This is a genomic window from Aquisalimonas asiatica (genome assembly GCF_900110585.1).
GTDB lineage: Bacteria > Pseudomonadota > Gammaproteobacteria > Nitrococcales > Aquisalimonadaceae > Aquisalimonas > Aquisalimonas asiatica.
This window is the reverse complement of the sequence record NZ_FOEG01000001.1, coordinates 225,032-930,551: the sequence shown is the minus strand read 5'-3', so window position 1 is coordinate 930,551 and position 705,520 is coordinate 225,032. Positions and strand designations below refer to the sequence as shown.

Below are 705,520 nucleotides of genomic sequence, written 5' to 3'. Positions count from 1 at the left end.
CGACGAGACCGACGAGACCGACGAGACCGACGAGACCGACGAAGTCGCCGCCGATGCACGCGATGCGGCCGAGGAGGCTGCGGAGGCGATCGAGGGCAATGGCGATGGGGACAACTGATGCTTCGCTTCTTCATTGACCGCCCCGTTTTCGCCACGGTCATCTCCATTCTGATCGTGCTCGCCGGCCTTGCCGCCGGCCGTATGCTGCCGGTGGATCAATACCCCGACATTCTCCCGCCCAAGGTGATGGTGTCCGCGAGTTATCCCGGAGCCAGCGCCGAGGCCGTTGCCGAGACCGTAGCGGCGCCGCTCGAGGCCACGGTGGATGGCGTCGACAACATGGCGTACATGCGTTCGAGCTCCACGGATGACGGCGAGATGGAGTTGATCATCACCTTCGAGGTCGGCACCGACCCCGACATCGCTGCCATCAACGTGAGCAACGAAGTGGAGGGTGCAATGGGGCGCCTTCCGGACACGGTCGTCAGCAGTGGCATTTCGGTGGAGAAGCGCGCTCCGTCCATGCTGCAGATGATCACCTTCACCTCGTCGGACGGCAGCCTCGATCCCCGTTACATCAGTGATTACGTCTGGCGTAACGTCTATGCGGAGCTGCGCCGCGCTCCCGGTGTCGGTGATCAGGACTTCTTCGGCGCCCAGATCTACTCCATGCGTATCTGGCTTCACCCGGACCGCATGGCCGAATTCGACATCACACCCAGTGATGTCCGGGACGCGGTTCAGGAGCAGAACGAGCAGTACGCGGCCGGTGAGTTCGGCGCGGAACCGCAGGACCGGCGGCTGGACTTCACCTATACCGTCACCACCCCGGAGCGCTTCTCCGAAGTGGAGGAGTTCGAGCAGATCATTCTCCGCAGTCGCTCCGATGGCTCGGCGTTGCGTCTGAACGATGTTGCCCGCGTGGAGCTGGGGGCGCACCAGTACGCCTTCAGCGCAACCCATAATGGCCAGGAGACGGTGCCCGTCGGCATCTATCTGGAGCCGGGCGCCAATGCGCTGGAGACGGCGGCCGGTGTCCGGCAGATTCTCGAGGATCTCGAACCGCGGTTCCCGGACAGTCTCGAGTACGCCATCCCCTTCGATACCACCACCTTTATCGACGCATCCATTCAGCGGGTGCTGCTCACCCTGGTGCAGGCGCTGGTGCTGGTGGTGGCGGTGGTCTATCTGTTCCTGCAGACGCTGAGGGCAACGGCCATACCGATCGTCGCCGTGCCCGTCTCGCTCGTGGGCACCCTGGCCGGCATGTACCTGTTCGGGTTTTCGGCGAACATGCTGACGCTGTTCGGGTTGATCCTCGCGATCGGCATTGTCGTCGATAACGCGATTATCGTCCTGGAGAATGCCGAGCGGGTCATGCGGGAAGAGGGGCTGGACCCCCTGGAGGCGGCCCGCAAGACCATGGACGAGGTCGCTGCCCCCATCATCGCCATGACCCTGGTGACCGTCGCGGTATTCGTGCCGGTGGCGTTCATCGGCGGCTTCAGTGGCCAGATGTACCAGCAGTTTGCCATTACCATCGCGGTGTCCGTCTTCATCTCCGGCATCGTGGCCTTGACCCTGAGCCCCGCCATGTGCGCGCGGCTGCTCTCCAGTGAGCCACGTCGGCCAGCCTGGCCGTTTCGCTGGTTCAACGGCGCCTTCAACCAGCTCACCCGCGGCTACGTTGGCGGTGTGCGCTATCTGCTGCGCCATCCCGGTATCGGCATGGGGCTGTTTGCCCTGTTGCTGGCCGCGATTGTCGTGATGTTCCGTGTGGTTCCCGGCGGGCTGGTGCCCGACGAGGACCAGGGCTACGTGTTCGCCGCGGCGGAGCTGCCTCCGGCGTCGGCGCTGAACCGCACCCAGGATGTGATGGACCGGCTCGGGGCCGAGGCCCTGGATGACGACGATGTGGCTGACGTGGTCAGCTTCTCCGGCATGGATCTGCTGGCCGACGGCCTCAAGACCTACACCGGGGCCGCCTACGTGACGCTGAACAACTGGTCCGAGCGTCGCGAGGCCTCCCAGAGCAGTGATGCGGTAATCGAGCGCCTGGAGCGGACCGGGGAGGCGATCCCGGGAGCACGCATCCAGGCCTTCAATCCACCGCCCATCACCGGCATCTCCACCACCGGCGGCTTTGAGGCCTACCTCCAGAGCCGCATTGGCGACGACATGGTCACCATGGAGCAGCGCGCGCGGGAGCTGATCGACGCCGCGGAGGCGCGACCGGAGCTGGCCCGGCTGCGCACCGCCCTGAACAACGACGTGCCGCGCTACGAGGCGGACGTGGACCGGGATCGGGCGTTCGCCGCCGGCGTTGCCATGAGTGACGTCTTCGAGGCCATGCAGAGCACGTTCGGCGCGGTCTATGTCAATGACTTCAACCTCTTCGGCCGGGTGATGCGCGTGCACATGCAGGCGGAGTCCGAGTTCCGGGAGCGGCCGGATGATCTGGACAAGGTATTCGTGCGCTCGGAGGAGGGGGAGCTGGTGCCGCTGTCCACGCTGATCACCGTGCACCGGACCCAGGGGCCCGACGAGGTCGAGCGGTTCAACGTGTTTCCGTCTGCGCGCATCACGGGCGAACCGGCCCCCGGTTACAGCTCCGGCGATGCGATTCGCGCCCTGAACCAGGTGGTCGAGGACACGCTCTCGGACGATTACCTGCTCGGCTGGACCGGCGCCGAGTATCAGGAACAGCAGGCCTCCGGCGCCGCCGTGGTGGCGTTCGTGCTCGGCGTGATCTTCGTGGTGCTCATCCTGGCTGCCCAGTACGAGCGCTGGAGTCTGCCGCTTGCCGTGCTGATGGCCGTGCCATTCGCCGTTTTCGGCGCGTTGGTGGCGATCTGGGCGACCGGTCTGGAGAACGGCATCTACTTCCAGATCGGCCTGCTCGTGCTGATCTCCCTGGCGGCCAAGAATGCGATTCTCATCGTGGAATTTGCGCTGCTCAAGCGGGGAGAGGGGCTGGAGCTGTTCGATGCCGCGCTGGAGGCGGCGCGGCTGCGTTTCCGGCCCATCATGATGACCGCTGTCTCATTCATTCTCGGGGTCGTGCCGCTGGCGTTCGCGTCCGGGGCAGGTGGTAACAGTCAGCAGGCCATCGGGACGGGCATCATCGGGGGCATGCTCAGTGCCACCTTCCTGGCGCTGTTGTTCGTGCCCATGTTCTATTACGTGATCTCGCTGGGTACCGAGCGGCTCCAGGAGCGTCTGTCCCGCCGGCGCACAGGGGGAGAGCAGAATGCGTAAGGCCTGGCTACTGAGCGCCTCTGTGCTGATCGTCTCGGCGTGCACGGTGGGCCCGGATTACGAGCGGCCCGATCTCGCGCTGCCCGAGGAGTGGCCGGACGAAATAGCCGAGCAGATGGACGTGGGCTATGACGACGTGGTGTTCTGGTGGGAGCGCTACGACGATCCGGTGCTCGACCGTCTCGTGGAAGAGGCCGTCGAGAACAACCTGGACGTGGAAATGGCCGCGGCCCGGGTGCAGCAGGCGCGGGCCGTGCTCGGGGTCAGCGACGCCGAGCGCTACCCGCGGCTGGACGGTGTCATCGAGGCCGAGCGGGAGAACCCGGGGCTTACGGGCGGAGAGACCGAGTCGGAGTTCGTCGTGGGTGCGGCGCTCAGTTACGAGCTGGATCTCTGGGGGCGGTTGTCCCGCAGCCGGGAATCGGCTCGGGCGGAGCTACTGAGCACCGCCTACACGCGCGACGCGGTAAAGCTCGCCGTCATCAGCGATGTGGTCACCACCTACTTCGATTATCGCGCCGTGCGGGCGCAGATCGAGACCACCGAAGAGACCATCGGCTCGTTGATCGAAGCGCTCAACCTGGAGCGCTCACGCCTGGACAGCGGTGCGTCCACGGAACTGGCGGTCCGGCAGGCGGAGGCCGAGCTGGAGACCAGCCGGGCCGGGCTGCCCGGGTTGCGCTCCGAAGCGCAGCAGCGGCGCCGCGCCCTGGCCGTGCTGGTGGGGGATGCCGAGTCGGTGATCAGTGGTCTGGACGACCTTGGCGATCAGGGGCTGGATGATCTTCCCGAGACCGGGCATGAGCTGCCGGAGTCCATCCCGTCGGATCTGCTCGTGCGCCGGCCCGATGTCCGGGCGGCGGAAGCCTTTCTCGTGGCGGCAAATGCGGACATCGGCGCTGCCCGTGCCGCGTGGTTGCCCAGTGTCGATCTCGTTGGTTTCTACGGGAGCGGCGCTACCTCCGTGGGCGATCTGTTCACGGGCCCCGCGACGCTGTGGGAGGTTGTTGGCACCGCGGCGATACCGATCCTGGATTTCGGCCGACGCCAGGCGGAAATCGACCAGGCGGAAGCGGCCCGGGAACTCGCGGAGCTGCAATATCGCGGCACCATCCAGGATGCGCTTGTGGAAGTGGGTGATGCCTGGACGGTGCTCACCGCGGCCGACGAGCGGGTGCAGGCCCGTGAGCGGGAGATCAGCGCGCGCGTTGAAGTGGCGCGACTGGCGGAGCGCCGCTACTTGGGCGGGTACGTCCCCTACCTGGAAGTGCTCGATGCCCGCCGTGCACTGTTCGACGCGCGTCTGACCATGTCGGAAGCGACCCGGGACCGGCTCGCGGCCACCGCAACCCTGTACCGGTCGCTCGGGGGTGGCTGGCAGCCGGGGGAAGGGGTGAGCGCCGAATCCGACTAGCTGTTCGGCGGTCGGGGTGAACCAACGCCGACGGGTGGGCGAAGCCTGGCCGTGGGTTGTGCTATCATCCCGCGCTTGTTGCGTTCAGCCCCCGGGGCGCAGGATAATCCATGCGCTCTGGCGCGGTGCCGATCGCGACGCAGGCAGCATGGCGAGTGTGGCGGAATTGGTAGACGCGGCGGCTTTAGGTGCCGTTGGGGCAACCCGTGCAGGTTCAAGTCCTGCCACTCGCACCAGTCGATCGGATGCCCGCGCTGCGCGTGGGCCGGATCCATCGCTGCAGACGGCATTGCCGCGCGGCGCATGGGTTTTATTGGTTCAGATTTTGGCCTTGTGGATTTGAGGTGGCATCAATGCAGGTAACAGTGGAAACGGCCGAGGGCCTGGAACGCAAGATCAGGGTCCAGGTGCCGGCGGAGCGCGTTGACGGGGAAGTCCAGAAACGCCTGAAAGACATGGCCGGCCGCGTGCGGCTTGATGGTTTCCGGCCTGGCAAGGTGCCCATGAAAGTGGTGCAGCAGCGCTTCGGCGGCCAGGTGCGCCAGGAAGTGCTGAGCGAAGTGGTGCAGCAGACCTACGGTGAAGCGCTGCAGCAGGAATCGCTCCAGCCCGCCGGCTCGCCCAATGTCGATCTCAAACAGGGTGCCGAGTCCGGTGACCTGGAGTACGAGGCGAGTTTCGAGATCATGCCCGAGTTCGAAGTGCAGGGCGTGGGTGACATGAAGCTGGAACGCCCGGTCGCGGACGTGAACGACGAGGAGATCGACAAGGTTCTCGAGGATCTCCGCAAGCAGCGCGCGACCTACAACGAGGCCGACAAGGCCGCCGAGGACGGCGACCAGGTGGTCATCGACTTCCACGGGACCGTGGACGGCGAAGAATTCGAGGGCAACCAGGGCGAAGACACCCCGGTGACCCTGGGCGCCAACCAGATGCCCCCCGAGTTCGAGGAAGCGCTTGTGGGCCTGCGCGCCGGTGAGCAGAAGAAGATCGAGTACACCTTCCCCGAGAACTTCCCCACGGAGGGCATCGCTGGCAAGACGGCCGTCTTCGAAACCACCGTGAAGAGCGTCAAGGCGCCCGAGTACCCGGAGCTGGACGACGCCCTGGCGGAGTCGGTCGGTCTCCAGGAAGGCGGCCTGCAGGGGCTGCGCGACCTGATCCGCAGCAACCTCGAGCGCGAGGTGGAGCGCGCCCAGAAGGCGAAGCTCAAGGAGCAGGTGACCGACGCCCTGGCCAAGGCCAACGAAATCGAGCTGCCCAAGGCGCTGGTCGACGGCGAGATCGAGTCGATGCAGCAGCAGATGCGCCAGCGCATGCAGTCGCAGACCGGGCAGGCAGCGGATGATCTCGAACTGCCGGCGGACCTGTTCGAGGAACAGGCGCGGCGGCGGGTGACCCTGGGGCTGGTCATGAACAAGCTGATCGCCGACAACAGCATCCAGGTCGACCAGGACCGCGTCCGGCAGGAGCTCCAGAACATGGTGGCCGGTCACCAGAATCCCCAGGAAATGCTCCAGCAGTACGCCCAGAACCGCGAGATGATGCAAGGGCTCGAAGTGAGCATTCTTGAGGATCAGGTCGTCGAATGGGTGGCCGAGCAGGCGCAGGTGGAAGACAAGCCCACCGATCTCGAATCCCTGCTCAACCCGCAGCAGGCCGAAGCGGCCGAAGACGGCGAAGCGTCCACCGAAGAGACCAGCAAAGAGGGCTGATCATGGCCAGCAACGAAACCACCATGAGCGCGTCCGAGATCCAGGCCAACCTGGTACCCATGGTCGTCGAGCAGACGTCCCGCGGCGAGCGGGCGTACGACATCTTCTCACGGCTGCTGAAGGAGCGGGTCGTCTTCCTGATCGGGCCGGTCGAGGATCACATGGCCAATCTGATCGTGGCGCAGTTGCTGTTCCTGGAGTCGGAGAACCCGGACAAGGACATCCACCTCTACATCAACTCGCCGGGCGGGTCCGTGACCGCAGGGTTGTCGATCTACGACACCATGCAGTTCATCAAGCCCGACGTGTCCACCATGTGTGTCGGGCAGGCGGCGAGCATGGGGGCACTGCTGCTGGCAGGCGGTGCCCATGGCAAGCGCTATTCGCTGCCGAACTCCCGGGTCATGATCCATCAGCCGCTGGGCGGTTACCAGGGGCAGGCCACGGATATCGATATCCATGCCCGCGAGATCCTGAGCATCCGCGACCGGCTCAACCGGATTCTCGCCCACCACACCGGGCAGGATCTGGAGACGGTGCAGAATGATACCGAGCGGGACAACTTCATGGCGCCGGAAGCGGCGCGGGAGTATGGCCTGGTTGACCAGGTCCTGCAGGACCGCTCGGCGGTGAGCGACTCCTGAGAATCAGCCGCCGTGCGCCGCGAGCAGCGGTGCACGGCGCTTCCTACCTCCCCGGACTGTCGCGCGCGCCCGGTTTGGCGGCCGTTGCGATCGGCGCAGACCGCCGCGCCACGCGTTCGGCACCAGCCCGGCCAGACTGTGACATGGGGCGCCATCCGCGGCGTGCGCCCTTGCGTGGCCCCTCAAAAGCAGGCATGGTTTGAAGTGATGGCATCCGCCAGCGCGGTGTGGCGCAAGCCATGCAAGTCCTGGAACCAACCGAGGATCGGTCATGAGCGACAGAGACAAGACGCGTGGTGACGACGGCGGTAAGCTGCTGTACTGCTCTTTCTGCGGCAAGAGCCAGCATGAAGTACGCAAGCTGATCGCCGGTCCGTCCGTGTTCGTCTGTGATGAGTGTGTCGAGCTCTGCAATGACATCATCCGTGAGGAGATGCAGGAGAAGAGCGCGTCCGGCGACTCGCAACTCCCCAAACCCCAAGAAATCGCCCACGTACTGGATGAGTATGTCATTGGTCAGGGCCTGGCCAAGCGGACGCTCTCGGTTGCGGTTTACAACCACTACAAGCGGCTGGAAGCGGTTCAGGGCAAGAAGGACGACGTCGAGCTCACCAAGAGCAACATCCTGCTGATCGGGCCCACTGGGTCGGGCAAGACGCTGCTGGCGGAGACACTCGCACGGCTGCTGGATGTTCCGTTCACCATTGCTGACGCCACCACGCTCACCGAGGCGGGGTACGTCGGTGAAGATGTGGAGAACATCATCCAGAAGCTGCTGCAGAAGTGTGATTACGACGTGGAGAAGGCCCAGACGGGCATTGTCTACATCGACGAGATCGACAAGATCTCGCGCAAGGCCGACAACCCCTCCATCACCCGCGATGTATCGGGTGAGGGGGTCCAGCAGGCCCTGCTCAAGCTGATCGAGGGCACCACCGCCTCGGTGCCGCCCCAGGGCGGGCGCAAGCACCCGCAGCAGGAGTTCCTGCAGGTGCACACCGGCGGCATTCTGTTCATCGTGGGCGGCGCGTTCGCTGGCCTGGACAAGCTCATCCGTGATCGTTCCGAGAGCGGTGGCATCGGCTTCTCCGCCGAGATCAAGGTGGAGAGCGAGCGCAAGAGCATGGGCGAGACGCTGCACGACGTCGAACCCCAGGACCTGATCAAGTACGGGCTGATTCCGGAGTTCGTCGGGCGTCTGCCCGTGATCGCGACGCTGGACGAGCTGGATGAGGATGCGTTGATCGAGATCCTCAGCCAGCCCAAGAACGCTGTCACCAAGCAGTACCAGAAGCTCTTCGAGATGGAAGGCGTGGAACTGGAGTTCCGGGAAGAGGCGCTGCGGGCAGTGGCGCAGAAGGCCATGGAGCGGGGCACCGGTGCGCGCGGGTTGCGCACCATCATCGAGAACGTGCTGCTTGATACCATGTACGACATCCCGTCCATGGAAGGTGTCAGCAAGGTGGTCGTGGATGACGCGGTGATCCGCGGCGAAACCAAGCCTTACCTGATCTACGAGTCCCCGGAGCATTCCCGGGCCGCGTCAGACTAGCGCGATGCGGGGCGGCGGTTTCGCCGCCCCGTCGCTCCTGCCTCTCCCCAGATCCACCGGTTGGTACACGGCAACGGCTGTCCGGGCCCGTGATGCTCATCGCGCAATTGCCATCGGTGATGCATTGAAACCGGCACGGTACGACCACATATTGAGAGACAGGCAAGTTTCATGGCTTGGCGTGTCCGCCCTGCCTCCAAACCAGTTCAAGCGAGGTTGACCCTACATGACCCGCAAAGACGACAGCTCTGAAATCGTCAAGGAAACCCTGAACGCCGCGCCGGTGCTGCCGTTGCGTGACGTTGTCGTCTATCCCCACATGGTGATCCCCCTGTTCGTGGGCAGGGAGAAGTCCATCAAGGCGCTGGAGTCCGCCATGGAGGCGGACAAGCAGATCCTGCTGGTGGCGCAGAAGAGTGCCGAGGTGGATGAGCCGGCCGTGTCGGACCTTTACGAACAGGGCACGGTTGCGACCATTCTGCAGATGCTCAAGCTCCCCGACGGCACGGTCAAGGTGCTGGTCGAGGGGCTGCACCGCGCCCGCGTGATCAGTGTTCACGCCGACGACGACTTCTTCACGGCGCAAGCCGTGGTCCCGGAACAGGCCGACTACTCCGATGACCGGGAGGTCGACGTGCTGGCCCGGTCGATCATGAGTCAGTTCGATCAGTACGTGAAGCTCAACAAGAAGGTGCCGCCGGAGATTCTCTCCTCCCTGCAGGGGATCGAGGATCCGGGCCGCCTCGCCGATACCATCGCGGCGCACATGGCCCTGAAGATCGAGGGCAAGCAGCAGATCCTGGAGATCGAGGACGTGCGTGAGCGGCTCGAGCACCTGCTCGGGCTGATTGAAGGCGAGATCGATGTGCTGCAGATCGAGAAGCGCATTCGTGGTCGCGTCAAGCAGCAGATGGAGAAGAGCCAGCGCGAGTACTACCTGAACGAACAGGCGAAGGCCATCCAGAAGGAGCTGGGCGAACTGGAAGACGCGCCCAACGATACCGACGATCTTGAGCAGAAGATCGACAACTCCGGCATGCCCAACGAGGTCATGACCAAGGCCAAGGCCGAGCTCAACAAGCTGCGCATGATGCAGCCCATGTCGGCCGAGGCGACCGTGGTTCGCAACTACGTCGAATGGCTGGTGTCCGTGCCCTGGAAGAAGCGCAGCCGGGTCAAGCACGACCTGGACAAGGCCCAGGACGTACTGGACAACGACCACTACGGTCTGGAGAAGGTCAAGGAGCGCATCCTCGAGTACCTGGCCGTACAGAAGCGGGTCAAGAAACTGAAGGGGCCGATTCTCTGCCTGGTCGGCCCTCCCGGTGTGGGCAAGACCTCGCTGGGTCAGTCCATTGCCCGGGCCACGAACCGCAAGTTCGTGCGGATGTCCCTGGGCGGTGTGCGTGACGAGGCGGAGATTCGCGGCCACCGGCGCACCTATATCGGCTCGCTGCCGGGCAAGATTGTTCAGAACCTCTCCAAGGCCGGCACGCGCAACCCGCTGTTCCTGCTCGACGAAGTCGACAAGATGGCCATGGATTTCCGCGGCGACCCGGCGTCGGCCCTGCTGGAGGTGCTTGATCCGGAGCAGAACGGCACGTTCCAGGACCATTACCTGGAAGTGGATGTGGACCTGTCGGAGGTGCTGTTCATCTGCACCGCCAACACCATGAACATCCCGGCGCCGCTGCTTGACCGCATGGAGGTCATCCGGCTGGCGGGTTACACCGAGCATGAAAAGGTCAATATCGTCCAGCGTTACCTGCTGCCGAAGCAGATGAAGGCGAACGGGCTCAAGGAAGGCGAGCTGGAAGTGAGCGAAAATGCGCTCAAGGACATCGTCCGCCACTACACCCGCGAAGCGGGCGTGCGCAGCCTCGAGCGTGAAGTCGCCAAGATCTGCCGCAAGGTGGTGAAGGAGCTGGTGCAGACACCGCGGGACAAGAAGCTGGTGGTGAACACCCAGAACCTGGACAAGTACCTGGGTGTGCGGCGCTATCGCTACGGGGTGGCCGAAGAGAAGGACCAGATCGGGCATGTCACCGGTCTTGCCTGGACGGAGGTCGGTGGCGAGCTGCTGAACATCGAGTCCGCCATCGTCCCCGGCAAGGGCAAGATGACCCATACCGGTCAGCTGGGCGAGGTGATGAAGGAGTCCATTCAGGCGGCGATGACAGTGGTCCGCAGCCGTGCAGGAATGCTCGGCATCCAGCCGGACTTCCACCAGAACAGCGATGTGCATATTCACGTGCCCGAAGGGGCCATCCCGAAAGATGGTCCGAGCGCCGGTATCGGCATGTGCACGGCGCTGGTCTCCGCCCTCACGGGGATCCCGGTGAAGTCGTCCGTGGCCATGACCGGCGAGATCACCCTGCGCGGCGAGGTGCTGCCCATCGGTGGGCTCAAGGAGAAGCTGCTGGCGGCGCATCGCGGCGGTATCACCACCGTGGTGATACCGGAGGAGAACCGCAAGGATCTCCAGGAGATCCCCAAGGGCGTCATCGGCAAGCTCGACGTGCGCCCGGTGCGCTGGATCGACGAAGTGCTTGAACTGGCACTGGTCCAGACCCCTCAGCCGCTGCCCGAGGACGAGGCGGGCACCGACGAGGATCAGGCACCGAAGAAGCGGTCCCGGAGCAAGAAGAAGGAAGGCGGTGTCAGGGCGCATTGACACCGTGCTGGCGGGATTGCTATAAAACGCACGGCTGGTGGTGACGGGCACCCATGCACCACCAGCTTTTTTTATTGGGTCGAATATGGCCCCGGGGGCTGGACAGAGGCAGGCTCAGATGCGATAAAGTGGCCCTGCAGCTGGCGCAGCTGGCGCCTTTGCGAGAAGCAGGCCGCATCTTCCCGAGGAACCGCATAGCTTGTAGAGTGGCTGCGGTGAGAAATGGAAGTGACGTTGTCCAGGTAGAACAACACTAAGGGGATTACAGGATGAACAAATCGGAACTGATCGAAGCCGTTGCCCAGAACGCTGACCTGTCCAAGGCTTCCGCTGCCAAGGCGGTAGACGCCATGGTGGATGCCGTGACCAGCGCCCTGAAGGAGAACGATTCCGTGAGCCTGGTGGGCTTCGGCACCTTCTCCGTGCGTGAGCGCGCGGCTCGGTCCGGTCGCAACCCGCGGACCGGCGCAACGATCAACATCCCTGCGACCAAAGTGCCGAGCTTCAAGGCTGGCAAAGCGCTGAAGGATGCTGTAAACTAGCGCCTTCTTCGATTGGGGTGGTTAGCTCAGCTGGTAGAGCGTCGCCCTTACAAGGCGAATGTCGGGGGTTCGATCCCCTCACCACCCACCACGTGGTGTATCAAAATCCGGAGCGGTAGTTCAGTTGGTTAGAATGCCGGCCTGTCACGCCGGAGGTCGCGGGTTCGAGTCCCGTCCGCTCCGCCATATTTGTTATCGAAAGGCGCCTTAGGGCGCCTTTCGTGTTACAGGGCATCGTGTTTGTACGGTGCCAGAAGAAAAGTCCGGTGCAGTCGATCCGGAACCATTACATGGCCATGACGGTCAGTGCCCTTGGCCTGATACGATATAGGTTGCGTCAGTGGCAGCCGGCCACGCGGGGCTGGCCGCATCAATAGGGACAGGTTGGAGCATGCTGCAATCCATCAGAGATCGGGCGACCGGCTGGATCGCCTGGGTGGTCATTATTCTTATTGGTTCCGCGTTCGCGCTGTTCGGTCTGTCCAACTACATGGAGCCCGGTGGCACGCCACGCGCCGTGGCGACCGTCAACGGTTCGGATATCAGCCGTGATGAGGTGGGCCGGGCTTACCGTAACCAGCGTCAGCAGATCGAGCAGGCCTACGGTGACGACCTGGAGATCACCGACGAGATTGATCGGCAGATCCGGCGTGATGCACTGGAGCGCCTGATCAACCAGCGGCTGGTCGCCGACTATATCGACGATCGCAACATGACCGTCTCGGACCAGGACCTGGCGGCGATCATCCGCTCCCAGGAGGTGTTCCATGAGGGCGGGCGTTTTTCCCAGGAGCGTTATCAGGCGGTACTCCGGGCGAACCAGATGAACTCGGCGCAGTACGAGCAGCATGTTCGCCAGGATGCCCTGGCGCAGCAGGTGCGCGCTGCATTCACCGAGAGTGGTCTGGTTACCGAGCGCGAGGTGGATGATCTCCTGCGTCTGCAGATGCAGGAACGGGACGTCGCGTGGCTACGGCTGGATAACAGCGCCTGGCACGACGACGTGGAGGTCTCGGACGACGACATCCAGGCTTACTACGACGAACACCGGGACACGTTCGTGACGGAAGAGCGGGTCAGGCTCGCCTACGTGGAACTGCGCCGCGAGGATCTCATCGACGGCGTCGATGTGAGCGACGAGGAGATCGAGACCCGCTACGAACAGGTCCGCGATGAGCGATATACCGAGGACCGCGAGGTGGAAGCGCGCCACATTCTCATCCGGGTGGACGAGGATGCGGACGATGACACGGTCAGCGAGGCGCAGGAGCGCGCCGAAGCGTTGCGTCAGCGGATCACCGATGGCGAGTCGTTCGCAGAGCTTGCGGAGGAGTACTCCGACGACCCGGCGTCCGGCGCGCGTGGCGGTGATCTTGGCCGTGTCGAGCGCGGTGACATGGTCGAGCCCTTCGAGGACGCGCTGTTTGCGCTGGAGGAGGGCGAGCTCTCCGAGCCCGTTCGCTCGCCTTTCGGTATTCACCTGATCGAAGCCACCACCTCGACGGGCGGCGAGGTCACGCCCCTGGACGAGGTGCGTGATGAGCTGCGCCGTGAAATCGCGGAAGAGCAGGTCAGCAACGAGTTCTTCGACGATCTGAACCGCCTCGACGAGCTGGCCTTCGACTCCCCCGACACGCTCGATGATGCAGCCGAGGGACTGGGGCTGGAGATTCACGAGACCGACTGGATCACCCGCGAGGGGGGCGACGGCATCGCGTCCGAGCCAGAGGTGCTTGAAGCCGCGTTTGACCGGGAGGTGCTGGAGGATCGCATGAACAGCGCCGTCATCGAGCTGGGTGATGACCGGGCGGTGGTTGTACGGGTCTCGGAGCATGAGCCCCAGGAACAACTGGAACTGGATGAGGTTCGTGACGAGATCGAGGCCCGCGTGCGTGACCGCAAGGCTGCCGAGGCAGCCGAGGCGTTCGCGGACGAGATCATGGAGCGTATCCGGGCTGGTGAGAGTCCGGCCGAGATCGCTTCTGAGGATGATCGCGTGTCCTTCGAGGACATCGGCTGGGTGAACCGCCAGGAGGGCGGAGCGCCCGGGCAGGTGCTACGCACGGTATTCGGCATGGTCCGCCCCGAGAACGACACGCCGAGCCTGGAGAGAATCCTCGCCGCGAATGACCCGGTGATCCTGGTTCTGCGTGGCGTTCGTGATGGCGATGCCGAGGGCATTGACGCGGAGGAGCGTCGCGAACTGGCGGAGCGGCTGCGGGAGTCGTACGGCGATGAGGCCGTCGAGCAGTTCCTGGCTCAGCTTCGGGCCGATGCCGACGTGGAAGTCCACGACGACGACTACCGCTAGCCAGGGCCGGGGTGGCCTCCGGTCGGAGCGCCACCCCGGGCTGGATCTTATTCTTCTTCCAGGCCGTCCAGGCCGGGCAGCCCGACGATATGGAAGCCGCTGTCCACGTGCACGATCTCGCCGGTCATCCCGCGGGCCAGATCGGAGCAGAGGAACGCGGCCACGTTGCCCACCTCGTCGGTGGTCACGTTGCGCTTCAGCGGAGCGGAGCGGGCGTTGAACTCCAGCATCTTGCGGAAGCTGCCGATACCGGCGGCGGCCAGTGTCTTGATCGGGCCGGCGGACAGGCCGTTGACGCGGATGCCATGGGGGCCCAGGTCGTAGGCCATGTAGCGAACGCTGGCTTCCAGGCTCGCCTTGGCGGCGCCCATGACGTTGTAACTGGGCAGGGCCCGTTCGGCGCCGAGATAGGTCAGGGTCAGCAGCGACGACTCTTCGTGCATCAGGCCGCGCAGGGCGCGGGCCAGGGCGACGAAGCTGTAGGCGCTGATGTCGTGGGAAATGCGGTAGCCGTCCCGTGTGGTGTTGTCCACGTACGACCCCTTGAGCTCGTCCTGGGGTGCAAAGCCGATGGAGTGCACCGCCGCATCCACCGTGTCCCAGTGCTTCGCCAGTGCCGGACCCAGATTGTCGAAGTCCTCGTCCTGGCTCACATCCAGCGGCAGAACGATATCGCTGCCCAGTTCCGCGGCGAATTTCTCGACCCGCGGCTTGAGTTTGTCGCCCAGGTAGGTGAACGCCAGCTCTGCGCCTTCGCGCCGCATGGCTTGAGCCACGCCGTAGGCGATGGAGCGGTTACTGGCCACGCCGGTGATCAGCACCCTTTTTCCGGAAAGAAATCCCATGACAGGTCTCCTCGCTGTGACAGTTGTCATCGTGAACAGCGGCACGGAGCGCCCGCTCCCCGGGGCAGGGCGCGCCGTGACGACACCGGGCGGACTATAACGTATTCGCGTGCTTTTCGGGCAGCCCGGCACGTGGACACGGCGTCGATCGTGGAGTTCTGCTATCCTGCGACCCGGCTTATTTCACTGCCGGCAATGATCTGAAGACAGGCCCATGGACCCCGTAATCGCCCTGGTCGGACGCCCGAACGTCGGCAAGTCCACCCTATTCAATCACCTTACCCGCAGCCGGGACGCCCTGGTGGCCGACTTCCCGGGGCTGACCCGTGACCGGCAGTACGGGCGCGCACGGGTCGGGCGGCAGCCGTTCGTGGTCATCGACACCGGGGGGCTGGGTGACGACCCCGAAGGGGTCGAGGCCGGCATGCACAAACAGGCAATGCAGGCCGTCGAGGAAGCCGATGGCGTCGTCTTCCTGGTGGACGGGCGTGCCGGCATCACGCCCGGCGATCAGGATGTGGCCGCGCGGCTGCGGCGCGCGGGGAAACCCGTGGTGCTGGCGGTGAACAAGACGGAAGGCCTGGATCCGGGCGTGGCAGGGGCGGAATTTCATGCGCTTGGTCTGGGGGCGCCGGCGCCCATCGCCGCCGCTCACGGGCACGGGATCAAGGCGCTGCTGGAAGCGGTGCTCGGAGGCCTTCCCCGCGAGCGGCTGGAAGGTGACAGCGCGGCGGTCGTGCCGGAGGCGGATTCGGCCACGCGGGTGGCAGTGCTGGGGCGCCCCAACGTGGGTAAATCGACACTGATCAACCGCCTTCTGGGTGAGGAACGGGTGCTGGTGTACGACGCGCCCGGGACGACCCGCGACAGCATCGAGGTGCCGTTCGAGAAGGATGGTCGTCACTACACGCTGATTGACACCGCGGGCGTGCGTCGCCGCAGCCGGGTTCAGGAATCGGTGGAGAAGTTCAGCGTCGTGAAGACGCTTGCGGCGATCGATGCCGCGCACGTGGTCATCATCGTGCTGGACGCCCGGGGGCGGGTCACGGAGCAGGACGCCCACCTGGTGGGCCACGCCATTGAAGCCGGGCGCGGTCTGGTCATCGCCGTGAACAAGTGGGACGGCTTGAGCGACCACGACAAGGACGACGTGCGCCGGCTGCTGCGCGTCAAGCTGGGGTTCCTGGAGTTCGCCGAGATCCACTTCATCTCCGCGCTGCACGGGACCGGCGTCGGGCTGCTTCTGGAGGCCGTGGATCAGGCCCATGAGGCCGGCAACCGGGATCTCTCCACCGGCCGCCTGACCCAGGTTCTGGAGGACGCCGTGGACCGGCATCCGCCGCCGCTGGTCCGGGGGCGGCGGATCAAACTCCGTTATGCCCACCAGGGTGGCCGCAATCCGCCGGTGATCGTGGTCCACGGCAACCAGGCCGAGCGCACGCCGCGGGACTACCGTCGCTATCTGGCCAACACCTTCAGGGATGTGCTGAAGCTCCAGGGCACACCGGTGCGCCTGGAGTTCAAGACCACCGGCAACCCGTTCGAAGGGCGTCGCAATACACTGAGTGAGCGGCAGCAACAGCGCCGGGATCGCATGATCCGGCACATCAAGAAGAGCGAGAAGAAGAAAAAGCGGCGGTAACGCCGTGCGCCGCCCCCGGATACATTCGAAGCAGGAGAGCTGACAATGCGAGTGCGTTCAACCCTGGTGCTGGCCGGTGTCGTCCTGGCGGGCTGCGCCACGGATCCCCAGCCCGAGACGGTGCGGCCCGTGTCCATGGACGAGCCGCCGGAAGCCCTGGTCGGAGACTGGCGTGTCGTCGGGGCCGTCGACCCCCAGGGGCAGTACCTGGAGCCGGAGGCGGTGCCGTTCTCCATCGAGATTGCCAGTGACGGGCAGGTGGCCGGCTCCGCTGCGTGCAACAGCTGGAACGCGCAGGTGGAGCATGTCGACGACGACCACCTGCGCTTCGGTGCCATCGGCCTTACCCGTGCCGCCTGCCAGATCCAGAACGCGGATGCCCGTGCGTTCGAAGCGCTGTTCGTGACCAATCTGACCCGGACCATGGAGTGGTCCCGCAGCAGCGATACGCTGGTGCTTCATTTCCAGGACGGCCAGGAATGGGAACTCACGGCCCCGGACTGATCTAGTCCGCGTTCCAGTCCGGGTACTCCGTGTAGTCCGCCGGATTCACGTCGGGCATGCCGCGGGAGAGGTTCTCCTGCAGAATCGCCATGAACAGCGCCCCCTGCTCCAGGGCGTCGTCCAGCGCAATGTGGTTGTGCCGCAGGCCCGGCTCGAACAGGCGCGCCGGCAGGCGCTTCTTCGTCGCCCGGTGGAAGGAGCTGGTCTGCATGACCGCCATGGCGTAACTCTTGATGTCCAGCGCCGTATAGCCGAATGGCGTCCCGCCGGTGAAGCGGTGCAGGTAGTAGTTCACGAAGGTGAAATCGAACGCCACCGGCCAGGCGACGAACACCGGACGCCCGCCCATGCTCTCCAGCCAGTGCCGGTACGCCTGCAGTCCCTGCTCCGGGGGCTGCTGGTTCTCCCTGCATGCAGCCCACGCCTCCGGCCACTGTTCCCACCACGCCATGGTGTCAGGGTGGGTTCCCGCCTCCGGTAGCGTCTCCAGGTTCACGGAAAACGTGTCCAGCAGTTCACCCTCCAGCGAGTAGGCGGCGGACCCCAGGGAGAGCATGGAGTAGAGCCCCGGTACCGGGCCGTCCGCCTCGATGTCCGTGGAGACGAAGACGTCGTTCGGCGGTTTACGGAATCGCGACATTTATACATCTCCTGTACACTTCTTATATGTCATGTGTTGCCCGTGGAACGCTGGAGCAACTCTTCTTGTCAGCCGGGAGACCCTCGTGGCCCTTCGACAGCTTATCCTCTGCCTGGGTGATCAACTCAACCGCGATGCGGCCGTGTTCGATGACTTCGACAAGTCCACCGATGCGATCTGGATGGCGGAGGTGCCGGAGGAGGCGACACACGTCTGGTCGCACAAGGCCCGCATTACGCTGTTTCTCAGCGCCATGCGCCATTTCGCCGACGGGCAGCGCGGCAGCGGGGTAACCGTCCACTACCGCCGGCTGGGCGAGCACGAGCATACCAGCCTGGCGTCGGCGCTGGCGGCAGACCTCAAGCGCCTCAGGCCCGAGCGTGTACTGGTGACACACCCCGGGGATTATCGCGTATACCGGCGCCTCAAGGCGACCGTGCGCGCCGCCGGACTTCGCCTGACCGTGGTCCGCGATCGCCACTTCTTCGATTCGCCGGAGCGGTTCCGCGTCTGGGCGCGGAGCCGCAAGCAGCTGCGCCTGGAGAACTACTACCGGGCCATGCGGCGCCATCACGGCATTCTGATGACCGGGGACGAGCCCGTGGGCGGATCCTGGAACTTCGACGCCGACAACCGCAAATCCTTTGGCGCCGACGGCCCCGGTTTACTGCCGCAGCCGTTGCGTTTCCCGCCGGATACGCTGACCCGCGAGGTGATTGCCGACGTGGAGCGGTACTTCCCGCAGCATCCCGGGCGGCTGGACGCCTTCGACTGGCCGGTGACGCCCGAGCAGGCCCGGGACGCACTGGAGGATTTCGTCAGCCATCGCCTCCCGGCGTTTGGCCCTTACCAGGATGCATTATGGCGGGACGAACCCTGGCTGTATCACTCCCGTCTGTCCGCCGCCATGAATCTCAAGTTGCTGGCACCCCGCGTGGTTGTGGACGCGGCTGAATGGGCGTGGCGCGAGGGGCGGGCGCCGCTTGCCTCGGTGGAGGGGTTCATCCGGCAGATTCTCGGCTGGCGGGAGTTCGTGCGCGGCATCTACTGGCTGCGCATGCCGGAGTACCTGGATGGCAACGCACTGGATGCCCACGCGGATCTCCCCGCTTTCTACTGGACCGGTGACACGGACATGGCCTGCCTGCGGCAGACGCTGCGCCAGACCCTGGACTACGGTTACGCCCATCACATCCAGCGACTGATGATCACCGGGTTGTATGCGTTGCTCCTCGGTGTTGAACCGCGCCAGGTTCACCAGTGGTATCTGGCCGTCTACGTCGACGCGGTGGAGTGGGTGGAAGCGCCGAACACCCTGGGCATGTCGCAGTTTGCCGATGGTGGCGTGTTTGCGTCCAAGCCGTACTGCGCCTCCGGCCGCTACGTCCAGCGCATGAGCAACTACTGCTCGGACTGCCGTTACGATCCCGGCAAGCGCAGCGGCGACGACGCCTGCCCGTTCACCACCCTCTACTGGGATTTCCTCCAGCGCCACGAGGGGTGGCTGCGGGACAATCCCCGCACCCGCATGCAGGTCCGCAATCTGGAGCGGCTTGATGCCGGCACCCGGGAGGCGGTGCGGGTGTCCGCCACGCGTCATCGCCGGATGGTGTCGTAGGCACCACAACACGGTGCCGGCCTGTGCTACTGTCGCCGTCTGACAGACCCGGACGGTCACAGAGGAGTGCCGGCATGATCCCGGTCGCCGACGACAATCCCACCCGTATCGCACCCGTGGTGACCTGGGCGCTGCTGGCGGCCTGCATCGGCGTGTTCTTCTGGCAGATCGGTCTGGATCAGCGTGATCACGTCAGCGTTCTGCATGGATACGGCTTCATCCCCGCGGTGTTTTTTGATCACGCGCAGTTGCCGCCGTCCCTGGAGGCCGTGCCGGTCTGGGTAACGCCGCTCTCCTCCATGTTTCTCCACGGCGGCTGGATGCACCTGATCAGCAACATGCTGTATCTGTGGGTGTTTGCCAACAACGTCGAAGACGCCATGGGGCACGGGCGTTTCATCATCTTCTACGCTCTGTGCGGCATACTCGCGGCGCTTGCCCAGGGGCTGGCGGCGCCGGAGTCCCAGATTCCCATGATCGGTGCGAGCGGTGCCATCTCGGGTGTGCTCGGTGCCTATCTGATGCTGCACCCGTTCTCCCGCATCACCGTGATTATCCCGCTCGGCATCATTTTCTACCCGGTCCGGCTTCCGGCGGGCATCGTACTGGTGGCATGGTTCGGATTGCAGCTGCTGAGCAGTGCCACGGCAGACCCCAATGAGCCGGGGGTGGCCTTCCTGGCGCACATCGGCGGTTTCGTGGCCGGCATGCTGCTGATTCCGTTGTTCAAGTTCCGGCGGGTGCGGTTGTTCCGGGGGCGAACTACCTGACACGATCGCGATAACGACAATGACCGGAGGGGAAGGCGATGGATGCAGGCTTCATCCCGCGGCGAGCCGGTTGGCCCGGCAGCCGTGTTGACCCCGCGCAGCCGGCGGTGTCCATCGGCGCCGGCGAGCGTTGGTCCTATGGCGAGCTGGACGAGCGGGTCTGTCGCTACGCCAACAGCCTCCAGGCCCGCGGCGTGCGGTCAGGCGACCGGGTCGGGATACTGCTGTTAAACTGCCTCGAGTACTGGGCGCTGTATCTGGCTGTCATGCGGCTGGGCGCCGTCGCGGTCCGGCTGAACTTCCGCCTCGCACCGGAAGAGCTGGCCTATGCGCTGAACGACTCCGGCAGCCGGACAGTCTGCTTTCACGCCTCCCTGGCCGAGCGTATCGAACCCATCCGTGATGCGGTGGCGGCGGACGACTGGGTTGCCCTCGTGGACGGGGATGCCGGGGTGCCGCCCTGGGCGCACCCCTGGTCGGTGCTGGAGGAGGGTGTTGACGAGGAGCCGGATGTACCGGTGCCCGCCGCGGATGCACCGGCCATGCTCATGTACACCTCGGGCACCACCGGCCGGCCCAAGGGGGCGCTCTGGAACCATGCCAATACGCTCTGGTTCGCCGCCATGCAGGCGCTGCAGTGGGGGCTGGACGAGCAGACCGTGGCCATGACCACCGGGCCCATGTACCACGTGGGTGCGGTGGAAGACCTGACCAGCGCCGCCCTGGCCGTGGGCGGTCACGCGGTGGTGCTGGAGAGTGGCGGATTCAGCATTCGCAGGGTGCTGGACATCATCGCCGCGCGCGGCGTGACGGATGTGTTCCTGTTTCCGTTCATGATCTACGACCTGGTTCAGCTCGACGACGGCCAACCCGTGGAGCTGGGCACCGTGCGCCGCGTTTTCTGCGGTGGAGATCCGCTGCTGCCCTGGGCCATCCAGGCCATCAACGACCGCTACCCCTGGATCGAGCTGGTGCAGGTGTACGGGCTCACCGAGGGGACGCCCATTGCGGCCGCCACCACGGGGGAGGAAACCCGCCACGCGCCCGAAAGCGTGGGCCGCCCCATGCCCTTCACCGAGATCAGCATCCGCGGTGAATCGGGCGACCCGCTGCCGGCGGGCGAGGAGGGCGAGATCTGGATCCGTAGCCCGGTGGTCTGCACGGCGTACTGGCAGCGCCCGGACGCGACGGCCGAGACGTTCGTGGATGGCTGGTGCCGTACCGGCGATCTTGGCCGACTGAACACGGACGGGTTGCTGTGCATCGCCGGCCGGCAGAAGGACATGATTCGCAGTGGTGGCGAGAACATCTACCCCGCCGAGCTGGAAGACGTGCTCATGCGGCACGAGGACGTTCGTGAAGTGGCCATCATCGGCGTGCCCGATCCGCAATTCGTGGAGACGGTCTGTGCCGTGGTGGTCCCGCGCTCAGGTGCCGCCCTTGAGGCGGATGACCTGGTCGCGTTCTGCCGCGAGCGGCTGGCGGGCTACAAGCGGCCACGGCACGTGGTATTCGTGGACGCGCTCCCCCGGACCCCCTCAGGCAAGCTGATGAAATACGTGCTGCGTGACACCTACCGCCCCCTTGGTGATGAGCCGGGTAGTGGCGGGGTGGGGCCGGCTTGAGGTTGCAGCGCCACGTCAACTTTACCCGTGCCTGGTTGTCAAAGGCATGGGTGAGGGTGGAGGGACATCATGAAAAGGCGTCGTTTTATCGGCGGCATGTCGGCACTGGGTGTGCTGTCGATGCTGCCGTCGGGGTGGCTTGCGGCGCGTGCGGACGGCGCGCACCATGACGTGGCGGTGAACGCCGGGGAGCTGGAGCGGCTCAGCCGCTCCGCGGACGCGTGGCGGGCCGTCCTCAGTGACGATGCCTGGCAGGTGCTGTTCCGCGAGCGGACCGAGCCGTCCTTCTCCAGTCCGCTGGACTCGGAGTACGGCGATGGCACCTACGTCTGTGCCGCCTGCCACCTGCCACTGTTCAGCTCCGGGACCAAGTTCGACAGCCGTACCGGCTGGCCGAGCTTCTACGAACCACTGCAGGGGCATGTGGACACCAAGCTTGATTTCAGGCTGATCTGGCCACGAACGGAGTATCACTGCATCCGCTGTGGCGGGCATCAGGGGCATGTCTTCAATGATGGCCCCGAGCCCACGGGTGAGCGGTGGTGCAACAACGGTCTGGCACTCCGGTTCGTGCGTGCCGACGAGCCGTTGCCCGACCTGCGGGGGCGCGAGACATGAGCCGCACCTTGCTGACCGGCGCCACCGGGCTGCTGCTGGCGCTGGCGATCGCCGGCGTCGCCATGGCGGAGGAGCGCCAGGCTGTCTTTGCCGGCGGCTGTTTCTGGTGCATGCAGCCGCCCTATGACGAGCTGGACGGCGTGCTGGACACCGAGGTGGGCTACACCGGCGGGCATGTAGAAGACCCGACCTACGAGCAGGTGACTGCCGGCGATACCGGCCACCTGGAAGCGGTTCGCGTCACCTATGACCCGGAGCGGATCGACTACGCCACGTTGCTGAAGGTCTTCTGGCGCAACATCGACCCCCTGGATGATGGTGGACAGTTCTGCGATCGCGGCGAGCATTACCGTGCGGCCATCTTCGTGGGGAATGAGGCGGAGCGGGAGCAGGCCGAATCCTCGCTGCAGGCGCTGGAGGCGTCCGGGCGGTTCGAGGATCCCGTCGTCACCCGAATTCGCGATGCCGACACGTTCTATCTTGCCGAGGACTACCATCAGGACTACTACCAGAAACGCCCGCTGCGGTACCGCTTCTACCGCACCAGTTGCGGCCGGGATGCGCGACTGGACGCGCTCTGGGGGGATTGACGGTGCATCGCCCGGGAAGGGCGCGCCGCTTAGTTGTCTCGCCTGTGGTGGGGGATGGTGGACCTGAAGGTCCACCCTACGGAAGCCGTGGTGCCTGGTCACCCAGTAGGGTGGACCTTCAGGTCCACCGGAGAGGTGGCTGGTTCATCACGCATGGCGTCAACGATATCCGCATACTCACCACGGCCGTGCCAGGGAAAGGGCGGGCCGGCGGGGGCCGCCGGCCCTTACTGCGGGATTGCGCCTTAGAAGCGGAACTGCATGTTGATCGAGGCCAGATCGACATCCGTGTCGTCAACTGACATCCGATCGTATTCCAGGCGCAGGTCGGTGCGCTCGGTCAGCGTGAACCGGGCGCCAACGCCGTAGAACATGTCGTTGCCGTCGTCACTGTAGCTGGCGTCCACGGGACCGGACGTGCTGCGCTCCCGATCCCAGAAGAACTGACCGACCCGGGCGTACGGGGCGAAGAACTCCGTGACCGGCAGGGCGGCCATGCCGGCAATGGTCCAGCCGTTGATATCCGTATCCAGGTTGCCGTCCTCGGCGGTGCCGAGGTCGACGTAGCCCGCCTCCAGGGAGAAGATGCGGTTGGCCTCCATGCCGGCGAACACGCGCCAGGACCAGCGGTTGTCCTTGATGTCGTCCTCTTCGTCGGGGAAGTCCTCGTCGTTGAGGCGGTAATAGCCAAGGCCGCCGCCCAGGTAACCCCGGACTTCCGGCTGCGTCGCTGACTGTGCGATCACGGTGGCCGGCGCGGCCATCAGACCGGTGATCACGAGGGGAATCCAGATCCTTGTGTGCGTCATGACGAGTCTCCTGTCTCATGGCGAAAAGAAAACGTCCCCCGCCCCGTTCGGTGGCGGGGTGCTGCGGACTGCTGGGGGTGTGTCAGTCGTCGAACGCGTCTTCTACCTCGTCACCGGCGTCGTCGAACTCGTCGCCGATGTCATCGGCCGTGTCATCGACTTCTTCACCGGCTTCCTCGGCGGGCCCCTGGTCATCGCAGGCGGTGAGACCCAGCGTCCCCAGGGCAAGCCCCAGGAGCAGGATGAACAGGGCGTGGCGTAGCTTCCACATCGTCGTTTACCTTCCTCTTGACCGTCCGTGTCCGGCCTTGCACGGGCCGGGATTCGAGCAACGGCAGAACGGGGAAGCCCCGTCATGCCGTTGTTCATCCCTACATACGCAGAAGGTGGGGGAAGAGTTCCATGGGATGTGATGTGGTCGGTGGAACTGTTCGGTGTTCCCTTAGCGGAAGTGGTCGAACGCCCGCTCCGCCAGGGAGCTCAGCATGTCCTGATCCACCGAGCCGAGCACCGCGTAGCGGGTTGATCCGGACTCCGAGTTCCAGTGGTACATGGACAGGTCGTCCTGTTCCAGGAAGGAGGCGCCGCCGTTCCGATCGAACGCCCGCGAGACGATGGAGTCCTCGCCTCGGGCCTGGAAGTAGATGGCGACCATTTGATCGTCTTCGTTGCGGTAGAGCATCTGACCCGCGGAGCCCGACGAGGAGGGCAGTGCATGCCCGCCGACGAATTCGAAGCCGTCGTCGTCCAGCTCGGGTGCGGCGATCTCCAGTTCATTGCGTTCACGGAACCATTCGCCGAAACGGTCCCGGTCGTCCTCGAGGCGGGTCTCCCGCCAGGGAGAATCCTCGCGGGCGTAGAGTGAGTAGGAGCTGGAGGCCTGCTGCAGGAAGATCTGCATCGCCATGCGCTCCGCCTCCTGCTCGTAGAGATCACTGCGCAGCACCCAGCCGGCGACCACGCCCACTATCATCGCCACCGAGGCAGCAGCGGCCAGGGGCACGCTGCGTCGCAGCCAGCCGGCCTTGGCACCGCCATGGGCTTGTTCAGGAGTGATGGCAGCCAGAAGCCGGTCGGGAACGGGTTCATCGAGAATCGGGTCGTAGAGTTGATGCAGCGCGTGCGTCTGCGCTTCGTAGTCGCGCACGGTCGCCATCGCCTCCGGCGAGCGGGCGAGATAATCCGCGACCCGCGCCTGCGTGGCGGCATCCAGCTCGCCATCCAGGTAGGCGTTGATCATTTCGGAACTGATGGTGTCGTTGCTCATTCGGCACCCCGTTCCACAGTCTCGGCTGTTGCTCCGTTGGTTTTCGCCCTCAGTGCTTCCCTTGCGCGGGAAAGCCGGGAGCGCAGGGTGCCCACTGGCACAGAGAGTACTTCCGAGGCTTCTTCGTAAGTGAACCCTTCCACGGCCACCAGCAGCAGTGCGTTGCGATGCTCTTCCGGTAGTTCTGCCATGGCAGCCCGGACGCCATCAAGCTCCGTGGATACTTCCTGTCCGGCAGCCACGGAGTCCGGTTCACGGAAATGCCGCCGGAAGGAGAGTTCGCGGTCCACCGACCGTCGGCGCGACACGTGGTTGTTGTGCAGGATGCGGAACAACCACGAGCGCAGGCCCTTCTCGGGATCCCACTTCTGCGCATTCTTCAGAGCGCGTTCAAGACACCCCTGGACGAGATCATCCGCCTCTTCGGGGCAGCCGGCAAGCGCTCTCGCGTAACGCCGCAGGTGGGGGATCTCCGCGGTAATCCGTGTGCGAAGACTCTGCATGTTGATGCGTTCTCCTGGCGGTTCATCCTGAGCGAGATCGCTCTGGTGATTCCCCGACAGTGTTGTATGTTGGGGTTCCTCAACGCTAGCACAACGCGCGACGCCTTCGACCTGTTGCGCGACGGCGACAACAATCGGGGGCCGGCGTCGCCAATCCGGCGACGTCGGCACATCAACATGCACCCAAGGGATGACACGGAAACCATGACACCTCTGCTGGAAGTCTACCGCAATAGCGTTCAGTCGTGGGAAATCGACATGATGGGCCACATGAACGTCAAGTTTTACGTGGAGAAGTCGGCTGCCGCCCTGGCCATGCTGGGGCAGCACCTCGGGCTGGGGCCGGGATTTGTCCGGGAAAGCGGCGTTCGCCTGACGCCATCGGACCACCATATCCGGTTTCTCCGGGAGCAGCGTCCGGGTGCACCGTTGGTGATCAACGCCGGCATCGTCGAAGCGACCCGCGAGCGGCTGGTGGTGTACCAGGAGATGGTCAATGTGGCGAGCGGCGACGTGGCAGCGTCCTTCATCGTCACGGCGGTGCTGCAGGATCACGCCACCGGCGAGCTGCGGCCGATACCGCGACACGTGCTCGAGCAGGCCGAGGCCTTGCGCACGGAGATTCCCGCGCACGGCGCGCCACGGGGGCTTGAAATGGCGCCGCCACGGCCCGGGCCGACGCTGGATGAAGCGGTGGCAAGTGGCATGTTGAGCACCTGGAAAGGGCCGGTGCTGCCGCGCATGTGTGACGGCCATGGCCGGCTCGCAACCGAGGCCCACATGGGTATCGTCTCCGACGCCATCCCCAATCTGCTGGTCCACCTCACCGCGGAGGACCGCTCCGAGAGTCCGCTCGGGGGCGCGGCACTGGAGTACCGCTTCGTGTACCGGCGCGCCGTGCGGGAGAGTGACCTGCTGGAGTTGCGCAGCGGTATCAAGGCGGTTTCGACCAAGACCTATCAGTTCGGGCACTGGCTGTTCGACGTGGCCACGGGCGACTGTGTGGCCACGGCGGAAGCGGTTGCGGTATTGCTGGACCTCAAGGCGCGCAAGGCGGTGGTCATCCCGGAGGCGAGTCGCGCCGTGCTTGAGCGCCACGTCATTCAAGGTCTCTCTGCCTGACGCCCATCCCGTCGCGGGTGGCATGGTGCAGTGCAAATTGACTCCCGGTGCGGACCGGCGGATCGTCAGAGGAAGGTCCGCCCAGCTCAAAAGGCCGGCGGCGGACATGGCGCCCCGGCCGAGGCCGGGGCAACAATCGGCTGTCCGACAAGGGAGATCCCCTGATGGTGCTCGCCGACGTTCGCCTCGACGACAAGTACGCCCGGGACGCCGGGCGCGTGTATCTCAACGGCATCCAGGCGCTGGTGCGGCTGCCACTCATGCAGCGCCAGCGCGACAACATTGCCGGTCTCAATACTGCCGCCTACATCTCCGGGTACCGCGGTTCGCCGCTGGGTGGGCTGGACAAGGCGCTGTGGGAGGCGGGGCCGTTCCTGGAGCGCCAGTCCATCCGTTTCCAGCCCGGCGTCAACGAGGATCTGGCGGCCACGGCCGTCTGGGGCAGTCAGCAGGTGGGGCTGTGGCCCGGGGCGCGCTACGACGGCGTGGTCGGCATGTGGTACGGCAAGGCGCCCGGTGTGGACCGCACCGGCGACGTGTTCCGCCACGCCAACTCGGCCGGCACCGCGCCCCATGGTGGTGTGCTCGCCGTGGCCGGTGACGATCACGGCTGCAAGTCGTCCACGCTGCCGAGTCAGTCCGAGTTTGCCTTCATGGACCTGCAGATGCCGGTGCTGCATCCGGCCGATGTCCAGGACGTCCTGGATCTGGGGCTGTACGGCTGGGCGCTGTCCCGTTACAGCGGTTGCTGGACGGGGTTCATCGTGGTGGCCGACACGGCGGACGCATCGGCTTCGGTCAGTATCGACCCGGACCGGGTGGCCATTGCGCTGCCGGAAGACTTTCAGATGCCGCCGGACGGCCTCGGGATCCGCTGGCCCGACCGGCCCATGGACCAGGAATACCGGCTGCAGCGCTACAAGCTCCAGGCCGCGCTGGCCTTCGTCCGCGCCAACCGGCTCGACCGGCTCGTGATCGACAGCCCCGCGCCGCGCCTCGGTATCGTCACCACCGGCAAGGCGTATCTGGATGTGCGCCAGGCGCTGCTCGATCTCGGTATCGACGATGACGAGGCGGCGCGCATCGGCTTGCGTCTCTACAAGGTCGCCATGAGCTGGCCCCTGGAGCCGGAGGGAGTGCGCCGCTTCGCCGACGGGCTGGAAGAGATCCTGGTGGTGGAGGAAAAGCGCCCGCTGATCGAGAGCCAGTTGAAGGAGCAGCTGTACAACTGGGAACACGCCAGCCGGCCGCGCGTGGTGGGCAAGTACGACGAGTACGGGGAGTGGATTCTGCCGTCCGCCGGCGAGCTCAACCCCGGACAGGTGGCGCGGGTGATCGCGGCGCGCGTGGGCCGTTTCCACGCCAGCACCGTCATGGAGCGGCGTCTGCGTTTCCTGGAGCAGCAGGAGGCGGCACTGGCCGCCGGGCGTACGCTGGTGGAGCGCATGCCGCACTTCTGCTCCGGCTGTCCGCACAACACCTCCACCCGGGTCCCGGAGGGGAGTCGGGCGACGGCCGGAATCGGCTGTCATTACATGGCCAACTGGATGGACCGCCAGACCGAGACCTTCACCCACATGGGCGGCGAGGGTGTGCCCTGGATCGGGCAGGCGCCGTTCACGGAGACGCGGCACATCTTTGCCAACCTGGGTGATGGCACCTATTTCCACTCCGGCCTGCTGGCCATCCGTGCGGCTGTGGCCAGCGGCGCCAACATCACCTACAAGATCCTCTACAACGACGCGGTGGCCATGACCGGTGGTCAGCACGTGGACGGCGAGCTGGACGTGCCGCAGATCACCCGGCAACTGGCCGCGGAGGGCGTCCGGCGCACGGTGGTGGTGAGTGACGAGCCGGAGAAGTACGGCTCGTCTACACCCCTGGCGCCCGGCGTGCGGGTGCATCACCGGCGTGATCTGGACGCGCTCCAGCGCGATCTGCGTGAAGAGTCGGGAGTGACCGCCCTGGTGTACGACCAGACCTGCGCCGCCGAGAAGCGGCGCCGTCGCAAGCGTGGCACCATGCCGGACCCGGCCAAGCGCGCCTTCATCAATACCCGGGTGTGCGAAGGCTGTGGCGACTGCAACAGCAAGTCGAACTGCCTCTCCGTGATGCCGGTGGAGACGGAGCTGGGCCGCAAACGGGCCATCGACCAGGGCCAGTGCAACAAGGATTTCTCCTGCGTTGACGGCTTCTGCCCGAGCTTCGTGACGGTGCACGGCGGCACCCTGCGCAGGCCGGAGGCGAATGCCGACCCAAGCGCGCTGCCGCCCCTGGACGACCCCGTTCTCCCGCGCCCCGACACACCCTACGGCATCGTGGTGACCGGGGTGGGCGGCACTGGCATCGTCACCGTCGCCGCGCTGCTGGGCATGGCGGCCCACCTGGAGGGCAAGGGTGTCGCGGTGCTGGACATGACCGGGCTGGCCCAGAAGTACGGGGCCGTCACCAGCCATATCCGTATCGCAGGCGATCCCGATCAGCTCCACGGGCCGCGCATCCCCCCGGGCGAGGCGGATCTCCTGCTGGGCAGCGACCTGGTGGTGGCCTCCGGCCGGGACAGCCTGGGCCGCATGGACGCTAGCCGCACCGCCTCGGTGATCAATACCCACGCCGTCATGCCAGCGGCGTTCATCAGCAACCCGGACATGCCGTTCCCCACCCGCGAGATGGTGGAGCAGATCCGTGGGCACAGCCGTTCCGGCGGCTGTCACGCCCTGGACGCCGCCGCTCTCACCGAGGGGCTGTTCGGCGACAGCACCACCATGAATCTGTTTCTGGTCGGGTTCGCCTATCAGCAAGGGTTGCTGCCGGTCTCGGCGGAGGCGATCGACCGCGCCATCGAACTGAACGGGACCGCGGTCGAGGCTAACCAGCAGGCCTTCTTCTGGGGGCGCCATGCCGCGCATGACATGGAGACGGTCCAGCGCCAGGCGTGCCCGGGCGACGCGGCGCACGAGGATGCCCCTGATCCGGACACCTGGATCCAGCGCCGCCACGCGGACCTGGCCGTCTACCAGAATACCGCCTATGCGGACCGTTACACCGCGCTGGTGGAGCGTGCCCGCGACGCCGAGCAGCGCGTCATGCCCGGTTCAAGGGAACTGACGGACGCCGTCGCGCGCAGCTACTTCCGGCTGCTGGCGTACAAGGACGAGTACGAGGTGGCACGGCTCTACACCGATGGCGCCTTCGCGCGCCAGCTGGAAGAGACCTTCGCCGGTGACTACCGGGTGCGCCTGCATCTCGCGCCGCCGCTGCTGGCACGCCGGGATCCGCACACCGGTGAGCCCCGTAAACGCGAGTTCGGTGCCTGGATTCTGCCGGTGATGCGGGTGCTGGCGCGCATGAAGGTGCTGCGGGGAACGCTTCTGGACCCGTTCGCGTACTCGGGGGATCGCCGGCTGGAGCGCCAGCTGATCACCGACTTTGAGCGCCTGTGCGATGAGCTGCTGGCTGGCCTGCGGCCGGAGAATCACCACCATGGGGTGGCGCTGGTGCGGCAGTTCGGCAGTGTCCGCGGGTACGGCCACGTAAAACAGGCCAGCGTGGACCGGATGCGCCAGCAGCGGGATGCGTTGCTTGAGCGGTTTCACGCCCCCGAGACGGGCTCGGCCGGAGCCGGCCGCCGGACGTCAGCGGCCGGTCGTGTCGGGGCTGCTGAGCAGTAGCCGGAAGGCGGTTGTTGCCTGGTCCAGGCCCGGCTCGCGGCCACAGATGATGTCGCTGTATATGGCGCCTTCGCCGATGCGCACGAGAAAGAAGGCGAGGCTGTCGGTATCCAGTTGCGGGTCGATCCGGCCCGCCCGGGCCTGCTCCTGGAGTAGCGCCGACCAGGTGTCGATCAGGCGGCGCTGCAGGCCGCTGACGTTGGAGGTGAGCACGCGCAGGGCGAACTGGGGGTCCTGGCGCAGGAACTGGTGCAAGGGCTCGGCGCCCATCACCTCCGTATTTACGTCGTGGTAGATCGCCGCGAGGTAATCCACCCCCTGGAGCGAGGGGTTGGCATCGGCCCGCGCCCTGGCCTCGTCGAACACGTCCTTGTACAGCGACCAGAGAATCTCGCCGAGCAGCAGCTCCTTGTTGCCGACCCAGCGCATCAGTGTTGCGCGGCCGATCTCCAGTTCTTCCGCCAGCGCGGACAGGTTGAGACGCTTGCCATCCAGCCACCAGCGACGGGCCAGGCGGAAGGCGGTGATCGGGGTTGGCCGGCTGCTGCGGCTGGCGTCGTTCAGGGCAAGGGCGAGAGGCGTCTTGCGGCTCATTGGCGGAGCCCCGTTTCAGTCGATTGGTATTATTCGTAACGCTTGCGAAACACGCCTCATTCTACGCAACTCCACGGTTGCGGGCATCCCTGTCGTTGTGGCGGTGTCCGGCCGGCTGACGCGGGGTTGGTGCCTGTTCCCGCGCCAGCCAGCGTGGTGCGTGGACTACCCTTTGCAGTCGCAGCCGGCATGGCCGCAGCCACTGCCGCTGCCGTGCCCCCTGGCACACGCGTCACCGCAGTAGAGCCGGCCGTTCTGCTCGACGGCCTTCTCGGGCGCGATGACGCAGACGCAATCGCTGCAGGCGCATTTTACGCGGTCGACGTCACTCATGATGGTTCTCCCGTGTCTTCGTGGATGTGTTCCACCATGTTCTGGAGCATGGTGCGAACGTGCTCGTCGCTGACCTGGTAGAGCACACTGCGACCCTGACGCGTTCCCCGCACGAGGCGAGTGGCACGGAGCAGCCGCAGGTGATGGCTGATCAGCGACTGCGACGCGTCCAGCCGGGACGCCATGTGCCCGACACTGACCGGCTCGTCCATGCAGGCCAGGACGATACCCAGCCGCGTCGGATCCCCGAGCATGCGGAACATTTCACCGAGTTCGGTCAGTTGGTCATCGGTCAGATCGGACATGGGACGATCTTGCCAACATATGAAGATCTGTTCAACTGTTTTCTGTTGTTATTGACGTCGCTGGCAAACGTGGTAATGCTGCGCACGTTCAGAAAGCCGGAGGGCGTGACCCTGTTCGAGATCATCAACATTCTGGCGCCGGTGTTTCTTGTCATTCTTCTCGGGTGGGCGTTGGCGCGTTCGGGGTTTCTGCCGGCGCAGGCGGTTGGCGAGGTCAACCGGCTCAGTTACTGGGTCGGGCTGCCGTCGCTGCTGTTCTACAGTATCGGTACGGCCGATCCCGAGATTCAGGGGGTCACCGGGCTGCTGTTCGTCACCACCACTGCGACGCTGGTGGCAATTGCCGCCGCCGCTCTGGGCGCCCGTCTACTGCGTCTGCCGGGGCACTCCTACGGTACGTTCATGCAGGGGGTGTTTCGCGGCAATCTCGCCTTCATCGGTCTGCCAGTGGTGCTGTACGCCTTCTCCAATGGCAATGCCAGCGCCGAGGCAAGTGCCCTGCTGGTGTTCGGGCCGCTGGTGGTGCTCTACAACGTGCTCGCCGTGGTGGTGCTGGTGCTCTCCGGTGGCGGTGCCGGCCACGGTGTGATCAGACCGGCGGTGTACGGGCTGCTGACCAACCCGATACTGATCGCCTCTCTGGCCGGCGTGCTCCTGGCCCTGTCGGGTCTGCAGCTGCCCGCGTTTGCGGAGCGCACATTCTCGGCGGTGGGGCAGATGGCGCTGCCCCTGGCGCTGATCTGCATCGGCGCAACCCTGTATTCCACCCGTATTCGCGGCCGGATCGGCTGGGCGGTGACCGGCGCGGTGATGAAGGTGGCGCTGGTGCCGGCGATCGGTTTTCTGCTGGCGCGGGCGGTGGGGCTGTCCGCCGAGCACACGCAGATTGCGCTGATTCTGCTGGCCTGCCCGACGGCGTCGGTCTCCTACATCCTGGCGCAGCAGTTGCGGGGGGACGAGGGGCTGGCCTCGAGCATCGTGGTGATCGCCAATGTGCTGGCCGTTCCCGCACTGTTCGTGGTGCTGGCCATTACCGGCTGACCGGTGGCGCGGCTCAGCACTCCACGATGTTCACCGCCAGTCCGCCCCGGGAGGTCTCCTTGTACTTGGACTTCATGTCGCGGCCGGTGTCGCGCATGGTCTTCACCGCCTTGTCCAGGGACACCACGTGGGTGCCGTCCCCGCTCAGTGCCAGCCGGCAGGCATTCACCGCCTTGACGCTGCCCATGGCGTTGCGCTCGATGCAGGGGATCTGAACCAGCCCGCCCACGGGATCGCAGGTCATGCCCAGGTGGTGCTCCACGGCGATCTCCGCGGCGTTCTCCACCTGGGCGGGGGTGCCCCCCAGCACTTCGGTCAGCCCGGCCGCAGCCATGGCGCAGGCAGAGCCCACCTCGCCCTGGCAGCCGGCTTCGGCGCCGGAGATGGAGGCGCCGCGTTTTATGATCATGCCGATGGCTGCAGCCGTGAGCAGGTAGCGGGCCACACCGTCGTCCGAGGGTCGCGGTGTGTGGCGCAGGTAGTAGTGCATCACCGCCGGGACGATGCCGGCCGCGCCGTTGGTCGGGGCGGTCACCACGCGGCCACCGCAGGCATTCTCCTCGTTCACGGCGATGGCGTAGGCGGCCAGCCAGTCCATGGCCTCGAGGGGGTCCGGCATGCCGTCGCCGGTGAGTCGCCGATAGAGCCCGGGTGCACGGCGGCGGACCTTGAACGGCCCCGGCAGCTCGCCCTCCTGCTCGAACCCCCGTGCCACGCACGCCTCCATGACGCGCCGCACCCGGTCGAGGCCGGCGCGGATGTCGGCCTCCGTGTGCAGTACCTGCTCGTTGGCAAGGGTCACGTCGCTGATCCGGCAGCTGCGCTGCTCGCACCAGTCCAGCAATGACTGCGCGGTGGTGAAGGGGCAGGGGAGCTCCCGGTCGCCGTCGCTGCCCTCGTCGCCGCCGTCAGGGCGGCGCAGGAAACCGCCGCCCACGGAGTAGTAGTCGCGCTTGGTGAGGGTGGTGCCCGCGTCGTCCCAGGCGGTGAACCGCAGTCCGTTCGGGTGCTCGGGGAGGCTCTTGCGCCCGTGGAACAGCAGGTCCCGGTTTGCGTCGAACGCCACCCGGTGGCTGTTGCCGAGGATGAGTTCGCCTTCGTCGATAATGGCGGCGCTGCGCCGGGGCAGGCGGTCCGGGTCAACGGTTTCCGGGTCGGCCCCCTCCAGGCCCAGGAGCACGGCGGGGCCGCTGCCGTGGCCCCGGCCGGTGGCGCCGAGGGAGCCGAACAGCTCGGCACGAGCGCGGTCGACCCGATCGAGCGTGCCGTCCGCCGCCAGAGCGCTGACGAAGAGCCCCGCCGCGCGCATGGGGCCCACGGTGTGGGAGCTGGACGGGCCGATGCCGATCCGGAAGAAGTCGAAGACGCTCAGGGTCATGGGGCACCTCCGAAGGTAACTGATTCGGAGTGTGCACCCGTGGGCAGGTCTGCACTTGTGATCCTGCGACGTTCAGGCGGTCGGGAGCGTCATGTGGGTAAAGCGTGTCGGGTGAACCCTTTACCCCTTTGCGGCGAGTGCCCTGGCGACCCGGGATGCCGGTTCCCGGCCGAGCTCGCCGGAGATCCAGCGCCCCACGGCTGCCAGCGCGTGCAGGTCGACCCCGGTGTGGATGGCCATGCCGTCGAGCATGTACACCACGTCTTCCGTGGCCACGTTGCCCGAGGCGCCCCTGGCGTAGGGGCAGCCGCCGAGTCCGGCGACGGCGGTGTCCACGGTTGCCACACCGCGCTCCAGCACGGCGTAGAGGTTGACCAGCGCCTGGCCGTAGGTGTCGTGGAAGTGGGCGGCAAGGCGCTCCATGGGCACACGCTCGGCGACGGCATCGATCATGCGCTGTGCGGCCAGCGGCGTGCCCGTGCCGATGGTGTCGCCCAGGGAAATCTCGTAGCAGCCCATGGTGTGCAGCGCCTCGGCGACGCGGCCCACGGCCTGCGGGTCGATGGCGCCTTCATAGGGGCAGCCGAGCACGCAGGAGACGTAGCCGCGCACGCGGATGCCCCGTGTCGCGGCGGCGTCGACCACCGGGCGGAAACGCTCCAGACTCTCGTCGATGCTGCAGTTGATGTTTTTCCTGGAGAAGGTCTCCGAAGCGGCACCGAATACGGCGACCTCTTCGGCACCCGCCTCGGCCGCGGCCTCGAAACCTTTCATGTTGGGTGTCAGCACCGGGTAGTTGACGCCCGACCGGCGCTGGATGCCCCTTAGCACTTCCTTGTGGTCCGCCATCTGCGGTACCCATTTGGGGGAGACGAAGGCGGTGGCTTCCACCGTGGTCAGGCCCGCGTCCGCGAGGCGGTGAATGAGGTCCAGCTTGGTGGCGGTGGGGATGGTGCCGGCCTCGTTCTGCAGGCCGTCGCGTGGGCCGACTTCGACGATGCGGACGTGGTCAGGCAGGGGCATGGGGCCTCCGGTAGTGCGTTGCTGATGCCAGGTTGCGGTTTGTGGTGGACCTGAAGGTCCACCCTACGGTCGGCTTGGCCGGTGCCCGGGTCGTGTGCCTGGTGGACCTGAAGGTCCACCCTACGGTCGGTTCGGCCGGTGCTTCGGGTCGTGTGCCTGGTGGACCTGAAGGTTCACCTTATGGTCGCGTTGCTGGTGCTCCGGGCCCTGCGTAGGGTGGACCTTCAGGTCCACCATCCGTCGTCGTTACTCCTCCGCGCCGATGGCCAGCAATTCCGCCCCCTCGGAGACCTGATCACCTTCGCGGAAGTTGACCTTGTCCACCCGGCCGGAAGCAAATGCGCGAATGGTGTGCTCCATTTTCATGGCTTCCAGCACCATCAGCGCGGCGCCTTCCTCCACGTGATCGCCCTCGGCCACCATGACCTGCAATACCGTGCCCGGCATGGGCGCCGTCAGGCTGCCCTCGCGCAGCTCTTCGCCCATGCCGGCGGACAGTGGGTCGTGGATGACGAGCTTGCGCTCCTCGCCGCCGATGGCAACGCTGAGTTGATCCCCTGACTGGAGGGCCAGGGCGTCCTGATGGACGCCGTCCAGTACGAGACGCATGTGACCGTCCGCGCCCAGCGAACCGTTGGCGGTCACGGTGCCGCCGGGGAGGTCCAGCAGGAAGCAGTCGCGCCGGTAGTGCGCCACGACGGTCAGGTCGGTGTCACCGTCCAGGAAGTGCAGCACGTGATGGTTGTCGCTGTTCGGCTGCCAGCCATCGGTACTGTGCCACGGCGACCACGGGTCGCCCGAGACGCGGGCGCGCGCCGCGGCAGCCTGGTCGACACTGAGCAGCTCGTACAGGGCAGCTGCTGCCAGAAAGCGGTCGGAGACGGGGCGCGCCTCGGGGAACAGGTCGTCGCGATACTGCTCGATGAAGCCCGTATCAACGCCACCCCGGGCGAATGCAGGGTGGGCGGCGATGCGGCCCAGGAAGCGCGTGTTCGTGGTGGTGCCGGCGACGGTCCAGTCGGCGAGCGCATTGCGCAGGCGCTGCAGGGCCTTGTCCCGGTCGTGGTCCCATACCACCAGCTTGGCGATCATGGGGTCGTAGTGGATGGCGATGGCGTCGCCTTCGCGGATGCCCGTGTCGATGCGCACGTGATCGTGCTCGGCGGGGGTGCGCAGGCGGCTTACCGTGCCAATGGCGGGAAGAAAGTCCCGGTCCGGGTCCTCGGCGTAGATGCGCGCTTCGAAGGCGTGTCCGGAGAAGGCGAGAGCGTCCTGGTTCCGGGGTAGCGGCTGTCCGGCGGCCACCTGCAACTGCCAGGCGACCAGGTCTTCGCCCGTGATCATTTCCGTGACCGGGTGTTCCACCTGCAGGCGCGTATTCATCTCCATGAAGAAGAAGTCGCCGTGGGCCTCCATGATGAATTCCACGGTGCCGGCGCCCACGTAACCAATGGCACGCGCTGCCGCCACGGCGGCATCGCCCATGGCCTGGCGCTTTTCGTCGGACAGGCCCGGGGCGGGCGCTTCCTCGATTACTTTCTGATGGCGTCGCTGCACCGAGCAGTCGCGCTCGAACAGGTGCACCACGTTGCCGTGGCTGTCCGCGAACACCTGCACTTCCACGTGGCGTGGCTGCAGCAGGTACTTCTCCAGCAGGACGGTGTCGTCGCCGAAACCCGCTGCCGCCTCACGGCGGGCGCTGGTCAGGGCGGCGGCGAAATCGGCCGGGTCGTCCACCCGCCGCATGCCCTTACCGCCACCGCCGGCGGAGGCCTTGATCAGCACCGGGTAGCCGATCTCGTCGGCCACCGCGGCCAGGTGTTCCGGTGTCTGGTCGTCGCCGTGGTAGCCCGGCACCAGCGGCACGCCGGCGTCGGCCATGATGGTCTTGGCCGCACTCTTGGAGCCCATGGCGCGGATTGCTGAGCCGGGCGGGCCGATGAAGCGGATGCCCGCGCGCTCGCACGCCTCGGCGAAGTCGGCGTTCTCGGACAGAAAGCCGTAGCCGGGGTGGATGCCGTCGGCGCCGCTGCGGCGGGCCACGTCCAGAATCCGGTCCACGTTCAGGTAGCTTTCCTTCGCCGACGCCGGGCCCACGGGCCAGGCTTCGTCGCAGGCGTGCAGGTGCATGGCGTCGGCGTCTGCCTCGGAGTATACGGCGACAGTGCGTACCCCCATGGCGCGGCAGGTGCGGGCGATGCGGCAGGCGATTTCCCCGCGGTTGGCAATCAGTACGGTCTGCAACATCCCTCAGGACTCCTCGACCCACGCGGGTTTGCGTTTCTCCAGAAAGGCACCGATCCCTTCCTGGCCCTCCGCACCGACGCGGATGGCGGCGATGCGCCGCGCCGTGTCCTCGATCATGGCGCGGTCCACCGGGCCGCGGCCCACGGCGCGCGCCAGGTCCTTGGAGGCGGCCATGGCGTCTGGGCCGTTGCCGCGCATCTGCGCGATCAGGTCATCGATGCGCGCGTCGAGCTCGTTGGCCGGCACCTGTTCGTGTACCAGGCCGATGCGCACGGCCTCGGTTGCGTCGAAGCGCTCGGCGGTGACGAAGTAGCGCCGCGCCTGCTGCTCGCCCATGGCCTTGACCACGTACGGGGAGATCGCCGCCGGGATCAGCCCCAGCTTGACCTCGGACAGGCAGAAGCTGGCGGTGCCGGCGGCGATGGCGATGTCGCAGCAGGCTACCAGCCCGACGCCGCCGCCAAAGGCTGCCCCGTGCACCCGGGCAATGGTGGGTTTCGCCAGCCCGTCCAGGGTCTCCATGAGTTCGGCCAGGGCGAGGGCGTCGGCTTCATTCTGCTCGCGCGTGTATCCGGCCATGCGCCGCATCCAGTTCAGATCGGCGCCGGCGGAGAAGCTCTTGCCATTGCCCGCCAGCACCACCACGCGCACGCCGTCGTCCCGCTCGATCTCCCGCAGCACGCCGGTGAGCTCGGCGATGAAGGCGTCGTCAAAGGCGTTGTGGCGGTCCGGGCGATTCAGCGTCACCGTGGCGACGCCGTGCGCCTGCTCGGTGAGAATGGCGGCTTCGTCGTTCATCACGAGACTCCCGGTTACATGCGGAACACGCCGAAGCGCGTGTCCTGCGCCGGCGCATTGAGGCTGGCGGAAATGCCGAGGCCGAGCACCATGCGGGTGTCCGCCGGGTCGATGACGCCGTCGTCCCACAGCCGCGCGGTGGCGTAGTAGGGGTGGCCCTGGTGCTCGTACTGCTCGCGGATGGGCGCCTTGAACGCTTCCTCGTCCGCCTCGCTCCAGTGCTCACCCTTGCGCTCCATCCCGTCCCGGCGCACCTGGGCCATGACGTTGGCGGCCTGATCGCCGCCCATCACGGAAACGCGCGCATTGGGCCACATCCAGAGGAATCGCGGCGAGTAGGCGCGACCGCACATGCCGTAGTTGCCGGCGCCGAAGCTGCCGCCGATGATCACGGTGAACTTGGGCACCGCGGAGCAGGCCACGGCCGTGACCAGTTTCGCCCCGTCCTTGGCGATGCCCCCCGATTCGTATTTGCTGCCTACCATGAAGCCCGTGATGTTCTGCAGGAACACCAGCGGGATGCCGCGCTGGCTGCACAGCTCCACGAAGTGTGCGCCCTTGAGGGCCGACTCGGAGAACAGCACGCCGTTGTTGGCGATGATCCCCACGGGGTAGCCGAAGATGCGCGCGAATCCGCACACCAGCGTGGTGCCGTAGAGCTGCTTGAACTCCTCGAACTCGGAGCCGTCGACGATACGGGCGATGACTTCGCGGACGTCGAAGGGCTTGCGCAGGTCCGTGGGGACGGCGCCGTGGAGTTCCTCCGGATCGTAGAGGGGCGGCTGCGGCTCGCGCACGTCCAGCTCCACCTGCTTGGTGCCGTTCAGGTACTCCACGCTCTGGCGCACGATGCCCAGCGCATGGGCGTCATTGAGCGCGTAGTGGTCGGTCACGCCGGAGACCCGGGAGTGCACGTCGGCGCCCCCCAGATCCTCGGCACTGACCACCTCGCCAGTGGCGGCCTTCACCAGTGGCGGCCCACCCAGGAAGATGGTGCCCTGTTCCTTGACGATGATGCTCTCGTCGGACATGGCAGGCACGTACGCGCCACCGGCAGTGCACGAGCCCATGACCACGGCGATCTGCGGAATCCCGGCGGCGGACATGTGCGCCTGATTGTAGAAAATGCGCCCGAAGTGGTCGCGGTCCGGGAAGACCTTGTCCTGGTTGGGCAGGTTGGCACCGCCGGAGTCCACCAGGTAGATGCACGGGAGGTGATTCTCCGCGGCAATCTCCTGGGCGCGCAGGTGCTTCTTTACCGTCTCGGGGTAGTAGGTGCCGCCCTTGACGGTGGCGTCGTTGGCGATGATCAGGCACTCGCGCCCGCTCACCCGGCCGATACCGGTGATGATGCCAGCGGAGGGTACGGCGTCGTCGTACATGTCCGTGGCCGCGAGCTGGGAGAGCTCGAGGAAGGGCGAGCCCACGTCCAGCAGCACGCGGATCCGGTCCCGGGGGAGCAGCTTGCCACGGTCGGTGTGGCGCTTCTGCGCCGCCTCGCCACCACCTTCCTTGACCCGTGCCACCCGGTCGCGGAGGTCGGCCACCAGCGTGCCCATGGACTCCCGGTTCGTCTGGAACTCCTCGGAGCGGGGGTCGATTCTGGATTTCAGCACCGTCATTGGCTGGTTCGCTTATTTGGTCTGTTCGAACAGTTCCCGGCCGATCAGCATGCGCCGCACCTCGGAGGTGCCGGCGCCGATCTCGTAGAGTTTGGCGTCGCGCAGCAGCCGGCCGGTGGGATACTCGTTGATGTAGCCATTGCCGCCCAACGCCTGGATCGCCTCCAGTGCCACCTGCGTGGCCTTCTCCGCGGCGTAGAGGATGGCGCCGGCGGCGTCCTTGCGCGTGGTCTCGCCACGGTCACAGGCGGCCCCCACGGCGTAGACGTACGCCCGGCACGCATTCATGGTGGTGTACATATCGGCGAGCTTGCCCTGCATGAGCTGGAAGGTGCCGATGGGTTCGCCGAACTGCTTGCGCTCGTGGACGTAGGGTACCACCACGTCCAGGCAGGCCTGCATGATCCCCAGGGGGCCGGCGGCGAGCACGGCACGCTCGTAGTCCAGCCCGCTCATCAGTACCCGTGCGCCGCGGCCTTCCTCGCCCAGGATGTTCGCTGCAGGGACCTTGCAGTCCTCGAAGACCAGCTCGCAGGTGTTGGAGCCGCGCATGCCCAGCTTGTCCAGCTTCTGCGCGGTGGAGAAGCCCGGCATGCCCTTTTCGATGATGAACGCCGTAATCCCCTTGCTGCCCGCGTCCGGGTCGGTCTTGGCGTAGACCACCAGGGTGTCGGCGTCGGGGCCGTTGGTAATCCACATCTTGTTGCCGTTGAGCACGAAGTGGTCGCCCTGGCGTTCCGCCCGCAGGCGCATGGAGACCACATCGGAGCCGGCCCCCGGCTCGGACATGGCCAGTGCGCCCACGTGCTCGCCGGAGATCAGCTTGGGCAGGTACTTCTGCCGCTGCTCCTCGGAGCCGTTGATGCGGATCTGGTTCACGCAAAGGTTCGAGTGCGCGCCGTAGGACAACCCCACTGAAGCCGATGCGCGGGAGATCTCTTCCATGGCGACGATGTGCGCCAGATAGCCCATGCCCGCGCCCCCGTAGGCCTCTTCGGCGGTGATGCCGAGCAGGCCCATGTCACCCAGCTTGGGCCAGAGGTCCGGGGGGAATTCATTGCTGGCGTCGATCTCGGCAGCGCGCGGGGCAATCTCGGTTGCAGCGAAGTTCGCCACCGAATCGCGCAGCATGTCGATCTCTTCCCCGAGACCGAAATTCAGAGTCGGAAGCTGGATCATCTGGTGTCTCCCCGGCAGCCGCGGCTGCGTGTGTTTCCTGGTGGTTGTCTGGGGTGGCCAATCAGCCGGTCTGTTCGTCGTTCTGACGGCTGAGCAGGTCCTGGCACCGGGCGTAGGACTGCTCCAGCTCCGCCAGCGCGTCCTCGATGTCCCGGCGCTGCTGCTTCAGTTGCTGGCGTTTCTCGTCCAGTACGCCGAGGTAGTAGTGCAGCTGCCTGGACTCGCCGTGCGCCTCGTCGTAGAGTTCAAAGGTCTCGCGGATTTCGCCCAGGGTGAATCCCAGGCGCTTGCCGCGCAGGATGAGCTTGAGCCGGGCGCGGTCGCGGCGCCGGTAGAGACGCTTGCGCCCCTCGCGGATGGGGGCGAGCAGGCCTTCGTCCTCGTAGAAGCGGATCGTGCGTGTCGTGATATCGAATTCGCGCGCCAGTTCGCCGATCGTGTAGACCGGAGCGCTGTTGACATGCCGTACGGCTTCCATGGTCTTTGTATACCCTTGTAGCGGTAATCTTGTCGTTTACGTAAACGTAACATGGGCCGTTTCCATTCGGTAGATCCCGCTGCCATTGCGCCCGGCTCAGGCAAGCCAGCGCTTGCGGCGCCGGTAGTGTTTGACGTTGTGGTAGTCCACCTTGCCGGCCCCCCCGAGATAGAACTCCTGCACGTCCGGGTTCTGGCGGAGGACGTCCGCTTCCCCGGTCATGACGATGTGTCCGTTCTCGACCAGGTAGGCGTGGTGGGCGATCTCCAGTGCAGCCGCCGCATTCTGCTCCACCAGGAGGACGCTGACACCCTCGTTGGCGTTGATCTCCCGGATGATGGAGAAAATCTCCTCCACCAGCACGGGCGCAAGGCCCAGGCTCGGCTCGTCGAGCATCAGCAGCTGCGGTTCGGTCATCAGGGCGCGGCCGATGGCCAGCATCTGCTGCTCGCCGCCGGAGAGGTAGCCGGCCTTGGTTCGTGCCCGCTCCTTGAGGCGCGGGAAATAGGTGTAGACCTGGTCGCGCAGTTGCTGGTAGCGCCGCCGGTCGGACTTCAGCGAAAAGGCCGCCAGCAGGTTGTCTTCCGGAGTCAGGTGACCGAAGATCCGGCGGCCCTCAAGCACGTGCACCAGGCCGCGGTCGACCCGTTGGGACGGACCCAGCGGCGCCAGGTCCTCGCCCATGAAGTGGACCTGGCCGCGGGTGACCTCGCCTCGCTCCGGGGCCAGCAGGCCGCTGATGGTCTTGAGCGTGGTGCTCTTGCCCGCGCCGTTGCCGCCCAGCAGGGCGACCATCTGCCCCTGGCCGACCTCCAGTGACACCCCTTTGATGGCGAGGAATACCTTGTCGTAGACCACCTCGACGTTGCTCATGGTGAGCACAGACTGGGTGGCCGTCGTCGGCGTGGTTTCCGCTGCGTCTGCGGTCATGGCTCCGCGTCCTCTGACTGGAGATGGCCCCGCCGGCGTGTTGCCGGCGGGGGAGGTGCCGTTACCGTCCTTCCCGGAATCCGGCTGCGTCCTTCTCGATCTCTTCCCAGACGATGTCCTGGTAAGCGGCGTACCAGTCCGTAATGGGCTCCCACTCCTCGCCGTTCCACTCGGACACCCGGCCGTAGCCTCCGCCCTGGTGGTCGTCCTCGGTAAAGGTGACCGGCGGCATCATGCCCTCGGCGTCGTAGTCTTCCAGCATGCGGAAGCCGTCGCGGAGCTTTTCGCCGGTCAGTTCGCCGCCGTGCTCCTCCAGCGCCAGCCGGGCGGCCTCAACCGCCATGGCCATGGTGGCGACACCGATGTTGTAGTACGTGGTGCCGACGTTCTCCTCGTCGCCCGTGCCTAACCCCGCATCCAGCACCTTTTCCCGGATACGCTCCATGATCGGGTAATCGGTGCCGGTGGCTACTGCCTCGAAGCGCTTGACGCCCTTGGCGCGGTCGGCGCCGACCGTGCGTGCGTCGGTCTCGGCCAGCCACACCACCGACAGGATGTTGGAGGGGTCGATGCCGTTACGGATGGCTTCCCGCACCGACACCGCCTGGCCGCCACCGGCGCCCCAGATCAGCACGTGATCCGGTTGATAGCGACGCACGTCCGACCAGGTGCTGGACTGCTCGTTGCCCGGGCTGGGATAGGCAAAGGTGCGCAGCTCGAACCCCTTGCGGTCTGCAAGCTCCTCGAGAACCGGCACCGGTTCGCGGCCGAACGGGGAATCGATGTAGACGTGTGCGATGCGCTTGCCTTCCAGGCCGCCTTCCTCCTTTTCGATGTACTCCGCCAGCAGGGTCGCCTGGGACCAGTATGTCGCCATCAGCGGGAAGATGTAGGGGAAGGTGGTGCCGTCGCTGGCGTCACCGCGCCCGTGCAGCGCCGTGATCATGACGATCTCGTCGTTGAGGACCCGGTTCACCGCGGCGCGGGACACCGGGGTGCTGAGAAAGTCCACGAGCACGGCGCCTTCACGCCGGGCCCGGTTGTAGGCTTCCAGGCCGCGCTGGGGCTCGTTGCCCGTGTCGCGCACAAGGGCTTCGAACGTGCGGCCGTCGAGCCCCCCTTCCTCGTTGATGAGCCGCAGGTAGTCGCGCTGTCCCTGGTTGTATTCGTCCGTCAGAAAGGTGTAGACGGCGGTGAAGTCCTGGAGCAGGGCGAACTTGATGGTGTCGTTGTCCGCCTTGACCGTCCCGCCGAAGGCGAGGGCGGCGGCGGCGAGCGTTCCGGTCAGGGCCTTGGTGATGCTGCGCATGGTGTCTCCTCCTCGTTCTGTTGTTTTTCCGGTCGTTCAGCTGCGTGAGTGGCGGAACGGCCAGACCAGGAAGTATTTCCTGATGTTGTCGTAGATCTTGGCGAGCCCCAGGGGCTCGAACAGCAGGAAGCCGATGATCAGTGCGCCGTAAGCCATCAGCGGGATATGCGCCAGCAGGTTCGATGACACCGTCAGCCAGCCCTGGATGGCCGCGTAGGCCACCATGTTGGTGAGGAATATCGGCGCCAGCAGCACGAAGCCGGCACCCAGATAGGCGCCGATGACGCTGCCGAGCCCGCCCACCAGCACCATGGCCACCAGCTGGATCGACACGTTGAACCCGAACTGCTCCGGCGTCACCGCCTGGTAATAGCAGAACGCGAGCACGGCGCCACTGACCCCGCCCAGGAACGAGCTGGTGAAGAAGGCGAGCAGTTTGTACTTGAAGCTGTTCACGCCAATGATCGACGCCGCGTAGTCCTTGTCGCGCACGGCCACCAGGGCGCGGCCAAAGCTGGTGCGTTTGATGTTGAGCACCAGCAGGGTGACGATCACCGCCCACAGCAGGGCGCCGTAGTAGAGCGCGGCATCGCTTTGCATGGGCACGAACAGGAAGGTCACGTCCGGCGTCTGCAGCGTCGCCTGGGCGCCCCCGGAGATGGCCGGCACGTTGATGATCACCCAGTCCACCAGGTACTGCATGGCGAGGGTGGCCATCACCAGGTACAGGCCCTTGACGCGGAGCGCCGCCGCGCCGAACAGACAGCCGATAAACGCCGCTGTCAGCCCCGCCCCGATGAGCGCAATCTCGAATGGCCAGCCGGCGCGGACGATATGGATGCTCGAGTAGGCGCCGATGGCCATGACGGCCGCGAAGCCGAAGTGCAGTTGCCCGGCGACGCCCATCAGCAGGGTCAGCGACAACGCCGCGGCACTCCAGACCAGCCAGGGCAGCATGTAGCTGCTGAGGTAGAGGTCCGACATGTACAGCGGGGCGGCCACCGCGAGCGCCAGCAGGATCCAGACCTGCCAGCGGTCGGCCGGCACCGGCCACAGGCGCCGGGCGGTCTCGTAGCGGGTGTGGTGGACTCCGGACAGTCGATAGAACATGGGATTCAGACCCTCTCGATGTCTTCGCGGCCGAAGATGCCGTGCGGCCGGATCATGATGGTGAACAGGATGATCAGCGACGTGACCACGTCACGGGTGCCGCCGCCCACGATCGGGTCCACGTAGCCCGGGATGACGCTGCCGAGAATGCCGACGATCAGCCCGGCCACCAGTACGCCGATGATGCTGTCCAGCCCGCCCAGGATGACCACCGCCACAGCCGGGAACAGCAGCGTGGACAACGTCCAGTCCACCCCCTGCACCGAGCCCCAGAGCGTGCCCGCGGCGACGGCGGAGATGCCCGCGAGCCCCCAGGAGATGCCCACGGCCCGCTCCACGGAGATGCCCACCGACCAGCTCGAGACGTGATCGTCGGAGACGGCCCGCAGCTTGGTGCCGAGCCGCGTGCGGAAGAACAGCAGGGACAGTCCCACCAGGATCATCGCCACGATGCCCCCGACCAGGTAGTCGCGGTTGATGAAGACATCACCGATGATCACCGGGGTGAGCGGAATGCCCAGGTCCAGGGACTTGGGCGATGCCCCGAGCAGCCCCGGTCCGAGGCCGCGCAGGAAGATCTCCAGGCCCAGGGTGAGCATGACGATCATGATGATCGGCTGCCCCACCATCTTGCGCAGCAGCAGGCGTTCGGCGAGCAGACCGAAGCCGAACATGCCCACGGCGGCCAGGGCGATGGCGGCATACAGGGGCAGGTCGGCCATGCTGGCGAGCATCCAGACCACGTAGGCGCCGATCATGACCATGGCGCCCTGGGCCAGGTTGGGCACACCTGCGGACTTGTAGATCAGTACGATGCCGAGCGCCGTCAGGCTGTACATCAGCCCTGTGAGCGCGCCGTTGAAGAGCAATTCGAGAAAGTACGCCATAACCTTGCCTCACTGGTTCCCGGCTGCGGGCAGATCGCGGATGGCGAGGTGGCGCCGGAGGACGCCGGACTCGCCGGTTTCATAGGTGATCCGGGCCTCGTACTCGATCTCGGTGCGCCCGTCGTAGAGCGCCTCGATAATGGGTGCGTAGTGCTGGTCGATCACGTTCCGCCGCAGTTTCCGCGTGCGGGTCACCTCGCCGTCATCGGGGTCGAACTCCTTGTGGAGATTGACGAAGCGGCGGATCTGCAGCCCTTCCGGGAGTTTCGTGTTGACGTGGGCGATGACGCCCTGGAGCAGGTCGTAGACGGGTTGCTTCTGTGACAGATCGGCGTACGAGGTGTAAGGCACCCCGTGCTCCTCGGCCCAGTGGCCCACGGCGTCGATGTCGATGCAGACGATGGCGGTCAGGTGGTCACGCCCTTCGCCGACGACGCAGACATCCTTGATGTACTGGCTGAACTTGAGGTGGTTCTCCACGTAGGTGGGGATGAACCGTTCGCCGGCGGCGGTGTAGACCACCTCGGAGACGCGGCCCAGCACCACGATCTGGCCATCCTCTTCCAGGTAGCCGGCGTCGCCGGTGTGCAGCCAGCCGTCCTGCAGGGTCTCCGCCGTCGACTCCGGCTTGTTGTAGTAGCCGTCGAAGACGTTGTCGCCGCGCATGATGATCTCGCCGTCATCACTGATCCGCACGTCGACGCCCGGGAACGGCTTGCCCACGGTGTGGAGCTTCAGCGTATCCGGGTCCTGAGCAGCGCACAGGGCGCAGTTCTCCGTCTGGCCGTAGAACTGCCGCAGGTTCAGGCCCAGGGCGCGGAAGAACAGGAACACCTCCTCGCCAATGGCCTCGCCGGCGGTGTAGGGGCGCTCGACACGGCCCAGGCCCAGCTGGTCCTTGATCGGGCCGTAGACCAGCACCTCGCCCAGGGCCCGCCAGGCCCGCTCGCCACCGCTCGGCGCCTGTCCGTTCAGGCGGCGGCGCTCCAGTTCCACCGCGAAGGGCATGAAGCGGTTGTACAGCCAACGCTTGAACCCCGTCGACTCATCAATGCCCACCTGGATGCGCGTGAGCATGTTCGACCAGGCGCGGGGCGAGCTGAAATAGAGGGTTGGCGCGATCTCGCGCAGGTCATGCAGGGCGGTCTCCTGCCGCTCGGGAATGTTCACCGAGAACTGGAGCGCGATGGCCGCGCCCACGGAGAAGATGAAATCGCCGACCCAGGCCAGCGGCAGGTAGGCCATGTGGATTTCACCCTGATCGAAATAGCCCGCCGCCGCCGCGTTGCGCACCCCGGCCAGGATGTGGCCGTGCTTCAGCGGGATGCCCTTGGGGGCCCCGGTGGTCCCCGACGAGTGCAGCAGTACCGCCACGTCGTGGACGGTCGCGCGGCCCGTGAGCGACCCCCGCAGCGAGGCGTCGCCTTCCAGGCGCTTGCGCCCCTCTGCCGCAATATCACGGAAGGCGGCCACGCCGGACGGCTCCTTGCCGGCCAGGCCGCGTGGGTCGTCGTAGATGACCAGCTCCAGCTCCGGGTAGGATTCGCGGATCTGCAGCAGCTTGTCCACCTGTTCCTGATCCTCCGCCAGGGCGAACCGGATCCCCTCACGGCGAAGCTGGTCCGCGACTTCGTCGGGCGTGGTATCCGGGTAGGCGGGGGAAGGGACGGCGCGCAGCGCCACCGCGCCGAGCATGCCGAAGTACAGCGCCGGGCGGTTGTCACCGATGACGAGAATGTTGTCCTCTTCCCCTACGCCGCGGGCCTCGAGCCCTGCCGCGAAGCTGAGCACCTGATCCAGGTAGTCTGCCCAGGTGTATTCCTGCCAGATGCCCTGGTCCCGCTCGCGCATGGCGACCCGGTCCGGGTACTCGCGGGCGTTCCTGGCCAGCAGGTTGATCAGGTGATCGTCGTGCTGCCAGTTGGGGTGGAGCGCCGCGGGGTTCGTCTCGTTGGCAAGCTGCTGTTCAGGCTGCATCGTTGCTCTTCCCGATGTAGGCCGCGACAACGGCGGGGTCCTTGATCGCGTCCCGGGCCGTGCCCTCGGCGATCTTCTCGCCGTTGTTGAGCACGGCCACGCGGTCGCAGATGGCGGTGACCACGTCCATGTGGTGCTCGATGAGCAGGATGGTGAGGTTCAGTGCCTCCTGGGCATCCAGGATGAAGCGCACCATGTACTCCTTCTCCTCCTGGTTCATGCCCGCCATGGGCTCGTCCAGGATCAGAAACCGCGGTTCCGCGGCCAGCGCCCGCGCCAGTTCCACGCGTTTCTGCATGCCGAGCGGAATGACGTCCACCGGTTCGTCACGAACGCTCTCCAGCTGCAGCAGGTCGATGATCTCCTCGACCTGCCGGCGGTGGGCCACTTCCTCCTTCTGTGCCCACCACCAGTAGAACAGCGATGCCAGCGCGCTGGGGCGCATGAAGATGTGCCGCCCGAGGAGAATGTTGTCGAGCACGCTCATGCCCTTGAACAGCGCCACGTTCTGGAACGTGCGGGCGATGCCGCGTGCGGCGACCTGATAGGGTTTGAGGTGGTTGATGGCGGCGCCTTCGAAGACGATCCGGCCTTCCTGGGGCGGGTAGAAGCCCGTGACGGCGTTGACCAGGGTGGTCTTGCCGGAGCCGTTCGGACCGACCAGTCCGAAGATCTCTCCCTGGCGAATGCCGAGATCGATTCCTTTCAGGGCCTTCAGGCCGCCGAAGCGGCGCACGACCTGCTCACAGGCGAGCGTGACGCCGTCATGCGTCGTCTGATCCGTCGTATCCACGGAGTGGTCCTCTTGTCGCTGCGTTGTTGTTGGAGCCGCTGTTGCCGCGGCTCTCTCCTCCTGTCATCCCCGCAGGGGCAGCGAGGCAGAGTAATGACGCTTACGTAAACGGAAAGTAATTTACGCCCGCGTGCGTCGCTACTGCGCCTAGAACCAGAACATAGGTATCGTTTACGTAAGCGTCAAGTATGACTTGTCGTGCGCTGCGGCAAGTGCCGCAGCGACGGGGTGGGGGAAGGGGTCAGCCCTGGACGTGCTGGGTGTTGCCGCCGTCCACGACGACCTGGGAGCCGGTGATGAAGCTGGCGGCGGGGCTGGCCAGAAAGGCGACGGTGTTGGCAATTTCCTGCGGGGTGCCGAGCCGGCCCATGGGGTTGCGCTTGAGCACACGGGCGAACTGCTCCGGGTCGCCCTGCTGCACGCGGTCCCAGATGCCGCCGGGGAAGAGGATGTCCCCGGGGGCCACGGCGTTGACGCGCACCCCTTTCTTCACCAGCTTCATGGACAGCGACTTCATGTAGTGGCTCATGGCCGCCTTGATGGCGCCGTAGGCGGCAAGCGGCGGCGCCCCCACCAGGCCGGCAATGGAACTGATGTACACCACCGCGGCGCGGTCGGACTCCAGCAGGTGCGGCAGGACCGTATCCACCTCGGAGACGGTGCCCAGGATGTCGGTGTCCACCATCGCCTGCCAGTCCGCCGTCATGGCGCTCACGTTGGGCACGAAGATGTCCAGGCCGCCGAAGGCGTCGGTGACGTCGCCGACCCAGCCGGAGAACGCGGCATGGTCGCTCACGTCCAGAGCCCGTCCGATGGCCTTGCCGGGGAGCGGTTCCAGCCGCTCGAGCATCTGATCGACCTTGTCCTGGCTGCGCGAACAGACCGCCACGTGGCAGCCTTCCCGCGCCAGCGTCTCCGCAATGGCTGCGCCAATGCCTGCCGTGCTGCCGGTAACCAGCGCCCTGGCGCCGTCGAGTCCGAGATCCATGCTGCCTCCGTTACGTTGTTGTGTCCGGGGTGGTTGCTGTCAGGGCTTGGCGTCGGCGGGCTGCCGGACGGCCATGGCTACACCAAACACCGCCACGGCAATGCCCGTCAATGCCATGGGCCCCAGTCGTTCGCCGAAGAGAATCCATGCCTCCACCGCCGTGACCGGCGGCACGAGATAGAACAGGCTCGCGACACGGGACGCCTCTCCGCGCCGGATCAGCGCCATGAGCAGCAGGATGGCTGCGATGGACAGACCGAAGATCAGCCAGCCGAGTGTGAGCACGAAGGTGGGCGTCCATTCGATCTCGCGGGTTTCGAACACGAGCGCGGCGACGCCGAGCACCAGCGAGGCGCCTACGAACTGGATGAAGGTGCCGGTGGTCAACGGCATCTCGGTGCAGTATCGCTTCTGGTACAGCGTGCCGACGGCTATGCCGAGCAGAGCAAGCAGCGCGGCGAGCAGCGCCATGGGGCCGAAGCCGGTAAACAGCGTCGCCGGGTCCGCCAGGTCGAGCTGCTCGCCGAGAACCAGTGTAATGCCCGCCAGCCCCAGGATGATGCCGATCCACTGGTTCCGGTTGATGCGCTCGCCGAGCCAGGAGCGGGCCAGGCAGGCGGTGACCAGGGGTTGCAGGCCGACGATCAGAGCGGTCACCCCCGCGGGCATGCCCTGGTCGATGGCGGAGAACACGCCACCGAGATAGGCCGCATGGACCAGCACCCCGGCGACGGCGATGTGCAGCCACGCCTTCAGCGTGCGCGGCCAGATCTCCCGCATGACCCGGATGATGAGATAGAGCACGACGAGCGTGCAGAGAAACCGGATGGTGAGGAAGGTGAACGGCTCGGCGTAGGGCAGCCCGAACCGGGCACCGATGAACCCGGTGCTCCACAGCAGCACGAACAGGACCGGCATTGCCCGGATCCAGAGACCCTGGGTTGCAGCGGATACGGCCAAGAGATGTCTCCTTCCAACCGGCACGGGATGGCACAGGAGTGTATCAGCTCGGGCCGGGCGGCGATGGCGCTTGGCGCCGGTGCCGCTTCGGGTTAGCCTTCGCGCCCCGGCGTCGAGGAGGGATAACCGGTTCATGGCCTATCTTGTCGGCATTACCGTGCTATGGGCGTTCTCGTTCAGCCTGATCGGTGAATACCTGAGCGGTCAGGTGGACAACGACTTCGCGGTGCTCACCCGCGTCCTGCTGGCCGGCCTGCTGTTTCTGCCCCTGTTGCGCTGGCGCGGGCTGCCCGCGCCCCTGATGGGTGGGTTGGTGCTGGTGGGCATGCTGCAGTTCGGAGTGACCTACCTGTGTCTGTACCGGTCCTTCGCCTACCTCACGGTGCCGGAAGTGCTCCTGTTCACCATTACCACGCCCATCTACGTTGCCCTGATCGATGATGCCCTTTATCGCCGGTTCTCTCCGGCGGCGCTGGCTGCGGCGGTCATGGCCGTGATCGGTGCGGCGGTGATTCGCTACGACGGCGTCACCGGGAGTTTCATCACTGGTCTGGTCCTGCTGCAGGTCGCCAACATGGCCTTTGCCGCAGGCCAGGTCGGTTACAAGCACCTGACCCGCCGCTACCCGGTGACCGTGCCGGCGTACCGCTATTTCGGGTTCTTCTTTGTCGGCGGCGCACTGGTTTCCATCCCCAGCTTCCTGCTCTTCGGCGACACCGGGATGTTGCCGGAGACCGCCTGGCAATGGGCCGTGCTCGGGTGGCTCGGGCTCGTGGCCACCGGTCTCGGGCTGTTCCTGTGGAACCGTGGCGCCTGCAAGGTGGACGCGGGTACGCTGGCGGTGATGAACAACGCCATGATCCCCGCGGGGCTGCTGGTCAATCTGTTGATCTGGGATCAGGACGCCGATCTGGCGCGCCTGGCGCTCGGCGGGACGATCATGGCGGCATCGCTGTGGTTCAACGCTCGTTTCTCGCGCCATGCGGCGCTGGGGTTGCGGCCGGAGTCCCGTTAGTGTCGTCCTGCATCAGGAGCACCGTCGCGTTGCGGCCGCGATCCTTGGCGTCGTAGAGCGCGCGGTCGGCACGGAAGAGCGCCGCCTCGGTGGTCTCATCGGGGGCCAGCAGGGTGATGCCGACGGAGATGGTGAGATCGTGGTCGTCCGGCAGCTCCGGGAACTGCAGCGCCAGGATGGTCTGACGCAGGCGCTCCGCCGTTTGCCGGGCTGCCCCGGGATCGGCGTCGCTGAGGATCAGCAGAAACTCCTCGCCGCCGAAGCGTCCGATGAAATCGTCCTGTCGCAGCGATGCGCGAAGAGCGTCGCCGACCCGGCACAGCACCATGTCGCCCGCCTGATGGCCGAAGGTGTCGTTGACCTGCTTGAACAGATCGATATCCACAAGGCCGACGGCCACGTCCGTACTCCCTGCTCCCAGGAAGCGTGCCTGCGCACTCCGCGTGCGGAGCTGTTCCAGCGCCGCGCGCCGGTTGGGTAACCGGGTGAGCGGGTCCAGCGTGGCCAGGTCCTGGAGCTCGGCCAGAGCAACCTCCAGGCGGGTGTTGCGCTGGCGCAGGGTGCGTCTCAGCCCGGCAATGAAGCCGCCGAGCAGGCAGATCATGATGACCACCAGCGCATAGGTCAGTAGCACCGGCCCCTCGGCGCGCAGGTTGAGGCGCTCCGGCGCCCACTGGGCCAGTGCGCCGATCAGGAGCACGTACGCCAACACATGGTAGCCGCCGAGCCACAGCAGGCGCCGCGTGTCGTAGGCGAGGGCAGCGAACAGCATGCCGACGGTTGCCATCAGCACCACCGCCACGCGCAGCTGCGGATCCTGTAGGTGGTACATGGCGTACATGGCGGGGAGCAGGCTCAACGTGACCTGGGCGCCGGTCATGCTCGGATCGTTCAGGTGGAGGTTCACGCCGGAGCGTATGAGTATCACGTAAACGGTGACCAGGCCGACGTGCATCAGGGCGACGTGCGCCACCCGTATGGGCTCCATGAACCCTGCCAGGGCCATGCTGGCAAGGATCAGCAGCATGCAGAGCTGGGCGAGGAATCCCCAGAGCGTACGCTGCAGCCTCAGGGACTGGGCCCTGCTGACGGACTCGACGGCTTTTTTCATGGTGACGTCGCGCCGACACCCGTCGAAGCAGGATCGCCTCGTGTGAATGCGGCGACTCATTCTCGTTATTGTTCGACATCCGGCCGGGCCGCACCGCGCCCGGCCGTTCACTCGTAGCGCGTCCAGCGTAACCTGCACTGGCGGGATCGCGAAATACGCCGCCTGGAGTAGGCGTCAACCACCTGGACGTCAGCCGGTGCTCATGCCCTGCTGGTAGCGGTCGCGCAGCTCGCGTTTCAATACCTTGCCGATGGCGGACAGGGGGAGGGCGTCCACACACCGGACGTCGGCCAGGCGCTGGGTCTTGCCGAGCCGGTTGTTGGCCCATGAGAGCAATGCATCCGGCTCCGCTTCGTGGCCGCGTTCCAGCACCGCGAACGCCACCGGTGTCTCGCCCCACTGCTCCGACGGGACACCGACCACGGCGCAGTCGTGCACGGCGGGGTGGTCCCGCAGTACGGCTTCCAGATCCGTGGGGTAGATGTTGAATCCGCCGGAAATGATCATGTCCTTCTTGCGGTCCATGATCACCAGGAAGCCGTCTTCGTCGAAGCGGCCGATGTCGCCGGTGCGGATGAAGCGCCGCCCGTCCGGTGAATGCCACTCCGCTTCCGCCGTCTTCTCCGGCTGGTTGTGGTAGCCGATCATCAGGCCCGGGGAGTGGCCGACGATTTCGCCCATCTCCCCGTGCGGGACTTCATTGCCGTCGTCATCAATGAGCCGGATGTCATGGCCGGGCACGGGCTGGCCCACCGTGTGCAGCTTGTCGGGGTGGTGGTGGGCCAGCAGGCTGCAGACGCCGCCGCCCTCGGTCATCCCGTAGTTGTCGATCAGGCGTCCGGGCCAGCGTGCGAGCACGTCTGCCTTCAAATCCGCGCGGAAGGGCGCACTGGTGCACAGCTTGCACTGGAACGCCGACAGATCGTAGGCGTCGAAGTCCGGCACATCCATGATGCGCTGATACTGCACCGGCACGAGAATGGTATGGGTGACACGGTATTGCTCGGCGAGCTGGAGATAGCGCACGGCATCGAACTTCGCCATGAGCAGCAGTGCACCCCCCAGCGCCAGCGTCTGGAAAAAGGGAACCAGCGTGGTGTTCGAGTACAGCGGCGTCGACAGTAGCGTGATGCTCTCCGGCCCGATGCCGTACTCGTCTGAAATGCCCCGGCGGATATGGCCCCAGCGCAGCTGGTGCGGTTGCACGATGCCCTTGGGGGTGCCGGTGGTCCCGGATGAATAGATGATGTTGAACGGCCATTCCGGCTCGATGGCAACCGCGTCGGCGCGGGCGCCTTCCTCCGCCAGCCAGTCGCCGAACGGGGTGCCTCCGGCGCTGTCATCCAGCGTGATCCAGCGGGCGTTGATGCGGTCGCTGGCCGCGGCAAGCGCGTCGGCGTTGGCGGCATCCACGAACAGGTGGCTTGCGCCGGCGTCGGCGATCATGTGCGCGAGACTGTCCGGCGTGGCCGACGGCGCCAGGGGGGCGGCAACGACACCTGCCCGTAGCGCGCCGAGAAAGGCGGTTACGTAGGCGATTGACGTGCCCGCGCAGATGCTGATGACGTCACCCGGTTGCAGGCCGTCCCGTTGCAGGGTCGCCGCGACCCGTTCCGCGGCAGCGTTGAGTGCGCCATAGCTTACGGTGACTCCGTCCTGGACCAGGGCCCAGGCGTCCGGGCGCTCCTCGGCGTGGGTGCGGATCAGGTCGGGTACGGTGGCGAAAGGCTGTTCACTGAGGGTTTTCAGGTCCATGGGGGTTGCGTCCTGTCTCCGGGCGGTCGGGGAAGCCTAGAGGAGAAGATGGACGTATGTCCATTCTGCGAACTTGTATTTCGCCAGGCAGAACAGTGTAGGGTTTCAGGCGGTAGCCCCGTCATCCCTGACCACCCTGTTGCGACCGGCCTCCTTGCCCCGGTAAAGCGCGTTGTCAGCGCGTCGCAGCAGGTCGTTGAACCCGGAGTCGTGGGGTCGGTTGGCGGTGACGCCCACGGTCATCGTGACGTGGAGGGCGTGATCCGCCACCGTGACCGATGCTGATGCCGCCATGGCCCGCAGCTGCTCCATGCTCTCCACCGCAGACTCCAGCGTGGTGTCGGGCATGATGACGACGAACTCCTCGCCGCCGAGGCGGCCGACGATGTCCGTCGCCCGCAGGGCGCTCTGCCACTGCTGGGCGAGGTGCTGCAGTACCTGATCGCCGGCGTCGTGGCCGTGGGTGTCGTTGAGCGCCTTGAAATGGTCAAGGTCCAGCACTGCCACGGCCAGATCTCCGCCATGGCGTTTCACCCGTTCGAATGCCCTGGCCAGCAGGGGCTCGTAGCCGCGCCGGTTATACACCCCGGTGAGCAGGTCGGTTCCCGCCTGCCGTTCCAGTTCCCGTTCCAGGCGGCGGCGCCACTTGACCTCGTCGGCCAGCTCCGCGTTGGTTGCACGGGTCTTGGCGAGCAGCGCAAACTGCCGGCGGCGGAGCATCTGCAGACGGTGTGCCACCAGCAGCCCCACGATGATCGGCAGTGACAGCAGAATGCCGACGGAGACCAGCTCGGTGGCATTGACGTCCAGTACGACGCGGATGCTGATCAGGCTGCCGACCGCGAGATAGGCAGCCAGGGCGGAGGCCCAGGTAAGCAGATTGGGCAGCAGCAGGTAGAGGCCGATGATCATCACCAGGGTGGTGGCCACGTTGTACGGGGCGACGTCCGGTCGCATCAGATACACCAGGAAGAAGCCGGAGATCCCGACAGCCTGCAGGGCGGCGAGCGCACCGTCGTGCTCGCACAACTGTGGCCGCCAGAACGTCAGGGCCACGAACACCAGCACCAGCGCAGTGGTTGCCACGCGCATGGCCATGAGGCTGTAGAATGCGGTGCCGGTGCCGTTCAGGGCGACGTAGTCGGGAATCGCGAACAGCATGACCAGAAACGCCCAGGCGGCCAGCGCGACGCGCAGGTGGCGCCGGGTTGTTCCCGCCTCTGACGCCCTGAAGGCGCGCTCGGTCTCCGGGTCGGAAAAGCGGGCGCGAAGGCGGTCGATGGCATAGGGAGACGGCGACGATGAATCGAAGGCTGACGGCTGGTTTGTCGCGGGCTGGTCGACCATTCGCGGTGCGGGCGCCGTGCACCCCATCCTGTACTGGACCGTTCAGGTCCTAATGTGTGCGCACTATGGTGGGGCATCAAGGGAGGCAACTGTGTGACCGGAGTCTCAGATGACCGAGTAACCCTTTATCTGGTGCGCCACGGCCGTGCGGCCGGCGCATGGCACGAGTCCCGCGATCCGGGCCTTGATGCCGAGGGCCGTGGGCAGGCGGAGGCCGCGGCGGCGACGCTGGATACCCTGGCCGGTCGCCCGCTGGCGCTGTACACCAGCCCTCTGCAGCGGGCGCGGGAGACGGCGGCGCCCCTGGCGCAGCGGTGGGGGGTGACGCCCGTCGTCGAGTCCGGGGTGGCGGAAGTGCCATCACCGGGGCTGTCTCTTGAGGCGCGGGGCAGCTGGCTGCAGGGCCTGCTCCGGTCACGCTGGCCGGATCTGGACCCGCATCTGTGGCAGTGGCGTGACCAGGCACTGGCCACGCTGCGCGCCTGTGAGCGGGACACGGTGTTCATGACCCACGCGGTGCTGATCAACGCGGTGGTGGCTGCGGTGACCAACGATCCGCGTGTGCTGGTGTTCCGGCCCGATTACTGTTCGGTGACCACGTTGCACCTGCACCGGGGCGGGTTGACCCTGGACGCGCTGGGTCGTGAAGCCGAAACCCGTCTGCGCTGACCGGTTGCGCCTCGCTTACTGCAGGTAGTCGCAGTTGCTCTCGTCCAGGGGGCGTACGGTCTGGTCCGCCGGAATGGTGCTCAGGATCTCGTAGTAGTCGCCGGCGGCTTCCGTGTCGCGGGGTGCCTTGATGCGTGCCAGGTGCATGTCGATCACCAGGCGCCCGTCTTCGCGCAGCTCGCCGCCGCGGCCGTAAATGTCATCCACCGGCATCGCGCGCATCTGCTCCATGACGGTCTCCGGGTCGTCCGTCCCCGTCTCCTCGATGGCGCGCAGGTAGTGCGTGACGGCCGAGTAGACGGAGGCGCCGAACTGGTTGCCGTAGTATCCCGAGCGCTCCTGGAAGCGTTCGGCCCAGGCGCGGTTCTCGTCGTCCTTGTTCCAGTACCAGGCGGTAGTCAGCCGCAGGCCCTGGGCAACGTAGAGGCCCAGCTCCTCCGGGAGGGCCTCCGTGGTCAGCAGCCCGGCGAGGATCTGGTCGCCTTCCGGAATCCCGAGCTCATAGGCAGTACGGATGGCCCGGGCCTGGTCTTCACCCGCGTTGGCCAGGGCGATGACGTCGGCGCCCGAGGCGGCCGCCTCGAGAATCGGCCCGACGAAGTCGTCGCCCTGGAAGGGGTGCAGTGAGGTGCCGACGACGCGACCATCGCTGGCTTCGATGACTGCCGTGGAGTCTGCCTGCAGGCTTTCGCCGAAGGAGTAATCGGCGGTGACGAAATGCCAGCTTTCGTATCCTTCCTCCAGCAGCGCCGCGGTGGTTCCTGCGGCCAGCGCGTAGGTGTCGAACATCCAGTGTGCGCCGAGCGGGGAGCAGTGCTCGCCGGTCAGGCTGGAGGACACGGAATCGGTGTGCAGCGTGATGATGCCGTGCTCGCGCGCATAGTGCTGAATCGGGATGGCCGTGTTGGAGCCCACCATGCCGACAAACACATCCACGTTGTGGTTTTCGTGCAGGTCGCGGGCGTGCTCCATGGCGAGGTCCGCATCAAGCTCATGGTCGCGAGAGAAGACCCGGATCCGGTTGCCCAGCACCTCGCCACCGAAATCCTCCACTGCCATGGCGGCGGCGACTTCGGCCCCTTCGCCCACCTCCCGGTAGGTGGACTGCATATCCGAGATCAGGCCGATGCGCACCTCGCCATCCGAGATGTCGGCCTGGGCCGCAAGAGGGGTCGCCAGTAGACCGAGGATTCCGAGGCTGATGACCGAGCGTTGCATTCCGTGTCTCTCCTTGCGCCCTCCGGACGCTGACGTATAACGCATTATTGTTGTGGAGGGCGAGTATGCCATGTTCGCCATTCCGATTGGAGCCCGGTGTCCATGCAGGCTGCGACCGGTCTACTGGTTGCCGAGGGCTTCCTCGAGCGCGACGCACACCCGGTGAAACGCCTCCCGTGCGCCGTCATCCATGGCGCACTCGTTGCCGAGGCGGTCCGCGAACAGAACGCCTACCAGGCCTTTGGGGCCCCGTACCGCCTGGATCAGGTAATCATCGGCCTGGAACAGGTCGCCGCCGAGCGCTTTCAGTTTGTGCCGCAGAGGGGAGGGCTTGCCTGCGGTCACCCGCGCCGGCTTTCTGTCGGGTGGCAGATGGTTCATCAGCCATTGCCCTTCGGCCGGCAGAGCGGTGGTGAGCAATATGGGGTCTGTTTCCGCACCCAGCGCCAGGTAGGGCCGCAGGGTGTCGGCGTTCTTGTTGATGCGGAAAAAGATGGTGCGGTTCATGCCCAGCCCGTGGTGGACGGCTCGCGCTGCCAGCGTCAGCAGGGGGGCGTAGGTGTCCACCCGTTCGTGGCGCAGCTCCAGTTCGTTGCGAATGCGGTCCAGGTTGTCCTGTTCCAGTTCGTCGATCAGGCGCTGGAACACGTCGTGCCGCGGCATCAGGCACATGCCGCGCGTGCGTTCCGGAGCCTCGGGCTGGGGCTGCCTGCGGGTGAGTGGCAGCCACGTGGGCGGGTTCTGCAGGGGGTGCTCCTCCGCCGCCTGCCGTGAGATGGGCGGGATCGTCTCGGCGGCACTCTCGGTGTCTGTCGCGAGATAGGTTGCGAGCACCTCCAGCAGGCGCTCCATGGCCGTCGTCTCCCAGCCGTATTCCCCGATGGATGTCAGCTCCAGGCCGAGGCGAATGCCCAGAGTGCGCCGCGACATGATGTTCTCCGGCAGCACGTACTCCATCATCAGGGTCGGGATGCGCCATGCCTCGTTCAGGCCCATGGCGAGATCCATGGCGGCAAAGCCGAGTGTCACGTACTCCGCTTCCCGGCGGCGGATGCCGGCGCGCTTGCGGAGCTCGTCCATCGTCTCCATGAGCGCCTGGCCCTCCGGGTCGGCCCGCAGCGCGAATTCGCCCGCGTAACGCGCCAGCGCCGCCGCATAGACCTCACCCGGGAGAATGTCCTTGCGCCGCTCCGCCCAGTGTTCCGCCTGCCGGGCCGTGTGATAGGCGTTCGCCAGCGCGACGCGGTACTTCTCCGCCGCGGACGCGGACAGGGCCGAATCGAGGACCGGCCAGCCCTTTGCGAGCTCCATTGCCCGGCTCTGGCCGAGCATGAGCAGGGCCTGATCGGGGGTGGTGGTCTGCGCGTCCAGGTGCCGGTGCTTGTGCCCGTTCGCGGCACGCAGGATGTTCATGGACAGCGCCGGGTCGCGCGCGATCACCGGATGCAGGTCCCGTACGCCGAGGTTGTTGCCTTCCGGCCCGGCCAGGCGCCTCAGCGCCGCTGCTGATGACGGCAGTATCGGCAGGTAGGGCTTCTCCAGGCGGGAGAGCCAGTCCTCCAGGCGTTGTTGCATGGTCTGCTCCTGATGCAAGGGCTCGTGAATCTTGTTCTTGTGCGCCGATTGTCGCCGATGGGTGGGCAACAGTTTGCGAACCAGTTGGCCGTTATGAACACCCGCTCCCGTGTAGCATTCCGTTTGAATGGCCGGTCGGGAGCCCGGGGCAGCGGCCGGGAATCACGAGGACTTTAGTTTCCCGAGTGCCGGCCGATCACAACGTCAGAGTTCAAGCGGACGGCGACGGTGCGTGCGCCCGTCCTCCAACGCGCTTCAAACCAACAAGTCCACTGGGCGTGGGAGTGGAACATGCTGATTCTCCTGGGTGCATTGATTGTGATTTTTTCGGTCATTACCGGGTATGTCGCCCACGGTGGCCAACTCGCAATCCTGTGGCAGCCCTACGAATTCCTGATCATCAGCGGCGCCGCCTTCGGTGGCTTCCTGATTGCCAACCCCGGCAAGGTCATCAAGAAGGTCTTCCGGGTCATCCCGCTGCTGCTGAAAGGCACGGTCTACAGCAAGGCCACCTACATGGATTTGCTGGCGATGCTCTATGACCTCTTCTACAAGGCGCAGCGTGAAGGACTGCTGGCCATCGAGGAGGACGTGGACGACCCCCAGAACAGCGAGCTCTTCCAGAAGTACCCGCGCATCCTCGCCGAAGAGGAGGCCATGACGTTTCTCACGGACTATCTGCGGTTGATGGTGGGGGGCAGCATGAACCCCCACGAGCTGGAGAATCTCATGGACCTGGAGCTGGAGACGCTCCACGAGGAGGAAGAGATGCCCGCCCACGCGGTCAACATGACCGCCGACGCGCTCCCCGGGTTCGGCATCATCGCGGCGCTGCTGGGGATTACCATCGCCATGGGCGAGATTGACGGGCCGGTGACCGTGATCGGGCAGCTGGTGGCCGCCGCCCTGATCGGCACGTTCACGGGGATTCTTGCCGGTTACTCCTTCGTCGGCCCGCTGGGCAAGGCCATGGAGCACCGGGCGCGGGAGAAGGCCAAGCTGCTGGAGATCATCAAGGTCACCATCATGGCCATTCTCAACGGGTACAAACCGGTTCTCGCGGTGGAGTTCGGCCGCAAGGTGATGTACGAAAACGAGCGCCCCGGGTTCGAAGAACTCGAGAACCATCTCAAGGGCCGTGGCTGAGGTAATCCGGGAGCGACGGCATGGATGACAAGACCCAGCCGATAGTCATAAAGCGCGTCAAGAAGAAGCAGGAGGCGCATCACGGCGGTTCCTGGAAGGTTGCTTTCGCCGACTTCATGACCGCCATGTTTGCGCTGTTTCTGGTGCTGTGGCTGGTGTCCGTGGTGGATGATGATCAGCGTCGGGGCATTGCCAACTATTTCCAGAACCCGACGGCGTACCAGGACGCTCGCGAGCAGCCCGGCGATACCCTGATCGACCTGGAAGGCGGCAGCGAGACGCCACTGGACATCGCCGACTCGCCGCGGGCGCCCACGGTGGAGGAGATCAGGCGCGCGGCCGACGACTACCAGCGGGACCGTATGGAGTCCCTCCAGGCCGACCTGGAGGCCGCCATCGAGCAGAGTCAGGCACTGGAGCCGTTCAAGGATCACCTGCTGCTGGACATCACGCCGGAAGGGCTGCGCATTCAGCTTGTCGACCAGCGTAACCGGCCCATGTTCGACCTGGGTGATGACGCGCTGCGCGATTACGCCGAGGCGATCCTGATGGAGCTGGGTGAAGTGATCAATGCTGTGCCGAACAGGATCAGCCTCACGGGGCATACGGACGCCGTGGCCTTCACCGACCCGGACGAGTACGACAACTGGGAGCTCTCGGCGGACCGTGCCAACTCGGCCCGACGGGCCCTGCTGGCCGGCGGGACCGATCCGGATCGTGTGGCCCAGGTGACCGGGCTCGCCGATACCGTGCTGTTCGACGATGAAAACCCGGAGAACCCGATCAACCGGCGCATCAGCATCGTCGTGCTCAATCCGCAGGCCGAGCGGGCCATCATGGAACGGGCGGATACCACGCGGTTCTCTCCTGCGGATGTGACCGAGTGATCGCCGGGGACATCCGCCGGGCCGTTGGGGTACACTGCGCAGCCTGATTCCCACGCGATGCTGCGAGTACCCCATGGCCCGCCTGTTCGTCGAACAACTCACCGTCATCGACTCCTCGCGGCTTGACCCGGTCGACGGTCTGGTGGGCGAAAGCTGGATCGTGGACGTGGAGATCGGCGGCAGTCTCGATGCCCAGGGCATGGTCTTCGACTTCGGCGACGTCAAGCGCGAACTCAAGGCGGCCATAGACGACACCGTCGACCATCGGCTGCTGGTTCCGGAGCAGGGCACCGGGATCACCCACACCGAAGATGGCGTAGCCGTTGCCTTTGCGAGCCGCCGGGGCCCGATTCACATGAGCGGCCCCGCGCATACGGTGGTGGTCGTGCCGGGGGCGCGGGTGGATGCCGCGGCCCTGGAACGCCTGCTGCAGGCCTCCCTGCTGCCGCGGCTCCCCGGCAACGTCACGGATCTCACCGTGCATCTACGGCACGAGGCCATCGACGGGGCCTGGTACGCCTACAGCCACGGCCTGCAGGCGCACGGCGGAGCCTGCCAGCGCATCGCCCATGGGCACCGCTCGCGGCTGATCGTGCAGCGTGACGGCGAGCCGGCGCGGGACTGGGAGCAGTACTGGGCCCGGCGCTGGCGCAATGTCTATCTCGGGACCCGTGATCACCTGGTGACGACAACGGAACGGGATGGCGTGTCCTGTTACGGGTTCCGTTATACCTCGGGAGAGGGCGTGTTCACGCTGGAGCTCCCCGCCGCGGCGTGTGAGTTGCTGGAGACGGAAACAACGGTGGAGCAGATTGCTGCTCACCTGCATGGGGAGATGAAAGACCGCGAGCCCGCCGTGCGCATCACCGTGCGTGCGTTTGAAGGTGTCGGCAAGGGCGCTCTCGCCGACGGTTGACCTGGGTCAATGTCCGCGCCGGGTCGCGGGGCTAGCCTGATCGGGTGCAAGAAACCCGTCAGGTGATGGAGCCCATGCAGACCGTTTTCGACCGCCCGCTGTACGACAAGTACGACGTCCCCGGACCCCGGTATACCTCGTATCCAACGGCACCCCATTTTCATGGTGGCTTCGATGCCGACGCCTACGTCGACGTGGCGCGCGCGAGCAACGATGACCCGGTGCCGCGCCCCCTGTCCCTGTATCTGCATATCCCGTTCTGCCACAGTCTCTGTTACTACTGCGCGTGCACCAAGATCATTACCCGGCACCCGCACAAGGGCGAGATCTACCTCCACTACCTGGAGCGTGAACTGGCGCTGCAGGGAGCCCTTTTCGACGACGACCGCCCCCTCAAGCAGTTGCACCTGGGTGGCGGTACGCCAACGTTTCTGGACGACCACCAGCTCTGGCGCCTGATGCAGACGATCATCCGGCACTTTCCGCCCGCTCCGCCGGGGGAGCGGGAGTTCTCCGTTGAAATCGATCCGCGCGCCGTCGGCCCGGAGACGATGCGGATGCTGGGCGAGATGGGCTTCAACCGCATGAGTATCGGCGTCCAGGATTTCGACCCTGCCGTGCAGAAGGCGGTGAACCGGGAGCAGTCCGCGGGCCTGGTACGCAAGGTGATCGATCAGGGGCGCGAATCGGGCCTGGAGTCGCTGAGCCTGGACCTCATCTACGGGCTTCCGCATCAATCCGTGCGCACCTTCGATGCGACCCTGGACGAGGTGCTCGCCATCCGGCCGGACCGCCTGTCCGTGTACAACTACGCGCATCTCCCCGAGCGGGTGAAGGCCCAGCGGCTTATCGCCTTCGAGACGCTGCCATCGCCGGAAGAAAAGCTCGGTATTCTCGAGCACACGGTGCAGCGGCTCACCGACGCGGGTTACGTCGCCATTGGTCTCGACCACTTCGCGTTGCCGGACAGCGATCTGGTGCGCGCCATGGAGAACAACACCCTGCAACGTAACTTCCAGGGCTACTCCACCCACGCCGAGTGCGACCTGGTGGCCGCCGGCATGAGCGCCATCGGCATGATCGGTGGCCACTACTGCCAGAACGCGGCCGACCTGCGCAGCTACTACACTGCTCTTGATGCGGGCAGGCTGCCCGTGGCCAGGGGCTGTCAGCTCGATTTCGACGATCGCGTGCGGCGGACGGTGATCGAGCGACTGATGTGCAGGACGTGGATGGACTTCGACGCCATCGAGCGGCGCTTTGGGATCCGCTTCGCCGACTATTTCGCCCCGGAGCTCGAGGCCCTGGCCCCCCTGGAAGCCGACGGACTGATCCGGCGGGAGCGTGACGGCATCCGGATACTGCCCACCGGGCGCCTGCTTCTGCGCAATGTCGCCATGGTGTTTGATCGTTATCTGCAGGACGGCACGGCGAACGTGCGCTACTCCCGAACGGTGTAGCATGGCCGTATCCGTGCCGACTGGCGCGCCGTGACCGGGAGATAAACACGTGGTGACGCGCTGGCTCTGGCGGGTGCTCGGTGTGACCTGCGTGGGGATTGGCGCCGCAGGCACCGTCGTGCCGCTGCTGCCGACCACACCGTTCCTGCTGGTGGCCGCCTGGGCCTTTGCGCGTGGCTCGGAGCGCTGGCGCCAGTGGCTGTTGAACCACCCCCGGTTCGGGCCGCCCATCCACGCCTGGCAGAGCCAGCGCGCCATTCCCCGCAAAGTGAAGTGGATCGGCATCGCGTCGGTGGTGGCCAGCCTCGGCATCGCGCTCTGGGCGCAGTTGCCGCCGGTGGCCCTGACGCTTCAGGTGATCGCCCTGGTGTGCGTCACCATCTTCCTGCTCACGCGCCCCGACGCTTAGGTTGTTCGCGGGCGCACCAGCAGTGGCGTGTAGGCAACGGCGAAACAGAGATAGGCCAGCGCCCACCCCAGCCCGGATGCGGCGGCGAGCCAGGGGAGACCGACGGAGAAGGCGACGCCGAGGCGCGCAAGCGCGGCAAGCGTGATCAGCGCGAAACCGGCCACCGCCAGCCGGGGGGCCACCAGCGGACGCCCCGTGTGCCCTAGGGAAACGCGCGCCATCATGCCGATGCACAGCGACCCCATTGCCCCCACCATCAGCGCGTGCAGCCCCGCCGACCAGCCAATTGATGCGCCGGACAGGCTTGCGCCCAGTAGGACAAGGCCCACCGGAATCCAGAGATACCCCAGGTGCAGAATCCACAGCAGCGGCGTGCGCCAGGTCTGCCAGGGCCGCCAGGCGACCCAGCGCGCCAGCAGAAAGGCGGCGGCCGCGAACAGGAGCGGCGCCAGCATGGGGTCACGGCCACCCAGCAGGTACATGGGCACCAGCAGCAGCACCGCCAGGGTCGCGCACCAGTTCAGCGCCGGCCACTGGCGCGGATGGCTGTCCGGCAGCCAGCGCTCCGTGAAGAAGGGAATGACCCGGCCACCCATGAACACCAGCAGCACGGTCACCAGCAGGATGGCCACATCCAGCGCCGGCATGGCCGCGCCGGGGAGGACGCCGTGGATATCCAGGTGGATGACGCCGTTGAGCACGGCGAAGGCCCCGAACAGGGGGATGAACATGTAGTTGCGGATGTTGCGGGCCGGCACCAGGGTACGAGCAACGAAGAACGCCAGCAGTGGCAGAAACGCCAGGTCAACCAGACTGACCAGCCAGAACGGCACCAGCCAGGGCATCAGAAACCCCACGCGGGCGGCCAGCCAGACGCCGACCAGCAGCGTCAGTTCCCGCGGGGTAACCGACTGCCGGCCCGTCCAGTTCTGGGCAGCGGTCAGCACGAATCCGGCAATCACCGCCATGGTGAAACCGAACAGCATCTCGTGGCCGTGCCAGATCATGGGCGGCACCGGCGCCGTGGTGCCGGCGCCGCGGACCAGCAGCGCAACCCAGACACCTATCCAGGCCAGGGACAGCCAGGCCGCACCGAGAAAGAAGGGGCGGAACGCAATGGAGAACAATGAAACAGTCACGGCAACCCCCGGTTCGTGGCGCATTATCCGGATTCTGGTGGCGTTCGCGTTAGTCCGCCTTGATCTGAAACAAATCGGTGATGAACACGGACCAGGCTGCTATGGACCATGCCGGCAACAACCAGGTTGACAGCGACTGGCTCACGGGGATTCGTCGCCTATGGGCGCCGGAAACTTGACGTCAAAATGTTGAAGCGACCGCCGCGTAACCCGGCCTGCGCGTTAAGCCTGACGACGAATTCCCGCCGCCCGGGGCGCTCTCCATGCTGGCATCAATTTTGTATGTGACCTTGTCGTTAACGCCCTCCAGGTGGGCTGCAATCGCTCGCCGTTGCGCATTGGGGCAGTTGGGCCATGTCCTTTTGTGCGCATAAGCGGACATCGAAAAGCCACATGCAGGTACAGGAATGGCCAGGAAACAAAAGCGAAGCGGGAAGGCGAGCCGCTCAAGTCGTGAAGCTTCCAGAAGTAGCTCCGAGCGACACAATGCAGGTCAGGTGCGACCGGAGCTCCACGCAGTAGAGAAGGGGTTGGCAGAGGCTTCCGGAGATCCGGAAGCTGTTGTCGATGCCGCTCAGCGAGTCCTCGATTTCGAGCCCGCACACCGTGAGGCATTGTTGCAACTTGCCTCGGCGCGCATCGAGCAGCAGCAGTTCGTCAATGCAACACGGCACCTGATGCTTGCCAATACCGTTATGCCTGATGACCTCGGCACGTTGAAGCGGCTGGTACACGCTGCCATGTGCGCTGGTGACCTGACAATTGCCTTGTCGGCAGCACATCGGTGGGTGGCCCTGAAGCCAAGGGATCCCGAGGGCCTAATGATGGTCATCGCAATTTACAGCGAACTCGGACTAAACGATGCCACCGAATCCAGTGTGCGGCAGCTCGCGGTCGATGCGCCGATAACCAGTCGCCGCCCCTCTTCACGGCAGCGAATGCGCGTGTTGGTACTCTGTACGACAGCGAATATCAGTTTCCGCTACAGCCGGGAGTCAGCAAAGGTCCACACGGAGGGTGGGCACAATAATCTGATGACAATGTTCGACTCGGACAATGTTGAGCTCATTCGTTTCTGCGTTGAAAGCCTGGAATACAAAGATGATCTGGTTTCCAGTATTCCTGATGTCGATGTGATCTATAACGCCATTACTGACCCGAACCGTTGTGAGCGGGCCCTGGAACTTGCCAGCGGGCTCTGTGATCTTCTCGGACGGCCGGTTATCAACCCTCCCTCCGGTGTTCTCGATACGACCCGCGAGCGGAATGTGGAACGCCTTCGTCACGCTGACTCCGTTCTCTTGCCGGAAACTGTACGGCTTGGGAGTCTGAACGGAGATATCGGCGAGGTTATTCGTGATGCTGCATCTGAAGGGGGGCTCACTCCCCCCTTCATCATGCGTGCGAGCGGGTTTCAGAACGGAAAGCATGCTCACCTGATCCATGAACCGGGCGAGCTTCGTGTCCGCGTCTCTGAGCCGACCGAGGTCTATCTCCTCCAATACCATGATGTGAGTTACGTCGATCCTCGGGCACCGGGTAGCCGACTCTATCCGAAGTACCGGGCTTTTATGGTCGATGGAAAGCTGTATCCGATTCATTTCAGGGTGGCCGAGGATGACTGGAAGGTTCACATGCCCCAGTCTGCGCCAACATATCGGAAGTTCCCCTGGCTTTATGATGTGGCATCGGATTTCCTCGAGAATCCGTCGGGCCATTTTCCGGATGGAGTCTGGAGCGCTCTGGAGCGCGCCATGCAACAGATTCCCCTTGACTACTTTGGTGTTGATTTCGCCGTTTCAACAGACCCCGCAACGGCGGGGAAGCTCGTCGTTTTCGAAGCGAATGCGGCCATGCGTAGCTTTCTCCTTGATTCCCATGAGTGTGTCCCGGAGCACGAGGCGGCGAAGGTGGTCATCAGGGCAACGCATGACCTGTTTTGTAAACGCGCCGGAGTGTCCCCGTGGCAATTCAGCATACCGCGTGGCAAGCGCAGCCCGGCGGTGGAACACGGCTTCGTCGACAGCAATGCGCCTCGTCTGGTCAGGCATCTGTTGATACGGGGCAAGGTTCAAGGGGTGGGTTTTCGGGAGTGGTTCTGGCACGCGCTCTACCGGCACGGATTGAAGGGATGGGTGCGGAACCTGAACGACGGGCGCGCAGAGGCCGTCATCAGTGGCCCGGAAGACGCGGTGACGTGGTTCCTCGATCACTTTGACTCCCCGGAGAAAGCCCGGATACATGAGATCTCCGTTAGTGAATGGCAAGGCGTACCGCCTGATGGGGTCAGCATAGCGGAAGATGTGGAAATGCCCGCCACCGCGGGCAGCAATCTCAGGGGAGCGGTGGTATAGCTCACCGGTCTTGGCGTCATTCAGTCCAGGGGTACCTCCGGAGAGGAACGAGTGCATGCAGGCAATAATCATGGCCGCAGGCCGCGGAACACGGATCAGTAAGGATATTGGGGGCGTGCCCAAGTGTACATTGCGCCTGGGGGATGTCCCGCTCATTCGGCATACGGTGCTGTGGATGTTGGCGCACGGGATAAACGTAACGGTCGTGGTTGGCTACGAGGGCGACGCCGTCAGACGCGAGCTGGACGATCTGCCGATTGAATTCGTGGTGAACCCGTTCTACGACGTAACGAACAGCATCGCATCATTGTGGTTTGCGCGTGAGAGCCTCACCAAAGGTGGCGATGTCGTACTAATGAACGGTGACGTGTTCGCGGATGAATCGATACTGGAGATGACATTAGCCGAACAGAGAACCCCCGTCATGCTTGTTGATACCAGGCGCACGCTTGAAGGGGATTTCTTCTTCGGTTTCGGCGAGGACAACATTCTCCGTCGCTTCGGCAAGAACCTGCCCCCGGCTGAGCGGGCAGGCGAGTACGTCGGGGTCGCTAAAATTGACAAAGCACATGTTCCTGGATTCGCACGCAAGCTTGATGAGCTTATCCATGAACAGCGTCACGACGCTTGGTGGGAGGACGTCTTGTACAGCACGACCGCTGCAGGGGGGGTGGTGTACGTACGTGATGTGGGGAATTGCTTCTGGTCGGAAGTGGATCACATTGGTGATTACCGTGCTCTGCGCTATCGGTTTGGCGAGTACGCAACGTCCTGAAAGACTTGTTCACTAGTCAACGGATCCGTTCTGCCTTGATGGATAAAGAAGACATTCTTGATCGCGAAGCGATACATAGACGCTTATTGTGGATGCTGACCGAGGTTTCTTCCATTTTGGAGAATGCCGGTGTTTGCTTCTTTATTAGCCATGGCACCTTGTTAGGAGCAGTGCGACATAAAGGTTTCATTCCGTGGGATGATGATATCGACCTGCATATTCTTTCAGACGATCTTCCCTGCGCGTTGCAAGCACTGCAAGATCATCTGCCCCCGGAGCTGACCGTTCTCCATCGCGACCCGGCCGGGCTCCCCGTCGACGTTGATATGCGGATCAGCGACCGCGCCACGGTTCTGTCGCCGAGTTCGGTCGAGGAGGAGACGAGTCGCTCCTGTTCGCACTCGGGCGGCCTTTTTGTGGATGTTCTGGAAATGCCCCGTATACGGAGAAGTCAGCGCTGGGCGTACTCAGGCATCAAATGGGCGAGAAACCGTTCAAGGTCTCAGCCCCCGGGGCTGCGCAGGATCGCCACGAATCTGGTCGGAGCGGTCTCTTCCCGGGTATTCGGGATAACGGCTTGTCTACCCGGGCGGTACGTCTTCGTGGTAAGTGACCGCTGGAGTGGTGGCATGTACGACGTGGAATCGATACTGCCTGTGACAGACTTGTGGTTCGAGGGAGAGAAAATGCCCGCTCCACGCGACTATCGAAAGGTGTTGAGTGGGATGTATGGCGATTATGAGAAAATCCCGGAAATGCATACGCGCAAAATGCACTTCCAGGAGTGTTACCGTAAGAACTCAGACGTTTCTTGATTGCGGTGGTTCCTTGTATGAAGCTTTTCACGCTTGGACCGGTGGAAATGGATCCGGAGACTCTCGCTGTTGGCGCTGAGGCGCTGCCTTATTTCCGAACGGACGAGTTCTCCGAAAAGATGGTTGCCATGAGGGACCGGATACAACGCGTCTGCCGCGCTTCGGCGTCATCGCGCCTGGCAGTGATCACCGGATCTGGAACCGCGGCAATGGAAGCTGCCGTAGCGAGTATGTTCGGTGGAGATGACCGGGTCTTGGTCATTAACGGCGGCGGGTTCGGAGAGAGGTTTTCTGAATTATGCCGCTGTCACTCCATTCCGTATAACGAGTTGATCCTGGCGCATGACGAGGAGCTGGATGCAGCTCACTTCGAGGGCGTGGATGGGCGGCAGTATACGGGGCTGCTGGTTAATGTTCATGAGACGAGCACAGGGCAGCTCTACGACATGTCATTGATCTCTGGGTTTTGTAGAGAATATGGGCTGACGCTAGTGGTTGATGCAATAAGCTCGCTTCTGGCCGATGACTATAGAATGGACGAGTGGGGTGTCGATGCGACCATTTTCAGTTCACACAAGGCGCTGGCAGTATCTCCTGGGTTGTCTTTCGTTCTGGTTAACGAGGAAACGTGGCACTCCCGTATCGCCGGTAAAAGGCGTGCGGGAGTTTTTTATTTGGACTTGAGAGATCACATCATGAATATGGAGAGAGGGCAGACGCCGTTTACTCCGTCGGTGGGTGTGGTTCTTCAGGTTGAGGAGAAGCTGGCCCGTGTGGAAGCCCGCGGGGTGAGTTATTTTCTTCATAAAACACGCTGTCTTGCAGAAGGTTTTCGAGAAGATATAAAGAAGAGAACGAATTTGGTTGTTCCCGGTTTTCGTATTTCAAATGCCCTCACTCCATTGTTCTTCCCTGATGGCGGCGCTGAGAAGTGTTTCAGCAGGCTCCGTGATGACCATGGACTCATTGTTACGCCGAGCGGGGGAGAGAATAAGGATAAAATGATCCGGGTTGGGCATATGGGAAACCTGACGCAAGATGACCATGATACTTTGGTGAGCGCACTTGCCGTGTGAGCGATTTTAAATCGATTAATAGAATGGAAGGTGGGGTATGGCGGACGCGTCGGTAGCGGTTTTGTCCTTTGAGCGACACGGTAGGTTGGCGGTCTCGGGGCGGGCAACGTTCAGTTTCGTTCGTAGCAGACTGTTTCTGCCCGTTTTTGCGGGTGAAATGATGGACGCCGCGAGGTGTTACCCGGTCGGGTTTGTAAAGGAGAGTACGCGATGGGCCGCGGTTGCCATTCTAGGCTTGCGTTACGGGGAGAACATGTTCGTCTCGGACTCCGGTCAATGGTTGGGGCAGTATTTACCGGTGGCCCTGCGGTCATATCCGTTCGTGCCTGTCGATGTTGGTGAGGGGCAGGATGCGAAGACGGTTCTGGGTCTCGTCGAGGGGGACGAACGAGTCGTCGTAGCGGGGCAGGGCGGTACGGATGAGTCCGAGAAACGGTTCTTTGAGGAAGACGGTAACCTGACAGCGTTCACGGGTGGTATGCAACGGCTCATCGGCCAGATCGTGAAGCACCGGGCCCTCACCGGGCGGGTTATCGCGGAACTGGAAGAGCTGGGACTGCTGGCTCCGTGGAGGCTGCCTCTCCGGGAGGAGGGGTCGGACAGGTCGGTGAATGTGGATGGGGTTTACTGTGTGGACGAGCACGCATTCGAACAGCTCTCCGATGAGGCGTTCCTGAAGCTTCGCCGTACCGGAGCTCTACCTTTCGTCTATGCGCACCTGATGTCCACCGGACTGATCACGCGGCTGGAGAACACGTTGGACCCCGTGGAGACAGGCGCGGACGATGATGCGCGCGGGGCGGGGCGTTACGGATCAGAGGCGAACAGCCTCTTCGAGTTTTATTGACGAGGGCGTCGCCGGCTGGCTGGCGGATCGCCTCCGTCCCGGCCGGAACACCTTGGTCACTGATCCGACTGGCCTCGGAGTCAGGGCCAATGACCAGGGCGTCCGGCCGAAGGCGCGGACTCTGTCAGTGGTACCCCTCGCCGGCGCGTACCTTGCCGCGGAAGACCCAGTAGGTCCAGGCGGTGTAACCCAGGATTACCGGCGTGATGAACAGCACGCCAAGCAGCAGGAACAGCTGACTTTCAGGCGCTGAGGCGGCATCCCAGAATGTGTGCTCCGGCGGCACGGCCAGCGGCCACATGCTGATCAGCAGCCCCGCGTAGAAGGTGATGAACAGCGTCAGCGTGGCGATGAACGGAATCCCTTCGCGACGCTTCTCGATGGCCTGCCACAGCCACGCCGCCGCGGCGAGGGTGACCAGCGGGAAGATCCACAACCACTCGATGTTGCCGAGCCAGCGCTCCATGACCCGGGCCTCGGCCAGCGGCGTCCAGATGCTGATGACGGCGAAAAACAGCATCACCGCGCCCAGCATCCAGCGCGCCACCGAGTAGGCCCAGTCCTGCAGCGCGCCCTCGGTCTTGAGGATCAGCCAGGTGGCGCCGAGCAGGGTGTAGCCGCATACCAGCGCCAGACCGGTCATGACCGTGAACGGCGTGAGCCAGTCCAGCGGGCCGCCCACATAGGTGAATCCGTCCACCTCGAAGCCCTGGATGTAGGCGCCCACCACCGCCCCCTGGGCGAAGGAGGCCACCAGGGAGCCGCCGAAGAAGGACCAGTTCCAGAGATACTTCGAGCGGTTCGCCTTGAAGCGGAACTCGAACGCCACGCCACGGAAGATCAGCCCTGCCAGCAGCAGGAACACGCCGATGTACAACGCCGGCAGGAACACCGCGTAGACCAGGGGAAAGGCCGCCAGCAGCCCGGCACCGCCAAGAATCAGCCAGGTCTCGTTGCCGTCCCAGACCGGGGCGACGGTGTTCATCATGGTGTCCCGGGCTTCCTCGTCCGGGGCGAAGGGGAAGAGAATCCCCACGCCCAGGTCGAAGCCGTCCATGAGCACGTACATGAACACGCCCAGGCCGATGATGGCGATCCAGATCAGTGTCAGGTCAATCAGTTCCATGGTCATCTACCTCCGCACGCCTTCCGGGGTCGCGCCGTCGTCAAAGCTGGTGTCCACGGCGGAGAGCGGGCGCTTGGGCCGCCCCTCCGACGTCTCCGGTGTGTGCTCCAGGGCTTCCGGGCCGGCCTGGATCAGGCGCACCAGGTAGTACAGTCCGGCAGCGAAAATGACCGCGTACACGGCGATGAAGCCGATCAGGCTGAACAGCGCCATCCACCCCGTGAGCGAGGGCGTGACCGCCTCGGAGGTGCGCATGATCCCGTGGATCACCCACGGCTGGCGGCCGATGTCGGTGACGAACCAGCCGGCCAGGACCGCCACGAAGGGCAGCGGAATCATCCACGTAAAGACCTTCAGCAGTCTCGGTGACTCGTACAGGCGTCCACGCAGCCGCTGCACCAGTGCCACGGCGGCGACCGCGATCATCAGCAACCCGATGGCCACCATCACCCGGAAACTCCAGAACACCCAGCCCACCGGCGGGCGGTCCTCGGGCGCCCACTCCTTGAGGCCGGGCACTTCGCCCTGCAGGTCGTGGGTGAGAATGAGGCTCGCCGCGTTGGGGATGGCGATCTCCAGGTAGTTGCGTTCGTTGGCCGCGCTGGGAATGGCGAACAGGATCAGTGGAGCGCCCTGTTTCGTCTCCCAGGCCCCTTCCATGGCGGCAACCTTCTCCGGCTGGTGCTCGAAGGTGTTCAGCCCGTGCAGGTCGCCGACCACGAGCTGCGCCGGCGCGATGAAGGCAAGCAGGACAACCGTCATGCCCAGCGCTTTTCTGTTGATGTCCGGCGCCCGCCCGCGCAGCAGATACCAGGCACTGACCCCCGCCACCACGAAGCCGGCGGTGAGGAACGAGGCCAGGGCCATGTGGAAGAAGCGTGGCCAGAGCGACGGGTTGAAGATGGCCTCGCTCCAGGAGGTGACGTAGATCAGACCGTCGCGTATCTCGATCCCGGCAGGCGTCTGCATCCAGCTGTTGGCGGAGAGGATCCAGAACGATGAGATGAACGTGCCCAGGGCCACCATGCAGGCGGCGAACAGGTGGACCCCTTTCGGTACCTTGTCCCGGCCGAACAGCAGCACACCCAGGAAGGTGGCTTCCAGGAAGAAGGCGGTGACCACCTCGTAGCTCAGTACCGGCCCGAGGAAGTTCGCGGAGGCGTAGGAGAACGCACTCCAGTTGGTGCCGAACTGGAACGCCATGACGATACCCGAGACCACACCCATGCCGAAGATGACGGCGAACACCCGCGTCCAGAACCGGGACAGCCGGGCGTAGACCGGGTTGTCAGTGCGGTAGAAGAGGCCTTCCAGGGTGGCGATGTACGCCGCCAGACCGATGGTGAACACCGGGAACAGGGCGTGGAACGACACCACGAAGGCGAATTGAATGCGTGAAAGCAGAAGTGGATCCAGTTCCATGACGGCCGTGCACTCCACAGTTGAAGGACGGCAGTATTTTGCGGTGCGTCATGGCGCTGGTTGTTGATGCAGATCAACCAAAGAGATAGTCCCCAAGGGGTACACGATGGCCGATCGCTCCGGGGTCAGTCGGCGCGCTGATACATCCAGTGCCAGGGCTCGAAGATCAGCCCGTTGTCGTTGTCTTCCGGGTACGACAGGGCGAAGCAGAACGCCTCGGCGTGCGCCTCAAGCCACTCGAAGGCGTCCGTCTCCGCGAACTCGCGGGTCAGCCCCGGCCCGCCGGGAGTGGCGATGTCGATGGCATCCCCCGTGTGGTGTTCGCTGAACCCAGGGGCGGCACTGGTGCGCAGGATGTCGGCGATGGCCTGGCCGTTGTCCAGGCGCCGGCTCAGCAGTGTCGTCTGCTGGTAAACACTGCGGAAGGTGGACGCCGGGAACAGCTCCACGCCGTCCATGCGCGCCGCCGCCTGCATTCGCAGCCAGGCACGGGCCGCGTCCGGACTCATGAAGAAAGCCCCGCGGCGCTGGTCGATGGCAATCAGGCGCAGCTCCTCGGCCTGGGGTTGCATCGGCAGCCCGGTGCGCTCCGTGTAGTCGGCGGGGACGTCAAGCTGACGGTGCAGGCCATGGACCAGCGCCTTGTAGCCAGCGTCCGGCGTTTCCAGCGCAGGGGATTCACAAGCCGGGTCGGCGGCCAGCAGCGCAGGTGCCACCAGACCGATCAGCAGTAGAGGTCGATAATCAGGCATTGTACGAGTATCCGTCAGCCGGTGGTGCGTCGTCCGCGAACGCAGTCACGGATGGACCATGGGACGCTTGCGGGGTTCGGTCCCTGGCGACCATCCGCTGGCGCGGCGGGGCTCCTGAAGGCGAGCACGGGCCTTGAGTTTCCATGGACCGCGCCGACACTCTCCTATGGGTGCGGGAAGCACGACGGACGCGAATCGCCCCGGCCGGGCTGACCGGGCATTGTCAAGGGGCAGGGGTTCTGCAACGCTAAAGGACAAGGGTTCGATCCATAATTGCGGCGATCACGAATCAGAATGCGCCCGCGTGCCGTCCGCGGAGTGCGATGCCGCCAACAAGCTGAAACCAGGGCGTCTGCCGGGTGGGGCGTGGGCATGCACAGACTCACAGGTGCCCACGACGGCATTCAGGGGGTGAGTGGATTGGACGCGGAAAGGATGAGCCTGCCGCGACTGACGCGGTGGACGGATGGCACGTTCGTCAGCCCGTTGCTGATCGTGCTTCTGCTCCTGCTGGCGCTCTGGGTTGTCGTTCTGGATGGCGGCACGCCATCCGCCTATGCCCACTTCATGTATGCACCGACCATTCTGGCGGCCTATCGCTACCGTGCACTGGGAGGGGCTCTGTGCGGCTTCTTCGGTGGCTTTCTGGTGGGGCCCGTGGCGGCATGGATTGCCACCGGTGATCCTGCCACGGAGCTGAGCTGGGTGGTGCGTGCCCTGTGGATCAGCGTGGTGGGTTTTACACTGGGGGCATTGTTCGAGTACGTCAGCCGGCAGAGCGGGCTACTCGAGCGGCAATGGCATACGGACACCGGCACCGGCCTGCCCAATCTGCCTGGCCTCAGGCGCCTCATGGCGTCCGCGCAAGAGAATGACACCGGCCACGAGGGGGGTGAAGTGGTGGCCACCGCGTTCAAGGTGGTGAACTACGATGCCCTGGTCGGCAGCTTCGGTTATAAGGGCGCCGACGAGATCATGCACGCCCTGGGGCAGCGCGTGTCCAGCGGGCTGCCGGGATCGGCAGTGCTGGGGCGGACGGCCCCGGATGACCTTGTTGCGCTGGAGCGCGTGCCGCGTGGCAACGACGTCTCTGTGACGCCCCAGAGCCTGCCGTCGACCCTGGAAATCGGGCACATGCAGGTCTATGCGGACATCGCCGTCGGCTACGCCAGCGCCGCATTACCACTGAATCACCCGGATGAACTGCTGCGTCAGGCGTCGGCGGCGGCCGGGCGTGCGCGGGACCGGGGTCGGCGGATGGACATCCACAACAGCCATGATGAGCAGGAACGCCGACACGCGCTGCACTTGCTGGCCCAGGTGCCGAGGGCACTGGATGCGGGGGAAATGTACCTCGTCTATCAGCCTGAGCTGGACCTGCGCACCCGCACGGTTGTTGGCGTCGAGGCACTGATCCGCTGGAACCACCCAGAGTACGGGCTGGTATCGCCGGACCAGTTCATTCCACTGGTGGAGGGGACGGCGCTGATCGAGGATCTCACCCACTGGGTGCTGGATCGGGCCGTGCATGACAGCCAGACCTGGCAGATCGACACGGCGCCGAGGCTGGCCGTGAATATCTCCAGCCGTAACCTCATGAGCCCGGCGCTCATCGGCCACGTCCGGGACCTGTTGGCGCGCACCGGCTTCCCGGGTGATCGGCTGGAGCTGGAGGTCACCGAGACGGCACTCACCGAGGTGGAGCACGCCCACCACGAGCTGCTGGCGGAGCTTCGCGGTATGGGCGTGCGCATCGCCATCGATGATTTCGGTACGGGCTACGCATCGCTGGCTTACATTCGCAAGCTGCCGGTGGATGTTCTGAAGCTGGACCGGTCGTTCATCCAGGCCGCTCCGGACCAGCTCAAGGACCACCAGATGCTGCGGCGAATCGTGCAGATCGCCAGCGATCTGCAGCTCAAGGTCGTGGGCGAGGGCGTGGAGGACCGGCGAATGCTCGATCTGCTCGCCGACCTCGGCTGCGATCAGGCGCAAGGCTATTTCATCGCACGGCCATTGCCCTCGGCTGAACTGGGCGCGTTTCTGAACGACGCCCAGGGGCTGTCTCGGGTCCAGAGGCCCGGTGATTCATGACGGTTAGCCACCGGTCGAGCCCAGTGATATGACGCGTAAACGCCGTATTATTGCTCTTCTCGCCGCCGCAGTCTGTGGTGGGGCACTGCTGTGGGCCACCACACACTGGGTGATGGTGCCCCGGGGCGAATCCGACCCGGCGGCCACGACGCCCCCTGAGGCGCTGACGCCGGACCTGGACGGTGAGCGCCTGGTATTCCTGTCCGTGAACACCGACGTGGCGGCGGCGCGTCTGCTGGCGTCTTGGTTCCATGAGGACACCGGCGCCGTGGTCAAGGTGCGGGAGGTCGCCTATGACCGCATGCTCGACGCCGTTCTGGACGACGTTCACGCCGCGTCGCCCCGGTACGACGTGGTGGAGGTCTGGTATCCCACGATCGCGCGTCTGGCGGAAGAGGGCGCGATTCGCGAGCTGAGCGCTCTGCTCGACAGCTACGCCGAGGTCATCCGGCCAGGCGATTTCCTTGCGCCCGTCTTCGAGGCCTACGCGGAGTACGACGGTGGCGTCTGGGCCATGCCGTACGACGTGGACATTCAGCTGCTGTTCCACCGGCAATCCCTGCTGGCGCGGCATGGCCTGGAGGCTCCCGAAACCTGGTCCGAGTACCGGCATGCCGCCCGCGTCATCACTGAAGCCGAGCGGGGTGACGGTGTCTACGGTGCCGCGACCATGGGTTACCCCACGGCCATCATCAACGTCTCCCTGTTTCTCAATCGGCTGTCGGCCTACGACGGGCGATTCCTCGATGCCGTCGGGCAGCCGCAGCTGGATTCCGACGAGGCGGTCGCCGCTCTGGAGGAGGTGGTCGAGCTCCTGCCGTACGCCATGCCTTCGGCTCTCGAGACGGACTACGAAGTTGCCCGGGATGCCTTTCTCGCCGGGCGCGTCGCCCTGGTGGAACAGTGGTCGGATGTCGGCGTTTCCGCGAACGATCGCCGTTACTCCACCATCGCCGGGGACTGGGGTGTGACGCCCCTGCCCGGGGTCGCGAAGGGCGAGGGCGCCGGGGCGACCCTCAACGCCGGATTCAGTCTCGCCGTGTCGAGCGTGGCACCGAATCCCGATGCAGCAGAGGCGTTTCTGCTGTATGCATCATCGCCGCAGATCCAGAAACGGCTCAACCTGTCGGGCACCGGCATCGACGTCGGGCGCCGCTCCGTGCTGGATTCGGCAGCCTTCCGCGAGCGCTTCCCCGAACTGGCAGACGCGGTTGACGCAGCCTTCGCAGGTGATGTCACGCGCTGGCCCGTGCTGCCCGAAACGCCGGAGCTCATGGCGGCGCTGTCGCGCCATATTGCCCGCGCAATGGCGGGCGACGTGGAGCCTGCCGACGCCCTGGCCGAAGCACAGGCGGACTGGGAACGTCTGCTCGACAACGATCAGTCGGAGACCGTCGGTGAGGCGACACGGTGACGGCCCCACGATTCAGTCTCTGGCACAAGATCGTGCTGCCCGCAGTGGTGTTGGCGATCTGTCTCAGCGGCGGCCTGCTGCTGGTCGCCCTGGTCGCGCTGCAGAGCGCCAGCGAGGAGATGGAGCGCCAGGGCAATCGCCTGCTGGAAGAGCAGACGGAGCGTTTCCTCGGCAGCCTGATCGGCGGTGTCGTGGATGGCGCGGATGCCAGTCTCAATCTCACCCGCGAGGCCCTCACCATGCGTGCCCGGGGGGAGTCCATTCGGGACCCGTCGCGGGTGCCCGAGTTGCTCGACTCCATGGTTCAGGCCAGCGATCTGGTGATCGCGGCACACTACCAGCGAGCGGATGGCGAAGTCGTCCCCTGGTTGAGCAGCCCGAATGATGACGATGACCTTGCCGTGCACCTGAAAGCCGTCGCCCGGTCGCAGACCATCGCGCCGTCGCAGGTCATCTGGCCGGCGCCGCGGGAGAGCCATTCTGCACGGGTGGGCGGGCTGGTCGTGGATCCGATGATCGCGGTCCACGGTGACGATGGCACGGGCTACCTCTCGGCCACCGTGTCCATGGGTAAGCTGGCGCGCAATCTCAACCGGCGGTTGCCTCTGCCTGCGAGTTACTTCTTCATCATGAACGGGGAACGGCAGCTGGTCGCGGCGACACCGCACAGCCGGCTGGAGCTGGCGTCGGCCGAGGCGTTCCGGGAGCGTGGCGTCATTGACCTGTCCACCTCGGCCTCGCCATCCCTGGATCGCGCCCTGCGCCGCATGGCCGATGGTCAGGCCCTGATGGAGCGCGTCACCATCCGCGGTGAGGACAAATACATCGTCTATGAACCCATGGCCAGTGCCGACTGGCACGTCGGGCTGGTGGTCCCGGTCTCGATTGCGCAGCAGGTCTCGGGTGAGCTCGTGGAGGTGCTGGATCGCGGAGCCGAGCACGCATTGCGGACCATGGCCGTCTGGGCAGCCGTGCTGCTGGCCGGGGTGATCCTGCTGACGACCCTGGTCGCGCGCCGTATCGCCGCACCCGTGCAGCACGTCTCAGAGGTGGCCGAGGATATCGCCCATGGCAATGTCGGCCGCCGGGTCGTGGTGCGCGGATCGGACGAAATCGCCCGGCTGGGCCATTCGTTCAATACCATGGCAGATCAGCTGCAGGGCTTTATCGGCAGTCTTGAAGAGCGGGTGCGGCAACGCACCGCGGAGGCGCGTGACGCCCGCGCGCGGGTGCAGCGTATTCTCGAAAGCTCTCCGGTCGGCATCGCGTTCATCGATGCTACCGGCGTGATTCAGGAGTCGAACGCCGAGTTCCTCCGGCTTGTCGACCCGGCTGGGGTCGGGCACGCACCCCACTCTTTTCGGTGGCACGACCTGCTGCGAGACGACTTCAACCGCGTGACCGACGAGGCGGAGAGGACGTTCGCGAAAGGTGAAGCGTACGACACGGTGGTGACGATTCACCGGGCCGACGGTACGGCCTTCAAGGCGTCACTGCGCGGCGCGCTGGCCCATGCCGGTGATCCGCACGGCGGCTTTATCGTTGTGCTTCAGGATGTCAGCGAGCAGAAGCGTCTGGAGGAGAGACTGAGCTGGCAGGCGAGCTACGACCAGCTAACCGGCGTGCTCAACCGCTGGCGGTTCCAGGAAGTGCTGGAGGAGGGCGTGGCTTCTGCCCAGCGCGACGACCGCGTGTTCTCGGTGGCACTGGTGGACGTCGACCATTTCAAGGGCATCAACGACCGCTATGGCCATACCGTTGGGGATCAGGTGCTCCAGGAGGTGGCGGCACAGCTCCAGGGCGCGCTCCGGGAAACCGACAGCATCGCGCGCTGGGGTGGCGAGGAGTTCGCCCTGTTGCTTGCAGAAGCCGATGAGGCGCTTGCCCGGCAGTGTGCGCAGCGACTGTGCGAGCACATCGCGTTGCTGCGGTTCGGGGGTGGCCTGCGCCTGACCATCAGCGCGGGCGTCGCCGTGTACCGCGCTGAAGATGGACCGGACGAACTCATCCAGCGGGCCGACGAAGCGCTCTACACCGCCAAGCGCACGGGCCGCAACCGCGTGGTGTCGGCGGAGTGAGGCTGTCGCAGGTTCGGCTGTGCTTTGGGGCAGGCGTGTCATTCGGCCCCATGCCTTGGGCCAACCTTTGTTCATGTCAGGTGACTGGCGACTATCGACCCTGAGCGGACCTCCGCACCATATCCGCCAGTGTCCGCTGTTCAGCAGCGTGCAATGCACGCCGTCAAATGATTGAATAGTACGAACTACAACTATCGCGGTGATCTTCTGGTACGGTGCAAAGATTTCTTCAGCGGTGCAGAATCTGGTCGCGGTGCTGACTTGGAGCACCGACTGAGTCATCGTGAACGCCAGAAATCTAAGATTAGGTCATCTCTTGGCTTGTTAAAAAAGGATGCTGAATCGATGAAAATGAAAGAATTTTCACAATCTCCAGCCGTAAGGTCGACAGGCCGACTGTAGGTTTCCAAGCCGCAGCCAATTCGCAGCTCGAATATGTCGCTTACACGGTGTGACGCCAAATTCTTCGAACGTTGCAAGGGCATGTAGAGGCACGCCGGCTCGATGCGTTTCCTGCTAGATACTAATATTCTGATTCCGCTTGAGGACTCAATGCTTCCGCTTGAGCCGAGCTATGCGCGTTTTGTCCAGCTGGCGCACCGTCACGGCCATCAGCTGATGTATCACCCCGCATCGGAACGTGACATCAGACGTGACGGAAACGAGACTCGGCGGCGCAAAACGTTGGAGAGACTCACTAAGTATGACTGCTTGAAAACCTCAATAGTATGTCCATGGAACGATGTTGGTACCAAACCTAACGACGCTTGTGACAACGAAATTCTTTATGCCCTTCATTGCGATGCTGCTGATTACCTCGTTACGGAAGATAAGGGGATACACGAGAAGGCGCGCCAAAGAGGCCTCTCCTCACGGGTTCTTGCCATCCAGCTTGCCGAAGATCTACTGCTGCGGTTGCATGAGCAGGCGACCATTACCCTGCCGCATATTGATCAAGTGCCATTACATGACCTCACGCCCCTGCTGAATGGAGACTTCTTCGATAGCCTACGTGAAGGCTACGATGGGTTTGAGGATTGGTTCAGACGTAAAGCACGGGAGCAGCGTCAGGCTTGGGTGTACTGGGAGGAACCACAGCAGGAGCTCGGTGCGCTGTGCGTCTTCGACCAACAGCGAGATGAAGTGATTACGGACGATGGACAGGTTGCGCAGGGAGACGCGCTCAAGCTCTGCACATTCAAGGTTGGAGAGACCTCCCGAGGCAAGAAGGTTGGCGAACTTTTCCTAAAAATGGCGTTCCGTTACGCCACGGCCAATCAGCTTCAGACCATATTTATTCATGCAGATCCAAGCCGACACAATTATCTTGTCTCACTGCTAGAGGATTTCGGGTTCCTCCATGTGGGTGCGTACAAAGGCGATGCCGTCTATGCCAAGGCGCATCCGGTAGAAGTGCCCGCGGATCCTGCCGCACTAGAACTAGGCCCGCTGGAGTTCCATCGGCGCTACTACCCGCACTTCCGTTCAGATAGAACGGTGGCAAAATACATCGTTCCGATTCGCCCGGAATTCCATAGGGTGCTCTTCCCGGACTGGAATCCGAGAAGAATGTTGCAGGGCTCCCTGTTTTCAGGGTTTCTGCCAGAGAACAGCGCTGGGAACGCTATCAAGTTGGCTTACTTGTGCCACGCACCGACGAAACGAGTAACCGAAGGAGACATTGTTTTGTTCTACAGGTCACACGACGACCGAGCTCTCACAAGCATTGGTGTGGTAGAGGAGTATCATACCCTTAATGATGTGAACGCGATTGCTCGAGCGGTTAGCCGAAGGACCGTGTACGACATGAAGGATATAGCTGAAATGGCGAAGAAAGAAACCCGAGTCATGCTGTTTCGGCTTGTCGGACATTTTGATGATCCCGTTCCCCACAACTGGCTCCAAGACAATGATATTGTGAAAGGCAGTATTCAGAGTATCCAAGGGTTAGATAACGCGGAATTCCAGAAGGTGATGGCACATGTCGGCATGTAGTACCGTTCTCATCTCCCTGCGTCCCCGACATGCAGAAAAGATCCTGTCCGGAGAGAAACGCCTAGAGTTCCGGCGTGTATGGGCCACGAAGCCAGTGTCTAATATCGTCATTTATGTAACGGCTCCCGTTCAGCGCATTGTTGCAGTGGCCGACGTAGGGCGGGTACACGAAGGCGCCCCTGGAAGGCTGTGGGCTTTAGCCAAAGAGGCGGGGGGTGGCCTGCTTCGGCGAGAGCTGTACGCCTACTTCAAAGGCCGAAAAACAGGCTACGCAATAGAGCTCGCTAATGTACGCCGATGCATCTCTCCGCTTAATCCCTGGGAAGTTATCCGTAATTTCAGACCGCCGCAGTCTTTTCAGTATCTTACTCCGATGCAACGGGACATTATCCTGCAATCTTTAGGCAGTGGCACCCGGGGCCAAGTCATCTTCGTGGCGGGTATACATGGTGTGGGGAAGACTAGTTTGTGCGCGGCGATAGCTGGTCAAGAGGGAATGCAGCACCATAGCGCCGGCCGAATTATTCGCGACGAAGATGCGGCCGCGTTATCGGGCGAGACGAAGGCAGTCAGCAACATCAATCACACACAACGCCTATTGGTGAATGGTGTAAACCGCATCCGTCAGGGAGAGCGAGCTTTGCTGCTCGACGGGCATTGCGCTCTAGTCAACGGGTCTGGACAGGTGGAAGCGATAGGGCAAGAGGTGTTCGACGCACTTGATCTCGCAGGAATTATTCTGGTCTATGATTCACCTAAACGCATCTATGAGCGACTGGTTGCACGCGACTCGACATCGTTCACCGTTGCTACGCTGACGAAGCTGCAGTCGGTTGAGATCGCGGCTGCCGATGCCATAGCCCAAGGATTAGGGATACCGATTATTCGAGTTCGCGCCGCTGATAGGGCTAGCATTGAGAAGGTTCGCGCTAGAATTTGGCGAGAGCTAGAACTTAAGTCGAGCCCAGTTTAAACAGGCGGTGTTCCGCCTTTCATTCGCGACAAGTGGTCTGTTCTCTCGGCGTCAGAACAAAAAAAGTTCTGTGGCCATGCCGACAAAGGGTAGGTATCTGGCCTTCACAATGATCGAATCATCGTGAAGGCGATTCATTCACTGTTAACCATATGATCGCGTATTTCGTACCATTTGTTGCAGTTGTCGTGCTGACCGTTCTAGCGAGTCAGTCGGCGGAAGTCGCACGTCAGCGCGACGAATTACTTCCGCTCCTCAACTTTGAGCCGTTCGTTTATGTGCTTTTTGTGGGGGCTGGTGTTTCGCTCATTGTTTCGCACCGTTCCCGTATACCAGAGATTTTGGGAACCGCCCTCGTTGTTCCGTTTTCTGGGGCGCTTACTGGGTGGGGTGCAGGTCTCACTATTGTGGAGTTGCTGTCAGGGCACTGGCAAAACGTCCTAGTCGGTATTTCACTGTCGATTTTAATGGCTGTTATCACGCTTGCGCCTGTTTTCATTGTTGGCCACGCTGCAACATTCACAGCCGACGTGCGGGACCGCTTGTTCCGAAAGCCACTGCATGTGGGGCTGGCGCATCTTATGGCTATATCCTTGGTTGTTGGCGGCCTAGTCGGTCTATGGAGTGTGTATGGTTAACCAGTCGGTCAACCGGACGCCAAAAGCGTACCGCTTTTGGTTCCCTACGCTAGCGCTTCGGCGCCGGTTACCTTCGCGGTTACTGGGGATCAAAGCGGACGCTCAATGGCTCAGGTGTGGGCGTCCACTCCGGGTCGGACAGCGTCCTTCCATGGACGCGACCACACCAGAGGTATCGCTAGACTTCGGTTTGTTCCGACATCTCGAGTGCGTCGTCCACCTCGATCCCAAGGTAGCGGACGGTGCTTTCCAGCTTTGTATGGCCAAGAAGTAGCTGCACGGCGCGGAGGTTCCTAGTGCGCCGGTACACCAGGGTCGCCTTGGTTCGGCGGAGCGAATGGGTGCCGTACTCGGCAGGGTCGAGCCCGAGCTGGGTAACCCACGATTTCACGATTCTTGCGTACTGTCGGGTGGAGATGTGCGGCGAGCCGTGGATTCGGCTCGGGAAAAGGAAATCCCCGGATTGCAGATGGGCCGCGTCGACCCACTCCTCGACAGCCCGTCGGGTATTAGGAGTGAGCTCGAACTGAACAGGTCGCCCCGTCTTTTGCTGGATCACGGCTGCTCGTTTCAGTGCTCTCCCGCCGTGGACGACGTCTCGGACCTGGAGACTCACGAGATCACAGCCTCGGAGCTTACTGTCGATCGCAAGGTTGAACAGAGCAAGCTGCCGCGTGTTGTTGTCTAGCTGGAGTCGGATGCGGATTCCCCAGACCTCCGGGAGTTTCAGAGGTGGCTTCGGGCCGATCAGGTGGCCTTTGTTCCAAGGGGCGCAATCGGGGGCACGCTGGCGGGGCGGGTTGGCGGTGGTCATGGCTCGATATCTCCGCAGAGGGTGGGAGATTAAGCATTGACCATAATGTGCTCTCCCGCCGTGATCGAGCAGATGCAGGACCTGGATTCAACGTGCTGAGACTGACCAGTGCCGGCAACTCTGCATAACGGCAACGACTCGTCTCTTTGGTGACCCAAACACTCGGGGGTACACTGAAGCGGTAGATACTTGACGAGGACGAGACTCGTGGCGACGCCCAAAGAACAGATGGTTAAGGTCATTGAAGCCCAGCCAGAGGACAGCTCCTACGATGAGATCCTTCGGGAGCTCGCGTTCGCGAGGATGATCGACCGCGGTCTTGCCGATTCAGACAGTGGACGCACGATCAGCAATCAGGAGATGCAGGAGCGCATCCGGTCGTGGCAGAGCTGAATTAGACGAGGGAAGCGCAGCGTTGGCTGCAGGACGTTCATGACTACATCGCCCAAGATGATCCCAGCGCCGCTACTCGCGTTGTTCAGGGTATCTACCGGAAAGCGCAGATCCTGACCGATTTTCCGGAGATCGGGCACCGCTACGAATCCCTACCTGGTCGGGAGATTCGTATCCTTCACTACGGCCACTACCGCATCGCCTACTTGGTCAGGGGAAACGAGAGCATCGACATCCTCGGTGTATTCCATGGAGCCATGGATATTCACCGCTACCTCACGTGACAAGTACCCGTGAACCCGATCGACGGCCGGAAATCGACCCGTACGGGACAGTGGCCGGATCAAAACGGGCGTCCGCTATCGTTCCCAAGTCTTGATATCTCCGCGGATACGGTGAGCGGCCGCGAAAGCGGCTACACGCAGAGCTTTTCCATAGAGACGAGGCTATTCCGGACAAGCCGTCGCTGTAACCGCCTTCTCGACACCTCGGCTATACATTTATGTCAATTCTTTCAGGGAAATACGTTCCATCTACTCTCTTCAGGTCTTCAAGAACTGCATCCAATCGGGCCGTATCCTCTCCAATATGATTCTGGAAGGCGATAGTTTCTTCAACCTGACCTAAAAGATCTACCCGATGATTCCCAATAGCGTCCGGATCATAGTCGTATTGCTGAAGAATGTGTGGAGATATAAAGGGGGCAACACCAACACCCTCAAACTCGCCTGATTTTATTAAATCATTGAGTTCGTTAATTGAAATATCACGCAAATCCACCTGTTTTGCACTTTTTGTAATAGCTTCTGAGTTGCCATCGACACTTTCCTTTTCAACTGGCGGCAGATTTCTTCCGCTTTGAGGGTTTGAGGCGGCAAAATCTTGCCCAATCGGTGCGATATTCATGTCATATACTCCGGTTGTGACCCAGGGAGCCAAATATTTGCAGAAAATGTGCCACGCAAGACGAAAACCTGTTCCTTCGCTTCTTCGAGCTGGCGGATACGGCTATGCCCACAGATCAACGAACAAGGTGTCAGGTCGAGAAGGGGGCTTCTTCATCAGTCCCCTGCCTGAACCCGCGCTGAACGATCGTCCATACGAGATCAGACATTAATGTGCATAGCGCGACCGTCCGCTTTGGGTCGGGCAGCGCCCTTCCGTAGGCGCTGTCCGGGGGAGGGCTCTGTTAGAACCCGGTTTATCCCGATATCTCCAGCCTGTCATCTAACTCGGTCGCGCGCGGTCCCTGTCAGATCAAACCTTCGCGGCGATTGCGAGCAGGTCCTCCATCGTGAAATGGTCAACTTTCTTGCGGTCGAGGGTTGGTCGCCAGCCGGGAGCCTGGTTCATGTAGCTGGCGCGGTCCCCTTCAAGCAGACCGATCATGACCTCGGCGACAATGCGGGCACCGACCGCGCCCAGGTGCTTCCCCCTCTCGCGCACTTCTGCTTCCCTGAGTATGTAGAACCACAGGGGCGCGGGCACGGGCAGGGGGGTGGGCATGTCCGGCACATTGGCCCAGAGTTCGTCCTGCGTGAGGGGCTTCTCCCCCATACAGGCTGCGACCGCTTGCCCTGACGGCAGCGAAAAAGCCGCGCCTCGCTTTAGGTTCCTTGTGGCCAGGGAGCGCGCCTCGTCCGGAATATCTCCCGGTACGACTGTCTTCGGAAGAAAGAGAAGCGACTCACTGAGTTTGGCGTTGATCAGTCGCCCTGGCTGAACGTTATCGCCGTCGCCGAAGAAACGGCTCCAGTCGACAGTATGTTCCTCGTTAACCGGCACACCACCGCGAAGATCCGTCAGCTCCTCGCTGTCTCTGGGCGCATCCGCTTCCTCCGGGAAAAGCCCCGCACCAACATCGCCATTGATCGCATACCCGTCGCGCACCTGGGCATGTCCGAAACGGAATGCCGCAACGCTGAACTCCACCGGGATGTATGGCTCATGTTCAAAGCGGAAGAAAAGACGTCCGCGCTCGAGCACGTCGTCAACGATGTCGTCACCACAGATGAGAGGGAGGTACTCGTGCAGGACGATCCACTGAAAGTGCCAGCGTACGAGCCGCTGCGCTTCCTCGAAGTCACCGCCGGTCTCATCGTTCAGCACCTGGTTGTGGAATTTGAGGAACGCGAGGTGGAGCTGGGAAACAACCAGGTTCTCGTCGTTTCTCGGATCACCAATGATCGCGGTGCCGTGGTGGTTACGCAGCAGATCATGGTCGCCCTGCTCAGAGAGAGCGAACCTGTCGGAGTCATCGTACAGGTACGGCTGGCTTGCCGGTCCCGCCCCGTAGACGGCATCCAGGTCGAGGCGGGGTGTTCGGAAGTTCCTCACCGCTTCAGGGTCGTTCTGGGATTCGAGGCTTGAGGTGGGGTCGAAAGTAAACGTGTGGTCAATGAATTGGCCCAGAAAGGTAAATCCCGCAGGTATCCGGGCATTGTCTCCTTCTTCCTCCAGGGCATCCTTCATCGGCCCGTCCGCGGCGCCCAGATATTCAGGCCGGGCGGGCTCGGGCAACCACTCCTCCTTCAGAGAGCGCAGATGGGGAAACATCCGACCGAACCGCCCGATGCGCGCAAACACCCCCTTCGGCACGGCGTGGCCGCGCAGATAATCACCATGCATGATTTCGACTCCTATTCCGCCTCCGTGACGTGATACGCCGCCGCGTCCATGTCTTGCCGGCACTTCGGAGTCATTTGCCTGAAGGGAGTTATAGAAGTGATCGAACAAATGTCCAATACATCCGGACGGGCGTTCTCGAGAGGCTGTAGCCGTGCCCGTCAAACCGTCGATCCTCGCACCGAACACGCTCAATCGGGGCTTTACCGTTGAGCGCCCGGATCAGGCCGGGGTCACCGACATCACCTACCCGCGCACCTGGCAGGGCTGGCTGTACCTGGCGGTGCCGGTGCATTCAAAAAAGTCGAGAATTCCGGACATCGATATTCGTTTTAGCTCCGATTGGAGCATCTCTTCAGCGTAAGCAAGGCCGCCGCGCCGTCAAGCGGGGTGTAAGCCGCTCGCGCGGTTGAACCACTCTGGTCGGCGGCTCTCAAGGAGATTCCCAGTACGTTCCTGTGGCCATACTTACCCGCTATGCACGAGGATGAGATTGCAGACAGGAGTTGCGAATCATTCGTATTCGCATTACTGTTGGCTGCGGATCTCGGTAAAGGGAAGGCAAATGACTGCTAAGCAACCACGGGTGAAAGTTGGGGGGATTCTGTTCATCGCGTGTGTGCCGTTGGTGGCGGGCTGTTTCAGCAGCGGGTCCTCGGGTGGTGGGGCTTCGGATCGCGTTTCAACCGGAATCGAAGTGCTCGTCACTGATCCGCCGGTACAGGGCGCAAGTACCCGGGTGGTGGACCATGATGGTGATGCGCTGAGCACGGTGCGGCGAACAAGTGAGTCCGGGACGGTAACGCTCAGCGTGGATGACACGGCTGAGCTGTCCGGTGCGACGGTCCAAGCATCCGGCGGACGGGACATCGAAACGGGCGCTCGGTTCTCCGGGATACGTCTCCAGGCACCGGTCGCGACGGACGGGGTGAGCGTCGTCAGCCCGCTGTCGACACTGGTCGTGCTGGAGGCGGATGACCTGGGCATAACAACGGATCAAGCGGCCGAGTCGGTCGCCGGCCTTCTCGGACTTCCGGTTAGCGCGGTGCTTGGTGACCCGGCGGAGTCCGGGGCGGCACAACGCGCCAGCCTCAAATTAACCCGTCTGGCGGCGGCGCTTGCGCCGGAAGGCCAGCCCATGGTTCATCTTGCTGAGGCCATGGAGAGCGCCGGTGGTGATTTCCAGGCAGCGGTCACCAACGTGCAGATGGATTCGGGGATTAGTGAGGAAACCCGCGAAGCGCTGGACAACGCAGTGCCGGAGCTGGACGCGTTCGCGGCGATTGACCCACAGATGAGTGCCGAGCAGGTCGTGACGCAGGCCAACCGAGCTGTCTTAAGGATCGGCGTTGACCGCTATCTGCGGGAGGCGCTCAACGTGGCTGGTGCCGAGCAAGCGGTGCACTCCTTTGCTGACGCGCTCTGGAAGGCCAACGGCCGACGCGGCATTCCTTCGGGAACGCCCCAGCTTACGAACGTGATCCGATTCGGGCTACAGCGAGGCAGCATCGCGCCGGACGATTTCACCGACCCGGGATACCGCGTTCCGGAGGCACTGGCGCAGGCCAGTGCCGTGGCAGACATTGCTGCACTGGATGCAGTGGATTCACGGCTCCCACTCGCCGCGGGAGAGGAGCTTGGCTCCGACAATGCGGCGCGGGCTGAGTACTTCTTCGGCTCTGATCGGTCGCCGCTGTTCCGCGCCGAGCGTCTCTTTGACGATGTCCTTGATGACAACGTCCTGGACCCGGTGCAGGCGGGTGTCGCCGAGGGGCTTGCCCGCGCCGGCCGCTTCGATGAAGCGGAGGTCGTTCTGCGGTCACGTATCGCCCAGGCGGAGGAGCGCGCGGGTGGCTATCGATCCACCGGTGCAGCGCTCACGGACTTTGGTCAGATCGAGCAGGCGGAGCGCTTCTTCAATGAGGGCCTGGCCATTTATCAGAGGATCATCGACGCCAAAGGCGTCGAGAATCTTGCCGAGGACGACGCCGAGTTCTATCAGGGTATGGCCAGGCGGCTGCGCGCTGCAGGCCTTGGTAACCAGGTTCCGGAAGCATTGGAACCGTTGCAAGCGTTCATTGACAGTGCAGCGGGCGAGGAAGGCTTTAGTCCAACCTACTCCCGCGTCGTCATCTCCTTGAGGGAGGCCGCCGAGGAGGCAGTGGAAGAAGCTGAGCTGGCCGGCCTGACGCCGTCAGCAGTCGCCGAGGCGACCGAGGCTGTGGACCTCCATTACCAGGCAGGATTGGGGCACAGCGAGACGCCGTTCCCGGATGGCGCACTGTCCCTGCGCGGACTTGCCGTGACCAATGCTGCCGGATTCTACAGCCGCCTGGGACTGGAGGCGGAGACGCTTCGTGCCCTCGACGAATACGAGCGCCTTGCACGGCTGGATATGGACCGCGTGAGCGCCGGCGAATCTCAACAAGTACTCACCTATGCACGCGATGTTGCCTTCGCCTACGGCACACTTGACCTCAACGACCGGTTTCGCGATCTGATCGCCGACATCGAGGTGGCACAGGGGGAGGACCCGTCGTCCGATTATGCGCAACGCGCCCGATCCCAGTTCGCGATCTTCGAAGGCATGGAAGAGGTCATTGACGGGCGTCTGGAGGTCGGTGTCGAGTTGGTGGAACAAGCCGCCGGTGGGGACATTGGCGACACCATCGAGGCGTTGACCTTCCGTGGCAAGGGAACGCGTGAGGCGGGCCTTCGATTTATGGCGCTCCAGCTGTTCGATCGAGGTCTCCAGGAAGAAGCGGTCGCCGTCGCCGATGCCGCCTGGGAGTTGGCCCGCTCGGAGGCGTTCGCTGCCGAGGCCTCGTCGATGAACGAGTATGTCTCCCAGGGATGCCGAAAGATCGCCCGGATGTACGAGTGGATCGAGGCGACCGAGCGTGGCCGGGACCGCATGCGGACGTGCTGGGACCTCGCGCGGAATCGCGCCGCCGGCGGTGGAGAGCGGGCCCGGGCGGCAGAGCAGCTCGCGAACGGCTACATCTGGCTGGGTATGAATGATGAAGTCGGTCCCATTGTGGATACGCTGGCGAACCAGGGCGCGAGCCTTACGGACCCGGGGGAGCGACAGAGCAACCTGCGCAGTGTCGCGGAGCTGCGAGGCCTCGCCGGAGACTACCAGCAGGCGCTGACCTCCCTTGCAGAAGCGGTCGATCTTCTCGTGGATATCCGCAGTACCGGCGGCGAGGACGCGGATAAGGCGAGTCTTTCGGCGGCCGCAAGTACAGCGCTGGCCTATACAGACCTCGCCACCGAGATCGGTCGCGCCATTGCCACGGGTGACGCCCGGGGTGAGCAGGTGCAGGCAACGGTGGAGAGCGCCCGCGCTGCCGGCGTTGCGGTGATCGTGGGCGGCGACGATACACCCGGATCCGGCGCATGGCCCGGTTATCAGGACGTCACCCAAGGCCTTCCCTCGCCGTCGGACCGTGCCACCCGTGAGAGGACTGCGGTGATTCGGCTTGCGGGGCTCCGTGCGTTTGATGAGGCGGAGACACTGGCCCGCAGCGCCGAGGATCACCCGGAGCGGAACCGGCGCCTCAAGAGTGTCGCCGACGCCTTCATATCCTGGGATGACTTCCCGGGCACGGGGCTGGCGTCGTTCGACTACGACGGCGACGGCCGCCCCGATTTTTTCTCACCCGCCACGTCGCAGGCGGAACGGGACGCCTCCCCGCTGGTCCTGGATACGGATATCGACGGGGACGGGATCGCGGACGACGTGGATCGGACGCCGTACTGTGCTGACTGCTGGTCGCTCTGATCATGAGAGACGGGCTACTCCAGCTCGCCGTCGTGGCCGGCGGCGGGGCACTTTGCTTATGCGTGCCGGTCGTGCCGCTGGCCGCCGCGGAGACCGAACATCTTGCACCGATCCATGTGCTTTCGGACTACTCGGATGCGGTAGGCACCGAGGCGGAGGGCAGTTACCGGATCAATCGGCGCGATCTTGACGAGTTCGGTGCCGCTTCCGGGGATTTCACCAGCATTCTGGGTCAGCTACCGAACATTCAGTTCTCTGAGGATCGGCGTGATCCAGACCGCCTTCACGATCTGCGGCCCGACTCGGTGTCGATCTCGGGTGGGCGGTTCTACGAGAACGCGTTTCGGGTGGATGGGCTCGGAATCAATAACCAGCTCGATCCGGTCAGCGATAACCCCAATGCGATCAGCGATGTGCCCGGTCATGAGCAAACCCTGTTCATCGACGCGGATCTCATCGAGTCCATCGACGTGTACGACAGTAACGTACCAGCAGCGTACGGGCGCTTCACGGGCGGGGTTGTGGATATCGACACCCGGCGCGCGGGGCGTGAGCCGGAGACGAGCCTGGGCTACAACACCACCCGGAGCGATTGGGTCAACTACCGGGTCTTCACCCCGGAGAGCGACGACACTGAAGAAGGTATCCCTCCGACGCCGCCGGAGCCAGCGGAGTTCAAGCGTGAGCGCCTTACCGCGCGACACGAGCGTCCGGTTGGTGAGGCCTCGAGCATCGTCGTCAGTGGTGCCGGATCGCGATCGTCCACACCGGAGGTCACATTGGGGGAGAGTCGAGCCCAGACGCAGGAGAATGTCAACCTGCTCGGGAAGTTCTCAACTCCGGTAACAGAGGCCACCTATGCCGATATGCAGGCAGCGGTTGCGCCTTTCCGGTCAGAGCAGTTCATCACCAATGCACGCGACAGCGACTTCACCATCCGTGGCGGCGGTGCCAACGCAAGTCTGGGCCTGGACACCGTGTTCGACGAGGGGACCGAACTGGATACGCGGCTGAGTGCCCGCTACAGCGAAAACAGCCGCAGGGCCCCCACGGACTTCTTCAACTGGGCCCGGACGCGCAGCCGCAACTGGGGCAATCTGGGTGGCATCGCCACCAGCAACCAGGGTGGGTTCGGGGATCTGGACAAGGAGCAGTTCGCCCTGGGGCTCTCGCTTCGTGCCCGGACTCCAACGCGGGAGCTTCTCGGGCAGCGCGTGCGCTTCGACTACGGCGCAGAAGTGCAACACAGCCGCCTGCACTTCACCCGTCCCGAGACGCTGTTCGTGTACCAGGATGCGCGAGTGAACCCGGATGTCGAATGTCGCGGCCGCAGCGAGGACTGTGTCGATGGCGAACAGTACTTCCGCCAGCGAACCCGCTATCCAGCCGATGACGTCTCGGTCGGCCTCACCGAGACGGCCGCGTTCGGTGAGGCGACATTCCCCGTCGGGGCACTCGATCTGACCCTGGGGCTTCGTTACGACTACAACGACTTCCTGGGCAATCACGACTTCGGCTGGCGCACGCGCGCCGGCTACGACGTCTTCGGCAACGACCACACGGTCCTGATCGCCGGTCTCAACCGGTACTACAGTGGCGCCCTGTTGACCTATCGGTTACGCGAGGCGCGAGAGCCCTGGACCCGTGAGTTTCGAGGAGCAACGCAGAACGTCGTCAACGACTGGGAACGGGATACCGGTGCGGGGCAACTGCGTTTCGAGGGCCGGGATGTCGATACGCCCTACAGCGATGAACGCACCATTGGGGTTCGCCAGCGTGTGCTCGGGGGGGTGGCGTCGCTGAACTACGTTCGCCGGGATAATCGCGACGAATTCGCTCAGCAGGAGGAGGACGAAACACGGCCTGACGGCACCCGGGCGCGGTTTCTCACCAATGAAGGGCGCAGCCGGTACGAGAGTTTCTCCTTTTCATGGCGGCGGCAATGGGGCAGGACGACGCTGGGGATTTCGGCGACCTACTCGGAGTCGGAGTCGAGCAACGCGACTTTTGACGATGCGGTGGAGGAGGCCCGGCAGAGCGAGTTTGTGTTCTACAAGGGCGAGCCTATCCGCAGGAGCCGCCTGAGCGTTCTGAGGCAGGACTTCAATCGTCCGATTACCGGGTCCGTGTCCATCGCCAGGACGTGCATGGACCGCCTCCGCCTTAGCCTGGTTACCCGCTACCGCGGGCGTTTCACCAACGTGGTGGAGACGGGCAGCACCGAGACCGTCACGGTTGATGAGGGAGGCATACAGCGCGAGCGGGAACTCACTGTTTATGCGGAAACCGAACAACCGCCCACGCTGATCTCGGACCTCAGCGTGAACTACAGCGTGAATCTCGCCGATCGCGCGCGCCTGGGGCTGGAAGCCGAGGTCGGCAATGTCTTCAACTCGCGCACGCACACGGTGGCATCCGGGCGAGGTGGCATCGAGACCGGGCGGACGTTCTGGCTGGGCGCCAATGTCACCTTCTAGCATTCAGTCGATGGCCGATCAGCGTGCGCGGCGTCGCAGCGTCGCGGCACGGGTCGCGGTGGCGCTGTGCGTACTAGGGGCCGTGATCTCCATTGCCAGCGCTGTGCTGCCGCCGCAGGGATCGGGGTATGACGGCCATGCCCCGGATCAAATCAACGGGATCGCATGGCAGGACGTCGCCCCGGGGCGTCACCCGCTGCGTATCTGGCAGCATCATTGCCTGCCCGTGCCGGATGGTGCCTCAGCGGATGAGCTTCGTATCGTGTACAGCCAACCTCGCGCATGCTGGCCGCGGCCGCAACTGGCCAAGGGTGTCATCGCCCCCGAACTGGGCCATCTACCCGCCATGCCCTATCCAGAGGATAACCCCCCGACCGCGGAGAAGGAGGAGCTCGGGCGGCATCTCTTCTTCGATCCACGCCTTTCGCGCTCCGAACAGCTGGCCTGCGCCAGCTGCCATGATGCCGACCTCGGTTGGTCCGACGGTCGCCGCGTCCCTTTCGGCCACGACCGTCGGACAGGAGATCGTAACTCCATGTCATTGCTCAATGCAGGCTACCAGGAAGCTCTGCTCTGGGATGGTCGGGCGGACAGTCTGGAGGAGCAGGCGTTGCTGGCGCTGGAGGACCCGAGGGAAATGAACGCGGATCGACACGAGGCGGCCGCCCGCATCGGGCGTATCACCGGTTACGCCGGGCGATTCGAGGCAGCCTTCGGCGATCCACATGTCTCGCCCGAGCGAATCGCCAAGGCTCTGGCGACGTTCGTACGCTCCATCACGAGCCGGACGAGCGATTTCGACCGGTTCCTCGATGACCAACCGGACCGGCTGAACGACGACGAGATTCGCGGCCTGCACACGTTCCGGACCAAGGCGCGCTGTATGAACTGCCACAGCGGCGCTCTCATGTCCGATCAGGCCTTCCATAACCTGGGTCTTCACTTCTTCGGCCGGACACACGAGGACCGAGGCCGGTACAACGTCACCGGTGAACCGGAAGACGTTGGTGCGTTCCGGACCCCTTCCCTGCGGGACGTGACCGAGCGCGGCCCCTGGATGCACAACGGGTTGTTCACCAGCCTGGAGGCGGTGCTGAACCTGTACAACGCCGGTGGGGCGCATCCGCAGCCACGCGAGCATGTTGCCGATCACCCGTTATTTCCGGAGACCTCGCGTCGCCTACAGCCACTCAGGCTTACTCAGGCGGAGCTCGACGAGATTATTGCGTTCCTGGAGTCGATCTCGACCCGTCCGCGCCGTATAGGGCCACCGGAGGACCGCCCGGAATAGGGTTCGGCCCGACGTGAGCCGCGACAGGCGGCGCCAATGGGATCCACCGGCGCCGCCTCAATCGAGCTGGTTATGAGGTTGACACACCATAACCGAGTACATAGGGAGCGTTTGTCATGATTAAACTCCGCGTTGTCGGCTTGCTCGTGGGCCTTTGGCTGATCCCGCTGAACCTCGTGGGGCAGCCCGTTCCGGAGACCGACGCGAACCTGGTGATCGATTGTCGCCACTGGATCGACGATCACGAACGGCACGCGGAGGTTCTCGATGATGCGGCGCTAAAGGATTGGTTTCTTGATGAAGTCAACCAGGCCTGCAGGAGTGAGGGGCAGGTTGCCTACACGGATCCAGTGCCGAGACGGGATGCGTGCCGATTGTTTGAGATCGATGCCACCAACGCCCTGTCCCTGGAAAATCGGCCCCTCGGCGATTGGTGCAGGTATTAGAGATCGGACCTGACTGTTCAATATTGCAGGCTCAAGTGCGCCGTGGGCACGCGCGACGTTCGGTCGCATGCCTCGGGGGTAATACTGGAATCTGGCGCCCCGGGGCAGGCGTCAAATAAGTCGCCTAAGAAGCTGTCTTGCCAATGAAACAATGTCATAGAATCTAAGGGGTACCCCCGCAAGTACCCCCGGATCGTTCAGTATGAATTGCACACGTGCTTACTTGATCGCGCAGCCTCTTGCTCCCCAAGTGCTTTGGCCTGCATCGATGACACGACTAAGTTCTTAGCCGGGCCCGCCTTGGGCTGGATTGAACCGTTAGACTAACGTGGAGTGAAGGAAGAGTTACAGAGTAACGGCAGGACGTCACATCCAAGGCACGTTCACGTGGTGCCTTGGATGTGTGAGGACCGCTGCGCCGATGATGCGTGCATCACGGGCGTCGACTCTCGATCCATTCCCTTACGTCGCTAAGCCGCCACCGGACCGCCCGGGGGCCGACAGAGACGGCTTCTGGGAACGCGCCTTCGCGTAGGCGTTCGTAAAGTGTCGACCTTGGGAGCCCTGTCAAGTGTTCTACCTCACGGCGAGCGAGGAGGCGGTCGCAGTAGTGATCGGTCATTTACGGATTCTCCTTGCGCAGATTGTCAGTTGGCCTTGAACGATGCCCTGCGGGGAGCGTGTCCTTAGGCACGAGGACTATTGTCCCGCTTTGCAACCGTGAAAACCTGCAACACGACCGCCGTCAGCGACAGATTTATTGCGGAATGTGCAGTTTGGGTCCGAGATCTCAGCTTCGCTCGCAGTAAACCAACTGTATCTCGGCTCGTCAGGGTGGACAGGTTACGGGATTCGCGGTAATGAAACGAGTTTCCGTTCAGTAGTAGCGCTGCGACAGCGTACCGTCAGAACGGCAGTCCGGACTGCGCTAACTGGTGGTGACGTCGGTGAAGAAGCAATCAGATTAATTCCTTCTTCCCACCGGACGAATTATCCAGAACCAGCAACTCCCCTAAAGCACTTGGCAAACTTCTCGCAAAGTTACCCCTACTTTCCGTTGCCATTCTGATCTGCTTTCGAGAGTAGTCCGAGATGCGATCACATATAATATCTTTTTTATCTTGAATCTCATCGAGAGTATAAAATTCTTCCCCGAAACATTCTGCCGAGTATTTTCTCGCTCTGATTAAGTCTTCTTTGGATATATACCCAAGGGGCCCTTTCGGAATGTTTGCCGCGCTCTCGAGAATCGATATGTTATTTCTTTTGTAAACCTCTAGTTCGTCAAAATGTTTTTCATAGTCTTCATTGAAAAAATCTTAACACATTCTTCTGGCTGTGAGGCGCCACACAAATACGCTTGAAGAATAGCGACTGCTCTTTCTTTTCTTGCTGAAAAGTAAACGAAGTTACCAAAATAACCAGCTGCGATAATAAAACTGTTGGGGATCCTTGTCGTGCCGCCATTTGAATCGAGTAAAATCTGCTCCCCGTTCGGGTCAAGGTGTGTGCATTGCATGAAACGCGTTCTTGCCATACGCATTTCGTCAACTTGCGATTCAAAATCTTCACATTGATTCGCTGTCGCCATATGGTCAAAACCAATCAACACTTCTCTGAAAGCCCTTTTGCTTGCCTCCGCTTCTAAGTTATCCGCTAGCTTGTGGAATCGATTTATAACCTCAATTTCCCGGATTTTTGCTATTAAATCAGCGCCTTGAGTTAGTATTGAAAGAATCTCTAGTGACATGGTGTTATCTCCTCTGAACTTGGAAGAGTGCGGTATCGCAAGCTATCGGTAGCGGCTGTTGCAGCGGCAGGGAAATGCTGATTTATTCGTTCGCGGGCGTGCCAAGGGCGGGCCTGAGTTGAGATGCTACGCGCTGGTGCGCAGGAGCGAGTCAGAGGCCGGTGCAGAAAAGTCTCTCTGATCTTGAGTATGCCGGGAAGCAAAACGTCACCCGGCGCGAGCGTTTCCTCAAGTGGATCAACGCTGTCGTGCCGTGGACGGCACTGGTCGCTGAGCTCGAAGCCTTCTACCCGAAGAGCGGCAAGCGCGATCGGCCAGTGATCGGCCTCGAGCGCATGCTGCGCATGCATATTGCACAGCAGTGCTTTGGGGTCTCTGACGAAGGCATCGAAGACACCACCGATGACCGCCAGGCAACCCGGCAGTTTGCCGGCATCGACCTTGCTCGGGAATGTGCCCCGGACGCGACCATGCTGCTTAAGTCCAATGGGCTCACCCGCGCCATCTTCGAGGTGATCAGCGCGCACCTGGCTGAACAGGGCCTGATGCTGCGCAAAGGCACCGTCGTGGACGCCATGCTTATTGTCGCGCCGCCGCTGACGAAGAGCCGCGATCGGGCCCGGGATCCGGAAATGCACGAGACCAAGAAGGGCAATCAATAAGACCTTGGCATGAAGGCGCAAGTGGGAAGCGATGTCCACACCTGCCTCGTTCCCTCGTTGAAGTGGGCGGCGGCCAACGTGGCGGACGTCACCCAGACACATCACCGTGTTCCACGGTGAAGAGGATGACGTGTTTGGCGGCTTGGGCTACCAGGACGCCGATAAGTGCGCCGAGACCGCGAACGCCGTTGTTGACTGGCACATTGCCATGAAGCGCGGCCAGCGCCGGATGCTCGCAAATAGCGCCGTCGACTGGCTGCGTTATGCCACCGAGAAGGTGAAAGTTAGAGTCCCGGCGCGTGGCGAGCATTCCTTCCATGTCGTCAAGAACCTCTTGGGGCACCGCAAAGTCCGCTACCGGAGCATTGCCAAGAGAGCTTATTATAGATCACCGTCACATTCGGGGCGTTACACGTCTACTCGCTAAAGTCCTCATGTTGTTGAGGAAAGCCGCTCGGTACTTTGCCAAGAACCCCAAGTGAAGTACCGGTTCATCCGGTGACCACCACGACGCGTAACGGGTGGCCGAGATGCGTCGTGTGCTCAGCGTTGCCCGCAACGGATTCTATTGACCTCCCTCCGCGAAACTGGCCGATGGCGTATGTAGAGGAATCCGCTGCGAGCAAGAATCCTTGGGGGAGAGGACGCGCGAAGAAGAAATCGAAGCTCACCCTTGAGCAGAGTGCGCTTGCGATCAAGCACGTCGAGATCAGCACGGCGGCGACGGAGGTCTGTCGCAAGGTGGGGATCTCCGAGGCCACGCTCTGCAACGGGCAGAAGAAGTTCGCCGGCCTGGGCGCGCCGGAGGTGCGTCGGCTCAAGCATTTTAAAGGCGAGACCCGGCGCCTCAAGGGCGTTGTCGCCGATCTCACCCTGGACAAGGAGATGCGCCAGGAGGTGCTGCGAAAAACTCTGAAGCCCGCCCGACGACGGGCTCTGGCGGGCTGGATGGTGGAGCGCTACCGCGTGAGCGTGCGGCTGGCGACTGCGCTCATGCGGCTGGCTTGAGCGTTGTACTACTACAAAGCACATCCCCGCGCCGAAGGGTGGCTGCGATCCATCGCGAGGCGAAGCCCGAGGTCACCGCAGTGAACCAGGCCTGGGCCGTGGACTTCGTCTCCGACGAGCTGTTCAAGGGGCGCCGAATCCGGGGCGTTAACTGTAGTCGATCATTTTAGTCGCGAAGCCCTTGGCATCGACGTCGACCGCGCCTGCGTGGCGAGGACGTTGTTGTCGCGATGGAGCGGCTCCGTCTGACGCGTGGCTGCCCGTAGCGCATTCACGTCGATAACGGCAGCGCGTTCATATCGCGTACGTTCGACAAGTGGGCGTAAGAGAACGGGGTTGGCTTGGACTTCTCAAGGCCCTGAAAAAAAGAATAATCCGTTCATCGAATCGTTCAACGGCAGCTTCCGGGACGAGTGCCTGAATGTTCACTGGTTTCTCAGCCTGGAAGACGCCCGAGAGAAGATCGAGGCTTGGCGGCGCGAATACAACTGTGATCGCCCGCACAGCTCCTTGGGAGATTGCACTCCGGAGGAGTTCCAACGAGACCACTCACAAGCCGGAATTCTCGACTTTTGACCGGTCAGATATCCGGGGGGACCTCAAAAGGCCAGTGGCTCCAGGAACTCACTGTCTACTTGGCGGGGAAGGCTACGGATAATCACCATGCATGATTTCGACTCCTATTCCGCCTCCGTGACGTGATACGCCGCCGCGTCCATGTCTTGCCGGCACTTCGGAGTCATTTGCCTGAAGGGATTTATAGAAGTGATCGAACAAATGTCCAATACATCCGGACGGGCGTTCTCGAGCGACTATAGCCATGCCCGTCAAACCGTCGATCCTCGCACCGAACACGCTCAATCGGGGCTTTACCGTTGAGCGCCCGGATCAGGCCGGGGTCACCGACATCACCTACCCGCGCACCTGGTAGGGCTGGCTGTACCCACCGAGATGGTGAAGGCGAACGTCCGGATCCGTCTTCCCTGGCGACGATATTCGCACCTTCCTTGTTTGTCAGTCGTGTTTATATAAAAAGCCGTATCTCTTTATAAACGAAGACGACAAGAAACTCGATTGATATCCAGAGAAACCAGGCTATATATCCCAAGGCAGTGACCCATAAAGGGGATAGGGCAGCAATGGCGGCAATTTTCCAGAAAAGGCCATCGATCACACTCAAAAAAATAAAGAAATAGAAAAGAAAAGAAGTGACTGCGATTGCCATTCCGAAGCACAAAAGGTATGCACCGAAGCCGAATCCATGCGCACTTTCTATGAATGACTGATACTCGTCACTTTGTTGGTTGAAAGTCGGGCGAGGTGGTGGTGCTGAGTCTTTTTTATTAGCCCACCCTTTGTTTCCGGTGGGCTCCTTGTGGGCAGGCTCAATATAGGGAACTTTTGCATTTGACTTTGACTGAGACTGCTCGTATTCCTCCAGTCCATCAGCGGATTGATGGCCCATAATGTAGGCGATATCGTCTTTGTCGAGTCTGCTTTCAAGAAGCTCTGAGCCGACATGATGGCGCATCGCCGCAAATGTTGGCTTGAACTTGCGACGGGCGACAAGGACTTCGGTCAATTCTCCCAGGCGCTTTTCGACGCCTTGAATATCGCTTGGTGAAGGTAGGTTTGGGAGCGCTTCCTTGGCCTGTCTCAACGGCTCGCCAATCAGTCGTATCCTCCGTGTGGAGGCATCTTCGGATTGATCATCGTGCGTTGGAATGACGATTTCATCACAGTCGGTGACTGTAATCTCTGGAATCTCAGATAACCTTGCGCCGGTTAACATGCACATGGTGACAGCAGCGTGCGCCTGCTTATCGTCATTGTCTTCGAGATGAGCCAGGATATTCTTGATGTCATGTTCGCGAATCAGTGTCAGCCAAGCGTGCTGATCCCAGTTAATTCCATCGCCGTTGGCAGTTTTTTGGTCATTTGATGACATAGCATAGAGTCCTGAGACTTCTTCTATTTCGACAAAGTCAATAAAAAATATAGGCTCTGTTCAACTTACAGGTTGATCGTCTGTCGTCCCATTGCCGAAGTGACAATTTCGTCCGCGTCGATGCCCTGATGTTTCCAGTTGGTTAACCGCACCCAGTCCAAGTAGTTCGGCAGATACTTCGTGGCAACGCTACGAAGGCGGTGGAGAATCCAGCTCTGGAGGCGGCCGTGGAGTTGTTTACGTTCTGTACATGGAAGCCGCCCTCGCAGATGTGGCCGCCGCAGCCTTGCCCGCCGCCATACCGGCGCGGCGCACGCGCCATCTTGCGCGAACCTTTCTGGGAGCGCCGGAAGTAGGTCTCGCCGACGTCCAGCAGGCCACAGCCTTTTTCAGGCTGGTGGTTGACCGCGTTTTCCAGAAAGCGGCGACGCCAGCGGAACGCGTTGTCGATGGTCACACCGAGTTCACGCGCCGTCGCCCGGATGGTCATCCCGCGCCGCATGCACTCGGCGTAAGCAGCGAACAGTTCCTTGCCGCGCAGCCGGGATAACGGCGTGCCGCTGGTGGCGTTCGATGTCTTTCCACAATCCCGGCACAGCCAGCGCTGAAGCCCGGGACGCCGACCATTGCGTACCACTCGCTGGCTGTCGCAGGCGGCGCACACAGGTGACCTCGCGGCTTCCGCGTCGCTGCCCTTGGGAGGCTTTGCCATGAATCGACCCTTGCGGTATTCCTTCTTCCAGCGTGACAGCATGAACGGGTGGATGCCTAGTCGTGCAGCCATGGCCTGGGGCTGGACGTCAGCTTGCAGCGCGAGCTCGACGGCCTCAACCTTGAACTTGTCAGCGCCGGTCCATCACCGATCACATGCCGGAGGTTGAAAGTCTCGTCGGAAGCAAGGCGTCGAACCTCCACATCCAGCCAGTCGGCTGCCGCGGCATTCGCGCTCAGAGTGAAGAAAACTGCCCAGACGGGCAGCGCCACCCAGAACTTCACCACACCCGAAAACGAGGACCGTTGCATCTGTCTTCCCGGTCAGTTCGTTCAGTCGTGCCGACGCCAACAACTGGCAAGCGCACCACAACACTGGACATCTTTCTTGGACTGTTTCGGAAAGCCTAGGAAGGGCTGATGGCGCCCCGGGCAGGATTCGAACCTGCGACCTACCGCTTAGGAGGCGGTTGCTCTATCCGACTGAGCTACCGGGGCTTGGGCTGCGCAGTATAGCGGAGGCGGGCGGCGGGCTGAACCCGCGGCCTTGTAGGCGGGTTCAGCCGGTGCGATCCATGGCCTGCTGCAGGCGCATCCCGGGCTGTTCCAGATCGGAGCGGCGCAGCTGTATCCCGCCGATTGCGGGGCGGGTCCACGTGTCCGGCAGGTAGGGGATGATGCCCCTGACCCGTCTCACCATCTCCTCTTCGCCCTCCCGGGGGGCGGCGGTGACGGCGGCACCGAGGGTGCTTGGCCCGACGCGCCCCACCCGGCTCCGCTGTCCCAGCTGGCGGATCAGTCGGTGGGCCACCTCGTTCAGGACGCGGGCGGATGGGCGCGGGTCGCGTTCCGACGCCAGGTTCACAACCCCAAGGAGCACAGCCTGGTTATCGGCGTCCAGGTCGCTGAGCATCGCCTGGAGGACGCGGCAGAAGCCATCGTGATCCGGGAGTCCGGTTTCCACGTCCAGGCCGGCACGCTCAAGCGCCAGGCGATCGGGGTGGGGCGGTGTCGGCGCCTCGGCGATGCGTTTCTCGAGTGTGCTGAATGGCGTTTCGTCCGGAGGCGGGGTGTCTTGATCGGGGGAGACCAGAATCAGGAGCACGGCGTCATGGCCGGCTGTCGGTATGCGGCGGATCCTGCAGGCGGGATAGCCGGCTTCCGCCGTTTCCGCAGCAACGATGGAATGCAGGCCGCTCTCGCTGAGATGACGTAGCGGCCCGGCGCGTTGCCGCAACACGGCACCCAGTTCACCCAGGTGCTGTGGTGCCAGGCTGACGGCGCGCCCGGGCCAGGGCATCTGGTAGATCAGCAGTCCCTGCCAGGGTGATGCCAGGTGCTGGAGCTCCTGAAACAGGGCCTGGTGGGTCTCGCTGAGCTTGCCGTTGCTGCTCGCGGGCGGTGTTAACGCTTCGCCCATCGGTCGCACCCGGGTGTTCGCTTTACGTTCGTTCAGGGTGCCACGGGGGTGGACGGCAGGCAAAGCCGGGTCCACCAAACCTGACACCGGTCACAAAACCGAACGAGGAAACCGAAACCCCGGGCGAAAAAAAACCCGCAACGCGAAGGCGGTGCGGGTTCGGGCCACTGGCGTGGCCTTGTCTGGTGGAGCCGAGCGGAATCGAACCGCTGACCTCGACAATGCGAATGTCGCGCTCTCCCAACTGAGCTACGGCCCCGAAAAACGGTGCTTAATATACCATCGCCTGGCGGCTGGACCAAGCCCGGGAAATCCGGCTTCCGCCCGTCGGCATTCCTGCCTACTATGCGGGTATGCGAATCAGCGTGATCATTCCGGTACTCGATGAGGCGGCGGGCATCGCCGACACACTGGCACCGTTGCAGCCGGCACGGGCAGCGGGGCACGAGATTGTCGTGGTGGACGGCGGCAGCAGCGATGGCACTCCGGAAATCGCCGCGCGGCTCGCGGATCGTGTGGTTGAGGGCCCGCGCGGTCGGGCGGCCCAGATGAATCGCGGTGCCGAGCTCGCTTCCGGTGATCTCTACTGGTTTCTCCATGCCGACACCCGCGCGCCGGACGGCGCGATCGAGGCCCTTGTCGACGCCTGCTCCGGCGGGCGCCGCGTCTGGGGGTTTTTCCAGGTCAGGCTCAGCGCACCAGGCGCCGCGTTCCGCGTCATCGGCACGGCCATGACCTGGCGTTCCCGGCTGACCGGCATCGCCACCGGCGACCAGGGGCTATTTGCCTCGCGGCGGCTTTTTGACGGTGTCGGCGGCTTCCCGTCGGTGCCGCTCATGGAGGATGTGGCGTTGTCCCAGGCCCTCCGTCAGCGCCAGCTGCCCGTGTGTCTGCCGCTGCAACTCCATACCTCGGCCCGTCGCTGGCAGGAGCACGGCATTGTGCGTACCGTGCTGTTGATGTGGCGTCTGCGGCTGGCCTACTTCCTGGGCGCCGATCCGGCCCGTCTGCATGAGCGCTATTACGGAGCGCAGCCCTGATGGCGGACTGGCTGTTCCCCGACGGGCGGCTGCTCCTGTTCGCCAGGGCGCCGGTGCGTGGTCGCGTGAAGACGCGCCTGCAGTCGACATGGGGACGCCGTGGTGCGCTCCGGATCTACCAGCAGTTGTTTCGTCAGACCCTGGGTGTTGCCGTCGCCAGTCGGGTCGCTCCGGTGGAGATCTGGTGCGCGCCGGGGTGCGGCCACCCCTGGGTGCGCGCCCGGGCGAGGGAAGCGGAGGCCCGCCTGCGCGCACAACCTGCGGGCGGGCTTGGCGAGCGGATGCAGGGTGCCTTCCGGGAAACACTCCGCAGGGCCCCTTACGCCGTGATCGTCGGTGCCGACTGCGCCGCGCTCGGTCCCGGCGCCATTCGCGCTGCATTCGAGCGCCTGGCGGCGGGTGATGATGCCGTATTCGTGCCGGCGCACGATGGCGGATACGCGCTGATCGGTCTGCGCGCAGTGGACCCTGCACTGTTCACGAATGTGCCCTGGGGGAGCAGTGCCGTCATGGGCGAGACAAACCGCCGACTGCGCCGCCTCGGGTGGCGCAGTACCCGGCTCGCGCCCGTCAGCGATGTGGATCACCCTGCTGACGTTCATCATCTGCGCCAGGCCGGCGTTCTGCGGATGTGGTGATTGTGAGCGGCCACGGCAGCCATTATCCTGAGCGCTCCGCTTGCCCGAGGGCGCCAATGGGATCTTGAGGACGCCGGATGTTTCTGGAACGCAACCCCCGCTTCGTCAGCCGTCTCACCCGGGACACCCTGGCCATGATTCTGGCCGGCGGGCGTGGTGGCCGCCTCGCCAACCTCACGGACTGGCGGACCAAACCGGCCGTGCCGTTCGGCGGCAAGTTTCGTCTCATCGACTTCCCCCTGTCGAACTGCATCAACTCCGGCATCCGCCGCATCCAGGTCCTGACCCAGTACAAGGCGCACTCGCTGATTCAGCACGTCCAGCGCGGCTGGGGGTTTCTGCGCGGGGAATTCGGCGAGTTCGTGGAGCTGGTGCCGGCCCAGCAGCGGCTGGATCGCCCCCTGTGGTACGCCGGCACCGCCGATGCTGTCTATCAGAGCCTGGATATTGTCAAGGCGCACAACCCGGAGTACGTCCTGGTGCTGGCCGGCGACCACGTCTACAAGATGGACTACGGCCCCATGATCGCGCGCCATGTGGAGTCCGGCGCGGACATGACCGTGGGCTGCGTCGAGACGCCGCTGGAGAAGGCGCGCGCGTTCGGCGTCATGAGCGTGGACGAGCACGGGCAGGTGCTGGCGTTCACCGAGAAGCCGGAAAGCCCCGAGCCGGTGCCGGGGGATGATGCCACGGCGCTGGTCTCCATGGGCATCTACGTGTTCAACCGCGACTTCCTCGAACAGGTCCTGCGCGAGGATGCCGAGAACCCCGCGTCCACCCGGGATTTCGGGCGGGACGTCATCCCCACTGCGATTCACGATGCGCGGGTCGTGGCCCATCCGTTCCGCGACCCCCAGACCGACCAGCAGCCCTACTGGCGTGACGTGGGCACGGTGGATGCCTTCTACGAGGCCAACCAGGAGCTGATCGGCTCGAGCCCGGAGCTGGACATCTACGACGAGAACTGGCCCATCTGGACCTACCAGGCGCAGCTGCCCCCTGCCAAGTTCACCACCGGCACGGTGGCCGGCGAGCAGGTGCCCGGCATGGCCGTGGACTCCATGGTCTCGGGCGGTGACATCATCAACGGTGCGGTGGTCCGTCACTCGCTGCTGTTCTCGCAGGTGGTGGTGGAGGCCAACTCCGTGGTCGAGGACTCCGTCATTCTTCCGGCGGTGAGTGTCGGCCGGAACTGCCGTATCCGCAACGCCGTGATCGACGAGGGCTGCCGCATCCCGGACGACACGGTCATCGGCCATTACCCCGAGCAGGATCGGCGCTACTATCACGTCTCGCCCCGGGGCATCGTGCTGGTCACGGCGGAGATGCTGGGGCAGGACGTCAACCACGTACGTTGAGCGGCTGCGGAGGAGCGCCATGCTTGGAGCGATCACCGGCGATGTCATCGGCTCCGTCTACGAGCACTGGCCCGTCAAGCGTACGGACTTTCCGCTGTTCCACCACGAATGCGCCTTTACCGACGACACCGTGCTGACCGTGGCCATTGCCGACGCGCTGCTGGATGACGAGTCCTACGCCTCGGCCATGCGCCGCTGGGCCAGGCGGTTTCCCACCCGCGGCTACGGGATCCGTTTCGCCCGCTGGTTCATGTCCGCCGACGCGGAGCCTTACAACAGCTTCGGCAACGGATCCGCCATGCGCGTGAGCCCGATTGCCTGGTGGTTCAGCGACGAGGCCACGGTGCTGGAGCAGGCCGAGCGCAGCGCCGCCTGCACCCATGACCACGAGGAGGGAGTGCGGGGAGCCCGTGCCACGGCACTCGCGATCTTCCTCGCGCGCACCGGCGCCACCCAGGATGAAATCCGCTCGCGCGTGGCGGAGGAGAGCGGGTATGCGCTGGACCGCTCCCTGGATGCGATCCGGCCCGAGTACGGATTCGACGTCACCTGCCAGGGGTCGGTGCCGGAGGCGCTGATCGCCTTTCTCGAGGCGGACAGTGTCGAGGGGGCGGTGCGCAACGCCATCTCCCTCGGTGGCGACGCCGACACCCAGGCCGCCATCGCCGGCTCCATCGCGGAAGCCGCCTGGGGTGTGCCGGACACCATGGCGCAGACCGTGCTGAAGAAACTCCCGGACGACATGAAGGATGTTATTGCGCGGTTCCGCGGGGAAGTGGCCCTGCGTGCCTGAGCCCGGGAACCGCGCCGGGTGACCGCCCCATGAGCAGCAAGCGCCCCGGCCAGCCTTCATTCCTCCAGCACCCGCTGACCCGTTACACCCTGCTGCAGGTGCCGGGGTGGCTCCTGCTCGGGTCCGTTCTCTATATCGTCCACAGCTGGGGCTGGCTCGGTGGCCAGAGCGTGTTCTGGGTGGCTCTGGTGTGGCTGATCAAGGACGTTGCGCTCTATCCGCTTTATCGTCCGGCTCTCATGCGGCCAGCCCAGCAGAATGTGGCAGAGAGTTTGCTTGGTGCTACCGGTACCGCACGAACCGACGTGGCCGAATCAGGCCTGGTGCTGGTTCGCGGCGAATTCTGGCGGGCCTGTAGTGCCGGGGCGGCAATTGCCGCCGGCAATCGTGTGCAGGTCTGCGGCGCTCGAGGGCGGGTGCTGGTGGTGTGCCCGGTGGAGACGCGCAGCCGGTGACCCCGTATCGGGGAGGTTTTGTGAAGTGGTTCACAAAAAAGTGTCTGGCAAGCCTAAAGTCCGGATCGATATGGCCGTTAACCCGTGTGAGCCGGCGGAACCGACTGCGGAGCTGCAAAGGAAAACCGGCTACGACACTATCGGGACAACGTAGGGGTTAAAACCATGTCTCAGATCATCAACACCAACATTGCGTCGATCAACGCACAGCGCAATCTGTCGAACTCCCAGAGTGATCTGGGCGTGTCGCTGGAGCGCCTGTCCTCCGGTCTGCGCATCAACAGCGCCGCTGACGATGCCGCCGGTCTTGCCATCTCCGAGCGGTTCACTGCTCAGATCACCGGTCTGAACCAGGCCAGCCGCAACGCCAGCGACGGCATCTCCTTCGCCCAGACCGCCGAAGGCGCCCTGGGTGAGGTCGGCAACTCGCTGCAGCGTATCCGCGAGCTGGCCGTGCAGTCCGCCAACGACACCAACTCCGCGGGCGACCGCGAAGCGCTGGACAACGAGGTGCAGGAGCTGATCTCGGAAGTCAACCGTATCGCCGAGTCCTCCGAGTTCAACGGCCAGAACATTCTGGACGGTTCCCTGGAAGAGCTGGTTTTCCAGGTGGGTGCGAACGCCAACCAGACCATCACCTCTGATGGCGTCGATGTCACTGGTGACAGCCTTGGCGCCCGCGTACTCGAGGGCATTGCCGTTGAGGACGCTGGGGACACCCTGGGTGATCTGGGCGAGGACGCCCTGACCATCAACGGTATTGATGTCGACGTCTCGGACGTGAGCAGCATCGCCGAAGTCGTGGGTCAGGTGAACCAGGTGGCCAACGAGTCCGGTGTGACCGCGCGTCAGGACTCCCAGACGCAGGCCGTGCTGGGCGACATCGGCGACACCGATGACGAGTCCATCACCATCAACGGCTCCACCATTAATATCGACGGCCTTGATGATGACGAAGTGGTGCAGGCCATTAATGACGCCTCTTCGCGCACCGGCGGCGTTCGCGCCTCGATGGGCGATGATGGTCTCGTGCTGACCAGCTCCTCCTCGTCCATCGACATTGAAGCGGCGGACGACGTGTTTGATGACGGCGACTTCAGCGACGGCGTGACCTTCGAGGCCGGCATCGTTCTGGAAGGCGATGTGGGTCGCGAGATCAACATCGGTGGCGACGATGACGCAGCCCAGGCGCTGTTCGGTGTTGACCAGGGCGACATCCCCGAGGGCGAGGACCGGACCCTGAACGACTCCGTCGACGTCCTCACCCGTGCGTCGGCGACGCAGACCATCGAGGTGATGGACTCCGCCCTCAACCAGGTGAACAGTGCTCGGAGTGAGCTCGGCGCGGTGCAGAGCCGCTTCGAGTCCACCATCGCCAACCTGGACGTGAGCTCCGAGAACCTGACCGCTGCCCGCAGCCGGATCCAGGACGCGGACTTCGCCGAAGAGACTGCAGCCCTGACCCGTGGTCAGATCCTGCAGCAGGCCGGCACCTCGGTGCTGTCCCAGGCCAACCAGATCCCGCAGAACACGCTGTCTCTGCTGCAGTAAGGGATTCGTTGGCAGTCCGGTTCCCGGGGCGGTTCGCCCCGGGAATCGCTGATAGGCGCCTCACGAGGTGAGCCGTCAGGAGAACAACAATGAGTGAGTCAATCGGATTTGTACCGTCGGTCTCCAGCGCTGGCAGCAGCAGTGGCGGGAGCGATCCCACGGTAACCCGTACAAGCGTGGAAAAGGCAGGTGATCGACAGGGGCGGCCGCTGGAGCAGGCTGTCCGCGCGATCGAGAACAAGGTACAGGCCGGGGATCCGGCCTCCAGAAATGAAGTCCAGGGCGCGATCAACCAGATCAACGAAGCGGTGCAGCTGGTGCGTACCGATCTGGAGTTCAGCGTCGATGATGATACCGGCAGGGCCGTGGTGAAAGTCCTCGAGTCCCGGTCGGACGAGGTCATACGGCAGATTCCCGCTGAAGAGATTCTCACCATTGCTGAGAATATCGAGGAAATGCGGGGCATTCTGTTCGACGACCAGGCCTGAACCGTCGGTCCGGAGTGGCCGCCGACAAGCAGTGCAAGGGGATGAGCAATGTCTTCAGTAAGCTCGCTGGGTGTAGGATCCGGTCTCGACATTCGCCAGATCGTGGACGATCTGGTGGCTGCCGAGCGGGCACCGGCCGAAAACCGGATTGACCGCCAGGAAGAGCGGCTCGAGACGGAGATTTCTGCGTTCGGCAAGGTGCAGAGCCTGATGGGGGATTTCCAGTCCACTGTGGCCGAGCTCCAGGATCCGGACAGCTTCGTCAGCCGCGATACCTCCTCCAGCAGCGAGGCGGTCGGCATCTCCGCCGGCGACAACGCCGAGGACGGCTCCTGGGAGGTCGATGTTCAGCAGCTTGCCCGGGCACAACGGTCTGTGCTGAGTGTCGACAACATCGAAGAGCGGGATGAACCCCTTGGCACAGGCGAGATCACCATCTCGTCCGGTGACCGGGTCAGCACGATCACCATCGATGAAGACAACCAGACGCTTGAAGGCATCCGCGACGCCATCAACGGGTCCACCGCCGGGGTGTCGGCGTCCATCATCAACGATGGCAACGGCCAGCGGCTGGTGCTCAATGGCCAGGACGAGGGCGCGGACAGCGCCTTCACCATGGATGTGGAAGGTGATCTCGCCGCGGTGCTGGATCCGGACGGTGACGGCGCTCTGGACGAGTTGCAGGCGGCCCAGGATGCCGAGTTCACCGTCGACGGGCTGACCATGACCCGGTCCAGCAATGAGGTGGATGACGTCCTGGATGACATCACGCTTGATCTGGAATCCGTCACCGACAGCCCCGCCACCGTGAGCGTCACCACCGACAGTGCCGGCATCCAGTCCCAGGTGGAGAGTTTCGTCGAGGCATTCAACACGTTCCAGGGCGGCATCGCGGAACTGACCGATTACGATCGGGAGACGGAAGAGGCGGGGCCGCTGAATGGCGAGTCCTCCGTGACCGGTATCGTCTCCCAGCTCAGGAGCGCCATCACCGAGCCGGTGGAGGCCCTGGAGGGCCGTGCGGTGCGCTCCATGGCGGATATCGGCATCCTGACCACGCGCAGTGGCTCTCTGGAGCTGGACGCGTCGCGTCTGGATGACGCCGTGCGGGAGGACCCGGAAGCGGTGACCGCGTTGTTTGCCGAGACGGGGATTGTCGACGGCGAAGGTTTCGAGTTTGACGGTGCCGGATCTGCCTCGGAGGCCGGGCGGTATCCGGTCAACGTGACCGAGCCGGCGACCCGGGGTGAGGTGGCTTTCAGCGGTGACGGCTTCGACCTGTCCGGCGGGGACAACGATATCCGCGTGGAGATCGACGGCGTGCGCTCGGGCCTGCTCAGTCTCCCTGCCGAGGAATTCGATTCCGGAAGCGATCTAGCCCGCGCGCTGCAGGCCGCCATCAATGGCGATGACCAGCTCAATGACGCCGGCGTTGGGGTCACCGTCGGCTTCGATGAGGACACCGGCGAGTTCACCATGGCGTCCGAGGCGTTCGGCTCTGCCTCAACGGTGGAAATCGCCGAAGCAGGAGCGACGCTCCAGGAGCAGCTGGGTCTTGCCGTCGGCATGACCGGCGAAGGCCAGGATGTTGCCGGCACCATCGGCGGGATTGAGGCCGAGGGCTCGGGGCGGACGCTGACCGGGAGCATGGGAGTTGCCGATGGGTTGAGTGTTCAGGTGGATGAAGGGGAGGTAGGCGACCTTGGCGTGCTCACCTTCTCCACCGGTCTGATGTCCGACCTGGACAACCGCATCAACGCGCTGATCGGGCCTGAGGGCAGTCTTACCTCGCGCGAGAGCTCGCTGAATAACCGGTTGTCGGACCTGGAAGACGATCGCGCGCGACTGGATCAGCGCATGTCGCGCGTGGAAGACCGCTACATTCAGCAGTTCACGGCCATGGACCGCATGGTTGCAGAGCTGCAGCAGACCAGTGAATTTCTCAGCCAGCAGCTGCCGGGCGGCGGCATGAGTGGCGTTTCCCTCTAAGGGAGAGTACAAGGAGCGAGCCATGACCTACGCGAACATGAAGCTCAACCAGTATCAGCAGGTGAACAACCAGTCCGCCGAGTACGCGGACCCCCATCGCCTGATCCAGATGCTCATGGAAGGGTTCATCACCCGCACGGCCGAAGCCAAGGCCGCCATGGAGCGTGGCGATATCAATGCCAAGAACACGGCCGTGAAGAAGGCTTGCGGCATCCTGCATGGTCTGCTGGACTCCCTGGACTTTGACAAGGGTGGTGAGTTGGCGAGTAATCTGGCGTCCATGTATTTCTACCAGGAAAAGACGCTGTTGCTGGGCCATTCGCGCAACGAGCCGGAGAAGTTGGACGAAGTGATGCGGCTGATGCGAGAGGTCAAGGCCGGCTGGGACGGCATCCGGGATCAGGCAGCCAGCGAGCCCGACCAGCGCCAGACGCCGCCGCCGGAGTCGGTGGGCAGCATCAGTGTCAGTGGCTGAGGAGCAGGTGGATGACCGCTGACGACAAGAAACAGGCTGCGCGTCGTCTGCTCGGGCTCACCGAGCAGATGCTGCGGGCGGCGCGGCAGGGCGAGTGGGCCACGGTGACCGAGCTGGAGGTGCAGCGCCGGGAGCTGAGCCAGCAGCTGTTTGCCGAGCCGGTGCCGGCCGAGGCGTCCGAGGTGGTGAATCACTGCATCCGCGAGCTCCTGGCTCTGGATCCGGAGTTGATCCAGCTTGCCGAGGCGGCCCGGGATGAAGCCGGGGAAGCGGTGCGCCGGACCCAGACAGGAAAGGTCGCATTGTCGGCTTACCGGCGGTATTCACGTTGATTCTCACCATGTGAGCGTAACTTCAGCCGTTGATAACGACAAAACAACACGTTACGTGTTTTTTGTGATGTAGCTGCTCAAACCCCGCCTGCGTTCCCGCCGAAACCCGCGTGAACCGCGTCGCATTCCCGACGCCGGATCGTTGACACCCCTCTGGCCTGATCCTACTGTCGAACCATTGGCGTCGCCGGTGTGCGATGCAACAACGAATTGACCGGGGACGGAGCCCCAACAAGGTCATCATCAGACAGCGTCGATCACACCCTTTGGCAGGGGTGGGTCAGCAGGGATTTCTCTGGGGGGTGCGTGTGGTTAGTGTGATCATCTTTGATGAGGATCGCGAGCGGGCGAATGCCGTGGAAGCGATCCTCCGCTTCCAGGACCATCATACGGCCTGCTTCGGTGATCCGGCGCAGCTCGAGGCTGCGGTTCGCGAGAAGGAGCCGGCGCTGGCGCTGTTCACTGTCGAGGAGGGCGACTCCGGCTGGCTGGCTGCGCTGGAGCGACTGAACCGTGAACTCGATGACCTTCCGGTATTTCTGCTCGTGCCGGAAGGTGCCGCCCGCATCGCGGCGGAGAACGTCGCCGGCAACGTGCTCGGCACGCTGGACCTGCCGCTGCGACAGGCCCAGTTTACCGCGGCGCTGAAGCAGGCGCTCAAACACAATGCCCGGCGCCGTGATCAGTTCGCGCGCAAGGCGGGCGCACCGAGGCTGGTGGGCGACAGCCGGCCCATGAAACGGGTCAAGAAGCTCATCGACCAGGTCGCCGGGACGGACGCCAGCGTACTGATCCTCGGCGAGTCAGGTACCGGCAAGGAAGTGATCGCCCAGAACATTCACGCGCGCTCGTCCCGGCGCAGTGGCCCGTTCGTGCCCATCAACTGCGGCGCCATTCCGCCGGATCTTCTTGAGAGCGAGCTGTTCGGTCACGAGAAGGGGGCGTTCACCGGTGCGATTACAGCCCGCCAGGGCCGGTTCGAGATGGCGAAAGGCGGCACCATATTCCTCGACGAAATCGGCGACATGAGCCCCGACATGCAGGTGAAACTGCTGCGGGTGCTGCAGGAGCGCACCTTCGAGCGTGTCGGTGGCAACAAGCGCATCGAGGCCGACGTCCGGGTGCTGGCGGCGACCCACCGGGACCTGGAGGCGAAGATCCAGGACGGCTCCTTTCGGGAGGATCTCTTCTACCGCCTGAACGTCTTCCCCATCGAAACCCCGCCGCTGCGCGAACGCGCCAGCGACCTCCCGGTGCTGGTCAAGGAGTTGACCAAGCGGATCGAAGATGAAGGGCGCGGCTCGGTGCGGCTGTCCTCCGAGGCGTTGTCGGTTCTCAGCCGTTACGAGTGGCCGGGTAACGTGCGCGAGCTGGCCAACCTGATCGAGCGGCTGGCGATCATCTGCCCGTTCGACGAGGTGGTGGTGGACGAGCTGCCGGAGAAGCTGCTGCGCGACATGGTTGCGGAGGACAGCGAAACCGTTGGCGAGGCGGGCAGTGATGCGGTCGATGAGGGGGCGTCCGCTGCAGACGATACGGACACCTCCGACGCGATCGAGGTGCGTGACACGATGAGGGACGCCGGCGCCATGGAGCAGCTTCCCGCTGTGAATGGCAAGGCTCCACGGCATCCCGATGCGCGCCTGGTCAAGCGCACTGATGGCGGACTCGATATGCGCTGGTACCTGGGCGAGCTGGAACAGCGACTGATCCGCGAGGCGCTGGAAGAGTCTGATGGCGTGGTTGCCAAGGCAGCCGAGCTGCTTCAGCTCCGGCGGACCACCCTGGTGGAGAAACTGCGCAAGTACGACATCCAGCGTCCGGATGTGAGCTGATCCGCTCCGGGCGGGCTCCCGCCCGGGCCATTTCTGGCACGTCTTCTGCATTAATCATCCCTACAACGCGGAAACCGTCGGCGAAATGACGCTGCGGTCCGGAATGCGGAGGGTGCGCCGTGTCGGAAAACAAAATCCTGGTAGTCGCAGCGGACGAAGCTACGCGCGAGGCGCCCTGTGCGGCGCTTGACGCTGCCGGTTTCGAGCCCGTGCCTGCGGCATCAGTCGATTCCGCCTGCGATCTGGTGGCGTCCATGCCTGTGAGTCTGGCGCTGGTCCACGGTGCCTGCCCCGGGGACTGGCGCCAGTTGCGGCGCCACGCGGGTGCGCCACCGGTGGTGGTCATGGAGGCCGGCGCGGAGGTACCGCGCGCGGTCCAGGCGATTCGGTCCGGTGCTGTCGATTTTCTGACGAACCCCGAAGACGCATCGGCCGTGGTCAGCGTGACGCGGCGCCACGCCGTGGTCATGAACAGTCGCGGCGTGATCGCGGTGGATGAGCGCACCAGGGGTGTGCTGGATCTTGCGCGGCGCGTGGCGCCGAAGCCGGTCACCGTGCTGCTCAACGGCGAGAGTGGCACCGGTAAGGAGGTGTTCGCGCGCTACCTGCACGAACAGTCGGATCGGGCCCGGGGCCCGTTCGTGGCAGTGAACTGCGCGGCGATACCCGAGAACATGCTGGAGGCGCTGCTGTTCGGTTACGAGAAAGGGGCGTTCACCGGCGCCACCCGCAGCCACCCCGGCAAGTTCGAACAGGCCGCCGGCGGCACGTTGCTACTGGACGAGATCTCCGAGATCGCGCCGGAGCTCCAGGCCAAGCTGCTGCGGGCGCTGCAGGAGCGCGAAGTGGAGCGGCTTTGCGGGACCGCGCCCATTCCCGTGGACGCGCGGGTGGTTGCCACTACCAACCGCGATCTTCGTCAGGCGGTGCAGAACGGGCAGTTCCGGGAGGATCTCTACTACCGGCTGCATGTGTTCCCGATTCAGCTGCCGCCTCTGCGGGAGCGGCGTGACGACATTCTGCCGCTGGCGGACGCGTTCCTGCGCAAGTTCGGCGACGGCGGCGCGACCATGTCGCCCGGGGCCCGGCACATGCTGCGGGAGTACGAGTGGCCGGGCAACGTCCGCGAGCTGGAAAACGTGGTCCAGCGGGCCCTCATCCTGGCGGACGACGGCTGCGTCGACGCCGAGGATCTGCGGTTCGAGCTGGGGCCGCTGTCGAGTGCGGCGCCGGAGGCCGATGCCTCCCTGGATGACAGCATGAAGGACAGCGAGCACCGCCTGATTCTTGACACCCTGCGGCAGTCCAACGGCAGCCGCAAGATGACCGCAGAGCGTCTGGGCATCAGCGTACGCACGCTGCGCTACAAGCTCGCGCGCATGCGCGATGACGGCGTGCCGGTGCCCGACAGCAGTGCCATGGCGCAGGTGGGCTGAAGGTCCGCCCCGGCGCCAATGGCGGAAATCAACATGAAACGGCGGCCTGTGTGGGCCGCTGCCAATGGAGGTTAGACGATGAACCCGGTGACCAACGACAACGTCACGCAGGCACTTGAGCAGATGCAGGCCATGGTTGACCGTGCCGGCGGTGCACAGGAGACCGAGCAGGCGGCGGACGGGCCGCAGTTCGTGGAGGCACTCCGCGAGGCGCTGGACGGCGTCAACGACGCTCAGCAGGAGTCGGCTGCCCTGCAGGATGCCTTTATTGGCGGCGAGGACGTGGACCTCACTGACGTGATGGTGTCCATGCAGAAGTCGTCCGTCGCGTTCGAGGCGACCAAGCAGGTCCGTAACCACCTGGTCGAGGCGTACCAGGACATCTACAACATGCCCGTGTGATTGAGGTTAGTTCAGCATGGCTGAGTCACAGGCACTGAGCTCCCGGGACGCCCAGGACCTCTCTGCAGACCCCCAGGGGAGCGCCGACACGGGCGCCGGGACAGCCGGTCGTCCCTGGGAGCGTTTCCTGCGCCGGCCGACGGATTTCCGTCAGGCGGGGCTGATCGGCGGCGTGGTGGCCGCTGTGGCCCTGGGTGTCGGTGTGTTCTTCTGGGCACAGCAACCGTCCTATCAGACGCTCTACAGCGGCCTGGACGACCAGGACCGTGCTCAGGTGGTGGAATCCCTCCGGGAGTCCGGTGCCAGTGTCCGTCTGAATCAAGACACCGGCGCCGTGGAAGTCCCGCGTGGCGACGTGCATGAGGCGCGGCTGCACCTTGCAAGCCAGGGGTTGCCGGAAGGTCAGGGGACCGGCTTCGAGATGCTGGACGAGGACCAGCGTTTCGGAACCAGTCAGTTCATGGAGAGCGCCCGCTACCAGCGTGCTCTGGAAACGGAGCTTGCACGCTCTGTCCGTTCCCTGAGCGCGGTGAGCAACGCGCGTGTGCACCTGGCCATTCCCGAGGATTCCGTATTCATCCGCGAGTCCAGCCAGCCGACGGCGTCGGTGGCGCTGGAACTCCATGGCGGCCGCCGTCTCAGCGAGGGGCAGGTCCAGGCCATCGTGCACATGATCTCCAGCAGCGTGCCGGAGATGACGGAGGACAACGTCTCGGTCGTGGACCAGAACGGCAACCTGCTCACCCGGGACGAGGATCGCGATGACGGCATGTCCGGCAGCCAGTTCGAAGTGCGCGAGCGGCTGGAGCGCGACTACCAGCGTCGCATCGAGGAGCTGCTCACGCCCATGGTCGGCTCCGGACGGGTCAAGGCGCAGGTCAACGCGGACGTGGACTTCTCCCGGGAAGAGACCACGGAGGAGATGTTCGATCCGGATGCCACGGTCATCCGCAGCGAGCAGACCAGCGAGGAGCGGGGTTCCGGCTCCGACATGGCGTTGGGCATCCCCGGTGCGCTCACCAATCAGCCACCGGGAGGTGGCGAGATCGGTGACGGTGACGACAACGGCGGCTTCATGGGGCCGGGGGTCGATATCACCAATACCGCCACCCGTAATTACGAGGTCGGGCGCATCCTGCGCCACCTGCAGCGGCCGGAGGGTGCTGTCGACCGGCTGACGGTCGCCGTGCTCGTGGACCAGCCCATGGTCGAGGGCGAGGAAGAAGGGGAGATGGTCCGGGAGGCCATGTCCGCCGACCAGATCGAGCGCATCACCCAGCTGGTTCAGGACGCCGTGGGCTTTGACGAAGACCGGGGTGATCGTGTGAACGTGGTCGATGCTGCCTTCGAGGAAGTGGATACCGGCGATGTCGTCCCCGACGTGCCGCTGATGGAGCAGCCGTGGATGCAGGAACTCCTGCGCTGGCTGATCGCCGGCGTGGTCGCCCTCGCGCTGATCCTGTTCGTGGTACGGCCGCTGGTGCAGGCGCTGATCGGCGGTGGACGCGCCTCGGAAGAGGATGCCGATCCGGATGTGGACGGCCTGCCGCCTGGCGCGGCCGTCGGGCCAGATGGCCAGGTGCAGCAACGCCTGACCGGTCCGGACGTGGAAAGCGGGTCCATCGGCCAGAGTTCGGCCATGGCCGTGGACCAGAACGAAAAAGTGGAAGCGGCACGGGAAGTGGTGCAGAGCGACCCGACGCTGGCGGCAAGTGTGGTCAAGGGCTGGTTGAACGAAGATGAGTGACGGCAACAACATCACGGCGCAGAATCTGACTGGCGCAGAGCGCGCCGCCATCTTCATCATGAGCCTGGGCGAGGACGACGCCGCCTCGGTGCTTCAGCACCTGGGGCCGCGTGAGGTCCAGGTGCTCGGGCAGGCCATGACCGGGCTGCAGAATGTCAGCCGGGAGCAGGTTGGCCGGGTGATGGAGCAGTTCGTCATCGGTGTCAGCGAGCAGACCTCGCTGGGTATCGGCAGCACCGACTACATCCGCTCCGTGCTGGTGAAGGCGCTGGGCGAAGACAAGGCCGGCGGCATCATCGACCGCATCCTCATGGGCGGCAACAGCCGGGGCCTGGAACAGATCAAGTGGCTGGACGGCCGCACAGTGGCGGAGATGCTGCGGCTGGAACACCCGCAGGTGACGGCCATTGTGCTCTCCTATCTGGATCCGGATCATGCCGCCTCCGTGCTCGCGGAGATCCCGGAGCGCATGCGCCACGACGTGGTCATGCGCATTGCGACCCTGGATGGCGTTCAGCCCGCCGCGCTGCAGCAGCTCGACGAGATCATGGAGAAGCAGTTCTCCGGCAAGCAGCGGATCAAGTCCTCCTCCATCGGCGGCATCCAGGCCGCGGCGAACATCCTCAACTTCCTGGATACCAGCGTCGAAGGCGGCGTGATGGAAGCGATCAGCGAGGTGGACGAGGAGCTGGGCAACCAGATCCAGGATCTCATGTTCGTGTTCAACGACCTGGCGGCGCTGGACGACCGCAGCATGCAGACGCTCATGCGCGAGGTGAACACCGACAGCCTCGTGCTGGCCCTCAAGGGCGCCAGCGAGGGGGTCAAGGACAAGGTCTTCCGCAACCTGTCCCGGCGTGCCTCTGAGATGCTGCAGGACGACCTGGAAGCCAAGGGTCCGGTGCGTCTCAGCGAGGTCGAGGGTGCGCAGAAGGACATCCTGAGTATTGCCAAGCGGCTGGCCGACGAGGATCAGATCTCCCTGGGCGGGGGTGGCGATGAGTTTGTCTAAAGTCCTGCGCGGTGCGGAGGCTGAAGCCGTCAGCCTCTGGGAGCTTCCATCCGTTGCTGGCAACGTGGTCAATCCACGTGATGAACCGGCTGAGTCACCGGAGCCGGAAGAGCCGGAAATCCGGCTCCCCACGGAGGACGAGGTGGAGGCCATCCGCGAGGAAGCGCGCCAGGCGGGTTTTGCGGAAGGGCGCGAAGCCGGCTACGCGGAAGGCGAGCGCAAGGGGCAGGCGGCCAGCGAGAAGGCCGCGAAGAAGGTCGAGAAGGAGCAGCGCCAGCGCCTGAAAACCCTCGACAGGCTGATTCAGGCGCAGACCCGTCCGCTGGAGCAGCTGGACGACGAGGTCCATGATCAGCTGCTCAGCCTGGTGCTCACGCTTGCGCGTCAGGTCATCCGACGGGAGCTGCAGATCCAGCCCGGCGAGATACTCGGAGTCATCCGCGAAGCGGTGGCGCTGCTGCCGCTGTCCGAACGGGATGTGACAGTGCGTGTCCATCCGGAGGATCACCGCTTCCTCCAGGAGCTGCTGGGTGAAGAGCGTGAAGAGCGCGCCTGGACGCTGGTGGACGATCCGGCCCTCAGTCGCGGTGGCTGTGTCGTGCAGGCGCAGCGTGCGCGGGTTGATGCCAGCCTGGAGACGCGGCTGGCGCAGCTGGCCAGTCAGCTGCTCGGTGCCCGGGAAGAGGACCTCCGTGATGATGCTGCGGCAGCGGACGACGTGGAGCCGGTGAGCGAGCCGGAGCCCGAGCAGGAGGACGACGCCGTCGAGCCGACCGCGGCCGACGAGCCACCTACCGACGACGGGGCGGATGACGTCCCCCCTGGCGAGCAGGACACCCATGACGACGACACACCACCCGCGGACGAATCCGCCGGCCACGACAGCGCGCCGGGTGGGGATGACGCTCCGGGGGACGAGGATCAGAACCCGGCAGGGGAGCGCCCATGAGCGAGCCCAGCGCCGTACGCCGGGATGAGTGGCTGGAGCGGCTGCGCTCGGTGGAGACGCGGGTGGAGCGGCCCCGGCCCGTGCCCAGCGGTGTGCTGCGCCGCATGGTCGGGCTGACACTTGAAGCGGAGGGGTGTCAGGCGCCGGTGGGGGCCCGTTGCCTTGTGTCCACCCCGGACGGCACGGAAGTGGAAGCCGAAGTGGTCGGCTTCGGTAATGACAGCCTCTATCTCATGCCCACCGGCGACGTGCACGGCCTGACCCCCGGCGCCACGGTGACGCCCCAGGAAGGGGTCTATGAGGCCACCGTGGGCAACGGTCTGCTGGGGCGCATTCTTGACGGGGCCGGCCGCCCCATTGACGGGCGCGGAGGCGTCGCCGCCACCGAGCGGATGCCCCTGCTCGGCGAAGCACTGAACCCGCTCTCCCGGGCCCCCATTCGCGAGCCCCTGGATACCGGCGTGCGTGCCATCAATGGCCTGCTCACCGTCGGCCGCGGTCAGCGCATGGGGCTTTTCGCCGGCAGCGGCGTTGGCAAGAGTGTGCTCCTGGGCATGATGACCCGCTATACCAACGCCGACGTGGTGGTGGTCGGCCTGATCGGTGAACGTGGCCGCGAGGTCAAGGAATTCATCGAGGATATCCTTGGAGAGGAGGGGCTGAAACGCTCCGTGGTCGTTGCCGCCCCGGCGGACGCCTCGCCGCTCATGCGGCTGCACGGCGCCATGCAGGCCACGGCCATTGCCGAGTACTTCCGTGATCAGGGGCAGCAGGTCCTGCTGCTCATGGATTCCCTCACCCGCTACGCCCAGGCGCAGCGGGAGATCGGGCTGTCCATTGGCGAGCCTCCCACCACCAAGGGGTATCCGCCGTCGGTGTTTGCCCGCCTGCCCAGGCTCGTGGAGCGCGCGGGGAACGGCGAGGTGGGCGGAGGGTCCATCACCGCGTTCTACACCGTGCTCGCCGAAGGGGACGACCAGAACGACCCCATCGCCGACGCCGCCCGCGCCATTCTTGACGGGCACGTGGTTCTCAGCCGCGACCTTGCCGATGCCGGTCACTACCCGGCCATCGACATCGAGGCGTCCGTGAGCCGGGCCATGCAGAATGTCGTGGACCCGGAGCATCGAGTCATGGCACAACGGTTCCAGCAGATCTACGGTGTCTGGCGGCAGAACCGGGACCTCATCAACGTGGGGGCTTACCAGCGCGGGACCGACCCGCGTGTGGACGAGGCCATAGAAATGCGGCCGAGTCTGCTGGAGTATCTGCAGCAGGATCTGCATGCGGCCGAATCCCTCCACAGCAGCATCGAGAAGCTTCAGGCCGTACTGCCCACTCAATAACGTCAGGCGGGGGATCCAATGTCGCGGTTGAAACGCTTGCAGACGGTTGAAGGGGTGATGGACGACAACGCCGAACGCGCCGCGCGTGCGTTCGGACAGGCCCGGGCCGCGCTGGAGCAGGCGGAACAGCGGCTGGTGCAGCTCCAGCAGTTCCGTGCCGATTATCACAACCGCCTGGCCGAAGGGCAGGGCGACGTCATGGACGCCTTCCGGTTGCGGGACTTCAACGCCTTCCTCGTACGCATTGACGGCGCCATCGAGCAGCAGCGCCGACAGATCGACGAAGCACGTCGACAGGTGGAACAGGCCCGGCAGAACTGGAACGCCGAGCGCAGCCGCGCCGACGCCATGGGCAAGGTCGTGCAGCAGGAGCAGCGCTCCGAGCAGCGGGTTGCCGCCCGCCGGGAGCAGAGCGAGGCCGACGAGCTGGCCCAGCGCATGTTCATCCATCGTAACGGCATGTATTGAAACGATAATTTTCTGCTTTTGCCGGCCCGGAGTGTCAGTGTCTTAAGGTTGGCCCCTCTCTTGCAAGTAAGCCTGTCAATACGTCCTTCATTGGGAGAATGTCATGCAGGGGCTGCAACTGCTGGAGTCCGCGTTCAGGGAGATGAACGGGCAGAAAGGCGAAGGACTGGCGCCGGATAGCAAGGATGGTCGCGCCTTCCTGGAGGCGCTGCTTGAGACGGAAGGGTTGCGGGATTCCGGCCTGACCGTCGAGGATCTTGAAGCCTGGGTTGCCAGTCAGGGCGGCAAGGGCTTGCCGCTGGGTGGTCAGGACTTGCCGCTGGCGGGCAAGCCCGGCATGCAGGCGGGTGCCCGGGAAGCCACCGGGCTGCAGGGGCAGATGGCCGCGGCGGATGGGCAGATGGCCGGCACAGAAGGGCAGGGCGGGGCGTTTGTGTCCACCGACGCCATGCTCCAGAGCGGCATGCCCAGAGGCGAGCCGCCAGCCGACATGGTCATGCAGGCCGGGCGTGCCTCCGCGCTGGCGGACCAGCCGCTGGACCTGGATGATGCGACCATCAAGCAGCTGCTGGACGAAGGGTTTGCCGTCCAGGAGCTGGTGGATGCGGGCGTACCGGCGGACCGTATTCCGACTGACGCGCTGGTGGCCGAGGGTGTTCCCCGTGACGACCTCATGCGCGAGGCGGCCCGCCGCGACACCCAGCAGACCGAGACCGTGCGTGCCGACGCGATCCGCGCCCGGGCCCAGGCCATCCAGCAGGGCCGTGGCGCAGATGACGCCCTACTCAACGACATGCTCAGTTTCGGCGGTGGCATGCCGGGGCAGATGGGGGGCAATGAGGACACGCTCGAGATTGCCCGTCGAGACACGCTGACGCAGTCGTCCATGCGCGCCGCGCAGCTCCAGGGTCAGCAGCAGTCGGCTGATCTGGTCCAGGCGCAGGCGCGCAGTGGCGACAGCGAGGCGCAGCCGCAGTCCGATAACTCTCGGCATGCGCAACTGCAGTTCCAGCAGGTTTTCCAGACTGCGAACGCTGCCCCACAGCAGGCCGGCATGCCCACTTACAATGTGGCCCAGTCAATGGATCAGGCCGGGTGGGGGCAGGCCGTCGGTGAACGCCTGGTGATGATGGCGAACCAGAACGTGCAGCAGGCGCGGATCCAGGTGAACCCGCGTGAGCTTGGGCCCCTGGACGTGAACATCCAGATGCGCGACGACAAGACCATGATCACGTTCCAGGCCCAGAACGCCGTGACCCGTGAAGCGCTGGACGCGGAACTGCCCCGCCTGCGCATGATGCTCAGCGACAACGGCATCGAGAATGCGGAAGTCACCGTCGGCGAGGAACAGCCCGGTCATCCGCAGGACGGGACTGAACTGGCCGAAGGTTTCGACCGCGGCAATACAGGTGACGGCGACGAGTCCGAGGAGGATGAGAACGGCGTGGCCGTGGACAGCGACCGAATTCGCCGGGGATTGGTGGATCACTACGCATGACCGGCGTCGCCGTGGTGTAACCGTGCTCCAGTCATCGGTTTCGATGCCGATAACCTGACAGGATAAGGGTGTGGGCCCCGGCGGGCCGGGAACGAGTAAAGGGAGAGGGCATGCGTGTCACCAGCAAGGCCGCTCAGCGCGGCTCCGGTAAACTTGTACTGATTCTTCTGGTTGTGTTGATCGCGCTGCTGCTCGCAGTGGGATCGGCTGCGGCGCTGTATCTCACCGGGGTCATTTCGCCACTGGGCAATGGTGGCAATGATGTCGAGGAGGTGGCAGAGAGTGAGGCCGGCGAGCAGCGTCCGCCGGCGCCGTCCCGCGGGCAGGCCAGGTATCTTGAGATGGAAGACGCCATTACCGTCAACATCTCGCGGGAAGGCGGTCGGCGTGCCATCCTGCAGGTGAACCTGCAGCTGATGGCCCGGGACGAGGAGATTCTCGACAGCGTCGAGGAGCATATGCCGCTGATCCGCAATAACCTGATCAGCCTCTTCGGTGACCAACAGTTCGAGGACATCACCTCCCGCGACGGCAAGAACGCGCTGCGGGAAGAGGCGCTGGAGGAAGTCAACCGCGTACTGGAAGATGAAGGCGAGTGGCCTCACGTGGAGGCCGTCTATTTCACCAACTTCGTGACGCAGTAGCTTATGGCCCAGGAGGACATACTCAGCCAGGACGAAATCGACGCGCTGCTCCACGGCGTCGATGACGGCAAGGTTGACTCGGAGAACGAACGCCCGCCGCGCGGCGAGACGCGCCCGTTCGACTTCCAGCACCAGGAGCGCATCGTCCGCGGGCGCATGCCCACGCTGGAGATGATCAACGAGCGTTTCGCGCGGCTGTTCCGTATCGGTCTGTTCAACATGCTGCGCCGGACGCCGGAAGTCTCCGTACAGGGCGTGGACATGATGAAGTTCGGTGAGTACGTGCACACGCTGTACGTGCCCACCAGCCTCAACATCGTCCGCATGCACCCCCTGCGCGGGATGGCGCTATGCGTGGTGGACCCGAAACTCGTCTTTGTGGTGGTGGACAACTTCTTCGGGGGCGATGGTCGGTACTACACCAAGATCGAGGGCCGGGAGTTCACCGGCACCGAGTGGCGCGTCATCCGGATGGTTCTCAATCAGGCGTTCGAGGATCTGCAGGAGGCGTGGGCGCCGGTGCTGCCCATGGAGTTCGAGTACATGAACTCCGAGGTGAACCCGCAGTTCGCCAACATCGTCAGTCCGTCTGAAGTGGTGGTGGTCTGCCGCTTCAATGTCGAGCTGGACGGCGGCTCGGGCGAATTCCAGCTCGCCATCCCCTACACCAATATCGAGCCGATCCGTGACCAGCTCAATGCCGGTGTGCAGAGCGATCGCAACGAGGTGGACGAGCGCTGGACCCGGTCTCTTCGCGAGGAGATGAAGGGTGCCGAGGTGGAACTCACCAGTACGCTGGCCAACGTGCAGATCAGTCTGCGTGACCTGCAGCGCATGAAACCCGGCGACGTGATTCCCTGCGAGATCCCGGAGATCGTCACCATCGAGGCCGAGGGGATTCCCGTGCTGCGGGGTCATTACGGCGTCTCCAACGGGAACGTCGGCATCAAGATTACCGAACAGATTCACGCCCCCGAGCCCGAGGGGCCGCTGGCGTTGAGGAGCAAGCAGAATGAGCGAGGACGACCAGAAGACTGAACAGGAAGCCGCCATGGCCGAGGAGGCGGCTGCCCAGTCTGCAGAGGACCAGGATTCCCAGGGTTCTGCCGAAGAGACGGCCGATGCCGGGGGCCAGCCGGGTGGCGTGAAACCGCCGGGCATGGATACGCTCCAGGATGAGGGTGTCGAGCTGGACGACGAGAACGTCAACCTCGACGTCATCCTGGACATCCCCGTGAACCTGGCCATGGAAATCGGACGCACGAAGATCAGCATCCGTCACCTGCTGCAGCTCAACCAGGGCTCGGTGGTGGAGCTGGACCGTCTGGCGGGGGAGCCGCTGGACGTGCTGGTCAACGGCACCCTGATCGCCCATGGTGAAGTCGTGGTGGTCAACGACCGGTTCGGCATCCGTCTGACCGACGTCATCAGCCCCCAGGAGCGGGTGAAGAAACTGAAATAACACCCGCGGTGGACCTCCGGGTCCGAGGGCCCGGCGCCCATCGGGCGCGTGGCATGGCCAAAGGTGGACCTGAAGGTCCACCCTACGCAGGTTGAACCATGCCGGCCGAATCACCGTGGATGCGTCGGGAACGACGGAGTAGGGCGGACCTTCAGGTCCGCGGGTCGTGCCCCATCGGCCGGGGTCGCATCGCGACAATCGAAGTAGGACGGACCTTCAGGTCCGCGGGTCATGCCCCATCGGCCGGGGTCGCATCGCGACAATCGAAGTAGGGCGGACCTTCAGGTCCGCGGGTCGTGCCCCCATCGGCCGGGGGTGTATCGCGACAATCGAAGTAGGGCGGACCTTCAGGTCCGCGGGTCATGCCCCCATCGGCCGGGGGCGTATTGCAACAGTTGGAACAGGGGAAGTCGCCATCCAGTACCAGAGCCACCGTTCCCGCCGCATTGCGCGCCTGTTCTCCGGCGCTGTGCTGGTGTGCGCCAATTTTCTGGCGTCGGGGCTGGTGCTGGCCGGGGAGGCGGAGGGCAGTCCCGGGGTGGATGCCACGGCATTGACGCGTGTCGTGATCGGGCTGGTGGTGGTGCTTCTGCTGGTGGTGGTGCTTGGCTGGGCCATGCGCCGTTTCGGCAACTACGGTGCGGCGTCGTCCGGTCAATTGCGCGTACTGAGCGGGGTATCCGTCGGTACGCGCGAGCGTGTCGTCCTGCTACAGGTCGGCGAACAACAGCTTCTCGTCGGGGTTGCGCCCGGACGGGTACAGACTTTGCATGTGCTGGATAAGCCCCTGGAAGGGGCCTCCGGTGACGCGGTGCGCCAGGGCGCACCGGGTCAGCAAGGTTCCCCGTTCGCGCAACGGCTGCGTCAGGTGATGCGGCCAGACGAGAAGCGTCAGCAATGATTCGTCGATTACTACCTGCACTGTTTCCACTGCTGCTCCTCCTCTTCCCGGCGCTGACCCATGCCCAGATCGGCGGCATTGAGGCGCTGACCGTCGAGGATGGCGAGGATGGTCAGACCTACAGCGTGACCCTGCAGGTTCTCCTGCTGATGACGCTGCTGACCATGCTGCCGGCGGCGATTCTCATGATGACCGCGTTCACCCGCATCATCATCGTCCTGGGCATTCTGCGGCAGGCCATCGGCACGTCCCAGACGCCCTCCAACCAGGTGCTCGTGGGGCTCGCCTTTTTCCTGACGCTGTTCGTCATGACCCCGGTGCTGGAAGAGACCTACAACAACGCCGTCGAGCCCTATCTCGCCGAAGAGATCACCCCGGAGGAGGCGCTGGAGGCGGCGCAGGAGCCGTTCCGGGATTTCATGGCCAGTCAGACCCGTGACGAGGATCTGGCCATGTTCCTGCGCATCTCCAACACCGGCGAGGTGGAGTCCATCGAGGAGGTGCCGTTTACCGTCCTGGTGCCGGCGTTCATGACCAGCGAGCTGAAGACGGCCTTCCAGATCGGGTTCATTCTCTATCTGCCCTTCCTGGTGGTGGACCTGGTGGTCTCCAGTACGCTCATGTCCATGGGCATGCTCATGCTCTCGCCCATGATCATCTCCCTGCCCTTCAAGATCATGCTGTTCGTCCTGGTGGACGGGTGGTCGCTGATCATGGGCACACTCGCAGCCAGTTTCTTCTAGGGAGGCGCCATGAGTCCCGATTTCGCGATCAACCTGGGAATGCAAGCGCTGTGGGTGGCCGTGCAGCTTGCCGGGCCGATCCTGCTGGTGGCACTGATCACCGGCCTGATCATCGGCATGTTCCAGGCGGCGACCCAGATCAACGAACAGACGCTGAGCTTCGTGCCCAAGCTGGGCACGCTGGTGATCACGCTGTTCATCGCCTCGCCGTGGATGCTCAGCGTGCTGCTGGACTTCACACGGAACCTGTTCATGAACGTTCCGTCCTGGGTTGGCTGAACGGGAGCTGTCGTGACCTTCACCACCGCGGAGGCCATGGCCTGGATCGGGGCCTTCTTCTGGCCGTTCATGCGCATCGGCGCCATGGTCATGCTGGCGCCGGTCTTCAGTGATCAGCAGGTGTCCGCGCGCATCCGGCTGCTGTTTGCCGTGGCGCTCACGGTCGGTGTCATGCCGGTGTCCGGCCTCGGCCCCGAGGTGGAGCCGCTGTCGGCGGACTGGTTTCTGATCTGCCTCCAGCAGGTGCTGATCGGCATGTGCATGGGCTTGCTCATCGCGCTGGCGCTACAGACCGCCAGTATTGCCGGCGAGAGTGTGGCGCTGTCCATGGGGCTGGGGTTCGCCAACATGGTCGATCCGGTGACCGGTCAGTCGACGCCGGTGGTCTCCCAGTTCCTGATCGTGCTGGTGACGCTGCTGTTCCTGATCATGGGCGTCCACCTGATGCTGATCGAGTTGATGGCCGAGAGCTTCCGGGCCATGCCCGTCGGCACCGAGGGGCTGGTGCAGGAGGACTTCCGCACGGTGGCGGAGTGGGGCGTGCACATGTACGCCGGCGCCGTACTGATCGCGTTGCCGGCGGTGGTCCTGCTGTTGCTGGTCTACCTCTCCCTTGGCGTGATGACGCGTGCGGCGCCGCAGATGAACATCTTCTCGGTGGGCTTCCCGGTGACCATGCTGGTGGGGTTCATCGCCATCATGACCATTGTCATCCCCTCGCTGCCGGGGCGCATGTCCGACATCTGGAGTCACGCCTTCCAGACCATCGGCACCATCATCGGAACCAATTGATCGGCTCGCCTGGTTCGGTTCTTGCAATAACTGCGAGCAGATCCCTTGAGCGCGTCGGAGTCACGTCATGGCCGATGAGAGTGAAAACGGTCAGGAAAAAACAGAAGAGCCGACACCCAAACGACGCCAGGATGCCAAGGACAAAGGCCAGGTTCCCCGATCCCGCGAGCTGAATACCACCATGATCATGGTGCTGGGCGCCGGCGGGCTGCTGGTGTTCGGCAGCTACATGGCGGGCCAGTTGTTCGAGGCCTTCAACCTGGCGTTCCGCATCGATCGCGAGGACGTCTTCGATCCCGAGGCGCCTTTTCATTACCTGCGCGAGGCCATCTGGGTGGGTCTCAAGGCGGTGGCGCCGTTCGCATTGGTGATGCTGGTCGCCGCCATGCTCACGCCGGCGCTCATGGGTGGGTGGACCATGAGCGCCAAGGGAATGGCGCCCAAGCTGGAGAAGATGAGCCCGATCAAGGGGCTGGGGCGCATGTTCGGCACCAAGGCGCTGATCGAGCTGGTGAAGGCCCTGGCCAAGGTGCTGGTGGTCATGAGCGTGGCGCTGATGCTGTTCTGGGCCATGCACCAGCGCATCCAGGGCATCACCACGGAGCCATTGCATCAGGGGATGCTGCACGGGGCCACGCTGTTCTTCTGGGCATTTTTCGCCCTGGCGTCCTCCCTGATTCTCGTGGCTGCGGTGGACATCCCCTACCAGCTCTGGGACCACACCCAGAAGCTCAAGATGACCAAGCAGGAGGTCAAGGACGAGAACAAGGAGACCATGGGCAAGCCCGAGGTCAAGCAGAAGATCAAGCAGCTGCAGAACGAGATCGCCCAGGGGCGGATGATGGAGAACGTCCCCAAGGCGGACGTGGTGGTCACCAACCCGACCCACTTCGCCATCGCCCTGCGCTACGACCAGGAGCGCATGCGCGCACCGCAGGTTGTGGCCAAGGGGATGGATGTGCTGGCCCTTCGGATCCGCGAAGTGGCGCAGGAGAACGAAATTCCGCTGTTCGAAGCGCCGCCGTTGGCACGGGCCTTGTATCACACCGCCGAGCTGGAGCAGGAGATCCCCGCGGGGCTCTACCTGTCCGTGGCGCAGGTGCTGGCCTACATCTATCAGCTGCAGTCCGCGCGCAGGCAGGGCGGCAAGCGGCCTGAGCGGCCCGAGCCGGGGGTCCCGGACGAGTTCGCCGGTTACGCGGCCACCGACACGGACGACCCTGGCGCGACGCGCCACTGAGGCCACCGGCGCCAACTTTCTGACACAACCGCATCACTGACGCCGTGAAGGCGCTGGAGACCTGGAAACCCATCATGGCAACAGCCGTGCTCGACAATCTGCGCATGCTGGTGCGTAACGGTCTGGGAACGCCGATTCTGCTCATGGCCCTGCTGGCCATGATGATCGTGCCGCTACCGCCGTTGGCGCTGGACATGCTGTTCACGTTCAACATCACGCTGTCGCTGGTGGTGATGCTGGTGGCCGTCTACACGCCGCGGCCGCTGGAATTCGCGGTGTTCCCGACGGTGCTGCTGATCGCAACGCTGCTGCGACTGGCGCTGAATATTGCGTCCACGCGCGTGATTCTTCTCGAGGGCCATACCGGCACCGACGCCGCCGGGAACGTGATCCAGGCCTTCGGGGATTTCGTGGTGGGCGGCAACTACGCCGTGGGTCTGGTGGTGTTCGGGATTCTGGTCATCATCAACTTCGTGGTGGTGACCAAGGGCGCCGGGCGTATCTCGGAGGTCACGGCGCGGTTTACGCTTGACGCCCTGCCCGGCAAGCAGATGGCCATCGACGCCGACCTCAATGCCGGCCTCATCGATTCCGAAACCGCGAAGAAGCGGCGCGAGGAAGTCGCCCAGGAGGCGGACTTCTACGGCTCCATGGACGGTGCCTCCAAGTTTGTCCGTGGCGATGCCATCGCCGGCATTCTGATTCTGTTCATCAACATCATCGGCGGACTGTTCATCGGCATTCTCCAGCACGGCATGCCGTTCCAGTCCGCCATGAACAACTACACGCTGCTCACCATCGGTGACGGGCTGGTGGCACAGATTCCCTCCCTGGTGCTGTCCACCGGGACCGCCATACTGGTCACGCGCGTGTCGTCCTCCCAGGACATGGCGGGCGAGGTGGTCCGCCAGCTGCTGGGTAACCCCAAGGCGCTGGCGGTGAGCGCCGCGGTGCTCGGCATCATGGGGCTGGTTCCGGGCATGCCGAATCTGGCGTTCCTGACCCTGGCCGCCATTGCCGGGTTCTTCGCCTGGCGCATTCACAACAACCCGCCGGTCGAGGAGACCGTGGAGACGTCCGCGGCACCGCGGCGGGCCGGGCCGGCGGGGCGCGCTGCAGCCGGGTCGGGTGGCGACGGTCAGGCACCGGTTGCCACGCAGGGCGGCGATAACCAGGAACTCACCTGGGACGATGTGCCGCCCGTGGATACGGTCGGCCTCGAGGTGGGGTACGGGCTGATCCCGCTGGTGGACCGCAACCAGGGCGGGCAGTTGCTGAACCGGATCAAGGGTGTGCGCAAGAAGGTCTCGCAGGATCTCGGCTTTCTGGTGCCGTCCGTGCACATCCGGGACAACCTCGACCTTGGTCCCAACAGCTATCGCGTGAGCGTGCTGGGTGTCCCCATGGCCGAAGCGGAGTTGCAGCCCAGCCGGGAGATGGCCATCAATCCGGGCTCCGTGAGCGGTGAAGTGAAAGGGCAGGCGGCGCGGGACCCGGCGTTCGGCCTCGATGCGGTATGGATCGAGCCGTCCCAGCGTGACCTGGCCCAGAGCCACGGCTACACCGTGGTGGATGCAAGCACCGTGGCGGCCACGCATCTCAGTCAGATCATCCAGTCCCACGCCCATGAGCTGCTCGGGCACGAGGAGGTGCAGAAACTGCTGGACATCCTCGCCCGCAAGCAGCCCAAGCTGGTGGAGGAGCTGGTGCCCAACACGCTGCCCCTGTCGACGGTGGTCCGGGTGCTGCAGAACCTGCTGGAGGAGCGAATTCCCATCCGCGACATGCGCACTATCGTCGAGACGCTAGCGGAGCACGGCCAGGCGATCAAGGACCCCTCGGCGCTGACCGCGCGGGTGCGCGAGGCGCTGGGGCGGATGATCGTGCAGAACGTGGCCGGCATGTCCGACGAGCTGCCGGTGATCACCCTGGATCCGCAACTGGAACAGTTATTGCTTAGTTCAGTGCAGGGCAACGGTGACGGCACGGCCGGTCTTGAACCCGGACTGGCGGATCGTCTGCAGCGGTCCCTTGCGGATTCCGCGCAGCGTCAGGAAGTTGCGAACCAGCCGGCGGTGCTGCTGACGGCGCCGCAACTGCGAAGCTGGATCTCGCGTCTGACGCGGCACAACATCGAAGGGCTCAATGTCCTGTCGTACAACGAAGTGCCGGACGAGAAACGAGTCAAAATCGTGGCGTCCATCGGTCAACAACAGGTGGCTCAGGGCAGCTAAGGTGAATTCATGAAGATTAAGCGCATCCACGCCGATACCATCCGTCAGGGGATTCGCCGGGTCCGGGAAGAGATCGGGCCGGAAGCGGTGATCCTGTCCACGCGCGAGCGTGGCCAGGGTGTTGAGGTGATCGCGGCCATGGACTTCGACGAGGACAGTCTGCGCGAGCAGGCGGATCGCGATGATCGCCGGATGTCGTCATCGACGCGCCGCACCTCGGGGAGTGCCGCGGATACCGAGGCGACCAGCGGCACCGCCGACTTTACCGAGATGCTGCGGCGTGCAAGGCAGCAGTCCGGTGTCGGCGCCCCCGAGCCCGGGCGCCGTCAGCGGATTGACGTGCACGTGGACGACCCGTTGACGGAAGACGATCTGAATTCGGGGTCGGCCGAGTCGGCAGCGGTGACCGAGCTGCGCCGGGGGCCCGAGCGGACGGAGCGCCCGGATGAGGTGGCCGGCCGGGACGACGAGTCCGTGGAAGCCATGCGCAGCGAGCTCAAAGTGCTGCGGACGCTGTTCGAGAATCAGCTCTCCATGATGGAGTGGCAGCAGCAGGGCAAGAGTCATCCGGGGCGCACGACACTGCTGCGGCAGCTGACCGAGATCGGTTTCGGCCCGGATGTGTGTCGCCAGCTCGCCAACCGCGTGGACGAGAAGCTGGAGCCCGAACTGGCACTGCGGCATGCGCTGCATACCGTGAAGCGCCATCTGCCGGTGAAAGAGGATGACCTGCTCGACCGCGGCGGCGTGGTCGCGCTGGTGGGCCCCACGGGGGTCGGCAAGACCACGACGGTGGCCAAGCTGGCAGCCCAGTTTGCCCTGCGTCACGGTCGACGCAAGGTTGCACTGGTGAGCACGGACAACGTGCGCATCGGTGCCCAGGACCAGTTGCGCAACTTTGCGCGGATCCTGGGCGTGACGGTACAGACCGCGAATTCCGCCGAAGAACTGGAGACGGTGCTCGCCGACCTCTCGGACAAACGCCTCGTCCTGGTGGACACTGCCGGGGTCAGCCAACGGGACATGCGGCTCGCGGAGCAGTTCACCACGTTGAAGGGCGTGGGTGATCGCATCCGTAGTTACCTGGTTCTGTCGGCGAACACGCAGCTGGCGGCTCTGAACGCGACGGTGAAGTCCTATGGCGGCGTGGCGCCGTCCGGATGCATTCTCACCAAGACCGATGACGCCGCCAGCCTCGGCGCAGCGCTTACCGTGCTGCTGCGCCACCGGCTGCCGGTGAGTTTCCTGGGCAACGGTCAGCGGGTGCCGGAGGATCTCATGCCGGCCGATGCCGGCCGTCTGGTGCAGGATGCGCTGAAACTTGTGGAAGAGTACGGCCAGGAAGTGGACGACGAGCAGATGGCCGTGACCTTCTCGGTGGGTGGGTCGCACTGAGCGGCGCACATCATGGGGTCCCCGCGTCGCAGCGGCAGGAGTTCCCGGGGGGGCGCGCCATGACTGAACAAAGAGCACAGCGTTAATGGATCAGGCATCGAGTCTGACACGGGTCAAGGTGATCGCCGTTGCCAGCGGCAAGGGCGGAGTCGGCAAGACCAGTGTGTCCGTCAATCTGGCCGCTTCACTGGCGAGCGCGGGGAATCGCGTGCTGCTCATGGATGCGGATCTGGGGCTTGCCAACGTGGACGTCCTGCTGGGTCTCGAGACCCGGCACAACCTGTCCCACGTGGTGTCCGGGCAGGTGGAGCTGGAAGACATTCTGATTGATGGCCCGGGTGGCGTGCAGATCATCCCCGCCTCCTCGGGTGTCAAGGGAATGGCGGCACTCAGCGCCGCGGAGCAGGTTGGGCTGATCCGGAGCTTCAGCGAGCTGACCGGCGACTGGGACTACCTGATCATTGACACCGCCGCCGGCATCGCCGACAACGTGCTGACGTTCGCCCGGGCCGCCCGCGAGGTGCTCGTGGTGGCGTGCGACGAACCGTCGTCCATCACGGACGCGTACGCGCTGATCAAGGTACTCAACCGCGATTTCGGTCTACACCGTGTGCACATGGTCGCCAACATGATAGCCAGTGCCGCGCAGGGCCAGGAGCTGTACGGGAAGTTGCTGAGAGTGTGTGAGCGCTATCTGGACCTGACCGTCGCCTACATGGGCGGGATCCCCAGTGATGACGCGCAGCGTCGGGCGGTGCAGCAACAGCAGGCCGTGACCACGCTCTATCCCGGCAGCCCCTCTGCCCGGGCCTTCCGGGAGCTGGCGAAGCGCGTTGACCGGCTGCCCGCGCCAACTCGGGCGGAAGGGCATCTGGAATTCTTCGTGGAACGTCTCATTCAGTACAGTGGTGAAGCTGGGGAGGTGCTGTCATGAGTTCGCGCGCCGCAGCGTACTCGCAGGTGCAGGCGCAGACCGGGGAGAACGACCTGGTCGTTCAGAACGCCCCCCTGGTCAAGCGAATTGCCCATCATCTGCTTGCCCGGCTGCCCGAGTCCGTGCAGCTGGAGGATCTGATCCAGGCCGGCATGATCGGCCTGCTGGAGGCGGCCCGGCAGTTCGACGCCTCCCACGGCGCCAGTTTTCCGACGTATGCGGGGATTCGCATTCGCGGCGCCATGCTGGACGAGATCCGGCGGCTCGACTGGACGCCGCGGTCCGTCCATCGCCGTGGCCGGGAAGTGGCCCAGGCCGTTCGCGAGATCGAAAATCGTACCGGACGCGATGCCCGCGACAGCGAGGTCATGGAAGAACTCGGCATGAGTGCCGATGAGTACCACCAGACCCTGAATGACGTCTCCAGCGCCAAGCTGTTCAGCCTCGATGAGGTCTCTCCGGCCACCGGGGAGACCCGGGAGCATGAGGGGGACGATGAAGGGCCGGAACAGCACATCCAGAATGCCGGGTTCCGCCAGTCCCTGGTTGAAGCCATCGGGACGCTCCCGGAGCGCGAGCAGCTGGTGATGTCCCTGTACTATGAACAGGAGCTGAATCTGCGTGAAATCGGGGAAGTGCTCGGGGTCACGGAATCCCGGGTCAGCCAGATTCATGGGCGGATCATGCTCAAGTTGAGGGCGCGTCTTGCCGATTGGACAGAGTGACCGGGCGTTTGTATCGACCGTCAAAATCGCGACGTGTGCGGCAGAACGCAGGAACGCGCTCCGGCAGGGTGAGAGCGTTAACGAGACACCGACGTGTTCACCGCCTGATTAAAGCAAAGGTGATTGATTGTGAGTCTGGATAAAGACATGAGAATACTGATCGTGGACGACTTCTCCACGATGCGGCGCATTATCAGAAACCTCCTGCGCGAGCTTGGCTTCCAGAACACCCAGGAAGCCGATGACGGCAACACGGCGCTGCCCCAGCTCAAGAAGGGAGGCTTCGACTTTCTCGTCACGGACTGGAACATGCCGGGCATGGACGGGCTGACGCTGCTCAAGCACGTCCGTGCGGACGACGACCTCAAGCATCTTCCGGTGCTGATGGTGACCGCAGAGTCCAAGCGTGAACAGATCATCGAAGCGGCCCAGGCGGGCGTGAACGGTTACATCGTCAAGCCGTTCACCGCGGCAACGCTGGAAGAGAAGATCAACAAGATCTTCGACCGTATCGAATCGGCCGAGTGAGGGCAGGCGCATGACGGACGGCAGCCAGGATCTTGCCGCCTACGAAGCCAAGGCTCGCGAATTGCTGTCCTCGATCGAGGCCGGTGACGGGGAGGCCGTGGGCGAGGCGCTGGATGAGTTGACCCGCCTGCGCGAGACGGAGTTGTTCCGGGAGGTCGGCAAGCTGACCCGGGAGCTCCACGAGGCGCTGAAATCCTTCCGCCTGGACGGCCGGCTGAGCGACATCGCCGTCTCCGAGATTCCCGATGCCCATCAGCGGCTGAATCACGTCATCGAGCTGACCGAGAACTCGGCGCACCGGACGCTGACCGCGCTGGAAGAGTCCCTTGAGACTCTGTCCGGCATCAGCAGCGATGGCAAGACGCTGGCCGCGGAGTGGAAGCGGTTCCGCTCACGGCAGCTGTCGGCCACCGAGTTCCGCGGGCTCGGCCAACGGCTTGACCAGTTCTTCGAGCGCCTGGAGACCGAGGGCGACGCCATCCAGGAGAAGCTGACCGACGCGCTGATGGCGCAGGATTATCAGGACCTTACGGGCCAGATCATCCGCCGTGTCATGGACCTGGTGAGAGAGGTGGAGGACGGGCTGGTGTCCCTGATTTCCATCTCCGCCCCGCGACAGACGCAAGGAAAAGCTACGGAAGACGGGAAATCGGCCGACAAGAACACGGAAGATGCAATGAAACTGGAGGGGCCGCAGGTGCCGGGACAGGAATCGGACTCGGCGGTCAGTGGTCAGGACGAGGTGGATGACCTGCTCTCCAGTCTTGGTTTCTGAGTTCGCGCCGCATTGGTGAGTGGCGGGTCGGAGTGACGGCATCCCGGAAGCCCAGCGCGCGGGCGCGGGCCGGGTATCGCTTGGGGGCTTTATGGCAGTTGATACGCAAGACGACATCGTACAGGACTTCCTCGTGGAGTCCCGGGAGATCCTGGAGGAGCTGGGTGAGCAGCTCGTCCAGCTGGAGCGCGCACCGCAGGACCAGGATCTGCTCAACGCGGTGTTCCGCGGCTTCCATACCATCAAGGGTGGTGCGGGCTTCCTGGGCTTCGACCCGCTGGTGGAGATCTGCCACCGCACCGAAGACCTCTTCAACCTCCTGCGCAACGGTGAGCGCGAGGTCACCGCGGAGCTGATGGACTACGTCCTGCGTGCCCTGGACGTGGTGAACAACCAGTTCAGTGACCTGGGGAACGGCGAGGACCCGCGCGAAGCACCCGAAGAGCTTCTGCGCGCGCTGGAACTCCTGCAGGAGCAGGAGTCGGTGGGTGATGCGCCACAGTCGGCCGCGCCGGCATCCGAGCCTGCACCGCAGGACAAGGCCGGCGACAGCCAGGCCGTTGCAGGTGGCGACGACATTACCGAAGACGAATTCGAGGCCCTGCTGGACGCCCTCGACGAGGACAAGCACGAGCCCGAGGCCCCGGCCACCGATAACGGTGCCAGCGGTGCGTCCGGTGACGACATCACCGAGGACGAATTCGAGGCCGTCCTGGACCAGCTTCACGGCGAAGGCAAGCACGGGGGCGTTCCCAAGGGCTCGAACCCGGACGTGCCGGCCGCGAGTTCGGGCGGTGACGACCTGATCAGCGAAGACGAGTTCGAGTCGGTGCTCGACCAGCTCCACGGCGCGGGCAAAGGCCCCACCACGGGCGGCGCCGGTGCTGCGGCGTCGGCGGCGGCTCCCGCTGCGGCAGGAGCGGACAAGGACACGGGCAAGAGTGCCGCCACGCCGGCGAAATCTGCCGCGCCAGCCGCTGCATCCGGCGGCAAGGGTGGCGGTGGTTCCGGAGGTGGCTCCGGGGGCGGTGACAGTGGCTCCGGCGGTGCGGCCGGTGGCGGCAAGGCCGGCGGGGATACCTCCGTACGTGTGGACACCGCCAAGCTCGACGACATCATGAATCTGGTGGGCGAGCTGGTTCTGGTCCGCAACCGCCTGAGCACCATCCGTTCCCAGTACGATGACGAGCGCATGAGTCAGGCCGTCGCCGATCTGGAGCTGGTCACCTCCGACCTCCAGAGCGCGGTCATGAAGACCCGCATGCAGCCCATCAAGAAAGTCTTCGGCCGCTTCCCGCGCCTGGTGCGCGACCTGGCCCGGAACCTGGGCAAGGAAGTGGATCTGCAGATGGAGGGCGAGGACACCGACCTGGACAAGAACCTGGTCGAGGCCCTGGCCGACCCGTTGATCCACCTGGTCCGGAACTCCGTGGACCACGGTATCGAGGATCCGGCCGACCGCAAGGCCGCGGGCAAGGCCTCCAAGGGGGTGCTCCGGCTGTCCGCGGCGCAGGAAGGTGATCATATCCTGCTCACCATCGCCGACGACGGCAAGGGCATGGACCCCGAGGCTCTGCGGCAGAAGGTGGTCGAGAAAGGCCTGATGGACAAGGAGTCCGCCAGCCGACTGGACGAAAAGGACTGCTTCAATCTGATCTTCACGCCGGGCTTCTCCACCAAGGCGGAGATCTCGGATGTCTCCGGGCGCGGCGTGGGCATGGACGTGGTCAAGACCAAGATCTCCCAGCTCAACGGCACGGTGGACATCGACTCCGCCCAGGGCCGCGGCACCACGCTGCGCATCAAGGTGCCGCTCACGCTGGCCATCCTGCCGACACTCATGGTGCGCATGCGCGGGCGCAAGTTCGCGCTGCCCATGTCGGTGGTCAGCGAGATCTTCGAGCTGGAGATGGACAAGACCAAGGTGGTGGATAACCGCCGCGTGGTCATGGTGCGGCAGAAGGCCATGCCGCTGTTCTTCCTGGAGCGCTGGATCGACGCCATCGGCAGCCTGGAGACGAAAGACCCGGATGCCGGCCGCGACGAGCAGCAGGTGGTCACCGTGAATGTCGGCAACCAGGTGGTCGGGTTCGTGGTGGATGACGTGATCGGCCTCGAGGAGGTGGTGATCAAGCCGCTGGGCAGCATGCTCCAGGGGCTGCCCGGTCTGGCCGGCTCCACCATTACCGGGGACGGCAGCATTTCGCTGATTATCGATATTCCCAGTCTGGTGAAGACCTTCGGCTCCCGGATGTAGGAATGATGAGGAGAGTGGCGTGGCCACGCGCGTACTGATAGTCGATGATTCCGGTTTCTTCCGCCGACGCATCAAGGAGATGCTCTCGGAGGATCGCGCACTGGAGGTGGTGGGCGAGGCGGCCGATGGCCGTCAGGCCATCGAGGAAGTGCTGCGCCTGAAGCCAGACGTGGTCACCATGGATATCGAGATGCCCGTGCTGGATGGCATCTCCGCCGTGCGCGAGATCATGAAGCAGCGGCCGACTCCGGTGCTCATGTTCTCGTCGCTTACGTTCGATGGTGCCCGCGCCACCCTGGACGCGCTGGAAGCGGGCGCCGTGGATTTCCTGCCCAAGCGTTTCTCCGATATTTCGGCGAATGCCGAGACCGCGCGCAAGCGCCTGCAGGAGCAGGTCAAGGCCGTTGGCGGCGGGCCACGCATGGCGGCACGGGGCGCGAGCGCACCGGCTCAGCCGGAGCGGTCACGGGCCGCCCGGGTCCCGCCGCGGCCGGAGCCGCGCCCTGATACCCAGGCCGCGCCGGGTGCACGGCCGTCCCGGCGCGGGCCCGGGTTGCGTGATCTGGATCTGGTGGTCATCGGTGCTTCCACCGGCGGGCCGGTGGCGCTGCAGAAGGTGCTCACGGAGCTGCCGGCGGACTTCCCGCTGCCGCTACTGATCGTCCAGCACATGCCGGCCAACTTCACCAGCGCCTTCGCCCAACGGGTGAACGGCATGTGCCGCCTGGAGGTCCGCGAAGCGGCCGATGGGGACACGCTGGAGCCGGGTGTTGCGCTGCTCGCGCCAGGAGGCGTTCACATGGGTATCCGGCGCCGGGGCGGGGCGCTCGGGGTGTATACCATCGAGCCGCAGGAAGGCCAGTTCTACAAGCCCAGCGTGGATGTCGCCTTCACCGAGGCGGCCAACACCTGTGGTGGCCGCGTGCTCGGTATCGTCATGACCGGCATGGGTGCAGACGGTTGCCGGGGCGCTGAGGACATCAAGCGGCGGCAGGGGCATGTCTGGTCGCAGGATGAGGCAACCAGTGTCATCTACGGCATGCCGGGGGCCGTTGCCAAGGCGGGGCTGACTGATCGCGAAATGGCGGTGACCGAAATCGGCGGCGCACTGGCGCGCCTGTCATGAGCAGCGGTCTGGAGACGGTATGCGTACCTGGGCAATAGCCAATCAGAAAGGCGGGGTGGGCAAGACCACCACTGCCGTCAGCATGGCGGGGCTGCTGAGCAATCAGGGCGAGCGTGTATTGCTGGTGGATCTGGATCCTCACGGGTCGATGACCGCCTATTTCGGATACGACCCCGACGATATCTCGCCGAGCGTCTACGACCTCTTCAACGACACCGTGGATGCCAGCGACGTGCCCATGATGCTGCGCGACACCGGTGTCGAGAACATCAAGCTGCTGCCCGCGAGCAGCGCGCTCGCGACGCTGGACCGCCAGCTCGGGGCCCGCCACGGCAAGGGCCTGGTGGTGCGCAACACCGTGCAGGCCCTGGGGGACCGGTTCGGCACCGTCTGCATCGATTGCCCGCCCATGCTGGGCGTGCTCATGGTCAATGCCCTGGCTGCCTGCGACGATCTGCTGGTGCCGGTGCAGACCGAATTTCTTGCCATCAAGGGCCTTGAGCGCATGATCCACACCCTGGAGATGATCCAGCGCTCGCGTCAGCGGGAGCTTCCCTACCAGATCATCCCGACCATGTTCGACCGGCGGACCCGGGAGTCGGTGGAGGCGTTGCAGGAGCTGCGCCAGCGCTACGGTGACCGGGTCTGGGACGGGGCGATTCCGGAAGACACCCGCTTCCGGGAGGCGAGCCGCAACCGCCTGCCGCTGACCGTCGCACAGCCCTGGTCCCGGGGGAGTCAGGCCTATCGCAAACTGCTGCAGGCCCTGGAAAAACAGGCGCCCGAAGCGCCGGAGGCGGTAGAGAATGGGTGATGCCAGCCAACGACAGCAGCCGACTCTGGTGGACCAGCACGATGCGGTCCGCGATTACCTGGACGCGCTGCTGCAGGAGATCCCGGATTTCGAGGCCGAAGCCCGCGCCGTGCCGGAGCCAGAGCCACCGGCACCGGCTGCGCCCGTGGCGGCCGAGCCGGCCGTGGAAGCGCCGGTATCGGCTCCGGCACCGGCCGTGGAACCCGAACCCGAGCCCGAACCTGCCCCGGTTGCGTTAGCCGAGCCAGCGCCGGAGGAGCCGGTCACCGAAGCAGAGACGGAGGCGTCCGCAGACGCTGCGCCGCCCGCCGCAGACCCCGTGATCGAAGAACCGGTGGCCCGTGGCGACGAGGCCGTGCAGGCGCTGTTCTTCACGGTGGGTGGGCTGAAGCTGGCGGTCCCGCTCACGGAGCTCCACAGTGTGGTGCCACGACGCGATGTGGAAGTCACGCCCATGCCGCGGCAGCCGGAATGGCACATGGGGCTGATGCGTTACCGCAACCGCAATGTCCGTGTGATCGATACCGTGACCATGGTGCTGCCCCCGGATAAACGGCAGACCGAAGAGGCGCTGGCGGCGCCGGAGCATATCCTGGTCGTGGGTGATGGCGGCTGGGGGCTTGCCTGTCACGCCATCGGTGACGTGGTGCGATTGCGTCCCGACGAGGTGAAGTGGCGCAAGCAGGGGAGTCAACGGCCCTGGCTGGCGGGGACCGTGATCGGTCATCTGAGTGCGCTGATCGACACCAGCGCATTTACACGAATGCTGGAGACGCAGGCGCCAAAACGTTGACCTGTTCCCGTTGTGGCGCGAACAGGGTCATGCCGGCGGCGTCCGTGCCGATAAACCCAGTCTGAGACAGAACGTTTGAGTGGAGGCCAGTCATGGCGCAGCAACAGGCTCACAATCACGAGGAGCAGGAACAGTTCCAGGGGCCGTTGACCCAGTGGGTCACGTTTTCACTGGCTGACGAGACTTACGGCATCGACGTGATGCGCGTGCAGGAAGTCCTGCCCATGAGCGAAATCGCCCCGGTGCCGGGAGCGCCGCGGTTCGTGCTCGGTATCATCAACCTGCGCGGCAACGTGGTGACAGTCATTGACACCCGCATGCGTTTCGGTCTTGAATCCCGTGACACGGACAACGCCAGCCGCATCGTGGTCATCGAGACCGGCGATCAGGTCGCCGGGATTCTCGTGGACAGCGTGGCGGAAGTCATGAACGTCCGTGAAGACGAGGTGGACACGGCCCCCAACGTGGGTAACGAGGAGTCCTCCAAGTACATCTACGGTGTTGTCAGTCGCGGTGAGGAACTGCTCATCCTGGTGGATGTCAACAAACTTCTGAGTCGGGAGGAATGGGAAGAGATTTCCTCCCTCTGATCCGTAATAGCGGGGATGCATGACCCTGAGTGTTCTGATCGCGGTAGCCGCCCTTGTCATTGCCATCGTCGCTGCGGCTGTGGTGATCGTGCAGGTTCGGCGGGCGGAAGCCCGCCTCTCCGGGTTGCGTCATGAGCGGCGGCGTGTGCTGGAATCAGTGGAAGGGCTGTCCTCCGGCGCCGTGGCCCAGGGTGAGCGGGTTGCGCGTCTTGAGCAGGAGCTGCGCCGGCTCAAGGAGCGGTTGTCCATGCTCAGCTCCCGCGAGACCAGCAGTGAAGCCTTCGAGCAGGCCATCCGCATGGCCCGCAAGGGACAGACCGCCGACGAGATCGCCAGCAGCAGTGGGCTGAGCAAGGTCGAGGCGGATCTGGTCGTGCTCATCCACCAGGAGCACGAGGACGACATCTGACGGATTACCCGTCGGGTGTCCTTCCTTTGAGCAGATAGGCGAACGCAAGCACTTCCGCCACTACCCGGTACAGTCGTTCCGGGATCTCTTCGTCCACATCCACCTGTGACAGCAGGCGTGCCAGCGTCTGATCGCCGTGAACCGGCACGTCGTGGGACTGGGCCAGCGCGACAATGGCGTCGGCGAGATCGTTCGCGCCCTTGGCGGTGACCGTGGGAGCGCCTTCGCCGTCGTATTCCAGTGCGATGGCGAGCCGTTGGTGGGGCGGGCTATGCCTGTTCATCGAGCAATCCTCGGCGTGGTCCGGTGTCCGGGTGGGTGTCCGGCGATGGCGGCTTGCCGTGCATGCAGGTCATGTTCGCCACCCGGAATCCCATGTCCTGCAGGCGCGTCTCCAGTGTCGCCAGCTGGCTCTCCAGGAATGTTGCCGTGCCTTCCCGCTCCGCCCACCATGTGGTGGCCACCGCGTCCGGGGACAGATGCACCATCGTGTGCATCGGCCCCAGCCCCTCGAAGTTGAAGCTCAGCATCACCCGCCACGTCTTCTCGTCCTCCTGATCGCTGCCACCGGACTGCTGTTCCAGGTGGAACTGGATGAGGTCGATCTGGCGACCGTCCCGTACCGGCAGCTCGAAGAACAGGGGCAGGGCATCGCCGGCCAGCAGTGACAGCTGAGTGAGCTGAAGCCGCGCCATGGTGGAGTCGGTCTGGCGGGCGAGCTCGGTGAGCATCTCGCCGGCGCCGGCGAGGCCGGACAGCGTTGCGGCAGGAGGAGGTGGCGGCGGAATGCCCCGGGCCTGCGGCCCCGGCGGCGGTGTCGGGTTCATGGGCTGCTGGGGTGCTGTTGCACGCTCCTGGGCGGTGGCTGGCGCCTGACCGGCGCCCGCTGACGTCGGTTGCGGCAGCAGCGGTGATGACTGCGGCTGCGGTGCCGGTTGCAGGGGCGCGGGCGGGCGTGGCGCGGTGACGGGTGTCAGTCGCGGTTGCGGTTGCGGTGTGGGGGCGGGTGGTGATTGCTCGCCGCCCCGTTGTTGTGGGCGCGCCTCCAGCGCCCGGAACACCTGGGTCAGCAGGTTGCTGAGCTGGCCTTTTTGATCCGTGCGGACCGCGTTGGGAGGTTCCTGTCCCGCGCCAATGGCGAGCAGCCGCCGCTCCAGGTGCAGGCCACTGTCCGCAACAGCCTGCCGCAGGCCGTCGCTGCGGGAGACCTGCGTGCTGTCCGGCAGCGCCTGCCAGAATGTGCGCAGCGCCTGCTGCACCGGTTCGGGCAGGCTCCGGGTCTGCGCAGAGGGCTGAGTGACGGCCTGTGCAACATTGGCCAGCAGGCCGGCGCCACTGGTCTGTCTTGGCAGCAGTTGCCGCATCGCTTCCGACGCTTCGCGGCTGGCTTCGGATGGCAGGATGCGCAGGGTCAGGGCGCCGCCGTCCTGACGCAGCACCTGGACCTGGATACGCTCACCGGCCTGCAGGGGCTGGTTCGTCCGCGCCTGGATCTGCTCGCCGCCGAGCTGCAGGGTCACGCGTCCGTTCTGCGTTGCGCTGCGTGCCACGGCATCGATGACCTGCCCGGCCTGCCAGTTGCGCAGGGCGGGCCCCGACGCCGATTCGGGGATGCGAACGATGCCGGATTGTGCCGTGCTAGATGGAGGCAGCATGGTGGCTCTCCGCTCCGGGTGGCGTCACGTCGGCTGCAGAGCCGGCAGCCGCGTCGGTTGCCGCTATTGGAAGTCGCTCAGCTGGCGGACCCATTCCCCGCCCTGGCGCACTTCGTCGGGGAGCTCTGCCAGGCGTTCGCGGGCATCGCTCTCGCTGGCATCCGCACCGGTGACGACCACGTACCAGTCGCCTCCATCCCATTCGGTCACCAGCATGTACGCGTCCACCGCGCCGTTGTGGCTCTCCATCCAGGAGCGGAGGTTGTCCGGGCTACGGCCCCCCACCAGTTGTACCGTCCAGTCATCACTGGATTGGTCCTCCCGCCACGCCTGGCCCTCGGCCAGCGCACGCTGCAATGGTGAGGCATCCTCCGCGGCCGTTTCACCGGATTCTCCGGCGTCGTCCGCGCTCTCGTCCGGTTGCGGGCGGGTCTCGGCGAGCGCGGTCAGGTCGGTCTCCGCGGCTTCCGAGTGGCTGAACAGTGGCAGTGCACCGGAGAGATCGACCGGCGGTTCTTCCCCGGTTTCCGGGGCGGTGGCCGGCGGCTCGGCGTCCAGATCGATGACGGGGACATCCACGACCAGCCGCTCACCGGGGCTTGGACCCTTGGCCGACGCCGGGTCCACTTCCAGTGACTGCGCCACGGTGGCCGGTTCCGGTGCATCGCCCAGTTGCCAGGCAAGGGCAAACAGCGTTACCAGCAAGCCACTGGCTGCCGCTGCCACAACGGCCACGCTGCGTTTCGGCCCGCGAAGCTGCAGCCACGCCGGCAGCGTCCGGCGGGTCTTCGGTCGCGAACGGCTGGCCGTTTTCTTCGGGCGCGGTTTCTCTCCTCCGCCCGCCAGCTGTTTGCGGGCGGCCTGGAGTATGGCGCCGGGGCGGCCGCCACTGCTGGCGTGGACGGCGTCGATGTCGAGGCTCGCCAGGAGGTGGCCGGCCGTGTCGCCGTCCGCTTCCAGGGCCTGGCGGATGAACTCCCGGGTTGCCGCAGGCTCGAGCCCGTGCAGCGAGACGGCCACGGGATTGCTCTGGCGTTTCTCGGTGTCCCGCTCCGCAACCTGCAGGGCAAGGCGGTGGGAGCCGATCAGCAGCAGGCTCAGGGTGCGGCCGGATGCGATCCGTGCTTCTTCGCGAAACGCCAGCAGATTGTCCAGCATGGCCGGCTCGAGCCGGTCCGCGTCGTCTACTGCCAGCACAGGGGACTCTCCGGCCCGGAGCATGCCGGTGATCCGTTCCGCTGCGTAGTCGCGGATGCGGTTGGGCGCGCTCGCCGTGGGCTCTGCGTGCTGAAACTGCTCCAGCATGCCCAGCAGGATCTCCGTGAACGTCACCTCCGGTTCCACGGTCACGGCGTGCGTCTGCAGCCCGTGATCCTTGCGGGTGAGGATCCGGTGGAGGAGGTGTGTGCGGCCACTGCCCGGGTCGCCTTCGAGAATGACGACACGCTCGCCCACCTGCAGGTGTTGCAGGAGCAGGTTCATGCGCGTTTCGCGTTCGCCATCGGCGTAGTGGAAGGGTGCCTGCAGGAGCCCGCTCCCCTGGACGCTGCTGGCGTTAGTCGACATTGATCGCCCCCTGGTTCCGGCGTTGCATCGAACGCGCGTCTTGTTCGCCTCAGAGTATCCCCGCAGTGTATCAGGCCGGCGACAGCGCAGTGAGGCATGGTTGGCAGTTCAAAACCGCTGTTGACAGGCCCGCCGGGCGCTCGTATCATGCGCCGCATCTTGGCTAAGCCAAGGGCCGCGTCCCCTTCGTCTAGAGGCCTAGGACACCGCCCTTTCACGGCGGCGACAGGGGTTCGAATCCCCTAGGGGACGCCACTTCTTCTTTTCCTCGTGGTTTCCGCCATCAGGCGCGGCTCTCGTAAGTGCAGCGGTTCGAGCACCATTGACGAGAGGCTCGCGCTCCGAGTCCGACGGTGGCATGTTGTGGCGTATCCGTTCAGGATACGGCTTTAGGCCGTGGCAAACGTGGTGTTTCGATAACCTTGGGTGCGTCGCGCAACGGATCTGTAGGGCTGCCCCGCCAGTGATCAGGTAACGGCAGACATTGCAGCAGACCAACGTTGATGACCACGCCCGCACGGCGGCACTGGATGCGCTGCGCATCATGGACACCGCGCCGGAAGCCAGGTTCGACCGTTTCACGCGGCTCGCCTCCCGCCTGTTCTCCGTACCGATCTGCGCCGTGACACTGCTGGACGCGCACCGTCAGTGGTTCAAGTCCGCGGTGGGATTGTCCATGTCCGAAACCACCAGGGGCGACTCCTTCTGCCAGTACGCGCTCGGGCAGCCGGACATTTTCGAGGTGCCGGACCTGCAGGCGGACGCGCGCTTCGACCGCAATCCCTACGTGATCGGTGAGCCCTGGCTGCGGTACTACGCCGGTGCCCCGATCGCCGCGCCGGACGGCACCCACCTGGGAACGCTCTGCCTGATGGATACGCGACCCCGCCGCCTGACAGGGGACCAGCGGGAGGATCTCCTGGAGCTGGCGCACCTGGTGGAGCGGGAGCTGGCCGTCGAGAACCTCAGTGATGCCATCGAGACACAGCAGCGCCGCGTGCAGGCGTTCGCTGCCGGTAAACGGGAGGCGGAAGCAGCCAATCGTGCCAAGAGCGAGTTTCTGGCGCGCATGAGTCACGAGATCCGCACGCCCATGAATGGCATGCTCGGCATGCTGGAGCTTCTGGACCGGGCGCAACTGAGCGACGAGCAGCGGCGTTACGTGGAGGTGGCGCGCAGCTCGGGGGATCTGCTGCTCGGCTTGATCAACGATCTGCTCGATCTGTCCAGTATCGAGGCCGGCAAAATGGTGTTCCGCCGGGAGCCCTTCGATCTGGGGCGTACCCTGCAGCAGCTGGATGACCTGATGATGCCGCTGGCGCGGGAGAAGGGCCTTGCGCTGACAGTGACGCCGCCGCCCGGGTTGCCGGCAGCCGTGGTGGGGGATCAGCAGCGCCTGCATCAGGTGCTGCTCAATCTTGTCGGCAATGCCATCAAGTATACCGAGCAGGGCCGTGTCGCCGTTCGCGTGCAGGCGATGGAAACGGGTGAAGCCGCGCTGCGCCTGGATTTCCATGTCACCGATACCGGGCCGGGTATCGCGCCTGGAGACCGGCAATCCATCTTCGAAGCGTTCAATCAGGTTGGTGGTCATGGCGTGGGGGAATCGCGGGGAACCGGGCTGGGATTACCCATCGCCCGGCGGCTTGCCGAAGGCATGGGCGGGGCCATCACCCTGGAGAGCCGGCCGGGCGAGGGCAGTACGTTCACGTTCACGGTGACCCTTGGCTACGCGGATCAGCAACCCGTCCCCGCTCAGCGGTCGCCGGCGACGCCGTCCGGTGCCGATGGGGGGCAGTCCCGCCGCGTTCTGGTTGCCGAGGATGATGCGGCGAGCCGCATGGTGGTGAAATCACTGCTCGAGCGTGACGGCCACAGCGTGACAATGGCTGTCCGGGGCGACGAGGCGCTGGAAAAGGCGCGCACCGATGGGCCGTTCGACCTGATCCTGCTGGACGTGGAGATGCCCGGGTTGACGGGCCCGCAAGTGGCGAGCCGGCTGCGACAGGGTGACGCGGAGGGTGGCCTGGCGCGCGCGCGCATTGCCGCACTGACCGCTCACGCCATGCGCGGAGACCGGGAGCGGTTGCTCGCCGCCGGCATGGACGACTACCTGCAGAAGCCGCTGCGGCTGGGTGAACTCCGGGCGCTGGTGCAGTCCTGCACTGTGGCCGCCCCGGCGAGGAGTCCTGCCCGGGCCGACCCGGACAAAGGCGCCACCCTGTTGCCGGACCGCACCCACCTGCTGGAGCAGTTTGGTGGTGACGAAGCGCTGCTCGCCGATCTGATGCAGACCCTGTATGACAGCCTGGTCGACCGCCAGCGTGTGCTGCGGCAGGCGTGGGAGGAGGGGGATCACCAGGTGCTCCACCGGGAGGTGCACGCGCTGAAAGGGATGTTCGGCAACATGGCCATGGAAGTGGCCCGAGAACAGGCGGCGCAGGTGGAAGAGGCTCTTGCGAACCACGGCGGCCAGCTGCCGGACCGCGTCCGGGAGCTGGATCGGTTGCTCAGTGATGCGCGTGCCCAGCTCGCACCGCTGTGCTCGGTGCCCCGGGGCGGGGGGCACTGAGTCAGGAATCGCTCAAGGGGCGCCGGTATTGGCCGATACGTTATCTGGATAGGCATCGTACGGCATGGTTATTTGCTGTGCGCACGTTACACGTCAGGGAGAAGGGGAGCGTTGATGGGCAAGATTCTGGCGGTAGACGATTCCGCGACCATGCGTCAGATGGTGGCCACCGCGCTAAAGGAAAGCGGCCACCAGGTGTTCGAGGCCGGTGACGGCAAGGAGGCGCTCAGCAAGGCGCAGAAGGAGCGGTTCGACCTGGTGATCACCGATGTCAACATGCCGCAGATGGACGGTCTCACCCTGATCAAGGAGCTGCGTGGTCTTGCCAACTACCGGTTTACCCCCATTCTGTTCCTCACCACCGAATCCGGCGCCGACATGAAGCAGCAGGCCAAGGCGTCCGGTGCCACCGGCTGGCTGGTGAAACCATTCAAACCGGATCAGTTGCTGGCGACGGTTGGCAAGGTGCTGCGATGAAGCCAGCTGCCGCCCGCGTGTTCATTGCGAGCGGGATCACCGTCATGCTTGCGGTCGTGGCGTGGTGGCAACCTGCGCTCGCGGCCCCCGCGGTGCTTGCGGCAGGTGCCCTGTGGGCTGTCCTGGGCCGTCTGTCATCGGATGGGGAATGGTCCAGGCCCGGCGCAGTCGACCGGGATGACGCGCTGGAGCGGGAGCTGCGCGGGTTCCTCGATGACATGAATGAAAGCCTCAATGCGGAGTTCCGGCAGATTCGCGATGACCTGGGCCAGATCCGCTCGCTGGTGACCGATGCCGTGCAGCAGATCAACGCCAGCTTCGTGGGCGTCAATGAAAAGACGCAGGAGCAATCGGAACTTGCCGAGCGCGTCATGCAGACGTCCTCGGAAGACGACGCCGACGGCTCCCTCGGTATCAGGCAGTTCGTGAACGAGACGGAGAGCATTCTGGAGAACTACGTCGAGATGGTGGTGCAGATGAGCCGCCACAGCGTGGATGCGGCGCACGCCATCGACGATATCGTCAGCCAGATGGATGCCATTGGCGGGCTGCTGCAGGACATCCGGGGGATTGCCAAACAGACGGATCTGCTGGCGCTGAATGCCAGTATCGAGGCTGCCCGGGCCGGCGAGGCAGGCCGCGGGTTTGCAGTGGTGGCCGAACAGGTGCGCGTGCTGGCGGAGCAGGCGAACACGTTCAATGACCAGATTGCCGAGCAGGTGTCCAGCGCGCGGGGCATCATCGATCACGCCAAGTCGTCGGTGAGCGAGATGGCCTCCCAGGACATGAACGAATCTCTCAACGCGCGCAACCGCATCAGCACCATGATGCAGGACCTGGAAGCACTTGATCAGAGAGTGGACCAGGGGGTTGCCCGAATCTCCGCGCTCACCGGCGCCATCGACGGCCACGTCCAGGATGCGGTGCGCGCCCTCCAGTTCGAGGACATCTCCACCCAGCTGCTGGACAATTCAGCCAAGGGGGTGGACGGACTGGACCACTACCTTGCCGGTATCCGTGGCGTGGTGGCCGAGGTCACTGACGACGCCGCCGGTGCGGATTATGCCCGGCGTCTGCGTGACGCCCGCACCGCGCTTGCCCAACAGCGCGAGGCGCGGGAGCAGGAGCGCCGCTCTCTGCGCTCCGTCTCACAGAGTGATATGGACGCCGGCGACGTGGAGCTGTTCTAGTATCAACGGTTCATGGCGCACGCCCACCAACGGATAACAGACTGAGGACATCCTGATGCCACTGGTAGTGACACGCGACGAGGACGCAGGCGAGCTGATCATCCGCGTCACGGGGCAGTTCGATTTCGGGCTGCACAGGGACTTCCGCGACGCCTACCGGGACGCCAGCGACGTCAAGCGCTTCGTGGTGGATCTTCAGGAGACCGACTACATGGACAGCTCGGCGCTCGGGATGCTGCTGCTTCTGCGCGAGCACGCCGAGAGCAACGTTGCCCAGGTGGAGCTGCGCAACGTGCGCGGTGAACTGGAACGAATTCTGCGCATTGCCAACTTTCACCAGCTATTCCCGATGCGGGGGTGACCATGCGGTGTGTGGCGGCGTGTCCTGCAGTGTGCCGCTCGTGAGGGGCGACCTTCGCGATTCCGACGTGCCTGATTCGGTGAAGGCCGATGCCGCGGCCACGGTGCTGCTGGTGGACGACGAGCCGGTCAACCTGCAGTTGCTCCAGGGTATGCTGCGGCATCGGGAAGGCATTCAGCTGCTTACCGCTGCCGATGGCGCCGAGGCGGTGGAGCAGGTGCGCACCCGGGCCATTGATCTCGTGCTCATGGACGTTCTCATGCCGGTCATGGACGGCTACGAGGCCACGCGACAGATCAAGGCCCTGGATGGCGACAGTTACGTCCCCGTGCTGTTTGTCACGGCGCTGAACGACGACGATCAACTGGCGCGCTGCGTTGCCTGCGGCGGTGACGACTTCATCGCCAAGCCCGTGAACCGCGTGCAGCTCAACGCCCGGGTCGACTCCTGGCTGCGTATCGCCCAGGTCTACCGCACGGTGCGTGAGCAGCGCGACTCCCTGGACGCCTATCAGCGGCGGACCGAGATCGATCAGTGGATCGCACGGGAGGTCATGCAGCGGGCCACCGCGACGCCGCTGCTCCAGGGTGATGGCGTGCGCTACTGCTACTGGCCGGCGGAGATCCTCAGCGGCGACATGCTGCTTGCCGCCGAGTCGCCAGACGGGCGTGCGTTCTTCATGCTCGGAGACTTCACCGGGCACGGCATCGCAGCCAGCATCGGCACCGTGCCCACGGCCGACCTGTTCCACCGCGAGGTCGCGCGGGGCGTGGACGCGCGCGAACTGCTGGCCAGCGTGAACACGAAACTCCACCAGTATCTGCCGCCGAACCTGTTCATGGCCGCAGCCCTGCTGGTGTGCGATACCGCCCGTGGCTGTCTCGAGATCTGGAATGGTGGCATGCCGGACGTGCTCTACCGCACTGACGACGGCTTGTTGCATCGGGTCGAATCCAGTCATCTGCCCCTGGGCGTGCAGGGCCATATGGATCCCTTCGACATGACCCGTCTCGAGGTGAGCGCGGGGACCTTCCCTGACCGGGTGTGGATTCTCAGTGACGGTGCTCAGGAGGCCCGCAACAGCGACGGCGAGGAGTATGGCCAGACGCGGGCGGAGCAGGCGCTGATGGCGGGCGGGCTGGCTCGCGTGGAGGAGGAGTTGCGGGCGTTCCAGGCGCTTGCCGGTGACGACGTGACCATGCTGGAGTTCCGACCCGAGGCGGCCGCGGAGCCGGCGGCGGATGTCGCCGACCGGAGAGTGGGCTCGGAGTGGGCCTTCTCCATGGAACTGGACGCCGCCGCGCTGCGGGGGCCGTCTCCGCTGCAGCCCATTGCCGACGGTGTCGCGCACCTGGAGAAACTGACTGAAGAGGAACGGCAACGGTTTCTCACCGTCCTGGCCGAGCTCTACTCCAACGCGCTGGAGCACGGTGTGCTGGGGCTCGACTCGGCGCTCAAGGCCTCGCCTGACGGATTCACGGAGTATTATGAGACCCGTTGCCGCGCCCTGGATGGGCTCCACTCCGGGTTCCTGCGGATTCAGGTCGGCCGCGGACGTGATGAACGCGGGGGGCTGCTGCGCATTCGCATGACCGACTCCGGCGCCGGGTTCGATCATCAGCGTGTCCTGCAGGGTGACGCCTGCCCGGACGAGTCCCTCTCGGGGCGCGGCATCAAGCTATTGCAGGGCATGTGTGACTCACTGTGCTACTACGGGCGGGGGAACCTGGTGGAGGCGCGGTTCCGTCTCGCTCCCCGTGAACGCGATGACCGCGGCGCCGGTGAGGACTGACCCGGCCAGCAACCCATAACCAGCAACCATGGCAGGGAACGCCGTCACCAGGAGGTAACCTGCTATTACAACGTCACTTCCAGCGGCACTACGCGATGCAGTTGCAGCCCTGACCGCGGTCTCGGAGCAGCCGTTTGTACTGGCCGACGCCCGCGCCCCCGACCTGCCCGTGATCCATGCCAGCCCCGCCTTCGAGCGCCTCACCGGCTGGGCGCCCGTGCAGATGACGGGCAGGAACTGCCGCGTACTTCAGGGTGAATCGTGCAATCAGCCCGGACGGGGGGCCATGCGCCAGGCGGTACAGCAGGGGACACCTGCGCGGGTTCTGCTACAGAACTGGACGCGCGACGGGGAGATGTTCGTCAATGAAGTGACGTTGCTTCCCCTGGGCGGCACCAGCCGGTCTCCCGACTACTACCTGGGGTTTCAGCGGGATGTCTCGACACGGGGCGCAGTGGCCTTTCAGAGGGACAGGGCCATGCCGCGCGTTGCGGATCAGCGCCGGCAGGAAGGGGTGCGGGACTGCATTGCCAGCCTGGAGCGCGCCCTCGGAACCGGGATCGACGCCACCCTGGGCCGGTGGCTCAAGGTCGCGGCCACAGCCACTGCGACCATCGCCGAAGGCGCACTCGATACCGGCGAGGTCAACGACGACCCCCATCACCTGGCGCACCCTTTCAGCCCCGATGACCTGATCGTGCAGCTACGCCGCCGCACCGAGGAGGCAGCACCCGGTGTGCGGGTGCAGGTGACCAGGGAGCCGCGTTTCCCGGAGCGGATCTTCGGCTGCCAGCAGGCCCTGGTGGATACCCTGGGATACGCTGTCGACGCGCTCCTCCGGTTCAGCCCGCTGGCCGAGATCCGGGTCGATCTCAGCATTGAGCTCGGTAACGGGGAGCAGGGGTTTCCCCGGTTCACGGTCTTTCCGGTCCCGGGAAACGGAGAGCAGTCGAAGCCGCTGCAGGACAGTGGCGTTCCCGGTCCCTGGGCCGGCCTCTCCTTTCCGGAAGTCGTCAGGCAGGTGACCTTGTGCGGTGCCACGTTGACGGTGGAGCCGGATTTCACCTTTCACCTGCGCGCGCATACGCCGGTGAACCTTGCCGCCGCCCAGGACGGGGCCAGGCGCTACCAGCAGCGCCGCCTGCAGGTGCTGATCGGGGAGGACAACCCCGTCAACTGGAAGATGCTCACCGGCCTGCTGCAACACCAGCACCACGACGTACGGGTCGCCGAGAACGGGGTGCAGATTCTGGATGCCCTGCAGGAGGAGCGTCCGGACGTGCTTTTCCTGGATCTCTACATGCCCGGCCTGGACGGTGCGGAGGTCGCGGCGCACATTCGTGACGAGGAACGCCGGGAGGGGCTTCCGCGCCTGCCAATCATCGCCGTCAGCGCGGCCACGGAGCCCGGGGACCAGAGTCGCTGCCTTGCCGCCGGGGTCGACGCCTTTCTTGGCAAGCCGGTGGACCGGGATCAGTTGCACGCGCTGCTCTGGGAGGTCCTGGGAAACCGTCCGGGGGACCGTGGCCGGGCCAGGGGCCGGCCCGTCAGTATTGCCGATCACCACGACCTGGAACTGGACCAGGCGCTGCAGGCGGTGGATTACGACCTGGATCTGTTCGCAGGCATGCTGGACGCCTTCAGGGCCGATTTCCCGGAGCGCATGGGAATGCTCGAAGCCGCGCTGGAGAAGCGGGACGTCACCGAGGCCGGCTTCATCGCGCACACCCTCAAGGGGGCGTTGTCCAACTTCAATGCTGCCGAGGCGGTGGGACTTGCCAATGCCCTTGGCGACCAGATCGGGCGGGCGCAGACCCAGGAGGCCCGCGAAACCCTCAAGCTGATGGATGACACGGTACGCCGCTTCATGGCGTGGGCCAGCGAATCCGTGGCGCTGCGTCGCCGGGAACAGCGCAGGGACCGCACCGAAACGCAGGCGACGTCGGTGGATGGCCGCAGCGTACTGGTGGTGGAAGACAGTGCCGACACCCGGTTGATGCTGACCGAGTTCCTGCGCCGGGATGGTTACGTGGTCCATTGCGCGTGCAACGGTGAAGAGGCGCTGCAGCAGCTGGCCGCCGAGACGCCGGATCTCATTCTCATGGACTGTGTCATGCCGGTGATGGATGGCCTGGAAGCGTGTCGCCGCATCAAGAGCCACGACGAATACGCTGACGTGCCGCTGCTGATCATCACGGCGCTGAACGACGAGAGCTCTGCCGGCGAGGCGATTCGTGCCGGTGCCACGGACTTCATCACCAAGCCGATCTTCCTCCCGGTTCTGCGTCAGCGGCTGCGTCAGCTCGTGCTCTCCCGGGAGCGGCATCAGCGGATCCGTTACCTGGCCTATCACGACAACCTCACCGGTCTGCCCAACCGCGCCCGGTTTCACCAGGAGCTGGACGAGCTGCTCCAGAGCGCGCAGGGGGGCGGGCGTGAGCACGCATTGATGTACTTGGACCTGGACCAGTTCAAGATCGTCAACGACACTTGTGGCCACGCCGCCGGTGACGAGTTGCTGAAGGAGCTGGGAGAGGTGCTCAGCGGCCAGGTGCGCAATGGCGACCTGGTGGCGCGGTTGGGCGGCGACGAGTTCGGCGTGCTGCTGCGGGACTGCCGCCTCGAGGACGGCGTCGCGGTGGCGGAGAAGGTCATCGACGCGGTCCGCAACTTCATTTTCTTCTGGGAGGAGCAGGCGTTTTTCATCGGCGCCAGTGCCGGGGTGGTTGCCATCAGCGCCGAGAGCAGCACCACCGGTGATCTGCTCAGCGCGGCGGATACCGCGTGCTACGCCGCAAAATCCGGCGGCCGCGGGCGGGTTGAAGTCTACCGGCGTGAGGCGGGGCAGGTACGCCAGGAGTCGGAGCAGCTGCAACTGGTGCCGCGGATCACCCGGGCGCTGGAAGGGGACCGGTTCGTTCTCTATCGCCAGCAGATCGTGCCGTTGTCCGCCCCGGTGGAGCATGTGCCGCATTACGAAGTGCTGGTGCGGATGCTGGACGAGGACGGCACCATTGTTCCGCCAGCGCATTTCATTCCGTCCGCCGAGCGTTACCAGGTGATGCCCCGGGTCGATCGCTGGGTCATCCGCCATGCACTGAAGCATCTGCGCGACGAGCACCTGCACTCAGAGCAGCCCGTGCGCTACAGCATCAATCTTTCCGGGACGACGCTCATCGAGAAAGGGTTCGGCGACTTTCTGGAGGAACAGCTCAGCGTATCGGGTGTCCCGCCCCAGTGGCTGTGTTTCGAGATCACGGAGACCGCCACCATCCGCCAGATGGACGCCGCCGTGGCGTTCATCAACCGTATTCGCAGTCTGGGCTGCGCCTTCGCCCTGGACGATTTCGGCGCCGGCCTGTCCTCGTTCGGCTACCTCAAGACCCTGCCGGTGGACTTCATCAAGATCGACGGTCGCTTCGTCCGGGATCTGCTGGAGGAGACCTTCGATCAGGCCATGGTCGAAGCGATTCAGCGCATCGGCAGTGTCATGGGGATCGAGACCATAGCCGAGTTCGTGGAGAACGAGGCGGTGATGGCGCGGCTGCGGGAGATCGGCGTGAACTACGCCCAGGGATACGGCATCCACCGCCCGGAGCCGCTGCCGGGCCCGCTCCAGGTGCCGGCTTGAAGGGCAGGCCGTCACCGCGCCACGGCGTGCTGCAATGCGGCCTGCAGGTCTCTGATGCGCAGCGGCTTGGTCAGCCGGTCGTTGAAACCTGCTTCAGCCGTGGCCTCGTCGTAGAGGGCGTCTGCGGTGACCGCGATGACCGGAATGCCGGCCGTGCGGGAGTCGGCGCGCAGCGCCTCCAGCGCCTGCTGGCCGGTCATGCCTGGAAGGTGCAGATCCATCAGAATGAGATCGGGCCGCTCCGCCGCCGCCATCACCACGCCCTGGTTGCCGTCCGTTGCTTCCAGCAGCTCCACGCTGGCCTCCCGGCGGAAGATCTCCCGCGCCAGGGCCATGTTGCTGGGGTTGTCCTCCACGTAGAGCACACGCAGTGGCCGGTGACCGTCGGGGACCACCGCGGCCTCGTGCGGCACCACTGCCGGCTCCTCCTCGGCGATCGCCGCCACGGCCTCCGGCCGGATCAGGGGCAGGTTGAACGTGAAGGTGCTGCCCTGGTCCGGTGTGCTCTCCACATCGATGGTCCCGCCCAGGAGCTGGAGGATACGGTGGACGAGCACCAGGCCGATCCCCGTTCCCTGGATCCGCCCGCCCTCCTGGCCGAGGCGGTTGAAGGACTCGAACAGTCTGCCGCGATCCTCCCGCGGAATGCCGATACCGGTATCGGCGATGGCCACCCACAGGCGCTGTCCGTCATCCCAGGCGCTGAGATGCACGTCGCCGCCCTCGTGGTTGTACTTGATGGCGTTGGTGAGCAGATTCAGCAGCACCTGGGTCACGCGCGTGGTGTCCGAGACCAGCTCCCCACGGAAGCGGATGTCCTGGTGCAGGCTCACCCGGCGCTCTTCGGCCATGGGCGAGACCGTACGCAGGCTGTCGTTGACCACCTGGTGCAGATCCAGCGGCTGATTCTCCACGTTGAGCCGCCCGGACTCGATACGCGCGAGGTCCAGCACCTCGCTGATCAGGTCGAGCAGGTGCCAGCCGGCCCGCAGAATCTGCTGGATATTCTCGTTCTGGGCAGGGGACACGGGGTTGTCCGGATCCGCCTCGAGCAACTGCGCGAAGCCGAGTATGGCGTTGAGCGGGGTACGCAGCTCATGGCTCATGTGAGACAGGAACTCGGACTTGGCCCGGTTCGCTTTCTCGGCCTCAAGACGCGCGGAAAGCAGCGCATTCTCCACGTCCTTGCGGCGGCTGATATCCCCCACCAGGCCGAGCAGACGCAGGGGCGAGCCGTCGTTGCCGCGTTCGGCGTTGGCGCGGATGTGCAGCCAGCACAGGCCGTTCTCCTGCGTGCGCACACGGAATTCCAGGTCGACATCCTGGCTGCTGCGCAGACATTGGCGGATGGCGTCCAGCAGCGGTGCCCGGTCGTTCGGGTGGACCCGCCGCAGCAGCTGTAACACGGAGGGCTGGCCGCCCGCGGACGGCGGCAGGCCGAACAGGTCGGCCAGCTGACCCGGGGTGCCCAGCAGGACCGCGTCGGGCCGCCACTCGAAGTTCGCCACGCCCGCGTAGTCCTGCGCGGTGATCAGCCGTTCCTCGTTGTCGCGCAGGGCCCGCTCCACGTCCACTCGTTTGGTGGCGTCCTCCTGAATGCCGACGAAATGGGTGAGCCGGGCCTCTTCGTCGTGGACCGGGAAAATGGAGAGGTCGTTCCAGAACGGGGAGCCGTCCTTGCGGTAGTTGCGCAGTAGGACGCGGGCGTTCGTGCCGTCGCGCAGCGCCTCACGGACCACGTCCAGCGCCACCTGGTCGGTCTCCGGCCCCTGGAGGAAGCGACAGTTGCGTTGCAGGACCTCGTCGGTGCTGTAGCCGGTAATCCGCTCGAATGCCGGGTTGGCGTAGACGATCGGCAGTTCGGGATCATCGGCCTCGGCGATCAGGATGCCGTTCATCGACGCATCAAGGGCCTTGGACTGTAACCGGACTTTCTCCTCGGTTGCCCGCCGTTCGGTAATGTCCAGCGCCTTGATGCACAGGGCATAGACATGACCATCCTCGTCCAGGAGCGGGAAGCGCTCGGTAATGAAGTGCCTGGTCTGGCCCGACAGAGTGACGCTTTCCTCGTGCTCCCGGGCCTCTTCGGCGTTGAGTGCGGCCTGCTCGCGTTCGCCGTTGCGACTGGCGACGTCGGCCGGCAGCAGGTCGGTGTCGCGTCGCCCGAGTGCGCCGCCGGGTTCCAGCCCGACCCACGACTCGAACGCGGCATTGGCAAGGATGTAGCGGCCCTCAGGGTCCTTCAGGGCCGTGAGTACCGGTGAGCGGTTCACGATGGCGTGCAGGCGGGCCTCGCTCTCGCGGGAGCCCCGTTCCGCGCGTTTGATGCGCGTGTTGTCGAAGAAGGTGATGACCGCGCCGCCGACGTTGCGTTGCTCGTCGTAGTACGGCTGCATGCGCAGCAGGTAGTAACGCATCACCGGGGCGGCGACGTCGTGCTCGGCCCCCTCCTCGGCGGTGTGCAGGGTCTGGCTGATCTGGACTTCCACCTGCTCCCCGTGGCGGATGACCCGCTGCAGCCGCTGCCGGAACCGGGGGATGTCGACCCGGCGCTCCACGTCCAGCAGCGGGGTGTCCACAAGTCCGTCGGTGCCGATGAAGATCTTGTCGCAGGCCTGGTTGTGGAACTTGATGCGCAGGCCCTCGTCCACGACCACCAGCGGGTCCACCAGGCTGTCGTTGACGTTGCGCAGATCGTTGTACGCGGCGTTGAGCTCGTCCGTCTTGCTGTTGAGCTCCTCGTTGACCGTGGTCAGTTCTTCGTTGGTGGACTGGAGCTCCTCGTTGGTGGTCTCCAGTTCCTCGTTGGAAGACTGGAGCTCTTCGTTGGATGACTGCAGCTCCTCGTTGGACGACTGGAGTTCCTCGTTGGTGGTTTCCAGCTCCTCGATGACCGTCTGCAGATGCTCGCGGGTGGTGGCGAGCTCATCCTCCAGCTCGTTGATGCGCTGCTGCGAGGCTTCGTCGTCCACGGTGTGGGTATTGCGGGGTTCAGCGCGGTGCTCGTCGTCGGCCGGAGCCGGCACCGGATCAAAACAGATGAGATACAGCAGCTCTTCGTCCAGCTCACCGGTCACGGGGTGGACGGAGACCCGGACCCGCTCGTCGTGTTCCGGGAGATGAATGGAGCGGCTGAAGGCAGAGACGCGGTCCTTCTTGACCCGTGTGACCAGGGCCGACAGGTCCACCCGCAGCTCCTGCCGCACCAGGTTGCGCACCGTGAAATCGGGGTCGCCGTGGGGGATGCGCAGGTAGCGTGACGTGTCGCCGAGGATGTGCTGGATCTGCAGGGTTTCGTCCACCAGCAGCCCCGCCGGTGCGTACTGCTCCATGGTGGCCCGGATCATGCGGTCGTAGGGGCTGAGCTTTGGTCGCGGGCGGGGCGCGGGCTCCCTGTCGTCGCTTGCCTGCGCGCCGCCGCTGGCGCGGTAGGGCATGGTGGAATAACTGCTGCGGCTGCCCCGTTGCTGAAAGATCTTCCAGGTCGATTCCAGTGGCAGGAACAGGTGTTCGTGGCGGGTGACGTTCTCGGATTTGCCGAGGAACAGCAGCCCGCCCGGGTTGACGGCGTAGTGGAACAGCTCGAAGAGCCGCTTCTGCGTGTCGCTGTTGAAGTAGATGAGCAGGTTGCGGCAGCTGAGCAGGTCCAGGCGCAGGAAGGGCGGGTCGTGCAGCAGATCCTGCCGAGCGAAGACAAGCATCTCCCGCAGGCTCTTGACCACCTTGTACTGGTCGCCGTAGGGCTGGAAGTACCGGTTGATGGTCTCTTCATCCAGCTCCACCAGCGACGTGGCGCTGTAGATACCGCGCCGCGCGACGTTGAGCGCAGGCTCGTCCAGGTCGGTTGCGAACACCTGGATACGGTAATCCCGCACCCGCGAACCGAGCATCTCGCTCAGCAGAATGGCAAGGGTATACGCCTCTTCCCCGGTGGCGCAGCCGGGCACCCAGATACGGATGTCGTCTCCCGGGCGGCGATTGCGCAGCAGATGGTACAGCTGCTCACGCAGGGCCTCGAACGCCTCCGGATCGCGGAAGAACGACGTGACGGAGATGAGGATGTCCTGACAGAAATGCCCGACCTCCTGCGGATCCTCTTCCAGCAGCTGCAGGTAATCCTCCAGCTGGTCGAGGTGGCGCGTGGCCATTCGCCGGCGGAGGCGCCGGTGGACCGTTTTTTCCTTGTAGGCGGACAGGTCGAGCCCGGCCTGCTGGTGGATGAGCCGGGTGATGCGCTCATAGACGGGCGCCTCCGGCTGTTCCGGCTGGGTAAGCAGCGCATGACCGGCCATCTCCACCAGTCGCTGGAGCTCGCCGGCAATCCGGTCGGGGGGCATGACCAGGTCAATGCACCCGGTTTCCATGGCCGCCCGCGGCATGCCGTCGTACTTCGCGGTCTCCGGCGCCTGCACCAGCGTGAACCCGCCACCGGCCTTGATGGCGCGCACACCGTGGCTGCCGTCGCTGCCTGTGCCGGAGAGCACCACGGCAATGGCGTGCTCGCCGAACGCGTCGGCCAGTGAGCGGAAGAAGCCATCTACCGACGGTTTCGGCACCGGGCGGTCCTCGGGCTCGGTCAGCCTGAGCTGTTCGCCTTCCACCACGATGTTCTTGTTGGCCGGGGTGATGTAGATGGTGTTCGCGTCGATGGCCATGCCATCCGCCACCTGGGCCACTCTGAGCCGCGTCTCCCGCCCGAGGAGCTGCACGAGCATGCTCTCGTGCCGCGGAGAGAGGTGCTGGGCGATGATGTAGGCCATGGACGTGCCGGCGGGCAGGTGGCCAACAAAGGCGCGCAGCGCTTCCAGGCCGCCGGCCGAGGCACCGATGCCCACGACTGTCAGGTCACGGTCATCTGCTGTTGTTTCGGTTGCTCGGGGTTCGGTGTTGCCGTCGTCAGCGGGGGACTCTGTCATTCACAGCCTCTGGCGGCCGCTGTATGGCAGCCGTGTGGATGAGTCGGGCGTCGGCGTCGTTTCATCCATGCGGTGCGGCCAACAGCGATTTCATTCTATGGAGCGGAGCAGGGCCCCGCAACCGCCGGGCGCGGCGGGAACCGGTTCCTGCCGGCACGGTGGTTCGGGTGCTCAAGCCGTCGGGCGGGCGGCCGATAACCCGAAACAAGTGGCGTTTGCCGGGTGACCAGCCCGGCGCGCGGGCATGCGTGGTTCGCGCTGATGCGAATCCCCAGCACGGAGAGATGCAAATGGCTCTGGTGAAGAAATCCGAACTGGACAGCAGTGGTTCGGAGCACGACGCGGAGTCGGGAGGCTCCACTGGCGACAACGGGCAGCAATCCCGTCGCGAGGCGGAGGCGGCGCGGCGCCGGGCGCGCACCCTGGCCAAACGCCAGCAGGCGGCCGAGCGGATTGCCGCGGCAGTGGCGCAGCTTGGCAGCAGCGTCGCCCAGTCCTCGTCCGCGGCCGAAGAACTGCGCCGTTCCATGAACCAGATCGCCGTGGGCGCCGAGCAGGCGTCCGGGTCCTCCCAGGAAACCCTCGGGTCGGTCTCCGAGGTGGCGACTGCGGTCACCCAGCAGCGGGACAACACCCGCGCTGCCGTGAAGCGGCTCGACACCATGACCGAGCAGGTCACCAGCAGCGGTGACGCCATCGAGGATCTGGTGGATGTGGTGAAGCGGGGCATCGAACGCCAGGGGCGTGCGGTGGAAGGCGCCGACACCCTCTCCAAGCGGGCCGAGGAGGTGGGCGACATCGTCAAGGCCGTGACCCGGATCGCCGACCAGACCAACCTGCTGGCCCTGAACGCGGCCATTGAAGCCGCCGGGGCCGGTCAGCACGGCCAGGGCTTCGCCGTGGTGGCCGACGAGGTGCGCAGCCTCGCCGAGCTGTCCCAGAAGAGCGCCTCCGAAATCCAGGAGCTGGTCACGCGCATTCAGACTGAAGTGGAGGCCGTGACCGGCGACATCCGCAGCACCGCGGAGCAGGGCCAGAAGAACGCCGATGCCGGTGACCGCATTACCCAGCAGCTCGATGACGTGCGCAAGTCCATGGAGAGCATGCAGGCCAGCGGCCAGTCCATCCGGCGGATTGCCGATGAATCGGCCGAGGCGGCCGAGCGCGTGCAGAAAGAGGCGGAGACCATCGCCAGCGCCGCCGAGGAGCAGGCGTCCGCCTGTGAGGAGGCGGTGCGCATGGCGGGCGAGCAGACCAATGCACTGAACCAGTGCCAGGAGGCCACCGAGAATCTCTCGGAGCTGTCCGAGAACCTCCGCGACAACACCGATATCGACCGCAGCGCCGAGGAGGTGGCCGCGGCGGCGGAGCAGCTGGCGACGTCAGTGGAGGAGATCCACCGCTCGTCCACCCAGGTGTCCACCGCCATCGAGCAGATCAACAAGGGGGCCCGCCAGCAGAGCCGTGCCGGCGAGGCGGCGGCAGCCGCCATCAATCAGCTCGAACAGGGTGCCAACCAGGCGTCGGAGCAGGCGCAGAAGATCCTGGAGCTGGGCGACGAAGCGTTCACCAAGCTGCAGGAGAACCGCCAGACCGTCGAGGAGCTTGCCAGTAGCGTGGCGACCGGCGCGGATCAGTCCCGCGACGTGCGCAAGCGCGTGCGCGAGCTGGAGCTCGTCACCCGCCGCATCGACAAGACCATGGGGGGCATCAACATGGTCAACGTCCAGACCAGCATGCTGGCCGTCAACGGTGGCATCGAGGCGGCCCGGGCCGGTGAGCACGGCAAGGGGTTCACCGTGGTCGCCACCGACATCCGGAACCTGGCCTCGGACGCCTCCGAGAACGCCGGCCGGATCGAGGAAGTGGTCGGCCTGGCCCAGGACGACATCGCCGATGTGCGCTCGCTCATGGAGCAGATCGCCGCAAGCGCCGACGAGGAGACCCAGAACAACGAGAGTATCCTGCGCGACCTGCGCAAGGTGGAAGACACGGTGAAACGGGTGCTGGAAGGCAACCGCGAGATCGCCGAGGCCTCCCGTACCATTACCGCGTCCGTCGGCGAGGCGAAGTCGGGCATCGAACAGATTGCCGCTGCCGCCACGGAAGCCGAGCAGTCGACCGGCGAGGCGGCCACGGCGGCGACCCAGCAGCATCAGGCCGGGGAGGAGCTGGCAGCCGCCGCCGAGGAGATCGCCTCCCTGGCGGATCAGCTCCAGAACGGTGGCTAGCCCCGTGAGCGCCGATATCGACATGGTCGCCGACGCACCTGCGGCCCCCGGGGAGAGCGATGGCCAGCATCTGGTGTTCGCGCTGGGCAACGGCGCCTATACGGTCGCCATGGAGCCGGTGCGCGAGATCATCCGCGTCCCGGAGGTCACCCCGGTTCCGCTCAGCCACGATGCCGTGATCGGTGCCGTGAACCTGCGCGGCCAGGTCATCCCCGTGGCCGACCTGCGTCAGCTACTGGGCTATCCCGCCACCCCGCCCGGCGAGGACGCGCGGGTTCTGGTGACCACCATGCGCGACGGGCTTGGGCTGCTCGTGGACGCGGTCCTGGAGGCGACCGTTCTCGGCCCCGGTGACGTGCGGCCAGCGGAGAACGTCACCGGCGTTGTCGACCTGCCCTGGCTGGAAGGTGTGGTGCACCGTTGCGACCGGCTGGTTCAGTGCGTTGACCTGGAGCGCCTGATTGCCAGCGTCGGTCTGGAGGCCATTTCCGGCGAGGCCATGGAGCGCTCCGGCAGCGGCAGCCTTGGCGAGTCGGCCGAGCCGGCGGAGGCGACCGAACAGCGGCGCGAACTCATCGGCCTGGATGTCGCGGGGCAGACGTTCGCCCTTCCGTTGCGGCAGGTGGTGGAGATCCTGCGTGAACCGGAGGTGACCACCGCCGTCCCCGACGGCCCGCCCGCCATGCTCGGCATTGCCGACTGGCGGGATCGTCCGTTGCCGCTGCTGGATCTGGCGCGTTACTTCGACCTGCCCCGGAACGATGGTGAGGCGGAGCGACGGGTGCTCGTGGTGCCGCTTGCCGGCGACCGGGACTCCCTGGACGGCGCCGTGGTGGGGCTGGTGGCGGATGCTGCCAGAGAGGTGCTGCGGGTCCCCGGCCACCGGGTGGATCCGCTGCCGGAGATCATGCGCCAGGCCGGAGGTCTGCAGGAGTGCAGTGCCGTGGGACGGCTGGAGGATGGTCGTCTGGTATCCGTCCTGGACGCCGAGCGGCTGTTGCAGGACCGCGACCTGGCGCGGGTGCTGAATCGTGATGATGTGTCCGATGGCGGTGATGACGCGCAGTCGGTCGAGCACTTCGTGACGTTCGAGCTGGCGGGGCGCCCCTATGGCGTTCCCATCGGCGCGGTCAAGGAGATTCTCCGTCCACCCGAGCGGCTCACCCGGGTGCCACGGGCACCCGCACTCGTGGAGGGCGCGCTGAATCTGCGCGGCAGTATCCTGCCCATCATCGGCTTGCGCGACTACCTGGGGCTCGGTCCGGTGCCCGACAGTGACCGTGCCCGTGTGCTGGTGCTGCGGAGGGAGTCCGGCTGGCTCGGATTCGGCGTGGACGCTGTGCTCAGCGTCGAACAGGTGGCCCGCGACAACATTGCCCCGGCGCCCGACAGCGCCACCCGACACACCGACCTGCTCACGCGGGTCGCCATGGACGACAACGGCGGCATGACGCTTTTACTGGACCCGGCCGGCCTGGCCGCGCGGGTCGAAGCGGCGGCCGAAGAGGTCGTCATGGCAACCCTGGAGACATCATGCTGACTGTTCTGGTGGTCGATGATTCGGCCCTGATGCGTCGCGCACTGCGGGAAGCACTGCAAGCGGAGCAGGATATCCGGGTGGAGATCGCCCGGAACGGCGAGGACGCCCTGGAGCAGGTCAGGCGGCTGCGGCCGGATGTGATCACCCTGGATATCCACATGCCCACCATGGATGGTCTCACCTGCCTGAGTCATCTCATGGTCATGGACAATCCCTGCCCGGTGATCATGGTCTCGTCCCTGACGGAAAAAGGCGCGCTGGCAACATTCGAGGCCATCGAGCTCGGCGCTTTCGACTACGTTGCCAAGCCGGGCGGCACCATCTCCACCGATCTGGAGAGCATCCAGCGGGACCTGGTTGCGAAAGTCCGTGCCGCGGCCACAGGGCGCCGCGGCACCGGTCAGCCGGCCAGGCATGCGGTGGAACCGCCGCCGCCCCGCGCGCCGGTGAAGACTGCTCCTGCCGGCCGGGCATCGGAGCGGCTGCTGGTCATCGGTGTCTCCACCGGCGGGCCGCGGACCCTGGAGCAGATCCTGCCACGGCTGCCGGCCGGGCTGGACTGGCCCGTGCTGGTCATCCAGCACATGCCCGCCAGCTTCACCAGCGTGTTCGCACGTCGCCTGGACGGGATGTGTCCCATGGCCGTGCAGGAGGTGGGCCGCCCCACCGCGCTGGAGCCAGGCGTGATCTACATCGCCCGCGGCGATGCGGACATCACCCTGAGTCGCCGTGCCCAGGGGCTGACGCTGGTGCCCACACCGGCCAATCCGGATTTTCTCTGGCATCCCTCCGTCGGACGTTTTCTGGAGAGCGCGGATGACCTGGTGGATGCCGATGCCCTCGTGGGCGTCATGCTGACCGGCATGGGCGACGACGGTGCCGCCGCCATGGCGGCCTGGCACCGCCGCGGGGCGCGAACCATCGCGGAGTCGGAGGAGACGGCCGTCGTCTTCGGCATGCCGAACGAGCTGATCAAACAGGGCGGCGCCCAGGAGACCCTGCCCTGTGATCGGATTGGCGCCTGCCTGCTGGACTGGCTCCGCGACGGGGAGGTGGCCTGATGCCGTTGATCCGACGCGACGATCCGGATGCGACCCCGGCCGAAGAGCGGCGCCAGGCTTCCCGTGACCGTGACGGGCTGATCGCGCAGCTCGATGACCGGCGTCCCGTGGCGCGGCGGCGGGCGTCGCGTGAACTGGCCGGTGATCAGGGCGCCGTGGACGCGCTGTGCGATGCCCTGGAACGGGAACAGGACGAAGGCTGCCGCCATGCCATGCTGACCGCACTGCTGGTTTCCGGTGGCCAGCGAGTCCAGGAGCGGCTGTTGCCGCTGCTGCGCAGTGAAGATGCCGGGCTGCGCAACGGCGCCATCGAGGTGCTCCAGGGCATGCCGAAACTCGCCGCGGGGTACATGGACGAGCTGCTGGCGGACTCCGATTCCGACGTGCGCATCTTCGCCGTGAACATCCTGGAGTCGCTGCGCCACGAGCGTGTGCCGGAGTGGCTCCGCGGGGTGCTCGAGCGCGACGGGCACGTCAACGTCTGTGCCGCCGCCGTGGACGTGCTCGCCGAGGTGGGCGATGACGACTGCCTCGCGGCCCTGCGGCAACTGCCCGGGCGCTTCCCCGGTGAGCCCTTCATTGCCTTCGCGGTCCGCACGGCGGAGCGCCGCATCACGGGTGAGGAGGGCGGTGATGACCGCTGACGCCTCCCGGGAGACGGCGGAGGCCCCCGCCATCGGGTTCGAGGACTTCACGCGCTTCCGCGAATTCTACTATCGCAAGACCGGGAACTGGTTCGAGGAGAACAAGCGCTACTACGTGGACAAGCGCCTGCTGGCCCGCATGCGTGCGACCGGCTGCAACACGTTCCGGGAGTACTTCGTGCGCCTGCGTTTCGAGACCGACGGGGTCGAGCTGCAGGAGCTGGTCAACAGCATGACCGTGAACGAGACGTACTTCTTCCGCGAGGAGTACCAGTTCCAGTGCCTGGTGCGGTCCATGCTTCCGCAGGTGGTGCGGCGCAAGAAGCCGGGCGAAACCGTCCGCGTCTGGTCGCTGCCGTGTTCAACCGGCGAAGAAGTGTATTCCCTGGCGCTCTACCTGCTCGAGTACTGGGACGCCGTGGATGAATTCAACGTGGAACTGGTCGGCTCGGATATCGATACCCGCGCCCTGGAGAAGGCGCGCGAGGGGATCTACGAGGGGCGGGCACTGCATGCACTGCCGGGAGCGTTGCTGAAGCGTTATTTCCGCCCTTTGCCGGATGGCCGGCATCAGATTCTCAAGAGCATTCGCGACTCCATCCGCATCAGCCGGGTCAATCTCCAGGACCCGCTGGAGACCCGGCCCTACCGCGGCTTCGATGTGGTGTTCTGTCGCAACCTGTTGATCTATTTCGATGATGCAGCCCGGAGGCGGGCAGCGGAGACACTCTACGATGCGCTCAACCCGGGCGGTTACATCTGTCTCGGGCACTCGGAGTTCATGAGCCGCATCTCGTCGCTGTTCAAGCCCGCACGCTTCCCCGAGGCCATCGTCTACCAGAGACCGGAGGAGGACCAGCCATGACCCGCGTACTGGTTGTTGATGACGCCCAGACCGTTCGCCTCTACCACCGGGAGCTGCTGGAGCAGGCCGGGTTCGACGTGGACGAGGCCGTCAATGGGGTTGAGGCGCTGGAGCGTCTTGCCGATACACCCTATGACCTGCTGCTGGTGGACGTGAACATGCCGAGGATGGATGGCTACACGTGCGTGCGCCGGGTGCGCGTCGACGGACCGGATATCGGCGTGCCGGTCATCATGGTCACCACGGAAGGCGCCGCCGGGGACCGGGAGCAGGCCCTGGGCGCGGGCGCCAACCTGCACATGGTCAAGCCCGTGCAGCCGGATGTGCTGCTGAGCCGGGTGCGGCTCATGAGTGGAGTACTGTCATGAATCCCCTGCTGAAACAGTTCGTCGAAGAGACCCGGGAGTTCCTCGAGGATGCCGCCTCCGGGTTGCTGTCGCTGGAGAAGGATCCCGCCGACCGGGATGCCATGGACCGGGTGTTCCGGGCCATGCACAGCACCAAGGGCGGCTCCGGCCTGTTCGATTTCGACCCCATGACCGATCTCATGCACGAGGCCGAGAATCTGCTGGACGAAGTCCGTCAGGGGGAACGGCCGCTGCACGGCGCGTTGGTGGACCAGTTGCTGGACGTGCTCGATCAGGTCAACCGCTGGATCGATGCCATCGAGCGTGACGAGGTGTTGCCGCCGGACGCCGCCGGGCTCAGCCAGGGGTTGGTGGACGGGCTCCGTCGGGCGGCCGGCGACGATCACGCACCCGCTGCGGACGGTGCGGCACCGGCGGCCGCGGAAGAACCGGCACCGGCGGCTGCGCCGGAGCCGATCGGCTGGCAGCCCGAGTGGCTTGCGGAGATTCCCGACGCGCAGCGGCGTGAAGCCGTATCCGCCGCCTGGCAGGAGGGAGCGGAGCTGGCGCTGTTCGAGTTCCAGCCGGAGAGTGGTGCCTTCTTCACCGGCGGTGACCCGTTGCTGCTGGTGCGGAACGTGGAGGGGCTGATCTGGCTGGCCATCGAGCCGGCCACACCCTGGGATGACCCGGCGTCCATGGACGCCTACGATTGCCGCCTGCGTTTCCGGGGGCTGTCCGGCAGCGGGGCGGACACCGTGGCCGCCGAGTTCGCTTTCGAGGACGAGGAGACCCTGCGCTGCGAGCGGGTGCCCGCGGATGCACTGGTGTTCCCGGGCGGCGAGCCGGGTGATGCCAGCATGCTCGAGGAGTTCCTGGCCAGTGCCCCGGAGCTTCACGCGGCCGGCGATCAGGCCGCCCTGCGGCGGTCTGCCGAGGCCATGGCGACCCTGGTGAGCCCGGAGATCCGGGAAGGGAGCCTGCTCGCGTGGCTGGTGGTGGCACTGGACGCCGGGCGCGAAGACCACGTGGCCGCATTGCTGCGGCAGCTGGGTGTGCGCGTCGATTCGGCAGACACACCGGCAGCGGCTGCGGGCCCGTCCACCCCGGCGCCGGAAGACGCACCCGCGGTTGCGCCTGCGCCGGAGCCGCCCCCGGCAGGGGATCAGTCCGCGCCGGAGGTGTCCGCGATCGACCCCCAGGCGTTGCGCGCGGTGATGCAGGAGCAGTTGGCCATGCTGGCTGCGGTGGACGCCGACGACGAGACGGCAGGAGGCCGTGTGGCCGCCGCTGGCCGTGTGCTCAAACGCGCGCTGGTCGCGCTGGGCGAACGGGACGACGCCGTGGATGCGGCGCTGGAGTCGGCATCCGCCGGCGAGTTCGGGGCGCTGCGCGCCATCGTGCAGGGGGACGATCCGGTGACCGAGGCGGCGCCAGCGGGGCCGGCCACCGAGGCGGCGGGCGGCGAGCGGCTGACCAAGAGCTTCCGCGTGGACGCCGAGAGCATTGATCTGCTTGGCGACCTGGTGGGGGAGCTGGTGGTGGCCAAGAACAGTTTCCCCTTTCTGGCGGAGCGGGCCGAGCACGAGTACGGCGTGCGTGATCTGGCGCGGGAGCTGAAGGAGCGTTTCAACGTCATCAGCAGGATCGCCCAGGACATGCAGGGCGCCGTCATGCAGGTGCAGATGCTGCCCATGGCGCAGATCTTCCAGCGCTTCCCGCGCCTTGTCCGGGATCTCTCCCGCCGCCTGGACAAGCAGATCGAGCTGGTTCAGGAAGGCGAGCAGACCGAGGCGGACAAGACCGTCATCGAAGTCCTCGGCGAGCCCCTGACACACATGGTTCGCAACAGTATCGACCACGGCATCGAGTCTCCCGATGTGCGGCAGGCGGCAGGCAAGCCCGCCAAGGGGACCATCCGTCTGACGGCACGTCAGGAGGGTGAGCACGTCATCGTCGAAGTGGAGGACGATGGCGGCGGGCTGGATCCGGAGGCGCTGCGCCGCAAGGCCGTGGACAAGGCGCTGATCAGCCAGGCGGAGGCCGAGCGGCTCACCGACCAGGAGAGCCTGCAGCTCATTTTCACGCCCGGATTCTCCACCCGCGATACGGTCTCCGATCTGTCCGGCCGTGGCGTCGGCATGGACGTGGTGCGCAGCACGGTCAACCGTTACGGCGGCTCCGTCTCCGTGGCCAGTGAGCAGGGTCGGGGCACGCGGCTGCGCCTCGCCATGCCGCTGACCATGGCCGTGTCCTACGTCATGGGCGTGGAGGTGGCCGGCCAGCTCTTCGGTGTCCCCATGGAGAGTGTGGTGGAGACCGTGCGGCTGCCCGAGTCCGCCGTCCGGCAGGTCAAGCAGGAAGAGGCGGTGGTGCTGCGGGATCAGGTGATCCCGTTACGCCGGCTGGACCGGCTGCTCATGCTCGATGGCGCCGAGAGCGATCGCCGCGCACGGGTGGACGCCACCTACGACGAGCCCCAGGTCACGGTGCTGGTGGTGCGTCAGCCGGAGGGGTCCGTTGGTCTGGTGGTGGACGACTTCCAGGAAGGGCTCGACGTGATCGTCAAGCCCATGGAAGGGGTGCTCGCCAGCATCCGCGCCTATTCCGGCACGGCGCTGCTCGGCGACGGCCGTGTGCTGCTGGTACTCAATCTCAGGGAGTTGCTCTGACATGCCTATCGACTACCGCAAGACCGTGGCCCGGTTGGAGGGGACCTGCACCGTGGAGGAAGCGGAGGCGTTGCTGCAGTGGCTGCAGGCCAATCCCCAGGGCAAGGTCAATCTCAAGGAGTCCGGCCATCTGCACGCCGCCGTGCTGCAGGTGCTCATGGCGGTGCGGCCGCCGCTCTCGGCGGAGCCATCCGATCCGTTTCTGTCTCGCTGGGTCGTCCCCGCGATCACTGGCGCGCAACCATGATGCCACCGGTGTAGACCATGACGACTGAACCCTTCGTGGTCGCCGTGTCCAACCGCAAGGGCGGCACGGGCAAATCCACAACGGCGGTGAATCTTGCGGCCACCTGGGCGCGGCAGGGGCGACGTACCCTGGTGATCGACCTGGACAGCCAGGGTCACGGCGGGCTGGGCCTCGGCGTGAGGCCGGACCGTGGACAGCCGGGCAGCCAGCAGCTGCTGGCCGGTGACGTCGACAGCCTGTCCGCCGTGGTGGTGCCGTCGCGTGTCGAGGGGGTGGACGTAATCCCGGCAGACACCCGCGCCGCCCGCGAGCCCGATGCGCCGCCCGACCGCCTGGCGGCGCTGATCGGTGCGGCCGAAACGCCCTGGGAGCGGGTGATTATCGATACCCCTCCGTCCGCGGGTGCCCTGCTGGAGAATGCCCTCGGTGCGGCGCACGGTGTGGTGGTGCCGTTGCAGCCCCACGCCCTCGCGGCCGAAGGCGTGCGGCAGCTTGTGCAGCTGTTCTTCCGCATCGCCAGCCGCGTGAATCCGCAGCTCCAGTACCTGGCCATCCTGCCCGTGATGCGCGATCCACGGGTCCGGCTTCATCGCCAGGTGGTGGATGATCTCGCCCATCAGTTCGGTGCCTTCCGCATGCTCCGCGGAATCCGCTCCGACATCCGGCTGGCCGAGGCATTTGCGGCAGAGCGTTCCATCCTTGAATATGCTCCTTCAAGTCGTGGTGCCATGGACTACCGGCTCCTCGCCGACGAGCTGGAAGCCCTCTGGTCGATCGCCTGACAGCAAGGGAGGGCAGTGCATGCAGGGAGGAGGCGCGAGGTGAGGCCCTGGCTCGACACCTTCCGGCTGGTCCTGGCGGGGGCGTTGCTTGGGCTCGGGGCGATGATCACCGTGGCGTCCAGCAGCCTGGCGCTCACCGCGGCCCCCGGATTCTCGGGTATCGATCCGCTGTTGCGCGAGGTGTCGCTCTTCTCCGGGCTGTCGCTGGCACTGGCCGGTGCCGGGTGGATGGCGCTGGTCGGCGGGGTTGCGGCGGTGGCGGCGCTACTGGCCGCAATCGCCGTTGCGGCGTCGCTGCTGGCGCTGTCGGGTGGATGGCTGGCCCCGGCCGACATTGCCGGGGGGAGTGTTGCCGGCCTGATCGGTGCGGCGCTGCTGGTCGCCAGCCTCCCGGATTGCCGCTTCTTCCCCTGGCGGGTGGTGGGCGCCCTGGGGCTGATCGCGTCTGCCCTGATGGGGTATTCCGGCATGCCGGTGGAGGCGCTTGCACTGGCGGTCGCGGGCGGCCTCGCGCTGTCGGGGGCGCCCTTGTCCGGGGCCGCGTCCCCACCGGAGAAGCACGCCAGCCTGGTGTTGCCCGTTGCAGCGTACGGCGTGCTGCTCCTCGGCACGCTGGTGCTGTGGCAGGTGATCCTGCATGAGGAGCGCGGGCGTTGGGCGGAACGCACCGACCGTGTTGTCGACCGCTTCCATCTCGTGGTTGCCGCGGACCTCGACCTGCGGGTTGACGCCATGGAGCGTATGGCCGGGCGCAGCGAAGAGCGGCCGGACATGGCCGAGACGGAGTGGCGGCAGGACGCCGCAGCCTATATCGCCCATTTCGCCGGCCTGGAAGGGATCGGAATGGCCGATCATGAGGCGGTGCCGCGCTGGATTCAGGGCCGCCTGTGGCTTGAAATTGCCGCTCCGGGTGGCCTGCGGCATGACCCACGCATCACCATGCCCCTTGAGGCCGCCCGCCGCAGCGGCCGTACCCGGCTCTCGCCGGCACTCCAGCCGCTGGACGGCGGGGCGTTCGTCTATACATTGACCCCGGTGCGGGGGTCGGGCGATGGCGGTGGGTTCGTGGTCGGCCTGAGCGGCCTGGATACGGTCTTCCGGCACGCCCGCGCGGGCGTGGAGCCCGGCTTCCGCTTCCAGGTCCGCGAAGCGGGCGGGAGGCACCTGTTCGGACCCGAAGCCGGGCCGGATGCAGGCGGCCACGTCCGCGCCGAGCGTGACGTGGCCGTGCACGGCGCCGGATGGACTGTCGCCGCGTGGCCAGCGCCCCGGTTTCTTGCCCAGGAGCGCTCGCGGGTCGGTGATGCGGTGCTGATCAGTGGCGTGTTGCTGGCATTGATCGGGCTGGTGGCCATGCGTCTTGCTCTCTTGGCCCGGGAGCGTGCGGTGCTCGCGGCCCGTAATGCCCATGCGCTGCGGCGGGAAATCCAGGAACGGGAACAGGCCGAAGCGAACCGGCAGGCGACAGCCCTGCGCCTGGAGCACACCCTGGACGGGCTCGCCGACGGGTTCATGACGCTGAACGCCGACTACCGCGTGACATACGTCAACCGGGTGACCTGCGAGCTGGCGGGGGTGAGGGAGCGGGACGTGATCGGCAAACCGCTCCGGAACCTGTTTCCGGACAACCGCCCGATCTACGATTCGTTGTATGCGCGGGTCATGGAGACCGGCCAGCCCTTGGCCGAGGAAGTGCATGACCCGACGCTGGACCGCTGGCTCGACGTCCGGGTGTATCCCGCCGAGGACGGGATTGCCGTTTACCTGCGGGATGTCACCGAGGCGCGGGCGAGCCGGGATCAGCTCCGGTTCCAGGCGCAGATCCTGGAACATATTCATGAGGCGGTGATCGGCTCGGATCTGGCGGGCAACATCACGTTCTGGAACGGCGGAGCCGAGCGGCTGTTCGGCTACGATGCCGATACCATGGTAGGTGGGCCGCTGCGGCTTCTGCGCCCCGGCCCCGATCAGCTGTCGCTGCGGCGGGAGTTCATGGAGCCGGTACTCACCAAGGGCGCGCATGAGCTGCAGCTGCAGCTCGAGACCAGTGACGGGGAGCCATTCGTGGCGATGATTTCCCTGTCCCTCACCCGTGACAGCGACGGCCGGGCCACCGGGGTGCTGGCCTTCATCCTGGACATGACGGAGCGCGTCGCGTTCGAGACGGACCTGCAGGAAGCGTTGACCCGCGCGCAGATCTACGCCCGGCGGCTGCGCGAGCTGGGCCGCATCTCCCTGGAGCTCAACACCAGCAGTCACTGGCGGCGAACCGTGGAGACCCTGGCCCGTGAGGCGCGGGAGTTGCTGGAATCGCACCTGTGCCAGGTGACGGTACTGGATGACGGTGCACACAACGGGCTGTCATCCGTGATCGCCGCCTCACAGAAGTATCCGGGCTACGGCGGCAGTCAGGAGACGCTGGCCCCCGACTGGCTCTGGGAGCAACTGCGCCGGTCCCGGGCGCCGGTGCTGCTGACCGAGGCCGAGTACGAGGACGAGAACGGCGAGCCCACGTTCCCGCGCTGCGGCCTGGGTGTCCCCATCGTCAATCACGATGCCACGGTTATTGGCGTGGTGTTCTGTGCCGATCGCTACCGGGGGGAGTTCACCGCGGACGACGAGGCCATTGGTGTGCAGCTGGCGCAGTTCGCCGGAGCGGTGCTGGCCAAGAGCCAGGCGCTCGAGGCCATGCGTGTGGCCGACGCGCAACTGCGGGAACAGCTGGAGTTCCTGAGCACGGTTACCCGCAGCGTCACCGAGGGGATCGTGGTGACCGACGCGCGGGGCGTGATCGACTACGTGAACCCTGCGGCCAAGACCCTGCTGAACCGCGATCAGGCCGAACTGGTCGGGCACCGGCTACTGGACCTGCTCGGCGAGACACAACCGGTGGTCACTACGCCTGGGGAAGTGTCGGACGCGTGGAAGACCACCATTCCATGCAGGGATGGTGGCCACCGGACCCTGGTGTTCCGTGTCTCGCAACTGGCCGAGGGGCGCTGGCAGAATGGGCGGGTTCTGGTCTTCAGCGAGGAGCATTAGAGGCGTGTCCCGAACGCTCAGAGAACAGGTCTTCGTCTACGGCACCCTGCGACGGGGTGGCAGCAATCATCGTCTACTGCGGGACGCGCGCCTGCTGGGCGCGCACCGGACCGATCCGGTCTTCGCCATGCTGGACGTGGGGCCTTATCCCGGGGTGGTCAACGGTGGCGAGACGGCGATCCAGGGGGAGGTCTATGCCGTCACACCGGCACAGTTCCGGGAACTGGACGCCCTTGAGGACTACCCCCGGACCTACACCCGCCAGCGTATCGCCACGCCGTGGGGAGAGGCGTGGATCTACCTCTACAGGCCCCGTGGGCAGCGGTTACCGCAGGTCCCCACCGGCGACTGGTTTCATTCCTCCCGGCGCTGACGGTCGGCTCCCGGCGCGCCTCCGGGTTCGGTGGACCTGAAGGTCCACCCTACGCCGGTTCTCCCAAGTGCCTGACCAGCAGCCGTAGCCACCCGCAGGGTGGACATTCAGATCCTCAACGCCAAGCGCGTTCGGCCATGGCCCCGGCTCGCCGCCAGCCCCGTAGGGTGGACCTTCAGGTCCACCATCAGCGGCGAACCGCGGCTTCGCACTGCAGCAACGAAAACGCATGACTTCTTCGGTGATGGCGCCTATTCTCAGGAGGAAGGGCATCGCAGAATGCCCTGCCTGACAAGGCTTTGGCGGTTGCGAGGCTCAGAACGCAAACGGTGCCAAAGCGGAGGAGAAAGCCATGGCAATGGCTCTTAAACTGGAACCCGAGAAATGTACCGGGTGCCTGCAGTGTGAAATGGCCTGTTCCTACGAGAACGAGGGCGTCTTCAACCCGGCCAAGTCCCGGATCAAGGTCTTCAATTTCCACGAGGAAGGCAAGTTCGCGCCGTATACGTGCACCCAGTGCGAAGAGGCGTGGTGCATGCACTCCTGCCCGGTCGAGGCCATCGTCGTCGACATGGTGACCGGCTCCAAGAACGTGCTTGAAGACGTCTGCGTCGGCTGCAAGGTGTGCACCATCGCCTGCCCCTTCGGCACCGTCAACTACGAGCCGGATTCCGGCAAGGTCATCAAGTGTGATCTTTGTGGTGGTGACCCCTGGTGCGCCAAGGCCTGCCCCACCGGCGCCATTACCTACGTGGACGAAGCAGACACCACTTACGAGCGCATGCGCGCCTGGGCCCAGCAGGCTCCCTCGGCACCCGCGCGGTTCAATCCGCCGAAGCCGAAGGAAGTGCAGGTGTTCGAGCGCTGAGCGGAGGACCAAGACATGGCCTGGACGGGAAACGTGCTGCGGGTGAATCTCACCAATGGCAGCGTCAAAAGCGAGCCCCTGAACAAGCAGTGGGCGCGGGAGTACCTCGGGCAGCGTGGGCTCGCCACCAAGTACCTGGTGGAGGAGGTCGACCCCACGGTCGACGCGCTGTCACCCGAGAACAAGCTGATCATGGTCACCGGGCCTTTGACCGGAACCATGGCCTCCACGGGCGGGCGTTATTCGGTGGTGACCAAGAGCCCGCTGACCGGCGCGGTCGCCTGCTCCAACTCCGGCGGTTACATCGGCGCCGAGTTGAAGATGGCCGGCTGGGACATGGTGATCTTCGAAGGGCGGTCCGAGAAGCCGGTCTACCTGCACATCGAGAACGAGGACGCGCAGCTGCTGCCCGCCGACGAGATCTGGGGCAAGAGCGTCTGGGAGGCGGACGGCATTCTGCACCGCCGGCACCAGGATCCGGACATGCGCATCTCCTGCGTCGGCCGGGCGGCCGAGGCCGGCAATCTGTACGCGGCCATCGTCAATGACCTCCACCGGGCGGCGGGCCGCTCCGGTGTGGGCACGGTGATGGCCTCCAAGCACCTGAAGGCGGTGGCCGTGCGCGGCAGCCGTGGGGTCGGCAACATCAAGGATCCGATGCGGTTCATGCAGGCGACCGAGGCCGGCAAGAAGGTGCTGGCCGACAATGCGGTCACCGGTGGCGGGTTGCCCCAGTACGGCACGCAGGTGCTGATGAACGTCATCAACGAAATGGGTGCCATGCCCACCCGCAACATGCGCGAGGTGCAGTTCGAGAGCGCCCACAGGATCTCGGGCGAAGCTATGCATGAGCCGCGGGAGAGCGACGGCAAGCCGAATCTGACCACTAACGCGGCCTGCTTTGCCTGCACCATCGCCTGCGGACGGATCTCGACCATCGACCAGGGGCACTATACGGTCAAGAACAAGCCCGAGTACTGGCACGCCTCTGGCGGCCTGGAGTACGAGGCGGCGTGGGCGCTGGGCTCGGACACCGGCGTGGACGACATGGATGCGCTGACCTACGGCATGTTCCTGTGCAACGAGGATGGCATCGACCCCATCTCCTTCGGCGCAACGGTGGCGGCCGCCATGGAGCTCTACGAGCTGGGCGCCATCACCAAGGATGACACCGGCGGGCTGGCGCTGACCTTTGGCTCCGCGGAAGCGCTGACTACCTGCGCCGAGCTCACCGCCCGGGGCGAAGGCTTCGGCAAGGAGCTGGGGCTGGGTTCGAAGCGCCTGTGCGAGAAATACGGCCACCCGGATCTTTCCATGACCGTGAAAGGGCAGGAATTCCCTGCCTACGACCCGCGCGGCATTCAGGGCATGGGCCTCGCCTACGCCACATCCAACCGCGGCGCCTGCCATCTGCGAGGGTATACGGTGTCCTCGGAGGTGCTCGGCATTCCGGAGAAGACCGATCCACTGGTCACGGAAGGCAAACCGGAGCTGGTCAAGGCGTTTCAGGACGCCACCGCCGTGGTGGATTCCAGCGGACTGTGCGTGTTCACCACCTTCGCCTGGACCCTGGACGACATCGCACCGCAGATCGACGCCGCCTGCGAGGGGGAGTGGAGCACCGAGTACCTGCTGCAGGTCGGTGAGCGTATCTGGAACCTGGAGCGTGACTTCAACCTCAGGGCCGGGCTCAGCGGCAAGGACGACACCCTGCCGAAACGGCTGCGCAAGGACGCCGCCAACGTCGGGCCTGCCCAGGGGATGGTCAACGACGTGGAGGCGATGATGCCGCACTACTACGCGATCCGGGGCTGGACCGAGGACGGCCGGATCACCGACGAGACGCGTCAGCGGCTCGGGCTGTAGAGGGAGGCGCACCATGAGACATGTCATTGTTGGCGCCGGCCCGGCCGGTGTGGTGGCCGCCGAGCAGCTGCGCGGGCACGATCCGGACGCGGAGATCACCCTGATCAGCGGCGAACAGGAGCCGCCATACTCCCGTATGGCGATTCCCTACTACCTGGTCGAGAACATAGAGGAAGCCGGAACATATCTGCGCAAGCAGTCGGGCTACTTCGACGAGCAGCGGATTCGCGTCCTGCACGACGAGGTGACCGGCGTGGATCCGGGCGGGCACAGCATTGCGCTGGGCCAGGGCGGCAGTCTCGGGTACGACCGCCTGCTCATCGCCACCGGCTCCCGGCCGCTGGACCTGCCTGTGCCCGGAGGCGACCGCCCGGAAGTGCGTCACTGCTGGACGCTGGAAGATGCCCGCGCCATCGTGCAAAGCGCGCAACCCGGTGCCAGGGTGGTGCTGATCGGAGCGGGCTTCATCGGCTGCATCATCCTGGAGGCACTGGCACTGCGGCGCACCGAGCTCACCGTTGTGGAGGCGGGGAACCGCATGGTTCCGCGCATGATGGATGAAACCGCCGGAGGCCTCATCAGGGACTGGTGCGAGTCCAGGGGGGTTCGGGTTCACGTGGATGCAAAGGTTGCATCCATCGACGACGGCCGTGGCAACCACGCCGCCGCGGTACGCCTGGAGAACGGCGAAGTACTGGATGCCGATCTGGTCATTGCCGCGGTGGGCGTGACCCCCAACGCGGAGTTTCTCCAGGGGGCCGGTCTGGACATGGATGCGGGCATTCTGGTGGACCGGCAGCTCAAGTCCAGCGTCGACGGCATCTACGCGGCCGGCGACGTGGCGCAGGGGGTGGATTTCTCCACCGGCGGGCAATCGGTGCACGCCATTCAGCCGACGGCGGCCGACCATGCGCGGGTTGCGGCGAGCAACATGGTGGGCCGGCACCAGGCCTATCACGGCAGCGTCAACATGAACGTGCTCGACACCCTCGGGCTGATTTCCAGCTCGTTCGGCCTGTGGATGGGCAAGGACGGCGGCGACAGCATCACCGTGCATGACCCGGACCGTTACCGCTATCTCAATCTGCAATTCGAGGACGACCGCATGGTGGGGGCCAGTGCCCTCGGTCTGACCGAGCACGTGGGCGTGCTGCGCGGCCTGATTCAGACCCGCGTCAAACTGGGCGTCTGGAAGGAGCGGCTGCGCAAGGATCCGAGCCGGCTCATGGAGGCGTACCTCGGTGCGACGCGGCCCATCGGGTACAACGCCCATGTGCTCTGACCAGGCTGCCGACACGGTCGCGGCCGGGCAGGAGACGATCCGCCTGCAGATCAAGCTGTTCGCGAGCCTGCACGTCTATCTGCCGGCCGGGGCAGAGCGTAACGAGGTTACCGCCGAGTATCCGGCGGGCATTACACCCAACGCCCTGCTGGCCGAGCTCGGGGTGCCGCGGGAGATGGCGCACCTGGTGCTGCGCAACGGCGTCTATATCAAACCGGGGGAGCGGGATCAGCCGGTACTCGTTGACGGCGATGCGTTTGCGGTCTGGCCGCCGGTGGCCGGCGGCTAGGGTGTGTGGGTCGGCGCCCGGCGAGGAGCGGATGACCAAGGAAATGGGGCTGCGGGAGGCGGAATTCGTCCAGGCGTTGCCGGCTGTGCTGGCGGGGTACGAGTGGCAGCGCACGGCGAACAGGGTGACGGCGCGTAAAGGCACCACGGCGATCCACCTGGAGTTCGGACCGGAGCAGGTCCGGCGCATCGCCTCCGTGGCGCTGCCGTTACTGCCCGTGACACTGACGTTCGTGGATTGCCCCGGTCCGGAACGCCAGGCGTTCCTTGATCACTTCAATCGGCGGTTTCAGCGAGGCGGGGGATGACGGGATGATGCATCTCCCATGACAGTCTGCTATACCTTGCATTAACTGAATGGTCGAGTAAGTTCCGGTTTCTGTCAGGTCTGAGCCGGCAACCGGCACTTGGAGGAGTCCCGCTCCTCCCGTTTTATTCCTGCCGGGGTGAAAACCTCACCCCGGCTTTTCGTCTGTTCAGGTCCAACGCAAAACGGGATGGCCGGTGAGCCGGGCATGGGTGTGCGCCGGGGACGGTTGATCGATGAACCAGGGACGGGGCGACGCCTCGATAATCATAACGGCGATGGCGAGGTGACAGGGGTGCGAACGTTTACCGAGACCGGTCCGGCGGACGGCACGTCCGCGGGTGGCCGCGAGGGGCTGTTGGCAGTAGCCGGGGTGGAGGACGATCCGGCAGAGCGCCTTCGGGCAGTGAATATGCCTGTGCTCCAGGAGATCTGCCTGGCCCTGGAGACGGCGCTTCCCGGTGTGCTGGTCATCATCCGCATTGAGGGGAATGGAGCGGGCGCCACCGTTGGCGGCTGCGACGCCGGTTGCCGTGTCGCCGAGTCGTTACAGGCCATGGAGACCCAGGGCCAGGTTCTGCCGGCAGGGCGCCAGGACGCCCTGATCGTCAGTGACGATGCTCCCCAGTGGGCATGGATCGCGGCGCTCCTGCCGGACGAGAGCGGCCATGCGGTGACGTGTGATGAGATCGCTGATGGTGCGGGAAACCGCCTGGGTGGCCTGTACGTGTTCCACCGGGTGGACAGCGCCTCGCCCAGTGGGTGCGCGGACATCGTCAGCCGGTTTGCAAGACTTGCCGCCGTGGTCATGGGGATGAGCAATGCCCTCATGGACGTGCGTAACGAAGCCAATCGGGACGGACTGACGGGGCTGATCAACCGTCGTCGCCTGATGGCCCTGCTGCGGGACGACCTGGCCACGGACGGCCGGCGTGACCGCGTCGCCGTGCTGCTTCTCGATATCGATGACTTCAAGACCGTGAACGACAGCAGCGGCCACGGTGTCGGCGACAGCGTGCTCATGGTGGTCGCGGACCGGCTGCTTGCCGGCGTGCGTCCCGGAGACGAAGTGGCGCGCCTCGGTGGCGATGAGTTCGTGGTTCTGATGCGTGAGGTGGATCGCGCAGCGAGCGAGCATGTGGCGTCGCGGCTGCTCACCAACCTGCGCGAGCCGCTTCACGTGGAAGGCGTTACCCTGCGTCTGACGCCCAGCATCGGGCTGGCGTTGTCGGTGGATTTTCCGGACTGCCCGCCGGAGCGCCTGCTGGACGAAGCGGACGGTGCCATGTACCTCGCCAAGCGGGAAGGCAAGGACGGCATGCGCACCGCGGGAGAGCACAATGCGCGGCGCCGGCCCGATACCCGCCTGCTGGAGCTGATGAGCGACCCGCGTGCGCTGGATGAGAGTCTGGTCCTGAACGCGTGGCCGCGTTGGCGGGATGGTGTCTTGGTTGGCCGGCAACTGTTGCTGCAGTGGTGGGACAGGGATGCCGAGCGGCTGCGTTCCATGCAGGGGCTGCTGCGCCAGGTCCAGACGCCCGACGCCCGCATGGAGGTGCAGCGCATCTGCCGCGAGGCGATTCGTGATCGCCTGGACCCGGCGTGGTTTGCCGATGGCATGGCGGTGGCCGTACGACCGCCGCGCCCGGCGCTGCTTGACCCCGACTACCCGGAGTTCCTGGCCGGGTGCCTGGACGACAAATCCGCGCTGCCGCCGCAGATGGAGCTGGACGTGACGGAAATCATGGGCGATCCACCGGCGCGTATCCAGGCAAGCCTCCACCGGCTGCGCGACAGGCTGCCGGGGCTGCGCATCGCCGTGAGGACCATCGAGCAGAACGCGCTCTCCCTGGCGTTGCTCGAGACGACGCGCCCCGATGTGCTGCGGATCTCTGTCAGGGACGTTCTCGCGAGCGAGCGCACCGGGATGGATCCGGCGGCCGCGCTCGAGGCCATGTGCGCGCTGGCCCGCGCCTGTCATGCGGAAGCCATCGGCGACCACGTGACCACCTCCCACGAGCTACGGTTACTGCAGGCGGCGGGCGTGCGTTACTGGCAGGGACCCTGCGAAACCGCGCCGTAGGCGATACGCGCTCGATTGCCTCTCAGTCGTCGATGGGTTCGCAGACGATATCGGTAATCTCCACGGCAATGGTCCGGCCGTTGGCATCCACGGAGACTTCCTCGAATTCCAGCTCCCGTTTCGCCAGGGTTTTCGCCGTCTCCAGCGTTTCCGCCTCGACGACCACACCTTCTTCTTCTGCTCCGTGGTCCTGTGCGGTTGCAGGCACACGGCACCTCCACAGCGCCATGAGATGTCCTCCCGTGTAGCGGTTCCGGCCCGGCTCCATGGTGCTGACGGACCGATATGCCAAGACTAGCGCCTCCTGCAGCGTTGCGTCGAGACCCGCCCGCGCTCAGGAGTGGGATCCGGTATCGGGTGTCCCGCCGACTGCTTCATCATCCAGAGAAGCCTGTCCGCTGCGGGAGCCGCCGATGATCGCACGGAAGATGCCGGTGAGCTGGCGTTCCATCTGTTCGGCATCGAGCCCGGTGTCGCCGGAGAGCCACTCCACCAGCAGCTCGTTGGTCGCGCCCACCAGCGCAACCCCGGCCAGTCGGTAGTCCGCCGGTGCGAGTATGCCCCGATCGGCCATGTGGCCCGCGGCACCGGCGATGACTTCCGCGAAGTGACGGATGACGTCCCGGCGCCTGCTCTCCAGGTCGCGGCTGACGCCGACGGTCTCCACCAGGGCCAGCCGCGCCCGGGTGGGGTTGTTCATGCACAGCCGGGCGAAGCCGCGCAGCGCATCAAGTACCCGCTCCACCGGGTCGTCGTCCTCGCGGGCGCGCAGCCGTTCCATGACCACGTTCAGGGCATCGTCGATGAACGCGTCGAACAGCGCGGTCAGTAGCTCCTCGCGGGAACGGAAATGCTCGTAGAAGTGGCGGGTGGTCACGCGTGCATGGGCGCACAGGCGCTCGATGGATGTATTGGGGTAGCCGTCCCTGCCCATGAGCTCCAGGCCGCTGTGCAGAAGCCGCTCACGGCGCTCTTCGCGCAGTTCCTCCTTGGTCCGGCCGCGGTAACGACGGGATGTGGGCTGATTCGGGGTCTGTACCATGGGGTGCTCTGTCTGGGTGTGATCTCCGGATTATTGAGCAAGGCGGGGGGTGATGTCCAAGGTCTGTGTTAGTAATGGGGGCCGGCTGGTCGATTGACAGGCTGCGCCGTGGCATCATCCCGGAAGCACGTTGGGAGCCGGTTCACCGGTTCAAGGAAGGACAGGGCGGGAGTGTATGCGAAAAGACCATCACCTTCCCCGGCTACCGGCTCGCGTTGCCCTGCTGTATGCGTTCGTTGCGGCGCTGTGGATTCTGTTCAGCGACTCCGCGATCGTGGTGATGGGGCTGGACCCCGAGTCCCACACCTTGATCGGCATGGGCAAGGGGCTCGTGTTCGTTGCGGTGACAGCGGTGCTGCTGTTTTTCGGGGTCAGGCGTGGCGTGGCCGGTCAGCTGCACGCGTTCAAGGCCATGGAACACGCTGAACGGCGCCAGCGCCAACGCGTCGAGGCGCTTCCCCAGGCCCTCCTCGAGGTGGATGCCGGCGGCGTCATCCGGTTCGGGAACCCCGAAGCCGAGCGGCTTTTCGAGGTGGCTGGCCCGTCGTTGCCCGGCGTGGAGTTCGGAGAGCTCCTGCGCGGCCTGGGCGCACACCAGCAGCTCTCGTCTGCGCTGGAGCGGGTCCGTTCCGGTGGCGATGGCGCCGGTAGCTTTCGCGGGCAGCTGGCAGCGGAGACGCCTGAACCGGTGGAACTGCGCGTGGACTGGTCCGTCGACCCGTACGGGCCGGCGGGGCGTCAGCTCGTGGTCGTGGTGACGGATATTACCGACTGGGTCCGGGCCTCGGCCGAGAGCCAGCGGTTGGTCACCGTGCTGGAATCGACCACGGATCTCGTCGCCACCTGCACACCCCGGGGCAATATCACCTACCTGAACCGGGCCGGCCGGTCGCTGCTTGGTGTGGAACGGGATGCCGTGGTGGACGCGCTCGAGGCCACGCAGTTCATGCCATTCTGGGCGCGGCGCCTGGCCCGCGACCATGCTGTTCCGGAAGCGTTGCGCTGCGGGAGCTGGAGCGGCGAGACGGCGCTCATGACCAGCGACGGCCGCGAGTTGCCGGTGTCCCAGGTGATCGTGGCCCACCGCGATGATCTGGGGCGCGTGCAGTACCTGTCCACCATTGCGCGGGATATCTCCGAGCGCAAGGCCATGGATGAGGCGTTATACGCGTCCCGCGAGCAGTATCGCTCGCTGGTGGAGAATACCCATGACGGCCTGGTGGTGTCCCAGCGCGGTCGGGTCCGCTACGTCAATCCGCAGCTGGCCAATCTGCTGGGTTTTTCGCCGGCGGAGTACACGTCCGGCTCCTCCATGACGTTCGTGCACCCGGAGGATCGGGACCGGGTGCGGGAGTGGTATCGTGCCATCCAGCGGGGCGAGAGCGTCGAGCAGGGGCTGCGCTTTCGTTTTCTGACCATTACCGGGGGCGTGTGCTGGGTCGAGGGCAAGGCCAGCACGATCGTGTGGGAAGGGGCGGATGCGACGCTGTCCTTCTTTACCGATATCACGGAGCAGGTCGAGGCCGAGGGGCGCCTGGAGTACCTGGCGGAGTACGACGCCCTTACGGGGCTGCCCAACCGGGACCTGTTCCTCTCCCGGCTGGATGAGGCCATCACCCATAGCGAGGCCCAGGATGGCGCGATCGGGGTGGTCTACCTCAACCTGACCCGCTTCCAGATTTTCAATGACAGCTACGGCCATGAACTGGGCGACCGGCTCCTGCGGGCGGTTGCCGAGCGCCTGGCGGACGCCGTCGATGACGGCGATGTGGTCTCCCGGGTGGGGGGAGACGAGTTTGCGGTCATCCTCGACGGCTTGCCCGATGCTGACGCCATCCCGCCGCGCGTGCGCGCGCTGCTGGGGTCCATGGCGGAGCCTTTCCGCCTGCAGGGCCACGAATTCTACGTCAGTGCCAGTGCCGGGATTGCCGTCTATCCGGAAGATGGCGCCAGGCCGGAGGTGCTGTTGCGTAATGCCGCGAGTGCCCTGGAGGCGGTGAAGAAGTCCGGCGCTGGTGGCTATCACTACTACGCGGCCGGGCTCAACGAGAACGCACGCCGGAGGCTGGCACTGGAGACCGACCTGCGCCACGCACTGGGGCGGGGCGAGTTCGAGCTGCACTTTCAGCCGCAGGCCGACATGCAAACGGGGCGACTCACCGGCGCGGAAGCGTTGCTGCGGTGGAACCACTCCGAGCGCGGGCTGGTGATGCCGGGGGACTTCATCCCGCTCCTGGAGGAGAGCGAACTGATCCTCGACGTCGGCGCGTGGGTGCTTGAGCAGGCCTGCCTGACCCAGCGCCGCTGGTGGCGGGAGTATGGCCAGGATCTGGTGGTGTCCGTCAACCTCTCGGCGCGCCAGCTTGATGATCCGCTGCTGGTGGACCGGGTCAGGGCCATCCTTGATCGCACCGATGTCGATCCGCACCGGGTGGAGCTGGAGATCACCGAGAGCTCGCTGGTGCACAACCCCGAAGAGGCGGCGGCAACCCTTGAGGCCCTGAAAAGGCTCGGGCTGAGCCTGGCGGTGGATGACTTCGGCACCGGCTACTCGAGTCTCAGCTACTTCCGCCGGTTCCCCGTGGACACCCTGAAGATCGACAAGGCGTTCGTCAGCGAACTGACCCGGGATCCCGACACCGCGGGCATTGTCCGCGCCATTATCGCCATGGCGGGCAGCCTGCACTGCCACATCGTCGCGGAGGGGGTCGAGACCCTGGGGCAACTCAGAATGCTGCGCCAGTACGGGTGTCACTGGATGCAGGGCTATTTCCTCAGTCGTCCACTGTCCGTGGACACCTTCGATGACCTGGTGCGGGACGGCCATCGCTTCCCGGTGGCGGGCGATGGTGACAGCGCCATGGCCGGTCTCCTCGTGGTCGGCGGTGACCAGGCGCTGCTGCGGCAACTGGACGCAGTGACGCCGGCGCACGGGCGCGCGCTGTCCGTGGACCGCGTAACGACCACGGGCGAGGCCTTCGAGTGGCTGGCGACGCGGGAGACTGCAGCCGTGCTGGTGGACCAGAGCGCATGTGAGGATGACATGACCTCATTCGCCACGCGGGTACAGGCGCTCTATCCGCAGGTCCGGCGGCTGCTGATGGGCGGCGTCGGCGATGTGCTGGTACGCGCCCACCATTTCGGCCAGCAGCAGCCCTTCCAGCGATTTGTCGATCGGGGGGCGTCCGAATCCACGCTGGAGCAGATGGTTCTGGAAGCGGTGGCCGCGTACGACCAGGCGCGGGACACGGGGGCTGCGGGTACGGGGGATCGCCGGGCCGAAGGTCGCCGCCGTCAGGCGGGGTCGCGCGGCGCGTAGCGTTGCAGGTGCTGCAGGAGCTCGCTGGTGCGGCGCGCGTGCAGAGGGGGAGTCGCCGCGGGCTGGAGCGCCGCCAGCTGTTCACGGGCCCAGGACGTGTCGCCCTGGCGCAGTGATTCCAGCGTGCCCCACCAGCGGATCCGGAAGAGCGGGTCCGCACACAGGTTGACGGCCTCGCGGAGATCGTTGCTGGTGCCCCTGATCTCCAGCCCTGCCAGGGTCTCCTGGAGCGCGTCGCGCAGGCGGATGTAGTCCAGCCCGTCCAGCCCGCGGCGGCGCGGTTCCACCCGTGCCAGGTAATGGCCCATTTCGCTACGGCCGGAGAACCAGACCATGACGGTGGCGTCGCCGTCCGCCGTGTCCGTGACCAGCGCAAGGCGGTAACGCCGCGGGTCGCGCGCGGCCATCAGCGCGTCGATCTCTGCGAGTTCCTTGCCTTCCCATGGAAACATGACGACGGGGGATCCGGTGGGGCCAGAAAGAGGGAGGCGGCGAGTACCAGCCACACCCCGGCGCCCGAGTCCACTGCTGCGGCTGCTCCCTTCCGGGCCTGACCGGGTTCACAGTTTATCGCCGCGGGGGGACCGGCACCGCCGCCATTGAATCGGTGCCACTTGATGAAAATGGCGGAGAGGGAGGGATTGCCACGGCGCTGACGCGCCTCGCCCTCCGGGTCGTCGCCGCTTCGCGGCAACGCACTGCTCCGCTTCGCTCCGCGGTCGAACCCGGCGTGTCTAACGCCGAGGGTTCGAAACCGCAATGTCCCGATTTTCAGCTAAACGGTACCAGTCGGCACCGCTTAGCTGAAAATGGCGGAGAGGGAGGGATTCGAACCCTCGGTACGGGGTGACCGTACACGCGCTTTCCAGGCGCGCTCCTTCGACCGCTCGGACACCTCTCCGGTCTACGATGGTGCGTGCCATCGAGGGCGGGAAGATTAAACCAGAACAGCGGTTGGTGCAATGCATCGGGTGGCAGGCGAGTGGCTGCCGCGAGGTGTTACAATTCCGTCCACTTGGGACAGGGTTGGCGAATACCGGCATGAGCTATCAGGTACTGGCGCGCAAGTACAGGCCGAGAATCTTTGCGGACATGGCGGGTCAGGAGCACGTGCTGCGTGCGCTGATCAACGGCCTGGAGAACGATCGCCTGCACCACGCCTATCTCTTTACCGGCACCCGTGGGGTCGGCAAGACCACGGTCGCCCGGGTGCTCGCCAAGTGCCTGAACTGCGAAACAGGGGTCACCAGTGAACCCTGCGGTACGTGTGGAGCGTGCACATCCATCGACGAGGGCCGTTTCGTTGATCTGATCGAAGTGGACGCGGCGTCGCGCACGCGGGTGGAGGATACCCGGGAGCTGCTGGACAACGTGCAGTACGCGCCCACCCACGGGCGTTACAAGATCTACCTGGTGGACGAAGTGCACATGCTCTCCACCCACAGTTTCAACGCGCTGCTGAAGACGCTGGAAGAGCCGCCTCCGCATGTGAAATTCCTGCTGGCCACCACGGACCCGCAGAAGGTTCCCGTCACCATTCTGTCGCGCTGCCTGCAGTTCAACCTCAAGCGGCTGCCGGCGAGCCTGATTGCCGACTATCTGGGCCGCGTGCTGCAACAGGAAGGCATCGCCGCCGAGGCGCCGGGGCTCGCCCGGCTCGCGCGGGCGGCCGACGGCAGTATGCGCGATGCGCTCAGCCTCACGGATCAGGCGTTGGCCTTCGGCGGCGGGCAGGTTACCGATGATGACGTGCGCGGCATGCTGGGCAGCATCGAGGATCACAGCGTGCTCGACATCATCGCGGCACTGGCCGATCAGGATGGCGACGGCCTCATGGGCGTCGTGGAGCAGCTGGCGGAGCGCAGTCCCGATTTTACGGACGTGCTCGCTGCCATTCTCACCAATCTCCACCTGCTGGGTCTGCTCCAGACCGTGCCCGGGGCGGTGGATGAAGACCATCCCGACCGCGAGCGGCTGCAGGCGCTCGCCGATGCGCTCACGCCCGAGGATGTCCAGCTGTTCTACCAGATCGGGCTGACCGGGCGACGTGACCTGCCGTTGGCACCGGAGCCGCGCATGGGGTTCGAGATGGTGCTTCTGCGCATGCTGGCATTCCGCCCGGACGACGGCACCACGCCGCCTGCCGGAGGACACGCGCCGGCGGCAGCGCGCGCCACGACGCCGCAGCAGGCGCCGGCAGGCGGTACGGCGGCGCCCCGGTCTGCCGCTCCCGGGAACGGTTCGGTCGGCGTTGCGGCTCCGCGCGACACCGGTTTCGGTGCCGACCCGGCGGAGGCCGCCAATGCCGCGATTGCCGATGCCGTGGAGGAGCGGGCCGAGCCCGGGGGCGAGCCCCCGCCGGAGCCGGTTGCAATGGCGCAGCCGGCGGAGCGGAACACCGACCATCACCCGTCGGCACCGGCCGTGCCCGCGAGTGCGCCGGTGAGTGCGGAGGCGCTGCCTCCCTGGCACGAGCTGATCCCCCGCCTGTCGCTGTCGGGTATGGCCCAGGCGCTGGCGATGCAGTGTCGCTGGGGTGGCTACGCCGGTGGTGTGGTCACGCTCTGTCTGGACGAGCGGCATCGCTCCCTGCGGAACAAACAGGTGGAGCAGCGGATCGAATCAGCGTTGGGCGGCCATCTCGGCGAGGCTGTCAGCGTGCGTTTCCAGGTCGAGCGCTCGGGGGCATCCGAGGAGGCCGCGGAGCAGACCCCGGCGGAACGGGTGGAGGTGGCGCGGCGCCGGCGTCAGGAAGCGGCGGAAGCGGCGATCCGGGACGACCCGACCATCGCCGACATGCAGCAGCGCTTCGGTGCCGAGGTGCTGCCGGATTCAATTCAGCCCGCGGAGTGACCGGGGCGGCAATGCAACTGTGAGGATGATGTCATGAAAGGCGGTATGGGCAATTTGATGAAGCAGGCCCAGAAGATGCAGGCCGACATGCAGAAGGCGCAGGAGGAGATCGCGCAGATGGAGATCACCGGCCAGGCCGGTGGTGGCATGGTGTCGGTGGTCATCAACGGCAAGCACGAATGCAAGCGGGTCGAGATCGATCCGAGCCTGTTCGGTGACGAGGACGACCGGGACATGATCGCCGATCTGGTCGCGGCTGCCTTCAACGACGCCGTCCGCAAGGTTCAGGATGCCACCCAGGAGCGCATGCAGGGCATGACCGAGGGGCTGGGGCTGCCGCCCGGAATGAAGCTGCCGTTCTGAATGGCCTACTCCCCTCTGATCGAACAGTTGATCGCCAGCCTGCGCAGCCTTCCCGGGGTTGGTCCCAAGAGCGCGCAGCGCATGGCGTTTCACCTGTTGCAGCGGGATCGACGCGGTGGTGCGGCGCTGGCGGAGGTGCTGGGTGCCGCCATGGAGCGTGTGGGCGAATGCCGGGACTGCCGCCTCCCCACTGAAGAGGAGCAGTGCTCCATCTGCCGCAGCGACGGGCGTGATGCAGGCGTGCTCTGCCTGGTGGAAAGCCCGTCGGATGTCTTCGCCCTGGATCAGGCCACCGATTATCACGGTCGCTACTTCGTGCTGGGAGGGCGGCTGTCGCCTCTGGACGGAATCGGCCCCGCGGAGCTCGGTCTCGACCGGCTGGAGGAGCGGCTGCGCTCCGGCGAGATCCGGGAGGTGATCCTGGCCACCAGCCCCACCGTCGAGGGCGAGGCCACTGCCCAGTACGTGGCCGAACTGGCCCGGGAGGGCGGGGCAAGCTGCAGCCGCATTGCCCACGGCGTGCCCATGGGGGGTGAGCTGGAGACCGTGGACAGCGGCACGCTGGGTCACGCTTTCGCCGGTCGCCGTCGTTACGAGTAGCCGGCGCGCGGAGCGTCAGCCGGCGTTGCGCTCTGCCAGCAGCTCCTGCAGGCTGGCGACCCTGCCTGCGTCGATCCGCCCCTGATCCACGGCGGCGCGCACCGCACAGCCGGGCTCACGATCGTGTTCGCAGTCCCTGAACTCGCACGCGTCTGCATAGGGTGCAATGTCAGGAAATCCCGATTCGATCACGTCCCGGGACAGATGCGCCAGGCGCAGGATGCGCACGCCTGGCGAATCCACCAGGTCGCCTCCGCCCGGTAGCGGGTAGAGGGTGGTCTCCGTTGTGGTGTGCCGGCCCTGGCCGCTGGCCTCGGAGATGGCCTGGGTGCGGGCCTGCCGGTCGGGGACCAGGGCGTTGATCAGTGACGATTTACCGACGCCTGATTGACCCACCAGCAGGCTGGTGCGATCGGCGAGGGCGGCGGTCAGCGCTTCCAGGCCATCGCCGGTGGCGCAGCTCACGGTGTGGATCGGGCATGCGCGTGCGTGCGCCCCGGCCAGTGCCGCCTGCACGGCGCTGGCGTCATGATCATCGAGGCGGTCGCTCTTGTTGATCACCACCACGGGATCCACATTCAGGCTCGTGGCGAGAACCAGGTAGCGGTCTACAAGGCGCTGATCCGGTGCGGGCTGGGGCGCGCAGACGACGACGAGTTGATCCAGGTTGGCCGCCAGGGGCCGTTCCTGCCCCCGGTAATTGGTGCGCACCAGTGTGTTGCGGCGGGGCTGGATGCGCTCGATCACCACCTGATGGGGTGGTTGCCCGCCCCAGTCAACGCGGTCGCCGGCGATTGCACGGCCCGTGCGGCGCCGGGTGAGCGCGCGGTGGAGCTGCCCATCGGCGGTCTCGATGATGCTGTCGGCGCCGAAGCTGACAATGACCCTGGCTTGATCCATCCGTACCCGTTGCCCCGTGGGCGGTGCCGAAATCGAAGGCGGCCCGGGAGCATAGCCTCTGGTAGAATCTGCGGCAACTCACCGCAATACGAAGGATCCCCCGATATGGCACCCAGTCCCGACAACCTGATCTGGATTGACCTGGAAATGACAGGTCTCGATACGGATCGGGACTACATCATCGAGATCGCCACGGTGGTGACCGACAGCCAGCTCACCATTCTCGCCGAGGGGCCGGTGATCGCGATTCACCAGTCGGACCAGATCCTGCAGGGGATGGACGAGTGGAATACACGCCAGCACGGCCGCAGCGGGCTGACGGATCGCGTGCGCCGCAGCGAGTACGACGAGGCCGCGGCCGAGCGCGAGACGATCGCATTCCTGGAGCAGTGGGTGCCGGCCGGTGTCTCGCCCATGTGCGGCAACAGCATTTGCCAGGACCGGCGGTTCCTGCACCGCTCCATGCCGGATCTGGAAGCCTACTTCCATTACCGGCATCTGGACGTGAGCACGCTGAAGGAACTGGCCAAGCGCTGGAGCCCGGATCTGGTGAAGGAGTTCCGCAAGGAGGGCAGCCACCTGGCAATGGACGACGTCAAGGAGTCCATCCGGGAGCTGCGCTTCTACCGCGAGCGCTTTCTGGTCGCCTCCGGGCAGTAGGCGGCGACCTACTGCTCCACCGGGGTGTCCGGGTCATTACCCCATTCCGACCATGAGCCCGCATAGCCACGGACTTTCTCATAGCCCAGGCTGCGCAGCATGACGTAGCTCAGGGCGGACCGGTGGTGGGTCTGGCAGTGGGCCACGACCTCCTGCTCCGGGCCAATCCCGCGCTCCGCCAGCATCGCCTGCAACCGTTCCGGCGGCAGGAGCCGGAGATTGCGCTCCCGGTCCATCGCCTGGGTCCACTCAAGGTTGACTGCGCCGGGGATGTGCCCGCCACGGGCGGCACGCACGTCCACGCCGTCGAACTCCCCCGGTGAGCGCGCGTCCAGCACCGCCACGTTGTCGTCGTCCAGATGCTTGAGTAGCCATTCCTTGTCCGCGAGGGCGGGCGGGTCCGGCGGCAGCGTTACCCGGTAGTCACTGGCGACTGGCGTATTCTCGCCCGATTCGCCGGGAAAGCCCTCGTTGAACCAGGCGTGACTGCCGCCGTTGAGCAGCGACCAGTGGGGATGGCCGCAGACGTCCAGCGTCCACAGCAACCGGCTGGCGCGGCCGTTGCCCTCGTTGTCGTAAGCGACCACGTGACGGTCGTAGCTCAGGCCGATCTCCGAGAGCACCGCCGACAGTGCCTCTGCGTCGGGAAGCAGGCCAAGGGCGGGCGGTGTCTTGCGCACCAGCCAGGCGTAGGTGAGGTGGATGGCGCCGGGCACGTGCTGCTGGGCATAGACGGCCGGGTCGCTCAGGTCGACGATGAGCAGGCGCGGGTCGTCCAGTTTCGCCTGGAGTTGTTCCGGCTCGACCAGCAGAGGCAGTAGCGGTTCGCTCATGGGATGTCTGGCTCCTTCAGCGGGCGTCCAGCAGTTCCAGCCAGTGCCGGACGGGCACCTCGGACGTTTCGTTCAGATGAGTGAGGCAGCCGATGTTGGCCGTGGCAATCAGCTCCGGTTTGCCGGACTGCAGGTTCCGCAGCTTGTTGGTCCGCAGCTCCTTGGCCATTTCCGGCTGCAGGACCGAGTAGGTACCGGCGGAGCCGCAGCACAAGTGTGCATCGGGGGTGGGTGTCAGTTCAAAGCCCAGTCGACGCAGCATGGCCTCCACACGTCCGCCGAGCTTCTGTCCGTGCTGGAGCGTACACGGCGACTGAAAGGCGACCTTGCGGGGGGCACTGGATGCTGGAGCGAGACGTTCCTCCTCCTGCAGCAGCAGCTCGACCGGGTCCACGGCCAGCTCGGAGACGCGTGCGGCCTTGTCGGCGTACTCGGGGTCATCCTGCAGCAGGTGGCCGTAGTCCTTGACCTGAACGCCGCATCCGCTGGCGTTGACCACCACCGCTTCCGCGCCTGCTTCGATATGGGGCCACCAGGCGTCGATATTGGCGCGCACGCGCTCCGCGGCCTTCTGCGGGTGGCCCAGGTGCTGGTCGATGGCGCCGCAGCACTCGCTGCCGCTGGTGCGGACGATCTCGATGCCCAGGCGGTCCAGCAGTCGCGCGGTCGTCGGGTTGATGGCCGGTTCCAGCGCCGGCTGCACGCACCCCTCAAGCATCAGCACCTTGCGGGAGTGACCCTTGGGTTCCGGCCAGGCGGGAGCCTGTCGCGGTTGCGGGATCTTGCCCCGCAGGCTGCCCGGCACCAGCGGACGGAACACCTGGCCCGCACGGATCAGCGCGGAGAACAGCCGACGGCGTGGCAGCACCGTGCGCAGCGTCGAGCGCATCAGCGCCCCGTGTCCGGAGCGGGGCACCTGCTCCTCGACCATGGCCCGGCCGATGTCCACGAGCTTGCCGTACTCCACGCCCGACGGGCAGGTGGATTCGCAGTTGCGGCAGGTCAGGCAGCGGTCCAGGTGCATCTGTGTGGTGCTGGTGGCGGGTTGCCCTTCCAGCACCTGTTTCATCAGGTAGATGCGCCCACGCGGGCTGTCCAGCTCGTTGCCGACCAGCTGGTAGGTGGGGCAGGTCGCCAGACAGAAGCCGCAGTGGGTGCACTTGCGCAGGATGCGTTCCGCTTCCTGTCCTTCGGGGGTGTTCTTGATCGCGTCGGTAAGCCAGGTCTGCATGGGGAATCCCGAGTCGCTTGCGGTCGAGGCGCGTGGTCAGATGCCGGCGTAGAGCCTGCCCGGATTCAATATGCCCTTGGGGTCGAAGGCGGTCTTGACCCGCTCGTGCAGGCGCCGCAGGCCAGGACTGAGCGGGTGAAACACGTCGCCGTCCCGGTCGCCACCGTGAAAGCAGGTGGCGTGTCCGCCGAGTCGAGCCGCTTCGCTGAACACATGCTCGGGGCTCGCATCGGTACGCAGCCAGTGCTGCTGGCCGCCCCAGTCCGCCAGGCGCTGGCCGGGCAGGTCGGGTATGTCCGCCATGGGGGGCAGGGACAGCCGCCACAGGGCAGGGCCGTCGTCGGTGAATACGGGTAACCTGTGGTCACGCAGTGCGTGCCAGAAGGTGGCGGGGTCGTCGTCCTGCTCGCCGCCCAGGTGCTTGATGCCGGCGTCCACCGCCAGTTTCGTTCCGGACAGGCGCACGCGCAGTTGTTTGCCGTCATGGGCCGCGCCGGAGACGGGGACGCCGGCGCGGAACGCCTGCTCAACCGCGTTGAACCCTTCGGTCTCGCCGTGATCAAGGCGCAGGCTGACTTCCGCCTCGGGCAGGGGCAGCACCTTCATGGAGATGTCGAGAATGACGCCCAGGGTGCCGTAGCTGCCGGTGGCCAGCCGCGAGACGTCGTAGCCGGCGACGTTCTTGATGACTTCCCCGCCGAAACGCATGTTCTCGCCCTGGCCGTTGATCAGCCGCACTCCGAGGATCAGATCCCGGGCGGAACCGGCCCAGGGCCGGCGCGGGCCGGAAAGCCCGGCGGCGATGGTGCCGCCGATGGTTGACGCATCACCGAAATGGGGCGGCTCGAACGGCATCATCTGGCCGCTCCCGGACAGCGCCGCCTCAAGCTCGCTCAGCGGCGTGCCGGCGCGTGCAGTGAGAACCAGCTCCGTCGGTTCATAGTTGATGATGCCGCTGTGCGCGGACAGGTCCAGGACGTCGCCGCTTGGCGTCCGCCCGAGGAAATCCTTGCTGCCCTGGCCGCGGATGCGCAGGGGGGTCCCGCTGTCGGCAGCGGCTGCAACCTGTTGCGCGAGCGCATCGCCGTGGTCGTTGCTGGTCATGTAAACCGGATCCCTTGTTGTGGTCAGAACCTGGGGATGTCGGGGTGCGGCAGCTCGCCATGGTGGACGTGCATGGCGCCGAACTCCGCGCAGCGATTCAGCGTCGGAATCGCCTTGCCCGGGTTGAGCAGCCCCTGCGGATCGAACGCATTCTTCAGGGCGCGGAACTGGTCGAGATCGGGCGTCTGGAACTGGACGCACATCTGGTTGATCTTCTCCATGCCCACGCCGTGTTCGCCCGTCACGGTGCCGCCAACGGCGATGCACAGTTCGAGAATCTTGCCGCCCAGCTCCTCCGTGCGTTCGAACTCGCCGGGCACGTTGCCGTCGTAGAGCACCAGCGGGTGCAGATTGCCGTCACCGGCGTGGAAGACGTTGACCACCCGCAGGCCGTAGTCGTCGCTCAGCTTCTGCATTTCCTGCAGCACGTAGGCGAGCTGGCGGCGCGGGATGGTGCCGTCGATGCAGTAGTAGTCCGGGGAGATGCGGCCCACTGCCGGGAATGCCGCCTTGCGTCCCGCCCAGAAGCGCGCTTTCTCGTCGTCGTTCTGCGCGACGCGGATGTCCTCCGAGCCGAACTCTTCCAGCAGTCTGCAGACGTGCTCCCGCTGGGCCTCCACGTCATCGGCGCTACCATCCAGTTCGCAGATCAGGATGGCGGCAGCCTCGGTGGGGTAGCCGGCATGGACGAAATCCTCGGCAGCCTGGATGGCCGGGCCGTCCATCATCTCCAGTCCACCGGGGATGATGCCGGCGGCAATGATGCCGGCGACGGCGTTGCCGGCGGTTTCCACGTCCTTGAACGCCGCCAGGAGCACGTCCTTGGTGGGCGGGTTCGGCAGCAGCTTTACCTTGATTTCGACGATGACACCGAGCATGCCCTCGGAGCCGGTGATCGCGGCCAGAAGGTCGAACCCGGGGCTGTCCAGGGCCTCGGAGCCGATGGTGACCAGCTCCCCGTCCATGGTGATCATGGTGACTTCCAGCACGTTGTGCACCGTCAGGCCGTATTTCAGGCAGTGCACACCGCCGGCGTTCTCGGCGACGTTGCCGCCGATGGAGCAGGCGATCTGGGAAGACGGGTCGGGCGCATAGTACAGGCCGTAGGGTGCGGCCGCTTCGGAGATCGCCAGATTGCGTACGCCGGGCTGCAGCGTGGCGATACGCCGCTCGTGGTCGACTTCGAGAATCCGGTTGAAACGGGCCAGGCTCAGCAGAACGCCCTGGGGGTGGGGCAGGGCACCGGCAGACAGGCTGGTGCCGGACCCGCGAGCGACCACGGGGATATTCATTTCGGAGCAGATGCGCAGCACCTGCCGGACTTCTTCCACCGTCTCGGGGATGGCCACTACCTGCGGCATCTGGCGGTAGCCGGAGAGCCCGTCGCACTCGTACGGGCGCATGGCCTCGTCGTCCACCAGCAGGTTGTCGCCGTGGAGAGCCTCGCCGAGACGGCGGATCAGCGCGTCGCGGTCAACGGTGAACTGGCAGTCTTCCGTACGATAGACCGAAGCCATTGGTTCGCTCCTCAAGGTCCTGGTGCGTCGGCTGCGCAGTCCGGCGACGCGTCGCACACGTAACCCGCCGGGACAGCCGATCGCCAGTAAAGCACGATACGCCGGCCATGGCCTATGGTCAGCACCATTCCCGGTGCGGAAGCATCCGTTTCACTGTCCGGCAGTTTCCGTCACAAGACAACGGCGGATTTTTCCGTACAGGCAAAGCGGACGGTCCATGTCCCGCCGCAACGCGCTGACAGGCCGGGAAATTGCGGTTTTTCGCCGCCGGTCAGCGTCCGGGTGGGCACGCCGACGCGGCCCACCCGGGAGCGTCAGTCCTGACCGAGCTCCTTGCCCGCCAGGTACAGCCAGGTTTCCACCACCGTGTCGGGGTTCAGTGACACGCTCTCTATGCCTTCGTCCATGAGCCAGCGCGCAAGTTCCGGGTGGTCTGACGGCCCCTGGCCGCAGATGCCCACGTACTTGCCCTGCTTCCGGCACGCCTGAATGGCCATGTGCAGCAGCGCCTTGACGGCGTTGTCGCGCTCGTCGAAGAGGTGGGCGATCAGCCCGGAATCCCGATCCAGCCCCAGGGTGAGCTGGGTCAGGTCGTTGGAGCCGATGGAGAAGCCGTCGAAGTACTGCAGGAACTCGTCGGCCAGCAGCGCATTGGACGGCAGCTCGCACATCATGATGAGCTTGAGGCCGTCCTGACCACGCTTGAGGCCGTTCTTCTCGAGCAGCTCCACCACCTGGCGCGCCTCTTCGGGCGTGCGCACGAACGGGATCATGACCCAGGTGTTGGTCAGGCCCATTTCGTTGCGCACCTTCTTCAGCGCCTGGACTTCCAGCTCGAAGCAATCCTGGAAGTTCTCGGAGATGTAGCGGGCGGCGCCGCGATAACCCAGCATCGGGTTCTCTTCGTCCGGCTCGTAGTCCGCGCCGCCGATCAGGTTGGCGTACTCGTTGGACTTGAAGTCCGACATGCGCACGATCACCGGCTTGGGCGAGAAGGCGGCGCTCAGGGTGGAGATCCCTTCGGCCAGGCGGTCGATGTAGAACTGCACCGGATCGTCGTAGCCGGCCGTCTGGGTGCGGATGATGGTCTTCAGGTCGTCCGGCTGGGCGTCGAAGTTCAGCAGCGCCTTCGGATGAATCCCGATCATGCGGTTGATGATGAACTCGAGCCGTGCCAGGCCGACACCGGCGTTGGGCAGGTTGGCGAAATCGAAGGCCCGGTCCGGGTTGCCCACGTTCATCATGACCTTGAACGGCAGCTCGGGCATGTTCTCCAGGCTGATCTCGCGGACCTCGAAGTCCTGCCTGCCGCCGTAGATGTAGCCGGTATCCCCTTCGGCGCAGGAGACGGTGACCTCGGTGCCGTCCTTGACCAGCTCGGTGGCGTCACCACAGCCGACAACGGCGGGGATGCCCAGCTCGCGGGCGATGATGGCCGCGTGGCAGGTGCGGCCACCCCGGTTGGTGACGATGGCCGAAGCGCGCTTCATGATCGGCTCCCAGTCCGGGTCGGTCATGTCGGTGACCAGCACGTCACCGGCCTCGATGCGGTTCATTTCGTCCAGACCACCGACCACGCGCGCCTTGCCGGCGCCGATGCGCTGCCCGATGGCGCGGCCGGTGGCCACCACGTCGCCCTTGTCCTTCAGGTGATAGCGCTGCAGTGTCTGCGTGCTGTCGCGGCTCTTCACGGTCTCGGGACGCGCCTGCAGGATGTACAGCTTGCCGTTGTTGCCGTCCTTGCCCCATTCGATGTCCATGGGCCGGCCGTAGTGCTTCTCGATGATCAGCGCCTGCCGGGCCAGGTCTTCCACCTCGGCGTCGGTCAGCGAGAAACGCAGGCTGTCCGACGGATCCACGTCGACGGTGCGCACGGACTTGCCGTGCCCTTCCTCGTCGCTGTAGACCATCTTGATGCCCTTGCTGCCCAGGGTGCGTCGCAGCACGGCGGGGCGACCCGCTTCCAGCGTGGGCTTGTGGACATAGAACTCGTCGGGGTTCACGGAGCCCTGCACCACGGTCTCGCCGAGGCCGTAGGAGGAGGTGATGAAGACCACGTCCCGGAACCCGGATTCGGTGTCCATGGTGAACATCACGCCGGCCGCACCGACGTCGGAGCGCACCATGCGCTGGATGCCGGCCGAGAGCGCCACTTCGTCATGCTTGAAGCCCTGGTGCACCCGGTAGGAAATGGCGCGGTCGTTGAACAGGGAGGCGAACACGTGCTTGATGGCAAGCAGGACGTTGTCCAGGCCGCGCACGTTGAGGAACGTCTCCTGCTGACCGGCGAACGAGGCGTCCGGGAGATCTTCCGCCGTGGCCGACGAGCGCACCGCGAACGAGGCGCCGCCGGGGGCGTCGTCCTCGATCTTCTGGTAGGCAGTGACGATCTCGTTGTGCAGCCGTTCGGTGAAGGGCGTGTCGATGACCATCTGCCGGATCGCGGCGCCGGTTCTGGCCAGGGCGTCAACGTCGTCCACGTCCAGTCCCTTCAGCGCGTCCTCGATGCGCTGGCGGAGGCCGCTTTCGTCCAGGAAGTCCCAGTAGGCCGCGGCGGTGGTGGCAAAGCCGCCAGGGACCTGCACCCCGGCCGTTGCCAGGTTGCTGATCATCTCGCCCAGTGAGGCATTCTTGCCGCCGACCCGGTCGACGTCATTCATGCCCAGTGTCTCGAACCAGAGTACGTAATCCTGCAAAGCGCTTTCCCCCTGTTGCTCGCGGCGCGACATCAAGGCATGTCCACCGGGACGATGCCGTCGGCACGGATCGCGCAAAACGTGGCGTATCCTACGAAAACCTGCGCGCGAGCGTAACCCCTGAAATGCATCCGGGCGCTCCCCGCGGGCGCGGAAACGCCGCCATGGCCCGGCTTCCGCGCCCGCGAGACGCGGCGTGCGGGGGCTGGTACCATCCTCGACCTGTACTGCGAGGCCGAATCGGATAGCCGGGCATGACCACCAAACGTACCGTGTTTTTCATCTCTGACCGCACCGGGATCACCGCGGAGACCCTGGGGCACAGTCTGCTGACCCAGTTCGATATCGAACTGGAGCAGGTGACGCTCCCGTTCGTCGATGATGTCCACCGCGCCAAGAAGACGGTGGAGCAGATCAACCAGGTGGCGACCGAAACCGGTGTCAGCCCGATCGTGTTCAGCACCGTGGTCAATGCCGAGGTCCGTGATCACCTCCGCCAGTGCCACGCGACCTTCTTCGATTTCTTCGATACGTTCATCGCGCCCCTGGAGCGGGAACTCGGGGTGCCGTCGTCTCACGCCATCGGGCAGGCGCACGGCCGCGGTGACGACCGTCTCTACGACGTCCGCATCGACGCCATGAATTTCGCTCTCAACAATGACGACGGCGTGAGTACCCGCCACTACAAGGATGCCGATGTTGTCATCGTCGGTGTCTCGCGGACGGGCAAGACGCCCGTGTCCATCTACCTGGCACTACAGTATGGCATTTACGCGGCCAATTATCCCCTGACGGATGAGGATCTTATGGATGGGCGGCTGCCGAGCTGCCTGGGGCCGTACCGGAAGAAGCTCTACGGACTCAGCATCCAGGCCGAGCGGCTCCGGGAGATCCGCCAGGAGCGCCGCCCCAACAGCCAGTATGCGTCGCTGCAGCAGTGCCAGATGGAAGTCGCCCGGGCGGAGGGGCTGTTCCGGCGTGAGGCGATCCCCTATGCCAACTCCACCACCGTCTCCATCGAGGAGATTGCCAGCACCATGATCGTGGAGGCCAAGCTCCGGCGACGGCTCTACTGACCCGTCGTCGACGTGCGTCCGGAACCTTGAAGGCCGTCACGAAAACGGGTCTGGCCTGCGCCGCCGGGGCCTGTGTTATGCTCCGCCAATGTTCTCGGATGCCCGCCAACACAGCCTTCTCGACACGCTCCCGTCGCGTTCCTTCGTGACGTTGATGGAGCTCTACGAGGACAACTACATTCTTGTCCGGCGGCTGGTGCCCGGGCTGCAGGAGCTCGAGGGTGTCCACGTCTCCCGGGTTGCGGGGACGGCGGATCTGCACATGCGCGTCCTGGAGCAGACGCCCTATACCACGTCGCTGTCCCTGACCCACGTGTTCAGGCGGCCGGACAGCCCCGCGGTACAGCCGGATCTGCAGCTGCGCATCTATCACGATGCGCGGGCCGGGGAGGTCCTGCCCGACACGGATGTGACCCATTTCGAGTTCTGGGGCGGGCGACAGCCGGAACCCAAGAGCCTTGAGTGGCGCTGGGAGCTGAACCGGTTTCTCAACCGGTGGCTGCGCTACTGCCTGAGCGAAGGTCACGGCTTCAGTCCGGCCTGCGTTCCGGCCGAGACGGGTTAGCCGCGATCTCGCTGGCCGTCCGTCCGGCTCATGGCGGCCTTCAGCTCACCGGGGCACATGCTCTCCAGCCAGCCCACGCCGCGCTGGCACAGCCGGTCGGCCAGGGAGGCGTCGTCCACCTCGTAGACAGCCCACGCCCAGGGGCCCTCCGGCAGGCGCGCCATGCTTGCCGGCAGCAGCTTGTGATCACAGAACAGGAATTCCGGCGTCAGGGCGCGGGCGCGTTCGATGGCCGCGGCGCCATAGCGGGGCAGGACCCAGCCCACGGCAGTCCGGGCCTGGGATCGGGTGGCCTGGAGGACGTCATCGCGGAAGCTGATGATCACCCGCTGATCGCCCAGCCCGTCGGAGGCCGCCAGCACCGCCTGAACCGTGGCCGGGGCGGAGTGGTGGCGCAGGACTTCGGGTTTGATCTCGATGAACACCCGCAGGCCCGGGACGGCCGAGAGGCGCTCGGCGACCCGGTTCAGACGCGGGAGTGGCTCGCCCCGGAACCGCTCACCGAACCGCGCCGGCTCACTGGCGCTCAGGGCGTCGATGTCCGTGGCTTTGAGCCTGTTCACGTCCCCGTCCACGCCGGTCGTGCGTTGCAGGGAGGGGTCGTGAAGCACCACGGGCACGCCGTCGGCGGTCAGCTGGATATCCAGCTCGACACCGTCGACCCCCGCCGCAACGGCAGCCTCGAAGGCGGCCAGCGTGTTCTCGGGATACGTCCTGGCGACGCCGCGATGGGCGATGATGCGCGGTTGTTCGTCCATGGCGTGCCCCTGTATGAATCGTGTTTCCAGTGACTGTAGCCGCGGATCAGCCCGCTTGCGAACCCGTCTCCCTTCGCCTGCCGCGCGCGCCGCCGGGCCGTGACGGCCTGAATCGACGCACGGCGCGGCGCAGGGCGGTGAGGTCCTCCGGATGCTGCCGCCGCCCGTACCGGAGGTGGAGGTAGTGCGTGACGATCATGTCAATCAGCGCCGCCTGATCCGGCCACCGGTGTGCGGCACGTTGGCCGAAGTCGTGCGGCCCTTCGGACGCGGGAGCGTCCAGGCCGGCCCGCGCCGCGCGACGGCGGAAGCGTTGCCAGGCGCGAACTGCCGGGTCTGGTGACCGGGGCCGGGAGCGGTACAGGAGCAGCGCCGTGAGCGATCCGAGCAGCAGGGCCATGGCGCCGGTGAGAGCGATCACCAGCCGCTGCCAGGAGCCCAGGTTGAGGCGCTCCAGCACGTTGTCCTGGAGGGTGGGGCCGTACGCCAGCACCCACCGGTTCCAGTAGGCGTTCACGGCGTCCCAGCGCAGCGATAGCGAACCCACCAGGCCGTCGCCGCTGGCTGCGCCGCCGGGGGCGGGGTCACCATCGGGCAGCGCTTCAGCCAGGCCAAGCTCGACGCGGTCGGGGGCGACCTGGGCGGTGGGGTCGACGCGTGTCCAGCCTTCACCCTCGAGCCAGACCTCCACCCAGGCGTGTGCATCGGATTGCCGCACGATCATGTAGTCCCCGGCAGGGTTCATGCGGCCGCCCAGGTAGCCGGTGACGACACGGGCGGGGATGTCGGCGGCGCGCATCAGCACGGCGAACGCCCCGGCGTAGTGCTCGCAGAAACCGGCACGGGTGTCGAAGAGGAACTCGTCCACGCTGTCCTCTTCCAGCAGCGGGGGCTGGAGGGTGTAGGAGAAGGGTTCGCTGGCGAAATGGCGCAGTCCCCGCTCCACGACACCGCGGTCGCCACCACTGGCGTCCTGCCACTCCCGCGCCAGCTCCCGGGCCTGTGGGTGGGCGTCGTCCGGGAGGGCGACATGGCGCTCGCGCTCGTCGTCGCCGAGGGTTCGGCCGAGCTGGTAGTGCAGGGTGGATCGCGCCTCGTAGCGGATGCGCTCCCGCAGCGGCTCATCCTTGCGCAACTGGTGGGCGCCGTCGAACTGCGCCGGGTGGTCGACCGAGGTGGCGATATCCAGGGTCAGCAGCCAGGGCTGGTTGTGTGGTTCCAGCGTGACCACGTAGGCGGACGGCTCGCTCAGGGCCCGCACTTCCGTCCCGTCCTGGTCCGGGAGGCGCGTCTGCGTCCACGTGGCGCCGTCATAACCGCCGAGGACCGGGCCGCGCCAGTACCGCTGGGCGCGTGGCGGGGGGCCGTCCGCGAACTCGACGCGAAACGCGGCGTCCCCGGACTGACTCAGGTCGCTGATGCTCCCCGGCGTCATTTCATCGCTGAGACCGGTCATGGCCGCGTAGGCGTCCTCGGGCATGCCCCAGAGGGGGCCCTGGATGCGCGGGAACAGCACGAACAGCAGCACCATGAGCGGCACCGCCTGCAACAGCATGATGCCGCCGAGCCGTGCGTGTGCGTTGACCGGGCTGCCGTCCGTGGCCCCCTGGGTGGTGATGAGCAGCGTGGTGAGCGCCCACGCGGCAGCCAAGGCGTAGCCTGCGGCGAACAGGCTCTGGTCGAACAGGAAGTAGCTCGCGACCAGGAAGTAGCCGAGCAGCAGGATCACCAGGGCATCCCGCGCCCCGCGCAGTTCCAGGAACTTGAAGCCTGCCATGAGCGACAGCAGCGCCACGCCGGCGTCGAGGCCGAGAATGGTGCCGTAGGTCACATAGATGGCGCTGGTCGCCGTGATGACCGCCAGCAGGCGCGTCAACCGCCCGGGCAGAGCATCGCCGCGCAGGCTGAGGAGATACCGCAGGCCGCCACATGCCAACACGCTGACGGTCAGCCAGACCGGCAGCTCCAGCGCGTGCGGTGCGATCACCAGGGCCATGGCGGCCAGCAGCCACTTCAGCCGGTCATGGGGGATGCTCACCGGCGGCCGGGTTGTCATGTGCCCTCCGGAAACCGCGCCAGCGCCTCCAGGCAGCGGTGTCGGTGAGCCGCGCCAGCCCCGGGCGCGATGCGCAACCCCGGCAGGACCAGCCCGTACTCCCGGTGCTCCCCTTCCGCGTCGAGCACCCAGCGGCACAGTCGGGACAGCCGGGCCTCGGTGTCCATTCCGGTGAGGGACTGGAAGTCGAGCCAGACCGGAGTCCGGCTGCCGCCGCTGAACTGTTTCGTCTGCAGCTCCCGTTCCCGCGCGAGGCTGCGCCAGTGGATCCGCTTGAGGGGGTCTGCCGGGCGGTAGCGGCGCAGGCCGGAAAAATCATCATCGCCTGCCGTGTTGGTCGCGCCCTGTTCACCGCCGTCATCGGCGCCGGGGGGCGGCACCGTACCGCCTTCGGGGGCGGGGTAGACCACGCACCGGGCATCCAGGCGGATTCGGCTCCACGCCCGGAACAACCCCGCCGGAAACCGTGATTCGATGACCAGGGGCGGCAGGGTGAGACTGCCGCGCTCGCGTGTCGCCACGGCGATGGTGACCGTGGTGGTGTCGTCCCCCGGGATGTCGATGCATGGCCCGGCCTGGTCGGGTTGCCGGACGCTGATGCCGCTGCGCTCGCGGGGCGACGGGTTGTCAAGCGCCACGGTGAATCGGGCCTGCTGCCCGGCAAAGACGGCGGTGGTCGGGCGGGGAGACGCAACGATGCCATGCAGATTCCGGAATGTGTGGACGATGGCGACCAGTGCCACACCAACCAGTAGAAAACAGAGCAGAAACGCCATGTTATTGCTGTAGTTCACCGCCCCCAGCCAGATCGCGATCACCATTGCCGCGAACACCACGCACGCCCCCGTGGGCAGGATGAAAATCCTGCGGTAGCGCAGTTCCGCGGTGCGCGTGAGCGGGCTGCGCCGGTCGATCCAGCGCTGCAGTGCGCCGCCCGGGAGTGTCTCGCCAGCGGTCACGGAACCGGCACGGCGGCGAGCAAGGTCTCCGGCGACGCGGCCTCCGCCGCCGTATTGCGCGCCTGCAGTCGGTGCCCGGCCACACTCGGGAAGACGGCTTGTACATCTTCCGGCAGCACGGCATCGCGGCCGTCCAGGTGTGCCCAGGCGCGAGCGGCACGCAGCAGGGCCTGGCCCGCGCGCGGGGAGAGGCCGTGCTGCAGGTCCGGTATCGAGCGCGTGTGCGCCAGTATGGACTGGACGTAGGCGACCAGTGCGTCGGAAGCGTGCACGTCGCGGACCTGCGCCTGTTCCTGCTGGAGTGCTTCCGGTGACAGCAAGGCAGGCGTGTCCGCCAGTACGTGGCGGCGGTCTTCGCCCGCGAGCAGTTGCCGCTCCGCCTGGCTGTCGGGATAGCCGATGCTGATGCGCATCAGGAATCGGTCGAGCTGCGATTCGGGCAGCGGAAACGTCCCCACCTGATTCTCGGGGTTCTGGGTGGCGACCACGAAGAAGGGCGTGGGCAGCGGGCGGGTCTCGCCCTCGGTGGTGACCTGTCGCTCTTCCATGGCCTCCAGCAGTGCGCTCTGGGTGCGGGGCGTCGCCCGGTTGACCTCGTCCGCCAGGAGCAGCTGCGTGAATACCGGCCCCGGGTGGAAGTCGAACCGGGCCCGGTGCCGGTCGTAGATGCTGGCACCCACCACGTCGGCGGGCAGCATGTCACTGGTGAACTGGAGCCGCCGGAACTCGAGGCCCAGCAGCCGGCCGATGGTGTGCGCCAGCGTGGTCTTGCCCACGCCAGGCAGATCCTCGATGAGCAGGTGCCCCTCCGCCAGCAGGCAGGCCACGGCGAGCCGGACCTGCCCCGATTTGCCGAGGATGACCGTTTCCGCAGTCTCCAGAAGCGGTTGCATGCGCGTGCCATGGCCGCGTTTCAGGCTTCCGTGCAACACGATGGTCCCTCTCCCGGTTGCTGGTTGCGATGGGTCAGTGGCCGTCCATCAGCCGGGCCAGGTGATCCCGGATCGTGCCCATGTTGAACGGCTTGTCACACAGTGCTGACACGCCCGCCTGGCGCACGGCCGACAGGCGTGCTTCGTCCTGTTCGCAGGTCACCATCAGCACCGGGATGTGCGACAGGGTCGGCTCCCGGCGGATGTACTCAACCAGGGCGTGTCCGTCCATTTCCGGCATGTTGTAGTCGGTGACGACAATATCGAACTCGGTCTGCGACAACAGTTCCAGCGCGTCCGTTCCCGTGGTGGCCTCGCTGATGCGCTCCAGGCCCATCTGCGTGAAGGCGGTTCGGAGAAACCGGCGGGACAGGGGGCTGTCGTCGACGATAAGCACGTGCACGTCCTCGACGTCGGAATAGTTGAACTCCAGCGGGCGCGGAGCGACCAGGCCGACGGTGTTCTCCAGGGCGGTGCGCAGCGCATCCACGTGGAACGGCTTCGGCAGAATGGCGATGACGCCGGCCTGACGGATCGGTTCCAGGTTGTGGGGGTGTTGCTCGCTGGAGACCAGCATGAAGGGGATGTCGGCCAGCGAGCCCGTCTCGCGCATGCGGGTGACCAGGTCGGAGCCCGTCATGTCGTCGAAGTACATGGCGCTGGCGACAAGGTCGGGCGGGCGCGCGTCCATCACCAGCATGGCTTCTTCGCCCGAGGCGACGCCATCGACCTTGTCGATGCCCATCTCGTTGAGATGGTTGATGATGATTCGGCGCTGTGTTGCAGATGGTTCGGCCAGGAGGATGGTCAGATCCTCGATGCTGATCGCGTCATCCATTGGTCTTGTTGTCCGGTCAGTTTGCTGAGGCTGGGGGACAGCCTAACCGATGCGAAGTCGTGGTAGTGAGAACGGGTTGGCGTCTGCGCCGGCCTTTGTGCATTACCATCTGCGACGATATCGTACCGCAGGGTGGCGGGGCATGGATGCCCCATAAATAATCAACAATTCCGGGGCGTATTGCCTGATGAGGCAGAAATTTACGGTCACGATCACCGACTTCCGCGGATCGCGCCAGTATTCGCTGCATCAACTGGCGCGGACGTTCGCACTGATTTTCGCGCTTGGGCTGGTGCTCATTCTCAGCGTTGGCGCCGGTGTGATCGTCTGGTTGCAGAGCGAGGTGGGTGCGCTGGAGGACCGTCGTGACAGTGCACTGCAGGAGTATGCACGTCTGCAGGAAGTCAACGGCGCGCTCATGGAGACCGTGGAGCAGAAGAACAGCCAGCTGGATGTGGTCACCTCCGAGCTGGGTGAAATCGAGAGCCTGATCGGGTTGCAGCCCGAAGGCGACGCGGATATCGGCCTGCGCCTGGATACCGCCAGCCACACGGCCCTGGAGCGGACCACCTTTCTGCAGAACGTCCCCAGCGGATTCCCCATGCGCAACCGGGGCATTACCAGCGAGTACGGCTGGCGTACCCATCCCGTTCGGGGCGACAGGCGTTTCCATCCGGGGATCGACCTCCGTGCTCCCATCGGCACGCCGGTCATGACCACGGCGGATGGTGTCATTGAATACGCCGGCTATCACCAGGACAGCGGATTCGGCAATCTCATCATCGTCAATCACAACTTCGGATTCCGGACCTACTACGCGCACCTGGATGATTTCGAAGTGGAGCCCGGTGATTTCGTCCGCAAGGGCGAGGTGATTGCCAGCAGTGGCGAGTCCGGCGTGACCGCCGGCCCCCACCTGCATTACGAGGTCTGGCACATTCAGCGCCGCCTCAATCCAGAGCCGTTTCTTGACTGGAGTCTCAGCGATTACGAGACCATTTTCGAGGAGAAGAGCCGTGTCAAATGGGATGCGCTTCTGGATGCCGTTCGCATGCGCCTGAATGCGCCGGTGCATCGGCTGACCATGCGCGAGAGCAATGTGCAGGAGAGTATCGAGGCGCTGGAGTGACCGGTCGCGACCGGCTCCCCGACGGCCTCAGCCTTGTTCCACCCAGTTGAGGAGCGTCTGCCACTCCTTCAGTTCCCGCTCCAGCGAGCGGGATGGCTGGCGGAGCTCCGCGATACCCTGGCCCTGTTCCGCCGCGTGAAGGTAGTTCTGGGTATCGCGCAGACGCGCCACCACGGGTATATTCAGGCTCTGCAGAAACCGCTCCAGCGACTGCAGGGCGACGGTGTGCTCCTTGGTCCGGTTGGCGATGATGCCGATACGCACGCTCTTGGAGTCCCGCCGTATCTTGGCCTTCAGCAGCAGATCCCGGATGAAGTCGGCACCGGCCCCGATGTCGATTGAGGAGGGCAGGACCGGGATGAGGATGACGTCGGCCCCCTGGACGTGATCCACCATTTCCAGCCCGGACACACCGGCCGGTGTGTCGTTGATGACCCGGCGGGTCTCCAGCGGCACACGCAGCTGCCAGCTTCGCGTGATTCCCAGGCTCTGGCGCTCCTGTACGGACACACCGTGGATCGGCGGAGCGGTGCCAGGCCGTGAGGCGAGCCAGCGGGAGCTGGATGTCTGGGGATCATGATCGAACAGCGCCGGGTAGAGGCCCTGGTGGGCGTACCAGACCGCGAGGTTCGTCGCGACCGTGGTTTTCCCGCACCCGCCCTTGCCGTTGATCACGACGATCCGCCGTGTCACCGACTCGTCCACCGGCGCGAGCCGGGGAGGCGAGGGCGTGTCGACGGTCAGATTGGACTCCGGACCATGGCCGGAAGTGTCACGGTTATACACGATAGTCTGTTCCAGCTCCGTCCCTGCGTGGGCTGAACGTCTGTATTTTTCATGATCGCGCCGTCTCAGGGTACAAGAATGCGACATGGTCCGCACACTGTGAGCGGGAACGGTGGGTCGCGGCGTTGTTCAGCCGGATAACGCCGGGGCCAGGTGCTGCTGCAGATGATCGAGAAACGTACGGACCCGCGCCGAGAGGTGGCGACGGTGCGGGTAGACGGCGTGGATGCCCAGGGTGCCGGCGTCCCACTCGCTCAGGACCGGCACCAGCCGGCCCGCGGCGATGGCGTCCTCGACGATGAAATCCGGTTGCAGGACGATCCCGGCGCCGTGCTCGGCCGCGGCGGCCAGCAGGTCGCCATTGTTGATCTCGCAGTTGCCTGCAATGGCCACGCGCTGGTCGCCGTCGGGGCCGGAGAACAGCCAGGTGTGGCGGCCACTGGTCTCGAAGTAGCTGTAGTAGAGGCAGTTGTGGCGCGCCAGGTCCCCGGGGGTGTCCAGCGGTGGCGCCCCTCGCAGGTAGGCGGGCGAGGCGCACAGGATCATGCGCGACGAGCCGATCCAGCGCGCAACCAGCGATGAATCCTGCAGTGCCCCGATGCGGATGACCAGGTCGTAGCCTTCCTCGACCAGGGCGACCCGCCGGTCATGGAGGCTGATGTCCAGCCGGACCTCCGGATAGGCCTTGAGGTAGTCGGGAATCAGCCGTTGAAGCCGGCGCAGGCCGAACGAGACCGGGGCGTTGACGCGCAGGCGTCCGCGCGGTTTCAGGGCGTCTTCGCTGGCCAGCGCATCGGCCTCCGCAACCTCCTCCAGAATCCGGATGCATCGCTGGTAATACGCGTCGCCGGTGTCCGTGGGGTGGACACGCCGGGTCGTGCGCACAAGCAGGCGCGTGCCAAGGGCGGCCTCCAGGTCCTGGATATGGCGCGTCACGCTCGCGGTGGACCGCCCCAATCGGCGTGCGGCAGCGCTGAACCCACCCTGTTCGATAACCGCGACCAGGGATTTCATGCTTTCAAGCTGATTCATTATTGCAAGTTCCGGAAAAGATGGTTTTGCGGTTGGTGGATTATTCCATGAACAATGAACAATTATCCTGCGTGAGTTGGTTACTGATCACAACAAGGGCGTTCGGTGGTACCGATGCACCGACGCGCCGGTTCTCTTCGGAGGGATAGCCATGACCCAGGCGCAACTGTCGTTCGTGCACCGGTTTCAGGCCGGGGAAAACACGGACCGACCCCCGGTTCTGCTGCTGCATGGAACGGGCGGCAACGAGACCGACCTTCTTCCCCTCGGCCGGCTCGTTGCCCCCGGGGCGGCATTGCTGTCGCCGCGCGGGCAGGTTCTTGAAGGCGGTGTCATGCCGCGCTTCTTCCGCCGCCTTGCCGAGGGCGTTTTCGATGAAGCGGATCTCCGGGAGCGGACGCACGAGCTGGCCGATTTCGTGTCGGAGGCGCGAGCCGCCTACGGCCTCGATGCGCCGATTGCCGTGGGCTTCTCCAATGGGGCCAACATCGCCGCGGCCATGCTGTTGCTCCGTCCCGGGGTGCTGCGGGGGGCGGCGCTGCTGCGCGCCATGGTGCCCTTCGCGGAGCCGCCACAGGTGGCGGATGCCGCCGGGCAACGGGTGTTGCTGTCGTCCGGCCGGGAAGACCCGATCATTGCGGTGGACAACGCGTCCCGTCTCGCGGGCCAGTTGCAGCACGCCGGTATTGAAACGACTCACCACATACTGGACGCCGGTCACGGGCTCACCAATGAGGACGTCGCCCTGACCCGTGACTGGATCAATGCGTCGTTCTGACGCGCAGGAGAAGATAATCATGCAACTCAAGGGAATTCACCACCTGACCGCGGTGACCGCCGATGCCAGCGGGAACCATGCGTTCTATACCGAGACCCTGGGCCTGAGGCTGGTCAAGAAGACCGTGAACCAGGATCAGACCGAGGCCTATCACCTGTTTTATGCCGACGGGGTGGGCTCGCCGGGGACGGATATCACCTTTTTCGATTTCCCGGCGCCACCCGAGCGGCGTGGAAGCCAGAGCATCAGTCAGACCGCGTTTCGTGTGGCCGGCGAGACCACGCTGCGCTGGTGGCACGACCGCTTCGAGGCCCAGGGTGTCGCCCACGGCCCGGTCCACGAGCGGGACGGGCGGCTCACCCTGGATTTCGAAGACCCGGAGGGGCAGCGTCTGAGTCTGGTGGATGACGGCGGTGCTGGCTCCGCGTCGCCATGGGCGGACAGCCCGGTGCCCGAAGAGCACCAGATCCGGGGGCTCGGCCCGATCACCATTACCATCCGCCAGCGTGAACCCACGGAGGCGGTGCTGACACGCCTGCTGGGCATGACGCTGGCGCGCTCCTATGCCCGCGAGGACGCTGATGTTCTCGTGTACACCATGGGCGAGGGTGGTGCGGGTGCCGAGCTGCACGTCATCGTGGCGCCCGACCTGGCGCCGGCCCAGCCGGGAGCGGGTGGCGTTCACCATGTGGCCTTTCGTATTCCGGAAGCGGAGTACGATGCGTGGTCGAAACACCTCTCCGGCGTGCGTCTTCCGTTCAGCGGGCCCGTGGACCGGTATTACTTCCGCAGCCTGTACTTCCGGGAGCCCAACGGCATTCTCTTCGAGCTGGCAACGGATGAGCCGGGTTTCGCCACCGACGAGCCGCTGGAGCACCTGGGTGAGTCGCTGGCGCTGCCTCCCTTCCTGGAACCGCAGCGCCGGGAGATCGAGAGCCGCCTGAAACCGCTCTGACGGGCTCAGCGCCCCACGAAGTGAATCCGGCAGGTGGAGACATAGCCCAGTGACTCCGCCTGCCGGGCCAGCGCGTCCAGTTCCCTCCGTATGGCGGCGGGGTCCCTGTCAGGCTGCCACGGCAGGTGGATTTCCACCTCCAGCGCGCCTTCCATGTAGTGCAGGTCCATTCGCTCGATGGACCGGGCCGCGGGCATGTCGGCCCAGCAGTCATTCAGGTCCCGCTCCACGTCGCGCCGCAGGGGCAGCTCGAAGGTTGCCTCGTCGAATACCGGGTCCTCGTGCTCGATGTGGACGAGCACGTCGTTGACGTCGCGGATGTCGCGCATGAGGCGGTCGTGGACCTCCTCGCTGATGCGATGGCCTTCCGAGACGCTCAGGCGCGGGTCAACGACCACGTGCAGGTCCGCCAGGGCGTCCTGGCCCATGCGCCGGGTGCGCAGCCCGTGCACGTCACGGACGCCGTCGATATCCCGGACCACGCTCTCGATATCCGCGATCTCCTCGGGGGTCAGCGCCGTGTCCACCAGCTCCCGCAGGGACTGCCAGGCGAACTGCAGCCCCACGTGGGCGAGCATGATGGCGACGATGATGGCGGCGACCGCGTCCAGCCAGGGCAGCCCCATGAGCACGCCGGCGATACCGCCAACAACCACCAGCGAGGAGAGAGCGTCGGATCGATGGTGCCAGGCGTTGACTTCCAGTAGCCGGGAGCGCGCCTGCTTCGCGACCACCCGGGTATAGTGGTAGAGGCCTTCCTTGATCACGATGGACGCGCAGGCTACGGACAGGGCCAGCCACCCGGGTACGAGCAGGGCGTCGGGGTCGATCAGCAGCCGCTGTATGGCGTCGTAGATGAACCCTCCGGCCACGAGCAGCAGCATGGCGCCGACGCCGGCGGACGCCACGGTCTCGATACGGCCGTGGCCGTACGGGTGGTCGCCGTCGGCATCGCGGCTGCCGTAGCTGCAGGCGAGCAGCACGATCCCGTCCGAGACCAGGTCCGACAGGGAGTGGATGCCGTCGACGATCAACGCCTGGGACTGGCCGATGAACCCGACCACGATCTTGCCCAGCCCGAGCACCAGATTGATGGCACCGCCAATCAGCGTGACCCGCTGCTTGGCGCCGGCGTCGTGTGTCTCATTGGAGGTGTCGGCCGTTCCGCTCACCGGAGCGCTCCTTCATACCGGGTGACATGGTGTTGTGGACCTCCCGGCGGCCCCGCCGGAAGGGAGCACACTATAACCCGTTCGGCTGCCGGTCGTCGTGGCGCGGTGGCGGGAAGGGCGCGGGCGCCGCCGCGTACCGCCATGTGACGCGGGTGCCCTGGTCCGGGTGACTGTCGATGTGCAATGACCAGCTGAAGTGCTCACACAGCCGCCGTACCAGAGGAATTCCCAGCCCGGTACCGGTGGCACGGTCGCGCCGGGTCGTTCCCGGAGCGCTGTCCATGTGTGCAACCGCCTCGCCCGCCATACCCACACCGTCGTCGATGACGTCGACGTGGTCGGCGGCGATGGTGACGTGCAGGTGCTGGCCCCGGGAGTGCTGCAGGGCATTACGAATCAGGTTGCCCAGCACCGTATCCACCACCACCACCGGCGCGGAGACCCGGGCGCCATCGGCATCGGCGTGCTCGATGGTCACGTCGAGGTGGTGCCCGACTGCGGCGCGCTCGTGTTCCAGCACCCGGCCCACACGGTCCGACACGTTCACCGGCGGGTATGTCCCACCGGTGCTCGGCTCCCGCAGCAGCGCCAGCAGCGCCGCGGTGACTTCCTGCATGCGTTCGGCCGCGCTGTCGAGTCGCTTCAAGGCTCGCCGCGACGTGGTCGAGAGGGCTGCATCGGCGCCGATGAGTTCGGCGGCACTGCGGATCACCGCAAGCGGGTTGCGCAGCTCGTGGCTGATGTCGGCAGAGAAACGCTGTTCCCGTTGCAGCGCCTCACGGACGCGTTCCCGGTAGTGATCCAGGGCACGGGCCAGGGTGCCGATCTCGTCGTCGGCGAGGCGGTCGGCGAGCGGTGTCCCGGAGCCATCCTCGTTGTCGTGCGTAAGGCGCGCCGTCAGGGTTTCCAGGGGAGCGGTCAGTCGCCGGGCGACAACGAAGGCGGCGATCAGTGCCAGCCCGGTGGTCAGGCCGGCGCCGGCGAGGGCGTAGTACCAGCCGTGGCCCTCCCGGCGCTCGATCGGGGTGATGTCCTCCACCACGACCACGCGTCCCCGGGGTGTGCTGGTCAGGGCGATGAGAAGCGCCTGATCGCCGCTTTCGTGCTCATGGAGCCCGTCGGGCAGACTCAGCAGGGCCTCAGGAATGGCCTCCAGCGGGACGGCACCGTAGACGCGTGTATCGCTCTGGTGGTCGGGCTGTATCGGTTGTCCGCCCGCCGGATCGTCCACGATTGCATCCAGTCGCTGGGTGAGATGGCGTTCCGCCCGCCACTCCTGCAACTCGACACTGATGAACAGCAGGGCGATACCGGCCAGCGCGCCGCTGATAGCGCCGCCCGCGAGAAAGGTCGCCATGATGCGCCGTCTCAGGCTATGCCGGGGCGTCATGATCGTCAGCGGCGAGCCGGTAACCAACGCCGTGAACCGTGTGCAGCAGCGGGCGTGCCGTGCCGTGATCGATGGCGCGCCGCAGGCGGTGGATGTGGGCGCGCATGGTGTCTGCAGTGGGTGGTTGGTCGTGCCAGGCCTGCTGTTCCAGATCGTGTCGTGGGACCACGGCGGGGGATGCGCGCATCAGCACCCTGAGCAGCTCGAAATCCAGCCGGGCGAGCGTGATCGTGCGGCCGCCACGGGAGACGCGCCGGGTGTCCTCGTCGAGAATCAGGTCGCCCACCTGGAGGGGCGTGCGGGTCAGCCCGCCCGTCGCACGCCGGACCTGCGCCAGCAGGCGCGCTTCCAGCTCCTTCAGGGCGACCGGTTTCACCAGGTAGTCATCCGCGCCGGTGCCAAGTCCCTGCACCCGGTCGTCCAGCTCACCGCGTGCGGTGAGCATGATGACCGGGGTGTCCTGGCGCGCCTCGCGCAAGCGTTGGCAGAGGGCCATGCCGTCCATTCCGGGTAGCCCCAGGTCCAGCACGATCGCATCGGGTCGCGTGGTGACGGCGAGATGCAGGCCCGTCACCCCGTCACCGGCGCAGTCCGGCACATGGCCGCGCGCCTCCAGGTAGTCGGCCAGGTTGGCGGCGAGATCCCGGTTGTCTTCGATGATGAGCACGCGCATGCGGTGATCATACGCACCTTCCCGCGCTGAGTGGTAAGCGCCCGGAGTGGTGTTCGCCCGGGTTCACGTTTCGTTCACGGAGTCGAGACATCGCTGTCACGGCCAGCCCGTTACCGTCCTGAACGTAGCCCTTCCGGGGCAGTGAGCTGATCAGGAGGTACGATGTCCGCGACTGTTGCATGGTTGGATCATTGTGACGCTGAAGACCGGGCGCCGGAGGTCGGGCAGGAACCGATCATGGGCGGGCGGCCACGCGTGGTACTTCACATCGGGCTGCACAAGACCGGGACCCGGTATCTGCAGCGCGAAGTGTTCCGGCCTCTGGACCCGACGCGCTACAGCGTCAACCCCGAACCGCTGTGGCCGGCCATTCGCGACGCCGTGCGCCGTCCGGGCGATGGTGTTGCCGCCGGGAAGGCCCGGGCCGCTGTCCACCGGTGGCGGCAGTCCGCGGACAGCCGCACGCTCGTGATCTCGGAGCCGCATATCAGCGGCGACATGTACGGCAATCACCACGATTTTGCGGACAATCTCGCACTCATGGGTGAGCTGTTTCCCGAGGCGCGGATCATCTACTTCGTCCGCAACCAGGCGGACTGGCTGCAGTCCGCCTACCGGCAGCAGCTGGTGAAGGGTGCAGGCATTCCGTTGCACGTCTTTCTCAACCACTATGAGGGCAGATTCTGCGCTCGCCCGGGTCGCTGGGTCCGTGGCGGTCGTACGGTCGAGGCACTCAATCAGCGCTTTCTGGCAGTCTACCGCGGTTATGCCGACGTGTTCGGCCCGGAGCGCGTGGCGCTCTTCCGCCAGGAGGACCTCAAGCGCCGCCCGGGCGACGTCAAATCGCAGCTGGCAGCGGTGCTCGGGCTGGACGCTCTGCCGCACCCGCAGAGGGAACGGCTCCAGAACCGGAGCTACTCGGCACTGGCGATTCGCCTGTTCCACCCGGGCACCAATCGCACCCTGCCGCCGCCGACTGCTACGGATGCGGCGACACCGCGCCGGCGCCTGCGCCGTGCCTTCAGGCCGCTTTTCCGGCTCCGTCGATTACTGATCCAGCACGTGTTCGACAGGCTTCTCTATCTGGACTGGGATCTGCTCGCCCATGACCGGATGCGTGAACGTCTCGATGCGCACTACGCGGACGAGAACCGCGAGCTTGCCCGCATTGCGGCCGACGTACTGCGGCGCCCGCATCCGGGACGGGCAGACGGTCACCTTGAGGGTGACGCGGATGGTTGGGAACTGGCTGTCGACGACATGCGAAACGTTCGCTGACGACCCGACCGAGACCAGTGGATAGAGGAGTGGAGACAATGGTGTACCGGCAGGTTGTGTTTGCGGTTGCGGGGGTGTTGTTCGCGACAGCGGTGCTGGCGGGCAACGAGGTTAAAGGCCCCATCCAGGCAATTGACGTGGAGCGGCAGACCGTGACGGTCCAGGGGATCGCGCTCGAGACCGGTCGCCACACGGACTACGACGACGGCTATCGCCGGTTCGAGGATCTCCGTGAAGGCGACCGCGTCGAGGTGGAGTTCGAGTATCGGGATGGCCGGCATATCGCGACAGAAATCGAACGCGACGACTGAGCCGTCGACCGGGTGGCGGCCACCCGGACATCTTCCGGTCCCTTTGACGGCGTCCGCCCCGGCGCTGTCTCCCGGTTTTCCCGACTATACTTCCGGCCGGGCCCCGTGTACTGCGGCGGCGAGGGCCGGCCCATGGATCAGGACACCCAGAAGCACGCCATCGACTCACTCCGTGACTGGAGCAAGTGGCTTATCGGTGTTGATTTCGCTGCCGCCACCGGTTGCGTGGTCGTGTTGCAGGGCGGGGATCCGCAGGGCCTTGCCCGGTTGTTCCTGGTTCTGGCCATTGCGGCGTTTGCATTATCCGTGCTTTGTGCGGTCATCCTCACGCGTTCCCTGGCGTCGGTGGTTGAGCGTCTGCCCCTGACCGGGGCGGAAGGGCAGCCCGTGAGCACGAGCGGTTACCGGATCGGTGCCGGAGTCACCATTGGCGGGCTGGCGTCGGCCCAGATCGTGCTGATGACACTGGGGGGCGGGTTGCTGATCGGCTGGATTGTCGTCTAGCCATCGGCGGGAGGGTGTGATGCCGGGGTATCGTCCCATCGTCTACGTCCGCGGCTATGCGGGCACCCAGGGTGCCGTGGAGTCCACGGTTGACCTTCCCTACTACGGCTTCAATCTTGGCAGCACGCAGGTGCGCACCGGCCCGGAGGGGAGCCCGGAGTTCGCGATCTTCGAAAGCCCGCTTGTGCGGTTGATGAAAGACCACGGCTACCATGACGTCTTTGCCCGCGTCGCGGACGGTTCGGTGGAACTGCTCAACGCCGAGGAGCGGCGCTACGCCGGGGACGGTTTCCCGCAGCGGACACTCTGGGTCTTCCGTTACTACGACGCGACCTCCCGACGTGCGGGAGACGGCGAGCGTGATGACATCGAGGCCCTGGCCGCGGACCTGGGCACGCTGGTGGAGTTCGTCCTGGAGAAGACCGGCGCAGAGCAGGTGTACCTTGTTGCCCACTCCATGGGCGGGCTGGTCTGCCGCTCCCTGATCCAGCACGTCCTCAAGGACGCCGCACCGGCGCGAATCGCGCGGCTGTTCACCTATGCCACGCCCCACAACGGCATCCACTTCCGGAACGGGCTCGGGTTTCTCACCAGTGTGCGCGATCTCCTGGGGCTTAACGATTCGGACACGTTCGGGCCGCGCCGGATGCGCGAGTTCCTCGGCTTCCCCGGCGACCGGGACCAGAAGCGGCTCAATGAGCTCGGCGGACACTACCCGCCGGAGCAGGTGTTCTCACTCATCGGCACCAACCACAGCGACTACGGCCTGGCGCGGCTTGCCGTGGGGCCGGGGAGTGACGGGTTGGTGCAGATGGAGCATGCCTACGTCAAAGGGAGCAGCCGCGCCTTCGTCTACCGCAGCCACAGTGGCCCGCTCGGAATCGTGAACTCCGAAGAGGGCTACCAGAACCTGCAGCGTTTTCTGTTCGGCGAGACCAGCGTGCAGATCCGTCTGGAGGGGGTGCGCCTGAAGGCGGCGCTGCGCGATGATGCGGACCTGCGGTTTCTGTTGATCGAGACGACGGTCGTCATCCGCGGCGAAGAAACCGTGATGACGGATCAGCGCGAGGAGCACGGGTCGGCACTTACGGTTGACGCCGACGCACTGGAGGCGGGGCACGAGACGCTCTTCCGCACCTACCTGATGCGCTCGCGCCGGCCCGGCCCGCGGGACCGCTACTCCCACTTCCAGATCCGGCTGCGCATTCTGCCGCACTACGTGCGCAACCGGCGCATCCTGCGTGATCACCATTATTTCGGCGAGCACCTGTTCCAGGACGTGCTCACCGTCGGCATCCGGGACGACGACGGGGGTGCCGGCCGCCTGGTGCGTGCCCGCTGGACGGGGCTGGACAGCGAACTGCCGGGCAGCGGCCAACGTTACCCGCGCAGTGATGATATCCGTTTCTCACTGCATAGCGAGACGCTTGATCGGGGCGATCTGGTACTGCGCGTGCGCGACGAGGGCGGGACAGGTTGAAAGCCCTGGAGGGGAAGGGGGCGCACATGCATCCCGGATTGGCACGGTTTCGTGAGTCGCTTTGCGAGAAGGGGTGGCGGCGGACGCTGGCGCTGATACCCCGAAACGTACTCCACCGCCTTACGGACTTTGATCGCCGACACGGCACCGATACCGCCGTGGAGGCGACCGGTCGTGCCGGTCTGCCCGAGGCCCACGAACCCTACGAGGCCACATCGGCTTACCTGTTCCACGGCATCATCCGCCGCCTGTCGGCAGACCCCAGGACCTTCACCTTCGTCGATCTGGGGTCGGGGAAGGGCAAAGTACTGTTGCTCGCCGCCCATTATCCCTTCCGGCGCATCATCGGTGTCGAGTACGACGCGCGGCTGAGTGCGACTGCCGCAGCCAATGCGCGCCGCTATCGTCACCCGCGGCGTCGTGTCGACAGGGTCGAGACGCGATGCGCCGACGCGGGCGCGTTCGACTTTCCGGACGGCAACCTCCTGATCTACATGTTCAACCCCTTCAAGGCCGCGGTGATGGTGCGGGTACTGGCCAACCTGGAAACCGCCCTGCGCAGGACGCCCCGCACGGTACTGGTTGTCTACAGAAACCCGACCCAGCGTCACCTGCTGGACCGGTCCCCGTTGTTCACGTGTGTGGACGATCGCGCGTACCCTACCAGGCGCTTCGGTACGGGGCCGGCCGCGCACGTCCTGGTTTACCGCAACAGTTGCTACGGGGTTTCCAGCCGCTCCTGAAGTTGCAGGGCAAGCTGACGGGCTGCCTCATTGGGGCGGCCGGGTGATCGGTGCAGTGCGACCTCGATCGCCGGGAGTTCGGGGAGGCCGTCGTCCGGGCCGAGCACGCGCATGCCGGAGGTGAGCATGGAGGGCGTCAGCACCGTGACGGCCAGCCCGGCGTGGACGGCGGAGCACAGGCCGGAGAGGCTGGCGCTGGTATAGGCGACCCGCCGGGGCAGCCCTGCAGCATCCAGGGCGGAGAGCGCACTGTCGCGGAAGATGCACACACCTTCCCGGGACAACGCCAGCGGCAGCGGCGAGCGGTGATGGGTGTCGTGCCTGGGCGATCCGGCCCACACCAGCGGCTCGCGCCGGAGCACCTCGCCACCGGGGCTCTTCGGCTGTCGGGTGACCACGGCCAGGTCGAGGGCGCCCGAGCGGACATCCGTGACCAGGTCCACGCTCAGTCCGCACCGGACTTCAAGATCGACGCCGGGAAAGCGGGATTCGAACGCCGCCAGCGTCTCCGGCAGATAGATGACGTAATCGTCCGGAATTCCCAGTCTCACGACCCCGTCCAGCCGTTGGTCCAGGACGTCCTGCCACGCCAGGGCGTTCTGTCTCAGCATCTGTCTTGCGTGGGCAAGCAGTCGCTCACCGGCCGGCGTCGGTATTGCCAGCCGTTGCCCGCGGCGCAGCAACCGGCATCCCAGCGTCTCCTCCAGACGGGCCATGTGGGCGCTGACCGTGGACTGTGCCAGATGCAGCCGCGCTGCCGCCGCCGTGAATCCCCCGGCCTCCACGACACCGACGAACGTCTGCAGGACCACGAGATCCAGCGGCCGGTGCGGTGCATTACCGGTCATCATGATATGCGATGGATTCATCACAATATGTCGTTTCCATGATTATTTCCGTTTCCTTACCGTAAGCCTCGTCATAACGCGCAGCAAGTACCGAGACGGGAGGGCGGAAATGGTCAGTGGCCCGGCATTAACCGGCGTGTCAGCGGGTGTGTTTACCGTCGCGCTATGGGGCAGTCTTCCGGTGCTCCGCAGTCTGGCTGAGCTGCCGCCAATGCTGGTGGCAGTGATTGCCATGGCCTGTGCAGCCGCGCTGTCCGCCGTCATGGCGTGCTTTCAGGCGGTGCCGGCGAAGCAGCCTGCTCCCGGTTGGCGCGACCAGGTCGCTGGCGTCGGGGGGCTGGTAGGCGCGCTCTACTTCTACTTCCTCGCGCTGGAGAGCGGCAATCCCGCACGCATTACCCTGATCACGTATACGTGGCCGCTGGGTTTCGTGCTGATCTGCGACCGGCTCGCGGGCAGGGGGTTGCGGGTGCGGACGCTGCTGGGCTCCGCCGTGGCGTTCGGCGGTTTGGCCCCGTTGATCCTCGCCGATGGCCAGGGCATCGCGACGCCGGCGGGGGCTTATGCGGCGGGTCTTGCCAGCGGTGCATCGTGGATTGTCTTCTCGCTCTTTCTGCGCCAGGCGGGGCCTCTCTCTGCGCGCAGTTATCGGTCGCTGTTCGCCCAGGCCGGGCTGATCGCACTGGTGCTGCACCTGGCATTCGAGACCGCACCAGCAGCCACCACCTCGCGGGACTGGCTGACCGCCGCGCTCATCGGCATCGGCCCGTACGGCCTGGCCTTCATGGCCTGGGGATACGCCCTGCGCCGCGGCCCCGCAAGCCTGCTCGGCGTTCTGACCTACATGGTACCCGTGGTCGCGGCCGTCCTGCTTGTCGCGCTGGGCTGGAGCTCACCGAGTACCGAGCTGTTCATTGCCGCGGCGGCGATCACGCTGGGCGCGCTGTTCAGTCAGGGGCCGTGGCTGGGCAGGCGTGGCGCCGGAGATGGCAGGATGTCGCGGGAGTGAAACACCGGGAGCCGTTCGTGCAGAACGGCTCCCGATCAGGTGTTGGTGGAGGTGGGGTCCGCGTCTTTCGAACTTTAATCCATATCACGCTGCAGCACTATCACGTATAACCGACTGATATATAGAATTCCATTGAATCACGCGCTATCACCTAGTATCGTCCAATCGCAGATTCTTTGTTGGGAATAATGTCAGTGTTTTTATTCGCGTTTTGTGAGAAAACGCTTGAGCCTTATACCAAAAAAGCATCCCCTGAAATCAAAGGGCTACCTGATCTTTCCTCGGAGTTCGACTCCCGATGCCGAAAAAACCGCCAGAACTCAGTGCGTTGGAAGTAAAGCGCCTCACCCGCCCAGGACTCCACGCTGTGGGCGGTGTCGCAGGCCTATTCCTTGCGGTCTCGGATGGCGGTGCCCGCTCTTGGATTCTGCGTTACTCCACACCGGAAGTTCGCTACTCGCAGAAGGGCAACGCCTACTATGCGCGCCGCGATCTCGGTCTCGGTGGCTTCCCTGACGTCACCCTGGCTCAGGCCCGCGAGAAGGGCAGAGAGCTGCGAGAGAAGATCCGGCAGGGCATCGACCCGGCAGAGGAGAGAAGAGCCGCGAGAGAGGCCTGGCGGGTTGGTCTCGCCAAGAAAATTTCCTTTGAGCAGGCGGCCCGGAAGGCGCATGCGGCTAAAGAATCCGAGTTCCGCAACGCCAAGCACCGCAAAGACTGGATCAGCAGCCTGGAGCGTCATGCGCTCCCGGTGATCGGCTCGCTGCCGGTCGCGGAGATTGAGCTGCCTCATATCCTCAAGGTCTTGGATCCGATTTGGAGAGAGCGCACTGAGACGGCGACACGAGTGCGTCAACGACTTGAGTCGGTGCTCGCCTGGGCCACGGTCTCCGGCTATCGATCCGGCGAGAATCCGGCCCGCTGGGACGGCAACCTGAAGGAAGTGCTCCCGGCGCCGAATAAGATCCGCAAGGTGCGCCATCACCGGGCGCTCCCCTGGCAGGAAGTGCCCGAGTTCATGCAGGCGCTACGTAAGCGTGAGGGCATGGCCTCGCTCGCTCTCCAGTTCGCAATCCTGACCGCAGCCCGCTCCGGTGAAGTGCGCGGCGCACAGTGGGACGAGATCGACACGCAGGGCCGCATCTGGACGGTGCCGGCGGATCGCATCAAGGCAGGCAAACAGCACCGCGTCCCGCTCTCCGATGACGCGCTAGTGGTGCTGGAGGCCGTGCCGCGCATGGAGGGCTCAAACCACATATTCACGGCCCCGCGGGGTGGGGCGCTGTCGGATATGACCCTGGCGGCCGTGCTCAAGCGCATGAAGGTAGACGCTACCGTCCACGGCTTTCGGAGTTCGTTCAAGGATTGGGCCAGGAACCGGACGGCTTACCCGGACGAGGTCTCCGAACTGGCGCTGGCGCATGTGAACAGTGATGCCACCAGGGCGGCCTATGCTCGCGACGAGCTATTGCCTCAGCGCCAGCGGCTCATGGCGGATTGGGCGCGGTTCTGCTGTGAGGGATTGCCCGGTGGTGATGTGGTAGGGATACGGGAGGGGTGAGCGATGTCTGATGAGCGGTTTCCCAAATGGCTACCAACAGAGATGGCCGAGTGGCTTTCCAAAATGGAAGGCAAGCTCCCGCCGGCAAAGGCAGAGTTCTACTGTCGCCTGTCACGTGATGAACGAATGAAGGAGGTGTGGGAGTGGCACGATAGTGTTCGGAGCCAACTTCCACGCTATCAGGGTGGCGGGCCGATCGACCTGATGATGAATGCTGAGAACGCTGTCAAAATGCCCGGGAAACCGGGCAATATGCCTCCCAAACAGCGAGAGCGGTACTTGCAGAAAGTTCGGCATCATGCTTTGGCCCTGGCGGAGTTGTTAGAGGGTACGTGCTTTGGTTGCGAGTGGGATGAAGGGAAGGAAATAGATCTAGAAGGGAGTGAGAATGTTGAGCAGGAAATCGGTGAGTACGTAGCGAGTGCCGCTAGGTTCGCGGCGGCGGAACCCGAAGGCGGCAACATTCTCGTCGCTTACGATGCGGACCCAGATGGGCTATATCAACTTCCCTTCGACTACCCGCATTCCCACGCGACTGGAATCCTCCAAGATATCGTTGATTGGACGTACTATGATGACCGCTGGGGGCGAGCTGGCCTGATCTCGAGTAGCCCTATTCGGCAATCTGGCGAAAAGGCCCGTGTTATCTATTTCAGTTGCACGTTCTATAAGCGCCTTGCGCGACATGGTGTAGAGGTTCCTTTTCCCATACTCGCAACGCTAGCTAACGTTTGTCTTGCTCTCCCTGTTGAGCAACAGGTCGAGGAAGACACAGTTCGGAAACAAGTTCGAAGGTTCATTGAGCGCGAGGGAGAGCCTCCTTTACTGCCCCGGATAGACGACTCGGATTTACCCTTCTAGCTCACCGGACAAAAAATGCGCTCTAAACGAATTTCTGTCCTGTTGCGCCTAATCCTCTCCTGAAAAACTGCTTCGTGAGACTCGCTGAAACAGCGCAACACGGAGCAACCCTCAATGAGCAAGATTCCTTTTCCAGACGGTCACCGGCTCTCCGGCGGCGTGACTCGCTGGGATCCGTCCGAACTCGCCGAATGGGAGAAGTCCCAAGGCCTCGATCTCCCCCCTCTGAAGGGTATGCCAAGCGTTCGCCAGGTGGCAGAACGGTACGGCGTTTCCGTGCCGACTGTATGGCGCTGGGCCGCGAGTGGCCGGCAGGAAAACCAAGGAGACGACGCGGCATGAGCACAGACAAGAAAAAGCCGGCGGTGGGGGCCGCCGGCCAGAGCGCGTCGCAGAGAAAAAAACTCTTCGCGAACGGTAGCAGACCGACTCCCAAAATCTGGAGGGCCGTTGCGCTACTCAATACCGGGCACCGGTTCAATCGGTGGGACTTCTCTCGTCTGATTTATGACTTCTGCGGTAACTCCACCATGGCCGAGATCGCGCGGGGCATGGGGCACCGAATAGCCCAAGATGAGACTGTGGTCCGCGGTTACCGCGGCACACGGACCCGATGCAAGGAATACTTCCTCGAAGTATCGGAACAGGAAAAGGCGAAGACAATGCTGCGGGTCTGTGGCGACAGGGAGGCGGCTTAATGTATGGCACGAAAAAGCAAGCGACCCCACAAGGACAAGATTGCGGCGATCCCGGTGCCGGTGATGCGAACACGGAAGTTCGCAAAGTTGAGCGCCTGGGCGGTGCGCGTCCTATTGGAACTCAGCTCGCAATACAACCTGCACAACAACGGCGACCTGATGGCCGCCTACTCGGTATTGAAGGACCGCGGGTTCCGTTCCAAGGCCACCCTAAACAGGGCACTCCGCGAGTTGCTGGACTCGGGGATGATCGTGCGCACGCGGCAGGGGGGCAAGAATCAGTGCTCCCTGTACGCGCTTACTTGGGAAGAAATCGACGAGTGTATCGACCGCGAAACCAGGCGCAGCAAACTCGACGTACCGTCCACGCGCACACCACTGGGAACATGGAAGGACGAACCGGCCCCAAAAGCAGCCGCGTGATTATTTTCGAGGTCCATATGTGTACCAATGAGGTCCATATGTGTACCAGTCACGGAGGACTGATCAATAAATCACCGCTCACAGGTCCATATGTGTACCTGTCAGGGCCGAAAACCACCCTCATGAGGTCCATATGTGTACACCTACTTTACTTGCCATGTGCGGTAGGCCTTTATGGAAGCCTGAAATATTGGCCTCAGCGGCAACTGGGCCGAAACGGCTACTGAGAGGTGACCCGATGACCGACTAGCAACAACCCGCTACAGGCCCCGGGGCGGCGATAAGGTGTGGATCGTCGGGAAGGCAGAGATTTTCGGAGTTACCGACACCAGCGACATGTATCTGGTCACGTCGGAGAGTAGGGGGGCGGCAGTTCCGCTCAGGCAGGAAAGCCCTTGAAATGGTAGGGAGGAAGACAGCACGAGCGAAAAAGCATTCCTTGAGGTGATATGCAGCAGGCCATGAAGCTGGCCCTGACGGCAGCGAGGGCAGGCGTGAAGACCGGCCAAGAGATGGGACTCAGTGACCGTCAAATGCTGATGGCGTTCGCGATGCTTAGGCGAGCGCGCTGGTGCAAATCGATAACCGGTGCTGGTGCATGGAACGTGCGATGAGTAGTAGACGCAGTGAACGACGGCGGATGCGCAGAGCTCTTCAAGACGGCAACCGGGTCGCCGAGGAGTGCCTGGCGCGCGAGAACTGAGACGGTGTCCGGCCGGCAACACGGAACACTTCACTATGATCAAGGGACGCACATCAAACCCAGGGAGAGCAAGCATGACGCTGGAGCAAATCATCTCAGGCGGGCAGACGGGCGTGGACCGCGGTGCACTCGATGCGGCCCTGCAAGAGGGCTTCCCATGCGGTGGATGGTGTCCAGATGGGCGCGAGGCCGAGAACGGCCGTATCCCGGATCGGTATCCGCTCAAGGAGCTGGAGGGCGCCGGATATCGGCAGCGCACCATACAGAATATCACCGACTCCGACGGCACGGTCATCATCTACTACACCGTTCCTGAAGGTGGTACAGCGGAGACGCTGGCGCAGTGCCTTAAACGCAAGAAGCCGTTTCACTTGATCGACGCGACCGAGATCAAGCCGAAGCGGGCAGTCATGCGGTTGGCGTTCTTTCTCCAGGAGCACGATGTCGCACGCTTGAACGTCGCCGGTCCCCGGCAGAGCACGGCGCACGCCGCGCGCGAGTACACCCAGCGGGTGGTTACGCAACTGATTCGGCAGTTTAAGTGGCTGAACCCGACTCCATAGTACGGCTGCGGCTCGGCGCGCTGCCTAGTTATTCCCGAACAGTGGAGATATGCCGTGAGAGATAAACAAACCGGGAAACCGATATTCGTGTGGAGCCCAGAAACCCGAAGGAAATTGGAAGCCTTGTCACCGGAGAGTCGAGAGCGCGTCTTCAGTGCAGCCGGTAAGGTGGTGGGCGGACAAGCACATAAGCGTAAGCTGGCGAGGGATGAATAGATGCTCGAACCGGCTGGCGCGCCACAGGTTACAGTTTCGGTTCCAGGGGCTACGCGCGTGGAGTCAGGGCTCTGGCCGTGTACGACCGGATTGGAAGAGGCTGGGTGACAAGTGCGTTCATCGATGGCGCCTGAAACAGTTCTCATTTCGACCGGACACCTGATCATTGACCGGAAGGCATGGGCCTGGCCCTAGCCCTAGTGCCAACGAGTGGCCAAGGTGGAACACATCGAGATAGCAACGGGTGTGCAGCGGCGGCTTAGGTATTCGCCGCAGGGAGGGTGGGGATGTCCTGCGGAGAGAGGGAGATTTGACAATGTAGCCAATTCAAACGAGGGTTTAATCGCAAATCTTTCACCTAATAGAGGGCGTGGCTAATTGGAAGTGAGGGCAGCGGAGGGGGGATGGGGCAAGCTGAGTCGAGACGCCACTGGGGCAGCGGAAGATTGGCTGCCTCTAGAGCATCATTGCATTGATGTGGCCAGCGTCTTCCGGGCTTTATGTGAGCTTCCCGCCATTTACCGTTCGCTGTGTGCCGCCTCTGGTCAGGACCTGAGCACACGGCATCTGGATCGACTCGCTGTCTTTGCCCTGCTGCATGACCTGGGCAAGTGCAATCACGGGTTCCAGGCAAAAGCGGACCTAGATGCACATGACACTGCGGGCCACGTGCGAGAAGTGGCGCCGTTATTCTATGACGAAGAACTCAGCGCTTCCTTCGCAAGAGTGATCGAGATCGAGGTGCTGGCTTCCTGGCTGGCGGAACCGCAAGATGTTGGTCCGTTACTGATTGCATCACTCTCCCACCACGGACGTCCCGTGGAATTTGATAGCCACAACTGGCAAGCGTACCGGCGTTACTGGTTACCCGATGAAATACGTAATCCCGTCGGCGCAATTTCCGGGCTTGTCCAAGCGGCACACGATACGTTTCCAGATGCGTTTACGGAGCCAGGAGACCCGATCAATGCCAGTATGGGGCTACAGCACCGGTTCGCTGGCCTGTTGATGCTGGCTGATTGGCTAGGCTCCCATAGCGAAGGCTTCTTTCCTTTTCACCACCAGGCCTCGACGCGAGCGGTGTTTGCACGGGAAGCAGCAGCGCAGGCGCTCGTCACAGTGGGTCTCGATGTGGGTAACGCGCGTGAGCATGCGTCTCAGCATGCGGACTTCGCTCAAGTGTTTGGTTTCCCGCCTAGCCCCCTCCAAGAAGCGCTTGCAAAGCCGTCAAATGCCAACGTCCTGATCGCCGAGTCCGACACCGGTTCCGGAAAGACAGAGGCGGCCCTCGCGCATTTCCTGCAGAGCTTTATTGCGGGAGAGGTTGATTCGCTGTACTTCGCGCTTCCAACGCGTGTTGCCGCACGTGAGCTCTACGAGCGTGTTCTCGCATTCGCTCGTAACGTGTTCGGTCAGGCTGGACCACCGGTGCTACTTGCGGTTCCAGGGTATTCCGCTGTGGACGGCGAGCCAGCGAACGCGCTGCCGGACATACGCCACCTTTGGAACGATGCGAAGCAAACGGTCAAACGGGAACGAGCATGGGCTGCGGAGCGGCCTAAGCGCTTTCTCGCCGCTCCGATCGCCGTTGGCACCATCGATCAGGCCTTGTTGTCGTCGATGCAGGTCAATCACGCCCATCTACGCTCGGTGTGTCTCGACCGTTCCATGCTCGTGGTCGATGAAGTCCACGCCTCTGATACCTATATGCAAGGTTTGCTCAGATCTCTGATCTTTCATCACCGTCGCATCGGGGGGCGTGCTTTGCTGCTGTCGGCAACGCTCGGTGCGGATGCGCGCAGTGGACTGTTGACGCCACCGGATCGCCACCACGTGACCCCAGCTGCCGACGAAAGCCAAGCACTAGCGTATCCGTCGATCACGACCGACACCGGAGATGTCATGGCCATCGAGCGTGGCGTCGAACATCGGGAGAAAACAGTCCACCTGCAACCGACTGCCTCGCTGGAGGATCTAACTGCAGTTATTCCAGCGCTGCGGGAAGCCGCGTCCGCTGGAGCCCGTGTACTGGTGATCCTGAATACGGTTAGTCGTGTGATCGCCTTTCAAAAAGCGGTAGAGCAGGATTCCGAGCTTGCGCAGGTTCTCTTTAGCTGCAACGAGAAGACTTGTCCGCACCACGGGCGCTATGCACGTCGGGATCGCGAATGCATGGATGCGGCGGTGAGCTTGGCGATGGGTAAAAAAGCTGAGCTGGCACCGTTAGTTCTCATTGGTTCGCAAACCCTTGAGCAAAGTCTTGATATCGACGCTGACTGGCTTATTACGGATCTGTGCCCCGCGGACGTGTTACTGCAGCGCATTGGCAGGCTGCAACGGCACGTTCGTCACCGACCAGCTGGGTTCGAGAGGGCACGTTGCACGGTATTAATGCCAGAGGATCCAACGATGGGGAAGCGGTTTGATCACAAGGGACGCGTACGGCCGTTGGCAGGGCTTGGCAACGTCTATCCGGACCTTCGCATCGCTCGCTTGACGGCGGAGTTAATTGGGAACGGCCGCGAAATCGTGATCCCGCGGGACAATCGGTTTGTCGTGGAGGCGACCACACATCCAGACCATACTGAGCAGTTCCGGGACGGTCCGTGGGAGTCTCATCGCAATGAGCTCCTCGCCATTAAAGTCGCGCATGGACAAACAGCCGACAGCGCGCTTATTCCCAATCAGCCGTTCGGCGAGTTACGGTTTCGGGAGTTCAACGAACAAGTACAAACTCGTCTCGGCATGGCGGATCGGCGCATACCACTCGAAATGCCGTTGACCAGTCCCTTCGGGCAACGGCTTGATGAAGTTTTCGTGCCCGGGTGGATGGTCGCTCCTGGCGTTGACGCGGACGTGCTGGATGGTCCCCCTGAACTGGAAGAGTCCGGCTTTCGGTTTCGCTATGGGGGGCGAACGTACCGATACAGCCGCCTCGGCCTGGAGCGCGTGGATGTCGCATAATCTCCTTGAAGATCCGATCTTTAGCGTCGACCTTGGTCCGCACGGACATCAGAGTCTCAGTCTGCCGGCACTCCTGAGCGAACTCGGCGGAGACACCGTGAGGGCGATGCATGGCGTCCAAGCCCACCAGCGCGATGCCGTTCATATATTTCTTTGCTATCTAGCCGCGTCTGTCCTGGAGAAGGAAGGGCTTGATGATCCTGCACAGTCGGTGGAACTCTGGCGTATTGGACTGCGGTCGCTTACAGCTGGCCTCGAAGATCACGCTTGGTCTCTGGTTGTTGACGACTGGACGCAGCCGGCCTTTATGCAGCCTGCGGTAGCTGGCAAAGCAGACGAGCCAGAGTACAAGAATCGCGGCGCTGCTGCTGATGGGATCGATGTCCTACAAACTGCCAAGAACCACGATCTAAAGAGCGCGCGGATTACCCGGCCTGAGCCGGAGGACTGGGTGTACGCGCTGATCAGCGTCCAGACCATGAGTGGCTTTATGGGTGCGGGGAATTACGGCGTGAGTCGCATGAATAGCGGCTCTGGATCGCGCCCCTGCGTTGGCGTAACCCATAGTCCGTTTCCTGGAGCTCGGTGGCGTGACGATACCCTGAGCCTGGTCAAACTCCTGGATCAGCTGTTGAGCCCGCCTTGGCCTTATTCCGCCGACGGACATCGGCTGCTTTGGACGCTGCCGTGGGACGGCAAACAGAGCCTTGGCTTGGATACGGTGCATCCGTTTTTTATCGAGGTTGCGCGCCCGATACGCTTGAGAACAACCAGTGGCGTGGTGACCGCATTTTCGCGCCCGACAAGAGTCCCGCGCATTGCGGCTAAGGAGCTGAAGGGCAACACGGGCGATCCTTGGACGCCCATCAATCGACGGACAGGTGGAGCGCTCACAGTCCCTGAGTCGGGTTTTACGCCACGTCTTCTTCGTGATCTTCTGCTCGACCAAGAGAAATACAGCCCAGCACCGTTCCAGAAAATCGAGAAATCCGACGGTCCTTGTTGGTTCTATGCCTCTGTACTGGTGCGCGGACAAGGAACGACGGATGGTTTTCATGAGGCGAGGGTGCGCATCGCGCCGAAAGCGATTCCGTTGCTCATGGGGGGGCAGGGCAGAGAACGGCTCTCTGAACTTTCTGAATGGGCGCTAGAGCGGTCCGGCGAAGTGCAGAACCGGATTCTCAAGCCCGCGCTACTCGCCCTTCTGGAAGGCGGTCCTACGCGTATCGATTATGGCAAGCGAGAGGTCAACGGATGGATAGATCCGTTCCTAACCCGCTACGCCGACCAATGGAACGCCGAGTACTTCGGCTGGTTATGGGGCACCATCGATCAGAGCGACGCGAATGCCAAGGCCTTTTGGCAGGAGCGCCTCAAATATCATGCCGAGAAAGTTCTTGAGCAGGCCATTGCGGCGACGCCACAGAGGGCGGGCCGTCGATACCGAGCGCGCGTGAAAGCGCGGCAAGTATTCCACGGAAGTTGGCAGCGACGCGTTACTAAGCCAGGGGAGACCAATGACCCAGCCTGACACTAATGCGCGCCACCCCACCGAGTTGGTGGCGAAGTTGGCGCACGTTCTCCACGCCGAGCACTTTCCGAGTGGTGATCGGGCAGCGCTCAAGCGCATGGCAATAAAGGGGCGTACTCCGCTTGCCTATCACCGCTTTCTGTTGGCGCAGGTCCCGGAGGCATTCCATAAACCGAAATGGAATACGCCCTGGCGCACGTTGATCTGTGGCCTCGCTATGCAACATGGCCAGCCGCACAATGCCAGCCTACCGCTGGGCCGCGCGCTCGCGAGTATCGATTTCTCAGAATCGCGATTGGAGCAACTCCTGGCGGCCGATGAGGACGTTCTCGCGACTTTGGTCCTTCGCGCAGCACGGCGACTTGCGAGCCGTCGGAGTTCAGCCAATTGGAATGACTTTGCTCGACTTCTTTTCGCGAGCTCTGATGCAGAACGTGAGCGAATCAACACCCGAATCGCTCAGGACTTTTACCGCACGTCCGGCCAAGTAGAAGCCGAACCAGCGGCTACATAAGGAGACGCGCATGTTCTTACAGATTCACACACTGACCTCCTATCCAGCGAGCCTACTCAATCGCGATGATGCAGGGCTCGCAAAGCGCATCCCGTTTGGCAACGCGGAGCGCACGCGCGTCTCATCGCAGTGCTTAAAGCGCCACTGGCGCCAGAGCCTGACAGAGACGCTGGAACTCCCCGCGGGCATTCGTTCGCGGCACTTCTTCGATCGCGAAGTCCGGCGTCGCGTGGTTGCGGACGGTGTCGATTCCGAACCTGCGCAGAAGCTGACCGAGGAACTTGTCATGACGGTGATGCAGAGCAAGGAGGCGCTGGACAAGGACCGGCCGTTGTTCCTCAAGCAGCCTGTACTCTTCGGCAAACCCGAAGCCGATTATTTTGTCTCGTTGATCAAGGAATGTGCGAGCAGTGGTGAGAATCCGGGAGAGGTCCTGAAAAGCCGCCTCAAAGCCGAGAAGAACAACTTCCGAGCACTGCTCCAGGCGGCCGGGGGAGATGATCTGATGGCTGGCATCGAGGGAGCAATGTTCGGGCGATTCGTTACATCCGACGTTCTGGCGAGAAGCGATGCGGCCGTCCACGTGGCCCACGCGTTTACGGTCCATCCGCTTGATAACGAGGTTGATTATTTCACGGTCGTCGATGATCTTAAGGACCCGGGCGAGGACGCCGGGGCTGCGCATGCCGGTGATATGGAACTGGGGGCGGGGTTGTTCTACAACTATGTCGTTGTCGATATCCCTCTATTGGTTTCCAACCTATCGGGTTGCGAGCGCAAAGACTGGGCGGAACACGCCGAGGCTATCAGCGACGCAAGGGATGTGCTCCGTGGGCTGATTCAGGCTGTCGCAACAGTGAGCCCGGGCGCCAAACTCGGTGCGACTGCGCCTTACGCGCGAGCTGAATGTGTACTGGTTGAATCCTCGAGAGCGCAGCCGCGAACACTCGCCAACGCGTATCTCTCATCCCTTCATCAGCGGGGAGACGTCATGCAGTCGGCGGTTGAGCGGATGGGCACCCATCTTGATCAGCTCGATGGCATGTACGGCCGTGACGAGCACCGTTTTGTGGCTACAACCCGAGATCCCGAAGCGATTCCGGGAGCCAAGGGTGGGCCTCTCAAAGACGCCGTGGAGGCAGCTCTGGATGCAGCCTTTGGAGAAGCGTGATGCCCAGCCTGATTCTGCGCTTCGATGCTCCGTTAATGAGTTTCGGTGGCGTTCTAGTGGACCACCACAATCCGACAGAACGATTTCCGAGTCAGTCCCAAATGACCGGACTGCTCGCCAATGCGATGGGCTGGGAGCATGGTGATGTCGAGGCGCTGGAGGCGCTCCAGTCGCGCGTGATCTTTGCCGCACGCTGGGATGTCCCGCCGGAGCCGTTGGTGGACTATCACACAGTGGATCTCGGTCAGTCTCACTTGGTTCGCCCAGGATGGACGACGCATGGCGTCCCCGAGCATCGGGCCGGTGGGGATGCGGCGCGCAAAGGGACCCACCAACGCTACCGGCATTACTGGGCGAACGGCGTCCTCACTTTGGCGTTGACCGTGTCAGCCGATGCCGAGCCCGAGCTTGATACCGTCGGCGCGGCGCTTCGTCGGCCGGTACGCCCTTTGTTCCTGGGACGGAAAACCTGTCTTCCCTCTGCACCGGTATTTCGTGGCCGGCGGGACACAGACGACGTCTTGGAGGCACTTTCGTCCTACCCGGCCGATCCTCGCGCCCCTGGAAGCCAAGACGGTATGGAAGCGTGTTGGCCGGCGGACCTTGAACGCTCGAAAGAGGCGGAAATGTGGACTTGGGGTAGTTCCGATCAACGGGATTGGCGCAACCAGATACACACCGGTCACCGCTTTGTCACGGAAGGACGTCTCCGGGGGGTTCCGCCATGCACATGATCGATCTGCGTCTGGATCCAGAACGCCTTGTGCGGCATGCGGAGGTCGAAGGGCATAACCGCCCCGATGATGAGGACCTTGGCTATGCCACGCATGGATGGCTTCAGGCTGCACTCGGAGGGCTAGCACCTTGGAATTTCCGGCTTCTATCCAAACGCACCGGTGAGTTGCGGCTGCTGGGGTACGGGCCAGCAAGAGCCGATGAGCTGCGCGAGCATGCGGTATCGTTCGCTCCACCGCTCGCAGCACAGGTGACTGACTGGCGGCATGCCGCGTCCAAACCAATGGACGATGTCTCCTTGAAGCCGGGTCAACGTCTGGGCTTTGAGGTTCGGATTTGCCCGGTTGTTCGAGGGCGTGCCGGTGAACAGGATGCGTTCCTCGCGGAGGCGGCACACCTACCCCACGAGGAACTGAGTCGGGCGAGGGTTTACGGTGACTGGCTGGAAAAGCGGCTAAGTGGCGTTGCCGAGTTGGATCGGGAGCAATGTGCACTTCAGGGGTTCCGGTTAGTCTCCATGTGGCGCCGCGGTCATACACCCAACGGCCAAGCGACGACAGGCCGGCGCATAGTCAGGCCTGATGCCCTAGTCGCTGGCACGTTCACGGTCAGAGATAACGAAGGACTTCGCCAGGTTCTGGCCCGGGGTGTCGGTCGCCATCGCGCGTTTGGCTTTGGCATGGTGCTTCTCAAACCAGCATGACGGCGGGAGCGTTTCTAAAGGGGCGCCTCGGACTCGCGGGGTCGCGTATTCCCCATGCCGACCGCCATGGTTTGCTGTGGCTGGCTCAGGGGCGACTGTCAGTCGAGGACGGAACGCTGCGGTTTGTGTGCTCAGAATCGGACGAATTGGCTGCCGGCGATTACGCGATCCCGTATCAAGGCATTTCGATCATCCTCCTTGGGCCTGGTTCTTCTGTGACACATGATGTGCTTCGCCTACTAGCCCGCCATGGAACCCTTCTTGCCGCGGTCGGATCGGGTGGCACCAAGTTGTACACCGCGCCCCCAATGGGGCAGGGCCAATCGGATATCGCCCGCGCCCACGCCACGCTGTGGGCCAAGGAAACGGCGCGACTCGATGTTGCCCGCCGTATGTATGCGTATCGGTTCGGCAAAGTCCTGCCACATCGCGACATCAGTGTGTTACGCGGCATTGAGGGCGGTCGAATGAAGGAAATGTACCGTGTTCAGGCGGAACGGTTTGGCATCACGTGGAAAGGGCGGCGCTACAACAGAAACGATCCGACCTCGGCTGATGTGCCGAACCAGGCAATCAACCACGCCGCTACTTTTGTCGAATCTGCGGCTGACGTGGCCGTTGCTGCGTTGGGCGCACTGCCCCCTCTCGGATTCATCCACGAAGACTCGAGCAATGCGTTCACACTCGATGTTGCAGACTTATACCGTGCCGATATCACGATTCCACTCGCGTTCGCTGTAGCCCGGCAGGTTCAGGAGAATCCCTCGCTCAGCTTGGAGAGGACACTGCGCAAGGAGGCTGCGACGACGTTCCGAAAGAAGCGGCTGATCCCCGAGATGATCGATCGCGTAAAGGAGTTACTCCATGCCGATGACAATGGTAGTGACTCGTAATGTGAGTACTCGGATGCGTGGTTTCCTCGCATCGTCCATGCTGGAGCTCACCGCCGGTGTTTACAGCGCGCCCCGTTTGTCGGCGTCCGTGCGTGACCGGATCTGGGAGGTTCTGGAGAAATGGTGGGATTACGAATCGGATGCCTCCGTCATCATGGTTTGGGCTGATCAGAAGATGCCTGGTGGACAATCCGTGTTGACGCTGGGGATACCGCCAGTGGAACTGCTAGAAATGGATGGCTTAGTGGTGGCGAGGCGAGGTTCGTTGTAGTGACTTTCTTTAAAAATTCGCTGAATTAGCAAGTTACATTAAAGAGGTTGCCCCGCATGCGCGGGGATAGACCCCCAACATCAAGCGGCTGATTCGGCGGCTTGTCGGTTGCCCCGCATGCGCGGGGATAGACCCTGCATGGCATGCAGGAGGTCGGCGGTTCGATCGGTTGCCCCGCATGCGCGGGGATAGACCTGCGTTTTGTCTCTCTGACTTCTTCTAGTACGGGGTTGCCCCGCATGCGCGGGGATAGACCCTGGACAAGCGCTGCCGCGTCGGTCGATATGCCGGTTGCCCCGCATGCGCGGGGATAGACCCGAGAACGTGCGCCGGGAGAACGGCCGCGTGTTGGTTGCCCCGCATGCGCGGGGATAGACCCCGAGAAGGAAAACCCGTCGTAGTCCTCGTAGTGGTTGCCCCGCATGCGCGGGGATAGACCCTCATTCATGGCCCTGGGCCTCCTGTTTCTCAGGGTTGCCCCGCATGCGCGGGGATAGACCCGTGCAGGTGACGATGACGCCCTGGCGGCCCGGGGTTGCCCCGCATGCGCGGGGATAGACCCGTCGAGGTGATGAGTGAGGCGATGGAGCGGTAGGTTGCCCCGCATGCGCGGGGATAGACCTCTCCAGGCGGAAGCGGATGAGCGCATCCCGTGGGTTGCCCCGCATGCGCGGGGATAGACCCTCGAGGCCGCAGTGATCTCCGGGCGCTTCCACGGTTGCCCCGCATGCGCGGGGATAGACCCGAGGGCTTCGACGTCACCCGCTCCGGGGATACGGTTGCCCCGCATGCGCGGGGATAGACCCTCCACGGGCAGGCCCAGTGTCTCCCCAAGGGCGGTTGCCCCGCATGCGCGGGGATAGACCCACGTAGTTCTTGTTCCGCAGCGCCTGATACTCGGTTGCCCCGCATGCGCGGGGATAGACCCCATCGTGATTAGCACACTCTGCGCTTGCGCACGGTTGCCCCGCATGCGCGGGGATAGACCCTGGCTTTCAGCCCGGCGGAACTGTTGCTGGTCGGTTGCCCCGCATGCGCGGGGATAGACCCGTATAGACCACCACCCAAGGCGATAAAGCACAGGTTGCCCCGCATGCGCGGGGATAGACCGCAGCGAGGTGACGCAGCCCCAGCGGTCCAACTGGTTGCCCCGCATGCGCGGGGATAGACCCGTATGCTCATGGAAGACATGCCCACGGTGTTAGGTTGCCCCGCATGCGCGGGGATAGACCTCTGAGCGAGGCGACGGGTGCCGAGGTCAAGGGGGTTGCCCCGCATGCGCGGGGATAGACCTTGGCGGCAGTTTCGAGCACTGCCATAACTAAGGGTTGCCCCGCATGCGCGGGGATAGACCCGCTTCCGCCCATCGGTCCCGAATGGCCGCCAGGGTTGCCCCGCATGCGCGGGGATAGACCCTGACCGGACAGATCCTGGCATCTCACGATGCCGGTTGCCCCGCATGCGCGGGGATAGACCCGACCAAGTCGAACGCTACCAGCGCGGGTTTGAGGTTGCCCCGCATGCGCGGGGATAGACCCGAGCACGCCGTCCGAAAGGGGCAGGACGTGAAGGTTGCCCCGCATGCGCGGGGATAGACCGTGCTTCGAGATCAGGTAGCCGTGGGTGCGGATGGTTGCCCCGCATGCGCGGGGATAGACCCACGGCGATCCGCCGACGCGCCGGCTGGTTGTGGGTTGCCCCGCATGCGCGGGGATAGACCCTTGACCAGGAGGACGCATGACGAAGGTGCATGGGTTGCCCCGCATGCGCGGGGATAGACCCGTGCCAGCTCCACGAGTGGGACGTGGTCGAGTGGTTGCCCCGCATGCGCGGTGATAGACCCCGGCGCGTGACGGTAGAGAACCGTCTATGGGCGGTTGCCCCGCATGCGCGGGGATAGACCCCGCGACCAGGCGACCCGCGACGGGGATTCACCGGTTGCCCCGCATGCGCGGGGATAGACCTGCCTTCGCCCCGTGGCTTGCGTCATCGTGCCGGGCATGCCCCGCATGCGCGGGGATAGACCCACCAGCACCCTGCCCCGGCACCGCAATCGCCAGGTTGCCCCGCATGCGCGGGGATAGACCCATCGTCCAGCCCCGGGCGCACGACCCGGACGGGGTTGCCCCGCATGCGCGGGGTTAGACCTAATGAAGTGTTCAACCGGACGAAAGGGGAAAAGGTTGCCCCGCATACGCGGGGATAGACCCAAGTACGTGCGCAGCCAGTATGCGCAAAACCAGGTTGCCCCGCATACGCGGGGATGGAAGATTCAAGGCCATAACTGAGGGGCTGTGGTGGATGAAGGAGTCCCCGTTTCGACCGGACACCTTGTTCGTTGACCTGAAGGCATAGGCATAGACCTAGTGCAAAGGAGTGACCAAGGTGGAACGCATCGAAGTGGTAACGGGGGTTCAACGGCGGCGTCGGTATTCACCCCGGAAGAAGGCCGATCTGGTGGCGCTGTGCGAGCAGCCCGGCATGTCGGTGTCGCTTGTGGCGCGGCGCCATGGTATATCCCCAAGTCTCCTGTTCCGGTGGAAGAAGCTGATGAACGACGTTGGCATGACGGCAGTGGGCTCGGGCGACGAGGTGGTCAGTGCCGCCGAGGTGAAGGCGTTGAAGCGCCAGGTGCGTGAGCTCGAGCGGGTGCTGGGGCGCAAGACCATGGAGACCGAGATTCTCAAGGAAGCGCTGGAGGTGGCTCAGGCAAAAAAGTTGATCTCGCGCATGCCCTTGTTGCCACCGGACGATTCCCGGTGAAGCGCATCAGCGAGGTGCTGGGTGTGGCGCGCTCGAACCTGATGGAGCGCAAGGCGGGTCGTCACTGTGGTCGTCCCTCGCGTTATCGGGTTGCCGACGATGAGCGACTGCTGCCGCAGGTGCGGGCCATCTGCGCGGATCGCGGCGCCAATGGCTATCGGCGCGTGACCGCGCACCTGAACCGGGAGCTGGCCGCCGCTGGGGAGCGGGTGAATCCCAAGCGGATCTATCGGCTCATGAAGGCCCATGACCTGCTGCTCACGCGCCACACCGGCAGGCCAGTCACCGACAAGGCCCACGACGGCCAGGTCATCACGCTGAAGTCCGACCTGCGGTGGTGCTCGGATGTCATGGAGATCCGCTGCTGGAATGGCGAGGCAGTGCGCGTGGCGTTCAGTCTTGACTGCTGCGACCGGGAAGCCATGCGGTATATGGCAACCACCGGTGGCGTCACCAGCGAGATGATCCAGGACTTGCTGGTCGAGACGATGGAATACCGCTTCGGCGACGTCACGCGGCTGTCGCATCCGATCGAGTGGCTCAGCGACAACGGGAGCTGCTACACCGCGGCGGAGACCCGGGCCATGGCCCGCCAGCTCGGCTTCCTGCCTTGCACCACGGCTGTTCGCAGCCCGCAGAGCAACGGCATGGCCGAGGCGTTCGTGAAGACGTTCAAGCGCGACTACGTGTACCTGAATGATCTGCCGGATGCCGCGACGGTACTGGCACAACTGCCCGGATGGTTCGCCGATTACAACCGCTTCCATCCGCACAAGGGGCTGAAGATGCAATCGCCCTGGGAGTACCGCCAGACCATGGAGGCGGCAGCAAACAGCTAATCGGTGGTGTCCGGTTTAGCGGGGGCAACTACAGTGGATAATCGTCCTGTACAAGCACTAACTAATCCGTCAACGGCGATCGCCAGAGGAAAAAGGGCTTTCCGTGGTGGGCGATCAGGTAGAGAGAGTGCGTTGAGCGATGCCCAAGACCTCGTTCTGGGGAAACGGTGATAGGTCATCAAGTGTTTTTAGGATGTTGGCAGGAATGTAGGGAAGGCTTGAAAGCCTCCCCTACGTCCTTGTTTTTACGATGTGTATGGTGGAGGTGGGGGGATTCGAACCCCCGTCCGCAGGAGCTCCACCCTCGGATCTACATGCTTAGCCCGCCTATTGCATTCGCCAAGCGCTTCCCGGCAGGCAGCGGAACACGCTTGACTAGCCTGGTTGATTTAACAGCGTGTGGTGCAGGCGGAACCACATCGCTGCTGTCCTGTGATCTACGACCCCTGATTCGGAAGCACAGGCACTTGCCGGTCAGGGGCTAGCGGGATTTAGGCCGCTAGAGCGTAGTTTTCGTCGTTGGCAACTATTTTAAGTTGGCCATCATGTTTTACGAGGTGAGATGACGTCCTCGGCATGCACCTCAGGTTTCACGACCCGCGTCGAGACCATGTCACCCCCGAAGCAAATCGTTACGACTTGATGTGGGATCAGTGTACCGGAAATACAAGGCTGCGTGCATCAGTCCTTGTGCTTCAGACCTTGTGTTTGAGGATGCGCTGCTTCTGCCGCTGCCAGTCCTGCTGCTTCTTGGTCTCGCGCTTGTCGTGTTTCTGCTTGCCCTTGGCCAGGCCGATGGCGAGCTTTGCCAGGCCCCGCTTCCAGTAGAGCTTGAGCGGCACCAGGGTGTACCCCTGCTGCTGGGTTGCGCCCAGCAGCCTCGCGATCTCGCGTTTGTGCAGCAGCAGCTTGCGCGTGCGCGTCGGGTCGGGCTTCACGTGCGTGGACGCCGTGGCGAGCGGTGGAATGTTGGCGCCCACGAGCCACGCCTGGGCCCGCCGGATCACGACGTACCCCTCCGTCAGGTTGATGCGGCCGTTGCGCAGGCTTTTCACTTCCCAACCGGTCAGCGACAGCCCGGCCTCGAAAGTCTCTTCGATGAAGTATTCATGGCGGGCGCGACGGTTGACGGCAATGACGTTGCTGTCGTCGGCTTTCTTGGCGGTTTTCTTGCTCACGGCGCGCATTGTAACGGCACCCGCGGCATGCGGCCAGCACCGGGACGTGGATCACACTCCGGGGTCGGGGCGGTTGTCCCCGGTCCGGCCGTTGGTGAAAATGCGCCGAAGCGTTCTAGGGCAGATGCGGGATTGACGGATCCCGCCCGGGGGGATGTTTGGTCATTCCGAAGCGCTCGCTGCAGGGCGAGTGGACAGGATCGTTCGCGTTCGTCTTTGCCCTGGCGGGGGTGTCCATTGGACTGGGCAATGTCTGGCGTTTTCCGGTGCTGGCCGCCGAGCACGGCGGCGGAGCCTTTCTGCTGGTATACGGCGCCTTTCTGGTCACGCTGACGCTGCCGCTGTGGCTCGCGGAGGTGGGGGTTGGGCGGTCCATGCGCCGTACGTTGCCGGGTGGGCTGGCGCGCATCGCCCGCGAACAGGGCAGCGCTCCAGCCTGGAGCGGGGTTGGCTGGGTGGCGGTGACCATGGCCGCGGTCGTGCTTCTCGGGCAGCTCCTGATCGGTGGCTGGGCCGGCGCCTACCTGTACCGCGCCGTTGCCGCGCCCGTGCTCCATTTCGATGCCGTGACCACGACCGCTGTCTTTACCGAGCTGCTGGCCGACGCTGAACGGCTGCTGCTGTGGTTCACACTGTTACTGGTCGCGGCCGGGCTCACCGTCAGCCGCGGGATTGGCGCGGGGATCCAGCCGATGATGCGCCTGCTGGTGCCGGCGATGGTCGTGCTGCTCGTGGCGCTGGCGTGGGCGGTGGGCCGCGAGCTGGGCCTGGCCGATGCCTGGAGTACTGTGTTCGAGCTGCGCTTCGATGCACTGGGCTGGACGGGTGTTCAGATGGCCGGAGAACATGCGCTGTTCTCCCTCGCCGTGGCTCTCGGTGTTGCGACGGCGTTCGGCGCGGCATTGCCGGACCGGTTTCCGACGATCAGCACGACTGGCGCCGCGTTGGCGCTGGATACGCTGGTGGGGCTCGTGGCCGCGGTCCTGGTGTTCGCGCTGGTGTCCGGTCAGGTCATGGCCGATGGCGCGTTGCAGGCCGGGCCCGCCCTTGTTTTTCATGCACTTCCCGATGCCATGGGCAGCCTGGCGTGGTCGCGGCAGGCGCTGGTTGCCCTGTACGCCGTATTGTTGATGGCCGTATTCACCACGGTGGTGGGGTTGCTCGAGGTGGTCGTGTCCGCGGTGGTCGAGCAGGGGCGGCTGAGCCGGGCGCGGGCGACAGCCACGGTGGCAACGGCACTGTGGCTTGCGGGGGCGCTGGTTGCTGGGTCGTTGCGGGGCTGGCTCGATGCCGGGGAAGGCGGTGGACCGCCCTTGGATGATGGGGTGTCCATGGTCTGGCTGACGGAGCTCGTCGCCTGGGGGGCGATGCCCGTCGTGGCGCTGGCACTGCTGATTTTTGTCGGCTGGCGGATGCCCCAGGAGACACTTCGCGGCGCCCTGCGCCTGCGCGAAGACTGGCGCTATACGCTCTGGATGCCCATGCTGCGGTATGTGGCCCCCTTGATTCTGCTGGCCCTTTTGGCGAGAGTTGCGGGCCTGCTGCCGTCGTGACCGCATCTTGCCGGCGTGCGGCGCCGGCACCTCCTGGGGCAACCGTGACAGAGCAATGACCACAATCTCACGCAGCGCACTGGTTCCGCATTCCGCAAAGGCCATGTTCGATCTGGTCAACGACGTGGATCGCTATCAGGAGTTTCTCCCCTGGTGCAGCGACAGCGGCGTGCTGGAGCACAATGGTGATGAGTTGAAGGCCTACGTCACCATCAGCAAGGGAGGGGTCTCGCGCTCCTTCACCACGCGCAATCGCGCTCAGCCGGGGAAAATGCTGGAGGTCCGGCTGATCGAGGGGCCGTTCAAGCGCCTGGATGGCTACTGGCGCTTTCAGCCGCTGCGGGAGGATGCCAGCAAGGTCTCCCTGGACCTGGAGTTCGAGTTCAGCAACAGCATCGTGCGCATGGCATTCGGGCGGGTGTTCGATCAGGTGGCGAACCGCATGGTGGACTCGTTCGTGAAACGGGCTGACGAGGTCTACGGTGGCGGCCGGTGATTCCATCGCGATCCAGGTTGCGTACGCCCGGCCGGAGCGCCAGTGCGTTCTCGATCTGAGCGTGCCGGCGGGGACCACGGCTCGCGAGGCGGTGCAGGCCTCTGGAATCACCGACCTGTTTGGTGAGATCGACGCCCGGTCGGCACCGATCGGCATCTATGGCCGGGCCGTTGAGGACGCCCAGCCGCTGCGCGAGGGGGACCGGGTGGAGATCTACCGCCCGTTGGTCATCGATCCGAAGGAGGCCCGCCGGCAGCGGGCGCACATTCCTCGATAGGTCGGTCAGGAGCCAAAGCCCTCGGGGGCGAGATTGCCTTCCAGGCGCACCAGGCGGTCGTCTTCGAAGAAGACCGTCAACCGGTCGGGCCGGCCACCGCCACCGGCGGCTTCGGTGTGGATGTAGTCCCAGCGATCATCCCTGAAGATGTCCTCGATGGCCGGCGTCCCCAGCACGAACTGCACCTGCCGGCGCGTCATGCCCGGCTCCAGCTCGGCGATCATCTCGTCCGTGATGATGTTGCCCTGCTGGACGGGCACCTCGTAGGCGAAGGGGATGTCGCTGTAGGAGCACCCCGTAACGGCCACGGCTGTGCCGAGGCCGAGAGAAATCATTAGCGCGCGCATCATCGGTACGATTTCAAACCCTTGTGATTGGTGTCGGCAGCATAACGCACACGGCCCGATGGATTCACTGTTCGTCGTGGGTGAATCCGGCGGTCATGCCGATTCGGCGTTGCTTACCATCTCCGTGGCGTGCTCCATGGTGGCCTGGGTCAGCTCCATGCCGCCGAGCATGCGCGCCACCTCCTGAATGCGTTCGTCACGTGCCAGAGGTGTGACCGTGGTCGCCGTCGTCTGTTCCCCGGTGCGTTTGTGCACCTGCAGGTGGTGGTGCGCCTGGGACGCCACCTGCGGCAGATGGGTGACGCAAAGCACCTGATGGTAGCGGCCCAGGGCGCGTAGCTGCCGGCCCACGACTTCCGCGACCCCCCCGCCGATACCGGAATCCGCCTCGTCGAAGATGAGCGTGGGGATGCGCGTGGTTCCGGCAGCGGCCACCTGTATGGCCAGGCTCAGCCGGGAGAGTTCGCCCCCTGAGGCGATCCGGTTGAGTGGGCCGAAGGGCTGGCCGGCGTTGGTGCGCACCTGAAAGGCGATGTCATCAAGCCCGTGCGGGGTAGGGGCGTCACTGCTCCGCGGCGTGACGTCCACGTGAAAGGCCGCCCCTGCCATGCTCAATTCGCCGAGCTGCGCCGTCACCGCTCCGGAAAGCGTGTCCGCGGCGGCCTGGCGTGCCGCGCGGAGCTGTTCGGCGATGCCCTGGTACCGTTCCCGGAGCTGGTCGTGCTGCTGCTGCAGCTCCGCCAGGCGTTCGCCGCTGTGCTCCAGGTCGTCCAGTTCGGTGCGCAGGGCCTCGTACACGTCGCCCAGCTCCTGCTCCCGGACGTTGTGCTTGCGCGCCAGGTCGCTGAGCGTGGAGATCCGTTCTTCCACCTCCGCGAGTCGGGCCGGATCCATTTCCAGGTTGTCCAGGTGCCGACGAAGGCCGTCCACGGCTTCCTCCAGTTGCGCCTGGGCGCCGGCGAGCTGCTCGTGGATGTCACTCAGGCCGGCGTCCTTGTCGAGCAGCCCTTCCACCTCGCGGACGGCCTGGCCGATGATCGACTGGGCGGATGTCTCATCCTCGTACAGTGCCTGCAGCAGCCGCTGCCCGGCTTCCGCAAGGGTGCCGGCGTGGGCAAGCCGCCGGTGCTCGGCGTCCAGGGATTCGAGCGCCTCCGGTGACAGGTCCAGCCCTTCCAGCTCCCGGGTCTGATAGGCCAGCAGGTCGCGGCGCGCATCCTGATCCTCGAAACCGCCGCGCAGTGCCTCCATGGCCTGCTCGCACTCCTGCATGGAGCGGTGGAGCCGCGCCGTTTCGGTGAGCAGCTCGCCGTTGCCGGCATGGTTGTCCACGATCATGCGCTGGACGTCGCGACGCATGAGCGACTGGTGCTCGTGCTGCCCGTGGATGTCCACCAGGAACTCGCCCAGTTCGCGCAGATGCTGCAGCGGTACGGGGCGCCCGTTGATGAATGCACGGGAGCGGCCGCTGGCCTGGATGACGCGGCGGAGCATGCATTCGCCTTCGTCGTCGAGCTCCTGTTCCGTCAGCCACGCCTCGCAGTCGGCAAGCCCGTCGATGTCGAACGCGGCGATGATCTCGGCGCGTTCCGCACCGGGTCGCACGGTTTCGGCCGATGCGCGGTCGCCCAGGGCGAGCCCGAGCGCGTCAAGAAGGATGGACTTGCCCGCGCCGGTCTCTCCGGTGAGGGTCGTCATGCCGGAGGCGAAGTCCAGCTCCAGCTCGTCGACAATGGCGAAGTCACGGATGTGCAGATGGTTCAGCATCGGTATGCATTCCCGGCAGAGCGGCCTGCCTGCGCCGCGGGCGAGCGGGCGCAGGCATGGCAGCGAAGTTGTCGCCGGGCCTGTCCCTGATCGTGCCCGGCGGTATCCCAAGCCGCAGTGTAACGGAGCTTGTGCGTCCAGTTCACGTAATTGACTTGGGCTGGTGCCATTGGTAGCTTCATTCTTAGCACTCGCGCGGGCGAGTGCTAACCGAGTCGGAGCAGGTCGCTCCTCCGGTACGTCCGTTGTATCGGTGTTCGATCCAGGCACCACCCATTCCCTTGACTCAGGCGGTTCCGGAGGGCGTCAGATGCGGGCTCCCTCGGATCGATGGGTGGCGTGCCCGGGCAACCGCCTATTGGTCGGGTGAGACGATGAGCAGGAACACCTCGGATTCAGAACTCAACGAGCGCGCTCAGCACCTCCTGAAAGTCATGGTCAAGCGCTACATCCGTGATGGTTCCCCGCTCGGGTCCAGAACGCTGACGCGGGAGGCGGGGCTGGACGTCAGCCCGGCGACCATCCGTAACGTCATGGCCGACCTGGAGGATCTGGGCTACGTGCGTTCGCCCCATACCTCCGCGGGACGCATTCCCACGGACAAGGGGTATCGTTTCTTCGTGGATACCCTGCTCGCGGTGCAGGCCATGAGCCGCCAGGCTGTCCACGAAGCAGACCTGCAGTTGCCGGAAGGGCAGAGCCCGGATGCGCTCGTGGATTCCGCCTCCAATCTGCTGTCCGGCCTCACGCGGCTGGCCGGCGTGGTCACGCTGCCGCGACACCTGGAGCGGTCTCTCCGCCACGTGGAGTTCCTGCCGCTCAGCGATCGGCGTGTGCTCGCCATTCTCGTCTTCAACGAGCAGGACGTGGAGAACCGCATCGTCCATACGGATCGCGACTACTCCCAGAGTGAACTGCAGCAGGTGACCAACTATCTGAACGCGGAGTTCGCCGGGCGTGGCGTGGACACGGTGCGGGATCAGCTGCTGCGGAGCATGGAGTCCGACAAGGAGCGGATGAACGCGTTGATGAACTCCGTGATCGAGCTCGGCGGCAAGGTGTTCAGCGATGACAGCCCCGCGGATGGCGATGATTACGTGGTGGCCGGGCAGACCAATCTCATGGAGTTCCAGGAGCTCTCCAACGTCGAGAAGCTCCGCAGCCTGTTCCAGGCGTTCACGGAGAAGCGCGACATTCTGCACCTGCTGGACCAGTCCCTGGCTGCCGACGGTGTGCAGATCTTCATCGGTGAGGAGTCGGGTTACAAGGTCTTCGACGGCTGCAGTCTGGTTACCTCACCCTATTCCGCGGAGGGCGAAGTGCTGGGCGTGCTCGGCGTCATCGGCCCCACGCGGATGGAGTACGATCGCGTCATCCCGATCGTGGACATGACGGCGAAATTGCTCGGTTCCGCCTTGAATCAATCCCATTGATCCCCATGTAGACGCTAGGGAATCGTTGCACCCGTCGGGTGCGGTGGTCTTTTGTTTCGGTTTTATCGCCCGGAGAACAAGGCGTTACGACCGGGTTGCCGTATGAAGAAACTGGAGAGAGTGCATGTCTGAGAAGGATCAGAACGCGCGGAAGGACGATCCGGACAACCAGGACAGGCAGGAGCTCGAGCCGGAGCAGGCGGGTGACGCTGAAGCGCCGGCCGGCGAGGGCGACGATCCGCGGATCCAGGAGCTGGAGCAGAAGCTCGATGACGCCGAGGCGCGGGCCGAAGACAACTGGAGCCAGTACCTGCGGGCGCGGGCGGAGATCGAGAACACGCGCCGGCGCCTGGAGAAGGATGTCGAGCAGGCAAAGCGTCAGGGGCTGGAGAAGCTGGCCGCCGAGCTGCTGCCGGTCAAGGACAGCCTGGAGATGGGGCTGGCCGCCGCGCAGGAGGCCAACGCCGACGTGGCCAAGCTGGCGGAGGGTAGCGAGCTGACGCTGAAGATGCTCAGTCAGGCCATGGAGAAGTTCCAGATCAGCGAAGTGGACCCCATGGGGCAGAAGTTCGACCCCGAGCGCCACGAAGCCATGGCCATGCAGCCGTCGGCCGAGCACGAGCCGAATACGGTCATCCACGTGGTGCAGAAGGGCTACCTGCTGAATGACCGGCTGTTGCGTCCGGCCATGGTCATCGTGTCCAAGGACGCCCAGCAACAGCAGGGTGGCCACATCGACGAGCAGGCGTGACCGCATCGCCTTGAAAAACCGGCGGACGCCCAAATGTAAGGGATCAGCATAACGGTTTGCCGTAACGCGAGAATTGGCAGAATCTTCTGGGAGAGGAACAAATGGGTAAGATTATCGGTATCGACCTGGGCACCACGAACTCCTGCGTGGCCGTCATGGATGGCGGGCAGGCCCGAGTCATCGAGAACAGTGAAGGTGATCGCACCACGCCGTCCGTGGTGGCATTCGCCGAAGACGGAGAAATCATGGTGGGTGCGCCGGCCAAGCGCCAGGCTGTCACCAACCCCGAAAACACCCTGCACGCGGTCAAGCGTCTGATCGGCCGGCAGTTCAAGGAAGACGTGGTGCAGCGTGACGTGCGGGAAATGCCCTACCACATCGTCGAGGCCGACAACGGCGACGCCTGGGTTTCGGTGCGCGACAAGAAGATGGCGCCGCCGGAGATCTCCGCCCGTGTGCTGCAGAAGATGAAGCAGACGGCGGAGGACTACCTGGGCGAGGAGGTCACCGAAGCGGTGATCACCGTGCCGGCCTACTTCAACGACAACCAGCGTCAGGCCACCAAGGACGCCGGCAAGATCGCCGGGCTCGAGGTCAAGCGCATCATCAACGAGCCCACGGCCGCCGCTCTGGCCTACGGCCTGGACAAGAAGGGCGGTGATCGCAAGGTCGCGGTCTACGACCTGGGTGGTGGTACCTTCGACATCTCCATCATCGAGATTGCCGAAGTGGATGGTGAGCACCAGTTCGAAGTGCTGGCCACCAACGGTGACACGTTCCTGGGTGGTGAAGACTTCGACCGCGCCGTCATCGATTACCTGATCGCCGAGTTCAAGAAGGATCAGGGCATCGACCTGAGCAGCGACCGGCTCGCCGTGCAGCGCCTCAAGGAGGCTGCGGAGAAGGCGAAGATCGAGCTGTCCTCCGGTCAGCAGACGGAAGTCAACCTGCCGTACATCACGGCCGACCAGAACGGTCCCAAGCACCTGGCGGTGAAGCTGACCCGGGCCAAGTTCGAGTCCATGGTGGACGACCTGGTCAAGCGCACCATCGAGCCGTGCAAGACCGCGCTGAAGGATGCCGGGCTGAGTGGCTCCGAGGTTGACGAAGTCATTCTCGTCGGCGGTCAGACCCGCATGCCGAAGGTTCAGGAAGCGGTGAAGGACTTCTTCGGCAAGGATCCGCGCAAGGACGTGAACCCGGACGAGGCGGTGGCCGTGGGCGCCGCGATCCAGGGCGGCGTGCTTGGCGGCGACGTCAAGGACGTGCTCCTGCTGGACGTCACGCCCCTGTCCCTGGGGATCGAGACCATGGGCGGCGTGATGACCAAGCTGATCGAGAAGAACACCACGATCCCGACCAAGGCGAGCCAGGTGTTCTCCACTGCCGAGGACAACCAGACGGCCGTGACCGTCCACGTCCTGCAGGGCGAGCGCGAGATGGCCAGCGGCAACAAGTCCCTGGGCCGGTTCGACCTGTCGGACATTCCGCCGGCGCCGCGGGGCGTGCCGCAGATCGAGGTCAACTTCGACATCGACGCCAACGGCATCCTCAACGTGTCCGCCAAGGACAAGGCCACCGGCAAGGAGCAGTCCATCGTCATCAAGGCCTCCAGTGGCCTGAGCGACGACGAGATCGAGCGCATGGTGCAGGACGCCGAGGCGAACGCCGAGGAAGACCGCAAGATGCGTGAACTCGTCGAGGCCCGCAACCAGGGTGAAAACCTCATCCACGCCACGCGCAAGTCGCTGGACGAGATGGGCGACAACATCTCCGCCGAAGAGAAGCAGGAGATCGAGACGGCCATCAGCGAGCTGGAAGAGGCCAACAAGGGCGAGGACAAGGACGAAATCGAAGCCAAGACCCAGAAGCTGGGTGAGGCCTCCGGCAAGCTGGCCGAGAAGATGTACAGCCAGCAGGCCGAAGGTGCCGCCGATGCAGGTGCTGACGCCCAGGGTCAGGGCGAATCGGACGACGTGGTCGACGCGGAGTTCGAGGAAGTCAAGGAAGACGACGACAAGAAGTGATCGGCCCGCCTTACGGGGCTCACGGACGGGCGCGGGGTTTCCCCGCGCCCGTTCTGCGTGGCGGCAACGTCACAGCACGGCTGAACGGATCAGAGACCGCCGAACCAAGCAGGGGACGATGCGATCATGGCGCAGCGTGATTACTACGAGATACTGGGGCTGCAGAAGAACGCCTCGGATGACGAGATCAAGAAGGCGTATCGAAAACTCGCCATGAAATACCATCCGGACCGGAATCCGGATGACGAGGACGCAGAGGTCCGCTTCAAGGAAGTCAAGGAAGCCTACGAAGTCCTGGCCGATCCGCAGAAGCGCGCCGCGTACGACCAGTTCGGTCACGCCGGTGTCGATGGCGGCATGGGTGGCGGTGCCCGCGGCGGTGGCGGTGCCAGCTTCTCCGATATCTTCTCCGATGTCTTCGGTGACATCTTTGGTGGTGGCGGCGGACGCGGCGGGCGCATGTTCCGTGGCGCCGACCTGCGCTACAACCTGGAGCTGTCGCTGGAGGAGGCCGTCTTCGGCAAGGAGGCGACCCTCAACATCCCCACGTGGTCGACCTGCGGCGCCTGTGACGGCAAGGGTCAGGCCGACGGCAAGGCACCCGAGACCTGTCCGACCTGCCAGGGCCATGGTGACGTGCGCGTCCAGCAGGGCTTCTTCTCGGTGCAGCAGACCTGCCCGCGCTGTGGCGGCACCGGTGCGATTGTCACCGACCCCTGCGGCTCCTGTGGCGGTGATGGCCGGATCGAGGAGACCAAGGAACTCAACGTCAAGATCCCGGCTGGCGTGGACACGGGCGACCGTATCCGCCTCTCCGGCGAGGGCGAGCCGGGCGAGCGCGGGGGGCCGCCTGGTGATCTCTACGTACAGGTCATGGTCCGGGAGCACCCGATTTTCACCCGCGATGGTGCCCACCTTCGCTGCACCGTGCCCATCAACGTGGTGACTGCGGCACTCGGCGGGGAGCTGGAAGTCCCCACCCTGGAAGGCCGGGTGAACCTGCGCATTCCCCCGGGAACGCAGACCGGCAAGACCTTCAAGATCCGTGGCAAGGGCGTCAAGCCCGTGCGCGGGGGCGCTCAGGGCGATCTGTTGTGCCGCGTGCAGGTGGAGACGCCGGTCAACCTCACCCGGGAACAGAAGGAGCTGCTGCAGCGTTTCGGCGAGACCCTCGATGCCGGCGGCAGAAAGCACAACCCCGAGGGCAGCTCCTGGCTCGACAAGGCCAGGCGTTTCTTCGATGAATTGAAGTTCTGAACGGCACACGATCAGGGAGTCGCCGAACATGGCCATTCGCATCGGAATCTGTGGCGCCGGCGGGCGCATGGGTCGCAACCTCATTGCGGCGACGCGGGAGCAGGAGGAGCTGGTGCTGGCTGCCGCTCTGGAGCGGCCGGGCTCCTCCCTGATCGGGGTCGACGCCGGTGAACTCGCGGGCGAAGGGGCAATTGGCGTGACCGTGACTGACGATCTCCCGGCAGTGCTGCCGCAGCTGGATGTGGTCATCGATTTCACGCTCCCGGATGCCACCGTCGCCAACGTCCAGGCGTGTGCCGAGGCTGGCGTGGCCATGGTGATCGGCACCACCGGCCTTGACGACGAACAGAAACGGCACCTGCGGGACGCATCAGCGCGTATCCCCGTGGTCCACGCCGCCAATTACAGCGTCGGCGTCACCCTGACGCTCAGCCTCCTTGCCACGGCCGCCCGGGCCCTGGGTGACGACTATGACGTGGAGGTGGTGGAGGCGCACCACCGCTACAAGATCGATGCGCCGTCCGGCACCGCCCTGCGGATGGGGGAGGTGGTCGCGGAGGCCCTCGGTCGCGATCTTCGTGATTGCGCCGTGTATGGCCGGGAAGGACAGACCGGTCAGCGGGACAGCAAGACCATCGGCTTCGAGACGATCCGTGGCGGGGATGTGGTCGGTGACCACACCGTGATGTTCCTGGGGCTGGGGGAGCGCATGGAGATCTCCCACCGTGCCAGCAGTCGCATGACGTTTGCCCGCGGTGCTGTCCGCAGTGCCACCTGGGTGCGCGAACAGGCGCCGGGCCTCTACGACATGGAAGACGTCCTCGGGCTGCGTTCCGGCTGACTACCGCTCCAGCGCCGCCTTGATCATGGCAGTGCAGAGCAGGGCGGCCCCCGCGAGCTGCATGGCGCTGAGCCGTTCGTCGAACAATGCCCAGCCAAGCGTTGCCGCGGTCAGGGGTTCCGCGACGATCAGCACGCCGGTGATGGCGGCCGGCGTGCGGCCGACACCGCTGTAGAAAAGACTGTAGGCAACCACGGTCGGCACCAGCACCAGAAACGCCACCATCCAGGCGCTGTGGAATGCCGCGACAAGCCCCTGCGGGACTGCCAGGACGACCGGCGACAGTGCGACCGCACCCACGGTGAAGAACGCGGCCGTGACCGCCAGCGGTGGCACGGTGTCGCCCAGGGCCCGGCCGGTGAGCGCGATGCCGGAGAAGGCGAGGCTGGCCATGAGACCGAGTGCCGCACCGAGTGCGAGCTGCGAGACGGGGGCGCTGGTCTCCGGAGTCCCCACCAGGAGTAGCGTCCCGGCCGAGGCCGCAATGATGCCCACCCACGGGATGGGCCGCTCCCGTTCACCCAGCACCACCCTCGCCAGCAGCGCCACCAGGACGGGGACGGGGCACAGCGCCGTGAGTGTGGCCAGCGTGACACCGGAGACCGCCACGGCCTGGAAGTAGAAGGTCTGATAGAGGGCGATGCAGATGCCGCCAATCAGGACCGTGCCCGCGCGCGACCACAGGTCCTGCCAGTGCCGACGCAGCGCCGGGGCCGCGACAAGAAGCAGGAGCGGGGCCGCCAGGGCGATACGCAGGAGCGCAACCGCCATGGGCGAAGTGTCCGTGCCGTCGTAGAGGAACTGCGATGCCGGCCCCGCGGTGCCCCAGAGTATGGCACCGGTGAAGACCAGCAACAGTCCGACGACGGCGGTGTTGTCCCTTGTCTGGGTCAATGGTCGCTCGCGTGCTTGCGGGATCAAAAAACCCGGCGCTGAGGCCGGGTTTTTCTCGTCGTGGCGGCGTTTTACCCGCCGTGCTTGGCCTTGGCTTCCTGGCGCCGCCGGTGCAGGACCGGCTCGGTGTAGCCGCTGGGCTGCTCACGGCCCTTGAACACCAGATCGCAGGCGGCCTGGAAGGCGACGCTGTCTTCGAAGTTGGGTGCCATGTTGCGGTAGCTCGGGTCGCCGGCGTTCTGCCGGTCCACCACTTCGGCCATGCGCTTCATGGTCTCCATGACCTGACTTTCCGAGGCGATGCCGTGATGGAGCCAGTTGGCGATGTGCTGGCTGGAGATGCGCAGCGTCGCCCGGTCTTCCATCAGACCCACGTCGTTGATGTCCGGCACCTTGGAGCAGCCGACGCCGTGGTCGATCCACCGCACCACGTAGCCGAGAATGCCCTGGGCGTTGTTGTCCAGCTCCTGCTGGATCTCCTCGGCGGACCAGGCGGGGCTGGTCTCCACCGGCACGGTCAGCAGATCGTCCAGGCTTGCCCGGCCGCGGCTCTTCAGCTCGGCCTGCACCGCGTGCACGTCCACCTGGTGGTAGTGGGTGGCGTGCAGGGTGGCGGCCGTGGGCGAGGGCACCCAGGCGGTGTTGGCGCCGGCCTTCGGATGGCCGATCTTGGCCTCCATCATCTCCTGCATGCGGTCGGGCTTGGGCCACATGCCCTTGCCGATCTGCGCGTGGCCCTTGAGGCCGCACTCCAGCCCGACATCCACGTTCCAGTCCTCGTAGGCCTTGATCCAGGGCTCACCCTTGATGTCGTCCTTGCGCTTGAACGGGCCCATCTCCATGGAGGTGTGGATCTCGTCACCGGTGCGATCCAGAAAGCCGGTGTTGATGAAGATGATCCGGTCACTGGCCTGGCGCAGGCACTCCTTGAGGTTGACCGTGGTCCGGCGCTCTTCGTCCATGACACCGATCTTCAGGGTGCTGCGCTTGAGACCGTAGGCGTCTTCCACCCGGTTCAGGATCTCGCAGGCAAAGGCCACTTCCTCGGGGCCGTGCATCTTCGGCTTGACGATGTACATGCTGCCGGCGCGGGAGTTGGTGTGCCTGCCCAGGCCCTTGAGGTCGTGGAGAAAGCCGAGCGAGGTCATCACCGCATCGAGCATGCCTTCCGGCACTTCGTTGCCGTTGGCGTCCAGCACGGCCGGATTGGTCATCAGGTGGCCGACATTGCGGACCAGCATCAGTGCGCGGCCGTGCAGCTTCAGGGCACCGCCGTCCGGCGTGGTGTATTCACGGTCGTCATGGAGCTTGCGGGTGAACTGCTTGCCGCCTTTCTCCATGGTCTCTTCCAGGTCGCCACGCATGAGGCCGAGCCAGTTGCGGTAGACCAGGGTCTTGTCTTCGCCGTCCACGGCTGCCACGGAGTCTTCACAGTCCATGATGGCGGTCATGGCGGACTCGATCACCACATCCTTGACGCCGGCGGCGTGGTCCTTGCCGATGGGGTCATTGGCGTCGATCTGGATCTCCAGGTGCAGGCCGTTCCGGCGCAGCAGCACTGCGGTCGGCGCGGCGGCATCACCCTGGTAGCCGGCGAACTGGGCGGGATCCTGCAGACCGGTTTCCCCCGTGCTGGTGGTCACCACCAGCTTGCCGTCCTTCACCGCGTAGGCGGTGGCATCGGCATGGCTGCCCTGGGCCAGCGGTGCGGCGTTGTCCACCACCGCGGCGGCGTGGCGCACCACCTCTGCACCCCGTTTCGGGTTGTAGCTCGTGCCTTTCTCCTTGCCGCCATCTTCCGGAATGATGTCGGTGCCGTAGAAGGCGTCATAGAGGCTGCCCCAGCGGGCGTTGCCGGCGTTCAGGGCGAAGCGGGCGTTGCTGATGGGCACCACCAGCTGGGGGCCGGCGATCTCGCCGATCTCCGGGTCCACGTTCCCGGTGGTGACCTTGAAGTCATCGCCTTCCGGAAGCAGGTAGCCGATGTCCTGGAGGAACTGCTTGTAGGCAGCGTGATCGTGGGCCTGCCCCTTGCGCTCCTTGTACCAGCTGTCGAGCTGTTCCTGGAGGCGGTCGCGCTTCTCCAGCAGCTCCCGATTGCGCGGGCCGAGTTCGTTGACCAGCGATTCCAGGGTGGTCCATACCGTGGCGGGCGTAACACCCGTGCCGCTGGTCAGCTCGTTGGCCACCAGTTCATGCAGTTCCTTTGCAACCTGAAGACCTCCCTCCTGCACTCGTTCGGTCATGTTCTGACTCCTCGTACCCGTGATGGTGCTTGCGGCTGTGCCGCGATCAAGCCGCCGCAGTGTCTGGACCGGCTGACGGAAAAGGCGCATAGGATAACGCATCGGCCGCCATGATTCATGTCTGCACAGTGATCTGTGCCCCCGATTCAACAGCGCCGCCACCGGGCAGGGGGCGTTGGCAAAGGCGCTGTTGTTTTATACAGTATCCTCGCTGGGCACCAAACCGGGATGCGAGGAAAACGCAATGGCCACAACCGCACGCGCCGTGGAAGCCACCGAAGATCCCGTGCAGGGACTGACCGGGCGCCTGCAGCGCAAGTATGGCGGTCGGATCACCGGTCAGCTGGTGGTGCCGGCACGATCAGCACGCCATGCGGAGATGCCCGACGGGCTGGATCCGCGGCTGCGGAGCGCCCTGGCGGCGCGCGGCATCAACCGGCTCTACACGCATCAGCGGGAGGCGTGGGACAGCATCCGCGCCGGGCAGCATACCGTGGTGGTCACCCCCACCGCCTCGGGCAAGACCCTGTGTTACAACCTGCCGGTCCTGCAGACTGCACTGAGCGACGGCGGCAAGGCGCTGTACCTGTTCCCCACCAAGGCGTTGTCCCAGGATCAGGTGGCCGAGCTCACCGAGCTCAACCAGGCCGGCGAGCTCGGCGTTCGCGCCTACACCTTCGACGGCGACACCCCTGGCGATGCCCGCAAGGCCGTGCGCACCCGCGGCGACATCGTGGTCACCAACCCGGACATGCTGCACAAGGGCGTGCTGCCCCACCACACCAAGTGGGCGCAGTTTTTCGAGCGCCTGCGCTATGTGGTCATCGACGAGACCCACACCTACCGCGGTGTGTTCGGCTCGCACATGGCCAACGTCATGCGCCGCCTGCGCCGGGTGTGCCGCTTCTATGGCGCCGATCCGGTGTTCGTGCTGTCGTCGGCCACCATCGCCAATCCGGCGGAGCTGGCGCAGGGGCTGGTCGGGGACGCCGTCCATGCGATCACCGACAGCGGTGCCCCGGCGGGCGAAAAGCAGCTCCTGTTGTGGAATCCGCCGGTCATCAACCCCGACCTCGGCATCCGGGCCTCCAGCCGCTCCCAGAGTACGCGTATCACGCGCATGGCCGTGCGGGCCGGGCTGAAGTCCATCGTGTTCGCCCGCAGCCGGCTGATGGTGGAGGTGATCACCAAGTACCTGAAAGACGTCTTCGATAGCGATCCACGCAAGCCAACCCGCGTGGCGGCCTACCGCGGTGGCTATCTCCCCGGTGAGCGGCGCGATACCGAAAAGGCTTTGCGCGCCGGCAACGTGGATTGCGTGGTGGCCACCTCGGCGCTGGAGCTGGGGGTGGACATCGGCTCCCTGGATGTCTGCGTGCTGGACGGCTACCCGGGCACCATCGCCGCCACCTGGCAGCGGCTGGGGCGGGCCGGGCGGCGCAACCGGACCGCCCTCGGCGTGCTGGTGGCCTCCAGTCAGCCCCTGGACCAGTACATCGTGCGTAACCCGGAGTTCTTCCTGGGCGCGTCCCCCGAGCACGCCCGCATCGACCCGGACCAGTTGCTGATCCTGCTTGACCACGTCCGCTGCGCCGCCTTCGAGCTGCCTTTCCGCCAGGGGGAGCACTTCGGCGGCGAGGACCTGGACGAACTGCTGGCCTACCTGGAGGAGCAGGGCGTGCTGCACCGGGAACAGGACACCTGGCACTGGACCGAGGACAGCTATCCGGCCAACAGCGTCAGCCTGCGCTCGGTGGCCGAGGGCAATTTCGTGGTCATCGACGTCACCGACGGCGGCCAGCAGATCGTGGCCGAGGTGGACTACTCCAGCGCCGCGGAAACCCTTTACGAAGGCGCCATTTACCTTGTCCAGGCCGCCCCCTATCAGGTGGAAACCCTGGACTGGGACGGGCGCAAGGCGTGGGTGCGCCAGACCCGTGCCGACTACTACACCGATGCCATCGATTACACGCGGCTGAAGGTTCTCGAGAGCTTCGAGGCGGCCCGGGGGGTGCGCTCCGAGTGTGCCAACGGTGAGGTGCACCTGGTACGGCGCATTCCCGGCTTCAAGAAGATCCGCTACTACACCCACGAGAACATCGGCTACGGCAACATCAACCTGCCGGACCAGGAGATGCACACCACCGCCGTTTGGTGGGAGGTGCATCCGGACCAGCTCGCCCACGCCTTTCCCAGCCGGCAGGAGGCGCTGGACGGCTTTCTTGGTGCGGCGCACGCCATGCATCACGTGGCCGCCCTGCGGGTGATGTCGGAGCCCAGCGACCTTGGCCGCGCCGTGGGCGATGGCAACGCGCGCTGGTTTGCCACCGTGGGGCCGGCGGGGCGGGGCCAGATTCGCAGCTTCGATGACGGTGCGCTGAACCCGGAGGCGGAACAGCGCTTTCGTCCCGCGGTGTTCCTGTATGACAACTACCCCGGCGGCGTCGGCCTGTCGGCGCCGCTCTATGACCAGCGGCAGGCCGTGGTCGCGGACGCTCGGGAGCTGGTCGCCGCCTGCGGGTGCCAGTCCGGCTGCCCGGGCTGCGTCGGGCCGATTCTTGCCTCGGACGAAACCCGCGGCTTCTCGCCGAAACAGGCGGCGTTGCAGGTTCTGGAGCTTCTGGCCAGCGATGGATCTTAGGAAACGGCTGCGGACGTTGCAGGGGGAGGCCGGCGCGATGGCGCCGGAAGGTGCTTGCGGCAAGGCCGATCGACCGCCGGAGGGTGGCGGGCAGAAAAAGCCCGCGGTGCGCGCGCGGCTGGATCGCCTCCGTGCCGCAGCTCGCGGGGCCAATGACCGCCCCCGCGGCCACGGTGACCCGGACCGGCTTGCCGTGGCGCTGGGCGCAGAGTGCGTTGAGCCGGGCGTTGTGCGCGTGGATACCCACCTGTCTCCCGGTGCACGGCACGGCTGCACAACGCTCCCGCCGGGCGATGCTGCCGTGCGCTTTCCAGGGTGGCCCCGTGTCCTGCTGCGGGATCTCGCGTTCCTGGATACCGAAACCAGCGGCCTTGCCGGTGGTACGGGCACTGTCGCGTTCAATATCGGTGTGCTCCGCTGGGCAGACGGGGCCTGGCGCAGCCGGCAGTACCTGCTGACGGGCTTTGGCGGCGAAGCGCCCATGCTCAGGGCGCTTGCCAGCGATCTTCGCGAATGCAGGGGGCTGGTGACCTACAACGGCGGCAGCTTCGATCTGCCCCTGTTGCGTGATCGTTACCGGTTGCAGCGCCAGCCTGATCCACACCTGCCGACAGCGCACCTGGACCTGCTCCACCCGGTCAGGCGTCTGTATCGGAACCGCTGGAGTGACTGCAGGCTGGCCTCGGCGGAGGCGGCGTTGCTGGGTCTGGAGAGAGGGGATGACCTGCCCGGTGCCGAGGTGCCGGCAGTCTGGTTCGACTGGGTGCATCGTGGCCGTGGAGAGCGCTTTGGTGCGGTCTTGCAGCACAACCGGCTCGATATCCTCTCGTTGCTTGCGCTGATGCCGGCGCTGGCCGGTGCCGTGCGCGCGCCGGGGCGTTGGGGGGCGTGCCCCCTGGGCGCCGCCCGGTACTGGAGGCAGCAGGGTCAGGCTGGCCGGGCGCGGTTGCTGCTGGAGCGCGCTGAAGATCTGGATTTCAACGGGCAGCATGAGCTGGCGCGCCTGCGCCATCGCGGTGGCTGGGGCGAGGGAGCGGTCGCCCTCTGGGAGGCGCTGGCGGCACGCGGGTGTCCCCGTGCCCTGGAGCAGCTGGCCAAGTACCATGAGCACGTGCGGCACGACATGCGGACGGCGCTCGCCCTGGCGGAGCGGTTGCCGGCAAGCGTAGCCCGTGAACGACGACGTGCACGGTTGCTGAGGCGTTGCGGCGCCGAGCGCACACTGCCACTGGATCTGTGACGGCCGGCCTGGCACCCGTGGGTCCCGGTCCGTAGAATTCCGGCTTCCAGCCAGGTAATCAGAGAGTCGGACACCATGCTTGATGATGATCAGGCCCGGGTCGTTGCGCACGACGATGGCCCGGCAGCGGTGCTCGCCGGTGCGGGCTCCGGCAAGACCCGATGCACCACGGAGCGGGCCCGGCGGCGGCTGACCGAGGCAGGCATCGACGGCGAAAGCATGGTGCTGCTGACGTTCACCAACAAGGCCGCGGCGGAGATGCGCGAGCGCCTGCGCGCGCTGCTGCCGGGAGGCGTGGCGCTGCCCTGGATCGGCACATTCCACAGTTTCGGCAACCAGTTGCTGCGCCAGCACGGCAAGGCGATCGGCGTGCCACGTAACGCCACCCTCATGGATGCGGATGATGCCGGCCGGATGCTGGACGCGCTTCTGGCGAGTCCGTTTCCGGACAAGACCCGCCGGCAACAACTGATGCGGGTGCAGGACGAGGCGACGGCGCTCGGGCTCGACGTGGTGGAGGATGAGCACGTCACGGAGTTGATGGCGCTGTGTGACGCCCACGATCTGGGCAAGGCCGATGGTCGGCGTTTTCGGGAGGTCCTGCGGCGCTACGAGGCGGAAAAGCGGCGTGCCGGCGTCCTCGATTTCTCCGACCTGATCCTCCTCCCCGCGCGGCTCCTGCGCCAGGAACCGGGCATTCGCGAGCGGCTGCGGGGGCGGCTCCGGGACGTGACCGTCGACGAGGCCCAGGATACCGACGGCGGCCAGTTTCGCCTGCTGCAACTGCTGGCACCGGAGAGCCGGACCGTGATCCTGGTCGGCGACGATGACCAGGCCATCTACGAGTGGCGCCATGCGCGGCCCGAGAACATGCGTGACTTCATCGACGACTACCAGGCCACGGTCTACCGTCTGGAGCGCAATTACCGCTCCACGCCCGCGATCGTCACCGGTGGTGCGACCCTGGTGCGCAACAACACCATGCGCCTGGAGAAGAACCCCTATGCGGTGCGCGGCGCGGGGGATCACCCGCTGCGGCTGGTGGAGTACGACGACGGCGATGCCATGGCCGACGGCGTGGCCGACCGCCTGTCCGTTGCCATCATGGGCGGGCGCAAGCCGGACGACATCGCCGTGCTGTACCGCAAGAACCGGCTGGCACGGACACTGGAAGCGGCGCTGCTGCGGCGGAACATCCCCTACCGCATCAAGGCCGGTACCGATCTGCTGAGCTATGCGGACGTCCGCATGATGCTGGCGGCCGGCCGCCTGGCGGCCAACCGGCGTGATATCCGGGCGCTGTCCCGGGTGGCCGATCTGATCCCCGGTCTCGGTGCCCGCGGTGTGGCCAGGCTGACCGAGGGGGAGGGGGATCCCCTGGCCCGGGCGGCCCGGCTCGCGCCCAAGGCGTCCCAGGCGGTGGAGCGGTTGGCGAGCGGTCTGGATCAGCTCTATCGCGGCGGCCCGGGCGGGTTGCTGGACTGGGCCCAGAAGGACGGTCTGTTCCGGCACTGGCTGTGGCAGCGGGCACAGCGCTCGCTGAAGGCGGGTCGCGCGGGTGGCGCCGAGGATCTGGAGCAGGCGCTGCGGCCCGCGCTGGGGCGCATGCGCGTGATTCAGCGGGCCATGGACAAGCGTCTCGGATCCCTGGATGCCGGCACACCCCTGGAGGCCCAGTGGGCCGCCGCGCTGGAGGTGGTGGCAGCCGGCACCGACGAGGCCGACAATGAAGACGGCAAGGTGACGCTCTGCACCGTCCACGGCGCCAAGGGGCTGGAGTGGCCCGAGGTCCACCTGTTCGCCTTCTCCGAGGGGCTCATGCCCATGGAGCGTGATGGTGAGGTGGAGAACCTGGCGGAAGAGCGGCGCCTGGCCTACGTGGCGCTGACCCGCGCCCAGGACGCCGTGACCCTGCACCACGCGGATCGTCTGGACATGGGCACGGGCAACGGCGCCGAGGACCGGGCCGTGTCCCGTTTCCTGCTGGAACTGGGCAGTGACGACGCCGTGGTGCGCACGGACCGGCGCAAGGGACGACCGAAGGAACCTTCGTCGGCGCCGGCGCGGGACTGGCTGGCGGAAATGCGCAAGGCCATCAACTGAAACCGCGGTCGCGGGCGGAGCAGCGGACATGGAACCCATCGGCATCGTTCACAGCTGTTTCGATGAACGCTTTGGCACACCGCGTCAGCCCGGTCTGGTTCCCGCTGCCACGGCGCGGCTGGAGCTGCTGCCGCCGTTCGATGCGGCGGATGTACTCCGCGGGCTGGAAGGCTTCTCCCACGTCTGGATCCTTTACCGGTTCCACGCCAACCAGCACGACCGCTGGTCGCCCACCGTGCGGCCGCCGCGGCTTGGTGGCAACACACGGACCGGCGTGCTGGCGACCCGGTCGCCGTTTCGCCCCAACCCGATCGGCCTCTCGGTCGTGGAGCTGGAGGCAGTGGTCGTCGGGCGCGAGTGGCGGGGGCTCAGGCTGCGCAACCACGACCTCGTCGATGGCACACCGGTACTGGATATCAAACCGTATCTGCCTTACGCCGACAGCATCCCCGATGCCGTGACGCCGGACGCCTTCGCCGCTGAAGGGGGGCGTCTGGACGTGGTATTCGCCCCGGAGCTGCTCCATGAGCCGCCCGCCAACGATGGCGGCTGGCGGCGGCTGGTCGAGCAATCGCTGGCCACCGATCCCAGACCGGCCTTCCGTGAGCAGGACGACACCCGTGAGTACGGGGTCAGCATCGAGGGGTACAACGTGCGGTTTCGGGTGGGTAAGGACCGGCGGGTGCAGGTGGTGGCCATCGGGCGGTGATGCCGGCCCGCATCGCCCGGGATGCGGGCCGGACCTGTCAGCTTCGTTCGGTAATGTAGACGACGCTGATACCGGAATTCTCCAGCGCTTCCGTCAGTGCCGACCGTGAGGGTTGTTCGCCGCCCCGGACGACGATACGGTTACGATCAGCGTCAACGGATTGAAGGGATAACCCGTCGATGTCGGCAATGGGCTGGACGCCTTTCCATGCAGGCCCGAAGCCGGAAGGGAGGCCACGAACGACGATCTCGAAGGTCCGTTCTTCCAGCTCCTGCTCCGGGCTGGCATCCGGATCGTCCCCCTCGGGAAAATCTGCCAGCGCGTGACCGGAACCGATCATCAGGACGATCAGCAGCATAATGCGTGGTGTCTTCATGCCCATCCCCTATTCGTGCAAGGTCATTTCATTCTCCATCATGGGGCTTTCATGAACAAATTCCATGGAGCAGGCCGGGCGCTTCGGCTCGCCGTCATCGTCGTGCTGGTGTTGTGGGCGTCCGGGTGTGCCCGCCATGACGGTGACCCCGATCGAGTGGACGCGCGCGAGGCGCCCGAGCCGGCGCCGGGTGCACCGGGGGTGCTGGTGAATGTCTTCGACTGCGCCGACGGCGAGCGCGTCGTCACCCGGGGGCGGGAGGGGGAGCGCCTGATCGCGCACCGTGACGGGGATACGTGGGACATGCTGGCGGTGGATGACGCCGAGACCACTTACGAATCGGACGACGGCGCTGTGTGGCAGCGGGATGGCGCCCAGGCCCAATGGACCGGCCCCGAGGGAGGCCAGGTCCGGTGTGGCGAAACGCCGGGTGCCGTGGTCTGGGAGGAAGCGCGCCTGCGGGGCGTCGATTACCGGGCCGAAGCCGGGGATCAGTCCTGGGAACTGGAGCTGGACGGGGACACGCTGAGTTTCCGGCATCGCAGCCGGGACGGTGTGCTGCGCGTCGATGACGCCGAGTGGCGTGACGACCGCGGGCGCCTGGACGGCGGCGACCCGGAGACGGGCATCGCGCTGGAGCGCCTGGACATGCCCTGCGATCACGGCGACGGCGTGGATACCCTGGAACAGGTCCGGATCACCGTGGAAGGCCGCCCGTTGCAGGGGTGTGGCGGGTTTCTCGACGAGGATCTTGCCCCTTGAGGTCGCGGGGAGCGTCGCGTATGGATTGTCGGCCCGGTTGCGGGGCTTGCTGCGTGGCCCCGTCCATTTCATCTCCCATCCCCGGGATGCCCGGTGGCAAGCCGGCCGGCGTGCCATGTATCCACCTCACGGATGACGCCTTGTGCGGGTTGTTCGGCCAGCCGGACCGGCCTGCCGTCTGCGAGGCGTTCAGCGCGACCCCGGCCCTGTGCGGAGACAGCCGGGAGGACGCATTTGCCCGGCTCCGCGCACTGGAAACGGCCACGGCGTGAACACCCGCGCAGCCGATCTGAAAGCGCTCGGGCAGGCACTCCGGGATGACGCCGGGGCCGCCGGCTGGCGCCGTATGGTGGTGCTCAGTGGCACACAGCCGTGGTGTCGCAGCCAGGCACTCGATCTCCTTGCCGGTAGTCCTGCCGGCGATAGCCCCGTCCTCTGGGCAGGTCATGCGCCACCCGCCGAAACGACGGGGGCCGCCCCGGACGGCCTTGGCCGGTATCTGGGGACGGAGGCGCAGGCGCTTGTCATCGACGCATATGACGGCCTGGACCCGGACGGGCTTGGCGCCGGTGTGGGCACGGTGCGGGCCGGTGGGCTGGTGGTGCTGCTGACTCCGCCACTGGATGAATGGGCCGACTTTGATGACCCCCAGCTGATGCGCCTGGCGGTGGACGGCTACGACGCCGCCGCCGTTGGGCGCCGTTTTACGGCCCGTCTGGCGCGGATTCTCGCCAATGACCCCGGGGTAGTACGGATTCGTGAAGGGCATCCGCTGCCGCAGTGGGGGGCACTGGAGCGCGCCCCGGAACTCACGGACGAGCTGGAGGACGCCGACTGTATCAGCGCGGATCAGGTGCGTGGGGTGGAGGCGGTGCTGCGGACCGCGACGGGACATCGGCGCCGCCCGGCAGTGCTCACCGCTGACAGAGGCCGCGGCAAGTCGGCCGCGCTCGGCATCGCGGCGGCCCGCGTGCTGAGCGAGCGGGGTGGCACGGTGGTGGTGACCGCTCCCCGGCGGGCAGCAGTGGATGCCGTGCTGCACCATGCGGCACGTGTCCTGGAAACAACCCCTGGGCGCAGCGAGGTGCGTGCGCCCAATGGCGGGGTGCTCCGCTTCATGGTGCCGGACGAGCTGGCGGGCAGCCGGGAGGCGCCGGACCTGGTCCTGGTGGACGAGGCAGCGGCATTGCCGCCACACCGGCTTGGCCAGCTACTGCGTGACCACAGCCGTATCGTCTTTGCCACCACAGTGCATGGCTACGAGGGCAGTGGCCGCGGGTTCGTGCTGCGGTTTCAGCCCGTGCTCGATGCGGAGACACCGCACTGGCGCCACGTGCCCCTGGTGACGCCCGTGCGCTGGCGGCAGGGGTGTCCGGTGGAGGCGCTGCTGTTCCGCATGCTGCTGCTGGACGCGGAGTTGCCCGATGCCGATGATGAAGACGTTGCGAGCGCTCCGGTCACCGCACAGGTGCTGGACCGGGATGCCCTGGCCACGGACGAGACGCTGCTTCGAGGCGTCTTCGGCCTGCTGGTGCACGCCCATTACCGCACCCGGCCGCTGGATCTGCGCAATCTGCTGGATGGCCCCAACCTGCAGCTCCACCTCCTGTGGCGCGGCGCCGTCCTGGCCGGTGTCGCCATGGTTGCTACCGAAGGCGGCTTCGAGCCGGCTGTCGCCCGTGCCATCTGGGCGGGGGAGCGCCGCCCCCGCGGGCACCTGTTGCCCCAGGGGCTGGCCGCCCATGTCGGTGTTCGTCAGGGAGCGGCGTGTCGCGCGGCGCGGATCATGCGGATTGCGGTTCATCCGCGGCTGCAGGGACACGGGTTCGGGCTGCGGCTCGTGGAGCACATTGCCGGGGCCGCCCGCGGCGCCGGGCACGACGTACTGGGCGCGAGTTTCGGCGCGACAACCGGGCTGCTGGCGTTCTGGCGGCGTGCCGGCTGCGTGCCGCTCCGGCTCGGGGTGCGCCGGGATGCCGCGAGCGGGACGCACTCGGCGCTGGTGGCGAGACCGCTGACCGCGCGTGGCGCGGAGCTGGTCAAGGAAGGGCGCAGCCTGTTCGCGCGGGACTTCCCCGCGCAACTGGCCGATCCGCTCCGGCAGGTGGAACCGGAGCTGGCGCTGGCGCTGTTTGCCGATCTCGCCGTTCCCCCGCCGGATGAGCGGGACTGGCTGGATGCCGCAGGATTCGCCCATGGGCACCGCGCCTACGAGGTGGTCATCGCCGCGCTGCGCCCGATTGCGCGGGCAGTGCTGACATCCAGCGCCGCACAGGAGTGGCTGTCGACCCGGGAGCGTCGGGTGCTGTTGGCGCGGGTGATCCAGCAACGGCCCTGGCAGGAGTCCGCGGAGGTGTGCGGTCTGACGGGGCGCCCCGCCGTGATCGACGTGCTCCGCCGCAGTTTTCGCACGGTGATCGCCCACCAGGCGCCGGAGTGGGTCCGGCGCCTGGTGGCGTCGGACTACGCCAGGTCCAGCACCACGTTCCCGACCACCTGACCGCTCTCCACCAGGGCATGGGCCCCCGCTATCTGCTCAAGTGGCCTGCGCTCGGCCACCCGGTGCCGCAGGGCATCCTGCTGCAGCAGGTCCGTGACGCCGTGGATGGCGGCCCGGTGGTCGGCTTCGGGGAGGTTGTAGACAATGAAGAACTGCAGCAGCACGTTCTTCAGGATCGACGGGAAAAAGGGCAGAGTCACCTCGCCCGCGTTGGCACCGTAGGCAACGATCAGGCCGTTCGGGCGCAGCGCGGCCACGTCCACCGCCGCGTTGGCGGCAAACTCCAGCTCCACGATCCGGTCGGCGCCCTGGTCACCGGTCAGGGCCATGGCCCGCTGTGCCACGTCCTCCTCGCGGTAGTTGATCACCTCGTCGGCGCCCGCTTCGCGCGCGACCGCAGCCTTCTCCGCGGAACTCACCGTGGTGATGATCCTGGCCGCGCCCGCCGCCCGCGCCATCTGAATGGCATACCAGGATACGGCACCGGCGCCGCCGGCGATCAGCACGGACTGACCCCGCACGCCACCATGGCAGTTGACCGCGTGGAATGCCGTGAGCGCCGGGATACCGAGGCAGGCTCCGGCGGCCATGTCAACGCTGTCGGGGAGTGCGACCACCTGTCGCTCCGGCAGGACGACGTAGTCCGCCGCCGTGCCGTCGGGCCGACCCCAGGCCGCGTTCCATACCCACACGCGCTGGCCTTCCGTGTGCGCGGTGACCCCGTCGCCCACCGCGTCGATAACGCCAGCTCCGTCGCTGTGCGGGATGATGCGCGGGAAGGGCAGCTCCCGGCTGCGCGCCCCGGCCCGGGTCTTCACGTCGGACGGGTTGACGCCGCTGGCGTGCAGGCGGACGCGGACTTCGCCCGGCCCGGGTTCGGGTGTCGGGATGTCGGAGACGGTCAGGACATCGGCGGCGGGGCCGACGCGGTCGTAGTGGGCGGCTCGCATGGAACGGTTCTCCTGGTTGTTGTGGTTGTGGCGGGAAGCGCGCTATGTATCGGTGTCCAGGTCCGTGGCGATGATGGCGGTGGCGATGTCGTCCATGGTCGCGCCGATGATGTCCGGCTGGTCGAAAAGCGGGTCCCACACCTGCCCGGGGCGTGCCAGGAACGCGCCGGCCCAGCCAGCGTTCATGGCACCGGCAATGTCCCAGGCGTGGGCGGCCACCAGCCGCATCTCCTGCGCCGTGGCGAGCATGCTGCGTGCGGCCGTGTTGTACACCTCCGGGGCGGGTTTGAGGGTCTGTGCCATGTCGACGCTCATGATCTCCTCGAAGAAGTCGCTCAACCCGGCATTGTCGAGCTGCGCCCGGGCAGCCTGGGGAGCGGAGTTCGTCAGGGCGACCATGCGCAGCCCGGCATCGCCCATGCGCCGGAGCGCCGGGGCCACGTCGGGGTGCGGAGGCAGTGAACGCATGCCGCCGGCAATGGCGTCACGATCCTTCTGCGACAGCGACACACCGTAGCGCTCGGCAGTCTGGGTCATGGCGCCCGCCGCGATGCTGGAGAAGTCGTGGTAACGGCCCAGTATAGTGGTGGTCATGGCGCTCTGGAGGACCTGGCTGAACCAGGTCTCCCGCGCCCGGGCCGTGCCGAAGACCCGTTCGAAGACGGGGTCGAGGCCGCCCAGATCCAGCAAGGTTTCGTTGACGTCGAAGGCGATGATGCGGCTCATGCTGCTCCCCCCAGTTGTCCGTCGGCCGGGTTGCGGCCTGCACTGGATGGTAACAGCATGCGGTGATGGCGTGGCAGCGGCGGGAGTGACAATGGGACGTATCGAGTGGGGTGCAGCGAGATGAGGGTGTTGCGTTTACTGACCCTGGGCCTGTGTCTGGCGATCGCGCCGCTGTCTGCCCGGGCCGCATGCGAGCTCCCGCCGGGCGGCTGGATGACGCCCGGCGGAGAGCCGCTGGATGAACGGGTGCTCTATCGCGAGCTGGCCACCTCCCAGGCGGTACTGCTGGGCGAACGGCACGACCGCATGGCGCATCACCGGTGGCAGTTGTCGACCCTGGCCCACGTGCGTGCCCACGAGCCGCACCTGGTGCTCGGGCTGGAGATGTTCCCGCGCACGGTGCAGCCGGTCCTGGACGCCTGGGTGGACGGTGAGCTGGATGAGCGGGAGTTTCTCCGCCGCAGTGGCTGGTACGAGCACTGGGGGTTCGACCCGGCGCTCTACCTGCCGGTGCTGCACTTCGCTCGTATGCATGGCATCCCGCTGATCGGTCTCAACCTTGAGCGGCCCGTGATCCAGCGCATCGGCGCCGAGGGGTGGGATGCGGTCCCGGCCGCCGAGCGTGATGATGTCGGACCGGCAGCCGGTCCGGGCACGCGTTACCGGGAGCGGTTGATGGAGAGCTTCGAACAGCACGCGGAGCACGGGATGGCGGGGGATGCCGAGGCGTTCGTGCGTGCCCAGCTTGCACGGGACCGGGCCATGGCGGAGGGGATTTCCTCGGCGCGGGAGGAGCATGACGGTGCGCTGGTGGTCGCGCTCATCGGGCGGGGCCACCTGGCGTACGGCGACGGTGTGCCGTACGAACTCGCGGACCTGGGGCTCGACGATGTTGCGGTACTACTCCCGGACGGCGTGGACGGCGACTGCGGCGAACGGGATCCGGATCTGGCCGATGCCCTGTTCCGCCTTGACGACGCGCGTCATGAACGGGCCGCACCGTCCCTGGGTGTCACGCTCGGCGAGGCGGACGCCGATGGTGTGCGCGTCACCGGCGTTATGCCGGAGTCGGTGGCCGCCGGGGCCGGGCTGGAGGAGGGGGATCGGATCATCACGGCCGCCGGGGAACGGCTGAAGGCGCCGGCGGAGCTGCAACGCATCATCCACCGGCAGGCGCCGGGGACATGGTTGCCGCTGGAGGTGGTGCGTGACGGCGAGACCGGGCAGGTGATCGCCCGGTTCCCGCCGTCACCGGACGACTAGCAGGATGTGGGCTGCCTTGGGCGCTGCTCTTCACCGAAGAACCAGGGGCGCAGCCGGACCCCGGCCATGTTGCCGAGGAAACCGAAGACCAGCCAGACCCAGCCGTGCAGGCTGCCCGACGCGATGCCGCTGAAATAGGCGCCGATGTTGCAGCCGAATGCCAGGCGGGCACCGTAGCCGAGCAGGAGGCCGCCGATGATGGCAGCCATCAGGGGCCGGAACGGAATCCGCAGGCTGGGGGCGAAACGCCCTGCCAGTGAGGCGGCAAGGAGGGCGCCGAGAACAATGCCGAAGTTCATGACCGACGTGGTGTCCGCAAGCACACCGGCCTGCAGGGCCTGGGCGTTGCCGGCCTCCTGCCAGTAGCTCCACTGGGCGACATCGATGCCGATCATCTCGAATCCTTTCGCGCCCCAGAGGGCGAATGCCGCGGTGATCCCCCACGGGCGGCCGGCGAGAACCAGCGTGACGAAGTTCAGCACCGCCAGCGCCACGGCGCCCCAGATCAGTGGCCACGGGCCCCGCAGGAAGCGCGTCCAGCCGGCGTTGTCAGAGGGCCGGGGTTGTTCGAGCTGGCCGTGGCGACGCCGCTCCAGTACGCGGGTGCCGAAGTAGATGGTGGCAAACAGGGCGAGGCTCAGTGCCAGGCCGCCGGTCACCCCGAGGCTGTCCACCAGGGAGACGGCCTCGAAAGCCGGTTGATCCCACCACCAGTCCACGTGGTGGGTGGCGATCACGGAGCCGAGGATGAACCCGATCAGCGTGACCACCATACGCATGTTGCCGCCGCCGGCAGTGAACAGCGTGCCGGACGCGCAGCCCCCGCCCAGCTGCATGCCCACGCCGAACATGAACGAGCCCACCATGACGGCGACCCCGATGGGGGCGACGAATCCGCTGACTTCGCCGCCGAACACCGATCCGGCACCCAGGGCAGGGAAGAACAGCACCACCGCCACGGCAAGCATGATCATCTGTGCGCGCAGGCCTGCGCCGCGGCGGTCAGTGATGAAAACGCGCCAGGCCGAGGTGAACCCGAACGCGGCGTGGTAGAGCACCACGCCAAGGGCTCCGCCCACGGCAAACAGCATCGCCTGGGTCGCATCAATGACCTGGCCGATGTACAGCAGGCCGAGCGCGAGCAGTGCCAGCGCGATCCAGCCTGCGGGGTTCATGCCGCCGGGTTGACCGACGACGGCGGACGGGGATGCCGACATGGAAAGCCTCCGTGTTAGGGAGCTTGATGGGCTCCGGTTTTCGATGTGCGCAGCATACATCGACGGAAAGGGCGGTGTGAAAGGCCGCCGGGCTCTAACCTTAGAACGCTCTCAAGCGCGCGGGGCGGGTGGTCAGCCCGCGCCGGCGTCGGCTGCTCCACCGGGTCCGGGCATCATGACCTCCGCCAGCAACTGCAGCGAGCGCAGCCGCGCCGCGGCGTCGTAGACGTCGTTGGTGATGATGAGTTCGTTGGCGCCCGTGGTGTCCAGGAAGTGGTTGATGGTCTCCCGCACCGTCTCCGGGGCGCCGAACGCGGATGCGCTCAGGGTGTTCTCCACCATGGCCTGCTCCTGGCGCGACCACAGCCCGTCCATGGTGTCGACCGGCGGATCCAGGCGGCCGCGCTGGTTCCGGATCATGCGTAGAAAGCGCTGTTTGACCGAGGTCGCCAGGCGTTCCGCTTCCGCATCGGTGTCCGCGGTGATCACGTTCATGGCCACCATGGCGTACGGTTCGTCCAGCACCGCCGAGGGCTGGAAGACCTCGCGGTACAGACGCAGCGCGTCCATCAGGTGGCGCGGCGCGAAATGGCTGGCGAAGGCAAAGGGCAGACCGAGCTGCCCGGCAAGCTGGGCACTGTAGCCGCTGGAGCCCAGCAGCCAGATGGGGATGTCCAGCCCCTGACCCGGGATGGCCCGGACTTTCTGCTGGTCACGTGCCGGCGCCAGGTAACCGCGCAGTTCCGCCAGCAGCTCCGCGAAGTCCGGCTCCTGCAGGGCGTTGGCCCCGCGCAGGGCCCGGGCCGTGGCGCCGTCCGTCCCCGGCGCGCGCCCGAGCCCGAGGTCGATGCGGCCCGGGTAGAGCGTCTCCAGCGTGCCGAACTGCTCGGCGATGACCAGCGGTGCGTGGTTGGGCAGCATGACACCGCCGGAGCCGACCCGGATCCGTTGCGTCTGGGCGGCAACGTGGCCGATGAGGACCGCCGTTGCGGCGCTGGCAATGCCGTCGAGATTGTGGTGTTCCGCCAGCCAGATGCGCTGAAAGCCGAGACGGTCGGCCTCACGGGCGTGGGCCACCGTGCGTTCGAAGGCGTCTCCGGGGGAGCCGCCCTGGGTGATGGAAGCAAGATCGAGCACGGAAACGGGAGTGGTCGCAGCGCCGTTCATGACTCAGCCTTTGATTGGGATGAATGGGGTCCGGGCAGCCCGCGCGAGGCCGCGGTGGCAACCAGCAGCATCAGCGCCACCGCGCTGACCATGGCTGCCCAGCCGATGTGGGCGTACAGGATACCAGGCAACCAGGCGCCGAGGGTGCCTCCGGCATAGTAGGCCGCGATGTAGAGTCCGTTGACCACACCACGGCGGTCGGGTGCCAGGGCGTTGACGATGCCCGGTGCGGTGCCGTGCACCAGGAACATGCCACCGCAGAAGACCAGCATGACCGCGAACAGCGCCGGCAGCGACGGCACCAGAAACCCCAGGGTGGCCAGCAGAAAGACTCCGAGCCCGAGCCGGACCGTTGCCCGCGCACTGCCGCTCCAGCGCGTAATGCGGCCGGAGGCGAGCGCGACCACGATGCCCATGAGGTAACCGGCGTACAGCAGCGCAATGGTGTCCTCGCCGGTCTCGGGCCGCAACTGGACCGCCCGGAATGGCAGGTAGGTGAGCAGCGCGGCGAACACGAAGAACACACTGAACCCGATCAGGCAGGTGGCAGCCACGCCGGGGCGGGCGAAGACCTCACGGCAGGTGCGCCAGTTGATGCGGGCGGCGTTGGGTGGCTGATCGCCGTCCAGGCGCAGGAGCAGGGGCGTGAGCGCGAGCAGTCCGCCACCCAGCAGCCAGAACGCCGCTTCCCAGCTCCAGTAAGCGGAGATCAGCCCGGCGAGTGCGCGGCCCAGGAATCCTCCGAGAACGGTCGCGGCCACGTAGGCGGCCATGGTCGCGGCCAGCCGCTCGGCGGCGACACGGCCGGCGATGAAGGTCATCAGCGCGGTCAGCGCGGCGGGAATGAGAATCCCCTGGGCGATCCGTGCGACAAGCAGCACCGTGAAGCTGTCCGCCAGCGCAAAGACGATCTGGCTCACCCCCAGCAACGCCACCGCGCCGGCGAGGACCCGGCGTGCGCTGAGGCGCTCCAGCCACAGCCCGTAGAGAATCGGGGCGATACTGAGGGGGAGCAGCGTGGCCGTGATCAGCAGTGCCGCGCGCGTCTCGGAGACGCCATACAGGTCGGCGAGCAGCGGCAGCAGGGGCTGGGGGGCGTAGAGCGCGCAGAAGACCAGAACCGTTGCCACGAGCAGGCGGGTCATGGCTGTTATCGTTCTCCCGTGAGCAGACGCTCCAGAATCCCCTCGTAGATCGCCGACAGGGTGTCCAGGTCGGCAGCGGTGACCCGCTCGTCGATCTGGTGAATGGTGGCGTTGAGCGGGCCCAGTTCGATCACCTGCGCGCCGGTGGGCGCGATGAAGCGCCCGTCAGACGTGCCGCCGCCGGTAGACAGCGCGGCCTGCCGGCCCGTGACCCCGGTAATGGCGTCCAGGGTTGCCGCCACGAGATCGCCCGATTCGGTGACGAACGGGCGCGCCGAGAGCTGCCAGTCGATCCGGCAATCGAGGCCGTGTCGCTCCAGCACGGCATCGACCCGCGCCTGCAGCGACTCCGGCGTGCTCTCCGTGGAGAAGCGGAAATTGAACGTGACCTCCACGCTGCCGGGGATGACATTGGTCGCTCCCGTGCCGGCATTGATGTTGGAGACCTGGAACGTGGTGGGCGGGAAGCTGTCGTTGCCCGCGTCCCAATCGGCCGCCGCCAGCTCCGCCAGGGCGGGGGCAAGGGTGTGGATCGGGTTCTGCGCCTTGTGCGGATAGGCCACATGGCCCTGTACCCCGTAGACTGTCAATACGCCGTTCAGCGAACCGCGGCGGCCGTTCTTGACGGTGTCAGCCACCGTGGCGTCACTGCTCGGTTCTCCCACCAGGCACCAGTCGATCTGTTCACCGCGACTCTGCAGGGTGTCCATCACCCGGGCCGTGCCGTCCTTCGCCGGGCCTTCTTCGTCGCTGGTAATCAACAGGGCGATGGAGCCGCGGTGTGACGGGTGCTTCGCGGCGAACCGTTCGCAGGCGGTCACGAACGCCGCGAGGCTGCCCTTCATGTCGGCGGCCCCGCGGCCGTGGAGCACACCGTCGCGGACCTGGGGGTCGAACGGCGGCGTGGTCCATTCCGATTCCGGCCCCGTGGGCACCACGTCCGTGTGGCCGGCGAACACGAACAGCGGGCGCGCCGTGCCACGCCGGCTCCACAGGTTGGTGACGTCGCCGAAACACATTGTCTCGCCCTGGAATCCGGCCCGGTCGAGCCGCTCCTGGATCAGCGGCTGGCAGCCGGCGTCGTCGGGGGTGACCGACGGCCGGCTGATTAGCGCCCGCGCCAGCTCCAGGGTATCGCTCATGGCTGGTCCACTCCCAGTGCCGCCCGGTAATCGGCCTCGCGGAACCCCACCACCACCCGGTCGCCCGTCTCCAGAACGGGCCGGCGGATCAGTGTTGGCTGCTCCCGCAGCAGGGCGGCGGCGTCGGTGTCCGCCCGCTGGCGCTGCTGCTCGTCCAGCTGACGCCAGGTGGTGCTGCGCCGGTTGACCAGCTCGGCTGCGCCGAGCTGGGTGAGCCAGTTGTCCAGCGCCGCCGGCACGCCGTCGCGCCGGAAATCGTGGAACGTGGCCTCCACGCCGGCATGCTCCAGCCATTTCAGTGCCTTGCGACAGGTGTCACAGCTCTTGATGCCGTAGACCGTGGCCATGATCAGGGGCGCAGCAGTTCGTTGATGCCGACCTTGGCGCGGGTCTTGGCGTCCACCTGCTTGATGATGACGGCGCAGTAAAGGGAGTGGGTGCCATCGGCGGAGGGCAGGTTGCCCGGCACCACCACGGCGCCCTTGGGCACGCGGCCGTAGAGCACTTCACCGGTCTCGCGGTTGTAGATCTTGGTGCTCTGACCGATGAAGACGCCCATGGAGATCACGGCCCCTTCCTCGACGATGACCCCTTCAACGATCTCGGAGCGGGCACCGATGAAGGCGTTATCCTCGATGATCACCGGATTGGCCTGCAACGGCTCCAGGACACCGCCGATACCGGCACCGCCGGAGAGATGCACGCCCTTGCCGATCTGGGCGCAGGAGCCCACGGTCGCCCAGGTGTCCACCATGGTGCCCTCGTCCACGTAGGCACCGATGTTCACGTAGGAGGGCATGAGCACCGCGCCGGGGGCGATGAACGAGCCGCGCCGGGCCACCGCCGGCGGCACCACGCGCACGCCGCCGCTGTGGAAATCCTGGCTGTTGTAGTCGGTGAACTTCAGCGGCACCTTGTCGAAGTAGTTCACCGCGCCGGTGCGCATGACTTCGTTGTCGTGCAGCCGGAACGACAGCAGCACGGCCTTCTTCAGCCATTCGTTCACGATCCAGTCACCGTCGCGCTTCTCGGCGACCCGCGCTTCGCCGCGGTCAAGCATCATGATGGCCTGCTCCACGGCGTCCACCACCTCGGGGGATGCCGTGCGCGGGCTGATCTCGCCGCGTTTCTCGAATGCCTCTTCAATGACGGAGCGGATGGTGTCCATGGTGATTGGCCTCGTTGTTCAAGTGTTCGTGTCAATTGGGTGACTGTCCGGGCCGTGCCGGGGTAGTGCCGCCTACAGTCGTTCCACGCACCGTCGGATGCGCCACATCGCCTCTTCGCACTCGGCCTCGTCGGCGACCAGCGCCATGCGGACATGACCGGCGCCCGGGTTGACGCCGTTCGCCTCCCGGGAGAGATAACTCCCGGGCAGGACCCGCACGTTCTCCTGCTCGTAGAGCGTCCGTGCGAACATGACGTCGTCCACCGGCGTGCGGGGCCACAGGTAAAAGCCCGCATCCGGTGCGTCAACATCCAGCACCGGGCGCAGGATCTCCAGCGCGGTATCGAACTTCGCCCGATAGCGGGTGCGATTATGCCTGACGTGGGCCTCGTCGTCCCAGGCGGCCTGGCTGGCCTGCTGGACGTGCAGGGGCAGGGCGCAGCCCTGGTAGGTGCGGTAACGCAGAAAGCCCTCGAGGATGCCGGCGTCCCCGGCGACAAAACCGGATCGCAGGCCGGGCACGTTGGACCGCTTGGACAGGCTGTGGAAGACCACGCAGCGGTGGAAGTCCATCCGCCCCATCCGTGCGCACACCTCCAGCAGACCCAGGGGCGGCCGCTCCTCATCCGGGTAGAGCTCGCTGTAGCACTCGTCGGCGGCGATGACGAAGTCGTGGGCGTCGGCCAGGGCGATGAGCTTTCGCAGCCACGCTTCCGGCAGTACGGCCCCGCTGGGGTTGCCCGGCGAGCAGATGTAGATCAGGGCGCACCGCCGCCACGTTGACTCGGGCACGGCGTCCAGGTCCGGGAGGTAGGCGGTGTCCACGGTGGTGTTGAGATAGACCGGCTCCGCACCGGCAAGCAGCGCCGCGCCCTCGTAGATCTGATAGCAGGGGTTGGGCATCAGCACCAGGGCGTCACGCCGCCCGGAGACCACGGCCTGGGTGATGGCGAACAGCGCCTCGCGGGTTCCCGCTGCGGGCAGCACGTTGGCGTCCGGGTCCAGGGCGCCGGCCCCCAAAGCGAAGCGGCGTTCCAGCCAGCCGCACAGGGTGCTGCGCAGCTCCGGGGTTCCACCCGTGCCGGCGTAGCGACCGAGGCCGTCGAGGTTCGCGGCCAGGGTCTCGCCGATAAAGGCCGGCGGCGCGTGCTTCGGCTCGCCGATGCCCAGGTTCACCGGTGTCGCCGGGGTTGGATCCACGTCCGCCAGCAGCGCGTTCAGCCGCTCGAACGGATAGCGCTGCAGGCGGTCCAGGTTCGGGTTCATGGTCATGGTTGGTTACAGTCCGGTCGCCTGTTCCACGAGGTCGCTGGTTTCACCCAGGAGTTCGATGAGCATCTTGCGGATGGCCCCGAGCTGCTTCTCGTCCGTGAGCGGCGCATTGTTGTGGTCGGTAATGAAGAAGACGTCCTCGGCGCGGGCGCCGATGGTGGCGATCTTGGCGCTCTGCAGGCGAACGCCGCAACGGGCGAAGGTGTACCCCACCCGTGCCAGCAGGCCGGGCCGGTCGGCGGTGATCAGCTCCAGTACCGTGCGCCCGTTGTTGGGGTCATCCATGAAGCTGATCTGCGTGCCGACATTGAAATGCTGCAGTTGCCGGGGCACCGATCGGCAGCTCGGCGGGCGGAGTTCGTCCTGGCTCAGCACGTGGCGCAGACGGGTGCTGATCTCGTCCTTGCGGCCCGGGTCCTGGACGGGGTTGCCGTCGTCGTCGAGGACCAGATAGCTGTCCAGGGTGTAGCCGTTGCGCGTGGTAATGATGCGCGCGTCCTGGATGTTCAGGTTGAGCTGGTCCATGGCGTACACGGTGAGCGCGAACACGTGGTCCTTGTCGGAGGTGTAGACGAAGGCCTCGGTGCCTCCCCGGGCCCCGTGCCCGTCGAGCAGCACCAGGGGCAGGTCCTGCGACTGGCAGCGGGCAATGGCCTCCGTGTGCCAGGCGATTTCCTCGGCGGAGTAGCGCAGGAAGTAATCGTCCGTGAAATGGCGCCAGACAGACTTCACCGTCATGTGGTGCAGCCCCTTCACCTTGAGCCGGCGGCGCGCCTGCGCCTGGGTCTCCCGGACCAGCTCCTCGGTGTCGATGGGGTGTTCCAGGCCGCGGCGCAGGGCGCGTTTCGCCAGCGTGTAGAGCTCCAGTAGCAGGGCGTCCTTCCAGGAGTTCCACATCTCGGGGTTGGTGGCCCGGATGTCGGCGACCGTGAGCAGGTAGAGGTAATCCAGCCGTGTGCGGTCACCGATCTGGTCGGAGAACGCGTTGATGACCTCCGGGTCGGAGATGTCCTTGCGCTGCGCCGTCATGGACATGAGCAGGTGGTTGCGCACCAGCCACGCCACCAGCCGCGAGTCGTACTCGCTCAGGCCGTGGGCGGCGCAGAAGGCGTAGGCGTCCTCCGCGCCGAGCTCGGAGTGGTCGCCGCCGCGCCCCTTGGCGATGTCGTGGAACAGCGCGGCCAGGTAGAGAAGGTTCGGCTTCGGCAGCCGCTGCATGATGGTGTGGCAGAAAGGCAGCTCCGAGGCGTGCTCGGGGAGAGCGAACCGGCGCAGGTTGCGCACCACGAACAGGGTGTGTGAGTCCACCGTGTAGACGTGGAACAGGTCGTACTGCATGCGCCCGGTAATGGCGCCGAAGGCCGGAATGTAACGCCCCAGGAGCCCGTAACGGTGCATGCGCCGGATCTCGTGGGTGATGCCCCGGGGCTGGCGCATGATCTCCATGAACAGGCTGCGACAGCGGAGGTCGTCCCGGAAGCGGTCGTCGATCAGGTGCCGGTTGGCACGGATGAGGCGAATGGTCGACGCCCGCACGCCCTTGAGCTCCTGGTACTGCTGCATCAGCAGAAAGACCTCCAGCAGCGCAAACGGGTAGCGCTGGAAGACGTTCGGGTGAGTGACCTCGATGAACCCCTTGCGCGACTGGAAGCGCTTGTTGATGAGCTGCGGCGGCTCCCGGTCATCGGCGTAGAGAATGACTTCCTGGTAGAGCTGCAGCAGCATCTCGTTGAGGCGGCTCAGTTCCATGACCGTGCGGAAGTAGCGCTGCATGAACTGCTCCACACCCAGGGTGTGATCCTGGTCCGTGTAGCCGAACTGCTTTGCCAGTGCCGTCTGGTGATCGAAGATGAGCCGGTCCTCGCGCCGTCCCGCCAGCGTGTGCAGGGCGAAGCGGATGTCCCAGAGCAGGTTCTGCCCGGCGTCCAGGTCCTGGTACTCCTCTTCGGTGAGAAAGCCCTGGTCCACCAGGTCGTGCAGCGTCTCCGCGCCGAAATGGCGCTTCGCCACCCAGCCCACCATCTGGATGTCCCGCAGCCCGCCGGGGCTCTCCTTGATGTTGGGCTCCAGGTTGTAGGCAGTGTCGTGGTACTTGGCGTGGCGATCCAGCTGTTCGCGCCACTTGGCCTCGAAGAAGGCGCGGCTGGGCCAGACCCGTTCCGGACCGGTGGCCTCGCGCATGGCCTGGTAGAGCGGCTCGGGGCCCTTCAGCAGCCGCGACTCCATGAGGTTGGTGGCCACCGTGATGTCACGCTCCGATTCGGTGACGCAATCGTCCAGGGTGCGGACGCTGTGGCCGACCTCCAGGCCGATGTCCCAGAGGAAGGTCAGAAATGCCTCGATGCAGCCATCACGACCGTCGAGGCCGGTGTCGTCCAGCAGCAGCATGAGGTCGATATCGGACCCCGGGTGCAGTTCGCCGCGGCCGTACCCGCCCACGGCGACCAGGGCGATGCCGGCGCACCGGGCGTCCATGATCCGGTCCCAGGCGCGCTGCAGGAGCTCGTCGATCAGCCAGGTGCGCAGTGGCACCAGAATGCGCGCGGGGGCACCCTCACGGAAGCGGCCCATGAGAATGGCATCGCCGTGCTCGCGTGCGTCGCGGAAGACACGGATCGCCGGCTCCCCGGCGGCCAGCCGGCGATCCAGCTCGTCGCCATCGAACAGGACTGCGTCCGCTTCACTGGGGTAGGCGCTGGCTGTGGACATGGCTTGCCTCAGTCCGGGACCACTTCGCCGTCGCGAAGCGTCAGGATGTCGTAGCCGTCACGGGTGACCGCCAGTGTGTGCTCCCACTGCGCCGACAGGCTGTGGTCCTTGGTCACGACGGTCCAGTCGTCCTTGAGCAGGCGGGTTTCCTTGCGCCCGGCATTGATCATGGGCTCGATGGTGAAGGTCATGCCTTCCTCCAGCACCATGCCGGTGCCGGGCGTCCCGTAGTGCAGCACCTGCGGCTCTTCGTGGAAGTCGACGCCGATGCCGTGTCCACAGTACTCGCGAACGACCGAATAGTTGTGGCTCTCGGCGAACTGCTGAATGGCGTGGCCGATGTCGCCCAGCCGCGCGCCCGGACGAACGGCGCGGATCCCCTTCCACATGGCTGCGTGGGCCACCTCGCTCAGGCGGCGCCCCTGAATGGTCGGTTCACCCACATAGAACATGCGGCTGGTGTCACCGTGGTAGCCGTCCTTGATTACGGTGATGTCGATGTTGAGGATGTCGCCCTTTTTCAGCTTCTTCGGGCCGGGAATGCCGTGGCAGACCACATGGTTCACCGAGGTGCAGATCGACTTCGGAAAGCCGCGGTAGTTCAGCGGTGCCGGCACGGCGTTGTTCTTGTTGACGATGAAATCATGGGCGACGTCGTCGAGCGTCTCGGTGGTAACCCCTGGTGCGATGTGCTCCTCCAGAAGGGTCAGGACCTGGGCGGCAAGGGCGCCGGCGGCGCGCATCTTCTCGATTTCCTCGCTGGATTTGATGGTGACCGACATAGGTTCGCGGGAATCTCCGGCTGGTGGGTGGCTTCGGCTGGCCGCGTCTGGCATGGCGATGCCCGCAGGGCGGTCATGGGCCGCTGCAGGCGCGTGACAGGGCGGTTGCGAAATTGTCGCGGTAAGCCAGTTATGGTATAAAGCGCGCGCTCTTCAGGCAAATGCCGGAGTCAAATTCGTGGTCGCCGACAGGCGACTGATATCACACCTGCACCATGTTTGAACCGGACAGCGGGGTTGCTCGGCGACGAGTTCCTGTCCGGGGTGCGGGGAGGCCCAAACCCGATCAGGAGATCACACCATGGCCAACGTATCCATGCGCGAAATGCTGGAAGCCGGTGTCCACTTCGGACACCAGACCCGCTACTGGAACCCGAAGATGGCACCGTACATCTTCGGTGAGCGCAACAAGATTCACATCATCAACCTCGAGAAAACCCTGCCGCTGTATCAGGATGCCCTGAACTTCATGGGCAAGCTCGTCTCCAATGGCGGCAAGATCCTGTTCGTCGGCACCAAGCGGGCGGCGCGGGATGCGGTGCGCGCGGAAGCACAGCGCTGCAACATGCCGTTTGTCGATCACCGCTGGCTCGGCGGCATGATGACCAACTTCCGCACCGTCAAGCAGTCCATCCGCCGGCTGAAGGATCTGGAGCAGCAGGAAGAGGACGGCACGTTCCAGAAGCTCGTGAAGAAAGAGGCCCTGGAGCTGACCCGCGAAAAGGACAAGCTGGACCGCTCGCTGTCCGGTATCAAGAACATGGAGCGCCTGCCCGATGCCATGTTCGTGATCGATGTCGGCTTCGAGAAGATCGCCATCAAGGAAGCCCAGAAGCTCAACATTCCGGTGATCGGCGTCGTGGACACCAACAACTCGCTCAAGGGCGTGGACTACGTGATCCCGGGTAACGACGACGCGATTCGTGCCATCCAGCTGTACACCCGCGGCGCGGCCGATGCCATCGAGGACGCCAAGGCCTCGTCGGTGAAGCCGGGGGCCAGCGAGAAGGACGACTTCGTGGAAGTGCAGGACAACAGTGCCGCAGAGGGCGAGGGCGCCGCGACCCAGTAATCCGCGCCCGCGGTGCAACGGTGCGGCGGGCTGCCGCCGCACCGGGCAAGCGCTGGCAGGGGCATCGCCCCCGCCCAGCTGCAACGTAACGACTGAATACGAGAGGGATTGGACATGGCGATTACAGCTGCCCAGGTGAAGGAACTCCGCGAGCGGACCGGCTCCGGAATGATGGAATGCAAGAAGGCGCTGGTGGAGGCCGATGGCGACATCGATCAGGCCATCGAGACCATGCGCAAGAAGGGCATGGCCAAGGCCGAGAAGAAGGCGGGCCGTGTTGCCGCCGAAGGCAAGGTCATCACCCGTACCAGCGACGACGGCCGTCTCGGGGTCATTCTCGAGATGAACAGCGAAACCGATTTCGTCTCCGCCGGTGACGATTTCAACGACTTCGCCGATGCCATCGCCCGCATCATTCTGGAAAAGCAGCCGGCGGACGCCGACGCGCTGATCCAGCTGCCGTTCGATGACAGCCGCGACGTTCACACCGCGCGCCAGGAACTGGTTGCCAAGATCGGCGAGAACATCCAGCTGCGTCGGTTCCAGCTTTACAAGAGCGACGCCGGACAGGTGCACCACTACCTGCACGGCAGCCGCATCGGTGTCATGGTCGAGATCGAGGGCGGAGACGAGCAGCTCGGTCGCGACATCGCCATGCATATTGCCGCGAGCAACCCGGCTGCGGTGGACGAGAACGACATGCCGGCGGAGCTTCTGGACAAGGAGCGCGCGATCCTCAAGGCCCAGGCCGAAGAGAGCGGCAAGCCGCCGGAGATCGTCGAGAAAATGCTCGAAGGCCGTGTGCAGAAGTTCCTCAAGGAAACCACCCTGGTCGGTCAGCCGTTCGTGAAGGATCCCGATCAGAGTGTCGCCGAGCTTCTCAAGGGCGCCGGTGCGACCGTCAAGGGGTTCACGCGCTACGAGGTCGGCGAGGGCATCGAGAAGGAAGAAGGCAATTTCGCCGAAGAGGTGATGGCCCAGGTTCGCGGTTCCTGAGCCGGTGTGAGAGGATCTCGGCTCATGAGCAAGCCTGTGTATCGTCGTATACTCCTGAAGGTCAGCGGTGAAGGGCTGATGGGCGATGCCGATTACGGCATCGACCCGGCCGTCAGCCGCCGGTTGGCCCGGGAGATTGGCGAAGTCCGCGAACTGGGTGTCGAGGTCGCACTCGTGGTCGGCGGCGGCAATATTTTCCGGGGTGCGGGCCTTGCCGCCGCCGGCATGGATCGCGTTACGGCGGATCACATGGGCATGCTGGCCACCGTGATGAACGCCCTGGCGCTCCAGGATGCCCTGGAGCACGCGGGCGTGTTCACCCGGGTGATGTCCGCGATCAAGATCAATCAGGTCTGTGAGGACTACATACGCCGCCGGGCCGTGCGCCACCTGGAGAAGAAGCGGGTGGTCATCTTCGCTGCCGGCACCGGCAATCCGTTCTTCACCACGGATTCGGCAGCGAGCCTGCGCGCCGTGGAGGTGGATGCGGACATCATGATCAAGGCCACCAAGGTGGACGGCGTATACTCCGCCGACCCGGCCCACGATGCCGGTGCGTCACGCTATCGCCGTCTGACCTACGACCAGGTTCTGGATCAGAGGTTGTCGGTGATGGATGCGACTGCCATCGTACTGTGCCGGGATCAGGGCCTGCCCATTCAGGTATTCGACATGACCCGCCCGGGAGCGCTCATGGATCTGGTCCTGGGTGCGGATGTGGGCACCATCGTCGAGAGAGGATGACTACCGTGATCGAGGATATCCAGAAAGATGCCAAGCAGCGGATGCAGAAGTCCGTTGAAGCGCTGAAGTCGGAGCTGGTCAAGATCCGTACCGGCCGCGCCCACTCCAGCCTGCTGGACCATGTCACCGTCGAGTATTACGGCGCCGAGGTGCCGGTCAACCAGGTGGCCAACGTCTCCGCATCGGACGCCCGCACGCTGCTCGTCACTCCCTTCGAGAAGGGTATGGCGCCCAAGATCGAGAAGGCCATCATCCAGTCGGATCTTGGCCTCAACCCGGCGTCGCAGGGCGAAGTGCTGCGCGTGCCCATGCCGGCCCTCAACGAGGAGCGGCGCAAGGAACTGGTCAAGGTCGTCCGCAACGAAGCCGAACAGGCGCGTGTCGCGATTCGCAACGTCCGCCGGGACGCCAACTCCGACATGAAGACGCTGGTCAAGGAGAAAGAGATCACCGAGGACGATCAGCGCCGCGGTGAAGAACAGATCCAGAAGCTGACGGACCAGTTCGTTGCTCAGGTGGATGAAGTGCTTGAGCAGAAAGAACAGGAGCTCATGGCCATCTGATTGTTGATCGGCCGGCGCCGCTGCCGCCGGCTGGTCCCGCTCGTGTCCCGAGAAGCTCCCGGGGCGATACCCGTACCGCGGCAGGAACGATGAGCGACGATACTGCGCAAAGGAACCGCCCTGATGCGGCTGTGCCCCGGCATATTGCCATCGTCATGGATGGCAACGGCCGCTGGGCACGTTCGCGTTTCATGCCGCGCCAGGCCGGGCATCGCGCCGGCGTGGACTCGGTGCGACAGGTGGTCGAGACAGCCGGGCACCTCGGTGTTGAAGCGCTGACGCTGTTCGCGTTCAGCAGCGAGAACTGGTCCCGCCCGAACGACGAAGTCTCCGTCCTCATGGACCTCATGCTGAGGACGTTGCAGAAGGAGTCCGCCCGGCTCCACCAGAACAATGTGCGTATCCGGCTGATCGGGGAACGCAGCCATCTGTCGGAGCGGTTGCGCCTGGAGATTGCCGAGGCGGAGCGCCTGACCGAACACAACACCGGGCTGACGCTCGTGGTTGCCGTGAGTTTCGGTGGCCGCTGGGACATGCTCCAGGCCGCCAGGCGGTTTGCACAGGACGTGCGGGAGGGCGTGCGCGACCCGGACGATCTCGACGAAGCGCTCTTCTCCGGTTACCTCAGCCTTGACGGGCTTCCCGATCCCGATTTGCTCATCCGCACCGGCGGCGAGCAGCGGATCAGCAACTTTCTGCTCTGGCACCTGGCCTATGCGGAGCTCCACTTTGTCGACACCCTCTGGCCCGATTTCGGTGCCGAGGAGCTGAAGGCGGCGGTCGCCAGTTTCGCGGGGCGTGAACGCCGCTTTGGTCTGACCAGCGAACAGGTGGAGCGGCTGAGCCGTGCTTAAGTGGCGGGTCATTACCGCCCTGATCCTCCTGCCCCTTGTTCTCGGGGTGGTGTTTTTCCTTCCGACCGCGGGCTTCGCCCTTGCCATGGCAGTGGTCGTCGCACTGGGTGCGTGGGAATGGACCCATCTCATCGGTATTCAGGCGCAGCGTGAGCGGCTCGCTCACGTGGGGGCCCTTCTGGTTCTGGTGGCCGGGAGTGCTGCCGCGCTGGGCAGCGCCACGGCAGCCTCCGTTGTGCTGGCCATCGGCGTGGTCGGCTGGCTCGGGCTGATCGGCTGGCTGGTTGCCTACCAGCGGGGGCGGGCCGCGGATACCCCGGTGACCGGGCGCCCTGGAACCGTGCTCGGTCTTCTGTTGTTCGTTCCCGCCTGGTTCGGGCTGGTGTTCGTGCACGGCCAGCCCGGCGGGGCATGGCTGGTTTTCAGTCTGCTGGTCCTGACCTGGGCGGCCGACGTGGGCGCCTATTTCGCCGGTCGTGCCCTTGGCCGGCGGCGGCTCGCGCCCCGAATCAGCCCGGGCAAGACCATGGAAGGCGCCGCCGGCGGGCTTGCCCTGACGCTGGTGGCCGCCTGGTTGCTGGCGTCCGTGTTGCCGGCGCCGCTGCCGGGTGGCCTGTCGCTGGTGTTCCTGGCCGTGGCGATGTTTGTTGCCTCGGTTGCCGGTGACCTGTTCGAGAGCATGATCAAGCGCCGCTGTGGCGTGAAGGATAGCGGGACGCTGCTGCCGGGCCACGGCGGCGTGCTGGACCGCATCGACAGTCTGACCGCGACGGCGCCGGTGTTTGCCGCGGGGCTGTCATGGCTGTAGATGCAGTCACTGTCACCATCCTGGGCGCGACGGGCTCCATCGGCACCAGTGCCCTGGATGTCATGGCGCGGCACCCGGGGCGCTTCCGGGTGCGGGCACTGACCGGGCACCGCAATATCGGTCTGCTAGCGCAGCAGTGTCGTCGGTTCAGGCCGGAGCTTGCAGTGGTGGCCGACGCGCAGGCTGCGTCGGCGCTGCGGGAGCAACTGGGCGCCGCCTGCGGCGATATCCAGATCCTGTATGGCGAGGACGGCCTCGAGTACGCCGCCGGAAGCGGGGCCGACATCACCGTGGCGGCGATCGTGGGGGCCGCCGGCCTGCGTCCGGCGCTGCGCGCCGTCGCCGATGGGGGGCGCATCCTGCTGGCCAACAAGGAGTCCCTGGTCATGGCCGGTGCGCTGTTCATGGACGCGGTGGCCCGCAGCGGGGCCACACTGCTGCCCCTGGACAGCGAGCACAATGCGGTCTTCCAGTGCCTGCCGGGGAACTTTTCCCGCGCGCGACCCGTCGATAGCGGTGTGACCCGTGTGCTCCTCACGGCCTCCGGTGGCCCGTTCAGGGCCACACCGCGGTCCGAACTGGAGCAGGTAACGCCCGAGCAGGCGTGTGCTCATCCGAACTGGTCCATGGGGCGCAAGATCTCCGTGGATTCGGCGACGCTGATGAACAAGGGCCTGGAGGTCATTGAGGCGTCCTGGCTGTTCGGTATCGATGCAGATCATCTCGACGTGGTCGTGCATCCGCAGAGCATCGTGCATTCCCTTGTCGAGTACGTGGACGGAACCATGCTGGCCCAGATGTCCAATCCGGATATGCGCACACCCATCGCCCACGCCCTGGGCTGGCCGGAGCGTCTCGAGGCCGGTGTCACGCCCCTGGACCTGGTCGGGCTGGGGCGGCTGGATTTCGGCGCGCCGGATCATGACCGGTTTCCCTGTCTGGGCCTCGCCTACCAGGCGCTGCGTGCTGGCGGCAGCGCACCGGCCGTACTCAATGCCGCGAACGAGGAGGCGGTGAGTGCCTTTCTCGATCAGTGTCTGCCCTTCACCGGCATTGCGACGGTCATCGAGACGGCTTTGGAGTGCGCGGAGACCGTTGACCTCACCGGCATCGACGCGCTGCTGGCCGTGGATGGCGCTGCCCGCCGGGTGGCGCGCGACGCGATAGCGCGGGCGGGAGCGGCACAGTGACGGGGATCGGCACCAATATCGTCGCCTTTCTCGTGGCCATCGGCATTCTCGTGGCGCTGCACGAGTACGGTCACTACTGGACCGCCAAGAAACTTGGCGTCAAGGTGCTCCGCTATTCCATCGGTTTTGGCAAGCCCCTGGTGACCTGGCGTCGCGGGCCGGACCAGACCGAATACACCATTGCCGCCATCCCGCTGGGTGGCTACGTGAAGATGCTCGACGAGCGGGAAGCCCCCGTGGCCGAGGCCGAGCGTCACAGGGCGTTCAACACCCAGGCACTGTGGCGGCGCACGTTGATTGTCTGCGCCGGTCCGGCAGCCAACTTCCTCTTCGCCATCCTGATCTACTGGCTGCTGTTCGTGGTCGGAACGCAGGAGTTGCGCCCCGTGATCGGTCCAGTGGAACCCGAGACGCCGGCGGCCGAGGCCGGCTTCGAGGAGGGCGAGGAGATCCTGTCGGTGGCCGGGCAGCGGACACCCACCTGGGAACGGGTGCTGATGCGGCTCATGGATGGCGGGCTGCGCGGCCGGACGGTGGAGGTCGGCGTACAGGGCGAGGACGGCCAGGAGAGCGCCCGCGATCTGGACCTGTCCGGGTTGCCCCGGATGGGGGACGACCCGGATCTCCTGCGCGTGATCGGCCTGCAGCCGTGGCGCCCCAGTATTGCTCCCCGGGTTGGCGAACTGGTCGATGGCGGTGCCGCGGCGGGGGCAGGGCTCCAGCCCGGTGACGTGGTTGTTGGCGTCGATGATGAATCCGTCGGCGAATGGCAGGAACTTGTCGAGGCGTTGAATGCCCGAGCGGGAGATTCGGTGACCTTGGCGGTGGATCGCGACGGCGAGTCTGTGCGGATCGACGTCGACCTCAACCCCGCCGGGTCCGATCAGGGCGTGCTGGGCGTGCGACCGGATATCGCATCGGATGCATTCGAGCACATGTTCCACACCGTGCGCTACGGACCGGTGGATTCATTGGGGGAGGCCGTTCAGGGGACATGGCAGACAAGTACACTCACGCTGCAGGTTCTGTGGAAGATGCTCGTCGGCGAAGCGTCACTGAACAACCTGAGCGGCCCGATCAACATTGCCCAGTATGCCGGGGACACCGCGTCTACCGGGCTGGTGCCATTCCTGAAGTTCCTGGCCATCGTCAGTATCAGCCTCGGCGTAATCAACCTGTTACCCATTCCCGTACTTGACGGCGGGCACCTGCTGTATTTCGCCGCAGAGGCCATCAAAGGGAGTCCCGTGTCAGAGCAGGCGCAGATCATCGGGCAGCAGATCGGTATTCTGATGATCATCCTGTTGATGGGGCTGGCATTTTATAACGACATCGCGAGATTGCTCGGTTGAGCAGGCGAGATAACCGACAAGATTCCAAAGACGTTTTTATGCGCAAACTGGTTGTTGCTCTCACCCTCTGTGTCGCCGTCGTCGCTCCGGTTCAGGCCTTTGAGGCGTTCACGGTCGAAGACATCCGCGTGGAAGGCCTCCGTCGTATCGCTCCGGGTACGGTGTTCAACTATCTCCCGATTACCACCAACGACGAAGTGGACCGGCAGCTTGCCGCCGACGCCGTTCGCGCCCTGTATGACACCGGCTTTTTCCAGGACGTGGAGCTTGAGCGGGATGGCAACGCGCTGGTGGTCAACGTCGTGGAGCGCCCATCGGTTGCCGACATCGAAATCAGCGGCAACAGCGCCATCCCCACCGACGCGCTCAAGCAGGCGATGAGCGACTCCGGGCTTGCCGAGGGGGAGACCTACAACCGGGCACTGCTGGAAGGAATCGAGCGCGAGCTGCGCCGGCAGTATTTCGGCCAGGGGCGGTACGACGTGGAGATCGAGACGACGGTCTCGCCGTTGCCCCGGAACCGGGTCGCCATTCGCATCGACATTGATGAAGGGCAGACCGCGCGCATCCGCGATGTCCATTTCGTGGGCAATGACGCCTTCAGCGACCGGGAACTGGATGGTGTCTTCAGTCTCGGGCGCAAACCCTGGTACCTGCCGTTCTCCCGCCGCGACCGGTACTCCCGGGAGGCGCTGTCCGGCGACCTGGAGAATCTGCGGTCCCACTACATGAACCGCGGCTACGCGGATTTCAGCATCAACTCCAGCCAGGTCTCGATGACCCCTGACCGCAGCGGCATCTACGTGACCATCAACATGGACGAAGGCGAGGAGTACCGGCTCGGTGATGTCAGGGTCATCGGCGATACCGTGGTGGAACCGGAAGAGCTCGAGGAGCTGATCGAGCTGGAGACCGGCGACCTCTTCTCCCAGGAGCGGATCACGGGCGGGGCCAACCGCATCCGTGAGCGGCTTGGGCAGGAGGGCTACGCATTCGCCAACGTCAATCCCGTGCCCGACATCAACCGGGACGAACAGACGGTGGATCTGACCTTCTACGTCGACTCCGGCAGTCGTGCCTACGTCCGGCGCATCAACATCAGTGGCAACTACCGCACGGACGACGAAGTCATCCGGCGCGAAATGCGCCAGATGGAGGGCGGTTGGCTGTCATCCGAGAACATTGACCTGTCCCGGCGGCGGCTGAACCAGCTCGGTTTCTTCCAGAACGTGGAGATCGAGACGCCGCAGGTCCCTGGCGAGTCCGATCAGGTGGACGTCAACGTCGATGTCACCGAAGGCCTCTCCGGCAGCCTCCAGGCCGGCATCGGCTACGGCAGCGGGCAGGGCATGCTGCTGAACTTCTCCGTGGCGCAGGACAACGTCCTGGGCACCGGTGACCGCATGCAGCTGGCCCTGAACAATAGCCGGGTGAGTTCTCTCTATCAGCTGTCCTACACCGACCGCTATTACAATGTCGACGGCGTTACCCGGTACTTCAACGCCAGCCTCCGCGAGACCGATGCGCGCAGGGCGCGCCTGTCGGATTACGGCGTGCGAGCGGGGAACCTGGATATCGGCTTCGGCATTCCGCTGAACGAGGAGGATCAGGTCCGTATCGACGTGGGGTACGAGGATCTGCGCCTGAATCTTGGCTCCCAGGCCACCGATGACCAGCGCGATTTCGTCGACGAGTTCGGCGACCAGTACGAGAACTTCAAGACGGAGGTGAGCTGGATCCGCAACACCTACGACCGGCGCATCTTCCCCACCAGCGGTGCCCGTCAATCCCTGGGGATCGAGGCGTCGCTGCCCCAGAGCGATCTGCAGTACTACAAGGCCAACTACAGCCACAGGCGCTACTTCTCCCTGGCGGAAGACTGGTCGCTGTCCCTGCAGGGGCGTCTCGGCTACGGTGAGGGTTACGGTGACACCAGCCGCCTGCCGTTCTTCGAGAACTTCTTCACCGGCGGCATCAACTCGGTGCGTGGCTACCGTGCCAGCTCGCTGGGTCTGCGGGGTGAGGACGATCGTCCGACCGGGGGCAATTTCCGCGCCGTGGCCAACGCCGAGCTCTACTTCCCGGTGCCGTTCATCGACTCGCCAGCGGTGCGGTTCTCCACCTTCGTGGACGGGGGGCAGGTGTACAATACCCGTGAGCAGGATATCGACTTCGATGACATGCGCTATTCGGCGGGTGTGGCGTTCACCTGGATGTCGCCTCTGGGCGCATTGACAATGAGCCTCGCCGAACCGTTAAATGACGAGCCCGGAGACGATCTGGACCGCTTCCAGTTCTCGCTCGGTCAGTTCTTCTGATTGCAGGCAAGGCGGTTGCGTTCGCGGGCCGGCGCTCCGGGGCGTCGTGCTCGTGACGTGACCGATTGAAGTAGATGCCCAACGGCATCGCGAACCTGGCCGGGATGAAAATGAACAGAGTTGTCCGAGTTGTAACGCCGGTGCTGCTGGCGGTAACCCTCGTATGGAGCGGCATCGCCGCTGCTGATACACGGATCGGCTTCGTCAATGCAGGGCGGGTGACGTCCGAGGCACCACAGGCGGAAGCCGCTCGTGCCAGCCTGGAGGACGAGTTCGGTCCGCGGGATCGGGCCATCTCCGAGGAGCAGGAAGCGCTGCGGGAGATGGAAAACCGCCTCAACCGCGATGGGGCGGTCATGAGCGAGAGCGAGCAGCAGCGGCTGCAACGGGATCTCGTTGCACGCCAGCGGGAGCTGCGCCGGGCGGAGGAGGAATTCCGCGAAGACTTCAACATGCGCCGCAACGAGGAGCTGGGGCGCTTGCAGCGACGGATCGTCGAGACCATCGACGACCTTGCCGAGTCGGAAGGCTTCGACCTCATCGTGAGCGAGGGCGTCATTTTCGCCAGCGACCGCGTTGATATCACCGATCGGGTTCTCGAACGACTGCAACAGGACTTCGACAACCAGTAGAAGCGCGTGGCGTGTCCCGGGCCGGTGTGGGCGCCTTGCCCGACCACGCCCGAAAGCCACCCGGTTGTCCGCGCGCTCCGGATGCGGACCCGGCCACGATAATCCAAGGGGAGCGTCTGCATGAAACGACTGGGGGAACTGGCTTCGACTCTGGATCTGGACTTGCGTGGTGATCCGGATCATCAGGTCGAACGCATCGCTTCCCTGGATACTGCAGGCGCGCTGGAACTGACCTTTCTTGCCGACTCCCGCCGGCGCGGTCAGCTGACCGAGAGCCGGGCGGGTGCCGTCATCGTTCGCCCCGACGACGCGGATAGCGTCCCGGGAAATGCCCTGATCGCTCCGGACCCCCATCTGGCATTCGCGCGGGCGGCACAGCTGCTGCACCCTCCGGAGGCGCGTTCCGGCATTCACGCCAGTGCGGCCGTTGACGAGTCCGTGCAGGTGGGCCATGGGGTTGCCATTGGTGCACAGGCGGCAATCGGACGCGACGTGGTGCTGGAAGAAGGGGTTCAGATCGGTGCCGGTGTGGTGATTGAGGACCACGTCACGGTTGGGGCCGGTACGATCATTCACCCTCGGGTAACCGTCCTCGCGGGCTGTGTGCTCGGTGCGGGGTGTGTCGTTCACTCCGGCACGGTGATCGGGTCCGACGGGTTTGGTTATGCACGGGACGGCCAGCGCTGGGAGCGCGTACCGCAGGTTGGCAACGTGCGCATCGGCGACGGCGTGGACATTGGTGCGAACGTTTCCATCGATCGCGGCGCCATCGGCGACACCGTGATCGAGAACGGGGTCAAACTGGATAACCAGGTGCACATTGCGCACAACGTCCATATCGGCGAGAACACGGCGATCGCGGGCTGTGTCGGGGTGTCCGGCAGTACCCGGATCGGGCGGTGTTGCACGATTGCCGGTGCGGTCGGCATTGCAGGACACCTGGTCATTGCCGATAACGTGCATATCACCGGTATGGCGCAGGTGACGAAAAGCCTGACCGAACCGGGGATCTACTCGTCGGGTACGGGAATCGAGGCGAACCGCAGCTGGCGGCGCAACGTGGCACGGTTCCACCAGCTCGATGACATCGCGCGCCGGTTGCGCACGATCGAGCGGCGGCTGAAAACGGACGACTAGGTGGCGTGACGGGGTGTCGCCCCGGCTCGCCCCGCCGCAATCTCTCAAAGAACGGACAATTTGGATTTATGGATACCAATCAGATCAAGCACCTGTTGCCACATCGGTACCCGTTTCTGCTCGTGGATCGGGTTCTCGAAAGTGAGCCGGGTGAGCGCCTGCTGGCACTGAAGAACGTCACCATCAACGAGCCCTTCTTCCAGGGTCACTTCCCCATTAAACCCGTCATGCCGGGTGTGCTCGTGCTCGAAGGGATCGCCCAGGCGTGCGGCCTGCTCGCCTTCGAAACGGAAGGGGAGAAGCCGGAGGGGAATCCGCTGTTCTACCTTGTCGGTTACGACAAGGCGCGTTTCAAGCGCCGCGTCGAGCCGGGTGACCAGCTGCAGATCGAGGTGACGCTGCTGCGCGTGCGCCGCGGCATCTGGGTGTTCTCCGGGAAGGCGAGCGTTGACGGCGAAGTCGCCGCGGAGGCGGAAGTCATGTGCACCGTGCGGGATGCGGAATCTTGATCGACGAGACCGCCAGGGTTGATCCGTCGGCGCAGCTGGGAAACGACGTCACCGTCGGTCCCTATGCGGTGATCGGGCCCGACGTACAGATCGGGGACCGGTGCGAGATCGGGCCGCACACGACTGTCTACGGGCCGACGCGCCTCGGCGCGGACAATCGCATCTTCCAGTTTGCGTCCATCGGTGCCGAGCCCCAGGACAAGAAGTTCTCCGGCGAGGGGACCTGGCTGGAGATGGGAGACCGCAATACCGTCCGCGAGTTCGTGACCATCAACCGCGGCACCGCGCAGGACAAGGGTGTGACCCGCATCGGGGACGACAACTGGATCATGGCGTCCGTCCATATCGCCCACGACTGCCTGGTCGGCAACCGTATCGTGTTCGCGAACGGCGCCTCACTTGCGGGTCACGTGGACGTGGAGGATGACGTCATTCTCGGCGGGTTCACGCTGATTCATCAGTTCTGCCGGATCGGTGCGTTCAGCTTTTCCTCCATGGGCAGTTGCATCAAACAGGATGTGCCGCCGTACGTGACCGTCTCCGGCAACCCCGCCGAGCCCTTCGGGGTCAACAGTGAGGGGCTGCGCAGGCAGGGATTCTCGAAGCAGGACGTGCTCGCCGTTCGCCGGGCGTACCGCACTGTTTACAAGGCGGGGCTGCGCCTCGAGCCGGCCCTTGAGCGGGTGCGGGAGATCGCTGCCGACCATCCGCCGGTGGAGCGTCTCGCCGCCTTCATCGGTGAGAGTCGCCGCGGCATCGTGCGCTGAGGCCGCCGGCGTGGAGGTCAGGGCAGGGCGGGAACCATCGGGAGCGACCATGCGGATCGGTATCGTGGCCGGGGAAATGTCGGGCGACTACCTGGCGGCCGGACTCATGCGGGAGCTCCGCAGGCAGTTTCCCGATGCGCGTTTCGAGGGTATTGGCGGGCCGCGCATGGAGGCCGAGGGGTGTGTCAGCTTTCACCCCCTCGAGTCCCTCTCCGTGATGGGGCTGGTGGAGGTGCTGCGCCACCTTCCCGGTCTGCTGGCCATTCGCCGGGATCTGGTCCGGCGCTTCCGGGCGGATCCGCCGGACCTGTTCATCGGCATCGACGCGCCCGACTTCAACCTCGGTCTGGAACGGCGCCTGCGGGAGCGGGGCATTGCCACGGTGCACTACGTCAGCCCGACGGTCTGGGCCTGGCGTCAGGGGCGGATCCGTGACATTGCCCGTTCCGTGGACCGCATGTTGTGTATCTTCCCGTTCGAGCGTGAGTTCTTCCGGCACCACAATGTGCCTGCGACGTTCGTGGGCCATCCCCTGGCCGACGAGGTCCCGGAAACCCCGGATCAGGCGGGCGCGCGCCGTGCGCTCGAGCTGCCGCCCGAAGGGGCCATGGTGGCACTGCTGCCCGGCAGCCGCATGAGCGAGGTGAAGCACCTGGGGCCACTGTTCCTGGAGACGGCGGCGTGGCTGTTCCAGCATCGGCCGGATCTGCACTTCGTGGTGCCCTGTGCCACGCCCCCCATCGCCGAGCACATGCGGGCCCTGGCAGCCGCACACACGGACGGCATGCCCGTGACCCTGGTCGACGGGCGCTCGCGTGAGTGCCTCGCCGCGGCCACGGTGGCGCTGCTTGCGTCGGGAACGGCGAGCCTGGAGGCGATGCTGCACAAACGCCCCATGGTCGTGGCCTACAAGGTGTCCGCGCTGACCGGCTGGTTGGCGCGGCGCCTGGTCAAGGTGGACCACTTCGCCATGCCCAACCTCATCGCCAACCGCCGGATGGTCGAGGAGTTTGCCCAACAGGAGGCGGTCACCGGCAATCTCGGGCCCGCCGTGCTGGATCTCCTGGAGCACCCGGAGAAACGCGAACGCCTGGTTGATGAATTCACGACGTTGCACCGCAGCCTCCGACAGGATGCAAGCGTCCAGGCCGCCGAGGCCGTGGCGCAGCTCCTTGAGGAGCGGGGCCACGTGCGCCGCGTGGCGGAGGAGTCCATGTGAACGTCGTCACGGGGGGAGCAGGGGCGCCGGCCGCCACGGCCGATGGCCGTCTGATTGCCGGGGTGGACGAAGCGGGGCGGGGGCCGCTCGCGGGCCCCGTTGTGGTCGCAGCGGTGATCCTCGACCAGGACAGCCCGGTCGCCGGCATTAACGACTCCAAGCGCCTTACCGCGCGGCGGCGTGAGACGCTGGCGGACGCGATTCGCGAGCAGTCCCTGGCCTGGGCGATCGTCCAGGCCTCGCCGCAGGAGATCGACACCCACAACATCTTCCAGGCGACCCTTCGCGCCATGCGGCATGCGGTGGAGTCATTGACGGTGGCTGCGGGGCACGTGCTCGTGGACGGCAAGCACTGCCCGGAGCTGCCCTGTTCGGCGGAGGCAATCGTGGGGGGTGACGGCCTGGAGCCATCCATCGGGGCGGCGTCGATTCTTGCCAAGGTGGAGCGGGACCGCATCATGGTCGAGCTGGAGGAGGCCTGGCCCGGCTACGGGTTCGCCCGCCACAAGGGGTATCCCACCCGCGACCACATGGACGCCCTCAAACGCCTCGGGCCGACGCCCGAGCACCGCCGCTCGTTTGCCCCCGTGCGCGAGGCCCTCGCCGCACCTCCGCTGCCATTCGCGGACTAGCCGCAGTCAACAGGGGTATGGAGGTGCCGGTGGCACGTTGCCCTAGGCGTCCACCGCGTGGCGGACGGTCTCGGCAATACGGTGGATGTCGCGGTCGCTCAGCTCGGGGTAGATGGGGAGCGACATGCAGTACTCCGAGACCTTCTCCGCCATGGGCAGGCTGACGTCCGCATAGGCGTCGCGGAACACCGGCTGGCGGTGCAGCGGCACCGGGTAGTACACCGCACAGCCGATGTTCGCCGAGCGCAGGGCCGCCATGATCCGGTCCCGCTCATGGACCAGCAGGGTGTACTGGTGGTAGACGTGGCGACCGTATCCGGCGTCGTGGGGAATGGTCACGCCCGGCACGCCGGAGAGCTGTTCCCTGTAACTCTGGGCCACCCGCCGCCGGCAGGCGTTGTAACGGTCGATGCGGCGCATCTTGGCGCGCAGGATCATGGCCTGGATTTCGTCCAGGCGGCTGTTGTAGCCGATGATGTTGTGGTGATAACGCTCCCGGCTGCCGTGATTGCGCAGCACCCGCAGCTCTTCCGCCGTGGCCGCGTCGTTGGTGGCCACGAGCCCGCCGTCACCGTAGCCGCCCAGGTTCTTGCTGGGGAAGAAGCTGTACGCCCCTGCGGCGCCGAACGTTCCCGTCATGCGGCCGTCAATGGGGGCGCCGAAGGACTGGGCGCAATCCTCGACCACGAGAAGCCCGTGCCGGTCAGCCAGCTCCATGAGCTCCGGCATGTTCACGGGCTGGCCGAACAGGTGCACGGGCATGATCGCCCGGGTCTTCGGCCCGATGGCCGCCTCGACCTGGTTGAGATCAATATTGAAGGTGTCTCCCTCGATGTCCACGAAAACCGGGGTTGCACCCACGTAGCAGATGGCTTCCGCGGTGGCGATGAAGGTAAACGGCGTCGTGATCACCTCGTCGCCGGGGCCGACGCCCAGGGCCGCCAGCGCCAGATGCAGGGCGTCGGTGCCGGAGCCGCAGGAGACCGCGTGGGATGCGCCCAGGTAGGCGGCCACTTCCTCTTCCAGGGCCTGGACGTTGGGGCCGAGAATGAACTGGGCATTGTCCAGTACCTCGCTGAAACCCTGCTCAAGCTCCTCGCGCAGGTCGTCGTACTGGGCCTTGAGGTCCACCATTGGAATCATCGGCCGCGCATCCTTTAGTGTTGTGGTTGATCGGGAAGGGGATTGTCGCGTAACTGGCGCGTGATTTCGATGGCCGTGGCCAGCGCTTGCCGGCCGTCCGCGCCGGTGACCAGGGGGTCGCGGCCACTGCGGATGCAGTCCACGAAGTGCGTGATCTCCGCGCGCAGGGCATCGCCGTCATCGAATGCCCGCTGCTCGCTGTGGATGTCTTCCATGGCTGGCGTTGCGCGGCCACTGTTCACCCGTGAGCGGATATCAAGGCTGCGTTGCTGGAAATCCAGCGCGATGTAGCTGTTGCGCTGGAACAGCCGCATCTTGCGCTCCGCCTTGAGGCTGACGCGGCTGGCCGTGACATTGGCCACGCAGCCGTTGTCGAACTGCAGGCGCGCGTTGGCAATGTCGATGTCCGAGGAGATGACGGGGGCACCATTGGCGTCGATGCGGACCACGGGCCGGTCCACCAGCTTCAGGATGATGTCGATGTCGTGGATCATCAGGTCGAGCACGACGCTGACGTCGGCACCGCGTGGATTGAACGGCGCCAGCCGCTGGGATTCGATGAACATGGGCGTACCCACCATATCGGCGAGCTCCCGCACGGCGGCGTTGAAGCGCTCCAGGTGGCCGACCTGGAGGCGCCGGTCGTGGCGACGTGCCAGATGAATGAGATCGTCCGCTTCGTCCAGGGACGTGGTGATTGGCTTCTCCACCAGCACGTGGCTGCCGTGACGGAGGAACTCCGCGGCCACCTGGTGATGGAAGCGGGTCGGGACCACGATGCTGACCGCGTCCACCTTGCCGAGCAGCTCCCGGTAGTCCGCGACCGCGTCCGTACCGACCTCGGCGGCCACTTCTGCGGCGCGGCTCTGGTCGGTGTCGGCGACACCCACCAGCTCCACGTTGTCCAGCGCTGCGTACTTCTGTGCGTGAAAGCGCCCGAGGTAGCCGACGCCGATAACCCCTGCGCGGATGGTGTTCATCGCGTGATTCCCCGTTTCGATGCGCGGATGAAGCCGACCAGATGGGCGACCCGTTCATTGTCACATGCGCCGTCCTGCTCGAGCTGATCCAGCGCCTGCTCCAGGCGCAGCCCGGAGCTGAACAGCACGCGGTAGGCGGCGCGCAGCGCCTGAATGGTATCGGCGTCAAAGCCCGCCCGCTTGAGGGCGCGTCGGTTCAGGCCGTACAGCTTCGCGTGATTACCCGACGACATGGCGTAGGGCACGATATCCATGGGCGCCATGGTGCCACCCCCGAGCATCGCGTACTCGCCGATCCGGGCGAACTGGTGAATGGCGCACAGACCGGCAATGTTGACCCGGTCCTCGACCGTGACATGGCCGGCCAGGGTCGCGCCATTGGCCATGACCACATGGTTGCCGACGATGCAGTCGTGGCCCACGTGGGCATAGGCCATGAACATGTTGTCATCGCCGATGGTGGTGGCGCCGCGGTCCTTCGGCGTCCCGCGGTGGATGGTCACCAGCTCGCGGATCTGGTTGCCGCGCCCGATCTCCAGCCGCGTGGATTCGCCCTGGTAGCCGAGATCCTGGGGCGGCGTGCCCAGGATGGCGTGGGGGCCGATGACGTTGTCCGGGCCGATGGATGTCGGCCCCTCGATGACGGCGTGGGCCCCGATCCGGCAGTTGTCACCGATCTGCACACCGGCGCCGATGCAGGCGTACGGTCCGACGGTGACACCCGTGCCGAGGATGCAGTCATCCGCGATGACGGCGGTGGGATGAATCATTACCAGTATCCTTCTGCAGGTTCACGGCGCGGTGTCCGCGCGCATCGGGCGTACCCTACCGGAGTCGCACACCCTGAACCACCGGTGGCATTTTTTTGACTACGCCCCTGGGTCATAATACACGCCCAGCGCCCCCACACCCGCCGACGACCACAGGGACAGCCGGATCACATGGCGAATCAGTTCGTACACCTCAACGTCCACACCGAATTCTCCCTGGTGGACGGAATCGTCCGCATCAAGCCGCTTGTGAAGACGGCCGCGGAGACGGGGATGCCGGCCGTGGCCATCACCGACCAGGGAAACCTGTTCGGCATGGTGAAGTTCTACAAGGCGGCCCTGAGTGCCGGCGTCAAACCGCTTGTGGGTGCCGACCTGTGCGTGGAGGACGCCGATGCGCCCGGTGGTTATTCCCGGTGCACCATGCTGTGCCGTGACGGCACCGGCTACACCACGTTGACGCGGCTGATCAGCCGCAGCTACCTGGAAGGGCAGCAGGGGGAGCGTCCGGTGGTCCAGCGTGCCTGGATCGAGGAGGACCACCAGGGCGTGATCGTCCTGTCCGGAGGCAAGGACGGCGACGTGGGCCGCGCCCTGCTGCGTAATGACCCGGAGCAGGCCCGTGCCAGGCTCGCCTTCTGGCGTGATCTCTTTCCAGACAGCTACTACCTGGAGCTCCATCGTTGCGGCCGGCCCGGCGACGAGGACCACCTCCACGCCGCCGTGGCCCTGGCCGGCGAGACCGATACGCCGGTGGTGGCGACCAACGCCGTGCGGTTCCTCAACGCCGATGATTTCGAAGCGCACGAGGCGCGGGTCTGCATTCACGAAGGGCGTGCGCTTGACGATAGCCGCCGTCCGCGCGAGTTCACCGAAGAGCAGTACCTGCGCACCGCGGAGGAGATGGTGGCGCTGTTCGATGACCTCCCCGAGGCCATCGACAACACCGTGGAGATCGCCCGGCGCTGTAATCTGGAGCTCACGCTGGACAAGGATTACCTCCCGGATTTCCCGATCCCGGAGGGCCTGACCATTGCCGAATACCTGGCCCAGGAGTCGCACCGGGGGCTGGAGGAACGCCTGCCCCGGCTCATCGACATGAACGCCCCCGATGCCGAGGCGCGCAAGGCGCAGTACGTGGAGCGCCTGGACCGGGAGCTGGGCGTCATCAACCAGATGGGGTTCCCCGGCTACTTCCTGATCGTTGCGGACTTCATCCGCTGGGCCAAGGCCGAGGATATTCCCGTGGGCCCGGGTCGTGGCTCCGGTGCCGGTTCGCTGGTGGCTTATGCGCTGGAGATAACCGACCTGGATCCGCTGCGTTACGACCTTCTCTTCGAGCGGTTTCTTAACCCGGAACGCGTCTCCATGCCGGACTTCGACGTGGACTTCTGCATGGAGAAGCGCGACCGGGTGATCGACTACGTGGCCGACAAGTACGGCCGCGAGAAGGTCTCGCAGATTGCCACCCACGGCACCATGGCCGCCCGCGCCGTGGTGCGTGATGTGGGGCGGGTGCTCGGCCACGGTTACGGCTTCGTGGACCGCATCGCCAAGATGATCCCCTTCGAGATCGGCATGACGCTGGACAAGGCGCTGGAGCAGGAGCCCGAACTCAAGGAGCGCTACGACAACGATGAGGAAGTGGGCACGCTGCTCAGACTGGGCATGAAACTCGAGGGCGTTGCCCGCAACGTGGGCAAGCACGCCGGCGGCGTGGTGATTGCGCCGACACCGCTCACGGACTTTACACCGCTCTACTGCGAGCCGAACGGGCAGGGGCTGGCCACCCATTACGACAAGGACGACGTGGAGGCCGTCGGCCTGGTGAAATTCGACTTCCTGGGGCTGCGCACGCTCACCATCATCGACTGGACCGTCAAGGCGGTGAACGCCATCAAGTCGGAGCGCGGCGAGGACCTGCTGGACATCAACACCGTGCCGCTGGATGACCGCGCCAGTTTCGATCTGTTGAAGCGCTGTGCGACCACGGCGGTGTTCCAGCTGGAATCCCGCGGCATGAAGGATCTCATCAAGCGGCTCCAGCCGGACAGTTTCGAGGACATCATCGCGCTGGTGGCACTGTTCCGCCCCGGGCCGCTGCAGTCGGGCATGGTGGACGACTTCATCAGCCGCAAGCACGGCCACTCCCAGGTGGCCTATCCCACGCCGGAGCTGCAGCATCCGGACCTGGAAGAGGTGCTCAAGCCCACCTACGGCGTCATCCTCTACCAGGAGCAGGTGCAGCGTATCGCGCAGGTGCTGGCGGGCTACAGCCTCGGGGGCGCCGACCTGCTGCGTCGGGCCATGGGCAAGAAAAAGCCCGAGGAGATGGCCAAGCAGCGCGAGATCTTCCTGAAGGGGGCCACGGAGAACGGACTCACGGAGGCGCACGCCGAGGGCATCTTCGACCTGATGGAGAAGTTCGCCGGCTACGGCTTCAACAAGTCCCACTCCGCCGCGTATGCGCTGCTGTCCTACCAGACCGCCTGGCTCAAGGCCCACTACCCGGCGCCGTTCATGGCGGCGGTGCTGTCCTCGGACATGGATCACACCGACAAGGTCGTGACCCTGATCGAAGAGTGCCGGGCCATGGGGCTCGAGGTGCTGCCCCCGGACATCAACCGCTCCGATTTCCAGTTCCGCGCCGCCGACGAGCGGACCGTGGTCTACGGCATCGGCGCCATCAAGGGCGTGGGCCAGTCGGCCATCGAGGCGCTGGTCAGTGAGCGGGATGCGACCGGGCCCTATGCCGACCTGTATGACCTCTGCCGTCGGGTGGACCTGCGTCGGGTGAACCGCCGCGTGCTGGAGGCGCTGGTGCGCGCGGGTTGTCTCGACAGTATCGGTGCCAACCGCGCCACGCTGCTGTCCCACATCGGGCCGGCCCTGAAGGCCGCCGAGCAGACCGGGCGCAACGACGAGGCGGGGCAGACCGACATGTTCGGTGTCGCCCTGGGTGGCGGGGAGGCGGAGGCCGATGCGGGCGTGGACCTGCCGGCACTGCCCGAGTGGGACGAAGAAGAGCGGCTTGCGGGCGAGAAGGAGACCCTCGGGCTGTTCCTCACCGGCCACCCCATCAGTCGTTACGAGCCCGAGCTGGAGCGGATCGTGACGGCGCGCATCAGCGACCTGGGGTCGAACAGCGGCAGCGGTGGGGAAGGGCGTCGCGAGAAAAGCGTGGTCACGGCCGGGCTGGTCATGTCCCTGCGCGTACGCAACACCCAGAGCGGCAACAAGATGGCCTTCCTGGTGCTGGACGACCGCACCGGCCGGATCGAGGTCAGCCTGTTCACGGAGGCGTATCGCAAGTACGGAGAGCTGGTGGGCAAGGACAAGCTGCTGATCGTCGAGGGGAGCCTGGGCTACGACGATTTCAGCGACTCCTGGCGTGTGAGTGCCGACAAGGTGTACGACATCGGTGACATCCGCGAGGTCTACGCGCGCCGCCTGGTGCTGCGCATGCGCCGGGATCAGTTGGGCAACGGCGCCATGGATCACTTGCAGGAGGCGCTGTCGCCGTTTCGTGAGGGGCAGTGCCCGGTGTGGCTGGAGTACGAATGCCCGGACGCATCGGCGGTGCTGCGTTTCGGTGACGAGTGGCGCGTGCGCCCCACCGACGAGCTCATCAAGCGCCTCGGCGGGCTCTCCGGTGAGGGCAATGTCCGGGTGGAATACTGATATGTCCGGCGTGCTGCCGGGTTGACGATGTTCACAGGCCGGGCGTCGCGGGCTTGTCACCCGGCCTGCGACTGGCTAGGGTATGCGGCTTCCGGCCGTCAACGCGAAATGCGAGACCATGAACCTGAATTTTCTGGACTTTGAGCGCCCCATTGCCGAACTCGAGGCGAAGATCGACGAGCTTCGTTACGTCGGTGACGACAACGATCTCAACATCAGCGAGGAGATCCGGCGGCTGCAGGAGAAAAGCGTCAGCCTCACCGAGCAGATCTTCTCCAACCTGAGTTCGTGGCAGATCGCCCAGCTGGCGCGGCATCCGCAGCGGCCCTACACCCTCGACTACATCGAGCACCTGTTCACCGACTTCGAAGAACTGCACGGTGATCGGGCGTTTGCCGATGATCCGGCCATCGTCGGCGGTATCGGCCGGCTCGATGGCCGCCCCGTCATGGTGATCGGCCACCAGAAGGGGCGCGACACCAAGGAGAAGGTGCACCGCAACTTCGGCATGCCGCGGCCGGAAGGCTATCGCAAGGCGTTACGGCTCATGGAAATGGCGGAGCGGTTCGACCTGCCGCTGCTCACCTTCATCGACACGCCGGGCGCGTACCCCGGGGTCGGCGCTGAAGAGCGGGGTCAGAGCGAGGCCATCGCCCGCAACCTCATGGCCATGTCCCGTCTGCGGACACCGATCATTGCCACGGTCGTGGGCGAGGGTGGCTCCGGCGGGGCGCTTGGTATCGGCGTGGGCGACGAGGTCATGATGCTGGGTTACAGCACCTACTCGGTCATCTCGCCGGAGGGGTGTGCGTCCATCCTGTGGAAGAGTGCCGACCGGGCCCAGGATGCAGCCGAGGCCATGGGGATTACCGCGCCGCGGCTGCGCGAACTCGGGCTCATTGACCAGATCGTCGAAGAACCGCTGGGCGGTGCCCACCGGGACGTGGCCGGCATGGCCGAGCGTCTGCGCCAGACACTGCTTGAGAAACTCGCGGTGCTGGACGGCAAGGACTTCGAAACCCTGCTGGATGATCGGGCCAGGAAGATCCAGGGGTACGGGCAGTTCCGCACCTAGCGACAACCATGGCGCCCGCCGCGGGCGCCGGGATTGGGCCATGGACATTCCGGCCGGGGACATCGCCGATCGCGTCATCTCGCTCGGCCCTGCGTCCGCCTACCGGGTCGCCTTCAGTGGCGGACCCGATTCCCACGTGTTGCTGCATGCGCTGGCGCGTGCCCGGCACGCGTTGTCCGCGCCGCTGTCCGCCATCCACGTCAACCACCGGATGCATGCCGACGCAGACGCCTGGGAGACGCACTGCCAGGCGGTGTGCCAGGCGCTCCGGATTCCCCTGACCTCGCTGCGCGTCCCCGAGCCGCCGCCACCCGGCGCCGGCGAGACCTGGGCGCGGGACTGGCGCTACCGGCTGATTGCAGAGGTTCTCGCCGACGGTGAGTGTCTGCTCACCGCCCACCATCAGGACGATCAGGCGGAGACTGTCCTGTTGCGCATGCTTCGGGGCAGCGGTGTGGACGGACTGGCCGGGATTCCACGCACCCGCGCTCTGGGCCGTGGGTGGATCGGACGGCCGTTGCTGGAGGTTCCCCGTGGGCAGCTCACCGCGTACGCGCGCGACCACGGGCTGTACTCCATCGACGACCCGGCGAACCAGGACTGGCGCGCCGACCGCAATCGCATTCGCCACGACGTGCTGCCGCGATTGCTGGCGCGCTGGCCTGGGGCAGCCGGGACCATCGCGCGGACCGGCCTGCTGGCCGGTGAGGCGAGCGCCTCCCTGGGGCGTTATGCCGCCATGCTGCTGGAGGGCATGACCAGCGGCGACCGGCTTGATGGTGAGGCGCTCTCCCGCCTGCCTGACGCGGAGCAGCGTCTCGTCCTGCGGCAGTGGCTCCAGCAACAGGGTGTGGTATTGCCGGATGCGAGGCAGCTTGAGGCGGCGCGCCGGATGCTGATGCATGGTCGCGACGATCGCATGCCGGTGTTCCACTGGCCCGGCGGCACCGTGCGACGATACCGGGGCTGGCTGTCGCTGGGATCCGCTGACCCCGACCCGGTGACCGCCTCGGAACCCGTGCAATGGCTGCCGGAGACCGATCTGCGACTGGATCACGGCTGGCTGCGGGTGACCCGCGGTCGTGACGGTGTCGCGGCGGAACGGCTGCCAGCGACGGGGGTGACCGTTGTGCCGAGGCAGGGAGGCGAGCGCTGTCGACCCGTGGGGCGGCCGACGCGCCCGGTGAAGAAGCTGTTCCAGGAGGCGGGGGTGCCCCCGTGGCAGCGCCGGTCGTGGCCTCTGGTCATGGTGGGGGATGTCATCGCGGCCGTGCCGGGGCTGTGTGTCTGTGAAGGCTTCCAGGCAAGCCCGCAGCACCGGGGGCTGTGTTTCCACTGGGACCCGGACTGACCGCACGGTCAGCGTTGTGCCGGGGTGGGTGTTCTGGTACTTTTAGCGCCACTCAGGCAGCGGGTAATGAAGCGCCAGCACGCACGCCGTTCTGGTCTTTGCGGTTCATGGCCGCAGGGGTGACCCGCGCGGACGATGTCATTAGTCTCCGCCCGGCGCGCTTCCCTTTCCGGTGTCTTTCGAATGCGGCTCCCGCGACCTTTCGTGCGAAAGACAGAGTTCCTATGACCCGATACATCTTTATTACCGGTGGCGTTGTGTCCTCGCTGGGCAAGGGCATTGCGTCCGCCTCTCTGGCCAGCATCCTGCAGGCCAGGGGGCTGAAGGTCACCATGATCAAGCTGGATCCCTACATCAACGTGGATCCGGGGACCATGAGCCCGTTCCAGCACGGCGAGGTCTACGTGACCGAGGATGGCGCCGAGACCGACCTGGATCTCGGCCATTACGAACGCTTCGTGCGCATGCGCACCGGCCGGGTCAACAACTACACCACCGGGCGGATCTACGAGAACGTCATCCGCAAGGAGCGCCGCGGGGAATACCTGGGCGGCACGGTGCAGGTGATCCCGCACATCACCGACGAGATCAAGCGCTGCATCCGTGAGGGCGCCGAGGGGCACGATATCGCCCTGGTGGAGATCGGCGGCACTGTTGGTGACATCGAATCGCTGCCGTTTCTGGAAGCCATCCGCCAGATGGGCGTGGAGCACAAGCGGGACTCCCTGTTCCTGCACCTCACGCTGGTGCCGTTCATCGGCCCCAGTGCCGAGATGAAGACCAAGCCGACGCAGCACTCGGTGAAGGAGCTGCGCTCCATCGGCATCCAGCCCGATATCCTGCTGTGCCGCTCCAGCCGGCCGATTCCCGAAGACGAACGGCGCAAGATCGCCCTGTTCACCAACGTGGAGCAGGAGGCGGTGATCTCCGCCCTGGACGTGGACGACATCTACAAGGTGCCCCTGGCGCTGCACGACCAGGGGCTGGACGACATTGTTGCCGATAAACTGCAGATCGAACTCCCGCCGGCGGACCTCTCCGACTGGGAGCGGGTGGTGGAGGCGCGCTCCCACCTGGACGGCGAAGTGACCATCGCCATGGTGGGCAAGTACGTGAACCTGGCCGATGCCTACAAGTCCCTCTCCGAAGCGCTGATCCACGCCGGCATCCACACCCGGACCAAGGTGAACATCCGCTCGGTGGACTCCGAGGAGATCGAGCGCCGGGGGCCGGAGCTGTTGTCGGACGTGGACGCCATTCTCGTCCCCGGCGGGTTCGGCGAGCGTGGTGTCGAGGGCAAGATCCAGGCGGCGCGCTACGCGCGCGAGAACCGCATCCCGTTCCTCGGCATCTGTCTCGGCATGCAGGTGGCGGTGATCGATTTCGCCCGCAACGTGGCCGGCCTCGATGCTGCCCACAGCACCGAATTCCAGCCCGATACGCCGCATCCGGTCATTGGCCTGATCACCGAATGGATGACGGACGACGGCCGCATCGAGGAGCGCGGGCCGGACGATGACCTGGGCGGCACCATGCGCCTCGGCGGGCAGCCCTGCCTGCTGGAGCAGGGGTCGCTGGTGGGCCGGACCTACGGCGCCGAGAGCATCGTCGAGCGGCACCGGCACCGTTACGAGTTCAACAACCATTACGCCGACGCGCTGAAGCAGGCCGGGCTGCGGATCTCGGGCCGCTCCAGCGACGGCAACCTGGTGGAAGTGGTGGAGCTTCCGGACCACCCCTGGTACCTCGGTTGCCAGTTCCACCCGGAGTTCACGTCCACGCCGCGCGACGGCCACCCGCTGTTCTGCGGATTCGTCGAGGCCGCCCGCGGCCGCCACGGTGACAGCTAGACTCGGAGGTCCCGTCCATGGCCAGTATTGATCTCTGCGGTTTCCGCGCCGGGCTCGGGGAGCGGTTGTTCCTGATCGCCGGGCCCTGTGTGGTCGAATCCGAACAGCTGGCGCTGGATACGGCCGGCCAGCTCAGGGAGATGTGCGCGCGGCTGGCAATCCCCTTCATCTTCAAGTCGTCCTTCGACAAGGCCAACCGTTCGTCCGGCTCCAGTTTCCGCGGACCGGGGATGGAGGAGGGGCTACGGGTGCTGGGCGAGGTCCGGCGACAGATCGGCGTGCCGGTGATCACCGATGTCCACGAGGACACCCCGCTCGCCGAAGTCGCCGACGTGGTGGACGTGCTGCAGACGCCGGCGTTCCTGTGCCGGCAGACCAACTTCATCCAGAACGTCGCCCGACAGGGCCTGCCCGTGAACATCAAGAAGGGGCAGTTCCTGGCGCCGTGGGACATGGGCAACGTGGTGGACAAGGCGCGCGCCGTGGGCAACGACGCCATCATGGTGTGTGAACGTGGCGTCTCCTTTGGCTACAACAACCTGGTATCCGACATGCGCGCACTGGCAGTGATGCGCGAGACCGGCAGCCCGGTGGTCTTCGACGCCACCCACTCCGTGCAGCTCCCCGGTGGTCAGGGGACTGCGTCGGGTGGTCAGCGCGAATTCGTGCCGGTGCTCTCCAGGGCCGCGGTGGCTGCGGGCGTGGCCGGGCTGTTCATGGAGACGCACCCCGACCCGGACAAGGCGCTGTCCGACGGCCCGAATGCGTGGCCGCTCGGGCGTATGGAGCGGTTGCTGGAGACGCTCGTGGCCCTGGACGAACGGGTCAAGGCGGACGGTCTGGCGGAACAGTCCCTGTAGACGCCCGGGCCGTCGCCCACCGATTTTGCAGGCAACAAGGGAACGTCACAGATCATGGCGACTATCGAGACAGTGAAGGCGAGGGAGATCCTCGACTCCCGCGGCAACCCGACCGTCGAGGCGGACGTCACGCTCAGCAGCGGCGCGTTCGGCCGCGCGGCCGTGCCCTCCGGCGCCTCCACCGGTACGCGGGAAGCCGTGGAACTGCGCGACGGTGACAAGGGGCGCTACCTCGGCAAGGGCGTGCGCAACGCCGTGGAGAACGCCAACACCGTGCTCGCCGAGGCGCTCGGGGGCATGGATGCCGACGACCAGCGTGCCGTTGATCAGCGCATGCTGGAGCTCGACGGCACCGACAACAAGAGCCGGCTGGGCGCCAATGCGCTGCTGGCCCTGTCTCTCGCCGTGGCGCGCGCTGCCGCCGATGACCGCGGCGTCCCGCTGTACCGGCACCTGTCGCCGCAGGGGCCGCACGTGCTGCCGGTGCCGATGATGAACATCCTCAACGGTGGCGCCCACGCCGACAACAGCGTCGATCTGCAGGAGTTCATGATCCTGCCCATCGGGTTCGACAGCTTCGGCGAGGCCCTGCGTGCCGGTACCGAAGTGTTTCATGCGCTCAAGAAAGTGCTCGCCGGCCGTGGCCTGAGCACGGCCGTGGGTGACGAGGGCGGTTTCGCGCCGGATCTGCCCTCCAACGAAGCCGCGCTGGAGACCATTGCCGAAGCGGTGGCCAATGCCGGCTACACCCTGGGTGAGGACATCTGGCTGGGGCTGGACGTTGCCAGTTCCGAGTTCTACGAGGACGGCAGCTACGTGCTGGCCTCTGAAGGCAAACGCTACACCGCCGCTGAATACGTGGACGTCCTGGCCGACTGGGTGGAGCGCTACCCCATCGTCACCATCGAGGATGGCATGGACGAAGGTGACTGGGACGGCTGGAAACTGCTCAGCGAGCGCCTCGGTGACCGGTGCCAGCTGGTGGGTGACGATCTGTTCGTCACCAACACGCGCATCCTCCAGGAAGGGATCGACCGCGGCGTCGCCAACTCGATCCTCATCAAGTTCAACCAGATCGGCACGCTGACGGAAACCCTGGACGCCATCGCCATGGCCGAGGGCGCCGGGTATACCTCGGTCATCTCCCACCGCTCCGGGGAGACCGAGGACACCACCATCTCCGATCTGGCAGTGGCCTCCAGCGCGACCCAGATCAAGACGGGCTCGTTGTGCCGCTCCGATCGCGTGGCCAAGTACAACCAGCTGCTGAGGATCGAAGAGGATCTGGGCGAGCGCGCCGTGTACGCGGGCCGCCGTGCATTCCCGAATCTCAAGGGCTGGTAACGAGAGGACGCTGCCGCCCCGGTGCTGTATGGTGGCGGCAGGTGGTTCCAGGACGATGCCATGCGTATTCTGATCGGTGGGCTGGTCGCGTTGTTGTTGCTGTTCCAGATCCAGCTCTGGACCGGCAAGGGCGGCCTTCCCGCCGTCTGGCAGCTGCAGGATGCAGCCAGCGAACAGCGGGCGGAGAACGAGCAGCTGGAGCAGCGCAACCGCGCTCTGGAAGCCGACGTCGACGACCTGAAGGATGGACTCGGGGCGATCGAAGAGCGTGCCCGGGACGAGCTGGGCATGATCAGGGACGACGAGGTCTTCTACCAGGTATCCGATGAATGACTGACCCCGCAGCTCCCCGGGTCTGGGCCGTGGTGCCTGCCGCCGGCGTGGGGCGCCGCATGGCCGCGCCCGTCCCCAAGCAGTATCTCCCGCTTCTGGAACACCCGGTCATGGACTGGAGTCTGCATGCGCTGCTGATGGAGCCGCGTGTTGCCGGCGCCGTGGTGGCCCTGGGTGATGACGATAACTGGTGGCGGGGGCGCGAGGCGTTGGCAGGCAAGGCGCTGTATCGCGTGCGGGGCGGCCGCGAGCGGGCGGACTCGGTGCTGGCGTGCCTGCGGTTTCTGGTGGCAGAGCTTGCCGGGCACGATGACTGGGTGCTGGTCCATGACGCGGTGCGCCCGTGCCTGACACCGTCGGCGCTGGCGCGCCTGCTGGATCTGGGGCTGGGGCACGCCGACGGTGCACTGCTGGCGGTCCCCGTGCGCGATACCCTCAAGCAGGGTGGCCGCGACGGCACCGTGCGGCATACCACGCCGCGGGATGCGCTCTGGCAGGCGCAGACACCGCAGCTGTTCCCCCTCGGGGCACTGCTGAACGCCTTGCGTGACGCGCACGATCAGGGCGTGCTGGTCACCGATGAGGCGCAGGCCATGGAGCATGCCGGGTATGCGCCGCTGCTGGTGGAGGGCGACAGCACCAATCTGAAGATCACCCGCCCGGGGGACCTTCCCCTGGCGGAATCGATACTGCGCGCCCGTGGTGGGTCCCGGGCGCCGGAGGAGTAGCCATGCTGCGCATCGGACAGGGCTTCGACGTGCACCGCTTTCAGCCGGAGGGGAAGCTGATCGTCGGCGGCGTCGAGATTCCCTACCACCTTGGCATCGCCGCCCATTCCGACGGCGACGTGCTCCTGCATGCCGTGACCGACGCGCTGCTTGGCGCGCTGGCTGATGGCGATATCGGTCAGCACTTCCCGGACAGCGATCCGCAATGGCAGGGGGCGGACAGCGTGGCGCTGCTGAAGCACGTCCATGAACGCGTTGCCACGGCGGGTTACCGGGTGAACAACATCGACTCCACGGTGATCGCCCAGGCGCCGAAAATGGCCCCGCACATCCCGGCCATGCGCCGTGTTCTGGCCACGTCGCTGGGGGTCGATGAGTCCGTGGTGAGCGTCAAGGCGACCACCACGGAGCAGCTCGGGCCTTTCGGCCGCGGTGAGGGCATTGCCGCCCAGGCCGTGGTGCTGTTGATCAGCGATGACTGAGTCCGCCCCTGATCTGGCCCAGGCGTGGCATGACCTGCCCAGGGCGCTCGGCCTCCCGCCCGCGGTCGCCGTGCTGCGTGCCACGCCGTGCGATTTCCGCGTCACGGAGGATCCGGCCATGCTGCCGGAGGGCGCCGGCGAGCACCTCTGGTTCCTGATCCGCAAGACCGGCTGGAACACGGCCGATGTCGGCCAGTGGCTGGGCCGGGCCCTGGGGTCCAGGCCGCGGGACGTGAGCTGGGCCGGGCTCAAGGACCGACACGCCGTGACCGAACAGTGGTTCGGTGTGCACCGTCCGGGTGGTAACGATATCCCGGAGCTCGAGGCGCCGCCCGAAGGCATCGAGATACTGCGGGTCGCGCGCCATGGCCGCAAGTTGCGGACCGGCATGCTCCAGGGCAATCATTTCGATCTGACCCTGCGCGACCTGGACTGTCCGCCGGAGCGCCTTGGCCCGCGCCTTGCGGCGATTGCCAGGCTCGGCGTGCCCAACTACTTCGGCGCCCAGCGCTTCGGCCGTGACGGCGGCAACCTGGATGCCGCCTGGCGAATGCTTGACGGCATGCCGGTGCGCAACCGTCAGCGCCGTGGACTGTTCCTGTCGGCGGCGCGCTCGTTCCTGTTCAACCAGGTCGTCGCCGCGCGTGTGCGTGCGCGCAACTGGGACCGGCCGCTGCCCGGGGACCTCATGACCTTCACCTCCAGCAACAGCGTGTTCCCCGCCGCGGGGCTGGACGCCGCGGATCCGCGTCTGCCGGGGGGCGATGTCCATCCCTCCGGGCCGCTTCCCGGCCGGGGAGGCATGCAGCCGAACGATGTAGCCGGCGCGCTGGAGTCGGAGGTGCTGGCGCCCTGGCAGGCGCAGGTGGATGCCCTGGGGCGGCTGGGTCTGGACGGGGCGCGGCGGGCGTTGCGGTTACCGGTGCGCCAGCTGTGGTGGCGGCGTGAGGACGCTGCGACCCTGCGGGTCGGATTCTGGCTGCCGGCGGGGGCGTTTGCCACCGCCGTGGTTCGCGAGCTCTGTGACTATCGTGAAGGGGCGCGCAGCAGTACGTAGACGGCGCCGGTGCCCCCGTCCACGGGGCGCGCGGAGGCGAACGCAATGACTTCGTCGAGCTGGCGCAACCAGCGGTCCACGAGCCCCTTGAGCACGGGGCCCCGGTTGTGCGAGCGCAATCCCTTGCCGTGAATGATGCGGACACAGCGCACATCACGGTGACGGCAGTCGTTGATAAACTGGCGAAGTTGCACCCGGGCCACCGGCACGGTCATGCCGTGGAGATCCAGCTCCGCCTGCACCGGAAACTGCCCGCGGCGAAGCCGGCGCAGAACGCGCCGCTGCACGCCCTCGCGGAGGAACGTCAGTTCTTCGCCGGTTTCCAGGTCGGCGGGGTCAACGGGGCCGTCCAGCAGCTCGTCCATGACCCGGCGTTCATCCGCCTCGCGCTGGCGGGGCACCGGGCGGGGGCGGGGGGACGGGGTTGTTGCCTGGTCGTGACGCAGGGGGCGCACATCGCCCATGGCGGCGCGGAACAGGGCGCTGTCGTCCTGGTTGTTGTCGTCCGTCATGGCTCGCCTCCGGCCTTCGGCTCCCGGCATGGATCCGATTATACGGTGTCGGCGGAGGTGAGGGCGACCGGGCGGCTGTCACGGGCCAGGTGCGCCGGTATACTGACGCGCGCCGCTTTGCCGGTGTACGGTCACGCAGACGAACACGGGGTCATGCATGCATATTCTTGTCAGTAACGACGACGGTTATCAGGCACCGGGCATCCAGTACCTGGCCGAGGAGCTGAGCCGGCTCGCGGACATTACGGTGGTCGCGCCGGACCGCGATCGCAGCGGCGCCAGCAACTCGCTGACCCTTGACCTGCCGATCCGGGCCGTGGAGATGCGCTCGCGCTGGTTCCGCGTTGAGGGCACGCCCACCGACTGCGTCCACCTGGCCGTGACCGGGCTGCTGGACAGTGATCCCGACATGGTGGTGTCGGGAATCAACGCCGGTGCGAACATGGGAGACGATGTGCTCTATAGTGGCACGGTTGCGGCGGCCACCGAAGGACGGTTCCTCGGTCTGCCGGCCATTGCCGTCTCGCTGGTGACCCAGGATCCGACCCATTACGAGACGGCGGGCCGGGTTGCCGCATTACTGGTCCAGCGGCTGATCAGCGATCCATTGCCGGCGGACACGATTCTCAACGTCAACGTGCCGGATGTGCCATGGGATCAATTGCAGGGTTTCGAGGCCACCCGCCTCGGGCAGCGACACCGCTCGGAACCGCTCATTCCCGCGCGCGACCCGCGCGACCGCCCGATCTACTGGATCGGGCCACCCGGGTCGGAGCAGGACGCCGGGGCAGGCACGGACTTCCACGCCGTACGCCGGGGGTATGTGTCCGTGACGCCGATCCAGGTGGATCTGACGCGATACCAGGCCCTGGACAAGATCGCCGGCTGGGTGACGGGGCTGAACGCATGATGGACGATCATCGTCGCCGCGGTATCGGCATGACCTCGCAGCGCACGCGCGAGCGACTGGTGCAGCGTCTGCGCGACGAGGGGATCCGCAATGAGACGGTGCTTTCCGTCATCGGCAGCACGCCGCGGCACCTGTTCGTGGATGAAGCGCTCTCCAGCCGCGCGTACGACGATACGGCGCTGCCCATCGGCGACGGCCAGACCATCTCCCAGCCCTACGTCGTCGCGCGCATGACCGAGGTGCTGATCGACGAAGGGATCCCGCAGCGCGTCCTTGAAGTGGGCACCGGGTCGGGTTATCAGGCCGCTGTCCTGGCTCAGCTGGTGCCCGAGGTCTACAGCGTCGAGCGTATCCGCAGGCTGCTGGAGCAGGCCCGCAAGCGGTTGCGGGAGCTGGGTTACCGCAACGTCCGGGTGCGCTTGGCCGATGGCAATACCGGCTGGGAAGGGGACGGACCCTTCGACGGCATTATCGTCACGGCGGCGCCCCAGGGCGTGCCCCGGGAGCTGCTGGAACAGCTTGCCGATGGCGGCCGCCTGGTCGCACCGGAAGGCGGGCAGGGGCAGGCGCAGGAGCTCGCCTGTTACCAGCGCCAGGGCGATGACATCTCCCGTACACGGCTTGGCCTGGTGAGTTTCGTGCCCATGCTTGGCGGCACCCAATGAACGGGCCGTTTACCAGGCTCTATACGTTCACCCTGCGCCTTGCGGCGCACCGGCACGCACCACGCTATCTGGCGGGGTTGAGTTTCGCCGAGTCGTCGTTCTTCCCCATCCCCCCGGATGTCATGCTCATGCCCATGGCGCTGGCGCAGCCGCGCAACGCCATGCGTTTTGCGCTGATCACCACCATCGCTTCCGTGCTCGGTGGTGTGCTGGGCTACATCATCGGCTACTTCGCCATGGAGCTGGTGGAGCCGTGGATCGTCAGCGCCGGCTACGGTGGTGCTCTGGAACAGGCCCGGGAGTGGTTTCTGATCTACGGCTTCTGGGTCGTGCTCATCGCCGGCTTCTCACCCGTGCCCTACAAGGCGTTCACCCTGGCCGCCGGAGGGCTGGCGCTGCCATTGCTGCCGTTCGTGCTCGCCTCGATCGTCGGGCGTGGCAGCCGTTTCTTCCTGGTTGCGGCGCTGGTGGGCTGGGGCGGCCCCAAGGTCGAGCCCTATCTGAAACAGTATCTGGACTGGATCGGCTGGGCGACCGTTGCGCTGCTGGTGGTGGCGTACTTCGTCTACCTCCACTGAGCGGGGCAGCGTCCGGATGGATGAACGTGCCAGAATACCGGAAGCCTGCCGCCACCAACGGATGACGATGACGTAATGGACTTCGGGCGCTTGTGGACCCCCCTGCTGCTCCCCTTCACAGCGTTGCTCGTCATCGGCTGTGCCGCGGATGGCCCCGCTCCCGTGCGCGACATCGGTGGCGGCGTACGGGGGGATGCCCACTATGAAGTCCAGTCCGGTGACACCCTCTACGGTATCGCCTGGGACCATGGTCTGGATCACAACGATCTGGCGGCCTGGAACGACATCGATTCGCCGGACCAGCTGCGCACCGGGCAGGAGCTGCGTCTGCGACCCCCGTCGGGGGATACGGCACGGGAGGCGCGCGCCGCCGATCCTGCACCGTCTCCAAGCCCCCGGCAGGAGGAGCCCGATCCGTCCGCGGACGATGAGCGAGTGGCCGAAGGCGATGCGCCCGGTGAGTGGATATGGCCAACAGACGGCGACGTGGTCGAGGGCTTCGTGCGTCGGGATGACGGCAAGCAGGGTATCAATATCGACGGCTCCGTGGGGCAGGACGTGGTTGCCGCGGCCGCCGGGCGGGTCGTCTACAGTGGCTCCGGGCTGGTGGGCTACGGCAACCTGATCGTTCTCAAGCACGGCGGTGACTATCTGAGCGCATACGGCTACAACAGCCGTCTGCTCGTCGAGGAGGGGGACGAGGTGGAGGCCGGCGATGTCATTGCCGAGATGGGTAACGCCAGAGGCTCCAGCGAGGCCCGCCTGCACTTCGAGCTGCGTCGCGCCGGGCAGGCGGTGGACCCGGAAGACTACCTGCCCTGACCGCGCGCACCCCGATCCCGGGGTAAAAATGCCTTTAAATGCGGCCATTGCCGGCGATCGAATCCCGTCGTTGCACCTGCTTTTGCTTGGGCATATAGTGGATTTCGAGGGCTTGGAGAACCGCCTTGACTCGCCCGCGCAGCGGCGTGGCCATGCCCGTTGCGGGGGGTGGGCAAGTGGAGGATGGCCATGACAAAAGAGACAATGGCAGAAGCGGCGCTGGAGCAGTTCCACGACGAGTCATTGGAAGCCAGCGGCGTTTCGGGAGGGGACGACATGACCATGGACGGCGCTGAAGCTGAAAAAGAGATCACGGAAGAATCGGGCCAGGATTCCAGTATTGAAGAGACGCGTTTCAAACCCGGTGAGGGTGCCGGAACGAGTCTGGACGCCACACAGATCTATCTCAACGAGATCGGGTACTCCCCGCTGCTGACCGCGGAGGAGGAAGTCTACTATTCGCGTCGGGCGCAACGCGGATGCGAGGATTCCCGCAGACGCATGATCGAGAGCAATCTGCGCCTGGTGGTCAAGATCGCCCGCCGGTACATGAACCGCGGTCTGGCGTTTCTGGATCTCATCGAGGAAGGCAACCTCGGCCTGATCCGGGCGGTGGAGAAGTTCGATCCGGAGCGTGGTTTCCGGTTCTCCACCTATGCAACGTGGTGGATCCGCCAGACCATCGAGCGGGCCATCATGAACCAGACCCGCACCATCCGGTTGCCCATCCACGTGATCAAGGAGATCAACCAGTGCCTGCGCACGGCCAGAAAGCTGACGCAGACGCTGGACCACGAGCCGTCGGCGGATGAAATCGCCCGGGTGCTCGACCGGCCCCTTGCCGACGTGCAGCGTATGCTCGGGTTGAACGAGGGCACCACGTCGGTGGATACGCCCATTGGCAAGGATGCGGACCGGGTGCTGCTGGATGCCATTCCGGACGAAAACAATCCCGATCCCTCGGCGCTGCTGCAGGACGGCGACGTGCTCAACCATATTGATAGCTGGCTTGCGCAACTCACTGAAAAGCAACGTGCAGTTGTGGAGCGCCGTTTCGGTCTGCACGGCCACGAGCGGTCCACGCTCGAGGAAGTGGGCCGCGACATCGGCGTCACCCGCGAGCGCGTGCGTCAGATCCAGATCGACGCGCTGCGCAAGCTGCGGGAAATGATGGAGCGCGAAGGTTTCTCCCAGGACGCCGTGTTCGGCTGAGTGGCCCTGGCGGGCATGGCGCCACCGGGTGGCGGCGCCATGCCCGATATGCCGGATTCAGTGCGGGTCCGGTTCGATCATGAACAGCACCGCCGCCACCTGTCGCCCTTCGGCGGCCAGCACGTTGTAAGTGCGGCAGGCCGCTTCCGTCGTCATCACCTCGATGCCCAGTCCCGCCTGGATGGTCCGCGCCATCAGTTCGCGGTCGGGGAACTGTTGCCACCGCCCGGTGCCGATCAGAACCAGCTCCGGCGCCATGGCCGCGATCGCGTCCATGTGACGGTTGCCGAGTTCGCCCACGTCGTCAGGTCCCCAGTCATCCTGCAGCTGGTCCGGGGTGAGGAGGAGCGTCCTGGTGACAGCGGTCTCGTTGACGGTGATGGAGCCCACATCGTAGCTGCGGATGCGATTGGCTTCGCCGGTATTCTCAAGGGTCAGCTTCATGGCAGATCCATTCGGGGTCGGTGTCGTGTTGCGGGTGAGACGCTCCAGTGTACCCCCAAGGATCCGGTTTCGGCAGGGTGGTTCTGATCGGGTGCCCGGGCTAGTACAATGCGCCGATGCTGCTGACCGGGTGAGTGAACGTGGATACCGAATTTCCCAGAATCAAGCGACTTCCGCCTTACGTTTTCAATATCGTCAATCAGTTGAAAGCGGAAGCGCGTGCGCGCGGTGAAGACATCGTGGACTTCGGTATGGGCAACCCGGATCAGCCCACGCCAAAGCACATCGTCGACAAGCTGACCGAGGCCGCGCAACGCCCCGACACCCACCGGTACTCGGTGTCCCGGGGCATCCCCCGCCTGCGGCGTGCCATCTGCAACTGGTACAGCGACCGTTTCGGCGTCAGCCTGGATCCGGAAAGCGAGGCCATCGTCACCATCGGCTCCAAGGAGGGGCTGGCCCATCTGGCCCTGGCAACGCTGGACGCGGGTGATACCGTGCTGGTGCCGAATCCGGCCTATCCCATCCACCCTTACGGTGTGGTCATCGCCGGGGGTGACATCCGTCACGTTCCGCTGGTTCCGGGTGTGGATTTCTTCGCGGAGCTGGAGCGCGCCATTCGCGAGAGCTGGCCGCGGCCGAAGATGCTCGTGCTCAATTTCCCCGGCAACCCGACGGGGCAGTGTGTTGACCTGGAATTCTTCGAGAAGGTGGTGGCGATCTGCCGTGAACACGGCATCTGGATCGTGCACGACATCGCCTACGCGGAGATCGTCTTCGATGGCTATCAGGCACCCTCGATCCTGCAGGTGCCCGGGGCCAAGGAGGTGGCGGTGGAATGCTACTCCCTGTCCAAGTCCTACAACATGCCGGGCTGGCGGGTAGGCTTCGTGTGCGGCAATGCCGAACTCATCGCCGCCCTTGCGAGGATGAAGTCCTACCTGGATTACGGTATGTTCACGCCCATTCAGGTGGCCGCGATTGCCGCGCTGGAGGGCCCGCAGGATTGCGTCGACGAGATCCGCGAGACCTACCGGCGGCGTCGGGACGTTCTCTGCGAGGGTCTGGATGCCCTGGGATGGCCTGTGGAGAAGCCCAGGGGCACCATGTTTGTCTGGGCCCGGATACCGGAACAGTACCGGGGCATGGGGTCACTGGAATTCGCCAAGAAGCTGTTGCGCGACGCGAAGGTTGCCGTCTCGCCGGGGGTTGGATTCGGCGAATATGGCGACGATCATGTGCGCTTCGGCCTGATTGAGAATGAACATCGGACCCGTCAGGCGCTCCGGGGCATCAAGGCGATGTTCCGTCGTGACGCCGAGGCGGGGGAGGTAAGTGCGTGACTGCTGTAAAAGTTGGCCTGCTGGGCCTCGGTACCGTGGGTGCCGGGACCATCAATCTCCTGGAACGGAATAACGACGAGATCGCCCGTCGCGCCGGCCGCGGTATCGAGGTGGTTGCCGCCGCCGCGCGCAATCTCGATCGGCCCCGGGGCTGCTCCACCAAGGGGATCCGCCTGACCACGGATCCGTTCGAGGTGGTCAACGACCCGGAGACCGAGATCATCATCGAGCTGATGGGTGGTTACGAGCCGGCGCGGGAGCTGGTGATCCAGGCCCTCAGGAACGGCAAGCACGTGGTCACGGCCAACAAGGCGCTGATCGCGCTGCACGGCAACGAGATCTTCGGTCATGCCCGTGACAACGGTGTCACCGTGGCGTTCGAAGCGGCCGTGGCCGGCGGTATCCCGATCATCAAGAGCATTCGCGAGGGGCTGGCGGGCAACCGCATCGAGTGGCTTGCCGGCATCATCAACGGCACAGCCAACTTCATTCTCTCGGAGATGTACTACGAGGGGCGGCAGTTCGGTGACGTGCTGGCGGAAGCACAGCGCCTCGGGTATGCCGAGGCGGACCCCACGTTCGACGTGGAAGGTGTGGACGCGGCCCACAAGCTGACCATTCTGGCCTCCATTGCCTTCGGGATCCCGCTGCAGTTCGACAAAGTGCATGTGGAGGGGATTACCCATATCAGCCGCGAGGATGTGGCCTACGCCGAGGAGCTGGGCTACCGGATCAAGCACCTGGGGATCTGCCGCCAGACCGACGAGGGCGTCGAGCTGCGCGTGCATCCCACGCTGCTGCCGTCACGCCAGCTGCTGTCCAGCGTGGACGGGGTCATGAACGCGGTCATGGTCATGGCCGACGCCGTGGGGCCGACCCTCTATTACGGCGCCGGCGCCGGCGCGGACGCCACCGCCTCGGCGGTGGTCGCCGACCTGGTGGACGTGGTGCGCGAGTTCGAGCTGGATCCGGTGAACCGGGTCCCCTATCTCGCGTTCCAGTCCACTGCGCTGTCGGACAAGCCCGTGCTGCCGGTCTCCAATATCGTCACGGCCTATTACCTGCGCATGGAGGTGGCGGATCAGCCCGGCGTGCTGGCGGACATCACCCGCATCCTCGGGGAAGCCGGCATCAGCATCGAGGCCATCCTGCAGAAGGAGCCCGCCCCGGGCGCCGAGCACGTGCCCGTCATCCTGCTCACGCACCCCGTGCGCGAGCGGCAGATGGACGAGGCGCAGGAGCGCATGGAGGCGCTGGAGGCCGTGCAGGGGCGGATCACCCGTATCCGTCAGGAACAGTTGCAGTAATCGCCGGAGACTCCGGCCGCACCCCAGGGAATCAGACAATGCCATTTCGAACGCGTTATACCGGCCTGATCGCCAAATACCGTGACCGCCTGCCGGTGAGCGACGACGCCCGTCCCATCAGCCTGGGCGAAGGCAATACGCCACTGATCCGGCTGAACAACATCCCCAAGGATCTGGGCTGTGATGTCGATCTCTACGTCAAGTACGAGGGCCTGAATCCCACCGGCTCGTTCAAGGACCGGGGCATGACCATGGCGGTCACCCGGGCGCTGGAGGAGGGCAGCCAGGCCATTATCTGTGCATCCACGGGGAACACGTCCGCTTCGGCTGCGGCCTACGCCGCCCGGGCGGGAATGAAGGCGTTCGTGCTGATCCCCGACGGCAAGATCGCCATGGGCAAACTGGCCCAGGCGATCATGCACGGTGCCGAGGTGCTGCAGATCGCCGGCAACTTCGATGCCGGTATGCGGATCGTCAAGGACATGGCCGATCATGCGCCGGTCACCATCGTCAACTCCATCAATCCCTACCGCCTGCAGGGGCAGAAGACCGCCGCATTCGAAATCGTCGAAGAGCTGGAGCGGGCCCCCGATTACCACTGCCTGCCGGTGGGCAACGCGGGCAATATCACCGCGCACTGGATCGGCTACTGCGAGGCTGCCGGTCGCCGCAGTGACCACCTGACCGACGCCTGCTCGTTCTGCCATGGTCAGTGCCGCTATGCCAGCGCCATCGTCGGGGATCGCCCGACCATGGTGGGCTACCAGGCCAGTGGCTCCGCACCGTTCCTGCGCGGCGAAATGGTCGAGGACCCGGACACCGTGGCCACGGCTATCCGCATCGGCCATCCCCAGTCCTGGGACTACGCCTGGAAGGCGAGTCAGGAATCCGGTGGCTGGTTCGACGAGTGCAGCGATGAAGAGATCCTGGAGGCGCAGCGCTGGCTGGCCGCGCGGGAGGGCGTGTTCTGCGAACCGGCGTCTGCGGCATCCGTGGCCGGCGCCATGCGCGACATCCGCAACGGCAAGATCCCCGAGGGCAGCACCGTGGTCTGCACGCTCACGGGCCACGGCCTGAAGGATCCGGATATCGCCATCCAGCAGTCGGCGAATGCCATCAGTACCATTCCGGCGGAACTGGACGCTGTGCGCAGCGCCATTCTTGATCGGCTGTAAACCCGCACCGCCACGGGATGCCGTGGCGAGCGGGCAAGAGGGCTGACAGCGCATGGCCGAGTCGGTGCTCTGTTTTCGATTGCCGGGCCTGCTCGGGCCGCTGCCCGCGGATGCGGTCGGGCTGATCGCATCCGACGAGCGTCTCGAGCAGCTCGCCGGACTCCTCTCCCGTGGGCGGCGCCACCGTTCCGGAGGAGCCCCGCCGCTGGTTGCTCCCGGGTTCACGCTGGCGCCGTCTTCGGAGTCCCCGCCGATCGGGCCGTTGAGTTTCCTGGGCGATGGCGGGGAGCCGGGAGCGGCGTACTGGCTGCGGGCCGACCCCGTCCAGCTCGTGGCCGACCGCGATCAGGTCCGGCTGCTCGGGCCGGAGACCCTCGCCCTGCGGATGGATGAGGCCGAGCGCCTGGCCCGGGACTTCAACGCCTTCTTTGGCGGTGACGGTGTCGAACTGCACGTCCGCGCCGCGACGCGCTGGTATCTGCGCTGTTCCGATGTGCCTGCCATTGAGACCACGCCGTTGCCCCATGTGTCCGGGGGCGCCGTGGCAGCGGCATTGCCGACAGGACAGGACGCCGCCGCCTGGCGTGCACGGCTCAACGAGATCCAGATGTTTCTCCACGGTCATCCGGTTAACCAGGAGCGCGAGACCCAAGGCCTGCCGCCGGTCAACGGGATCTGGCCATGGGGCGGTGGCCATTTGCCCGATGTGAGTGGCCGCTGGGCCCGGGTATTCAGTGACGATCCGTCGGTGGCCGGGCTGGGCCGTCGCGCGGGTGCCATCGTGAGTGGCTGGCCGGAGGACCCGGACGAGGTCCTCCGGCCGGGACGAGGTGACACGCTCGTCGCAGGCGCCATGCCCGCGGTCAGCGACGGCGAGACGTTCGCCGAATGGGAGCAGGCGGTGTTGGGGGTTGCGTCCCGTTGGGTTCCCGCGCTGGAGACTGCGCTGCGCAGCGGCGCGTACGATGTCGTGCAGATTGATGCCGGCGCCGCCGGGGTGTGGCGCATTCGTCGCCGTGATCGCCTGGCGTTCTGGCGGCGGTCCCGCTCCCTCGCAAGACTGCTGTTGACGGAATGATGCACGGGCGGGCCATTCAGCGACGTCATGTGGATCCTGACGCCGTCGAGCGGATCGACGGCGTCCACCCGGTTCTCAGGCGGGTTTATGCGGCCCGTGGCATCCGCCGGGCAGACGAACTGGATATGGAGCTGGGGCGCCTCGCACCGCCCGCCGCGCTGTCGGGCCTTGACGCGGCCGTGCCCGTTCTGGCGGACGCGGTAAGGGATGGGCAGCGCATCCTGATCGTGGGTGACTTCGATGCGGACGGTGCGTCCAGCTGCGCCCTTGCCATGCTTGCGTTGCAGGACATGGGTGCCGCGGCGGTGGATTTCCTGGTGCCGAACCGCTTCGAGTTCGGCTACGGCCTCAGCCCGGAGATCGTGACCGAAGCGCTCAAGCGCAGTCCGGACGTGGTCGTGACCGTTGATAACGGCATCTCCAGCGTTGACGGGGTGGCTGCCGCCCGGGAGGCGGGGGTCCGGGTCGTGGTCACGGACCACCATCTGCCGCCCGAGGCGCTGCCCGCGGCCGACGCACTGGTCAACCCGAACCTCCCGGGGGATGCGTTTCCGAGCAAGCATCTGGCGGGGGTGGGTGTCATCTTCTATGTGCTGGCCGCGCTGCGGCAGCACCTGCGGGATGCGGGCTGGTTCACGGGACGAGCCGAGCCCCGCATGGCGGACTATCTGGATCTGGTGGCCCTGGGCACGGTGGCCGATGTGGTGCCGCTGGATCGCAACAACCGGGTGCTTGTGGAGCAGGGGCTGCGGCGTATCCGGGCCGCCCGCTGCCGACCCGGCATTCGCGCATTGCTGGAGATCGCTGGCCGGGCGCCGGATGCGTGCACGGCCAGCGATCTCGGTTTCGCGGTCGGGCCCCGCCTCAACGCGGCGGGCCGTCTGGACGATATGGCGGTCGGGATCCAGTGCCTGCTGGCCACGACCGTCAGCGCTGCCAATCAGCACGCCCAGCGCCTGGAGGCGCTCAATCGCCGCAGGCAGGATATCGAGGCCCGGATGGAAGCCGAAGCGGTATCTGCCGTGGACACGCTCAGCCGCAGCCTGGAGACCGAACAGGGATTGCCGTCGGCGATCTGTGTTGCCGATTCCGGCTGGCACCAGGGCGTTGTCGGAATCGTTGCGTCGCGCCTGAAGGAGCGTTTTCACCGGCCGGTCATTGCATTCGCGCCGGTCGGTGACGGTGAGCTGAAGGGGTCCGGGCGGTCGGTGGACGGGCTCCATATGCGCGACGCGCTTGAACAGGTCGCCACCAGTGCGCCAGGACTCATACACCGGTTCGGCGGGCACGCTGCCGCCGCCGGCCTGAGTCTCGACGAAACGCGGCTGGATGCCTTTCGCGCACGCTTTCAGGCCGTGGTGGACGAACGCCTGGGACGGTCTAATCTGGGAGGGGTGTGCCTGACGGACGGCCCGCTTGCGCCTGCAGAGCTGAACATGGAGGTGGCCCGGGCCATCCGCACTGGTGGTCCCTGGGGGCAGGCGTTTCCCGAGCCGCGTTTCGATGGTGTTTTCGAGGTCGTCGGTGCCCGCGTGGTCGGCGATCGCCACCTGAAGCTCAGGCTGCTCCCCGAGGGCGGGCGGACGGCGGTGGATGCCATCGCTTTTCGTGCCGTGGATGCAGGGTGGGGTGACGACCTGTCCGGTTACGTGCGGGTTGCGTATCGGCTCGACGTCAACACCTGGCGGCAGCGGGAGTCCCTGCAGCTGGTGGTGGAGCAGCTGCAGCAGGGAGTGTGACCTGGCTGGCAGAATTTGTCCGCAGGTGCGTGGTTTTGACCGCCGCGTGGTTTAGCATGTCGGGACAGAGTGCGGGTCGCTCTCGAGTGGCTGGCGAACGTGGGCAACACGACCGGTGGTGAATGACAGAGCGTGGGTCGGACAGTTCCGCTGTCGGGGGAGCGAGTTCAATCGACGAGGAGGGGGCGTCGACGCTGGCTGATGAGCGCAGCGATTTTCTGCGCCTGATCGCCGATCTCGCGAGCCGTTTCATCAGCGTCCAGGCATCGGACGTGGGCGCTGAAATCGATCGCGCGCTGAGTGATATCGCGGCGCTTGCCGACGTGGATCGTGCTTACCTGATCCAGTGCGAAGACGGTTCCGCCGCGCTGCGGTGCACGCACGAATGGTCTGCCGAGCAGGTTCGGCCCACCCGTCAGCGCCTGCAACCCGTGCCAGGCGACAGCTTCCGCTGGATCTCGGCAGAGCTCGACGCCGGGCGCATCGTCAATGTCGGCGATGTGCAGCAGATGCCCGCCGAAGCGGCACGGGACCGCCAGGTGCTCGAGAAGCACCAGGTCCGCGCCGTACTGATCTGTCCGCTGATCGTCAACGGGCAGCGGATCGGCTCCGTCGGGTTCGACATGGCGCGGTGGCCGCGGCACTGGAGCACGGACCTGGAGCTGTTGCTGTCCTTGACCGGGAAGATGATTCTCGGGGTTCTCAAGCGCCAGGAAATGGATCAGTCCCTGATCGCCAGTCGCCAGCGCTATGAGGACCTGATCGAGAATTCGGCCGAGGCGATCATTGTCCTCGACGTGGCCACCAACCGCATTGTCGACGGCAACGGCAACACCACCCGGCTGTTCGGTGTCGACCGGGACGAGCTGACGGGCGTGAATCCGGAGCGGTTTCTGCCGCCGCGACAGCCTGACGGCAGTGACTCCCGTCGGCGGGCGCGCGAGATCGTTCGCCGGTGTCTGGATGGTGAGCGGGTCGTCCTCGACTGGACGTTCCGTGATCAGCTGGGCCGCGAGATTCCCTGCGAGGTACGTGCCGTCTCATTGCCGGTGAGCGATGGTCAGCGGATCCGCCTGTCCGTGCTGGATGTCAGCGATCGCAAGAAGGTCGAGCGGGAACAGATGAACTACCTGCGCCGGACCCGGGAGCAGCACCTGCGCCTGGGGCAGCTGGCGACGAGCCGCGCGCTGGCCGATGGTGACCTCACCGCGATCTACGAGGAGGTCACGGCGGCGATCCAGATGGTGCTGCGCGTCGAGCGCGTGGGCGTGTGGCTGTTCAACAGTGCCCATGATGCGCTGTATTGCGCCTGTCTGCGAGGGTTTCGCGGGCAGGTCGAGGCAGATCCGTTCCTGATCGGCACAGAGGCGAATCGCGGTTACCTGACCGGGCTTCAGAGCGGGCGTGCGGTTGCCGTGGAATGCACGGAGCGTGATGCGCGTGTCGAGGGCCTGCGCGAGGACTATCTGCGGCCCAGGGGGGTCACGGCCATGGTCGACGCGCCGATCCGGGTTTCCGGTCGCATGGTGGGGATCGTCTGTGCCGAGAAGGTGAACGGCGAACGTGCGTGGCAGCTGGACGAAGTCGGGTTTGTCGGCGCGATGGCAGATCAGCTGGCGCAGGCGCTGATCAACGCGGAGCGGGCCGAGGCGGCAGCCGCCCTGCGGCAGAGCGAGCAACGTTACCGAGCCCTGTACGATGACAATCCCTCCATGTTCTTCACCATCGACGAGGCGGGATTCATCCAGTCGGTGAACCGGTTTGCCGCCCGAACGCTCGGCTTCGGCGTCGAGGACCTCGTCGGCCTGCCTTTCGATGTGCTTCACGAGGGCGAGTCCGCAACCGACGTGGACGAGAACCTCCAGGAGTGTGTGGCATCTCCCGGGCGCGTGCATCGCTGGGATTCACGGCTGCGCCGTCAGGATGGCGGGGTCATCTGGGTCAGGGTCAGTGCCCGTGCGCAGGTGGATGCCGCCGGCGCGCTGCCGGTGCTGGTGGTCTGCGAGGACATTACCGAGGCGCGCAAGCTCTCCGAGGAGCTCAGCTACCAGGCGAGCCACGATGCGCTCACCGGGCTGTTCAACAGACGCGAGTTCGAGCAGCGCCTGCGTGCGCTTCTGGAACAGGTGCGTGACCGCGACGCGGAGCACGTGCTGTGTTATCTCGACCTGGACCAGTTCAAGGTCATCAACGACACCTGCGGGCACATGGCCGGTGACGAACTGCTCCGCCAGCTGAGCACCATGCTGCGGGAGAAGATCGGTGAGAACGATCTGCTGGCCAGGCTCGGGGGCGATGAGTTCGGCGTGTTGCTGGAGAATCGGGATGAGGCCAGCGCCTATGCCGTGGCCGACGACATGCGCCGCGCCATCGGGGACTTCCATTTCAGTTGGGGCGGGCGCAGCTTCGGGCTGGGGGTGAGCATCGGCCTGGTGCCGATTCTGCGTACCGCCGGCACCCTGCACGACATCATGAGCGTTGCCGACACCGCCTGTTATGCCGCCAAGGACCAGGGGCGCAACCGGATACACGTCTACCGGGAGGATGACGCGGAGCTGGCGCGTCGTCACGGGGAGATGGAGTGGGTGAGCGGTATCCGGGAGGCGCTCTCGGAGAACCGTTTCCGCCTGTACTACCAGCCCATCGTTCCTCTGCAGAACGATACCGCGGAGCTGCACTACGAGCTGCTCCTGCGGATGGAGGGCGAGAGCGGCATGCTGACCATGCCGACGGCGTTTCTGCCGGCCGCCGAGCGCTTCAACCTGATTCCCGGGGTCGACCGATGGGTTGTCGATCAGGCACTGTCCTGGCTGGAGGCGCGGCCGGCCCACATGGACATGCTGACGACCTGTGCCATCAACCTCTCGGGACTGTCCCTGGGGGAGGAGGACTTCCTGGGATGGATTCTCTCGCGGCTTGATGCCGCCCGGGTTGACCCCCGCAAGATCTGCTTTGAGGTAATGGAAACCGCGGCAATCCGGAATCTCTCCGTGGCCACGGACTTCATGCGGCGTCTGCGCCGGCTCGGCTGCCGGTTCGCACTGGACGATTTCGGCAGCGGCCTGTCGTCTTTCGGCTATCTCAAGAACCTGCCCGTGGACTCCATCAAGATCGATGGTGTCTTCGTCAAGGACATGGTCTCGGATCCGGTCAATCGTGCCCTGGTGAAATCCATCAACGAGATTGGCCACGTCATGGAGAAGCGCACGGTGGCGGAGTTCGTGGAGAGCGAGGCCCTGCGGCGCGCGTTGACCGACATCGGCGTTGATTACGGCCAGGGGTTCGGAATCGCCATGCCCCGGCCGGTGAACGATCTGGACCACCAGACCGGGTGGGTATCCGGCACCCGCTGACCCCGGCTTGATGCCGGGGTCAGCGGGGCGGGGTCAGTCGTCGTTGCTGCTCAGGCCCCAGCGCTTGGCGGTCTGCGGTTCGTGCTTGAGCAGGTAGAAGTCCGCCAGAATCTCGGAGCTGACGTCGAGCAGGGTATCCGGCCCGTCTTCGCGCTCGAGTTCATCGATGCTCTCCAGCGGATCCAGGCCCTGGATCTCCCGGTGCTCGTTCGCCTTGCGCAGCCGCGCCTCATTGCGTTCCTCGCGCTCCTGCTCCCGAACACTGCGGTTGAGAGAGACTTCCGTGCGGTTACGGGCCTCGCGGATCTGGCCGAGCTCATCCAGCCACGCCTTGTAGGCCTGGTGGTCGGCGACCCGGTGGTCATGCCGCTCCTTGAGCAGCGGCAGCAGGTTGCCCAGTTCATCGATGCGGGTGAAGTCCACAGCTTCGATTTCGTCCCAGGGGAGGGGGTTGTCGGACGCGCTCTCGCCGAGCTCGTCGTCGTCGAAGGCGGACGGGAAACCGATGTCCGGGATGATGCCCTTCTTCTGGGTGCTGCTACCGGTGACCCGGTAGAACTTGGCAATGGTCATCTTCAGGCGGCCTGTTTCGGCCGTGGGGTCGTTGCTGAACCGGCTCAGGTCGACCATGGTCTGGACCGTGCCCTTGCCGAAGGTCTGCTCGCCCAGCACGATGCCGCGGCCGTAGTCCTGCATGGCGCCGGCGAAGATCTCGGATGCCGACGCGCTCTGCCGGTCGACCATCACCGCAAGCGGGCCGTCGTAGACCGTTTCCCCGTCCTGGTCGCGCATGATCTCGGTCTGACCGTCGCTACGGCGGATCTGCACCACCGGACCTCCGGGCATGAACAGGCCGCTCATGTCCACGGCCTCCTGCAGCGAGCCGCCGGAGTTGCCCCGCAGGTCGATGATCAGCCCGTCGACGCCTTCGTCCTTGAGCTCATCGAGCAGGCGGCGAACGTCCCGCGTGGTGCTGCGGTAGTCATCGTCACCTGCCTGGGCGGCGGCGAAGTCGGTGTAGAACGTGGGAATGGTGATCACGCCGATCCGGTGCGTGCCGTCATCCCGTTCGACTTCCCGGATCTCCTTCTGTGCCGCCTGTTCCTCCAGCGCGATTTCGTTGCGCTCCAGGGTCACGGTGCGGGGGGCGGAATCGGAGTCGTCGCCGGGCATGATCCGCAGGCGTACCGTGGACTCCTTCGGCCCGCGGATGCGATCGACCACATCCTGCAGGCGCCAGCCGACCACATCGACCATGTCCTCGTCCTCGTCGGCAACCCCGATGATGCGGTCGCCCGGGGAGAGTTCGCCGCTCTGGTCGGCCGGGCCGCCGGGGACCAGTTCCATGATCTCGGTGAAGTCCCGGCGCGTGCGCAGCATCGCGCCGATGCCCTCCAGCGAGAGCTGCATCTGGATGTCGAACTCCTCGGAGTTGCGCGGCGACAGGTAGTTGGTGTGCGGATCGAATGCACGGGACCAGGCGCCCATGTAGTTCTCGAAGATCTCCTCCGAGTCCGACCGTTTCATGTTGTCCGCAACGTTGGTGTAGCGGCTCCGGAGCATCTCCATGGTCTGCTCCTCGTCCTCGCCGCCGAGGAGCATGGTCAGCGCGTCGTTCTTGATACGCTGGCGCCAGAGGCGGTCCAGGGCTTCTTCGTCGGCAACCCAGTCTTCCTCGTACCGGTTCAACTCCAGCGTCTGGTCCGTGTCGAAGTCGATCCCGCCGTCGAGGACGTCGTGGGCGAACTCGGCACGCTCGACCGCACGCCGTTTGAGGCGGTCATAGATCCGGTACGCCAGATCGATGTCCCCTTCCATGAGCATGTCGTCCAGGTCATGCCGATGGTTGCGGAACTCCTCCACGTCGTCCTGGGTGAAGTAGTAGCGCTCGGGGTCGAGCACATCCAGGTAGGTATCCAGTACCCGCTCGGAGAGCTCATCGTCAATGGAGAGCCCGCCGAAGTGCTGATGGGCCAGCAGTCTCGCAATCAGGCGCGCCGTCTCCGGGTGGCTGCTGGAGGGTTCGACATAGCCGTTGCTGTCGGAATCCGCCCAGCTCGCGCTCAGGCCGCCGGCGAGCATGAGCGCCATGGCCGGGATCATGATGCGGCGTAGCAGTGAGTTCAGCATTGTATTACCTATCATTCAGGGCACGTATCCCGCTATGGGTCAGGACGCCAGGCTCTTCGTAATGACTTCCTGCAGGTCTTTCGACAGCTTAGGCGTATTTCCGATCCGTTCCAATTGTTCAAACATGTGGCCGGCCCGTCGAGGGTCCAGCCGACGCCAGCGCGTCAGGGGCAGAACCAGGCGCGCGGCCATCTGCGGGTTCATGGCGTTGAGCTCGACCACGTAATCCGCCAGCAGGCGGTATCCGGCGCCATCCGTGCGGTGGAAGCCCACCGGGTTGGATTGGCTGAACGCACCCAGCAGGGCCCGGACCCGGTTCGGGTTGCGGATATCGAACCCCGGGTGGGCCGTGAGCGCGCGGACCCGCTCCAGGGCGTTGCGTCCGGTGGCAGTTGCCTGCAGGCGCAACCATTTGTTGATCACCAGCGGTTCATGCCGCCACTGATCATGGAATGCCGCAACGAGGCGGTCCGCCGTGGAGCCGCCGTGCTCGATCAGTACCTCGAGCGCCGCCAGGCGGTCGCTCATGTGGGTGGCGGCGTGATACTGCCGCATGGCCAGCTCCGCGCCCTGGGGGCCTGCCGCCCCCAGGTAGGAGAGTGCCAGATTTCGCAGGCGCCGGGCTGACGCACCGTTCACACCCGGGGCATGCGGATCGCACTGGTCGTGGATGGTGCGCCATGCGTCGGCGAAGCTGCTGCCGAACCGGTTTCGCAGCGCTTCGCGCGCCGTGTGGATCCCGTCGATGTCGGCGACCACCTGCTGCTCTGCGATATAGTCCTCGCTCGGGAGGGTCAGCACCTCCGCGACGAACGCCGGATCCGTCCGCCAGCCCGAGAGCACGTGGTGGACCGCCTCACGAAGCGGCTCGGAGAGCTCGGGCGGCTGGCCGGATTCCACGCTGGCGAGCAGGGTGTTGAGCAGCAGCCGCTGCCCCGCGTCCCAGCGGTTGACCGGATCAGTATCGTGGGCGAGCAGCGTCAGCAGTTCGTCCTCGGAGTGAGCGTAGTCGAGCACCGCCGGTGCGGAGAAATCGCGCAGCAGGCTGGGAACCGGCGCTTCCGGGATGTCCTCGAAAACCAGCTCCATGCTGGCGTCCCGCAGGGCCACCACGCGCTCCAGTGGCGCCTGGCCGGTCTCGCCGGGCAGGCGCAGTGGCAGTGGCTGCCCGTCGCCGGTGAGCAGCCCCAGACGCACGGGCAGGTGCAGGGGGAGTGCATGCGTCTGGCCCGGCCTGGCCGGCGTATGCTGGCTCAGCTGCAGGTGATACCGCCGCGTGGAGGCATCGTAACGCCCGCCGGCCTGCACCACCGGCGTCCCCGCCTGGGTGTACCAGCGGCTGAACTGATCCAGGTCGACGTGGTTGGCGTCGGCCATGGCGGCGAGGAAATCCTCGCAGGTGACCGCCTGCCCGTCGTGGCGCTGGAAGTAGAGGTCCATGCCGCGGCGGAAGCCGTCCTCGCCCAGCAGGGTGTGGTACATGCGGATGACTTCCGCACCCTTGTCGTAGACGGTCGCGGTGTAGAAGTTGCTGATTTCCAGGTAGGACTCGGGGCGGACGGGGTGGGCCATGGGCCCGTCGTCCTCCGGGAACTGGATGGACCGCAGCAGCCGGGTGTCCTGGATGCGCTTCACCGCCGGTGACCCCATGTCCGCGCAGAACTGCTGCTCCCGGAAGACCGTCAGCCCCTCCTTGAGGCTGAGCTGGAACCAGTCCCTGCAGGTCACGCGGTTGCCGGTCCAGTTGTGGAAATACTCGTGGGCAACCACCGCCTCCACGGTCTCGAAGTCGCCGTCGGTGGAGATGGTCTCGTCGGCCAGGACGCAGACCGTGTTGAAGATGTTGAGCCCCTTGTTCTCCATGGCGCCCATGTTGAAGTCATCCACGGCCACGATCATGTACGTGTCCAGGTCGTATTCCAGGCCGTAGGTGTCCTCGTCCCACGCCATGGCCTTGCGCAGAGAGCGCATGGCATGCGCGGTCTTGCCCGCATTGGCGTGCTCCACGTACAGGTGAAGCTGGATGTCCCGCCCGGATCGGGTGGTGTAGCGCTCCTCGTGCAGATGCAGGTCACCCGCCACCAGTGCAAACAGGTAGGTGGGTTTCGGGTGGGGGTCGTGCCATGTGGCCCAGTGCCGGCCGTCGGCGCGCTCGCCGTGGTCGACGCGGTTGCCGTTGGCCAGCAGCACGGGGTAGGGCTCCGGGTCGGCGATCAGCGTGACCGTGTAGGTCGTCATGACGTCCGGGCGGTCCGGGAAGTAGGTGATGCGGCGGAACCCTTCCGGCTCGCACTGGGTGCAGAACAGCCCGCCGGAGCGGTACAGGCCGTCCAGGGCGGTATTCTCCTGCGGGTGGATCACGGTCACGATCTCGATGGTGGCTTCGGCCGGCAGCGCGAGCAGCGTCAGGCCCTCGGGGTCCTCGAGATAGGCGTCCCCGGACACCGGGGCGCCGTCGACGTGCAGCGACTGCAGCTCCAGGTGCCGGCCGTGCAGCCTCAGGGGCTGCGGATCTTCACCAGGGGGAACGTTGGCGCGCACCCGGAACCGGGAACGGACTTCCGTGTACGCGTCGCCGAGATCAAAGGTCAGCTCAAGGGCATCAACCAGGTGGGTTGGCGGTGTGTAGTCCCTGAGCCGGACCGGTTGCAATGACGTCATCGAGCCCCTCTTCAGCGTGAAGCGTCCCTGCGGCGAGCCAGGGCGCCGCGCTCCGGCCTGCAGGATCGTGGAACAGGCACGATAACAGGCCGTTTCCCCGCTGTCCCATGGATCCCGCGGACTGGTCCGGAATTGCTACTATCGGCGCTTTCGCATGGAAGGAGGCAGGTGTTGAGTCAACCGGCGCACGATGACGGCGTGACAGCGCACGGCGGCAGGCGGGAGTTCTCCCTCTGGCAGCTGTTTGTGATGGTCTTCCTGCCTTTCGCGGCGGGGTATTTCCTGTCCTACCTGTTTCGCACGGTCAATGCGGTGATCGCCACGGATCTTGAGCGTGACGTGGGGTTGTCCGCGTCCGATCTCGGGTTGCTCACGGCCGCCTACTTCCTGTCGTTTGCCCTGTTCCAGCTGCCCCTGGGGGTGTTGCTGGACCGCTACGGCCCGCGCCGGGTGGAGGCCGTGCTGCTCGTGATCGCCGCCGCTGGTGCCGTGCTGTTCGCAGTGGGCGAGGGGATGGCCGAACTCAGCATCGGCCGCGCGCTCATCGGGCTCGGTGTGTCCGCATGCCTGATGGCCAGTTTCAAGGCGTTCAGCGCCTGGTTTCCGGCGGAGCGCCTGCCGCTGGTCAACGGCTGTCTGCTGGCGTTCGGCGGGTTCGGCGCCATGGCGGCCACCAGTCCCGTGGAGATGGCGCTCGGCTGGGTGGATTGGCGCACCATCTTCCTGGGGTTGGCCGTGGCCTGCGTGGTCACGGCCCTGGCGGTCTGGTTCGTGGTGCCGGATGAGAGCCGTGAGGCGCGCGGAGGCAGGCTACGGGATCAGCTTGCCGGCCTGCGGCATGTGCTCACCAGCCAGTACTTCTGGCGCATCGCACCGCTGGCGATGCTGACCCAGGGAGGCTCTCTGGCCATCCAGGGCTTGTGGGCCGGGCCGTGGATGCGCGATGTGGCGGAGATGTCCCGGCAGGCGGTTGCGGACACACTGCTTCTGATTGCGCTCGCCATGGCGGTCGGATTCGCCGCCTGGGGCGTCATCAGTGATCGCCTGGTGCGCCGCGGGGTGCAGCCGGTACACGTGCTGACCCTGGGGGTCGTGCTGTTCCTGGCGTGCAAGGCGGTGCTCGTGGTGCAGCCGCAAGCGGGTGTGGTGCCGCTATGGATGGCGTTCGCGTTCTTTGGTACATCGGGCACCCTGGTTTACGCGATGATTTCGCAGCAGTTTCCGGCGGCGCTCTCCGGTCGTGCCAACACCGCGGTGAATCTTGCTGTATTCGTGGGGGCTTTCGTGTTGCAGTGGGGTATCGGGTTTGTGATCGAAGTCCGTGAGTTCCCTGATGGTGGTGGGTATGCTCCATCAGGGTATGCGCTTGCTTTCGGGGGTGTGCTGGCCCTTCAGATCGCAGCCTTTGCCTGGTTCCTGCTGCCACGGCGGCACAAGGGGGTGACATGATGTTTGGATTTTTCGGTTTCGGGTCGTTTGCTGCCCTGGAGCAGCCGGAACTGGAGGTTGTCCATCGCGCTCCTGCTGCGGAGAATCGGCGTGATGCACCGCCTTTGCTGTTCGTGCACGGTGCCTATGCAGGCGCCTGGTGCTGGGACGAGCACTTCCTGCCCTGGTTCGCGGAGCAGGGGTTCGATGCCTACGCCGTGAGCCTGCGTGGCCACGGAACCAGCCATGGCCGGGATACGCTGCACCAGGCAGGGGTGCGCGACTACGTGGCGGATGTCCACAACGTGGTCGAATCCATGGACCGTCGCCCGGTGATCGTCGGCCACTCCATGGGCGGTATGGTGGTGCAGAAATACCTGGAGCAGTACGAGGCGGCGGGCGCGGTGCTCATGGCCTCCGTTCCGCCGGGTGGGCTCAGCAGTTCCGTCATGCGCCTGATGACCTCCGATCCGCTGCTGTTCGCGCAGATCTCCATGGTGCAGGGCGGGGCGCGGGACCTGGTGGATACGGAAAACGCCGGGCGTGCCATCTTCTCCGACGACCTGGACCCGGTGCTGCGGGACGGTTACGGCGCCCGCATGCAGAGCGAGTCCCAGCGCGCGCTGATGGACATGACCTTCATGGATCTGCCGCGCCGCTGGCGGATGCACATTCCGCCCATGCTGGTGTTGGGCGCCGGCCGGGATGCGCTGTTCTCCATCAGTGAAGTCAAGCGCACCGCGCGCAACTACCGCGCCGACCTGCAGATCTACCCCGACATGGCGCACGCCATGATGCTGGAAACGGGGTGGACGTTGCCGGCACGTGAAATCCGCGACTGGATCATCGAGCGCTCAGACGAGCTCCTGACCGAGACCGTCTGAGCGGCGCCAGCGGCTGCCTTCAGCCGGCGGCGGCCGCGGCCCGGCGCTGCTGCCGGCGCGTATCCCGGGCAATCGGGCCGTGCGGGTTAATCTGGTAGTAGCCGGAGAACTCCCCGAAGGCGTTCAGCGCATCCTCGATGGACCGGTCCTCGCGGACTTCGAAGGCGTTGATGCCGACCCGGGACATGTACATGAGCTGATCCCGCAGCACGTCACCAACGGCCCGCAGCTCGCCCTCGTAGTGGAACCGTTCCCTGAGCACACGCGCGTGGGAATAGCAGCGACCATCCTTGAATGCCGGAAAGTCCAGGGCGATCACCGGGAAGTGCTCCAGATCGTCGACAATGGCCGAGAGGGGGGTGTCGCCGTCGATGCGGATGCCGACACGGCCTTCATGCCGGAGCAGCGCATCGCGCTCCTCCTGCCAGCGGGCGTGGCTGACGATGATGTCGCCGGCCGGCAGCGCGGCGTCATCCGCCACGTGCTGCCAGTGGTCGTCGGCAATCGCACCGTCGCGGATGATCTTACGCATACGCCGCCTCCTTGAACGGTTTCACGCCAATGCGGCGGTAGGTATCCAGTAGCGGTTCATCACCTTCCCGGTGCTCCGCGAAGGTGTGCAGAATCGACTCCAGGGTGTCGGCAACCTCATCCTTGGGCACGGCCGGGCCAATGCGCTCGCCCATGCCGGCGTCATTGGACGAGGAGCCACCCACGGTGATCTGGTAGAACTCCTGCCCTTTCTTGTCCACGCCGAGAATGCCGATATGGCCCACGTGGTGGTGGCCGCAGGCGTTCATGCAGCCGGACATGTTCAGGCGGATGTCGCCCAGGTCGTAGAGATAATCGAGGTTGTCGAAGCGCTCGTTGATGTCCTTGGCCACGTCGATGGAGCCGGCATTGGCGAGGCTGCAGAAGTCCAGGCCCGGGCAGGCGATCATGTCGGTCATGGTGCCGATGTTCGGCGTGGCGAGGTTGAGTTCGCGCAGCGCCTGCCAGAGGGCATGCAGCTGGTCCTTGCGCACGTCGGCCAGCACCAGGTTCTGGGTGTGCGTCACGCGGATCTCGCCGAAGCTGAACCGTTCCGCCAGGTCCGCGACCGCGTCCATCTGCCGGTCGGTCATGTCGCCGGGGGCGATGGCTGGCGCTTTCAGCGACAGGAATACCGCCCGATAACCATCCTGCCTGTGGGCCTCGGTGTTGTGCCGATACCAGCTGGCAAAGCCCTTGTCGGCATCGAGCTGCGCCTGCAGATCGCCTTCACCGGCACCGGCATCGTAGGCCGGCGGCTGGAAAAAGCCGCGCATGTAGGCGACGTCTTCCTCTTCCAGCTGCAGCTCCGGGTCGTCACGCAGGTGCTGCCATTCGGCTTCCACCTGGTCGCGAAAGGCGTCGATGCCCATGGCGCGGACCAGGATCTTGATGCGCGCCTTGTGGATGTTGTCCCGGCGGCCATTCAGGTTGTACACCCGGAGAATGGCCTCCAGATAGGAGAGCAGCTCGCGTACGGGCACGAAGTCGCTGATCCGCTCGCCGACGATGGGGGTTCGGCCGAGGCCGCCGCCCACGTAGACCTGGAAACCGAGCTCACCGGCATCGTTGCGGACGATCTGCAGGCCGATGTCGTGCACGCGGATGGCGGCACGGTCCTTGTCCGACGCGCTGACAGCGATCTTGAACTTGCGTGGCAGGTACGAGAACTCGGGATGCAGCGTCGCCCACTGGCGGATCAGCTCGCAGTAGGGGCGCGGATCCGTGAGCTCGTCCGCTGCCACGCCGGCAAGGTGATCGGAGGTGATATTGCGGATGCAGTTGCCGCTGGTCTGCATGGCGTGCATCTCGACCTTGGCCAGATCGGCCAGGATGTCGGGCACACGCTCCAGCTCGGGCCAGTTGTACTGGATGTTCTGACGGGTGGTGAAATGACCAAAGCCGCGATCGTAGGTGCGAGCGATGTGGGCAAGCATACGCAGCTGATCACTGCTGAGCAGGCCGTAGGGGATCGACACCCGCAGCATCGGCGCATGACGCTGGATGTACAGCCCGTTCATGAGCCGGAGGGGGCGGAACTCTTCCTCGGTCAGCTCACCCGCGAGAAACCGCCGGGTCTGGTCCCGAAACTGCTCAACCCGCTCGTTGACCAGCGCCTGATCGAAACTGTCGTACCTGTACATAGGGTTCCGTCGTGTCCTTAAGGGGTCCACCAAGTCTGGACGCACCCTAGCAGTGGTCGGTTATACGGAAAAGGAATATTTCGCTATAAATTAAGGCGGCGCGGTTATGTGCGGGGCGGCGTGAGGGATTACCAGCGGTACTTGTCCCAGAGTTCCGGATTGGCCCAGAAGCGGGGGTTGAGCCAGTCGGGCGTGGTTTTGTACGACGCCACGTCGAATCCGTAGAGAACGCCGTCGGCAGGCTCCATCTCCGCGAGACGGGTAAAGCCGAAGGCGGTCATGTCCTTCTGCTGCCAGGTGCCGCCCAGCACGACCCGGGCGAGCACGCGGCGGGCATAGACATCGCGCAGCCGGGACAGCAGGATTTCACCGTCCTTGCGGGCCAGGGACTCGAGGCCGCCGACCAGCACCAGATCCTGGCGTCCCAGGTCGGGCAGCCGGGGTGTCGCCCCCTCCAGCGAGAGCCCTGCCGGTGCAGGGCCGTCGATGCCATCCGGTTGCGGCTCCAGGGGAGCGGGGTCGCCGATGACCAGATAGGTCGCCGGTTGTTCCTGCTGGAGCACGTTGCGCAGCATCCGTTGTGCCGCCTGATGATTCGCCATGATCTGCTGTCGGCCCTGGAGTCTGCGGGAGAGGGCGGCCCCGCGCTACTGTGTCTCGGGGCCGGCGAGCTGGCCGGATTCCATCCGCTGCCGGATTTCCTGTGCCGAGAGCTCGCGGGTGCTGTCCTGCTTGATGCCGAACATCGCCGTGTATTCGGCGAAGACCTGGTTCAGCGTCTGCCGGTACAGCTGGATCTCCTCAAGCATGTCCCGCTTATCGTAACTGGGCGTGGGCGCGGAATCACCATCCGGTGCCGTTTCGTCGTCCGATTCCGTGTCATCGGGCGGCGCTGCGGCGTCGGGCGTCGCCACCGGTTCCATCTCCGTATAGGGGCGGATGACGTCCTGGAGATACTGGTGGACCTTTTCGGCGGACTGCGGATCCCGGTTCAGGTACAGGTCGAGAAAGCGCGTGTAGAACTGCTTCTCCGCTTCCAGGAGATGGTTGACCTGTGCTTCCAGCTCGTCCCCCGTATACCCGTAGCGCTCTTCCAGCAGTTGCCGCAGGCGCTTGTCGCGGGTCTTCTCGGTGCTGCGGACGCTGTGGGCCAGGTTCTCCGCGGCGCGTTTGTCCCGCGAGCGTCGCCGCCCGCCCATGAAAACGGTCAGGATCAGGATAAGCCCGACAATAATGACGAGCTCACCCAGGATGATGACCAGAAGTAGTTCGCTGCCACTCATGCCTTCTCCGATGCAGTGTCTGCCGTTCCTGTGCCGTCAGCCGCGCTCCCAAGGGAGGGAGGCTGCCGGCGGCGCCCCTGGAGCAGGTAGAAAACCAGCCCGATGATGCCGAAGAGAATAACGTTCAACAGGAACAGCAGCCCCCCCAGCAGCCCCCAGTGGGGCTCCGCTGCGCGTGTGTCCTCGCCGAGTCCGTCGCTGTCGAAGGCGTCGACCGTGGCGCGGAAGCTGCGACCGTCGGCCATCTCGCCTATCGCTTCGACGGTGATGTGAACATCCTGCGTCGGGTCGAGCGTGTCCAGGGCAATACGCCATTCGCCGTTGTCGTTGGGTTCCGCAAACCGCAGCACCATGGGGTCCCGGTCCTCCACCTCGACCGTGATCTCCACCTCCAGCGCATCGGTGTCGACCACGTCGGATACAGGGCTGATGCGCAGCGTCCGCTCCAGGTCCGGTTCGTCAGGCAGTTCGCTGCGGCTCATGATCAGGGGCGTATCAACCACCTCGATCTGCTGACGTGTCTCCCGCTCGAACGTCTCGGACGAGGCCTTGAGCGTAAAGTACTGGGTTCCCGCTTCGGGTGAATGGGCGAGGCGGTGTACCGCCGTGTCATCGACGCGCGGCAGCTCCAGGGTGCCCGCGTCATCGGTGTCCAGCTCGAAGCGGGTGACGGCGAGGAAGTCGTCGTCGTCGATGGGGGTGTCGCCCTCGGTCAGCTTGCCGGCGAAGTCCAGCGATTCACCGGCGATGGTGTAGGGCGGCAGGGGCTCGGTGCGCAGTTGCAGATCAGTGACGATCATGACCCGGTTGTCCGGGTCGTCCGCGCCCAGCAGACCCCACTCGCCGGTGGGCGGGGTGTCCATGGTAATCAGGTCGTGGTGCGGTTCCGAGCGCCAGCGCAGGCTGTCCCCGTCGGCCATGGTGGCGTCCAGGGTGTCGCCGTCCGGTGTTTGCAGCGCCACGGGGTCGCCTTCGGATTCCCGGAATGCCAGCACTGTCATCTCCGAGACCGACTCGTCGATCATGAACGTATTGTCGGCCAACGGCACCGAGTCGCGGGGGGCCACCTGCTCGAACAGGCGCAGGAAGACCCGTTCCAGTTGATCCGCGTCTTCGGTAACCGCCATCCGGCCGCCGGTGCCCTCCGCCAGCTGTTCCAGCAGCTCCTGGTCGATCTCGTCGGACAGCCCGATGGTGTGCACGGCGATGTCCCGGTCGTTCAGTGACGGCATCAGCTCCTCGATGATGCGGCTGCGTTCGGCGGCATCCTCGTCGTCGTCAATGGAGATGTTCACGTGTCCGTCGGTGAACAGCACGATGTGCCTGGGCGCCTCCTCGGCGCCTGTGTTGTCCGTCCAGGTGTCCGCCGCCGCCTCCAGCGCCGCGCCGATGTCCGTGGCCTGCCCGCGGGAGTGTATGGCGTCCGCGACCGCGCGACCGTCCTCGCGCCAGTCGTCATCAACCGTCGCGACGGGCAGCATGACGTCCACATCGTGGGCGAACTCCCAGACCCCGACGTCGGCGCCGGCCGGCAGCAGTTCCGCAATGAGCCGCATGGCCGGTTTGCGCAGGTCATGGGGATCGGTACGTTGCATGCTCGCCGAGACATCCATCAGCACACGCACCTGCGGCGTCTCGTCGGCGAGGGCGGGGGTCCAGGGCATCGGCACGAGCAACAGGGCGATGGCGATGTATGACAGCCGGTGCAAGATTCATCTCTCCGGTACGCGCAAATGGATGACTCGACCCGGAGTATCGGCGGCATGGCGCGGGTCTTGAGTGCCGGATAGGCGAGCCGGTTGCCCGGCGTGCCATTCTGACCGAAAATCCAAGCCACGTGCCCGGCTGTCGGCAGCCGGGCGGAGCGCGAGACGGCGCCATCCGCGCCCCGGACAGGATCGTGATCATGAGTTATCGGTTGCTTCGCCGCCTGCTGTTTCAGCTCGACGCCGAACGGGCGCACGCCGTGGCCCTGTCCGGCGTGCGCGCCTCCCACGCGCTGGGGCTGAACCGGCTGATCGCTGGCGTGGTGCCGACCCTGGAGCAGCGGGTGTTCGGGCTGCACTTCAGCAACCCCCTGGGGCTGGCTGCGGGGCTGGACAAGAACGGTGACGCCATCAATGCGCTTGGCTCCCTGGGGTTCGGGTTCATCGAGGTGGGGACGGTCACGCCGCGCCCGCAGGACGGCAACCCCAGGCCAAGGCTGTTCCGCCTGCCGGAGGAGCGGGCGCTGATCAACCGGCTGGGGTTCAACAACAAGGGCGTCGACTACCTGGTGGGCCGGCTGCGCCGCTCGACCTACAAGGGCGTGCTTGGCGTCAATATCGGCAAGAACCGGGATACCCCGGTGGAGCAGGCGCTGGATGATTACCTGGCCTGCATGACCCGTGTCTACCCCCACGCCGACTACATCACCATCAACGTGTCGTCGCCCAATACCCCTGGCCTGCGTGATCTCCAGCACGGCAGCCTGCTGGACGACCTCCTGGGCGGGCTCAAGGCCGAGCAGCTCCGGCTCAGTGTGGCGTGGGACCGCTACGTCCCGCTGGTGGTCAAGATTGCGCCGGACATGAGTGATGAGCAGCTGCTGGGCATGGCGGACGCCCTGGTCCGCCACCGGCTGGACGGCGTCGCCGCCACCAATACCACCCTTGAGCGCCCGGGGGCGATCGCCAGTCACCGCCATGGTGACGAGGCCGGGGGGCTGAGCGGGCGGCCCCTGATGCACCGCTCCACCGAGGTGGTGCGGTTACTCAGCGATCACCTGCAGGGCCGGCTGCCGATCATCGCTGTGGGCGGCGTGGCCTCCGGCGCCGACGCATTGCGAAAACTGCATGCCGGAGCCAGCCTGGTGCAGCTGTATACCGGCCTGATCTACCAGGGGCCCGGTATGGTCGCCGAGTCGGTTCGACGCATCCACGCTGCCGAGACGAGTATCTCGCCCGTGGTCAGCGACGCGTACTGAACCGCGCCGTTTGCCCTCGGCGGGCCGAATGGAGACAATACCGCTTCCGCGGAGAGGTGGCTGAGCGGCCGAAAGCGGCGGTCTTGAAAACCGTTGACCCGCAAGGGTCCGTGGGTTCGAATCCCACCCTCTCCGCCATTTTCACCCTCTCCGCCATTCTCAGTTAAGCGGTGCCGCAGGTACCGCTTGTCATCTCTCTTCCCGGCCCGTCCTTCTTGCGCTGTCTGTACGGTGGCGCACAGACGCACTCTCCCGTCCGCGGACATTCTCTGAAATGTGAACTGGTTGGCGAAACGGCCGGCATCAGTGGTGGGTCCTTCCCGGCACGCCGGTAGACGGGCATAGGCTGCGGCACCGAGAGAGGGGGTTGTCCATGGACGCGAGAGAGCCAAAGGGCGCGGGTGGTGAGCGTGGCCAGTCACAACAGGCCACGGCCGACAGGGTTGATCGCCGCCGCCGGCGTCTGACCCAGGGTCTCGTGGGCGGCGTGCCCGTTGTCATGACGCTGGCCCATCGGCCCGTCTGGGCGAACGTCAATTGCACGGCATCCGCTGTCGCATCCGCCAACTCCTCCCTGAATCCCGGCTGGGAAACCTGTGCGCTGGGCTGCTCCGCTGCGTTCTGGCGCGGGGAGGGGAATGTCCGGCGGGTGGGGGACGTGGAGTGGAACCAGGCGTGGCAGGACACGGGCGTGAGCCCGAGCGCCAGTTTCGCCCGTGTCTTCCGTCTCGGCGAGATCATGGAGCCGGATGAGCTCGCACAATGGGATGACATTGCCATGGCCGATGCCGTCTCGGGCAACCTCGGGTTCGGCATGATGGACGTGGGTACGGAGGCGCTCATGCGGGAGTGCCTGTTCCAGACCGCCGCTGCGTATCTGAACGCGTCCCATCCGGTCATCGCGTCCGGGTACAGCGTCAACGGCTCCGTGGTTCATCGCGACGATATCGTCAACGCGTTTCATCGGGCCTATGAGGCCTATCGGGGCGGTGGCAAGGGGTCGGGTGGCGCCCGTCACGGGGGGCAGTCAGGCGGCGGCAGCGGTGTAATCACAGGGCAGTCACGCATCAGCTCGTTGCAGGGGCTGTCCGCCTTTGCCGACCAGCAGGGCGACCCCGGCGAGCTCCAGTCGCTGAGCGACGAGCTTGCGGAAGCCAACAATCAAGTCTGTGTCCTTGACGCCAGGAACTACGCAGGCGACATGCGGGCCTGACCGCGGACAGTCGTCGAGGGGCGGCTCGTGAATTATCGTGTCGTACCGGAATCCATGGTGACCGCGTGGGCAGGAAACCGGCTCCTGGTGTTTCTGCGTGACGAGGAAAGCACCCATCTGCTGTCGCCGGAAGCGGGGCTGAGCCTGAGCGTCCTGGTGGAGCGGGCCGGCTTCCCGCTCGGGGCCGGAGACGTAGCGCGTGCCTGGCCCGGCGGCGCTCCACCGCCTCACCAGGGGGAGCTGCTACAGCTGCTGGAGGGGCTTGCACGGGCGGGGATCATCGAACAATGTCCGCGCCACTGACCGTCTCGGAGCTGTCATCGGATGCCCTGAAGCGTGCCCTGCAAGGCCCGGGGCTGGGGCTCCGGGTCGGGCGGCTGGGCCTGCGGGTGTTCTCGTCTCTGGGGACGGTACGGCGGGGCCTGCAAACGTTGTATCACGATTATCCCGTGCTGGAGCCTGGCGGATTCGCGGACTTCCGCGCGCGTGTGGACGCGCCGCCGGGACCGCGGCGCTGGTTGCGGCCCCAGGCGCAGTTCTACCTCGGCCGCGTCGCCCCGTTTCAGCCACTGCCGCGACACCACGCGGTCGCGATGCTGGAGTGGGGGCTGAACTGGTGCGTGTCTTCTCACCTGCATCACTATCTTGTGCTCCACGCGGCCGCCGCCGAGCGGGAAGGACGCACCTACCTGTTTCCGGGCGCATCCGGGAGTGGCAAGAGCACCCTGGTGGCGGCCCTGATGCTCTCGGGATGGCGGCTTCTGACCGACGAGCTGGTGCTGCTGGACGTGGATACCGGGGCCGTTCAGCCGTTTCCGCGCCCGTTGGGGCTGAAGAATGCTGCCATTCACGTCATCCAGCGCGATTTTCCCCAGGCGGTCCTGGGGGAGCCCGTCAACGACACCACCAAGGGGCAGGTGGCCCACCTCCGCCCGAGCCGGCGCAGTATCGAGCAGGCCCGTTTGCCCGGGCACATCGAGGCGGTGGTATTCCCCCGGTATCGCCCCGGTGTCGCGGCGGAGCTGGAGGCGTGCCATCCGGCGGATGCGTTCCTCGCGCTCGTGAACCAGAGTTTCAACTATCAGGTGCTGGGCGAGCGTGCGTTCCGGCTGTTGTCGGAACTGGTGCAGCGTGTGCCTGCCTACGAAGTCCAGTACGGCACGCTGGATGAAGGCCATGGGCTGATACGGACGATCGATGCGCAGCCGCCCACGAGCTGATACGGCCGGCACCGGGCTGGTGGCGCTGCTGCGTGCGCCTGGTGCCGCGCACGGGGTGAGCCCCCGGGACTGGGAGCGGCTGATTGCCGCGGGACGGGAGGCCGGCTTGCTGGGCCGTGTGTACTGGGCGCTGCAGCAGGCTGGTGCCCTGGGAGCGGTTCCCGCGGCGCCGGCTGCACACCTGCACTCGGCCTGGCTGGCGGCAGAGGCGCAGCGGCGCGCCGTTGTCCGCGAAGTGGCGTATCTCGCCGAGCTGCTCGCCGGTGTGGTGCCGCGGGTGGTGTTACTGAAGGGGGCGGCCTACGCCCTGGCCGGATTGCCGCCTGCCGCCGGGCGGCAGTTCTCCGATATCGATCTCCTGGTGCCCCGGGAGGCGCTGGCCACCGTTGAAGCGCGCCTGAACCGTGTCGGTTGGCTGGGGACGCACCACGGTGCCTACGACCAGCGCTACTACCGGGAGTGGATGCACGAGCTGCCGCCGTTACGCCACCCCCAGCGCGGGTCCACCCTGGATGTGCACCACACGATATTGCCGGAAACGGCCCGGTTCCGGCCGGACGCCGATGCACTGGTGTCGGCGGCGCGTGCCGTGCCGGGGCACTCCCGGCTGGCGGTGCTGGCGCCGGAGGACATGGTCATCCACAGCGCCACCCACCTGTTCGTGGATGGCGAGATCCCGAACGGCCTGCGCGACCTGGTCGATCTGGACGCGCTACTGCGCCATTTCGGCAGCACTGCGGCGTTCTGGGACGCGCTCCCGGGGCGGGCACGGGCACTGCAGCTCGGTGCGCCGCTGTGGCTCGCCCTGCATTACTGCCGCCGCATGCTCGGCACGCCGGTGCCCGGGGCCTGTGCCGACGCGCTCGCCGCGGATGCGCCGTCCACCACCGGGCTGGCAGTGCTGGATGCCTGTTACGGCCGCCTGTTGCTTCCGCAGGTGCCCGGAGAACCAGGCGGCGGGGGGCGGGGCGTTGCCGCCATGACGATCTTCCTGCGGGGGCACTGGCTGCGGATGCCGTTGCCGCTACTGGCTCGCCACGCCTTCCGCAAAGGGGTGGTCGTCCCTCTCTTCGGCGACGGCGCGTCGTCCCGGCCCTGAGAGAGCACCGACGCCCCCGCGAGCCCCGCGCCACTGGCCCTAGAAGCGCAGCTGGTAACCGCCTGCGGCAGCCCAGGCGGGGGCGGCGTCCGCCACGTGGCCGGGCTCCAGCTGATACATGACGTTGAGGCGTAGCGCGCTGTGCTGGCCCGGAAGTGGCCTGTCCATGAACAGTTCGAAGTTCTGCTCCCGGCCGCTCGGGTTGGCGCGCACAGTATGCTCCGCGAAACGTACGCCGCCGTTGCCGTCGAAGCCGTGCGGAATGCTCAGGTCGACGCTGCCGGAGCGCACCCGCAGGGGCTCGCTGTAGACGAATCCCCATCGGGTATCGGTGCCGTCCTGCCAGATCGCGCCCAGCGCCGTGGAGCGTGTCTGCAGGCGGTCGAAGCCGGTGATCAGCCCGTTGGTGTCATCCACGTCGGTCCAGCCGTGCTCGTACCGGGAGAAGAGGGTCAGCGGGGGTGCGGCCCGCCATTGCACTGTCGCGCCGGTGGCGGTGGTGGTCGACCCCGTACCGGGCTGGAGCGCAGCGCTGCCGTATCCTCCGAGCAGCCCTTCGGACTGGTTCTGCTGGGCCACGTCGACGCCGATCAGCACATCCGTGACGGGGCGGATTGCTGCCATGAGCTCAGCCCGGTGCACGCGGGGGCTGTCGTCAATATGGCGATAGGGGGTGTCGCCGTCGTGGCCGGTCCATACCTGGCTGCCCAGGGTGAGGCGCGCGTTCGGGGCCCAGGCGAGAGACGCGCCGGTCGCCTCGCGCCAGCTTGCCATGTGCGCGGCGCCCGGCGCGCCGCCCATGAGACGTACACCGTCGAGCTCCGGCAGCGCCGAATAGGCCGTTGCGAGAGACGGGTCGGCATGGCTTTGCAGAGAGACCGTCCAGGGCCCGCTGTCCATCCACACGCGCATGGAATCGTAGCCACGCTGGTAGCTGTCCGGCGAAAACCCCGACGACTGCCCGGTGGTGATCTGGTAACCGCCGTAGGGCGTCTCCTCGCCATGTCGCCAGCCCATGTTCGCCAGGCGGTCCATGTGCCGGTCCAGCGCCCAGGACTCGTGGCTGCGTACCCGACCGCGCAGGTCGAGCAGGAACGGCCAGTCACCGGAGTCCACGGCCAGCACCCGGGCGAGCGCCGGCTCGTCGCTCAGCGCGTCCCCGAATGCGGCGCCGAGCTGTGTCTGCGACGCGGGCAGGGCGTGGTGCTGCATGCCGGCCAGGCTCTGTTGTCCAACTGGCTTCGTTAGCGCCGCGCGGACGTCCAGGAGGCCATTGCCATGGGTGGCCTGGCTGTATCCCGAAAACGACCGGTCGGCGGTGTCGAGAAGCCGTTGTGTGACCTTTTCCGGTGTTGCCTCCTGATCGGTGACGTCCTGGTGGTAGTCATTCAACAACGCCGCCGCTCCGGCTACGAGCCCCATGGCCGCGAACGACCCGGAGTACCGGGCGCTGTCATTGTCATTGCCCATGGCGCCGGGCACGGCGACGCCCGGAGCCACAAGAAAGCGATCACGTGCAGCGGCTGTGGGCGGCACGTCGGCGTTGGAGGGGCGCCGGTTGTTCCGGGCCACATCGCCGACAATCAGCAGATTCTTGAGTGTGTCACTGTCAAAGTGCCCGGTGGCATCAATGCTGCCGCCGCGCAGTTCGTTCCGGCTGGGTACAGGAACGACAGTTACCGTTTCGGCGCCACGAATCGCGTTTCCAAGTGCTCTGGCCTCAGCATCGTTGTCTGTGACAACGGTGTGGATGGCGAGGATGTCTGCATCGTGGTTTGTCGCACGCGTGATGCCATCAAGCATGTCGTCGGGTTTGATGGTGAGATCGAAGGCGCCGCCCCGTTGATCGTAGCCATCGGGTCGGACCACTCCGACGCCCAGGATGTTGGCATCGCGTGCAACGCCGAATCGTCGGCCTGCAGCTAGGCTCGCCACGGCGTTGCCCGGATTGACTGCATCATCCAGCGTTACACCTTCCGGGAAAGCGCCACCGTCCTCGTCATAGAGGTAGTACGAGTCGCCGTGAATGCGTGAGGTGGAGTCATTCCTGGACGTGAATTCCCGGTGGTCATTTCCGAGATCCGTACTCAACACCGCGATGATCTGGTTCTCACCGTAGTTGTCTGGTTCAACCACCGTCTCGTCGTGGAGTCGGGTCCGAGGGACCACATTGATGTGACGCAAATGGCCGTCGTCACCTTCAAAGCCGGGCAGGGAGCGGGATCCGCCACCGCCGCTGGATGAACACGCGCCCAGGGCGACGGCGGCAAGCGCCAGAGTGAGTGCGAGGCGCAGCGAGCAGGGCGTTTTCATGGGCGCATGTCTTCCGCAACAGGCGGCCCGCCGGGAACCTGCACGGCCGGACGGGCCGGGCCACCAACAGCGTTACATCCCCGGAGCCTGGCACCGCCGCAGACGTCTTCACGCCGAGTTCCATGCCCGTAATATCAAATGTGATCAACGGGCCAGAGAGCGTCTGTGCGGTAGCGCACCGAAGGGGGTGTCGTTGCGCTGCGCCGTTTGCCTGTGGGCCGGGGAGGGCAGACAATACGAACCATTCAAGCGGCAGTGCCGGGGTGGCGCGACAACGGAACTGCGTCACCGTTCGAGCGCGTTCTCGGGGTTACGCTGTGGATTCAGGACGATGGCGATCAGAAAGGACAACATGACGGACTCGCAATACCTCTGCACGGCGATCACGCGGTGCCTGCGCGATGCCGACGATATCCACCGGCCGGGTTTCCCGGTGGACACGTCGAGTCTGCGGGACGCCGCCGTGCTGGTGCCGCTGGTGGAGCGCCGCGGCGGATTGCAGGTCATTCTCACCCGGCGCAGTGAAGCGCTGACCAAACACGCCGGTCAGATCAGCTTTCCCGGCGGCCGTGTGGATCCGGGGGATGCTTCTCCCATGGCGGCGGCCCTGCGTGAGTGCCACGAGGAGATCGGGCTGTTGTCCAGCGGCGTGGATGTGCTTGGCAGCCTGCCGCGCTACCCCACGATCAGCGGCTTCATGATCCACCCCTTCGTGGGCCACGTGCACAATCCCGGCCGGCTGCGCGCGGAGCCCAGTGAGGTCGCGGAAATCTTCGAGGTGCCGTTGGCGTTTTTCCTGGACCCCGCCAACCACCAGCCCCATGACGTGGATGTGAACGGCGAGACCTACCGCCTGCACGCCATGCCCTACGGGGACTACTACATCTGGGGCGCCACCGCCGCAATCCTGCGCGAACTGTACCAGCGGTTGCGCTCCGGCGCGCCGGACGTGTTCGCGGACGTTGCAGAGCCGGTCAGGCAGCAGGCGCGGTAGCCGGAACGATCCGGTTGCGGATCACGCCGATGCCCTGGATGCCGCATTCCACCGTGTCGCCGGGCTGCAGGAATCGTGGCGGCTCCTGGGCGAAGCCCACGCCGCTGGGCGTGCCGGTGGCGATGATGTCACCAGGCTCCAGGGTCATCACGCGGGAGAGAATGGCGATGGCCTCCGGGATGCGGAAGAGCTGATCCGCCGTGGTGCCGCTCTGCTGCCGCTCGCCGTTGACGTCGCACCACAGGGTCAGATCGTGAGGGTCGGCGATGGCGTGGCGGTCGGCGATGACCGGCCCCATCGGGCAGCTTCCGTCCAGGCTCTTGCCGAGGAAGAACTGCTTGTGGCGAAATTGCAGATCCCGCGCCGAGAGGTCGTTGACAACGGTGTAGCCGAAGACGTGCTCCAGGGCCTGTTCCTCGGGGATGTTGCGCCCACCGCGGCCGATGACGACGCCCAGTTCCACTTCCCAGTCGAGCTGGGTGGTGAGGGTGGTGTCGAGCGGGATGTCCGTGTACGGGCCGGTGACGCTGCTGGTGGCCTTGGTGAAGACCACCGGGTGATCCGGGCGCTGGAGTTCCTGCCCCTTGGCGCGCTGGGATTCGGCGGCGTGATCGGCGTAGTTCAGGCCGAGGCACATGACGTTACGCGGCGGCCGCGGCAGCGGCGCGACCAGCTGGATGTCCTCCTTGCGCCAGTCTTCACCGTGACCGGCCTGCAACTGCTCCGTCTGCCACTGGCGTGTTTCGGTGTCGGCACGGATGAAGTCGAGGAGGGTGGCGGACCAGCCGCGGCTGCGTGGCGCCAGCAGCGCGGAATCGCCGCTGAAGATGCCCCAGCGCTCGGAAATGCCGTCGTGAACTGATACATAGTGCATGGGGGCTACGCTCCCGGGTTATGCTCCGACGATGGTGTCGGAGTATACTGGACACTGGATTCACTGTGGATTACCGCAGTCAAACGCATGACATGTCGTGGAGAATTGCATGGTCTCTGGCCGCGCCCTGAGTCAATGGATGGTTGCTTTGGCGTTGTGTTCCCTCCTGAGCGGCCCGGCCGTGTCCGATGACACGCTCGAAGGCGACTCCGTGGGCGAGAGTGATGCCGAGCGTGACGACGACGCCGACCGGATCTCGAACGACAGGAATGTCTACGAGCTTCCGGATGCCGATGTGGATGTTGTCGGTGAGGTGAAAACCGTCATGGCGCGCCGGGAAGACACGCTGCTCAGCATCGCCCGTCAACACGGTGTCGGCTACGAGGAGATCCGCCGTGCGAACCCGGGTGTGGACGTCTGGCTGCCTGGCGAGGGCACGCCGGTGACCATTCCGACGCGGTTCGTGCTGCCTCCCGGCCCCCGGGAAGGGATCGTGGTCAATCTCCCCGAGATGCGCATGTATTACTACCCGGAGCCGGACGCGGACGGCAACCGGGTGGTGGAGACGTATCCGATCAGCATCGGCCGCATGGACTGGTCCACGCCCATTGGCGAGACGGAAGTGACCATGCGCCTGGAGGACCCGGCCTGGTTCCCGCCGCAGTCCGTGCGGGAGCGGGCGGAATCCGAGGGCCGGGCACTGCCGCGGCGCGTGGACCCGGGGCCGGACAATCCCCTGGGGCGGTACGCGATCGGCCTGGATGTGCCGGGATACTTCATTCACGGAACCAACCGGCCCGCCGGAGTCGGGATGCGTGCCACGCATGGCTGCATTCGCATGTTTCCCGAAGACATCGAATCCATCGTCTACCGGGTGAACCGCGGCACCAACGTCCGCATTCTGAACCAGCCGTTCAAGGCTGGCTGGTCCGAGGCGGGTGACCTCTACCTCCAGGCCTACCCGAGCCTGGACGAGGATGAGGACGAACTCGCGCAGAAGGGCGTGACACCGGTGGTCGAGGTGGTGGCCGAGCGGCTGCGGGAACGGGCCGCTCGGGTGGATTACCCGCGCCTCAAGGAAGTGGCGGCCGAAGCCAGCGGGCGTCCGAAATCAATTACCCGTGAGTCTGCCAGCGAGGAGCTTGCGAAGGCCGACTGAGGGGCGAAGGTCGGCAGAGGCGTTGGCGTGCCGTTCCTGAACGGATGGCAGAGCGGTTGTCCGGATTGCCGGACCGATGCCATAGACAAAAAAAACCCCGCCAGCGGCGGGGTTTTTTTAGGAGAAGACGTGCCAGTTACTTCTGCATGGACTCTTCGAACATGCGGTCGATCTTCTCGTCGAGCTCTTCGATCCGCTCTTCGTTACGGTTGGCCTTGTACTCGGCTGCCTTGGCGGTGCCTTCGGCTTCCAGAGCAGTCTCGCGAGCCTCGTTGGCCACGTCCAGCGCTTCGCTGGCCTGGGCCTGGGCATCTTCGACCATCTGGCGGGTCTCGGCGTCATCACCCTGAGCGGCGCAGCCGACGAGGACGCCCATGGACACACCAAGCGCGGAGAGCTTCAGCAGAGATTTAAGGCTGTGCGACATCTTTTTTACTCCTTTCGCGTTGTTGTCTTGCCGAACAGCTTGAACGGCAATCGCTGGTCATTCTAGAGCCATTGCGACGTTAAATAAACTCACGCCGCTATGGCCGTTCCACTGTCTGACACAAAACTTTCAACCAAAAAGAGGGTGACCGCTTTACGCGACCCTCAAGCGCAATCCTAACAGCGGTGGATACACCATGCGCGGTGTTGTGGATCGGCGACAAAGGCGCGCGGGGGCTGTCGCTGGACGTCAACGCTCGTATGACGGAATGAGTGCGGTGATGTCCTTCTCGGCGGTGATCACGACGCGGGTGCCCACGTCGACGAACTCGGCGAGCTTGTCCATTTCCTCGTTGGTGACCGCCACGCAGCCCTGGGTCCAGTTGGCACGGTTGTGCAGATCCCGGTCGCCATTGCCGATCCCGTGGATGCCGATGTGGCCGCCGAGGGCCGTGCGCTGCGGGGGCAGTCGCCGGTCACGCACGGCGTCGATGATGGAGAAGAACTCCTCCTGCTCCATCAGCCCCTGGTTATAGGCCATCCGGGCGTGGCTGAAGTGGGGGAAATCCAGCCCGAAGAAGAGGTGGAAATCGCTGTCCTCGTTGATCCAGGCAACCCGGAACTCGCCCAGGGGCGTGGTGCGGTCGCCTCGCTGGCGCAACTCGGACACGCCGCCGCGGCCGATGGCGATCCGCGGCAGGTGCAGTGCTTCGTAGCCGTCCTCGAACACCCGGATCTCCTGACGCTGGGTGTCAACGAGTATCCATGCGTCGCTTGCGCTGGCGGTGGCCGAAGTGAGCAGAAAGAGCAGTGCAGTCAGCAGCCGGGTCATTGATCCAGGTACCTAGTCCAGGGTCAGAACGTCTTCGGTTGAAAACGGCCAGTCCAGTTCACGCCCGTCGCGGCGCCGACGGAGAACCGGGATCCGTTCGCCGTATTCAGCCATGAGATGTTCATCATGGGCAATATCGATCTCCTCTACCGTGACACCGTCCACAGGGAGGACGTCGAAAAGCAGTCTTGCCGCATCCTCGCACAGGTGGCAGCCGAGGGTGCCGTAGAGAACGAAGGGAGGGCGGTGGTTCTGATCCGGTTGTTCGTCTACCATGCGGTTCCTGTTACCACGCGCGTGCCCGGGAAAGCGCTTCAACCATAACAGCGACTGCCCCCGGCGGGAATACGGATCCATGACCCGACCCACACAGCCCGACCACCAGACCGCACCGGAGGCCGCCATTGACCGGCGCCTGAGTGTGGCGCCGATGATGGACTGCACGGACCGGTATGCCCGCTTCCTGCTGCGGCTGGTGACCGGCAAGACGCTGCTGTACACCGAAATGGTGCCTGCCGCGGCGATCGTCCACGGCCGGGTTGACCTGTTCCTGGCATTCGACCCGCGGGAGCATCCCGTGGCGATCCAGTTTGGCGGCTCCGACCCGCGGGAACTGGCCGAGTGCGCCCGCTGGGCGCACCGTTACGGTTACGATGAAGTCAACCTGAATGTCGGCTGTCCCAGTGACCGGGTCCAGTCGGGGCGCTTCGGCGCCTGCCTGATGGCCGAGCCCGATCGCGTCGGGGACTGTGTCGCGGCCATGGCCGATGCCTCGCCGCTGCCGGTGACCGTCAAGACCCGTATTGGCATCGACAACATGGATTCCTGGGCGTTTCTGCGGGACTTCGTCGGGGCCGTGGCGGAGCGCGGTTGCCGGAGCTTCACCATTCATGCCCGCAAGGCGTGGCTGCAGGGGCTGAGCCCGAAGCAGAACCGCGAGATCCCGGCACTGGACTACGACCGTGTCTACCAGCTCAAGGCGGCATTTCCCGACCTTGAGATCGCCGTGAATGGCGGGGTCACTTCGGTGGATGCGGCCTGTGCGCATCTGCAGCGGGTGGATGGTGTCATGATCGGTCGCGAGGCCTATCACAACCCCTACATGCTGGCGGACGCGGATCGGCGGATTTTCGGCGCAGAGGGCGGGCCGCCGTCGCGCCGGGACGTTCTGGATGCCTACCTGCCGTTCGTGGAGGAGCAGATGCGCCAGGGTGCGCCGCTCAATGCCATGAGCCGCCACGTGCTCGGGCTGTTTCAGGGGGTGCCCGGGGCGCGGGCGTGGCGCCGTTACATCAGTGAAAACGCGCACCTGCCGGGCGCCGGGCCGGACGTTCTGGAGGCGGCTGCGGCGCGTGTCCAGGACGGGGGGCACCGCGCAGCGGGCTAACCGCGCCTAGAGGCGAAAGAAACGCCGCGCATTCGCCGTGGTGGTCGCGCTCACCACCTCCACCGATTCCCCGCGATGGTGCGCGACGGCGGCCGCGATGTGCGGCAGGAACGCCGGCTCGTTCCGCCCCTTGTCGGGTTTCGGGCGCAGATCCCTGGGTACCAGGTAGGGGGCGTCGGTTTCGATCATCAGCCGCTCCGCCGGGATATCACCCACGATCTCCTGTAGCTCCCGCCCGCGGCGTTCGTCGCAGAGCCAGCCGGTGATGCCGATGTGCAGGTCCATGTCCAGGTAATCCCACAGTGCCTGCCGGGTATCCGTAAAGCAGTGAACCACTGCGTCTACCAGGTGGTCGCGGTATTCCGCGAGAATGGCGCGCAGGCGGTCGTGGGCGTCACGCTGATGGATGAATACCGGCAGCCCCAGTTCCGCGGCCAGCTCGAGCTGCCGCGTGAATGCCGTTTCCTGGGCGGGGCGGGGCGAGAAGTCCCGGTTGAAGTCAAGCCCGGTTTCACCGATGGCCACCACGCCCGGTGACTGCGCCAGTGCCCGCAGGGTGGTGGCGGCATCCTGACCGTACCCCTTGGCCCCGTGGGGGTGCACGCCGGCCGTGGCGTACAGCGTGTCCGTGTGCTCCCGGGTCAGCGCTTCCGCCTTCTCGCTCTCCCGGGCGCTGGTGCCGGTGACGATGAGCGCCTCAAGTCCCGCCTCGCGGGCACGGGTGATGACCGCGTCGCGGTCCGCCTTGAAAGCGTCGCTGGTGAGATTCACGCCGATGTCGATGAGACTCATGCAAGGCCCCTGCTCCGGTTCGCGGGCCGCGTATTATGGCGTGGATCCGGCGCTCTGTCAGGCCGGGGGCCGTTTGGCTCCGGACCAAGACCTGTACAATGGGGTGACGCGCGGTTCACCAGCAGTACCGTTCCCGACAACAACCGAGGATTTGGCATGTCGCAGCAGCCCGATTACGACACCATGGCAATGAACTGGATCGGCGACTGGGCAGGTCGCAGGGCGGCGCTGACCCCCCACCGGCCCGCGATTCTGGATGCCGACAGTGACACGCGGCTGAGCTATGCGGACGTGAACGCCCGCGCCAACCGGGTTGGGGCATGGCTGCTGGACGAGGGCGGCCTGGGCAAGGGTGACGCGATCTGCATCGTGACCCGCAACCGCGTCGAGGCGCTGGACCTCTACATGGCCTGCGGCAAGATCGGCACCATCCTCGCGCCCCTGAGCTACCGGCTTCGCCCCCGCGAGCTCAATGACCTGCTTGAGCGCATTCAACCCCGCGCGTTTGTTTACGAGGACGTCTTCGATTCCCTGGTGGAGGCGCTGGAACTGCCTGACTCCGTCGCTACGCGGGTCCGCATTGCCGATGGTGACGATAACGGTTTTCAACCGCTGCTGGTGCATCCGGAACGGGAGGTGAATACACCGCTGGCCCAGGCCGACCCGTTTCTGTATATCCATACCGGGGGCACCACGGCGACTCCCAAGGTCTGCATCGTGCCGCACCGGCAGATGCTGTGGAACGCGCTGGACATGATCGTCACCGGTGGCACGCTCATGGAGCAGCGCCAGCTGATCACCTTCCCGCTGTTCCACGTGGGCGGCTGGAACTCGTTGACGCCGGTCTTCCACGCCGGCGGCTACTCCGTGCTCACGCGGCAGTTCGACCCGGGTCAGGTGCTGGACGTGATCGAAGGCGAGGGGATCACCAACTTCGGCGGTGTGGAGGCGATGCTGCGCTTCATCGCCGAGCACCCGCGCTTCCCCGAGGCGGACCTCTCCTCGGTGACCGGCATCACCAGCGCCGGCGCGCCCTGCTCCTCGGAGGTGATGGACCCGTTCTATGCCCGCGGTATCCCGGTGGTCCAGGCCTACGGGCTCACCGAGGCCGGCCCGTCCAATTTCATGTACGGCGGCATTGACCAGGAACTGGAGACCATCCGCGCTCACAACCGCAGCATCGGCACCAGCATGATCCATTGCGACTTCCGCATCGTCGATCAGGAGTCGGGCGAGCCGGTCTCCACGGGCGAGGTCGGGGTGCTGCACATGCGGAGCCTGCACAATTTCGGTGGTTACCTGGGCCAGCCGGACCGCACCCGCAAGGCGCTTCTCGATGATGGCTGGGTGGATAGTGGCGACCTGGCCGTACAGGACGAAGAGGGCAACGTGCGCATCATGGGGCGCGCCGACAACATGTTCATCAGCGGCGGCGAGAACGTCTCCCCGGAGGAGATCGAGACCGTCCTCCAGGAACATCCGGCCGTCGCCCAGGTCTGTGTGGTAGCCATGCCGGATCAGCGCTGGGGGCAGGTCCCGGTGGCCGCCGTCGTCCCCACGGAGACGGCGGGCGGAGACATCGAGGCGGATCTGCGGACCCACTGCCGCGAGCATCTGGCAGCGTTCAAGGTGCCGTCCCGGTTTGCCGTGGTGGACAGTATTCCCGTTACCGGTGCTGGCAAAATCGACCGTAACTCACTGGGCAAGCAACTGGACTCCTGACCATGGGAACGCAGACGCACGGGCGCGTCCTCATCATCGCGGGTTCCGATTCCGGCGGCGGCGCCGGTATTCAGGCAGACATCAAGGCGGTGACAGCGCTGGGTGGGTACGCCATGACGGCGATTACGGCGCTCACCGCCCAGAACACCGAGGGCGTGCACGACGTCCACCCGGTCCCGTCCCCCTTTCTGCGATGGCAGATCGACGTGGTGGTGGAAGACCTGGGCGTGGATGCCATCAAGACGGGGATGCTGCACGATGCCGACACCATCGACTGCGTGGTGGACCTGATGCGGGCGTCGGGCGCCGGTGTGCCACTGATCGTGGATCCGGTCATGGTGGCTCAGAGTGGTGCCAGCCTTCTCGACTCCGGCGCCGTGGGCGCGATGGTGGAGCGGTTGCTGCCCCACGCGGCCCTGCTGACACCGAATCTCCCCGAAGCGGAGGCATTGCTGGGGCGTGCAGTCCCGGATGAGGCAGCCATGGAACAGGCTGCCCGGGATCTGCAGGCCATGACCGGCGGCGCGGTATTGCTCAAGGGAGGGCACCTGCCCGGTAATGCGTTGCGGGACGTGCTCATCGGCCCCGACGGGCGCACACGGCGGTTTCAGCACGCCCGCATTCACACCCGGCATACACACGGCACCGGGTGCACGCTTGCGTCGGCCATCGCCACCGGCATCGCCCAGGGAATGCCGCTCGACCACGCGGTCGCCAGGGCCCGGGACTACCTGCTCGAGGCGATCCGCACCGCGCCCGGGCTGGGTGCCGGTGGCGGTCCGGTGAACCACTGTCACACCGTTCGCGGCGGCTGAGCGTCAGCCGCTGGATACGTCGCTGGAGACGGTTCCGCTACCATACCGGCGTTCCACGTAGCGCTCGATGACGGCCTTGAAGTCATCCGCCACGTGGTCGCCCTTGAGGGTGACCGTCTTCTCGCCGTCCTCGTACACGGGTGCTACCGGCCGCTCACCGGTGCCCGGGAGGCTGATGCCGATGTTGGCGTGCTTGCTCTCGCCCGGGCCGTTCACCACGCAGCCCATGACCGCCAGGCTCATCTCCTCGACACCCGGGTAGTGACGCCGCCATTCAGGCATGCGATCGCGGACGTAGGTCTGAATCTCGCCCGCCAGTTCCTGGAAGACGGTGCTGGTCGTGCGGCCACAGCCGGGGCAGGCCGCCACGAGCGGCGTGAACGCCCGCAAGCCCATGGTCTGCAGCAGTTCCTGGGCGACCTGAACCTCGGTCGTGCGCGCCTCTCCCGGCTCGGGCGTCAGCGACATGCGAATGGTGTCGCCGATGCCCTGCTGCAGGAGAACGGCCAGCGCGGCCGAGGAGGCGACAATGCCCTTCGAGCCCATGCCGGCTTCTGTCAGGCCCAGGTGCAGCGGGTATTCACAGCGGCGGGAGAGGTCCTGGTAGACCTCGATCAGATCCTGCACGCCGCTGAGCTTGCAGGAAATAATGATCCTGTCGTGGCCGAGCCCGATCTCCTCCGCGCGTTCCGCGCTCTCCAGCGCGGAGACGATCAACGCCTCTTTCATGACATCGCGGCTGTCCTGGGGCTGCTTTGCCGCGGCATTGTCGTCCATCATGCGCGCCAGCAGGTCCTGATCCAGGCTGCCCCAGTTCACGCCGATGCGCACCGGCTTGTCGTAGCGGCAGGCGGTCTCGATCATCTGCGCATACTGCGTATCGCGACGGGCGCCACGGCCCACATTGCCCGGGTTGATGCGGTACTTGGCCAGGGCCTCGGCGCAGGCCGGGTGGCGCTCCAGCAGCTTGTGCCCGTTGAAGTGGAAATCCCCCACCAGCGGTACATCCAGGCCCATCGCCTCGAGCCGGTCACGAATATGGGGGACGGCTTCCGCGGCCTCCTCGGTATTCACGGTGATACGGACCAGTTCCGAGCCGGCGCGGGCGAGATCCGCCACCTGAATGGCCGTGCCGACCTCGTCGGCCGTGTCGGTATTGGTCATCGACTGGATCACGACCGGGGCATCGCCCCCCACGACCACGTCGCCGATGGACACGGGAACCGTTCTGCGCCGCTTGGGCTGCTGATCTTCAACCATGGATTGTCGACATCAGTTGCTTTGGAAGGAACGGATTCCGGCGGACAGCCACGGCCCCGACTGTGTTACCGTGCCGCGGTGCGGGAGCCGGTGCGCGATTCCGTGACGCTCTCCGTATCCGGCCCGTCCGGGCCGCGTTAATCTCAGTCCGCAATGATACAGAAGATGCAGGGGTTTGCCATGGACAGGACAGTGACACAGGGATGCCGTGGGGGCGTTGCTGCCATTGTGCTCGTGCTGACGGCAACGGGCTGCGCCGTGGTGGGTGGCGATGACCGGCGTGAAATCCTTCGCCTGAACCATGAGGCGCTGGAAGCGGAGATGGAAGGCGATGACGCCGCCGCGCGCGAGGCCTATCGTGCGCTGCTGGAGCTGGACCCGGAGCGCCCCCGGGCGTGGTTTCAGCTTGGCAACATCGAGGCGGGCAAGGGAGAGCTGGACCAGGCTGTCGCGGCGTACGAGAAGGCGCTGAACCTTGACCCGGATTACCAGGAAGCGCGCTACAACCTTGGCCTGGTGTACTTTCGCAAGGGGGCGGAGACGCTGGAGGCTGCCAGGGATGCCATGCCGGAGGACAGCCACAGCCACTCGACGGATGTCTATCTGAGCTGTCTGCTGGCGCGGGTGGTGCGCAATCCCGACATCGACGTGCCGTGCCCTGATCTGCCCTGACCCGACCCGGAGGTCAGCGGCGCGCGCAGAGGCGCCGGACGCCGTACGTCACGGCGTGCCCAGAGCCGCCGCGCCGCAGAGTTGGTCATCCGGCATAAGCCCGCCGCGGATGAAGGCGACGGCGGCTTCCATGACGTCGTCGGGCGGCATGGTTCCTTCCCATACCGCGTAACGCAGCCCGAGAAACGATCCCATGCCCATGAGCGCCCAGGCCTGGCCGTAGGCTGAGCCGGGGCGAACCTGTCCCTCGTCCTGGGCACGCTCCAGGCGTGCCGTGTAGACGCGGGCCATCTGTTCGTAATACTCGCGATAGATGGATTCGTCGATGAACTGTGACTCCAGCACCACGCGGTAGAGATTCTTTTCCTCCATGGCGAAGCGCAGAAAGGCCTCGAGACCCACACGCTCGATCTCCACCCGATCAGTGATGCCGTGGGTTGCGCGCGTGAGGGTATGGCGGAGCTTGCGGTTCATGAACCGGACCAGCTCGCGCAGGATCTCTTCCTTGGAGTCGTAGTAGATGTAGAACGTCCCCTGGGCGACGCCGGCCCGGCGGGTGATGCTGCTGACCGAGGCCGAGTGAAAGCCCTTTTCGCCGAACTCCGACTCCGCGGCGGAGAGGAGTCTCTGGCGTGTCTGCTCGCCTCTGGCGGTTACGGGCTTTCGGGTTGCTTTGGCCAATGCTGCATCCTCTGGTATAGGGAGTCGCTCCGTCGACGACCGTCACGTGAACCAGCAGAACCGTATGGAAGCGCAGACGCGCTGTCAAACCGCTGCCGGTGTTGCAATGATACATGGCTCAATCGTCAACTGGCAGGGGCAGCGCACGGCCGCCCGCGCCGCCACCGTGTGGCGGTGTGGTACCTTGTAGCGCGTTGAGCAAGGCAATCTCGGTACACGGGGCGATCACGTGAAAGCATTACACGATCTGCTGGACTTGATGGCAACGCTGCGGGACCCGGAGCGCGGCTGTCCGTGGGATCTGAAGCAGGATTTCCATTCCATTGCGCCCTATACCCTCGAGGAAGCCTACGAGGTGGCGGATGCCATCCATCGACAGGCGCCGGAGGATCTCCGGGACGAACTGGGCGACCTGCTGTTCCAGGTGGTGTTCCACGCGCAGATGGCGCGCGAGCAGGGCCTGTTCGACTTCGAGGACGTGGCTCGCGGTATTCACGACAAGATGGTGCGTCGCCATCCGCACGTCTTCGGGGGCGAGGCCGACAGCGACGGCGGGCCGCCGTCCTGGGAGGCCATGAAGGAGGCCGAACGACGTGATCGGGGAGAGGGCGCGCGCCAGTCGGTACTGGACGGCGTGCCCGTTACGTTGCCCGGTCTGACCCGCGCTGGAAAGATGACCCGCCGGGCGGCGCGCGTGCATTTCGACTGGCCGTCGGCGGATGGGGTGATTGCCAAGGTGCGCGAAGAGCTGGAAGAGCTCGAGGAGGCGCGCGCATCCGGCTCACGGGCGGCGGTGGAGGACGAGTACGGTGATCTGCTGTTTGCCTGTGCCAATCTCGGCCGGCACCTGGGTGTGGACCCGGAGCGGGCGCTGCGCGGGGCCAACGCCAAGTTTGAGCGGCGGTTCCGGCGCATGGAGGAGCAACTCGCTGCCGAGCAGGTGGATCTGGCGGACAGCGACATGGCCACCAAGGAAGCGGCCTGGGTGCGGGCGAAGCAGGCGGAGAAAGGGGGCACGGACCATGGGTAGCGCGATGCGACTGATCGTGGGGGTTGCGCTGGCGCTGAGTGCGCCGACCCTGGTTGCCTTTGACGAACCCCGCGGGGAATCCGGCTGGTATGCCGGGGCCGGTGCACGGGTACTGAAGCTTGAAGGCTGGCAGGAAGGGTACGGCCCGTCGTTACTGCTGGGCTGGAAACTGCCCTACCAGCACGCGGAGACCCCGCGTTCGAGCATCGCCCTGGAGGGGGAGCTCACGGGTACCACCGAGAGTCTGTCGCGGCGCGCGGGCGATGAGCGGGAAGAGGCCGACCTGGTGCAGGCGGGTGCCTACCTTGCGCTCAATACGTTTGTTGGCGAGCGGTTCTTTCACCGGGTGCGGCTGGGCGTGGTGGCACGGGAGTTCGACCGGCCCGGCAGCACGCGGCTGCAGGGACGGCTCGCGTTCGGGCTCGGGGCGGGCCTGCGCCTGAGTGACAGCCTGGATGTGCTCGTGGATGCCCAGACGCAGTACTGGAGCTGGCCCGACGATCTCCTCCACGAAGCGGGAGTCACGGCGCGCTGGCACTTCTGAGCCGCGCTCAGTTGTCGACCCGGTCCACCCGTACCACGGCGCCGAGCACCGGGTGGTCGATGTAGTGCAGCTCCCCGCTGCGCATCCGCCGTCCGTCCTGCATGACCACCACGGGCTCCATGTCCTCGATGAATACCCCGTGCAGGCGGTCCAGCGGGCCTGCGTCGCTGTGCTCCGGGTCGACCCAGCGCAGATCGACATGGACATGGAGGTAGCGCTCGCGCGCGACACGCACCCAGCCCGACAACCCTTCCGGCGGCCGTGCGGGAAGCGCGACGCGATCGGCCTGTTCACCGTTGTCGCCATCAGTGGTCCCGGTGACTTCTGCGTCGTCGTCACCATTGGCGTCGGCGCGCAGCTCGTCATCATCCATGCCGGGCATCTCGGTGCCCAGAGGGAGGGCGATGGCGGCGGATTCCTGCCGGTCAAGCCCGGGCTGGATCCAGGCGGTATGGACAAGCACGTCGTAATCGCCCGACTGGCTCAACCGTCGCGCGACGGCGGATAGCTGCCGCTCGTCATCGACGATGCGGTACACGTCAGCATCGGGGGTGTCCGCATCGCTGCGGAGTTCCGCGTAGCGTTCGTGCAGGGCCGGCGCCGGGCGGGTGGGCCAGCGCTCGTCGTCATAGCCCGACTGCTTGAAAATGATCATCTCGACGCGGTACAGCTCCCTGTCGTCGTCCGCGAGCGCCGGGGCGGCGAGCACCCCCGCGAGGAGGGCGAGCAGGAGCAGGCGGTGTAGCGGCTGGCGCATCATGCGATGGTCTCCAGATACAGTAGGTCCCTGACAGTCTTCAGTGTGCCCGTTGCCGCGCCCGGCGGCCAGTGACGGCAGGGGGCGACGCTCACGCCGCCTCCCGGATCCGGAGCCGGCCGAGCAGATCCTCCATCACGGAGAACCGGTCCGCGTGCTCGGGCATGTCCACCAGCACGCGGAGGCGGTGCTGGCCTTCGAGCTTGTACCGGTCCGGCTGCCCCTGGATGAGTTCCACCAGCGTTCCGGGGTCCACCAGTGCCTCGTCACCGAAAACCAGCGTGCCGCCGCCGGGGCCGGCTTCGACCCGCACAATGCCGAAGGCCTCCGCACGCAGTTTGAGCGCCGTGACCCGGAACAGGTTCTTGACCGGGTCGGGGAGCAGGCCGAAACGGTCGATCATCTCCACCTGCAGATCCTTGAGGGCCGACTCGCTGCGGGCGTTGGCGATGCGCTTGTACAGCACCAGTCGGGCGTGGACGTCCGGCAGGTAGTCGTCGGGGATGAGCGCCGGCAGCCGCAGATCCACTTCGGCCCCGTGATGGGCGGTGTGATCCAGCGCCGGCTCCTTGCCGCTCTTCAGGGCCGTCACCGCCCGCTCCAGCAGATCGTTGTACATGCTGAAGCCCACCTCCGCCATCTGCCCGCTCTGCTCGCCACCGAGCAGCTCGCCGGCGCCGCGGATCTCCAGGTCGTGGCTTGCCAGCGTAAACCCTACGCCCAGGTCCTCGTGGGCGGAGATGGCGTCCAGCCGCTTCACGGCGTCGGCGGTCATGGCGCGCCGGTGCGGCGCGATCAGGTAGGCGTAGGCGCGATGGTGGGAGCGCCCGACGCGTCCGCGTAGCTGGTGGAGCTGGGCCAGGCCGAATCGGTCGGCGCGGTTGATCACGATGGTGTTGGCGTTGGGAATGTCGATCCCGGACTCGATGATGGTGGTGCACACCAGCACGTTGTAGCGCTGGTGGTAGAAATCGAGCATCACCCGCTCCAGATCCCGCTCCGCCATCTGCCCGTGGGCGATGCCGACCCGCGCCTGGGGGACGAGATCCTCCAGCTGCTCGGCCGTCCGCGCGATGGTGTCCACGTCGTTGTGCAGGAAGTAGACCTGGCCGCCGCGCTTGATTTCGCGCAGGCAGGCCTCCTGGACGAGCGTGTCGTTCCATTCGTTGACGAAGGTCTTCACCGCCAGCCGGCGTGCCGGCGGCGTGGCGATGATCGACAGGTCACGCAGGCCGGCCAGGGACATGTTCAGCGTGCGCGGAATCGGCGTGGCCGTCAGCGTGAGAATGTCCACCTCGGCCCGCAGCTGTTTGAGCTTCTCTTTCTGGCGCACGCCGAAGCGGTGCTCCTCGTCGACGATCACCAGCCCGAGCCGCTTGGCATTGATACCGCTTTGCAGCAGCCGGTGTGTGCCGATGACGATGTCCAGCGTGCCGTCGGCCAGGGCGGCCTGGGTCTCCCGGGTCTCCTTGGCGCTGTTGAACCGCGACAGGGAGCCGATACGGATGGGCCAGTCGGCGAAGCGGTCGCGGAAATTCTGGTAGTGCTGCTGCGCCAGCAGCGTCGTGGGCACCAGCACCGCGACCTGCTGGCCGCTCTGCACCGCGACAAAGGCCGCGCGCATGGCGACTTCCGTCTTGCCGAAGCCCACATCGCCGCAGACGACGCGATCCATGGGCTGATCCGAGCCGAGATCGGCAACCACGGCGTCGATGGCGTCCTGCTGGTCCGGCGTCTCCTCGAACGGGAAGGCCTCGGCGAACGTGGCATAGTCCTCGGCGGCACTGCGCAGGGACTGCCCCTTGCGAGCGGCCCGCTGGGCGTAGACGTCCAGCAGCTCTGCGGCGACGTCCCGCGCTTTCTCGGCGGCCTTGCGACGCGCCTTCTCCCACTGCTCTCCGCCCAGCTTGTGCAGGGGCGCCTGGGTTTCCTCGGCACCGGTGTAACGACTGATCAGGTGCAGCGACGACACGGGCACGTAGAGCTTGTCGCCACCGGCGTACTCCAGGGTCAGGAACTCGGTGGGGAAGTCGCCCACGTCCAGTCGCTGCAAGCCCTGGTAGCGGCCGACGCCGTGGTCTTCATGGACCACCGGCGCACCGATGTTCAGGTCGTTGAGATCCTTGATAATCAGTGACGGATCCCGCTCCTGCTGGCGGCGCCGGCGTCGCTGCTGGGCGCGGTTGCCGAACAGCACGGCCTCGGGAATGACAGCGATGCCAGCCTGCTCGATCAGGGCGCCGTCCTCCACCGGCGCGATGGTCATGGCGGTCTTCTGATCGCCGGCGGCGAAGGCGTCCCACGAGGGTACCGGCTCGGGCCGGATACCGTGTCGCGCCAGCGCCTCCATCAGCGCTTCCCGGTGCCCGGGCGTCTCGGCGATGAACAGGCTGCGGCCGTTGAATGCCGTCAGGAAATCATCGATCAGCCGGCGGTCCGGCTCGTCCTTGCGTGCGTGCAGGGTCAGGCCGGGGAGGGGGGCGGCGTCGAAGCGCACGCGGCCCGGTTTCGGCCCCTGGGCCAGCTCGTCGTCGGTTTCCTGGTAGCGCCGGATGCCGGTCATGCGGTCGAGCTGCTCGCCCACGTGGTCAGGGGCGAGGAAGAGCTGATCCGGCGGCAGCAGGGGCCGGTCCTGATCGTGGCCGCGCTGCTCGTAGCGGCCGAGAATCTCCTGCCAGTAACCGTCCACCGCCTCGGCGACACCGGTTTCGGTATACAGAATGGCGTCGTCCGGCAGGTAATCGAACAGGGTGGCCGTGTCCTCGAAGAACAGCGGCAGGTAATACTCCACGCCGTTCGGCATGACGCCGTCGCTGACGTCGCAGTAGACGCGGCTGCGCGTGGGGTCACCCTCGAAGAACGCGCGGAACCCCTTGCGGAAACGGGTGATGGCGTCGTCGTCCACCGGGAACTCGCGGCCCGGGAGCAGGCGGATCTGATCCACCCGCTCCACGGTCAGCTGGGTGTCCGGATCGAACGTGCGGATGGTGTCCACCTCGTCGTCGAACAGGTCGATCCGGTAGGGCTGCGTGCTGCCCATGGGGAAGAGATCGAGCAGGGCGCCGCGCACGGCGAACTCGCCGTGCTCCATGACCTCCGGCACGTTGCGGTAGCCGGCCTGTTCTAGCCGGCGGCGCATGTCGTCGCGGTCGAGGCGCTCACCGGCGCGCAGCATCAGCCCGTTGGCGTCCAGGTAACTGCGTGGCGCCAGCCGCTGCATGAGCGTTGGCACGGGAACAATCAGCACGCCCTGATGTGTCTCGGGCAGGCTGTAGAGGGTCGCAAGCCGCTGGGAGACGATGTCCTGGTGCGGGGAGAACACGTCGTAGGGCAGCGTTTCCCAGTCGGGGAACGGCAGAATGGTGGTCTCGCCGCTGGTGTAGAAACGCAGCTCGGTTTCCAGCCGCTGGGCGTCCTGGGAGGTCGCCGTGATCGCCAGGATCAGGCGCTCGCGGCGCTGCAGCAGGCGGCTCAGTGCCAGCGCACCGGCGCTGCCGGGCAGCCCCGTCCAGGTGACCTGGCGGCCGTCACGCGGAGGAGCGGGTGAAAGCGGATTCTGTAAGGAGTCACTCATGCGCGGTCGTATCAGTCTGTGGTGACGTATCGGGCTGCCAGTTCGCGGCGCCGCTCGTAGGCGTCGCGGGCGATGGCAACGTCTTCCAGGAACTGGTGCATCTCGTCCGGGGTGAGCGCCTGCGGGCCGTCCACCAGGGCGCGTTTCGGGTCCGGGTGGAAGTCCACCAGGATCATGTTGGCACCGGAGATCACGCCCTGGGCCGTGGCGTGCATCATGTCCATGATCCGGTCGGGGCTGGCCGCCCGCGACCCCACGGAGTGCGACGGGTCGATGCATACCGGCATGCGGGTCAGGCGCTTCACCACCGGGACATGTGCGAAGTCCACGAAGTTCCGGTGCGGGTCGCCCATGTTGGTCTTCATGCCGCGCAGGCAGAAGATCACCTGGCTGTTGCCCTCGGTCGCCAGGTATTCGGCGGCGTTCAGGGATTCCTCCAGGGTGATGCCAAAGCCCCGTTTGAGCAGGATCGGGAAGCGGGTCTGACGCCCTGCGGCCTTGAGCAACTCGAAGTTCTGGGTGTTGCGCGTGCCGATCTGCAGCATGACGCCGGTGGGGTTGCCAACGGATTCCAGCGCCTGTTCGATCTCCTCGATGTGCCGGTCGTGGGTGATCTCCATGGCGATCACGCGGATCCCGTACTTGCCGGCGAGTTCGAACACGTAGGGCAGACAGCCGGCACCGTGCCCCTGGAACGAATACGGGTTGGTGCGCGGCTTGTAGGCGCCCATGCGCGCGCAGGTCTGGCCGTGCTGCTGCAGCACCTGGAACATGCGCTCCACGTTCTGCGGGTTGTCCACGGCGCACAGGCCCGCGAACACGTGCAGGTTGTCCTGGCTGAACTCCACCCCGTTGTAGGTGAAGGCGGCTTCGCGTTCATCGTCCCGATGGCGTCCGAGGATGCGGTAGGCGTCCGAAATGCGGATGACCCGCTCCACGGCCGGCAGGCTGCCCATTTCGTCTTCCTGGAGTGCGGCGGTGTTGCCGATCAGGTAGACCTCGGACAGCACCTGTTCGGCGCCGTGAACCCGATGCACCCGGTGCTCGATACCGTCCAGTTCATCCAGGTAGGTCATCAGCCGCTGGTAATCGGGGTGGTCCGCGGCGATGTTCGGTTCCAGGATCAGGATCATGGGTGTGTCCTCAGTCGTTCGCGTCCGGAGGCGGCGCGTCGAGACTCAGCGCCGGTACAACCGGACGAGGTCGTGATAGTGATCCACGCGACGGTCCCGCAGGAACGGCCACATCCGCCGGACCGTCTCGCTGCGTTTCATGTCGAGCGTGGCGAGCAGCACCTGGTCACCGTCTTCGTCGGCACTGGCGAGCAGTTCCCCCTGGGGCCCGGCGACGAAGCTCGTGCCCCAGAACGTGGCGCCAGCTGCAGGGTTGGCCGGGTCCGGTTCCCGCCCGTGCCGGTTGCACACGAGCACCGGCAGGCCATTGGCAACCGCATGCCCCCGCTGAACCAGCATCCAGGCGTCGCGCTGGCGTTCGCGCTCGTCACGGTCATCCTCGTCCGCCCAGCCGATGGCCGTGGGGTAGAGCAGGATCTCCGCGCCGGCCAGGGCCATGAGCCGGGCGGCCTCGGGGAACCACTGGTCCCAGCACACCAGCACGCCGAGGCGGCCAACGCTGGTGTCCACCGGCTCGAAGCCGGTGTCACCCGGGGTGAAGTAGAACTTCTCGTAGTAGCCCGGATCATCCGGGATATGCATCTTGCGATAGTGGCCCGCCAGTCGGCCGTCACTGTCCAGTACCACAGCGGTGTTGTGGTAGAGCCCCGCCGCTCTCCGCTCGAACAGGGAGCCGACAATAACCACTTCAAGTTCCTTCGCCAGGTTACTGAGAAAGTTGGTGGTCGGCCCCGGGATCGGCTCGGCCATGTCGAACACGGCCGGGTCTTCCTGCTTGCAGAAATAGGGGGTGCGGTGGAGCTCCTGCAACAGCACCAGCCGGGCGCCACGGGCGGCCGCGTCGCGGATGCCGCGCTCAGTGCGGGCCAGATTGGAGTCCGGGTCATCGCTGCAGGCGTGCTGCACGAGACCCGCGGTCAGATGAGCGGCGGACGCCATGCCGTCTCCGGAGGCGGTGAGTGGGCCACGCATTGTACTCAAATTGCGGTTTCGGTGGCAGTCCCCGGAGCGGCAGGGAGCTGCATGGTGGCGCAGTGCAGGGCGCCGCCCTGGGAGATCAGGGTGCGGGCATCGATGCCGATGATTTCACGCTCCGGGAACAGACCGGCCAGGGTCTGCCGGGCCGCGGTGTCCTGGGGAACGCCGTAGGTGGGCACGAGAACGGCGCCGTTGATGATGAGGAAGTTGGCGTAACTCGCCGGCAGGCGGGCGCCATCGGTATCGTGGACCGGCTCCGGCCAGGGGAGTGGCACGAGCCGATACGGCGCCCCGTCCGGGGTCCGGAAGGCAGTCAGCTCGGCGGCCATGGCCTGCAGGTGCTGGAAGTGGGGATCGTCGGGTCGGTCGCAGGCGGTGTAGGTGATCGTCCCGGTGTCGGTGAAGCGCGCCAGCATATCCACATGGCCGTCGGTGTCGTCACCGTCAAGCCAGCCGTGTTCCAGCCACAACGTGCGTGAAGCGCCGAGCTGCTCCCGGAAGAGCTGCTCGTAGTCGCTGACGTCCATGTCCGGGTTGCGCTCCGGGTGGAGCAGGCAGCGGCGGGTCGTGAGAATGGTGCCGGCGCCGTCACTGTCGATGGCACCCCCTTCCAGCACGCGTTCCACGGCCTGACGGGTGGTCCCCGGGAAGGCACCGGCGGCGTGCAGGCGGGCGGTGAGCCGGTCGTCCTCGGCCGCCGGGTATTTGCCGCCCCAGCCGTTGAACCGGAAGTCCAGGCAGCGGGGCGTGTCGCCGGCGAGCACCGTGATGGGGCCATGATCCCGCGCCCAGATGTCGTTGGCGGGGGCGACGTACAGGTGCAGGTGGCCGCCGCCGACGCCGCGTGTCTGGAGCCGGCTCCGCAGGTGCGACGCCGTGGCGGCGTCGGGCACGGCGATACACAGCGGCTGGTGTCGACCGACAGCCACGGCGATCTCTTCCGCCGTTGACTCTGCCGCCGGCAGCCGCTCGCCCCAGTCCCCGCCCGCACGGGGCCAGGTGAGCATGACGGCTGCCTGGGGCTCCCATTCGGCGGGTAGGCGCGGTGATCGGCTCACGGGGTCAACGCTGCTGTACGGCTCTGAGGACGCGGTCGTATTCGAAGTAGACACTGAATCCGTCGTAGTCCCAGCGGGTAATGGGCGGGTCACCCACGGCGTCCCGGCGGGCGTCCGGCGCGCCGAGGCGGCTCTCGACCTGTTCCTTGGTCAGGCCTCGCTGCAGCTGATCCTCGAGTTCACCCTCATCGTCGCGCAGCGTCTCGATCAGCAGCCTGTCAGCGGCCACCGGTTGCAGAAAGCCGAGCGACAGGATCAGCGCCACTCCCAGGATTCGAACAATTGCGGGCATCCGTCCTCTCCATGCTGGACGCGATCAGGATATGTCGTCGAGACTATAGCACCGGCGCATGAATGGACCAACGGCGGCCAATCCGGTGGGTATCCGCGTGCGCGGATGCTGCTAGAATGCGCGCGTCCCTCGCTGGCTCAAGGTCCGCTCGATGCGATTTGCGCAGCCCCTGATCCCCGGTGTCCTCGAACGTCGGTACAAACGGTTTCTCGCCGATGTGCGCCTGGAGGACGGCTCGCTGGTGACGTGTCACTGCCCGAATACCGGGTCGATGCTGGGCTGCCAGGAGCCGGGGTCACGGGTCTGGCTGAGCCGCTCGGACAACCCGAAGCGGAAGTATGCCCTGACGTGGGAACTGGTCGAACTCCCCGGGCGTGCACTGGTCGGTATCCACACGGGCCGGGCCAATGGCATGGTGCGCGAGGCCCTGGAGCAGGGGCGCATCCCGGAGCTGGCCGATTACCCCGTCATCAGGCCGGAGGTGCGGATTGCGGAGTGGCGCACGCGCATCGACTTTCTGCTGAGCGGGCATGGGTCCGAGCCGGACGCGTACGTGGAGGTCAAGAACGTCACCGCCGCCGTGGATGACGGTATTGCGCTCTTCCCCGATGCGGTGAGCGCGCGCGGGACGCGCCATCTGCAGCATCTGCAACGCCTGGTGGCGGAAGGGTGCCGCGCGGCGCTGGTCTTCTGCGTGCAGCGGGATGACGTCACCGAGGTGCGCCCGGCCGACGCCATTGATCCGGCGTACGGGCGGGCACTGCGGGACGCCATTGCCAATGGTGTCGAGGTCCATGCCCTCGGTGCCGAAGTGAACGAACAGGTGATCGAACTGCGCCGCCGGCTGCCGGTGGTGTGTCCGACGCCAGAGCTGTCGCCAACGTAAGGAAACTGCGCATGTTCCGTCCACTGGAGCTGTTCATCGGCCTGCGCTACACGCGAGCGAAGCGTCGTAATCAGTTCGTCTCTTTCATCTCCCTGAGCTCGATCCTGGGGATCGCCCTCGGGGTTACTGCGCTGATCACCGTCATGTCCGTCATGAACGGATTCGAGCGCGAACTCCGGGACAAGATTCTCGGCATGATCGCCCACGCCACCATCGAATCGCGCGACGGCGGCATGGACGAGTGGGAGTCGGTCGTGGAGCGTGCCGAGCGCCACCCGGAGGTGGTCGGTGCGGCGCCCTACGTCACGGGTGAGGTCATGATGACCCGCGGCGGCGAGGTCAGTGGCGCCCAGCTCCGCGGCGTGCTCCCGGAGATGGAGGGCAATGTCTCCCGGGTGATCGAGAACATCGATGGCGATGCCGCACAGTATCTGGAGCCGGGGGAGTACAACATCATCCTCGGCTGGGCCCTGGCGCGCGAACTCGGTGTACGCCCCGGTGACCGGGTGACGGTGGTCACGCCGGAGGCGCGCGCGACCGTCGCCGGCATCGTGCCGCGACTGAAGCGCTTCAACGTCGCGGGCACCTTCGACGTGGGCATGTACGAGTACGATCGCGGCGTGGCGCTGGTACATATCGGGGACGCCGCCACCATCATGCGGCTGGGCGACGGCGTTTCCGGAGTGCGGTTGCAGTTCCGGGATCTCATGGATGCCCCCTGGCTCGCGTCGGAAGTGGGGCGTGAGCTTGGCGGCGGCAACTACCGGGTGCGCGACTGGACCCGTGAGCATGCGAGCTTCTTCCACGCGGTACAGACCGAGAAAACGGTCATGTTCGTCATTCTGACGCTGATCATTGCGGTGGCCGCGTTCAATATCGTCTCAACCCTGGTCATGGTGGTAAACGACAAGCGCAGCGACATCGCCATCCTGCGCACGCTCGGTGCGAGCCCGGCCAGTGTCATGGGGATATTCATGGTTCAGGGGACCATCATCGGCGTCTTCGGCACCATTCTCGGGGTCGCCGGGGGCGTGGCCCTTGCCCTGAACGTGGAGACCATCGTGCCGGCGATCGAGCAGCTTCTTGATGTGGCCTTCCTGGCGCCGGACATCTACTGGTTGAGCGATCTGCCGTCGGACCTCCAGACCACGGACGTGGCAAGAATCGCCGGTGTTGCCCTGGTACTGTCGTTGCTGGCGACCATCTACCCGGCATGGCGAGGCGCGCGAACGGAGCCAGCGGAGGCGTTGCGTTATGAGTGATCAGCAATCAGGGGAAGCCGTTGTTCGCTGCGACGGCGTCAGCAAGGTGTTTCAGGAAGGGCCGCGGGATGTCCGCGTGCTGGACAATGTCAGCCTGAGCATCGCGCGGGGTGAACAGTTGGCCATTGTCGGGCGCTCGGGATCCGGCAAGAGCACGCTGCTGCAGATCCTGGGTGGCCTGGACAAGCCGACGGAAGGCGACGTGCACGTCTGCGGGCGGTCCATGTATGCACTGGGCGCCAGCGAGCGCGGGCGGCTGCGCAACGAGGCCATCGGTTTCATCTACCAGTTCCACCACCTGCTGCCGGAATTCACGGCGCTGGAGAACGTGGCCATGCCCCTGCTGATCCGCAAGGCGGGAAAGGCGGAGGCCAGTGCGGCGGCCGCAAAGGTGCTCGAGCGTGTCGGGCTCGGGCACCGGCTCGAGCACAAGCCCGGAGAGCTCTCGGGTGGTGAGCGGCAGCGTACGGCCATCGCCCGGGCCATGGTGACCGAGCCGGCCTGCGTGCTGGCGGATGAGCCGACGGGCAACCTGGACCGTCATACCGCCGAGGACGTATTCACGCTGTTGCGGGAGCTCAATCGGGACTTCGGCACCAGCCTGGTGGTGGTGACCCACGACATGGAGCTGGCCGGGCGGATGGATCACACGGTAACCATTGATGACGGCCGGCTGGTCCTGTCCGGGGCGGCCTCCGCGTCAGCGTGACTGCCGGCCGGCAAGCCGCGCCGCGCGTTTCTCCTTGCGGCGGCGGAGATGGCGACGGATGTTCAGGCGCCAGAGCAGGTGAATCAGCCCGTAACCGGCGAGCGATGCGCTGAGACCGCACAGCACGCTGCCGAGAAGCAGTGGTTGCCAGATGTTCACCAGCTCCGTCCAGTACCACTCCAGGGTGGGCTCGAATGACCCCCCGCGCGTTCCCTTGCCCATGATCAGGAGGCCGACGCGGTACTGGAAGTAGAGCATCGGGGCCATGGTCAACGGATTGGATACCCAGACGCCGGCGAGGGCGATGGGCATGTTGACGCGGAACAGTATTGCCAGGGCCGCGGCCGGGATCATCTGGAACGGCATGGGCATGAACGCCATGAACAGGCCGACACCGAGGCCGCCGGCGAGGGAGTGGCGATTGAGGTGCCAGAGGTTCGGGTCGTGGAGCAGGCGTCCGAACATGCGGAGCCGGTGATGGCCGCTCACTGCCCTGGAATCCGGCAAGTACCGTCGAAAGAACTTTTTCGCCACGCGTGATACTTTCAGTCGTCGCCTGTTCGGGGCGATGATAACTCGAAGGCAGCCACCATGTCCGGGCTGCGGCCAGGGACGGCAAGAGGACACGCTCACGGATGAGTCCTGCCACGGCCCTTTGCGGCGCGTTCGTCGCCGGGGCGATTGTGTTTCACGCGAGTGCGGGTCTTCCCGACGGTGTCGGGTGGCTATCGCTGCTGGCCGGGTGTGCACTGCTGTTGCGGGGGCGCCCGTGGGTCGTGCCGGGGCTGTTCTGTGCCGGCGCTCTCTGGTCGGCCTGGGCTGCCGCGGTTGCGCTGGACCACCGGCTCGACACGCCCGTGGCCGTCACGCTCGAGGGCGAAGTCGCGGGCCTTCCGGCCGCCGCAGACGGGCCGCGCCAGTCGTTCGTGCTGGAGCTCGGGCGCGTGGACGGCGGCCCGGCCATGCGACGGGCTCGCCTGCACTGGTATGGCGCCGGGGAGCGGGTGCGCCCCGGCGAACGCTGGCGGTTCGAGGCCGATCTCCGCGCCCCCGCCGGCGCGTTGAACCCCGGTGCCTTTGATGGTGAACGCTGGCAGATACAGAACGGCATTGACGCCACCGGGACTGTCACCCGCGGGGAGCGACTCGATGCGGCGTCGCGTTTCAGCCTGGATGCCGTGCGTGCCGAGCTGTCGGGGCGTCTGCGTGCGGCCGTTAACCACGAGGCGGCAGGCGCCATGCTGGTCGCCCTGGCGGTGGGCGATCGCCGCTTTCTGGACGAGTCGGTCTGGGCGACGCTCCTGGCAACGGGAACCAATCACCTGGTGGCGATCTCGGGCCTGCACGTTGGCCTGGCAGGAGGCCTGGGGCTGGTGCTCGGCATGGCGGTCTGGCGGTGCTGCGGCCGCATGGCGGGGCGCATCCCGGCCCGTGTGGTCGGGGCCGCGCTGGCGCTCGTGACCGCTGCCGTCTACGCGGCGCTCGCGGGATTCACGATCCCCACCCAGCGTGCCCTGATCATGCTGGCGGTGACGTTGCTCGCGGTGTTCCTGCGGCGGCCGGTACGGCCGACCCAGGTGCTATGCGTGGCGGCAGCCGCCGTCCTGCTGGTGGATCCGCTGGCACCGCTCGATCCGGGGTTCTGGCTGTCGTTCGCGGCGGTGGCAACATTGGGGGTCATGCTCTGGGGACGGGCGCCCGCCACCGGTCCCTGGCCGTGGTTGACCATCCAGTTCCGCCTTGCCCTGGTGCTCGCGCCGCTGACCCTGCTCCTGTTCAGCCATGTCGCGCTCGCGGCACCCGTTGCCAACCTGGTCGCGATCCCCCTGGTGGGGCTGTTCACGGTGCCGCTGGTGCTCGCTGCCGCCATGACCATCGTGCCGGCTCCCGCTGTTGGTGCGTTCCTCGCCGACTGGAGCGGCTGGCTGCTGGTTCTGTTCCTGGCATTTGCCGAACAGGTGGCCCGGGTTGCCGATCTGGTGGCAGCCCCGACGATGGGGGAGGGAGGGGCTGCGTGGGTGCTCCTGCTGGTTGCGGTGATACTGGCACTGGCACCCGCCGGACTGCCGGGGCGGGTGCTTGCCCTGCCGATGCTCGCGGCCGCGCTTTGGCCCTGGGGTATGTCCGCCGATACTCCCGTGCGGATAACAACCCTGGATGTTGGCCATGGTCATGCCAGTGTCGTTCAGAGCGGGCGGCACGTGGTCGCGGTTGATACCGGGCGTACGGGGCGCGAGGTCGACGCATTGCTCACCCGCATCGGGCGCCCCGACCGGCTGCTGCTGACCAGAGACCGGGCGGGGTACCGGGGTGGGGCCGGCGCCGTGCGCACCGCGCCGCGCACCAGGGTGTACGACGCCGTGGATAGTGCGGAGGAGTGTCTCGGGAGCCCGCAATGGGAGGCGGAGGGCGGTGTGTTCCGGGTGCTCGATGCCGACCTCGCGACCACGGCATGCGTGCTGCTGGTGGAAGCGGGGCCGCACCGGGTCCTGATTGCGGCGGGCGTCCCTCCCGGCGCACACGTGCACTGGGAGGCTGCAGGGCAGGTGGATGCCGTGGTGCTGCCGGCGGGGGGACACGCCAATGCCGTGACCGGGGCGATGCTGGATGCGTTGCAGCCGTCCCTGGCGGTTGTCTCCGTCGATGCCGGCAACCGTTACGGCCTGCCTCACGCAGAGGTGGTGGAGCGTCTGCAGAGCCGGGGCATTCGCTTGTTGCACACCGGCCACGACGGCGCGATCACCCTGACGCTTCGGCCCGGGATCCCGGTTCGTACCGCGCGGGAGGTCGCCGGTTGGTGGAATCGGCGTCAGCCCTTCGGTCAGGGCATGTAATCGTTTATCATGCGGCGTTCGCGCGGGGGTGCCCCTGCACCACGGAAAAGGAGAACGACTCGGCGTGCTGGAAATGATTGCAGCGGGCGGATGGGTGATGGTGCCGATCATCCTCTGCTCCATTCTCGCGTTGGCCATTATCGGCGAGCGGATCTGGGCATTGCAGAAACGGCGGGTCCTCCCGCCCCATCTGGTGGCCCACGTCTGGAATCAGGTGCGCAGCGGAACGCTGGACAGCCAGCAACTCAGGCAGCTGCGCGAGCAGTCGGCCCTGGGCCGGGTGCTCGCGGCAGGGTTGAGCAACATGCGCAGCAGCCGCGAAGTCATGATGGAGGCCATCGAGGATGCCGGCCGGCACGAGGCCCATCGCATGGAACGCTTCCTGAACACCCTGGGAACCATTGCCTCGATTACGCCACTGCTGGGCCTGCTCGGAACGGTGATCGGCATGATCCGGGTCTTCAGCGCCATCACCGCCCACGGCGTCGGCGACGCCGCCAACCTGGCAGGCGGTATTTCGGAAGCGCTGCTGACCACGGCCGCCGGGCTCATCGTGGCCATCCCGTCGCTCATGGCGTATCGCTATTTCCGTGGTCTTGTCGATGAACACATGGTGGAGATGGAGCAGGAAGCCATGAAACTGGTCGAGGTCATACAGGGGCAACGCGACCGCGGCAGCATCGAAGGTGTCGCGCGGTGAATCTCCGCCCCAGACGCCGCGAGGAGCCGGAGATCACGCTGACTCCGTTGATCGATGTGGTCTTTCTCATGCTGATCTTCTTCATGGTCAGTGCGACGTTTCTCAACGAGGCCGACATGGAGCTGAGTCTTCCCGAAGCGTCGCTGGAGCCCGGCGAGCAGGCGTACTCACCCATCGAGCTGGCAATCAACGCCAGTGGGGATTACTACGTCGACGGCGAGGCCCTGGTGAATCAACAGACCGATACGGTGCAGCGTGCACTGGAGCAGGCGCGGGAAGGCCGCCCGGATGCCCCCGTCATCATCCGCGCCGATGGGCGCACGTCGCACCAGTCCCTGGTGACCGCGCTGGACGCCGCCGGGCGCGCCAGTATCGAGAACATTTCCATTGCCACCGTGCCCGAGGACGACTGATAACCATGCTGTCGATGACCAACCCGTTCACGACGCAGGCCTGGGGCATCTACGGGCGGCTGCTGGGCTACGTGGGCCCGTACTGGAAACTGGGGTCCCTGGCCGTTGTGGCCATGGTGATTGGTGCCGCGTCCCAGGCGGCGTTCGCCGGCATCATCCAGTACATGGTCGACGAGAGCTTCATCGAGCAGGACGACCTGGCGCGTCAGCTCGTGCCGCTGGCGCTGATCGTGCTGTTCCTGATCCACGGCACGGCGCATTTCGTCTCCGACTACGGCATCGCCTGGGTGGGTCGCTACGTGGTCAAGGACATGCGCCAGAACGTGTTCGATCACTACCTCCGGTTGCCTGCGCGTTTCTTCGATCACAGTTCGCCCGGCATGCTGCTGGCGAAGCTGACCTACGACATCGAGCAGGTGGCGCGTGCGGCGTCCCATGCGGTGGTGGTGTTCATCCGCGACTTCTTCACGGTCATCTTCCTGGTCGGCTACATGATCTACATCAGTGGCTGGCTGGCGCTGATCTTCTTCGGTCTCGGGCCGGTGCTGTACGGCATCATCAACTACGCCAACAAGCGCTTCCGCAAGACCAGCCGGCGCATCCAGGGCTCCATCGGCAACGTGGCCCAGATCGCCGAGGACGGCATCCGCGGACAGACGGAAGTCAAGGTTTTCGGGGGCCATGGCTACGAATCGGAGCGCTTCGAACAGATCAACGAACGCAACCGCAGTCAGCAGATGCGTTATATCGCCGTGAAGGCGGTCAGCCAGCCCCTGGTGCAGTTCGTAGCCGTGATCGCGCTATCCATCATCCTCTACCTGGCCACGATGGATGTGGTCATGGAAGAGATTACGCCGGGGGCACTGATTTCCTTTGTTGCGGCCATGATGCTGCTGATGCCGCCGGTCAAGCGCATCGTGGGCGTGAATGCCGAGATTCAGCGCGGCATCGCGGCGGGGGAGAGTGTCTTCGGGATACTGGATGAACCGCCCGAAGAGGATTTCGGCACCGTGCCGCTGGAGCGCGCCGAGGGGCGCATCCGGTATGAGCAGGTGTCGTTCGCCTACAAGCCCGAGGATGGCGATGTCCTCAAGGACGTCACCCTCGATATCGAACCCGGTCAGACCATTGCACTCGTGGGCCGCTCGGGCAGTGGCAAGACCACGCTGGCCAGCCTGCTCCCGCGCTTCTATGAACCCACCGCGGGGCGGATTCTTCTGGACGGGGTGCCGATTCGCGACTACCGGCTGCGGGATCTGCGCCAGCAGATGGCATTGGTGGGGCAGCAGGTGGTGCTGTTCAATGACACGCTCGCCAACAACATCAGCTACGGCATGCCGACGCCGCCAAGCGAGGAGGAGATCCGCGCCGCCGCCCGTGCGGCCAACGCGGAGGAGTTCATCGACAAGCTGCCCAACGGCTTCGAGACGCTGGTCGGCGAGAATGGCGTGCTGCTCTCCGGCGGGCAGCGCCAGCGCGTGGCCATTGCCAGGGCGCTGCTGAAGAACGCACCGATCCTGATACTGGACGAGGCGACCTCGGCACTGGACTCCGAATCGGAGCAGCAGATCCAGTCCGCACTGGATGAGCTGATGACGGGGCGGACCACGCTGGTCATCGCCCACCGGCTATCGACCATCGAGGACGCCGATCGCATCGTCGTGCTCGACCAGGGGCGGATCGTCGAGTCCGGCTCTCACCGGGAGCTGATCCAGCATGACGGTCACTACGCCGCTCTGCACCGGATCCAGTTCAGCGAGGAGTGAGTGGTCATGCCCATTCGTGATGCAGCCCGCCCATGTCGCCAGCACCTCCGGGAGGCTGCATGACCGGGTTTCCGCAGTTCTGGCTCCGTAATACGCCGCGGTCGTTGTTGCTGCTGCCCGCGTCCTGGCTTTACCGGATCGTGGCGTTTGCGCGGCGGAGCGCCTACCGCTGGGGCGTTCTCGGGCGTGAGCGTATCGGTGTGCCCGTACTGGTGATCGGCAATATTTTCGTGGGCGGCACCGGCAAGACGCCGCTGGTGCTGTGGATGGTCCGGTACCTCAGGGCCATGGGCAAGCGGCCGGGAATCATCACCCGTGGCTACGGCGGACAGGCCAAGGAGTGGCCCCAGGTTGTCCATGAGGACAGCGATCCGCTGGATGTGGGCGATGAACCGGTGCTGCTCGCTCAGCGTGGTGGCTGTCCGGTGGTGGCAAGCCCCGACCGCGTGGATGCGGCGCGGACCCTGGTCGAAGAGTTCGGCTGTGACGTGGTGGTGTCGGACGACGGGCTCCAGCACTACCGCCTGATGCGGGATATGGAGGTGGTCGTGGTGGACGCCGCCCGGGGGCTCGGCAACGGTCACTGTCTGCCGGCGGGGCCACTGCGGGAGCCACGCAGCCGGCTGCGCACGGTGGATCTTCTTGTGGCGAACGGCGGGCCGTCCTGGCTGACCCCCTATTACTTCACGCTGCGCCTGAACCAGGCGGTCGGCATCACCGACGTTACACGCTCCCGGAGCCTGACCGATTTTGCCGGCGAGCAGGCGCACGCCATTGCAGGCATTGGCAACCCGGACCGTTTCTTTGCCGCGCTCGGACGCTATGGCATCGAGGTCATCCAGCATCCGTTCGCGGACCACTATCCGTTTGCGGAGAAGGACATCACCTTCGATGATGATCTACCGGTCCTCATGACCGAAAAGGACGCGGTGAAGTGCCGGCCACACGCAAGCGAGCGTCACTGGGCCGTTCCGGCGGAGACGGTGCTCACCGCAGAGACCGAGCGGGCCATGAAGGCACGGGTGCGCGCTGCACTCGAACGGTTTCAAACCGGCAGGAAGAGGCGGTCCAGGGCATGAGCTTTCTCGTGGTGATCCCGGCGCGTTATGCGTCGACCCGCTTCCCCGGCAAGCCGCTGGCGGATCTCGCCGGCTGGCCCATGATCAGGCACGTGGTGGAGCGGGGGCGCGAGAGTGGGGCAGAGCGGGTCATTGTCGCCACCGACGATGCGCGGATCGAATCCACCTGTCACGACCTCGGTGTGGAGGTGGTGCGCACCCGTGCGGACCACCCCTCGGGCACCGACCGGCTTGCCGAGGTGGCCGGGCAGCTCGGGCTCGATGACGACGCCGTGGTCGTGAATGTCCAGGGTGACGAGCCACTGATGCCGCCGGCATTCATCCGACAGGTGGCGGACGCGCTGGCACAGAACCCGGAAACCCCGGTGGCGACCCTGGTGACCCCCCTGCAGTCCCTCGATGAGTTGCGCAACCCGAACGTGGTCAAGGCGGTGCGTGATCGCAGCGGGCATGCCTTGTACTTCAGTCGCGCGCCGATACCGTGGGATCGGGACCATGGCGGCACGCCGGACCACCTTGCCGGCTGGTGGCGCCATCTTGGCATCTACGCGTACCGGGCCGCCTTTCTCCGCCGGTATCCGGAGCTGGAGCCCGCGCCCATCGAAGAGACCGAGTCGCTGGAGCAGCTCAGGGTGCTCTGGCACGGCCTGCGGATTCACGCCGGGACGGTCGACGGTGACGCGGGGCCCGGGGTTGATCGCCCGGAGGATCTGGAGCGCGTCAGGCAGCACCTGCTTGATCGCACCGCACAGCGCAGCGAAGAAGGTTCAGGTAATGAGTGAAGCCAGACATCTGAAAGTCCTGTTTGTCTGCCTCGGCAATATCTGCCGCTCGCCATCCGCCGAAGGCGTCTTCCGTCATATGCTGGCGGAGCAGGGGCTGGATCACGTGATCGAGACGGATTCGGCGGGGACGCACGCCTACCACGTGGGTAATCCTCCGGATCAGCGCTCGCAGATTGCGGCCAGGAAACGCGGCGTGGATATCGGCGATCTACGAGCCCGGCAGGTGAACCGCAGCGACTTCGAGTATTTCGACTACGTGCTCGCCATGGACCGGAGCAACCTCGAGATTCTGCTCGCGGAAGCGCCGGAGCGGTACCGGAGCAAGGTGCGGCTGTTCCTGGAATACGCCAGTGACGCAGAAGAGGACGAAGTCCCGGATCCCTACTACGGGGGCGACCGGGGGTTTGAGCACGTTCTGGACCTGATCGGTGAGGCGTCGTCAGGTCTGCTGGCGGCGATCAGGCGAACCCACCAGGTGTAGCCGGCACCTGATGCCCATGCAGTAGACGTCGTCTGCATTGCCCGTTTCTGCAAGTGCTTGTACGCTAACCCCGCTGCTTCTTCCAATGCGAGGTGTTCGTCCAATGCGCCATTGATGCCGCCGTTGCAATAACGGCCAGTCTCCACCGGCCCCTGTCGCAGGGGGAGTGCTTGGCATCACAGGACCAGCGCATGACGAATATCCATCTCGTCCTTCACGACGTTAGTTACGCTTTGCCCGACGGCAGAGTGCTTTTCTCCGGCCTCAACGAGCAGTTCGACACGCGCCCGACGGGGCTGGTTGGACGCAATGGCGTGGGCAAGACCTTGCTGGCACGCATCCTGGCCGGATTGTTACCGCCCACCTCCGGGCACTGTCGGCGCTCAGGCAGCGCGCATTATCTCGCCCAGCAGGTGGTCCATCCCGATGATGCAACCGTGGCAACTCTGGCAGGGGTAAAGCACACCCTGGATGCGCTGGCGCGCATCGAGTCAGGCAGCACCGCAGTGGAGGACTTCGACGCCGTGGGCGATGACTGGGACCTGCCGTCGCGCCTGCACCTGGCACTGGAGCAAAGTGGCTTGAGCCACCTTGACGCCGATACACCGGCCAGCGTACTGAGCGGCGGCGAGGCGATGCGGGTGTCACTGGCGGGGGCGATGCTGTCGAATGCCGACTTCCTGATCCTCGATGAGCCAAGCAACCATCTCGACCGGCCGAATCGCCAGGCGCTGATCGAACAGCTGCAGCGCTGGCCACGCGGGCTGATCGTGGTCAGTCACGACCGGCAGTTGCTGGACGCCATGCAGCGCATCGTGGAGCTCTCCTCTCTGGGGCTGCAAAGCTACGGGGGCAATTACACCTTCTATGCCGAGGCCAGGGCGCATGAGCGACAGAACGCCCAGGAGACGCTGGCCGAGCGCAAGCGCGAGCGTCAACGTGAGGTTCGCGCGATGCGCAAGCAGGTGGAACGCCAGGAGCGGCGCCAGGCCCGCGGCTATCGGCAAGGCAAGGAGGCCAATCAAGCCAAGGTGCTGCTGGATGGGCAGAAAGAGCGCAGCGAAGCCTCCTCGGGAGCACTGCGCCGACAGCAGTCGGCCCGTTTGGACCAGCTCAACCAGGACGTGAAAGAGGCCGCGCAGCAGGTCGAAAAGGAGGCGCCCATCGCCCTGCATGATCTCCCCGTTGCGCAGCCCGCAAAACGTCGCGTGGCCGAACTGGATGGCGTGGAACTGCCTTTCGTCGCACCGGCCACCCGCTCTATCAGCCTGATCCTGAGTGGGCAGCAGCGCCTGGGTGTCATTGGCCCCAACGGCTGCGGGAAGTCTACCCTGTTACGCGTGATGGCCGGCAGAGTGGCGCCCCTGGCCGGTGTTTGTGAGGTAACGTCCCGGTGTGCCTATCTGGACCAGCAACTGGAGAATCTGGATCCGCAAGTGACGGTGCTGGAGCAGTTACGCTCGGCCAATTCCACGGCCACCGAGGCGGACCTGCGCATGCGCCTGGCACAACTGGGGCTTGATGCACGGAAGATAGCGACACCCAGTGGGTCATTGAGCGGAGGTGAACGGTTGAAGGCGGCTCTCGCTTGCCTGCTCTACGCCGATATGCCACCACCGCTGCTGTTACTCGACGAGCCCAACAACCACCTGGATCTACCCTCGGCCCAGGCGCTGGAGACAATGCTGTGTAGCTACCGGGGTGCCTTGGTCGTGGTATCCCATGACGACGTCTTCCTGGGCAACCTCGACCTGACCGGTCGCCTGCTTGCAACGGAACAAGGCTGGAGCCTGGCGCCTCTTTGACGGGAGGTCGCCCGTAACACCGAGCCGGTCCGCAGACACTAACCGCGTCCGCGGACCGGCTTGATGCTACTCGCCCCGGCGGTTTGCGTCCGGGTCTTCCGCCGCAGTCGGTTCACCGGGTCTGGTTTCATCCTCGTTCGTCACCGTGGCAGGCACGTCGTCGTCTGCCTTGGTGGACGACCGGGACGTCCCCGGCTGTTCCGTTTCACCGGCATCAGTCGCGTCCTGCTCGGCGTCCTGCTGCGGGACGGTGTTCTCGGCGCTGTTGTCCGGGGCGGCCTGGGGCTCGGGCGCGCTGCCCGGCCGGCTGGTTTCGTCGGAGCCAGGTGTCGGTTCGGCGTCGGGCGTGCTCACCGCATGGTCACCAGCCTGTTCCGGAGCGGCCGCCGGAGCGTCGCCCCCGGAATCAGCCGTTGGCCCGGACTCTTCGCCGCTGACTTCCGGGGCGGTGGCTCCGTCGGGCGCCGTCGGCTCGGGCTCAGGTTTCGGCTCGCTCGGGGTCGCAGGCTGCTGCGCCTCTTCCGGGGTGCCGGACCCGGGCTCGGGCGTTGCCGGCGCCGCGGTGTCGGCGCGCTGGTCGGTGTTGTCGCCATCGGAGCCGGCCGTTTCAGCGGTGTCCGCATCCGCCGGCGTGGACGACGCCGCAGCCTGGGCTCCGGCGGGAATTCGCGGCCGGCCGTCGCGTTGGCGCGGATCGCGCTTCGCCTGCCTGTCGCGACTCTGCCGTTCGTCCGCGTCCGCCTTCGGCTCATCGGCGTCGGACCCCGTCGCCTGCGTGTCGTCACCGGTGGCGACGTTGCCGCTGGGCGTTGAAGACGCGTCCGTCTGGTTATCGCCGCCGCGACCACGGCGCCGGCCACGCCCGCCGCGGCGCCGGTTACCGCGCGGTTTCTCGCCGCCATTCTCGTCGGATGTCGATTCGCCATCGCTGTCGGTGGCGGGGGAGGAAGCCTGCCCGTCATCAGCCTGCGTGGACGGCTTGGCATCCGGCGCGTCCTGGGTGCCAGACTGGGCGCTTTCCTTGCGCGTGGGCGCGGCATCATCCCCGCTGGCAGCACCGCCGGATGTGTCCTCGGCCGAGGCTTCCCCGGTCGTCTGCTGGGCGTTGCCTTCACCGTCCTGCTGCGTCGCGCTGCTGCGACGGCGGCGGCGCCCGCCACGGCGGCCGCGACGGCTGCGCCCGGCGCGCTGCTGGTCATCACCACCCTGGTCGGACTGCTGGGCCGGCTGCCCCTGCTCGTGTTTCTGCTCCTGTTCCGCGGAGCCAGACTCCTTCGTCGTCGTGGCACCGCCGGACTTGCCGGAGGCCTCCGGTTTGGGAGCACCATTTCCTTTGCCGGCACCAGTGGCCTTCGAACCACTGCGTTCGCCGTCACCGGCCTGCTGCGATGAGGAGCGCCCGCGGCGGTTCCGGTTGCCGCCCCGGTTGCCACCCTGGCTTTTCTGTTCGCCGGACTTGCGCTGTTGACCGCCACCGCCCGGCTTTGCCGGTTTCTCGGCGGCGCCGGCGGTGTCCTCGGTCTGCCGCGCCTGCGGCTCGTCGGTGGACGACTGTTCCCCGCCGAAGACGGATCCGAGCCAGCGGAAGAAGCCTGACAGCCCGGAGCCACTGGCAGGCTGAGCGGGCTGCTGTGCCGGAGCCGCTGGCCTGGGCTCCGGCTCCGGGGCAACGGGGGCGGGCGGAGCCGTGGGTGCGATGGCCCGCACTGCCGGCTCTTCCGAGCGCCGCTTTTCGGCGGTGGAGAACTGATACCCGGAGTCCTTGGGCTCCGAAGCGAGACGGTAGCTGATATCGTCGGCGGACCGGTCGTCGCCGCGGATGCGCTCCACGGAGTAGTGGGGCGTCTCCAGGCTGCGGTTGGGGACCAGAATGACCTGCACGCCGTGGCGTGACTCGATCATTCCGAGGGTGTCCCGCTTTTCGTTGAGCAGGTAAGTGGCGACGTCCACCGGCAACTGCGCCAGCACCTTGGCCGTCTTCTCCTTCATGGCCTCTTCTTCGACCAGCCGAAGGATGGACAGCGACAGGGATTCGACGCCGCGCACCGTGCCCTGGCCGTTGCAGCGCTGGCAGACCTCCTGACTGGTCTCGCCCAGGGAGGTCCGCAGCCGCTGACGGGACATCTCCAGCAGCCCGAAGCGGGAAATGCGGCCCACCTGTACCCGCGCGCGGTCCATCTTCACGGCCTCGCGGAGCCGTTGCTCCACGTCGCGCTGGTTGCGGTTGGGCCCCATGTCGATGAAATCGATGACGATCAGCCCGCCAAGGTCGCGGATACGCAGCTGACGGGCGATTTCGTCGGCCGCCTCCAGGTTGGTGTTCAGCGCTGTCTCCTCGATGTCGCTGCCCTTGGTGGCGCGCGCCGAGTTGATGTCGATGGAGATGAGCGCTTCGGTATGGTCGATGACGATGGCGCCACCGGAGGGCAGCTGGACCTGGCGATCAAAGGCCGACTCGATCTGGCTCTCGATCTGGTAGCGCGTGAACAGCGGAACGCTGTCGTCGTAATGCTTCAGCCGGGCGCTGAACTGCGGCATGACCTGCTTCACGAAGTCCTGCGCGGTGGCGTAGACATCAGCATCGTCGATGAGGATCTCGCCGGTGTCAGCGCGTAGGTAATCGCGCAACGCCCGGATGATGACGTTGCTCTCCTGGTAAATCAGGAAGGGGGCAGGGCGTTCGTCGGCGGCGCCCTTGATCATCTCCCAGAGTTGCAGCAGGTAGTTCAGGTCCCACTGCAGCTCCTCGATGTTCCGGCCAACGCCCGCGGTGCGGACGATGAGCCCCATGCCTTCGGGGGTTTCAAGCTGGCGCAGGGCGTCCCGGATCTCGTCGCGGTCATCACCCTCGATGCGGCGGGAGACACCGCCGGCCCGGGGGTTGTTGGGCATGAGGACGAGATAACGTCCGGCAAGGCTGACGTATGTCGTCAGCGCGGCGCCTTTGGTGCCACGCTCTTCTTTGTCAACCTGGACAACAACTTCCTGGCCTTCCTTGATGACGTCCTTGATGCTGGTGCGGCCGTTGCCGTTGCCACCATCGCCCTGGTAGTAGCTGCGCGCGATCTCCTTGAAGGGAAGAAAGCCGTGCCGTTCCGATCCATACTGGACAAACGCCGCCTCGAGGCTGGGCTCAACCCGGGTGATTTTCCCCTTGTAGATATTGGACTTCTTCTGCTCCCTTGCCGGGGTCTCAATATCCAGATCGTAGAGTTTCTGACCATCGACCATTGCCACACGCAGCTCTTCGGGCTGGGTGGCATTGATGAGCATTCTTTTCATACGTTGCGAATCTCCGGCGCTCAACCATGCCTTCCGCCTGGTGCACGCGTCCGGTCACGATGCGACGGTGCGCGGCACCACGGGGGTGCGCGCACGAACGAGTCGGCTCAGCAAAGAGCAGCGCGGCAAGGCGCAAGACGACCAGGTTCTGCGTCAACAGTCGGAGCGAAGCCATGGGAGCGGTTCTCTGTGGGTCGCCCCGACCAGCGGGACCACCATGAAACCAGCGATAAAAAACATCCGTCATGCGGATGATGCGTTGTTTCCAGTTGCTTCGCCTCGCAGGGGCCAACATTCACCTCCCGCGAGGAGTCGCAAATATAGCAGTGTCAACCAGCTGCATCAAACGGGGGGTTGAGCTGGTAAACTACCGCGCACCATGACTTCCTCATCCCGTTCACAAGGACGCAACGGCGTCCGCCATGTCGATGTCGACAGTGGGTCTGCCGGCCAGCGAATCGACAACTTCCTCGCGCGCGAGCTCAAAGGTGTGCCGCGATCGCGGGTCCATCGTCTGCTGCGCAAGGGCGAAGTGCGTGTCAATGGCGGGCGGGTACGCTCGGGCGCGCGCCTGGCGGCCGGGGACCGTGTTCGCATCCCGCCCGTCGCGGTGGACTCCGTGGACCCGGCCAGTGGCGGCGAGCCGCCGAAAGGGATGCAGGAACGGATCAGGGATGCTGTTCTGCACGAGGATGATCGCCTGCTGGTGCTGAACAAGCCCTCGGGGATCGCGGTGCACGGCGGCAGCGGCGTGCCGTGGGGTGTCATCGAAACGCTGCGGGCGATCCGGCCGGGCACCGCGTTTCTCGAGCTGGTGCACCGGCTGGATCGGGAGACCAGTGGCTGCCTGCTTGTGGCCAAGCGGCGCAGCACTCTGCGTACGTTGCATGAGGTGATCCGGGCCGGCGCGCTTGAGAAACGCTATCTTGCGCTGGTCAAGGGGCGACTGCCCAAGCACCCGCTGCCGGTGGAGGCGCGCCTGGACCGGAATGCGCGGCGCGATGGCGAGCGCACGGTGCAGGTCAGTGCCGAGGGGCAGGCCGCACGCAGTGTCTTCCGGCGCTCGGAAGTCTTTCGCGAAGCGACGCTGGCCGAGGTTTCGATTGCAACGGGGCGGACGCATCAGATCCGGGTTCACGGGGCACATGCCGGCCACCCGGTTGCCGGCGATGGCCGTTACGGTGACCAGGAATGGAACAAGGCCCTGCGTGGTCTCGGGCTGAAGCGGCTCTTCCTTCACGCCAGCGGCCTGCGGTGGACGGACCCCGACAACGGGGCAGAGCACGTCTATCATGCCGCGCTGCCCGACGAGCTCCGCGCTGTGCTGGACGAGCTGGAGAGCGTCGCACGCTGATGGCACCAGCCGGGTGTGCACGGGTCAAACGGTAAACACGCAATGGGAGTAGACACAGATGCAGGAAGATCGTTGGGAGCGGGAGGCCTTGCGAGAGGTCGCCCTGGAAGGAATCCGCGAGCGGCGCCGGTCCCGGCGCTGGGGGATCTTTTTCAAGATCCTGTTCCTGGGGTACCTGTTCGTGGTGCTCGCGCTGGTCATGGGGTGGTTTCCCGGCACGTCCGATGCCCCGACCGGTCCGCATGCGGGGCTGGTGGAAGTGGACGGGGCGATCATGCCGGGCGGGGAGAACGATGCGGAGACCATTGGCGCTGCGCTGCGGCGGGCATTCTCCGACGACGACTCGGAAGGCGTGATTCTCAAGGTCAACAGCCCCGGCGGCAGCCCCGTGCAGGCCAACCGGATCAACGAGGAAATCCGCCGGCTCAAGGAGGAGTACCCGGATACGCCGTTCTACGTGGTGGCCGGTGACATGTTCACCTCCGGTGCTTACTACCTGGCCGTGTCCGCGGACGAGATCTACGTTGATCAGGCCTCTCTCGTCGGCTCCATCGGCGTGCTGATGAACGGCTTCGGGTTCCACGAAGCGATGGACCGTCTCGGAATCGAGCGGCGGCTGCATACGGCAGGGGACAACAAGGCCTTCATGGACCCGTTCTCCGAAGAGGACCCGGACGACGTGGAGCGCCTGCAGCGCCTTCTTGACGATATCCACGGCCAGTTCATTGCCGCCGTGCAGGAGGGGCGGGGCGACAAGCTCGCCGACGATGACCGGATTTTCTCCGGTGATGTGTGGACCGGCACCGAGAGCATCGAGCTGGGGCTTGCGGACGAGATCGGCAGCGTCCAGTACGTGGTTCGTGACGTCATCGGTGTCGAGCGCACCCGGGACTATACGATTCGGCCGAACATCCTGGAGCGGTTCGGCCGCGGCGTGGGTGTGGCCATCGGCGACACGGTCGCGGAGAAGCTGATCGGGCCGGCGCCCTTCGAGTGAAGGGGTGATCGATGCTGCTCAGGGGAGGGCAAGCCCCTCCTCGTGCAGCATGCTCACCAGACGGATCAGCGGTAACCCGACCAGTGCGGTCGGGTCCGCTCCCTCGAGGCGCTCGAACAGCGCAATGCCCAGCCCCTCGGAGTGGAAGCTGCCGGCGGCATCATAGGCGGGCTCCCGCTGCAGGTAGCGCTCAACGCCATCCCGCGTCAGTCGCCGGAAGCGAACCCGGAACGGGACAACATCCACCTGGGTGGCGCCGGTCTGCGTATTCAGCACGCACAGCCCGGTGAGAAAGGTCACCACCCGGCCCGACGAATCCAGCAACTGCTGGACAGCTGCTTCGTGGTCGGCGGGCTTGCCGAGAATGCGGTCGCGCAGCACACAGGCCTGGTCCGAACCGATAACGAGGCTGTCGGGGTGGCGGTCGGCAACCGCCCGGGCCTTTTCCTCGGCGAGCCGGGTGACGTATCGGTCTGCCGTCTCATCGGCGCCGACCCGCTCATCGATATCCGGTGCGTCGGTGGTGAATTCGGGCAGCAGCCGTTGCAGCAGCTGTGCACGATGGCGGGACCCCGAGGCGAGAACAACCCGTGAATGCACCATGACATCTCCAGAACGGATCGAGGACCGGGCCGCTTTCACGGGCATTCCGCAGCGACGTGAGAGTGAACGGTTCGTGTCCGAATTGGACCGTCGGTGGCGGACGGCGTCAAGTCGGGGCGCCCGGCCGGCCCGTTGCTTTGACAGGCTCGGGGCTCGGGGATACCATGCGCGCCTTATGACCGGCAATTCGGTGCCCTCCAAGGTGGACGTCGCCCTGTTCTCGAAGCAGGGTCGCGAGGTTCGTGCGTCCATGGCGATTGGCGACATGCCGAGGCTGGCCGGGTTGCTGGCGGATGGATCGGGGACAGCGAGCCTCGATCTCCGGTTCGAACAGGATGTCGGCCGTCGGCCGGTCGTGAACGGATCGATCAGCGCCACGGTCTCTGTTATCTGCCAGCGCTGCCTGGAGCCCATGGCTCTGGTGCTTCAGCCGCGGGTGACCGTCGCGATGATCCGGCGGGAGGATGAGGCCGACACGCTGCCGGAGGAGTACGATCCGCTGCTCTGCCCGGATGGCGAAGTGGTTCTGGGTGAGTTTGTGCAGGATGAGCTGATTCTCGCGCTTCCGGTCATCCCGCGCCACGAGAATGATGTTTCCTGTCGCCCGTTGACGGGAGACGCGCCCGGTGGCGACGGGGTCGCACCGGAAGAAGTGAAAGACAATCCGTTCGCGGTGCTGAGTGCGCTCAAGGGCCGCGGCGGTGATCAGGGTTCAAATCAGGAGTCATAGACATGGCAGTGCAACAGAATCGTAAGTCCCGTTCCAAGCGGGGCATGCGTCGTTCCCACGATGCGCTGAGTGAGCCGACGCTGTCGGTGGAGCCCACCACGGGTGAAACCCATCGCCGGCATCACGTCAGCCCCGAGGGCTACTATCGTGGTCGTAAGGTCATGGATACCGATAACGACTAGGTTGACGAGCCACCGCCGATGTCGTCCGTTACGCTAGCGGCTCGCGCCAGTGGGCGGCTGGTGGTTGACCTGCGGCAACAGGAACACTCGAGTCGATGGCCAAAGCCGTAACGATCGCACTGGACGCCATGGGTGGCGACCACGGCCCCGGGGTCGTGGTCCCCGCTGCGCTCCAGGCGCTGGAGCGTCATGATCGCCTGCGGGTTGCCCTGGTTGGGGATGCCGACACGCTGCGCGGTGAAATGACGCGTTCAGGGCATGGCGAGCACCCCCGCGTTTTCGTTGTGCACGCGAGCCAGACGATTGGCATGGACGAGTCACCCTCCCAGGCGCTGCGCCTGAAGAAGGACTCCTCCATGCGGGTCGCCGTGAACATGGTGAAGGACGGCGACGCCGACGCCGCCGTCTCGGCCGGCAATACCGGTGCGCTCATGGCGACCGCCCGCTACGTCCTCAAGACGCTTCCCGGAATCGACCGCCCCGCAATCTGCACGACCATGCCGAGCATCGGCGGGTTCTCCCGTATGCTCGATCTCGGCGCCAACGTTGATTGCAGCGCGGAACACCTGTTTCAGTTCGGCGTCATGGGGGCCGTGCTTGCGGAGGCCCTCGATGGCGTTGATCGTCCGCGCGTGGGCCTCCTCAATATCGGTGAAGAGGAGATCAAGGGTAACGATCAGGTGAAGCAGGCGGCGCAGATCCTCAACGAAAGCCGGCTCAACTATGTCGGTTACGTGGAAGGGGACGACATCTTCAAGGGCACGGCCGACATCATCGTCTGTGACGGCTTTGTCGGTAACGTGGCCCTGAAGACCAGCGAGGGCGTGGCGCACATCATTGCGCACTACATGAGCGAAGAGTTCCGCAGAAACCCCCTTACCAAGCTGGCCGGGCTCGTGGCGCTGCCGGTGCTGCGGCGCTTCCGTCAACGTATCGACCCGCGTCAGTTCAATGGTGCAAGCTTGCTGGGGCTGCGTGGTATCGTGCTGAAAAGTCACGGCAGCGCAGACACGACGGCGTTCGCGCACGCGGTGGAGACCGCGATGATGGAAGTCGACGCGGCAGTGCCGGCACTGATCGACGAACGCCTGGACCAGCTGCTTTCAGAAAGGCAGGAATCGTGACGTACGCGAGGATAAAGGGGACGGGGAGCTATCTCCCGGAGAAGATCCTGACCAATGCGGAGCTGGAGAAGCTGGTCGACACCAGTGATTCCTGGATCCGCGAACGCACCGGGATCCGCGAACGCCGCATCGTCGGTGATGATCAGACCTGTCGGGATCTTGCCGTCATCGCCGCGAGCCGGGCGCTGGACGCCGCCGGCCTGAAGGCCTCGGACATCGACCTCGTGGTGCTCGGCACCTGCACGCCGGACCGCATATTCCCGAGTACCGCCTGCCTGATCCAGACCGAAATGGGCATCCGCCCCGGCGCAGTGGCGTTCGACGTGTCGGCCGCCTGCTCCGGATTCGTGTACGCGCTTGATGTGGCGAATCGATTCATCGCGACAGGGGGTGCGAAACGGGCGCTGGTGATCGGCTCGGAAACCATGAGCCGCATTATTGACTGGACGGATCGGGGCACTTGCGTCCTGTTCGGTGACGGCGCCGGCGCCGTGGTGCTGGAGGCGGATGACACGCCGGGTATCCTGTCCACCCATCTGCACGCGGACGGCGGGTTCGAGGACCTGCTCAATGTGCCCTGGGGGGTCTCGCAGGGATACGGCGAGCTCGAGGGCAGTGCCGGCAAGCTCCACATGCGTGGTAACGAGGTGTTCAAGGTTGCCGTGCGGACGCTGGGCAGGATCGTGGACGAGACCCTGGAAGCCAATGGCCTGCAGAAGCAGGACGTGGACTGGCTGATTCCGCACCAGGCGAACATCCGCATCATTCAGGCGACCGCCAAGAAGCTCGGCCTGCCCATGGAACAGGTCGTGCAGACCGTTGCCGAACACGGAAACACCTCCGCCGCATCGATCCCCCTGGCGCTGGATACAGCCGTGCGCGATGGGCGAATCCAGCGCGGTGAGCTATTACTACTCGAAGCGTTCGGGGGCGGTTTCACATGGGGGTCGGCTCTGATCCGGTACTGACCCGGTGATCGCCCGAGACACCATTGCGCGATAAAGGAAAACAACCAGCATGACCAGCACAACCGCTTTTGTCTTCCCCGGGCAGGGGTCGCAATCCGTCGGCATGCTCGGCGAGCTGGCCGAGCATACGGGCGTCGTCGCCGAGACATTCACCGAAGCTTCGGACGCCCTGGGCCGTGATCTCTGGGATCTGGTGCGCAACGGCCCGGAAGACGCCCTCAACAGCACGGACATCACGCAGCCCGCCATGCTTGCTGCCGGCGTCGCCGTCTGGCGCGCGCTGCAGGAGCGGGGGGCGCCCGCGCCTGCCTATTTCGCCGGGCACAGTCTGGGCGAATACAGCGCCCTGGTCTGCGGCGGAGCTCTGGCGTTTCCGGACGCGGTGGCACTCGTGGCCGAACGCGGGCGTCTGATGCAGGAAGCCGTGCCGCAGGGGCAGGGCGCTATGGCGGCAATACTGGGCCTGGACGACGAGCAGGTGCGCCAGGTGTGTGCCGACGCGGCGCAGGGTGACGTGGTCGAGGCAGTCAACTTCAATGCCCCCGGACAGGTGGTGATCGCCGGTTCCGCAGGTGCTGTCGAGCGTGCGGTTGCAGGGGCCAAGGAGGCGGGAGCTAAGCGCGCCATGCCGCTGCCGGTGAGCGTGCCGTCGCACTGCGCGCTGATGGAGCCGGCCGCGGAGAAACTGGCGCAGCGGCTACGCGATGTTGCCGTCCAGGCGCCGACCATTCCTGTGGTGCACAACGTCGACGTTGCGACCTGTGATGACCCCGACGGAATCCGCGATCGCCTCGTGAGGCAGTTGCACCGCCCGGTACGCTGGGTCGAGACGGTACAGTTCCTTGCCGGCCAGGGAGTGGGGACGCTCGTGGAGTGTGGCCCGGGCAAGGTGCTCGCCGGTCTGACACGGCGTATCGACAAATCGCTGGATGCCGTCGCGGTATTCGATCCGGATAGCCTGAACAAAGCACTCGATCAGGGATAACAGTCATGACCAACGAAGCACGCATCGCTCTCGTCACGGGGGCCAGCCGAGGCATTGGCCGGGCCATTGCCGAAAGCCTCGCCGCTGCGGGACACACGGTGATCGGTACCGCGACCTCGGACAAGGGGGCCGATGCCATCAGCGCCTATCTCCAGGAAGCAGGTGCCACCGGTACCGGCATGGTGCTCAACGTCACCAGCCCGGAGAGCGTCAATGAGGTGCTCGCCGCGATCACGAAAGACCATGGCACCCCGACCATCGTCGTCAACAATGCCGGCATCACGCGGGACAACCTGATGATGCGGATGAAGGACGACGAGTGGGACGACATCATCGACACGAACCTGAGCTCCGTCTATCGGGTGTCGAAGGCGTGTCTGCGTGGCATGATGAAGGCGCGCTGGGGGCGCATCATCAATGTATCGTCCGTGGTTGGGTCCATGGGCAATGCCGGCCAGGCGAACTACGCCGCGGCCAAGGCAGGGATTCAGGGTTTCACGCGCTCGCTCGCGCGTGAGGTCGGTGCCCGGGGGATTACGGTCAATGCCGTGGCTCCGGGGTTCATCGACACGGATATGACCCGGGCACTGGCCGACGAGCAGCGGGATGATTTGACGAAGCAGATCCCGTTGGGCACATTAGGCCGCCCGGAGCATATCGCCTCAAGTGTTGCTTTTCTGGCCTCGGATGCCGCCGAGTACATCACCGGGCAGACGCTGCACGTGAATGGCGGCATGTACATGGGCTGATAGGCAAAAGCTGGCCTTTTCGACGGCCCCGGTGGTCTGACGAAAGGTCATACGCTGTGGTAACAGAAGGCCGCATTGCATAGAATACGCCGGCAGCCATAACTGGACCGGCCATAATCGGGAGTAAGGGTTTATGAGCAGTATCGAAGAGCGCGTCAAAAAGATCGTTGTCGAGCAGCTCGGGGTTAAAGAAGAGGAAGTCACCTCGGAGGCGTCTTTCGTTGACGATCTTGGTGCCGATTCCCTCGACACCGTCGAGCTCGTGATGGCCCTGGAAGAGGAATTCGAATGCGAGATTCCCGATGAAGAGGCCGAGAAGATCACGACCGTCCAGCAGGCGATCGACTACGTCCAGAATCATCTGGGCAGCTAACGCTCTCCGGCACCATGCATGTCGGCAGGCTCGTGAAGGGTGTCGGGTAACCGTCACCCTTCACGCGTTTCTAAAGGAAGCGAGGATATGGCCTTGAATAAACGGCGGGTGGTTGTGACCGGGCTCGGCATTGTCTCTCCGGTCGGCAACAACATCAGCGAAGCCTGGGACAACATCTGCGCCGGTCGCAGCGGGATTCGTCCCATTGATCGCTTTGACACCGAGCAGTTTGCAACCCGGTTCGGGGGTACCATTCAGGGGTTTGATGCCAAGGAACACATCAACCCGAAGGATGCCCGCAAGATGGATCCATTCATCCATTACGGGATCGCGGCTGCGAACCAGGCACTTGATGATGCCGGGCTCGATGTGACCGAGAGCAATGCCGAGCGGATCGGCGTGGCAATCGGTTCGGGTATCGGCGGTATCAACTGGATCGAGAACGGCCACAAAGCCTATCTCGATGGTGGCCCCAGGAAACTCTCCCCCTTCTTCATTCCCGGAGCCATCATCAACATGATCGCAGGGCACCTGTCGATCATTCACGGTATGAAGGGGCCGAACATCTCCATCGTCACCGCCTGCACCACGGGCACGCACAACATCGGCGAAGCAGGCCGGATGATTGCGTACGGTGACGCGGACGTCATGGTCGCCGGTGGGGCGGAGTTCTCCACCACGCCAACCGGTCTTGGCGGCTTTTCGGCGGCCAAGGCGCTCTCCAGTCGCAACGACGATCCCGAGGCGGCCAGTCGTCCGTGGGATACCGACCGTGACGGGTTCGTGCTCAGCGACGGCGCCGGTGTCGTGGTGCTGGAAGAGTACGAGCACGCGCGCAAGCGTGGGGCCACCATCTACGCCGAACTGGCGGGCTATGGCATGAGTGGGGATGCCTACCACATGACCCAGCCCTCGGAAGGCGGCGAGGGTGCGGCCCGGTGCATGAATGCAGCGCTGCGTGATGCCGGCGTCAACGCCGACGAGGTGGATTACATCAATGCGCACGGCACGTCGACCATGGTTGGCGATGTCGCCGAGACAAAGGCGATCAAGCGCACGTTCGGTGATCACGCCCAGAAGCTGGCGGTCAGTTCCACGAAGTCGATGACCGGCCACCTGCTTGGTGCGGCCGGCGGGGTCGAGGCCGTATTCACCCTGCTGGCAATGCGTGACAGCACGCTGCCGCCGACAATCAACCTGGACAATCCGGCGGACGAGTGTGATCTGGACTACGTTCCCCACACGGCGCGGGAGCAGTCCATCAACGTTGCCATCTCCAACTCCTTTGGGTTTGGCGGCACGAACGGCACGGTGCTGTTCCGCAAGCCTGAGTGAGCGGGCCTCATGTATCTGGTGGATGGTGCACCTTGTGATCATCTGCCGGTCGATGATCGCGGATTACAGTTTGGCGATGGTCTCTTCGAGACCATCGCCATCGTGTCCGGTCGTCCCTGCCTCCTGGAGCGGCATCTGGCGCGACTCGTCCGCGGCGCGGAGGCGCTGTCTCTCCCGGCCCCCGATCTTGAGCGCATCACTGCCGACGTAACCCGGCTGGCGACGGCCGGGCCCGGTTGCGGAGTGGTCAAGGTTGTCTGGACTGCCGGGTCGGGTGGCAGGGGGTATGCCCGACCCGATCCAGTCACGCCGCGGCGTATTGTCAGCCGACACCCGGCGCCGCAACATCCCGCCTCTCACTGGTCTGATGGCATCACCGCCTGCCTGGTGACCGTTCCGCTCGCCCGGCAGCCGCATCTCGCCGGCATCAAGCACCTCAACCGGCTGGAACAGACGCTGGCGCGTGCACAGTGGCAGGGCGCCGGCGTGGCGGAAGGTCTGATGTGTGATGAGGGCGGTAGATTCATTGAAGGGACAATGAGCAATCTGTTCGTCGTGCACGGTGGTTGCGTGGTGACGCCGCGGCTCGACGAGTGTGGCATCGCCGGCGTCATGCGAGAGGCCATCATGGACAAGCTGGCGGCAGACGGTGCGCCGGCCACCGAGGGTGAAGTCACGCTGGAGACGTTGCAGGAGGCCACGGAGGTTTTCGTGTGCAACAGCGTCAATGGCGTCTGGCCCGTGCGGCGGATTGACGGGGTCGGCCACTGGCGGGTCGGGCCGGTCTCGCGCAGACTGCTGCACTGGCTGGATAGGGAAGCGCTGGCCTGCACTCCGGCTGGCCGGGACGAGCAGAGGAACGGGAGAGCATGATTCGACGCATTGTCGGCATCGCGGGTGCCGCGCTGGTTGTCGCTCTGGTTATCGCCGTGGGGTTGGCCATCGACTACCACAACTGGCAGCAGACCCCGCTTCATGAAGAGAGCGAAGCGAAAACGGTGGAGATCGCATCCGGCAGCAGCGTGCGCAGCCTGCAGCGGAAGCTGGAGGACGATTTTCAGATGGAGCGGCCGCTCTACTTCCGGCTGTATGCGCGGCTCTCGGGTAAGGCGCAACGCCTCCAGAGCGGCGAGTACCGCCTGCCGGCAGGCATGACGCCGCCCCAGTTGCTGCACCGGATCGCCCGCGGCGATGTCGTTCAGTACCGCTTTACCATCGTCGAAGGATGGACGTTTCGGCAGCTTCTGGCGGCCATGCAGGCTGATCCCAGGATTCTCGACACCCTGGATGATCCGGACGACAGTGAGGTCATGGCCGTCGTCGGCAGTCCGGACCAGGAGCACCCCGAGGGATGGTTCCTGCCGGAAACCTACAATTACACGCGTGGCACCACGGACGTGGAGCTGCTTCGCCGCGCCCATCGCGCCATGCAGCGCGAGCTGGAATCCGTCTGGGAGGAGCGGGTCGAGGGGCTGCCGCTGGAGTCCGCCTACGAGGCGCTGATCCTGGCTTCGATCATCGAGCGCGAGACCGGTGCTCCGGAGGAGCGGGGCGAAATCGCCGGCGTCTTTGTGCGGCGCCTTCAGGACGGCATGCGGCTGCAGACCGATCCGACCGTGATCTATGGCATGGGCGATGACTACGACGGGCGCATCCGGACCCGGGACCTGCGTACCGACACACCTTACAACACCTACACCCGTCACGGCCTGCCGCCGACCCCAATCGCCATGCCGGGGCGCGCCGCCCTGCGCGCGTCGGTGAATCCGGAGCCGGGCACGTCCATGTACTTCGTCTCCCGCGGCGACGGAACCCACGTGTTTTCGGACACCCTGGAGGAGCACAACAGCGCCGTGCGACGCTATATCCTCGGCCAGGGAGACGATGACTGATGGGCGCGACCAGAGGCCTGTTCATTACCCTTGAGGGTGTCGAAGGCGCCGGCAAGACCACTGCGATGGATACGATTGCCAGCCACGTCCGGGATCTGGCGATGGTTCCTCTGGTGACACGTGAACCCGGCGGGACCGAGGTTGGTGAATCGATCCGTCGCATTCTGCTCGATCACGCCGATGACGCCATGTGCCCGGAGACCGAGGCTCTGTTGATGTTCGCCGCCCGGGCCGAGCACATCAACAAGGTCATTCTCCCGGCGCTCGAGCGCGGTGAGTGCGTCCTCTGCGATCGGTTCACCGACGCGACCTATGCCTATCAGGGAGCGGCGCGAGCACTTGGATACGAGCGCATCGGGGCGCTGGAGCAGTGGGTGCAGGGTGAGTTGCGTCCGGATCTGACGCTAGTCCTTGATCTGCCCGTGAGCGTTGGTCGTGGGCGGGCAGGTGAGCGCAGTGCACCCGATCGTTTCGAGCAGGAACAGGACACTTTCTTTGAACAGGTGCGCCAGAGTTACCTGGAGCGCGCTGCGGCTGATCCCGGGCGGATGAAGGTCGTGGATGCGTCACAGGATCCGGACAGCGTTGCCAGAGCGTTACGGCACATTCTTGATCACTGGCTTGTGGCGGGCAACTGAGCAATGAGCGAGCAGGATCACGCGCTATACCCCTGGCAGAGCGTCGCATGGGCATCCCTGCGGCGGCGCATGAACGGCGGACGCCTGCCCCACGCGCTGTTGCTGATCGGTGCGGAAGGGTTGGGCAAGCGGGAGCTGGCCCGGCGTGTCGGTCGCATGCTCCTGTGTACCAGCCCGACTGCCGATGGGTTGCCGTGTGGCAACTGCCAGGGTTGTCAGCTCACCGCGGCGGGCAGTCATCCGGATTACCACGTGCTCGAGCCGGAGGAGGGGAGCCGTGTCATCAAGGTGGATGCCGTACGGGAATTGAGCCGCGTGCTCGGCATGAAGAGCCAGCTGGGTGGGGAGCGCGTCGGCATTATCGCTCCGGCCGAGAGCATGAATACCAACGCCGCCAACAGTCTGCTGAAGACGCTTGAGGAGCCGCCCGAGCACACCACGCTGATCCTCGTTGCCCATCGACCCGCGCAGCTCCCCGCCACCATCCGCAGTCGTTGCCAGGTGATAACGATCGCGGCGCCCTCCCATGCCGTTGCGAGCGAGTGGCTGGCGAGAAACGGGCGGGGCGAAGCGGTCAGGCTGCTCGGTGTCGTCGGCAATGCTCCGCTCGCGGCGCAGGCGCTGCATGAGCAAGGTGGTGCGGAGGTGTTGCAGACGCTGCTGGAGCAGATGTGCGGGATTGCCGAAGGCCGGCTCAGCCCGGTTGAAGTGGCCTCCCGTTGGGGCAAGGATGATGTGGACCGGGTGACGCAGCTGCTGTTGGCCGTCATCATGGATCTGGTCCGGGTGCAGTCCACCGGCGTCGAAGCGCGAATCAGTCGACTGAATCAGTTGCCTGCATCGCTAGACTCCCATGAGCTGCACGGTTATCTGGATGAGGTCATGGAACAGCGGGGGCTCACGGATCATCCGTTGAACCATCAGCTGGTGCTGGAGCGGCTGTTCATCCGTTGGGGTCAGGTTTGCGCAAAGGAGAACGCACATGGCTGATGCGACGCAGTCGAAAGGAGGGCGGCAAGGGATACTGTCCTTGACCATCAAGGACAAGCACGCCCTGTATGCAGCCTACATGCCGCACGTTCGCAATGGCGGACTCTTTGTTCCGACGTCGAACACCTACCGCCTTGGTGACGAGGTCTTCATGCTACTCAGCCTGATGGAGGAGTCGGAGAAGCTCCCGGTGGTCGGCAAGGTGATCTGGATCACCCCTCAGGGCGCCCAGGGCAACCGCACGGCCGGGGTCGGACTTCAGTTCAGTGAGAAGGACGGTGGCCCGGCCCGCACAAAGATCGAAACCTACCTCGCCGGAGCCCTGGAGTCAGAGCGTCCGACCCATACGATCTGACCTCTCAGGTTTTTTTCGTAACCCGTCTCAAATAAAGGAGTTTTCATGGCGTCGCTGCCGCTCGTTGATTCCCATTGTCACCTGCATATGCTCGACGCCGACGCGGATCACCCGCGGCCCTACCTGGACGAAGCCCACGCCAAGGGGATTGGTCATTTTCTGACCGTCAGCGTGGATCTGGACAGTGTGCAGGACCTGCTGGCGCTTGCGGAACGTTACCCCCAGGTATCCACATCCGTCGGTGTGCACCCCTGTGGAAAGGACCTCCGGGAAGTGGATCCGGAGTCGCTCGCGGCCATGGCCGACCATCCCCAGGTGCTTGCGATCGGGGAAACGGGGCTGGATTACCTATGTGCCGGGGAAGGCGACCGCGGCTGGCAGCACGAGCGCTTCCGGCGTCAGATCCGTGCGGCACGCATCGCCGGCAAACCCGTGATCATCCACTCCCGGGGTGCTCCCGAGGATACCGCGCGCATCCTGAAAGAAGAGGGCGCCGACGAGGTCGGGGGGATCATCCACTGTTTCACTGACGACAAGGCCGCGGCTCACCGCTACCTGGATCTCGGGTTCTACCTGTCGTTGTCCGGGATTCTGACGTTTCATCAGGCCAATGCGCTTCGCGAGGTCGCGCAGCAACTCCCGGCGGAATCGCTGCTGGTCGAGACCGACTGCCCCTACCTGGCCCCTGTCCCGCACCGGGGGAAACAGAATCAGCCCGCCTGGGTGCGGGAGGTGGCCGAGTGCCTGGCCGAGGTCCGTGGTGAGCATCTCCACAACGTCGCGGAGTACACCACCTCCAACTTCTATAGGCTGTTCCCCTCGGCGGAGCCGCCCCTGCGGGGCGCTGTCCTGTAATTTTCCCGCAGACGCGGCAAGTTACGGCGTAATGCTACAAGGTTCCGGCAAGGGCTTCCGCCCGGCTCACCGCGTGTTCCAGCTGGCTTGTGGACAGGTAGAAGTGTGGGGAGAACCGGACGCCGCCGCCGCGAGCGGCACAGAGAATGCCCTCGGCCATGAGCGCGCGGTACAGTGCGGTGTTGTCTGCTTGTGGCGACCGGAACACCAGGATCCCCGAGCGTCGTGCCGGTGCCCGGTTACTGATCACCTCCAGGCGTCCGCTGTCGGCGATGCGTTCGGCGAGATACTCGGTACATGCCAGCACCCCGGACTCCACTGCGTCCATGCCCGCGTCGTCCTGCAACACGGCAAGACTGGCTTCCAGCCCGTGGACGGCCATGAGGTTCGGACTGCCGCACTCGAAACGTCGCGCGGACCGGGCCGGCTCCCAGTCGACCGTGTCGTAGTTACCGGCATCCTCGACCATGTGCCAGCCGTACTGGGTCAGTTTGAGTGAGTCCCGGATCGAGGGGCGGCAGTAGAACAGCCCAAGCCCCTCGGGACCGAGCAGCCACTTGTGACCATCGGCGACCACGAAATCCGCGTCGACGCTGCTCAGGTCGAACCGGAGTGCGCCAAGTTGTTGAATTGCGTCCACACAGAACAGCACGTCCCGATCCCGGCATGCAGCCGACAGGCGTTCCAGATCCATGCGTAGCCCGCTGCCGTACTGTACCGCGCTGACCGACACGAGGCGGGTGCGCGAGTTCATGGCGGCTATCAGCGCATCTTCCGGTGACAGGTGGTCGGGGTCATGGAGATCAACGTCCCGGATCACCACACCCTGATCGCGCAGTGATTCCCAGACGATCCGGTTCGACGGAAACTCCGACCGATTGATGATGACCTCGTCGCCAGCGCTCCAGGAAATCCCGTAAGCGACGAAGGACAGCGCCTCAGACGTGTTCTTGACCAGTGCAACATCCCCCGGGTCAGGCGCCCCGATGAGTGCGGCCAGCCGCTCGCGAAGCCGTTGTTCCGTTTCCAGCCAGCGAGGGTAGTTGGCGGATCCGCGATGGAGATTCTCCCGTGCGAAGTCGGAAACCGCATCCGCCGTGCGCTGCGGCCAGCCACCGACCCCGGCGTGGTTGAGATGGATGATGGCATCGTCCTGGGGAAACTGGGGATGAGGCATGCTGCATCTCCGGACAGAGTGTCTGGGGCGTAATGAGTACGGGTGATGGTACCGGAGAAACCGCGCACGGGCATGCATCGACCCACAGGAAGCCACCCACGGACTGCTTGCCATTCAGCGCCGATTCCATGTCGTGCAGAGACCACTCAGCCAGCCGGAGCCCCAACCAGTACTGCGCATAAGAGAGATTATGTTAAATGATGTCGGAGCGTACTGATCCATGGGCTTCCCGTCAGGCGCTGCGTCAGTCTGTGACCCTGGTGGCATCACTCCCCTTCACACCGGAGTGGCCATGTTTCACTTTCCAGGATGGTCGCACGGCAGCCGTACGCTGAAAGTACTGCCTTCGCCCGGAGCACTCTTTACGGCAATGGTGCCACCCATCTGTTCGACCAGGCCTCTCGTGACAGCAAGACCAATTCCGTACCCTCTCTGGTCTGTCGCACAACCATTATCGCCACGCACGAACATGTCGAAGATCTCGGGTTGTTTCTCGGGGGGGATGCCGATGCCGGTGTCCGATACGCGCAGTTCATAGTCGTCCTGGCCGCGGCAAACTGCGGACAGTTCGACGGTGCCTCCAGGACAGGTGTACTTGATCGCATTGGTCAGCAGGTTGTTGAGGACCTGGAGCAACCGGGTCGGGTCTCCGGACACGATCGCGATTGCCGGGTCGCAGTGCACCTTCAGTTCCACATCGGAATGGTTTGCGGTGGGCTGCAGAAAGGTGACCGCTTCCTGCAGCAGGCGCGGCAGATTGATCGGGGTATTCTGTAACGCCAGCTGCCCACTGTCTGAGCGGGCGAGTTCGAGGACATCGTTGACCAGTTTCAGTAGCTGCGCACCACCCTTTCGAATCTGCTGAACGTGTTCACGTTGTCGGGGGGTCAGGGTGTCTGCCGGGTCGGATTCCAGCAGCTCGGCAAAGCCGAGGATTCCGTTGAGCGGGGTCCGCACCTCGTGGCTGAGACGTGCGAGAAACAGCATGCGCGTCGCGTTCTTGCTCTCCGCATCCTCAAGCGCGCGGCGCAATAGATCATCATCGCTGTCGTGCATGCACCACCCTTTACCTGCCTTTTGGGCAGGGTTCCCTGCGCTTTAGATGTAGGGGTTTTCCCTTAGTTTGTGCCTGGTACGCACAAAAACTGCCACTTTTGGCGGGTTATTTCAAGGTGATATAGGTGTTTTTGCCCATGCGATCACAAATAATCATGGTGGTGCCGAGACCATACCCAGGCGGATGGCCTCATGGACCAGTCCCACCATGTTGCTGACGCCGAGACGTCGCATGATTTCGGCTCGATGCGTCTCCACCGTCTTGACACTCACGCCAAGTTGTTCGGCGATGCCCTTGGTTCGATAACCGCTTGCGACCAGACGGAGGACTTCCCTCTGTCTGTGTGTCAAAGCTCGGTGAGTGGATGGAGCCGCGACCTCCTCTGCCGGCCGCGGTGGCTCCAGCGGGGGCGCCGCATCGTCCAGGGGAGGATAAGTGAAGAGCTTGCCCCTGGCCGCGTGGTGAATGGCCTGGTTCAGCTCCGTAATCCCGGCATCCTTGTGCAGAAAACAACAGGCACCTGCCTGGAGTGTCCTGTGCATGAACGCGTTGCTGACATAATTCGATAGTACGATAATCGCCACGTCCGGAGACGTTCCCCGGAGCAAGGCGGATTTCGACGAATCACCGTGTGCATAGATCGCCGCGTCGACGATGGCAACATCCGGGTTCTCGGTGTTTGCAGCGTGCACAAGCTCATGACCTGATCCAGCCTCTGCGACCACTAGCAGCCCGTCCAGCGATTCGATCAATTGCGTCAGTGCATGACGGACTAGGCGGTGGTCGTCGGCAACAAGCACACGAATGGTTTGAGTGCTGTTCATGGCTATCAGCACACTCCTTTGCGTCAGGCAGAACGCCTGCGGCATGTATGAGACGGCCCTGCGATAGGCTAGGAGCCGCGCCTGACCAGGATTCTGGGACGATACGGGTACATCGCTAGCGCGAAGGTACAAGGGTTGGTTGAAGACAGGTATCAGTGTTAACCAGCAAGGGAAACCCCTAGCCGTCTCGGGGGTGTTGTGGCATCGCGTCGGTGGACAGCAAGCCGGTCCTCCGGGCTGCTAGAAGCAAGCCGTCACTGTTCTCTACATCGAGGTGAGCCATGATGCGGCGGCGGTGTTCCATCACGGTCTGATCGTGCACGCCCAATGACTGCGCAATGGCGGGTGCCGTGTCGCCCTGCTCCAGCCGATTGAGGATACTACGATCAACGTTACCCAGCTCTGGGAGCGGGCCATTGTCGTTCTCGGGGTCCAGGTGCCGGAGGAACTCCGAGAGAATCGCCTGGAGCATGGTTGGGCACATGAACGTCTCTCCGGCGCCGGCGCTATAGACGCCGTCTTCCAGCTCCCTGTGCCCGGCGTCCTTGAGAAGAAACCCGGTAGCGCCGCTGTACAACGTCCGGGCCACGGCCTCGATTGTCGGAGGCACTGACATGACAACGTACGCAGGCCTGTCCTGTCGTCCACATCCCTGTGAGGACTTTGGCAGTGACGTTCGATCCCAGCCGGGGAGCCCGATATCCATGACGACCACATCAAGCGTGGTCGTCACCACCAGCCCCTCCATGGTCGCGTAACGTGATGCTTCCGCGATGACGTCGACACGTTCCTGTCCTTCGAGAATCCGGCAGATACCCTCCCGTGGGAGCTGATGCCCTCCTGCCACCAGAACACGGATGCGGCCGGACTGCTGTCGCTGGTGCTGCATGCGCCTGCTTCCTCCCCGCCATTACGGAAGATCAAGGCCACAGGATGTTGGGGCGAAGCACTTGGACGCATTCAATGCTATTACCGTGCATATTTCAAGGTGGCGCCGACGAGGTTGCGGTGGCCTACCATTCAACTCGCACGCCAGGCTCGATCCCGTAGGCAGCGGCAGCGCCCGCCTTCATCTCCAGTGCTGCGATAACGGGGCCGGGTGGTCGCGTCAGACTCCGCTGTCCGGGTTCCATGCGGGAGACGTCGATAACGCGGTGGTCCGAGTCGACGAACACGATATCGAGGGCCGCGTGAACGTTGTTCATGTGGAAGGCCGGAGTGACCGGTTCATCGAAAAGGAACAGGATGGGCGTCCCCGCAATGACGTCGGGGCACAAGTGCTGCATACCGGCTGCACGATGGGACTCCGTGGCCGCTAACCTGGCGTCGATGGTGTGCTCCTGCTCGGAGCCGAATACCAGAGTTTGAGTCGGCATGGCGTCCACGGCTTCCGTGGACGGCCGGCATTCCGGCGCCTGGGCCGCGGTCAGTGACAGGCATCCGACCAAGGCGGCGACGCCCGCGATGATCGCCCACAAAAAGAGGGCGCCGAAGCGCCCTCTTCCGTTCCGGTCAGTGACCATTGCCTATAGCGCCTCTAGCCGAACAGCTCGAACAGGCCGGTGGCATTCGCGAACACGAGTATCACAGCCGCAGGCGCAACGAATCGCGTGACCACGAGCCAGAGCTTGAACAGCGCGCCGTTCTCGTTGACGCCGAGCTCGCCCACGACGCTGGAGAGTCGCATCCGCCAGCCGACGAAGATGGCGATCAACAGCCCGCCGAGCGGCAGCATGATGTCGTTGGAGATGTACTCGAGCGAGTCGAAGATGTTCATGCCCGGCAGGACGGTGATGCCACTCAGCGCATTGAGCGACAGGCCACAGGCGACCCCCAGGAGCCAGATCAGGCTCGAAATGATCGCCGCGGCCTTGAGGCGGCTGCCGTCCCTCCGGCGCTCGGTAAGATAGGACGTGGCCGGCTCCAGCAGTGACATGCCCGATGTGATGGCGGCAACCGACAGGAGCACGAAGAACAGCAGCCCCAGCAGGTAGCCGAACGGAATCTCGCCGAACACGATGGGCAGCGTGATGAACACCAACCCTGCCCCTTCACCGGGCTCAAGGCCGACGGCAAACACGATCGGGAAGATCGCCAGCCCCGCCAGGATGGCGGTGATCGTATCCATGCCCACGATCCAGCCGGCGCTGTGCGGGATGGATTCGTGCTTCGGCAGGTACGCGCCATAGACCATGATGGCACCCATGCCAAGACTGAGGGTGAAGAATGCCTGGCCCATGGCTGTCAGGACCGTGCCCCCTTCCACTGCCGAGAAGTCCGGCTGGAACATGAATGCCATGGCTTCCTGGAATGCCCCCGAAGCCGCCATGCCGTAACCCACCAGGAGGATGAGCAGCACGAACAGTAGCGGCATCAGAATGGTCACCGCACGCTGAAGCCCCTTGCGCACGCCCATGGCGACGATGCCGAACAGGAGCAGCATGAACAACGTGTGCCATCCCAGAACCGAGAACGGGCTTGCCACCAGGGTTTCAAACAGGTGCGTCGAGGAATCGCTGGTAATTCCCTGGAAGGTGCCCAGCAGGGATTGCAGCACGTAGGACAATGCCCAGCCGCCAACCACGCTGTAGAACGACAGGATCAGGAAGCCTGCGGCGACGCCGAGCCAGCCCAGCAGCGCCCAGTTCGCGGAGCGCCCCTCTTCCAGGGCAACGGACCGGAGGCTGTTGATGGGGCTGCGTTTCCCGCGACGACCGAGGGTGATCTCGGCAATCATGATGGGCAGGCCCACCAGCAGGATGCAAAGCAGGTAGATGATCACGAATGCGGCGCCACCGTTTTCCCCCACCAGATACGGGAAGCGCCAGAGATTGCCCAGGCCGACCGCCGAGCCGGTGGCCGCGAGCACGAAGATCATCCCGCTGGACCATTCACCGTGCAGGGAGCTGCGCGTTTCTGACATGACTTGTTGTTCCTTATGTCGCCATCAGAGCACTGCGGTGTTCAGTCTGCCACCAGAATAGCCGATGAAAAACCGGTGACGGGACAAGCCCTGGCCTCAGGGCCGGGTCGGAACTGGCTCTCGCTCACGCCGACGGGCGTTGGGCAACCAGCATGGCTCGGTCGCGAAAGCCGATGAACGGGGTTCCAAGGGTCCCCTCCTCCCGATAAACAATCGGCTTCAGGTCACTGAATAATTGGAGTAATTCCCCGTCGGCGAGCAGGAAATCCGGATTGGAGGGCCCACCGGTGGATACGCGGGTCTGGCAATAGGTCTGGTAGAACAGCAACCCGCCAGGGCGCAGCGCGGCTGCAATGGCGCCGCACAGCGGCCGGTGCAGGAAAGCAGAGACGACGATGACGTCAAAGGATTCCGGCGCGGGAGGCTCCGCGATCACGTCCCGGACATGCGGCGTCACCGGCAGGCCACTGGCGCGGGCGTGACTGTCGATCAGGCGGCTGCCCACCGATGACAGGTCCCAGGCCTCGGTTGCGATGCCCTGACGGGCGAGCACGTAGGCGTTGCCGCCAAGGCCCGCCGCAAGATCCAGTCCTCGTCCATGTGTCGGCAGGAGATGGAGATTGTCCGCAAGAACCTGCGCCGCGCGCGCGTCGGAGGGGCTGGCCGCGCGATAGCGGGCGTCCCATTTGTCACGAAGACTGGCTGTCATGGCTGCCGGAATCACGCTGGATGGGATGGTGCGGGAGGCGGGACTCGAACCCGCACGGCTTACGCCTCAGCATTTTAAGTGCTGTATGTCTACCAGTTCCATCACTCCCGCCAGGGGCTGGGCCGCGGACCCGCCTGCGTTCATCGGGTGTTACGCCCGGGGTGCCCAGTACTGCACGCCGATGCTTGAACAAAAGGATGGAGGCTCGGGCCGGAATCGAACCGACGTACGCGGATTTGCAGTCCGCTGCATCACCACTCTGCCACCGAGCCTTGACGGGGCGTATTCTAACACGGTGCCCAGCCTCCGCCACGGGCGCAAGGCCCTTGATGTGGTGCGGATCGACACCGTTGAAACAACAAACCCCGGCGCGGGGCCGGGGTTGCGCAATCTGGAGCGGGAAACGAGATTCGAACTCGCGACCCCAACCTTGGCAAGGTTGTGCTCTACCACTGAGCTATTCCCGCTGAGGCCGATGTATTCTAGCCACCAGACGCCGGCTGTCAAGCCTTGTCGCCGGTCTCCCTGGGCTCTCCTTCCAGAACCAGCCAGGCAGCGCGCAGGTACACGATCATTGACCACAGGGTCAGGGCCGCGGCCGCATAAAGCAGCAGCAGGCCGATGAGGGTCGTGGGCAGGCCCGCAACCGGCGCGCTGTAGATCAGGAGCAGGATGGCGATCATCTGTGCAGCGGTCTTGAACTTGCCGATGACGTTGACCGCGACGTTGGCGCGTTTGCCAAGCTCGGCCATCCACTCCCGCAGTGCGGACACGGCGATCTCGCGGCCGATGATGACGGCTGCCGGAAGCGCGAAGAACGCCGACGGGTTTTCAGCCGTGAGCGCCACCAGCGCCACCGCGACCATCAGCTTGTCCGCCACCGGGTCCAGGAATGCGCCGAAGGCGGAGGTCTGCTCCAGGCGGCGTGCCAGCCAGCCGTCCAGCCAGTCCGTGAACGCGGCGAGCGCGAAAATAATGGCCGCGACGAGATTGGACCATTCAACGGGAAGAAAGAAGATGATCCCGAAGATCGGGATCATGACGATGCGCGCCAGGGTCAGGCTGTTGGGTAGGTTCATCTCCATGACGGGGTCAGTCCTTCCGGTCACCGTGGAACGTGTCATAGATGCGCTGAGCCAGTTCCCGACTGATGCCCGGCACGCGCGCCAGGTCATCAATACCGGCTCGGGAAACGGCCTTCAACCCACCGAATTGCTTGAGAATCGTCTGGCGCCGCTTGGGCCCGAGGCCCGGGATGTCTTCCAGGCTTGAGCTGCGCCTGCTCTTGCTGCGCCGGTTGCGATGCCCGGTAATGGCAAACCGGTGGGCCTCGTCCCGGATTTGCTGCAACAGGTGCAGCGCCGCGGAATCCGCGGGCAGTATAACCGTTTCGCCGGTGTCTGCGACAAACAGCTTCTCCTCGCCGGGGCGCCGGTCCGGCCCCTTGGAGATGCCGACGATCGGCACCCCGTCCACCTGCAACTCCTCCAGCACCTCCATGGCCTGTCTGACCTGACCGGGGCCGCCGTCAGTGATGAGCAGGTCCGGCAGCACCCCCTCGCCTCGCTTGAGGCGGGTGTAGCGCCGCTCCAGTGCCTGACGCATGGCCGCGTAGTCATCACCCGGCTCGATGTCCGTGATGTTGAATCGCCGGTAGTCGGATTTCACCGGGCCTTCCCGATCGAAAACCACACAGGATGCGACGGTGGCCTCGCCGCGCGTGTGGCTGATATCGAAGCATTCCAGGCGCTCGGGAAGCGCGTCCAGGTCCAGCGCCTGCTGCAGTGCCTCCATGCGGCGGCCCTGCCCCGCGTGGCGCGCAGCGCGGGTGCGTAGCGCGGTGCGCGCGTTGGTAACGGCCATCTCCACCCAGCGGCGGCGCTCGGAGCGGACATTGTGCCGGATGTCCACGGCGTGCCCTGCATCCTGGGAGAGCGCCTCTTCAAGCAGTGACTCCTCGGCGACCGCGGTGTTCACGAGGAGCTCGCGAGGTGTTTCACGCCCCAGGTAATAGCGGGCGATGAAGGCGGACAGTACCTCGCCGGGTTCCGTTTCGTCCGGCGCCTTGGGGAAGAACGTCTTGTTCCCCAGGTTCTGGCCATGGCGGATGACAAACACCTGCACGCAGACGCTGCCCTCCTCCTGCACACACGCGACGACGTCCAGGTCACCCTTCTCGCCGGTGATGGCCTGCTTTTCCTGGATGCGACGCAGCGTTGAGATCCGGTCCCGGAGCCGGGCGGCCTGCTCGAAATCCAGCGCCTCGGAGGCGGCCTCCATCTGTGTGACCAAGCGGTCAATGACTTCGCCGCTCTTGCCCTCCAGGAACATCACCGCGTGCTCCACGTCCCGCGCATACTCCTCGGGTGAGATGTATCCGACGCAGGGTGCCGTGCAGCGTTTGATCTGGTACTGCAGGCAGGGGCGCGAGCGGTTGGCGAAGAACGTGTCCTCGCACTGGCGTACCGGGAACACCTTCTGCAGGTGGCTGAGGGTCTCACGGACGGCGCCGGCGCTGGGGAACGGGCCGAAGTAGCGGCCCTCCTGCCGCCGTGCGCCACGGTGAAAGCCCAGGCGCGGGAATGTCTGCGTTGCCGACAGGAAAATGAACGGATAACTCTTGTCGTCGCGCAGGAGCACGTTGTAGCGCGGGTTGTGCTCCTTGATGAGGTTGTTCTCGAGGATCAGCGCTTCGGCTTCGGTGTGGGTCACCGTGAAGCTGATGTCCGCCACCTGCGCCACCATGGCACGTGTGCGCGGATTCCTGACGGATTTCGTGAAATAACTCGCGACGCGGCGGCGCAGCTTGCGTGCCTTGCCCACGTAGATAACCGCGCCGTCCTGGTCGAGCATGCGGTAGACACCCGGTTGCTCGGGAAGCGCGCGTACCAGTGGTTGGGGGTAGAACGGCGTATCAGTCATCAATGCATGCGGTCAGGACATCTGGTCGATCATGCCGTGGCGAATGGCCAGGTGTGTCAACTCCACGTCCGTGTCCACGCCGAGCTTTTCGTACAGCCGGTAGCGGTAGGTGCTGACGGTCTTGGGACTCAGGCAGAGGGTGTCGGAGATCTCCTGCATCTTGTAGCCCTGGGTGACCATCATCATGACCTGGATCTCGCGCTGGGACAGCTTGTCCAGTCCCTTGCCCCGACTGCCGTCGAATCCCGCGAGAGCCATCTGCCGGGCGATCTCGGCGCCGATGTACCGCTCGCCGCGCCCTACCGAGCGGATGGCGCCGACGATCTCCTTCTCATCACAGCCCTTGGTGATGTACCCCATGGCCCCGGCTTCCATCAGCCTGCTGGGGTACGGCTCCTCAACGTGAATAGTCAGCGCTATGATCTTGAGATCCGGCGATATTCTCAGCAGTTTGCGGGTCGCTTCCAGGCCGCCAATACCCGGCATGCTGACGTCCATGAGCACCACGTCCGGCTGGCGTTCACGCACGAGCTGGAGCGCGTCTTCACCACTGGCGGCCTCGCCGACGACATCAATATCCTCTGCGTCATCAAGCAACCGGCGGATCCCGCTGCGAACCAGTTGATGATCATCGACAAGAATGACCTTCATCCCTCTCCAAACCTCGCTTCTCGAAGCACGCCAGCACCGAACACATTCCCTGTTCCGGGGATCATACTGGCGCCTTATCATACGGCATACTCTCGAGTTCGTCTCACTGTGGGCTGATGACAACGTCCGTCCACAACCACCACATGGAACTCACGATGACTGATACCGGCGAGCAGCCAGCGCCCGTCCATCCGCTCTACCCCGACGCCGGCTCCCCGGTACCGCTTCAGCGGCTTTACCTGGAGGCGCCGTTACCGGATCAGGGCCGGTTCGGGCCCTGGATCTACGGCAACTTCGTCGCCACCCTGGATGGCCGGATCGCGCTGGCACACCCCGAGACCGGTCGTCTGGGGGTGACGGAGAGCATCGGCGATGCCAGGGACTGGCGACTGTTCCAGGAGCTGGCGGCGCGCGCCGACGTGTTGATCACCAGCGGCCGGTATCTCCGCGATCTACGCCTCGGTACGGCGCAGGATGTGCTGCCACTCAGTTCACGAGAGCCCTTTGCCGACCTCCTGGAGTGGCGCGTCCGGCACGGCTACCCGCGTCAGCCCGACGTCGCCGTACTCTCGGCGACCCTGGACTTTCAGCTCCCCGAGGCCCTGTTCCGGCAAGGGCGCCGCGTGACGGTACTGACCGGCGCGTTGGCCGGCGACGAGGCGGTGCAGCGCCATGAGCAGGACGGTGCCCGGGTCATTCGGGTGTCGAGCGGTGATGCCGTGGACGGCGGGGATGTTGCGCGGGCTCTCGGCGATATGGGATACCGGCGGGCCTATTCCGTGACCGGGCCGTACGTGCTCCACGCCTTGATGCGGGCCGGCGCGCTGGATGGTCTTTTCCTCACCCAGCGACACCGGATTGTGGGTGGCGAGCATTACAGCACGATCACGGAAGGGCCGGTGCTGACGCCGCCGGCCGATCTGCGGCTGCAATGGCTCTATCTTGACGCCGCAACCGAGACCGCGCCGGGGCAGCAGTTTGCGCGCTTCAGCCTGGAATACCGCCCTTCGTGAGCGCGCGCGGATCCATGATGCGCTCCAGCTCCGCACGGTCCAGGTCGGTCATTTCCTCGGCCACGTCCAGTACTGAACGCCCCTCGGCGTAGGCGGTCTTGGCCACCTTGGCGCCGAGCTCGTAACCGATGACGCTGTTCAGGGCCGTGACCAGGATCGGGTTGCGGGCCAGTGCGTCGTTCAGGCGCTCCTCGTTGACGGTGAACCCGTCGATGGCGCTATCCGCCAGCAGCACGGCGGCATTGGACAGCAGCTCAATGCTTTGCAGCACATTGTGAGCAACCAGCGGCAACATGACGTTGAGCTGGAAGTTCCCCGACTGGCCGGCAACCGCAACGGCGCCGTCATTGCCCATCACCTGGGCCGCCACCATGGCCACGGACTCCGGGGCCACCGGGTTGACCTTGCCGGGCATGATGCTGGAGCCGGGCTGCAGGGCCGGCAGCGCGATCTCGCCCAGCCCTGCCAGCGGGCCGCTGTTCATCCAGCGCAGGTCATTGGCGATCTTCATGTAGGCGACGGCCAGGGCGCGCAGCTGCCCGGACAGCTCCACGGCGGTGTCCTGACTGCTCAGGCCCAGGAACGTGTTGTCCATGGGGCGGAATGCCAGCCCGGTCCGGTCCGCCAGGCGGTTGGCGAAGCGGCCGGCGAACTCGGGATGTGCGTTGATGCCCGTGCCCACGGCCGTGCCGCCCTGTGGCAGCGCCCGCACGCGGGGCAGCGTGTCGCTGATGCGCTCGCGCCCCTGGCGAATCTGGGCACTCCAGCCGGAGAGCTCCTGGCCGAGTGTGACCGGCATGGCGTCCATGAGGTGGGTCCGGCCGGTCTTGGCGACTTCGGAGAGTTCCGATACGCGCTTCTCGATGGTCTGTTCCAGGTGCTCCAGTGCCGGCAGCAGCCGCTCCTGGGTTTCCAGCGCCGCGCTCACGTGAATCGCGGTGGGGATCACGTCGTTGCTGCTCTGCCCCATGTTCACGTGGTCATTGGCGTGCACGGTCTGCGCCGAATCGCGGGAAGCCAGGTGGGCGATCACCTCGTTGGCGTTCATGTTGCTGCTGGTCCCGGAGCCGGTCTGGAAGACATCCACCGGGAAGTGGTCGTCGTGGGCACCTTCGGCCACGGCAAGGGCGGCGGTGACGATGGCGTCGGCAATCGCGGCGTCCATGAGGCCCAGATCGCGATTCACCTCCGCGGCCGTCGCCTTGATCAGGCCCAGTGCACGGATGAACGGCCGTCCCATGGGGATGCCGCTGACGGGGAAGTTGTCCACCGCGCGCTGGGTCTGGGCGCCGTACAGTGCGTCAGCCGGGACGCGCAGTTCGCCCATGCTGTCTTTTTCAGTGCGGTACTCGGCCATTTCTCGATCCTCCGTGGGCATGCCGGCGCCAAGCGCCGGGGGCCTGGGTGTAAGGGCGCCAAGGTGATCATTCCGTCACCACGCCCGGGGGCGTAAATCGTGCCCGAAGCGGCGACATGATCCAAGGCTCACGGTGATCTTTTTGGTCAGACTGGTAGAATACGGCGGCATTCGGAGGGCCGCACAACGTGCGGCCAGGCCCCGAAGCCAGATTCACCACCCAGTGGAGCCAGCATGGAACTCACCCGACTCACTGCCCTGTCCCCCGTGGATGGGCGGTATGGCACCAAAGCCGAAGCCCTCCAGCCGATCTTCAGCGAATACGGACTCATCCGCCACCGGCTCATCGTCGAGGTGCGCTGGCTGCAGGCGCTGGCGGCGGAGCCGGCAATTGCCGAAGTGCCGGCGCTGTCCAGCGCGGCCTCGGCGCGGCTCGACGCCCTGGTGGACGGTTTCGACCCGGAGCAGGCGGCGCGCGTCAAGGCGCTGGAGGCCACCACCAATCATGACGTGAAGGCGGTGGAGTACTACATCAAGGAAGCGATCGCCGGAGACGCTGAGCTGGCGGCGATCAGCGAGTTCGTGCATTTCGCCTGCACCTCGGAGGACATCAACAACCTCGCGTACGCGCTCATGCTGGAGTCGGCGCGCACCCAGGTGCTGCTGCCGGCGCTCGACCGTGTAGAAGCGGCGGTATCCGAGCTGGCCCATGCCAATGCAGACGTGGCCATGCTGGCGCGCACCCATGGCCAGCCCGCCTCTCCCACCACCCTCGGCAAGGAGATGGCCAACGTGGCCTACCGGCTGCAGCGTCAGCGCGCGCAGATCGCCGGCGTGCCGGTGCTGGGCAAGATCAACGGTGCCGTGGGCAACTACAACGCCCACCTGGTGACCTACCCGGAAGTGGACTGGGAAGCGTTTGCACGGCGTTACGTCGAGAACCTCGGGTTGAGCTGGAACCCCTACACCACGCAGATCGAACCCCACGACTACATTGCCGAGATGTTCGACGCCTGCGCGCGGCTCAACACCGTGCTCATCGACTTCAGTCGGGATATCTGGGGCTACATCGCCTGGGGCTACTTCAAGCAGAATCTGGTGGCTGGCGAAGTGGGCTCATCCACCATGCCCCACAAGGTGAACCCCATCGATTTCGAGAATGCCGAGGGTAACCTGGGCATGGCCAATGCGGTGTTCAGCCACCTCGGTGCCAAACTGCCCATCTCCCGCTGGCAGCGTGATCTCACCGACTCCACCGTGCTCCGCAATCTCGGTACCGGGATCGCCTACTCGCTCATCGCTTACCAGGCGCTGCTCAAGGGCACGGGCAAGCTTGCCGTGAACCACGACCGCATCGCCGAGGACCTTGAAGCGAACTGGGAAGTGCTCGCCGAAGCCATCCAGACCGTCATGCGCCGTTACGGCATCGAACAGCCCTACGAGAAGCTCAAGGCGCTGACTCGTGGGCATCGCGTGGACGCGGCAGGCATGCAGGCCTTCGTGGACGGGCTTGATCTGCCGGAGCACGCCCGGGAAACCCTGAAGGCCCTGACGCCGGCGCGATACGTCGGCAACGCGGCAGATCAGGCGCGCCGGATCTGAATGAGGAGTGGGCTGGCGGGATGAGACGGCGAATCACCTCCGCAGGGGAATCAGGCGACGCCGTCACGGAGCTGCTGGCGGCGGCACGTGGCACCGTCGATATTCTCAGCCCCGGGCTTGATCCCGTCCTTTTCGATCACGACGAGGTTGTGGCCTCCTTGCGCACCCTCGTGGTCAATGCAGGGCGCCGGGCGCGGGTGCGCCTGCTGCTTTGCGACAGTACTGCGGCCGTTCGCGGTGGTCATCGCCTGATGGGCCTGGCACGGCAGCTCACGACCGCCATGGAGATACGCAGGCTGGCCGACGAGGACGCAGGAGATGAGGCCACATGGGTGATCGTCGATGCCCGTGGCGTTGCGCAATGGCCCGGTGCGGGGTATGAAGGAGTCGTGGACCCGGACTCCCGTGCTCTGGCGATGCGGACGGCACGGCTCTTCTCCGAGCGTTGGGAACGGGCGGAACCGGACCCTGAAACGCGGCGTCTAACCCTCTGAATCATCAATAACAACGAACGGAGACGGGCCTATGGATGCGCGGGCGTGGTGGTACCCTCTCGTGACCGGCGTTACCCGGCGGACCTGGCAGGTGGCCGGTGTCGTGGTGCTGGTCTTTGCCGCGGCGGCTGTGCGTGCCGCCAGTATCGAGTCCGTCGAGCTGGAGCACCGGTCCGCGGATGCGATTATCGAGCAGGTCCGGGCCCTGGTCGGAGACGACGCCACCCTGATTGCGGACGGCCACGCCATTCTCGTGCGTGGTGATGCCGATACGGTCGCAGCTGTGCGCAGTGCCGTGGGGCACCTGGACAGACCCGCGGTGCCCGTGCGCGTCACGCTGCGCGCCGGGACGCCAACGGACATGGCGAGAAGCGGCGTGGCGCCGCAGCGGGATGGGGTCCGCACCTACGGCACCCGGACGCGCGGACAGGAGGATTCCGAGCAGGTGATCACGGGGCACTCGGGGGAGCCGATGCAGATCCGTGCCAGCGAGGAGCAGGGGCGGACACGCCAACAGCTTCTCCTGGGCGGTGATCGCCCCGGCCATGCCGAGACGCGGGAGTATGTCACCGCCGAGCGCGGCTTCTTCGTCCGGCCGGAGGTGCGCGGGGAGCGGGTTACCCTTGCCCTGGCCGCCACGCGACAGGCGTTCGAGGGTGACGGCGAACGCCAGGGCCAGGACGTGACCACCTCGGTGAGCGGCAATACCGGCGAATGGCTGCTGGTCGGCGCGTCCGGTCAGGCGGAGCAGACCGAAGAGCGCGGCCGCCGGTACACGACGCGTCGCTCGGAGGAAGGCACCCAGTGGTGGATACGGGTCGACCGGCTGGATCAGTAACCCGCCGCCCTCGCCTTCAGTTGTCCCAGAGGTCCAGTAGCCGCTCCCGGTTCAGCGCCAGCCACTGCAGCGCGATGATGGGCATCGCGTTGTTGATGATCCCGTTCTCGAGCATGTCCATGGCTTCATCGAAGGGGAGTACGTGGGCGCGGATGTCTTCGTTTTCCTCCTGCAGGCCGTGCAGCCCGCCGGCGCTGGAGGCGTCCACGCGCGCGCAGTACAGGCTGACCAGCTCCGACGACATGCCCGGGCTCGGATAGTAGTCGCAGATGCGCATGAGCTCCTGCAGTTCGAGCCCTGCCTCTTCCGCCGCCTCCCGATGGGCCACGTCGGCGACCGCCTCCTGTGGCTCCGCGACACCGGCGACTACTTCCATCAGCCAGGCGCCGTTCGGTGCGTCGATGGCGCCGATGCGGAACTGCTCCACCAGCACCACCGCATCCAGTGCGGGATCGTACGGCAGCACCGCGGCCACCCGCCCGCGGCGCAGCAGCTCCCGGGTCAATTCGGGGGTCATGCCGCCGGCAAACAACCCGTGCTTCAACCGGTAGCGCTCCAGCTTGAAGAAGCCGTCGTAAGCAACCGTGCGGTCTAGGATTTCGAAGTTCTGACTCATGCTCGTGTCTCGCTAGCTCGTGCGCCGGAACAATGCCAGGCTCTCCACGTGGGCGGTATGCGGGAACATGTCCATGACCCCTGCACATTCCAGCCGGTAGCCGTGATCGTGGACCAGGGTGCCCGCATCCCGGGCCAGAGTCGCCGGATTGCAGGAAATGTAGAGTATGGTGTCCGCGCCCAGGTCACCCACCCTGGCGATGACCTCCGCCGCACCGGAGCGAGGCGGGTCCAGCAGGATCTTGTTGAAGGGGCGGTCCAGCCACTCCGGGGTCTCGTTGTCCGCGGCAAGATCCGCGACATGGAATTGCACGTTGCCGACGCCGTTGCGGCTTGCGTTCTCCTGGGCACGTTCCACCAGTTGCCGGTCACCCTCGACGCCCACCACCTCGCCGGCGCGCGCCGCAAGGGGCAGCGAGAAGTTCCCCAGCCCGCAGAACAGGTCGAGAATCCGGTCCTGCTGTTGCGGCTGCAGATAGTCCAGGGCCCGCTGCACCATGCTGGTGTTGATGTCGTGATTGACCTGGGTGAAGTCCGTGGGCTGAAAGACGATCTCCGCTTCACCGGGGGCCGGGTGATACGCAAGGCGCGGCGATGCCGGCCAGATTGGCGCGACGGTGGTCTCGTTGCCCGGTTGCTCGTAGATGGCGAAATCGTGCGCCTGTCCGAAGGCGGTCAGCTCTGCGTAATCCGCTTCGGTAAACGCGCGCAGGTTCCTGAAAACCAGCGCAACAGTTGCCTCGCCAATGGCGACCTCGATTTGCGGCAGGCGGTCGCGGCATGACAGCCGGGCAACGAGGTCGCTCAGGTCGGTGAGCCGTTCCGCGACGCGCGGGTCGAGCACATGGCACTCGGTCATGTCGGCCACGTAGGGGCTGTGCTTTTCGCGGAAACCGACCAGCACCCGCCCTTTCGCCGGCACGTCCTTGACCGCCAGCCGCGCCTTGCGGCGGTAGCCCCAGGTGGGGCCGGTCAGGGGCGCCAGGACCTGCGTCGGCTCCACCCCGCCGATGTGGCGGAACTGCTCCAGCAGCACCTCCTCCTTGAACTGAATCTGCTGCTCCGGGGGCATGTGCTGGAGGCTGCAGCCGCCGCAGACGCCGAAATGCGGGCAGCGCGGCTCGATGCGTTGTGCCGAGGCCTCCAGAACGGCCTCCACGCGCCCCTCGTCAAAGCGACGGTGGCTCCTGGTGTAGCGCATGCGCACGGACTCGCCCGGCAGCGCACCGTGGACGAACACCGTCTTGCCGTCCACGTGGGCAACCCCCCGGCCCTCGTGGCTGAGTGACTCCACCTGTACGTCCACCGGCTCCATCGGAATTCTGGAACGGCGGCGGCGCTTACCCATTGCGGGTCTCCTCCAGCGCCTGCCGGGGCCACGCCTCCAGGAAGGCCTGGAAATGGGGGCGCTGCTCCGCTTCGAGCGTCTCTCTCACCAGGGCGCATTCGCGCGCATAGGCGGCGTGATCGAGGTGGCCGCGCAACAGCTGGAAACGCAACCAGACCAGATAGGTGTTCAGCACGTCGGTCTCGCAGTAGTCGCGGACGGAGTCGAAGGCCCCGTCCTGGATCGCCTGATGGACCTTGCCACCGTCCATGCCCATCTTTCCCGGGAAACCGCAGAGTGTGGCGATTTCGTCCAGCGGCGCGTTGGCGCGCGGCTGGTAGCCGGCGATCATATCCATGAGATCGGTGTGGCGCTCGTGGAAACGGTTCAGGTAGTTGTTCCAGCGAAAGCCCTGCTCGGTCGCCCCGGTCTCCCAGTACCGGGGAGCACTCAGACCGTGTTTCAGGGCCCGGTAGTGCAGCACCGGCAGGTCGAAGCCGCTGCCGTTCCACGACACCAGCGTCGGCGTAAAGCGATCGATGCCGTCGTAGAAACGCTGGATCAGGTCGGCCTCGTCGTCACCGCCCTCGCCCAGGGACCAGACCTTGAAACGGTCGCCGCTGCGCATGGCAATGGAGATCACCACCACCCGGTGAAGATGCAGGCGCAGAAAGTCCGATCCGCCGGTCTCCTGGCGTCGCAGCGCGAAACCGGCTTCGGCGACGGCGTCGTCGTCCAGTCCGTCGAGCCCGTGAATGCGGCGCAGACCGTCCAGGTCCGGCACGGTTTCAATATCGAAAACGAATACGGTCATGGGATTCAGTCCGGAAAGACGCCGGACGAGAGATACCGGTCGCCGCGGTCGCAGACAATGGTGACGATGGTGGCGTTCTCCACCTCGGCGGAGAGCTGCAGCGCCGCGAACAGTGTGCCGCCCGACGACACGCCGGCCATGATGCCTTCCTCGGCGGCCAGCCGCCGGGTCATCTCTTCGGCCTCCGCCTGGCTCACGTCGATGATGCGATCGACCCGCTCGGGCTCGTAGATCTTCGGCAGATACGCCTCCGGCCAGCGACGGATCCCCGGGATCTGGGAGCCGTCGTCCGGCTGCACCCCGACAATCTCCACATGGGGCGCCGTTTCCTTGAAGAAGCGGGATGTCCCCATGATGGTGCCGGTGGTGCCCATGGACGACACGAAATGGGTCACCCCGCCCCTGGTGTCGCGCCAGATCTCCGGTCCGGTGCCCTCGTAGTGCGCTCGCCAGTTGTCGGGGTTGGCGAACTGATCCAGAACCCGTCCTTTCCCTTCGTTCTGCATGCGCTGGGCCACGTCACGCGCCTCTTCCATGCCCCCGTCCTGGGAGACCAGCACGAGTTCGGCGCCGTAGGCGCGCATGGAGGCGCGGCGCTCGGCGGTCATGTGCTCGGGCATGATCAGCACCATGCGATATCCCCGGATTGCTGCCGCCATGGCCAGGGCGATACCGGTATTGCCGCTGGTCGCCTCGATCAGGGTGTCTCCGGGACGGATCTCGCCCCGCTCCTCGGCGCGCCGGATCATGCTCATGGCGGGGCGGTCCTTGACCGAACCCGCCGGGTTGTTTCCCTCGAGCTTGAGGAGGATGGTATTGGACGTATCACCCGCAAGGCGCTGCAACCGGACAAGCGGGGTGTTGCCGACGAAGTCTTCTACGGTTGGATATGTCATGGCGTCTTCGGATTCAAACCTGTTTGCGACTCCGTGAGCCTGGTGTCCTGCGGCACTGCGGCTGCCGCCGGGGCCTTACAATGCTTTAGAGAAGGTGGGTATTCTCGCCTACAACGCCCCGCCGGTGGAAGGCTCGCCTTGTGGGTGAGCTGCGGGCGGGTTCCGCGACGCGGCGGAACAAGAACCTGTACCATGCGCATTTCCCATGGAGCGGCGGACGCCACGTTCGATAAGGACTGACCACCCATGCGCTGGGGACTGGGAACTCGAATCTTTCTGCTGGCCGTTCTGGCGCCAATGCTGGCAGCAACGGTGCTCGTCGGTTATCTGCTCGTAAGCCGTGCCCACCATATTCATGATGAACTGGTCGAGCGTGGCGAGAGCGTCGCGCGGCAGCTCGCGCCCGCACTCCGGGAGCCCCTCGCCCACGATCAGGACACGGTGCTGCACCAGATTGCGGCGGCGGCCAGACTCGACCCGGCGATCTCAGCGGTGACCATTCAGCGGGGGGACGGCCGGATCGTGGTCCGCCATACCAATGGCAGCGACGAGGCGTCGCGTGCGGAGGGCTGGATGGTCGGCCTCGGCAGCGCACTGCTGGGGCTGCAGCAAACCCCGAGTTTTCGTGTACCGGTGGTGGAATCACCAGCGCCGCTTCTCGACCGGCTACCCATGGACAGCGGCATGCAACCCATGGGCTGGGTCGTCGTGGACGTGGACGCAACGCCCTACCTGCATCGGGAAGCGATCATGGTTGCCCGGGCCGCGGCCGTGCTCGGGGTGGCCCTGTTGGTGAGCACGCTGCTGGCCTATATTGCGCGACGCAGCGTCACGCGTCCCGTCACCCGGCTGACGGAAACGGTACGCCGGCTGGGGGCTGGCGACCTGCGCGCCCGGGTTCACCTCCTGGCCGGTGGCGAGATCGGGCTGCTGGCCCGGGCCGTCAACCGGATGGCGATTCGCCTTGAGCGAACCGAGCGGGATCTGAACGACCAGGTCGAGCAGGCGACCCGTGAGCTGCGCGAGACGCTGGAAGCGGTGGAGATCCAGAACGTGGAACTGGACATCGCCCGTAAACGCGCCCTGGAAGGCAGCAAGGTGAAATCCGAGTTCCTGGCCAACATGAGCCACGAAATACGGACCCCGATCAACGGGATACTCGGGTTTACCGACCTGCTTTCTCACTCCCAGCTCGACGACGAGCAACGGGACTACGTGGCCACCATCCGGGAGTCGAGCACCAATCTGCTCTCGCTGGTCAACGACATCCTCGACTTCTCCAAGATCGAAGCCGGCAAACTGGTGATCGACAATGTGGCCTTCGATATGCGGGACTGCATTGAAGAGGTCATGTCGCTGATGGCGCCGGCGGCGTACGGCAAGAGCCTGGAGCTGGTGCATCTGATCTACCAGGACGTCCCCTGCCGGTTGTTCGGCGACCCCATCCGCGTTCGCCAGATCCTGACCAACCTCGTGCACAACGCCATCAAGTTCACCCCCCAGGGGCGCGTGGTGGTACGGGTGATGCTGGACGAGGACGGCGACGATCGGGTCCGCATCCGCATGTCGGTCACCGACACCGGCATCGGACTCAAGCCTGATGAGCAGGACAAGCTGTTCCAGGCGTTCAGCCAGGCGGATACATCCATTACACGGCGATTCGGTGGTGCCGGGCTCGGCCTGATCATCTGCAAGAAGCTGGTGGAACAGATGGGCGGTGCCATCGGTCTCGAGAGTAGTCCCGGCACCGGGTCGACGTTCTGGTTCACACTGGAGTGCGTGAAGCAGCGTGGTCAGGAGCACGAGGAGCGTCCCCTGGTCCGGCACAACCCGCTGGAGAACAGGCGGGTTCTCCTCCATGACACCTCGACGCTCAGCCGCCTCGCTGTCCGGCATCTCCTTGAGTCATGGGAAATGGAGGTTCGCGACGAGGAACATGGCGATATCTTCCTGTCGGCGATACGCAACGATCCGGCCTGGGACTGCATCATTCTGGGGCTGTCCCGTGAGGAACTGAACCGGCGCTACTTCCGGGATCTCATGGCTCAGGCCCAGGCACTGGAGGTGCCCGTGGTGGTCCTTGCCAGCTCGGTGGACCGCAACGAGCTACGCAGCCTCTACCAGCAGGGCGCACAGACCTGCCTGCCGAAGGCGGTGCGGCGTCAGACCCTCTACCGGGAGCTCTGCCGCGTGCTCACATCTGCCGCTGATCCGCTGGACACGGACACGGAGCAGCTGCTGCCGACGTCATTCCAGCCCCGGCGAACACCGGCCGTCGCCGCGCCCCGGAGCCGTTTTCACGGCACCCGTGTGCTGGTGGTCGACGACAACGCCATCAATCGGAAACTCGTCTCCACCATCCTGCGCCGTCAGGGCGCGGAAGTGGACGAGGCCGCGGACGGGCGGCGCGCGGTGGACCGCTGCACCGAGATGGACTACCCATTGGTGTTCATGGACATCCACATGCCGTCACTCAGCGGCGAGGCCGCCTACCAGGAGATCAGCGACAATGCCCGTCATCGCGGCGCGCCGGCACCCCGGGTCGTGGCACTGACGGCAAACGCGATGCCGGGCGAGCGGGAGCGCCTCACCCGCCTTGGAATGGATGAATGCCTGATCAAGCCGGTAACGGAGGCTCAGGTGATCCACCAGCTTCGCCTGGTGGCCGACCGCCCGGCAGACATCGACGCCATGGACACCACTGAACCCGAACCGGTTTCGGTCGATGCGGACCTGAACGCCGAGATGCGCGACATGCTGATCGCGGAGCTGCCCGAGCACCGGCGTGCCATCCGCAGCGCCTACCGGCGTGGTGAGCTGGACACGCTCCGGGATAGTGTGCACCGCCTTAACGGTGCGGCCAGCGTCTGTCGGGCGGAGACGCTGCAGCGGGCGTGTGACGCATTGGAACGGTCCGTGGTGGACAACCACCGCGTGGACATCCCGGCCGGGGTTGAACGGGTCGTCCGGGCCATCAACGATCTGCTGGATGATGAGGCGCGCCGCCAGCGGAGAGAGGAATAGCCGGCTCAGCGCTGCCCGGAGCCGGCTTCGGCGATCACGAACGCCAGGGCGTAGGCGCCCTCGTCGGTAATGCTGACATGCCACGACCCGATGCCGAGCGCCCGTGCTGTCGCAGCCCCCTGCCCCGTGACCTGCAATGTTGGTGCTCCCGCCCTGGTGGTGCCCACCTGCAGATCGTGGAACCCGAGCGCCCCGCCGATACCGGTCCCCATGGCCTTGGCGGCCGCTTCCTTCACCGCCCAGCGGCGAGCGAGAAAGCTGCCGGGGTCGCCGTGATGCCGCCAGCGCTCCAGTTCAGCGCCCACCAGCACCCGGCCGGCAAAGCGTTCGCCGTGGCGGGAGAGCACCCGGCGTACCCGTGCGACGTCCACCAGGTCGGTCCCGATCCCGATGATGCTCACCGCGGCACGCCCCGGATCAGCGCCTTCATGTCCCGGACCGCCTGTTCCATACCGGAGAAAACGGCGCGTGCGACGATGCCGTGGCCGATGTTGAGTTCGTTGATGCCGGGGATTGCCGCAATGGCTTCGGTGTTGTGGTAGTGCAGGCCGTGGCCGGCATTGACCGTCAGGCCCTGTTCAAGCCCCAGTTCCGTTCCGTGGCGGATGCGGTCGAGTTCGTCGTGTATCGCGGCTTCGTCCGCGGCATCGGCATAGCGTCCCGTGTGCAGTTCGATCACCGGTGCGCCGACGGCTTTCGCCGCCATGATCTGTCGCGCCTCGGCATCAATGAACAGCGACACCTGAATGCCGGCGGCGGCCAGGCGCGAACAGGCCTCGCGCAGGCGCTCCGGCTGCCCCGCCACGTCGAGCCCCCCTTCCGTGGTGAGTTCTTCCCGACGCTCGGGGACCAGGCAGCAGTGCGACGGCTTCAGTTGTTCAGCGATGCCGAGCATCTCGTCCGTGACCGCCATCTCCAGGTTCATTGGCGTCTGCATGACCGCGGCGAGGCGCCACAGGTCGGCATCCTGAATGTGTCGGCGATCCTCGCGCAGGTGCAGCGTGATGCCGTCCGCACCGCCCTGCTCGGCCAGCAGCGCCGCCTGGACGGGGTCGGGATACCGCGTCCCGCGCGCCTGCCTCAGCGTGGCGACATGATCAATGTTGACGCCCAGGAGCACCCCTGCCTGGTGATGGGTTCTCATGTTCCTGACTCCTCTCCTCCTGATCCGGACCGCCGCCGCAGGCTCTGGTAGAGCGCGCGGCTCTGCAGCGGCCGGTCGCCAATATACAGCCGTAGCGCGGCGCTTGTCAGACGCTGCATCTCACTGCGCAGTGCGGGATCGTCGAACCGCGCCTGATCCAGGGCGAGCAGTGCGTCACCGGAGATGAGCAGACCGCTTGCACCCGGGGCCACGGGGACCGGTCCGTATTCAAGCTCATAGCGGTAAGTGGAGCCGGCTGCCACCGGAGACTGGCCGTCGGCCGTGGTGTCCAGCAGCAGGCTGTATCCCAGCGCATCCAGAAGCCGTTTCTCGAAATGCCGCAGCGGCGCGTCTTCGGGCGCATCGGCGGCTGCGAGCGAGATGAGCGCATCCCCGTAGGCCGCAAAAACGTCCGGCTCCGGGTCTTCGCGCCGCAGCAGTCGCAGTACCAGTTCGCTCAGATAGAACGCGGCCGCAAGCCGTGTTCCCTGGAAGCGTAGCGGTCGACCCCCGGATTCCGCACCCGTGAGGGTGGCCAGCTCGCCGCGGCCGCGCCAGGAGACAAGCACGGGCTGGAAGGGCTCCAGCACCCCGCGCCAGCGCGATTTCTGGCTGCGGGCGCCCCGGGCCACTGCACCGATGCGGCCGTGCTGTTCGGTCAGGAGTTCCAGCAGGAGGCTGGTATCCCGGTAGGGGCGCCGGTGCACCACCCAGGCCGGAATCGATTGATCCCCTTGATTTGCCGGCATCCTCGCGGTCCGCCCTGGTATCCGTCACGCCAGCGGGGTACTGGCCCGGTCAGTTCTCATCGTAACCCAGGCTTTTCATGGCGCGCTCGTCATCCGCCCAGCCTTCGCGGATCTTCACCCAGAGCTCCAGGTGCACCTTTTTCTCCACCAAGTGCTCGATCTGGCGACGCGCCTGCTGGCCGATGCGCTTGAGCTGCTGTCCGCCGTTGCCGATCACGATTGCCTTCTGCCCGTCCCGTTCCACCCAGATGACCGCGGAGATCCGGATCAGCCGGTCACTTTCCTCGAAGGCTTCCAGGGCGACGGACGTGGAGTACGGGACTTCCTGACCAAGAGTGCGCATCAACTGCTCCCGGATCAGTTCCGCGACCAGGAAACGCTGGCTGCGGTCGGTGACCTGCTCCTCGGGAAAATAGAACACCGACTCGGGGAGATACCCCCGTATGACCTCCTCCAGCGGCTCCACGTTCTGCCCCTTCTCCGCGGACAGGGGAATGATCTCCCTGAAGGGATACCGCCCGGCGAGCTCTTCCAGAAACGGCAGCAGCTCCTCCTTGTGCGGGATGAGGTCAACCTTGTTCACCACCGCGATCACCGGACGATCCAGCTGCCGCAGGTGTTCCAGCACGAGCTCGTCGTCGTCGGTCCAGCGCTGGGGCTCCACCAGCATCACCACAACGTCCACATCACGCAGCGCCGTAACCGCGGAGCGGTTCAGGTACCGGTTCAGGGCCTTCTTCTGCCGCCCGTGGAGACCGGGCGTATCGACATAGATGAACTGGGTATCATCCCGCGTCTGCACGCCCAGAATGCTGTTGCGGGTGGTTTGCGGGCGCCGGGAGACAATGCTCAGCTTCATCCCGAGCAGGCGGTTCAGTAGCGTGGACTTGCCCACGTTGGGCCGTCCGACAAGGCCGATGTAGCCGCAGCGCTGCGGGCGTTCGCCATCCGTGCCGGCGTCAGGATCAGTCATGGTCTTGGTCCGCTTCGTTCGGGTTCAGTGCCTTGAGCATGGCTTCGGCGCCCCGCTGCTCAGCACGGCGCCGGCTGCCGGCCTCGCCGATGGTCACCTGTTCGATGCCCGGCACCCGGCACTCGACCCGGAATGTCTGGTCGTGCGCCTTGCCGGCGATGTCCAGCACCTCGTAGGACGGCAGAGAGAGCCGCGCCGACTGCAGGTACTCCTGCAGCCGCGTCTTGGGGTCCTTGAGCTCCGCGGCGCTGGGGAGGTTCTCCAGCCGTGTGGCATACAGCCGCACGATGAGGTCCCGGCACGCCGTAAAGCCACCGTCGATGTACACAGCGCCCAGAACACCCTCCAGGGCGTCCGACAGGATGGAATCCCGCCGTCGGCCACCGCTCTTGCGTTCGCCGCTGCCCAGCCGCAGGTGGGTGCCGAGATCCAGCTGTCTGGCAATGGAGGCCAACGTCTCCCTGTTGACCAGGCTGGCCCGCAGACGGCTGAGCCCGCCTTCGGAATCCTCGGGCTGACGATGGAACAGCTGATCGGCGATGACAAAGTTGAGGATGCTGTCGCCGAGGAACTCGAGCCGCTCGTTGTTGCGCTCGCTGACGCTGCGGTGGGTCACCGCCTCTTCCAGCAGCTCCGGCTTCCGGAACCGGTATCCCAGTTGCGACGCCAACTGATCGAGGGGATCACTCACGGTTGTACCAGCGCCTCTTCCCGGAAGCTGGCGATTCCGTCCAGGTTGGCGATCAACGGAAACCGCCGCTCGTAAGCCACGACGATGGCCACGCCCTCGCCGGAGCGCTCCACCGAGATGTCATTGCGGCCGAGCTTGTCGACATTGTTGACCTGCAGCTGGCGCATCAGGGCGCTGCGCACCTCGCCCGGGCGTGCGTCGCCGAGCTCGGGATTGTCCGCAACGTCGCTCACCACGGAAGCCACCGTCATCGATTCCAGGTAGATGGGAATGATGCGCAGCGCCAGCATGGCCACGAAAGCGCCCAGCACCAGCACCACGAGCAGGCCCACGAGGCTCACTCCCTGCTGACGCGGTTTGCCGCGGCAGCGCTTACTGGATGCGGGTGCCAATGCGACTCCAGTTGATCCGATTCTCATAGCCGTTCCAGCTCATCCAGATGAGAAATGCGCGCCCCACCAGCAGGTCCTCGCTGACAGGCCCCCAGCAGCGGCTGTCGCTGCTGCGATCACGGTTGTCACCGATGGTGAAATAGTGACCATCCGGCACGGTGTAGCCATCCGGCCCGGCCGCGTAGTCCGTACACCAGGTCCCGCGGGGGTGCTGCAATACGCCGTATTCCCGCTCTCCCAGGGTTTCGGTCATCAGCCGCGCCCGTGGCGCTTCAGGCTGATCATAATCGCCCTGTTCCGTCTGTTCGACCGGTTCATCGTTAATGTAAAGCAGTCCGTCGTCATAACGCACGTGATCGCCCGGTAATGCAACCACGCGCTTGATGAAATCCTGCTGCGGGTTGACCGGATACTTGAACACCGCCAGATCCCCGCGCTGCGGGTCTCCGGTGGGGATCAGCGAATGGTTGGTCACCGGCAGTCGCACGTCGTAGGAGAACTTGTTGACCAGAATGAAGTCGCCCGCCAGCAGTGTGGGGATCATTGACCCCGAGGGGATCCGGAACGGTTCCACCACGAAGGAGCGAATGACCAGTACCACCACGATCACCGGAAACAGCGAGCGGCACAGGTCCACCCACCAGTTGTCTTTCTCCAGCGCCGGCCGCCCGGCCTTGTGACGCGCACGTCGGTGCATCCACGCGTAGAACACGGTCAGACCCGTGATCAGGGTCACCGCCACCAGCAACAGTTCGAAATCGAAAAGCATGGCTTTATCCTTTCCTGACGGGCCCGCGCCGACGGGCCTCAGTCGTCACCGTCGACCTGCAGGACCGACAGGAAGGCTTCCTGCGGGATCTCGACCTTGCCGACCTGTTTCATGCGCTTTTTCCCGGCCTTCTGTTTTTCCAGAAGCTTGCGTTTGCGGGTGATGTCGCCGCCGTAGCACTTTGCCGTGACGTTCTTGCGCATGGCCTTGACGGTGGAGCGCGCCACGATGTGGCTGCCTACCGCTGCCTGAATGGCCACCTCGAACATCTGTCGCGGGATGAGTTTCTTCAGGCGGTCCGTGAGCTCGCGCCCTCGCCGCTGCGCGTGATCACGATGCACGATCAACGCCAGCGCGTCCACGCGATCGCCGTTGATCAGCACGTCCAGCCGCACGAGGTTCTCGGCCTGGAAGCGGTTGAGCTCGTAATCGAACGACGCGAACCCGCGGCTGGCCGACTTCATGCGGTCGAAGAAGTCCAGCACCACTTCGCTCAGCGGCAACTCGTAGGTGAGCGAGATCTGGTTGCCGACGAACTGCATGTCTTTCTGGGAGCCGCGCTTCTCCTCGCACAGTGCGATCACGTTGCCCACGTACGCCTGGGGAACCAGGATGCTGGCGTTGATGATCGGCTCGCGAATCTCCTCGATCTCGTGGTTGGCTGGCAGCTGTGCCGGATTGCTCACCTCGAGCACCTCGCCCGACGTCGTCTCCACCTCGTAGATGACCGTGGGTGCGGTGGTGATGAGATCCAGGTTGTATTCCCGCTCAAGCCGCTCCTGCACGATCTCCATGTGCAGCATGCCCAGGAAACCACAGCGGAAGCCGAAGCCCAGCGCCGCGGAGGTCTCGGGTTCGTACTGCAGCGACGCGTCATTCAGCCGCAGCTTCGACAGGGCGTCGCGGAATGCCTCGTAGTCTTCCGAGCTGATGGTGAACATGCCCGCGAACACGCGCGGCTGCACAACCTTGAACCCCGGGACGCGCTCGGCGCACGGTGCATGCTTGTGGGTCAGGGTGTCGCCGACCGGTGCACCATCGATATCCTTGATGCCGGCAACCACGAAGCCGACCTCCCCCGTCTCCAGCGCCTTCATCGGGGTCTTCTTGGGCGTGAACATGCCCAGCTGATCCACCTGGAATTCCCGGCCGGTGGACATGACCTGGATCTTCTCGCCGACTTTCATGCGACCGTTGATCACGCGCACCAGGCACACGACCCCCAGGTAATTGTCGAACCAGGAGTCCATGATCAGCGTCTTCAGGGGCTCGTCCGGCTTGCCGGTGGGGGCCGGGATATGCTCCACGATCGCTTCGAGCAGCTCGTCGATGCCCTGGCCGGTCTTGGCACTGACCATCATGGCGTTGTCGGTCTCGAGACCGATGATCTCCTCGATCTCCTGCAGGACCTGCTCCGGCTCGGCGGACGGCAGGTCGATCTTGTTCAGGACCGGCAGAATCTCCAGTCCTTCGCCCACGGCCGTATAGCAGTTGGCAACGCTCTGCGCCTCGACGCCCTGGGAGGCGTCCACCACCAGTAGCGCGCCGTCGCATGCCGCGAGTGACCGGGAGACTTCGTAGGAGAAGTCCACGTGTCCGGGGGTGTCGATGATGTTGAGCTGGTAGGTGTTGCCGTCTTTCGCGGTGTACTCAAGCGCCACACTCTGGGCCTTGATGGTAATGCCGCGCTCGCGCTCCAGGTCCATGGAGTCCAGCACCTGCTCGGACATCTCCCGGCCGGTCAGCGCGCCGCAGCGCTCGATGAGCCGGTCCGCCAGGGTCGATTTGCCATGGTCGATGTGCGCGATGATCGAGAAGTTGCGTATATGTTTCATAGTCGCATCGGTTGTGTGTGCCGTGGCGTCCGCCCTGCGTCATCCCGGGAGCGTCCATTGACCGTCTCCGGACGCAAACGTGCCCCGCTGGCGGGGCACGTTCCGAAAGCTGCCGACACTTGAAGTGTGCCGGTATTGTACCGATTCAGGACGCTTACGGGAGCCTGAGTGGTAAAAACCTCGGACTGCCGTTACGCATCAGCAGGACCGGGACCACCCGCCCCTCCTCGAGGCCCTCGGCGATGGACTCGAATGTCTCCACCGAGTCCACGCGCTGCTGGTCCAGCATGGTGATGACATCGCCCTGCCGGATGCCGGACTGCTGGGCCGGGCCTTCCGTCAGCCGCTCAACCAGAACGCCGGCCTGATCAATGCCGCGCTCCTCGCGGTCCTGTTCGGACAGGTCGCGCAGTTCCATACCGAAGTATTCCGTTGCCGGTTCCGGCTCCTCGGGCATCTCCTGCTGCGGTGGCTCCCGCTCGGCCATCTCGTCGGGCAGTTCACCAAGTGTCACGGTCACTTCCCGGTGCTCGCCATCGCGGATGATCTCGAGCGTGACTTCTGCATCGGCCCGCATGCGTCCGACCATTGGAGGCAGTTCTGACGACGTGCCGATATCCTGGCCTTCGAAACGGACGATGACGTCGCCCGCTTCCAGGTCGGCATCCGCCGCCGGGCTGTCGGACGTGACCTGCGCCACCAGCGCGCCGTGCGGACGATCCATGCCGAACGACTCCGCGAGATCCCGGTCCACGTCCTGGATCAGCACGCCGAGCCAGCCGCGGGCGACACGCCCGTCCGTGCGGAGCTGGTCAATCACGTCCATGGCGAGCTCCACCGGAATGGCGAAAGACAGCCCCATGAAACCGCCGCTGCGGCTGTAGATATGCGAGTTGATGCCGACCACTTCGCCGTCCAGATTGAACAGCGGCCCCCCCGAGTTGCCGGGGTTGATGGCGACATCGGTCTGGATGAACGGCACGTAGTTGTCCTGCGGCAGGCTGCGCCGCTTGGCGCTGACAATGCCCGCCGTCACCGAGTGTTCGAACCCGAACGGCGAACCGATGGCAAGAACCCATTCGCCAACCGAGAGCTCGGTCGACGAGCCGATCGAGACGGTGGGCAGGTCCTCGGCATCAATGTTCAGCAGTGCAAGATCACTGCGCTCGTCATAGCCCACCACTTCCGCGGTGTACTGACGGCGGTCGCTCAGTTTGACGACCACTTCGTCCGCATTCTGGACCACGTGGTAGTTGGTGACGATGTCGCCGTCGGAGGAGATGATGAAGCCGGAGCCCAGAGATTCGGAGTCGAACGGCTGCGGGGGCTGCTGCCCCTCGCCACGCTCCCCTCCGAAGCGGTCGAAGAACTCGCGGAAGGGATGATCCTCGGGAAGATCACCCATGCCACCCCGCTCCCCACGTTCGCGGGACTGGGTGGAGCTGATGTTCACGACGGCCGGGCTGTTCTGATCCACCAGGCCGGTGAAGTCGGGCAGGCGATCGCGGGCCTGTGCCTGCGATGCCACCAGTGCAGCCATCAGCGTGAGGCTACAGAGGCCAACCAGGAACTTTCGAGTCATAACCTGTCGCATGTGCTGCTTCCCCGTGCTCTCCATCGTGCATTGACTCCGGTCAGGCCCGAGGCCACCGAATGTCCCGTCCGGACACCCCGGGGTCCACCCCCGGGGCATCGTGTCTTCATTCACTCCGGTCGTCACCCCGTGCCGGCCGGTCCGCCAGGACCACGGGGCGATACGCGCCGCGGTCCGTCATTCTCCGGGCCAGTGCGCGGGCCACAACCAATGCGCTCACAAATCCCGCCCCCGCGGCGGGGATGGCCACCGCGTCACCCCAGGGTGATCCCAGTACGGCTGCGGCAAGCAGCGCAACAACAGGCAACAGGTACACCAGTGCAGCGGCGGACACGACGCCCCGCTCCGACACGCCGACCTCCACGCGCTGCCCCTGTCGCAGGGTCTCGCCGGTCTCGCACGTGATCTCCGCAGTGCGGCCGGGCATCGCCCTGGCAAGAAGCCCGATGCCACAGCCTCGTCGTATGTCACACCCGGAGCAGGCGCCGTGGCGCTGGATGCGGACGCGACAGCGGCCGCCACCCGTCGCGACGACCTGCCCCTGTTCGCGAATCATGGCTGAAGGCCGCGTCAGTTTTCGCCCCGTCGATCACTAACGCCGACGGGTCGTGAGAGAAAGTCGAGCTGCGGCTCCGTGCGCTCCCTGATCACCGCGTACTCATCGAGCCGCGTCTGGATGTCGGAGTCGAGCCGGTCCCACTGGATGCTCTCCGCCGACACCGGTTGCCCGGCCGACGTCTGCTGTGCCGCCGATGGAGCGCTGGCCGTCTCGATGACATCCCCGTCCGGGGTGGAGGACTGCTGTGGCCAGATGGCAATCGCCATCAGGGCGACCGAGGCGGCAATGGCCGCGCCGCCCACCGGGCGCAGCCACCAGCGGTGACCGGAGGCCCCGTAGCCAGGGCCTGCCGTGTGCACCGGTTCGTCCTCAACCGCCGCCGAGACCCGTGCCGCCAGCGATGTGTCGACGTGATCCGGCAGGTTCCGGTGAAGCGCTTCCCGAATCACCGCGTAGCGCCCCATCCGGGCCGCCACGTCTTCGCTTCTCTCCGCGACCCGAAGCAGTAACTGCATCTCGGCGTCAGGCAGTTCGCCGTCGCTCAGCGCCGAAATCTGCTCCTCATAGGGTTTCGTCATGGCACCACCACTGTCTGCTATTTATTATCAAGCAACGGTTTCAACCGGTTGTCGATCGCTTCACGCGCCCGGAATATCCGTGATCGCACGGTCCCCACCGGGCAATCCATTGCCTGCGCAATCTCTTCGTAACTCAAACCGTCCAGCTCCCGAAGTGTGATCGCCGTGCGCAAGTCGTCCGGTAGCGCCTCGATGGCATCGAAGACGGTCCGCTCGATCTCCTCGCGCTGGGCGAGTCCTTCAGGTGTATCCGTTTCCCGCAGCAGGGAATCACCGGCGTACTGCTCGGCGTCCTGCGCGTCCACATCACTGCCGGGAGGCCGGCGCCCCTGGGCGACGAGATAATTCTTCGCCGTGTTGGCGCCGATGCGGTAGATCCACGTGTAGAAGCTGCTCTCGCCGCGGAAGTTCGGCAATGCCCTGTAGGCCTTGATAAACGTTTCCTGCGCGACATCCTGAGCCTCGCTGGGATCGGTTACATACCGCGATATCATCTTGACCAGCTTGAACTGGTACTTCTGGACAAGCAGGTCAAAAGCCTTCTTATCACCGGCCTGTACACGCTCGACGAGCTGTTGATCGACCTTGGCATTGGTCATTCAGCCCGTCCTTTCACGGTTATTCCACTAACCGCGTCACTGCGATAGACATTGATGGGCATGGATAGTTCGCGCACTTCAGCGGATTGTGTTTAGATAAGTGCCGGTCGCGCCGCCCTGCTCCGCGATTCCAGATCGCGAATCGGCTCCGGCCCCTCGATCCAGCCGGATTCAGGCAGGCCATAACGGCCACTGAGGGTAGCCGATCGTCCAAGCACGCTGCAAGCAGCCGGCGGGGTCGGAACGGTCTCACAGTCACAGCGGCAAGGTCGGAATCCGTGCCAGAGCCTGAGCAGTTTGATGTCGTCATTGTTGGTAGCGGCGCAGCGGGACTGACGCTCGCCCTGCGCCTCCCCGAGACCGTCCGGATTGCCGTGCTCTCCAAGGGCCCGCTCACCGAAGGGTCGAGCCTGTATGCCCAGGGCGGTATCTCCGCCGTCCTCGATGAAGCCGATTCCGTCGAATCCCACGTCGCCGACACCCTGGATGCGGGCGCCGGTCTGACCGACCCGGAGACGGCGCGGTTTGTCGCCGAGAGTGCGCCCGGGTGCATTCACTGGCTGATCGGCAACGATGTCCCGTTCTCCCGGGAAGATGGTCCGGATGGAGGGCTGCACCTGCACCGGGAAGGCGGTCATTCCTATCGCCGCATCGTGCATGCCGCCGACGCCACGGGGCGCGCCGTGGAGACGACCCTCGAGGGGCTTGTCCGCCGGCGCGCCAACGTCACCGTGCTGGAGCATCACCTGGCCGTGGATCTCATCACCGCGGAGTGGCTTGGCCACGAACCACAGCGCTGTGTCGGTGTGTACGGCCTGGATGTTGCCAGCGGCCGCGTGCGGCCGATCGCGGCCCGGACGGTGGTGCTGGCAACCGGCGGCGCCAGCAAGGTCTACCTGTATACCAGCAACCCGGACGGCGCGACCGGCGACGGGATCGCCATGGCGTGGCGTGCGGGGTGTCGCGTGGCGAACATGGAGTTCAACCAGTTCCATCCCACGTGCCTGTTTCACCCCAGGGCGAAATCGTTTCTGCTCAGTGAGGCGCTCCGTGGCGAGGGGGCGCACCTGCGGCTGCCGGATGGCAGCCGTTTCATGCACCGCTTCGACGAACGCGGCGAGCTCGCGCCCCGGGATATCGTTGCCCGGGCAATCGACCACGAAATGAAGCGCCTGGGCGCCGATTGCGTCTACCTGGATATTTCCCATCGTGATGCGGACTTCATCAGGGAGCACTTTCCGACCATCCACGAGCAGTGCCTCCAGTTCGGTTTCGACCTGACCCGCGAGCCGGTTCCCGTGGTTCCCGCGGCGCACTATACCTGCGGCGGCATCGTGGTCGATCATTCCGGCCGGACGGATCTCCCGGGCCTGTACGCCATCGGGGAGGTCTCCTGTACCGGCCTGCATGGCGCCAACCGGCTGGCAAGCAACTCGCTGCTTGAGTGCCTGGTCTATGGCACGGCAGCAGCCGACGACATTGCCGGCGCCCTCGACGGCATTGCGCCGCCACCTGCTCTGCCCTCCTGGGACGAGAGCCGCGTCAGTGACTCCGACGAACAGGTGGTCGTCAGCCACAACTGGGATGAGCTGCGCCGTTTCATGTGGGATTACGTGGGTATCGTGCGCACCAGCAAGCGCCTGGAGCGGGCACGTCGTCGCGTGGACCTGCTCCAGGGCGAGATCCTGGAGTACTACGGCAATTTCCGGGTGAACGCGGACCTGCTGGAGTTGCGCAACCTGGCCATGGTGGCCGAGCTGATCATCCGCTGCGCCCAGGAGCGACGGGAGAGCCGCGGCCTGCACTACACCCTGGATTACCCGGACAGGCTTCCTGAGGCGTTGCCCACGGTGCTGACGCCGAGCAGGTAGTAAAGCCGGCGGGCACACCGGCGATCCAGGGCGTCGCGGGGGAGGACCAGTGTCGCTGACGTCCCGTTCTCCCCGCGCAGGTACAGCACGCAAAGAGCCGGGTGGCGGAACCAGCTGCGCAGTTGCCACGCGCGGATGCCATCGACGCTGTCCGCCCACACGCATCCCGATTCAACGTCCAGGCTGAACCAGTAACACGCCATTGGGCGGCCGTTGAAGCCGAAGCGCGCGGCACAGGCCGTCAATGCCAGCAGCGCAAGCAACGAGAGCAACAGCGTCGCCGGTGCTTTCAGCGCTGCCACGGCGGCGGCCACGAGCAGAAAATGGCGCCAGTGATGGGCGGCGCGTGACGGGTTAACGTGAAAGCCCGAAGTTGCTGCGGATTCGCTCCACGAGACCGGCAAGCTCGGCATTGTCAGGTTCCTCTCCCTGGTAGAACCAACCGAACAGCGTGTCATCCTGACACGCGAGCAAGGTCTCGAACGCCTCCCGTTGCGCCGTATCGAGCGCGGCGTAGCCGTTATCGAGGAAGTGCTCCAGGAGCAGATCCAGCTCCCGCATTCCTCGTCGACACCGCCAGCGCAGCCTGGAGCGTTCACTCACGACCTTGCTCTCCTCCCGGGCCAGCGCGCTTCAGCGCCGCTCGATCATGAGTTTCTTGATCTCCGCGATGGCCTTGGCCGGATTCAGCCCCTTCGGACAGGTCTGCGCGCAGTTCATGATCGTGTGGCAGCGGTAGAGCTTGAACGGGTCCTCGAGATCGTCGAGCCGCTCACCGGTGGTCTCGTCACGGCTATCGGCGATCCAGCGATACGCCTGCAGCAGCACGGCGGGTCCGAGGTAACGGTCACCGTTCCACCAGTAACTGGGGCAGGACGTGGTGCAGCAGGCACACAGGATGCACTCGTACAGCCCGTCGAGCTTGGCCCGGTCTTCCTTGCTCTGCAGACGCTCCCGGTCCGGCGGTGTCGCCGTCTCGGTGCGGATCCAGGGCCGGATGGAGGCGTACTGGGCATAGAAATGGGTGAGGTCCGGCACCAGGTCCTTGACCACCGGCATGTGCGGCAGCGGATAGACGCGCACCGGGCCGTCCACCTCATCGCACGCCTTCGTGCACGCCAGGGTGTTCTGGCCGTCGATGTTCATGGCGCAGGAGCCGCAGATGCCCTCGCGGCAGGAGCGCCGGAACGTCAGCGACGGGTCCACCTCGTTCTTGATCTTGATGAGCGCATCGAGAACCATCGGGCCGCAATCATCCATGTCCAGCTCGAAGGTATCGATCCGCGGGTTCTGCCCTTCATCGGGATGCCAGCGGTAGACCTTGAACTGACGCACGTTGCTCGCACCTTCCGGGGCAGACCACGTCTTGCCCTGACCGACCCGGGAATTCTCTGGAAGCTTGAACTCTGCCATTGGCTGTCAACCTCGTTACTTGCTGGCCTGCGACGGTGGTCGGTGGATCAGTACACCCGCGCCTTGGGCGGGAAGACCTCCACCTCGTCGGTCAGTGTGGTCATGTGCACAGGCCGGTAATCGATCTCGGTCTTGCCCTGGGTATCCATCCAGGAAAGCGTGTGCTTCATCCACTGGTCGTCGTCGCGCTCGGTGTAGTCTTCCCGGGCGTGCGCGCCGCGGCTTTCGGTGCGGTTGCGCGCCGACTGGATCGTGGTGACCGAGCAGCCGAGCAGGTTGTCCAGTTCCAGCGTCTCGATCAGATCCGAGTTCCACACCAGCGACCGGTCCGATACCGCCACGTCTTCGAAGGACGCGAACACCTCGTCCATTTTCTGGCACCCCTGCTCAAGGGTCTCGCCGGTACGGAAGACGGCGGCAAAGTTCTGCATGACGCTCTGCATGTTGTCGCGGATCCGCGCCGTGGGCTGACTGCCGTTGGCGTTGCGCAGACGGTCCAGGCGGTTGAGGGCGAAGTCGGCCGAATCCTTCGGCAGCGGGCGGTGGTTCGGGCCCTGTTCGTCCACCAGTTCCTTGGCACGCAGGCCGGCGGCGCGCCCGAACACCACCAGGTCCAGCAGCGAGTTGGAGCCCAGGCGGTTGGCGCCGTGAACGGAGACGCACGCCGCCTCGCCAATGGCCATCAGCCCCGGCACAACGGCGTCAGGGTTGCCGTCCCGCAGCGTGACCACCTCGCCCTTGTAGTTGGTGGGTACGCCGCCCATGTTGTAGTGCACCGTGGGCAGCACGGGAATCGGCGCCCTGGTCACATCCACGCCGGCGAAGATCCGGGCGGTCTCGGCAATCCCGGGCAGGCGCTCGTTGATGACGTCCGCGCCGAGATGTTCCAGGTGCAGGTTGATATGGTCCTGGTTCGGGCCGACGCCCCGACCTTCCTGGATCTCGATGGTCATGGAGCGGCTGACCACATCGCGGGAGGCCAGGTCCTTGGCGTTGGGCGCGTAGCGCTCCATGAAACGCTCGCCCTCGGAGTTGGTCAGGTAGCCGCCTTCGCCGCGCACACCCTCGGTGATCAGGCAGCCGGCGCCGTAGACACCCGTGGGGTGGAACTGCACGAACTCCATGTCCTGCAGCGGCAGGCCGGCGCGCAGCACCATGCCCATGCCGTCACCCGTGCAGGTGTGCGCCGAGGTGCAGGAGAAATAGGAACGGCCGTAGCCACCGGTGGCCAGCACCGTCTCGTGGGCGCGGAAACGGTGAATGGTGCCGTCATGCATGTTCAGGGCGATCACGCCCCGGCATGCGCCCTCTTCGTCCATGATCAGGTCCAGGGCGAAGTATTCGATGTAGAACTCGGCTTCGTACTTCAGCGCCTGCTGATAGAGCGTGTGGAGAATGGCGTGACCGGTGCGGTCGGCCGCAGCACACGTGCGCTGTGCGCGGCCTTCGCCGAAGTGCGTGGTCATGCCGCCGAAGGGGCGCTGGTAGATCTTGCCCTCGTCCGTGCGCGAGAAGGGAACGCCGTAGTGCTCCAGCTCGATGATGGACGGGATCGCCTCGCGGCACATGTACTCGATGGCGTCCTGGTCGCCGAGCCAGTCGGAACCCTTGACGGTGTCGTACATGTGCCAGCGCCAGTCGTCTTCCCCCATGTTGCCGAGCGCCGCCGACACGCCACCCTGGGCGGCGACGGTGTGACTGCGCGTGGGGAACACCTTGGTGATGCAGGCCGTCTTCAGGCCCTGGTTCGCCATGCCGAAGGTGGCACGCAGACCGGCACCACCAGCGCCGACCACCACGACATCGTAGGTGTGATCAATAATCTCGTAGCTGGACATTGCGTTCAGCCTCCAAAGGCAATGCTGAGCACGGCAAGGATGCCGGTGAGCGCCAGCACCGCAGCCAGTAATTTCACGACAACGAGGCCGGCGATCTCAAGCGCCTTGTTGTCCACGTAGTCTTCCAGAACCACCTGCAGCCCGAGCTGCGCGTGATAGAAGGCGGCGGCGATCAGCAGGATCGCAACGCCTGCGGTGAACGGTGAGCCGATCCACGCCCGGGCTGCTTCGTAGTCACCACCCGCGTTCACCGCCAGGGAAAAGGCAAACCACAGCACCAGCGGAATCAGTGCGACGGCCGACAGGCGCTGCACCCACCAGTGGTGCACGCCGTCCTTCGCGGAGCCAAGCCCGCGCGCGTCCTTGACCGGAGTTCTAAGACTCATTACGCACCCCCAGTGGCAAAGGCCACGATCCACACGAGAACGGTCAGCCCGACGGCGCAGGCAATCACCGCCTGCCCGGAGCGCTTCGCGGTCTCCAGCTCAAAGCCCTTGCCCGCATCCCAGAACAGGTGCCGGATCCCGTTGCACAGGTGGTAGAACAGCCCGAGGCTGAACAGGAACAGAATGATCAGGCCGAGCCAGGACCCCAGCACCGCCTGCGCCCGCTCGAACGCATCCGGGCCGCTCGCCAGGGAGACCAGCCAGTAGATGACCAGGAGCGAACCGATGGAATTCGCTACGCCCGCCATACGGTGGGAAATGGACAGTACGGCGATGAAAGGCAGCCGGTAGATCTGCAGGTGGGGGGATAGCGGTCGGTTATCGCTTGGCATTGTGACTCGCTCCGCGTGGGCCAAAAGCGGCAGTTAAACTAAACTGTCCTCCCGGGCGATGCAAGGCAGCAATTCCCGGAAGCACTTCGGGTGAATGATGGATCCGTGAAGCGGCGGCAGTTTACAGCCGCCCCGGGGCGTGTGCCCTGAACGGGGTCACGCATCCCGGAGATCGGCAGACTGACTTCAGAAGTCCGTGCAGCGCCCCCCTTTCTCCCAGTCCCCGTAGCGCGTGGGTTCCGGGCCCGTCTGACCACCAAACTCTTCCGGCCAGGTGCTCGGGTCTGCGGGATCTGCCGTGTTATCCTGTTGCACTGACTCTCCGGCGGGGCCGGACGTGGGGGTAGGCGTTTCCTCAGGCGTCGTCATGGCATTTGCCTCCGCAGTTCATGAATCCCCGCGATTATGCCACATCAACAGGTGATTACGGCACTGCACAATGAGTGAACAAGCATCCGACGCGAACGCAATGGATTGGCCTGCCCTGCTTCAGATCCACGGCGCCCGGTACGACGACAGCGCACTTCTCGACTTTGGAGACGCCACGGCCGAGCAACATGCGGCCCTGGGAGATGGCGGGGTCATGCCGTTGCCGCACCAGGGCGTGATCCGCGTGGTTGGCGATGATGCCGCCGCGTTTCTCCACGGTCAGCTGAGCCAGGGCATCGAGGATCAGCCGGTGACGGAAGCCCGCCTGGCCGGTTATTGCAATCCGAAGGGGCGGCTGCTGGCCGTGTTCCGCGTCATTCGACTGGACGCGGACGATTTCCTGCTGCTGGCCGACCGCAGCCTGATGGACGGGCTGGTGAAACGGCTTCGGATGTTCATTCTCCGGTCCAGGGTGGCGCTGCAGGATTTCACGCCCCATGCGGCCGTGTTCGGGGCCACCGGGTCCGGCGCGGCGGCCATCAGTGAAGTGGCCGGCACCCTGCCGCAAGGCACCGGCACCGTCGTGCATGCGGGGGACACCTCGGTGGTGAACCTGGGCGGAGAAAAAGAGCGCTTTCTGATGGTCACCCACGCCCGTGATGCCGCCGGCGTGTGGGAAACCCTGGTGGCGGCGTCACGCCCGGTCACGCCGCAGGCGTGGACCCTGTTGCAGGTCCGCGCAGGGGAACCGGCCGTGGTTGCCGGCACGGCGGAGCATTTCGTGCCGCAGCAGCTGAACCTGGATCTGGTGGACGGCGTCAGCTTCAGCAAGGGCTGCTACCCGGGGCAGGAGGTGGTGGCGCGCATGCACTACCGCGGCAAGCCCAGCCGACGCATGTTCGGGCTCACGGCACCGGGGGAGATGGTCCCGCACGCGGGAGACAGCGTGCTCACGGCCGACGGCGCATCGGCGGGTGAAATCGTTCAGGCGGTCGCTGGTCCGGCCGGCATCGAGGCGCTGGCGGTGCTCCGCCTGCAGTACCGCGACCGGCAGGATCTCCGCATCGCGGATCAGCCTGCCGGCTTTGCGCAACTGCCCTATCCGGTGCCGGTCACACCGGAGTCCGACGAGGCCGAGGCGGGGGGCTGACCGCCCCTCAGACCTCCGGTCGCATGGCCGGGAACAGCAGCACGTCGCGGATGGACGCCTGATCGGCGAAGGCCATCACCAGCCGGTCGATGCCGATCCCCTCCCCCGCTGTCGGCGGCAGGCCGTACTCCAGGGCGCGGATGAAGTCGGCGTCGTAGTGCATCGCCTCTTCATCACCGGCCTCCTTCTCCGCCGCCTGGGCCCGGAACCGCTCGGCCTGGTCCTCGGCGTCGTTGAGCTCGGAGAATCCGTTGGCCACCTCGCGACCACAGATGAACAGCTCGAAACGCTCCGTGACGAACGGGTCGCTGTCCTTGGGGCGCGCCAGCGGTGAGACTTCCTTGGGATAGTCCACGATGAACGTGGGCTCGCGCAGCTCGTGCTCCACCGTCTCCTCGAAGATCAGCGTCTGCAGCTTGCCGAGCCCGGCACCGCCGTCCACCTGAATGCCCAGCCGCTGGGCAATGCCGCGAGCGGATTCCAGGTTGTCCAGGTGCTCCGGGCTGATGTCCTGGTTGTAGCGCAGGATGGCGTCACGCATGGCCAGGCGCTGGAACGGTTTGCCCAGGTCCAGCGTCTCCCCCTGCCAGGTGAGCTCGGGGCTGCCCTTGAGGTCCACCGCCAGGCCGCGCAGGAGTTCCTCGGTCAGGTCCATGAGATCGTTGTGATCCGCGTAGGCCTGATAGAACTCCAGCATGGTGAACTCGGGGTTGTGTCGCGTGGACACGCCCTCGTTACGGAAATTGCGGTTGATCTCGTAGACCTGTTCGAATCCGCCCACCACCAGCCGCTTGAGATACAGCTCCGGCGCAATGCGCAGGTACAGCGACATGTCCAGCGCGTTGTGATGGGTGATGAACGGCCTTGCCGCCGCGCCGCCGGGGATCTGCTGCATCATCGGCGTTTCCACTTCCAGGAAGCGCCGTGTGTTGAGGAAGTCGCGGATGTACTGGATGATCCGGCTGCGCACGTGAAAGACGTCGCGCACGTCCGGGTTCATGATCAGGTCCACGTAGCGCTGGCGGTAGCGCGCCTCCTGGTCCTGGAGGCCGTGGTACTTCTCCGGCAGCGGCCGCAGCGACTTGGTCAGCAGCTGGATGCGGTCGACGCTGACACTGAGCTCCCCGGCGCGGGTCCGGAACAGCGTGCCCTCGGCGCCGATGATGTCGCCCACGTCCCACTTCTTGAAGTCCTGATAGACACCCTCGGGCAGATCATCCCGCCGCACGTAGAGCTGGATGCGGCCGGTCATGTCCTGCAACTGGGTAAAGCTGGCCTTGCCCATGACGCGCTTGGCCATCATGCGCCCGGCCACGCGCACGCGGACGCCCTCCGCTTCCAGGGTGTCGTTGTCCCGCTCGCCGTGAGTGGCGTGCAGATCCGCCGCCAGTGCATCCCGGCGGAATCCGTTGGGAAATGCCTCGCCGGATTCCCGCCAGGTCTGGAGCTTCTCGCGGCGCTGGGCAATCAGCTTGTTCTCGTCGATGTCCGGGTTGTCGTTGCTCATGCTCGCTCGCTTGGTCAGGCGTCCGCCTTGAGGCTGGCTTCGATGAAGCGGTCCAGATCGCCGTCCAGTACCGCCTGGGTATTGCCGATCTCGACGTTGGTGCGCAGGTCCTTGATACGGGACTGATCCAGTACGTAGGAGCGGATCTGGCTGCCCCAGCCGATGTCGGATTTGTCTTCCTCGGCTGCATCCTGCGCCTGGCGCCGTTTCTGCATCTCGAACTCGTACAGCTTGGCGCGCAGCTGGTTCATGGCCGTGTCACGGTTGCGGTGCTGGGAGCGGTCGTTCTGACACTGCACCACGATGCCCGTGGGTTCGTGGGTGATGCGCACCGCGGACTCCGTGGTGTTGACGTGCTGGCCGCCGGCGCCGCTGGCCCGGTAGACATCGATGCGCAGGTCCGACGGGTCGATCTCGATATCCACGTTGTCATCGATCTCGGGAGACACGAACACCGCGGCGAACGAGGTATGCCGGCGATTGCCGGAGTCGAACGGCGATTTGCGCACCAGCCGGTGCACCCCGGTTTCGGTACGCAGCCAGCCGAAGGCGTAGTCACCTTCGAAGCGGACCGTGGCGCTCTTGATGCCGGCGACATCGCCCTCGGAGAGTTCGATGATGTCGGTCTTGAAGCCCTTGCGCTCGCCCCAGCGGAGATACATGCGCAGGAGCATGTTGGCCCAGTCCTGGGCCTCGGTGCCGCCGGAGCCGGCCTGGATGTCCAGAAACGCGTTGCTCTCGTCCATCTCCCCCGAGAACATGCGCTGGAACTCGAGCGCCTGCACCGTCTGCTCGAACGCCTTCAGGTCCTTCTCGACGGACGTAATGGTGTCTTCGTCGCCCTCTTCCTGGGCCATGTCCAGCAGCTCGTCCACGTCGGCAAGACCGGAGCCGAGCTCCTCGAGGCGGTTGACCACGTCCTGCAGGCGCGAGCGCTCGCGATTGAGGTTCTGGGCTTCCTCGGGGTTGTTCCAGATGGTCGGGTCTTCCAGAAGTCTCAGGACTTCTTCCAGGCGCTCCTTCTTGCCCGGGTAGTCAAAGATACCCCCTCAGCGCATCGACGCGCTCGCGCAGATCGGCTGCCTGAGTGTACAAGGGGTTGATTTCCATAATGCGCATACCGTCAGTATTCGGAAAGGAGCGCATGGTACTACAGGGGGCGGGAAGTGTCAGCGTACCGCCTGCCACTGCTGGCGCAGCCGCTTTTCCGATGCCGGTGTTGCCGTGCCCAGGTGCTGGGCGAACAGGGAAATGCGGAACTCTTCCAGCAGATGGCGGAACCGGTGCAGCTCCGGGTCGACGATGCCGTCCCGTTCGTGGCGCGCGGCGCGCTCCACCCAGGCCTCCCACCACGGCCTGACCTGATGGGTGCGCTGGGCGTCGCGGCGCGGGTCCTCCCGCTGCTTTTCCACCCGGTGCTGCAACCCGTCCAGATAACGCGGCAGATGGGCCAGCAGCTCACTGCGGTGCGCCAGCAGAAAGCCGGGGAATACCAGGTGGTTCAGGTGCTCGTTCATGTCGCGGAAGCTGTCCATGCCCTCCAGCCCCCGTGGCTCCTTGAGCGCCTTCTTCAGCCCGTGGTAGCGCTCCAGCATGCGTGCGACCCGGCGGGCAAAGCGCTCCCCCTCCTCCACCAGCTGTCCGCGACCGGCCTCGAGCATGGCCTGGAAGGCTTCCGCGTCCGCGGGCAGTGGCTGGTCGCCGATGAACACGGCATCCACCACGGCGTCGATAATGTCATCGCGCAGGGCGTCACTGCCGCCGAGCCCGCGGTATTGCAGGGCCATCTGCTGGAACCCCGGCAGATTGTCACGCAGATACTGGACCTGTTCGCGCAGCTGCAGGCGCAGCAGTCGGCGGACACCACGGCGGGTACTCTCGTCGGCCGCTTCCGACGAGTCCAGAATGCGCAGGGCGACGGTATTACCCGCGTCCACCAGTGCGGGGTAGCCGCGCACGGTGACGCCATGCTGCTCGAACTCGACGGTGCGCGGCAGCGCGTCGAAGTCCCAGCGGGTGATGTGCTCCCGCTCCCACTGGGGGTCGGGGGTGGCCACCTGGAAGCCCTCGCTGGCACGGTCCCCCAGCGCCTGCTGCAACGCGGCCAGATCCCGTCCCCGGCTGATGACCTCGCCTTCCGTATCGAGCACCTGGATATTCATGATCAGGTGATCGGGCAGCTCCACCGCGTCCCAGGTCTCGGGCGGCACATCAACGCCGGTCATGCGATGGAGCTGACGGCGCAGGGCATCGGTGAGCGAGCCGTCCGCCGGGCTGATGGCGTCCAGTGCCGCCCGGGCGAAATCCGGGGCCGGCACGAAATTGCGACGCAGGGCCTTGGGCAGGCCGCGGATCAGGGCCGTGACCTTCTCCTCCACCAGCCCGGGGACCAGCCACTCCAGCGGGTCGGGGCGTAGCTGGTTGAGCGCGGCCAGCGGGACCTGCAGGGACACACCATCGTCCGGGTGTCCGGGCTCGAAGTGGTACTGCAGTGGCAGGCGCAGATCGCCCACCGCCAGTTGTTCCGGATACCGCTCCGCGGTCACCGTGGCCGCATCATGCTGCATCAGCGCCTCGCGGGTGAGATACAGGCGGCGCGGATGGGTGCGTTCGTCCTGTTTGCGCCAGTGCTCGAAACTGCGCAGGTCGCTGATGCCCTCGGGGACGCGTTCGGCATAGAAGGCGTAAAGCCGATCCACGTCCACCAGGACATCGCGCCGACGCGATTTGTCTTCCAGGGCCTCGATTTCCGCGATCAATGTCCGGTTGTGCTCGAGGAATGCGCCCTTGCTGTCCACGCGGTCTTCGGCGAGCCCCTGGCGCAGGAACACCTCGCGGGCGTCCGCGCTGTCGACCCGGCCGTAGTCCACCTTGCGCCCGGTCACCAGGGGAAGGCCGTAGAGGGTCACCGTTTCATAGGCAGTGACCCGGCCGCGGCGCCGGTCCCAGTGCGGCTCGTTGTAGGTGCGTTGCACCAGGTGACCGGCCAGCTGTTCCACTTCGCGCGGATCGATGCTTGCCACTGTGCGGGCAAACACCCGCGAGGTCTCGACGATCTCGGCTGCGGCGATCCACTTGGGCCGCTTTTTCGCCAGCGCGGAGCCCGGGAAGATCGTGAGCTTGAGGTTGCGCGGGCCGATATAACCCTGCTCGTCGCTACGCATGGCGACGTTGCCGAGCAGGCCCGCAAGCAGCGCCCGGTGGATGGGCAGGTAATCGGCGGGTTCCGTGTTCGGACGCAGACCCATCCCGGTGACCAGTTCCTTGAGCTGCCGATGGACGTCGCTCCACTCCCGCATCCGCAGCGGGCTCAGGAAGTGATCCCGGCACCAGCGATCGAGCTTGTTGCGCGACAACGCCTTCTTCGAGGCCTGGTAGGCAGCCCAGAGGTGCACGTAGGCGAGAAAGTCGGAGCGTTCGTCGCGCCACTGGGCATGGGCCTGATCCGCCGCCTGCTGCGCTTCAAGGGGGCGCTCCCGCGGGTCCTGGATGCTGAGCGCCGAGGCGATCACCAGGATCTCGGCCAGCGATTGCTCCTGGTTTCCGGCCATCAGCATGCGCGCAATGGTGGGGTCCACGGGCAGTCGCGCCAGTTGATGCCCGAGGTCGGTCAACTGCCACTGGCCGTCCACGGCGCCCAGTTCATGGAGCAGGCGATAGCCGTCCTTGACGTAGCGTGAGTCCGGCGGCTGGATGAAGGGGAAATCCTCCACGGCCCCGAGTCCCAGGTGGCGCATCTGCAGGATCACGGCGGCGAGATTCGTGCGGACGATCTCGGGGTCCGTGAACGCGGGGCGTCCCAGGAAATCGTCTTCGCCGTAGAGCCGGATGCACACGCCCGGCGCCTCCCGGCCGCACCGCCCGGCGCGCTGATTGGCCGAGGCCTGGGAGATCGGCTCGATGGGCAGCCGCTGCACCTTGGTGCGGAAGCTGTAACGGCTCAGGCGCACGACGCCGGTGTCCACCACGTAGCGGATGCCCGGCACGGTCACGGAAGTTTCCGCCACGTTGGTGGCGAGCACGATGCGCCGCCCGGCGTGGGACTGGAATGCGCGCTGCTGCTCCGCGGCACTCAGGCGCGCGAACAGCGGCAACACCTCGGTGCCGGGCGGATGGTGTTTGCGCAGCGCTTCTGCCGTCTCGCGGATCTCCCGCTCGCTGGCGAGAAAGACCAGGATGTCGCCGGGCCCTTGCCGGGCCAGTTCGTCCACGGCATCGACGATGGCGGTCTGCTGGTCCCGGTCACGGTCGTCCCCGGATTCGCCGGCGAGCGGTCGGTAGCGGACCTCGACAGGATACGTCCGGCCCGAGACGTGCACGATGGGGGCATCATCGAAATGCCGGGAGAAGCGCTCCGGATCGATGGTCGCCGAGGTGATGATGACCTTGAGATCAGGGCGCTTCGGCAGGAGCTGCTTGAGGTAGCCGAGCAGGAAGTCGATGTTGAGGCTGCGCTCATGGGCCTCGTCGATGATGATGGTGTCGTAGGCGTCCAGGGTGCGGCCCCCCTGGATTTCCGCCAGCAGCATGCCGTCCGTGACGAGTTTCACGTGAGTCCGGTCACTGACCCGGTCGGTGAACCGGATTCTGTAGCCCACGGCCTCACCGACCTCGCTGTGCAGTTCCTCGGCGATACGGGTGGCCAGGGTCCGGGCAGCGAGCCGGCGAGGCTGGGTGTGGGCGATCATGCCGTCCACGCCGCGGCCGAGCTCCAGGCAGATCTTGGGCAGCTGGGTGCTCTTCCCGGATCCGGTTTCGCCGCAGACCACCACCACCTGGTGCTTGCGGATCGCCTCGGCGAGCGCCTCCCGGTGGTCATTGACCGGGAGATCCTGGGAGAAGTCCGGCACTGGAAGGCTGGCGATGCGCCGCTCGCGCAGTGCCACGGATGCGTCCATGGCACTGCTCAGTTGCTGCAGCCCGCGGTCGTAGGGTTTGCCACTGGAGGCACGCCGACGCAGGCCCTGCAGGCGCTTGCGGAACCCGCGGCGATCAGCCGCCAGCGTCTTGCCGATACGCTCGGCGAGCGTGTCCAGGCTATTGGTATCGCCGTTGGCGCCGCCGCCGGTCATGGACTCCGGACTAGTCCGCGACCTGCGCACGCTTGCGCTGGCTGTCCCGGTTCGGGTACTTGCGCGTGGGCAGCTGAACCGCCTCGATGCCCCACTCCCCTTCGCTGCAGGTCAGCAGCAGGCAGGACGGTCCGCCATTGGTGCGCGTACGGCCGGCAGCCCCGGGGTTGAGAATCCACGGCGTCTCGTCGCAGTCCATGGTGAGCTTGTGGCTGTGGCCGTAGATCACCGCTCGCGCCTCGGGGTACTGGGTGCGCAGGTGGCGGTGGCGCTCGCTGAGGGAGCGACCGTCATCCCCGTGGGTTACCACCAGCACCCCGCCGGGCAGGTCCAGCTGTGCGCTGGTGGGCAGGTTCTCGAGGAAGTGCATCTCGGATTCCGCCCACTTGTCCGGCGTGTCGTTGTTGCCGCGAATGGCGAGCACGGACGTGGAGGGATTCAGGGAACACAGGACGTCTGCGCCGCCCACATCGCCCGCATGGACCGCATGATCGCATGCGGCGACGCGTTCCGCGATGCGCGGGTCGAGGAACCCGTGCGTGTCGGCGAGAATGGCGACGCGGGTGGTCTGTGCTTCAGTCATGGTTCGGTAATCAATCCTGGAACGCGCGTTCGATTGCGTTCTTGAGCGCGGAATAATCCCGGGCAACCGGGAACTGCGGAAAATCGTCGACCACGTTCTGCGGCGGTGCAAACAGCACCCCGGTATCAGCCTGCCCGAGCATGCCGGTGTCATTGTATGAATCCCCGGAGGCGACAACCCGGAAATTGAGCCCCTGAAACGCCGCCACGGCCGCACGCTTGTGATCGCGCATGCGCAGCCGGTAGCTCATGATGCGCCCTTCCGGGCTGGTCTCCAACTGGTGGCAGAACAGCGTCGGCCAGCCGAGCTGGCGCATCAGGGGACGGGCGAATTCATAGAAGGTGTCTGACAGGATCACCAGCTGGTAACGCTCGCGAATCCAGTCAAGGAACTCCACGGCCCCCGGGAACGGCCGGACATCATTGATCACCGCCTCCAGGGCGACCATACCCAGATCATGCTCATCCAGGATACGAAGCCGCTGCTGCATCAGCTCGTCGTAATCGGGGATATCCCGGGTCGTCGCCCGCAGCGCATCGATACCCGTGCGCTCCGCGAGATCGATCCAGATTTCCGGAACGAGCACCCCTTCAAGATCGAGGCAGACAATCTTCAATGCGCCAACGCTCCCTGCAATGGGTTGAACTGGGGGTGGTCCCCGGGGAAAATCGCGCACACCCTATTCGTTTTTCGCCCGCCCTGCAAGGCGACGTGGAACGGCGCCATGCGGCGCTATTCCGTACGAAAGGGTATCGTCATCAACCGCTGCGAACGGTTTCCGACTCCTCGGGTTGCGGCGACTGGTTGGCAACACCGTGCGGGACGTGGCCTGTCGCAACCTGCTGGCTGGCGATTTCACAGTGCCCCTGCTGGTCGTCGAAGAAAATGTCGGCGCCGAACGCGGCCAGGAAATCCGCTTTCGCCAGCCCGCCCAGGAACAGGGCCTCGTCGATGCGGATATCCCAGTGCCGCAGGGTGCGGATGACGCGCTCGTGCGCGGGCGCGCTGCGCGCGGTAACCAGGGCGGTCCGGATCGGGTTGGTATCCCCGGCTGCGGTTTCGCGGCGCTGGAGCTGGTGCAGGGCCGCGAGAAAAGACTTGAACGGCCCCCCGGGCAGCGGAGAGCGGGCCTGGGCTCGCTCGCTGGCGGAAAACGCCTCGAGCCCGGACTCCTGGAAGATGCGCTCGGCGCTGTCGCTGAACAGCACCGCGTCGCCATCGAACGCGATACGCACCTCCCGCTCCTCGTCGGAGCCGGCATCCCGTTCAGCGGACGGCAGGATCGTGGCGGCGGCATAACCGAGCTCCAGCGCCTGGGCCACGTCGTTGGGATCGGCGGACAGGAAAAGGTGCGCACCGAAGGCCGGGATGTAGCGCCAGGGGCGCTCCCCGTTGGTGAACGCCGCCCGGGTGATGCCCAGGCCGTAGTGCTCGATGGAGTTGAACACGCGCAGCCCGGTGTCGGCGCTGTTGCGCGACAGCAGGATGATTTCCACGCCGCCATCGGTCCCCTCCAGGCGCAGCAGCTTGCGGACCAGGCTGAACGCCACCCCCGGCGCCAGGATCTCGTCTTCGTGCTCGCGCTGGAACTGGCAGTAGGCGTCCACACCCTCCTCCATGAACACCCTGTGACTGTCTGCCATGTCGAACAGGGCCCGGGACGAGATTGCCACCACCAGCTTGCCATCAAATGACACCGGCATCGCGGTTGCCTCCGGTTGCGGATTCCGTTATTGCCTCGCCGATTACGCAGGAGCATCATCGCATATCAGAACAGGAACGCGCGCCCGGTGGTGTTGCACGCGCCGGAGCACGTGCCGTCCCGAGGAGGAGCCATGGCCGCAAACAACGCGCACAACCTGCCCACGGCCACCCTGTGGAAGACCCACGACGTCACCAATCAGCCACCGCCCTTCGAGGGGCGCAACCTGTATGCCGCCGACACCGTGCTCCGGGACGCCGTCCACCGTGAGGGCGGAAGCTGGGGTGAGGATCAACTCCACCAGTATGGCGAACGGGTTGGTGGTGCGCTCTGGGAGGCCGGGTTCGACGCCAATCGCAACCCCCCGGAGCTGCACACCCACGACCGCTACGGCCATCGCGTCGACCAGGTGACATTCCACCCGGCCTACCACCAGCTCATGGACGCGGCCATCGGCAACGGCCTGCACGCCCTCTCCTGGGACCAGGACGGGGTCGGCGCACAGGTGGTGCGTTCGGCACTGATGTATCTCCACAATCAGGCCGAGTCCGGCACCATGTGCCCCGTCACCATGACCCATGCCGCAGTACCCGCCCTGCGTCATCAGCCGGACGTGGCGCGGATCTGGGAGCCGCGTATTCTCTCCCGCCAGTACGACGCCCGCTTTCTGCCCCCGGAACAGAAAACCGGCGTGACCCTGGGCATGGGCATGACCGAGAAACAGGGTGGCTCGGACGTGCGTGCGAACACCACCCAGGCAATCCCGGTCGGCGCCGAGGGGCCGGGGCGGGACTACGAGCTGATCGGCCACAAGTGGTTCTTCTCCGCACCCATGTCGGACGCCTTTCTGGTGCTGGCGCAGTCCCGTGGCGGCCTGAGCTGCTTTCTGCTCCCGCGCTGGTGCCCGGATGGCAGTGTCAACGCCATTCGCATCCAGCGCCTCAAGGACAAACTCGGAAACCGCTCGAACGCCTCCAGCGAGGTGGAGTTCCTCAATGCGCACGCGGTCATGGTGGGTGAGGAAGGCCGTGGCGTGGCCACCATCATCGACATGGTCGCGCAGACCCGCCTGGACTGCATGATCGGCTCCGGAAGCCTGATGCGCCATGGCCTCGCCCACGCCATGCACCACTGTGCCCACCGCAAGGCGTTTGGCAGCACGCTACTGAAGCAGCCCCTGATGCGTAACGTGCTGGCGGACCTCGCCCTGGAGGTGGAAGGCGCCACGGCGCTGACCTTCCGCGTGGCCGCAGCCCTCGACCGCCAGCAGGACGATCCCGCCGAGGCGGCATTCGCACGCATCGCCACCGCGCTCGGCAAGTACTGGATCTGCAAGCGTGCAGCAGGACACATCACCGAGGCGCAGGAGTGCCTGGGTGGTGCCGGTTACGTGGAGGAGCACGTGCTGCCCCGGCTCTACCGTGAAGCACCGGTGAACGCCATCTGGGAAGGGTCGGGCAACATCCAGTGTCTGGACGTGCTGCGCGCCATGCAGAAGAGCCCGGAGACGGTTCAGGTGGTGATGGACGAACTCCGGCAGGCGCGCGGTGAAAACCGGCACCTCGATGCCGCCATCCAGCGAATCGAGAGCCGCCTCGGCGGCAATGCGGAGCTGCCGATGGAGGCGCGCGTCCTGGTGGAGGATCTGGTGCTTGCTCTGCAGGGCGGGCTGCTGGTGCGTGCGGGGCGGCAGGCCGTCGCCGATGCGTTCTGTGCCGCACGGCTCGGACCGGAACGCACGCTACTCTACGGGGGGTTGCCTGACGGGCTCGATACCGACATCATTCTCACTCGAGCCTCGCCGCAGGAGGCGTGATCTTCCGCGGCTCTTTGGCTGTCGTCGGCCGCGATGGATCGCGGTAAACTGGGAAGGTCGGCCGGGCACGTCACACAACATGTCCGCCCAATTGGTTATATCAAGGAGGCACTAGTCCAATGACAAGCCACGAGCGTGTCGTCAGCACATCCGGTGCACGGGCGATCGAGACCAACAAGGTCATTCGCAACACATACGTCCTGCTGTCCATGACCCTGGCGTTCAGCGCCGTCATGGCGGGCGTCGCGATGGTGAGCAACGCGCCTCCGATGCCATGGTTTATCGTGCTGGCCGGGTACTTCGGCCTGCTGTTTCTGACCAACGCGCTGCGGAACAGCGGCTGGGGGCTGGCTTCGGTGTTCGCCCTCACCGGTTTCATGGGGTACACCCTCGGGCCGATCCTGAGCTTCTATCTGACGGCGGTTTCCAACGGCAGTGAAATCGTCCTCACCGCGTTCGGCGGTACGGCGGCGATCTTCATCGGCCTCTCCGTCTACGCCCTGAGCACCCGCAAGGATTTCTCCTTCATGGGCGGGTTCCTGTTCGCCGGGATTCTGGTGGCGTTTCTCGCCGGTCTGGGCGCGATGGTGTTCCAGATGCCGGGGATGATGCTGGGCGTGAGTGCCATGTTCATCCTGCTCATGTCGGCGCTGATCCTCTATCAGACCAGTGCCATGATCCATGGCGGCGAGACCAACTACATCATGGCCACCGTGGGGCTCTACATCGCCATCTACAACCTGTTCACCAGCCTGCTTCACCTGCTGATGGCGTTCAGCGGCAACGACTGACCGCACCCATCGGCAAGCAACAAAAAGCCCCGGTTCTACCGGGGCTTTTTTGTTTCCAGGGAATTCGACTGGGTTCCAGGGCCATGGTGGATGTAAACATCCACCCTACGGTGTCCCGCGACACGTGGCACAACCGCCCCCTTGCCGGCCAGTGCCAACGTAGGGTGGACCTTCAGGTCCACCATGACGCCGTGACCGTCACCGATCAGGGTTCTCCGCCCAGGCCATGGATTCGCCCGTGCCTTCAAACCAGGCCAGGCGGTCACGCAGTGCCACGACTTCGCCGATGATCAGCAGTGTCGGCGCGCGGATGCCCGATTGCGCCACCGCCTCGGGCAGCCCGTTGAGCGGCGCCGTGATGACCCGTTGTGCGACGGTGGTGCCCTGCTGCACCAGGGCCGTGGGCATGTCGGCGCGCATGCCGTGCCCGATCAGCCCGTCGCACAGATCCTGCAGACTGTGCAGCCCCATGTAGAACACCAGTGTGCGGCCGGCCCGCACCAGGCCCTGGAAATCCAGGTCCAGGGCACCCTCGCGGCGATGACCGGTGGCGAAGACACAGGACTGGGCGTAGTCCCGGTGTGTCAGCGGAATGCCGGCGTACGCCGCGCAGCCGCTTGCGGCCGTTACACCGGGCACGACCCGGAACGGCACCCCCGCCTCCATGAGGTGTTCGATTTCCTCACCGCCCCGGCCGAAGATGAACGGATCGCCGCCCTTGAGGCGGACCACGTGTTTTCCTTCCCGGGCACGGTCGAGCAACAGCTGGTTGATCTGCTCCTGCGGTACCGCGTGATTGCTGCGGCGCTTGCCAACGAAAATGCGCTCCGCAGCCGCCGGCACCTGCTCCAGCAGGGAGGCGGCAACCAGGCGATCATGGATGACCACATCGGCCTTCTGCAGGGTGCGCAGGCCCCGCAGTGTCAGCAGGTCCGGCGCACCGGGGCCGGCACCGACCAGGCTGACGAAGCCGGTAGCCGGAATCTCCTGGGTGGGCAGCGTAGTCTCAGCTGGCGCCGTGGCGCTGGCTGCAGGGGAGCCAGGTGCTCCGCCCGCAGGGAGAGCCGGCTCGGCAGTGCCGGCAGCCGGCCGGCCCGGTACCCACGTCGGCACGTTCGCCACCGCGGCGGCGTTGAGCACGGCCGCCGCATCGGAGGCGTGCTCGTCCAGAATGACCACCATGGCGCTGTTGGCGACCATGCCGTGCAGCGCCGCCTCGCTATCCGGGCGTGCCGCGGGTGCTACGCCCGGGACGGTTGCCGCTGCCCCCCACCCCCTGAACAGGGTCGTGGACAGGGCCAGCGCGTCCAGCCAGCGCTCGGCTTCCGGCGCCGCCCCGAGGACCAGCACCGGCCGTCCGCCGGTGCGCATCGTCAACGTCAGGGTGTCCGTCATCGTCGATGATTCTCCATGATCCTTCCTCTCCGTTTCCGCCGCGATGGCGACAGGCTAACGCCGTCCCGTTATTTACAAAAGCGCGGTTTTCGTTTACTCATATATGAATTGGTTATAAATGGCTGGCGACGGAGGTCACCATGAAGCTCAACCAGCTCCGCTACATCTGCGAAGTCGCCCGCCGCGATCTCAACGTTTCGGCCGCGGCGGAAGCTCTGTACACGTCGCAGCCCGGTGTCAGTAAACAGATCCGCATGCTGGAGTCGGAACTGGGCATCCAGATCTTCGAGCGCAGCGGCAAACACCTGACGCAGGTGACGCCTGCGGGTAAGGACATCCTCCAGGCGGCCCACCGCATCCTTGGTGACGTGGAGAACATCCGCTCCATTGCCGACGAGCATCTCGACGACGCCCGGGGCAGCCTGTCCATCGCCACGACCCACACCCAGGCGCGCCATGCCCTGCCCGGTGTCGTGAGCACGTTCCGGGAGCACTACCCGCGCGTCAGTCTGCACATGCACCAGGGAACGCCCATGCAGATTGCGGAGCTGGCCGCCCACGGCGGGGTGGATTTCGCCATTGCCACCGAGGCCATCGATCTGTTCGAGGACCTGGTGATGATGCCGTGCTACCGCTGGAACCGCAGTGTCATCGTGCCCGACGGCCATCCCCTGCTGGATGAGGATCCGCTCACCCTGGAGTCGCTGGCCGAGTACCCGCTGGTCACCTACGTGTTCGGTTTCACCGGGCGTTCAAAGCTCGATCAGGCCTACCGGCAGCGCGGGCTGGAACCGGAAGTGGTCTTCACGGCCACGGACTCCGAGGTGATCAAGACCTACGTGCGGCTGGGCCTGGGTGTCGGCATTGTCGCGTCCATGGCTTACGACCCGGAGCGGGACGACGGCCTGAAGGCCATCCCTGCCGGGCACCTGTTCGAGTCCAGCGTGACCAATATCGGTTTTCGGCGCGGTACCTACCTGCGCGGGTACATGTACGAATTCATCCGTCTGTTCGCCCCCCATCTGTCGCGGGAGGTGGTCGACCGCGCCATGGCGATTCGCGCCCAGGAGGACCGGGATGCGCTGTTCCGTGAGCTGGAGCCGGAGCTGGCGGAACACTGACGGCCGCCAGCTCCCCCGCTCCCGTTACGCCACCAGCCACTCCCGGCCACCGAGATAGGGGCGCAGGGCCTCCGGTATGCGGATGCGCCCATCCGCCTCCTGGTAGTTCTCCAGCAGTGCCACCAGACACCGGCCCACGGCGAGACCGGAGCCGTTCAGTGTGTGCAGGGGTTCCGGCTTGCCGGTCTCCGGGTTGCGCCAGCGTGCCTGCATGCGGCGGGCCTGGAACGCCTCGAAGTTGCTGCAGGAGGAGATCTCCCGGTAGCGCTCCTGGCCCGGCAGCCAGACTTCCAGATCGTAGGTGCGGGCGGCGGAAAAGCCCATGTCACCGCCACACAGCAGGACGACCCGGTACGGCAGCTCCAGCGCCTGCAGGATCGCTTCCGCATCGGCCGTCAACGCCTCCAGCGCCGCGTTGGAATCCTCCGGGCGCACCAGCTGCACCAGTTCCACCTTCTCGAACTGGTGCTGACGGATCATGCCGCGGGTGTCCTTGCCATGCGCGCCGGCTTCAGCGCGGAAGCACGGCGTGTGGGAGACGAACCGTAACGGCAGCTCATCCGCCTCGACGATGCTGTCGCGGTTGAGATTGGTGACCGGCACTTCGGCCGTGGGGATCAGGTAGTACGGCTGGTCACCGGAGAGCGCGAACAGGTCCTCGCCGAACTTGGGCAGCTGGCCGGTCCCCCGCAGGGCGTCCGCATTGACGATGTAGGGGACATTGACCTCCTCGTAGCCCCGCTCGGTCTGCCGGTCGAGCATGAACTGGATCAACGCCCGGTGCAGCCGCGCCATGGGGCCGCGGAGCACCACGAACCGGGACCCGGTGAGTTTGGCCGCTGTCTCGAAGTCCATGAGACCACCGCGCTCACCCAGGTCCACGTGATCCAGTGGCCGGAAATCGAATGCCCGCGGCTGACCCCAGCGCCGGATCTCGACGTTGTCGTCCTCGTCGTCCCCGACCGGGACGTCCGCCTGCGGGACATTCGGGATGTCCAGGTACAGGGCGTCCAGCTCCTCCTGCACGGACCGAAGGGCCTCCTTGGCCGCATCAAGCTGCTCGCCCAGGCTGGACACCTCGTCGAGCAGGGGCTGGATGTCCTCACCCTGCTGCTTGGCCTTGCCGATCGCTTTGGAGCGCCGGTTGCGCTCGTTCTGGAGCTCCTCGGCACGCGTCTGCAGCTCGCGGCGGCGGGTATCGAGCTGCCGGTACGCGTCCACGTCCAGGGTGTAGCCCCGGCGGGCCAGCGCCGCGGCGATCCCTTCCGGGTCATTGCGCAGTTCTCGAGGGTCGAGCATATCCGGTTGATCCTTCTGGCTCAGACTGACAGAGCGCGCATTGTACCGGCTCGGGAACGGGAAAATAAGCGCGGCCCGGGGCGGCCACGACGGTCACCCTACTTCCGGCGACGCCAGCGCGCGTTCGCGTCCTGCTGGCGAAGCCGCTGGAAGCGGTCACGGATCTTGGCTTCCAGCCCCCTGGGAAGCGGCTCGTAGAAGCGCTGTGGCGGGAGGTCGTCCGGGAAGTAGTCCTCGCCGGCGGCATAGCCGTCGGGCTCGTCATGGGCGTAGCGGTACTCTTCGCCGTAGCCGAGTTCCTTCATGAGCCGGCTAGCGGCGTTGCGCAGGTGCAGCGGCACTTCGAGCGAGCCGCTCTCCCGTGCAGCCTTCATTGCTGCATTGTACGCCGCGTAGACGGCGTTGCTCTTGGGCACGCTGGCGAGATAGGTAATGGCATGGGCAATGGCCAGTTCACCCTCGGGGCTACCCAGGCGCTCCTGGGCCTCCCAGGCGTTCAGTGCCACCTGCAGCCCGCGGGGGTCGGCATTACCAATGTCCTCCGACGCCATCCGCACCACGCGGCGGGCGATGTACAGCGGGTCGCAGCCGCCATCCAGCATGCGGCAGTACCAGTACAGTGCCGCGTTCGGGTCGGACCCCCTGACCGCCTTGTGGAGCGCCGAGATCTGGTCGTAGAACGCGTCGCCCCCCTTGTCGAAGCGGCGCAGACCGGATGCAGCCGCTTCTTCCAGCGCCGACTGGTCAATGACGCCGTGATCCGCCAGGTCCGCGGCCACTTCCAGCAGCGTCAGCCCGCGGCGGGCATCGCCATCGGCCAGCTCCACCAGCTGGCCCAGTGCCTCATCGGAGATGGTCAGTCCGCGGTCGCCAAGGCCGCGCTCCGGGTCCGCAACCGCCTGTTCCAGCAATCCGCGCAGGGCCTCCCTGGAGAGCGCGCGCAGGACATAGGTGCGCACGCGGGAGAGCAGTGCGTTGTTGAGCTCGAACGACGGGTTCTCGGTGGTGGCGCCGATGAAGATCAGGGTGCCGTCCTCCACGTAGGGGAGAAAGGCGTCCTGCTGGCTCTTGTTGAAGCGGTGGGCCTCGTCGACAAACAGGACGGTGGCCTGCCCCTGCTCGCGCAACATGCGCGCTTCGTCCACCGCCGCGCGGATGTCCTTGACGCCACTCATCACTGCGGAAATCGTGATGAACCGCGCGCCGCTCGCCTCGGCCACCAGCCGGGCCAGCGTCGTCTTGCCCGTGCCGGGCGGACCCCACAGCACCATGGAGTGCGGGTGACCGGCTTCGATACTGCGTCGCAGCGCCTTGCCCTCCCCCAGCAGATGCTCCTGGCCGAGGAACTCGCCAATGGCGCGCGGTCGCATCCGGTCAGCCAGCGGCCGAACGGGTGCATCCATGGTCACGGCCGTGACTCGCCCTGCTCGATCACGTCCATGTCGTCGTCGGGTTCGAACCGGAAGCGGTTGTCGTCCAGAGACGCATTGGTGCGGACATTGTGGAGCAACAGCTGGTTCTTCTGTCCAAGACCGTCCTCCACCACCACTTCGGCGGGCACGCCGTCGCCCATGCGCAGACGCACGCCATCCACTTCCCACTCATCATCCCGGGGATTGAGGATGACCCACCCGTCATCGGCCACCTCGATGCTGAACTGCTCCTCCAGCCCCGCGAGGTCGCCACTGAGCAACAGGGCCGGTCCGGTGCCCAGGGTGTCCTGCAGCGGGCGCACCGTGACCTGCTGGAGGTCCTTGTCGTGGATCCACAGCCGTTCGCCATCGGCGACGATCCGCTGTGCATACGGGGCTTCATAGACCCAGTCGAAGCGGTTCGGCCGCTGGATCGCCATGGTCCCCTGGCTTTCCTCGATCACCTGGCCGTCCTCGTCACGCACGATCTGTTCAAAATCACCTTCCAGGTTCTCCACCTCGCTGAAGTAGGACTCCAGGGCCGCCCGCGCATCCGCGGCAACCGCGCTGGAGAACCCCAGCATCAGGAGGGTCATGGCCTTGATCATCAGCGCCTTGCGCAGCATCGTGCATTCTCCGATTCAGGTATCAAATGTGCCGACTCCCCGCCGCAGGGTGGATCGTCAGGTCCGGCAAGGGTCCAGGCTCAGTCTTTTGGCGGCGGTGGCGCAATCACTTCACGGCCGCCGTTGGACTGCAGCGGCCCCACCACGCCACTGTTCTCCATCTCCTCCACGAGCCGCGCAGCGCGGTTGTAGCCGATCTTGAGCCGGCGCTGCACGCCGGAGATGGAAGCCCGCCGGGTTTCCGTGACGATCTGCACGGCCTGGTCGTACAGAGGATCCTGCTCACCGTCGCCACCGCCCTCGCCGGGGATGCCGGGGATTGGCGCACTGCCCGACGATTCATCGAGCACGCCGTCCACGTATTCGGGTTCACCCTGTTCCTTGAGGTGGTTGACCACGCGGTGGACGTCGTTGTCCGAGACGAACGCCCCGTGCACACGGGTTGGCATGTTGCTGCCGGTGGGCTGATAGAGCATGTCCCCATGACCCAGCAGCGCCTCAGCGCCCTGCTGGTCGAGGATGGTGCGCGAGTCCACCCGCGACGAGACCTGAAACGCCATGCGGGTGGGGATGTTCGCCTTGATCAGGCCGGTGATTACGTCCACGGACGGGCGCTGGGTCGCGAGAATCAGATGGAGGCCGGCCGCCCGCGCTTTCTGCGCCAGCCGCGCGATCAGCTCCTCCACCTTCTTGCCCACCATCATCATCATGTCGGCGAACTCGTCCACCACGACCACGATGAACGGCAATGTCTCCAGCTCCGGTGCGGCAGCCTGGGGATCCTCCTCGGGCGCTTTCCAGAGCGGATCGGTGAGCGGTTCGCCGCGCTCCCTGGCTTCCCGCACCTTGCGGTTGTAGCCCGAGATGTTGCGAACGCCCAGAGCGGCCATCAGCCGGTAGCGCCGCTCCATCTCGCCCACGCACCAGCGCAGCGCGTTCGCCGCTTCCTTCATGTCGGTGACCACCGGGGCCAGCAGATGCGGAATGCCGTCGTATATGGACAGCTCCAGCATCTTCGGGTCGACCATGATCAGCCGCACGTCCTCCGGGCGGTTCTTGTACAGCAGGCTGAGAATCATGGCGTTGACGCCCACGGACTTGCCCGAGCCGGTGGTGCCGGCCACCAGCAGGTGGGGCATCTTGGCGAGATCCACCACTACCGGTTCGCCACCGATGTCTTTGCCGAGCGCCATGGAGAGCGGCGATTGCGCCTTTTCCCACACGCGCGCCCGGACGATCTCACTGAAGGCGATGACCTGGCGCTGCTCGTTCGGGATCTCCAGACCGATCACCGACTTGCCCGGAATGACCTCCACCACGCGCACGCTGACCACCGACAGCGCCCGTGCAAGATCCTTGGCCAGGTTACTGATCTGGCTCACTTTCACGCCGGCGGCGGGCTGCGCCTCGAAGCGGGTGATGACCGGGCCGGGCTGGACGGCAACGACTTCGATCTGTACGCCAAAGTCGGCGAGCTTCATCTCCAGTTGCCGCGACATGGCCTCAAGGGCGTCGTTCGAGTATCCGGACTTCTGCTCCGGCGGCGGGTCCAGCAGTGAAACCGGCGGCAGGCCATCGGCCGTGGGGCTCGCGTTGAACAGCGGGATCTGCTTCTCCTTGCTGACCTTCTTGCCCGGTTTCGGTGCCGGCTTGATGGGCTCGATCTGCGGTGCCTTGCGCGTCTTCCGCTTTTCCTTGTCCTCAACCAGGGTATCCTTGCGCGCCCGCCGCGCCTTCCGCCCCGCCCAGGTGTCCCGCAGCACCGTAACGCCATGTCCCAGGGCAGTGGCACCGTCCATGCACAGGCGTCCCACCAGGTCCATGAGGCTCAGCCAGGACAGGCCCGTGAACAGCGTGACACTGGCGAGAAAGACCGCGAGCAGCAGAAGGGTCGCACCAAGGAAACTGAACACCGCCTCGAGTGAACCGCCGATTACGTCGCCGAGAATACCGCCGGCATGCAGTGGTACCGTGCCGGGTAACGCCTCCACATGAAGGGCGGCCAGCCCTGCCCCGGAGGCCAGGGTCAGCACGAAGCCCAGGGCGCGCAACCCGAACACGCCCCAGTGGAACTCCCCGTCCCGGCGTTGCCAGCACCACGCCAGCCATCCGGAGAAGGCAATCATGACCGGGAACAGAAACGCCAGGTAGCCGAACAGGTACAGGAACAGATCGGAGAACCAGGCGCCGGCCACACCACCCGCGTTCTCGACCGCGCTGCCGAAGCCGCTGAAGCTCCAGCCCGGGTCGTTGGGGTTGTATGTCGCCAGCGCCACGAGCAGGTAGATGGCCACGGCCAGCAACAGGAACAGCAGCGCTTCCCGCAGCCCCCGGCTGACATGGTGGCCGAGCGGTGACGGCAGCTTGCGGTCTGAACGGGAATCGGAGTCGGAGCTAGCCACGGCTGATCAGCCTATCCACAAGACGAGGAACCATCGTCGCAGGCCCCGCCTGACGGCGAATTCGCCGCGGCACGGTCACGATGGGCGCGAAGTCAACAAATAATGTCATAGATGAATAATGAGCTGCAAGTTACTATGTTTTCGGGTTTTTGCAAGATGGGCGTCGATCTACTGCCTGGCACGGCGCCGCTGGTTGCCATGGATATTAATTGTACCGGATCCAGCACTGTCTCGCTGGCTGTCCCCGAAACCCGACACCGGTTTCCGTGGTCGGGGTGACAGGCTGGCGGGGCCCGGCAACGCACCATGGCATCGAGGTCTGGCAATCGCGCCGGGAAGATGCGTACCATCGCGGCATGGACGCCGCCGTCGTCACCGATCTCACCACCATCTCCAGCGACGAATGGGATGCACTCCGGGGCACCGAGGTGCCGTTTCTCAGCCATGCGTTTCTCGCGGGCCTCGAGAGCACCGGCTGCGTCAAGGCAGACCTGGGCTGGTTGCCCCACCACCTGGTACTCCGCGACCAGGACGGGCTTGCCGCCGCGGTTCCCGGCTACCTCAAGGGGCACTCCTGGGGTGAGTTCGTGTTTGACTGGGCCTGGGCTGACGCCTACGAGCGCAACGGCCTGCCCTACTATCCCAAACTGATTCACGCCGTCCCGTTCACTCCCGCCACGGGTCCGAGGATTCTGCTACGCCCGGGGCTCGACATGGCAGACGTCGCCGCGCTGACCGTGGAGGCATCGAGCGCTATCGTGGCGGAGCGTGATCTGTCCTCCGCCCACTGGCTGTTTCCCTGTCCGGATCAGTCCGAGCTGCTGCAGGCCAGGGGATTACTGGGTCGGACCGGGTGTCAGTTCCACTGGCAGCACGACCCCGATTATCGCGACTTCCAGGATTTTCTCGACGCCCTCACCTCTCGCAGACGGAAGAGCATCCGGCGGGAGCGGCGTCAGGCGCGGGAGTCCGGTGTCGAGGTGGTGATGAAGGATGGTGGGGCCATCACCGAGGACGAGTGGCACACCTTCCACGCCCTCTACGCGCGCACCTTCCACGAACACGGCAACGTGCCGCTGCTGACGACCGCGTTCTTCGTGCACTGCGGCAGAACCCTGGGCAGACAGGTGCTCATGGTACAGGGCTGGCGTGACGGACGCATGGTCGCCGCGGCCCTGCTGTTCCGGGACGACCAGGCTCTCTACGGCCGTTACTGGGGGTGCTTCGAAGATGTCCCGGGCCTCCACTTTGAAGCCTGTTATTATCAGGGCATCGAGTACTGCATCGCCAACGGAATCCAGCGCTTCGAGCCGGGTGCGCAGGGTGAGCACAAGATCAGCCGCGGGTTTCTGCCCACGGCAACACGGTCGTACCACTGGATCGCCGACTCCCGGTTCCGTGAGGCGATCGACGACTTTCTGCGTCGCGAGACACCGATGGTTGAACGGTATATTGCGGAGATGCAAGGCCACAGCCCGTATCGGCTCGGGCGTGGGAACGAGTGAGGTTCAGGCATGCAGCGGCGGATCCACTGGCTCGACGATGCGGAGGAGACCGAATTCCCCTCGCCCCACCTCGCGCTCACCCGCCCCAACGGGCTGGTGGCCATTGGTGGCAACCTGTCCGAGCGCCGGCTGCTGGCGGCCTACCGGCGCGGTATCTTCCCGTGGTTCGAGGACGATCAGCCGGCATTGTGGTGGTCACCGGATCCGCGCGGTGTGCTGTACCCGGACTCGCTCCACGTGGGGCGCAGCCTCCGCAAGCGGCTGCGCAACAGCGGCTTTTCGGTCACGCTCGACACGGCGTTCGTGGACGTGATCACGGCCTGCGCCGCTCCCCGTGGCCTGGAGACCGGCACCTGGATTACCCAGGACATGCACGACGCCTACTGCCATCTGCACGAGCGCGGTATCGCCCACTCGGTGGAGGTCTGGCACCACATGCGCCTGGTGGGCGGGCTTTACGGCGTCTCCCTGGGGCGCGCCTTTTTCGGTGAGTCGATGTTCAGCCGCAGCCCGGACGCGTCCAAGATCGCCCTGGTCATGCTGACACGGCAGCTGCAGCGCTGGGGGTTTCACTTCCTGGACTGTCAGATCATGTCACCGCACCTGGCGACACTGGGCGCCGTGGAGCAACCGCGGGCGCGCTTCCTGGACGAGCTGGCGGATGCGCTGGAGTATCCGGATCGCCGAGGGCCCTGGGAATTCGATGATGCCGCGCCTGAACGGCAGGAACCGGACCGGTCATGACTTCCGATCACGGCTCCCGCCGCCTCTCCCTGTATGTGACCGGCGATCACGAATGCGCCTATCTGCCGGAGCGCACCGCCCGAACGGTGTTCGTGGACCCGAGCTTCCCCCTCAGGAACGGGCACTACAGCACGCTGATCCGTCAGGGCATGCGCCGTAGCGGCCGTTACATCTACCACCCGGGCTGTCCGTCGTGCGACGCGTGTCAGTCACTGCGTGTGCCAGCCAGGGAATTCCAGCCTCGACGCCGGCAGCGCCGGTGCTGGCGCCGCAATGCCGACCTGGTGTCGACGGTGCGCAGTGCGGCGTTTCATGAAGAGCACTTCGACCTCTACCGTCGTTACCTGGCGGCAAGGCATCCCGGTGGCGGCATGGACGGCCACGACGAGAATGGTTACACGGAGTTCCTGATCTGCCCCTGGGCTGAAACCCGGTTCGTGGAATTCCGACTGGATGGCCGCCTGCTCGCCGTCACGGTCATCGACCTCGTTGCTGACGGCTTTTCCGCGGTCTATACGTTCTTTGATCCGCTCGAAGCCCGTCGCGGCCTTGGTAGTTATGCGATTTTGTGGCAAATTGACGCGGCTCGTCGGTACGGCCTTCATTACGTGTATCTCGGGTACTGGATCGCTGAGTGCGACAAGATGCGCTACAAGGCGGACTATCAGCCCTGCGAGGTCTATCGAAACGGCGCATGGGAACGCCTGACCCAGCCGGAGAGCCGGTCAGCGCACGGCGAATCATCCGACTCACACACGTAACGGCCGATCCGGGCTATGCGTGGCCTGCCGTCCTCCTGGCGGCCCACCGCAGCCGGCGGACCGACGCACGATTAACGTTGATCACGAGGTGCAGAACTGCATGGCGAAAGACGACCATATCAAGATGCAGGGAAAGGTCATTGAAACCCTGCCGAACACGATGTTCCGCGTGGAGCTGGAAAACGGCCACGTGGTGACTGCCCACATCTCGGGCAAGATGCGCAAGCACTACATCCGCATTCTCACGGGCGATACCGTGACTGTGGAGCTGACGCCCTATGATCTGAACAAGGGGCGCATCACCTACCGCGCGCGCTGAGGGCACACTCCGCGCTGCCGCAGGGGTGACAGCGGCATCATTCGACGGGACGAGATTGCGGTATCGTCCCGTCGAATGCCGCGATCACTCCGTAACCGCTTCCTCTCCCCCGGCAAACTCGAAGGCGAGTTCATCGTCATCCTTGGCGCGGATGATGATCTCTCCGCCGTTCGAGAGGCGGCCGAACAGCAGTTCTTCGGCCAGTTGCTTGCGGATCTTCTCCTGGATGAGCCGGCCCATGGGGCGTGCCCCCATCTGCGGATCGTAACCCCGCTCCGCCAGCCAGTCCCGGGCGGTCTCGTCGACCCGGAGGGTGACGTTCTTCTCCGCCAGCTGGACCGCCAGCTCGTCCACGAACTTGTCCACCACCCGGCGGATGGTGACGCTATCCAGTGGTCCGAACTGGATAATGCCGTCGAGACGGTTGCGGAACTCGGGCGTGAACGCCTTGCGTACCTTCTCCAGCCCGTCCGACGAGTGATCCTGCGGCGTGAACCCGATGGACCGCCGGCTCATCTCCTCGGCTCCTGCGTTCGTGGTCATGACCAGGATCACGTTGCGGAAGTCCGCGTGGCGGCCGTTGTTGTCCGTCAGCGTCCCGTGATCCATCACCTGCAGCAGCAGGTTGAAGACATCCGGGTGGGCTTTCTCGATCTCGTCGAGCAGCAGCACCGAGTACGGATGCTTGATGACCTCCTCGGTGAGCAGGCCGCCCTGGTCATACCCGACGTAGCCCGGGGGCGCACCGATCAGGCGCGAGACCGTGTGCCGTTCCATGTACTCGGACATGTCGAAGCGGATCAGCTCCACACCCATCAGCTTCGCCAGCTGTCGCGTCACCTCGGTCTTGCCGACGCCGGTCGGCCCGGCGAACAGGAACGACCCGGTGGGCTTCTCGGGCGCAGCCAGCCCGGCACGGGACATCTTGATGGTCGATGCCAGCGTCGTGATGGCCTCGTCCTGGCCGTAGATCAGCTCCTTGAGGTCGGCCTCCAGCGTCTCCAGCACCTTCATGTCGGAGTTGGAGACCCGCTTTGGCGGAATCCGCGCCATGCTGGAGACCACCTGCTCGATGTCCAGAACACCGATGCTCTTCTTCTGCTTGGACGGCGGCATCAGCCGCAGCCGCGCCCCGGCCTCGTCGATGACGTCGATGGCCTTGTCCGGCAGCCGGCGATCCGTGATGTGCTTGCTGGACAGCTCCGCGGCCGAGCGCAGGGCCTTGTCGGTGTACTTGACGCCGTGGTGCTCCTCGAACCGGGTCTTGAGCCCACGCAGAATCCGGAAGGTATCCTCTACGGTCGGCTCGGGCACATCGATCTTCTGGAAGCGCCGCGCCAGGGCGCGGTCCTTCTCGAAGATGCCCCGGTATTCCTGGTACGTGGTGGAGCCGATGCACTTCAGCTCACCGCTCGCCAGCATGGGCTTGAGCAGGTTGCTGGCATCCATGACCCCGCCCGACGCCGAGCCGGCACCGATAATGGTGTGGATCTCGTCGATGAACAGCACCGCGCCGTCGGTCTTCTCGAGTTGCTTGAGCAGCCCCTTCAGGCGTTTCTCGAAGTCGCCGCGGTACTTGGTGCCGGCCACCAGTGCGCCCATGTCCAGGGAGTAGATCGTGCTCTTCTTGAGCACGTCCGGCACCTGGCCGTCGACGATGAGCTTCGCCAGCCCCTCGGCAATGGCGGTCTTGCCGACGCCGGCCTCGCCGACGAACAGCGGGTTGTTCTTGCGCCGACGGCACAGCACCTGGACGGTGCGCTCGATTTCCTGGCGGCGCCCGATCAGGGGGTCGACCCGGCCGCGGCGGGCCTTCTCGTTGAGATTGGTGGCAAAGCTCTCCAGCGGCGACTTGCTGCCGGAGTCCACCGCCGCGTCCTCTTCCACCTCGGCGCTCGACGAGGCGTCATTGCTGCTGGACTCCTGGTCGCCCGAGACCTTCGAAATGCCGTGGGAGACATAGTTCACGACGTCCAGCCGGGTGATGCTCTGCTTGTGCAGGAAGTACACCGACTGGGATTCCTGCTCGCTGAAGATGGCCACCAGGACATTGGCGCCGGTCACCTCCTTGATGCCGGCCGACTGCACGTGAAGGATCGCGCGCTGGAGCACCCGCTGGAACCCGAGCGTGGGCTGGGTTTCACGGGAGTCATTGGGCGGCAGCAGCGGCGTGGTCTCGTCGAGAAACGCCTCCAGATCCTTCTTCAGATCGTCCAGATTAGCGCCGCACGCCCGCAACACGTTGACCGCCGTGGGGTTGTCGGTCAGCGCCAGCAGCAGGTGCTCGACGGTGAGGAACTCATGCCGTTTTTCCCGCGCTTCCTTGAACGCGAGATTCAACGTGAACTCAAGTTCTTTGCTCAGCATGCGTGCTCACCTCTCAATAGCATCAATCAGGTTAGCGCCCTCTCCGGGTGGACTGGCGCCGGGCGCGGGGAGTTCCCCGCCAGGGTCACGCTTCCTCCATAGTACACATCAACGGATGACTGTGTTCGCGGGCGTAGTCGTTGACCTGCTCGACTTTCGTCTCGGCGACGTCGCGGCTGTATACCCCGCAGATCCCGCTGCCCTTCGTGTGGACCTGAAGCATCACCTGCGTGGCCTGCGAACGGTCCATGGAGAAGAACGTCTCCAGCACATCGACAACGAACTCCATCGGTGTGTAGTCATCGTTGAGCAGCAGCACCCGGAACAGCGGCGGACGCTTCAGGCTTGGCTTGGCCTCCTGGACGGAGACCCCGTCATCACCCTGTTGGTCACGACGTTCGTCACTCATGGCGTTTCCATCTCTCAGATCGTTGCAAAGGGTTGGTTGATACCACCCATTTTAAGAGAGGCCGACGCCGCTTCCAATCCGGGACAATCGGTCGGGCAGCCACGGCGTGGTACGCGACCGGTGCAAGCGCGGGATTGCGGTGGCCTTCCGGCCGCCACCCCCCGTTCACGGAGGAACTGCCCTGCATACACAGAATGTGCGGCCACGGCGCAGCGAAATCAAGCGAAGCCGTGCACAAAAAAGCCCGGCCACATCAGTGACCGGGCTGTGACGGCTGTCCCGCCGGCAGCGGGACATGTCCGGCAATGGCAGTCCTAGAACTGCTCTTCCTCGGTGGACCCCTTCATGGCGGTCACGGAGGATTCACCACCCTGGATGGTGTTGGTGACGTTGTCGAAGTAGCCGGCACCCACTTCGCGCTGGTGGCGCGTCGCGGTGTAGCCGTCCTTCTCGCTGGCGAACTCGGCCTGCTGCAGCTCCGAGTAGGCGCTCATCTGCCGCTCCTTGTAGCCCTTGGCCAGGGTGAACATGGAGTAGTTCAGGGCGTGGAAGCCGGCCAGGGTGATGAACTGGAACTTGTAGCCCATGGCGCCCAGCTCGCGCTGGTACTTCGCGATGGTGGCATCGTCCAGGTTCTTCGCCCAGTTGAAGGACGGCGAGCAGTTGTAGGCCAGCATCTGGTCCGGGTGCTCCTTGCGGATGGCTTCGGCGTAGCGCTTGGCGAAGTCCAGGTCCGGCGTGCCGGTCTCGCACCAGATGAGGTCGGCGTAGGGCGCGTAGGCCAGGCCGCGGGCGATGGCCTGCTCTTCACCGGCCTTGACGCGGTAGAAGCCTTCGGAGGTGCGCTCACCGGTGATGAACGGCATGTCCCGCTCGTCGGCATCGTTGGTCAGCAGATCCGCCGCCAGGGAGTCCGTACGGGCCACCAGGATGGTCGGCACGTCCATGGTGTCGGCCGCCAGGCGAGCGGCGATCAGCTTCTGCACCGCTTCCTGGGTCGGCACCAGCACCTTGCCGCCCATGTGGCCGCACTTCTTCACCGCCGCGAGCTGGTCCTCGAAGTGCACGCCGGCGGCACCCGCCTTGATCATGCCCTTCATCAGCTCGAACGCGTTCAGCACGCCACCGAAACCGGCTTCCGCGTCGGCCACGATCGGCGCCATCCAGTCGACGCTGTCGTCACCTTCCGCGTGGTTGATCTCGTCGGCACGCAGCAGCGCGTTGTTGATGCGCTCGACCACATTCGGCACGGAGTCCACCGGGTACAGGGACTGGTCCGGGTACATGGTGTTGCCCTGGTTGGCGTCCGCGGCAACCTGCCAGCCGGAGAGATAGATCGCCTTGAGGCCGGCCTTGACCTGCTGCATCGCCTGGTTGCCGCTCATGGCGCCCAGCGCGTTGACGTAGGGCATCTCGTGCATGCGCTGCCAGAGCGTCTCGGCGCCGCGACGTGCCAGGCTGTACTCCACCTTCACCGTGCCGCTGAGGCGAACCACTTCCTCGGCCGTGTAACCGCGCTCAACGCCCTTCCAGCGCGGGTTCTCCGCCCATTCCTTCTTGAGTTCCGCGATCTTTGCCTGATCGTTGCTCATCGAACTGCCTCCCGAATCCGGGCGATCATTCGCCCCTGATATTGAAAACGGTGAACCGGCCCTGCGCCGGAGCCCGTGGGCTCGGCGCGGGCGCTACAGCCCACTGGTGAATCGCATTGCGAGCCGCCTTACTGAAGGGCCCTCTTGAGGCCGGCGATCAGGGCATCTGACAAGGCTCACGACGCGGACGGGTGGCACATGCCCCCCGCCGCCGGCGGAGTGAACCGGGTGCGTTACCCCCCGGGACCGACTCCGCTGCAGTCTGCGAAGCGGCGCACTCCGGGTTCAAAGCCCGCCGCTCACGCAAATTCTTTCCAGTATCTCACCGCTTCCTGCGGATGCTGGCGTCACCAACACGATCAATACCGCAGATCGAGTTGTGAATTTCACGCCTAAGACTCTTTCCTGAGCGGGCGCATTGTATTGCGGCGGCGCATCATTTGACAACGCCTTCCCGTCAATCTTGAATATTGGCAAACCCAATACTTCCGAGAATCCCCATGAGCGACCCGTCCGGACGTCTGTATTACAAGAACAACCGGGTCAAACAGCTCCGGGCATTCTGTTACACGGCGCAGACGGGCAGCATCTCGCGGGCCGCCGAGCGGCTGTTCCTCAGCCAACCCTCCGTGTCACTACAGATCCAGGCCCTTGAGCGCGAGCTGGAGATTACGCTGTTCGAGCGCCGCGGGCCCAAGATAACACTCACCCCTGACGGCAAGGCGCTCTACGAACTGGCGCTGCCCCTGGTTGACGGGATCGATGCCCTCCCCGCGCGCTTCGCCGAGCGGTATCAGACGCTCCAGAGCGGCAGGCTGGACATTGCGGCCGGCGAATCGAGCACCCTGTACCTGATACCGGATCTGTTGAAGAACTACATGGACCGGTACCCCGACAGCCCGGTAAAGCTGCACAACCTGGTCAGCGCCGACATGCTATCAGCCCTGCGCAACGACGAGGTGGACTTTGCCATCGGCTCCATGCTGGATCTGCCCGATGATGTGGCCTACCGCGCCGTGTACTCGTTCGATACATCGCTGATTCTGCCCTTCGGCCACCACCTTGCCGGCAAGGAGCGGATCGAGCTGGACGACCTGGCCAGCGAGGAGCTGATCCTGCCGCCGAAGCACCTGACCACCTGGCGGTTGGTCAACCTCGTGCTCCAGCAGCACAACATCCCCTACGAAGTGCGCCTGGAAGTCGGCGGCTGGGAAATCATGAAGGCTTACGTGGAACGGGGCTTCGGGATCGGCATTGCCAGCAACATCTGCATCACCGGCCGCGAGGATCTCGTGGTCAAGCCCCTGCCCAGCGTGTTCCCCCGCCGAACCTACGGGGTCATGTGGCGCCGTGGTCGCTTCCTGTCTCCGCAGGCCAAACGCTTCATCGAGCTGATGCAGCCCGGCTTCTTCGACGACCCGGGTGCCAGTCCGCAGGCCGAGCCGCGGGGCGACAACCGTGTGTTCGTGCCCTCCGGGAGCCCAGCGGCGAAACCGCAGTCCAGCTCCTGACGCCAGATGGCCACGCTTGCCGCACGCGCGCCGTGCAGCTAGGCTCTGCCTCCATGGTCTGGAAGCCTCATGTCACCGTCGCCGCCATCGCTCACCATGCGGGTGAGTTCCTGCTCGTGGAGGAGTATGCCGGCGGCCAGCTCGTGCTCAATCAACCCGCCGGCCACCTGGAGCCGGGTGAGAGTCTCGCCGACGCGGTGATTCGCGAGACCCGCGAGGAATCGGCCTGGGATTTCCGCCCGCAAGCCATCGTCGGCGTGTATCGCTGGTTCAGTGCCCGGCGGAACGAGACGTTCCTGCGCGTGTGTTTCTGTGGCGAGGTCTGGAACCACCAACCCGACCAGCCATTGGACGATGGCATCCAGCGCGCGTTGTGGGTGGACCCGGAGACACTCCGGGCGTCGCCCGGACGCCTGCGCAGCCCCCTGGTCATGCGCGGCATCGACGACTTTCAGGCGGGGTGCCGCTATCCGCTGGATCTCTTCCAGGACGTGATCGCGGACTGAGGCAGGCAGTCGCCGTTTGGGAACCGCACCCCCGGCGGTGTATGCTTCGCCGCAACACGGTTCAGGCCCCCGGGAACTCGCGCGCCATCATGTCCACCGCTCGTACTCCAACCGTCATTGTCGGTCTCTCCGGCGGCGTCGATTCTTCGGTCGCCGCGCTCCGGCTCGTCGAGCAGGGATACCGTGTCCAGGGGCTGTTCATGCGCAACTGGGAAGACGACGACACGGACACGGTGTGCACCGCCGAGGAGGACCTGGCCGATGTCAGGCAGGTCTGCCAGGAACTGGACATCCCCCTGCACCAGGTCAACTTCGCCGACCGGTACCGCCAGCAGGTCTTCGATGATTGCCTGCGCGAGTTCGAAGCCGGCAGAACACCCAACCCGGACGTACTGTGCAACCGGGAAATCAAGTTCCGTGCCTTCCTCGATCACGCCATGCGCCTGGGTGCCGACTACGTGGCCACCGGCCATTACACACGTATTGGCCGCGACCCGGACACTGGCCGCGCAACCCTGCTGCGCGGCCTCGACCACGGCAAGGACCAGAGCTATTTCCTGTACATGGTCGGCCACGAGGCGCTGGAGCGCACCCTCTTCCCCGTGGGCGAGCTGGAGAAGCCCGAGGTGCGTCGCATTGCCGAAGACGCCGGCTTCGACAACTTCGAGAAGAAGGACAGCACCGGCATCTGCTTCATCGGCGAGCGGGATTTCCGCGGCTTTCTGTCGCGCTACATCGCCAGTACGCCCGGTCCCATCGTGGATACGGACGGGAACCGGATCGGTGAGCACCAGGGGCTGAGCTTCTACACCCTGGGACAGCGCCAGGGGCTCGGTATCGGTGGCCGTGCGGGTGCGGGCGGCCAGCCCTGGTACGTGGTGGACAAGGATATCCCCGGCAATGCGCTGGTGGTCGCTCAGGGCGGCAACCACCCGGCGCTGTTCTCGCCCGGCCTGACGGCGACGGATCTGCACTGGGTTGCCGGTGCTCCCCCCGGTGGTGCCCCGGTGCGCTGTACCGCGAAAATCCGCTACCGGCAACCGGACCAGGATTGCACCGTCACCTTCCACGGCGACGCTGCCCACGTTGTCTTCGACACGCCCCAGAGAGCCGTGACTCCCGGGCAGTCCATCGTATTCTACCGGGGTGACGAGTGCCTCGGGGGCGGCATCATCGATCAACGCTTGACCACGGGAGAAGTCGATGCAGCAGTCCATGCGTGACCAGACCCTGGCGCTCGCCGCCCTGTTCCAGGCGCTCAGCGAAGTCCGCCGGATCGCTCGCACGGGACAGGCGAACACGGAGGAGGTCGAGACCTGCGTGAACGGGCTGCTCAATCCGTTCGACGGCGACATCGGCGCCGCCTATGGCGGCGAAGTGCGCCTGCTGCCGGGGCTTCACCGGCTCCGCGACCAGCTCTCCGACCCCCAGGACCAGGAATTGACCCGCTACGCCATCGTGCTGATGCATCTGGAGCGCAAGCTCATGCGTCAGCGGGCCATGCTGAGCCAGCTGGCGGATGGCATTGAACAGGCGAGCCGCCAGGCGGAGCACTTCCATCGCACCCACGAGAACGTCATCGGCCGTCTGGCGGATCTCTACGGCAGCACCATCAGCACGCTGAAACCCAAGGTCATGGTTCAGGGCGAGCGGCAGTGGCTGGAAGACCCGCGTAATAGCAACCAGGTGCGGGCCCTGCTTCTGGCCGGGATTCGCGCGACCACATTCTGGCGCACCGCCGGCGGCAGCCGGCTGCGCCTGGTTTTTCGCCGCAACCACCTGCTCCAGGCAAGCGAGCAGCTGGCGCGGGAACTCGCGGCCGGGCCCGCGTGACGAGCACGTCCCGGACAGTCCGGGACCGCAAACGGTGCCGCATTCGTGTATGATATCGGCGCCACAACGAAAGCCGAAAACCAGGGCGGTCCCAGCGCCCGTGTCCCGCCGCGCGCTCATGGACATGCGGGGCGAGCAAGGCCGGACCGGACGAGAGCACCAACTGGTAAAGACTGGGAGGCATAATGAAAGACAGTTTCAAAGCACGTTCGACGCTGAACGTCGATGGGCAGTCCTACGAGATGTTCAGCCTGAAGGCGCTCGAGGACCGCTTCGATCTGGGTCGACTCCCCTTCGCGCAGAAAGTCCTGCTGGAGAATCTCCTGCGCAAGGAAGACGGCGTCAACGTCACCGCGGAAAACATCGAGGCGCTGGCCCAGTGGGACCCCAACGCCAAGCCGAGCACCGAAATCGCGTTCACCCCTGCGCGCGTGCTCATGCAGGATTTCACCGGTGTCCCTGCAGTGGTTGACCTGGCCGCCATGCGCGACGCCATGCAGCGGCTCGGCGGTGATCCCAAGCGCATCAATCCGCTGGAGCCCGCCGACCTGGTCATCGACCACTCCGTCATGGTCGACCATTTCGGCACCAAGGACGCCCTGAGCCTGAACACCAAGCTCGAGTACCACCGCAACCACGAGCGCTACAAGTTCCTGCGCTGGGGGCAGAACGCCTTCTCGAACTTCCGCGTCGTGCCCCCGGGCACCGGCATCGTGCATCAGGTCAACATCGAATACCTGGCGGAAGTCGCGTTCACCAAGGAAGCGGACGGCGTCAAGCGCGTCTACCCCGACACCCTGGTCGGCACCGACTCCCACACCACCATGGTCAACGGTCTCGGTGTGCTGGGCTGGGGCGTCGGCGGCATCGAGGCTGAAGCCGCCATGCTCGGTCAGCCCATCAGCATGCTGATCCCGCAGGTGGTCGGCTTCAAGATGCGCGGCAAGCTGCCGGAAGGCGCCACCGCCACCGACCTGGTGCTCACGGTCACGCAGATGCTCCGCCAGAAGGGCGTGGTGGGCAAGTTCGTCGAGTTCTTCGGCGACGGCCTCTCGAACATGCCGCTGGCCGACCGTGCCACCATCGCCAACATGGCCCCCGAGTACGGCGCCACCTGCGGCATCTTCCCGGTGGACAACGAAACGCTGCGCTACCTGGAACTCACCGGCCGCAGCGAGCACCAGATCAAGCTGGTGGAAGCCTACTTCCGCGAGCAGGGCATGTGGCGCGAGGACGGCCAGCGCGAGGCGGAGTACACCGACGTGCTCGAGCTGGACCTCTCCACCGTCGTGCCCAGCCTGGCCGGCCCCAAACGGCCCCAGGACCGGGTCGCCCTGACCGACGCCAAGGAGACCTTCGACGCCAACCTCAGCAAGTTCCTGGAGGACCATCACGGCGCCGAGGAAGAGCGCTTCCTCAACGAGGGTGGTGACACCGCCGTGGGCGGCCAGGTGGACTACGACAAGGGCGCGGTCCAGGTCGAGATCAACGGCCAGAAGACGCTGATCAAGCACGGCGCCGTGGTGATCGCCGCGATCACCAGCTGCACCAACACCTCCAACCCGGACGTGCTGGTCGCCGCTGCGCTGGTGGCCAAGAAAGCGCGCGAGCGCGGCCTCGGCACCCAGCCGTGGGTGAAGACCTCCTTCGCCCCGGGCTCCCAGGTGGTGCCGGCCTACCTGCAGCGCGCCGGTCTGCAGCACTACCTCGACGAGCTGGGCTTCCAGGTCGCCGGTTTCGGCTGCACCACCTGCATCGGCAACTCCGGCCCGCTGCCGGACGAAGTCACCCAGGCGATCCGCGAAGGCAACCTGATGGTCTCCTCCGTGCTCTCCGGTAACCGGAACTTCGAAGGCCGCGTGCACCCCGAAGTGCAGACCAACTGGCTGGCCTCGCCGCCCCTGGTGGTGGCCTACGCCCTCGCCGGCAGCATGACGGTGGACATCACCCGCGAGCCCATCGGCAAGGACACCAAGGGCGAGCCGGTCTACCTGAAAGACATCTGGCCGTCGCAGCAGGAAGTCGCCGATGTCGTCAGCGGCAGCCTCGACCGCGAGATGTTCCAGGAGCGTTACGCGGACGTGTTCGCCGGTGACAGCAACTGGCGCAACATCGAGGTTTCGGATGCCGAGAACTACGACTGGGCGCCGTCCACCTACATCGCCAACCCGCCCTACTTCGAGGGCATGACCATGGAAGAGCCAGGCATCTCCGAAATCAAGGATGCCCGCTGCCTGGTCTACGTGGGCGATTCCATCACCACCGACCACATCTCCCCCGCCGGCGCCATCAAGCCCGACAGCCCGGCCGGCGAGTACCTGCAGCAGCAGGGCGTGGAACCCAAGGAGTTCAACTCCTATGGCTCCCGTCGTGGCAACCACGAGGTGATGATGCGTGGCACCTTCGCCAACGTGCGCCTGCGCAACAAGATGGCGCCGGGCACCGAGGGCGGCTGGACCACCCACGTGCCGTCCGGCAAGGTGACGAGCATCTTCGATGCCGCCATGCAGTACAAGCAGGACAACACCCCACTGGTGGTGCTGGCCGGCAAGGAGTACGGCACCGGCTCCAGCCGTGACTGGGCGGCCAAGGGCACCAACCTGCTGGGCGTGCGCGCCGTGATTGCCGAGAGCTACGAGCGTATCCACCGCTCCAACCTCGTCGGCTTCGGTGTCGTGCCGCTGCAGTTCAAGGATGGCGACAGTGCCGAAGGCCTCGGCCTCACCGGCAGTGAATCGTTCTCCTTCTCCTCCCTGGAGGGTGAGCCGGAGATGGTGACCGTCACCGCGACGGCACCGGACGGCGCCACCAAGACGTTCGATGCCCAGGTGCGCATCGATACGCCGAAGGAGTGGGAGTACTTCCGTAACGGCGGCATCCTGCACTACGTGCTGCGCAACCTCGCCAAGGAATCCTGAAGCCCGGGATCCCTTAGGGGTTGAACCAAGAGGCCGGCCGGTTCCTGAACCGCGCCGGCCTTTTTTCGTCCACGGCCATGGTGGACCTGAAGGTCCACCCTACGCGGACTACATTCATGGCCAGTGTCCCACCTCCCGGCATGGCAACATTCGTAGGGTGGACCTTCAGGTCCACCAAGTGAAACGGCCAGAACGTGCTCACACCCTCAAGAAATCACCCCGGTGGCCGATACCCGTGTCAGCACAGGCAGCCCTGACTGACACGAACCATGACCCTGACATCCACGTGCCAACGTCCGACGTCCAAGCCATCCGGCCTGAACCGGATGTACAGCAAGGCGTGCTCCGCGGTCTTTCTGGCCGGCCTGCTATTGCTGCCGGTCGCCGCCCAGAGCGATGGCGTGCTACCAAACCCCGAGCAGCACTACATGGCCAGCCTCAACGAGAGCAGCTGGTACTGGGAACGTCATGCGGACGCCTGTCACCTGATGCATGCCATCCCGGGCTTCGGGCTTGCCGTGTTCTCCCGGGCAAGCGATGGCGCAGTGGCCCTGCGCATCTACACCGGCAATCCGCCCGAGGAATCCCGGACCGTGGATCTCTGGTCGGCGCCGCGGGACTGGGACGCAGCGGCGGTTCGGCGGATCGGGTCCGTAGAGGGCGCACCCGGCCCGGAAACCTTCCGCTTCGGATCGACTATGGCAGTACAGGTATTACGCGAGCTGGAACGTGGGGCCTACCCCACGCTCTCCTTTGATGACTGGCATGCGCCGGAGAGCACGCTTGCCGTCAGCCTTTCCAACGCGGGATTCCGGCCGAAGTACCGGGCCTTCATGCGCTGCCGGCCGAACGAGGACACCCAACGGCCGGCGTCCGGGCGCGACGGTACGCCAGACGGGGGCGAAGCCCCCGATGCCCTGACCGTGCTCGACAGCAATCCCGCCGACGCGGCGGACGAGGCGCCCGGCGAGCTGGTCTCCGTAACCACCCGCCAGACCGCGCCCGAGCCGACCACCATCACCCTGGAGTCGGACAACGGCCTTCCGGCGTCCCCTCCCTCCCGCCTCCTCGCCCGCCATGGCCAGGCCGTCATTCCGGCCGAGCTCCTGGAGGCGGAGCGTGAAGCCCGCCGCGAGCAGGAACGGGAACGCGAGCGCGCCCGGCGCGCTGCCGAGGAGGAAGAGCGGCGCGCCCAGGCCGAGGCGGAAGCTGAAGCGCGAGCGGAAGAAGCCGGCAACGGCGACGACAACGGCGAGAACGGCGACGCGGAGATGGTCTACGAACCGGATGCGGACGTCCCCGACGTGGTCTATTTCGTCTCCGGTGATACCGGTCTCACGCGCACCGAGCAGAGCCGCATCAATGAGTTCGTGGAGTCCCTCGGCGACGACAGCGAGGCCACCATCACCATTACCGGACATACCGGCAGTGCGGCGCCGGAAGCCTACAACGAGGCGCTGGGCCGTGAGCGCGCAAGTGCGGTTCGCGACTACCTGGTCGACCAGGGGATCGCCGAGAATCGCATCGTGGTGGCCACGGCCGGCTCCCGGAACCCGGCAGCGGAGGACGACTCCCCGTTCGAGCAGGCGGCCAACCGGCGCGCCCGGCTGCACGCCGGCGAGCGGGACTGATCCCTGTCGCCACGCCCGCGCCACGGACGGCGCGGGCGTGGGGGGACCTGTGGCACCGTCGCGGCGACCGCCTGTACACTGCGCCCATGCGCAAAGACCCGGCCGTTCCCGTCACCCTGTTCTTCGATTACAACTGCCCCTTCTGCTACGTGGCCAATCACCGGCTCGAGCGGCTCAACGCCCGCTACGGGCTGGATATTCTGTGGCGTTTCCTGGAGACCCGGCCGGAAGCACCAGGCGGCGACCCCGCCACGCCGGATCTGTTGAAGCAGCCCGCGTTGCAGGCCCTCCTGCAGGAAGAAGAGCTGCCCTGGCAGCCGCCCGAGACCCTGCCCAATACACGCCGCGCCCTGCTGCTTGCGCAAGCGGTGCTCCTGTACCGCCGGCCGCGGTTTCCGGCAATTCACCGGGCGGTTTTCCATGCCGTCTTCGGTGAGGGGCGGGATATCGGTGATGCGGAAGTGCTCTCGGCGCTGGCGCAGGAGGCCGGCGTGGAGGATCTGCTTACCACCGCCTGGCAGACACCCGAGCCGGTGGAGGCGGTTCTCTCCCACGTTCAGGCGGCACAGGCACTGGGGCTTGCCAATGTTCCGGCGCTGGTGGTGGCCGAGCGGCCGTTTCAGGGGGCGGTATCCACGGCGTTGCTGGAGCAGGCGTTACGGCAGGCCGCGCAAGGCGGGGCCTGAGCGGTTCAGCCGGTCTTCTGACCGCTTTCCCGCTGGCGTTCGGGGACGAAGCCGGGAATCAGGGTCATGCTGACGTAATCCATGTAGTCTTCGAACTCGGGGCCGGCGGGAATGGTTTCGGGGGCATCGCGCCGCATCTGCAGCGTACCGAGATAGACCGAATAGGCCAGCACCGCACGCTGACGCGCCTCCCCGGGGCCCAGCCCCATCGCCGAGTAACAGTCCACCATGAAGCCGATGCGCCGGTTGTTGACCCGCTTGATCACCGGCCCCACGAGAGGGTCGTTGGCGCCAGCGGCGAAGGCGAGATAGAGCTGACCGGCGCGCTTGCTGCCGTCGGCGTTGCGAAACAGCCGGTGAATCCGGTTACGGGGATCCTGCTCACGTTCCGCCCGCGCGATCACGTCTTCCGTCTGCTGCCGTTCCCAGCGCTTGAGGGCGGCATCGAGCAACGCGCCACGGTTGGCAAAGTGCCAGTAGAAGCTGCCTTTGGTCACGCCGAGCGCACGCGCAATCCGCTCCACGGCCACGGCCTCCACACCGCTCTCGGCTACGGCGTCGAGGGCAGCGTCAGCCCAGTCATCAGCGGTCAGCGAACGGCGGTGATTCGATCTGCTCATGGCTGTTTTCTACACCATACGTTTGCGTATGGCAACCGCCATGGCACCGATCAGCGCGCCGCTCTGGATTCCTGGCTGGTGGGCGATGGCAATCGCCCTCTCGACACCAGTGCATCCGGCTTGACCCGCCAGTTCCGCTGGCGAACGGTCTCCTCGATCCACAGCGGCAGAAAGATCACCAGATCGTACAGCTGAATCAGCAGCGAACTCACGAAGGCTGCCAGGCTCGCCAGCAGCCTGCACAGCAACATGGCAATCTGCAGCGCGACTGCGACCGTGTACCCGCCGGCGATGCGGCCATGGCGGACGAGACCTCGGACCGGCAGTACCGTGAATACCAGTGCACAGGGCAGCAGGATCACCAGGGCTGCCTGAGCGCCCGGCGCCATGATCGGCCCCAGTGCCGTATCCAGTGAGGCGGGCGGAATGCCGCCGTGGTAGAGCGTCAGGAAGGCGAACGCCGCGATCAGGACAAGTACACCACCGATGCCCGACCAGAACAGCCAGCGCCGGGTCTCCGTATCCAGGCCGGATACCCCTGGCAGCATGCGTGTGGCACGGCTGCTCTCCATGAGCAGCAGTCCGAGCAGCCCCACCGCACCGAGCAGGAGAATGGTCGCCGAGGTCCCCAGCCCGGGCAGGCTCTCTGCCGGCGACGCGGTTCCCAGGAGGCTGTTCAGGGGCTCCGCAAGGAGCTGACCGAGCACCACAAAGCCCAGCCCCGCCAGCGCCAGCCACGCCACGGACAGGCTGAACCGCCAGAGTGAATGCACCGCCAGCACATCGATTCTCACACGGTGCTCGTCCCGCAGCGCCTCGTAGGCGTTGACGCGCTCAATGGCGTCATCGGCGCGCTGGCGCAGGCGCTCCACCCGGGCCGTCAGCTCTTCGACGGCCCCCCGCACCCGCCGCCAGTAGGGCATGGTGCGGTGGAGCACGAGATAACGGCGCCGGGTGGCCCGGCGGTAGGCATCCAGCAGGTCGGCCCGCTGCGTTTCCAGACCGTCGCGCAGGTCCTCGAGCGTTTTCTTGACGGTCGGATCCACGCCACCGAAATCCGGCCCCAGGTGCTCCACGAGTCTGGGCCATCCCGGCAGGTCCGGCGGCGGCGCGCCGCTGGTCCGGTAGTCCTGCTCCAGTTGGCTCAGGTGGGCCCGGAGCTGCTGTTCCAGCTCCGGAATCCCCTTGAGTTCGCGCTCCAGGTCCTCGCCGAACCGCTCCAGGTTCCAGTCCGCCGCGTCGCGGGCGTGCTCCCGTGCCTGTGCCAGCAGCACGGAGCGCGTCCACGCCCGGGCGTGGTGTTCGGCGTGCACGCAGTACCGCGCCAGCAGGCGCAGCAACCGGCGTGCCCCGGTGAACACCAGTCGGATCAGCCGATGCACCGGCATCCGGGCAAGATAGCCCGCCACCAGGATCACCAGCACCCAGATCAGCGCGTTCAGCGCCGGAACGGGTGTCAGGGAGAGAACATCCGGCTCAAGCATCCTGCCTCCTGTGCATGTCGGTGGTGCGGTCGTCGGCGGCGTTTCCGGCGCATGACAATCGAGAATGCACGAGATACTCCCCTGTCGACCGCGTTTGCCGTCACAATTATGCGTGGGCGAGCGCGTAAATCGCAAAACGGCGGGTCATGCCTCTGTCACACGATGACGTTACGGTGACACCGCTGGACGGCAGGCCAACAGGAACCCACGGGACATCAATGGACTCCATCGACCTGAAACACCCGGATCTCTACATCAACCGGCAGATGAGCATGCTGGAGTTCAACGCCCGGGTGCTGGAGCAGGCGCGGGCAACGGACGTGCCACTGCTGGAGCGTCTGCGCTTTCTGTGCATCGTCAGCACCAACCTGGACGAATTCTTCGAGATCCGCGTGGCCGGGCTCAAGCAGGCCCATGAGCTGGGGTCGACCCAGGCCGGCGCCGACAATCGCATGCCCCAGGAAGTCCTTCGCGACATCAGTGCCCGGGCCCATGAGCTGGTCGCGGAGCAGTACGATATTCTCAACAATGAGTTGATCCCCGCTCTGGCGCGGGAGGGGATCCGCTTCATCCGTCGCGACGAGTGGAACGCGGCACAGCGCACATGGGTGCAGCGGTATTTCGAGCAGTCGCTGCTGCCGGTGCTCAGCCCCCTGGGGCTCGACCCGGCGCACCCCTTTCCGCGCATTCTCAACAAGAGCCTCAACTTCATCGTCGAGCTGGAGGGCAAGGACGCCTTCGGGCGCAACAGCGGCATGGCCGTGGTGCAGGCGCCCCGTTCCCTGCCCCGTCTCATCCCCGTGCCGGCGGACGCGGCGGGCGGCCCCAACGAATGGGTTTTCCTGTCGTCGATGATCCACGCCCACGTGCACCAGCTCTTCCCCGGCATGACGGTCCTGGGCTGCTTCCAGTTCCGCGTCACCCGAAACAGCGACCTGTACGTGGATGAAGAGGAAGTGGACGATCTCCTGGTTGCCATGGAGGGCGAGCTGCAGTCGCGCCGTTATGGGGACGCCGTGCGCCTGGAGGTGGCCGCCAACTGCCCCGACCACATGCGGCGCTTTCTTCTCGACGAGTTCGAGCTGGCGGCCGATGACCTCTACCCGGTGGACGGCCCGGTGAACGTGAACCGGCTCATGGCCATCTGTGACGGGGTGGACCGACCTGACCTGACATTTCCGGCCTTTACGCCGGCGGTACCCTCGGAAGTGACCCACAGCGGCAGCCTGTTCAAGCTGCTGCGCAAACAGGATCTGCTGCTGCACCACCCGTTCCAGTCGTTCGCCCCGGTGGTGGATTTCGTGCGACAGGCCTCCAGGGACCCTGCCGTACTCGCGATCAAGCAGACCCTCTACCGGACCGGGCCGGATTCCGCCATTGTCGACGCCCTGGTTGCCGCCGCCCGCGCCGGCAAGGAAGTCACGGTCATTATCGAGTTGCGGGCACGCTTTGACGAGGAAGCGAACATCCGGCTCGCCAACATGCTCCAGGACGCCGGCGCACACGTGGTCTACGGGGTGGTGGGACACAAGACCCACGCCAAGATGGTGCTCGTGGTGCGCCGTGAGAACGGCCGGCTGCGCAACTACGTCCACCTCGGCACGGGCAACTACCACTCCCGCACGGCCCGGCTGTATACCGATTACGGGTTGCTCACGGCGGACCCGGTCATTGGCGAGGATGTCCACCGGATCTTTCTCCAGCTCACGAGCCTGGGCAAGGTGGCGCGGCTGGAGAAGCTGCTGGAGTCTCCCTTCACCCTCTTCGACACCCTTCTGCAGAACATCGAGCGGGAGGCGGAGCATGCCCGCGCCGGGCGTGGCGGGCGTATCATCCTCAAGGTCAACTCCCTGGTGGAGCCGCGCACCGTGCAGGCCCTTTATGCGGCCTCCATGGCCGGCGTGGAGATCGACCTGATCATCCGTGGCATGTGCGCGTTGCGACCGGGTGTGGCGGGGGTTTCCGAGACGATCCGCGTGCGCTCGATCATCGGCCGCTTCCTGGAGCACACCCGGGTGTTCTATTTCGCCAACGGCGGCGACCCGGTTCTTTACGCATCCAGCGCCGACTGCATGGAGCGCAACTTCTTCCGGCGCGTCGAGACCGCGTTTCCCATCGAGCCCCCGGCGCTGCAGCAACAGGTGCTCAGCGACCTGGAGGACTACCTGCGGGATAACACCCAGGCGTGGCTGCTGCAGCCGGACGGATCCTATCGCCGGGCCCATCCCGCCGACGGCGAGGAGCCCTTCAGCTCACAGCAGGCCCTGCTGGTACGCCTCAGCGGACACGGAGCGCCAATCCAAGACGTTTGAGGGCCGTGGACTCTTCCGCCAGATCGGCCCGGGTGAGCGGATGGGCCTCCAGCCATCCGGCCGGGAAGCGCAGGTCGAGCCGGTCGTCACGGCGACGCAGTGCGACAGCCGGAAGCGCGTCGTCCAGACGGCTGCGATGCAGCACCGTCGCCAGGCGCAACAGGGGTATCAGCCGCTCGACCCGCAGTCGGCGGTTATCCGGCACGGCGTCCAGCGCCTTGCGCGAGATCTTGCGGCGATGGCAGCGGATGAGTGCGGCCAGCACGGCCTGATCCTGGCTTGAGAAGCCGCTGAGATCACTGTGCCGCGCCAGGTACTCCCCATGCCGGTGGTAGCTGCCGTGGGCAATGTCGAGACCGATTTCGTGGGTCTCCGCCGCCCACCGCAGCCAGGCCTCCGCCTCATCGTCAAGTCCCCAGGCGCGCCGCACCTGCCCGAACAGGTGGCGTGCGGTCCCGGAGACGCGGTTGGCCTGTTCGGCATCCACGTGGTAGCGCGCCATCATGGCGGTGATCGCCTGGTCGCGGACATCACGGGAGGCCATGCGGCCCAGCAGGTCATGTAACACGCCCTCGCGCAGTGCACCGTCCGATGCCACCATGCGCTGGATGCCCAGCCCCTGGAACACGCCGAGCAACACCATGACGCCGCCGGCAAAGACCGGGCGGCGGTCGGCGTCCAGCCCCGGGAGATCGAGGCTCGATTCGCGCCCTGCCCGGGTCAGGCACTCCCGCAGCCGCAACAGGCCGTCCAGGGTGATCGCGTCGGGTGACAGGTCCAGCCCTTTCAGCACGGCCTGCACTGCCCGCACGGTTCCTGATGCGCCTACCGCCTGCGCCCAGTGCGCGTTGTGATAGCGGCGCGCAACCGGCTCCAGCTCCTGGGCGACGCGCAGCGCGGCCCGGTCCAGCGCCCGCGGCGTATAGCGGCCCTTCGGAAAACACTGGCGTGCAAGCCGGACGCAGCCCATTTCGAGGCTGTCCATATGCAGGGGCATGACGCCCTCGCCCACGATCAGCTCCGTGCTGCCACCGCCGATGTCCACCACCAGCCGGCGCTGGCCATCGTCACCGAGGCTATGGGCGACCCCCAGGTAGATCAGCCGGGCCTCTTCCACGCCGGAGACCACCTCCACGCCGTGTCCGAGCGCGGACTCCGCTGCCGCCTGGAAGCCCTGGGCATCGCGCATGACCCGCAGTGTGTTGGTGCCGACGACGCGTACACTGCCCCGCGGAAGGCCGCGCAGGCGCTGGCCGAAACGGTCCAGGGCCTCCAGTGCGCGTTCGCGAACCGCGGGATCGAGCCGTCCGCGGGCGTCGACGCCCTCCCCGAGCCGCACCATGGTCTTGATGCGGTCCACAACCCGCAGCTCGCCGCCCTGCAGGCGGGCAACGACCATGTGGAAGCTGTTGGAGCCGAGGTCTACCGCCGCGACGGTGTTGCCGCTCTCCGATGCCGATGCGGTCATTCCCGTGACCGCACGCCGAGGCCCGCGCGCAGGAACAGCTCCAGCTGGCCGCGCCCCGCGCTAATGCCCCCCTGGAAAGCAAGCATGGCCACGGAGGCCTTGCCGAACCGGGCCGGTCCCCACGGGGTGCCCGTCAGCCCGACGCCCAGCAGCAGATTCATCTGCGGCTCATGGCCCACGAGCACCGTGACCGGCGCGTCGGGAAGCGCGCCCAGCCAGTCGTAAACCGATGCCGGGTCGCCATGGGGTACCAGGCCGGTGGAAATCTCCCGCTGGCCCGGCTGAAGGTGCCTGGCGAGGATATCCGCGGTCTGGATTGCGCGCAGGTAATCACTGCTGACCATGCGGTCCACCGGCCCGACGGTCGCAGCCAGGTCTGTGGCAACGGCTTCCACGCGACGCCGGCCCGGGTCCGTCAGGGCGCGCTCGGAGTCGCGCTGACCGGGGCCCGCATCTTCGGCAATGCCGTGCCGCATCAGTAACACGCGTTGCATCGGAAACTGCCTCCCGCACCGGTAAAACCGCAGTCTGACATAGCCGAAACGCCGGTAGAAACGTAACTCCGCGGCATTTCGAGAGTTTGAACTTGAGACGGAGCGCCGGGACGCGGATAATGCGCCCACCGCCGGCCCATGTAACCGGGCCGGCCCGTCAGTTGTTGACCCTCTGACCAGCAGCAGCGCCGTCGGTACCGATGGCGCTCCACTCTGTTAGCGACCCACGGACGTACCCGACGTGATCGAAAATCTTCGCAACATCGCCATTATTGCCCACGTTGACCACGGCAAGACCACCCTGGTGGATCGCCTGCTGCAGCAATCGGGCACCCTGGATGCCCGCGCCCCCCAGACGGAGCGCGTGATGGACTCCAACGATCTGGAGCGCGAGCGCGGCATCACCATTCTCTCCAAGAACACCGCCATTCTCTGGAACGGCTATCGCATCAACATCGTGGACACGCCCGGCCACGCCGACTTCGGCGGCGAGGTGGAGCGCGTGCTGTCCATGGTGGATTCGGTGCTGCTGCTGGTGGACGCAGTGGACGGCCCCATGCCGCAGACCCGCTTCGTACTGCAGAAGGCGCTTGAGCAGGGCCTGAACCCGATCGTTGTCATCAACAAGATCGACCGCCCCGGCGCCCGCCCGGACTGGGTGCTGGACCAGACCTTCGACCTCTTCGATCGCCTCGGCGCCACCGACGAGCAGCTCGACTTCCAGGTGGTCTACGCATCGGCCCTGAACGGCTTCGCCAGCGATGATTCCGAGGTGCGCGAAGGCGACATGACGCCGCTGTTCCAGATGATCGTCGATGCGGTGAACCCGCCGAAGGTCGACCCGGAAGGCCCGCTGCAGCTGCAGGTCACGTCGCTCGACTACAGCTCCTACGTCGGCGTCATCGGCGTGGGCCGGATCACCCGCGGGCGTGTCCGTACGAACACCCAGGTGCAGGTCATCGACCGTCACGGCAAGACCCGCTCGGCGCGGGTGCTGCAGGTGCTGAACTACCTCGGCCTGGAACGCACCGAGGTGGAGGAAGCCAGTGCTGGCGACATTATTGCCTTTACCGGCGTGGACAACCTCCACATCTCCGACACCCTCTGCGACCCGAACCACGTCGAGGCGCTGCCGGCGCTCACCGTCGACGAGCCCACGGTGAGCATGACCTTCGTGGTGAACAACTCGCCGTTCGCCGGCCGCGAGGGCAAGTACGTGACCTCGCGCCAGATCCGCGAACGCCTGGAACGGGAGCTGCTGCACAACGTGGCGCTGCGCGTCGAGCCCACGGATGATCCGGAGAAATTCCGCGTCTCCGGACGGGGCGAGCTGCACCTGGGCGTGCTGATCGAGAACATGCGCCGGGAAGGCTACGAGCTGGGCGTCTCCCGTCCCGAGGTCATCGTGCGCGAGGTGGACGGCGTCAAGCAGGAGCCCTACGAGCAGCTCACCGTGGACGTGCCCGAGACCTCCCAGGGTGGCGTCATGGAGAAGCTCGGCGAGCGCGGTGGCGAGATGCACAACATGGCGCCGGACGGCAAGGGCCGCGTGCGCATGGACTACATCATCCCGGCCCGCGGGCTGATCGGTTTCCGCACCGAATTTCTCACCGCCACCTCCGGCGATGGCCTGATGTTCCACGTGTTCGATCACTACGGCCCGTATCGCGGCCAGGATCTCGGTCAGCGCGGCAACGGGGTGCTGATCTCCAACGGCCCGGGCAAGGCGCTCGCTTACGCCCTGTTTACCCTGCAGAACCGGGGCAAGCTCTTCATCGGCCACGGTGACGAGGTCTACGAGGGCATGATCATCGGCATCCACGCCCGCGACAACGACCTGGTGGTAAACCCGCTCAAGGCGAAGCAGCTCACCAACGTGCGTGCCGCCGGCAACGACGAGAACCTGGACCTGGTGCCGCCGATCCGCATGACGCTGGAGCAGGCGCTGGAGTTCATCGACGACGACGAGCTGGTGGAGGTCACCCCCGAGGCGATCCGGGTGCGGAAGAAGCTGCTGCTGGAGAACGAACGCAAGCGGGCGAGCCGGGCTGCGGCGAACGCGTGAGGGGACCAACGCGCCGGGCCTGACGCCGGGTTCGGTGCGGGGGTGTTCGGGAGCGGCTCCGGCACTCCGCCCAACTACACCTTCCGCCGGAAGGTGTAGTTTCCGTTCCTCCGGCCTGGTCGGTTTACAGCACATCCCTGTGCTGTAAACCGATGGCGGCGTCCCTGCCGCCACCCTTCGGGCCGGACGGCCTACGGACCGGAGCTACGTGAGTCGCCTCTCCCGAACACCCCCGCACCGAACACCTACCCTTGACGGCAACAGTTCACCTACCCCCATTCCCGTTGGTGTGCTCTCAGCGACCGCCGATGAATGCGCCAGTCGGGCATCATGCGGTCCATCTGCGCGTAGAAACGCGGGCCGTGATTGAATTCCAGCAGGTGCGCCAGCTCGTGCACTACCACGTAGTCGATGCACACCAGCGGTGCGCGGATCAGCCACAGGTTGAGATTGATGCTCCCGCGGCTGGAGCAGCTTCCCCAGCGGCTGCGCATGGCGCGGATCCGCAGCCCCGGCATGCGGGACGGGGGCAGCCCCACCGCCGGGTACCAGTGCGCGAGGCGTTCGGCGAACACGGTGCGTGCGCGGGCGCGGTACCATTCCCTTAGCGCATGCTCCACGCGCACCGGATCGTCGGGGTCGCCAACCCGCAGCCATAGCAGGTCGCCCTGACGAACGGCGCGGCGCGATTTGCCGGCGCGCACCCGCAGCGTCAGCCCGTCGCCCAGGTAGGGATGGCGGGCACCGTCGGTGTAGCGTGGTGTTGGCGGCGCTTCCGGCAGGCCGTTGAGTGTGTCCCGCAGCCACGCTTCCCGGCCGCGGGCGAAGTCCAGGGCCTGGCGCCGCGGCGTGCCCTTGGGGACGCGGATCTCCACGCGGCCGTCCGGGAAAACGTAGAGGCCCAGCGTGCGCCGGCGGGTCTCCCGCACCTGAACCGCATGCTTGCGGCCATCCAGCAGCAGGTGCTCGGTGTCGTTCGTCATGCCGTCATTCCCTGCTGCCGAACTCGAAACGGTAGATCAGATCGATGGCGTTCTCGAGGCTGCTCACGGCCTCCAGGAAGAGATTGGTGGCCAGCTGGTACCGCAGTGTCAGTGTGTTGACCGGCGTAAACACGCCAACGCCGTAACCCAGGTAGAGGTTGGGGTTGATGTAGCCACCCATGACCACCTGGGTTTCATCGCCCTCGCCCTCGGTGTCTATGGCGAAATCCTCGATGCCGAGCCCTTCCGCTACCGCCGTGGCATAGCCGCCGCCACCGGCCACGCCAAGGGCAATGGCGGCCCGCGCCATCATGTTCTCCCCGCCGGGGCCACTCTCACCCGCCGGGCGCCCGAGAATGATGTAGGAGAGCACATCCTCCTCCGCCATGGCCGGCTCGGAGAACAGGCTGACCCTGGGCTCTTCCGGATTGCCCTCGAGCCGCAGACCCGCGGTGACATCATCGCGCTCGATCCGGCGCACGGCTTCCACGTAGATCTGTGGCCGGTCCAGCGGGCCGGCAAACAGCAACTGCCCTTCGCGGATCTGCAGGCGCTGTCCGTAAGCCCGGTAGCGGCCATCGACGATGCGGATTTCACCATTGCCCTGGGGCACGCTACCACCGCTCTGCTGCAGGCGCAGGTCGCCAACAAGCCGCCCGGTGATGCCGTAACCCGAGAGTTCCACGCGATTGCCGAGTGTCAGCTGGATGTCGGTCTGCAGATCCAGCCCGCCCGGCGCTTCCAGCTCACCTTCGTCATCGTCCGGCAGTGCGCCGTCCTCGGGCATATCGTCGATCATGACCACATCACCGCTCAGGCGGACGGCCGATTCCGGCAACTCCGCCAGGGTGATGTCGCCCCTGGGCACGTCCAGGCTGCCCGACAGACTCAACACCCCTTCCCCGAACTGCACCTGCAGATCGGGGTCGACGCGCAGGTCGGCCACGGGTTCGTAAACCACCTGCAGACCCGCCCCTTCGAGGTTGATGGTGGCGACCGGCTCCCCGGACCAGTCCGCCTCGCCCGCAAGGGTGGCCGACCCGTCGCCGCTGCGGAAGCCGCCCTCGAGGGTGGCGCTGTGCCCGTCCACATCCAGTCGCAAGCCGATATCGGTGAGCGAGACGCCAACGGCCAGCGGCTCCAGGCGGCCGTCTTCCAGTTCGACGGTGCCGTGGTAACTGGGATCGGTGACCTCCCCGGCCAGCTCTCCCGACGCGCTCAGGGTGCCGCGCAGGGTCCGCATTTCCGGGAAGAACGGCTCCAGGACGTCGAGCCGCACGGACGCCACCTCCACGTTGCCCTCCAGTGGCCCGAACGGCGTGTCGCCGTTCTCGACGGTGGTGCGGGCATCCACGCGCATGCTGCCCAATGCTTCGGACAGTAGTTCCAGCTCGACGCCAAGGGCGTCGCGGTCCAGGTCCACGTTCAGTGCCAGCCGCTCGTACTCCAGGGTGAGTTCCACCTCGTCGTCGTCGGCATCCTCGTCGGTCAGCCGCACGGCACCACCGTCGACACCCGACACCAGGCGGACCTGGGGCAGCGGGCCATCCCCCCAGCTGGCCTCGACATCGGCGGAGAGCGCGCCGGCCAACTCCACCTGGGGTGGCAGCCAGGGTTGCAGCCAGTTCAGCTGGAAGCCGGAGAGCGCGAGTTCGGCGTTGCCGGTAGCACCCGCTTCGATGGTTTCGGGGGCGCACAGGCTGGCCTCCTCGTGGCGCCAGCAATGCGCGCCGATGGCGGCATGCGCCGCCATGGGATCGATCTCCAGGGGCGTTGCACGGTCCAGGCGCCAGCCCTGCCCCGCCAGCTGAACGTCACCGCTCGCCAGCAGGCCGTCCCAGTGCAGGGCGTCGTTCAGCCCGCCCTCGACCCGCAACGCCGTGTCGATCCGCTCGGCATCCAGGTCCAGCTCCAGAACGTGGTCACCCCGGTCACCGGCCAGGTCCAGGGCAAGGCGGTGAACGGTTTCATATTCGGAGGTGATGTCAGCGGCGACCAGGCTGACTTCGCTGTCCTGCTCACCAAGGGCGTCGACTCTTGCCCGCAGGGCCAGCTCGCCGATGCGACCCAGGTCGCCATACGCCAACCCGGTCCCGTCCAGGTCGGCACGGATATCCGGGGCATCGAACGGCCCCCGGATGGCGAAGTCGCCATGAAGCGCGCCGGCAAGTTCCGGCATGAATGCGCCCAGCTCCCCAACATCCACCTGGCCTTCCAGGTCCAGCGCGTCATCACCCACCGTACCGGCAAGGGCCAGCCGGCTCTCGCCGCTGCGCAGGAGGACGTCATCCAGTGTCCAGTCACCGGCCAGGGGGCGGTGTACCCGGCCATCCAGGCGGACGTCGTAGCCTTCGACCCGGCCGTGCAGGCCATCGACGGTGGCGTCCAGCTCGATGTCGTCGTCCACGAACCGCCCATGGGTGCTCAGGCGCCCCGTTATGCCCGCGGGGGCCTGGGCCACGAGCGCGTCCGCGTCAATGCCATCAAGATGGGCGGTCACGTCCCAGACGATCTCCGGGTGCCAGGACACACGGCCGGCGACATCCAGGCTGCCGCCCAGCAGGTCGCCCTGCAGCTGTTCGAGTTCCAGGTGCTGAAGGTCGCCCTGTCCGGCCAGCTGCCATTCGCCTTCGGGGATGTCGGCGCCGTCGATGGCGCTGCCCAGTTCTATGCGGTAGTCGGTGAGGTCACCGGTGGCGCGCAGCCGGCCGTCCCGGGCCGCAATGAGCTCCCCGGTGTCGAGCGGCCACTGGAGCTGATCCCAGCTCCCTTCGATCCGAAACGGCAGGTTGTCCTGGCCTGCGGCGACTGTCCCCTCCAGATGGATGGCCGCCGGCCCGCGGGTATCGAGGCTGAAATCCAGGTCGCCGACGCTGTTCCAGAGTTGCGCGCGCAGTTCCAGATCACCGATCTCCGGCAAACCTTCAGCGTCGACGCGTATGTCCAGATCCACCGGCCAGTCATCCATGAACGAGAGACTGCCGTTGACGGCGATGCGTCCCTGCTCGTGCCTTGCATCCAGGTGGGTGAGAACCAGATCGGGCCCGCGCAGGCCTCCTGCGACGCTCAGCCGGTCGAGCAGGAACGTCTCGCTGCCCTGGACCACGCGCAGCTCGTGCACGCGGAAATCGTCCACCACGACATCGAGCGGCAGGCGCACGTCCGGGAGCTCCAGTGCCTGCCAGCCCGTTTCCAGGAAGTTCCCGGTGTCGTTATCGTCCTCCAGCGCGGCCACCGGCTCCTCGTCGCCCTCTTCCAGCTCCGCGAGAATGGTTTCCCAGTTGAAACGCTTGAGGTGGAAGGTGGACCCGGACAGTTCACCGCCCAGGCGCAGATCGCTCCAGCGCACCCGGTGGCCATCAACGCGCGCATCAACGCGCTGCACCCGGACATCCGGGAAGGCAACGGCAACCGGAAGCGAGAATGGACCGTCGTCCGGGTCGTCTGCATCCGGGGCGGGATCGGCATCGTCAGTGGCGGCCCCCAGGGCGTCGGTATCCACAGTGACGTCGACGCCGCGTGCCAGCGCCAGATCCAGGCAGACGCGCGCCTGCAGCAGGCAGAGGTGATCCCAGCGCAGTTCCACCTCGCTGATGGCGACCTCCAGCCCTTCTTCCTGCCAGCGGAGCGAGCGCACGTCCAGCCCGTTCCAGAGGTTGCCGCCGGTAATCTCGAGCTCCAGGCGCTCTTCTTCCGCCATGGCGCGATCCGCCAGCCACTGTGCGCCGCCGGTGGTCATGGTCAGCCAGAACAGGATCACCGCGAGAGTGATCAGAATGATGTAGATGATCCGTGACACGCTGCCCAGCGCGCGCGCGACCCACCGCAACCCCTGTTTCAGCCTCTCCAGCAGCGCGCTCATATTTCCGGCCCCATGGAGAAGTGCAGGCGGAACGGCGTATCCGGCTCACTGATGCCCCAGGCGAGGTCGAGCCGGATCTGCCCCACCGGCGAGGCCCAGCGAACACCGAACCCGGCGCCTTCGCGGAAGTCCTCGTCGAAATCGCTGAAGGCGTTACCCACATCGTAGAACGTGGCGACGGTCCAGCGATCATAGATCCGGTAGCCGTACTCCAGGCTGCCCACCAGCAGGTAGCGCCCGCCAATGAGATCGCCGTCCTCGTTCCTCGGGGCGAGGGACTGGTACCGGTAGCCACGCACGGTCTGGTCACCGCCGGTGAAGAATCGCAGCGAGGGCGGCGTCCGGCTGAAACTCTCCGAGATGACGGCGCCGGCATCCCCGCGGGCGACAAGGCGGTGACGGCCGTAGGTGCGCAACCACTTGGTGCCGAGCCGGATCCGGGAGAGATGGATATCCGAGCCCAACTCCGGGTGCGTGGCCTCCACGGATGCGAACTGGCGGTCCCCCCAGTTGGGGTCCAGCCCGCCACGGCTGCGGGTGCGGGTCAGGCTCATGCCGGGCAGTGTGAGTGTGGTCTCGCCCCGGTCGCCCGCCTGCACGAACTTCTCCCGCTCCCAGCGCAGGAACAGCGTCTGGGTCCAGCCACGGGTCAGCGTGCGCTGCCGCTGGATCGCCGCGGTCAGCTTTTCCGTTTCGGTGTCCTCGATCTCCTCGCGCTGCCAGCCGCCCTGGAACTGGAGCCTGTGGTCCAGCGGCGGTGTCAGGGGGATGCTGTACGTGCTGCTGACGGACTGCCGCACCTCCGACACCTCCGCTTCCGAGGACAGGCTGTGTCCGTCCGCGTTCACCCAGGGTTTCCGCCAGTTAAGCCTGATCCGCGGCCCGACGTCGGTGGCATAACCCACACCCACACCCATGCGGTTGGGGCGGTTCATGCGCACGTCGGCACGCACGGGCACGCGCCGGTCCTCGCCGCGGTCCTGATTGGTGCGCACGCGCACGTCGCGGAAGTAATCGCTGTTCAGCAGGTTGCGGTTGAAGGCGGCGATGCCGTCCGAGTGGTAGTAATCGTCCTGGTCGAACGGGACAAGCCGGGCCAGGAGGTCATCCGAGAGCGCGTTGTCGGAGTATTCCACGTCGCCGAATCGGTACCGCTCACCGGAATGGTAGTGAAGGATGATCTCCGCCCGCTGATCACGAATGCTGACGTTGATGCGCGATCGCACGAAGCGGCCGTCGAAGTACCCGCGGCTGAGCGACAGGTTTTCGATATTGCGCTTGGTGGACTCGTAACGGCCGTGGTGAAGGGTGTCCCCCTCGCGCAGCGGCATGCGCGCGAGCAGCCGCTGGAATGCGTCGTCCGTCTCGGCATCGCCCTCGATCCGGACATCCACCGAATCGATGACGATCGGCGGCCCCGGGTCCACGTGAACCACGATCCTGCGGCCACCATTATCCCGCGGGGTCTCCACCCGGACGTCCGCTTCGTAATGCCCGAGCGCCTGCAGCGCCTCGGTGGCCCGCTGGTTCACGCGCCCCGCGAAACGCCGCACCACCAGCGAGTCATTGCTGGCGGGCTGGCCCACGTGGTTGCGGACGTTATCGCGCAGGTCACCCTCCACCCCGCGGATCTCGACCGTCACCTCCGCCCAGGCGGGCACGGCAATGACGAGCAACAGCAGCGCAATCCAGAACGCGCTGATCCGCGTCATGGTTACAGACAGCCTCTTGGGTGGACTCTCCGGCATTTTGGGGCGCTCACAACTGAAGCGGTGGCTCGTCGAGGAGTGCGGCCTGCTCCCGCAGGGCAAGGATCTGTTCCTCCCAGTAGCGCTCGCTGGCGAACCACGGGAACGCCGGCGGGAACGCCGGGTCATTCCAGCGCTTTGCCAGCCAGAACGAGAAATGGATCATCCGCAGGGTGCGCAGCGCCTCCACCAGATGCAGCTGGCGCGGGTCCAGTGACGCGAAATCCTCGTATCCCTCTAGGATCTCATCGAGCTGACGGGTCATCTCGACGCGATCTCCCGAGATCAGCATCCACAGGTCCTGGATCGCCGGGCCGTTCATGGCGTCGTCGAGATCCACGAAGTGCGGGCCATCGTCCGTCCACAGGATATTGCCCGGGTGGCAGTCTCCGTGAAGCCGGATGTGCGCGTAATCACCTGCCCGCTCGAACGCGGCATCGACCCGCTGGAGCACATCCGCCGCGAGCGTGGCATAGGCCGATTCGAGGCTGGGCGGTATCAGGCCGTGGCCGGTGATGTAGGCCACGGGATCATGCCCCATGCGCGTACTGGTCAGTGTTGGCCGCGCCTGGAAGGCATGCATTCCGCCGACCATGTGGAGCCGCCCCATGAAGCGGCCAATCCACTCGCGGGCCTGCTGGTTGTCCAGGTCCGGCAGACGGCCACCCTGCCTGGGAAACAGGGCAAACCGAAAGCCCTCGTAGTAATGCAGCGTGGTGCCGTTGAATGCCAGCGGCGCAACCACGGGAATCTCGCGCTCGCTCAGCTCGATGGTGAACGCGTGCTCCTCGAGAATCGCCGCGTCACTCCAGCGGCCTTCCCGGTAGAATTTCCCCACCAGCGGCGGCCCGTCCTCCCGGCCAATCTGGTAGACGCGGTTCTCGTAGCTGTTCAACGCCAGAAGGCGCCCGTCCGCTTCCAGGCCGAGACTGTCCACGGCATCGAGTACGATCTCCGGGCCCAGATCCGCGTAGGGCGTTTCGCTGATGGTTTGCTGCATCCGTTTCTTCCGGTGTCAGGCGACAGTGGACGTAATGGCGCTTTCCTGAACTGAGACAGGCTTTCAGGCCGGTAGTGCCCTGACCTATCCGCTATCGGTCGCGCTGGCCGCGATGTCATCCACGACCCGTCGTGCCGTCACCCACCGGTCGGTGGCGTGCAGCGCCTCGAGACTTGAAGCAGGAGCGGCGCCCGGCTGCAGCATGGCCAGCCGCCTCTGCGTCTGCGGATCCACCTCTGCGCCGAGCGCGTCCAGCACGCCGGGGATGGCATCCAGTTCGTTGCAGAGCATGATGAGGTCGCAACCGGCGTCCACGGCGGACTCCGCGCGCTCCGGATAGTCGCCGATGCTGGCGGCGCCCTCCATGCCGAGATCGTCGCCAACAACCACACCCTCGAAACCAAGCTCCTGGCGCAGCGTGTTCTGGATCCACTGGCGGGAGAAGGTCGCCGGCTGATTGTCCATGTCGCTGTAGACCACATGTGCAGTCATGACCGCATCCAGGCCCCCGGACTCGACCAGCCGCTCGAAGGGCACCAGATCCTCGCCGCGGAGGGCAAGCACGGGCCGGTCGTCCACCGGGAGATCCAGATGGGAATCGGCGCTGACGCCGCCGTGCCCGGGGAAGTGCTTGCCGGTGGCCGCCATGCCCGCCGCACGCATGCCTTCGGTCCAGGCAGTGGCAAGCTCGGCGACGCTGTCCGGGTCGCCGTGAAGGGCGCGATCACCGATGACGGAGCTGAACCCGCGGTCCAGGTCGAGCACCGGGGCAAAACTGAGATCCACCCCTGCTGCCCGCAGCTCGGCGGCCATGAGCCAGGCCATCTCCCGGGCCCAGTGGCGGGACGTCCGGTCGTCCTGGTCATGGCGGGCGCCGATGAGCCGCGCGGGCGGCAGCACCGTGCACGGTTCGCGAAAGCGCTGGACGCGGCCGCCCTCCTGATCCACTGCGACGATGGGAGCAGGCTCCCCCTGGCGGTGAATCGCCGCCGTCAGGGCACACAGCTGGTCCCAGCTCTCGAAGTTGCGGGTGAACAGGATGACGCCGACCACCCGGGGGTGCGCCAGCAGCTCCCGCTCCTCGGCTGTCAGCTCAGCACCGCGGACACCGATCATCAAACCGCCGGGCGTCATGTCACCTCCGGGTTAGCATGGCGGGGGAACAGGCCGGGGTCCGGCTGGTCAGGTGCCTCCGATGCCGCACCCAACCACACCGGCATTCCTGCCGAAACCACATCAAAAAGATCAAGCATGTCACTGTTTCTCATGCGAATACATCCGCGGGAACCCGGAACACCGAGGGCGATGGCGTCGGGCGTGCCATGAAAGTAGATATACCGACGCATGGTGTCCACGCGGCCGAAGCGGTTACGGCCGGGTTCCCGGCCACAGAGCCAGAGGATGCGTGTCAGGATCCAGTCCCGATCCGGCTGGGATGCGTACAGGGACGGCGTGCAGACTTCGCCGGTCCAGCGGCGCCCGCGGAACACGCCCCCTTCCGGCACACCGGCTCCGATCCGTGCCCGGATAACGTGCCACCCGCGCGGCGTGCAGAACGAGCCGTCCTCCTCGCCTGGCCCGTTCAATGCGGTCGACACGGGGTACTGGCGCCGAACCGTACGCCCTTCGAGCAGATCGGCTTCCTGCCGGTCGAGGTGGACGCGAATCCAGCGTGACGGCAAGACCGTCATGACCACTCCCGATACGGGTGACGAACCAGGCTCACGTTGTAATAGCGGGGGTCGGCGGACACTTCGTCTCCCAGCCAGTCGGGGCGCTCGAAGGGTTCATCTTCATGGCCGAGCTCGATTTCCGCAACAACAAGCCCGGCATTGTCACCGAAGAACTCGTCGACCTCCCAGAGATGGTCGCCATGACGCACGAAGTGCCGGGTCTTCTCGATCAGGGGACCATTGCACAGGCTGTCCAGCATCTCCCGGGCCTCTTCCAGCGGAATGGCGTATTCGTATTCCTGGCGCTGGATGCCGAGCGTGGCGCTCTTGATGTTCAGCCACGCCTGCTCGTCACTCGCCCGTACCCGCACGGAGGCCCGCTCCGTGCCGGCCAGGTAGCCCTGGCGGACCACCAGGGACGCATGCGCCTGGGCACGCCACTGTTCCCCTGTTGTCAGGAACTTACGCTCGATTTCTGCGGCCACGCCGACCCTCCCCTGTTTGCCCGCGGGCCGGGGTGCTCCCCTGCCCGATGGCGCATGGTAACGTATCCACCACCTTCGATGACCGCGAAACGGCCCGATCAGACCATGGAGACAGGCGCATGACCGCCGACGAACTTCAGGCGCTGCTGCACGACCAGATCCCGATCAGCGCCGCCATGGGCATCCGTGTCCTGGCGCTGGAACCACAGACGGTGACGCTGAGCGCACCACTGGCAGCCAATCACAACCACGCCAATACGCAGTTCGCGGGGAGTCAGCACGCCCTGGCGAGCCTCGCCGGCTGGGCGCTGCTCCGGGTCTGGGCGGAAACCGCAGGCTGGGAAGCCGAGCTGGTGCTGGGCAAGGCGGACATCCGTTATCTGCGCCCTGCTGCAGGAGACATGACCGTACAGGCCCGGCTGACGGACAGCCAGCTCGAGGAGCTGGACGCCGCCCGGCGCGGGAACGGCACGGGGCGCCTGCGGCTGGACATGGAGATCCGCACCGACGCGGGCGTCTGCGCCCGCTTCGGCGGCCAGTACGTCGCACGCGGGAAGTAGGACTGCCGGTCCCGTGCCTGGAGCGCGGATCGTCCGGCGTTATCCCGGCAATTTTCCCGGCCATTTCCAAAGGCTGCTAGAATCCCGGGTTTTTCGGCAACACAGAGGGCTGCTCAATGAAACGTCTGGTGATGCTCCGCCACGGACAGAGCGTATGGAACCTGGAGAACCGGTTCACGGGCTGGCACGACGTGGATCTCACTGACCAGGGGCGGGATGAAGCCCGCGCTGCCGGACAACTGCTGCGGGCCCACGGCTATCGCTTCGACATGGCCTACACCTCCGTGCTGAAACGGGCCATTCGCACGCTCTGGATCGCGCTGGACGAACTGGACGCCATGTGGATTCCCGTGATCAAGGACTGGCGCCTGAACGAGCGCCACTACGGTGCACTGACCGGCCTGAACAAGGCCGAGACCGCCGAGAAATACGGTGACGACCAGGTGCACGTCTGGCGCCGGAGCTACGCCACGCCGCCACCCGCGCTGAGCGACGACGACGAACGGCATCCGCGCTTCGATCCCCGGTACGCAGGGCTTGCCGCTGACCAGCTGCCGGCAACCGAGTCCCTGGAAACCACTCTCCAGCGGGTGCTGCCCTACTGGGAGTCGGATATCGCGCCCACGCTTCGCAACAGCGACACCGTGCTCATCGCCGCCCACGGCAACAGCCTGCGTGCGCTGATCAAGCACCTGCAGGGCATCAGTGACGAGGAGATCACCGGCGTCGAGGTGCCAACGGGCCAGCCGCTGGTCTTCGAGCTGGACGACCAGCTCAGGGTGCAGGACGAGTACTATCTGCGTGACCGGGCCGTCCCCGGCGCGTAACGAAACGCCAGGAGTGGATTCTCGCCATGAGCGACAATCAGCCCGTTAGCGTCATCACCGGTGCCAACCGTGGCCTCGGCTTCGAGACCGCTCGCCAGCTCGGGCGGCTCGGGCATACTGTCGTGGCCACGAGCCGCGACGGCATCAAGGGCAAGGCCGCCGTGGACAAGCTTCAGAGCGAAGGGCTCGCGGTGGTCTACCACCCTCTCGATGTGGACCGTGAAGAGAGCCGGGTGCGCCTGTTCCAGTTCATCGAGGAGCGCTATCAGCGGCTGGACGTGCTCATCAACAACGCCGGCGTCATGCCCGACGGTGCGCCCGATACACCCGGAGCCACGAGTGTCTTCGACACCGACCTCTCGCAGGTGCGCCAGAGCATGGAAACCAACCTGTACGGCCCGTTACGCCTGTGTCAGCTGGCAGTGCCGCTGATGCGCCGGCACGACTACGGGCGTATCGTGAACGTCTCCACCGGCCTGGCGCAGATCTCCGAGATGAAGGGCGAGTTCACGGCCTATCGGCTTGCCAAAACAGCGCTGAACGCCCTCACCCGCATCGTCGCCGCGGAGGTGCGCAACGAGAATATCCTGTGCAACGCTGCGAGTCCCGGCTGGGTGAAGACGCGCATGGGCGGTGCCAACGCGCCCCGGTCTCCGGCGGAAGGGGTGCGTGGCATCGTGTGGCTCGCCACCGTGGGCAATGACGGGCCGAGGGGTGGTTTCTACCAGGACCGCATGGCGATTCCCTGGTAACCCCCCACGCGCCGGCCGGGAGGCCATCATGAACGCCGTGAACGCCGCCGTCCGATTCCTGCTGCTGGTACTGATTCTCGCCGTGGTCACCGCGATCGGCACCATACTGAAGAACCGGCCACCGCTGATGAACGAGCCCGGCCCGTTCGCCCGGGCCGGCATCTACCTCACGACCAACAGCGTGGAGACGCGCAGCAACGCCATCCGGCCGGAGCTGCGGCCGCGTCTCTACGATGCGCCGCCGGACGAGGCCTGGGCGGAAGCCCGGGCGGTCATGGAGGAGCTCGGCTGGGACATCGTCCACGTGAGCGAGGAGAATTACGCCATCCAGGCAGTGGCCATGACGCCGTTGCTGCGCATGAAGGATGATGTGTACGTGCGGCTGCACCCGGTGGACACCGACCTGAGCACACTCTATTTCCACAGCCGTTCCCGGATTGGCCGCGCCGATTTCGCGGCCAATACCCGCCATTTTCTGAACTTCCGCGACGGCCTGGAGAGGCGCCTGCTGGACGCGCGGCTCAGCGAACGGTAATGGTGCGCACCACCAGCCCGCCCGGCTCGATGGTGACCGTGCCGGGGTGCAGCACCTCGGCGCCACCGCCGCGCCGCCGGACCCGGAACTCGGGGTCGTACTCCCCCGCCGGCAGGTCCAGCCGGGCCATCCAGATGCTGTCCGGCAGGGTGCGCCACAGGCGTGTGTCCGCCTGCTCGAAGAGAAACCCGGCGAGATTCACCAGTACCCCCAGCCCGGCATGTTCGTCACGGGCCTGGGCGGAGACCTGATGGCGCACCACGTTCCGGCTGAGCGCACGCGCGGTGAGCAACGGGATGCGTGCATCGAGCCAGCGATCCACCGAGGCGTGGACCGACTCCACCCGTTCGCCATCCGCCTGCTCACCGTTCACGGCAATGTGCAGGCCGGTGGTGGGGTCGCCCTGGCGGCGCACCGCTGGCAGTGAGATGCGGTAGAGCTGGCCCGTGCGCGGATCCTGGGTGGCCACCGTGCCCTCCACCAGGCGCGGCCCGAAGCCGCTCTGCACCACGAGCAGAAGACGCCCGGTGTCGGGCGAGGCCGGGCGCCACGCGCTGATGCCGAAAGTCTCCGCCCAGCGGTCGCGCTCGTCCGGCAGACCAAGGGCGTCCAGCAACCGCAGCAGGCTGACCTGCAGGTCCCGGGGCACGGGCTGATTCAGGGCCTGATAGCGTTGGGCCGCCCGTCGGTAGGCGATCAGCGCATCGCTGCGGTCCCCACTGGCTTCGAACACGACGCCGCTGAGGTAACGGGCGAAGGCGTCGCCCCCGTGGGGCGCTGCACCGTCCACCGGATCAACCCGGCGCAGCCCCAGATCCACCTGCAGCGCCTCCACCCTCGCCGCCTGCACATCGCCCAGCTCCAGAAAGTTCAGCATCTGCATCACGTGCAGCAACAGGCGCTCGTGAACGCTGGCCTGGTAAGTGTCGGCGGTCTCGGCCACCGCCCAGTCGGTCACCGTCTCGCTGAGGCTGATCGGCTCGAGCTGGCCGAGCAGGGTTTTCGCCTGTTCAAACTCGTCGATGCTGCCTTCCAGGTCACCGTCGAAGCGCAACAGCATGCCCCGTTCCAGGCGATAAAGGGCCTGGTTGCGCCTGGAATCCAGCCGTTCGGCGGCCTCGAGCGCGCCGGCGGTGTCATTCGCCCGCAGGCGATCCTCGATCCGGTCCTGTGGTTGTGACACGGCGCAACCCGCCAGCCCGAGAACGGGCAGCAGGAGCAGAACGCAGAGCAGCCGGCCACCCATCCGGGGCGGCCTGTCAGGAGCGGAACAGCCCGCGCCGGATCACCTTGCGGATTTCCTTCTGTCCGACCCAGACGCGCGTGTTGTCGGAGAGGCTGGTCAGCGCCAGATTCACCTGGTAATACGCCACCTCCGTGCGCCCTTCGACGTCGCGGATGGTGTTGATGGTGCCGGTCAGCATGTAATCGGCACCCAGCTCCAGGCCGGCCGGATTCCGTGTCTCTTCCCGGGCATGCAGGCCCTGGTCCTCCCGCTCCTGCCGGATCGCCTCCCGCTCGCCACGGTCGGCCACGAACGTGATACGCCCGGAGTTGATCAGCTCCCGCTCGATATCGCGGATGAACGCGTTGGTGCTGATGTGCTCGTCGCTGAGGTTGCGGATCTCGCCGACGATCACCGTGGGGTTGTCGTCACTGTTGTTGAGGTGCCGCGCCAGCCACGGCCGGTCCAGCATGTCGCCGACCATTTCCTCCGATACGAGCTTGGAGTCACGGTCATTCCAGCGACCGGTCAGATCCTCGGTCTCGCCCTCGCCCACGCGGTCCACCTGCGTCGCGCAGCCGGCAAGCAGCACCAGCACGGCCAACGCCACACCCAGCACGCGTAACTGTCTCATCATCATCCCCTGGCTCCATCGGGGTCCCAACGCCCCGCCCCGTCTATTCTGCCCCCTTCGCCGGCGCCGAGAAAGCCGGTAACGGAGCGCCCATGCACGAAAAAAGCCCGACCGGCCTGAGCCGATCGGGCCTTCAGCAAGCGGCCTGTGTTGCTTAGAGGTCGCCGGTTACCCAGTAGTTCACACGGGTCTCGTTCTCTTCCAGGTACTTCTCCACGGCCTCTTCATAGGAGTTTTCCTGGGCGTAGAACATGTACTCCTGGAGATCATCGATGGGGATGTACATCCGCGTGATCATGGCAGCGGCGTCCTCGAAGTCCGCCGGGAAGCCTTCCCGCGCCAGGGCGTGGATCCGCTCCGGCCCGCCGAGGCTGCCTTCCGGATCCTCCAGGTAGCGCAGCTCGTAGGCACCGAACTTCCAGTGCGGGCTCCAGCCGGTGACGACGATCCACTCGTCACGCCCGTAGGCGCGTTCCAGTGCGGCGGTCATGCCGGCATCACTGGAGAGCTGGAGCTCGTAGTCCAGGCCGTAATCCTCAATGGCCTGCTCGGAGAGGCTGGTCAGGCCGGCGCCCGGATCAATGCCGGTAATCTGGCCGCCCAGGTTCTCCCGGACATCGTCATTGGTGAGGTCCTCAAGGGAGCTCAGTTCATCTTCGGGAACGTAGTCCGGAACCACCCAGCCGAGGCGTGCACCGGTGTACAGGGCACCCAGGTCAACCACATCGCCTGCGACGCGGTCCATGTAGTCGCCGTGCGTGTCCGGGAGCCACGACATCAGCATCAGGTCGATGCTGCCGCCCGCAATCCCCTCGTACTGGGGTGCGATGTCGGTCTGCACCAGGTCCACGTCATAGCCCATTTCGTCTTCGAGGATGCGCTCTGCGAGCTTGGTGACGAACTCCGCGTCAGACCACGCCGTCCAGCCGATCTGGATTTCATTGTCCGCGCTGGCGGTGGTCGCTCCCACCATGGCAGTACCAAGCACCAAGGCGGCCAGAGTACGACTTGCGTGTTGTAACATTCTGATACTCCTCGATTGCCCTCTGAAACGACCCCGGGGCCAATACCCCGGGCCGACCCCCAGTATAACGAAACTCACGCCGTCTGTTGTTTTCCGTCCTGCCAGCGCCTGAGGAAGTCGAGAATGCCGCGCCGGCGGGCGCTGCCGTACTGCGGCGCAAAACTCTGGGTGATACGGTCCAGCAGGATGGCGAGGATGACCACGCCCAGCCCCCCTTCGAAACCGAGGCCCACGTTCAGCCGCTGGATACCGGTCAGCACCGTGTTGCCGAGACCGCCGGCACCGATCATGGACGCGATCACGACCATGGACAGGGACAGCATGATGGTCTGGTTGATGCCCGCCATGATGTTGGGCAGCGCCAGGGGCAGCTGTACCTTGAACAGCAGCTGCCGGTCGGTGCACCCGAAGGCCTGCCCTGCTTCCACGTTCTCGGCGCTCACCTGCCGGATACCCAGATTGGTGAGGCGCACGGCCGGCGGCATGGCGAACACCACGGTGGCAATGGCACCGGGCACCTGACCGAGCCCGAAGAAGATCGCCGCGGGGATCAGGTAGACGAAAGGCGGCATGGTCTGCATGAAGTCCAGCACCGGCCGCACGATGGCTTCCACCGTATTGTTGCGGGCCATGGCAATGCCGATGGGCAGGCCGATCAACAACGCCACCACACTGGCCGCCAGCACCAGGGCAAGGGTGGACATAGTCTGGTCCCATAGCCCCATGATGGCGATCAGCAGCAGGGACAACACGGAGAAAATGCCGAACTTCCAGCCCACCCGCCAGAACGACACGATCGCCACCAGGAGAATGAATATCTCCATGGGCAGCCAGAGCAGCAGGTTGGCAAAGCTGTTGGTGAAGAACCCGACGACGCCGGCGAAGCCGTCCAGAGCGGGTTCCATGTTGTTGCGAATCCAGTCGACGCCAGATTCCACGTAGCGTCCGATCGGAATCTCGATCTCGTCCAGAATGAAAGCCATGATTTACCCCGCCTTGTTGAGCGTCTGCAGCAGCGCGGTCTTGGAGATGGAGCCGACATAACGGCCCTCACCATCGACCACCGGCACCGGCCAGCGCGAATCCGCGACCAGGCCCATCACTTCGTTGAGCGGCTTGTCCCGGGGCACCGATTGCACCCCCTCCTCAAACGCCGCGGACCAGCGGTCTTCACCGCCGGAGTCCTTGGCACGGTTCAGGCCCTCGGCGCTGACAATGCCCTGGAATGCACGGTTACGATCCACCACGATGCCGAACTCGCGGTCATGCTCCCGCAGCCGCGCCAGCGCTGCCGACACATCCACCCCGGGGCGCTGGATCACGGTGACCTGTTTGTTGGTGGCGATGTCGCCGGCAGCAAAAACCTGACTGACATCAACCCCGTAGAAGAACGACTTCACGTAGTCGTCGGCGGGGTTGCTGACGATCTCTTCCGGCGTGCCCACCTGCACCACGCGGCCGCCTTCCATCATGGCGATGCGGTCGCCGATGCGCATCGCTTCGTCCAGATCATGGGAGATGAACACCACCGTGCGCTGATCCCGCTGCTGCAGCTCGATGAGCTCGTCCTGCATCTCGGTGCGGATCAGCGGGTCCAGTGCCGAGAACGCTTCGTCCATCAGCAGGATGGCCGGGTCCGTGGCGAGCGCCCGGGCAAGCCCGACACGCTGCTTCATGCCGCCGGAGAGCTCGTGGGGGTAGCTGTTGAGCCAGGCACCGAGCCCGACGGCTTCCAGTGCTTCCTTTGAGCGTGCACGCCGCTTCTCCCGGGGAACACCCGATGCTTCCAGGCCGAAAGCGGCGTTGTCGATGACCGTCTTGTGCGGCATGAGCGCAAACGACTGGAATACCATGCTCATGTCGCTGCGGCGCATCTGGATGAGCTCGTTCTTGCTCATCCGGGTGATGTCCCGCCCGTCGATCTTCACCGAGCCCGATGTCGGCTCGATGAGACGGTTGAGCATGCGCACCAGCGTTGACTTGCCGGACCCGGACAGCCCCATGACGACAAAGATCTCGCCGGGCCGGATGGCGAAGTTCGCATCCTGCACACCGACCGTGTGGCCCGTCTTCGCGAGGATGTCATCCTTGTGCCAGCCCTGTTTGACCAGGTGCATGGCTTCCTTCGGCTTGGGGCCGAAGATCTTGTAGAGATTCTCAACGACGAGTTTGTACTCTTCAGACATGAATCTGCCCATGGATGAGGCCTTCATGCTGCAGATGGCGCCAGAGGTGTGAGTCCTACCCCGACGGTGACCCCGCGCATGTCGGCTGTTCTCATTGGCCTGCGGACCGACACCCGGTCGACCGAGGCCCCGTTTCAACAGGAACTTTAAGTGGGGACGACCATGTCCGCAAACGCTGACACCAGGGTTTGCGGACCAGCCGTCATCCTGCAGAGCCAGACACTGGCCCTTTCTTTTGTTGTTTGATTGTTCAATTAACCGTTACGCAGTCTACTCGCTCTCCCGGGCAAATCCAAACCTCCCTACATGAATGCGAACGATTCTCATTGACGATTTCATTTCTGTTCCGTAGAGTTCCCGAAAACAAAATGCCAGAACCGTCACTACCAACACCGCAGTTCAGGAGGGCATACAATGATCTTGCTCCGACGCAGCCACGCCATCGCCGGTGTCACCGCTCTTGGCCTGGCCGCCGCAGCCGGTGCCGCCACCGCCGACGACGGTAACCGCTCCCCCACCCTGCTCGACCGCATCAGCATCACCGGCGACCCGGACCGGATTCAGGATGTCCCCGGCTCCGCCCAGCAACTCGACCGCGACGAACTGGACCGTCACAGCTACAGCGACCCGCACCGTATTCTCCGGGCCATCCCCGGGGTCAACATTGCCGAGGAAGAAGGCTACGGCCAGTTCCCGCACATCAGCATGCGCGGCACTCCACCCGAGCGGAACAACCGTGTCACGGTCATGGAAGACGGCGTCCTCGTCGCCCCGGCGCCCTACTCCGCGCCGGCCGCCTACTACTTCCCGCCCATGGCACGGATGGACCGAGTGGAAGTACAGAAAGGCTCCAGTGCCATCCGCCACGGGCCCTACACCACAGGCGGCGCGCTGAACATGCTCTCCACCCCCATCCCCGACGACACCAGCGGCAAGGCGGATGTGCTGTTCGGCTCCAACAACGGCCGGCGCGTACACGCCAACGTCGGCGGAACGGAGGACCTTCCCGAGGGCGCGGGGCAGTTCGGCTGGCTGATCGAGGGGTTCACGGAGCAGTCCGACGGCTTCAAGAATCTGGACAACCCCGCGTCGGGGCCGAACCAGCCGGACCCGAACACCGGCCTGGACCGGCGCAACATCATGACCAAGCTGCGCTGGAACACCGACCCGGCGGCGGCCATCTACCAGGAAGTGGAGTTCAAGTACGCCCGGGACGACCGCACGGTAAACGATACCTATCTGGGCCTGACGGAGAGCGACTATCGGGATGACCCGTACCGGCGCTACCACGGCTCGCAGAAGGACGAGATCAACACCGAGAACGAACTGTTCCAGCTGCGGCACTACATCAACCCGACGCCGAACACCGATCTGACTACCACGATCTACCGCACGGACACGGTGAGGAACTGGTACAAGCTGCATGAAGTGGCACCAGAGGGGGCAGACTTTGATGATTCGGACTCATTCACCGGCATAACGGACATTCTCGACAATCCTGGTGGCTTCGCCAGTGAATTCGCCTGGATTCAGGGTAACGATAACGATGCCCGTGGCGCCGTCCGCGCCAACAACCGCGAGTACTACGCCCAGGGCATCGACTTCACCGGTGGCTACTGGTTCGATCTCGGTGGCTGGGACCACGAACTGGAGGTGGGCCTCCGTTTCCATGAAGACGAAGAAGACCGCTTCCAGTGGCAGGACCAGTACGAAATGGGCCCTGAAGGCGACATGTACCAGGTGGAACGCGGTACTCCCGGCGAAACCACCAACCGCCTGACCGAAGCCGACGCCATCGCCACCTACGTCCAGAACACCATGCGGCAGGGGCCGTGGCAGATCCAGACCGGCCTGCGATACGAAGACATCGAAATCCGGCGCCGTGACTGGGACGATCCGGAGCGCTCAGGCGCCAACCAGGACCGGGACACGACCGCCAACTATCGGGTCTGGATTCCAGGCATTGGCGCCACGTACGCCATCGACGCCAACTGGAGTGTATTGGCCGGCGTGCACCGCGGTTTTGCCCCTGGTGGCACTGACGAGGATGCCCGGGAAGAACGCAGCACCAACTACGAGGCCGGTTTCCGCTACAGCAGCGCCAACACCCGCGCGGAGGTCATCGGCTTCTTCAACGACTACAGCAACATCAACATCGAATGCACCGCCGTGGGCGGCGGTTGCGGTCAGGCCGACATCGGAGACAACGTCTCCGCCGGGGAAGTGGAGATCTACGGGCTTGAGGCCCTGGTAATCCACGATCTCGGCCGCTCCCAGGGCTGGGATTACGCGGTTCCCCTCAGCCTGGGCTACACCCTGACCCAGAGCCGTTTCGCGCAGTCGATCGGCGAGAGCGCCCCGAACCAGTGGGCCAATGCCGAAAAAGGCGACTCACTGCCGGAAATCCCCGAGCACCAGATCAATGCCAGTGCGGGCATCGGTCAGGAAGACTGGCGCGTCACCCTCAACGCCAACTATGTGACTTCCGTGAATGCCCGGGCCGACCCGCAGTTCAGCGGCCAGGAGATCGACTCCCGACTGCTCATGGACGTCTCCGGTGAGTACCGGGTGCACCCCAACGCACGGCTGTTCGCCGCCGTCGAGAACCTCACGGACAAGGAGTACATCGCGCACTACCGCCCGGCCGGCGTACGGCCCGGGAAATCCCGTGAAGTCTGGGCCGGGGTGAAAATGGAGTTCTGACCGCGCACCGCTTTGAAACTGTCTTTACCTCGTGGGCACTGCCCTTTCAGCCGCATCCGGGATGGATGCGGCTGTTTTCTTTGGTGCATCGTGGATGGAGGGTGGTGGGTGGTGGACCTGAAGGTCCACCCTACGCCTGCGATCGCCCCGGGGCCTCCGTAGAGCCTCCGTAGGGTGGACCTTCAGGTCCACCATCAGTCCACCATCAGGCTCCGACCATCTCACGCGCGTTACGCCACGCGCCTGCGAAAATCACGCCCGCCGCTGTTCATCCTCGGGCCGGCCGGCTTCCTCGTCCGTGTCGGCGTGGTCGCGAGGCGGCTGCACGTCCTCCGGCGTCGGCGTGTCGCCATGTTCGGCCGCGGGCTCTGCTGCGGGGTCCGCGTCCGGCCGGCGTGCCTTGTCCGCCTGGTCTTCTTCCGGCTCCGGCGCTGCATGCTGCTCCGCCTTCTGCTCCGGCTCTGCCCTGGCGTGCTCCTCAGCGGGTTCCGCCGCGGCGTCGGCACCGGACGCCTCGTTTGAGGCTGCCGTCTGCGCCTTTTCGCTCTCGCCCTCGATGTCCTCCGGCCCCTGAAGCTGTCGGTCCTCCGGGCGGGTTTCCAGCAGGCCGGAGTTGGTGCCCGTGCCCAGGCGCTCGGAGCCCTCGGCCAGATGCTCGTAGAGCTGTCGGTAGGAGCCGGTCACGGTGTTGAACAGGTGGGCCGTCTTCTCGAAATGCGTGCGCACATCCTCCCGGTAACGCTGCAGTTCGGCATTGGCCTCGTCGCGCTCCTGCTCCATCTCCCGGGCCTTCTCCACGCCCGGTGCGGTGTAGCGGCCCAACCAGATGCCGCCCACGAGGCAAATCAGCACAACGATGATCCAGATTGCCGTGGTCATAAACCCGTCCTCTATTGATTACCCGATACCATGACGACACTCCATGGCCCCAACTGTTCAGTACAGCACGACTATACGGCAATGCCACCCGACCGCTCATCCGTAACTGCACAGCAACACCCCTTCACACACTGCCGCGGATCGGACATGATCGAAGCGTCCCCGGGCATCCGCCCGGCACCACCCGATCCGGAGAGCGCAGAATGGATGAGTCCGTCCACAGGGCCATGGCCCGCTGGCCCGACGTGCCCGCCGTCTACGGCTACATCGGCGTCAACCACCGTGGCGACTTCCTGCTGCAGGGACATGTGGTCACCCACGAACGCACCCGCGAGTTCATCCATCGCAACTACGGACTGGACGACCAGGGCCGCGCCTTTTTCCAGAACGGCCCCCAGCGCGCCTACGCGGATCTCGAGGCCACCCCCTGGATCTACCGTCTGATGGACGACGGCCAGCTCCGCACCCACACCGGGCAGCCCGTGACCGCCCTGCGGGAAGCCGGCATGACCGCCAGTGGCGACGTGGTGATAGTCACCGAGCACGGCCCGGGGCTGCTCCACGCCCAGGACCTGGACCAACTGGCCGACCACCTGCAAAGCGACATGCAGCCGCTGGACGACGCCCTCGCCGCCCTTGTGGCCGGCTCCGGTGCCGAAGTCACCCTCCTGCTACCGGCCGGCCGCGTCCCGCTGCACGGGCTGGGCGACGCCCCCCTGCCGTCGCGCTTCGGCTACACCCCGCAACCGGAGCCGGACCCGAACGACCCCCGCAGCGCCGTCTCCACCCACCGCCCTGCATGGCGGCCCGCCACAGATACTGAGTGACGTACAACATTTCAGCGTTACGAAAACAACCTGCCTGAATCCGCCGGAGACGCCCTTATGACGGGGCTTGTCACGCGTTTGTCACGCGCGTATTGTTGCGCTTGTTGCGACCGCACAACGGGATGTTGCTTTCATCTCCTTGCATCCCGTGTGAGCACGCTACACTGAGGGAGTAAGCAGTTTTGGGGTGTAACTTTCCCGCGACAGGGCACCCACTTAAGTGCGTCTCTTGATGACTCATCACAGGAGTAAAGAAGAATGGCAACACGTACAATGAAGGCAACTGCTGTAGGTTCTTTCTCCGCACTGGCGATGGCTGCCGCCATGAACGCCAATGCCGCAACCTTTGAAGCCGGTGACACGGAGGTGACCCTTGAGGGCTACGTCAAGGGCGACCTGATTTACGATGCGGACGATCGCCTCGGCTGGTTCGCCAACCCGGACAACATCGGCACCGACAATTCCGACGGCCACTTCCGGTTCAACGTCGGCCAGAGCCGGTTCGGTTTCCGCACGGTGACCCCGACCGAGCAGGGCGACCTGGAACTGTTCGTGAACATGGACTTCGGCGCCGATGATGGCTCCAGCCCGCGCCTGCGTGAAGTATACGGCCAGTGGAACAACATCCTGGTTGGCCGCACCTGGTCCAACTTCAACACCTTCGTCGGCACGCCGTTCACCCTGGACTTCACCAACGCCATCGGCCAGCCCGGCCAGGACCTGCAGCAGCAGGTTCGGTATACCATGGGCAATGTTGCAGTGGCACTTGAAGCCAATGACGATACGCTGGCGTTCCCCTCTGGTTGGGCTGGCCTGGAGCCTCAGGACGAGCAAAAGGCTGAGCTGCCGGATCTCACCGTCAGCTACGAAGATAGCTTCGGGGCTGTGAACGTCGGTACCGGCGCCATGGTGCGCCAGTTAGCGTTCGACGATGGCAACGATGATGACAGTGCCGTCGGTTACGGCGTTTACGCGGCTGCCAACATGGAAATTGCACCGGGTACAACCATCCGAGGAGCTATCACGGGTGGTGACGGTATTGGCAATTATAATTACTTCCAGCCTGGCGCCCCTGCACGGTTCATTGATGGCTCTGTTGAGACTATCGAGTCGATCGGCGGCACCGTTAGCGTAAGTCAAGCAATTGGGATCGGTGAAGCGACCGTCGCCTACGCGTACGCATACGCTGACGTTGAGGAATATAATGACGCAGCGGCTGGGGACGAAGACGACCCGTTCTTGGACGACACTTGGCAGAGTGTCTACGTCAACTACGCTTTCCAGCCGGTTGAGCGTGTCACCTATGGCGCGGAAGTGGGCTACCACAAGCGCACGCCTGAGCGTGGCGGCGAGTCCGAAGACGCCGTCCGCGTCATGGCCTCGGCCATCTACGACTTCTAAGCAGTCGTACCAGACCAGTCTGGTGATCAACGGGCGCCTTCGGGCGCCCGTTTTCTTTTGTAGGAGGGACTTCAGTCCCGACCCGCTCTCACTGCATCCTCCCTGGTTTCGGCGCTGAAGCGCCTCCAACTCCGCACCCGGTGTTCTTCTTCGGCTGCGACCTGATCACCTCCCCATCCCCTGCTTGCCCCACCCCATCGACTGCCCTACTCTGAACGCCAACATTTTCCAGACAGGATTCTTTCCCAATGCCTCTCGCCTACTGGTGCATTCTCATCGCCGCCTTTCTCCCCGTCGTTTTCGCCGGTATCGCCAAGGCCGGTGGATCCCGGTTCAACAATCGCCGGCCGCGGGAGTGGCTGGCGGCGCAGGCGGGATGGCGGCAGCGAGCGAACTGGGCGCAGCAGAACGGCTTCGAGGCGTTTCCGCCCTTCGCGGCGGCGGTGCTCACGGCGCAGCAGCTCGACGCCGGTCAGGGCGTGGTGAACGCCCTGGCGCTGGCCTTTGTGCTCTTGCGGGTTCTCTACGGTGCCCTCTACATCGCCGATCGTCACCTGCTGCGCAGCCTCGCCTGGCTCGGCGCCACCGGCTGCACCGTGGCGCTGTTCCTGGTGGCCGCGTTCTGAATCGGACCGGTTGGCCCCGTTCCGCTGCCGCCGTATACTCGAACGGGCGCGAGGAGGCGATTGATAACAATGAGAAAATACACGCTGTTACTGCTACTGGCCGCACTGCTTCTGCCCGCCGTGGCGCATGCACTGGACGACTCCGAGGCGCTGCTTGAGGAGGCACAGACGCTGCGCTCCGACGGCGATCTCGACGGCGCCGCCGACCTGCTGGACGACACGCTTGAGCAGCTCAGTCCGGACGACCCCTTCTACCAGAGCCTGCACCTGGAGCGGCATTTCCATCTGCGCATGGCACGCATCCGCGCGCAGCTCGCCGAAGATGACGTGGCCGGGGCACGGCAGACGCATACGGAAGTCCGCCGCTTTCTGCGGGGTCATCCCCAGCGCAGTCGGTTCATGAGCGACGTGGACCGCTACGATCTGGTCATCCGCGCCCGGGAGCGGTAATGGGCGGCAGCGCTGCTCCGCCGATCGAGGAACAGGCCGTGGAAGAGCGCTTCGTGCGCGCCTCCGGGCCGGGCGGACAGCATGTGAACACCACGGAGTCCCGCGTCCAGCTCCGCTATCACCTGAGCCGCACCACGGCGCTGACGGAGCGCGTGCTTTACCGGTTGCGACAACTGGCCGGCCGGCGGCTCACTGGCGACGATGTGCTGATCCTGGAAGAGGACAGCTCCCGGCACCGCGAGACCAACCGGCGCATGGCCCGGGAGCGGCTCGCGAAGCTGCTGGCAGAGGCGGCCCGCCCGCCGGCACCACCTCGACGCCCGACCCGGCCGAGCAGGAATGCCCGGAAGAAGCGCATGGACAGCAAGACCCAGCGTGGTCGGCGCAAGAGCCTGCGCAAGCCACCGAAACCGGAGTAGCGTCAGTCGGCTGCTACCGGCTTGAAGATGCGCTCCAGCAGGTCGGGATCGTCGAAGTGCCGCCGCCCCACGAACGCCGTGGCGTGGCGGTGCGACTGGCGCATGGCGCCGGGTTCGGGCACGCCCGCCACCCAGAAGAACCACCGCTCCCGCCGCTCCGTCCCGGGCACCAGGCCGTCGGGATGGAACAGGCTGCGCCGTGTGCCATCAGACTGCGGCAGGCTGCGGAGGCGATCGTAATCCTGCGTGGCGTAGCTGTCCGCGCTACCGGGCTGAGGTGCGGCGAATGCAAGGGACTGCACGTAGTGGGTGCCATCTTCGAGACGCAGGTGCAGCAGCTCGCCTGTGGGCGCCAGGGTCAACCGGAGAGTCAGGCCATCCAGCGCGCCGCCCAGCAGATCGAACCAGTGATCCACCGGACGCTCGGTGAACCACCACGTGTAGTTCAGCTGCACGTGGGTCGCCCCGGCAAAGCGCGTGCTCGATACCGACGTGTAAACGACGGGCCGGCTGGTATCCACGACAGGTTGCCCGTCGGCGTCCTGGCCCGGCGCCCCGATCCGGTTGTGGGGTGCCTCCCCCTCCGTTTCGATGACCGGTGCGTACGCGTCAAACAGGCGCTGCCAGTCGCGTGCCAGTAATCGTGGCCGGCCCAGAGCGTCCCGTTCCGCGTCCGCCAGGAGAGCGCTGGCCTGATCCAGCGCCACTACCGCGTCCCCTGCTGGCGCGTATCGGTAGGCGGGTTCGTCGTCGGGCCGCGCGCTCTCGAACGTGTCGCGCACGCCCCGTTGCCAGGCGCCAACGCCCGCACGGATGAACCAGCGGCTGACCGGGTAAATCCCGGCCGCCCGGTGCCAGGTGATGTACTCGTCGGGCACGGTAAGCGCATCGCGTGCGCCACGCCACGCTGCCGGATCGTCATCCAGGCGGTCCAGTGCCCGCAGCGTATCCCCACAATCAGCCACGGCCTGCCACGGGTTGTCCGTGCCCGGCGGCAGCCCGATGCCCTGCAGGGCAGCCCCGCCGAGGTTGATCAGCTCCAGGGCTCTGGCGTCGCGATCGGTCTGCTGGGCGGTATCCAGCCAGGCCACACGCAGGTCAGGATCGTCCAGCGCGTCATTGAAGGCCTGCAGGAAGCGTGTGCCGCGAAGGTAGGGATGGGCCTCGGCCGGGCCGCCGATGCCATCGCGCACGCCGGCCTCAGTGACGGCACGGTCGAGATCGGCGAAGAACACCCGACACGCACCGCCCGGCGCATCAGGGTCGGGAGCGGGCGGCGGGCCGACTGCTGCACACCCGCCGAGCACCAGCGCCAGTATGCCGGACAGCGCCGCCCACCGCCCGTGGTGCCCGAAAACGCCGGCACAGGCGTTATAGTGTGCAGCTCCACCGCGACGGCCCGAAGGAGGCAACATGAGCAAGCTCCCGCATCTGAATGAAACCGGTGAAGTCCATATCGTCAACGTGGGCGAGAAGGACAGCACCCGGCGCGTGGCCGTTGCCGAGGGGCGGATTCACATGGAAGCCGACACCCTGGCCGCCATCCGTGAGCAGCGGATCAAGAAAGGCGATGTGCTGGCGGTGGCCCGGGTTGCGGGGCTGATGGCGTCCAAGAAGACCTGGGAGACCGTACCGCTGTGCCACCCGATCCAGCTTACCCATGCGGAGGTCACGCTGGAACCACTGAATGACGGCAGCGGCATTCATTGCACAGCGCGTACGGAGACGGTGGAGCGCACCGGGGTGGAGATGGAGGCCCTGAACGCCGTGCAGGCGGCGCTCCTCACCGTGTACGACATGTGCAAGGGCATGGACCGGGGCATGACCATCGACGGCGTGCGCCTGATGGAAAAGAGCGGTGGGCGGTCCGGCAAGTGGGAGCGGGAGGGCGAGCCGGGTCGCGACTGACGTCGCTCCTACGGGCCACGGCCATGCCTCGGGCCCCGTAGGGTGGACCTTCAGGTCCACCACCGTTGTTTGTACGCGCGCCCGTCACGCGAGGTTGGTTCCGCAATGGTGGACCTGAAGGTCCACCCTACGTCGGCGCCCTACGTCTACACCTTACGCCTCGAACAGCTCGTTCGTCTTGGCGGCGAAGATGAAGTCGTTCTCGTGCAGGCCGCCGATCTTGTGGGTCCAGATCTCGACCAGCGCGTAGCCATACCCGAAGGTGATGTCCGGGTGGTGGTCCTCGGCTTCCGCCAGCTCGCCCACACGGTCCACGAAGGCGTTGGCCTGGGCGAAGTTCTTGAACTTGAATCTGCGCTGCAGGCGCGTGGCCTCATGGGTCAACTCCCAGCCCGGCACCTGGTCCATGAACTCCTCGGCCCGCTCGCGGGGCATGGGCTCGACACCGCCCTGGCACGGGGTGCACTTCTGCTCGGTGAGACTCATAATCGCTCCTCGTTGCCGTGCAACGTTTCATGGGACCGGATTTACGTTACCCTTTAGCACAGGCTGTGGGCGGCCGGGATCTGTTTCAAGGGGCTCGCGCGGAACGCGGATTTTCTGCCATGGCACCCCGGCGCCGGACGGCTACATTCACGGCAGTTTCGAACGCGAACCAGCTCCGGGATTCCAGATGACCGAAACAACCCAGTCGCGCGGCACCGTCGCGCTCTTCGCTACCTGTCTCGTGGACCTCTTCCGCCCCTCCGTCGGTTTCGCCTCTGCACAGCTCCTGGAGCAGGCGGGCTATACGGTGGATGTGCCCGAGGCCCAGACCTGCTGCGGCCAGCCGGCCTACAACAACGGGGATAACCAGCACGCCGCCGTCATCGCCAGGCAGGTGATCGAGGCGTTCCGCGGTTACGACTATGTCGTGGTGCCGTCCGGCTCCTGCGGCGGCACCATCACCAGCCACTACCCGGACCTGTTGCGGGACGATCCGCAATGGGCCGAAGCCGCGCGGGAACTCGCCGGCCGAACCTGGGAGCTCACCCGCTTCCTGGTGGAAGTGGCGAAAGTGGAACTCTCGGGTGTGCGCCGTGAGGGAGTGACCACCTATCACGACTCCTGCTCGGGGCTCCGCGAAATGGGCATTCGTGATCAGCCACGCGCCCTGCTCGGCGCCGTCGAGGGGCTCGAGCTGCGCGAGATGGCGGATACCGACGTCTGCTGCGGGTTCGGAGGCACGTTCTGCGTGAAATACCCGGAGATCTCCGAGCGGCTGGTCTCGAACAAGGTCGACGACATCACGGCCACCGGCGCCGACACGGTGCTCGCCGGCGATCTCGGCTGCCTGTTCAACATCGCCGGCCGGCTGCAGCGGCTCGACAAGCCGGTGCGGGCCTACCACGTGGCCGAGGTTCTGGCCGGTACGGCGGGCCGCGATGCGGCCATTGGCGAGGGGGAGAACTGATGGAATCGCGTTCACAGCTGTTCAAGCCCCAGGCCCGCGAGGCGCTGCACAACAAGGATCTCCAGCAGGCGCTGACCCGGGTGCAGGAAGGCTTCGTGGGCAAGCGCAAGGTGCTGGTGGACCAGTTCCCGGACTTCGAGGGGCTGCGGGACCGTGGCCGGGCCATCAAGGACCACACCCTGGCGCATCTCGATGTCTACCTGGAGCAGTTCGAGGCCAGGGTGCGCGAGGCCGGCGGCCACGTGCACTGGGCCGAGACCCAGCAGGAAGCCCAGGAGATCATCGTCGACATCTGCCGGCAGGAAAACGCCCGCATGGTCACCAAGGGCAAGACCATGGCCGGCGAAGAGGTGCAGCTCAACGAGGCGCTGGATGCCGCCGGGCTGGAGACGGTGGAGACCGATCTCGGTGAATACATCATCCAGCTCGCGAAAGAGCCGCCCAGCCACATCATCGCCCCGGCCATCCACAAGACCCGGCAGCAGATCACCGAGCTGTTCAACGAGCACCATCACCACGGCACGCTCAAGGAGAAGCTACGGGAGGTGCCGGACCTGGTGGATGAAGCCCGCGGCATTCTGCGTGACAAGTTTCTCAACGCCGACGTGGGCATCACCGGGGCGAACTGCCTGGTGGCCGAGACAGGGTCCATGTTCCTGGTCACCAACGAAGGCAACGGCGACCTTACCCATTCCCTGCCCCGGGTGCACGTGGCCATTGCCGGCATCGAGAAGCTGGTGCCGACCCTGGACGACGCATCCACCATTCTGCGCCTGCTCGCCCGCAGTGCCACGGGCCAGGAGATGACGGCGTACACCACCATGGTGACCGGCCCCGCGCGGCCCGAGGACACGGACGGCCCCGAGGCGTTCCACATCGTGCTGATCGACAACGGACGCACACGGATGCTGGAGGGCCGGTTCCGGGAGATGCTCCGCTGCATCCGCTGCGGCGCCTGCATGAACCACTGCCCCGTCTATTCCGCCATCGGCGGGCACGCCTACGGCTGGGTCTATCCCGGGCCGATGGGCTCGGTGCTCACGCCCATGATCGTGGGGCTCGACAAGACCCGGGACCTGCCCAACGCCTGCACGCTGAACGGTCGCTGCCAGAGCGTCTGCCCGGTGCGCATTCCCCTGCCGGACCTGTTGCGCGATCTGCGCGAGGCGCAGCATGACCAGGGGCTGACGCCCAAGAGTACCCGATACGGCCTCAATATCTGGGCCTGGTTTGCCCGCCGCCCCCGGCTCTACGGTCTGGCCGCACGCATGGGGATCGGGCTGCTCGGCCGGCTCGGTCGCCGGCGGGGGCGTTTCCGGAAGCTGCCGCTGGCGGGCGCCTGGACCGCCGGGCGTGACTTCCCGGCACCGCAGAAGACCACCTTTCAGGCCGCCTGGCAGCAGCGGAAGAAGGAGACCAGCGCATGAGTTCCGCGCGCGACCGTATTCTTGGCAAGATTCGTTCAAGCCTCGGGCGGACCACCGCCCCCGATGCCGCGACGGCGAGCAGTTCGCGGCTCGCAGCGCTGGGTAACGACACGTCGCCGCGCCCTGTCTGGGATGACGACGACCTGTCCCGGTTCCTGCGCTGCTTCGAAGCCGCAGCGGCGACCTGGGCACGCGTGGATACTGTTGCGGACGTCGGCGGGGCGGTTGCCACCTACCTCGCGGACAAACCGGCCGGCAACACGGTCCATCTGGCGCCGCACCGGTTGCTGGAGAGCGTCTCCTGGCCGGACTCCCTGGATACCGCCCAGGCAACCCACGGCCGCGAGGCACTGGTGGGCGTCAGCGTGGCGGATCTGGGTGTTGCGGAAACGGGATCCCTGGTGCTGCTCTCCGGCGCCGACACACCCACCACACTGAACTTCCTCCCCGACTACCATATCGTCCTGCTGCGCGCGGACGCGGTTGTCCCCCACTTCGAGGATGTCTGGGCGCTGATGCGTGAGCGGGATGGTTTCCCGCCGCGGAGCTTCAACTTCATCACCGGCCCCTCCCGTACCGCAGACGTGGAGCAGACCCTCCAGCTCGGGGCGCACGGGCCGCGGAGTCTGCACCTGATTCTCGTGAGCGCACACGACTGACGGCGGGATGGTGGACCTGAAGGTCCACCCTACGCCTGATGGGTGCGCGCGATTGACGGTGGGATGGTGGATCTGAAGATCCACCCTACGCCGTGACTCGCTGGTCGGGGATAGCCGCCGTAGGGTGGACGTTCACGTCCACCATTCCTTGAATCCCAGCGCTGAACAAAAAAACGCCCGCCCCCTTTCGGGGCGGGCGTTTTCTCGAACATCAACTACGTGCGCGTGTTACGACGACGTGGTTGCGTACTCCGGCTTCCTGCCCTTGTTCATGATCATGAACCCGATGCAGAAAGCGACCCACAGCAGGAACACGCCATACCAGATGTTGGCGCCGCCGGCGACCAGGGCCATGCCAATCAAGCCGGCACCCAGTACGTAGTAGGTCATGGGCAGCAGGGTCTTCCGGATGATATCCCCTTCACGGCCGATCAGGCCCACGGTGGCCGATGCGGCAACCACGTTGTGCACCGTGACCATGTTACCGCCAGCACCACCCACGGCCTGCAGGGCGACAATCAGCGACGCACCGGCAGAGCCGAGGCCGATCTGCTCGGCAGTGGAGATCTGGAAGTAGGAGAACATCAGGTTACTGACCGTGTTACTCCCCGCCAGGAAGGCGCCGAGGCCACCAATGAGCGGCGAGAAGATCGGCCACAGGCTGCCCGTCAGGGCGGCCACGGCCTGGGCCAGCATTTCCGGCATGCTCGCGATCTGCGCCGCGGCACCCATGGCCACGCCGCCTTCCACGGCCGCACGGATGTCTGACACGTCCTCCAGGCCGCCCGGTGCGGAGTTGATGAACACCTGCACCATGGGAACGGCGAAGATCAGGGCCACACCTGCCGCGACAATGGTCTTGCCGGCGGTCTTCCAGGCTTCGCCATAACTACCGTGATTCCACATCTGGTGCAGGAAGTAGGTAATCACGGACGTCACCAGCAGCATGAACCCGGGCAGGTACAGGGGCTGGGAGCTGGCACTGATTTCGGTGCCGAAGATATTCGACCAGGACAGTGTCACCGACTGCAGTGCTTCGACAATCGGGTCAACCGTGCGGGTGATCACCAGCAGCACGGCGACGATGACGTAAGGCGCCCAGGCCTGCATCTGCGTCAGCTGTGCCCCCTCGGCACGGTCGGGCTGGGTATCGTCCTGGAAGCGGCTGATCCACTCAGGCTGCCAGTACTTGCGATCCTCGAACTGGAACGTCTCCTTGGGCATCAGGAAGCCGGCACGGGCCGCCGGAACCACGATCGCCAGGCCGATCAGGCCACCGAGCAGGGACGGGAATGCCGGCCCCAGCAGCGCTGCCACGGCGAAGTACGGCACCACGAAGGCAACCGCGGCGAAAAGGGCAAACGGCCACACCTTCAGGCCTTCGGCGAAGGAGCGGTTCTTGCCGAAGAAGCGGGTCAGCATGCCCACCATGATCAGCGGCACCATCAGGCCGAGAATGGCGTGGATGCCCGCCACCTGCATGCCGATCTGCTCGACGTACTGCATGTGCTCCAGGCCGGCGCTTTCGAGCATGCGGTCGGTGACGCTCTGACCGGACAGACCATCATTCACGCCCACCAGAATCGGCGTACCGACGGCGCCGAACGACACCGGCGTGGACTGGATGATCATGGCACACACCACCGCGGCCATGGCCGGGAAGCCCAGCGCGACGAGCAGCGGAGCGGCGATGGCGGCCGGCGTACCGAAACCGGATGCCCCCTCGATCAGGCAGCCGAACAGCCAGGCGATGATGATCGCCTGAACACGGCGGTCGGGTGAAATGTCGGCGAAGCCGCGCTGGATGGTGGCGATGGCGCCGCTCTCACGCAACGTATAGAGCAATAGAATGGCGCCGAATACGATGAACAAGATGTTCAGGGCAACAACAATGCCGTTGACAGATGCTGCCGCTACGGTCGCGAAGTCGGTACCCCAGAAGATCAACGCGATGGCAACAGCGACGATATAGGCAAGCGGCATTGCATGTTTGGCAGGCCATCGCAGGACGACCAGAAACAGCCCCACTGTTGCCAGTGGCAGCAATGCCAGAAAAGCGAGTACACCGAGATTCATTGGTCTCCCCCCGTCGTGACGGTTTCGGTTTCGGAATTGCCGGGCCCTGGCCCGGTGGGTGACGCAAAGTGCACTGGTTACAACCAGCGGGTGAATTCCTTTTGTATTTATCAGTCCTGTTCTTATTTTACGGTCCGACGGTAGCCCATCAGGCCGCAAAACCCTAGACGCAGTGCATCATGGGCAGCAATCCGTTTGCATTCTGTCGCTCAGCTCCATGCTCGCCAGTCGGAGTGTGCCGCAAAAAGCGGCGGCTTGTCTCGTCTGCGTGATGCATTACCCTGTCGGGGTGGTCGGTTGACGGCCACACGACACCAATCCGAAGCGGGGGTGCCTCCGGCAGCGCCGGAGTGCTGAGAAATACCCTTTGAACCTGACCCGGCTCGCACCGGCGTAGGGAAGCTTTGATGACAGCTCTCATCGAAAGCGCTCTCGCTTCGTGTTTTCCGCGGCGCCGGCCCATGCCGGCTTCCAACAGGGACCGAAAACACGATGACACACAGAACCTTCTCCTTCGACGCCCAGCCGGACGGCCTGGATCCGGCCATTACCGCCCCGTTCCCGGGCTCACGGCGGGTGTATGTGCAGGGCTCGCGACCGGACGTGCGCGTGCCCATGCGCGAGATCACCCAGGCCGACACGGTCGGCGACACCGGCCGCGAAGCCAACCCGCCGCTCACCGTCTATGACACGTCCGGGCCGTACACCGACCCTGACACCCCGGTGGACCTGCGCAAGGGGCTGCCCGCCATTCGCGAGGCGTGGATTCTCGAACGGGACGACACCGTCCTGCTGGACGGACCCAGCTCCGGCTTCGGGCAGGAGCGGCTCGCGGATCCGGCCACCGCGGCGCTGCGCTTTGAACACATCCGCCCGCCCCGCCGCGCCCGCGCCGGTGCGAACGTGACGCAGATGCACTACGCCCGCCGCGGCATCATCACCCCCGAGATGGAGTACATCGCCATCCGGGAAAACCAGCAGCGCCAGGCGATTACCGACGAGCGCCTGCTGCAACGCCACGCCGGTGAAGGCTTCGGGGCACAGATTCCCGACGAGATCACGCCGGAGTTCGTGCGCCAGGAGGTCGCCTGCGGCCGGGCGATCATCCCCAGCAACATCAACCACCCGGAACTGGAACCCATGGCCATCGGCCGCAACTTCCTGGTGAAGATCAACTGCAACCTGGGCAACTCGGCGGTGACCTCCTCCATCGAAGAGGAGGTGGAGAAGATGGTGCGTGGCATCCGCTGGGGTGGGGATACGGTGATGGATCTCTCCACCGGCAAGCACATCCACGAAACCCGCGAGTGGATCCTCCGCAACAGCCCGGTGCCCATCGGGACCGTCCCCATCTACCAGGCGCTGGAGAAGGTGGATGGCAAGGCGGAGGAGCTCACCTGGGAGCTGTTCCGGGATACCCTCATCGAGCAGGCCGAACAGGGTGTGGATTACTTCACCATCCACGCCGGTGTGCGGCTCCCCTATGTGCCCATGACCGCGAACCGCCTGACCGGGATTGTCTCCCGTGGCGGCTCGATCATGGCCAAATGGTGTCTGGCTCACCACCGCGAGAGCTTTCTCTACACCCATTTCGAAGACATCTGCGAGATCATGAAGGCCTACGACGTGGCCTTCTCCCTGGGGGACGGCCTGCGGCCCGGCTGCATCGCCGATGCCAACGACGAGGCGCAGTTCGCCGAGCTGGAGACCCTCGGTGAGCTGACCCGGGTCGCCTGGCAGCACGACGTGCAGGTCATGATCGAGGGCCCCGGGCACGTGCCCATGCAGAAGATCAAGGAGAACATGGACAAGGAGCTGTCCATCTGCAACGAGGCGCCCTTCTACACCCTCGGCCCCCTCACCACCGACATCGCACCCGGCTACGATCACATCACCTCGGCGATCGGCGCCGCCCAGATCGGGTGGTACGGCACGGCCATGCTCTGTTACGTCACACCCAAGGAGCACCTCGGTCTGCCCAACAAGGAGGACGTGCGCGAGGGCATCGTGGCGTACCGGATTGCCGCCCACGCCGCCGATCTGGCCAAGGGCCACCCGGCCGCCCAGGTGCGTGACAACGCCCTGTCCAAGGCACGCTTCGAGTTCCGCTGGGAGGACCAGTTCAACCTCGGTCTGGACCCGGAGCGGGCGCGGGAGTATCACGACGAGACCTTGCCGAAGGAAGGCCACAAGGTGGCTCACTTCTGCTCCATGTGCGGGCCGCACTTCTGCTCCATGAAGATCACGCAGGATGTGCGTGCCTACGCCCGCGAGCACGGCCTCGATACCCGGGAGGCCCTGGATCGCGGCATGGAGGAGAAAGCGGCGGAGTTCCGGGACGCCGCTCACCGGCTGTACCAGCCGCGCTAGGCGTGCGGGGACAGCGCCGCCCGAGGCGTGCTAGTCTCGGTGCACAACCGGGATCGGCGCGCCTCGGGCGTGCCTCCGAATAAGCAATCACGAGGAGAACGGACCATGAGTGAAACCCCCGCATTGCCGGACATCCACAACGAACCGGAACGCGAACTGGGCAGCTGGGCGCTGCTCAACACGCTCTCGCTCACGGTGGGCGCCGCCGCCTGTGCCGTGTTCGGGGTCACCGGCTACTACATCACCACCAACGGCTATGAAGTCACCGGGGCCGTGATTCTCGTCAGCAGCATCATGCTCGGCTGCCATATCGGGGAGCTGGCCCGCACCGCGTACCTGAAACGCCGCGGCGGGCACTGAGACACGGGCGATACCGGCCGTCGCGGCGACGATGCCGCGGCGGAACGCCGAAACTGCGAACTCCTCCACGCCGCATCCTTTCCCGTCACGCAATACTGCACTCCTCGACGTATCACCACTGCCGAGGAGCACGGAATGCCATCGTTCTGCCTTCGTCCGGTCCTGGTCACCGGCGCCGCTGTGGCCATCGCCGCCTGCAGCAGCTCCCCGGGCCCCGACAGTGTCGTGGAGCGACGCGACCTGGACGTGTCAGTGGCGTCCGATTCGGTGCAGTCCACCTCCCTGTCCGCAGAAGCCGTCTACTGGGGGGATGGCCGGGTTACGCTGGCCGTTGACGATCCCTGGGACGCCGACCATCGCTTCAGCCACCCCATGCTTGCGCATATGGCGGAGGCCTGCGGCAACGAACAGCCCGCTGGCCACTGGACCGTGAGCCGGGCGGAACTACGCAACGGCGATGGCGCCGCGACGGCCACACTGGTCAACCGTGACGCGGTCACCCCCTGGTATGACCTGGACGGCGAGGCACTGCCCGACAGCACCTCCGGCGATGAAACCGTGCATGTCACGCTGCACTTCAACGACGACCGGGTGCCGGTCACTGGCGAACGGGAATGGCGCGTCCGGGCAGGAGGCCACCCGGTGCAGATCAGCAACGACCTGGAAGCACGGGTGGCGGGTATCAGCGGCGTGACGGGGCGTGCCATGGTGGACGGGGAACTCATGGAAACCCGCTACCTGGAAGTGGAGCTGCGCAATACCGGCAACAGCCGCTACACGCTGGATACGGATCGCAGCGGCGGCGGCATCAATGACGAACTGATCAGCATGGACAATGGCCAGCAGCGCCACGTCGCTGCCGGCAGCCGCAGTGTCGTGGAAGTCCCGATCAATCTCCCTGACCGTGCCGAACGGCGTCTCAACGGGCCGGCGTCCCTGCAGCGGGTCAGCGTGGACGCCATGCACGCGTTCCAGTGGAACGGCCCCGACGCCCCGCTCGGGCAACACCACGAGAACGCCGCCGAACATTTCCAGGGGTCAGCGTACCTGGTTCTGCGGGACCACGCGGGACGGGAGCGCACGGGCTTTGCGGATGCCACCATCCTCATGGACAGGCGTGATACCGTAGACGACGTTCGCTGCCGCTGATTCGGAACACCATGCTTGAAACCGCACTGCTGCTGATCGGCACGATCGCCTTCGTGCTGCTGGGTTGGGCCATGTACGGGCGTCGAGGGCCCGTGCGCAAGCTGTTGATGGCGGCGTCCCTGATCATCCTGGCCGCGCTCGTGGTGCTGTCCATGGCCGTGGTCCGTCCCTGACCCGAGGGCTCCATGCTGAATCTCGTGCTTGCCATCATCGCCGCGCTGTCACTCGGCGCTGCCGCCTATGTTCACCGCCAGCTGCCCTATCGCGTGCCAACGGTTAATCACCTGCGCACGTCGCGCCTGGTGCTCATCGGCACCGGCATCGTGTTCGGCTGGGTGATGGCGCGCCTGTACGGCGTCATGACGGAACTGAACATGGTGCTGGTGTTCGCCGCCTCACTGGGGATCGTTCACGTCCCTGCGGCGGCCATCCTGTTCGTGAAATCGTTCAGCGTGGACGAATAGAGCCCCGGGCGCTCAGTCCTCGCCCACCGGGCGCGACAGCAGGAAATGCCCTCTCGCCGTGGCAATGGTGGCGTCGCGATCGGACTGCCACGTCTCCACGGCCACATTGGCAACCCGCTGCCCCTGCCGCCAGACCCGGCAGCAGGCAAACGCATCCTCGGGGCGTCCGGGCCGCAGGTAGTCAATGGAGAAATCCACCACCCGCGGGATCATGGTCGCCTCCAGGCGCCCCAGCAGCTGCACGATCGCCGCATGCTCCATGAATGCACCCACGGCGCCGCCATGCAGTGCCGGCATGGCCGGGTTGCCGATATTCTGTTTCCGGAACGCAAGCCGGAACACCAGCTCGCCGTCATCGTCCTCATGCACCGTTATCCCCAGCATCCGGGCATAGGGGATGAGATCGATGAGCTGCTGGTAGTCCCTGCGCTGGCGCGCGGCCAGCACCATGTCCCTGAACTCGCTCAAGCACCCTCCTCCTGCGGCGTCCGCAGTAGGCTGCTGACGCCGTTGGCAACAACCTGCCCGGAGCGTGCATCCACCACCTCGCAGGTGAGGAACGCAATCGTGGACGTCAGGCGCGTACAGCGCGCTCGCGCCAGCAGCCCGTCGGGGGCTGCCGTTGCCCCCAGGTGATCGACGCGCAGATCCAGCGGCGCAACGCTCTCCCCCGCGTCAACCAATGCCAGCGCGGCGGCGCGGGTTGTCTTGTCCAGCAACGTGGTCAACACCCCGCCATGGACGTACCCGCTCCAGGGATTGCCGATGAAGCCCTCGTGCAGCGGCAGGTATGCGGTTACTTCCCCCTGCTCCACGGCCTGGATCCGCAGGCCGGGGTGCAGCGGGTCGGTAACGGCGGCAAGCAGCCGCTCTGTCAACGCGGAGGTGGCCATGATCCGGGCCCGGGCTGACTACTCGTCCTCGTCATCGCGACCGACGAGCGTCGCTTCCAGATCCGCCTGTAACTCGAGTGGCGGCACTTCCACACCGTCCAGGTCCGCGCTCCAGTCGACACCGGCGCGGTGCCCGTCGCCTTCCATGCCGGGGAGCCACTGCTCCATGAAGTCCTCCAGCGGCAAGGGCTCGGCCACGAAACCGTCCCACTCCCCGCTGGCACACGCGGTGGCCCCACCCTCGCTGCTCCAGAAGGGCATGACCATGGCCTCATCGTCGTCGGCCGACGGCACCATGGCCCAACCCTCGTCATCGCAAAGGCCCCAGACCAGTCCACTGTCCACGACGGCCTCCAGGAACGCCTCGTAGGAAGCGTCCAGAGGCTGATCTCCGATATCGGTCATGTCTGCCTCACTGGTTCACGCGGAATTCGCTCACAAGATCCTGCAGTTCCGAGGACAGCCTGGCAAGCTCTTCGCTGGCGCGTCGCCCGCTCTGAACGCCCTCGCTGCTCTCCTCCGCAACGGAGTTGATGGTGTCCACGTTGCGGTTGATCTCCTCGGCGGTGGAGCTCTGTTCCTCCGCGGCGCTGGCGATCTGCGTGTTCATCTCGGTAATCCGGCCAACCGCCGTGGCAATGCCCTGGAGCGCCTCGCCGGCGTTGCGGGTCTGATCCACCACCGTCTGCGTCTGCGCCCGGCTCTGTTCGATGACAGTCACCGTGTCACCCGTGCCCTTCTGCACCCGCTCGATCATGTCCTGGATCTCCTGGGTGGAGGCCTGGGTCCGTTGCGCCAGGTTGCGCACCTCGTCGGCCACTACCGCGAACCCGCGCCCCTGCTCGCCGGCGCGGGCCGCCTCGATCGCGGCATTCAGTGCCAGGAGATTGGTCTGCTCGGCAATATCGCGGATGACCACGAGCACCGACCCGATGGCCTCGCTTTCCTGGTTGAGGTTGCCCACCGACTCGCCCGCGCGCTCCATCTCCGAGGCCAGCCGGTTGACCGAGTCCACGGTCTCGTTCACCACCGACTGCCCTTCACTGGCACGACCATCGGCGTCCGTCGCAGCCTGTGCGGCTTCAGTGGCGTTGCGCGCGACCTCCTGAACGGTGGCGGTCATCTCGTTCATGGCGGTGGCCACGCTGTTGGTCTCCGAGCGCTGCCGATCCACGCCACTGGCCGTCTGTTCGGAGATTGCCGACATCTCCTCCGCGGACGACGCCAGCTGACTGACTGCGTCCCGAACCTGACCGATCATGTGCCCCAGCTGCTGCTGGAGCTGCTGGGCCGATGCGGCGATGGCGCCCAGCTCGTCCTCGGTGTTACGTCGCACGGGCTGGCTGAAGTCACCCCGGGCCAGCCGGTCCAGATCTTCGGAGAGATCCGCCGCCGGCCGGATAATGCCTCGCTGCAGCAGGACCAGGAAAACAACGAACGCCACACCGACCGCGGTAGCCAGAAGCCCCAGGCTCAACCAGATGGCCGTGCTCGCCTGGCCGAGGTTGCTGTCCGTCTGGTCGGCAACCACGTCGACCATACCGTCCCGGGCCTCGCGAAGGGCCGCGAGGCTCTCTTCCTCGGCGTCCTGTGCCCAGCTGTAGCCCGCCATCGGGTCACCGTGGGTCTCCTCGAAAATCTCTTTGGCCTCGGTGAACTGCGCCTCCATCTCCTGGTGGGCAGCGCGGAAACGGGCCAGGGATTCGAGTACGCTGTCGTGCTCGATCTCGTCCATCAGCGCGGCCGAGTCCGCCTGGATCTCGGCGTGGAACGCCTGGAAGTTCTCCCAGTGCTCGTCACGGTAGTTCTGACTGCCGCCCCGGAGCAGCATCGTGAGCCATTCCTCCATCTGGCCGGAGAAATTCGCCCGGATCATCTGCATCTGGCGCTCATGCCCGGACTCCACCGTGGCCAGGCGCTGAAACCCCTGGATGGTGCCGAACAGCTGGTACATGCCGAACAGGGTTGCGGCCAGCACCAGAGCGGTACCACCGCCGGTAATCAACAGCAGCTTGTTACGAATGCTACGACGGAAAAAACGGCCCATGGGTGAGAGTCCCCTCAGTCTGATCGTGCTCCATTGACTGTGCCGCCACGGCTCCAGCCAATCGGGCTATCGGCAGCAGGCGCGCACACTTGATCAACCAGCGGAGATTACACGGACCGGAAAGACAGATCTGTTGGGCGAGTCGCAGATTGCTCCACCGACCATACGGGCGTGACCGCCTCGGGAAGTGACGCCAGCCGCCCCGGCTCCAGGCCGCTACCGTCCCGATGAAAATCCGAGCCCAGGGAGGCCCGCAGACCGTGACGCAACGCAAGCCCGATGCCGTCGCGGACCTGTGTGGGGGTCGTGCGGCCGGTGACCACCTCGACACCGTCACCCCCTGCCTCCACGAACGCCTCACACAGCCGGCGACGCCACGCGCCGGTCATGGCGTAGGCAAAGGGATGGGCGAGGACGGCCACACCGCCGGCGAGATGGATCCACTGCACCGCCGTCGCCATGCTCACCCACTCCGGCCGCACCCAGGCATGACCGTTACGTCCCAGAAAACGTTTGAAGACCTGCCGGAAGTCCCGCGCGGCACCCTGCGCCACCAGCCAGCGGGCGAAGTGGGCACGGCCAGGTGCCCGGCCTTCTTCACCGGCGACCGCTTCATAGGCGCCCGGATACCCCCGTTTCGCCAGCTTCGTGGCGATCTGCTCCGCGCGGCGCCAGCGCTGCGCCTGCTGATGAACAAGACCCTGGTTGAAGACCGGGTGCGCCCCGACTCCCAGCCCGACCACATGAATCTCCCGACGCTCCCAGAGCGTGGAGATCTCCACGCCGGCCACCAGCTGCATACCGGCGGTTGCGGCGGCCTCCCGGGCCGCCGCAACACCGGCCACCGTGTCGTGGTCCGTCAGTGCGAGGGTGGTCACGCCCCCCGCCGCGGCGCGTTCCACGAGCGCAGCCGGTGACAGGGCGCCGTCAGACGCGGTGGAATGGGTGTGCAGATCCACGCACAATGCAGGGGAGACGGTGGATGCGTTCGACATGGGCGGCATCCTCCCGTGAACGGCTCCGGGAATCAACGGCCGCGACGCCGACCTACAGGCAATGGACAGGCAGGATGACGACGGACGAGACAGCGACCCTTCCATCACTGCACTGGGACGGACCCCGACACGCCCTGATCTGCAGCGGCGACTGGACATGGGAGGGGCTGTCGCGACGCATGCCCGCCCTGCCCAGGGAGGTCACGGGGTCAGTCACCCTGGAGACGGACACCATCACGGGCCTGGACACGGCCGGCGCCCTCTGCCTGCACCGCCACCTGGCCACCATCGAGTCGCGCGGGGACACCGTCGACCGCGACACCATCCCAGCGCAGCACCGGGCGTTTCTGGAGCTGGTCGATCAACACCGGCTGACCGGCGGCGCACAGACCGCACCCGCCGACGGCCCGCTGCACCGTCTCGGCAGGGCAACCATGGGGATGCTGGGCAGACCGCCCGCATTTCTCGCGTTCACCGGTGCCGTCGCCATGGACGTGGCACCGAGGCTGCTGAAGCCCCACCGCATCCGCTGGCGCGAGGTGGTCGGCGAGATCGATCACGGGGGCGTGCGTGCCCTGCCCATTCTCGGGCTGCTCATCTTCCTCACCGGGGTGGTGATCGCCTATCAGGGGGGAGCACCGCTGCAGCAGTACGGCGCCAACATCTTCCTGGTGGATCTGCTGAGCCTGACCATGCTGCGGGAGATGGCACCGCTGATGACCGCCATCATCGTCGCCGGGCGGACGGGGTCGGCGTACGCGGCGCAGATCGGCACCATGCACATGACCGAGGAGGTGGACGCGCTCAGGGTCATCGGCATCACGCCTTACGAGATGCTGGTACTCCCCAAACTGCTGGCCATGCTCATCGTCATGCCGCTGTTGACCATCTTCGCCAACGTCTTCGGCATGCTCGGGGGCATGAGCGTGGCGTCCCTGTTTTTCGACGTGGGTTTCGCCGAGTTTCTGCAGCGCATGCCCGAAGCCATCGCCACCAGCAGTTTCTGGGTGGGCATCATCAAGGCGCCGGTGTTTGCCATACTGATCGTTATGGTCTCCTGCTACCATGGCTTCCATGTGGAGCGCAGCACCGAAAGCGTCGGGCGGGCCACCACCAGGAGCGTGGTCCAGGGCATCTTCCTGGTGATCGTGGCTGACGCCGCGTTCTCCGTGGTCTTCAACATGCTGAATCTATGACTGCAGCCGCCATCGCGTCGCCAACCCCCTCACCGACGCCGGTCATCCGGGTGACCGGGCTGTGCACGCGCTTCGGCACCACCACCATTCACGAGAACCTGGACCTGGATGTCCGGCGGGGGGAGATTCTCGGACTCGTGGGCGGCAGCGGCACGGGCAAGACGGTTCTGCTGCGCGAGATGATGCTACTGCAGACGCCATCAGCCGGCCGCATCGAGATTCTCGGCATGGATGCCACCCGGCTGCACGGTCAGCGTTTGCAGGCGCTACGCCAGCGCATGGGGGTGCTTTTTCAACAGGGTGCCCTGTTCACCGGACTGACCGTGCGCCAGAACATCAGCATGGTGATCCGCGAGCACGCCCGGCTGGACCGTGAACTCTGCAACGAGCTCGCCGGCGTCAAGATCGGGCTTGCCGGCCTGCCCGCCGACGCGGCAGACAAGTACCCGGACACTCTCAGCGGGGGCATGATCAAGCGTGCGGCGCTGGCGCGCGCGCTGGCACTGGACCCGGAACTGCTGTTTCTGGACGAGCCCACGTCGGGGCTGGACCCGATCAGCACCACCGCGTTCGATGACCGTATCGCGACGCTACGCGATCTGCTCGGGCTGACGGTGATCATGATCACCCACGACCCGGAGTCGCTGCGCCGGGCGACGGACCGTGTGGCCTTTCTCGCCCACCGGCGCGTCTGGGCCCTGGATACCATGGACGCCCTCCTGGAGAGCACGGATGACACCACCCGTGCTTACTTCCAGGGGGTGCAGCGAGCCCACCACGGATGACAGGCCGGGAGGCAGCATGCACAACCGCGTGAACTATACGATCGTCGGCCTTTTCGTGGTCGTCCTCGGGGTCGCACTGCTCGCCGCCGGGCTCTGGCTCGCGGGCGATTTCACCCGGGATGACGGCAACCGCTTTCTGGTCAAGCCCACCGAGCCCATGACCGGCCTGGGCACCAATTCCACGGTCAAGTACCAGGGCATCGACGTGGGCCGCGTGCGCGAGCTGGGTATCGACAGCCAGGGCAACGTGCGTGTGCTCATCAGCGTCGACCCGGACGTGCCGGTGCGGGCCAACACCCGCGTTCGGCTCGGGAGTCAGGGACTCACCGGCCTGGGCCACCTGGAGCTCGTTCCGGGCAGCGCCGATGCGGGGCCGGCGCTGGCGGACGAGTACGCCTACCCGGTGCTCCCCAATGCGCCCTCCCTGCGCACGCGGCTGGAGACGGCGGTGGAGGATGGCCTTGCCAGTATCGACCGGGTCGGGCGGCAGCTGGAGGTGCTGCTGTCGGACGACAACCTCCGGACACTGCAGTCCACCATGGATCACGTGGAGACCATCAGCGGCACACTGGCCGCCAATTCCGAGCAGCTCACCGCCACCCTGGCGGAAACCGAGGCGCTGTTGCGCGACACGCGTGCGGTGCTGTCGGGTGCGCCCGAGACCATGGCACGGATCGACAGGACCCTGGAGACGTTCGACGAGACCGCCCGGCGTTTCGGCGACACGGCCGAGCGGCTCGGCGATACCGGTGAACGTGGCGAACTGGCCCTGCAACGACTTGACCGGGAAACGCTGCCCCAGCTCAATCAACTGCTGCTCGACGTGCAGGGGCTGACCGGCACCTATGAACGCCTCGGCACCGAGCTCACCGAGCACCCGAACCGGCTGATCTTCGGCGCCCCGAGGCGCCCGCCCGGGCCGGGCGAATCCGACTGACACGGGAGACACGCGTGTGATCTGCAAGCGCCTGATTCCGGCCGTTCTGCCGCTGCTGCTGGCCGCATGCACAACGTTCCAGGCTCCGCCGGACGATGCCCGACGCACCTGGGACCTCAATCCGGCGCTGCCGACCGCCGTGGACGCCCCCATCGAGGCCACCATTCACGTCGCCCGGCCGACGGCCGTATCGGCGCTGGCCGGCGCCGACATGGCGTACCGGCAGAGCGAGTTCGAACAGCGCTACTACGCCCGCAACCGCTGGGCGGACGACCCCGGCCGTCTGCTCCACCCACGCCTGGTCTCGGCATTCGAGGAGGCCGGGCTGTTCGAGACGGTGCTGTCTTCAAGCACCTCGGCGCCGGCCCATTACCGCCTGGAGACCGAGCTGCTGGCCCTGGAGCACGATTTCCGCGAGCGTGACAGCGGCCGTGCCCGCGTGGAAATCCGTGCGCGGGTGGTGGATCTGCGGGAGAGCCGGGTCGTCGCCACACGGCGGTTCCAGGCCGCCGAAGACAGCGCCGAGGCGACGCCGGAGGCCGGCGTCGTGGCGACCAACGCGGCGATGGCAACGGTGTTTCAGGACCTGGTGGACTGGATCCATGGCCAGCGGCAGTGACCTGCCCGTCACGGGGTCACCACGCTGCGGATCGCCTCGAGAAAATCGTCGCCGTAACGCTCCAGCTTGCGCTCGCCAACTCCACTGACGGCGGCAAGTGCATCCAGGCTCTCCGGGCGCGCCTGCACCATCTCCATCAACGTGCTGTCGTGAAAGATCATGTACGGCGGAATGCCCTGCTCCTGGGCCAGGCGGCGACGACAGGCGCGCAGCGCCTCCCACAGATCGTGACTTGCCTCATCCATGAGCCCTTCACCGGGCAGGCGACGCCGGCTCGCCTTGCGCTGGCGACGGTCCCGGCGCAGCGTCAGTGACTGCTCGCCCCGGAGCACCGGTCGACACGCCTCGGTGAGCTGCAGTGCACCGTACCCGTCCGCATCCACCGTCAGCAGGCCGCGTGCAACCAGTTGCCGGAACAGCGCCTTCCACTGCGCCGCATCCAGGTGCGCCCCGATTCCCCAGGTGGTCAGGCGGTCATGGCCGTTCTGACGGACACGCTCCGACTCGCTGCCCTGCAGCACCTCGATGAGATAGGTCACACCGTAACGCTGGCCCGTCCGCCAGACACAGGACAACGCCTTGCGGGCATCCTCGGTGGCATCCCAGCTCTCCGGGGGCTCCAGGCAGGTGTCGCAGTTACCGCAGGGCGGGTGCTCCGTTTCGCCAAAATGGCTGAGCAGCACCTGCCGTCGGCAGTGCAGCCGCTCGCAGAACGCCAGCATGTCCTCGAGCTTGCCCCGCTCCACCTGGCGCCGCTGCGCATCGGCACCGGAGGATTCGATCTGCTGGCGCACGAGAATGACGTCCTGCAGCCCGTAGACCATCCACGCTTCCGCCGGCAGCCCGTCGCGGCCGGCCCGGCCGGTTTCCTGATAGTAGGCCTCCAGGCTCCGGGGCAGATCCAGGTGGGCGACGAACCGCACGTCCGGCTTGTCGATGCCCATGCCGAAGGCAATGGTGGCCACGACGATCACCCCGTCCTCGGCGAGAAAGCGCTCCTGGTTGCGCCGCCGCTCCTCCGCCGGGAGCCCGGCGTGGTATGGCAGCGCCGTCCAGCCCTGTTCCTGCAGCCAGGCCGCCAGGCCGTCCACCTTGCGCCGGGAGAGGCAGTAGACAATGCCCGAGTGGCCCGCCTGTTCCCGTTCAAGGAACGTCTTGAGCTGCTGTTTGGCATTGCGCTTCTCGGCCACCCGATAACGGATGTTGGGGCGGTCGAAACTGGAGACGAAACGCTCCGCGTGCGGCATGGCCAGCCGCTCCAGGATCTCCTCCCGGGTCCGCGGATCCGCCGTGGCCGTCAGGGCCACCCGCGGCACGTCCGGCCATTGCTCGCCGAGCACCGCAAGCTGCATGTACTCGGGCCGGAAGTCGTGCCCCCACTGGGAGACACAGTGGGCCTCATCGATGGCGAACAGCGCCGGGCGCGCCTGACGAAGGAGCTGCTGCATGCGCGGCGTCAGCAGCCGCTCGGGGGCCACGTAGAGCAGATCCAGCGTCCCCTCCAGCAACTGCTGCTCCACGGCGCGGACCTGGTCGAACTCGAGCCCCGAGTGCAGGCAGGCGGCGTTGACGCCGCTCTGCACCAGCGCTGCGACCTGGTCATCCATGAGCGCGATCAGCGGCGACACCACCACCCCCGTGCCCTCGCGCGCCAGGGCCGGAATCTGGTAGCACAGGGATTTGCCACCGCCGGTCGGCATCAGTACCAGCGCGTCACCACCGCCCGTGACGTGGTGGACCACCTGCTCCTGCATCGGGCGGAAGCTGTCGTAGCCGAACACGCCACGCAGAATGGCCTGGGGCTCGGGTAAGGTACCGGGTGTAGGATGAACCGTGTCGATGACCGACTCCCGCCGAGGATGAATCGGCCTGTAGGATAGTGAGTTGAGACAACAACCGAAAGTCCCGCGGCACGTCTGCCGGACCGATCAGGAGGATCACCCATAATGGCCTACACGAGCATCGCGGCCCTCGTCGCCGGCGGCATCGGCGCTCTGCTGTTCGTACTCGGCGTGATACGGCTGTGCCGGCTACGCCTGGCCAACGGCTGCGGCCACTGCCTGCTGGGCACCCTCCTGGTGGCCTCCGGGCTGACGGTGGGAGCCGTGGGTGCCAACCTGCACACCTATGACCGCCTGACCCAGGAGCGGGATGTGCTGGAGATCGCGTTCACCCGTGAAGGGGAGCAGCTCTACACCGCGACGCTGCGCTATCCGGACTCGCCCATGGTTGAACGCTACCGCATCCACGGCGACGAATGGCAACTCGATGCCCGGGTGCTCAAGTGGCAGGGCCCGGCCGTTCTTGCAGGGATGGACAGCCACTACCGCCTCGAGCGTCTGAGCGGCCGTTACAGTGACATCGACCAGGAGCGCGGTCGCGAGCGCAGCGTGCACGCCATGGGCCGGGACGACGGGCTGGACCTGTGGCGCATTGCCCGCGACCACGACCGCCTCATGCCCTGGGTGGACGCCGTCTACGGCAGCGCCACCTACCTGCCCATGGAGGACGGGGCGCGCTACCGCGTCCGCGTCAGCCAGACCGGACTTCTCGCCCGGCCGGTCAATGAGGACAGTCGACAGGTCACCAGCGACTGGCGCTGAGACACCCCGCTCTCAAGTTTCTCCGGATACCGCCGTTATTCATAAGGAGGAGTTGCAAATCGATAATACATAACAGGATAACGGCTCATGGTGAAACAATTCGGCCGCATCAACTCCCTCGGGTTGATGGCCAAAAGTCTGGCTGCACCAGCATTGATCGGTGCCATGTTGATCATCATCGGCATCGTGTCGGTGGGTCAGTTCACCACCCTCGACCGCCAGGTCGGCCATATCGCGGACGACCTGGCTCCGGGAACCGGTTCCGCCACCGCCCTGATGCGCAGCGCCTTCCAGCAGCGCCTGGCCGCCAACGACTTCCTGTTCTACCAGGACGGGGACGCCATCGCCGAATTCGAGGAACGCTACGACGAGTTCCGGCAGGCTCTGGAAGAGGCTCAGGCGACATTGCCCCCGGGTGAAGCGCGGGAGATGCTCGACCACATCGACGAACGTGGAACGGCCTACACCGAGGGGTTCCGGCAGGATGTGGTCGCGAACATGCGCGAGATGCAGCGTCTCGTCGAGAACGAACTGAACGACCATGGGCCCGGCGCCGAGGAGCAGATCGCGGAGATCCTGGACACGGCCTACGAGGCCGGCGATGCCTTCACCGCCAACAACGCGGCCCAGGCCCTGCGTGCGGTCATGCAGGCCCGGCTCGCGGCGCAGCAGTACCTGTTCCGTCCCAGCCCCGAACTGGAAACCCCCGCCCTGGAGGCGATCGCCGAGTCGGAAGCCGCCATTGAACAACTGCTCGCCGAGATCATTGACGCCCGCGAGGAGGAAATGACCGAGACGGCGCTGGCGCACATGCAGAACTACCAGGATGCGTTCCGAACCATCGTCGATGGCGCCAATGAGCGCCAGGCCGCCATGGAGAGCAACATGGAGGTCAACGGCCCGCAGCTGGTCGAGGACGCCAACGCCGTGCAGACGACGCTGTTCGACGACCTGCGCACCATTGCCGACCAGACCACCGCCGACTCGGCGCAGGCCACGCGCCTGGTCGCCATTCTCACCGCCGTGGCCATCCTCGCCGGCATCGGCGCGGCGTGGCTGATCAGCCGGGGCATCCTGCGGCCGCTCATGGCCACCAACAGGACCATCAGCGACATGGTCCACGAGATGACCAACGGCAACGGCGACCTCACCCGCCGCGTGGACGTGAAGACCCGGGACGAAGTCGGGGAACTGGGCCGGAATTTCAACCAGTTGATGGAAACACTGCAGGCGCTGGTGCAGCAGATCACCAGCGACAGCCGTCAGCTCGGCGAGGCGGCCGGCACCCTGGACTCGATCACCCGTCGCACCACGGAAGGCGCCAACAAGCAGAAGGAGGAGACGGACCAGGTGGTCACCGCCATGAACGAAATGACCGCCACCGCGCAGGAGATTGCCCGCAACGCCAGCCAGGCCGCGGAGTCCGCCCAGGAGTCCGATCAGGCGGCCAAACGCGGCCAGAGCGTCGTGACGGACACGGGCACGGCGATCAAGACCCTGGCCACGGAAGTGGAGCGCAGCGCCGAGGCCATGAACGAGCTTCGCGCCAAGAGCGAGAATATCGGCACGGTACTCGATGTCATCCGCGGCATCGCCGAACAGACCAACCTGCTGGCACTGAACGCTGCCATCGAGGCTGCCCGGGCCGGTGACCAGGGGCGCGGTTTTGCGGTGGTGGCCGACGAGGTCCGCACCCTCGCCCAGCGCACCCAGGAGTCCACCGTGGAGATTCAGCGCATCATCGAGGAGCTGCAGACCGGCACCCAGGATGCCGTCTCGGTCATGGAACGCAGCCGCGACAGCGCCCGTGATACCGAACACAAGGCCAACGAGACGGGCGAAGCCCTGGAATCAATCACCAGTGGCGTCGCCACCATGAACGAGATGAATGCGCAGATCGCCAGCGCCGCGGAGGAGCAGACCGCCACGGCGGAGGACATCAACCGCAACATCACCACCATCCGCGAAGTGGTGGACCACACCGCGGGGGATGCCAACCAGACGGAAGAGGCCGCCCGCGAGCTGACCGCCCTCAGCGACCGACTGCAGAAACTCGTGGGGCAGTTCCGGGTATAACCCCCGGAACTGCCGGGCCGTGCTCCCACGATGCCGGAGCCCCGGCCATTCCGGGGGCGTCCCGGACGGGAGACTACAGGCGTGCGGCGAGGCGCGCGCCTTCGTCGATGGCGCGCTTCGCATCCAGCTCCGCCGCCACGTTGCTGCCGCCGATCAGGTGCACCTCCAGGCCACTGTTCTCCAGGGGACGGTGGAGGCTCCGCTGCGGTTCCTGGCCGGTACAGACGACCACCGTGTCCACGTCCAGCACGCGGGACTCGTCCCCAATCCGGATGTGCAGCCCGTCGTCGTCGATGCGTTCGTACGCGACCCCGCCGAGCATCTCCACACCCTTGTTTCGCAGACTGGTGCGGTGGATCCAGCCCGTAGTCTTGCCCAGTCGTTTGCCAAGCTTCTCGTCCTTGCGCTGAAGCAGGTAAATGGCCCGGGCCGACGGCTCCGGCGCCGCCTCCACGCCTTCGATGCCGCCGCGGGCGCGGAAGCTGCCATCGACGCCCCACTCCCGGAAAAAATCCGTGACGCGCTCGCTCGGGCGGCTCTCCCCGTGACTGAGGTATTCGCTGACGTCGAAGCCGATGCCGCCTGCACCCATGACCGCCACCCGGTCACCGACCTCGCGGCCGTGCAGAAGCACATCCACGTAACTCATGACCTTGGGGTGGTTCAGGCCGGGAATGTCCGGCATGCGCGGCGTCACCCCGGTCGCCAGGACCACCGCGTCGAAGTCATCGCGCACCAGGTGGTCGCAGGTGATGCGCCGGCCCAGCTGCAGGTGAACCCCCGTGAGCGTGATCCGGTTTTCGAAGTAGCGCAGCGTCTCGTGGAACTCCTCCTTGCCCGGGACCCGCTTGGCCATGTTGAACTGGCCGCCAATGCGGTCGGCCGCGTCGAACAGGCTCACCTCGTGCCCGCGTTCCGCCAGCACCGTGGCACAGGACAGCCCCGCCGGGCCGGCGCCGACCACGGCGACCCGCTTCGGCTCCCGCGTGGGCAGGTAATTCAGTTCCGTCTCGTGGCACGCCCGGGGATTGACCAGGCAGGATGCGCGGCGCTGCTGGAAGACGTGGTCGAGACACGCCTGATTGCAGGCGATGCAGGTGTTGATCTCGGCATCACGGCCCGCCGCGGCCTTCTCCACCCAGTCCGGGTCCGCAAGAAACGGCCGCGCCATGGAGACCATGTCGGCATCCCCCCGGGCCAGGATGTGCTCGGCATCGGCCGGCATGTTGATTCGGTTGACCGTGACCAGCGGCACCTGCAGTGCACCGCGCAGCGCCGCCGTGACGCCGGTGAATGCACCGCGCGGCACGCTGGTCTGGATGGTTGGCACCCGCGCCTCGTGCCAGCCGATGCCGGTGTTGATCAGGGTGGCCCCGGCGGCCTCCACCCCCTGCCCCAGGCGCACCACCTCGTCCCAGGTGCTGCCACCCTCCACCAGGTCGAGCATGGACAGCCGATAGATGATAATGAAGTCGTAGCCCACCGCTTCACGCACACGACGCACGATCTCCAGCGGGAACCGCGCGCGGTTCTCGAAGCTGCCACCCCACTCGTCGGTACGGTGGTTGGTGCGGGGGGCCACGAACTGGTTGATCAGGTACCCCTCGGAGCCCATGATCTCGACGCCGTCGTAACCGGCCTCCCGGGCCAGCACCGCGCACCGGACAAACGCATCGATCTGCCGCTCGATGCCCCACCGGCTGAGGGCACGTGGCTTGAACGGGTTGATCGGCGCCTTGATGGCCGACGGCGCGACGCTGAGAGGATGGTAGCTGTAGCGTCCGGCGTGCAGGATCTGCATGCAGACCTTGCCGCCTTCATCATGGACCGCATCCGTCACCAGACGATGCCGGCCCACTTCATGCCGTGCAGTGAGCTTGGACGAGAACGGCGCCAGCCAGCCGGTGAGGTTCGGTGCGATACCGCCCGTGACGATCAGCCCGGCCTGCCCCCGCGCCCGCTCGGCGAAATAGACTGCCAGTTTCTCGTAGTCCCGCCGACGGTCTTCCAGTCCGGTGTGCATGGATCCCATCAGCACGCGGTTACGCAGCTGCGTGAAGCCAAGATCCAGCGGCTGCATGAGATTCGGATAATGTGCCGACATAAGCGCTTCCCAGTTCGTCATTGATCGGCAGGCGGGCCCGCCCGGGTTTCAGACTGTAACCATTCGGTACCGTATTGAACACCCTGGCAGCGTCGACGACCGCATGCCTCGCGGCCCCCTGACTGGTACACTTCGCGCCATGCTGAATCTGGTCAATCTCACCCTGCGCCGCGGGACCGAGGCGCTCCTGCGTGATGCCAGCGCCACCGTGCGCCCCGGCGAGCGCGTCGGTCTGGTCGGCGCCAACGGCACCGGCAAGTCGAGCCTGTTCGCCCTGATCCGTGGCGAGCTGCAGCCCGACGCCGGCGAGTGCACCCTGCCGCCCGGGCTGGTCATGGCGCACGTGGCCCAGGAAACCGACGCCACCGAACGCCCGGCCGTGGAATTCGTCATGGACGGTGACGCCGAACTCCGGGAGATCGAATCGCAACTCCGCGACGCCGAGGCCGCGGACCAGGGCGAACGCATCGCCACGCTACACGGGCGTATCGACAGTATCGGCGGCTACAGCGCCCGTGCGCGTGCGGGCGCCCTCATGCACGGTCTGGGCTTTGGCCCGGACGACGAGAACACCCCCGTGGCCCGCTTCTCCGGGGGATGGCGCATGCGGCTGAACCTGGCGCGCGCACTGATGTGCCGCTCGGACCTGCTGCTCCTGGACGAGCCCACCAACCACCTGGACCTGGACGCCGTGCTGTGGCTGCAGGACTGGCTGCGGAGCTACCCCGGGACGCTGCTGCTCATCGCCCACGACCGCGATTTCCTGGACGCCGTCACCCAGCGCATACTCCATCTGGAGCAGCAGACCATCCACGGTTACACCGGGAACTATTCCGACTTCGAGCGGCAACGGGCCGAACGCCTGGCCCAGCAGCAGGCCGCCTACGAGCGCCAACAGGCGGAGATCCAGCGTATCCAGCGTTTCGTGGACCGCTTCCGCGCCCAGGCGACCAAGGCGCGCCAGGCCCAGAGCCGGGTGAAGACCCTGGAGCGGATGGAGGCGCTCAGTCCCGCTCACGTGGACTCGCCGTTCCGGTTTGCATTCAGAGAGCCGACCCACCTGCCGCGCCCTCTGCTGACGCTGGACAAGGTCAGCACCGGATACGACCACACGCCGGTGGTCTCGGGTATCAATCTGGCGCTGGCGCCGGGAGACCGGCTCGGCATCCTCGGACCTAACGGTGCCGGCAAGTCCACACTCGTCCGCCTGCTGGCCGGTGAGCAGGCACTGCTCAGCGGCAGCCGGGAGCCCGCCCACCAGCTCCGCATCGGCTACTTCGCCCAGCACCAGCTGGAGCAGCTCGACCCGAACGCCTCGCCCGTGGTCCATCTGCAACGGCTCGATGACAAGGCGAAGGAGCTGGACCTGCGCAACTACCTGGGCGGATTCGGCTTCCAGGGCGACATGGCGCTGTCACCGGTAGCGCCGTTCTCCGGCGGCGAGAAGGCGCGCCTGGTCCTGGCAATGCTGGTGTACCAGCGCCCCAACCTGCTGCTGCTGGACGAACCCACCAACCACCTGGACCTGGACATGCGCCACGCGCTGACCATGGCCCTGCAGGATTACGCCGGCGCACTGGTGGTCATCGCCCACGACCGCCACCTGCTGCGCAGCACCACCGACCGCCTGCTCCTGGTCGCCGACGGCCGCGCCAGTGCGTTCGATGGCGACCTGGATGACTACGCCCGCTGGCTCGCCGAGCGCCGCACCGCGGGCACCCCGGCGGCGGCCCGCAGCGCCGACGGAGGCAGTGGCAACCGCAAGGAGCAGCGCCAGCGCGCCGCCGAACGCCGCAAGCAGCTGCAACCCCTGCGCAAGGAGGTGAAACGGCTGGAGAGCGACGTCGAGCGCCTGTCCGCCCGGGTCCAGGAGGTGGAGGACGCCCTGGCGGACCCGGCGCTCTACGAGGAGTCCGCGGCGGCCCGTCTGCAGGAACTGCTGAGCGAGCAGGCCCGGCTCCGCGACGACATGGAGCGCCGGGAATCCGACTGGATGGACGCCATGGAACGCCTGGAACAGGCGGAAAACGAGGAAGATCCGGCATGACTGAAGAGGTGGAAACGCGGCTGGCGGATCTGGAGATCCGGCTGACCCATCAGGACGACGCCATCGACACCCTGACGGAGAGCCTGCTGCGCCAGCAGAAGATCATCGACCAGCAGCAGGAACAGATCCAGCGGCTCCATCGCCGGCTGCGCGGCATCGAGGAGCAGCGCTCAGACGGTGGCGGTGGCGAGGCCGCAGAGCCACCACCGCCCCACTACTGAATCGGTTCAACGCAACCCGCCACACGGTTTCGGAGGCGCAGTGCTACTGCAATTACAGGACGTCTCACTGGCATTCAGCGGCCCCCCGGTGCTGGACCGGGTCAACCTGGAGCTTCAACCGGGCGAACGCATCTGTCTGCTCGGCCGCAACGGCACCGGCAAGTCCACCCTGATGCGAGTCATCGAGGGCACCCAGGAGCCGGACAGCGGCCGGGTCATGGGCCGGGACACCCTGCGCATCGCGCGCATGGAACAGGACGTCCCCGGTCTCGGGGACCGCTCGGTGCGCGATGTGGTGGCCGAAGGGCTGGGCAGCATCGGCACCACCCTGCAGCGCTGGAATACGCTCAGCGCGCGGGTCGCAGCAGGCGATGACGCCGTCACCGACGAGTTCGACGCCCTGCAGCAGACCATCGAGGCACACGGGGGATGGCAGCTGGCATCCAGCATCGATGCGGTGCTCAGCCGGCTGGAACTGGACGGGGAGCAGCCGTTCGACGCGCTCTCCGGTGGCCGGCGACGCCGGGTGCTGCTGGCCAGAGCGCTGGTCAATGAACCGGATATCCTGCTGCTGGACGAGCCCACCAACCACCTGGACATCGACTCCGTGGACCGGCTGGAGCGCATGCTGCTGGGCTACAGCGGCACGGTGCTGTTCATCACCCACGATCGCGCCTTCCTGCGCCGGCTGGCCACACGGATCCTGGAGCTGGATCGCGGTCAGCTCACCAGCTGGCCGGGCAACTACGACAAGTACCTGGAACGCCGGGAGGCGGCGCTGGAGGCCGAACAGAAGGAGCAGGACCGGTTCGACAAGAAGCTGGCGCAGGAAGAGGCGTGGATCCGCCAGGGCATCAAGGCGCGGCGCACCCGCAACGAGGGCCGGGTGCGCGCCCTGAAGGCCATGCGGGAGGAGCGCCGACAGCGCCGGGAGCGCTCCGGCACGGCGCGGATCGAGGCCCAGAGCGCAGAGCGCTCGGGCAAGCTCGTGATCGAAGCGGAACAGCTCGCCGCAGCGTACGATGGCGAACCGCTCTTCCGCGACTTCTCCACCACCATCCAGCGCGGCGACAAGATCGGCCTGATCGGCCCCAACGGCTGCGGCAAGACGACCCTGCTGCGGGTGCTGCTGGGCGACCTGCAGCCGTCGGCGGGTTCGATCCGCTGGGGTACGAGCCTGGAAGTGGCCTGGTTCGACCAGCTCCGGGAGAGCCTGGACCCCAATGCGACGGTTCGCGACACCGTCGGCGGCGGACGCGAGACGGTACGCATCAACGGCCAGGAAAAGCACGTGGTCGGCTACCTGCAGGACTTCCTGTTCGAACCCTCGCGCACCCGCGTGCCGGTCTCGTCGCTCTCCGGCGGCGAACGCAGCCGCCTGCTGCTGGCGCGGCTGTTCACGCGCCCGGCGAACGTGCTGGTCCTGGACGAACCCACCAACGACCTGGACCTGGAGACCCTCGATCTCCTGGAGCAGCAGCTGATGGGATTCGATGGCACCGTGCTGCTGGTCAGCCACGACCGGGAATTCCTCGACAACGTGGTCACCAGCACCTTCGCCTTCGACCCGGACGGCGGCCTGCGGGAGTACATCGGCGGCTACTCCGACTGGCTGCGCCAGCGTCCGGAACCGCCCAGGCCCGACACCGCCACCCCCGCGGCCGCACCTGCCGGGCCACGTCAGTCGCGGCCCGACACCCCGGCGGCATCGCAACCCCGGCGCAAGCTGAGCTACAAGGACAAACTGGAGCTGGAGGCGTTGCCCGCACGCATCGAGGCGCTGGAAGCCGAACAGGCAGAACTGTCACAGCAGCTGTCGGACCCCGCGTTCCATCAACAGGATGCGGCTACCGTGACAGAGACCGCGCAGCGGCTGCAGACCCTGGAGCAGGAGCTGGAGCAGGCCTACAGCCGCTGGGAGGAGCTGGAGGAAGGCTGAGCGCGCCGCGCTAACTCTCCAGCTTGGGAATCAGTGCCCCGAACAGCTGCCGGACGTTTTCCATACCGGTGTTCAGGTGGCGTTCGATCTCTTCCATGGTGATCGGCGCCGGATCCAGGCCGGCGGCCCAGTTCGCCACCACGGTGCAGCTGGCGTAACCGATCCCCAGCTCCCGAGCCAGGGCGGCCTCCGGCATGCCGGTCATGCCCACGACGTCGCAGCCGTCCCTCTTCATGCGACGGATTTCCGCAGCGGTCTCGAGCCGCGGGCCCTGGGTAGCCCCGTAGGTGCCGCCCTCCACTGCATCCAGGTCCACCTCCCGCGCAGCCGCCATCAGGAGCTGCCGCATGGCGTCGTCATACGGATAGGTGAAATCGATGTGCGTGACGTGGGTCAGATCGTCCTCGAAGAACGTGTGCTTACGGTCCCAGGTGTAGTCGATCACCTGGTCCGGGAAGCCGACACGCCCCGGGTACATGGCCTCGTGAATACCGCCGACCGCGGCCACGGCAAACAACCGCTCAACACCCAGGTGCTGCAGCGCCCAGAGATTGGCGCGGTAGTTCACCCGGTGCGGCGGAATCGTGTGACCGTAGCCGTGGCGGGCCAGAAACAGCACCTCCCGGCCGTGCAGAATGCCGTGGGTGATCGGGCCCGACGGCTCACCGTAGGGGGTGTGCACCACCTCCCGATGGGTAATCTCCAGGTGGTCGAGCCGGGTCAGGCCGGTTCCGCCAATGATCGCGACAGCCATCAGTCCTCCTCGCGAATCGCGTAAATGCCGTCCACGTTGCGCAGCACGCCGTGGTAATCCATGCCTGCACCGAAGACGTAGCGGTCGTCCACGTTCAGGCCGATGTAGTCCGCGCGCACCTGGGGCAGGCAGCGGTCGTGGTCCTTGCGCACCAGCACGGCCGTGCGCACGTGCGCCGCCCCCTCTTCCGCGCAGTACTCCTGCAGCGCGGCCAGGGTGCGGCCTTCATCGAGGATGTCATCAATGATCAGCACGGTGCGATCCTTCAGCGGCGTATGGGGCTTGGCAACCCAGGCCAGGTGCCCGCCCGATGTCTCGCCGCGGTAGCGCGTGGCGTGGACGTAATCCACTTCCAGGGGGAAGTTCATCAGCGGCAGCAGGCGCCCGGCGGGCACCAGACCGCCGATCATCACGCACAACACCAGAGGCAGGTCGTCGGCCATGTCGGCGGTGATCTCGGCGGCCATGCGGGCCAGTGCCGCTTCCACCGCAGCGCCGTCGTGAATCCGCTCGGCACCCTCAAGGGCGGCCCGGACCTCATCATGCTTCATGGGGAGTCCTCGTTCAGTCACTGGTGTGTCTCAGTAGGTCAGGGTCACCGTGTCCGGGTCCATCACGCGGCCCGCCAGCCAGGCCGCACCAACCACCTCCCGGATCTCGGGAATCAGCGCGTCACCGAATCGCGCCACAGCAGGCGAGCAGATCCGGAACGTCACCCCCGCCTCCGCGGCATCGGCAATGAGCGCATGCAGCGATCGCCCGGAGCCGTCCTCCGCCGGCTGTGACGCAGCGGCCCCCTCCACGGCAATGGCCCCGGAGGCGCCGGTGAAGACCACATCGGTGCGTGTGCCCATGGCGGCGGCAACGGCGGCCTGGGCCAGCGGTGCCGCGGCGTTCTCCAGCGGCGTGTTCAGCAGGACGATAACGAGATGACCGGCCATACCGGGAGTCACCTGACCATAAAGGCGGAAACCATACACCAACCGGCCCCGCCCGGCCATGCCGCAACAACCCGGAAAGACGCCGGAAACACGCGACAAAGCGCCCGTTTTCCGTTACCCTCTCGGGCCATGGAAAATGACCACATGACAGACGTAACACTGAAGTCCCTGGCGCTGAGCCCCAGCCTCCAGGACAGCCTCGACGAAACCGCGTTCACCCACTGCACGCCGATCCAGGCGGCAACGCTGCCCCTGGCGATGAAGGGTCGGGACGTTGCCGGCCAGGCGCAGACCGGAACGGGCAAGTCCGCCGCCTTCCTCCTCGCCACCATGCATCACCTCATGGAAACGCCGGTGGAGGACGACAAGCGCGGGCCCTGGGCCATCGTGCTGGCACCGACCCGTGAGCTCGCCATCCAGATTCACAAGGACGCCGAGCTGCTCGGACGCTTCACGGGGCTGAAGTGCGTCGCCGTTTACGGCGGCACCGGTTACGAGAGCCAGCGCAAGGCGCTGGAGGACGAGGCCGACATCATCATCGGCACGCCGGGGCGCATCATCGATTTCTTCAAACAGCGCGTGTTCAGCCTCAAGAACATCGAGGTGGTGGTGCTGGACGAAGCCGATCGCATGTTCGACCTGGGCTTCATCGATGACATCCGCTACCTCCTGCGCAAGATGCCGCCGCCGAGCAAGCGCATCAACATGCTCTACTCCGCCACCCTGTCGCACCGGGTGATGGAGCTGGCCTACGAGCACATGAACGACCCGGAGATCGTGCGCATCGAGACCGAGCAGGTCACGGCGGACAACGTCACGCAGAAGCTCTATCACGTGCCCAAGGAAGACAAGATCCCCCTGCTGCTGGGCATCTTCAAGGACCACACACCCGAGCGCACCATCGTGTTCGTCAATACCAAGCGCACGGCAGACGACGTGGTGGGCTACCTCCAGGGCAATGGCTACGACGGTCAGGTGATCTCCGGGGATATCCCGCAGAACAAGCGCGAGCAGCTGCTCAAGCGCTTCCAGAGCGGCGACCTGCCCATCCTGGTGGCCACCGATGTGGCCGCACGCGGATTGCACATCCCGGCCGTGAGCCACGTGATCAACTTCGACCTCCCCCAGGAGGCCGAGGATTACGTGCACCGCATCGGCCGCACCGCCCGCGCCGGCGCCAGCGGCGATGCCATCAGCCTGGCCTGTGATCAGTACGTCTACTCGCTGCCCGACATCGAGGCGTACATCGAGCAGAAGATCCCGTCGGAGATCGTCACGCCGGAGATGCTGGTGGAACCGAAACCACCGGTGAAGCAGAAACGCCCTGCCGGCTCACGCAGCGGGCCGAAGAAGTCCGGCTCGGGCCAGGGCAGCCGTGCCCCCCGGCGACGCAACTCTGCCAACGGCTGACACCGGCAACAGGCGGTGTGCGGGCCCTCCGCACGCCGCCGGGCGGCACCCGTGAACTACCTCGCGCATCTCTATCTCTCCGACTCCGACGATCACCACCGCCTGGGCAATCTCGCCGGTGACTGGATCAAGGGCCGCCTCGAGAATCACGGCCTGCCCGACCGGGTCCTGGACGGCGCCCGCCGTCACCGTTACGTGGACAGCGCCTCCGACCAGCATCCCGCCATGGCCGCCGCCCGCACCCGCCTCGGGCCGGACCGGCGGCGCGCCGCCGGCATCATCCTCGACATGGTCAATGACCACTTCCTGGTCCGGCACTGGGATGACTACGCCGACACGCCGCTGCCGCGCTTCCTGGATGACGCCTACGGCAGCCTTGAGCGCACCCGCGCACTGTGGCCGACGGGCGGGGAACGGATGATGGAGCGCATGATCCGGGACGACTGGCTGAGCAGCTACGGTGACCTGGCGATCATCAGCATGGCACTGGAGCGTATCGCCATGCGCATGCGTCGCGACCCGGGCCTGAGTGACACCCTGCCACTGCTGCGCCGGGAGTACGACACCCTGGAAGCACACTTCCACCGCGTGATGGGAGATCTGCGGGCACAGCTGCGCCCCCGGTGACCCGCGCCCGGGGCTGGACGGCCCCGTTTGAAAAGCGCAGCATGGTTGAAGCCACCGACGGTCGCTGCCAGTCCCGACGGTCCCCAGAGGTTGAACCATGATACGTCTCCCGCGCCTCGCCCTTGCCATGACTGCCGCCCTGCTCCTCGCCGCGTGCGACACATCCTCCGGCCCCGACACCCCGGGCGGCGCCTACGAACACTTTTTCGTTCAGCTCAGCCAGGGCGAGCGGGACAGCGCACTTGAGGCATTCGCGCCCGAAGGTGCGCTGGGCGATACATTCCGCGGCGGCGCGTATTACACCTATGCGGACTCCGTGGAAACCCACATGGAACGCCACGGCGGGCTGGACGAGGTGATCATCGACAACGGCGGCGACGAGACATCCGAGGACGTGGTCCGCGTGGAGGGCAGGTTGCGCTTTGGCGACGGCAGCGAGCTCGAGCGCGCCATCACGTTCGAGCGGGAAGGAGACAACTGGGTCGGGCGCCTGTAGGTTTACACCGACGCATCACCCGCCCGGGCAATCCACGGCAGCCACTCCAGGCTCATGACCGTGTCATCATCCTGATTCAGCACCTCCACCGCCACACTCAGCACCCCGAATCGCGGATCGGGGCTGGCACGCCGGCCGGTCACCGCATACCGGCAGCGCAGCACGTCACCGGGGTACACGGGCCGTCGCCAGCGCAGATTGTCGAACCCCTCCGCACCGGCCACGGCGGCATCGTGCAGCCAGTCGTTCACCAGCAGGCGGTTGGCAATCGCCGTGGTATGCCAGCCAGAGGCGGCGAGCCGGCCAAACAGGGTGTCCCGGGCCGCCGCATCGTCCAGGTGGAAGGGCTGCGGGTCGTACTGGCCGGCGAAACCGACCACGTCGGCCTCCGTGACCTCGAACGTACCGGTCACGCCGGACTCCCCGTCTTCAATGGCGTCAAGGTAGCGGATACTCATGCCCCCTCCTCCGGGACGGGCAGCGGCTCACGGAGACGGAACATCCCGGCCGACTCCATGAACATGACCAGTCGCCCGTGCTGATTCAGCACCTCGGTGCGGTTGTTGATGAAGCCCACGTCACCGCGGCGCGGATGCCGCTGCTTGCTGAGCACCGCCTGCCGCACGGAGAGCCGATCCCCCGCGGACACCGGGCCAAGCCAGCGCAACCGCTGGATCCCCGGAGACCCGAGAGAGCTGCTGCGCAGCAGGATATGATCCACCATCATGCGCATGCACAGCCCCGCGACATGAAGGCCACTGGCGACCGGCCACCGGTCGTGCATCCCGGGCCATGGGGCGGGTTGCCCGAGGGTGTCCGGGCGCGGGTCATACGCCTGCGCGAACGCGCGCATCTGCGCCTCATCCACCACCACGTCGCCGAACTCGCGCACGGCCCCGACCTGCTGGTCCTCCCAGTACACATCGTCCGAGTACACTTCTGTCATCCACGCCCCCTTGACGCTCCGGCGGACCGAAACGAGGATACCACCTGTTTTGCCCCCGGAGAGCTTGCCCGATGCCCGATGTTCGTCAACCCGTTTTACGCTTTCTCGCCGGCCCCGGCGCCCTCGCCCGCATCCGTGATGGCGGGCTCGCGCCGTCGCAGGTGGCCGGCCTGGCCGGCGCAGCGGGGGGGCCAAAGTGGCTCGCCCTGAACCACCTGGACCGGGCACTCTTCGGTCACTGGCTACCGGACACCCGGACCACCCCCCGGTTTCTGATCGGCTCGTCCATCGCCACCTGGCGTTTCGCCTGCGCCGCACAGGACGACCCCGAGGCGGCATTTCAGCGTTTCGAAGACGCCTACATGGCCCAGCGGTACAGTACCCGGCCGGACAACCGGGAGATCAGCGACGAGGCACGGCGCATACTCGACACGATTCTCGGCACTGCGGGAACGGGCGAGATTCTCGCCAACACGGCACTGCAACTGAACGTCATGGCCGTGCGCGGGCTGGGCCTGACCGCGAGCCGCAACCGGCACGCGCTCACCGCCGGCCTTGCCGGCGCCGCACTGGCGAACCTGATGGCGCGCCGCACGCTGGGGAGCTTCTTCGAGCGCGTCCTGTTCCACCACCCTGCCGGGCGCCCGCCGCTGGGCGGGCTGCAGCCGTTCCCGCTGCAGGAAACCGCGCTCTCGCCCGGGAACCTGCGCAGCGCACTCCTGGCGTCGGGGTCGATCCCGACTGTCATGGAACCGGAAATCGACATCCCCGGCGCACAGCCCGGGGTGTATCAGGACGGTGGCCTGCTGGATTACCAGATGGATCTCCCTTACGCCACGGGCGACGACGTGGTGCTGTTCCCGCACTACGAGGCGCGTGTGGTTCCGGGCTGGTTCGACAAGCTGGTGCCGTGGCGCCGCCCGCAGCGATCGCACATGGACAACGTGCTGGTGGTGGCACCCGCGGAGGAATGGATCGCCGGACTGCCCGGAGGCAAGGTGCCGAACCGCAAGGACTTCTACCGCTATGCCGGTGATGACGCGACCCGCATCAAACACTGGCAGGCGGCCTCGGAAGCCACCCGGGCACTGGCCGACGACTTCATGGAAACCGTGGCCAGCGGCGCAATCAGACACCGCGTGGAGCCGCTGGCCGTGGGCCGCTGACCAGGCCCCTACTTGCTCAGATACTTGATGGCCTCATCCATGCCATCCAGGGTCAGCGGGTACATGCGCTCTTCCATGAGCTCCCGGGTGATCTTGATGGAGGGGGTGTAATCCCAGCGGCTCTCGGGCTCCGGGTTGAGCCACACCGCCTTGGGAAAAGCCTCCAGCACCCGCTGCATCCAGGTGGCACCGGCCTCGTCGTTCCAGTGCTCCACGCTCGCCCCCGGGTACAGGATCTCGTAGGGGCTCATGGTGGCGTCACCCACAAAGATCACCTTGTAGTCGTGACCGTAGGTGTGAAGCACGTCCCACGTGCTGGTCACCTCCGAATGGCGACGACGGCTGTCTTTCCACACGCCCTCGTAGAGGAAGTTGTGGAAGTAGAAGTACTCCAGGTGCTTGAACTCCATCTGCGCTGCCGAGAACAGTTCCTCGCACACGCGGATGTGATCATCCATGGAGCCGCCCACGTCGAAGAACAGCAGCACCTTGGCGGCGTTGTGCCGCTCCGGGACCATCTTGAGGTCCAGGTAACCGCCGTTGCGGGCCGTGGAGCGGATGGTGTCGTCCATGTCCAGGACGTCATCGGCACCCTGCCGGGCAAACTGGCGCAGCCGCCGCAGGGCCATCTTGATGTTACGGGTGCCGATTTCCCGGGAGCTGTCCAGGTTGCGATACTCGCGCTTGTCCCAGACCTTCACCGCACGCCGGTGGCGCGACTTGTCCTGGCCGATGCGGATCCCTTCCGGGTTGTAACCGTTGGCACCGAAGGGTGACGTGCCGCCGGTGCCGATCCACTTGTTGCCACCCTCGTGTCGCTCGCTCTGCTCTTCGAGCCGCTTCTTGAGGGTCTCCATGAGCTCGTCCCAGCCACCCAGGGACTCGATCTGCTGCTTTTCCTCCTCGGTGAGCAGGCGCTCGGCCATGGCACGGAGCCATTCTTCGGGGATTTCACCTTCAAGCTCTTCCCCAAAAATGTTCTCTATGCCACTAAAATAATTACCGAAAACCTGGTCGAAACGGTCAAACAGGGTCTCGTCCTTGACCATGATGCCGCGCGCCAGGAAATAGAAATCATCGACGCTGCACACGGCCAGGCGCTTGTCCAGCGCCTCGATCAGCGTGAGGTACTCGGTCAGCGTGACCTTCAGGCCCGCCTTGCGCAGCTCGAAGAAGAAGTCGATGAGCATCCTGCTGCCCTCTCCCGCCGACGGGATCGGCTCAGTTGGATTTGTTGCGCCGGGACATGAACATCAGGCGCTCGAACAGATGCACGTCCTGCTCGTTCTTGAGCAGGGCACCATGCAGCGGGGGCAGCATCTTGTGCTTGGTGTTCTCCCGCAGCGTGGCTGCATCCACGTCCTCCGCCATCAGCAGCTTCAGCCAGTCCAGCAGCTCGGAGGTGGACGGCTTCTTCTTCAGCCCCGGCACGTCGCGCAGTTCAAAGAAGAGCTCCATGGCTTCCTTGAGCAGATCCTTCTTGATGCCCGGGAAATGGACATCGACGATCTGCGCCATGGTCTCCTTGTCGGGGAAGTTGATGTAGTGGAAGAAGCACCGGCGCAGAAAGGCATCCGGGAGCTCTTTCTCGTTGTTGCTGGTGATGACGATGATGGGGCGGTGCTTGGTGCGCACCATCTGCTGGGTCTCGTAGACGTAGAACTCCATGCGGTCCAGTTCCCGGAGCAGGTCGTTGGGGAACTCGATATCCGCCTTGTCGATCTCGTCGATGAGCAGCACCGGCTGGGTGTCCGACTCGAAACAGTGCCACAGCGGGCCCTTGACGATGTAGTTGGCGATGTCGTGCACGCGGTCGTCACCCAGCTGCGAGTCGCGGAGGCGCGAGACGGCATCGTACTCGTACAGCCCCTGCTGCGCCTTGGTGGTGGACTTCACGTGCCATTCGAAAAACGGCAGCCCGAGACCGCTGGCCACCTGTTCGGCCAGCAGGGTCTTGCCGGTGCCCGGCTCGCCCTTGATCAGCAACGGGCGCTGCAGCGCCGATGCGGCGTTCACCGCCATGGTCAGATCGCCAGTGGCAACGTAGGAATCAGTACCCTTGAATTGCATGCTGTCCTTCCCGACCGCGGCGCGTCACGCCGCAGAGTCTGTCGATGAATCCGAAGGCGCCCGGTGTCCCGGAGCGCCCGCCAGTGGCCGCGCAGTTTAACATGGCTGACGAAACTCGCCGATCATGGCCGCAGCAGCAGGTCCACCACCTCCGTTGCCCGGTCCAGGTCCGGCTCGTTGTGCATGGCGATAAGCGGGTAGAGGTACGATTCGCCGATGCAGACGATGACATAGGCCAGCGTCTGCGTATCCAGGTGCAGCTGTCGGCCGTTCTGGTGGGCGTCTTCTTCCAGCAGCTCCTGCAGAGCAGCCATCAGCCGGACGCGCACGGCGCCATCCGGACGCGTGAGCAGACGCAATGCAAAAGCGGACTCCTCGCGCAGAAACTGCAGAAAGGCCGCCGACTCGCCCAGGTACTGGTTGTAACGGCGGTAAACGCCGATGAAGCCGGGCTCATCCGCAGCGCGGGCATCGGCGCGCGCCCGCTCGAGCGTGTCCCGGCTGAGGGACCACAGCACCTCCGAGACAAGGTGTTCGCGATTGCCCATGTGCCGGTAGATGGTGATGCGGCTCAAACCGAGCCTTCCGGCGATCTCCCCGATATCGAGCCGTTCCTGGGCAAGAAACATGCTCCTCGCCTGGCGCAGGATCGCTGCATACCGCTGCCCTGCCGACGTCTCGGGGCCATCCGCGCCCACGCCGGGCTGCCGCGTTTCCGTTGTCATTCTCTGGCTGCCATTCCCTCTTTCCAGCGCCGCACCTTAACAAAAACACGGCGCGGCTTCGGCAGCGAACCATTCGCCACGGCCGTGGTCAACGCTCCGGGACAGGGTGCAGCTCATGAGCGGCCGAAGAGCCGCCAGCGGTCTGCCACCCCGGCGTGCGCAACCATCGCTGGCGCGAGAATTCGTAGTGATCTACTCTGGGGCCGCCGTTCGGCCCGGAACCTGGGAGCCAGTCATGGATCTTGATCCGCTGCTGTTATCTCGCATTCAGTTCGCCTTCGTGGTGTCCTGGCACATCATCTTCCCCGCTTTCACCATCGGCCTCGCTTCCTATATCGCGGTGCTCGAAGGGCTGTACTTCAAGACCAACAACCCCGTCTATCTCCGGCTGTCGAAGTTCTGGATCAAGATCTTCGCCGTGTCGTTCGGCATGGGCGTGGTCTCCGGGATCGTGATGTCGTTCCAGTTCGGCACCAACTGGAGTGCGTTCGCCTACGCGTCCGCCAACTTCATGGGACCGGTGCTGAGCTACGAAGTGGTCACGGCGTTCTTCCTGGAAGCGACCTTCCTCGGCGTACTGCTGTTCGGGCGCAGCAAGGTGCCCCAGGGCGCCCATCTGTTTGCCGCCTGCATGGTCGCCATCGGCACCTTCATCTCCTCGTTCTGGATTCTCTCCGCCAACAGCTGGATGCAGACGCCGGCCGGCGTGGAGATGATTGATGGCGTGTTCCACGTCACCAGCTGGATCGAGGCGATCTTCAACCCGTCGTTCCACGTCCGGTTCGCACACATGGTCCTCGCCGCCTTTCTCACCACCGGCTTCTTCGTGGTGGGGGTCAGCGCCTGGTATCTGCTGAAGAACAAGGCGACCGAGTCTGCAAAGATCATGTTCTCCATGACCCTCTGGCTGCTGGTGGTGCTTGCCCCCGCACAGGTGATCATGGGTGACCTGCACGGCCTCAACACCCTGGAGCACCAGCCGGAGAAGGTGGCGGCCATGGAGGGGAACTGGGAGACCCGGGGCAACGTGCCGCTCCTGCTGTTCGCAATCCCCGATGCCGAGCAGGAAACCAATCACTTCGAGGTGGGCATTCCCAGCCTTGCGAGCGTCATTCTCAAGCACGACCCGGCCGGTGAAGTGCCCGGGCTACTGGACTGGGAGCCCGAGGATCGGCCGGTGGTGGGCGTGGTGTTCTGGTCGTTCCGGGTCATGGTGGCCATCGGCTTCCTGATGGTTGCAGTGGTGGCGGCCAGCCTGTTCCTGCGCTGGCGCGGACGGCTGTATGACGCGCGCTGGTTCCACCGGGTCTGTGTCGCCATGATGCCCATGAGTTTCATCGCCGTGCTGGCCGGGTGGCTCACCACGGAAACGGGCCGCTTCCCATGGGTGGTGCACGGCATGATGCGGGTGGAGGATGGCCTGACTCCGGCGCTCACCGGCGGCGCGGCCCTGACCTCGCTACTGGTCTACATTACGGTCTACGCCGTGGTCTTCGCCGCAGGCGCCTACTACATCCTCAAGCTCGTCCAGGCCGGCCCCGACAAGGAGGAGGCGACCACGCGGGATGTGCACGCGGAGTACCGTCGACGTCCGGCCCGGCCCATGTCGGCCGCGGATGAAGCCCTGGATACGCCGGAGTAGATGCCATGGAAACCATTGACCTGACTCTGATCTGGGCACTCATCATTGCCATCGGCGTGTTCATGTACGTTCTCATGGACGGCTTCGACCTGGGGGTGGGGATTCTCTTCCCCTTCGCCCCGGGCGAAGAGGCCCGCGACACGATGATGAACACCGTGGCCCCGGTATGGGACGGCAACGAGACCTGGCTCGTGCTGGGCGGCGCCGGCCTGCTCGGCGCCTTCCCCATGGTCTATTCCGTTCTGCTGCCCGCGCTGTACCTGCCGGTGCTGTTCATGCTGGTAGCGCTGATCTTCCGCGGTGTTGCATTCGAGTTCCGTTTCAAGGCGAAGCAGTCCAAATGGCTGTGGGACATCTCCTTCACGGTGGGCTCGACACTGGCAGCATTCACCCAGGGAATCATCCTGGGGGCGTTCATCCAGGGGTTCGAGGTCCAGGACGGCACCTATGTCGGCGGCATGTTCGACTGGCTGACGCCGTTCAGCATCATGACGGGCTTCGGTCTGGTGGCGGGGTACGCGCTTATCGGCTGCGCCTGGATCATCATGAAGACGCTCGGTGACGTGCGCGAGTGGGCCTACAGCATCGCGGACCGGCTGCTGCTGATCACGCTGCTCGTGGTGGCGGTGGTCAGCGTGTGGACACCGCTGATGCACGAAGCCATCGCGGAGCGCTGGTTCTCGCTGCCCAATCTGTTCTATTTCGCGCCGGTTCCGATCGTCACGGCCGGTATCGCCCTGCTGTTCTATCGCGCGCTGCACCAGCGCAACGACTTCCTGCCGTTCTTCTGTGCGCTGGGGCTGTACATCCTCAGCTACACCGGGCTGGCCATCAGCCTGTGGCCGAACGTGATCCAGCCGGACATCACGCTCTGGGAGGCGGCGTCGGCGCCGGAATCCCAGCTGTTCCTGCTGCTGGGCGTGCTGTTCACGCTGCCGATCATTCTTGGCTACACCACGTGGACGTACTGGGTGTTCCGCGGCAAGGTCACCAAGGATTCGGTGGGCTATCACTAACACCATGAGGACAGCGTGACGGCCACGCCCGCGGACAGACGAGACGCAGCGAAGGCGGACAAACAGTGGCTGGCCGCGCGAGCGGCTCTTGCGGGAACCCCTCGCCGGGTGAGCATCGTGGCCGGCACCCTCGGGGGCTGGCTGGTCATTCCCCAGGCCGGACTGATCGCCTGGCTGGTTTACCAGGTCACCGCCTTCGGTGCCGGGCTTGGCGATGTGGCCTGGCTGCTCGCAGCGCTGTTGCTCACCTTTTCCGCCAGGGCGGGCTGCACCGCCATTCAGGAGTGGGCGGCGGCGGACGCCGCCTGCCGGATCCACGAGCGCACGCGCCATGAAGTGGTCAGCCACCTGTTCCGGCTCGGCCCGTCCGGGCTCGCCCGCCACCCCGCCGGTGGTGTCGCCTCCGCGGCCATCGACCAGATCAACGCACTCGGCCCCTACGTCTCCCGTTATCAGCCGCAACTGGTCATCACCCTCGCCGTACCGGCAGCGCTGCTGGCCACGGTATTCGCGCTCGACTGGCTGGCAGGCATCCTGCTGTTACTGGCAGCACCACTGATCCCCGCCTTCATGGCCATTGTCGGCATGGGTGCCGACGCGGTCAGCCGCAGCCAGCACCAGGCCCTGGCTCGGCTGGGCGGCCATTTCCTCGACCGTCTCCGGGGGCTCGATCTGCTCCGCCACATGGGGCGGGCCGAAGTGGAGGCCGAAGAGCTTGCCCGGGTTGGCGATGATTACCGCCGACGCACCATGGCGGTGCTGCGGGTCGCTTTCCTCTCGTCGGCGGTCCTGGAGTTCTTCAGCTCCGTGGCCATCGCAATGGTCGCCGTGTATGTGGGCATGGGGCTGCTCGGCTACCTCTCCTTCGGCCCGGCCCCCGAGCTGACACTGTTCAGCGGGCTGTTCGTCCTGCTGCTGGCCCCGGAATTCTTCCAGCCGCTGCGCCAGCTCGCCCAGCACTATCATGACCGTGCCGCCGCGCTCGGTGCTGCCGCCGAACTCCGGGAGCTGACGGAAATCCGCTCCCCCATGCCCGCAGCCGGCACCATTCAGCCCCCCGCAACGCCGCCGCAGATCGTTCTCGACCACGTCACCGTACGGGGTGACCACGGCGAGCGCATGCTTGCGCTTGCGGAACTTGCGATCCAGCCCGGGGAGACGGTGATACTCACCGGCCCCTCGGGTGTCGGCAAATCCACGCTCCTGCACGCCCTCGCCGGGTTCCGCGGCATTGACGAGGGTGCGCTGCTGATCGATGGAACCCCGCTGGAGGCGCTGGACCTCCCCGCCTGGCAGGGCCGGCTCGGGTGGCTGGCCCAGGTACCGCACCTGTTCCCCGGGACGCTGCAGGACAACCTCCTGCTGGATGCGGCGCACGCGGGGGACGAACCTCGGGTTCGCGATGCGCTCTCCCGGGCCGGCCTGGAGGCGGTGCTGAAACACCTGCCCGACGGCCTTGAAACCCGCGTCGGCGAGCACGGCAGCGGCATTTCCGGCGGCGAGGGTCAGCGTGTGGCGCTGGCGAGAGCGCTGGTGCGCAGGGCGCCGGTCCTGCTTGTGGACGAGCCCACGGCGAGCCTGGACCCGGACACGGCGGAGATCATCACCGCCGCACTGAAAGGCGAATCGGAACGGGGCGCCACCATCCTGATCGCGACCCACCAGCCGGAGGACTACCCATGGGCCCACCGGGTCGTCACCCTGGATCGGGGCGGGAGTAATGCCAATGGATGAGTTTCGTCCACTGCTGCGCGTGCATGCGCCCCGATGGCCCTGGCTGCTGGCCGGGGGGGGACTCATGCTCATGGCGACACTGGCCGGTTTCGGGCTGCTGGCGCTGTCGGGCTGGTTCATCACCGCCACGGGGCTGGCGGGCATTGCCATGGCGGCGGGCAATACCGTCATGCTGGACATCTACCGGCCGGGGGCCGGGATCCGTTTCTTCGCAGTTGGTCGGGCGGTGAGCCGTTACGGGGAACGCCTTGTGACCCACGAGGCCGTGATGCGCCTGCTCGCGGATCTCCGCGTGTGGATGTTCCAGCGGCTGATGCAACTCGACCTGCGCCGCCTGGGGGCGCTGCGGGGCGGTGACACCCTGGCGCGGCTGACGGCCGACGTGGATCGGCTGGATCAGTTCTATCTGCGGCTGCTGGCGCCGGTTGCCGTGGCCGCCTTCGGGCTCGTCATCGCCGCAGTGGTGCTGGCGCTGTTCGCGCCGCCGGCGGCCCTCGCCGTTACGGTGATCATCGGCGCCACCGCGGCGGCCGCGGCCCTCCTGGGGCTGTGGCTGACCCGACGCCCCGGAGAGCAGGTGGTCGCCCTCTCGGGGCAACTGCGCGACCACCTTGTGCTGGCCCTGCGCGGCGCCGCCGAGCTGCGGATCTACGGCCATGAATCCAGCGCACTGCAGCACCAGGATGCCCTGTCCCGCGAGCACGAACGCACCAACCGCACACTGGCCCGGCTGGCCGGGCTGACGCAGGCCGGCGGCAGCCTGGCAACATTCATCAGCGTCTGGGTGGCGGCGGTTCTGACGATCCCGCTCGTGCAGACAGGCGCCCTGAGCGGCCCGGGATTCGGGCTGGTGTTGCTCGGCACCCTGGCACTCGCGGAGCTGGTGACGCCGTTGCCCATGGCAACACAGGCACTCGCCCGTGTTCGCGCCGCCGCCCGCCGCGTGGTCGGCGCAGCACCCGAGACCACGGCCCCACCGCCGGAGGCCCAGCGGCCGGGTGACGGCACGGTGGTGCTCGAAGGCGTCCGATACCGCCATCACGCCGGCGCACCGATGATTCTGGATGGTGTTGGGTTGACCGTGTACCCCGGTGACCGGGTCGCGATTACCGGCCGCAGCGGAACCGGCAAGAGCTCCCTGCTGCAGCTGATCACCGGGGCGCTGTCACCGGAGAGTGGCGCGGTCCGGGTCGGCGGCGATCCGGTTGCCACGCTGTCGCCAGAGGCCATCGGGCAACGCGCCGCATGGATGCCCCAGCGCACCATCCTGTTCAACGGCACCGTGGAAGACAATCTGCGCATGGCCGCGCCGGATGCGTCCCGGCAGTCTCTGTGGCATGCGCTGTGGCTCGCCTCCCTGGACGACACCGTGGCCGCCCTGCCCGAGGGGCTGGATACCTGGCTTGGCGAATCGGGCCGGCAACTCTCCGGTGGCGAGGCGCGGCGGCTCACGCTGGCAAGAACGCTGCTGCAGCCCGCCCCCGTGCTGCTGCTGGATGAGCCCGTTCGCGGGCTTGATCGTGACACGGCGCTCGCCGTGATGGAGCGCCTGGCAGACCTCCCGGAGCAGCGCGCCGTCGTCGTGGTCACCCATGCACCGGAACTGCTGCCCGACCGTTTCCGGCACCTTGCCCTGCACGGCGGGCAACTCGGTGCCGGCGTTTGATATACTCGCCGCCCTGATCCGGGATCCATACCCGTCGGCAGGCCCTGCAACGGACAGGAGGATGGCCACGTTGCCCAACCAGCGCCCCGTACCGCCCGAGTACATCACGCGCGGCCAGCGGATTGTCGAAGACATCCACTCCGATTATCAGCATATCGTGGTCGCCCACGACCCCGACTACGGCCACGTGCTCTACCTCGACGACGACCTGCAGATCGCCGAATCGGATCACGCCTACAACCGCGCCATGGTCGAGCCGCTTCTGCGAGCAGGCCTGACCGGACGTGTGCTCATCCTCGGCGGAGGCGATGGCGGGGTTCTCAAGGCGGCGGTACATGGCGGGGTCCATGAGGCGACCCTGGTGGACATCGACGACAAGGTGCTGGAACTCGCCCAGTGCTATCTCCCCGGGCTCTGCGAAGACGCGTTCAACGCCCCCAATGCCCGCGTCATCGTTGGTGACGCGTTCGCCTGGCTCGACGACGCCAATGCGTATGACGGCATCGTCTACGACCTGACCATGGAGCCGGTGCGGGAGAACCAGTCCCGCCTGGAGTTCATCGAAGAGATCATCGGCCGCATCGCCGCCAGCCTGCAGCCCGAAGGCATGCTGACCATGCAGTGCTGCAGCGAGCACCAGCCACGGCTTCGTGCGGAGATCCGCGACGCCCTGGACCGCCATTTCGCATCCGTCGCCGACGGCCCCGTGGTGGTGCCGTCCTACCACGAGCAATGGATCTTCGCTCACGCGCGCTATCCGGTCCGGGGGTGAACGCCTCGCCCAACACGCATGTGGGCGTGTGACAGTGGCCCCGGAGGATTAGAATCAACGTTGAGGCATACCACTGCGATCACCACATCGCCATCACGGAAACGGTCAAGGGAGACCTCAGGTGGACTACACGGCACTGAAAGACTTTGTCGACGCCCAGTGGCAGGACAGCATCGTGGACGAGCTGAAGGCGTTCATCCGCATCCCTGCCAAATCCCCGGACTTTGACCCGGACTGGGCGAGCAACGGACACCTGGACGCGGCCGTTGCCCACGCCGAACGATGGTGCCGTGACACCGCCCCCGCCAGTGCCACCGTCGAGGTCATCCGCCTCCCCGGTCGCACGCCGCTGCTGCTGATCGACGTGCCGGGCACGGCCGACGGCACCGTGCTGCTCTACGGTCACCTGGACAAGCAGCCGGAAGTGACCGGCTGGAGCGACGGCTACGGCCCCTGGACCCCCGTCTACACCAACGACCGCCTCTACGGCCGCGGCAGCGCCGACGACGGGTACGCGGTCTATGCATCCGTCGCCGCCATACGCGCGGTGCACGAACAGGGGGCACCACACGCGCGCTGCATCGTGCTGATCGAGACCTGCGAAGAGAGTGGCAGCTATGATCTGCCCCACTACATTGAGCACCTGCGGGACCGGATCGGGCAACCTGACCTGGTCCTGTGCCTGGACTCCGGTTGCGGCAACTACGAGCAGATGTGGTGCACCACGTCGCTGCGCGGCATGGCCGCGGGCACGCTCACCGTGGAGACGCTCACCCAGGGCGTGCACTCGGGGGACGCCGGGGGCGTGGTGCCCTCCTCGTTCCGCGTGGCCCGTCACCTGCTGGAACGCCTGGAGGATTCCGTGGACGGGCGTATCGTCCCCGGTCATTTCAACGCCACCATCCCGGACGAGCGGCGCGTTCAGGCCCGGGAAGCGGCGATGGTTATCGGCGCCACTCTCCGCGACCGGTTCCCCTTCGCCGACGGCGTGCTTCCCGAGGAAGAGAACCTTGCCGAGCTCGTGCTCAACCGGAGCTGGCGCCCTGCCCTGGAGATCACCGGGGCGGACGGGCTGCCCCCCATCGCGGACGCCGGTAACGTCCTCCGCCCCTACACCGCCATGAAACTGGCTCTGCGACTGCCTCCAACGGTTGCGGGCGAGGACGCCACGCAGCGTCTGAAGGCGCTGCTGGAGAGCAATCCGCCGAACAATGCGAAGGTGACGTTTACGCCCGAGCAGGCATCCAGCGGCTGGCACGCGCCGCCGCTCAGCGACTGGCTGGCAGACACCATGGAGGCGGCGTCGGAGGACACCTTTGGCGCCCCGGTGATGTACATGGGTGAAGGCGGCACCATTCCGCTCATGGCCCTGTTGAGCGATGCCTTTCCCCAGGCCCAGTTCGTGATCACCGGCGTGCTCGGCCCGCAGTCGAACGCACACGGGCCGGACGAGTTCCTGCACGTCCCGACGGCGCGGAACCTCACCACCTGTGTGGCGCGCATCATCGCGGCGCACGCACAGAATCGCTGAATACTGTTTATATATACAGCTATCTTCCGCATAATGGACGCCCGCCCAGGCGTTCCATTATGCGGAGGTCAGCATGCTCAAGGGTCGCGGCACCGACCAGTGCATCACCAACCGTTTCGCCCACCGTACGCGTCACACCATCGACGACGGCTGGCCCGTGCTGGACGCCGCCGAGGACAGTGCCCCCGGTACCACCTGCACCATCGAAACTGCCCGCTCGGTCATCACCCGCAACCGCTCGCCGGATGTGCCGTTCCAGCAGTCCATCAACCCCTACCGCGGCTGTGAACACGGCTGCATCTACTGCTTCGCCCGGCCGAACCATGCCTACATCGATCTCTCGCCGGGCCTGGACTTCGAGACGCGCCTCACCGTCAAGACCAACGCCGCCGAGCGGCTTCGGGCCGAACTGGCACGGCCCGGGTATCGCTGTCAGCCGATCGTGCTCGGCACCAGTACGGACCCGTATCAGCCGGTCGAGCGGCACTGGCGCGTCACCCGCTCCCTGCTGGAGGTGCTGGACGCATGCCGGCATCCGGTGAGTCTCATCACCAAGGGGGGCGGCATTCTGCGGGACCTGGACCTGCTGGAATCACTGGCGGCGGACGGCCTTGTCTCGGTCATGGTCAGCCTGACATCGCTGGATGCCGGCCTGAAACGCGCACTGGAGCCCCGCGCGGCCTCGCCCGCCACGCGCCTCCGCGTCATCCGCGCGCTGCGTGAACGCGGTATCCCCACCGGCGCCCTGATCGCACCGGTCATTCCGGTACTCACCGATCACGAACTGGAAGCGCTGGTTGCCGCGGCGGCGGAGGCCGGTGCACAGGAGGCGGGTTACGTCCTCCTCCGGCTCCCCCGGGAGGTGTCCCCCCTGTTCCAGCACTGGCTGGAGGAACACGCACCGGGGCAGGCGGAACACGTGATGAGCCTGCTGCGGCAGGCGCACGGCGGGCGGGCCTACGACGCCTGCTTCGGCCACCGCATGCGCGGCGCCGGCCCTTGGGCCGACATGCTGGAGCAGCGCTTTCGCCACGCCCTCCGGCGGCATGACCTGGTGCGGCGCAGCCAGGTGGCCCTGAACACCCGCCGTTTCCGCCCACCTGTCCCCGAGACGCCACAACAATCCCTGTTTCCCGACTGAGCCCGCCACAACGTGGCCTGTACCGGCGTCGGCCGTCTATGCTAAACCAATGCAGGCAGACCACATGAGGTTCGGCAATGGCGGCATCCAACGGCGGCGACGCCTTTGAGCACCTTGACACCATCGCGGAGCGCCTGGCGACCGCGAACCGCGTCCTGTTCATCACCGGCGCCGGCCTGTCTGCCGATTCAGGGCTGCCGACCTATCGCGGTGTCGGCGGCATCTACGATGATGGTGTCACCGAGGAAGGCATCCCCTTTGAAGTGGCCCTCTCCGGCGACATGTTCCGCCGGCGCCCCGAACTCACCTGGAAACACATCGCGCGCATCGAAGAGGCCACGCGCGGGGCCAGCTGCAACCGCGGACACGACGTGCTGGCGGCCTTTGAAGACACCCTGCCCCATGCCTGTGTGCTGACCCAGAACGTCGACGGGTTTCACCGCGACGCGGGCAGTCGCAACGTGATCGAAATGCACGGCAACGTCCACACCCTTCGCTGCACCGGTTGTGATCGCGTCAAACGGGTCGACGACTTTTCCCGGCTGCAGATCCCGCCGGCGTGTCTGCGGTGTGGAGAGTTGATCCGCCCGGACGTGGTCCTGTTTGGCGAGATGCTGCCTTTCCAGGCGCTGGACCACCTGGCGGACGAGACCACCGGCGGTTTCGACGTGGTCATGAGTATCGGCACCACCAGTGTCTTCCCCTACATCGTCGAACCCGTGCTCTCGGCCCGGGAGCACGGCGCGACAACCGTGGAGATCAATCCATCCAGGACGGAGATCTCGGACGCGGTGGATTTCCGGCTGCCCGACCGCGCCGCCAACGTACTGGACGCGCTCTGGGAGCGTTTCCGGAGCGCCCACGGCCACGGGTGACACGCACTCCGATCCGTGAGCGGTCGACTGGACGGCCACTTGAAGCCAGCCCTTCTGAGAAGGTTAATCACCATGCCCTACGTCACCATCGCCGGCGCGCCCCTTCACTACACACTGCATGACGAGGATGCCCCACTGGATCTGGTCTGCATTCATGGCGCTGGTGGCGACCACACCCTGTGGCCCCGCGGACTGGGCGAGCTCCCCTCGTGCAACACCCATGTGCTCGATCTGCCGGGTCATGGCCTCTCCGGGGGTGACGCCAGAGACTCCGTCAGCGCCTATGCGGAGGTGGTGGAGACTTTCGTCGCCGAGCTGGAGCTTCGTCGCGTCGTCCTCCTGGGGCACTCCATGGGTGGCGCCATCGCGTTGCAGATCGCCCTGGATGAACCCCGCTGGCTGGACTCGTTGATTCTCGCGTGCACGGGCTGCCGGCTTCGCGTGCCGGAGGAGACGTTCGCCCTCTACCGGAGCGATCCGCATGCCGCGGTGGAACGCCAGTGCCAGTTGAGTTTCTCGCCGGTCGCGCCGCAGGCGCTGATCGACGCGGAAGCCGCCCGCCGCCGCGACGTGCCCCCCGAAGTCATGCTGCGGGACTACAGCGCGTGCGATCGATTCGACATCACCGACACGCTTGGGGAGATCACGGTACCCGCGCTGGTCATCAGCGGTGATATTGATCACCTTACCCCGCTGAAATACGCGCAGTTCCTGGAAGACCGCATCCCCGATGCCCGCCTGGCTGTGGTCGCACCTGCCGGACATATGCTGCCTCTGGAACAACCAGGAGAAATCACCCGACTTGTGAGCGACTTCGTGGGACGCCGGGTTGACAGTTGATAGGGTCATGTCGGGTGGAAACGACAGATCCAGCAGACGACAAGGAAAACAATGATAGTCCCAGATCAACACGGCGATGTGGTGCGCCTCTCTCTGCTTGACGAACTGCAGGCTCTGGAATCAGTGTCGGAGCTCCATTCCCGTGAGCTGGAGCGACTGCTGTTCCTGTTCCGGGCGTCCGATCCCGGCGTCTACCAGCCCGCTGCGGTCGCGCTGGGGCGCCGCGCCCTCATGGAAGACGCGGCCAACCGCTCGCTGTACACCTATGCCCACAAACGCCGGGTCGACTTCGACGGCGTCCACGCGCTGAACGGGCAGCGTAGCACCCGCAGACTCCTGCTCGCCCAGGTCAGCAACTGGGCGTCGCAGCCAGCCGACTGGCGGGGACCGTCACCGCTGACGCCGGAGCAGGTGGCCGAAGGCCTGCCTGATGATCCCGCCGATGCAGCCGTGCTGTTGAACGCCGTCGCCCGGCTGCTCGCCACCAAGGACGTGGAGGGGCTGCCCGAAGCCGCCGAGCAACTGCTGCACGATCTGCCAACCCCCGGCGCCGGGCGGATGGTCTGGCGGCGCTGGACCGAGCTCCTGTTCGCCATTCGTGCCTACGGCATTCCAACACAGGTACCAGGGTGTACCGGCGCCTGGCGCAACGCACTCGACCGGCTTGTGGTGGCGCCCCCGGGGGAAGACCCGGTCGGCGACGGCGCTCGTCGCCTCATTGCTCTGGATGAGCTCTACCGGGTCGCCGGGGCACACCCCGACGCCCTGCAGGAGCTCAGCTCGGCCTGGCCGAACTCCGTCTCGGAGGCAGACCGGCGCTGGTGCCGGCTGCGGTTCGCCACCTGGTGCCGCCGCCACTTCCCGAACAGCACCCCGCTACTGACCGTGGAACCGCGGGATTACGCCGGTCTCAGCCGCTACGCCGCCGAGATCGAGCGCGCCTGGCAGGAGCGTGCCGGCCACATCGGCGCATCGCCGGTGGAGAGCTGCGGCCAGGCGCTGCTGCAGAAGCTGGCGGCCATGCTGGAGTCGCCGGTCAGCTGGGGAAGGCAGCCCTCGCGGGACCGCGCACTCGCGCTGTTTCTGATCGTGGACCTGGACATCGCCGTGCCGCTCAGCCCGGAACGGGTTGCGGCGTTCCCCGGCGTGACCGCCAGTGGTAGCGGGCTCAGTGTCCCGTGGGTGCTGCGCGTCACGGAATGGGAAGGCATCGGCCCGGAGACGCTGCTGGATGCCCGCACGCTGCACAACATCAAGGATCTCTCCCTGCAGGAACAGCTGGTGCGGCCCGACAGCGGCGGTGGCGGCGAACTAGCAGACGTCCTGGAACACCGCTTCCGCACCCTCATCCACAACGCACGCGGTTGGGACCCGGCCCGGTTCCTGCTCCGCCTGACCGCCCGGCAGCCGGCCCCCGCATTCTTCCGGCGGCTGTACAACGTGGTGCAGAACCGGACTTACTCCACGCCGGACGGCCACAGCTACCCGCTCGCCGAGTGGTGCCAGGCACTGGCCTCGGAAAACGACGATACGGTCACGCCCGGCCTGGATTCCGCGGACGGGCACCGCGCACCTGTGCTGCAGAGTCTCAAGGCGCTCGCGGAGCAGCCCGGCATTCCCGGCGACGCCATTCGCACGCTGATCTCGATACTGGGGCCGTCCGGTGCCACCGTCGGCGCACCCACTGGTACGCTGGTCGGCCTGCTGCGGTATCTCGGGCCTCCGGCGGAGCGCCAGGAGCACCCCGAGCCGGAGCTGGACGCCATACAACGCGACCTCCTGCTGTTGCCCGAGCTACTGGCGCCGGACGCCTGGCGGCGGCGTCACCGGGCGCGGGAAGCAGTTGCCAGCCTGGACGAACGGCTCGACGCGCTCGCGGGCCTGCTGACCCCGCTTCTGCCCCGCCCTGAGGCGACCTGGCTCACACACGCCTGCGAGGCGGTCCGCAGACAGTCGCGCCTGTGGCTGCAGGGGCTGGATGCCGTCGCCGAGGTTGCGGCTCACTATGCGGATACGCCGGAACACTGGTCCGACGCCCTGGCAAGCATCCCCGGCGAGCTGCCCGGCCCTCTCCGCAGCCCGCTGCTGCTGGAGGTGTGGAACTGCCTCCGCAATCAGACCAGTACGCCGGTGGCATTGCTCCACTGGGCCGCAGAAGGGCTGGACGACGGGGCAGACCCGGTGATCGTCGAGGCCGTCGCCGGTTACTGGCGCGAGCAGATCGAGAACGCCATGAGCCGTGGCGCCACCATGGACGTCAAACTGCTCATGGAGGACCCGGTCTTCGCTCCGCTCCGTGACCGCCTGGACGATCCGGACCTCGGGATACGGCTTCGCCGCTGGCACTTCGACCGGTTACGGCCGCTGGAGGGCATCGCCGCGGCACGCAATGCCGGTGGCCCGGCGGGCACCGGCTCCGGTCTCATGGCCTTCTTCGGCCATTTCACCGCCGTATGGATCGGCCTGCTCGTGGGCGCCATACTGATGCTCGATTTCGGTGATGCGTGGCGCGCGATGGCCGAAGCCGGCGACATGGCGGGCATCGCCGCGACGTTCCTGATCGGCGCCACCGGCACCGCCGTCTACCTGCTGGCCAATCTCCGGCGCAAGGTGCGCAGGGACAGCAGCCAGGCCGTGGGCGCCTACTGGATGAAACAACTTGGCCGGGTACTGGTCTTCCTGATGGCCTGCCTGGTCTACACACTGGCGGCCACCGGCGGGCTGTGGCTGCTGCTCTCGGGTACCGAGGAGGTTGTCCACGGCACCATGGCCATGGGTCACATCATCGTCTGGACCGGGTTCGCCCTGTTCGCGGGCACGTTCTTCGGCCTGGTGGCCAAGGACCTCTGACAGGCGCCATCACGGCCTGACGGGCCGGCCGTGTGCCGGCCCGTCAGCGCGACCCGGCGTCGTCCATGCGCTCCAGCAGTCGCTGGTGATAGGTGCTCTCCGTCCAGATCGCGCTGCTCCGCCGCCCCTCCTGCAGTTTCATGCGCAGCAGCTGCAACCGGCGTTGCGCCCGTTCCCGCCCCGGCTCGTCGTCGAGCGGGAGCTGGGCGATCAGATCCTCCACCCGTTCGATATCGCGCAGGGTCTGAACCTCCGGCGGCAGATACCCGGCATTTCTCAGCACGCGGTAGGCGGCCCGCAGGTGTTCCGGCACCAGCGAGTCATCGTCGAGCACCTGGCGCGCGCCCTCACCGGGCAGGTCGCTGAGCTCGCCGCGGTCACGGGCCTCGGCGATACGTTGTTCCGCCAACTGGTCGAGCAGGTGCATGGCCACGGCCTCCGTTGAACAGCTCCAGCGTAGCGTTGACGCGCCCCTGTTGCATTAGTCCGAAATTGGACTATCATTGTTCCCAGGATAGAGAGGCCGACCATGAAGCACGACGCAGCCACCGACAAACCGCTCTACATGCAACTCCTGCGCGAGCTGGTGGAGGCGTACCAGGCGTTCGAGGGGTACTCCCTCCCGCATATCAAGTCGCTGGGCCTGACACCGGCCCAGTTCGACGTCATTGCGACCCTGGGTAATACCGAGGGCATGACGTTCAAGGAGCTCGGCGAACGCACGCTCATCTACAAGACCACGCTCACCAGCGTGGTGGATCGGCTGGAGGCGCAGGGACTGGTCCAGCGGCAGCCGTCGCTGGAGGATCGGCGTAGCACCATCGCCGTCCTGACGACCGAAGGGGATGCGCTGTTCCAGTCCGCATTCCCGAAGCATCGGGAGCACTTGCGGAGAAAACTGGACCAGCTTTCGGACGACCAGATGCAGTCAACGATCGAGGCTCTGCGCACACTGCGTGAAGTCTTCAGGTAAGACACCGCGGGAGCGGTTTTTTTGCGACTATTTTGTCCGTTTTCGGACTAAACCACAGAGGTGTGATCACCATGAAAGTACTGGTTCTCTACTACAGCACGTTCGGCAACGTTCTTGACATGGCTCGTCTTGTGGCCGAGGGCGTTGAAAGCGTCCCCGGTGCCGAAGCCGTGATCCGCACGGTTCCGGAACTGATGCCCGACGAGATCATCCAGGGCAACGACGGCATGAAGGCCGGTCGCGAGAAACAGAAGGACATCCCCCTGGTCACCGATGAGGACTTCCGTGAAGCCGGCGCCATCGCATTCGGCACCCCCACGCGCTTCGGCAACATGGCAGCCCAGCTCAAGAACCGGATCGATCAGGTCAGCGCCCTGTGGATGGAAGGTGTCTTCGAGGACAAGCCGGCCGGTATCTTCGTCTCCACGGCCAGCCTCCACGGCGGCCAGGAGGCAACCATTACCTCCAGCCTCGGCCCCCTCATGCACCTGGGCATGATTCCCGTCGGCGTGCCCTACTCCACCCAGGAGCTGTTCGTGACCCAGGGCGGCGGTTCCCCCTACGGCCCGGGCCACGTCGCGGGCGGCAATAACGATCGCGCCATCGACAGCGAAGAATCGGCCATCTGCCGGGCGCTGGGTGCACGTCTCGCACGCATCGGCCTCAAACTGCAGGGCTGATACCGACGAGGGTGCCGGTTCCGCGCCGGCACCCTTCGTTCTCCCCTCCCCGATCCGGTATCATTGCGCTGACCTTCCCCGCGAAGGCCCATCATTGTCCCTCAGCAACCTCGCGGACGGCGCCGGATGCCACGCCACCTGGATGTTCTTGTTGTCGGTCAGGGGATCGCCGGCTCACTGCTGGCCTACCACCTGATCGCCCGCGGGCTGGCTGTCTGTGTCGTGGATCAGGGTGAGCCGCACGGCACCGCCAGCCGGGCGGCTGCCGGCATCCTCAGCCCGTATACGGGCCGGCGCTACAAGGCCCCGGAGGATCTGGACACTCTGCTCGCGGAATGTCACCGGACCTATCGCGGCATCGAAACGGCTCTTGGCACCAGGGTCTTCCATCCCCAGCCGATCTGGCGGGCCGTGCAGCGGCCGGCGGAACTGGCGGACATCGAACGGCGCCGTGATGAGCGCCCCGGGGACGCGTTGATCGGCCCCGTCCAGTATCGCGATCTGCCCCGGGGCATTCACGCGCCCATGGGCGCAACCCGGATTGATGGTGGCGGCCAGGTGGACATGGAGGCGCTGCTCTCCGGCCTGCGTGACTGGTTCACGGAACGGGACGCCCTGATCCAGGCGCAGCTCGACCCGGCCCATGTCACGCAGCCGCCCGACGGCACACTCGCATGGCAGACTCTGCGAGCCGGTGCCGTCATCTTCTGTGACGGCGCTGGCGCTTTCGCCAATCCCTGGTGGCAATCCCTGCCGTGGCGGATCTCCAGGGGCGAGACCGTGGACGTGGAACCTGAGCAGCCAGACACGTGGCCGACGGCCATTGTCACGGGCCCCAGGTCGATGGTCCCGATCGCCAACGGGCGTTATCGCATCGGGTCCACCTACGACCACGCGCCGAGTGCCGGCATGCCCACCGCGGAGGCACGACAGGCGCTGCTGGGCGCCCTGCCCGCCCTCACGGATGGCCACACGGCGGCCCGCGTGGTCGATGCCCGCACCGGTATTCGCCCTGGCTCCCGCACCGGCAACCCGTTTGCCGGGTTCCACCCGGTCACCCCCGGGATCGGCATTCTCAACGGACTCGGCTCCCGCGGCACGCTGTATGCCCCCTGGCTCGCCCGACGACTCACAGAGCGGCTCGTGGACGGCGTGCCTCTGCCGGGCCACGTGGACGTGGCCCACCACCCCGGACTCCGAACCCGATGAAACGACGCCCACTGACGGCCCTGGTCCATGAGCTGCTGGAACCGTTACTCCACGAAGGCGCCGTCGCCGTCGACGCCACCGCGGGCAACGGCCACGACACCGTCTTCCTGGCCGGGGGCGTCGGCGACCGCGGACAGGTCTACGCCCTCGACATCCAGGACGACGCCCTGGCGAACACACGACGGCGCCTGGAGCAGGGAGGGCTGGTTGCACGCGTGCGGTTGATCCGCGGCGATCACGCCAGCCTGCTGGATTGCGTCGGACACGAGAACCAGGGGCGCGTTGCCGCCATCACGTTCAACCTTGGCTATCTACCCGGCGGCGACCGCAGCCGCGTCACCAGTGCCGCCACGACCATTCCGGCGCTGCGTCAGGCCACGACACTGCTGGCGCCGGGCGGCAGGATGACCATCCTGGCCTATGTGGGCCACGCCGGGGGACGGCTGGAGGCGAGTGCCGTTGAAGAGTGGGCGAATGCGCTGGGTGCGCCGTTCACGTTCAGGGAGGTTCGTCCGCCGGGGACGCCGGAGCAGGCACCCCGCCTGCTTCTGATTGACCGCGACTGACGACGGACTACCGTCACTCGCGACCAATCAGCATAGGCGGGCGCCTTACTTGCCTGCTTCCAGGCGCCGCTGACGACGGATCTTGGACGCTTTCGGCCGGGTCTTGCCATTGGTTCCACGCCAGATCTTGCCGCGGCGGCTACGCTGATCGCCTCGAGCCATGATGCTCTCCTTGGTTGAAGTCACAGAACAATCCGTAATGGTAAGATCCCTGCCCCGCAAACACAAAGGCAGCGATGCACATGCAGCAGCACGCCATCGTGATTCACACGCCGGGCCGTGGCCTCACCGACCTCACCAGCGAGCTCACGCGTCTGGTCACCCACAGTGGCTACCGCATCGGGCTTTGCCACGTGTTCATTCGCCACACCAGCGCGTCACTGCTGATCCAGGAGAACGCGGACCCGTCGGTGCAACGTGATCTTGAGCGCCTGTTCGCGCGGCTCGTCCCCGACGGCGACCCGATTTTCGAACATGACATGGAGGGGCCGGATGACATGCCGGCGCACGTGCGCAGCGCACTGACGCAGTCGGACCTCACCATCCCTCTGGACGACGGGCGGCTCCACCTCGGGACATGGCAGGGCGTCTACCTCTGGGAGCACCGTCACGGTCCGCACCGGCGGGAGCTGACGGTCACGCTTCAGGGCACATGAGCTACCAGGGAATCGCCTGACCGTCCCAGGCCAGAAAACTGCCGGATGCCTCCGGGCTCAGCCCGTCAATAACCGTGAACAGCCGCGACACGGTGTATTCCCGGGTGAACAGCTTGCCCTCGGGCACGCGCGCCTGAAACGGCTCCGACAGGGCCGTATCGGTGGTCCCCGGATGCAGTGCCACGCAGATCAGCGTGCGGGAGCGCCGCCCCAGTTCCACGGCGATGCCGCGGGTGAACATGTTCTGCGCCGCCTTGGCACCGCGATAGGCATACCAGCCGCCCAACCCGTTGTCGCCGATGCTGCCCACACGGGCGGACATGTTCGCCAGCACCGCGTGCTCGCGGTGACACAGCAGCTGCGCAAACGCGCGGGCAACCAGTAGCGGCCCGAACGCGTTCACCCGAAAGCTCTTCTCGAGATTCTCCAGGCGCACGTCATGGAGTCGCTTCTCCGGCGCCATTCCGTGCTCATCGTGGAGAAGACCGGCGACATTGAAGAGCAGGTGCAGGCGCGGGCTGCGGGCCGCCACCGTGGCGGCCGCATCATCGATACTGGCCTCGTCGGCAACATCCAGCCGCAATACAACCAGCCGTTCGGGGTGTTCATCCGCCAGCGCCTGCAAGCGCTCGGCCCGCTCGGGGCGGCGGGCCGTGGCGTACACACGCCCGACCCGCGGCTCGGCGAGCAGCTGTCGCACGCACTCCAGGCCGATGCCACGGCTGGCACCCTGGATCAGCGCCTGGAAGCCGTCCGGGAAACGGTCAAACATGGTCTTTCCTCTGTTCGGAGCCGCTGTGCTCAGCTGCTGCTTGCCGCCCCCCCGGTCAGGGCGACCCCCAGCAGCACCGCCGCATAATGGCAGGCCGCGGCTGCAACCACGAAGGCATGCCAGATGGCGTTATGGAACGGCAACCGCTTCCAGAGGTAGAACGGCACACCCAGGCTGTAGAGCCCACCGCCCGCCAGGATCAGCACGAGCACCGCAAGGGATGCCGAGGAGATCAGGGGCTGCAGCGCGAACACCACGCTCCAGCCCAGAACAAGGTACAGGGCCAGCGAGCTGCGCGGTTTGAGCGGCTCCCGGCGGAACAGGCGCAGGGCCATACCCGTCAACGCGATCAGCCAGACAAACGCAAACAGAACCCAGCCCGTGGTGCCGCCCATCACGTGCAGCGTCAGCGGCGTATAGGTTGCCGCGATCATGAGCAGGATGCCGGCGTGATCAAGGCGCCGGAAGAGGCCTGCCCAGCGGGAACTGTCGGTGAGGTCGTGATTGCACAGCGCCGAACACCCGAGCATGCCCACCAGCCCGACGCTGTAGACCACCAGACTGGCCCAGAGCAGCGCATCGCCATGGGCAAAGACGCCCGCGATAATCATCATCGCGACGATGCCGATCACGGCACCGGTCAGCCCGAACCAGTGCACGACACGATCCATCCACTGCTCCGCACGGGAATAAACGCGTGTTACTCGAGTCACCATCCCCCCCTTTTTCAAGACCCCTCGCCCGCTGGCGCAGGCGGTAACCGTTCCAGTACGCTAACACGGCTTTCCTGAATTTGCCGCGCTCACTCAGCGGCCACACTCACTACGGCAGGGAGACGCCCGTGTGATGACGCCCCGTCCCGCAGGCCCGATGACGCTTCTGGTCACGCTGCTGCTGGCCCTGGCCACTCCGGGCGTGGTGGTCTCGGCGGACCCGATGGCCTGGCACGAGCTGGAGGAGACAGCTGACGCGGGTGCCCGTCACGCCGGGTACTGGACGGCGGGCTGGAGCGCCTTCCATGCAGCGAATCTGGGCTACAGCCTGTACACGGCCAGTGAAAGCGGCTCCGCGGATACACGCTTCGACGCGCGCATCAACAGCGTGAAATCGGTGCTGGCCCTGGGCACCCTGGCGCTGGAGCCGCCACCCCACGGTGCCGCCCGCGAACGGATTGCGGATCTTGCAGCCCGCCGGGACAGCGAGCCGGACGCACTGTTGCAGGCCCGCTACACCCTGCAGATCAGCGCCATGGAGGAACGGCACCGCCGGCGTCCCGGCGCCCTCGCCGGCCCCGCGCTGGTCAACGTCACGGCGGGATCCGTCATCGCCTTTGCCGACGACCGCCCGGCCGACGGGGTGCGCAACGCCGCACTCGGTATGCTGGTCTCCGGCATCCAGCTCTGGACACAGCCCACCACGTTCAGTCAGGCAATGCACCACCGGGGTGATGCCGCCGTCACGGTCGGCAACACCCCGCTGCGTTTCCAGTATGTGACGGCCGTCACTCCCGGGTACGCGGCAGCGGCGGTTCTCTGGTAGGCGCGCCCCCTGCTTTCGGCTACAGTGTCTCATATAGGAGACGCCGGGTGCGGCGCACTCTGGAGGGCGCGTGGACGAGAACCGTCGGGAAGCACTTTACTGGGAGCGCCTGCGCACGATTGCCGCGGACCATGGCGAGCGGATCTCGCGCGTCTTTCGACTGCGCCCCGGGTACCTGGAGGCGGACGAACTCGCCATCGTTCTGAATTTCGCCCTCGGCCGCAGCCTGGATGCCCTCCACGCCGAGGACGCGCCCTTGGCCACCGAAGCCGTTCTGGAAGCACTCACCGCCCTGCCCCCCGACGCCTGCCACCCGCGCACGGCCGTGGATGCCCTGGTCTGGTATGACCGTGGCGCGTCCCAGGGACGCCGCGTTCCGACAGTGATTGCCCAGGGGGCGCTGTTTCAGCCATCCATCGAGCGGGCGTTCCGCGACCGCCGCCGGGAGCGCACCGGCCACAGCATGCGCTGTCTGGTGGAAAACCAGCGGGAACTTGCCCGCGCCGTGGAGAGCCTGGTGGATGCGCTTGGCGAGCCCGGGGGCAACCAGGCGTCGCGCTCCGCGCTGCGGGCCAACATGAAGCGCATCCAGAGCCTGCTGCGCTCCAGCGAATGGCACGCCCGTGCCGCGGCCTCCTGGGCGGTCAAGAACGGTTTCTCTATGGATGGCATCAGCCAGGCGCTGTTCCGGTTGCTGTTGCAGCCCCTGCGCCGGATGGGTCGCCTGATGACGGCACTTGAAACCCATCTGGACATCCCACAGGATCAGCGATGCTCGCCCCGGATCAACCGGGTCAGCCGCCGCGTGTTACTGGAACTCATGGACGCGGCGGCCATCGAATGCGAGCAGGAGGCCGCCGGTTGCATTCACGCCGGTGGCAGCACAGGATAACGACCCCATCCGCGGCGACCATGGACAGCAAGAGGGAGCGGGATCATGACCAAGCCGGATCGCGATCAGGGACGCAGCCACCAGCTTTTGCAGGAGCTCGAAACGGCCTCCCGGGAGCTCCACCAGGCCCTCGACCGCCTGGAGCACTGGCTGAGCCACAGCCTGTGCACGGCCAACGACCAGGCCGAGCCAGCAGGGCGATAGCGCTTTGCCCCTGCTACGCTAAGTGGCAGGGGCCGGTATCCGGCCCGTAACCGGAGGTCGATACCATGACGCACTTCGTCTGCACCGTGGAATACCGGGATCCCGAATCCGGCGCCATGCACCATTTCGTGCGCGAACTCAATGCGCCCGACGGTGACGCCGCCAGCGACGCCGTCACCCGCACGTTTCTCGATGAGCACGGGTCGCGCGGCGGCGAGCCGGAGATCGCCGAGATCGTTTGCCGCCCCGACGGGAATCACTGACGCGCAGACGCTCCCAAGACCCCGGATCAGGCAAACACGGTGACAGTCTGACGGCTGATGGCGATCAGATCCCCCTGGCGATTCCACAGCCGGGCATGGGTCTGACCGTACCCATCCCGGGCGTAGTCCAGTTCCGCTTCGTACAGGACCCAGTCGCCCGACCTGATCCCGGGCACGGGGTGGATGATTTCGGCGTACCAAGTCAGCGAGCTCGACGGCGCCCGCTCTTCGAGCAGGGGCAGCGTGGCCGGCGGCCAGGCATCGATCAGTCCAAGCAGATGCATCGGGGTGATGGGATCCTGTTCGTCACGAAAGCGCACCCATCCGCCCATACGCCGGGTGTTCGCGCCGGAGAACGGCAGGCTGCCGATCCCGTAGCAGTACTCGAAGTGCCGCGTGAACGCCGGTGAGACGCCCTCTTGGAACGGCATGACGTCCAGCGACTCCGGCGCCTCCACATCCGGTGCTGCCACGGCCGGCATGTTCACGCTCGATGACCGGGGCACCCCGAAGCTGGCCATGGCGGCGGTACGCACCGCGCCCTCCTGCACGACCTCGGACTGGCACTGACTCACGCTGCCCCCCTCTCGCAGCAGACGGCTCTCTACGCTCACGCCTCCCGGTGCAATCGGACCAACGAACGAAATGCTGACCGACCGCAGCACGCGATCCGGCGCCACGCTGCGGACCATTGGATCGAGCGCCAGGGCTCCCGCCAGACCGCCGAACAGGGCCCGGCCCTGAGCCCAGTCTGCGGAAACAGTTACCGTATCGTTACCCGATGCTCGTAAGTCCGCGAGGGTCTGAGAGAATGTCATGGTCATCCCTTGATTGATTGATTGCCGTTAAACGCTTTGAGCGGCGGCATGGGCCGACGCCCACGCCCACTGGAAGTTGTGCCCGCCCAGGTGGCCGGTGACGTCGACCACCTCGCCGATGAAATAGAGATCCGGCACCGCCCTGCTCGCCATGGTCTTCGACGACAGCTCGCGGGTATCGACGCCGCCGAGGGTTACCTCGGCCGTCGCATAACCCTCCGTCCCTTCGGGATGGACGCGCCACGCCCGGCAGGCTGCGATCACGCGGTCCACATCGTGGTCGGAAAGTGTGCCCATGGGCCCGTCCGGCAGCCCCTGCTCACACCACCGCGCCGCAACGCGACGGGTGAGATAATGGGCGAGCAGCGTGCGCACGCGTACTTTGGGGCGCTCATGCCGCGCAGTCTGCAGCGCCGCTTCCAGTTGGCCGTCCGGGTCCAGGTCAATGGAGACCGCCTGGCCTTCCCGCCAGTAGGACGAGACCTGCAGCGTCGCCGGGCCACTCAGGCCCTTGTGGGTGAACAGGATGTTCTCACGGAACGCCACGGAGCCCGTTTCCGCCACTGCATCCAGGGAGACACCGGCAAGATCCCCGTAGCGCCGCTGTTGCCGGGGCCCGAACAGGAACGGAACCAGGCCCGCGCGCATGGGCACGATGTTCAGCCCCCGATCGCGCGCCAGCTGCTGGCCGAAATCGGTCGCGCCCATGCGCGGAATGGACAGCCCTCCCGTGGCAATGACCAGGGACTCGGCGGAGAAAGCGCCCGCGCTGGTGGCCAGGTGGAACGGACCGTCGCCGGTGACGGACTCCACGCTGGTGCGGGTCAGGATCTGCACGTCTCCCCGCTGGCATTCCCGCAGCAGCATGTCGACGATGTCCCGCGCCTTGTTGTCGCAGAACAGCTGGCCGAGCTTCTTCTCGTGCCAGGGAATGCCGTGGGATTCGACCAGGGCGATGAAATCCCAGGGGGTGTAACGGCTCAGTGCGGATTTGGCGAAGTGCGGGTTGGCCGAGAGAAAGTTCTCGGGCTCCGAATACATGTTGGTGAAGTTGCATCGCCCGCCACCGGACATGAGAATCTTGCGGCCCACCTTGCTGGTATGCTCGATCACCAGCACCCGCCGCCCGCGCTGCCCCGCCAGGGCCGCGCAGAAGAGGCCGGCGGCCCCGCCACCGATGATGACCACATCCCAGGGTTTCATGGGAGGGTCTCGTCGTCCACGGCGGCGAGACTCTGCTGCTGATGCCACAGCGCCGCATAGACGCCGTTCGCCGCCAGCAACTCCTGGTGGTCACCCTGCTCGACCACGCGGCCCTGGTCCAGGACAACGATACGGTCCGCATCCATGATGGTGGACAGCCGGTGCGCGATGGCAAGCGTGGACCGTTGGCGGGCCACGGTGTTGAGGGCACCGAGAATGGCCTGCTCCGAAGCGGAATCAAGCGACGACGTGGCTTCGTCCAGCACCAGAATGGGCGGATCCTTCAGCAGGACCCGGGCGATGGCGATGCGCTGCTTCTCGCCACCCGACACCTTCAGGCCCCGCTCGCCGACCACGGTATCGAGCCCGTCGGGCAGCCGTGCGACGAAGTCGTCCAGATCGGCAAGATGGATGGCGCGGCGCACCTCCGCTTCGGTGGCATCCGGGCGGCCGTAGGCCACGTTGTAGTAGATGGTGTCGTTGAACAGCACCGTGTCCTGGGGCACGACACCAATGGCCGCACGCAGGCTGCTCTGGGAGACGTCGCGGATATCCTGGCCGTTCACGGTGATGGCGCCACTGGTCACATCGTAGAAACGGAACAGCAAACGGGCGACCGTGGACTTGCCGGCACCACTCGGGCCCACCAGGGCCACCTTGGCGCCGGCCGGAATGGTGAAGCTCACCCCTTCCAGAATCCGTCGCTCCGGGTGGTAGGCGAAGCCCACATCGTTGAAGGCAACCGCGCCGCCATCGGGCTCCAGCTCCGCCGCCCCCGGGCGGTCCCGGACCCCTGCCTCTTCACCCAGCAGCCCGAACATGCGCTCGATGTCCACCAGCGCCTGACGGATCTCCCGGTAGACGAACCCGAGCACGTTCAGGGGCATGAACAGCTGGATCATGTAGGCGTTGACCATCACCAGGTCGCCCATGCTCATGGCATCGGTGGTCACCTGGTAGGCCGCCATGGCCATCATCACGGTAATCGCTGCGGCGATGATCAGCGCCTGCCCCGAATTGAGCGCGGCCAGGGAGAGCCGGTTCTTCATGCGCGCCGACTCCCAGGCGGCCAGGTCACGATCGTAGCGCTCGGCTTCGTACCCCTCGTTGTTGAAGTACTTGACCGTCTCGTAGTTGAGCAGGCTGTCGACGGCCCGGGTGTTGGAGCGGTTGTCCATGGTGTTGGCCTCACGCACGAAGCGCGTCCGCCACTCGGTGACCACCACGGAGAACGCGATATAGATCACCACGGCGGCGACCACCGTCACCACGAAGCCGGGGCTGAAGGCGATGAACAGGATCACCGCCACCATGGCGATCTCCAGCAGCGTCGGCACGATGTTGAACAGCATGAACCGCAGCAGAAAGCTCATGCCGTTGGTGCCGCGTTCGATATCCCGCGCCAGGGCGCCGGTCTGGCGCGACAGGTGGAAGGAGAGCTGGAGGTTGTGCAGGTGGCGGAACACCTCGAGAGACGCCCGCCGCATGGCCCGCTCCGCGACGCGGGCGAAGACGGCATCACGCAACTCACCGAAGAACGTGGCGCAGAACCGCAGCAGACCGTACCCCACCACAAGGGCCAGCGGTACCACCAGCAGCATGTCCTGGCCGCCCTCCTCCAGGGTGTCCACCAGGTACTTCAGCGCCACGGGCACGAGCACGTTGGCCACTTTGGCCAGCACCAGGCACACCACGGCAATGATGACCCGGCCGCGAAACTCGAACAGATACGGCAGAAGGCTGCGGATGATGCGCCAGTTCGGGCGCCGGCCAGCATCGGCTTCGGTAGTCCGTGAGGAGCGCATGCGTGTGCTGTTTCCCGTTGCGGGTGCGTCAGGACGTGACGCGACGACGGCCCGGCCCGGCGCACCGCAGCACGAACCGGGTCAGAAGGTGACCGGGCCAGAACAGCAGCACAGGATAGAGAATCATCATCGCAACCACAAAGGCCGGCTCGGGGAGCCACACCTGTTCGAGCCCGAGCGGCTCCTGCAGCCAGTTCACGTTGCGTTCGGGATCCGTCAGCAACCAGGTCGCCGGCAGAACGGCGACGGTGAGCGCCGACTGCAGCCAGGGGCCACGGCCGTCATAGCCCACACGGTACACGAGCCACACTGCCAGCACCGGGACACCGATATGGAACAGCGACGTCACCCGCGCCAGCAACGGCAGCTCGGGGTTGAACATGTACTCCGTGAAATTTGCGAGCGCACCGCCGGAGAACAGCCCCAGGAGGAAATCCGGCGCCCAGAACACCCCCACGAGCAGCACCGTGCCGACCTGGCTCGACAGGAGCAACCGGTTGCGCGACCACAGCGCCAGCAGGATGAGAAACTGCGCGACGTTGCAGGTCCAGAAGAAGTTGCCGGGCCCGTAGCTCCAGAGGATGACAGGCACCCAGAACAGCATCCAGACGGTAAACCACAGCCGGGCCCGCCTCACGGCGGTCTCCGACCAGGGCGATTGTTCCTGTCCCGCTGCACTCACCATGCCGCCCTGTAGACTCCCGTTTCCCGGTGACCGATCCGGTCAGGATAACAGCCCATGCGGTCAGCTCGCGCTCTTCTCCTCCCACACCCAGGGAATGGCCGCGCCCTCCGCTACCATGGCCTCCAGCACGCCGGCCGGGACCGGCGGCCGCATGAGAAAGCCCTGCACCTCGTTGCAACCCAGATCACACAGGACCTGCGCCTGCTCCGGCGTTTCCACGCCTTCGGCAACCACGGTCATGCCGAGCGCCTGCCCCACGTTGATGATGGCGCGGACCACCTCCCGCCCCACCCCGGCACCACCGAGGTCCTGCATGAAGGCCCGGTCGATCTTGAGCTTGCCAAGGGGGAGCTCACGCAGGTAGTTGAGGGAGGAGTAACCACTGCCGAAGTCGTCCACGGCGAACTGAATCCCCATGGCCCCAAGGCGATTCATGGCCTCAACAGCCGCGGCCACGTCCTGGATCATGCTCTGCTCAGTGAGCTCGATCACCAGGGCTCCCGGCGTGAGGGCATACTTGTGCAACAGCCCCTCGACCAGGTCGGGAAACTCGGGCCGGTGGAGTTCGTTACCCGAGACATTGACGCTGATCCAGAACGGAACGGCCAGCCGCTGCCGCCACTCACTGGCCTGGCGGCAGGCCGTCTCGAGCACCCAGGCCGTGAGTTCGCGGGAGAGCGCCGGGTCCTGTTCCACGATCGGGATAAACTCCCCCGGACTGACCCAGCCCAACTGCGGGCAGTACCACCGCGCCAGTGCCTCGCAGCCGGCAACCTTGCCCGTATCCAGGCACAGGACGGGCTGATAGTAGAGTTCCAGCTCCTGCTGTTCGAGTGCACGCGCCAGCCGCCTTGCGATACGGTCCCGCCGGGAGACCTGGTCGTTCATGCCACCACTGTAGAAGACGGGCCATTGGTGCCCGCTTTTCTCCGCCTGTCGCCCTGCCAGGCGCGCCTTGTCGGCGAGTGTCTCCGCATCCGTGCCATCGTCGGGCGAAAGGCTGACCCCGAAGGCCACAACCACCTCCCGCTGCCCCCCACCAATGTAATAAGGGGTGCGGAGCCCTTCGCAGATGGCGGTGACGCGGTCCACCGCCACCTGCTGACTCTCCAGCCCGGTGAGCACCACCATTAACGTGCCGTCATCCACGCGGCCGATGTAGTCACGATGATGCAGCCGGGTGCGCACACGTTCGGTGAGGAGCTGCGCCGTGTAATCGAGCCGTTCCCGGCCGTAGACGCTCAGTACTTCCTCGAACCGGGGAAAGTAGATATGCGCCACCGCCACGATTCCGCCATCCGCATGGGCCAGCGCACGCCCCAGGAGCTCCATCATGATGGAGCGCCTGGGGAGCCCCGTTACCGGATCCCGCAGCGCACGCTGCTCGATCTCCTCGCGGGCTTCGGACAGCCGGGCATTGAATGCCAGCTCCTGCTCGACCAGCAGTGCGAACGCCTGCAGGCGGCGTCTCCCGGTAGGCCCCAGCTTCCTGGGTTTGCGATCCAGCACACACACCGTGCCCACCGGCTCGCCGGTCGGGCCGTGCAGAACCGCACCGGCGTAGAACCGTACATGAGGCTCATCCGTCACCAGGGGCGTGTCGCGAAATCGCTCGTCCTCCGCCGCGTCCCTGACCTCCAGATACTCTTCTGTCATTGCGTAACGGCAGAACGAAATCGACCGCGGCGTCTGCTCCATGGCCAGGCCATGCCGGGACTTGAACCATTGCCGCTGCTCGTCCATCAACGCGATCAGTGCAATGGGCATGTTCAGCACATCGGCGATGAGCCTGGTGTACTGATCGAACCGCTCTTCCGGTTGCGTGTCGAGGAGCTCCAGCGAGAGCACTTCCTGCAAGCGCTTCGCTTCGGGCTCACTGCTGTGCTTGCCCGCTGATCCATCCGGAGCCATCAGTTTCCCCTTCCGCCGTGCGGACACCCGCCGACGGTCTCATCCTTCATTTTTCGTTCTTTGGTCAGTCGCGCACAAAACGACCGGCCATCCAGCTTAACCAGACCCACCCCGGTAAACCGTGTGGTCCGTCGCAACGTATCGTCAGGGGTCCCTTGCCACGTTGCGGTACACTGGGCGGATGTGTGAAACCGCTCCACGCCCGTTGACTGTGCTCTACCGGGATGACCATTTCATTGCCATCGACAAGCCTGCCGGCACCCTGGTGCACCGGACCCGCTTGTCGGACGCCTCCCATGCCGCGCTACAGCAGCTACGGGATCAGATCGGCCAACGGATCAATCCCGTCCACCGACTGGATCGCCCCACATCCGGCGTACTGCTGTTCGCGTTCACGGGAGAGATGACCCGGGCACTGCAAGAGACCTTCGACAGCGGCAGCGTGGAGAAGGCGTATCTGGCGCTTGTCCGGGGGTACACCGAGGCCAGTGGCGAAATCGATCGACCGCTGCGCCAGGCACCGCACAAGCCCGAACGGCCGGCCCGGACCCGCTACCAGCGTCTGCGGACGGCCGAAGCGCCGTTCCCGGCCGGCCGCTACGCCACGGCCCGGTACTCGCTGGTCAGGGCCGAGCCCCTGACCGGACGGCTGCATCAGATCCGCCGTCATTTCGCGCATCTGCGCCACCCCATCATCGGTGACACGACCCATGGGGACGGCAAACAGAACAAGGCCTTCCGCGCGCGGTTCGACGAGCATCGGCTGATGCTCATGGCGCGCTCCATCCGGTTGCCGCACCCGGTCACGGGAGAAGACATCCACATCGAAGCCCCCCTGCCGACGGCCTTTACCCGGATCTTCACGCAGCTGGGCTGGCCAGCCATCGCCGACCAGCCCGACGTCGACTGACCCGGTGGGTCAGCCCTGCTTGCGTTTAATGAAGGCCTCCATGCCGGCCTTCTGGTCCGCCAGAACGGCTTTCACCGAATCACGCTCGCGCATTCTTGCAAGGTAGTCCTTGACGCCGGGCAGCGTCTCGTAGACGTCGACATCCAGAAGCTTCCGGCCGGCATCCCGCAGCAAGGGCAGATGCATGACGGCGGTGGCATCCGCCTGGCCGAACCGGTCGCCGCTGAGGTAGCCATCAAACCCGGTCAGCGCAGCCAGGGCCGCGGCGCCCTTGCGCAGGGTGGCACGCGCCTCGTCGCACGTCTCGTTGCTGACCTGCCCACCGAAGAAAGCCGCCGGGTAGACCCGCCGCGCCGGCAACTCCATGTAGAGCTCGATCACCCGACTGATCTCCCGCACTTTGGCGCGCTGAAACGGGTCCGCCGGCAGGAGCGGGGGTTCCGGCTGCACCTCCTCCAGGTAGTCGAGAATCACCTGGGCCTCGGTGAACACCCCCTGATCCGTCTCCAGGAACGGCACCTTGCCCATGGGGCTCTTCCTGAGGAAGTCATCGTTCAGCGGAGTCCATGCGGCGACCTCCTCGAACGCGAGCCCCTTTTCCAGCAGCGCCGCCTTCGCCACATTGTAATAATTGCTGACGGAAAACCCGTAAAGCTTGAGCATGAATCAGTTCCTCTGTTCTTGCGTACTATCGGAAACGGAAGAAATCGGACCATGCCCGGTCATCGGGCAATGATCCGGTAGAGTGGTCTGAGGCCATCAATCTGGCGCAGCAGCACCATGATGACCGTCATCAGCGGCACCGCGAGCAGCACGCCGATGGCCCCCCACAGCCAGCCCCAGAAGAAGATGCCGAGGAAGATGATGATCGGGTTGATATCCATGCGATAGCCATGAACGTAAGGCTCCAGCACGAACCCAACCAGGCTGCTCAGCAACAGGTAACCGACAGGTGCCGCCATCATCATCAGCGGGTCGTCCATGCTGATCGCGGAGATGATCGCGAGCGCCACGGTGGTTACCAGCACACCGAGATAGGGCACGAATCGCAGCAGCGTCGCGATGACGCCCCAGACCACCGGTGATGGCAGCCCCAGCGCCCAGAGCATCAGCGCAGTCAAGACCCCCACGGCGCTGTTGCTCACGGTGATCACCGCCAGATAGCGGGCAATCTCCCGCTGGGAGTCACGGATGACGCGCAGTACCGTGCGCCGCCGCTCCCGGGTTGCAAGCTGGGAAACAAGGTTCCGGACCAGCGACTCGCCACTGACCAGGAGAAAGTAACTCAGCGTCAGCGCCAGCGCGATGGCGACAGCGTTGTTCCTGGCACCAATCATCAACTGCCCGCGCCAGGACTCCGATTCCAGCACGACCGTGGTCCGCTCCACGCCTTCCTCGTCGGCAAACTCCTCGACCGCCTCTTCCACCTGCCTCGCGGAGTCGGTCATGCGCTGGTAGGCATCGTGCAGGCCGTGGTCGGAGAACAGCAGATTCCCGACCCCCTCCGGCGCCTCTTCCATCCAGTCCATGATGGGGCCAGACACGTAGGCACCGACACCGCCGACCACGGTCACCAGCAGAATCAGCATGACCATTGCGCCGACCACTTTCGGCACCCCCCGCCGCGCCAGTGCCGCAACCGGGGGGGCCAGCAGAAGACTGGCCAGCACCGCGAGCGTAATGGGCAGGAAGACCTGGTGGGCAAGATACATGGTGTACAGCACGCCCAGCACGAACAGCCCGTACACGGGCACGCGAAGCCCTTCAGGCATGGTGTGGCGGTCGCGCGGTTCGTGGTCTGTCATTGGCCGCGTCTCCGGGTCACATCAAGCGCGCCGCGAGCGGCAACGGCAGGTTCCGCAATAACCAGCCGATCGGCGCCCAGGGCCATGCAGGCACGCTGGCGGTCTCTTTTTCCCGGTCGATGGCGCGCACCAACAGGCGGCAGCCCGTCTCCGCATCGATCATGAAGGGCGTCTTCTCCGCCTTTTCGTTGATCTCCGAGCGGATGAACCCCGGGAACACGGTCGTCACGCGGATGGGCGTGTTCCGCAGCTCCACGCGCACACCCTCGGCCAGCGCAGCGAGGCCGGCCTTGGTCGCGGCATAGGTGGTGAGGTTACGGGGCATGCCCCGCATGGCGCTGATGGAGGATACCGCAACCAGGTGCCCGTGATTCTGCTCCCGGAAGATTTCCAGGGCCGCTTCGAACTGGGCCAGGGCTGCGACGAAGTTGGTCTCGGCGGTCTGGCGGTTGGCATGGAAATACCCCGTGCCCAGGGGTTGTCCCTTGCCCATGCCCGCATTGACGATCACCCGGTCGATGCCTCCCAGCTGCTCACGGAAGGTCCGGAACACGGCGAAGACGGCATCGTGGTCACACACGTCCAGGGGATGGATGGCCACCCGCACGGCGGGGTTCTCCACCTCGAGCTCCTGGCGCAGCGCGTCCAGGCGATCGCTCCGCCGCGCACAGAGCGCGAGGTCGTGCCCCCGCGCTGCAAACTCCCGGGCCATTCCCCAGCCCAGCCCGGAACTCGCCCCGGTGATCAGAATCCGTTGTCGCATAGCTGCCCGTCATTCCACGCCCAAACCACCAGCATACAGTCGTGTATGTCTGCCGTTAAGGAAGCAACGCCCCAAGGAAACACGGCGCAATTCCCTAAAGGCCCTGCTCCTCCAGCAGGGCAGCGAGCGCGTCCAGGCTGGGCAACCCCTGGATGTCCTCGGCAAACATCGGTACCCGGACCGTATCGAGCCCGGTCAGCGTGGAATCGATCTCCTGGAGGTAGCGCTCTTCGCGCTCCCGCCGCCTGGCCAGAAAACTGCCATCGGCATCGGCGGGAATGACACGGTTCACGATGGCTCCGCGCACGGGGATGCTGAACTCCCGGAGCGCCTGCACCGCCCGTGCGGTCTCGAGAATGGGCAACCGCTCCGGCGTCAGCACGAACACGAACGAAGTGGTGGCGGCGTCGGTAATGACGCGGCGCGCACGGTGGAACAGCCGCCGGCGCTCCAGCAGTGTCTCCGCGATCCGCCGGGTGCGCCGGTCCATGCCTTCGAAAGGATCTTCCTGCGGGTCGTCGAAAGGAGTGGGGACATCAGCCCGCCCCTGCCCCGGTGTGAGGTGCTTGAGCACCTTGCCCAGTTCCTCGGAGCGCTTGTTGTGCGCCAGCAGCCCGTCGGTCCACGCCGCCATGGCCTCGGGCAGGCTCAGCAGGCGCAGGGTGTGCCCGGTGGGCGCCGTGTCGAAGATCAGCAGGTCGTACTCGTCCTCGGCACTGAGGATGATACTGGCGATGCGCTCCAGCAGCGCCGCCTCGGCCGCACCGGGAGAGTGACGCGCCATGTGCATCTGCCGTTCGAGCTCCTTGTGCATCTCGGGTGCGGCCAGCTGCTTCATGTGCTCGGTCACCGCATCCACATGACGACGTGCCTGTGCATCGGGGTCGATCTCCAGCCCCCAGAGGCCGGCGGTCAGCCCCGTGATCCGGTCGCCGATTTCACGATCGAACAGATCGCCCAGGGAGTGGGCGGGGTCCGTGGAGACCACCAGACACCGTTTGCCGCGATTGGCCGCGAGCACGCCAAGGGCTCCCGCGGTGCTGGTCTTGCCGACGCCCCCCTTGCCCCCGACAAAGACGACACGGCTCTCCCGCAATGACGCCAGCGCACCCATCAGCAGCACCGGAAATGATCGAGGGGGGAGCGCTCCATCCCCATCCGCTTGTGCCAGTCATGAAACCGTTCAAGCAGCAGGGGTTGAAGCTCCATGGTGTAGTAACTGGCCGGATTCGGCACGCCCATCATCTCCGAGAAGACGAGCAGCATGAAGAGATCGTCCTCATCCCGTCGCGCCCGGGCGATGGTGGCCCGGTACCGGGCCGAGTAGTACTCCTCCGCATAATAGGTGGCCGTACGCAGCCAATCGCGAAGGCTCTTGTGTCCGGATCCGCCCCGCGGCCGTTGGCCGCGGGGCGGGGTCTGCTCCTCATCAGTCATGATGAGTCCATCTCCACATCACGTGGCGGCTCTCTCACGGAAATGCTTCCGCAGCGCACTGACGCACTCGAGCAGCACCATGACCGCCGCCACCAGGATGACGATATCCAGGAACAGCAGGAACCAGTTGCCCTGCTGGTAGAAGTCGACCAGCTGGACCAGGAGCGCGAACAGCGTCATGACCAGCAGGAACGACAACGGCAACAGCGTATACCACATGGGGCGTGCCAGACGCACCACGATGACCGTGACCACCAGCAGCGTGAGGCCTGCCAGCAGCTGGTTCGTGGTACCGAACAGCGGCCAGATCAGCATGCCACCGGTCCCGTCCGCCCCGCCGGCGCCGAACGCCAGCGCCAGGCAGGCACCCACGGCAACCACGGTCGCCACGGGAACGCTCTTCAGGGCCGGAATGTTATAGATGGTGCCCCATTCCTGCATGATGTAACGCTGCAGACGGATCCCCGTATCCATGGTGGTACCTGCAAACAGCACCGCCATGACGGTGAGCAGCGTCACTGCAATGGCCTCCGACAGCCCGGTGCCCGTCGCAACGATTGCCGCACCGCCCTCCACGAACGCGTCCACGCCGCCCTCACCGAATTCGGAGTACAACTCCCGCCACTCGCCCAGAGTTGCGAAGCCGGCCGTGGTCGCAAGGATGGCCGCCAGTGCCAGGGAGCCCTCACCGATCGCGCCGAAGTAGCCAACGAACCGGACGTCCGTCTCCTTATTGATCTGTTTGGAGGTTGTCCCGGACGACACCAGCCCGTGGAAGCCGGAGATGGCACCGCAGGCGATGGTGACGAACAACAACGGCAACAGCGATGGCGTCCCTTCCGGCACGGCGGTGTTGAACGCCGGCGCGACGATGGTCGGGTTCGAGATCAGGATGGCCGCATACACCAGACCGAGGCCGATGAACAGCTGCAGCCCGTTGATGTAATCGCGTGGCTGCAGCAGCACCCAGACCGGCAGCAGCGATGCAATGGCCGCATACAGGAACAGCAGCACGATCCACTGGCTGTTCTGCGGCAGGCCCGCCACCGTTTCCGGCAGCTCCACGGGCACGTTCGGCCCGATGCCGATCAGCGCATACAGCGCGACCACGCCGATGATGGACACCGCGAGCAGGTTAATCTTGCGGCGGTAGATCAGCTGACCAATGATCAGCGCCACGATGATGGCCCCCCACACCGGCACCACCGCGGACGGATTGGCCACCAGCAGGTTGGAAATCACCACCGCGAACACGGCGTTCACCATCAGCAACACCAGGAAGATGATGACCATGAACAGGTTGCGCGCCCGTTCGCCGATCACATCACCGGTGACCGCACCGATGGAACGGCCCTTGTTGCGCACACTGGCCCAGATGGCGCCGGCATCATGGACACCCGCAAAGAAGATGGTGCCAAAGACCACCCACGCGAACGCGGGCCCCCAGCCCCAGATCACGGCCACGGCGGGCCCGACGATCGGGGCGGCACCCGCAACCGAGGTAAAGTGGTGCCCCCAGAGGATGAACCGGTTGGTCGGGACGAAGTCGACCCCGTCCTCCTGAGTATGGGCCGGGGTCTTGAAATCCGGGTCGAGTTTGAAGATGTATTGAGCAATGAAGCGTGAGTAAAAGATATAACCACACGCCATTGCTGCGAGACCTGACAGCAAGACAATGATGGCACTCATTCCCGTCTCCTAATCCAGCTTCGGGCTTGTTGTCGTTTTCAGGGCGGGCCCTTGCGCGAAGTATCGCAGCGTCAACCACCCTTTGTCTTGCTGCGACGCGTCACGGGATCGGGCCACTCACTTGACCGCGCGAATGCACTCAGTTTCCCCGTCGGTGGCGCGACAAAAGCGGGTCTGTTCCGATAGGCTTCCGGAGGCATCGACTTGTCGCAAAAGGAGAGTGGCGTGCATTTGTCCGAACCCAGATTCATCGACACCAACCGAGGTCGTTTCGCTTACCGGGTGGCCGGAGACCCTGACGGCGCACCGGTGGTCATGCTGCACGGCTGGCCCGAGAGTTCCTACTGCTGGGAGCCCCTGGTCTCGCGGCTGCCCGAAGGCTTCCGCGTCATTGCACCGGACCTGCGCGGGCTCGGCGACAGCACCCGCAGCGGCGAACCGGATGCCTACGCCAAACAAGCCCTCGCCATGGACGTGATCGACCTGCTCGATGTGCTGGGCGTCAACGAATTTCAGTTGATCGGCCACGACTGGGGCGGCGTTGTGGCGCAGGAAGTTGCAATTGCCATCCCCGAGCGGGTCCGGCGCCTGGTGATCATGAACATCACCCTGATCAACAACGCCCGCGGCAATGCCGAGGCCATTGCAGCCATCCGCCAGAAAGGCGCCCGCCACCAGTGGTACCAGCACTTCCAGCAACAGCCGGGGCTGGCGGAGGCGATGATTCCCGGGAACGAACGGGTCTGGCTGAGCACGTTTCTGCAGTGCTCGGACGGCTCCCCCTTCCCTGCCGATGCGCTCAATGAATACGTGCGCTACTACAGCCTGCCGGAGACGCCGCGCGCCGGCGCCAATTACTACCGTGCCATGGGCATTGACCAGAAACGCTGGGAGACGCTGTCAGACCACGTCTACCCGATGCCGTCGCTGTATGTCCACGGCAACCGGGATCCCGTGGTCATCGCGGCGTTCCTCAACCATGCGGAATCCTGTTTCCGGGACCTGCGCATCGAGTCGGTGGCTGCCGGGCACTTTCTCCAGGAGGAAGCACCGGACGCCGTCGCCGGCCACATCCGTGCATTCCTGGAGCCCGCGGGCGCGTAGCGTCACTCGTCCGGCGCGGCGTCACGCCACTGTTCGGCGTCCAGATCGGGAACCGTGACCATGGCAACCGCCTCGATCCGCAGGATGGGGCGGTCCATTCGCCGCAGGCGCTTGCGGTAGGCGGCAACGTCGCTGTCCCGTTCACACGCCTGCTCGACCTGGTCCAGCAACCCCGTGACCACGTCGGCGGGGTCGAACAGCCGTGGCAGCGCGATCCAGTCCCGGCCCAGATGCCAGAGCGTGGGCGCGGCAAGCAACAGCACAGCCAGAACGGCGATCAGCGCCATCTGCGGCGCCAGCATCGCGAGCAGGCCGCCGAACGACAGGTAGACACCGGCCTGCGCCGCAAGCGCCTGGAGATGGCGCCGGCGCTCGCGCTGCAACCCCGCAATGCCCTCCTTGCCGGGCGGGGGCTGCCGGTTGATGATCCAGTACGCAAACCGGGACGCCACCTGGTCGGCAAAGGGCGGCTTGCGCCGGGCCAGAAATCGCATGGGGTTTCGGTCCTCCGTCGCTGCAGTCGTGGTATCAGGGGTGCAGAGGTTAGCACTTCGGGGACGACGTCACCGGCTCGGGCGTATAGGAGCGAACCCGCCAGCTCAACGCGACCCCCACGGCAATCAGTACCGCACACAGGGCGAACGTGAGCCGGAAGTCACCGGTCCAGTCGATCACCACGCCGGCGCCCACCGGCCCCGCCAGCTGCCCCGCCGCCATGAACACCGTGACGAAGCTGACCGCCAGGGGTGCCTCCCGGGCACCCACATGCTCCGTGGACGCCGCCAGAACGGAGGTGAACACGCCAGTGACGGCGATCCCGAGAATCACGTAATGGGCGGCAAACCCCGCCAGGGTCGGCGACAGCACCGGGATCAGCATCCCCACCAGGTAAAGTGCCTTGGAGAGCAGCAACGCCGTGCCACGACCGATGCGATCCGATATCCAGCCCCACAGCAGGCCGGAGAAAATGCCGATCGCCCCCATGAGCGCCGCCAGCCGCCCGGCCACCACGCTGGCGACACCCGACTCCAGCGCATAGCTGTACATGAAGACCACCTGCACGATGTAGGTGGTCCCCAGCACGCCGTAGATGAGACCGATGATGATCACGTGCCGGTTGCGGAACACGGCGGCGCGATCGACGGGCGCCGCCTTCGCTGCGCCGGACGTGGCAACCGGCGGATCACGCAGGAACAGCATCACCGCCATCAGCACCAGCGCGCCGCCAACGGCGAACGCCGCCCAGGTGACACGCCAGCCCGCCTCGCCGAAAACAGCGGGCGCCAGGGGCACGAGCATCCCGGCCACCAGCATGCCGGCACCCACGCCGCCGTTCAGCATGCCGATCACGGCGCCGCGCTGCTCCGGAAACCAGGTGGACAGCAACGAGACCAGCGGTGTGTAACCGAAGGCGGTGCCGAAGCCCAGCAGCGCCATGAGCAGCAGCAGTACCCGGTAGTCCGAGGCAACGCTCAGCCCCGCGAACCCCACGGTCACCAGCACAACGCCGATCAGGACCGTATTACGACCACCGAAACGCCCGGCCGCGAAGCCGGCCACCATGACCAGGCAGAGGTAGCCCAGGGCTGTAACCGTACCCAGCATGCCCGCCTGCTGGTATGACAACCCCAGCGATTCCCGCATGGGCGGCACGATCAGCCCGTACGCCAGGCGCGCGAACACCAGTACGACCACGGTCACCAGCATCCCCGTGCCGACCATCAGCCAGGCCGGTGGACGCCCCGTGCCGTGTGTGACCGCCTCCCCCATTCGGGCCCCCTGCAGAAAACGCGTAGCATTGCACCGGCCGGGGGCAACCTCAAGCCGGCCACGGCAGGGGCATGGGCACCGCAGACGCACCAGCGTTGCCGCAAAATGCGGCAACGTTCATGGAAAGTCGACTGGTTTTGGTGCATTTTCCATACATCTTGCATTACAAGCGAACGCGGGGCCATGACGTCAGAGCGCATTGACCAGGCCATGGAGGGGCCGCGCGATCTTACCGGCGATCCCGGACGCTGGCGGTATGCCCGCGTCCTGCGGCCTATCCTCCTGTTCGGCGCCAGTGCGCACGCCCTGTTCCTGCTGCTGTTCGCCCTGCTGGACGTGCCGGTGCTGGTGGCCTTCAACACCGCCAGCATTCTCCTGTATCTGCTGCTCACGTATCTCGCCCCACGCGTGGATCCCCGCTGGCTGGTTCTCACAGCCATGGTGGAGGTCCTGGCCCACGCCTGGCTGGCGACCCATTACGTGGGCTGGGTGTCGGGTTTTCATTTCTACCCACTCATCCTCATCCCGCTGATCGCGTTCCTCACGCGGTTCACGGTCGTACAGCGGTGCCTGCTGATCCTCCTGACCACCGCGCTCTACAGCGCCATGGCACTGGCCTACACCACCGCCGGGCCACTGGTCCCGTTGCCCGACGCCGTGGCGCCCTGGCTCAGTGCCATCAACGCCGTGTCCGTGAGCATCGGCATGAGTGTGTTCATTCTCTTCTATGCCGTCGCAGTTCAGAACGCCGACGACCTGGTGCGCTCCTCCCAGGAGCGGCTCAAGCGCCTCGCCGCCACGGACCCGCTGACCGGGCTGCTGAACCGGCGCAGCATGGACGCCCACCTCCAGCGTGTAGTCGAGGGCCGTGGCCCCGCCACCCTGCTCCTGGGGGATGTGGACAATTTCAAGCAGATCAACGACGTGTTTGGTCACGACACGGGCGACCGGGTTCTGGAGGCAGTCGGCGAGGCGCTTCGCCAGGCGGCGGCAGACCGGGCACTGGTCGCCCGCTGGGGCGGTGAGGAGTTCCTCATCCTGGTCCCGGATGATGACGGCACGCAAGCGGACGAACTCGCGGCACGCATCCGGAGGTTGGTGAGCCAGTGCCGGCGAGACCGCCACCGCCCGCTCACCATGAGTATCGGTATCACCAGCCTGCGGGCCGGCGACACCGTGGCACGCTTCGCCAACCGGGCCGATCAGGCCCTGCTGGCGGCAAAGCGCGCCGGGCGCGACCGCGTGATCACGGCCTCCAGCGCCGGCGCCGCCGGCACCTGATCGCTTACTTGCCGGCCAGAGTGTCGAAGACGGCCGTCTCGCGATGTGCCGCGTCCGCCCGCGCACGCACAAGCGCCTTGATGCCCCGATGAGGGAAGACGTAGAACTGATCCGCTTCCACTGCCGCCAGCGTCATTTCGGCAATGGTGTCCGCCGGGATGCGGCCGTGCTCCACGGCATAGCGCAACTCGTCACTGCGACGGCGGCGCGCCTCGCTCATGGGCGCAGTATCGGCGAGTGCCGCGGGGCGATTGCGTTCGGAGTCTGCAATCGGCGTCGGGAAGAAGGCGGGCGACACCACGGTCACCCCGATCGACGCGTCCACATCCCGCAGGTCCAGGGCCAGCGTCTCGGACATGGCGACAACGGCGCACTTGCTGGCGTTATAGATGCCGCTCCCCGGTGCGTTCACCCAGCCGGCGGCCGACGCCGTGTTCACCACATGCCCTTCACCCTGCGCCAGCATGCGCGGCACGAACGCCTTGATTCCCCAGGCAACACCGTTCAGGTTCACGCCCAGCACCCACTGCCAGTCCGCTTCCGTATGCTCCCAGAGCGGTCCGTTGACGGCGACCCCCGCATTGTTGAAGAGCACATGCACCGCGCCAAACCGGGCAAACACCTCTTCGGCAAACGCAGTCACCGCCTGAAGGCTGGAGACGTCCAGCGGATACGCGGCGCAATCCACATCCGGCGACTCCGCGGCGATCAACCGCCGGGTCTCCTCCATCCCCGGCTCGTCCACGTCACCCAGCACCACCGTCATGCCGCGGCGGGCACAGCACAGCGCCAGTTCACGACCCAGCCCGCTGCCACCTCCGGTGACGACGGCCACGCGGTTCTGCAATTGCTCCATTCCTCTGCTCCTGTGGTGATTGCCTCGGCCCCACTATTACGGGATGCTATAGCTTGACACGAATGGCAGGCGGTTCGCGTCTCCGGTGCGATAACGCTTACAGCAAGGGGCAGACTGCATGCAGTTCCCGGACTGGGTCAGGCATCGCCGCCTCAGCGTCAAGCTCGTGATCGCCATCGTCCTGCTCAGCTCGATGGTCACCCTGGTGGTGACGTCCATCCAGGTCCTGATCGAATACCGCCGGGACGTCCACGGCCTGGAGCAGGGGCTCAGCGACGCCCGCAGCAGCTTCTCCCGGTCTCTGGGCGCCAGCCTCTGGGCCCTGGACGAAAGCCAGCTTACCCTGCAGCTCCGCGGGCTGCACCAGTTGCCGCACGTCGACCGCGTCGAGCTCACCGGCGACATGGCTCTCTCCGTCGGGGAACCGGACGGCTACACGCACCGGCACGAGAAGACGTTCCCGGTGTCGCACAGGACGGCGGACGGCGTGCGGCATCCACTTGGTGAAGTGCGCATCGACGCCAGCCTCGCCGCCATCCACAGCCGCCTGTGGGACAGGCTCACGGTGATTCTCGCCTCCCAGGCATTCAAGACGTTCGTGGTTTCTACGATCCTGCTCGCACTCATCTACTACCTGGTCATCCGCCACCTGCAGTCCCTGGCGGGCCACGCCAGGGCCATCCGGCTGGAACGACCGGCCGACCCCGTCCTGTTGTCGCGCCCGGAGCACGGCTTCATGCGCCCGGACGAGCTGGACGACGTGGCCAGCGCCATGAACCATGCCGTCAGCCGGATGGCCCAGGATATGAGGGACCTGCGCGCCGCGGAGGAACGGCTGGACTACCGCACGCACTTCGACATGCTGACGGGGCTGCCCAACCGACACCTGATGCAGCAACTGCTGACCGCGACAATCGGCAGCACGGGCGAGCAGGCCTGTGCCGTGGTGCTTCTGGATGTGGACCGGTTCAAGGCCGTCAACGAAAGCATCGGGCCGGAGGCCGGTGACGACGTCCTGCGCACCGTCGCAACCCTGCTGCGCGAATCGACCCCCGCCGATTGGCAGGTGGGCCGGTTCGGCAACGACGAGTTCGTCATTGTCATCCCCGGCGCCTGGCGCGCCGCCGATCTCCGCTCCCGGACCGGACAGCTGTTGCAGTCACTCGGCGCCAACGGCAAGGCGAGCCATCTGGCGCTGCCCCTGTCAGCCACGGCCGGAATCGCGCTCTGCCCCGAGGCGGGTCGAACGGCACCGGAGCTGCTGCGCGCCGTGGACTCGGCACTGCAGGCGGCAAAGCAGCAGGGTGCCGGCAGCGTTACGGTGTATGACCCGATGGTCCAGCAGGAGACCAGGCGCCAACTCATGCTCGATGCAGACCTGCACCGCGCGCTGGCCAACGGGGAGTTCCACCTGCTCTATCAGCCGATCGTCGACCCGGCCACCGCCACTGTCGTTGCCGTGGAAGCGCTGGCCCGATGGGAGCATCCGGATCAGGGCACCATCCCGCCCGATACGTTCATCGGTCTGGCGGAAGACAATGGGCTGATCGTGCCCCTGGGGGAATGGGTGCTGCGCCAGGCGCTGGCCGACATTCGCCGCCTGCGCGCGTTGCCGGGCCGCAGTGCGCTGCGCACTTCCGTCAATGTATCGCCTGCGCAGCTGGTGAACGGCGGATTCGCGGCCATGGTGGAAACCGCACTCGCCGAAAAGGCGCTCCCGGGCGACGCGCTGCAACTGGAAATCACCGAGCGCACCTTTCTCACCAATGTCGCCCGCTCCCGGCAGGCGCTGCAGCGCATCGAGGCGCTGGGTATCAAGATCACCATTGATGACTTCGGCACCGGCTATTCCGCGCTGAACCAGCTCAGGCGCCTGCCCGTGAACGGCCTGAAAATCGATCGTGCGTTCATCCGGGACATGCTTGAAGATCCACAGGACGCGCAGCTCGTACGCGCCATCACGTCCCTGGCCGACGGCCTCGGGCTTGAAGTCACGGCCGAGGGCGTCGAGACCGACGAGCAGCTGCAGCTCCTGCGCGAGCTGGGCTGTGACCTGGCCCAGGGATTCCTGGTGGGACGCCCGCAACCCCTGTCCGACCTGATGACCCACCTCGGCCATAGCCATGACCATGCGTAGCGCCGCCGTGCTGCGCTGGCCGTGTCCCCGGAGAGTCATGGCCGCCCTGCTCCTCGCAGTGGCCGCCGCGAACGCGGACGCAAGCCAGTCGACGCTTATCCGCCACCAGCCCCCGGATGCGGTGGATGGGGATGAGCGCGACGACTACGCAGTCCGTCTTCTGGAGCTCGCCATGGCCAGGACCGAGCACGACCACGGCCCCGCCAACCTCCACGCCATCGCCGTGCATATGTCCCAGGACCGGGCGATCCGGGCAATGCGCGACGGCCGCTACCTGGACGTGTTCTGGGGCATGACCAGCCGGTCCCGGGAGGAGGCACTCCTGCCGGTTCGCATTCCCATGGCGCAGGGGCTGCTGGGCGTGCGCGCACTGGTCGCCCGCGAGGAGACACTGCCACGCCTCGGCGCCGTGGACTCAATTGATGACCTGGCTGCATTCTCCATGGGGCAGGGACACGACTGGCCGGATACGGCGATTCTCCGGCACAACGGGCTGCAGGTCGCCACATCATCGACCTACTACAGCCTCTTCCGCATGCTGGACGCCGGGCGCTTCGACCTGTTTCCGCGCGGCGTCATCGAGCTGCAGGCCGAAGCGCGGCTCTACGAATCATTCAATGTCAGGCCGTCCAGGGATGTGGTGCTCGCGTACTACGCACCGAACTACTTCTTCGTCCGCCGGGACAACGAGGCGCTGGCCGAACGCATCGAGACGGGGCTACGGCGTGCCATGGCGGACGGCAGTTTCAGCGCGCTGCTGAGCAGTCACCCCAGCACCCGCTACGCCCTGGACCTGCTCACGCTCTACCAGCCCCGCGTGCTGGCACTGGACAATCCGGGGCTCCCGGAAGCGACGCCCATCGACGAACCGGCGCTGTGGCACAGGCCCGTCTTCGACAACCTGTATCAGCCCCCGGACCAGCACCCGTGACCGCGGTCACTCCTCCGCGGGCGGTTCGAAACCGTGGTCCTGAAGGATCGCCTGCCCTTCATCACTCAGAATGAAGGCGTAGAAGGCGTCTGCGGGATTCTCATCACCGTTGCCATCAAGCAGCACCATGCGGTGGTTGATCGGGTCGTGCAACTCGGGCGGCACCGGCTCGGCATTGCCCCGTTGCTGCAGGGCGCGCTGTCCCGCCAGTGCAGTGGGCACAAGCCCCGCCTGCGCCGGGCCGTTTGCCGCCATCCGCGCGGCGCGGGCGGCATTCTCTGCAACCGCCACATGGTCCTGCATGCCGCTCCACAGATTGATCTCACGCAGCACATCCCGTGCCGCACGCCCGTAAGGCGCTTCTCCGGGATCCGGAATCGCCACACGGCCCAGACGCTTTCCATCCAGCGCAGCGGCCAGCCCCTCAAGCCCGTTCGCCGCACGCAGCGGCGCCCCCTGGCGCACGAACAGGGACAGCCCGCCGGTCGCGTAGCGCTCCCCCTCGTCATCGATCACGTCCTCGTCGACCAGTCGCTCGATCGCGCGCTCATCCGCAGCCATGAATACGGCGTAAGGGGCGCCGCGGCGGATCTGCCTGGCCAGCGCCCCGGAGGCACCGAACGACACGCGCACACGGGCATCGTTGTTGCGCTCGAAGGTGGCAACGAGATCCTTCATGGCGTAATGCAGGCTGGACGCCGCCGCTACCCGGACGCTGTCCTGGGCGCCCGCCGTCGTGCCCCCCGAGGCCAGAGCCAGACCCATGACCGTTGTCAGAAATGCTCGTCTCGCGCCCATGCCGTCTCGCTTCCCGTGGTTGATGACGCCGAGTATGCCCAATCACGCACTGCCACACTGTCGATCAGTACACGTTGTCACCGCTCGGTGGCACCGTTACCTTGTGCCACATTCTGTTACTCCCGGTAACACAGTGCACTTTGCTGTGATGCGGTAACACGCTGATTTAATGAAACATCCCGGGTGGCACCGGTTGTGCATTGACTCAGTTACCCAATTTCAGCGGCCCAGAGAATGCCGTGAGCAGAGAACAGCACACCAGCGCGGGACCGGAAGCAGGCCAGGGAGACGAGCTCTCCACGGTCGTTGATTTCCTGCGGCGTCATCCCCCGTTTGACCGCATGGAGCGCCAGGATGTGCAGCGGATGGCGCTGCGGCTGGAGCACAAGCGCTACCCCGCGGGAACCCGCATCGTCGAGCCCGGCAGCGGGCCGACGTCGCGGCTGTTCATCGTCCACAAGGGACGCGTGCGCGGCGGCATCGCCGACAGCCCCACCGGCGGCGACAGCGACACCTGGGAGCTCCTCCCCGGCGAGTGCTTCCCCGTCGGCGCGCTGCTCTCGCGCCGGCCTGTGCGCACGGTTCACGAAGCCGCCGAAGAGACCGAATGTTTCGAGCTCGAGTGGGAGGATTTCAACGAGTTTCTCGAGACATCACGCGTATTCAACGACTTCAGTACCCACCGCCTGTCGGTGCTGCTCAATTCCATGAAGCGCGAGGTCCAGGCGGATGCCCTGCGCGGGCTTGGCGGCGACACCTCCCTCAACGTCACCCTCGGTGAGCGCCTGCGGCGGCCTCCGGTGACCTGCGAGGCCGGCACCCCGGTGCGCACCGCGCTCGAGCGCATGCAGGAGCACCACGTGGGCAGCATCGTGGTGACCGATGACCGCGCACGCCCCAAGGGCGTGTTCACGCTGCGGGACCTGCTCACCCGTGTGTCGATTCCCGGCGCCTCCCTCGACCTGCCCATGCAGGACGTGATGACACCGAACCCGGTGTGCATCCCCCGCTCGAGTTTCGCCTTCGAGGCGGCCATGATCATGGCGGACAACGCGATCCACCACGTCTGCGTGGTCGATCGCGGGCGCCTGGTGGGCGTGATCTCAGAGCGTGACCTGTTCTCCATGCAGCGCGTGGGTCTGGTCAATCTCAGCAAGGGGATCGCCCGGGCCGACAGCGTGCGCGACCTCGCACGTCTGCGCGACGACACCCACCAGCTCGTGGATCAGATGATCGCCCAGGGCGCCCGCGTCGGGCAGATCACCCAGATCATCACCCTGCTCAACGACCAGATCACCCGCCGCATCCTGGAGCTCTGCACCCGGGACGCAGACGGGCTGCCCGATGTCTCCTATTCCTGGATTGCCTTCGGCAGCGAAGCGCGCCAGGAGCAGACCCTGAAGACCGATCAGGACAACGGCGTGCTGTTCCGGACCCCCGAGGGGAGCACACCGGATGAGGTGCGCGCCGCACTGACCCCGTTCTTCCGCCAGGTGAACGAAGCCCTGGACCAGTGCGGCTATCCGCTGTGCAAGGGCAACATCATGGCCAGCAATCCGGACTGCTGCCTGAGCCTGGAGGAGTGGCAACAGCGCTTCACCCGCTGGATCGAACAGGGCACGCCCAAGCACCTGTTGCAGGCGTCGATTTTCTTCGATTTCCGTACCATCGACGGGCCGACCGAAGACACCGAGCGGCTGCGTCACTGGCTCCTCGACAAGACCGCCGGCAACAGCCGCTTCCGCCGGCAGCTCGCCGCCAACGCCCTGCAACTGCGCCCGCCCCTGGGCCTGTTCCGGTCCTTCCGGGTCAGTTCCCGCGGGGAGTATCGCAATACCCTGAACCTCAAGCTCAACGGAGTGACACCCTTCGTTGATGCGGCGCGCATTCTCGCGCTGGCGCACCGACTGCCGGCCACCAACACCATGGAACGCCTGCGCATGGCTGCCGAGGCGAGGATCGTCGATCCGGGCGACGTGGCGGCGTGGTCGGAAGCGTACGACTATATTCAGATGCTGCGGATGCGGAAAAACCAGCAACAGCGCGCCACGGGCGAACCTCTCAGCAACCGTGTGGACCCGAGCGAACTCAACGACCTTGACCGTCGGATTCTGAAAGAATCATTCAGAGAAGCGAGGACGTTACAAAGCAGAATCGAAAGCGATTATCAGCTTTAGAAAAGCTGTATCACCACAGGAGGAGAAACCATGTCGGAACAGACAGATCTTCAAAAAGAAAGAAGTGCGTACTGGCGCAAGAACCTGCAAATAATCGGCGGCTGTCTTGCCGTCTGGGCGATTGTCTCTTTCGGCCTCGGCATCGTGCTTGGGCCTGCCCTCAATAACTTCTCCATTGGCGGGTATCCCCTGGGCTTCTGGTTCGCCCAGCAGGGGTCAATTTATACCTTCCTCATTATCATCTTTTTCTACGCCTGGCGTATGAACAAGCTTGATAAAGAATTCAATGTCGACGAAGAATAAGGGGCAATCACAATGAGTTTGCAAGTTCTCAGCCTAATTGTCGTGGGCATGACCTTTGCCCTTTACATCGGCATTGCCATCTGGGCCCGAACCGGCAGCACTGCCGAATTCTATGTTGCCGGCAAGGGGGTCAACCCGATCGCCAACGGCATGGCCACGGCCGCCGACTGGATGTCCGCCGCGAGCTTCATCTCCATGGCGGGCCTCATCGCGTTCCTGGGCTACACCGGGGGCGCCTACCTCATGGGCTGGACGGGCGGCTACGTCCTCATGGCCCTGCTCCTCGCACCGTACCTGCGCAAATTCGGCAAGTTCACGGTGCCGGAGTTCATCGGTGACCGCTTCTATTCCAAGGCGGCCCGAATCATCGCGGTGATCTCGCTGCTGGTGATCTCGATCACCTACGTTATCGGCCAGATGCGTGGTGTCGGCATCGCGTTCTCCAACATCCTGAACGTGCCGCTCACCGCCGGGCTGATCTCGGGCATGGTGATCGTGTTCATCTACGCGGTGTTCGGGGGCATGAAGGGGATCACCTACACCCAGATCGCCCAGTACTGCGTGATGATCTTCGCCTATACCGTTCCGGCGGTGTTCATCGCCTTCCAGCTCACCGGCAACCCGCTGCCGCAGCTCGGCCTCGGCTCGGAACTGACCGGCGATAACCGGTACCTGCTGGAAGCGCTGGACCAGACCCTGGTCGATCTCGGCTTTGACCCCTACACCGGGGTGGCGGGCATGAGCATGACCAACATGTTCCTGCTCACCCTGTCGTTGATGATCGGTACCGCTGGTCTGCCCCACGTCATCGTGCGGTTCTTCACGGTGCCGCGGATCCGCGATGCGCGGAAATCCGCCGGCTGGGCCCTGGTGTTCATCGCCATTCTGTACACCACTGCTCCGGCCGTGGGCGCCATGTCCATGTGGAATTTCATCAACACGATGCAGCCGGGCGAAGTGGGTGACCCGGAAGGCAACGTCCTGCTTGAGGAAATGCCGCAGTGGACCGAGCGGTGGCAGGAAACCGGACTGCTCGCGTTCGAGGACAAGAACGAGGACGGCCGGATCCAGTACTACAACGACGAGAACGAAGAGTTCGCCCAGATGGCCGAGGAAGAATGGGGCTGGGAGGGCAACGAGGTCACCACGCTGGACCGTGACATCATCGTTCTCGCCACCCCGGGCATCGCCAACCTGCCCAACTGGGTGATCGCCCTGGTGGCAGCCGGCGGTATCGCCGCGGCCCTGTCCACGGCAGCAGGCCTGTTGCTGGCCATCTCGTCCGCCATCTCCCACGACCTGCTCAAGGGCGTGATGATGCCATCCATCACGGAGAAGGGGGAGATGCTCGCCGCCCGGCTCAGCATGGCAGGTGCCATTCTGTTTGCCGGCTACCTCGGGTTGAATCCACCAGGGTTCGCGGCAGAGGTGGTGGCGTTGGCATTCGGGTTCGCGGCAGCAAGCCTGTTCCCGACCCTGATGCTCGGCATCTTCTACCGGAAGATGAACAAGGCGGGCGCCATCGCCGGCATGCTGGCCGGCCTCGGCTCCACGGCCCTGTACATCTTCATCTACAAGGGCTGGTTCTTCTTCCCGGGTACGGCCATGCTGCCGGACTCCCAGGAATACTGGCTCTTCGGCATCAACACCGGCTCCTTCGGTGCCATCGGTGCGCTGATCAACTTCACGGTGGCGATCATCGTGGCGAAGATGACCACGCCGCCGCCGCAGGAGATCCAGGAGCTCGTGGAAAGCGTGCGCGTGCCCCGGGCCGACTGACCCGGACACGCACCCGGCCAACCGGGGTGTGGAGTGCTACGATGACGGCATCGGCACAGCCACACCCTGGCCGGGGCATCACAACGGAAGGCCCGCCCCTGGCGGGCCTTTTTTTGTCCGGGGTGTTGGATTTGACCGGGTGCCGGAGAACGGAGAACGGGGGCGTAACCTGCGTAGGGTGGACCTTCAGGTCCGCCATGTACGGAGGCAACCCGCCTCCCTTCAAGGCGCTGTCACGGGGACGGGCATGAAACGATTCCTGGCGGATATCACCGCGGCCCACACCACGACTGCCGTCGCGGCAACGGCGGCCCGGCTGCCACAGATCCAGAGCCGCCTGGTGGATGCCGGGCTCGCAGGCGTGCAGCAGGGCCGGGTCATGACGTGGCTGATCGATGCCCTCACCTGCCGACTGATCGCGCTCGCCGAAACGGAACTCGGTCCCCCGCCGGGCCCGTACGCATGGCTGGCGTGCGGCTCCCAGGGCCGCCAGGAGCAGACGTTCCACACCGATCAGGACAACGCCCTGATCTTCACCGACGGCCTCTCCGACGACGCAGACCGGTGGTTCGCCCGCCTGGGCGCCCGGGTTACGGAGGGGCTCTCCGCCTGCGGCATCAGCCACTGCGCTGGCGGCGTGGGGCCGCATAACGGAGAGTGGCGCCGCACCGTCACTGGCTGGCGCCACGCGTTCATGGACATCATTCGCCACCCGGAGACGCGCTCGGTGATGCTGGCCTCCCACTATTTCGACCTGCGCTGCGTCCACGGCGACGCACAGCTTCTCGAGCAGGTGCGCCAGGACGCGTTGGCCGAGGCACGGGCGAATCGACTCTTCCTGGCCCGGGTGAAACAGAACGCGCTGCGCAGTCGCGCCGGCATCGGCGCCTTCGGCCGGTTTCACCTGCAACGCCGCGGGCCGGCCCGCGGCACCCTGGACCTGAAACAGCGGGGTCTGCTGCCGATCGCGCAACTCGCCCTGGCCCATGGCCTGGAAGCGGGAACGACGGCACTGTCGACGCCCGACCGCATTCAGGCCGCCCGCGACGCGGGGGTTGTTTCCACGGCCAGCGCCAGGGACCTGAGCACGGCATTCGCCGCAATCACGGACCTGCGCTCGCGCGTGCTCCGGGCCCAGCTACGCTCGGGCGAGCCACCGGCGAATACTGTCGACCTGAAGCACCTGGGCGGACTGGAGCGAAGCCACCTGCGCGCATCACTCGGGGTGATCCGCCGCGCCCAGACCGCGCTCGAACAGGGGGTGTAATCCATGACCTTCTCGGTGCCGTACCTCAGCGTGTTCCAGCAGACGGCCGGCGACCTCATGGGCCCGGCGCTCTGCCGCCTGCAACGGGATACCCCCTGTGGTTCGGCGGTGCAACAGCTGGCTGACACCGGGCAGGGCTGCGCCGTCATCGTCGATCGCGGGCAACGGGTGCAGGGGCTGCTCACGCGCGCCGACGTGATCCGCCGTGTCGCCTGCAGGGTGAGCGCCGACACCCCGATCGACGAGGTCATGAGCCGGCCGGCACTGATTGCCACCACGACCATGCCCGCGTACCGGGCACTGGCGGAACTCCAGGCAAGGCGGGAGCGATGGGCCCCGGTCGTCGACGCGTCGGAACGGCTGCAGGGGCTGTTCGATGCCCAGACCGCACTGGCTCACGGCCTGCCCGCCGCGCTCCAGCGGCTCGCCGCAGTCACCGGCCCGGCCACGGACCAGGGACTGCGGCGCTGCCGGAACGGTCAGGCACACATCATCGACGGGATGGCCGCCGAAGGCGCCTCGGCCGCCGCCATGCAGCGCATGCTGGCCAGCCTGAACGACGACCTCCACGCCCGCGCCGTGGAAATGGGGGTGAATGGCATGGCGGAGGATGGCTGGGGACGTCCGCCCGTGGCGTTCGCCATGATCGTCATGGGCTCCTCGGGCCGTACCGAGAGTTTTCTCGACCCCGACCAGGATAACGGCTTCGTCATCGCCGACTACCCCGACCAGGACCACGGTCAGATCGATCGCTATTTCATCGAGCTCGCCCGGCGCACGACACGATCACTGGATGCCGCCGGCATTCCACTGTGCAAGGGCCACGTCATGGCGACAAACCCGCTCTGGCGCAAGACGCTGCCACAATGGCAGGATCAGATCCGCCGCTGGCTGCGGCGGCGCAGCGAAACGGGCTTTCTACAGAGCAACATCCTGCTGGACTGCCGCGGCGTGGCAGGCGACATGGCGCTTGCCGCGGAGCTCCGGGATCACATGGTGGCCCAATTCGCCGCCTCCCGCAGCTATGTCCGCAGCCTCACCCTGAATGAGTCCACGCGCGGTGTCGGGCTCGGGTGGTTCGACCGGCTGATCACGGAGTCCGAAGACAGCGCCCACCCCGGCGAACTGGACCTGAAGCGGCTCGGCCTGATGCCGATCGTCGAGGTTGCCCGCCTGTACGCTACCGCGCACGGCATTACCGCGTGCGCAACCCACGACCGCCTGGACGCCCTTGCGGAAGCCAACGTGCTCTCGGGTGGCGATGTCGCGGCACTGAAGGATGCACACGAATTCATCGCCGGCCTGATCTTCCGCAGACAGCTGAACGACATTGCAAGAGAAGCGCGCCCCGGGAAGCACATCACGCCAGGCGCCCTGACCCCGGCAGAACAGGACAGACTGGTCACCAGCCTGAAATCCGTTCAGGGCATGGTCAAACGCCTGGCACGGGATCTGGTCGGGCCGGATGCCCCTGACGGGGGCTGAAGCGGGCCGGTTACTCCCGCGATCTGCGGTAGGCCAGCAGCACGAACCGGACGTTGTAGGCCAGGCCGATGGCCAGCGTCAGGCCGCCGGTCACGGCAAACAGGATGAACAGCCCCGGGATGCCCATGAGCTGACCACTCCACAGGGAAATGATGCTGATGACGGCAAGCGGAATCCCGACTTTCATCATCCGCCGAAGCCATGGATCCGCGGAAATACTGCCGACGTCGACACCGTCACCCATGAAGGCCCTCTTTCCTGCTGATGCACTGGCATTTCATGTTAATTGTGGCTCTGTTCCCGTTCAAGCAGATTCGCTCCACAATTCACTACGGTGAAACCCGTGTGTTTCGGCGGATATTCTCCAGCGGCATTCCGGACACCGCATCCATACCCCGCCCGGTGAAACAAATCGATCGTTATGGTAACTTTTCCCTCTGAACAAGAGCCGGAGCCCACGCGGCATCCAGCCCCGGAGGAGGAGAAGCCCCATGGATCAGTCCGTTCTCATCGTGGATGATGAGCCGAATATCATTCTGTCGCTGCGCTTTCTCATGAAAGCCGAGGGATACCGTGTCCGGGTTGCCCAGGATGGCAGCGAGGCCATCGCCGCCGTACAGCAGGAGGCGCCGGATCTCGTCCTCCTGGACGTCATGCTGCCGGGCCGCGACGGTTACCAGATCTGCGAAGAGCTACGCCGCATGCCAGCCTGCGCCAACACGCGGATCATCATGCTGACCGCCCGCGGCCGCCCGGTGGATGCCGAAAAAGGGTTGGCCACCGGCGCCGACGACTACGTCAGCAAGCCGTTCTCGACCCGGGATCTACTGCGACGGGTCCGGGATCTCCTGCCCGTCGCGGCGGCGTGACGGGGTCACCGTGCACCCACGGCACCTGCTGGCACTGATTTTCGCTGCGCTGGCGCTGGCATCCGCCACGCTGGTCGCCGTCACCGTGCACCTGGCCACCCCAGCGGACAGCGACACTGCCACGGCTGCCGCCCTGGGCGGGGGCGCCGGAGCGGCAGCACTGATCCTGGTCGCCTGGTTCGTGCTCGACCGACTGATCATGCGGCCGTCGCGCAAGCTTGTCCGCGGTATCCGCGCCCTGCTGGAGTCCCGCTCCCCCGAACAGGGCCTGCCCCTGCCCCGCCGCCACGCCCTCGGCACCCTGCCGGATGTAACCGCGGAGCTCGCGGACGCGCTGAAGCAGTCCCGGGGCGAGATCCGCAAGGCCATGGACGACGCAACGGCGCGGGTGGAAGAGCAGAAGAACTGGCTGGAAGTCATTCTGCAGAGTCTCAGCGAAGGGGTTCTGGTCTGTAACCGGCAGAATCAGATCCTGCTCTACAACAATGCCGCGGTGTCCATACTCGACCTGCCGGAGACCATCGGCCTCGGGCGCCCACTGTTCAACATCCTCTCCCGGGCCCCCGTGCAGCACACCCTGGAGCGGCTGGAACGGCATCACGCCGCCGGTGCGGCAGCGGGCTCGGAGCTGACGGCGCCGTTCGTGTGCAGCAGTGTCGATGCACGGCAGATGCTCCACGCCCGCATGGCGCTGATCCTGGATAACCAGGATGCGATCACCGGACACCTGATCACCCTGGTGGACATCTCCGATGAGGTCGCCCTGCTCGCCCGCGGCGACGCCATCCGCCTCGCCCTGACCCGCGACCTGCGGTCAACCGTCGGTAATCTCCGGGCGGCCGCGGAGACCATCACCAGCTACCCCGACATGGCCCCGGACGAACGCCGCTCGTTCGACGACGTCATCCTCCGGGAGAGCGAGACGCTGAGCGCCCGGGTCGAAGAGCTCGGGCAGGAGATCCGTGGCCAGCTCCTTGGCCGCTGGCCCATGGCGGACATCTACACCAGCGACCTGGTGAGCTGCGTCCAGGAGCGCCTGGCTGATCTTGCGGGGATCAAGGTCAATCTGGTCGGCATGCCACTGTGGCTGCACGGTGACAGTCTCTCGCTGATGCAGGCGCTGGACTGCCTCATCCGCGCTGTCCACAGGGAAACCGGCGCCACCGAGTTCGATATCGAATCCCTGCTCGCCGATCAGGCCGTCTATCTCGATATCCGCTGGCGCGGCAAACCGCTATCCACCGCAGCGCTGGAGCGCTGGCTCGACACCCCCTGCGATGACGACACCAGCGGCCCACGCATGCGCGAGGCCCTGGAGCGGCACGACTGCGAACCGTGGAGCCAGAGCGGACGCGAACAGGAGCAGGCCATCGTGCGGCTGCCACTGCCGGCGCCGAACCGCCCCCAGTTCCTTCCGGAACCGCGCCGTCTCCCTGCCCGCCCGGAGTTCTACGATTTCGGGCTGATGCGCAAGCATGCCGGCGACGACGAGCTCGCCGCCACCCCGCTGCGGGATCTCTCCTTCGTGGTGTTCGACTGCGAGATGACCGGGCTCGACCCCACCGGGGGCGACGAGATCATCTCCATCGCCGGCGTTCGCGTCGTCAAGCACCGCGTGCTCACCGGCGAGACCTTCGAGCGCCTGGTCAACCCCGGCCGGTCGATTCCCCAGGCGTCCACACGCTTCCACGGCATCACGGACGTGGACGTGGAAGACAAGCCCGAGATCCAGGTCGTGCTGCCGCAGTTCAAGGCGTTCGTGGGCGACGCCGTCATGGTCGCCCACAACGCCGCGTTCGACATGAAATTCATCAGCCTGCGGCAGAGCGAAGCGGGTGTGGAATTCGACAACCCGCTGCTCGATACCCTGCTGCTGTCATCCATGCTCGATGGCGAGGAAGAGGATCACTCGCTGGACGCACTGTGTGACCGCTACGGCATCACCATCAGCGGTCGCCACACGGCGCTGGGCGACACACTGGGGACGGCGGAGCTGCTGGTGCGCCTGATTGACCGGCTGGAGGCGAAGGGGCTGGATACCTTCGGCGAGGTCATGAAAGCCTCCAACATGGCCGCGCAGATCCGTCAGCGCTCGGCGATGGTCTCCACGTCGCGGCACATGTAATCAGGCGGGCTGGGTCAGCCGCTGGAGCTGGCCGAACGTGGTGGTATCCCCGAGGACGTCCTCCAGCGTAAAGGTGTTGAGCTGCTCGATGAAGGCGGTGCGCGCACTCTCCAGCACGGCCTTGAGGGAACACCCCCCGCATAGCGGACAGGGCTGACGGTTGCAGTCGATAATGGCCATGGACTCCTCCATGGCGAGGACAATGTCACCGATCCGCATGGTCTCGGGCGGCGCGCCAAGGGTCAGGCCGCCCGCCCGTCCCTTGGTCGTGATGAGATAGCCGTGCTGGGCAAGCCGGTGAACCACCTTGCGGAGATGTTCCAGGGAGATGTCGTAAGACTGCGCAATCTCGCGCATGGTCACGCGCCGGTCCCGGTGCGCACCGGCATACATCAGGACGCGCAGGCCGTAATCCGTGTGGTAAGTCAGTTCCATACTTCAGGATACCCCAACCTCATCCCTCTCCGAATGCTCATGCGCCCTGCCCGTCGCGGATCAGCCGCAGCTGCCACAGCTCAGGCCCCCACTGAACGGTCTCGATGGCAAACCGGTCGCTGTAGTGGCCGTCCAGGTGGTCCAGCAACCGCTGTGGCTCCGTGCCCGCAATCAGCAGAACATCCTCCCCCGGCTGCAGGACCGACAGCGTCATCTCCAGCAGCGGCAGACGCTCCCGCGGGTCATGCACGCGCAGGTCGAGCACGGCGCTGTACTGGTGCCCGGCCGCCGGGCGCTGGGATTCGTTCACCATTTCCGTGCGAGCCTCTCCGTGATTCTCCGCGAATGGTAACGGCGGGCCCGGCCTGGCACCAGCAGCATACGCATATGCCACGCCGATCTTTGGCCGGTCGTCTTTCGATGTATATCATATCCACTTTAACGAACTCGATCCGTTCGGGAAACCATCGCGCCGAAACCCGGGAGCGTGCCATGACCTACGTCGTCACCGACAACTGCATCAAGTGCAAGTACACCGACTGCGTGGAAGTGTGCCCGGTGGACTGCTTCCACGAGGGGCCGAACTTCCTGGCCATCGACCCGGACGAGTGCATCGACTGCACCCTGTGCGAGCCGGAATGCCCCGCTGAAGCGATCTATTCCGAGGACGATCTCCCGGACGAGATGAACCACTTCCTGGAGCTCAACGCGGAACTCTCCCGGCAGTGGCCGGTGATCACCGAGAAAAAGGAGCCGCCGGAGGACGCCGAAGAGTGGGACGGCAAGCCCGACAAGCTGCAGCACCTGGAGCGGTGAGCGGGAGCAATTTGCAAGGCACCCCGCTGATCGGATAGAACAGCGCCATGACTGATCACCTGTCCGATCCCGTGAACGTCCGGAAGCGCTCGATCCGGGAGGCCGCGCTCGCACGCAGGGCGGCGCTGTCGCCGTCGGAGCGCGCAGAGCGGAGCCGCCGCATCCGTGAACGGCTGCTGGCCCACCCGGCGGTTCTCCGTGCCAGTCGCATCTTCACCTTCGTGTCTTTCGACACCGAGGTGGACACCCATGGCGTCATCGATGCGCTGCTGGCAGACGGGCGGCACGTCGCGGTCCCCCGCATCCTGGATGACAGCACCATCCGCGCTGTCCCCATGACCAGCTGGGACGACCTCGAGGCAGGCCGCTGGGGCATTCTGTCACCCCGCTCCGACACACCCGCCGCGGGGCCCTTCGACGTCGCCGTCATCCCCGGTGTCGGGTTTACTGAACAGGGGGGGCGCATCGGCCACGGCCGGGGATACTACGACCGCTGGCTGGCGGAGAACCCGGTGGAGACCACTGTCGCCCTGGCGTTCGAGTGCCAGATTCTCCCGGAACTGCCTCTGGAGCCACACGATCGACCCGTGGACGTCATCGCCACGGAAGCGCGCCTGCTGGAGCCCGGACTGTAGGCAGTCGGATCTTGCGCACCGCAACACTGGCGTAGCAACCCCATCCATGCTAGGGTTCCCGCTGCGTTGTACCCGCCCTCTTGTTCCCGCACCTCTCGTGCGCCGGTTCCCCAGGTGGCCGGTCCCCGCAGCTCATCGCGGACTGTTTTACTGCCAGGGTCTTTCCTCGATAAGCACACAATCCGGACTTTTCTCCGGAACGCCAGCCCTGGCTGTTCAAAAAACAGGAAACATCTTGATGTCATTCGATCAACTCGGCCTGAGCGCCGATCTTCTGCGTGCCGTGAAAGAACAAGGCTACGACACGCCCTCCCCGATCCAGGCGCGCTCCATTCCCAGCGCCCTGGCCGGGAAAGACCTGCTCGCCAGTGCCCAGACGGGCACTGGCAAGACGGCGGCGTTCACGCTGCCGCTGCTGGACCGGCTGACGGCCGCCGGCCCGCAGAAGCCGCGCCGCGTGCGCGCCCTGGTGCTCACCCCGACCCGCGAACTGGCGGTTCAGGTGACCGAGAGCGTGCGCAGCTACGGCAAGCATCTGCCGCTCAAGTGCACGGCCATCTATGGTGGCGTGGGCATCGGCCCGCAGATTCGTGATCTGGAGCGGGGCACGGACATTCTCGTGGCCACGCCCGGCCGTCTGATGGACCACATGCAGCGCGGCACCATCAAGCTCGACAACGTGGACATGCTGGTCATGGACGAAGCCGACCGCATGCTCGACATGGGCTTTCTGCCGGCCATCGAGCGCATCGTGAAGACGCTGCCGAAGCAGCACCAGACGCTGCTGTTCTCGGCCACGTTCTCGCCGTCCATCACCAAGCTGGCCAACCGCTTCCTGAACCAGCCGGAAGTGATCGAGACTGCCCAGCGCAACGCCGCTGCCGCCGCGGTGGACCAGAGCGCCTTCATGGTCGACTCCGAGCGCAAGCGTGAGCTGCTGACGCACCTGATCGGCTCCGGGGACTGGCGCCAGGTGCTGGTGTTCACCCGTACCAAGCGCGGTGCGGACAAGCTGGCGAAGCAGCTCGAACAGGACGGCATCCGCTCCACCGCCATCCATGGCAACAAGAGCCAGGCCGCGCGCAACAAGGCCCTGAAGGCGTTCAAGCATCACAACGTCCGCGCCCTGATCGCCACGGACGTCGCCGCCCGGGGGATCGACATCGACCACCTGCCCTACGTGGTCAACTTCGACATCCCCACCAATCCGGAAGACTACGTGCACCGCATCGGTCGCACCGGTCGCGCCGGCCAGGAAGGCAACGCCATCTCGCTGGTCTGCGCCGATGAGGCGCGTGACTTCGCCGGCATCCGCAAGCTGGTCAACACCGACATCCCGGCCGAGATCCACGAGGGTTTCGAGCCGCAGAAGCGTGTTGCCAGTGCGCCGAAACGTGGCCGTGGCAACGGTCAGGGCCGCCCGCCCCGCCGTCCGCGCAGCGGCGCGTCCACCCGGAATTCGCGTGCCGGAAACAGCCGGTAACGCGTCTCTGCTGCCGCCGGCCAGAAGCCGGCGGCAGTACCTGCCTGCCACCTCCCCCTACATCCTCGCCTTTTGACAAACACGTCGGCTTCGGCTAACCCTTAGTGACCTTCCAAGCAGGTTGGTAACAGGGTTACACCCCTGTTCATCGAGAAGAAGAAGCAAACAAGAACGGAGGAGAAGCAATGACAATCACGCCTACAGGCGCGGCTCTGCGCTCATCGGCAGCAGCCGCATCCATGCTGTTACTGGTCGCTACGGCCTCGGCCGATACGGAGCGTTTCGATCTCGGGGACTTCGAACTCGAGAGCGGCGAAGTCATCGAGGACGCGTTCCTGACCTACGTAACCCACGGCGAGCTGAACGAGGCCCGGGACAACGCCATTCTCGTGTTGCCATCACTCATGGCGAACCACACCCGTCACGACTTTCTCATCGGCGAGGGGCTGGCCCTCGACCCTGACGAGTACTTCATCATTGCGGCGAATACGCTGGGGAACGGGCACGCCATCTCGCCCAGCAACAGCGAAAGCCAGCCGAACATGGACTTCCCCCAGTTTTCCATCCGGGACATGGTCAATGCCCAGCATGAGCTGGTGACCGAGGAGTTCGAGCTGGATGGACTGTTCTCCGTGGTGGGGCTGTCCATGGGCGGAATGCAGGCCTACGAGTGGGCCGCAAGCCACCCGGAGTTCATGGACTCCATCGTGCCGATCATCACCATGGGCCGCACCACCGGCTGGGTCACCGCGATCTGGGAGACGCAGCGGCGCGCCATCATGGAGGACGACGCCTGGCAGGACGGGGACTACGACGAGCAGCCCGGTGGATTCAAGTCCGCCATCGGCGGCCTGATGGTGTGGGTCCGTCACTGGCACTGGATGGATCCGGAGTTCGAGGAGGACAACAAGGAAGCCATTGCCTGGCTGGAAGAGCAGGAAGACAACCTCATGGAGGTCTGGGATGCCAACAACTACATCTACCAGACCCGCGCGGAGGACCTCCACGACATCTCCGAGGCACCCGGCATGGACGGGGATTACGAGGAGGCCCTGCGCTCGATCCAGGCCCACGCCCTGATCATGCCCGGCACCAAGGACATCCTGCATCCGCCGGATGACTCGCGACTGGCGGCGGAGCTCATTCCCAACGCCCGGCTTGCCGAGATCGACAGCGACCTTGGCCATCTGGGTGGCGGCGGCGTCGATGAAGCCGACATCGACTTCGTCAACAATGAGATGCGCGCGTTCTTCAACGAGCTGCGTAACTGAAGCCATCCGGTTCGTGCCGCCGGCTGGCGGCACGAACCGGCTATCCCTTGCCGTACCGCGTCAACAACCGATCCAGGTTGTTCGCGAACGCCTGCCTGTCCTTCTGATTCATGGCCGGCGCACCGCCGGTGTCCACCCCGCTGGCGCGCAGGGTATCCATGAAATCCCGCATGTTCAGCCGCGAGCGGATGTTCTCGCGCGTATGCAGCTCGCCCCTCGGGCTCAACGCATGGCCACCCGCCTCGATCACTTCCGCTGCCAGCGGGATGTCGCCGGTTACCACCAGGTCATCGGGCTCCACCCGGCGCACGATTTCGTGATCCGCCACGTCGAACCCTGAAGCCACCTGCAGAAAATGGATGACGGGCGAGCGGGGAATCCGCACGGGACGGTTCGCAACCAGGGTCAACTGCACCCCGGTGCGCTCCGCTGCCTTGAACAGGATCTCGCGTACCACCACGGGGCAGGCGTCGGCGTCCACCCAGATTCTCATATCACACGTCCTCGCTATCGATGGCGGGCATGATCTACGTCAAGCCACGGCCCGCACGCCGGGATGATACTGATTTTCGTGCCTGACTGCTTTCGAGGGAGACAGCGATCATGCCTCGATCACATGCCCGGCCACGGTGGCTTGTGCCTGCCGCACTGTTGGCCGGTTATACGGCACTCGTCTTTGTTCCCATGGTCCTGGGCGCGGTACAGGGGCTTGCGCCTCTTTCTCTACACCCTGCCCATGGGCACGCCGGCACCGCTGGACCGTGACGCACAGACCTGGCTGAATCTGCCGCTGCTGCCCGGGCTCAGCGGGCTGCTGGCCTGGATCGCGCTGGGGCTGCTGGTGTTCATGGCGGTCGCCCGGGACGGGCTGCCCATGCGTTACGAAGCCTGGCGCCTGAGCCACGGGGTGGGGGCCGTGCTGATCGCGCTGTTCGGCCTGCACCACACCCTTGAGGCCGGGCGCTACAGCCAGGACACGTTGCTTGCGGGGTTCTGGGTACTGGCAACACTTGTGGCCATCGCCTCCCTCGTGCACGTCCATGTGCTCATCCCGATGCGACAGCGCCGCCAGCCTTACCGGATCACCACGGTGCGACCGGAGGCCGAGCGCACATGGACCATCGAGCTGGAGCCGGACAAGGACGCCGGCCACCCCGGCAACCCACTACCCTTCCACGCGGGACAGTTCGCCTGGTTGAAACTGCAGCGCCCGCTATTCCGCATGACCGAGCATCCCTTCTCCATCAGTTCGGCACCGGCGGACTGGCCACGGATTGCGTTCACCATCAAGGAAGCAGGGGATTTCACAGGCCGCATTGCGGAGGTCTCCCCCGGGACACCCGCGTATCTCGACGGACCCTACGGCCACTTCACCGTCGCCCCGGGCGAAAACCAGCCGCTGGTGTTCATCGCCGGCGGCGTGGGCATGGCTCCCATAATGGCCATGCTGCGACAGCTACGGCACGACGGTTACCGGCAACCGATCACGGTGATCCAGGGCAACCGCAGCGGGAGCCAGATCCTCTTCGCCGACGAGCTGGACGCCATGGCCGAAACGCTGGACCTGTCCGTACACCAGGTTCTTTCCGAACCGCCCGCGGAATGGTCCGGCCATCGCGGGGTTCCCGACCGCGCCTTGCTGGAGGCTTTGATTCCGGCCGAGCAGCGGGCAGCCGCGTGCTACTACCTGTGCGGCCCGCCCGCCATGATCGACGCGCTGGAGCAGACACTGCTTTCGGATTTCGGCGCCCCGGCCCGTCAGGTGATTGCCGAGCGTTTCCGTTACACGCTGGGCGGTCGGCGCAGCAGCGCGCGCCGCCTCGTCTACGCCGCCTTGGCAGCGGCCGCCGTGATTCTGGCCGGCGTCGCGGGATTCGCGGCGGGCTGACGTCGTGGCTAGGCGGCCACCCGGTTGCGGCCCTTCTTCTTGGCACGGTAGAGGGCTGCATCGGCCGCCTTGATCACCTCCTCCGCGTCGCGGATCTCCCGGGTGCGCTCGGCCACGCCAATGCTGATGGTAACCTGCACGGTCTTGCGGCCTGATCCGCCGCTGCCCCGCTTTTTCTCCCCCGTTTTCGCATCGGGGCGATCACCGCCACGGAGCACCATCCGGTAATCGGCGATGGTCTCGCGTACTTCCTCCAGATACGGCCTGGCCTGCTGCGCCGTCTTGCCGGGAAAGACGATGGTGAACTCCTCGCCACCGTAGCGATACGCCTTGCCCCGTCCGCCAACGGCACGGATCCGTGCCGCAACCAGTTTAAGCACCTGATCACCCACGTCGTGGCCGTGGGTGTCGTTGAACTTCTTGAAATGGTCCACGTCGAGCATGGCGATGGCGTAGTTCCGCCCCAGGGCCGCGAGCCGCTGATTCAGGGCCCGCCGGGCGGGCAATCCGGTGAGATCGTCCCGGTAGGCAATGTAGTGGGTGTTGAAGACCAGACTGGCCAGCAGTATCAACCCCGCGGCCGAGGCGTAGGCCTCCGGCGCATCGCCCACCCCTGCCCGCCCGAACAGCAGCGCCAGGGCCCCGACCATGACCAGGGCGCCGGCTTCCAGGGGCGTCCCCCGCCGGTGAACGACCCACAGCAACACACCAACGGCGATGACCAGCGCCACCACCGCCGAATCCGACAGATGCAGCCACGGCAGTGCCGCATTCAGGGTGTTGAATGCCAGTGCCTGCAGCACATCATTGCGTTCAGCGGCGATCACCCACGTCACGAACCCGGCCTGCAGGGCTACAACCAGGAACCGGAGCACGGCGTGGCGGGTAAACACACCGCGCTCGGGCAGCAGCGTGAACAGCAACAGATTCAGTGGAACGAGCGTGGTCACCGCCGTGAACAGCACGCCGGCCTCGAACCGGCTCCCGGGCAGCAGCGCATTGACCTCCGTCACGCTCCAGTACGCCAGGGCCAGCAACAGCGCCATTCCCACGACACGACCCTGGCCGAACATGATCCCGAGTCCCGCGGCAATGGCGCAGGCGGCGTACGGCAGGATGTGCAACAGCAACCGGAACGCCTCCGGCGCCTCCTGGGCATGAGGCAGGGCCAGGTGCGCGCCGATGAGTATCATCAACGGGACGAACAGCAGGCGCGCAGTGCTGATAAGGGTGTGCAACAGTCGGTGCTCCACGGGGCCGTGATCGATGATGAGCGCGCTAGGCTATCACCCCCGGCATCGGCTTCCTTCCAACCCGTTCACATCCCGCGTGCCGCATCCCCCGACACCGCGTATACTGCCGCGTTTCGTCTCCGGATGACGCTGAGACACGGCTTTACTTGCTGAAAGGTCAGTATGGCAGAGCAACCCCCGGCGCGGCAGGTATTCATGGATGGTCTGCGGGCAATCGCGCCGATGCTCCCCGGCGTGGTGCCGTTCGGCATGACCACGGGCATTGCCGCGACGGAGGCCGGTCTGGACCCGTTCATGGCCATGGGCATGTCGCTCATCATCTTCGCCGGTGCCGCGCAGCTGGTGATCGCCCAGCTCATCGGTGATGGCGCCCTGCCGCTCATCATCGTGCTCACCGGCCTGGTCATCAATCTGCGCATGGTGATGTACAGCGCATCCCTCGCCCCTTACCTGGGCCACCTGTCCACGCGCTGGAAGGCGGCCATTGCCTACCTGCTCACGGATCAGGCCTACGCGGTATCGATCACCCGGTTCATCCACACCGGCGTGGATCACCACAGGCAGTGGTTCTACATGGGAACGGCGTTCCCGCTGTGGGTGTTGTGGCTGCTGGCGACAGCACTGGGGATCTGGCTCGGGGCCGCCGTGCCCCCCGGGTGGCAGATCGGGTTCGCCCTGCCCCTGGTCTTCCTGGTGCTGCTGGTCCCGGTCATCCGTGACCGCCCCAGCGCGGCCGCCGCGCTGACCGGTGGCGGCGTGGCCCTCGCGGCCCACGACGCGCCCTACCATCTCGGCCTGACCATCGGCGCCATCGCCGGCGTCGCCGCGGGTGTCACCGCCGAACTCATGCTCTACCGGCGGAGGCATTCGTCATGAGCGCGCTCACCATCTGGACCATGATCGCCGTGATCGGCGTGGGCACGTTCCTGCTGCGCATCTCGGGGCTGCAGCTGCTGGGCCAGGGCAGCATGCCGGACTGGCTGGCGCGCACGCTGCGCTACGTGCCCGCAGCGGTCATCGCCGCGATCGTGATACCGGCCATGGTGCACGGCGGGCCTTCCCCCGGATTCAACCTCGAGAACACCCGACTGCTGGCCGGGCTCATCGCCGCGGTGGTGGCATGGACCACGCGCAGCGTTCTCGCCACCCTCGGCATCGGCATGACCAGCCTCTGGGCACTGGAGTGGTTCGCCGGGAACCTGCCCTGATGGGCGAAACCCCGCGCCACCATGTACACTTTCCGTCGATGTCGGCACGCGCGCCGGGTGCCCGTGCCACACGGCCCGGACTGCAATCAGTTGGCCGCCCAATGGATCACAACCACCGCCGCGTGCGTATGTCATACATGGCAAGGGAAAAGGGAACCCCATGAGCTCGGAGAAGAGCACGAACATCGACTTTGCACCCGGCGAACAACGGCTGCTCCGCTACACCATCGTCGCCCTGAGCGCGGTCACCCTGATGTGCACCATCGTGTTCGTCATCTGGGTGCTCGGGCAGATCATCGGGGCCCTGCACGCCCTGGTCTTTCCTCTCGCGATCGCGGGAGTGCTGGCCCTGGTCCTGTTTCCCATCGTCGAGCTGTTCGAGCGCCTCCCGAGGATGAACCGGCTTGGCGCCGTGGTCTCACTGTTCCTGATCCTGTTCGGGCTGTTTGTCACGGTGATGGTCCTGGTCCTGCCTGCGGCCGTGAACCAGGGCAGCCAGTTCTTCCAGTCCGTGCCCGAGATGGCCGAGCGCGGTCACGACAGCCTGTCGGCAAGGTTCCCGCAAGCGCTGCCCATGCTGGAGGAGGCCATCAGCGACATGGAGATCCAGTCGATTCTGCCGAACGCGGAAGAAGCGGCGGACCGCACCATGGCGTATATCGGCTTCCTGGTAGGGCTCGGGTTCGTCCCCCTGTACCTGTTCTTTGCGCTGCTCTCGGGTAACCGCATCAAGGATTACGCCAAGAGCATGCTGTTTCTGTTCACGCAGAAGACGCAGAACGAGGTGCTCTACCTGGGGCAGCTGTTCATCGACTACATCACCGCATTCTTCCGCGGGCAGCTGACCATCGCCCTGATCATGGGCGTGATGATGGCGGTGGGCTTCACGTTCATCGGGCTCGAGGCCGCAATCTATTTCGGCCTCGCTCTCGGTCTGCTCAACATCGTGCCCTACCTCGGCTTTATCGTCGGCATCGTGACAGTGCTCCCGGTTGCCTACTTCCAGCCGGACGGGGGCGCACAGCTGGTCATGCTGGTGCTGGCCGTCATCGCCGCGACACAACTGGTGGAGAGCATGCTGCTTACCCCCAAGATCATGGCAGACCGGTCCGGCCTGCACCCGGTCCTCGTGGTGATCTCGATCCTGTTCTGGGGGACGGCGCTGGGCGGTGTCGTGGGCATGATACTGGCTGTCCCGCTGACCGCATTTCTCGTTACCCTTGGGAAACACGTCAAGAGCAGGCTCTATACCACCATACGACCGGATGACGTCGATCAGGAGATTCTCGGCGAGACCATTGGCGACGACGACCGTCGCTCCTGACGGGTCCACGACCCGTCCCTACAGCGGTACGGAGGATATGACCATGGCGACGAAAGCAAGCGGACACCAGACCACCGACCAGGTTGCGGGCAAGGCCCATGAGGCGGTGGACAAGGCAGCGGAAACCGCTGGCAAGGCGGAAGAGTATGCCCGCGAGCAGGCATCCCATGCCGATGAGCGCGTGCGGGACGCGGCGGCCCAGGGGCGGCAGCGTGCCGATGACGTGCTTGACCGCGTGAACACCTACGTGCGCGAGAACCCGCTCATGTCCATTGGTATCGCCTTTGTCGCGGGAGCCCTGTATTCATCGCTGACACGCCGTCGGTAACCCGGAGCATGCGGGACAGCGAGACGGGTGATCCGGCCCGAAGCCACGGGCCGGATGGCGAGCCCTCCGACCAGGCCTTCAGCGATGACGCAGCGGAACGCGGCGGCGCATTCGCCGACGTGGCCACCGTGTTCGCACTGATTGGTGCATCCGTCCGGGATACGGCCAGATTGCTCGGGCTGGAGACGCGACTGGTGGTCAAGACCGTCGTGATGATGGTCGTGCTCGGGGTTGTGCTGGGGTTGGTGCTGGTCGGCGTCTGGCTCTCGGTGACCCTGATCGTCGCGGCCGGGCTCTACGAGTTCACCCGCCTGGGCGTGACCCTGAGCGTTGCAGCCGCATCTCTGGTGAATCTGGGCTGTGCCGGGGTGCTGCTCCTTGTTCTCAGGCGCCTGGCCGGCCGACTCGCGTTTCCCGAGACACGGCTTGCCGTGCGCACGCTGCTCGACGATGCATCCCGCACCATGCGCCAACAGGAGTAGAGACGTGCCTTCGCTGGAGCACAGGGTCGCGCATCAACGGGATGCGGTCATGGCGAGAGGCCCCGCCATCCGCACCCACGCCGGCCGGGCTTACGAGCGGCTACGGCACCCCGCCGTCCTGATCCCCGCCTTCCTCGGCGGCATGCTCATCGTCCGTGGCGCGCCGGGGCTGCGTGCACTGCCCAGGATCACCGGGCCGCTGGGGCGCCTGACCAGGGAGCTTGGCAAACTCGACGCCCTCGTCAAGCTGATCGCCGCGCTCGCCACTACCCTTGCAGGTCCATCCGACGCTGCATCTGGCGGTACCAGCGGTGCGCAATCCAGCCCGAGGCCAGAAGATACGGCACACCGCCCACCACCCACATGATCAGCCCCGCCAGCTGCTGATCGTCCAGCCCGCGGGCCTCGCCGTACATGGGCGCATCGGCAAACGTGAGAATGGCCCCGAGAAACCCGGTGTGCATCAGGGTGAACAGCACCGCGAGCAGGGCCCAGGGCGCCCGCAGTGCGCTGCTCTTGAGCACGGCCCACCAGAACAGCCCCGCGGTCACCAGAAAGCAGGCATGCTCTACCGCATGCCACCACGGGTTATCCACGGCGACCATGTAGAAATACGGCGTATGCCAGAACCAGATCGCCACGGCATGCAGGTAGGCGGCGACCATCGGCCGCTGCACCACCGGGAGCATGGTGCTCCAGGGCGCGGTGAACAACCACCCCGCCCCCGCTGCGAGCTGCTGCAGCGGGCGACTCAGCACCCACAGCGGCGCGACCACCACCATCAGCAGCATGTGCTGCACCATGTGCGCGGCCGTACTGGTCTTCGCCCAGTCATCCAGCGGCCCGAACAGGGCCAGCGCACAGAGGAACGCCGTGACGTGAAACAGAGCGGCATCCCGGCCCCGCGGCCTGCGGCGAAAGGAGCCGGCCAGGTACCCGCCCCAGAACAGAGCGAGCAGCACGACACCCAGCAGTCCCGCCAGCTGCTCATGACCGGTACTGGTGACCGGATTATGCGCCGGGACAACGGGACTCCAGAGGAGCCCACCAGCCAGAACCAGCCAGGGACGCGTCACACGCATGGCGGGTAGACAACAACCGGCAGGCCCACGGCCAGCGTTGAACCGGCGGAGAGCAGGTAGACCCCTGCGGCGACGCGCACAACGAACCGGTGTTCATCCCCGGCCGGCGCGACCCGCCAGCAGCCCCAGGCCGCACCGGCAAGCAGTGCCGTCACGCCAAGCGTCAGGAGCAGCAGGATGCCGTTGATCCAGTTCACCGCGCCCTGATCCACCGCGGGCGGCGCCACGGCGCAGCCCACCGACAACCCGCCGTAGATGGCAACGAACCAGACGCTCCAGATCACCAGGCCAGCGAAAAGGTGCATCGGGTGTGTCCAGTCACGGATCATGCCGGACTCCCCCACGCCATTGGCAGCAACAGGAACACGGCCACGCTCACCCAGAAGATGCCGACCGTATACACCCAGAACGGGCGCACCACCACGGGTTCATAGGGGGTTTCACGTCCCACGTAGCCCCGCCCGACCCGAACCGCCTGCAGGGCAGTGAGCAGTGCCGCCAGCGCACCGTGGGCGATCACGTAGAGCAGCATGACCAGCAGCGTCGCGTCGTGGGCCAGCTCCGTTGGCGCCAGCGAGGCGTTCTGGAGCACCCAGACGAGCAGCGCCGCATGGCCGCCTCCCATCAGCCCGATGCGCCACAGGCGGCGCTGGAGGCCCGCATCGACACCACGGCGCAGCGCCCGCACGGCGCCCTCGTAATCCAGCCACGCCACCGTCAGCACCACGCCACTGATGACCACCAGCCACAGGGCGATCTGCTCACCCTCCGGGACGGACCACCCCGGCGACGCCGTCCACAGGTACAGCCAGCCGAAGATCAGCGACAGGTAGAACGTGCCATTCGCCATCAGCGTGACCACCATGCCCCACAGACCGGGCCCATCGGTGGTCCGCGAGTGCAGCGGCGGATCGCGGGATTCGCCGCGGGCCAGTGGCGCCGCCGTTGGGTGAGCGCCGTTCTCCCAGCTCCAGCGCAGCAGGAAGACCAGTGCCAGGCCGACGCCCACCAGTGCCAGCGGGTAGACCCGGATCAGCAGGCTGACACAGACAAGGGCCAGCCCCAGGGCGGCCAGCAACGGCCACCAGGAGTTCCCGGGCAGGTGAATCACGTGTCCGACCTTGCCCGTAATGGCGTCGGAGCCGTAGGTCTCGCGCCTGCCATGGGATACGTCGGTGAGCCCGTGCTCCCCGGACGCAATGGTGTCGGGCAGTTCGGGCGATTCCCACAGCGGATGCCGGGTGCGGAGATCGGGGAGACTGGCGAAGTTGTAGGACACCGGCGGCGTCCCCGTCGCCCACTCCAGGGTGTCCGCCCCCCAGGGATTACGGGGAGCCGGTCGCCCGAAACGGAAATGCAGGGCGATGTCCAGGATGATCATGGCGATCCCTGCCGCCATGATGAACCCGCCCACGGACGACAGCAGATTGAGCCAGTCCCAGCCCAGGCCGGGCTCGTAGGTGTACACCCGGCGCGGCATGCCGAGCAGGCCGGTGAGGTGCATGAGCAGAAAGGTGACGTTGAAGCCGATGAACGTCAGCCAGAAGCCCCAGTTGCCGAGCACCCGCGTGGGCATGCGCCCGGAGAGGTGGGGCAGCCAGTAATAGAAGCCGGCAATGAGCGGGAACAGCATGCCGCCCACCAGCACGTAGTGCAGATGGGCCACCACGAAGTGGGTGTCGTGCACCTGCCAGTTGAACGGCACCAGCGCCAGCATGACGCCGGTCAGACCACCGCAGACGAACACCACCAGAAAGCCGATGATCCACAGCATCGGCAGGCTGTACACCACCCGCCCCGTCCATAACGTCGCCAGCCAGGCGAACACCTGGATCGCCGTGGGCACGGCCACCAGCATACTAGCGACGGAGAAGAACGCCTGCGCCAGTTTCGGGATACCGATGGTGAACATGTGGTGCACCCACAGCCCGAAACTGATGAAGCCGGTGAGAATGATGGCCAGTACCAGCCATCGGTAACCGACAATCGGTCGCTGCGCGAACACCGGAATCAGCGTGGACACGATGCCGGCGGCGGGCAGGAAGATGATGTAGACCTCGGGGTGGCCGAACAGCCAGAACAGATGCTGCCAGAGAACCGGATCCCCGCCCCCGGCCACTTCGAAGAACGGTAGTCCGGCGGCCCGCTCCAGTTCCAGCAGCACGCTGGCGAGAATCAGCGGCGGGAAACCGAAGACGATCATCAGCGCCATGGCGAGGATGTACCAGACGAAAATCGGCATCCGGCGCAGCGACATCCCGTTGGCGCGACTGCGCAGGATGGAGACCGTCAGCTCGATACCCGCCGCCATGGCGGAGATCTCCACGAACGTAATGCCCAGCAGCCAGAAGTCGGATCCCGGCCCGGGTGCATACTCCGCGCTGCTCAGCGGCGTGTACATGAACCAGCCGGAATCCGGCGCCATGCCCAGTACCATGCTGGAGAGGATGATCAGACCGCCGAACAGGTAGCAGTAGTAGCCCAGCGAACTGATCCGCGGGAAGACAAGATCCCTGGCACCGATGAGCTTGGGAATCATGTACAGCGCCATGCCCTCGAGCACGGGGATGGCGAACAGGAACATCATCACCGTGCCGTGCATGGTGAAGAGCTGGTTGTAGACATCCGGGCTGATGATGTCCTGCGCCGGCAGGGCGAGCTGGGTGCGCACCAGCATGGCCATGACGCCGGCGATCAGGAAGAACACCAGCCCGGTGGCCATGAAGCGCAAGCCGATGGTGGTGTGGTTGACCGCCGCCAGAGAGCGCCAGCCCCGGGGGTTCCCCCAGACCCGGTCAAGGCGCTGATGCAGTGCCTGCTGGTCCTCCGTGCGCGCCTCAGTCATCGTCCTGCGCGGCCTCCTCCAGCCAGTCGTCGAAGTCGTCCGGCGAATGCGCCTCCACCGTGAAGTCCATGTGCGCGTGTCCGACGCCGCAGAACTCCGCGCACTTCCCCTGGAACGTGCCTGTCTCGTCCGCCTCCAGGCGCAGCACGTTGGTGCGCCCCGGAATCGCGTCGAGCTTGCCTGCAAGCCGGGGCACCCAGAACGAGTGGATGACGTCCTCGCTGGAGACATGAACATGGACCGGGACGCCGACGGGGATGTGCAGTTCGTTGTTGAGGCCGATGTCCTGGTCCGGGTAGGTGACTTCCCACCACCAGCGGTGGGCCGTCACATCGATGCGCAACACGTCGTCGTCCGAGGCCAGCGGCATCATGTTGTGGCCCGCGGGGATCCCGAAAGCGAGCAGCGCGGTGATGCTCACCAGCGGCAACACGAAGCCGCCGCCGATGATCCAGCGGTTCTGCACACGCTGGGCGTCCGCATCGCCGTGCTCGACGGGTTCCCGCCACATCGCGTACAGCCACAGCGCAACCACGGCAATCAGCACCACGGTCGCGAAGGCGAACATCGCCCACCACAACCACGCCGAGGATGTGGCCGCCGGACCCGCAGGATCCAGCGTCGACATGGGGCCACTGCACCCGGCAAGCAGCACGGGGATGAACATCAGGCCGAATAACGCTACCCTTCCTGCCAGTACGCGCTGATACACCACGCCCCCCGACTGTTCCGGAGTGAGTTGATGAGCCAGGGACCCATTATCAGTCGCATGTCCTTCCGGGGACACCCGCTGCACCCGGTCCTGATCCACTTCCCCGTGGCCGCACTTCTCATGCTTGTCGGAACCGACTTCGCCTACTTTCTGACCGGGGATTTCTTCTGGGCGCGGGCCGGCCTGTGGCTGGCCGGCGTGGGCGCGCTTGGCGGCTGGATTTCCGGGCTGGCCGGCCTGGTGGATCTGGTCACCGTTGCGCGTATACGCCGCCTGATCACGGCGTGGTCTCACGCCGTGATCGCGGTCATGCTGCTGTCTCTGGCGTCGTTCAACTGGCTGCTCCGGCTGGGCGACCCGGCGGCGAACATCCTGCCGTGGGGAGCATACCTGTCCGTCCTCACGGCGGCTCTCGTCAGCGCCGCAGGGTTCCTTGGCGGCCAGCTCGTCTACGAATACGCGGTGGGCGTCGACGTGGATGAAGCGGCGGAGAAGCACGGCCAGGCCAGAGCCTGACGCGCGCTCGCCCCGACCCGGCGTCAAAGCGCCCAAGGTGTACCCTCAAGGGTGGGTTTGGCCAGAACCAGCCAGATGATGCCGGCCATGAGCAGGCACAGCGTGATGGCGAGCAGCCACGCCCACACCCCCGTTCGCCCCACTGCGCCGCGCTCCGCACGCAGGATGAGCAACCCGGTAAACGCGTGGCAGATCACCATGCCGGTCACCAGCGTCAGCTTGGCCATGAGCCAGACTTCCACCGTCCGGTCCATCAGAAACACCACCGTCCCGGACATGATGGCAATCAGTGCCGCAGGCGTGGCCACGTGAGTGTGGACAAACCGCGCCAGCGACGCGTGATCGGGTGGCGATTCAGTGATCTCGGCACGCCGCGCGTCCACCGCAGCGACCAGCGCGGGCAGATACAACAGTGCCGCGGCCCAGAACAACAACGCGACAATGTGCAACACCAGAACCCAGAGCATTCCGCAGCCTTGGTCAGTCCGTCAGTGATCCCCGGGGAGCGTCCCCGGGGGCGCGGCTACACCGCCAGTTTGCGGCCGATATCTTCGGCCGAATCCCGGGTATAGTCCTTGTCGACGGTCTGTTCCACCAGCTTGCCGGTCGCATCGTCGATGCTGGAACGCAGGTGACCAAGCAGGCTCGGCGTGGCGGCAAGAATGAATGCCTCGGCGTCACCCTGGGTGCGCAGACCCTTCATGTAGTCGGCCAGGGTATGCGCAAAGGATGCTTCGTACTTCTCCGATACGCTCGTGCGCTTGTCCGACGCACGCACCGTTGTATTGCTCGATTCGTGGGTCTCGCCCTTGCCCCGGTCTTCCAGCTCCCCGGGGTGCATGCGCCCCTCGGGGTGGAGCAGCTCGTCCACTTCCCGCACCGGGTCCAGCCCGTCCCGCACCAGTACCCGTGCCCGAGCAGCATCTGCAACGATAATGTAGCGTTTCATGGTGATTTCCCCTTGATCCCGCAGGAAACGGCGGCGGAAATGGTGCAAGCCCCGCGACTGTATCACCGTTTCCTGAACACCCAATGGAATAGAAATTACGCCCCGCATCGGCTATGAGTTCCATGACCGGTAAACGCGCGGATCACCACTTGATTCAGAAATGGAGAGTAACAGGATGAAAACGAACCAGATTCTTGGAGTAATACTGCTGGTGGTCGGCGTGATTCTGCTGTTCACCGGATGGCAGGCCAGCGAATCACTGGGGGAGCAGGTCCACGAGACGCTTACCGGGCGGTTCACCGATACCACCATGTGGTATCTGATCGGTGGCGCTGCGGCATCCCTCGGCGGCGTGCTATTGATCCTGAAGAAGTAGGCCCGTGCTGAAAACAGCGGGGGCTGCTGCCCCCGCTGCCCGAGATCCGTCTCTCACCAGCGGCGGTGATCCATCCACGCCGTGATCCGGTGATACTCAGAACGTGCCCGCATCCTCGTACTCGGGGGCATTGTCCAGAGTGTCCTCATCCGCATCGACGCGGACAACCGTCTCGTCATCGGCGTCCTGTGCCAGGTCCACGCTGTCCCAGGACAAGGCGACATCCTTCTCACCGATTCCCAGGAAGCCGCCGACACCGACAACCACTGCCGTGATGCTGCCATCCTGGTCAATGACGAGATCGCTGATGGATCCGACCTCCTCGTCCTCGGTCGTGCTCATCACGGACTTCCCGATCAGGTCATTGGCGTGATAGCCGTCGGCCGGTTTCTCGGACAGGTGGGTATCGAAGCCGTTGGCCGGTCCGCCGTCATCGGCAACGACCCCACCCAGCCCCAGAACCATTGCGGAACCGACGACTGCACTCAAGGCGACTGCTTTTGCTGGTCTCATCAGGGCTCTCCTTTACCTTCAAGACGAAAACACAGAGTGGGCAATTCCATTGCGTTCTCCCTCGACGGCATCCCTGACGTCGTGACGGCAAGGCCCCAGGCAATCCTCATCTGCGGCCTTTCATCTGCAATTACGCCCTCACATGGGAATCGGTTCCCGGGAAATGCGAAATGGCAGGTTATGGCATCAATTTCACGGAATTCTGGAACTCTTCCACCACGAGGGGCGTATTTATCGCATACGCAAACCGGAGTAACGCCGGCAGCCACAGCCAGGGAGGCGTGTGACAAGACAACGTCCGCCCGTCGCAAGGGACAGGCCCCGCCAACGGGCCAGCGCGGCGTCGGCCGGGCTCGGAGAACGCGCTTGATGACATTGCCGAACGCCGTCACCCCCTCCCCCGAGGTCACCGCCCCGCAATCACACCTCTATATCTGCGACAGCGAAGGAACCTGTCTTCATGGCACCCCGGTGAGCGAGCTGGAGGGTCAACGGCTGACAACACTGGCCGGCGAGATCTGGAGCACCCACGGACTACCACCCTCGCTGGCCCCCCAACTGGAGAGCTGCATTCAGCAGGTTCTGAACACGGGAGCAATCGTGCGCGTGCTGATCCAGGACGTGGTCGACGCCACCCGCACGCTGACCTACGCCTGCCAGGTCATGCCCACGCCCCTGGAAGGGGATTCCAGGGGCATCGCGATCAAGGTGCAGCAGCTGCCCGAACCCCGGGACGGGCAGGACGACGCGGTCAACCAGCAGATGGTGGACGTGGTGCCCGTACCGGTCGTGGTGGCGCGCGTGGCTGACTGGAAATGCCTGTACGGCAACGCCGCTGCCGCCACGCTGCTCGGCCTGCCCGCCGGGCAGCTGGTGGGGCGCAGCCTGGCCCCCTTCTTCGACCAGAGCAATGACCCTGATCGCCTGCTGGAGAACCTGGTCACCAATCAGCAGGTCACTGACTTCGAGACCTGTGTTCTCGATCAGGATGGCCAGCGCCACCGCACGGTCATCTCCGGGGGCTGCACGTTCGCCCGGGGTAATCAGGCCGCCATGCTGTTCCTCAGCCCGGCCCCGGAGCGCCGCGTCCCGGCCACCCTGCGCGAGCGCGATGCCCTCACCGGGCTGCCCAACCGCACCGCCCTCGCCGACCGGCTCGAGGAGGCGATCCGGCGCGCCGGGCCACGGCAGCAGAAAGTGGCCGCGCTCTTTATCGACCTCAACCGGTTCAAGAACGTGAACGATGAACACGGCCACCGGGTGGGGGATGAGCTGTTGGCCGTCGTCGCCCGGCGCATTGCCGGCTGCGTGCGTCACTACGAGACGGTCGGTCGCCTGGGCGGCGACGAGTTCGTGGTCATCCTCGAAGGCCTGGATGGCGAACAGGAGACCCTGCGCATGAAACAGGACGTACAGCGCGTGGTGTCAAAGCCGGTCCGGGTCGCCGGGCTGACTCTCTCGGTCACCGCATCCATCGGTATCGCCTGTTTCCCGCGCGACGCCGGCAACGCGGTGGATCTGATCCACACGGCGGACCGCGCCATGTACCGTGAGAAACCCCCTCGTCATTCCGCCGTATAGACGGCATCGTCCTCATACCCCAAAGCGGGTACCATAGCCGGCCGTTTCCGCCTGGTGCCCGACCATGCCCACCGTGCTGCGCAGAATCGCCCTGTCCCTGCTGACCTTCCTGGCGCTGGTGGGCCTCGCCGTGGTCGCGGCCTGGTGGTTCCTGGACCCGAACGATCACCGCGAGGCCATCAACCGGCATGCCAGCGAGGCGCTCGGGCATCCGGTCGCCGTGCAGGGTGACATCCGCCTGGAGCTGCTGCCGCGACCGGCCGTCACCATTGACGCCGCGGTGATCGCCAACGCGGACGGTGACACCGACGCCCCCTTTGCCGAAGCCTCGGATCTGCACGCGGCCATCCAGCCCGTGCGCCTGTTCACGGGCAGGCTCGCACTGAACGTGATCGACGTCGGCGCAATCACCCTCCGTCCCGAGCGCAACGCCGACGGGGACGGCAACTGGGCTCCGATCATGGACGCCATCCTGGAGCGGGAGGACGACCCACCGCTGGCATTCGACGGTGTCCGCGATACCCGGATCGGTCGGATCGCCGTGGACTACACCAACCATCAGCGGGGGACACGGCACCGCCTCGGTGCGCGTGACCTGGCTCTGGAGCGGTTCACGGCCGGCGGCAGCCCCTCGTTCCGCGCCGACTGGCAGGCGGAGGGCGCCCCGTTCAACCGCATCGACGGCGACCTGGTGATGCAACTGGATCTGGACGACGCGCTGATTCCCCGCGCCGTGGAGCTCACCGACCTGCGGCTGGAGTGGACCCCCGACCCCGATCGCCCCGACTCCCTCCAGGCCGACGTCTCCGCAGACCTTGCCTATTCGCCGGACGACAACGCCATCACCCTGTCGCAGTTGACCATGAGCAGCGACGCCCTGGACGCCCGGCTGCAGATGGATGGCACCTGGGGCGATGACGGCGTGGCGGCATCAGGGACGTTCACCATCACCGATGACGCACTCAGAGACCGGCTCCACACCCTGTTCGGGGAAGACCCGGACGCGGAAGACCTGGACGCGCTGCAGTGGCTGCACGCCGAGGGCAGCTTCCAGTGGCGCCAGCAGCGCCTGGCGCTGGACGCCCTGCACGTGGAGCTGGATGACTCCACGCTCGAGGCCGACGTGGACGCCCGGCTGGGCTCTGATCCGCTGTGGGAGTTCGCGGTCGGGCTGGACGCCATTGATCTGGACCGTTACACGCCGGAAGGCTTCGACCCCGACACGCTGCGCACCATCGCCCGCACGACGCTCGGCACCATCACCGGAGTGGGGCTGGACGGGACGGTGACGATTGATGACCTGAGAACCAACGGGCTTGCCTTCGAGTCCATCGAGGGCGTCATCCGCTCCCAGGGGGATGAGCTCACCATCCAGCCCCTTGAAGCGTCCGTGTACGGCGGCCGTTATCACGGCACATTCAACGTCCCGCTGAACGGCGTTCCATACACCGTCTGGTTCGACCAGCGCATCGACGGCATGGCCCTGGAGCCGGCCCTGACCGCCCTGTTCGACTGGGCGGTCATCGAGGCGGAGACCGACACACACTGGAGCGGCTCATTCACCGGCATGCACTGGCCGGAGATCCGCGACTCCCTGGACGCCGAGGGCACACTGGCGTTCAACGACGGCCGCATCAATCATTTCAGCCTCACGCGCCTGATCGAGGACACGGTGCCGAGTGCCCTCGGCGGCATCGATCAGGCACCGTTCACGCGGGACGCCACAACGCCGTTCGACCGGATCGCCGGCGAACTGGCCGTGGCGGACGGCGTGCTGACCAACCCCGAGGCACGGGCCGGTTCGGATTATTTCAGCGTTGGCGGCGCGGGCGACCTGGACCTGTCTGACCTGGAGCTGGACTACCGGATCGATCTCACCATCATCGACGCCTTCGAAACCGAAAGCGAAGAACTGCTGGAGCTGCTCCGGGGCGTCACCATCCCGCTGCGATTGCATGGTCCGCTGACCGAGCTGGATGTGCAGTTCGACCTGGAGCAGGCTCTTGGGGACGATGGCGATGACGACGTGAACGAGGACGGAGCGGAGTGACGGTACGCCGTCAACGCAACTGGCTGTCCTTGCTGCCCCGCCGGTTGTAATGGCCGTGCGCTGTCTGCTCCCGGTCGCGCTCCTCCTGACAGATCACGCACAGTCGCACGCCCGGAATCGCCTCGCGCCGCCCCGGCGGGATTTCCGCATCACAGGCTTCACAATGGCTCAGACTCTCACCGGTGGGGAGCTGGCGCCGCGCACGCTCCACGGATTCCTCCACGGTGCTGTCGATCTGCTCCTGCACCGCCCCGTCTTTCGCCCAACCGACTGCCATGACAACTCACCTGCGCTGCCCTGAACCCCCTCCATTATAACGGGTCCCGGCCCATGCGACGTCACCCCTCCGTCGACTCGCCCCACTGCTGCGGCACACGCTCAATGGCGTCGGTGTCGTAGCCGCGCTCGCCCAGGAACGCGATGATGCGCTGCAGATCCTCCTCCGGCATCTCCGGCTCCCGTGACATGATCCAGACGTAATCACGCCGCGTCCGGCCGATCACCGTATGCTCGTAGTCGTCATCCAGGTAGATCACCAGGAATTCGGCCTTGATGGGCCAGATGAACTGCATGCCCCACTCGGCATTGTCGTCGCTGCGTACGAAACCGGTCGGGTTGTAGCGCTTCTTCTCGCCATCGAACCCGCCGTCCCGGAACGTGAACACGGTATCGATGGTGCCGTCCTCGTTCAGGGTGTATCGCTCGACCGCATTGTGCGCCCCGCGCTCGAGAAATGTGGGAATATTGGCGATCACGTACCAGTCCCCCATGTACCGCTCGAGGTCCACGTAGTCGACGGTTTCCATGGGCGGCCGTGACTGGCACCCCCAGAGGAGTGCTGCAGCGGTCATGAGGGTAATCAGAGGGCGGATTGCAGGCATGGTCGCTCTCGGGTCAGGGTTGCCGGACCGGCAGGCCAGCAATAATTATATATTCGTTGCACAACAGTAATACAATACCTGAATACGAGCCAGCCCCGCCCGCTGCAGTCGTCAGAATTGTGATGCCGGTCGTTGAGTCCTTGAATTGCGGCTTGTTATGTTGCTCCCAGAAACAATCCGGGTGCCGTGCGTGAACCGTCTAATCCGCCATCTAGCGCTTACCACGCTGAGCTGCTGTCTGCTGCTGCCCGCCGCAGCAACAGCCGATGATGACGGTGTGAGTCTCCCGCGCTTTCCCTCCATCAGCCCGGACGGCGAGCATATTGCCTTCTCCTGGGGCGGCGATCTGTGGCGGGCGCCTGTCTCCGGTGGCGATGCCCGGCGCCTGACGCGGCATGAGCAGGACGACCTCCACTCCAGCTGGAGCCCCGACGGGGACTGGCTCACCTTTACGTCCGTCAGGGACGGCTACCTGAACCTCTGGCGGGTCCACGAGGACGGCACGCGCGTCTCGCAGCTCACCCACAGCGATCGTCACCTGCGCAACCCCGGCTATGACCTGGACGCCGACGGCAATCCGGTCATCACCTTCTCCGGGCTACTGGAAGCGGACGTCTACCGCGACCAGCGGCCCTACGTGGTGTCACCGGAGGGGGGTGACCACCGGCGACTTCACGACGCCTTCGGCTCGGAGCCCCGGCTGTCGCCGGATGGCCTGCGCACCGTGTTCACCCGCGGCGGGATCTACCACGGCTGGAACCGGCGGCACTACCGGGGCCCCGAAGCCATGGACCTGTGGCTTCACGACCACGAGGAGGACAGCTTTCGCCCCCTCACGGAGCGCGACGGCGACGACGGCAATGCACGCTGGGCGGACGACCGGACGCTGGTGTTCATGTCCGACCGCGAGGGCGAGACCGTCAACCTCTACCGCATGCGCCTGGATGAAGACGACGCCATCGAACGGCTGACCGATTTCAACGGCCACGACGTGCAGCACTTCGACGTCTCCAGGGATGGCAGCACTGCCGTGGTCCAGGTATGGGACACGCTCTACACCCTCGATCTTGCCAGCGACGACGCACAACCCCGGCCCATTGCGCTGCGCGCCGGCGAAGACGGCCACGACCGTTTCGAGCTCAAGCGCATCGACCGCGAGATCACGGAAGCCGCTCTCAGCCCCGACGGTCGCACCATGGCCTACATCGCCTATGGCCGCGTCTACGTTCGTCACATCGACGAGCACAGCCCCACCCGGCCGGTGACCCGTGGCACCCACGCACGCCATAAGGACCTGAGCTGGTCCCCCGACGGGCTGCGCCTGTACTTCACCAACGACAGCGACGGCACGGAGTCCATCTACCAGGCGCGGGTCGCCCTCACCCGGGAGGAGATCCGCAGCGGCCGGATACAGCCTTCGGACGCGATTGCCGAAAGCCCCGTGGAGGAGATCCCGCCGGGCGCGGATCCGGCGCCGGAGCCCGTGGACGACGGCATCATGGCGGTTGCAGCCAGATCGGGCGACGAGGACGACGCGGACCCGGGACAACGCTCCGACGAGCCGGAGGACCCCTTCGCGCCCGTGGAACCGGGCCTGCCACCGGAGCCCGACGATCCGCCGGACCCCGCACTGCTGCCGGAACCGCTGGACGAGCCGGATGCGGAGCCGGAGACCATTCCGGAGACGGAGCTGGACCCTGACGAGGATACAGGCGACCTGCCGCGCCACCGGGACCCGGCCCGCTGGCACGACGCGGTTCAGTTCTACATCCGCCCCATGGTGCAGACTGAACACAACGACCGGGAAGCCTCGCCGTCACCCGATGGCAACTCCGTCGCCTTTCGCCGGGGGCGGGGCGACCTCATGACCCTGGACCTGGACACCGGGGAGACAACCCGCCTGGTGGAAGGCTGGGACAGCAACATCCACTGGCGCTGGTCTCCGGACAGCCGCCACATCGCCTACTCCCAGAACAACCTGGACTTCAGCGCCAACATCTTCATCGTGCCGGCCGACGGATCCGCGGCACCGGTCAATATCACCCGGCACCCGCGCAACGACATCAATCCGCGCTGGTCCGCCGACGGCCGCAAGCTCAGCTTCATCTCCAACCGCTCGGGCCAGTACTACAACCTCTACCGGATCTACCTGGACCGCTCACTGGAGAACATGACCCGCCGGGAACGGGCAACGTACTACCGCGACGCCCGCGCCGAGGCCGCCAAGCGGCGCCCCCTGCCGGTACAGCGCGATCCGGATGATGCCGTCGAGCCGGTGTCACTGGATCTGGACAGGGCCTGGCGACGCATCGAGCGGGTGGCCGACCTGCCCCGCCATCAGTTCGCCAACGAGATGACCCCGGGCGGCGACCGGTTCGTGTTCAACCAGAGCGGCGAAGGCCTGGTGTCCATGAACTGGGACGGCAGCGACCGCAAACGCCTCGCCCCCCGTGCCGAGGTCCAGCACCTCAACGTCACCGGTGACCGCGTCATCTACATCGCCGATGGTCGCGTCGGTGTGGTATCGACCACGGGCGGGTCGCCAACCCATCCCGACATTTCCGCGCGCATCCGGGTGGATCTGCGCGAACAGGCGCTGCAGAAATTCCGCGAGACCGCGCGCGTCATGGACGAACATTTCTACCGTCAGGACATGAACGGGCTGGACTGGGGCGAGGTGGTCGCGGAGTACGAGGATCTCATCCGGCGCACACGCACCGCGAGCGAGTTCAGCGACATCACCAACCGCCTGCTCGGTGAGCTGGCCGCGTCCCACACGGGACTCTCGAACCCCGGCCCCGGTGCCGCCCGCCGACAGCCGTCCGGGCGCCTGGGGATCGACTACGAGCCGGTGGAGCTGGACGACGGGCGCCGGGGTTACCGCGTGCTTTCCGTGATCCCGGATGGCCCGGTGGATCGCGGCCCCGCGCGCATGGAGCCAGGCGATGTCATCACCGAGATCGACCTGGAGCCGTTCCACGAGCGGGACACCATGCTCTACCGGCTGCGGGGCCGGGTGGACGAGGAAGTGATCGTCACCTTCGAGCGGGGCTCGGGTCGTCGCCCCTCACCGGCCCGGACGCTCGTCACGCCGGTGGACTACAGCGACCTGGCCACGCTGCGCTACGACGCGTTCCGCGAGCGCAGCCGTGAACGGGTCGAAGAGCGGTCCGACGGCCGCCTGGGCTACATCCACATCCAGTCCATGAACCAGACCTCCCTGGAAGACTTCCAGGGCGATCTCTACGCCGCCGCGTACGACCGCGAAGGGCTCATCATCGACGTCCGCAACAACGGCGGCGGCCACACCACGGACCGCATTCTCACGTCGATCATGACCCGCGAGCATGCCTACACCATCCCGGCCGGCGCCGACGGGGAAGCCACGGGCCATTACCCGCAGGACCGTCTCGACGCGCCGCGCTACACCCTGCCCATCAACATGCTGGCGAACGAGAAGAGCTATTCCAACGCCGAAATCCTGGCCCACGCCTTCTCCACCCTGGAGCGGGGCACCCTGGTGGGCCAGCAGACCTATGGCGGGGTCATCTCCACGGGAAGTCACTCCCTGATCGACGGGGCCAACCTGCGACGCCCCTACCGCGGCTGGTACCTGCCCGACGGCACCGACATGGAGCACAACGGCGCCTTGCCCGACATTCTCGTGGAGCAGACCCCCGAAGACGAAGTGGCCGACCGCGACCGCCAGCTCGACCGGGCCGTGGACGACATGCTGGAGCGCCTGGAACGCAACCACGACAACTGAGCCGTCCGGCACGTCCAGGTAGCGCCATCCGCTACCCTGCTGGTACCTTACCCGGCTGACGCCTGCGCGCACCCGGACCCGTGCGGCCGAAAAGGACATTGAAAGGACGCAACGATGGCTCAAGGCAACACCCAGTCGCTGCTGCGGCAACGGCGCTTCGCACCCTTTTTCTGCACCCAGTTCCTCGGCGCCTTCAACGACAACCTGTTCAAGCAGGCGCTGCTGATCCTCATCGCGTTCCAGGGCACCCGCTGGGGTGTGAGCAACCCGGACGTCATGATCAACGTCGCCGCCGGGCTGTTCGTGCTGCCGTTCTTCCTGTTCTCGCCGCTGGCCGGGCAAATCGCCGACAAACTGGAGAAGAGCCGTCTCATCCGTGCCATCAAACTGGGTGAGATCGCCATCATGGGGGTTGCTGTCGCCGGCCTCCTGACCCAGAGCCTGTGGCTGCTCATCACCGCCCTGTTCCTGCTCGGCGCCCAGTCCAGCCTGTTCGGCCCGGTGAAGTACGGCATCATTCCACAACACCTGCGGGACGACGAACTGGTCGCCGGCAACGGCCTGGTCGAGATGGGCACCTTTCTCGCCATCCTCATCGGCACCATCGCGGGCGGACTGCTGATCGAGCGCGCCGATGCCGGCCCCGCACTGGTCTCCATCGCCGTCGTGGTGCTGGCGGTGCTCGGCTACCTGGCATCCCGCCGCATCCCCAACGCACCCGCGGCCGCGCCGGATCTCACCATCAACTGGAACCTCTTCGGCGAGATCGCCCGCAACCTGCGCTACACCTACGGCAACCGCACCGTCTTCCTGGCGATCATCGGCGTGTCGTGGTTCTGGTTCTTCGGCGCCCTGCTGATGACGCAGTTCCCCAACTACACGCGGCTCGCCCTTGGCGGCAATGAACTGGTGGGCACACTGCTACTGGCCGCATTCTCCGTTGGCATCGGTGTCGGGTCACTGCTGTGCGACCGCCTCTCCGGGCAGCGTGTGGAGCTGGGGCTGGTGCCGTTCGGCGCCATCGGCATCAGCGTGTTCACCATCCAGATGTTCTTCACCGTCCCCACGGAGCTCAACGTCGATGCGCTGATGACCCCCGCGGAGTTCCTCGCCACCGACTACGGCTGGACGCTGCTCACCAGCGTCGTCCTGCTGGGCCTGTTCGGCGGTTTCTACATCGTGCCGCTGTATGCCCTGATTCAGCAGCGCAGCGACCCGGAACACCGCTCCCGCACGATCGCGGGCAACAACGTCCTCAACGCCCTTGCCATGGTGCTGGCATCCGGGTTCGCCATCGTGCTGCTCGGAGTCGCCGGGCTCAGCATCCCGCAGCTGTTTCTGGTGGTCGGCGTGATGAACGCCGCCGTGGCGCTCTACATCTTCACGCTCGTGCCCGAATTCCTGATGCGGTTCCTGATCTGGATGGCGATTCATACCGTCTACCGGCTGCGCAAACAGGGGCTGGAGCATATTCCCGAGGACGGCCCGGCGGTCCTGGTGTGCAACCACGTGAGCTTCGTGGATGCGCTGATCATTGCCGGCGCGGTCCGACGCCCCGTGCGCTTCGTGATGCACTACCGCATCTTCCGCATCCCGCTGCTGAGCTTCATCTTCCGCACGGCCAAGGCCATTCCCATCGCGTCGGCGAAAGAGAACCCGCAACTCCTGGAAGAGGCCAACGCCCGCATTGATGCCGCGCTGGCCGACGGCGAGATCGTGTGCACCTTTCCCGAAGGGCGGATCACCGATCACGGCGAGATGAACACCTTCCGGCGCGGTATCGAGCACATCGTGCGCCGGCGGCCCGTTCCGGTCATCCCCATGGCGCTCAGCGGCCTGTGGGGCAGCTTCTTCAGCCGCAAGGACGGGCCTGCATTTCTCAAACTCCCCCGGCGTCTGCTGGAGCGCGTGGGCCTCTCCGCCGGTGAGCCGGTTGCGCCGCACGAGGCGACCGCGGAACTGCTCCAGCGCCGAGTCGCCAGCCTGCAGGAGGAGACGCCATGAGCCCGACGCCGCAAACCAGCCTGCTGATCAACACCCTGAAACGGGCGTTGAAGACACACGGCGTCACCTACGCCCATGTCGCCGATGCACTGGATCTCAGCGAGGCGAGCGTGAAACGGCTGTTCTCGGAGGAGAGCTTCTCGCTGCAACGGCTGGAGACGGTCAGCAACCTGGCCGGCCTGTCGCTCACGGAGCTCTCGCAGATGGTGGAGGACGGCGCTGGCGAGATCCGCCAGCTCTCTGCCGCCCAGGAGCAGGCACTGGCGGACGAACCCCGCCTGCTGCTGGTGTTCTACCTGCTGCTCAACCGCTACACCCTCGCGGACATCATCACCGACTACGACCTGGAGGAGCTGGACTGTATCCGGCTCATGACCCGCCTGGACCGCATGGGACTCATCGAACTCCAGCCCGGCAACCGCGCGCGGCTGCTCACGTCCCGTTTTCTCACCTGGCGGGAGAACGGCCCGATCCGCGCCTTCTTCGACCAGCACGTACGCGGCGAATTCTTCGACTCCGCCTTCGACACACCGCCGGAGTCGCTGCAGTTCGTCTCGGGGATGCTCTCCCAGGCATCACTCCGGGTGATGGAGCGCAAGCTCAACACCCTGGCCAAGGAGTTCAATGAACTGGCGCGCCTGGATAGCGGCCTGCCCCTGGACGAGCGCCACGGCTGCAGCGTCATGCTGGCACAGCGCGTGTGGGCGTTCTCCATGTTCTCCCGTTACGCCCGCAAACAGGGCTGACCCCCCATGGGCGCCGGTTAGGCGAAGACGGGTCCCGGTCGTTGACCGGGCGGACCGGTGGCGTACCCACCGGCCCGAACCGCTGTCTTACCACTTCAACGAACCACCGGTCTGATACTCCGTCACACGCGCTTCGAAGAAGTTCTTTTCTTTTTTGAGATCAATCGCTTCGCTCATCCAGGGGAACGGATTCCGGGCACCGGGGAACAGCTCCGGCAGGCCCAGCTGGCTGCAGCGGCGGTTGCAGATGAAGTGCATGTATTCCTCGCACATCTGCGCGTTCATGCCGAGCAGGCCGTTGGGCATGGTGTCTTCGGCGTAAGCGATCTCCAGTTGAGTGGCCTCCTTGAGCATCTCGATGACTTCGGCCTGGAATTCGGGCGTCCACAAGTGAGGGTTTTCCAGCTTGATCTGGTTGATCACATCAATGCCGAAGTTCAGGTGCAGGGATTCATCCCGCAGGATGTACTGATACTGCTCCGCGATCCCGGTCATCTTGTTGCGCCGGCCGAGGCTGAGGATCTGGGCGAACCCGGTATAGAACCACATGCCCTCGAACACCACGTAGAAGGCCACCAGGTCCCGCAGAAAGTTCTGCGCGCCCTCATCCGTGGAGGTATCAAAATTGCCCTCCTCCAGGTTGCGGGTGTATTTCAGTGCCCAGGCGGCCTTATCGGTAATCGACGGCACCTCCCGGTACATGTTGAAGACCTCGCCTTCGGACAGGCCGAGGGAGTCCACGACATACTGGAAGGTGTGGGTATGCACGGCTTCCTCGAACGCCTGGCGCAGCAGGTACTGGCGACATTCCGGATTGGTGATGTAGCGGTAGATGGCCAGCACCACGTTATTGGCCACCAGGGACTCGGACGAGGCAAAGAAGCCGAGGTTGCGCATGATCATCGCCCGCTCGTCGTCGGTCAGACCGTCGCGGCTCTTCCACAGGGCGATGTCCGCCTGCATGGAGACTTCCGTGGGCATCCAGTGGTTGTTGCATCCGGCCAGGTACTTCTCCCAGGCCCAGTGGTACTTCAACGGCAGTAGTTGGTTCACGTCCGCGCGGGCGTTGATGATGCGCTTGTCGCCCACCGCGACCCGTTCGGCACCGGATTCCAGCGCCTCCAGTCCGGTGGGGGCACCGGCCGGGCTTTCCGCCGCCGCGGCCGGTTCCGGCTGGGTCGGCTCGGGTGCCTCGGTCACGGCACCGTTGTCGTCGTAATCGTTCCAGTTCAGGACGGACATGGGATCCTCCGGTTATCGGGTGTTTCTGTCTGGTTGGCGGCACCCGCCCCGTTGGGGGCGTGTCGCCGCCCTGCCTGATTGGTGTTGGCCTTTACTGGCAGGCCTCGCAATCCGGGTCGTCGATGGCGCAGGCCTGGGGCTGGCTGCTGACCGCGTTCAAGGCGCCGTCATGCATGGTGGATTTCTCCGCCTGGGTGGCGCCCTGACTGCGCAGGTAGTAAGTCGTCTTGAGGCCGCGCAACCAGGCCATGCGATAGGTCACATCCAGCTTGCGGCCGTCCGGCTCCGCGATATAGAGGTTGAGCGACTGGGCCTGATCGAGCCATTTCTGGCGGCGCGCCGCCGCTTCCACCAGCCATCGGGGTTCCACCTCAAAGGCGGTGGCGTACTGGGCCTTGAGGTCATCGGGAATGCGATCAATGGGCGCCACACTGCCGTCGTAATACTTCAGGTCGTTGACCATGACTTCGTCCCAGAGACCACGCTCCTTCAGCGCCCGGACCAACCAGGGGTTCACGATGGTGAACTCGCCGGACAGGTTCGATTTCACGAACAGGTTCTGGTAGGTGGGCTCAATGGAGGCGGACACGCCGACGATATTGGCAATGGTCGCCGTCGGTGCGATCGCCATAACGTTGGAGTTGCGCATGCCCTGGCGGCGCAGTTTCTCCCGCACCGGCGTCCAGTCCAGGCTGGCACTGGTGTCCACTTCCAGATACCCCTCGGGACGGGCGTCACGCAGGTTCTCGATGGAATCGATGGGCAGAATGCCCTGATCCCAGAGCGATCCGGCGTAGGATTCATAGGTACCCCGTTCGGCCGCCAGGTCCGATGAGGCGCCAATGGCGTGGTAACTGATGTGCTCCATGACCTCATCGGCGAACTGCACCGCCTCCTCGGAGGCGTAGGCCAGTTTCCGTTTGTGCAGCGCGTCCTGAAAGCCCATCAGGCCGAGCCCGATCGGACGGTGCCGGGCGTTACTGCGCTTCGCCCCGGGTACCGCGTAGTAGTTGATGTCGATGACGTTATCGAGCATGCGCACCGCGGTCTTCACGGTCCGGGCGAGTTTCTCGGTATCCAGCCCCTGATCGTCGAGATGCTGCACCAGGTTGATGGACCCCAGATTGCACACCGCGATTTCATCGTCCGAGGTGTTGAGGGTGATCTCCGTGCACAGATTGGAGGAGTGCACCACACCCGCGTGTTGCTGGGGCGAACGCAGGTTGCAGGCATCCTTGAACGTGATCCACGGGTGACCGGTTTCGAACAGCATCGACAGCATGCGACGCCAGAGATCCCTGGCCGGCACCCGCTTGTAGTTCTCGATCTCGCCACTCTCCGCCAGCTGTTCGTAGTGCTCGTAGCGCTCACGGAACGCCTGGCCATAGAGATCGTGCAGATCCGGCACGTCCGAGGGCGAGAACAGCGTCCATTCGCGCTCGTCGAAGACCCGTTCCATGAACAGATCCGGAATCCAGTTGGCGGTGTTCATGTCGTGGGTGCGGCGACGGTCGTCCCCGGTGTTCTTGCGCAGCTCGATGAACTCCTCGATGTCCAGGTGCCAGGACTCCAGGTAGGCGCAGACCGCACCCTTGCGCTTGCCGCCCTGATTGACCGCCACGGCGGTATCGTTGACCACCTTGAGAAACGGCACGATGCCCTGGCTGCGACCGTTGGTGCCCTTGATATGGGCACCGAGGGAACGCACCGGCGTCCAGTCGTTGCCCAGCCCGCCGGCCCATTTGGACAGCATGGCGTTGTCCCGCAGAGCGCCGTAAATGCCTTCCAGGTCGTCCGGCACCGTGGTCAGGTAACAGGAGGACAGTTGGCTGTGCAGCGTGCCGCTGTTGAACAGCGTCGGCGTGGACGCCATGTAGTCGAAGGACGACAACAGCTCGTAGAATTCGATCGCCCGCTCGGTCGGTTTGTCCTCCTGCAGCGCCAGCCCCATGGCCACCCGCATGAAGAACACCTGGGGCAGCTCGAAACGCTGTTCGTCGTGGTGCAGGAAGTAGCGGTCGTACAGGGTCTGCAGACCGAGGAAGCTGAAGGCCGCATCCCGGGTCGGCTGCAGCGCCTGGCCCAGCGCGTCCAGATCGAACTCCGCCAGGGCCGGATTCAGCCGCTCGTGCCGGATACCGAACTCGATGGCGGCGGACAGGGCACGGGGATACAGCTCGACCATGTCCTCGTGACTGGCCTGCTCCGCCAGCCCCAGAACCCGCAGCGCCTCACGGCGAATCGGGTCCATCAGCAGACGTGCGGTCAAGGGGCTGTAATCCGGTGATTTCTCGATGCGCGAGCGGGCCGTCATGATCAGCGCCGTGGACAGCTCCCGCTCGGGAATGCCGTCGTACAGATTGCGCAGCGTCTCGTCCAGCAGCGATTCGCCGTCCACATCCTCCAGTCCCTCGCAGGCCTGGCGGACCAGGGCCCGCAACCGGCCCAGATCCAGTGGGCGACGCTCGCCGTCGGCGTACGTCACGCTCAGGGACGGGTGGGGCTCGTCCGGCGTCCGCGCCTGGCGCTGGCGAGCATGCTCCTCCCGGTACAACACGTAGGCCCGGGCCACCCGGTGCTCACCGGAGCGCATCAGCGCCAGTTCCACCTGATCCTGGATGTCCTCGATATGGACCGTGCCCTGCCCGGCCAGGCGACGATGAAAGATCTCCTCGATACCGGCGGCGAGTTCCCGGGAACGTTCGTGAATACGGTTGGACTGGCTGGCACTGTCGCCTTCGACCGCCAGAAAGGCCTTGCCGATGGCGACAACGATTTTTTCCACATTGAATTCGGCGACGGATCCGTCCCGTCGAATGACACGAAGGCCGGGCGCGGCGGATGATCCGTGTCGGGATTCCCGGGTGGCGGTTACGGTGGATGACATGAGGTGACTACTCCCTGGTCGCGTTTGCTTTCCTTCGCGACAGGGCGCAGCAACGGACAGGCAGGCGCGGTGTCGTCTTCGACACCGACAGGAGAGTCCGGGACTGTCACCACTGTTGGCCCTGAACGCGAAGGCACAGTGTTCCCTGCCGACGGGGCAGGCTCTGGCAGGTCTTCGGACTCGGGGGCAACTATTCCGTGGCCTACTGCCGGCGACTTCCCCTCCCCTTCATGGGCGAGAGTGTCTGATGCTGAGCATCTTGCCGGGGTCGTTCCCCCACACCGCTGCGCGTCAGTTCCGGAGTCTCACCGGATTCCCTCTTGCGACGGCTCAGGATGCGACTGGTCAGAATTTAACCATACATATTGAGCCGAACCAGACATATTTCACTATATCTGGTGCTTTCTGGAACTGCAAACCCGATTCGATGTTGCCCAGACACGAACCGGCGGGCGCACCCGGTCGCTGCCCCCGGGCGGGGAATGCGACCAGCCCGCCGGCTGACCGACAACCCCGTCACCAGGCACCGGAGGCGGTCCGCAGTCTCACCCTACGCCCCCGGTCGTCGCGTATTGCGATACGTGTGCGGCAAGCGTTGAACAGCCTCCGGCGAATGCCAAGAATGCGCTCCACGTTCAACGCATCAGGAGGCTTTCATGACACCGGTCGTTCGCAGCACGCTTCGCATCCTCACCATCGCGGCCGTCGCCGTCGGGTTCATTCTCTACGCCGTGCACGTCACTCCTGACGGCGCACAGATCCTGGCCGGCTGACGCGCCGAGCCAGGGGCCCGACAACAACCATCAGGGATGACCTCCAATGGCAACCGATCATGCACAGGCCAACGCCTGGCTCCGTCAACTACTGGCCGAACACTCCGCCGAGTCGCTGCATGCGCGTCTCAGCGCTGACCACACCCCCAGTGACCGCCGCCTGCCGTTGAACCCCCGCACCCTTGAAAGGCTGGTGGAGCGGCGCTGGCAGGCAACGGGCAATGACAGCGACGCCCGCGCCCAGTTGCTCGACGACAAGACCGTGGCCGACATGGGCGCCTACGAGGCGAACATCGAGAACTTCATCGGCACGGTCAAGCTGCCGGTGGGGCTGGCCGGCCCGCTGCGCGTCAACGGACTCTTCGCCCAGGGCGACTACCACGTCCCCCTGGCAACGTCGGAAGCAGCGCTGGTGGCCTCCTACAGCCGGGGAGCCCAACTGATCACGGCCGTCGGCGGCTGCACCGCCATGGTCATAGACGAAGGCGTCAGCCGCGCCCCGGGCTTCGCCTTCGACAACCTGCGCGACGCCGGCGAGTTCGTGGCCTGGGCCCTCCAGTCCCTGGACGCGCTGCGCGCGGCGGGCGAAGCCACCACCCGTCACGGCCGCCTCCGGAATCTGCGGGTCACCATCGAAGGCAACCACGTCTACCTCAACTTCGAATTCTCCACCGGTGAGGCATCCGGCCAGAACATGGTGACCATCGCCACCGAGGCGATCTGCGCCTACGTCATGGCCAACGCGCCGGTAACCCCCCGGTATCACTTTGTGGAAGCCAACCATTCCGGGGACAAGAAGGCGAGCGCCCAGTCCTTTATCGGCGTGCGCGGGCGCAAGGTCACCGCCGAAGTCCACATTCCCGGGGAGCACGTCCGCAAGGCGCTGCACACGACACCGGAAGCCATGGTGGATTACTGGCGCATGTCCGCCATGGGCGGGGTCATGAGCGGCACCATCGGCGTCCACGGACACTACGCCAACGGCCTCGCGGCGCTCTACATCGCCTGCGGGCAGGACGCCGCCTGTGTGGCCGAATCCGCCGTCGGGGTCACCCGCTTCGAGCAGACCGATACCGGCCTCTACGCCGCCGTCACCCTACCCAATCTCATGGTTGGAACCATTGGCGGCGGCACCAGCCTGCCGAGTCAGAACGCCTGCCTGCGTCTCCTCGGACTGGACGGCCCCGGCAGCGCCCATGCGCTGGCCGAAGTAGCCGCCGCGCTCAGTCTCGCCGGCGAGCTGTCGATCATCGGGGCGCTGTGCTCCGGCCATTTCTCCCGCGCTCATGAGGTACTCGCCCGTGTCCGCAACAACACCTAATACCCAGTCTTCACTGCGCCGCTGGTGGACCTACCAGAGGGAACGCTTCCCGCTGCACGCCCACCTGCCACTGATCCTCGTGCTCAGCGCAACGGCCCTGGCCTACTCCGCCGCGCTGCGGGGCACCCCCGGCCCGGGCGGGTTGTTCCCGCTCGCGGGCGCCGCCATCAGCACGCTGCTGTTTTTCCTGTGCCTGCGGATCGCCGACGAGTTCAAGGATTATGCGGAGGACTGCCGCCATCGCCCCTATCGCGCCGTGCCACGGGGGCTGGTATCCCTGCGCGAGCTTGGCGTGGCCGGCGGCATGGCCGTGGCACTGCAGACAGCCATTGCTGCAGTGGTGGCGCCCGCACTCCTGCTGACCCTGGCAGTGACGTGGCTCTACCTGGGGCTCATGAGCCGGGAGTTCTTCGTCCACCGCTGGCTGAAGGCACGCCCCCTGATCTACCTGTGGTCCCACATGCTGATCATGCCGCTGATCGTGCTGCACGCCACCGCGTTTGACTGGGCCGTCGCCGCCGCACCTCCCCCGGCACAGCTGGGCCTGTTGCTTGGCCTGTCCCTGACCAACGGCGTGGTGATCGAGATCGGTCGAAAGATCCGCGCACCGGAAGACGAAGAACCCGGCGTGGACACCTATTCGACGGTCTGGGGGCGGGGCCGTTCCGTGGCCGCCTGGCTGGGCGCCATGGGCGCAACCGGCCTGCTGACGGTGCTTGCCGCGGTGCCGCTGGCGCGGGCCGGCACTGTGGCCGTGGTACTGACGCTGCCCGTGCTGCTCGCCCTGGTCGCGGCCGCCGCCTTCCTCAAGCGGCCCGGTTCGGGCACGGCGCGCTGGTTCGAACCCCTCTCGGCAATCTGGACGCTGGCCGTTTACGCGGCCCTGCTCGTCGTTTCACTTGGCATGGAGACAGTCTGATGACACTGCTGATCTTTCCCACGGACGGCGCCGCCCGAGACACCATTGGCGGCAAGGCATACGGCCTGCAGGCACTCCAGGGCGCCGGCACCGTGCCTCCCTGGTTCGTGGTGCCCCCGTCGGCACTGCACGACTGCCTGACGTCTGCCCAGCAGGACGCCCTGGATAGCGGCGACCCCACGGCCATTGCCCGGGCGCTCGCCGCACTGCGGATGAGCGACACCCTGCAGCAGGCGGTAGCAGGCGCTCTGAAACAGGTATGCCCCGGCGACGGCACGGTGGCCGTGCGCTCCTCGGCCATCGACGAGGACGGCGCCAGCCATTCGTTCGCCGGCCAGCTTGAGAGCAGCCTGTACGTGACCCCCGAGGACGTCCCCCGGGAGATCGTCCGCGTGTGGCAGTCGGCGTTCGGCGAACGCGTCATGGCATATCGCCGCGAACGGGGGCTGAACGGGCCGCCGCAGGCACCGGCGGTGCTGATCCAGCAGATGATCGACGCGGACGCGGCCGGTGTCGCCTTCAGCGCCGACGTGGTGAGCGGTTCGCGCAGCACCGCCGTGATTGCCGCCACGCCCGGAACAGGCGACGCCCTGGTCAGCGGTGACGTGAACGCCGATACCTATCACGTGGACCGGGCGGGCACGATCATCCGCCGCGCGCCTGCCGCTGCAGGGGGCACGGCGGCCGTGGCACTGCGGGACGACCAGATCCAGGCCATCGCGGCGCTGGCACGCCGGTGCGCGGCACTGGACGGACGCCCGCAGGACGTGGAATGGGCCATCCGCAACGATCGGCTCCACCTTCTGCAGTCCCGGCCGATCACCACCCTGGCCGGCCTTCCGGACCCGGACGGCGAACACGCGGTCTGGGACAACAGCAATATTGCCGAGAGCTACAACGGCGTCACCACCCCGCTCACGTTCTCCTTCGCCAGAACCGTCTACGAGGCGGTCTACCGGGAGTTCTGCCACCTCATGCGCGTGCCGTCACAGCGCGTCGACGCGAATCAGGCAATGTTCCGCCGCATGCTGGGCCTGATGAATGGCCGCATCTACTACAACCTGTGCAACTGGTACCGGCTTCTGGCCCTGCTGCCGGGGTTCACCCTCAACCGGCGTTTCATGGAACAGATGATGGGCGTCACCGAGAGGCTGGACGACGGGCAGACCCAGCCCCAACGGCGTGAAAATGGCCTCGCCCGCGTCACGGACGGGCTCCGGCTGTTGCGCACCACTGCGGGCATTGCGTGGAACTTCATCCGCCTGCCGGCGTCGATCCGGCGGTTCCGCGAGCGACTGGACAGGGCACTGCAACCCCCGGAGCAGCCCCTGGAACAGATGCGACCCGATGAGCTCGTCGGCCACTATCACGCACTGGAAGGGCAACTGCTGAAGCGCTGGGACGCGCCACTGGTGAACGACTTCTTTGCCATGATCTTCCACGGCTCCCTGCGCCGCCTCTGCGAGCGCTGGTGCGGCGACACGGATGGCAGCATGGCAAACGACCTGCTGATCGGCGAAGGCAACATGATCAGCACGGAACCGGCCCACCGTCTGCGCGACCTGGCCACCCTGGCCCGCGGTCACACCCGGCTGGTGGAGCAGCTCCGCCACGGTTCACTTGCGGCCATCAACGCCGCCATCGCGGACGCACCGGACTTTGCCACCGCTTACGAGGCCTACCTGGACCGGTTCGGCGACCGCTGCCTGGAGGAGCTCAAGCTGGAAAGCCCCACACTGCGGGACGACCCGCTGCCCCTGCTGCGCACCGTCGGCGAACTGGCGTCGCGCCAGCAGCGTCCGGCCGGGGATTACGCCGGCGATGCCATCCGCGCCGCTACCGAGCAGCAGGCCCGCAAGGCACTGCGTGGACGGCCGGCCCGGCGGGCCGTGTTCTGGTGGGTCCTGCGAAATGCACGGGCGCTGGTTGTCGACCGGGAGAACCTTCGCTTCGAGCGCACACGCGTGTTCGGACGGGTGCGGCGGATCATGGTGGAAATGGGCCGCCGGCTCCACGCCGATGGTGTCCTGAACCAACCCGGCGACATTTTCCACCTGGAGCTGGACGAGGTGCTGCGCTACCCCGACGGCAGCGCCACCTGCACTGACCTGCAGGCGCTTGCCGACGCCCGCAGCGCCGCATTCGCCCGATTCAGGGCATTGCCGGCGCCCCCGCAGCGTTTTGAAACACGGGGCCCGGCCCCGCTGAACGTGCCCACGGGCAACGCTACCGCCGATGCCGGCGCCACGGACACCGATGGCGACCTGGTCGGCCAGGCGTGCTGCCCCGGAACCGTCCGGGGACGGGTGCGCGTGGTTCACGACCCGCGCGACACGGTCCTGGAAGACGGCGAAATCCTGGTGGCGGAACGCACCGATCCCGGCTGGATCATGCTCCTGTCGGCAGCCCGCGGCGTCGTGATCGAGTACGGCAGTCAACTGTCCCATGCCGCCATCGTGTCGCGGGAGCTGGGCACGCCGGCGATCGTCTCGGTCCCCGGTGTCACCGGCACGCTCCAGACCGGCGAGCTGGTGGAGATCAACGGCGGCACCGGCACCATCCGGCGCCTCTCCAACCCGACCCGGGAGGTGGCCTGATGCGCAGTGAAATCGGACAGCACGCGGATTTCTCCACCATCCGTTACGCCCAGTGCTGGGAAGACGCCGACGTCCTGCTGGGCGGCCTGGACATCCAGCCCGGCCAGCACTGCCTGAGCATCGCGTCCGCCGGCGACAACACGCTGTCGATGCTCAGCCGCGGGCCGGAGCGCGTCATCGCCCTGGACCTGAACCCGGCTCAGCTGGCCTGCCTGGAGCTGCGGGTGGCGGCCTACCGGGAGCTGGATTACGACGAACTGCTGGTGTTCATGGGATCCCGGCCCGGCGATGACCGCGACGCCCTCTACCGCCGGTGCCGCCCCGCCCTGTCGGCGGACAGCCGCCAGTTCTGGGATCAAAACGGCTCCGCGATTCGCCAGGGCATCGGGTCGGCCGGCCGGTTCGAGCGCTATCTCGCGCAGTTCCGCCGGCGGATCCTGCCGCTCATCCATCCCCGGCGGCGCGTCGATGCGCTACTCGAGCCCCGTGACGCCGACGCACGGGAGCACTTCCACGACCGGCACTGGGACAACTGGCGGTGGCGGCTTCTCTTCCGGCTCTTCTTCTCGCGTCCGGTCATGGGTCGCCTGGGGCGGGACCCGGCATTCTTCCGCTACATCCAGGGCAGCGTCTCCAGCCATCTGCTGCGTCGGACCCGGCACGCCCTGACGGTGCTGGACCCGTCCTCGAACCCGTATCTGCACTGGATTCTCACCGGCACCCACGGTCAGGCACTGCCCCACGCCCTTCGACCCGGGAACGTGGCCGCGATCCGCGATAACCTGCACCGGCTGGAATGGCACCGGAGCTCCCTGGAAGGGTTCCTGCCGACGCTGGACCGGGGCACGCTGCACGCCTGCAACCTGAGCGACGTGTTCGAGTACATGAGCCCGGCGAGCCAGACATCGCTTCTGGAGCAGCTCGTTCATGCCAGCGCGCCCGGCGCGCGACTGGCTTACTGGAACATGCTGGTCCCGCGCACACGGCCGGAGAACCTGGCAGACCGGCTGGACCCCCGGAAAGAACTGGCAGACCAGCTCCACGAGCAGGACAAGGCGTTCTTTTACAGCCGTTTCGTCGTGGAATCCGTCATCTGATCAACAGGGAGCACCGCGCCAATGGACCCATGGCTCGCCATCACCGGCGTTCTCGCCGCACTGACCGCACTGGGGCTCGGCCTGTGGCTGTGCCAGCGGCGATTCGCCTTGCACCCGGAGCTCGTGCGCAAGCTCTTTCATGTCGGCGCGGGCGGGATCTGCATGACACTGCCCTGGGTGTTCACCGAGGCCTGGCCGGTCCTCACGCTCACCGGCGCGGCACTGGCCGGACTTGTCGGCGTGCGGATTCTGGCGGCTTACGGGCAGGGGCCCGGGAGTATCCTGCACGACATCTCCCGGCGCTCGGTGGGGGAGATCGCGTTCCCGGTGGCCGTGGCTGTCCTGTTCCTGCTCACGGCGGACACGCCACTGCTGTACGTCATCCCGCTACTGGTATTGACCCTCGCCGATGCCGCCGCCGCACTGGCCGGCCTGCGCTACGGCACGGTGCGCTACACCACCAGTGAAGGCCGCAAGAGCCTGGAGGGGTCCGCCGCCTTCTTCCTGGTCACGTTTCTCAGCGTCCATGTCCCGCTGTTGCTGTTCAGCGATGTGGGTCGCCCCGAATCGCTGCTGCTCGGCCTGGTGCTCGCCCTGCTGGTGATGCTGCTGGAGGCCATCGCCTGGCGCGGCATGGATAACATCTACATTCCCCTGGGCTGTTATCTGCTGCTCACGACCCACTGGCATGCGGACACGGGGCAACTGGCGGGCCTGTTGGCGGTCACCGCCGGCCTGCTCGCGTTCGCCTGGTGGTGGCGCACGCGCACCACCCTCCACGACAGCGCCACGCTTGCCACGGCACTGATCGGTTACCTGCTCTGGGCAGTTGGCGGCTGGATCTGGCTGGTGCCGCCGCTGGTGGTATTCATCACCTACGTGCTGCTCTCCCGGCGACTGAACGGCGACGGTGACCACGTCCACGGGCTGCGGGCGCTGCTCAGCGTGACCATCCCGGGCGGCCTCTGGCTGCTGTTCGCCCTTCACCTGCAGCGTCCGGAACTCTACGCGCCCTATACGGCGGCGTTTGCGGCGCAACTCGCCATCATCGGTGTGGCCCGGTTCCGCTACCAGTTTCCCCGGACCAGCAACTGGCGCACCTGGGTAACCGCCGCTCTGCGTGCCTGGGCGCTGGTCTACGTGCCGTTTGCCGCAATGGCCGCATCCGGCGCAACAGGGGCGGTCACGAGCCACGCCCTACTGCTTCAGGTTGCGGCGGGCGGGGCAGCCACCGCCCTGGCGGCGCTGCTGTTCAGCCGTCTGCAACCCGGCCTGGACGACTGCCCCGTGGACAACGCCCGCTGGCTGCGCCAGGGCACCATCGCCGCCGCCGTATCCCCCATTGCGCTCATAGGGAGCTGACCATGCGCTTTGTCACGATCACTTCAACGCACGATCTCCAGGAAACCACTCCGGCAGCCGGCCTCACCGGCCAGGGGCTGGCGGGCCTGACCGACGGCGATACACCCGATGCCCACTGGGCACTGCTTGACGGCCGGACCCGTCTGGCCCAGTGCTCGCTCTGGTGGCGCCGGACGCCGGCCGTGGATGGCGCACGCAGCGGGTTGATCGGTCACTACGACGCCGACAATGCAGACGCAGCCCAGGCCCTGCTCGGGCACGCGTGTGCCGAACTGCGCCGTGCAGGCTGCACCACCGCCGTCGGCCCCATGGATGGCAGCACCTGGCAGCCCTACCGGTTCATCACCGAGGCCGGCACCCACCCGGCGTTCCTGATGGAACCGGCACACCCGCCCGCGTGGACGGATCACTGGCTGGCGGCGGGGTTTCGCCCCATGGCCCATTACCGCTCCACGCTCATACGGATTCCGGACGATGAGAGCGACCCGGGCACAATCCCGGAGGGCATCCGGGTACGGCCGCTGGACCTTCAGGCGTTCACGCAGGAGCTGGACGCTCTCCACCCGCTGTGCATGGCGGCGTTCCGGGAGAATCTGCTGTTCACGCCCCTGTCCGCGTCTGCGTTCAAGGCCCTGTATCAACCCATCGAACCCCGGATCGACCCGCGCCTTGTGCTCATCGCGGAGCAGCACGGCCGCCCCTGCGGTGTCGTCTTCGCGCTGCCGGATTACCTGAACCCGGACCGGGACACCATTATCGTGAAAACCCTCGCGGTTCATCCCGACTACCACGGCCAGGGGCTCGGCGGCTGGTTGACCGCGGCAGTACACCGCCGGGCACGCGCCCTAGGCTACCGGCACGCGATTCACGCGCTGATGCGTGACGACAACCCGTCGGTACGCATCGGCAGACACCACGCCAGGCCACTGCGCCGCTACGCCCTTCTCAGCCGGAACCTGGAGGCGCAATGAACGTCGCGACCATTCTGGAGCGCCAGGCCGAGACGCGGCCGGACGCCCACGCCATCATCGACAGGCGCTACGGCCTGTGGCGGCACGCCGATTTCGGCGCGCTGGCACGCCGGGCCGCGGGCATCGCGGCCCGGCTGGAGCAACAGGGCCTGCGCCGCGGCGACCCGGTGCTGGTGCTGCAACCCATGTCCGCGGAACTCTACGCCGTGCTGGTGGCGCTGTTCCGCCTTGGCCTGGTGGCGGTCATCATCGATCCGGGCGCGGGCCGGGAGCATCTGCAACGCTGCTGCCAACTGCACCCGCCCCGTGCCATGATCGCCAGCCCGCGCGCCCACGCACTGCGGCTGCTGATGCCGGAGCTGCGGCGGATTCCGCTGAAATTCACCACGAGTGGATGGATCCCCGGAGCGCGGCACCTGCGCCCTGACCGGACCAGAACCCCGCCGCCGGTGGCGCAGCTGCCGTCGGACGCCCCCGCGTTGCTGACATTCACCAGTGGCAGCACCGGTATGCCCAAGGCGACCGTGCGCACCCACGGCCAGTTGCTGGCGCAGCACGACGCACTGACCACAGCCCTGGCCCTGCAACCCGGCGACCGCGACCTGAGCACGCTGCCCATTTTCGTGCTCGCCAATCTGGGCTCTGGGGTCACCAGCATTATTCCGCCGTTTCCTCTGCAGCAGCCCGGGCGGGTGCGCGGCGAAGCCATCCGACGCGTCATCGAGTCGCACCGGGCCACCCGGGCAAGCGCGTCGCCCGCGTTCTTCGAGCGGCTTGCCGAGCATTGCGAGCAGCGCGGCACCACCGTGCCCCGACTCCGGCAGATCCATGCAGGCGGCGCGCCGGTATTCCCGGACCTGCTGGCCCGGCTGGCCGCGATCATGCCCCAGGGGCGGGTCACGGCCGTGTACGGGTCCACGGAAGCCGAACCTATTGCGGACGTCGCGTTCGACGCCGTCACACCCCGTGAGAAACGGGCCATGGCCACGGGCAGCGGGCTGCTCGCGGGCCAGCCGGTGCCTGCCATACGCATCGCCATCCTGCCCGAGCAGGATACGGCGCAACCCGGCCCGTTCACTGCAGAGACGTTCCGGGACGCCTGCCTGCCGCCCGGCAGGGCCGGGGAGATCGTGGTCACGGGACCGCACGTACTGCCCGGCTATCTCAACGGCGTCGGTGACCGGGAGACAAAGTTCGAGGTGGATGGGGTCCGCTGGCACCGCACTGGCGACAGCGGCTACCTGGACCACGCCGGTCAGCTCTGGCTACTGGGTCGCAGCGGCGCGCGTCTCGACACCGGCGATGCGACGCTCTACCCGTTCGCCGTGGAATGTGCCGCCCGCCAGGTTCCCGGCGTCGCGGCCTGCGCGCTGACCACGGTTGACGGGCAGCACGTGCTCGCGGTCGAGGCCCGACCCGGGAAAAGGCCGGATGAGCGCGCGTTGCAACGCCAGCTGGCGTGGGCCGGGGTGAAGCGGGTGGTGACCGTGCCCCGCATTCCCATGGACCGTCGCCACAATGCCAAGGTGGACTACACGCGCCTCCCCGGGGAGGTCCGGGACGCCATGCAGGCACGGGATCAACTCACCCCCAGGTCGATCTCCACCTCCGCACCGGGCCAGTAGGCGCGCACGCCGCGATGAATCCGCCGGCGCAGTTCCGCGAGGCCGCTCACGGAGACCGCGTCAATACTGCGCGGAACCGTGACACTGACTGTCACGAACAGGGTGCGGCCGTACTTGGTCACCCGGGTCTGCGACAGACGCCACGGGCCGTGCCCGACGGCGTTGGCCACACGGTGCTGGACTGCCTCGACCACCGCGTGCTCCGGCGCGCGCGAGAGCAGCTCCTGCAGGTTGTCACGGACCAGCCGCAGCGGCGTCCACACCACCAGCAACATGATGACCAGCACCAGCACCGGATCAACATAAAGGGCAAGCACCTCGTATCCCGCCGCCTTGAGCGCAACGCCGGCAAGCAGACCGGCGGCGACGGTGCCACTCATCCAGGCGTCCAGGCGGAACGCCACCGCTTCCAGATGGATCACCGGTGAGTTGATCCGCCGGCTGGCGCGACCGAGCAGACGGCCGAGCCAGATCGCCAGGGCCATGGCCACCAGCGAATACACTAGGGCAAGACCAAGCTCCACCTCGCGCCCGCCCGCAAGCACGGCCACAACGCCCTGCCAGGCCGCGACCGCGCAGACGGCGGCCAGAACCAGCCCCTGGATCACGTTATACAGGGGCTCGAAGCCATACTGGCCGAAGGGATAGGCCGCGGAGTGGCGGCCGACCCGCCCCACCACCAGCAGACCAACCCAGGTCGTGACCAGGCCGGCAATGGAATACAGGGCGTCGAAAAAGACCGCCTGGGAGCCCGACAGGCCCGCAATGACAAAACCGAGCACGGCGAGACCGAAGCTCGCCGCCATGGAACAGCCGAGCAAACGCCGCTCGACGCGATACAGGGTCCACATGTGTCCTCCACACGCACATCAACAGGGGGCGCAGCCATGACGGCGCGCCGCTGGAATCGACGAAAAAGATTCAGGCGTGCGGGAACCTAAAGCCCGGGGATGGGCTTGATGTCTTCGGGGTACTGGTAGTGCCACAGACAGGCGTTGTGGCAGCGGAGCTTTCGAATCGCGGTAATCATGATGGCCGGTGAATTGTATTCAATCCAGGCAGTATACCGGAAATCCAGATGCGACGGCAGGGGGTTATTCCGGGGCCGCGCCGTGATAGCGGCAGTGCAGCCCCCGCACTTCCTCGGCCAGGCCGGCCACGGGACCCTCGACCACTACGCCCGGGGCCACCGACTGTATCGGCAACGGCCGCACCGGCGGCTCGGGCACACCCAGCTCGGAGAGCCAACCCACGAGCTGTGCCGACGAGCTCACGTAGACGATCCGCCCAAGCCCGACCCAGGCGTGCGCCGCCGCACACATGGGGCAGTGCTCACCCGAGGTGTATACGGTCGCGGCGGCCCTCACCTCCGGAGACAGGTGCTCGACGGCCCAGCGGGCCAGGGCGAACTCGGGGTGGCGGGTCCGGTCGCCACCGGCGATCCGGTTGCGATCTTCCATCAACGCCACGCCACTTGCGTCCACCAGCACGGAGCCAAACGGCTCGTCCCCCTCTGCCAGCGCCTCCCCGGCCAGCTCCACGCAACGGCGCAGGTGGTGCATCTCGCTCTCGACGGGCATGATCCGGCGCTCCTCTACCGCCAATGATCCAATGCCTCACACGCTAGCGCATCACGCCTCCCGGGTCGCCTGTTGCGCCGGTGCAGCTGTTATGACGGGGTTTCAAAACCACAGTTACGTGCTAGGTTGACAAGACCTGATAACAGCATGATGAGGAGAAGCCCATGTTACGTGCCACCCTTGCCGCCGTATTCGCCGCGCTGTTCTCGGGCACAGTCATGGCCCATGGCTGCCCCGGCCTCGTCGCAGAGATCGATGAAGTGCTGAAGGGTGACGACGTGGACAGCCACATCGAGGCGGACGTTCTGGAACGCGCCCAGGCGCTGCGTGATGAAGGCGAGCAATACCACGAAGACGGCGACCACGACCGCGCCATGGAGAAGCTCGAAGAGGCCAAGCGGGAGCTCGGCATCTAGGTCACGACAACGGCGGCTGCCTCTGCACGACTGTAGAAGCAGCCGCACAACAGAAACCCGGACGTGAGCGACGGCTTGACCGCGAGAACGCGACCCTGCGCGTCACGGGTGAGAACCACCGCGTCCGGAAGCCCGTCGAGCAAATGCATGGGCGCTGGCCGCCCATCGCGAAAGCGGGCGCGGTAGACCGTGCCAGTCTCGTCATCCCGGAACGCCGGCACAAACCCCTCCCTGGCGCACACGGAGCTCTCGCCGCCCGTTTCACCGTAGAGACGCCGCTCATCGAGAATCGCTTCCGGCGTCAGCGGCGATGTACCGCCACCCCACCCAGCCGCGTCACCTGATCTATCCATGGGGTTACGCTTCATGGACCGCACCTCCGTCCCGGGGCAACAGCTGCCACACCGATTGACGAAGCAAGACGTGCGCCAACCCGCGGCCCACCCGGACAAGCCCTTGCCAGCCGCGGGCTGCAGCCCGGACCACGGCCATCAGAGCGGGTCATGACACCGGCACGACAGACGCGGCACGTCACCGGGACTGACGCACCCGGGCACCTGCGGAGCCGGTATCGCGGGATGTGTCGCACGGATGAGACATCTCAGGTTCAGAAGGACGACCCGGGCTGCTGCAGAAAGGCCTGCTCCTCCTCCGTGGAGGCGCGCCCGACGATCGTATTCCGGTGGGGAAACCGCCCGAACCGCTGGATGATGTCACGGTGGCGGATGGCGAAATCCAGGAAGTACTCGAAGGTCGAGGCAAGTGCGGCATCCACCTCCTCCGCAAGCTCCCGGAACAGCGCCACGCTCTGGTCCTGATGCTCCAGCACCTCGGAGTGCTCCAGCGGCATGTACCAGAAGACCCGTTGCACCGGGCGCAGCCCCCGGTCCTGCCCCAGGCGGATGCCCTCGAGGCAGTGCTGCCGGGCAAGACCGTCAAAGCGGAACGCGTCCGGTGTATCGCGGTAGATGTTGCGCGGGAACTGATCCGTGAGAATGATCAGCGCCAGCCTGCCTTCCGGAGTGGCTTCCCAGTCGGCCAACTCGCCACGCTCCGCCGCGAGCACCAGCGGCTCGAACCGGTCGCGGATCTCCGCGTCCGTGTCGGCATTCTTGGACCACCACAACGGCGCGCGCTGGTCGGCAAGCCGTCCGTCGTCCGGTTCATTGCCGAACCAGTAATCCAGCACTCTGGCCACGTCCTGCATGGAACACTCCCGTTTCCAGGTGTCGCCACGGTGGCGGCGCACGTGAGATCGATGCTCTATCATGAGTTGTCTGCGGCCACCCGACAACCAGGAGCCCACCATGAGCGAACAGCCAGTCAGCCGGTTTCCGGTACCGGACATCAACACCCTGCCCGAGGACATCCGCGAGCGCATTCTCGCGGTGCAGGAGAAATCGGGCTTCGTGCCAAACGTCTTCCTGGCGCTGGCGCACCGGCCGGATGAGTTCCGGGCGTTCTTCGCCCACCACGACGCGCTCATGGAGTCGGACAGTGGCCTGAGCAAGGCGGAGCGGGAGATGATCGTGGTGGCTACGTCCGGTGCCAACAACTGCCAGTACTGCGTCGTGGCCCACGGCGCAATCCTGCGCATCCGGGCGAAAGACCCGCTGCTGGCGGATCAGGTGGCCATCAACTACCGCAAGGCGGACATCACGCCCCGCCAGCGCGCCATGCTCGATTACGCCATGAAAGTCGCCCTGCGCTCCGGCGAGATCGGTGACGACGACTTTGCCCCGTTACACGAGCACGGTTTCAGCCAGGACGACATCTGGGATATCGGCGCGGTGGCGGCCTTCTTCGCCATGAGCAACCGGCTGGCGAACATGGCCTCCATGCGGCCGAACCCGGAGTTCTACACGCTCGGCCGCGACCCCCGCTAGCACAAGACTATCCGCCCGCGTCCTCCGCCACCTGCCATTCGGCGAGCAGGTCCATGATGATCGGGATCGCGGGCGGCTCCTCGTCGGAGACCAGGGTCCGGGACAGCATCCCGCGGTGCGACGCGGACACCATGGCCGGCGGCGGCGCACCCGCCAGGGACAGGGAATCCACCGGCACCACGCCATCACCAAGCTCCTCCCCCAGACCGAACCACCACGACTCGAAATCCCGGGGCCATTCCTCCGCGTCCAGCTCCGTGGCAATGCTGCTGATGCCGTCGATCACGTCCCGGTCCGGCCCCCCCAGGATCCCGCCGATGATGCGCACCGGCACCTCCTCCGGCCACGGGCGCGCGTTGAGGTTGGTGAGAAAGTCGCTGCCCGGCCGGAGATCGATCTTCGCGGCGCCCGTGCCTTCCTGCAGGCTGGTGAAGAGCGAGAAGTCGTCATCGGGGATGGAGGCAAAGAACTCCCGCAGCCCCAGCCAGACGCGCAACCGCGCCCACTCGGAGCCATGATTGGGTGTGCCCACCAGCACCGTGCCCTTGACCCGGGCACCGTCCACGGCCGGGTCATCGTCCGCGGGGTGGCGCCAGCGCGAGACAAAGTCACGAATGACCAGTCCGCCCATGCTGTGGCCGATCAGGATCACATCGTGGTCCGCCGGCAACTCCGGCCAGTAGTCGGCAAGCAGGTCGGTGCTGCGGTCCACCGCCTGGTCGTTGGGGTAGCGGAACTCCCAGGCGTTGACACCCGCGGCGTCCAGCACCGGTACCAGGTCGTCCCAGATATCGCCGGGCTCGTCGAGCCCGTGAATCAGAATCACGTCCGGCGGCCGGTCCGGATCCCTCTCGCCCGTGCGCGGAACGAATCCGCGCCGGCTCTCCGGCAGGGTCATGTGCTCCGGGAATCGCTGCTGCAGCTCCTCGTGCAGCTGCACACGGAGCTCACGCTCCTTCTGCGGATTTTCCTCCGCCCACCAGGTCCAGGCGGTGACGATCAGGACCACGGCCGCCACCGGGGTGAGCAGGTAGAGCCAGAATCGACGCCAGCGCCAGCGTTTCGTCTTCAATGTGGGTTCGCCAGTCAGGAGTTCACGCCGTCAGTATCACCGGACACGGCCCGCCATGGGAAGCAGCGCAGGGCCGGTGCGGACCCGGCATGTTCAACGGGCGCTGCTGAGAATGTGCCGGAGGCTGGTGCAGTCCACCATGGGGTCGGCGCAGTTCACCACCACGTCCGAGCGGTTCAGCACATACGCCTTGCCGGTGATCCGGTTCTCCACCACCGACTGCTCCCCCTCCTGGCGGGTGCCCGTGAACTCGCCGATGAAACCTGTCTCGCGCAGGGACACCGTCTCCAGCCGGTCGCCGGGCTCGATGCGCCCTTCGTGGTGCATAAGGGCCAGCCGCGCCGAGGTACCGGTACCGGTGGTACTGCGGCAGATCACGCCCGGATGCACGTAGGTGGCCGAGCGGGAGCGATAGAACCCACCGGTCACCGCCTCCACCGGCCCCATGAAGTGCAGGAACGGCAGCGGCCCCACATCCCCCAGCGTGTAATGGTGAAAACCGCGCTGCGCCTGGATGGCTTCCACGATCCGGTGGGCGCAGGCGGACAGGCGCGACTCTTCGTCCAGGGTAAGGTCGAACCCCAGCTCGGTGGCATCCACCAGTGCGTAGAAGCCACCGCTGTACGCCACGCTGTAGGTAACGTCACCGATCCCGGGGACGTCGATGCTGGCGCGATAGGTGTCGATATAGCTCGGCAGCCCCTCGCAGGTGATGGCTTCGACCACGCCGTTCTCCACCCGGGCGTCGATCTTCACCAGCCCGGCAGGCGCCTCCAGCGTGAACTGCTGATGCCCCTCCTGTTTGGGTACGACACCGCTTTCCAGCAGCGCGGTCGCCGTGCAGATCGTGTTCGAGCCGGAATAAATGGGATAACCCATGACCTCCATGATGATGTAACCGGCGCTGGCCCGGGGGTCCGTGGCGGGCACGATGAGATCCACCGACATCTCGGGGATGCCATAGGGCTCTTCCAGCAACAGGCGGCGCAGGCCGTCAGCGTCATCGCGCAGGTACTCCATCTGCTCGCGCACCGTGGCGCCCGGCAGCGGCTCGATGCCACCGGTGACGATGCGGCTCACATCGCCGCCGGCATGGGTGTCCATGAGCTGGATGGTCAGTTCGTCGGTCATTCGACCCCCTTCAGTGCGTAGGGCGCGCCGTGCTCCTGCCACTCGGAATCGGGCACGATCACGATCTTGCCCAGGTAGTTGCTGCCACGGCGGGTGAAATAGGTCTCGGCCTCGTGCAGCCGCGACAGCGGAAAGGCCGCGTGCAGCACCGGCCGCAGCTGTCCCGAGCGGATCCACGCCACCAGCTGCTCGGCCTCCTCCCGCGTGCCGTGGGAGACACCGAAGATCTGCACCTGATACAGGTAGATCCGCGTCCACATGATCTCGCTGACGTTGCCGGCGCTCGCCCCGGCGATGCTGAGCCGGGGGTAGGTACTGCGGGCACCCATGTCGAAGATCATGGTGTCGATGAAGCGGTCGGTCATGTCGCCGCCGGCCAGATCCATCACGGCGTCGATGGGCCGGTCTCCGGTGACCGCGCGCACCCGCTGCTCGAAATCGGCCATCTCGGAGCGATCGAGCACGGCCTCGGCCCCCAGGGCCAGCAGCGCATCGGCCTTGTCCGGCTGGCTCAGGGCATAGGGAATCGCGCCCATGATGCGGCAGAGCTGGATCATGGCCGTGCCCACGCCACCGCTGGCACCGGTGATCAGCACCCGCTCCCCGGCCGTCACGCCGGCCGCGTTCAGCATGTGCAGCCCGGTCTGGTACGAGCACATCCCCATGGCCGCCAGCTCGGCATCCGCGAGCTCCGGGTTCGCCACGGCGTGGAACTGATCCGACGGCACGGCGATGTACTCGGCAAACCCGCCGTCGGCGCCGTGGCCGTAGTAGTCGGGGGTGAGGTTGATGTCGCGGCGCTGGTCGGCGTAGAGGTTGAAGTCCAGCAGACCGCGCTCCCCGATGCGGCCGGCGTCCACCCCCTGGCCCACCGCGACCACGCGGCCGGCCACGTCGGCGCCCTGGATCCGCGGAAAGGTGAACGTTGGGGCGCCGCCCACCTGAAACGAGACGGTATCGCTCTTGTCCTTGACCGGATACAGCCCCTCCCGCGCCTTGCGGTCGGTGTTGTTCTTGGCGGTGGCAGTGACCTTGACCAGCACCTCCCCCGCCGCGGGTTTCGGCACCGGCCAGTCCTGGCGGTACTCCAGCCGGTCGATGCCCCCGTGGCCGGTGAGCACCATTGCCGCCATCGTCTCAGGGACTGTCTGCGAACCCATGCGCCTGCCTCCCTTACATTTGTCGCCCCCAGTGACGAGACGATACCGAATTTCCTTTCCGTCATCAGTGGGTCAGGCGTTCGTTGCGTGCTCCCCATCCAGTGCTGTAACCGGCTATTACCAACGGGAGCGCGAACGCTGACAGACTCGGAAGTCCCTATTGGAGGAGATAACGAGAGGTACCGTCATGGCTGCCCGGAAGATTCTGATGCTTTGCGGGGACTTTGTTGAAGACTACGAAATCATGGTCCCCTTTCAGGCCCTGCTGGCCGTTGGCCACACAGTAGACGCGGTCTGCCCGGATAAGCAGGCCGGCGAGCAGATCGCGACCGCCATCCACGATTTCGAGGGCGACCAGACCTACAGCGAGAAACGGGGACATAACTTCACCCTGAACGCGACGTTCGCTGACATCGACCCCAACAGCTACGACGCGCTGCTGATCCCCGGCGGGCGAGCACCGGAGTACCTGCGGTTGAACGAACAGGTCCGCGGCATCGTGCGCCGCTTCGCCGCCGAGAAAAAGCCCGTGGCGGCGATCTGCCACGGAGCCCAGTTATTGGCCGCCGCAGGCGTGCTGGAAGGCATGAAATGCTCGGCGTACCCGGCGTGCCAGCCCGATGTTGAGCTGGCCCACGGCACCTACGCCGACATCGCGGTGGACGACGCCGTCACCGACCAGTGGCTGGTCACTGCGCCGGCCTGGCCGGCGCACCCCGCATGGATCCGTCAGTTCCTGGCGGTTCTGGGAACGCGCATCGAACTTTGAGCCCTTCCCCGGGGCGGCTCACGCGGTCGCCCCGGGGCAGCCGCCATGGCCGATGGTGGCACCACGGACTATGCTCCAAGGGGCCTCAACAGGAGAAAGGCCATGTGCGAGATTTTCGTGTCAGCAGACCCCCATCTCTACGCCCACCGTTCCCGGTCCCTGCGGCTCCATGGCGCCGTGACCTGCATTCGTCTGGAGAACATGTTCTGGCAGGTGCTGGAGGAAATCGCGCGCCGCGACGGCATGTCCCTGAGCCAGCTCATTACCCGCCTGTACGACGAAATCGTGCTGGCAAACGGCGACGTGAGCAATTTCTCGTCGTTCCTGCGTGTCAGTTGCCTACGTTACCTGGCCCTGCAGTCCGACGGTGCCATCCCACTGGACACGAATGTGCCGATCCGGTCACTGGAGCCGGCGGCGGTCCTGCGCCGGGACCGGTTCATGCGCACGGATACGTCCAGGGATCCTCTGCAAGCGAACGGCTAGGCCACCGGTACAGCGGCTTAAAGATTGACACCGGCGTCCTCGATCTCGGGCAGCGGCGCATCCTCGCCGGCGGCGACACTGCGGAGCCACTGGATCTCCTGCGCCCAGCCGGCGGGGCCGGCCGGGGTTTCCAGGAACATGGGCACGTCGCGCGTGCGCGGATCGGTCACCATGCGCTCGAACGCGCCCCGGCCGATCTCGCCGCGGCCCAGCAGGGCGTGCCGGTCCTTGCGGGAGTCGAACGGCACTTTGGAGTCGTTGAGGTGGATGCCCGCAAGCCGGTCCAGGCCGAGCGCGGCGTCGAAGGCCTCCCAGGTGGCATCCCACCCCGCCTCGGTGTGAATGGCGTACCCCGCGGCGAAGGCGTGCGCGGTGTCGATGCAGACGCCGAAACGCTCCGGCTGCTCCAGCTGCTCCATAATCGCGGCGAGCTGCTCGAACGACCGCCCCAGAGTCGTGCCCTGCCCGGCCACGTTCTCCAGCACCAGCAGCACATCGGCCTTGTCGGGGTGGGCCCGCGCCACGTCGTTCAGGGCGTGGGCGATCTGGCGGATACCCACGGCCTCCCCCTCGCCCACGTGTGCGCCGGGATGAAAATTCAGCAGTTCCACCCCCAGCGTGTGGCAGCGGATCAGCTCCTGTTCAAAGGCGGCGTACGAGCGGGCGAACTTGTCGCCGTCGGTGGTGCCCAGGTTGATCAGGTAGGAGGCGTGGCTCATGACCGCGCCAATGCCCTGCTCGCTGCGGTTGGCGCGGAACGCTGCCGCCTCCTCGTCCGAGATCGGTTTGACCTGCCACTGCCGCTGGTTGCGGGTGAAGATCTGGATGCAGTCACAACCGATCTCCCGTCCGCGCTCCGGGGCGTTCTGCGGGCCGCCGGCCGCGGAGACGTGCGCGCCGAATTGCATGAAACGAATCCCTCCAGTGAGACATGACGTCCCACGACCATATGACGTGCTAAACCACCATGTACAGCGCCGAGTTCTACGAAAAGCGCGGGCACTCTACACGCGCGTTGGCGGGCTGGAGGTCACCCGCGTCGGCGAAGCAAACGAACCCACGCTCCTGCCCGACGAGGAGGTGGTGCAGCTCGCAGTGGTGGCACTACTGGTTCTGGGTCTGGCCCTGCAACCACTCCAGGGAGACGCGGGTTCACTCGAAGCCGTACTGGCGCAGTAGCGCCTCACACAGCGCAGCGAATCGCCTCCGCCAACGCACCGAGAAGCCGACCGGGGCCGCCTGGAGCCGTCCGCAGCACCACGGCCACCTCCCCCGGCGCCGGCAGCTCTTGCTCCCGGATCCCCTCCGGCAGCGGGCGTGGCAGCGACGCTTCGGGCAGCGCGGCAACGCCAAGCCCCGCGGTCACGGCCGTCCACACCGCGTGGTGCCCAGGGCTGACGTAGACCATGTCCCAGTCACCGCCCCAATGGGCCAGGGCCGCATCGGCGCAGGCCCGATAAGCGCAAGTGGCCGGGAAACCGGCCACGGGCAGTGGCTCTCCCGGACGCCGCACGAGCGTGATCGCCGCAAGCCACCGGAGCCGCTCGGTATAGAGCACCGCACCGTCTCCCACCGCCCGGGGATGGCGATTGACCACCACGGCATCCAGTTCACCCGCGTCAAGCCGCGCCTCCAGTGCGTCGGAGGGAAGCGCCTCCATCGTCAGACGCACGCCACCGTGACGGCTCCGGAAATCGGCGAGAACGCCGGCGAGGCGTGCGTGGGCGGTTTCATCCGCAACCCCGAGGCGCAGCGTCCCGGACAGGGCATCGGCGTCCAGCGCCGCCACCGTCTCGTCGTGGCAACGCAGCAGCCGGCGCGCGTGATCCAGCACCCGCTCCCCCGCCGGAGTCAGCCCGAGAACGCGCCCCTGCGTCCGGTGCAGCAGCCGCTCGCCCACGCTGTCCTCGAGTCGGTGCAACTGCTGACTCACCGTGGACTGGGTGCGGTGCACACGCGCAGCGGCGCGGGTAAGGCTGTGTGTTTCGGCCACCGCCACGAAGCTCCGCAGACGGTTGATATCGAGTGTTTTCATGACTCCGGAATTGATTACCCCAATTTTAAAGGCGACATCATTCATTTTGACGATTCCATGCCCCACCGTACACTCCCGTGCGTACCGACCTTTCACGAAGCCTCACCCGACAGGAGGCCAGCAACATGAACCGGGCCGCCGTGACGCCGTGGCATCTCGTCCCCGCCGGACTTGCCATCGTAGCCGCCACATACGGGCTGGCGCGTTATACCTACGGACTGTTCCTGCCCGACATCCGCTCGGATCTGGGCCTGTCACTGGACGTGCTGGGGTTGATCGGGAGCCTGTCCTACGCCGGCTACCTGGTGGCCACGCTTGCCGGCTCCGTCATCGCGGGCTCGCTAGGCCCCCGGCTGCCGGTGGTGCTCGGCGGTCTTGCCGCCACGGCCGGTATGGCGCTCATCGCCGCGAGCCGCGGCCCGTGGTTGCTGGCCGCCGGGGTGTTCCTGGCAGGAACCAGCCCGGGACTGGCGTATCCACCGCTGTCGGACGCGGTGGCACGTTTGATCGCGGCCCCTCAGCAGGCGCGTACCTATGCGTTGATCAACGCAGGCACCAGCGTGGGGGTGATCGTCGCCGGCCCGGTGGCGTTGCTCGTGGCCGACGACTGGCGCCTCGCATGGCTGGCTTTCGCCGGCTTCGCCGCCGTGGCCACTGCCTGGAACGCCCCGCTCATGCCGCGCGGCCCCTACCCTGGCGTGCATGGCGGGCCGCAACCGCTGGCTCTCCCTTGGTTGATTAATCGCCGTTCGCTGCCGCTGTTCGCGGCGGCGACGCTGTTCGGCCTGGCCACCGCTGTCTACTGGACCTTTGCCGTGGACCTTGTCACGCACCACGGCGGACTGCCGGACGCGGGCACACGGGCGTTCTGGGTGCTCATGGGCGCCGCGGGCCTGCTGGGCGGCGCAGCGGGCGACCTGGTGCGCCGCTACGGGCTGCGAGGGACCTTCACAGCCGCGGTGCTGGCGTGCGCGGGGGCCATCCTGTTGCTAGCTGTGTGCCCGCACACGCCGGCACCCGTCCTCCTTTCGGGCACACTGTTCGGCGCGACATTCATCCTGGTCACCGGCCTGTTCGGGATCTGGAGCGTGCACACCTTCCCGGAGCGCCCTTCGGCGGGCTTCGGGGCGACCTTCTTCCTGATCTCTGCCGGACAGCTGGTGGCACCGACCGTTGCCGGGCTCCTCGGTGCCCGCCTCGGCCTGGCCTCCGCCTTTCTCCTGGCAGCGACACTGAGCGTGGTCTGCGTGCCGCTGGCACCGCGCCAGGCGATCCACACCATGCTGCCGGCGACAGACACTAATCCGACCACCGCCGGCGAGAGACACTAGTCTGCGCCCAGCAGCTCGGTTCCGACGATCCACCAGTCGCCTTCCACTTTGCGGAGGCGGAACAGATGCTGCGCGCCGGAACTCCTGCGGGGAACGGCGAAGCGCCACACCAGTGCAACGACACCCTCCCCGTGGCGCCGTCTCCAGAAACAGACAATACCGGGAGGTCCGGACGCAAACACTTGATGTCCGCGATAAGACAGAAGCCTGCGCTTCTAGAACAGCCAGCCCCGTCGCCACTGGTAACAATCCCAGTCAGGCAAGCTGAACAACGGGCGAGGCAGAGGCAATGGCGAACTTTCCCAAGAGCGCAGACGTCGTGATCATCGGTCAGGGCGGCATCGTCGGGGCCTCCGTGGCCCACCACCTCATCGAGCGCGGCTGGGAGAACATTGTCGGTATCGACAAGTCCATGATCCCCACCGACATCGGCTCCACCTCCCACGCCTCCGACTTCTGCTACATGACGTCGCACGACCATATGACGTGCTACACCACCATGTACAGCGCCGACTTCTACGAAGCGCGCGGGCACTACATGCGCATTGGCGGGCTGGAGGTCGCCCGGGTCGGCGACGACGAGCGCATGGAAGAACTCAAGCGCAAGGTGGGCTCGGGCAAGGCGTTTGGCACCCGCGCGCGGATGATCAGCGCCAGCGAAGCCAAGGAGCGCTTCCCGCTGCTGGAGCAGGAGGTCATCCAGGGCGCCCTGTGGGATCCGGACGCCGGCCTGGTGGTGCCGCGCTCGCAGCAGGTGGCGGGCGAGCTGGTGGAAGAGGCAAGAGCCACCGGCAAACTGAAGACGTTCGCGAACACGCCGGCAACGGACATTGACGTGCAGGGCGGGCGCATCTGCGGTGTTCACACCCCGCGTGGCTACATCGAGACCAGCCAGGTGGTGCTATGCGCCGGCCTGTGGGGCCGCATCATGGCGGAGATGGCGCAACAGGATCTGCCCATGATGCCCGTGGAGCATCCGCTGCTGTACTTCGGACCCTATGACGGATTCGCCGGCACCGGCCACGAGATCGGCTACCCGCTGCTACGCGATCAGGGCAACTCCGCCTACCTGCGCGACACGGGCGATCCGAACACCACCGAGGGCGGCCAGATCGAATGGGGCTACTACGAGGAGAAGTCCCCGCGCCTGGTGCATCCGCGCGATATCCTGGAGAAGGAGGACGCACGGCTGTCGCCGTCCCAGCGCGACCTGGACGTGGAACAGATCATGGAGCCGCTGGAACGGGCCATGGAACTCACGCCCATCCTCGGCGAACTGGGGCTGGACGAGAAGCACTCGTTCAACGGCCTGCTGTCGGTCACCGCCGACGGCGGCTCCCTCATCGGCGAATCCCCGGTCACCGACGGGCTGTGGGTGTGCGAGGCGATCTGGGTGAAGGACGGCCCGGGTGCCGGCAAGGTGCTGGCGGACTGGATGACCGACGGGCGCACCGAGGTGGACAACCACGGCATTGACGTGGCGCGGTTCTACCCCATCCAGAACACGCCCTGCTACATCTACGACCGCTGCTACGAGACCGCCTTCAAGATCTACAACCCGCCCGTGCACAACCGCGAGCCCTACAGCATGGCGCGCAACCTGCGGCGCAGTCCGTTCTGGCCGCGGGAGCAGGAGCTGGGCGGTTACTTCATGGAGGCCGCGGGCTGGGAGCGCGCCCACGGCTATGCCGCCAACGAGCACCTGCTGGAGCGTTACGCCGAGCGCGTGCCCGAGCGCGGCGCCGAATGGGACGCACGGCACTTCTGGCGGGTGTCCAACGCGGAGCATCTGGCCCTGTCCGAGGACGTGGGCATGATCAACCTGTCCCACTTCGCGGTGTTCGATGTCTCCGGCCCGCACGCCGAGGCCCTGGTGGAGTACACCTCCGTGGCGAAGGTGGGCGGCAACACGCCCATCGACAAGGGCGTGTACACCAACTTCCTGGACGCCGCCGGCGGCGTGCGCGGCGATGTCACCATCATCCGCCTGGCCGAGGACCGCTGGCGCGTGATGTGCGGTGGCGACACCGGCCACCGGGACTACGTGTGGCTGAAGCGCATGGCGTCGCAGTTCGACTACCACGTCTACATCGACGACCGCACCGACCATCTGGCCTGCCTGGGCCTGTGGGGTCCCAACGCGCGCACCACCCTCCAGGCGCTGGCGGATCACCCGGAGGCGCTGGACGACGAGCGCTTCCCGTTCGCCACGGCGAAGCAGATCAGCGTCCGCGGCATGCCGGTGTACGCGTTCCGCATCTCCTACGTGGGCGAGCAGGGCTGGGAGCTGCACGTGCCCTTCTGCTACGGCCTGTCACTGTGGGATCTGCTCTACGAGCAGGGCGTCACGCCGGTGGGCATCGAGATGTACGCCAACAGCCGGCGCCTGGAGAAGAGCCTGCGGCTGCAGAACGCCGACCTGCTCAGCGAGTACAACCTCTACGAGGCAGGGCTGGACCGGCCCAAGGTCAAAGCGGCGGACTTCCACGGCAAGCAGGCGTACCTGGAGCAGCGCGAGCGCGCCAGCCAGCCGGCGTACCTGTGCACCATGACCATGGTGGACAACACCGATGCCAACGGCGTGCCGCGCTACCCGGTGGGTCAGTGGCCGCTGCTGAACCCGGACACGGGCGAGGTACTGGTGGATGACGTGGGGCGGCGGTCCTACGTCACCAGCATTGCCTACGGGCCGTCGATGGGCTGCAACATCGCCATGGGCTACCTGCCCCGGCAGTTCTGTCACGAGGGTGGCGAAGTCCTCATGGAGTACTTCCAGGAGCACTACCGCATGCGCATCGAAGCGGTGGGCTACCGGGCGCTCTACGATCCGGACAACACCCGTCCGAAGTCCTGACGGCGCCTGCGCGCCGTATCACGGGCCGCGACCACCCCGGTCGCGGCCCGTTTTCGTCGTCGGCCCCCTCCCTGCCCCACCGTTGCCCCGGCACCGTTGATGGTCTATTTTGCATACGTATGCAAACCAGACCGGAGGAGACGACATGGCCCAGAAACTGAAGACCGGGAAAGAACCCAGCGAGGTGGCCGAGGCGGACGCCAAAGTCCGCGCCATCGTGGAGAACGCGCTGACAGACATCGATAAACGCGGCGACGCCGCGGTGCGCGAACTCTCCGCGCAATTCGACAACTGGTCGCCACAGAGCTGGCGGCTGAGTGAGACTGAGATCCAGCAGGCGCTCAGCGAAGTGTCCCGGTCCGACCTGGACGACATCCGCTTCGCACAGGAGCAGATCCGTACCTTCGCGGAGCACCAGAAGGCGTCCCTCCAGGACCTGGAGGTGGAAACGCATCCCGGCGTCGTCCTGGGGCACAGGAACATCCCCGTGGATGCCGTTGGCTGCTACGTGCCCGCCGGCAAGTACCCCATGGTGGCGTCGGCCCACATGAGCGTGCTGACTGCCAAGGTGGCTGGCGTCGAGCGCGTGGTGGCCGCCACGCCGCCGAGCGGCGGCCGCCCGCATCCGGCCATTATTGCCGCCATGCACCTGGCCGGCGCCGACGAGATCCTGATCCTGGGCGGTGTCCAGGCCATCGGCGCCATGGCCATCGGCACCGAGACCATCGACCCGGTGGACATGCTGGTGGGCCCGGGCAACATGTTCGTGGCCGAGGCCAAGCGGCAGCTGTTCGGCCGCGTCGGCATTGACCTGTTCGCCGGCCCCACGGAGACGCTGGTCATCGCCGACGACACCGTGGATGCCGAACTGTGTGCCGTGGACCTGCTCGGCCAGGCCGAACACGGGCCCACCTCCCCCGCCGTCCTGCTCACGGACTCGGAGCAGCTGGCGCGGGAGACCATCGCCGAGGTGGAGCGCCAGCTCCAGGTGCTGCCCACCGCCGACGTGGCCCGGGACTCCTGGGCGGAGTACGGCGAGGTCATCCTCTGCGATTCCCGCGAGGAGATGGTGCGCGAGGCCAACCGCCTGGCCTTCGAGCACGTGCAGATCATGACCCGCGACGACGACTACTTCTTCAACTACCTGCGCAACTTCGGCTCGCTGTTCATCGGCCCGCGCACCAACGTCGCCTACGGCGACAAGGTGATCGGCACCAACCACACCCTGCCCACCAAGCGTGCCGCGCGCTATACCGGCGGCCTGTGGGTCGGCAAGTTCATGAAGACCTGCACCTACCAGCGCGTGCTGACCGACGAGGCCTCGACACGCATGGGCGAGTACTGCTCGCGGCTGTGTCACCTGGAGGGCTTCTCCGGCCACGGCGAGCAGGCCAACATCCGCGTACGGCGCTACGGCGGCCGCGACGTGGAGCCCTATGGCGCGGCGCGCTGACACGGAGGCAGTCATGGCAAACCGGCGCAGCGGCCGGGTCAACGCACGGGATGTGGCCCGCGCCGCCGGGGTTTCGCAGTCCGCCGTCAGCCGCACGTTCACGCCCGGCGCCAGCATCGCGGCGGAAACCCGGCAGCGGGTAATCGCCGCGGCGCGTGAACTGGGCTACCGGCCCAACGCCTTCGCCCGCTCCCTGATCACGCGGCGCTCGCGCATGGTCGGCCTGGTGCTGGCGGATCTCGACAACCCCTTCTACGCCCGCATGCTGGAAGCCGTCTCCAGGGAGCTCCAGGCGGCGGGACACCACGTCATGCTGTTCTTCACCGACCGGGGCGAGGCGGACGACGCCCTGCAGGAGATCCTGCAGTACCCGGTGGCGGGGCTGCTGATGGCGTCGGCCACACTCTCGTCAGCGCTGGCCCGGGAGTGCGCCGAGGCCGGCATCCCCGTGGTGCTGGTCAACCGGGACGTGCCCGATGCCCCTACCGTGAGTGTCACCGCGGACAACGAGGCCGGCGGCGCGGCGGTGGGCGACTTCCTGGCCCGGGCCGGCCACCAGCGCGTGGCGTTCATTGCCGGCGATCCGGAGGCCTCCACCAGCCGCGACCGCGAACACGGGTTCCGCGAGGCCCTGGCCCGCCACGGCCTCACCTGCCACGCCCGCGCCGTGGGCAACTACACCCGCGAGGGCGCCCGCGAGGCCGCGCGCACCCTGTTCCGGGTAAACGCCCCGCCGGACGCGGTCTTCGTCGCCAATGACTACATGGCCTTCGCGGTCATGGACACCCTGCGCGGGGAGCTGGGCCTGCGCGTGCCGGAGGATGTCTCGGTGGTGGGCTACGACGATGTGACCCAGGCGGCCTGGGGCGCCTACAATCTGACCACCGTCACCCAGCCCACGGACACCATGGTCAGCACGGCCGTGACCGCATTGCTCGACAGCATCCGTGACGGCGCACCGGGACGTGAGCGCCGCGTCATCGCCGGCGAGCTCGTGGTCCGCAGGTCGAGCCGGTGCCCCCAGAACCGTTAGGGATTACGCTGGAGCGCCCCCGCCCCGGGCATTGCGACCACCGTCACCCCCCGGACAAGATGATGATCAGCGCGCCACCCAACACGGCGACGCCCACCACGTATACCGGCGCGAGCATGACATCCACTGGCACTGTGGCGGCGTAACCAACACTGTAGACCCCTGGGTGAACCGGGTGCCTGCCCTCCAGTTCGTGTTCCACGTCGCTGTTCGTCCAGGGGGAGTCGATCCCACTGTGCCACCCAACCAACTCGCCCCTGAAGTATCTGAACGACGCGGACGCAACCTCCTCCGATTCCTTATCGGGATCATCCGAGACCAGGATTCGTCCCCGGACCATCTGGTTGTTGGCTGTCCGATGAGGGACGGACATCACCAGCACCGGCGTGACGTATCCGAGATCACCGACGGCGACGGGGTCCACGCGATCCAGGGCAGACTGCAGCACCTTCTCCGGCTCGTCCTCATCCTCCACGCCCTGATCAACCAGAATGGCTGTTTCACCGGAACCCAGCGGTTCATCGGCCTCCGAGAGCTCCATGGAAACGTAACGCTCCACCTGTTCGGAGCCCGGGGTTATGTCGATGTCCACATTCAACCAGTCCGGTTGGTCCCTCCGGGAGCGCAACGCTTCGCCGAAACGCATGCGCAGGCGGTATCCGTCTTCGACGGAATCAAGCCGATACTCACCCTTCGTCACCGTGTCCCGCCGGCCATCGAAGGCAGTGCCGACCTCATCAAGCGAGTCAATGCGATCCGAGAACCACATAGTGGCACAGCCGGAAAGGGGAATAACCAGGATGGAGACCAACACCAACGCCACCAACCGCTTGATGACGCACACAACGACGTGCTCGATTCGCTTACTCATGGAGCCTCCTTGCTCGTTGATATCAATCCGTGTTCGTCACTTCCGGGTGACGAGATACTTCGGCCGGGCCGCGCCCTCGCGACCCGATGCCCTACTCCAGATGCGGTGCCAGGATCGCGTGCAGCTCCGGGCGGTTGCTGGCGATCTCCTCCGGCGTCAGCCCTTCCAGCGAGTGCGGGTACTTCAGCCACGCGTCGGTTTCGTGGATGTAATACTCGGGGGCCCAGCCCACCTCGTTGCGGGCCGGCTTGTAATACGGCACGGCCACACGGATGTCGTGGGGGGTATTCAGCCGCGCCCGCTGACGCAGCTCCTCGATGATGGCCACCACGGAGCGGCCGGTATCGAAGACGTCGTCGACGATCAGCAGCTCGTCGTCGTGGGTGACGTGCTTGACCAGATAATTGAGCCCGTGCACGCGCACGGTGCGGCTCTGCTGATCGATGCCGTGATAGGATGACGTCCGGACGGCAATGTGATCCGTATGCACGCCATGGTAATCCAGAAACTCCTGGACGGCGATGCCGATGGGTGCGCCACCGCGCCACACCGCAATCATAAAGGTGGGCCGGAAGCCGGAGTTCAGGATCTGCGCACCCAGCCGGAAGGAGTCCTCGAGCAGACTCTGCGCGGTGATGTAGTGTTTCTCAGCCATGGCACCACTGACGGTCACGAAAGCCGAGCATAATCCCACCAAACAACGCATCCTGGCAAACCATTGACACAACGAACCACGAATCCCGAAGAAACCGCACGCCCCCGGCGCTTCCTGCAGGAGGCGGATCTCATTGAGGATGCCTTCCGGCTGGGCGTACAGGTCTACGAAAGCGGCTTCCGACCGAACTTCATCGTCGGCCTGTGGCGCGGCGGCAGCGCGGTGGGCATCTACGTGCAGGAGTGCTTGCAGACACTCGGGGTGGAGACGGACCACATCGCCCTGCGCACCTCGTACCAGGGCATGCACGACTACGACGCCATGGTGGCCTCGCCGGATGCAAAGATCCGCGTACACGGCACCCATTACCTGCTGGACAACCTCAACCGGGACGACCGCCTGCTGATCGTGGATGACGTCTTCGGCACGGGCCACAGCGTGGCTGCCGTGTTGCGACGGCTGAACAACCAGCTCAAGCGCAACATGCCCACGGATACGCGCGTCGCCACCCTGTACCAGCGCCCCAGCGCCAATCAGACCGGCATCACGCCGGATTACTGCCAGTATCAGTCGGAGGACTGGCTGGTGTTCCCCTACGAGATGAACGGCCTGAGCCGGGACGACATCGACCGGCACAAGCCGTACCTCGGGGCGATCCTCGACAGCGTTCGCTGAACCTCCCCACGCGGCGCTCGGTTCCACCGGGCCCGAAGGCCGCTAAGTCCGCCGACCGATGATCACCAGGTACTCCCGACGAATATGCAGGCCTGCATCGGTCTCGAACTTGGCGTGATAGCGGTCCATGGCGTCCTTGAACGCACTTTGCCGATCAGGAGAGAGCTGACTGATCACCTGCTTGATCGGACCGAACCCACGGGCATACCACTGCCATGCATCGTCGACGCTGTCGAAATAGTGGTGATTGACCCCCGGCTCGAACCACAGATCGAAATCATCGCCGAGCAGATCGCGGACATGGGCCGGATCGCCCCAGGCGAGCGGCGAAGGGTCCGGTGGCGGGGCGTCATCGTACTCGCCGATCACACCGAAGAAGTCCTGGACGGACCCTCCCGGCTCCCAGACCACGAGCGAGAGCCGGCCACCCGGGCGACAGACCCGCCCCAGCTCCCGGGCCGCCCGCCGCTGGTCGGCGGCAAACATCACTCCGAAGGTCGAGATGACTCCATCGAAACTGGCGTCGGCAAAGGGTAGCTCCTCGGCGTCGGCCTGCCGGAACGTAATGACCGGCTCCGCATGACCTGACAGCTCCCGGGCCGCGTCAAGCAACCCGGACGCGATGTCCACCGCAGTCACGCGCGCGCCCAGGCGCGCGACGTTGCGGGCCGTCCAGCCGGTGCCGGTGGCCACATCCAGAATGTCCTGCCCGGGGCCCGGGTTCAGCCGCTGAACCGCATGACCCAGCGCGTCGCCGACACCGAAGCTGATGTTGTCGTAGTCACGCCCGGCCAGACCCCAGACCCGTGCCGGGCCCTCGTGGTGGGGTTTCACTGCCATTGCGTGCGCTCCGCTGGTGTGGTGTTGGTGCCGCATGATCACCTCCAGGCGATAACAACCGCCGCTTGACGACTAGACCGATCATCATACTATATAGACCGATCGTCATAGTTCGTCAACGATGGTAGAAAATCCCCATGGCGAAAGACACGAAAGAGCGAATGATCGAGGCCACCGCCCGGCTGATCCAGTTGCGGGGCCTGCACGGGGTGAGCCTGAGCGAGATCCTCAGCGAGAGCGGTGCGCCGCGGGGATCGCTGTACTTTCATTTTCCCGGAGGGAAGGAGAGCGTTGTCCTCGCGGCCATGCAGGCCACCATCAACGAAGCCACCGAGATCCTCGACGCGTGCCTGACCGAGGCCACGGACCCGGCCGCCGGTGTCCGCGCCTTCTTCGAAGCGGCCGCCGCGGAGATGGCGAACACCGAGTACGCCTTCGGCTGCCCGGTCGCCCCGATCATCCTCGACGCGCCCGGCATGGATTCAGAGCTGGCATCCGCATGCCGGGCCGCCCTGGATGAATGGACGGCCATGTACCGCAACGCATTGGTCGCGGCAGGCGCCGAGCATGGCCGGGCCGAGCGGCTGGCCCTGACCATTGTGGCGAGCCTCGAGGGTGCGCTGATCATGGCCCGAGGCACCCGCGACGCCAGCCTCATTCGCGAGGTCGGCGACGAGATGGGGATGATGGTGAGTCAGGCGCTTACCCCGCCACACCACTAGATTGACACCACATTCTCCACTGGATAGCCTTCGCCAGGTCATTGACGGTAGAGGGAACTACCATGCTTTCCAGCCAACACGCCCCGGCTGTTGCCGTTCTGCTTGTTATTCTGCTCCTGGTAACAGACGCCACCGCGTCCGAAGCCGACTGCAACACGCCTGCCTGCACCTTTACGGCCGATGTCATCCCCCATGACGCTGCTGCGATTGATGGCACACATCGATTCGTGATCGGAGAGTTTCACGTGGCCCCGCCGGACGATTGGAAGCGCGTTCACTCCGCGCCTTACAACGGGCTGGCAATCTCCTACGAGGACGACGCACGCCTGGGCATCACCCGGCTCGTGGCCGACGACCTCAAGATTGACCCGGAAATCTTCGAGCAAGCCGATGCCTCGATGCGGGACTATTACAATATCGTGTTCAAAAACACGGCCGAGGACACGCCGCCCGCGCACGGGCCAGAGCGCAGATTGTGGCAGTTCGCCATGGACACCAAGCGCCTCCAGTTTCCCGAGGCAACGCAAGCCGTAATCATTGATGGAGAGGACTTCAGAGCCTACAGCGCGGTGATCAGCCTCGGTCGCTTCGACACGCGAACGATCATCGTCCACGACGAGGCGCCCGACACGGCGCTGGAACTCCTGGCCTCGGGCCTGGACCAGGAGACGGTCATCAGCGTCGTCGTGTCAGCTCAACACAGGTAGGCACTCGGCGCCGAACTCATGATTCGCTCGCCGGCGGCGTCAGTGACACATTCCCCTGGCCATCGATGGACCAGAACGGGTTGTGTGCCACCTCCCAGAGGTGGCCGTCGGGGTCGGCCATGTAGCCTGAATAGCCGCCCCAGAACACCTCCTGCGCGGCCTTGACCAGCCGGCCGCCGGCGCCTTCTGCCAGAGCAAGCACCCGGTCCACCTCGTCGCGGCTGCGGGCGTTGTAGGCCAGCGCGACTCCGGAGAACCCGGAGCCCTCGGCGGGCACGCCGGCATCGGCGGCAAGCGCCTCGCGCGGGTACAGCGCGAGGATCAGGCCGTTGAGCTCGAAGAACCGGATATCCTCTTCCGCCGCCCCCAGCGTCCAGCCGAGGCCGGTTTCGTAGAACGCCTGCGCCTGCGCCAGATCACTGACTCCCAGCGTGATCACGCTCATCCGTTGGTCCATGGTCTCCTTCTCCCTGTGATTTCGGGTTCTCTGGTTCGTCGAGGCGCTTGAGCAACGCACCAAGCTGAGCACTGTCGATCTCCAGGCCGAACACCTGCTCAAGGACGCTCGGGAACGCCGAATCGCTGATCTCGCGCTGCTCGACGTCCCTGCCCGGCCGCCACGTCTTCAGCTGCCTCCCGGTGAGAGCATAACGGCTCTCTGCGCCGTTGTACTGCACGATGATCTGCTTATGGAAGGGCGAATCCGGGTGATACATGACCAGAAAGTTCTGCTCCCCGTAATCCACCCGGTAGTAGGTCTCGTCCGTGAACTGGTACACATTGAACCATCCGTCATCGCGGAGGTGGCGCAGCACCCAGCGCCCGCCCGGTCCCCGGTCAATCCGATAGCGCCAGCCATCGTGATCCACCTGCACGCCGTCTTCGAGCGGCATCGGCTCCCGGGGCCCGATGTTCCCTACGCCGACATCCACGTGCCACGCCCTGCCCTCCACGAACACGGCCAGCATGGTATGGCCCAGGGGGGTCAACCGGCGTTCGTCATCCCCCATCAGTATCCGCGCATTGCGCCCCGCCACCTCGAACCCGAGGCGAGAGAGCACCGTGGCGAACAGGATGTTGTGCTCGTGGCAGTAACCTCCCCGGCCGCGCCGGACGAGCTTGTCCTGCAGGCTATCCATGTCCAGGCGGACCTCGATACCGGCCATCACATCCAGGTTCTCGAAGGGGATGGCCTGCAGGTGCGCCCGCTGGAGTTCGCGCAACACCGCGAGGCTCGGGACACGAGGCCCGTCGTACTGGATACGCCGCAGGTAGGCGTCCAGGTCCAGGGCGTCCGTCTCCCAGCGGGCGGACAGATCAGGCAAGTCGGGCAGTGCGGCGGCGGGCATGGCGTATCCTCCGTTTACGCTGAGCATTCGACGTTCCATTGAACGGTAATACCTCAAGTTATATTGAGGTCAATACCGCCCTACCCGACCTGCAACGGCAGGGGCTCACTCCCCGCCCACTCCCAGCTTCCGGAACCGCTCCACACCCTCGGAGGGCTCGAAGTCGTCCAGCTCGAACATGCGGCGCACCTCGATTTCCGCCGCCTGCCCTTCGCCGCGGGGATTGGGGAAACGCAGGGCCCAGTCCACGGCCTCCTGGCGAGAGCCGACGCGGATGATGGTGTAGCCTGCAACCAGCTCTTTGGTCTCGGCGAACGGGCCATCCACGACGCTGCGGTCGCTGCCCCCGTAACGCACGCGGAACCCGTCGGATGACGGCCGCAGGCCGGACGCATCCACCAGCACCCCGGCGCGTTCCAGCTCCTCGTGGAACTCGGCCATGGCGTTGACTCCGTCCGGATCGGGCATATCCCCCGACTCGATCCGGTCGTCCCCTTTCACGATGATCATGTAGCGCATTGCGACACTCTCCTCTCAACGATCACACGGATTTCATGGAGTGGTCGCACGGGGAAGGCGTGATTCGACACGGAGGGGCGGTGCCCGGTCAGTCCAGGCCCAGTTTCGTCAGGCGGTAACGGAACTGTCGTACACTCAAGCCGAGCATCTGCGCGGCCCGGGTCTTGTTGCCACGGCTTCGCGCAAGAGCCGAGCGGAGCTGGTCGGCCTCCGCAGGGTCCACCCGTTGATAAGGCCGGCCGAACACCGCTGAGTCTGCAGGTTCCGCATCACCCCCAACGTTCTGCTGCCGTGCCGTAGCGGCATCCGGAGGGACGTGCACGGGCCCGCTGACCGCGGACTCGTCGTTCAGGATGTGTTCGATTTCCGCCGCGGTGATCGTGGTACCGCGCGCAGTGATCACCGCCCGCTCCATGAGATTCTCGAGCTGCCGGATGTTCCCGGGCCATGGATAGCTCTGCAGCCGCGCCAGAACGCCCGGACCGAGGGTGACATCGCGGTGATGCCTGGCATTGAAGTCGTCGAGAAAATGCCTGGCGAGCTGCACGACGTCACCGGTCCGCTCCCGCAACGGGGGCAGGCGAATCGGTACCACGTTGAGACGATAGAACAGATCCAGGCGAAACTGCCCGAGATTCACGGCTTCCTGGAGATTGCGATGGGTTGCCGTGATGATGCGGATGTCCACGGAAATGTCGCGATCTCCGCCGACCCGCTGCACCTTGCGCTCCTGGATCAGGCGCAGCAGCTTTGCCTGCAGGTCCACATCCATATCGCCGATCTCATCCAGGAACAGCGTCCCGCCATCGGCCAGCTCCGCCTTGCCGGGGCGGTTCCGCACGGCACCCGTGAAGGCGCCGCGCTCATGGCCGAAGATCTCGGCCTCCAGCAGGGTCGCGGGAATGGCGCTGCAGTTGATGCAGATAAAGGGTCCCGGCGCCCGCGGGCCCTGCTCGTGGATATAGCGGGCAAACCGCTCCTTGCCCGTCCCCGACTCCCCGAGCAGCATGACAGTGACATCGTTGTCTGCCACACGGCCTGCCTCGTCGAGCACGGAACGCAACTGCGGGCTGTCTCCGAGAATGCCCTGATACTGCTGTTGTCTGGCAAGCGCTTCGCGCAGGGCCTCATTCTGATCCTCGAGCCACGCCGTGCGCTGATCCATCAGCGACCGGATGCGCAGGGTCTGGCCAAGCATTGCGGCCACAATCCGCAGCAACTGGATATCGGCCTGAAATCCGCGCGACCGCGCGCGCAGCCGGTGGCACCCCAGCACGCCGATGGGCATGGCATCCACCAGGATCGGCACGGCGATGAACGATACCGTCTCGTCCGGCAGCGTTGCCCGGTCCACCGCCCGGAAGAGGTGCTGCGGCTCCGCATCCACATCCTGAACCACGCAGACCCGGCCGGTGCGCATCACGTCACCGGTAATCCCCTCGCCGAGGCGATACACGCCCCGGTCGCGCTCATGCGGGCGCAAGCCGTATGAGTAGCGGATACGCAGGTGCTGACCGTCGTCGTCGGGCAGCACCACGCGGCCCCGGTTCAGGCCGACCAGCTCCGAGAGCAGGCGCAGCACGGCGGGGACCGTGGCTTCGGGCTGCAGGGAACGGCCCAGCAACTGAGCCGTTTCCAGCAGAACCAGCGACTCGCCGGGAAGCTCGCTATCGGTCGTCATGTGCACATGCGTTCGGTCAAGCGCGTACCTCGAAGCTCTCCAAGTAGCCCTCCGGATCGCGCGGGTCGAACTCCTTGCCCATGATGTCGTGGATCCGGTAGTTCTCTTCGGGGGCGTTGTAACCGAGCTCTTCCATGACCTCCCGGCACTCGGTTGCCTGGAACACCTCTTCGGCGATCTGATGGTAGTTTACATCCCCGTCAATATATCCCCAGCGCTTCATCTGCGTGAGCATCCATACCGCCATGGACTGCCAGGGAAAGGGGTCGAAATCGATCCGGTCCGGCATGTCCCTGATCTCGCCGAGTCCGTCCGCATACCGCCCGACCAGTATCTGCTCCATCACGGGCACCGGCTGATTGAGATACTGGCGCGGCGCGATGGCCTCCGCGATCTCCTTGCGATTGTCCGCCTCCGAGCTGAACTGCGTCGCATCCACGATAGCGCGGAACAGCGCGCCAAACGTGTTCGGGTGCGCATCGACCCAGTCCTCCCGGACCACGAAGGCACAACAGGGGTGACCGCTCCAGATATCCTTGGTCTGGGTGTGGATGAAGCCGGCCCCCTCCCACACGGCGCGCTGGTTGAAAGGCTCGGCCACGATGTAGCCGTCGATGTTCCCGGCCTGCAGGTTGGCCACCATCTCGGGCGGCGGCATCACCCGGAGGCTGACGTCGCGATCCGGGTCCAGCCCGTGCTCGGCGAGCAGATACCGGAGCAGGAAATTGTGCATGGAGTAATCGAACGGAATGGCGAAAGTGAAGCCTTTCCAGTCCTTCGGATCCATCTTGTCCTTGTGCTTGTTGGCCAGGGTGATGGCATTGCCGTTGATGTTCTCCACGGCAGGCATGGTCACGGGCAACCGGCTCGCGCCAACGCCCATACGGATGGACAGGGGCATGGGTGCCAGCATGTGCGCGGCGTTGAACTCGCCTGCGTCCATGCGATCCCGCACCACGGGCCAGCCGGCCACGCGTTCCAGGTTCACGTCCAGCCCGTAGCGCTCATAGAAGCCCATGGCGTCCCCCATGATGATGGGCGTCGCGCAGGTGATGGGCAGGAACGGGATGGTCATCTCCGTTTGCTCCAGTGGCCCCAGGTCGTCAGCAAGCGCAGACTTCAGCGCCCCCATGGGAAAGGCGGACGCCACGGCAGCCATTGCGGTGCCCCGGCCGACTGCGGCCATGAAGCGGCGACGACTGATGTCGTTGCCACCGAACAGCGCGCGTACCAGGGTGTTTTCCACGGCGCGATCGACGATGTCCTCGCGCGTGGCCGGCCGTGTGTCGTCCGCGCCGGCCGTGGCGGCCGGCGAGCAGCTGTCACAGGAGCAGTCGGCCCCGTGGCGCAGATCGGAGTGAGGACTGTAGGGGTCACCAAGACTTTTCATTGAACACTTCCTCGCGGTGGCGGGACGGTCAGGTTGTCACCACCGCTGCAGCAATCGCTGTGCCAGCGTGCGGCACTGCAGCGAATGCCGGGGCCTGAGCCGGATTTCGGCCACGCCGGGCGCCGGCTGAACAGGCCGGACAAAGCCGACAATGTCGACATTGGCCACATTGTCCCCTCTCGTTCCGCCCCCTCCGAAAAAGGATCAAACCACATTAGAAACAATCCGTATTTCACCGGTTTTATTAACCTTTTGTCGCCGCCCTTCCGGGTGCCGATGCGACTGGCACGGCTGCTGCAACGAGCCCGTCGAACTCTCATGACGCAAACACCCAGGAGGACGCGATGAGCGACGCCGCAGCAAACACCAAGCAGCCGTTACGCCCGATCGATCTGGAGGGGCTGAAGGCCCTGGGCGCGAAGGCGAAGATGGACCCCACCAAGGTCAACACGCTGAAGTCCCACACGGAGTGCGAAGGCATCTTTCGCATGATGACCTATTGCCGGGATCTGGACGGCCACCTGATCGATGAGCCGCCGACCCTGCTCGGCGAGAACAACGCACCAAACCCGTCGGAAGCCGCTCTGGCCGCCCTCGCCTCCTGTCTGCTGGTTGGCATCCACGCCAACGCCACCTACCAGGGCATCAAGGTCTACAAGCTTGAATGCGACCTGGAAGGCGACATCAACATCTCCAGCGTCTGGGGTGTCGGCGACACCGGCGAGAAACGCCTGGGATTCACGGAGATCCGTGCAACGTTCGACATCGACGCCGACTGCTCCCGCGAAGAACTCGAGGAGCTGGTTGCCTGGGCCGACAAGTGGTCACCGGTGGCGAACACCATGCGCAACCCGGTCCCGACCACCATGAGCCTGGCCTGAGACCGGCCAGCCGGCGCGGCGGTGCACAGCGCGTCGCCGCGCGCCCATCCCCCGTCAGATACGCCGGAGGTTCCCATGGCGGCTACCGCACAACCATTCCCCCACACGCCGGCGCCTGCACCCGGCATGGACGCCGATCACGCGCTTGAAAGCGGGATCGCGGAGCTCGTCCGGGATCAACTGGCGCCGCAAACGGTCGCGATCGACCGGCAAGGTGTCTATCCGTCGGGCTTCATGCACGCGTTCGGCGCGCTGGGCGGCTACAGCCAGCACATCCCTTCACACCGGAACGGCGCCTCCCACGACTTCCCACGTGCCATCAGCCTCATGGAGACCGTCTCCCGCGAGTGCATGTCCACGGGCTTCTGCGTCTGGTGCCAGGACGCCCTGGCGTGGTACCTGGAGAACGCCGACAACCCCGAAGCGAGACAGACCCTGCTGCCCCGCATCGCCAGCGGCGAATTGCTTGGTGGCACCGGCCTCTCCAACGGCATGAAGCACCTGGCCGACATCGAGGCGCTGAAGATCCGCGTCCGCCCCGTGGAGGGTGGCTACATCGCCAACGGCACCCTGCCCTGGGTGTCCAACCTGGCGGCCGAACACGCGTTCGCGGCGATCTTCCAGGTCGAGGACAGCGACCGGAAGGTCATGGCCGTGACGTTCTGTGACCAGCCTGGCTTCGCCCTGCAGCAGTGCGCCGAGTTCACGGCGCTGGAGGGCAGCGGCACCTACGCCTGCCACTTCCGCGATGCGTTCATCCCGGACGCCCACGTGATCACCCACGACATCAGCGGGTTCATCCCCCGCATCCGCTCCGGGTTCGTGCTGCTGCAGATGGGCATGGGGCTCGGTGTGGTCCAGGGCTGCATCGACATCATGCAGGAGATGGCGGCCACCCACGCCCACGTGAACCGCTACCTGGACGATCAGCCCGCGACGCTCACCGACGCGCTGGACGACGCGCGCAGCGCCACGCGCGCCCTGGGCCGCGAGATCGGTGATCCGTCCGATGAACTCTTCGCCGACGTCCTGCAGCTGCGCCACACGGCATCCGAGCTTTCCCTGCGCGCATCCCAGGCCGCCATGCTGCACGCCGGCGCCCGCGGCTACCTGGCCAACGCGCCCGGGCAACGCAAGCTGCGGGAGTCCTACTTCGTGGCGATCGTCACCCCGGCGATCAAGCACCTGCGCAAGGAACTGGAACGCCTCGGTGCCCACTGACACCCATCAACAGGAGAGCCAAAGGCCATGACGACTCCGTACCGACGCTACCTGTGCCGGGTTTGTGGATTCATCTACGACGAGGCGGAAGGCGACCCGGATGGCGGGCTGCCGCCCGGCACCCGCTACGAAGACATCCCCGACGACTGGGAGTGCCCGGACTGCGGCGTCACCAAGGCCGACTTCGAGCTCATTGATGACACCGGCGCCGAGGCGGCCGACACCGCCCCGGCACGGCAACCCGCCCATCACGACTTCGGCCACCCGGACCAGATCGTGATCATCGGCGGCGGCATGGCGGCGTGGGCCGTGGTGGAGGCCCTCCGGGCTACTGGCTCCAGCCGGCCGATCGCGATGATCTCGCGCTGCAATGCGGACGTCTACCCGAAGCCGCAGCTGTCCGCGGCGGCGGCGAAAGGCCAGCGCCCCGACGCGCTGGTGATCCAGTCCGGTGACGACGCGGCAGCCAAGTGGAACGTCGCGCTCATGGCACGCACCCGGGTGCTGGAGATCGACCGCGCCCGCCAGCGCGTGATCACGCCCCGCGGCGGCGTGCCGTACGCGCACCTCATTCTCGCCCCGGGTGCATCGCAACCGCAGCCCCACCTGGCCGGATCGGCAAGCGGCGATGTGCTGCAGGTGAACGATCTGAAAAGCTACCAGCGCCTGCGCGAGCGCATTGATGGTGACGGCGCAGCCGCCCGGGTGCTGATCCTGGGGGCGGGCCTGATCGGCTGCGAGTTTGCCGACGACCTCTCCGCCGCCGGCCACACCGTCACGCTGGTGGACCAGGCCGACCGGCTCCTGCACCGGCTGTTGCCCGAACGCCTCAGCGGCGAGCTGGACGCCGCCCTCCGACGACGCGGCATCCGCTTCATCCCGCGCACCTCGCTGGAGCGCATCGACCGCGACACCGGCACCGAACGCCTTCTCGCCCACCTCGGCAACGGCGAGACGGTCACGGCCGACGTGGCACTGAGCGCCCTCGGCCTGAAGCCCAACGTGGAGTTGGCACTGCAGTCGGGGCTGGAAGTGGGCAGCGGCATACGGGTCGACGGCCAGTTACAGACGTCGGACCCGGCCATCTACGCCCTGGGCGACTGCTCGGAACACGACGGCAGGCTCCTGCCCTACGTGCGCCCGCTGCGGGAGCAGGCGCGCGTGGTCGCCGCCAACATCGCCGGTGACACCACGGACTACACGGCCGAGGCCGGCACCATTGTGATCAAGACACCCTGCTGGCCGCTGGCCGTGTGGCCACCGGAAACCCACGGGGAATGGCGCGAAGTGGAGGCCGGCGAGCACGGAACCGTCATGGAGCACCACTCCAATGGCCGGCTCACCGGCTTTGCACTCTCCGGCCAGTACTCGCGGGACGCGACACGGTATGAAAAGCGTGTGCAGGCAGGCTGATCACCCACCGGCGTCGGTGAGGAAGTGAAACACCGCGCGGTCGTGCCAGCCCCCGGCCACTCCCTACACACAGCAGCTCCCCTGGTTCTTGCCCGCCGGCAGGTTGATGGCGGGGTTATGGTCGAAGAACCCGGACGGCATCAATCGGAACCCACAGGTCACGCAGGGCTGCACCGGGTAGTCCTCCGGACGCACCGGGTGATGCAGACCGAACACGTGCCACAGAACCACATCGGTGTCTTCAACCGAGCGGTCCGCCGCGGTCCAGGCTGGCAGCCCCTGGCCCGGCCCCGAGTGATTGACGAATTCACCCGCGGGATAGCGCTCGTCCCTGTGGAAGGGTGTGACCCAGAGGTGATTCTGGATGAAGCCGCCGCGCTGGCCGGAGGGTGACTCCGGGTGGGTGAAGGGCGTTACCGTGTCCGTGGGTTCCAGCTTGAAGGCCGTGGGCTGACCCACGCCGTTGTGCCGCTTGCGATTGACCACCTTCCAGTAGCGCATGGTCTCGGCGTTGCTGCGCCGTTGCGCCCGCTGCTCCGAGACCAGCGGCGTTGCCTGCTCGTAGAAGGCGTTGCCGGTGGGGTTGTCGGGGCCGGGGGGCGGAGCGGTAGTGTTGTACTCCACCACCGTGTTCTCCGGGCCGTCCACTTCCATGTCCAGACGGGCGCAGAACAGGTGCTGGTGGATCTGCCCGGCGACTCCGGGGGCGACTTCGTTGGCGTACATTGAGGGCTTGCCCGGCTCACAGGCCACGGTGTTGATAATGCCGGTCGCCTTCATCTCGAACTCGACCATGCCAGTCTGGTAGAGGTACCAGTAGGAGGCGTACTCGTAGTTGCCGACGGTGGAGATCGAGGAGATCACCAGCCGGCGCAGCCGCCGCACCTCCGTATGGTCGGTGCGAAAATCCCAGTGTTTCCAGGCAATGCCGGTGTCTTCCTCGTGGATGCAAATGGCGTTCTTGATCTCCATGGGCTCGCCATCGATACCGTTGACGTAGGCGTCCAGGTAACGGATGGCGCCGAGGCAATCGCAGCCAAGTGTGAGGGAGTTGGCCAGCTTGCCCAGTCCGTACTCACCGATGTCGAACACATTCTTGCGCCGGTGCCCCGGTTCCGGGCTGCCGTAGGGCACCACCATTTCCGCCAGCGAGGCGCGGTAGAGCACCGAACGGCGCTCGCCACCATCCTCGGTATACCCCAGGGTATGCAGGGTAAGGCCCTCGCGGGCATTGAAACCGATGCGGACATCCCACCCCTGCCAGCGCAACAGGTTCCCCTCAACGGTAAAGCTGGGGCCGTCGCTCTGGACCACGTCCAGGGGCTTGATGCCAGTGCGGGTAGCGCCCACCAGATCGGCCTCGTAGTTGGATTCGCCGCGGGGCACGGGCACAGGCTCACGGTCGGCATAGTGGTCGTCGACCCGGATCACTTCCATGGTGTCGACGTCCACCACGGCATTCACGCCCTCGATGGGATGCGCATAGAAGTTGTCGCGAGGGTGATTCCGTACCCAGGCGAAGGTATGCGACAGGCGCCGCCCCGCTTCCCCGGGGATATCGAAGTTGCCGGCGGACCAGGGGTCAACGCATACCAGTGACATGTCCTCGATGCCGCGGCGCCGACACGCCTCAACAAACGCGGCGTCGGCCTTGACCGCGTCCTCCACTCCCATGAACTCCTCCAGCATGATCATGGGGCGCGCCTCCGGCAGGTACTCCCGGAACAGAATGCGATGCTCGCTCAGGGAGAGAATCCCGAGGGTGACGCCGATGCTCCCCGGCCTGGAGACCACGAAGCGCACCTGACGATCCACGGACTGGCCTGGTGTCCACCCCTGCACCGTTGCCTTGTCGGGCTCTTCCAGCACCAGGCGCTCGAAACGCAGTGGATCCGGTCCGAGCGCATCGCGCAACAACGCCGCCGCGGCCCGAATCTCCTGCGGGCCAAGGGGATCCAGGGGGTGACAGGAGCCGGCACCCGTGTTCCGTGTCGTATCTGTTGCGGGACCATCGGTCGTTGCCATGATTCGGTACTCCAACCTGCGGCGTGACGCCGCGTTGAGGGTGCTGATTCCGTCGGCGCGGCCACCGCGTCCGCCGGCCGTGAAAAGGCGGGCCGACCGCAACCAGAGCGGACGACCCGCCGGACTCGTCATGAAACGCGTGTCAGATGTTGACGCCTTTCAACCCGCCGTCCTGGATGAGATCCGGATCAAGCGACCGGAACGTCCTGTTCTCGTGAATGATCATGCGAACGATGACACCAATGCCAACGCCCATGGCCAGGAGCAGGAACAGCCACATACCGACGGAATCGGGGCCAAACGTGAACACGGCGCCGGCGCCGTCCCAGGTGGAGAATGTGCTTGGGTTCATGATGTACCTCCATGCGCTGCCTTGAGAAACCGGGCCGCCGGGCACCCCGGCGGCCGCGGCCATACGCTCGCTGCTACGACTCCCGGGCGCCTGCAGATGGCACGTTGCGGGACTCGGGGTAGGCGGTCGTGGGGATCTCCACGGCGTCGATACCGATCTGCTCGACCTCCGGGGGAACACGCAACAGGCCCGCCGACTTCAGTAGCAGCGAAATTCCGTATCCGGGGATGAACCCGACCAGGATCATCACCACCGCCCCCGTGATCTGGCCGACGAAGGTCACGTCCGGCAGGTCGCCGACGTTGGGGTAGCCGTGCAGAAAGATCCCGGACGCGATCAGGCTCCAGACGCCCGCAATACCGTGGACCGAGACGGCGCCCACGGCATCATCGATGCCAGCCTTCTCCAGCATGCGCCCTGCAATGGGAATCAGGCAGCCACCCAGGAAAGCGACGATGAAGGCTACACCCGGGTGGTAGACATCCAGGCCCGCGGCCACGGAAATGATTCCCCCCAGGGCTCCGGACATCATCCAGAACGGCTCACGGCTGATGGCGTAGGCACCGATCACACCACCGGAGAAGCCCATCAACGTGGTAAACCCGAACGCCGACAGGTTGGTGGGATTGCCGTAGATCGTGGTCCAGTCGCCCCCCACGTTGAAGATGATGCAGCCGCCCAGGAACCCGAAGAAACCGACGATGATCAGCATCAGGCCGATGAGCGACATGGGCAGGTTGTGCGGCGGGATCGCATTGATCTCGCCATTGGGGCCGAACTTGCCAACACGGGGCCCCAGATTGATCAGTACGCCCAGGGCGAAGAAGCCGGCCACGGTATGCACCACACCCGCGGCGCCGATGTCGTGGTACCCGAGCTGGTGCAGCATCCACCCATCCGGATGCCAGCCCCAGGCCCCGGCCAGGATCCAGACGCCGGCACCGAGAATGACCGCGAGAATCACGTAGGCACTGAGTCGCACCCGCTCGATGAGCGCGCCCGAGAGGATCGACGCCGTGGTGGCACCGAACAGGGTGAATGCGGCCCAGAAGATACCGGTCCCCTTATCATCGATATTGGGGCCCATGCTCTCGCTCCAGGGCGCCCCGATGGACGCACCTTCGGCAATGGTAAAGCCACCGGGGAAAGCCCCGTAAATCCACCAGCCAAAGAAGTAGAACGCTGCGATGACGTAGGCCAGGGCGAGAATGTTTTTCACCCCCGCCGCCAGCGAGTTCTTGACCCGCGACGCTCCCATCTCGTACGCCAGGAACCCGGCGTGAATGAGCACCATGATCGCGGTGCACCACCAGTAATAGATCTCCATGCTGATGGAGCCAAGTAACTCCACCTGCGATTGGAGCCCGCTTATCGCTTCAGCTTCCATGGGGTTGCCTCCTGTGCGGACGAAAAAGGGAACCGCTTGTTTCCTGGAACGAAACTTCGTTTCTTTCCGTTAATCCATGTAGCAAAAACCGTACCGCGAAAGGCAACGTCCGCAGGGAATTGGAAGAAAGCACTCATCGCACTGATTCTATTGGTTTTTTTATTCTCCACCGCCAACCGGGGAAGCGCTTGCGATGGCCTCTTGGTGTTGCGCCGCACCACCGCCGGGCGAAGCGGTGCCACGATGGTGCGGCGCGGTTACTCAGGGGCGGTGCCCGGGGTGAGTTCGGCCCCGTCATCCAGTGGTGCCAGGTGAGCCAGAACCAGGGGGCGGTAGCCGATCAGGCCCTTGTAGTCGGCCAGATCATCGGGGAGATCCCGGAGCACGCGGTGAAACCGCTTCGCCCATTTCGGGATCGTGGCGAGTTCGTTGATGCTGATGAGGTAGCAGCGAATGCTGAACAGGATCGCATTGCTGCGCGGCAGGCGGTAGAGCGCCTGGAGCTCTACCCGGAGGTGCGCCTTGTCTCCCACGTTCTCCGGCGTTACGCGGGCACGATCAATGCCCCACTGATGGTAGTTCTCCGGAGAGGTATCCATGCGCGGGTTCACGGTCATGGTCCAGTTGAGCCGGCGTACCGGCTCGCCCACGCGCAAGTTCATCAGAAAGGCGAGCGCCCGGTCGAAGACCCCCATCTCGTGGGCTCGCGGCACCGGCCCGTGCCATTCATGAAAGGTCATACCGAGATCGAATTCCAGGGACCAGTCCGCCTGGCAGGTGACCATTCCGCCGTCCATGTACAGGGTCTCGTCCCGCTGGTCATGGATCGTGAAATCCCCCTGTACCTGACGGGTAATGTACTCGAACGGCTCCATTGGCAGCGTTGCCGCATCACCGAATGTGAAGGTATCGCGAATTCCGAGAAGCCGGTTCTCCCAGGTCCACTGATTGCCATCACGGTCGAGAACGAAGCTCGCCGGGTAGTCCCGGGACAGGGATTCCATCAGGAGTTCGAGCGTATCCCATTGCGCCGCCATCATGTGGGGCAGAACGCGACACCTGCCGGGATCGTCCTCGAGCACCTTGCGACGTTCCTCGACCTCGGAGAGGTAATGCTCGTCGATGTCGAAAGCAGGCGCATAAGGCGTACCCGGCGGGCCGCCATTGTGCGGCTCGATATTCACCGAATACATGTAGGAATCGTCGGCAAACGGAAACGGAAAACGGCGTATTGCCGCGGGGCTGTTGGCGTAGGTGAAGTCGTCGCGAAAGGTCTCCACCACCGGCTTGACCTCGGGCTGTGCGACCGTCGTTGTCTGGGACATGGCGAGTACTCCTTGGTGGGCGGCAAACGGGCGGTCGGGCGTTAAAGATCCAGAACCACGCGATCGCTGCGTCCGCGCGACACGCAGATCATCATCCGCGCGTTTCCGACCTTCACCTCGTCGGACAGGAAGTGGTCGTTGTGCTCGATATCGCCCTCGATCACCGCCGTTTCACACACGCCGCACGCCCCTCCCCGGCACGAGCAGGGGGGTTCGAGCCCGGCGGCCTCGAGCGCCTCCAGCGGACTCATGTCGGCCGGAACATCGACCTCCATGTTGCTCTGCGCGAGCACCAGCGTGAACGCCTTGCCGGGAGGCGGCGCCGTGAATGCCTCCGAGTGGATGGTGCCCGACGGCCAGCCGAGCCGGGCGGCAGCGTCATACACGGCCTGGATCAGGCCGGCCGGCCCGCAGACATAGACATGGGTGCCCAACGGCTGACGCCGGAACACCTCGACGGGATCGATGTACTCCCCCGCGCCGCTGTCGTACAGGCGCGCACGCCCCCCTTCTTCGCGGCGGATCCGGTCGACGAAAGGTGCCGTGTCCACACCACGAACCTGGTAGTGAACCTCGTACGAGAGCCCCTGGCGGCGGGCCTCGTCGCTGTGGGCGAGCATCGGCGTCACACCAATGCCACCCGCGATCAGCACATGGTGTCTGGCCATGGCGTTGAGGCGGAACAGGTTGACGGGCGCGGTGATCTCCAGCTCGTCGCCCTCCCGGACGGACTCGTGCAGGAAGACCGAACCGCCACGCCCGGTGTCATCGCGGCGCACCGCGATTGCGTAGTGGGATGTATCGTCGGTCGGCCCCATGAGCGAGTACGGGTTGCGGAACGTCCGCGCCGCGCCACGCATGGACACCACCACATGGCTCCCCCCCGAGAAGGCGGGCAGCGCATGCCCGTCGCGATGCTCAAGGCGGAACGTGCGCACCCCGGGGCTCGGCTCGTCGATCGCCGCCACGCGGACGGGAATGCTGGACTGCTGGGACGTGATCATGCCTCGAACTCCTCGGCCGGGGGGATGACGCCCGGCTCCTCGGCGTCCACGCAGACGCCCTGATACAGGCCAAGCCGCGGGGAGAAGTGGTCACGGACCATCAGGTGCAACGCACAGCCCGGACACTGGTAGATGGTCCGCTCCACCCAGTCGGCCGTGGTCTTGCAGTGGACGCATTGCACCCGCCTGGCCAGGGGGCCACAGCGCTGCATCCGGATCGCGGAATCCGGCATGCCCATGTCGCGGGCCGTGAGCGCCAGCGTCCACAGGAAGGGTTCGCTGCCCGCGAGGTACAGCCGCACGCTCATGCCGGCACCGGCCAGCGCCTGACGCAGCACCTCTGCCAGGGCCTCTCTGTCGGCATGAATGCGGACGGCGTCGGCCAGGCGGCTGTGCAGATCCGCGGCCCGATCCGGTCCGGGCCCCGCGGTGTAGTCGATCGACACCGATCCGCCCTGTTGGGTCTGCAGCGCCTGGCAGAGCCTGACCAGTGCACTGGCCCCCGCGCCCTCGCCCGCCAGGAGATGGGTCTGCGCCGCCGGATCGGGCTCGAGGTCCCGGTAAATGGGTTTACTCTTGATACCTGTCTCGGACATGGCGTTTACCCCCTGACAGAACGGTGCCCGGCACGATCGCCTAGCCCTCACCTTCCCTGCGCTGACCACAGAAGAAGCCGACACCGAAGTCATCGGTCTCGAAGGTGATCCGGCTGCCTGCAGGGAAGTAGAAGACATCCCCGACTTCCGCCCGAACGCTCTCGCCGGACTCGTCGGTGATCGTGAACCGGCCGCCGACGATGCATTTCATCTCGTGGTAGGTGTAGTCGTAGACCAGCGGCGTATCGGACTTTTCCATGCGGAAGAATCCGCTGACGATGGTCTTGTCCGGATCGTCCGACACGGCCACATCACCAAGCCAGGCGTTGCACCCCGCCACGCCCATACTCGGAAAACTGCGCTCTGAGGCGCCGGGGAAGTGGGTCATCTTCTTCATGGCTGCATACCCTCCGGGAATGTTGCGTGGCAAGAAATTAAGTTTCCCGTTGGGAATGCAAGACATTTGCCAAGCATCGTCTGCGCGAGCCGGAAACCCGAATTCCGCGCTCATGCCGTGGGTATTCAAGGGATGGGCGGGGGTTGCCCGGGGATTCAGCCGCGCCCGACGGGTCGCAGGATTGCCCGGAAATAGTGCGCAGTCACAGAGACTTGCGCGGAAAGCGTGCAGCCGACCGCCACAAACGGGGGCAACCACCCCGGGAACCGGACGCCGTCATGGCACCTGCCATGTGACGACGCCCGACCCACTGATCGATGGGCACCCTCCTTCATCCACGAAACGCCAGCGGCTCCTGGTCCCGCAATGACAGCACTTGCCACCCCCGCTCCCGCGCGCAGTCCCGGAGCCTGCTGTCCGGGTCCACGGCCACCGGTGTGCTCACCCACTCCATCAATGGCAGATCGTTGTGCGAGTCGCTGTAGAACACGGCGTTCGCTGCCGCCTCGCGGCTGTCCCGGCCCTGCGCCTCCAGATACCGCTCCACATGCCAGATCTTGCCTTCCCGGAAGCAGGCAGGCCCCACAAGCGCCCCCGTGAAATGATTGGCCACCACTTCCGGGCGGGTTGCCAGCACCGTATCAATGCCCAGCAGATCGGCGATCGGCCTGACCACGAAATCGTTTGTTGCGGTAACCATGACGAGATCGTCGCCATGAGCACGATGCTGGGCGAGCAGATCGGGCGCCCTCGGCGCCACCTTGTCCTGGATGCGGTCCTGTACGAACCGCTCCCGCCACGCCTCGAGCACCGTGAGCGGGTAGTCGCTCAAGGCTTCGAAGATCACCCGGCAGAATGCCTCCATATCCAGCGTTCCGTCCTCGTACGCGGCCATGAAGTCGTCGTTGATTTCACGGAAACGGCCCGGGTCAAGCGCTCCCTGATCGATCAGGAAACGGTTCCATTCGTAATCGCTGTCACCAACCAGCAATGTATTATCCAGGTCAAAAAGGGCCAGGCTCATGGCGTCCTCATGGTTACGTTCATTGATTGCAGGGCTTAAACCGCGCGCAGCGCTTCTTCCCACCGCGGGTCCTGCATCACCTGCCGGGCCCTCATGTGCTTCCAGGCGCCGTACTTGTGGAAATCGAAATCCAGCTGGGAGACCTGCCGCTGCACCCAGGCCCAGTTGGACCACTTCACGTCGGCAAGCGCCTTGTACAGATAGACGCGCGCCAGCGTCTCGGCGCGCGCTTCACCGAAGTACTCCTCCACCATCTCGTGCTCCACATCCGGGGTGAAGAACATCTCGCCGAACCACAACGCCAGCTCGTAGTGGGGGTCGTTGTTGGAGGCATACTCGAAATCCACCAGGATGACGTCACCGGCAGCATTGAGCATGAAGTTGCCCGCCAGGTTGTCGTTCAGGCACGGGGCGACATCGATGCCGGCGGCGACCAGCGCACCCTTCGCCGCCTGGTACTGCCGATCCACCCAGGGCTTGTCCGGCGGCGTATAGCCGCCCAGCTCCCGGATCTGCTCAAGGTGCTCTTCCGTTTGCTCGAAGATCGTCTTGGTCAGCTTGAGCGGCTCCTGGGTGCTGAACCGCCGCAGGGCCCGGGCGGCGTTGCGCCTGATGCCGGGGTCAAGAAAGTCGCCGTTGCTGGATGCTCGGTAGCCATCGAGGAACTCGAACACCTCCACCCCGAGTTCCTCGACGAAATGGAATACCCGCGCACTCACGCCGCAGTCCGCGGCTTTCACGCTGGCATCGTGGGCGGCGGCGCGGTTGACGAACATCTCCGTCCCCCGACCGGGCACCTTGACGAAGTACTCCGGCGCCATGCCGTCCACGGTCACGCGCCAGTTGGTATTGGAAATCCCGCCGGACACCGGCTGGTAGCGGATCTCGCGCCCCTGCCAGCCGGGAATATGCCCGATCACTGCCTCCAGCGCCCGCTCCTGGTCGGTGACACCCTGCCCCAGTTGTCTCTTCATGGTTGCTCCCCTTGGTGGTGATGGCCGGCTCAGAACGAGCGACACCAGAGCTCGAAGTCCCGGTCCTGCATGTTCATGCGGGCACGGAGCAGTCGCCACTGGCCGTACTTGAAGAACTCCACGTCCTGCCGTGACGACTCCTGGAACAGCACCAGCCCCCACAGGCCCCAGCGGAGATCGTCGGCCATGCCGTAGAGCATGCATTTGGCAAACAGGCTGCGGTCGTCGGTGCCGCACCAGGCCCTGACCCCTTCCCGGAAGTCCTCCTTGAACAGGCACAGCTCCGCGAGCATCGCGGCCAGGTCGTGGGCGGGATCGTCGTTACCGGCGACGTCGAAGTCGATCAACCGCAACTCACCGCGGCCGTTGACCATCACGTTGGACGACGCACCGTCACCGTGAGCGGGCACGGAGGCTTCGCGGGCGCTGCTCAGGCGCGGGGCAAAGGATTCGATGTTGTCCAGCAGCCAGTCGAAATCCACCGGCAGAGGGACCCCGGTCTGCCGGGCCCGGTCCGTGAAAAACCGGATCTCCTCGAAGATATCCCGCTCGCGCGCGAACCTCGGCCCGGCGTGGATCGCCTTGCGCAACCGCATCTGCGCCTGCAGGCTCGACCGTTCACTGAGCGCATCCATCCGCCCCCAGCGCCAGTCCGCGTCCAGGTACTCGAAAGCGAGTACGCCTGCTTCGGTGGCCGCATCCAGCAGCCGCGGCGCGGCCCCCAGGTCACCGGCCTTGGCACTGGCGTCAGCAACCGGCTGCAGATCCTGGATCGCGAGGATGTCCGGGTAGTAGGCCTTGACGAACCACTGGTCGCCATCGGCCGACTGCACTAGGGCGCCCACGGCGTCCACCGCGCGGCGCACCGGCGACGCGGCCGGTACGGTCACGATCTCGTAGCGATCAGCCACCGGCCCCACGTCGGGCAGTTGCCCGATGGCGTGCTCAACGAAACGCTCGGTCTCGCTCGTCGCTTCTCCAATATGGCGCATGGTCATGCACTCCCTGGTAATCGGATCCGGGGTTTACTCGCGGGCGCCGCGAGGGTCGTTGTGAAGCAGGTCCCAGACCAGCGCGTTCAGGACTTCAACCCCGCGCGTGAGCTGCTCCGGTGACGTGTACTCGTCTTCGTTGTGACCGATTCCGTGATAGCTCGGGACGTTCAGAAGCACGCCGGGGACCATTGCCATCATCGCCACAACGTCGTGGCCGGCGACGGTGTCGAGCCGGCGGGTGGTGTAGCCGAGATCCGTGGCGATGGCCTCGGCCCGGTCGGCACCGGCGGGCCAGAACGGCAGCGCCTCGCGCCGGGACTCGGCGGCGACCTCGACGGCGCACTGCGTGTCGCGCTGGATCTGCGCCCAGATCTCGCGAACCGCGTCGTCCAGGCTGTCGAGGATGGCGCGATCCGGGGAGCGGATCTCCAGAGAGAGGGTGACCCGGGACGGCACCACGTTGGCCGAATTGGGTTCGATTACCGCGCGCCCGACCGAGGTGCGCAGCTGATCGTCGGCGTAGCCATCCGCAAGCCGGCGCGCCTCGACGATCATCATCGAAGCGGCCACCAGCGCGTCCTTCCGCTCGGCCATCGGGGTGGGACCGGTGTGCGCCTGCTCGCCATGGAAGACGAGCTCATACTTGTTGGCCCCCCAGTTGCGGGTGACGACACCGATGTCGGCGTCCGCGTCCTCGAGGACGCGCCCGATCTCGTTGTGCAGTTCCACGCACCCGGCCGGCGTGGGGCCCTGATCCCGGCCGCGGTACCCGATCGCTTCCAGCGCCTCGCCGAGGCTGATGCCGGCGTCATCCACGAGCGCCAGCGCATCCGCCAGGGCGAGCTTGCCCGTGAACACCGAACTCCCGGTGAGGCTGGGCCGGAAACGCGCGCCTTCCTCGTTGGTCCAGTTCACCACCGCCAGGTTGAGAGGTGGCGCACTCTCCCCGGCATCCACCGCCTCCTTCAGGCTCATGCACACCGCCGCGCCCGCGACGACGCCGTAGGCGCCGTCGAAACGACCGCCGTTGGGCTGGCTGTCCAGGTGGGACCCCACCAGCAGGAAGTCCGCGCCGGGCGTCCATTCGCACAGGCCGAAGATGTTGCCGACGGGATCAACGCGCACCTCCATGCCGGCAAGGCGCAGCATGGCGCAGAAGCGGTCGCGCACCTGGCCATCTTCCGGACTGCCCGTCAGCCGGTGCAGCCCGCCCCGGGCCGTCGCCCCGTACTGACTGAGCGCGTCGAACATGGCGTGGAAGCGGGCCGTATCCACCCGCGGTGTCTCGCTCGTACTGGACATCGTTATCTGTTTTCCTTCTGGTTTCCGGAACGGGAGTGCCGGGCGTGAACCGCGAAGCACTCAGGTGGTCCTGTTTTCACACAGAAAACAGGCGGCGTACTGATTCACCCGGCCCTGGTACATGGCAGGCGCCTCCTCGGCGCAACGCGCCATCGCCGACGGGCACCGGGAGCGGAAACAACACCCCTTCGGCAGGTCGATGGGACTGGGCGGTTCACCGTCCAGCAGGTGCTCGGCCGGGTCGAACGGCGATGGCTCGATGGTTGGCACAGCACTCAGCAGGGCCCGGGAGTACGGGTGAACCGGATGCCTGAACAACTGCTCGTTCTCGGCGACCTCCACCACCTCGCCCAGGTACATCACCGCGATGCGGTCGCAGGTATTGCGAATCATGGCGAGATCGTGGGAAATGAAGATGTACGTCAGCGCCCGGCTCTGCTGCAGCGTATCGAACAGGTCGAGCAGCTTCTTCTGCTCCACCACATCGAGCGCCGTCAGCGTCTCGTCCAGGATCAGCACGGAGGGCTCCAGCACAAGTGCGCGGGCCACGTTCACGCGCTGACGCTCTCCGCCTCCCATGCCCGCGGGCAGGCGCTGGAACCAGCTCGCCGCCAGCCCCACCTCCTCCATCACCGACAGCACCTTGGCGCGGCGCGCCTCGCGGTTGCCCAGACGGTGGATTCGCAGGGGCTCCTCGATGATCTCGCCGACCGTGCGCCTCGGGGGCAGCGCGTTGAACGGATCCTGCAGCACCAGCTGCAGATCCTTGCGCATGGTCCGCACCTCCAGCGGGTCCAGGGTCGACAGGCGGCGACCGTTCAGGTGGATCGCCCCCTGGTCCGGCTGCTCCAGCGCGGTCAGCAACCGGGTCAGGGTGGATTTGCCGCAGCCCGACTCACCGATGATGCCGAACTTCTCCCCCTCCCAGACATCCAGGCTGACCCCCCGGACTGCGCGGACGTCGTGGGTGCGGTTGAAACTGCCGCGCTCGCGCACGCGGTACGTCCGGTGCACATCATCAAGGCTGAGCACCGGTCCCCTGCGGGCGCGCGGGCCGGCCACGGGCTCATGCCCCTCCCACACACGCGGGATCACATCCAGCAGATGGCGCGTATGGGCATGCTCGGGCGCACGGATCACCGCCTCGGTCGGACCACTCTCGATGATGCGGCCGCGATCAAGCACCACCACCCGGTCCACGGCCCGGGACAACAGCGGGAGTGAACCGGAGGCAAAGATGACGGCGGTGCCGTACTTCGCCGACAACTGCTTCAGCAGGTGGATGATCTGGACCGCAACAGTGACGTCCAGCGGCTGTGTGATGTCGTCGGCCAGCACGACCGCGGGCCGTGTCACCAGCGCATCGACGATCATTGCCCGCTGCATCATGCCGCCGCTGTACTGCCCCGGGTACTCGTTCATGCGTTTCTCGGTGGTCGGAAGCCGCACCTCGCGGAACAGCGTCAGCACCCGTTCCGCGGCCTCCCGGCGGCTGAGGCCACGATCGCTGGCGCGCAGCTTCTCGATGATCTGGTCACCCACCGGCAGGGTCGGATCCAGGGCACTGGTCGCATCCGCGCCAACGTAGCCGATGCCGGCGCCGCGGAAGCCGGTCGTGGGCGCCCCGTCGGGCGTCAGAATGGTCGCGCCTCGAAAGGTGACCTCCCCTTCGCGCACGGCCACACCGCCTGGCAACCAGTTGATGAGCGCCTTGCAGAGCACCGTCTTGCCGGCACCGCCGCCGCCCCCGATCCCGAGCATCTCCCCGGGCGCCAGCGTGAGGCTGACACCGTCGAGCAGCACATCGGCGCCTTCACCGGCTGTTACGGTCAGGTCCTGAACTGCAAGGATCGGTTCTGCGCTGCCTGGTTCCGCGGCAACCACGTCCGCCCGCTGTGCCTGGCTCATAACGCCCCCTTGAAGACTCGGTTACGGGCACGCTCCAGGGAGGCACCCACCATATTGATGCTGATCAGAACCACGAGCAGGAGAATCCCCGGCATGGTCGGAACCCACCAGTGGTTGACGAGGTATTTACGGCCGTCGGCGATCATGTTGCCGAAGCTCGGTGTCGGCGGCTGGATGCCGAGCCCCAGGAACCCCAGGATGGACTCGAGAATCATGATCCGGGCGATATCCAGTACCGCGACGAACGCAATGGGCGGGAGCACCGCCGGTGCGATGCACGTCACGATGATCCGCCACTCCGAGGCGCCGAGGACGCGTGCGGCTCGGATGTACTCGCGTCGCTTCTCCGACTGAGCCGCGGAACGCGCCACACGGGCATACAACGGCCAGCCTGCAAGCGCCAGCACGGTGATGATCAGGTAGACGTTGGGGCGCGCGACCCCGAGCACCGTCACCGCCAGGAGAATCATGGGGATAGCCAACTGCGCATCCGTGAGACGCATCGCCACGGTATCGACAAGACCGCCCCGCACCCCGGCCAGGATGCCGATCACGCAGCCGATGCCGTACATCAGAATGACGGTGGGCACCGCGATGAGCAGGGAGTACCCCAGCCCGATGAAACTGCGCGCCAGCACGTCCCGGCCGAGCTGGTCCGTGCCGAACGGGTTCGCGAGGCTGGAGCCATCCATGCCCAGCGGTGGCACGTAGCGGTTCATGACGTCCATGGCGTACGCGTCGGCATCCGTGATCAGCGGGTAGAGCACGGCACCGATCAGGATGACCACGAGGATCGCGAGGCCGATCTTCAGCTCCCGCTGACGCCACGCCTCGATCAGAATGCGCCTCCCCGGGGAGCGTTCTTCCACCTGCGGGGGCGTGCCACTGGAGGTGATTGGTGTACTCATTCGCTTTCGAGCCTCGGGTCAATCAGGGCGGCAGCCATGTCCACGGCGATATTCACCAGGACGAAGGTCCCCGCGAGGAACAGGGCAATCCCCTGCAGCACCGGGAAATCCCGTTGCAGCACGGCATCGATCGTCAGCAGGCCCAGGCCGGGGTAGTTGAAGACGTACTCCACCACCACCACCCCGCCGAGCAGCGTGCTCGCCTGGATCCCCACCACGTTCAGCAGGGGCACCGACGCATTCCGCAACCCGTGCGCGATAACGACCCGCCCCGGACTCAGGCCGCGCACGCCGCCGTAGTCGATGAACTTCTGCTGCATGGTCTCGGCCATGGACACGGAGATGGTGCGCATCAGTACCGGGCTGACCTCGACCGCGAGCACGATTGCGGGGAGCACGGCGTAGGCCATGCCCTGGTAGCCGATGGCGGGCAACCACCCGAGGTTCGCCGAGACCACCAGGATCAGCACCAGGCCAAGCCAGAAGTTCGGTATGGAAACGAAGATCGACCCGGTGTAGAACGCGAGCTTGTCGGGCCATCGCCCGGGGTTCAGCCCGGCGTACACGCCCAACGGCACGGAGATGGCCAGTGCGATCAGGAGCGACGAAGCGGCCAGCCCGAGGCTGAGCGGCAGGCGCTCGAGCAGCAGACGTGCCACCGACGCACGCTCCCCGCGGACCACATCCTCGGCGTCGGTGACGTCCTCGCGGGATTGCGAAGGCCGCACGAACGACTGCCCCAGATCCCCCCGAAGCACGTTCCCCAGGTAGGTCAGGTACTGCACCGGAATGGGGTCCGTCAGCCCGAGCTCGGCGGAGAGTTCCGCGCGCACCTGATCGTCGGCCATACCGCCGACGATCAGCCGCGCCGGATCCCCCGGAACCACCCGCAGCAGCGTGAAGATCACGGCCGAGACCAGCAGCATGATCAGCGCGCCCTGGCCCAGCCGGGTCACCAGTAGTTTCAGTAGCGTTGCAGACAAACCTGTTCTCCTGCGTGTGCGCCCGGTCGGGCCGGCATCCGCCGACCCCGAACGGACTGCCTGCTAACTGATCGCGGTTTCGCTGGCGTCCAGCTGGCCGTTGGGGTAGAGGAACAGACCGTCCACGTCCTCCCGCATGGCGTGCATGAACACGGACGTGAACAGGCTGTGGGCCGGCGCCTTCCTGGCGATGAGCGGCAGGGTCTCCTCCTGGATGATCCGCTCGCGCTTGTCCAGATCCGGCTCGTTGCGCTCGCGGTCCAGGGCGGCATCGATCTCGTCGTCCTGGATGCCGCAGACACGCCGGGAACTGGAGTGGAAGTGCGTACGCAACACCAGGTCCGGCTCGGGCGAGCCGGTCGCCCAGCCGCCGTCCACCATGTGCCCCGGGCCCCCGCCTTCACGGTGGTAATAGGCGTCGTTCCAGGCGGCGACCTCCATGACGTTCATGGTCACCGGGAAGCCCTGGGCCTGCAGCATGGCCGTGATGAGCTCGCCGTATTCCTGGGTCTTCGGGTAGAAGCCGATGGAGGTGATGTACTCGAGCTCCGGCAGCCCTTCACCCCGCGGGTAACCCGCTTCACTGAGCAGCTGCTGGCAGCGTTCCGGGTCGAACTGCGGGTAGGCGTCCAGATCGGCGTAACCGAACTTCACCGGCGAGATATGGGCACGACTCTCCTGCGCGGCCTCGCCCATGATGGCCAGCACCTGCTCGTGGTCGATGGCGTGGCAGGCGGCCAGGCGCAGTAGTTCGTTGTCGAACGGCGGCTTGGAGCAGCGGAACCAGAGGTACTTGTTCTCCACCGACAGCATCTTGTTGATCTTCACGCCACCCCGCCCCCGCAGGGTTTCGAGCTGCTCCGGCTCCAGACGCTCGATGACATCGGCCTCGCCGTTCATGAGCGCCAGCAGGCGGGACGAGGAATCGCCCACGAACGAATACCGGATACCGGACAGTTGCGGCGTCCCGGCGAAGTAATCGTCGAACGCTTCCAGCGTGGTGTCGTTGCCCCGCCGCTCCACGTACTTGAACGGGCCGGTCCCGTTGGGCCGGTCGCTGATGGAGCCGTCTTCGATGTCCGCGGCGGACAGGATCGGCAGAAAGCTGCTCAGCAGGATGTACATGCTGGCCGGAAAATCGTCGCCGGAGGTGTGGATTCTTGCGGTGTAGTCGTCGACCACCTCCACCTCGCAGCGCCCCGGGTGCCAGGCCGCCGGCCGATCCGAGCGGGAGCCGTACTCATACGTGGCCTTGACGTCAGCGGCCGTGAACGACGCCCCATTGTGGAACACCACACCGTCCCGCAGCGTGACCTCCAGGGTGTGGTCATCCAGCAGCTCCATACCGGTGGCCAGCTCGTACCGGATCTCGGACGGATCCTCCTCGGTCATGGGCGCCCGCGTCAGGGTGCCGAACACCATGCTCTCCAGGTTCATCTGCGCCAGGTTCGTGTGCGATGTGGGGTCCCAGTTGCCGGTCATGTTCTCCGCCGCCAGGAACACCATTGGTGCACCACGGGACGCGAGGGCGGAACGCAGGAAAAAGGAAGGATCGATCTGGGGCACCACCGCGGCGCCCGCGCCGAACAGGGCTGCTCGCTGGAGGAATTTGCGTCGGTTCATGGTCGTCATCGTGATCACCTCTGGAAGAAACCGTCTTGGCATCAGGGCCGAATGACCGCATGGGTCGCGGAGCACCCAATGTGGTGATCACGGCATTGCAAATTAGGGGCCAGAACCGAGGAAGAAGGCGCAGAAAACCTACAAGCTCCTGTTTTAACGCTCTTTAAATGAACATGACCATTCATAAGCCTGGGTAAAGACTTGGCACATGCACCATTCGTGATGTGGCAAAGCAGTGCATTCTTGTTGTCTTTGCCACATTTGGGTGCGCAATCCTCTTCCAACCGGGCCATCGACACCGGGGGCAGCGCCCCACCGCCACCGCGACGATCCGCCCGACGCACGACGGAGCCCTTTTGCTTTCAGAGGCTTATCAGACCAGCGCCGGCAGCCGTGCCCTTGGGCGCCGCGAATACTGTCAGCTGGCACCACATTTGCTATTACATACTCTGAACCGGTTCATCCCGAACGAAGGAGCGGCCCATGTCCGTATTTCGCATCTCACTGGGTGGTCATAACCACACGTTCAACGGGCTCGCCGACCTGTTGGCCAAGGCGAGCCCGGAACGCTCCGGTGACCAGCTCGCGGGAATCGCGGCCACAAGCGCCCAGGAGCGAATCGCCGCACGCGCCGCGCTTGCCGACGTCCCCCTCAAGCAGTTCCTCGAGGACCCGGTCATCCCCTACGAGGACGACGAGGTCACCCGCCTGATTCTCGATACCCACGACCGGGAGGCGTTCACCCCGGTGGCGCACATGACCGTGGGCGAGTTCCGCAACTGGCTGCTCCGTTATGATGTGGACACCACCACACTCGCCCGCCTCGCACCGGGGCTCACGCCTGAGATGGTCGCCGCCGTGTCGAAGCTCATGCGCAACCAGGACCTGATCCTCGTGGCGAGCAAGGCCCGCGTGGAAACCCGCTTCCGCAACACCATCGGCGCCCCGGAGACGCTCTCGGTCCGGCTGCAGCCAAACCACCCCACGGACGACCCGCGGGGCATCGCGGCGTCCATGCTCGACGGGCTGCTGAACGGCGCCGGGGATGCCACCGTGGGCATCAACCCCGCGACGGACAGCGTCCAGGCCTACATCGACCTCACCCGGCTCATGGATGATCTGCGCCAGGCCTACGCCATCCCGATGCAGTCGTGCGTGCTGGCGCACGTGACCACGGCCATTCAGGCCATTGAGCGCAATGCCCCCGTGGACCTCATCTTCCAGTCCATCGCCGGCACGCAAGCCGCCAACACGGCCTTCGGGATTGATCTCGCCCTGCTGAAAGAGGCCCACGAGGCGGGACGCTCCCTTGAGCGCGGCACCGTCGGCGAGAACCTGATGTACTTCGAGACCGGCCAGGGCAGCGCCCTGTCCGCCGACGCGCACCACGGCATCGACCAGCTGACCTGTGAAGCCCGGGCCCACGCCGTTGCCAGGGCGTTCGACCCGTTACTGGTCAACACCGTGGTCGGCTTCATTGGCCCCGAGTACCTGTACGACGGCAAACAGATCATCCGCGCCGGCCTGGAAGACCACTTCTGCGGCAAGATGCTGGGTGTGCCCATGGGCTGCGACGTGTGCTACACGAACCACGCGGAAGCCGATCAGGACGACATGGACGTGCTGCTGACGCTACTCGGCACGGCGGGCTGCAACTTCGTCATGGGCGTGCCGGGCGCAGACGACATCATGCTGAGCTACCAGAGCACCTCCTTCCATGACGCCAACTACGTGCGGCAACTCCTGGGCAAGACGCCATCGCCGGAGTTCAACGCCTGGCTCCAGACCATGAACATCATGGACGAGCGCAACCAACTGCTGCCCCCGGGGGCGGACCAGCCGCTTCTGGCCAACGCCAACGTGCTCGCTCACCACACCGGAACCAGGAGCTGATGGCATGACCGAGAACACCATCCCGAATGCGTATCGCCGCCTGCGCGACCTCACGGCCGCCCGCGTGGCCCTGGAGGCCACCGGCAGCAGCCTGACCACGAACGAGTTGCTGGCGTTCCAGTTCGACTGGGCCAAAGCCAGAGACGCCGTCCACTTCCAGGTCGACTTCGACGCACTGGCCGACGCCCTCACGACCGCGGGCTTCGACACGCTACAGGTCGCAAGCGCCGCGGACTCACGGGCCACCTACCTGCGCCGGCCCGATCTGGGCCGACGCCTGAGCGAGGCTGGTGCCGCGGCGCTGGAGCCCCTTCGCGACACGCAGCCGGACATCGCCCTGATCGTGGCCGACGGCCTGTCGGGGACGGCCGTCGCCGAGCACGCAAGCGAGCTCATTGCGACCTTTGCCCAGCGTGCAGAGCACGCCGGCTGGCGCCTGTCCCCGGTCATCCTGGTGGAACAAGGGCGCGTCGCGATCGGTGACCCCATCGGTGAGCACCTGGGGGCGCGCCTGAGCGTGGTGATCATCGGGGAACGACCGGGCCTGTCTGCTGCCGACAGTCTTGGCGTGTATATCACCTACGCGCCTCGCACGGGGCGCTACGACGCGGAGAGGAACTGCATCTCCAACATCCGCCCCGGCGGGCTGACACCGGACGCCGCGACGGACACCATGGCGTATCTCATCCGCCATGCGCTTGTACAACAACTCACCGGGGTCGGCCTCAAGGACCAGAGCACCACGCTTGAGGCCGACAGAAACGAAGCCGACGATGCCGGGCTACCTGCGCATCGCGGCCCACAGACAGGAGAGACCGAATGAACGACGTCGCCGGCGCCCGCGCATCCACAAGAAAGCGTCTCACGCAGAAGGAGCGCTGGACCATCATCCAGAGCATGCTGGAATCCCGGCCCGTCGTCCTCATCTCCGACCTGGCCAGCCAGTTCAACGTCTCGGTGGAGACGGCGCGACGCGACATCGACGCCATGGCGGAAGCTGAGCTCCTGGAGCGCACCTATGGCGGTGCGACGGCACTCAACACGGCCAGCGAGCCCGCCATCAACCAACGCGCCACCCAGCATCCGGAAGCGCGGCAGCGCATCGCCGAGGCCGCGACCGCCCTCGTCCGCGATGGTCAGGTGCTGATGTTCGACTCCTGCGCGACCTGCTTCCCCCTGGCGCACCACCTGGTGGTCGAGCGCCAGGACCTGAAGATCATCACCAACAGCTTTCCCATCGCCAACATCATGACCAGGAACCCCACGTTCGACATAACCGTGGCCGGAGGCCAGTACAAGAGCAGCGAAGGCGCCAATTACGGCAGCGAGACCACCGAGTTCCTGCGCCGCTTCGTCGCCGACCACTGTTTCTCAAGCTGCAGCGCGCTTTCCATCGAGGGCCCCACTGAAGTGAACAGCGACCTGGCGGCCGTCAAACGCGTGATGTTCACCCGCGCCCGCCGCACCAGCCTACTCGTTGACCACGACAAGTTCCGCCGCCCGAAACTTGAACTGGTAAGCCCCCTGGACGCCCTCGACCACATCTTTACCGACGCCCCTGTGGAGCAAGCGTTTCTCGACGCCCTCGCCACAACCAATGCCGAGCTGCATGTCACCAACCCGCCCTACCAGGCTGGCGCAAGCCGCCCGGCATGAGCGCGATTGCCCGCGGTGCCCCCGGGCCACACCCCGGGGCACCATCCAGGCCGAGACGTCCGCCTGTGGCGCAAGCGGCGCTCCGCGCACCGCGTTCACTGCTCCGCGAGTAACCGCCCCAGCGCCTGGAAGGCCTCTTCGGCGTGACGCAGATCGCCGTAGTCTTCGGCGCAGGCAGCCACGATGGTGGTGCGCTCCGGATCCTCGGGGTGGATGATACCCACGTCGCAGGCGCGGTTGATCTGGGTGCCGGTCTTCTGGGCATACGGAGTGCCGTCCGGGAGCCCGGCGCGGATGCGGCGGTCGCCGGTGGTGACCTGCTCCATCTGTGCCATGAGCCGCCCGGTGTGGTCCTCGTTCAGCAGCTCGCCTTCCCAAAGGCGCTCCAGCATGGCGCCGAAGCCGGTCAGGGGGCCGGAGTTGAGCCCGGTCTCGTAGTAGCGTCCGAACGCCTCTTCAAGGCTGTCGGCGTTTGCCTCGGAGGCACCCGCTCCGATCTTGTCGAGAAAGGCGTGGTAGCGCTCATCCAGCGACGCCGCCGAGCGCAGGCGGATGAAATCCATATTGGTCAGCGTCTCCGCATCCGGGTGGACATTGGCGTAGGCGTCGAAGCGCACCTGCACGATGGTGGTAATGGGGTTCATGCGCGCCTCGGGCATCTCCCGGCTGACCTGGTCGTTGAACGACTCCTCCCCCAGGAGCCGGATCAGCATGTCCGTGGAGGAGCTGTCGCTGTCGCGGATGGAATGGCCGATCAGCTCCTCCAGGCTGTAGCGCGTGCCCGGCTCGGCAGCCAGCAGCTCGCCGGCCCCGTCCACGTAGTCGGATTCCGCCAGCTCCAGCTCGTCATCCAGCGACAGCTCGCCCTCCTCGGCGCGCTGCATCACCGCCACGGCCAACGGGATCTTGATGGTCGAGGCCAGATACCAGTCGCGGTCCGCCTGGTAGTCGATCGCTTCGCCCGTGGCCGGCCGCTTGATGTAAACACCGAACTGGCCTGGCATACGCTCATCAATGGCTTTAATCTGGTCTCGCATTGCGCTGTCACCACTGTCCGCCAGAACCGGCATGACGGCCGTCGCAGTCAACGTGATCGCGGTCGCCACGCCCAGGCCTGTCAGCCAACTCCATTTTCCATTCATCGTTGTGCCTTCTCCGTGTGAGCGGGTGCATACAGTATCAAAGGGTGTAATGCATGGGCCGTCAGAGCGAACGCCTCGCTTCGCTGGATGCACTGCGCGGATTCGCCCTGCTGGGCATCCTCGTGGTGAACATCCAGATGTTCTCCGGCTGGGGCTACCTCGGCCCCGGCGAACGGGAGGCCCTGCCCGGCGCGGGCAACGACCCGCTCACCGAGGCCATCATGCACCTCTTCTTCGAGGGCAAGTTCTACGGCCTGTTCTCACTGCTGTTCGGCTACAGCTTCGTGATGCTCGCCAGCCGCATGGGCGCTGGCGGCCCGGCGTTCCACCGCCGCCGCATGATCGGGCTGCTGGCGTTCGGCGCCGCCCACAGCGTGCTCTTCTGGCCCTGGGACATACTGACCCTCTACGCGCTGGTCGGGTTCCTGCTCACCCCATTCCTCAACTGCCGGCCGCTGACGCTCATTCTCTGGGGCGTCGCACTGCTTGGTGCCACCATCGCGGCGCGGTGGTACTGGCTCGGCCTGGACATCCCCGGCCCGTACGAGACCATGGGCGCCCACCGGCTGGGGGATAACATCCACCACCTCTCCGGGGGCAGCTTCGTCGATGTGGTCAAGGCCAACGTGGAGCTGAGCGTCGCCACGGCGCTGGAGCGGCTGGAGTCACTGCGGGGAGTGAAGGTGATGGCGCTGTTCCTGCTGGGCGCGGCCGCCGCGCGGATGCAGCTGGTGGAGTCCATCGGCACGTACCGCTGGCCGCTGCTCGCAACCGCCCTGGCCGGCCTTGCCATCGGATTCCCGCTCGCCCTGGTGGAGCACGGCATGATCGCCAATCTGGCACCCGAGCACCCGGGGCAGATCGCCGCCGAGATCGCCTCGCCGCCGCTGATGGCCATCGGCTACGCCGGCCTGCTGCTCCTCTTCTGGGGCTACAGCGGCAACATCCTCGCCCGGGCAACCCGTGCGTTCATGGCCCCGGCCGGACGCATGGCGCTGACCAACTACGTCGGCCAGTCCGTGATCTGTGTGCCGCTCTTCTACGGCTTCGGCCTGAACCTCTTCGCCGAAATCTCGCTGACCACCGCGGTGACCATCGCCGGCGGCGTCTTCCTCGCCCAACTGCTGTTCAGCGCCCTGTGGCTGGCGGTATTCCGGCAGGGCCCGCTGGAGTGGCTGTGGCGCTGGCAGACGCAGGGGGAGCGGCCGAAGTTGTTGGGGTTGGGGCAGAACTGACCAGGAAGGCTGCGTGGAGGAGTCCTTGATGACACACGGAAAAAACGTAGATCGGCAGGCTACTAAACGAGGAGCGAATCCGTTCACTCCCGTAGATACCACATTACCCGAGCGCTAAGTCAGCCATTACACGCACAACCGGGCGGTCGCGTGCAAGTGTAGTTGCGGTTGATGCAAGTATCCCCGCAAGCCTTACCCCTTCTACATATCCTGCAGCAGCGCTGTGCTAACAACTGGTCGCCTTCAAACAGGACGGAATCGCTAATCTCTTCGCCAGCACAGGGACTGTCGACAGTCGGGGCCGTAATTTCTAGCAAACCGACTTCTTCTAGTCCTCCAGCTGCAGATACTGACTTAAGATCGCCCCCGTTGGCTGGACCAATAAACAGAAAACTCAACAACAGAACGAGAAAAACCGATGCTTTCATTATATCCCTCCCAAACAGAACCAACATCAACGGACAAGCCTAATTGACCCACCTTGGGGCAAATCAGGAATGACGCCGCCTTGAAGCCACTGGTAGCAATTGCGTCCCAGTGCACAGATTCCGTGGCAAGGAAACCAAGACTCCACATCTAGATGTAGATGCCTCGATCACAACCTCCGTGTTTGACTACTTGCGTGAAGCGCCCTATCTCAGAAAGGCTCTGGCACAATCGCTCAATCTGTGGGAGCGCGCCCAACGCCGAATTCTCTACCCGATGCCCGTCACCTCGACGATCAAGTGCAAAAACCAATTCTCTGTTTAGCCGGGCCTGCTTTTCGAAACCCACGAATGCGCTGACAGGTACGTACTCATATGTGCGCGGCTCGAACCACGCACTCAGTATCTTTTCCCTTACTTCTTCTTCACGCCACCTTTCCTAACCAAGGCTTTCTTTTGCTGCTCAGCCTCCACCCTGATCTCGCCTGCCTTTGCCGGCCGGCTTTGGGAACCTGGCCATATGAATGTGCCCAATTTCTCTGGGCAATATCACATCTAAAAACCATTCCGAAAACGTGCGCTTACTAGAAATCACCTATCCAGATCACTTCCCGAATAGATCGAATCTAAAATCTTCCCCACCAAATTCGCCACCCCCATCGAATAGAGAACCAATTGACTAACATCTTCGGCATATTCCCAATCGCGATATATCTCCAATGAATCCAAACTGCAATCATCCAGAAGAATCTCCACTTCTGATAATAGCATTTCATATTTTCTATGCAGCATGGCGTTGGACTCCAGAGGAATCACGCTGTAAGTCACTTTCTTTTTTTCCACTTTCAGCGAGTCATGCACTTCTTCCAGAACTGGTTTCACTTTCGAAAATTCACGTCGGTATTTGACAATCCAGCCATCATCTAGCCACGCTCTTTTCCAGATTTCAAGCCAATCATTGTGATTAACCCTCCTTGCTAACTGATAAAGAACCCATCTAAAGGCTTTTGCTTCACCGATTTTTCGATTTATCGGCGGCAAACCAAAAGTGCTTTCAAAATCACCATATGTGCCGTCCGCCTTTTGGAGTAACCCGTTGTATTCATTACCATCTAACCCGCTTACGCCATCTCTAACAATAGAGAACATTGATCGTTGCGCATGCCTATACCGTTTTCCATTTAGCGTGCCATGCGCCACTAGCATTTCACTCCCATTTGTCAGAACATGCCGTAAAGGTCTAGGATTTGACCCTCCATTTCGGCGATCGTCTTTTGATTCAATCTCTCTAGACCAATCTACCCATAATCGATATGAACATTCCGATAAATCTTTTGTTTCTTTTTTGAGCCTATCAATTGAACTTGAAAGCACACATGCGGCATCACTATGATGAGCTGCTAATATACTTTTCTCAGACAAATAGTTCGCTTTCCGGCTAACACGGAGTGCGACAAATGCAGCATAAGCGGCAGCAACTGCGGCTATTGCAGACATCGCAGAGGGAACAACAGTCAACCAATCAATATTATTCATACGCCACCATCGAAAATTCTATCTCTCAAATCACTCACTAAGACGCAAGAATTATAGGTCAACCTCACACCACAAATTAATAATATTTCTAGGAATTAGAACTGATGCACGTCCATATTTCTAACGCTCAGCTTAACCGGCCGGCATTGGAGCGCCAGTGACCTTGCCCGGCTGAATTGGACACGTTCATGCGGCCAGTTTCCCGAAGGCAGCCGGGCAAGGTCATCCGGCGACCGCAGGGAGCGAACTTGATTGCCTTGTTATGGTGCTAGCTTGTATGACATGCATTAGCACAATAGTAGCAGCCGTTAATTCTGTTCCCTGGCCAGCGGCGTTTAGCCTCAGCAACCGCCCCATGGCATGACGCGTGATAGCCCATGTCTATTCGGTTCTCAGGATTCGGCATATATGAACAATCCGTGGTCGCATTGTGAACCTCGTGATCGCCATTGGCCTGCTGATTCTTGTTGATAATGAATCTGTGCATTTTCGCCTCCTCATCTCATCTGCTGACTATCCCAAGCGCCATAACGCTCCACATGAGCCGCGGCTTGCCCTGGCGCGCAGCGTAAGGGTGAGCCGTCGGACTCGATGTTGTTGTTATGCTAAAGTGTTGGCTCGACACCTATCTGGGGAGGCATGTATTTCGGCTTGCCATAAAGCATCCTGAGCAAGGATTCTAAAGAAACCTCAAAATCCTCGTCACTTCTAAAATCTTCACACACAACCCCCATAAAATGGGTTGGTATAGCGCACTCCCTACCCGCTTGATAGGTTCCCGCTCTAAGTATCGGAACAAACTTGGACCTAGGTGCTCCGGACATTATCTGCCCTGAAACGATTTGCTGCTCGTAGCCCGTACCGGAAATACTCTGCCTATTGTTCGCCTTTTCCGCATAAGAGGGCGTAAAAACGCATAAGACAAAGTCCGCGTTCGCAATACTCTGCTCCATAAACTGTGTGAAACTTACGCCAGGGTGCATATCCCATTGGTCTAGCAGAACCTGCAGACCATTAAATACAAGCCGCTCAGAAACCCATCTGACCCAGGCTTTGTGTTCTTCGGAGTCCCACGAGTACGAAACAAACACCTTCGTAGGAGGTCGGCGCTCAAGTTCTGGGACTGGTAGTACTCCTTGAAGGGCCCTGATCTGGGAGTAAGCCTCGTACAGGAGCCCCTTAAAGCTGGCCTCGCTTAACCCCAAGTGCTGTGCGGCCTCCAAGTCTGAACGAGTGTTTCCATCGAGCAACCCGTGTTTAACACGAACTACGTTTGCGAGCCGCGCCGGTATCAACTCAAGTTCTAGGGCCCGCCTTTTATCAATCGTCCTCAACATCTCTTCCATCCGCAGGACTCCAGATCAAATTACGTACCAGCGCATAACGTAAGCAAGTTGAGCAACGCGCCCGTATTCCAGTACTCACCAAAAAAAGCAACAAAATCGCCCCTCGGGGTACACCTTCAAAATGCCATCTACGAGGCGTGGTGCTCGAACGGCTAGTTAGGCCAAAATTATCCTTGAGCCAATCCATCTTGGCTCGGAAGACGACAGCGGAGAAAAGCACCGACACTGCGAAGCAGCCGCGACTGCGACATCAACTTCGTTATGTCGCAGTCGCGGCTGCTTCGCAGTAATACCATGTTGTTTTGCTCCTGTCTGTCAGCTTTCGATGACATGATCAGTTCGCGCACTCTTGTAGGGATAGGTAGGGTCGTCCACCGAATATTCTTATTCACGAGCCGGGGCTCACCCCTGTTTGTAATGGCTTCCATGGCGAGCCCCGCCAGCGTTGCCTATTGGAGACATTACCGGAGAATGCACCATGGGCCAAACAGGTGTTTTGGAGGCTGCTTTGCGCCGGGGCCTACCCTGCTTTGCAGGCGGCTTCCGGCCCGGCACTGCGGTGTGTGAGGAGGGAGGTTAGCTCCAGCGGGGCTGAGAGCATGGGCCAGGGGCCGGCGTCCAGGTGGTAGGTGCGCCAGTGGTTGGGGTGGTCCGGCGTGGTTGCGGTGTCGCTGGTGATGACCGTCCCGGCCTGATGGTGCAGGGGCCGGTCGAGCACGGCCGGGTCGGTGACGGCGTGGCCCGGGTGGCCCACGAGCCGTTCGCTGAGGAACCGGGCGTGCTCCGTGGAGAGGCCCGCCTCCTGCTGCAGGGCCTCCGCGTCCGGTGCGGGCCAGCGGCCGTTGTTGGCGCTGATGCGCCGGGCTTCGTGCGCGGGGTCGAGGCCGATGGTGTCGACCATGGAGTGCCTGTCGCGCGGGAGGCTGGCGTCCACGTACACGGTGTGGGCGATGCGCTCGCGCTGGAGGTCGGCCACCTGGCCGATCACCAACCCGCCGTAGCCGTGGCCCACGAGGATCACGTCCTGCAGGTCGCGCTCGTGGATGTACTGCATCACCTCCTGCACATGGGTGCTGAGCCGGATGGCGGAGACGTCGCCATCCAGCGTTTCCAGGCCGGAGAGTGTCATGGAGCGTGCGTTCTGCCTCCGTGCGCGCAGCGCCTGTTCGACGTAATGCCAGACCCAGGCGCCCGTCCAGGCGCCTGGGACCAGGAGGTAGTTGCGTGCGCTCATAGCCTCGCCACTGTTGCTTACTGTTGTGCGGTCACGACCTCGAGCCGTGCCAGGTTGTTGGCCACGCGCCACTGGCCGCCGCCGGACTCGATGCGCTCCTGCCAGTCGGCGAGGCGACGCTCGTAGGCGCGCGGGTCGTGGTTGTCGCCGCTCATGCGGGTGACGTTCACGGCCACCACGTCGACACCCTTGAGGTTCAGGGGGATGTCGCGCTTGAGGTCGGGCATGAGGTCTTCGTTCAGGTCGGAGACCATGTAGAGCTGACGCTCGCCGGCGTTGGCCTCGTTGAGGAAGTCCCGCGCCAGGAACACGCCGCCGGTGATGTCGCTGTGCGCACTGGGCACGCGGAAGCGCTCCAGGAAGGCATCCAGGTCGGCGCGCACTTCCCGCTTCTGCTGGGTAGCGACGCTCGGCCGGTGGTCGAACTCGGCGCTGGCGATGATGTTGCGCTCGGAGTAGCTGCTGTTATCGATGAAGCCGATGGCCAGGGAATCGCCGCTCTCCATCTGCGCGAGCAGGTGGTTGGTGAGCGTGCGGGCCTTCTCCATCTCGCTGGCGTAGTTCTCGGAGATATCCACCAGCACGAAGGCGGCGCGGCTGTTGTTGGCCGGGTCGCCGCAGCCGCTCAGCGCGGTGGCGACGGCGGCACAGAAGGCCAGGGCCAGGCCCCGCCGCGTGCGGCGGGCGTTGGGCCGGGTGGTGGATGCGGTCTGCGTCTGGTTGGTGTTGGTCAGCATGGCTCAGGCCTCCCGTTCGGTGAGCTGGGTGTCGTCCGTGTCGGCATCGCTGCTGGCGCGGCGGCGGCGCTTGGTCTTCGGTTTCGCGGGGGTGTCCGCGTCGGTGTCGTCCTCGTCCACCGCATGGGCGGTTTCACGGCGGTGGGCGATCATCCGCTCGATGCTGAGCGGCAGCATGATCAGCAGGTCGTAGAGGCTCACGAGCACCTTGCTCAGGTGGCTGGCCACGCCGCCGGCGAGCCGCACTACCACCGGCAGCACACGCACCACGCCCAGCACCAGCAGCCCGAGGACCGTGCGGAGGGAGTTGATGAACGCCTCCAGCGGGATGGCGACGAAGGCCAGCGCGAACGGCAGGATGAACCCGAGCAGAAGCTGCGCCACCGACGGAATCCAGCGGAACTGCGCCTCGGCAGCCGCACCGCCCGCGAGGGACTGGGTCAGCGCCTGCTGATCCATCACCAGCAGGTCCCGCATGTAGGCGAGCGAGGCCTCGATGCTGGCGAAGATGAACAGGATGGTGAACGCGGCGATGGCCATGCGCTTGCGCATGCGGTCGTCCATGCGGCCGATCATGGGGAACAGCTTGGTGATCTGCAGCGCCTCCAGCAGGAATATCCCCATGGAGATCTCCACCATGATGATCACCAGCGCGGCGATGTCGGACACGCGCATGGAGCCGATGTAGGCCGCCCCGCCCACCATCTCGGACATGGGCAGCGCGATCAGGTGGAAGTTGATGAGGCCGCCGAAGGCGGCGATCACCAGCACCAGGGAGGCGATGAAGAACTGCGTCACCGACGACGCCGTGAGCGCGTGCACGGCCTTGTCGTCTTCCCGGCGCATTGCCTCGTAGTTGGCCATGTGGCGGTCGATGGCCGCGGCGCGCTCTTCCAGGCCGGTGATGGTGGTCTGCACCTTGTCCATGGTGGTGCTCACCGTGCGCCAGTCGCCCTGCATGCCGTGCAGGATCTTGTGGCGCTCGTTCACGCTCTTCTGGTAGGCCTTGAGCGTCTCCTTGTGGGAGTTCTCCACGGCCTCGCGAATGTTCTCCAGGATCTTGCCCACGGCCGGATCGCCGGAGCTGGGCAGCGAGGAGATGGTAGACGTGAGCTCGGACCAGTCCGGCGGCAACGGCGCCTGATCGGTGGAGGCCTGGTAGTCGCCCTCGATCTTCTCGATGGTCTCGGCGAGCTTGCGGTGCAGCGCCGGGTAGTGGCTGAGCTCGCGCTCGACGATGGCGTTGACGCGGGTGAACTCCCGCTCGATGGCCTTCTCGGCCTCTTCCCGGCCCACGGCCAGGAGCACGTCGCGGTTGCGCTTCGCCACCCGCTTCTCGAGCTGCCGCAGGCTGGCGGCGGCCAGTCGCAGGGCGCCGTCGATGGCCCGCCCGGTTCCACGCAGCACGTGGTGGGCGTGGGGGCGCCCCAGGTACAACACGGTTATGCCGATCACGAGCCAGATGGCCAGTGACAGCCCCGGCGAATCCGACCAGATGTAGAGTATGTCAGCCAACATGATGATCACCCTGTGCCTGTATGGTTGTTGTAGTGGCGCCCCTGACGGGCGGGCCCGTCTTCAGCGTTGAGTGGAGTCTCCCGCGCGCTGGTGAAAAATCCGTGAACACTGTTCACCGGGAATGGGATGCGCGAGGGTTGATGGCCGTCACGTCTGGCGGTGTTGCCGGCGTGCTACGTTGCGGGGCTGTTGCCAAGGGAGTACGGGCGCGCCATGGCGGTGATTCTGTGGGTGGAAGACCAGCTGCACTGGATCGAGCGATTCCGGCCGGTGCTGGAGGAGACGGCGTTTGACGCCGCGCCGACCGAGGTGCAGGTGTTCAAGTTCGCGGAGGCCGCCTGCCAGCACATCCGCCAGGTGGGCGACGACGGCGCACCGGATCTCGCCCTGCTGGACGCGAACATGAACGGCAACGACGCCGCCGGCTTTTCCGTATCCCGCGCGCTGCAGCGCAAGTGGCCCGACCTGCCCATCATCTACCTCTCCGAGCACAGCGGCACCGGCATCGAGGAGCAGGCGTTCGAGACCTCGGGCGCCCGGGATTTCATCGCCAAACATCAGCGCAACGTGGAGCAGGTGCTGTGCTGGCGGATCAAGGCGGCGCTCCGCCAGAGCGACATGCGCCAGCCCGGCCCGGCGCAGTCCGGCGACGTGCTGCAAAGCGGCGAGCTCTCCCTGGATACCGTGACCTGGGAGGTGTACTGGCGCGGCAGCAAGCTCATGAACCCGGCCAATGCGAAACGCCCGCTCGCGCCCATGCCGCGCAAGATCCTGCGCTATCTGGTGGAGGCCTCGCCCCGCGCCGTGACCACCGAGCAGATGGCGGAGCATCTGGATACCGACACGGCCCGCTTCTCCTACGCCAGCTACCGCCAGCACATCCGCACCCTGCGCCGCGCGTTCGACCAGGCCATGGGCGGTGACGGCCGTTTCCAGGCCATCTGCGACGGCGGCGAAGGGATCGTCACCTTCGGCGACGAAGGCGCCTACTGCTGGCGGCCGGTCAAGGGAGCCGAGACATGACCGACACCGACGACGCCGACATCAGCCGCCCGACCACGCGGATCACCAAGGTCACTTTCCCGTGGCTGAGCGCCTTGGGCGCCCTTCTTGCGCTCGCCTACCTGCTGGCGGTGAACGAGCCCTGGCTCGCCACCTACTACGACATCCCGCGCGAATGGCTGCGGCTGGATGCCGCCTACGGAGCGCTGGGCGGGTTCATTCTGTTGCTGCTCCTCGATCTGCGCCGCTACCGGCGCCAGTACGCCGGCCAGAAGGCCGATCTGCTGCACCTCAACCACCAGCTCGACGCGCTGTGGGAGCGCAAGAAGCAGCTGCAGATGAAGGCGCACACCTACTCCGGCCACGCAGACAAACTGAAGCTGTTCATCAGCGACAAGCTGCTGGAGTACATCGAGTACGACGAGAAGTTTCTGCACTTCAAGAGCATCGCCGCGGAAGTGCGCCACAACGGCGTGATCAGCTTCGACAAGGTGCAGACGGCCCTGCAGCATGCAGCCGCCGCCAACCGCGCGGCGCTGGACGCAACCGGCGGCGACACCCCGGACGCCGCCGCCCGGCAGGCGGAGTACGAAGCCGCCCTGGACGCCATGCGCTATCTCTGGGACCTGCTGGACCTCTCCACCGCCGACAACCTCGCCCTGCACATCAGCAACCACCTGTGCGAGTGCGAGGAGCACTACGTGCAGCGGGAGCTCCAGGGTGACCACCACGCCGCCCTGCCCTACGAGCCGGCCTATCTGCCTCAGCGCGCCGCCTGGCGGGCGCTCGGCGCGGTGCGCAACGAAACCATGCCCGCCCCCGATGACGACACCGGCTACACCCTGCACGACAGCAAGTGGACCGTGCATCTGGAGCCGGCCGGCGAGCTGCTGGGCAACGAGAACCACCTGGTGCTGCTGCTGGAGAATCTGCTCAAGAACGCGCAGTTCTTCGCCAACAAGCGCGGCTTCAAGAAGGCGTTCGCGCCCGTGGCCCTCACCCTCACCGAGGAACACGGCCACGCCTGCCTGCGCGTGTACAACCGCGGCCCGCACATCCGCGACGAGGACCGCGACAACCTCTTCCAGCTCGGCTACTCCACGCGCCGCACCAACGAACACCACGGCCGCGGGCTGGGGCTGTACTTCGTGGGCGAGATCGTGAAGGGCTACGAAGGCCGCATCGACGTGCACAACATCGAAACCCCGACCGCGCGCTATACCGTGCGGCTGGAGCTGGACGACGGCGAGGTGATCACCGAAACGCTGGACACCACCACCCACGACGGCGAGCCCGACGGCGCCCGGGAGTGGACGTTCACGTCTCCACTGAAAAGCGTGGAGATCACCCCGGAGGACAGTGACGACACCCAGCGCCTGGACGACTTCGCCGCCAGCGGCAAGCAGCGCCACTTCGACCCTGCGCACCCGGAGCGCCCGCACTGGCGGCTGGACTACGCCCCCAGGCGCAAGGCGCACCGGGTCAGCATCGAGCCGCTCAATATCAACGGCGTGGAGTTCGAGATCCGGCTGCCGACGGCGCAACACCGCCTGGAGAGCAGCGACGTGGAGCCGGACGAAGACATCGACACCGAAGTGGAGCGCCTCGACGAGCACTTCCGCACGCCCATGAACCAGTAACGCACGGCTCCGGCACTGGCGCCGTCCCACCGCTGGGCTACAGTTGGGATTAGTCCTGCCACCCCGGACTGGTCGACGGCCGTGATCGAAGACACCCCGCAACGCACGTTCGCCCCGCTGCACGCGGCGCTACTCACCGTGGACCACCAGCGTCGCTGGCTGGCCGGCATCTGTGATGCCCTGGGCTTCGGCCCGCGATGCAGCCCCTACGAGCACCTGCAGACGGCCGCCGGGGCAACGGTGCGCCGCTACGCGGGCGCCGCAGCCGACGGACCGGCCGTCCTGCTGGTGCCGGCACCGATCAAGACGCCCGACATCTGGGACCTGGACCCCACCGCCAGCGTGGTGCAACGCCACCTGGAGGCGGGCTTTCGCGTGTACATGGTGGAATGGCCGGACGCCACCGGGACGGACGCCCCCCTGGGCCTTCAGGATTACGCCGACCGCATGCTGGGCGCCTGCGTCGACGCGGTCCGGCAGGACACCGGCGAGGACCGGCTCCTCCTCAGCGGCCATTCCCTGGGCGGCACGCTGGCGGCGCTGTTTGCCGCCGGCCACCCGGAGCTGGTCCGGGGGCTGGTGGTGCTCGGCGCCCCGCTGCACTTCGCACCGCAGACCGGTGCGCTCGCGCGGGTGGTGGCCTCCTACAGCGACACCCCCGCCGACGCCGGAGAGGGCGGCGTCATCCCCGGCTCCATGCTGAACCTGATCGGCGTGACCGCATCGCCGGAGACGTTCGTCTACCAGCGCGTCACCGACTGGCTCTCCTCCCTGGGACATCCCGACCGGCTGCGCTCCCACCTGCTGGTGGAGCGCTGGACCCTGGGCGAGAGCGCCATGCCCCGGCAGCTGTTCTCGGACCTGGTCACCATTCTCTACCGGCAGGACGGGTTTCTGACCCGCCGCGTCACCATCGGCGGCCGTGCGGTCGGCCCGGCCGATATCCGCGCGCCCGTGGGCTGTGTGCTGAACCGCCAGTGCGAGATCGCCTCGCCGGCGTCGGTCCTGCCCGCCCTCGACGCCCTGGGCACGGACGACCGGGCCCTGTTCTGGTACGAGGACGAGCCCGGGGTCTCGTTGCAGCACGTGGGGATGATGGTCGGCGCCAGCGCCCACCGCGACCTCTGGCCGAGCGTCCTCTCCTGGATGCGGGAGCGATCACACGCCTGAGCCGTGGGCATCGGCCGCCCGGCGTGCCCGGCCTTTCCGGGGTGCGCGGCTTTCGGTATGGTTTCCCCGACACACGGGCCTGATCATCCAGTCAACACGTCGGGGGCGGTCATTCAACGGACACGACTGAACGGCTGGCTCCGGTCCCAGACGCGCGGTTCCGGCCTGGCCATGCGCCTGGCCACCTATGCCCTGATCTGGTTGCTGCTGACCGGGGGCGATACGGGATCCTGGCTCTGGGGCTTGCCGGCCATTGCCGTGGCGGCGCTGTTCAACCCCTTTGAACCGAACCAGCGGTGGCGGCTCGACCCCGCCAGCCTGCTGCGGTTCGTCGGGCTGTTTCTGCAGCTCTCGTTACAGGGCGCCGTGGATACAGCCTGGCGCACGCTCAATCCGCGCCGGCGGCTGACCCCGGCGCTGGTGGACTACGTCTGGCGCCTGCCGCCCAACGGCAGCCGCATCTTCCTTGCGAACATCATCAACCTCATGCCGGGCACGTTGTGCGTGCGCATCACGGACGACGCCATGACCATGCACACCATTGGCGATTCCCAGGCGGCGGTCGACCACGTCAGCCAGCTGGAGGCCGCTATCGCCGGGATGCTGCAGCAACAACAGGTGGATGCCGATGACTGAACTGCTCCTGATCCTCGCGGTTGTCCTGCTGCTCAACACCACGGTGGGCCTCGTGCGCATTCTCAGCGGCCCCCACCCGGCCGACCGCATGCTGGCGGCGGAGATGTTCTCCACCTCCGCGGTGGTGATCACGCTACTGCTCGCCTTCGCCACCGACCGGCCACCCCTGCTGGACGTGGCGCTGGTTTTCGCACTGCTGTCCGCGCTGGCCGTGGTGACCTTCGTGAGCCGCGCCTGGTCGGCCCTGACGCCCACCTCCGACACCGACGACGAGACCGGAGGAGAGCGATGACGGTGGTTGACGTGATCGGGATGGCGCTGGTGCTGGCCGGCGTGCCCTTCTTCCTGTTCGGCACGCTCGGGCTGCTGCGGCTGCCGGACACCTACAGCCGCCTGCACGCACTCGCCAAGGGCGACAACGTGGGCCTCGGGCTGGTATGCCTCGGCCTTGGGCTGCAGTCCGGCAGCGTGCTGATCACCCTGAAGCTGCTGTTGATCTGGGTCCTCATGCTGATCGCGTCGGCCACGGGCGCGGGGCTCATCGCGCGCACGGCGCTGGCACGCGGCCTGAAACCCCGCGGCCTTTGATGGACTGGCTGGCGCACACGTTCGACGGGCTGCTCGGGCTGGCGCTGCTCTGGCTGGCGTGGCAGGCCATGCACGCACCGGGGCTGTTCCGCTCGGTGGTCAGCTACATGGTGTTCGGGCTGGTCATGGCCCTGATCTGGGTGCGCCTGGAAGCGCCGGATATCGCCCTGGCGGAGGCCGCCATCGGCGCTGGCGCCACGGGCGCGCTGCTGCTGTCGGCGCTCGCCCGCCTCAAGGACGGCTCCGGCGGCGGGCAGAGCCACTGGCGCCGCCCCGGCGAGCTGGTGTTCTGGCTGCCGTTCGCCGGAGTGACCCTGCTGGTGCTGGCGGTGACCGCGTGGCAACTCCCGGCCCCGGGGCTAGGCACGGCCGTGGAACAGTCCATGGCGCAGTCCGGCGTGGACAACCCCGTCACCGCCGTGCTGCTGAACTTCCGCTCGTTCGACACCCTGCTGGAGATCGGCGTGCTGCTGGTGGGCGCCGTGGCGATCTGGTCACTGGGGCCGGCGCCCAGCCCCATCGTGCCGAAAATGCCCTCCCCGGCCCTGCCGGCCCTGGGGCGTGCCCTGTTTCCGGTGTTCGTGCTTGCGGCCACCTACCTGCTCTGGCGCGGCAGCCACGCGCCCGGTGGTGCGTTCCAGGCCGGTGCCGTCATGGGCGCCGGGGGCATTCTCATGGTACTGGCGGGCGCGCGGCCCTGGTTGACCGGCGAGGAGCACGGCCCATGGCGCTGGCTGCTCTCCCTCGGCCTGATCGCCATGGTCGCGGTAGCCGTGGTCATGGCCGCCCTGGAGGGCGCTTTCTTCGCCTATCCGCACGCGCTTGCGGCACCGCTGATCCTGGCGCTGGAGATCAGTGCGGCGCTGTCCATCGCGCTGCTCATGTTCGCGGTCTACCTCTGCGGTCGGCCGCCGGACCACTGGCACGGGGAGAGCTGAGCATGTTCTACGCAATCCTCGCGAGTGTGTTGTTCGTCCTGGGGCTGCATGGGCTGTTCGCGTCCACGCACATGCTGCGCAAGCTGCTCTCGCTCAACGTGCTCACCTCTGCGGTATTTCTGCTGCTGGTCACCGTTGCGGCGGTTGCGGAGCCGGTGGACGCGGTGCCGCACGCCATCGTGCTGACCGGCCTGGTGGTCACCGTGAGCACCACCGCCGTGGCGCTGGCCCTGCTGATCCGCCTCTCCCCCGGCGGCTCCGACACCGCACGTGGCCGCCCGGAGGGCGATCAATGACCGCTGCCGACTGGGCCATGGTGGTGCTCGCCTGCCTGCCGCTGGCCGCAGCCGTGGGCGCATTCATCGCGCCGCGCCTTGGTGCGGCACTGGGCGTGTCCAGTGGGCTCGTCATGCTGCTGGCCGCGCTGATGCTCGCCGCCCGGGTGATGTCGGACGGTACCGCACAGCACGAGCTCGCCGGATGGGGCGCGCCGCTCGGCATCGTCTGGGTCGTGGACGGGCTGGCCGCGCTGATGCTGGTGCTTGCCGCCGGCATCGCCACCCTCTGCGCCGCGTTCCGCGCGTTCGAGGGCGGGCAGGCGCCGCTGTTCTGGCCGTTATGGCTGTTCCTGCTGGCAGGGCTCAACGCGCTGTTTCTCTCCGCCGATCTGTTCAACCTGTTCGTGGCGCTGGAAGTCCTGACCCTGGCTGCCGTCGGGCTGATCGCCCTCGCCGGGGAGAACGCCCTGGGCGCTGCCTGGCGCTATCTGCTCGCCATGGTGCTGGGCTCCTCGATCTATCTCATGGGCGTCGCCCTGCTGTACGGGCAGTACGGCGTGCTGGACCTGGCACTCCTGGGCGAGCGCATCGCCGTGGACCCGGTCACGGCGGTGGCGGTGACCTTTGTTACTGTGGGTCTGCTGCTCAAGAGCGCCGTGTTTCCGCTCCACTTCTGGCTGCCCAAGGCCCACGGGCGCGCCCCCACGGTGGTCAGCGCGGCGCTGTCGGCCATCGTGATTGCGGCGTCCTACTATCTGCTGATCCGGCTGTGGTTCGGGCCGCTGTCGGGCTTTCTCGCAACGGGCGCGGCGCCGCTGCTGGGCGCTCTGGGAGCGGGGGCGCTGCTCTGGGGCGGTGCCCAGGCGCTGCTTCAGCGCCGCCTGAAGATGCTGATCGCCTACTCCACCGTGTCGCAGATCGGCTTTGGCATGCTGGTCTTCCCCCTGGCGGCAACCGCCTCCGGCACCCTCGCGTGGAGCGGCGCGGTGCTGCTCATGGTGGCCCACAGCCTCGCCAAGGCCGCCCTGTTTCTCGGTGCGGGCTGCGTGATCAAGGCACGCGGCAGCGACGCCATGAGCGAACTGGGCACACCCCAGCGCGGCCTGCGCACGGCGTGGATCGCCATGGCCATTGCGTGCGCCTCGCTGATCGGCCTGCCCCCGACCGGCGGCTTCACCGGCAAGCTGTGGCTGCTGCAGGCGGCCATCGCCGAGCAGGCGTGGGTCTGGGTGGTGATCATCCTGACCGGCACCCTGCTCACCGCCGCCTACCTGTTCCGCATGATCGACGTGGCGGCCCGCCCCCGGTGTGGGTCCGGGCCCGACGATGCGCGACCTCCGGTATTCCTGGCCTGCGCCGCGCTCGGACTCGCCGTCGGCGCGGTGCTCGCCGGCATCGCCTGGCCGGCGGTGCAGGTATCGCCGGGTGCGATCACGGCCACGGTGACCGGCCACGCCTCGACGCTGGCCCTCCTTGGGTTCGCGCTTGCCGCGCCCTGGCTGTGCATGCTGGCGGTGCCGCGCCAACGGGCGCTGGGCTGGGTGCTGCCGCTGGCGCCGGTGCCCGCCCTGCTGAGCGCGATGTTCACCCCCGAGGCCGTACACCTGGGTAGCGTCGGCGTGGACGCCGTCACCCGGCTGTTCCTGATCGTGGCGGCGACACTGTGGAGCGTCGCGGGCTGGTTCGCCGTGCAGTCGGGCGACAGGCCGGGCCGCCACCCGGTGTTCGCGCTGGCATGGCTGGCTGCGCTTGCCGGCAACCTGACGCTGATCCATGCGCAGGATCTGCTGACCTTCTACGTGGGCATGGCGCTGATGACGTTCGCCTCCTACGGCCTGATCATCCACTCCCGGCAACAAGCGGCGCGCGCCGCGGGCCGCGTCTACGTGGCCATGATGATGCTGGGCGAGGTGGCCATGATGCTGGCCATCGCCATGCTCATGGCACACAGCGCCCCCGGAACCCCGCCCGGCTTCGCGGCGCCCGTGGCCACCGCGCCACTGGCCGTGGCACTGCTGGCGTTCGGCTTTGCGATGAAGCTTGGCGTGTTCGGGGTGCACGCGTGGCTGCCTCTGGCGCACCCGGTGGCGCCCGTTGCGGCCAGCGCGGTGCTCAGCGGGGTCATGATCAAGGCGGGGGCGCTTGGCTGGTGGCGCATCAGCGAGCCCGCCGCGGGGCAGTTTCCAGAGCCGGGGGTGCTGCTGGTGGTGCTCGGGCTGCTTACGGCGCTCTATGGCGCGGCGCGGGGCGTGATGGCACTGGCCGCGAAGACGGTCCTGGCCTGGTCCAGCGTCAGCCAGATGGGGCTGATGGTGATCATGGCGGGCGTTGCACTGACCCATACCGACGCCGCGCCAGCCGCATACACCGCCATGGCCGCGCTGGTCATGCATCATGGGTTGAACAAGGGCGCCCTGTTCCTGGGGGCCGGACTGCTCGACGCCGACAGCGGACCGCAGCAACGGCTGGTATGGAGGGCGCTGTGGCTACCGGCGCTGGCGCTCGCCGGTGCGCCCCTGACCAGTGGCGCGCTCAGCAAGGCGGCACTGGATGGCGCCGCGGACCTCAGCCCCCTTGCAGGCTGGCTGTCCCCGGCACTTTACCTTGCGGCCGTCGCCACCACCCTGCTGATGATGCGGTTCCTCTGGTGC

Annotated in this window: 635 protein-coding genes, 11 tRNA genes, 2 other RNA genes, 5 pseudogenes, 1 CRISPR repeat array and 2 riboswitches (1 of these 656 only partly in view); of the genes and pseudogenes, 375 read left to right on the top strand and 278 right to left on the bottom strand. The window is 65.7% G+C overall.

Translation table 11 applies throughout. The features are described 5' to 3' along the window. Positions 1-117 precede the first annotated feature (117 nt). From BMZ02_RS04340 to BMZ02_RS04290, 11 genes are all read left to right on the top strand, one after another. A complete protein-coding gene (locus BMZ02_RS04340; RefSeq protein ID WP_091640200.1) occupies positions 118-3,258 on the top strand; it encodes an efflux RND transporter permease subunit in 3,141 nt (1,046 codons plus the stop codon). Further along, positions 3,251-4,672 (top strand): efflux transporter outer membrane subunit, encoded by a 1,422-nt coding sequence (locus tag BMZ02_RS04335; RefSeq protein ID WP_091640198.1) that lies wholly within the window; start codon positions 3,251-3,253, stop codon positions 4,670-4,672. The genes BMZ02_RS04340 and BMZ02_RS04335 overlap by 8 nt, the downstream gene beginning before the upstream one ends. 151 nt (positions 4,673-4,823) lie before the next feature. Beyond that, a tRNA-Leu gene (locus BMZ02_RS04330) sits at positions 4,824-4,908 on the top strand. A gap of 117 nt (positions 4,909-5,025) precedes the next feature. Next, positions 5,026-6,387 carry a trigger factor gene (gene tig / locus BMZ02_RS04325; RefSeq protein ID WP_091640196.1) on the top strand — a complete coding sequence of 454 codons (1,362 nt, stop codon included), beginning with the start codon at positions 5,026-5,028 and terminating at the stop codon, positions 6,385-6,387. A gap of 23 nt (positions 6,388-6,410) precedes the next feature. Then, positions 6,411-7,031, top strand: coding sequence for an ATP-dependent Clp endopeptidase proteolytic subunit ClpP (gene clpP, locus BMZ02_RS04320; RefSeq protein ID WP_091640419.1), 621 nt, complete (start codon positions 6,411-6,413; stop codon positions 7,029-7,031). A gap of 271 nt (positions 7,032-7,302) precedes the next feature. Continuing rightward, positions 7,303-8,583, top strand: coding sequence for an ATP-dependent Clp protease ATP-binding subunit ClpX (gene clpX, locus BMZ02_RS04315; protein WP_091640194.1), 1,281 nt, complete (start codon positions 7,303-7,305; stop codon positions 8,581-8,583). A 226-nt stretch (positions 8,584-8,809) separates the two neighbouring features. Further along, a complete protein-coding gene (gene lon, locus BMZ02_RS04310; RefSeq protein ID WP_091640193.1) occupies positions 8,810-11,257 on the top strand; it encodes an endopeptidase La in 2,448 nt (815 codons plus the stop codon). A gap of 269 nt (positions 11,258-11,526) precedes the next feature. Continuing rightward, positions 11,527-11,799: an HU family DNA-binding protein gene (locus tag BMZ02_RS04305; RefSeq protein ID WP_091640191.1), complete on the top strand. Its 273-nt coding sequence runs from the start codon at positions 11,527-11,529 to the stop codon at positions 11,797-11,799. 15 nt (positions 11,800-11,814) lie between these two features. Next, a tRNA-Val gene (locus BMZ02_RS04300) sits at positions 11,815-11,890 on the top strand. 18 nt (positions 11,891-11,908) lie between these two features. Then, positions 11,909-11,985 (top strand) — tRNA-Asp (locus BMZ02_RS04295). A gap of 205 nt (positions 11,986-12,190) precedes the next feature. Beyond that, entirely contained in the window at positions 12,191-14,110 is a 1,920-nt protein-coding gene (locus BMZ02_RS04290; protein WP_091640189.1) for a SurA N-terminal domain-containing protein, read from the top strand. Positions 14,111-14,157: 47 nt separating this feature from the next. Here BMZ02_RS04290 and BMZ02_RS04285 read toward each other — a convergent pair whose 3' ends face one another. After that, positions 14,158-14,955 (bottom strand): enoyl-ACP reductase FabI, encoded by a 798-nt coding sequence (locus BMZ02_RS04285; RefSeq protein WP_091640188.1) that lies wholly within the window; start codon positions 14,953-14,955, stop codon positions 14,158-14,160. Between the two features lie 214 nt (positions 14,956-15,169). Between BMZ02_RS04285 and der the strand changes: the two genes are divergently transcribed. Both der and BMZ02_RS04275 read left to right on the top strand, forming a co-directional pair. Further along, positions 15,170-16,597 carry a ribosome biogenesis GTPase Der gene (gene der / locus BMZ02_RS04280; RefSeq protein ID WP_091640186.1) on the top strand — a complete coding sequence of 476 codons (1,428 nt, stop codon included), beginning with the start codon at positions 15,170-15,172 and terminating at the stop codon, positions 16,595-16,597. A gap of 45 nt (positions 16,598-16,642) precedes the next feature. After that, positions 16,643-17,101 (top strand): META domain-containing protein, encoded by a 459-nt coding sequence (locus tag BMZ02_RS04275; protein ID WP_091640184.1) that lies wholly within the window; start codon positions 16,643-16,645, stop codon positions 17,099-17,101. A 1-nt stretch (position 17,102) separates the two neighbouring features. Here BMZ02_RS04275 and BMZ02_RS04270 read toward each other — a convergent pair whose 3' ends face one another. Continuing rightward, complete coding sequence (locus tag BMZ02_RS04270) at positions 17,103-17,741, bottom strand: 3'-5' exonuclease family protein (protein WP_091640183.1); 639 nt, start codon at positions 17,739-17,741, stop codon at positions 17,103-17,105. 85 nt (positions 17,742-17,826) lie between these two features. Here BMZ02_RS04270 and BMZ02_RS04265 point away from each other — a divergent pair, with 85 nt between their 5' ends. The 5 genes from BMZ02_RS04265 to msrA all read left to right on the top strand — a co-directional run bounded on the left by BMZ02_RS04265 (position 17,827) and on the right by msrA (position 22,962). Further along, positions 17,827-19,359, top strand: a complete 1,533-nt coding sequence (locus BMZ02_RS04265) for a cryptochrome/photolyase family protein (RefSeq protein ID WP_245753926.1) — start codon at positions 17,827-17,829, stop codon at positions 19,357-19,359. A 74-nt stretch (positions 19,360-19,433) separates the two neighbouring features. Beyond that, on the top strand, positions 19,434-20,129 hold the full coding sequence (locus tag BMZ02_RS04260) for a rhomboid family intramembrane serine protease (protein WP_091640179.1): 696 nt from the start codon (positions 19,434-19,436) through the stop codon (positions 20,127-20,129). 38 nt (positions 20,130-20,167) lie between these two features. Beyond that, positions 20,168-21,754: a class I adenylate-forming enzyme family protein gene (locus BMZ02_RS04255; RefSeq protein ID WP_091640178.1), complete on the top strand. Its 1,587-nt coding sequence runs from the start codon at positions 20,168-20,170 to the stop codon at positions 21,752-21,754. 69 nt (positions 21,755-21,823) lie between these two features. After that, on the top strand, positions 21,824-22,372 hold the full coding sequence (msrB, locus tag BMZ02_RS04250; protein ID WP_091640176.1) for a peptide-methionine (R)-S-oxide reductase MsrB: 549 nt from the start codon (positions 21,824-21,826) through the stop codon (positions 22,370-22,372). Then, on the top strand, positions 22,369-22,962 hold the full coding sequence (gene msrA, locus BMZ02_RS04245) for a peptide-methionine (S)-S-oxide reductase MsrA (RefSeq protein ID WP_091640174.1): 594 nt from the start codon (positions 22,369-22,371) through the stop codon (positions 22,960-22,962). Before msrB ends, msrA begins: the two co-directional genes overlap by 4 nt. Positions 22,963-23,207: 245 nt before the next feature. Here the strand turns inward: msrA and BMZ02_RS04240 are convergent, their stop codons facing one another. The 4 genes from BMZ02_RS04240 to BMZ02_RS04225 all read right to left on the bottom strand — a co-directional run bounded on the left by BMZ02_RS04240 (position 23,208) and on the right by BMZ02_RS04225 (position 25,541). Further along, positions 23,208-23,771, bottom strand: coding sequence for a porin family protein (locus tag BMZ02_RS04240; protein ID WP_091640173.1), 564 nt, complete (start codon positions 23,769-23,771; stop codon positions 23,208-23,210). An 82-nt stretch (positions 23,772-23,853) separates the two neighbouring features. Next, entirely contained in the window at positions 23,854-24,042 is a 189-nt protein-coding gene (locus BMZ02_RS04235; RefSeq protein ID WP_091640171.1) for a hypothetical protein, read from the bottom strand. 171 nt (positions 24,043-24,213) lie between these two features. After that, positions 24,214-25,038, bottom strand: coding sequence for an anti-sigma factor family protein (locus BMZ02_RS04230; RefSeq protein WP_091640170.1), 825 nt, complete (start codon positions 25,036-25,038; stop codon positions 24,214-24,216). Beyond that, positions 25,035-25,541: a sigma-70 family RNA polymerase sigma factor gene (locus tag BMZ02_RS04225; protein WP_091640168.1), complete on the bottom strand. Its 507-nt coding sequence runs from the start codon at positions 25,539-25,541 to the stop codon at positions 25,035-25,037. The genes BMZ02_RS04230 and BMZ02_RS04225 overlap by 4 nt, the downstream gene beginning before the upstream one ends. A 204-nt stretch (positions 25,542-25,745) precedes the next feature. Here BMZ02_RS04225 and BMZ02_RS04220 point away from each other — a divergent pair, with 204 nt between their 5' ends. Together BMZ02_RS04220 and BMZ02_RS04215 are read left to right on the top strand one after the other, a co-directional pair. Beyond that, complete coding sequence (locus tag BMZ02_RS04220; protein ID WP_171909802.1) at positions 25,746-26,663, top strand: acyl-CoA thioesterase; 918 nt, start codon at positions 25,746-25,748, stop codon at positions 26,661-26,663. 164 nt (positions 26,664-26,827) lie between these two features. Continuing rightward, a complete protein-coding gene (locus BMZ02_RS04215; protein ID WP_091640165.1) occupies positions 26,828-30,334 on the top strand; it encodes an indolepyruvate ferredoxin oxidoreductase family protein in 3,507 nt (1,168 codons plus the stop codon). On the opposite strand, the gene BMZ02_RS04210 is transcribed toward BMZ02_RS04215, so the two are convergent. From BMZ02_RS04210 to BMZ02_RS04200, 3 genes are all read right to left on the bottom strand, one after another. Then, positions 30,299-30,928 carry a QsdR family transcriptional regulator gene (locus BMZ02_RS04210; RefSeq protein ID WP_091640163.1) on the bottom strand — a complete coding sequence of 210 codons (630 nt, stop codon included), beginning with the start codon at positions 30,926-30,928 and terminating at the stop codon, positions 30,299-30,301. The genes BMZ02_RS04215 and BMZ02_RS04210 overlap by 36 nt on opposite strands. A gap of 165 nt (positions 30,929-31,093) precedes the next feature. After that, on the bottom strand, positions 31,094-31,261 hold the full coding sequence (locus tag BMZ02_RS04205) for a metallothionein (protein ID WP_091640162.1): 168 nt from the start codon (positions 31,259-31,261) through the stop codon (positions 31,094-31,096). Beyond that, positions 31,258-31,566, bottom strand: coding sequence for an ArsR/SmtB family transcription factor (locus BMZ02_RS04200; protein WP_091640160.1), 309 nt, complete (start codon positions 31,564-31,566; stop codon positions 31,258-31,260). The genes BMZ02_RS04205 and BMZ02_RS04200 overlap by 4 nt, the downstream gene beginning before the upstream one ends. 9 nt (positions 31,567-31,575) lie before the next feature. Here BMZ02_RS04200 and BMZ02_RS04195 point away from each other — a divergent pair, with 9 nt between their 5' ends. Next, complete coding sequence (locus BMZ02_RS04195) at positions 31,576-32,607, top strand: AEC family transporter (protein ID WP_139209141.1); 1,032 nt, start codon at positions 31,576-31,578, stop codon at positions 32,605-32,607. A gap of 13 nt (positions 32,608-32,620) precedes the next feature. Here BMZ02_RS04195 and BMZ02_RS04190 read toward each other — a convergent pair whose 3' ends face one another. From BMZ02_RS04190 to BMZ02_RS04120, 15 genes are all read right to left on the bottom strand, one after another. Next, positions 32,621-33,985 (bottom strand): L-serine ammonia-lyase, encoded by a 1,365-nt coding sequence (locus BMZ02_RS04190; protein WP_091640156.1) that lies wholly within the window; start codon positions 33,983-33,985, stop codon positions 32,621-32,623. Between the two features lie 120 nt (positions 33,986-34,105). Next, positions 34,106-35,008: a hydroxymethylglutaryl-CoA lyase gene (locus tag BMZ02_RS04185; RefSeq protein ID WP_091640155.1), complete on the bottom strand. Its 903-nt coding sequence runs from the start codon at positions 35,006-35,008 to the stop codon at positions 34,106-34,108. Positions 35,009-35,254: 246 nt separating this feature from the next. After that, on the bottom strand, positions 35,255-37,255 hold the full coding sequence (locus BMZ02_RS04180; RefSeq protein ID WP_091640153.1) for an acetyl/propionyl/methylcrotonyl-CoA carboxylase subunit alpha: 2,001 nt from the start codon (positions 37,253-37,255) through the stop codon (positions 35,255-35,257). Positions 37,256-37,258: 3 nt separating this feature from the next. After that, entirely contained in the window at positions 37,259-38,053 is a 795-nt protein-coding gene (locus tag BMZ02_RS04175; protein WP_091640152.1) for an enoyl-CoA hydratase/isomerase family protein, read from the bottom strand. Positions 38,054-38,067: 14 nt separating this feature from the next. Then, entirely contained in the window at positions 38,068-39,675 is a 1,608-nt protein-coding gene (locus tag BMZ02_RS04170; protein WP_091640150.1) for a carboxyl transferase domain-containing protein, read from the bottom strand. A 12-nt stretch (positions 39,676-39,687) separates the two neighbouring features. Then, on the bottom strand, positions 39,688-40,854 hold the full coding sequence (locus BMZ02_RS04165; protein WP_091640148.1) for an isovaleryl-CoA dehydrogenase: 1,167 nt from the start codon (positions 40,852-40,854) through the stop codon (positions 39,688-39,690). A gap of 61 nt (positions 40,855-40,915) precedes the next feature. Beyond that, positions 40,916-41,332 (bottom strand): MerR family transcriptional regulator, encoded by a 417-nt coding sequence (locus BMZ02_RS04160; RefSeq protein WP_091640146.1) that lies wholly within the window; start codon positions 41,330-41,332, stop codon positions 40,916-40,918. 96 nt (positions 41,333-41,428) lie between these two features. Beyond that, positions 41,429-42,262 (bottom strand): ABC transporter ATP-binding protein, encoded by an 834-nt coding sequence (locus BMZ02_RS04155; RefSeq protein ID WP_091640144.1) that lies wholly within the window; start codon positions 42,260-42,262, stop codon positions 41,429-41,431. A 61-nt stretch (positions 42,263-42,323) separates the two neighbouring features. Continuing rightward, entirely contained in the window at positions 42,324-43,571 is a 1,248-nt protein-coding gene (locus BMZ02_RS04150; protein WP_091640142.1) for an ABC transporter substrate-binding protein, read from the bottom strand. 36 nt (positions 43,572-43,607) lie between these two features. Next, on the bottom strand, positions 43,608-44,681 hold the full coding sequence (locus BMZ02_RS04145; protein WP_091640139.1) for a branched-chain amino acid ABC transporter permease: 1,074 nt from the start codon (positions 44,679-44,681) through the stop codon (positions 43,608-43,610). A gap of 5 nt (positions 44,682-44,686) precedes the next feature. Next, positions 44,687-45,568: a branched-chain amino acid ABC transporter permease gene (locus BMZ02_RS04140; RefSeq protein WP_091640137.1), complete on the bottom strand. Its 882-nt coding sequence runs from the start codon at positions 45,566-45,568 to the stop codon at positions 44,687-44,689. Positions 45,569-45,577: 9 nt separating this feature from the next. Next, the gene (locus tag BMZ02_RS04135) at positions 45,578-47,545 is read right to left on the bottom strand and encodes an AMP-dependent synthetase/ligase (RefSeq protein ID WP_091640135.1); all 1,968 of its coding nucleotides are present in this window, start codon (positions 47,543-47,545) and stop codon (positions 45,578-45,580) included. Beyond that, complete coding sequence (locus tag BMZ02_RS04130; protein WP_091640133.1) at positions 47,535-48,338, bottom strand: ABC transporter ATP-binding protein; 804 nt, start codon at positions 48,336-48,338, stop codon at positions 47,535-47,537. The genes BMZ02_RS04135 and BMZ02_RS04130 overlap by 11 nt, the downstream gene beginning before the upstream one ends. Before the next feature lie 241 nt (positions 48,339-48,579). After that, positions 48,580-49,326, bottom strand: coding sequence for an SDR family NAD(P)-dependent oxidoreductase (locus BMZ02_RS04125; RefSeq protein WP_091640132.1), 747 nt, complete (start codon positions 49,324-49,326; stop codon positions 48,580-48,582). A 39-nt stretch (positions 49,327-49,365) separates the two neighbouring features. Continuing rightward, on the bottom strand, positions 49,366-50,286 hold the full coding sequence (locus tag BMZ02_RS04120; protein WP_245753925.1) for a DMT family transporter: 921 nt from the start codon (positions 50,284-50,286) through the stop codon (positions 49,366-49,368). A 133-nt stretch (positions 50,287-50,419) separates the two neighbouring features. Here BMZ02_RS04120 and BMZ02_RS04115 point away from each other — a divergent pair, with 133 nt between their 5' ends. Continuing rightward, positions 50,420-51,301, top strand: a complete 882-nt coding sequence (locus BMZ02_RS04115; protein ID WP_091640128.1) for a carboxylate/amino acid/amine transporter — start codon at positions 50,420-50,422, stop codon at positions 51,299-51,301. Here BMZ02_RS04115 and BMZ02_RS04110 read toward each other — a convergent pair. The 3 genes from BMZ02_RS04110 to BMZ02_RS04100 form a co-directional block, all read right to left on the bottom strand. After that, positions 51,246-52,412, bottom strand: a complete 1,167-nt coding sequence (locus BMZ02_RS04110; RefSeq protein ID WP_171909801.1) for a GGDEF domain-containing protein — start codon at positions 52,410-52,412, stop codon at positions 51,246-51,248. The two genes, BMZ02_RS04115 and BMZ02_RS04110, sit on opposite strands and share 56 nt — an antisense overlap. A 189-nt stretch (positions 52,413-52,601) precedes the next feature. Continuing rightward, on the bottom strand, positions 52,602-54,167 hold the full coding sequence (locus BMZ02_RS04105) for a class I adenylate-forming enzyme family protein (protein ID WP_091640125.1): 1,566 nt from the start codon (positions 54,165-54,167) through the stop codon (positions 52,602-52,604). Between the two features lie 105 nt (positions 54,168-54,272). Further along, positions 54,273-55,514 carry a GGDEF domain-containing protein gene (locus BMZ02_RS04100; protein ID WP_171909800.1) on the bottom strand — a complete coding sequence of 414 codons (1,242 nt, stop codon included), beginning with the start codon at positions 55,512-55,514 and terminating at the stop codon, positions 54,273-54,275. Between the two features lie 93 nt (positions 55,515-55,607). Here BMZ02_RS04100 and BMZ02_RS04095 point away from each other — a divergent pair, with 93 nt between their 5' ends. Then, positions 55,608-56,183: a histidine phosphatase family protein gene (locus BMZ02_RS04095; RefSeq protein ID WP_171909799.1), complete on the top strand. Its 576-nt coding sequence runs from the start codon at positions 55,608-55,610 to the stop codon at positions 56,181-56,183. A gap of 15 nt (positions 56,184-56,198) precedes the next feature. On the opposite strand, the gene BMZ02_RS04090 is transcribed toward BMZ02_RS04095, so the two are convergent. After that, the gene (locus BMZ02_RS04090; RefSeq protein WP_171909798.1) at positions 56,199-57,401 is read right to left on the bottom strand and encodes an ABC transporter substrate-binding protein; all 1,203 of its coding nucleotides are present in this window, start codon (positions 57,399-57,401) and stop codon (positions 56,199-56,201) included. A 120-nt stretch (positions 57,402-57,521) separates the two neighbouring features. Continuing rightward, positions 57,522-58,976 (bottom strand): HDOD domain-containing protein, encoded by a 1,455-nt coding sequence (locus BMZ02_RS04085; RefSeq protein ID WP_091640119.1) that lies wholly within the window; start codon positions 58,974-58,976, stop codon positions 57,522-57,524. Positions 58,977-59,267: 291 nt separating this feature from the next. Between BMZ02_RS04085 and motA the strand changes: the two genes are divergently transcribed. The 5 genes from motA (at position 59,268) to BMZ02_RS04060 (ending at position 63,794) form a co-directional block, all read left to right on the top strand. Then, positions 59,268-60,122, top strand: a complete 855-nt coding sequence (motA, locus tag BMZ02_RS04080; protein WP_091640117.1) for a flagellar motor stator protein MotA — start codon at positions 59,268-59,270, stop codon at positions 60,120-60,122. 20 nt (positions 60,123-60,142) lie between these two features. Continuing rightward, positions 60,143-61,009 (top strand): flagellar motor protein MotB, encoded by an 867-nt coding sequence (gene motB, locus BMZ02_RS04075; RefSeq protein WP_091640116.1) that lies wholly within the window; start codon positions 60,143-60,145, stop codon positions 61,007-61,009. Between the two features lie 73 nt (positions 61,010-61,082). Continuing rightward, positions 61,083-61,925, top strand: coding sequence for a 6-pyruvoyl trahydropterin synthase family protein (locus tag BMZ02_RS04070; protein ID WP_091640114.1), 843 nt, complete (start codon positions 61,083-61,085; stop codon positions 61,923-61,925). A 74-nt stretch (positions 61,926-61,999) separates the two neighbouring features. Then, complete coding sequence (gene hemN / locus BMZ02_RS04065) at positions 62,000-63,385, top strand: oxygen-independent coproporphyrinogen III oxidase (RefSeq protein ID WP_425425064.1); 1,386 nt, start codon at positions 62,000-62,002, stop codon at positions 63,383-63,385. Between the two features lie 49 nt (positions 63,386-63,434). Next, positions 63,435-63,794 (top strand): YbaN family protein, encoded by a 360-nt coding sequence (locus BMZ02_RS04060; RefSeq protein WP_245753924.1) that lies wholly within the window; start codon positions 63,435-63,437, stop codon positions 63,792-63,794. Here BMZ02_RS04060 and BMZ02_RS04055 read toward each other — a convergent pair. Continuing rightward, positions 63,791-64,933: an NnrS family protein gene (locus tag BMZ02_RS04055; RefSeq protein ID WP_091640415.1), complete on the bottom strand. Its 1,143-nt coding sequence runs from the start codon at positions 64,931-64,933 to the stop codon at positions 63,791-63,793. The genes BMZ02_RS04060 and BMZ02_RS04055 overlap by 4 nt on opposite strands. Positions 64,934-65,463: 530 nt before the next feature. On the opposite strand from BMZ02_RS04055, the gene BMZ02_RS19110 reads away from it, so the two are divergent. Genes BMZ02_RS19110 through BMZ02_RS04020 form a run of 5 tightly spaced genes read left to right on the top strand, consistent with a single transcriptional unit; the run spans position 65,464 to position 70,800 of the window. After that, complete coding sequence (locus tag BMZ02_RS19110; protein WP_216110669.1) at positions 65,464-67,287, top strand: acylphosphatase; 1,824 nt, start codon at positions 65,464-65,466, stop codon at positions 67,285-67,287. Between the two features lie 55 nt (positions 67,288-67,342). Next, the gene (locus tag BMZ02_RS04035) at positions 67,343-68,062 is read left to right on the top strand and encodes a phosphocholine cytidylyltransferase family protein (protein ID WP_171909797.1); all 720 of its coding nucleotides are present in this window, start codon (positions 67,343-67,345) and stop codon (positions 68,060-68,062) included. A 38-nt stretch (positions 68,063-68,100) separates the two neighbouring features. Beyond that, positions 68,101-68,877 carry a LicD family protein gene (locus tag BMZ02_RS04030; RefSeq protein WP_139209140.1) on the top strand — a complete coding sequence of 259 codons (777 nt, stop codon included), beginning with the start codon at positions 68,101-68,103 and terminating at the stop codon, positions 68,875-68,877. Positions 68,878-68,894: 17 nt separating this feature from the next. Then, positions 68,895-69,953 (top strand): pyridoxal-phosphate-dependent aminotransferase family protein, encoded by a 1,059-nt coding sequence (locus BMZ02_RS04025; protein ID WP_091640105.1) that lies wholly within the window; start codon positions 68,895-68,897, stop codon positions 69,951-69,953. A 37-nt stretch (positions 69,954-69,990) separates the two neighbouring features. Next, the gene (locus tag BMZ02_RS04020; protein ID WP_091640104.1) at positions 69,991-70,800 is read left to right on the top strand and encodes a SapC family protein; all 810 of its coding nucleotides are present in this window, start codon (positions 69,991-69,993) and stop codon (positions 70,798-70,800) included. 124 nt (positions 70,801-70,924) lie between these two features. Here BMZ02_RS04020 and cydB (BMZ02_RS04015) read toward each other — a convergent pair whose 3' ends face one another. The 3 genes from cydB (BMZ02_RS04015) to BMZ02_RS04005 form a co-directional block, all read right to left on the bottom strand. After that, positions 70,925-71,926 (bottom strand): cytochrome d ubiquinol oxidase subunit II, encoded by a 1,002-nt coding sequence (cydB, locus tag BMZ02_RS04015; RefSeq protein WP_091640411.1) that lies wholly within the window; start codon positions 71,924-71,926, stop codon positions 70,925-70,927. Positions 71,927-71,932: 6 nt separating this feature from the next. Beyond that, complete coding sequence (locus tag BMZ02_RS04010; protein ID WP_091640102.1) at positions 71,933-73,348, bottom strand: cytochrome ubiquinol oxidase subunit I; 1,416 nt, start codon at positions 73,346-73,348, stop codon at positions 71,933-71,935. Positions 73,349-73,473: 125 nt separating this feature from the next. Then, on the bottom strand, positions 73,474-74,100 hold the full coding sequence (locus tag BMZ02_RS04005; protein ID WP_091640100.1) for a M15 family metallopeptidase: 627 nt from the start codon (positions 74,098-74,100) through the stop codon (positions 73,474-73,476). A gap of 372 nt (positions 74,101-74,472) precedes the next feature. Between BMZ02_RS04005 and BMZ02_RS04000 the strand changes: the two genes are divergently transcribed. The 6 genes from BMZ02_RS04000 to BMZ02_RS18720 all read left to right on the top strand — a co-directional run bounded on the left by BMZ02_RS04000 (position 74,473) and on the right by BMZ02_RS18720 (position 83,292). After that, entirely contained in the window at positions 74,473-76,194 is a 1,722-nt protein-coding gene (locus tag BMZ02_RS04000) for a putative bifunctional diguanylate cyclase/phosphodiesterase (RefSeq protein WP_171909796.1), read from the top strand. A gap of 28 nt (positions 76,195-76,222) precedes the next feature. Next, complete coding sequence (locus BMZ02_RS03995) at positions 76,223-77,608, top strand: extracellular solute-binding protein (protein ID WP_091640097.1); 1,386 nt, start codon at positions 76,223-76,225, stop codon at positions 77,606-77,608. Next, a complete protein-coding gene (locus BMZ02_RS03990; protein ID WP_091640096.1) occupies positions 77,605-79,686 on the top strand; it encodes a sensor domain-containing diguanylate cyclase in 2,082 nt (693 codons plus the stop codon). The genes BMZ02_RS03995 and BMZ02_RS03990 overlap by 4 nt, the downstream gene beginning before the upstream one ends. 504 nt (positions 79,687-80,190) lie before the next feature. After that, entirely contained in the window at positions 80,191-81,681 is a 1,491-nt protein-coding gene (locus BMZ02_RS03985; RefSeq protein WP_091640094.1) for a PIN domain-containing protein, read from the top strand. Further along, the gene (locus BMZ02_RS19330; protein ID WP_091640092.1) at positions 81,668-82,654 is read left to right on the top strand and encodes an AAA family ATPase; all 987 of its coding nucleotides are present in this window, start codon (positions 81,668-81,670) and stop codon (positions 82,652-82,654) included. The genes BMZ02_RS03985 and BMZ02_RS19330 overlap by 14 nt, the downstream gene beginning before the upstream one ends. 152 nt (positions 82,655-82,806) lie before the next feature. Then, a complete protein-coding gene (locus BMZ02_RS18720; RefSeq protein ID WP_139209139.1) occupies positions 82,807-83,292 on the top strand; it encodes a hypothetical protein in 486 nt (161 codons plus the stop codon). A gap of 178 nt (positions 83,293-83,470) precedes the next feature. On the opposite strand, the gene BMZ02_RS03975 is transcribed toward BMZ02_RS18720, so the two are convergent. Beyond that, a complete protein-coding gene (locus BMZ02_RS03975; RefSeq protein WP_091640090.1) occupies positions 83,471-84,106 on the bottom strand; it encodes a tyrosine-type recombinase/integrase in 636 nt (211 codons plus the stop codon). 207 nt (positions 84,107-84,313) lie between these two features. Between BMZ02_RS03975 and BMZ02_RS03970 the strand changes: the two genes are divergently transcribed. Together BMZ02_RS03970 and BMZ02_RS19360 are read left to right on the top strand one after the other, a co-directional pair. Then, entirely contained in the window at positions 84,314-84,499 is a 186-nt protein-coding gene (locus BMZ02_RS03970; RefSeq protein WP_091640088.1) for a hypothetical protein, read from the top strand. Positions 84,500-84,516: 17 nt separating this feature from the next. After that, positions 84,517-84,783 (top strand): annotated as a pseudogene (locus BMZ02_RS19360) (type II toxin-antitoxin system RelE/ParE family toxin); the annotation flags it as partial. Between the two features lie 208 nt (positions 84,784-84,991). Here BMZ02_RS19360 and BMZ02_RS18715 read toward each other — a convergent pair. Together BMZ02_RS18715 and BMZ02_RS03960 are read right to left on the bottom strand one after the other, a co-directional pair. Then, the gene (locus BMZ02_RS18715; RefSeq protein WP_139209138.1) at positions 84,992-85,405 is read right to left on the bottom strand and encodes a hypothetical protein; all 414 of its coding nucleotides are present in this window, start codon (positions 85,403-85,405) and stop codon (positions 84,992-84,994) included. A gap of 351 nt (positions 85,406-85,756) precedes the next feature. Beyond that, the gene (locus tag BMZ02_RS03960) at positions 85,757-87,127 is read right to left on the bottom strand and encodes a peroxidase family protein (protein ID WP_216110668.1); all 1,371 of its coding nucleotides are present in this window, start codon (positions 87,125-87,127) and stop codon (positions 85,757-85,759) included. A 160-nt stretch (positions 87,128-87,287) separates the two neighbouring features. On the opposite strand from BMZ02_RS03960, the pseudogene BMZ02_RS19165 reads away from it, so the two are divergent. From BMZ02_RS19165 to BMZ02_RS03935, 5 genes and pseudogenes are all read left to right on the top strand, one after another. After that, a pseudogene (locus tag BMZ02_RS19165) lies at positions 87,288-87,416 on the top strand (IS3 family transposase); the annotation flags it as partial. A gap of 273 nt (positions 87,417-87,689) precedes the next feature. Next, positions 87,690-90,908, top strand: a complete 3,219-nt coding sequence (locus BMZ02_RS03950) for a hypothetical protein (RefSeq protein WP_139209137.1) — start codon at positions 87,690-87,692, stop codon at positions 90,906-90,908. Between the two features lie 2 nt (positions 90,909-90,910). Further along, a complete protein-coding gene (locus BMZ02_RS03945; RefSeq protein ID WP_091640083.1) occupies positions 90,911-93,385 on the top strand; it encodes a TonB-dependent receptor in 2,475 nt (824 codons plus the stop codon). Between the two features lie 10 nt (positions 93,386-93,395). Beyond that, positions 93,396-94,676, top strand: coding sequence for a cytochrome-c peroxidase (locus BMZ02_RS03940; RefSeq protein WP_091640082.1), 1,281 nt, complete (start codon positions 93,396-93,398; stop codon positions 94,674-94,676). Positions 94,677-94,792: 116 nt separating this feature from the next. Continuing rightward, positions 94,793-95,122: a hypothetical protein gene (locus BMZ02_RS03935; protein WP_091640080.1), complete on the top strand. Its 330-nt coding sequence runs from the start codon at positions 94,793-94,795 to the stop codon at positions 95,120-95,122. A gap of 433 nt (positions 95,123-95,555) precedes the next feature. On the opposite strand, the gene BMZ02_RS19355 is transcribed toward BMZ02_RS03935, so the two are convergent. Beyond that, complete coding sequence (locus tag BMZ02_RS19355; protein ID WP_091640079.1) at positions 95,556-95,744, bottom strand: helix-turn-helix transcriptional regulator; 189 nt, start codon at positions 95,742-95,744, stop codon at positions 95,556-95,558. Between the two features lie 654 nt (positions 95,745-96,398). Continuing rightward, positions 96,399-96,872 carry a hypothetical protein gene (locus BMZ02_RS18705; protein WP_139209136.1) on the bottom strand — a complete coding sequence of 158 codons (474 nt, stop codon included), beginning with the start codon at positions 96,870-96,872 and terminating at the stop codon, positions 96,399-96,401. 161 nt (positions 96,873-97,033) lie between these two features. On the opposite strand from BMZ02_RS18705, the gene BMZ02_RS19350 reads away from it, so the two are divergent. After that, complete coding sequence (locus BMZ02_RS19350) at positions 97,034-97,534, top strand: transposase (RefSeq protein WP_091640077.1); 501 nt, start codon at positions 97,034-97,036, stop codon at positions 97,532-97,534. An 88-nt stretch (positions 97,535-97,622) separates the two neighbouring features. On the opposite strand, the gene BMZ02_RS19345 is transcribed toward BMZ02_RS19350, so the two are convergent. Next, positions 97,623-97,853 (bottom strand): hypothetical protein, encoded by a 231-nt coding sequence (locus BMZ02_RS19345; protein ID WP_139209135.1) that lies wholly within the window; start codon positions 97,851-97,853, stop codon positions 97,623-97,625. A 275-nt stretch (positions 97,854-98,128) separates the two neighbouring features. Here BMZ02_RS19345 and BMZ02_RS03915 point away from each other — a divergent pair. Next, a pseudogene (locus tag BMZ02_RS03915) lies at positions 98,129-99,118 on the top strand (IS3 family transposase). Between the two features lie 448 nt (positions 99,119-99,566). Here BMZ02_RS03915 and BMZ02_RS03910 read toward each other — a convergent pair. The 6 genes and pseudogenes from BMZ02_RS03910 to BMZ02_RS03890 form a co-directional block, all read right to left on the bottom strand. Beyond that, positions 99,567-100,490 (bottom strand): site-specific integrase, encoded by a 924-nt coding sequence (locus tag BMZ02_RS03910; protein ID WP_091640074.1) that lies wholly within the window; start codon positions 100,488-100,490, stop codon positions 99,567-99,569. A 142-nt stretch (positions 100,491-100,632) separates the two neighbouring features. After that, positions 100,633-101,202, bottom strand: coding sequence for an IS1/IS1595 family N-terminal zinc-binding domain-containing protein (locus BMZ02_RS03905; RefSeq protein ID WP_425425067.1), 570 nt, complete (start codon positions 101,200-101,202; stop codon positions 100,633-100,635). A gap of 15 nt (positions 101,203-101,217) precedes the next feature. Then, a pseudogene (locus BMZ02_RS19340) lies at positions 101,218-101,322 on the bottom strand (transposase); the annotation flags it as partial. A gap of 300 nt (positions 101,323-101,622) precedes the next feature. Continuing rightward, positions 101,623-101,699, bottom strand: a tRNA-Arg gene (locus tag BMZ02_RS03900). Positions 101,700-101,760: 61 nt separating this feature from the next. Next, complete coding sequence (locus tag BMZ02_RS03895) at positions 101,761-102,621, bottom strand: hypothetical protein (RefSeq protein ID WP_091640070.1); 861 nt, start codon at positions 102,619-102,621, stop codon at positions 101,761-101,763. A gap of 183 nt (positions 102,622-102,804) precedes the next feature. Beyond that, a tRNA-Ala gene (locus BMZ02_RS03890) sits at positions 102,805-102,880 on the bottom strand. A gap of 94 nt (positions 102,881-102,974) precedes the next feature. Here BMZ02_RS03890 and BMZ02_RS03885 point away from each other — a divergent pair. From BMZ02_RS03885 to BMZ02_RS03695, 39 genes are all read left to right on the top strand, one after another. Further along, entirely contained in the window at positions 102,975-103,661 is a 687-nt protein-coding gene (locus BMZ02_RS03885; protein WP_091640068.1) for a TIGR04283 family arsenosugar biosynthesis glycosyltransferase, read from the top strand. Continuing rightward, positions 103,661-104,299: a TIGR04282 family arsenosugar biosynthesis glycosyltransferase gene (locus tag BMZ02_RS03880; RefSeq protein WP_091640067.1), complete on the top strand. Its 639-nt coding sequence runs from the start codon at positions 103,661-103,663 to the stop codon at positions 104,297-104,299. Before BMZ02_RS03885 ends, BMZ02_RS03880 begins: the two co-directional genes overlap by 1 nt. A 77-nt stretch (positions 104,300-104,376) precedes the next feature. Continuing rightward, a complete protein-coding gene (gene glgC / locus BMZ02_RS03875; protein WP_091640065.1) occupies positions 104,377-105,657 on the top strand; it encodes a glucose-1-phosphate adenylyltransferase in 1,281 nt (426 codons plus the stop codon). A gap of 19 nt (positions 105,658-105,676) precedes the next feature. Continuing rightward, positions 105,677-106,450, top strand: coding sequence for an ADP-ribosylglycohydrolase family protein (locus BMZ02_RS03870; protein WP_091640064.1), 774 nt, complete (start codon positions 105,677-105,679; stop codon positions 106,448-106,450). 29 nt (positions 106,451-106,479) lie between these two features. After that, positions 106,480-106,905, top strand: a complete 426-nt coding sequence (locus BMZ02_RS03865; protein WP_091640062.1) for an NfeD family protein — start codon at positions 106,480-106,482, stop codon at positions 106,903-106,905. Positions 106,906-107,070: 165 nt separating this feature from the next. Next, entirely contained in the window at positions 107,071-108,456 is a 1,386-nt protein-coding gene (locus BMZ02_RS03860; protein ID WP_091640060.1) for a flagellin N-terminal helical domain-containing protein, read from the top strand. 89 nt (positions 108,457-108,545) lie between these two features. Next, positions 108,546-108,944: a flagellar protein FlaG gene (locus BMZ02_RS03855; RefSeq protein ID WP_091640059.1), complete on the top strand. Its 399-nt coding sequence runs from the start codon at positions 108,546-108,548 to the stop codon at positions 108,942-108,944. Positions 108,945-108,992: 48 nt separating this feature from the next. Further along, positions 108,993-110,933, top strand: coding sequence for a flagellar filament capping protein FliD (gene fliD / locus BMZ02_RS03850; protein WP_091640057.1), 1,941 nt, complete (start codon positions 108,993-108,995; stop codon positions 110,931-110,933). A gap of 22 nt (positions 110,934-110,955) precedes the next feature. Next, positions 110,956-111,408, top strand: coding sequence for a flagellar export chaperone FliS (gene fliS, locus BMZ02_RS03845; RefSeq protein ID WP_216110667.1), 453 nt, complete (start codon positions 110,956-110,958; stop codon positions 111,406-111,408). 11 nt (positions 111,409-111,419) lie between these two features. After that, complete coding sequence (locus BMZ02_RS03840; protein ID WP_091640055.1) at positions 111,420-111,740, top strand: flagellar protein FliT; 321 nt, start codon at positions 111,420-111,422, stop codon at positions 111,738-111,740. Between the two features lie 308 nt (positions 111,741-112,048). Further along, positions 112,049-113,575 (top strand): sigma-54 dependent transcriptional regulator, encoded by a 1,527-nt coding sequence (locus BMZ02_RS03835; protein ID WP_245753921.1) that lies wholly within the window; start codon positions 112,049-112,051, stop codon positions 113,573-113,575. 119 nt (positions 113,576-113,694) lie between these two features. After that, positions 113,695-115,011: a sigma-54-dependent transcriptional regulator gene (locus BMZ02_RS03830; RefSeq protein WP_091640052.1), complete on the top strand. Its 1,317-nt coding sequence runs from the start codon at positions 113,695-113,697 to the stop codon at positions 115,009-115,011. Between the two features lie 78 nt (positions 115,012-115,089). After that, complete coding sequence (gene fliE / locus BMZ02_RS03825) at positions 115,090-115,413, top strand: flagellar hook-basal body complex protein FliE (RefSeq protein WP_091640050.1); 324 nt, start codon at positions 115,090-115,092, stop codon at positions 115,411-115,413. Between the two features lie 16 nt (positions 115,414-115,429). Further along, positions 115,430-117,160, top strand: a complete 1,731-nt coding sequence (gene fliF / locus BMZ02_RS03820) for a flagellar basal-body MS-ring/collar protein FliF (protein ID WP_091640049.1) — start codon at positions 115,430-115,432, stop codon at positions 117,158-117,160. Continuing rightward, positions 117,153-118,172, top strand: a complete 1,020-nt coding sequence (gene fliG / locus BMZ02_RS03815; protein WP_091640047.1) for a flagellar motor switch protein FliG — start codon at positions 117,153-117,155, stop codon at positions 118,170-118,172. Before fliF ends, fliG begins: the two co-directional genes overlap by 8 nt. After that, a complete protein-coding gene (locus tag BMZ02_RS03810) occupies positions 118,159-119,121 on the top strand; it encodes a flagellar assembly protein FliH (protein ID WP_091640045.1) in 963 nt (320 codons plus the stop codon). The genes fliG and BMZ02_RS03810 overlap by 14 nt, the downstream gene beginning before the upstream one ends. Further along, positions 119,118-120,467, top strand: a complete 1,350-nt coding sequence (gene fliI, locus BMZ02_RS03805) for a flagellar protein export ATPase FliI (protein ID WP_091640042.1) — start codon at positions 119,118-119,120, stop codon at positions 120,465-120,467. Before BMZ02_RS03810 ends, fliI begins: the two co-directional genes overlap by 4 nt. An 18-nt stretch (positions 120,468-120,485) precedes the next feature. Further along, positions 120,486-120,935, top strand: coding sequence for a flagellar export protein FliJ (gene fliJ, locus BMZ02_RS03800; protein WP_091640040.1), 450 nt, complete (start codon positions 120,486-120,488; stop codon positions 120,933-120,935). Positions 120,936-121,038: 103 nt separating this feature from the next. Next, positions 121,039-122,433 carry a flagellar hook-length control protein FliK gene (locus BMZ02_RS03795; RefSeq protein ID WP_091640039.1) on the top strand — a complete coding sequence of 465 codons (1,395 nt, stop codon included), beginning with the start codon at positions 121,039-121,041 and terminating at the stop codon, positions 122,431-122,433. A 110-nt stretch (positions 122,434-122,543) separates the two neighbouring features. Continuing rightward, a complete protein-coding gene (locus BMZ02_RS03790; RefSeq protein WP_091640037.1) occupies positions 122,544-123,077 on the top strand; it encodes a flagellar basal body-associated FliL family protein in 534 nt (177 codons plus the stop codon). A 3-nt stretch (positions 123,078-123,080) separates the two neighbouring features. Then, on the top strand, positions 123,081-124,115 hold the full coding sequence (fliM, locus tag BMZ02_RS03785; protein WP_091640036.1) for a flagellar motor switch protein FliM: 1,035 nt from the start codon (positions 123,081-123,083) through the stop codon (positions 124,113-124,115). Further along, positions 124,090-124,539: a flagellar motor switch protein FliN gene (gene fliN, locus BMZ02_RS03780; protein ID WP_091640034.1), complete on the top strand. Its 450-nt coding sequence runs from the start codon at positions 124,090-124,092 to the stop codon at positions 124,537-124,539. Before fliM ends, fliN begins: the two co-directional genes overlap by 26 nt. 475 nt (positions 124,540-125,014) lie before the next feature. Next, positions 125,015-125,440 (top strand): flagellar biosynthetic protein FliO, encoded by a 426-nt coding sequence (fliO, locus tag BMZ02_RS03775; protein WP_245753920.1) that lies wholly within the window; start codon positions 125,015-125,017, stop codon positions 125,438-125,440. Beyond that, complete coding sequence (fliP, locus tag BMZ02_RS03770; RefSeq protein ID WP_091640031.1) at positions 125,437-126,183, top strand: flagellar type III secretion system pore protein FliP; 747 nt, start codon at positions 125,437-125,439, stop codon at positions 126,181-126,183. The genes fliO and fliP overlap by 4 nt, the downstream gene beginning before the upstream one ends. 9 nt (positions 126,184-126,192) lie before the next feature. Then, positions 126,193-126,462 carry a flagellar biosynthesis protein FliQ gene (gene fliQ / locus BMZ02_RS03765; protein ID WP_091640029.1) on the top strand — a complete coding sequence of 90 codons (270 nt, stop codon included), beginning with the start codon at positions 126,193-126,195 and terminating at the stop codon, positions 126,460-126,462. A 12-nt stretch (positions 126,463-126,474) separates the two neighbouring features. Next, the gene (gene fliR, locus BMZ02_RS03760) at positions 126,475-127,254 is read left to right on the top strand and encodes a flagellar biosynthetic protein FliR (protein WP_245753919.1); all 780 of its coding nucleotides are present in this window, start codon (positions 126,475-126,477) and stop codon (positions 127,252-127,254) included. A gap of 67 nt (positions 127,255-127,321) precedes the next feature. Then, complete coding sequence (flhB, locus tag BMZ02_RS03755) at positions 127,322-128,494, top strand: flagellar biosynthesis protein FlhB (RefSeq protein ID WP_091640028.1); 1,173 nt, start codon at positions 127,322-127,324, stop codon at positions 128,492-128,494. Between the two features lie 74 nt (positions 128,495-128,568). After that, positions 128,569-130,728 carry a flagellar biosynthesis protein FlhA gene (gene flhA, locus BMZ02_RS03750; protein WP_091640026.1) on the top strand — a complete coding sequence of 720 codons (2,160 nt, stop codon included), beginning with the start codon at positions 128,569-128,571 and terminating at the stop codon, positions 130,726-130,728. A 9-nt stretch (positions 130,729-130,737) separates the two neighbouring features. Continuing rightward, positions 130,738-132,123 (top strand): flagellar biosynthesis GTPase FlhF, encoded by a 1,386-nt coding sequence (gene flhF, locus BMZ02_RS03745; protein ID WP_091640024.1) that lies wholly within the window; start codon positions 130,738-130,740, stop codon positions 132,121-132,123. An 85-nt stretch (positions 132,124-132,208) separates the two neighbouring features. Further along, positions 132,209-133,057: a MinD/ParA family protein gene (locus tag BMZ02_RS03740; RefSeq protein WP_091640022.1), complete on the top strand. Its 849-nt coding sequence runs from the start codon at positions 132,209-132,211 to the stop codon at positions 133,055-133,057. Beyond that, positions 133,054-133,782, top strand: coding sequence for an RNA polymerase sigma factor FliA (locus BMZ02_RS03735; protein WP_091640020.1), 729 nt, complete (start codon positions 133,054-133,056; stop codon positions 133,780-133,782). Before BMZ02_RS03740 ends, BMZ02_RS03735 begins: the two co-directional genes overlap by 4 nt. 135 nt (positions 133,783-133,917) lie before the next feature. Next, on the top strand, positions 133,918-134,310 hold the full coding sequence (gene cheY, locus BMZ02_RS03730; RefSeq protein ID WP_091640405.1) for a chemotaxis response regulator CheY: 393 nt from the start codon (positions 133,918-133,920) through the stop codon (positions 134,308-134,310). A 10-nt stretch (positions 134,311-134,320) separates the two neighbouring features. Further along, a complete protein-coding gene (locus BMZ02_RS03725) occupies positions 134,321-135,085 on the top strand; it encodes a protein phosphatase CheZ (protein WP_091640019.1) in 765 nt (254 codons plus the stop codon). A gap of 91 nt (positions 135,086-135,176) precedes the next feature. Then, positions 135,177-137,342: a chemotaxis protein CheA gene (locus BMZ02_RS03720; RefSeq protein WP_091640017.1), complete on the top strand. Its 2,166-nt coding sequence runs from the start codon at positions 135,177-135,179 to the stop codon at positions 137,340-137,342. 19 nt (positions 137,343-137,361) lie between these two features. Further along, complete coding sequence (locus BMZ02_RS03715; protein ID WP_091640016.1) at positions 137,362-138,468, top strand: protein-glutamate methylesterase/protein-glutamine glutaminase; 1,107 nt, start codon at positions 137,362-137,364, stop codon at positions 138,466-138,468. Between the two features lie 19 nt (positions 138,469-138,487). Beyond that, positions 138,488-139,282 (top strand): ParA family protein, encoded by a 795-nt coding sequence (locus BMZ02_RS03710; RefSeq protein ID WP_091640014.1) that lies wholly within the window; start codon positions 138,488-138,490, stop codon positions 139,280-139,282. Continuing rightward, a complete protein-coding gene (locus BMZ02_RS03705; RefSeq protein ID WP_091640012.1) occupies positions 139,275-140,075 on the top strand; it encodes a chemotaxis protein CheW in 801 nt (266 codons plus the stop codon). The genes BMZ02_RS03710 and BMZ02_RS03705 overlap by 8 nt, the downstream gene beginning before the upstream one ends. 92 nt (positions 140,076-140,167) lie before the next feature. Continuing rightward, positions 140,168-140,665, top strand: a complete 498-nt coding sequence (locus BMZ02_RS03700) for a chemotaxis protein CheW (RefSeq protein WP_091640010.1) — start codon at positions 140,168-140,170, stop codon at positions 140,663-140,665. A gap of 19 nt (positions 140,666-140,684) precedes the next feature. Further along, a complete protein-coding gene (locus BMZ02_RS03695; RefSeq protein WP_091640009.1) occupies positions 140,685-141,074 on the top strand; it encodes a DUF2802 domain-containing protein in 390 nt (129 codons plus the stop codon). A 4-nt stretch (positions 141,075-141,078) separates the two neighbouring features. Here BMZ02_RS03695 and BMZ02_RS03690 read toward each other — a convergent pair whose 3' ends face one another. The 3 genes from BMZ02_RS03690 to BMZ02_RS03680 all read right to left on the bottom strand — a co-directional run bounded on the left by BMZ02_RS03690 (position 141,079) and on the right by BMZ02_RS03680 (position 144,295). Next, entirely contained in the window at positions 141,079-141,357 is a 279-nt protein-coding gene (locus BMZ02_RS03690; protein ID WP_091640007.1) for an EscU/YscU/HrcU family type III secretion system export apparatus switch protein, read from the bottom strand. Beyond that, positions 141,344-142,729 (bottom strand): flagellar hook-length control protein FliK, encoded by a 1,386-nt coding sequence (fliK, locus tag BMZ02_RS19270; RefSeq protein WP_091640005.1) that lies wholly within the window; start codon positions 142,727-142,729, stop codon positions 141,344-141,346. Before fliK ends, BMZ02_RS03690 begins: the two co-directional genes overlap by 14 nt. A 63-nt stretch (positions 142,730-142,792) precedes the next feature. Beyond that, positions 142,793-144,295, bottom strand: coding sequence for an AAA family ATPase (locus BMZ02_RS03680; protein WP_091640004.1), 1,503 nt, complete (start codon positions 144,293-144,295; stop codon positions 142,793-142,795). Between the two features lie 179 nt (positions 144,296-144,474). On the opposite strand from BMZ02_RS03680, the gene BMZ02_RS03675 reads away from it, so the two are divergent. The 7 genes from BMZ02_RS03675 to BMZ02_RS03645 all read left to right on the top strand — a co-directional run bounded on the left by BMZ02_RS03675 (position 144,475) and on the right by BMZ02_RS03645 (position 154,318). Next, positions 144,475-144,550 (top strand) — tRNA-Glu (locus BMZ02_RS03675). Between the two features lie 229 nt (positions 144,551-144,779). Next, positions 144,780-146,867: a GAF domain-containing hybrid sensor histidine kinase/response regulator gene (locus tag BMZ02_RS03670; protein WP_091640002.1), complete on the top strand. Its 2,088-nt coding sequence runs from the start codon at positions 144,780-144,782 to the stop codon at positions 146,865-146,867. A gap of 114 nt (positions 146,868-146,981) precedes the next feature. Beyond that, on the top strand, positions 146,982-147,344 hold the full coding sequence (locus BMZ02_RS03665) for a response regulator (RefSeq protein ID WP_091640000.1): 363 nt from the start codon (positions 146,982-146,984) through the stop codon (positions 147,342-147,344). Next, the gene (locus BMZ02_RS03660; protein WP_091639998.1) at positions 147,341-148,534 is read left to right on the top strand and encodes a methyl-accepting chemotaxis protein; all 1,194 of its coding nucleotides are present in this window, start codon (positions 147,341-147,343) and stop codon (positions 148,532-148,534) included. The genes BMZ02_RS03665 and BMZ02_RS03660 overlap by 4 nt, the downstream gene beginning before the upstream one ends. 55 nt (positions 148,535-148,589) lie before the next feature. Further along, positions 148,590-148,895 carry an STAS domain-containing protein gene (locus tag BMZ02_RS03655; protein ID WP_091639996.1) on the top strand — a complete coding sequence of 102 codons (306 nt, stop codon included), beginning with the start codon at positions 148,590-148,592 and terminating at the stop codon, positions 148,893-148,895. 67 nt (positions 148,896-148,962) lie between these two features. After that, positions 148,963-150,687 (top strand): ATP-binding SpoIIE family protein phosphatase, encoded by a 1,725-nt coding sequence (locus tag BMZ02_RS03650; RefSeq protein WP_171909794.1) that lies wholly within the window; start codon positions 148,963-148,965, stop codon positions 150,685-150,687. A gap of 169 nt (positions 150,688-150,856) precedes the next feature. Beyond that, complete coding sequence (locus BMZ02_RS03645) at positions 150,857-154,318, top strand: EAL domain-containing protein (protein WP_091639992.1); 3,462 nt, start codon at positions 150,857-150,859, stop codon at positions 154,316-154,318. Positions 154,319-154,329: 11 nt separating this feature from the next. On the opposite strand, the gene BMZ02_RS03640 is transcribed toward BMZ02_RS03645, so the two are convergent. Beyond that, positions 154,330-159,234 carry a chemotaxis protein CheB gene (locus BMZ02_RS03640; protein WP_091639991.1) on the bottom strand — a complete coding sequence of 1,635 codons (4,905 nt, stop codon included), beginning with the start codon at positions 159,232-159,234 and terminating at the stop codon, positions 154,330-154,332. 290 nt (positions 159,235-159,524) lie between these two features. Between BMZ02_RS03640 and BMZ02_RS03635 the strand changes: the two genes are divergently transcribed. The 17 genes from BMZ02_RS03635 to BMZ02_RS03555 all read left to right on the top strand — a co-directional run bounded on the left by BMZ02_RS03635 (position 159,525) and on the right by BMZ02_RS03555 (position 179,732). Continuing rightward, entirely contained in the window at positions 159,525-161,465 is a 1,941-nt protein-coding gene (locus BMZ02_RS03635) for a methyl-accepting chemotaxis protein (protein ID WP_171909793.1), read from the top strand. A gap of 4 nt (positions 161,466-161,469) precedes the next feature. Continuing rightward, positions 161,470-163,005: a chemotaxis protein CheW gene (locus BMZ02_RS03630; protein ID WP_091639988.1), complete on the top strand. Its 1,536-nt coding sequence runs from the start codon at positions 161,470-161,472 to the stop codon at positions 163,003-163,005. Next, positions 162,999-164,066: a chemotaxis-specific protein-glutamate methyltransferase CheB gene (gene cheB, locus BMZ02_RS03625; RefSeq protein WP_091639986.1), complete on the top strand. Its 1,068-nt coding sequence runs from the start codon at positions 162,999-163,001 to the stop codon at positions 164,064-164,066. The genes BMZ02_RS03630 and cheB overlap by 7 nt, the downstream gene beginning before the upstream one ends. Beyond that, positions 164,066-164,710: a HEAT repeat domain-containing protein gene (locus BMZ02_RS03620; protein ID WP_091639984.1), complete on the top strand. Its 645-nt coding sequence runs from the start codon at positions 164,066-164,068 to the stop codon at positions 164,708-164,710. The genes cheB and BMZ02_RS03620 overlap by 1 nt, the downstream gene beginning before the upstream one ends. Further along, the gene (locus tag BMZ02_RS03615; protein WP_091639983.1) at positions 164,700-165,575 is read left to right on the top strand and encodes a CheR family methyltransferase; all 876 of its coding nucleotides are present in this window, start codon (positions 164,700-164,702) and stop codon (positions 165,573-165,575) included. The genes BMZ02_RS03620 and BMZ02_RS03615 overlap by 11 nt, the downstream gene beginning before the upstream one ends. Next, a complete protein-coding gene (locus tag BMZ02_RS03610) occupies positions 165,572-165,943 on the top strand; it encodes a response regulator (RefSeq protein WP_091639981.1) in 372 nt (123 codons plus the stop codon). Before BMZ02_RS03615 ends, BMZ02_RS03610 begins: the two co-directional genes overlap by 4 nt. After that, entirely contained in the window at positions 165,940-168,594 is a 2,655-nt protein-coding gene (locus tag BMZ02_RS03605) for a chemotaxis protein CheA (protein ID WP_091639980.1), read from the top strand. The genes BMZ02_RS03610 and BMZ02_RS03605 overlap by 4 nt, the downstream gene beginning before the upstream one ends. Before the next feature lies 1 nt (position 168,595). Next, complete coding sequence (locus BMZ02_RS03600) at positions 168,596-168,841, top strand: hypothetical protein (protein WP_091639978.1); 246 nt, start codon at positions 168,596-168,598, stop codon at positions 168,839-168,841. 17 nt (positions 168,842-168,858) lie between these two features. Then, on the top strand, positions 168,859-169,623 hold the full coding sequence (locus tag BMZ02_RS03595; protein ID WP_091639976.1) for a ParA family protein: 765 nt from the start codon (positions 168,859-168,861) through the stop codon (positions 169,621-169,623). A gap of 39 nt (positions 169,624-169,662) precedes the next feature. Then, positions 169,663-172,665 (top strand): PAS domain-containing protein, encoded by a 3,003-nt coding sequence (locus BMZ02_RS03590; protein ID WP_091639974.1) that lies wholly within the window; start codon positions 169,663-169,665, stop codon positions 172,663-172,665. Positions 172,666-172,669: 4 nt separating this feature from the next. Continuing rightward, positions 172,670-173,038, top strand: a complete 369-nt coding sequence (locus tag BMZ02_RS03585) for a gamma-glutamylcyclotransferase family protein (RefSeq protein WP_216110666.1) — start codon at positions 172,670-172,672, stop codon at positions 173,036-173,038. 352 nt (positions 173,039-173,390) lie between these two features. Next, positions 173,391-173,906, top strand: coding sequence for a 4Fe-4S dicluster domain-containing protein (locus BMZ02_RS03580; protein ID WP_091639971.1), 516 nt, complete (start codon positions 173,391-173,393; stop codon positions 173,904-173,906). 15 nt (positions 173,907-173,921) lie between these two features. After that, positions 173,922-175,772 carry an aldehyde ferredoxin oxidoreductase family protein gene (locus BMZ02_RS03575; protein ID WP_091639969.1) on the top strand — a complete coding sequence of 617 codons (1,851 nt, stop codon included), beginning with the start codon at positions 173,922-173,924 and terminating at the stop codon, positions 175,770-175,772. Between the two features lie 13 nt (positions 175,773-175,785). Next, positions 175,786-177,054, top strand: coding sequence for an NAD(P)/FAD-dependent oxidoreductase (locus BMZ02_RS03570; protein WP_091639968.1), 1,269 nt, complete (start codon positions 175,786-175,788; stop codon positions 177,052-177,054). Beyond that, a complete protein-coding gene (thiS, locus tag BMZ02_RS03565; protein ID WP_091639966.1) occupies positions 177,044-177,343 on the top strand; it encodes a sulfur carrier protein ThiS in 300 nt (99 codons plus the stop codon). Before BMZ02_RS03570 ends, thiS begins: the two co-directional genes overlap by 11 nt. 31 nt (positions 177,344-177,374) lie before the next feature. Then, positions 177,375-177,650 (top strand): hypothetical protein, encoded by a 276-nt coding sequence (locus BMZ02_RS03560; protein WP_091639965.1) that lies wholly within the window; start codon positions 177,375-177,377, stop codon positions 177,648-177,650. 294 nt (positions 177,651-177,944) lie between these two features. Beyond that, positions 177,945-179,732 (top strand): sensor domain-containing diguanylate cyclase, encoded by a 1,788-nt coding sequence (locus BMZ02_RS03555; RefSeq protein WP_171909792.1) that lies wholly within the window; start codon positions 177,945-177,947, stop codon positions 179,730-179,732. Positions 179,733-179,754: 22 nt separating this feature from the next. On the opposite strand, the gene BMZ02_RS03550 is transcribed toward BMZ02_RS03555, so the two are convergent. Both BMZ02_RS03550 and BMZ02_RS03545 read right to left on the bottom strand, forming a co-directional pair. Further along, positions 179,755-179,940 (bottom strand): hypothetical protein, encoded by a 186-nt coding sequence (locus BMZ02_RS03550; protein WP_139209133.1) that lies wholly within the window; start codon positions 179,938-179,940, stop codon positions 179,755-179,757. Positions 179,941-180,066: 126 nt separating this feature from the next. Next, positions 180,067-180,774, bottom strand: a complete 708-nt coding sequence (locus tag BMZ02_RS03545) for a TetR/AcrR family transcriptional regulator (protein ID WP_091639960.1) — start codon at positions 180,772-180,774, stop codon at positions 180,067-180,069. 175 nt (positions 180,775-180,949) lie between these two features. Between BMZ02_RS03545 and BMZ02_RS03540 the strand changes: the two genes are divergently transcribed. Continuing rightward, positions 180,950-184,093, top strand: a complete 3,144-nt coding sequence (locus BMZ02_RS03540) for a sensor domain-containing protein (RefSeq protein ID WP_091639958.1) — start codon at positions 180,950-180,952, stop codon at positions 184,091-184,093. Here BMZ02_RS03540 and BMZ02_RS03535 read toward each other — a convergent pair. The 3 genes from BMZ02_RS03535 to BMZ02_RS03525 all read right to left on the bottom strand — a co-directional run bounded on the left by BMZ02_RS03535 (position 184,069) and on the right by BMZ02_RS03525 (position 184,994). Continuing rightward, complete coding sequence (locus tag BMZ02_RS03535; protein ID WP_091639957.1) at positions 184,069-184,545, bottom strand: hypothetical protein; 477 nt, start codon at positions 184,543-184,545, stop codon at positions 184,069-184,071. The genes BMZ02_RS03540 and BMZ02_RS03535 overlap by 25 nt on opposite strands. 41 nt (positions 184,546-184,586) lie before the next feature. Then, an RNA gene (gene ffs / locus BMZ02_RS03530) (signal recognition particle sRNA small type) lies at positions 184,587-184,683 on the bottom strand. Positions 184,684-184,903: 220 nt separating this feature from the next. Beyond that, positions 184,904-184,994: transfer RNA gene (locus BMZ02_RS03525), tRNA-Ser, on the bottom strand. Between the two features lie 140 nt (positions 184,995-185,134). Between BMZ02_RS03525 and dnaX the strand changes: the two genes are divergently transcribed. The 3 genes from dnaX to recR are packed head-to-tail and all read left to right on the top strand — an operon-like array spanning position 185,135 to position 187,909. Then, positions 185,135-186,946: a DNA polymerase III subunit gamma/tau gene (gene dnaX, locus BMZ02_RS03520; protein ID WP_091639955.1), complete on the top strand. Its 1,812-nt coding sequence runs from the start codon at positions 185,135-185,137 to the stop codon at positions 186,944-186,946. Positions 186,947-186,979: 33 nt separating this feature from the next. Next, on the top strand, positions 186,980-187,309 hold the full coding sequence (locus BMZ02_RS03515) for a YbaB/EbfC family nucleoid-associated protein (protein ID WP_091639953.1): 330 nt from the start codon (positions 186,980-186,982) through the stop codon (positions 187,307-187,309). Then, complete coding sequence (gene recR, locus BMZ02_RS03510; RefSeq protein WP_091639952.1) at positions 187,310-187,909, top strand: recombination mediator RecR; 600 nt, start codon at positions 187,310-187,312, stop codon at positions 187,907-187,909. A gap of 15 nt (positions 187,910-187,924) precedes the next feature. On the opposite strand, the gene rsgA is transcribed toward recR, so the two are convergent. After that, positions 187,925-188,809, bottom strand: a complete 885-nt coding sequence (rsgA, locus tag BMZ02_RS03505; RefSeq protein ID WP_091639950.1) for a ribosome small subunit-dependent GTPase A — start codon at positions 188,807-188,809, stop codon at positions 187,925-187,927. 105 nt (positions 188,810-188,914) lie between these two features. Between rsgA and orn the strand changes: the two genes are divergently transcribed. Beyond that, positions 188,915-189,469 carry an oligoribonuclease gene (orn, locus tag BMZ02_RS03500; RefSeq protein WP_091639948.1) on the top strand — a complete coding sequence of 185 codons (555 nt, stop codon included), beginning with the start codon at positions 188,915-188,917 and terminating at the stop codon, positions 189,467-189,469. Positions 189,470-189,477: 8 nt separating this feature from the next. On the opposite strand, the gene BMZ02_RS03495 is transcribed toward orn, so the two are convergent. The 5 genes from BMZ02_RS03495 to ppsA all read right to left on the bottom strand — a co-directional run bounded on the left by BMZ02_RS03495 (position 189,478) and on the right by ppsA (position 196,850). Beyond that, the gene (locus tag BMZ02_RS03495) at positions 189,478-190,302 is read right to left on the bottom strand and encodes a sulfurtransferase (protein WP_091639946.1); all 825 of its coding nucleotides are present in this window, start codon (positions 190,300-190,302) and stop codon (positions 189,478-189,480) included. A gap of 16 nt (positions 190,303-190,318) precedes the next feature. Beyond that, positions 190,319-191,533 carry a glycolate oxidase subunit GlcF gene (gene glcF / locus BMZ02_RS03490; protein ID WP_091639945.1) on the bottom strand — a complete coding sequence of 405 codons (1,215 nt, stop codon included), beginning with the start codon at positions 191,531-191,533 and terminating at the stop codon, positions 190,319-190,321. Between the two features lie 36 nt (positions 191,534-191,569). After that, positions 191,570-192,637 (bottom strand): glycolate oxidase subunit GlcE, encoded by a 1,068-nt coding sequence (gene glcE / locus BMZ02_RS03485; RefSeq protein ID WP_091639943.1) that lies wholly within the window; start codon positions 192,635-192,637, stop codon positions 191,570-191,572. Between the two features lie 23 nt (positions 192,638-192,660). Further along, a complete protein-coding gene (locus tag BMZ02_RS03480; protein WP_091639941.1) occupies positions 192,661-194,154 on the bottom strand; it encodes an FAD-linked oxidase C-terminal domain-containing protein in 1,494 nt (497 codons plus the stop codon). Positions 194,155-194,468: 314 nt separating this feature from the next. After that, a complete protein-coding gene (gene ppsA / locus BMZ02_RS03475) occupies positions 194,469-196,850 on the bottom strand; it encodes a phosphoenolpyruvate synthase (RefSeq protein WP_091639940.1) in 2,382 nt (793 codons plus the stop codon). 254 nt (positions 196,851-197,104) lie between these two features. Between ppsA and ppsR the strand changes: the two genes are divergently transcribed. Together ppsR and BMZ02_RS03465 are read left to right on the top strand one after the other, a co-directional pair. Beyond that, entirely contained in the window at positions 197,105-197,926 is an 822-nt protein-coding gene (gene ppsR, locus BMZ02_RS03470; protein ID WP_091639938.1) for a posphoenolpyruvate synthetase regulatory kinase/phosphorylase PpsR, read from the top strand. Positions 197,927-198,014: 88 nt separating this feature from the next. Continuing rightward, complete coding sequence (locus BMZ02_RS03465; protein WP_091639937.1) at positions 198,015-198,491, top strand: DUF1249 domain-containing protein; 477 nt, start codon at positions 198,015-198,017, stop codon at positions 198,489-198,491. On the opposite strand, the gene BMZ02_RS03460 is transcribed toward BMZ02_RS03465, so the two are convergent. From BMZ02_RS03460 to BMZ02_RS03440, 5 genes are all read right to left on the bottom strand, one after another. Continuing rightward, complete coding sequence (locus BMZ02_RS03460) at positions 198,488-199,249, bottom strand: glycerophosphodiester phosphodiesterase family protein (RefSeq protein WP_091639935.1); 762 nt, start codon at positions 199,247-199,249, stop codon at positions 198,488-198,490. The two genes, BMZ02_RS03465 and BMZ02_RS03460, sit on opposite strands and share 4 nt — an antisense overlap. 46 nt (positions 199,250-199,295) lie before the next feature. After that, positions 199,296-201,305, bottom strand: coding sequence for a transglutaminase TgpA family protein (locus BMZ02_RS03455; protein ID WP_091639934.1), 2,010 nt, complete (start codon positions 201,303-201,305; stop codon positions 199,296-199,298). Continuing rightward, complete coding sequence (locus tag BMZ02_RS03450; RefSeq protein ID WP_091639932.1) at positions 201,302-202,264, bottom strand: DUF58 domain-containing protein; 963 nt, start codon at positions 202,262-202,264, stop codon at positions 201,302-201,304. The genes BMZ02_RS03455 and BMZ02_RS03450 overlap by 4 nt, the downstream gene beginning before the upstream one ends. After that, positions 202,261-203,157 (bottom strand): AAA family ATPase, encoded by an 897-nt coding sequence (locus BMZ02_RS03445; RefSeq protein WP_091639931.1) that lies wholly within the window; start codon positions 203,155-203,157, stop codon positions 202,261-202,263. Before BMZ02_RS03445 ends, BMZ02_RS03450 begins: the two co-directional genes overlap by 4 nt. Before the next feature lie 73 nt (positions 203,158-203,230). Further along, positions 203,231-204,034 carry a response regulator gene (locus BMZ02_RS03440; protein WP_091639929.1) on the bottom strand — a complete coding sequence of 268 codons (804 nt, stop codon included), beginning with the start codon at positions 204,032-204,034 and terminating at the stop codon, positions 203,231-203,233. Between the two features lie 187 nt (positions 204,035-204,221). On the opposite strand from BMZ02_RS03440, the gene BMZ02_RS03435 reads away from it, so the two are divergent. Next, complete coding sequence (locus BMZ02_RS03435) at positions 204,222-205,163, top strand: M23 family metallopeptidase (RefSeq protein WP_091639927.1); 942 nt, start codon at positions 204,222-204,224, stop codon at positions 205,161-205,163. A gap of 27 nt (positions 205,164-205,190) precedes the next feature. Here the strand turns inward: BMZ02_RS03435 and BMZ02_RS03430 are convergent, their stop codons facing one another. Continuing rightward, positions 205,191-205,949: a nucleotide-binding protein gene (locus tag BMZ02_RS03430; protein WP_245753918.1), complete on the bottom strand. Its 759-nt coding sequence runs from the start codon at positions 205,947-205,949 to the stop codon at positions 205,191-205,193. Between the two features lie 129 nt (positions 205,950-206,078). Then, positions 206,079-206,981: a LysR family transcriptional regulator gene (locus BMZ02_RS03425; RefSeq protein ID WP_091639924.1), complete on the bottom strand. Its 903-nt coding sequence runs from the start codon at positions 206,979-206,981 to the stop codon at positions 206,079-206,081. Between the two features lie 151 nt (positions 206,982-207,132). Here BMZ02_RS03425 and BMZ02_RS03420 point away from each other — a divergent pair, with 151 nt between their 5' ends. Together BMZ02_RS03420 and BMZ02_RS03415 are read left to right on the top strand one after the other, a co-directional pair. Beyond that, the gene (locus BMZ02_RS03420) at positions 207,133-207,759 is read left to right on the top strand and encodes an alpha/beta hydrolase (RefSeq protein WP_091639922.1); all 627 of its coding nucleotides are present in this window, start codon (positions 207,133-207,135) and stop codon (positions 207,757-207,759) included. 19 nt (positions 207,760-207,778) lie between these two features. Then, on the top strand, positions 207,779-208,714 hold the full coding sequence (locus BMZ02_RS03415; protein WP_091639920.1) for a ring-cleaving dioxygenase: 936 nt from the start codon (positions 207,779-207,781) through the stop codon (positions 208,712-208,714). A gap of 5 nt (positions 208,715-208,719) precedes the next feature. On the opposite strand, the gene BMZ02_RS03410 is transcribed toward BMZ02_RS03415, so the two are convergent. The 3 genes from BMZ02_RS03410 to BMZ02_RS03400 all read right to left on the bottom strand — a co-directional run bounded on the left by BMZ02_RS03410 (position 208,720) and on the right by BMZ02_RS03400 (position 211,949). After that, the gene (locus tag BMZ02_RS03410; RefSeq protein ID WP_091639918.1) at positions 208,720-209,886 is read right to left on the bottom strand and encodes a cation diffusion facilitator family transporter; all 1,167 of its coding nucleotides are present in this window, start codon (positions 209,884-209,886) and stop codon (positions 208,720-208,722) included. Positions 209,887-209,956: 70 nt separating this feature from the next. Continuing rightward, on the bottom strand, positions 209,957-211,243 hold the full coding sequence (locus BMZ02_RS03405) for a sensor histidine kinase (protein WP_171909791.1): 1,287 nt from the start codon (positions 211,241-211,243) through the stop codon (positions 209,957-209,959). Positions 211,244-211,259: 16 nt separating this feature from the next. Further along, the gene (locus BMZ02_RS03400; protein ID WP_091639915.1) at positions 211,260-211,949 is read right to left on the bottom strand and encodes a response regulator transcription factor; all 690 of its coding nucleotides are present in this window, start codon (positions 211,947-211,949) and stop codon (positions 211,260-211,262) included. 237 nt (positions 211,950-212,186) lie between these two features. On the opposite strand from BMZ02_RS03400, the gene BMZ02_RS03395 reads away from it, so the two are divergent. The 5 genes from BMZ02_RS03395 to BMZ02_RS03375 all read left to right on the top strand — a co-directional run bounded on the left by BMZ02_RS03395 (position 212,187) and on the right by BMZ02_RS03375 (position 216,265). Continuing rightward, positions 212,187-213,227: a sulfotransferase gene (locus tag BMZ02_RS03395; RefSeq protein WP_091639914.1), complete on the top strand. Its 1,041-nt coding sequence runs from the start codon at positions 212,187-212,189 to the stop codon at positions 213,225-213,227. A gap of 38 nt (positions 213,228-213,265) precedes the next feature. Beyond that, positions 213,266-213,538, top strand: a complete 273-nt coding sequence (locus tag BMZ02_RS03390; protein WP_091639912.1) for a DUF5666 domain-containing protein — start codon at positions 213,266-213,268, stop codon at positions 213,536-213,538. A 132-nt stretch (positions 213,539-213,670) separates the two neighbouring features. Further along, complete coding sequence (locus BMZ02_RS03385; protein WP_091639911.1) at positions 213,671-214,042, top strand: hypothetical protein; 372 nt, start codon at positions 213,671-213,673, stop codon at positions 214,040-214,042. Between the two features lie 19 nt (positions 214,043-214,061). Next, entirely contained in the window at positions 214,062-215,522 is a 1,461-nt protein-coding gene (locus BMZ02_RS03380; RefSeq protein WP_091639909.1) for an alpha/beta fold hydrolase, read from the top strand. A gap of 26 nt (positions 215,523-215,548) precedes the next feature. Continuing rightward, complete coding sequence (locus BMZ02_RS03375) at positions 215,549-216,265, top strand: class I SAM-dependent methyltransferase (protein ID WP_139209131.1); 717 nt, start codon at positions 215,549-215,551, stop codon at positions 216,263-216,265. Here the strand turns inward: BMZ02_RS03375 and BMZ02_RS03370 are convergent. Continuing rightward, positions 216,241-217,134, bottom strand: coding sequence for a LysR substrate-binding domain-containing protein (locus BMZ02_RS03370; RefSeq protein WP_245753917.1), 894 nt, complete (start codon positions 217,132-217,134; stop codon positions 216,241-216,243). The two genes, BMZ02_RS03375 and BMZ02_RS03370, sit on opposite strands and share 25 nt — an antisense overlap. A gap of 88 nt (positions 217,135-217,222) precedes the next feature. Here BMZ02_RS03370 and BMZ02_RS03365 point away from each other — a divergent pair, with 88 nt between their 5' ends. The 16 genes from BMZ02_RS03365 (at position 217,223) to BMZ02_RS03295 (ending at position 235,531) form a co-directional block, all read left to right on the top strand. Next, on the top strand, positions 217,223-218,122 hold the full coding sequence (locus BMZ02_RS03365) for a DMT family transporter (RefSeq protein ID WP_171909790.1): 900 nt from the start codon (positions 217,223-217,225) through the stop codon (positions 218,120-218,122). A 298-nt stretch (positions 218,123-218,420) separates the two neighbouring features. After that, a complete protein-coding gene (locus tag BMZ02_RS03360; protein ID WP_091639906.1) occupies positions 218,421-219,683 on the top strand; it encodes a tyrosine-type recombinase/integrase in 1,263 nt (420 codons plus the stop codon). Between the two features lie 3 nt (positions 219,684-219,686). Then, a complete protein-coding gene (locus BMZ02_RS03355; protein ID WP_091639905.1) occupies positions 219,687-220,544 on the top strand; it encodes a hypothetical protein in 858 nt (285 codons plus the stop codon). A gap of 114 nt (positions 220,545-220,658) precedes the next feature. Then, positions 220,659-220,886, top strand: a complete 228-nt coding sequence (locus tag BMZ02_RS18700) for a hypothetical protein (protein ID WP_139209130.1) — start codon at positions 220,659-220,661, stop codon at positions 220,884-220,886. Continuing rightward, complete coding sequence (locus tag BMZ02_RS03350) at positions 220,883-221,242, top strand: hypothetical protein (protein WP_091639903.1); 360 nt, start codon at positions 220,883-220,885, stop codon at positions 221,240-221,242. The genes BMZ02_RS18700 and BMZ02_RS03350 overlap by 4 nt, the downstream gene beginning before the upstream one ends. Before the next feature lie 3 nt (positions 221,243-221,245). Further along, positions 221,246-221,665: a hypothetical protein gene (locus BMZ02_RS03345; protein ID WP_091639901.1), complete on the top strand. Its 420-nt coding sequence runs from the start codon at positions 221,246-221,248 to the stop codon at positions 221,663-221,665. Positions 221,666-222,442: 777 nt separating this feature from the next. Then, positions 222,443-222,931, top strand: a complete 489-nt coding sequence (locus tag BMZ02_RS03340; RefSeq protein ID WP_091639899.1) for a putative molybdenum carrier protein — start codon at positions 222,443-222,445, stop codon at positions 222,929-222,931. Positions 222,932-223,531: 600 nt separating this feature from the next. Then, positions 223,532-226,111: a CRISPR-associated helicase Cas3' gene (cas3, locus tag BMZ02_RS03335; protein WP_245753943.1), complete on the top strand. Its 2,580-nt coding sequence runs from the start codon at positions 223,532-223,534 to the stop codon at positions 226,109-226,111. After that, positions 226,101-227,642: a type I-E CRISPR-associated protein Cse1/CasA gene (casA, locus tag BMZ02_RS03330; protein WP_171909789.1), complete on the top strand. Its 1,542-nt coding sequence runs from the start codon at positions 226,101-226,103 to the stop codon at positions 227,640-227,642. The genes cas3 and casA overlap by 11 nt, the downstream gene beginning before the upstream one ends. Next, positions 227,629-228,156 (top strand): type I-E CRISPR-associated protein Cse2/CasB, encoded by a 528-nt coding sequence (locus BMZ02_RS03325; RefSeq protein WP_091639894.1) that lies wholly within the window; start codon positions 227,629-227,631, stop codon positions 228,154-228,156. The genes casA and BMZ02_RS03325 overlap by 14 nt, the downstream gene beginning before the upstream one ends. Before the next feature lie 10 nt (positions 228,157-228,166). After that, complete coding sequence (cas7e, locus tag BMZ02_RS03320; RefSeq protein WP_091639892.1) at positions 228,167-229,327, top strand: type I-E CRISPR-associated protein Cas7/Cse4/CasC; 1,161 nt, start codon at positions 228,167-228,169, stop codon at positions 229,325-229,327. Then, positions 229,327-230,061 carry a type I-E CRISPR-associated protein Cas5/CasD gene (gene cas5e / locus BMZ02_RS03315; RefSeq protein ID WP_091639891.1) on the top strand — a complete coding sequence of 245 codons (735 nt, stop codon included), beginning with the start codon at positions 229,327-229,329 and terminating at the stop codon, positions 230,059-230,061. The genes cas7e and cas5e overlap by 1 nt, the downstream gene beginning before the upstream one ends. Then, positions 230,052-230,765 (top strand): type I-E CRISPR-associated protein Cas6/Cse3/CasE, encoded by a 714-nt coding sequence (locus BMZ02_RS03310; RefSeq protein ID WP_091639889.1) that lies wholly within the window; start codon positions 230,052-230,054, stop codon positions 230,763-230,765. The genes cas5e and BMZ02_RS03310 overlap by 10 nt, the downstream gene beginning before the upstream one ends. Beyond that, positions 230,762-231,658, top strand: a complete 897-nt coding sequence (gene cas1e, locus BMZ02_RS03305; protein WP_091639887.1) for a type I-E CRISPR-associated endonuclease Cas1e — start codon at positions 230,762-230,764, stop codon at positions 231,656-231,658. The genes BMZ02_RS03310 and cas1e overlap by 4 nt, the downstream gene beginning before the upstream one ends. Further along, positions 231,630-231,929 (top strand): type I-E CRISPR-associated endoribonuclease Cas2e, encoded by a 300-nt coding sequence (cas2e, locus tag BMZ02_RS03300; protein WP_091639885.1) that lies wholly within the window; start codon positions 231,630-231,632, stop codon positions 231,927-231,929. The genes cas1e and cas2e overlap by 29 nt, the downstream gene beginning before the upstream one ends. Before the next feature lie 45 nt (positions 231,930-231,974). Next, a CRISPR array of direct repeats spans positions 231,975-234,199; the repeat unit is 28 nt; unit sequence GGTTGCCCCGCATGCGCGGGGATAGACC. A gap of 115 nt (positions 234,200-234,314) precedes the next feature. Continuing rightward, positions 234,315-235,531 (top strand): IS3 family transposase gene (locus BMZ02_RS03295; protein ID WP_091639883.1). Its coding sequence is split into 2 segments (ribosomal slippage): positions 234,315-234,642 and positions 234,642-235,531, totalling 1,218 coding nucleotides; the frame shifts between segments, so codons are not numbered across the junction. Between the two features lie 257 nt (positions 235,532-235,788). Here the strand turns inward: BMZ02_RS03295 and ssrA are convergent. Both ssrA and smpB read right to left on the bottom strand, forming a co-directional pair. Further along, positions 235,789-236,152: a transfer-messenger RNA gene (gene ssrA, locus BMZ02_RS03290) on the bottom strand. Between the two features lie 74 nt (positions 236,153-236,226). After that, positions 236,227-236,718: an SsrA-binding protein SmpB gene (smpB, locus tag BMZ02_RS03285; RefSeq protein WP_091639881.1), complete on the bottom strand. Its 492-nt coding sequence runs from the start codon at positions 236,716-236,718 to the stop codon at positions 236,227-236,229. Positions 236,719-236,867: 149 nt separating this feature from the next. Between smpB and BMZ02_RS03280 the strand changes: the two genes are divergently transcribed. From BMZ02_RS03280 to BMZ02_RS03270, 3 genes are read left to right on the top strand one after another with little or no spacing between them, the layout of a single operon-like run. Beyond that, positions 236,868-238,262: a sodium-dependent transporter gene (locus BMZ02_RS03280; RefSeq protein WP_139209128.1), complete on the top strand. Its 1,395-nt coding sequence runs from the start codon at positions 236,868-236,870 to the stop codon at positions 238,260-238,262. A 55-nt stretch (positions 238,263-238,317) separates the two neighbouring features. Then, positions 238,318-238,758: a type II toxin-antitoxin system RatA family toxin gene (locus tag BMZ02_RS03275; protein WP_091639877.1), complete on the top strand. Its 441-nt coding sequence runs from the start codon at positions 238,318-238,320 to the stop codon at positions 238,756-238,758. Continuing rightward, positions 238,745-239,035 carry an RnfH family protein gene (locus BMZ02_RS03270; RefSeq protein ID WP_091639875.1) on the top strand — a complete coding sequence of 97 codons (291 nt, stop codon included), beginning with the start codon at positions 238,745-238,747 and terminating at the stop codon, positions 239,033-239,035. The genes BMZ02_RS03275 and BMZ02_RS03270 overlap by 14 nt, the downstream gene beginning before the upstream one ends. Before the next feature lie 5 nt (positions 239,036-239,040). Here BMZ02_RS03270 and BMZ02_RS03265 read toward each other — a convergent pair whose 3' ends face one another. Together BMZ02_RS03265 and recN are read right to left on the bottom strand one after the other, a co-directional pair. After that, on the bottom strand, positions 239,041-239,370 hold the full coding sequence (locus BMZ02_RS03265; protein ID WP_171909788.1) for an outer membrane protein assembly factor BamE: 330 nt from the start codon (positions 239,368-239,370) through the stop codon (positions 239,041-239,043). Positions 239,371-239,475: 105 nt separating this feature from the next. Beyond that, positions 239,476-241,149, bottom strand: coding sequence for a DNA repair protein RecN (gene recN, locus BMZ02_RS03260; protein ID WP_091639872.1), 1,674 nt, complete (start codon positions 241,147-241,149; stop codon positions 239,476-239,478). Between the two features lie 374 nt (positions 241,150-241,523). Between recN and hrcA the strand changes: the two genes are divergently transcribed. From hrcA to dapB, 5 genes are all read left to right on the top strand, one after another. Further along, positions 241,524-242,582, top strand: a complete 1,059-nt coding sequence (gene hrcA, locus BMZ02_RS03255) for a heat-inducible transcriptional repressor HrcA (protein ID WP_091639870.1) — start codon at positions 241,524-241,526, stop codon at positions 242,580-242,582. A gap of 124 nt (positions 242,583-242,706) precedes the next feature. Then, positions 242,707-243,333 carry a nucleotide exchange factor GrpE gene (gene grpE, locus BMZ02_RS03250; RefSeq protein ID WP_091639869.1) on the top strand — a complete coding sequence of 209 codons (627 nt, stop codon included), beginning with the start codon at positions 242,707-242,709 and terminating at the stop codon, positions 243,331-243,333. Positions 243,334-243,434: 101 nt separating this feature from the next. After that, positions 243,435-245,360, top strand: a complete 1,926-nt coding sequence (gene dnaK, locus BMZ02_RS03245; RefSeq protein WP_091639867.1) for a molecular chaperone DnaK — start codon at positions 243,435-243,437, stop codon at positions 245,358-245,360. A gap of 126 nt (positions 245,361-245,486) precedes the next feature. Then, positions 245,487-246,617 carry a molecular chaperone DnaJ gene (dnaJ, locus tag BMZ02_RS03240; protein WP_091639865.1) on the top strand — a complete coding sequence of 377 codons (1,131 nt, stop codon included), beginning with the start codon at positions 245,487-245,489 and terminating at the stop codon, positions 246,615-246,617. Positions 246,618-246,645: 28 nt separating this feature from the next. After that, positions 246,646-247,458, top strand: a complete 813-nt coding sequence (dapB, locus tag BMZ02_RS03235) for a 4-hydroxy-tetrahydrodipicolinate reductase (RefSeq protein ID WP_091639864.1) — start codon at positions 246,646-246,648, stop codon at positions 247,456-247,458. Here the strand turns inward: dapB and BMZ02_RS03230 are convergent, their stop codons facing one another. Next, positions 247,459-248,352 carry a DMT family transporter gene (locus BMZ02_RS03230; RefSeq protein WP_171909787.1) on the bottom strand — a complete coding sequence of 298 codons (894 nt, stop codon included), beginning with the start codon at positions 248,350-248,352 and terminating at the stop codon, positions 247,459-247,461. It lies immediately after the preceding gene. Positions 248,353-248,423: 71 nt separating this feature from the next. Further along, entirely contained in the window at positions 248,424-250,598 is a 2,175-nt protein-coding gene (locus tag BMZ02_RS03225; protein ID WP_091639861.1) for a malate synthase G, read from the bottom strand. 244 nt (positions 250,599-250,842) lie between these two features. Here BMZ02_RS03225 and BMZ02_RS03220 point away from each other — a divergent pair, with 244 nt between their 5' ends. The 4 genes from BMZ02_RS03220 (at position 250,843) to tsaA (ending at position 257,291) form a co-directional block, all read left to right on the top strand. Beyond that, complete coding sequence (locus BMZ02_RS03220) at positions 250,843-253,239, top strand: DEAD/DEAH box helicase (protein WP_091639859.1); 2,397 nt, start codon at positions 250,843-250,845, stop codon at positions 253,237-253,239. Continuing rightward, complete coding sequence (locus BMZ02_RS03215) at positions 253,229-254,479, top strand: ribonuclease H-like domain-containing protein (RefSeq protein WP_091639857.1); 1,251 nt, start codon at positions 253,229-253,231, stop codon at positions 254,477-254,479. Before BMZ02_RS03220 ends, BMZ02_RS03215 begins: the two co-directional genes overlap by 11 nt. Before the next feature lie 75 nt (positions 254,480-254,554). Then, a complete protein-coding gene (locus tag BMZ02_RS03210) occupies positions 254,555-256,582 on the top strand; it encodes an ATP-dependent helicase (protein WP_091639856.1) in 2,028 nt (675 codons plus the stop codon). A gap of 28 nt (positions 256,583-256,610) precedes the next feature. Then, the gene (gene tsaA, locus BMZ02_RS03205) at positions 256,611-257,291 is read left to right on the top strand and encodes a tRNA (N6-threonylcarbamoyladenosine(37)-N6)-methyltransferase TrmO (RefSeq protein WP_091639854.1); all 681 of its coding nucleotides are present in this window, start codon (positions 256,611-256,613) and stop codon (positions 257,289-257,291) included. A 37-nt stretch (positions 257,292-257,328) separates the two neighbouring features. Here the strand turns inward: tsaA and BMZ02_RS03200 are convergent, their stop codons facing one another. Continuing rightward, the gene (locus BMZ02_RS03200) at positions 257,329-257,667 is read right to left on the bottom strand and encodes a hypothetical protein (RefSeq protein WP_139209127.1); all 339 of its coding nucleotides are present in this window, start codon (positions 257,665-257,667) and stop codon (positions 257,329-257,331) included. Positions 257,668-257,718: 51 nt separating this feature from the next. Here BMZ02_RS03200 and BMZ02_RS03195 point away from each other — a divergent pair, with 51 nt between their 5' ends. The 3 genes from BMZ02_RS03195 to BMZ02_RS03185 are packed head-to-tail and all read left to right on the top strand — an operon-like array spanning position 257,719 to position 260,929. Further along, positions 257,719-258,429, top strand: a complete 711-nt coding sequence (locus tag BMZ02_RS03195) for a hypothetical protein (RefSeq protein WP_091639850.1) — start codon at positions 257,719-257,721, stop codon at positions 258,427-258,429. A gap of 20 nt (positions 258,430-258,449) precedes the next feature. Continuing rightward, positions 258,450-258,701, top strand: a complete 252-nt coding sequence (locus BMZ02_RS19325; RefSeq protein ID WP_091639849.1) for a YkgJ family cysteine cluster protein — start codon at positions 258,450-258,452, stop codon at positions 258,699-258,701. Beyond that, the gene (locus BMZ02_RS03185) at positions 258,698-260,929 is read left to right on the top strand and encodes a tRNA(Met) cytidine acetyltransferase TmcA (RefSeq protein ID WP_091639847.1); all 2,232 of its coding nucleotides are present in this window, start codon (positions 258,698-258,700) and stop codon (positions 260,927-260,929) included. Before BMZ02_RS19325 ends, BMZ02_RS03185 begins: the two co-directional genes overlap by 4 nt. Here the strand turns inward: BMZ02_RS03185 and BMZ02_RS03180 are convergent. Both BMZ02_RS03180 and BMZ02_RS03175 read right to left on the bottom strand, forming a co-directional pair. Beyond that, positions 260,893-261,879, bottom strand: coding sequence for an NADPH:quinone reductase (locus BMZ02_RS03180; RefSeq protein ID WP_091639845.1), 987 nt, complete (start codon positions 261,877-261,879; stop codon positions 260,893-260,895). The genes BMZ02_RS03185 and BMZ02_RS03180 overlap by 37 nt on opposite strands. A gap of 42 nt (positions 261,880-261,921) precedes the next feature. Continuing rightward, positions 261,922-262,605 carry a haloacid dehalogenase type II gene (locus BMZ02_RS03175; RefSeq protein ID WP_091639843.1) on the bottom strand — a complete coding sequence of 228 codons (684 nt, stop codon included), beginning with the start codon at positions 262,603-262,605 and terminating at the stop codon, positions 261,922-261,924. 126 nt (positions 262,606-262,731) lie between these two features. On the opposite strand from BMZ02_RS03175, the gene BMZ02_RS03170 reads away from it, so the two are divergent. Continuing rightward, positions 262,732-263,868 carry a ChaN family lipoprotein gene (locus BMZ02_RS03170; RefSeq protein WP_425425063.1) on the top strand — a complete coding sequence of 379 codons (1,137 nt, stop codon included), beginning with the start codon at positions 262,732-262,734 and terminating at the stop codon, positions 263,866-263,868. Here the strand turns inward: BMZ02_RS03170 and BMZ02_RS03165 are convergent. The 9 genes from BMZ02_RS03165 to map all read right to left on the bottom strand — a co-directional run bounded on the left by BMZ02_RS03165 (position 263,865) and on the right by map (position 274,470). Further along, positions 263,865-265,085: a YeeE/YedE family protein gene (locus BMZ02_RS03165; protein ID WP_091639840.1), complete on the bottom strand. Its 1,221-nt coding sequence runs from the start codon at positions 265,083-265,085 to the stop codon at positions 263,865-263,867. The genes BMZ02_RS03170 and BMZ02_RS03165 overlap by 4 nt on opposite strands. Positions 265,086-265,217: 132 nt before the next feature. Beyond that, positions 265,218-266,252 carry an LLM class flavin-dependent oxidoreductase gene (locus tag BMZ02_RS03160; RefSeq protein WP_091639838.1) on the bottom strand — a complete coding sequence of 345 codons (1,035 nt, stop codon included), beginning with the start codon at positions 266,250-266,252 and terminating at the stop codon, positions 265,218-265,220. Further along, positions 266,249-267,397 carry an MFS transporter gene (locus tag BMZ02_RS03155; protein WP_091639836.1) on the bottom strand — a complete coding sequence of 383 codons (1,149 nt, stop codon included), beginning with the start codon at positions 267,395-267,397 and terminating at the stop codon, positions 266,249-266,251. Before BMZ02_RS03155 ends, BMZ02_RS03160 begins: the two co-directional genes overlap by 4 nt. A 5-nt stretch (positions 267,398-267,402) precedes the next feature. Continuing rightward, positions 267,403-268,539: a succinyl-diaminopimelate desuccinylase gene (gene dapE / locus BMZ02_RS03150; protein ID WP_091639835.1), complete on the bottom strand. Its 1,137-nt coding sequence runs from the start codon at positions 268,537-268,539 to the stop codon at positions 267,403-267,405. Continuing rightward, positions 268,536-268,886 (bottom strand): arsenate reductase, encoded by a 351-nt coding sequence (locus BMZ02_RS03145; protein ID WP_091639833.1) that lies wholly within the window; start codon positions 268,884-268,886, stop codon positions 268,536-268,538. Before BMZ02_RS03145 ends, dapE begins: the two co-directional genes overlap by 4 nt. Positions 268,887-268,888: 2 nt before the next feature. Continuing rightward, the gene (dapD, locus tag BMZ02_RS03140; RefSeq protein ID WP_091639832.1) at positions 268,889-269,707 is read right to left on the bottom strand and encodes a 2,3,4,5-tetrahydropyridine-2,6-dicarboxylate N-succinyltransferase; all 819 of its coding nucleotides are present in this window, start codon (positions 269,705-269,707) and stop codon (positions 268,889-268,891) included. 72 nt (positions 269,708-269,779) lie between these two features. After that, entirely contained in the window at positions 269,780-270,973 is a 1,194-nt protein-coding gene (gene dapC / locus BMZ02_RS03135) for a succinyldiaminopimelate transaminase (protein WP_091640399.1), read from the bottom strand. A 12-nt stretch (positions 270,974-270,985) separates the two neighbouring features. After that, positions 270,986-273,688 (bottom strand): [protein-PII] uridylyltransferase, encoded by a 2,703-nt coding sequence (glnD, locus tag BMZ02_RS03130; RefSeq protein WP_091639830.1) that lies wholly within the window; start codon positions 273,686-273,688, stop codon positions 270,986-270,988. Between the two features lie 8 nt (positions 273,689-273,696). Beyond that, positions 273,697-274,470 carry a type I methionyl aminopeptidase gene (gene map, locus BMZ02_RS03125; RefSeq protein WP_091639828.1) on the bottom strand — a complete coding sequence of 258 codons (774 nt, stop codon included), beginning with the start codon at positions 274,468-274,470 and terminating at the stop codon, positions 273,697-273,699. 301 nt (positions 274,471-274,771) lie between these two features. On the opposite strand from map, the gene rpsB reads away from it, so the two are divergent. The 15 genes from rpsB to rnhB all read left to right on the top strand — a co-directional run bounded on the left by rpsB (position 274,772) and on the right by rnhB (position 289,263). Continuing rightward, complete coding sequence (gene rpsB, locus BMZ02_RS03120) at positions 274,772-275,542, top strand: 30S ribosomal protein S2 (RefSeq protein WP_091639827.1); 771 nt, start codon at positions 274,772-274,774, stop codon at positions 275,540-275,542. A gap of 114 nt (positions 275,543-275,656) precedes the next feature. Then, a complete protein-coding gene (gene tsf, locus BMZ02_RS03115) occupies positions 275,657-276,538 on the top strand; it encodes a translation elongation factor Ts (protein ID WP_091639825.1) in 882 nt (293 codons plus the stop codon). Between the two features lie 24 nt (positions 276,539-276,562). Further along, complete coding sequence (pyrH, locus tag BMZ02_RS03110) at positions 276,563-277,282, top strand: UMP kinase (protein WP_091639823.1); 720 nt, start codon at positions 276,563-276,565, stop codon at positions 277,280-277,282. A 5-nt stretch (positions 277,283-277,287) separates the two neighbouring features. Next, a complete protein-coding gene (gene frr / locus BMZ02_RS03105) occupies positions 277,288-277,845 on the top strand; it encodes a ribosome recycling factor (RefSeq protein ID WP_091639822.1) in 558 nt (185 codons plus the stop codon). An 89-nt stretch (positions 277,846-277,934) separates the two neighbouring features. After that, entirely contained in the window at positions 277,935-278,699 is a 765-nt protein-coding gene (locus tag BMZ02_RS03100; protein ID WP_091639820.1) for an undecaprenyl pyrophosphate synthase, read from the top strand. After that, entirely contained in the window at positions 278,692-279,507 is an 816-nt protein-coding gene (locus BMZ02_RS03095; RefSeq protein WP_091639817.1) for a phosphatidate cytidylyltransferase, read from the top strand. Before BMZ02_RS03100 ends, BMZ02_RS03095 begins: the two co-directional genes overlap by 8 nt. Then, a complete protein-coding gene (locus tag BMZ02_RS03090) occupies positions 279,498-280,697 on the top strand; it encodes a 1-deoxy-D-xylulose-5-phosphate reductoisomerase (RefSeq protein WP_091639816.1) in 1,200 nt (399 codons plus the stop codon). Before BMZ02_RS03095 ends, BMZ02_RS03090 begins: the two co-directional genes overlap by 10 nt. After that, positions 280,694-282,049, top strand: coding sequence for an RIP metalloprotease RseP (gene rseP, locus BMZ02_RS03085; protein ID WP_091639814.1), 1,356 nt, complete (start codon positions 280,694-280,696; stop codon positions 282,047-282,049). Before BMZ02_RS03090 ends, rseP begins: the two co-directional genes overlap by 4 nt. Before the next feature lie 38 nt (positions 282,050-282,087). Continuing rightward, entirely contained in the window at positions 282,088-284,367 is a 2,280-nt protein-coding gene (bamA, locus tag BMZ02_RS03080) for an outer membrane protein assembly factor BamA (protein ID WP_091639813.1), read from the top strand. Between the two features lie 110 nt (positions 284,368-284,477). Beyond that, positions 284,478-284,999: an OmpH/Skp family outer membrane protein gene (locus tag BMZ02_RS03075; protein ID WP_091640397.1), complete on the top strand. Its 522-nt coding sequence runs from the start codon at positions 284,478-284,480 to the stop codon at positions 284,997-284,999. 120 nt (positions 285,000-285,119) lie between these two features. Then, positions 285,120-286,136 (top strand): UDP-3-O-(3-hydroxymyristoyl)glucosamine N-acyltransferase, encoded by a 1,017-nt coding sequence (gene lpxD / locus BMZ02_RS03070; protein ID WP_091639810.1) that lies wholly within the window; start codon positions 285,120-285,122, stop codon positions 286,134-286,136. Positions 286,137-286,204: 68 nt separating this feature from the next. Further along, complete coding sequence (fabZ, locus tag BMZ02_RS03065; RefSeq protein ID WP_091639808.1) at positions 286,205-286,645, top strand: 3-hydroxyacyl-ACP dehydratase FabZ; 441 nt, start codon at positions 286,205-286,207, stop codon at positions 286,643-286,645. Continuing rightward, positions 286,642-287,412 carry an acyl-ACP--UDP-N-acetylglucosamine O-acyltransferase gene (gene lpxA, locus BMZ02_RS03060; RefSeq protein WP_091639806.1) on the top strand — a complete coding sequence of 257 codons (771 nt, stop codon included), beginning with the start codon at positions 286,642-286,644 and terminating at the stop codon, positions 287,410-287,412. The genes fabZ and lpxA (BMZ02_RS03060) overlap by 4 nt, the downstream gene beginning before the upstream one ends. A gap of 49 nt (positions 287,413-287,461) precedes the next feature. Then, a complete protein-coding gene (gene lpxB, locus BMZ02_RS03055; protein WP_091639805.1) occupies positions 287,462-288,631 on the top strand; it encodes a lipid-A-disaccharide synthase in 1,170 nt (389 codons plus the stop codon). Then, positions 288,628-289,263: a ribonuclease HII gene (gene rnhB / locus BMZ02_RS03050; RefSeq protein WP_171909786.1), complete on the top strand. Its 636-nt coding sequence runs from the start codon at positions 288,628-288,630 to the stop codon at positions 289,261-289,263. The genes lpxB and rnhB overlap by 4 nt, the downstream gene beginning before the upstream one ends. Before the next feature lie 42 nt (positions 289,264-289,305). Here the strand turns inward: rnhB and BMZ02_RS03045 are convergent, their stop codons facing one another. Genes BMZ02_RS03045 through lpxA (BMZ02_RS03035) form a run of 3 tightly spaced genes read right to left on the bottom strand, consistent with a single transcriptional unit; the run spans position 289,306 to position 292,156 of the window. Beyond that, positions 289,306-290,406 carry a DegT/DnrJ/EryC1/StrS family aminotransferase gene (locus tag BMZ02_RS03045; protein WP_091639803.1) on the bottom strand — a complete coding sequence of 367 codons (1,101 nt, stop codon included), beginning with the start codon at positions 290,404-290,406 and terminating at the stop codon, positions 289,306-289,308. A gap of 14 nt (positions 290,407-290,420) precedes the next feature. After that, entirely contained in the window at positions 290,421-291,386 is a 966-nt protein-coding gene (locus BMZ02_RS03040; protein WP_091639801.1) for a Gfo/Idh/MocA family protein, read from the bottom strand. Next, positions 291,383-292,156 carry an acyl-ACP--UDP-N-acetylglucosamine O-acyltransferase gene (gene lpxA / locus BMZ02_RS03035; protein ID WP_171909785.1) on the bottom strand — a complete coding sequence of 258 codons (774 nt, stop codon included), beginning with the start codon at positions 292,154-292,156 and terminating at the stop codon, positions 291,383-291,385. The genes BMZ02_RS03040 and lpxA (BMZ02_RS03035) overlap by 4 nt, the downstream gene beginning before the upstream one ends. Before the next feature lie 171 nt (positions 292,157-292,327). Between lpxA (BMZ02_RS03035) and dnaE the strand changes: the two genes are divergently transcribed. The 10 genes from dnaE to truD all read left to right on the top strand — a co-directional run bounded on the left by dnaE (position 292,328) and on the right by truD (position 304,917). Beyond that, on the top strand, positions 292,328-295,837 hold the full coding sequence (dnaE, locus tag BMZ02_RS03030; protein ID WP_091639797.1) for a DNA polymerase III subunit alpha: 3,510 nt from the start codon (positions 292,328-292,330) through the stop codon (positions 295,835-295,837). Between the two features lie 118 nt (positions 295,838-295,955). Next, positions 295,956-296,912: an acetyl-CoA carboxylase carboxyl transferase subunit alpha gene (gene accA / locus BMZ02_RS03025; RefSeq protein WP_091640394.1), complete on the top strand. Its 957-nt coding sequence runs from the start codon at positions 295,956-295,958 to the stop codon at positions 296,910-296,912. Between the two features lie 40 nt (positions 296,913-296,952). After that, positions 296,953-298,263 (top strand): tRNA lysidine(34) synthetase TilS, encoded by a 1,311-nt coding sequence (gene tilS, locus BMZ02_RS03020; protein WP_171909784.1) that lies wholly within the window; start codon positions 296,953-296,955, stop codon positions 298,261-298,263. Positions 298,264-298,487: 224 nt separating this feature from the next. Beyond that, on the top strand, positions 298,488-300,113 hold the full coding sequence (locus BMZ02_RS03015) for a CTP synthase (protein ID WP_171909783.1): 1,626 nt from the start codon (positions 298,488-298,490) through the stop codon (positions 300,111-300,113). 26 nt (positions 300,114-300,139) lie between these two features. After that, positions 300,140-300,973, top strand: coding sequence for a 3-deoxy-8-phosphooctulonate synthase (kdsA, locus tag BMZ02_RS03010; protein WP_091640392.1), 834 nt, complete (start codon positions 300,140-300,142; stop codon positions 300,971-300,973). A 54-nt stretch (positions 300,974-301,027) separates the two neighbouring features. Beyond that, positions 301,028-302,317 (top strand): phosphopyruvate hydratase, encoded by a 1,290-nt coding sequence (gene eno, locus BMZ02_RS03005; protein WP_091639794.1) that lies wholly within the window; start codon positions 301,028-301,030, stop codon positions 302,315-302,317. 60 nt (positions 302,318-302,377) lie between these two features. Then, positions 302,378-302,650: a cell division protein FtsB gene (gene ftsB, locus BMZ02_RS03000; protein ID WP_091640388.1), complete on the top strand. Its 273-nt coding sequence runs from the start codon at positions 302,378-302,380 to the stop codon at positions 302,648-302,650. Continuing rightward, on the top strand, positions 302,647-303,378 hold the full coding sequence (gene ispD / locus BMZ02_RS02995; RefSeq protein ID WP_091639793.1) for a 2-C-methyl-D-erythritol 4-phosphate cytidylyltransferase: 732 nt from the start codon (positions 302,647-302,649) through the stop codon (positions 303,376-303,378). Before ftsB ends, ispD begins: the two co-directional genes overlap by 4 nt. Positions 303,379-303,380: 2 nt before the next feature. Next, positions 303,381-303,860 (top strand): 2-C-methyl-D-erythritol 2,4-cyclodiphosphate synthase, encoded by a 480-nt coding sequence (ispF, locus tag BMZ02_RS02990; RefSeq protein ID WP_139209126.1) that lies wholly within the window; start codon positions 303,381-303,383, stop codon positions 303,858-303,860. Then, on the top strand, positions 303,853-304,917 hold the full coding sequence (truD, locus tag BMZ02_RS02985; protein WP_091639791.1) for a tRNA pseudouridine(13) synthase TruD: 1,065 nt from the start codon (positions 303,853-303,855) through the stop codon (positions 304,915-304,917). The genes ispF and truD overlap by 8 nt, the downstream gene beginning before the upstream one ends. Here the strand turns inward: truD and BMZ02_RS02980 are convergent. Further along, positions 304,887-305,429, bottom strand: coding sequence for a Smr/MutS family protein (locus tag BMZ02_RS02980; protein ID WP_091639789.1), 543 nt, complete (start codon positions 305,427-305,429; stop codon positions 304,887-304,889). The genes truD and BMZ02_RS02980 overlap by 31 nt on opposite strands. Before the next feature lie 157 nt (positions 305,430-305,586). Between BMZ02_RS02980 and surE the strand changes: the two genes are divergently transcribed. From surE to rpoS, 5 genes are all read left to right on the top strand, one after another. Then, the gene (gene surE / locus BMZ02_RS02975; RefSeq protein ID WP_091639788.1) at positions 305,587-306,339 is read left to right on the top strand and encodes a 5'/3'-nucleotidase SurE; all 753 of its coding nucleotides are present in this window, start codon (positions 305,587-305,589) and stop codon (positions 306,337-306,339) included. After that, a complete protein-coding gene (locus BMZ02_RS02970) occupies positions 306,339-307,004 on the top strand; it encodes a protein-L-isoaspartate(D-aspartate) O-methyltransferase (RefSeq protein ID WP_091640384.1) in 666 nt (221 codons plus the stop codon). Before surE ends, BMZ02_RS02970 begins: the two co-directional genes overlap by 1 nt. Continuing rightward, a complete protein-coding gene (locus tag BMZ02_RS02965; RefSeq protein WP_091639786.1) occupies positions 307,001-307,582 on the top strand; it encodes a YqaA family protein in 582 nt (193 codons plus the stop codon). The genes BMZ02_RS02970 and BMZ02_RS02965 overlap by 4 nt, the downstream gene beginning before the upstream one ends. A 75-nt stretch (positions 307,583-307,657) precedes the next feature. Beyond that, positions 307,658-308,404 carry a peptidoglycan DD-metalloendopeptidase family protein gene (locus tag BMZ02_RS02960; RefSeq protein ID WP_091639784.1) on the top strand — a complete coding sequence of 249 codons (747 nt, stop codon included), beginning with the start codon at positions 307,658-307,660 and terminating at the stop codon, positions 308,402-308,404. A 183-nt stretch (positions 308,405-308,587) separates the two neighbouring features. Next, positions 308,588-309,616, top strand: coding sequence for an RNA polymerase sigma factor RpoS (gene rpoS, locus BMZ02_RS02955; protein ID WP_425425062.1), 1,029 nt, complete (start codon positions 308,588-308,590; stop codon positions 309,614-309,616). Positions 309,617-309,673: 57 nt separating this feature from the next. Here rpoS and BMZ02_RS02950 read toward each other — a convergent pair whose 3' ends face one another. Beyond that, positions 309,674-310,060, bottom strand: a complete 387-nt coding sequence (locus BMZ02_RS02950) for an Mth938-like domain-containing protein (protein WP_091639781.1) — start codon at positions 310,058-310,060, stop codon at positions 309,674-309,676. Positions 310,061-310,200: 140 nt separating this feature from the next. On the opposite strand from BMZ02_RS02950, the gene alaC reads away from it, so the two are divergent. From alaC to BMZ02_RS02920, 6 genes are all read left to right on the top strand, one after another. Next, the gene (gene alaC / locus BMZ02_RS02945) at positions 310,201-311,403 is read left to right on the top strand and encodes an alanine transaminase (protein ID WP_091639779.1); all 1,203 of its coding nucleotides are present in this window, start codon (positions 310,201-310,203) and stop codon (positions 311,401-311,403) included. After that, positions 311,400-312,710 carry a homoserine dehydrogenase gene (locus BMZ02_RS02940; RefSeq protein WP_091639777.1) on the top strand — a complete coding sequence of 437 codons (1,311 nt, stop codon included), beginning with the start codon at positions 311,400-311,402 and terminating at the stop codon, positions 312,708-312,710. Before alaC ends, BMZ02_RS02940 begins: the two co-directional genes overlap by 4 nt. A 38-nt stretch (positions 312,711-312,748) precedes the next feature. Continuing rightward, positions 312,749-313,885, top strand: coding sequence for a threonine synthase (gene thrC, locus BMZ02_RS02935; protein WP_091639775.1), 1,137 nt, complete (start codon positions 312,749-312,751; stop codon positions 313,883-313,885). A gap of 52 nt (positions 313,886-313,937) precedes the next feature. Then, positions 313,938-314,963: a hypothetical protein gene (locus tag BMZ02_RS02930; RefSeq protein WP_091639774.1), complete on the top strand. Its 1,026-nt coding sequence runs from the start codon at positions 313,938-313,940 to the stop codon at positions 314,961-314,963. A 29-nt stretch (positions 314,964-314,992) separates the two neighbouring features. Further along, positions 314,993-316,702 carry a single-stranded-DNA-specific exonuclease RecJ gene (recJ, locus tag BMZ02_RS02925; RefSeq protein WP_342707934.1) on the top strand — a complete coding sequence of 570 codons (1,710 nt, stop codon included), beginning with the start codon at positions 314,993-314,995 and terminating at the stop codon, positions 316,700-316,702. Positions 316,703-316,824: 122 nt separating this feature from the next. Further along, on the top strand, positions 316,825-320,055 hold the full coding sequence (locus BMZ02_RS02920) for an EAL domain-containing protein (protein ID WP_091639770.1): 3,231 nt from the start codon (positions 316,825-316,827) through the stop codon (positions 320,053-320,055). Between the two features lie 33 nt (positions 320,056-320,088). On the opposite strand, the gene BMZ02_RS02915 is transcribed toward BMZ02_RS02920, so the two are convergent. Both BMZ02_RS02915 and pepN read right to left on the bottom strand, forming a co-directional pair. Next, complete coding sequence (locus BMZ02_RS02915; protein WP_091639768.1) at positions 320,089-322,200, bottom strand: carboxy terminal-processing peptidase; 2,112 nt, start codon at positions 322,198-322,200, stop codon at positions 320,089-320,091. 24 nt (positions 322,201-322,224) lie between these two features. Further along, a complete protein-coding gene (pepN, locus tag BMZ02_RS02910; protein ID WP_091639767.1) occupies positions 322,225-324,846 on the bottom strand; it encodes an aminopeptidase N in 2,622 nt (873 codons plus the stop codon). Between the two features lie 171 nt (positions 324,847-325,017). Between pepN and BMZ02_RS02905 the strand changes: the two genes are divergently transcribed. Then, positions 325,018-326,295: an MFS transporter gene (locus tag BMZ02_RS02905; RefSeq protein WP_216110665.1), complete on the top strand. Its 1,278-nt coding sequence runs from the start codon at positions 325,018-325,020 to the stop codon at positions 326,293-326,295. Beyond that, entirely contained in the window at positions 326,292-327,158 is an 867-nt protein-coding gene (locus tag BMZ02_RS02900; RefSeq protein ID WP_091639765.1) for an alpha/beta hydrolase, read from the top strand. The genes BMZ02_RS02905 and BMZ02_RS02900 overlap by 4 nt, the downstream gene beginning before the upstream one ends. 19 nt (positions 327,159-327,177) lie before the next feature. Here the strand turns inward: BMZ02_RS02900 and BMZ02_RS02895 are convergent, their stop codons facing one another. The 5 genes from BMZ02_RS02895 to BMZ02_RS02875 all read right to left on the bottom strand — a co-directional run bounded on the left by BMZ02_RS02895 (position 327,178) and on the right by BMZ02_RS02875 (position 332,324). Continuing rightward, positions 327,178-327,690, bottom strand: coding sequence for a DUF934 domain-containing protein (locus tag BMZ02_RS02895; RefSeq protein WP_091639764.1), 513 nt, complete (start codon positions 327,688-327,690; stop codon positions 327,178-327,180). Further along, positions 327,683-329,332, bottom strand: a complete 1,650-nt coding sequence (locus BMZ02_RS02890) for a nitrite/sulfite reductase (RefSeq protein ID WP_091639762.1) — start codon at positions 329,330-329,332, stop codon at positions 327,683-327,685. Before BMZ02_RS02890 ends, BMZ02_RS02895 begins: the two co-directional genes overlap by 8 nt. Positions 329,333-329,460: 128 nt before the next feature. Continuing rightward, a complete protein-coding gene (locus tag BMZ02_RS02885; protein ID WP_139209125.1) occupies positions 329,461-329,934 on the bottom strand; it encodes a DUF6231 family protein in 474 nt (157 codons plus the stop codon). A gap of 45 nt (positions 329,935-329,979) precedes the next feature. Then, positions 329,980-330,615, bottom strand: coding sequence for a hypothetical protein (locus BMZ02_RS02880; RefSeq protein WP_091639758.1), 636 nt, complete (start codon positions 330,613-330,615; stop codon positions 329,980-329,982). After that, a complete protein-coding gene (locus BMZ02_RS02875) occupies positions 330,612-332,324 on the bottom strand; it encodes a vWA domain-containing protein (protein ID WP_091639756.1) in 1,713 nt (570 codons plus the stop codon). Before BMZ02_RS02875 ends, BMZ02_RS02880 begins: the two co-directional genes overlap by 4 nt. 197 nt (positions 332,325-332,521) lie before the next feature. On the opposite strand from BMZ02_RS02875, the gene BMZ02_RS02870 reads away from it, so the two are divergent. The 6 genes from BMZ02_RS02870 (at position 332,522) to BMZ02_RS02845 (ending at position 337,112) form a co-directional block, all read left to right on the top strand. Further along, positions 332,522-333,580: a quinone-dependent dihydroorotate dehydrogenase gene (locus BMZ02_RS02870; RefSeq protein WP_091639754.1), complete on the top strand. Its 1,059-nt coding sequence runs from the start codon at positions 332,522-332,524 to the stop codon at positions 333,578-333,580. A 50-nt stretch (positions 333,581-333,630) separates the two neighbouring features. Beyond that, positions 333,631-333,718 (top strand) — tRNA-Ser (locus BMZ02_RS02865). A 235-nt stretch (positions 333,719-333,953) separates the two neighbouring features. After that, entirely contained in the window at positions 333,954-334,793 is an 840-nt protein-coding gene (locus BMZ02_RS02860; protein ID WP_139209124.1) for a hypothetical protein, read from the top strand. Positions 334,794-334,820: 27 nt separating this feature from the next. Continuing rightward, complete coding sequence (locus tag BMZ02_RS02855; RefSeq protein ID WP_139209123.1) at positions 334,821-335,096, top strand: hypothetical protein; 276 nt, start codon at positions 334,821-334,823, stop codon at positions 335,094-335,096. After that, entirely contained in the window at positions 335,081-336,013 is a 933-nt protein-coding gene (locus BMZ02_RS02850) for an HprK-related kinase A (protein ID WP_091639749.1), read from the top strand. The genes BMZ02_RS02855 and BMZ02_RS02850 overlap by 16 nt, the downstream gene beginning before the upstream one ends. After that, positions 335,991-337,112, top strand: a complete 1,122-nt coding sequence (locus tag BMZ02_RS02845) for a nucleotidyltransferase domain-containing protein (protein WP_091639748.1) — start codon at positions 335,991-335,993, stop codon at positions 337,110-337,112. The genes BMZ02_RS02850 and BMZ02_RS02845 overlap by 23 nt, the downstream gene beginning before the upstream one ends. A 39-nt stretch (positions 337,113-337,151) precedes the next feature. Here BMZ02_RS02845 and BMZ02_RS02840 read toward each other — a convergent pair whose 3' ends face one another. Beyond that, complete coding sequence (locus tag BMZ02_RS02840; protein ID WP_091639746.1) at positions 337,152-339,425, bottom strand: S8 family serine peptidase; 2,274 nt, start codon at positions 339,423-339,425, stop codon at positions 337,152-337,154. A gap of 331 nt (positions 339,426-339,756) precedes the next feature. Between BMZ02_RS02840 and BMZ02_RS02835 the strand changes: the two genes are divergently transcribed. Beyond that, entirely contained in the window at positions 339,757-340,419 is a 663-nt protein-coding gene (locus BMZ02_RS02835; RefSeq protein ID WP_245753915.1) for a CoA pyrophosphatase, read from the top strand. Here the strand turns inward: BMZ02_RS02835 and BMZ02_RS02830 are convergent. Further along, on the bottom strand, positions 340,400-341,293 hold the full coding sequence (locus tag BMZ02_RS02830; RefSeq protein WP_091639744.1) for a fumarylacetoacetate hydrolase family protein: 894 nt from the start codon (positions 341,291-341,293) through the stop codon (positions 340,400-340,402). The genes BMZ02_RS02835 and BMZ02_RS02830 overlap by 20 nt on opposite strands. A 109-nt stretch (positions 341,294-341,402) precedes the next feature. Between BMZ02_RS02830 and BMZ02_RS02825 the strand changes: the two genes are divergently transcribed. Continuing rightward, positions 341,403-342,452: a L,D-transpeptidase family protein gene (locus BMZ02_RS02825; RefSeq protein WP_091639742.1), complete on the top strand. Its 1,050-nt coding sequence runs from the start codon at positions 341,403-341,405 to the stop codon at positions 342,450-342,452. 136 nt (positions 342,453-342,588) lie between these two features. Here the strand turns inward: BMZ02_RS02825 and BMZ02_RS02820 are convergent, their stop codons facing one another. From BMZ02_RS02820 to BMZ02_RS02810, 3 genes are all read right to left on the bottom strand, one after another. After that, complete coding sequence (locus tag BMZ02_RS02820; protein WP_091639740.1) at positions 342,589-342,879, bottom strand: Lpp/OprI family alanine-zipper lipoprotein; 291 nt, start codon at positions 342,877-342,879, stop codon at positions 342,589-342,591. A gap of 249 nt (positions 342,880-343,128) precedes the next feature. Beyond that, positions 343,129-343,710, bottom strand: a complete 582-nt coding sequence (locus BMZ02_RS02815; RefSeq protein WP_091639739.1) for a L,D-transpeptidase family protein — start codon at positions 343,708-343,710, stop codon at positions 343,129-343,131. A gap of 12 nt (positions 343,711-343,722) precedes the next feature. Further along, positions 343,723-343,986, bottom strand: a complete 264-nt coding sequence (locus BMZ02_RS02810; RefSeq protein WP_091639737.1) for a glutaredoxin family protein — start codon at positions 343,984-343,986, stop codon at positions 343,723-343,725. Positions 343,987-344,065: 79 nt separating this feature from the next. Between BMZ02_RS02810 and dusA the strand changes: the two genes are divergently transcribed. Beyond that, complete coding sequence (gene dusA / locus BMZ02_RS02805) at positions 344,066-345,097, top strand: tRNA dihydrouridine(20/20a) synthase DusA (protein WP_091639735.1); 1,032 nt, start codon at positions 344,066-344,068, stop codon at positions 345,095-345,097. Positions 345,098-345,103: 6 nt separating this feature from the next. On the opposite strand, the gene BMZ02_RS02800 is transcribed toward dusA, so the two are convergent. Further along, the gene (locus BMZ02_RS02800; RefSeq protein ID WP_091639734.1) at positions 345,104-345,889 is read right to left on the bottom strand and encodes a TatD family hydrolase; all 786 of its coding nucleotides are present in this window, start codon (positions 345,887-345,889) and stop codon (positions 345,104-345,106) included. Positions 345,890-346,045: 156 nt separating this feature from the next. On the opposite strand from BMZ02_RS02800, the gene BMZ02_RS02795 reads away from it, so the two are divergent. Then, a complete protein-coding gene (locus tag BMZ02_RS02795; RefSeq protein WP_091639732.1) occupies positions 346,046-347,611 on the top strand; it encodes a class I adenylate-forming enzyme family protein in 1,566 nt (521 codons plus the stop codon). A gap of 2 nt (positions 347,612-347,613) precedes the next feature. After that, a complete protein-coding gene (gene thiD, locus BMZ02_RS02790; RefSeq protein ID WP_091639730.1) occupies positions 347,614-348,426 on the top strand; it encodes a bifunctional hydroxymethylpyrimidine kinase/phosphomethylpyrimidine kinase in 813 nt (270 codons plus the stop codon). 3 nt (positions 348,427-348,429) lie between these two features. Here the strand turns inward: thiD and ispG are convergent, their stop codons facing one another. After that, positions 348,430-349,686: a flavodoxin-dependent (E)-4-hydroxy-3-methylbut-2-enyl-diphosphate synthase gene (gene ispG / locus BMZ02_RS02785; protein WP_091639728.1), complete on the bottom strand. Its 1,257-nt coding sequence runs from the start codon at positions 349,684-349,686 to the stop codon at positions 348,430-348,432. 180 nt (positions 349,687-349,866) lie between these two features. Between ispG and BMZ02_RS02780 the strand changes: the two genes are divergently transcribed. Then, positions 349,867-350,358 carry a tetratricopeptide repeat protein gene (locus BMZ02_RS02780; protein WP_171909782.1) on the top strand — a complete coding sequence of 164 codons (492 nt, stop codon included), beginning with the start codon at positions 349,867-349,869 and terminating at the stop codon, positions 350,356-350,358. 48 nt (positions 350,359-350,406) lie between these two features. Here BMZ02_RS02780 and BMZ02_RS02775 read toward each other — a convergent pair whose 3' ends face one another. Next, a complete protein-coding gene (locus BMZ02_RS02775) occupies positions 350,407-351,039 on the bottom strand; it encodes a TetR/AcrR family transcriptional regulator (protein WP_216110664.1) in 633 nt (210 codons plus the stop codon). A gap of 229 nt (positions 351,040-351,268) precedes the next feature. Between BMZ02_RS02775 and mazG the strand changes: the two genes are divergently transcribed. Then, positions 351,269-352,069 (top strand): nucleoside triphosphate pyrophosphohydrolase, encoded by an 801-nt coding sequence (gene mazG / locus BMZ02_RS02770; RefSeq protein ID WP_245753914.1) that lies wholly within the window; start codon positions 351,269-351,271, stop codon positions 352,067-352,069. Further along, positions 352,062-352,613: a hypothetical protein gene (locus BMZ02_RS02765; protein WP_139209122.1), complete on the top strand. Its 552-nt coding sequence runs from the start codon at positions 352,062-352,064 to the stop codon at positions 352,611-352,613. The genes mazG and BMZ02_RS02765 overlap by 8 nt, the downstream gene beginning before the upstream one ends. Before the next feature lie 7 nt (positions 352,614-352,620). Here the strand turns inward: BMZ02_RS02765 and BMZ02_RS02760 are convergent, their stop codons facing one another. The 6 genes from BMZ02_RS02760 to BMZ02_RS02735 form a co-directional block, all read right to left on the bottom strand. Beyond that, positions 352,621-353,373, bottom strand: a complete 753-nt coding sequence (locus tag BMZ02_RS02760) for a CsiV family protein (protein WP_091639722.1) — start codon at positions 353,371-353,373, stop codon at positions 352,621-352,623. A gap of 88 nt (positions 353,374-353,461) precedes the next feature. Further along, a complete protein-coding gene (gene mfd / locus BMZ02_RS02755; protein WP_091639721.1) occupies positions 353,462-356,944 on the bottom strand; it encodes a transcription-repair coupling factor in 3,483 nt (1,160 codons plus the stop codon). Positions 356,945-356,955: 11 nt separating this feature from the next. Continuing rightward, positions 356,956-358,077: a 3-deoxy-7-phosphoheptulonate synthase gene (locus tag BMZ02_RS02750; protein ID WP_091639719.1), complete on the bottom strand. Its 1,122-nt coding sequence runs from the start codon at positions 358,075-358,077 to the stop codon at positions 356,956-356,958. 45 nt (positions 358,078-358,122) lie between these two features. Continuing rightward, on the bottom strand, positions 358,123-359,016 hold the full coding sequence (locus BMZ02_RS02745) for a carbon-nitrogen hydrolase (protein ID WP_091639717.1): 894 nt from the start codon (positions 359,014-359,016) through the stop codon (positions 358,123-358,125). Between the two features lie 38 nt (positions 359,017-359,054). Then, entirely contained in the window at positions 359,055-360,113 is a 1,059-nt protein-coding gene (locus BMZ02_RS02740) for an agmatine deiminase family protein (protein ID WP_281244299.1), read from the bottom strand. Positions 360,114-360,117: 4 nt separating this feature from the next. Then, complete coding sequence (locus BMZ02_RS02735; RefSeq protein ID WP_091639714.1) at positions 360,118-360,405, bottom strand: hypothetical protein; 288 nt, start codon at positions 360,403-360,405, stop codon at positions 360,118-360,120. 151 nt (positions 360,406-360,556) lie between these two features. On the opposite strand from BMZ02_RS02735, the gene sfsA reads away from it, so the two are divergent. From sfsA to lolD, 3 genes are read left to right on the top strand one after another with little or no spacing between them, the layout of a single operon-like run. Further along, positions 360,557-361,291, top strand: a complete 735-nt coding sequence (gene sfsA / locus BMZ02_RS02730; protein WP_091639712.1) for a DNA/RNA nuclease SfsA — start codon at positions 360,557-360,559, stop codon at positions 361,289-361,291. Positions 361,292-361,302: 11 nt separating this feature from the next. Next, on the top strand, positions 361,303-362,553 hold the full coding sequence (locus BMZ02_RS02725; RefSeq protein WP_091639711.1) for a lipoprotein-releasing ABC transporter permease subunit: 1,251 nt from the start codon (positions 361,303-361,305) through the stop codon (positions 362,551-362,553). Next, complete coding sequence (gene lolD, locus BMZ02_RS02720) at positions 362,546-363,262, top strand: lipoprotein-releasing ABC transporter ATP-binding protein LolD (protein ID WP_091639709.1); 717 nt, start codon at positions 362,546-362,548, stop codon at positions 363,260-363,262. The genes BMZ02_RS02725 and lolD overlap by 8 nt, the downstream gene beginning before the upstream one ends. On the opposite strand, the gene BMZ02_RS02715 is transcribed toward lolD, so the two are convergent. Next, complete coding sequence (locus BMZ02_RS02715; protein WP_245753913.1) at positions 363,254-363,751, bottom strand: DUF2062 domain-containing protein; 498 nt, start codon at positions 363,749-363,751, stop codon at positions 363,254-363,256. The two genes, lolD and BMZ02_RS02715, sit on opposite strands and share 9 nt — an antisense overlap. A gap of 146 nt (positions 363,752-363,897) precedes the next feature. Here BMZ02_RS02715 and BMZ02_RS02710 point away from each other — a divergent pair, with 146 nt between their 5' ends. The 8 genes from BMZ02_RS02710 to BMZ02_RS02675 all read left to right on the top strand — a co-directional run bounded on the left by BMZ02_RS02710 (position 363,898) and on the right by BMZ02_RS02675 (position 373,125). Continuing rightward, on the top strand, positions 363,898-366,096 hold the full coding sequence (locus BMZ02_RS02710; protein WP_091639706.1) for a DNA internalization-related competence protein ComEC/Rec2: 2,199 nt from the start codon (positions 363,898-363,900) through the stop codon (positions 366,094-366,096). Between the two features lie 64 nt (positions 366,097-366,160). Beyond that, entirely contained in the window at positions 366,161-366,796 is a 636-nt protein-coding gene (locus BMZ02_RS02705) for a MotA/TolQ/ExbB proton channel family protein (RefSeq protein WP_171909781.1), read from the top strand. Beyond that, a complete protein-coding gene (locus BMZ02_RS02700) occupies positions 366,793-367,209 on the top strand; it encodes an ExbD/TolR family protein (RefSeq protein WP_091639704.1) in 417 nt (138 codons plus the stop codon). Before BMZ02_RS02705 ends, BMZ02_RS02700 begins: the two co-directional genes overlap by 4 nt. A gap of 5 nt (positions 367,210-367,214) precedes the next feature. Then, entirely contained in the window at positions 367,215-368,975 is a 1,761-nt protein-coding gene (msbA, locus tag BMZ02_RS02695; RefSeq protein ID WP_091639702.1) for a lipid A export permease/ATP-binding protein MsbA, read from the top strand. Between the two features lie 59 nt (positions 368,976-369,034). Continuing rightward, entirely contained in the window at positions 369,035-370,054 is a 1,020-nt protein-coding gene (gene lpxK, locus BMZ02_RS02690; protein ID WP_091639700.1) for a tetraacyldisaccharide 4'-kinase, read from the top strand. Beyond that, a complete protein-coding gene (gene kdsB, locus BMZ02_RS02685; protein WP_091639698.1) occupies positions 370,051-370,836 on the top strand; it encodes a 3-deoxy-manno-octulosonate cytidylyltransferase in 786 nt (261 codons plus the stop codon). Before lpxK ends, kdsB begins: the two co-directional genes overlap by 4 nt. Then, positions 370,829-371,320: a low molecular weight protein-tyrosine-phosphatase gene (locus BMZ02_RS02680; protein ID WP_091639696.1), complete on the top strand. Its 492-nt coding sequence runs from the start codon at positions 370,829-370,831 to the stop codon at positions 371,318-371,320. Before kdsB ends, BMZ02_RS02680 begins: the two co-directional genes overlap by 8 nt. Before the next feature lie 191 nt (positions 371,321-371,511). Beyond that, on the top strand, positions 371,512-373,125 hold the full coding sequence (locus BMZ02_RS02675; protein ID WP_091639694.1) for an ABC-F family ATP-binding cassette domain-containing protein: 1,614 nt from the start codon (positions 371,512-371,514) through the stop codon (positions 373,123-373,125). 66 nt (positions 373,126-373,191) lie between these two features. Here the strand turns inward: BMZ02_RS02675 and rne are convergent, their stop codons facing one another. Beyond that, positions 373,192-376,407 (bottom strand): ribonuclease E, encoded by a 3,216-nt coding sequence (gene rne / locus BMZ02_RS02670; protein WP_091639692.1) that lies wholly within the window; start codon positions 376,405-376,407, stop codon positions 373,192-373,194. A gap of 379 nt (positions 376,408-376,786) precedes the next feature. Here rne and BMZ02_RS02665 point away from each other — a divergent pair, with 379 nt between their 5' ends. Continuing rightward, positions 376,787-377,761: an RluA family pseudouridine synthase gene (locus BMZ02_RS02665; protein ID WP_091639691.1), complete on the top strand. Its 975-nt coding sequence runs from the start codon at positions 376,787-376,789 to the stop codon at positions 377,759-377,761. Between the two features lie 58 nt (positions 377,762-377,819). Further along, positions 377,820-378,758, top strand: coding sequence for a S49 family peptidase (locus BMZ02_RS02660; RefSeq protein ID WP_091639689.1), 939 nt, complete (start codon positions 377,820-377,822; stop codon positions 378,756-378,758). Positions 378,759-378,776: 18 nt separating this feature from the next. On the opposite strand, the gene BMZ02_RS02655 is transcribed toward BMZ02_RS02660, so the two are convergent. Further along, positions 378,777-379,361: a Maf family protein gene (locus BMZ02_RS02655; protein WP_091639688.1), complete on the bottom strand. Its 585-nt coding sequence runs from the start codon at positions 379,359-379,361 to the stop codon at positions 378,777-378,779. A gap of 202 nt (positions 379,362-379,563) precedes the next feature. Here BMZ02_RS02655 and BMZ02_RS02650 point away from each other — a divergent pair, with 202 nt between their 5' ends. From BMZ02_RS02650 to BMZ02_RS02585, 14 genes are all read left to right on the top strand, one after another. Then, a complete protein-coding gene (locus BMZ02_RS02650) occupies positions 379,564-380,091 on the top strand; it encodes a YceD family protein (RefSeq protein ID WP_171909780.1) in 528 nt (175 codons plus the stop codon). Positions 380,092-380,093: 2 nt separating this feature from the next. Beyond that, the gene (gene rpmF, locus BMZ02_RS02645; RefSeq protein WP_091639685.1) at positions 380,094-380,273 is read left to right on the top strand and encodes a 50S ribosomal protein L32; all 180 of its coding nucleotides are present in this window, start codon (positions 380,094-380,096) and stop codon (positions 380,271-380,273) included. A gap of 95 nt (positions 380,274-380,368) precedes the next feature. After that, on the top strand, positions 380,369-381,397 hold the full coding sequence (gene plsX, locus BMZ02_RS02640; RefSeq protein WP_091639683.1) for a phosphate acyltransferase PlsX: 1,029 nt from the start codon (positions 380,369-380,371) through the stop codon (positions 381,395-381,397). Next, positions 381,394-382,365 (top strand): beta-ketoacyl-ACP synthase III, encoded by a 972-nt coding sequence (locus tag BMZ02_RS02635; RefSeq protein WP_091639681.1) that lies wholly within the window; start codon positions 381,394-381,396, stop codon positions 382,363-382,365. The genes plsX and BMZ02_RS02635 overlap by 4 nt, the downstream gene beginning before the upstream one ends. 49 nt (positions 382,366-382,414) lie before the next feature. Continuing rightward, on the top strand, positions 382,415-383,350 hold the full coding sequence (gene fabD, locus BMZ02_RS02630; protein ID WP_091639679.1) for an ACP S-malonyltransferase: 936 nt from the start codon (positions 382,415-382,417) through the stop codon (positions 383,348-383,350). Positions 383,351-383,355: 5 nt separating this feature from the next. Beyond that, positions 383,356-384,099 (top strand): 3-oxoacyl-ACP reductase FabG, encoded by a 744-nt coding sequence (fabG, locus tag BMZ02_RS02625; RefSeq protein WP_091639677.1) that lies wholly within the window; start codon positions 383,356-383,358, stop codon positions 384,097-384,099. Positions 384,100-384,232: 133 nt separating this feature from the next. Then, positions 384,233-384,472 carry an acyl carrier protein gene (gene acpP / locus BMZ02_RS02620; protein ID WP_091639675.1) on the top strand — a complete coding sequence of 80 codons (240 nt, stop codon included), beginning with the start codon at positions 384,233-384,235 and terminating at the stop codon, positions 384,470-384,472. 93 nt (positions 384,473-384,565) lie between these two features. Further along, entirely contained in the window at positions 384,566-385,807 is a 1,242-nt protein-coding gene (gene fabF / locus BMZ02_RS02615) for a beta-ketoacyl-ACP synthase II (RefSeq protein WP_091640376.1), read from the top strand. Positions 385,808-385,816: 9 nt separating this feature from the next. Beyond that, entirely contained in the window at positions 385,817-386,680 is an 864-nt protein-coding gene (gene pabC / locus BMZ02_RS02610; protein ID WP_091639674.1) for an aminodeoxychorismate lyase, read from the top strand. Then, a complete protein-coding gene (gene mltG / locus BMZ02_RS02605) occupies positions 386,677-387,699 on the top strand; it encodes an endolytic transglycosylase MltG (protein ID WP_091639672.1) in 1,023 nt (340 codons plus the stop codon). The genes pabC and mltG overlap by 4 nt, the downstream gene beginning before the upstream one ends. Next, on the top strand, positions 387,699-388,337 hold the full coding sequence (gene tmk, locus BMZ02_RS02600; protein ID WP_091639669.1) for a dTMP kinase: 639 nt from the start codon (positions 387,699-387,701) through the stop codon (positions 388,335-388,337). The genes mltG and tmk overlap by 1 nt, the downstream gene beginning before the upstream one ends. Before the next feature lie 3 nt (positions 388,338-388,340). Beyond that, positions 388,341-389,327, top strand: coding sequence for a DNA polymerase III subunit delta' (locus tag BMZ02_RS02595; protein ID WP_091639668.1), 987 nt, complete (start codon positions 388,341-388,343; stop codon positions 389,325-389,327). Then, positions 389,320-389,682, top strand: a complete 363-nt coding sequence (locus BMZ02_RS02590) for a PilZ domain-containing protein (protein ID WP_091639666.1) — start codon at positions 389,320-389,322, stop codon at positions 389,680-389,682. The genes BMZ02_RS02595 and BMZ02_RS02590 overlap by 8 nt, the downstream gene beginning before the upstream one ends. Before the next feature lie 45 nt (positions 389,683-389,727). Next, a complete protein-coding gene (locus BMZ02_RS02585; RefSeq protein WP_091639665.1) occupies positions 389,728-390,537 on the top strand; it encodes a TatD family hydrolase in 810 nt (269 codons plus the stop codon). Between the two features lie 34 nt (positions 390,538-390,571). On the opposite strand, the gene BMZ02_RS02580 is transcribed toward BMZ02_RS02585, so the two are convergent. The 13 genes from BMZ02_RS02580 to uvrY form a co-directional block, all read right to left on the bottom strand. Next, a complete protein-coding gene (locus BMZ02_RS02580) occupies positions 390,572-391,714 on the bottom strand; it encodes an aminotransferase class V-fold PLP-dependent enzyme (RefSeq protein WP_091639663.1) in 1,143 nt (380 codons plus the stop codon). A 297-nt stretch (positions 391,715-392,011) separates the two neighbouring features. Beyond that, positions 392,012-392,770, bottom strand: a complete 759-nt coding sequence (locus BMZ02_RS02575; protein ID WP_091639661.1) for a sensor histidine kinase — start codon at positions 392,768-392,770, stop codon at positions 392,012-392,014. A 153-nt stretch (positions 392,771-392,923) separates the two neighbouring features. After that, the gene (locus tag BMZ02_RS02570; RefSeq protein ID WP_171909779.1) at positions 392,924-393,595 is read right to left on the bottom strand and encodes a LuxR C-terminal-related transcriptional regulator; all 672 of its coding nucleotides are present in this window, start codon (positions 393,593-393,595) and stop codon (positions 392,924-392,926) included. Positions 393,596-393,773: 178 nt separating this feature from the next. Next, positions 393,774-394,484, bottom strand: coding sequence for a response regulator (locus BMZ02_RS02565; RefSeq protein ID WP_091639658.1), 711 nt, complete (start codon positions 394,482-394,484; stop codon positions 393,774-393,776). A gap of 124 nt (positions 394,485-394,608) precedes the next feature. Continuing rightward, positions 394,609-395,118 (bottom strand): DUF192 domain-containing protein, encoded by a 510-nt coding sequence (locus BMZ02_RS02560; protein WP_091639656.1) that lies wholly within the window; start codon positions 395,116-395,118, stop codon positions 394,609-394,611. Positions 395,119-395,132: 14 nt separating this feature from the next. Beyond that, positions 395,133-396,518: a sodium-dependent transporter gene (locus BMZ02_RS02555; protein WP_091639654.1), complete on the bottom strand. Its 1,386-nt coding sequence runs from the start codon at positions 396,516-396,518 to the stop codon at positions 395,133-395,135. Positions 396,519-396,642: 124 nt separating this feature from the next. Continuing rightward, on the bottom strand, positions 396,643-397,242 hold the full coding sequence (locus tag BMZ02_RS02550) for a class I SAM-dependent methyltransferase (protein WP_245753911.1): 600 nt from the start codon (positions 397,240-397,242) through the stop codon (positions 396,643-396,645). A gap of 11 nt (positions 397,243-397,253) precedes the next feature. Beyond that, positions 397,254-397,338 (bottom strand) — tRNA-Leu (locus tag BMZ02_RS02545). Between the two features lie 87 nt (positions 397,339-397,425). Beyond that, positions 397,426-397,499, bottom strand: a tRNA-Cys gene (locus BMZ02_RS02540). 120 nt (positions 397,500-397,619) lie between these two features. After that, positions 397,620-397,694 (bottom strand) — tRNA-Gly (locus BMZ02_RS02535). Positions 397,695-397,730: 36 nt separating this feature from the next. Continuing rightward, positions 397,731-398,312, bottom strand: a complete 582-nt coding sequence (gene pgsA, locus BMZ02_RS02530) for a CDP-diacylglycerol--glycerol-3-phosphate 3-phosphatidyltransferase (RefSeq protein WP_091639650.1) — start codon at positions 398,310-398,312, stop codon at positions 397,731-397,733. 7 nt (positions 398,313-398,319) lie between these two features. Beyond that, entirely contained in the window at positions 398,320-400,149 is a 1,830-nt protein-coding gene (gene uvrC, locus BMZ02_RS02525; RefSeq protein WP_091639648.1) for an excinuclease ABC subunit UvrC, read from the bottom strand. A 12-nt stretch (positions 400,150-400,161) separates the two neighbouring features. Next, complete coding sequence (gene uvrY / locus BMZ02_RS02520; protein ID WP_091639646.1) at positions 400,162-400,800, bottom strand: UvrY/SirA/GacA family response regulator transcription factor; 639 nt, start codon at positions 400,798-400,800, stop codon at positions 400,162-400,164. A gap of 155 nt (positions 400,801-400,955) precedes the next feature. Here uvrY and BMZ02_RS02515 point away from each other — a divergent pair, with 155 nt between their 5' ends. Beyond that, a complete protein-coding gene (locus tag BMZ02_RS02515) occupies positions 400,956-401,813 on the top strand; it encodes a RibD family protein (protein ID WP_171909778.1) in 858 nt (285 codons plus the stop codon). Here BMZ02_RS02515 and BMZ02_RS02510 read toward each other — a convergent pair. Beyond that, complete coding sequence (locus BMZ02_RS02510; protein WP_091639643.1) at positions 401,788-403,170, bottom strand: class II fumarate hydratase; 1,383 nt, start codon at positions 403,168-403,170, stop codon at positions 401,788-401,790. The genes BMZ02_RS02515 and BMZ02_RS02510 overlap by 26 nt on opposite strands. A 234-nt stretch (positions 403,171-403,404) precedes the next feature. Between BMZ02_RS02510 and purB the strand changes: the two genes are divergently transcribed. Genes purB through BMZ02_RS02495 form a run of 3 tightly spaced genes read left to right on the top strand, consistent with a single transcriptional unit; the run spans position 403,405 to position 406,104 of the window. After that, the gene (gene purB / locus BMZ02_RS02505; RefSeq protein WP_091639642.1) at positions 403,405-404,772 is read left to right on the top strand and encodes an adenylosuccinate lyase; all 1,368 of its coding nucleotides are present in this window, start codon (positions 403,405-403,407) and stop codon (positions 404,770-404,772) included. A gap of 20 nt (positions 404,773-404,792) precedes the next feature. Beyond that, positions 404,793-405,266: a DUF7931 domain-containing protein gene (locus BMZ02_RS02500; RefSeq protein ID WP_091639641.1), complete on the top strand. Its 474-nt coding sequence runs from the start codon at positions 404,793-404,795 to the stop codon at positions 405,264-405,266. A gap of 31 nt (positions 405,267-405,297) precedes the next feature. Further along, positions 405,298-406,104, top strand: coding sequence for a hypothetical protein (locus tag BMZ02_RS02495; RefSeq protein WP_091639639.1), 807 nt, complete (start codon positions 405,298-405,300; stop codon positions 406,102-406,104). A gap of 16 nt (positions 406,105-406,120) precedes the next feature. On the opposite strand, the gene BMZ02_RS02490 is transcribed toward BMZ02_RS02495, so the two are convergent. Genes BMZ02_RS02490 through cysM form a run of 4 tightly spaced genes read right to left on the bottom strand, consistent with a single transcriptional unit; the run spans position 406,121 to position 409,756 of the window. Further along, positions 406,121-406,720 carry an NUDIX domain-containing protein gene (locus BMZ02_RS02490; RefSeq protein ID WP_091639638.1) on the bottom strand — a complete coding sequence of 200 codons (600 nt, stop codon included), beginning with the start codon at positions 406,718-406,720 and terminating at the stop codon, positions 406,121-406,123. Positions 406,721-406,732: 12 nt separating this feature from the next. Then, positions 406,733-408,067 carry a 23S rRNA (uracil(1939)-C(5))-methyltransferase RlmD gene (gene rlmD / locus BMZ02_RS02485; RefSeq protein WP_091639636.1) on the bottom strand — a complete coding sequence of 445 codons (1,335 nt, stop codon included), beginning with the start codon at positions 408,065-408,067 and terminating at the stop codon, positions 406,733-406,735. Beyond that, the gene (locus BMZ02_RS02480) at positions 408,060-408,860 is read right to left on the bottom strand and encodes a 3'-5' exonuclease (RefSeq protein ID WP_091639634.1); all 801 of its coding nucleotides are present in this window, start codon (positions 408,858-408,860) and stop codon (positions 408,060-408,062) included. The genes rlmD and BMZ02_RS02480 overlap by 8 nt, the downstream gene beginning before the upstream one ends. A 5-nt stretch (positions 408,861-408,865) precedes the next feature. Further along, positions 408,866-409,756, bottom strand: coding sequence for a cysteine synthase CysM (cysM, locus tag BMZ02_RS02475; protein ID WP_091639632.1), 891 nt, complete (start codon positions 409,754-409,756; stop codon positions 408,866-408,868). 246 nt (positions 409,757-410,002) lie between these two features. Between cysM and BMZ02_RS02470 the strand changes: the two genes are divergently transcribed. Then, positions 410,003-412,780, top strand: coding sequence for an ATP-binding protein (locus BMZ02_RS02470; protein WP_091639630.1), 2,778 nt, complete (start codon positions 410,003-410,005; stop codon positions 412,778-412,780). 5 nt (positions 412,781-412,785) lie between these two features. Here BMZ02_RS02470 and acpS read toward each other — a convergent pair whose 3' ends face one another. The 12 genes from acpS to rpoE all read right to left on the bottom strand — a co-directional run bounded on the left by acpS (position 412,786) and on the right by rpoE (position 422,663). Continuing rightward, positions 412,786-413,181, bottom strand: a complete 396-nt coding sequence (gene acpS / locus BMZ02_RS02465) for a holo-ACP synthase (protein ID WP_091639628.1) — start codon at positions 413,179-413,181, stop codon at positions 412,786-412,788. Then, positions 413,178-413,924: a pyridoxine 5'-phosphate synthase gene (gene pdxJ / locus BMZ02_RS02460; RefSeq protein ID WP_091639627.1), complete on the bottom strand. Its 747-nt coding sequence runs from the start codon at positions 413,922-413,924 to the stop codon at positions 413,178-413,180. Before pdxJ ends, acpS begins: the two co-directional genes overlap by 4 nt. Continuing rightward, positions 413,921-414,673: a DNA repair protein RecO gene (gene recO, locus BMZ02_RS02455; protein ID WP_091639624.1), complete on the bottom strand. Its 753-nt coding sequence runs from the start codon at positions 414,671-414,673 to the stop codon at positions 413,921-413,923. The genes pdxJ and recO overlap by 4 nt, the downstream gene beginning before the upstream one ends. A 49-nt stretch (positions 414,674-414,722) precedes the next feature. After that, positions 414,723-415,646 carry a GTPase Era gene (era, locus tag BMZ02_RS02450; RefSeq protein WP_091639623.1) on the bottom strand — a complete coding sequence of 308 codons (924 nt, stop codon included), beginning with the start codon at positions 415,644-415,646 and terminating at the stop codon, positions 414,723-414,725. Further along, positions 415,639-416,337, bottom strand: a complete 699-nt coding sequence (gene rnc, locus BMZ02_RS02445) for a ribonuclease III (protein ID WP_091639621.1) — start codon at positions 416,335-416,337, stop codon at positions 415,639-415,641. The genes era and rnc overlap by 8 nt, the downstream gene beginning before the upstream one ends. Further along, a complete protein-coding gene (locus BMZ02_RS02440; RefSeq protein WP_091639619.1) occupies positions 416,334-416,756 on the bottom strand; it encodes a DUF4845 domain-containing protein in 423 nt (140 codons plus the stop codon). The genes rnc and BMZ02_RS02440 overlap by 4 nt, the downstream gene beginning before the upstream one ends. Further along, positions 416,710-417,498, bottom strand: a complete 789-nt coding sequence (lepB, locus tag BMZ02_RS02435; protein WP_091639618.1) for a signal peptidase I — start codon at positions 417,496-417,498, stop codon at positions 416,710-416,712. Before lepB ends, BMZ02_RS02440 begins: the two co-directional genes overlap by 47 nt. Positions 417,499-417,536: 38 nt before the next feature. After that, positions 417,537-419,333 (bottom strand): translation elongation factor 4, encoded by a 1,797-nt coding sequence (gene lepA / locus BMZ02_RS02430; protein ID WP_091639616.1) that lies wholly within the window; start codon positions 419,331-419,333, stop codon positions 417,537-417,539. A gap of 154 nt (positions 419,334-419,487) precedes the next feature. Beyond that, positions 419,488-420,927 carry a DegQ family serine endoprotease gene (locus BMZ02_RS02425; protein ID WP_091640375.1) on the bottom strand — a complete coding sequence of 480 codons (1,440 nt, stop codon included), beginning with the start codon at positions 420,925-420,927 and terminating at the stop codon, positions 419,488-419,490. Positions 420,928-421,033: 106 nt separating this feature from the next. Beyond that, entirely contained in the window at positions 421,034-421,483 is a 450-nt protein-coding gene (locus BMZ02_RS02420; RefSeq protein WP_091639615.1) for a SoxR reducing system RseC family protein, read from the bottom strand. 14 nt (positions 421,484-421,497) lie between these two features. Next, on the bottom strand, positions 421,498-422,064 hold the full coding sequence (locus BMZ02_RS02415; RefSeq protein ID WP_091639613.1) for a sigma-E factor negative regulatory protein: 567 nt from the start codon (positions 422,062-422,064) through the stop codon (positions 421,498-421,500). A 17-nt stretch (positions 422,065-422,081) separates the two neighbouring features. Further along, positions 422,082-422,663 (bottom strand): RNA polymerase sigma factor RpoE, encoded by a 582-nt coding sequence (gene rpoE / locus BMZ02_RS02410; protein ID WP_091639611.1) that lies wholly within the window; start codon positions 422,661-422,663, stop codon positions 422,082-422,084. Between the two features lie 278 nt (positions 422,664-422,941). On the opposite strand from rpoE, the gene nadB reads away from it, so the two are divergent. Beyond that, positions 422,942-424,534 carry an L-aspartate oxidase gene (gene nadB / locus BMZ02_RS02405; protein ID WP_091639610.1) on the top strand — a complete coding sequence of 531 codons (1,593 nt, stop codon included), beginning with the start codon at positions 422,942-422,944 and terminating at the stop codon, positions 424,532-424,534. Here nadB and BMZ02_RS02400 read toward each other — a convergent pair. From BMZ02_RS02400 to BMZ02_RS02370, 7 genes are all read right to left on the bottom strand, one after another. Beyond that, positions 424,480-424,836, bottom strand: a complete 357-nt coding sequence (locus BMZ02_RS02400; RefSeq protein ID WP_139209121.1) for a hypothetical protein — start codon at positions 424,834-424,836, stop codon at positions 424,480-424,482. The genes nadB and BMZ02_RS02400 overlap by 55 nt on opposite strands. A gap of 52 nt (positions 424,837-424,888) precedes the next feature. Then, the gene (locus BMZ02_RS02395) at positions 424,889-425,137 is read right to left on the bottom strand and encodes an FAD assembly factor SdhE (protein ID WP_171909776.1); all 249 of its coding nucleotides are present in this window, start codon (positions 425,135-425,137) and stop codon (positions 424,889-424,891) included. A 30-nt stretch (positions 425,138-425,167) separates the two neighbouring features. Further along, a complete protein-coding gene (locus BMZ02_RS02390) occupies positions 425,168-425,947 on the bottom strand; it encodes a succinate dehydrogenase iron-sulfur subunit (protein WP_091639605.1) in 780 nt (259 codons plus the stop codon). Positions 425,948-425,994: 47 nt separating this feature from the next. Then, positions 425,995-427,785 (bottom strand): succinate dehydrogenase flavoprotein subunit, encoded by a 1,791-nt coding sequence (sdhA, locus tag BMZ02_RS02385; protein ID WP_091639603.1) that lies wholly within the window; start codon positions 427,783-427,785, stop codon positions 425,995-425,997. A gap of 5 nt (positions 427,786-427,790) precedes the next feature. After that, positions 427,791-428,171 (bottom strand): succinate dehydrogenase, hydrophobic membrane anchor protein, encoded by a 381-nt coding sequence (sdhD, locus tag BMZ02_RS02380; protein WP_091639601.1) that lies wholly within the window; start codon positions 428,169-428,171, stop codon positions 427,791-427,793. After that, positions 428,171-428,563 (bottom strand): succinate dehydrogenase, cytochrome b556 subunit, encoded by a 393-nt coding sequence (gene sdhC / locus BMZ02_RS02375; protein ID WP_091639599.1) that lies wholly within the window; start codon positions 428,561-428,563, stop codon positions 428,171-428,173. The genes sdhD and sdhC overlap by 1 nt, the downstream gene beginning before the upstream one ends. Before the next feature lie 186 nt (positions 428,564-428,749). Next, positions 428,750-428,932: a DUF1674 domain-containing protein gene (locus tag BMZ02_RS02370; RefSeq protein ID WP_091639597.1), complete on the bottom strand. Its 183-nt coding sequence runs from the start codon at positions 428,930-428,932 to the stop codon at positions 428,750-428,752. Positions 428,933-429,032: 100 nt separating this feature from the next. On the opposite strand from BMZ02_RS02370, the gene ygfZ reads away from it, so the two are divergent. After that, entirely contained in the window at positions 429,033-430,082 is a 1,050-nt protein-coding gene (gene ygfZ / locus BMZ02_RS02365; RefSeq protein WP_171909775.1) for a CAF17-like 4Fe-4S cluster assembly/insertion protein YgfZ, read from the top strand. A gap of 7 nt (positions 430,083-430,089) precedes the next feature. Here ygfZ and lysS read toward each other — a convergent pair whose 3' ends face one another. The 6 genes from lysS to BMZ02_RS02335 form a co-directional block, all read right to left on the bottom strand. Continuing rightward, on the bottom strand, positions 430,090-431,589 hold the full coding sequence (gene lysS / locus BMZ02_RS02360; RefSeq protein ID WP_091639594.1) for a lysine--tRNA ligase: 1,500 nt from the start codon (positions 431,587-431,589) through the stop codon (positions 430,090-430,092). A gap of 14 nt (positions 431,590-431,603) precedes the next feature. After that, a protein-coding gene (prfB, locus tag BMZ02_RS02355; protein WP_139209144.1) for a peptide chain release factor 2 occupies positions 431,604-432,702 on the bottom strand; the annotation gives its coding sequence in 2 pieces (ribosomal slippage) (positions 431,604-432,626 and positions 432,628-432,702; 1,098 coding nt in all). Between the two features lie 56 nt (positions 432,703-432,758). Then, entirely contained in the window at positions 432,759-436,661 is a 3,903-nt protein-coding gene (gene hrpA / locus BMZ02_RS02350) for an ATP-dependent RNA helicase HrpA (RefSeq protein WP_091639592.1), read from the bottom strand. A 10-nt stretch (positions 436,662-436,671) separates the two neighbouring features. After that, positions 436,672-437,244, bottom strand: coding sequence for a metallophosphoesterase family protein (locus tag BMZ02_RS02345; RefSeq protein WP_091639590.1), 573 nt, complete (start codon positions 437,242-437,244; stop codon positions 436,672-436,674). 10 nt (positions 437,245-437,254) lie between these two features. Next, a complete protein-coding gene (thrH, locus tag BMZ02_RS02340; RefSeq protein ID WP_091639589.1) occupies positions 437,255-437,860 on the bottom strand; it encodes a bifunctional phosphoserine phosphatase/homoserine phosphotransferase ThrH in 606 nt (201 codons plus the stop codon). Positions 437,861-438,002: 142 nt separating this feature from the next. Further along, positions 438,003-438,947: a 5'-nucleotidase gene (locus BMZ02_RS02335; RefSeq protein WP_091639587.1), complete on the bottom strand. Its 945-nt coding sequence runs from the start codon at positions 438,945-438,947 to the stop codon at positions 438,003-438,005. Positions 438,948-439,079: 132 nt separating this feature from the next. Here BMZ02_RS02335 and BMZ02_RS02330 point away from each other — a divergent pair, with 132 nt between their 5' ends. Continuing rightward, positions 439,080-440,762: an isovaleryl-CoA dehydrogenase gene (locus BMZ02_RS02330; RefSeq protein ID WP_091639585.1), complete on the top strand. Its 1,683-nt coding sequence runs from the start codon at positions 439,080-439,082 to the stop codon at positions 440,760-440,762. Between the two features lie 119 nt (positions 440,763-440,881). Continuing rightward, positions 440,882-441,553 carry a Bax inhibitor-1/YccA family protein gene (locus BMZ02_RS02325; protein WP_091639583.1) on the top strand — a complete coding sequence of 224 codons (672 nt, stop codon included), beginning with the start codon at positions 440,882-440,884 and terminating at the stop codon, positions 441,551-441,553. Between the two features lie 198 nt (positions 441,554-441,751). Here the strand turns inward: BMZ02_RS02325 and cobA are convergent. Continuing rightward, a pseudogene (gene cobA / locus BMZ02_RS02320) lies at positions 441,752-442,576 on the bottom strand (uroporphyrinogen-III C-methyltransferase); the annotation flags it as partial. A 512-nt stretch (positions 442,577-443,088) separates the two neighbouring features. Here cobA and cysB point away from each other — a divergent pair. Further along, positions 443,089-444,069: an HTH-type transcriptional regulator CysB gene (gene cysB / locus BMZ02_RS02315; RefSeq protein WP_091639579.1), complete on the top strand. Its 981-nt coding sequence runs from the start codon at positions 443,089-443,091 to the stop codon at positions 444,067-444,069. A gap of 24 nt (positions 444,070-444,093) precedes the next feature. Here cysB and serS read toward each other — a convergent pair whose 3' ends face one another. The 4 genes from serS to BMZ02_RS02295 form a co-directional block, all read right to left on the bottom strand. Continuing rightward, positions 444,094-445,368, bottom strand: coding sequence for a serine--tRNA ligase (serS, locus tag BMZ02_RS02310; RefSeq protein ID WP_091639577.1), 1,275 nt, complete (start codon positions 445,366-445,368; stop codon positions 444,094-444,096). 98 nt (positions 445,369-445,466) lie between these two features. Continuing rightward, positions 445,467-446,771, bottom strand: a complete 1,305-nt coding sequence (locus BMZ02_RS02305; RefSeq protein ID WP_091639576.1) for a replication-associated recombination protein A — start codon at positions 446,769-446,771, stop codon at positions 445,467-445,469. A 2-nt stretch (positions 446,772-446,773) separates the two neighbouring features. Continuing rightward, a complete protein-coding gene (gene lolA / locus BMZ02_RS02300; protein ID WP_091639574.1) occupies positions 446,774-447,406 on the bottom strand; it encodes an outer membrane lipoprotein periplasmic chaperone LolA in 633 nt (210 codons plus the stop codon). Between the two features lie 80 nt (positions 447,407-447,486). Beyond that, positions 447,487-449,808: a DNA translocase FtsK gene (locus BMZ02_RS02295; RefSeq protein ID WP_091639573.1), complete on the bottom strand. Its 2,322-nt coding sequence runs from the start codon at positions 449,806-449,808 to the stop codon at positions 447,487-447,489. Positions 449,809-450,164: 356 nt separating this feature from the next. On the opposite strand from BMZ02_RS02295, the gene BMZ02_RS02290 reads away from it, so the two are divergent. The 4 genes from BMZ02_RS02290 (at position 450,165) to infA (ending at position 453,137) form a co-directional block, all read left to right on the top strand. Continuing rightward, positions 450,165-451,313: a GNAT family N-acetyltransferase gene (locus BMZ02_RS02290; RefSeq protein ID WP_091639571.1), complete on the top strand. Its 1,149-nt coding sequence runs from the start codon at positions 450,165-450,167 to the stop codon at positions 451,311-451,313. A gap of 9 nt (positions 451,314-451,322) precedes the next feature. Next, entirely contained in the window at positions 451,323-452,057 is a 735-nt protein-coding gene (gene aat, locus BMZ02_RS02285) for a leucyl/phenylalanyl-tRNA--protein transferase (RefSeq protein WP_091639569.1), read from the top strand. Next, positions 452,054-452,818 carry an arginyltransferase gene (locus tag BMZ02_RS02280; protein WP_091639567.1) on the top strand — a complete coding sequence of 255 codons (765 nt, stop codon included), beginning with the start codon at positions 452,054-452,056 and terminating at the stop codon, positions 452,816-452,818. The genes aat and BMZ02_RS02280 overlap by 4 nt, the downstream gene beginning before the upstream one ends. Before the next feature lie 100 nt (positions 452,819-452,918). Next, complete coding sequence (gene infA / locus BMZ02_RS02275) at positions 452,919-453,137, top strand: translation initiation factor IF-1 (RefSeq protein WP_091639565.1); 219 nt, start codon at positions 452,919-452,921, stop codon at positions 453,135-453,137. 84 nt (positions 453,138-453,221) lie between these two features. On the opposite strand, the gene clpA is transcribed toward infA, so the two are convergent. The 3 genes from clpA to aceA all read right to left on the bottom strand — a co-directional run bounded on the left by clpA (position 453,222) and on the right by aceA (position 457,505). After that, a complete protein-coding gene (clpA, locus tag BMZ02_RS02270; protein WP_091639563.1) occupies positions 453,222-455,504 on the bottom strand; it encodes an ATP-dependent Clp protease ATP-binding subunit ClpA in 2,283 nt (760 codons plus the stop codon). 85 nt (positions 455,505-455,589) lie between these two features. Next, positions 455,590-455,913, bottom strand: coding sequence for an ATP-dependent Clp protease adapter ClpS (gene clpS, locus BMZ02_RS02265; protein WP_091639562.1), 324 nt, complete (start codon positions 455,911-455,913; stop codon positions 455,590-455,592). A 314-nt stretch (positions 455,914-456,227) separates the two neighbouring features. Beyond that, the gene (gene aceA / locus BMZ02_RS02260; protein WP_091639560.1) at positions 456,228-457,505 is read right to left on the bottom strand and encodes an isocitrate lyase; all 1,278 of its coding nucleotides are present in this window, start codon (positions 457,503-457,505) and stop codon (positions 456,228-456,230) included. Between the two features lie 500 nt (positions 457,506-458,005). On the opposite strand from aceA, the gene BMZ02_RS02255 reads away from it, so the two are divergent. From BMZ02_RS02255 to BMZ02_RS02225, 7 genes are all read left to right on the top strand, one after another. Continuing rightward, positions 458,006-459,016, top strand: coding sequence for a LysR family transcriptional regulator (locus tag BMZ02_RS02255; RefSeq protein WP_091639559.1), 1,011 nt, complete (start codon positions 458,006-458,008; stop codon positions 459,014-459,016). A gap of 53 nt (positions 459,017-459,069) precedes the next feature. Beyond that, a complete protein-coding gene (locus BMZ02_RS02250; RefSeq protein WP_091639557.1) occupies positions 459,070-459,522 on the top strand; it encodes an NUDIX hydrolase in 453 nt (150 codons plus the stop codon). Between the two features lie 89 nt (positions 459,523-459,611). Next, positions 459,612-460,745 (top strand): tRNA 2-thiouridine(34) synthase MnmA, encoded by a 1,134-nt coding sequence (gene mnmA, locus BMZ02_RS02245; protein WP_091640373.1) that lies wholly within the window; start codon positions 459,612-459,614, stop codon positions 460,743-460,745. After that, a complete protein-coding gene (gene hflD / locus BMZ02_RS02240; RefSeq protein ID WP_091639555.1) occupies positions 460,726-461,355 on the top strand; it encodes a high frequency lysogenization protein HflD in 630 nt (209 codons plus the stop codon). The genes mnmA and hflD overlap by 20 nt, the downstream gene beginning before the upstream one ends. Positions 461,356-461,540: 185 nt before the next feature. After that, the gene (gene acnA / locus BMZ02_RS02235; RefSeq protein WP_091639553.1) at positions 461,541-464,273 is read left to right on the top strand and encodes an aconitate hydratase AcnA; all 2,733 of its coding nucleotides are present in this window, start codon (positions 461,541-461,543) and stop codon (positions 464,271-464,273) included. A 326-nt stretch (positions 464,274-464,599) separates the two neighbouring features. Continuing rightward, positions 464,600-465,904, top strand: a complete 1,305-nt coding sequence (locus BMZ02_RS02230) for an OmpA family protein (protein ID WP_171909774.1) — start codon at positions 464,600-464,602, stop codon at positions 465,902-465,904. A gap of 86 nt (positions 465,905-465,990) precedes the next feature. Further along, complete coding sequence (locus tag BMZ02_RS02225; RefSeq protein WP_091639548.1) at positions 465,991-466,590, top strand: DsbA family oxidoreductase; 600 nt, start codon at positions 465,991-465,993, stop codon at positions 466,588-466,590. Positions 466,591-466,595: 5 nt separating this feature from the next. Here the strand turns inward: BMZ02_RS02225 and BMZ02_RS02220 are convergent, their stop codons facing one another. Both BMZ02_RS02220 and BMZ02_RS02215 read right to left on the bottom strand, forming a co-directional pair. Continuing rightward, a complete protein-coding gene (locus tag BMZ02_RS02220; protein ID WP_091639546.1) occupies positions 466,596-467,210 on the bottom strand; it encodes a TetR/AcrR family transcriptional regulator in 615 nt (204 codons plus the stop codon). A gap of 50 nt (positions 467,211-467,260) precedes the next feature. Continuing rightward, positions 467,261-468,694, bottom strand: a complete 1,434-nt coding sequence (locus BMZ02_RS02215; RefSeq protein ID WP_091639545.1) for a hypothetical protein — start codon at positions 468,692-468,694, stop codon at positions 467,261-467,263. A gap of 218 nt (positions 468,695-468,912) precedes the next feature. Between BMZ02_RS02215 and ppk1 the strand changes: the two genes are divergently transcribed. Beyond that, positions 468,913-471,006 carry a polyphosphate kinase 1 gene (gene ppk1 / locus BMZ02_RS02210; protein WP_091639544.1) on the top strand — a complete coding sequence of 698 codons (2,094 nt, stop codon included), beginning with the start codon at positions 468,913-468,915 and terminating at the stop codon, positions 471,004-471,006. Here ppk1 and BMZ02_RS02205 read toward each other — a convergent pair. Both BMZ02_RS02205 and BMZ02_RS02200 read right to left on the bottom strand, forming a co-directional pair. Beyond that, positions 470,972-472,474 carry a Ppx/GppA phosphatase family protein gene (locus tag BMZ02_RS02205; RefSeq protein ID WP_091639543.1) on the bottom strand — a complete coding sequence of 501 codons (1,503 nt, stop codon included), beginning with the start codon at positions 472,472-472,474 and terminating at the stop codon, positions 470,972-470,974. The two genes, ppk1 and BMZ02_RS02205, sit on opposite strands and share 35 nt — an antisense overlap. Beyond that, complete coding sequence (locus tag BMZ02_RS02200) at positions 472,471-472,968, bottom strand: SixA phosphatase family protein (protein WP_091639541.1); 498 nt, start codon at positions 472,966-472,968, stop codon at positions 472,471-472,473. The genes BMZ02_RS02205 and BMZ02_RS02200 overlap by 4 nt, the downstream gene beginning before the upstream one ends. A gap of 241 nt (positions 472,969-473,209) precedes the next feature. On the opposite strand from BMZ02_RS02200, the gene typA reads away from it, so the two are divergent. Then, positions 473,210-475,033 carry a translational GTPase TypA gene (gene typA / locus BMZ02_RS02195; protein WP_091639540.1) on the top strand — a complete coding sequence of 608 codons (1,824 nt, stop codon included), beginning with the start codon at positions 473,210-473,212 and terminating at the stop codon, positions 475,031-475,033. 269 nt (positions 475,034-475,302) lie between these two features. On the opposite strand, the gene BMZ02_RS02190 is transcribed toward typA, so the two are convergent. From BMZ02_RS02190 to BMZ02_RS02160, 7 genes are all read right to left on the bottom strand, one after another. After that, complete coding sequence (locus tag BMZ02_RS02190; RefSeq protein ID WP_091639538.1) at positions 475,303-476,016, bottom strand: M48 family metallopeptidase; 714 nt, start codon at positions 476,014-476,016, stop codon at positions 475,303-475,305. 4 nt (positions 476,017-476,020) lie between these two features. After that, on the bottom strand, positions 476,021-479,878 hold the full coding sequence (tamB, locus tag BMZ02_RS02185; RefSeq protein ID WP_091639537.1) for an autotransporter assembly complex protein TamB: 3,858 nt from the start codon (positions 479,876-479,878) through the stop codon (positions 476,021-476,023). After that, positions 479,875-481,590, bottom strand: a complete 1,716-nt coding sequence (gene tamA, locus BMZ02_RS02180) for an autotransporter assembly complex protein TamA (RefSeq protein ID WP_171909773.1) — start codon at positions 481,588-481,590, stop codon at positions 479,875-479,877. The genes tamB and tamA overlap by 4 nt, the downstream gene beginning before the upstream one ends. Positions 481,591-481,636: 46 nt before the next feature. Then, the gene (locus BMZ02_RS02175) at positions 481,637-482,626 is read right to left on the bottom strand and encodes a serine/threonine protein kinase (RefSeq protein ID WP_091639534.1); all 990 of its coding nucleotides are present in this window, start codon (positions 482,624-482,626) and stop codon (positions 481,637-481,639) included. Positions 482,627-482,710: 84 nt separating this feature from the next. Next, positions 482,711-483,760 carry a beta-N-acetylhexosaminidase gene (gene nagZ, locus BMZ02_RS02170; protein WP_091639532.1) on the bottom strand — a complete coding sequence of 350 codons (1,050 nt, stop codon included), beginning with the start codon at positions 483,758-483,760 and terminating at the stop codon, positions 482,711-482,713. Next, complete coding sequence (locus tag BMZ02_RS02165; RefSeq protein WP_091639530.1) at positions 483,757-484,317, bottom strand: L,D-transpeptidase; 561 nt, start codon at positions 484,315-484,317, stop codon at positions 483,757-483,759. The genes nagZ and BMZ02_RS02165 overlap by 4 nt, the downstream gene beginning before the upstream one ends. Then, the gene (locus BMZ02_RS02160) at positions 484,314-484,784 is read right to left on the bottom strand and encodes a CYTH domain-containing protein (protein WP_091639529.1); all 471 of its coding nucleotides are present in this window, start codon (positions 484,782-484,784) and stop codon (positions 484,314-484,316) included. Before BMZ02_RS02160 ends, BMZ02_RS02165 begins: the two co-directional genes overlap by 4 nt. A gap of 119 nt (positions 484,785-484,903) precedes the next feature. On the opposite strand from BMZ02_RS02160, the gene BMZ02_RS02155 reads away from it, so the two are divergent. The 4 genes from BMZ02_RS02155 (at position 484,904) to BMZ02_RS02140 (ending at position 487,458) form a co-directional block, all read left to right on the top strand. Next, positions 484,904-485,344, top strand: coding sequence for a YiiD C-terminal domain-containing protein (locus BMZ02_RS02155; protein ID WP_171909772.1), 441 nt, complete (start codon positions 484,904-484,906; stop codon positions 485,342-485,344). A gap of 125 nt (positions 485,345-485,469) precedes the next feature. Then, positions 485,470-486,171, top strand: a complete 702-nt coding sequence (gene gpmA, locus BMZ02_RS02150; RefSeq protein ID WP_216110680.1) for a 2,3-diphosphoglycerate-dependent phosphoglycerate mutase — start codon at positions 485,470-485,472, stop codon at positions 486,169-486,171. Positions 486,172-486,197: 26 nt separating this feature from the next. After that, positions 486,198-486,923 carry an SDR family oxidoreductase gene (locus BMZ02_RS02145; RefSeq protein ID WP_091639524.1) on the top strand — a complete coding sequence of 242 codons (726 nt, stop codon included), beginning with the start codon at positions 486,198-486,200 and terminating at the stop codon, positions 486,921-486,923. 28 nt (positions 486,924-486,951) lie between these two features. Next, positions 486,952-487,458, top strand: coding sequence for a DUF1499 domain-containing protein (locus BMZ02_RS02140; protein ID WP_171909771.1), 507 nt, complete (start codon positions 486,952-486,954; stop codon positions 487,456-487,458). Here BMZ02_RS02140 and BMZ02_RS02135 read toward each other — a convergent pair. From BMZ02_RS02135 to proV, 5 genes are all read right to left on the bottom strand, one after another. After that, on the bottom strand, positions 487,445-488,704 hold the full coding sequence (locus BMZ02_RS02135; RefSeq protein ID WP_091639521.1) for a COG3014 family protein: 1,260 nt from the start codon (positions 488,702-488,704) through the stop codon (positions 487,445-487,447). The two genes, BMZ02_RS02140 and BMZ02_RS02135, sit on opposite strands and share 14 nt — an antisense overlap. 13 nt (positions 488,705-488,717) lie before the next feature. Next, entirely contained in the window at positions 488,718-489,317 is a 600-nt protein-coding gene (locus BMZ02_RS02130) for a penicillin-binding protein activator LpoB (RefSeq protein WP_216110663.1), read from the bottom strand. 154 nt (positions 489,318-489,471) lie between these two features. After that, a complete protein-coding gene (locus BMZ02_RS02125) occupies positions 489,472-490,290 on the bottom strand; it encodes a glycine betaine ABC transporter substrate-binding protein (RefSeq protein WP_425425066.1) in 819 nt (272 codons plus the stop codon). Positions 490,291-490,415: 125 nt separating this feature from the next. Then, the gene (locus BMZ02_RS02120; RefSeq protein ID WP_091640370.1) at positions 490,416-491,315 is read right to left on the bottom strand and encodes an ABC transporter permease; all 900 of its coding nucleotides are present in this window, start codon (positions 491,313-491,315) and stop codon (positions 490,416-490,418) included. Between the two features lie 12 nt (positions 491,316-491,327). Further along, positions 491,328-492,527, bottom strand: coding sequence for a glycine betaine/L-proline ABC transporter ATP-binding protein ProV (gene proV, locus BMZ02_RS02115; RefSeq protein WP_091640369.1), 1,200 nt, complete (start codon positions 492,525-492,527; stop codon positions 491,328-491,330). 414 nt (positions 492,528-492,941) lie between these two features. Here proV and BMZ02_RS02110 point away from each other — a divergent pair, with 414 nt between their 5' ends. Beyond that, positions 492,942-495,230: a TonB-dependent receptor family protein gene (locus BMZ02_RS02110; RefSeq protein ID WP_091639517.1), complete on the top strand. Its 2,289-nt coding sequence runs from the start codon at positions 492,942-492,944 to the stop codon at positions 495,228-495,230. Between the two features lie 252 nt (positions 495,231-495,482). On the opposite strand, the gene BMZ02_RS02105 is transcribed toward BMZ02_RS02110, so the two are convergent. Next, the gene (locus tag BMZ02_RS02105) at positions 495,483-496,109 is read right to left on the bottom strand and encodes a Z-ring associated ZapG family protein (RefSeq protein WP_091639516.1); all 627 of its coding nucleotides are present in this window, start codon (positions 496,107-496,109) and stop codon (positions 495,483-495,485) included. Between the two features lie 203 nt (positions 496,110-496,312). Between BMZ02_RS02105 and BMZ02_RS02100 the strand changes: the two genes are divergently transcribed. The 5 genes from BMZ02_RS02100 to arfB all read left to right on the top strand — a co-directional run bounded on the left by BMZ02_RS02100 (position 496,313) and on the right by arfB (position 499,832). Next, positions 496,313-496,936 (top strand): DUF2946 family protein, encoded by a 624-nt coding sequence (locus tag BMZ02_RS02100; protein ID WP_091639514.1) that lies wholly within the window; start codon positions 496,313-496,315, stop codon positions 496,934-496,936. Positions 496,937-497,194: 258 nt separating this feature from the next. Continuing rightward, a complete protein-coding gene (locus tag BMZ02_RS02095) occupies positions 497,195-498,337 on the top strand; it encodes a DcaP family trimeric outer membrane transporter (RefSeq protein ID WP_139209119.1) in 1,143 nt (380 codons plus the stop codon). A gap of 248 nt (positions 498,338-498,585) precedes the next feature. After that, the gene (locus BMZ02_RS02090) at positions 498,586-498,963 is read left to right on the top strand and encodes an MAPEG family protein (protein ID WP_091639511.1); all 378 of its coding nucleotides are present in this window, start codon (positions 498,586-498,588) and stop codon (positions 498,961-498,963) included. 69 nt (positions 498,964-499,032) lie between these two features. Next, positions 499,033-499,413 (top strand): hypothetical protein, encoded by a 381-nt coding sequence (locus BMZ02_RS02085; RefSeq protein WP_091639509.1) that lies wholly within the window; start codon positions 499,033-499,035, stop codon positions 499,411-499,413. Further along, on the top strand, positions 499,413-499,832 hold the full coding sequence (gene arfB, locus BMZ02_RS02080; protein WP_091639507.1) for an alternative ribosome rescue aminoacyl-tRNA hydrolase ArfB: 420 nt from the start codon (positions 499,413-499,415) through the stop codon (positions 499,830-499,832). The genes BMZ02_RS02085 and arfB overlap by 1 nt, the downstream gene beginning before the upstream one ends. Positions 499,833-499,834: 2 nt before the next feature. Here the strand turns inward: arfB and BMZ02_RS02075 are convergent, their stop codons facing one another. Continuing rightward, positions 499,835-501,247, bottom strand: coding sequence for a hypothetical protein (locus tag BMZ02_RS02075; protein ID WP_139209118.1), 1,413 nt, complete (start codon positions 501,245-501,247; stop codon positions 499,835-499,837). On the opposite strand from BMZ02_RS02075, the gene moaC reads away from it, so the two are divergent. Continuing rightward, positions 501,246-501,740: a cyclic pyranopterin monophosphate synthase MoaC gene (gene moaC / locus BMZ02_RS02070; protein ID WP_091639503.1), complete on the top strand. Its 495-nt coding sequence runs from the start codon at positions 501,246-501,248 to the stop codon at positions 501,738-501,740. The two genes, BMZ02_RS02075 and moaC, sit on opposite strands and share 2 nt — an antisense overlap. Positions 501,741-501,893: 153 nt before the next feature. Here moaC and BMZ02_RS02065 read toward each other — a convergent pair whose 3' ends face one another. Further along, positions 501,894-502,226, bottom strand: coding sequence for a 4a-hydroxytetrahydrobiopterin dehydratase (locus BMZ02_RS02065; RefSeq protein ID WP_091639501.1), 333 nt, complete (start codon positions 502,224-502,226; stop codon positions 501,894-501,896). A gap of 187 nt (positions 502,227-502,413) precedes the next feature. On the opposite strand from BMZ02_RS02065, the gene BMZ02_RS02060 reads away from it, so the two are divergent. Genes BMZ02_RS02060 through BMZ02_RS02050 form a run of 3 tightly spaced genes read left to right on the top strand, consistent with a single transcriptional unit; the run spans position 502,414 to position 505,279 of the window. Beyond that, positions 502,414-503,193 carry a (Fe-S)-binding protein gene (locus BMZ02_RS02060; RefSeq protein ID WP_091639499.1) on the top strand — a complete coding sequence of 260 codons (780 nt, stop codon included), beginning with the start codon at positions 502,414-502,416 and terminating at the stop codon, positions 503,191-503,193. Then, positions 503,193-504,620 carry a LutB/LldF family L-lactate oxidation iron-sulfur protein gene (locus BMZ02_RS02055; protein ID WP_091639497.1) on the top strand — a complete coding sequence of 476 codons (1,428 nt, stop codon included), beginning with the start codon at positions 503,193-503,195 and terminating at the stop codon, positions 504,618-504,620. Before BMZ02_RS02060 ends, BMZ02_RS02055 begins: the two co-directional genes overlap by 1 nt. Then, positions 504,617-505,279 carry a LutC/YkgG family protein gene (locus BMZ02_RS02050; protein ID WP_091639495.1) on the top strand — a complete coding sequence of 221 codons (663 nt, stop codon included), beginning with the start codon at positions 504,617-504,619 and terminating at the stop codon, positions 505,277-505,279. Before BMZ02_RS02055 ends, BMZ02_RS02050 begins: the two co-directional genes overlap by 4 nt. A 228-nt stretch (positions 505,280-505,507) precedes the next feature. Here BMZ02_RS02050 and BMZ02_RS02045 read toward each other — a convergent pair whose 3' ends face one another. Continuing rightward, positions 505,508-507,355 (bottom strand): L-lactate permease, encoded by a 1,848-nt coding sequence (locus BMZ02_RS02045; RefSeq protein WP_091639492.1) that lies wholly within the window; start codon positions 507,353-507,355, stop codon positions 505,508-505,510. Between the two features lie 316 nt (positions 507,356-507,671). After that, positions 507,672-507,773, top strand: a riboswitch (TPP riboswitch). 74 nt (positions 507,774-507,847) lie between these two features. Here BMZ02_RS02045 and thiC point away from each other — a divergent pair. The 5 genes from thiC to BMZ02_RS02025 all read left to right on the top strand — a co-directional run bounded on the left by thiC (position 507,848) and on the right by BMZ02_RS02025 (position 511,698). Next, on the top strand, positions 507,848-509,725 hold the full coding sequence (thiC, locus tag BMZ02_RS02040) for a phosphomethylpyrimidine synthase ThiC (protein WP_091639490.1): 1,878 nt from the start codon (positions 507,848-507,850) through the stop codon (positions 509,723-509,725). Between the two features lie 105 nt (positions 509,726-509,830). After that, entirely contained in the window at positions 509,831-510,085 is a 255-nt protein-coding gene (locus tag BMZ02_RS02035) for a hypothetical protein (RefSeq protein ID WP_091639488.1), read from the top strand. A gap of 135 nt (positions 510,086-510,220) precedes the next feature. Continuing rightward, positions 510,221-511,234 carry a hypothetical protein gene (locus BMZ02_RS02030; protein WP_091639486.1) on the top strand — a complete coding sequence of 338 codons (1,014 nt, stop codon included), beginning with the start codon at positions 510,221-510,223 and terminating at the stop codon, positions 511,232-511,234. A gap of 11 nt (positions 511,235-511,245) precedes the next feature. Next, positions 511,246-511,407, top strand: a complete 162-nt coding sequence (locus BMZ02_RS18940; RefSeq protein ID WP_171909770.1) for a hypothetical protein — start codon at positions 511,246-511,248, stop codon at positions 511,405-511,407. A 12-nt stretch (positions 511,408-511,419) separates the two neighbouring features. Beyond that, positions 511,420-511,698, top strand: a complete 279-nt coding sequence (locus BMZ02_RS02025; protein WP_091639484.1) for a hypothetical protein — start codon at positions 511,420-511,422, stop codon at positions 511,696-511,698. A 12-nt stretch (positions 511,699-511,710) separates the two neighbouring features. Here the strand turns inward: BMZ02_RS02025 and BMZ02_RS02020 are convergent, their stop codons facing one another. The 5 genes from BMZ02_RS02020 to BMZ02_RS02000 all read right to left on the bottom strand — a co-directional run bounded on the left by BMZ02_RS02020 (position 511,711) and on the right by BMZ02_RS02000 (position 515,633). Then, complete coding sequence (locus BMZ02_RS02020; RefSeq protein ID WP_245753910.1) at positions 511,711-512,166, bottom strand: PaaI family thioesterase; 456 nt, start codon at positions 512,164-512,166, stop codon at positions 511,711-511,713. Further along, complete coding sequence (locus BMZ02_RS02015; protein ID WP_091639483.1) at positions 512,163-512,591, bottom strand: PaaI family thioesterase; 429 nt, start codon at positions 512,589-512,591, stop codon at positions 512,163-512,165. Before BMZ02_RS02015 ends, BMZ02_RS02020 begins: the two co-directional genes overlap by 4 nt. A gap of 18 nt (positions 512,592-512,609) precedes the next feature. Beyond that, on the bottom strand, positions 512,610-512,996 hold the full coding sequence (locus BMZ02_RS02010) for a DUF2750 domain-containing protein (RefSeq protein ID WP_091639481.1): 387 nt from the start codon (positions 512,994-512,996) through the stop codon (positions 512,610-512,612). Between the two features lie 7 nt (positions 512,997-513,003). Further along, positions 513,004-514,638: a methyl-accepting chemotaxis protein gene (locus tag BMZ02_RS02005; protein WP_091639479.1), complete on the bottom strand. Its 1,635-nt coding sequence runs from the start codon at positions 514,636-514,638 to the stop codon at positions 513,004-513,006. Positions 514,639-514,745: 107 nt separating this feature from the next. Continuing rightward, entirely contained in the window at positions 514,746-515,633 is an 888-nt protein-coding gene (locus BMZ02_RS02000; protein ID WP_091639478.1) for a PHP domain-containing protein, read from the bottom strand. 74 nt (positions 515,634-515,707) lie between these two features. On the opposite strand from BMZ02_RS02000, the gene BMZ02_RS01995 reads away from it, so the two are divergent. Genes BMZ02_RS01995 through BMZ02_RS01980 form a run of 4 tightly spaced genes read left to right on the top strand, consistent with a single transcriptional unit; the run spans position 515,708 to position 519,170 of the window. After that, positions 515,708-516,829, top strand: coding sequence for an MlaE family ABC transporter permease (locus BMZ02_RS01995; protein ID WP_091639476.1), 1,122 nt, complete (start codon positions 515,708-515,710; stop codon positions 516,827-516,829). Beyond that, positions 516,826-517,614, top strand: coding sequence for an ABC transporter ATP-binding protein (locus BMZ02_RS01990; protein ID WP_216110662.1), 789 nt, complete (start codon positions 516,826-516,828; stop codon positions 517,612-517,614). The genes BMZ02_RS01995 and BMZ02_RS01990 overlap by 4 nt, the downstream gene beginning before the upstream one ends. A gap of 16 nt (positions 517,615-517,630) precedes the next feature. Beyond that, complete coding sequence (locus tag BMZ02_RS01985) at positions 517,631-518,551, top strand: MlaD family protein (RefSeq protein WP_171909769.1); 921 nt, start codon at positions 517,631-517,633, stop codon at positions 518,549-518,551. Between the two features lie 16 nt (positions 518,552-518,567). Next, complete coding sequence (locus BMZ02_RS01980; protein ID WP_091639473.1) at positions 518,568-519,170, top strand: ABC-type transport auxiliary lipoprotein family protein; 603 nt, start codon at positions 518,568-518,570, stop codon at positions 519,168-519,170. An 8-nt stretch (positions 519,171-519,178) separates the two neighbouring features. Here BMZ02_RS01980 and recQ read toward each other — a convergent pair whose 3' ends face one another. Further along, positions 519,179-521,011 (bottom strand): DNA helicase RecQ, encoded by a 1,833-nt coding sequence (recQ, locus tag BMZ02_RS01975; protein WP_281244302.1) that lies wholly within the window; start codon positions 521,009-521,011, stop codon positions 519,179-519,181. 105 nt (positions 521,012-521,116) lie between these two features. Between recQ and BMZ02_RS01970 the strand changes: the two genes are divergently transcribed. Both BMZ02_RS01970 and BMZ02_RS01965 read left to right on the top strand, forming a co-directional pair. Next, positions 521,117-521,773: a hypothetical protein gene (locus tag BMZ02_RS01970; RefSeq protein WP_091639472.1), complete on the top strand. Its 657-nt coding sequence runs from the start codon at positions 521,117-521,119 to the stop codon at positions 521,771-521,773. An 87-nt stretch (positions 521,774-521,860) separates the two neighbouring features. Beyond that, entirely contained in the window at positions 521,861-523,849 is a 1,989-nt protein-coding gene (locus BMZ02_RS01965) for a methyl-accepting chemotaxis protein (RefSeq protein ID WP_091639470.1), read from the top strand. Positions 523,850-523,922: 73 nt separating this feature from the next. Here the strand turns inward: BMZ02_RS01965 and BMZ02_RS01960 are convergent, their stop codons facing one another. After that, entirely contained in the window at positions 523,923-525,953 is a 2,031-nt protein-coding gene (locus tag BMZ02_RS01960) for an NADPH-dependent 2,4-dienoyl-CoA reductase (protein ID WP_091639468.1), read from the bottom strand. A gap of 139 nt (positions 525,954-526,092) precedes the next feature. On the opposite strand from BMZ02_RS01960, the gene BMZ02_RS01955 reads away from it, so the two are divergent. From BMZ02_RS01955 to BMZ02_RS01945, 3 genes are read left to right on the top strand one after another with little or no spacing between them, the layout of a single operon-like run. After that, on the top strand, positions 526,093-528,000 hold the full coding sequence (locus BMZ02_RS01955; protein WP_091639467.1) for an ATP-binding cassette domain-containing protein: 1,908 nt from the start codon (positions 526,093-526,095) through the stop codon (positions 527,998-528,000). Beyond that, positions 527,997-528,221, top strand: coding sequence for a SlyX family protein (locus tag BMZ02_RS01950; protein ID WP_091639465.1), 225 nt, complete (start codon positions 527,997-527,999; stop codon positions 528,219-528,221). Before BMZ02_RS01955 ends, BMZ02_RS01950 begins: the two co-directional genes overlap by 4 nt. A gap of 40 nt (positions 528,222-528,261) precedes the next feature. Continuing rightward, positions 528,262-530,160, top strand: coding sequence for an ATP-binding cassette domain-containing protein (locus BMZ02_RS01945; protein WP_091639463.1), 1,899 nt, complete (start codon positions 528,262-528,264; stop codon positions 530,158-530,160). 10 nt (positions 530,161-530,170) lie between these two features. On the opposite strand, the gene BMZ02_RS01940 is transcribed toward BMZ02_RS01945, so the two are convergent. The 3 genes from BMZ02_RS01940 to BMZ02_RS01930 are packed head-to-tail and all read right to left on the bottom strand — an operon-like array spanning position 530,171 to position 531,855. Beyond that, positions 530,171-530,914 (bottom strand): S-methyl-5'-thioinosine phosphorylase, encoded by a 744-nt coding sequence (locus BMZ02_RS01940; RefSeq protein WP_091639462.1) that lies wholly within the window; start codon positions 530,912-530,914, stop codon positions 530,171-530,173. Beyond that, on the bottom strand, positions 530,914-531,465 hold the full coding sequence (locus tag BMZ02_RS01935) for a hypoxanthine-guanine phosphoribosyltransferase (RefSeq protein WP_091639460.1): 552 nt from the start codon (positions 531,463-531,465) through the stop codon (positions 530,914-530,916). The genes BMZ02_RS01940 and BMZ02_RS01935 overlap by 1 nt, the downstream gene beginning before the upstream one ends. Before the next feature lie 30 nt (positions 531,466-531,495). Then, entirely contained in the window at positions 531,496-531,855 is a 360-nt protein-coding gene (locus BMZ02_RS01930) for a DsrE family protein (RefSeq protein WP_171909768.1), read from the bottom strand. A gap of 144 nt (positions 531,856-531,999) precedes the next feature. On the opposite strand from BMZ02_RS01930, the gene BMZ02_RS01925 reads away from it, so the two are divergent. The 3 genes from BMZ02_RS01925 (at position 532,000) to BMZ02_RS01915 (ending at position 534,388) form a co-directional block, all read left to right on the top strand. Further along, complete coding sequence (locus BMZ02_RS01925) at positions 532,000-533,265, top strand: DEAD/DEAH box helicase (RefSeq protein ID WP_425425061.1); 1,266 nt, start codon at positions 532,000-532,002, stop codon at positions 533,263-533,265. A 51-nt stretch (positions 533,266-533,316) separates the two neighbouring features. Beyond that, complete coding sequence (locus tag BMZ02_RS01920) at positions 533,317-533,892, top strand: acyl carrier protein phosphodiesterase (RefSeq protein ID WP_091639455.1); 576 nt, start codon at positions 533,317-533,319, stop codon at positions 533,890-533,892. A gap of 97 nt (positions 533,893-533,989) precedes the next feature. After that, the gene (locus BMZ02_RS01915; RefSeq protein WP_139209117.1) at positions 533,990-534,388 is read left to right on the top strand and encodes a hypothetical protein; all 399 of its coding nucleotides are present in this window, start codon (positions 533,990-533,992) and stop codon (positions 534,386-534,388) included. 2 nt (positions 534,389-534,390) lie between these two features. Here the strand turns inward: BMZ02_RS01915 and BMZ02_RS01910 are convergent, their stop codons facing one another. Then, entirely contained in the window at positions 534,391-534,846 is a 456-nt protein-coding gene (locus BMZ02_RS01910; protein WP_216110661.1) for a MaoC/PaaZ C-terminal domain-containing protein, read from the bottom strand. Further along, positions 534,843-535,334, bottom strand: a complete 492-nt coding sequence (locus tag BMZ02_RS01905) for an FAS1-like dehydratase domain-containing protein (protein WP_091639452.1) — start codon at positions 535,332-535,334, stop codon at positions 534,843-534,845. The genes BMZ02_RS01910 and BMZ02_RS01905 overlap by 4 nt, the downstream gene beginning before the upstream one ends. 71 nt (positions 535,335-535,405) lie before the next feature. Between BMZ02_RS01905 and BMZ02_RS01900 the strand changes: the two genes are divergently transcribed. Further along, a complete protein-coding gene (locus tag BMZ02_RS01900) occupies positions 535,406-536,500 on the top strand; it encodes a hypothetical protein (protein ID WP_091639450.1) in 1,095 nt (364 codons plus the stop codon). A gap of 8 nt (positions 536,501-536,508) precedes the next feature. Here the strand turns inward: BMZ02_RS01900 and BMZ02_RS01895 are convergent, their stop codons facing one another. From BMZ02_RS01895 to BMZ02_RS01885, 3 genes are all read right to left on the bottom strand, one after another. Next, a complete protein-coding gene (locus tag BMZ02_RS01895; protein ID WP_091639449.1) occupies positions 536,509-537,690 on the bottom strand; it encodes a vWA domain-containing protein in 1,182 nt (393 codons plus the stop codon). Positions 537,691-537,721: 31 nt separating this feature from the next. After that, positions 537,722-538,570: an AAA family ATPase gene (locus BMZ02_RS01890; protein ID WP_091639447.1), complete on the bottom strand. Its 849-nt coding sequence runs from the start codon at positions 538,568-538,570 to the stop codon at positions 537,722-537,724. A gap of 122 nt (positions 538,571-538,692) precedes the next feature. Then, positions 538,693-539,295, bottom strand: coding sequence for a TetR/AcrR family transcriptional regulator (locus BMZ02_RS01885; RefSeq protein ID WP_139209116.1), 603 nt, complete (start codon positions 539,293-539,295; stop codon positions 538,693-538,695). A gap of 235 nt (positions 539,296-539,530) precedes the next feature. Between BMZ02_RS01885 and BMZ02_RS01880 the strand changes: the two genes are divergently transcribed. From BMZ02_RS01880 to BMZ02_RS01835, 10 genes are all read left to right on the top strand, one after another. Next, entirely contained in the window at positions 539,531-540,937 is a 1,407-nt protein-coding gene (locus tag BMZ02_RS01880) for a cytochrome ubiquinol oxidase subunit I (RefSeq protein ID WP_091639444.1), read from the top strand. A 5-nt stretch (positions 540,938-540,942) separates the two neighbouring features. Next, positions 540,943-541,953 carry a cytochrome d ubiquinol oxidase subunit II gene (gene cydB / locus BMZ02_RS01875; protein WP_091639443.1) on the top strand — a complete coding sequence of 337 codons (1,011 nt, stop codon included), beginning with the start codon at positions 540,943-540,945 and terminating at the stop codon, positions 541,951-541,953. Between the two features lie 108 nt (positions 541,954-542,061). Further along, the gene (gene cydD / locus BMZ02_RS01870) at positions 542,062-543,687 is read left to right on the top strand and encodes a thiol reductant ABC exporter subunit CydD (RefSeq protein WP_171909767.1); all 1,626 of its coding nucleotides are present in this window, start codon (positions 542,062-542,064) and stop codon (positions 543,685-543,687) included. Continuing rightward, complete coding sequence (gene cydC / locus BMZ02_RS01865) at positions 543,680-545,353, top strand: thiol reductant ABC exporter subunit CydC (RefSeq protein ID WP_171909766.1); 1,674 nt, start codon at positions 543,680-543,682, stop codon at positions 545,351-545,353. Before cydD ends, cydC begins: the two co-directional genes overlap by 8 nt. A 61-nt stretch (positions 545,354-545,414) precedes the next feature. Then, entirely contained in the window at positions 545,415-546,125 is a 711-nt protein-coding gene (locus tag BMZ02_RS01860) for a spermine/spermidine synthase domain-containing protein (protein WP_091639437.1), read from the top strand. Positions 546,126-546,246: 121 nt separating this feature from the next. Next, complete coding sequence (locus BMZ02_RS01855; RefSeq protein ID WP_091639435.1) at positions 546,247-547,656, top strand: M20 family metallopeptidase; 1,410 nt, start codon at positions 546,247-546,249, stop codon at positions 547,654-547,656. A 73-nt stretch (positions 547,657-547,729) separates the two neighbouring features. Further along, positions 547,730-548,797 (top strand): PA0069 family radical SAM protein, encoded by a 1,068-nt coding sequence (locus BMZ02_RS01850; RefSeq protein WP_091639433.1) that lies wholly within the window; start codon positions 547,730-547,732, stop codon positions 548,795-548,797. Between the two features lie 77 nt (positions 548,798-548,874). Next, a complete protein-coding gene (locus BMZ02_RS01845) occupies positions 548,875-549,672 on the top strand; it encodes an NAD-dependent protein deacylase (RefSeq protein ID WP_091639431.1) in 798 nt (265 codons plus the stop codon). A gap of 72 nt (positions 549,673-549,744) precedes the next feature. Beyond that, a complete protein-coding gene (locus BMZ02_RS01840; RefSeq protein ID WP_091639429.1) occupies positions 549,745-550,512 on the top strand; it encodes an alpha/beta fold hydrolase in 768 nt (255 codons plus the stop codon). Positions 550,513-550,563: 51 nt separating this feature from the next. Then, a complete protein-coding gene (locus BMZ02_RS01835; RefSeq protein ID WP_139209115.1) occupies positions 550,564-553,362 on the top strand; it encodes a hypothetical protein in 2,799 nt (932 codons plus the stop codon). Between the two features lie 43 nt (positions 553,363-553,405). Here BMZ02_RS01835 and BMZ02_RS01830 read toward each other — a convergent pair whose 3' ends face one another. Next, positions 553,406-553,789, bottom strand: a complete 384-nt coding sequence (locus tag BMZ02_RS01830) for a DnaJ family domain-containing protein (protein ID WP_091639426.1) — start codon at positions 553,787-553,789, stop codon at positions 553,406-553,408. 102 nt (positions 553,790-553,891) lie between these two features. Between BMZ02_RS01830 and BMZ02_RS01825 the strand changes: the two genes are divergently transcribed. From BMZ02_RS01825 to mnmM, 4 genes are all read left to right on the top strand, one after another. Beyond that, positions 553,892-554,335, top strand: a complete 444-nt coding sequence (locus BMZ02_RS01825) for a MarR family winged helix-turn-helix transcriptional regulator (protein ID WP_091639425.1) — start codon at positions 553,892-553,894, stop codon at positions 554,333-554,335. Between the two features lie 71 nt (positions 554,336-554,406). Beyond that, positions 554,407-555,015, top strand: coding sequence for an NAD(P)H:quinone oxidoreductase (gene wrbA / locus BMZ02_RS01820; protein WP_091639424.1), 609 nt, complete (start codon positions 554,407-554,409; stop codon positions 555,013-555,015). 126 nt (positions 555,016-555,141) lie between these two features. Further along, entirely contained in the window at positions 555,142-556,224 is a 1,083-nt protein-coding gene (locus BMZ02_RS01815; RefSeq protein WP_091639422.1) for an NAD(P)/FAD-dependent oxidoreductase, read from the top strand. Then, complete coding sequence (mnmM, locus tag BMZ02_RS01810; RefSeq protein ID WP_091639421.1) at positions 556,221-556,790, top strand: tRNA 5-(aminomethyl)-2-thiouridylate-methyltransferase MnmM; 570 nt, start codon at positions 556,221-556,223, stop codon at positions 556,788-556,790. Before BMZ02_RS01815 ends, mnmM begins: the two co-directional genes overlap by 4 nt. A gap of 45 nt (positions 556,791-556,835) precedes the next feature. Here mnmM and BMZ02_RS01805 read toward each other — a convergent pair whose 3' ends face one another. Beyond that, positions 556,836-556,952: a 30S ribosomal protein THX gene (locus BMZ02_RS01805; RefSeq protein WP_091639420.1), complete on the bottom strand. Its 117-nt coding sequence runs from the start codon at positions 556,950-556,952 to the stop codon at positions 556,836-556,838. A 74-nt stretch (positions 556,953-557,026) separates the two neighbouring features. Here BMZ02_RS01805 and BMZ02_RS01800 point away from each other — a divergent pair, with 74 nt between their 5' ends. Beyond that, entirely contained in the window at positions 557,027-557,446 is a 420-nt protein-coding gene (locus BMZ02_RS01800) for a secondary thiamine-phosphate synthase enzyme YjbQ (protein WP_216110659.1), read from the top strand. A 1-nt stretch (position 557,447) separates the two neighbouring features. On the opposite strand, the gene BMZ02_RS01795 is transcribed toward BMZ02_RS01800, so the two are convergent. Continuing rightward, complete coding sequence (locus BMZ02_RS01795) at positions 557,448-558,218, bottom strand: SDR family oxidoreductase (protein WP_091639416.1); 771 nt, start codon at positions 558,216-558,218, stop codon at positions 557,448-557,450. A 29-nt stretch (positions 558,219-558,247) separates the two neighbouring features. Beyond that, complete coding sequence (gene trhA, locus BMZ02_RS01790) at positions 558,248-558,889, bottom strand: PAQR family membrane homeostasis protein TrhA (protein WP_171909765.1); 642 nt, start codon at positions 558,887-558,889, stop codon at positions 558,248-558,250. A 175-nt stretch (positions 558,890-559,064) separates the two neighbouring features. On the opposite strand from trhA, the gene BMZ02_RS01785 reads away from it, so the two are divergent. From BMZ02_RS01785 to BMZ02_RS01775, 4 genes are all read left to right on the top strand, one after another. Beyond that, the gene (locus tag BMZ02_RS01785) at positions 559,065-559,757 is read left to right on the top strand and encodes a hypothetical protein (protein ID WP_091639413.1); all 693 of its coding nucleotides are present in this window, start codon (positions 559,065-559,067) and stop codon (positions 559,755-559,757) included. A 70-nt stretch (positions 559,758-559,827) separates the two neighbouring features. Next, entirely contained in the window at positions 559,828-560,649 is an 822-nt protein-coding gene (locus BMZ02_RS01780; RefSeq protein ID WP_091639412.1) for a hypothetical protein, read from the top strand. Positions 560,650-560,694: 45 nt separating this feature from the next. Beyond that, entirely contained in the window at positions 560,695-560,853 is a 159-nt protein-coding gene (locus BMZ02_RS18935; protein WP_171909764.1) for a hypothetical protein, read from the top strand. Positions 560,854-560,918: 65 nt separating this feature from the next. Next, positions 560,919-561,116, top strand: a complete 198-nt coding sequence (locus BMZ02_RS01775) for a hypothetical protein (protein WP_091639410.1) — start codon at positions 560,919-560,921, stop codon at positions 561,114-561,116. 26 nt (positions 561,117-561,142) lie between these two features. On the opposite strand, the gene BMZ02_RS01770 is transcribed toward BMZ02_RS01775, so the two are convergent. From BMZ02_RS01770 to BMZ02_RS01750, 5 genes are all read right to left on the bottom strand, one after another. Beyond that, positions 561,143-561,934: an acyl-CoA thioesterase gene (locus BMZ02_RS01770; RefSeq protein ID WP_091639409.1), complete on the bottom strand. Its 792-nt coding sequence runs from the start codon at positions 561,932-561,934 to the stop codon at positions 561,143-561,145. A gap of 27 nt (positions 561,935-561,961) precedes the next feature. Beyond that, positions 561,962-563,137: a BaiN/RdsA family NAD(P)/FAD-dependent oxidoreductase gene (locus tag BMZ02_RS01765; RefSeq protein ID WP_091639407.1), complete on the bottom strand. Its 1,176-nt coding sequence runs from the start codon at positions 563,135-563,137 to the stop codon at positions 561,962-561,964. Next, entirely contained in the window at positions 563,134-564,942 is a 1,809-nt protein-coding gene (locus BMZ02_RS01760) for an ABCB family ABC transporter ATP-binding protein/permease (RefSeq protein ID WP_091639405.1), read from the bottom strand. The genes BMZ02_RS01765 and BMZ02_RS01760 overlap by 4 nt, the downstream gene beginning before the upstream one ends. A gap of 28 nt (positions 564,943-564,970) precedes the next feature. After that, positions 564,971-565,579 carry a hypothetical protein gene (locus tag BMZ02_RS01755; RefSeq protein ID WP_139209113.1) on the bottom strand — a complete coding sequence of 203 codons (609 nt, stop codon included), beginning with the start codon at positions 565,577-565,579 and terminating at the stop codon, positions 564,971-564,973. A gap of 108 nt (positions 565,580-565,687) precedes the next feature. Further along, on the bottom strand, positions 565,688-567,538 hold the full coding sequence (locus tag BMZ02_RS01750; RefSeq protein ID WP_091639401.1) for a putative bifunctional diguanylate cyclase/phosphodiesterase: 1,851 nt from the start codon (positions 567,536-567,538) through the stop codon (positions 565,688-565,690). Between the two features lie 181 nt (positions 567,539-567,719). Between BMZ02_RS01750 and BMZ02_RS01745 the strand changes: the two genes are divergently transcribed. Then, a complete protein-coding gene (locus tag BMZ02_RS01745; protein ID WP_091639399.1) occupies positions 567,720-568,448 on the top strand; it encodes a pseudouridine synthase in 729 nt (242 codons plus the stop codon). A gap of 9 nt (positions 568,449-568,457) precedes the next feature. On the opposite strand, the gene BMZ02_RS01740 is transcribed toward BMZ02_RS01745, so the two are convergent. The 6 genes from BMZ02_RS01740 to BMZ02_RS01715 form a co-directional block, all read right to left on the bottom strand. After that, entirely contained in the window at positions 568,458-569,111 is a 654-nt protein-coding gene (locus BMZ02_RS01740) for a glutathione S-transferase family protein (RefSeq protein ID WP_091639398.1), read from the bottom strand. Between the two features lie 59 nt (positions 569,112-569,170). Further along, a complete protein-coding gene (locus BMZ02_RS01735; RefSeq protein ID WP_091639396.1) occupies positions 569,171-570,253 on the bottom strand; it encodes an AI-2E family transporter in 1,083 nt (360 codons plus the stop codon). Positions 570,254-570,269: 16 nt separating this feature from the next. Continuing rightward, positions 570,270-571,016, bottom strand: coding sequence for an SDR family oxidoreductase (locus BMZ02_RS01730; RefSeq protein WP_091639394.1), 747 nt, complete (start codon positions 571,014-571,016; stop codon positions 570,270-570,272). Positions 571,017-571,110: 94 nt separating this feature from the next. Next, positions 571,111-572,130, bottom strand: coding sequence for an ArsA family ATPase (locus BMZ02_RS01725; protein WP_091640359.1), 1,020 nt, complete (start codon positions 572,128-572,130; stop codon positions 571,111-571,113). Continuing rightward, entirely contained in the window at positions 572,130-572,453 is a 324-nt protein-coding gene (locus tag BMZ02_RS01720) for a cory-CC-star protein (RefSeq protein WP_245753909.1), read from the bottom strand. The genes BMZ02_RS01725 and BMZ02_RS01720 overlap by 1 nt, the downstream gene beginning before the upstream one ends. An 18-nt stretch (positions 572,454-572,471) precedes the next feature. Next, entirely contained in the window at positions 572,472-574,142 is a 1,671-nt protein-coding gene (locus tag BMZ02_RS01715) for a carbon starvation CstA family protein (protein WP_091639391.1), read from the bottom strand. Positions 574,143-574,373: 231 nt separating this feature from the next. Here BMZ02_RS01715 and BMZ02_RS01710 point away from each other — a divergent pair, with 231 nt between their 5' ends. Then, positions 574,374-575,246, top strand: coding sequence for an alpha/beta fold hydrolase (locus BMZ02_RS01710; protein WP_216110657.1), 873 nt, complete (start codon positions 574,374-574,376; stop codon positions 575,244-575,246). Positions 575,247-575,248: 2 nt separating this feature from the next. Here BMZ02_RS01710 and BMZ02_RS01705 read toward each other — a convergent pair whose 3' ends face one another. Further along, positions 575,249-575,740 carry a hypothetical protein gene (locus BMZ02_RS01705; protein ID WP_091639388.1) on the bottom strand — a complete coding sequence of 164 codons (492 nt, stop codon included), beginning with the start codon at positions 575,738-575,740 and terminating at the stop codon, positions 575,249-575,251. A gap of 49 nt (positions 575,741-575,789) precedes the next feature. Continuing rightward, a complete protein-coding gene (locus BMZ02_RS01700; protein ID WP_091639386.1) occupies positions 575,790-577,016 on the bottom strand; it encodes an MFS transporter in 1,227 nt (408 codons plus the stop codon). Positions 577,017-577,199: 183 nt separating this feature from the next. Between BMZ02_RS01700 and BMZ02_RS01695 the strand changes: the two genes are divergently transcribed. Next, positions 577,200-578,297 (top strand): GGDEF domain-containing protein, encoded by a 1,098-nt coding sequence (locus BMZ02_RS01695; RefSeq protein ID WP_171909763.1) that lies wholly within the window; start codon positions 577,200-577,202, stop codon positions 578,295-578,297. Positions 578,298-578,301: 4 nt separating this feature from the next. On the opposite strand, the gene BMZ02_RS01690 is transcribed toward BMZ02_RS01695, so the two are convergent. Continuing rightward, a complete protein-coding gene (locus BMZ02_RS01690) occupies positions 578,302-579,153 on the bottom strand; it encodes an SDR family NAD(P)-dependent oxidoreductase (protein ID WP_091639382.1) in 852 nt (283 codons plus the stop codon). Between the two features lie 118 nt (positions 579,154-579,271). On the opposite strand from BMZ02_RS01690, the gene BMZ02_RS01685 reads away from it, so the two are divergent. Both BMZ02_RS01685 and BMZ02_RS01680 read left to right on the top strand, forming a co-directional pair. Continuing rightward, entirely contained in the window at positions 579,272-581,290 is a 2,019-nt protein-coding gene (locus BMZ02_RS01685; protein ID WP_091639380.1) for a putative bifunctional diguanylate cyclase/phosphodiesterase, read from the top strand. Between the two features lie 37 nt (positions 581,291-581,327). Next, positions 581,328-582,221, top strand: a complete 894-nt coding sequence (locus BMZ02_RS01680; protein ID WP_091639378.1) for a substrate-binding periplasmic protein — start codon at positions 581,328-581,330, stop codon at positions 582,219-582,221. 6 nt (positions 582,222-582,227) lie between these two features. On the opposite strand, the gene modA is transcribed toward BMZ02_RS01680, so the two are convergent. Continuing rightward, a complete protein-coding gene (modA, locus tag BMZ02_RS01675; protein WP_091639377.1) occupies positions 582,228-583,019 on the bottom strand; it encodes a molybdate ABC transporter substrate-binding protein in 792 nt (263 codons plus the stop codon). 239 nt (positions 583,020-583,258) lie between these two features. Between modA and BMZ02_RS01670 the strand changes: the two genes are divergently transcribed. The 5 genes from BMZ02_RS01670 (at position 583,259) to BMZ02_RS01650 (ending at position 590,030) form a co-directional block, all read left to right on the top strand. Beyond that, complete coding sequence (locus tag BMZ02_RS01670) at positions 583,259-585,196, top strand: DUF294 nucleotidyltransferase-like domain-containing protein (protein WP_245753908.1); 1,938 nt, start codon at positions 583,259-583,261, stop codon at positions 585,194-585,196. 30 nt (positions 585,197-585,226) lie between these two features. Continuing rightward, on the top strand, positions 585,227-585,499 hold the full coding sequence (locus BMZ02_RS01665; protein ID WP_091639375.1) for a DUF4212 domain-containing protein: 273 nt from the start codon (positions 585,227-585,229) through the stop codon (positions 585,497-585,499). Between the two features lie 12 nt (positions 585,500-585,511). Next, positions 585,512-587,278 (top strand): sodium:solute symporter family protein, encoded by a 1,767-nt coding sequence (locus BMZ02_RS01660; protein WP_091639373.1) that lies wholly within the window; start codon positions 585,512-585,514, stop codon positions 587,276-587,278. 247 nt (positions 587,279-587,525) lie between these two features. Beyond that, positions 587,526-588,545: a DUF294 nucleotidyltransferase-like domain-containing protein gene (locus BMZ02_RS01655; protein WP_091639372.1), complete on the top strand. Its 1,020-nt coding sequence runs from the start codon at positions 587,526-587,528 to the stop codon at positions 588,543-588,545. Positions 588,546-588,548: 3 nt separating this feature from the next. Beyond that, positions 588,549-590,030, top strand: a complete 1,482-nt coding sequence (locus BMZ02_RS01650; protein WP_091639370.1) for a DUF294 nucleotidyltransferase-like domain-containing protein — start codon at positions 588,549-588,551, stop codon at positions 590,028-590,030. 10 nt (positions 590,031-590,040) lie between these two features. Here BMZ02_RS01650 and BMZ02_RS01645 read toward each other — a convergent pair whose 3' ends face one another. Continuing rightward, positions 590,041-590,274: a hypothetical protein gene (locus BMZ02_RS01645; RefSeq protein ID WP_091639369.1), complete on the bottom strand. Its 234-nt coding sequence runs from the start codon at positions 590,272-590,274 to the stop codon at positions 590,041-590,043. A gap of 247 nt (positions 590,275-590,521) precedes the next feature. Here BMZ02_RS01645 and BMZ02_RS01640 point away from each other — a divergent pair, with 247 nt between their 5' ends. Next, on the top strand, positions 590,522-590,899 hold the full coding sequence (locus tag BMZ02_RS01640) for a response regulator transcription factor (protein WP_091639367.1): 378 nt from the start codon (positions 590,522-590,524) through the stop codon (positions 590,897-590,899). 10 nt (positions 590,900-590,909) lie between these two features. After that, entirely contained in the window at positions 590,910-593,024 is a 2,115-nt protein-coding gene (locus tag BMZ02_RS01635) for an exonuclease domain-containing protein (protein ID WP_245753907.1), read from the top strand. Here the strand turns inward: BMZ02_RS01635 and BMZ02_RS01630 are convergent, their stop codons facing one another. Both BMZ02_RS01630 and BMZ02_RS01625 read right to left on the bottom strand, forming a co-directional pair. Beyond that, positions 593,025-593,459, bottom strand: a complete 435-nt coding sequence (locus BMZ02_RS01630) for an RrF2 family transcriptional regulator (RefSeq protein ID WP_091639363.1) — start codon at positions 593,457-593,459, stop codon at positions 593,025-593,027. It abuts the gene before it with no gap. 37 nt (positions 593,460-593,496) lie between these two features. Then, complete coding sequence (locus tag BMZ02_RS01625; protein WP_091639361.1) at positions 593,497-593,772, bottom strand: DUF2249 domain-containing protein; 276 nt, start codon at positions 593,770-593,772, stop codon at positions 593,497-593,499. 179 nt (positions 593,773-593,951) lie between these two features. Here BMZ02_RS01625 and fdxA point away from each other — a divergent pair, with 179 nt between their 5' ends. The 4 genes from fdxA to BMZ02_RS01605 all read left to right on the top strand — a co-directional run bounded on the left by fdxA (position 593,952) and on the right by BMZ02_RS01605 (position 597,664). Continuing rightward, the gene (fdxA, locus tag BMZ02_RS01620; protein WP_091639360.1) at positions 593,952-594,275 is read left to right on the top strand and encodes a ferredoxin FdxA; all 324 of its coding nucleotides are present in this window, start codon (positions 593,952-593,954) and stop codon (positions 594,273-594,275) included. A gap of 47 nt (positions 594,276-594,322) precedes the next feature. After that, positions 594,323-594,910, top strand: coding sequence for a 5-formyltetrahydrofolate cyclo-ligase (locus BMZ02_RS01615; protein WP_091639358.1), 588 nt, complete (start codon positions 594,323-594,325; stop codon positions 594,908-594,910). Between the two features lie 238 nt (positions 594,911-595,148). Then, positions 595,149-596,393: a DEAD/DEAH box helicase gene (locus BMZ02_RS01610; RefSeq protein ID WP_091639356.1), complete on the top strand. Its 1,245-nt coding sequence runs from the start codon at positions 595,149-595,151 to the stop codon at positions 596,391-596,393. Between the two features lie 185 nt (positions 596,394-596,578). Continuing rightward, on the top strand, positions 596,579-597,664 hold the full coding sequence (locus BMZ02_RS01605; protein WP_091639354.1) for an alpha/beta fold hydrolase: 1,086 nt from the start codon (positions 596,579-596,581) through the stop codon (positions 597,662-597,664). A gap of 40 nt (positions 597,665-597,704) precedes the next feature. Here BMZ02_RS01605 and BMZ02_RS01600 read toward each other — a convergent pair whose 3' ends face one another. Further along, positions 597,705-598,157, bottom strand: coding sequence for a YaiI/YqxD family protein (locus BMZ02_RS01600; RefSeq protein WP_091639352.1), 453 nt, complete (start codon positions 598,155-598,157; stop codon positions 597,705-597,707). A 216-nt stretch (positions 598,158-598,373) separates the two neighbouring features. On the opposite strand from BMZ02_RS01600, the gene BMZ02_RS01595 reads away from it, so the two are divergent. Next, positions 598,374-599,552 (top strand): ferredoxin reductase family protein, encoded by a 1,179-nt coding sequence (locus BMZ02_RS01595; protein ID WP_171909762.1) that lies wholly within the window; start codon positions 598,374-598,376, stop codon positions 599,550-599,552. Positions 599,553-599,560: 8 nt separating this feature from the next. On the opposite strand, the gene BMZ02_RS01590 is transcribed toward BMZ02_RS01595, so the two are convergent. Next, a complete protein-coding gene (locus BMZ02_RS01590; protein ID WP_091639348.1) occupies positions 599,561-600,790 on the bottom strand; it encodes a GGDEF domain-containing protein in 1,230 nt (409 codons plus the stop codon). A 177-nt stretch (positions 600,791-600,967) separates the two neighbouring features. Here BMZ02_RS01590 and BMZ02_RS01585 point away from each other — a divergent pair, with 177 nt between their 5' ends. The 5 genes from BMZ02_RS01585 (at position 600,968) to BMZ02_RS01565 (ending at position 604,147) form a co-directional block, all read left to right on the top strand. Beyond that, entirely contained in the window at positions 600,968-601,681 is a 714-nt protein-coding gene (locus tag BMZ02_RS01585) for an AzlC family ABC transporter permease (protein ID WP_091639346.1), read from the top strand. Beyond that, on the top strand, positions 601,678-602,013 hold the full coding sequence (locus BMZ02_RS01580) for an AzlD domain-containing protein (protein WP_091639344.1): 336 nt from the start codon (positions 601,678-601,680) through the stop codon (positions 602,011-602,013). The genes BMZ02_RS01585 and BMZ02_RS01580 overlap by 4 nt, the downstream gene beginning before the upstream one ends. Before the next feature lie 160 nt (positions 602,014-602,173). Then, a complete protein-coding gene (locus tag BMZ02_RS01575) occupies positions 602,174-603,337 on the top strand; it encodes an AI-2E family transporter (RefSeq protein WP_091639342.1) in 1,164 nt (387 codons plus the stop codon). Positions 603,338-603,380: 43 nt separating this feature from the next. After that, the gene (locus tag BMZ02_RS01570) at positions 603,381-603,665 is read left to right on the top strand and encodes an ElaB/YgaM/YqjD family protein (RefSeq protein ID WP_091640356.1); all 285 of its coding nucleotides are present in this window, start codon (positions 603,381-603,383) and stop codon (positions 603,663-603,665) included. A gap of 8 nt (positions 603,666-603,673) precedes the next feature. Further along, on the top strand, positions 603,674-604,147 hold the full coding sequence (locus tag BMZ02_RS01565; RefSeq protein WP_091639341.1) for a hypothetical protein: 474 nt from the start codon (positions 603,674-603,676) through the stop codon (positions 604,145-604,147). A 266-nt stretch (positions 604,148-604,413) separates the two neighbouring features. Here the strand turns inward: BMZ02_RS01565 and BMZ02_RS01560 are convergent, their stop codons facing one another. From BMZ02_RS01560 to coxB, 4 genes are read right to left on the bottom strand one after another with little or no spacing between them, the layout of a single operon-like run. Next, positions 604,414-605,229 carry a cytochrome c oxidase assembly protein gene (locus BMZ02_RS01560; RefSeq protein WP_091639339.1) on the bottom strand — a complete coding sequence of 272 codons (816 nt, stop codon included), beginning with the start codon at positions 605,227-605,229 and terminating at the stop codon, positions 604,414-604,416. Continuing rightward, positions 605,220-605,558 (bottom strand): hypothetical protein, encoded by a 339-nt coding sequence (locus BMZ02_RS01555; protein ID WP_091639338.1) that lies wholly within the window; start codon positions 605,556-605,558, stop codon positions 605,220-605,222. Before BMZ02_RS01555 ends, BMZ02_RS01560 begins: the two co-directional genes overlap by 10 nt. Further along, positions 605,555-608,074 carry a cytochrome c oxidase subunit I gene (gene ctaD, locus BMZ02_RS01550; RefSeq protein WP_091639336.1) on the bottom strand — a complete coding sequence of 840 codons (2,520 nt, stop codon included), beginning with the start codon at positions 608,072-608,074 and terminating at the stop codon, positions 605,555-605,557. Before ctaD ends, BMZ02_RS01555 begins: the two co-directional genes overlap by 4 nt. Further along, positions 608,067-608,702 (bottom strand): cytochrome c oxidase subunit II, encoded by a 636-nt coding sequence (gene coxB / locus BMZ02_RS01545; protein ID WP_245753906.1) that lies wholly within the window; start codon positions 608,700-608,702, stop codon positions 608,067-608,069. Before coxB ends, ctaD begins: the two co-directional genes overlap by 8 nt. Positions 608,703-608,816: 114 nt before the next feature. On the opposite strand from coxB, the gene BMZ02_RS01540 reads away from it, so the two are divergent. Next, a complete protein-coding gene (locus BMZ02_RS01540) occupies positions 608,817-609,302 on the top strand; it encodes a DUF2231 domain-containing protein (RefSeq protein ID WP_091639333.1) in 486 nt (161 codons plus the stop codon). A gap of 23 nt (positions 609,303-609,325) precedes the next feature. Here the strand turns inward: BMZ02_RS01540 and BMZ02_RS01535 are convergent, their stop codons facing one another. Then, the gene (locus BMZ02_RS01535) at positions 609,326-609,769 is read right to left on the bottom strand and encodes a CopD family protein (RefSeq protein ID WP_091639331.1); all 444 of its coding nucleotides are present in this window, start codon (positions 609,767-609,769) and stop codon (positions 609,326-609,328) included. 56 nt (positions 609,770-609,825) lie between these two features. After that, on the bottom strand, positions 609,826-610,251 hold the full coding sequence (locus BMZ02_RS01530; protein ID WP_171909761.1) for a host attachment protein: 426 nt from the start codon (positions 610,249-610,251) through the stop codon (positions 609,826-609,828). A gap of 175 nt (positions 610,252-610,426) precedes the next feature. Between BMZ02_RS01530 and BMZ02_RS01525 the strand changes: the two genes are divergently transcribed. Continuing rightward, positions 610,427-610,627, top strand: coding sequence for a DUF3185 family protein (locus BMZ02_RS01525; protein WP_091639328.1), 201 nt, complete (start codon positions 610,427-610,429; stop codon positions 610,625-610,627). Between the two features lie 96 nt (positions 610,628-610,723). On the opposite strand, the gene BMZ02_RS01520 is transcribed toward BMZ02_RS01525, so the two are convergent. Beyond that, positions 610,724-611,140, bottom strand: a complete 417-nt coding sequence (locus tag BMZ02_RS01520; RefSeq protein WP_091639326.1) for a PRC-barrel domain-containing protein — start codon at positions 611,138-611,140, stop codon at positions 610,724-610,726. Between the two features lie 231 nt (positions 611,141-611,371). Further along, a complete protein-coding gene (locus tag BMZ02_RS19335) occupies positions 611,372-611,560 on the bottom strand; it encodes a TilS substrate-binding domain-containing protein (RefSeq protein ID WP_425425060.1) in 189 nt (62 codons plus the stop codon). On the opposite strand from BMZ02_RS19335, the gene BMZ02_RS01515 reads away from it, so the two are divergent. After that, positions 611,510-612,721, top strand: a complete 1,212-nt coding sequence (locus BMZ02_RS01515; protein WP_171909760.1) for a diguanylate cyclase domain-containing protein — start codon at positions 611,510-611,512, stop codon at positions 612,719-612,721. The two genes, BMZ02_RS19335 and BMZ02_RS01515, sit on opposite strands and share 51 nt — an antisense overlap. A 64-nt stretch (positions 612,722-612,785) precedes the next feature. After that, positions 612,786-614,771 (top strand): AsmA family protein, encoded by a 1,986-nt coding sequence (locus tag BMZ02_RS01510; RefSeq protein ID WP_091639323.1) that lies wholly within the window; start codon positions 612,786-612,788, stop codon positions 614,769-614,771. A gap of 10 nt (positions 614,772-614,781) precedes the next feature. Here BMZ02_RS01510 and BMZ02_RS01505 read toward each other — a convergent pair whose 3' ends face one another. Further along, entirely contained in the window at positions 614,782-615,048 is a 267-nt protein-coding gene (locus tag BMZ02_RS01505; RefSeq protein WP_091639321.1) for a DksA/TraR family C4-type zinc finger protein, read from the bottom strand. A gap of 61 nt (positions 615,049-615,109) precedes the next feature. Then, positions 615,110-615,652: a lipocalin family protein gene (locus BMZ02_RS01500; RefSeq protein ID WP_091639320.1), complete on the bottom strand. Its 543-nt coding sequence runs from the start codon at positions 615,650-615,652 to the stop codon at positions 615,110-615,112. A 190-nt stretch (positions 615,653-615,842) separates the two neighbouring features. Here BMZ02_RS01500 and BMZ02_RS01495 point away from each other — a divergent pair, with 190 nt between their 5' ends. The 3 genes from BMZ02_RS01495 (at position 615,843) to BMZ02_RS01485 (ending at position 622,168) form a co-directional block, all read left to right on the top strand. Beyond that, positions 615,843-619,418, top strand: coding sequence for a S41 family peptidase (locus tag BMZ02_RS01495; protein ID WP_245753905.1), 3,576 nt, complete (start codon positions 615,843-615,845; stop codon positions 619,416-619,418). A 114-nt stretch (positions 619,419-619,532) separates the two neighbouring features. Beyond that, the gene (locus tag BMZ02_RS01490) at positions 619,533-621,422 is read left to right on the top strand and encodes an MFS transporter (protein WP_091639317.1); all 1,890 of its coding nucleotides are present in this window, start codon (positions 619,533-619,535) and stop codon (positions 621,420-621,422) included. Further along, entirely contained in the window at positions 621,419-622,168 is a 750-nt protein-coding gene (locus BMZ02_RS01485; protein ID WP_091639315.1) for a helix-turn-helix domain-containing protein, read from the top strand. Before BMZ02_RS01490 ends, BMZ02_RS01485 begins: the two co-directional genes overlap by 4 nt. 87 nt (positions 622,169-622,255) lie before the next feature. Here BMZ02_RS01485 and BMZ02_RS01480 read toward each other — a convergent pair whose 3' ends face one another. Continuing rightward, positions 622,256-623,410, bottom strand: a complete 1,155-nt coding sequence (locus BMZ02_RS01480) for a ribonucleotide-diphosphate reductase subunit beta (protein WP_091639313.1) — start codon at positions 623,408-623,410, stop codon at positions 622,256-622,258. 91 nt (positions 623,411-623,501) lie between these two features. Further along, positions 623,502-626,297 carry a ribonucleoside-diphosphate reductase subunit alpha gene (locus BMZ02_RS01475; protein WP_091639311.1) on the bottom strand — a complete coding sequence of 932 codons (2,796 nt, stop codon included), beginning with the start codon at positions 626,295-626,297 and terminating at the stop codon, positions 623,502-623,504. A gap of 148 nt (positions 626,298-626,445) precedes the next feature. After that, a riboswitch (cobalamin riboswitch) is annotated at positions 626,446-626,662 on the bottom strand. A 454-nt stretch (positions 626,663-627,116) separates the two neighbouring features. Here BMZ02_RS01475 and BMZ02_RS01470 point away from each other — a divergent pair. The 7 genes from BMZ02_RS01470 to BMZ02_RS01440 are packed head-to-tail and all read left to right on the top strand — an operon-like array spanning position 627,117 to position 636,962. After that, positions 627,117-628,391 carry a hydroxymethylglutaryl-CoA reductase gene (locus BMZ02_RS01470; protein ID WP_091639309.1) on the top strand — a complete coding sequence of 425 codons (1,275 nt, stop codon included), beginning with the start codon at positions 627,117-627,119 and terminating at the stop codon, positions 628,389-628,391. Next, positions 628,372-629,310 (top strand): UbiA family prenyltransferase, encoded by a 939-nt coding sequence (locus BMZ02_RS01465; protein WP_216110656.1) that lies wholly within the window; start codon positions 628,372-628,374, stop codon positions 629,308-629,310. The genes BMZ02_RS01470 and BMZ02_RS01465 overlap by 20 nt, the downstream gene beginning before the upstream one ends. Then, complete coding sequence (locus BMZ02_RS01460; protein ID WP_091639306.1) at positions 629,310-631,907, top strand: PEP/pyruvate-binding domain-containing protein; 2,598 nt, start codon at positions 629,310-629,312, stop codon at positions 631,905-631,907. The genes BMZ02_RS01465 and BMZ02_RS01460 overlap by 1 nt, the downstream gene beginning before the upstream one ends. Further along, positions 631,907-633,004, top strand: coding sequence for a BtaA family protein (locus BMZ02_RS01455; RefSeq protein WP_091639304.1), 1,098 nt, complete (start codon positions 631,907-631,909; stop codon positions 633,002-633,004). The genes BMZ02_RS01460 and BMZ02_RS01455 overlap by 1 nt, the downstream gene beginning before the upstream one ends. 21 nt (positions 633,005-633,025) lie before the next feature. Next, positions 633,026-634,366, top strand: a complete 1,341-nt coding sequence (locus BMZ02_RS01450; RefSeq protein WP_091639302.1) for a hypothetical protein — start codon at positions 633,026-633,028, stop codon at positions 634,364-634,366. Between the two features lie 2 nt (positions 634,367-634,368). Beyond that, positions 634,369-635,337, top strand: a complete 969-nt coding sequence (locus BMZ02_RS01445; protein WP_091639300.1) for a GNAT family N-acetyltransferase — start codon at positions 634,369-634,371, stop codon at positions 635,335-635,337. Beyond that, entirely contained in the window at positions 635,334-636,962 is a 1,629-nt protein-coding gene (locus tag BMZ02_RS01440; RefSeq protein ID WP_091639298.1) for an AMP-binding protein, read from the top strand. The genes BMZ02_RS01445 and BMZ02_RS01440 overlap by 4 nt, the downstream gene beginning before the upstream one ends. On the opposite strand, the gene BMZ02_RS01435 is transcribed toward BMZ02_RS01440, so the two are convergent. After that, positions 636,917-637,813: a cation diffusion facilitator family transporter gene (locus BMZ02_RS01435; RefSeq protein ID WP_091639297.1), complete on the bottom strand. Its 897-nt coding sequence runs from the start codon at positions 637,811-637,813 to the stop codon at positions 636,917-636,919. The genes BMZ02_RS01440 and BMZ02_RS01435 overlap by 46 nt on opposite strands. A 243-nt stretch (positions 637,814-638,056) precedes the next feature. Further along, on the bottom strand, positions 638,057-638,542 hold the full coding sequence (locus BMZ02_RS01430) for a nucleoside deaminase (protein ID WP_091639295.1): 486 nt from the start codon (positions 638,540-638,542) through the stop codon (positions 638,057-638,059). A 164-nt stretch (positions 638,543-638,706) separates the two neighbouring features. Here BMZ02_RS01430 and BMZ02_RS01425 point away from each other — a divergent pair, with 164 nt between their 5' ends. After that, positions 638,707-638,958, top strand: coding sequence for a hypothetical protein (locus BMZ02_RS01425; RefSeq protein ID WP_091639293.1), 252 nt, complete (start codon positions 638,707-638,709; stop codon positions 638,956-638,958). Here BMZ02_RS01425 and BMZ02_RS01420 read toward each other — a convergent pair. Both BMZ02_RS01420 and BMZ02_RS01415 read right to left on the bottom strand, forming a co-directional pair. Next, on the bottom strand, positions 638,955-639,326 hold the full coding sequence (locus BMZ02_RS01420; protein WP_216110655.1) for a hypothetical protein: 372 nt from the start codon (positions 639,324-639,326) through the stop codon (positions 638,955-638,957). The two genes, BMZ02_RS01425 and BMZ02_RS01420, sit on opposite strands and share 4 nt — an antisense overlap. 239 nt (positions 639,327-639,565) lie before the next feature. Next, complete coding sequence (locus tag BMZ02_RS01415) at positions 639,566-640,228, bottom strand: DUF924 family protein (protein WP_216110654.1); 663 nt, start codon at positions 640,226-640,228, stop codon at positions 639,566-639,568. A 37-nt stretch (positions 640,229-640,265) separates the two neighbouring features. On the opposite strand from BMZ02_RS01415, the gene BMZ02_RS01410 reads away from it, so the two are divergent. Next, positions 640,266-640,844 (top strand): peroxidase-related enzyme, encoded by a 579-nt coding sequence (locus tag BMZ02_RS01410; protein ID WP_091639290.1) that lies wholly within the window; start codon positions 640,266-640,268, stop codon positions 640,842-640,844. A gap of 7 nt (positions 640,845-640,851) precedes the next feature. Here BMZ02_RS01410 and BMZ02_RS01405 read toward each other — a convergent pair whose 3' ends face one another. From BMZ02_RS01405 to BMZ02_RS01395, 3 genes are all read right to left on the bottom strand, one after another. Further along, the gene (locus tag BMZ02_RS01405) at positions 640,852-641,916 is read right to left on the bottom strand and encodes an esterase/lipase family protein (protein ID WP_091639288.1); all 1,065 of its coding nucleotides are present in this window, start codon (positions 641,914-641,916) and stop codon (positions 640,852-640,854) included. Between the two features lie 93 nt (positions 641,917-642,009). Further along, positions 642,010-643,047, bottom strand: a complete 1,038-nt coding sequence (locus BMZ02_RS01400; protein WP_091639287.1) for a proline racemase family protein — start codon at positions 643,045-643,047, stop codon at positions 642,010-642,012. Beyond that, positions 643,044-644,207: a zinc-binding dehydrogenase gene (locus BMZ02_RS01395; protein WP_091639285.1), complete on the bottom strand. Its 1,164-nt coding sequence runs from the start codon at positions 644,205-644,207 to the stop codon at positions 643,044-643,046. Before BMZ02_RS01395 ends, BMZ02_RS01400 begins: the two co-directional genes overlap by 4 nt. A gap of 187 nt (positions 644,208-644,394) precedes the next feature. On the opposite strand from BMZ02_RS01395, the gene BMZ02_RS01390 reads away from it, so the two are divergent. After that, positions 644,395-644,976, top strand: coding sequence for a DJ-1/PfpI family protein (locus tag BMZ02_RS01390; protein ID WP_091639282.1), 582 nt, complete (start codon positions 644,395-644,397; stop codon positions 644,974-644,976). 102 nt (positions 644,977-645,078) lie between these two features. Then, positions 645,079-645,462, top strand: a complete 384-nt coding sequence (locus tag BMZ02_RS01385; RefSeq protein ID WP_091639280.1) for a ribbon-helix-helix domain-containing protein — start codon at positions 645,079-645,081, stop codon at positions 645,460-645,462. Positions 645,463-645,479: 17 nt separating this feature from the next. Here BMZ02_RS01385 and BMZ02_RS01380 read toward each other — a convergent pair whose 3' ends face one another. Next, complete coding sequence (locus tag BMZ02_RS01380) at positions 645,480-646,370, bottom strand: deoxyribonuclease IV (protein WP_091639277.1); 891 nt, start codon at positions 646,368-646,370, stop codon at positions 645,480-645,482. Between the two features lie 46 nt (positions 646,371-646,416). Between BMZ02_RS01380 and BMZ02_RS18695 the strand changes: the two genes are divergently transcribed. Further along, the gene (locus tag BMZ02_RS18695) at positions 646,417-646,641 is read left to right on the top strand and encodes a hypothetical protein (protein WP_139209111.1); all 225 of its coding nucleotides are present in this window, start codon (positions 646,417-646,419) and stop codon (positions 646,639-646,641) included. A gap of 4 nt (positions 646,642-646,645) precedes the next feature. On the opposite strand, the gene BMZ02_RS01375 is transcribed toward BMZ02_RS18695, so the two are convergent. Next, positions 646,646-647,497, bottom strand: a complete 852-nt coding sequence (locus tag BMZ02_RS01375) for a LysR family transcriptional regulator (protein WP_171909759.1) — start codon at positions 647,495-647,497, stop codon at positions 646,646-646,648. A gap of 77 nt (positions 647,498-647,574) precedes the next feature. Here BMZ02_RS01375 and BMZ02_RS01370 point away from each other — a divergent pair, with 77 nt between their 5' ends. The 4 genes from BMZ02_RS01370 (at position 647,575) to BMZ02_RS01355 (ending at position 654,168) form a co-directional block, all read left to right on the top strand. Next, entirely contained in the window at positions 647,575-648,828 is a 1,254-nt protein-coding gene (locus BMZ02_RS01370; protein WP_139209110.1) for an MFS transporter, read from the top strand. A 289-nt stretch (positions 648,829-649,117) separates the two neighbouring features. After that, a complete protein-coding gene (locus tag BMZ02_RS01365; protein ID WP_091639269.1) occupies positions 649,118-651,682 on the top strand; it encodes a GcvT family protein in 2,565 nt (854 codons plus the stop codon). A gap of 145 nt (positions 651,683-651,827) precedes the next feature. Further along, positions 651,828-653,135, top strand: a complete 1,308-nt coding sequence (gene hisD, locus BMZ02_RS01360) for a histidinol dehydrogenase (RefSeq protein WP_091639264.1) — start codon at positions 651,828-651,830, stop codon at positions 653,133-653,135. A 13-nt stretch (positions 653,136-653,148) separates the two neighbouring features. Beyond that, positions 653,149-654,168, top strand: coding sequence for a LacI family DNA-binding transcriptional regulator (locus BMZ02_RS01355; RefSeq protein WP_091640353.1), 1,020 nt, complete (start codon positions 653,149-653,151; stop codon positions 654,166-654,168). 43 nt (positions 654,169-654,211) lie between these two features. Here BMZ02_RS01355 and BMZ02_RS01350 read toward each other — a convergent pair whose 3' ends face one another. Both BMZ02_RS01350 and BMZ02_RS01345 read right to left on the bottom strand, forming a co-directional pair. Then, complete coding sequence (locus BMZ02_RS01350) at positions 654,212-655,039, bottom strand: hypothetical protein (RefSeq protein WP_091639262.1); 828 nt, start codon at positions 655,037-655,039, stop codon at positions 654,212-654,214. A 91-nt stretch (positions 655,040-655,130) separates the two neighbouring features. After that, positions 655,131-655,694 carry a phosphoribosyltransferase gene (locus BMZ02_RS01345; RefSeq protein WP_091640352.1) on the bottom strand — a complete coding sequence of 188 codons (564 nt, stop codon included), beginning with the start codon at positions 655,692-655,694 and terminating at the stop codon, positions 655,131-655,133. Between the two features lie 63 nt (positions 655,695-655,757). On the opposite strand from BMZ02_RS01345, the gene BMZ02_RS01340 reads away from it, so the two are divergent. Next, on the top strand, positions 655,758-656,369 hold the full coding sequence (locus tag BMZ02_RS01340; protein ID WP_216110653.1) for a phosphoribosyltransferase: 612 nt from the start codon (positions 655,758-655,760) through the stop codon (positions 656,367-656,369). 42 nt (positions 656,370-656,411) lie between these two features. Here the strand turns inward: BMZ02_RS01340 and BMZ02_RS01335 are convergent, their stop codons facing one another. After that, positions 656,412-657,209, bottom strand: a complete 798-nt coding sequence (locus BMZ02_RS01335) for a class I SAM-dependent methyltransferase (protein WP_091639260.1) — start codon at positions 657,207-657,209, stop codon at positions 656,412-656,414. A gap of 137 nt (positions 657,210-657,346) precedes the next feature. On the opposite strand from BMZ02_RS01335, the gene BMZ02_RS01330 reads away from it, so the two are divergent. Continuing rightward, the gene (locus BMZ02_RS01330; RefSeq protein WP_091639257.1) at positions 657,347-657,931 is read left to right on the top strand and encodes a TetR/AcrR family transcriptional regulator; all 585 of its coding nucleotides are present in this window, start codon (positions 657,347-657,349) and stop codon (positions 657,929-657,931) included. 62 nt (positions 657,932-657,993) lie between these two features. Then, positions 657,994-658,638 (top strand): hypothetical protein, encoded by a 645-nt coding sequence (locus BMZ02_RS01325; RefSeq protein ID WP_091639253.1) that lies wholly within the window; start codon positions 657,994-657,996, stop codon positions 658,636-658,638. Between the two features lie 16 nt (positions 658,639-658,654). On the opposite strand, the gene BMZ02_RS01320 is transcribed toward BMZ02_RS01325, so the two are convergent. The 5 genes from BMZ02_RS01320 to BMZ02_RS01300 all read right to left on the bottom strand — a co-directional run bounded on the left by BMZ02_RS01320 (position 658,655) and on the right by BMZ02_RS01300 (position 663,577). After that, complete coding sequence (locus BMZ02_RS01320; RefSeq protein ID WP_091639251.1) at positions 658,655-659,095, bottom strand: VOC family protein; 441 nt, start codon at positions 659,093-659,095, stop codon at positions 658,655-658,657. Then, on the bottom strand, positions 659,055-659,987 hold the full coding sequence (locus tag BMZ02_RS01315; protein ID WP_091639249.1) for an arylamine N-acetyltransferase family protein: 933 nt from the start codon (positions 659,985-659,987) through the stop codon (positions 659,055-659,057). Before BMZ02_RS01315 ends, BMZ02_RS01320 begins: the two co-directional genes overlap by 41 nt. Positions 659,988-660,092: 105 nt before the next feature. After that, complete coding sequence (locus tag BMZ02_RS01310) at positions 660,093-660,506, bottom strand: YciI family protein (protein ID WP_091639248.1); 414 nt, start codon at positions 660,504-660,506, stop codon at positions 660,093-660,095. An 88-nt stretch (positions 660,507-660,594) separates the two neighbouring features. Then, on the bottom strand, positions 660,595-662,187 hold the full coding sequence (locus BMZ02_RS01305) for a sigma-54-dependent Fis family transcriptional regulator (RefSeq protein WP_091639246.1): 1,593 nt from the start codon (positions 662,185-662,187) through the stop codon (positions 660,595-660,597). A gap of 16 nt (positions 662,188-662,203) precedes the next feature. Then, a complete protein-coding gene (locus BMZ02_RS01300; protein WP_091639245.1) occupies positions 662,204-663,577 on the bottom strand; it encodes a CmpA/NrtA family ABC transporter substrate-binding protein in 1,374 nt (457 codons plus the stop codon). Between the two features lie 344 nt (positions 663,578-663,921). On the opposite strand from BMZ02_RS01300, the gene BMZ02_RS01295 reads away from it, so the two are divergent. The 3 genes from BMZ02_RS01295 (at position 663,922) to BMZ02_RS01285 (ending at position 667,092) form a co-directional block, all read left to right on the top strand. Next, entirely contained in the window at positions 663,922-664,458 is a 537-nt protein-coding gene (locus BMZ02_RS01295; protein ID WP_091639243.1) for an OsmC family protein, read from the top strand. A 75-nt stretch (positions 664,459-664,533) separates the two neighbouring features. Continuing rightward, a complete protein-coding gene (locus tag BMZ02_RS01290; protein ID WP_091639241.1) occupies positions 664,534-665,679 on the top strand; it encodes an acyl-CoA dehydrogenase family protein in 1,146 nt (381 codons plus the stop codon). A 27-nt stretch (positions 665,680-665,706) separates the two neighbouring features. After that, positions 665,707-667,092: an FAD-dependent oxidoreductase gene (locus tag BMZ02_RS01285; protein WP_091639240.1), complete on the top strand. Its 1,386-nt coding sequence runs from the start codon at positions 665,707-665,709 to the stop codon at positions 667,090-667,092. Positions 667,093-667,155: 63 nt separating this feature from the next. Here the strand turns inward: BMZ02_RS01285 and BMZ02_RS01280 are convergent, their stop codons facing one another. From BMZ02_RS01280 to BMZ02_RS01210, 15 genes are all read right to left on the bottom strand, one after another. After that, positions 667,156-669,117 carry a primary-amine oxidase gene (locus BMZ02_RS01280; RefSeq protein ID WP_091639238.1) on the bottom strand — a complete coding sequence of 654 codons (1,962 nt, stop codon included), beginning with the start codon at positions 669,115-669,117 and terminating at the stop codon, positions 667,156-667,158. Positions 669,118-669,259: 142 nt separating this feature from the next. After that, positions 669,260-669,469 (bottom strand): hypothetical protein, encoded by a 210-nt coding sequence (locus BMZ02_RS01275; protein ID WP_091639236.1) that lies wholly within the window; start codon positions 669,467-669,469, stop codon positions 669,260-669,262. Between the two features lie 73 nt (positions 669,470-669,542). Then, positions 669,543-670,856 carry an ammonium transporter gene (locus BMZ02_RS01270; protein ID WP_091639234.1) on the bottom strand — a complete coding sequence of 438 codons (1,314 nt, stop codon included), beginning with the start codon at positions 670,854-670,856 and terminating at the stop codon, positions 669,543-669,545. A 257-nt stretch (positions 670,857-671,113) separates the two neighbouring features. Next, positions 671,114-672,181 carry a heme-dependent oxidative N-demethylase family protein gene (locus tag BMZ02_RS01265; RefSeq protein ID WP_091639232.1) on the bottom strand — a complete coding sequence of 356 codons (1,068 nt, stop codon included), beginning with the start codon at positions 672,179-672,181 and terminating at the stop codon, positions 671,114-671,116. A gap of 41 nt (positions 672,182-672,222) precedes the next feature. Next, complete coding sequence (locus tag BMZ02_RS01260; protein ID WP_091639230.1) at positions 672,223-673,185, bottom strand: PDR/VanB family oxidoreductase; 963 nt, start codon at positions 673,183-673,185, stop codon at positions 672,223-672,225. Further along, positions 673,182-673,781: a dimethylamine monooxygenase subunit DmmA family protein gene (locus BMZ02_RS01255; RefSeq protein WP_091639228.1), complete on the bottom strand. Its 600-nt coding sequence runs from the start codon at positions 673,779-673,781 to the stop codon at positions 673,182-673,184. Before BMZ02_RS01255 ends, BMZ02_RS01260 begins: the two co-directional genes overlap by 4 nt. A 40-nt stretch (positions 673,782-673,821) precedes the next feature. After that, positions 673,822-674,178 carry a cupin domain-containing protein gene (locus tag BMZ02_RS01250; protein WP_216110652.1) on the bottom strand — a complete coding sequence of 119 codons (357 nt, stop codon included), beginning with the start codon at positions 674,176-674,178 and terminating at the stop codon, positions 673,822-673,824. Between the two features lie 331 nt (positions 674,179-674,509). Next, positions 674,510-675,202, bottom strand: a complete 693-nt coding sequence (locus BMZ02_RS01245; RefSeq protein WP_091639225.1) for an HAD family hydrolase — start codon at positions 675,200-675,202, stop codon at positions 674,510-674,512. Between the two features lie 35 nt (positions 675,203-675,237). Next, a complete protein-coding gene (locus tag BMZ02_RS01240) occupies positions 675,238-676,176 on the bottom strand; it encodes a choline kinase family protein (protein WP_091639223.1) in 939 nt (312 codons plus the stop codon). 29 nt (positions 676,177-676,205) lie between these two features. Then, positions 676,206-677,168: a phosphotransferase family protein gene (locus BMZ02_RS01235; protein ID WP_171909758.1), complete on the bottom strand. Its 963-nt coding sequence runs from the start codon at positions 677,166-677,168 to the stop codon at positions 676,206-676,208. A 33-nt stretch (positions 677,169-677,201) separates the two neighbouring features. After that, positions 677,202-678,473, bottom strand: coding sequence for a Zn-dependent hydrolase (locus BMZ02_RS01230; RefSeq protein ID WP_091639219.1), 1,272 nt, complete (start codon positions 678,471-678,473; stop codon positions 677,202-677,204). Between the two features lie 60 nt (positions 678,474-678,533). Further along, complete coding sequence (locus BMZ02_RS01225) at positions 678,534-680,381, bottom strand: ABC transporter ATP-binding protein (RefSeq protein ID WP_091639217.1); 1,848 nt, start codon at positions 680,379-680,381, stop codon at positions 678,534-678,536. Then, the gene (locus BMZ02_RS01220) at positions 680,378-681,289 is read right to left on the bottom strand and encodes an ABC transporter permease (protein WP_091639215.1); all 912 of its coding nucleotides are present in this window, start codon (positions 681,287-681,289) and stop codon (positions 680,378-680,380) included. The genes BMZ02_RS01225 and BMZ02_RS01220 overlap by 4 nt, the downstream gene beginning before the upstream one ends. Beyond that, a complete protein-coding gene (locus tag BMZ02_RS01215) occupies positions 681,286-682,272 on the bottom strand; it encodes an ABC transporter permease (RefSeq protein WP_216110650.1) in 987 nt (328 codons plus the stop codon). The genes BMZ02_RS01220 and BMZ02_RS01215 overlap by 4 nt, the downstream gene beginning before the upstream one ends. A 63-nt stretch (positions 682,273-682,335) precedes the next feature. Beyond that, positions 682,336-683,895: an ABC transporter substrate-binding protein gene (locus tag BMZ02_RS01210; protein WP_091640345.1), complete on the bottom strand. Its 1,560-nt coding sequence runs from the start codon at positions 683,893-683,895 to the stop codon at positions 682,336-682,338. Between the two features lie 483 nt (positions 683,896-684,378). On the opposite strand from BMZ02_RS01210, the gene BMZ02_RS01205 reads away from it, so the two are divergent. The 3 genes from BMZ02_RS01205 to BMZ02_RS01195 are packed head-to-tail and all read left to right on the top strand — an operon-like array spanning position 684,379 to position 687,444. After that, the gene (locus BMZ02_RS01205; protein ID WP_091639213.1) at positions 684,379-685,788 is read left to right on the top strand and encodes an ethanolamine ammonia-lyase subunit EutB; all 1,410 of its coding nucleotides are present in this window, start codon (positions 684,379-684,381) and stop codon (positions 685,786-685,788) included. Between the two features lie 4 nt (positions 685,789-685,792). Further along, the gene (gene eutC, locus BMZ02_RS01200; RefSeq protein WP_091639211.1) at positions 685,793-686,611 is read left to right on the top strand and encodes an ethanolamine ammonia-lyase subunit EutC; all 819 of its coding nucleotides are present in this window, start codon (positions 685,793-685,795) and stop codon (positions 686,609-686,611) included. Continuing rightward, complete coding sequence (locus BMZ02_RS01195) at positions 686,608-687,444, top strand: DeoR/GlpR family DNA-binding transcription regulator (protein WP_091639209.1); 837 nt, start codon at positions 686,608-686,610, stop codon at positions 687,442-687,444. Before eutC ends, BMZ02_RS01195 begins: the two co-directional genes overlap by 4 nt. A gap of 95 nt (positions 687,445-687,539) precedes the next feature. Here the strand turns inward: BMZ02_RS01195 and BMZ02_RS01190 are convergent, their stop codons facing one another. Next, positions 687,540-688,481 (bottom strand): serine hydrolase, encoded by a 942-nt coding sequence (locus BMZ02_RS01190; RefSeq protein ID WP_171909757.1) that lies wholly within the window; start codon positions 688,479-688,481, stop codon positions 687,540-687,542. Between the two features lie 158 nt (positions 688,482-688,639). Between BMZ02_RS01190 and BMZ02_RS01185 the strand changes: the two genes are divergently transcribed. Next, positions 688,640-689,821 carry a DUF418 domain-containing protein gene (locus BMZ02_RS01185; RefSeq protein WP_091639205.1) on the top strand — a complete coding sequence of 394 codons (1,182 nt, stop codon included), beginning with the start codon at positions 688,640-688,642 and terminating at the stop codon, positions 689,819-689,821. A gap of 1,016 nt (positions 689,822-690,837) precedes the next feature. Here the strand turns inward: BMZ02_RS01185 and BMZ02_RS18690 are convergent. The 5 genes from BMZ02_RS18690 to BMZ02_RS01155 all read right to left on the bottom strand — a co-directional run bounded on the left by BMZ02_RS18690 (position 690,838) and on the right by BMZ02_RS01155 (position 696,617). Then, a complete protein-coding gene (locus BMZ02_RS18690) occupies positions 690,838-691,782 on the bottom strand; it encodes a hypothetical protein (RefSeq protein WP_139209109.1) in 945 nt (314 codons plus the stop codon). Positions 691,783-692,387: 605 nt separating this feature from the next. Further along, on the bottom strand, positions 692,388-693,128 hold the full coding sequence (locus BMZ02_RS01170) for a toll/interleukin-1 receptor domain-containing protein (protein ID WP_091639199.1): 741 nt from the start codon (positions 693,126-693,128) through the stop codon (positions 692,388-692,390). A 520-nt stretch (positions 693,129-693,648) separates the two neighbouring features. Beyond that, entirely contained in the window at positions 693,649-694,362 is a 714-nt protein-coding gene (locus BMZ02_RS01165; protein ID WP_091639197.1) for an alpha/beta fold hydrolase, read from the bottom strand. A gap of 17 nt (positions 694,363-694,379) precedes the next feature. After that, positions 694,380-695,099 (bottom strand): VWA domain-containing protein, encoded by a 720-nt coding sequence (locus BMZ02_RS01160; RefSeq protein WP_216110648.1) that lies wholly within the window; start codon positions 695,097-695,099, stop codon positions 694,380-694,382. Positions 695,100-695,102: 3 nt separating this feature from the next. Further along, a complete protein-coding gene (locus tag BMZ02_RS01155; protein WP_091639195.1) occupies positions 695,103-696,617 on the bottom strand; it encodes a hypothetical protein in 1,515 nt (504 codons plus the stop codon). A 213-nt stretch (positions 696,618-696,830) separates the two neighbouring features. Between BMZ02_RS01155 and BMZ02_RS01150 the strand changes: the two genes are divergently transcribed. From BMZ02_RS01150 to BMZ02_RS01110, 9 genes are all read left to right on the top strand, one after another. After that, complete coding sequence (locus BMZ02_RS01150; RefSeq protein ID WP_091639194.1) at positions 696,831-697,640, top strand: response regulator transcription factor; 810 nt, start codon at positions 696,831-696,833, stop codon at positions 697,638-697,640. Next, positions 697,637-699,259, top strand: coding sequence for an ATP-binding protein (locus BMZ02_RS01145; protein ID WP_091639192.1), 1,623 nt, complete (start codon positions 697,637-697,639; stop codon positions 699,257-699,259). Before BMZ02_RS01150 ends, BMZ02_RS01145 begins: the two co-directional genes overlap by 4 nt. Before the next feature lie 81 nt (positions 699,260-699,340). Continuing rightward, complete coding sequence (locus tag BMZ02_RS01140) at positions 699,341-700,429, top strand: alpha/beta fold hydrolase (RefSeq protein WP_091639191.1); 1,089 nt, start codon at positions 699,341-699,343, stop codon at positions 700,427-700,429. Positions 700,430-700,600: 171 nt separating this feature from the next. Further along, complete coding sequence (locus tag BMZ02_RS01135) at positions 700,601-701,065, top strand: Na+/H+ antiporter subunit E (RefSeq protein ID WP_245753904.1); 465 nt, start codon at positions 700,601-700,603, stop codon at positions 701,063-701,065. Further along, positions 701,058-701,357, top strand: a complete 300-nt coding sequence (locus BMZ02_RS01130; protein ID WP_091639188.1) for an MrpF/PhaF family protein — start codon at positions 701,058-701,060, stop codon at positions 701,355-701,357. Before BMZ02_RS01135 ends, BMZ02_RS01130 begins: the two co-directional genes overlap by 8 nt. Then, positions 701,354-701,653, top strand: coding sequence for a monovalent cation/H(+) antiporter subunit G (gene mnhG / locus BMZ02_RS01125; protein WP_091639186.1), 300 nt, complete (start codon positions 701,354-701,356; stop codon positions 701,651-701,653). Before BMZ02_RS01130 ends, mnhG begins: the two co-directional genes overlap by 4 nt. Next, the gene (gene mbhE, locus BMZ02_RS01120) at positions 701,653-702,591 is read left to right on the top strand and encodes a hydrogen gas-evolving membrane-bound hydrogenase subunit E (RefSeq protein ID WP_091639185.1); all 939 of its coding nucleotides are present in this window, start codon (positions 701,653-701,655) and stop codon (positions 702,589-702,591) included. The genes mnhG and mbhE overlap by 1 nt, the downstream gene beginning before the upstream one ends. Positions 702,592-702,593: 2 nt before the next feature. Then, complete coding sequence (locus BMZ02_RS01115) at positions 702,594-702,887, top strand: NADH-quinone oxidoreductase subunit K (RefSeq protein WP_091639183.1); 294 nt, start codon at positions 702,594-702,596, stop codon at positions 702,885-702,887. Next, positions 702,884-705,520, top strand: partial view of a proton-conducting transporter transmembrane domain-containing protein gene (locus BMZ02_RS01110; RefSeq protein WP_091639182.1) — the 5' portion only. 402 nt of this gene lie beyond the right edge of the window; 2,637 of the gene's 3,039 nt are visible here — the first part of the coding sequence; the start codon lies at positions 702,884-702,886; its stop codon lies off the right edge, out of view. Before BMZ02_RS01115 ends, BMZ02_RS01110 begins: the two co-directional genes overlap by 4 nt.

Bases quoted from the DNA above. Each gene is read 5' to 3' on its own strand.
- BMZ02_RS01915 (WP_139209117.1), top strand. From the start codon at position 533,990: ATGATACGTCTCCCGCGCCTCGCCCTTGCCATGACTGCCGCCCTGCTC.
- BMZ02_RS02950 (WP_091639781.1), bottom strand. From the start codon at position 310,060: ATGAAGCTGACCCTTGAGAATACCGGCGAAGCCAATCGCATCCGCAGC.
- BMZ02_RS04210 (WP_091640163.1), bottom strand. From the start codon at position 30,928: ATGAGCCGCAAGACGCCTCTCGCCCTTGCCCTGAACGACGCCAGCCGC.
- BMZ02_RS03460 (WP_091639935.1), bottom strand. From the start codon at position 199,249: ATGGACGAACAACCGCGCATCATCGCCCATCGCGGCGTCGCCAGGACG.
- BMZ02_RS04000 (WP_171909796.1), top strand. From the start codon at position 74,473: ATGCACAGACTCACAGGTGCCCACGACGGCATTCAGGGGGTGAGTGGA.
- BMZ02_RS04340 (WP_091640200.1), top strand. From the start codon at position 118: ATGCTTCGCTTCTTCATTGACCGCCCCGTTTTCGCCACGGTCATCTCC.
- BMZ02_RS03575 (WP_091639969.1), top strand. From the start codon at position 173,922: ATGGCCTGGACGGGAAACGTGCTGCGGGTGAATCTCACCAATGGCAGC.
- glcF (WP_091639945.1), bottom strand. From the start codon at position 191,533: ATGCAGACCTGGCTTACCGACGCGATCAAGAACACCCCCGAAGGACAG.
- BMZ02_RS01205 (WP_091639213.1), top strand. From the start codon at position 684,379: ATGTCCGTATTTCGCATCTCACTGGGTGGTCATAACCACACGTTCAAC.
- BMZ02_RS03345 (WP_091639901.1), top strand. From the start codon at position 221,246: ATGGCACGAAAAAGCAAGCGACCCCACAAGGACAAGATTGCGGCGATC.
- hrpA (WP_091639592.1), bottom strand. From the start codon at position 436,661: ATGACCGGCGGCGGCGCCAACGGCGATACCAATAGCCTGGACACGCTC.
- BMZ02_RS01190 (WP_171909757.1), bottom strand. From the start codon at position 688,481: ATGCGAGACCAGATTAAAGCCATTGATGAGCGTATGCCAGGCCAGTTC.
- ispG (WP_091639728.1), bottom strand. From the start codon at position 349,686: ATGGTTGAAGATCAGCAGCCCAAGCGGCGCAGAACGGTTCCCGTGTCC.
- BMZ02_RS01745 (WP_091639399.1), top strand. From the start codon at position 567,720: ATGTGTGAAACCGCTCCACGCCCGTTGACTGTGCTCTACCGGGATGAC.
- fliJ (WP_091640040.1), top strand. From the start codon at position 120,486: ATGTCGCGGTTGAAACGCTTGCAGACGGTTGAAGGGGTGATGGACGAC.
- BMZ02_RS01350 (WP_091639262.1), bottom strand. From the start codon at position 655,039: ATGAGTAAGCGAATCGAGCACGTCGTTGTGTGCGTCATCAAGCGGTTG.
- BMZ02_RS04285 (WP_091640188.1), bottom strand. From the start codon at position 14,955: ATGGGATTTCTTTCCGGAAAAAGGGTGCTGATCACCGGCGTGGCCAGT.
- BMZ02_RS02680 (WP_091639696.1), top strand. From the start codon at position 370,829: ATGAGTGAAGCCAGACATCTGAAAGTCCTGTTTGTCTGCCTCGGCAAT.
- BMZ02_RS03375 (WP_139209131.1), top strand. From the start codon at position 215,549: ATGCATCCCGGATTGGCACGGTTTCGTGAGTCGCTTTGCGAGAAGGGG.
- fliE (WP_091640050.1), top strand. From the start codon at position 115,090: ATGAACCCGGTGACCAACGACAACGTCACGCAGGCACTTGAGCAGATG.
- BMZ02_RS03420 (WP_091639922.1), top strand. From the start codon at position 207,133: ATGACCCAGGCGCAACTGTCGTTCGTGCACCGGTTTCAGGCCGGGGAA.
- BMZ02_RS01305 (WP_091639246.1), bottom strand. From the start codon at position 662,187: ATGACGACCGATAGCGAGCTTCCCGGCGAGTCGCTGGTTCTGCTGGAA.
- BMZ02_RS02495 (WP_091639639.1), top strand. From the start codon at position 405,298: ATGGATGCGCGGGCGTGGTGGTACCCTCTCGTGACCGGCGTTACCCGG.
- BMZ02_RS02725 (WP_091639711.1), top strand. From the start codon at position 361,303: ATGTTCCGTCCACTGGAGCTGTTCATCGGCCTGCGCTACACGCGAGCG.
- BMZ02_RS18690 (WP_139209109.1), bottom strand. From the start codon at position 691,782: ATGAATAATATTGATTGGTTGACTGTTGTTCCCTCTGCGATGTCTGCA.
- BMZ02_RS01255 (WP_091639228.1), bottom strand. From the start codon at position 673,781: ATGTCCGAGACAGGTATCAAGAGTAAACCCATTTACCGGGACCTCGAG.
- hemN (WP_425425064.1), top strand. From the start codon at position 62,000: ATGCAGACCGTTTTCGACCGCCCGCTGTACGACAAGTACGACGTCCCC.
- BMZ02_RS01420 (WP_216110655.1), bottom strand. From the start codon at position 639,326: ATGAAGCGTAACCCCATGGATAGATCAGGTGACGCGGCTGGGTGGGGT.
- fliI (WP_091640042.1), top strand. From the start codon at position 119,118: ATGAGCGAGCCCAGCGCCGTACGCCGGGATGAGTGGCTGGAGCGGCTG.
- BMZ02_RS03200 (WP_139209127.1), bottom strand. From the start codon at position 257,667: ATGAAGACACCACGCATTATGCTGCTGATCGTCCTGATGATCGGTTCC.
- BMZ02_RS04185 (WP_091640155.1), bottom strand. From the start codon at position 35,008: ATGCCCCTGCCTGACCACGTCCGCATCGTCGAAGTCGGCCCACGCGAC.
- BMZ02_RS02390 (WP_091639605.1), bottom strand. From the start codon at position 425,947: ATGGCAGAGTTCAAGCTTCCAGAGAATTCCCGGGTCGGTCAGGGCAAG.
- BMZ02_RS01680 (WP_091639378.1), top strand. From the start codon at position 581,328: ATGGCCGCCCTGCTCCTCGCAGTGGCCGCCGCGAACGCGGACGCAAGC.
- dapC (WP_091640399.1), bottom strand. From the start codon at position 270,973: ATGAACCCGAACCTGGACCGCCTGCAGCGCTATCCGTTCGAGCGGCTG.
- cas5e (WP_091639891.1), top strand. From the start codon at position 229,327: ATGCCCAGCCTGATTCTGCGCTTCGATGCTCCGTTAATGAGTTTCGGT.
- BMZ02_RS02850 (WP_091639749.1), top strand. From the start codon at position 335,081: ATGTCCGCGCCACTGACCGTCTCGGAGCTGTCATCGGATGCCCTGAAG.
- BMZ02_RS04180 (WP_091640153.1), bottom strand. From the start codon at position 37,255: ATGTTGCAGACCGTACTGATTGCCAACCGCGGGGAAATCGCCTGCCGC.
- glcE (WP_091639943.1), bottom strand. From the start codon at position 192,637: ATGACCAGCAACGACCACGGCGATGCGCTCGCGCAACAGGTTGCAGCC.
- BMZ02_RS03940 (WP_091640082.1), top strand. From the start codon at position 93,396: ATGGCCGATCAGCGTGCGCGGCGTCGCAGCGTCGCGGCACGGGTCGCG.
- BMZ02_RS01490 (WP_091639317.1), top strand. From the start codon at position 619,533: ATGGCTCAAGGCAACACCCAGTCGCTGCTGCGGCAACGGCGCTTCGCA.
- recO (WP_091639624.1), bottom strand. From the start codon at position 414,673: ATGCCGGCAAATCAAGGGGATCAATCGATTCCGGCCTGGGTGGTGCAC.
- BMZ02_RS01515 (WP_171909760.1), top strand. From the start codon at position 611,510: ATGACATTGCCGAACGCCGTCACCCCCTCCCCCGAGGTCACCGCCCCG.
- cydB (WP_091639443.1), top strand. From the start codon at position 540,943: ATGGAAACCATTGACCTGACTCTGATCTGGGCACTCATCATTGCCATC.
- rpmF (WP_091639685.1), top strand. From the start codon at position 380,094: ATGGCAGTGCAACAGAATCGTAAGTCCCGTTCCAAGCGGGGCATGCGT.
- sdhA (WP_091639603.1), bottom strand. From the start codon at position 427,785: ATGTCCAGCTACGAGATTATTGATCACACCTACGATGTCGTGGTGGTC.
- BMZ02_RS03340 (WP_091639899.1), top strand. From the start codon at position 222,443: ATGACGCTGGAGCAAATCATCTCAGGCGGGCAGACGGGCGTGGACCGC.
- BMZ02_RS01925 (WP_425425061.1), top strand. From the start codon at position 532,000: ATGACAGACGTAACACTGAAGTCCCTGGCGCTGAGCCCCAGCCTCCAG.
- BMZ02_RS03400 (WP_091639915.1), bottom strand. From the start codon at position 211,949: ATGCGCGTGCTCATCATCGAAGACAACCGGGATCTCGCCGCCAACCTG.
- BMZ02_RS03175 (WP_091639843.1), bottom strand. From the start codon at position 262,605: ATGAGCCGCATCATCGCCTTCGACGTCAACGAAACCTTGCTGGATCTG.
- BMZ02_RS01760 (WP_091639405.1), bottom strand. From the start codon at position 564,942: ATGCGCTCCTCACGGACTACCGAAGCCGATGCTGGCCGGCGCCCGAAC.
- BMZ02_RS04170 (WP_091640150.1), bottom strand. From the start codon at position 39,675: ATGACGGTGCTGAAATCCAGAATCGACCCCCGCTCCGAGGAGTTCCAG.
- BMZ02_RS02825 (WP_091639742.1), top strand. From the start codon at position 341,403: ATGGTCTCTGGCCGCGCCCTGAGTCAATGGATGGTTGCTTTGGCGTTG.
- dnaK (WP_091639867.1), top strand. From the start codon at position 243,435: ATGGGTAAGATTATCGGTATCGACCTGGGCACCACGAACTCCTGCGTG.
- BMZ02_RS02965 (WP_091639786.1), top strand. From the start codon at position 307,001: ATGAACGGGCCGTTTACCAGGCTCTATACGTTCACCCTGCGCCTTGCG.
- BMZ02_RS01560 (WP_091639339.1), bottom strand. From the start codon at position 605,229: ATGCGTGTGACGCGTCCCTGGCTGGTTCTGGCTGGTGGGCTCCTCTGG.
- BMZ02_RS02175 (WP_091639534.1), bottom strand. From the start codon at position 482,626: ATGCAGCAAACCATCAGCGAAACGCCCTACGCGGATCTGGGCCCGGAG.
- truD (WP_091639791.1), top strand. From the start codon at position 303,853: ATGACTGAGTCCGCCCCTGATCTGGCCCAGGCGTGGCATGACCTGCCC.
- wrbA (WP_091639424.1), top strand. From the start codon at position 554,407: ATGAAAGTACTGGTTCTCTACTACAGCACGTTCGGCAACGTTCTTGAC.
- grpE (WP_091639869.1), top strand. From the start codon at position 242,707: ATGTCTGAGAAGGATCAGAACGCGCGGAAGGACGATCCGGACAACCAG.
- BMZ02_RS02560 (WP_091639656.1), bottom strand. From the start codon at position 395,118: ATGGTCACTGACCGGAACGGAAGAGGGCGCTTCGGCGCCCTCTTTTTG.
- fliF (WP_091640049.1), top strand. From the start codon at position 115,430: ATGGCTGAGTCACAGGCACTGAGCTCCCGGGACGCCCAGGACCTCTCT.
- BMZ02_RS01655 (WP_091639372.1), top strand. From the start codon at position 587,526: ATGAAACGATTCCTGGCGGATATCACCGCGGCCCACACCACGACTGCC.
- BMZ02_RS02655 (WP_091639688.1), bottom strand. From the start codon at position 379,361: ATGGTGCATTCACGGGTTGTTCTCGCCTCGGGGTCCCGCCATCGTGCA.
- eutC (WP_091639211.1), top strand. From the start codon at position 685,793: ATGACCGAGAACACCATCCCGAATGCGTATCGCCGCCTGCGCGACCTC.
- BMZ02_RS02100 (WP_091639514.1), top strand. From the start codon at position 496,313: ATGGATGAGTCCGTCCACAGGGCCATGGCCCGCTGGCCCGACGTGCCC.
- BMZ02_RS02930 (WP_091639774.1), top strand. From the start codon at position 313,938: ATGGCCGAGTCGGTGCTCTGTTTTCGATTGCCGGGCCTGCTCGGGCCG.
- BMZ02_RS01275 (WP_091639236.1), bottom strand. From the start codon at position 669,469: ATGAACCCAAGCACATTCTCCACCTGGGACGGCGCCGGCGCCGTGTTC.
- BMZ02_RS03480 (WP_091639941.1), bottom strand. From the start codon at position 194,154: ATGGCTTCGGTCTATCGTACGGAAGACTGCCAGTTCACCGTTGACCGC.
- rpsB (WP_091639827.1), top strand. From the start codon at position 274,772: ATGGCCAACGTATCCATGCGCGAAATGCTGGAAGCCGGTGTCCACTTC.
- fliM (WP_091640036.1), top strand. From the start codon at position 123,081: ATGGCCCAGGAGGACATACTCAGCCAGGACGAAATCGACGCGCTGCTC.
- recN (WP_091639872.1), bottom strand. From the start codon at position 241,149: ATGCTGAACCATCTGCACATCCGTGACTTCGCCATTGTCGACGAGCTG.
- BMZ02_RS02780 (WP_171909782.1), top strand. From the start codon at position 349,867: ATGGACAGGACAGTGACACAGGGATGCCGTGGGGGCGTTGCTGCCATT.
- BMZ02_RS01290 (WP_091639241.1), top strand. From the start codon at position 664,534: ATGGCGGCTACCGCACAACCATTCCCCCACACGCCGGCGCCTGCACCC.
- BMZ02_RS04010 (WP_091640102.1), bottom strand. From the start codon at position 73,348: ATGGAACTGGATCCACTTCTGCTTTCACGCATTCAATTCGCCTTCGTG.
- BMZ02_RS01475 (WP_091639311.1), bottom strand. From the start codon at position 626,297: ATGTCATCCACCGTAACCGCCACCCGGGAATCCCGACACGGATCATCC.
- BMZ02_RS01440 (WP_091639298.1), top strand. From the start codon at position 635,334: ATGAACGTCGCGACCATTCTGGAGCGCCAGGCCGAGACGCGGCCGGAC.
- BMZ02_RS02515 (WP_171909778.1), top strand. From the start codon at position 400,956: ATGACTGATACCGGCGAGCAGCCAGCGCCCGTCCATCCGCTCTACCCC.
- BMZ02_RS02830 (WP_091639744.1), bottom strand. From the start codon at position 341,293: ATGCACTATGTATCAGTTCACGACGGCATTTCCGAGCGCTGGGGCATC.
- dapE (WP_091639835.1), bottom strand. From the start codon at position 268,539: ATGAGCGATACCCTGGAGCTGGCGCGGGCGCTAATCAGCCGGCCGTCG.
- BMZ02_RS02060 (WP_091639499.1), top strand. From the start codon at position 502,414: ATGACCGAAACAACCCAGTCGCGCGGCACCGTCGCGCTCTTCGCTACC.
- BMZ02_RS03405 (WP_171909791.1), bottom strand. From the start codon at position 211,243: ATGGCGACCTTTCTCGCGGGCGGCGCTATCAGCGGCGCGCTGGCCGGT.
- BMZ02_RS02815 (WP_091639739.1), bottom strand. From the start codon at position 343,710: ATGACCCGGCTGCTGACTGCACTGCTCTTTCTGCTCACTTCGGCCACC.
- BMZ02_RS01740 (WP_091639398.1), bottom strand. From the start codon at position 569,111: ATGCTCAAGCTTTACGGGTTTTCCGTCAGCAATTATTACAATGTGGCG.
- BMZ02_RS02155 (WP_171909772.1), top strand. From the start codon at position 484,904: ATGACCGCCGACGAACTTCAGGCGCTGCTGCACGACCAGATCCCGATC.
- BMZ02_RS01610 (WP_091639356.1), top strand. From the start codon at position 595,149: ATGTCATTCGATCAACTCGGCCTGAGCGCCGATCTTCTGCGTGCCGTG.
- msrB (WP_091640176.1), top strand. From the start codon at position 21,824: ATGAAAAGGCGTCGTTTTATCGGCGGCATGTCGGCACTGGGTGTGCTG.
- BMZ02_RS04100 (WP_171909800.1), bottom strand. From the start codon at position 55,514: ATGGTCGACCAGCCCGCGACAAACCAGCCGTCAGCCTTCGATTCATCG.
- BMZ02_RS01940 (WP_091639462.1), bottom strand. From the start codon at position 530,914: ATGGCTGTCGCGATCATTGGCGGAACCGGCCTGACCCGGCTCGACCAC.
- BMZ02_RS01700 (WP_091639386.1), bottom strand. From the start codon at position 577,016: ATGGGGGAGGCGGTCACACACGGCACGGGGCGTCCACCGGCCTGGCTG.
- BMZ02_RS01500 (WP_091639320.1), bottom strand. From the start codon at position 615,652: ATGCCTGCAATCCGCCCTCTGATTACCCTCATGACCGCTGCAGCACTC.
- BMZ02_RS02085 (WP_091639509.1), top strand. From the start codon at position 499,033: ATGAGAAAATACACGCTGTTACTGCTACTGGCCGCACTGCTTCTGCCC.
- BMZ02_RS01285 (WP_091639240.1), top strand. From the start codon at position 665,707: ATGACGACTCCGTACCGACGCTACCTGTGCCGGGTTTGTGGATTCATC.
- BMZ02_RS01265 (WP_091639232.1), bottom strand. From the start codon at position 672,181: ATGTCCCAGACAACGACGGTCGCACAGCCCGAGGTCAAGCCGGTGGTG.
- BMZ02_RS02665 (WP_091639691.1), top strand. From the start codon at position 376,787: ATGACTTCCTCATCCCGTTCACAAGGACGCAACGGCGTCCGCCATGTC.
- BMZ02_RS01150 (WP_091639194.1), top strand. From the start codon at position 696,831: ATGGCGGTGATTCTGTGGGTGGAAGACCAGCTGCACTGGATCGAGCGA.
- BMZ02_RS01995 (WP_091639476.1), top strand. From the start codon at position 515,708: ATGACGACGGACGAGACAGCGACCCTTCCATCACTGCACTGGGACGGA.
- fliN (WP_091640034.1), top strand. From the start codon at position 124,090: ATGAGCGAGGACGACCAGAAGACTGAACAGGAAGCCGCCATGGCCGAG.
- BMZ02_RS03725 (WP_091640019.1), top strand. From the start codon at position 134,321: ATGACGGACGGCAGCCAGGATCTTGCCGCCTACGAAGCCAAGGCTCGC.
- BMZ02_RS01765 (WP_091639407.1), bottom strand. From the start codon at position 563,137: ATGAAACCCTGGGATGTGGTCATCATCGGTGGCGGGGCCGCCGGCCTC.
- BMZ02_RS01380 (WP_091639277.1), bottom strand. From the start codon at position 646,370: ATGCAATTCGGCGCGCACGTCTCCGCGGCCGGCGGCCCGCAGAACGCC.
- BMZ02_RS01390 (WP_091639282.1), top strand. From the start codon at position 644,395: ATGGCTGCCCGGAAGATTCTGATGCTTTGCGGGGACTTTGTTGAAGAC.
- BMZ02_RS01520 (WP_091639326.1), bottom strand. From the start codon at position 611,140: ATGAGACCAGCAAAAGCAGTCGCCTTGAGTGCAGTCGTCGGTTCCGCA.
- tsf (WP_091639825.1), top strand. From the start codon at position 275,657: ATGGCGATTACAGCTGCCCAGGTGAAGGAACTCCGCGAGCGGACCGGC.
- BMZ02_RS02480 (WP_091639634.1), bottom strand. From the start codon at position 408,860: ATGACCGTATTCGTTTTCGATATTGAAACCGTGCCGGACCTGGACGGT.
- BMZ02_RS04335 (WP_091640198.1), top strand. From the start codon at position 3,251: ATGCGTAAGGCCTGGCTACTGAGCGCCTCTGTGCTGATCGTCTCGGCG.
- BMZ02_RS01825 (WP_091639425.1), top strand. From the start codon at position 553,892: ATGAAGCACGACGCAGCCACCGACAAACCGCTCTACATGCAACTCCTG.
- BMZ02_RS01445 (WP_091639300.1), top strand. From the start codon at position 634,369: ATGCGCTTTGTCACGATCACTTCAACGCACGATCTCCAGGAAACCACT.
- clpX (WP_091640194.1), top strand. From the start codon at position 7,303: ATGAGCGACAGAGACAAGACGCGTGGTGACGACGGCGGTAAGCTGCTG.
- BMZ02_RS01800 (WP_216110659.1), top strand. From the start codon at position 557,027: ATGCACATGCAGCAGCACGCCATCGTGATTCACACGCCGGGCCGTGGC.
- coxB (WP_245753906.1), bottom strand. From the start codon at position 608,702: ATGTCGACGCTGGATCCTGCGGGTCCGGCGGCCACATCCTCGGCGTGG.
- BMZ02_RS01895 (WP_091639449.1), bottom strand. From the start codon at position 537,690: ATGCTCATCGACTTCTTCTTCGAGCTGCGCAAGGCGGGCCTGAAGGTC.
- BMZ02_RS01470 (WP_091639309.1), top strand. From the start codon at position 627,117: ATGGCAACCGATCATGCACAGGCCAACGCCTGGCTCCGTCAACTACTG.
- BMZ02_RS03215 (WP_091639857.1), top strand. From the start codon at position 253,229: ATGGATCTTAGGAAACGGCTGCGGACGTTGCAGGGGGAGGCCGGCGCG.
- BMZ02_RS02065 (WP_091639501.1), bottom strand. From the start codon at position 502,226: ATGAGTCTCACCGAGCAGAAGTGCACCCCGTGCCAGGGCGGTGTCGAG.
- BMZ02_RS03960 (WP_216110668.1), bottom strand. From the start codon at position 87,127: ATGCATGGTGATTATCTGCGCGGCCACGCCGTGCCGAAGGGGGTGTTT.
- flhF (WP_091640024.1), top strand. From the start codon at position 130,738: ATGAAGATTAAGCGCATCCACGCCGATACCATCCGTCAGGGGATTCGC.
- BMZ02_RS03640 (WP_091639991.1), bottom strand. From the start codon at position 159,234: ATGACAGAGTCCCCCGCTGACGACGGCAACACCGAACCCCGAGCAACC.
- BMZ02_RS04025 (WP_091640105.1), top strand. From the start codon at position 68,895: ATGAAGCTTTTCACGCTTGGACCGGTGGAAATGGATCCGGAGACTCTC.
- BMZ02_RS03975 (WP_091640090.1), bottom strand. From the start codon at position 84,106: ATGACCACCGCCAACCCGCCCCGCCAGCGTGCCCCCGATTGCGCCCCT.
- lolA (WP_091639574.1), bottom strand. From the start codon at position 447,406: ATGCTGCGCAAGGCGCTGATGATCAAGGCCATGACCCTCCTGATGCTG.
- BMZ02_RS01135 (WP_245753904.1), top strand. From the start codon at position 700,601: ATGCGCCTGGCCACCTATGCCCTGATCTGGTTGCTGCTGACCGGGGGC.
- BMZ02_RS02220 (WP_091639546.1), bottom strand. From the start codon at position 467,210: ATGAGCAGATCGAATCACCGCCGTTCGCTGACCGCTGATGACTGGGCT.
- rlmD (WP_091639636.1), bottom strand. From the start codon at position 408,067: ATGGGTAAGCGCCGCCGCCGTTCCAGAATTCCGATGGAGCCGGTGGAC.
- cysM (WP_091639632.1), bottom strand. From the start codon at position 409,756: ATGACATATCCAACCGTAGAAGACTTCGTCGGCAACACCCCGCTTGTC.
- BMZ02_RS02055 (WP_091639497.1), top strand. From the start codon at position 503,193: ATGGAATCGCGTTCACAGCTGTTCAAGCCCCAGGCCCGCGAGGCGCTG.
- BMZ02_RS01410 (WP_091639290.1), top strand. From the start codon at position 640,266: ATGAGCGAACAGCCAGTCAGCCGGTTTCCGGTACCGGACATCAACACC.
- BMZ02_RS03350 (WP_091639903.1), top strand. From the start codon at position 220,883: ATGAGCACAGACAAGAAAAAGCCGGCGGTGGGGGCCGCCGGCCAGAGC.
- BMZ02_RS03445 (WP_091639931.1), bottom strand. From the start codon at position 203,157: ATGCAACCGCTTCTGGAGACTGCGGAAACGGTCATCCTCGGCAAATCG.
- BMZ02_RS03440 (WP_091639929.1), bottom strand. From the start codon at position 204,034: ATGGATGACGCGATCAGCATCGAGGATCTGACCATCCTCCTGGCCGAA.
- cysB (WP_091639579.1), top strand. From the start codon at position 443,089: ATGAAGCTCAACCAGCTCCGCTACATCTGCGAAGTCGCCCGCCGCGAT.
- BMZ02_RS02835 (WP_245753915.1), top strand. From the start codon at position 339,757: ATGGCGATCAGAAAGGACAACATGACGGACTCGCAATACCTCTGCACG.
- BMZ02_RS01695 (WP_171909763.1), top strand. From the start codon at position 577,200: ATGACGTCAGAGCGCATTGACCAGGCCATGGAGGGGCCGCGCGATCTT.
- BMZ02_RS03165 (WP_091639840.1), bottom strand. From the start codon at position 265,085: ATGTCGGCATCCCCGTCCGCCGTCGTCGGTCAACCCGGCGGCATGAAC.
- BMZ02_RS01325 (WP_091639253.1), top strand. From the start codon at position 657,994: ATGCTTTCCAGCCAACACGCCCCGGCTGTTGCCGTTCTGCTTGTTATT.
- BMZ02_RS03385 (WP_091639911.1), top strand. From the start codon at position 213,671: ATGGATCAGGACACCCAGAAGCACGCCATCGACTCACTCCGTGACTGG.
- BMZ02_RS03985 (WP_091640094.1), top strand. From the start codon at position 80,191: ATGCGTTTCCTGCTAGATACTAATATTCTGATTCCGCTTGAGGACTCA.
- BMZ02_RS03615 (WP_091639983.1), top strand. From the start codon at position 164,700: ATGACCGCTGACGCCTCCCGGGAGACGGCGGAGGCCCCCGCCATCGGG.
- plsX (WP_091639683.1), top strand. From the start codon at position 380,369: ATGGCCAAAGCCGTAACGATCGCACTGGACGCCATGGGTGGCGACCAC.
- BMZ02_RS02140 (WP_171909771.1), top strand. From the start codon at position 486,952: ATGAACGCCGTGAACGCCGCCGTCCGATTCCTGCTGCTGGTACTGATT.
- BMZ02_RS01400 (WP_091639287.1), bottom strand. From the start codon at position 643,047: ATGACCGACGAACTGACCATCCAGCTCATGGACACCCATGCCGGCGGC.
- BMZ02_RS01580 (WP_091639344.1), top strand. From the start codon at position 601,678: ATGAGCGCGCTCACCATCTGGACCATGATCGCCGTGATCGGCGTGGGC.
- cydB (WP_091640411.1), bottom strand. From the start codon at position 71,926: ATGGAACTGATTGACCTGACACTGATCTGGATCGCCATCATCGGCCTG.
- BMZ02_RS01970 (WP_091639472.1), top strand. From the start codon at position 521,117: ATGGCCTACACGAGCATCGCGGCCCTCGTCGCCGGCGGCATCGGCGCT.
- glgC (WP_091640065.1), top strand. From the start codon at position 104,377: ATGTTTCTGGAACGCAACCCCCGCTTCGTCAGCCGTCTCACCCGGGAC.
- BMZ02_RS01690 (WP_091639382.1), bottom strand. From the start codon at position 579,153: ATGGAGCAATTGCAGAACCGCGTGGCCGTCGTCACCGGAGGTGGCAGC.
- msbA (WP_091639702.1), top strand. From the start codon at position 367,215: ATGCTGTCGATGACCAACCCGTTCACGACGCAGGCCTGGGGCATCTAC.
- dnaE (WP_091639797.1), top strand. From the start codon at position 292,328: ATGGCGAATCAGTTCGTACACCTCAACGTCCACACCGAATTCTCCCTG.
- BMZ02_RS03195 (WP_091639850.1), top strand. From the start codon at position 257,719: ATGAACAAATTCCATGGAGCAGGCCGGGCGCTTCGGCTCGCCGTCATC.
- BMZ02_RS03535 (WP_091639957.1), bottom strand. From the start codon at position 184,545: ATGTTTCCATGGGAAGGCAAGGAACTCGCAGAGATCGACGCGCTGATG.
- BMZ02_RS02420 (WP_091639615.1), bottom strand. From the start codon at position 421,483: ATGATTCGCGAACAGGGGCAGGTCGTCGCGACGGGTGGCGGCCGCTGT.
- cheB (WP_091639986.1), top strand. From the start codon at position 162,999: ATGCTGACTGTTCTGGTGGTCGATGATTCGGCCCTGATGCGTCGCGCA.
- BMZ02_RS01535 (WP_091639331.1), bottom strand. From the start codon at position 609,769: ATGCTCTGGGTTCTGGTGTTGCACATTGTCGCGTTGTTGTTCTGGGCC.
- BMZ02_RS03690 (WP_091640007.1), bottom strand. From the start codon at position 141,357: ATGAACAGGCATAGCCCGCCCCACCAACGGCTCGCCATCGCACTGGAA.
- BMZ02_RS03660 (WP_091639998.1), top strand. From the start codon at position 147,341: ATGAAGCCAGCTGCCGCCCGCGTGTTCATTGCGAGCGGGATCACCGTC.
- BMZ02_RS03395 (WP_091639914.1), top strand. From the start codon at position 212,187: ATGGGCGGGCGGCCACGCGTGGTACTTCACATCGGGCTGCACAAGACC.
- BMZ02_RS02130 (WP_216110663.1), bottom strand. From the start codon at position 489,317: ATGAGACAGTTACGCGTGCTGGGTGTGGCGTTGGCCGTGCTGGTGCTG.
- BMZ02_RS19325 (WP_091639849.1), top strand. From the start codon at position 258,450: ATGGATTGTCGGCCCGGTTGCGGGGCTTGCTGCGTGGCCCCGTCCATT.
- ispD (WP_091639793.1), top strand. From the start codon at position 302,647: ATGACTGACCCCGCAGCTCCCCGGGTCTGGGCCGTGGTGCCTGCCGCC.
- cas2e (WP_091639885.1), top strand. From the start codon at position 231,630: ATGCCGATGACAATGGTAGTGACTCGTAATGTGAGTACTCGGATGCGT.
- mfd (WP_091639721.1), bottom strand. From the start codon at position 356,944: ATGAGTGACTCCTTACAGAATCCGCTTTCACCCGCTCCTCCGCGTGAC.
- uvrC (WP_091639648.1), bottom strand. From the start codon at position 400,149: ATGACTGATACGCCGTTCTACCCCCAACCACTGGTACGCGCGCTTCCC.
- BMZ02_RS01195 (WP_091639209.1), top strand. From the start codon at position 686,608: ATGAACGACGTCGCCGGCGCCCGCGCATCCACAAGAAAGCGTCTCACG.
- BMZ02_RS01425 (WP_091639293.1), top strand. From the start codon at position 638,707: ATGTTACGTGCCACCCTTGCCGCCGTATTCGCCGCGCTGTTCTCGGGC.
- BMZ02_RS01665 (WP_091639375.1), top strand. From the start codon at position 585,227: ATGTCGGAACAGACAGATCTTCAAAAAGAAAGAAGTGCGTACTGGCGC.
- BMZ02_RS03040 (WP_091639801.1), bottom strand. From the start codon at position 291,386: ATGAACACCATCCGCGCAGGGGTTATCGGCGTCGGCTACCTCGGGCGC.
- BMZ02_RS01430 (WP_091639295.1), bottom strand. From the start codon at position 638,542: ATGCCCGTCGAGAGCGAGATGCACCACCTGCGCCGTTGCGTGGAGCTG.
- BMZ02_RS01170 (WP_091639199.1), bottom strand. From the start codon at position 693,128: ATGGAAGAGATGTTGAGGACGATTGATAAAAGGCGGGCCCTAGAACTT.
- BMZ02_RS02165 (WP_091639530.1), bottom strand. From the start codon at position 484,317: ATGACGGTCTTGCCGTCACGCTGGATTCGCGTCCACCTCGACCGGCAG.
- tamB (WP_091639537.1), bottom strand. From the start codon at position 479,878: ATGAGCGCGCTGCTGGAGAGGCTGAAACAGGGGTTGCGGTGGGTCGCG.
- BMZ02_RS03905 (WP_425425067.1), bottom strand. From the start codon at position 101,202: ATGGCAAAGCCTCCCAAGGGCAGCGACGCGGAAGCCGCGAGGTCACCT.
- BMZ02_RS03360 (WP_091639906.1), top strand. From the start codon at position 218,421: ATGCCGAAAAAACCGCCAGAACTCAGTGCGTTGGAAGTAAAGCGCCTC.
- mltG (WP_091639672.1), top strand. From the start codon at position 386,677: ATGATTCGACGCATTGTCGGCATCGCGGGTGCCGCGCTGGTTGTCGCT.
- clpP (WP_091640419.1), top strand. From the start codon at position 6,411: ATGAGCGCGTCCGAGATCCAGGCCAACCTGGTACCCATGGTCGTCGAG.
- BMZ02_RS02750 (WP_091639719.1), bottom strand. From the start codon at position 358,077: ATGATCCTGATCCTGGAACCGAACATCGCCGCGGACCACCCCGATTAC.
- tilS (WP_171909784.1), top strand. From the start codon at position 296,953: ATGGACATTCCGGCCGGGGACATCGCCGATCGCGTCATCTCGCTCGGC.
- BMZ02_RS01460 (WP_091639306.1), top strand. From the start codon at position 629,310: ATGACACTGCTGATCTTTCCCACGGACGGCGCCGCCCGAGACACCATT.
- flhA (WP_091640026.1), top strand. From the start codon at position 128,569: ATGGCAACAGCCGTGCTCGACAATCTGCGCATGCTGGTGCGTAACGGT.
- rpoE (WP_091639611.1), bottom strand. From the start codon at position 422,663: ATGACCAATGCCAAGGTCGATCAACAGCTCGTCGAGCGTGTACAGGCC.
- BMZ02_RS03560 (WP_091639965.1), top strand. From the start codon at position 177,375: ATGACCAAGGAAATGGGGCTGCGGGAGGCGGAATTCGTCCAGGCGTTG.
- BMZ02_RS01335 (WP_091639260.1), bottom strand. From the start codon at position 657,209: ATGGCAGTGAAACCCCACCACGAGGGCCCGGCACGGGTCTGGGGTCTG.
- BMZ02_RS01950 (WP_091639465.1), top strand. From the start codon at position 527,997: ATGACTGAAGAGGTGGAAACGCGGCTGGCGGATCTGGAGATCCGGCTG.
- BMZ02_RS04090 (WP_171909798.1), bottom strand. From the start codon at position 57,401: ATGCAACGCTCGGTCATCAGCCTCGGAATCCTCGGTCTACTGGCGACC.
- BMZ02_RS01220 (WP_091639215.1), bottom strand. From the start codon at position 681,289: ATGAGTACACCAATCACCTCCAGTGGCACGCCCCCGCAGGTGGAAGAA.
- BMZ02_RS02095 (WP_139209119.1), top strand. From the start codon at position 497,195: ATGGCAACACGTACAATGAAGGCAACTGCTGTAGGTTCTTTCTCCGCA.
- nagZ (WP_091639532.1), bottom strand. From the start codon at position 483,760: ATGACGCCCGGCGGTTTGATGATCGGTGTCCGCGGTGCTGAGCTGACA.
- BMZ02_RS02190 (WP_091639538.1), bottom strand. From the start codon at position 476,016: ATGACGAACGACACCGAGCACCTGCTGCTGGATGGCCGCAAGCATGCG.
- BMZ02_RS04115 (WP_091640128.1), top strand. From the start codon at position 50,420: ATGGCCTATCTTGTCGGCATTACCGTGCTATGGGCGTTCTCGTTCAGC.
- BMZ02_RS03865 (WP_091640062.1), top strand. From the start codon at position 106,480: ATGAGCAGCAAGCGCCCCGGCCAGCCTTCATTCCTCCAGCACCCGCTG.
- BMZ02_RS03680 (WP_091640004.1), bottom strand. From the start codon at position 144,295: ATGTCGACTAACGCCAGCAGCGTCCAGGGGAGCGGGCTCCTGCAGGCA.
- BMZ02_RS01830 (WP_091639426.1), bottom strand. From the start codon at position 553,789: ATGCACCTGCTCGACCAGTTGGCGGAACAACGTATCGCCGAGGCCCGT.
- BMZ02_RS01450 (WP_091639302.1), top strand. From the start codon at position 633,026: ATGGACCCATGGCTCGCCATCACCGGCGTTCTCGCCGCACTGACCGCA.
- BMZ02_RS01815 (WP_091639422.1), top strand. From the start codon at position 555,142: ATGCCACGCCACCTGGATGTTCTTGTTGTCGGTCAGGGGATCGCCGGC.
- BMZ02_RS03455 (WP_091639934.1), bottom strand. From the start codon at position 201,305: ATGACAACCCGGCCGCCGGTGAGCATCCCCCATGACCGGCTGAAGTGG.
- BMZ02_RS01210 (WP_091640345.1), bottom strand. From the start codon at position 683,895: ATGAACCGACGCAAATTCCTCCAGCGAGCAGCCCTGTTCGGCGCGGGC.
- hflD (WP_091639555.1), top strand. From the start codon at position 460,726: ATGCAGCAGTCCATGCGTGACCAGACCCTGGCGCTCGCCGCCCTGTTC.
- BMZ02_RS02075 (WP_139209118.1), bottom strand. From the start codon at position 501,247: ATGTTGCCTCCTTCGGGCCGTCGCGGTGGAGCTGCACACTATAACGCC.
- BMZ02_RS01770 (WP_091639409.1), bottom strand. From the start codon at position 561,934: ATGACATTCTCTCAGACCCTCGCGGACTTACGAGCATCGGGTAACGAT.
- BMZ02_RS01630 (WP_091639363.1), bottom strand. From the start codon at position 593,459: ATGGAACTGACTTACCACACGGATTACGGCCTGCGCGTCCTGATGTAT.
- BMZ02_RS04020 (WP_091640104.1), top strand. From the start codon at position 69,991: ATGGCGGACGCGTCGGTAGCGGTTTTGTCCTTTGAGCGACACGGTAGG.
- eno (WP_091639794.1), top strand. From the start codon at position 301,028: ATGGCGACTATCGAGACAGTGAAGGCGAGGGAGATCCTCGACTCCCGC.
- BMZ02_RS02590 (WP_091639666.1), top strand. From the start codon at position 389,320: ATGGCTGATGCGACGCAGTCGAAAGGAGGGCGGCAAGGGATACTGTCC.
- BMZ02_RS02885 (WP_139209125.1), bottom strand. From the start codon at position 329,934: ATGGCGAATCATCAGGCGGCACAACGGATGCTGCGCAACGTGCTCCAG.
- uvrY (WP_091639646.1), bottom strand. From the start codon at position 400,800: ATGAAGGTCATTCTTGTCGATGATCATCAACTGGTTCGCAGCGGGATC.
- aat (WP_091639569.1), top strand. From the start codon at position 451,323: ATGCAGCGGCGGATCCACTGGCTCGACGATGCGGAGGAGACCGAATTC.
- BMZ02_RS02200 (WP_091639541.1), bottom strand. From the start codon at position 472,968: ATGCAACGCGTGTTACTGATGCGGCACGGCATTGCCGAAGATGCGGGC.
- hisD (WP_091639264.1), top strand. From the start codon at position 651,828: ATGGCCCAGAAACTGAAGACCGGGAAAGAACCCAGCGAGGTGGCCGAG.
- acnA (WP_091639553.1), top strand. From the start codon at position 461,541: ATGAAAGACAGTTTCAAAGCACGTTCGACGCTGAACGTCGATGGGCAG.
- BMZ02_RS04070 (WP_091640114.1), top strand. From the start codon at position 61,083: ATGGCCCGCCTGTTCGTCGAACAACTCACCGTCATCGACTCCTCGCGG.
- fliP (WP_091640031.1), top strand. From the start codon at position 125,437: ATGATTCGTCGATTACTACCTGCACTGTTTCCACTGCTGCTCCTCCTC.
- BMZ02_RS04255 (WP_091640178.1), top strand. From the start codon at position 20,168: ATGGATGCAGGCTTCATCCCGCGGCGAGCCGGTTGGCCCGGCAGCCGT.
- BMZ02_RS03415 (WP_091639920.1), top strand. From the start codon at position 207,779: ATGCAACTCAAGGGAATTCACCACCTGACCGCGGTGACCGCCGATGCC.
- BMZ02_RS01270 (WP_091639234.1), bottom strand. From the start codon at position 670,856: ATGGAAGCTGAAGCGATAAGCGGGCTCCAATCGCAGGTGGAGTTACTT.
- BMZ02_RS01155 (WP_091639195.1), bottom strand. From the start codon at position 696,617: ATGTTGGCTGACATACTCTACATCTGGTCGGATTCGCCGGGGCTGTCA.
- BMZ02_RS01415 (WP_216110654.1), bottom strand. From the start codon at position 640,228: ATGATAGAGCATCGATCTCACGTGCGCCGCCACCGTGGCGACACCTGG.
- BMZ02_RS01385 (WP_091639280.1), top strand. From the start codon at position 645,079: ATGTGCGAGATTTTCGTGTCAGCAGACCCCCATCTCTACGCCCACCGT.
- BMZ02_RS01295 (WP_091639243.1), top strand. From the start codon at position 663,922: ATGAGCGACGCCGCAGCAAACACCAAGCAGCCGTTACGCCCGATCGAT.
- BMZ02_RS01990 (WP_216110662.1), top strand. From the start codon at position 516,826: ATGACTGCAGCCGCCATCGCGTCGCCAACCCCCTCACCGACGCCGGTC.
- BMZ02_RS02710 (WP_091639706.1), top strand. From the start codon at position 363,898: ATGAGTCCTGCCACGGCCCTTTGCGGCGCGTTCGTCGCCGGGGCGATT.
- der (WP_091640186.1), top strand. From the start codon at position 15,170: ATGGACCCCGTAATCGCCCTGGTCGGACGCCCGAACGTCGGCAAGTCC.
- BMZ02_RS03600 (WP_091639978.1), top strand. From the start codon at position 168,596: ATGCCTATCGACTACCGCAAGACCGTGGCCCGGTTGGAGGGGACCTGC.
- dnaJ (WP_091639865.1), top strand. From the start codon at position 245,487: ATGGCGCAGCGTGATTACTACGAGATACTGGGGCTGCAGAAGAACGCC.
- lysS (WP_091639594.1), bottom strand. From the start codon at position 431,589: ATGAGCAACGACAACCCGGACATCGACGAGAACAAGCTGATTGCCCAG.
- BMZ02_RS01510 (WP_091639323.1), top strand. From the start codon at position 612,786: ATGCCCACCGTGCTGCGCAGAATCGCCCTGTCCCTGCTGACCTTCCTG.
- serS (WP_091639577.1), bottom strand. From the start codon at position 445,368: ATGCTCGACCCTCGAGAACTGCGCAATGACCCGGAAGGGATCGCCGCG.
- BMZ02_RS02145 (WP_091639524.1), top strand. From the start codon at position 486,198: ATGAGCGACAATCAGCCCGTTAGCGTCATCACCGGTGCCAACCGTGGC.
- BMZ02_RS01965 (WP_091639470.1), top strand. From the start codon at position 521,861: ATGGTGAAACAATTCGGCCGCATCAACTCCCTCGGGTTGATGGCCAAA.
- clpS (WP_091639562.1), bottom strand. From the start codon at position 455,913: ATGAGTGACGAACGTCGTGACCAACAGGGTGATGACGGGGTCTCCGTC.
- BMZ02_RS03580 (WP_091639971.1), top strand. From the start codon at position 173,391: ATGGCAATGGCTCTTAAACTGGAACCCGAGAAATGTACCGGGTGCCTG.
- lolD (WP_091639709.1), top strand. From the start codon at position 362,546: ATGAGTGATCAGCAATCAGGGGAAGCCGTTGTTCGCTGCGACGGCGTC.
- BMZ02_RS18935 (WP_171909764.1), top strand. From the start codon at position 560,695: ATGACCAAGCCGGATCGCGATCAGGGACGCAGCCACCAGCTTTTGCAG.
- BMZ02_RS02980 (WP_091639789.1), bottom strand. From the start codon at position 305,429: ATGACGGACGACAACAACCAGGACGACAGCGCCCTGTTCCGCGCCGCC.
- orn (WP_091639948.1), top strand. From the start codon at position 188,915: ATGGCACCCAGTCCCGACAACCTGATCTGGATTGACCTGGAAATGACA.
- moaC (WP_091639503.1), top strand. From the start codon at position 501,246: ATGAGCAAGCTCCCGCATCTGAATGAAACCGGTGAAGTCCATATCGTC.
- BMZ02_RS03635 (WP_171909793.1), top strand. From the start codon at position 159,525: ATGGCTCTGGTGAAGAAATCCGAACTGGACAGCAGTGGTTCGGAGCAC.
- era (WP_091639623.1), bottom strand. From the start codon at position 415,646: ATGACTGATCCTGACGCCGGCACGGATGGCGAACGCCCGCAGCGCTGC.
- BMZ02_RS03735 (WP_091640020.1), top strand. From the start codon at position 133,054: ATGAGTTCGCGCGCCGCAGCGTACTCGCAGGTGCAGGCGCAGACCGGG.
- BMZ02_RS03605 (WP_091639980.1), top strand. From the start codon at position 165,940: ATGAATCCCCTGCTGAAACAGTTCGTCGAAGAGACCCGGGAGTTCCTC.
- BMZ02_RS04190 (WP_091640156.1), bottom strand. From the start codon at position 33,985: ATGACCCTGAGCGTCTTCGACTTCTTCCGGATCGGCATCGGCCCGTCC.
- BMZ02_RS02890 (WP_091639762.1), bottom strand. From the start codon at position 329,332: ATGTACAGGTACGACAGTTTCGATCAGGCGCTGGTCAACGAGCGGGTT.
- clpA (WP_091639563.1), bottom strand. From the start codon at position 455,504: ATGCTGAGCAAAGAACTTGAGTTCACGTTGAATCTCGCGTTCAAGGAA.
- modA (WP_091639377.1), bottom strand. From the start codon at position 583,019: ATGGGCGCGAGACGAGCATTTCTGACAACGGTCATGGGTCTGGCTCTG.
- BMZ02_RS01835 (WP_139209115.1), top strand. From the start codon at position 550,564: ATGATAGTCCCAGATCAACACGGCGATGTGGTGCGCCTCTCTCTGCTT.
- BMZ02_RS02090 (WP_091639511.1), top strand. From the start codon at position 498,586: ATGCCTCTCGCCTACTGGTGCATTCTCATCGCCGCCTTTCTCCCCGTC.
- BMZ02_RS01850 (WP_091639433.1), top strand. From the start codon at position 547,730: ATGCTCAAGGGTCGCGGCACCGACCAGTGCATCACCAACCGTTTCGCC.
- BMZ02_RS02500 (WP_091639641.1), top strand. From the start codon at position 404,793: ATGAGACGGCGAATCACCTCCGCAGGGGAATCAGGCGACGCCGTCACG.
- BMZ02_RS03860 (WP_091640060.1), top strand. From the start codon at position 107,071: ATGTCTCAGATCATCAACACCAACATTGCGTCGATCAACGCACAGCGC.
- BMZ02_RS01260 (WP_091639230.1), bottom strand. From the start codon at position 673,185: ATGATCACGTCCCAGCAGTCCAGCATTCCCGTCCGCGTGGCGGCGATC.
- BMZ02_RS03885 (WP_091640068.1), top strand. From the start codon at position 102,975: ATGCGAATCAGCGTGATCATTCCGGTACTCGATGAGGCGGCGGGCATC.
- glnD (WP_091639830.1), bottom strand. From the start codon at position 273,688: ATGTCCACAGCCAGCGCCTACCCCAGTGAAGCGGACGCAGTCCTGTTC.
- BMZ02_RS02045 (WP_091639492.1), bottom strand. From the start codon at position 507,355: ATGAATCTCGGTGTACTCGCTTTTCTGGCATTGCTGCCACTGGCAACA.
- BMZ02_RS03620 (WP_091639984.1), top strand. From the start codon at position 164,066: ATGCCGTTGATCCGACGCGACGATCCGGATGCGACCCCGGCCGAAGAG.
- BMZ02_RS03790 (WP_091640037.1), top strand. From the start codon at position 122,544: ATGCGTGTCACCAGCAAGGCCGCTCAGCGCGGCTCCGGTAAACTTGTA.
- tig (WP_091640196.1), top strand. From the start codon at position 5,026: ATGCAGGTAACAGTGGAAACGGCCGAGGGCCTGGAACGCAAGATCAGG.
- BMZ02_RS04165 (WP_091640148.1), bottom strand. From the start codon at position 40,854: ATGATCCAGCTTCCGACTCTGAATTTCGGTCTCGGGGAAGAGATCGAC.
- BMZ02_RS01245 (WP_091639225.1), bottom strand. From the start codon at position 675,202: ATGAGCCTGGCCCTTTTTGACCTGGATAATACATTGCTGGTTGGTGAC.
- BMZ02_RS01130 (WP_091639188.1), top strand. From the start codon at position 701,058: ATGACTGAACTGCTCCTGATCCTCGCGGTTGTCCTGCTGCTCAACACC.
- BMZ02_RS03570 (WP_091639968.1), top strand. From the start codon at position 175,786: ATGAGACATGTCATTGTTGGCGCCGGCCCGGCCGGTGTGGTGGCCGCC.
- kdsB (WP_091639698.1), top strand. From the start codon at position 370,051: ATGAGCTTTCTCGTGGTGATCCCGGCGCGTTATGCGTCGACCCGCTTC.
- BMZ02_RS02970 (WP_091640384.1), top strand. From the start codon at position 306,339: ATGGACGATCATCGTCGCCGCGGTATCGGCATGACCTCGCAGCGCACG.
- BMZ02_RS03145 (WP_091639833.1), bottom strand. From the start codon at position 268,886: ATGGCCACGGTCTACGGCATCAAGAGCTGTGACACCTGTCGCAAGGCA.
- BMZ02_RS01540 (WP_091639333.1), top strand. From the start codon at position 608,817: ATGAGCCAGGGACCCATTATCAGTCGCATGTCCTTCCGGGGACACCCG.
- BMZ02_RS01930 (WP_171909768.1), bottom strand. From the start codon at position 531,855: ATGGCCGGTCATCTCGTTATCGTCCTGCTGAACACGCCGCTGGAGAAC.
- BMZ02_RS02765 (WP_139209122.1), top strand. From the start codon at position 352,062: ATGGGTAGCGCGATGCGACTGATCGTGGGGGTTGCGCTGGCGCTGAGT.
- BMZ02_RS03210 (WP_091639856.1), top strand. From the start codon at position 254,555: ATGCTTGATGATGATCAGGCCCGGGTCGTTGCGCACGACGATGGCCCG.
- BMZ02_RS03390 (WP_091639912.1), top strand. From the start codon at position 213,266: ATGGTGTACCGGCAGGTTGTGTTTGCGGTTGCGGGGGTGTTGTTCGCG.
- mnmM (WP_091639421.1), top strand. From the start codon at position 556,221: ATGAAACGACGCCCACTGACGGCCCTGGTCCATGAGCTGCTGGAACCG.
- fabG (WP_091639677.1), top strand. From the start codon at position 383,356: ATGACCAACGAAGCACGCATCGCTCTCGTCACGGGGGCCAGCCGAGGC.
- lpxK (WP_091639700.1), top strand. From the start codon at position 369,035: ATGACCGGGTTTCCGCAGTTCTGGCTCCGTAATACGCCGCGGTCGTTG.
- BMZ02_RS01115 (WP_091639183.1), top strand. From the start codon at position 702,594: ATGTTCTACGCAATCCTCGCGAGTGTGTTGTTCGTCCTGGGGCTGCAT.
- dnaX (WP_091639955.1), top strand. From the start codon at position 185,135: ATGAGCTATCAGGTACTGGCGCGCAAGTACAGGCCGAGAATCTTTGCG.
- BMZ02_RS04275 (WP_091640184.1), top strand. From the start codon at position 16,643: ATGCGAGTGCGTTCAACCCTGGTGCTGGCCGGTGTCGTCCTGGCGGGC.
- pgsA (WP_091639650.1), bottom strand. From the start codon at position 398,312: ATGGAGATGAACCTACCCAACAGCCTGACCCTGGCGCGCATCGTCATG.
- BMZ02_RS01565 (WP_091639341.1), top strand. From the start codon at position 603,674: ATGCGGGACAGCGAGACGGGTGATCCGGCCCGAAGCCACGGGCCGGAT.
- BMZ02_RS01885 (WP_139209116.1), bottom strand. From the start codon at position 539,295: ATGACAACGGAAACGCGGCAGCCCGGCGTGGGCGCGGATGGCCCCGAG.
- tmk (WP_091639669.1), top strand. From the start codon at position 387,699: ATGGGCGCGACCAGAGGCCTGTTCATTACCCTTGAGGGTGTCGAAGGC.
- BMZ02_RS02810 (WP_091639737.1), bottom strand. From the start codon at position 343,986: ATGGTAGACGAACAACCGGATCAGAACCACCGCCCTCCCTTCGTTCTC.
- BMZ02_RS01375 (WP_171909759.1), bottom strand. From the start codon at position 647,497: ATGAAAACACTCGATATCAACCGTCTGCGGAGCTTCGTGGCGGTGGCC.
- BMZ02_RS04125 (WP_091640132.1), bottom strand. From the start codon at position 49,326: ATGGATCTCGGACTCGACGGCGCCAGGGCGCTGGTTACCGGCAGCACG.
- BMZ02_RS03995 (WP_091640097.1), top strand. From the start codon at position 76,223: ATGACGCGTAAACGCCGTATTATTGCTCTTCTCGCCGCCGCAGTCTGT.
- BMZ02_RS01570 (WP_091640356.1), top strand. From the start codon at position 603,381: ATGGCGACGAAAGCAAGCGGACACCAGACCACCGACCAGGTTGCGGGC.
- BMZ02_RS04240 (WP_091640173.1), bottom strand. From the start codon at position 23,771: ATGACGCACACAAGGATCTGGATTCCCCTCGTGATCACCGGTCTGATG.
- BMZ02_RS03220 (WP_091639859.1), top strand. From the start codon at position 250,843: ATGGCCACAACCGCACGCGCCGTGGAAGCCACCGAAGATCCCGTGCAG.
- BMZ02_RS04140 (WP_091640137.1), bottom strand. From the start codon at position 45,568: ATGGCGTACTTTCTCGAATTGCTCTTCAACGGCGCGCTCACAGGGCTG.
- lpxA (WP_171909785.1), bottom strand. From the start codon at position 292,156: ATGATTCATCCCACCGCCGTCATCGCGGATGACTGCATCCTCGGCACG.
- lepA (WP_091639616.1), bottom strand. From the start codon at position 419,333: ATGAAACATATACGCAACTTCTCGATCATCGCGCACATCGACCATGGC.
- cas7e (WP_091639892.1), top strand. From the start codon at position 228,167: ATGTTCTTACAGATTCACACACTGACCTCCTATCCAGCGAGCCTACTC.
- BMZ02_RS01365 (WP_091639269.1), top strand. From the start codon at position 649,118: ATGGCGAACTTTCCCAAGAGCGCAGACGTCGTGATCATCGGTCAGGGC.
- BMZ02_RS02000 (WP_091639478.1), bottom strand. From the start codon at position 515,633: ATGTCGAACGCATCCACCGTCTCCCCTGCATTGTGCGTGGATCTGCAC.
- BMZ02_RS04175 (WP_091640152.1), bottom strand. From the start codon at position 38,053: ATGAACGACGAAGCCGCCATTCTCACCGAGCAGGCGCACGGCGTCGCC.
- BMZ02_RS02425 (WP_091640375.1), bottom strand. From the start codon at position 420,927: ATGCGACAGGTTATGACTCGAAAGTTCCTGGTTGGCCTCTGTAGCCTC.
- ispF (WP_139209126.1), top strand. From the start codon at position 303,381: ATGCTGCGCATCGGACAGGGCTTCGACGTGCACCGCTTTCAGCCGGAG.
- BMZ02_RS03655 (WP_091639996.1), top strand. From the start codon at position 148,590: ATGCCACTGGTAGTGACACGCGACGAGGACGCAGGCGAGCTGATCATC.
- BMZ02_RS03425 (WP_091639924.1), bottom strand. From the start codon at position 206,981: ATGAATCAGCTTGAAAGCATGAAATCCCTGGTCGCGGTTATCGAACAG.
- BMZ02_RS19345 (WP_139209135.1), bottom strand. From the start codon at position 97,853: ATGGAAGGAATGCTCGCCACGCGCCGGGACTCTAACTTTCACCTTCTC.
- BMZ02_RS02735 (WP_091639714.1), bottom strand. From the start codon at position 360,405: ATGCCCGCAATTGTTCGAATCCTGGGAGTGGCGCTGATCCTGTCGCTC.
- BMZ02_RS03160 (WP_091639838.1), bottom strand. From the start codon at position 266,252: ATGAACGGCGCTGCGACCACTCCCGTTTCCGTGCTCGATCTTGCTTCC.
- BMZ02_RS02565 (WP_091639658.1), bottom strand. From the start codon at position 394,484: ATGCAGCACCAGCGACAGCAGTCCGGCCGCATCCGTGTTCTGGTGGCA.
- fdxA (WP_091639360.1), top strand. From the start codon at position 593,952: ATGACCTACGTCGTCACCGACAACTGCATCAAGTGCAAGTACACCGAC.
- BMZ02_RS03515 (WP_091639953.1), top strand. From the start codon at position 186,980: ATGAAAGGCGGTATGGGCAATTTGATGAAGCAGGCCCAGAAGATGCAG.
- BMZ02_RS01230 (WP_091639219.1), bottom strand. From the start codon at position 678,473: ATGTCCAGTACGAGCGAGACACCGCGGGTGGATACGGCCCGCTTCCAC.
- BMZ02_RS02555 (WP_091639654.1), bottom strand. From the start codon at position 396,518: ATGTCAGAAACGCGCAGCTCCCTGCACGGTGAATGGTCCAGCGGGATG.
- BMZ02_RS03310 (WP_091639889.1), top strand. From the start codon at position 230,052: ATGCACATGATCGATCTGCGTCTGGATCCAGAACGCCTTGTGCGGCAT.
- BMZ02_RS04155 (WP_091640144.1), bottom strand. From the start codon at position 42,262: ATGACCGCAGACGCAGCGGAAACCACGCCGACGACGGCCACCCAGTCT.
- BMZ02_RS03225 (WP_091639861.1), bottom strand. From the start codon at position 250,598: ATGACCGAACGAGTGCAGGAGGGAGGTCTTCAGGTTGCAAAGGAACTG.
- BMZ02_RS04225 (WP_091640168.1), bottom strand. From the start codon at position 25,541: ATGCAGAGTCTTCGCACACGGATTACCGCGGAGATCCCCCACCTGCGG.
- BMZ02_RS01585 (WP_091639346.1), top strand. From the start codon at position 600,968: ATGGCAGAGCAACCCCCGGCGCGGCAGGTATTCATGGATGGTCTGCGG.
- thrC (WP_091639775.1), top strand. From the start codon at position 312,749: ATGCCATTTCGAACGCGTTATACCGGCCTGATCGCCAAATACCGTGAC.
- BMZ02_RS04135 (WP_091640135.1), bottom strand. From the start codon at position 47,545: ATGCAGCCTGAACAGCAGCTTGCCAACGAGACGAACCCCGCGGCGCTC.
- BMZ02_RS03895 (WP_091640070.1), bottom strand. From the start codon at position 102,621: ATGGGCGAAGCGTTAACACCGCCCGCGAGCAGCAACGGCAAGCTCAGC.
- BMZ02_RS02305 (WP_091639576.1), bottom strand. From the start codon at position 446,771: ATGGATGCACCCGTTCGGCCGCTGGCTGACCGGATGCGACCGCGCGCC.
- BMZ02_RS01330 (WP_091639257.1), top strand. From the start codon at position 657,347: ATGGCGAAAGACACGAAAGAGCGAATGATCGAGGCCACCGCCCGGCTG.
- BMZ02_RS02125 (WP_425425066.1), bottom strand. From the start codon at position 490,290: ATGGTGGGAGCGACCACCGCCAGCGCGGACAATGAAATCCAGATCGGC.
- BMZ02_RS04200 (WP_091640160.1), bottom strand. From the start codon at position 31,566: ATGTCCGATCTGACCGATGACCAACTGACCGAACTCGGTGAAATGTTC.
- sdhD (WP_091639601.1), bottom strand. From the start codon at position 428,171: ATGAGTCTTAGAACTCCGGTCAAGGACGCGCGCGGGCTTGGCTCCGCG.
- BMZ02_RS03045 (WP_091639803.1), bottom strand. From the start codon at position 290,406: ATGATTCCAATGGTGGACCTCAAGGCCCAGTACGACGACCTGCGCGAG.
- BMZ02_RS01300 (WP_091639245.1), bottom strand. From the start codon at position 663,577: ATGAAAAGTCTTGGTGACCCCTACAGTCCTCACTCCGATCTGCGCCAC.
- tamA (WP_171909773.1), bottom strand. From the start codon at position 481,590: ATGACGCGGATCAGCGCGTTCTGGATTGCGCTGCTGTTGCTCGTCATT.
- BMZ02_RS04290 (WP_091640189.1), top strand. From the start codon at position 12,191: ATGCTGCAATCCATCAGAGATCGGGCGACCGGCTGGATCGCCTGGGTG.
- BMZ02_RS02290 (WP_091639571.1), top strand. From the start codon at position 450,165: ATGGACGCCGCCGTCGTCACCGATCTCACCACCATCTCCAGCGACGAA.
- pdxJ (WP_091639627.1), bottom strand. From the start codon at position 413,924: ATGAGAACCCATCACCAGGCAGGGGTGCTCCTGGGCGTCAACATTGAT.
- BMZ02_RS02895 (WP_091639764.1), bottom strand. From the start codon at position 327,690: ATGCGTAAGATCATCCGCGACGGTGCGATTGCCGACGACCACTGGCAG.
- BMZ02_RS18720 (WP_139209139.1), top strand. From the start codon at position 82,807: ATGATCGCGTATTTCGTACCATTTGTTGCAGTTGTCGTGCTGACCGTT.
- BMZ02_RS02960 (WP_091639784.1), top strand. From the start codon at position 307,658: ATGGACTTCGGGCGCTTGTGGACCCCCCTGCTGCTCCCCTTCACAGCG.
- BMZ02_RS03665 (WP_091640000.1), top strand. From the start codon at position 146,982: ATGGGCAAGATTCTGGCGGTAGACGATTCCGCGACCATGCGTCAGATG.
- ftsB (WP_091640388.1), top strand. From the start codon at position 302,378: ATGCGTATTCTGATCGGTGGGCTGGTCGCGTTGTTGTTGCTGTTCCAG.
- BMZ02_RS02585 (WP_091639665.1), top strand. From the start codon at position 389,728: ATGGCGTCGCTGCCGCTCGTTGATTCCCATTGTCACCTGCATATGCTC.
- BMZ02_RS02920 (WP_091639770.1), top strand. From the start codon at position 316,825: ATGACAGAGCGTGGGTCGGACAGTTCCGCTGTCGGGGGAGCGAGTTCA.
- BMZ02_RS02345 (WP_091639590.1), bottom strand. From the start codon at position 437,244: ATGACTGAAGCACAGACCACCCGCGTCGCCATTCTCGCCGACACGCAC.
- BMZ02_RS02860 (WP_139209124.1), top strand. From the start codon at position 333,954: ATGGACGCGAGAGAGCCAAAGGGCGCGGGTGGTGAGCGTGGCCAGTCA.
- BMZ02_RS03495 (WP_091639946.1), bottom strand. From the start codon at position 190,302: ATGAGCGAACCGCTACTGCCTCTGCTGGTCGAGCCGGAACAACTCCAG.
- BMZ02_RS01955 (WP_091639467.1), top strand. From the start codon at position 526,093: ATGCTGAATCTGGTCAATCTCACCCTGCGCCGCGGGACCGAGGCGCTC.
- BMZ02_RS03155 (WP_091639836.1), bottom strand. From the start codon at position 267,397: ATGACCCGCCTGCTCGTGGCAACGGTTCTGGTCTTCTGCGCGCTCTAC.
- BMZ02_RS04260 (WP_091640179.1), top strand. From the start codon at position 19,434: ATGATCCCGGTCGCCGACGACAATCCCACCCGTATCGCACCCGTGGTG.
- BMZ02_RS03935 (WP_091640080.1), top strand. From the start codon at position 94,793: ATGATTAAACTCCGCGTTGTCGGCTTGCTCGTGGGCCTTTGGCTGATC.
- motB (WP_091640116.1), top strand. From the start codon at position 60,143: ATGGATGACAAGACCCAGCCGATAGTCATAAAGCGCGTCAAGAAGAAG.
- BMZ02_RS01880 (WP_091639444.1), top strand. From the start codon at position 539,531: ATGGATCTTGATCCGCTGCTGTTATCTCGCATTCAGTTCGCCTTCGTG.
- cas1e (WP_091639887.1), top strand. From the start codon at position 230,762: ATGACGGCGGGAGCGTTTCTAAAGGGGCGCCTCGGACTCGCGGGGTCG.
- proV (WP_091640369.1), bottom strand. From the start codon at position 492,527: ATGTCTGAAGAGTACAAACTCGTCGTTGAGAATCTCTACAAGATCTTC.
- pabC (WP_091639674.1), top strand. From the start codon at position 385,817: ATGTATCTGGTGGATGGTGCACCTTGTGATCATCTGCCGGTCGATGAT.
- BMZ02_RS01345 (WP_091640352.1), bottom strand. From the start codon at position 655,694: ATGGCTGAGAAACACTACATCACCGCGCAGAGTCTGCTCGAGGACTCC.
- BMZ02_RS01860 (WP_091639437.1), top strand. From the start codon at position 545,415: ATGGCCACGTTGCCCAACCAGCGCCCCGTACCGCCCGAGTACATCACG.
- BMZ02_RS02335 (WP_091639587.1), bottom strand. From the start codon at position 438,947: ATGCCGGTGTCATTTGATGGCAAGCTGGTGGTGGCAATCTCGTCCCGG.
- BMZ02_RS04215 (WP_091640165.1), top strand. From the start codon at position 26,828: ATGGTGCTCGCCGACGTTCGCCTCGACGACAAGTACGCCCGGGACGCC.
- BMZ02_RS01185 (WP_091639205.1), top strand. From the start codon at position 688,640: ATGGGCCGTCAGAGCGAACGCCTCGCTTCGCTGGATGCACTGCGCGGA.
- BMZ02_RS02035 (WP_091639488.1), top strand. From the start codon at position 509,831: ATGAGTGAAACCCCCGCATTGCCGGACATCCACAACGAACCGGAACGC.
- BMZ02_RS01785 (WP_091639413.1), top strand. From the start codon at position 559,065: ATGACGCCCCGTCCCGCAGGCCCGATGACGCTTCTGGTCACGCTGCTG.
- BMZ02_RS04230 (WP_091640170.1), bottom strand. From the start codon at position 25,038: ATGAGCAACGACACCATCAGTTCCGAAATGATCAACGCCTACCTGGAT.
- BMZ02_RS02105 (WP_091639516.1), bottom strand. From the start codon at position 496,109: ATGACCACGGCAATCTGGATCATCGTTGTGCTGATTTGCCTCGTGGGC.
- BMZ02_RS02900 (WP_091639765.1), top strand. From the start codon at position 326,292: ATGATGTTTGGATTTTTCGGTTTCGGGTCGTTTGCTGCCCTGGAGCAG.
- BMZ02_RS02325 (WP_091639583.1), top strand. From the start codon at position 440,882: ATGACAAGCCACGAGCGTGTCGTCAGCACATCCGGTGCACGGGCGATC.
- BMZ02_RS01645 (WP_091639369.1), bottom strand. From the start codon at position 590,274: ATGGGTGACGGTGTCGACGTCGGCAGTATTTCCGCGGATCCATGGCTT.
- BMZ02_RS02015 (WP_091639483.1), bottom strand. From the start codon at position 512,591: ATGGCCACCTCCGCGTTGACAGAGCGGCTGCTTGCCGCCGTTACCGAC.
- BMZ02_RS03365 (WP_171909790.1), top strand. From the start codon at position 217,223: ATGGTCAGTGGCCCGGCATTAACCGGCGTGTCAGCGGGTGTGTTTACC.
- BMZ02_RS03355 (WP_091639905.1), top strand. From the start codon at position 219,687: ATGTCTGATGAGCGGTTTCCCAAATGGCTACCAACAGAGATGGCCGAG.
- BMZ02_RS01485 (WP_091639315.1), top strand. From the start codon at position 621,419: ATGAGCCCGACGCCGCAAACCAGCCTGCTGATCAACACCCTGAAACGG.
- smpB (WP_091639881.1), bottom strand. From the start codon at position 236,718: ATGCGCGCCGTGAGCAAGAAAACCGCCAAGAAAGCCGACGACAGCAAC.
- ppk1 (WP_091639544.1), top strand. From the start codon at position 468,913: ATGGACTCCATCGACCTGAAACACCCGGATCTCTACATCAACCGGCAG.
- BMZ02_RS02215 (WP_091639545.1), bottom strand. From the start codon at position 468,694: ATGCTTGAGCCGGATGTTCTCTCCCTGACACCCGTTCCGGCGCTGAAC.
- BMZ02_RS18940 (WP_171909770.1), top strand. From the start codon at position 511,246: ATGCTTGAAACCGCACTGCTGCTGATCGGCACGATCGCCTTCGTGCTG.
- BMZ02_RS01240 (WP_091639223.1), bottom strand. From the start codon at position 676,176: ATGAAGAGACAACTGGGGCAGGGTGTCACCGACCAGGAGCGGGCGCTG.
- mnmA (WP_091640373.1), top strand. From the start codon at position 459,612: ATGTCCACCGCTCGTACTCCAACCGTCATTGTCGGTCTCTCCGGCGGC.
- BMZ02_RS03100 (WP_091639820.1), top strand. From the start codon at position 277,935: ATGAGCGACGATACTGCGCAAAGGAACCGCCCTGATGCGGCTGTGCCC.
- BMZ02_RS01530 (WP_171909761.1), bottom strand. From the start codon at position 610,251: ATGAAACGCTACATTATCGTTGCAGATGCTGCTCGGGCACGGGTACTG.
- ygfZ (WP_171909775.1), top strand. From the start codon at position 429,033: ATGGATTGGCCTGCCCTGCTTCAGATCCACGGCGCCCGGTACGACGAC.
- BMZ02_RS01650 (WP_091639370.1), top strand. From the start codon at position 588,549: ATGACCTTCTCGGTGCCGTACCTCAGCGTGTTCCAGCAGACGGCCGGC.
- BMZ02_RS04110 (WP_171909801.1), bottom strand. From the start codon at position 52,412: ATGAAAAAAGCCGTCGAGTCCGTCAGCAGGGCCCAGTCCCTGAGGCTG.
- infA (WP_091639565.1), top strand. From the start codon at position 452,919: ATGGCGAAAGACGACCATATCAAGATGCAGGGAAAGGTCATTGAAACC.
- dapD (WP_091639832.1), bottom strand. From the start codon at position 269,707: ATGGACACCATCCGCTCCGTCATTGAAGAGGCATTCGAGAAACGCGGC.
- BMZ02_RS02110 (WP_091639517.1), top strand. From the start codon at position 492,942: ATGATCTTGCTCCGACGCAGCCACGCCATCGCCGGTGTCACCGCTCTT.
- BMZ02_RS01310 (WP_091639248.1), bottom strand. From the start codon at position 660,506: ATGCGCTACATGATCATCGTGAAAGGGGACGACCGGATCGAGTCGGGG.
- BMZ02_RS01625 (WP_091639361.1), bottom strand. From the start codon at position 593,772: ATGGTGAACGAATCCCAGCGCCCGGCGGCCGGGCACCAGTACAGCGCC.
- BMZ02_RS03265 (WP_171909788.1), bottom strand. From the start codon at position 239,370: ATGATTTCTCTCGGCCTCGGCACAGCCGTGGCCGTTACGGGGTGCTCC.
- BMZ02_RS03855 (WP_091640059.1), top strand. From the start codon at position 108,546: ATGAGTGAGTCAATCGGATTTGTACCGTCGGTCTCCAGCGCTGGCAGC.
- BMZ02_RS02370 (WP_091639597.1), bottom strand. From the start codon at position 428,932: ATGACGACGCCTGAGGAAACGCCTACCCCCACGTCCGGCCCCGCCGGA.
- BMZ02_RS01660 (WP_091639373.1), top strand. From the start codon at position 585,512: ATGAGTTTGCAAGTTCTCAGCCTAATTGTCGTGGGCATGACCTTTGCC.
- fliS (WP_216110667.1), top strand. From the start codon at position 110,956: ATGACCTACGCGAACATGAAGCTCAACCAGTATCAGCAGGTGAACAAC.
- fliD (WP_091640057.1), top strand. From the start codon at position 108,993: ATGTCTTCAGTAAGCTCGCTGGGTGTAGGATCCGGTCTCGACATTCGC.
- BMZ02_RS01165 (WP_091639197.1), bottom strand. From the start codon at position 694,362: ATGAGCGCACGCAACTACCTCCTGGTCCCAGGCGCCTGGACGGGCGCC.
- BMZ02_RS02005 (WP_091639479.1), bottom strand. From the start codon at position 514,638: ATGGGCCGTTTTTTCCGTCGTAGCATTCGTAACAAGCTGCTGTTGATT.
- BMZ02_RS19330 (WP_091640092.1), top strand. From the start codon at position 81,668: ATGTCGGCATGTAGTACCGTTCTCATCTCCCTGCGTCCCCGACATGCA.
- BMZ02_RS01355 (WP_091640353.1), top strand. From the start codon at position 653,149: ATGGCAAACCGGCGCAGCGGCCGGGTCAACGCACGGGATGTGGCCCGC.
- BMZ02_RS01505 (WP_091639321.1), bottom strand. From the start codon at position 615,048: ATGGCAGTCGGTTGGGCGAAAGACGGGGCGGTGCAGGAGCAGATCGAC.
- BMZ02_RS04205 (WP_091640162.1), bottom strand. From the start codon at position 31,261: ATGAGTGACGTCGACCGCGTAAAATGCGCCTGCAGCGATTGCGTCTGC.
- BMZ02_RS01935 (WP_091639460.1), bottom strand. From the start codon at position 531,465: ATGAAGCATGATGAGGTCCGGGCCGCCCTTGAGGGTGCCGAGCGGATT.
- BMZ02_RS03370 (WP_245753917.1), bottom strand. From the start codon at position 217,134: ATGAATCCATCGCATATCATGATGACCGGTAATGCACCGCACCGGCCG.
- BMZ02_RS03180 (WP_091639845.1), bottom strand. From the start codon at position 261,879: ATGCGAGCCGCCCACTACGACCGCGTCGGCCCCGCCGCCGATGTCCTG.
- BMZ02_RS02230 (WP_171909774.1), top strand. From the start codon at position 464,600: ATGTACAGCAAGGCGTGCTCCGCGGTCTTTCTGGCCGGCCTGCTATTG.
- BMZ02_RS04105 (WP_091640125.1), bottom strand. From the start codon at position 54,167: ATGGACCTGAAAACCCTCAGTGAACAGCCTTTCGCCACCGTACCCGAC.
- lpxB (WP_091639805.1), top strand. From the start codon at position 287,462: ATGCGGATCGGTATCGTGGCCGGGGAAATGTCGGGCGACTACCTGGCG.
- fliQ (WP_091640029.1), top strand. From the start codon at position 126,193: ATGAGTCCCGATTTCGCGATCAACCTGGGAATGCAAGCGCTGTGGGTG.
- BMZ02_RS19355 (WP_091640079.1), bottom strand. From the start codon at position 95,744: ATGACCGATCACTACTGCGACCGCCTCCTCGCTCGCCGTGAGGTAGAA.
- BMZ02_RS02225 (WP_091639548.1), top strand. From the start codon at position 465,991: ATGCGCAAAGACCCGGCCGTTCCCGTCACCCTGTTCTTCGATTACAAC.
- BMZ02_RS01250 (WP_216110652.1), bottom strand. From the start codon at position 674,178: ATGAAGAAGATGACCCACTTCCCCGGCGCCTCAGAGCGCAGTTTTCCG.
- BMZ02_RS02490 (WP_091639638.1), bottom strand. From the start codon at position 406,720: ATGAGTCAGAACTTCGAAATCCTAGACCGCACGGTTGCTTACGACGGC.
- BMZ02_RS03945 (WP_091640083.1), top strand. From the start codon at position 90,911: ATGAGAGACGGGCTACTCCAGCTCGCCGTCGTGGCCGGCGGCGGGGCA.
- BMZ02_RS01705 (WP_091639388.1), bottom strand. From the start codon at position 575,740: ATGCGATTTCTGGCCCGGCGCAAGCCGCCCTTTGCCGACCAGGTGGCG.
- BMZ02_RS01225 (WP_091639217.1), bottom strand. From the start codon at position 680,381: ATGAGCCAGGCACAGCGGGCGGACGTGGTTGCCGCGGAACCAGGCAGC.
- map (WP_091639828.1), bottom strand. From the start codon at position 274,470: ATGTCGGTCACCATCAAATCCAGCGAGGAAATCGAGAAGATGCGCGCC.
- BMZ02_RS03720 (WP_091640017.1), top strand. From the start codon at position 135,177: ATGGCAGTTGATACGCAAGACGACATCGTACAGGACTTCCTCGTGGAG.
- BMZ02_RS02800 (WP_091639734.1), bottom strand. From the start codon at position 345,889: ATGAGTCTCATCGACATCGGCGTGAATCTCACCAGCGACGCTTTCAAG.
- BMZ02_RS02570 (WP_171909779.1), bottom strand. From the start codon at position 393,595: ATGAACAGCACTCAAACCATTCGTGTGCTTGTTGCCGACGACCACCGC.
- thiD (WP_091639730.1), top strand. From the start codon at position 347,614: ATGGGAACGCAGACGCACGGGCGCGTCCTCATCATCGCGGGTTCCGAT.
- BMZ02_RS01775 (WP_091639410.1), top strand. From the start codon at position 560,919: ATGACGCACTTCGTCTGCACCGTGGAATACCGGGATCCCGAATCCGGC.
- BMZ02_RS02660 (WP_091639689.1), top strand. From the start codon at position 377,820: ATGCAGGAAGATCGTTGGGAGCGGGAGGCCTTGCGAGAGGTCGCCCTG.
- BMZ02_RS02795 (WP_091639732.1), top strand. From the start codon at position 346,046: ATGTCGCAGCAGCCCGATTACGACACCATGGCAATGAACTGGATCGGC.
- BMZ02_RS01730 (WP_091639394.1), bottom strand. From the start codon at position 571,016: ATGCGACAACGGATTCTGATCACCGGGGCGAGTTCCGGGCTGGGCTGG.
- sdhC (WP_091639599.1), bottom strand. From the start codon at position 428,563: ATGCCAAGCGATAACCGACCGCTATCCCCCCACCTGCAGATCTACCGG.
- BMZ02_RS03595 (WP_091639976.1), top strand. From the start codon at position 168,859: ATGACGACTGAACCCTTCGTGGTCGCCGTGTCCAACCGCAAGGGCGGC.
- BMZ02_RS04220 (WP_171909802.1), top strand. From the start codon at position 25,746: ATGACACCTCTGCTGGAAGTCTACCGCAATAGCGTTCAGTCGTGGGAA.
- BMZ02_RS02280 (WP_091639567.1), top strand. From the start codon at position 452,054: ATGACTTCCGATCACGGCTCCCGCCGCCTCTCCCTGTATGTGACCGGC.
- BMZ02_RS03870 (WP_091640064.1), top strand. From the start codon at position 105,677: ATGCTTGGAGCGATCACCGGCGATGTCATCGGCTCCGTCTACGAGCAC.
- BMZ02_RS01555 (WP_091639338.1), bottom strand. From the start codon at position 605,558: ATGATCCGTGACTGGACACACCCGATGCACCTTTTCGCTGGCCTGGTG.
- BMZ02_RS02470 (WP_091639630.1), top strand. From the start codon at position 410,003: ATGCGCTGGGGACTGGGAACTCGAATCTTTCTGCTGGCCGTTCTGGCG.
- BMZ02_RS03880 (WP_091640067.1), top strand. From the start codon at position 103,661: ATGGCGGACTGGCTGTTCCCCGACGGGCGGCTGCTCCTGTTCGCCAGG.
- BMZ02_RS02820 (WP_091639740.1), bottom strand. From the start codon at position 342,879: ATGTCGCACAGCCTTAAATCTCTGCTGAAGCTCTCCGCGCTTGGTGTG.
- ctaD (WP_091639336.1), bottom strand. From the start codon at position 608,074: ATGACTGAGGCGCGCACGGAGGACCAGCAGGCACTGCATCAGCGCCTT.
- acpP (WP_091639675.1), top strand. From the start codon at position 384,233: ATGAGCAGTATCGAAGAGCGCGTCAAAAAGATCGTTGTCGAGCAGCTC.
- BMZ02_RS01890 (WP_091639447.1), bottom strand. From the start codon at position 538,570: ATGCAATTCAAGGGTACTGATTCCTACGTTGCCACTGGCGATCTGACC.
- BMZ02_RS03015 (WP_171909783.1), top strand. From the start codon at position 298,488: ATGACCCGATACATCTTTATTACCGGTGGCGTTGTGTCCTCGCTGGGC.
- pepN (WP_091639767.1), bottom strand. From the start codon at position 324,846: ATGACGTCATTGCAACCGGTCCGGCTCAGGGACTACACACCGCCAACC.
- BMZ02_RS01455 (WP_091639304.1), top strand. From the start codon at position 631,907: ATGCGCAGTGAAATCGGACAGCACGCGGATTTCTCCACCATCCGTTAC.
- motA (WP_091640117.1), top strand. From the start codon at position 59,268: ATGCTGATTCTCCTGGGTGCATTGATTGTGATTTTTTCGGTCATTACC.
- accA (WP_091640394.1), top strand. From the start codon at position 295,956: ATGAACCTGAATTTTCTGGACTTTGAGCGCCCCATTGCCGAACTCGAG.
- BMZ02_RS01735 (WP_091639396.1), bottom strand. From the start codon at position 570,253: ATGACAGACCACGAACCGCGCGACCGCCACACCATGCCTGAAGGGCTT.
- BMZ02_RS04270 (WP_091640183.1), bottom strand. From the start codon at position 17,741: ATGTCGCGATTCCGTAAACCGCCGAACGACGTCTTCGTCTCCACGGAC.
- BMZ02_RS03950 (WP_139209137.1), top strand. From the start codon at position 87,690: ATGACTGCTAAGCAACCACGGGTGAAAGTTGGGGGGATTCTGTTCATC.
- BMZ02_RS02250 (WP_091639557.1), top strand. From the start codon at position 459,070: ATGGTCTGGAAGCCTCATGTCACCGTCGCCGCCATCGCTCACCATGCG.
- msrA (WP_091640174.1), top strand. From the start codon at position 22,369: ATGAGCCGCACCTTGCTGACCGGCGCCACCGGGCTGCTGCTGGCGCTG.
- BMZ02_RS01640 (WP_091639367.1), top strand. From the start codon at position 590,522: ATGGATCAGTCCGTTCTCATCGTGGATGATGAGCCGAATATCATTCTG.
- rsgA (WP_091639950.1), bottom strand. From the start codon at position 188,809: ATGGATCAAGCCAGGGTCATTGTCAGCTTCGGCGCCGACAGCATCATC.
- aceA (WP_091639560.1), bottom strand. From the start codon at position 457,505: ATGAGCAACGATCAGGCAAAGATCGCGGAACTCAAGAAGGAATGGGCG.
- BMZ02_RS02030 (WP_091639486.1), top strand. From the start codon at position 510,221: ATGCCATCGTTCTGCCTTCGTCCGGTCCTGGTCACCGGCGCCGCTGTG.
- BMZ02_RS02010 (WP_091639481.1), bottom strand. From the start codon at position 512,996: ATGACCGATATCGGAGATCAGCCTCTGGACGCTTCCTACGAGGCGTTC.
- lon (WP_091640193.1), top strand. From the start codon at position 8,810: ATGACCCGCAAAGACGACAGCTCTGAAATCGTCAAGGAAACCCTGAAC.
- BMZ02_RS02915 (WP_091639768.1), bottom strand. From the start codon at position 322,200: ATGATAGGTAATACAATGCTGAACTCACTGCTACGCCGCATCATGATC.
- BMZ02_RS01435 (WP_091639297.1), bottom strand. From the start codon at position 637,813: ATGTGGACCCTGTATCGCGTCGAGCGGCGTTTGCTCGGCTGTTCCATG.
- fliG (WP_091640047.1), top strand. From the start codon at position 117,153: ATGAGTGACGGCAACAACATCACGGCGCAGAATCTGACTGGCGCAGAG.
- rpoS (WP_425425062.1), top strand. From the start codon at position 308,588: ATGGCCATGACAAAAGAGACAATGGCAGAAGCGGCGCTGGAGCAGTTC.
- casA (WP_171909789.1), top strand. From the start codon at position 226,101: ATGTCGCATAATCTCCTTGAAGATCCGATCTTTAGCGTCGACCTTGGT.
- pyrH (WP_091639823.1), top strand. From the start codon at position 276,563: ATGAGCAAGCCTGTGTATCGTCGTATACTCCTGAAGGTCAGCGGTGAA.
- BMZ02_RS02415 (WP_091639613.1), bottom strand. From the start codon at position 422,064: ATGACGAAACCCTATGAGGAGCAGATTTCGGCGCTGAGCGACGGCGAA.
- BMZ02_RS01910 (WP_216110661.1), bottom strand. From the start codon at position 534,846: ATGAGTATCCGCTACCTTGACGCCATTGAAGACGGGGAGTCCGGCGTG.
- BMZ02_RS02760 (WP_091639722.1), bottom strand. From the start codon at position 353,373: ATGATGCGCCAGCCGCTACACCGCCTGCTCCTGCTCGCCCTCCTCGCG.
- recR (WP_091639952.1), top strand. From the start codon at position 187,310: ATGGCCTACTCCCCTCTGATCGAACAGTTGATCGCCAGCCTGCGCAGC.
- fabD (WP_091639679.1), top strand. From the start codon at position 382,415: ATGACCAGCACAACCGCTTTTGTCTTCCCCGGGCAGGGGTCGCAATCC.
- BMZ02_RS02510 (WP_091639643.1), bottom strand. From the start codon at position 403,170: ATGGCCGAGTACCGCACTGAAAAAGACAGCATGGGCGAACTGCGCGTC.
- BMZ02_RS03610 (WP_091639981.1), top strand. From the start codon at position 165,572: ATGACCCGCGTACTGGTTGTTGATGACGCCCAGACCGTTCGCCTCTAC.
- lpxD (WP_091639810.1), top strand. From the start codon at position 285,120: ATGAAACGACTGGGGGAACTGGCTTCGACTCTGGATCTGGACTTGCGT.
- BMZ02_RS01685 (WP_091639380.1), top strand. From the start codon at position 579,272: ATGCAGTTCCCGGACTGGGTCAGGCATCGCCGCCTCAGCGTCAAGCTC.
- BMZ02_RS03545 (WP_091639960.1), bottom strand. From the start codon at position 180,774: ATGGTACAGACCCCGAATCAGCCCACATCCCGTCGTTACCGCGGCCGG.
- cydC (WP_171909766.1), top strand. From the start codon at position 543,680: ATGGATGAGTTTCGTCCACTGCTGCGCGTGCATGCGCCCCGATGGCCC.
- trhA (WP_171909765.1), bottom strand. From the start codon at position 558,889: ATGGATCGTGTCGTGCACTGGTTCGGGCTGACCGGTGCCGTGATCGGC.
- BMZ02_RS01575 (WP_091639342.1), top strand. From the start codon at position 602,174: ATGAGCTCGGAGAAGAGCACGAACATCGACTTTGCACCCGGCGAACAA.
- BMZ02_RS04160 (WP_091640146.1), bottom strand. From the start codon at position 41,332: ATGGAAGCCGTACGGCATGTCAACAGCGCTCCGGTCTACACGATCGGC.
- BMZ02_RS01320 (WP_091639251.1), bottom strand. From the start codon at position 659,095: ATGGACCAACGGATGAGCGTGATCACGCTGGGAGTCAGTGATCTGGCG.
- BMZ02_RS03275 (WP_091639877.1), top strand. From the start codon at position 238,318: ATGACCACAATCTCACGCAGCGCACTGGTTCCGCATTCCGCAAAGGCC.
- mbhE (WP_091639185.1), top strand. From the start codon at position 701,653: ATGGACTGGCTGGCGCACACGTTCGACGGGCTGCTCGGGCTGGCGCTG.
- BMZ02_RS03795 (WP_091640039.1), top strand. From the start codon at position 121,039: ATGCAGGGGCTGCAACTGCTGGAGTCCGCGTTCAGGGAGATGAACGGG.
- BMZ02_RS01840 (WP_091639429.1), top strand. From the start codon at position 549,745: ATGCCCTACGTCACCATCGCCGGCGCGCCCCTTCACTACACACTGCAT.
- BMZ02_RS04235 (WP_091640171.1), bottom strand. From the start codon at position 24,042: ATGTGGAAGCTACGCCACGCCCTGTTCATCCTGCTCCTGGGGCTTGCC.
- BMZ02_RS01750 (WP_091639401.1), bottom strand. From the start codon at position 567,538: ATGGCTCCGGATGGATCAGCGGGCAAGCACAGCAGTGAGCCCGAAGCG.
- BMZ02_RS18705 (WP_139209136.1), bottom strand. From the start codon at position 96,872: ATGTCACTAGAGATTCTTTCAATACTAACTCAAGGCGCTGATTTAATA.
- surE (WP_091639788.1), top strand. From the start codon at position 305,587: ATGCATATTCTTGTCAGTAACGACGACGGTTATCAGGCACCGGGCATC.
- BMZ02_RS01605 (WP_091639354.1), top strand. From the start codon at position 596,579: ATGACAATCACGCCTACAGGCGCGGCTCTGCGCTCATCGGCAGCAGCC.
- arfB (WP_091639507.1), top strand. From the start codon at position 499,413: ATGGGCGGCAGCGCTGCTCCGCCGATCGAGGAACAGGCCGTGGAAGAG.
- mnhG (WP_091639186.1), top strand. From the start codon at position 701,354: ATGACGGTGGTTGACGTGATCGGGATGGCGCTGGTGCTGGCCGGCGTG.
- BMZ02_RS03910 (WP_091640074.1), bottom strand. From the start codon at position 100,490: ATGTCATCAAATGACCAAAAAACTGCCAACGGCGATGGAATTAACTGG.
- BMZ02_RS01480 (WP_091639313.1), bottom strand. From the start codon at position 623,410: ATGTCCGTCCTGAACTGGAACGATTACGACGACAACGGTGCCGTGACC.
- BMZ02_RS01725 (WP_091640359.1), bottom strand. From the start codon at position 572,130: ATGGGTGCGCTGGCGTCATTGCGGGAGAGCCGTGTCGTCTTTGTCGGG.
- sfsA (WP_091639712.1), top strand. From the start codon at position 360,557: ATGCGATTTGCGCAGCCCCTGATCCCCGGTGTCCTCGAACGTCGGTAC.
- rne (WP_091639692.1), bottom strand. From the start codon at position 376,407: ATGAAAAGAATGCTCATCAATGCCACCCAGCCCGAAGAGCTGCGTGTG.
- BMZ02_RS03380 (WP_091639909.1), top strand. From the start codon at position 214,062: ATGCCGGGGTATCGTCCCATCGTCTACGTCCGCGGCTATGCGGGCACC.
- BMZ02_RS02330 (WP_091639585.1), top strand. From the start codon at position 439,080: ATGGCCGCAAACAACGCGCACAACCTGCCCACGGCCACCCTGTGGAAG.
- hrcA (WP_091639870.1), top strand. From the start codon at position 241,524: ATGAGCAGGAACACCTCGGATTCAGAACTCAACGAGCGCGCTCAGCAC.
- BMZ02_RS01720 (WP_245753909.1), bottom strand. From the start codon at position 572,453: ATGACTGATGAGGAGCAGACCCCGCCCCGCGGCCAACGGCCGCGGGGC.
- BMZ02_RS04150 (WP_091640142.1), bottom strand. From the start codon at position 43,571: ATGCGCAGCATCACCAAGGCCCTGACCGGAACGCTCGCCGCCGCCGCC.
- fliK (WP_091640005.1), bottom strand. From the start codon at position 142,729: ATGCTGCCTCCATCTAGCACGGCACAATCCGGCATCGTTCGCATCCCC.
- BMZ02_RS01985 (WP_171909769.1), top strand. From the start codon at position 517,631: ATGCACAACCGCGTGAACTATACGATCGTCGGCCTTTTCGTGGTCGTC.
- BMZ02_RS03705 (WP_091640012.1), top strand. From the start codon at position 139,275: ATGGGTGATGCCAGCCAACGACAGCAGCCGACTCTGGTGGACCAGCAC.
- BMZ02_RS02025 (WP_091639484.1), top strand. From the start codon at position 511,420: ATGCTGAATCTCGTGCTTGCCATCATCGCCGCGCTGTCACTCGGCGCT.
- BMZ02_RS02575 (WP_091639661.1), bottom strand. From the start codon at position 392,770: ATGCACGACAGCGATGATGATCTATTGCGCCGCGCGCTTGAGGATGCG.
- BMZ02_RS18715 (WP_139209138.1), bottom strand. From the start codon at position 85,405: ATGAATATCGCACCGATTGGGCAAGATTTTGCCGCCTCAAACCCTCAA.
- thiC (WP_091639490.1), top strand. From the start codon at position 507,848: ATGACACACAGAACCTTCTCCTTCGACGCCCAGCCGGACGGCCTGGAT.
- BMZ02_RS01845 (WP_091639431.1), top strand. From the start codon at position 548,875: ATGGCGGCATCCAACGGCGGCGACGCCTTTGAGCACCTTGACACCATC.
- BMZ02_RS02745 (WP_091639717.1), bottom strand. From the start codon at position 359,016: ATGGCGTCCGCCGCTCATCTGACCGCGGGTCTCGTGCAGCACGCCTGC.
- BMZ02_RS01395 (WP_091639285.1), bottom strand. From the start codon at position 644,207: ATGGGTTCGCAGACAGTCCCTGAGACGATGGCGGCAATGGTGCTCACC.
- thiS (WP_091639966.1), top strand. From the start codon at position 177,044: ATGTGCTCTGACCAGGCTGCCGACACGGTCGCGGCCGGGCAGGAGACG.
- BMZ02_RS01145 (WP_091639192.1), top strand. From the start codon at position 697,637: ATGACCGACACCGACGACGCCGACATCAGCCGCCCGACCACGCGGATC.
- BMZ02_RS01715 (WP_091639391.1), bottom strand. From the start codon at position 574,142: ATGAGTGCCATCATTGTCTTGCTGTCAGGTCTCGCAGCAATGGCGTGT.
- BMZ02_RS03325 (WP_091639894.1), top strand. From the start codon at position 227,629: ATGACCCAGCCTGACACTAATGCGCGCCACCCCACCGAGTTGGTGGCG.
- BMZ02_RS02580 (WP_091639663.1), bottom strand. From the start codon at position 391,714: ATGCCTCATCCCCAGTTTCCCCAGGACGATGCCATCATCCATCTCAAC.
- BMZ02_RS04145 (WP_091640139.1), bottom strand. From the start codon at position 44,681: ATGTTCTATCGACTGTCCGGAGTCCACCACACCCGCTACGAGACCGCC.
- dusA (WP_091639735.1), top strand. From the start codon at position 344,066: ATGACCCGACCCACACAGCCCGACCACCAGACCGCACCGGAGGCCGCC.
- BMZ02_RS03695 (WP_091640009.1), top strand. From the start codon at position 140,685: ATGACCCTGAGTGTTCTGATCGCGGTAGCCGCCCTTGTCATTGCCATC.
- BMZ02_RS01905 (WP_091639452.1), bottom strand. From the start codon at position 535,334: ATGACAGAAGTGTACTCGGACGATGTGTACTGGGAGGACCAGCAGGTC.
- BMZ02_RS03700 (WP_091640010.1), top strand. From the start codon at position 140,168: ATGGCGCAGCAACAGGCTCACAATCACGAGGAGCAGGAACAGTTCCAG.
- BMZ02_RS01525 (WP_091639328.1), top strand. From the start codon at position 610,427: ATGAAAACGAACCAGATTCTTGGAGTAATACTGCTGGTGGTCGGCGTG.
- BMZ02_RS03840 (WP_091640055.1), top strand. From the start codon at position 111,420: ATGACCGCTGACGACAAGAAACAGGCTGCGCGTCGTCTGCTCGGGCTC.
- BMZ02_RS04035 (WP_171909797.1), top strand. From the start codon at position 67,343: ATGCAGGCAATAATCATGGCCGCAGGCCGCGGAACACGGATCAGTAAG.
- BMZ02_RS18700 (WP_139209130.1), top strand. From the start codon at position 220,659: ATGAGCAAGATTCCTTTTCCAGACGGTCACCGGCTCTCCGGCGGCGTG.
- lepB (WP_091639618.1), bottom strand. From the start codon at position 417,498: ATGCTTTTCGATTTCGAACTGTTGCTGGTGGCGGTGACCCTGATCACG.
- BMZ02_RS04085 (WP_091640119.1), bottom strand. From the start codon at position 58,976: ATGCAACAACGCCTGGAGGACTGGCTCTCCCGCCTGGAGAAGCCCTAC.
- BMZ02_RS03810 (WP_091640045.1), top strand. From the start codon at position 118,159: ATGAGTTTGTCTAAAGTCCTGCGCGGTGCGGAGGCTGAAGCCGTCAGC.
- BMZ02_RS01280 (WP_091639238.1), bottom strand. From the start codon at position 669,117: ATGGCAACGACCGATGGTCCCGCAACAGATACGACACGGAACACGGGT.
- dapB (WP_091639864.1), top strand. From the start codon at position 246,646: ATGGCCATTCGCATCGGAATCTGTGGCGCCGGCGGGCGCATGGGTCGC.
- BMZ02_RS04005 (WP_091640100.1), bottom strand. From the start codon at position 74,100: ATGCCTGATTATCGACCTCTACTGCTGATCGGTCTGGTGGCACCTGCG.
- flhB (WP_091640028.1), top strand. From the start codon at position 127,322: ATGGCCGATGAGAGTGAAAACGGTCAGGAAAAAACAGAAGAGCCGACA.
- BMZ02_RS03435 (WP_091639927.1), top strand. From the start codon at position 204,222: ATGAGGCAGAAATTTACGGTCACGATCACCGACTTCCGCGGATCGCGC.
- BMZ02_RS04305 (WP_091640191.1), top strand. From the start codon at position 11,527: ATGAACAAATCGGAACTGATCGAAGCCGTTGCCCAGAACGCTGACCTG.
- bamA (WP_091639813.1), top strand. From the start codon at position 282,088: ATGCGCAAACTGGTTGTTGCTCTCACCCTCTGTGTCGCCGTCGTCGCT.
- BMZ02_RS02440 (WP_091639619.1), bottom strand. From the start codon at position 416,756: ATGAGAATCGGATCAACTGGAGTCGCATTGGCACCCGCATCCAGTAAG.
- BMZ02_RS03090 (WP_091639816.1), top strand. From the start codon at position 279,498: ATGGCTGTAGATGCAGTCACTGTCACCATCCTGGGCGCGACGGGCTCC.
- tsaA (WP_091639854.1), top strand. From the start codon at position 256,611: ATGGAACCCATCGGCATCGTTCACAGCTGTTTCGATGAACGCTTTGGC.
- BMZ02_RS01235 (WP_171909758.1), bottom strand. From the start codon at position 677,168: ATGCGCCATATTGGAGAAGCGACGAGCGAGACCGAGCGTTTCGTTGAG.
- BMZ02_RS03540 (WP_091639958.1), top strand. From the start codon at position 180,950: ATGCGAAAAGACCATCACCTTCCCCGGCTACCGGCTCGCGTTGCCCTG.
- BMZ02_RS03740 (WP_091640022.1), top strand. From the start codon at position 132,209: ATGGATCAGGCATCGAGTCTGACACGGGTCAAGGTGATCGCCGTTGCC.
- BMZ02_RS01615 (WP_091639358.1), top strand. From the start codon at position 594,323: ATGACTGATCACCTGTCCGATCCCGTGAACGTCCGGAAGCGCTCGATC.
- BMZ02_RS01795 (WP_091639416.1), bottom strand. From the start codon at position 558,218: ATGTTTGACCGTTTCCCGGACGGCTTCCAGGCGCTGATCCAGGGTGCC.
- BMZ02_RS02840 (WP_091639746.1), bottom strand. From the start codon at position 339,425: ATGAAAACGCCCTGCTCGCTGCGCCTCGCACTCACTCTGGCGCTTGCC.
- BMZ02_RS03465 (WP_091639937.1), top strand. From the start codon at position 198,015: ATGTTCTCGGATGCCCGCCAACACAGCCTTCTCGACACGCTCCCGTCG.
- BMZ02_RS01315 (WP_091639249.1), bottom strand. From the start codon at position 659,987: ATGCCCGCCGCCGCACTGCCCGACTTGCCTGATCTGTCCGCCCGCTGG.
- BMZ02_RS01600 (WP_091639352.1), bottom strand. From the start codon at position 598,157: ATGAGAATCTGGGTGGACGCCGACGCCTGCCCCGTGGTGGTACGCGAG.
- BMZ02_RS01160 (WP_216110648.1), bottom strand. From the start codon at position 695,099: ATGCTGACCAACACCAACCAGACGCAGACCGCATCCACCACCCGGCCC.
- BMZ02_RS02255 (WP_091639559.1), top strand. From the start codon at position 458,006: ATGAGCGACCCGTCCGGACGTCTGTATTACAAGAACAACCGGGTCAAA.
- BMZ02_RS01900 (WP_091639450.1), top strand. From the start codon at position 535,406: ATGCCCGATGTTCGTCAACCCGTTTTACGCTTTCTCGCCGGCCCCGGC.
- BMZ02_RS02135 (WP_091639521.1), bottom strand. From the start codon at position 488,704: ATGGGTGGCCGGCTGCTCTGCGTTCTGCTCCTGCTGCCCGTTCTCGGG.
- BMZ02_RS02880 (WP_091639758.1), bottom strand. From the start codon at position 330,615: ATGAGTGGCAGCGAACTACTTCTGGTCATCATCCTGGGTGAGCTCGTC.
- ppsR (WP_091639938.1), top strand. From the start codon at position 197,105: ATGACCACCAAACGTACCGTGTTTTTCATCTCTGACCGCACCGGGATC.
- BMZ02_RS01960 (WP_091639468.1), bottom strand. From the start codon at position 525,953: ATGTCGGCACATTATCCGAATCTCATGCAGCCGCTGGATCTTGGCTTC.
- BMZ02_RS01805 (WP_091639420.1), bottom strand. From the start codon at position 556,952: ATGGCTCGAGGCGATCAGCGTAGCCGCCGCGGCAAGATCTGGCGTGGA.
- BMZ02_RS02595 (WP_091639668.1), top strand. From the start codon at position 388,341: ATGAGCGAGCAGGATCACGCGCTATACCCCTGGCAGAGCGTCGCATGG.
- BMZ02_RS02675 (WP_091639694.1), top strand. From the start codon at position 371,512: ATGACGAATATCCATCTCGTCCTTCACGACGTTAGTTACGCTTTGCCC.
- BMZ02_RS03075 (WP_091640397.1), top strand. From the start codon at position 284,478: ATGAACAGAGTTGTCCGAGTTGTAACGCCGGTGCTGCTGGCGGTAACC.
- BMZ02_RS04030 (WP_139209140.1), top strand. From the start codon at position 68,101: ATGGATAAAGAAGACATTCTTGATCGCGAAGCGATACATAGACGCTTA.
- BMZ02_RS02205 (WP_091639543.1), bottom strand. From the start codon at position 472,474: ATGACCGCATCGGCATCGGAGAGCGGCAACACCGTCGCGGCGGTAGAC.
- BMZ02_RS02845 (WP_091639748.1), top strand. From the start codon at position 335,991: ATGCGCAGCCGCCCACGAGCTGATACGGCCGGCACCGGGCTGGTGGCG.
- BMZ02_RS03710 (WP_091640014.1), top strand. From the start codon at position 138,488: ATGCGTACCTGGGCAATAGCCAATCAGAAAGGCGGGGTGGGCAAGACC.
- BMZ02_RS02870 (WP_091639754.1), top strand. From the start codon at position 332,522: ATGAGTTATCGGTTGCTTCGCCGCCTGCTGTTTCAGCTCGACGCCGAA.
- BMZ02_RS02050 (WP_091639495.1), top strand. From the start codon at position 504,617: ATGAGTTCCGCGCGCGACCGTATTCTTGGCAAGATTCGTTCAAGCCTC.
- purB (WP_091639642.1), top strand. From the start codon at position 403,405: ATGGAACTCACCCGACTCACTGCCCTGTCCCCCGTGGATGGGCGGTAT.
- fabZ (WP_091639808.1), top strand. From the start codon at position 286,205: ATGGATACCAATCAGATCAAGCACCTGTTGCCACATCGGTACCCGTTT.